The sequence below is a fragment of the Kribbella sp. NBC_00889 genome (assembly GCF_045207705.1).
In the GTDB taxonomy this organism is placed as follows: domain Bacteria; phylum Actinomycetota; class Actinomycetes; order Propionibacteriales; family Kribbellaceae; genus Kribbella.
In genome coordinates this window covers 5952367-6862128 of sequence record NZ_CP108783.1, presented here as the reverse complement: position 1 = coordinate 6862128, position 909762 = coordinate 5952367, and the positions used below count along the sequence as shown (strand labels likewise).

897 protein-coding genes, 4 tRNA genes, 10 pseudogenes and 3 riboswitches (2 of these 914 cut by a window edge) are annotated in these 909762 nt (G+C 68.3%); of the genes and pseudogenes, 509 read left to right on the top strand and 402 right to left on the bottom strand.

The genetic code is table 11. From position 1 onward, the window contains the following. Nucleotides 1-58: the start of a GAF and ANTAR domain-containing protein gene (locus OG817_RS33590; RefSeq protein ID WP_406048763.1), read on the bottom strand. It extends 647 nt beyond the left edge of the window; only the first 58 of its 705 coding nucleotides appear in the window; the start codon lies at nucleotides 56-58; its stop codon lies off the left edge, out of view. A gap of 152 nt (nucleotides 59-210) precedes the next feature. Here OG817_RS33590 and nhaA point away from each other — a divergent pair, with 152 nt between their 5' ends. Together nhaA and OG817_RS33580 are read left to right on the top strand one after the other, a co-directional pair. Continuing rightward, a complete protein-coding gene (gene nhaA / locus OG817_RS33585) occupies nucleotides 211-2094 on the top strand; it encodes a Na+/H+ antiporter NhaA (RefSeq protein WP_406048761.1) in 1884 nt (627 codons plus the stop codon). A gap of 94 nt (nucleotides 2095-2188) precedes the next feature. Further along, nucleotides 2189-2656 (top strand): rhodanese-like domain-containing protein, encoded by a 468-nt coding sequence (locus OG817_RS33580; RefSeq protein WP_406048760.1) that lies wholly within the window; start codon nucleotides 2189-2191, stop codon nucleotides 2654-2656. 6 nt (nucleotides 2657-2662) lie between these two features. Here the strand turns inward: OG817_RS33580 and OG817_RS33575 are convergent, their stop codons facing one another. From OG817_RS33575 to OG817_RS33565, 3 genes are read right to left on the bottom strand one after another with little or no spacing between them, the layout of a single operon-like run. Then, on the bottom strand, nucleotides 2663-3163 hold the full coding sequence (locus OG817_RS33575; RefSeq protein ID WP_396391233.1) for a tetratricopeptide repeat protein: 501 nt from the start codon (nucleotides 3161-3163) through the stop codon (nucleotides 2663-2665). Between the two features lie 7 nt (nucleotides 3164-3170). Further along, nucleotides 3171-3536 (bottom strand): DUF1622 domain-containing protein, encoded by a 366-nt coding sequence (locus OG817_RS33570; protein ID WP_406048758.1) that lies wholly within the window; start codon nucleotides 3534-3536, stop codon nucleotides 3171-3173. A 16-nt stretch (nucleotides 3537-3552) separates the two neighbouring features. Next, nucleotides 3553-4839, bottom strand: coding sequence for an FAD-binding oxidoreductase (locus OG817_RS33565; protein WP_406048757.1), 1287 nt, complete (start codon nucleotides 4837-4839; stop codon nucleotides 3553-3555). A 74-nt stretch (nucleotides 4840-4913) separates the two neighbouring features. On the opposite strand from OG817_RS33565, the gene OG817_RS33560 reads away from it, so the two are divergent. Then, the gene (locus OG817_RS33560) at nucleotides 4914-6323 is read left to right on the top strand and encodes a PLP-dependent aminotransferase family protein (RefSeq protein WP_406048755.1); all 1410 of its coding nucleotides are present in this window, start codon (nucleotides 4914-4916) and stop codon (nucleotides 6321-6323) included. 52 nt (nucleotides 6324-6375) lie between these two features. Then, nucleotides 6376-7125 (top strand): GNAT family N-acetyltransferase, encoded by a 750-nt coding sequence (locus OG817_RS33555; RefSeq protein WP_406048754.1) that lies wholly within the window; start codon nucleotides 6376-6378, stop codon nucleotides 7123-7125. On the opposite strand, the gene OG817_RS33550 is transcribed toward OG817_RS33555, so the two are convergent. Next, entirely contained in the window at nucleotides 7115-8041 is a 927-nt protein-coding gene (locus OG817_RS33550) for an MBL fold metallo-hydrolase (RefSeq protein WP_406048753.1), read from the bottom strand. The genes OG817_RS33555 and OG817_RS33550 overlap by 11 nt on opposite strands. A gap of 117 nt (nucleotides 8042-8158) precedes the next feature. Between OG817_RS33550 and OG817_RS33545 the strand changes: the two genes are divergently transcribed. Continuing rightward, the gene (locus OG817_RS33545) at nucleotides 8159-9040 is read left to right on the top strand and encodes a LysR family transcriptional regulator (RefSeq protein ID WP_406048752.1); all 882 of its coding nucleotides are present in this window, start codon (nucleotides 8159-8161) and stop codon (nucleotides 9038-9040) included. After that, nucleotides 9037-9909, top strand: coding sequence for a serine hydrolase (locus OG817_RS33540; RefSeq protein WP_406048750.1), 873 nt, complete (start codon nucleotides 9037-9039; stop codon nucleotides 9907-9909). Before OG817_RS33545 ends, OG817_RS33540 begins: the two co-directional genes overlap by 4 nt. On the opposite strand, the gene OG817_RS33535 is transcribed toward OG817_RS33540, so the two are convergent. Together OG817_RS33535 and OG817_RS33530 are read right to left on the bottom strand one after the other, a co-directional pair. Continuing rightward, nucleotides 9906-10295, bottom strand: a complete 390-nt coding sequence (locus OG817_RS33535) for a RidA family protein (RefSeq protein ID WP_406048748.1) — start codon at nucleotides 10293-10295, stop codon at nucleotides 9906-9908. The genes OG817_RS33540 and OG817_RS33535 overlap by 4 nt on opposite strands. Before the next feature lie 29 nt (nucleotides 10296-10324). Continuing rightward, nucleotides 10325-11356 (bottom strand): hypothetical protein, encoded by a 1032-nt coding sequence (locus OG817_RS33530; protein ID WP_406048747.1) that lies wholly within the window; start codon nucleotides 11354-11356, stop codon nucleotides 10325-10327. Between the two features lie 120 nt (nucleotides 11357-11476). Between OG817_RS33530 and OG817_RS33525 the strand changes: the two genes are divergently transcribed. Continuing rightward, a complete protein-coding gene (locus OG817_RS33525; protein WP_406048746.1) occupies nucleotides 11477-13357 on the top strand; it encodes a DUF6807 family protein in 1881 nt (626 codons plus the stop codon). Here the strand turns inward: OG817_RS33525 and OG817_RS33520 are convergent. The 4 genes from OG817_RS33520 to OG817_RS33505 form a co-directional block, all read right to left on the bottom strand. Then, on the bottom strand, nucleotides 13354-14130 hold the full coding sequence (locus OG817_RS33520; protein WP_406048745.1) for a thiazole synthase: 777 nt from the start codon (nucleotides 14128-14130) through the stop codon (nucleotides 13354-13356). The genes OG817_RS33525 and OG817_RS33520 overlap by 4 nt on opposite strands. A gap of 1 nt (nucleotide 14131) precedes the next feature. After that, nucleotides 14132-14338, bottom strand: a complete 207-nt coding sequence (gene thiS / locus OG817_RS33515; RefSeq protein ID WP_360442968.1) for a sulfur carrier protein ThiS — start codon at nucleotides 14336-14338, stop codon at nucleotides 14132-14134. Then, nucleotides 14329-14445, bottom strand: a riboswitch (TPP riboswitch). Its footprint overlaps the gene before it by 10 nt. Nucleotides 14446-14480: 35 nt before the next feature. Beyond that, entirely contained in the window at nucleotides 14481-14993 is a 513-nt protein-coding gene (locus tag OG817_RS33510; protein WP_406057564.1) for a YceI family protein, read from the bottom strand. An 11-nt stretch (nucleotides 14994-15004) separates the two neighbouring features. Then, nucleotides 15005-16219 carry an MFS transporter gene (locus OG817_RS33505; protein ID WP_406048744.1) on the bottom strand — a complete coding sequence of 405 codons (1215 nt, stop codon included), beginning with the start codon at nucleotides 16217-16219 and terminating at the stop codon, nucleotides 15005-15007. Between the two features lie 75 nt (nucleotides 16220-16294). Here OG817_RS33505 and OG817_RS33500 point away from each other — a divergent pair, with 75 nt between their 5' ends. Next, entirely contained in the window at nucleotides 16295-17251 is a 957-nt protein-coding gene (locus OG817_RS33500; RefSeq protein WP_406048743.1) for a DUF5937 family protein, read from the top strand. Between the two features lie 85 nt (nucleotides 17252-17336). On the opposite strand, the gene OG817_RS33495 is transcribed toward OG817_RS33500, so the two are convergent. After that, complete coding sequence (locus OG817_RS33495; RefSeq protein WP_406048742.1) at nucleotides 17337-17831, bottom strand: hypothetical protein; 495 nt, start codon at nucleotides 17829-17831, stop codon at nucleotides 17337-17339. Nucleotides 17832-17926: 95 nt separating this feature from the next. Beyond that, complete coding sequence (locus tag OG817_RS33490; RefSeq protein ID WP_406048741.1) at nucleotides 17927-19330, bottom strand: PLP-dependent aminotransferase family protein; 1404 nt, start codon at nucleotides 19328-19330, stop codon at nucleotides 17927-17929. A 76-nt stretch (nucleotides 19331-19406) separates the two neighbouring features. On the opposite strand from OG817_RS33490, the gene OG817_RS33485 reads away from it, so the two are divergent. The 5 genes from OG817_RS33485 (at nucleotide 19407) to OG817_RS33465 (ending at nucleotide 25691) form a co-directional block, all read left to right on the top strand. Beyond that, nucleotides 19407-20159 (top strand): DinB family protein, encoded by a 753-nt coding sequence (locus OG817_RS33485; protein WP_406048739.1) that lies wholly within the window; start codon nucleotides 19407-19409, stop codon nucleotides 20157-20159. A gap of 41 nt (nucleotides 20160-20200) precedes the next feature. After that, nucleotides 20201-22942 (top strand): AAA family ATPase, encoded by a 2742-nt coding sequence (locus OG817_RS33480; protein ID WP_406048738.1) that lies wholly within the window; start codon nucleotides 20201-20203, stop codon nucleotides 22940-22942. A gap of 168 nt (nucleotides 22943-23110) precedes the next feature. Next, nucleotides 23111-24376 (top strand): alpha/beta fold hydrolase, encoded by a 1266-nt coding sequence (locus tag OG817_RS33475; RefSeq protein WP_406048736.1) that lies wholly within the window; start codon nucleotides 23111-23113, stop codon nucleotides 24374-24376. A gap of 38 nt (nucleotides 24377-24414) precedes the next feature. Then, the gene (locus tag OG817_RS33470; protein WP_406048734.1) at nucleotides 24415-25182 is read left to right on the top strand and encodes a class I SAM-dependent methyltransferase; all 768 of its coding nucleotides are present in this window, start codon (nucleotides 24415-24417) and stop codon (nucleotides 25180-25182) included. 47 nt (nucleotides 25183-25229) lie between these two features. After that, on the top strand, nucleotides 25230-25691 hold the full coding sequence (locus tag OG817_RS33465) for a VOC family protein (protein WP_406048733.1): 462 nt from the start codon (nucleotides 25230-25232) through the stop codon (nucleotides 25689-25691). A 22-nt stretch (nucleotides 25692-25713) separates the two neighbouring features. Here the strand turns inward: OG817_RS33465 and OG817_RS33460 are convergent, their stop codons facing one another. Then, nucleotides 25714-26502: a hypothetical protein gene (locus OG817_RS33460; RefSeq protein WP_406048731.1), complete on the bottom strand. Its 789-nt coding sequence runs from the start codon at nucleotides 26500-26502 to the stop codon at nucleotides 25714-25716. A gap of 297 nt (nucleotides 26503-26799) precedes the next feature. Here OG817_RS33460 and OG817_RS33455 point away from each other — a divergent pair, with 297 nt between their 5' ends. Beyond that, complete coding sequence (locus tag OG817_RS33455; protein WP_406048730.1) at nucleotides 26800-27369, top strand: dihydrofolate reductase family protein; 570 nt, start codon at nucleotides 26800-26802, stop codon at nucleotides 27367-27369. 309 nt (nucleotides 27370-27678) lie between these two features. On the opposite strand, the gene OG817_RS33450 is transcribed toward OG817_RS33455, so the two are convergent. Together OG817_RS33450 and OG817_RS33445 are read right to left on the bottom strand one after the other, a co-directional pair. Beyond that, a complete protein-coding gene (locus OG817_RS33450) occupies nucleotides 27679-28296 on the bottom strand; it encodes a hypothetical protein (RefSeq protein ID WP_406048729.1) in 618 nt (205 codons plus the stop codon). Between the two features lie 178 nt (nucleotides 28297-28474). Then, a complete protein-coding gene (locus tag OG817_RS33445) occupies nucleotides 28475-29731 on the bottom strand; it encodes an alpha/beta fold hydrolase (protein ID WP_406048728.1) in 1257 nt (418 codons plus the stop codon). A gap of 315 nt (nucleotides 29732-30046) precedes the next feature. Between OG817_RS33445 and OG817_RS33440 the strand changes: the two genes are divergently transcribed. Then, nucleotides 30047-30916: an LLM class flavin-dependent oxidoreductase gene (locus tag OG817_RS33440; protein WP_406048726.1), complete on the top strand. Its 870-nt coding sequence runs from the start codon at nucleotides 30047-30049 to the stop codon at nucleotides 30914-30916. Between the two features lie 13 nt (nucleotides 30917-30929). On the opposite strand, the gene OG817_RS33435 is transcribed toward OG817_RS33440, so the two are convergent. Further along, nucleotides 30930-31709, bottom strand: a complete 780-nt coding sequence (locus OG817_RS33435) for a BTAD domain-containing putative transcriptional regulator (protein WP_406048725.1) — start codon at nucleotides 31707-31709, stop codon at nucleotides 30930-30932. A gap of 148 nt (nucleotides 31710-31857) precedes the next feature. After that, nucleotides 31858-32085, bottom strand: a complete 228-nt coding sequence (locus OG817_RS33430) for a hypothetical protein (RefSeq protein WP_396391263.1) — start codon at nucleotides 32083-32085, stop codon at nucleotides 31858-31860. A gap of 226 nt (nucleotides 32086-32311) precedes the next feature. On the opposite strand from OG817_RS33430, the gene OG817_RS33425 reads away from it, so the two are divergent. From OG817_RS33425 to OG817_RS33405, 5 genes are all read left to right on the top strand, one after another. Then, complete coding sequence (locus OG817_RS33425) at nucleotides 32312-32503, top strand: hypothetical protein (protein ID WP_360443022.1); 192 nt, start codon at nucleotides 32312-32314, stop codon at nucleotides 32501-32503. Between the two features lie 74 nt (nucleotides 32504-32577). Further along, nucleotides 32578-32775, top strand: a complete 198-nt coding sequence (locus OG817_RS33420; protein ID WP_360443025.1) for a hypothetical protein — start codon at nucleotides 32578-32580, stop codon at nucleotides 32773-32775. 63 nt (nucleotides 32776-32838) lie between these two features. Continuing rightward, nucleotides 32839-35148, top strand: coding sequence for a MinD/ParA family protein (locus OG817_RS33415; protein WP_406048724.1), 2310 nt, complete (start codon nucleotides 32839-32841; stop codon nucleotides 35146-35148). Further along, nucleotides 35145-35831, top strand: coding sequence for a hypothetical protein (locus OG817_RS33410; protein ID WP_406048723.1), 687 nt, complete (start codon nucleotides 35145-35147; stop codon nucleotides 35829-35831). The genes OG817_RS33415 and OG817_RS33410 overlap by 4 nt, the downstream gene beginning before the upstream one ends. A gap of 13 nt (nucleotides 35832-35844) precedes the next feature. Beyond that, the gene (locus OG817_RS33405) at nucleotides 35845-36261 is read left to right on the top strand and encodes a hypothetical protein (RefSeq protein WP_406048722.1); all 417 of its coding nucleotides are present in this window, start codon (nucleotides 35845-35847) and stop codon (nucleotides 36259-36261) included. Here the strand turns inward: OG817_RS33405 and fes are convergent. Beyond that, on the bottom strand, nucleotides 36246-37511 hold the full coding sequence (gene fes / locus OG817_RS33400; protein WP_406048721.1) for an enterochelin esterase: 1266 nt from the start codon (nucleotides 37509-37511) through the stop codon (nucleotides 36246-36248). The two genes, OG817_RS33405 and fes, sit on opposite strands and share 16 nt — an antisense overlap. A gap of 96 nt (nucleotides 37512-37607) precedes the next feature. Continuing rightward, nucleotides 37608-38567 carry a DUF5937 family protein gene (locus OG817_RS33395; RefSeq protein ID WP_406048720.1) on the bottom strand — a complete coding sequence of 320 codons (960 nt, stop codon included), beginning with the start codon at nucleotides 38565-38567 and terminating at the stop codon, nucleotides 37608-37610. Nucleotides 38568-38623: 56 nt separating this feature from the next. Here OG817_RS33395 and OG817_RS33390 point away from each other — a divergent pair, with 56 nt between their 5' ends. Together OG817_RS33390 and OG817_RS33385 are read left to right on the top strand one after the other, a co-directional pair. Continuing rightward, on the top strand, nucleotides 38624-39868 hold the full coding sequence (locus OG817_RS33390; protein ID WP_406048718.1) for an MFS transporter: 1245 nt from the start codon (nucleotides 38624-38626) through the stop codon (nucleotides 39866-39868). Nucleotides 39869-39949: 81 nt separating this feature from the next. Continuing rightward, the gene (locus tag OG817_RS33385) at nucleotides 39950-40885 is read left to right on the top strand and encodes a cyclase family protein (protein ID WP_406048717.1); all 936 of its coding nucleotides are present in this window, start codon (nucleotides 39950-39952) and stop codon (nucleotides 40883-40885) included. Nucleotides 40886-40894: 9 nt separating this feature from the next. Here OG817_RS33385 and OG817_RS33380 read toward each other — a convergent pair whose 3' ends face one another. Beyond that, entirely contained in the window at nucleotides 40895-41869 is a 975-nt protein-coding gene (locus tag OG817_RS33380) for a PrsW family glutamic-type intramembrane protease (RefSeq protein ID WP_406048716.1), read from the bottom strand. Between the two features lie 409 nt (nucleotides 41870-42278). Here OG817_RS33380 and OG817_RS33375 point away from each other — a divergent pair, with 409 nt between their 5' ends. The 3 genes from OG817_RS33375 to OG817_RS33365 are packed head-to-tail and all read left to right on the top strand — an operon-like array spanning nucleotide 42279 to nucleotide 45262. Then, complete coding sequence (locus OG817_RS33375) at nucleotides 42279-43718, top strand: DUF2252 domain-containing protein (RefSeq protein WP_406048715.1); 1440 nt, start codon at nucleotides 42279-42281, stop codon at nucleotides 43716-43718. 53 nt (nucleotides 43719-43771) lie between these two features. Further along, complete coding sequence (locus tag OG817_RS33370) at nucleotides 43772-44587, top strand: MIP/aquaporin family protein (RefSeq protein ID WP_406048713.1); 816 nt, start codon at nucleotides 43772-43774, stop codon at nucleotides 44585-44587. 39 nt (nucleotides 44588-44626) lie between these two features. Beyond that, nucleotides 44627-45262 (top strand): hypothetical protein, encoded by a 636-nt coding sequence (locus tag OG817_RS33365; RefSeq protein WP_406048712.1) that lies wholly within the window; start codon nucleotides 44627-44629, stop codon nucleotides 45260-45262. A gap of 27 nt (nucleotides 45263-45289) precedes the next feature. Here OG817_RS33365 and OG817_RS33360 read toward each other — a convergent pair whose 3' ends face one another. The 3 genes from OG817_RS33360 to OG817_RS33350 all read right to left on the bottom strand — a co-directional run bounded on the left by OG817_RS33360 (nucleotide 45290) and on the right by OG817_RS33350 (nucleotide 51472). Beyond that, complete coding sequence (locus OG817_RS33360; RefSeq protein ID WP_406048710.1) at nucleotides 45290-47635, bottom strand: arylsulfatase; 2346 nt, start codon at nucleotides 47633-47635, stop codon at nucleotides 45290-45292. Nucleotides 47636-47860: 225 nt separating this feature from the next. After that, nucleotides 47861-48946: a phospho-N-acetylmuramoyl-pentapeptide-transferase gene (gene mraY / locus OG817_RS33355; RefSeq protein WP_406048709.1), complete on the bottom strand. Its 1086-nt coding sequence runs from the start codon at nucleotides 48944-48946 to the stop codon at nucleotides 47861-47863. 1176 nt (nucleotides 48947-50122) lie between these two features. Beyond that, nucleotides 50123-51472 carry a ferric reductase-like transmembrane domain-containing protein gene (locus OG817_RS33350; protein WP_406048707.1) on the bottom strand — a complete coding sequence of 450 codons (1350 nt, stop codon included), beginning with the start codon at nucleotides 51470-51472 and terminating at the stop codon, nucleotides 50123-50125. A 200-nt stretch (nucleotides 51473-51672) separates the two neighbouring features. On the opposite strand from OG817_RS33350, the gene OG817_RS33345 reads away from it, so the two are divergent. Next, nucleotides 51673-53136 (top strand): serine/threonine-protein kinase, encoded by a 1464-nt coding sequence (locus OG817_RS33345; protein WP_406048706.1) that lies wholly within the window; start codon nucleotides 51673-51675, stop codon nucleotides 53134-53136. Between the two features lie 316 nt (nucleotides 53137-53452). On the opposite strand, the pseudogene OG817_RS33340 reads toward OG817_RS33345, so the two are convergent. The 5 genes and pseudogenes from OG817_RS33340 to OG817_RS33320 form a co-directional block, all read right to left on the bottom strand. After that, nucleotides 53453-53539 (bottom strand): annotated as a pseudogene (locus OG817_RS33340). A gap of 264 nt (nucleotides 53540-53803) precedes the next feature. Next, nucleotides 53804-55060, bottom strand: coding sequence for an IS701 family transposase (locus OG817_RS33335; RefSeq protein ID WP_406048705.1), 1257 nt, complete (start codon nucleotides 55058-55060; stop codon nucleotides 53804-53806). Nucleotides 55061-55499: 439 nt separating this feature from the next. Further along, the gene (locus OG817_RS33330; RefSeq protein WP_406048704.1) at nucleotides 55500-56042 is read right to left on the bottom strand and encodes a hypothetical protein; all 543 of its coding nucleotides are present in this window, start codon (nucleotides 56040-56042) and stop codon (nucleotides 55500-55502) included. A 115-nt stretch (nucleotides 56043-56157) separates the two neighbouring features. Further along, nucleotides 56158-56613 (bottom strand): hypothetical protein, encoded by a 456-nt coding sequence (locus OG817_RS33325; protein ID WP_406048703.1) that lies wholly within the window; start codon nucleotides 56611-56613, stop codon nucleotides 56158-56160. Nucleotides 56614-56842: 229 nt separating this feature from the next. Beyond that, nucleotides 56843-57031, bottom strand: a complete 189-nt coding sequence (locus OG817_RS33320) for a YciI family protein (protein ID WP_406048702.1) — start codon at nucleotides 57029-57031, stop codon at nucleotides 56843-56845. 401 nt (nucleotides 57032-57432) lie between these two features. Between OG817_RS33320 and OG817_RS33315 the strand changes: the two genes are divergently transcribed. Beyond that, on the top strand, nucleotides 57433-57918 hold the full coding sequence (locus OG817_RS33315; RefSeq protein ID WP_406048700.1) for a hypothetical protein: 486 nt from the start codon (nucleotides 57433-57435) through the stop codon (nucleotides 57916-57918). Between the two features lie 674 nt (nucleotides 57919-58592). Here the strand turns inward: OG817_RS33315 and OG817_RS33310 are convergent. After that, nucleotides 58593-58856, bottom strand: a pseudogene (locus OG817_RS33310) (alpha/beta fold hydrolase); the annotation flags it as partial. Nucleotides 58857-58932: 76 nt separating this feature from the next. Between OG817_RS33310 and OG817_RS33305 the strand changes: the two are divergent. The 8 genes from OG817_RS33305 (at nucleotide 58933) to OG817_RS33270 (ending at nucleotide 64902) form a co-directional block, all read left to right on the top strand. After that, the gene (locus OG817_RS33305) at nucleotides 58933-59088 is read left to right on the top strand and encodes a hypothetical protein (RefSeq protein ID WP_406048698.1); all 156 of its coding nucleotides are present in this window, start codon (nucleotides 58933-58935) and stop codon (nucleotides 59086-59088) included. A 228-nt stretch (nucleotides 59089-59316) separates the two neighbouring features. Then, nucleotides 59317-60183, top strand: coding sequence for a hypothetical protein (locus OG817_RS33300; protein WP_406048697.1), 867 nt, complete (start codon nucleotides 59317-59319; stop codon nucleotides 60181-60183). A 22-nt stretch (nucleotides 60184-60205) separates the two neighbouring features. Beyond that, complete coding sequence (locus OG817_RS33295) at nucleotides 60206-60475, top strand: 2TM domain-containing protein (protein WP_406048695.1); 270 nt, start codon at nucleotides 60206-60208, stop codon at nucleotides 60473-60475. 377 nt (nucleotides 60476-60852) lie between these two features. After that, nucleotides 60853-61320 carry a nitroreductase family deazaflavin-dependent oxidoreductase gene (locus OG817_RS33290; RefSeq protein ID WP_406048693.1) on the top strand — a complete coding sequence of 156 codons (468 nt, stop codon included), beginning with the start codon at nucleotides 60853-60855 and terminating at the stop codon, nucleotides 61318-61320. Between the two features lie 150 nt (nucleotides 61321-61470). Continuing rightward, nucleotides 61471-62559, top strand: a complete 1089-nt coding sequence (locus OG817_RS33285; protein ID WP_406048691.1) for an IS630 family transposase — start codon at nucleotides 61471-61473, stop codon at nucleotides 62557-62559. Between the two features lie 1130 nt (nucleotides 62560-63689). Further along, a complete protein-coding gene (locus OG817_RS33280; RefSeq protein WP_406048689.1) occupies nucleotides 63690-64055 on the top strand; it encodes a PRC-barrel domain-containing protein in 366 nt (121 codons plus the stop codon). Between the two features lie 186 nt (nucleotides 64056-64241). Next, a complete protein-coding gene (locus OG817_RS33275) occupies nucleotides 64242-64514 on the top strand; it encodes a hypothetical protein (RefSeq protein WP_406048687.1) in 273 nt (90 codons plus the stop codon). A gap of 288 nt (nucleotides 64515-64802) precedes the next feature. Beyond that, nucleotides 64803-64902, top strand: a tRNA-OTHER gene (locus tag OG817_RS33270). Between the two features lie 125 nt (nucleotides 64903-65027). On the opposite strand, the gene OG817_RS33265 is transcribed toward OG817_RS33270, so the two are convergent. From OG817_RS33265 to OG817_RS33245, 5 genes are all read right to left on the bottom strand, one after another. Continuing rightward, complete coding sequence (locus OG817_RS33265) at nucleotides 65028-65765, bottom strand: hypothetical protein (protein WP_406048685.1); 738 nt, start codon at nucleotides 65763-65765, stop codon at nucleotides 65028-65030. Between the two features lie 256 nt (nucleotides 65766-66021). Further along, the gene (locus OG817_RS33260; protein ID WP_406057562.1) at nucleotides 66022-66564 is read right to left on the bottom strand and encodes a rhodanese-like domain-containing protein; all 543 of its coding nucleotides are present in this window, start codon (nucleotides 66562-66564) and stop codon (nucleotides 66022-66024) included. A gap of 458 nt (nucleotides 66565-67022) precedes the next feature. Further along, nucleotides 67023-67844, bottom strand: coding sequence for a sulfite exporter TauE/SafE family protein (locus OG817_RS33255; RefSeq protein WP_406048683.1), 822 nt, complete (start codon nucleotides 67842-67844; stop codon nucleotides 67023-67025). Beyond that, on the bottom strand, nucleotides 67841-69259 hold the full coding sequence (locus OG817_RS33250) for a rhodanese-like domain-containing protein (protein ID WP_406048681.1): 1419 nt from the start codon (nucleotides 69257-69259) through the stop codon (nucleotides 67841-67843). Before OG817_RS33250 ends, OG817_RS33255 begins: the two co-directional genes overlap by 4 nt. 35 nt (nucleotides 69260-69294) lie before the next feature. Further along, complete coding sequence (locus OG817_RS33245; protein ID WP_406048679.1) at nucleotides 69295-69627, bottom strand: rhodanese-like domain-containing protein; 333 nt, start codon at nucleotides 69625-69627, stop codon at nucleotides 69295-69297. A gap of 358 nt (nucleotides 69628-69985) precedes the next feature. On the opposite strand from OG817_RS33245, the gene trxA reads away from it, so the two are divergent. The 6 genes from trxA to OG817_RS33215 all read left to right on the top strand — a co-directional run bounded on the left by trxA (nucleotide 69986) and on the right by OG817_RS33215 (nucleotide 73274). Further along, nucleotides 69986-70360: a thioredoxin gene (gene trxA / locus OG817_RS33240; RefSeq protein WP_406048677.1), complete on the top strand. Its 375-nt coding sequence runs from the start codon at nucleotides 69986-69988 to the stop codon at nucleotides 70358-70360. After that, complete coding sequence (locus tag OG817_RS33235) at nucleotides 70360-70764, top strand: DUF302 domain-containing protein (RefSeq protein ID WP_406048675.1); 405 nt, start codon at nucleotides 70360-70362, stop codon at nucleotides 70762-70764. The genes trxA and OG817_RS33235 overlap by 1 nt, the downstream gene beginning before the upstream one ends. Continuing rightward, nucleotides 70761-71027, top strand: coding sequence for a metal-sensitive transcriptional regulator (locus tag OG817_RS33230; protein WP_406048673.1), 267 nt, complete (start codon nucleotides 70761-70763; stop codon nucleotides 71025-71027). Before OG817_RS33235 ends, OG817_RS33230 begins: the two co-directional genes overlap by 4 nt. Nucleotides 71028-71218: 191 nt before the next feature. After that, entirely contained in the window at nucleotides 71219-72421 is a 1203-nt protein-coding gene (locus OG817_RS33225; RefSeq protein WP_406048671.1) for an NAD(P)/FAD-dependent oxidoreductase, read from the top strand. Nucleotides 72422-72451: 30 nt separating this feature from the next. Beyond that, a complete protein-coding gene (locus tag OG817_RS33220; protein ID WP_406048669.1) occupies nucleotides 72452-72958 on the top strand; it encodes an OsmC family protein in 507 nt (168 codons plus the stop codon). Nucleotides 72959-73097: 139 nt separating this feature from the next. Continuing rightward, nucleotides 73098-73274, top strand: coding sequence for a MerR family transcriptional regulator (locus OG817_RS33215; RefSeq protein WP_406048667.1), 177 nt, complete (start codon nucleotides 73098-73100; stop codon nucleotides 73272-73274). On the opposite strand, the gene OG817_RS33210 is transcribed toward OG817_RS33215, so the two are convergent. After that, the gene (locus OG817_RS33210; protein WP_406048665.1) at nucleotides 73271-74746 is read right to left on the bottom strand and encodes a multicopper oxidase family protein; all 1476 of its coding nucleotides are present in this window, start codon (nucleotides 74744-74746) and stop codon (nucleotides 73271-73273) included. The two genes, OG817_RS33215 and OG817_RS33210, sit on opposite strands and share 4 nt — an antisense overlap. Next, nucleotides 74743-74976, bottom strand: coding sequence for an SHOCT domain-containing protein (locus OG817_RS33205; RefSeq protein ID WP_406048663.1), 234 nt, complete (start codon nucleotides 74974-74976; stop codon nucleotides 74743-74745). The genes OG817_RS33210 and OG817_RS33205 overlap by 4 nt, the downstream gene beginning before the upstream one ends. A 363-nt stretch (nucleotides 74977-75339) precedes the next feature. On the opposite strand from OG817_RS33205, the gene OG817_RS33200 reads away from it, so the two are divergent. Continuing rightward, nucleotides 75340-75597, top strand: a complete 258-nt coding sequence (locus OG817_RS33200; protein ID WP_406048661.1) for an SHOCT domain-containing protein — start codon at nucleotides 75340-75342, stop codon at nucleotides 75595-75597. Nucleotides 75598-75992: 395 nt separating this feature from the next. On the opposite strand, the gene OG817_RS33195 is transcribed toward OG817_RS33200, so the two are convergent. Next, nucleotides 75993-76316, bottom strand: a complete 324-nt coding sequence (locus tag OG817_RS33195; RefSeq protein ID WP_406048659.1) for a hypothetical protein — start codon at nucleotides 76314-76316, stop codon at nucleotides 75993-75995. A 66-nt stretch (nucleotides 76317-76382) separates the two neighbouring features. After that, a complete protein-coding gene (locus tag OG817_RS33190; RefSeq protein ID WP_406048657.1) occupies nucleotides 76383-76703 on the bottom strand; it encodes a hypothetical protein in 321 nt (106 codons plus the stop codon). Nucleotides 76704-76883: 180 nt separating this feature from the next. On the opposite strand from OG817_RS33190, the gene OG817_RS33185 reads away from it, so the two are divergent. The 3 genes from OG817_RS33185 to OG817_RS33175 all read left to right on the top strand — a co-directional run bounded on the left by OG817_RS33185 (nucleotide 76884) and on the right by OG817_RS33175 (nucleotide 80033). Next, on the top strand, nucleotides 76884-77048 hold the full coding sequence (locus tag OG817_RS33185; RefSeq protein ID WP_406048656.1) for a hypothetical protein: 165 nt from the start codon (nucleotides 76884-76886) through the stop codon (nucleotides 77046-77048). A 1261-nt stretch (nucleotides 77049-78309) separates the two neighbouring features. Next, a tRNA-Tyr gene (locus OG817_RS33180) sits at nucleotides 78310-78379 on the top strand. Between the two features lie 214 nt (nucleotides 78380-78593). Then, a complete protein-coding gene (locus tag OG817_RS33175) occupies nucleotides 78594-80033 on the top strand; it encodes an IS1380 family transposase (RefSeq protein ID WP_406048654.1) in 1440 nt (479 codons plus the stop codon). Between the two features lie 451 nt (nucleotides 80034-80484). Here the strand turns inward: OG817_RS33175 and OG817_RS33170 are convergent, their stop codons facing one another. Continuing rightward, a complete protein-coding gene (locus OG817_RS33170) occupies nucleotides 80485-81327 on the bottom strand; it encodes an alpha/beta fold hydrolase (RefSeq protein ID WP_406048652.1) in 843 nt (280 codons plus the stop codon). A gap of 98 nt (nucleotides 81328-81425) precedes the next feature. Between OG817_RS33170 and OG817_RS33165 the strand changes: the two genes are divergently transcribed. Further along, entirely contained in the window at nucleotides 81426-82010 is a 585-nt protein-coding gene (locus OG817_RS33165) for a TetR/AcrR family transcriptional regulator (RefSeq protein ID WP_406048650.1), read from the top strand. A gap of 776 nt (nucleotides 82011-82786) precedes the next feature. Here OG817_RS33165 and OG817_RS33160 read toward each other — a convergent pair. Then, complete coding sequence (locus tag OG817_RS33160) at nucleotides 82787-83899, bottom strand: alpha/beta fold hydrolase (RefSeq protein ID WP_406048649.1); 1113 nt, start codon at nucleotides 83897-83899, stop codon at nucleotides 82787-82789. Between the two features lie 346 nt (nucleotides 83900-84245). Continuing rightward, complete coding sequence (locus tag OG817_RS33155; RefSeq protein ID WP_406048648.1) at nucleotides 84246-85616, bottom strand: MFS transporter; 1371 nt, start codon at nucleotides 85614-85616, stop codon at nucleotides 84246-84248. 182 nt (nucleotides 85617-85798) lie between these two features. On the opposite strand from OG817_RS33155, the gene OG817_RS33150 reads away from it, so the two are divergent. Further along, nucleotides 85799-86320, top strand: a complete 522-nt coding sequence (locus OG817_RS33150; protein WP_406048646.1) for a MarR family winged helix-turn-helix transcriptional regulator — start codon at nucleotides 85799-85801, stop codon at nucleotides 86318-86320. Between the two features lie 172 nt (nucleotides 86321-86492). Here OG817_RS33150 and OG817_RS33145 read toward each other — a convergent pair whose 3' ends face one another. Beyond that, entirely contained in the window at nucleotides 86493-87056 is a 564-nt protein-coding gene (locus OG817_RS33145; RefSeq protein WP_406048644.1) for a TetR/AcrR family transcriptional regulator, read from the bottom strand. A 180-nt stretch (nucleotides 87057-87236) separates the two neighbouring features. On the opposite strand from OG817_RS33145, the gene OG817_RS33140 reads away from it, so the two are divergent. Next, nucleotides 87237-87884, top strand: coding sequence for a CGNR zinc finger domain-containing protein (locus OG817_RS33140; RefSeq protein ID WP_406048643.1), 648 nt, complete (start codon nucleotides 87237-87239; stop codon nucleotides 87882-87884). Between the two features lie 86 nt (nucleotides 87885-87970). Here OG817_RS33140 and OG817_RS33135 read toward each other — a convergent pair whose 3' ends face one another. The 3 genes from OG817_RS33135 to OG817_RS33125 all read right to left on the bottom strand — a co-directional run bounded on the left by OG817_RS33135 (nucleotide 87971) and on the right by OG817_RS33125 (nucleotide 90153). Next, entirely contained in the window at nucleotides 87971-88552 is a 582-nt protein-coding gene (locus OG817_RS33135; protein ID WP_406048641.1) for a TetR/AcrR family transcriptional regulator, read from the bottom strand. A gap of 81 nt (nucleotides 88553-88633) precedes the next feature. After that, on the bottom strand, nucleotides 88634-89161 hold the full coding sequence (locus tag OG817_RS33130; RefSeq protein WP_406048640.1) for a cupin domain-containing protein: 528 nt from the start codon (nucleotides 89159-89161) through the stop codon (nucleotides 88634-88636). 149 nt (nucleotides 89162-89310) lie between these two features. Then, nucleotides 89311-90153, bottom strand: a complete 843-nt coding sequence (locus OG817_RS33125; RefSeq protein ID WP_406048638.1) for an alpha/beta fold hydrolase — start codon at nucleotides 90151-90153, stop codon at nucleotides 89311-89313. Nucleotides 90154-90280: 127 nt separating this feature from the next. Here OG817_RS33125 and OG817_RS33120 point away from each other — a divergent pair, with 127 nt between their 5' ends. Continuing rightward, nucleotides 90281-91873, top strand: a complete 1593-nt coding sequence (locus OG817_RS33120; protein WP_406048636.1) for an FAD-dependent monooxygenase — start codon at nucleotides 90281-90283, stop codon at nucleotides 91871-91873. A 454-nt stretch (nucleotides 91874-92327) separates the two neighbouring features. Here the strand turns inward: OG817_RS33120 and OG817_RS33115 are convergent, their stop codons facing one another. Together OG817_RS33115 and OG817_RS33110 are read right to left on the bottom strand one after the other, a co-directional pair. Beyond that, a complete protein-coding gene (locus OG817_RS33115) occupies nucleotides 92328-93926 on the bottom strand; it encodes a tyrosine-type recombinase/integrase (protein WP_406048634.1) in 1599 nt (532 codons plus the stop codon). A 71-nt stretch (nucleotides 93927-93997) separates the two neighbouring features. Further along, on the bottom strand, nucleotides 93998-94120 hold the full coding sequence (locus OG817_RS33110; RefSeq protein WP_406048632.1) for a hypothetical protein: 123 nt from the start codon (nucleotides 94118-94120) through the stop codon (nucleotides 93998-94000). A 387-nt stretch (nucleotides 94121-94507) separates the two neighbouring features. On the opposite strand from OG817_RS33110, the gene OG817_RS33105 reads away from it, so the two are divergent. After that, a complete protein-coding gene (locus OG817_RS33105; RefSeq protein WP_406048631.1) occupies nucleotides 94508-95746 on the top strand; it encodes an IS110 family transposase in 1239 nt (412 codons plus the stop codon). Between the two features lie 57 nt (nucleotides 95747-95803). Here the strand turns inward: OG817_RS33105 and OG817_RS33100 are convergent. Further along, nucleotides 95804-95879 (bottom strand) — tRNA-Lys (locus OG817_RS33100). 166 nt (nucleotides 95880-96045) lie between these two features. Here OG817_RS33100 and OG817_RS33095 point away from each other — a divergent pair. The 3 genes from OG817_RS33095 (at nucleotide 96046) to OG817_RS33085 (ending at nucleotide 98602) form a co-directional block, all read left to right on the top strand. After that, nucleotides 96046-96705: a hypothetical protein gene (locus OG817_RS33095; RefSeq protein WP_406048630.1), complete on the top strand. Its 660-nt coding sequence runs from the start codon at nucleotides 96046-96048 to the stop codon at nucleotides 96703-96705. A 196-nt stretch (nucleotides 96706-96901) separates the two neighbouring features. After that, nucleotides 96902-97801, top strand: a complete 900-nt coding sequence (locus OG817_RS33090; protein ID WP_406048629.1) for a transcriptional regulator — start codon at nucleotides 96902-96904, stop codon at nucleotides 97799-97801. Between the two features lie 174 nt (nucleotides 97802-97975). Continuing rightward, entirely contained in the window at nucleotides 97976-98602 is a 627-nt protein-coding gene (locus tag OG817_RS33085; protein WP_406048628.1) for a G5 domain-containing protein, read from the top strand. Between the two features lie 16 nt (nucleotides 98603-98618). Here the strand turns inward: OG817_RS33085 and OG817_RS33080 are convergent, their stop codons facing one another. Genes OG817_RS33080 through OG817_RS33070 form a run of 3 tightly spaced genes read right to left on the bottom strand, consistent with a single transcriptional unit; the run spans nucleotide 98619 to nucleotide 99857 of the window. Beyond that, entirely contained in the window at nucleotides 98619-98786 is a 168-nt protein-coding gene (locus OG817_RS33080; protein ID WP_360443096.1) for a hypothetical protein, read from the bottom strand. Between the two features lie 48 nt (nucleotides 98787-98834). After that, on the bottom strand, nucleotides 98835-99215 hold the full coding sequence (locus OG817_RS33075) for a hypothetical protein (RefSeq protein ID WP_396391364.1): 381 nt from the start codon (nucleotides 99213-99215) through the stop codon (nucleotides 98835-98837). 54 nt (nucleotides 99216-99269) lie between these two features. Beyond that, on the bottom strand, nucleotides 99270-99857 hold the full coding sequence (locus tag OG817_RS33070; protein WP_406048627.1) for a TIGR03086 family metal-binding protein: 588 nt from the start codon (nucleotides 99855-99857) through the stop codon (nucleotides 99270-99272). A 52-nt stretch (nucleotides 99858-99909) separates the two neighbouring features. Between OG817_RS33070 and OG817_RS33065 the strand changes: the two genes are divergently transcribed. From OG817_RS33065 to OG817_RS33050, 4 genes are all read left to right on the top strand, one after another. Then, on the top strand, nucleotides 99910-100335 hold the full coding sequence (locus tag OG817_RS33065) for a MarR family winged helix-turn-helix transcriptional regulator (protein ID WP_396391366.1): 426 nt from the start codon (nucleotides 99910-99912) through the stop codon (nucleotides 100333-100335). Nucleotides 100336-100530: 195 nt separating this feature from the next. Continuing rightward, on the top strand, nucleotides 100531-100710 hold the full coding sequence (locus OG817_RS33060) for a DoxX family protein (protein WP_406048626.1): 180 nt from the start codon (nucleotides 100531-100533) through the stop codon (nucleotides 100708-100710). Nucleotides 100711-100759: 49 nt separating this feature from the next. After that, nucleotides 100760-101269 carry a sigma-70 family RNA polymerase sigma factor gene (locus OG817_RS33055; protein WP_131353244.1) on the top strand — a complete coding sequence of 170 codons (510 nt, stop codon included), beginning with the start codon at nucleotides 100760-100762 and terminating at the stop codon, nucleotides 101267-101269. Next, complete coding sequence (locus OG817_RS33050; RefSeq protein WP_406048624.1) at nucleotides 101266-101928, top strand: anti-sigma factor family protein; 663 nt, start codon at nucleotides 101266-101268, stop codon at nucleotides 101926-101928. The genes OG817_RS33055 and OG817_RS33050 overlap by 4 nt, the downstream gene beginning before the upstream one ends. Nucleotides 101929-102320: 392 nt before the next feature. On the opposite strand, the gene OG817_RS33045 is transcribed toward OG817_RS33050, so the two are convergent. Continuing rightward, entirely contained in the window at nucleotides 102321-102560 is a 240-nt protein-coding gene (locus OG817_RS33045) for a hypothetical protein (protein WP_131518293.1), read from the bottom strand. Between the two features lie 63 nt (nucleotides 102561-102623). After that, complete coding sequence (locus OG817_RS33040) at nucleotides 102624-103325, bottom strand: ArsR/SmtB family transcription factor (protein ID WP_406048623.1); 702 nt, start codon at nucleotides 103323-103325, stop codon at nucleotides 102624-102626. A gap of 65 nt (nucleotides 103326-103390) precedes the next feature. Here OG817_RS33040 and OG817_RS33035 point away from each other — a divergent pair, with 65 nt between their 5' ends. After that, entirely contained in the window at nucleotides 103391-104023 is a 633-nt protein-coding gene (locus OG817_RS33035) for a flavin reductase family protein (RefSeq protein ID WP_406048622.1), read from the top strand. On the opposite strand, the gene OG817_RS33030 is transcribed toward OG817_RS33035, so the two are convergent. Genes OG817_RS33030 through OG817_RS33010 form a run of 5 tightly spaced genes read right to left on the bottom strand, consistent with a single transcriptional unit; the run spans nucleotide 103986 to nucleotide 106720 of the window. After that, on the bottom strand, nucleotides 103986-104771 hold the full coding sequence (locus OG817_RS33030) for an arylamine N-acetyltransferase (protein WP_406048620.1): 786 nt from the start codon (nucleotides 104769-104771) through the stop codon (nucleotides 103986-103988). The genes OG817_RS33035 and OG817_RS33030 overlap by 38 nt on opposite strands. 24 nt (nucleotides 104772-104795) lie before the next feature. Continuing rightward, complete coding sequence (locus OG817_RS33025) at nucleotides 104796-105191, bottom strand: VOC family protein (RefSeq protein ID WP_396391372.1); 396 nt, start codon at nucleotides 105189-105191, stop codon at nucleotides 104796-104798. A gap of 10 nt (nucleotides 105192-105201) precedes the next feature. After that, entirely contained in the window at nucleotides 105202-105606 is a 405-nt protein-coding gene (locus tag OG817_RS33020; RefSeq protein WP_406048619.1) for a nuclear transport factor 2 family protein, read from the bottom strand. Nucleotides 105607-105650: 44 nt separating this feature from the next. Then, on the bottom strand, nucleotides 105651-106007 hold the full coding sequence (locus tag OG817_RS33015; protein ID WP_406048618.1) for a YybH family protein: 357 nt from the start codon (nucleotides 106005-106007) through the stop codon (nucleotides 105651-105653). A gap of 5 nt (nucleotides 106008-106012) precedes the next feature. Next, nucleotides 106013-106720 (bottom strand): SDR family NAD(P)-dependent oxidoreductase, encoded by a 708-nt coding sequence (locus OG817_RS33010; RefSeq protein ID WP_406048616.1) that lies wholly within the window; start codon nucleotides 106718-106720, stop codon nucleotides 106013-106015. 106 nt (nucleotides 106721-106826) lie between these two features. Here OG817_RS33010 and OG817_RS33005 point away from each other — a divergent pair, with 106 nt between their 5' ends. Then, on the top strand, nucleotides 106827-107759 hold the full coding sequence (locus tag OG817_RS33005; RefSeq protein WP_406048614.1) for a LysR family transcriptional regulator: 933 nt from the start codon (nucleotides 106827-106829) through the stop codon (nucleotides 107757-107759). Here the strand turns inward: OG817_RS33005 and OG817_RS33000 are convergent. Continuing rightward, on the bottom strand, nucleotides 107728-108501 hold the full coding sequence (locus OG817_RS33000) for a GntR family transcriptional regulator (protein WP_360443138.1): 774 nt from the start codon (nucleotides 108499-108501) through the stop codon (nucleotides 107728-107730). The genes OG817_RS33005 and OG817_RS33000 overlap by 32 nt on opposite strands. 228 nt (nucleotides 108502-108729) lie before the next feature. Here OG817_RS33000 and OG817_RS32995 point away from each other — a divergent pair, with 228 nt between their 5' ends. Continuing rightward, nucleotides 108730-109734, top strand: a complete 1005-nt coding sequence (locus OG817_RS32995) for a YeiH family protein (RefSeq protein ID WP_396391379.1) — start codon at nucleotides 108730-108732, stop codon at nucleotides 109732-109734. Here OG817_RS32995 and OG817_RS32990 read toward each other — a convergent pair. Continuing rightward, nucleotides 109719-111530, bottom strand: coding sequence for a glycoside hydrolase family 2 protein (locus OG817_RS32990; RefSeq protein WP_406048611.1), 1812 nt, complete (start codon nucleotides 111528-111530; stop codon nucleotides 109719-109721). The two genes, OG817_RS32995 and OG817_RS32990, sit on opposite strands and share 16 nt — an antisense overlap. A gap of 161 nt (nucleotides 111531-111691) precedes the next feature. Here OG817_RS32990 and OG817_RS32985 point away from each other — a divergent pair, with 161 nt between their 5' ends. Then, nucleotides 111692-112120 (top strand): VOC family protein, encoded by a 429-nt coding sequence (locus OG817_RS32985; protein WP_406048609.1) that lies wholly within the window; start codon nucleotides 111692-111694, stop codon nucleotides 112118-112120. 87 nt (nucleotides 112121-112207) lie between these two features. On the opposite strand, the gene OG817_RS32980 is transcribed toward OG817_RS32985, so the two are convergent. Beyond that, the gene (locus OG817_RS32980; RefSeq protein ID WP_406048608.1) at nucleotides 112208-112930 is read right to left on the bottom strand and encodes an SAM-dependent methyltransferase; all 723 of its coding nucleotides are present in this window, start codon (nucleotides 112928-112930) and stop codon (nucleotides 112208-112210) included. A gap of 219 nt (nucleotides 112931-113149) precedes the next feature. On the opposite strand from OG817_RS32980, the gene OG817_RS32975 reads away from it, so the two are divergent. Further along, nucleotides 113150-114166 (top strand): TRM11 family SAM-dependent methyltransferase, encoded by a 1017-nt coding sequence (locus tag OG817_RS32975; RefSeq protein ID WP_406048606.1) that lies wholly within the window; start codon nucleotides 113150-113152, stop codon nucleotides 114164-114166. 3 nt (nucleotides 114167-114169) lie between these two features. Here the strand turns inward: OG817_RS32975 and OG817_RS32970 are convergent, their stop codons facing one another. From OG817_RS32970 to OG817_RS32960, 3 genes are all read right to left on the bottom strand, one after another. Continuing rightward, the gene (locus tag OG817_RS32970) at nucleotides 114170-115891 is read right to left on the bottom strand and encodes an MFS transporter (RefSeq protein ID WP_406048605.1); all 1722 of its coding nucleotides are present in this window, start codon (nucleotides 115889-115891) and stop codon (nucleotides 114170-114172) included. Nucleotides 115892-115903: 12 nt separating this feature from the next. Further along, nucleotides 115904-116335, bottom strand: coding sequence for a MarR family winged helix-turn-helix transcriptional regulator (locus OG817_RS32965; RefSeq protein WP_406048604.1), 432 nt, complete (start codon nucleotides 116333-116335; stop codon nucleotides 115904-115906). A gap of 107 nt (nucleotides 116336-116442) precedes the next feature. Further along, nucleotides 116443-117315, bottom strand: coding sequence for an amidohydrolase family protein (locus OG817_RS32960; RefSeq protein WP_406048602.1), 873 nt, complete (start codon nucleotides 117313-117315; stop codon nucleotides 116443-116445). Nucleotides 117316-117413: 98 nt separating this feature from the next. Here OG817_RS32960 and OG817_RS32955 point away from each other — a divergent pair, with 98 nt between their 5' ends. Further along, nucleotides 117414-117833 carry an ArsR family transcriptional regulator gene (locus OG817_RS32955; protein ID WP_406048600.1) on the top strand — a complete coding sequence of 140 codons (420 nt, stop codon included), beginning with the start codon at nucleotides 117414-117416 and terminating at the stop codon, nucleotides 117831-117833. Nucleotides 117834-117993: 160 nt separating this feature from the next. On the opposite strand, the pseudogene OG817_RS32950 reads toward OG817_RS32955, so the two are convergent. The 4 genes and pseudogenes from OG817_RS32950 to OG817_RS32935 form a co-directional block, all read right to left on the bottom strand. Continuing rightward, a pseudogene (locus OG817_RS32950) lies at nucleotides 117994-119432 on the bottom strand (IS1380 family transposase). 122 nt (nucleotides 119433-119554) lie between these two features. Further along, entirely contained in the window at nucleotides 119555-120790 is a 1236-nt protein-coding gene (locus OG817_RS32945) for a RimK family alpha-L-glutamate ligase (protein WP_406048599.1), read from the bottom strand. 63 nt (nucleotides 120791-120853) lie between these two features. Continuing rightward, a complete protein-coding gene (locus OG817_RS32940; RefSeq protein ID WP_396391389.1) occupies nucleotides 120854-121600 on the bottom strand; it encodes an esterase family protein in 747 nt (248 codons plus the stop codon). Then, a complete protein-coding gene (locus tag OG817_RS32935; RefSeq protein WP_406048597.1) occupies nucleotides 121560-122636 on the bottom strand; it encodes an alpha/beta hydrolase in 1077 nt (358 codons plus the stop codon). The genes OG817_RS32940 and OG817_RS32935 overlap by 41 nt, the downstream gene beginning before the upstream one ends. Before the next feature lie 108 nt (nucleotides 122637-122744). Between OG817_RS32935 and OG817_RS32930 the strand changes: the two genes are divergently transcribed. Beyond that, nucleotides 122745-123473 carry a GAF and ANTAR domain-containing protein gene (locus tag OG817_RS32930; protein WP_406048595.1) on the top strand — a complete coding sequence of 243 codons (729 nt, stop codon included), beginning with the start codon at nucleotides 122745-122747 and terminating at the stop codon, nucleotides 123471-123473. Nucleotides 123474-123550: 77 nt separating this feature from the next. Beyond that, a complete protein-coding gene (locus tag OG817_RS32925; RefSeq protein ID WP_406048594.1) occupies nucleotides 123551-123892 on the top strand; it encodes an MmcQ/YjbR family DNA-binding protein in 342 nt (113 codons plus the stop codon). 471 nt (nucleotides 123893-124363) lie between these two features. Here the strand turns inward: OG817_RS32925 and OG817_RS32920 are convergent, their stop codons facing one another. Further along, the gene (locus tag OG817_RS32920; protein ID WP_406048593.1) at nucleotides 124364-125176 is read right to left on the bottom strand and encodes a dienelactone hydrolase family protein; all 813 of its coding nucleotides are present in this window, start codon (nucleotides 125174-125176) and stop codon (nucleotides 124364-124366) included. A gap of 93 nt (nucleotides 125177-125269) precedes the next feature. Between OG817_RS32920 and OG817_RS32915 the strand changes: the two genes are divergently transcribed. Then, nucleotides 125270-126241 (top strand): GlxA family transcriptional regulator, encoded by a 972-nt coding sequence (locus OG817_RS32915; RefSeq protein ID WP_406048591.1) that lies wholly within the window; start codon nucleotides 125270-125272, stop codon nucleotides 126239-126241. Between the two features lie 16 nt (nucleotides 126242-126257). On the opposite strand, the gene OG817_RS32910 is transcribed toward OG817_RS32915, so the two are convergent. Next, nucleotides 126258-127025 (bottom strand): response regulator, encoded by a 768-nt coding sequence (locus OG817_RS32910; RefSeq protein WP_396391396.1) that lies wholly within the window; start codon nucleotides 127023-127025, stop codon nucleotides 126258-126260. Then, nucleotides 127004-128365 carry a sensor histidine kinase gene (locus OG817_RS32905; protein ID WP_396391397.1) on the bottom strand — a complete coding sequence of 454 codons (1362 nt, stop codon included), beginning with the start codon at nucleotides 128363-128365 and terminating at the stop codon, nucleotides 127004-127006. The genes OG817_RS32910 and OG817_RS32905 overlap by 22 nt, the downstream gene beginning before the upstream one ends. A 177-nt stretch (nucleotides 128366-128542) precedes the next feature. Between OG817_RS32905 and OG817_RS32900 the strand changes: the two genes are divergently transcribed. The 3 genes from OG817_RS32900 to OG817_RS32890 are packed head-to-tail and all read left to right on the top strand — an operon-like array spanning nucleotide 128543 to nucleotide 130106. Next, entirely contained in the window at nucleotides 128543-129256 is a 714-nt protein-coding gene (locus OG817_RS32900; protein ID WP_406048588.1) for a M15 family metallopeptidase, read from the top strand. Between the two features lie 36 nt (nucleotides 129257-129292). Beyond that, nucleotides 129293-129664 (top strand): hypothetical protein, encoded by a 372-nt coding sequence (locus OG817_RS32895; protein ID WP_396391399.1) that lies wholly within the window; start codon nucleotides 129293-129295, stop codon nucleotides 129662-129664. 55 nt (nucleotides 129665-129719) lie between these two features. Continuing rightward, nucleotides 129720-130106, top strand: a complete 387-nt coding sequence (locus OG817_RS32890; RefSeq protein ID WP_406048586.1) for a pilus assembly protein CpaE — start codon at nucleotides 129720-129722, stop codon at nucleotides 130104-130106. Between the two features lie 15 nt (nucleotides 130107-130121). Here the strand turns inward: OG817_RS32890 and OG817_RS32885 are convergent, their stop codons facing one another. Continuing rightward, complete coding sequence (locus OG817_RS32885) at nucleotides 130122-130838, bottom strand: hypothetical protein (RefSeq protein WP_406048585.1); 717 nt, start codon at nucleotides 130836-130838, stop codon at nucleotides 130122-130124. Between the two features lie 64 nt (nucleotides 130839-130902). Between OG817_RS32885 and OG817_RS32880 the strand changes: the two genes are divergently transcribed. From OG817_RS32880 to OG817_RS32870, 3 genes are all read left to right on the top strand, one after another. Further along, the gene (locus OG817_RS32880) at nucleotides 130903-131916 is read left to right on the top strand and encodes an ornithine cyclodeaminase family protein (protein ID WP_406048584.1); all 1014 of its coding nucleotides are present in this window, start codon (nucleotides 130903-130905) and stop codon (nucleotides 131914-131916) included. Nucleotides 131917-131928: 12 nt separating this feature from the next. Continuing rightward, on the top strand, nucleotides 131929-133266 hold the full coding sequence (locus OG817_RS32875) for an aromatic amino acid lyase (RefSeq protein WP_406048582.1): 1338 nt from the start codon (nucleotides 131929-131931) through the stop codon (nucleotides 133264-133266). Between the two features lie 267 nt (nucleotides 133267-133533). Continuing rightward, the gene (locus OG817_RS32870) at nucleotides 133534-134184 is read left to right on the top strand and encodes a hypothetical protein (protein ID WP_406048581.1); all 651 of its coding nucleotides are present in this window, start codon (nucleotides 133534-133536) and stop codon (nucleotides 134182-134184) included. Here the strand turns inward: OG817_RS32870 and OG817_RS32865 are convergent, their stop codons facing one another. The 3 genes from OG817_RS32865 to OG817_RS32855 form a co-directional block, all read right to left on the bottom strand. Then, nucleotides 134185-135342, bottom strand: a complete 1158-nt coding sequence (locus OG817_RS32865; protein WP_406048580.1) for an NAD(P)/FAD-dependent oxidoreductase — start codon at nucleotides 135340-135342, stop codon at nucleotides 134185-134187. Further along, nucleotides 135342-136886 (bottom strand): aldehyde dehydrogenase family protein, encoded by a 1545-nt coding sequence (locus OG817_RS32860; protein ID WP_406048579.1) that lies wholly within the window; start codon nucleotides 136884-136886, stop codon nucleotides 135342-135344. Before OG817_RS32860 ends, OG817_RS32865 begins: the two co-directional genes overlap by 1 nt. 390 nt (nucleotides 136887-137276) lie before the next feature. Beyond that, nucleotides 137277-137873, bottom strand: a complete 597-nt coding sequence (locus tag OG817_RS32855; protein ID WP_406048578.1) for a hypothetical protein — start codon at nucleotides 137871-137873, stop codon at nucleotides 137277-137279. Nucleotides 137874-137961: 88 nt separating this feature from the next. Here OG817_RS32855 and OG817_RS32850 point away from each other — a divergent pair, with 88 nt between their 5' ends. Next, nucleotides 137962-138444, top strand: coding sequence for a DUF1992 domain-containing protein (locus OG817_RS32850; RefSeq protein WP_396391407.1), 483 nt, complete (start codon nucleotides 137962-137964; stop codon nucleotides 138442-138444). Here OG817_RS32850 and OG817_RS32845 read toward each other — a convergent pair. Further along, on the bottom strand, nucleotides 138437-140539 hold the full coding sequence (locus tag OG817_RS32845; RefSeq protein ID WP_406048577.1) for a thiamine pyrophosphate-dependent enzyme: 2103 nt from the start codon (nucleotides 140537-140539) through the stop codon (nucleotides 138437-138439). The two genes, OG817_RS32850 and OG817_RS32845, sit on opposite strands and share 8 nt — an antisense overlap. A gap of 39 nt (nucleotides 140540-140578) precedes the next feature. Further along, nucleotides 140579-141055: a MarR family winged helix-turn-helix transcriptional regulator gene (locus OG817_RS32840; RefSeq protein ID WP_393391947.1), complete on the bottom strand. Its 477-nt coding sequence runs from the start codon at nucleotides 141053-141055 to the stop codon at nucleotides 140579-140581. A gap of 98 nt (nucleotides 141056-141153) precedes the next feature. Here OG817_RS32840 and OG817_RS32835 point away from each other — a divergent pair, with 98 nt between their 5' ends. Then, nucleotides 141154-142443, top strand: a complete 1290-nt coding sequence (locus tag OG817_RS32835; RefSeq protein ID WP_406048575.1) for an MFS transporter — start codon at nucleotides 141154-141156, stop codon at nucleotides 142441-142443. Nucleotides 142444-142557: 114 nt separating this feature from the next. Beyond that, nucleotides 142558-143223 carry a hypothetical protein gene (locus OG817_RS32830; protein ID WP_406048573.1) on the top strand — a complete coding sequence of 222 codons (666 nt, stop codon included), beginning with the start codon at nucleotides 142558-142560 and terminating at the stop codon, nucleotides 143221-143223. A gap of 1 nt (nucleotide 143224) precedes the next feature. On the opposite strand, the gene OG817_RS32825 is transcribed toward OG817_RS32830, so the two are convergent. Genes OG817_RS32825 through OG817_RS32815 form a run of 3 tightly spaced genes read right to left on the bottom strand, consistent with a single transcriptional unit; the run spans nucleotide 143225 to nucleotide 145868 of the window. Next, nucleotides 143225-144142, bottom strand: a complete 918-nt coding sequence (locus OG817_RS32825) for a Ku protein (RefSeq protein ID WP_406048572.1) — start codon at nucleotides 144140-144142, stop codon at nucleotides 143225-143227. A 38-nt stretch (nucleotides 144143-144180) separates the two neighbouring features. After that, nucleotides 144181-145047 carry a hypothetical protein gene (locus tag OG817_RS32820; protein WP_406048571.1) on the bottom strand — a complete coding sequence of 289 codons (867 nt, stop codon included), beginning with the start codon at nucleotides 145045-145047 and terminating at the stop codon, nucleotides 144181-144183. A gap of 20 nt (nucleotides 145048-145067) precedes the next feature. Further along, nucleotides 145068-145868: a sigma-70 family RNA polymerase sigma factor gene (locus OG817_RS32815; RefSeq protein ID WP_406048569.1), complete on the bottom strand. Its 801-nt coding sequence runs from the start codon at nucleotides 145866-145868 to the stop codon at nucleotides 145068-145070. A 590-nt stretch (nucleotides 145869-146458) separates the two neighbouring features. On the opposite strand from OG817_RS32815, the gene OG817_RS32810 reads away from it, so the two are divergent. Beyond that, entirely contained in the window at nucleotides 146459-147184 is a 726-nt protein-coding gene (locus OG817_RS32810) for an NIPSNAP family protein (RefSeq protein WP_406048568.1), read from the top strand. Nucleotides 147185-147333: 149 nt separating this feature from the next. After that, entirely contained in the window at nucleotides 147334-148272 is a 939-nt protein-coding gene (locus OG817_RS32805) for a serine protein kinase RIO (protein ID WP_396391417.1), read from the top strand. Here OG817_RS32805 and OG817_RS32800 read toward each other — a convergent pair. Next, nucleotides 148256-148927, bottom strand: coding sequence for a hypothetical protein (locus OG817_RS32800; protein ID WP_406048567.1), 672 nt, complete (start codon nucleotides 148925-148927; stop codon nucleotides 148256-148258). The genes OG817_RS32805 and OG817_RS32800 overlap by 17 nt on opposite strands. Nucleotides 148928-149232: 305 nt before the next feature. On the opposite strand from OG817_RS32800, the gene OG817_RS32795 reads away from it, so the two are divergent. Next, a complete protein-coding gene (locus OG817_RS32795) occupies nucleotides 149233-149400 on the top strand; it encodes a hypothetical protein (protein ID WP_406048565.1) in 168 nt (55 codons plus the stop codon). Nucleotides 149401-149496: 96 nt separating this feature from the next. On the opposite strand, the gene OG817_RS32790 is transcribed toward OG817_RS32795, so the two are convergent. Further along, nucleotides 149497-151152 (bottom strand): FAD-binding dehydrogenase, encoded by a 1656-nt coding sequence (locus OG817_RS32790; protein ID WP_406048564.1) that lies wholly within the window; start codon nucleotides 151150-151152, stop codon nucleotides 149497-149499. An 88-nt stretch (nucleotides 151153-151240) separates the two neighbouring features. Between OG817_RS32790 and OG817_RS32785 the strand changes: the two genes are divergently transcribed. Next, nucleotides 151241-153133 (top strand): DUF5107 domain-containing protein, encoded by a 1893-nt coding sequence (locus OG817_RS32785; protein WP_406048562.1) that lies wholly within the window; start codon nucleotides 151241-151243, stop codon nucleotides 153131-153133. A 135-nt stretch (nucleotides 153134-153268) separates the two neighbouring features. Beyond that, nucleotides 153269-153676, top strand: coding sequence for a DUF3592 domain-containing protein (locus OG817_RS32780; protein ID WP_406048560.1), 408 nt, complete (start codon nucleotides 153269-153271; stop codon nucleotides 153674-153676). A 73-nt stretch (nucleotides 153677-153749) separates the two neighbouring features. Here OG817_RS32780 and OG817_RS32775 read toward each other — a convergent pair whose 3' ends face one another. Further along, the gene (locus tag OG817_RS32775) at nucleotides 153750-154367 is read right to left on the bottom strand and encodes a TetR/AcrR family transcriptional regulator (protein WP_406048558.1); all 618 of its coding nucleotides are present in this window, start codon (nucleotides 154365-154367) and stop codon (nucleotides 153750-153752) included. Between the two features lie 125 nt (nucleotides 154368-154492). Here OG817_RS32775 and OG817_RS32770 point away from each other — a divergent pair, with 125 nt between their 5' ends. Together OG817_RS32770 and OG817_RS32765 are read left to right on the top strand one after the other, a co-directional pair. Next, nucleotides 154493-155662 carry a phosphatidylinositol-specific phospholipase C1-like protein gene (locus OG817_RS32770; RefSeq protein ID WP_396391426.1) on the top strand — a complete coding sequence of 390 codons (1170 nt, stop codon included), beginning with the start codon at nucleotides 154493-154495 and terminating at the stop codon, nucleotides 155660-155662. A 7-nt stretch (nucleotides 155663-155669) separates the two neighbouring features. Then, nucleotides 155670-156119 (top strand): OsmC family protein, encoded by a 450-nt coding sequence (locus tag OG817_RS32765; protein WP_406048557.1) that lies wholly within the window; start codon nucleotides 155670-155672, stop codon nucleotides 156117-156119. Between the two features lie 222 nt (nucleotides 156120-156341). On the opposite strand, the gene OG817_RS32760 is transcribed toward OG817_RS32765, so the two are convergent. Continuing rightward, nucleotides 156342-156464 (bottom strand): hypothetical protein, encoded by a 123-nt coding sequence (locus OG817_RS32760; RefSeq protein ID WP_406048556.1) that lies wholly within the window; start codon nucleotides 156462-156464, stop codon nucleotides 156342-156344. A 62-nt stretch (nucleotides 156465-156526) separates the two neighbouring features. After that, on the bottom strand, nucleotides 156527-157690 hold the full coding sequence (locus tag OG817_RS32755) for an FUSC family protein (RefSeq protein ID WP_406048554.1): 1164 nt from the start codon (nucleotides 157688-157690) through the stop codon (nucleotides 156527-156529). Between the two features lie 298 nt (nucleotides 157691-157988). On the opposite strand from OG817_RS32755, the gene OG817_RS32750 reads away from it, so the two are divergent. Beyond that, the gene (locus tag OG817_RS32750; protein WP_396391428.1) at nucleotides 157989-158492 is read left to right on the top strand and encodes a DUF5709 domain-containing protein; all 504 of its coding nucleotides are present in this window, start codon (nucleotides 157989-157991) and stop codon (nucleotides 158490-158492) included. 111 nt (nucleotides 158493-158603) lie between these two features. Here the strand turns inward: OG817_RS32750 and OG817_RS32745 are convergent, their stop codons facing one another. Beyond that, complete coding sequence (locus tag OG817_RS32745; protein WP_406048552.1) at nucleotides 158604-159929, bottom strand: cytochrome P450; 1326 nt, start codon at nucleotides 159927-159929, stop codon at nucleotides 158604-158606. Nucleotides 159930-160278: 349 nt separating this feature from the next. Between OG817_RS32745 and OG817_RS32740 the strand changes: the two genes are divergently transcribed. The 3 genes from OG817_RS32740 to OG817_RS32730 are packed head-to-tail and all read left to right on the top strand — an operon-like array spanning nucleotide 160279 to nucleotide 162970. Further along, entirely contained in the window at nucleotides 160279-161313 is a 1035-nt protein-coding gene (locus OG817_RS32740) for an ATP-binding cassette domain-containing protein (RefSeq protein WP_406048550.1), read from the top strand. Continuing rightward, complete coding sequence (locus OG817_RS32735; RefSeq protein WP_406048548.1) at nucleotides 161310-162122, top strand: ABC transporter permease; 813 nt, start codon at nucleotides 161310-161312, stop codon at nucleotides 162120-162122. The genes OG817_RS32740 and OG817_RS32735 overlap by 4 nt, the downstream gene beginning before the upstream one ends. Continuing rightward, nucleotides 162119-162970 (top strand): ABC transporter permease, encoded by an 852-nt coding sequence (locus tag OG817_RS32730; protein ID WP_406048547.1) that lies wholly within the window; start codon nucleotides 162119-162121, stop codon nucleotides 162968-162970. The genes OG817_RS32735 and OG817_RS32730 overlap by 4 nt, the downstream gene beginning before the upstream one ends. Nucleotides 162971-163019: 49 nt before the next feature. On the opposite strand, the gene OG817_RS32725 is transcribed toward OG817_RS32730, so the two are convergent. Next, nucleotides 163020-166040: an alpha-mannosidase gene (locus tag OG817_RS32725; RefSeq protein ID WP_406048545.1), complete on the bottom strand. Its 3021-nt coding sequence runs from the start codon at nucleotides 166038-166040 to the stop codon at nucleotides 163020-163022. A 188-nt stretch (nucleotides 166041-166228) separates the two neighbouring features. On the opposite strand from OG817_RS32725, the gene OG817_RS32720 reads away from it, so the two are divergent. After that, nucleotides 166229-167263: a TAXI family TRAP transporter solute-binding subunit gene (locus OG817_RS32720; protein ID WP_406048544.1), complete on the top strand. Its 1035-nt coding sequence runs from the start codon at nucleotides 166229-166231 to the stop codon at nucleotides 167261-167263. A gap of 24 nt (nucleotides 167264-167287) precedes the next feature. On the opposite strand, the gene OG817_RS32715 is transcribed toward OG817_RS32720, so the two are convergent. After that, on the bottom strand, nucleotides 167288-168628 hold the full coding sequence (locus OG817_RS32715) for a sensor histidine kinase (protein WP_396391435.1): 1341 nt from the start codon (nucleotides 168626-168628) through the stop codon (nucleotides 167288-167290). A gap of 36 nt (nucleotides 168629-168664) precedes the next feature. Beyond that, nucleotides 168665-169330, bottom strand: coding sequence for a response regulator transcription factor (locus tag OG817_RS32710; protein WP_012918592.1), 666 nt, complete (start codon nucleotides 169328-169330; stop codon nucleotides 168665-168667). 118 nt (nucleotides 169331-169448) lie between these two features. On the opposite strand from OG817_RS32710, the gene OG817_RS32705 reads away from it, so the two are divergent. Both OG817_RS32705 and OG817_RS32700 read left to right on the top strand, forming a co-directional pair. Further along, entirely contained in the window at nucleotides 169449-171479 is a 2031-nt protein-coding gene (locus OG817_RS32705; RefSeq protein WP_406048542.1) for a TRAP transporter permease, read from the top strand. After that, entirely contained in the window at nucleotides 171476-172453 is a 978-nt protein-coding gene (locus OG817_RS32700) for a TAXI family TRAP transporter solute-binding subunit (protein WP_406048541.1), read from the top strand. Before OG817_RS32705 ends, OG817_RS32700 begins: the two co-directional genes overlap by 4 nt. A 181-nt stretch (nucleotides 172454-172634) precedes the next feature. On the opposite strand, the gene OG817_RS32695 is transcribed toward OG817_RS32700, so the two are convergent. The 3 genes from OG817_RS32695 to OG817_RS32685 all read right to left on the bottom strand — a co-directional run bounded on the left by OG817_RS32695 (nucleotide 172635) and on the right by OG817_RS32685 (nucleotide 175458). Next, nucleotides 172635-173291: a hypothetical protein gene (locus tag OG817_RS32695; protein WP_406048540.1), complete on the bottom strand. Its 657-nt coding sequence runs from the start codon at nucleotides 173289-173291 to the stop codon at nucleotides 172635-172637. 94 nt (nucleotides 173292-173385) lie between these two features. Continuing rightward, nucleotides 173386-174420, bottom strand: a complete 1035-nt coding sequence (gene mgrA, locus OG817_RS32690; protein WP_396391439.1) for an L-glyceraldehyde 3-phosphate reductase — start codon at nucleotides 174418-174420, stop codon at nucleotides 173386-173388. A 93-nt stretch (nucleotides 174421-174513) separates the two neighbouring features. Then, a complete protein-coding gene (locus OG817_RS32685) occupies nucleotides 174514-175458 on the bottom strand; it encodes a phosphotransferase family protein (RefSeq protein ID WP_406048538.1) in 945 nt (314 codons plus the stop codon). Between the two features lie 21 nt (nucleotides 175459-175479). Here OG817_RS32685 and OG817_RS32680 point away from each other — a divergent pair, with 21 nt between their 5' ends. Continuing rightward, nucleotides 175480-176103: a flavin reductase family protein gene (locus tag OG817_RS32680; RefSeq protein WP_360443331.1), complete on the top strand. Its 624-nt coding sequence runs from the start codon at nucleotides 175480-175482 to the stop codon at nucleotides 176101-176103. A gap of 14 nt (nucleotides 176104-176117) precedes the next feature. Here OG817_RS32680 and OG817_RS32675 read toward each other — a convergent pair whose 3' ends face one another. After that, entirely contained in the window at nucleotides 176118-176735 is a 618-nt protein-coding gene (locus tag OG817_RS32675; RefSeq protein ID WP_406048537.1) for a hypothetical protein, read from the bottom strand. A gap of 48 nt (nucleotides 176736-176783) precedes the next feature. Further along, nucleotides 176784-177740, bottom strand: coding sequence for a hypothetical protein (locus OG817_RS32670; RefSeq protein ID WP_406048535.1), 957 nt, complete (start codon nucleotides 177738-177740; stop codon nucleotides 176784-176786). 133 nt (nucleotides 177741-177873) lie between these two features. On the opposite strand from OG817_RS32670, the gene OG817_RS32665 reads away from it, so the two are divergent. Both OG817_RS32665 and OG817_RS32660 read left to right on the top strand, forming a co-directional pair. Next, nucleotides 177874-178392 carry an acyl-CoA thioesterase gene (locus OG817_RS32665; RefSeq protein ID WP_406048533.1) on the top strand — a complete coding sequence of 173 codons (519 nt, stop codon included), beginning with the start codon at nucleotides 177874-177876 and terminating at the stop codon, nucleotides 178390-178392. Next, a complete protein-coding gene (locus tag OG817_RS32660) occupies nucleotides 178389-179051 on the top strand; it encodes an ion channel (RefSeq protein ID WP_406048532.1) in 663 nt (220 codons plus the stop codon). Before OG817_RS32665 ends, OG817_RS32660 begins: the two co-directional genes overlap by 4 nt. Here the strand turns inward: OG817_RS32660 and OG817_RS32655 are convergent. Beyond that, nucleotides 179048-179668, bottom strand: a complete 621-nt coding sequence (locus OG817_RS32655; RefSeq protein ID WP_406048531.1) for a TetR/AcrR family transcriptional regulator — start codon at nucleotides 179666-179668, stop codon at nucleotides 179048-179050. The genes OG817_RS32660 and OG817_RS32655 overlap by 4 nt on opposite strands. Before the next feature lie 76 nt (nucleotides 179669-179744). On the opposite strand from OG817_RS32655, the gene OG817_RS32650 reads away from it, so the two are divergent. The 7 genes from OG817_RS32650 to OG817_RS32620 all read left to right on the top strand — a co-directional run bounded on the left by OG817_RS32650 (nucleotide 179745) and on the right by OG817_RS32620 (nucleotide 184771). Further along, on the top strand, nucleotides 179745-180644 hold the full coding sequence (locus OG817_RS32650; protein WP_406048529.1) for a DMT family transporter: 900 nt from the start codon (nucleotides 179745-179747) through the stop codon (nucleotides 180642-180644). Then, nucleotides 180623-181108, top strand: a complete 486-nt coding sequence (locus OG817_RS32645; protein ID WP_131353177.1) for a MarR family winged helix-turn-helix transcriptional regulator — start codon at nucleotides 180623-180625, stop codon at nucleotides 181106-181108. The genes OG817_RS32650 and OG817_RS32645 overlap by 22 nt, the downstream gene beginning before the upstream one ends. Nucleotides 181109-181110: 2 nt before the next feature. Then, complete coding sequence (locus tag OG817_RS32640; RefSeq protein WP_406048528.1) at nucleotides 181111-182352, top strand: glycoside hydrolase family 3 N-terminal domain-containing protein; 1242 nt, start codon at nucleotides 181111-181113, stop codon at nucleotides 182350-182352. Further along, complete coding sequence (locus tag OG817_RS32635) at nucleotides 182349-182693, top strand: YidH family protein (RefSeq protein ID WP_396391450.1); 345 nt, start codon at nucleotides 182349-182351, stop codon at nucleotides 182691-182693. The genes OG817_RS32640 and OG817_RS32635 overlap by 4 nt, the downstream gene beginning before the upstream one ends. Beyond that, on the top strand, nucleotides 182690-182998 hold the full coding sequence (locus OG817_RS32630) for a DUF202 domain-containing protein (RefSeq protein ID WP_406048526.1): 309 nt from the start codon (nucleotides 182690-182692) through the stop codon (nucleotides 182996-182998). Before OG817_RS32635 ends, OG817_RS32630 begins: the two co-directional genes overlap by 4 nt. Before the next feature lie 139 nt (nucleotides 182999-183137). Then, a complete protein-coding gene (locus OG817_RS32625; protein WP_396391451.1) occupies nucleotides 183138-183770 on the top strand; it encodes a DUF47 domain-containing protein in 633 nt (210 codons plus the stop codon). A gap of 2 nt (nucleotides 183771-183772) precedes the next feature. Further along, entirely contained in the window at nucleotides 183773-184771 is a 999-nt protein-coding gene (locus OG817_RS32620) for an anion permease (RefSeq protein ID WP_406048525.1), read from the top strand. Nucleotides 184772-184981: 210 nt separating this feature from the next. Here the strand turns inward: OG817_RS32620 and OG817_RS32615 are convergent, their stop codons facing one another. Both OG817_RS32615 and OG817_RS32610 read right to left on the bottom strand, forming a co-directional pair. Further along, entirely contained in the window at nucleotides 184982-185506 is a 525-nt protein-coding gene (locus OG817_RS32615; protein WP_406048524.1) for a hypothetical protein, read from the bottom strand. A gap of 145 nt (nucleotides 185507-185651) precedes the next feature. Further along, a complete protein-coding gene (locus OG817_RS32610) occupies nucleotides 185652-186398 on the bottom strand; it encodes a lysophospholipid acyltransferase family protein (RefSeq protein ID WP_406048522.1) in 747 nt (248 codons plus the stop codon). A gap of 135 nt (nucleotides 186399-186533) precedes the next feature. Beyond that, nucleotides 186534-186656: riboswitch (TPP riboswitch) on the top strand. On the opposite strand from OG817_RS32610, the gene thiC reads away from it, so the two are divergent. The 3 genes from thiC to OG817_RS32595 all read left to right on the top strand — a co-directional run bounded on the left by thiC (nucleotide 186647) and on the right by OG817_RS32595 (nucleotide 189621). Then, nucleotides 186647-188266, top strand: a complete 1620-nt coding sequence (gene thiC, locus OG817_RS32605) for a phosphomethylpyrimidine synthase ThiC (protein ID WP_406048520.1) — start codon at nucleotides 186647-186649, stop codon at nucleotides 188264-188266. Its footprint overlaps the riboswitch before it by 10 nt. Nucleotides 188267-188512: 246 nt before the next feature. Beyond that, complete coding sequence (locus OG817_RS32600) at nucleotides 188513-189070, top strand: transposase (RefSeq protein ID WP_396391456.1); 558 nt, start codon at nucleotides 188513-188515, stop codon at nucleotides 189068-189070. Then, entirely contained in the window at nucleotides 189067-189621 is a 555-nt protein-coding gene (locus OG817_RS32595; RefSeq protein WP_396391457.1) for a hypothetical protein, read from the top strand. The genes OG817_RS32600 and OG817_RS32595 overlap by 4 nt, the downstream gene beginning before the upstream one ends. A 3-nt stretch (nucleotides 189622-189624) precedes the next feature. On the opposite strand, the gene OG817_RS32590 is transcribed toward OG817_RS32595, so the two are convergent. After that, nucleotides 189625-189747 (bottom strand): hypothetical protein, encoded by a 123-nt coding sequence (locus tag OG817_RS32590; protein ID WP_406048518.1) that lies wholly within the window; start codon nucleotides 189745-189747, stop codon nucleotides 189625-189627. An 82-nt stretch (nucleotides 189748-189829) separates the two neighbouring features. Then, a complete protein-coding gene (locus tag OG817_RS32585) occupies nucleotides 189830-190534 on the bottom strand; it encodes an RDD family protein (RefSeq protein WP_406048517.1) in 705 nt (234 codons plus the stop codon). A gap of 105 nt (nucleotides 190535-190639) precedes the next feature. On the opposite strand from OG817_RS32585, the gene OG817_RS32580 reads away from it, so the two are divergent. Then, nucleotides 190640-191080, top strand: coding sequence for a DUF2752 domain-containing protein (locus OG817_RS32580; RefSeq protein ID WP_406048515.1), 441 nt, complete (start codon nucleotides 190640-190642; stop codon nucleotides 191078-191080). A 41-nt stretch (nucleotides 191081-191121) separates the two neighbouring features. On the opposite strand, the gene OG817_RS32575 is transcribed toward OG817_RS32580, so the two are convergent. Continuing rightward, nucleotides 191122-191730 carry a DUF4190 domain-containing protein gene (locus tag OG817_RS32575; protein WP_406048513.1) on the bottom strand — a complete coding sequence of 203 codons (609 nt, stop codon included), beginning with the start codon at nucleotides 191728-191730 and terminating at the stop codon, nucleotides 191122-191124. 101 nt (nucleotides 191731-191831) lie between these two features. On the opposite strand from OG817_RS32575, the gene OG817_RS32570 reads away from it, so the two are divergent. Beyond that, nucleotides 191832-192245 (top strand): hypothetical protein, encoded by a 414-nt coding sequence (locus OG817_RS32570; protein ID WP_406048512.1) that lies wholly within the window; start codon nucleotides 191832-191834, stop codon nucleotides 192243-192245. Between the two features lie 60 nt (nucleotides 192246-192305). Here OG817_RS32570 and pstB read toward each other — a convergent pair whose 3' ends face one another. The 7 genes from pstB to OG817_RS32535 all read right to left on the bottom strand — a co-directional run bounded on the left by pstB (nucleotide 192306) and on the right by OG817_RS32535 (nucleotide 200296). After that, nucleotides 192306-193082, bottom strand: coding sequence for a phosphate ABC transporter ATP-binding protein PstB (gene pstB / locus OG817_RS32565; RefSeq protein ID WP_406048510.1), 777 nt, complete (start codon nucleotides 193080-193082; stop codon nucleotides 192306-192308). Nucleotides 193083-193104: 22 nt separating this feature from the next. Further along, a complete protein-coding gene (gene pstA / locus OG817_RS32560; RefSeq protein ID WP_360443400.1) occupies nucleotides 193105-194025 on the bottom strand; it encodes a phosphate ABC transporter permease PstA in 921 nt (306 codons plus the stop codon). After that, nucleotides 194022-195107: a phosphate ABC transporter permease subunit PstC gene (gene pstC / locus OG817_RS32555; RefSeq protein WP_406048508.1), complete on the bottom strand. Its 1086-nt coding sequence runs from the start codon at nucleotides 195105-195107 to the stop codon at nucleotides 194022-194024. The genes pstA and pstC overlap by 4 nt, the downstream gene beginning before the upstream one ends. A 145-nt stretch (nucleotides 195108-195252) precedes the next feature. Further along, nucleotides 195253-196365, bottom strand: coding sequence for a phosphate ABC transporter substrate-binding protein PstS (gene pstS / locus OG817_RS32550; RefSeq protein WP_406048507.1), 1113 nt, complete (start codon nucleotides 196363-196365; stop codon nucleotides 195253-195255). Nucleotides 196366-196620: 255 nt separating this feature from the next. After that, complete coding sequence (locus OG817_RS32545) at nucleotides 196621-197085, bottom strand: bifunctional nuclease family protein (RefSeq protein WP_165555556.1); 465 nt, start codon at nucleotides 197083-197085, stop codon at nucleotides 196621-196623. Nucleotides 197086-197245: 160 nt separating this feature from the next. Next, entirely contained in the window at nucleotides 197246-198127 is an 882-nt protein-coding gene (locus OG817_RS32540) for an NUDIX domain-containing protein (protein ID WP_406048505.1), read from the bottom strand. A gap of 9 nt (nucleotides 198128-198136) precedes the next feature. Next, a complete protein-coding gene (locus OG817_RS32535; protein WP_406048503.1) occupies nucleotides 198137-200296 on the bottom strand; it encodes an RNA degradosome polyphosphate kinase in 2160 nt (719 codons plus the stop codon). Nucleotides 200297-200389: 93 nt separating this feature from the next. Between OG817_RS32535 and OG817_RS32530 the strand changes: the two genes are divergently transcribed. After that, on the top strand, nucleotides 200390-201445 hold the full coding sequence (locus OG817_RS32530; RefSeq protein WP_406048502.1) for an alpha/beta hydrolase: 1056 nt from the start codon (nucleotides 200390-200392) through the stop codon (nucleotides 201443-201445). A gap of 128 nt (nucleotides 201446-201573) precedes the next feature. Here the strand turns inward: OG817_RS32530 and mshD are convergent, their stop codons facing one another. Continuing rightward, complete coding sequence (mshD, locus tag OG817_RS32525; RefSeq protein WP_406048500.1) at nucleotides 201574-202491, bottom strand: mycothiol synthase; 918 nt, start codon at nucleotides 202489-202491, stop codon at nucleotides 201574-201576. Nucleotides 202492-202608: 117 nt separating this feature from the next. On the opposite strand from mshD, the gene OG817_RS32520 reads away from it, so the two are divergent. Next, nucleotides 202609-204393 (top strand): bifunctional metallophosphatase/5'-nucleotidase, encoded by a 1785-nt coding sequence (locus tag OG817_RS32520; RefSeq protein ID WP_406048499.1) that lies wholly within the window; start codon nucleotides 202609-202611, stop codon nucleotides 204391-204393. Nucleotides 204394-204395: 2 nt separating this feature from the next. Here the strand turns inward: OG817_RS32520 and OG817_RS32515 are convergent, their stop codons facing one another. Continuing rightward, nucleotides 204396-204704, bottom strand: a complete 309-nt coding sequence (locus tag OG817_RS32515; protein ID WP_406048498.1) for a hypothetical protein — start codon at nucleotides 204702-204704, stop codon at nucleotides 204396-204398. 549 nt (nucleotides 204705-205253) lie between these two features. Then, nucleotides 205254-205493: a MoaD/ThiS family protein gene (locus tag OG817_RS32510; protein ID WP_406048496.1), complete on the bottom strand. Its 240-nt coding sequence runs from the start codon at nucleotides 205491-205493 to the stop codon at nucleotides 205254-205256. A 127-nt stretch (nucleotides 205494-205620) separates the two neighbouring features. On the opposite strand from OG817_RS32510, the gene OG817_RS32505 reads away from it, so the two are divergent. Continuing rightward, entirely contained in the window at nucleotides 205621-206331 is a 711-nt protein-coding gene (locus OG817_RS32505; protein WP_396391472.1) for a winged helix-turn-helix domain-containing protein, read from the top strand. 12 nt (nucleotides 206332-206343) lie between these two features. On the opposite strand, the gene arfB is transcribed toward OG817_RS32505, so the two are convergent. Beyond that, complete coding sequence (arfB, locus tag OG817_RS32500; RefSeq protein WP_396391473.1) at nucleotides 206344-206769, bottom strand: alternative ribosome rescue aminoacyl-tRNA hydrolase ArfB; 426 nt, start codon at nucleotides 206767-206769, stop codon at nucleotides 206344-206346. A gap of 72 nt (nucleotides 206770-206841) precedes the next feature. Here arfB and OG817_RS32495 point away from each other — a divergent pair, with 72 nt between their 5' ends. The 6 genes from OG817_RS32495 to OG817_RS32470 all read left to right on the top strand — a co-directional run bounded on the left by OG817_RS32495 (nucleotide 206842) and on the right by OG817_RS32470 (nucleotide 211713). Beyond that, nucleotides 206842-207282 carry a thioredoxin family protein gene (locus OG817_RS32495; RefSeq protein ID WP_360443435.1) on the top strand — a complete coding sequence of 147 codons (441 nt, stop codon included), beginning with the start codon at nucleotides 206842-206844 and terminating at the stop codon, nucleotides 207280-207282. 62 nt (nucleotides 207283-207344) lie between these two features. Next, complete coding sequence (locus OG817_RS32490; RefSeq protein ID WP_406048493.1) at nucleotides 207345-208268, top strand: RDD family protein; 924 nt, start codon at nucleotides 207345-207347, stop codon at nucleotides 208266-208268. 275 nt (nucleotides 208269-208543) lie between these two features. After that, entirely contained in the window at nucleotides 208544-209020 is a 477-nt protein-coding gene (locus OG817_RS32485) for a DUF4395 domain-containing protein (protein ID WP_406048491.1), read from the top strand. Between the two features lie 15 nt (nucleotides 209021-209035). Continuing rightward, complete coding sequence (locus OG817_RS32480) at nucleotides 209036-209884, top strand: sulfurtransferase (protein ID WP_360443444.1); 849 nt, start codon at nucleotides 209036-209038, stop codon at nucleotides 209882-209884. A 3-nt stretch (nucleotides 209885-209887) separates the two neighbouring features. Further along, a complete protein-coding gene (locus OG817_RS32475; protein ID WP_131518391.1) occupies nucleotides 209888-210184 on the top strand; it encodes a DUF1416 domain-containing protein in 297 nt (98 codons plus the stop codon). A gap of 302 nt (nucleotides 210185-210486) precedes the next feature. Further along, nucleotides 210487-211713, top strand: coding sequence for a choice-of-anchor P family protein (locus OG817_RS32470; protein ID WP_360443447.1), 1227 nt, complete (start codon nucleotides 210487-210489; stop codon nucleotides 211711-211713). Between the two features lie 99 nt (nucleotides 211714-211812). Here the strand turns inward: OG817_RS32470 and OG817_RS32465 are convergent, their stop codons facing one another. Continuing rightward, entirely contained in the window at nucleotides 211813-212718 is a 906-nt protein-coding gene (locus OG817_RS32465; protein ID WP_406048489.1) for a GIY-YIG nuclease family protein, read from the bottom strand. 5 nt (nucleotides 212719-212723) lie between these two features. Further along, entirely contained in the window at nucleotides 212724-213149 is a 426-nt protein-coding gene (gene dtd / locus OG817_RS32460) for a D-aminoacyl-tRNA deacylase (protein WP_406048487.1), read from the bottom strand. Nucleotides 213150-213183: 34 nt separating this feature from the next. Between dtd and OG817_RS32455 the strand changes: the two genes are divergently transcribed. Further along, nucleotides 213184-214014, top strand: coding sequence for a 3-keto-5-aminohexanoate cleavage protein (locus OG817_RS32455; RefSeq protein ID WP_406048486.1), 831 nt, complete (start codon nucleotides 213184-213186; stop codon nucleotides 214012-214014). Here OG817_RS32455 and OG817_RS32450 read toward each other — a convergent pair. The 3 genes from OG817_RS32450 to OG817_RS32440 form a co-directional block, all read right to left on the bottom strand. Beyond that, nucleotides 213951-214406 (bottom strand): hypothetical protein, encoded by a 456-nt coding sequence (locus OG817_RS32450; protein ID WP_406048485.1) that lies wholly within the window; start codon nucleotides 214404-214406, stop codon nucleotides 213951-213953. The two genes, OG817_RS32455 and OG817_RS32450, sit on opposite strands and share 64 nt — an antisense overlap. After that, complete coding sequence (locus OG817_RS32445) at nucleotides 214403-215554, bottom strand: molybdopterin-dependent oxidoreductase (RefSeq protein WP_406048483.1); 1152 nt, start codon at nucleotides 215552-215554, stop codon at nucleotides 214403-214405. The genes OG817_RS32450 and OG817_RS32445 overlap by 4 nt, the downstream gene beginning before the upstream one ends. A gap of 71 nt (nucleotides 215555-215625) precedes the next feature. After that, nucleotides 215626-215988, bottom strand: coding sequence for a DsrE family protein (locus OG817_RS32440; protein WP_406048481.1), 363 nt, complete (start codon nucleotides 215986-215988; stop codon nucleotides 215626-215628). A gap of 167 nt (nucleotides 215989-216155) precedes the next feature. Between OG817_RS32440 and OG817_RS32435 the strand changes: the two genes are divergently transcribed. Then, nucleotides 216156-216650, top strand: a complete 495-nt coding sequence (locus OG817_RS32435; protein ID WP_360443467.1) for an FABP family protein — start codon at nucleotides 216156-216158, stop codon at nucleotides 216648-216650. Between the two features lie 174 nt (nucleotides 216651-216824). Here OG817_RS32435 and OG817_RS32430 read toward each other — a convergent pair whose 3' ends face one another. Both OG817_RS32430 and OG817_RS32425 read right to left on the bottom strand, forming a co-directional pair. Further along, entirely contained in the window at nucleotides 216825-217502 is a 678-nt protein-coding gene (locus OG817_RS32430) for a response regulator (RefSeq protein WP_406048480.1), read from the bottom strand. Next, complete coding sequence (locus OG817_RS32425; RefSeq protein WP_406048479.1) at nucleotides 217495-218751, bottom strand: sensor histidine kinase; 1257 nt, start codon at nucleotides 218749-218751, stop codon at nucleotides 217495-217497. Before OG817_RS32425 ends, OG817_RS32430 begins: the two co-directional genes overlap by 8 nt. A 126-nt stretch (nucleotides 218752-218877) precedes the next feature. Between OG817_RS32425 and OG817_RS32420 the strand changes: the two genes are divergently transcribed. Further along, nucleotides 218878-220260: a cation:dicarboxylate symporter family transporter gene (locus tag OG817_RS32420; protein ID WP_396391486.1), complete on the top strand. Its 1383-nt coding sequence runs from the start codon at nucleotides 218878-218880 to the stop codon at nucleotides 220258-220260. Nucleotides 220261-220324: 64 nt separating this feature from the next. Here the strand turns inward: OG817_RS32420 and OG817_RS32415 are convergent, their stop codons facing one another. Continuing rightward, nucleotides 220325-221146, bottom strand: a complete 822-nt coding sequence (locus tag OG817_RS32415; protein WP_396391487.1) for an LLM class flavin-dependent oxidoreductase — start codon at nucleotides 221144-221146, stop codon at nucleotides 220325-220327. Nucleotides 221147-221257: 111 nt separating this feature from the next. On the opposite strand from OG817_RS32415, the gene OG817_RS32410 reads away from it, so the two are divergent. Next, complete coding sequence (locus tag OG817_RS32410; RefSeq protein ID WP_406048477.1) at nucleotides 221258-222253, top strand: YgfZ/GcvT domain-containing protein; 996 nt, start codon at nucleotides 221258-221260, stop codon at nucleotides 222251-222253. 46 nt (nucleotides 222254-222299) lie between these two features. After that, complete coding sequence (locus OG817_RS32405) at nucleotides 222300-223256, top strand: asparaginase (protein WP_406048476.1); 957 nt, start codon at nucleotides 222300-222302, stop codon at nucleotides 223254-223256. Here OG817_RS32405 and OG817_RS32400 read toward each other — a convergent pair. Next, nucleotides 223249-224526, bottom strand: a complete 1278-nt coding sequence (locus OG817_RS32400) for an erythromycin esterase family protein (RefSeq protein WP_406048474.1) — start codon at nucleotides 224524-224526, stop codon at nucleotides 223249-223251. The genes OG817_RS32405 and OG817_RS32400 overlap by 8 nt on opposite strands. A gap of 96 nt (nucleotides 224527-224622) precedes the next feature. Next, entirely contained in the window at nucleotides 224623-225258 is a 636-nt protein-coding gene (locus tag OG817_RS32395; protein ID WP_396391492.1) for a TetR/AcrR family transcriptional regulator, read from the bottom strand. A gap of 284 nt (nucleotides 225259-225542) precedes the next feature. Here OG817_RS32395 and typA point away from each other — a divergent pair, with 284 nt between their 5' ends. Together typA and OG817_RS32385 are read left to right on the top strand one after the other, a co-directional pair. Next, complete coding sequence (typA, locus tag OG817_RS32390) at nucleotides 225543-227408, top strand: translational GTPase TypA (protein WP_396391493.1); 1866 nt, start codon at nucleotides 225543-225545, stop codon at nucleotides 227406-227408. A gap of 138 nt (nucleotides 227409-227546) precedes the next feature. Next, on the top strand, nucleotides 227547-228110 hold the full coding sequence (locus OG817_RS32385) for a L,D-transpeptidase (protein ID WP_406048472.1): 564 nt from the start codon (nucleotides 227547-227549) through the stop codon (nucleotides 228108-228110). Here OG817_RS32385 and OG817_RS32380 read toward each other — a convergent pair. Then, a complete protein-coding gene (locus tag OG817_RS32380) occupies nucleotides 228098-228607 on the bottom strand; it encodes a macro domain-containing protein (protein ID WP_406048471.1) in 510 nt (169 codons plus the stop codon). The two genes, OG817_RS32385 and OG817_RS32380, sit on opposite strands and share 13 nt — an antisense overlap. Before the next feature lie 132 nt (nucleotides 228608-228739). Between OG817_RS32380 and OG817_RS32375 the strand changes: the two genes are divergently transcribed. Beyond that, the gene (locus OG817_RS32375) at nucleotides 228740-229540 is read left to right on the top strand and encodes a L,D-transpeptidase family protein (protein ID WP_406048469.1); all 801 of its coding nucleotides are present in this window, start codon (nucleotides 228740-228742) and stop codon (nucleotides 229538-229540) included. Between the two features lie 5 nt (nucleotides 229541-229545). Here OG817_RS32375 and OG817_RS32370 read toward each other — a convergent pair whose 3' ends face one another. The 4 genes from OG817_RS32370 to OG817_RS32355 form a co-directional block, all read right to left on the bottom strand. Then, on the bottom strand, nucleotides 229546-229896 hold the full coding sequence (locus OG817_RS32370; RefSeq protein WP_131353121.1) for a DUF2516 family protein: 351 nt from the start codon (nucleotides 229894-229896) through the stop codon (nucleotides 229546-229548). An 81-nt stretch (nucleotides 229897-229977) separates the two neighbouring features. Further along, nucleotides 229978-230499 (bottom strand): hypothetical protein, encoded by a 522-nt coding sequence (locus OG817_RS32365; protein WP_131353120.1) that lies wholly within the window; start codon nucleotides 230497-230499, stop codon nucleotides 229978-229980. Nucleotides 230500-230534: 35 nt separating this feature from the next. Further along, on the bottom strand, nucleotides 230535-230978 hold the full coding sequence (locus OG817_RS32360) for a helix-turn-helix domain-containing protein (protein WP_406048468.1): 444 nt from the start codon (nucleotides 230976-230978) through the stop codon (nucleotides 230535-230537). Nucleotides 230979-231059: 81 nt separating this feature from the next. Next, nucleotides 231060-231812 (bottom strand): SDR family NAD(P)-dependent oxidoreductase, encoded by a 753-nt coding sequence (locus tag OG817_RS32355; protein WP_406048467.1) that lies wholly within the window; start codon nucleotides 231810-231812, stop codon nucleotides 231060-231062. A gap of 83 nt (nucleotides 231813-231895) precedes the next feature. Here OG817_RS32355 and mshA point away from each other — a divergent pair, with 83 nt between their 5' ends. Genes mshA through OG817_RS32340 form a run of 3 tightly spaced genes read left to right on the top strand, consistent with a single transcriptional unit; the run spans nucleotide 231896 to nucleotide 234388 of the window. Further along, nucleotides 231896-233146, top strand: coding sequence for a D-inositol-3-phosphate glycosyltransferase (mshA, locus tag OG817_RS32350; protein ID WP_406057560.1), 1251 nt, complete (start codon nucleotides 231896-231898; stop codon nucleotides 233144-233146). Beyond that, entirely contained in the window at nucleotides 233143-233631 is a 489-nt protein-coding gene (locus OG817_RS32345; protein ID WP_131353116.1) for a YbjN domain-containing protein, read from the top strand. Before mshA ends, OG817_RS32345 begins: the two co-directional genes overlap by 4 nt. 10 nt (nucleotides 233632-233641) lie before the next feature. Next, the gene (locus OG817_RS32340) at nucleotides 233642-234388 is read left to right on the top strand and encodes a phosphoglyceromutase (RefSeq protein WP_406048465.1); all 747 of its coding nucleotides are present in this window, start codon (nucleotides 233642-233644) and stop codon (nucleotides 234386-234388) included. On the opposite strand, the gene OG817_RS32335 is transcribed toward OG817_RS32340, so the two are convergent. Next, nucleotides 234369-234590: a hypothetical protein gene (locus OG817_RS32335; protein WP_396391501.1), complete on the bottom strand. Its 222-nt coding sequence runs from the start codon at nucleotides 234588-234590 to the stop codon at nucleotides 234369-234371. The two genes, OG817_RS32340 and OG817_RS32335, sit on opposite strands and share 20 nt — an antisense overlap. Before the next feature lie 84 nt (nucleotides 234591-234674). Continuing rightward, nucleotides 234675-235385, bottom strand: coding sequence for a phosphate signaling complex protein PhoU (gene phoU / locus OG817_RS32330; RefSeq protein ID WP_406048464.1), 711 nt, complete (start codon nucleotides 235383-235385; stop codon nucleotides 234675-234677). A gap of 209 nt (nucleotides 235386-235594) precedes the next feature. Here phoU and OG817_RS32325 point away from each other — a divergent pair, with 209 nt between their 5' ends. The 3 genes from OG817_RS32325 to OG817_RS32315 all read left to right on the top strand — a co-directional run bounded on the left by OG817_RS32325 (nucleotide 235595) and on the right by OG817_RS32315 (nucleotide 238583). Continuing rightward, on the top strand, nucleotides 235595-236809 hold the full coding sequence (locus OG817_RS32325; RefSeq protein ID WP_406048462.1) for a sensor histidine kinase: 1215 nt from the start codon (nucleotides 235595-235597) through the stop codon (nucleotides 236807-236809). Beyond that, nucleotides 236806-237483 (top strand): response regulator transcription factor, encoded by a 678-nt coding sequence (locus OG817_RS32320; RefSeq protein ID WP_131353111.1) that lies wholly within the window; start codon nucleotides 236806-236808, stop codon nucleotides 237481-237483. Before OG817_RS32325 ends, OG817_RS32320 begins: the two co-directional genes overlap by 4 nt. A gap of 83 nt (nucleotides 237484-237566) precedes the next feature. Continuing rightward, a complete protein-coding gene (locus OG817_RS32315; RefSeq protein ID WP_406048460.1) occupies nucleotides 237567-238583 on the top strand; it encodes an iron-siderophore ABC transporter substrate-binding protein in 1017 nt (338 codons plus the stop codon). Nucleotides 238584-238617: 34 nt separating this feature from the next. On the opposite strand, the gene OG817_RS32310 is transcribed toward OG817_RS32315, so the two are convergent. Next, on the bottom strand, nucleotides 238618-239238 hold the full coding sequence (locus OG817_RS32310) for a hypothetical protein (protein WP_406048458.1): 621 nt from the start codon (nucleotides 239236-239238) through the stop codon (nucleotides 238618-238620). Nucleotides 239239-239502: 264 nt separating this feature from the next. On the opposite strand from OG817_RS32310, the gene OG817_RS32305 reads away from it, so the two are divergent. Genes OG817_RS32305 through ispF form a run of 3 tightly spaced genes read left to right on the top strand, consistent with a single transcriptional unit; the run spans nucleotide 239503 to nucleotide 241171 of the window. Further along, nucleotides 239503-239988 (top strand): CarD family transcriptional regulator, encoded by a 486-nt coding sequence (locus tag OG817_RS32305; protein WP_012918679.1) that lies wholly within the window; start codon nucleotides 239503-239505, stop codon nucleotides 239986-239988. A gap of 20 nt (nucleotides 239989-240008) precedes the next feature. Beyond that, nucleotides 240009-240704, top strand: a complete 696-nt coding sequence (gene ispD, locus OG817_RS32300; RefSeq protein WP_406048455.1) for a 2-C-methyl-D-erythritol 4-phosphate cytidylyltransferase — start codon at nucleotides 240009-240011, stop codon at nucleotides 240702-240704. A 56-nt stretch (nucleotides 240705-240760) separates the two neighbouring features. After that, the gene (ispF, locus tag OG817_RS32295; RefSeq protein ID WP_406057558.1) at nucleotides 240761-241171 is read left to right on the top strand and encodes a 2-C-methyl-D-erythritol 2,4-cyclodiphosphate synthase; all 411 of its coding nucleotides are present in this window, start codon (nucleotides 240761-240763) and stop codon (nucleotides 241169-241171) included. Here the strand turns inward: ispF and OG817_RS32290 are convergent. Next, nucleotides 241161-242126, bottom strand: a complete 966-nt coding sequence (locus tag OG817_RS32290; RefSeq protein WP_406048454.1) for a nitrilase family protein — start codon at nucleotides 242124-242126, stop codon at nucleotides 241161-241163. The genes ispF and OG817_RS32290 overlap by 11 nt on opposite strands. A gap of 70 nt (nucleotides 242127-242196) precedes the next feature. Between OG817_RS32290 and OG817_RS32285 the strand changes: the two genes are divergently transcribed. Continuing rightward, the gene (locus tag OG817_RS32285; RefSeq protein ID WP_406048453.1) at nucleotides 242197-243060 is read left to right on the top strand and encodes a LysR family transcriptional regulator; all 864 of its coding nucleotides are present in this window, start codon (nucleotides 242197-242199) and stop codon (nucleotides 243058-243060) included. 7 nt (nucleotides 243061-243067) lie between these two features. On the opposite strand, the gene OG817_RS32280 is transcribed toward OG817_RS32285, so the two are convergent. From OG817_RS32280 to OG817_RS32270, 3 genes are all read right to left on the bottom strand, one after another. Beyond that, complete coding sequence (locus OG817_RS32280; RefSeq protein ID WP_406048451.1) at nucleotides 243068-244402, bottom strand: M1 family metallopeptidase; 1335 nt, start codon at nucleotides 244400-244402, stop codon at nucleotides 243068-243070. Further along, nucleotides 244402-248337: a Pls/PosA family non-ribosomal peptide synthetase gene (locus OG817_RS32275; RefSeq protein WP_406048450.1), complete on the bottom strand. Its 3936-nt coding sequence runs from the start codon at nucleotides 248335-248337 to the stop codon at nucleotides 244402-244404. The genes OG817_RS32280 and OG817_RS32275 overlap by 1 nt, the downstream gene beginning before the upstream one ends. A 159-nt stretch (nucleotides 248338-248496) precedes the next feature. Beyond that, complete coding sequence (locus OG817_RS32270) at nucleotides 248497-250386, bottom strand: DUF222 domain-containing protein (protein ID WP_406048449.1); 1890 nt, start codon at nucleotides 250384-250386, stop codon at nucleotides 248497-248499. A gap of 85 nt (nucleotides 250387-250471) precedes the next feature. Between OG817_RS32270 and OG817_RS32265 the strand changes: the two genes are divergently transcribed. Both OG817_RS32265 and OG817_RS32260 read left to right on the top strand, forming a co-directional pair. After that, the gene (locus OG817_RS32265) at nucleotides 250472-251020 is read left to right on the top strand and encodes an NUDIX hydrolase (protein WP_406048448.1); all 549 of its coding nucleotides are present in this window, start codon (nucleotides 250472-250474) and stop codon (nucleotides 251018-251020) included. Nucleotides 251021-251029: 9 nt separating this feature from the next. Next, entirely contained in the window at nucleotides 251030-252046 is a 1017-nt protein-coding gene (locus tag OG817_RS32260; protein WP_406048447.1) for a serine hydrolase domain-containing protein, read from the top strand. A gap of 485 nt (nucleotides 252047-252531) precedes the next feature. On the opposite strand, the gene OG817_RS32255 is transcribed toward OG817_RS32260, so the two are convergent. After that, the gene (locus OG817_RS32255; protein ID WP_406048445.1) at nucleotides 252532-254310 is read right to left on the bottom strand and encodes a serine/threonine-protein kinase; all 1779 of its coding nucleotides are present in this window, start codon (nucleotides 254308-254310) and stop codon (nucleotides 252532-252534) included. Beyond that, nucleotides 254307-255395 carry a neutral zinc metallopeptidase gene (locus OG817_RS32250; RefSeq protein ID WP_406048444.1) on the bottom strand — a complete coding sequence of 363 codons (1089 nt, stop codon included), beginning with the start codon at nucleotides 255393-255395 and terminating at the stop codon, nucleotides 254307-254309. Before OG817_RS32250 ends, OG817_RS32255 begins: the two co-directional genes overlap by 4 nt. 57 nt (nucleotides 255396-255452) lie before the next feature. On the opposite strand from OG817_RS32250, the gene OG817_RS32245 reads away from it, so the two are divergent. Beyond that, nucleotides 255453-257138 (top strand): DUF2207 domain-containing protein, encoded by a 1686-nt coding sequence (locus tag OG817_RS32245; protein WP_406048443.1) that lies wholly within the window; start codon nucleotides 255453-255455, stop codon nucleotides 257136-257138. Here the strand turns inward: OG817_RS32245 and OG817_RS32240 are convergent. The 3 genes from OG817_RS32240 to OG817_RS32230 all read right to left on the bottom strand — a co-directional run bounded on the left by OG817_RS32240 (nucleotide 257135) and on the right by OG817_RS32230 (nucleotide 261508). Next, nucleotides 257135-258148 carry a neutral zinc metallopeptidase gene (locus OG817_RS32240; protein WP_406048441.1) on the bottom strand — a complete coding sequence of 338 codons (1014 nt, stop codon included), beginning with the start codon at nucleotides 258146-258148 and terminating at the stop codon, nucleotides 257135-257137. The two genes, OG817_RS32245 and OG817_RS32240, sit on opposite strands and share 4 nt — an antisense overlap. Nucleotides 258149-259262: 1114 nt before the next feature. After that, complete coding sequence (locus OG817_RS32235; RefSeq protein ID WP_406048440.1) at nucleotides 259263-260282, bottom strand: neutral zinc metallopeptidase; 1020 nt, start codon at nucleotides 260280-260282, stop codon at nucleotides 259263-259265. A 158-nt stretch (nucleotides 260283-260440) separates the two neighbouring features. Continuing rightward, nucleotides 260441-261508, bottom strand: coding sequence for a neutral zinc metallopeptidase (locus OG817_RS32230; protein ID WP_406048439.1), 1068 nt, complete (start codon nucleotides 261506-261508; stop codon nucleotides 260441-260443). 102 nt (nucleotides 261509-261610) lie between these two features. Between OG817_RS32230 and OG817_RS32225 the strand changes: the two genes are divergently transcribed. Continuing rightward, complete coding sequence (locus tag OG817_RS32225) at nucleotides 261611-263290, top strand: DUF2207 domain-containing protein (protein ID WP_396391525.1); 1680 nt, start codon at nucleotides 261611-261613, stop codon at nucleotides 263288-263290. A gap of 3 nt (nucleotides 263291-263293) precedes the next feature. On the opposite strand, the gene OG817_RS32220 is transcribed toward OG817_RS32225, so the two are convergent. The 4 genes from OG817_RS32220 to OG817_RS32205 form a co-directional block, all read right to left on the bottom strand. Next, entirely contained in the window at nucleotides 263294-264583 is a 1290-nt protein-coding gene (locus OG817_RS32220; RefSeq protein WP_406048438.1) for a peptidase C39 family protein, read from the bottom strand. Nucleotides 264584-264646: 63 nt separating this feature from the next. Then, on the bottom strand, nucleotides 264647-265204 hold the full coding sequence (locus tag OG817_RS32215) for a GNAT family N-acetyltransferase (protein WP_396391527.1): 558 nt from the start codon (nucleotides 265202-265204) through the stop codon (nucleotides 264647-264649). Between the two features lie 41 nt (nucleotides 265205-265245). Then, the gene (locus tag OG817_RS32210) at nucleotides 265246-266082 is read right to left on the bottom strand and encodes a lysozyme (protein WP_360452663.1); all 837 of its coding nucleotides are present in this window, start codon (nucleotides 266080-266082) and stop codon (nucleotides 265246-265248) included. Nucleotides 266083-266195: 113 nt separating this feature from the next. After that, nucleotides 266196-267371 carry a neutral zinc metallopeptidase gene (locus tag OG817_RS32205; RefSeq protein WP_406048437.1) on the bottom strand — a complete coding sequence of 392 codons (1176 nt, stop codon included), beginning with the start codon at nucleotides 267369-267371 and terminating at the stop codon, nucleotides 266196-266198. Nucleotides 267372-267444: 73 nt separating this feature from the next. Between OG817_RS32205 and cysS the strand changes: the two genes are divergently transcribed. From cysS to OG817_RS32185, 4 genes are read left to right on the top strand one after another with little or no spacing between them, the layout of a single operon-like run. Next, nucleotides 267445-268881: a cysteine--tRNA ligase gene (cysS, locus tag OG817_RS32200; protein ID WP_406048436.1), complete on the top strand. Its 1437-nt coding sequence runs from the start codon at nucleotides 267445-267447 to the stop codon at nucleotides 268879-268881. A gap of 1 nt (nucleotide 268882) precedes the next feature. Next, complete coding sequence (rlmB, locus tag OG817_RS32195) at nucleotides 268883-269842, top strand: 23S rRNA (guanosine(2251)-2'-O)-methyltransferase RlmB (RefSeq protein WP_396391531.1); 960 nt, start codon at nucleotides 268883-268885, stop codon at nucleotides 269840-269842. A gap of 31 nt (nucleotides 269843-269873) precedes the next feature. Further along, nucleotides 269874-270155: a type II toxin-antitoxin system Phd/YefM family antitoxin gene (locus tag OG817_RS32190; RefSeq protein ID WP_406048434.1), complete on the top strand. Its 282-nt coding sequence runs from the start codon at nucleotides 269874-269876 to the stop codon at nucleotides 270153-270155. After that, nucleotides 270152-270556, top strand: a complete 405-nt coding sequence (locus OG817_RS32185) for a type II toxin-antitoxin system VapC family toxin (RefSeq protein ID WP_396391533.1) — start codon at nucleotides 270152-270154, stop codon at nucleotides 270554-270556. Before OG817_RS32190 ends, OG817_RS32185 begins: the two co-directional genes overlap by 4 nt. Before the next feature lie 54 nt (nucleotides 270557-270610). Here the strand turns inward: OG817_RS32185 and OG817_RS32180 are convergent, their stop codons facing one another. The 4 genes from OG817_RS32180 to OG817_RS32165 all read right to left on the bottom strand — a co-directional run bounded on the left by OG817_RS32180 (nucleotide 270611) and on the right by OG817_RS32165 (nucleotide 274807). Further along, nucleotides 270611-271495 carry a S1 family peptidase gene (locus OG817_RS32180; RefSeq protein WP_396391534.1) on the bottom strand — a complete coding sequence of 295 codons (885 nt, stop codon included), beginning with the start codon at nucleotides 271493-271495 and terminating at the stop codon, nucleotides 270611-270613. A gap of 129 nt (nucleotides 271496-271624) precedes the next feature. Beyond that, entirely contained in the window at nucleotides 271625-272506 is an 882-nt protein-coding gene (locus OG817_RS32175; RefSeq protein ID WP_396391535.1) for a S1 family peptidase, read from the bottom strand. 43 nt (nucleotides 272507-272549) lie between these two features. Beyond that, complete coding sequence (locus tag OG817_RS32170) at nucleotides 272550-274205, bottom strand: alkaline phosphatase D family protein (RefSeq protein WP_406048433.1); 1656 nt, start codon at nucleotides 274203-274205, stop codon at nucleotides 272550-272552. Between the two features lie 17 nt (nucleotides 274206-274222). Further along, complete coding sequence (locus OG817_RS32165) at nucleotides 274223-274807, bottom strand: TetR/AcrR family transcriptional regulator (protein WP_360452677.1); 585 nt, start codon at nucleotides 274805-274807, stop codon at nucleotides 274223-274225. Between the two features lie 85 nt (nucleotides 274808-274892). On the opposite strand from OG817_RS32165, the gene OG817_RS32160 reads away from it, so the two are divergent. Continuing rightward, a complete protein-coding gene (locus tag OG817_RS32160) occupies nucleotides 274893-276044 on the top strand; it encodes an acyl-CoA dehydrogenase family protein (RefSeq protein ID WP_406048431.1) in 1152 nt (383 codons plus the stop codon). After that, nucleotides 276041-276808 (top strand): SDR family NAD(P)-dependent oxidoreductase, encoded by a 768-nt coding sequence (locus OG817_RS32155; RefSeq protein ID WP_406048430.1) that lies wholly within the window; start codon nucleotides 276041-276043, stop codon nucleotides 276806-276808. The genes OG817_RS32160 and OG817_RS32155 overlap by 4 nt, the downstream gene beginning before the upstream one ends. Here OG817_RS32155 and OG817_RS32150 read toward each other — a convergent pair whose 3' ends face one another. Continuing rightward, complete coding sequence (locus tag OG817_RS32150; protein WP_406057556.1) at nucleotides 276809-278056, bottom strand: DUF4032 domain-containing protein; 1248 nt, start codon at nucleotides 278054-278056, stop codon at nucleotides 276809-276811. 67 nt (nucleotides 278057-278123) lie between these two features. Here OG817_RS32150 and OG817_RS32145 point away from each other — a divergent pair, with 67 nt between their 5' ends. From OG817_RS32145 to OG817_RS32125, 5 genes are all read left to right on the top strand, one after another. After that, a complete protein-coding gene (locus tag OG817_RS32145) occupies nucleotides 278124-279116 on the top strand; it encodes a LacI family DNA-binding transcriptional regulator (RefSeq protein ID WP_406048429.1) in 993 nt (330 codons plus the stop codon). 174 nt (nucleotides 279117-279290) lie between these two features. Beyond that, complete coding sequence (locus tag OG817_RS32140) at nucleotides 279291-280664, top strand: ABC transporter substrate-binding protein (protein WP_406048427.1); 1374 nt, start codon at nucleotides 279291-279293, stop codon at nucleotides 280662-280664. 350 nt (nucleotides 280665-281014) lie between these two features. Further along, entirely contained in the window at nucleotides 281015-281788 is a 774-nt protein-coding gene (locus tag OG817_RS32135; protein ID WP_406048425.1) for a carbohydrate ABC transporter permease, read from the top strand. Next, nucleotides 281785-282654, top strand: a complete 870-nt coding sequence (locus OG817_RS32130) for a carbohydrate ABC transporter permease (protein ID WP_406048423.1) — start codon at nucleotides 281785-281787, stop codon at nucleotides 282652-282654. The genes OG817_RS32135 and OG817_RS32130 overlap by 4 nt, the downstream gene beginning before the upstream one ends. A gap of 87 nt (nucleotides 282655-282741) precedes the next feature. Further along, nucleotides 282742-284283, top strand: a complete 1542-nt coding sequence (locus OG817_RS32125) for a glycoside hydrolase family 13 protein (RefSeq protein ID WP_406048422.1) — start codon at nucleotides 282742-282744, stop codon at nucleotides 284281-284283. Here OG817_RS32125 and OG817_RS32120 read toward each other — a convergent pair. The 4 genes from OG817_RS32120 to OG817_RS32105 are packed head-to-tail and all read right to left on the bottom strand — an operon-like array spanning nucleotide 284276 to nucleotide 288060. Next, a complete protein-coding gene (locus tag OG817_RS32120; RefSeq protein WP_406048420.1) occupies nucleotides 284276-286495 on the bottom strand; it encodes a heavy metal translocating P-type ATPase in 2220 nt (739 codons plus the stop codon). The genes OG817_RS32125 and OG817_RS32120 overlap by 8 nt on opposite strands. An 11-nt stretch (nucleotides 286496-286506) precedes the next feature. After that, nucleotides 286507-287505: a hypothetical protein gene (locus OG817_RS32115; protein WP_406048419.1), complete on the bottom strand. Its 999-nt coding sequence runs from the start codon at nucleotides 287503-287505 to the stop codon at nucleotides 286507-286509. Continuing rightward, complete coding sequence (locus OG817_RS32110; RefSeq protein WP_360452697.1) at nucleotides 287502-287720, bottom strand: heavy-metal-associated domain-containing protein; 219 nt, start codon at nucleotides 287718-287720, stop codon at nucleotides 287502-287504. The genes OG817_RS32115 and OG817_RS32110 overlap by 4 nt, the downstream gene beginning before the upstream one ends. Nucleotides 287721-287754: 34 nt before the next feature. Next, the gene (locus OG817_RS32105; protein WP_131353076.1) at nucleotides 287755-288060 is read right to left on the bottom strand and encodes a metal-sensitive transcriptional regulator; all 306 of its coding nucleotides are present in this window, start codon (nucleotides 288058-288060) and stop codon (nucleotides 287755-287757) included. A gap of 177 nt (nucleotides 288061-288237) precedes the next feature. Between OG817_RS32105 and OG817_RS32100 the strand changes: the two genes are divergently transcribed. Both OG817_RS32100 and OG817_RS32095 read left to right on the top strand, forming a co-directional pair. Beyond that, nucleotides 288238-289158, top strand: a complete 921-nt coding sequence (locus tag OG817_RS32100) for an ABC transporter ATP-binding protein (protein ID WP_406048417.1) — start codon at nucleotides 288238-288240, stop codon at nucleotides 289156-289158. After that, nucleotides 289158-290150 carry an ABC transporter permease subunit gene (locus OG817_RS32095; RefSeq protein WP_406048416.1) on the top strand — a complete coding sequence of 331 codons (993 nt, stop codon included), beginning with the start codon at nucleotides 289158-289160 and terminating at the stop codon, nucleotides 290148-290150. The genes OG817_RS32100 and OG817_RS32095 overlap by 1 nt, the downstream gene beginning before the upstream one ends. Here the strand turns inward: OG817_RS32095 and OG817_RS32090 are convergent. Continuing rightward, nucleotides 290140-292629, bottom strand: a complete 2490-nt coding sequence (locus OG817_RS32090) for a YfhO family protein (protein WP_406048414.1) — start codon at nucleotides 292627-292629, stop codon at nucleotides 290140-290142. The genes OG817_RS32095 and OG817_RS32090 overlap by 11 nt on opposite strands. Before the next feature lie 93 nt (nucleotides 292630-292722). Here OG817_RS32090 and OG817_RS32085 point away from each other — a divergent pair, with 93 nt between their 5' ends. Then, complete coding sequence (locus tag OG817_RS32085; RefSeq protein ID WP_406048413.1) at nucleotides 292723-293721, top strand: glycosyltransferase family 2 protein; 999 nt, start codon at nucleotides 292723-292725, stop codon at nucleotides 293719-293721. Nucleotides 293722-293730: 9 nt separating this feature from the next. On the opposite strand, the gene OG817_RS32080 is transcribed toward OG817_RS32085, so the two are convergent. After that, nucleotides 293731-294810 (bottom strand): sn-glycerol-3-phosphate ABC transporter ATP-binding protein UgpC, encoded by a 1080-nt coding sequence (locus tag OG817_RS32080; protein ID WP_360452707.1) that lies wholly within the window; start codon nucleotides 294808-294810, stop codon nucleotides 293731-293733. A 218-nt stretch (nucleotides 294811-295028) separates the two neighbouring features. Between OG817_RS32080 and OG817_RS32075 the strand changes: the two genes are divergently transcribed. Continuing rightward, on the top strand, nucleotides 295029-296048 hold the full coding sequence (locus OG817_RS32075) for a LacI family DNA-binding transcriptional regulator (protein ID WP_396391552.1): 1020 nt from the start codon (nucleotides 295029-295031) through the stop codon (nucleotides 296046-296048). Between the two features lie 170 nt (nucleotides 296049-296218). Here the strand turns inward: OG817_RS32075 and snpA are convergent, their stop codons facing one another. Then, the gene (snpA, locus tag OG817_RS32070; RefSeq protein ID WP_406048412.1) at nucleotides 296219-296887 is read right to left on the bottom strand and encodes a snapalysin; all 669 of its coding nucleotides are present in this window, start codon (nucleotides 296885-296887) and stop codon (nucleotides 296219-296221) included. Between the two features lie 223 nt (nucleotides 296888-297110). Beyond that, nucleotides 297111-297584 carry a redox-sensitive transcriptional activator SoxR gene (gene soxR / locus OG817_RS32065; RefSeq protein WP_406048411.1) on the bottom strand — a complete coding sequence of 158 codons (474 nt, stop codon included), beginning with the start codon at nucleotides 297582-297584 and terminating at the stop codon, nucleotides 297111-297113. A 328-nt stretch (nucleotides 297585-297912) separates the two neighbouring features. Here soxR and OG817_RS32060 point away from each other — a divergent pair, with 328 nt between their 5' ends. After that, entirely contained in the window at nucleotides 297913-299808 is a 1896-nt protein-coding gene (locus tag OG817_RS32060; protein ID WP_406048409.1) for a DEAD/DEAH box helicase, read from the top strand. A gap of 47 nt (nucleotides 299809-299855) precedes the next feature. Here OG817_RS32060 and OG817_RS32055 read toward each other — a convergent pair whose 3' ends face one another. Further along, on the bottom strand, nucleotides 299856-300944 hold the full coding sequence (locus OG817_RS32055) for an aminotransferase class V-fold PLP-dependent enzyme (RefSeq protein WP_406048407.1): 1089 nt from the start codon (nucleotides 300942-300944) through the stop codon (nucleotides 299856-299858). Nucleotides 300945-301060: 116 nt separating this feature from the next. On the opposite strand from OG817_RS32055, the gene OG817_RS32050 reads away from it, so the two are divergent. From OG817_RS32050 to OG817_RS32035, 4 genes are read left to right on the top strand one after another with little or no spacing between them, the layout of a single operon-like run. Continuing rightward, nucleotides 301061-304213 carry a penicillin acylase family protein gene (locus OG817_RS32050; protein ID WP_406048406.1) on the top strand — a complete coding sequence of 1051 codons (3153 nt, stop codon included), beginning with the start codon at nucleotides 301061-301063 and terminating at the stop codon, nucleotides 304211-304213. 27 nt (nucleotides 304214-304240) lie between these two features. After that, nucleotides 304241-304834: a YbjQ family protein gene (locus OG817_RS32045; RefSeq protein WP_406048404.1), complete on the top strand. Its 594-nt coding sequence runs from the start codon at nucleotides 304241-304243 to the stop codon at nucleotides 304832-304834. After that, complete coding sequence (locus OG817_RS32040; protein WP_406048402.1) at nucleotides 304824-306182, top strand: GH1 family beta-glucosidase; 1359 nt, start codon at nucleotides 304824-304826, stop codon at nucleotides 306180-306182. Before OG817_RS32045 ends, OG817_RS32040 begins: the two co-directional genes overlap by 11 nt. Further along, nucleotides 306179-307423, top strand: a complete 1245-nt coding sequence (locus OG817_RS32035) for an MFS transporter (RefSeq protein WP_406048401.1) — start codon at nucleotides 306179-306181, stop codon at nucleotides 307421-307423. Before OG817_RS32040 ends, OG817_RS32035 begins: the two co-directional genes overlap by 4 nt. A gap of 69 nt (nucleotides 307424-307492) precedes the next feature. Here the strand turns inward: OG817_RS32035 and OG817_RS32030 are convergent, their stop codons facing one another. Then, a complete protein-coding gene (locus OG817_RS32030) occupies nucleotides 307493-308677 on the bottom strand; it encodes a winged helix-turn-helix domain-containing protein (protein WP_406048400.1) in 1185 nt (394 codons plus the stop codon). Between the two features lie 421 nt (nucleotides 308678-309098). On the opposite strand from OG817_RS32030, the gene OG817_RS32025 reads away from it, so the two are divergent. Then, entirely contained in the window at nucleotides 309099-309275 is a 177-nt protein-coding gene (locus tag OG817_RS32025) for a hypothetical protein (RefSeq protein WP_406048399.1), read from the top strand. 199 nt (nucleotides 309276-309474) lie between these two features. Here the strand turns inward: OG817_RS32025 and OG817_RS32020 are convergent, their stop codons facing one another. Further along, nucleotides 309475-310098 (bottom strand): VC0807 family protein, encoded by a 624-nt coding sequence (locus OG817_RS32020; protein ID WP_406048397.1) that lies wholly within the window; start codon nucleotides 310096-310098, stop codon nucleotides 309475-309477. Between the two features lie 109 nt (nucleotides 310099-310207). On the opposite strand from OG817_RS32020, the gene OG817_RS32015 reads away from it, so the two are divergent. After that, nucleotides 310208-310801 carry a TetR/AcrR family transcriptional regulator gene (locus tag OG817_RS32015; protein ID WP_406048395.1) on the top strand — a complete coding sequence of 198 codons (594 nt, stop codon included), beginning with the start codon at nucleotides 310208-310210 and terminating at the stop codon, nucleotides 310799-310801. On the opposite strand, the gene OG817_RS32010 is transcribed toward OG817_RS32015, so the two are convergent. The 4 genes from OG817_RS32010 to OG817_RS31995 all read right to left on the bottom strand — a co-directional run bounded on the left by OG817_RS32010 (nucleotide 310802) and on the right by OG817_RS31995 (nucleotide 315227). Beyond that, nucleotides 310802-312127: an MFS transporter gene (locus tag OG817_RS32010; protein WP_406048394.1), complete on the bottom strand. Its 1326-nt coding sequence runs from the start codon at nucleotides 312125-312127 to the stop codon at nucleotides 310802-310804. It lies immediately after the preceding gene. A 78-nt stretch (nucleotides 312128-312205) separates the two neighbouring features. Next, nucleotides 312206-313708, bottom strand: a complete 1503-nt coding sequence (locus OG817_RS32005; RefSeq protein ID WP_406048393.1) for a tripartite tricarboxylate transporter permease — start codon at nucleotides 313706-313708, stop codon at nucleotides 312206-312208. Beyond that, the gene (locus OG817_RS32000; RefSeq protein WP_406048391.1) at nucleotides 313708-314220 is read right to left on the bottom strand and encodes a tripartite tricarboxylate transporter TctB family protein; all 513 of its coding nucleotides are present in this window, start codon (nucleotides 314218-314220) and stop codon (nucleotides 313708-313710) included. The genes OG817_RS32005 and OG817_RS32000 overlap by 1 nt, the downstream gene beginning before the upstream one ends. Next, nucleotides 314217-315227 carry a Bug family tripartite tricarboxylate transporter substrate binding protein gene (locus tag OG817_RS31995; protein ID WP_406048390.1) on the bottom strand — a complete coding sequence of 337 codons (1011 nt, stop codon included), beginning with the start codon at nucleotides 315225-315227 and terminating at the stop codon, nucleotides 314217-314219. The genes OG817_RS32000 and OG817_RS31995 overlap by 4 nt, the downstream gene beginning before the upstream one ends. Nucleotides 315228-315390: 163 nt before the next feature. On the opposite strand from OG817_RS31995, the gene OG817_RS31990 reads away from it, so the two are divergent. The 4 genes from OG817_RS31990 to OG817_RS31975 all read left to right on the top strand — a co-directional run bounded on the left by OG817_RS31990 (nucleotide 315391) and on the right by OG817_RS31975 (nucleotide 318686). Continuing rightward, nucleotides 315391-317052, top strand: coding sequence for an ATP-binding protein (locus OG817_RS31990; RefSeq protein ID WP_406048388.1), 1662 nt, complete (start codon nucleotides 315391-315393; stop codon nucleotides 317050-317052). After that, nucleotides 317049-317714, top strand: coding sequence for a response regulator (locus OG817_RS31985; protein WP_406048387.1), 666 nt, complete (start codon nucleotides 317049-317051; stop codon nucleotides 317712-317714). Before OG817_RS31990 ends, OG817_RS31985 begins: the two co-directional genes overlap by 4 nt. A 10-nt stretch (nucleotides 317715-317724) precedes the next feature. Continuing rightward, nucleotides 317725-318246 (top strand): gamma carbonic anhydrase family protein, encoded by a 522-nt coding sequence (locus tag OG817_RS31980; protein ID WP_406048385.1) that lies wholly within the window; start codon nucleotides 317725-317727, stop codon nucleotides 318244-318246. 77 nt (nucleotides 318247-318323) lie between these two features. Then, nucleotides 318324-318686, top strand: coding sequence for a cupin domain-containing protein (locus OG817_RS31975; RefSeq protein ID WP_406048384.1), 363 nt, complete (start codon nucleotides 318324-318326; stop codon nucleotides 318684-318686). On the opposite strand, the gene OG817_RS31970 is transcribed toward OG817_RS31975, so the two are convergent. Then, nucleotides 318687-319805: a MalY/PatB family protein gene (locus tag OG817_RS31970; protein ID WP_406048382.1), complete on the bottom strand. Its 1119-nt coding sequence runs from the start codon at nucleotides 319803-319805 to the stop codon at nucleotides 318687-318689. Nucleotides 319806-319826: 21 nt separating this feature from the next. Next, on the bottom strand, nucleotides 319827-320429 hold the full coding sequence (locus OG817_RS31965) for a TetR/AcrR family transcriptional regulator (protein WP_406048380.1): 603 nt from the start codon (nucleotides 320427-320429) through the stop codon (nucleotides 319827-319829). Between the two features lie 92 nt (nucleotides 320430-320521). Between OG817_RS31965 and OG817_RS31960 the strand changes: the two genes are divergently transcribed. Together OG817_RS31960 and OG817_RS31955 are read left to right on the top strand one after the other, a co-directional pair. Beyond that, nucleotides 320522-321913 (top strand): MFS transporter, encoded by a 1392-nt coding sequence (locus tag OG817_RS31960; protein WP_406048378.1) that lies wholly within the window; start codon nucleotides 320522-320524, stop codon nucleotides 321911-321913. Continuing rightward, entirely contained in the window at nucleotides 321900-322370 is a 471-nt protein-coding gene (locus OG817_RS31955) for a GNAT family N-acetyltransferase (protein WP_406048376.1), read from the top strand. Before OG817_RS31960 ends, OG817_RS31955 begins: the two co-directional genes overlap by 14 nt. On the opposite strand, the gene OG817_RS31950 is transcribed toward OG817_RS31955, so the two are convergent. The 6 genes from OG817_RS31950 to OG817_RS31925 all read right to left on the bottom strand — a co-directional run bounded on the left by OG817_RS31950 (nucleotide 322367) and on the right by OG817_RS31925 (nucleotide 329749). Further along, on the bottom strand, nucleotides 322367-322966 hold the full coding sequence (locus OG817_RS31950) for a dihydrofolate reductase family protein (protein ID WP_396391580.1): 600 nt from the start codon (nucleotides 322964-322966) through the stop codon (nucleotides 322367-322369). The genes OG817_RS31955 and OG817_RS31950 overlap by 4 nt on opposite strands. A gap of 102 nt (nucleotides 322967-323068) precedes the next feature. Then, on the bottom strand, nucleotides 323069-323998 hold the full coding sequence (locus tag OG817_RS31945) for an alpha/beta fold hydrolase (protein WP_406048373.1): 930 nt from the start codon (nucleotides 323996-323998) through the stop codon (nucleotides 323069-323071). A gap of 286 nt (nucleotides 323999-324284) precedes the next feature. Then, nucleotides 324285-324680, bottom strand: a complete 396-nt coding sequence (locus tag OG817_RS31940; RefSeq protein ID WP_406057554.1) for an esterase-like activity of phytase family protein — start codon at nucleotides 324678-324680, stop codon at nucleotides 324285-324287. Between the two features lie 71 nt (nucleotides 324681-324751). Continuing rightward, nucleotides 324752-325882 carry a serine hydrolase domain-containing protein gene (locus OG817_RS31935; protein ID WP_406048372.1) on the bottom strand — a complete coding sequence of 377 codons (1131 nt, stop codon included), beginning with the start codon at nucleotides 325880-325882 and terminating at the stop codon, nucleotides 324752-324754. A 40-nt stretch (nucleotides 325883-325922) separates the two neighbouring features. Beyond that, on the bottom strand, nucleotides 325923-328940 hold the full coding sequence (locus tag OG817_RS31930; protein WP_406048370.1) for a ricin-type beta-trefoil lectin domain protein: 3018 nt from the start codon (nucleotides 328938-328940) through the stop codon (nucleotides 325923-325925). A gap of 251 nt (nucleotides 328941-329191) precedes the next feature. Continuing rightward, nucleotides 329192-329749, bottom strand: coding sequence for a hemerythrin domain-containing protein (locus OG817_RS31925; RefSeq protein WP_406048368.1), 558 nt, complete (start codon nucleotides 329747-329749; stop codon nucleotides 329192-329194). An 88-nt stretch (nucleotides 329750-329837) separates the two neighbouring features. Between OG817_RS31925 and OG817_RS31920 the strand changes: the two genes are divergently transcribed. The 3 genes from OG817_RS31920 (at nucleotide 329838) to OG817_RS31910 (ending at nucleotide 333290) form a co-directional block, all read left to right on the top strand. Next, the gene (locus OG817_RS31920) at nucleotides 329838-330854 is read left to right on the top strand and encodes a DNA topoisomerase IB (RefSeq protein WP_406048367.1); all 1017 of its coding nucleotides are present in this window, start codon (nucleotides 329838-329840) and stop codon (nucleotides 330852-330854) included. 185 nt (nucleotides 330855-331039) lie between these two features. Continuing rightward, nucleotides 331040-332221: a protein kinase domain-containing protein gene (locus tag OG817_RS31915; RefSeq protein WP_406048365.1), complete on the top strand. Its 1182-nt coding sequence runs from the start codon at nucleotides 331040-331042 to the stop codon at nucleotides 332219-332221. A gap of 238 nt (nucleotides 332222-332459) precedes the next feature. Beyond that, nucleotides 332460-333290 (top strand): sigma-70 family RNA polymerase sigma factor, encoded by an 831-nt coding sequence (locus OG817_RS31910; RefSeq protein ID WP_406048363.1) that lies wholly within the window; start codon nucleotides 332460-332462, stop codon nucleotides 333288-333290. Between the two features lie 17 nt (nucleotides 333291-333307). On the opposite strand, the gene OG817_RS31905 is transcribed toward OG817_RS31910, so the two are convergent. After that, nucleotides 333308-333604 carry a hypothetical protein gene (locus tag OG817_RS31905; RefSeq protein WP_360452776.1) on the bottom strand — a complete coding sequence of 99 codons (297 nt, stop codon included), beginning with the start codon at nucleotides 333602-333604 and terminating at the stop codon, nucleotides 333308-333310. A gap of 60 nt (nucleotides 333605-333664) precedes the next feature. Next, a complete protein-coding gene (locus tag OG817_RS31900) occupies nucleotides 333665-334969 on the bottom strand; it encodes a serine/threonine-protein kinase (protein ID WP_406048361.1) in 1305 nt (434 codons plus the stop codon). A 191-nt stretch (nucleotides 334970-335160) separates the two neighbouring features. Here OG817_RS31900 and OG817_RS31895 point away from each other — a divergent pair, with 191 nt between their 5' ends. The 13 genes from OG817_RS31895 (at nucleotide 335161) to OG817_RS31835 (ending at nucleotide 347153) form a co-directional block, all read left to right on the top strand. Further along, entirely contained in the window at nucleotides 335161-335937 is a 777-nt protein-coding gene (locus tag OG817_RS31895; protein WP_406048359.1) for a DUF1932 domain-containing protein, read from the top strand. A 4-nt stretch (nucleotides 335938-335941) separates the two neighbouring features. Beyond that, complete coding sequence (locus OG817_RS31890; protein WP_406048357.1) at nucleotides 335942-337027, top strand: mandelate racemase/muconate lactonizing enzyme family protein; 1086 nt, start codon at nucleotides 335942-335944, stop codon at nucleotides 337025-337027. Between the two features lie 123 nt (nucleotides 337028-337150). Next, on the top strand, nucleotides 337151-338017 hold the full coding sequence (locus OG817_RS31885; protein WP_406048355.1) for a DUF6282 family protein: 867 nt from the start codon (nucleotides 337151-337153) through the stop codon (nucleotides 338015-338017). A gap of 37 nt (nucleotides 338018-338054) precedes the next feature. Next, nucleotides 338055-339044 carry an ABC transporter substrate-binding protein gene (locus OG817_RS31880; protein ID WP_396391597.1) on the top strand — a complete coding sequence of 330 codons (990 nt, stop codon included), beginning with the start codon at nucleotides 338055-338057 and terminating at the stop codon, nucleotides 339042-339044. Beyond that, nucleotides 339041-339874 carry an ABC transporter ATP-binding protein gene (locus OG817_RS31875; protein WP_406048353.1) on the top strand — a complete coding sequence of 278 codons (834 nt, stop codon included), beginning with the start codon at nucleotides 339041-339043 and terminating at the stop codon, nucleotides 339872-339874. The genes OG817_RS31880 and OG817_RS31875 overlap by 4 nt, the downstream gene beginning before the upstream one ends. Further along, nucleotides 339871-340665: an ABC transporter permease gene (locus tag OG817_RS31870; RefSeq protein WP_406048351.1), complete on the top strand. Its 795-nt coding sequence runs from the start codon at nucleotides 339871-339873 to the stop codon at nucleotides 340663-340665. The genes OG817_RS31875 and OG817_RS31870 overlap by 4 nt, the downstream gene beginning before the upstream one ends. Before the next feature lie 58 nt (nucleotides 340666-340723). Then, nucleotides 340724-341665: a DUF6282 family protein gene (locus OG817_RS31865; protein ID WP_406048350.1), complete on the top strand. Its 942-nt coding sequence runs from the start codon at nucleotides 340724-340726 to the stop codon at nucleotides 341663-341665. After that, nucleotides 341662-342378: a PIG-L deacetylase family protein gene (locus OG817_RS31860; protein ID WP_396391602.1), complete on the top strand. Its 717-nt coding sequence runs from the start codon at nucleotides 341662-341664 to the stop codon at nucleotides 342376-342378. Before OG817_RS31865 ends, OG817_RS31860 begins: the two co-directional genes overlap by 4 nt. Beyond that, a complete protein-coding gene (locus OG817_RS31855; protein ID WP_406048349.1) occupies nucleotides 342375-343013 on the top strand; it encodes an RraA family protein in 639 nt (212 codons plus the stop codon). Before OG817_RS31860 ends, OG817_RS31855 begins: the two co-directional genes overlap by 4 nt. 2 nt (nucleotides 343014-343015) lie before the next feature. Further along, on the top strand, nucleotides 343016-343810 hold the full coding sequence (locus OG817_RS31850; RefSeq protein WP_396391604.1) for an ABC transporter ATP-binding protein: 795 nt from the start codon (nucleotides 343016-343018) through the stop codon (nucleotides 343808-343810). Between the two features lie 5 nt (nucleotides 343811-343815). Beyond that, entirely contained in the window at nucleotides 343816-344673 is an 858-nt protein-coding gene (locus OG817_RS31845) for an ABC transporter permease (protein ID WP_406057552.1), read from the top strand. Nucleotides 344674-344718: 45 nt separating this feature from the next. After that, nucleotides 344719-345771, top strand: a complete 1053-nt coding sequence (locus OG817_RS31840) for an ABC transporter substrate-binding protein (protein ID WP_406048348.1) — start codon at nucleotides 344719-344721, stop codon at nucleotides 345769-345771. A gap of 11 nt (nucleotides 345772-345782) precedes the next feature. After that, nucleotides 345783-347153 (top strand): dihydroorotase, encoded by a 1371-nt coding sequence (locus OG817_RS31835; RefSeq protein ID WP_406048347.1) that lies wholly within the window; start codon nucleotides 345783-345785, stop codon nucleotides 347151-347153. A 24-nt stretch (nucleotides 347154-347177) separates the two neighbouring features. Here OG817_RS31835 and OG817_RS31830 read toward each other — a convergent pair whose 3' ends face one another. Both OG817_RS31830 and OG817_RS31825 read right to left on the bottom strand, forming a co-directional pair. Further along, a complete protein-coding gene (locus tag OG817_RS31830; RefSeq protein WP_396391608.1) occupies nucleotides 347178-347864 on the bottom strand; it encodes a GntR family transcriptional regulator in 687 nt (228 codons plus the stop codon). A gap of 193 nt (nucleotides 347865-348057) precedes the next feature. Then, nucleotides 348058-348888 (bottom strand): DUF1028 domain-containing protein, encoded by an 831-nt coding sequence (locus OG817_RS31825; protein ID WP_406048346.1) that lies wholly within the window; start codon nucleotides 348886-348888, stop codon nucleotides 348058-348060. Nucleotides 348889-349233: 345 nt separating this feature from the next. Between OG817_RS31825 and OG817_RS31820 the strand changes: the two genes are divergently transcribed. Together OG817_RS31820 and OG817_RS31815 are read left to right on the top strand one after the other, a co-directional pair. Further along, nucleotides 349234-350976: a hypothetical protein gene (locus OG817_RS31820; RefSeq protein WP_406048345.1), complete on the top strand. Its 1743-nt coding sequence runs from the start codon at nucleotides 349234-349236 to the stop codon at nucleotides 350974-350976. A gap of 777 nt (nucleotides 350977-351753) precedes the next feature. Further along, the gene (locus OG817_RS31815) at nucleotides 351754-352428 is read left to right on the top strand and encodes a cytidylate kinase family protein (protein ID WP_406048344.1); all 675 of its coding nucleotides are present in this window, start codon (nucleotides 351754-351756) and stop codon (nucleotides 352426-352428) included. A 64-nt stretch (nucleotides 352429-352492) separates the two neighbouring features. On the opposite strand, the gene OG817_RS31810 is transcribed toward OG817_RS31815, so the two are convergent. Both OG817_RS31810 and OG817_RS31805 read right to left on the bottom strand, forming a co-directional pair. After that, entirely contained in the window at nucleotides 352493-353410 is a 918-nt protein-coding gene (locus OG817_RS31810; RefSeq protein ID WP_406048343.1) for a DUF4394 domain-containing protein, read from the bottom strand. Between the two features lie 215 nt (nucleotides 353411-353625). Beyond that, complete coding sequence (locus OG817_RS31805; protein ID WP_396391613.1) at nucleotides 353626-354306, bottom strand: GntR family transcriptional regulator; 681 nt, start codon at nucleotides 354304-354306, stop codon at nucleotides 353626-353628. Between the two features lie 211 nt (nucleotides 354307-354517). On the opposite strand from OG817_RS31805, the gene OG817_RS31800 reads away from it, so the two are divergent. The 6 genes from OG817_RS31800 to OG817_RS31775 are packed head-to-tail and all read left to right on the top strand — an operon-like array spanning nucleotide 354518 to nucleotide 361163. Continuing rightward, a complete protein-coding gene (locus tag OG817_RS31800; RefSeq protein WP_406048341.1) occupies nucleotides 354518-356236 on the top strand; it encodes a GH39 family glycosyl hydrolase in 1719 nt (572 codons plus the stop codon). 18 nt (nucleotides 356237-356254) lie between these two features. After that, nucleotides 356255-357091, top strand: coding sequence for an aldo/keto reductase (locus tag OG817_RS31795; RefSeq protein WP_406048340.1), 837 nt, complete (start codon nucleotides 356255-356257; stop codon nucleotides 357089-357091). Nucleotides 357092-357113: 22 nt separating this feature from the next. Beyond that, nucleotides 357114-358073 (top strand): carbohydrate ABC transporter permease, encoded by a 960-nt coding sequence (locus OG817_RS31790; protein WP_396391616.1) that lies wholly within the window; start codon nucleotides 357114-357116, stop codon nucleotides 358071-358073. Then, complete coding sequence (locus tag OG817_RS31785; RefSeq protein WP_360454890.1) at nucleotides 358070-358942, top strand: carbohydrate ABC transporter permease; 873 nt, start codon at nucleotides 358070-358072, stop codon at nucleotides 358940-358942. The genes OG817_RS31790 and OG817_RS31785 overlap by 4 nt, the downstream gene beginning before the upstream one ends. 32 nt (nucleotides 358943-358974) lie before the next feature. Beyond that, nucleotides 358975-360420, top strand: coding sequence for an ABC transporter substrate-binding protein (locus tag OG817_RS31780; RefSeq protein WP_406048338.1), 1446 nt, complete (start codon nucleotides 358975-358977; stop codon nucleotides 360418-360420). Continuing rightward, entirely contained in the window at nucleotides 360417-361163 is a 747-nt protein-coding gene (locus tag OG817_RS31775) for an SDR family NAD(P)-dependent oxidoreductase (RefSeq protein ID WP_406048336.1), read from the top strand. Before OG817_RS31780 ends, OG817_RS31775 begins: the two co-directional genes overlap by 4 nt. 63 nt (nucleotides 361164-361226) lie before the next feature. Here the strand turns inward: OG817_RS31775 and OG817_RS31770 are convergent, their stop codons facing one another. Next, nucleotides 361227-363107, bottom strand: a complete 1881-nt coding sequence (locus tag OG817_RS31770) for a DNA/RNA helicase domain-containing protein (RefSeq protein WP_406048334.1) — start codon at nucleotides 363105-363107, stop codon at nucleotides 361227-361229. Nucleotides 363108-363254: 147 nt separating this feature from the next. Here OG817_RS31770 and OG817_RS31765 point away from each other — a divergent pair, with 147 nt between their 5' ends. Next, nucleotides 363255-363602: a nucleotide pyrophosphohydrolase gene (locus OG817_RS31765; RefSeq protein WP_406048332.1), complete on the top strand. Its 348-nt coding sequence runs from the start codon at nucleotides 363255-363257 to the stop codon at nucleotides 363600-363602. 286 nt (nucleotides 363603-363888) lie between these two features. Here the strand turns inward: OG817_RS31765 and OG817_RS31760 are convergent, their stop codons facing one another. The 3 genes from OG817_RS31760 to OG817_RS31750 form a co-directional block, all read right to left on the bottom strand. Continuing rightward, a complete protein-coding gene (locus OG817_RS31760; RefSeq protein WP_406048331.1) occupies nucleotides 363889-364194 on the bottom strand; it encodes a hypothetical protein in 306 nt (101 codons plus the stop codon). Between the two features lie 472 nt (nucleotides 364195-364666). Beyond that, entirely contained in the window at nucleotides 364667-365620 is a 954-nt protein-coding gene (locus OG817_RS31755) for an aminoglycoside phosphotransferase family protein (protein WP_406048329.1), read from the bottom strand. 10 nt (nucleotides 365621-365630) lie between these two features. Continuing rightward, nucleotides 365631-366956, bottom strand: coding sequence for a hypothetical protein (locus OG817_RS31750; protein ID WP_406048327.1), 1326 nt, complete (start codon nucleotides 366954-366956; stop codon nucleotides 365631-365633). Nucleotides 366957-366973: 17 nt separating this feature from the next. On the opposite strand from OG817_RS31750, the gene OG817_RS31745 reads away from it, so the two are divergent. Together OG817_RS31745 and OG817_RS31740 are read left to right on the top strand one after the other, a co-directional pair. Then, the gene (locus OG817_RS31745) at nucleotides 366974-368530 is read left to right on the top strand and encodes a hypothetical protein (protein WP_406048325.1); all 1557 of its coding nucleotides are present in this window, start codon (nucleotides 366974-366976) and stop codon (nucleotides 368528-368530) included. A 37-nt stretch (nucleotides 368531-368567) separates the two neighbouring features. After that, nucleotides 368568-369056, top strand: coding sequence for an SAM-dependent methyltransferase (locus OG817_RS31740; RefSeq protein WP_406048323.1), 489 nt, complete (start codon nucleotides 368568-368570; stop codon nucleotides 369054-369056). Nucleotides 369057-369499: 443 nt separating this feature from the next. Here OG817_RS31740 and OG817_RS31735 read toward each other — a convergent pair whose 3' ends face one another. Continuing rightward, entirely contained in the window at nucleotides 369500-370360 is an 861-nt protein-coding gene (locus tag OG817_RS31735) for an NAD-dependent epimerase/dehydratase family protein (protein WP_406048322.1), read from the bottom strand. Between the two features lie 798 nt (nucleotides 370361-371158). On the opposite strand from OG817_RS31735, the gene OG817_RS31730 reads away from it, so the two are divergent. The 4 genes from OG817_RS31730 to OG817_RS31715 all read left to right on the top strand — a co-directional run bounded on the left by OG817_RS31730 (nucleotide 371159) and on the right by OG817_RS31715 (nucleotide 375567). Then, nucleotides 371159-372568 carry an IS1380 family transposase gene (locus tag OG817_RS31730; RefSeq protein WP_406048320.1) on the top strand — a complete coding sequence of 470 codons (1410 nt, stop codon included), beginning with the start codon at nucleotides 371159-371161 and terminating at the stop codon, nucleotides 372566-372568. Nucleotides 372569-372902: 334 nt separating this feature from the next. Next, entirely contained in the window at nucleotides 372903-374156 is a 1254-nt protein-coding gene (locus tag OG817_RS31725) for a hypothetical protein (RefSeq protein WP_406048318.1), read from the top strand. Further along, entirely contained in the window at nucleotides 374156-374692 is a 537-nt protein-coding gene (locus OG817_RS31720; protein ID WP_406048316.1) for a hypothetical protein, read from the top strand. Before OG817_RS31725 ends, OG817_RS31720 begins: the two co-directional genes overlap by 1 nt. Continuing rightward, complete coding sequence (locus OG817_RS31715; RefSeq protein WP_406048315.1) at nucleotides 374689-375567, top strand: hypothetical protein; 879 nt, start codon at nucleotides 374689-374691, stop codon at nucleotides 375565-375567. Before OG817_RS31720 ends, OG817_RS31715 begins: the two co-directional genes overlap by 4 nt. 353 nt (nucleotides 375568-375920) lie before the next feature. Here OG817_RS31715 and OG817_RS31710 read toward each other — a convergent pair whose 3' ends face one another. Both OG817_RS31710 and OG817_RS31705 read right to left on the bottom strand, forming a co-directional pair. Further along, on the bottom strand, nucleotides 375921-377063 hold the full coding sequence (locus tag OG817_RS31710; RefSeq protein WP_406048313.1) for a hypothetical protein: 1143 nt from the start codon (nucleotides 377061-377063) through the stop codon (nucleotides 375921-375923). Between the two features lie 461 nt (nucleotides 377064-377524). Next, complete coding sequence (locus tag OG817_RS31705; protein WP_406048312.1) at nucleotides 377525-377860, bottom strand: GntR family transcriptional regulator; 336 nt, start codon at nucleotides 377858-377860, stop codon at nucleotides 377525-377527. A 119-nt stretch (nucleotides 377861-377979) separates the two neighbouring features. On the opposite strand from OG817_RS31705, the gene OG817_RS31700 reads away from it, so the two are divergent. The 15 genes from OG817_RS31700 to OG817_RS31630 all read left to right on the top strand — a co-directional run bounded on the left by OG817_RS31700 (nucleotide 377980) and on the right by OG817_RS31630 (nucleotide 393520). Beyond that, nucleotides 377980-378219, top strand: a complete 240-nt coding sequence (locus tag OG817_RS31700) for a helix-turn-helix domain-containing protein (protein ID WP_406048310.1) — start codon at nucleotides 377980-377982, stop codon at nucleotides 378217-378219. Further along, entirely contained in the window at nucleotides 378216-378539 is a 324-nt protein-coding gene (locus tag OG817_RS31695) for a helix-turn-helix domain-containing protein (protein ID WP_406048309.1), read from the top strand. Before OG817_RS31700 ends, OG817_RS31695 begins: the two co-directional genes overlap by 4 nt. Nucleotides 378540-378634: 95 nt before the next feature. After that, nucleotides 378635-379042 carry a hypothetical protein gene (locus tag OG817_RS31690; RefSeq protein ID WP_406048308.1) on the top strand — a complete coding sequence of 136 codons (408 nt, stop codon included), beginning with the start codon at nucleotides 378635-378637 and terminating at the stop codon, nucleotides 379040-379042. Further along, nucleotides 379039-379551, top strand: coding sequence for a Pycsar system effector family protein (locus tag OG817_RS31685; RefSeq protein ID WP_406048307.1), 513 nt, complete (start codon nucleotides 379039-379041; stop codon nucleotides 379549-379551). Before OG817_RS31690 ends, OG817_RS31685 begins: the two co-directional genes overlap by 4 nt. Before the next feature lie 32 nt (nucleotides 379552-379583). Further along, the gene (locus OG817_RS31680; protein ID WP_406048306.1) at nucleotides 379584-381839 is read left to right on the top strand and encodes a type IV secretory system conjugative DNA transfer family protein; all 2256 of its coding nucleotides are present in this window, start codon (nucleotides 379584-379586) and stop codon (nucleotides 381837-381839) included. Further along, on the top strand, nucleotides 381836-382648 hold the full coding sequence (locus OG817_RS31675; protein ID WP_406048305.1) for a hypothetical protein: 813 nt from the start codon (nucleotides 381836-381838) through the stop codon (nucleotides 382646-382648). Before OG817_RS31680 ends, OG817_RS31675 begins: the two co-directional genes overlap by 4 nt. Beyond that, nucleotides 382648-383400 carry a hypothetical protein gene (locus tag OG817_RS31670; protein WP_406048303.1) on the top strand — a complete coding sequence of 251 codons (753 nt, stop codon included), beginning with the start codon at nucleotides 382648-382650 and terminating at the stop codon, nucleotides 383398-383400. Before OG817_RS31675 ends, OG817_RS31670 begins: the two co-directional genes overlap by 1 nt. Beyond that, nucleotides 383397-384875, top strand: a complete 1479-nt coding sequence (locus OG817_RS31665; protein ID WP_406048301.1) for a DUF2637 domain-containing protein — start codon at nucleotides 383397-383399, stop codon at nucleotides 384873-384875. The genes OG817_RS31670 and OG817_RS31665 overlap by 4 nt, the downstream gene beginning before the upstream one ends. Beyond that, a complete protein-coding gene (locus tag OG817_RS31660) occupies nucleotides 384872-385120 on the top strand; it encodes a hypothetical protein (protein ID WP_406048300.1) in 249 nt (82 codons plus the stop codon). Before OG817_RS31665 ends, OG817_RS31660 begins: the two co-directional genes overlap by 4 nt. Further along, nucleotides 385120-389742 carry a MobF family relaxase gene (gene mobF / locus OG817_RS31655; protein WP_406048299.1) on the top strand — a complete coding sequence of 1541 codons (4623 nt, stop codon included), beginning with the start codon at nucleotides 385120-385122 and terminating at the stop codon, nucleotides 389740-389742. The genes OG817_RS31660 and mobF overlap by 1 nt, the downstream gene beginning before the upstream one ends. Before the next feature lie 388 nt (nucleotides 389743-390130). Next, complete coding sequence (locus OG817_RS31650; RefSeq protein WP_406048297.1) at nucleotides 390131-390310, top strand: hypothetical protein; 180 nt, start codon at nucleotides 390131-390133, stop codon at nucleotides 390308-390310. A gap of 24 nt (nucleotides 390311-390334) precedes the next feature. Continuing rightward, nucleotides 390335-391942 (top strand): DNA cytosine methyltransferase, encoded by a 1608-nt coding sequence (locus OG817_RS31645; protein ID WP_406048296.1) that lies wholly within the window; start codon nucleotides 390335-390337, stop codon nucleotides 391940-391942. A gap of 90 nt (nucleotides 391943-392032) precedes the next feature. Continuing rightward, nucleotides 392033-392377 carry a hypothetical protein gene (locus tag OG817_RS31640; RefSeq protein WP_406048295.1) on the top strand — a complete coding sequence of 115 codons (345 nt, stop codon included), beginning with the start codon at nucleotides 392033-392035 and terminating at the stop codon, nucleotides 392375-392377. 4 nt (nucleotides 392378-392381) lie between these two features. After that, on the top strand, nucleotides 392382-392606 hold the full coding sequence (locus tag OG817_RS31635; RefSeq protein ID WP_406048294.1) for a DUF3970 family protein: 225 nt from the start codon (nucleotides 392382-392384) through the stop codon (nucleotides 392604-392606). Further along, nucleotides 392603-393520, top strand: a complete 918-nt coding sequence (locus OG817_RS31630; protein ID WP_406048293.1) for a bifunctional DNA primase/polymerase — start codon at nucleotides 392603-392605, stop codon at nucleotides 393518-393520. The genes OG817_RS31635 and OG817_RS31630 overlap by 4 nt, the downstream gene beginning before the upstream one ends. 78 nt (nucleotides 393521-393598) lie before the next feature. On the opposite strand, the gene OG817_RS31625 is transcribed toward OG817_RS31630, so the two are convergent. Then, entirely contained in the window at nucleotides 393599-394030 is a 432-nt protein-coding gene (locus tag OG817_RS31625; RefSeq protein WP_406048292.1) for a hypothetical protein, read from the bottom strand. 240 nt (nucleotides 394031-394270) lie between these two features. On the opposite strand from OG817_RS31625, the gene OG817_RS31620 reads away from it, so the two are divergent. Together OG817_RS31620 and OG817_RS31615 are read left to right on the top strand one after the other, a co-directional pair. Next, nucleotides 394271-395482: an IS110 family transposase gene (locus OG817_RS31620; RefSeq protein ID WP_406048291.1), complete on the top strand. Its 1212-nt coding sequence runs from the start codon at nucleotides 394271-394273 to the stop codon at nucleotides 395480-395482. Nucleotides 395483-396206: 724 nt separating this feature from the next. Beyond that, the gene (locus OG817_RS31615; RefSeq protein ID WP_406048290.1) at nucleotides 396207-396401 is read left to right on the top strand and encodes a hypothetical protein; all 195 of its coding nucleotides are present in this window, start codon (nucleotides 396207-396209) and stop codon (nucleotides 396399-396401) included. A 9-nt stretch (nucleotides 396402-396410) separates the two neighbouring features. Here the strand turns inward: OG817_RS31615 and OG817_RS31610 are convergent, their stop codons facing one another. Then, a complete protein-coding gene (locus tag OG817_RS31610; RefSeq protein ID WP_406048288.1) occupies nucleotides 396411-396575 on the bottom strand; it encodes a hypothetical protein in 165 nt (54 codons plus the stop codon). On the opposite strand from OG817_RS31610, the gene OG817_RS31605 reads away from it, so the two are divergent. From OG817_RS31605 to OG817_RS31585, 5 genes are all read left to right on the top strand, one after another. Then, nucleotides 396574-396888, top strand: a complete 315-nt coding sequence (locus OG817_RS31605) for a histidine phosphatase family protein (RefSeq protein WP_406048287.1) — start codon at nucleotides 396574-396576, stop codon at nucleotides 396886-396888. The two genes, OG817_RS31610 and OG817_RS31605, sit on opposite strands and share 2 nt — an antisense overlap. A gap of 570 nt (nucleotides 396889-397458) precedes the next feature. Further along, nucleotides 397459-398505, top strand: a complete 1047-nt coding sequence (locus OG817_RS31600) for an SMODS domain-containing nucleotidyltransferase (protein WP_406048286.1) — start codon at nucleotides 397459-397461, stop codon at nucleotides 398503-398505. Then, nucleotides 398505-400037, top strand: a complete 1533-nt coding sequence (locus OG817_RS31595; RefSeq protein WP_406048284.1) for a ThiF family adenylyltransferase — start codon at nucleotides 398505-398507, stop codon at nucleotides 400035-400037. Before OG817_RS31600 ends, OG817_RS31595 begins: the two co-directional genes overlap by 1 nt. Then, nucleotides 400034-400534 carry a Mov34/MPN/PAD-1 family protein gene (locus tag OG817_RS31590; RefSeq protein ID WP_406048282.1) on the top strand — a complete coding sequence of 167 codons (501 nt, stop codon included), beginning with the start codon at nucleotides 400034-400036 and terminating at the stop codon, nucleotides 400532-400534. The genes OG817_RS31595 and OG817_RS31590 overlap by 4 nt, the downstream gene beginning before the upstream one ends. After that, nucleotides 400527-401984 carry an SAVED domain-containing protein gene (locus tag OG817_RS31585; protein ID WP_406048281.1) on the top strand — a complete coding sequence of 486 codons (1458 nt, stop codon included), beginning with the start codon at nucleotides 400527-400529 and terminating at the stop codon, nucleotides 401982-401984. The genes OG817_RS31590 and OG817_RS31585 overlap by 8 nt, the downstream gene beginning before the upstream one ends. 103 nt (nucleotides 401985-402087) lie before the next feature. On the opposite strand, the gene OG817_RS31580 is transcribed toward OG817_RS31585, so the two are convergent. From OG817_RS31580 to OG817_RS31565, 4 genes are all read right to left on the bottom strand, one after another. Beyond that, nucleotides 402088-403188, bottom strand: a complete 1101-nt coding sequence (locus tag OG817_RS31580) for a hypothetical protein (RefSeq protein WP_406048280.1) — start codon at nucleotides 403186-403188, stop codon at nucleotides 402088-402090. Nucleotides 403189-403555: 367 nt separating this feature from the next. Beyond that, nucleotides 403556-408106 (bottom strand): hypothetical protein, encoded by a 4551-nt coding sequence (locus tag OG817_RS31575; protein WP_406048278.1) that lies wholly within the window; start codon nucleotides 408104-408106, stop codon nucleotides 403556-403558. 155 nt (nucleotides 408107-408261) lie between these two features. Beyond that, entirely contained in the window at nucleotides 408262-409530 is a 1269-nt protein-coding gene (locus OG817_RS31570; protein WP_406048276.1) for a tyrosine-type recombinase/integrase, read from the bottom strand. A 143-nt stretch (nucleotides 409531-409673) separates the two neighbouring features. After that, nucleotides 409674-409746, bottom strand: a tRNA-Thr gene (locus OG817_RS31565). A gap of 41 nt (nucleotides 409747-409787) precedes the next feature. Here OG817_RS31565 and OG817_RS31560 point away from each other — a divergent pair. Continuing rightward, entirely contained in the window at nucleotides 409788-411002 is a 1215-nt protein-coding gene (locus OG817_RS31560; RefSeq protein ID WP_406048275.1) for an MFS transporter, read from the top strand. Here the strand turns inward: OG817_RS31560 and OG817_RS31555 are convergent. Beyond that, the gene (locus OG817_RS31555) at nucleotides 410923-412113 is read right to left on the bottom strand and encodes an MFS transporter (RefSeq protein ID WP_406048274.1); all 1191 of its coding nucleotides are present in this window, start codon (nucleotides 412111-412113) and stop codon (nucleotides 410923-410925) included. The genes OG817_RS31560 and OG817_RS31555 overlap by 80 nt on opposite strands. A 166-nt stretch (nucleotides 412114-412279) precedes the next feature. On the opposite strand from OG817_RS31555, the gene OG817_RS31550 reads away from it, so the two are divergent. After that, nucleotides 412280-413701 (top strand): pyridoxal phosphate-dependent decarboxylase family protein, encoded by a 1422-nt coding sequence (locus tag OG817_RS31550; RefSeq protein WP_406048273.1) that lies wholly within the window; start codon nucleotides 412280-412282, stop codon nucleotides 413699-413701. On the opposite strand, the gene OG817_RS31545 is transcribed toward OG817_RS31550, so the two are convergent. Beyond that, entirely contained in the window at nucleotides 413689-414279 is a 591-nt protein-coding gene (locus OG817_RS31545; RefSeq protein WP_406048272.1) for a TetR/AcrR family transcriptional regulator, read from the bottom strand. The two genes, OG817_RS31550 and OG817_RS31545, sit on opposite strands and share 13 nt — an antisense overlap. A 61-nt stretch (nucleotides 414280-414340) precedes the next feature. Here OG817_RS31545 and OG817_RS31540 point away from each other — a divergent pair, with 61 nt between their 5' ends. The 12 genes from OG817_RS31540 to OG817_RS31485 all read left to right on the top strand — a co-directional run bounded on the left by OG817_RS31540 (nucleotide 414341) and on the right by OG817_RS31485 (nucleotide 426869). Further along, nucleotides 414341-415108, top strand: a complete 768-nt coding sequence (locus OG817_RS31540) for an ANTAR domain-containing protein (protein ID WP_406048271.1) — start codon at nucleotides 414341-414343, stop codon at nucleotides 415106-415108. 78 nt (nucleotides 415109-415186) lie between these two features. Next, the gene (locus OG817_RS31535; protein ID WP_406048270.1) at nucleotides 415187-415480 is read left to right on the top strand and encodes a DUF4287 domain-containing protein; all 294 of its coding nucleotides are present in this window, start codon (nucleotides 415187-415189) and stop codon (nucleotides 415478-415480) included. A gap of 18 nt (nucleotides 415481-415498) precedes the next feature. Further along, nucleotides 415499-416239, top strand: a complete 741-nt coding sequence (locus tag OG817_RS31530; RefSeq protein WP_406048269.1) for a TrmH family RNA methyltransferase — start codon at nucleotides 415499-415501, stop codon at nucleotides 416237-416239. Between the two features lie 417 nt (nucleotides 416240-416656). Then, a complete protein-coding gene (locus OG817_RS31525; RefSeq protein ID WP_406048268.1) occupies nucleotides 416657-419209 on the top strand; it encodes an ATP-binding protein in 2553 nt (850 codons plus the stop codon). 136 nt (nucleotides 419210-419345) lie between these two features. After that, nucleotides 419346-420194 carry a hypothetical protein gene (locus tag OG817_RS31520; protein WP_406048267.1) on the top strand — a complete coding sequence of 283 codons (849 nt, stop codon included), beginning with the start codon at nucleotides 419346-419348 and terminating at the stop codon, nucleotides 420192-420194. 166 nt (nucleotides 420195-420360) lie between these two features. Then, the gene (locus OG817_RS31515) at nucleotides 420361-421995 is read left to right on the top strand and encodes a sugar ABC transporter substrate-binding protein (protein WP_406048266.1); all 1635 of its coding nucleotides are present in this window, start codon (nucleotides 420361-420363) and stop codon (nucleotides 421993-421995) included. A 3-nt stretch (nucleotides 421996-421998) separates the two neighbouring features. Beyond that, nucleotides 421999-422952 (top strand): sugar ABC transporter permease, encoded by a 954-nt coding sequence (locus OG817_RS31510; protein WP_131353006.1) that lies wholly within the window; start codon nucleotides 421999-422001, stop codon nucleotides 422950-422952. Beyond that, nucleotides 422949-423824, top strand: coding sequence for a carbohydrate ABC transporter permease (locus OG817_RS31505; protein ID WP_131353005.1), 876 nt, complete (start codon nucleotides 422949-422951; stop codon nucleotides 423822-423824). Before OG817_RS31510 ends, OG817_RS31505 begins: the two co-directional genes overlap by 4 nt. Nucleotides 423825-423845: 21 nt before the next feature. Continuing rightward, on the top strand, nucleotides 423846-424856 hold the full coding sequence (locus OG817_RS31500; protein ID WP_406048264.1) for a LacI family DNA-binding transcriptional regulator: 1011 nt from the start codon (nucleotides 423846-423848) through the stop codon (nucleotides 424854-424856). Continuing rightward, nucleotides 424811-425587 (top strand): phosphotransferase, encoded by a 777-nt coding sequence (locus OG817_RS31495; protein ID WP_406048263.1) that lies wholly within the window; start codon nucleotides 424811-424813, stop codon nucleotides 425585-425587. The genes OG817_RS31500 and OG817_RS31495 overlap by 46 nt, the downstream gene beginning before the upstream one ends. A gap of 20 nt (nucleotides 425588-425607) precedes the next feature. Continuing rightward, nucleotides 425608-426135 carry an MOSC domain-containing protein gene (locus OG817_RS31490; RefSeq protein WP_406048261.1) on the top strand — a complete coding sequence of 176 codons (528 nt, stop codon included), beginning with the start codon at nucleotides 425608-425610 and terminating at the stop codon, nucleotides 426133-426135. Between the two features lie 239 nt (nucleotides 426136-426374). Then, a complete protein-coding gene (locus tag OG817_RS31485; RefSeq protein WP_406057550.1) occupies nucleotides 426375-426869 on the top strand; it encodes a class E sortase in 495 nt (164 codons plus the stop codon). A gap of 76 nt (nucleotides 426870-426945) precedes the next feature. Here OG817_RS31485 and OG817_RS31480 read toward each other — a convergent pair whose 3' ends face one another. From OG817_RS31480 to OG817_RS31470, 3 genes are all read right to left on the bottom strand, one after another. Next, nucleotides 426946-427368 carry a hypothetical protein gene (locus OG817_RS31480; RefSeq protein ID WP_396391641.1) on the bottom strand — a complete coding sequence of 141 codons (423 nt, stop codon included), beginning with the start codon at nucleotides 427366-427368 and terminating at the stop codon, nucleotides 426946-426948. Nucleotides 427369-427410: 42 nt separating this feature from the next. After that, entirely contained in the window at nucleotides 427411-428148 is a 738-nt protein-coding gene (locus tag OG817_RS31475; protein ID WP_406048259.1) for an SAM-dependent methyltransferase, read from the bottom strand. A gap of 233 nt (nucleotides 428149-428381) precedes the next feature. Continuing rightward, nucleotides 428382-429149: an SDR family NAD(P)-dependent oxidoreductase gene (locus OG817_RS31470; protein ID WP_406048257.1), complete on the bottom strand. Its 768-nt coding sequence runs from the start codon at nucleotides 429147-429149 to the stop codon at nucleotides 428382-428384. A gap of 205 nt (nucleotides 429150-429354) precedes the next feature. On the opposite strand from OG817_RS31470, the gene OG817_RS31465 reads away from it, so the two are divergent. The 3 genes from OG817_RS31465 to OG817_RS31455 are packed head-to-tail and all read left to right on the top strand — an operon-like array spanning nucleotide 429355 to nucleotide 432811. Then, nucleotides 429355-430542, top strand: a complete 1188-nt coding sequence (locus tag OG817_RS31465) for a neutral zinc metallopeptidase (RefSeq protein ID WP_406048255.1) — start codon at nucleotides 429355-429357, stop codon at nucleotides 430540-430542. Nucleotides 430543-430571: 29 nt separating this feature from the next. Further along, a complete protein-coding gene (locus OG817_RS31460; RefSeq protein WP_396391645.1) occupies nucleotides 430572-431882 on the top strand; it encodes a neutral zinc metallopeptidase in 1311 nt (436 codons plus the stop codon). Further along, entirely contained in the window at nucleotides 431882-432811 is a 930-nt protein-coding gene (locus OG817_RS31455) for a neutral zinc metallopeptidase (protein ID WP_406048253.1), read from the top strand. The genes OG817_RS31460 and OG817_RS31455 overlap by 1 nt, the downstream gene beginning before the upstream one ends. Nucleotides 432812-432911: 100 nt before the next feature. Here OG817_RS31455 and OG817_RS31450 read toward each other — a convergent pair whose 3' ends face one another. Continuing rightward, nucleotides 432912-433367: a GNAT family N-acetyltransferase gene (locus tag OG817_RS31450; RefSeq protein WP_406048251.1), complete on the bottom strand. Its 456-nt coding sequence runs from the start codon at nucleotides 433365-433367 to the stop codon at nucleotides 432912-432914. A gap of 234 nt (nucleotides 433368-433601) precedes the next feature. Between OG817_RS31450 and OG817_RS31445 the strand changes: the two genes are divergently transcribed. Continuing rightward, nucleotides 433602-434534 carry a mechanosensitive ion channel family protein gene (locus tag OG817_RS31445; RefSeq protein ID WP_406048249.1) on the top strand — a complete coding sequence of 311 codons (933 nt, stop codon included), beginning with the start codon at nucleotides 433602-433604 and terminating at the stop codon, nucleotides 434532-434534. Nucleotides 434535-434593: 59 nt separating this feature from the next. On the opposite strand, the gene OG817_RS31440 is transcribed toward OG817_RS31445, so the two are convergent. The 7 genes and pseudogenes from OG817_RS31440 to OG817_RS31410 all read right to left on the bottom strand — a co-directional run bounded on the left by OG817_RS31440 (nucleotide 434594) and on the right by OG817_RS31410 (nucleotide 440682). Further along, nucleotides 434594-435847, bottom strand: a complete 1254-nt coding sequence (locus OG817_RS31440; protein WP_406048247.1) for an IclR family transcriptional regulator C-terminal domain-containing protein — start codon at nucleotides 435845-435847, stop codon at nucleotides 434594-434596. Then, nucleotides 435844-437086: pseudogene (locus OG817_RS31435) on the bottom strand (CaiB/BaiF CoA transferase family protein). Before OG817_RS31435 ends, OG817_RS31440 begins: the two are co-directional and overlap by 4 nt. Before the next feature lie 50 nt (nucleotides 437087-437136). Further along, nucleotides 437137-438321, bottom strand: a complete 1185-nt coding sequence (locus OG817_RS31430; protein WP_406048246.1) for a GntP family permease — start codon at nucleotides 438319-438321, stop codon at nucleotides 437137-437139. Between the two features lie 17 nt (nucleotides 438322-438338). Continuing rightward, nucleotides 438339-438554: a hypothetical protein gene (locus tag OG817_RS31425; RefSeq protein WP_406048244.1), complete on the bottom strand. Its 216-nt coding sequence runs from the start codon at nucleotides 438552-438554 to the stop codon at nucleotides 438339-438341. Between the two features lie 213 nt (nucleotides 438555-438767). Further along, entirely contained in the window at nucleotides 438768-439298 is a 531-nt protein-coding gene (locus tag OG817_RS31420; protein WP_406048242.1) for a hypothetical protein, read from the bottom strand. 32 nt (nucleotides 439299-439330) lie between these two features. After that, a complete protein-coding gene (locus tag OG817_RS31415; RefSeq protein WP_406048241.1) occupies nucleotides 439331-439486 on the bottom strand; it encodes a hypothetical protein in 156 nt (51 codons plus the stop codon). After that, nucleotides 439483-440682: an ROK family protein gene (locus OG817_RS31410; protein ID WP_406048240.1), complete on the bottom strand. Its 1200-nt coding sequence runs from the start codon at nucleotides 440680-440682 to the stop codon at nucleotides 439483-439485. The genes OG817_RS31415 and OG817_RS31410 overlap by 4 nt, the downstream gene beginning before the upstream one ends. 201 nt (nucleotides 440683-440883) lie before the next feature. On the opposite strand from OG817_RS31410, the gene OG817_RS31405 reads away from it, so the two are divergent. Then, nucleotides 440884-441150: a hypothetical protein gene (locus OG817_RS31405; RefSeq protein ID WP_406048238.1), complete on the top strand. Its 267-nt coding sequence runs from the start codon at nucleotides 440884-440886 to the stop codon at nucleotides 441148-441150. On the opposite strand, the gene OG817_RS31400 is transcribed toward OG817_RS31405, so the two are convergent. The 4 genes from OG817_RS31400 to OG817_RS31385 all read right to left on the bottom strand — a co-directional run bounded on the left by OG817_RS31400 (nucleotide 441141) and on the right by OG817_RS31385 (nucleotide 444963). Next, nucleotides 441141-442118: a DUF2891 family protein gene (locus tag OG817_RS31400; RefSeq protein ID WP_406048237.1), complete on the bottom strand. Its 978-nt coding sequence runs from the start codon at nucleotides 442116-442118 to the stop codon at nucleotides 441141-441143. The two genes, OG817_RS31405 and OG817_RS31400, sit on opposite strands and share 10 nt — an antisense overlap. A 10-nt stretch (nucleotides 442119-442128) precedes the next feature. After that, nucleotides 442129-443100 (bottom strand): DUF979 domain-containing protein, encoded by a 972-nt coding sequence (locus OG817_RS31395; RefSeq protein ID WP_406048236.1) that lies wholly within the window; start codon nucleotides 443098-443100, stop codon nucleotides 442129-442131. Further along, nucleotides 443097-443798 (bottom strand): DUF969 domain-containing protein, encoded by a 702-nt coding sequence (locus OG817_RS31390; protein WP_131352983.1) that lies wholly within the window; start codon nucleotides 443796-443798, stop codon nucleotides 443097-443099. The genes OG817_RS31395 and OG817_RS31390 overlap by 4 nt, the downstream gene beginning before the upstream one ends. Nucleotides 443799-444285: 487 nt before the next feature. After that, nucleotides 444286-444963, bottom strand: a complete 678-nt coding sequence (locus OG817_RS31385; RefSeq protein WP_406048234.1) for a uracil-DNA glycosylase — start codon at nucleotides 444961-444963, stop codon at nucleotides 444286-444288. Nucleotides 444964-445506: 543 nt separating this feature from the next. On the opposite strand from OG817_RS31385, the pseudogene OG817_RS31380 reads away from it, so the two are divergent. Beyond that, nucleotides 445507-446721, top strand: a pseudogene (locus tag OG817_RS31380) (integrase core domain-containing protein); the annotation flags it as partial. A 584-nt stretch (nucleotides 446722-447305) separates the two neighbouring features. On the opposite strand, the gene OG817_RS31375 reads toward OG817_RS31380, so the two are convergent. Further along, nucleotides 447306-448289, bottom strand: coding sequence for an HNH endonuclease (locus tag OG817_RS31375; protein ID WP_406048232.1), 984 nt, complete (start codon nucleotides 448287-448289; stop codon nucleotides 447306-447308). A gap of 304 nt (nucleotides 448290-448593) precedes the next feature. Between OG817_RS31375 and OG817_RS31370 the strand changes: the two genes are divergently transcribed. Further along, nucleotides 448594-448944 (top strand): hypothetical protein, encoded by a 351-nt coding sequence (locus OG817_RS31370; RefSeq protein WP_406048231.1) that lies wholly within the window; start codon nucleotides 448594-448596, stop codon nucleotides 448942-448944. 541 nt (nucleotides 448945-449485) lie between these two features. Here OG817_RS31370 and OG817_RS31365 read toward each other — a convergent pair. Beyond that, nucleotides 449486-450613: a NaeI family type II restriction endonuclease gene (locus OG817_RS31365; RefSeq protein ID WP_406048229.1), complete on the bottom strand. Its 1128-nt coding sequence runs from the start codon at nucleotides 450611-450613 to the stop codon at nucleotides 449486-449488. 88 nt (nucleotides 450614-450701) lie between these two features. Then, nucleotides 450702-451112: a very short patch repair endonuclease gene (locus tag OG817_RS31360; RefSeq protein ID WP_406057548.1), complete on the bottom strand. Its 411-nt coding sequence runs from the start codon at nucleotides 451110-451112 to the stop codon at nucleotides 450702-450704. Between the two features lie 86 nt (nucleotides 451113-451198). Here OG817_RS31360 and OG817_RS31355 point away from each other — a divergent pair, with 86 nt between their 5' ends. From OG817_RS31355 to OG817_RS31265, 19 genes are all read left to right on the top strand, one after another. Then, nucleotides 451199-452296, top strand: coding sequence for a DNA cytosine methyltransferase (locus OG817_RS31355; RefSeq protein ID WP_406048227.1), 1098 nt, complete (start codon nucleotides 451199-451201; stop codon nucleotides 452294-452296). A gap of 643 nt (nucleotides 452297-452939) precedes the next feature. After that, nucleotides 452940-454730 carry an IS481 family transposase gene (locus tag OG817_RS31350; RefSeq protein ID WP_406057546.1) on the top strand — a complete coding sequence of 597 codons (1791 nt, stop codon included), beginning with the start codon at nucleotides 452940-452942 and terminating at the stop codon, nucleotides 454728-454730. Nucleotides 454731-454896: 166 nt separating this feature from the next. After that, nucleotides 454897-456618 (top strand): DUF3696 domain-containing protein, encoded by a 1722-nt coding sequence (locus OG817_RS31345; protein ID WP_406048226.1) that lies wholly within the window; start codon nucleotides 454897-454899, stop codon nucleotides 456616-456618. Beyond that, complete coding sequence (locus tag OG817_RS31340; RefSeq protein WP_406048224.1) at nucleotides 456608-457453, top strand: hypothetical protein; 846 nt, start codon at nucleotides 456608-456610, stop codon at nucleotides 457451-457453. Before OG817_RS31345 ends, OG817_RS31340 begins: the two co-directional genes overlap by 11 nt. Nucleotides 457454-457526: 73 nt before the next feature. Then, nucleotides 457527-458369 (top strand): phosphoribosylaminoimidazolesuccinocarboxamide synthase, encoded by an 843-nt coding sequence (locus OG817_RS31335; RefSeq protein WP_406048223.1) that lies wholly within the window; start codon nucleotides 457527-457529, stop codon nucleotides 458367-458369. 2 nt (nucleotides 458370-458371) lie between these two features. Then, nucleotides 458372-458563 carry a hypothetical protein gene (locus OG817_RS31330; RefSeq protein ID WP_406048222.1) on the top strand — a complete coding sequence of 64 codons (192 nt, stop codon included), beginning with the start codon at nucleotides 458372-458374 and terminating at the stop codon, nucleotides 458561-458563. Between the two features lie 71 nt (nucleotides 458564-458634). Then, nucleotides 458635-459399, top strand: a complete 765-nt coding sequence (locus tag OG817_RS31325; protein WP_406048221.1) for a GntR family transcriptional regulator — start codon at nucleotides 458635-458637, stop codon at nucleotides 459397-459399. 133 nt (nucleotides 459400-459532) lie between these two features. Further along, the gene (locus OG817_RS31320; protein ID WP_360454917.1) at nucleotides 459533-459850 is read left to right on the top strand and encodes a hypothetical protein; all 318 of its coding nucleotides are present in this window, start codon (nucleotides 459533-459535) and stop codon (nucleotides 459848-459850) included. Nucleotides 459851-459897: 47 nt separating this feature from the next. Further along, on the top strand, nucleotides 459898-460245 hold the full coding sequence (locus OG817_RS31315) for a hypothetical protein (protein ID WP_406048218.1): 348 nt from the start codon (nucleotides 459898-459900) through the stop codon (nucleotides 460243-460245). A 126-nt stretch (nucleotides 460246-460371) separates the two neighbouring features. After that, a complete protein-coding gene (locus tag OG817_RS31310) occupies nucleotides 460372-461220 on the top strand; it encodes a hypothetical protein (protein ID WP_406048216.1) in 849 nt (282 codons plus the stop codon). A 130-nt stretch (nucleotides 461221-461350) separates the two neighbouring features. Further along, a complete protein-coding gene (locus tag OG817_RS31305) occupies nucleotides 461351-462055 on the top strand; it encodes an FtsK/SpoIIIE domain-containing protein (RefSeq protein ID WP_406048215.1) in 705 nt (234 codons plus the stop codon). Next, entirely contained in the window at nucleotides 462052-462264 is a 213-nt protein-coding gene (locus OG817_RS31300; RefSeq protein WP_406048213.1) for a hypothetical protein, read from the top strand. Before OG817_RS31305 ends, OG817_RS31300 begins: the two co-directional genes overlap by 4 nt. Further along, entirely contained in the window at nucleotides 462261-462578 is a 318-nt protein-coding gene (locus tag OG817_RS31295) for a hypothetical protein (RefSeq protein ID WP_406048212.1), read from the top strand. Before OG817_RS31300 ends, OG817_RS31295 begins: the two co-directional genes overlap by 4 nt. Next, nucleotides 462575-462904: a hypothetical protein gene (locus tag OG817_RS31290; protein WP_406048210.1), complete on the top strand. Its 330-nt coding sequence runs from the start codon at nucleotides 462575-462577 to the stop codon at nucleotides 462902-462904. The genes OG817_RS31295 and OG817_RS31290 overlap by 4 nt, the downstream gene beginning before the upstream one ends. Continuing rightward, nucleotides 462901-463899 (top strand): hypothetical protein, encoded by a 999-nt coding sequence (locus tag OG817_RS31285; protein ID WP_406048208.1) that lies wholly within the window; start codon nucleotides 462901-462903, stop codon nucleotides 463897-463899. Before OG817_RS31290 ends, OG817_RS31285 begins: the two co-directional genes overlap by 4 nt. Before the next feature lie 92 nt (nucleotides 463900-463991). Next, nucleotides 463992-464273, top strand: coding sequence for a hypothetical protein (locus OG817_RS31280; protein ID WP_406048207.1), 282 nt, complete (start codon nucleotides 463992-463994; stop codon nucleotides 464271-464273). Nucleotides 464274-464476: 203 nt separating this feature from the next. Beyond that, nucleotides 464477-466033 (top strand): replication initiator, encoded by a 1557-nt coding sequence (locus tag OG817_RS31275; RefSeq protein ID WP_406048206.1) that lies wholly within the window; start codon nucleotides 464477-464479, stop codon nucleotides 466031-466033. 30 nt (nucleotides 466034-466063) lie between these two features. Next, a complete protein-coding gene (locus OG817_RS31270) occupies nucleotides 466064-466252 on the top strand; it encodes an excisionase family DNA-binding protein (RefSeq protein ID WP_406048205.1) in 189 nt (62 codons plus the stop codon). 13 nt (nucleotides 466253-466265) lie between these two features. Further along, nucleotides 466266-467504: a tyrosine-type recombinase/integrase gene (locus OG817_RS31265; protein ID WP_406048203.1), complete on the top strand. Its 1239-nt coding sequence runs from the start codon at nucleotides 466266-466268 to the stop codon at nucleotides 467502-467504. A gap of 175 nt (nucleotides 467505-467679) precedes the next feature. On the opposite strand, the gene OG817_RS31260 is transcribed toward OG817_RS31265, so the two are convergent. From OG817_RS31260 to OG817_RS31245, 4 genes are read right to left on the bottom strand one after another with little or no spacing between them, the layout of a single operon-like run. Continuing rightward, a complete protein-coding gene (locus tag OG817_RS31260; protein ID WP_406048201.1) occupies nucleotides 467680-468243 on the bottom strand; it encodes a DUF1990 family protein in 564 nt (187 codons plus the stop codon). Beyond that, nucleotides 468240-469019 carry a YndJ family protein gene (locus OG817_RS31255; protein ID WP_406048199.1) on the bottom strand — a complete coding sequence of 260 codons (780 nt, stop codon included), beginning with the start codon at nucleotides 469017-469019 and terminating at the stop codon, nucleotides 468240-468242. Before OG817_RS31255 ends, OG817_RS31260 begins: the two co-directional genes overlap by 4 nt. 20 nt (nucleotides 469020-469039) lie before the next feature. Further along, complete coding sequence (locus OG817_RS31250; protein WP_396391662.1) at nucleotides 469040-470056, bottom strand: LCP family protein; 1017 nt, start codon at nucleotides 470054-470056, stop codon at nucleotides 469040-469042. A 54-nt stretch (nucleotides 470057-470110) separates the two neighbouring features. Further along, nucleotides 470111-470944, bottom strand: a complete 834-nt coding sequence (locus OG817_RS31245) for a helix-turn-helix domain-containing protein (protein ID WP_406048197.1) — start codon at nucleotides 470942-470944, stop codon at nucleotides 470111-470113. Nucleotides 470945-471015: 71 nt separating this feature from the next. Here OG817_RS31245 and OG817_RS31240 point away from each other — a divergent pair, with 71 nt between their 5' ends. Continuing rightward, complete coding sequence (locus OG817_RS31240; protein WP_406048195.1) at nucleotides 471016-471801, top strand: phytanoyl-CoA dioxygenase family protein; 786 nt, start codon at nucleotides 471016-471018, stop codon at nucleotides 471799-471801. Nucleotides 471802-471933: 132 nt separating this feature from the next. Next, a complete protein-coding gene (locus OG817_RS31235; RefSeq protein WP_131352976.1) occupies nucleotides 471934-472227 on the top strand; it encodes an HU family DNA-binding protein in 294 nt (97 codons plus the stop codon). Between the two features lie 7 nt (nucleotides 472228-472234). Here the strand turns inward: OG817_RS31235 and OG817_RS31230 are convergent, their stop codons facing one another. After that, nucleotides 472235-473260 (bottom strand): SMP-30/gluconolactonase/LRE family protein, encoded by a 1026-nt coding sequence (locus tag OG817_RS31230; RefSeq protein WP_406048194.1) that lies wholly within the window; start codon nucleotides 473258-473260, stop codon nucleotides 472235-472237. 129 nt (nucleotides 473261-473389) lie between these two features. On the opposite strand from OG817_RS31230, the gene OG817_RS31225 reads away from it, so the two are divergent. Then, nucleotides 473390-475324 (top strand): M13 family metallopeptidase, encoded by a 1935-nt coding sequence (locus OG817_RS31225; protein WP_406048192.1) that lies wholly within the window; start codon nucleotides 473390-473392, stop codon nucleotides 475322-475324. A 52-nt stretch (nucleotides 475325-475376) separates the two neighbouring features. Here the strand turns inward: OG817_RS31225 and OG817_RS31220 are convergent, their stop codons facing one another. Together OG817_RS31220 and panD are read right to left on the bottom strand one after the other, a co-directional pair. Continuing rightward, nucleotides 475377-476846 carry an aminopeptidase P family protein gene (locus OG817_RS31220; protein ID WP_406048191.1) on the bottom strand — a complete coding sequence of 490 codons (1470 nt, stop codon included), beginning with the start codon at nucleotides 476844-476846 and terminating at the stop codon, nucleotides 475377-475379. 17 nt (nucleotides 476847-476863) lie between these two features. Further along, nucleotides 476864-477286, bottom strand: a complete 423-nt coding sequence (gene panD, locus OG817_RS31215; protein WP_396391668.1) for an aspartate 1-decarboxylase — start codon at nucleotides 477284-477286, stop codon at nucleotides 476864-476866. A 100-nt stretch (nucleotides 477287-477386) separates the two neighbouring features. Here panD and OG817_RS31210 point away from each other — a divergent pair, with 100 nt between their 5' ends. Then, on the top strand, nucleotides 477387-478385 hold the full coding sequence (locus OG817_RS31210) for a hypothetical protein (RefSeq protein ID WP_406048188.1): 999 nt from the start codon (nucleotides 477387-477389) through the stop codon (nucleotides 478383-478385). On the opposite strand, the gene OG817_RS31205 is transcribed toward OG817_RS31210, so the two are convergent. Genes OG817_RS31205 through OG817_RS31190 form a run of 4 tightly spaced genes read right to left on the bottom strand, consistent with a single transcriptional unit; the run spans nucleotide 478382 to nucleotide 483590 of the window. Next, nucleotides 478382-479803, bottom strand: coding sequence for an FGGY family carbohydrate kinase (locus tag OG817_RS31205; protein WP_406048186.1), 1422 nt, complete (start codon nucleotides 479801-479803; stop codon nucleotides 478382-478384). The genes OG817_RS31210 and OG817_RS31205 overlap by 4 nt on opposite strands. After that, complete coding sequence (locus OG817_RS31200; RefSeq protein WP_406057543.1) at nucleotides 479790-481187, bottom strand: trehalose-6-phosphate synthase; 1398 nt, start codon at nucleotides 481185-481187, stop codon at nucleotides 479790-479792. Before OG817_RS31200 ends, OG817_RS31205 begins: the two co-directional genes overlap by 14 nt. Nucleotides 481188-481194: 7 nt before the next feature. Beyond that, nucleotides 481195-482196 (bottom strand): Gfo/Idh/MocA family protein, encoded by a 1002-nt coding sequence (locus OG817_RS31195; protein WP_406048185.1) that lies wholly within the window; start codon nucleotides 482194-482196, stop codon nucleotides 481195-481197. After that, entirely contained in the window at nucleotides 482187-483590 is a 1404-nt protein-coding gene (locus OG817_RS31190; RefSeq protein WP_396391672.1) for an amidase, read from the bottom strand. Before OG817_RS31190 ends, OG817_RS31195 begins: the two co-directional genes overlap by 10 nt. A gap of 149 nt (nucleotides 483591-483739) precedes the next feature. On the opposite strand from OG817_RS31190, the gene OG817_RS31185 reads away from it, so the two are divergent. From OG817_RS31185 to otsB, 3 genes are read left to right on the top strand one after another with little or no spacing between them, the layout of a single operon-like run. Next, a complete protein-coding gene (locus tag OG817_RS31185; protein WP_131352967.1) occupies nucleotides 483740-484048 on the top strand; it encodes a DUF3263 domain-containing protein in 309 nt (102 codons plus the stop codon). Nucleotides 484049-484050: 2 nt separating this feature from the next. Continuing rightward, on the top strand, nucleotides 484051-484659 hold the full coding sequence (locus OG817_RS31180) for a LytR C-terminal domain-containing protein (RefSeq protein WP_406048183.1): 609 nt from the start codon (nucleotides 484051-484053) through the stop codon (nucleotides 484657-484659). After that, nucleotides 484656-485489: a trehalose-phosphatase gene (gene otsB / locus OG817_RS31175; RefSeq protein WP_406048182.1), complete on the top strand. Its 834-nt coding sequence runs from the start codon at nucleotides 484656-484658 to the stop codon at nucleotides 485487-485489. The genes OG817_RS31180 and otsB overlap by 4 nt, the downstream gene beginning before the upstream one ends. On the opposite strand, the gene OG817_RS31170 is transcribed toward otsB, so the two are convergent. Beyond that, nucleotides 485455-485922 (bottom strand): hypothetical protein, encoded by a 468-nt coding sequence (locus OG817_RS31170; protein WP_406048180.1) that lies wholly within the window; start codon nucleotides 485920-485922, stop codon nucleotides 485455-485457. The two genes, otsB and OG817_RS31170, sit on opposite strands and share 35 nt — an antisense overlap. A 301-nt stretch (nucleotides 485923-486223) precedes the next feature. On the opposite strand from OG817_RS31170, the gene OG817_RS31165 reads away from it, so the two are divergent. The 6 genes from OG817_RS31165 (at nucleotide 486224) to OG817_RS31140 (ending at nucleotide 491621) form a co-directional block, all read left to right on the top strand. After that, complete coding sequence (locus OG817_RS31165; RefSeq protein WP_406048179.1) at nucleotides 486224-487135, top strand: DNA-3-methyladenine glycosylase family protein; 912 nt, start codon at nucleotides 486224-486226, stop codon at nucleotides 487133-487135. Nucleotides 487136-487162: 27 nt separating this feature from the next. Continuing rightward, a complete protein-coding gene (locus OG817_RS31160; protein ID WP_406048178.1) occupies nucleotides 487163-488389 on the top strand; it encodes a cation:proton antiporter in 1227 nt (408 codons plus the stop codon). A 71-nt stretch (nucleotides 488390-488460) separates the two neighbouring features. Then, nucleotides 488461-488601, top strand: a riboswitch (SAM riboswitch). A 13-nt stretch (nucleotides 488602-488614) separates the two neighbouring features. Further along, nucleotides 488615-489874, top strand: coding sequence for a threonine synthase (gene thrC / locus OG817_RS31155; protein ID WP_396391678.1), 1260 nt, complete (start codon nucleotides 488615-488617; stop codon nucleotides 489872-489874). Continuing rightward, nucleotides 489871-490146 (top strand): ubiquitin-like small modifier protein 1, encoded by a 276-nt coding sequence (locus OG817_RS31150; protein ID WP_360451231.1) that lies wholly within the window; start codon nucleotides 489871-489873, stop codon nucleotides 490144-490146. The genes thrC and OG817_RS31150 overlap by 4 nt, the downstream gene beginning before the upstream one ends. A gap of 55 nt (nucleotides 490147-490201) precedes the next feature. Then, a complete protein-coding gene (locus OG817_RS31145; RefSeq protein WP_406048176.1) occupies nucleotides 490202-490582 on the top strand; it encodes a VOC family protein in 381 nt (126 codons plus the stop codon). A gap of 13 nt (nucleotides 490583-490595) precedes the next feature. Beyond that, nucleotides 490596-491621, top strand: a complete 1026-nt coding sequence (locus OG817_RS31140) for a zinc-dependent alcohol dehydrogenase family protein (protein WP_406048174.1) — start codon at nucleotides 490596-490598, stop codon at nucleotides 491619-491621. Nucleotides 491622-491716: 95 nt separating this feature from the next. Here the strand turns inward: OG817_RS31140 and OG817_RS31135 are convergent, their stop codons facing one another. The 3 genes from OG817_RS31135 to OG817_RS31125 all read right to left on the bottom strand — a co-directional run bounded on the left by OG817_RS31135 (nucleotide 491717) and on the right by OG817_RS31125 (nucleotide 495093). Beyond that, nucleotides 491717-492940 carry a hypothetical protein gene (locus OG817_RS31135; protein ID WP_396391682.1) on the bottom strand — a complete coding sequence of 408 codons (1224 nt, stop codon included), beginning with the start codon at nucleotides 492938-492940 and terminating at the stop codon, nucleotides 491717-491719. A gap of 66 nt (nucleotides 492941-493006) precedes the next feature. Continuing rightward, the gene (locus tag OG817_RS31130) at nucleotides 493007-493969 is read right to left on the bottom strand and encodes a dihydrodipicolinate synthase family protein (protein ID WP_406048172.1); all 963 of its coding nucleotides are present in this window, start codon (nucleotides 493967-493969) and stop codon (nucleotides 493007-493009) included. Nucleotides 493970-493977: 8 nt separating this feature from the next. Then, nucleotides 493978-495093, bottom strand: coding sequence for a mandelate racemase/muconate lactonizing enzyme family protein (locus tag OG817_RS31125; protein WP_406048171.1), 1116 nt, complete (start codon nucleotides 495091-495093; stop codon nucleotides 493978-493980). Between the two features lie 261 nt (nucleotides 495094-495354). Between OG817_RS31125 and OG817_RS31120 the strand changes: the two genes are divergently transcribed. The 4 genes from OG817_RS31120 (at nucleotide 495355) to OG817_RS31105 (ending at nucleotide 498437) form a co-directional block, all read left to right on the top strand. Next, the gene (locus OG817_RS31120; protein WP_406048169.1) at nucleotides 495355-496329 is read left to right on the top strand and encodes an LLM class flavin-dependent oxidoreductase; all 975 of its coding nucleotides are present in this window, start codon (nucleotides 495355-495357) and stop codon (nucleotides 496327-496329) included. Between the two features lie 84 nt (nucleotides 496330-496413). Beyond that, on the top strand, nucleotides 496414-496824 hold the full coding sequence (locus tag OG817_RS31115; RefSeq protein ID WP_396391686.1) for a hypothetical protein: 411 nt from the start codon (nucleotides 496414-496416) through the stop codon (nucleotides 496822-496824). A 16-nt stretch (nucleotides 496825-496840) separates the two neighbouring features. Next, complete coding sequence (locus OG817_RS31110) at nucleotides 496841-497959, top strand: hypothetical protein (RefSeq protein WP_406048167.1); 1119 nt, start codon at nucleotides 496841-496843, stop codon at nucleotides 497957-497959. Further along, nucleotides 497946-498437 carry a hypothetical protein gene (locus OG817_RS31105; protein WP_406048165.1) on the top strand — a complete coding sequence of 164 codons (492 nt, stop codon included), beginning with the start codon at nucleotides 497946-497948 and terminating at the stop codon, nucleotides 498435-498437. Before OG817_RS31110 ends, OG817_RS31105 begins: the two co-directional genes overlap by 14 nt. Here the strand turns inward: OG817_RS31105 and OG817_RS31100 are convergent. The 9 genes from OG817_RS31100 to OG817_RS31060 all read right to left on the bottom strand — a co-directional run bounded on the left by OG817_RS31100 (nucleotide 498427) and on the right by OG817_RS31060 (nucleotide 507543). Next, nucleotides 498427-499299: a carbohydrate ABC transporter permease gene (locus OG817_RS31100; protein WP_131352946.1), complete on the bottom strand. Its 873-nt coding sequence runs from the start codon at nucleotides 499297-499299 to the stop codon at nucleotides 498427-498429. The two genes, OG817_RS31105 and OG817_RS31100, sit on opposite strands and share 11 nt — an antisense overlap. Beyond that, a complete protein-coding gene (locus tag OG817_RS31095; RefSeq protein ID WP_406048164.1) occupies nucleotides 499299-500240 on the bottom strand; it encodes a carbohydrate ABC transporter permease in 942 nt (313 codons plus the stop codon). Before OG817_RS31095 ends, OG817_RS31100 begins: the two co-directional genes overlap by 1 nt. Further along, nucleotides 500237-501505, bottom strand: a complete 1269-nt coding sequence (locus OG817_RS31090) for an ABC transporter substrate-binding protein (RefSeq protein ID WP_406048162.1) — start codon at nucleotides 501503-501505, stop codon at nucleotides 500237-500239. The genes OG817_RS31095 and OG817_RS31090 overlap by 4 nt, the downstream gene beginning before the upstream one ends. 99 nt (nucleotides 501506-501604) lie before the next feature. Next, entirely contained in the window at nucleotides 501605-503623 is a 2019-nt protein-coding gene (locus OG817_RS31085) for a hypothetical protein (protein ID WP_406048160.1), read from the bottom strand. A 115-nt stretch (nucleotides 503624-503738) separates the two neighbouring features. Then, nucleotides 503739-504314 carry a hypothetical protein gene (locus tag OG817_RS31080; RefSeq protein ID WP_406048159.1) on the bottom strand — a complete coding sequence of 192 codons (576 nt, stop codon included), beginning with the start codon at nucleotides 504312-504314 and terminating at the stop codon, nucleotides 503739-503741. Then, entirely contained in the window at nucleotides 504311-505465 is a 1155-nt protein-coding gene (locus tag OG817_RS31075; RefSeq protein ID WP_406048157.1) for an L-histidine N(alpha)-methyltransferase, read from the bottom strand. Before OG817_RS31075 ends, OG817_RS31080 begins: the two co-directional genes overlap by 4 nt. A gap of 121 nt (nucleotides 505466-505586) precedes the next feature. Next, nucleotides 505587-505787, bottom strand: a complete 201-nt coding sequence (locus tag OG817_RS31070; protein WP_131352941.1) for a cold-shock protein — start codon at nucleotides 505785-505787, stop codon at nucleotides 505587-505589. Between the two features lie 239 nt (nucleotides 505788-506026). Then, on the bottom strand, nucleotides 506027-506206 hold the full coding sequence (locus OG817_RS31065) for a hypothetical protein (RefSeq protein ID WP_131352940.1): 180 nt from the start codon (nucleotides 506204-506206) through the stop codon (nucleotides 506027-506029). Beyond that, the gene (locus tag OG817_RS31060) at nucleotides 506203-507543 is read right to left on the bottom strand and encodes a PspC domain-containing protein (RefSeq protein ID WP_406048155.1); all 1341 of its coding nucleotides are present in this window, start codon (nucleotides 507541-507543) and stop codon (nucleotides 506203-506205) included. Before OG817_RS31060 ends, OG817_RS31065 begins: the two co-directional genes overlap by 4 nt. Nucleotides 507544-507737: 194 nt before the next feature. Here OG817_RS31060 and OG817_RS31055 point away from each other — a divergent pair, with 194 nt between their 5' ends. Both OG817_RS31055 and OG817_RS31050 read left to right on the top strand, forming a co-directional pair. Further along, the gene (locus tag OG817_RS31055) at nucleotides 507738-509309 is read left to right on the top strand and encodes a PspC domain-containing protein (protein ID WP_396391695.1); all 1572 of its coding nucleotides are present in this window, start codon (nucleotides 507738-507740) and stop codon (nucleotides 509307-509309) included. Continuing rightward, nucleotides 509306-509947 carry a response regulator gene (locus OG817_RS31050; RefSeq protein WP_406048153.1) on the top strand — a complete coding sequence of 214 codons (642 nt, stop codon included), beginning with the start codon at nucleotides 509306-509308 and terminating at the stop codon, nucleotides 509945-509947. The genes OG817_RS31055 and OG817_RS31050 overlap by 4 nt, the downstream gene beginning before the upstream one ends. A gap of 91 nt (nucleotides 509948-510038) precedes the next feature. On the opposite strand, the gene rpsR is transcribed toward OG817_RS31050, so the two are convergent. Continuing rightward, nucleotides 510039-510281 carry a 30S ribosomal protein S18 gene (rpsR, locus tag OG817_RS31045; protein ID WP_131352936.1) on the bottom strand — a complete coding sequence of 81 codons (243 nt, stop codon included), beginning with the start codon at nucleotides 510279-510281 and terminating at the stop codon, nucleotides 510039-510041. A 139-nt stretch (nucleotides 510282-510420) separates the two neighbouring features. Between rpsR and OG817_RS31040 the strand changes: the two genes are divergently transcribed. Next, nucleotides 510421-511743: an aminopeptidase C gene (locus OG817_RS31040; protein WP_406048151.1), complete on the top strand. Its 1323-nt coding sequence runs from the start codon at nucleotides 510421-510423 to the stop codon at nucleotides 511741-511743. Between the two features lie 9 nt (nucleotides 511744-511752). Here the strand turns inward: OG817_RS31040 and OG817_RS31035 are convergent, their stop codons facing one another. Then, the gene (locus OG817_RS31035) at nucleotides 511753-512484 is read right to left on the bottom strand and encodes an alpha/beta fold hydrolase (RefSeq protein WP_406048149.1); all 732 of its coding nucleotides are present in this window, start codon (nucleotides 512482-512484) and stop codon (nucleotides 511753-511755) included. A gap of 40 nt (nucleotides 512485-512524) precedes the next feature. Further along, nucleotides 512525-513253, bottom strand: coding sequence for a PIG-L deacetylase family protein (locus tag OG817_RS31030; RefSeq protein WP_406048147.1), 729 nt, complete (start codon nucleotides 513251-513253; stop codon nucleotides 512525-512527). A 58-nt stretch (nucleotides 513254-513311) separates the two neighbouring features. Between OG817_RS31030 and OG817_RS31025 the strand changes: the two genes are divergently transcribed. Then, nucleotides 513312-514442: a serine hydrolase domain-containing protein gene (locus OG817_RS31025; RefSeq protein ID WP_406048146.1), complete on the top strand. Its 1131-nt coding sequence runs from the start codon at nucleotides 513312-513314 to the stop codon at nucleotides 514440-514442. Here the strand turns inward: OG817_RS31025 and OG817_RS31020 are convergent. Both OG817_RS31020 and OG817_RS31015 read right to left on the bottom strand, forming a co-directional pair. Beyond that, entirely contained in the window at nucleotides 514422-515030 is a 609-nt protein-coding gene (locus tag OG817_RS31020; protein ID WP_393392748.1) for a ClpP family protease, read from the bottom strand. The two genes, OG817_RS31025 and OG817_RS31020, sit on opposite strands and share 21 nt — an antisense overlap. Beyond that, nucleotides 515030-515626 carry a ClpP family protease gene (locus OG817_RS31015; protein ID WP_406048145.1) on the bottom strand — a complete coding sequence of 199 codons (597 nt, stop codon included), beginning with the start codon at nucleotides 515624-515626 and terminating at the stop codon, nucleotides 515030-515032. Before OG817_RS31015 ends, OG817_RS31020 begins: the two co-directional genes overlap by 1 nt. A gap of 97 nt (nucleotides 515627-515723) precedes the next feature. Between OG817_RS31015 and OG817_RS31010 the strand changes: the two genes are divergently transcribed. Further along, nucleotides 515724-515975, top strand: a complete 252-nt coding sequence (locus tag OG817_RS31010; RefSeq protein WP_406048143.1) for a hypothetical protein — start codon at nucleotides 515724-515726, stop codon at nucleotides 515973-515975. Between the two features lie 3 nt (nucleotides 515976-515978). On the opposite strand, the gene OG817_RS31005 is transcribed toward OG817_RS31010, so the two are convergent. Together OG817_RS31005 and OG817_RS31000 are read right to left on the bottom strand one after the other, a co-directional pair. Continuing rightward, nucleotides 515979-516866, bottom strand: a complete 888-nt coding sequence (locus tag OG817_RS31005) for an alpha/beta hydrolase (RefSeq protein ID WP_406048142.1) — start codon at nucleotides 516864-516866, stop codon at nucleotides 515979-515981. Next, on the bottom strand, nucleotides 516866-517510 hold the full coding sequence (locus OG817_RS31000) for a class I SAM-dependent methyltransferase (RefSeq protein ID WP_406048140.1): 645 nt from the start codon (nucleotides 517508-517510) through the stop codon (nucleotides 516866-516868). The genes OG817_RS31005 and OG817_RS31000 overlap by 1 nt, the downstream gene beginning before the upstream one ends. 106 nt (nucleotides 517511-517616) lie before the next feature. Here OG817_RS31000 and pcrA point away from each other — a divergent pair, with 106 nt between their 5' ends. The 4 genes from pcrA (at nucleotide 517617) to OG817_RS30980 (ending at nucleotide 522393) form a co-directional block, all read left to right on the top strand. After that, complete coding sequence (gene pcrA, locus OG817_RS30995) at nucleotides 517617-519935, top strand: DNA helicase PcrA (RefSeq protein ID WP_406048138.1); 2319 nt, start codon at nucleotides 517617-517619, stop codon at nucleotides 519933-519935. A 108-nt stretch (nucleotides 519936-520043) separates the two neighbouring features. Next, nucleotides 520044-520607, top strand: coding sequence for a hypothetical protein (locus OG817_RS30990; protein WP_360451303.1), 564 nt, complete (start codon nucleotides 520044-520046; stop codon nucleotides 520605-520607). 46 nt (nucleotides 520608-520653) lie between these two features. Continuing rightward, nucleotides 520654-521334, top strand: a complete 681-nt coding sequence (locus tag OG817_RS30985; protein WP_406048137.1) for a TetR/AcrR family transcriptional regulator — start codon at nucleotides 520654-520656, stop codon at nucleotides 521332-521334. 78 nt (nucleotides 521335-521412) lie between these two features. Beyond that, nucleotides 521413-522393 (top strand): NAD(P)-dependent alcohol dehydrogenase, encoded by a 981-nt coding sequence (locus OG817_RS30980; protein WP_406048135.1) that lies wholly within the window; start codon nucleotides 521413-521415, stop codon nucleotides 522391-522393. Here OG817_RS30980 and OG817_RS30975 read toward each other — a convergent pair. The 4 genes from OG817_RS30975 to OG817_RS30960 all read right to left on the bottom strand — a co-directional run bounded on the left by OG817_RS30975 (nucleotide 522383) and on the right by OG817_RS30960 (nucleotide 526255). Beyond that, nucleotides 522383-523714, bottom strand: coding sequence for a lanthionine synthetase LanC family protein (locus OG817_RS30975; protein WP_406048134.1), 1332 nt, complete (start codon nucleotides 523712-523714; stop codon nucleotides 522383-522385). The genes OG817_RS30980 and OG817_RS30975 overlap by 11 nt on opposite strands. After that, nucleotides 523678-524196, bottom strand: a complete 519-nt coding sequence (locus tag OG817_RS30970; protein WP_406048133.1) for a DUF6886 family protein — start codon at nucleotides 524194-524196, stop codon at nucleotides 523678-523680. The genes OG817_RS30975 and OG817_RS30970 overlap by 37 nt, the downstream gene beginning before the upstream one ends. Before the next feature lie 42 nt (nucleotides 524197-524238). Further along, nucleotides 524239-524964 (bottom strand): M23 family metallopeptidase, encoded by a 726-nt coding sequence (locus OG817_RS30965; protein WP_396391709.1) that lies wholly within the window; start codon nucleotides 524962-524964, stop codon nucleotides 524239-524241. A 430-nt stretch (nucleotides 524965-525394) separates the two neighbouring features. Beyond that, on the bottom strand, nucleotides 525395-526255 hold the full coding sequence (locus OG817_RS30960; protein ID WP_406048132.1) for an esterase/lipase family protein: 861 nt from the start codon (nucleotides 526253-526255) through the stop codon (nucleotides 525395-525397). Between the two features lie 133 nt (nucleotides 526256-526388). Between OG817_RS30960 and OG817_RS30955 the strand changes: the two genes are divergently transcribed. The 4 genes from OG817_RS30955 to OG817_RS30940 all read left to right on the top strand — a co-directional run bounded on the left by OG817_RS30955 (nucleotide 526389) and on the right by OG817_RS30940 (nucleotide 530490). Beyond that, entirely contained in the window at nucleotides 526389-526808 is a 420-nt protein-coding gene (locus OG817_RS30955; protein ID WP_360451326.1) for a cobalamin B12-binding domain-containing protein, read from the top strand. A gap of 355 nt (nucleotides 526809-527163) precedes the next feature. Beyond that, a complete protein-coding gene (locus OG817_RS30950) occupies nucleotides 527164-528447 on the top strand; it encodes an ABC transporter substrate-binding protein (RefSeq protein ID WP_360451328.1) in 1284 nt (427 codons plus the stop codon). A gap of 94 nt (nucleotides 528448-528541) precedes the next feature. Then, nucleotides 528542-529612 (top strand): carbohydrate ABC transporter permease, encoded by a 1071-nt coding sequence (locus OG817_RS30945; protein WP_406048131.1) that lies wholly within the window; start codon nucleotides 528542-528544, stop codon nucleotides 529610-529612. Further along, nucleotides 529612-530490 carry a carbohydrate ABC transporter permease gene (locus OG817_RS30940; RefSeq protein ID WP_406048129.1) on the top strand — a complete coding sequence of 293 codons (879 nt, stop codon included), beginning with the start codon at nucleotides 529612-529614 and terminating at the stop codon, nucleotides 530488-530490. Before OG817_RS30945 ends, OG817_RS30940 begins: the two co-directional genes overlap by 1 nt. A 55-nt stretch (nucleotides 530491-530545) precedes the next feature. On the opposite strand, the gene OG817_RS30935 is transcribed toward OG817_RS30940, so the two are convergent. Beyond that, a complete protein-coding gene (locus tag OG817_RS30935; protein WP_406048127.1) occupies nucleotides 530546-532195 on the bottom strand; it encodes a glycoside hydrolase family 13 protein in 1650 nt (549 codons plus the stop codon). A 189-nt stretch (nucleotides 532196-532384) separates the two neighbouring features. On the opposite strand from OG817_RS30935, the gene sucC reads away from it, so the two are divergent. Continuing rightward, nucleotides 532385-533557 carry an ADP-forming succinate--CoA ligase subunit beta gene (gene sucC / locus OG817_RS30930; RefSeq protein ID WP_406048125.1) on the top strand — a complete coding sequence of 391 codons (1173 nt, stop codon included), beginning with the start codon at nucleotides 532385-532387 and terminating at the stop codon, nucleotides 533555-533557. Between the two features lie 13 nt (nucleotides 533558-533570). Further along, complete coding sequence (sucD, locus tag OG817_RS30925) at nucleotides 533571-534476, top strand: succinate--CoA ligase subunit alpha (RefSeq protein ID WP_406048123.1); 906 nt, start codon at nucleotides 533571-533573, stop codon at nucleotides 534474-534476. Nucleotides 534477-534539: 63 nt separating this feature from the next. Here the strand turns inward: sucD and OG817_RS30920 are convergent, their stop codons facing one another. Next, nucleotides 534540-535871: a hypothetical protein gene (locus tag OG817_RS30920; protein WP_406048121.1), complete on the bottom strand. Its 1332-nt coding sequence runs from the start codon at nucleotides 535869-535871 to the stop codon at nucleotides 534540-534542. 175 nt (nucleotides 535872-536046) lie between these two features. On the opposite strand from OG817_RS30920, the gene OG817_RS30915 reads away from it, so the two are divergent. Genes OG817_RS30915 through purH form a run of 3 tightly spaced genes read left to right on the top strand, consistent with a single transcriptional unit; the run spans nucleotide 536047 to nucleotide 539505 of the window. After that, nucleotides 536047-537306, top strand: coding sequence for a DUF6350 family protein (locus OG817_RS30915; RefSeq protein ID WP_406048120.1), 1260 nt, complete (start codon nucleotides 536047-536049; stop codon nucleotides 537304-537306). Nucleotides 537307-537316: 10 nt separating this feature from the next. Continuing rightward, nucleotides 537317-537949, top strand: a complete 633-nt coding sequence (gene purN, locus OG817_RS30910) for a phosphoribosylglycinamide formyltransferase (RefSeq protein WP_396391720.1) — start codon at nucleotides 537317-537319, stop codon at nucleotides 537947-537949. Next, a complete protein-coding gene (gene purH / locus OG817_RS30905) occupies nucleotides 537946-539505 on the top strand; it encodes a bifunctional phosphoribosylaminoimidazolecarboxamide formyltransferase/IMP cyclohydrolase (RefSeq protein WP_406048119.1) in 1560 nt (519 codons plus the stop codon). The genes purN and purH overlap by 4 nt, the downstream gene beginning before the upstream one ends. Nucleotides 539506-539621: 116 nt before the next feature. On the opposite strand, the gene OG817_RS30900 is transcribed toward purH, so the two are convergent. From OG817_RS30900 to OG817_RS30880, 5 genes are all read right to left on the bottom strand, one after another. Continuing rightward, complete coding sequence (locus tag OG817_RS30900) at nucleotides 539622-540098, bottom strand: GNAT family N-acetyltransferase (RefSeq protein WP_406048118.1); 477 nt, start codon at nucleotides 540096-540098, stop codon at nucleotides 539622-539624. A 12-nt stretch (nucleotides 540099-540110) separates the two neighbouring features. Beyond that, nucleotides 540111-540872, bottom strand: coding sequence for a hypothetical protein (locus tag OG817_RS30895; RefSeq protein WP_406048117.1), 762 nt, complete (start codon nucleotides 540870-540872; stop codon nucleotides 540111-540113). A gap of 6 nt (nucleotides 540873-540878) precedes the next feature. Next, entirely contained in the window at nucleotides 540879-541718 is an 840-nt protein-coding gene (locus OG817_RS30890) for a hypothetical protein (protein ID WP_406048116.1), read from the bottom strand. Nucleotides 541719-542084: 366 nt separating this feature from the next. Beyond that, complete coding sequence (locus tag OG817_RS30885; RefSeq protein ID WP_396392040.1) at nucleotides 542085-542354, bottom strand: DUF3017 domain-containing protein; 270 nt, start codon at nucleotides 542352-542354, stop codon at nucleotides 542085-542087. 37 nt (nucleotides 542355-542391) lie between these two features. Continuing rightward, nucleotides 542392-543249, bottom strand: coding sequence for a bifunctional methylenetetrahydrofolate dehydrogenase/methenyltetrahydrofolate cyclohydrolase (locus tag OG817_RS30880; protein WP_406048115.1), 858 nt, complete (start codon nucleotides 543247-543249; stop codon nucleotides 542392-542394). Between the two features lie 198 nt (nucleotides 543250-543447). Here OG817_RS30880 and OG817_RS30875 point away from each other — a divergent pair, with 198 nt between their 5' ends. Continuing rightward, the gene (locus tag OG817_RS30875; protein WP_406048114.1) at nucleotides 543448-544434 is read left to right on the top strand and encodes a pirin family protein; all 987 of its coding nucleotides are present in this window, start codon (nucleotides 543448-543450) and stop codon (nucleotides 544432-544434) included. A 110-nt stretch (nucleotides 544435-544544) separates the two neighbouring features. Then, nucleotides 544545-545444 (top strand): hypothetical protein, encoded by a 900-nt coding sequence (locus OG817_RS30870; protein ID WP_406048112.1) that lies wholly within the window; start codon nucleotides 544545-544547, stop codon nucleotides 545442-545444. 2 nt (nucleotides 545445-545446) lie between these two features. Here the strand turns inward: OG817_RS30870 and OG817_RS30865 are convergent, their stop codons facing one another. After that, nucleotides 545447-545758, bottom strand: coding sequence for a cupin domain-containing protein (locus tag OG817_RS30865; protein WP_406048110.1), 312 nt, complete (start codon nucleotides 545756-545758; stop codon nucleotides 545447-545449). Between the two features lie 71 nt (nucleotides 545759-545829). Between OG817_RS30865 and OG817_RS30860 the strand changes: the two genes are divergently transcribed. Beyond that, nucleotides 545830-546786, top strand: a complete 957-nt coding sequence (locus OG817_RS30860; RefSeq protein ID WP_396391730.1) for a helix-turn-helix domain-containing protein — start codon at nucleotides 545830-545832, stop codon at nucleotides 546784-546786. Here OG817_RS30860 and OG817_RS30855 read toward each other — a convergent pair. Together OG817_RS30855 and OG817_RS30850 are read right to left on the bottom strand one after the other, a co-directional pair. Beyond that, on the bottom strand, nucleotides 546753-547388 hold the full coding sequence (locus OG817_RS30855; protein ID WP_406048108.1) for a phosphotransferase: 636 nt from the start codon (nucleotides 547386-547388) through the stop codon (nucleotides 546753-546755). The two genes, OG817_RS30860 and OG817_RS30855, sit on opposite strands and share 34 nt — an antisense overlap. Beyond that, nucleotides 547389-548660 (bottom strand): glycoside hydrolase family 18 protein, encoded by a 1272-nt coding sequence (locus OG817_RS30850; RefSeq protein WP_406048107.1) that lies wholly within the window; start codon nucleotides 548658-548660, stop codon nucleotides 547389-547391. 107 nt (nucleotides 548661-548767) lie between these two features. On the opposite strand from OG817_RS30850, the gene OG817_RS30845 reads away from it, so the two are divergent. Together OG817_RS30845 and OG817_RS30840 are read left to right on the top strand one after the other, a co-directional pair. Then, complete coding sequence (locus OG817_RS30845) at nucleotides 548768-549205, top strand: GNAT family N-acetyltransferase (protein WP_406048105.1); 438 nt, start codon at nucleotides 548768-548770, stop codon at nucleotides 549203-549205. A 10-nt stretch (nucleotides 549206-549215) separates the two neighbouring features. Further along, a complete protein-coding gene (locus OG817_RS30840; protein WP_406048103.1) occupies nucleotides 549216-549926 on the top strand; it encodes a transporter substrate-binding domain-containing protein in 711 nt (236 codons plus the stop codon). 66 nt (nucleotides 549927-549992) lie between these two features. On the opposite strand, the gene OG817_RS30835 is transcribed toward OG817_RS30840, so the two are convergent. Further along, nucleotides 549993-550985, bottom strand: coding sequence for a malate dehydrogenase (locus OG817_RS30835; protein ID WP_396391735.1), 993 nt, complete (start codon nucleotides 550983-550985; stop codon nucleotides 549993-549995). 321 nt (nucleotides 550986-551306) lie between these two features. Between OG817_RS30835 and OG817_RS30830 the strand changes: the two genes are divergently transcribed. Next, the gene (locus tag OG817_RS30830) at nucleotides 551307-551975 is read left to right on the top strand and encodes a glycerophosphodiester phosphodiesterase family protein (RefSeq protein WP_406048101.1); all 669 of its coding nucleotides are present in this window, start codon (nucleotides 551307-551309) and stop codon (nucleotides 551973-551975) included. A 16-nt stretch (nucleotides 551976-551991) separates the two neighbouring features. Beyond that, entirely contained in the window at nucleotides 551992-552798 is an 807-nt protein-coding gene (locus OG817_RS30825; protein ID WP_406048100.1) for a spermidine synthase, read from the top strand. Here OG817_RS30825 and OG817_RS30820 read toward each other — a convergent pair. After that, nucleotides 552761-553279, bottom strand: a complete 519-nt coding sequence (locus tag OG817_RS30820; RefSeq protein ID WP_396391738.1) for a helix-turn-helix transcriptional regulator — start codon at nucleotides 553277-553279, stop codon at nucleotides 552761-552763. The genes OG817_RS30825 and OG817_RS30820 overlap by 38 nt on opposite strands. Before the next feature lie 77 nt (nucleotides 553280-553356). On the opposite strand from OG817_RS30820, the gene OG817_RS30815 reads away from it, so the two are divergent. After that, on the top strand, nucleotides 553357-554220 hold the full coding sequence (locus tag OG817_RS30815; RefSeq protein WP_360451397.1) for an MOSC N-terminal beta barrel domain-containing protein: 864 nt from the start codon (nucleotides 553357-553359) through the stop codon (nucleotides 554218-554220). A 189-nt stretch (nucleotides 554221-554409) separates the two neighbouring features. After that, on the top strand, nucleotides 554410-554583 hold the full coding sequence (locus OG817_RS30810; RefSeq protein WP_406048098.1) for a hypothetical protein: 174 nt from the start codon (nucleotides 554410-554412) through the stop codon (nucleotides 554581-554583). Here OG817_RS30810 and OG817_RS30805 read toward each other — a convergent pair. Beyond that, nucleotides 554566-555339, bottom strand: coding sequence for an MBL fold metallo-hydrolase (locus OG817_RS30805; RefSeq protein WP_406048096.1), 774 nt, complete (start codon nucleotides 555337-555339; stop codon nucleotides 554566-554568). The genes OG817_RS30810 and OG817_RS30805 overlap by 18 nt on opposite strands. 81 nt (nucleotides 555340-555420) lie before the next feature. On the opposite strand from OG817_RS30805, the gene OG817_RS30800 reads away from it, so the two are divergent. Further along, nucleotides 555421-556359, top strand: a complete 939-nt coding sequence (locus OG817_RS30800) for a GlxA family transcriptional regulator (RefSeq protein WP_406048094.1) — start codon at nucleotides 555421-555423, stop codon at nucleotides 556357-556359. Between the two features lie 23 nt (nucleotides 556360-556382). Here OG817_RS30800 and OG817_RS30795 read toward each other — a convergent pair whose 3' ends face one another. The 4 genes from OG817_RS30795 to OG817_RS30780 all read right to left on the bottom strand — a co-directional run bounded on the left by OG817_RS30795 (nucleotide 556383) and on the right by OG817_RS30780 (nucleotide 560463). Continuing rightward, nucleotides 556383-556643: a hypothetical protein gene (locus OG817_RS30795; RefSeq protein ID WP_131352892.1), complete on the bottom strand. Its 261-nt coding sequence runs from the start codon at nucleotides 556641-556643 to the stop codon at nucleotides 556383-556385. A 78-nt stretch (nucleotides 556644-556721) separates the two neighbouring features. After that, a complete protein-coding gene (locus OG817_RS30790; RefSeq protein ID WP_406048093.1) occupies nucleotides 556722-558740 on the bottom strand; it encodes a CAP domain-containing protein in 2019 nt (672 codons plus the stop codon). 190 nt (nucleotides 558741-558930) lie between these two features. Beyond that, a complete protein-coding gene (locus tag OG817_RS30785; RefSeq protein ID WP_406048091.1) occupies nucleotides 558931-559740 on the bottom strand; it encodes a CAP domain-containing protein in 810 nt (269 codons plus the stop codon). Between the two features lie 348 nt (nucleotides 559741-560088). Beyond that, a complete protein-coding gene (locus OG817_RS30780) occupies nucleotides 560089-560463 on the bottom strand; it encodes a CAP domain-containing protein (RefSeq protein ID WP_396391744.1) in 375 nt (124 codons plus the stop codon). A 13-nt stretch (nucleotides 560464-560476) separates the two neighbouring features. Between OG817_RS30780 and OG817_RS30775 the strand changes: the two genes are divergently transcribed. Next, nucleotides 560477-560935 carry a hypothetical protein gene (locus tag OG817_RS30775; protein WP_406048089.1) on the top strand — a complete coding sequence of 153 codons (459 nt, stop codon included), beginning with the start codon at nucleotides 560477-560479 and terminating at the stop codon, nucleotides 560933-560935. A 25-nt stretch (nucleotides 560936-560960) separates the two neighbouring features. On the opposite strand, the gene OG817_RS30770 is transcribed toward OG817_RS30775, so the two are convergent. Together OG817_RS30770 and OG817_RS30765 are read right to left on the bottom strand one after the other, a co-directional pair. Then, nucleotides 560961-561623 (bottom strand): GNAT family N-acetyltransferase, encoded by a 663-nt coding sequence (locus OG817_RS30770; protein WP_396391746.1) that lies wholly within the window; start codon nucleotides 561621-561623, stop codon nucleotides 560961-560963. A gap of 156 nt (nucleotides 561624-561779) precedes the next feature. Continuing rightward, nucleotides 561780-562910: a GNAT family N-acetyltransferase gene (locus OG817_RS30765; protein ID WP_406048087.1), complete on the bottom strand. Its 1131-nt coding sequence runs from the start codon at nucleotides 562908-562910 to the stop codon at nucleotides 561780-561782. 79 nt (nucleotides 562911-562989) lie between these two features. Here OG817_RS30765 and OG817_RS30760 point away from each other — a divergent pair, with 79 nt between their 5' ends. After that, nucleotides 562990-563802 (top strand): DeoR/GlpR family DNA-binding transcription regulator, encoded by an 813-nt coding sequence (locus tag OG817_RS30760; protein ID WP_131352887.1) that lies wholly within the window; start codon nucleotides 562990-562992, stop codon nucleotides 563800-563802. A gap of 4 nt (nucleotides 563803-563806) precedes the next feature. Continuing rightward, complete coding sequence (locus OG817_RS30755; protein WP_406048086.1) at nucleotides 563807-563962, top strand: hypothetical protein; 156 nt, start codon at nucleotides 563807-563809, stop codon at nucleotides 563960-563962. Nucleotides 563963-564127: 165 nt separating this feature from the next. On the opposite strand, the gene galK is transcribed toward OG817_RS30755, so the two are convergent. Together galK and galT are read right to left on the bottom strand one after the other, a co-directional pair. Beyond that, nucleotides 564128-565258: a galactokinase gene (galK, locus tag OG817_RS30750; protein ID WP_406048084.1), complete on the bottom strand. Its 1131-nt coding sequence runs from the start codon at nucleotides 565256-565258 to the stop codon at nucleotides 564128-564130. Beyond that, on the bottom strand, nucleotides 565255-566301 hold the full coding sequence (gene galT / locus OG817_RS30745; RefSeq protein WP_406048083.1) for a galactose-1-phosphate uridylyltransferase: 1047 nt from the start codon (nucleotides 566299-566301) through the stop codon (nucleotides 565255-565257). Before galT ends, galK begins: the two co-directional genes overlap by 4 nt. A 333-nt stretch (nucleotides 566302-566634) precedes the next feature. On the opposite strand from galT, the gene OG817_RS30740 reads away from it, so the two are divergent. Beyond that, on the top strand, nucleotides 566635-567963 hold the full coding sequence (locus OG817_RS30740) for a hemolysin family protein (RefSeq protein WP_406048081.1): 1329 nt from the start codon (nucleotides 566635-566637) through the stop codon (nucleotides 567961-567963). Here the strand turns inward: OG817_RS30740 and OG817_RS30735 are convergent. The 3 genes from OG817_RS30735 to OG817_RS30725 form a co-directional block, all read right to left on the bottom strand. Next, a complete protein-coding gene (locus tag OG817_RS30735) occupies nucleotides 567905-569176 on the bottom strand; it encodes an MFS transporter (RefSeq protein ID WP_406048080.1) in 1272 nt (423 codons plus the stop codon). The genes OG817_RS30740 and OG817_RS30735 overlap by 59 nt on opposite strands. Before the next feature lie 2 nt (nucleotides 569177-569178). Then, a complete protein-coding gene (locus tag OG817_RS30730; protein WP_360451439.1) occupies nucleotides 569179-569775 on the bottom strand; it encodes a helix-turn-helix domain-containing protein in 597 nt (198 codons plus the stop codon). Nucleotides 569776-569949: 174 nt separating this feature from the next. Beyond that, entirely contained in the window at nucleotides 569950-570792 is an 843-nt protein-coding gene (locus OG817_RS30725) for an alpha/beta fold hydrolase (protein WP_406048078.1), read from the bottom strand. Nucleotides 570793-570960: 168 nt separating this feature from the next. On the opposite strand from OG817_RS30725, the gene OG817_RS30720 reads away from it, so the two are divergent. Next, complete coding sequence (locus tag OG817_RS30720; protein ID WP_406048076.1) at nucleotides 570961-571344, top strand: YciI family protein; 384 nt, start codon at nucleotides 570961-570963, stop codon at nucleotides 571342-571344. 48 nt (nucleotides 571345-571392) lie between these two features. On the opposite strand, the gene OG817_RS30715 is transcribed toward OG817_RS30720, so the two are convergent. Continuing rightward, the gene (locus OG817_RS30715; RefSeq protein ID WP_406048075.1) at nucleotides 571393-572382 is read right to left on the bottom strand and encodes an N-acetylglucosamine kinase; all 990 of its coding nucleotides are present in this window, start codon (nucleotides 572380-572382) and stop codon (nucleotides 571393-571395) included. 256 nt (nucleotides 572383-572638) lie between these two features. Here OG817_RS30715 and OG817_RS30710 point away from each other — a divergent pair, with 256 nt between their 5' ends. Genes OG817_RS30710 through OG817_RS30695 form a run of 4 tightly spaced genes read left to right on the top strand, consistent with a single transcriptional unit; the run spans nucleotide 572639 to nucleotide 576746 of the window. After that, the gene (locus tag OG817_RS30710; protein WP_406048073.1) at nucleotides 572639-573421 is read left to right on the top strand and encodes a sugar isomerase domain-containing protein; all 783 of its coding nucleotides are present in this window, start codon (nucleotides 572639-572641) and stop codon (nucleotides 573419-573421) included. Nucleotides 573422-573445: 24 nt separating this feature from the next. Then, nucleotides 573446-574864, top strand: a complete 1419-nt coding sequence (ngcE, locus tag OG817_RS30705; RefSeq protein WP_406048071.1) for an N-acetylglucosamine/diacetylchitobiose ABC transporter substrate-binding protein — start codon at nucleotides 573446-573448, stop codon at nucleotides 574862-574864. Between the two features lie 2 nt (nucleotides 574865-574866). Then, a complete protein-coding gene (locus OG817_RS30700; RefSeq protein WP_406048069.1) occupies nucleotides 574867-575856 on the top strand; it encodes a carbohydrate ABC transporter permease in 990 nt (329 codons plus the stop codon). Further along, nucleotides 575853-576746, top strand: a complete 894-nt coding sequence (locus OG817_RS30695; protein ID WP_406048067.1) for a carbohydrate ABC transporter permease — start codon at nucleotides 575853-575855, stop codon at nucleotides 576744-576746. The genes OG817_RS30700 and OG817_RS30695 overlap by 4 nt, the downstream gene beginning before the upstream one ends. A gap of 224 nt (nucleotides 576747-576970) precedes the next feature. Here OG817_RS30695 and OG817_RS30690 read toward each other — a convergent pair whose 3' ends face one another. After that, nucleotides 576971-577297 carry a helix-turn-helix domain-containing protein gene (locus OG817_RS30690; RefSeq protein ID WP_406048066.1) on the bottom strand — a complete coding sequence of 109 codons (327 nt, stop codon included), beginning with the start codon at nucleotides 577295-577297 and terminating at the stop codon, nucleotides 576971-576973. Between the two features lie 97 nt (nucleotides 577298-577394). On the opposite strand from OG817_RS30690, the gene OG817_RS30685 reads away from it, so the two are divergent. After that, nucleotides 577395-577640 (top strand): hypothetical protein, encoded by a 246-nt coding sequence (locus OG817_RS30685; RefSeq protein WP_406048064.1) that lies wholly within the window; start codon nucleotides 577395-577397, stop codon nucleotides 577638-577640. A gap of 227 nt (nucleotides 577641-577867) precedes the next feature. Further along, nucleotides 577868-578272: a hypothetical protein gene (locus tag OG817_RS30680; RefSeq protein WP_406048062.1), complete on the top strand. Its 405-nt coding sequence runs from the start codon at nucleotides 577868-577870 to the stop codon at nucleotides 578270-578272. Between the two features lie 4 nt (nucleotides 578273-578276). Here OG817_RS30680 and OG817_RS30675 read toward each other — a convergent pair whose 3' ends face one another. Then, nucleotides 578277-578822 carry an alpha/beta hydrolase gene (locus tag OG817_RS30675; protein WP_406048061.1) on the bottom strand — a complete coding sequence of 182 codons (546 nt, stop codon included), beginning with the start codon at nucleotides 578820-578822 and terminating at the stop codon, nucleotides 578277-578279. A 72-nt stretch (nucleotides 578823-578894) separates the two neighbouring features. Here OG817_RS30675 and trpS point away from each other — a divergent pair, with 72 nt between their 5' ends. From trpS to OG817_RS30660, 3 genes are read left to right on the top strand one after another with little or no spacing between them, the layout of a single operon-like run. Next, entirely contained in the window at nucleotides 578895-579959 is a 1065-nt protein-coding gene (gene trpS / locus OG817_RS30670; protein ID WP_406048059.1) for a tryptophan--tRNA ligase, read from the top strand. An 8-nt stretch (nucleotides 579960-579967) separates the two neighbouring features. Continuing rightward, nucleotides 579968-580480 carry a 2'-5' RNA ligase family protein gene (locus OG817_RS30665; protein WP_396391765.1) on the top strand — a complete coding sequence of 171 codons (513 nt, stop codon included), beginning with the start codon at nucleotides 579968-579970 and terminating at the stop codon, nucleotides 580478-580480. A gap of 28 nt (nucleotides 580481-580508) precedes the next feature. Beyond that, nucleotides 580509-581579, top strand: coding sequence for a YihY/virulence factor BrkB family protein (locus OG817_RS30660; protein WP_396391766.1), 1071 nt, complete (start codon nucleotides 580509-580511; stop codon nucleotides 581577-581579). Here OG817_RS30660 and OG817_RS30655 read toward each other — a convergent pair. Beyond that, on the bottom strand, nucleotides 581576-582712 hold the full coding sequence (locus tag OG817_RS30655) for a D-alanyl-D-alanine carboxypeptidase family protein (protein ID WP_396391767.1): 1137 nt from the start codon (nucleotides 582710-582712) through the stop codon (nucleotides 581576-581578). The genes OG817_RS30660 and OG817_RS30655 overlap by 4 nt on opposite strands. A 33-nt stretch (nucleotides 582713-582745) precedes the next feature. Next, nucleotides 582746-583687, bottom strand: a complete 942-nt coding sequence (locus tag OG817_RS30650; RefSeq protein ID WP_406048057.1) for a zinc metalloprotease — start codon at nucleotides 583685-583687, stop codon at nucleotides 582746-582748. A gap of 179 nt (nucleotides 583688-583866) precedes the next feature. Here OG817_RS30650 and OG817_RS30645 point away from each other — a divergent pair, with 179 nt between their 5' ends. The 7 genes from OG817_RS30645 to OG817_RS30615 all read left to right on the top strand — a co-directional run bounded on the left by OG817_RS30645 (nucleotide 583867) and on the right by OG817_RS30615 (nucleotide 592277). Beyond that, on the top strand, nucleotides 583867-585225 hold the full coding sequence (locus OG817_RS30645) for a glutamine synthetase family protein (protein ID WP_406048056.1): 1359 nt from the start codon (nucleotides 583867-583869) through the stop codon (nucleotides 585223-585225). Further along, nucleotides 585206-585919, top strand: coding sequence for a gamma-glutamyl-gamma-aminobutyrate hydrolase family protein (locus OG817_RS30640; protein WP_406048055.1), 714 nt, complete (start codon nucleotides 585206-585208; stop codon nucleotides 585917-585919). The genes OG817_RS30645 and OG817_RS30640 overlap by 20 nt, the downstream gene beginning before the upstream one ends. Beyond that, complete coding sequence (locus tag OG817_RS30635; protein WP_406048054.1) at nucleotides 585916-587262, top strand: aldehyde dehydrogenase family protein; 1347 nt, start codon at nucleotides 585916-585918, stop codon at nucleotides 587260-587262. Before OG817_RS30640 ends, OG817_RS30635 begins: the two co-directional genes overlap by 4 nt. Next, nucleotides 587263-588039 (top strand): 3-oxoacyl-ACP reductase, encoded by a 777-nt coding sequence (locus OG817_RS30630; protein ID WP_406048053.1) that lies wholly within the window; start codon nucleotides 587263-587265, stop codon nucleotides 588037-588039. A 9-nt stretch (nucleotides 588040-588048) separates the two neighbouring features. Next, a complete protein-coding gene (locus OG817_RS30625; RefSeq protein ID WP_396391773.1) occupies nucleotides 588049-588768 on the top strand; it encodes a FadR/GntR family transcriptional regulator in 720 nt (239 codons plus the stop codon). A gap of 266 nt (nucleotides 588769-589034) precedes the next feature. Next, nucleotides 589035-591791, top strand: coding sequence for an AAA family ATPase (locus tag OG817_RS30620; RefSeq protein ID WP_406048052.1), 2757 nt, complete (start codon nucleotides 589035-589037; stop codon nucleotides 591789-591791). Between the two features lie 264 nt (nucleotides 591792-592055). Then, complete coding sequence (locus tag OG817_RS30615) at nucleotides 592056-592277, top strand: SCO4848 family membrane protein (RefSeq protein WP_360438868.1); 222 nt, start codon at nucleotides 592056-592058, stop codon at nucleotides 592275-592277. Here OG817_RS30615 and OG817_RS30610 read toward each other — a convergent pair. After that, entirely contained in the window at nucleotides 592267-593070 is an 804-nt protein-coding gene (locus OG817_RS30610; protein ID WP_406048049.1) for an AraC family transcriptional regulator, read from the bottom strand. The genes OG817_RS30615 and OG817_RS30610 overlap by 11 nt on opposite strands. A 13-nt stretch (nucleotides 593071-593083) precedes the next feature. On the opposite strand from OG817_RS30610, the gene OG817_RS30605 reads away from it, so the two are divergent. The 3 genes from OG817_RS30605 (at nucleotide 593084) to OG817_RS30595 (ending at nucleotide 594999) form a co-directional block, all read left to right on the top strand. Then, nucleotides 593084-593911, top strand: a complete 828-nt coding sequence (locus tag OG817_RS30605) for a M55 family metallopeptidase (protein ID WP_406048048.1) — start codon at nucleotides 593084-593086, stop codon at nucleotides 593909-593911. Nucleotides 593912-593963: 52 nt separating this feature from the next. After that, the gene (locus OG817_RS30600; RefSeq protein WP_406048047.1) at nucleotides 593964-594395 is read left to right on the top strand and encodes a DUF2000 family protein; all 432 of its coding nucleotides are present in this window, start codon (nucleotides 593964-593966) and stop codon (nucleotides 594393-594395) included. A 145-nt stretch (nucleotides 594396-594540) separates the two neighbouring features. Continuing rightward, nucleotides 594541-594999 (top strand): hypothetical protein, encoded by a 459-nt coding sequence (locus tag OG817_RS30595; RefSeq protein WP_406048046.1) that lies wholly within the window; start codon nucleotides 594541-594543, stop codon nucleotides 594997-594999. On the opposite strand, the gene OG817_RS30590 is transcribed toward OG817_RS30595, so the two are convergent. The 6 genes and pseudogenes from OG817_RS30590 to sdhC all read right to left on the bottom strand — a co-directional run bounded on the left by OG817_RS30590 (nucleotide 594986) and on the right by sdhC (nucleotide 598988). Continuing rightward, on the bottom strand, nucleotides 594986-595243 hold the full coding sequence (locus tag OG817_RS30590; protein WP_406057664.1) for a hypothetical protein: 258 nt from the start codon (nucleotides 595241-595243) through the stop codon (nucleotides 594986-594988). The two genes, OG817_RS30595 and OG817_RS30590, sit on opposite strands and share 14 nt — an antisense overlap. Nucleotides 595244-595564: 321 nt before the next feature. Then, nucleotides 595565-595693, bottom strand: a pseudogene (locus tag OG817_RS30585) (hypothetical protein); the annotation flags it as partial. Nucleotides 595694-595735: 42 nt separating this feature from the next. Then, nucleotides 595736-596440, bottom strand: coding sequence for a succinate dehydrogenase iron-sulfur subunit (locus tag OG817_RS30580; protein ID WP_360438850.1), 705 nt, complete (start codon nucleotides 596438-596440; stop codon nucleotides 595736-595738). Next, nucleotides 596440-598182: a succinate dehydrogenase flavoprotein subunit gene (gene sdhA / locus OG817_RS30575; protein WP_406048045.1), complete on the bottom strand. Its 1743-nt coding sequence runs from the start codon at nucleotides 598180-598182 to the stop codon at nucleotides 596440-596442. The genes OG817_RS30580 and sdhA overlap by 1 nt, the downstream gene beginning before the upstream one ends. Nucleotides 598183-598189: 7 nt before the next feature. Next, nucleotides 598190-598654 carry a succinate dehydrogenase hydrophobic membrane anchor subunit gene (locus OG817_RS30570; RefSeq protein WP_406048043.1) on the bottom strand — a complete coding sequence of 155 codons (465 nt, stop codon included), beginning with the start codon at nucleotides 598652-598654 and terminating at the stop codon, nucleotides 598190-598192. Between the two features lies 1 nt (nucleotide 598655). Further along, a complete protein-coding gene (gene sdhC, locus OG817_RS30565; RefSeq protein ID WP_328526863.1) occupies nucleotides 598656-598988 on the bottom strand; it encodes a succinate dehydrogenase, cytochrome b556 subunit in 333 nt (110 codons plus the stop codon). A gap of 180 nt (nucleotides 598989-599168) precedes the next feature. Here sdhC and OG817_RS30560 point away from each other — a divergent pair, with 180 nt between their 5' ends. Beyond that, nucleotides 599169-599984: an MBL fold metallo-hydrolase gene (locus OG817_RS30560; protein WP_396391781.1), complete on the top strand. Its 816-nt coding sequence runs from the start codon at nucleotides 599169-599171 to the stop codon at nucleotides 599982-599984. Here OG817_RS30560 and OG817_RS30555 read toward each other — a convergent pair. After that, complete coding sequence (locus OG817_RS30555; RefSeq protein ID WP_406048041.1) at nucleotides 599981-601120, bottom strand: glycosyltransferase; 1140 nt, start codon at nucleotides 601118-601120, stop codon at nucleotides 599981-599983. The genes OG817_RS30560 and OG817_RS30555 overlap by 4 nt on opposite strands. A gap of 95 nt (nucleotides 601121-601215) precedes the next feature. Between OG817_RS30555 and OG817_RS30550 the strand changes: the two genes are divergently transcribed. Next, on the top strand, nucleotides 601216-602421 hold the full coding sequence (locus OG817_RS30550) for an RNA-guided endonuclease InsQ/TnpB family protein (RefSeq protein ID WP_406048040.1): 1206 nt from the start codon (nucleotides 601216-601218) through the stop codon (nucleotides 602419-602421). A 35-nt stretch (nucleotides 602422-602456) separates the two neighbouring features. Here OG817_RS30550 and OG817_RS30545 read toward each other — a convergent pair whose 3' ends face one another. From OG817_RS30545 to OG817_RS30535, 3 genes are all read right to left on the bottom strand, one after another. Further along, nucleotides 602457-603569, bottom strand: coding sequence for a glycosyltransferase family 4 protein (locus tag OG817_RS30545; protein ID WP_406048038.1), 1113 nt, complete (start codon nucleotides 603567-603569; stop codon nucleotides 602457-602459). Between the two features lie 168 nt (nucleotides 603570-603737). Continuing rightward, entirely contained in the window at nucleotides 603738-605105 is a 1368-nt protein-coding gene (locus OG817_RS30540) for a hypothetical protein (RefSeq protein WP_406048036.1), read from the bottom strand. Nucleotides 605106-605232: 127 nt separating this feature from the next. Continuing rightward, nucleotides 605233-606249: a hypothetical protein gene (locus tag OG817_RS30535; RefSeq protein WP_406048035.1), complete on the bottom strand. Its 1017-nt coding sequence runs from the start codon at nucleotides 606247-606249 to the stop codon at nucleotides 605233-605235. 116 nt (nucleotides 606250-606365) lie between these two features. On the opposite strand from OG817_RS30535, the gene OG817_RS30530 reads away from it, so the two are divergent. The 3 genes from OG817_RS30530 to OG817_RS30520 all read left to right on the top strand — a co-directional run bounded on the left by OG817_RS30530 (nucleotide 606366) and on the right by OG817_RS30520 (nucleotide 609733). Beyond that, a complete protein-coding gene (locus tag OG817_RS30530; protein WP_406048034.1) occupies nucleotides 606366-607946 on the top strand; it encodes a methylmalonyl-CoA mutase in 1581 nt (526 codons plus the stop codon). Nucleotides 607947-608012: 66 nt separating this feature from the next. Next, entirely contained in the window at nucleotides 608013-608642 is a 630-nt protein-coding gene (locus OG817_RS30525) for a hypothetical protein (RefSeq protein ID WP_406048033.1), read from the top strand. An 80-nt stretch (nucleotides 608643-608722) separates the two neighbouring features. Further along, on the top strand, nucleotides 608723-609733 hold the full coding sequence (locus OG817_RS30520; RefSeq protein WP_406048031.1) for a hypothetical protein: 1011 nt from the start codon (nucleotides 608723-608725) through the stop codon (nucleotides 609731-609733). A 4-nt stretch (nucleotides 609734-609737) separates the two neighbouring features. On the opposite strand, the gene OG817_RS30515 is transcribed toward OG817_RS30520, so the two are convergent. Continuing rightward, a complete protein-coding gene (locus tag OG817_RS30515; protein WP_360438817.1) occupies nucleotides 609738-610925 on the bottom strand; it encodes an amidohydrolase in 1188 nt (395 codons plus the stop codon). 233 nt (nucleotides 610926-611158) lie between these two features. On the opposite strand from OG817_RS30515, the gene OG817_RS30510 reads away from it, so the two are divergent. From OG817_RS30510 to OG817_RS30465, 10 genes are all read left to right on the top strand, one after another. Then, entirely contained in the window at nucleotides 611159-612220 is a 1062-nt protein-coding gene (locus OG817_RS30510; protein ID WP_396391789.1) for a BMP family protein, read from the top strand. A gap of 115 nt (nucleotides 612221-612335) precedes the next feature. Further along, the gene (locus OG817_RS30505; protein WP_396391790.1) at nucleotides 612336-613844 is read left to right on the top strand and encodes an ABC transporter ATP-binding protein; all 1509 of its coding nucleotides are present in this window, start codon (nucleotides 612336-612338) and stop codon (nucleotides 613842-613844) included. After that, nucleotides 613844-614953: an ABC transporter permease gene (locus OG817_RS30500; protein WP_406048029.1), complete on the top strand. Its 1110-nt coding sequence runs from the start codon at nucleotides 613844-613846 to the stop codon at nucleotides 614951-614953. The genes OG817_RS30505 and OG817_RS30500 overlap by 1 nt, the downstream gene beginning before the upstream one ends. Then, nucleotides 614950-616212 carry an ABC transporter permease gene (locus OG817_RS30495; RefSeq protein ID WP_406048028.1) on the top strand — a complete coding sequence of 421 codons (1263 nt, stop codon included), beginning with the start codon at nucleotides 614950-614952 and terminating at the stop codon, nucleotides 616210-616212. Before OG817_RS30500 ends, OG817_RS30495 begins: the two co-directional genes overlap by 4 nt. Nucleotides 616213-616216: 4 nt before the next feature. Continuing rightward, nucleotides 616217-616612, top strand: a complete 396-nt coding sequence (locus OG817_RS30490) for a cytidine deaminase (RefSeq protein WP_131516977.1) — start codon at nucleotides 616217-616219, stop codon at nucleotides 616610-616612. After that, entirely contained in the window at nucleotides 616612-617889 is a 1278-nt protein-coding gene (locus OG817_RS30485) for a thymidine phosphorylase (RefSeq protein ID WP_406048026.1), read from the top strand. Before OG817_RS30490 ends, OG817_RS30485 begins: the two co-directional genes overlap by 1 nt. 55 nt (nucleotides 617890-617944) lie before the next feature. Continuing rightward, a complete protein-coding gene (locus OG817_RS30480) occupies nucleotides 617945-618580 on the top strand; it encodes a hypothetical protein (protein WP_406048024.1) in 636 nt (211 codons plus the stop codon). Further along, nucleotides 618574-619533, top strand: a complete 960-nt coding sequence (locus tag OG817_RS30475) for a hypothetical protein (RefSeq protein ID WP_406048022.1) — start codon at nucleotides 618574-618576, stop codon at nucleotides 619531-619533. The genes OG817_RS30480 and OG817_RS30475 overlap by 7 nt, the downstream gene beginning before the upstream one ends. Before the next feature lie 88 nt (nucleotides 619534-619621). Continuing rightward, nucleotides 619622-620260: a hypothetical protein gene (locus OG817_RS30470; RefSeq protein WP_396391797.1), complete on the top strand. Its 639-nt coding sequence runs from the start codon at nucleotides 619622-619624 to the stop codon at nucleotides 620258-620260. Next, a complete protein-coding gene (locus OG817_RS30465; protein WP_406048020.1) occupies nucleotides 620254-621234 on the top strand; it encodes a hypothetical protein in 981 nt (326 codons plus the stop codon). The genes OG817_RS30470 and OG817_RS30465 overlap by 7 nt, the downstream gene beginning before the upstream one ends. A gap of 48 nt (nucleotides 621235-621282) precedes the next feature. Here OG817_RS30465 and OG817_RS30460 read toward each other — a convergent pair whose 3' ends face one another. The 3 genes from OG817_RS30460 to OG817_RS30450 all read right to left on the bottom strand — a co-directional run bounded on the left by OG817_RS30460 (nucleotide 621283) and on the right by OG817_RS30450 (nucleotide 624442). After that, on the bottom strand, nucleotides 621283-621876 hold the full coding sequence (locus OG817_RS30460) for a hypothetical protein (RefSeq protein ID WP_406048018.1): 594 nt from the start codon (nucleotides 621874-621876) through the stop codon (nucleotides 621283-621285). Between the two features lie 128 nt (nucleotides 621877-622004). Beyond that, nucleotides 622005-622541, bottom strand: a complete 537-nt coding sequence (locus OG817_RS30455) for a hypothetical protein (RefSeq protein WP_406048017.1) — start codon at nucleotides 622539-622541, stop codon at nucleotides 622005-622007. After that, nucleotides 622541-624442, bottom strand: coding sequence for a hypothetical protein (locus tag OG817_RS30450; protein WP_406048015.1), 1902 nt, complete (start codon nucleotides 624440-624442; stop codon nucleotides 622541-622543). Before OG817_RS30450 ends, OG817_RS30455 begins: the two co-directional genes overlap by 1 nt. A 171-nt stretch (nucleotides 624443-624613) precedes the next feature. On the opposite strand from OG817_RS30450, the gene OG817_RS30445 reads away from it, so the two are divergent. Then, nucleotides 624614-624919 (top strand): hypothetical protein, encoded by a 306-nt coding sequence (locus OG817_RS30445; protein WP_396391803.1) that lies wholly within the window; start codon nucleotides 624614-624616, stop codon nucleotides 624917-624919. 96 nt (nucleotides 624920-625015) lie between these two features. Here the strand turns inward: OG817_RS30445 and OG817_RS30440 are convergent, their stop codons facing one another. The 5 genes from OG817_RS30440 to OG817_RS30420 all read right to left on the bottom strand — a co-directional run bounded on the left by OG817_RS30440 (nucleotide 625016) and on the right by OG817_RS30420 (nucleotide 633436). Continuing rightward, entirely contained in the window at nucleotides 625016-625573 is a 558-nt protein-coding gene (locus OG817_RS30440) for a hypothetical protein (RefSeq protein ID WP_406048013.1), read from the bottom strand. After that, complete coding sequence (locus tag OG817_RS30435; protein WP_406048012.1) at nucleotides 625573-627474, bottom strand: DUF6571 family protein; 1902 nt, start codon at nucleotides 627472-627474, stop codon at nucleotides 625573-625575. The genes OG817_RS30440 and OG817_RS30435 overlap by 1 nt, the downstream gene beginning before the upstream one ends. Before the next feature lies 1 nt (nucleotide 627475). After that, nucleotides 627476-627802, bottom strand: a complete 327-nt coding sequence (locus OG817_RS30430) for a hypothetical protein (RefSeq protein WP_406048010.1) — start codon at nucleotides 627800-627802, stop codon at nucleotides 627476-627478. Nucleotides 627803-627873: 71 nt separating this feature from the next. Beyond that, on the bottom strand, nucleotides 627874-632430 hold the full coding sequence (locus tag OG817_RS30425) for an FtsK/SpoIIIE domain-containing protein (RefSeq protein WP_406048009.1): 4557 nt from the start codon (nucleotides 632428-632430) through the stop codon (nucleotides 627874-627876). A gap of 64 nt (nucleotides 632431-632494) precedes the next feature. Next, complete coding sequence (locus OG817_RS30420) at nucleotides 632495-633436, bottom strand: hypothetical protein (protein WP_406048007.1); 942 nt, start codon at nucleotides 633434-633436, stop codon at nucleotides 632495-632497. A 220-nt stretch (nucleotides 633437-633656) separates the two neighbouring features. Between OG817_RS30420 and OG817_RS30415 the strand changes: the two genes are divergently transcribed. The 10 genes from OG817_RS30415 to OG817_RS30370 are packed head-to-tail and all read left to right on the top strand — an operon-like array spanning nucleotide 633657 to nucleotide 642651. Then, nucleotides 633657-634370 carry an SAF domain-containing protein gene (locus OG817_RS30415; protein WP_396391809.1) on the top strand — a complete coding sequence of 238 codons (714 nt, stop codon included), beginning with the start codon at nucleotides 633657-633659 and terminating at the stop codon, nucleotides 634368-634370. Then, nucleotides 634371-635171 (top strand): hypothetical protein, encoded by an 801-nt coding sequence (locus tag OG817_RS30410; protein ID WP_360438760.1) that lies wholly within the window; start codon nucleotides 634371-634373, stop codon nucleotides 635169-635171. After that, nucleotides 635171-636478 (top strand): ATPase, T2SS/T4P/T4SS family, encoded by a 1308-nt coding sequence (locus OG817_RS30405; protein ID WP_360438757.1) that lies wholly within the window; start codon nucleotides 635171-635173, stop codon nucleotides 636476-636478. The genes OG817_RS30410 and OG817_RS30405 overlap by 1 nt, the downstream gene beginning before the upstream one ends. Then, nucleotides 636475-637359, top strand: a complete 885-nt coding sequence (locus OG817_RS30400; RefSeq protein WP_360438754.1) for a type II secretion system F family protein — start codon at nucleotides 636475-636477, stop codon at nucleotides 637357-637359. Before OG817_RS30405 ends, OG817_RS30400 begins: the two co-directional genes overlap by 4 nt. Further along, the gene (locus OG817_RS30395) at nucleotides 637356-638273 is read left to right on the top strand and encodes a type II secretion system F family protein (RefSeq protein WP_406048004.1); all 918 of its coding nucleotides are present in this window, start codon (nucleotides 637356-637358) and stop codon (nucleotides 638271-638273) included. Before OG817_RS30400 ends, OG817_RS30395 begins: the two co-directional genes overlap by 4 nt. Nucleotides 638274-638301: 28 nt before the next feature. After that, on the top strand, nucleotides 638302-638511 hold the full coding sequence (locus tag OG817_RS30390) for a hypothetical protein (RefSeq protein ID WP_360438748.1): 210 nt from the start codon (nucleotides 638302-638304) through the stop codon (nucleotides 638509-638511). A 9-nt stretch (nucleotides 638512-638520) separates the two neighbouring features. Further along, nucleotides 638521-638949 carry a TadE/TadG family type IV pilus assembly protein gene (locus tag OG817_RS30385; RefSeq protein ID WP_396391811.1) on the top strand — a complete coding sequence of 143 codons (429 nt, stop codon included), beginning with the start codon at nucleotides 638521-638523 and terminating at the stop codon, nucleotides 638947-638949. Beyond that, nucleotides 638936-639376, top strand: coding sequence for a TadE family protein (locus OG817_RS30380; protein WP_360438742.1), 441 nt, complete (start codon nucleotides 638936-638938; stop codon nucleotides 639374-639376). The genes OG817_RS30385 and OG817_RS30380 overlap by 14 nt, the downstream gene beginning before the upstream one ends. Further along, entirely contained in the window at nucleotides 639373-639822 is a 450-nt protein-coding gene (locus tag OG817_RS30375; protein WP_360438739.1) for a pilus assembly protein TadG-related protein, read from the top strand. Before OG817_RS30380 ends, OG817_RS30375 begins: the two co-directional genes overlap by 4 nt. A 9-nt stretch (nucleotides 639823-639831) precedes the next feature. Then, nucleotides 639832-642651, top strand: coding sequence for a BTAD domain-containing putative transcriptional regulator (locus tag OG817_RS30370; RefSeq protein WP_406048002.1), 2820 nt, complete (start codon nucleotides 639832-639834; stop codon nucleotides 642649-642651). 30 nt (nucleotides 642652-642681) lie between these two features. Here the strand turns inward: OG817_RS30370 and OG817_RS30365 are convergent, their stop codons facing one another. The 7 genes from OG817_RS30365 to OG817_RS30335 form a co-directional block, all read right to left on the bottom strand. Beyond that, nucleotides 642682-643338 (bottom strand): hypothetical protein, encoded by a 657-nt coding sequence (locus OG817_RS30365; RefSeq protein WP_406048001.1) that lies wholly within the window; start codon nucleotides 643336-643338, stop codon nucleotides 642682-642684. A gap of 99 nt (nucleotides 643339-643437) precedes the next feature. Then, nucleotides 643438-644037: a uridine kinase gene (locus OG817_RS30360; RefSeq protein ID WP_406048000.1), complete on the bottom strand. Its 600-nt coding sequence runs from the start codon at nucleotides 644035-644037 to the stop codon at nucleotides 643438-643440. A gap of 45 nt (nucleotides 644038-644082) precedes the next feature. Continuing rightward, complete coding sequence (locus OG817_RS30355) at nucleotides 644083-645540, bottom strand: FGGY family carbohydrate kinase (RefSeq protein WP_406047999.1); 1458 nt, start codon at nucleotides 645538-645540, stop codon at nucleotides 644083-644085. Between the two features lie 10 nt (nucleotides 645541-645550). Next, the gene (locus tag OG817_RS30350) at nucleotides 645551-647017 is read right to left on the bottom strand and encodes a mannitol dehydrogenase family protein (protein WP_406047997.1); all 1467 of its coding nucleotides are present in this window, start codon (nucleotides 647015-647017) and stop codon (nucleotides 645551-645553) included. Further along, nucleotides 647014-647859, bottom strand: a complete 846-nt coding sequence (locus OG817_RS30345) for a carbohydrate ABC transporter permease (RefSeq protein WP_396391818.1) — start codon at nucleotides 647857-647859, stop codon at nucleotides 647014-647016. Before OG817_RS30345 ends, OG817_RS30350 begins: the two co-directional genes overlap by 4 nt. A 76-nt stretch (nucleotides 647860-647935) precedes the next feature. Continuing rightward, nucleotides 647936-648898 (bottom strand): carbohydrate ABC transporter permease, encoded by a 963-nt coding sequence (locus OG817_RS30340; RefSeq protein WP_396391819.1) that lies wholly within the window; start codon nucleotides 648896-648898, stop codon nucleotides 647936-647938. A 12-nt stretch (nucleotides 648899-648910) separates the two neighbouring features. Beyond that, nucleotides 648911-650251 (bottom strand): ABC transporter substrate-binding protein, encoded by a 1341-nt coding sequence (locus OG817_RS30335; RefSeq protein ID WP_406047994.1) that lies wholly within the window; start codon nucleotides 650249-650251, stop codon nucleotides 648911-648913. A 149-nt stretch (nucleotides 650252-650400) separates the two neighbouring features. Here OG817_RS30335 and OG817_RS30330 point away from each other — a divergent pair, with 149 nt between their 5' ends. Both OG817_RS30330 and OG817_RS30325 read left to right on the top strand, forming a co-directional pair. Then, entirely contained in the window at nucleotides 650401-651354 is a 954-nt protein-coding gene (locus tag OG817_RS30330) for a sugar-binding transcriptional regulator (protein ID WP_406047992.1), read from the top strand. Nucleotides 651355-651358: 4 nt separating this feature from the next. Continuing rightward, nucleotides 651359-652147 carry a phosphotransferase enzyme family protein gene (locus OG817_RS30325; protein WP_406047991.1) on the top strand — a complete coding sequence of 263 codons (789 nt, stop codon included), beginning with the start codon at nucleotides 651359-651361 and terminating at the stop codon, nucleotides 652145-652147. Here the strand turns inward: OG817_RS30325 and OG817_RS30320 are convergent. Together OG817_RS30320 and OG817_RS30315 are read right to left on the bottom strand one after the other, a co-directional pair. Then, the gene (locus OG817_RS30320) at nucleotides 652136-653407 is read right to left on the bottom strand and encodes a sensor histidine kinase (RefSeq protein WP_406047989.1); all 1272 of its coding nucleotides are present in this window, start codon (nucleotides 653405-653407) and stop codon (nucleotides 652136-652138) included. The two genes, OG817_RS30325 and OG817_RS30320, sit on opposite strands and share 12 nt — an antisense overlap. Beyond that, a complete protein-coding gene (locus OG817_RS30315; protein ID WP_360438700.1) occupies nucleotides 653404-654096 on the bottom strand; it encodes a response regulator transcription factor in 693 nt (230 codons plus the stop codon). Before OG817_RS30315 ends, OG817_RS30320 begins: the two co-directional genes overlap by 4 nt. Nucleotides 654097-654220: 124 nt before the next feature. Between OG817_RS30315 and OG817_RS30310 the strand changes: the two genes are divergently transcribed. The 6 genes from OG817_RS30310 to OG817_RS30285 all read left to right on the top strand — a co-directional run bounded on the left by OG817_RS30310 (nucleotide 654221) and on the right by OG817_RS30285 (nucleotide 658906). Beyond that, nucleotides 654221-654481 carry a hypothetical protein gene (locus tag OG817_RS30310; protein WP_406047987.1) on the top strand — a complete coding sequence of 87 codons (261 nt, stop codon included), beginning with the start codon at nucleotides 654221-654223 and terminating at the stop codon, nucleotides 654479-654481. Beyond that, the gene (locus OG817_RS30305) at nucleotides 654478-655464 is read left to right on the top strand and encodes an AAA family ATPase (RefSeq protein WP_406047985.1); all 987 of its coding nucleotides are present in this window, start codon (nucleotides 654478-654480) and stop codon (nucleotides 655462-655464) included. The genes OG817_RS30310 and OG817_RS30305 overlap by 4 nt, the downstream gene beginning before the upstream one ends. Further along, nucleotides 655461-656402: a DUF58 domain-containing protein gene (locus tag OG817_RS30300; protein WP_406047983.1), complete on the top strand. Its 942-nt coding sequence runs from the start codon at nucleotides 655461-655463 to the stop codon at nucleotides 656400-656402. The genes OG817_RS30305 and OG817_RS30300 overlap by 4 nt, the downstream gene beginning before the upstream one ends. Further along, nucleotides 656399-657337 carry a VWA domain-containing protein gene (locus OG817_RS30295; RefSeq protein ID WP_406047982.1) on the top strand — a complete coding sequence of 313 codons (939 nt, stop codon included), beginning with the start codon at nucleotides 656399-656401 and terminating at the stop codon, nucleotides 657335-657337. The genes OG817_RS30300 and OG817_RS30295 overlap by 4 nt, the downstream gene beginning before the upstream one ends. A 234-nt stretch (nucleotides 657338-657571) precedes the next feature. Further along, on the top strand, nucleotides 657572-658276 hold the full coding sequence (locus OG817_RS30290; RefSeq protein WP_393393139.1) for a S1C family serine protease: 705 nt from the start codon (nucleotides 657572-657574) through the stop codon (nucleotides 658274-658276). A gap of 117 nt (nucleotides 658277-658393) precedes the next feature. Further along, nucleotides 658394-658906, top strand: coding sequence for a YkvA family protein (locus OG817_RS30285; protein WP_406047980.1), 513 nt, complete (start codon nucleotides 658394-658396; stop codon nucleotides 658904-658906). A gap of 1 nt (nucleotide 658907) precedes the next feature. Here the strand turns inward: OG817_RS30285 and OG817_RS30280 are convergent, their stop codons facing one another. Both OG817_RS30280 and OG817_RS30275 read right to left on the bottom strand, forming a co-directional pair. Then, entirely contained in the window at nucleotides 658908-659171 is a 264-nt protein-coding gene (locus OG817_RS30280; protein ID WP_396391833.1) for a hypothetical protein, read from the bottom strand. Beyond that, nucleotides 659168-659905 (bottom strand): sulfite exporter TauE/SafE family protein, encoded by a 738-nt coding sequence (locus tag OG817_RS30275; protein WP_396392041.1) that lies wholly within the window; start codon nucleotides 659903-659905, stop codon nucleotides 659168-659170. The genes OG817_RS30280 and OG817_RS30275 overlap by 4 nt, the downstream gene beginning before the upstream one ends. A gap of 88 nt (nucleotides 659906-659993) precedes the next feature. Here OG817_RS30275 and OG817_RS30270 point away from each other — a divergent pair, with 88 nt between their 5' ends. The 3 genes from OG817_RS30270 (at nucleotide 659994) to pepN (ending at nucleotide 663907) form a co-directional block, all read left to right on the top strand. Next, the gene (locus OG817_RS30270) at nucleotides 659994-660875 is read left to right on the top strand and encodes a LysR family transcriptional regulator (protein WP_406047978.1); all 882 of its coding nucleotides are present in this window, start codon (nucleotides 659994-659996) and stop codon (nucleotides 660873-660875) included. 76 nt (nucleotides 660876-660951) lie between these two features. Next, entirely contained in the window at nucleotides 660952-661440 is a 489-nt protein-coding gene (locus OG817_RS30265; protein WP_406047977.1) for a hypothetical protein, read from the top strand. A gap of 25 nt (nucleotides 661441-661465) precedes the next feature. Beyond that, a complete protein-coding gene (gene pepN / locus OG817_RS30260) occupies nucleotides 661466-663907 on the top strand; it encodes an aminopeptidase N (RefSeq protein WP_406047975.1) in 2442 nt (813 codons plus the stop codon). 78 nt (nucleotides 663908-663985) lie between these two features. Here pepN and OG817_RS30255 read toward each other — a convergent pair whose 3' ends face one another. Beyond that, a complete protein-coding gene (locus OG817_RS30255) occupies nucleotides 663986-664525 on the bottom strand; it encodes an RNA polymerase sigma factor (protein ID WP_406047973.1) in 540 nt (179 codons plus the stop codon). 55 nt (nucleotides 664526-664580) lie between these two features. Here OG817_RS30255 and OG817_RS30250 point away from each other — a divergent pair, with 55 nt between their 5' ends. After that, a complete protein-coding gene (locus tag OG817_RS30250; protein ID WP_406047971.1) occupies nucleotides 664581-665603 on the top strand; it encodes a serine/threonine-protein kinase in 1023 nt (340 codons plus the stop codon). A 44-nt stretch (nucleotides 665604-665647) separates the two neighbouring features. Beyond that, a complete protein-coding gene (locus OG817_RS30245; protein WP_406047969.1) occupies nucleotides 665648-665851 on the top strand; it encodes a hypothetical protein in 204 nt (67 codons plus the stop codon). Here the strand turns inward: OG817_RS30245 and OG817_RS30240 are convergent. Genes OG817_RS30240 through deoC form a run of 4 tightly spaced genes read right to left on the bottom strand, consistent with a single transcriptional unit; the run spans nucleotide 665848 to nucleotide 670163 of the window. Next, nucleotides 665848-666861 (bottom strand): S66 peptidase family protein, encoded by a 1014-nt coding sequence (locus OG817_RS30240; protein WP_406047967.1) that lies wholly within the window; start codon nucleotides 666859-666861, stop codon nucleotides 665848-665850. The two genes, OG817_RS30245 and OG817_RS30240, sit on opposite strands and share 4 nt — an antisense overlap. A 40-nt stretch (nucleotides 666862-666901) precedes the next feature. Then, on the bottom strand, nucleotides 666902-667747 hold the full coding sequence (locus tag OG817_RS30235; protein WP_406047965.1) for an aldehyde dehydrogenase family protein: 846 nt from the start codon (nucleotides 667745-667747) through the stop codon (nucleotides 666902-666904). A 19-nt stretch (nucleotides 667748-667766) separates the two neighbouring features. Continuing rightward, nucleotides 667767-669203, bottom strand: a complete 1437-nt coding sequence (locus tag OG817_RS30230) for an aldehyde dehydrogenase family protein (protein ID WP_396391840.1) — start codon at nucleotides 669201-669203, stop codon at nucleotides 667767-667769. 3 nt (nucleotides 669204-669206) lie between these two features. Further along, a complete protein-coding gene (deoC, locus tag OG817_RS30225) occupies nucleotides 669207-670163 on the bottom strand; it encodes a deoxyribose-phosphate aldolase (RefSeq protein ID WP_406047963.1) in 957 nt (318 codons plus the stop codon). A gap of 93 nt (nucleotides 670164-670256) precedes the next feature. Here deoC and OG817_RS30220 point away from each other — a divergent pair, with 93 nt between their 5' ends. From OG817_RS30220 to OG817_RS30210, 3 genes are all read left to right on the top strand, one after another. After that, a complete protein-coding gene (locus OG817_RS30220) occupies nucleotides 670257-670817 on the top strand; it encodes a PH domain-containing protein (protein WP_406047961.1) in 561 nt (186 codons plus the stop codon). A gap of 13 nt (nucleotides 670818-670830) precedes the next feature. Beyond that, nucleotides 670831-671691: an alpha/beta hydrolase gene (locus OG817_RS30215; protein WP_406047960.1), complete on the top strand. Its 861-nt coding sequence runs from the start codon at nucleotides 670831-670833 to the stop codon at nucleotides 671689-671691. Between the two features lie 221 nt (nucleotides 671692-671912). Then, entirely contained in the window at nucleotides 671913-672362 is a 450-nt protein-coding gene (locus OG817_RS30210; RefSeq protein ID WP_396391844.1) for a hypothetical protein, read from the top strand. An 80-nt stretch (nucleotides 672363-672442) separates the two neighbouring features. On the opposite strand, the gene OG817_RS30205 is transcribed toward OG817_RS30210, so the two are convergent. Beyond that, nucleotides 672443-674098, bottom strand: a complete 1656-nt coding sequence (locus OG817_RS30205; RefSeq protein ID WP_406047958.1) for a phospho-sugar mutase — start codon at nucleotides 674096-674098, stop codon at nucleotides 672443-672445. A 78-nt stretch (nucleotides 674099-674176) separates the two neighbouring features. Continuing rightward, nucleotides 674177-674638 carry a gamma-glutamylcyclotransferase gene (locus OG817_RS30200; RefSeq protein ID WP_396391846.1) on the bottom strand — a complete coding sequence of 154 codons (462 nt, stop codon included), beginning with the start codon at nucleotides 674636-674638 and terminating at the stop codon, nucleotides 674177-674179. A gap of 31 nt (nucleotides 674639-674669) precedes the next feature. On the opposite strand from OG817_RS30200, the gene OG817_RS30195 reads away from it, so the two are divergent. Next, nucleotides 674670-676049, top strand: a complete 1380-nt coding sequence (locus OG817_RS30195; RefSeq protein ID WP_360438633.1) for an NAD(P)H-quinone dehydrogenase — start codon at nucleotides 674670-674672, stop codon at nucleotides 676047-676049. Nucleotides 676050-676053: 4 nt separating this feature from the next. Here the strand turns inward: OG817_RS30195 and OG817_RS30190 are convergent, their stop codons facing one another. Then, nucleotides 676054-679944 carry a S8 family serine peptidase gene (locus tag OG817_RS30190; protein ID WP_406047956.1) on the bottom strand — a complete coding sequence of 1297 codons (3891 nt, stop codon included), beginning with the start codon at nucleotides 679942-679944 and terminating at the stop codon, nucleotides 676054-676056. Nucleotides 679945-680112: 168 nt separating this feature from the next. Next, nucleotides 680113-680955, bottom strand: coding sequence for a hypothetical protein (locus tag OG817_RS30185; protein WP_406047955.1), 843 nt, complete (start codon nucleotides 680953-680955; stop codon nucleotides 680113-680115). Nucleotides 680956-681934: 979 nt separating this feature from the next. Between OG817_RS30185 and OG817_RS30180 the strand changes: the two genes are divergently transcribed. The 3 genes from OG817_RS30180 (at nucleotide 681935) to OG817_RS30170 (ending at nucleotide 684695) form a co-directional block, all read left to right on the top strand. Then, complete coding sequence (locus OG817_RS30180; RefSeq protein WP_406047953.1) at nucleotides 681935-682246, top strand: LGFP repeat-containing protein; 312 nt, start codon at nucleotides 681935-681937, stop codon at nucleotides 682244-682246. Next, on the top strand, nucleotides 682243-683463 hold the full coding sequence (locus tag OG817_RS30175) for a SpoIID/LytB domain-containing protein (RefSeq protein WP_406047951.1): 1221 nt from the start codon (nucleotides 682243-682245) through the stop codon (nucleotides 683461-683463). The genes OG817_RS30180 and OG817_RS30175 overlap by 4 nt, the downstream gene beginning before the upstream one ends. 77 nt (nucleotides 683464-683540) lie before the next feature. Then, entirely contained in the window at nucleotides 683541-684695 is a 1155-nt protein-coding gene (locus OG817_RS30170) for a glycoside hydrolase family 76 protein (RefSeq protein ID WP_406047950.1), read from the top strand. 82 nt (nucleotides 684696-684777) lie between these two features. On the opposite strand, the gene OG817_RS30165 is transcribed toward OG817_RS30170, so the two are convergent. Continuing rightward, nucleotides 684778-685656, bottom strand: a complete 879-nt coding sequence (locus tag OG817_RS30165) for a peptidylprolyl isomerase (RefSeq protein WP_406047948.1) — start codon at nucleotides 685654-685656, stop codon at nucleotides 684778-684780. A 201-nt stretch (nucleotides 685657-685857) separates the two neighbouring features. On the opposite strand from OG817_RS30165, the gene OG817_RS30160 reads away from it, so the two are divergent. The 4 genes from OG817_RS30160 to OG817_RS30145 are packed head-to-tail and all read left to right on the top strand — an operon-like array spanning nucleotide 685858 to nucleotide 688055. Beyond that, nucleotides 685858-686235, top strand: coding sequence for a hypothetical protein (locus tag OG817_RS30160; RefSeq protein WP_406047947.1), 378 nt, complete (start codon nucleotides 685858-685860; stop codon nucleotides 686233-686235). 13 nt (nucleotides 686236-686248) lie between these two features. Continuing rightward, nucleotides 686249-687067 (top strand): hypothetical protein, encoded by an 819-nt coding sequence (locus OG817_RS30155; protein WP_406047946.1) that lies wholly within the window; start codon nucleotides 686249-686251, stop codon nucleotides 687065-687067. Next, complete coding sequence (locus tag OG817_RS30150; RefSeq protein ID WP_406047945.1) at nucleotides 687064-687543, top strand: hypothetical protein; 480 nt, start codon at nucleotides 687064-687066, stop codon at nucleotides 687541-687543. The genes OG817_RS30155 and OG817_RS30150 overlap by 4 nt, the downstream gene beginning before the upstream one ends. A gap of 17 nt (nucleotides 687544-687560) precedes the next feature. Next, nucleotides 687561-688055 carry an NUDIX hydrolase gene (locus OG817_RS30145; RefSeq protein WP_406047944.1) on the top strand — a complete coding sequence of 165 codons (495 nt, stop codon included), beginning with the start codon at nucleotides 687561-687563 and terminating at the stop codon, nucleotides 688053-688055. A 1183-nt stretch (nucleotides 688056-689238) separates the two neighbouring features. Here the strand turns inward: OG817_RS30145 and OG817_RS30140 are convergent. The 3 genes from OG817_RS30140 to OG817_RS30130 form a co-directional block, all read right to left on the bottom strand. After that, complete coding sequence (locus OG817_RS30140; RefSeq protein ID WP_406047943.1) at nucleotides 689239-691230, bottom strand: DUF222 domain-containing protein; 1992 nt, start codon at nucleotides 691228-691230, stop codon at nucleotides 689239-689241. Between the two features lie 607 nt (nucleotides 691231-691837). Further along, complete coding sequence (locus OG817_RS30135; RefSeq protein ID WP_406057540.1) at nucleotides 691838-693613, bottom strand: biotin carboxylase N-terminal domain-containing protein; 1776 nt, start codon at nucleotides 693611-693613, stop codon at nucleotides 691838-691840. A gap of 93 nt (nucleotides 693614-693706) precedes the next feature. Then, nucleotides 693707-694156 carry an Lrp/AsnC family transcriptional regulator gene (locus OG817_RS30130; protein ID WP_396391861.1) on the bottom strand — a complete coding sequence of 150 codons (450 nt, stop codon included), beginning with the start codon at nucleotides 694154-694156 and terminating at the stop codon, nucleotides 693707-693709. A gap of 70 nt (nucleotides 694157-694226) precedes the next feature. Here OG817_RS30130 and OG817_RS30125 point away from each other — a divergent pair, with 70 nt between their 5' ends. The 5 genes from OG817_RS30125 (at nucleotide 694227) to OG817_RS30105 (ending at nucleotide 698398) form a co-directional block, all read left to right on the top strand. Then, nucleotides 694227-695159 carry an SMP-30/gluconolactonase/LRE family protein gene (locus OG817_RS30125; protein WP_406047941.1) on the top strand — a complete coding sequence of 311 codons (933 nt, stop codon included), beginning with the start codon at nucleotides 694227-694229 and terminating at the stop codon, nucleotides 695157-695159. Nucleotides 695160-695200: 41 nt separating this feature from the next. Next, nucleotides 695201-696121, top strand: coding sequence for an SMP-30/gluconolactonase/LRE family protein (locus OG817_RS30120; protein WP_396391863.1), 921 nt, complete (start codon nucleotides 695201-695203; stop codon nucleotides 696119-696121). Nucleotides 696122-696235: 114 nt separating this feature from the next. Then, complete coding sequence (locus OG817_RS30115) at nucleotides 696236-697201, top strand: hypothetical protein (RefSeq protein WP_406047940.1); 966 nt, start codon at nucleotides 696236-696238, stop codon at nucleotides 697199-697201. Nucleotides 697202-697242: 41 nt separating this feature from the next. Then, a complete protein-coding gene (locus OG817_RS30110) occupies nucleotides 697243-697581 on the top strand; it encodes a hypothetical protein (protein WP_406047939.1) in 339 nt (112 codons plus the stop codon). A gap of 22 nt (nucleotides 697582-697603) precedes the next feature. Continuing rightward, nucleotides 697604-698398: a hypothetical protein gene (locus OG817_RS30105; protein ID WP_406047938.1), complete on the top strand. Its 795-nt coding sequence runs from the start codon at nucleotides 697604-697606 to the stop codon at nucleotides 698396-698398. Nucleotides 698399-698431: 33 nt separating this feature from the next. On the opposite strand, the gene OG817_RS30100 is transcribed toward OG817_RS30105, so the two are convergent. The 3 genes from OG817_RS30100 to OG817_RS30090 all read right to left on the bottom strand — a co-directional run bounded on the left by OG817_RS30100 (nucleotide 698432) and on the right by OG817_RS30090 (nucleotide 702620). Continuing rightward, nucleotides 698432-699871, bottom strand: a complete 1440-nt coding sequence (locus OG817_RS30100) for an Nramp family divalent metal transporter (RefSeq protein ID WP_396391867.1) — start codon at nucleotides 699869-699871, stop codon at nucleotides 698432-698434. Between the two features lie 78 nt (nucleotides 699872-699949). Further along, nucleotides 699950-700390, bottom strand: coding sequence for a YdeI/OmpD-associated family protein (locus OG817_RS30095; protein WP_406047935.1), 441 nt, complete (start codon nucleotides 700388-700390; stop codon nucleotides 699950-699952). A 10-nt stretch (nucleotides 700391-700400) separates the two neighbouring features. Next, nucleotides 700401-702620, bottom strand: coding sequence for an MMPL family transporter (locus OG817_RS30090; protein WP_406047934.1), 2220 nt, complete (start codon nucleotides 702618-702620; stop codon nucleotides 700401-700403). Between the two features lie 127 nt (nucleotides 702621-702747). Between OG817_RS30090 and OG817_RS30085 the strand changes: the two genes are divergently transcribed. The 6 genes from OG817_RS30085 to OG817_RS30060 are packed head-to-tail and all read left to right on the top strand — an operon-like array spanning nucleotide 702748 to nucleotide 712284. Continuing rightward, complete coding sequence (locus OG817_RS30085) at nucleotides 702748-704115, top strand: MFS transporter (protein WP_406047933.1); 1368 nt, start codon at nucleotides 702748-702750, stop codon at nucleotides 704113-704115. After that, on the top strand, nucleotides 704112-706253 hold the full coding sequence (locus OG817_RS30080) for a molybdopterin oxidoreductase family protein (protein ID WP_406047932.1): 2142 nt from the start codon (nucleotides 704112-704114) through the stop codon (nucleotides 706251-706253). The genes OG817_RS30085 and OG817_RS30080 overlap by 4 nt, the downstream gene beginning before the upstream one ends. Beyond that, on the top strand, nucleotides 706250-710146 hold the full coding sequence (gene nirB, locus OG817_RS30075) for a nitrite reductase large subunit NirB (RefSeq protein ID WP_406047931.1): 3897 nt from the start codon (nucleotides 706250-706252) through the stop codon (nucleotides 710144-710146). The genes OG817_RS30080 and nirB overlap by 4 nt, the downstream gene beginning before the upstream one ends. Continuing rightward, complete coding sequence (nirD, locus tag OG817_RS30070) at nucleotides 710143-710484, top strand: nitrite reductase small subunit NirD (RefSeq protein WP_406047929.1); 342 nt, start codon at nucleotides 710143-710145, stop codon at nucleotides 710482-710484. The genes nirB and nirD overlap by 4 nt, the downstream gene beginning before the upstream one ends. Continuing rightward, nucleotides 710471-711601: a uroporphyrinogen-III synthase gene (locus tag OG817_RS30065; protein ID WP_406047928.1), complete on the top strand. Its 1131-nt coding sequence runs from the start codon at nucleotides 710471-710473 to the stop codon at nucleotides 711599-711601. Before nirD ends, OG817_RS30065 begins: the two co-directional genes overlap by 14 nt. Continuing rightward, nucleotides 711598-712284 carry a sirohydrochlorin chelatase gene (locus OG817_RS30060; protein WP_406047927.1) on the top strand — a complete coding sequence of 229 codons (687 nt, stop codon included), beginning with the start codon at nucleotides 711598-711600 and terminating at the stop codon, nucleotides 712282-712284. Before OG817_RS30065 ends, OG817_RS30060 begins: the two co-directional genes overlap by 4 nt. On the opposite strand, the gene OG817_RS30055 is transcribed toward OG817_RS30060, so the two are convergent. Together OG817_RS30055 and OG817_RS30050 are read right to left on the bottom strand one after the other, a co-directional pair. After that, nucleotides 712266-712817: a dihydrofolate reductase family protein gene (locus OG817_RS30055; RefSeq protein ID WP_406047926.1), complete on the bottom strand. Its 552-nt coding sequence runs from the start codon at nucleotides 712815-712817 to the stop codon at nucleotides 712266-712268. The two genes, OG817_RS30060 and OG817_RS30055, sit on opposite strands and share 19 nt — an antisense overlap. Nucleotides 712818-712881: 64 nt before the next feature. Next, nucleotides 712882-713652: a nitroreductase/quinone reductase family protein gene (locus OG817_RS30050; RefSeq protein ID WP_406047925.1), complete on the bottom strand. Its 771-nt coding sequence runs from the start codon at nucleotides 713650-713652 to the stop codon at nucleotides 712882-712884. Nucleotides 713653-713717: 65 nt separating this feature from the next. Between OG817_RS30050 and OG817_RS30045 the strand changes: the two genes are divergently transcribed. Then, the gene (locus tag OG817_RS30045) at nucleotides 713718-714149 is read left to right on the top strand and encodes a MarR family winged helix-turn-helix transcriptional regulator (protein ID WP_406047923.1); all 432 of its coding nucleotides are present in this window, start codon (nucleotides 713718-713720) and stop codon (nucleotides 714147-714149) included. A gap of 77 nt (nucleotides 714150-714226) precedes the next feature. Here the strand turns inward: OG817_RS30045 and OG817_RS30040 are convergent, their stop codons facing one another. Further along, nucleotides 714227-714637 (bottom strand): MerR family DNA-binding transcriptional regulator, encoded by a 411-nt coding sequence (locus OG817_RS30040; RefSeq protein ID WP_396391878.1) that lies wholly within the window; start codon nucleotides 714635-714637, stop codon nucleotides 714227-714229. A gap of 223 nt (nucleotides 714638-714860) precedes the next feature. On the opposite strand from OG817_RS30040, the gene OG817_RS30035 reads away from it, so the two are divergent. Both OG817_RS30035 and OG817_RS30030 read left to right on the top strand, forming a co-directional pair. After that, the gene (locus OG817_RS30035) at nucleotides 714861-716024 is read left to right on the top strand and encodes an acyl-CoA dehydrogenase family protein (RefSeq protein ID WP_406047921.1); all 1164 of its coding nucleotides are present in this window, start codon (nucleotides 714861-714863) and stop codon (nucleotides 716022-716024) included. A 7-nt stretch (nucleotides 716025-716031) separates the two neighbouring features. Continuing rightward, the gene (locus OG817_RS30030; RefSeq protein WP_396391880.1) at nucleotides 716032-717561 is read left to right on the top strand and encodes an acyl-CoA carboxylase subunit beta; all 1530 of its coding nucleotides are present in this window, start codon (nucleotides 716032-716034) and stop codon (nucleotides 717559-717561) included. Here the strand turns inward: OG817_RS30030 and OG817_RS30025 are convergent. Next, on the bottom strand, nucleotides 717558-718478 hold the full coding sequence (locus OG817_RS30025; RefSeq protein WP_406047919.1) for a phosphotransferase: 921 nt from the start codon (nucleotides 718476-718478) through the stop codon (nucleotides 717558-717560). The two genes, OG817_RS30030 and OG817_RS30025, sit on opposite strands and share 4 nt — an antisense overlap. A gap of 73 nt (nucleotides 718479-718551) precedes the next feature. On the opposite strand from OG817_RS30025, the gene OG817_RS30020 reads away from it, so the two are divergent. Next, nucleotides 718552-719328 (top strand): HpcH/HpaI aldolase/citrate lyase family protein, encoded by a 777-nt coding sequence (locus tag OG817_RS30020; protein WP_406047917.1) that lies wholly within the window; start codon nucleotides 718552-718554, stop codon nucleotides 719326-719328. A gap of 89 nt (nucleotides 719329-719417) precedes the next feature. Then, complete coding sequence (locus tag OG817_RS30015; protein WP_360438531.1) at nucleotides 719418-720122, top strand: maleylpyruvate isomerase N-terminal domain-containing protein; 705 nt, start codon at nucleotides 719418-719420, stop codon at nucleotides 720120-720122. A gap of 13 nt (nucleotides 720123-720135) precedes the next feature. On the opposite strand, the gene OG817_RS30010 is transcribed toward OG817_RS30015, so the two are convergent. Beyond that, complete coding sequence (locus tag OG817_RS30010) at nucleotides 720136-721209, bottom strand: GTP-binding protein (RefSeq protein WP_406047915.1); 1074 nt, start codon at nucleotides 721207-721209, stop codon at nucleotides 720136-720138. A 145-nt stretch (nucleotides 721210-721354) separates the two neighbouring features. Here OG817_RS30010 and OG817_RS30005 point away from each other — a divergent pair, with 145 nt between their 5' ends. From OG817_RS30005 to OG817_RS29980, 6 genes are read left to right on the top strand one after another with little or no spacing between them, the layout of a single operon-like run. After that, nucleotides 721355-722566 carry a GNAT family N-acetyltransferase gene (locus OG817_RS30005; RefSeq protein WP_406047913.1) on the top strand — a complete coding sequence of 404 codons (1212 nt, stop codon included), beginning with the start codon at nucleotides 721355-721357 and terminating at the stop codon, nucleotides 722564-722566. Nucleotides 722567-722583: 17 nt separating this feature from the next. Further along, nucleotides 722584-723327, top strand: a complete 744-nt coding sequence (locus OG817_RS30000; protein ID WP_406047912.1) for a DUF4129 domain-containing protein — start codon at nucleotides 722584-722586, stop codon at nucleotides 723325-723327. Next, a complete protein-coding gene (locus OG817_RS29995; RefSeq protein WP_406047911.1) occupies nucleotides 723324-723929 on the top strand; it encodes a hypothetical protein in 606 nt (201 codons plus the stop codon). The genes OG817_RS30000 and OG817_RS29995 overlap by 4 nt, the downstream gene beginning before the upstream one ends. Nucleotides 723930-723935: 6 nt before the next feature. Further along, nucleotides 723936-724952: an AAA family ATPase gene (locus OG817_RS29990; RefSeq protein WP_406047909.1), complete on the top strand. Its 1017-nt coding sequence runs from the start codon at nucleotides 723936-723938 to the stop codon at nucleotides 724950-724952. Between the two features lie 13 nt (nucleotides 724953-724965). Continuing rightward, nucleotides 724966-726267: a DUF58 domain-containing protein gene (locus OG817_RS29985; RefSeq protein ID WP_406047908.1), complete on the top strand. Its 1302-nt coding sequence runs from the start codon at nucleotides 724966-724968 to the stop codon at nucleotides 726265-726267. Then, nucleotides 726264-726812 (top strand): hypothetical protein, encoded by a 549-nt coding sequence (locus OG817_RS29980; RefSeq protein WP_406047907.1) that lies wholly within the window; start codon nucleotides 726264-726266, stop codon nucleotides 726810-726812. Before OG817_RS29985 ends, OG817_RS29980 begins: the two co-directional genes overlap by 4 nt. On the opposite strand, the gene OG817_RS29975 is transcribed toward OG817_RS29980, so the two are convergent. Next, entirely contained in the window at nucleotides 726813-727361 is a 549-nt protein-coding gene (locus tag OG817_RS29975; protein ID WP_406047906.1) for a TetR/AcrR family transcriptional regulator, read from the bottom strand. An 82-nt stretch (nucleotides 727362-727443) separates the two neighbouring features. Here OG817_RS29975 and OG817_RS29970 point away from each other — a divergent pair, with 82 nt between their 5' ends. Both OG817_RS29970 and OG817_RS29965 read left to right on the top strand, forming a co-directional pair. Next, nucleotides 727444-728871: an MFS transporter gene (locus OG817_RS29970; protein WP_406047904.1), complete on the top strand. Its 1428-nt coding sequence runs from the start codon at nucleotides 727444-727446 to the stop codon at nucleotides 728869-728871. A 9-nt stretch (nucleotides 728872-728880) separates the two neighbouring features. Continuing rightward, a complete protein-coding gene (locus OG817_RS29965; protein ID WP_406047902.1) occupies nucleotides 728881-729210 on the top strand; it encodes an MmcQ/YjbR family DNA-binding protein in 330 nt (109 codons plus the stop codon). Here OG817_RS29965 and OG817_RS29960 read toward each other — a convergent pair. Continuing rightward, nucleotides 729203-730417, bottom strand: coding sequence for a neutral zinc metallopeptidase (locus OG817_RS29960; protein ID WP_406047901.1), 1215 nt, complete (start codon nucleotides 730415-730417; stop codon nucleotides 729203-729205). The two genes, OG817_RS29965 and OG817_RS29960, sit on opposite strands and share 8 nt — an antisense overlap. A 96-nt stretch (nucleotides 730418-730513) precedes the next feature. On the opposite strand from OG817_RS29960, the gene OG817_RS29955 reads away from it, so the two are divergent. After that, nucleotides 730514-732205: a DUF885 domain-containing protein gene (locus OG817_RS29955; RefSeq protein ID WP_406047900.1), complete on the top strand. Its 1692-nt coding sequence runs from the start codon at nucleotides 730514-730516 to the stop codon at nucleotides 732203-732205. 11 nt (nucleotides 732206-732216) lie between these two features. Next, nucleotides 732217-733437 carry a Maf family nucleotide pyrophosphatase gene (locus tag OG817_RS29950; protein WP_406047899.1) on the top strand — a complete coding sequence of 407 codons (1221 nt, stop codon included), beginning with the start codon at nucleotides 732217-732219 and terminating at the stop codon, nucleotides 733435-733437. Here OG817_RS29950 and OG817_RS29945 read toward each other — a convergent pair. The 4 genes from OG817_RS29945 to OG817_RS29930 all read right to left on the bottom strand — a co-directional run bounded on the left by OG817_RS29945 (nucleotide 733434) and on the right by OG817_RS29930 (nucleotide 736234). Beyond that, entirely contained in the window at nucleotides 733434-733793 is a 360-nt protein-coding gene (locus tag OG817_RS29945) for a hypothetical protein (RefSeq protein WP_406047898.1), read from the bottom strand. The two genes, OG817_RS29950 and OG817_RS29945, sit on opposite strands and share 4 nt — an antisense overlap. A 10-nt stretch (nucleotides 733794-733803) precedes the next feature. After that, on the bottom strand, nucleotides 733804-734025 hold the full coding sequence (locus OG817_RS29940) for an acyl-CoA carboxylase subunit epsilon (protein WP_406047896.1): 222 nt from the start codon (nucleotides 734023-734025) through the stop codon (nucleotides 733804-733806). Nucleotides 734026-734098: 73 nt separating this feature from the next. After that, nucleotides 734099-735676 carry an acyl-CoA carboxylase subunit beta gene (locus OG817_RS29935; protein WP_406047895.1) on the bottom strand — a complete coding sequence of 526 codons (1578 nt, stop codon included), beginning with the start codon at nucleotides 735674-735676 and terminating at the stop codon, nucleotides 734099-734101. Nucleotides 735677-735751: 75 nt separating this feature from the next. Continuing rightward, nucleotides 735752-736234 carry an SCP2 sterol-binding domain-containing protein gene (locus tag OG817_RS29930; protein ID WP_396391897.1) on the bottom strand — a complete coding sequence of 161 codons (483 nt, stop codon included), beginning with the start codon at nucleotides 736232-736234 and terminating at the stop codon, nucleotides 735752-735754. A gap of 65 nt (nucleotides 736235-736299) precedes the next feature. Here OG817_RS29930 and OG817_RS29925 point away from each other — a divergent pair, with 65 nt between their 5' ends. From OG817_RS29925 to OG817_RS29915, 3 genes are all read left to right on the top strand, one after another. After that, on the top strand, nucleotides 736300-736926 hold the full coding sequence (locus OG817_RS29925) for a TetR/AcrR family transcriptional regulator (RefSeq protein WP_406047893.1): 627 nt from the start codon (nucleotides 736300-736302) through the stop codon (nucleotides 736924-736926). Nucleotides 736927-737024: 98 nt separating this feature from the next. After that, the gene (locus OG817_RS29920; protein WP_406047891.1) at nucleotides 737025-739664 is read left to right on the top strand and encodes a phosphoenolpyruvate carboxylase; all 2640 of its coding nucleotides are present in this window, start codon (nucleotides 737025-737027) and stop codon (nucleotides 739662-739664) included. Beyond that, on the top strand, nucleotides 739664-740470 hold the full coding sequence (locus tag OG817_RS29915; protein WP_406047890.1) for a biotin--[acetyl-CoA-carboxylase] ligase: 807 nt from the start codon (nucleotides 739664-739666) through the stop codon (nucleotides 740468-740470). Before OG817_RS29920 ends, OG817_RS29915 begins: the two co-directional genes overlap by 1 nt. On the opposite strand, the gene OG817_RS29910 is transcribed toward OG817_RS29915, so the two are convergent. The 3 genes from OG817_RS29910 to OG817_RS29900 form a co-directional block, all read right to left on the bottom strand. Continuing rightward, on the bottom strand, nucleotides 740456-740872 hold the full coding sequence (locus tag OG817_RS29910) for an MOSC domain-containing protein (RefSeq protein WP_406047888.1): 417 nt from the start codon (nucleotides 740870-740872) through the stop codon (nucleotides 740456-740458). The two genes, OG817_RS29915 and OG817_RS29910, sit on opposite strands and share 15 nt — an antisense overlap. Further along, a complete protein-coding gene (locus OG817_RS29905; RefSeq protein ID WP_406047886.1) occupies nucleotides 740872-741783 on the bottom strand; it encodes a helix-turn-helix transcriptional regulator in 912 nt (303 codons plus the stop codon). The genes OG817_RS29910 and OG817_RS29905 overlap by 1 nt, the downstream gene beginning before the upstream one ends. 155 nt (nucleotides 741784-741938) lie before the next feature. Beyond that, on the bottom strand, nucleotides 741939-743333 hold the full coding sequence (locus tag OG817_RS29900; protein WP_406047885.1) for an OFA family MFS transporter: 1395 nt from the start codon (nucleotides 743331-743333) through the stop codon (nucleotides 741939-741941). A 143-nt stretch (nucleotides 743334-743476) separates the two neighbouring features. Here OG817_RS29900 and OG817_RS29895 point away from each other — a divergent pair, with 143 nt between their 5' ends. After that, nucleotides 743477-744100 (top strand): PH domain-containing protein, encoded by a 624-nt coding sequence (locus OG817_RS29895; protein ID WP_406047884.1) that lies wholly within the window; start codon nucleotides 743477-743479, stop codon nucleotides 744098-744100. A gap of 7 nt (nucleotides 744101-744107) precedes the next feature. Here OG817_RS29895 and OG817_RS29890 read toward each other — a convergent pair whose 3' ends face one another. Then, nucleotides 744108-745319 carry a GNAT family N-acetyltransferase gene (locus OG817_RS29890; RefSeq protein WP_406047882.1) on the bottom strand — a complete coding sequence of 404 codons (1212 nt, stop codon included), beginning with the start codon at nucleotides 745317-745319 and terminating at the stop codon, nucleotides 744108-744110. 52 nt (nucleotides 745320-745371) lie between these two features. Then, nucleotides 745372-745926: a GtrA family protein gene (locus OG817_RS29885; RefSeq protein ID WP_406047880.1), complete on the bottom strand. Its 555-nt coding sequence runs from the start codon at nucleotides 745924-745926 to the stop codon at nucleotides 745372-745374. A 142-nt stretch (nucleotides 745927-746068) separates the two neighbouring features. Between OG817_RS29885 and OG817_RS29880 the strand changes: the two genes are divergently transcribed. From OG817_RS29880 to OG817_RS29870, 3 genes are all read left to right on the top strand, one after another. Then, the gene (locus OG817_RS29880) at nucleotides 746069-747241 is read left to right on the top strand and encodes a 5-(carboxyamino)imidazole ribonucleotide synthase (protein WP_406047879.1); all 1173 of its coding nucleotides are present in this window, start codon (nucleotides 746069-746071) and stop codon (nucleotides 747239-747241) included. Nucleotides 747242-747252: 11 nt separating this feature from the next. Beyond that, nucleotides 747253-747756, top strand: a complete 504-nt coding sequence (gene purE, locus OG817_RS29875) for a 5-(carboxyamino)imidazole ribonucleotide mutase (protein WP_406047877.1) — start codon at nucleotides 747253-747255, stop codon at nucleotides 747754-747756. A gap of 75 nt (nucleotides 747757-747831) precedes the next feature. Next, nucleotides 747832-749046, top strand: a complete 1215-nt coding sequence (locus tag OG817_RS29870) for an MFS transporter (protein ID WP_406047875.1) — start codon at nucleotides 747832-747834, stop codon at nucleotides 749044-749046. 73 nt (nucleotides 749047-749119) lie between these two features. On the opposite strand, the gene OG817_RS29865 is transcribed toward OG817_RS29870, so the two are convergent. Next, on the bottom strand, nucleotides 749120-750457 hold the full coding sequence (locus OG817_RS29865; protein WP_406047873.1) for a UDP-glucose dehydrogenase family protein: 1338 nt from the start codon (nucleotides 750455-750457) through the stop codon (nucleotides 749120-749122). A gap of 125 nt (nucleotides 750458-750582) precedes the next feature. On the opposite strand from OG817_RS29865, the gene OG817_RS29860 reads away from it, so the two are divergent. Then, a complete protein-coding gene (locus OG817_RS29860; protein WP_406047872.1) occupies nucleotides 750583-751746 on the top strand; it encodes an acyl-CoA dehydrogenase family protein in 1164 nt (387 codons plus the stop codon). A 658-nt stretch (nucleotides 751747-752404) separates the two neighbouring features. Next, nucleotides 752405-753574, top strand: coding sequence for an MFS transporter (locus OG817_RS29855; protein ID WP_406047870.1), 1170 nt, complete (start codon nucleotides 752405-752407; stop codon nucleotides 753572-753574). A gap of 3 nt (nucleotides 753575-753577) precedes the next feature. Here the strand turns inward: OG817_RS29855 and OG817_RS29850 are convergent, their stop codons facing one another. Further along, a complete protein-coding gene (locus OG817_RS29850; RefSeq protein WP_406047868.1) occupies nucleotides 753578-754987 on the bottom strand; it encodes a PLP-dependent aminotransferase family protein in 1410 nt (469 codons plus the stop codon). A gap of 80 nt (nucleotides 754988-755067) precedes the next feature. Between OG817_RS29850 and OG817_RS29845 the strand changes: the two genes are divergently transcribed. From OG817_RS29845 to OG817_RS29825, 5 genes and pseudogenes are all read left to right on the top strand, one after another. After that, on the top strand, nucleotides 755068-755199 hold the full coding sequence (locus tag OG817_RS29845; protein WP_396391914.1) for a hypothetical protein: 132 nt from the start codon (nucleotides 755068-755070) through the stop codon (nucleotides 755197-755199). 172 nt (nucleotides 755200-755371) lie between these two features. Next, nucleotides 755372-755536 (top strand): hypothetical protein, encoded by a 165-nt coding sequence (locus tag OG817_RS29840; RefSeq protein ID WP_360451758.1) that lies wholly within the window; start codon nucleotides 755372-755374, stop codon nucleotides 755534-755536. A 37-nt stretch (nucleotides 755537-755573) separates the two neighbouring features. Further along, nucleotides 755574-756068 carry an SRPBCC domain-containing protein gene (locus tag OG817_RS29835; RefSeq protein ID WP_406047867.1) on the top strand — a complete coding sequence of 165 codons (495 nt, stop codon included), beginning with the start codon at nucleotides 755574-755576 and terminating at the stop codon, nucleotides 756066-756068. Nucleotides 756069-756265: 197 nt separating this feature from the next. Beyond that, a complete protein-coding gene (locus tag OG817_RS29830; RefSeq protein ID WP_406047866.1) occupies nucleotides 756266-756445 on the top strand; it encodes a hypothetical protein in 180 nt (59 codons plus the stop codon). 193 nt (nucleotides 756446-756638) lie between these two features. Continuing rightward, nucleotides 756639-756761: pseudogene (locus OG817_RS29825) on the top strand (IS481 family transposase); the annotation flags it as partial. Here OG817_RS29825 and OG817_RS29820 read toward each other — a convergent pair. Further along, nucleotides 756745-757053, bottom strand: a pseudogene (locus OG817_RS29820) (IS1380 family transposase); the annotation flags it as partial. The pseudogenes OG817_RS29825 and OG817_RS29820 sit on opposite strands and share 17 nt — an antisense overlap. A 735-nt stretch (nucleotides 757054-757788) precedes the next feature. Here OG817_RS29820 and OG817_RS29815 point away from each other — a divergent pair. Continuing rightward, nucleotides 757789-759303 carry a hypothetical protein gene (locus OG817_RS29815; protein ID WP_406047865.1) on the top strand — a complete coding sequence of 505 codons (1515 nt, stop codon included), beginning with the start codon at nucleotides 757789-757791 and terminating at the stop codon, nucleotides 759301-759303. On the opposite strand, the pseudogene OG817_RS29810 reads toward OG817_RS29815, so the two are convergent. Beyond that, nucleotides 759285-759839: pseudogene (locus OG817_RS29810) on the bottom strand (recombinase family protein); the annotation flags it as partial. The gene OG817_RS29815 and the pseudogene OG817_RS29810 overlap by 19 nt on opposite strands. Nucleotides 759840-760160: 321 nt before the next feature. Then, nucleotides 760161-760658 (bottom strand): hypothetical protein, encoded by a 498-nt coding sequence (locus tag OG817_RS29805; protein ID WP_406047864.1) that lies wholly within the window; start codon nucleotides 760656-760658, stop codon nucleotides 760161-760163. Nucleotides 760659-761524: 866 nt separating this feature from the next. Between OG817_RS29805 and OG817_RS29800 the strand changes: the two genes are divergently transcribed. Genes OG817_RS29800 through OG817_RS29790 form a run of 3 tightly spaced genes read left to right on the top strand, consistent with a single transcriptional unit; the run spans nucleotide 761525 to nucleotide 763493 of the window. Beyond that, nucleotides 761525-762199, top strand: coding sequence for a hypothetical protein (locus tag OG817_RS29800; protein WP_406047863.1), 675 nt, complete (start codon nucleotides 761525-761527; stop codon nucleotides 762197-762199). A 51-nt stretch (nucleotides 762200-762250) separates the two neighbouring features. Next, entirely contained in the window at nucleotides 762251-762763 is a 513-nt protein-coding gene (locus tag OG817_RS29795) for a LysR family transcriptional regulator (protein ID WP_406047862.1), read from the top strand. A 58-nt stretch (nucleotides 762764-762821) separates the two neighbouring features. Continuing rightward, complete coding sequence (locus OG817_RS29790) at nucleotides 762822-763493, top strand: ANTAR domain-containing protein (protein WP_406047861.1); 672 nt, start codon at nucleotides 762822-762824, stop codon at nucleotides 763491-763493. Nucleotides 763494-763496: 3 nt separating this feature from the next. Here OG817_RS29790 and OG817_RS29785 read toward each other — a convergent pair whose 3' ends face one another. After that, complete coding sequence (locus OG817_RS29785) at nucleotides 763497-764096, bottom strand: TetR/AcrR family transcriptional regulator (RefSeq protein ID WP_406047860.1); 600 nt, start codon at nucleotides 764094-764096, stop codon at nucleotides 763497-763499. Between the two features lie 95 nt (nucleotides 764097-764191). On the opposite strand from OG817_RS29785, the gene OG817_RS29780 reads away from it, so the two are divergent. Then, nucleotides 764192-764842 carry a hypothetical protein gene (locus tag OG817_RS29780; protein ID WP_406047859.1) on the top strand — a complete coding sequence of 217 codons (651 nt, stop codon included), beginning with the start codon at nucleotides 764192-764194 and terminating at the stop codon, nucleotides 764840-764842. Between the two features lie 226 nt (nucleotides 764843-765068). Here OG817_RS29780 and OG817_RS29775 read toward each other — a convergent pair whose 3' ends face one another. The 3 genes from OG817_RS29775 to OG817_RS29765 are packed head-to-tail and all read right to left on the bottom strand — an operon-like array spanning nucleotide 765069 to nucleotide 767043. Beyond that, nucleotides 765069-765482: a VOC family protein gene (locus OG817_RS29775; RefSeq protein WP_406047858.1), complete on the bottom strand. Its 414-nt coding sequence runs from the start codon at nucleotides 765480-765482 to the stop codon at nucleotides 765069-765071. A gap of 38 nt (nucleotides 765483-765520) precedes the next feature. Then, the gene (locus OG817_RS29770) at nucleotides 765521-766153 is read right to left on the bottom strand and encodes a TetR/AcrR family transcriptional regulator (protein ID WP_406047857.1); all 633 of its coding nucleotides are present in this window, start codon (nucleotides 766151-766153) and stop codon (nucleotides 765521-765523) included. Beyond that, entirely contained in the window at nucleotides 766150-767043 is an 894-nt protein-coding gene (locus OG817_RS29765) for an oxidoreductase (protein WP_406047856.1), read from the bottom strand. The genes OG817_RS29770 and OG817_RS29765 overlap by 4 nt, the downstream gene beginning before the upstream one ends. A 197-nt stretch (nucleotides 767044-767240) precedes the next feature. On the opposite strand from OG817_RS29765, the gene OG817_RS29760 reads away from it, so the two are divergent. Continuing rightward, complete coding sequence (locus OG817_RS29760) at nucleotides 767241-768212, top strand: aldo/keto reductase (protein WP_406047855.1); 972 nt, start codon at nucleotides 767241-767243, stop codon at nucleotides 768210-768212. Here OG817_RS29760 and OG817_RS29755 read toward each other — a convergent pair. Together OG817_RS29755 and OG817_RS29750 are read right to left on the bottom strand one after the other, a co-directional pair. Next, nucleotides 768200-768592 carry a MerR family transcriptional regulator gene (locus tag OG817_RS29755; RefSeq protein WP_406047854.1) on the bottom strand — a complete coding sequence of 131 codons (393 nt, stop codon included), beginning with the start codon at nucleotides 768590-768592 and terminating at the stop codon, nucleotides 768200-768202. The genes OG817_RS29760 and OG817_RS29755 overlap by 13 nt on opposite strands. A gap of 42 nt (nucleotides 768593-768634) precedes the next feature. Then, nucleotides 768635-769852 (bottom strand): MFS transporter, encoded by a 1218-nt coding sequence (locus tag OG817_RS29750; protein WP_406047853.1) that lies wholly within the window; start codon nucleotides 769850-769852, stop codon nucleotides 768635-768637. A 128-nt stretch (nucleotides 769853-769980) separates the two neighbouring features. On the opposite strand from OG817_RS29750, the gene OG817_RS29745 reads away from it, so the two are divergent. Further along, nucleotides 769981-770871, top strand: coding sequence for a LysR family transcriptional regulator (locus OG817_RS29745; RefSeq protein ID WP_406047852.1), 891 nt, complete (start codon nucleotides 769981-769983; stop codon nucleotides 770869-770871). A gap of 37 nt (nucleotides 770872-770908) precedes the next feature. On the opposite strand, the gene OG817_RS29740 is transcribed toward OG817_RS29745, so the two are convergent. The 5 genes from OG817_RS29740 to OG817_RS29720 are packed head-to-tail and all read right to left on the bottom strand — an operon-like array spanning nucleotide 770909 to nucleotide 773357. Further along, complete coding sequence (locus OG817_RS29740) at nucleotides 770909-771616, bottom strand: DsbA family protein (protein WP_406047851.1); 708 nt, start codon at nucleotides 771614-771616, stop codon at nucleotides 770909-770911. Then, nucleotides 771600-772079 carry a pyridoxamine 5'-phosphate oxidase gene (locus tag OG817_RS29735; RefSeq protein ID WP_406047850.1) on the bottom strand — a complete coding sequence of 160 codons (480 nt, stop codon included), beginning with the start codon at nucleotides 772077-772079 and terminating at the stop codon, nucleotides 771600-771602. Before OG817_RS29735 ends, OG817_RS29740 begins: the two co-directional genes overlap by 17 nt. A gap of 38 nt (nucleotides 772080-772117) precedes the next feature. Further along, nucleotides 772118-772282 carry a hypothetical protein gene (locus tag OG817_RS29730; protein WP_406047849.1) on the bottom strand — a complete coding sequence of 55 codons (165 nt, stop codon included), beginning with the start codon at nucleotides 772280-772282 and terminating at the stop codon, nucleotides 772118-772120. After that, nucleotides 772279-772548 carry a hypothetical protein gene (locus tag OG817_RS29725; RefSeq protein ID WP_406047848.1) on the bottom strand — a complete coding sequence of 90 codons (270 nt, stop codon included), beginning with the start codon at nucleotides 772546-772548 and terminating at the stop codon, nucleotides 772279-772281. The genes OG817_RS29730 and OG817_RS29725 overlap by 4 nt, the downstream gene beginning before the upstream one ends. Continuing rightward, nucleotides 772545-773357, bottom strand: coding sequence for a phytanoyl-CoA dioxygenase family protein (locus OG817_RS29720; protein ID WP_406047847.1), 813 nt, complete (start codon nucleotides 773355-773357; stop codon nucleotides 772545-772547). Before OG817_RS29720 ends, OG817_RS29725 begins: the two co-directional genes overlap by 4 nt. 71 nt (nucleotides 773358-773428) lie before the next feature. On the opposite strand from OG817_RS29720, the gene OG817_RS29715 reads away from it, so the two are divergent. Next, nucleotides 773429-774262, top strand: coding sequence for an AraC family transcriptional regulator (locus tag OG817_RS29715; protein ID WP_406047846.1), 834 nt, complete (start codon nucleotides 773429-773431; stop codon nucleotides 774260-774262). Here OG817_RS29715 and OG817_RS29710 read toward each other — a convergent pair. Both OG817_RS29710 and OG817_RS29705 read right to left on the bottom strand, forming a co-directional pair. Next, on the bottom strand, nucleotides 774248-775501 hold the full coding sequence (locus OG817_RS29710) for an acyl-CoA thioesterase/BAAT N-terminal domain-containing protein (protein ID WP_406047845.1): 1254 nt from the start codon (nucleotides 775499-775501) through the stop codon (nucleotides 774248-774250). The genes OG817_RS29715 and OG817_RS29710 overlap by 15 nt on opposite strands. A gap of 1 nt (nucleotide 775502) precedes the next feature. After that, entirely contained in the window at nucleotides 775503-776081 is a 579-nt protein-coding gene (locus OG817_RS29705; RefSeq protein ID WP_406047844.1) for an ArsR/SmtB family transcription factor, read from the bottom strand. Nucleotides 776082-776139: 58 nt separating this feature from the next. Between OG817_RS29705 and OG817_RS29700 the strand changes: the two genes are divergently transcribed. Genes OG817_RS29700 through OG817_RS29690 form a run of 3 tightly spaced genes read left to right on the top strand, consistent with a single transcriptional unit; the run spans nucleotide 776140 to nucleotide 778248 of the window. Then, a complete protein-coding gene (locus OG817_RS29700) occupies nucleotides 776140-776721 on the top strand; it encodes a dienelactone hydrolase family protein (protein WP_406047843.1) in 582 nt (193 codons plus the stop codon). A gap of 45 nt (nucleotides 776722-776766) precedes the next feature. Further along, entirely contained in the window at nucleotides 776767-777114 is a 348-nt protein-coding gene (locus tag OG817_RS29695) for a VOC family protein (protein WP_406047842.1), read from the top strand. 3 nt (nucleotides 777115-777117) lie between these two features. Continuing rightward, on the top strand, nucleotides 777118-778248 hold the full coding sequence (locus OG817_RS29690; protein ID WP_406047841.1) for an epoxide hydrolase family protein: 1131 nt from the start codon (nucleotides 777118-777120) through the stop codon (nucleotides 778246-778248). A gap of 78 nt (nucleotides 778249-778326) precedes the next feature. Here OG817_RS29690 and OG817_RS29685 read toward each other — a convergent pair. Further along, nucleotides 778327-778653: pseudogene (locus tag OG817_RS29685) on the bottom strand (GNAT family N-acetyltransferase); the annotation flags it as partial. Between the two features lie 128 nt (nucleotides 778654-778781). Between OG817_RS29685 and OG817_RS29680 the strand changes: the two are divergent. Further along, nucleotides 778782-779273, top strand: a complete 492-nt coding sequence (locus tag OG817_RS29680) for a winged helix-turn-helix transcriptional regulator (protein WP_396391949.1) — start codon at nucleotides 778782-778784, stop codon at nucleotides 779271-779273. 16 nt (nucleotides 779274-779289) lie between these two features. Here the strand turns inward: OG817_RS29680 and OG817_RS29675 are convergent, their stop codons facing one another. Further along, a complete protein-coding gene (locus OG817_RS29675; protein ID WP_360438361.1) occupies nucleotides 779290-780162 on the bottom strand; it encodes a helix-turn-helix transcriptional regulator in 873 nt (290 codons plus the stop codon). Between the two features lie 165 nt (nucleotides 780163-780327). Here OG817_RS29675 and OG817_RS29670 point away from each other — a divergent pair, with 165 nt between their 5' ends. Beyond that, nucleotides 780328-781158, top strand: coding sequence for an SAM-dependent methyltransferase (locus OG817_RS29670; protein WP_406047840.1), 831 nt, complete (start codon nucleotides 780328-780330; stop codon nucleotides 781156-781158). Nucleotides 781159-781226: 68 nt separating this feature from the next. Here the strand turns inward: OG817_RS29670 and OG817_RS29665 are convergent, their stop codons facing one another. Further along, a complete protein-coding gene (locus OG817_RS29665; protein ID WP_406047839.1) occupies nucleotides 781227-781793 on the bottom strand; it encodes a helix-turn-helix domain-containing protein in 567 nt (188 codons plus the stop codon). 54 nt (nucleotides 781794-781847) lie between these two features. Here OG817_RS29665 and OG817_RS29660 point away from each other — a divergent pair, with 54 nt between their 5' ends. Genes OG817_RS29660 through OG817_RS29635 form a run of 6 tightly spaced genes read left to right on the top strand, consistent with a single transcriptional unit; the run spans nucleotide 781848 to nucleotide 785977 of the window. After that, complete coding sequence (locus tag OG817_RS29660; RefSeq protein ID WP_406047838.1) at nucleotides 781848-782534, top strand: AzlC family ABC transporter permease; 687 nt, start codon at nucleotides 781848-781850, stop codon at nucleotides 782532-782534. Next, nucleotides 782531-782854, top strand: a complete 324-nt coding sequence (locus OG817_RS29655) for an AzlD domain-containing protein (protein WP_406047837.1) — start codon at nucleotides 782531-782533, stop codon at nucleotides 782852-782854. The genes OG817_RS29660 and OG817_RS29655 overlap by 4 nt, the downstream gene beginning before the upstream one ends. A gap of 29 nt (nucleotides 782855-782883) precedes the next feature. Beyond that, complete coding sequence (locus OG817_RS29650) at nucleotides 782884-783546, top strand: hypothetical protein (RefSeq protein ID WP_406047836.1); 663 nt, start codon at nucleotides 782884-782886, stop codon at nucleotides 783544-783546. Nucleotides 783547-783576: 30 nt separating this feature from the next. Beyond that, nucleotides 783577-784278, top strand: a complete 702-nt coding sequence (locus tag OG817_RS29645; RefSeq protein WP_406047835.1) for a tyrosine-protein phosphatase — start codon at nucleotides 783577-783579, stop codon at nucleotides 784276-784278. A gap of 54 nt (nucleotides 784279-784332) precedes the next feature. After that, nucleotides 784333-785223, top strand: coding sequence for an ABC transporter permease (locus OG817_RS29640; protein WP_396391957.1), 891 nt, complete (start codon nucleotides 784333-784335; stop codon nucleotides 785221-785223). Further along, on the top strand, nucleotides 785216-785977 hold the full coding sequence (locus OG817_RS29635) for an ABC transporter ATP-binding protein (RefSeq protein WP_396391958.1): 762 nt from the start codon (nucleotides 785216-785218) through the stop codon (nucleotides 785975-785977). Before OG817_RS29640 ends, OG817_RS29635 begins: the two co-directional genes overlap by 8 nt. 8 nt (nucleotides 785978-785985) lie before the next feature. Here OG817_RS29635 and OG817_RS29630 read toward each other — a convergent pair whose 3' ends face one another. Both OG817_RS29630 and OG817_RS29625 read right to left on the bottom strand, forming a co-directional pair. Beyond that, a complete protein-coding gene (locus OG817_RS29630) occupies nucleotides 785986-786990 on the bottom strand; it encodes a glycosyltransferase family 2 protein (protein WP_406047834.1) in 1005 nt (334 codons plus the stop codon). Between the two features lie 6 nt (nucleotides 786991-786996). Beyond that, nucleotides 786997-788466, bottom strand: coding sequence for an LCP family protein (locus OG817_RS29625; RefSeq protein ID WP_406047833.1), 1470 nt, complete (start codon nucleotides 788464-788466; stop codon nucleotides 786997-786999). Nucleotides 788467-788748: 282 nt separating this feature from the next. On the opposite strand from OG817_RS29625, the gene OG817_RS29620 reads away from it, so the two are divergent. From OG817_RS29620 to OG817_RS29610, 3 genes are all read left to right on the top strand, one after another. Further along, nucleotides 788749-789612: a serine protease gene (locus OG817_RS29620; protein WP_406047832.1), complete on the top strand. Its 864-nt coding sequence runs from the start codon at nucleotides 788749-788751 to the stop codon at nucleotides 789610-789612. Between the two features lie 62 nt (nucleotides 789613-789674). Continuing rightward, a complete protein-coding gene (locus OG817_RS29615; protein ID WP_406047831.1) occupies nucleotides 789675-791771 on the top strand; it encodes a spermidine synthase in 2097 nt (698 codons plus the stop codon). After that, a complete protein-coding gene (locus OG817_RS29610; RefSeq protein WP_406047830.1) occupies nucleotides 791768-792394 on the top strand; it encodes a class I SAM-dependent methyltransferase in 627 nt (208 codons plus the stop codon). The genes OG817_RS29615 and OG817_RS29610 overlap by 4 nt, the downstream gene beginning before the upstream one ends. On the opposite strand, the gene OG817_RS29605 is transcribed toward OG817_RS29610, so the two are convergent. Then, nucleotides 792384-793133, bottom strand: coding sequence for a sugar phosphate nucleotidyltransferase (locus OG817_RS29605; protein ID WP_406047829.1), 750 nt, complete (start codon nucleotides 793131-793133; stop codon nucleotides 792384-792386). The genes OG817_RS29610 and OG817_RS29605 overlap by 11 nt on opposite strands. Before the next feature lie 66 nt (nucleotides 793134-793199). Between OG817_RS29605 and galE the strand changes: the two genes are divergently transcribed. The 4 genes from galE to OG817_RS29585 all read left to right on the top strand — a co-directional run bounded on the left by galE (nucleotide 793200) and on the right by OG817_RS29585 (nucleotide 798319). Then, nucleotides 793200-794156 (top strand): UDP-glucose 4-epimerase GalE, encoded by a 957-nt coding sequence (gene galE / locus OG817_RS29600; RefSeq protein ID WP_406047828.1) that lies wholly within the window; start codon nucleotides 793200-793202, stop codon nucleotides 794154-794156. Between the two features lie 25 nt (nucleotides 794157-794181). Continuing rightward, the gene (locus OG817_RS29595; RefSeq protein WP_406047827.1) at nucleotides 794182-794511 is read left to right on the top strand and encodes a hypothetical protein; all 330 of its coding nucleotides are present in this window, start codon (nucleotides 794182-794184) and stop codon (nucleotides 794509-794511) included. A gap of 126 nt (nucleotides 794512-794637) precedes the next feature. Then, nucleotides 794638-795057 (top strand): cyclic nucleotide-binding domain-containing protein, encoded by a 420-nt coding sequence (locus OG817_RS29590; RefSeq protein WP_406047826.1) that lies wholly within the window; start codon nucleotides 794638-794640, stop codon nucleotides 795055-795057. 46 nt (nucleotides 795058-795103) lie between these two features. After that, nucleotides 795104-798319, top strand: coding sequence for an AAA family ATPase (locus OG817_RS29585; RefSeq protein WP_406047825.1), 3216 nt, complete (start codon nucleotides 795104-795106; stop codon nucleotides 798317-798319). Here the strand turns inward: OG817_RS29585 and OG817_RS29580 are convergent. Together OG817_RS29580 and OG817_RS29575 are read right to left on the bottom strand one after the other, a co-directional pair. Then, nucleotides 798294-799082 (bottom strand): SDR family NAD(P)-dependent oxidoreductase, encoded by a 789-nt coding sequence (locus OG817_RS29580; protein WP_406047824.1) that lies wholly within the window; start codon nucleotides 799080-799082, stop codon nucleotides 798294-798296. The genes OG817_RS29585 and OG817_RS29580 overlap by 26 nt on opposite strands. Continuing rightward, nucleotides 799082-799762 (bottom strand): TIGR03089 family protein, encoded by a 681-nt coding sequence (locus OG817_RS29575; RefSeq protein WP_406047823.1) that lies wholly within the window; start codon nucleotides 799760-799762, stop codon nucleotides 799082-799084. The genes OG817_RS29580 and OG817_RS29575 overlap by 1 nt, the downstream gene beginning before the upstream one ends. A gap of 66 nt (nucleotides 799763-799828) precedes the next feature. Between OG817_RS29575 and tatA the strand changes: the two genes are divergently transcribed. The 5 genes from tatA (at nucleotide 799829) to OG817_RS29550 (ending at nucleotide 804841) form a co-directional block, all read left to right on the top strand. After that, nucleotides 799829-800071 carry a twin-arginine translocase TatA/TatE family subunit gene (gene tatA / locus OG817_RS29570; protein WP_406047822.1) on the top strand — a complete coding sequence of 81 codons (243 nt, stop codon included), beginning with the start codon at nucleotides 799829-799831 and terminating at the stop codon, nucleotides 800069-800071. Nucleotides 800072-800167: 96 nt separating this feature from the next. After that, entirely contained in the window at nucleotides 800168-801505 is a 1338-nt protein-coding gene (locus OG817_RS29565; RefSeq protein WP_406047821.1) for a hemolysin family protein, read from the top strand. Then, on the top strand, nucleotides 801502-802587 hold the full coding sequence (locus tag OG817_RS29560; protein ID WP_406047820.1) for a hemolysin family protein: 1086 nt from the start codon (nucleotides 801502-801504) through the stop codon (nucleotides 802585-802587). The genes OG817_RS29565 and OG817_RS29560 overlap by 4 nt, the downstream gene beginning before the upstream one ends. A gap of 82 nt (nucleotides 802588-802669) precedes the next feature. Next, a complete protein-coding gene (locus OG817_RS29555) occupies nucleotides 802670-803734 on the top strand; it encodes an NAD(+)/NADH kinase (protein ID WP_360438296.1) in 1065 nt (354 codons plus the stop codon). 9 nt (nucleotides 803735-803743) lie between these two features. Beyond that, nucleotides 803744-804841: a mannose-1-phosphate guanylyltransferase gene (locus tag OG817_RS29550; RefSeq protein WP_406047819.1), complete on the top strand. Its 1098-nt coding sequence runs from the start codon at nucleotides 803744-803746 to the stop codon at nucleotides 804839-804841. A 376-nt stretch (nucleotides 804842-805217) separates the two neighbouring features. Here the strand turns inward: OG817_RS29550 and OG817_RS29545 are convergent, their stop codons facing one another. From OG817_RS29545 to cofD, 3 genes are all read right to left on the bottom strand, one after another. Further along, nucleotides 805218-805895, bottom strand: coding sequence for a DUF3105 domain-containing protein (locus OG817_RS29545; RefSeq protein WP_406047818.1), 678 nt, complete (start codon nucleotides 805893-805895; stop codon nucleotides 805218-805220). 125 nt (nucleotides 805896-806020) lie between these two features. Beyond that, nucleotides 806021-806995 (bottom strand): coenzyme F420-0:L-glutamate ligase, encoded by a 975-nt coding sequence (locus OG817_RS29540; protein WP_406047817.1) that lies wholly within the window; start codon nucleotides 806993-806995, stop codon nucleotides 806021-806023. Beyond that, on the bottom strand, nucleotides 806992-807969 hold the full coding sequence (cofD, locus tag OG817_RS29535; protein WP_360438284.1) for a 2-phospho-L-lactate transferase: 978 nt from the start codon (nucleotides 807967-807969) through the stop codon (nucleotides 806992-806994). Before cofD ends, OG817_RS29540 begins: the two co-directional genes overlap by 4 nt. A gap of 114 nt (nucleotides 807970-808083) precedes the next feature. On the opposite strand from cofD, the gene OG817_RS29530 reads away from it, so the two are divergent. The 4 genes from OG817_RS29530 (at nucleotide 808084) to OG817_RS29515 (ending at nucleotide 814537) form a co-directional block, all read left to right on the top strand. Further along, a complete protein-coding gene (locus tag OG817_RS29530) occupies nucleotides 808084-809379 on the top strand; it encodes a hypothetical protein (protein ID WP_406047816.1) in 1296 nt (431 codons plus the stop codon). A gap of 350 nt (nucleotides 809380-809729) precedes the next feature. Beyond that, nucleotides 809730-809981 (top strand): WhiB family transcriptional regulator, encoded by a 252-nt coding sequence (locus tag OG817_RS29525; protein WP_020389877.1) that lies wholly within the window; start codon nucleotides 809730-809732, stop codon nucleotides 809979-809981. 171 nt (nucleotides 809982-810152) lie between these two features. Next, nucleotides 810153-813065, top strand: a complete 2913-nt coding sequence (locus OG817_RS29520) for a glycosyltransferase (protein ID WP_406047815.1) — start codon at nucleotides 810153-810155, stop codon at nucleotides 813063-813065. Beyond that, nucleotides 813062-814537 (top strand): DUF5719 family protein, encoded by a 1476-nt coding sequence (locus OG817_RS29515; RefSeq protein ID WP_406047814.1) that lies wholly within the window; start codon nucleotides 813062-813064, stop codon nucleotides 814535-814537. The genes OG817_RS29520 and OG817_RS29515 overlap by 4 nt, the downstream gene beginning before the upstream one ends. On the opposite strand, the gene OG817_RS29510 is transcribed toward OG817_RS29515, so the two are convergent. Further along, nucleotides 814538-814921 (bottom strand): DUF3499 domain-containing protein, encoded by a 384-nt coding sequence (locus OG817_RS29510; protein ID WP_396391984.1) that lies wholly within the window; start codon nucleotides 814919-814921, stop codon nucleotides 814538-814540. Nucleotides 814922-814952: 31 nt separating this feature from the next. Between OG817_RS29510 and OG817_RS29505 the strand changes: the two genes are divergently transcribed. The 8 genes from OG817_RS29505 to OG817_RS29470 all read left to right on the top strand — a co-directional run bounded on the left by OG817_RS29505 (nucleotide 814953) and on the right by OG817_RS29470 (nucleotide 822188). Further along, complete coding sequence (locus OG817_RS29505; protein ID WP_396391985.1) at nucleotides 814953-815399, top strand: metallopeptidase family protein; 447 nt, start codon at nucleotides 814953-814955, stop codon at nucleotides 815397-815399. A 99-nt stretch (nucleotides 815400-815498) separates the two neighbouring features. Next, nucleotides 815499-816587, top strand: coding sequence for a Gfo/Idh/MocA family protein (locus OG817_RS29500; protein WP_396391986.1), 1089 nt, complete (start codon nucleotides 815499-815501; stop codon nucleotides 816585-816587). Next, the gene (locus OG817_RS29495; RefSeq protein WP_406047813.1) at nucleotides 816580-817335 is read left to right on the top strand and encodes a ThuA domain-containing protein; all 756 of its coding nucleotides are present in this window, start codon (nucleotides 816580-816582) and stop codon (nucleotides 817333-817335) included. The genes OG817_RS29500 and OG817_RS29495 overlap by 8 nt, the downstream gene beginning before the upstream one ends. A 37-nt stretch (nucleotides 817336-817372) precedes the next feature. After that, entirely contained in the window at nucleotides 817373-818758 is a 1386-nt protein-coding gene (locus OG817_RS29490) for a phosphomannomutase/phosphoglucomutase (protein ID WP_406047812.1), read from the top strand. Next, on the top strand, nucleotides 818759-818962 hold the full coding sequence (locus OG817_RS29485; protein ID WP_131352674.1) for a Trm112 family protein: 204 nt from the start codon (nucleotides 818759-818761) through the stop codon (nucleotides 818960-818962). Next, on the top strand, nucleotides 818962-820038 hold the full coding sequence (locus OG817_RS29480) for an SIS domain-containing protein (RefSeq protein WP_396391989.1): 1077 nt from the start codon (nucleotides 818962-818964) through the stop codon (nucleotides 820036-820038). The genes OG817_RS29485 and OG817_RS29480 overlap by 1 nt, the downstream gene beginning before the upstream one ends. Further along, complete coding sequence (gene manA / locus OG817_RS29475) at nucleotides 820032-821204, top strand: mannose-6-phosphate isomerase, class I (RefSeq protein WP_396391990.1); 1173 nt, start codon at nucleotides 820032-820034, stop codon at nucleotides 821202-821204. The genes OG817_RS29480 and manA overlap by 7 nt, the downstream gene beginning before the upstream one ends. 24 nt (nucleotides 821205-821228) lie before the next feature. Further along, the gene (locus OG817_RS29470; RefSeq protein WP_396391991.1) at nucleotides 821229-822188 is read left to right on the top strand and encodes a cation diffusion facilitator family transporter; all 960 of its coding nucleotides are present in this window, start codon (nucleotides 821229-821231) and stop codon (nucleotides 822186-822188) included. On the opposite strand, the gene OG817_RS29465 is transcribed toward OG817_RS29470, so the two are convergent. After that, nucleotides 822185-823126: an acyl-CoA desaturase gene (locus OG817_RS29465; RefSeq protein WP_406047811.1), complete on the bottom strand. Its 942-nt coding sequence runs from the start codon at nucleotides 823124-823126 to the stop codon at nucleotides 822185-822187. The two genes, OG817_RS29470 and OG817_RS29465, sit on opposite strands and share 4 nt — an antisense overlap. A gap of 123 nt (nucleotides 823127-823249) precedes the next feature. Continuing rightward, nucleotides 823250-823609, bottom strand: coding sequence for a MerR family transcriptional regulator (locus OG817_RS29460; RefSeq protein WP_131516767.1), 360 nt, complete (start codon nucleotides 823607-823609; stop codon nucleotides 823250-823252). Nucleotides 823610-823740: 131 nt separating this feature from the next. Between OG817_RS29460 and ahcY the strand changes: the two genes are divergently transcribed. Beyond that, on the top strand, nucleotides 823741-825177 hold the full coding sequence (ahcY, locus tag OG817_RS29455; RefSeq protein WP_396391993.1) for an adenosylhomocysteinase: 1437 nt from the start codon (nucleotides 823741-823743) through the stop codon (nucleotides 825175-825177). 52 nt (nucleotides 825178-825229) lie between these two features. Here ahcY and OG817_RS29450 read toward each other — a convergent pair whose 3' ends face one another. Continuing rightward, complete coding sequence (locus OG817_RS29450; RefSeq protein ID WP_406047810.1) at nucleotides 825230-826165, bottom strand: RDD family protein; 936 nt, start codon at nucleotides 826163-826165, stop codon at nucleotides 825230-825232. Between the two features lie 80 nt (nucleotides 826166-826245). On the opposite strand from OG817_RS29450, the gene OG817_RS29445 reads away from it, so the two are divergent. After that, nucleotides 826246-827241 carry a stage II sporulation protein M gene (locus OG817_RS29445; RefSeq protein ID WP_406047809.1) on the top strand — a complete coding sequence of 332 codons (996 nt, stop codon included), beginning with the start codon at nucleotides 826246-826248 and terminating at the stop codon, nucleotides 827239-827241. Nucleotides 827242-827268: 27 nt separating this feature from the next. Continuing rightward, nucleotides 827269-828036: a DUF1206 domain-containing protein gene (locus OG817_RS29440; protein ID WP_406047808.1), complete on the top strand. Its 768-nt coding sequence runs from the start codon at nucleotides 827269-827271 to the stop codon at nucleotides 828034-828036. 128 nt (nucleotides 828037-828164) lie between these two features. Here OG817_RS29440 and OG817_RS29435 read toward each other — a convergent pair whose 3' ends face one another. Genes OG817_RS29435 through OG817_RS29425 form a run of 3 tightly spaced genes read right to left on the bottom strand, consistent with a single transcriptional unit; the run spans nucleotide 828165 to nucleotide 831258 of the window. Then, a complete protein-coding gene (locus OG817_RS29435; RefSeq protein ID WP_406047807.1) occupies nucleotides 828165-829754 on the bottom strand; it encodes an ABC transporter permease in 1590 nt (529 codons plus the stop codon). Further along, nucleotides 829751-830647, bottom strand: coding sequence for an ATP-binding cassette domain-containing protein (locus tag OG817_RS29430; RefSeq protein WP_396391998.1), 897 nt, complete (start codon nucleotides 830645-830647; stop codon nucleotides 829751-829753). The genes OG817_RS29435 and OG817_RS29430 overlap by 4 nt, the downstream gene beginning before the upstream one ends. 2 nt (nucleotides 830648-830649) lie before the next feature. Then, nucleotides 830650-831258 carry a TetR/AcrR family transcriptional regulator gene (locus OG817_RS29425; protein WP_406047806.1) on the bottom strand — a complete coding sequence of 203 codons (609 nt, stop codon included), beginning with the start codon at nucleotides 831256-831258 and terminating at the stop codon, nucleotides 830650-830652. 176 nt (nucleotides 831259-831434) lie between these two features. Here OG817_RS29425 and OG817_RS29420 point away from each other — a divergent pair, with 176 nt between their 5' ends. The 7 genes from OG817_RS29420 (at nucleotide 831435) to OG817_RS29390 (ending at nucleotide 838473) form a co-directional block, all read left to right on the top strand. Further along, complete coding sequence (locus OG817_RS29420) at nucleotides 831435-833231, top strand: ABC transporter substrate-binding protein (protein WP_406047805.1); 1797 nt, start codon at nucleotides 831435-831437, stop codon at nucleotides 833229-833231. Beyond that, complete coding sequence (locus OG817_RS29415; protein WP_406047804.1) at nucleotides 833228-834259, top strand: ABC transporter permease; 1032 nt, start codon at nucleotides 833228-833230, stop codon at nucleotides 834257-834259. The genes OG817_RS29420 and OG817_RS29415 overlap by 4 nt, the downstream gene beginning before the upstream one ends. Continuing rightward, nucleotides 834256-835140 carry an ABC transporter permease gene (locus OG817_RS29410; protein ID WP_406047803.1) on the top strand — a complete coding sequence of 295 codons (885 nt, stop codon included), beginning with the start codon at nucleotides 834256-834258 and terminating at the stop codon, nucleotides 835138-835140. Before OG817_RS29415 ends, OG817_RS29410 begins: the two co-directional genes overlap by 4 nt. Further along, nucleotides 835140-836108, top strand: coding sequence for an ABC transporter ATP-binding protein (locus tag OG817_RS29405; RefSeq protein ID WP_406047802.1), 969 nt, complete (start codon nucleotides 835140-835142; stop codon nucleotides 836106-836108). Before OG817_RS29410 ends, OG817_RS29405 begins: the two co-directional genes overlap by 1 nt. Beyond that, a complete protein-coding gene (locus OG817_RS29400; protein WP_406047801.1) occupies nucleotides 836092-837036 on the top strand; it encodes an ABC transporter ATP-binding protein in 945 nt (314 codons plus the stop codon). Before OG817_RS29405 ends, OG817_RS29400 begins: the two co-directional genes overlap by 17 nt. Before the next feature lie 286 nt (nucleotides 837037-837322). Beyond that, nucleotides 837323-837658, top strand: a complete 336-nt coding sequence (locus OG817_RS29395) for an ArsR/SmtB family transcription factor (RefSeq protein WP_393386833.1) — start codon at nucleotides 837323-837325, stop codon at nucleotides 837656-837658. Then, a complete protein-coding gene (locus OG817_RS29390) occupies nucleotides 837655-838473 on the top strand; it encodes a VOC family protein (protein ID WP_406047800.1) in 819 nt (272 codons plus the stop codon). The genes OG817_RS29395 and OG817_RS29390 overlap by 4 nt, the downstream gene beginning before the upstream one ends. A 10-nt stretch (nucleotides 838474-838483) precedes the next feature. Here the strand turns inward: OG817_RS29390 and OG817_RS29385 are convergent, their stop codons facing one another. From OG817_RS29385 to OG817_RS29365, 5 genes are read right to left on the bottom strand one after another with little or no spacing between them, the layout of a single operon-like run. Further along, entirely contained in the window at nucleotides 838484-839776 is a 1293-nt protein-coding gene (locus tag OG817_RS29385; RefSeq protein WP_406047799.1) for a DUF58 domain-containing protein, read from the bottom strand. Nucleotides 839777-839779: 3 nt separating this feature from the next. Next, entirely contained in the window at nucleotides 839780-840751 is a 972-nt protein-coding gene (locus OG817_RS29380; RefSeq protein WP_406047798.1) for an AAA family ATPase, read from the bottom strand. Then, nucleotides 840748-841887, bottom strand: coding sequence for a DUF4350 domain-containing protein (locus OG817_RS29375; RefSeq protein ID WP_406047797.1), 1140 nt, complete (start codon nucleotides 841885-841887; stop codon nucleotides 840748-840750). Before OG817_RS29375 ends, OG817_RS29380 begins: the two co-directional genes overlap by 4 nt. Then, nucleotides 841884-842522: a DUF4129 domain-containing protein gene (locus OG817_RS29370; protein ID WP_396392007.1), complete on the bottom strand. Its 639-nt coding sequence runs from the start codon at nucleotides 842520-842522 to the stop codon at nucleotides 841884-841886. The genes OG817_RS29375 and OG817_RS29370 overlap by 4 nt, the downstream gene beginning before the upstream one ends. Continuing rightward, a complete protein-coding gene (locus tag OG817_RS29365) occupies nucleotides 842519-843535 on the bottom strand; it encodes a hypothetical protein (RefSeq protein WP_406047796.1) in 1017 nt (338 codons plus the stop codon). The genes OG817_RS29370 and OG817_RS29365 overlap by 4 nt, the downstream gene beginning before the upstream one ends. 261 nt (nucleotides 843536-843796) lie before the next feature. Between OG817_RS29365 and mtrA the strand changes: the two genes are divergently transcribed. The 5 genes from mtrA (at nucleotide 843797) to hpf (ending at nucleotide 849661) form a co-directional block, all read left to right on the top strand. Continuing rightward, the gene (gene mtrA / locus OG817_RS29360) at nucleotides 843797-844474 is read left to right on the top strand and encodes an MtrAB system response regulator MtrA (protein ID WP_360439112.1); all 678 of its coding nucleotides are present in this window, start codon (nucleotides 843797-843799) and stop codon (nucleotides 844472-844474) included. Nucleotides 844475-844593: 119 nt separating this feature from the next. Then, nucleotides 844594-846252, top strand: a complete 1659-nt coding sequence (gene mtrB / locus OG817_RS29355) for an MtrAB system histidine kinase MtrB (protein WP_406057537.1) — start codon at nucleotides 844594-844596, stop codon at nucleotides 846250-846252. Continuing rightward, entirely contained in the window at nucleotides 846249-848030 is a 1782-nt protein-coding gene (locus tag OG817_RS29350; protein WP_406047795.1) for an LpqB family beta-propeller domain-containing protein, read from the top strand. Before mtrB ends, OG817_RS29350 begins: the two co-directional genes overlap by 4 nt. Before the next feature lie 68 nt (nucleotides 848031-848098). Next, nucleotides 848099-848788, top strand: coding sequence for a ComF family protein (locus OG817_RS29345; protein WP_406047794.1), 690 nt, complete (start codon nucleotides 848099-848101; stop codon nucleotides 848786-848788). 249 nt (nucleotides 848789-849037) lie between these two features. Further along, nucleotides 849038-849661 (top strand): ribosome hibernation-promoting factor, HPF/YfiA family, encoded by a 624-nt coding sequence (hpf, locus tag OG817_RS29340; protein WP_202873214.1) that lies wholly within the window; start codon nucleotides 849038-849040, stop codon nucleotides 849659-849661. Between the two features lie 109 nt (nucleotides 849662-849770). Here the strand turns inward: hpf and OG817_RS29335 are convergent, their stop codons facing one another. Then, nucleotides 849771-850586, bottom strand: coding sequence for a S1 family peptidase (locus OG817_RS29335; RefSeq protein ID WP_406047793.1), 816 nt, complete (start codon nucleotides 850584-850586; stop codon nucleotides 849771-849773). A 135-nt stretch (nucleotides 850587-850721) separates the two neighbouring features. On the opposite strand from OG817_RS29335, the gene OG817_RS29330 reads away from it, so the two are divergent. The 11 genes from OG817_RS29330 to OG817_RS29280 all read left to right on the top strand — a co-directional run bounded on the left by OG817_RS29330 (nucleotide 850722) and on the right by OG817_RS29280 (nucleotide 866253). Next, nucleotides 850722-851234, top strand: a complete 513-nt coding sequence (locus OG817_RS29330; RefSeq protein WP_406047792.1) for a ComEA family DNA-binding protein — start codon at nucleotides 850722-850724, stop codon at nucleotides 851232-851234. Nucleotides 851235-851334: 100 nt separating this feature from the next. Further along, nucleotides 851335-852483: a winged helix-turn-helix domain-containing protein gene (locus OG817_RS29325; RefSeq protein WP_406057534.1), complete on the top strand. Its 1149-nt coding sequence runs from the start codon at nucleotides 851335-851337 to the stop codon at nucleotides 852481-852483. A 184-nt stretch (nucleotides 852484-852667) separates the two neighbouring features. Beyond that, on the top strand, nucleotides 852668-855571 hold the full coding sequence (gene secA / locus OG817_RS29320; RefSeq protein ID WP_406047791.1) for a preprotein translocase subunit SecA: 2904 nt from the start codon (nucleotides 852668-852670) through the stop codon (nucleotides 855569-855571). Nucleotides 855572-855640: 69 nt separating this feature from the next. After that, nucleotides 855641-856588 (top strand): NAD(P)H-dependent flavin oxidoreductase, encoded by a 948-nt coding sequence (locus OG817_RS29315; RefSeq protein WP_406047790.1) that lies wholly within the window; start codon nucleotides 855641-855643, stop codon nucleotides 856586-856588. After that, complete coding sequence (locus OG817_RS29310) at nucleotides 856585-857622, top strand: LacI family DNA-binding transcriptional regulator (protein WP_406047789.1); 1038 nt, start codon at nucleotides 856585-856587, stop codon at nucleotides 857620-857622. Before OG817_RS29315 ends, OG817_RS29310 begins: the two co-directional genes overlap by 4 nt. 105 nt (nucleotides 857623-857727) lie before the next feature. Continuing rightward, nucleotides 857728-858300 (top strand): OsmC family protein, encoded by a 573-nt coding sequence (locus OG817_RS29305; RefSeq protein WP_396392016.1) that lies wholly within the window; start codon nucleotides 857728-857730, stop codon nucleotides 858298-858300. Nucleotides 858301-858332: 32 nt separating this feature from the next. Then, entirely contained in the window at nucleotides 858333-859568 is a 1236-nt protein-coding gene (locus OG817_RS29300; RefSeq protein WP_406047788.1) for an NAD(P)-binding domain-containing protein, read from the top strand. Beyond that, nucleotides 859565-860716, top strand: coding sequence for an NAD(P)/FAD-dependent oxidoreductase (locus OG817_RS29295; protein ID WP_406047787.1), 1152 nt, complete (start codon nucleotides 859565-859567; stop codon nucleotides 860714-860716). Before OG817_RS29300 ends, OG817_RS29295 begins: the two co-directional genes overlap by 4 nt. Nucleotides 860717-860749: 33 nt before the next feature. After that, nucleotides 860750-863809 carry an ATP-binding protein gene (locus OG817_RS29290; RefSeq protein WP_406047786.1) on the top strand — a complete coding sequence of 1020 codons (3060 nt, stop codon included), beginning with the start codon at nucleotides 860750-860752 and terminating at the stop codon, nucleotides 863807-863809. A 94-nt stretch (nucleotides 863810-863903) separates the two neighbouring features. Further along, nucleotides 863904-864950 carry a LacI family DNA-binding transcriptional regulator gene (locus tag OG817_RS29285; protein ID WP_406047785.1) on the top strand — a complete coding sequence of 349 codons (1047 nt, stop codon included), beginning with the start codon at nucleotides 863904-863906 and terminating at the stop codon, nucleotides 864948-864950. Nucleotides 864951-864963: 13 nt separating this feature from the next. Then, nucleotides 864964-866253, top strand: coding sequence for an extracellular solute-binding protein (locus tag OG817_RS29280; protein WP_406047784.1), 1290 nt, complete (start codon nucleotides 864964-864966; stop codon nucleotides 866251-866253). Nucleotides 866254-866288: 35 nt separating this feature from the next. On the opposite strand, the gene OG817_RS29275 is transcribed toward OG817_RS29280, so the two are convergent. Further along, nucleotides 866289-867485 (bottom strand): RNA-guided endonuclease InsQ/TnpB family protein, encoded by a 1197-nt coding sequence (locus tag OG817_RS29275; RefSeq protein WP_406047783.1) that lies wholly within the window; start codon nucleotides 867483-867485, stop codon nucleotides 866289-866291. Nucleotides 867486-867589: 104 nt separating this feature from the next. Here OG817_RS29275 and OG817_RS29270 point away from each other — a divergent pair, with 104 nt between their 5' ends. Genes OG817_RS29270 through OG817_RS29255 form a run of 4 tightly spaced genes read left to right on the top strand, consistent with a single transcriptional unit; the run spans nucleotide 867590 to nucleotide 872302 of the window. Then, nucleotides 867590-868483 carry a carbohydrate ABC transporter permease gene (locus tag OG817_RS29270; protein ID WP_406047782.1) on the top strand — a complete coding sequence of 298 codons (894 nt, stop codon included), beginning with the start codon at nucleotides 867590-867592 and terminating at the stop codon, nucleotides 868481-868483. Continuing rightward, nucleotides 868483-869298 (top strand): carbohydrate ABC transporter permease, encoded by an 816-nt coding sequence (locus OG817_RS29265; protein ID WP_406047781.1) that lies wholly within the window; start codon nucleotides 868483-868485, stop codon nucleotides 869296-869298. Before OG817_RS29270 ends, OG817_RS29265 begins: the two co-directional genes overlap by 1 nt. Nucleotides 869299-869315: 17 nt before the next feature. After that, nucleotides 869316-870374 carry a glycosidase gene (locus OG817_RS29260; protein ID WP_406047780.1) on the top strand — a complete coding sequence of 353 codons (1059 nt, stop codon included), beginning with the start codon at nucleotides 869316-869318 and terminating at the stop codon, nucleotides 870372-870374. Further along, nucleotides 870371-872302, top strand: a complete 1932-nt coding sequence (locus OG817_RS29255; RefSeq protein ID WP_406047779.1) for a hypothetical protein — start codon at nucleotides 870371-870373, stop codon at nucleotides 872300-872302. Before OG817_RS29260 ends, OG817_RS29255 begins: the two co-directional genes overlap by 4 nt. On the opposite strand, the gene OG817_RS29250 is transcribed toward OG817_RS29255, so the two are convergent. The 5 genes from OG817_RS29250 to OG817_RS29230 form a co-directional block, all read right to left on the bottom strand. After that, the gene (locus OG817_RS29250; RefSeq protein ID WP_406047778.1) at nucleotides 872283-873317 is read right to left on the bottom strand and encodes an aminoglycoside phosphotransferase; all 1035 of its coding nucleotides are present in this window, start codon (nucleotides 873315-873317) and stop codon (nucleotides 872283-872285) included. The genes OG817_RS29255 and OG817_RS29250 overlap by 20 nt on opposite strands. A 28-nt stretch (nucleotides 873318-873345) precedes the next feature. Next, entirely contained in the window at nucleotides 873346-874056 is a 711-nt protein-coding gene (locus tag OG817_RS29245) for a helix-turn-helix domain-containing protein (protein WP_406047777.1), read from the bottom strand. Nucleotides 874057-874326: 270 nt separating this feature from the next. Continuing rightward, on the bottom strand, nucleotides 874327-875301 hold the full coding sequence (locus tag OG817_RS29240; protein WP_406047776.1) for a VanW family protein: 975 nt from the start codon (nucleotides 875299-875301) through the stop codon (nucleotides 874327-874329). Nucleotides 875302-875448: 147 nt separating this feature from the next. Then, nucleotides 875449-875901, bottom strand: a complete 453-nt coding sequence (locus tag OG817_RS29235) for an Rv3235 family protein (protein ID WP_396395662.1) — start codon at nucleotides 875899-875901, stop codon at nucleotides 875449-875451. A 1-nt stretch (nucleotide 875902) separates the two neighbouring features. After that, nucleotides 875903-876571 (bottom strand): LysM peptidoglycan-binding domain-containing protein, encoded by a 669-nt coding sequence (locus tag OG817_RS29230; RefSeq protein WP_406047775.1) that lies wholly within the window; start codon nucleotides 876569-876571, stop codon nucleotides 875903-875905. A gap of 113 nt (nucleotides 876572-876684) precedes the next feature. On the opposite strand from OG817_RS29230, the gene OG817_RS29225 reads away from it, so the two are divergent. After that, a complete protein-coding gene (locus OG817_RS29225; protein ID WP_396395660.1) occupies nucleotides 876685-877230 on the top strand; it encodes a hypothetical protein in 546 nt (181 codons plus the stop codon). 1 nt (nucleotide 877231) lies between these two features. Here the strand turns inward: OG817_RS29225 and OG817_RS29220 are convergent, their stop codons facing one another. Further along, on the bottom strand, nucleotides 877232-877477 hold the full coding sequence (locus OG817_RS29220) for a helix-turn-helix domain-containing protein (RefSeq protein WP_406047774.1): 246 nt from the start codon (nucleotides 877475-877477) through the stop codon (nucleotides 877232-877234). Nucleotides 877478-877646: 169 nt separating this feature from the next. Here OG817_RS29220 and OG817_RS29215 point away from each other — a divergent pair, with 169 nt between their 5' ends. The 5 genes from OG817_RS29215 to OG817_RS29195 all read left to right on the top strand — a co-directional run bounded on the left by OG817_RS29215 (nucleotide 877647) and on the right by OG817_RS29195 (nucleotide 882461). After that, complete coding sequence (locus OG817_RS29215) at nucleotides 877647-878306, top strand: SAF domain-containing protein (protein ID WP_406047773.1); 660 nt, start codon at nucleotides 877647-877649, stop codon at nucleotides 878304-878306. Further along, nucleotides 878306-879604 (top strand): CpaE family protein, encoded by a 1299-nt coding sequence (locus OG817_RS29210; RefSeq protein ID WP_406047772.1) that lies wholly within the window; start codon nucleotides 878306-878308, stop codon nucleotides 879602-879604. Before OG817_RS29215 ends, OG817_RS29210 begins: the two co-directional genes overlap by 1 nt. A gap of 86 nt (nucleotides 879605-879690) precedes the next feature. After that, nucleotides 879691-880479, top strand: a complete 789-nt coding sequence (locus OG817_RS29205) for a DUF4097 family beta strand repeat-containing protein (protein ID WP_406047771.1) — start codon at nucleotides 879691-879693, stop codon at nucleotides 880477-880479. Nucleotides 880480-880557: 78 nt separating this feature from the next. Further along, on the top strand, nucleotides 880558-881229 hold the full coding sequence (locus OG817_RS29200) for an HAD family hydrolase (protein WP_406047770.1): 672 nt from the start codon (nucleotides 880558-880560) through the stop codon (nucleotides 881227-881229). Further along, on the top strand, nucleotides 881226-882461 hold the full coding sequence (locus OG817_RS29195) for a glycosyltransferase 87 family protein (protein ID WP_406047769.1): 1236 nt from the start codon (nucleotides 881226-881228) through the stop codon (nucleotides 882459-882461). The genes OG817_RS29200 and OG817_RS29195 overlap by 4 nt, the downstream gene beginning before the upstream one ends. On the opposite strand, the gene OG817_RS29190 is transcribed toward OG817_RS29195, so the two are convergent. Together OG817_RS29190 and OG817_RS29185 are read right to left on the bottom strand one after the other, a co-directional pair. Next, on the bottom strand, nucleotides 882422-883750 hold the full coding sequence (locus OG817_RS29190) for a hypothetical protein (RefSeq protein ID WP_360445515.1): 1329 nt from the start codon (nucleotides 883748-883750) through the stop codon (nucleotides 882422-882424). The two genes, OG817_RS29195 and OG817_RS29190, sit on opposite strands and share 40 nt — an antisense overlap. Beyond that, nucleotides 883747-884235 (bottom strand): cupredoxin domain-containing protein, encoded by a 489-nt coding sequence (locus tag OG817_RS29185; RefSeq protein WP_406047768.1) that lies wholly within the window; start codon nucleotides 884233-884235, stop codon nucleotides 883747-883749. The genes OG817_RS29190 and OG817_RS29185 overlap by 4 nt, the downstream gene beginning before the upstream one ends. Before the next feature lie 184 nt (nucleotides 884236-884419). On the opposite strand from OG817_RS29185, the gene OG817_RS29180 reads away from it, so the two are divergent. The 4 genes from OG817_RS29180 to OG817_RS29165 are packed head-to-tail and all read left to right on the top strand — an operon-like array spanning nucleotide 884420 to nucleotide 887856. Beyond that, entirely contained in the window at nucleotides 884420-885886 is a 1467-nt protein-coding gene (locus OG817_RS29180) for a wax ester/triacylglycerol synthase family O-acyltransferase (protein ID WP_396395653.1), read from the top strand. After that, the gene (locus tag OG817_RS29175) at nucleotides 885883-886413 is read left to right on the top strand and encodes a DUF6912 family protein (protein WP_396395652.1); all 531 of its coding nucleotides are present in this window, start codon (nucleotides 885883-885885) and stop codon (nucleotides 886411-886413) included. Before OG817_RS29180 ends, OG817_RS29175 begins: the two co-directional genes overlap by 4 nt. A gap of 16 nt (nucleotides 886414-886429) precedes the next feature. Beyond that, complete coding sequence (locus tag OG817_RS29170; protein WP_360445507.1) at nucleotides 886430-887356, top strand: Ku protein; 927 nt, start codon at nucleotides 886430-886432, stop codon at nucleotides 887354-887356. Further along, nucleotides 887353-887856 (top strand): VOC family protein, encoded by a 504-nt coding sequence (locus OG817_RS29165; protein WP_406047767.1) that lies wholly within the window; start codon nucleotides 887353-887355, stop codon nucleotides 887854-887856. Before OG817_RS29170 ends, OG817_RS29165 begins: the two co-directional genes overlap by 4 nt. A 218-nt stretch (nucleotides 887857-888074) precedes the next feature. Here the strand turns inward: OG817_RS29165 and OG817_RS29160 are convergent, their stop codons facing one another. Continuing rightward, nucleotides 888075-888464 (bottom strand): nuclear transport factor 2 family protein, encoded by a 390-nt coding sequence (locus OG817_RS29160; RefSeq protein ID WP_406047766.1) that lies wholly within the window; start codon nucleotides 888462-888464, stop codon nucleotides 888075-888077. A 58-nt stretch (nucleotides 888465-888522) separates the two neighbouring features. Between OG817_RS29160 and OG817_RS29155 the strand changes: the two genes are divergently transcribed. Further along, nucleotides 888523-889056, top strand: a complete 534-nt coding sequence (locus OG817_RS29155) for a TetR/AcrR family transcriptional regulator (protein ID WP_406047765.1) — start codon at nucleotides 888523-888525, stop codon at nucleotides 889054-889056. 137 nt (nucleotides 889057-889193) lie between these two features. Further along, nucleotides 889194-890822: an L-glutamate gamma-semialdehyde dehydrogenase gene (gene pruA / locus OG817_RS29150; protein WP_406047764.1), complete on the top strand. Its 1629-nt coding sequence runs from the start codon at nucleotides 889194-889196 to the stop codon at nucleotides 890820-890822. Between the two features lie 29 nt (nucleotides 890823-890851). Here the strand turns inward: pruA and OG817_RS29145 are convergent, their stop codons facing one another. Further along, nucleotides 890852-891496 (bottom strand): TetR/AcrR family transcriptional regulator, encoded by a 645-nt coding sequence (locus OG817_RS29145; RefSeq protein WP_360445496.1) that lies wholly within the window; start codon nucleotides 891494-891496, stop codon nucleotides 890852-890854. A 140-nt stretch (nucleotides 891497-891636) separates the two neighbouring features. On the opposite strand from OG817_RS29145, the gene OG817_RS29140 reads away from it, so the two are divergent. Beyond that, the gene (locus tag OG817_RS29140; protein WP_406047763.1) at nucleotides 891637-892503 is read left to right on the top strand and encodes an esterase/lipase family protein; all 867 of its coding nucleotides are present in this window, start codon (nucleotides 891637-891639) and stop codon (nucleotides 892501-892503) included. Nucleotides 892504-892509: 6 nt separating this feature from the next. On the opposite strand, the gene OG817_RS29135 is transcribed toward OG817_RS29140, so the two are convergent. Beyond that, nucleotides 892510-892719 (bottom strand): hypothetical protein, encoded by a 210-nt coding sequence (locus tag OG817_RS29135; RefSeq protein ID WP_406047762.1) that lies wholly within the window; start codon nucleotides 892717-892719, stop codon nucleotides 892510-892512. 976 nt (nucleotides 892720-893695) lie between these two features. Next, nucleotides 893696-894193, bottom strand: a complete 498-nt coding sequence (locus tag OG817_RS29130; protein ID WP_406047761.1) for a DUF2505 domain-containing protein — start codon at nucleotides 894191-894193, stop codon at nucleotides 893696-893698. 79 nt (nucleotides 894194-894272) lie between these two features. Between OG817_RS29130 and OG817_RS29125 the strand changes: the two genes are divergently transcribed. Continuing rightward, the gene (locus OG817_RS29125) at nucleotides 894273-895085 is read left to right on the top strand and encodes an alpha/beta fold hydrolase (protein WP_406047760.1); all 813 of its coding nucleotides are present in this window, start codon (nucleotides 894273-894275) and stop codon (nucleotides 895083-895085) included. 13 nt (nucleotides 895086-895098) lie between these two features. Here OG817_RS29125 and OG817_RS29120 read toward each other — a convergent pair whose 3' ends face one another. Together OG817_RS29120 and OG817_RS29115 are read right to left on the bottom strand one after the other, a co-directional pair. Further along, nucleotides 895099-895467, bottom strand: coding sequence for a hypothetical protein (locus tag OG817_RS29120; protein WP_406047759.1), 369 nt, complete (start codon nucleotides 895465-895467; stop codon nucleotides 895099-895101). A gap of 145 nt (nucleotides 895468-895612) precedes the next feature. Then, nucleotides 895613-896074, bottom strand: coding sequence for a hypothetical protein (locus tag OG817_RS29115; protein WP_406047758.1), 462 nt, complete (start codon nucleotides 896072-896074; stop codon nucleotides 895613-895615). A gap of 80 nt (nucleotides 896075-896154) precedes the next feature. On the opposite strand from OG817_RS29115, the gene OG817_RS29110 reads away from it, so the two are divergent. The 4 genes from OG817_RS29110 to OG817_RS29095 are packed head-to-tail and all read left to right on the top strand — an operon-like array spanning nucleotide 896155 to nucleotide 899651. Then, a complete protein-coding gene (locus OG817_RS29110; protein ID WP_396395641.1) occupies nucleotides 896155-896976 on the top strand; it encodes a tryptophan 2,3-dioxygenase in 822 nt (273 codons plus the stop codon). A 48-nt stretch (nucleotides 896977-897024) separates the two neighbouring features. Further along, nucleotides 897025-897645: a hypothetical protein gene (locus tag OG817_RS29105; protein ID WP_406047757.1), complete on the top strand. Its 621-nt coding sequence runs from the start codon at nucleotides 897025-897027 to the stop codon at nucleotides 897643-897645. A gap of 18 nt (nucleotides 897646-897663) precedes the next feature. After that, complete coding sequence (locus tag OG817_RS29100; RefSeq protein WP_406047756.1) at nucleotides 897664-898347, top strand: response regulator transcription factor; 684 nt, start codon at nucleotides 897664-897666, stop codon at nucleotides 898345-898347. A gap of 2 nt (nucleotides 898348-898349) precedes the next feature. Further along, nucleotides 898350-899651, top strand: a complete 1302-nt coding sequence (locus OG817_RS29095) for a sensor histidine kinase (RefSeq protein ID WP_406047755.1) — start codon at nucleotides 898350-898352, stop codon at nucleotides 899649-899651. A gap of 29 nt (nucleotides 899652-899680) precedes the next feature. On the opposite strand, the gene OG817_RS29090 is transcribed toward OG817_RS29095, so the two are convergent. From OG817_RS29090 to OG817_RS29075, 4 genes are all read right to left on the bottom strand, one after another. Further along, nucleotides 899681-900130, bottom strand: coding sequence for a hypothetical protein (locus tag OG817_RS29090; protein WP_406047754.1), 450 nt, complete (start codon nucleotides 900128-900130; stop codon nucleotides 899681-899683). Nucleotides 900131-900261: 131 nt separating this feature from the next. After that, on the bottom strand, nucleotides 900262-900843 hold the full coding sequence (locus tag OG817_RS29085; protein ID WP_406047753.1) for a GerMN domain-containing protein: 582 nt from the start codon (nucleotides 900841-900843) through the stop codon (nucleotides 900262-900264). After that, the gene (locus OG817_RS29080; RefSeq protein WP_406047752.1) at nucleotides 900840-902204 is read right to left on the bottom strand and encodes an ATP-binding protein; all 1365 of its coding nucleotides are present in this window, start codon (nucleotides 902202-902204) and stop codon (nucleotides 900840-900842) included. The genes OG817_RS29085 and OG817_RS29080 overlap by 4 nt, the downstream gene beginning before the upstream one ends. Further along, nucleotides 902201-902896, bottom strand: coding sequence for a response regulator (locus tag OG817_RS29075; RefSeq protein WP_393388742.1), 696 nt, complete (start codon nucleotides 902894-902896; stop codon nucleotides 902201-902203). Before OG817_RS29075 ends, OG817_RS29080 begins: the two co-directional genes overlap by 4 nt. A 148-nt stretch (nucleotides 902897-903044) precedes the next feature. On the opposite strand from OG817_RS29075, the gene OG817_RS29070 reads away from it, so the two are divergent. Next, nucleotides 903045-903356 (top strand): STAS domain-containing protein, encoded by a 312-nt coding sequence (locus OG817_RS29070; protein WP_406047751.1) that lies wholly within the window; start codon nucleotides 903045-903047, stop codon nucleotides 903354-903356. A 64-nt stretch (nucleotides 903357-903420) separates the two neighbouring features. Here the strand turns inward: OG817_RS29070 and OG817_RS29065 are convergent, their stop codons facing one another. Further along, a complete protein-coding gene (locus OG817_RS29065; RefSeq protein ID WP_406047750.1) occupies nucleotides 903421-904230 on the bottom strand; it encodes a phytanoyl-CoA dioxygenase family protein in 810 nt (269 codons plus the stop codon). 143 nt (nucleotides 904231-904373) lie between these two features. Between OG817_RS29065 and OG817_RS29060 the strand changes: the two genes are divergently transcribed. Continuing rightward, entirely contained in the window at nucleotides 904374-905231 is an 858-nt protein-coding gene (locus tag OG817_RS29060; protein ID WP_406047749.1) for an AraC family transcriptional regulator, read from the top strand. On the opposite strand, the gene OG817_RS29055 is transcribed toward OG817_RS29060, so the two are convergent. The 3 genes from OG817_RS29055 to OG817_RS29045 form a co-directional block, all read right to left on the bottom strand. After that, complete coding sequence (locus tag OG817_RS29055; RefSeq protein WP_406047748.1) at nucleotides 905203-906558, bottom strand: MFS transporter; 1356 nt, start codon at nucleotides 906556-906558, stop codon at nucleotides 905203-905205. The two genes, OG817_RS29060 and OG817_RS29055, sit on opposite strands and share 29 nt — an antisense overlap. Nucleotides 906559-906696: 138 nt before the next feature. Further along, nucleotides 906697-907245: an NPP1 family protein gene (locus OG817_RS29050; protein WP_406047747.1), complete on the bottom strand. Its 549-nt coding sequence runs from the start codon at nucleotides 907243-907245 to the stop codon at nucleotides 906697-906699. Between the two features lie 287 nt (nucleotides 907246-907532). After that, complete coding sequence (locus OG817_RS29045) at nucleotides 907533-908009, bottom strand: DUF4383 domain-containing protein (RefSeq protein ID WP_406047746.1); 477 nt, start codon at nucleotides 908007-908009, stop codon at nucleotides 907533-907535. Between the two features lie 178 nt (nucleotides 908010-908187). On the opposite strand from OG817_RS29045, the gene OG817_RS29040 reads away from it, so the two are divergent. Continuing rightward, nucleotides 908188-909762, top strand: partial view of a LuxR C-terminal-related transcriptional regulator gene (locus OG817_RS29040; protein WP_406047745.1) — the 5' portion only. Its footprint extends 1113 nt past the window's final position; 1575 of the gene's 2688 nt are visible here — the first part of the coding sequence; its start codon is at nucleotides 908188-908190; the stop codon falls past the right edge of the window.

Below are 909762 nucleotides of genomic sequence, written 5' to 3'. Positions count from 1 at the left end.
CGATCGCCAGACGCGCGAACGCGTCCGCCGACGTCGCGGCGAGATCCTGATCGGTCATCACAGGGACTCCAGTCGTGCTCGAGCCATCGGGCACCCCGTGGCTGGAGTGATCCTCAGGAGACATGATGCAGCCCCCTGGCCGGAAAATGTTAGCCGGGCCGCCCATGGAATTTTCTGGGTCGCTGGACCCAGAACGCTACAGTGAAGCCCATGACGGACTTCTCCGCTCTGCTGAGCGGCCAGACCAGCTGGCGGCGGGAGTTCGCGGCACCGATGCGTGCCTTCCTGCGGACCGAAGCCGGCAGTTCCGGCGTCCTCGCCGCGGCCATCGTGGTCGCCCTGCTGTGGGCCAATGTCGCCCCCGAGCTGTACGACGATTTCTGGCGGACAGAACTGTCCGTCGGCCTCGGGAACAACGTCCTGAGTCTCGACCTACGGGAGTGGATCAACAGCGGTCTGATGACGCTGTTCTTCCTCGTCGTCGGTTTGGAGGCGCGCCGCGAATTCGACCTCGGTGACCTGCGCGAGCGCAGCCGGTTCGTTCTGCCGCTGCTGGCCGGCGTCGCCGGCATGATCGTGCCGGTCCTGATCTATCTCGCCTTCAACCTGGGCGGCGACGGCGCGCACGGCTGGGGTGTCGCGATGTCGACCGACACCGCACTGGCGCTCGGGTTGCTGGCCCTGGTCGGCCGCGGCGTACCCGATCGGATCCGGATCTTCCTGCTGACGGTGTTCGTCGTCGACGACCTCCTCGCGCTGGTCGTGATCGGCGTCGTCTACAGCGAGAACGTCGACCTGATGATGCTGGCGGCGGCGATCGTCGCGTTCGCCATCGTCCTGACGCTCGCCATCTACCGGGTCCGCATCACCTGGCTGTACGTCGTACTCGGAGTCGTCATGTGGGCCGCGTTGCTCACGAGTGGCGTCGACCCCGTCGTCGCCGGACTCGCGATCGGCCTGACGGCAACGGCGTACACGCCGGGGCGTGAGGAACTCGAGCAGGCGACCGGGCTGGTCCGCCTGTTCCGCGAGCAGCCGACGCCCGAACTGGCGCGGTCCGCGACGGTCGGACTGACCGCGACGATCTCACCGAACGAGCGCCTGCAGTTCCTGTACCACCCGTGGACCAGCTACCTGATCGTCCCGCTGTTCGGTCTGGCCAACGCCGGCATCCCGATCGACCTGGACTTCCTCGGCCGGGCGTACACCGCGCCCATCACGCTCGGCATCCTGATCGGGTACGTCGTGGGCAAGCCGGTCGCGGTAATCGGTGTGTCCTGGCTGCTGGACCGCGCCACCGGCGGCCGCTTCCGCCCGCAGGTCGGCTGGGCCGGCGTGATCGGCAGCGGCACCATCGCCGGTATCGGCTTCACCGTGTCGTTGCTGATAGCAACGATTGCCTTCGAGGGGCAGGAGTTGGTGGAGGCCAAGCTCGGCCTGCTGTCGGCGGTCGTGGTGGCGTCCGCCCTGACCTGGCTGGTGTTCCGGACCGCGAAGCTGCTCTCGCCACCGAAGAAGGCGCTGGCGCTCCTCGGCGACGCGGAGCAGTTGGTCGACCTGATCGATCCGGTCGATCCCGAACGCGACCACATCCGCGGTCCGCAGGACGCGTCGGTGACGCTGGTCGAGTACGGCGACTTCGAGTGCCCGTACTGCGGACTGGCGGAGCCTATCGTCCGCGACCTGCTCCTGGACGACGACCTGCGGTACGTCTGGCGCCACCTGCCTCTGAGCGACGTGCACGCGCGGGCGCAGATCGCGGCCGAGGTTTCGGAGGCGGCGGCCGCCCAGGGTGCCTTCTGGGAGATGCACGACCTGCTGCTCGCGAACCAGGACAAGCTGCAGCCGGCCGACCTGCTCGGGTACGCCGGTCAGCTCGGACTCGACACGGACCGGCTGCACGACGAGGTGAAGCGGCACGTCGCGGCGGCCCGGGTCGCACAGGACGTGGAGTCGGCCGATCTGAGCGGTGTCTCCGGGACGCCGACGTTCTTCATCAACGGGCAGCGGCACTACGGCGCGTACGACGTCGACACGCTGAAGGCGGCGATCCATGTGGCCCGGGCGCGGGCGAAGATCAGTCGCCGGGACTGACTGGATCTTGTGGTGCTAGGGCATTTCTGCCACTGTCGCGAGATGGCGCGGATGCCTGACGCTGGTGGCTCCCATGAGCGTTAAGGAGCCCACCATGACCGTTCTGACCTCGGTTGTTCTGCAGACGCCCGCTGCCGGGCGCGACGACGCCGTCGCGCACTTCGCCGGCCGGTTGTCGTTCGAGGCCGACGTTTCCGACGTGGCCGCGGACATCGGTGCCGGGGCCCCAGGCTGGATCCTGATCGACAGCCGCAGCCAGGAGAGCTGGGACCAGGGTCACGTGCCCGGCGCGGTCCACCTGCCGACCCGCGAGATCGCTGCCCGCGCGGCGTCCGTCGTACCCGACGGTGTGACAGTGGTGACGTATTGCTGGGGGCCAGGGTGCAACGGGGCGACCAAGGCGGCGCTGGAGTTCGCCAGGCTCGGGTACCCGGTGAAGGAGATGATCGGCGGGTTCGAGTACTGGACCCGGGAGGGGTTGCCGGTCGAGACGGCCGACGGCATCGAACGCCGGGCGACCGATCCGCTCACCGCCCCGCTCGGGACCGCCTGCGCTTGCTGACCGGGCTCAGAGACCGGCCAGGTAGTCCGCGTTGCCGCGGATGGCGGCCTCGTAGCGCTTGATCTCCGCGCTGTCCACGCGGTCGGCGATGACGAGCAGCAAGGACGCCAGTGCCTTGTCCTTCTGTCCGGCCGCGTGGAGGGTGAGTGCCTTGAACACCCGCAGCGAGTCCGACTCGGGGAATTCCGCGCAGGCCTTCTTGAACACGTCCAGCGAGTCGTCGAACCGGTCGAGGTTGCGCAGCGTGCTGCCGTACTGCAGCAGGCACTTGCGTCGCGTCTCCCCGCTCAACCCGGGCAGCGCGCGCTCGTAGTACTCGATCGCCTTCGCTTCCTGCCCGTCGGTGTCGTACGACCCGCCGACCTCGTACAGCACGTACGGGTTGTTCGGATGCTCGGTCAGCAATTGCTCGAAGAAGTCGATCGTCGGCTGCATGTTCGACCGGTCCCGCCGGCCGAACGCCTCCTCGATCGTCGCGGCCAACTCCGGCGTCAGTTCTGTTGTCACCACTCCATCATGCCGCGTCCGGCGGGACCTGCGGCGTGCGGCGTTGCTGCCAGGGCCACGAGCCGGAGATCTCGACCTCGAGGGCGAAGCTGAGGACGGTCCGGATGACGACGATCAGGCCCAGGATGAGGACGGATTGGGCCGAGGTGTCGACGATGATCGAGCGGATGATGTCGCCGACGATCAGGATCTCCAGGCCGAGGAGGATGACCCGGCCGAGGTTGACGCGCAGGCGCTGGTAGGTGTTCGTGCCGCCCTTCAGTACGTCGTACACGTAGCGGATCAGGACGACCGCGAGGCCGATCGCCATGATGAACACGCCGGCGCCCTCGATCACCCGCGCCACGTCGGCGAACACGGCCTCGAAGTCCACCGTCCACAAGTACCAGTCAGGCGGCCGCCGTGGTGGCTGCCTCGCCGGGCCGGATGTTCTGGTTCAGGTGGAAGACGTTGTCCGGGTCGTACGCCGTCTTGAGCGCGACCAACCGGGCCAGCTTCGCCGGCGGGAACGCTCGGTTGATCGGGTCGCCGTTGAGCGTGTTCACGTAGGCCCCGTTCGCGTACGGCGCCAGCGTCGCGGCGTACTCACGCAACTGGGCGATCCGTGCCTCGTCCTCCGCCGGGTCCTCCCACCGCGTCGCGGTGACGAACTCGAACAGCGTGTCCCGGTGGCTGAACGCAGCATCGTCATCCGGTACGTCGGCGATCGCACCGCCGTACGCCTGCAGGCTCGCAGCCACACCAGGTGTCCGCAGCAACGCACGGATCGCGTCATCCGGCAACGCCTTGAAGTAGTGACCCTTCCAGTAGCGGCGGTAGCGGTGTCCCTGCACGCTGTCGTCCCGACTCTGCAAGGTCAAGTACGGCATCTCCTCGATGGACTCATCCAGCACAGGACCCAGCGCACGGAACGACGGCAGCAGGTTGTAGCCGCCTTTCCCGACCCACACGTACCCGACGGTGACGGTGTCCGCCTTGATCGTCGCGGTGAACGTCGCCTCCCGCGGTGCGTTCGCGTTGAGTTCCCGCCAGCCCCGCAGTACATGGAAACCTGCCGACGCCGGATAGGTGAACTCGGCAACCAACGCCCGCGTCCCGACCTGGTGCAGGCGGAATTCGAACGACGTGACGATCCCGAAGTTCCCGCCACCACCGCGCAGTCCCCAGAACAGCTCCGGGTTCTCCTCGGCACTCGCGCGAACCACCTCGCCGTCCGCCGTGACGACCTCGTACGACGCCACGTTGTCGCAGGCGAGACCGAACTGCCGGGCCAGCCAGCCCATCCCGCCGCCGAGGGTCAGGCCGCCGACGCCGGTGTGCGAGACGTTGCCCGCGGTCGTCGCCAGACCGTGTTCCTGCGCGGCCCGGTCCAGTTCGCCCAGCAAGGCGCCACCCTGGATCCAGGCCAGTTGCCGGTCCGGATCGAACCGGACCGCGTTCATCGGCGTGAGGTCGATCATCAGGCCGCCGTCCGGTACGGCGAGACCGGCGATGTTGTGGCCGCCGCAGCGGACCCCGATCTCGAGTCCGGCCGTCCGCGCGAAGCGGACCGCTGCCACCACGTCCCCGGTGTCGTGACACCGGGCGATCACGGCGGGGCGACGGTCGACCATCGCGTTCCAGACGGTGCGGGCCTCGTCGTAGCCGGCGTCGCCGGCGCGTAGCAGGGTGGTCATCGTTCTGGCTCCTTCGCAGCGGGTTGTGTCCACCACCCTGACAGCGAAGCGGTACTCCGATAAGGTCCAGTTTCGTGAGCCGAATCAGGACCAGTTCAGGCGCCGGTGAGTTGTTGGTCGAGCTCCGCCGGGACGCCGGAGTGCCGCTGCATCAGCAGCTCGAAGGCGGGATCCGGGCTCGCATCCGCGAGGGCCTGCTGCGCGCCGACATCGTGATGCCATCGACCCGCGCGCTGGCGGACGACCTCGGATTGTCGCGTGGCGTCGTGGTCGAGGCCTATCAGCAGTTGGTCGCGGAGGGCTATCTGGTCAGCCGGGGTGGTGGCTACACGCAGGTCGCGCCGGTGGAGATCGTCGAGCCGGACGGCGCGGTCGCGAAGCCGGCCGGGGAGCCGCGGATCGACTTCCGCTACAGCCGTCCGGACGTCTCGCAGTTCCCGCGCGCCGCGTGGCTTCGCTCGATCCGGCGGGTCCTGAACGAGACGCCGTACCAGAGCCTCGCCTATCTCGACGGGCGCGGCACGATCGAGCTGCGCACCGCGCTCGCCGACTACCTCAATCGAGTCCGCGGTACGGCGGCCCGCCCGGAACACATGATGATCTGCAACGGCTTCGCGCAGGGATCGCGATTGCTGCTGCAGGTCCTTGCCGAGCAGGGCTATCGCTGTCTGGCGGTCGAGGATCCGTCCGACAACGATCTGCGCGAGGTGGCTCGAGCGGCCGGTCTCGAGGCGGTCGGCGTACCGGTGCTGGAGTCGGGGATCGATGTCGACGCGCTCGAGCGGTCGGGGGCGGACGTCGTACTGGTGACGGCCGCGCACCAGTTCCCGACCGGCGCGGTCGCGTCGGCGGAGACGCGGGCGGCGCTGGTGGCGTGGGCCGCCGAGGGTGATCGGCTGGTCATCGAGGACGACTACGACGCGGAGTACCGCTACGACCGCGAGCCGATCGGTGCGATGCAGGGCCTAGCGCCGGACCGGGTCGCGTACGCCGGTACGGCGAGCAAAACACTGGCGCCGGGGTTGCGGCTGGGCTGGCTGATCCTGCCGACCAGGCTGGTCGAGCCGATGTCGCGGGCGAAGCTGATGGACGACCGCGGGTCGCCGGTGTTCGACCAGTTGGCGTTCGCGGACTTCGTGGCTCGCGGTGAGTTCGATCGGCATCTGCGCCGGATGCGGCCGCGGTACCGGCTGCTGCGGGACACGCTGGTCGACCGGCTCGCGGCGCGACTACCCGAGCTGGTGCCGGTCGGGATCTCGGCCGGCCTGCATGTGATGACGTTGCTGCCACCGGATCTGACCGAGGCCGACGTCCAGGCGGCGGCGCTCGAACGCGGTCTCGGCGTCTACGGACTGACGCCGTACTGGGTCGCGTCGCGGGGGCCGGCCGGACTGGTCTTCGGGTACGGCGGGCTGACCCAGAAGGCTGTTGTCGAGGGCATCGACCTGCTCGTGGACGCGATCGGGTCCTTACGCAGTCGATGAATAAACTTCCAGTCTCTTGCAATTTGATCCGAGTGGTTCTAGGCTCGGACGGGTGATAACCGCTGCTTGCATCGACAATCTGATGAATCAGGGCTGGCCTGCCGCGCACAGCACCGAGCTGGACGGCTGGCTGGTTCGACGCAACGACGGTGTCACCCTCCGAGCCAACTCGGTGCTGCCCGCGGGTGCGCCGTTCGACCTCGGAAAAGCCTTGGATTATGTGGAAAACCTGTACCAGGCGCACGGCATCACGCCGTCGTTCCAGATCAGCCCGGCGGCCCAGCCGACCGACTTGGACGCCCAGCTCGAGGCGCGCGGCTACGAGGTCCGTAACCCGACGCTGGTGCAGTGCGCCGAGATCGCCGACGTCCTCGCCAAGCTTCCCGAGTCGGACGCCGACGTGAATATTTCCTCGGTGCCCAGCGATCGCTGGATGAAGTGCTGGTGGGCTGTCGACGGTCGCGGCGGCGGTCCGGCCGAGCAGGCGTCCGCCCAGCAGATCCTCGAGCGCGGCCGTGCGCTCTACGCTGTCCTGCCAGGTGCGGCCGAGGACGCCAAGGCGATCGGCCGGCTCGCGCTCGTCGACGACTGGGCCGGCCTCTACTGCCTGGCCGTCGACGAAGGCTTTCGGCGCCAGGGCCTGGCCCGAACCGTCATCCGCGCCTTGTTGCAGGAGGCAACGAACCGGGGTGTCGAGCGCGTCTTCCTCTGCGTCGTCGAGGCCAACACCCCGGCCCGTGCCCTCTACGACCGCCTCGGTTTCCGGACGGTCTCGCAGTACCACTACCGCGTCAGAGCGTGACCTTCCCCAGCAACTCCAGTACGACGAACTTCGCCCCCGTGCGCTCGACCGAGGTACGCAGCGGGGTGAGGTCGGTCCACGGCACGGCCGGCTGATCGATCGGCTTGCCGAAGTCGTCCCAGTGTGTCGCCAGCACCGTGCGCACCGGCTTGATCGTCCGGAGCAGTCGGTCGGTGATGCCGGGCTCGCCGCCTGGTGCGGCGAGGACCACATCGACCTCGAGATCGCGCAGTGCGTTCGGGTCGAAGTTCGCCGTACTCAGACTGAGGATGCGCAGGCCGCCGATCGTGATCACGTACGCGAGCGTGCCGCCCTCGACCAGGTCCTCGATCACCCGCGGCCGGGGCGGTACGGCGTCGAGGCGGTAGCCCGCGAAGGCGTAGTCGTGCCGCTTCCCGCCACAGGAGTGCAGTGAGGGGAAGACCTCGATGGTGAAGCCGTCGAACGCCAGGTACTCACCGCCGCGCACAGGTGACAGCAGGTCGTTCGGCGTCCGCATCGCCCGCAGCAGGTTGACGTGCGACTGGGTGCCGAGGACCGTCGCCTGTGTCTTCTGCGCGACGTACGGTACGTCGGCCATGTGGTCGTAGTGCCCGTGGTGCACGAGGATCGCGTCGGCCGCGGTGAGGTGGCGATCGATCACGGCCTCGTCGATCACCAGTCTGGTCTTGGGGTTCACGCCGTCGGTTGTGAACGTCCCGGTCTCGAAGCGGGTCAGCCACGGATCGGTCAGCACGATGTGCTCGCCGCACCGGATCTGCCACGCGTGGGTGCCGAGCCAGGTGAACTCGACCGGCGTCCGGTCCGTGGGTGCGCTCGCTGTCGGTGCCGCTTCGCTGCGGGTAGCCATTCCGATCACCCCGGTGGCTCCGGCCGCAGCCGCGCCGGTCAGCATGCCTCGACGACTCACCTTCACGCTGTCTCCTCTCGTCGCACTGGGGCTTCAGTCAAGGCCAGGGCCGCGGACCCTGTCGAATATGCTCTTGCGCATGAATCGATTGTCTGGAGATATCGCCGCAGGTCAGCTCGGTCAATGCTGACCGAACGGCATCTGCAGATCTTCATCGCGCTGGCCGAGGAGCACCACTTCGGCGACGCCGCCCGGGTGGTCGGCATCACCCAGCCGCCGCTGTCGCAGGGGCTGCGCCGGCTGGAGGCACTGGTCGGCGCCAAGCTGTTCGAGCGCGGGCAGGGCCGGGTCGAACTGACGCCGGCCGGCGCTGCGTTGCTGCCGTACGCCCGCCGCGCGCTGACCTCGATCGAGGAACTGCGTCAGGCCGCGGTGTCGCGTGATCCAGAAGGACCCGAGATCCGGCTCGGGCTGGCGCCGGAGGTCCCGCCGTCGGCCGGTGCGGCAGTGGCCGCGGCTTGTGGTGCCGCGATTCCGGGGAGCCGGGTGACTGTGGTTTCTGCGCCGACCAGTTCGCTCGTAGGTCAGGTGTCCGCGGGTCGGTTGACGTTGGCCGCCGTACTGCATCCCGCCGTACTCGATGGGCTCGAGGCTGGGCCGGTGACGTTGCTGCCGACGTGGGCACTCGCACCGAAGGCACTCGGTGCGAACGACGGGGAGGAGGTCGCGCTCCGGCGGTTGACCGGCCTGCCGATCGCCGTCCGGCCGCGGGCCGAGGCGCCAGCGGCTCGGGATCTGTTCCTGGACACGCTCGCGCTGCATCGTCCGAACGGCGGCACGGTCGTGGTCACGGACGAGCGGGCCGGGCTCGCGATGGCGGCTGCGGGCCAGGCAATTGTGGTGACCGCGGATCCTTCGCTCACGGCGCCTGGAGTCGGCAGGCATCGCATTGTCGACAATCCACTCCCGGTGCGACTGCGCCTGGTGTGGTCCCGGACGCGTACGCCGTTCCTCCGCCCGGCGGATGTGATGGCTCAGTTGACCGATGCGATGGTGGCGTCATGAGCGCCCGGATCCGCGCGGTCTTCGAGGACGCCGGCGTTCGCGGCTGGATGCACGCTGTCGCGCTCGACTCGCCGGATTCGACGGTCGAGGTCGACGCGGACACCGTCGTGCCGATGGCGTCGGTCTACAAGGTGCCGTTGCTCGCGGGCTTCTGCCGGCTGGTCGATCTGGGCGAGGTCGATCCGCGGCGGCAGCTGACGCTGGACCCGTCGACGCGGACGGCCGGACCGACCGGGTTGTCGATCCTGGCGGACCCAGTGACGATGTCGCTGCGGGACCTGGCGGTGTCGATGATGACCGTGTCCGACAACGCCTCCGCGGACGCGTTGCTGGATGTGGTCGGTCTGCAACGGCTGGCGGAGCTACTGGAGTCCTTCGGTTTGAAACGAACCTGGGTACGACGGGGGACCGCGGGCAACCTGCGTGACCTGCAGCGCCGGACCGGGGTGGACGATCCGGACGCGGCACTCGCCGTACTGGCCGACAACGATCAGACCGATCCGGCCGGCGTCTATGAGGCGGCGAACGCGTCGGCGAGCAGCCCGCGCGACCTGACGACACTGCTGCGGGGGTTGTGGACGGGGGAGTTGCTCTCGGAGGAGCAGACGGGGTTCGTCCGGGCGACGATGCATCGGCAACTGTTCATGCACCGGCTGGCGTCCGGCTTCCCGCACGACGGCGTACGCGTCGCGGGGAAGACCGGGACGTTCGGAGCCTTGCGGCATGAGGTTGCGGTCGTGACGCTGCCGGGCGGCGCTGCCTTTGCGATCGCCGTGTTCACGCTCGCTGCGCGCGGCGACTTCCGCCAGCCCAGGGTCGACGCCGCGATCGGCGAGGCCGCTCGGGTCGCCGTCGACCTGTTGCGTTAGACGATCGCGTAGGCCTCGACCTCGAGCAGGGCGTCGGGGCTGAAGAGTGCGACCACCTGGACCGCGGTGCCCGCGGGCGGGTTGGTGGTGTCGACGTACGCGTCGCGGGCAGCGCGGATCGCCGGCAGGTAGGCGATGTCGGTGACGAAGAAGTTCAGCTTGACCACGTCGGCGAAGGTGGCACCGGCGGCCTTCAGGCACGCGTCCAGATTCGCGAACACCTGCCGCGCCTGGGCGGCCGGGTCGCCGACGCCGACGAACGCGCCGTCGGCGTCCAGTGCGACCTGCCCGGCGATCGCCACCCACTGTCCGGGGCCGGTCACGACATGGCTGTAACCGTTGCCTGGGGCAACACCTTCCGGTTGCGGGTGTGAGAGCTTGCTCAAGAGTTCCTCCAGAGTCGGTTGGTCCGCACTCAGGTATACAACGCCTTGGCGAGGAAGTCGCCGACGAGTCGCTGCATCCCGGCGTCGAAGCGGTGCCGGCCGGGGAGCCAGACGCCTTCGTAGCTGCCGGGGCCGTAGTGGAAGTGTTCGGTGAGTTCACGGTCGGCGTCGTGCATGCCGGCCGGGCTGAACAGTTCGTCGTCCTCGGCGTACACGACGAGTTGCTGGTGGCGGGCGCGGCCGGCGGCGAGGGTCGGGTGATCGAGGTGCCGGGCCAGGCCGGGAGTCGAGAACAGCCACGAGTGGACGTCGACGTACGACGGAATGAGCCCGGCGAAGGTGGTCATCATGCAGACCACGGCCGACGCTTCGATGCCGGGATCGAGCGCGGTGAGGATCGCCGCGCGGCCACCACCGCCGGACAAGCCGAAGACCCCGACCTGTTCCACGCCGTCGATTCCGCGCAACACGCTGAGCGCGGTCAGGTCGTCGTACGCGACCATGCCGGCCAGCGACGTACCGAGAATCCCGGCAGCCTTCGCCACCGTGTGCTCGTGAACGGCCGCGGCGACGTCGTACGACTCGTCGTCCTCGGCCGGCAGCTCGAAGCGGCGGGAACCCCAGGCGAAGGTGTCATGACACAGCACCACGAAGCCCGCGCGGGCGAGCACACCGGCGGCGGCCTGACCCTCGTACAGGTCCGCGCGGACCCTGACCGCGACCCGGCTGGGCCGCGGTACGTCGACCAGCCGCTCGGCACCGATCGACTTCACCCCGGCATGGCAGTGCAGACCGAGCAGGCCCGCCCGCGGCGCTCGCCCGGCCGGTCGGAGCAACCACGCACGCGTCGGCGGTCCGAACGGCGTGGTCCACTGGAGTTCACTGGTGTGGACGCCATCCGCCTGCCACTCGTCCACGGTGCGCACTGCGGGCACGGCGCCGGGCTCCGGTACGCCGAGCAGTCCGGCGACCTTGGTGGTCAGTTCGTCCCCGGTCAGTGGCAGGGTGTCCCGGACGAAGTCCGGCCAGTCGTCGTACCCGCCCAGTGCACTGGGTCTCACGCCACCTCACAGGGGTTGAGAAACCGGTTTCTTTCCTGAGAAGGTAACACAGTGGCCGAGGCTCGAATAGGCTTCGGAAGGCGGTTTCCCAACCGGGCGGGGATTAACGGAAGACGGCGCATGGGCAGGACACCGAAGGACTCGATCACGATCGCCGATGTCGCGCGGGCGGCGGAGGTGTCCAGGGCGACCGTCTCGCGGGTGATGAACGGGCGCCTGACCGTCGCCCCGGACATCGCCGAACGCGTTCGCGCCGCCGCCGACAGGTTGAACTACCGGCCCAGCGATCTGGCCCGCAGCCTGTCGCTCGGCCGCACCAACATGGTCGCGCTGGTCGTCCCGGATCTGGCCAACCCGCTGTTCCAGCAGGTCCTGCGTGGCATCACGAACGCCTCGGCCGCGGCCGGCTACCGGGTGCTGGTCGCCGAGACCGACGAGGACCCGGCCGCCGAGGCGGGGATCGCTCTTGCGGCGCGCCGACGCTGCGATGCGTTGATCATGGTGTCGCCGCGGCTCGACGAGGAGAGCCTGCTCGAACTGCTGCCGCAGGTCCAGCCGGTGATTCTGGTCAACCGGCCAGGCCCGGCCGAGGTCGCCAGCGTCGCGGTCGACTACGGCCGCGCGGTGCGGATCGTGGTGAACCACCTGGTCGGTCTCGGGCACCGTCGGCTCGCGTTCCTGGCCGGTCCGCCGGCCAGTGCGTCCAACCAGGCCCGGCTGCGGTCGCTGGACATCGTGCAGCGGGAGATCCCGGATCTCGAGCTCGTCCGGCTGGACTGCGGCTGGTCGATCGAGGACGGGTACGCCGCGGTCGAGCGGGTGCTGGAGTCCCGCGTGACGGCCGTTGTCGCGTTCAACGATCTGGTCGCCTTCGGGTTGCTTGCCCGGCTCAACGAAGTGGGCGTCGCCGTACCGGCCGATGTGTCGGTCGCCGGGATGGACGACATCGGGTTGTCGCGGTTCGCCGTACCTTCGCTGACGACGGTGCGGGTCCCGCAGCAGGAGCTGGGGGAGCTGGCCTGGCGTCGGTTGTACGCCGCGATCTCCGGTGCGGATGCCGAAGTGGACGGCGTACCGGATCTTCGGCTGGCGGTGCGGGCGAGCACGGGTCCGGTGCCGCAGGCAACGCAGCCGACCGGGGATGCTCCGGGTGAGCGGGTCGGATGGCAGCAGCAGGGGGACAGGTTCGTGCTCGGCGGCGATTCCTTGCCGCTCGCGCATTACGAGTTCGGACGGCGAATGCCGCAGGTGCATTCGCCTCGGCCCTACCTGCATCCCGTGCGGACGCTCGGCGGTCACCCGCTCACCGAGGTCAGCCCGGTCGATCACCGGCACCACTACGGTGTCTCGCTGGCCGTTGCCGGAGTCAACGGTACGTCGCATTGGGGCGGACGGACCTTCCTCCCGGACCGCGGACCGACGCTGCTCCCGAACCACGGTCAGCAACGCAGCCGTGGCGTCAGCGTCGACGGCAACACCCTGACCGACGAGGTGACCTGGTACGACGAACAGGGCCGCCCGCAACTCGCGGAGCGCCGGCTCCTCCGCGGAGCGCTGGCCGAAGGCGGTTGGCGCCTCGACTGGGAGAGCATCTTCACCGCCCGCTACGGCCCGGTGCGCATCGACAGCCCGGCCACCACGGGCCGCGCCGGCGCCGGGTACGGCGGTATCTTCTGGCGCCTTCCAACGGTCGAAATCACAACTGTCCTCAGCGATTCCGGCGAGGGGACCGACGCAGCCTACGGATCGACCAGCCGTTGGCTGGCTTTCATCCAGCAACGCGCCGACGCTTTCACCACGCTGCTTCTGTTCCAGCCGGGTGATGTCCGTCCGTGGTTCCTACGCTCCGAGGACTACGTCGGTGCCGGTCCTGCTCTGGCCTGGGATGGCGCCCTGGATCTGCAGCCAGAGCAGGCGGTCTCGTTCTCCCTGAGCGCACTGCTCCTCGACCACCCGCTGGACTTGTCCCAAGCCCGCACCCTGATGGGTCGCCTGCTTTAGCCGAAGGACGCGATGCCCGTCACCGGGGAGGACGCGAGGGCGGAGTGCCAGCGGCGGGGGACCCGGCCGGCTAGGCGGGCGGCGCGGCCGGCGGCGACCGCGTCGCGCATCGCGGCCGCCATCAGGGCAGGCTTCTCCGCGCGCGTGACTGGGGTGGCGAGCATGACTGCGTCACACCCGAGCTCCATGGCCAGCGCCGCGTCGCTCGCCGTACCGATTCCGGCGTCGACGATCACCGGGACGTTCGCGGCCTCGGCGATCAGCGCGAGGTTGTGGGGGTTGCGGATCCCGAGCGCGGAACCGATGGGCGCCGCCAACGGCATCACCGCCGCACATCCCGCTTGCTCGAGGCGGCGGGCGAGGATCGGGTCGTCGTTCGTGTACGGGAGCACGGTGAAACCGTCGGCCACCAAGGTGTCCACGGCATCCAGCAACTCGACCGGGTCGGGCATCAGCAAGTGGTCGTCGGCAACGACCTCGACCTTGATCAGGTCGGTCTGCAAGGCCTCCCTCGCCATCCGCGCGGTGAGCACGGCCTCCGCGGCGGTGTGACAACCGGCTGTGTTCGGCAGCACTTCGATACCGTGCTTCGCCAGTACGTCGAGGACCGAGCCCTCGTGGCCGGTGCCGAGCCGGCGCATCGCGACCGTGGTCAGTTGGGTGCCGGAGGCAAGCAATGCCTCCTCCATCACTTCCAGGTTGGCCGAACCGCCCGTCCCCATGATGAGACGCGAGGTGTACGTCCGGCCACCGAGCTCCAGTGCGTCGTCCATGTCAGCCGCCCTGTACCGCGCTGACGATCTCGACCCGGTCGCCCGGTTTGAGCGTGGTACCGGCCCACTCGCTGCGCGTGAGCACGGTCTGGTTGACAGCGACCGCGATCCCGGTGGTGCGGTCGGAGTACTCCTGGATCAGGTCGGCAACGGACTTCCCCGGTGCGACCGTGGTCTCTGTACCGTTCACCCAGACGGATTCCTGCATCGCTTCCTCCCTACGCCGGAATTACCCGATTCAGGTTCAGCGGTCGGCGACGCCGTACACAGTCGCCCTCTCAGCCCGCTCCGGTGCGAGCTCCCGCGGCAGTTCGACACTAACCACCAGAGGCGATCGAGACAACCCAGGCTCAGGCGATGCGGTTGGCCGTGAGCTCCAGGTGGAGGTCCAGTTTCTGGGCGACCATGAGGTTGACGGCCGCGTTCCAGCTCACCGACCAGCGCTTGCGCAGCAGCGGAAGCGACCCTGTGAACGCGACCCCGTCGTCGGTGCCCGTCAGTTCCAGCGGTACGACGACCGGCCGCGTGGCGCCACGGATCGTGAGATTCCCCGTCACCGTGAACGTCGTCACACCGGTCTGGCTCACCTTCGTGGACCTGAACCTGATCGACGGATACGTCTCCGCGTCGAGGAAGTGCTCACGCAGCGCGGCATCCCGCCGCCGGTCGCCGGTCTGGATGCTGTCCGCCTGAATCGTCAGATCCGCCGTCGACCGGCTCGGATCCTCCCCATCCAGCCGAAGCACCCCACGGAACACCTCGAACTTCCCAGGAACCCGAGGCCCAACCGTGTGCCGCGCCGTGAAACCCAACCTCGACCGCGCCGCATCCACCGCGTAGTCCCCAGTCAATTCCTTCAACATCGTCGTCGTAGTCATACACGTACGACGAGACCGCCATCCGAACTGTCAGGCCTCAGGACCAGGCGGAGAAGGGCGAGGCTCGCGAGGGCGGCGACGAAGGTCGGGACCGTCCACCAGCCGAGGGCGTGGTAGAGGCGTACGGCGGTCCAGGAGCCGAGGCTGCCGGCGGAGTAGGCGCAGACCATGTACGCCGTGTTCATGGCGCTGCGCCGGCCGGGGTCGAGTTGGTACATCCGGGTGACGTTCGCGACCATCCCCGACTGCATCGACACATCGAGGACGAGTACGCCGGCCACGAGGAGCGTGAGTCCCAGCGCACCACCGGCGTACGCACCCAGCATGAGTACGGCGGCGAGAACAGTTCCGACCAGGATCCAGGCCGTCACGGCATCCGGCGTACGGCGATCGACGATGCGACCGGTCCACGGGACGACGGCCATGGTGGCGATCGCGACCAGACTGATCCAGCCGAGTGCGCCGGCCCCGAGGCCGAAGGAATCCTGCAGGACGAGGACCAAGGTCGCCCAGGTGCCGGTGAAGCCCGCGAACGTACAGGCCTGGTAGAACGCCGATCGACGCAGACCGCTGCGCAACCTCAGTTGGTCGAAGGGCCGGCGCAGGTACTGCGGGAACTCCGCCGGCTCGACGTGCACCGGCACGGGCAGTCGAGTCCACGCGACCGTGGCGCACACCAGAGCCAGTACGGCGGCACCCAGGTAGGCGTACCGCCATGAATACTCCTCGCCCAGGAACCCGGCGATCGCACGCGACAGGATCATCCCGGGGATGCCCACGCTGAGCAGGATGCTGTTGATGCTGCCCAATCGCCGCGAACCGGTCATACCCGCGACGTACGGACCGATCACCGGCGATGCCACCGTCGCACAGCCCATCAGGAACGACGCGATCACCAGGACCGGCAACGACGGTGCCGCCGCGGCTGCGATCGCAAAGACCGCGACGCCGGCGAACAGGATGGTCAGCAGCCGCCGCTGCGCCCCGGTGTCACCCAGCGGTACGACGGTCAGGATGCCAACGGCGTACCCGGCCTGCGGCGCGGTCACGACCAGCGCCGTGTCCGACAGCGGTACGTGCAGCGACGCGGCGACGGATGGCAGCAGCGCCTGCGGGAAGTAGACAGTCCCGACGCCGACCGCCGAGCACACGGCCAGTACGCCGAGCAACGTCGTGCGCGGTCGCGCGTCGACGGCAATCTCGATCCTCATGCCCCCGACTGTCGCGGGGCGTCGCAGCGACCCGCGAACGATTTAGGATTGGGCTACATCGACAAGGGGGCAGGCGTGCTCACGTATGAGTTGACCTCGCGGGACCTTGAGGATGTCCGGTTCGCGGTCTCGCCGGCGGCCGAGACTGTGCTGTCGCTGCGGGCGTTGCAGGATCCGGGACGCTTCCCGCTTCAGCTGCCCTGGGTCCGGGCGGTTCAGCCACTGCTCGGGTCGTTGGACTTCAGCGTGTTGCGCCGGCTGGTCAACGACACGATGGGCAGTCCGGACTTCCTGACTCCGCGTCCGACGTCACCGCTCACCCAGATCGGCGACGAGCTTGACCTCATCGCCTCGGTCGACCGCGAGACCTTTGAACGCCAGCTCGTTGCGGTCAACGGTGCGGTTCCCGCCGAGCTGGCCGGGCCCGACGGCGTGACGAAGGTGGTCGACGCTCTCCGCGAGTACTGGCAGACCGCGATAGCGCCGTACTGGAATCGGATGCGCACGCTGCTGACCGCCGACATCAGCTATCGCGGGCATGTCGTCACCCAGCGAGGCACGGGCGTGATGCTGAACGAACTCGGGCCGGCGATCAGCTACGGGAACGGCCTGCTTCGGGTCGACCGCGTGAGCGATGTCAGCCGCACCGAAAGTGTCGACGGCCGTGGCCTCGTCCTCCAGCCGACCCTCTTCGGCCCGCATGCCGTGATCCCGATGGACGTCGGCGCCGAACCGATCCTCGGCTACCCGCCCCGCGGCCAGGCCACCCTCTGGTCGGTCGTCGACCCGCCGTCGCGCCGCGACCTGGCCCAACTCATCGGCACCGCCCGAGCCCGCATCCTCGAACTCCTCACCCACCCGCGCACCACCACCGACGTCGCCGCCGAACTCAAGGTCACCCCCTCCGCGGTCAGTCAGCAGCTCCAGCTCCTCCGCCGTACCGGCCTGGTCGAACCCCAACGCACCGGCAAACAAGTCCTCTACAAACCCACCCAACTAGCCGCCCTCCTCACCGGCACCGAAGCCGACTGACCCGGTCAGGTGACGGGTGGCGGGTTGTGTGCCGGCTGGCGGGTTGTTGCGCGCCAGCGGTGAAACAACCCGCCACTGGGTCCGGCTATCGCTTCGAGCGGCAGACCTCGCCCTTGATCTCGGTGACGAAGTGGTCCACCTCCCAGTGCTGGCCGAGGTAGGCGTAGCCGGTCGCGCCTTCGTAGCGGCCGGTACCGCCGGTGAACTGCTGGGTGCCGCCGGCGTGACCGGAGCCGGTGGTTGTGTTGACGTTCCCGATGCTCGTCTCGAGTGCGGTGAGCGTCGCCCCGTCCTCGAAGGTGTAGGTAAGCGTGCCGGTGACCGGCCGCTGGTCGGGTGCTGTCGCCGGCGGCTCGCCGCGGGAGCCGAGGATGAACACGGTCGTCCCGTCGAAGCCGTGCTCTCCGCGGACGAAGCCGGCCACGCACACCTGGGTCGGCGCCGGGCACCCCACGTCGACGACCTTGTCGTAGATCGTCGCTTCCACCTGCTCGCAGCGGGGGGACGCGTTGGCCAGGGATGTGCCGGCGATGACGCCGGCACAGGCGATGGCGATTGCAGCGATGCGCAGGGATCTCATCAGGCCTCCTGTGATGGATGTCCGCGGCAGCCTAGGAACGGTGCCGGTCCGGTGGCGGGGCCGATTCGAGCTGTTCTGCGCCAGTCCAATCTCGATCAGATAACGCGGCGCAGCGCGGCCAGCGCCTCCGGGATCAGGTCGGCCGGGACAGCGCCGTACCCGAAGACGAAACCGTTCGGTCCGGGACGATCGATACCCCAGCGCGAGATCGTCCCGAGGTTCACTCCCGCGGTGAGGGCGCGGGCGGCGAGCACGGTGTCACTCGGTTGTCCGGAGGTCAGCAATGCGGCCATGTGCGTCCCACCGCTGGACTCGATCGGCTCGAGGACATCGGCGAAGTCCTCGCGCAGCGTTCCGGTCAGCAGGTCGTGAAGACGTTCGTACGAGCGCCGCATCCGCCGGATGTAGCGGACCAGGTCGCCCTCCTCGATGAAGGCTGCGAGCGCCGCCTGCACGTGGCCGGCGGTGCCGTAGTCGGCGACGAACTTCGCGCGGCGGGCGGCTTCACCCAGCGTGCCCGGTACGCCGAGGAACCCGACCCGGAGTGCCGGCAACAGAGTCTTGGAGAAGGAACCGACGTACAGGACGCGACCTTCCGCGTCGGTCGCCTGCAGGGGAGTGAGCGGACGTCCGGTGAAGCGGAACTCCGAGTCGTAGTCGTCCTCGACGATCGCCGCGTCATGCTCGGCAGCCCACGCGAGCAGCGCAGTACGGCGTGACTCGGACAGCGGCATGCCGAGCGGAAACTGGTGCGACGGCGTCACGTACACCAACCGTGTCTCGGCCGGAAGCCGATCGACAACCAGCCCCTCGCTGTCGACCGGCACCCCGACGACACGCGCTCCATGCGCGAGGAATCCGCGGTACGCCGGCAGGTAGCCGGGATCTTCGATGGCCACCGTGTCGCCCGGTTCGAGCAGGACGCGCGCGGCGATGTCGAACGCCTGCTGCGCACCCGTCGTGATGACCAGTTGCTCCGGCGCGATCCGGACACCGCGACTGACGACCAGATGTCGCGCGAGCGCATCACGTAGCCGGGCCGAGCCCGCCGGGTCGGCGTAGTTCACGTCGGTCCGAGTGCGCAGCTGATCATTGATCAACGCTCGCCACCGTGCGAACGGGAACTGGGTCCGCCCAGGGATACCAGGCGCGAAGTCGAACTCGGCATCCACGGTGAGACCCGGTACGGCGAACTGCTCGGCGCTCCAGAGCGCCCGTGGCCGCAGCGGAGACGCGGGTGGCGCGGGTGTGGCGGGGACACGTTCCCCGGTGACGAACGTTCCGATCCCGGCCCGCGAGCGGATCAGGCCATGCGCGGCGAGCCGCTCGTACGCCGCAACCACCGTCGCCCGCGACACCGACAACCGCTCCGCGAGCTCCCGCGACGACGGCAACACGGTCCCCGCTGGTAAGGCGTTGGTTCGGATCCGCTCGTGCAACTGTGCATAGATCTGCTCGGCCAGCCCACCCTCCCTGCCCAGATGCAGATGCAGATCCATGTCCGCATTCTCGCCATTGCCCGGCTCAACGGCTAACCTCTCGCCACCGGCACCAGGCGCTCGACGAGGAGACCTCATGGCAACCTTCACCCAATCCGACGACCTGAGGGGCGCGAAGTTCGTCGGGGCGGATCTGCACGGTGCGCGGTTCGCGGAGTCTGACCTGTCCGGCGTGGTGATGCGCGGTGTGGACGTGGGGAAGGCGGACATCGACGCGCCGTGGCTCGCCGACGGTGAGAGCTTCTTCCGCGTCAACGGTGTCGACGTGATCGCGTACGTCGAGGCCGAGCTCGACCGTCGCTTCCCCGGCCGCGAGCTCCGGCGTGCCGAGGATCCGGACGGTCTGCGCGAGGCCTGGGATGCACTCGAGCGCACTTGGGCGGCGACAGTGGACCGCGCCGCGGCGATGCCGGCCGGCACTGTCGACGTGTCGGTGGACGGCGAGTGGTCGTTCGCCCAGACCCTTCGCCACCTGGTTCACGCCACCGACGTGTGGCTCGGTCGGGCGATCCTCGAGCTCGCACAACCGTTCCATCCCATCGGTCAGATGGACACCGCCACCAAGAACGATGGCGCGGACACGTCGGCCCTCACCACGATCGAACCGACGTACGCCGAGGTCCTCGAGGTCCGCGCGGGCCACGTCGCGATGGTGCGCGACTTCGTGGCCGCGGTGACACCGGACTCGCTGGCGGAGGCGCGCAAGAACCCGCACGCCCCCGAATACCCCGAGACCGTCCTCTCCTGCCTGCACGTAATCCTCCAAGAGGAATGGGAACACCACCGCTACGCCGTCCGCGACCTCAACACGATCGAGGCCGGCAGCTGAGGAAGCCGCTGGCTGTTCAGGTGCGGTAGTACCGTGAGCAGGTGCTGTACGGCCGCGAGCGGGAGCGGGCCGAGCTTGCAACGCTCGTGGAGCGGGCGCGGGCGGGGCGCGCAGGGGTGCTGGTTGTGCTGGGGGAGCCGGGGGTCGGCAAGTCCGCCCTGATGCAGGATCTCGTCTTGGCGCAGCGAGCGGTTCCGGATGCTGACGCGCTACGGGTGCTGCGTACCACCGGTGTGGAATCCGAGTCGCCGATGCCGTTCGCTGCGTTGCACCGATTGCTGCGCCCTGTGGTCGATTACGAGCGGCTACCGGTTCCTCAGGCACGCGCGTTGCGGTTGGCGTTCGGGCTTGAAGACGGGCCACCGGTCGAACCGTTCCTGGTCGGGATGGCGACTCTGTCAGTCCTGACCGACGCAGTCGAGGGCGGCACTCTCCTGTGCGTGATCGACGACGCGCAGTGGCTCGATTCCGCGTCGGCGGACGCGCTGTTGTTCGCGGCCCGTCAACTGGACGCTGACCCGGTCGTGATGGTGTTCGCTGCCCGCTACACCACCGGCGACCCGGATTTCAGTCCGCAGGGCCTGTCCGTGCTCGAGCTCGGTGGTCTCGAGGAGGGAGCAGCCCGTCAACTCCTGGGCCAGCGCAGCCCGGACGTTCTGCCAGACGAGGTCGCCGATCGGCTGGTTCGCGACAGTGGCGGGAACCCGCTCGCGTTGTTGGAGCTGCCAACCACTCTGAGTCCCGCCCAGTTGTACGGCGCGGCGCCGCTGCCGCAGCGAGTGACACTGACCGCGGGCCTGGAGCGCGCCTTCCTCGACCGGTGCCGCCGCCTGAGCAACGACGTACAGACTCTGCTGTTGGTGGCGGCGGCAGACGACACCGGCCGGGCTGACACCGTGCGGGCAGCGGCGAGCCGTCTGGGTGCGCAGATCGACGCGTGGGAGGACGCCGAGCGGGCCGGTCTGCTGACAGTCACCGGTGACGCCGTTGCCGTGCGGCACCCGCTGGTTCGCTCTGCGGTGTACCAGGCGGCCACCAGCTTCGCGTGCCGTCGTGCGCACCTGGCACTGTCGGATGCGCTGCGCGACGATGACCCCGACCGGGCAACCTGGCATGCTGCCGCGGCGGCCGAAGGGCCTGACGAAAGGCTGGCCGAGGCTCTGTACCAGGTCGGGAGCCGCGCTGAGCAGCGTGGCGGGTACGTCGCGGCTGCTGCCGCGTTCGAGCGAGCTGCCGCGTTGACGGTCGACGGGCAGCCGCACGCGATGCGCTTGTTCGCGGCCGCCCGCAACGCGTGGGCCTCCGGGCAGGCGGTTCGTGCCCGGGCGCTGTCTGCCTCGGCCCGGCAGCTCGCTGGCGATGGTTTGCTGCGAGCCGACATCGACCGGCTGCGAGCGCGCATCGAGGTCAACGTGGGTTCTGCGAGCGATGCGCATCGCATCTTTGTCCAGGCAGCGCGCGCCGCCGTGGACCTGGACCCGAGCAGGGCATTGGAGATGGCGGTCGCGGCCGCACTCACGCGCGCGTACGGCGGGGACAGTGGGGCAACCCTTGCCGACGGCACCGAAACCCGCTTGCTGACCGCGACCTCGGCTGACCTGCCGCGCACTCGGTGCCTGCAACTACTCCTTGGCGCCCTCAGCGCCTCGGCTGCCGGTGATTGGTCGGAGGCGGCGGCCACCCTCGAGCGGGCCGTGCAGGCTGGGCGCCAGATCGAAGACCTCGACGTACTGGGCAACCTCGGCAACACCGCCCTCAGCCTCGGCGACGACGAGGCAGCGCACTTCTTCTACGCAACCATGGTGTCCAGCGCTCGCGAAAGCGGTGCAGGCATGGCGGTGATCTACGGGCTGGAACGGCTCGCGTTCGCCCAACTCCTCGCCGGCCAATGGGCTGCGCTGCGCAGTTCGGTCGACGAAGCACTCACCTTGGCGCGCGGTGTCGGTCAACCCACGCTGACTGCCGCACCGCTGGCGTGGTTGACGCTGCTCGCTGCGTTGGCCGGAACCGACGACTACGACCACCACCTCGGACAACTCGACGCAGTGGTCGCGGCGTACTCGTTGGGGATCCTGACCGACCCCGTGCACGACCTCATGCGTTGGGCCAAGGGCACGAGGGCCACTGCCGAGGGAGACTCTGCCGCGGCACTGCACCACTTGGGCGCGATGCGTCTACCGGTGCTCCAGCGGATGGCCGCGGTGGACCGCGTTGGAGCGGCGGCGCGAGCTGGCGATCTTGTGCTCGCACGGGCGTGGGTGGACGAACTCGCGTCGTTCGCCACCGCGACACACCGTCCTTGGGCACAGGCCGCTGTGGACCTCGGGCGGGCGCTCTGCGCGGACGCCGTACCGGCGGCAGAGCTTTACGAGCAAGCCCTCGGCCACTACCGGCATGCGGTCCGGCCCTACGACCAGGCCAGAACACACCTGCTGTACGGCGAGTTCCTGCGTCGCACCAATCGTCGCGTCGACGCACGCAACCACCTGCGATCCGCGTTGGAAACCTTCACCGACCTGGGCGCGCAGCCGCTGGCCGCCCGCGCCGCGCAGGAGCTGCGGGCGTCGGGGGAGACCGCTCGCAAGCGTGACCCATCCACACTGCTGCGGCTCACACCCATGGAGACGAAGATCGCCCAACTGGTCAGCACGGGACTGTCGAACAAGGACGTCGCCGCTCAGTGCTGGGTCTCCCCACGCACAGTGGCGTTCCACCTGCGGAACGTCTTCGCCAAAGTGGGGGTCAGCTCGCGCGGAGAGCTTGCTCAACTCGGGCTCAGTTGATCGAACCCGGTCATTTGGCCGGCGCGAGGCCCTGGCCTGACGAGGACGGTGGAGACACCACCGAACCTCACTCAGGAGCTCGACATCATGACTACACAGACCCACCCGCATCACCCGGCGTCACAGTCCACCGGCCCTCGCAGGCGAAGGGCAAGCATTGGTTGGATCGTGGTCGGCTCGTTGGGCGGCGGACTCCTCGCTGCCCTACTCCTCGTCGCTGCGCCGTTCATCGCGCCAGAGCAAAGCGAGGTCACCGGCGCAGTCCTGTGCGGATTCGCCCTCGGCTGGGCCGCATTGGCCGTGCTGTCGGTGCGCTTCACCGATCAGCCACAACGCTGGGCCGCGGCTCCCGCACTGTTCATGGGACTGGGGGGTCTCGTCCTCGTCACGTTCGGCTCCCCGGCGTACGACGTACTTCGCTGGATCTGGCCTCCCATGCTGTTGGTGTTGGCGATCTGGATGATCGTTCGCATCCGTCGCCAGCTTCGTAGCCCGAGCAAACGCTGGCTGCTCTACCCCGTGATCGCGATGCTGGCTCTTGCCTCGATCGGCGGTGGCTACGAGACGCTGCGGGAAGCCGCGGATGCCACGGCGTACCCGATGCCCGGTCAGTTGATCGACGTTGGCGGACACAGCCTGCACCTGAGCTGCACCGGCTCGGGCACTCCCACGGTCGTGCTCGAAGCGGGCGGTGGCGAGATGTCTTCGAATCTCGGGTGGATCGCGCCGGCCGTCGCACGTGATACCCGGGTCTGCGTCTACGACCGTGCGGGCCGCGGATGGAGCGAGCCTGCTGACACGGCCCAGGACGGCTTGCAGGTAGCGACCGACCTGCACACGTTGCTTCAGCGTGGACACGTCCCAGGTCCTTACGTGCTGGCGGGCCATTCGTTCGGCGGCCTCTACGTGCTCACCTTCGCTGCTCGCTACCCCGCCGACGTCTCCGGAATGGTGCTGGTCGACTCCACCGCACCCGCGACGGCGGCGAAACCTCGGGCAGCATCGTCCGGGGACGTCATGGGTCGTGTCTCCGCACTGGTCTCGGTCTCGGCTCGAGTTGGTCTTGCCCGCCTGTACGGCCAGGGTTCCTTCGGCAGCCTCCCACCGCGGTCCCGGGACGAGGTACGCGCCAGCGGCGCGACCGAAAGCACTCTTCGCGGCACGATCGACGAGTACGTCCAGGCAGCTGCCTCGGTGCAGCAGGCAGCATCTCTGCGTGACTTCGCAGGCAAGCCCTTGGTCGTCCTGACCGCCGGTACTGGATCCGATGCCGCCTGGTCAGCAGCGCAAAACCATCTGGCCACCTTGTCGACCAACAGCGTGCACCGCGTCATCGATGGTGCTACCCACGAGGCACTGGTCGCGGACGAACAGTACGCCGCCACCACCACACAAGCGATCCTCGATGTCGTCTCATCGGTCCGCGCGAAATGATCATGAATTGTCAGGACGCTCGTGCCAGGATGCTCGGCATGTCTGGTCGCGCGTTGAGCTTCGGAGCAATGGCGGCAGCGTACGAACGGTTCCGGCCGGGATATCCCGTCGAGCTTTTCGACCTGGTGATGACGTACGCCGGTCAGCCGGTCCGGACTGCCCTCGAGATTGGTGCTGGGACCGGCAAAGCAACCCGCCTGTTCGCCGAACGAGGGGTCGCGGTCACCGCGACCGAGCCCGACAATGCCATGCTCACCGAGTTGCGTAAGCATGTGCCGGCGAACGTCACGCCACTGCGAGCCGCGTTCGAGGACCTGCGACCAGGCGAGCGCTACGGGTTGGTCTATGCGGCCGCGGCGCTGCACTGGACGAACCCAGACGGCCGGTGGTCGCGGATGGCCGCGCTGTTGGAGCCGGGTGGCGTGTTCGCGTCGTTCGGTGGACCGGTCGGGCTGGCTGATCCGGCGGTGGAGGAGGCGGTTCGCGCGGCCCGGGCGCCGTTCTTGGAGAGCGACGACAGTCCGTCTCCCGATGGGACGCCGCCGGAGCATGCCATGCAGTGGCCGGGTACGGAGCTCCAACGGTCCGAGTGGTTCAGCGACGTTCAGCAGCTGGTGATCGAGCGGCGCTGGACGATGAGTGCGCGCGACTACGTCGGCCTCCTGTCGACGATCTCGGCGTACCTGGAACTGCCGGCCGCAGTCCAGGAACAAGCCTTTCGCCACATCCTGCAGGTCCTGCCAGAGACGGTCGAGATCGCCGCCGACCTGACCATCCATCTCGCGCGGACGGCAACTGTCCGTTAGGTGCGTCAGAGTGGGGAGATGAGAACCGCGAAAGATGGAGCAGGCCGATGAGCCGCGAATTCCAGGTCACCTTCGACGCCCACGATCCGCGGGCGCTGTCGTTCTTCTGGCGCGACGTGCTGGGCTACGTTCACCCCGGCCCGCCCGGTGTCGAACTGCCCGAGGGCGCCGACCCGCTGGCGGCGTGGGACGAGTTCCTCGAGCGCGTCGGCGTACCGGTGGATCAGCGCAACACGCGTTCGGCCCTCGAAGACCCGGATGGTGAAGGTCCACGGCTGTTCTTCCAGCAGGTGCCCGAGGGCAAGGTCGCCAAGAATCGCGTCCACCTCGACGTCCGTGCGGCCCCGGGTCTCGAGGGCGACGAACGGATGGCAGCCCTGGAGTCCGAATGCGCCCGCCTGGTCGCCCTGGGAGCCCACCGAGTACGCCGCTTCGACCCCCAACCACCGCTGGCCCTCGGCACCATCACCATGACCGACCCCGAAGGCAACGAATTCTGCCTGGACTGATCCGGTCAACGGGGACACAGTCCTAGCCGCCGCCGGCCGCCGGCGGCAGGTCCATCGAGACCCGCAGTTCCGTCAACGGTGTGTCGGGGACGGTGATGATGCCGCGGGTGGGGCGGTCGAGGTCGAAGGTGACCAGCAGCAGGAGGGACACGAAGACGGCGGCCAGCATGATGGGTAGCAGGCCGCGGCCGAGCACGGTGAGGTAGAGGCCGAGCAGTCCCAGTGACACCGATGCGCCAACTACCTCGAGGATCAGGACCGATGTGGGGACGCGGTTACCGAGTGCCGCGACGCGCGAGGTCTGGCTGTCGATCATCGAGTTCAGGCTGTCGACGTACAGGCGTGGGGCGCTCGCGACGGGGGCGTCTCGCAGCGAGTCGGCGGCGAGTGCCCACAGCTGGCGCTGGATGGCATCGCCGTCGGCAACGACGCGTCGGGCCTCGGCGGAGCCTGGCCGGGTGGTCGACAGGCGGATCTCCAGGTCGGTGTAGCGCTTGAGCAGTTCCAGTGATTGGCTGCGGACGGGTTCCGACAAGGTCTGTGCCCGGAGGTAGGTGGTGCCGATCGCGTTGGCCTCGGTGACCAGTTCGACTCGTCGGGTCTCGTAGCGGCCTACCGCCATCGTCAATCCGAAGGCGAGGATGAGCGCGACGAACCCGAGCAGTGCCGCTTGTGTGACTCCGATCGGTTCTCGCCACGTCTCGTGGTGACCGCGCAACCGTCGCCCTACGAGCACACCGATGGCGCATGATCCCAGCACGATCAGGAACAGGATGAGAGCGAGCAGCGGGCTGGGAAGGGTGAAGAACATCCGTACCCCCAAACAAGGCGGCCTCGCTGGACGCGCGCCTTGAGTGTGGCCCCGGCGAGCGCACCGTCACATCCTCCAGGCCGGATGACCGGGAACAGCCTCAGATGCCCTCAGCGAACGCGCTCCGAATGCTGTCCCCTCACGAATAGTCGCGTACGCGGTCGACTCGGGCGGGCTGGTCATACGGGTCCCATGAACGAGAGATGTGACGGGATGTCGAGACCGGCGGGCCGGCTCCGTCTCAGAGGTAAATGCGGTCAGCGTGACCGCAGCATCGCACGGGACGGAAGGACAGTCATGCGAAAGCTCATAGTCCAGCAGTGGGTGACCGTCGACAACATCGCCGCGGAGGAGGACGGTGGCCTCAGCTTCGTGTCGGGGGAACCGTTCGGCGACGAGATCACCGACGACCCCTTCAGGAACAGCCTGATGGGCTTCATCGACTCGGTCGACACGATGATTCTCGGCGCGAACACGTACGCCCAGTCCAAGGACTACTGGCCGTACGCCGAGGATCAGGGCGTGTACGGCGAGAAGCTGAACAACCTCACCAAGTTCGTCGTGTCGTCGAAGCTGGATGACGCGCCCTGGGGCGACTTTCCCGCCGCGACCGTGACGCGCGACCCGGTCGCCACCATCGGGGAGCTCAAAGAGCAGACCGGCAAGGACATCTGGCTGTGGGGGAGCCTGAGGCTCATGCACTCCCTGCTGGAGACCGGCGTCGTCGACGAAGTCCGGATGCTGGTCTGCCCGGCGACCCGCGGCAAGGGAACGCGCGTTTTCGAGGATCGTCAGGACCTGAGGCTGGTCGAGGCCACCTCGTTCGACAACGGCGTGGCGCTTCTGCGCTACGACATCAAGAAATAGGCGGAAAGTCCGCATTGTCGAAGAGTCGGCCGCCGGCGATGCCGCTCGTTCGGGCATCGGCCGGCGTCCACTCTTCAGCTACCGAATACCGCCAAGACGGAGTCAGACGTCATTTCGTGGCACGAACCATGGCAAGCGGGTGCCGCCCGGGCACGCGTGAGCGAGCGGTGCCCGCTGGTTCGCTGTGAGCCGTTACCTGCGGCGGGACACACGCCGCGCTGTGCGGCGCCCGGTCCGGCGCGCGACCCTGCGTGATCCAAGCATCGGGTTCTCCTCCTCCCTGTGCGATGGCGAACGACGGCCGCCCGGTCAGCCGGCGGCGCCCGCAGTTTCCATCTCGTGCAGTTCCTTGGCTTCTTCAGCCGATACCAGCCCGATCCCGACGAGGTCCAGTGGGCTGATGAAACCGTCGCCGATGCGGAAGCCTCCGGCCCGGGCGATGGCATCGCGGAGCGGCACGGCCCAGTGGTGCTCCAGCAGGATGAGCGCCGCGGCGGAGTCGTTCGGGATGTCCTCGAGCACATCCCAGGCGTCCTCCTCGCTGAACACGCCCATACCGCCCTGCTCGGCAACCGCTTCCGCGCCGGCTTCGGCGCCGGCCTCCATGCCCTCTTCGCCCTCGAAGCCCAAGCCGATGAGCGCCCCGATCTTGCTGCCCAGCTCGATCGCTTCCTGCTCGGTCAGGTTGCTGAGATGCTCGGCCTCGATGTCGCCGTCCGCGGTCTTGTAGACCGCCAGCGAGTCGATCACGCGGACGGTGTCGCTCGCCCGGAGCCGTTCGAGTTCGGCGATGACCTCACCATGGAAGTCTGGGTGCTGGAACCCCAGCACGATGAGCTGTACTGGCCCGATTGCCATGTTCCACTCTCCCTCTCCTCTCCTGAGCACCCGCTCACAGCCGCAAAGCCAGCTCGGGTAGCGGTCCATGAGCACTGTCAGGAGGAATCCATTGGCTCCACCCCACACTGGTGCGCGCGTCACCATTGCGCGTCATCCAGGACGGATGAGCGGCCTCGCCACTGTCCCCGGCACACCCCAGCCGCACCCGCACCGACTGCACCGGAGTCGTCACGCTCAGACTCTCCGGCTCAACCATCGGTGGGGCCTACGTGGTGCAGACGGGGGCTGGTGTGGACTGTTTGGTGAGGAGGAACTGGTCCGTCGCGTCCCGGGCGCAGTCGGAGGTGTAGTAGGAGGTGTGCCCGTCGCCGAGGCGGGAGAGGACGCTGCTGCCGTGGATCTGGGCGGCCAGGCCGAACGCCCACTGGTAGGAGACGGACGGGTCGTGCGTTGCGTGGACGATGAGGGTGGGCACGCCCTTCACGTTCAGGCTGCGCACCGGGTTGGCGACCTTGAAGGGGTAGCCGATGCACAGGCCGGCCTGCCAGAACTCCGAGGCGCCCTGCAGGTGCGGCGCCAACTGCCGTCCCATCTCGATGCGCTGCTGCATCTCGGCGAAGGTGTGGATGTCGGACACGTAGTCACCGCAGTGATTCGCTATCCGGGAGAACAGGTTGTCGGTAGGACCCTGAGGCGGCGGCCAGGCGAGGAATTGGGCGTCCCCGGCCACGGCTCGCCTGATGACCTCGGAGAACCCGGCCCAGGACAGCCCGCCCGCGAGGACGTTGGGCGTCTTCGCGAGGAGCCACAACGGGGTGTTCATCCGGATGTCCTCGCCGGTCACAGGGCGCAGGGCTCCGTCCACCGGGATCGGGTTCCGGTCCGCGCTCCGGACGAGGTTGTCGTAGACCGCGCGGACGTCTTGACCCCGCAAGACGCAGTCGTCGGCGGTGTCACACCAGTCGGCGAACCGTTCGAACGCCTCCTCCACGGTCTTGGCCGCATCGGCGATCAGTTGCACGTCCGGGCTGCTGTGGTCGAGAGCAGCGTCCAGGACCATTGCTCGCGTGCGCTTGGGGAACAACTGGGCGTACTGCGCTCCGACCTGCGTGCCGTAGGACAGCCCCAGCCAGTTCACCTTCGAGACGCCGAGCGCGATGCGGACCGCCTCGTGGTCGCGGGCGACGCTCACGGTGTCTGCGTGCACGAACAGTGGTCCGGTCTGCTGCAGGCAACTCTTCGCGAGCGCGCGATTGTGGGCGGCCACCGCGTCGAACTCTCCCTGCGTTCGCGGGAAGAACGTGTAGTCGGGGGTCAATGCCGGCACGCCGCAGCTGATCGGGGTGCTTGCGCCGACGCCTCTCGGATCGAGGCCGACGATGTCGAAGCGAGCTCGCAGCGTGGCGGAGAAGAAGGTATCGGCTTCAATGACGTAGCGGACGGCACCGTCTCCCGGACCACCCGGGTTGTAGAACAGGGTGCCGATCCGGTGCGCAGGATCATCCGCGGGACGGCGAGCCACCGCCACAGTGATCTTCGGACCCTTCGGAGCCGACCAGTCCGCAGGTACTCGCAGCGTGCCGCACCTGGCCACAGCCGATCCCGGACAAGGCTTGAAATCGATGTGGTACGGCGATGTCGCGGTATCGGACTGTGCCGCCGACACGAACGTCATCGAAAGAAGTAGCCCTGAACCCAGGACGGCCAGCGTTTTGCGAATTCGTCGGATATCCATCGGAATCCCCACCCCCGTTTCGACCCTCCTCGCCACGCACGACAGAGTCAAGACGAAGGTGCAGTCTGGTTATTGCCTCGACCATTTGAACCAGGAGCTCCCATGGATGTTGGTATCGGTCTGCCGTCCACGATTCCGGGTATTCGCGCCCGGCTGATCCTGGATTGGGCGCAGATTGCCGAGCAGGCCGGGTTTTCCACCCTGGGGACCCTCGACCGGTTGGTGTACGGGAATCTGGACGCGATACCGGCGCTGGCCGCCGCGGCGGCGGTGACCAGCCGGTTCCGTCTGACGACGGCCATCATGATCGGCCCGTTCCGGGGCAACGGCGCCTTGCTGGCCAAGCAACTGGCCACCGTGGACCGCCTCTCCGACGGCCGGTTGACGGTCGGTATCGCGGTCGGAGCACGGCCGGACGACTTCGAGGCGACGGCATCGCCGTACGAGAAGCGTGGAAGGGCGTTCGACGCGCAACTCGCGGAGATGCGGGCGGTGTGGGCCGGTGAGCCGCGGGGGTACGCCGGTGCGATCGGGCCGGCCCCGATACAACCAGGCGGTCCGCCGCTGCTCATCGGTGGTGGCTCTCCCGCCGCCTTCCGCAGGATGACGCAGTTCGGCGCCGGCTGGATCCTCGGCGCCGGCGGTCCGGACGCCTTCGCGGCCGGAGCTGACACGGCCAGGGGTGCCTGGCGCGAGGCGGGACGGGAAGGCGAGCCGCGCCTGGTCGCCATCGGCTACGTGAGCCTCGGCGACGACGCCGAGGAACACGCACGGCGCTACCTCGGCGACTACTACAGCTTCGCCGGCCCGTACGCCGAGCGGATCATCGCCAACGCCCTCACCACCCGGCAAGCAGTCGCCGACGCCATCACCGGCTTCGCCGCCGCAGGCTGCGAAGAGCTGATCCTGTTCCCCGCCAACCCCGACCTCCACCAGATCGACCTGATCGCCGCCGCAACCGGCCTGACCTGAAGGCCGACCGGGATCAGCGGGTGCGGGCTACCTTGCGGGAGGCAACGGCCAGGTAGGGGCTCACGACCTCGCGGAACAGGTCGCTCGGTGGGAGGCCCAGTTCGCGGTCGAGCATGTCCCGGAATCGTTGGTAGTGGTTGATGCCCTCGACGAGGTCGCCGTTGTCCAGGTGGATCTCGACGATGGTGCGGTGCGCGCTCTCGTGCAGCGGCTCGATGCTGATCGCGGCCCGCGCGGCCTGGAGGGCCTCGTGGGTACGCCGTTGCCGTCGGCGCCGGTTCGCGAGGGCGTCGAGCGCGCCCAGCCGCAGGTACTGCAGCCGTTCGCGCGCGGCCAGCACCCAGTCGTCGTACCACCCAGGGAGCAGCTCCGAGGAGTGCAGTACGACGAGAGCGGCGTCTTCCGCCTCGTCGGTGCCGCGGTCCGGGTCGTCGCGGATCAGCAACTCGGCCCCGTCGAGGAAACGGTCGACGTCCACGACGACATCGACCGCCAGAGACAGCGACGAGTCGCCGATCTCGAGCACCGGCGGTACGCCGGCATGCCGGTGCCGCAGCCGCCACAGGACCGCGCGAAGACGGGCGGCCGCGACCATGTCGGTGCAGTCTGGCCACAGCGTCGCCGCCGTGTGGGTCCGTGCGCAGCGGCCGTTGAGGGCCAGGAGCGCGATGAGGTGCTGCGGACCGGCCGGCAGATCGATCGGTTCCACCGTCTCGGCCGGCTGGTCGGCAACGGTCAGGAGCCAGTCGCCGAGCAACTGAAGTCGAAGATCACTCTCTAACAACGTCCGCACCGCACGGCCTCCCCTTCGGGGTGCGACGGCGCGCGTCAAACGAGCCTGCCCCCCGGCTGTGTTGCTCGCAGATGTCCCCGCTGTGGGTGACGGCTGAACCACCAACCGCAACGCACTCCCTGAAACATGGGACAGGAATGGCCAGATGTCAAGACTCGCCGCCCGTTCGGCTGACGAACTCTTCGAGCCAGGCGCGGACCTCGCGGTAGACAGCCTCCGGTGAGGCCACCACCGACGTCGTCTCGGCGTCGGCGCTCAGATCGGGCCGCTGGGTGATGCGCGCCTTGATTCCGGCCTCGTCGGCCGGCTCCCGCCAGACCCGGATCACCAGTGCCGCCGCGTCGGGCACGGGCTCGGACTGCGCGTGATCGGTCATGATCCACCCCCCCGGGAGTCATCCGACCGGCTGTCTGGTGTCGTGCGTGCACGGACCACCGGGAGACTCACGATGAACCCAACGATCCCCGAAGTGGGCCGTTACGTCGACCACTGTCTTCCTGACAACGCTGTGACAACGCCGGGACAACGCTGTGACAACACCCTGAGCATGCTGCCAGGCATCCACTGGCCCTGAGCACCGAACACGGCGGAGGGGGTGACTCATGAACGAGAAACTGACGGCGGTCGAACTCGACCTGGAGGAGATCCAGGTACTGCCGGAGCGGGAGGCGTTGGGTGGTTTCAACTACGCCAACATCTACGCGTCCAACACGGCGGTCGCGCTGAACGCGGCGTCGTACTGGTCGGTGGCGAAGGCCGCGGCCATTCAGACGATTGTGGTCAACCAGCACTAGGCCGGCCGAATCGGGTGTGCGGGCGGTGATGACCGAGTGCGCCGCTCGCACGCCGCAGGAACAAGGGGGTTTCGATGACGGATCTCGGCAGGATCTCGGGTACGGACGTGGCCGGCCAGTCGGCCGAGCTGCTGCCCACGCGCGAGGCACTGGCACTGATCAACATCACCAACATCACGGCCGTCAACCTGGCGATCGCGGTGAATGCGGGGACGATCGGCTCAACCGCCACGGCCGCCGCACTGCAGCACCTGGCTGCGTTCCAGCGTTAGCTCCATCGGCGCACGGAACTGGCGGGGGGCCTGCGCCCCCCGCACTGGGGGGACGACCGCATCGTGACAACGACAGAAGACCACCTCCGCGCGGTCCCGGTGCGCGGCGGACCCAGGCCGAGCCGGGTGGGCGGCGTACGCCTGCTCGGACGGTACGAGGGGTCCGGGTTCCGGGAAGAGCGCTATCTGGCCGAACGGGCCGACCGGCAGATGGTCCTGCTGACCAAGCTGCTCTATCTGATCGTGGAGAACGCCGACGGGCGCTCGTCGACCGATCTGCTGGCCGACCGGGTGAGCCGCGCGTACGGTCACCGTCTCGATCCCGACGACCTGGTCCGCCTGATCAACGACAAGCTCGGTCCGTCCGGATTGGTCGCCCTCTGGAACGGCGCGCCGGTGGGACAGGAGAAGGCGGATCCCCTGCTCGCGTTGAGCCTGCGCGGCGTGCTGCTGCCGGCCCGTGCCGTCCGGACGATCGCACGGATCTTCGCACCGCTGTTCCACCGGCCCGTGATCGTTGCGGTCCTGGCGGCCGTGATCGCCTTCGACATCTGGGTGCTGGTCACCCGGTCCGCCTCGGACGTCTTCTCCGCCCTGGTCGATCCGGCCGGGGTGCTGGCCGTCCTGATTTTGCTGCTCATGGCAACGGTCTTCCACGAGTTCGGCCATGCGGCCGGCTGCCGGTACGGCGGCGCCAAGCCCGGACAGATCGGCGTCGGGCTCTATCTCTGGATCCCTGCCTTCTACACGAACGTGACCAGCGCCTACCGGCTCAACCGGGCCGGCCGGCTGCGGACCGATCTGGGTGGCGTCTACTTCAACGCGGTCTACATCGTGGTCGCGGCCGGGATGTACCTGTGGACCGGATGGTCCCCCCTGCTCGCGGTGATCGCGCTGTCCCACCTGGAGATCATCCAGCAGCTGCTGCCGGTGGTCCGGTTCGACGGGTACTACATTCTCGGCGACCTGGCCGGCGTACCGAATCTCTTCGGGCACGTCCGGCCCATTCTGCGGAGCCTTCTGCCTGGCCGCCGGAACGATCCCGGTGTGGCGACGCTGCGGTTCCGTACCCGGATCGTGGTCACGACCTGGGTGATGGTCACCGTCCCCGCGCTGCTCATCGGTCTGGGACTCCTGACCTGGAACGCCCCTGGCTACCTCGCCGGGTTCTGGGATCGCGCGAGTGAGTTGTGGGGCGGCGTACGGACACTCGTCGTGGCAGGGGAGATCGGCGCAGCGGCGCTCGCGCTGCTGTCTCTGCTGGCGATCGCTCTCCCGATCGTCGGGCTGAGCGTCGTACTCGTCCGATCCGTGCTCCACCTCGTACGCGCGGTTCGAAACCGGCAGACCCCGCCGTCGCCGGCCGAGGAGGAACCGATGGACCACATCAGCGGGGCGACCGGTGCTGCCCTGTTCACCGAGGACAAGATGCTCCGCCGGCGGCTGACGCCGCCTCGGAACGGATGGCGGCACGGCCTGTACTTCGTCTCGAGTGGCCGGATCAATGTCGGCCCCAGCCTCGCCGAGCAGCGCGAACGGGAGCGGATCGACCGAGTCCGTGCGACCGTGCGAGGCCCGCGCAGAGTGGTCACCTTGAGCCGTAAGGGCGGCGCCGGGAAGACCACGACCACCCTGATGCTGGGTCATACGCTCGCGATGCACCGCGGCGACCGAGTGGTCGCGCTCGACGCGAACCCTGACGCGGGCTCGCTCATCTATCGGGTCCGCCGGGAGTCCCCGGCCACGGTGACCAACCTTCTCGGCGAGCGCGATCTGATCACGAAGTACGCCGATCTGCGCGAGTACACCTCGCAGGCACCGAGCCGGCTCGAGGTGATCGCATCCGACGACGACCCGACCATCAGCCAGGCGCTCGGCGACCGGGACTACCGCACTGTGCTCGACCTGCTCACCCAGCACTACAACCTGATCCTGGTCGACACCGGCACCGGCATCCTGGACGGCGCCATTCAGGGCATCCTGCGTGAGGCCGACCAGATCGTCGTCGTGATGCCACCGGCACTCGACGGCGCGCGGGTCGCGGCGGGGACGCTGGACTGGCTGGACCAGCACGGACACGCCGATCTGGTGTCGTCCGCGGTCGCCGTGATCAACACGACCAGGGGCAAGCCGCGCTGGCTCCAGCTCGACGAGATCGAGAACCACTTCAACAGTCGCTGCGCCGGCACGGTCCGCATCCCGTGGGACCCGGCGCTGGACAGCGGAGCAGCGGTCGACCTCGACGACTTGCGCTCCGCGACCCGCGATGCCTACCTGGAACTGGCCGAACTGGTCGCCGGCGGCTTCACCACGAACCGCTGGAGTCCAGTCTCGGTGGTTGATCCGTCCCTGACAGGCGAAGGAGCCTCATGACCATCAGCCGGCGACTCACAACGATCACGATGATCGCGTCCCTCGTCCTGGGCGCGACCGGCACCGCGAGCCTGCTCACGTTCCGGAGCGGCCAGGACTTCGACCTGGTCGCGTCCGCCAACCCTTCGACGCCAGGCAGTTCGGACACCGACCGGACCGCCATGTTCGAACGTGCCCGAGGCAAGCGAGCCCAGGCTGATGCCGTCGCCACCGCATCGGCCACCTGCGACTCGTGCAGTGCCAGCGCTTCGGCAGTGCAGGTCATCTACGTGAACAAGGCGAAGAAGCGTACGGCGGACAACGTCGCGAACGCCTGGTCGAGTTGCAGCAACTGCCGAGCGACCAGCGTGTCCGTGCAGGTTGTCGTGGTCCGGCCCGGTACGACGGTCACCGCTCGAAACCGTGCCTTCGCGGTCAACGCGGCCTGTTCCGGCTGCTCGACCTCGGCCGTCGCAGTGCAGATCGTGGTTGTCACCAGCAAGCATCGCGCGTTCTCTCGCCACGGCCGGCAACAGCTCGAGGCGATGGCTCGAGAACTCGAGGATCAGCTGTCGACCCGCAGCAACGCAGCACGCCTCGCGGCGACGAAGAACAGCAGCGGGCTGGCCGATATCGAAGCGCTGGTTCGCAAGGAGCTGAAGCCGACGAGCCTGAAGCCACAACTGACCGTCAAGACCGGATGACCGGAGGCTCCCGATGTCTGCCCGCCGATGGACCGCCCTCGCGGTCGCGCTTGTGGTCCCGCTGGTGCTGACCGGCTGCGAACCGATCAAGACCACGCCCGGCGCCGGCACCGGCGGCAGCAGCAGCGGGAGCGGGAGCGGCAAGGGCAAGGGCAAGGGGAAGACCACCACGCAGTCGGGTGCCACCGTCCGGATCACGGCGTCGAAGAAGACCTGCTGGGCGGGCCGGGTCGGCGCGACGAGCAAGAAGGGCTGTGGATCCGCCACGTTCCAGGTCAAGGCCTCGAACGGCTCCTACACCGTCAACCTGCACAAGACGAAGGGCTCCGACGGCCTCAGCGTCGTACTGGTGGTCAACGGCAAGAAGGTCGACAGCGGCAAGATCAGCAGCAGCTCGACCGTCGTCTCGATCAGCTACGCCGGCAACTGATCCGTGGCCGGCGCCGCCGGCGGCGGTGGGGCAGTAACGGTGATGAGTGCGTCGGCGAGCGAGCCGCGCCAGCAGACGTAGTCATGGCCGCCGTTGTACTCCGTGTACGTCACGTCGTAGCCCTTGCTGCGCAGGATGGTCCGGAAGTGGCGGTTCGCGACCACCATGGATGGGCCGTCGTCGGGGGTCGGACCGCGTTCTTGCAGGCCGACCTCGAGGTAGAACCGGACGGGCTGTCGCTCGGCCTCGGCGTACTGGCGGGTCAGCCACTCGTGTTCGTGGTCGTCGTCCGGGCTCCACCAGAACGATCCCGACTGCGAGATCACGGTGCCGAAGATGTCCGGGCGATTGAGCCCCGCGAACGCGGCGGCCTGACCGCCATGGCTCTGACCCGCCACGATCGTCCGCGCGGGATCGGTCGTGATCCGGTACCGCTCGCGGACCCAGGGCAGCAGTTCGTCGGACAGGTACTCCAGGAAGGGTCCGCCGCAGGGGAGTTCGCGGTTGCGGACTTCCTGGCTCAGGCTGTCGACGAGGACGGCCACCATCGGCGGGATGCGGCGGTCGTCGATGAGGTTGTCCAGGATCGTGGGGAAGGGGATCGGGCCGCGTACGACGTCGCCGTCGAACAGCACGAGCAGCGGATACGGCTCGTCGTCTGGTCGATAACCGGGCGGGGTGTAGACCCAGATGCGACGCTCGTTGCCGAGGATCTCACTACGGTGCAGCTGCTGGACGAGCTCGCCTGGGTTGCCGTCGGACCGCGGAGCGAGCCACGGCTGCGCGGGCGCGCCCGGTAACTCGATCAACGACACCACGGTCTCGTCAGCGCCAAGGAATTCGTCCTCGGGATAGACGAATGTCGCCGGGTTGAGCGGATCGGTGAACCAGTGCGCCGTACGCTCCTGCCAGTCCTCTGACTTGGCCGCAGCACTGTCCACGTCATCGACGGCCAGACGGTAGGTGCAGCGCAGATCGGCGCGGACCCGGCAGGTGAGATACCAGACGTCGGTGCCGTCCAGGTGGTGCATCTGGTTGTCTGGTGCGTCCCATCCTGGTGGGCCGCCGAACACCGAGGCGCCGGCGATAGGTTCGCTCGACCGGTAGAGAAAAGTCAGCCAGACATCGTGCTCGTCATCCAGCACGGGCTCCACCAGTGGCGCACCCTGCTCGGTGACTTCGGCCCAGAACTCGTCAGTTCCGGCCGGATCAAGTTTCTGCAGACGTGGGCTGTTGATCTCTTCGGCCATGCATCATCCCTTCGGCGTCGTCCTACCGTAGGACAATCCCGGACCACTGGCGCCCCGACCGAGCGTCGCCCTCGGTTCACAACACTGGATTGAGGGTCATGCGCCGCGGAGCAGGCGGTCGCCGAGGTCTGAGCGTCGGTAGAGGACCGAGCGGCCGTGCCGTGCGGAGATGAGGAGACCGGCCGCGCGCAGTGCGCGTAGATGCTGGTTGACCGCGGTCGGCGTGACGTCCAGGCGCACCGCGAGTTCGGTCGACGACATCGGCGTCTCGAGGAGTCCCATCAGCCGGGCGCGGACGCGGCCGATCACGCCCACCAGGGCAGTGGCCGGCATGTTCGTCTCGGTCTCCCAGAGCGTTGCGAGGCCGCGTGCCGGGTACATGATGTGCGGTGGCTCGTCGGGGGAGATGGGCGCCGTCGCGCGCCTGCTGAACAGCGAGGGGGCGAGCGTGAGGCCGCGGCCGGCGGTGGAGGTGCGGTACGAGAGGTCGCTGCGCAGGCGCACGTACACAACGCTGTCCTCGAGGCGAACATGCCGGTCGAGGTCGGCGAACATGACTGCGAGGCCGGATTGCGCTGTGACCCGGCCGCGGTGGACGACGTCGGCCTCGAGCACGGTTCGCATGCGTTGCCAGTGCGGCTCGAAACATGCCTCCCAGTAGTCCCGGAGCGCCGCCACGACACGGCTGAGTACCCTGTCCGGCCGGCCTCGAAGTACCGGGGGCAGCGCGGCCGGGTGGACCTCCGCCAGATCCGCGCGTACGACGCCGCCCGGTGTGCCGGTCAGGGCAGCGAACTCGTCGTCGATCCTGCCGAGCGGGGTGTACGGCCGCGGGGTGAGGAAGTCCGGCGTCCACAGCGATTCGTTCGTCAAGGCGCGGAGCAGCTCCAGGTCGAGCCCGGCGCGCGCCGCTTCGGTGGCCCGCAGCCAGGGCAGCTGCAGCGGGAACCGGCCCGGATCGCGCAGCGTCCGCAGCGACAGGACCAGCTCGTTCAGCGGCGAGATCGCGAAGCGCACCTCGCCGAGGTCGTTGCCGACGAGCTCGTACTCGATCATGAAGCAATATGCTATATCGATGGTGTCGCCGAGCACCTGGATGCGACAACTGACGAGTGCCTGCACTCCTCCACGATCCCGTCGAACGCGCGCTCGCCTCCGCCGTGGCCGCGTTGTCCCTGTCCCGTGGGATGTTCTTCGCGGTCAGCGCGCTGTACTTCACCCGCGGGGTAGGACTGTCTGCGGCCACGGTCGGGATCGGCCTGGCCGTCGCCGGAGGAGTCGGCGTCCTGGCGTCGTACGCCGGTGGGTGGCTGAGTGACCGGTGCGGTGCCGATCGGCTGCAGCAGTGGGCCCTCGCCGCGAACGGCGTCGCGCTGTTGGGATACGCCCTGGCTCGCGACGTCGGCACCTTCGTGCTCGTCGCGGCCTGCGTCTCCGGCTCCCGCGGCCTGCAGAGCACCGCCCAGATGACGCTGCTCGCCCGCTGGTTCGTCGGCCCGGAGCGGGTTGCTGTCCGCGCCCGGCTGCGCGTGGTGATGAACGTCGGCATCGGCATCGGCACCCTGCTTGCGGGACTGGCCCTGGTCGCCGACACGGCAACGGCGTACCGCCTGACCGTGGTAGTGGTCGGCGCCATCACCATCCTCGGCACGGTCCCACTGGCCGGCCTGCGCCGGAGAGTATCCGGGCTCGCGGAGCGAATGGATGCATCCGCCGGCTCTGAGGCGCCACGGGGACCTTCGCCTCTCAAAGATCGGACGTACGTCGTCTCGACCGCTCTCAACGCCCTACTCGCAATCCACTTCGGGCTGACGTCGGTTGGCATCCCGCTGTGGGTGGCGGATCACACCGAGGCTCCGACCGTCGTGGTATCGGCGCTCCTCGTGGTCAACACCGCTTACGTGGCGCTCTTCCAGGTCCGCGCGTCCCGCGGCACGCAGGACCTGCGCACGGCTGGACGCTCGGCGTGCCGAGCAGGCCTGCTCCTGCTCATCGCCTGCTTGCTCTTCGCTGTCGCAGGTCACCTCGGCGCCGCTGCGGCGACCGGCGTCCTCTTGCTCGGCGCGCTCGCCTCCTCCGCAGGCGAGACGCGCGGCGAAGCCGGGAGCTGGGGTATGGCGTTCGAGCTCGCCGACCCGGCCCGCGCCGGCGCCTACCAGGGACTCAGCCAGACTGGTCTCGCGCTGGCCCTGATGCTGGGCCCGGCAGTCGTCACCACAACCGCCATCGACCACGGCACAGCGGGCTGGATCGCGCTCGGTGCGCTCTTCGCGGCCACCGGCACCACAATCGCGGTCGTCGCGAACCGCGCTGCAGCGAGCAGAACCAGGACCGCCGTCACTCCGGCCGCGATGTAGGGTCATGCCAGTTCAGCGGGCCTTGGTGCCTCGAACCGCGTGACCGGAGGAGTCGATGCTGGGATGACGGCCGAGCGACCGATGCCTACACAGGACGACGTACTCGGGTACTTCGACACGCTGTCGAACTGGGGACGGTGGGGCGACGACGACGAGCTCGGCACTCTGAACCTCATCACCGACGACGTCCGGCTGGCGGCGGCGCGGGCCGTGCGCCACGGCAGGAGCGTGTCGTGCGGGTGGGAGGTCGCCGTACCGGACGAAATGGAGCGGTCGACGACGGCGTGCCCGTGCGCCGCCGAGATGCCGGGCGCCGAGCATATGCCGGCGCACTTCCGCAACGACCGGCGCTGGGGCTTCTCGAACGAGCGGCTCGGCATCATGTTCCACGGCAACACGATCACCCACCTGGACTCGCCGTGCCACATCTTCTGGGACGGCACGATGTACAACGGGCGGTCGCATTCGTTGGTCGACGCCACGACGGGATCGGCGTGGGCGGCCGTCACGGCGGCGGCGAACGGGATCATCACGCGGGGTGTCCTGCTGGACATTGCGAGGGTCCGCGATGTGCCGTGGCTGGAACCGGGTGAGGGTGTGTTTCCCGACGATCTCGAGGAGGCCGAGCGTCGCCAGGGTGTGCGGGTGCGATCCGGCGACGCCGTGCTCCTGCGGACCGGCTACGGCCGCAGTCGGCACGAGACTGGTGCGGGCGGCGGTTTCACGCAGGCGGGCTGGCACGCGTCCTGCCTGCCGTGGCTGCATGAACGGGGGGTCTCGCTGATCGGCGCTGACACCCCTCAGGACGTTCAGCCGTCGGGGTACGACGACGTGTTGATGCCGGTACACGCCGTGAGCCTCGTCGCGATGGGTCTGTGGATGCTCGACAACTGCGACCTGGAGGAATGCGCGACGACGGCCGCCGAGCTCGGCCAGTGGGACTTCCAACTCGCAGTCGCACCAGTCCGCTTCGCCAACACGTCCGGCAGCCCGGTCAACCCCATCGCCACCTTCTGACCGGGGCGCTCAGGGTTGGCGGTCTGGCGCGTTGATCGGCAGGCCCGCCGCGGGCGCGCTGGTGGCGGCATGTCGTGCGTGGCGCCAGCTGAGGATGACCCAGACGACACCGATGAGGGCGACGACGGCGAGCGTGCCGTCGTACGTCCCCTGGAAGACCCACTGCTCTCGTTGGGTCGGGGAACCCTCCCAGTAGGTGCCGTCCGGCCAGTCGGCGATCCATCCGTTGCCGGTGACTCCCTGGGTGATCCAGATTCCCCAGCCGTACGACGCGTCCCACGCTCCGTGGAGCGCCGAGACCCCCAGGAACGTCCAGATCACTCGCCGAGTGACACGGAACCCGCCCTTGGGTGGCGCGGCAGCGGCGAAGAGGGCACCGCCGAGCAGCGCGGTCCAGGTCAGGTGGCCGAAGGGTGCGAGCATGGCTCGCGACACCTCGGTTTGCAGAATGCTCAGCTCGGGGTGGTCATTGGTGTGCTGGATGTAGGCCCAGAAGGCGTACCCCGTGCTCTCGAAGGCGGCGAAGCCGGCACCGACCGTGGCCCCCAGGACCATTCCACCGTGCACCGTGCGTTGGGGGACCCGCCAAGCGACGGCCACCAGCACCGCACCCTTGGAGACTTCCTCGATCGCGCCGACGCCGAAGAAGCCGAGCGCGTTCCCCACCGGCCCGGCTCCGGTCGGAAGCAGGTAGATCTCCGTCACGGCGGACACGACTACCCCGATCGTCCCGGCCGCGAGGAACCCCTTGAGGACCACGTTGGTGGTCAGGCGACAGTCGTCCAGACGAGCCAGCGCGAAGGTCACGACCGTGACCGGCACCAGAAAGCTTCCGATCAGGAACAGGGTCGGAATCAGGATCGCGTCCCCGGTGAGCGCTGTCACGCCGGCCGCCAGCACCCAGACCAGCGCGCCGGTCGCCAGCACCGCGATCCACGCGCGCTTCCCAGCAGCGATCGGCAACCTCAAGGATTGATCGGCCACGGTAGGACGCTGACACGCAAACAGCCACGCCGCCTCCTCCCACGAGGGTGATTCCGCCGCGCCCCGCCTCGCGGCCGAGCGAGCCGGCTTTGCGATCCATTTCCGGACGTCGCGCTGCTGATCGTTCACCGGGCGGCGGTCGAGCGGGCCTTCGATGTTCCTGCAGTGGTAGCGGCGGAGTTCGGCCACTCGTCACCCAGCAGGGGTGATGCCGCGCGTCCCTCTCGGCTTCAGGGTAGGAGCGTGGTCCAGGGAACGACCCCCACGCTCCCCAGTCCTCCGGGCACGCTGCGTGCCCGTTGCTCTTGTTGGTCCAAGAACTCCACGGCCCGTTCGAGCTGGTTCGGCACTTCTCGACGGGGTGGGCGGAAGGGGAGCTATGACGGTGACGACTGGGGGCGGCAGATCGGTGAGCCCTGCCACGCGGGCGTTCCGTAGAGATTCGAAGCGGGCTGGGACACACGGGCAGCTCAGCCATGCGGACCGGGTCGCTCTGGGGAAGGACGCCCGCAGGGTCACTCCGCGGGAGTCGCAGGCGGAGTTCCAGGCCGACGGGCCGCGGGATCCGGTGGGGCTCTTGCTGGAGCAGTCGAAGTCGCGGGTGCCGGAGCTGGTGCCGATCCGGCACGGGCGGATGCTGGTGTCGGCGTTCACGTTCTACCGCGGGGCTGCTTTGCCGATGGCGGCTGACCTGGCCACGACGCCTACGTCGGGGCTGCAGGTGCAGTTGTGCGGAGATGCACATCTGTCCAATTTCGGCGCGTACGCCTCTCCGGAGCGGGAGTTGGTCTTCGACGTCAACGACTTCGACGAGACGCTGCCCGGCCCGTTCGAATGGGACGTCAAACGGCTGGCGGCGAGCCTGGCAGTGGCGGGACGGGACAACGGGTTCCGAGGCAAGCACCGCCGCAAGATCGTCCTCGCGGCGGTGAAGGCGTACCGAAAGGCGATGCGCGGGTTCGCGGAGCAGACATTCCTGGAGGTGTGGTACGCACACCTGGACATCGAAGAGGCCATCTGGCAATTCCGGTCCCAGATGAAGGCCAAAGGGTTCAAGGCCACGGAGAAGATGCTGGCCAAGGCCCACACCCGCGACAGCACCCAGGCGCTGCGCAAGTTGACCAGGGTGGTCGAGGGCCGTCGGCGAATCATCAGTGACCCTCCGATGGTCGTTCCCGTCGAGGAAGTCTTCCCCGACGTGCAGGCCAGTGCGGTGTATGAGGAGATCCGCGCGGTACTGGGAAAGTACCGGCGTACCTTGCAGTCGGACCGGCGGCACATGCTCGAACAGTTCACGCTGGTCCAAGCGGCTCGCAAGGTCGTAGGCGTGGGCAGCGTCGGCACCCGCGCCTGGATCGTGCTGATGGACAGCGGGGACGGAGTCGAACCGGTGTTCCTCCAGGCCAAGGAGGCGCAGCCATCGGTTCTGGCGGAGTACTGCGGGCGCAGCAAGTACACCAACGAGGGCGAGCGCGTGGTCGCCGGACAGCACTTGATGCAGGCCGAAAGCGACATCTTCCTCGGCTGGACCCACATGCCGAGCTCGGACGGAGTGGACCGCGACTATTACGTCCGCCAACTCAAGGACTGGAAGTTCTCCGTCCCGATCGAGCAGAGTGCCCCCTCGGGCATGGCCGTCTATGCCCGCGTCTGCGGCCGGACTCTGGCTCGCGCTCATGCTCGCTCCGGCGACCGCGTCGCCCTCGCCGCCTACCTCGGCGGATCGGACGCCTTCGACCAAGCAATCGCCGACTTCGCCGAAACCTACGCCGACCAGAACGAACGCGACTACACCGCGTTCCAGAGCGCCGTCGAAGACGGTCGAGCCCAAGCGACCACCGACATCTGACAACCGAACCCCGGCCGTCCAGCCCGGGCGGCCGAGAAGGAAAGGGTTGCGCCATGGCAGAACCCGCCATCGATCCCGATGCTGAGCAGAGGGCGTCACTCGGGCGCCGGTACTTCATCCGATTCGAAGAAGACACCCTGCGGCAACGGCCGTTGTGGATCCGGCTGATCATCGAGTTCCTGGGCACCTTCGTCCTGGTGACGGTGGCGGCCGGATCAGGGGTGATCAACCAGTACGTCGGCAACGAGCCGATCAGCAGGACCGCGGCGGTGATCGCGCCCGGGGCGGTGGTCATGGCGATGATCTATGCCTGGGGCCCGCTGTCAGGACTCCACATCAACCCCGCGGTGACTTTCGCCTTTGCCGCCCGGGGAGTCTTTCCGACCAAATGGGTGCTGCCGTACTGGGTGGTCCAGTTGGCCGGGTCCATGTGCGCCGCGCTGTTCCTGCAGTTGATGTTCGTCAACGCCAGCGCGGGCGGGAACTACCCGATCAAGACTCCCGGCGGGGAGTGGAAGTCGATGGTGATGGAACTCGTCCTGACCGCGATCCTGGCGAGCGTTATCCTCAACACCGCGACGGGCGGCCGCAGCATCGGCCACAACGCGGCGATCGCGGTCGGCTCGACAGTCGCCCTGCTCGGTTTGTTCGCCAGCCCGATCAGCGGCGCGTCGATGAACCCGGCCCGTACTCTCGGACCCGACATCATCGGCAACGACTACACGGGCTGGTGGGTCTATATCGCGGGCCCATTGATCGGGGCCGCCATCGCTGTGGCGATCATCGGAGCGGTGCGGGGACTGCCAGACAAGGACGAGCGTGACGCCGCTGAGGGGGACGCCCTGCCGATGACCAGCACCGCGGAGTAGGCAGCTTTCGCATCCGGCCAGGGTCAGGAGCGTGTGTCGATGACGGCTGAACCGCGTGAGGGCCGGCCCAGCGAGGCAGAGCGCAGCCTGGAGGTGCGCTGGATCTTCCCGGGCCGGCTGGCGACCGCTGTCACCGAATGGTTCGGGCGGTTTCCGATCGAGACAGAGTCACGCGAGGACAGCTACCTCCTGGAACCGCGGTTGCCCGGCCTTTCGGTGAAGGTCCGCGGCGGCATGGCACTGGAGGTCAAGAAGTACCACGGGAGCCCGGGAATCCTGGAGGTCGCCGACTGCGCCCGCGGACGCCTGGAGTCCTGGCAGAAGTGGTCCTTTCCGTTCAGCCCGGCCGACCAGTACGGCGGCTGCGAGGCCGGCTGGCGGCCGGTAGGCAAAAGGCGACGCATCAGCCGTTTCTCACTGGCCGGACGACAGATCGTCGCGCGCGCCGCGATGCTCCACCAGGAGCCGCAGTGCGACGTGGAACTCACCGAGGTCCGCACGATCGGCCAGGACTGGTGGACCCTGGGGTTCGAGGCCAGCGGTCCCGCCGATCTGCTCCCAAGCACACTCGAGGCCACCGCCCGGCTCGTGTTCAGCCACCCCCTGCCCGGTGATGCGGACCCCGATCTCGACGAGTCCAAGTCCTACCAACGCTGGCTCTCCCCGCCCCAATAGTCAGCATGGGCAGCTTGGACCCGCCTTCTATTGCCGTGCGAACGCGGCCCGTGCCTCGAGAGCGAGATCCTCGAAAGACTCGCCGCTGACGTCGATGACGACCCGCTTGATGGTTGCGCCAACGAATGGCCAGGGCCGTTCGCCCGGAAGGTCGTCGGTGACCGGTTCGGCGCCCGATCGGCCGACGACGAGCCCTCCGCCGCCGAGGCCGAACTTTCCGGGTTGAGTCCGGATCCGTCCCTCGCCCACCTTGCGATCCCGGATGTAGAGGCTGAGTGCGCCCTCGGTGGGCATGGATTTGCCCTCCCTCTCGAACGACGCCGAGACGACGACGTGACCGGTTGGGATCGTCTCGTCGGATTCGACGACCTGCACCAGCTCACCCACCCAGTTGTAGACGTAGCGGAGTTTTCCTTCGTTGATGTACAGGGCGTGACCACCGAACCTCGAACCTTGAGAGAAGATCGCGCCGCCGGCGTCCGGCGTCTCGATCTCGAGCTCCGCGGCGATGGTGTACGAGCGGTTGCGGATGTTCGGGGCGACCGACTCGGGGATTTCCGCGCCACCCGCGTAGTAGACATAGCGGGTCCGCGGTTTCGACAGCTGGGGGCGCTCGGTGGTGAGGATCTCCACGGCGCCGCGAGACTCGAGCGGGAGGGCCTGGAGGCGTCCGGCTTCGGCCCACCACAGTGCGATCAGCTGCTGCAACTTCTCCGGGTGCTTGTCGGCAAGATCCTCGCATTCGCTCGGATCCGCCTCGGTGTCGAACAGCTCCCACTTCTGCTGGTGGAAGTCGCCCCACGACTCGGGCGCGGCCGGCACCGCGGTGGCGGCCTTCCAGCCCTGGTGCCAGATGGCCCGCGTCCCGAGCATGGAGTAGAACTGCGTGTCCTTCTGGGTCGCCGCGGTCGCGTCGTCGAAGGTGTACCGGAAGCTGGTTCCTTCCAACGGCGTCTGCGTGTAGCCGTTGACGACGTCGGGAAGCTCGAGTCCGAGGCATTCGTACAGGGTCGGCACGATGTCGACGGCGTGGGTGTACTGGCGGCGCGTCTCGGCGGTCGCGGTGAAACCACGCGGCCACGAGACGATCAGTGGGTCGGCCGTGCCACCCTCGTAGTTCGCGTAGCGCTTCCACATCTTGAACGGGGTGTTGAAGGCCCAGGCCCAACCCGTCGGATAGTGGTTGTACGTCTCCGTCCCACCGAGCTTGTCCAGCGCCTTCAGGTTCTCCTCGATCGTGTCGGGGACGCCGTTGAAGAACTTGTTCTCGTTGACCGAGCCATTCGGGCCGCCCTCGCCAGAGGCGCCGTTGTCGGAGACGAGTACGACGATGGTGTTGTCGAGCTGGCCGGTGTTCTCCAGGTAGTCGAGCAGCCTGCCCAGCTCGTGGTCGGCGTGGCTCAGGAATCCGGCGTACACCTCCGCCATCCGGGCGAACAGCCGCTGCTCCGCGTCGGACAGCGAGTCCCACGGCCGGACCCGGTCGACCGTCGACCAGGGCTTGCCGTCGTGGCTCGTCGTTTCCGCGTACGGGTCGATCGGCGACAGCTCAGCGCTCTCGGGCAGGATGCCCATGGCCTTCTGCCGCTCGAACACTCCCTCCCGGTACGCCTCGTATCCCATGTCGAACCGGCCGCGGTACTTGTCGGCCCACTCCTTCGGCACGTGATGCGGTGCGTGGGCCGCGCCGGGGCAGTAGTAGAGGAAGAACGGCTTGTCCGGCGCGATCGCCTTTGCATCCTGAACGAACTCGATCGCCTTGTCCGTCAGGTCGACCGTCAGGTGATAGCCGTCCTCCGGCAACGCCGGCTGCGGCACCGGGTGGTTGTCGTAGACCAGGTCGGGATACCACTGGTTCGTCTCGCCGCCGAGGAACCCGTAGTACCGCTCGAACCCCCGGCCGAGTGGCCATTGCCGCTTCGACGAGGCCAGGTTCATCTCGTCCTCGGCACACAGGTGCCACTTGCCGACCATCAACGTGTTCCAGCCGTTCTCGCCCAGTACCTCGGCGACATTGGCGCACTCGAACGGGATGTGACCGTTCGCGTTCGGGAACCCGGACGTCGCTTCCGTGATGCAGCCCATCCCGTTGGTGGTGTGGTTACGCCCCGTCATCAAGCAGGACCGCGTAGGGGAGCAGAGCGCCGTCGTGTGGAAGTTCGTGTACGTCAGCCCCTGCTGAGCGATCCGCCCGACATTCGGCGTCTCGATCAGACCTCCGAACGGCTCCATCGCGGAGAAGCCCACGTCGTCCAGAACGACGTACAACACATTCGGGGCATCATCCGCCGCGATCGGCTGGGTGTACGGCTCCCAATCGGGAACCGAATCCTTGATGTCAATGTCGATCTTCCCTCGGAACGGCTTGTTCACGCCGGCCCTCTCCCCTCGCACAACGCCTGCTGACGACGCCGAAAGCCCCGGCGCGGGCCACCGCGTCCTGCCGCGGCCAGTCTCGTTGCAGCCCGACCACCCGTCCTCATCCTTCGGGGGTGAGCCCACCAACCCCCGCCCAGCACCTCGCCCACGCCGCCACACCTGCGCGTCCCGAGTCCGTCCGCCCGCAGCCGACTACTGCCGTCTCAATTGCTCTTGGGCTCAGGGCAGCCAGGAGGCATAGAAGATCCCGAGCCCGGTCGCGACGAAGATCCCGGCGACGACCCAGAAGCGGATCACTACGGTGACCTCGTCCCATCCCAGGTGTTCGAAATGATGGTGAATGGGAGCGATTCGGAAGATGCGACGGCCCGTGCCCGTGAGTCGCTTGGTCAGCTTGAAGGAGATCATCTGCAGCAGTACGGACATGGTCTCGAGCACGAACAGTCCGGCGATGACGGCCATCAGGAGCTCGGTTCGAGACATGATCGCCAGCCCGGCCAAGGCGCCACCGATGGCGAGGGAGCCGACATCGCCCATGATGATCCGTGCGGGCTTGGCGTTCCACCAGAGGAAGCCGACACAAGCTGCAGCGATGGCGGCCGCGAAGACCGCGAGGTCGAGAGGGTCGCGCACCTGGTAGCACTGTGACACCACCACAGTGGGCCGCGCGGAGTCGCACAGCTGGTTGTTCTGCCAGACATTCACGATGGTGTACGCGCCGAAGATCAATGCCGTGGCGCCGGCGAGCAGCCCGTCGGCGCCATCAGTGAGGTTGGCGCCGTTGGACGTCGCGGTGACGAGGAACCAGATCAAGAGCAGGACCACGATCAGGGGCAGCTTGATCCCCCAGTCATGAGTGGTGGAGATGTACTGCGACGCCGGCCTGACACCGCGCTCGTCGGCGAAGAACTGCGTGGACAGGACCCCGAAGACGAGCGCGACCAGCGTCTGACCCGCCATCTTGGCCCGACTACTCAGACCCTGGTTGTTCTGGGTATAGACCTTGATGAAGTCGTCGAGGAACCCCACCACCCCGCAGCCGAAGAACAGCAACATCAGCAGCCAAGCGCTCGCACTCGGCCACCCGCCGGTCACGATCGTTGCCACCAAATATGCCGCACTGGCACTCAGCAGGATCACGAGGCCGCCCATGGTCGGCGTACCCCGCTTGACATGGTGTGTCCTCGGTCCGTCCTGCCTGATCGGCTGGCCGAAGCCGCGACGGGCGAACCATCCGATAGCGATTCGGGTCCCCAGCAGCGAGCAGACCGTCGCCAGCGCGCCGCTCAGGAGTATTGCCCGCACAACATCCAGCCCCCCTCGGCCATTCGGGTGGTCGATCCCTTCGAAGCAAGAGGGACTCGTCCCGCCGATTCTGCAGTACGAGAACCGGCAAGCCGGTCAAACATAGCGAAGATGCAGGTCCCAGCGAGCCGCGACCTGGACCGAACCAGCCCAGAGGCCGGCCCGACCAGCGAAGGCCAATCGGAGGGCCGCGCCGACTCGTCGCCCGCGACCGTGCTGCAGCACGTGCTGCGAAGCCCCGGGCACTCAAGTGTGGTGCGGCCTTCGTGCCGCTAGGAGCCCTGCTAGAGAAGGAATGCGACGCTGAGCGTCCTCCTCGTACTGAGGAGGTCGAAGCCGACCCCAGTCCGGCCCCAACGGGTCCTAACGGTAGACCCCTGTTGGCACTGTTCGGACCGCCGACGCGTGAGGCCGCCTGAGGCGCAGCGAGGTAACTGGCGACCGTCGCCGCCTGAGTGAGCTCACGCCGCGCCGTCACGAGGTAGATGGTTCACCGCCTCGTGGAGGCAGCGACGGAGGATGCCAAGGCACATGGCCGTGCGGTGAGCGGCACGACGGCTGAACGTCTGGCAGCGACGCTCGACGCCGCCCTGGCCGATACAGCCGCCCAACAGCTGCGTAGCGGGCGCCTGACCGCGGGACTGCATCACGTCGGATTCGGCGTAGTGGATGAGACTGGCCAGCCAACTGCCGTCGTGGCGCCTGCATCGACACCAACGCCTCCGCGCGTTCAACGAGTAAGGCCAACCCAACCAGCCCGCGCGACCCACCATGCACTTTGTGGCCGGCCCGGGCCTGCCTGCCGACAGGGCCTCTGCGCCCTCGACGCCATGCGGGCGGCGGCTCCACGTGCCGGTGGCTCCGGGCCGGAGGCCGGAGGCGCCGAGTAGTGGTGCGAGTGTCAGGAGTCACCGAACTTGTCACACCTGATTGTCGCAAACGTGAGGAGCGCGACCGCGAACACGCCATTCCCCGATCAGGTCAACAGACGAACAGTCCGAGGGCCGGCAGACTCCGCATGATCACTCTCTCATCGGTCAGGCCAATCAGTGTCGCCGTGGGCGCCGGGCGGACCGATGCGATCCATCCGGTTTCTGACCTGACGGACGGCGGTCCGCGCACGTGACCGATGTCATGGCGCGGGGATCGAAGGTGCTGTCGACTTCGCGGTGCGATTCAGACCGAGCTGAACAGTTCGGTGTGGACGCGGCGCAGCGGGATGCCGAGGTCACGGAGGTCCTGGCAGATTCCGGCCACCATCGTCGGCGGACCGCAGAGGAAGTAGTCGAGGTGCCGCGCACGCCGGGGTAGCACCCGGGACAACAACTCGGCATCGATCCGCCCGACCGCACCATTCCACTGTTCGTCCGGGGACTCGACGACCTCGATCAGCTTCAGGTTCAACCGGCCGCGGAGCTCTTCGATGCTGCTGCGCAACAGGATCCGGTCCTCGGTCCGGCCTCCGACGATCAGCCGGTGCCTGCGGCGGTCGCCCCGATCCGCGAGCGTGCGCAGCATGCTCAGCAGCGGGGTGATCCCCACGCCGCCGGCGATCATTACGAAACCTTCCGAAGCGGTGTGTCCCTCGATGGTGAAACCGCCGTACGGGCCGTCGAGGTACACCCGGCGGCCGGGTCGCAGCCCGCCGACCAGTTCGGTGAAGTCGCCCAGCGCCTTGATCGTGAACTCGACGCGTTCGGGATGCTCGGCGGTCGAAGCGACGCTGAACGGGTGCTCTTCGAACACGAACGGCGTGGCGCCGATCTTGATCCAGGCGAACTGCCCGGCGTGGAACTGCATACCGCGGTGACCGGCGGCTCGCAGCACCAAGGTCACCGCGTCACCGGGTTCCGGGCGAACGGTCTCGACGCTGTACACGTTTCGGCGAGCCTGCAGCGGCAGCCAGATCCACCGGCGCGCCGCGAGCCCGGCAGCCACCACGCCGACCAGGATGAACCACCCGCCGAGCAGCGGATGCTGGACCAGGTGGCCAAGCCACCACACGTGCAGCCAGGCACCGGCGAGCACGATCGCCGCGAGGCCGTTGTGCAGCAGCCGCCAGCCCTCGTAGCGCGGCTGGCGGCGTCGGCGCAGCACGGCGAGACTGATGATCAGAACCAGCGCCGCGGTCGACGCCGTCGCGGCTCGCGCAGCCCACGTGGTGTGCCAGAGTTCCAAGATGTGCAGACCGCGCGGATCCACGAAGAGCACGACGACAACGTGCACCAGGACCAGGACGCCGGCGAGCATGGCGATCACGCGATGGATTCGCAGCACGGTCTCGATCCCGAAGGTCGCGACGAGGCGGCGGAGCCGGGCGGGAAGCACGACCGCGACCGACAGTGCCGAGAATCCGACAATACCGGCACTCAGTACCAGCCCCTCGCCCGGCCTGATGCGGCTGTCGTGCAGGGCGAACCACGTGAGGAAGACGGGAAGCAACAGTACGGCGATGTATGCGGCGAACCAGCGCAACTTGGCGGCCGGTCCGTACATCCCCATCGAGGCAGGTCGACGGGACGACATGCGGTGACAACTCCTGACGGATGGGGGCCCCCGATGGTTCCGACGGATGAGACTAGCCGCCGGCGAGCGCCACGTCGATTCGATCGAGTCAAGGGTCGGTCCGGCTGCATCCGGAGATCGGCAAGGCCTCGAAAACTTTTGCCGCGCCAGCTTGCGTTACCAGTCCGTGATCTGTAGCTTCCGAGTCTCAGAACGGAGGCATGGTGGGCGAGACGGTGCTCACGGGGAGATATGACATCCGCGGTTTGGCGGAGCGTGACGACACTGGTGAAAGGTGGCGGGCGGCGGACCTGGCGCTGCGGCGTCCGGTGGTGATCTGGTTGTCGCAGCCGGATACCCGGACCGGCGTACCGAACGGGGCGGGCGGCCGGGTTCCGCTCGTGGCCCGGGTCGTGCACCCGAACGTACTGCGGACCTACGACGCAGGCTTTGCTGCCGATGGACGAGGATTTCTCGTCAGAGAGTTCGTGGAGGGAACTGACCTCGCGGCGCTGTCGCGCACCTGCGGTGCGTTGCCGGCGGAGCAGGTCGCCGATATTGCCGTGCAACTCGCACGAGGTCTGGAGGCCATCCACGCCACCGGCGCCGTACTCGGCCGCGTGGAGCCGACCGGCCAACTGTTGACCAAGGGCGGCGGCGTGAAGATCACCGCCCTGGATGCCGCGCAGACCGTCGAATCCGGCACCGGCCTGCACGCCGGAAGCCCGGCGTACGTCGCACCGGAGCGCGCGTTCGGACAACCGGCGAGTGCAGCGAGCGACTGGTACGGACTCGGCTGCGTGCTCCACCTTCTCCTGGTCGGCAGACCGCCCTTCACCGGCGATGCGGAGTCGGTGCTGATAGCACAGGTGAGCGAGTCCCCGACTCCTGTACAGCGCTTGCGTCCGGATGTCGATCCCCGGCTGGCCGGCCTGGTCGACGCGTTGCTGGCCAAGGATCCAGGCCAACGGCCGGCGTCGGCCGCGGAATTCGAGGCCCGTCTCGCGGCCCCGGAGCAGACCGCGATCCTCGCGGACCTGAGCGGTGGCGCGCAGCCGGCGCCGTTGGACCCGGACACGGACGCGCACGTCATCCGCCTGGCTGTGCCGCCGGCCTTGCGCCGACGCCGGACTCCGCTGATCACCCGGGCCCGTCGGCTGACAGGTGCCGGCAGTGTGGTCACTGCGGTCCTCGTCGTCGTCGCCGGCGCTGTACTGTTCGGCGCCACCAACGAACAGGCGCAGAGCGGCTCGGCGGCGCTCGACATCCCGCCAAGCCACAAGGTTCCCAGCGCCCGGCTGGCTTCGCCGCCGCCACCGCAAGCTTCGACGCGGCGGCCGAGCCGGGACCAGACGACACCCCGACCCACCGTCACCCCGACGACGCGTCCGGTCAGCCACTCCAGCCCGGCGGCTGATCCAGCGGCACCATTGCGCAATCTGGCCGCTCTCCTGCGTGCCGACCGGCGAGCGGAGAACAACCAGGACCTTCAGTCGGCGGCGACGCTGCTGGACCGGGCGGCTGACCGCACCCCGGCCACCGATCTGGTAGGCGCCGCCTTCGGGCAGCTCGCGGACGCTGAGCGGGCCGGCAGCTGGCATCCGAGCGGACCGGAGTCGACGCTGCTCGCCGCGCTTGGATACCGCTCACCGACGACCCGCAACCATCATCGGCACGATGGCTGAGATCGGCGGCCGAGTTCGCTGAAGCCGGGGTGGTGCCCGCTCTATTGGCGGCGCCCGGCTCGGCCGAGGTGCGGGTGGGTTCGACCCTGGCTGGCCGCGCGGTGCTGCCGACCATCCCTGGACTCGAGTCGGTGGTGGCGCGGTGCGGCGATCCCTTGGAAGGGAAGTCTGCGGACGGTTGAAGAAGTCGTTGCTTCCGGCCCCATTCATCCGGCGGAGCGTAAGCGCGGCACGGTCCAGCAGGCCAGAGGTTCTGCAGCTTCCTGCAATGGCCAGACGTTGATTCCCGTGCCCAGGTCAGACGCGGTAGGCCCCGTGGTAGGCCCCGTGGGACTCGAACCCACAACCCGCGGACTCTGACAAGAATGCGTTCATCGTTTGTCAGTGATTGCCAAATCTACCCGTCACCTGCGGATTCACAGCAACCGACTTCCCATTGGTGACCGTACCCACCCAGCGCCTTCTGTCCAGTCTGCTGAGTAAAGGCAGACTCCTAACGACTTAGCGGTTGGTCTCCGAACATGGTGGCAACGCCGCGAACGAATCACTGCCAACAGCTTCGCCGCGGAGGCCCGCCCGTCACCTCCGGGCCCAACACGCTGCACGAACGTTGAGCACCGATCTGCTGGCGCGCTTCAAGGCCTAGTACTCCAGCCGTAGTTCGTGATCAGGCGAGCTGGACCGTCTGACGGCGGTGGTGGCTGTCGCGTGCGCGGGCTTGGTGGCGGCGTCGCCATCGTGACCAGTGCAGCAGGTGTCGGATGCCGTGTTGGGTGTGGTTGAGGAGTCGGGTGAACAGGTGCCGGATCTCGTTGGCGGTGAGCGCGATGAGCCCTTGTGGTGAAGGGGTTTCGGCTCGTGCGGTGGCAGTCATCACGGCGAGGAAGGCGTGGGCGAGCATGGCGAGGATTGTCCAGCGGTGCCAGGAGGTCCAGCGACGGATCTGGTGCTCGTCCAGCCCGGTCAATCCCTTACCTGCTTGGAAGGACTCCTCGATCGTCCACCGGCGCCCGGCCACCGCGACGAGGGTGGCCAGCGGGACCGGGGTGGGTGTGTAGCAGCGGTAGAACGCGAGTTCACCGGTGCTGATCGAGCGGCGGACCAGCAGCGCCTGACCGCCGACAGTGCCACCTCCTTCGGCGTCGGCGACCGCGATGTCGATCAGGGCCCAGTCGTACCAGCGGTGCCCTTTCGCGCCGACGCCGGCGCTGAGTCGGTTCCAGGTCCGCGACGGCCGCCGGCGGGCCAGGGTCTTGGCCGGGTGTTTGCCGGCCGGCGTGGTGATCTGATGGTCGCAGGCCACCGCGAGCACGTAGCCAATCGCTCGTTCCTGCAAAGCGATCCGCAGCTTGGAGTCGCCGCCGTGCACCTCGTCGCCAGCCACCCACGACGCCGGGACAGCGGCATCCAGCGCGCGGGTGATCATCTCCCGTGCGAGCGCGGGCTTGGTGGCGAACCTGGTGTCACCAGGTTCGCCGGCGGCACGACACCTCTCGGGGTCCATGGTCCAGGACTTCGGCAGATATAGGGCCCGGTCGATGAACGCATGCCCACCCGTGGCGGCATACACCAGGTAGACCCCGACCTGCGCGTTCTCGATCCGGCCCGCGGTCCCGGTGTACTGGCGCTGCACCCCGACCGTGTGGACGCCCTTCTTCAGATCGCCGGTCTCATCCACCACCAGCACCGCGCCCGGGTCACCGAGATGATCCAGCACGTAAGTCCGTAGGTCGTCACGCACCGCGTCGGCGTCCCACACCGCCCGAGCCAGCAGATGCTGCATGCCGTCCGGAGACGCCTCGCCGGCATGCTCGGCGATCGTCCAGCAATTCACCCGCGGCAACCCGGCCAGCAACCCCACCAAGAACAACCCCACCCGCCGCCGCGGCTCGACCCGCACGAACCGCAACGCGATCCGCCCCACCAACTCGTCGAAACCACGCCGCCACCGATCAGCGTCTACGCTATGGCACGCAGCCACGCGCGACCGTCTTGAGTCCACACAACCCGAGATCATCAACCGGTGGCTGCGCTACGCCCGGGACCGCCACACCGCCAGATCACGAACTACGGCTGGAGTACTAGCCCGGCGCTTTCATGGTGATGTCGTGTCCTTGAACTGAAAGGTGCTCCTGACCAGCGACGATGTGGTTTGTCTAGGACCATGTCGTACGCAATCGAGGAGCACCTTCGAGGTGAAGAGTATCGGGTTGTATCCGGCTGTCCGGGTTGATGCGGCCGGTTCGGGTGTGGTGTCGCAGGCCGGTGGCCTGTTGCTGACCGAAGCAGTCCGCAGAAGGGACCTCATGAAATGCCACCCAATGGATCTCCTGAGGCCCCTTCTCGATGCCAACCCCGCTTGCTCAGCTCGCGTGCGCTTGCTCAACCTGGATCGGCGGTACACTCGAGCGTCGCCACGTCCAAGCGAACGTCGCGGCGACTCCCGCGACGTAACCCGGGCGACCCGGCCACTCCCACCGCCCGACCAGCCGCTCAGCGTACAGCGTCTCTTCCTCGATGAGCTCCTCGATGACCCACGCACCTTTGAGGGTCAGCGGCGTCTTGGCCATCTCACCGTTGCGACCGTCGATCGGGCCGTCGTACGGAATCCACGCGTTAGCGATCCACCGGCACGCCGCGAGCACCCCGACCAGATACCAATCGACCTGGTCTTCAGCACGCAACGCGTCGCCGCGCTGCTCGGCCTGCCACCACAGACGAGCGAACTCCGTCACCTTCACGCCGCGCAGGTGTTCCCGTCGGATGCGGTCGAAATCCCGGCCCATCAGCTTCATGCCACAACACGATCCCACCGCGCACCGACAAATTTCCCGGCGGCCCGACGTGGAAGAGATTGGCCGGGCATTGCACATCCGGCGCGCAGCGATCGAATCAATCATCCGCATGTCGGGATCTGTTGCTGCCTGGTTCGACGGCGCAGTCGGGAGAGCCGCGCGGGGTGCTCCTCAGCGCGTCCAAATCGCCTTGCCGCTGGTTGCCGGCGGTCTTGTCCTGTGTTGCTCACTGAGTAGCGTGCCGGCGCTCAGGCCCCTCGGACGCCGAGTCGACGGTGTCCGCGGCGCTGCGAGCAACCACGAAGCACAGTCCCGTCAGCACCAACGTGACCGGGCCGAGCAGGAACCTTTCCCACGGACTCTGGGACAAGAAGTTCGCCAACGTTCCAAGCGTCAGCAGCACCACCAGCACCCACGAGCCGAACCGTGCGACTGTGCGGGAAAGCCAAGGGACCCAGAAGCCCGCGCGCCGCAGGATCAGCGCGGCTGAGACGGCGTACACGACGATAGAGATGGCGCTGCCGACCCGGAGGCCTGCCGAGAGTTGGCCCTCGGTCGTTCCTCCCCAGGCCGCCTCCCCGAACGGGGCGCCCGCCGCGAGCAGCAGTTGGAAGACGGCCAGGCCGGCGAACCCGATAGTTGCGGCGATCGCAGCCTGCTTAGCGATAGCGCTGTTCCGCATGGCACTCACCCTCTGAACAGAAACGGACAGATCCGAGATGGTTTCAGCCTCCATCGCGCGACATGGCGGCAGTAGGGCACAACGGCCCCATCGCCACCGGTCTGTCGTCACGGGGTCCTGACCAAGGGCCGGTCGCTGCGCCTGAGGGCGAGGCGACGACAGGGACCAATGGTCCGGCTGGAAACGCAATTCTGCGTCAGCTGCCGCGGGGCATCGGCTCGTCGACGAGCTATGCCTTGAGCCATTGCTGCGTGACGAGCCCGTGGCGGACGAATGGGTCGCTGGCCACCCGGGCTTGTGCGGCTTCCATGTCGGGAGCGTCGAACAAGATGAGGCCGCCGGATCGGTCCTGGAATGGACCCCCGCTGTACCCCGGCAGCTGCAAGTCGCGCCAGTACGCGGCGTGTGCCGGAGCCACCGCCGTATCCGCGAGGCGTCGCTGGTCATCAGGTAGAAGTAGGCGAGTCGCACGTCTCCTCCGTCTCGGTGGCGGGGAACGGCCACCCTGACGCGCGTCCGTGGCCGGGCTGACACCGACCCCCCAAACGTTCCCCCGGCCGTTGACCGGTGACAGGGCCGAACGTCCCCTCTTCGACGTGCTGCGCACGCCGTTCCGAGCCGTAAGACCGGCGGCAGATCCGGACACTGCCGGTACCAGAAACGGTCGGCGGCCCGGAGGGGGTCCATAGCCCTGATCGCTGGAGACGTTGGACCCTCGTGCGCACGAGAGCGGAGCGGATGATGGCAGAAAAGACGTGCTGCCCCGTTCGCTACTGGGGGAGACTCCCGGCGGTCAGGGGCCAACCAAGGGAGGTTGCCATGCGAGTACTACACACACCGAGATCCTCGAAGAAGGCTCCGGCCCGCGACGGGCCGATCTCACGGACCGCGAAGTCGACCAGCCGGTTTGGCTTCCACTTCCTGGAAATGTGTGCGGTCATGTGCCTCGGGGGAGGGGTCTTGATTGCCGTGTTCTTCGGCGTCGCGGCGCTTCTCGGGTTCACCGACCTGACACAGGAAGCTCCCGCGCTGTCAGCGCTCATCTGCTCCGTCATCCTGGCGGGTGCGATGGTTGCCTGGATGCGGTTCCGTCGCATGGAGTGGCGGCCCACCTTGGAGATGGCCGGGTCGTCCGTGGCAGCCGGCGTGCTGCTGATTGCCGGGTACTGGACCGGCATCGTGTCGCAGGAGGCACTGGTTCCGAGCGTGTGCGGTCTGGCATGCGTTGCCATGGTCGCCGTCATGCTGTTCCGCCTGCCGCTCTACTCATCTGGCCACGCCGGCCACCATGGCGGTGCGACCTGAGCGACTGCGGAAGGCAGGTCCGGAGAGCGCTGATCGTCTCAGTGCGCCCCTTCACGGCGAGGGGTCGCGACCTTGGCGCGCTGACTCGAGTTGACGCGGCAGTCGATGTGCTCCACGAGCGTTTGGCCTGGTAGCGGCCATCCCTTCGAGAACGTCTGTCGCGCCGCCACTAGCGGCTAGACGCCACAGCCACCACACAAACCCGCACCCATAAGGGCCAGGCGTGTCAAGGCCGCACGGGTGCCCCGGTACGTATTGAGACGACGACGTCGTGGATTGCCCGGGTGACCGCTGAGGCGTGATCCGGGTTCTCCACGAGGGAAGCGTGGGTTGCCCCTGGGACGACGCGATGGAGGCTGTTGGTGGACAGAGTGACTGTTTTGTTTTTGGTCAACCATCCATCCCGTGGAGTTTCCGCGTTCGGCGGTCAGGACGACCAGTGGCTTCGCGTCGAGGCTACGAAGATTTCCCGCCTCGGCCGTGGACCGATTCGCGACGCCGTACTCATCGAGTGTGCTGCTCATTTCCTTCCCGGTGGCGGCGGTGGCGGCGGTGGCGCGGGCATCGTCTCGGTACTCCGGCGGTAGATCCGAGAACGAGGTGTTGGCCAGAAGCCGGCCAATGCCCAGCCGAGAGGTCGTCGCGAACAACGAAGACGCGTGCTTCAAGACGCTCTAAGAGCCCGCCTCCGGCGGGGACAGGGGCTCGTTTTTGGCGGCGGTGGAGTCAACTAGGACGAGACCGGCGACCTCCCCGGGATACCTTGAGGCATACATCCTCACGTACAGCCCACCAAATGAATGTCCGGCCAGGACATACGGACCCGGAACCTGTGCACGCTCAAGGAGCGTGTGGAGATCTGTGGCGATCTGCGCACCATCGGGTGGACTCGCAGCCGGATCGGTCCAGCCGCGCCCTGCCCGGTCGTAGACGCATACTCGGTATGAAGATCTTGTTCGTCATCTCCGCGAGTGGCAGAGCCTGTCAGAAAGCGCGCCCGTCGAGGGTGGCGCCTTGGTTCTGAACCATCAGCACCGGCTGCCGCCGCACGAGCGCAGGCCGAAGCCCTACAGCCGACCCGAGTTCCTGGCCGCGCAGGACGAGCCGGTCATCACCACGCTCGAGTTCTTTGCCGCGTGGCGCGAGGAGGATTGGGGCGCGGCTCCATAGCCTCGTATTCGGCGAGTTCGCCAGACAGGCATCGCCTCCGACCGACGGTGATGTCGTCTCCGCTGACCGAGCCGCTTCAAGCAACGCGAGCGTCGCTTCGGACCTCGGCCCGAGCGTGCTGGCTCGGGGGTGAGATCGAGCATTCTGGCGGGCGTCTACGGGACGAAGTCCTCTTGGGTGCGTGCTCCGGCGACGCCGAAGCTGAGAGTAGGAAGGAGATGAGCAGCCGTGCCTATGTTGCACTTGAGCCGGCCTGCCGCCCTCGAAGACTCCAGGCCGACGCCGGTCTCTCGCGTCGGCCCCATCCCCAGCCCATTGCTGTGGGTGGCCGGCGCGGTCATGTTGTTCTTCGCGGTCCCGTTCGTCGGGACCGACATGTTCGGGCTCCAGCCCGATCTGTTCTACCTGTTCTACTTCACCATCGCCGTGGTCTGGTTCGCCGCGTTCCTCGCCACCTACCGGAGCCAGTTGCGACCCCTGTGGCGGCTGAACCTGAGGTGGAGCCTGCTCGTGGGTGCACTCGCCGGCATCGGCATAGCCGTCATCGTGTTCAGATCCGCCGGCACCGACCACCCCGACGGCTGGCGGTGGTGGTTCGAGATCGGATGGCGGGGCGTGGTGTACGGCAGCGCCGACACCCTGACCCTGTTCGTGTTCCCCGCCGCGGTCGCGTACCTGCTCATGCACGGCGACCGCACCGGCGCCAAGCGCAAGATCGGGTATGCCGGGCTCGTCCTGGCCCTGTCGCTGCTCGTGTCGACCAGCTACCACCTCGGCTACCCCGAGTACCGCGACGACGACCTGCGTTCACCGCTCATCGGCACCGTCATGGCGGACTCCTCCGCCGTGCTCACCGGGAACCCTGTCGGTGCGTTCCTCACCCACACAACCGCGCACGTGTCCGCAGTCGTGCATCAGAACGAGGGCGGCCCGACGCAGATGCTGCCTCCGAAGGTCACCACTGACTACCCCAGCCATGGTGACAGTGACCTGGCTGCTGGACTCGCCGGGCTATGGCTCCTCGTAACCGCCGGTGCCGTCACTGCCCTGGTCCGCCGCCGGCACACCAGCGTGAACGCTACCCGAAGGGGGTGAACCTCTGAGCACCGCGAACATCATGCTGCACGACCACGAGGCAGCCGAACGGGCGATCGCGCGTGACAACGCAACCATCGGCGTTGTCGTCCACGGCATCATCACGCTGCTGGTCGGTGCAGGGCTGATCGTCGTCAACATCACCCTTGCACCGGAGCTCCCGTGGTCGGTCTTCGCCGTCGGCGGCATGCTGATCGGCCTGCTCGCCCACTGGTGGTTCGGCTACGTCAAGCTCGACGAGCAGTTCACCAAACAGCAGCAGACCGAGGCCCGCGCTGCACGATCGCGGTGACCGCCCGCGAGGGGGCCCCGCTCTCCGCCGGGACTGGGCCCCACCGTGGCCGCGTGCCGCCGCCCAGTGCCCACCCGGTCGGTGAACCACGACTCCTTTGACCACGTCGCCGCGGGAGGGCACCTTCCCGGCGATGCGGTTCCAGACCTCAACGACCGCGCCGAACCGAACGCCTCGATCGACATTGCCACACAACGGCTGCAAAGACTCGAGGCAGGTTGGACGCGTGAAGGCCGGACCCGACCGCGCCGTGGTCCCTGACCTACCGCATATCCCGAGGGGTGACACACATGGCAACGACGAACGGATCACACCGACAAGGGACAAGCAGCAGACCCCTACTCGGCTTGCGCCGACAGCCAGGCAGGCTGGCACTGTTGATCTTCCGACTGCCGCTCCCGCTGTACCGGACCGGCTGGGGATGGCTGTTCTTGGGCCGCACCTTCCTGGTGCTCACCCACGTCGGACGCAAGACTGGAAGGTCCCGCGCCACAGCCGCGATGGTGCTCTCCGAAGACAAGACCACCGGCGAGGCAGTCATCTGCTCGGTGTGGGGGCCGCGCACTGACTGGATCCGCAACCTCCACGCTCACCCCGCACTCCGGGTCCAGATCGGACGGGAGTCGTTCCTACCTCAGCATCGGTTCCTCACCGATGAGGAAGCCTTCGCCGTCGGCGTCGAATTCCGGCGCCGCCACCCATGGCGGGTGCGAATGATCAGGCGGGTGCTCGGCGCCGACCTGGGCTCGGACGCCGCGATGCGGGAATTCATCAGCACCCGCCCATTCGTCGCACTCCGCCCGAGCCCGGATCCACCCACGAGCCCCGCGGGATCGGCCGTCTGAGCCTGCCGAGAGGCGCCAGAGATCATCACCAAGACCCAGCAGCCCATCCGACCTGGACGGCTAGTGCCGCCCCAAGAAACGTTGGGGTTGTAACCGTGTCGGGTTGACCGGTTCGGTGGTGGGTCTGGAGGCTTGTGGTCGGAGGTGGTGATGGCTCGACAGCCTGAGGTGTTCGTGCGCTCGCTGGAGCCCGAGGAAGCGCAGCGGCTGGTGAAGATTACGCGGACCACGAGGGATCGGGTGCGGTTGCGGCGGGCGGGGATTGTGCTGGCGTCGGTGCAGGGCCGGAGCGCGGTGGAGGCTGCGGGCATGTTCGCGATGAAGCCGCAGTATGCGCGGGAGGTGATCCACGCGTTCAACGAGCAGGGGTTCGCGGCGTTGGACCCAAAATGGAGCGGGGGCCGGCCATGTAGGTTCGGTCCCCCGGTTCGAGAGACGGTCTGCCGGGTCGCGAAGACGCCACCGCAGCGGCTGGGGTGCCCGTTCACGACGTGGAGCTTGACGAAGCTGGTCGAGTACCTGGCCGAGCACAAGAGCATCCGGATCAGCACCGAGTCGATCCGTCAGATCCTGCGCGATGCCGGGATCCGGTGGCAGGCGACCAAGACCTGGAAAGCCAGCCGGGATCCGGATTTCGCGGCGAAGATGGCGCGTGTTCTCGACTTGTACGATCATCCACCGGCCGATGGCCGGGTGATCTGTGCCGACGAGTTCGGCCCGTTGAACCTGCAGCCACGGCCTGGCCGGGGATGGTTCCCGGCCGGGCGTGCAGCGCGGCTGCGCGCGACCTACAACCGTAACGGCGGGGTGCGGCACATGTTCGCTGCGCAGGACCTGGCCACTGGGCAGATGTTTTACCGGTTCCGCGATCGCAAACGGTGGCGGGAGTTCCTCGGGTTCCTCAAGCAGCTCAGGGACCGGTTCCCGACCGGGAAGCTGTATGTCGTGTGTGACAACTACGGACCGCACAAGAAGGCCGAGGTCGTCGACTGGTGCCGCACAGCCGGCATCGAGGTGGTGCTGACACCGAGCAACGCGTCGTGGCTGAACTGGATCGAGTGCGAGTTCACCGCCCTGCGCTACTTCACCCTCGACGGCAGCGACTACCCCAGCCACACCGCCCAGGAAACCGCGATCGCCGGCTACGTCCGCTGGCACAACAAACACGCCCAACCCAAACGACACTTCGCCACCGACTCCAAGATCCGCCGCCCCGATTACCTCCCCAACGTTGCTTGACGAGGCACTAGATGGTGCAGTCAACTGACCACCACAACCACGGCAGAGCAAACGCCAACTCGACCCATGCTGACGGCTTCACCTTCCGTACAAGCTGCCCAAGCTGAGGCCTCTGCGGTGAGACGTTCGCAGTGGGCCGGGGAGGCAGTGGCGCTGGCGTACGGCCGTCCCCTGGGCGGGCCACGTCCGGCACCTGCGGACCGGCGAGCGTTGGGCGGTTGGCGATTTGGTTGCTATCGGCCCCGTTCATTCCACGCAGGGTAGCCACAGGCCGAGCAAGCGACCAGCGAATTGCACCTTGTTGCTACCAGCTACGTCCAACGCTACCGGCCCCGCAATCACTGGCTGACACGTAGCCGTCAACCGCAAATCCTCCCGGCCAACTCCCCCGTATGCCCCACAACTACGTGGCCGGCCGGAAGGATCTGCGGCCCGCCGCTGGTCCCCACACGCCAGCGCGAGCTGGTTCCCACTCGAGAAGGAGCCAGCCGACCTCTCCCAGGTGCCCCAGCCCAAACGCACCAAACAGACCAAACGTCTCGAAGGCCGCCGCGCATGACACTATCTCCGGCAGCGCCCAAGACGTCCTGAGCGGCCTTGAAGGCCTCAACCAATTCATCACCAGCCCGACCCCGGGAAGCGGCACAATCCAGCCTCCGGCGCGCGGCCTCTACCGCGACGGCCCCAGGCGAATCCGACGGGAGTGCGGCGGCGAAAAGACCTACCTGTTCTCGCCCATGCAGGCACGCAACCTCATCGCCGCCACACGCCGGCTCACACAGGCGCAACGCACCGCTGCCGCAACCGCGTCCTTAGTAGTTCCCTGCTGATTCGCCGCAACACCGCCCCCGAACCAGCCACTACCAGCGCCGAGAAGCCGTCCCAGCATGAACATCACGAACTCCGGCTGTCGTGCTAGCCGATGCCACCCAGCCTTGATCGGCTGCCGCGGTCGTTGTCCATCCGCGGTTGGTGGACTCGAACCTGCGGAGTGTTGGTTGACCGCGTGGGTGGTGGGTACCGGCGCTCTACCAATTGCTCGAGACACCGGGTGCGGGTCTCGAGCCCTGCACGCGTGTCGCGGGCTTCCCTGCTGGGCCACGGCCCACTGCACCGAAAGGCAGACCGCGATGTCGATGCACGCGTTCGACCCCTGGACCTACCGAGCGACTTCCGGCTACACCGAGGGCAGCGACCTGACCGGATACAAGATCGCCGCCACCGACGGCGACATCGGCAAGGTCGACGAAGCCACCGACCAGCCCGGCACCGCCGGGCTGGTGGTCGACACCGGGCCGTGGATCTTCGGCCGCAAGGTGCTGCTACCGGCCGGCGTGGTCGAGCGGGTCGACCACGACGACCAGAAGGTCTACGTCGACCGCACCAAGGACCAGATCAAGGCCGCCCCCGAGTACGACCCCGACACCGGCTCCGATGACGACTACCGCACCCGACTCGGCGGCTACTACGACGACACCTACCGCTCCGGCATGTAGCCAGCTGCGCTTAGACCGGCCGTTCGGCGGCCGGTGCCGCGGAAGCGGTCCCGCCCAACACGGGACCGCGGCCACGGCCGCCGAACGCACATGCCCACGTCGCCCGCCCGCCGCAGATCACGCCGCAGGGCGCTCGAGGCCGCGACGATCAGATCCGCATCGGGACCCCCACACCGGAGGCACGCATTGACCGACCCGACGTCGATCCGCGAAAACACCAAGTGGAGCGACGACGAGATCACCCAACTGCGCGAACTCGCCGGATGCTCCACAGCCACACGCATCATCGCGCTCAACCTGGGTCGCAGCGAAGACGACGTGCGATCCAAGGCGCACGAGCTCGGGATATCGCTGGATCCCTTAACCGAAACCCGGCTCGGTGATGGCCAACGACCAGGTCGGCCGTCCTTCGCGGTGGGGCTGTGGGACGGAAGCACGCCCGACCAGTTGCGGAACTGACCAGGTTCGGCGATGAGCTGCGCGAGGCCAGCCTGATATCCGACCGAGACAGCCGGAGGCAGCTCACAGCACGCCGGCACGCGATCGCTCAGCGCCCCGTGGACGTCGCACAGCCCGACGCCGCCAGCACGGGCGTTGCTGCTCGACCGCCTCGGCACTCGCCTCGAGACCTTCGGCGAGACGCTCGGCCTGCTCGAGCCGGAGCGTCCAGGAAGCCGTGCTTGAGTGCCCTGCGGGGCGACTTGCCACAAAATGGCGGATACTCATGGGGACTCTCGCGTCCGCTGCGGGCAACCGTGTTACCAGAACCGCTGGTAGAGAGCAGATGTGACGCCGACGTTCCTTCTCGTAATGAGAAGGTCGTCGGTTCGATTCCGACAGTTGCCCTCCTCGAAGCGCCTGGGAGTGACAGCTTGCCGCCCTCGCGCGACCCTGCACCCCATCTTCGTCGCCAGTCGGCTCCGAAGCTACGGAGCGCACGCGGGCGTGGCCTGTCATCTCCCAGCCCGCGCGTCACGCGCTTTGGGAGCAGGCAGCTGCACGCCGGAGCACGACCGCGACCAGCGGCCCGGCGACGATGAGCGTCAACCAGACGATGGAGATCACGATGATCTCGAAGAGATCTCCGCGATCGATTCCGCGCGCTGCCGAGACGGCGACTAGCGCGGCGACCACGGCCGCGAAGCTCCCAATGAAGAGCCAGCGGATCGTGCGCTCGATCTTGCTTCTGTGCATGAAGACCGGGGCGACACACGCGAGGGCGAGGCTCATCAGTAAGTATCCGAGCTCCTCGAGAGCGATAAAGATGCCGTTCGGGTTGTACTGCGTGAGGATCGCCCAGCCGTCGAGTTGGCCCTTCTCGAGACTCGGTTGCATCACCGTGACTTGGATGAAGTAGTCGATCAAAAGCACCGCGGCAGCGATAGTCGCGAGGCACACCCCGAGCAAGCTGAAGATCTTCCGCCTCTGAGCGGCGTACTCGTGAACCGACGCGAGCAACGCGACGAAGAGGAGCATCACCAGCATGGCCGGGTACATCCACAGGTAGTCTCCCGGCCATTGCTCGGCGATGACATCGCTCGCGAACGGATAGGGGACGTCGTTCGGAAGAGCCGTCAACGCCAAGGCGAAGGCGACGACCGTAACGCCGGCAGTGCCAAACGCGATCGAGGACCCGAGACGCAAGGCGGCGCGAGAGCTCGTGCTATCGGACGTTGACGGACTGGCTGGCGTCTCCTCACGGCCGGTCATCGTGACCCATGTTTGCACGGGCCGCGGAGTTCTCGTTGTCAGCCACGGTGGTTCCTCCGTCGAGTCGTTGCCTCGATCGTGCCAGCTCATCCCCCGCGGAGTCGATGACGACCTCCGGGCAGGTGATCGGGCCGAGGACACCGCCGACGACGAGGGCGCGTCCGGCGGCTGTTCGGCCTGATGATTGCTATCACCAGGCCGCACCGCTGAGCTGTGTGATCGCTTGGCCGCTTGGCTGCCAAGCGATCACACGGGTTCAGGCCCGGTCAGCGGCCAAGGTGCCGATCACGGCCTTGATGTCCGCTTTCGGGCCTCTGTTGTAGGGGAGTTTGGACAGCAGCATGCCCAATGCGCAGGTGTTGGTGACTGCGGCGAATGCGAGCCCGGCACCGAGGGCGGTGCCGACCAGGTGCGCGCCGGGCACCACAAGACCGGCCGGACCGCTGACCAGCACGGTGGTCCCGGCCGCCAGGCGCACTTGCCGTTCGAGGTCCCAGCGGGGCTTGCCTCGCATCACCGGGCATTGCGCGGCTTCCCAGGCGAGCATGCCGCCGTCGAAGACGCGCAGGTTCGGCAGGCCCGCTTCGGCGAGGGCCTGCTGGGCCTGGCCGGCCCGGTTGCCGGAGCGGCAGATCAGCACGACCTGTTCGTCGAGGTGCTGCCGCAACTCCGTGCGATGCTCGCGCAGGGTGTCGAGGGGGACGTTGTACGAACCCGGGATGTGCGCGGTATGGAACTCGCCCGGGGTCCGCACGTCCAGCAGTCGCGGGGCACTTTCGCCGCGTAGTAGCCCGCGCAGTAGCTCGCGCAGGACGACGGGAGTCAGCTTTTCGGTCGGTCTCGATGACGGTTCAGTGGTGGAAATGACTGCCTCGCAAGAAGAGTTTGGATTGAGGAAATGGGCATGACGTCAGTGCTGGGCGGCGGCCTCGGATGAACAGGAGCCGGGCGCCATATCCGTCGAGCAGGTCGGACACGTGATCCCGGCCGGTGTGCCGGCGCATGCTGGCGACGCCGGATGACCGCATCCCTGCGGCTCAGCCGCGGCCGAACAGCTTGTCAAACCAGCCGGTTCGGCCGGCTGGCTCGTCGGCGTGGCCGGAGCATCGACGGGAGGTGGGGACGCCTGCCATGACCTGCTTGACGTGTTGGCCGCATCCGGCCCAGGTCGTCTTGCCGCACGTTTTGCAGGTGGCTGTTCTGCACATGGTGGTTCTCCTTCGGATGGTCGGGTTGTGCTGGACAGTGGGTGGGGGGTCAGATGAGTGCGGGCACGGCCTGCAAGGCGGTGTAGCCGGCGACCAGCACGAGCAGCACCGTGAACGCTGTCTGGAGTTTGGTGGTGTCGAGGCGCGCGGTCAGCCGGACGCCGGTCCAGCCGCCCAGGACCGCGACTGCGGTGAGCACCGCAACCAGGCTCCAGTCCGGTTGGGTGCCGGTGCCGGCTCGGACCGCCAGCGCCGATGCTGAGGTGATGGTGATGACGACTAGCGAGGTTCCGGCGGCGTACTCCATCGGCAACCGGAGCGCGAGCATCAGGGCCGGCACCACCAGGAAGCCGCCGCCGACGCCGAGGAAGCCTGTCAGCGTGCCGACGGCGGTGGCAGTGACGAGCACCTTGAGTGCTTGCGGGCATTGGCAGGCGAACCTGGGCGAGAAGGTGATGATCGGGTTGTCGACATCGGCTGGCCGGCGTTCTGCTGGCAGGCCATGACGAGTGCGGATCTGGCGGACGACCAGCACGGCGGCGATGACGAGGAGCAGCGCCGCGAAAGCGGCCAGGAGTACGGGCTCTGGGACCAGGCTGGAGGCTTTCGCGCCGGCCGCGGCGCCGCCGATGGCGGCCACGCCGAACGCCAGCCCTCTTGCCAGTAGCGCGTTGCCGGAGCGGTAGGCGGTGACGGCTCCGACCATGGCGGTGACGCCGACGATGACGAGCGACCCAGTTGTCGCCTGTGCCGGGGATTGCCCGAGGACGTAGACGAGGACCGGGACGGCGAGGATGGACCCGCCGCCGCCGAGCGCGCCCAGGCTGAGCCCGATGAGCGCGCCCGCCACGGCTGCGATCGCGAGAATCACGCTTCCGAGCCTGCCAGCGGCAGACCTGTCTGCTTCGCGTTGTCGAAGGAGTCGTCGATCGCGACCACGGGGTGCCCGAAGGCGTCGAGCAGCGATGCGGCGACCGATGCGCGGTAGCCGCCGGCGCAGTGCACCCAGACCTCCCCGTCGGGGATCTCGGACAGCCGGCTGGGCAGTTCGTGGATCGGGATGTTGAGCGCCCCCTCGATCCGGGAGGCCGCGAATTCGTCGCTGCGGCGCACGTCGAGCACGGTGACGTGCCGATGGTGGCGGACCTGGGCAAGGTCGGCGAAGGTCGCGATCGGGAACGCCGCGACGCGGCGGCCGGTGTCGGCAACCCAGTCCTCGGGTTTGCCGGTGGCGTGCGCTGCCGGCCGGTCGATGCCGATCCGGACCAGCTCACGCTGGGCCTCGGCCACGTCTTTGGCCGTCTCGCCGAGCAGGGTGAGGGGGGTGCCCCATTCGATCAGCCAGCCCAGGTAGGTGGCGAAGGCGCCGTCGAGCCCGAAGTTCAGCGAGCCGGGCACATGACCGGCTGCGAACAGGGTGCGGGTGCGCAGGTCCACGACCCACTCCCCGGCGTCGATCCGTCGCCGCAGCTGGGCGGGGTCTGCCTTGGTCGGCGTCGAGAGGTCCGGCTCGGACGGGCCGGCGGTGTTGGCCGGCGCCATGTGTGCGTAGTAGGCGGGGTAGGCGCTGAGGCCGGCGAGGAGCTCGCGGACGTAGGTCTCTTCGTCTTGGATGAGCACCGGATTGGTCTGCTTCTCCTGGCCGATCGTCGACGATGTTGCCTCGGACTGGGTCGCGGAGCAGAACGATCCGAAGCCGTGGGTCGGGAACACTTCTGCTGTGTCGGGCAACAGTGCGGCGAGTTTGTGGGCCGAGGCGTGCTGGGCGTGGACCAGGTCGTCGGTGTGGCCGGGACCGAGCAGGTCGGGGCGGCCTGTGGCGCCGTACAGCAAGGATCCGCCGGAGAAGACGGCCACTTGCGCGTTGCTGGCCGCGTCGGTGAGTGTGTAGGACAGGTGGGTGAAGGTGTGTCCCGGTGTGGCGATCGCGGTGACTCGCATCCGTGGACCGATCTCGACGACCTCTCCGTCCCGGATCGGCGTGCGCTCGAAGGACACGCCGTCCTCGGCGTTGACCAGGTAGTCCGCACCGGTACGCCGGGCCAATGCCAGGCCCCCGGTGACATAGTCGTTGTGGATGTGGGACTCGAACACATGGGTCAGTCGCAGGCGGTGCCGTTCGAGCAACGCGATCACCCGGTCGATGTCGCGCTGGGGGTCCACGACGAAGGCCTGTTCGCCGTCGTGCACGAGATAGCTGCGGTCGCCCAGTGTCGGTGTCTCGAGGGGGACCACCGTGATGCCGGCAGAGGTGGCGGGATGTGTCCGGTCGATTGCTTCAGTCATGTCTGTTCCACGGGGTTGTGTCAGGGGGTTGGGGTTCAGGCGCGGGGTTCGTTGCCGGTGACGACGGCGCGGCGCGAACGGATCCAGCCGCCCGTGCCGCCGGCCACCGAGTAGGCCTCGAAGCCGGCCCGGCGGAGGAAGTCGGTCATGGTGCGGCTGCGGTTGCCCGACGCGCACACGACATACATCGCGGCGTACCGATCGAGTTCGGCCAGGCGGTTGGGCAGCTCGCCCATCGGGATGAGAACAGCTCCCGGGACGTGGCCGGCGACGTACTCGCCTGGCTCGCGGACGTCGATTATCGCCGCGCCGGCTCTGACGGCTTCGGAGAGCTGGTCGACATCGATCTCGGGGGTGGTCACCCGCATCGGGCAGGTCCTTTCGCTCGTTGTCCAACTGATGAGATCGATACCCCGCGGGGTATCCAATGAGACCGACGATAACACCCCCTGGGGTATTCGCAAACATTGGCCTGACTGCCGTCGGCGTGGCGCTGAACCGTGTATCTGGCCAGAGCGGTCCGTGCGTACGCCTCGCCGTGGATGCGGTAGTCGAGGATGCGGGGTCGATCGCGACCGACCCTTTGGCGTCGGCCTCTTTCCCGCTGAAGCCGACCGCCGTCATATCGCTGCGGGAATACGGCCGGGGGTATGTGCGCTGAGGCGAGTAACACCCTCCGGGGTATCGTCAAGTCAGACGGTTCCCGCCGTCGCAGAAGGAGTACCAGTGACCACCGTGAACCTCAGCAGAGCCGACTTCGAGCAGACGATCCTCGACAACGAGATCGTCCTGGTGGACTTCTGGGCATCCTGGTGCGGCCCGTGCCGCATGTTCGCGCCCATCTACGAGAAGGCCGCCGCCGCGCACGACGACATCGTGTTCGGCAAGGTCGACACCGAGGCGGAGCAGGCACTGGCTGCGGCCGCCCGGATCACATCGATCCCCACCCTGATGGCCTTCAAGGACGGCTCGCGGGTCTTCTCCCAGCCTGGCGCACTGCCGGCGCAGGCGCTCGAGCAGGTCATCGCAGCGGTGCGTGACCTGGACATCGAGAAGGCACGGGCGGATGCGGCTGACGAGCAGGGCGCGAGGAGCGCCTGATGCCCGGCTACACGCTCGCGACGACCGTCGAACGGCCGTACGACGAGACCGTCGAAGCGGTCCGTGCGGCCCTCGCCGACCAGGGATTCGGCATCCTCACCGAGATCGACCTCAAGGCCACACTCGCAGCCAAGCTCGACGTCGACGTACCCCCGCAAGTCATCCTCGGCGCCTGCCGGCCGCCGCTGGCTTACCAGGCGCTGCAGGTGGAGCCGTCGATCGCCGCGGTGCTGCCCTGCAACGTTGTCGTCCGATCCGTGGACGAGGAGACCACCGTGGTCGAAGCTCTCGACCCTGACGCGATGATGGGGCTGTCCGACGCCCCGCAGTTGCACAGCGTCGCCCGAGACGCCAAGGACCGCCTCACCGCCGCGCTTGCGGCCCTCACCGAGGAGCACAGATGACCGCACTCGACCCGACCGAGATGACCCCCATCGTCAACCGGATCAAGCGCGCCCAAGGCCAGCTCGCCGGTGTGCTGCGGATGCTCGAGGCAGGCCGCGACTGTGAGGACGTGGTCACCCAGCTCGCCGCCGTCTCCCGCGCACTCGACCGCGCCGGATTCGCGATCGTCGCCAGCGGCCTACGCCAATGCATCGTGCAGGGTGACGGACCGGACAGCATCGACACAAAGAAGATGGAGAAACTCTTCCTCTCCCTGGCGTGACGTAATCAGGACCCAGAGCCAGGGCTCGTCGCCGCCAGACCAGCGCACCGCCGACGGTCATCGGACGCTTTGGCCCCAGCCGATCGCTGGCCATGACCTCTGGCCCGCGATGAGGGGCCACAGGACTCTGATGGCGCTGATACCTCCCCGGGTATACCTGCCTCAAGAGAATTCGATCGAGGAGGCTGGAGATGCGCAAGAAGGTCCTGGTACTGGGCGCCAACTTCGGAGGGCTGACCGCTGCCCTGGCTGTCCGGCACGAGCTGGACGGGGATGTCGACGTGACGGTGGTGTCGGCCAGTGACCAGTTCCTGTTCAATCCCAGCCTGATCTGGCTGCCGTTCGGTAAGCGGGACAGCGCCGACATCACCTTCCCGGTCGCACCGACCCTGGAGGCCCACGGCATCGAGTTCATCCACGCTGCGGCCACGAAAGTCGACCCAGTGGCGAAGAAGGTCACGGCCGACGACGGCCGGGAGCTCGGCTACGACTACCTGGTCATCGCCACCGGCTACCGCAACAAGGACGACGTCGTTCCCGGGTTCAAGGAGAACGCCAACACCATCACCACGCTCCCCGAGGCCCAGCGGACGGCGGTCGCCTGGCGCCGGTTCCTGGACGACCCTGGTGATGTGGTCGTCGCGGCCACCCAAGGTGCGGGTTGCTTCGGCGCCGCTTACGAGTTCCTGTTCAACACCGCACACCAGCTGCGGAAGGCAGGGTTGCACAAGCAGGTCAAACTCACCTACGTCACGGCAGAACCCTTCCTCGGACACTTCGGCATCGGCGGCCTGCCACACGGCGAGCAACTCCTGGGCATGTTCCTCAAGAAAGAGGGCATCGACACGCGTATCTCGGTCGGCATCGACCACATCGACCAGGGTGCGCTGGTGCTGGCCGACGGCGAGAACCTGCCCTTCACCTTCGGAATGGTCATCCCACCCTTCCTCGGGCAGCAATTCCTCAACGAGTCGAACGGGCTGGTCGACGAGAAAGGCTACGTCGTCGTGCGGGACACCTACCAGAGCGAGAAGTTCGACGACGTCTACGCAGTCGGTGTGGCCGCCGCAGTCGACGCTCCCTGGCAGACCCCGACACCCGTCGGGATCCCCAAGACCGGCTTCCCGACCGAGGTGATGGCACACACCGCCGCGGCCAACATCGCCGCGCAGATCCGAGGCGAGAAGCCGACTAACACCAAGGCGTTCAGCGACATCAAGGCCGTCTGCGTGATGGACGCCGGCAACAACGGCGTGATCATCCTCGCCGACAAGATGCTTCCACCGCGCAAACACGGCGTACTCATCCCGGGACCGCAGGCCCACCTGATGAAGCTCGGCTTCGAGAAGTACTTCCTGTGGAAGATGCGGCACGGCTACGTACAACTGCCCTGAGCGGCACCGTCCCTGAGGAGGCTTGGTCCCATGTCGAACTCCACGAGCGCCGCGGGAGCACCAGCTGCGACCGTACGGCGATCGCCGACCCCAGCCATCTGTGTGCGCCACCGCGGCAGAGACCGCTTCGACATCGAAACGCGTGGTCACGTGGTCACCGTCGATCAGCCGCAGGACGCCGGCGGCGAGGACGTCGGCCCGACGCCTACCGAGCTGTTCGTGGCAAGCGTTGCAGCGTGCGTCGCGTTCTACGCCCGCCGCTACCTCGCACGCCATCACATCGACCCCACCGGACTGTCCGTCCGAGCGTCATGGCACACCGCGGCCAAGCCACCACGGGTCGACGAGATCGAAATCAGCATCGACGTTCCGGCCGACCTGCCCGCCACCCGCCGCGACGCTCTGCTCGCGGTCGCCAGCCACTGCACCGTGCACAACTCGCTGACCACACCGCCCAGGGTCGAAATCACCTTGGCGGACACGGGAGGACCGCAGTACCAGGACCAACCGGTTGGCCGCCACCCTGAACCCACATGAGGGTTCGGGGCTATGCCGATGTCTTGAGACATCACATCGTGCCCGGCAGTTTTGCGGCTCAGGACCTCGTTCGGGCCGCGACAGCTTCAGGGCCCGGACGTGGAACATCGCGTCGTCCCATGCCCCCTGGACGGCGTCAATGCCAAATGTTCCGCGGCATTGGGAGTCTCGTGGCCTTCTGGCGCATGCGCGGGTGGAGGCGGACCGGCGACTGCACAGCGACGCTGACCGCTACCGGGTCGCGCCGATCGTGTGCGCGAAGGAGGCAGGGCTGAGATTGGACGCCATCCGCGAGATCCTCAACGCCACCAACTAGCCGTGTACGTTGATGGTTCCCATCATGCCGAGGTCTTCGTGGTCGAGGATGTGGCAGTGGTAGACGCTGCGGCCGGGATGGTCGGTGAAGGGGATTCGTAGGCGTGCCCAGCCTCGGGCGGGGATGAGGACGACGTCTTGTTGCACGCCGGTGAGGGGTGTGCCGGCGCTGGCGTCGAGGACGTGGAACGGCCAGGCGTGCAGGTGGAACGGGTGGTCCATGGGGCTTGTGTTGACCACGGTCCATTCCTCGGTGGTGCCTAGGGCAACGGTCTGGTCGTCGCGTTCGGGGTCGAAGGTGCGGCCGTCGATGGTGAAGGTCATCGCGCCCATGCCGGCCATACTCATGGCGAGGGTCAGCCGACGCTGACTTGTCGCCGAGGCGAGTGGGACAGGTGGGGCAGGCAGGGTCGTGGGGATGGGCGGTGAGGCGCTGACCGGTCCGGACACGGTCATGGTGGCGAGCGTGACCGGGCTGCCGGTGGACGAATGGTTGCGGCCCATACCTCCGCTGCCCATCATGGCGGTGGTGCCGCGGTCGTATGGATTGCTGATCAGCGGGTAGCGTCCGTTGGCGGTGGGGCGTATGAGTAGGTCGGTTCGGTTGCCTGGGGCCAGCAGCACGTGGTCTCGGTCGACGGGTGCCGGCAGGAAGATCCCGTCGAGGGCGATCTGGGTGAGTTGGTGGCCCTCCAGGCGTAGTGCGATGACCCGGGACGTGCAGCCGTTGATGACGCGCCACCGCTGGACTGCCCCCGGGGTCGCGGCGATGACGGGTTCGTGCTGGCCGTTGACCAGAACTAGGTCACCTTCGCGGCCTTGTAGTTTGGCCGTCCGGTTGGCCGGGGCGACGCGGCCGGCGCCGTCCAGGGTGGTGTCGGTGACCAGGAGCACCAGGTCGTCGGTGACTTGCAGGTCAGGTTCGGCCTCGACCAGGAGCGCGCCCACCAGCCCGGCGAAGATTTGGTCGGCGACGGTGCCGTGGTGGTGTGGGTGGTACCAGAACGTACCGGCAGGATGGTTGGCCGGGATGCGGAAGGTGTAGTCGAAGCTGTCGCCGGGCCTGACGGTGACGAACGGGTTGTCGCCATTGCCCTGCGGGGAGACGTGCAGGCCGTGGGTGTGGAGGTTGGTCGGCTGATCGAGGCGGTTGACCAGCCGCACCCGCAGCAGGTCGGCGGGGCGCAGCCGCAGGGTCGGTCCGGGTGACGTCCCGTTGTATCCCCAGGCCGAGGTGTCGTGTCCGGCCAGTCGCGCGCCCGGCGCGGCGGTGAGGCGCACATCGAGTACCCCGTTCGAGCTGGCCATCGCCTCCGGCTGGCTAAGGACCTGGCTGGTGTCGGCCGGGGCGAGGGGGTTGCGACGTGGTGCGCCCAGACCGGTGATCCATCCGGTCGCCCCGGCAGCCGTGCTGGCTGTGCCCAACGCGAGGAGGGCCAGCGTCCGGCGGCGGCTGATCGGCTGGCGGGTCACGGGAGCAGCCCCTTGCGATGGTGGTATTCCTCGGCATCGATCTCGCCGCGCGCGTAGCGGGTGTCGAGGATCCGCCGTGCGGGCGAGTCAGAACTCGGGCCAGTCCCGGTCGGCGACGACATCCGCTTGCTCTGCACCAGCCGAACCGCGACATAACCCAGAATCAGCAGACCCGCCACGGTGAGCAGGGGCCACACCCACATCCAGCCCATCGTGACACCGCCCGTCATCGCCAACCACCCATACACCGAATGACCCACTTGCAGGCTCCGGCGTGGGCAACCATCACCTCGACGCTATGGCCAGTTCGAGTCTGTTGGTCTTGCCGATGGTCCCAATCCGCGGGAGCCCAACGTCCCCGATTCCCCGGGTCGTGGCCGCAGAGTCAGCAGGGCAGATATGGCGCTGATATCCCGACCATGACCTGGCTTCAATGGCTGGGCTTGTTCGGCGGTTCCGAACACCCTCCGCGCTGGCCGACCGGGCGCCGCGGACTGCCGCAGGTCCTGTCCAGCGCGAGACCTAAGCCTCTGGCTGCCCCCGGCAGCACGGCAGACCGTAAAGACAGAGATGCCAACTGTTGGGAGACGATCATGATGTACGGCGACTGGGGCTCGGGCTGGGGCTGGATGATGATTGTGATGCCGCTGGTGTGGATCGCGCTCACCGCAGTGATCGTGTGGGCCGTATTCAAGGTCATTCAGCGGCCTGCCAATCCGGGATCCGATCAACCACGGCGGGAGACGCCGCAGGAGATCCTGGACCGGCGATTCGCGGCCGGCGAGATCGACGCCGACGCCTACACCCAGGCGAAAGCCCACCTTGCCAGCCAGGATGTGCATGCGCAGTGACCCAGCTGCGGTGCTCTGCGCGAGTGGCCCGCATCGCCCGACGTGCCTGTCGCAGGACGGCTGATCACCGGTCGACGGGCACAGCTGGGTCTTGACCCCGCCGCCTCACGCCGGTGATGCCGTGTGCGGGGCGGAAGCCTAGCGCGGTGACCGCTACGAGTGCTGCCAGTTAAGCGAGTGCGAGCGGGAGTGGGCCGGTCTGGTCGAAGGTGGTGGTGAGTCCGCCGTCGAGCAATACCCGGTCGGCGCCGTAGCCGAGCAGGGCGCGGGCCAGCTTGGTGGTTCGGCGCGGAGCTTCGGGCTCTGGCGATGCCGATGTCCATGAACGGCAGCAGGCCGATGAAGACCCCGCTGACTCGTCCGAAGATCGGGCCCAGGCAAACACCGACCAGAGCCTAGGTGGCGGCCAGGAGCAGATCGCCTGCTGCGTAGATGGGCCATTGCCTGGCGTCGAACACCATTGCGGTCACCGCGAGGGATGCCGCGGTGACCAGCAACACCGCGACGCCGATCACGGCGAGCCGGCTGAGCAGCGCCCCGATGCGGAACCCGGCCAGCCCGAGCCTGCGGTCCGCGGCCCGGGCGTCGAGGACGACGAACAGCCCGGCCAGCGTGGCCAGGGCCGCGATGGCCATCGGGGTCATCGTTCCGGCGTGCATGTCGGGGAGCCAGAACGTCATGTTCGTATTGGTGCCGTCGTCGACCAGCGACAGCGTCATGTAGCCATCTTCGGTGATGACCTTGGACAGCCAGATGAAGACGACCGGTACGACGGCCAGCAGGGCCTACAGCACCGAGTTGCGACGGTAGTCGCGCAGGCCCATCCGCAGGCCGGACAGGAATTGGTCCAGATCCGACCCGGCGGTGACCCACTGATGGGACCGGTGGGTGACCCAGTTTGTGGCGGTGACCACCGCCCAGGCCACGGCCAGTGCGCCGACTGTCCAGGTGAGTGCCCAGCCGAGGTCGCCGAGTCGGCCGCCGTGGCGGGATGGCAGGTCGACCATCCACAGGGTGATGAAGTGGGTCGGGAACCATCGGGTGGCGAGCCGGTCCGGTGGGCCGATGGCAGGTCTGAAGAACACGTCCATGATCCAGACGAACAAGATGACACGGTGCCGTTGACGGGGTTGCGTACCGTGGCGCCGACCAGGGCACCGATGGCCAGGTAGACGACGCCGAACATCAGCGTGCCGGCAACGGTTCGGCCGGGCTGGTCGATGCCGGTGCGTGCGGCCAGCGCGAGCAGTGCTGCGGTTCCGACGAAAGCGGCCAGGATCAGGCTGGTGGCGATTCGGGCGGCCCGGGTCTGGAAGTACATCGCGACGCCGGCCAGGAAACCTGCTGCCCACCCGGCGGTGGCGGTTTGCACGGCCGGGCCGCTGCCGCCGCCGAGCAGTTTCGCGGCGTCGGCTATCGACCCGGCGGCTACGACCACGAACACCACGTAGTGGCCGAAGCCGAGGAACATCCAAACTCTGACCACACCGATTAGCAGGAACCCGATCGCGATCTTGGCGAAGATCGACATCACCCGATGCTTCAGGCACAAGACGATCGCCCGGCCCATCATGCGCGCGGGCACAGCGAGCCAGCACAGCAGCAGCGATGGCGTACGAGGCATTGCCAGGCGGTGCGCCAACTCGCGCGCCAGGACCGCCTCCAGGTGCTGGGGTGGCAGCCGGTACACCGCCCAGCTCGTCACTGCGACTGTCGAGCCAGCGGTGGCCGGCGCGGTCGCCTCCGGTCCCTCGTGCGCCCAAACGCGGTAGTGGTCGGGGTTGACGCCGGCGGCGGTGCAGACCGCCCCCTGATCGTGGGTCGGAGTGGGCCAGCGGACGGGGGAGTTGTAGCGGCGGCGTGGAGCCATTCGTGGAGCGAACTGCCCGATACGGATGAAAAATACGGGCACCGGAGATAGGTTCCTTGCAACGAATCACGCCTGAAGACGGCAGATGTGACGGTGACCTTTCTCCCCGTAATGAGAAGGTCGCCGGTTCGCCCGGCGACCGATCCCGACCGGCACCAGGACAGATCCGCTCTTCGTCTCTGTGATCCGCCAGCAGATATGCGACACATGTCCGCCAACTGATGTGCGACAGGCTAGGCGTCTGGCGACCGACTGAGGGAGCCAGCCAACGCACGGATCTGCCGATGAGCGAACGTTGCAGCGCAGGGTGATCATGGTTGTCGCAGGCGGTGCCTTGTGGAGGAAGCATGTCAAAGAAGGGTTCTACTCGTAAGGCAGATCGTGGACCCGAGTGGTGCGTGATCCGGCGCCTTCGCGACGGGAGTATTTCTTACTACTTCGAGGGCGATCCCCCAAGACGACCGCCCGTAGCGTGGGGACGAGAATCGCAGGCGCGTAGGTTCGCCACCCAGCACGAAGCTCAGCAAATGGCGAACTGGATGCAGCAGAGTTCCAAGATCATGCAGTTCGAGGTGGCCCGATTGCCTCCCCTTCCAAAGGGCCGTTAGCTAACAAGTCGGCACCGTCCGATTCTCGACGGCGGATTTGTACGACAACCGAGGGTGCCCGTGCTGCGGGTCCGCACCAGTTGGATCTTGCCGCCCCATGAGCGCGGCAAGTTCACCTGCTACCCGTCGGGCTGAACGCCATGCGTGGTGCGGATCGTGGTGCGAAGTGGTGTCAACTCCTGCGGGATGTGTTGCCGTGGTGCGAAGGGAACGATGGCAAAGTTGCTGGTAGAGGCCAGATGCGGCGGTGTCGTTCCTCCTCGTAATGAGAAGGTCGTCGGTTCGATTCCGACAGGCGGCTCCACCCAAGCCCCTCGGGTCCCAGTTTCCTCGCCCGGGGGTTTCTTCATCGTGGTCGCGTGGCACCAGGCTGCTTGCCGCGTGCGACATGGCTAAGCCTCGATTCACCGATGATCTGGGTGGGGTGAGCGTGGCGTAACGGACGGATGCCCTTGCGGGCTGGGAGATTGGGACTTGTCTAGGGTTCCAGATCACCGAGCGCGAAGGGCATCCGTCAGATGCAACTGTCTCACAGGCCACGGTCGGTGTCGGCGAGGTTCGATGATCCGAATCTGGTGTCGTCGGGTGGGCTGGTGCCGGCGATGGCGCTGGCGGAGTCGGTGGGTCTGCGTGAGCTGGGTGATCAGCGGTTGAGTGTGCCGACGGACAAGGGCGCGAACGCGGGTCTGAAGGTCTGCTCGCTGGTCGCGGGGATGGTGGCCGGTGCGGACTCGATCGACGACATGGCGTTGCTTCGGCATGGCGGGATGCGGAGGGTGTTCGGGAGTGTTTATGCGCCGTCGACGCTGGGGTCGTTCCTGCGGACGTTCACCTTCGGCCATGTCCGCCAGCTCGACGCGGTCGCTTCCCGGTTCCTGGCCGCGCTGGCCGATCGGGCGCCGCTGGTCGGTCAGCCCGCACGCGGAACAGAGGGGGAGCATGTGTTGGTCGATGTCGATGACACGATCATCGAGGTGCACGGATACGCCAAGCAGGGTGCGGGGTTCGGCTACTCCGGTGTCCGTGGGCTGAACGCGCTGCTGGCCACCGTCACCACCAGCGGCGCCCAGGGATCCGGCACTGCGCCGGTGATCGTGGCGCAGCGGCTGCGGAAGGGATCGGTCGGCTCGCCGCGCGGCGCCAAGCGCCTGATCACCGACGCGCTGAAGACCGTGCGCGGACTGCATGGACTGTCGTCCGGCAAGCCGCTGGTGCGGGCCGACTCGGCGTTCTACGGCTGCGGCCTGGTGCTGGCCGCGGTCCGTGCCGGTGCCGAGGTCTCGGTCACCGTCCGCCTCGACAAACGGGTCAAGGCCGCGATCGCCGCCATCGCAGACGACGCGGATGCATGGACTCCGATCGAATACACCGACGCGATCTTCGACGAGCAGACCGGTCAATGGGTCTCCCGCGCGGAGGTCGCCGAAATCCCGTTCACCGCGTTCGCGTCCCGCCGCAAAGCCGACCGGGTGCCAGGCCGGCTGGTGGTCCGCCGGATCCCCGACCTCAACACCAAGAAGAAGGCGGCCGGACAGGACACCTTGTTCGACATCTGGCGGTTCCACGCCTTCTTCACCACAACCGGCACCGACGCGATGGACACCGTGACCGCCGACAAGACCCACCGCGGTCACGCGATCATCGAACAAGTCAACGCCGACCTGAAGAACTCAGCGCTCGCTCACCTGCCGTCCGGGGTGTTCACCGCGAACGCCGCCTGGCTGGTGCTCGCGGTGATGGCGTTCAACCTCACCCGTGCCGCCGCGACCCTGGCCGGCGGTGAACTGGCCAGAGCAACCACCGCCACGATCAGACGCAAACTCGTCAACGTCGCCGCCCGGATCGCATCATCAGCCCGCCGCATCACCCTCCACCTGCCGCTCGGCTGGCCCTGGCAGCCCCACTGGACCACGCTGTTCGATCGAGTCTGCGGGCCACCAGCCACCGCCAACTCCTGACCACCACGCCGACCACGGCACCAACCGCACGCCCCAGTGGAACACCCCCGCAGCGAGGCGGGACACCCCACCACGCCCACACAGCCCAGCATCAAGCCGATCCGGAATCAGCGCCCCACGCCAAGTCGATCGGTGGATCGAGGCTAAGAGTGATAGCAAGAAGATGCGCCAGCCCGGCAGCGATGAGTCGTTGCCGTCGGGGTCCATCAGAGTATGTGTGTCTAAGCGCGGATAGATCCGTGAGAGCCCGGGGTCGGTCGTGTGTGGTGACCGCCCCGGACTCTCTCGGGTTCTACATGGTCGACGCCGTCAGGGCGCTCGCTGCACTCGAGTTGACCGGGTCGTTTCGGTCGGCGCGCCAGGTCGATGATCAGGTCGGCGACAGGCTTCCACCCTTTGTGGAACGCGGTGCCGTGGTTGCGGTGGGCGGCGGATGCAGGCGATGCCGCGATCAGGTAGTGACGAAGTCGAGCAGCACCTTGTTGACGTCGGCGGCGTGGGTCCAGAGCAGGCCGTGCGGGGCGCCGTCGATCTCGACGTAGTCGGCCTCGGGGAACGCGGCGTGGAAGGGCCGGCCAGTTGCGTCGATCGGCAGGATGTTGTCGCTGGTGCCGTGCACGATGAGTGCGGGCTTTCCCGATGCGCGCACAGCGGCGACGTCGTCTCGGAAGTCCTCGATCCAAGAGGGCACGACCGCGTAGGCGGCTACGGGAGCGGACACCGTTGCGGTGTTCCAGTTGGCGGTGACCACCTGCTGGCTGACTCGGCTGCCAAGGTTCTCGGCCAGGTTGTAGAAGTTCTCGTAGAACGAGGTGAACCAGGCGTAGCGGTCAGTTCGAGCGGCGTCGATGATGCCGTCGAAAACCTCCTGCGGCACGCCGGTCGGGTTGTCCTCGCGCTGGAGCAGGAACGGTTCCAGTGAAGCCAGGAAGGCGAGTTTGGCGACACGCTCGTGGCCGTAGGCCTTGACGTAGCGGGCAAGTTCGCCGGTGCCCATGGAGAAGCCGACCAGGATCACCTCGCGCAAGTCGAGGGTCTCCAGCAGCGTGTTGAGGTCGGCGGCGAACGTGTCGTAGTCGTAGCCGATACCGACCTTACTGGACCGGCCGAACCCGCGGCGGTCGTAGGTGATGACGCGGAATCCGGCGGCGATCAGCTCGCGGGCCTGTAGCTCCCAGCTGTCGCCGTCGAGCGGGTAACCGTGGATGAGCACCACGGGCTGACCGGATCCATGGTCCTCGTAGTAGAGCTCGATCGGTGCGCGGTTCTCTGTCCCAACGGTGACGGTGGCCATTTCGCAGCTCCAAAGTCTTCGGTGGAGAACGATCGTTCTCCGCTTGCTTGCTACAGTAGGGGAACGACCGTTCTCCAGGCAAGCTGCAGGCAGGAAACATGACCGAGGACACACAAGCCCGTGAGCGACTACTCGAAAGCGCCGACCGGCTCTTCTACGCGCAGGGCGTGCAAGCCGTCGGGATGGATCAGGTCAGAGCCGCCGCCGGCATCTCCCTGAAGCGCATCTACTCACTCTTCGACTCCAAGGATGACCTGCTCGTGGCGGTACTGAATCGCCGCCGCGTCACCTGGGATTCCGGCATCGCAGCGTTCGCTGCCGACGCAGCGACCCCGCGTGAAAAAGTCGTGGCGATCTTCGACTTCCTCGACGCATGGTTCCGTCAGCCTGATTTCCACGGCTGCGCGTTCATCAACGTATTCGGCGAACTCGGTCCAAGCTCACCGAAGGCCACCCGCACCGTGCGCGCACAGAAGAAGGCCTTCCAGCGATACCTATCCGGACTGGTAGCTGAGACCGGTGCCTCCGAAGCCGTCGCCGCCCAAATCGCGATCCTCGTCGAAGGGGCGCAAACTACGGCCGCAATCGCGGGCCGCCCTGATGCGGCCGCCCACGCACGCGCCGCCGCGGAAACCCTCCTCGACGTCGCGGCACAACGCCCCGCGCCGGAGGCCGGATGTTGACTGCCTGCAAGAACCTTGACGCAAGACATTCGTAACGATGTCTTTCACGTAGCCGACGAAGGATGGGCGGCGAGTGGCTGTAGTACTGAGGGTCGTTATCTCGGGTGTTGTCGACGCGCTGGAAGCGATTCTGGGCTTGGTCGCCAGGCGGGTGGATCGCCTGGTGGCGAGGTCTCGTGGACGGTGCTGGATGGACCGTTCGAGCTGCTGGACCTGTTCGCGTTTCTGCTGCATGGCCGGGCTCGTGTGCGACGCGGTGCGGCTGGAAGAGCAGCGTGGGGTGGACGGCGACCGCTGGCACGACGTACCGTGCTGGCCCGCGACGACCAGGTCGGCGGAGGGGGTAACGGGGGGAGGCTCAGGATCGACGTGGCCCCGCCGCCACCCACAGTGGACATCACCGTGAACCGCCATCCGCTGCCGCGCCGCGGCCTTCAGCAGCGCCAGCTCCACTTCGTCGTGGGCCGACCCGATGTGCTCAATGTCCCGCGATCCGCGCCGCGAGGAATACACGATCTGGACCGCGGTCGCACCCGAGGCCGTCTTCACCGTGCGCACGTACGGAGCCACGACCGACAGCCTAGGGACACCCGCTTAGGGCACACATCCAGGCAGCAATCAACACAAACCTGCAGGTGAACGCGCTGAGCTCGGCCGAACGTGGCACAAGTCAGGCGTGCGGCCGGGGTGAAGTCTGTGTCGTTCCAGGGCGCATTCGGCCGTGGTTCCCGACGGGCGGCTGTCGTTGGTCGCAGCGGCAGCCGCCCGAGCGCCGGTTACTGCAGGAACTGCAGGAGGATGTTGGTGAGCTCGGCGGGGTGTTCTTGGTAGAGCCAGTGCCCGGAGTTCGGGATGACTACCCCGGTCACGTTGGTGGCGTACTGGCGGACCCAGGTGGCCTCCCGGGTACCGAGGTTGCCCGAGGCACCGATTGCGAGGACCGGCATGCTGAGCTTGGTCTCCTGGTAGATGGCGTTGTCCTTGACGTCTTGCGGCAGGGTGGCGAACCATTCGATGCTTGCCCGCAGGTGTCCGGGTTGCGCGAGGGCGTGGGCGTAGATTTCCATGTCGCATGCGGTGACGGCGCCCTTGACAACTTCGCTCGTCGGCATGAAGTCGGTGACCCACTGGCGCTCCCGGCCGGTCATCAAGTCCTCGGCCAGGCCGTTTTTCTCGGCGAACAGGCCGAACCACCACAGCCCGGGGCCGTTCGGAGTCAGCGAGGGGAAGGTGTAGATGGTCGGGTCCGGGATCGGGGCCTCGCTGAGCACGAGTTTCACGACGTCGTCGCGATGGGCGGCGGCGTAGGGATAGGCGACTGTGGTGCCGATGTCGTGGGCGACGATCCTGATGTTGTGGCTGAGGCCGAGCTTGACCATGAGCGCGTGGATGTCGGCGGCCATGGCCTTCTTTGTGTAGGTGGCGGTGGGCGCGGGGGCGTCGCTCAGCCCGGCGCCGGGTAGGTCGGGTGCGACGACGGTGTAGTGGCGGGCGAGCGCGGGCAGGATGTGGTTCCACGTGTACCAGGTCTGCGGGTAGCCGTGCAGCAGGAGCAGGGTGGGCCCGTGGCCGCCGCGCACGTAGTTGATGCCGATGCCGTTGACTTTGGCTTTGCGTTCGATGAAGCCGGCCGGGGGTGACGGGTCGACTTGGCAGGCGGGCTGGGCCGTGGGGGCAGCGCCGGCCGGGGCGGATCGGGCGTGGGCGGATCCGGTGTGGGCGGACGCCCCCGGTCCGGCCGTGATGAGCAGCCCGGCGATGCCGGCGGCCGCCGCGATGACGATGGTGAGTGCGCGCATGCTTGTCAGGTGCGCGGCGCGGGTGAGTTTCATTGTCCTGCCTTTCGGTATTTGTGCCAGGTGACGACTGCATTCCTGGCTGAGGAACACTGCGACGTTACGAATGCGGGGGCTTTCCCTCACGTGGGGCAGATGACTGGCGCGGCGCCAGCCGTCGGGTGGTCTGCCATGGGCGGATCTCCTGTCCTGACTGTGTTCCTTGCGGTGACGGTTCTGGCGCCGTCCTGGACATTTCCATGCCACTCGCGGCTGCCGTTTCGTGCGGTCGTTTTCTCCTCTCTTTCTCGTTCTCGTTTCTTTCTCGTTCTCGCCCATGCACCCCTCATGGGAGAGTCAGGTACCTGCCTGTACGGAGTAGGAACCCTTCTCTTAGGCTTTCCTGGGCGATTGGCATCAAAAGGCAGGATTGCGAGCAGTGCCGTGAATGATTCGGTGCTCAGCTTGTGGTGTTGTGTCCCAGCCGCACGGTCATTGCGCAGATGATGGCGGCGATGACCAGGAGTACGCCGTTGACGATGAGCGCGGTGTGCAGGGCGGAGGACATGCTGGCGCCGCCCGCGATCCGGCTAGTGAGGATGACCCCGAGGACGGCGGGGCCGAGGACGGCGCCGTACTGGCGCAGCGCGGTGTTCGCGGCTGCGGCCATGCCGGCGAGGCGATGCGGGACGGCGTTGATGGCGGCGACCGCGACGGCGCTGAGCATGAATGCGTCGGCGACGCCGAGGGTGGCGAGCCTCCACGCGGCAGCCCGGATCGGGGTGTCGGCTTGCATCCCGGTCAGCAGGAACATCGCCACTGAGCCGAGCGCGAGCCCGACGGCGAGGAGCGCGAGAGGTGGCCAGCGGGTCAGCAGTCGTCCGACTAGCGGGTTCGCCACGGCGGTGACGCCGTTGATGAACAGCAATCGCACACCGATGGCAAGTGGTGAGAGGTGTTGCCCGGCACCGAAGAAGAGGCTGAGCAGGAAGATTGTTCCGACGAGCGCGAAAAGTGCGATCAGCGCCGAGAAGCCGGCGGCGCTGAAGGCGGGCGACCGGAAAAGGGACAGGTTCAACAGCGGTGAGCTCGAGCGTGCCTCGACAGCCAGGAACGCGGCGAACGCGACAGCGCCCGCGGCCAGTCCGCTAACGGCCCGAGCCGAGCTCCAACCGGACTGGCCGCCCTCGATCACACCGAAGATGCTGGCGGCGATCGCGATCGTCGCGGTGATCTGGCCGGGCCAGTCCAGGTGGCGGCCGTCCGGCGCCTTTGATTCCGGTAGGCGCAGTGCGGCGAGGGCACCGGCGACGAGGGCGAGCCCCGCGTTGGGTACGAAGACCCAGCCCCATCCGGCGTACCGGAGGATGGTCCCTGAGATCAGCGGTCCGACGGCGATGCCGAGCACGAGTCCGGTCGCCCACAGCGCGACGTAGTGCGCCCGGGCCCGCAGATCGGGTACCGCGTGGGCGATCAGCGCGAGCGTCGTCGGCAGCAGCAGACCGGCGCCGGCGCCGGTCACGGCCTGACCGGTCCACAGCAGATGAAGTGCGGACAGGCCGCTCAACGTGCCGGCGAGTGCGGCGATCAGCGTGCCGAGCACGGTCAACGCCATGCCGATGAGATAGACGCTGCGGCGGCCATGAAGATCCCCGAAGACACCAGCCGAGAGAATCATCGCCGCCATCGGAAGGATGTAGCTGTCACTGACCCACTGCAGGTCCGCCGTCGATGCGCCGGTCGAGGCGCCGATCGTGGTCAGCGAACCGCTGACCGCCGTGATCGGCACATACGTGACGAACACCCCCAAAACGGCCAGCGTGATGGTCACCGCGACAGTACGCGTGCCGGCGTCGCCAGCCTCCCTCCCTTGCCCCTGCGAGTGCGCGGGGGCGATTCGCCCCGCTCTACGTGCGTTCGTCGCCACAGCTAGATCCCTTCACCTTCATTATCTGAACGTGAAGAGAAGATTATCACGACGTTGAGATTCTTCAAGCTGCTATATTTGTTGCCATGTCCACAAGCAGCGCACGACGCGACCGGGTCGACTCGATGCTCGCGTTCCTCGCCACCTTTGAGCCCGAGCGTGACGCCTCCGCGAAGGCGATTGCCTGGCGACTGCGGCGGGCCGCCCGCAAGCTGGACACCGAGGTACGCCGGCGGCTAGCCCCACTCGGCATGGAGCTGTGGGAGCTGGAGATCCTCAGCGGACTGCGCCGCGCGGGCGGCACGCTGACCGTCGGCGAACTGCTGGACGTGGCCCAGCTCACCTCCGGCGCGATCACCAACCGCATCGGACGCCTCGAGCGCAACGGCTACGTCCGACGCGACGTCGACCCCGCTGACCGCCGCCAGGTTCTCGTGACGCTCACCCCCAGCGGCCTCGAACGCCAGCAACAAGCGGTCGAGGCCAACGACGTCGCGGAACAGGAAGTCTTCGCCGCCATCGACCCCGCACTACAACAGCGGCTGTCCGGCGACCTGCGTGAACTGCTACTCGCCATCGAAGGACCAGACCCTACGCCTGAGGTCTGACAGCACCACGCAGGCCAGGCCGTGCCGACGGCCACGCGTCCTCGAGGCCTGGTCGACGCGGAGTGCGCGACCGACTCGCTCACATGTCCGTCAGTAGCGTTGACGGTTGGGCCCAGCTGCTTCTCTGGCGTACGCGGACTACATCGCGTTGCTGGACGTGGCGGGCGAGCTCCTATGGTGTCTGTCTGCGGTCCAATAGGGCCGCGGCCGCGGTGCGCGCCACCGTCGCCGGTGAAGGGTCGTGGTCGGCGCGCGCCGCCACGGCGGCTGCGTCGTACAGCAGGTGCAGTTCGCGGCCCGCTGCCTCGGGATCCGGTACGTCGGCCTCAGCGGCCAGTCCGGTGAGCAGAGCGCGAACCCACGCGCGGTAGTCGGCGTGGGCACGCTCGACGAGACTTCCGTGGGCCGCCTCCGCGCTGGCGGCCAGGAAGGGACAGCCGTTGTAATCCGGTGCGGCGAAGAATTCGCCCTGGATCTCGAAGACCCCGAGCAGTCGCTCGCGGGGGGTGTTGAAGCGGGCCAGCCCCTGGGTGATGGCCTGTTCGATGGAGGTCCGTCGTACGTCGAGGTAGGCGACGACGAGCGCTTCCTTGCTGCCGAAGACGGTGTAGAGCGACTTCTTGGACGCCCCGGCTCGCTTGGAGATGCGGTCGACGCCGACAGTCTGCACGCCCTCGCGGTAGAAGAGCTCGTCAGCTGCGGCGAGGAGGCGTTCTCGCGCACTTGTGCTGTGCATGCAGGTCTCAGCGCGAGACATCGAGCGGCTCGCCGGGGCCGGAGAGTGCGGGCGGACGGTCGCTCCGCTGCCGGTCGTCATGTCGTCGTACTCCGTTCGTGATGCGTGACTGATATGTAAGCCGGTTTACCTCTGTCGCAGCTGATCGCGTCGATGACTGAAGTCAAGTAGACTTTGGTTATGTCATGGATGGCGACCGCGAGATTCGAGGCCCGCTCCGCACCGGCTGGGCTCGCGCTGGTGCAGGAACTGGTCAACACGCACGCCGTCGAACGTGACGGAGCGGACCTGCTCGCCGATCACGCGACGACACAGCAGTGGCTGGAGGTGGCCAGCCGCCAGTGGGCCGGCGAGCGCGGGCTGAAACCACCCGACCCGGCCCTGTCCGAGACAGACCTGCAGGCGCTGCGCGAGCTGCGGGCGAGCGTGCAGGACATGCTCGCGATCCCGCCGGACGAGCGGCCGACCGACCCGGTCGCCGTACCGTCCGCCGTCACCCACCGCGCCCAGGTCTACCTGGTCACCGACGAACAGAACCGGGTGGCCATGGTCCCGGTCGGCGCAGGTGCCGGCTGGCTCGCGTCGGCCGTCTGGTCGGAGATCCTGCTGGCCCAGCGCACCGGCACCTGGTTCCGGCTCAAACTGTGCCGCGAGCCCGGGTGCGTCTCCGCCTTCTACGATGCCTCCCGCAACGGCAGCGGCGTCTGGCACAACGTCCGCAGCTGCGGCAACATCGCGAACCTGCGCGCCTCCCGCACCCGCAAGAAGAAACACTCCGCGGCCGACGGCACCGGCAACAGCGCGGGAAATGTTGCCTCGACGAACTAGGCGTGACCGCGCGCCCGAGCGCGCGAACCCCACGAGTTGGTCGGCCAGCCGCCTGGCCAGCAGGGAACCGCTCAAGTTCGAACCCGTCAGGGTCCGTCCGGGATCGACTGCAGGGCTGTTCTGAGGACGGCGTCGAGTATCGCCTGAGCCTGGTCGCCTGAGGGGAGGGCTCGCGCGATCGTGATGGCGCCCACGATCGAGGCGACGAGGGCCCAGGCCTGCTGCGCCTGTTCCTCCTCGGTGCCGGGCATGGCGGGGGCCAGGGTGGCGATCACATCGACCATCCGGCGGCTGTATACCTCGCGGACGGAGTCGCCCGCCCGTGCCACGTCCGCGCTCAGTGACGGCATCACGCAGCCGTGTCCGGGGTCCACGCGGTGCAGGTCGCTGAGGTAGACGCGGAGAACATCGCCGAGCAGGCGTCGCCGCTCGGCCGGCTCCTTGTCGGCGAGGCCGGCGAACTCGATGCCCAGTTGCGTGGCCACGACCTCTTCGAGGACGGCTTCCTTGTTGGCGAAGTTGGAGTAGACGGCCCCCGAGGTGACCTGGGCCGACGCGGCCAAGCCGTCGACCCCGACGCCGTGGAAGCCGTTCTCCTTGAGCGTACGGCCGGCCTCCTGCACGATCGCGGCCTTGGCCTGCGCTCTGTGCTCCTTCGTGTACCTCATCCCGGCCTCCTTCATGTCTCCGGGCGCCCGGACTTTAGCGTAGCGCTCGCTATATAACGAGCGCTACACCAAGTGCGTCGATCACGCGCGTCCAGGTGAAGGCGGCAGAACGGTGTCGTGCGTCGAGAGCAACCCGAGCATGCGCTCGTCAATTCGCTCGGGTCCCCAGGGCTGCACCTGGACGCCGGGCTGCGGCTCGTCGTCGCCCTCCACGAACATTGCCTCCGCGCCACCGGGTGTGTAGATGAACACGAGCGTGGCGGGGCGGATGCCCGGGTTGTGGAAGCGGTGGACGTTGCCGCGCGGCAGGAACACCACATCACCGCTCGACGCGGTGAAGGTCTCGTCGCCGCTCAGGAACTCCAACTCGCCGTTGACCACGTAGAACGTCTCGTCGGTCCGCTCGTGGATGTGCGGCGGCGGCCCGCCGGCCGGCGGCACCATCGCCTCGACCAGACCGATCTGCCCGCCGGTCTGCTCACCGGAGAGCACGACCGCGTAGAGGTCACCGTTGAACCGGGCCGTCGCCCCGTCCTTGTTCGGGACGTAGAGTCCGCCCTTCTTTGCGTACTCCAGGTCAGCGCTGCCTTCCGGCACGCTAAAAGTCATCTTGGATCCAATCAACCGTTGATGCGTCGCCGGGTTGCAGCACACCGGGGCGCGTTCGGAATGGGAAGTCACCGCCGACCCAGCTCCTGCCGGACAGCTCGCGATTCAGCCGCCAGGCCGGAGCTGGGTCGTGGATGACTTCCGGGTGTTCAGTGGCGCAGGAATTCCAAGGTCTGCTGCACGAAGAGGTCGTGGTGTTGGAAGATGCCGCCGTGTCCGGCGTCGGGGTAGATGCTCAGTTGGGCGTTGGGGAGTAGCTGTGCCAGCTCGAAGGAGTTGATTGTCGGCAGCATGATGTCCTCGTCGCCGTTCACGACCAGGGCGGGCTGCGTGACGGTCGCCAGTTCGGCGGGTGAGGTGCCCTGCTCCCATTTGGCGAGCGCGGCGATCTGGGCGCCGATCGACTCGTTCGTCATTGGCGTGTCCCGGTCCTGCGTGATGCGTTCGTCGAGGCGGGCCAGGAAGGCGTCGGCGGCTGCCTGACTGGTCGGCGTAGGCGAGAAGAACAGGATGTGCTTGGGGTGCTTGCCCTGGTTCGTCGCCTGCTGAATGGCGCTCTGGAGCAGGGGGCCGGCGTTCGCCCCACCCTTGCCGCCGGCGGGGCTCGTTCCGGCCAGAACGAGGCGCCGGACGAGGTCCGGACGCTTCTGGGCAACGAGCTGGGCGACCATGCCACCCAGGGAGAAGCCCACCAGATCGACTGTGCCCAGTCCGAGGGCCTCGAGGAACGCAACAGCGTCGTCGGCCATGGCCTCGACGTTGTCGGGCGTCGTACCTCCGGATCGGCCGACGCCGCGGTTGTCGAACGCGATCACCTGCCGCTCGGAGGCGACGCCATCGATCACCGCAGGGTCCCAATCGTCCAGCACAGCCGTCAGGTGGTGCAGGAATAGGACCGGTACGCCGCCTTCGGTGCCCACCTCCCGATAGGCGAAGGGGACTCCGTTGACATCGACCGTGACGGTCGACGCGTCCTTGTAGCTCACTGTCATCTCTTCACTCTCCAACTTGTGCCGCCGTGTCGGGGGCAGACTCGATGTCGTAGGATAACGACCTCTATATAACGAACGTTATCCTATGCTGCCAGCGTTGCACCAACCGGAGAGTGAAGGGTCACAGATGCGATACACCTACGAGCGCGAAGTCACCGGTTCGACGAAGGTCCAGGTACTGGTAGTGGGAGCCGGACCGGTGGGGTTGGTCGCCGCCTGCGATCTGGCGCGCAGGGGCATCGGGGTGCGTGTCATCGACGCCGCCGACGGATCGTCTTCAGGTTCTCGCGCCAAAGGGCTACAGCCCCGCAGCCTCGAAGTGCTTGATGACCTCGGTGTGGTCGGACGGATCATGGCGTCTGGACGCTCCCGGACGCCGATACGCAAGTACGAGGGCACGACTGTCCTGGGAACGAGCGAGGTGAACCCTGATGCCCAGGAACCGAGCTGCTCCACCCCCTACACCCGCACCATGCTGATCCCGCAGTGGCGCGTGGAGGAGGTGCTGCGCGAGCGGCTCGGGGAACTGGGCGTGACCGTGGAGTACGGGTCGCGGCTTGTGGGACTCGAGCAGGACGGCGAATACGCCCATGCCACCATCCAGAAGGGGGGCGAGCGTGAGAACGTCTCCGTCCCCTATGTCGTGGGCAGCGACGGGGCGTTCAGTGATGTGCGAAAGCTTGTCGGCGTCGGCTTTCTGGGGCAGACGGACGAGACAGTCAGAATGCTGACCGGCGATGTCGAACTGAGCGGCTTGGACCGCGACTTCTGGCACTGGTGGCCCAGCCCCGACGGGAAGCTCCTGGCGCTGTGCCCGCTGGCGTCGACGGACACCTTCCAGATCCAGATCGGTGTGTCCGCCGATGCCGCGGAGGAGTTCTCGCGGGAGGAGATTCAGAGCCTGATCGACCAGCGGAGCGGGCGAAACGATATCCACGTCCGGCGCGTGGTGTCCCAGTCCGTTTGGCGTTTCAACGTGCGGATGGTCGACCGGTACAGGGTGGGCCGGGTCTTCCTCGCCGGTGATTCGGCCCATGTCCACTCGCCGGCAGGTGGGCTGGGAATGAACACCGGTATCCAGGACGCATACAACCTCGGCTGGAAGATCGCTCACGTGCTGGGCGGAGCCCCGGAAGCACTCCTCGATACCTACGAGGAGGAACGGCTCCCCATCGCCGCCGACATTCTGAGTCTCTCCTCGAAGCTCATCTCCGAACGTCTCCAAGGGGGCGTGCCGGGTGAGGGGCGAAGCACCGACACCTTGCAACTGCATCTGAACTACCCCGCCAGCGCACTCAACGACGGCCTCGCGCGATCTGGTGCCGTCGTGAACCCGGGGGACCGGGCACCGGACTCGCTGGTCCAGTCAGCCGACGGCAACGCCGCCCGGTTCTTCGACCTCTTCCGCGGTCAGCACCTGACCGCGCTCGCCTTCGGGCCGCAGAGCCGCAAGACCGCCCAGGTTCTCGCCGAACGCTTTCCCCGGGAACTGCGGTCGTTCGCTGTCCTACCGCCCGATTCCCCCCACGCCGGCCTGGATGCGACCTCGATGATCGACCACGAGGGCCACGCCCACCGCGACTACGGCATCGACGGCGACACTCTCCTGATCGTGCGGCCTGACGGTTACGTCGGCATGCGTGTCACCGACCCGGACCAAGTCCACGCCTTGGACTACCTCGGACGAATGCTCCCTCCAGGAAGACCAGTCAGCAGCTGAACCAACCGGTCTGATGCGATCGTCTTCGTTGGGACGGTGGCACTCATGCCAGGGAAGTAATACGAGCGGGCCAGGGCCAAGGCGGTCCAGTTGATACCGAGCAACGGGGCGACTACGCCAATGAGTGGGAAGGCGATGAACACGGTGGCCGGCCGGCTGGGGATGATACCGGCAGCTACAGTAACCGCTGCGGCAGCGTGGAGTCATTCGTGGAGCGAACTGCCCGGTACGGATGAGAAATACGGGCACCAGAGATAGGTTCCTTGCAACGAATCACGCCTGAAGACGGCAGATGTGACGGTGACCTTCCTCCTCGTAATGAGAAGGTCGTCGGATCGATCCGACAGGCCCTAACCGCTCGGAGACGCCGTGATCCCGCAACACGTTTGCCTACCGGCCCGCAGGGAGGACGGGAAGCTGACTTCGCGCTTCAGCGTCCATGGCCTCATGTCGGCTATCGAGTCGCCACAAAGGTTGTCACCGCATCCGTGGAGCCCGCCAACCTGACGACGAGTTCGTAGTCGCCGATGTCGGTTAGGTTGCCGCCGCTACGCCGGATCGCGCCGACAAGGAGCTGGCGGAGATCTAAGGTGTCTTCGGGATCGGCCTCGGCGCGGAACTTGGCGATTGTGTCGCCGAGGAGACGGACTTCGAGGTCGAGTGGCCGAAGCTGTCCGTCGGACATGCGTCCCTCGTCAGTGTGACTGATGGTTGGTTCAACGGTGGGTGGGGCTGCGGCTGGAGCGACGTGCTTCACGAGGGTGCGGCGGCCGGAGTTGAGCTCCACAAGGCCCCACTCGTCGAGGAGCTTGACTGCTCGTTGTGCTGTTGAGACCGAGGTGCCGTGGATTGCCGCGAGCTCCTTGACGGACGGGATGGGGAGGCCCGGGCGGAGTGCACCTTGGAGGATCTGAGCTCGCAGGTCTACGGCGATCTTTTCGTACGGGCTCGTAGGGTTCAGCTCTTTGACGGCGACGGGTGATGCTCCGGAGATCCCGGGTCGGATAGGCATGCGCGAGGCAAGGGCGCCGGAAGCGCGTTGGTCGGATTCGGAAACCCAGGCGGTGTAGGCGCGGAGAGTAGTGGTTCCGCCGCCGCCATGGCCCAGGCGGCCTGCGACGGTTCGGATATCGACGCCGCCGGCGATGAGCTCGGTGGCTGAGTAGTGGCGGAGCTTGTGGAGGGTCGTCTTGATTCCGAGGCGGTTGGCGAGCTTGCTGTATCGCTGGGTGACGGAGTCCGGGATCAGGTGCGTGGATCCGTCTGGAGCCAGCGAGAAGACGAAGGAGTCGTCGGCGAGCTCGAGCTGGAGTGCCTCGGTTCGGGCGTAGGCGCGTGCCTTGTGTTCGCGTAGGAGCTCGATGGTGTCGGGGTCGAGGGTGATGCGGCGGTCCTGGTGGGCTTTGGTGCCTTTCTCCCACTTCTTCCCGCTGCGTTGGCCGATCGCCTTCTCCAGGTGGAGTACGGCGTTGTCCAAGTCGATGTGGTGCCAGCGGATCGCGCAGAGTTCGCCGCGGCGTTGGCCGGTGATCATCATCAGCCAGATGAGGTCTCCCCAGTCGGGGTCTTTGTAGGCCTCGTTGATGATGCGGGCGGCTTGTTCGGGAGTCGGCGGCCGCGGGTTGCCCTTCGGGGCCGCGGGTGGTTCGGCGTCTGCGATCGGGTTGGTCGTGACCCACTTCCAGCGGACCGCGCGACGCAGAGCGCCGTACAGGATGAAGTGGATCTGGCGGATCGTCGAGGCCGCAAGCGGCTTGCACGTGTGCGGGCGGCAGCGCTCGTCGCACTCGTGCTTGCGAGTGGTTCTGTGGTCGATCTGCCCCTTGGTGTTCCTGCAGTGGTCGCGGCACCGGCGGAGCTCGGCGTACAACGAGTCCATGATGCCCGCGTCGAGGGAGCCGACCTTCAGGTCGCCGAGGAGTGGGCGGATGTGCTTGTCGGCGTAGCCCTTGTAGACGTCGAGGGTGTTGAACTCGAGATCGGCTTCGGACAGGTACTTGTCGAGCAGCTGGTTGACCGTGGCCTTGGTGCGCGGGTTACGGCGCTCGTACACCTGGTTGAGCAGCCGGACGCGGGTTTCCTCGGCCAGCTTCTCGGCGTCCGGGCCGGCCGGGATGACCTCGGTCAGGTCGTGACGCCGCTTCGAGACCGGGTCGATGCCGCATACACGCGCACTCTGATGGCGCCGCTCGGCAGTGCATCGATGCCGCCGCGATCGCGCTTCTTGCGACCATTCGCCTTGGCCATGCGGGCAAGACTAGACCCAACCTGCGTCACGAACCGTGTCACGACGCGGGTTCGAGAGGCTAGCTGACCTCCTCAGAGGAGTGGCCTCTGACTTGTTTCTGCAGGTCAGCAACGCGGCGCCGTCTTCGAGGCGCACCATGGTGCGCGAAGATTCGGCGCCGCTGTGTTGCTGGGGGTTGTTGGTGGGGTTGAGACTGGTGGGGTTCGTCGTGGTCGACCCCGTATTCCTCTGTGGTGCCGGTGAGCCTGTAGGTCAGCATGGTGGTGGAGGGCTTCCACGGGAACCGTGGATTGGTGCCATCGAGCCCGAGCGTCAGACTTTGAAGTCTTCCCTGCCCTCCCCGCGACGGACGCTTCAGGTGGAGTCGTGGGAAGGGGTTGGTGGCGATGGAAGTGGTGCATGCGCGGTGTGCCGGGCTGGACATCTCGAAGAAGGATGCGAAGGTGTGCGTCCGGATCGCCGGCGCGGGTCGGCGCAAGACGGTGGAGACGGTCACGACGTGGGCCTCGATGACCGGCCAGATCCTGGCGCTGCGCGAGCATCTGGCCGCGCAGCGGGTCACGTGCGTGGTGATGGAGGCGACCAGCGACTACTGGAAGCCGTTCTATTACCTGCTCGAGGACCTGCCCGGGGTGGAGGTGCTGCTGGTCAACGCCCGCCACGTGAAGACGGTCCCGGGCCGCAAGACCGACGTCGCGGACGCGACCTGGCTGGCGCAGTTGGGTGCGCATGGGCTGGTGCGGGGCTCGTTCGTGCCGCCGGCCGAGATCCGGCAGTTGCGGGATCTGACCAGGGCACGGACGGCGATCACCCGTGAACGCGCCCGGGAGGCGCAGCGGCTGGAGAAGCTGCTCGAGGACGCCGGCATCAAGCTGTCCGCGGTCGCTTCCGACATCCTCGGGGTGTCGGGGCGGGCGATGCTGGAGGCCCTGATCGCCGGCGATCGCGACCCGGCCGCCCTGGCTGACCTGGCCAAGCGGCGGCTGCGGGCGAAGATCCCCGAGCTGACCGAGGCGCTCAACGGGCGGTTCGGCGAGCATCACGCGTTCCTGGCCCGGGTGCACCTGGACCTCATCGACCGCCACACCGCCGCGATCAACCAGCTCACCGCCCGGATCGAGCAGGTGATCGAGCCCTTTCAGGCCTTCCGGGCACTGATCTGCACCATCCCCGGGATCGCCACCCTGACCGCCGACGTGATCGTCGCCGAGACCGGCGCCGACATGAGCCGCTTCCCCACCGCCAAACACCTGGCCGCCTGGGCCGGCACCACACCGGGGAACAACGAATCCGCCGGGAAGGTGAAGTCCAGCAAGACCAGACCCGGCAACCCCTACCTGCAAGGCGCCCTCGGTGCCGCGGCCATGGCCTGCGCCCAGAACCCGCGCACCTACTACGGCGCCCGCTACCGCCGCATCGCCAGCCGCCGCGGACCCAAGAAAGCCAACGTCGCGATCCAGCACTCCATGCTCATCGCGATCTGGCACATGGCCACCACCGGCACCCTCTACAACGACCCCGGCGCCGACTACTACACCCGACTCAACCCCGAACGCACCCGCACCCGAGCCATCCGACAACTCCAAGCCATGGGCTACCACGTCACCCTCGACACTGCGTCCTAAACGCCTCCGACGCGAAGCCCACCGTGGTGAATCTTCGCGTCAGAGGCCACTTTCTGATGGTAGGCCCCGTGGGACTCGAACCCACAACCCGCGGATTAAAAGTCCGCTGCTCTGCCAGTTGAGCTAGAGGCCCTCTCACGAGGGGTGAGGGGAACAGTGTGTCAGGTTTGTCCAGGTGGTTGCTCGGTGGGGGCCGAGGTGGTTACGGCTGGTGACTGTTCGGGTGGGAGTGGTGGGCGTACTCTCGGCCTAGGGGGAAGGGCGTGCGTGGGGGCGTGCGCTGGGGTCAGGGGGACTCGATGGGGGTTGTGGAGCGGGCGGCGATCGCCGGGTTGCATGCGGAAGTGGTGAACGCCTGGAAGGGGATCGTCAGCGAGGCGAGCACGCTCGGGCTGGCGGACCGGATCGTGATCTCGGTGAAGCTGAAGGCACGGGCGGACGCGTTGGCGGTGCACGAAGGGCTGGTCCGGGACGCGGGGGACCTGGCCACTGACGTACGGGCGTTCGCGACGGCCGTGAAGATGCAGAATCCGCTGACCGGGGTGGTCTGGGGGACCGGGCTGGCCTCTGGGGTGCTGGGGTTCTTCGGATGGTGGTCGTTCGTGGCCTTGCGGACCGCGTGGTCCGACACCGAGGGCGGTATGGCGCAGACGACGGCGGCGGTGATCGGTGTGTTGACCGTGGCGTCCGGAGTCGTGATCGTGGCTGTGGTTCGCGCCGCGGTGATCGCGGCGCAGGCGGCATTGCAGACGCTCGACGACTTCAGCGCCAAGGAGCACCCGTCCGCCGAGCTGCTGCGCGAGGTACGGCCCGCGGAGGAACGGTTGTTCGCCGTGTTCCGGCAGCGGGTGCCGGAGCCGCCGATCACCGCCGGGCCGTTGATCGTGCTGGGAGTCGTCGGGCTGCTCGCCGGCGTCCTCTTCGCGGCAATGACGGGCGTCGGCGCGTCGTCGGCCTAAAGGGTGACCCCGAGCCGTCGACCTGAAGGGTGACCCCCGAGCCGATTACGCTGTGTATTGCACAGTAGTCAGAGCGGTCGCGCTGGGGGTGTCGACTGGCGTGCTCGCTTCCTCGGGGGAGGAAGACGATGGGTTTCCGGATCCACTTCCGTTGCGCCGACCTGGCGCGTACGACGATCGGCCGCACGCCCGATCCATGTGGGAAGTGCTGCTCGGCATGCACATGCTGCAGACCGAGGACGAACCGTCGGTCTTCGGGGCGTGGCGGCAGCGGGCCAGGGCGAAGCTCACCGAGCTCGAGCGTGAGCTGCTCGTCCTCGCACCACCGATCGGGTACTCGCCGGACTTTCTCACACCGGCCGCGTCGGTGAACGGTCTCGACGCCGGGCTGGCCGCTGTGGCGGCAACGCCGCAACACCAGTTGGAGCAGGAACTGCGGCGGTTGTCGGGCGAGGTTCGCGTGCCGGGCTGGACGCGACGTCTTGCGGCCGGGGATCCCGGCGTACTCAAGAAGGTGTGCGAAGGCCTGAAACACTTCCACCGCACCAAGGTCGCGCCGCAGCTGCCGTCGATGTCGCCGACGATCGCGCGCGACGTGAAGCTGCACAGCGACACCGTGACGACTGGCGGCTTCGAGAAGCTGGCGAAGACGCTGCATCCCGCGATGCAGTGGGGTCCGCCGGTGCTGCACGTCGACATGCGCCACATCAACCGGGATCTGTACCTGCGCGGCCGCGGCCTGCGCCTGGTCCCGTCGTTCTTCTGCTGGCGGCATCCGATCATGCCCGCCGACCCGGACCTGCCGCCGGTCCTCGTCTACCCGGTGACGCACGACCCGGCCTGGTCCGAGCCGACCGGGCAACCCGCCGATCCGGAACGGGCCCTGTCCGACCTCCTCGGTCGTACGCGGGCCGCCGTACTGCGAGGCATCTCGGTAGGCGCGTGCTCCACCAGCGACCTGCCGCACGCGCCGGCATCTCACTGGCATCGGCCAGCGAACACGCACGAGTCCTGCATCGCACCGGCGTCGTCACCACCCGCCGGGCCGGCAACGCGGTCCGCCACACGATCAGCCCGATCGGCACCCACATCCTGACCGGCACCCAGGCCTGAACCCGCTACCGGACGGTCACGTCACAAAACCGAGTCGGTTCGGCCGCTGCCTCTCGCGGCGCGATCCATCGCAGTGGTATGGATCAGTCTTCGCCCGGGAAGTCCGGGTGCTGACAATCCCGCCGCGGGGGGAACCGACGGCGGGTTGGGGGGAATCGTGCATTTGTATCGTGCTGCGCTAGCAGCCGGCAGCGTGCTGGCTATCGGCGTACTCGCCACTGGTTGCGGACCGGCTCCGAGTACGACGGAGGTCGCCCAACCAACTGTGGTCGTGAGCACCGAGGCGACACCAACACTGGAGACCACGGCCACACCAACTCCCACGGTCACGGCGCCGAAGCCACCGCCCACCACGAAGACAACGGTGACGACCAAGAAGACCGTCGTCGAGCTCCGCAGCATCCCGTTCAAGAAGAAGACGGTGACGGATTCGTCGATGCCGAAGGGCGAGACGACCATCCGGACCACGGGTGTGAACGGGACCCGCAAGCTGACCTATCAACTCACCTACGTGAACGGCGTCCAGACGGACAAGGACCTGCTGCGGGATCAGGTGTCGAAGGAGCCGCGCTCGCAGGTGACCGCGGTCGGCACCAAGGTCGAGCAGCCGGAGTCGTCCGGCTGTGACCCGAACTACACCGGCTGCGTCCCGATTGCCAGTGACGTCGACTGTTCAGGTGGCAGCGGCAACGGACCGGAGTACGTCGCCGGCCCGGTCCGCGTGATCGGCAGCGACATCTACGGCCTCGACAGCGACGACGACGGCGTCGGCTGCGAGGACTAGCGGGGACGGGGGAGGCTTAGGTCGTCTGGTTGTGATCGCGGCGGGCGCTGAGAATGCTCGCCGCGATCGCCCCCATGATCAGCAGGACTCCGATCAACTGCAGTCCCGGCGAGTCGTCCGATGCTCCGTAGATGACACCGGCAGCGCCGAGCGCGACCGTCACGACAGCAACGACGTACTTCATCAAGACCTCCCGACACCCGACAGGAACTCATCGAGTATCACCCGAATCCTATCGACTATCAATAGGCTCCCAGGAGAATCGGGGTCCACGCCAGTGCTTGTAGACGAGCGTCCGCTCCGAAGGTGCGTCGCCGGAGAAGCTGAGACCGACCTCGCCGGTGGAGCTGCTGACCACCAGGCTGGCCAGAGATGGCTCGTCGCGGCGGTGGCAGTCCTCGGAGAGCAGGTCGAGGAGGCGCCCCAGCCCGTTGATGGCGTGCGGGATGCCGAGGTCGGTCTTCATGGAGCCGTAGGTTGCCGTGCCGCCGGTAGTGGCTACCCCGATGAGGTAGGAACGCATCCGGGGTAGCCACTCGACGTCGGCCGGGGTGACGGTGACGTTCCGGCCTTTGATCGGGAGGATCTCTCCGCGGTTCAACAGCAGGTCCATGGCCCGATCGTGACACGGCGGGTCCTCCAGCGCAGCAGGCTGGAACCGGTGAGATCAGTGCGGCCAGGAGGGGTTGCGGCCGAGGTGGGCGACGATCTGGTCCAGCGGGCTGTCGCCGTTCCACGGCAGCGCGGGGGAGAAGGGCGTGCCGGGGGCCAGGCGGATTTCGCCGGTGGGTACGACGTTGGCGACGGTCTGCGCGGCCGACAGGACCTCGGGGGTGAAGGTGACGGTGGTGCCGAGGGTTGCGGCGACGTCCCAGGAGTGCACGACGTAGTCGATGAAGTGGAAGCTGATCGCCTGGTGGCCGGGGAAGTCTGAGCCGAACTCGGTGAGCGGGAACGTCCGCTCGGTCACGCCCTCCTCGGCGAACGCGGCCAGCACGTGCTCGGCCGACGCGATGTAGGCCTTGGCCGGCTCGTCGCCCAGGTCGCGAAGCTTCCACAGTGCTTCGCCGCTCTCGCCCCGGGAGGCGGCGGCGAAGCCGTAGTGCTGCGTCGCCATGTGGGCGAGCAGGCCGTACAGAGTCCAGGCCCGGCAGGGCGTCGGCTTGGACAGGTCGGCATCGGTGATCCGCGTGGCGAGGTCGATGCTGGCCCGGACCGCCGCGGCGTCAAGGGATACGTAATCAACAGTAGGCATTCGCACATCATATGCGCGAGCGTATGATTGCGCCAGTGCTATCTTCGGCAGCGTGACCGCTGCGGACGAGCGCCCCGATCTCGCCGCGATGCTGTATCCGTTGGTGCGGACGCTCATCGCGGAGGAGATGCCGGTGCTCGCCGAGCACGACGTCTCGATGTGGGGCTACTCCGTGCTCGTCGCCCTGGACGAGACCCCGGTGCGCACGCAGTCCGCCCTGGCGGAGGCGATCGGCGCCGACAAGTCCCGCATCATCGGCACCCTCGACGAACTGCAGGATGCCGGCCTGATCGAGCGGACGCCGGACCCCGACGACCGCCGGGTCCGGCTGTTGTCGATCACCGCGAAGGGCCGTCGGGTACGACGCTCTGTCCGCAAGGGCATCCGGGTTCGCGAGGACCGGCTGCTGGCCAAGCTCCCGGCCGCCGACCGCCAGGGCTTCCTCCGCGCCCTCCGTGCACTCCACACCTCGAAGTAAGGCTTTCCTTACCAAGTGTGAGGCGGGGTCGCAACCGATTCGGGGTGTGATCTTCTCGTCACAATCCGTTGAATCGAACGCGGCCGTCGATCGTGGAGAAGAGAGCACCACCCCCGCCCCAACACCCTCGAGAGTGAGGCCTGATGAAGGTGCTCGAGCGTTATCAGTCAGAAGTGGTCGCCGTCTTCCGGATCGATGGCGTACGCGTACTTCACTGTTCACCAGGTTGATGCTTTGCTGCCTGTGCAGAATGGTGGCGAGAAGGCGGCACTGTTCTGTTTCGCCTTCCTGCTGATCGCATTCCTCGGCAATGGACCGTGGTCGGTGGGGCGACCGACACCTGTACGCGAGAAGCTGGCAGCAGCGGCGGAGTGACCGGAGCAGCCGGATCATGAGCACTCCGCACGACAGAGCAGGAGCGCCGATGGCCGATGACCGCGCGGCGCTGTTGCGTGAGCTGCACGACGTGCATGCTCCCGCGCTGTGGCGGTTCGTGGTCCGGCTGACCGGCGACGACCGGCTGGCCGAGGACGTCGTCCAGGAGACCCTGCTGCGGGCGTGGCGCCGGCCGCAGATCCTGACCGAGGACGAAGCGGGGGCCCGGGCCTGGCTGTTCACGGTGGCGCGCAATCTCGTCATCGACGACCGGCGCAGTGCCCGGGTCAGCCGTGAGGTGGCCAGCGACGACCTGCCGGAGAACCCGAGCGCCGACCACGCGAACGCCGTACTGGACGCCTGGTTGGTGGCCGAGTCGCTGGCACAGTTGTCCGAGGAACATCGGCAGGTGATCGTTCGCGCGTACTACGGCCGTCGTACCGTCACCGACATCGCCGCGGAGCTGAACATTCCGTCGGGCACCGTGAAGTCGCGGCTGCACTACGGACTGCGGGCGTTGAAGCTCGCGTTGCAGGAGAGGGGGGTGACGAGCCAGTGAGTGATCCGTACCGCGAATGGGATGCGGCGTACCTGCTGGGATCGTTGTCGGCGAAGGACCGGCGCGAGTACGAGGAACATCTGAGCACGTGTGACGACTGCGCGGCCGAGGTGGCGTCGCTCGCCGGCGTCCCCAGCGCGATGGCCGCGCTGCCGGACGACCGCGCGCTCGCGACCATCACCGAGGCGCCGCCGAATCTGCTGCCCGACCTGGTGCGCACTGTCCAGCGCGATCGCCGCAAGCAGCGCATTCGGCTCGGCGCGGTGATGTCCGGAGTCGCCGTCGTCGCCGCGGTGATCGGCGCGGTGATCGCGATCCCGCTCACCCACGAGGAGCCGCAGGGGGACTACGTCGTACTCGCGCAGACCGTGGCCAGCAAGCTGTCCGCCGACGCGCGGCTGGTGCCGGAACGCTGGGGTACGACGATCGAGATCAGCTGCCGGTACGACGAACTGGCCACGCCCAGCGAACGCGCGCGGGGCTACGAGTTGTACGTCACCGACTCCTCCGGAAAGGCCCAGCTGATCGCGAGCTGGACCGCGTCTCCGGGGACGACGGTCAAACCGGCCGCGACCACGAAACTGCGGCGCGAGGAGATCCAGGCGCTGGACATCCGCAGCTCGGAGACTGGGCGGGTTCTGCTCGCTGTGCACTTCTGATCACTGTCGGCACGAATGAGCCTCCGGTGACGGGGCACCTGAAAGTCACGAGCGACGGTCGCTCGAGAGGCCGCCGAATCGAGACCCCGGTGTTCAGGGACGTGCACCGGGGTCGCGGCGGTTCCGGCGCCGCAGCGCCGGACCGTGAGCTGTCTGGAAGAATTTCGCCGGATTCCTGTAACACTCAGCACGTCACCAGCGATACACCGTGTGTAACGCCACTGAGGATCCCGTCCCAGGTCAACCGCCCGAAGGGCCTGGGGCGGGGTTTTCTTCGCCGCCAGGCGCCCCGGCAGCGTTACGCACGAAGGCCCCCGGTGAACCACCCCGGGGGCCTTCGCGCTGTTATCCCCTCCTCGGAAATTCAGCGCTTCCGCGGACTACGCGGCGCGCTATGACGCTCGTTCGGTTGGGCCGTCCGACTCCGGCAGTGCGATCCGGTCCGCCGGCAGGCGTTCCGTCCGCTCTGTCCCGTCGTCGCCCTTGTACTGCACCAGACCGGTCCATCCCGTCTCCTCGTGCTCACGGCCGATCAACCAGCCGTGACGCCACTGGTCGTCCGCGTGGACGACCACATGGCTGGGTAGCGGGAGGCGGGACACCAGGTCGGTGTCGGGCTCGAACTCAGTCATGGCCGAAGGCTAAGTGGTTTCGGCGCCAGGCGCCTCCCCCGCCGCGTGTTTCTCACGCTGTTCTCAAGGCTGTAGTTCGCGGATCACGCCGACGCCGAGACCGAACTCACGCACCGATCCGGTCACCTTCAGCGCCCGTCCGCCCGGGATGTGGGTGACCCAGCCCTCGCGCAGTGCATGACTGCACAGGGCCGCACCGACCGCGCCGGCGATGTGCGGCCGGCGTTCGGTCACGTCGAGGCACGACCGTACGGCGGGCCGGCCGTGGCGCCCTTCGAGCACGATGCCGAGATCGTCCAGCCAGGCAAAGCCCTCCGGCGTCAGCGTGATCCCGTCCGACCAGTCGAGCAGCCCACGCTCGGTCATCGCATCCGCGAGCGCGACGCCGAGCTTGCCGGCCAGGTGGTCGTAACAGGTCCGCGCCCGCGCGAACGCGTCCCGTTTGCTGACCGCGGACAAGCTGTTCGCGACCTCGGTACGACGTGGCGCGAGCGCCGCGAGTCCCTCGATCAACTCGGCCGTATCCGGGCCGGCGAGCTTCACGTACCGGTGCCGTCCCTGCCGGACCTCGCTCAGCAGTCCGCCGTCGACGAGCAGGTTGAGATGTTCGCTGATCGTCGGCCGCGAGACCTTCGCGAGCCGGGCCAGTTCTGTCGCGGTCCACGCACGTCCGTCGAGCAACGCGAGGCAGACCGTCGCCCGGGTGGCGTCGGCGAGCATCCGGGCCCAGGTTGCCAGCTCCTGTCCTTCCGTCTGCGTGCTCATGCCTCCATCATGCCGCTCCGACAGTTCGGTCCCGGCCTAACTGACCGCCGCCTAGCGTCGGACCCATGACGCATCTGACCATCGAACCGTCCATCCTGTACGTCGGTACGCCGGTCGCGCTGCTGAGCACAGTCAACGACGACGAGACCTTCAACCTCGCCCCGATGTCCTCGGCGTGGTCACTCGGGGATGTCGTCGTCCTCGGCGTCGGCGCCTCCGGCCAGACCGCCGGCAACCTGCGACAGCGGCCGGAACTGGTGATCAACTTCCCGTCGCCGGACCAGTGGCAGGCGGTCGAACGGATCGCCGGACTGACCGGCCGCAACCCGGTGCCGGAGCACAAGCGTGCCCGGTTCCGCTTCGAGCGCGAGAAGTTCGCCGCGGCCGGCCTGACTCCGGTCGACTCCGAGCTGGTCGGCCCACCCCGCGTCGCCGAATGCCCGTTGCAGTTCGAGGCAACCGCTGCCGACGTACAGTTCGATGCTGACGGCAACTTCCTGATCATCCAGGCCAAGGTGCTCCGGGTGCACGCCGACCACCGGATCGTCGTACCGGGGACGTCGTACGTCGATCCGGGCGCGTGGTCGCCGTTGATCTACAACTTCCGGCACTACTTCGGCCTCGGCGGCGAGCTCGGTGAGTCGTTCCGCACCGAGACGCCTAGAGCAGCCGAAGCCGATCGACTTCTTCGTCGCTGAGGACGACGTCCAGGCCGGCCAGCACCTCGGGAAGTTCGTCCGCCGGTACGGCGCGGTGCGTGGTGCGGCCGTCGGCGTACTCCGTCGCAAGGTCGTCACCGACCAGGCGACGGACGATGCCGTCGGCAACGCGCATCACCACCGGCCGTCCGGTGAACGGGGAGTCCGGGTGGGTCGAGACGTAGTGGTGGTAGACCTGGTAGTCGATCGGCCGCACCGGCTCGTCGTTCGACGCGTGCTGCGGGATCCAGCCGTCCGCGGTCTTCTTCGCCAGCGTCCACACGTCGCCGTCGAAGGTGAGGCGGTGGTCCCAACCGCCCTGGTCGACGACAACGCCGTCCTTCAGCGGAGTTGGATAGAGCTGGCCGGCGCCGAACCCGACATCGGCGAGGAATTCCTGCCCGTCGACACCCACCTTGAGGAGTGCGTGGGTTCGCGGTCCGGACTTGTGCGGTTGTACGCGCGCTACTCGGCGATCCACCGTGAAGCCGAGCCGCTCGAGAGCCGCGCCGAACAGCAGAGCGTGTTCGTAGCAATAGCCGCCGCGTTGCCGGCCGACGAGCTTGGTCTGGATCGCGTCCAGGCCGATGCCGGGGTGCGTGCCGAGGATCACGTCGATGTTCTCGAACGGGATCGCCAGCACGTGGGCGCGGTGCAGGCTGCGGAGGCTCTCCGCCGACGCCGCCACCTTGGGATGCCCGACCCGGTTGAGGTAGGCGTCCAGGTCAAGTTCTTCGATCTGCCACATGACGCCCACCTCAACACCTCCAGTTCACTTGAGGTCAAGTTCGGTGAACAGGGTCAGCTGCAGTCCGCCCGGCGCCTCCAGCCGGGCGTTCAGCGAGTTCCACGGTGTGCGGGTCGGCTCCGCGATCACCGTGGCGCCCGCCGCGGCCAGCGTCCTGGTGGTCTCCGCCGAGTCGTCGACCTCGAAGGCGACCCGGTACTTCCCGGCCACCCGCCGGCCGACCTCGACCCGGTCGATGAAGTCGGCCTGGTTCGGATCCGCGATCTCGAGCGTCGCCCGCTCGACCTCGAGAATCGTCACCCGGCCGTCCTCCGACTCGTACGACTCGCGTTCGGCCAGGCCGAGCACGTCCCGGTAGAACGCCACCGCCTCGTCGTAGTCGTCCGCTGTCACGACCAACCGCAGCTCTTTGACCGTCATGACCTCAGTATCAGCCCTGCTGCACCCACGCCCGGCTGATCTTCGCCTCCGCGAACCGCCAGCCCTCGTCGGTCCGGACGGCCGCGTACTTCAGCCGCAGCCCAGCCTGCTGGTGCGGCGCCTCGCCCTCGCGATAGAGGAAGGTCAACTGGTTGGCTGACACCTCCGCCCGGTCCCCGTCGATGCTGACGAGGATGTCGCTGTGGAAGTGCTGGGCCAGTTCGCCCTCGACCGCCGAACCGCGCAGGAACTCGATCACCGCGTCGATGCCCTGCAGTTCGCCGGCACGCGGAGACCGCACCAGCACGTCCTTCGTGTACACCTGCCCGATGTCCTCCGGCGTCCCTTCGTCCAGAACCCGCGCCAGTCGCGTGAACAGATCCTGGATCTCCCACCGGTCGGTCGTCTCAGTCATCCCGATTCCTCTTTCATTGGTTGTGCCAACGTTGGCCTCACCAACTATAGCCGGGAAACCTGATAATGGTCGATCAGCCAGGTTTCGCCGGTCCGCCGCAGTACGACGCTCAGGTAGACGGACAGTGCCGGCCGGTCGGTGAACGCGAAGTCCACGGCGACGTACCCGAGGATCAGGTCCTCGCTCAGTCGCCGGTGCTCGAGGATCCGGTACGACGGCGACAGCCCGAGCGGCTGTGAGTCGTAGTACTCGGCCACGGCCTCCCGGCCCACGCCGTACGGGTGCAGACCCTGGAAGATAGCGTCCTCGGTGAAGTGCGACGCGACCCGCTTCGGATCGTGCTCGATGATGGCGTCCTTCCACTGGTCGAGAACGCTGTGCAGGATGTCGAGATCGCTCATCGGAATCAGTGGCCTGCCTGCTGGCCGCCGTCGACGTGGAGGATCTCGCCGGTGACGAAGGCTGCGGTCTCCAGGTAGGTGACCGCGTCGACGACCTCGTCGATCTCACCGAGCCGGCCGACCGGATGCAGGGCGGCCAGGAATTCGTGCGTCTCTTCCGGGTGCATCGGCGTACGGATGACACCCGGCGCGACCGCGTTGACGCGGATGCCGCGAGCGGCGTACTCGGTCGCCAGGGACTTGGTGACCGAGTTGAGTCCGCCCTTGGTCAGCGATGCGAGTGCGGACGGCACGCTGCTGAAGGCGTGGTCGGCGAAGGTGGTGGTGATGGTGACGATGTGTCCGCCGCCCTGCTCGACCATCGCGGCGATCGCTCGCCGGGTCAGATCGAAGAAGCCGCGCAGGTTCACGCCGGCCACGTGGTCGTAGTCGGCGTCGGTGTACTCGGTGAACGGCTTGGCGACGAACACGCCGGCGTTGTTGACGACCGTGTCGATCCGGCCGAACGACTCCAGCCCGGCCTCGACGATCCGGGTCCCGACACCGGCCTCGGCGACGTCGCCCGGCACGGTCAGCACCAGCGGGTCGTCGGCGGGCGTGATCGTGCGGGAGTTGGCGACCACGGCGTAGCCGAGCTTGCGGTACGCCGTGACGAGTGCCGCGCCGATGCCCTGGGACGCACCGGTGACGACGGCGACTTTCTGGGAACTCATGGTTCTCTCTTTCTCGAGGTTGTACTTCGATCGTTGTCGAACCATGTGTCGTTTTCCACGACCGGTTTCCTCCCTGCTGAGAGGCTCGGCCTACTACGATCAGCGGGTGGAGCTGCGGCAGTTGCGGTACTTCGTCGCGGTCGCCGAGGAGCTGAACTTCGGTCGCGCCGCCGCCCGGTTGCACATCGCCGGGCCCTCGCTGTCCCAGCAGATCAAGGCGCTGGAGCGTGATCTCGGGGTCCGGTTGTTCGAGCGCGATCGCCGTACCGTCGCGCTGACCGCGTTCGGCGAGACACTGCTGCCGCAGACGCGGGCCTTGCTCGATCAGGCCGACGACCTTCGCCGCACCGCGGCCGGGTTCGCGACGACCGAACCTGTGCGACTCGGGTACGTCAGCTGGCGGCCGGCCGATCTGGCCGAGCGAGTCTCCGGGGTCGCGCAGTTGCAGGTCGACGCCTGGGTGATGCCTTCGCACACTCAGGCCGGGCGGGTTGCCGATGGCAGCATCGATCTGGCGATCTGCTGGGTGCGAGCGACCGACCTCGCCGAGCAGGAGCTGGACGGGCGGTTGATCGGCGCGGACCGGCTGTTCGCGGTCTCGCCGGGTGCTGACGAGACCGCGGTTCGCGCGCGGGACACCGTCGTACTCGTGGATGCCGACACCGCGACGTGGGCGTCGTGGAACCTGTACGCCGTCGAGTTCGCCCGCGCGACCGGGGCGTCGGTGGTGCGCATCGACGACCACGGGATCACTGGGTCTGCGTTCTTCGATCAGGTACGTCGATTGGGCCGGCCGGTGGTCAGCTCGCCGAAGCGGGACGCGACGCCGCTGCCCCGTGGTCTCGTCCGGCGTCCGGTGGTCGAACCGGTGCCGATCTGGACGTGGGCGCTGGTGTGGCGGCGTGGCGAGACCCGGCCGGCCGTCAGGGCGGCGGTCGAGGCGTTGAGCCGCGACGTTGCCGTTGACCTTGGGCCGGAGGGCGCCTGGCTGCCGGCGGATGATCCGTTCAGGCCTGGTGCTGCACCGCTGCCGGAGTGAGGCGATAGCCGAGGTTCTCGGAGAACTCGGCGGACAGGGCGAAGCGGTCGCCGCGGACGAGGGTGTGACGCCATTCGACCGGACGGCTCTGTGACGTGCCCTGGCGGTTGATGGAGAACGCGGCCGCCTCGGGTGGGCAGCGGAGTACGGCGCGCTCGGCCGGGGTGGGTACGACGGCGCGGATGTCCTCGCGGCCGTGGTCCAGCCGTACGCCGATGCGGGTGGCCAGCTCGTTGTAGAGGCTGGTGTGGGTGAAGTCGGCGTCGAGGAGTGGTTCGGCCAGGGACGCAGGCAGCCAGACGCGGTCGAGCGCCAAGGGCTCGTCGCCGGCGAAGCGGAGTCGCTCCAGGTAGAGCAGTGGGCTCGACGCCTCCAGGTCGAGGCGGCTCGCGATGACGCCGTCGGCCCGGATGTCGAGGGCGCGGACGATGCTGTGCTGGGTCAGGCCGGACGCCTCGACCGAGGAGAACAGGCTGTACAGCGCACCCATCGGCTGGCGGATCTCGGGCGTGGTCGCGACCCGGGGCTGACGGCCGCGTTCGGCCACGATCAGGCCGTCCGCGCGAAGCTTCCCGAGCGCCTGCCGGACCGTGTGCCGGCTGACCTGGTAGTCCTCGACGAGCGCGAGCTCACCGGGGAACGTGTCGTCGAACTCCCCGGACCGCAGCCGCCGCACGAGGTCCTGCTGCAGCTGCTTCCACAGCGGCTGGCCGCCGGTGCGGTCGAGCCTGCGCTGGATCATCAGGGTCCTGCCTCCCGGGAGTCGGCTTGCCAAATGTCCGGTCATCTCCTAGCTTAAATGTGCGTACATTTTCAGCGAGGAGGAACCAGTCCGATGGTGCAGGTCGAGATTAGGCCACCGCACACCCCGGATGCCCCCGTCTCGCGCCGCGCCCGCCTCAGCGCCGCCCTCCACGCCGATCCCGGCTCCTCGGGGCCACTTCGTCTTCACGGTCGCGTCGGCTCCGCCGTGTCGCGGTTGCCCGGCTTGGTCGTCGTGCTGCTTCTCACCGCCATCGCCGTTCCGCTCGGGCGACTCGTACCGGTGGTCGGCGGACCGGTGTTCGGGATCGTGCTCGGGGTGCTGGGCGGTCTCGTGATCCCGGCCTTGCGGGCTGAGCGGTGCCGACCGGGATACGACTTCGCCGCGAAGAACCTGCTCCAGGTCTCGATCGTCGTACTCGGCACCGGCCTGTCCCTCCAGCAAGTGGCACATGTCGGCGCCTCCTCGCTCCCCGTCATGCTCGGCACACTGGCCATTGCACTAGGCGGCGCGTGGCTCTTCGGCCGCTTGCTCGGCGTACGCGGCGACACCCAGACCCTGATCGGAGTCGGTACGGCGATCTGCGGCGGCTCCGCGATCGCCGCAGCGACCGCCGCCATCGGCGCCAAACGATCATCCGTCGCCTACGCACTCGCGACGATCTTCACCTTCAACGTGGTCGCCGTCCTGGCCTTCCCGCCCCTCGGCCACCTCATGGGCCTCAGCCCGGAAGCCTTCGGCCTGTGGGCGGGCACCGCGATCAACGACACCTCATCGGTAGTCGCCGCCGGCTACGCCTACAGCGCCGACGCCGGCGACCAGGCCCTCGTGGTGAAGCTGACCCGGTCACTGATGCTCGTCCCGATCGTCCTGACCCTGGTCGTGCTCAAGTCCCGCCGTGACGCGCGGACCGCCGACCGCGAGAACCCGGACCGCCCGCGGACACGTCTCCCGTGGCGCCGGCTCGTGCCGATGTTCCTGATCGGCTTCGTCGCCGCGGCAGGCCTGCGTTCGGCCGGGCTCGTGCCGGACGGGTGGCTCCCGACGCTCAGCCTGATCGGCACGTGCCTCATCACCTCGGCCCTGGTTGCGATCGGCCTGTCGCTGCGGCCGCGCGAACTACGCGACGCAGGGCCCCGGCCGCTCCTGCTCGGAGCGATCCTGTGGGCCCTGGTCGCGGTGGGAAGCCTCGGACTTCAGTCCTTCTCGTAAGCCGCCGGGCGGGTCTGCACGGTCTTGATCCGCGGCACGTCCAGCTTGTCGCTGCGGTCGAAGCGGTAGATGCCGTTCTCTTCCTGGAACACGTCGGTCAGCTGCGTGTAGCAGTAGCCGAACATCAGCGGATCGTCGAGCAGCGCGTCGACCAGACCGGTGAAGCGCGCGTAGAACGCCTCCTCGTCGACGACCCGCTGGCCGTAGCCCCAGGAGTCGGTGCGGTTGTCACCGGCCGACTTCGCAGCCTCCTCCGGGTTCCACCAGATGCCGCCGAACTCACTGCAGAAGTACGGCTGACCGGCGTACGGCTGGGAGATCGGCCGCTGCTCGTGCCCGCCCGTGTTCCCGTACGGCGCTCCGTCCGCGAGGCCGGCCATTTGCCGGGCGAACTCGGCCGGGTCCTGCTCGTAGTTGTGCGAGTCCCAGACGTCGGTCTCGGGCACGCGGTGCGAGTACCCGGACGCGTCGAGCACCGGCCGGGTCGTGTCGGCCGCCTTCGTGGCCAGGAACATCGCCCGGGTGACGTCGTCCAGCTGGGTGATCCGGTCGTGCAGGAACTGGTGCGTCTCGTTCAGCGGGCACCAGCCGATGATCGACGGGTGGCTGTAGTCGCGCTCGACCGCCTCCAGCCACTGCGCCACGTACGACGCCGTCGGCTGCTGGTTGTCCTCCTGGGTGCCGTCGGCAAGGTTCTCGCCCCAGTCGCCGAACTCGCCCCAGACCAGGTAGCCGAGCCGGTCCGCGTGGTACAGGAACCGCTCCTCGAACACCTTCTGGTGCAGCCGCGCGCCGTTGAACCCGGCCGCCAGGCCGAGCTCGATGTCCGCGACCAGCGCCTCGTCAGAAGGCGCCGTCATCAAGCTCTCGGGCCAGTACCCCTGGTCGAGCACCAGCCGCTGGAACACGTGCTTGCCGTTGATCAGGATCGCCTGGCCGTTGATCGACACCGACCGCAGTCCGGCGTAGCTGTCCGCGCCGTCCACAACGTTGCCGTCGGCATCGATCAGCTCGAGGCGGACGTCGTACAGGTGCGGATCGGTGGTGTCCCAGAGCCGGACGCGATCCGCCGGGACCTGCAGCGTCAGCCGCGGCGCGAAGTCGAGATCGGCGCGGATCTCCTGGGTGGTGACCTCGCCGTCGGCGTCCTTCAGGATCGCGCGGACCTTCCAGCCCGGCTTGTTCGCCGACACCGGTACGGCGAGGTGGAAGCTGGAGCCGGCCACGTCCGGGGTGATCCGCGGGCGGCCCAGGTGCACGGTCGGCACCGCCTCGAGCCAGACGGTCTGCCAGATCCCGGTCGTCCGGGTGTAGTGGCAGCCGTGGTTGAAGTACTTCGTCGACTGCTTGCCGCGGGCCTGCGCGCCGTACCGGCTGTCCCGCGCGCGGACGACAATGGTTGCCTCCTCGCCGGGCTTGGCGACCTGGCCGAGGTTGGCGCTGAACGGCGTGAACCCACCGCGGTGCCGCACCACCTCGACGTCGTTCACCCACACGGTCGCGTCGTGGTCCACCGCCTGGAAGTGCAGTACGGCGTCCTTGCCGGACCAGTCGGCCGGGATCGTGACGGTCGTCCGGTACCAGACGGCCTCCATGAAGTCGACGTCCTCGATCCCGGACAACTTCGTCTCCGGCGCGAACGGCACGGTGATCCGCTGCGCGAGCTCTCGCTCCCGGACCCCGCGCTCGAGACCGGAGTCCGACCGGTCGATCTCGAACTGCCACTCGCCGTTCAGATTCACCCACTCCGGACGAACGAACTGCGGGCGCGGGTACTCCGCACGAGGTTGAGTCATGAGCACTCCCGTGACGTGGTTTCTGTGGGGTCGGCACGACAGTACAACGTTGGAATGCGGCCAGCAATGGGTCTTCCAGGTGTTGGTTCGAAGGTCCGTGTCGGTCTCGGGCACCCTCGTTCGTCGGGTTGGTGAAGGACAAGCGGAAAAGGAGACTCCACATGCAGGTCGAGCCGACCATCGTGACCATTGCCCTGCCGATCGCGGACCGCCGGAGGTCCTACGAGTTCTACCGGTCCGGGCTCGGATTCACCACGCCCGGTGAGCCGGACCGCGACGGCGTACCTGAGCCGCTGCGCCTCACCCTCGGCGACCGCGTCCGGGTCATGCTGATCCCGAAGGTTGGTTTCGGCTGGGTGCTCAGCGGACGGAAGCAGGCCACGGCCGGGCGGAGCGAGTGCGCCGTGTCGCTCAGCCTGCCGACGCGGGCCGACGTGGACGACCTGCTGGCGCGCGCAGAGCGGACCGGCGCGGAGATCGTCCGGCCGTCGGGCGAGCAGGACTGGGGCTACGACGGCGCCTTCGCCGACCCGGACGGCCACGTCTGGCATGTCGCGGAGGCCGGTGAGTTCATGACCTCCTGGCCTTAGGTGGTGCGTAAGGACAGGAGGTGTTGGGTCGTGGGGTAGTGCACCTACGCGTGGAGAGCTTGGCGTGTACACCGTCTCGTCGGTGTACTACCTGTTGGTCCGTACGCCTCGAGTGTTGCTGAAGAGGGCCGCGTTGAGGAAGTCGGGTCCGAAGGCGCCGCTGCGGCCGGGGTGCACGGCGCGGAGTTCGACGGGTTCGAGGGCGGTGAAGACGGTTCGGAGGTCGTCCAGGGAGAAGGCCATGCCACCGTAGGTGTCTCCGCTCATCACGATGTCCAGGTCGGCTGGAGTCTCCATGCGTTCGGCGGCGAACGTCACGATGCCGAACCGTCCGCCCTCGCGCACAGTAGGCAGCACGCGGTCGAGGTAGGTGATCCGCCGGTGCGGGGCGATGTGGTGAAAGCAGCCGGAGTCGTACACAACGTCGTACTGCCCGGCCGGCAGGGGATCTCGTAGGACGTCCGTCGCGGTGAGGTTCACCGAGTCGGGCATGCCGGTCCGGACGGATTCGAGGAGCGGCGCGGCGAGGTCGATGCCTTCGACCGTCGCGCCCTGCTCGGCGAACCATCTGCTGTTGCGGCCAGACCCGCAGCCGATGTCGAGTACTCGGGCGCCGTCCAGGTCCCCGAGCAACCCGCGCTCGCGCCAGTCGACCAGCGGTTCGTCCGGCAGTTGTGTGGCGAGCGGGTGGCCCGGTCTCGTCAGCATCTCGGTCCAGAACTCGGCCGCCGACGACTGTGATCGGTCTCCACGGGCGCTCGCCGCCACGACCTGGTCGAGGATGCTGAGCAACTGTTCGGTCGTATGCACGCGCGCTCCGTTGACCACTCCGGAATTCTACTGAAAAGCAGATGATCGGAGCGAGTGCGATCGCTTAGGGTCCTAGTGATGATGCGTTTCTGAAGGCGCGCGCCACGGTGTGGCAGTCCGGCATCGACTTGTCTGTCGTGCCGTCTCTTCGAGTTGCCGTGATGTGCGTGCGCCGCGCTTCGACTGTTCTGTCGATCGCGACTCTCCAGGAGCTTCCGCATGTCCGGCATTTACTCGCCGGGGCGCGTCATCACGCCCGGCCTCGATCAGAATGTCACCGACCGTCTCGTACTCCGCACTCTCGATGGCGCCGCGGATCTCCTCATGGAGGAGCTTCGCTCGCTGCCGTCGGTCCACTCGATCCATCAGCTGTCCAACGACTCCGTCGAATGCACGGTCGACGGCCGGCTGAGCGAGATCGCTGCTTGTTCTCTCTACTCCACGATGGCGATCGCCCTCCACGACGGCTTCCTGCGCCCACTCGAGCAGTCGGGGCAGACCGGCGTACTCGCAACCCTGCCGACCCCCATCGGCTTCCGAGTCGGCTGCGACGATCCGGGACTCAGGTACCCCGTGATCACCGCGATCGAGCGCGAGCTCGCCTGGGTCAATCAGCCTGGTAGTTGGGACGTCAACCTCACCCGAACCGCAGACGGCTGGATCGCGGAGATCGGTCCACTGTCGTGGATGCGGCGCTTCGGGCGGCTGGAACGGTTGCCGTGGTCAACCACCCCGCTCGTCGCGGAAGTCCTTGTGCGCTTGGCGAAACTCCAGCCGGGGCAACGCATCGTCGACCCGTTCTGCGGCACGGGTACCATCCTTCTCGCCGCACTCCGCCGGCAACCAAGCGGCCGCGTCCTCGGGACCGACCGCGACCCGCGGGCACTCGCGATCGCGGACCACAATCGACAACAGCTAGGTGGCCTCGCACAGGCGACAGCAGAAGCCCTCCCGTACGCCGCCGGCGCCGTCGATCGGATCATCACCAACCTCCCGTTCGGCAAGCTGGTCGGCACCCACCACGCCAACCGCACCCTCTACCCAGCCGCTCTGTCCGAGATCGATCGAGTCCTCACCACCGACGGTCGCGCCGTACTCCTCACTGAGGACAAACGCCTGCTCCACAAGGCGATCGAGCACCAGAGGGGCCTCAAGCTGGCCCGCCAACGTCTGCTCAGATATAACGGCGCCACTCCCACCGCCTACGTCCTCACCCGGCCGCGGGAGCGGCGCTGAAGCCTAGGCGGCTCTGTCTCTCAGCTCTCGCAGCCTGGATGCCGTCAGTGTGTCCGGATCTTTGTCGGGCTCCAGCAGGATCACTGTGCAGGTTGCGGCGTGGGTCACGGCGGAGGTGATGCTGCCGTCGCCGAACTGTGCGACTGGTCCGCGCGGCGACCGGCCGAGTGCGATGACGCGGGCGCCGACGTCGGTGGCATAGCGGGCCAGCGCGCGGCCGGCGGCGGCATGGTCGCCGACGCTGGTGAGCACCTGCCCGGTCGCGGCGATGTTGTGTGCGGCAAGCCGGTCGAGGTGAGCGACGACGGCCGCGTGGGCCTGCTCGACATCCTCGGAATCGAGGGCGACTTCCTCGACGACAGCGGTCTCGCGGACGTGGACGACCTCCAGCGTGGTGCCGGCGTTGCGAGCGAGGAGGGCGGCAGCATCGACGACCGCGGCCGCGTCCTCAGTGGCGGCGACGGCAACGATGACCGGCCGGTACTCCGCTGAAGGAGCGTCTCCGATCCGCTGCAGCGACGGCAGCACCGGGGTCCCCTCGGCCGGGTTCTGCTCCGCCGCGCTGACCAGCCGATGGCCGGTGGCGAGTACGGCGATGGCGAGCAGGAAGGCAAGGCCGCCGAGATAGAACGGGACGCTGAGGTTGGTGGCGTCGGCAAGCTTTCCGGCGGCGAACGGTGCCAGGCCGCCGCCGATGAACCGGACGAAGCCGTACGCCGACGAGGCGACCGGCCGCTCGACCGGGGAGACGAGCATGACCGCCTGCGTGGTCAGCGTGTTGTTGATGCCGATGAACGCGCCACTGACGATGACCGCGACGATGACCACGGTCGGTGTGTGGACACCCGCCGCGATGGCGGCCATCACGATGCCGAGCGCGAACAGGTTGACGTACAGCACCGGCGCCGTACCGAATCTCGCCTGCAGGCGTGGGGCGACGAACACCGAGAAGGCGGCGACCAGTAGTCCCCAGCCGGTGAACACGAGGCCGAGCCGGTGGGCGTCGAGCTCCATCGGGTACGGCGCATAGCCGAGCATCGTGAAGAAGCCCCAGTTGTACAGCAGCGCCATCAGTCCCATCGTCAGCAGGCCCCGATGGCGAAGTGCCTTGAGCGGCGCCGCGAGCGATGTCTTGTGGTCGGGCTTCGGAAGTGATGGCACGAACACGGCGGTGGCCACCAGCGCGATGGCCATCAGCACCGCTACGCCGAAGAACGGCCCACGCCAACTGATGCTGCCCAGCTCGCCGCCGAGCAGCGGGCCGACCGCGATCCCGAGGCCGAGCGCGGTCTCGTACAGGATGATCGCGCCGGCGAAGCCGCCGCTGGCCGAGGCCACGATGACCGCGAGGCTGGTGGAGATGAACAGGGCGTTGCCCAGGCCCCAGCCGGCCCGGAAGCCGACGATGCCACCGATCGAGCCGGACGAACCGGCCAGTGCGGCGAACACCACGATGAGGGCCAGTCCGACGATCAGGGTCCGCTTGGCGCCGAAGCGGCTGGAGAACCAGCCGACCACGAGCATCGCGACCGCGGTCACGACCAGGTAGCTGGTGAACAGCAGCGACACCTGGCTCGGGGTGGCCTGCAGGCTGGAGGCCAACGCGGGCAGGATCGGGTCGACCAGACCGATGCCCATGAACGAGATGACGCAGGCGAACGCGACGGCCCAGACCGCCCGTGGTTGTTTGAACGGGGTGGAGGTCGTCCCGTGGGGTGAAGCCATGGATGGCACTTCCTAACGTGGGGTCGCCGATGTGGTCGGCTGGTCGTCGTCGTACGCCGATTCGACGAGCTGAGTGAGGACGGGGAGGGCGGCGGAGATGGTGGTCTGGTCCTGCGGGTCGAGCCGGTCGAGGAGCTCCTGCAGGACGTCGGCGCGTTCGGCTCGCATGCGTGTCCAGAGGTCCAGTCCGGCCTCGGTCGCCTCCACGAGTACGCCGCGTCGATCGCTGGTGCTGGTCGTACGCCGTACCAGGCCCTCACGTTCCATCCGGGTGACCAGTTGGGTCATGCCGGGTTGGGAGATGCGTTGGGCTTGCGCCAGCTCCGTCATTCGCTGTGGTCCCGCACGCCCGAGGCGGCTCAGCGTGGACGAAGCGGCGCTGCTCAAGCCTCCGACGGGGCGAACGAGCTGCACGAGCTGTTCGAGCACCACGAGGAGCTCCATGCCGGAGCCCTCACGATACATAATGGGGTTATGTATCTGCATAACCTCATTATGTATCTGCCCGAGCCGAACCACAAAGTGATCTGAGCCTCACCGACTGATTCTGCTCAGTAGGACAGGCCGAGTAGGCGGGCGCCGTTGTCCCAGCAGACGGCGCGTAGCCAGTCGTCGCCGAGATCCAACGACTCCAGCGCGGAGAGTTGGACGGCGTACTCGTAGGGGATGTTGGGGAAGTCCGTGCCGAGGACGATGCGGTCCTGGAGGTCGGCCAGGCGGGGCGTGAGCTCCCGGGGGAACGGCATGAGGGACTCGGTGAAGGGCGTGAGAGCCATCGTCGTGTCCAGGTGGACGTTCGGGTACGACGTGAGGGCCAGGTGCTCGGCGTACTCGGGCATGCCGAGGTGGGCGATGATCGCGGTCAGGCGCGGGTGCTTCCGCAGTACGTCGCCGAATGGTCCGGGACCCGTATGCCGGCCGGGGATCGGGCCGGATCCACAGTGCACAACCACCGGTACTCCGGCCTCCGCGAGCTGACCCCACACGTCGTCCAGTTCGTCCTCGCGCGGATCGTAGTCACCCACCTGGACGTGGACCTTGAAGATCCGCGTCCCCAGTTCGAGCGCCTCGCGCACATAGTCCGCGGCATCCGGCTCGAGATAGAAGGTCCCGCTCGGCACACATCCGGGCGTCGCCGCGGCAAAGTCCCGGGCCCACGCATTGAGCCACGCGGCCATACCCGCCTTATGCGGATACACCAGCGCGGGGAAGGCCCGAACCCCCAACGTTTCCAGGGTTTTCAGCCGCTCCTCGACCGAGGTCCGGTAGGTGACCGGCCACTCGGTGCCGTAGTGCTGCGGCGCCTGGTCGAAGTACGCCCAGACCGCGTTCATCACCTGGTCCGGCAGGAAGTGGACGTGCACATCGACCAGCCCGTCCAGCCCCAGCCGCCGCCACCACGCCGGTACGTCGCTGTCTCGCACCCGCCCAGCCTAGGCGGCTCAGCGCTACCGGGAAGCGATGTACCTCACGTGCAGGCTTTGCAAGAACTACGTACCTACGTACTATCCACAATGTGGATATGGCTGTGGATAACCGGCTCGCGGAGCTGGAACGGCGGATCGCCGCACTGGAATCCGCAGCGGACGCGCGGGGTGGAGCCAGGCGGCGGACCTCGGCCGGGCAGGCCGAAGCGACCCGGGCGCTCAGCGAGCTCCGGGCATGGAATGACTGGTCAGATGTCGCGCCGGCACTCGCGGCGCTGGGCAATTCCGTCCGGCTGACCTTGCTGCGCGAGATCGTGCGCGGCCGAGCGACCGTCAGCGCTCTGAGTCAGGTCGACGGTCTTGGCACCAGCGGTCAGATCTACCACCACCTCCGCCACCTGACCGCGGAAGGCTGGCTGCACACCCCCACGCGCGGCACCTTCGCGATCCCGCCGCACCGGGTCACCGCACTCCAGGCGATCCTTGCCGCCCTCGAAGCCGACCAGACCGGTTAGCCGACCAGACCGCTTAGCCTCGATCCACCGATCGACTTGGCGTGGGGCGCTGATTCCGGATCGGCTTGATGCTGGGCTGTGTGGGCGTGGTGGGGTGTCCCGCCTCGCTGCGGGGGTGTTCCACTGGGGCGTGCGGTTGGTGCCGTGGTCGGCGTGGTGGTCAGGAGTTGGCGGTGGCTGGTGGCCCGCAGACTCGATCGAACAGCGTGGTCCAGTGGGGCTGCCAGGGCCAGCCGAGCGGCAGGTGGAGGGTGATGCGGCGGGCTGATGATGCGATCCGGGCGGCGACGTTGACGAGTTTGCGTCTGATCGTGGCGGTGGTTGCTCTGGCCAGTTCACCGCCGGCCAGGGTCGCGGCGGCACGGGTGAGGTTGAACGCCATCACCGCGAGCACCAGCCAGGCGGCGTTCGCGGTGAACACCCCGGACGGCAGGTGAGCGAGCGCTGAGTTCTTCAGGTCGGCGTTGACTTGTTCGATGATCGCGTGACCGCGGTGGGTCTTGTCGGCGGTCACGGTGTCCATCGCGTCGGTGCCGGTTGTGGTGAAGAAGGCGTGGAACCGCCAGATGTCGAACAAGGTGTCCTGTCCGGCCGCCTTCTCTTGGTGTTGAGGTCGGGGATCCGGCGGACCACCAGCCGGCCTGGCACCCGGTCGGCTTTGCGGCGGGACGCGAACGCGGTGAACGGGATTTCGGCGACCTCCGCGCGGGAGACCCATTGACCGGTCTGCTCGTCGAAGATCGCGTCGGTGTATTCGATCGGAGTCCATGCATCCGCGTCGTCTGCGATGGCGGCGATCGCGGCCTTGACCCGTTTGTCGAGGCGGACGGTGACCGAGACCTCGGCACCGGCACGGACCGCGGCCAGCACCAGGCCGCGGCCGTAGAACGCCGAGTCGGCCCGCACCAGCGGCTTGCCGGACGACAGTCCATGCAGTCCGCGCACGGTCTTCAGCGCGTCGGTGATCAGGCGCTTGGCGCCGCGCGGCGAGCCGACCGATCCCTTCCGCAGCCGCTGCGCCACGATCACCGGCGCAGTGCCGGATCCCTGGGCGCCGCTGGTGGTGACGGTGGCCAGCAGCGCGTTCAGCCCACGGACACCGGAGTAGCCGAACCCCGCACCCTGCTTGGCGTATCCGTGCACCTCGATGATCGTGTCATCGACATCGACCAACACATGCTCCCCCTCTGTTCCGCGTGCGGGCTGACCGACCAGCGGCGCCCGATCGGCCAGCGCGGCCAGGAACCGGGAAGCGACCGCGTCGAGCTGGCGGACATGGCCGAAGGTGAACGTCCGCAGGAACGACCCCAGCGTCGACGGCGCATAAACACTCCCGAACACCCTCCGCATCCCGCCATGCCGAAGCAACGCCATGTCGTCGATCGAGTCCGCACCGGCCACCATCCCCGCGACCAGCGAGCAGACCTTCAGACCCGCGTTCGCGCCCTTGTCCGTCGGCACACTCAACCGCTGATCACCCAGCTCACGCAGACCCACCGACTCCGCCAGCGCCATCGCCGGCACCAGCCCACCCGACGACACCAGATTCGGATCATCGAACCTCGCCGACACCGACCGTGGCCTGTGAGACAGTTGCATCTGACGGATGCCCTTCGCGCTCGGTGATCTGGAACCCTAGACAAGTCCCAATCTCCCAGCCCGCAAGGGCATCCGTCCGTTACGCCACGCTCACCCCACCCAGATCATCGGTGAATCGAGGCTTAGCCGGCCTGGTCGGAGAGCCAGAGGCTGGTCAAGCCCCGGAAATGGGCCATGAACTGGTCCTGCTCGCGCTCGGGGTAGGTGGTGGCGACGGTCGATGTCAGGAGGCGGTCGAAGTCGGGGCCGGCGACCCAATCGCGGACGCGGGCGTCGAAGTCGGCGAGGTGCTCGGCGCACCACTCGTGGTACTTCGTGGTCTCGAAGTGCTCGTCGGCCAGGGCCAGATAGGCCTCGATTTTCGCGTTGTAGTCGAGCGATTCGTCGTCTGCGATCGCGAAGTACCGCTCGGTCTGCAGGTCGATCGCGCTGCGCCGGCCGGTCGCGAGTGAGAACACCGACCACTTGACCAGCGCGCTGATCGCCCACGGGAAGTAGTAGTGCAGCGAGGTGACCGCGACGTCCGGGCAGGCGTTGGCGTAGTCGATCGGGTGGACCGAGTCGCCCTTCACCAGCATCTCGCAGGAGTTGAACTCCCAGCCGAAGAAGGCGTTCACGATCCGGCTGATCGCCACCGCCTCGTGCCCGGCGGACGGGTTCAGGAAGTCGTGCGAGACGGCGTACCGGTTGTGCATCGGCTCGTCGGGGCGGAAATCCATCACCATCGTCTCGGCGCCGATCGACAGCGCCCGGGCGAACTTGTCGTACTCGATCGTCGCCTGCAGGTGCATCAGCATCTCGCCCGACTGGTCGTACGCGCGATGCAGATCGACCTTGTCGTTGATCCGGGACACGCCCCGCCAGCCGCCGCCGTCGAACGGCTTCATGTACAGCGGATAGCCGAGGTCCTCGGCGATGGCGTCCAGGTCGAACGCCTTGTTGTACTGCGCCGAGGTGTACGCCCAGCGCACGTTGTCGACCGGGTTCTTGTACGGCACCAGCACGGTCCGTGGGATCTTCAGCCCGAGCCGGAGCATCGCGCAGTACGCCGAATGCTTCTCCATCGACTGGAACGTGAACGGCGAGTTCAGCAGATAGGTGCCGTTCATCAGCGCGGCCTTCTTCAGCCACTCGCGCGGGTGGTAGTACCAGTACGCGAGCCGGTCGATCACCAGCCCGACCCGGACCGGGTCGTTCAGGTCGAACGGCTCGATGGTCAACCGGCGGGACCCGAACTCGTGCTCGGTCCCGTCGATGGTGACCGGCCCGACCCGCTGCAGCAGCGCCTCGAACGCCCGCGGCCAATCCTCTTCAGCCCCGAGCAACAACCCGATCAAATGCCGTGAACGATCAGCCACTGAATCTCCTACAGGTCGGTGTCGGGAAAGGGAAGGAAGGAAGAAGGGAACGGGATCGGTCTCCTAACAGAATCGGGGCAGGTGGTGGGCGAGTTGCTTGCGCCACCAGGGCCAGTCGTGGGCTACGTCGTACCCCCACAGGTCGAGCTCATGCGGGATGCCCTTGGCCTTCAGTACGGCGGCGGTCGCGCGGGCGGACGGCAACGACCCGGTCGGGTTCGTCTCCCAGTCGCCCTGACCGACCGTGAGCAGGATGAAGATCCGGGTGCGCAACCACTCCAGGTGGTCACCGTCCAGATTCGGCAGGTAGTCGGCCGGGTTGTTGAAGTACGTCGCCTCGCCGCGCTCACCCCACGCGTGCCAGCCGGCCGCGTCGTAGTTGCCGGACTGGCAGATCGCGATCGGGAACAGATCGGCCCGTTTGAACGCGAAGTTGAGCGCATGGAACGCGCCCAGGCTGCAGCCGGTGGTGATGATGTCGGCGGTGCCGGGGGAGTCCGCGCCGATCGCCGGGACCACCTGCTCAAGGATCCAGGACTCGTAGAACCCGTGCCGCCGGGCCCGGTCCTCGAGCTGGATGCTGCGATCCGACCAGCTGACGTGGTCGAAGGAATCGACGCAGTACAGCTTCACCCGGCCGGCCTCGATCAGGTCCGCGACCGCGTCGACCATGCCGTTGTTCTCGTAGTCCCAGGCGCGGCCCTGCTCGCTCGGGAACACCAGCACCGGGCGGCCGAAATGGCCGTACCGGATCAGCGTGCCCCGCCGGTCAAGCCCCGGCGCCTCCAACTCGACCTGCTCCCGCTCCATCTGCCCCACCCCAGCACCGTTGCAGTAGCTCCGTCAGCTCAGGATCCAGCACATCACGCCATGCTGTGAAGTTGTGCATGTCCGGCGTTTCGTCGAACCTCACCTCCAGCCCGAGCTCGGCCAGCTTCGCGGCCATCACCCGGTTGTTGTGGACATTCTCCTCCGTCGTCCCCGCGGTCATCCCGATCAGCGGCGTACTCGGCGGCGTGGTTGCCGTCAGCACCTGCGCGACGAACCCGGTGACCTCGGCGTAGAACTCGAACCGGGACTCCTGCGGATCCGTGTCGGCGGTGAAGAACGACCCCGACTGCAGGAACAGCCCGTCGAAAGTGCCCGGATGGTGCCATTCCGCGAACAAGGCGGCCAGCGCACCCAGGCTCGCGCCCATCAGCACGGGCCGCCGGCTGCAGTACTGCGTCTCGATCGCGGGCAGCACGTACTGCGTCAGGGCCTCGGCGTACTGCGGATTCGCGGCGTACCAGAGGTTGCGGGTGGTCGGCCGGATCAACGCGAGCCGGAACGGCGGCACCGTGGACCCGGCGACCATCGCGCCGGCGTAGTGAGTCAGACCGGCGTATTTCGCGAACTCGGGACCGTCATGGGACAGGAGCAGCGGCAGCTCGAACGTCGGTGCGATGCCTTCCGGCGCCCAGACGTGAACGTCGACCTCGCCGACCGGGGTTTCCACACCGAGCGGAGTCAGCGCCGACGCGCTCGGTGGGACGGTGATCCACGCGGGCTCGACGTACCCGGGCAGTGGAAGCCAGGAGTGTTCCCCGAACGCCCCGCCGACGACGCGCGGGTTGGTCGGGTCGATCCTCATCCCCAGGTCGGCGATGTCGAACAGGTACTCCATCCGGCGCACCGACGGCCGGGGCAACCGCAGCTCCCAGCCGTGGTCCACCTGTTTGAATTCGAGCAGTTCGGCCGCCAGCCCGAGCTCTTGCCACAGCTTCACCCCGGTGAACGCATGCGAAGGGTCGCCGAGGCGGAACACCACCTCAGCCCCTTCGACACCACTCACCACAGCAGGCATCAGACCACCGTACGCCGACCGGTATTCGTAGTGGAAACGGTGGACAGCGAGGCATACTCGAGGTGTCGCTGGCGCGATGGGGGTTGGCGCGATTCTTGGGAGGGGACCGTGCAGCACGGCCCACCGGACTACTCGCAGGCCGTGGAATTCGCGCAACTCGCGCTGAGCCTCCACGACGCGGAACATGTCGACGAGACCGTCGAGTCCGTCGTCCGATCCGCCGTGCAGGCAGTCGGGGGCGACGCCGCCGGACTGGTCCTGAGCCGCCGGGGCGGGCGCTTCGAGGTTGCGGCCGTGACCGATCCGGTCGTCGAGACGATCTACCGGCATCAGGTGGAAACCGGCGAGGGAGCGATGCTGGCCGCAGCCGCGGCGGGCAGCCCGCTGCACGTCCGGGACGTGATGACCGATCCGCGCTGGCCGCGGTGGAGCGAAGTACTCACCAGCCTCGGCCTGCGCAGTGTGATCCACGTTCCGATGCTGCTCGGTGGCCGGGGCGCGGGGATCCTCAGCGTCTACGCCGCGCTGCCGAACGCGTTCAGTGCCGACGACGTCGCCGTCGCCCATATTCTCGCTCGGCATGCCTCGGTGGCTGTGGCGACGGCGCGCCGTCAGGAGAACCTGGCCCAGGCGGTCGACGCCCGGAAACTGGTCGGTCAGGCGATGGGCATCCTGATGGAACGATACGGACTGGACGGCGATCGCGCGTTCGAGGTCCTGAAGCGCTACTCCCAGGACACCCACACCAAGTTGCGCGACGTCGCACAGCACCTCATCCAGACCCGGCGACTCCCGACCGGCCCGGCCGACGATCACGTGCCGCCGTCCACAGCCTGATCCCGGAAGGACTGAAAGCCCGGTGAAAGCTTTCCTCGGTAACGTCGGTTCTCACGACTGCGGTTTCTGGAGGGCTCATGGTGGGACTGGACGACATCCGGGCGGTGACGGCGGACCTGCCGCGCAGCTACGAGGTGCTGGTGCGGGACTCGATCAAGTACCGGGTCGGGCAGATCGTCTACCTGGCGGTCGCGCCGGACGAACAGACGATCGGGATCGCGTTCCCCCGCGAGGAACGCGAGGCCGCGCTGGCCGCCGCACCCGACAAGTTCCTCCGCCCCCGCCCGTCCGAAGAGCGCTTCCGCTGGATTCACGTCCGCCTCGAAGCTCTCGAGTACGACGAACTCCGCGAACTGATCCTGGACGCCTGGGCCATGGTCGTACCCAAGAAAGTCCAGGCCGAATACTTCGCACGGTAGTCATTCAGGGGCCTACGGCAACCATCTCATCCTCTGGTAGGAGCCGGCTGCGTCCCTGGGCCTACTGACGTCGCGCCAGAACCGTCCCGACGACCGATGGGTGGGGCGGTTTCTCCCGGCAGCCTGGAAGCATGACCGGAGACTTCCTGCCCCACCGCCGCCAATCGTCGGCCCGAGCCCAGCTACTGGCCATCCTCATCGTGATCGCCGTCGCCGCACTCGGCATCTACCTGTTCACGTAGGAATTCTCCCCACGCATCCGCTCCGCGCGCTCCCGTCGTCGAGTGCTCGCGGCCGCCCCGCCCGGTCAACCGATCGTCGAGTCGTGGATTTGGTTCGGGTGTTGCGTGATTTCGGCGCGAGGATCCACGACTCGGCGGCCACCTGGGTGGTGGGTGGTGTGCCTGGGTGTGAAGGGTTCCATGACATCGCAGACGATCGAGGCCGAGACGCTGTGACAGTCAGCCGCATTCAGTCGGCCGGCAACAAGCGATTGGTCAGGTAGCCGAGGATCTCGTCTCTGGCCTCGACGGTCGGGTGTCCGTCCTCGTCGACGAGATGAGCGGTCACCACGCTGTGGGGTGTCTCGACGACCTCGCGGAAGAACGGCGGCGGGTCGGTCTTCGCGCAGCCGCCAGGAAGGACGCGACCGTCGAAGGCGTCGCCGAGGAGTGCACGGTACGCCGCGAAGCGTTGGCCGGTGCACCAGCGGTCATTGTCGAACCTGTACGCCAGAACGCTCAGCCCATCCCGGTCGACACGGTCCCGGATCGCACGTGCGTCCTCGTCGCTCAGCTCGAGTCCGGCCGGGTCGTCCAGCGGCAGGGACGGGTGGTTGACCACCGGCGCGATCACTTCCGGCTCGAGCGCCATCGTGAGGGCGAAGTTGCCGGTGAAGCACAGACCGATCGCGCCAACGCCCGGACCGCCGCACTCGGCATGTGCCTGCCGGGCGAGGCCACGCAGCCAGACGGTGACCGGGCTTGTCCCACCCCCGGCGAACGCGCGGAACTCCGCACTGACGCAGGCGCGACGAACAACCTCCGAACCACCGTCGGCCGTGGGATAGGCGCCGTCGATCCCGAAGAGCGACGGGACGTAGACGGTGAAGCCGGCATCCTGGACCCACCGCGCCAACCGAAGGACGTCCGGGCTGATGCCGGGCATCTCCGGCATCACGACCACGGCCGGCCCGGACCCCGCGACGTACACCGTCTTCACCACCCCGTCGACCTCGATGAGTTGGCGGGAGAAGTCCGCGATCTCGTCGTCACGTGTGCTCATGCCGACAGCGTCCTGCCAGGAACCGTCGTACGACGAGCGGCCAGGTCGCCATAGTTGGAGGTAATCTCGCCACGAGCAGCGAGGAGCCTGGAGATGGGTGTACTGCGGGTTGGTGTGCTGGCGTATCCGCGATGCTTCGCGTCCGAGGTGTACGGCGTACCCGATCTGCTGACCATGGCCACCCACCTCGGCGGGCCGGACGGGACCGGGTACGACGTGTCGATCATGTCGCCGCGCCGTCAGGTCAGCGCGTCGGGTGGTGCGAGGCTGGCGGTCTCCGCGGTCCGTGACGTCGATGTTCTCGTCGTACCAGGGTTCGAGCTCTCGCCGGACCTTCTCCTCGACACGACGCTCGCGCCGCTCGCCCCGGAACTCGCGGTGATCCGCTCACATGTTGCCACCGGCAACGCGGTCGTCTCGATCTGTGTCGGGGCGTTCCTGCTCGCGGAGGCAGGTCTGCTGGCCGGCCGCCGGGCGACGACCTCTTGGATCCTCGCGGACGAACTGGCCCGCCGCTGCCCCGACGCCGCAGTCTGCGCCGAGGAGTTGGTCATCACCGACGGCGGGGTGACGACGACCGGGTCGTTCAGCGCCATGTACGACTTCGCGCTCGGCCTGATCCGGGAACACAGCGGTACCTTCGTGGCCAGGGCGACCGCGAGACTTGCGCTCGTCGACGATGCGCGGTCCTCACAGACGCCGTACGTCGACACCCGGCTGCTGCCACAGGCCGGAAGCGAGTTCTCGCGAGAAGTCATGCGCCACCTCGACCAGAATCTGGCCGACCGTTACGACCTCACCGCCCTGGCCGCCACCTTCAGAGTCAGCACCCGCACTCTGCTCAGGCGCTTCGCGGACGAGACCCACCGAAGCCCTCTCGACTACCTCCAAGCGTCGCGCGTCTCCCGCGCCCGCCACCTCCTGGAAACCACAGACCGAACCGTCGCCAGCATCTCCTCCACAGTCGGCTACAAGAATCCCGGCACCTTCGCCGCGCTCTTTACCAAGCACACAGGCCAACCCCCCAGCACCTACCGAACAGCCTTCCGCCGATCCACCACCTGACCCGTGGATGGGGGGATCAGTCCCAGCGGACCTCAGCTTCGCCCGGCCGGACTACCCCGGCTTCGTAGGCGACCACGACCGCCTGGACCCGGCTGGAAAGGCCCAGTTTGGAGAGGACGCTGCTGACGTGGGTCTTCACCGTGGTCTCGCTGACGAAGAGTTTGGTGGCGAGATCGCGGTTGGACAGCCCGCGCGCCATCCACACCAGGATCTCCCGCTCCCGCTCGCTCAGATGCCCAAGCAACCCAGTCCACCGACCATCCGGTTGCGCCGGCGCGGGCTCCGCCGTACCACCCCCGACCTGCCGCTCCAGCTCCATGCACCGCTCGAGCAGCACGCGGGTCGACGCCGGATCGACCAGCGAGTCCCCACGATGCACCGCCCGCACAGCCGACACCAACAGATCCGGATCCGTGTCCTTCAACAGGAACCCGGACGCCCCAGCCCGGACCGCGCTCAGCACATACGCCTCGTCGTCGAACGTCGTCAGCACCAGGACCGCGGGACGCGACCGACCAGCCGCCTTGTTGGCAGTCGTGATCCGTTCGGTGGCGACGAGTCCGTCCATCACCGGCATCCGGATGTCCATGAGTACGACGTCCGGGTCGTACTGCTCGACGAGCCGGAGCGCCTCTTCGCCGTCGCCGGCCTGGGCGACCGTGGTGAGGTCTGGTTCGTGGTCCAGGATCATCGCCAGGCCCATCCGGATCACGCCCTGGTCGTCGACAACCAGGATCCGGATCGGACTGGTGTCCGGTCCGGTCAGTTCTGCGGCGGCAGCCATGCCTGCACCCTCCATCCACCCAGTGGGCCGGCCGCGACGGCCAGTGTGCCGCCGACCGCTGTGGCCCGTTCCCGCATCCCGATCAGTCCGTTGCCGCGGCCGCTCTCGCTCCGCCGGGCGGACTCCAGCACGTTCACCGGCGGTGGTCCGCCGCTGCCGTTGTCGTCGATGGTCAGCAGTTCGCCCTGCGGTCCACTCTGCCAGGTGACCCGGGCCGCGGTCGCCTTCGCGTGCACCATCACGTTGGTCAACGCCTCCTGGATGATCCGGACCGCGGTCAGGTCGGTGGCCGAGGTCAGCTGCCGCTGCCGCGGCGGCAGGCTCATCGACACGTCGATGCCGACTGCCTTCAACCGCTCGCCCATCCGCGCGACGTCGGACAAATCGGGTACGGGCGCGGTCCCGCCACCCGAGTCCGGCGACGCCCCGACCTCGTTCGGTGAGGCTGTGTTGAGTACTCGGACCGTCTCCCGCATCGCGGTCAGCGCTTCCTTGCCGCTGGCAATGATCCAGCGAATCGCCTCCCGCAGTACTTCGGGTCGTTGGTCGGCGACTCGGTCGGCGGCCTGGGCCCGGATCACCACCGCACTGACGTGATGGGAGATGACATCGTGCAGGTCGCGAGCGATCCGGGTCCGCTCGGCGACCGCGGCCCGCTCGGCCTCGACCGCGCGCAGCCGGATCAGCTCGGCGTTGCGCTGCTGCAGCAGGGCGACGTTCTTGCGCCGTCGCCGCGCGTCCGCGCCGAGCAGCACCATGCCGCAGATCAGCGCCTCGGCGAACACGAACAGCGAGACGTCGATGTAGCTGTAGAGGCTGGCCAGGTCCGTGGGCAGGTTCTGGTACCGGTCGCCCCTCAGGATGTCCCGGTTCGCATGCCCGAGCACGATGGCGACCACGGTCGGCAGTCCGATCATCAGCCCGGCCAGGCTGCCCATGGTGAAGAACAGGCAGGTGAACCGCCGTACGCCGCTCGACGCGGCCAGGTACCCGACGACGAGCAGCGGGACCAGGTGGATCTCGGACTGCAGCGCGGCGTCGCTGATCTCGGGCTGGCCGAAGACCCTGATCCCGACCTGCGCGGCCAGTCCGGTGCCGACCGCGGCGTACAGGAACGGGTACAGCACCGAGACGACCACGAGCATCGTCCGCGGAATCCGCCGTACGCAGGCGACCGTGGCGACCAGGAAGACGCCGGTGACGACGGACACGGCCGGGTTCTGCGGGCGCAGGCCGCTGTCGTTGATCAGGTTCAGCACTCCGAACCAGACCACGCCGATGATCGCAGCGAGCAGCAGGTCCTGCTGCAACTGCGTCAACCGGCGCCAAAGACTCCACACGTTGCCCAGCGTAGTCAGCTCGTGTTCGCCAAGGCTTCATCTGCCAGGAGGGGCAGCCTCTCCAACTTTTGGAGGAGGCTCGGCGTCCGAATTGATACTCAGGGGCTACTTCCGGGATGTGAGGACGGTCCCTGGGGCCGATGTGGCGACCGCGCCTGATCCGAGAGGCTGTACCCCATGACGAACGACATGCCACCGCGCCGGACCGGCTCGGACCGGCTGCGGTTGCTGTCCGTGACGGGTGCAGGCGTGGCGGTGCTGGCGGTCGGGTCGTTGGTGCTGTGGCACGCGCAACTGGGGGAGATGCTCGGTCTGGCCGCGGACAAGGAGCCGGTCATCTCGACCGTGAACGCTCCGGCGAACTCCGCTCCGCCGACCACGCTGGTCACCGAGACGCCGACGCCACCGCCCACCTGGCCGTCGACCCACGAGACCACTCCGGTCAAGCCCACGAAGACCCCGAAGCCGGAGAAGTCGGCCACGACCACGCCGAAGTACGGCGAGGAGAGCATCAACGGGCTGTCGCTGACACTGCGGACGCGGTTGAAGAAGGCGATGACGGCAGCGAAGGCCGACGGCGTCACGATCAGCATCACCTCGGGCCGGCGCAGTACCTCCAAGCAGCAGCGGCTGCTGAACGAGGCGATCAAGAAGTACGGCTCGTACAAGGCGGCGACGCGTTGGGTGCTGCCGCCCAGGTACTCCGCTCACGTGAAGGGCAAGGCCGTGGACATCGGCCCAGCGGCCGCCATGACCTGGCTGAACAAGAACGGCTGGCGGTACGGCGTCTGCCGCCGCTACGACAACGAACCCTGGCATTTCGAGGCGCTCACAACGCCTGGGAAGAAGTGCCCGCCGCGCGAACCGTACGGCGTGGCCGGGCCCAGCTAGGCCGACTGATCCGACAACCCCGAACAGGAGCCGACCATGACCATGACCTACGCCCAGCCGATGCCCCGGCGCTACACCCGGGCCCGGCTCGCTGTCCCCGCGCTCTGGCGGCAGGTGATCCGTGCCAGTGAGAAGGAAGACGTGGCGATCGTGCCCGAACCGGATCGGTCGGCGTACACGCAGTTGGAGATCTACGACGGCGTACTGGCCGCGTTCGAGCGCCGCGACGAGGTGGCCGACGTACTGAACGCCTCCACCGACCGGGTGATCGCCGTCCAGCGGCTGCGGGAGGAGTTCGGGTTGAGCCACCTGCAGGCGACCGCGTTGCTCGATCTGCCGCTGACGAACGAGTGCCGGGACCGCATTTCCCACCGTGCCGCCGAGCTCCGTACTGCCCTGAACCGCTGACCCACGCCACGCGCGCGAACCTGCGGGGTTTGCCTGGCGTGGGGAGGATGGAGGGGTGATCACGATTGAGCAGGCTGGGCGACTGCGCAAGGCCGGGGTGCTGTGGGCACCCGCGGCAGGGGATCGTTTCGTCGTACCGGACCGGGAGATGGACGACGACGTGTTCGTGGTGAGCGACATGACCGTCGAGGTGCACGACTACCAGGGCAGCAAGGTGATCGGCTTCAACGGCACCACCGAGTGGGCCCTGGACAGCATCGAGCAGCGTGAGGTCGTCTGGCTGCCGCGCGAGGAACAGTTGCGCGCTCTCCTGGGCGAGCACTTCCGCAAGCTCGAGGCGGTCCCCGACGGGTACGCCGTCGAGTTGACCGACAGCATGCACCGGGCGGACGACGCCGAGCAGGCGTACGCCGCCGCTGTCATCCACCTCCTCGGCGCCTGAATCACCGGCCCAGAATCACCGCGGCGTGGCCGGCCGCCAGTACTGCTTCTTGTCGCTGTCCTTCACCGTGTAGCCGAGCTTCGCCACCTCGCCGCGCAGCTCGCGCAGATCCGCCTTGCCCTTGTCGCCCTGGTCGAACGCCCTGGCCCGCACCTTCAGTACGGCGTTCACCGCCGGCGGCAGGTCGGGTTCATCCTCGACCCAGCGACGGAACCGGTCCGCGTGCGGATCGCCCGCGTCCGACCAGGGATATCCATGGGTGCGGAACGCGGCCGGGATCTGCCGCGCGTCGGACTTCAGCTGATCGTGCTTCTCCCGCGCCAGCTCGCGCGAAGTGGAGTCCTGCAGCACGATCTCCTTGCCGTCCAGGAACGCGACCGTCACCTGCTCCCGCGGCACGGTCACCGTCTTCTGGTTCTTAGCGAACTCGACCGAGCCGTTGGTGACGGTGACCTTCAGCGTGTCCTCGAGCGCCATCCCGGCCAGGATCACGCCGGCCACCAGGCCGATCACGAGGCAGACCGCGATCACCCACCAGCCGTCCCACCCCGAGATCAGCGTCAGCGGCCCCTGGAACGGCACCCAGTCCTGCCGCGCCGCCCAGTCCGCGATCCGCGGCAGGAAGAAGCCGAGGACCAGTCCGATCAGGGGCAGCCCACCGAACAGCACCACCTTGTCGCTGGTCGAGTGCCCGATCACCGTCCGGTCCGGCGTCCGTGTGGTCGACTCCATGGCCCGAACGTAGCGCAGCGATCCGGAACTTTAGTATCGAATCACAACGACCGAAGGAGGCCGGGTGGCTGACGGGATCTGGTTGCGGTTTCTGAATGGTCCGGAGATCGACTCGCTCGGGCTGACCAGGCTGGAGATCGTGGACGCGGTCGAGGAGGCGGTCCGCGAACACGGCGAGGGCCGGACCAGCTTCGAACCGCGCGTGCACCTGATGCCGGACAACGGCGGGATCGGCCACTTCAACATCCTGCGCGGGCATCTGGACGGCCTCGGCGAGCACGGCATCAGCGGCGTGAAGGTGGTCGGTGACTTCGTCCCGAACTACCAGAAAGGTCTGCCCAGCGAGCTGGCGATGGCGACGCTGTTCGACCCGACGACCGGGGTACCACTCGCGGTCCTGGACGCGACGATGGTCACTGCGGCGCGGACCGGCGCCATGACCACGGTCGGCGCCCGCCACCTGGCCCGGCGCGACAGCAAGATCCTCGCCCACGCCGGCGCCCGCGGGACGGCGTGGTGGAACGTGACGATGCTGGACGACCTCTTCGATCTGGACGAGATCCGGGTGACGTCGCGGCGGCCGGAATCGCGGGAGAGGTTCGCGGCCGAGCTGTCCGCGGAGCTGTCCACGCCGGTGCGGGTGGTGGCGACGGCCGAGGAGGCGTTCGACGGCGCCGACGTCCTGGTCGAGGCGACCCGGCTGACCGAGCCCGAACCGTTGCTCCGCACGGCCGCCGTGAAGCCCGGCGCTTTCGTCGTACCGTACGGGACGATCAGCGCGGTCGAGCTCGACCTGCTCGACGTGATGGACAAGGTCGTCGTCGACGACTGGCGCGAGGCCCAGTCCGGCCGGTTCGGAGCCTTGCGCCGGCATGTGGACACCGGCCGGTTGTCGCCGGAGACCCTGTACGCCGAGCTCGGGCAGATCGTCGCCGGGCGGAAGCCGGGTCGGGAGAACGATGCCGAGCGCAACCTTTTCTGGCATCGCGGCCTGTCACTGCTGGACGTCGCGATCGCGCACCTGATCCTGCGCAAGGCCGAGGCCGCCGACGTCGGCACGATGCTCCGGTTCCATTGACATGCTGATGGCATGCTGATCAACCAGCCGTCGGAGCTCGACCCCGCGAGCCCCGAACCGGTCACCATCGCGCAGCCGCTGCTCGATCGCCTGGCCGCGATCCGTACAGACCTCCTCGCCACACTTGCCTCCGGTGACGCTGTGTACGGCGTCAACACCGGGATGGGCAACCTGAGCAAGCGCTGGCTCACCGAGGACGAGCAACGCGTGCATCAACGCAACCTGCTGCTCGGCCGAGCGGTCGGCGGACCTCCCTGGCTCCCGCACGACGAGGCCCGGGCCGTTCTGATCGGCCGGCTGCGCACGTTCCTCACCGGTGATGCCGGGGTCTCGGTCGAGCTGATCCAGCAGTTGGTTGCCATGATCAACAGCGGGCGGGTTCCCGAGATCCCTGCCGAGGGAGCGGGTTCGGCCGGCGAAATCATTCCGCTGGCCCACGCGTTCGGTTCGTTCGAGGTGGGTCCCAAGGAGGGGATCTCCCTGCTCGCGGGCGTGCCGGGTGCGACCGGGCGGGCTGCTCTGCATGCCAAGCGTGCACATCGTCTCGCCGACCACCTGACCGCAGTCGGCGCCGGCGCGATTGCGGTGATCGGGGCGAACCGTTCCCCGTACCACCCGGCGCTGGGCCGTGGTGATGACGTCCTGGCAGCCGAGTTCGCGCGGATCCGCGAGCTGGCCGGTCCGGAGCCCGAGCCCCGAGCGCTCCAAGCACCGGTGTCATTCCGCGTCGCGGGGCACGTTGTCGCGCACGTCCGGCGGTCCATCAGCCAGTTGGATGAAGCCGTCGACCGTGCGTTCACCGGCGTCACCGACTCACCGGCGTACCTCGATGGCGAATTCATCGGCACGGCCGGCTTTCACGGGATCGACCTGACGGCGTACTGCGACCACCTGACCGCGGCCCTCGCCCACGCGGCCGAGGTCTCCGCGGCGCGGCTGCACCGCCTGCTCGACCCGACCGTCACCGGACTCCAGGCCCAGCTCGCGCACGAGCCGGGTCCACAGGCCGGCCTGGTCGCCGTCCACAAACGCGCGGTCGCCACCACCCACCTGCTCCGCCGCCTGACGTTGCCCTCAGCAATCAGTACGGCGGAGACGTCGAACGGCCAGGAGGACGTGCAGACCTTCTCCTGGGAGGCGGTCGGCACCCTCGCGGAAGCCGTCCGGCTGACCCGCGAAGTCACCGCCTGCGAGCTCCTGGCCGTGCATCAGGCCTTCGCCCTGTCGAAGCGCCCGATCCCTGTCGGCCTCCGCGACCTCCATCAGGCGGTGGCGGACGTCGTACCGCCGATCGAGGCGGATCGCCCGTTCGGTGAGGACCTGACCAGACTGCTGGAGTCCGTGCTCTAGCTCTGACCGGCCACGGCCTTCTGCAACTGCGGGACGAGCAAACGTGAGGTAAACCGAACCTGACTTCTCGGCGGCTCGGTCATGGGTTGATCGAAAAATCCAGCGCGACACGCGGACGGTTCGCAAGCCGCAAGTAGCTTGCGGTGGGTTGTGTCGTTGGCCACTGTGCGGGCGGGGATTCTGAACGAAGAGCTGACCCGACCAGGCTGTCGGCCCACCGGCCGATCCACTAGCCTGACGTGGTCCGGGCGGAGATGGAGGAATTCGTTGAAGCGGTTCGTGGTCCCTCCGACCTGGCCGTCGCCGCCCCGCCGTAGTTGGGTCCCACCGAAAACCTGGCGTCCCGACCCGTCCTGGCCTCCGCCTCCAGAAGGCTGGCGATTCTGGATCGACGGCAAGGGCAACCCGGTCCGCGGTCCGGTCGGCCGGTACGGTGGCCCGTCCCGCCGAGTGCTGTACGCCGGGATCGGCGCCGCGGTGCTGTTCCTCGGGATCAACTTCTGGGCCTTGTCCGCGATCGGCCTGTTCAGCGGCGACTCCGACTCGCAGGCCGTGCCGGTGGTCGACGACCGTTCGGCGACCCCCTCGGCGACCCAGACCCCGGTCGTGCCGCCGCGGACGACGCAGCCGACCTCGGTGCCACCGCCGGTACAGAAGACGACCGTGCCGCCGACCACCAAGACGACCCAGCCGACACAGCGGCCGACCAAGGCCCGGACCACCGAGGAGGCGGACGAGCCGGATCCCAAGCCGACCCGGACGACCAGGACCACGAAGCCGCCGCGGCCGAGCACCACCACTCCGAGCCGCGAGGAGATCCTCCGGCAGTACTGCATCCAGCGCGGCTGGGATCCGGAGTGGTGCGATCCGGACAACTGGCCGGACGACCCGGCCGACGATCCCCGCAACGAGCCCTGATCAGACCACGTTCCACTCCGCGCGCCGGCCGTCGTACCGGAAGCGGCGCGCGTCCAGCGGGCTGACGTCGACGAACGGCTCGCGGCCCAGGTAGAGGTCGCGGATGATCTCGCCGACCGCGGGCCCCTGCAGGAAGCCGTGACCCGAGAAGCCGGTGGTGTAGAGGAACCGGGACACGCCGTCGGCCTCGCCGATCAGCGCGTTGTGATCCGGTGTCACCTCATAGAGCCCGGCCCAGCCACCGGTCAGGCCGACGTCGAGCAGTGACGGCGCGCGGCGTTCCATCGCGGCGGTCAGCCGCGGCAGCCAGGTCTCGGTGCGGTCCAGACGGAAGCCGGGCTCCTCGTCCGGGTCGGACATTCCGACCAGCAGACCGGGTCCCTCGCGGTGGAAGTAGAACGTGCTGCTGAAGTCGATCGTCATCGGCATGCTCTGCGGCAGATCCGGGATCGCCTCGGTCACGACGATCTGCCGTCGCAGCGGGGTGACCGGCAGGTCGACCCCGAGCGGTACGGCGAGCTCCGCCGACCACGCGCCCGCCGCGCAGATCACCGTGCGGGTCCGGACGTCGCCACGGCTGGTGCGTACCGCCCGGATGGCGCTGTCGTCCGCCTCGATGCCGAGCACCTCGCAACCGGTGACGAGCGTCGCGCCGAGCCGACGGGCGGCCGTCGCATACCCGAGTACGACGGACTCCGGCGTACAGTGCCCGTCCGCCGGGGAGAAGCAGGCGCCGGCCAGACCGTCCGGGGCAACGATCGGCGCGAGCCGGACCGCTTCGTCGACGTCGATCATCCGGGTCGGCTGACCGGCCGCGTTCTGCAGCCGAGTGCTCTCGCGGAACAGCTCGAGCTGGTCGGCGGTCTCCAGCAGGAAGAGATAACCGACGCGATGCAGGTCGATCTCCTGCCCTGGCCGCTCGCCGAACCGCGCGAAGGCCTCCAGGCTGCGAGCACCCAGGGCGATGTTGAGCTCGTCCGAGAAGTTGGCGCGGACCCCGCCGGCCGCCTTGGACGTGGAACCGGAGCCGAGCTCGTTCCGCTCCAGCAGCAGCACGCGTTCCACCCCGGCCTCGGCGAGATGGAACGCGATGCTGGCGCCCATCACGCCGCCGCCGACGATCACCACGTCGGCGGCGTCCGGAAGGGCCGCGGCCATCAGGGCAGCTGGAAGGAGAGGTCGGCCTCGACCGTCTCGGTATCCATCTGCGCCTTCTGCAGCTTGCCCGAGTAGTCCCAGTTCAGCGACTGCCACCGGGTGAACTGGTCGAGCACCCAGATGCCGCTCTGCCGGGAGCCGTTGCCGGACTTCCCGTTGCCGCCGAACGGCAGGTGCGCCTCGGCGCCGGACGTCGAGTTGTTCACGCTGACCATGCCGGCCGAGATGCCCTGCGCGAACCGGAACGCCTTGTTCGGATCGGTGGTGTAGATCGAACTGGACAGCCCGTAGCCGGACTTGTTGCCGAGGGCAATCGCCTCGTCGAGACTCGAGTACGTCGTGATGCCGACGACCGGGCCGAAGGTCTCGTTCATGAACAACTCGTCGTCCGGACGGACGCCGTCGACGATCACCGGGTGGTAGAACAGCCCGGCCGCGGGATCCCCGACGAATCCGGACCGCGGGTTGTCCGCGGTGACCCGGCCGCTCGCGCCGATCACCTGGTGGTGAGCCGCGATCCAGCCCAGCGACTTCTCGAACCCGGCGGCGAACTTCTCGTCCAGCAACGGGCCGAACAGCACGTCCTGCGCCGGATCACCCATCGGCGCGTCCGCAACGGCACGGCTGAATCGGGCGACGAAGTCGTCGTGGACCGACTCGTGGACGATCACCGTACCGAGCGAGGTGCAGCGCTGACCCGCCGTACCGAAGCCGGAGAACAGCGCGCCCTCGACGGCCAGGTCGAGGTCGGCGTCCTCGGTGATCACCATCGGGTTCTTGCCACCGAGCTCCAGGCACGGCGTCTGCAGGTGGCGGCCGCACAACTCACCGATCCGGCTGCCGACGGCGCTCGATCCGGTGAAGCCGACCTTGTTCACCAGCCCGGCCTGCAGTGCCTGCTCGAGTCCGGCGAAGGTGTCCGGCCCGTCGGCGTACACGACGTTGAAGACTCCGGCCGGTACGCCGGAATGCGCGAAGATCTCGTAGAACGCGTCGGACACCACGGCCGAGTACTCCGCCGGCTTCCAGACGACCGTGTTCCCGCACAGTAGCGCGGGCACGATGTACCAGGACGGTACGGCGACCGGGAAGTTGCCGGCCGTGATCACGACGACCAGCCCGACCGGCCGGCGGAACGTGAACAACTGCTTGTCGGGCATCTCCGACGGGACTGTCTGACCGTAGAGGCGGCGGCCCTCGCCGACGAAGAAGTCGCAGGTGTCGATGATCTCCTGCACCTCACCGCGCGCCTCGGCGATCGGCTTGCCGATCTCGCGCGTGACGAGCGCGGCCAGCCGCTCCTTGTTGGCGGTCATCAGCCGGCCGACGTTCGCGATCACCTGACCTCGCTGCGGAGCCGGTGTCGCGGCCCACGCGGCCTGCGCGTCCCGGGCGGCCTCGGTGGCTTTGACGAGAACCTCAGGCCCCGCGCTGCCGACCGTCCCCACCACATCGCTCAGCCGAGCCGGGTTGGTCGACGGCGTACGCCGTACCGCCTCCGCCACCCGCTCGCCACCGATCACCGACACAACCTCAGTCGCCATGAAGCATCCCTTCGCGCACGTTTGCCCCCACCCTCACCCACCACCCCACCCCCTGCCAACCCACGCCTCCCCGTCTGGTGGGTCAGCCCATGCGCGTGTGGGTTGGCCGGCGGCGTGCGGTTGGCCAACCCGCAGGCGGCTGGGTCAGCCGACGAGGCGGGCGTTGGGTGGGTGTGTGCTGGCGGTCTGCTGGGTCAGCCCATGCGCGTGTGGGTTGGCCGGCGGCGTGCGGTTGGCCAACCCGCAGGCGGCTGGGTCAGCCGACGAGGCGGGCGTTGGGTGGGTGTGTGCTGGCGGTCTGCTGGGTCAGCCCATGCGCGTGTGGGTTGGCTAGCGGCGTGCGGTTGGCCAACCCGCAGGCGGCTGGGTCAGCCCATCAGACGGGGACGGTCAGGGGTGGGGGGATGGGGGTGGTGGGACTTCGTTTCCCGGGTAGAGATCCGGGATCGGGATCGGCATGCGCCACAGGTGCGACTTCGGGCTGATCATGCCGTGCCGGATCGCGATGTACCGGAGCAGGCGGAGCGGGCCGGCGATCAGGATGAAGGCCAGCGGGAGCTCGACCAGGAAGGCGCTCAGCAGCGCCTGGGTGAGGTCGGCGCCGCGGTGGCTCGTCATCGTGTCGAACCAGGCGTCGCAGATCAGCAGGACGCCGGTCGCGAACGCGGTCGGGAAGACCAGCTGTTTGCGCTTCCAGCCGGCCAGTGCGGTCAGTACCAGCATCGCCAGCAGCAGGATGTCGAAGCCGACCCAGGTGGCGACCCAGTTCCGGGCGACGTAGTGACTGGGCAGGGTCATCGCCAGATAGACGGTCCAGGGGATCAGCGCGAGCGCGCAGAGCAGCATCAGCGCGGTCCGCCACTTGCGGATCCGCTCGATCGTCCGCAGCGACGGCATCCCGCCCGGTTGGTGCGGTACCAGCCGCAAGATCAGGTCCCGCCGTTCGGCCGGAGTCATTGCCGCGATCTCTTCGTCGGTCAGGTCCACCTCTCCAGTATGTCTTGTGATTGCATTCACAAGCCGGTAGGCTAACGCCCGGAAGCAACTGTCGATGAGACAGATGAGGTGTGTGGGCATGACCGAGCGCAAGCCAGCCAACATGTCGCAGCAGGACTGGGTCGACGTCCAGATCCAGCAGGCCCAGAAGCGGGGCGAGTTCGACAACCTCGCGGGTCAGGGCAAGCCGCTGACCAAGTTGGCCGATCCCCACGATCCGGACTGGTGGGTGAAGGACTTCATCCGCCGGGAACAGATCGACTCCGAAGCGCTGCTGCCGCCCGCGGTGCTGCTGCGCAAGGAGAAGCAGAAGGTCCAGGAGACAGTCGCCCGGATGCGCCGTGAGTCCGAGGTGCGCGACTATCTCGCGGATCTGAACAAGCGGATCCTGGTCAGCATTCGCGACACCACCGGCCCGGTCGTTCCGGTCGGCACTGTCGACGAGGAGGCGGTCCTGGCGCAGTGGAAGGCGGATCGGCCCGAGCCGGTGCGCAAGCCGTCAGGCGCCAGGTCCGCGGAAGCCCCGCCGAAGAAGTCGCTCTGGCAACGGCTGTTCACTTGAGCAGTTCGCGGACCGCGATCTCGATCGTCCGCTCGCTGAGCAGCACCTGACGGGACGCGTCGCCGAGCGGGACGAACGAGTCCTCCGACGCCACCCTGGCCAGCCGGCCGGTGTAGCCGTGGTCGATCAGTGCCGCCAGGACGCCTTCGGACACGCCGCCGGACCGCCGGGTCTCGTCGACCACGAGCACGCGTCCGGTGGCGGTTGCCTCACGCAACAGATCCCCGATCGGCAGCGGCGCCAGCCACCGCAGGTCGAGCACCCGGACTCCGGGCACCCGTGCGGCCACCCGCAGACTCATCGGCAGACCGTTGCCGAAGGTGACAAGACTCAGGTCCGTCCCGTCGCCGTACGTCCGGCCGCGCCCGATCGGCACCGGTTGGTCCGGGTACGGCGCCAGCCACTGATCGTCGCCGTCGTCGTACAGATCGCGCCGGTGATAGAGCGCGATCGGCTCGAGGAACACGCTGACCGTGCCGCACGATCGCGCCGCCGCGGCGCAGGCATGCAGCATCGCGGCCGCGTCGTCCGGCCGGGAGGGTGACGCGATCACGAGTCCCGGGATGTCCCGCAGTACGGCGATCGCGTCGTCGTTGTGGAAGTGGCCGCCGAACCCTTTCTGGTAGCCGTAGCCCGCGACCCGCAGCACCATCGGATTCGAGTACTGCTCCTGCGAGAAGAACTTCAGCGACGCCGCCTCGCCGCGCAACTGGTCCTCGGCATTGTGCAGATACGCCAGGTACTGGATCTCCGGGAGCGGTAGCAACCCCGAGACCCCGGCGCCGAGCCCGAGCCCGAGAATCGACTGCTCGTCCAGCAGTGTGTCGAACACCCGGGCCGGTCCGAACGACTTCTGCAGTCCGCGGGTGACGCCGTACACGCCGCCCTTGCGGCCGACGTCCTCGCCGAACACCATCGCCTCCGGGTACGACGCCAGTACGTCGGCCAGGGCGCGGTTGATCGACTGGCTCAGCGTCAACCGTTCCGTCGTACGACTGGGTCGAGGCAACGACTCCGCGACCGCTTCGGGGTCGGGGAACCGCAGCGGAAAGGCGACGGCCTCGGCGGACGACAGTTGCGGCAGGCCCGACACCTCGGCCGCGATCCGCATCACCTCGGACCGCTTGTCCTCGTACAGCTCGATCACGTCGTCCGCGTCCAGCCCGGCGCCGAGCAGCAGCCTCGCCGTACCGAGCAGCGGGTCCAACTCCTCGTCGGCCACGAGCTCGGCGGGCGATCGGTATGCCGCTTCCACGTCGGAGCCGGCGTGGCCGAGCAGCCGGACGGTCCGCAGCCGGAGGAAAGCAGGCCGCCGGTTCCGCCGGACGAACGTGGCCGCCTCGGTCGCCATCGTCAGCGCCGCGGCCACATCGGTGCCGTCGGCATCGAAGTACCGCAGGCCGGGCCGCGATCCGTAGGCCTGCCTGATCCAGCCGTCCGGGGTCCGCACGCTGATCCCGATCCCGTTGTCCTCACAGACCAGCAGCAACGGCATCGGCAGGCCCTGGTACGACGCGTGCAGCGCGGCGTTGATCGCGCCCGTCGCGGTCGAGTGGTTCGCCGACGCGTCGCCGAAGCTGGTCACCACGATCGCGTCGGACGGCCACGGCGACGGTACGCCGAGCTTCGCCGCCCGGGCCAGCGAGAACGCGACACCCATCGCCCTGGGCAGGTGCGAGGCGATCGTCGACGTCTGGGGGATGATCGCCAGGTCGTGCCGGCCGAACACCTTGTGCCGGCCGCCGGCGATCGGCTCACTGGTCGCGGCCGCGACCCCGAGCAGGATGTCGCGCAGCCCTTCCTTCGAGCCGGCCTGGTCCGCGCGGGCGAGGTAGAACGCGCCGGAGCGGTAGTGCAGCAGCGCCGGATCGGTGGGCCGGAGTGCGGCGGCGACCGCGGCGTTCCCCTCGTGGCCGGCGGATCCGATCGTGTAGTAGCCCTGCCCCTGCGACTGCATCCAGCGGGCCGCGAGGTCCGCGTGCCGGCTGCCGAGCTGAGCGTCGTACAGGCTCCGCAGTTGGTCGGCCGTGTAGTCACACGGGACGGGCTTGAGGGCGCGGACGCGCTCGGCGTACCGCTCGTCGACGGCGGTCACCGGGCGGATCCTGCGTCGACTGGGGCGGGGCGGGCGCGGTCAGAGTCCGCAGTCGAAGCCGTCGTCGTTCGGGTTGGCGTCGGCCAGGACGTCCAGGATGCGACTCGCGCGTCGAAGGTCCTCATCTGATACATGATCGGCGAAGAACGTCGAGACCACAGCTTCGACCACGGGTTGGGCAGCCGCGAGCGCCTCCCGCCCGGCCGGCGTGAGCTCGGCCCAGGTGGCCCGGCGGTCCTCGGGCGTGTTCCGGCGGACCACCCAGCCGTCCTTGTCCTCGAGCTTGCCGATCAGCCGGGTCGCGCCGCTGCGCGAGATCATCAGCTCCTTGGCCAGCGGGGCCATCCGCATCCGGCCGCCGGCCTGGTCGAGGGCCCGCAGGACCTCGTGCTCGAAGTAGCCCATCTTGAGCCGGCTGCGCAGCGTGTTGTCGAGATGGGCGTAGAGCAGCGTGTCCGCGCGGTACAGCGCCCGCCAGGACTCGAGTTGCACGGCACTCATCTGCTTCGTCGGCATGGGCAGCAGTCTACGACGATGAGTACGCAATACAACTGTTGACGCGTGAACTGTTCTCCTGTGTATGCTGACCGGACGGTGCCGAGAGGGGGGATGTCGTGGGCTCGATCCGTTGGAAGGCCGTGCGCCCGCTGCGGCACCGGGATTACCGGCTGCTGTGGACCGGGCTGGCGGTCGCTCTGCTCGGTAGCGGGCTCTGGCTGGTCGCGCTGGCCTGGCAGGTGATCGAGCTCGGCGGCGGGCCGGTGCAGCTGTCGGTGGTGACAACGGCGTACAGCATCGGGCTGGTGGTCTGCGTGCTGTTCGGGGGGATCGCGGCGGACCGGTTGTCGCAGCGCAGCGTGATCGTCGCGGCGGACGGCGTACGCGGTCTGGTCCTGCTGGTCGTCGCCGGGCTCGCGTTGACCGAGCTGCTGGAGCTCTGGCATCTGGCGACTGCGGCAGTGCTGATCGGAGCCGGGGAGGCGTTCCTGATCCCGGCGTACACAGCGCTGGTGCCGAAGCTGTTGCCGGCCGACGAGCTGCTCGCGGCGAACGGACTGGAAGGGACGCTGCGGCCGCTGGCGCAGCAGGCGACCGGGCCGGCGCTGGGCGGTCTCGCAATCGCCGCGATGTCGCCCGGGATCGCGATCCTGATCACGGCGCTGACCTACTTCTTCTCCGCCGGCTGCGTCCTCGCGATGCGCGTGCGGGCGACTGCCGGCCAGGCGCCGGCGGACGAGGTGCCGCAGACGATTTTCGGCGACCTGCGCGAAGGATGGGCCTACGTACGACGTACCCGGTGGCTGCTGGCGTCGCTGCTGTTCGGCACGGTGTTCGTGCTGCTGATCCTCGGGCCGCTGGAGGTGCTGCTGCCGTTCGCGATTCGCGACCAGCTCGGCGGTGGGCCGAGCGACTTCGGTCTGGTGCTGGCGGCGTTCGGCGTCGGAGGTGCGGCCGGTGCCTTGCTGATCTCGTCGCGGAGCCTGCCGCGGCGGTACCTGACCGTCATGACGCTGATGTGGGGCGTCGGCTCGCTGCCGTTCGTGCTGCTCGGGTTCGGCCGGGAGCTGTGGGTGATGGCAGCGGGTGCGGCCGTGGTCGGAGCGACCGGATCGGCCGCGATGGTGATCTGGGGCACGTTGCTGCAGCGCCGGGTCCCGGACCGTCTGCGCGGACGCATCTCCAGCCTGGACTTCTTCGTCTCGCTCTTGCTGATGCCGTTGTCGATGGCGTTGGCCGGCCCGGCGGGTGCCGTGTTCGGATTGACGGCGGTGTTCATCGTCGCTGGTGTCGGCCCGGCAGTGGTGTCACTGTTGGTCGTGTACTTCGGCCGGATGCCGTCGGACGAGATCGCTCACCCGCTGGACCATCCCGTCACGCCGGCCGACTCGCCCAGCGCCGCCTGATTGCGCGGCCCCGGGGCGGGGAACGGTGCAGAGGGGCTGTTCGTTCTCCGGGGTAGAAGTGTGGTTACGGGGTGGGTGACACGTGAGGTGTTCTGTGGCGACGAGTGAGTTCCGGTGAGGGGTCATTCCGCGTTGATGCGGCGGATGGCGATCGCGGCCGGACTCGGTGTGGGGACAGCAGGGGTGCTCGCGGGCGTCCTGCTGCTGGGCCCGCTGGCGGCCGTGATCCTGCTGACGGTGGTGTTCGCACTGGTCTGGCCGCTGGCTGCGGTGATCCGGCACGTGTCGGACGAAGCGCCGTACCAGTCGTCGGCGACGGTCGCGGCCACTGCGGCCGCTGCTGTGCTGTGTTTGCCAGGGTTGGTGCGTCTGCTGGCCTGGGGCGCGGTCGGGTTCGCGGTGGCGCTGATCGCGGCGACGCTGTTCGTGCTGCTCGACCTGGTCCTGCCGGAGCGGCGGCACCGTACGTCGCGGCGGCGGCGGAAGCTCGAGCGGATGTCCGAGAGGCAGGGGTTCGAGGACGAGGCGCTGATCGCGTCACTGCAGTGCCCGCTCAGCATCGAGGAGTTGTGCGGCGTCTGGACCGAGACCGCGACCCAGCTTGCCCAAGGTGCCGGCCCACGCGACCGCCAGGCAGTCGCCGAGGTGCGCCGGATCTGCCTCGACGAATTCGAACGCCGCAACCCCGATGGCTTCCACCGTTGGCTGGAAGCCGGCGCGCCCGCCAACCCGGGCAGCTACCTGCTCCCCACTCCGGGAGACGGCCCGACCGCCCTGTGAGTCAGGCCGCCTTCTTGCTCCTGGCGGACCTCTTGGCCGTCGCCTTCTTCGCCGTCGCCTTCTTCGCCGTGGTCTTCTTCTTCGCCGTGGTCTTCTTCTTCGCCGTGGTCTTCTTCGCAGGGGACTTCCTCGTGCCGCGGGACTTGCGCGCGGACTCGACGCTGGCGCGCAGCGCGGCGACGAGGTCGGTCGGGTTGGTGGCCTGCGGCTCCTCCTCGGCGAACACGACCTCCTTGCCCTTGTGCTTGGACACGACCAGTTCCTTCACCCGCTCGGAGTAGGTGTCCTTGTAGGCGGACGGTTTCCACTCGCCGCTCATCGCCTCGATCAGGTCGGTCGCCATCGACAGCTGCTTGCCCGCCGACGACTTGCCCGGCAGGTCGTCCAGCTCGTCGGCGGGATCGCGGATCTCGTCGGCGAAGAACATCGTCTCCAGCACCAGAACCTTGCCCTTGGCCCGGATCGTGGCCAGATACTCCTTGCCACGCATCACGAACTTCGCGATCCCGGCCCGGTTCGTCTTGGCCAGTGCGTCCCGCAGCAGCGCGTACGACGACGCGTTGTCGCCGTCCTTCGGACCCAGGTAATAGCTCTTCTGGAAGTGGATCGGGTCGATGTCGTCCAGGTCGACGAAGGTGGAGATCTCCAGCGCCCGGGACTTGCCCGGCGCGATCTCGTCCAGCTCGTCGGGCTCGACGATGACGTACTCGCCACCGCCGACGTCGTGACCCTTGACGATCTTGTCGAAGTCCACCTCCCGGCCGGTCCGCTCGTTCACCCGCTTGTAGCGGATCCGGTCCGACGTGCCCTTCTGGAACTGGTGGAAGTCGAGCTGGTGCTCGTCGGTGGCGCTGTACAGCCCGACCGGCACCGAGACCAGTCCGAAGGTGATGAATCCGCTCCAGATCGACCGCGCCATCCGTCTCTCCTCTCATACCGCCCCCGCCGGTACCCAGTTCAGAGCCGGTTGTACCGCTTGCGCGCCTCCCGGCTCTCCTTCTGCGCGTCCCGGGCGGCCCGGCGGGCGTCGTCCAGCTCCCCGCCCAGCCGTCGTACCAGCTCCTGTGCCTCGGCCAGAGCCTCGCGCGCGTTGTCGAGCTGGGTGTCGAGATCCTCGACCCTGGATTCGGCCTCCTGGGCCGCGGTTACGGCGTCCTCGAACGCCTTCTTGGCCTTCGCCTTCTCGGCGGCCTCGCGTTCCTCCTCCTTGCGCTCCGCGGTCTCGCGCTTCTTCCGGGCAGCGGTCGACTCCTCGTCGGCCTCGGCCTGCTGCGCCTTGCGCCGGTCGCGGGCGGCTTGGCGGCGTTCGTCGGTGAGCGGGGTGACGTTGGTCGGTTCGCCGGCCTCGTCGACGACGCCGAAGCCGACGTGCCGCAGTGCGCTGCTCAACCGGCCTTCGCGTACGGCGTCGCCCGCGGCCGGATCCACCAGCGCCGCATCGAGCGTCTCGCGCAGCTTCTGCCCGACGTCGGCGCTCACCTTCTGGCCCTCGTCACTGGCGACCCGGGTGGCTTCCTTGGCGAGCTTGTCCAGCAACTGATGGCGTCGCGGTGTCAGCTCGCGCAGCCGGTCGCCGTCGAGATCGGCGGTCGCCTCGCGGAACTCGTCGCCCAGTGCGAGCAGGTCGTCGAGCTCGTCCGGCAACTTGCGGGCGATCAGGTTCGTCACCCAGGCCGCGACCGTCGGCTTGCGCATCGCCTTCAGCCGGGTCGACCCGAGCTGGTCGCCGTCCGCCTTCAGCTGCTTGGCCAGCTCGTTGCGAGTAGCAATGAAATCAGCAGCCGGCGCCGCGTAGAGCGCATCCGCCGCCTCCTCGAAGTCCATGGCGGCGACGCTACCCGGAATTACCCTGTGGTGGGACCGGGACGCACGACCAGTTCGGCGCGCAGCCGCTCCAGGATGCCGCGGAGCAACCGGGACACCTGCATCTGACTGACGCCCAGCTCGTGGCCGATCTCCTCCTGGGTCAGCCCTTTGCGGAACCGGAGTTCGAGGATCCGCTTGTCCCGGTCGCCGAGGTTCGCCACGGCCGGCGTGAGGGTGTGGACGTCCTCGACCAGGTCGTAGCCGTCCTCGTCGTCGGCGACCGAGTCGAGCAGGCTGATCGTGCCGTCGACCGTGCCCGGCGCGTCCAGCGACAGCGTGCTGAAGCAGCCGCGGACCGAACTGGCCTCGGCGATCTCGGCCGGGTCGGTGCCGAGCGCCTCGGCGGTCTCCTCGGCGCTGGGCACGTGTCCGAGCCGCTGGATCAGCTCAGGCTCGGCGGCCGCGATGCTGCCCTGCATCTCCTGCACACGGCGCGGCGGCCGGACAGTCCAGGCACAGTCGCGGAAGTAGCGCTTCAGCTCGCCCCTGATCGTCGGTACGGCGTACGAGAGGAACGCTGTGGACGCGTCCAGCCGGTAGCCGTTCGCGGCCTTCACCAGGCCGAGGTAGGCGACCTGTTCGAGATCGTCGGGGTCCACACCCTTGCTGCGGTAGCGCGAGGCGATCGAGCGGGCGACGGGTGCGTTCAGAATCACCACCTCGTCGAGCAGCTCCTGGTGCCGCGGATCCGGCACCTCATGGGCTTCGAGCAGGAGTTCATGGGTGGATTCGGCTATGCGCTGCTTGGAATCCTCAACGCTGACAGCTGCGATCGTCACGGGAGGGACCTCGTCGTGTCGTCGTATCGTGCAGGTCGGGTGGCATCAGGGCTGAACCACTGACTCCACCAGATCAAACTCAGCCGCTGGTTTCAAGTAGCGAGGTGTTACAGGTGTTTGAAACACCTCAGGTCCGCCCTCGCTGGGTCGCATTGGCTGGATGATCACATCCAAGGCCTCAGTGGTGATGGATCCAAGCCTGATCGCTTGAAGCGATGCCGCAGATACGGGCCGGTCTGGCCGGGAGGGTCCGGCCGGTCTGACCGGGTTCGTTGTCGTGCAGGACGCGAGGGCGTGCACCGCGGGTCAGGGGAGGTTTCCTACCCCGGTCCGGGCAGTTGTCCTCCCCGGACCAGGTTGTTGAACTCGCCGAACCGGTTTGGGGAGGCCGCCGAGCCCGCCGACGGCACCCCTCACGAACTGGCGGCACAGAGCCGGTCATCGGGTAACAACCCGCCAGCGGGCAGACCTGCCAGTGAGCAACTCACCTGCCGGCGAGTCCGCTGGAACCTTGGAATCGATGGTCTGGCGGTGCGGGCGAGCGCCGAAGCCTGACAGCATCTGTCAGGTTTCAGTGCTGGACTGGACCCATGGACGACTGTTGCGCCGTGGTGGACCTGCGGCAGTACACGCTGCATCCCGGGGAACGCGACACCTTGATCGAGGTCTTCGACGAACATTTCGTCGAGGGGCAGGAAGCGACAGGGATGCACATCGTCGGCCAGTTCCGCGACCTCGACGAGCCAGATCGGTTCGTCTGGATCCGCGGTTTCCCCGACCTGCCGACCCGCGCCGACGCGCTGAACGCCTTCTACTCCGGGCCGATCTGGCGCGAGCACGCCGCCACGGCGAACCGGACCATGATCGACTCCGACAACGCGCTCCTGCTCGCGCCCGTTCAGCTCGGCGCCACCTATCCCCGGCCGGACTCACCCCGCTCAGCGCGAGGTACGACGGACGCTCCCGACTCGGTCGTGGCCGGAGCCGTCTACCACCGAGGTGCGGCAACTGACGGATTCGTCGAGTTCTTCACCGATCACGTCGTACCGGTCCTGACCGCCACCGGCGCGGAGCCGGTCGCCGTGTTCGAGACTTTGGTTGCCGAGAACAACTTTCCGGGGCTGCCGTTGCGGGACGAGATCGTGCTGGCCTGGTTGGCCCGCTTCCCGGACGACGCGGCGTACGACGAGCATCGCCGGCGGCTCGCGGCGTCGGCGGTCTGGCGGCGGCAGGTGCTGCCGGAGCTGGTCTGCCGCTCGGCCGCGCCGGCCCAGGAACTGCGGCTGCGTCCGACCGCCAGATCGCAGTTGCGGTAAATGCGTTGCGCGTCCCCGAGCGGGCGTGCATCCTGAAGCAACCGTGCGGCGACGAACGCTGCCTGGACCTAGGGAGGGCTGACGGATGGCCATCACTGTGCTGCGGCATGTCCGCGTCAGTCTCACCTCACAGTTCAGGAGCACACCGGATGTCTTCCGACGTCTTTCGCACCACCGAGCAAGATCTCACCGATAACCTTTCCGACCTCGACTCCCGCTGGGGCGAACTCACCGGCGACGAGTCCGAACCTGATCCGGCCGACGCGTTCGTCTTCCGCTTCACCGAAGTCGACGAGCAACTGGGCCCGGATCAGCGCTGGTCCACCTGGCTGGACGTCGAGCGCGGCTCTCGCGGCCCGCAACCCCGACCCGACTGGGTCGTGACGGAACAGGCTGCGATCGATACCGAGCTCGGCGTCCTCAAAACCGGCAAGGAAGCCGACGTCTTCCTGGTCGAGCGGGCCGTCGAAGCCATCGGCGCGAACCCGGCCCGTTCCTCGCTGCTCGCCGCGAAGCGGTACCGCACCGAGGAACACCGGTCCTTCCACCGCAGTACGGCGTACGTTGAAGGGCGCCGTACGCGCAACAGCCGCGACACCCGCGCGTTGGCAAAGAAGACCTCACACGGTCGCAACGTCGCCGCCGGGCAATGGGCGGGTGCGGAGTGGGGCGCGCTGTGTCAGTTGTGGAAGGCCGGCGTGCCGGTCCCCTACCCGGTGCAGGTGGACGGCACCGAGTTGCTGATGGAGTTCATCGACGACGGTGAAGGCGGGGCGGCGCCACGGCTCGCCCAGGTCCGGCCGTCCAAGGACTTGCTCGGTCAGTACTTCGAGCAGGTCCGCGACGGGATGCGCGAGTTGGCCAGGGCGGGGTTGGCCCACGGAGACCTGTCGCCGTACAACGTCCTCGCTCAGGGGGACCGGATCGTGATGATCGACCTGCCACAGGTGATCGACATCGTCGGCAATCCGAAGGGCATGGACTTCCTGCTGCGCGACTGCCACAACATGGCGACCTGGTTCACCAACCGCGGGCTGGAGATCGACGAACAGGAGTTGTTCGCCGACCTGCTCACGATGGTGTTCTGATCGCCTGCTGCAGCAAGGGCACGAGTGGTACCAGCTGGTCGGGGTGGGCGTCGACGAGACCGTCGACGTGGTTGCCCGCCTCGACCCGCAGGTACGTGTGCAGTCCGGTGCGCCGAGCCATCGCGGCGTACACGTCGGAGTCCTGGGTGATCGGGAGCAGGCTGTCGTAGGTGCCCTGGATCGTGACCAGTGGCCTGCCGATCCGGCCGGTCAGCGCGATTCGCCGGATCGCCTTGTGTGCTTCAGGCCGGCGCGCGTAGTCGTAGTCGGCTTCACTGCCGGTGTACGACGGATCGAGCTCGGCGGCGTAGATCCGCTGGGTCAGCTTCCAGTAGACCGTGTAGTGGTAGTCCCAGAGGAAATCGGACTTCGGATCGAAGCCGGCGCCGGTGATCAGCTCCGGAGATTGTTGCTCGTAGCCCCTGATCGCCGGCGGCAGGAAGGTGAACAGGTTGGGCCCGTTCGCGGTCCACAGCGTTCCTTCGAGATCGACGCCCCGGGTGTAGAGGTCCGGGTGGTTCTCGAGCTGCCAGCGGACCAGGTAGCCGCCGTTCGAGATGCCCGCGGCAACCACCTCGCGCAGCGCGCGGTCGTAGTACTGCCCGACTGTCGCGCCCGGGCGGCACGGGTCAGCTGCGTCATCCGCAGGTTCCATTCGACGATCGCGTCGCCCGGCCGCACCCCGTCGGTGTAGAACTCGGCGCCGGTGTTGCCCTTGTCCGTCGCCGCGAACGCGTAACCCAGCGAGAGCACGTAGTCCGAGATCGCCTTGTCGTTCGCGTACTGCGCTCGTACGCCGGGCGACCCGGCGACGACCAGGCCGCCGTTCCACCGATCCGGCAGCCGGACGACGAACTGGGAGTCGTGGTTCCAGCCGTGGTTGGTGTTCGTGCGCGAGTTGTCCGGGAAGTACCCGTCGATCTGGACTCCGGGAATGCCCGACGGCGACGGCAGAGCCGCGTGCGTGAGACCCGCGTAGTCGGCCGGGTTGGTGTGGCCCGAGGCCACGGTCCCGGTGGTGGTCAGGTCGGCGAGACGGGCGACTTCCTGGTGCTGGGCACCGGGAACCCGGACCGGACGATGGGCGCTGGCCGGCACGGTCACACCGGTGAGCAGCAGGACGGCTGAGAACAACGCGAGGCGGCGCATGGCGTCACGCTAGAAGTCGCCTCCTTCGCCAGACAGAGGGTCGGAGCACACAACCGTGCGCCTCCGGATGGTCTCCTACGACACCGCTTTGGCTGCCGCGCGTCCCGCCGTACGTCCGGTGAACAGGCAGCCGCCGAGGAACGTGCCCTCGAGCGATCGGTAGCCGTGGATGCCGCCGCCGCCGAAGCCGGCCACCTCGCCGGCCGCGTAGACACCGGGCAGCGGCGTACCGTCGGTGCGCAGTACGCGGGAGTCCAGATCGGTCTGCAGACCGCCGAGGGACTTGCGGGTCAGGATGTTCAGCCGGACGGCGATCAGCGGGCCGGCCTTCGGGTCGAGGATCCGGTGCGGTGACGCGACCCGGATCAGCTTGTCGCCGCGATAGTGCCGGGCGCCGCGCAGCGCGGTGATCTGCAGGTCCTTGGTGAACGTGTTGGCCAGCTCGCGATCGCGCGCGACGATCTGGCGCTCCAGGTCGTCGAGGTCGATCAGCTTGTCGCCGGTCAGGTCGTTCATGCCGCGGACCAGGTCGGGCAGGTTGCCCCGGACGATGAAGTCGGCGCCCTTGTCCATGAACGCCTGCACCGGCGCGGTCGCGCCGCCGCGGGCCCGGCCGAGCACGCCCTTGATGTCCTTGCCGGTCAGGTCCGGGTTCTGCTCCTGGCCGGAGAGCGCGAACTCCTTCTCGATGATCTTCTGGGTCAGGACGAACCAGGTGTAGTCGTACCCGGTCCGCATGATGTGCTCGAGCGTGCCGAGAGTGTCGAACCCGGGGAACAGTGGCACGGGCAGTCGCTTGCCGGTCGCGTCGAACCACAGCGACGACGGTCCGGGCAGGATCCGGATGCCGTGCATCGGCCAGATCGGGTCCCAGTTCTGGATGCCTTCGGTGTAGTGCCACATCCGGTCGCGGTTCACGTACCGGCCGCCGGCCTGCTCGGTGATCGCGAGCATCCGGCCGTCGACATGCGCGGGGACGCCGCTGATCATCCGCTTCGGCGGCTCGCCCATCCGCTTCGGCCACTGCGAGCGAACCAGGTCGTGATTGCCGCCGATCCCGCCGGAGGTGACGATCACGGCCTGCGCGGTCAGACTGAAGTCGCCGGCCTCGACCCGCGAGCTGGCGACCCCACGCGCCACGCCGCTCGCCTCGAGCACCTTGCCCGCGACTCCGTCGACCACGCCGCCGGTGACGGTCAACTCGTCCACCCGATGCCGGAACCGGATCTCCACCAGGCCCTTGGCGGCGGCTTCACGGACCCGGCGCTCGAACGGCGCGACCAGACCGGGCCCAGTGCCCCAGGTGATGTGGAAGCGGGGCACCGAGTTCCCGTGCCCGTCCGCGTTGTAGCCGCCACGCTCGGCCCAGCCGACCACCGGGAAGAACCGCACTCCCTGGGCATGCAGCCACGGACGCTTCTCGCCGGCGGCGAAGTCGACGTACGCCTCGGCCCATTGCCGGGCCCACTGGTCCTCGTCGTCCAGCCGGTCGAACCCGGCCGAGCCGAGCCAGTCCTGCAGCGCGAGATCGCGTGAGTCCTTGATCCCCATCCGGCGTTGTTCGGGTGAGTCGACGAACAGCAGGCCGCCGAACGACCAGAACGCCTGGCCGCCGAGTGAGGCCTCCGGCTCCTGGTCCAGCAGCAGCACCTTCCGGCCCGCGTCGGCCAGTTCGGCGGTCGCGGCCAGCCCGGCCAGACCCGCCCCGACGACGATCACATCCGCGTCCATCACTGTCCCCTCACCGCTCGGTGGTCCATGTATAGCGGACAACCGAAGGCGATGGACGGACCTGCGCGGACTTGCAAGGATTGGCGTCGTGACGATCCTTTCCGCGCATGATCTCGTTCTGCCCGCCGCCTCGCTCGGAGCAGAGAACCCGCTCGCACCGTTGCGCAGTCATCAGGAACTGCACCAGGTCCAGAACCTGGCCGACGTCCCGGCCGACCTGCGCGAGAACATCCAGTACGGCCGGCTGCACAGCACGCTGCCGTGCCTGAACCAGGACGGCTACGACCGCGACCTGGTCGACGCGACCTTCCCCGCGCTGGTGCTGGAGAACGACCACGTCCGCGCGACCATCCTGCCCAGTCTCGGCGGACGGCTCTACTCGCTCGTCCACAAGGCCAGCGGTCAGGAGTTGCTGTACCGCAACCCCGTCTTTCAGCCCGCGAACCTCGCCCTGCGCAACGCCTGGTTCGCCGGTGGAGTCGAGTGGAACGTCGGCAGCACCGGCCACTGGACCGGCACCTGCGCCCCGATGCACGCCGCTCGCGTCGAAGGCCCGGACGGTACGCCGATCCTGCGGCTGTGGGAGCTCGAACGAACCCGCAACCTCGTCACCCAGCTCGACTTCTGGCTGCCGGCCGACTCGGAGTTCCTCTACGTCGGAGTACGACTGCAGAACCCGTCCGATCGCGAAGTACCGGCGTACTGGTGGTCGAACATCGCCGTCGAGCAGTCCCCGGAGACACGGGTACTGGTGCCGGCCGATGAGGCCTGGCGGTTCGGGTACGCCGCCGCACCGGCTCCGGGCCGACGGCTTGATCTGGTCGGCGTCCCCGAGTTCGACGGCATCGACCTGACCTACCCGATGAAGCATCCGCGGGCGGTCGACTTCTTCTTCGAGCCGATGCCGGACGAGCGGCCGTGGATCGCCTCGGTGGATGCCGAGGGCAACGGTCTGGTGCAGGCGTCGACGGATCGGCTGCGCGGGCGGAAGCTGTTCGTCTGGGGCGAGGGAGCCGGCGGCCGCCGGTGGCAGGAGTGGCTCGCGCCGGGCCTCGGGGGACACGGGTACGCCGAGATCCAGGCCGGGCTGGCACGGACCCAGCTGGAGCACCTGAAGTTGCCAGCAGCAACTTCATGGCACTGGTTGGAGGCCTACGGCCGGCTGTCGATGTGTCCCGCGGCCGCACACTCCGGCGACTGGCGGACAGCCCGTACCGCGGCCGCCTCGGTTCTGCGCCCAGTGGTCGACACGCTCGCCGACCGGGAGCGGAGCTGGCTGACGGTCATGGACGAGGCGCCTGTCGAGCGCCTGGCAGTCGGTTCAGGCTGGGGCGCACTCGAGCTTGCCCGGACCGGCTGGCCGGTTTCCGCCGGTACGCCGTTCGCCGACGACACGATGACCTCGCGCGAGCGCGCGTGGTTGCCGTTGCTCGACGGGCGGTTGCCCGCGGCAGACGACGTACCGGACGGGACGTTGGTGAGTTGGCGGGAGTTGCTGGAGCACGCGGACGACAACTGGCTGGTCTGGTATCACCGAGGTGTCGCTCGGCACTACGACGGTGATCGGGACGGTGCGATCGAGGCCTGGACGCAGGCCGGCGAGAACCCGTTCGCGCTGCGCAATCTCGGGTTCGTCACCGGGGAGTTGTCGTACTACGAGCGGGCGGTCGGGTTGCGGCCTGACCTGGTTCCGTTGGTTGCGGAGGCGGTTGCGCTCGCCCTGGATCTCGACCTGGTCCGGGCCGGCCGCATGCTCGACGACGCTCCGGATGATCCGCGGATCAGGTTGTTGCGGGTCAGGTACGCGCTGGACACCGGCGACGCGCAGAAGGCGCACGAGTTGCTGGCCGACGGCATCCGGTTGGCCACGGTTCGGGAGGGGGCCAACGCGCTGACGGACTACTGGCTTGCCGCGGAGAAGGCGCTCGGAACCAACCGGCCGGTGCCTGCGCAGTACCAGTTCGGCATGGGCGGAAGCTGACTCAGCAAATTGTTATGTCCTGACTTGGAACCGACGGGGTTCGGGTGGCGTCTCACGATTGTGCGGCAAGGGCCGCACAAGGCAGTTCGACTACGACGACCGCGTCGCGCGGGCGACGCGTCGGGGGTGAGTGCCATGTTGACGATCGTTGTGCTCGGTGGGTTCGGCTTGGTGCTGCTGATCACGGCATGCATCGTGCTGGAGGTGCTCGCCGGGGTCCGGCGGGACGAGATCCCTTCGGGTACGGAAGAGAAGACGGCCGGTCAGGTGATCCGGGTTCGTGGCCCGGTCCGCGGTCAGTTGGACGGCGGTGTACCGACGGAGTACACCGAGGTCACCGTCGAGTACTGCACTCGCCGCGGTGAGGGACCCTTCGAGGTCCACCGCCGGTTCCCGGTGGGCGGCAGGATTCCTTACAGCAAAGGCGACCGGGTCATCGTCTGCTACGACGTCCGGACGCCGCGCCGGGCCCGCATCGCCGGCCGGGTCAGCCACTGGCCCCAGCTCGGACCGCGGTCTTCGGACCCGGTTCCACTGCCCTAGAACCAGGAGTCGCCGTACGGCTCCTGGTTCCGCCCCAACCTTCTTCCCTCGCCTCGAGCGGGGGTTTTCCCGTTCAGGAGGGCAGGTATGGGGCGAGCAGGTTGTAGAGGACCGGGCGGCCCTGAGCCAGGACGTACTCCGCCTCGTCCGCGGGCAGCCGGTCGGCCAGGTGAGCCAGTGACTCGCCCATCGTGATGCTCAGGGTGACCGCCAGCTGGAAGTCCCGGGTGTCGCGGGCGCCGAAGCGCACGGACAGCAGCTCGGCGAACTCGCCCGCGTGCTGGTCGTCGAACTCGCCCGGCTGCATCTCCAGGTCCGGATCGCCGAGCCCGCTCAGGGCGACCGCGCGGAAACCCGGATCGGTGCGGTGCATCTCGCGGAACGTGTCCAGCGTGACGTCCACCGCCTGCCGCCAGGTCGACACCGCTGCCAGCCGCTCCCGGACCGCCTCGGTGTAGCGGGCCTGGTTCCGCCGCTCGATCGCCTGGATCAGGCTCCGCTTGTCCGGGAAATACCGGTACACGCTGCCGACCGCGATCTCGGCCCGCTTCGCGATCCCGCTCGTCGACGCGGCGTCGTACCCCCGCGCGACGACCTCGGCGCACGCCGCGTCCAGGATGCGTTCGACCTGCCTGCTGGCCCGGTCCTGCGTCGGCGTCCGGCGCAGCGGATACGCCCCCGATGTCACCATGTTGCTCATTGTCCATCTTCGAGGGGACCTTCGTTGCCACCTTCCTGTGACAGATTGCCGTCAGATCGGCGTCATCTCCACCGATCGACACTCTGAGGACCCGCCACAGGAGGGGAAGTCTCCGCATGCGCATCAGCAGAACGGTCGTCGCCGGCCTGGCCTCCGCCGCGATCGCCGCGTCCGGCCTGGCCGGTACGGCGCTCGGCAACCACCAGACCCCGCAGTCCGCCGGCCAGGCCGACAACTCGGGGGTGCGGCTCAACCAGATCCAGATGATGGGGTCGCACAACTCCTACCACCGCGAGCTCAGCCCGGCCGAGCAGAAGGTCCAGCAGGCGCAGAACCCAGGTTCGGTCGACCTCTGGTACTCGCACGCGTCGATCCCGTCGCAGCTGGAGGACCAGAACATCCGGACCCTCGAGCTCGACCTGCTCCCGGACCCGGACGGCGGTCTCTACACGTACCCGCTGATCCGGAAGCTGACCGGACAGGGTCCGCTGACCGACCCGGCGATGGCCAAGCCCGGCATCAAGATCATGCACATCCCGGACTTCGACTACAACACGAACTGCGACACCTTCGTGCTGTGTCTGCAGCAGGTGAAGTCGTGGTCCGACGAGCACCCGGACCACGTGCCGATCACGATCAACCTCGAGCTCAAGCAGTCCGACCCGAACGTGGTCGCGGCCGGTGGTGTGCAGTCGCCGCCGTGGGACGCGGCGGCCCTCGACGGTGTCGACCGCGAGATCCGGTCGGTCTTCCCGGAGAAGAAGCTGCTGACCGCGGACGACGTACGCAAGCCAGGTCTGACGCTGGAGCAGTCGGTGCTGACCAAGGGCTGGCCGAAGCTCGACGCGGTCCGCGGCCAGGTGCTGTTCTACTTCGACAACGGCGGACCCGGCGCGATCCGTGACCTGTACCTGGCCGGCACGCCGAACCTGGAGGGCCGGGCGGTCTTCACCCGCGGTCCCGAGGGCCAGCCGGATGCCGCGATCACCCAGGTGAACGACCCGCGTGGCGCCAACCAGGCCGAGATCCAGCGGCTGGTGTCGAAGGGCTACCTGATCCGCACCCGCTCGGACGAGCCGCTGGCCACGATCCGGGACAACGACACCAGCCGGGTCGGTATCGCGCTGGCCAGTGGCGCGCAGGTGGTCACCACCGACTTCCCGGTCGTCGGGATGGCGGCCCGGTACGACAGTGACTTCGTCGCTGATCTCCCGGGGGACGATCCCGTACGATGCAACCCTGTGACAGCACCAAACTGGTGCCACGGAGATGTCGAGGGAAGGTGACCTGAGCATGTCGGAGCACGTGGTCGATGTCAGTTGGAGCCGGGGTGGGCACGAGTTCACCTACGACAGCTACAACCGCGACCACGAGTGGCGCTTCGACGGCGGCATCACCGTGCCCGGGTCGGCCAACCCGCAGTACCTGGGCAACCCGGGCCCGGTCGACCCGGAGGAGGCGTTCGTGGCGGCGCTGTCGTCGTGCCACATGCTGACCTTCCTGGCGATCGCGGCCCGCAAGCGGCTGGTCGTCGACGCGTACGACGACCACGCGGTCGGCGTGATGGCGAAGAACGAGGCCGGCCGGCTGGCGATCACCCAGGTGACGCTGAATCCGAAGATCGTCTGGGGCGGTCCGGAGCCGGACGCGGAAGCGCTCGAGCGGATCCACCACCGGGCCCACCTGGAGTGCTTCATCGCCAACTCGGTCACCACCGAGGTGGTCGTCGCCGGAATCGGCTGAGACAGACAAAACCACCCGCCGGTCTGGCCTGAGCCTCGCGCAAGCGGCGTCAGGACAGCCGGCGGGTGGTTGTGGGTGCACCTCTGTGGTGGTGCACCGGACGGATCCGGCGGCGCCTCGCACGGGGCGCCTCTGCGTTGGTGCGTTCTCCGCGCGGTCTACCTCGGTGGGGAAGACCGTGCGGGCGGCGCCGCCTGGATCCGTTCGTCCGGTTCGCGCCAGTTACTGCTCGGCGGCGGCGTCGCTCCGGTCGTCGGTGGTCTGGGGTGTGTCGACGGCCAGCAGGTCCTCGAGCCGGCGGACCTGCTCGTTGGCCATCGAGGTCATCAGTCGGTGGATCGTCATGCCAGTGAGACGCACCCGGTCGGCGGGTATGACGGCGATCCGCCCGGATTTCTTCGCGTGACCTACTTCTCATCCAGCCCGTCGAGGCGGAGCGGGATCAGTCGCCGGGCCTCGTCGTACGACGTACCGGTCAGCTCGAGCAGGTCGACGACGGTCGATCGGATCTGCCCGAGCACCACGACGGCCGACAGACCGGTGGGCAGTGGCATCTGCGCCGTACGGCGGCCGAGCTCGCCCAGCACGCGGTGTGCGGCGACGTCGGCGGCAGGCTCGAACAGCGACTCGGCGATCAGCCGGGTGCCGTCGGCGAGGCGTTCGAGCAGCATCGGGTACTCGGCCGGCATCGCCTCGTCACGCCAGACCGAGACGGCGCAGCGACGGACCAGGACGCGGATGTTCCGGATCGCCCGGTCCAGCGGTACGACGAGGTCGGCGACCTCCTGGACCCGGACGCGGTGCCGCCGGACGAACGGCGACAGCCTGACCACGGCGACGCCCTCGTCGGCCGCGCTGCGGAGGTCGTCCAGTTGAGACTCGCTGGCGCGGGCCCGGCGGAGCGCGTCGGTGACCGCCTCCTCGTCCCGGGCGCGGAGGCCGTCGGCGGTCGCGATCAGGATCTCGGCCAACTCGTTCAGCACCCCGGAGGCTTGTTGCCGGGGGCGTCTGATCGCGGTGGCCGGCGCGATGGTGGCGGCGGCCAGCGCGACCAGGCCGCCGAGTACCGCGTCGAGCCAGCGGCTGAAGCCGGCGCCCGGGTTCGGCAGGAGGGTGGTGACGATCGCGGCCTGGACCCCGGCCTGCGTGGTCATCAGGGTCCCGGCGCCGAGCAGGACCGCGACACTCATCGCCAGCGCGATCACGAACACGATCTGCGGGATCCCGGTGCCGAAGACGCGGACGAACAGGTCGCCGACCCCGACCCCGACCGCCACGCCGACCATCACCTCGGCGACCCGGCGCAGCCGCTGACCGAAGCTGAACCCGAGGCAGACCATCGCCGCGACCGGCGCGAAGAACGGTTGTCTGTGGCCGAGGACGTACCGGGCGAGGGCCCAGGCCACGCCGGCGGCGATCGCGCACTGGGCGATGAAGAAGACGCGGCTGCGCCACCGGTCCACCCGGGTCCGGACCGACGCACGCGAGCGGCGGACGGCCTGCGGCGCGATGTCGTCGCGCAGCTCCCGCAACTGGTCCAACGTCAGCCTGACCGGATCCACGGACTCCATTGTCCAGGCAACTGCCCGCCAGCTTGCTTCCCCGCCCCTAGGAGGTCAGGGTTGAGGCATGAGCGAGCGGAGCGAGCGAACAATCAGCACTGTCGAGATCTCGGTCGTGCCGGAGCCGAGCGCTAGCGAGGTGGAGGCATGAGCGAGCGGAGCGAGCGAACAATCAGCACTGTCGAGATCTCGGTCGTGCCGGAGCCGAGCGCTAGCGAGGTGGAGGCATGAGCGAGCGGAGCGAGCGAACAATCAGCACTGTCGAGATCTCGGTCGTGCCGGAGCCGAGCGCTAGCGAGGTGGAGGCATGACCGAGAACAACCGTGAGGATTACGGCAGCTACAGCGTCGACGACGAGGACCAGCTGCAACCCACGGACACCCTGAACGACCGTGGCGTGGACGACCTGCTCGACGAGGGCTACTCGCCGCCGGAGAAGTGGTCCGCCGGTGAAGGATTCGGTACGACGCCCGACGAGGCGGTGCAGGGGGAGTCGCTGGACCAGCGGATCGCGCAGGAGGAGCCGGACTCCGACCCGTACGCCGAGGACGGCGAGGACGTCGGCGGTCCCGAGGTCGGCGTGGTCCGGTCCGGCCGCCTGGTCGCGCCGGACGAGGGCGCGCACAGTGACGACGACGATGAACTGGTCGCCGAGGACGTCGGCTTCGACGGCGCCGCCGCCTCCGCCGAGGAAGCCGCCGTCCACGTCGTCGACGACGAGGAGAACTTCGAACTCGACGACGAGGACGAGGAGGACCTTCCCTCCTACGAAAACGTAGACCTGGGCGACGTCACCGACCCCGAAGACTGACCACCGCCGCCTCCACCGCCACCCCCCACCGCCCGGTCTCGCCGGCCCGCGGTGGTCGCCTCCCCAAACCGCCTTGGGGAAGGCCCTTGCGTGGGTTGGTGAGCGTGCTGGTCAGCGGGGGGTGACCTGGATCTCGGCTCCTCGGCTGGGGACGAGGGTGACGTTTTTGGGTTGGGCTGGTTCTGGTTTGGGGTGGGGGGCGGTGAAGTTGTAGGTGGCGAGGGCGGCGCGAAGGATCTCGGTGCCTTCCATCAGGGAGAAGCCGGCTCCGATGCACCGCCGCGCCCCACCGCCGAACGGCATCCAGGTCCCCGGCGCCGGCGGGTCGTCGTCCAGGAACCGCTGCGGCCGGAACTCCTGCGGCATCGGGAAATGCTCACCGTCGCGATGCACCAGCCCGACCGCGGCCATGATCGTCGTCCCCCGGGGCAGCCGGTAGCCGGCGATGTCCACGGTCTCGGTCAGCCGCCGGCCGACCTGGTACACGACCGGATGCAGCCGCATGGCCTCCTTGAGAATCGCCTCCAGCTCATCGTCCGCGCCCGAGTCCGCGGCCCGCTGACCGAACTCCAGGTCCTCGCGGCTCCGGGCCAGCTCGTGGAACGTCCAGGCCAGCGCCGTCGCGGTCGTCTCGTGCCCGGCCAGCAGCAACGTGACCAACTGGTCCCGCAGCTCCACGTCCGACCAGGTGCCGGCGGCAAGCAACCGGGACAGTACGTCGTTGCGTCCGGCAAGGTTCCCGCGGCGCTCGGCGATCTCCTCGTACAGGATCTTGTCCACCTGCTGCTGCACGGTCAGGTAGGTCCGCCACGGCCGCACCCGGAGCAGGGCCGGGTAGAACCCACCCAGCATGATCACCGGCGAGACCGAGACGATCTTGTCCAGCAGCGGCCGGAGCTGGTTCAGGCGGTCGCGGTCCGTCACGCCGAAGATGACCTGGAGGATGATCTCGAGCGTCAGGTTCCGCATCCGCTGATGCACTTTGAACGGCTTGCCGGTCGGCCAGGTCGCGACGTCGGCGCGGGCCAGTTCGTGCACCATCCCGGCGTACCCGCGCAGGGCCTGACCGGAGAACGCCGGCATCAGTTGCCGCCGCATCCGCACGTGGTCCTCGTCGTCCAGCAGGAGCAGCGAGTGCGCGCCCATGATCGGCTTGAGGACCGTGTTGCCCTCGCCCGCGTGCATCACCGACGGCGGACTGCCGAACACCTCGCGGATGTGGTCGGGCCGGCTCAGGACGACGCACACCCGGCTGGACGGGACCAGGCGGATCGTGAACACGTCGCCGTACTTCGCCCGCATCCGGGGGAAGAACGTCCGGCGGTGACTGGCGAACAACACGGTCTGCGCCAACGTCGGCAACCGTGGACCCGGCGGGAGTGTGCGCGCCGTCTGCCGGTCGAGCGTCCGGCCACCGAGCAAGGGTGTCGAAGCCATACCTTCACGCTACGTCAGCCGGATGAACGACGGGCGTCGTACGAACCAAGGCCCGCGCCCCGGCAAACCAGTAGACACCGCTTTCCCCGGTCTCTACCGTGACATCCGGTAGCCGCACGTCGGAAGGACCTGAGCGGAGATGCCCGCACCCCGTCGAGATAACGGACGTCAGTTGACTTAGCGTCCGTCGGAGCCACCAGGGCCGCAGCCTTGGGGAATCGCGCACCCGGGAGGAGCCGAGAGGCCCCCCGGTCGATCCAGTTCGACGGTGTCACGGCAGCTCCTGCGCTCAGCGCAGTGACGCTGCCCGGTCCTGTGTTCAGTCGACTCTGGAAGCGGTGCTCCCTTCATGAATTCTTCTTCTGACGTCCCGTCGATGCAGCCGCGGGTGATCGCGGCGCGGGATCTCACCAAGACCTACACGTTCCATCAGCAGCGCGCCGGGCTCGGCGGCGCACTGACCAGCCTGGTCCGGCGCAAGTACGAGACCAGGCTTGCGGTCGACCGGATCAGCTTCGGCATCGACCGTGGTGAGGTGGTCGGGCTGCTCGGCCCGAACGGCGCCAGCAAGACCACCACGCTGAAGATGCTCTCCGGCCTGCTCTACACGACCTCCGGCGACCTCGAGGTGCTCGGCTCCACCCCGTCGGACCGCAAGCACGACTACCTGCGCCGGATCGCGCTCGTGATGGGCCAGAAGTCCATGCTCTGGTGGGACATCCCGGCGATGGAAAGCCTCCTGCTGCACAAGGACATGTACGGCCTGGACCAGGACGAGTTCGAGCACAACGTGGCCGAACTCGCGGAGCTCCTGGACGTGCGGGACCTGCTGAACATCCAGGTTCGCAAGGTCTCCCTCGGCGAGCGAATGAAGCTCGAGCTGATGGCGGCGCTGGTGCACGGCCCGGAGATCCTGTTCCTCGACGAGCCGACGATCGGCCTCGACGTCGTCGCGAAGGCGCGGGTCCGGTCCTTCCTCGCCGAGGTCAACAAGCTGCGCGGTACGACGATCCTCGTCACCAGTCACGACATGGACGACATCGAGGCGCTGTGCTCGCGGGTGATGATCATCGACCACGGCCGCCTGCAGTACGACGGCGGCCTGGACGAACTCGTCCGGACCACGCGGCCACGCAAACTCGTCCAGGCGACGTACGCGACCACCGTCGACGGCCACCGGCTGACCTCGCTCGACGGGGTCGGCGCGGTCGAGAGCTCCGGGCAGCTGGTGAAGCTCGAGGTCGATCGCGAGCGGACCGGCGATGTCCTCGAGCAGCTGACCCGCCTCGGCCCACTGGTCGACCTCGACGTCGCGGACGCCGATGTCGAGGACATCATGCGCGACCTCTTCGTCCGCCGCAGTACGTCGGGGGACGCGTCATGAACACCTTCGTCCGCAATGCCCGGGTGCTGCGCCGGATGACCGTGGCCGAGATCGTCCAGCAGTCTGTCTATCGCGGCGCCTGGGTCATCTTCATGGCGGCCAACATCTGCGTTCCGGTCATCTCGCTGCTGATCTGGCGGACAGCGATCGCGAACGGGGCCGGGCTCCCGATCGACGAGCAGTACATCACGACGTACTTCGTGCTGCTCAGCTTCGTCACGATGGCGACCTCGTCGTGGCTGACCGGGTTCCTCGCGGACGACATCCGGCTCGGGAAACTGTCCCGCTGGATGGTGCGTCCGGCGTCGCTGCTGCTGGGCTTCGTGAGCAACAACCTGTCGGAGAAGTTCCTGAAGGTGTTCGCACTGGTGCCGATGATCGGTGGGTTGTGGTGGATCTTCCGCGACTCGATGAAGATTCCGGCCGGACCTGGTCGCTGGGTGTTGTTCGCGGTCAGCCTCGTACTGGCAGCGGTCCTGGTGTTCACCATCGACATCCTGATCGCATCACTGGCGTTCTGGATGGACGACGTCGCGGCGCTGGCGCAGGCTCGGTTGATCATCGCGAGTGTGTTGTCAGGCTCCGTCGTACCGCTGGCGCTGATGCCTGCCTGGTCCCGGACGTTCGTCGACTACCAGCCGTTCCGGTACACGGTGTCGTTCCCGGTCGAGATCGTCGCGGGTGGTCTGAGCCGATCGGAGCTGTTGGCCGGCCTGGGGGTGCAGCTGGCCTATGTGGTGGGCTTCGGCGTACTCGCGCGGTTGGTCTGGTCGGCCGGGATCCGGGCGTACTCGGCGGTGGGCGCATGAGCGAGCTGCGGACGTACGCCGGCGACCGGGCGCCACTGGATCGCAATCGACTGCACAAGCAGGGGCGCCACCTGCGACTGTGGCGTCGGTTCCTCGCGCAGGCTGTCGTTCGGGAGACGCACTACCGGGCGCATTTCGTCACCACCCTGCTGGTCGGACTGGTCCAGTTCGGACTCGGGATCGTGCCGGTCCTGCTGCTGTTCGGATTCACCGGTCAGCTGCACGGCTGGTCGCGGGCCGAGGTGATCACGCTGGCCGGGATGTACCAGATCGTCACCGGGCTGATGGCTGCGTTCATCGCACCGAACCTGAACCGGATGACGTCGTACCTGACCGAGGGCGAGCTCGATGTGGTGCTGCTGCGGCCGGTGTCGAGCCAGTTCTACCTGACACTGCGGTGGATCAACGTGGCCGAGCTGAGCAACGTCGTCAGTGGGCTCGCGGTGGTGGTGATCGGCCTGGTGCAGTCGGGGGCGACGCCCGACCCGCTGGAGGTCGTTCAGGCTCTGGCGCTGGCGGCGTGCGGCCTGGTGCTGCTCACGGCGGTCTGGTCGGCGATGTCGTTCCTGGCCTTCTGGCTGCAGTCGGTGGGGCCGATCGGGAGCATCTACCTCAACCTGGTCGAGGCCGGGCGGTATCCGTTGGTGTTCTTCCCGGTGCCGGTGCGTGGATTCCTGACCTTCGTGTTCCCGGTCGCGTTCGCCTCGACGTTCCCGGTCCAGGCGCTCGGTGGGGACCTCGGGTGGTGGCCGGTCGGCGGTGGTGCCGGGCTCGCCGTGGTGGCGTTGACGCTCGTCCGGATGCTGTGGCGGCGCGGTCTGCAGTCGTACGCCAGCGCCAGCTCCTGACCACAAGCGCCCGGCGCCGCTGTCGCGGCGCCGGGCGAGGGGTGGGGGGTCAGGAACGCTTGAAGCGAAGGGTGAGGATCTGGAACGGGCGGAGTTCGAAGGTGACTCCGTTGTCCTGCAGGTTCCGGTCGGCCAGGTGGCGTTCGAGGAGGTCGACCTCGGTCACTGACGCCGCGCCGAACGACGGCGTGACGGTGGCGCGGGAGCGGCCACCGGAGGACTCGTAGAGGCGGACGACGACGTCGCCGGAGCGGTCGTCGGCCAGCTTGAGCGACTCGACGATCACGTTGCCGTTGTCGAGGGCAACGATCGGCTCGGCGCCGTCGGCACCGGTGACGACGCGCTCGGGCAGGTTGATCCGGTAGCCCTCTTCGATCGCCTCCGGGATGCCGGCACCGACCACCAGTGCATGGTTGACGGTGTGCACGCCCTGGTCGGTCTGCGGGTCGGGGAACCGCGGTGCGCGGATCAGCGACGTCCGGATCGTGGTGGTCGTGCCACCGTCCTCGCGTCCGGTCCGGTTGATGTCGTGGCCGTACGTCGAGTCGTTGACGACGGCAACGCCGTACCCCGGCTCGCCGACGTGCACCCAGCGGTGCGCCGCGATCTCGAACTTCGCCGCGTCCCACGAGGTGTTCTGGTGGGTCGGCCGGAAGATGTGCCCGAACTGCGTCTCGGACGCCGACCGGTCGGCGTGCACGTCGACCGGGTACGCCGCCTTGAGGAACTTCTCCGCCTCGTGCCAGTCCATCGTGGTCTCGATGTCGACCCGCTTCGTGCCGGGCCGCAGCCGCAGCGTCTGGGTGACCGTCGACCGGCCGAACGAGCGCTTCACGACGACCGTCGCGACACCGGAGTCGGTGCTGAAGTCGACACTGTCCACCTCGGTCACGTCGCGGACGTTGTTCTTGTAGAACGAGTCCACGTCCCAGGCGTCCCAGTTGTTCGGGGTGTCCACGTGCAACTGCAGAAGGTTGCCCACGGCCCCCGGCGCGATCACCTCACGGCCGGCCTCGACGTCGTACAGCGAGGTGATCAGACCGCGGTCGTCGATCGTGACCCGGATCAGCCCGTTGTCCAGTACGCCGTCCTGCACCGACACGGCCTGGCCTTCGCCAGCCGCGACACCAGCGCCGAGCCCGGCGATGCCGTTGCGCCCGTGCGGAGCGGCGTTGAAGACGATCTGGGAGTCGCCGGATCCGGCCAGCGCCTGCTGGGCCTTCGCGATGATCGCCTCGAGTTCCGACGCCAACCGAGCGTACGTCTCCTCGGCCTCGCGGTGCACCCAGGAGATCGAGCTGCCGGGCAGGATGTCGTGGAACTGGTTCAGCAGCACGGCCTTCCAGATCCGGTCCAGGTCCTCGTACGGGTACGCGTCCAGCTTGCCAGCGACCACGGCCGCGGCGGACCACAGCTCGGCCTCGCGGAGCAGGTGCTCGCTGCGCCGGTTGCCCTGCTTGGTCTTGGCCTGCGAGGTGTACGTCGCCCGGTGGATCTCGAGGTAGAGCTCACCGGACCAGACCGGAGCGTGGTCGTGGTACTCCTCCTCGGCGGCGGTGAAGAACTCGGTCGGGGACTCGATCGTCACCCGCGGCGAGGACTCCAGGTTCGCCACCCGGCGCGCGGTCGCGACGAACTCACGGGTTGGGCCGCCACCGCCGTCGCCGTACCCGAACGGGACGAGCGAACGCGTTGCCGCGCCGTTCTCGGCGAAGTTGCGCTGGGCGTGCGCGAGCTCCCGGCCGGACAGGTCGGAGTTGTAGGTGTCGATCGGCGGGAAGTGGGTGAACACCCGGGTCCCGTCCAGGCCCTCCCACCAGAAGGTGTGGTGCGGGAACTTGTTCTCCTTGTTCCAGGAGATCTTCTGGGTCAGGAACCACTTCGACCCGGACAGCTTCACGAGCTGCGGCAGGGCCGCGGTGTAGCCGAACGAGTCCGGCAGCCAGACCTCCTGGGTGTCGATCCCGTACTCGTCCAGGAAGAACTTCTTGCCGTGCACGAACTGCCGGGCCAGCGCCTCGCTGCCGGGCAGGTTGGTGTCGGACTCGACCCACATGCCGCCGACCGGAACGATGGTGCCGTCGGCAACGGCCTTCTTCAGCCGCTCCCACACCTCCGGGTAGTTCTCCTTCACCCACGCGTGCTGCTGGGCCTGCGAGAACGCGAAGACGAGCTCCGGGTACTCCTGCGCCAGCGTGGCGACGTTGGACACCGTCCGGGCCACCTTGCGGCGGGTCTCCCGCAGTGGCCAGAGCCAGGCGGAGTCGATGTGCGCATGGCCGACCGCGGACAGCTGGTGTGCGCTCGCGTGGGCCGGCCGGCTGAGTACGTCGGTCAGCTGCGCGCGGGCGTCCGCGGCAGTGGCGGCGACGTTCTCGTAGTCCAGGGCGTCCATCGCGCGGCTCAGCGCCCGCAGGATCTCCCGGCGGCGCGGCTCCTGCACGGACAGCTGCTGCTGCAGGCCGTCCAGCGCCTCCAGGTCGAGGATCAGGTCCCAGACCTCGGCGTTGAAGACGGCGACGTCGGCACGGGCCAGCCGGTAGATCGGCGTACCGCCCGGCTCGGGCTTGCCGCCGACGTCGGTCGGTGCGAACGCGTTCGACCCGAGGACCTCGGGGTTGGCGGCCGCCTCGACGTAGAACTCGATCCGGTCGCCCGCGTGCGCCGGCGTACCGTCGGGGCCGAGGATCGACAGCGGGGCGTAGGTCTGCCGCGGGTGCAGGCCCTTCAGCGGTACGCCGGACGTGGTGTGGACCAGGCCCTCCGCGGAGAACCCGGGGCCGCCGCTGAAGCCGAGGTCGATGACGGCCTCGATCTCGCTGCCGGCCCACTCGGCCGGGACCTGGCCGCTGAACTTGAACCACGCGGTGCCCCAGGCCGCACCCCACGGCAGCCCGATCGCGGCCGGCTCGTAGGTCTGGGCGAGTGCCTCGGCGGGGGACACCGGCTCACCGGGGGCGTGCCACACCTCGATGTCCAGCGGGACGGAGGCACCGTAGATCGCGGGGCGGATCCGCTCCCGCAGGGCGCGCTGGAGCCGCTCCTCGATGAGTTGACGGTCGTCGTGCACGAAATCATCCTCCGGCCAGGTCTGAATGGGCTGCTCACGCGATCCGCGCGACCGCTGCATGACAACGCTGTCACACCCACCCCGTACCCGTCCAGACGCAGTTCATCGCAGTACCTGCGGGTAGCGGTTCGGTTGCGGGCAGGGTACGTAACTACCCGGAGAGCCGGATGTTGTCTAGGTTGTCCTGCATGGATCGCCCCCGCCTGTTCACTCCCGACAGGAACAGCCTCCTCAGACCCGACGGAATGACCCGGCGCAGCCTGCTTGGTCTAGGGGCCGCGGCGGTCGCCGCGATGGCAGTGCCCGGATGTTCCCGCGGCCGCTCCGACGAGCCGGCACCGGACGGCCCGGGCATCTTCGCGACCGGCAACAAGGGCGGCGTCTACAACCAGTTCGGCATCGACCTGTCCAAGCTGATCAGCGAGGTCACCGGCGTCACGCTGCAGCCACTGGTCACCGGCGGTTCGGTCGACAACCTGCTCAAGGTGTCCAGCCAGAAGGCCGACATCGGTTTCTGTACGTCGGACACCGCGCTGGCGGCGTACGAGGCGACCGGGGTGTTCGCCTCCGGGAAGCTGAGGTTCAGCGCGCTGGCCCGGGCCTACGACAACTACGTGCACGTGGTCGTGCCGATGGCCTTCAAGGGCCAGGAGCTGAAGGCCCTCGAGGGCAAGGTGGTCAGTGTCGGCCAGCAGACGTCCGGCACCAGGATCGTCGCCGACCTGATCCTCAACACCGCCGGCGTGAAGGTGACGAAGCGGTTCCTCAGCCTGGAGGACTCGGTCAAGGCGCTGGAGGCCAAGGCCAACAACCCCAAGGCGAGGGGCGGCATCGACGCGCTGATCTGGAGCGGCGGCGTGCCGACCGAGCCGATCGGCAAGCTGCAGGACTCGATCGGCTTCCGCCTGCTCGACATCGGCAACGTCGCCCAGACGATCGCGCTCAAGGAGTTCGGCGGCTACGTGGTGTCCGCGATCCCGCCGTCGGCGTACAAGCTGGCCAGCTCGGTGCCGACGCTGGCGATCCCGAACTACATCGTGGCCAAGCCGAACCTGTCGGACTCGTGGGCCTGGTGGACGATCAACACCTTGTTCCGCCGCCAGAACGACCTGATCGCGGCACATCCGGAGGCCGGCGCACTCGACCCGCGCTCGGCGATCGCGACGATGCCGATCCCGCTGCACCCGGCCGCCGAGCGCTGGTACCGCGAGAACCACATCTGAGCAGGGCGTACGCCGTACGACCTCTTAGGCGTCGTAGTCGTCGATCAGCGGGACGCGAACCTCGATCACCAGACCGCCGCCGATCGGCGGACGGGCGACGACGCGGCCGCCGACCCGGGCCGCTTCGGAGCGGACGATCGCCAGCCCCAGGCCGGTGCCCGGCATCTCCCGGTGGTGCGCACTGCGCCAGAACCGCTCGCCGACCTTCTTCAGGTCCCGCGAACCGAGGCCGAGCCCGTGGTCGCGGACCGACAGCACCACTTCGGTGCCGTCCCGCGTCACCGACACCTCGACCGGCGGAGCGCCGTACTTGGAGGCGTTGTCGAGCAGTACGTCGAGGATGTCGTCGACCTCGAGCTCCGGGCCCACACCGCCCGGCACCATCTCGCCGATGATCAGTTCCATGTCGTCGGCGGCGTACACGGCCTTCCAGCCGACCAGCCGCTCCTTCACCGACTGGGCCAGGTCCAGCGGCTCTTCGTTGCCCTCGGCATCGGCTCCGGGGCGGTCCGAGCCGGCCAGCCGGGACAGCCGCTGGACGATCCGGCCGAGCCGGTCGATGTCGCTGAGCGCGAACCGCGCGGTCGGCGACAGCCGGGACAGGCCCTCGATGTGGATCCGCGCCGAGGTCAGCGGCGTCCGGAGCTGGTGCGAGGCGTCGGCGACGAACTCTCGCTCACGCTGGCGGGCCTGGTGCAGGCTGAGCGCCATCGAGTTGAAGCTGTCGCCGAGGCGGCGCAGCTCCGGAGCGCGTCCGTCGGTGGACACCCGGGTGTCCAGTGCGCCGCGGGTGATCTGGTGGGTGGCGTTGTCCAGGTCGCCCAGCGGCCGCAGCACCCAGCGGGTGATCGGCCGGACGATACCGATGATGATCGCGCCGATGCTGATCAGCAGTCCGCCGAGGAGCAGCAGCAGACCGCGCTGCACCTGGTCGCGGGCCTCCTCGGTCGGGACCCGCAGGACCGCTGCGCCGAGCACGCTGCCGTTGTTGACGACCGGACGGGCCACCACCATCTCGCCGGACCGCCACGGCCACAGGGCCGGCGGCTCGGGTGGCAGGCGGCCGGCCAGGGTGCTGTGCAGGGCGGCCTCGAGGTCAGGCTCGTCCACGTCGACGCCGGACACCGAGGTCGCCACGACGCGTGAGTCCACGTCGACGACGAACACCGGGGTGTTGTAGAGCTCCTGGTAGCGGACCGCCATCTCACGCAGGTTGGCGATGTCCCCGGACTGCAGCGGCGCCTCGGCCATGGCGGCGAACCAGTCCGCGTCGTTGCTGCGGGACAGGAAGAGGGTGCGCGACGTACTCGTGGCGATGTAGTTGGCCAGCGGTACGACGGCGACGATCGCCAGTGCGACGACCATCGGAACGAGGGACTGCAGCAGTCGACGGCGCAACGGTCAGTCCGAACCCAGGCGGTAGCCGACGCCGCGGATGGTCTGCACGAGCTCGGGCCGGCCGAGCTTGGCGCGCAGGCTCGCCACGTGCACGTCCATCGTGCGCGACGAGGCCTCGAAGACGGACTGCCACGCGTACAGGGCGACCTGTTCGCGCGGCACTACCCGGCCGTGGTGGGCGGCCAGCACAGCTAGCACGTCGAACTCCTTGCGGGTCAGGCTGATCGGCTTGTCCGCGACCTGCACCGTCCGGGCCTCGATGTCCACGGTCAGGTCGCCGACGGTCACCCGGGGGCGGGGCTGCAAAAGGCCGGTACGACGAAGTACAGCATCGATGCGGGCCAGCAGCTCGGAAATCGCGAACGGTTTGACCACATAGTCGTCCGCGCCGCTGCGCAACCCGCGAACGCGGTCGGCCGCCTCACCGCGCGCGGTGACCGCGATCACTGGTACGTCGGACACCGTCCGGATCTGCCGGCACACGTTGATGCCGTCCCCGTCGGGCAACCCGAGGTCCAGCAGGACCAGGTCGCCGGGGTCCGCCGCGAGGGCGTCCGCGGCCGTCCGGACGTGCGTCACCATCAGGCCGTAACGCCGCAACGCGGGTATCAGGGCATTGGCGATATCGAGATCGTCCTCGACCAGCAGAATCCGTACCGCGCCACTCATGCGGTGATCGTAGGCCAGGAGACGCTCATATGTGTCAGATCTTGGTAAAGACGTAATCACGCGACTGCGTGCTGTGTTCGGCAACATTAGCCTTCCGAACACAGGAGGGAACCGGTAGATGACTGTCGGTATCGGTACGGGGGCCGGCTTGACCGCGCCCTCCGAGGAAGAACTGGCCGAGTACGAGCAGGAACGCCCGGCTCGGCGGCTCAGACCTGCCCTCGACCTGGTGATTTCGGTCTGGTGCGCGATCGTCAGCGTCGGCGTGCTCTGGCAGGTGTTCTTCCCCTTACCACAGGGAACGCAGTTTTACCTGGTGATCTTTCTCGCAGCCGTTCTGCCGATCACGCTGCTCTGCTACCGGGGCTGGAAGGTCCCGGCGTTCCTCAACCCGTTCAAGGACCGGGCCACCGACGACCCCGGGATCACCGACTGGATCCTGGCCGTGGTCGCGCTGGTGGTCTGCGTCTACCCGCTCATCGACTTCGACGGTTATCTGGAACGGCGTCAGGCTCCGACGACTCTCGATATCCTGGCCGGCACCGTACTGCTCATCCTGTTGCTCGAGGCCTGCCGTCGTACCACCGGTTGGGTGCTGCCGGTGTTCAGCCTGGTCTTCATCGCCTATGCGTACTACGGCGGCTACCTGCCGTACACGTGGTCGCTGGCGCACCAGGGCTTCAACTTCGACGCGATCATCGCGCAGTTCACGATGGGCACGGCCGGGTTCTACGGCACACCGTTGGGCGTCGCGGCCAGCTACATCGTGCTGTTCACCATCTACGGCGCGGTGCTCGACTACTCCGGGGCCGGCAAGTTCTTCATCGACTTGTCCTTCGCCGCCTTCAAGCGCAGCCGGACCGCGCCTGGCCGCACGGTCACCTTGGCCGGCTTCCTGCTGGGCAGTGTGTCCGGCTCCGGTACGGCGACCGCGGTGTCGCTCGGCACGGTGTCCTGGCCGATCCTCCGGCGGGCCGGCTACCCGCCCGAACCGGCAGGTGGAATGCTCGCCGCCGCCGGCATCGGCGCGATCCTGTCGCCGCCGACCCTGGGCGCGGCCGCGTTCATCATCGCCGAGTTCCTGCGGGTCTCCTACCTGACCGTGCTCGGGTACGCCGTCATCCCCACGATCCTGTACTACCTGGGCATCCTGCTCGCGATCGAGATCGACGCCCGCCGGCACGGCACGACGTCGGCCGAGATCTCGCAGCAGTCGGCGCTGCGGCTGCTGCTGCGGTTCGGGTACCACTTCCTCTCGCTGTTCGTGATCATCGGCTTCATGGCGGTCGACGTACCGCCGTTCAAGGCCGTGGTCTACGCCGTGATCATCCAGTTCGGGTTGTCGTTCCTGGACCGCGAGCACCGGCTGACGGCCGGGCCTTTCTTCAAAGCGCTTGCCCAGGGCACCCGTTCGGTGCTGCCGGTGGCGGCGACCTGTGCGACCGCCGGCATCATCGTCGCGGTCACCACGCAGACCGGACTCGGGCTGAACCTGGCCGAGATCATCGTCAGTGCGGCGCACGGCCTGACCGAGGACCACACCGTCGTACTGTCCCTCACCGTGCTGCTGTCGGCGATCGCTGTGCTGATCCTGGGTCTGGCGGTGCCGGTGACGGCGTCGTTCATCATCGCCGCGGTGATCATCGCGCCGGCGTTGACGCAGCTCGGGGTGACGCAGCCCGAGGCGTACATGTTCATCTTCTACTACGCCGTACTGTCCGAGGTGTCGCCGCCGACCGCACTGGCCGCGGTCGCGACGTCCGCCATCACCGGCGGCAAGGTGATCCCGACGATGTGGCAGGCGTGGAAGTACACGCTGCCGGCCTTCCTGGTGCCGTTCGCGTTCGTGCTGACCGACAACGGCGCACACCTGCTCGGTCAGGGATCGTTCGTCGGCATGCTGTGGACGCTGGCCGTGTCGATGCTCGCCGTCGCCGCGCTCGCGGTGGTGACCGGTGGCTGGATCGTGGTGGCGACGAGTTGGGCCGAGCGGTTGCTGTGTGTTCCGGCGGCCGTCCTGCTGCTTTACCTCGCGCCCGTAACCATCACGGCCGGAATCGGTTTGCTACTTGTTGCCGTCGTCATCAATCTGGTCCGGCGGCAACGCCAGGCCGCCGCCGCCCCGAAGGAAGGACCCGTCCCCTCATGAGACTCCGTCGACTGCCCACCGCCGCGGTGGCGTTCGCTGCTGTCTTCTCGCTGGTTGCCTGTGGCGGGCAGCGTGAACCGACCGGCTCCGGTACGGCGACCGGAGGCCGGCTGACGATCGCCACCGGCAACACGACCGGCGTGTACTACCAGTTGGGCGGCGCGCTGGCCTCGGTGATCTCGCAGAAGATGTCCGGCTACCGGGCGACCGCCAGTGAGACCGGCGCCTCGGTGCAGAACGTGCAGGGCCTGGTGGCCGGCAACTACGACATCGCGTTCTCGCTCGGCGACACCGCGGCCGACGCGGTGAAGGGCGAGAACAGCTTCAAGTCCAAGCAGGACGTGGTCGCCCTGACCCGGCTCTACAACAACTACACGCAGGTCGCGGTCCATACGTCGGCCGGGATCAACTCGATCGCGGACCTGAAGGGCAAGCGGGTCTCCACCGGTTCGCCGAACTCCGGCACCGAGGTGATCGCCCGCCGGCTGCTCGAGGCGGCCGGCCTGGACCCGGCCAAGGACGTCACCGCGCAACGGCTCGGCCTGCCGGAGTCGGTGGACGCGATGAAGTCCGGCACGATCGACGCACTGGTCTGGTCCGGTGGCCTGCCGACCGGCGGTATCACCGACCTGACCACGAGCATGGGCAAGGGCGTGAAGCTGATCCCGATCGTCGACCTGCTGCCGAAGATGCAGGACAAGTACGGTCCGGTCTACAGCCAGGCGCCGATCCCGGCGGCGACGTACAAGCAGCCGGCCGACGTGGCGACGATCATCGTGCCGAACGTGCTGCTGGTCCGCACAGACATGAAGGACGAGCTGGCCGAGCAGGTGACCAAGGTGCTGTACGACAACAAGGACGCCCTGGTCGCGGTGAACGCGGCGGCCAAGGACATCACGCTCGACAACGCCGAGAAGACCGACCCGGTGCCGCTGCACCCCGGCGCGAAGAAGGCGATCGACGGACTGAAGTAATCCCCTGACCGCCCTCCCCCGCACACCAGGCGCAGCGGGGGAGGGTGTTGGGACCCATCTCCACACACCAGGCGCAGTGGAGGCGGGACCCGCCGGCTCCCACAACCAGGCGCAGTGAGAGCAGGCAGACCGGGCCCGGCCCTCGGAGGCATCCGAGGGCCCGGGCCCGGTCACTTTGCTTCTAGTGCTGCTCTTCCCGGTCCTCCGGCATCGCGGTGCCGTAGAGGTAGTGGGACAGGGCGGAATCGCGTTTCGGATGCACGTGGTACTTGGTCGGGACGACGCGTCCTTCGGCGCTGTCCCAGGCGTTGTCGGCCAATCGCCACATGCGGTGCACCATCCGGCCCGCCATGCCGGTGTGCGGCGAGTACGGATGCGCCCGCGTCGGCGCGACATCCTCGGCTTCCAGGAGCTCTTCGGTCAGCGTGTTCACGTGCGAGTCGTCCAGTTGCTCACTGATCTGCTGGGTGCACGACGTCTCCAGCCGCTCGTGTTCGGCGAGCAGCCGGTCGACGGCCGTCCACACCTCCAGGTCGGTCAGGTTCTGCACCCGGCTGTCGCCGTACTGGCGTCCTTTCAGGAAGCGCAGTGACCGCTCCAGCTCCTTCGCGTTGCCGACGTACCTGGTGACCAGGCTGCTCCCGTCGGGGAGCCGGCGTACGTGCGGGAGGAGGACGTCTTCGGCGGCGGCCAGGTGCTGCGCGGCAATGGCGTAGAACCAGTCGGTCTGATGTCTGCGCTCGGGGTGCGCGGCGGCCGGGTGGTGAGCCTGCTGAGCCAGCTCACGGATCCGGGCATGTTCGTAGGTCAGGGCCAGTTCGAGCGTCGAAGCGGTCATGACAACCACCTCCAGGAGGGTTCTCCTCCAGCCTGTGCCCAACCCCGGGCCGCCGCAACCACCCGACCCCGTTCCGCAACCTCCCGCCGGGGGCCTAGCTGTCCGAGCTCTTCTTCCACAGGTTGATGCCGGCCTCGACGGCGTCGGCGTCGATGGCCTCGAGCTCCTCCGGGCTGAACTTCAGATTCCGGACGGTCGCCAGGTTGTCCTCGAGCTGGGCGACGCTGGAGGCACCGATCAGCGCACTGGTGACGCGGTCGTCGCGCAGCGTCCAGGCCAGCGCCAGCTGGGCGACGGACTGGCCGCGCTCCTTGGCGATCTCGTTCAGCGCGCGGACGTGCTTCAGGGTGTCCTCGGTGAGCGAGTCCGGGTTCAGCGACTTGCCCTGCGCGGCGCGGGAGTCAGCCGGGACGCCGTCCAGGTAGCGGTCGGTGAGCACGCCCTGCGCCAGCGGCGAGAACGCGATCACGCCGACGCCCAGCTCACCGACGGCGTCGAGCAGGTCCTCCTCGATCCAGCGGTTCAGCATCGAGTACGACGGCTGGTGGATCAGCAGCGGCGTGCCCAGCTCCTGCAGGATCCGCGCCGCCTCCCGGGTCCGGTCCGCCGAGTACGACGAGATGCCGGCGTACAGCGCCTTGCCCGAACGCACCGCGGCGTCCAGCGCACCCATCGTCTCCTCGAGCGGGGTGTCCGGGTCGAACCGGTGCGAGTAGAAGATGTCGACGTAGTCCACGCCCATCCGGGCCAGCGACTGGTCCAGCGAGGCGAGCAGGTACTTCCGCGAGCCGCCACCCTGACCGTAAGGACCCGGCCACATGTCGTAACCGGCCTTGGTCGACAGGATCAGCTCGTCGCGGTACTTGGCGAAGTCCCGGGCGAAGTGCGTACCGAAGTTGGTCTCGGCCGAGCCGTACGGCGGGCCGTAGTTGTTCGCCAGGTCGAAGTGCGTCACGCCGAGGTCGAACGCCCGGCGCAGGATGTCACGCTGGGTCGTGAACGGCTTGTCGTCGCCGAAGTTGTGCCACAGCCCCAGCGAGATCGCGGGCAGCTGTAAGCCGCTGCGTCCCGTCCGGCGGTAGGCCATCTGGTCGTCGTACCGGTCCTGGGCGGCTACGTAGTCAGTCACGAGAACCCAGTCTGCCGCATGTCGTGACAAGTGCAAACCCCTTGTTTTACAGCAGAAACCCCAGCACTGAGAGCCAGAACCCCGCCTTCTTGATCAGGTCAGGTCACGCCACGGCCCGGGCGGTCCGGCGGCGAAGAACCTCAGCAGCCCGAGCACCCGGCTGCCGGGCGGAGCGGTCCAGTGCCGCTGCCCGGGCCACGGGTCGGCGGTCAGCTTCCCCAGCCCCCAGTCCAGGTGAAACCACAGCGCAGCCGCAGCCACCTCCTCCTCCCGTACGGCGGACCGCGCGTGGCAGACGTACTCCGGCAGGATCGCGGCGACCTGCTCGAGCGGCAACTTGGCGAAGTCCATGCCACGCGGGGCCCAGGCGGCATCACCCCAGTCGATCAGCGCCCGCAGCTCACCGTCCGGACCGGCCAGAAGGTTGTGTGAGGCAACATCTCCGTGGATCAGCACCTTGGTCTCGTTCCGGTCGAACCGGCCGGACAACCGGGTGAACCAGTCGCTCAGCCACTTCGCCGTCCCGAGGTCGATGGTTCCGCGCTCCGTCAGCCGGTCGACCGTCTGCCACGGATCGTCCCGGTCGTCCCGCGGCAGCCCGGGGATCTCGGTCTGCTCGTGCTCGTGCAGCCGGGCCAACTGCTCCGCCAATCCAGCCGGCGGTCCATCGGTCGGCTCGACTCCGTGCACCCGCTGCATCACGACGTACGGCGCATCGACGACCGACCGGCTCTCGTCGTACTCGACGATTGCCGGCGTCAACACGCCCGCAGCCCGGGCGACCGGCACGACCGCGGCCTCCTTGCGCAGATCGCCCTCGAACCCCGGCCGCGACACCCGCAGGAACAACCCCTCGCCGAGCACGAACCCGCGGTTGGCCACCCCGCCCGCGACCTCGACGATCTGCCCTGGCGCAATCCCGTGCCGTCGCCCGACCTCGGCGATCCCCGGCTCATCGTGGTGATCTCCCACACGTACCTCCGTCGTGGTCTGGCGTCCGTCGTCTCGATCCTTCAGCCGGTGCGCCACGGCGTCCACCGGATTTGATGTACTGCGAGCGTGCGAGTCGACCTGGATCCGGAAACCGTCGGACGGCGTGAGTTCTACGCGATGCTGAACTCGATCGTCGTCCCGCGCCCGATCGCCTGGGTCTCGACCAGGTCCGCCGACGGTGTCCTCAACCTGGCGCCGCACTCGTTCTTCACCGTGGCGTGTGTGCAGCCGCCGATGGTCCAGTTCACCTCGGTCGGCCGCAAGGACAGCCTGAACAACGTCGAGGCGACCCGCGAGTTCGTGGTCAACTTCGCTGCCGAACCCCTGTTCGAGCAGGTCAACGCCACCGGCACCAACTTCCCGCCGGAGATCAACGAGTTCGAAGCCGTCGGCCTGACCACCGAACCCGCCCGCACAGTCGCTGTCCCCCGCGTCGCGGAGTCACCGGTCGCCATCGAGTGCACGCTGCACACCACCCTCGAACTGGGTGACTCCACCGTGGTGATCGGTCAGGTCCGCCATCTCGCCATCGACGAGGCCGTGATGGTCGACGACCGCCCCGACATCCACCTCCTTCGTCCGTTGGCCCGCCTCGGCAAGGACGAATGGTCAACCCTCGGCGAGGTCCGCTCCATCACCCGCATCCGCCACTCCGACTGGCCCGGCCACTTCAAGCCCCCCACTGCCTGACAACTGGGGAGGCGCTATCGGGGTGGCGGTGTGATCGGGGTGATGGGGCGCTTGAGCGGAGTGGCCGGGACGGTCATCGGGGCCACGATGACCGGTTGGCCCTGCGTCACGAGGATGGCATCGGTTCGGTAGTGGACTCTCAGCTTCTTCTGGTCCGATGAGTTGCCCGACGTCGTCATCACCTCGACGCCGGAGCCGTCCGGTTTCGGCCCCGCACCGTTGACCGACACGCCACGCTCGCCCCAGTAGCCGATGTCACCGATCACCCGATCCCTCAGGTCCGCCATCTCGCGCTGGCTCATCCGCGCATCGCGCAGCTCCACGGTGACGCCCTTCGCCTTCTCGCGCACCCGGGCGTCGAGAGCGGCATCAGGTTTCCGGTACACGATCACGACGCGCTTGTCGTGATCGAGCACCAGGCCGGCGAACGATGCGGCGAAGTCTTGGAGCAGCAACGGATTCAGCAGATCCGCGGCGGCCGTCACCGCAGAGTCGTTGCCGCCCGGCACCGGCGACCCAGACGGAATCCCCGGCGAGCCACCTGCAGCCTCATCCCCGCAGCCGGCCACGACGCCGGCGCCAACGACAGCCGCAACGACCACGGCGACCGATCCCAGCCGAACACTGCGCATCCACCTCACCTCACCCTGAGGACGCCCGGACCGGTCCCGGCGTGGCAGTTAGGGCGGAGGTTCTCGAGTGGCCAGAAGCTGCGTGAGCGACTGGAGCTGCGACGAGAGCCGGAGAGGGGTGTGGTCGGGTGAGGGAACGGTGGCGGGATGCCAGGTCCACGGGGTGCCGGTGGTCCGGGTGACCAGGTGGACGTCGGGTGACAGCGGGCCCGGGTCATGGCTGTGGGAGCGGGCGGTCAGGTTCAGCATCAGGCCCAGGGCGGGGATGACCGAGAGGTCATCGATGACATGGATCAGCAGGAGGTCCCGCGAGGGGAGCGCGGCCAGTACGCCGTAGGAAGGGGTCTCGGTGTGGAGGGATTCTCGGAGCACCGTGTCGAGGACCAAGGCCCGGGAGGCGGCGTACGGGGAACCGGTGACGGCGGCGATCCGGAGGTCGTCCTGGGTCAGGTACTCGACGTGGTCGGTGATGCGACGCAGGTTGGTCAGGCCGTGTCGTTCGGCCTCGGACCAGGTGAGACCGAAGTCGGTGGGGTCGAGGTACATGGTGACCACGCCGTCCTCCATGGTCGACGGAACGGACAGCACCCCGGGAAGGAAGTCGGGGCGCCCGGAGGTCCATTCGGTGGGCAGTGCATCGCGGGGGACGAGACGCTGGATCAGATCCCGCTGGGGATCGGTCGGTGGGAGTGGCGGGCCTTCGCGGAGCCGTTCCTGTAGTTGGACGAAGTGCTCCTCGACCAGGGCCGGCCAGCGGTCCTCGTCGTACCGGGCGATGATGCGGGCCAGGTTGCTCAGGCCGAGAACCGGGCTGGATGCGGACGGCTCGACCGGTACGAGGGCGGCGCCGCCCTCGTACGCGACGTCGAGACCGAGTCGGGCCGCGGTGGACAGGCCGAGGCTGATCAGCCGCGCGGCCTGGCCGCGGGTCAGGGGAGTCAGGACCGGATCCGGCCGGTCGGAGTGGTTGCCTTGGGCATGGTCGGTGCAGGTGTCGATGGTCATCGGGACCACCTCCTCGCCCAGAGAAAGTACGAGGATCGGCACCCGTCGCGGCCGGTGATTTCGAACCTGTGGACAACCCGCCCGGGATAGTCTGCGCAGACCCGCCAGAAGGACCCACCCAGAAGGAGTCGGCATGTCCAGCACCCCGTCGTCCCGGCCGACGTCGGTGACGCGGTTGTCGTTGTCGCACATCACGGCGCAGAACGACACCAACCTGCTGGGGACAGTGCACGGTGGCGTGATCATGACCCTGGTCGACTCGGTCGCCGGCGTGGTCGCGGCCCGGCACTCCGGCGGCCCCGCGGTCACCGCGTCGATGGACGAGATGGTGTTCCTGGTGCCGGTCCGGGTCGGTGACGTCATCCACCTGAGCGGCCAGGTCAACTGGACCGGCCGGAGCTCGATGGAGGTCGGCGTCCGGATCACCGCGGACCGGTGGGACGCCGTCGGACCGGAGGTGCACGTCGCCTCGGCGTACCTGGTGTTCGTCGCGGTCGACGAGCACGGGAAGCCTCGCGAGGTCCCACAGGTGATCGCCGAGACCGACGAGGAGCGGCGGCGGCTCCGGGAGGCGGAGATCCGGCGGCACCACCGGCTGGCGCGCCGCGCGGCGATCATCGAGTCCCGCAAGGTGGGGGAGGCCGGGACATGACCGTGGTCGGGAGTGCGCGGCGGCACCCGTCCGCTGTTCTGCTCGTGGTGCAGTTGCTCGGCGTGCTGGTCTACCCCGCGATGGAGGGATCCCGGGGCGGACGGGTCGCGTTCGAGATCCTCGGGATCGTCGTACTGGCACTCGCGGTGTTCTCGGTGCGGGCCACGCCGGGGCTGACCTGGGTCAGCATCTGTCTGGGCATCCCAGCCGTCGCCCTGTCACTGGTCGACGCAGCCAATCCGACCGAGCCGGTGATCGCGATCTCCGGCGTACTGCACGCTGCCTTCTACTTCTACGCGGCGTACAGCCTGCTCCGCTACATGCTGTCCGACCATGACGTGAGCGCCGACGAGCTGTACGCCACCGGTGCCACGTTCACCTTGGTGGCTTGGGGTTTCGCCTACCTGTACGTGTTCGTGCAGGCTCTCGTGCCCGGTAGCTTCACCGCAGCCGTTGACCCGGCCAGCGATCGCACCTGGATGGAGCTGCTGTTCCTCAGCTTCACCACCCTGTCCAGCACCGGGCTGAGCGACATCCTCCCGATCACGTCCTGGGGCAGGTCGGTGGTGATGCTCGAGCAGCTCGCCGGACTCGGGTATGTCGCCATGGTGGTGTCCCGCCTGATCGGTCTGACCATCATGAGACGCGGCAACAGCTAAATCCGCGGCCAGGCGGCCAGCATGTCGGCGGCCGCGCGGCTCGCCACCTCGGTGGCGTTGTCCATCGCCGCCACCCGGTAGCTCACCAGCGCGCCCTCGTGCAGCAGGAGCAGACGATCCGCGAGCTCACCCGCGTCCGCAAGCCCTGCCAGCTCCGCCTGTGCCTTGAACTCGGACCGCATCCACTGCTTCTGCCCGACGATCACCGGCATCGCGGGATGGTCCGGCGCAGCCAGCTCGACGCTCGCGTTGATGAACCCGCACCCGTTCCGCGACCCCGCCACCCAGTCGGTCAGAGCCCCGAACAACGCCAGGATGACCTCCTCCGGCGTACCGGGCTCGCGCGCTTCCAGCTGCTCGTCGAGGAACGCGTGCCACACCCGGTTCCGCCGGTCCAGGTACGCCGCGATCAGCCGATCCTTCGACCCGAACCGGTCGTACAACGTCTTCTTGGTCACGTCGGCGGCCGCGGCGATCGTGTCCACGCCGACCGTCCGGATTCCCTGCTCGTAGAACAGCGTCGACGCCGCGGCCAGGATCCGCTCCCCGGCCGGCGTCAGCCGGGCCTCCTCGGACAGCCCGCGATCCACCCGCAGTCTCATCTGCTGAGCTAGCACACTGACAGTATACCGACCTGTATGTTTACCGTGTCCCCATGCCACACAGACCCTTCCGGTACGGCGTCTGCCCGCGGTGACTGTGATCGCGGGCGCCGGGTTCGTCGTGTTCTGGAGTTCGGGGTTCATCGGCGCCCGGTGGGGGACGCAGTACACGACCGCCTTCGACCTGCTTGCCTGGCGCTACGTGGTCGCGGGTGCGTTGGCTGTGGTGATCCTCGCCGTCCGCCGCCCGCGAGTGACCAAGCGGGACCTGGTGACCCAGGTGTGGATGGCTGTACTGACCCAGTTCGTCTATCTGGGCCTCATCTTCACCGGGATCGACCATGGCCTCAGTGCGGGCGTCACTGCCCTCATCGGGTCGCTGCAACCGATCCTGATCGCCACAGTCGCCGGACCGTTGCTGAGCGAACCCGTCAATCGACGTCAGTGGATCGGTCTGGCCCTGGGCCTCGCCGGAGTGGCTCTCGTCGTCGCGGATGACCTCCACGCCGGCCACCTCTCACCGCTGCTCTTCCTGGTGCCACTCGCGGGCGTGTTCGGCATGGTTGCCGGAACGTGTCTGGAACGCCGCCGCAAGCCCAGCACCAGTTCGCTCGACGCACTCTGCATCCAGAGCCTCGTTTCCACCGTGCTGTTCGTCGCGCTGGCCGCGACCACCGACCAGCTGACGGTGCCGAACGAGCCGGGCTTCTACGGTGCCGTCTTCTGGTTGGTGCTGCTGGCAACGGGTGGCGGCTGGGGCCTGTACCTGGTCAACCTGAAGCTGTCCGGTGCCACTCGCATCAGCAGCCTGCTGTACCTCGTGCCGCCGACCACGATGGTGATCGCCTTCCTGATGTTCGACGAGACGATCGGTGCGCCGGCGGTGATCGGCATGCTGGTCTGTGCGGCCGCCGTACTGCTGATCAGGCTGAACGAGCGTGAGGGAGCCGTACTGGCTACGCTGCGGGGATGGCGGAACCCCGGTGGCTGAACCAGACAGAGCAGCAGGCATGGCGAGCGTTCATCGCGGCCCAGCGCGTGGTGAACACCCGGATCGAGCAGCAACTGCAACGCGATGCCGGAATCCCGCACACCTACTACGAGATCCTGGTCCGGTTGTCCGACGCACCTGACGGCCGGTTGCGGATGAGTGAGCTCGCGGTCGCCACCCTTGGTTCACGCAGCCGCCTGTCGCATGCGGTCAACCGGCTGGAGCAGACCGGATGGGTACGGCGGGAGGCGATCGAGTCCGACCGCCGCGGTCAGGTGGCGATCATCACCGACCTCGGCCGGCAGAAGCTGGTCGAGACGGCACCCGGTCATGTGGAGGAAGTCCGCAAGTCGATCTTCGACGCGCTCAGCGAGGAGCAGGTCGAGCACCTCTACGACCTCTGCGCGACGCTCGCCCGGCACTCCGGCGACACGGTCGACCGCGCCGCCTGGGAGCGACGCTGACAATGAGGCATCCAGCCGCTCTGGTCCTGCTGACGGCTCTCCTGCTCGCAGGCTGCGGCGACACGGACTCTCCACCCACGGCGGGTCCGAGTACGGCGCCCTCGTCCTCGGTGCCGCTGCCGACAACGCAGCCGACGACCACCGAGTCACCCACCACGCCGACGCCGTCAGCAACCCCGCCCCCCACGCCGACCGCAACACCGACTAGTTGCGTCGACCAGAAGCTCAAAGCCCTCACGCTCAGCGAGAAGGCGGCCCAGCTGATCCTCACCGGCATCAGCGCCAACGGCATGACCTCGAGCCAGCGCTCCATCGTCCAGCAGGAGAAGCCCGGCGGCGTACTCCTGCTCGGTACCGGTGGCAGCCTCTCCCACACCCGTACGGCGATGGCCGCCGTCAGGACAGCCGCCACGGTCAAGGGCGTTCGGCCGCTGATCGCTGCGGACCAGGAGGGTGGACAGATCCAGCGCCTCAAGGGCCCCGGCTTCGACCGCATCCCGTCGGCAACCGTGCAGGGCACCTGGTCCAGCTCCAAGCTCACCAGCAACGCGGACCACTGGGGCGACCAGCTCAAGCAGGCCGGTGTGAACCTCAACCTCGCACCGGTGGCAGACGTCGTACCGAGCTCTCTCAAGAGTCAGAATGCGCCGATCGGCAGTCTGGACCGTGAGTACGGCAGCACCCCGGCCGAGGTCGGGCCGCCGGTCCAGGCGTTCGTTCGCGGCATGGGGTCGGCCGGAGTGATGACGTCGGTCAAACACTTCCCGGGACTCGGCCGGGTGCGCGGCAACACGGACTTCTCGTCCGGAGTGGTCGACAACGTGACCGTCCGCGGGGACGCCGACCTCAAGCCGTTCGCGGACGGCGTCGGGGCGGGGAGCGACATGGTGATGATCGCCACCGTCACCTACGCCAAGATCGATCCGGAGAACCGTGCCGTGTTCTCGAGGACCGTGATCCAGGGGATGGTGCGCGGGGACCTCGGGTTCGGCGGAGTGGTGATCACCGATGACGTCGGAGCGGCCGCCGAGGTCAAGTCGGTGCCGGTGGGGCAGCGCGCCACGCGGTTCGTGGCGGCCGGCGGGGACATCGTGATCAACGCCACGGCGTCGCAGACCGCCACCATGGTGAACGCGCTGGTCACCAAGGCCGAGCAGGACAAGGCCTTCGCCGCGCAGCTGAGCAGTAGCGTGAGGCGTGTGCTGACACTGAAGCAGAAGTACGGCCTGGTGAGCTGCGGATGACGGAGGAGTACGAAGACCGCGAACCGGACTACCGCTTCACCCTGGCGAACGAACGCACCTATCTGGCCTACCTGCGGACCTCATTGGCCTGCTACGCCGGCGGTCTGTCCGCGGTGCAGTTCCTTGACCTCGGTCCGGATCGCTGGCCCGCCCGCATCATCGGTGTCGTTCTGGTCACTGTCGGTATCATCACCACGGCCGGCGCCTTCCGCCGCTGGCAGCAGAACCTGGCCGCGATCCGCCGCGGTGGGCCGCTCCCGTTGACCCGCCTGCCGCTGATGCTGGGGGCAACGATCGCCGTGGTCGGCCTGATCGCCCTGATCTTCTCGTTGTGGCGATGAGCACACCCGACCCCGGGCTGCAGCCCGAGCGCACCCTCCTCGCCTGGCGCCGGACCGCCCTCGGCCTGATCGCGAACGGCGTCCTGTTGCTTGCTTCCGGCCACGGTACGTCGGACGTCCGCACCGGCCTGGGCATCGTCGTACTGGTGCTGTCCCTGTCCTGCTGGGCAGCGGTGAGCGCCGTCTACCGGCGGACCGGAGGTGCCGCGGTCCATGCCCTCGGCCACGATCGGGTGGTCCGGATCGCGGCCGGACTGGTGCTCGTGGTGGGTCTCTTCGACCTGTACGCCGTGATCACTCGTTGAAACGATTCGGTTACTCTCCGGTCAGATCCCCTTGGGGCAGTTCATTCCGACGCGCTACCTTGACCGGGCGGATGCCGCGTCAACCGCAGGTTCCCCCTAGCATGTTCACGGTTTGTCCCTCGTTCATCCGGAGCTTGAAGTGCCGTTACGTCTGCGTCCGAACGACCCGACGTTCTACGACCTTTTCACCGAGTCCGCCAACCACCTCGTGGACGGATCCCGGATCCTGGCCGAATTGCTCGGCAGCACCGCCGGAACCGGGCTGTCGTCGAGCCACCAGATCGCCGCCCAGATGAAGGACGCCGAGCACGCGGCCGACGAGACCACGCACTCGATCATCCGCCGGGTGAACTCGACCTTCGTCACCCCGTTCGACCGCGAGGACATCTACCGGCTGGCCTCCGATCTCGACGACGTGATGGATTTCATGGAGGAGGCCGTCGACTCGGTCCACCTGTTCAACCTGGACAAGTTGCCGGAGGAGGTCGCCGAGCAGATCGAGGTACTCCAGCGGATGGCGCAGCTGACCGCCGAGACGATGCCCCGGCTGCGGACGATGAAGGACCTGGCCGAGTACTGGATCGAGATCAACCGGCTGGAGAACACCGGTGACGCGGTGCACCGCCGGATCATCGCCAAACTGTTCAGCGGCGAGTACGACGCGCTGACCGTGATGAAGTTCAAGACCGTGGTGGACCTGCTGGAGGCCGGTATCGACGCCTTCGAACACGTCGCCAACACCGTCGAGCAGATCGCCGTCAAGGAGAGCTGAGCGTGGAGCTCGCGCTCGTCATCATCCTCGTCGTCATCGCGCTGGCCTTCGACTACACCAACGGCTTCCACGACGCCTCCAACGCGATCGCGACCTCGGTCTCCACCCGCGCGCTCACCCCGCGGGTGGCGCTGGCGATGGCCGCGGCGTGCAACTTCCTCGGTGCGCTGGCCGGCACCGAGGTGGCCGAGACGATCGGCAAGGGCATCATCAGCACGCCGAGCGGCACACACGGCCTGGTGGTCGTCATCGCCGCGCTGATCGGCGCCATCATCTGGAACCTGATCACCTGGTACTTCGGCCTGCCGAGTTCCTCGTCGCACGCGCTGATCGGCGGACTGATCGGCGCCGGGGTCGCCTCGTCGAGCATCGTGCTGTGGACGGGCATCCTCGACAAGGTCGTCATCCCGATGGTGCTGTCGCCGGGGATCGGCTTCTTCGGCGCGTTCGCGCTGATGACGGCGATCCTCTGGATATTCCGGCACAGCAATCCCGGCAAGGTCACCCGGGGCTTCCGGATGTCGCAGTCGCTGTCGGCAGCGGCGGTGGCGCTCGGACACGGCCTGCAGGACGCGCAGAAGACGATGGGCGTCATCTTCCTGGCCCTGCTCACCACCGGTCACGTCAACGAGAACGACGGCATCCCGCTGTGGGTCAAGATCTCCGCCGCGACGGCGATCTCGCTCGGCACCTACTCCGGTGGCTGGCGGATCATGCGCACTCTGGGCCGCCGGATCATCCACCTGGATCCGGCCCGCGGCTTCGCCGCCGAGTCGGTCGCCGCGACCGTGCTGTACGTGATGGCGATCGGCCTGCACGCGCCGGTCTCCACCACGCACACGATCACGTCGGCGGTGATCGGCGCCGGTGCGACCAAGCGGCTGTCAGCGGTCCGTTGGGGAGTCGCGCAGAACATCGTCACAGCGTGGGTGCTGACCATTCCCGCGGCCGGCATCATCGCGGCGCTCTGTTACGGGTTGGCCCATCTGATCTTGGAGTAAGTTCTCCGGCTGTCCGGCTGTCCGGCTGTCCGGCTGTCCGGCCGGGTGGCCGACTCCGGCCACCACGGCCGCGGCGGGCTGAGAGGAGTACGGCGATGCACATCGACTGGAGTGCTCTCGGTGAGGGGCCCTGGTCAGCCTGATCTTCGGGGTCGGGGTGGCGGCCGCGTTCTACGGGCTGTACCTGGTCATCCCGCAGTTCCACTGACGTCAGCGGTTCCAGCGCCGTACCGACTTCGCCACGTCCTTCGAGCGGATCGAGCCGAGGTTGTACTCCCACGCGGCGGCCAGCCGGTCGCCGAGCAGCGCTGCGTCCAGGTAGGTCTGCGGGCGGACCGCGACGGCCCAGGTCGCCGCGGCCGCGTGACCCTGCTGGTAGAGCAGGTGGTTCACGGTCGCCTCGATCCGGCTCTGGTCGTCGCCGGTGAGCCCGTCGGTCGACCACTCCTGCAGGATCGACGTGTCGTCGGCCGTCATCCGGGCCAGGTAGGTGAGCGGACCACGCCAGTACCCGCGGCTGCCGATGCTGTCCAGGCTCTCCAGCGGGAACCAGCCGTTCTGGCAGCGCCTGCCGTTCACCGCGGACTCGACCTCGCGGGCGCGGTCCGCCGGCAGGTCCTGGATGGCCCAGTCGACGAAGTAGACGCCGGCGTCCGGGATGTGCTCTGCGACATGCGGCGCCACCGCGAGCATCCCCGGTTCGAAGAGATGCAGCTCTTCCGGTGAATCGAACACAACCCTTCCCCGCCTACCCGAGTACCGCCGCCGACCGGCCGGCGTCACAGGGACCCCCCAGGTTTCCTGCACTGTCAACAAGAGCCTTTCGTACCCTCGGGGTCACCCGGGGGTCAAGGTCTTGTCCGCGTTACTGACGGTGTGCTTACTTGCGGCGGGCCGCCCGCCGGGCGAGTTCCTCCTGGTCCAGGCGTTCCGCTTCCGCGGGCGAGGGCGCACCACCGCCGTACGACGCGGGCAGCCACCATGCGCCGGCCGGCTGCTCCGGGTAGTCGCGGATGGTCCGGTCCAGCATCCCGGCCATCGTCGTCCGCAGGTGCGCGGTCGCCTCGGCCGCGTCGTCGTCGGTGCCGACCGTGATCGGCTCGCCGACGGTGATCGCGATCGCGCGATGCCGGGAGAAGTCGCGCGGATGGTCCTTCGTCAGCATCCGCTGCGTCCCCCACAGGATCAGCGGGACGACCGGTACGCCGGCCTCCGCGGCCATCCGGACCGCGCCGGACTTGAACTCCTTCAGCTCGAAGGACCGGCTGATCGTTGCCTCGGGGAACACCCCGACGATCTCGCCGTCGTTCAGGTAGCGGATCGCCTCCCGGTACGACGCGGTACCTGCCGACCGGTCCACCGCGATGTGGTGCATGCCGCGCATCAACGGACCGGAGTACCGGTTGCGGAACAGCACGTCCTTGGCCATGAAGCGGACCAGCCGCTTGCTCGGCACCGCGCCGAACCCGCCCAGGATGAAGTCGACATAGCTGATGTGATTCAGCGCGATCACCGCGCCGCCGGTCCGCGGCACGTTCTCTGTCCCGGTCAGCCGGATCTTCAGATCGAGCACCTTGAACGCGGTCTTCGCGAAGCCGATCACGGGCGGGTACACGAGGTCTCGCATCCCCCGACGCTACCGGCCCGGTCAAGACGACACAGGTGAGTGCCTCGTCGAGGAGCGTAGGCACCTCTAGCGGCGCCCCAGACGCCCGCTAGAGGCACCCACGTTCCTCGACGAGGCACTAGAGTGACGGTGACAATTGGAGATCGCGGGAGCTCGCACCGTAGCGGGCTGAGAGGGCGGCTGGACACATGTCCGGCGCCGCCGACCGCCGAACCTGTCCGGGTAATTCCGGCGTAGGGAGCAGCACAGTGACTGTCAGCACGATTCGGCCCACTGTCACCACCGGCCCGATCTCGGGCTCGGAGAAGATCTATCGCGGCGAGCTGGAGGTCCCGGCCCGTCGCGTCCACCTCACGAACGGCGAACACTTCGACCTGTACGACACCTCCGGTCCGTACACGGACGCGTCGGCGCGGATCGACGTACAAGCCGGTCTGCCCGCGCTGCGGCGGGACTGGATCGCCGGGCGCGCGCCACTGACCCAGCTGGCGCACGCGCGAGCCGGCACCGTCACCGAGGAGATGAGCTACGTCGCCCTGCGGGAGGGCATGGACCCGGAGTTCGTCCGGTCCGAGGTCGCGCGCGGCCGGGCCGTGATCCCGGCGAACCGGCGGCACCCGGAGAGCGAGCCGATGATCATCGGGAAGAAGTTCCTGGTGAAGGTGAACGCGAACATCGGCAACTCGGCGGTGACCAGCTCGGTCGAGGAGGAAGTGGAGAAGCTGGTCTGGGCCACCCGGGCGGGTGCGGACACGGTGATGGACCTGTCCACCGGCAAGAGCATCCACGAGACGCGGGAGTGGATCCTGCGCAACTCGCCGGTGCCGATCGGGACCGTGCCGCTGTACCAGGCGCTGGAGAAGGTGAAGGGCGATCCGGCCGAGCTGTCGTGGGAGGTGTACCGCGACACGGTGATCGAGCAGTGCGAGCAGGGCGTCGACTACATGACCGTGCACGCCGGCGTCCTGCTGCGGTACGTCCCGCTGACCGCGCGCCGGATCACCGGGATCGTGTCGCGAGGTGGGTCGATCATGGCAGCCTGGTGCCTCGCGCATCACCAGGAGTCCTTCCTGTACACGCATTTCGCCGAGCTGTGCGAGATCCTGCGCGAGTACGACGTGACGTTCTCACTCGGCGACGGCCTGCGACCGGGATGTATCGCGGATGCCAACGACGCGGCCCAGTTCGCCGAGCTGCGGACCCTGGGCGAGCTCACCAAGATCGCCTGGGAGCACGACGTCCAGGTGATGATCGAGGGTCCGGGGCACGTGCCGATGGACAAGATCGCCGAGAACGTCCGGCTCGAGGAGGAACTGTGCGGCGAGGCGCCGTTCTACACATTGGGGCCGTTGGCAACTGATGTCGCACCGGCGTACGACCACATCACCAGCGCGATCGGTGCGGCCCAGATCGGCTGGCTGGGTACGGCGATGCTCTGCTACGTCACGCCGAAGGAACACCTCGGCCTGCCGGATCGCGACGACGTGAAGACCGGTGTGATCACGTACAAGATCGCTGCCCACGCGGCGGATCTGGCCAAGGGGCACCCGGGTGCGCAGGCCTGGGACGACACGTTGTCGAAGGCAAGGTTCGAGTTCCGCTGGGAGGACCAGTTCAACCTCTCGCTGGATCCTGACACCGCGCGGTCCTTCCACGACGAGACCCTGCCGGCCGAGCCTGCCAAGACCGCGCACTTCTGCTCGATGTGCGGCCCGAAGTTCTGCTCGATGCGGATCACCGCCGACATCCGCGCGTACGCCGAGGAACACGGCCTGACCTCCACCGAGGCGATCGAGGCCGGCTTCGCCGAAATGTCGGAGACCTTCAAAGCCCACGACAAGAAGCTGTACCTGCCGCTGGCGGAGTGAGGATCCTGGTTCCTGCAGACGCTCGGTGAGATCCGGGGGGCGAGTCGAGATGCCTCGCCCCCCGGATCCAGCGGAGAATTAGGGGATCGTCGGTTCCGCGGGGCGATCACGAGGAGTGATCGGATGAACCGATTCAGGTTTTTTCCTTCACTCTACGTGAATAAGACTGTAGCCTTAACGGCGTCGGGAAGGAGGTGCAGCACAGTGGTCTTCGTTCTCACGGTAGATCAGCGGGGCAGCCGAAGCATGACCGATCTCGTACCCGAGCTACTGAACATCCTGAACCGCCGGCCGCGGCGGACCGGTTTGCTCCGCAAGTTCGAGCGGACGGCCGGCGACGAAGTGCAGGGCGTGCTGTCCGAGGCGCGCGCCACGATCGACGTGATCGTCGAGCTGCTGCGCGCCGACACCTGGTACGTCGGGCTCGGAGCCGGTGAGGTCACGCAGCCGCTGCCGCGCAGTACGCGGGCCGGGAGCGGGGACGCGTTCGTGTTCGCGCGGGAGGCGGTGAATCGGGCCAAGTCGAGCCCGCACCACGTCAACGTGGTCGGCTCCGACGCGCGCTGCGCCGAGCAGGTCGAGACGGTGTTGTGGCTGATGGCTTCGGTGCTGCGGCGGCGGAGCGACCGCGGGTGGGCTGTCGCCGACCTGCTGGCCGAAGGGCTCACCCGGCGCGAGATCGGCGTGAAGCTCGGCATCAGTCAGTCCGCGGTGACCCAGCGGGCCCAGGCAGCCGGAGTCGCCGAGGAACAACGTGGACGAGTGCTGGCGGCCGAGCTCCTCGACGCTGGGGCCACCGCGTGACGGCACTCATTCTGTCGTTCACCGCCGCCGGCCTGATCCTCGCCGTTCTGGCATGGGTCCCCAAGGCCGGGTCGACGCTGGAGATCGTGCTCAGCGGCGTGATGCTGGCCTGCCTGATCACCGTCGGCGTCCTGCTGCTGGCCGGCGACGGTGTCGAGGGCTGGCGCGAGCGCTGGTGGAACGTGCTGCTCCTGCTGGCCGGCGGGCTGGCAGTGACCGGTGGCGGCCCACTGACGACATCTGTGCTGGCTCTCGTCGACCGGGGCAACACGCGAGCGCAGTCGACGCAGAAGGCCGGTGAGGTGCTGCGCGGCGGCGCTCTGATCGGTTCGCTCGAGCGCCTGGCCATCTACGCGGCGCTGGTGGCCGGCTGGCCCGAGGGACTGGCGATCGTGCTGGCCATCAAGGGCCTGGCTCGCTATCCGGAGCTGCGCAGTCCCGATCAGCCGGCTTCGGTCACGCCCCAGGCGGTCGCCGAGCGGTTCATCATCGGCAGCTTCACCAGTGTGCTGTGGGCAGTGACCTGCGCCGGCTTCCTGCTGTCGCGCTGACCCTCAGTCCTTGAGGACGTACGTCGACACGACTTTGTCGTGCCAGGTCTGCTTCTGGTCGCGGAGTCGACCAGCCGCAGGTGGAGCGCCGTCCTGCCCGTACGGCGGGGGCATCGGTGTACTCACCGCGGCATCGTATTGCCCGGCGCCGGGAACGCCGAACGCCGCGGCCTGAACAGGCCACGGCGTCCGGATGAATGCTGAAACGTCAGAGCTTGATGACGTAGGTGTTGTTGATCTTGTCCGCGAACGTCTGCCGCTTCTCGTCCCACAGCGGCCACAGGTAGCCGATGTAGCAGGCCATGCCGTCCAGGATGTGGGTGATCTGGCGCAGGAACGCCTTGCCCGGCCCGACCGGCTGGCCGCTGATCCCGTCGATCAGCTTGAGGCCCAGCGCCGACTTGCCGAGGGTCTGTCCGGTGGTGCCCTGGCGGAACACGATGTTCCAGATCCCGACGCCGATGCCGACCAGGTAGAACAGCAGCGCCAGGATGGCCATCGCCGAGCTGTTGCCGCTCGCAAGCGCCGCCCCGATGCCGTACGGCACCCCGATGATCAGGACGTCGACCAGCCAGCCGCCGACCCGGTTCGGCCAGGCCGCCAGGTTGCCAGGTACGCCGTACGCGCCCGGCTGACCGTACTGCTGTGGGTAGCCTGGCTGACCGCCGTACTGCGGGTACCCCGGCTGCTGCCCGTACTGCTGGGGCTGCTGCTGCCCATACTGGCCAGGCTGCTGACCGTACTGGCCGGGCTGTTGCCCGTAGCCCGGCTGCTGGCCGCCATAGCTGGGCTGTTGCTGCCCGTACTGGCCCGGCTGCTGCCCGGGCTGCTCGTACTGGCCTGGCTGGCCGTACTGACCCGGCTGCTGGGGGTCCTGCGGGCCGTAACCCGGCGGTGGCGTCGGATTGCTCACGACGATCCCTTCTAGTGAATACAGATGAGGAGTGAGTTGCAGGCTAACGGTCCGACGGCTCAGCTCCGGCTACGGATCCCACGAGATGAGAGTTACCGTTGTCCGGTGAGTCTTTCGCTGAGCGTCGTACTCCGGCCGACCGGTCCGGTCCGCCCGCTGGACCGCCGAGTGCTCGGTGCGGCGGCCGTCGGAGTGGGTGGATTCGCGCTCGCGGCCGTGTACCAGTTGTCCGGCCAGCAGATCGGCATACCCTGCATCCTGCATGCGACCACGGGGCTGAACTGCCCGTTCTGCGGCGCGACCCGGATGGCAGCCGCCTTGCTGCGTGGGGATCTGGACGCGGCCTGGCACTTCAACCCGGTGGTGCTGGTGATCGGCCCGCTCATCGGCGTTGCCATCGGCTACCAAATGCTTGCCTGGGCACTCGAATCGCTGCGGCTGATCCGCCTGCCCCGGCTGACGGTCAGCCCGCGCATACTCGGCTGGCTGACCAAGGCGCTGGCCGTGATCCTGATCGTGTACGGCGTCGCCCGCAACCTGAACTGAGACGTCGCGGGCGGACCACCGCCGCCGCCCGCGACGAGCCGTCAGCTGTACTGCGTGATGGTGTAGATCGTCGAGAGCACGATCGAGACGATGCCGCCGATCCAGGCGACCTTCGCCAGCGTGTCCGGCTTGCCCTGCTCACGGAATTTGCCCTGGGCAACCAGACCGAGGACGACCGAGGCGATACCGCAGCAGAACCAGCAGACGATGCCGATGATCGAGAGCACCTGCGGGGTGTTGTTCTGCGGCGCGGCCGGAGCGCCGTAGCCGTAGGCCCCGCCCGGGTACTGCCCGTACTGGCCCGGCTGGCCGGGCTGCCCGTACTGGCCAGGCTGCTGCTGTCCGTATTGGCCGGGCTGTTGGCCGTACTGCCCCGGCTGCTGTTGCCCGTATTGACCAGGTTGCTGGCCGTACGGCCCGGGCTGGCCGGGCGGTCCGTATTGGCCTGGCTGTTGGCCGTACTGGCCCGGCTGCTGCTGTCCGTATTGACCAGGTTGCTGGCCGTACGGCCCGGGCTGGCCGGGCTGCCCGTACTGGCCCGGCTGTTGGCCGTACTGCCCAGGCTCGTCGGTCCCGCTCTCGTCGGGGGTGTCCTGCGGCCTGTTCTGGTCGTTCTGATCATCGCCGGGGGGAGGCGTCGGAGTACTCACCGCAGTCCCTTCTGAGACGTCTAGGAATCCTCGCAGGCTATCTTTTCCACAGGTTCCCGGTCACGCCCCCGCGCCGCTCCCCGGCCCCCTACGCTGAGTGGGTGACCGAGAGCCCGATGCCATTCCCAGTGCCTGTCCCGAATCAGCAGTCCTGGCAGCGGCTGCCCGGCGGACCGGTCCTCGTGACCATCGGCGACATCTCCGTCGAGCAGTTCCGGATCGTCAGCCCCGCTGGGGTGTTGCGCACGCACGGGGCGAACTGGTGGGCGATGGACATGTCGCGGACGGAGGAGCGGATCCCGGGCTGGGCGATCGCGTTGGCGATCGTCTTCGCGTTGGCCTGTCTGCTCGGGCTGTTGTTCCTGTTGTGCAAGGAGCGTACGACGACCGGGTTCGTGCAGGTCAGCGTGCAGAGTGGCGGCCGCACGCACACCACCCACGTCCGGGTGAGCTCTGCGCACCAGGCCGCCGATGTGCTTGCTCGCGTGAACTACGCGCGGACCGTCTGCCTGTGAAACGGCGAACGGCCGTCGCGGGGAAACCTTCGCGGCGGCCGTGCCATCGGGTCGAACGGATCAGCCGAAGCGGCCGGTGATGTAGTCCTCGGTGGCCTTCTCGGTCGGGTTGGAGAAGATCTGCTTGGTCGCGCCCATCTCGATCAGCCGGCCGGGCTTGCCGGTCGCGGCCAGGTTGAAGAACGCGGTCTGGTCCGAGACCCGGGCGGCCTGCTGCATGTTGTGCGTGACGATGACCACGGTGTACCGGTCCTTCAGTTGCTCGATCAGGTCCTCGATCGCGAGCGTGGAGATCGGGTCGAGCGCCGAGCACGGCTCGTCCATCAGGATCACTTCGGGCTCGACCGCGATCGCCCGGGCGATGCACAGCCGCTGCTGCTGGCCACCGGACAGCCCCGCGCCCGGCTTGTCCAGGCGGTCCTTGACCTCGGTCCACAAGTTCGCGCCGTGCAAGGACTTCTCCACCGTCTCGGTGAGCCGCTTGCGGTCCTTGACGCCGTTCAGCTTCAGCCCGGACGCGACGTTGTCGAAGATCGACATGGTCGGGAACGGGTTCGGCCGCTGGAACACCATGCCGACCACGCGGCGGACGGCGACCGGGTCGATGCCGGAGCCGTACAGGTCCTGCTGGTCCAACAGCACCTTGCCCTCGACCCGGGCGCCGGGGATCACCTCGTGCATCCGGTTCAGGGTCCGCAGGTAGGTGGACTTGCCGCAGCCGGACGGGCCGATGAATGCAGTGACCGAGCGGGGCTCGATCGTCATCGACACGTCCTCGACGGCCTTGAAGTCGCCGTAGTAGACGTTGAGGCCACTGACCTCGATGCGCTTGGCCATATCGACTCAGAACCTCTCGTGACTATTTCGACTTGACGGCGCTGAACCGGGCAACCAGCCGGGCCAGCAGATTGAGTGCCAGGACAAGGAGGATCAGTGTGAGCGCCGCCGCCCAGACCCGGTCCGCGGCCGGCTGCAACGCCAGCTCGGTCCGGTCCTGGTTGATCATTGTCGGCAGCGCGCCCATGAACCCGTTGAACGGGTTCAGGTTGATGTTCTTGGAGTAGCCGACCAGGATCAGCAGCGGAGCGGTCTCACCCATCACCCGGGCCAGGCCGAGCATGACGCCGGTGATGATGCCGCCGAACGCGGTCGGCACGACGACCTTGAGGATGGTCTTCCACTTCGGCACGCCGAGTGCGTACGACGCCTCCCGTAACTCGTCCGGGACGAGTTTCAGCATCTCCTCGGTCGAACGCAGTACGACGGGCAACATCAGCAGCACCAGCGACAGCGACACCGCGAAACCGACCCGGTTGAAGCCGAAGATCGTGATCCAGACCGCGTAGACGAACAGCGCGGCGACGATCGACGGGACACCGGTGAGGATGTCGATCATGAAGCTGACCGCCCGGGCCAGCCGGGTGCCCTTGCCGTACTCGACCAGGTAGATCGCGCCGAGGATGGCGATCGGGACCGCGATCAGGGCCGTGATCAGGCCCATGATCAGTGTGCCCATGATCGCGTGGTAGGCGCCGCCTCCCTCGCGCCGGACGGTGATCCCGCGCTGCGACTCGCTCCACCAGCTGGCGTCGAACAACAGGTGGTAGCCCTTGCTGATGACGGTCCACAGAATCCACACCAGCGGGATCATGGCGAGCACGAAGGCGAGCGTGATCAGCACGGTGGCGAGAGTGTTCTTGAAGGCCCGCGCGCCCGACTTCCCGGTCAGATCCAGAGCCTGCCCGTCGTACGCCGGTTTGTTGGCAGCAATCGTGGTCACGCTACGGCTCCTTCCTTCGCGGCGGTTCCGCCGGCGCTGCGGTTGCGCCGTGTCCGCTTCCCGCCCGGTCCGCTGCGGGCGACGATGATCCGGGCCGCGGAGTTGACCAGGAAGGTCACCACGAACAGCACCAGGCCGGCCGCGATGTAGGCACCGGTCTTCTCCGGCGAGTCGAACTCGGCGGCGTTGTTGGCGATCTTCGACGCGAACGTCTCGCCGCCGGCGAAGATCGAGGGGTCCCACGGGTCGTTGCCGTTCGGCACCGACAGGATGATCAGTACGGCGACGGTCTCACCGAGCGCCCGGCCCAGGCCGAGCATCGAGGCACTCACGACGCCGGACCGGCCGTAGGGCAGCACGGCCATCCGGATCATCTCCCACTTGGTCGCGCCGAGGGCGAGTGCGCCCTCGCGGTGCGCCACCGGTGTCTGGATGAAGATCTCCCGGCTGATCGCGGTGACGACCGGCAGGATCATGATGGCCAGCACGACGGACGCGGTGAACACCACGCCGACGTTGTCGCCCGGGGGTTTCTCGAACAGCGGCAGCCAGCCGAGCGCGGTGGCCAGGCCGTCGATCACCGGCCGCAGGATCGGCGCGAAGAACAGGATGCCCCACAGGCCGTAGATGATCGACGGGACGGCGGCGAGCAGGTCGACCGCGTGCGCGACCGGCGTGGCCAGCCGCTTCGGCGCGTAGTACGTGACGAACAGTGCGACGCCGACCGCGATCGGGACCGCGATGATCATCGCGATGATCGAGCTGATCACGGTGGTGTAGAACATCGCCGCGATGCCGAACCGGGGCTGGTCGCCGCCGGGCTCCCAGATCCGGGAGAAGAGGAAGCTGCTCTGGTCGTCGGCCAGTGCCGGGATCGCCAGCGCCAGCAGGAAGATGCCGACGAACGAGACGATCGCGATCACCAGGCCGCCGGAGCCGTGCGCCAAGCCGCTGAACAGCCGGTCGCCGAGGTGGCCGACCGGGCCGAGGTCCAGCTTCGGTCCCGCCTGGTCGTCGGTTGCTGCCACGGCGGCGGGTTCCGCCGGCCGGTCGGGCGGTTCCGTGCCGTCTGGACTACTCATCGATGGTGCTCCAAGCGCCTTGGTCGTGGGGTCAGGTCCGGACTGAGGATCACGCCGTACCCGCTCTGCCGGGTCCGACGAGGCGAAGCCCCGGCCGCTTCCGATGACTCGGACCGGCCGGGGCTCGCATCAGTGCTGCTCGTCGTCAGCTGATCGACTGGATCGCCGCGTCGACCTTGGTCCGGATCTCCTCCGGCAGCGGCGCGTAGTTCAGGTCGGTCAGCGACGCCTGGCCGTCCTTGCTCGCGAAGTAGGTCAGGAAGCTCTTCACCAGCGCGGTCTTCTCGGCCGGCAGACCCTTGGTGCAGGCGATCTCGTAGGTCACCAGGATGATCGGGTAGGCGCCCGCCTCCTTGGTCGCGTAGTCCAGCTTCAGCGCCAGGTCGGAGCCGGTACCGGCCGGCTTCGCGGCGGCCAGCGCCTTGCCCGCGGACTCGGCCGACAGTTCGATCGGGGTGCCCGAGCCGTTGTCGATCTGCGCGATGCCGAGCTTGTTGTCGACGGCGTACGACCACTCGACGTAGGTGATCGAGTTCTTGGTGCTCTTCACACCCTCGGCAACACCCGCGGACTTCTCCTTGCCGGCACCCGTGCCGGTCCACTTCTTGGCCGGCTCACCGGTCCAGGCACCGGCGCCGGCGGCGGCCAGGTACTTGGCGAAGTTCTCGGTGGTGCCGGACTCGTCGGAGCGGAAGAACACCGAGATCGGGGCCGACGGCAGGGTGACGCCCGAGTTCAGCTTGGCGATCGCCGGGTCGTTCCAGGTCTTGATGGTGCCCTGGAAGATCTTGGCGGCGGTCGGGCCGTCCAGGACCAGCTTGTCCACGCCCTCGACGTTGTAGGCGATCGCGACCGGGCCGATGACCATCGGCAGGTCGACGGCCGCGTTGTTCGCGCAGCGCTTCGTGGCCGCGGTCATCTCGTCGGGCTTGAGGGCCGAGTCGGAGCCGGCGAAGTCGACCTGCGACGCGTTGAACTGCTTGATGCCCGCACCGGACCCGGTCGGGTTGTAGTTCACCGTGACGTCGGCGCACTTCTCGTTGTACTTGCTGATGACCTCGTCGATGGCGTTCTTCTGCGCCGAGGAACCCTCGGCGTTCAGGGTGCCCTGCGGGCAGTCGGCGGCGGCCGAGGAATCCGAGCTGCTCGGGTTCGAGGAGCCGGACGGCTCCGGGTCACTGCCACAGGCGCTCAGAGCGAGCACACCGAGGGATGCCACGGCGACGGAGCCGACGCGGAGCAGGCGATTGACGGACACGAGAGTGTTGCCCTTCTGCGGGAATCAGACTTCTGAACTTCCACAGACGGTAGGGAGACCAGATGACCGACCGGTCCGTCGCCGGTGAACGACCGGTGAACGATTCCCATAGCGTGTGCGACGGTTGGCATGCCGTCAGGCGGCCAGCAGGTGAACTGCGTTAAGAGCCGTGACTCTGTGTAGATCCGAACGCTGTGCGGCGCACACTTCGGTGACGCTGAGCACATTCTCTTCCGTGAACAACCGGCGTCGGATTCAGCTCGAGAAATCCTCCGGGGCCACGCCGTCGAGGAACTGTCGGAAGCGTTCGAGCTCGGCCTGCTCCTCCTCCGGCGTCGCCACGCCGGCCTCGCGGAGCACCTGTTCGGTACAACGGATCGGCGTACCGAGCCGGACCGCGAGGGCGACCGAGTCGCTCGGCCGCGCGGACACCCGGGCACCGTTGCCGAGGACAAGTTCGGCGTAGAAGACCGCGTCGCGCAACTCGACGATCTCGACCGCCTCGATGTGGACGCCGAAGGCCTCGATCAGGTCGCGCATCAGGTCGTGGGTGAGCGGACGCGACGGGCGCAGGCCCTGCTCCTCGTAGGCGATCGCGGTCGCCTCGACCGAGCCGATCGAGATCGGCAGGTAGCGGTAGCCCTCGGTCTCGCGCAGCATCATCACCGGGGCCCGGTTGGGCGATTCCATCCGGATCCCGATCAGTGTGAGTTCTCGCATCATCGTCATGGTGCGCCCGAACCTCTCCTCAGGCCGGCACCCGGTGGGGCGCCGGTTCCTCGGTAGGAACATACCCGTCACTACCAGTGTCACCCCGGTGCCCCAGCGGCTGTGCCTGGATCGTCACCGAGCCGTGCCCGGGGTGTGTCAACGATCACCTTCAGGGGGCGCTGAAGCGTTCGTGCACCAGCCGCCCGTCGGCCAGCTGGTGCGCCACCACGAAGGCGCCGGGGGAGAACTTGCCCACCCTCAGCCCCAGCTCCCGGGCCAACGCCGGCAGCACCGGCCGGTGCGAACAGATGGCGGTCACCTTGCCTTCTCTCCAGGCCCGATCGGCCAATCCGCGGATCGCTCCCGGGTCGGCGTCGTACCCACGCTCGGAGATCTCCGGCCACTGGTGCATGTGCCGGTCGATCGAGGCGGCGTACGGCGTGAGCGTCGCGGCGCACCGCTCCGCGTCGCTGCTGATCACCCGGTCCACTCCCACGGCAGCCAGTACGTCGACCAGTCGCTCGGCAACCGCCGTACCGGTGTCGTTGAGCGGTCTGTTGGTGTCCTTGCCGTCCCATTCCTTGCGCTTCACCGCAGAGGCGTGGCGCACCAGGACGACGGTGGCGACGACCGGGATCACCCGGTCGAGGTTGTCCAGGATGTCCACGTCCCGCGGGTAGCTGAGCTTGGTGCGGGCCTTGTCCACCGGGAGCCAGGCGATCTCGTCCACCTCGTCGTTGGGGCGGAAGTCGCCGTCGTCGACGGGTGTGGCGGACCAGTAGTGCACCAGCTTCGGCACGGTCCCGCCGTTCTTGCGGACCGGGTAGCGCTGCACGCCGACCGGTGGGCCCAGTACGACCCGGAGTCCGGTCTCCTCCTCGATCTCGCGGCGGGCCGCACTCAGTACGTGCTCGTGTTCGTTCAGTTTTCCCTTGGGCAGGGACCAGTCGTCGTACCGGGGACGGTGCACCAGCAGCACCTGCCGGGTGGTGTCGCGGCGCTCGCGCCACACGACACCACCCGCGGCGATGACGGTCGCCGGGTTGCTCATGATTCCAGCCTAGGTAATCGGGTCAGCGGTTCTGCGTCGGCCACGCGTGGCGATGAGTCTTTCCTGCAGGTCGCGCAACGGTTCTCCGTCCGGTCCGGTCAGTTTCGCCTGCCAGGTGTCGTCGGCCTGCAGCCACCACGACTGGGTGCCCTCGTCGAGCGCCAGGTCGAAGAGCTCGTCGAGCTCCGTGATGTGGTCCTGTTGCTTCAGCTGGACCAGCACCTCGACCCGTCGGTCCAGGTTGCGGTGCATCAGGTCGGCCGAGCCGATCCACACCTCCGGTTCACCACCGTTCTCGAAGTAGAAGACCCGGCTGTGCTCGAGGAACCGGCCCAGGATGCTGCGCACCTGGATGTTCTCGGACAGGCCGGGGATGCCGGGCCGGAGTGTGCAGATGCCACGGATCCACAGCTCGACCGGTACGCCGGCCTGCGACGCCCGGTACAGCGCGTCGCAGAGAGCCTCGTCGACCAGGCTGTTCACCTTGATCCGGACCTTCGCCGGCCGCCCGGCCAGGTGGTGCTGCACCTCTCGCTCGATCCGCTCCATCAGGCCCCGCCGCACCGACTGGGGCGCGACCAGGATCCGCCGGTAGCCCGAGCTGCGGCCGAAGCCGGACAGGTGGTTGAACAGGTGGGCGATGTCCTCGGTGACCACGCGGTCGCTGGTGAGCAGGCCGAGGTCCTCGTACAGCCTGGCGGTCTTGGGGTGGTAGTTGCCCGTGCCGATGTGGGCGTAGCGGCGCAGGCCGTCCGGCTCGTCGCGCACCACCATCGACAGCTTGCAGTGGGTCTTGAGGCCGATCACGCCGTACACCACGTGGCAGCCGGCATGTTCGAGCTGGCGGGCCCATTTGATGTTGGCCTGCTCGTCGAAGCGGGCCTGGATCTCCACCAGCACCAGCACCTGCTTGCCCGCCTCGGCCGCGTCGATCAGCGCGTCCACGATCGGGGAGTCACCCGACGTCCGGTAGAGCGTTTGCTTGATCGCCAGCACGTGCGGATCGGTGGCGGCCTGCTCGATGAACCGCTGCACGCTGGTCGAGAACGAGTCGTACGGGTGGTGCACCAGTACGTCGCGCTGCTTCAGGGCAGCGAACATGTCCGCCGGATTGGACGTCTCCACCTCCGCCAGGTGCGGGTGGGTGGACGGCACGAAGCCGGGGTACTTCAGCTCGGCCCGGTCCAGGCCGGCGATGTTGAACAGGCCACGCAGGTCCAGCGGGCCGGGCAGTTCGAACACCTCGGCAGCGGTGACGCCGAGCTCCGACAGCAGCAGCGCCTTCACCTGCGGATCGATCGACTCCTCCACCTCGAGCCGGACCGGCGGCCCGAACCGGCGGCGCAGCAGCTCCTTCTCGAGCGCGGCCAGCAGGTTCTCGGCGTCGTCCTCCTCGACCTCCAGGTCCTCGTTGCGGGTGACCCGGAAGGTGTGGTGCTGGGTGACCTCCATCCCCGGGAACAGCTGCCCCAGGTGGGTCGCGATGATGTCCTCGAGCGGGACGAACCGGCCCTCGGCGACCTGCACGAACCGCGGCAGCAGCGGCGGCACCTTGACCCTGGCGAAGTGGTCGCCGCCGGTGTCGGGGTTGCGGACCACGACCGCCAGGTTCAGCGACAGGCCGGAGATGTACGGGAACGGGTGCGACGGGTCGACCGCCAGCGGCGTCAGCACGGGGAAGACGCGGTCCCGGAAGAACCGGGTCATCTCCTCCCGCTCGCTGTGCTCGAGCTCGTCCCAGCGGAGGATGTCGATGCCCTGCTCGGTCAGCGCCGGCTGGACCGCCTTCTGCCAGGTCTCCGCGTGCCGGTCCATCAGCTCGCGGCTGCGGGCCAGGCTGCGGTCGAGCACCTCGCGCGGGAGCAGGCCGCTGGCCGCACGGACCGCGACACCGGCGGCGATGCGGCGCTTCAGACCGGCGATCCGGACCATGTAGAACTCGTCCAGGTTGTTGGCGAAGATGGCCAGGAACTTGGCCCGCTCGAGCAGCGGGATCCGGTCGTTCTCGGCCAGCTCGAGAACGCGCTGGTTGAACGCGAGCCAGCTCAGCTCGCGATCGGAAAAGCGGTCCTCCGGGAGGTCGCCGGCCGCCGTGATGTCGTACGGCGGCTCGACGTCGTACTCCCGGTTGTGGGACGCCAGCAAGTCTCCTGCCACGTTGTCCAGCATCCCACCCTTTGGTGAACGGGAGGTAGCCATGGGCATGTTCGATTCCCAGCCGGTACCGCCGCGGACCGGCTGCTGTTGCTAGCGTCTCGCCTTGTGAACCCACGACTGGACTCGCTGCTCGGCAACGCGGTGTCCGCCGTTCAGGCGAACGCGGTGAAACCGCTGTACGCGCTGCCCACGGCTGTCCGGAGGCGGCTGGCCGGTGCGCCGATCCAGATCGACGGCAACATCCTCGACCCCGAGGTGCAGCTGCTCCTGCGCGCCGACAGCTTGTTGCCAAGCACAACGAAATCGAACGTGGCCACGGCGCGTGCGCATCTGCGCACGGCGTGCAAGCTGGTCGCCGGGAATCCGCGAGAACTACACCGTGTGACCGAACTCACCGTCCGTGGTGCCGACGGCCAGCTCGGCGCCCGCCTGTACGTGCCCCGGGACGCCGGTCGTGGGCTGCTCGTGTTCCTCCACGGTGGCGGCTGGGTCGTCGGTGACCTCGACACCCACGACTGCCTGTGCCGGGCGCTGGCCGACGACGCCGGCATCCGAATCCTCTCGGTGGACTACCGGCTGGCCCCGGAGGCACCCGCGCCCACGGCCGCCGAGGACGCCATCGCGGCTTTCACCTGGGCGGTCGACCACGCCGAGGATCTCGGGGTCGATCCCGCTCTGGTCGCTGTCGGCGGCGACAGCGCCGGCGGCAACCTGGCCGCAGTGGTCGCCCAGCAGTGCGTCAGCCGCGACCTCTCGCGTCCGGCGCTCCAGGTCCTCCTGTATCCGGGGCTCGACCTCGTCCATCGTCGCCCCAGCCGGGACCTGTTCCCGGAGGGCTTCATCATCACCGAGCACGACATCATCTGGTACCGGGACCACTACACCCCTGACCCCGGGGTCAGGGGCGACCCACTGGTCTCGCCCATCCTGGCCCCCGACCTCACCGGACTGGCCCCCACCTACATCGCCACCGGCGGCTTCGATCCCCTCCGTGACGACGGCAACGAGTACGCCGACGCCCTGAAGGCCGCCGGCGTCGCGGTCACCCACATCTGCCACACGTCGCTGACCCATGGCTTCTTGAATCTTCTCGCCGTCCCCGGCGCGGTCCAGGAGGCGCGCGCTCACCTCACCAATCACCTCAGAGCCACGCTCCGCTGATCGGTGTTGGGGGCCAGGAGCCGCCCGGCTGGGGGGTAAGAGGCACGGACGGCTCCTGGTTGATGGTGTGACGTGTCCGGTCGCGGTTCATGACGCGAAGTGAGCTGGTGGCTTCGCTGTGACGTCATTCACAGGGTGGCGGACGGTGCGTACTGGACGTCCAGCGCGGCAGTGGTGAAGCCCAGGGACGTGTAGAGCCGACGGGCTGCCGTGTTGGTGCCGTCGACGTACAGGACGACCGCATCGAGGCCGCGGTCCTCCTGGAGATAGTGGAGACCCTGGAGCGTCAGCGCCTTACCCAAGCCTCCGCCCTGGTAGTCGGGGGAGACGCCGACCACGTAGACCTCTCCGACCCCGTCCTCGATCTTCGTCCAGTGGAAACCGGCCAGATCGCCGCTCTTGGCATCCACCGCCAGGAAGAACCCGGCCGCATCGAACCACGGCTGCTGCAGCCGCTCGGCCAGATCCTCCGCCGTCCAGCTGCCCTGCTCCGGGTGGTCCGCGAACGCCCGCGCGTTCACCTGCAGCCAGGCCGCGTCGTCCTGTCCCTTCACAAACGTCCGTACGTCGATGCCCTCGGCCCACACTGGGTCGGGCAGTGCCGCTCGGGTACGCCGGAGGAAGTAGAGCTCCCGGGTGACCTCGAGACCCAGCCGGGTGGCGAGCTCGTCGGAGCCGGGCAGCCGCCCGTGGGCCCAGACCCGGATCCGGTCGCCACCGTGGTCGAGCAGCATCCGGAGCAGCGCCGTACCGGTGCGTCGGCGTCGTGCCGATGGGGTGACGACCAGCTCGGCGGATCCGTCGGCGGCCAGGGCGCCGTACCCGATGAGGTTCCGGGCGCTCTGCAGGCCGGAGACCTCGATGGTGCCGGGTTCGCCCTCGTACGCGAGGACGTGGACGTCGCCGGAGTGCTCGCCGTCGAGATGGAGCAGCGTGCGCTCCGACAACGGATTCACTCCGTCGCTCTGTGCCGCCGCATGGGCGAGTTCTGTGACGGCGGCGGCAGTGGCCGGGGGCAACGGTGAGGGTACGGCTTCGAGAGTCACCCGAATACCGTAAAAGGTCCGGACGAGTTCATGCTCAAGTCCTTTCAGAGGCCCGGCGAGTCGGGTAATTTCGCGGCACCGCGCATCAAAGGTGATCGCAACGACGACGGAGAAGACATGGCCTTGACAGGACGAGACAAGACGTGGCCGAGGAAGCGATGGGCCCTCGGGCTGGTCGCCGCCGGGACGGCCGCTGTGCTCGGCTTGGCCACGGGGGGAACCGTGACCCAGGCGGCGACGGCGAAACCGGAGCCGACGCACACCCAGATCCAGCTGCTCGCCATCAACGACTTCCACGGCAACCTGGAGCCGGCGACGGGCTCGAGCGGCAACATCAACGGCACGCCGGCCGGCGGGGCGGCGTACCTCGCCACGCACCTGAAGCAGATGCGCGCGGCCGCGGCGGCCAAGGGCCAGGATTCGGTCACGGTCGCCGCGGGTGACCTGATCGGTGCCTCGCCGCTGTTGTCGGCCGCGTTCCACGACGAGCCCACGATCGAGGCTCTGAGCGGGATGGGCCTGGAGGCGGCCTCGGTCGGCAACCACGAGTTCGACGAGGGCTGGCACGAGCTGCTCCGGATGCAGACCGGCGGCTGCCTGCCGGACGGCGACGGGCAGAACAACCAGAACTCCTGCCCGGACCCCAAGCACCCGTTCAAGGGCGCGAAGTTCAAGTACCTGTCGGCGAACGTGTTCTTCGAGAACACGCAGAAGACGCTGTTCGCGCCGTACACGATCAAGAGCTTCGAGGACGGCCGCAAGGTCGGGTTCATCGGCATGACGCTGGAGAACACACCGAACATCGTCACCAAGTCCGGTGTCGAGGGCCTGACCTTCAAGGACGAGATCGAGACGGCGAACGCACTGGTCCCGGTGCTGAAGAAGCAGGGCGTCGAGTCGATCGTCGTGCTGCTGCACGAGGGCGGCTTCCCGGCCGACCCGCGGGCCTACAACAGCTGCCCGGGCATCTCCGGCCCGGTCGTCGACATCAACGCCGGACTGGACCCGGAGATCGACGCGATCATCTCCGGACACACCCACCAGGCGTACAACTGCACGCTGATGGACAGCGCCCCGAAGCCGCAGCCGCGGCTCGTCACCAGCGCCTCGTCGTTCGGTCGGCTCGTGACCGAGGTCCGGCTGAGCATCGACAACAAGACCGGTGACGTCGACCGGCTGAACACGATGGCCAACAACCAGATCGTCACCCAGGACGTCCCGCAGGACCGCAAGACCAGCGAGCTGATCGCGAAGTACAAGACGCTCGTCGACCCGATCGCGAACAAGGTGATCGGCCACCTCACCACCCCGTCGGTGGTGCGTACGAACGACGACTCGCTCGAATCACCACTCGGCAACCTGATCGCGGACGCGCAGTTGGCCGATCCGTCGGTGGTGACCGACGGGAAGACGCCGGTGGTGGCGTTCATGAACCCGGGCGGCATCCGGGCCGACCTGGCCTCGACCGGTGGTCAGGTCACCTTCGGACAGGCGTTCACGGTGCAGCCGTTCAACAACTTCCTGGTGTCGATGGACATGACGGGCGCCCAGATCAAGGCCCTGCTGGAGCAGCAGTTCTCCGGGGTCAACGGTCCGGAGCCGGCCAAGTTCAAGGTGCTCCAGGTCGCCGGCATCACCTACACCTGGAACCCGGCCGCCGCGGCGGGCTCGAAGGTGGTGGCCGGATCGATCCAGATCGCCGGTCAGCCGCTGGTGGACGCGACGTCGTACCGGATCGTCACGAACAACTTCCTCTCCGACGGCGGTGACGGCTTCCCGGCCTTCACCACCGCGACGAGCAAGTTCTTCGGCGGCCTCGACATCGACGCCTTCGCGAACTACCTGACCGCGCACGACCCGTATACGCCGGTGGCGACGGACCGGATCTCGATCGGCTCCTGACGTCAGACGAAGAACTTCACCAACACGATGGCCAGGGAGGCGGCGGTGGTCAACGCCGCCTTCCCTGAGCCGAAGCCGCGCTTGAACGCGGTGCCGAACACGGCGATCGTCAGCGGCACCAGCATGACCAGCAGCGTGATCCCGGCCGCATGCACTCCGACATGCGACCGCCCGGTCAGCACCAGGCCAACGACGAATGCGAACGTCAGCCCGAGCCAGGTCGTGATCTGGATCGGCCCGTCGTCACTGCGATGCCCGCGATGCGACGCTCGGGTCGCACGGCGATGCGAAGTCGGAGCAACGTGCGCCATCGGTCACCTTCCGAAAAGAACCGAGTACGCAAGGTAGCAGCATCTTCCCCAGAAGGTAAAAGCCTCAGCCCCCCGCGAACAGTTCCCGGCCACCGCCGAATGAAGGAGCCTCGCGGCTACGACCGGGCGTGCGGCACCAACGCTCGGGACCGCGGACACCATCTGGGGTCTGCGGACAGGATCTGGGGACCTCGGACACGTTTTGACCTGTCCGAGGCCCCCGGTTCCTGTCCGACGTCCCCGGTTCTTGTCGAGGTCTGCGGTTCCTGTCCGCGGTTCCCGGTTTCTGTTCGCCGTCGTCCACGGGCGCGGGCTGGCGTCAGCCCGTTGTCCGGCATCAACGCTCGGACCGCGGACACCATCTGGGGTCTGCGGACAGGATCTGGGGACCTCGGACACGTTCTGACCTGTCCGAGGTCCCCGGTTCTTGTCCGAGGTCCTCGGTTGCCGGTCCGTGTCCGCGGGTTCGGGTGCCGGGGGTTGGCGGGGGGTGCCGGCGGGGGCGGGCTCAGCTGTCTGCGAACGGGTGCTCAGCCTGGTGGGCGGTGCTCAGCCGCCGGCGAAGGGTGGGAGGGCATCGACCTGGGCGCCGGCGTGCAGCGGAGTCGCGGGGTCGGCGCGCTGGCCGTCCAGTAGGAACGTGCAGATGCCGAGCACCCTGGCCAGCTCGGGCCGGTCGGTGGAGACGGCGCCGATCAGGTCGCGGATCGAGGTGGCGTCGGCCGTCGCGGAGGACTCGCCGGCGGCGCTGCGTGCGGCGGCGAAGTACCTGATGGTCACTTCCGGCATCTGGGAGTACGCCTCACTGGTCGATAGCTCTTCCGCTATTATGTCAGCTTGCTGTTGCTACCCAGTGTGTCTCAGGTCCGCGGCAACGACGCCGCCGGGGCCTGACGACCGGGCACAAGGAGACAGCGTGAGTACGTTGCTTCTGCTGACGAACGCACTGCAGGCCTCCACGGAGGTGCTGCCGTCGCTCGCGCTGCTTCCGCATCAGATCCGGATCCTCCCCGCCGAGGTCGCCGCGCTGGTCGATGCTCCCGACGCGGATGCCGTCCTGCTCGACGCCCGCCGTGACCTGGTCGCGGTCCGGGGCGTCTCCCGCCTGATCCGGACCACCGGGATCGAGGTGCCGCTGATCCTCGTCGTCACCGAGGGCGGTCTGACCGCGGTGAACGCCGACTGGGGCGCGGACGACGTACTGCTCGACACCGCCGGTCCCGCCGAGATCGAGGCGCGGCTGCGGCTGGTGATCGGTCGCCTGGCCGCGGCCCGCGACGAGGACCCCGACTCCAGCCTCATCCGCACCGGCGATGTCGTGATCGACGAGGCGTCGTACACGGCGAAGCTGAACGGGCGGGCGCTCGACCTCACTTACAAGGAGTTCGAGCTGTTCAAGTTCCTCGCGCAGCACCCGGGCCGGGTGTTCACCCGCGAGCAACTGCTGCAGGAGGTCTGGGGCTACGACTACTTCGGTGGCACCCGGACAGTCGATGTGCACGTACGACGGTTGCGCGCGAAGCTCGGCCCGGAGCACGAGTCCCTGATCGGCACCGTGCGCAACGTCGGCTACCGCTTCGTCGTCCCACCGGTCAGCACCCGCGAAACCGCTGACGCGTCGGCCTGAACCAGGCGGCCGTCAGTCCTCCGGGCGGCCACGGAGGCGCTTGGTCTGGCCTCGGCGTTTCTTGTCGTCGAGCCTGCGCCGGACGGACCCCTTGCTCGGCTTGGTCGGCCGCCGCTTCCTCGGCGGTGGCGCGATCGCCTCCCGGATCAGCGCCACGAGCCGCTCGCGAGCCGCCTCCCGGTTCCGCCACTGCGACTTGTACTCCGAGGCCGCGATCGTCACCACACCGTCGACCAGCCGCGACCCCAGCCGTTCCAGCGCACGCGCCTTCAGTACGTCGCTCAGTGCCGTGGTCGCTGCCACGTTGAAGCTCAGCTCCACCCGGCTGTCCGTCGTGTTCACCGACTGCCCACCCGGCCCACTGGACCGCGAGAACCTCCACCCCAACTCGCTGTCCGGAATGACCACCCCCGCCCGCACCACCAGTCCGTTCTCCACCCGCCCATTGTCCAGTCCGAGGAGTGAAACGGCTGGTTGAAGCGTAAACACTGCGACGTACTGTGGATTGCTATGAGCCTGGGGACGTGGGTACTGGTAGCGGCGGTCGCCGCTGGTGTCCTGTTCAGCCTGGCCAAGGTGTGGTGGGACGGGCGGTTCCGGAAGGTCGTGACGCGGGAAGTGGACGGCGTGGAGCGGGTTTCCGCGGCAGAGGTCGGTGCGGAACTGGGAGAGCGGGCGACGCTGTTGCAGTTCTCGTCGGCGTTCTGTGCACCGTGCCGGGCGACCCGGCGGACGCTGGCCGAGGTCGAGGGCATGGTCGACGGCGTGCGCCATGTCGAGCTCGACGCGGAGTCGCACCTGGACCTGGTCCGGCGGCTCGACATCCTGCGGACCCCGACGACGCTGGTGCTCGACCGCACCGGAGCGGTCGTCAAGCGCGCCAGTGGTGCGCCGCGCAAACCCGACGTGATCGCAGCGCTGGCGACCGCGCTCGACCGCCAGCCGCAGTAGACGGCGTCCGTTAGCTGCCAACCCGATGGCGGATGCACCGCCTCTTAGGGAATGCTGTGCCCGTGAGCTACCCAGCCGGTTGGTACGACGACCCACAGGACCCGACCCAGCAGCGCTACTGGGACGGCAACGCCTGGACTGATCAGCGCCGTGGCCAGCAGGGTCCCGGTCCGTACCAAGGTCAGCAGTACGGGCAGCCCGCCCAGCACGGCCAGGTGTACGGCGGAGGGCAGTCCGGCCCGCCGACCCAACCGCAGTACGGCCAACCCGCGCAGTACGGCCAGCCGGCGCAGTACGGACAGCCCCAGCAGTACGGGCAACCGCAGTACGGGCAACCCCAGTACGGGCAACCCCAGCAGTACGGGCAGCCGCAGCAACAAGGGCAGGGCTACCCCGCGTACCCGCAGCAGCAGGGCGGCTACGGCTACCCCGGACTCCGGGTGGCCTCGACTCCGGACGGTCAGCCGCTGTCCGGCTGGTGGCGCCGCGTCTGGGCCCGTGTCCTCGACTCGATCATCGTCGGGATCATCGGCCTGCCGCTGACTGGCTACTTCTACTACCAGTATTTCCAGGTGATCTGGGACTACCTCGAAGACACCATGGACGCCGCGGCCGCGGGGAGCACCCAGCCGAGCACCGCGCTGCCGGCCGAGGCGTACAAGTGGATGATCCCGGCAGTGCTGATCGGCGTGGTCGTCGCCTTCGCCTACGAGTACTTCTTCCTGACCAAGAAGGGCGCGACGCCGGGCAAGATGGCGCTGGGTATCTCGGTCCGGCTGCGCGACGTCGCGGGCCTGCCGCCGGGTCAGGCGGTGGCGAAGCGCTACGGCTTCATCATCGGCCTCAGCTTGCTCGGCGCCATCCCACTGATCGGCACCCTGTTCGGCTTCATCGCGCTGATCAACTACCTCTGGCCGCTCTGGGACGACAAGAAGCAGGCCCTGCACGACAAGGTCGCCGCCACGAACGTGGTCCGGACCAGCTAGGCCTGTCCGAAATCTGATCAGTTGTCTCACTCAATGGGACCCGGGTCGGTCAGTCACCCGGGTTTCCGTAGTCTCGATCCGTGGCATACACGACATGGCTGACCAAGCGCCGGGCAGTGGACAACTGCCGGGTGCGCTCGTCGCTGTGTCGTCGCCGCTGACCAGGCGGCGTCCCGAGCGCTGCGGAACCGGTCGCTGAGCACGGTTCCGCGTACGTCGTCTCCCCGCAGACCCGGGCGGGTCCGGCTCGAACCACTCCTTCTCCGGGAGTCGTCATGTCCGATCGGACGGCGCAACAGCACACGGTGAAACACCCCCAGGTCGACCCGCGGGGACTCCGGTTCGCGGCCGGCGTCACCACGGTGCTCCTGGCTCTGACGCTCGTACTGAACAACCCCTGGCCGCTCGCGGTGCAGACCGTGGTGTTCGCGATCTCGGTCGCGTTCGGCGTCCAGGCATCGCCGTACGGGCAACTGTTCAAGCGGCTGATCCGGCCACGGCTCGGTCCGCCCAAGGAGTTGGAGGATGCCGCTCCGCCGCGGTTCGCGCAGCTGGTCGGCCTCGTCTTCGCAGTCGTCGGTCTGGTCGGGTATCTGACCGGTGCGACGGTGCTGGGCGTCGTCGCCACCGGATTCGCCCTGGTCGCCGCATTCGTGAACGCGGCCGTCGGGCTCTGCCTCGGTTGCGAGGCCTATCTGCTGATCCACCGCATTCGTACGCCATCGCGTGACACCAACGCCGCTACCAACTGAGAAGAGGCAGCACACATGAGCAGGGAATCCGCGCTCGTCTCGGCCGACTGGGTCGAGGAGCACAAGAACGACGCCGGGGTCGTCTTGATCGAGGTCGACGAAGACGTCTCGGCGTACGACGCCGGCCACATCGCCGGCGCGATCAAGCTGGACTGGAAGGACGACCTGCAGGACCCGGTCCGCCGGGACTTCGTCAGCCAGGAGCAGTTCGAGGCGCTGCTGTCCGACCGCGGCGTGAAGAACGACGACACGGTCGTGCTGTACGGCGGCAACAACAACTGGTTCGCGGCGTACGCGTACTGGTACTTCAAGCTGTACGGGCACGGCGACGCCCGGCTGCTCGACGGCGGGCGCAAGCGCTGGGAGCTGGACAGCCGCGAGCTGACCGACGAGGTCGTCAAGCGCGAGGCCACCGAGTACAAGGCGAAGGCGCAGGACCTGAACATCCGCGCCTTCCGCGACGAGGTGAAGGACGCCATCGGCGTGAAGAACCTGGTCGACGTCCGCAGCCCCGACGAGTACGCCGGCCGGCTGCTGGCTCCGGCCCACCTGCCGCAGGAGCAGGCGCAGCGCGCCGGCCACATCCCGACCGCGGCGAGCATCCCGTGGAGCAAGGCGGCCAACGACGACGGCACCTTCCGCTCCGACGACGAACTGCAGAAGCTGTACGCCGATGCGGGCGTCGACTTCGGCAAGGACACCATCGCGTACTGCCGGATCGGCGAGCGCTCGGCGCACACCTGGTTCGTGCTGCACGAGATCCTCGGCCAGGCGAACGTGAAGAACTACGACGGTTCCTGGACCGAGTGGGGTTCGCTGGTCGGCGTACCCGTTGCCCTGGGCGACGAGCCCGGAAAGGCCTGACACATGTGCGGAGCGAAAAAGGGCGGCCTCGACCTCAAGGGTGTCGACGTCGACAAGGAAGCCGTCATCCAGGGCCAGGTCCTGCGCGGCGAGGAGCCGGTCGGTGGCGCGTACGTGCGGCTGCTGGACTCCTCCGGTGAGTTCACCGCCGAGGTGCCGACGTCGGCGACCGGGCACTTCCGGTTCTTCGCGGCACCGGGCAGCTGGACGCTGCGGACGCTGGCGCCGAAGGCCGACCCGGTCGACCGTCAGGTGGTCGCCCAGTACGGCGCGGTCGCGGAAGTGTCCGTCACCGTCTGAGTCGTCGATCGTTACTGATGGTGCCACCTCCACCCGACGGTGGCCCACCCTGAAGTAAAGCCCCGAAGGGCCCGGACCTTGCGCGTTCGGGCCCTTCGGCATGTCCGGATCCGCCGCCGTACAGAGCTTTGCGGTCATCGCGCCCGAGTTACGGGTACGGCAGGAAATCTCGGCTGCCAGGCGGCCAGGTAACGGTTTGGTCTCGGAGCGGGGTCAGCTCGTCACCTACCGCAATCGGCTGAGTTGTGTCTGTGTCCTGACCCGCACTTCGGGTCACGTCATCACTCAGGGAGGAGGGGTCAATGCGACCCCGCATCGGATACAAGAAGCTCGCCGCCGTCGGAGTTGCGGCGGTTGTCGGCGTGGCTTCTACGATCGCGCTGACTTCGGGTTCTGCGTCCGCCTCGCCGGTTTTCGGATACAGCGGCTACTCGTACGGGACCGACGTTGAATCCGGGCTGGCGAACAGCGGCCCGCAGGTGGTCAGCAAGTTCGGTTGCACCACGGACGCCACGAAGGCCGACAAGAACGACATCGCCACGGCGAACGTGAACAACCAGGCGATCGCCCGCAGCGTGCGGACCGACACGCACGCGTTCAACGACAACAGCGGGACCGGCGTCACCAGCAACGCGACCGCCGTCGACATCAAGGTCGGCAACCTGCTCACGCTGACGGGTGTGAAGACCACCACTACGGCGAAGTACTCCAAGGGCCAGCTGTCCTACACCGGCAACACGACGTTCGCCGGCGTGAAGATCGGCGCCCTCTCGGTGCCGTCGCTGATCAAGCCGAAGTGGAACACCAAGGTCGCCGTTCCGGGCCTGGGCTACATCGTGCTGAACCGTGTCGGTGGCGTGAAGACCAGCTCCGGCATCTACTCGTACGCGCAGGCGGTCGTGCTGCACGCGACGGTGAAGAACCAGTACATCCCGGAGGGTGTCGACGTCGCGGTGCTGAAGACCCGCGCGGAGATCTCCAAGCCGGCCACCGCGCTGGTGATCGGTGACGCGTACGGCACCAAGGCCAACGCCGACAAGCTGGCCGTCTCCGGCCCGACGTCGCTTCAGACCACCTGCCAGGGTACTGAGGGCAAGACGGTGAAGGTGGCCGTCGGCGAGCTGAACATCCCGAAGGTCGCCTACGTGGGTGCGGTCTACACCACGAAGAACGGCGCCATCGGCGAGAACAAGTCCTACATCAACTTCACCTCGCACGTCGGTGGAGTGAAGGTCGGCAACCTGTCGATCGGCGCCATCGAGTCCTCGGCGTCGGCGTGGAAGACCAAGGACGGCAAGGGCGGCGTGAGCTCGTCCTCGAGCATCGCCTCGATCAAGGTCGGCAACAAGACCTACCCGGTCGCGACCGGCGAGAACAAGACGCTGGAGATCCCGGGTGTCGCCCGGCTGACCTTCAACCAGGTCCTGCGGCAGCAGCGGTACATCTCCGTGAACGCCCTGGTGATCGACGTCTACAGCCTGAACACCAAGGTCATCGTCGGCCACTCGGCCGCCGGCGTCGTCAGCTGATCCAGCTCGACGCACCTTTCTGAGTCGAACCTCACCGACCCAGAACAGCACACACCCGGCCCCGGGCCCGGATCTCACGATCCAGGTCCGGGGCTGGTGCTATTCCCGCCGCAACCGCGCCGCGAGGTCCGCGTTGCGTTGCGCGAACGTCCGCCAGGCAACCGGCGTAGCCTCCACCCGGTCGCGGGCCGTCGTCTCCGTCACCGCCTGCTGCGTCCAGGTCTGCATCCGCCCACCGAGCATCCGGAACCGCACCAGCACACCGTCCGACCAGCCGTGGACGTCGACATCCTGCGGCTCGAGCCGGGACACCTTCTGCTCCGCGACGATCCACTCGAACGCCGCGAGCTCGTCCTGCAGTTTGGCCGCGAACTCGAACCGGAGCCCGGCCGCGGCCCGATCCCGGCGACGTACGAGCTCGGCGCGCAACGCCGTCACCGCGGCCGGATCACGCTCGAGTACGGCGCACGCCGTCCGGGCCAGTGCCTCGCGGTCGTCCGGCCCGATGCCGAACAACTCAGCGAACTCACGGACCGATCCGTTGGAGTCCGCCGTGTACTGCAACGGCAGCACCCGCTGAAGCGCCGAGATCGCCTGCCGTACGCGCAATCCGCCCAGGTACGGACCGAAGTGCGGCGCCGCCGGGCTGACGGTGTGCGTGAACCGCAGCCCCGGCCGCTGGGGTCCGTCGTCGAAGCGGATGTAGCCGACGACCTCGGCCCCGCCCTCTGTGCGGTTCCAGCGCGGCTTGGAGTGCTCCAGCAGGTTGCGCTCCAGCCAGGCCGCCTCGTGCTCCGAGTCGCACCAGACGCTCTCGATCCGCGCGATCCGGTTGACCATCCGAGCCAGCCGCGGCCGGTCGCCGAGGTGGGTCCAGTACGACTGCACCCGGCGGCGGAGGTTCACCGCGCGGCCGATGTACAGCACCTTGCCGGCGTCGTCGCGGAAGCGGTACACGCCCGGCTCCTGCGGGAGCCGGCGAGCAACGGCGCGTGGGGCGGTCACGGGTGTCAGGCGTCGAGGATGAGGGTGACAGGGCCGTCGTTGACGAGGGCGACGTCCATGTGGGCTCCGAACCTGCCGCGTTCGACCTTGGCTCCGAGTGACTCCAGAGCCGCGCAGAAGGCGTCGTACAGGGGTTCGGAGATCGGGCCGGGGGCGGCGGCGCTCCACGACGGGCGGCGGCCCTTGCGGGTGTCGGCGTACAGGGTGAACTGGCTGATCGCGAGGATCGGTGCCTGCTCGTCGGACGCGGACCGCTCGTCGTGGAGGATGCGCAGGGTCCAGATCTTGGTGGCGAGTGCCTTCGCCTTCTCCTCGGTGTCGTCATGTGTGACGCCGAGGAGGACCACAAGCCCCGGCCCCTCGATCGCTCCGACCACGTCGCCGTCGACGGTCACCGACGCCTGGCTCACCCGCTGTACTACAGCTCTCATGGAACCATCCTGCCCTGCGGGATATGGTCCGGTCATGGCGTCCACTCTGATCACCGTTGCCCCGACCGGTGCCGAGACCGCGAAGGCGGACTGCCCGGCCCTGCCGACCACGCTCGACGAGCTGGTGGAGACGGCGAAGCGGTGTGAAGCCGCAGGGGCGGCGATGATCCACCTGCACATCCGCGACGGTGAGCACCGGCCGACGCTCGAGCTCGGCCGCCTGACCGACGCGGTCGCCGCGATCCGGGCGAACACCGGGTTGATCGTGCAGCTCTCGACCGGCGGCGCGGTGACGGATCCGTACGACCACCGGCTCCGGGTGCTCGACGCCGGCCCCGACTCCTGCTCGCTGACGATGGGCACCGTCAACTTCGGTGACGACGTGTTCATGAACCCGTGGCCGTTCGTGACCGAGCTCTACCAGCTCAGCCAGGAGCGCGAGGTGGTGCCGGAGTTCGAGCTGTTCGACCTCGGGCATGTGGCCGCGCTGCACCGGCTGCTGGACAAGTTCGGCCTGCCGTACGGCGGCCGCGTGCACTGCGACCTGGTGATGGGAGTCCCGGGCGGCATGCCTGGTACGACGGACGCCCTCGTGGCGGCCGTCAACGCGCTCCCCGCCGCCGTCACGTCCTGGTCAGCGACAGGCATCGGGCGTACGTCGCTCAACGTCGCGCTGGCCGCCTTGTCGAAGGGCGGTCACCTCCGGGTCGGCATGGAGGACACGCTGACGCTGGCGAAGGGCCAGCCGGTCACGCACAACGCCGAACTGGTCGAGCGCGCCGCTGCCCTCGCGACGATGGCTCAGCGCCCGCCGATGTCGCCGGACGAGGCACGCGACCTCTTGAACGTGAAGCGCGATCGCTGAACCACGAACCACACCGCGCCGGCCACGATGATCGTTGCCTCCAGCAATAGCCAGTCGCGGAAGTAGTTGCGCGGCAGCACGGTCGGGTTGACGCCCTTGCCCTGCCGCAGCAGCAGCGGGAGCGCGATCAGTGTGGTCAGACCGACGTACAGCAAGGTGGTTCGGACCGCGCTGATGGTGCGGTGATGGTCCGGACCGGCGGACCATCGGGTCACCAGCCAGCCGGTTCCGATCGTGAGCGGGACAAGGAAGAAGTCGTCGGCCAGCACCGCGCCGGCAAGCCAGAGCGGCAGCCGGATGAGCGCTTGGACCTGCACTGCGTCCAGCAGGAGCCACAGTCCCCAGAGGCCGACGCCGATACCGGCAGCTGCGAGGGATGCTCGGAGTTTCATGCGATGACCTCCAGGCGGTGGACCCACTTGGTCTGCAGTACACCGGGGCGGTTCGGGGCGATGATGCGGGCCGGGTAGCCGTGGTCGAGGGCCAGCTCACCGCCGTTCAGGCGCAACGCCAGCAGCGTGAGCGGATCACCGGCGAACTCGGGTGGGAGCTCACTGGTCGCGTAGAAGCCGCCCTTCTCCATCGAAACCACCCGGATCCGGGAGCCCTCCGGTGCACCGCACAGCTGCAGGAGATCGCGGATCCGGATGCCTTCCCACCGGGCACCCTGGCTCCAGCCTTCGACGCATGCGATCGGCAGGTCGGACCGGCTCTGCGGCAGCTCCTGCAACTCGTCGAGCGTGTACGACAGCTCCCGCGGTCCCTTGATCGTGAAGCGCCAGTCCGGTCCGATCCCAGTGACACCCGCGTCGTGCGCCGTACGGTTGACCGGAAGGCCCTGCGGACCGACGTTCGGCTTGCGAGGCGCCAGCACCGCGACCGGGCCGAGGGCCGGCACGGATTGCCCGACCGAGGTGATGCCGGCCAGCGCAGCCGCCCCGGCGACGGTCCGGAACAGGCCGCGGCGGGTCAGTCCGGTGATTGCTGGCGGCAACGAGTCGGTCACCTCGTCCGTCGTACGGCGCCAGTGCGCGACGATCAGCGGGAACTTGACCGCGAGGTGGACAAGCAGTGCGCCGATGATGATCCAGGCCAGCGCGTAATGCGTTTGTTTGAAGGGAAACGGCCACGGATACCACTGCAGCGTGTTGACGAATCCGATGAACAACTCGAGTGCCATCGCGGAGACCAGCACCAGGATCGACAGCCGCTCGAGGACGCCCGCGAGTGCTTGTCGGCTAGGCGGCCAAGGGAGCTTGGCGAACAGCTTGGGGTAGACGGTCCACAACTTTGCCAGCAGCAACGGTACGGCGACCGTCCCGCTGAGGACATGCAGTCCCTGTGTCACGCGGTACAGGGAGGCCGGCCGGCTCGGGATGTGAAGCCAACCAGGGGTGTCCTGCTGGAAGTGGCTGAACAGCCCGGTGAGGAAGCAGATCGTCACCGCGATCCCGAGCCAGCGTCCGATCACCGTCGCGACCCGCGGATGGTGCAGCGGGGAGGGGAACGACTTTTCCGTCGGGGACGCCGGAAGCTTCATGCTTCCACTACAACGCAGATCGCCTGCCCCGAACGCCGTTCACCGGTTACTGCTTGCGAACGGCCGGACCGTCAGTAGACGATCGCCTGCGTCCCGTCGGCGAGGATCTCCTCGGTGAACGCCGGGGCGCCGGCGATCCGGGTGCCGGGGAGCAGGTCGGCCTCGGTGAGGTCGCGGCGCTTCGCGCACTGGGTACAGACCGTGAGCTGCCCGCCCTCCAGAACCGCACCGACCAGGTCCGCCAGCGGCGCCGCGTGCGCGAGCTCGAAGGTCTCGGCGCGCCCGGGGACGGCGAACCAGACGGCGTCGCCGGTCAGCCACAGGGAGACGGTGGCTCCGGCGGCCACGGCGGTGGCGGCGACGGTGAACGCCTGGTTCGCGCGTTCGGCCTCTTCGGCGCCTGCGGTCAGCTTGATCACCAGGGTGCGAGACATCACGCCACGGTAACCGAAGCTTCCGGGCCGGTATCCCCTAGACTGGCCGACGTGTTGCACGTCATCTTCACCACGCTGCTGGTCCTGGTCGTTGTGTTCATGGGCTGGTTCTCGGCCTTCGTCGTCTACCGGCTGTACCGCGGCCGCAGCGCGAACTGAGTGACCTGATGGCGTTCGAGATCCCGCAGGACCTGCACCCCGACCTGATCCCACTCGCGTGGCTGCTCGGTCGCTGGGAAGGCCGCGGCCACGGCGACTACCCGACGATCGAGAAGTTCGAGTTCGGGCAGCAGATCGACTTCAGCCACAACGGCAAGCCGTACCTGCATTACGTGAGCCAGACCTACGTGGTCGGCGAGGACGGCACGAAGGAGCGCCCGCTGGCGGTCGAGACCGGCTTCTGGCGGCCGCAGCCGGACAACAAGGTCGAGGTCATCCTGGCCCACCCGACCGGCTTCGCCGAGATCTGGTACGGCGACATCGACGGCGCGAAGATCGAATTGCAGACCGACGTCATCGCCCGGACCGTGAGCGCCAAGGAAGTCACCGCCGGCCACCGCCTCTACGGCCTGGTCAAGGGCGAACTGCTCTGGGCCTACGACATGGCCGCCGAGGGCCAGGCCCTCCAGCCCCACCTCTGGGCCACCCTCGTCCGCTCCTAACCCGCACACCTCCGCAGCCGCCCCGCGCCGCTCCCCGGACCTTTCTGCGCCGTGGTCTGGTGGGTTGACCCACGACACTGCGGGTTGGCCCATCGCGTGCGGTTGGCCAACCCACACGCGGATGGGTCAGCCCACCAGAGCGGGCGGAGGGGCGGGGTGCGGGGCACACTGGGGTCAGCTCTCGGCGACCCAGGAGTACTCGACCTTCGGGCGTCCGCTGCGGCCGTCGTACCGCTGGGTGCGGAGCGCCTGTCCCTGGTCGGCGAGGTGCTCGAGGTAGCGACGTGCGGTGATCCGGGAGGTGCCGAGCGACGTCGCGACCTCCTCGGCCGTCCATCCCTCGCGGTTGCCGAGCAGTTGTACGACGCGATCCAGCACCGAACCGGCCAGACCCTTCGGCACCGACGAGACGGTTGCTGGGTGCAACAACCGGTCGACCTCGTCCTGATCTGCGACCACCTGCCCGCCCTCGGCCGCTCGCCGCTGCCGTGCGTACGCCGTCAGCCGGTCCCGCAATGTCTCGTAGGCAAAGGGCTTCAGCACATATTGCACGACGCCGATCCGTGCCGCGGCCTGTACCGCAGCCACTTCGCGTGCCGACGTCACCGCGACCACGTCGATCTGGTTACCCAGGGCCCGCAACCGGCGGACCACGTCGAGTCCGTGCCCGTCGGGCAGGTTCATGTCCAGCAGCACCAGGTCGATCTCGCCACGGGCCAGGACCTGCAGCGCACGAGCCGCCGTACCGGCGACGCCGATGCAGGTGAAGCCCTCCAGGCGATCGACGTACGTGCGATGGGCCTCCGCGGCGACCGGGTCGTCCTCGACGACGAGGACCCGCAGGTCAGGCACTGGCGCTCATCGCCCGCGGCAGCCGGACCCGGACAGTCAGCGCCGGTACGTCGTCCAGCTCGGAGTCCGGGTCGACCATCAGCGTGCCCTGCCAGCGCTCGACCGTGCTGCGCACCAGCACGAGTCCGAGCCCGTGCCCCGGCTCCGCCTTCGTCGTCCAGCCCCGGTCGAACATGTGCGCCAGCTCGGTCGCACCCAGCTCCGCACCGGTGTTCGTGACGATCAGGTCGATCGCCTCGCGCGTCGTACCGGCCCGCAGCTCGACCCGGCGTGGAGCGGGACCACCCCGCGCGGCCTCGATCGCGTTGTCCAGCAGGTTTCCGACGACCGTGACCACGTCCTGCGCGGGCAACCGCGTGTTCAGCGGCTCTTGGCCGAACTCCAGCGTCAGCACCACGCCGCGTTCCTGTGCCTGCGCGAGCTTGGCGAGCAGCAGCGACGCGAGCACGGGATCACCGACCGTACCGACCACCCGGTCCGTCATCGCCTGTGCGAACTGCAGCTCGGACACCGCGAACTCGCGGGCCCGTTCCGGCCTGCCGATCTCGATCAGGCTGACCACGGTGTGCAGGCGGTTGGACGCCTCGTGATTCTGCGCCTGCAGGGATTCGGCCAGACTGCGCACCGCATCCAGCTCACCGAGCAGCCGCTGCAGCTCGGTGTGGTCTCGCAGCGTCACGATGCGGCCGGAGCGTGACGGTTGCTGGTTCACGACCACCACGCCCTGCACTCCGAGGTGGAGTTCGTCGTACGCCGTTCTGCCCGCGCGCAGCAACTCCGCGAGGGTGGCGGGCAGATGCAGATCCTCGATCGGCGTACCCGGGATGACCTCGCTCAGGCCGAGCAGCTCCAGGGCTTCGTCGTTGGCGAGCTGGACGCGGCCGTCGGCGTCCAGCAGGATCAGGCCTTCGCGGGCGGCGTGCAGCACGCCTTCGTAGAAGTCGAGCATCCGGGCCAGCGACTGGGTGCCCATGCCGCGGGTGGCCCGGCGGACCCGCCAGGTGACCAGCGCGTTGCCGGCGATCGCGACCCCGAGCATGAGGCTGGCGACGCCGAGCATCGAGCGCAGGTCGAGCCGGATCAGCTCCCACCAGCCGGGCGGCGCGACGCCGGCAGCCGCCGCATCCCGCTCGGCCTGGGCGCGGGAGCGGCTGACCATGGTGATCGACACCATCAGGATCAGGATCGCGACCGTGACCGTCTGGAGCCAGAGAACCTGGCGGCGCAGTTCCCACGGCCGGCGACGCATGCGGACAGTCTGCACCGAGAACGATATGAACGAAACGCGCACTTCTCCTGTGCGTCACGTCACAGTTACCCAAGCAGCATCCGGCCCCTCCTCCATTGCCCGCCGGCCGATACAGGGAGTCCCACCATGTCGAGCCCGACCGAACCGCGACCGACCCCGGTCCGCAACGACCGGACCCATTTCCTCTACATCGCCGTCATCGTCGCCGTCCTGCTCGGCATCGGTGTCGGCTTCCTCTTCCCGGACTTCGCGGTCGAGCTGAAACCGCTCGGCACCGGGTTCGTGAACCTGATCAAGATGCTGATCAGCCCGATCATCTTCTGCACGCTGGTACTCGGCATCGGCTCGGTCCGGCAGGCCGCCAGCGTCGGCAAGGTCGGCGGTCTCGCGCTCCTCTACTTCCTGGTGATGTCGACGGTCGCGCTCGGTATCGGCCTGGTGGTCGGCAACATCGTCCAGCCGGGTTCCGGTCTGAACCTGACCGACAAGCTCCGCGAGACCGGCCAGAAGCAGGCCGCCGGCGCGCACGAGAGCACGACCGACTTCATCCTCGGCATCATCCCGAAGTCGCTGCTGTCCTCGCTGACCGAGGGTGAGGTGCTGCAGACCGTGCTGGTCGCCCTGCTGGTCGGCTTCGCGCTGCAGGCGATGGCCGCCAAGGGTGAGCCGATCCTGACCGCCATCGGGCACATCCAGCGGCTGGTGTTCAAGATCCTGTCGATGATCATGTGGACCGCGCCGATCGGTGCGTTCGGCGCGATCGCGGCCGTCGTCGGCGCCACCGGCTGGGACGCGCTGGTCAGCCTGGGCAAGATCATGCTGGCCTTCTACATCACCTGTCTGCTCTTCGTGATCGTTGTCCTGGGCACCGTTCTTCGCGTGGTCACCGGGATGTCGATCTTCCAGCTGCTGCGCTATCTGGGCCGGGAGTTCCTGCTGATCGTGTCGAGCTCGTCGTCGGAGACCGCGCTGCCGAGGCTGATCGGCAAGATGGAGCATCTCGGTGTCGGCAAGCAGGTCGTCGGTATCACCGTCCCGACCGGCTACTCGTTCAACCTGGACGGCACTGCGATCTACCTGACCATGGCGTCGCTGTTCATCGCCGAGGCGATGGATACGCCGTTCTCGATCGGCCAGCAGATCTCCCTGCTGCTGTTCATGATCGTGGCGTCGAAGGGTGCTGCCGGTGTCACCGGTGCGGGCCTGGCCACGCTGGCCGGCGGCCTACAGTCGCACCGGCCGGAGCTGGTCGACGGCGTCGGCTTGATCGTCGGCATCGACCGGTTCATGTCCGAGGCCCGGGCGCTGACGAACTTCGCCGGCAACGCGGTCGCGACCGTCCTGGTCGGGCACTGGGTCGGGGCGTTCGACAAGGAGCAGGCCAAGCAGGTCTTCGCCGGTGACGATCCGTTCGACGAGGCCGCGTTCGCGGCCGGAGACACCCACGCAGGCGACGTTCCCCTCGAGGACAGTCGCAGTACCGAGCCCAGCCGCAGTATCGACCACTGAGCCACCTGTCCCACCCCTCCGGCACTGCCCGTCAGCTCCCCCCGCTGACGGGCAGTGCCGTCTTTCAGCTCCCTGTGAGCTTCTGGACTACCGGGGCCAGGTCGTCGAGGTACGTCGAGTTGACCGTGATGTACGTCGTACCGAAGGTGTCCCGCCGGCGCTCCAGCTCGTCCGCCATCTGCTGAGGCGTACCGCGCAGCATCATCAGCGAGTCGCTCGCCTCCAGCTCCTCCGGCTCGACGCCGGAGGCCTGCTTCGTCCACGGCGGGAGCTCGCGCGTCCCGGCCGCGAAGAGGTTCATCGCCAGCTCGATCTCGTCCGCCCGCGGTCCGGCCAGTTCCCGCAGGTCCTGGACGAGTCGCAGGATCTCCGCACGCGGCGTCATCGCGTCCTTGGCGATCGACACGATGTCGGCCCGGGCCGCGGCCAGCGCCAGTGCCCGCGGTCCACCGGCGGCGAGCATGATCGGCGTACGCCGCTCGCCGTCGAGGTCCGCCAGCAGGTCGAGGGTCTCGCGGACCTGGTCGCGGCGCTCCTTGCCCGATCCGAACGGCAGGCCGATCTCGGCCGCCTGCTGCTCGACACCCGGCCGTCCCGTCCCGATGCCGAAGTCGAAGCGGCCGTCGGTGAGCACGGTCAGCGTATGTGCGTCCCACGCGGCCTGCCGAGGGGTCCGCAGCGGGGCCGCGGCCACGAAGGTCCCGACCCGGATGTCGGCCAGCGTCGCGGCCATCGCGAGCGAGGCGAACGGTGACGGCAGCTGCAGGCCGTCGGGCATCAGCACGCTGGTGTAGCCGAGCTCTGCGGCCCGTCGCACCGTCGTGGTCCACTGCTCCGCGGTAGTCGGGCTGCCCACGACGCCGAAGCGAAATCGCTTGTCACTCATCGCCTTGCTCCCTTCACTGGATCCGATGCCTCCAGCCTGCCGGTGGGCCGGGTTGTCCACATCCCACGACGGGAGGCGTTCGCCGTACGCCGGCCGACGTACTCTGGTGACATGTCACGGATGCGCAGCCCCCTGCTCGACCGGCCCGGCGCGGTCGAGGCCGACGGACGCGACGCCGGGGTCGCGGCCCACTACGGCTCGGATCTGCGGGAGCAACGCGCCCTGGTCGCGGGGAAGGCGTTCGTCGACCTGTCGCACCGTGAGGTCGTCACGATCACCGGTCCCGACAGGTTGACCTGGCTGCACGCGCTGACGACGCAGTACTTCGAGGGGCTTCCACCCGGTACGTCGACAACCGCGCTGCTGCTGTCGCCGACCGGCCATGTCGAGCACGTGATGTACGGCGTCGACGACGGCGAGACATTCTGGCTGCACACCGAGCCCGGCGCGGCCGCGGCCCTGGTCGAGTGGCTGCAGAAGATGGTGTTCATGTCCCGGGTGGAGATCGCGGATGTGACCGACGACTACGCGATCGTCTGGCGGCACGGACCGGCTCCCGCGGACGGCCCACTGACCCGCAGCGGCGCGGACTCGCTCGGCGGTCACGAGGTGTTCCTGCCGCGCGCCGAGGTGGCGGGTCTGGAGGGTCCGGCGGCTGGAGTCTGGGCGTACGAGGCGCTCCGGATCGAGGCAGGCAACCCACGGTTCGGCCTGGACATGGACGAGCGCGCGATTCCGAACGAGCTGGGCTGGCTCGGCGTCGGCGTACACCTGGACAAGGGCTGCTACCGCGGCCAGGAGACGGTCGCCCGGGTGAACAACCTCGGCCGCCCGCCACGCCGGCTGGTGCGACTGCACCTGGACGGTTCGGTCGACCACCTGCCCGCGCACGGGTACGCCGTACGCGCCGGAGACAAACAGGTCGGGTTCATCGGGTCTGCGGCGCGGCATCACGAGCTGGGCCCGATCGCATTGGCGCTGGTGAAGCGGAACGTGGACCCCGAGGTCGTGATCGAGGTGGTCGCCGAGGACCAGCCGACGGTGACCGCGACCCAGGAGGTCCTGGTCGACCCCGAGGTGGGGCTGCACGTGCGCTCGCGGCTGTGAGCCGGATCATTCGCAACACTGCTTTTTGCACCTGTACAGTTCAGCCGTGACCGAACCTGTGATCCTGGCCGACGTCGTCCGCAGCGGCTTCGTGGAGGGCCACCACCGCGGCTCCGTCGTGGTGACGAACCCCGACGGCTCCGTCGCGTGGGCGGCCGGCGTGGTGGACCAGCCGATGTTCCCGCGCTCGTCGAACAAGCCGATGCAGGCGCTCGGCATGCTCCGCAACGGGCTCACCCTCGACGGCAAGCTGCTGGCCCTGGCCGGCGCCTCCCACTCGGGCGAGCAGATCCACCTCGACGGCGTTCGCGAGATCCTTGCGATGGCCGGCACGGACGAGACCGCGCTGCGGACCCCGGAGGCGTACCCGCTGGCCGACGCGGCCCGGGATGCCTGGGTACGCGCGGGACACGGACCGGAGCGGATCACGATGAACTGCTCGGGCAAGCACGCGGCGATGCTCCTGACCTGCCAGGTCAACGGGTGGGCGTTCGACGACTACCGTGCCCCGGATCACCCACTGCAGAAGGTGATCCGGACCGCGATCGAGGACTCGGCTGGGGAGAAGGCCTCGTACGTCGCGGTCGACGGCTGCGGCGCGCCGATCTTCGCTCTCAGCCTCGCCGGCTTGGCTCGCTCCTTCGGCCATTTCGCGGCCGCTGCTCCGGGCACGCTCGAGGCGCGGGTGAGGGATGCCTACCGGTCCTACCCGGAGTACGCCAGCGGGACCACGCGGGACGAGGCCGAGTTGATGCACGGCGTCGACGGCCTGTTCTGCAAGGCCGGAGCGGAGGGCGTGTACGCCGTGGGCCTGGCCGACGGCCGCGGCATCGCCCTCAAGATCGAGGACGGCGCCGCCCGGCCCCGCAAGGTCGTGATGGCCGCCGTCCTCCAGCGCCTCGGCTTCACCGACGACGTCGTCGAGAGCCACCTTCGCTTCCCGTTGTACGGCGGTGGCGTCGACGTCGGCGCCGTACAGCCACACCTTCCGACGTTCAGCTGACGAGCGGGTGCGTCGGGGTCACCTCCGGCGTGTGGATCACGACGTCGAACCAGTCGGAGAGGCTGTTGCCGGTCATATGCGACGCGGCGCCGTACTCCGGGAAGCCGCGCGTCCCGGCGGTGCCGTGCAGCCAGGCGCGGACCGCGTCCGGTTGCGGGCGGCTGTGGAGATCGAGGACGAACTGACCCTTCCGGGCAGCCGTGAGTTGGTGCTCGAACCAGTCGGATGACGCAGGCGGCAGCGTGACCGGGCCGAGCGTCGTGCCGTGGTCGACTGTGCAGCCGACGGAGCGGTAGCGGTCGCCGTACCAGTCACGGAGGTACGAACCGGCGTTGCGGAAGACGACGTCCGGGTCCGGTGGGACGGTGACGCGTAGGCCGGGGGCGTTCGCCGTGTGCGCGTTCGCGGCCCAGTAGATGACCTTGTTCCGGGTGAAGCCGTGCCACCAGCGCACGTTCTCCGCTGCTCGGGCGTCGCGATAGCTCCAGATCTCGGCCTCCGGCAGGCTGAACGCCGTGTAGAACGACAGGATCTGCCGGGCGTGATGCTCGGTGAGCGCGTAGTCCCGGTCGTTCGGCCGATGCGGCAGCTTCCGGACCATGGCGTGCACAGCCTGCGCCTTTGCGACGTACGGCGCCTTGTCCTTGACTTCCTTCCAGTACCACTGGACATACGCACCGATGTCCTCGAGATGCGGCCGGATGGGCTTCAGGCTGCGGCGCAGTTCGGCCAGCCGGCGCGGTGCGCGGCGGGCGACGTACTCGTCGATGGCGTCGTACGCGAGCTGCCGCGTGGCGAAGTACTCGGCGCCGGCGAACCGCACCTTGTCCCGGTGCGTGGCGTTGTACCCGCGCAGGTAGTCGAACAGCTCGGCGATCTCGTGGGTCCGGCTCTCGGTGCTCAGTTGGCCGACGAGTGCGTTGAGATCACCGCGTCCGGTCAGCACGTACTCGTTCAGCTGCGTGCCCAGCGACCAGTCGTCCTCGAACGCGATCGCGCGGAAGCCGAGCCGCTCCACGAGGTAGCGGACCACCCGCAGCTTCAGGTGGGTGAGCTCGGCCGTCGCATGGACGGCCTCCCCGAGCCCGACGATCTGTGCGCCACCGATGGACCGGCGCAGGTGGTCGAGATCTCCCAACGGCTCGGCATTGCGGGCGATCCAGGTCGTGATCGGGTCGCCGGAGGCCTGCGCCGGCGCCAGTCCGGTCGCGGTCGCGGTCGCCACACCTACCGCCGAGCCGGCCAGGAAAGTTCTTCGTGTGATGGTCATGCCACACCACTCTGGCCGGGCGAGGCGTCCCCGGCATCTGCCGCTGGAGGGCTTCACAGATACGCCGTCCGTCGTACGCACGGAGTCCGCCGCAAGTCATTTGGCGCGGAGGCGGTCCACCCGAGGTGAGTTGATCGGGAGCGGGGCGGCCGGGGTGGGCAGACCGTAACCGGCGTACAGGCGGCGGCGGATGTCTTCCACGGGGAAGGTCTCGCTGTAGATCGCGAGCTTCACCGTCACGCCCTCCAAGGTTGCTCTGAGCAACATTTCCTCGACGGCCGGGTCGGCGGCACCGCGGGCGGCGAAGACGGAGCGAATGGCGTCCTCGACCTGGCTGACCCGGGCCGACTTGTCGGCCTCGACGCGCGCGAAGACGTCGTGGGTGGTGGGCTGCATCATCAGCGTGATCGCGAGCCGCTGGATCGGGAGAGTCATGGCGGCCGCCATCAGGGCGCCGTCGATGATGCCGGCCAGGCGCTCGTCCGGACTGCCCTCGATCGTCAGAATCCCGGCGATGCCGTCCAGCCAGCGGTCCAGCAGCTCGGCGGCCAGCTCTTCCTTGGCGGCGAAGTAGTACGAGACCAGGCCACGGGACACCCCGGCTGCCTCGGTGATCTCGGAGATCGATGCGGCCTCGTAGCCCTTGGCGGCGAAGACCTCCAGGGCTGCGGCCAGGATGCGCTCCCGGGAGCGCTCTCGCAGCTCCTGGTTCACGGTGGCCGAGCGCGGCACAGTTCCTTCCCCTGCTGGTCGTTACCCCGGAGGCCGAGCTACCCCCATTCAGGTGCTCGGCGCTCCCGGGCTCGGACCCCCCGTTGTTTCAGGCCCCTCCCCAGGCGCCTTCTATAGACTGGACGTCCAGTCAACAAATGTCAAAGGCCTTCCCGTTTCGTGGACACGTGCCGTCACCGGTAAGATGAAAGGGCTGCGCCCTGCGTCGAGTGGCCATCTCGTGCGACACAACACGCCGTAGCCGCCGCCTGACACCCAGTCCCCATTGCTTGGAGCGCTTCCCCATGCCTGTCCGTAACGACCTGCGCAACGTCGCGATCGTGGCCCACGTCGACCACGGCAAGACCACCCTGGTCGACGCGATGCTGTGGCAGTCCGGCGCCTTCGGCGCGCATCAGCACGTGGACGAGCGGGCGATGGACTCCGGTGACCTGGAGCGTGAGAAGGGCATCACGATCCTGGCCAAGAACACCGCCGTCCGGCACAAGATGGCCAACGGCGAGCAGATGACGCTGAACATCATCGACACCCCCGGCCACGCCGACTTCGGCGGTGAGGTCGAGCGGGGCCTGTCGATGGTGGACGCGATCGTGCTGCTGGTGGACGCCTCCGAAGGCCCGCTGCCGCAGACCCGGTTCGTCCTGCGCAAGGCACTGGCGCGGCAGATGCCGGTGATCCTGGTGGTGAACAAGGTGGACCGCCCGGACGCCCGGATCGCCGAGGTCGTCGACGAGACGTACGAACTGTTCCTCGACCTGCTCGACCACGACGCGGACCAGAGCGCCCTCGACTTCCCCGTCGTCTACGCCTCCGCGCGGGCCGGCCGGGCCTCGCTGACCCAGCCCGCCGACGGCGGCATGCCGGACTCGGAGGACCTCGAGCCGCTGTTCGAGACGATCCTGGCCAACGTGCCGGCCCCGGAGTACACCGAGGGAGCGCCGCTGCAGGCGCACGTCACCAACCTGGACGCCTCGCCGTTCCTCGGCCGGCTCGCGCTGGTCCGGGTGCACGAAGGCACGCTGAAGAAGGGCGCCCAGGTTGCCTGGTGCCGTCATGACGGCTCGATCCAGCGGGTCAAGATCACCGAACTGCTGGTCACCGAGGCGCTCGAGCGGGTGCCCGGCGACTCGGCCGGTCCGGGCGACATCGTCGCGATCGCGGGCATCCCGGAGATCATGATCGGCGACACCCTGACCGACCCGGACAACCCCAAGCCGCTCCCATTGATCACCGTGGACGAGCCGGCCATCTCGATGACGATCGGCACCAACACCTCGCCGCTGGCCGGCCGGGCGAAGGGCACCAAGGTGACCGCGCGGCTGGTCAAGGACCGGCTCGACCGCGAACTGGTCGGCAACGTGTCGCTGAAGGTCCTGCCGACCGAGCGGCCGGACGCCTGGGAGGTGCAGGGCCGCGGCGAGTTGGCGCTGGCCATCCTGGTCGAGCAGATGCGCCGCGAGGGCTACGAGCTGACCGTCGGCAAGCCTCAGGTGGTCACCCGCGAGATCGACGGCAAGCGGCACGAGCCGGTCGAGCGGCTGACGATCGACTGCCCGGAGGAGTACCTCGGCACGGTCACCCAGCTCCTCGCGGTCCGCAAGGGCCGGATGGAGCAGATGACCAACCACGGCACCGGCTGGGTCCGGATGGAGTTCCTGGTCCCGGCCCGCGGGCTGATCGGGTTCCGCACCGAGTTCCTCACCGACACCCGCGGTACCGGCATCGCGCACCACGTGTTCGAGGGGTACGAGCCGTGGTTCGGCGAGCTGCGCACGCGCCCGAGCGGCTCGCTGGTGTCGGACCGGTCCGGCGCCGCGACGTCGTACGCGATGATCAACCTGCAGGAGCGCGGCACCATGTTCGTGGAGCCGACCACCGAGGTGTACGAGGGCATGATCGTCGGTGAGAACTCGCGCAGTGACGACATGGACGTGAACATCACCAAGGAAAAGAAGATGACCAACGTCCGGTCGTCGACCGCGGACGAGTTCGAGAAGCTCGTCCCGGCCCGCAAGCTGTCGCTCGAGCAGTCGCTGGAGTTCTGCCGCGAGGACGAGTGCGTCGAGGTCACCCCGGACGCCATCCGCATGCGCAAGGTCGCCCTCACCCAGGTGGAGCGCTCGAAACTCGGTCGCAAGAACAAGGCCTGATCCACCGCAGAATCCCACTGGTGTGATACACCATTCCTCGGTCGGTCCGGGGGGACAAAGTTCCGGATCGTTACAACCAGACGTGACGCGCTGACGTCTGTCATGTGCAAGCAACTCTTTGGGGGAAGGAAGCAGGACATGGGAATTCTGCGTAAGCTCGGCGCCACCGTCACGGCAGCCGCGTTCGTAGGGGTGGGCGCACTGACCGCGACCACGACGGCCGAGGCCGCCGTAGGGGCACCGATGGTTGCGCCCCAGGCCGTGGTCGCGCCACAGAAGGCGACCGCGGCGGCGTCGTCGACCACACTCGTGCGGGGCAAGCTGCGGATCGACAAGCGGTGTATGACGAAGGGCCGGGTGCTGTGCATCAACAAGCGCACCCGCAAGTTGGTGTACATGGTCAACGGCAAGCCGATCCAGATCACCGACGCACGATTCGGCGGCCGTAAGACGCCGACCCGGCAGGGCGTCTTCAAGGTCCAGCGCAAGTCGAAGAACCACGTGTCGTCGCTGTACCACTCGCCGATGCCGTACGCGATGTTCTTCAGTGGTGGCCAGGCGGTGCACTACTCGGCGGACTTCAAGGCCCGCGGGTACAACGGCGCGTCGCACGGCTGCGTGAACATCCGCGACAAGAAGAAGATCGCCTGGATCTTCGCCCGGGTGAAGGTCGGCGACAAGGTCGTCGTCTACAACGCCTGACGAGACCGCAGCGCGGTCTGGAAGGCCTTGTAGAGCCGGGGTTCGACCAAGCAGAACGTGGCTTTGCCGACGGAGGTCGCCGTACGGAGAAGTGTCCGTACGGCGACCTCCGCCGCTGACTGGGCCGGCCAGCCGTAGATCCCCGCGGACACCGCGGGGAGACTGAGAGTCTTGGCCCCGAGCTCGTCCGCGATCCGCAACGCGTTGCGGTAACAGGACTCCAGCAACGCCGGATCCCGTTGGCCCGCGGTGTAATTCGGCCCGACCACGTGGATCACGTACGACGCCGGAAGGGCTCCGGCGGTCGTCCAAGCAGCCTCGCCGGTCGCGGCTCCGTTCGGGTACCGCTCGACCAGTTCCGCGAGGATCGCCGGCCCGCCGGCGCGGTGGATCGCGCCGTCCACGCCGCCCCCGCCGCGCAGTGCGTGATGGGCTGCGTTGACGATCGCATCGGCCGGAATCGTGGTGATGTCCGCCGTACTCAGGACGATCTCCATCGGCGCCTCCGATCACGACTTGCTCACAAAAGCTGCACAATCCGCAGTTCTCAACCTACGCTGGACCGCCAACCAAAAGACCGGTGAGGACGTCCTATGTAGGTAGGACGGGGTCTACCAAAGGGGTTTCCGATGCGCGCGCTGATCATTCGCAACGTGCTGGCCGGTGTCGTCTCCGGTGCCGTGATTGCGGCACTCGCCGGTCTCGGGATGAACGCAACCGCGGCGCCGACCGCCACGACGGACCTGAAGACGGTGCCGTTCGAGGTCAGCGGCGAGCTGCCGATCTACCCGAAGGCGCTGTGGAAGAACGGCTCCTCCGGTGCCGCCGTCCGCAAGGTCGAGGCCCGGCTGGTCCAGCTGAAGCTGCTGGAGAAGCGCTACCAGGACAACGACTTCGGCACGATGACCCGGTCCGCGGTGAAGAAGTTCCAGAAGTCCAAGGGCATCCCCCAGATCGGGTACGTCGACCAGAACACCTGGAACAAGCTGTCCGCGGTCACCCACGAGCCGACCCAGGCAGAGCTCTTCCCGCCGGCGCCGGTGGTCAACGGCAAGAAGCTGGACGCACGCTGCGCGACCGGGGTGGCGCTCTGCATCGACAAGACCACCCGCAAGCTGCGGTACGTCGTCGACGGTGTGGTCAAGATGCAGCTGGACGTCCGGTTCGGCGCGGTGAAGACGGCGACCCGCGAGGGCAGCTTCACGGTCGGCTGGAAGAGCCGGAACCACGTCTCGAAGCTGTACGACTCGAAGATGCCGTACGCGATGTTCTTCAGTGGTGGCCAGGCGGTGCACTACTCGTCGGACTTCGCGGCCCGCGGCTACAACGGTGCCTCGCACGGCTGCGTGAACGTCCGGGACCTGGGCAAGATCAAGGTCCTGTTCGACGAGGTCAACGTCGGCGACAAGGTCATCGTCTACCGCTCGTAAGGCTTTTAGAGGGGGCGCGGTCCCCGGCGGCGCCGGATGCCCCAGCCGCCCCGGCCACGGCCGGAGGCGGCGCGCAGGGCCGGTCGGGCGTCGACCAGGTAGACACCGGCGGCGACGATGCCGATCAGGCCGAAGAAGCTGAGCCAGCCCTGGAAGATCTGACTGAGCGTGAACACGATCAGGATCAGCATCCAGCCGGGTTTGGTCAGCTTGTCCGCGGCGACGAACACCGCCCGAGGCCGGAACGCCGCGTCCAGCAGCGCGACCAGCTTGAGTCCGAGCAGCACCCACCAGATGATCTCGAGCGGACCTGCGAACCCGGGAAAGAGGTTCGGGAACGTAGCGAGTGGGAGCATGCACACGAGCCTAACCGAAAGACCGGGCGGCCCACCTCTGCTCGGTCGCAGATCGGGGCCGCCCGGTGCGGAAAACTACCGTCAGTCGCCGACCTTGTCGGCAGCGTCCGTTGCCGCCTTGGAGGCGGTCTTCGCGGTCTTGCGGGCGCTGGTCGCGGTCGCCTTCACGTTGCGGGTCGCGGTCTGGGCGGTCTTCTTCGCGGTGGTGCGGGTCGCCTTCGCCTTGCTCACCGTGGTCTTGGCCTGGGTGACCAGGTCCTCGGTGGCCTTCTGGCTGCGGATCCGCTCGACCAGGTCCTTGCCGCGGCCGGCCAGGTCCTCGTAGGTCTCCTCGGCCTGGCCGAGCACGGTGGTGAAACCGGCCTGCGCGACGGCGGGCAGCTCACGCAGCTTGGCCGGGGCGGTCTTCGCGTCGGCCACGAAGGCGTCGAAGCGCTTGGTGACCTCGGACTGCGCCTTGGTCAGCTCGGTCTGCAGGGTCTTCTGGTCCAGCTTGGCGAACCGGGCGGTGACGTCCTCGCTGACCGCGCGGAACTTCTCCACCGCGAGGTCGCCGGCGCCGGCGATCGCGTAGAACGGGGTGACAGGCGTACGGGTAGCCATCTGGCATCTCCTCGGATGTTTGCAGCAGGATGCGATTACTTGGTGGTGCGTTTGCTTGCCGGGGACTTCTTGGCCGTCGGCTTGGCCGCGGCCGGCTCGTCGGAGGGCGTGTTCTCGCGGACGAAGGACGCGTAGACATCCAGCAGGACACGCTTCTGCCGCTCGTTCAGGACGGGATCGAGCAGCACCGCGTCGACCACACCGGAAGCGCTCCGGCTGTCGGAACCGTCGTCCGGATCGAGGATGCCGGCCCGCACGTACAGGGTCTCCGCGGAGATCCGCAGCGCCTTCGCGAGCTGTTGCAGCACATCGGCCGACGGTTTCCGCAGGCCGCGCTCGATCTGGCTGAGGTACGGGTTCGACACACCGGCCAGGTCGGACAACTGCCGCAACGACAGCTGCGCGTTCCGCCGCTGCTCGGCGAGGTACTCCCCGACGGAGCCCACCGAACCTGCGACGCGATCACTCAACCTGGCCATGCATCCAGTGTGCTAGCAGAGTGCTTGCAATTGCAAGCAGGCAGGCCGTGAGGCCGCTCACGTCAGGGAGGTACTGCGCTTCTACTGCACCCGGTGAACCTTGTGCTGCGCGGCCTGGGCGCGCGGGCGGACCGTGATCCGGTCGATGTTCACGTGCGACGGGCGGGTCGCGATCCAGACGACGATGTCGGCGATGTCTTCGGAGGTGAGCGGTTCGGCCACTCCGGCGTACACGGCGTCGGCCTTGGCCTGGTCGCCGCTGAAGCGGGTCAGCGCGAAGCCCTCGCTGCGGACCATGCCCGGGGCGACCTCGCAGACCCGCACCGGCTGGTCGAACAGTTCCAGGCGCAGGGTGTCGACGACCGCCGTGGCCGCGTGCTTCGCGGCGACGTACCCGCCGCCGCCCTCGTAGGCGACCTGACCGGCGGTGGAGCCCATCACGATGATCGTGCCCTTCCCGGCGACAAGGGCCGGGAGCAACGACTTGGTGACCGCCGCGACGCCGATCACGTTCACCTCGTACATCTGCCGCCAGGCCTCGAGGTCCGCGTCCGCGACCGGCTCGAACCCGAACGCGCCGCCGGCGTTGTTCACCAGCACCTGCAGTTGCTCACCGACCGCCTCGGTCAGCGCCGCCACGTCCTCGGCGGAGGTGACGTCGCACTGCACCGCGCGCCCGTCGATCTCCTTCGCCAGCGCCTCGATCCGGTCCAGCCGGCGGGCCGCACACACCACCTCGAACCCCGCACGGGCCAGGTACCGCGCCGACGCGGCCCCGATCCCACTGCTCGCTCCGGTCACCACGGCAAGAGGACGGCTGTTGCTGGAAGTCATACCCCGATTCTCCCAAACCGCGGCGGAGTTACCCTGACCAGGTGACCGTACCGTCCGCTGACCGTCCCGTTCGGCGGGTTGCGATGATCAGCCTGCACACGTCGCCGCTGGATCAGCCGGGTATCGGTGATGCCGGCGGGATGAACGTCTACGTGGTGGAGTTGTCCAAACGGCTTGCCGGGCTGGGGATCGAGATCGACGTCTTCACCCGGGCGACCTCGTCGGCGCTGCCCGCCAGGGTCGAGCTGATGCCGGGCGTGATGGTCCGCAACGTCGCCGCCGGGCCGTACGAGGGCCTGAGCAAGAACGAGCTCCCCGCCCAGCTGTGCACGTTCGCGCGGGCCGTACTGCGGGCCGAGGCGATCCACGAGCCGGGCTGGTACGACGTGATCCACTCGCACTACTGGCTCTCCGGCCAGGTCGGGCTGCTGGCCCGCGACCGCTGGGCCGTGCCGCTCGTCCACACCATGCACACCATGGCGAAGGTGAAGAACGCCAGCCTGGCGGAGGACGACCTACCCGAGCCGCCGGCGCGACTGCTGGGTGAGGAGCAGGTGGTCGAGGCCGCGGACCGGCTGCTGGCCAACACCGACGACGAGGCCAACGAACTCATCACCCTGTACGGCGCTCAGCCCGCGAAGGTCGGTGTGGTCAACCCAGGCGTGGATCTGGACATGTTCAGCCCCGGTGACCAGGCCGCGGCCCGGCGGGAGCTCGGCGTACCCGAGGACGCCGTCGTACTGGCGTTCGTCGGGCGGATCCAGCCGTTGAAGGCGCCCGATCTGCTCATCCGGGCCGCCGCGCGGATGCTCGAGCAGGACCCGTCGTTGCGCAGCCGGCTGGTCGTGGCGATCATCGGCGGCCCGTCCGGCAACGGGATGGAGCACCCGGAGTCGCACGCGGAGCTGGCGCGGGCGCTCGGCGTCGACGACGTGACCCGGTTCGTGAAGCCGATGGAGCGGCCCGGCCTGGCCCAGTGGTACCGGGCCGCATCGGTTGTCTGCGTTCCGTCGTACTCGGAATCCTTCGGGCTGGTCGCGCTGGAGGCACAGGCCTGCGGTACGCCGGTGGTCGCGGCGGCTGTCGGCGGGCTGACGACCGCGGTCGTGGATCGGCGGACCGGGCTGCTGGTGCGGGGCCATGGGGTCGGTGAGTTCGCCGACGCGCTGGCCCGGATCGCGACGGATCCGCACACCCGCGAGACGATGAGCCGGGCGGCGGTCAAGCATGCGCAGGCCTTCGGCTGGGAACTGACCGCCAAGAAGACGCTGGCCGCGTACCGCACGGCCACGGACACGATGGCGGCCGAGCTGGCCGCGGAGGTGGCTGGGTGAGAGTTTCGGCGGCGGACGTGATCCGCCAGGTGCTGACCGAGAACGAGCTCGAGTTCACCGAGACGAGTCCGGGGGAGTTCAGCGCCGATCTGCCGGGCGAGCGGAAGCTGAAGACCACCGTCTCGCTGATCGTCGGGGCGCAGGCGGTGCAGGTGCACGCGTTCGTGGCCCGGCACCCGGACGAGAACCACGAGGCCGTCTACCGCTGGCTGCTGGAGCGGAACCTCAAGATGTACGGCGTCGCGTTCGCGGTCGACCACCTGGGTGACATCCACCTGGACGGGAAGGTTCCGCTGCACGCGATCACCCCGACCGAGGTGGACCGGCTGCTCGGCGCGGTGCTCGAGTACGCCGACTCGTCGTTCAACACGATCCTCGAACTCGGCTTCGCGTCGTCGATCCGCAAGGAGTACGAGTGGCGGGTCTCCCGCGGCGAATCCACCCGCAACCTGGACGCTTTCAAGGGCTGGCTGGAGCCCAAGTAGTCTGAGAGCCATGACCTATCGCCTCATCCTGCTCCGCCACGGCCACAGCGACTGGAACGCCAAGAACCTCTTCACCGGCTGGGTCGACGTCGACCTGAACGCCCAGGGCGTCGAGGAGGCGCATCGCGGTGGCGAGTTGCTGCGTGACCGCGACCTGCTGCCCGACGTACTGCACACCTCGGTGCTGCGCCGGGCGATCCGTACCGCGACCATCGCCCTCGAGGTCGCCGACCGCCAGTGGATCGACGTCCGCCGGTCCTGGCGGCTGAACGAGCGGCACTACGGCGGCCTGCAGGGCAAGGACAAGAAGCAGACCCTGGAGGAGCTCGGCGAGGAGCAGTTCATGCTGTTCCGCCGCTCGTACGACACCCCGCCGCCGCCGATCGAGCGCGGCTCGGAATACGACCAGGCCGGCGACCCGCGGTACGCCGGGCTCCCGTCCGACATCATGCCCACGACCGAGTGCCTGAAGGACGTCGTCGAGCGGATGCTGCCCTACTGGTACGACGCGATCGTGCCGGACCTGCGCGCCGGCAAAACCGTCCTGGTCGCCGCCCACGGCAACTCGCTCCGCGCCCTGGTCAAGCACCTGGACAACCTGGACGAGAAGACGGTCGTCGGCCTGAACATCCCGACCGGTATCCCGCTGTACTACGAACTGGACGAGGACTTCCACCCGATCACTCCGGGCGGCGAGTACCTCGACCCGATCGCCGCCAAGGAAGCCATCGAAGCCGTCAAGAACCAGGGCCGCTGACCTCCGCCCGAAGCTGCTCGAGCAGGGCCTGCAGCTCAGGACTCCGAGCCACCAGCTGAGGATTGTCCTCCAGGAGAGCGAGCTTGCTCTTCTGGAGGTTTCTCAGCTGCTGCTCCACCGCGTCGAGGTGCGCGAGCATCTCGGCGCCGTCCATGGCTGACACGTCGGTGTTGACCAGCCGCTCGGTCACAGATTCGTCCATGCCGAGCAAGCTATCGGAAACCTCGCCGCCGCACGTAAAAGGCGCCCCCGGCAACTATCTGCCGGGGGCGCTGTTGTGTCCGGGTCAGTTGGTGCCGTTGGGGTTCGGCGTGGAGGCGCCGGCGCCGGAGCCTGCCGCCGTACCGCCGATGGCGACCGGGAGCTCGCCGGTGACCAGGTAGACGACCCGCCGGGCCATCGACACCGCGTGGTCGGAGATGCGCTCGTAGTACCGGCCGAGCAGGGCGATGTCGACCGCAACCTCGACGCCGTGCGGCCAGGCGTCGTCCATCATCAGCCGGAACTGGTTGGTGCGCAGCTTGTCCATCTGGTCGTCGGTGGATTCCAGCTTGCTCGCCGCCTCGACGTCGCGGCTCTTGATCACGTCACCGGCGGCGTCGACCATCTTGCCGGCCACCGTGCCCATCTCCTGGATCACGTCGCGCAGCTCGTCCGGGATGGCCGGCGACGGGTAGCGCAGCCGCGCGATCTTGGACACGTGCGCGGCCAGGTCGCCCATCCGCTCCAGGTCGGCGACCATCCGCAGGGCGGCGACCAGCATCCGCAGTTCGTTGGCGACCGGCGACTGCCGCGCCATCAGCTCGAAGACCTTCTCCTCGACGCCCTCGCCGGCCGCGTCCAGCTGGATGTCCGAGGCGATGACCTCTTCGGCCATCCGGATGTCGGCTTCCAGCAGGGCCGAGGTCGAGCGGCGTACGGCGGTGGACACCGTGCGGGTCATCCGTTCCAGCTCGGCGAGGATGTCGTCGAGCTGCTCGTGGTAGGTGTCACGCATTGTGTTCGTTTCCGATCTCTGGTGTCCGGTTGCCGCGAGGGGCTGAGCGGGCCAGTGCCGGCCCGATACTCGCCCAACGGTGACCGTATGCCGTCGAGGTTGCCGGATGGCGACGAGTGGTGAACGCCCGATGAACAGTTAGGTCGCGTCCCGGTCATCCCGTGATCATTCGGTCTTTCCCTGCTGGTTGCCCGCGTAGCATCGTTGCCGTGGACCCCACGCTGGCGGCGGTGCTGGGCGGCGTCATCGGCGCGGCCCTGGCTCTGCTTTCACTCGGTGCGATGATGCTCAGTGAGCGGGCCCAGCGCAAGATCCCGGAGTCCCCGGGCCCGATCGTCCCGACCGGCGTCGCCACGGTTCTGTCGGTACTGCGTTCGTCCGCCGTCGTCATGGGTCCGGAGGACCAGGTCCTGCAGGCGAGTGCGCCGGCCCACGTGCTCGGCATCGTCCGCGGCGAACGCCTGGTGGTCGACGACATCCTGACCATGGTCCGCGCGGTCCGTCGCGACGGTGAGATCCGGCAGCAGGACCTGGAGATCGTCCGCGGCCGGCTGGGTGCGACGCAGTACGTCAGCGCCCGGGTGGCCCCGCTGGGCAGCCAACTCGTGCTGGTGCTGGTCGAGGACCGGACCCGGGAGCGCCGGCTGGAAGCGATCCGGCGCGACTTCACCGTCAACGTCAGCCACGAGCTGAAGACGCCGATCGGCGCGCTGATCCTGCTGGCCGAGGCGGTCTCGGAGGCCTCCGACGACCCGGAGGCGGTGCAGCGGTTCTCCAGCCGGATGCAGGTCGAGGCGGCCCGGCTGAGCCGGCTGGTCAAAGAGATCATCGAGCTGTCCCGGCTACAGGGCGACGACCCGCTGGAGAACCCCGGCCCGGTCGACATCAACGCCGTGATCGAGGCCGCGGTGGACCGCTGCCGGGTCGACGCCGAGGACCGCGACATCAAGATCGTGGTGAAGACCGAGCCCGAGCTGGAGGTGATGGGCAGCGAGGACCAGCTGTCCATTGCCATCGGCAACTTGGTGGAGAACGCCGTCAACTACAGCCCGGACGGCACCCGGGTCGCGGTCGCCGCGCACCCGATCGGGGACCTGGTCGAGGTGACCGTCAGCGACCAGGGCGTCGGCATTCCGACCGGCGACCTGGAGCGCATCTTCGAACGCTTCTACCGGGTCGACCGGGCCCGCAGCCGGGAGACCGGCGGCACCGGTCTCGGCCTCTCGATCGTCAAGCACATCGCCTCCATCCACGGCGGCGACGTACGGGTCTGGAGTGTCGAGGGCCAGGGCTCCACCTTCACCGTGAGACTCCCGCTGCGGCTCGAACCCGCAGCGGGTCAGACCGACTCCTCCAGCCAGGACGAGCCGGCCCTTTATCTGACGCCTACCCCGTCGGAAAGAACCAAGGAGGCAGCTTCGTGACCCGAGTGCTGGTCGTCGAAGACGAAGAGAGCTACAGCGACGCGTTGTCGTACGTCCTGCGCAAGGAAGGGTTCGAGGTCGCCGTCGCGGAGACCGGCCCGGACGCGCTGGACGAGTACGACCGGGCCGGTGCGGACATCGTCCTGCTCGACCTGATGCTGCCGGGTCTGTCCGGCACGGAGGTGTGCCGAGCCCTGCGCAGCCGGGGCAACGTCCCGGTGATCATCGTCAGCGCCAAGGACACCGAGGTGGACAAGGTGGTCGGCCTGGAGCTGGGTGCCGACGACTACGTCACCAAGCCCTACAGTCCGCGCGAGCTGCTGGCCCGGATCCGTGCGGTGCTGCGCCGCGGCCAGGATGTCGAGCTGCTGCCCGACACGCTGGAGGCCGGGCCGGTCCGGATGGACGTCGAGCGGCACGTGGTGACCGTGTCCGGGACCGAGATCCGGCTCCCGCTCAAGGAGTTCGAGCTGCTCGAGATGCTGCTGCGCAACACCGGCCGGGTGCTGACCCGCGGGCAGCTGATCGACCGGATCTGGGGCGCCGACTACGTGGGCGACACCAAGACCCTGGACGTGCACGTGAAGCGGCTCCGCTCGAAGCTGGAGAAGGACCCGTCGAACCCGCAACACCTGGTCACGGTGCGTGGTCTGGGCTACAAGTTCGAGTCCTGACTCACATCCCCGCAGGTCGCCAGGGCCTTCGGGGTTAGCTTAGGCTCTCCTTAGTTGAGGAAATCAGTCTAAGGAGAGTCACCATGTCCTGGTCCCGTTCCCGGGTGGTCAGCGCGGTCGCCGTTGTGGTGGTCGCGACCACCACGCTGGCCGCGTGCGGCAACGACGCCGACGAGCAGGCCGGCGGCTCTGCCAGTACGGCGGCCGCCGGGTTCCCGGTCACGTTGAAGAACACCTTCGGTGACACCACCATCACCAAGAAGCCGGAGCGCATCATCACGCTCGGCTGGAACGCGCAGGACGTGGTCTACGCGCTAGGCGAGACGCCGGTCGGGATGCCCAAGGTGACCTACGGCCCGACCGCGGCCGGCGTCACCGCGTGGGACGCCGGCAAGTTCGACCCCGCGAAGACCCAGTTGCTCGACACTGGTGACAAGTACCCGTTCGAGAAGATCGCGGCGCTGAGGCCGGACGTGATCCTGGCGCCGTACGAGGGCTTCGACGAGGCGACGTACAAGACCCTGTCGGGGATCGCGCCGACGGTCGCGTACCCGGGCGCGCCGTGGCAGACCACCTGGCAGGACCAGACCTTGCTGGTCGGTGAGGCGCTCGGCAAGAAGGCCGACGCGGAGAAGCTGATCAGTGGCATCCAGGACAAGATCAAGCAGGTCGCGACCGATCACCCCGAGTTCAAGGGCAAGACGATCACGGTCGGCTCGTTCGGTGCCGAGAACTACGTGTACATGCCGGGCGACCCGCGGGTGCAGATCCTGAACGAGATGGGCTTCAAGAACGCGCCGGGGGTCGAGGCGCTGGAGAAGACGAACACCAAGAAGGAGTTCTCGATGGCCATCAGTAAGGAGAAGGTAGCCGACGTGGACGCGGACGTGCTGGTCGCGTACGTCGACGGCCTCGGGGCGCAGAAGTTCCTGGGCGACCCGGTCTACTCCTCGCTCGGCGCGGTGAAGCGGGGCAGCGCGTACGCGATGGAGGACCAGCAGGTCATCTCCGGGATGAGCGCGGTCAGCGTGCTGAGCGTCCCGTGGGTGCTGGACAAGACCATCCCGAACCTGGCCAAGGCTGCCGAGGCGGCCGGCTGACGCAGGCCGCCCTCCACTGACTTACTGGGGGCTACTACTCGGCCGGCGGCGGCGTCGGCGAGTAGTGGTTCTCGGTCAGCACCGGGATGTAGGTGGTGATCGGGCCGGCCTGGCCGAAGGTGATCACCACGTTGATCATCTGGCCCGGCTTGCCCCCGGTGACGGAGATGCCCTTGCTGGCGTCTCCGCCCGGCGTCTCGGTCGGGGTCGCGGTCGGGTCCGCCGACGGCGTCTCCGTGGGGGTCGCGCTCGCCGTCGCTTCGCCTGCCGCCGGCGGCAGCATGGTCGACGTACCGGCCTTCAGGTCGATGGGCGCGAACTTGCTGAACGTGACCTGGCCCGGCTGGTCGCCGCCGGCCTGGCCGTCCTGCGTGCCGGGCGGGGCCTGCTCGATCTTGACCAGGGTGTCGTCGGTGCTGCCGTCGTTGACGATCGCGCTGTGCAGCTGGCCCTTGCCGTCCGCAGTGGCCAGCACCAGCATGTTGCGGACCTTGATCGAGCCGGAGTCGGCGTTGGTGCCCTCGGCGGCCTGGTACGGCTTCGCGGTCTGGGCGCCGAAGTTCGCGCCGCACGCCGCCAGCGCGATACTGAGAGTGGCGGCGGCACCGGCCAGCGCGGTACGCCGGACAAACCGCGAGGACAACGTGATCGGCACTGGAATCCCTCTTCTGCAAGCTGTTCGACGCCGTCAGGCAGCAGCCTCCGGCGCAGGAAAGCGTAGCCGGGGGCTGCTCCGGCCCCGACGGCGGGATGCCCGTCACGGGGTGTGGCGACGGTGTCCCTGGCAACCAATCACGCGCGCACGAGGCACGGCGGACAGCGTTTGTCAAGGCACGAATAGGCCTCTGACCAGCGCAAACGCCGAAACCGGACCACCCAGCACGTGGTAAGATGGATCTCGGAAAGGGGCACGTGACATATGACTTTCACAGTCGGCGAGACGGTTGTTTACCCCAATCACGGAGCGGCCGTCATCGAGGACATCGAGACCCGTCAGATCAAAGGTGAGGACAAGACCTATCTGGTCTTGAGGATCGTCGCTCAGAACGACCTGGTCGTCCGGGTCCCCGCGTGCAACCTCGATCTCGTCGGCGTGCGTGACGTCGTGGATCAGGCTGGCCTGGAGCGCGTCTTCGACGTGCTGCGCGCACCGCACACGGAGGAGCCGACCAACTGGTCGCGTCGCTACAAGGCGAACCTGGAGAAGCTGCACTCCGGTGACGTGATGAAGGTGGCAGAGGTCGTCCGCGATCTGTGGCGCCGTGAGCGTGACCGCGGTCTCTCCGCCGGTGAGAAGCGGATGCTGGCGAAGGCACGTCAGATTCTGGTCTCCGAGCTGGCCCTGGCCGAGCACACCAATGAGGACAAGGCGGAAGCTATCCTCGATGAGGTTCTCGCTTCCTGACTTCGGTCAGATCGCGTCGCATGAGCACTGCGGCCATCATCCCGGCGGCCGGACTGGGACTGCGACTCGGTGGTGAGAACTACAAAGCATTTCGAGAGGTCGGTGGCGATTCGCTGCTGGTCCACGCCGTTCGTGGACTGAAGGCAGCGTCCGCCGCCGACCTCGTCTGTTTTGTCGTCGCCGTTCCGCCCGGGTTCGAGGAATCGGTGGCCAAGGAACTCGAGCCGTACGCCGGTGACGCCCGGCTGCTCGTGGTCCCGGGCGGCGCGGAACGCCCCGACTCGGTCAGGGCGGCCCTGGATGTGGTCCCGACCGAGGGCATCGACTGCATCCTGGTCCATGACGCGGCGCGCGCATTCGTCCCGGCCGACATGGTCGAGCGGGTGGTCGCGGCGGTTCGTGGCGGCGCACCGGCCGTCGTACCGGCGGTGCCGGTGACGGACACGATCAAGCGGGTGTCGCCGACGGGCGAGGTGGTCGACACGCCCGACCGTTCGACTTTGGTCGCCGTGCAGACTCCGCAGGGCTTCGAGCCCGGCGTACTACGTCGTGCGCATGCCGCCGGCATCGATAGGGTGACCGACGACGCGATGATGTGTGAGCGGCTCGGGGTGCCGGTGATGACGGTCGAGGGGTCGCAGGACGCGTTCAAGGTGACCCGCCCGCAGGACCTGTTGCTGGCCGAGGCGCTGCTGGCGGAGAGGCGGCTCGGGTGAAGATCCCACGGGTCGGCAACGGCATCGACGTACACCCGCTGGAGGAAGGCCGCCCGATGTGGCTGGCCGGCCTGCACTGGCCGGAGGAGACAGCTGGGCTCGCGGGTCACTCCGACGGCGACGCGGCCGCGCATGCGATCTGCACCGCGCTGCTCAGTGCGGCCCGGCTGGGTGACCTGGGGTCGAACTTCGGCACCGCCGAGCCCGAGTGGGCCGGCGCGTCCGGGATCGCGCTGCTGACCGAGGCGGCGCGGCGGGTGCGAGCCGCCGGGTTCGAGATCGGCAACGTGTCGGTCCAGATCGTCTGCAACCGGCCCCGCATCGGACCCCGCCGCGAGGAGGCGGAGAAGGTGTTGAGCGCCGGCTGCGATGCCGAGGTGTCCGTGAGCGCGGCAACCACCGACGGCCTTGGGTTCACCGGCCGCGGCGAAGGCATCACGGCGTTCGCTACAGCCCTTATCTACTGACCGGCTCGCTCGAGAACCGGGCTGCCCGCGGATCGAGTTCGTCACCCATCACCTGCGTCAGCAGGCCGTACAGCTCCGGTCGGCGACCGCGCATCCACCGCTGTCCGGTTGCCAACGGCACCAGATCCAGATCGAGGTCCGCGGTCACCACGGCTTCGTCCGGTACCGGGGTCTCGGCAACGATCCGGCCGTACGGATCCAGGATCATCGCGTTGCCGGTCCGCAGTTCGTCGTCGTCCCGCCCGACACCGTTGCTGAACAACAGGAACAGCCCGTTGTCGTGCGCCCGCGCCGGCAGCCAGCGCATCAGCCACTCCCGGCCGCTCGGACCGTTGAACGCGGCCTCGACAGCCGCCGGATCCTGCTTCCTGTTCTCCCACACCTCCACCGGGATCGGCTTCATTCCATACGGGCTGCGCGAGTTGGTCCCGCCGGTCTGGTGTGGCGCGATCAGGACGGTTGCCCCGAGCAACGCGGTGATCCGGACGTTCTCGACCAGGTTGTTGTCCCAGCAGATCAGCACCCCCGCGCGGAAGCCCCAGGGCGTGTCGAACACCGTGTACGACGATCCGCTCGCGATCTCCTCGTGCTCGAACGCATGCAGCTTCCGGTGCACGTGGACGTCGCCGTTGGGCAGGCAGACGGCGTACGAGTTGAACAGCTTGCCGTCGGCAGTTTCCAGGAAGCCGACGCCGAGGCCGGCCTCCAACTCCTGAGCCAGGGCAGCGATCCGGCTGACCAGCGGTCCGTCGGCGGGCTCGGCCAGCTCGTGCAGCCGCTCGGCGGAATGGTTGCGGAGGTGCCAGTAGCCGAGCAGGCACATCTCCGGGAGTACGACGAGCTGGGCGCCGTCGGCGACCGCCTCCCGGGCCAGACGCTCGACGGTGGCGAGGTTGGCCGCGGGCTGGTCCGGGACCGGCTCGAACTGGACGACGGCGCTGCGGAAGAGGGTCATGCGCCCATCGAAACGCCGATCGATCCATGACGTCCAATAGCGATTGGTCGACATTCCATATCCTGGGGCTATGGATCTCCGATTGCTCCGGACCTTTGTCACGGTGGCGCGGCTGCGGAACTTCGGGGCCGCGGCCGACGAATTGGCGACCAGTCAGCCGGCACTCACCAAGCAGATCCAGGTCCTCGAGCGAAGGGTCGGGTCCGTCCTGTTCACTCGCGGTAGGCACGGTGCCCGGCTGACGCCGGCCGGGGAGTTGTTGTTACCCGACGCACTCGGACTGCTCGAGCGATCCGAGGCCTTCGACCGGCGCGCCGTACAGGTCGCAGCGGGTGACCAGGGATCGCTGGCGATCGGATTCGGGCTCTCCGCGATCGACCTCGCGCCACGAGCCGTCGCCTTGTTCCGCAGTCGATGGCCGGGAGTGTCGATCTCCCTCGACGACATGTCCTCGGCGGTGCAATGCGAACGCCTGCTCGCCGGCAGCCTCCAGATCGGCTTCGTCCGGCTCCCGGTCCCGGCCGGCCTCGAACGCCTCCGGCTCCGCAGGGACCGGCTCGCCCTGGCCCTCCCAGTCGGTCAGGACGTACCGCGCGACGTCGGCCGCTGGCTCGACGATCGTCCGCTGGTCCGCCTCACGCCGTCGCGGGGTCCCGGCCTGACCGCCCAGATCAACGGTCTGTACGCCGAACTCGGTTGCCATCCGCAAGTGCTTCAGGAAGCCGCCGACCTGCAGACGGTGCTCGCTCTCACGGCCGCCGGTGCCGGGCCCTCCGTCGTACCGCAGTCCGCCGAACGGATCGCCCCACCGGAGCTCCGCCTGACCCCGCTCCCGGGCCGGGCCGCGTCGTGGTGGATCGGCGCCGCTTGGTCCACCCGGACCCCGCTCACAGAACGCTTCCTGAAGGCTGCGGCGGAGGTCGCTCGCACCTAGCTCCTGGCTAGCGCCGCCGTGGGAGTTCGTAGCTGTCCAGCCAGGCGGCGAACAGTTCCAGGAGCGCTGGCTCGTTGGGGCTGAACGTCGCGGCCAGGCTGATGAAGTCGTCGGTGGTCACCGAGCCGTGGCGGTACGTCCTGGTCCAGGTCCGGAGCAGGTTGAAGAACGCGTCGTCGCCGAGATGCTTGCGCAGGGCATGCAAGGTCATCGCACCGCGCTTGTAGAGCCGGTCGTCGAACATCATCTCCGGCCCGGGATCCGACAGCATCAGGTCCGCCGACAGGCCCCTCATCCGGGTGTACGCCTTGGACACCTGCTGGTCGGCGGTCAGGCCGCCGGACGCCTCCGACCACAGCCACTCGGCGTAACAGGCGAAGCCCTCGTTGAGCCAGATGTGCTGCCAGGTCGACGGAGTCAGGCTGTTGCCGAACCACTGGTGGGCGAGTTCGTGCGCGACCAGCCGCTCGGACGTCCGCCGGCCGTCCACGTGATTGCTGCCGAAGACCGAGATCCCCTGTGCCTCCAGCGGAATCTCCAGGTCGTCGTCCGTGACCACGACCGTGTAGCCCTCGAACGGGTACGGCCCGAACTGCCGGCAGAACAGCTTCATCATCTCCTGCTGCCGGCCGAAGTCCGTCCTGAACTGCCGCAGGTGCGCGGCCGGCAGCACCGCCCGGATCGGCACCGGTGACGCGGCCAGGTCGAGGACGTCGTACCGGCCGATCTGGACCGTCGCCAGGTACGTCGCCATCGGCGCGGCCTGGTCGAACACCCAGGTGGTGCGGCTCGCCTTCACCCGGCGCGACACGAGCCGGCCGTTCGCGACCACCTGGTACGGCGAGTCGGTGGTCACCGTGATCCGGTAGTGGGCCTTGTCACCCGGGTGGTCGTTGCACGGGAACCAGGTGGCCGCGCCACTCGGCTGGCTGGCCACGATCACGCCCTCGGTGAGTTCTTCCCACCCGAGCTCGCCCCACGGACTGTCCTCCGGCTTGGGGTTGCCGGCGTACTGGACGTCGACGACGAACTCGGCGCCGTCCATGATCGCGGCCTGCGGCGTCACATGCAGCTTGCCGGCGCGGTGGATGTAGCGGGCGGCGCGGCGGCCGTTGACCGACACCTTCGCGACCCGCAGACCGGAGAGGTCGAAGGTCAACCGGGACAGCGCCTGGTTGGCGACCGCGGTGATCGTCGCCTTGCCACTCAGCCGGTTGCTGTTGACCCGGTAGTCCAGGTCCAGCTCGTACGACTCCACGTGGTAGCCGCCGTTGCCGTGGGAGGGCACGTAGGGATCGCCTGCGGTCGACGCTCCGGGCTGCCCTGTCGTGCGGGCAACCATCAGCCCTGCCAGGGGGCGATCGGGTTCCCGGCCCAGCGCGTCCCGGCCGGCACACCTTCACCACGCATCACCAAAGACACCGGACCGATGGTAGCTCCCGCGCCCACCGTGGCGGCCGGCAGGACGATGCCGTGCGGCCCGAGGGTGGCGCCTGGTCCGAAGGTGACTGTGCTCATGGAGAGAACTCGATCATGAAAAAGGTGCGTCTGCAGCACGCAGCCGCGATTCACCGTGGCGCCGTCGCCCAGGGTGACCAGATCCGCCTCCGGCAGCCAGTACGTCTCGCACCAGACGCCCTTGCCGATCTTGGCCCCGAGAGACCGCAGCCAGAGCGCGAGGACCGGCGTACCCGCGGCCGCGTTCGCGAACCAGGGTGCCGCGACCAGTTCGACGAAGCTGTCCACGACCTCGTTGCGCCAGACGAACGAGCTCCACAGCGGGTACTCGACCGCGCGGGTCCGGCCGACGATCAGCCACTTGGCGACCGTCGCCATCCCGCCCGCGACCGCGCCGGCGGCGAGGATCACCGCGCCGGACAGCAGCAACGTCGCCCACGGGCCGATCCACAGATCCATCGCCTGCAGCCCGAACAGCACACCGAGTGCGATCAGCACCGTGCACATCATCGGCACGAACCGGCACAGCTCGACCAGCGCCCGGGCGACCTTCAACCGCGTCGGCGGGTTGAAGGTGCGGCTCTGGTCGCCCTCGACGGCCTGCCGGCGTAGCTTCACCGGCGGCGAACCGAGCCACGACGTACCCGCCTTGGACTTCTTCGGCGCCGCCGACAGGACCGCGACCAGGCCGTTCTTCGGCACCGAGCGGCCCGGCGCGGTCATCCCGGAGTTCCCGAGGAAGGCACGCTTGCCGACCTTCGCGCCGGCCACGTGCAGCCAGCCGCCGCCCAGCTCGTACGACGCGATCATCGTGTCGTCAGCCAGGAACGCACCCTCGCCGACCGTCGTCATCTTCGGCAGCAGCAGCACGGTCGAGGCCTCGACGTCTCGGCCGATCTTGGCGCCGAGCGCGCGCAACCACCACGGCGTCAGGAGGCTCGCGTACAGCGGGAACAGGAGGGTCCGGGCCGAGTCCAGCAGGCGCTCGGTTGCCCACACCTGCCACCCGATCCGGCTGCGTACCGGGTAATGGCCCGGCTTGATGCCGATGCCGAGCAGCCGTACGCCGATCAGTGTCAGGAGGGCCAGCGTGACGAATCCGACCAGCGTCATCAGCGGGATGGCGGACAGGGCCTTGAGCGCCGCCGCTTGCAGTGTTTCGGTTCCTCGGAGGGCGCGACCCAGTACGACGATCGCCGCGGCGGCAGCGGCCACCGGGATCAACGACATCACCGCGGACTGAGCGCCGTACGCGAGAACCCACCACGGCGCGCGGGCGGGACGGTGGTCCGGCCAGGGATGCCGGGCGCGGCCGACGCGGGTGGCGGGCGAGCCGGACCAGCGCTCGTTCGGGGGGACTTTGCGGGAGACGGCCGACCCGGCGGCGATCTCGGCGTTCCGGCCGATCTCGGCCCCGGGGAGGAGCGTGCTGCGGGAGCCGACGACCGCCTCGGCGCCGATGCTGATCGCGCCGACGTGGAGTTGGTCGCCGTCGGTCCAGTAGCCGGCCAGGTCCACCTCGGGCTCGACCGACGCGCCGCGGCCCATCGTGAGCATGCCGGTGACCGGTGGGAGCGTGTGCAGGTCGACACCGCGGCCGATCTTCGCGCCGAGTGCGCGGGCGTAGTACGCGATCCAGGGTGCGCCGGCGAGGTTGGCCGCGCCGGCTGCGTCGGAGAGGTTCTCGGCCGCCCAGAGCCGGACATGGACGCTGCCGCCACGTGGGTAGGTGCCGGGTTTCACGCCGCGCAGGAGCAGGCGGGCGCCGACGACGGCGATGCTCATCCGCCCGGCCGGGGTGATCAGGACCAGCCAGCCGGCCATGATCCACCACCAGGAGACCGTCCGGAGCCAGGGCAGCGGGCCGACCAGCTCGGCGAGTAGGTTGTTCAGCGTGAAGAGGTAGACGAGCCAGCGGACGCCCACGACGGTCTGGAGCACCAGGGTCAGCGCGGTCTGGAGTAGTTGCGTGGACTTCGGCGTTGGCTTGATCTCGCGGACCTCGACTGGGCCGGTGATCAGGACGGTCGACTCGTCGAGCCGATCGGCCAGGGCGCCTAGTCGCGGGTACTCGTAGATGTCGGCGACGGTCACATCGGGGTAGCGCTCGCGCAGCGCCGACACGAGCTGCGCTGCGGCGAGACTGCCGCCGCCGTGCAGGAAGAAGTCGTTGTCCGGGCCGGTGACCTTGGCGCCGAGGACCTTCGTCCAGCGCTCGGCCAGCCAGCCTGCCGTGCCGTCGAGCAGGGCTGCGGGGCCGTCGGAGTCCATGCCGGGCAGCGGCCAGGGGAGGGCGTTGCGGTCGACCTTGCCCGACGTTCTGGTGGGGAGTGTGTCGACGATGGCCAGCAGCGGTACGAGCGCCGCGGGGAGAGCTTCGCGGAGCCGCTCGGTCGCCTTGGCCTGGTCGAACGTGTCCGGGTCCTCGGGTACGACGTACCCGACGAGCAACTGGTTACCGGCGGCACTTGCGCGGACCGCGGCTGCGGCGCCGGTGACCTGGGGTAGGGCTTGGAGTGCGGCGTCGACCTCGCCGAGCTCGATCCGGCGGCCGCCTAGCTTGATCTGCTCGTCGGCGCGACCCTGGAAGAGGAGGCCCTCGGGTTCGTAGCGGACGAGGTCGCCGCTGCGGTATGCGCGGTCCCAGCCGAGGGTCGGCATCGGGGCGAACTTCTCGGCATCCTTGGCCGGGTCCAGGTACCTGGCCAGGCCGACGCCGCCGATGATCAGCTCGCCGATGCCGCCTTCCGATACTTCGTTGCCTTCGGCATCTACGACGGCGAGATCCCAGCCGTCCAGAGGAAGACCGATCCGGACCGGGCCCTCGCCGGTCAGCTGTGCGCCGCAGGCGACAACGGTTGCTTCGGTCGGGCCGTACGTGTTCCAGACCTCCCGGCCGTCGACGGCGAGCCGCTCCGCGAGCTCGGGCGGGCACGCCTCACCGCCGAAGATCAGCAGCCGGACCTGGTCCAGCGCGTCGGCCGGCCAGAGTGCCGCCAGGGTCGGCACGGTCGAGACGATAGTGATGCCTTGGGCAACCAACCATGGGCCGAGGTCCATGCCGCTGCGGACCAGCGATCGCGGCGCCGGGACCAGGCACGCACCGTGACGCCAGGCCAGCCACATCTCCTCACAGGACGCGTCGAACGCGACCGACAGGCCGGCGAGTACGCGATCGTCGGGGCCGATCGGCTCCTTCTGGAGGAACAGCCGTGCCTCCGCATCCACGAACGCGGCCGCCGAACGGTGTGTGACCGCGACACCCTTCGGTACGCCGGTCGAACCCGACGTGAAGATGATCCACGCGTCGTCCTCCGGTCGCGGACCGTCGTGATGCGGTCGCCGGGCGTCCGCCGTACTGGAGGAATCCATCCGGGCGCTGTAGGGGTAGTCGAAGTAGCCGTCTGCGTTCTCGTTGTCCGGGATGGGGCCAGGCTGCGGGCGCAGGACGGTCAGCTCGAGATCGTCGGCGACGGTCGCGGCGACCGCGGCCTCGCCGAAGACCAGCTCTGCGCGTTCGTCCGGGTCGTCTGCGTCGACCGGGACGTACGCCGCGCCCGCCTGCAGGGTGCCGAGGATGGCGACGTACAGGTCGTTGTGACCGGACGAGATTCGTACGCCGACGCGATCGCCCGGGCCGATGCCTGCCGCGGTCAGGCGTCCGGCGAACTTGGTGACCTGGGCCAGCAGTTCGCGATAGCTCAGGCTCACGCTGCCGTCATCAAGCGCCGGCTCATCGGCGTACTTGTCGGCCGTGTCCTGCAGCACCCCCACCAACGTTCGCGCGGGCGCCGCCAGCTCCCCGCGTCGCAACGTCACGGCCGGATAATACGCTGCAAAGTTAACAATCCCCGCATTCCAGCCAACCACCAGACACCCACTCCGCAACCACACATCCCTTCGTGAAACCCCTACGCCCACAAGCCATCCGATGTAACCAAGTACCCGCGGGCTGCTGCAGTTGTGGTGACAGTGTGATCACCCCTCGGCCTCGGGTGTGGCTACTCGGTGGGTGCCTGTGGGGGTCACGTGGAAGGTGAAGCCGTTGGGGGTGGTCCATTCCACCGTGGTTTGGTCGAGGCGGCGTACGTTCCAGTTGCTGTGCGTTTTGATGCGGTGGTGGCGGCGGCCGAGTGGGGCGAGGTTGTCGGTGCTGGTTTGGCCGGGTGGGCCGGCGGGGTTGTAGGGGCGGATGTGGTCGAGGTCGATGGTGTGGGTGGTTTCGCGGGCGCCGTAGGGGAAGAGTTCGATGGGGTGGGTGAGTTTGACGCGTTCGCGGATTCGGGTGGGGATCTCGTAGGCGTCGACGCTGATGCTCTCGTTGAGGTCGATGACGGGCTTGACGGTGTACGGGGCGTGGCCGATGAGTTCGGTGAGCTGGTCGGCGAGCATCGGGCCGAGGTTTTCGACGCGGAGGATGCCGGTGCCTGTGGCGAGGGTGTGGTCGGTGAGGTGGATGTAGACCTGGGTGTGTGCGGGGCGTAGCTGGGTGCGGGCAGGGTTGAGTGCGGCACCGGTTCGTGTGGCTGTGTCGGTGCCTCGTCTCGTGTGGGCGGTCTGTCTGATGTGGGCTAGGCGGGCATCGAGCGCGCGCTGAGCGTCGGCGTCGAGGGGCTCGCCGGGGTCTGTGGTGGTTGGGGTGGGCCAAGTGGGGTCGAGCGGCGGGCGCCGGGGCGGAGTGTCGAGGGGGTCGGGGAGGTTGCCGGAGCTGGGGTGGGGTGCGTCGCGGTCGGCCTCGTCGTCGGTGCCGGGTTCGTCCGGGTCGGGGCCGCTCAGATCAAGCTCGCGCAGGTCGAGCCTGTCGCGAACTGGTTCGTGCCGGCGTGAACCGTCCCGCCCGCGTCCGTGGCCGGCGCTGGGTCCGCCCAGACGAAGGTCACCAGGGCGAGGTTCGGCGGGGCCGGGTTCGGCAGGGGCCGCATTGTTGTGCGGGCCAAGAGGGGTGTCCGGCTTGTTTGTCCTGGGCCTGTTGTTGGCGCCGGGTTCGTCGTCGGGCTGTGGTTCGGTCGGGTTCGCGGTGAGTGGGGCGGGGATGTGTTCACGGGCTTGGAGGAGGAGTTCGGCGGTGTAGTGAGGGTCGGCGATGATGCCGATGGCCTTGGCGCGGCGGCTAGCGAGGGCGGTGGTGTCGCCGAGGATGTGGAGGGCGTCGGCGATGCTCGTGATGGTGGCGTCGAAGCGGATGATGTCGCCAGTGGCGGCGCGTACGTAGAGGATTTTGGTGCCGTGGTCGTCGGCGTCGCCGACGTACACGCCGCGTTCGCGGGCCTTCTCTTCGGCGGCGGCGCGAGCGGCGGCGGGGTCGGCGTGCCACTGGGCGGCCTTGATGATCTTGTCCAGCCGGTAGGGGGTGACGGTGTCGACGATCGGGGCGAGCCGCCGGTCGACCATCGCGGCGGTCTCGAGCGAGAGGTCCTCGCACGCGGTGGAGATCTTGGCGGCGCGCCAGGGAGTGGCGTCGCCGGATTGGACGCGCGCCCAGATGAACGGGAACCGATGCCGCAGCGCGAGGGCCTGCCCGATGTAGCCGGCGGCGGCGCCGGTCGACATCCCCAGGACGGCGCCGAACTCGGCGGGGGCGAACTCGGTGATCTCGGGGCAGCCGTCGCCGCCGAGCACGATGCTGCGTTCGCGGCCTTCCCAGTCATGGAGCCGGGGGCGAGGTGGGCTGGTGGTGGGGTGATGCTGGTCGGCGAAATGCTGGGCGTGTTCGAGGAGGCGGGCTTCGAGACGGTTGATCTCGGCGCGGTGCTGCGCGGCCGACTCCAGCAGGTCGGCCGTCGGCAGCGCGGACAGATCATCGTCGAACATGCGTTCTAGTTTAGACCATACGCAAGCCTCGATCAGATGCTGCAATCCCTTATCCACAAGGGGAAACCTCACACCCAGGGATCACCCGCGAACGGATATACACCGGCGGACGGCAGTCGAACGGGTCGGATACTGTCGCGATGTGACAGGTCAGGATGAATCGACGGTCTGGAAGGTTCTCGGCGAGCGGGTTGTCGACGACACGCGTCGACTGCGGTTGAGTATCGCGTCGGTTGAGCTACCGGACGGGTTGCGGTTCGAGCAGTACGTGTTGCGGATGCCCAAGGCGGCGATCGTGGTCGTTCTCGATGACGCCCGCGAGCACGTCCTGATGATGTGGCGGCACCGCTTCGTCATCGATCGCTGGGTCTGGGAGTTGCCGGGCGGGTACGTCGACCCGGACGAGGATCCAGCCGTCGCGGCCGCCCGTGGGGTCGAGGAAGAGACCGGTTGGCGGCCGCGCAACGTCGTACCGCTGGTGTCGCTGCAACCATCTGTCGGTACGACGGACGCCGAGCATCTGCTGTTCGTGTCGCAGGGTGCCGACCAGATCGGCGAGCCCGAGGACATCAACGAGGCGGAGCGTGTCGAGTGGATCCGGATCGACTCACTCTGCGCACGCATCGCGGCCGGCGAGATCGTCGGCGCAGCCTCCCTGGTCGGTCTGCTGCATGTGATCGCCTTCGTGTAGTAGTGGGGGATGCGGCTTCGGGAGCAACGTCTGCAGGTAGTCCTCGACTCGCTGGTCGACGCGGGCGCAGCTGGAGTGCTGATGCAGTACCGCGACGCCGACGGACTCTGGTGTGGTGCGAGCGGGGTGGCAGAACTCGGCACTCGGGATCCGGTGGACCCGGCGGGATCGTTCCGCATCGGCAGCGTCACCAAGACCTTCACTGCGACCGTCGTACTGCAGCTGATCGGCGAGGGCGTGCTGAGCCTGAACGACAAGGTCGACCGCTGGCTGCCCGGCGTAGTGCCTGCAGGCGACGGGATCACGCTCCGCCAGCTCCTCAACCACACGAGCGGCCTCTACAACTACACCGACGACCTGCCTGACGCCGCGGGCATTGTCCGGGACCGATTCCTGCACTGGGAACCACTGCGCGCAGTCAAGATGGCGACCGGACACGAGCCCCTGTTCGAGCCGGGCGCGAAGCGGTCGTACTCCAACACCAACTACATCCTGCTTGCACTGGTCATCGAGGCTGCCACCAGCAAGTCGTACGCAACAGAGCTCGAGGACCGCATCCTTAGCCCACTCGATCTGCGGCAGACCTTCATCCCCGGTGACGACCCGAAGCTGCCGGAGCCGCACGCCCACGGCTACATGTCAGCCGACGGCGAGCTCGTAGACATGGCAGAGCTCAACGCTTCACAGGCGTGGTCCGCCGGCGGGATCGTCTCCACGGCGACGGACCTCAACCACTTCTACGCAGCCCTGCTGAACGGCGAACTGCTCCGCCCAGCTGAACTCGAAGCCATGCAGACAACCGTGCCAACAGACGCCGCCTTCCACACCGGCGGCCTAGGCATCAGCCGGTTGAGCCTGCCAGGCCTGGTCCTGTGGGGCCACAGCGGCGGAATCTTCGGCTGCCGCACCTGGAGCTATCACTCGGCCGACGCCACCCGGCAGGTCACCCTGTCCATCAACACCACCGACGCGGCGCCGCCCCAGACCTACGATCTGCTTATCAGCCTCTTCGGCTGCCAGAACTAGGCCGGCATGTTGATGGAGTTGTCTCGGTGGGCGTTCACGGCGCGCACTCCGGCGTCGGACCCTGGTAGCCAGGGCGTGAGGAGTCGTCGATGCCCACGTAGCAGGGGATGTCCTGGCTGACTGTGTTGGAACCCCCACGATCAGTGCGAGCCTGTCGTCGGGGCCGAGGTGCCAGATGCGCGGCGGCTGCGTCGGGTCGCGGTGCCGGAGTACCGGCCGGGTCCCGCTATCGCCGGCGACGTACACCTCGAGCAGATGCTCCCGGCCACTGGAGCCCTGCACAAACAGAGGTGTGTACCCGGCCGCAAGTGGCACCGGCGCTTCGGACGGGAACGGCCGCTGCCCCTGCGGGAGTCGCAGTGGCAGCCGGCCGGTCGCCGTCACCCACCACTGCCCGGACCGGTACGTGATGGACCCGTGCCGGCGGCTCACGCGCTGGTCGTCCTCGCCGACGCACACATGCACCTCCGGCCGATCGGATCACGTCACGCCTTCGGAAGCTTGGCCGCGGCGGCCTGGCTGAGCTTGGTGGCCAGCCCACACAGGGAAGCCGGCTTGCCAGGCCCTGACACGACCAGCTGCACCAGTTCGATCGCGTCGTCGTCGTGGGCATCCAGGAACGTCCGGTACACGACCCGCACGGTGCAGGTGCCCGGCCCGTCGTCCTCGCTCTGCACGAACGCGGACCGCCCCGCCATCCTGACCGCCTGCCCGTCCGACGCGTCCAGCGGATGGTCCCGGTCGAACCGCAGGGCCACGGACAGGTCGCTCGTCGTACTGTCCCAGCCGCACTGCCACCCGCCGAACGAGTGCTCCGGATGCGTCGCGTCGACGCCGGGGATCAGCTCCAGCGCCTTGTTGTCGAGCAGCGCACACGCGTCCAGACGTGCCAGCGACATGTCCGGCAGCGGCTGGGTACGACGAGGTATCGGCCCCGCTCCCAGTACGCCGATCGCCTGCTGCGTCACGGCTTCCGCCATCCCGCACACGTCCATCCCGGACCCGCGGTTGTGCCTGGCCCCGACCCGCACGTTCTTGTGATCCGCCAGCACGAGTACCCGATCGCACTCGTCGTCCTCGGCCTTCTCCCGCACCACGGCGAGCAGGTTGCCGGTGTGCTTCTCGACCTCACCAGACGGCATCTCATCCGAGTCCGGCAGTTCGAAATCTGCGCGTACGTCGACCTCCTGGTCACCCTTGCCGGTCACCACCACGTCGCACCGGTCGAAGTTGCCATAGCTCGGCTCTAGCGTGGTCTCGCCGAACGAGCTCAACGACGCCTCGTCGATCAGCGCGCACGGGTCGACCGTCAACGGGTCACCCACCGGGTCACGCGTCGCGCGAACGGCCGACCCCTGAGGCGCCGTCGTGTCGCGCAACGCGTTGACGAGCACCAACGCCAACACCACCGCTACCACGACTGCACCGGCCGCGGTGGGGATCAGCCACCGCCGCTGCTTGGGAGGCGGCGGCAGAGAAGTACCGCCAAGTTGATCGATCACCTGTACGACGCTCGGCCTCGCGGCAGGGTCGACCGCGAGCATCTGCGTGATCAGTGGCGCGAGTGGACCGGCCCGGCGAACTGGTTCGATCTCACCGTGTGCCGCCCTGCGCAGGACCGCAAGGGGATTGGGATCCGTGCCGAACGGCGAATGCCCTTCGAGTGCGGTGTAGAGCACGGCGCCCAGCGAGAAGACGTCCGACGCCGCTGTCGGTTCATTGCCGTTGGCAACTTCCGGCGCGAGGTGGGCCGGCGTACCGACGGTTGAGCTGTCGGTCAGTGTCGCCTCGGCCCACAGCCGGCGGGAGATCCCGAAGTCGGCCAGCTTCGCCGTACCGTCGGTCGTGACCAGGACGTTGCCGGGCTTGAGGTCGCGGTGGATGACTCCGGCCGCGTGCACGGCCTGCAACGCCGACGCGAGCTGCAGGCCGATCCGTGCGACCTGGTCCGGCGGCAGCGTGCCGCGGTCCGCGATGAGCTCGTCCAGACTGCGGGACGGCAGGTACTCCAGCACCAGCCAGTGCTCGTCGCCGTCGCTCACCACGTCGAAGATCGTCACCACGTGCGAATCGTGGATCCGGGCACCGGTCCGCGCCTCGCGGCGCAGCCTCCGGCCGTCCGGGTCGTCCACACCGGGGTGCGCACGCTTCAGAGCGACCACACGGTCCAGCTGCTGGTCGTGCGCACGCCAAACCGATCCCATGCCACCCGTGCCGAGCGGCTCCCCCAGTAAGTAGCGGCCCCCAATCAGCCGATCGGTCACTTCACCAGATCCGCCGAAACCGCGAAGGTGTTGCAGGCCTTGTTCTCACCGATGTTGAAACCGTTCTGGATCCAGAAGCCCTGACTGGTCGCCAGGCCGTGGGTCCGCTCGTCCTCCGGGGTGTCCGACGACTCGCCGAAACTGCTGCTGGACTGCCGCTTGAACTCGGCCAGCCGACCGGTCAGCGGATACGACTCCTCGACCGCCTTGCTGAATACGCCGGCGAAGCAGGACGCCTGCAACTCGTTGCGGCGTGACGACTCGAGCTTCTGGTCCGGGTGGTCCTGCAGGTAGACCGCTCGCGCGTAGAACAGCCCGCTGACACCTTGCACGTGATGACCGTATTCGTGCGCGATGGTCATCAGGTACGCCAGGTCCTCGGTCGGGCCGAACGCCTTGTTCATCTGCGCGACGTCGGTGTACATCACCTGGTTGCCGTAGCAGTAGAACGCCAGCACCCGGCCGGACAGCGGTTCGAACCGGCCGCACGGGGTGGTCACCGGCTTGTCGAACACCACCAGGCCCGGGTCCGGCTTGTCCTGCCCGATCTCCTTGAAGATCGGCCGCCAGGCCTCGTTCAGGCAGCCGAACAGCTTCTCGTAGTACACCTTCTGCGCGGCAAGACTTCCGTCACCGAGGTCGGCGGCCTTACAGCTCTGCTCCGGCAGCGCACCGGTGTCGTAGATGTCGGCGTGGAGCAGGAAGTCCTCGGCGCTGCCCTGCTGTGGGTGGCTGGTAGCGGTCGGCACGATCGACGGGCCGGTGACACCGGGACCGGCGGTGTTGTCGTCGCTGTTGCCGGCGGACATGATCATGCTGATCACGGTCAGCGAGACACCGAGGACCACCACGACGAACACGCCGAACAGGATCAGCCGGAGTGCACCGGACCGGCGGGGCGGTGGGTGGAACCCGTTGAACTGGCCCGGACCGCCGCCGTAGAACGGCTGCTGCTGACCCCACTGGCCCTGGTACGGCGGTTGCTGCTGGAACTGTGGCGCCGCTTGTGGAGGTGGCAGAACGCCGGGCGGCGGACCCACCGGCCGGCCCTGTGGACGACCGCCGTAGCCGTACTGGCTGCTCACGGATCCTGCCCTCCTGCCCCTGCACTGGACGAACCGGCACGAGACTACCCTCGACCCATGTCACTGAAGCGCCGCCTCCTGCCGGCTGCCCTGCTGCTGTCTCTGGCCGCCCCGATCGTTGCCCTGAGCACATTGCCTGCGCAGGCCGCGGACGACCGGATCACGGCGTACTCGGCCGAGGCGACGCTGACGAAGGACGGCAAGCTGCAGGTCAAGGAGACGGTCGACCTGGCCGCCGGTGGCAGCACGTTCAGCCGGACGCTGGCCACGCGGGTCCGCGCGGACGCCGAGCGGGACCGCACGTACGGCCTCAGCGACGTGTCGGCGACGGTGAACGGCCAGCCGGCCCAGGGCTTCCAGAACGACGGCACCGATGACGGCCGCCGGCTCACCGTGAACGTGTCCGGCCAGTCGAAGGTCGTCTACAGCTACACCGTGGACAACGTGGTGGCCGACTCCACCGAGGGCCGCGAGGTGAGCTGGCCGATCCTGCAGGGCTTCGGTATGGCGGTCCCGAAGGCGAGCGTCACCGTCAACGTGCCGTTCGCGACCTGGGTGACCTGCATCGCCGGACGCGTCGGATCGAGCATGCCGTGTACGTCGTCGCAACTGGCCGAGTCAGCCGCCTTGCAGATCGAGCAGAACGGCGTACCGGCCGGTGGACGGCTGACCTTCCTGACCGGACTGAGCGACCAGGCAACGGTGCAGCCGAACGCGGAGTTCAAGACCCGATGGACACTCGGCCACGCGTTCACCGCCGACTCCAGCACCATCGGCCTCGCAGTGATCGTGCTGGGCATCGGACTGCTCGGTGCAGCGGCACTCTGGTTCCTCCGCGGGCGTGACGCCGGCAAGGTCGCCGGAGGCGCCACGGAGCGGCCGGTGCTGGACGGCCCGGACGGTCCGCAGTTCGCCGCGCCGGACGGGATCCGTCCGGGTCAGGTCGGCACGGTGGTGGACGAGACAGCCGACGTCGTCGACATCACCGCGACGCTGCTGGACCTTGCTGTCCGCAACTACCTCACCATCGTCGAGCTGCCGCGGGAGACGCACTTCGGCAAGCTGGACTGGGAGCTGCGCCGTCTCAACCAGGGCGGTCCCGAGCTGCTGCCGTACGAGAAGGCCCTGCTCGACGCGGTGTTCGCCGACGGCGCCACCGCGGTCGTCTCCGCGCTCGGCCCGTCGCTGCGGCCGCGGCTGAACCTCGTACGCGAGCAGCTGTACGCCGATGTCGTCAACCAGGGCTGGTTCAGCAGCCGGCCGGACGCCGTACGGAACCGTTGGACCACTGCGGGTCTGGTGCTGCTGGGTGCGGGCGTCGTACTGACCATAGTGCTCGCCATCGTCACCAAGTTCGGTCTGGTCGGCTTCGCGGTGATGCTGGCCGGACTGGCGCTCGCACTCGTCGGCCAGGTCGCACCGGCCCGCACTGCCCGCGGCGCCGCCGTACTCGGCCGGGTGGCGGGCCTGCAGCTGTACCTGGCCAACGAGACGTCAGCAGACCTGCCGCAGAGCCACCGGCTCGAGTTCGCCTCGCGATGCCTCCCGTACGCCGCTGTCCTCGGGCTGACCGAGAAGTGGGCACTGGAGATCGCAGCGACAGACGACGACGCCGAGGCGGACGCAGGCATCGGCTGGTACTCCGGTCCGGAGAACTGGAACCTGTCCGACATCGGCGAATCGCTCAGCAACTTCGTGATGGCGTTCGGCGGTTCGCTGACCGCCGGACGCCGTCTGTTCTAAGCCACCCGGGCGGGGGCAGCGGTGTACGTGTTGCAGTAGTTGGGCGACTTGCGGTTGTACCCGACGACGAGCCATCGGTAGTTGCTCACCCGGTTGCCGTGGCTGTGCACCCGCGGCCGCGAGTAGTCGTCACCGGTGTGGGCGATCAGGAACTTGAAGTTCACCAGCAGTGGACCGTTCATCGGGATGACCGCCGCGTTCGCCCCGAGGTACGCCCCACCGAGGCAGGTCGCCTGGAGCTCGCGCCGCCGGCTCTCGAGCAGCTTCTGGGCCGGGGTCATCTTCTGGGCCCGGGCCATCGACGCGACCAGGATGCCGGTCAGGTACTGCACGTGGTGGCCGTACTCGTGCGCGAACGTGTTCAGCCGCAGCGCGCGGGAGTAGACGGCGTTGGACTTGAAGTTCTTGTTGTCCACGCCGTACGGGATGTAGATGGTCAGGTTCGACGCGCAGTACGCCGCCCGGACGCTGCGCTGAACGCCACACGGGCTGGCGACCTGGCCGGCGTAGACGACCGCCTTCGGCGGGACGAACCGGATGCCGGCCTTCTTCATCGCCAGCGACCAGGTGCGGTTCAGGCAAGGCAGCAGGCGGTTGTAGTAGGCCCGCGCGGCAGTGAAGTTGACCGGCGCGAACGGCGGCTCGGCGCAGCTCGCGGTGGCGATCGGACCGATCTTGTACAGCTTGTTCGCGGTGACGAGCTGGTCGTCGCGCGACGGGACCTGCTTTGTCGGCGTGGGGCTCGGGGACGGCGACTCTGAAGGGGACTCCGAAGGGGACTCCGACGTTGCCGTCGACGGGGTGTTGATCGCCTGTGGCGTGTCGTCGCCGGCGTTGCGAACCAGGAGGGTGATGCCGGAGCCGACGACTAGTACGGCGAGGACGACCAGGCCGATCAGGAGAGTGCGAGAGCTCCGCTTCGCCCGGTGACCGCGGCCGGAGCCGGGTGGCTGGGGGATCGGGACCGGCGGGTACTGCCAGGTCGGCGGCTGCTGGACGGGCTGACCCATCGGGCCGGTCTGGCCGCCTGGTGTAGCGGCGTGGCGGGCACCTCCGGAGCGGGCGCCTTGCTGGGCGCTCGGTGGTGTTGGGCTCCAGGCTGAGGAGCCCTCCTGCTGCGGCTTGCCGAGCTCGGGCGGGCCCCACAGATAAGACCCCTGCGAGTACGGTCCCCCCTGCTGCGGCGGCTGACCTTGGCCAGGGCCGGACGGTCCGGACTGCGCTGGACGGGACTGTGCCGGACCAGGCTGCGAGGGACCGGACTGGGCAGGACCGAACTGGGCAGGACGGTACTGCGCGGGACCGGACTGCGCGGGACCGGTCTGTCCTGGACCACCCTGTGCCGGACCGGACTGCGTGGGACCGGACTGACGGGGACCGCTTGGCGTGGGACCGCCCTGTCCTGGACCGGGGCGTGCGGGACCGGGCTGGCCTGATGCGGACTGCCCCGGACCCTGCTGACCAGGAGCGGACTGCCTCGGACCACCCTGCACAGGACCACCCTGCACAGGACCGGACTGCCTCGGACCACCCTGCACGGGACCGGACTGCGTAGGACCGGACTGCCTCGGACCACCTTGCGCTGGACCACCCTGCGCGGGACCGGATTGCCGAGGACCGGACTGCGATGGGCGTTGCTGGGCGGGCCTCGACTGGTCCGGTTTGGTTTGCCAGGTGGAGGGCTGGTCGGGGTCTACCGGGCGGCGGTTGGCCCAGCCTTCGCCGAACCACTTGTTCTGCGGGCGTTCGCCGCCGGACGGGTCCTGGAACTCGCGCTTGGCCTCGATGTCCTCTTCGGTCCACCACTGGCCTGGCCGACCGTCCCGGGCCGGCCGCTCCGGCGGACCGGTCGGCTGATCGCCCTCAGCCGGCTCGCGGTCTGCCGGGTCGCGTCCCGGGGGTGGGTTCCAGTTGTCCGACATCGATACTCCTCACGACCTTGCTGGGTGTTGCCGTCAACGTGATGCATCCGGCGCTGTTTCGGGGTGCCGAAGCCGCGCCCGGTCGGTTCCCCCCGGACAACGATGCACATCCCGGACATACTTTGCGTGATCCGGGCTCACCCAGGCTAGTCACCCCGGGCTGTCACCGCGCATCAGACCGGTGTCGGGCGGGCATTCCGGTCTACCGAACCTTCCCGGCCGAGGCGGCGAACGTGTTGCAGGCGTTCGGGTTGCGGCTGTTGAAGCCGCGGGTGGCCCAGTACTGGTGGTTCACTCCGTCGCCGTGGTCGTTGTTGTAGTCCGTCCAGTGCAGGATCAGCCACTTCCACTGGAACAGAGACTCGCCGGTGACCGGGTAGGTACGCCGGTTGGACCCGATGAAGATGTCGCCGAAGCAGGACGCCTGCAGCTCCAGCCGCCGGCTGCCCTCGAGTTCGGCTGCCTGGGTCGGCGCCTCGTAACGGATCCGGCTGTTGGCCGCGAGGATGCCGGTCATGTTCTGCACATGGTGCCCGTACTCGTGGGCGAACTGGTGCAGCATCCACATCCGCGCCCACACCTTCTGATAGGCCTCCGGGTGGCGGTTGTAGTTGCCGATGTCCTCACTGAGGTTCATGTAGATGGTCTCGGTGCTGCCGCAGTAGAACGGCGGACCGGTGTCGCTGTAGCTCCCGCACGGCGTCTGGATGGTGCCACTGAACGACAGCACGTGCGGTGACCGGAACCGGCCACCGGCCTTCGCGACGATCGACGGCCAGGCCTTGTTCAGGCACTTGAGCAGAGCGGAGTAGTTCGCCCGCGCACCGGACGCAGTGGACGGACGCGACCGGCTCTCCTTGCAGCTCACCGACTTCATGCCCCCGGACTTGTACAGCTTGTTGCGCAGCACCAGGTCGGCGTCGGTCGGTCCGGGCTTGGGCTTCGGCGTGCTGGTCGTCCGCGGCGCGGTCGGCCGCGTGGTCGTCGGCTTGGCCGTGGTCCGGGTCGCTGTCGGCCGGCTGGTGGCCGGCGCCGGCGAAGGCTCCTCGGACGGCTCGTACGTCGGGCTGTCGGTCGAGGTCGGAATCGACGGACTGCTGTAGGGAGAGTCGTTGTGCTTCAGGGCGTTCGACACACTTACCAGACCGATCCCACCGAGTACGACGACACCCAGGATCGCGAGCAACACCTTCGCGCCGCTGCCCTTCTTCCGCGGCGGCATCGGCCCACCAGGTGGTGCGCCCCACCCGAACTGCGGTGGCGGCGGAACGCCGTACCCAGCGAACTGTCCGGGCGGAGGAGGAGGTGGCGGATACTGCCCGGGCGGCGGCGGGCTCCACTGGTTGCCAGACACCCGCCCGACGCTATCCGAGCCCCGGCTCAACTCACTCTGGCCGCCGACGCCGTGTAGGTGTTGCACTTGCTGAGGTTCCGGCTGGTGAACGCCGACCGGCTCCAGGCGCCGTGGTTCTTTCGGCTCCCGTGGTCGCGGGGTAGCGAGGTGTTGTCACCGCTGTTGTTCACGATGTAGAGCCACTGCCGGTACAGCCCGCCCGAGATCGGGTAGCTACCCCGGTTGGCGCCGAGGAACGTGTTGCCCAGGCAGGACGCCTGCAGCTCCATCCGCCGGTTGACCTCGAGCTGTGCCGCCTGGTTCGGCATCTGGTAGCGGACCTTGTAGTACGCCGGAAGGATGCCGGTCATCTGCTGGACGGCGTGCGAGTACTCGTGGGCCACTGTGTGCATGGCCAGCGCCCGGGTGAACTGCTGGTTCTGCCGCCAGTACTGGATGTCGTCGGCAACATCCATGTAGATCGTGTGGTTCGACGAGCAGTAGAACGACAGACTCCGGTCGGAGTTGCCGCACGGGGAGTTCGCGCTGCCCACCCAGGAGATCAGTCCGGGCGCCCTGAACCGGCTGCCGGACGCCTGGACCTGCCGCGGCCACGCGCGGTCCAGGCAGGCCTTGACCGCGCGGTAGTAAGCCGTTGCCTTCGACCCGTTACCGAGCCCGGAGCGGGACTCCTTGCAGGTCACCGACCGCTGCATACCGGTCTTGTAGAGCCGATGGGTGGCGATGAACTGCAGCGGGCTGACCTCCTTCGGCGCAGTGGTCGTCCGCGTCGGCTGAGGCGTCGGCGGCCGAGTGGTGGGTGGCGGCGGCAACGACGTGGTCGTTGCCACCGGCACCGAAGAGGTCGGGTACGTCGGAGCGCTCGTGGCATGTGGCCATGTCACGGCCACATCGTCGTCACCCTGGGCGATCTTGAGCGCGATGATGACCGCGGCCGCACCCGCGGCAGCGAGCAGGCCGAGAACCAGGACGCCGACGCCGCGCGACTTCTTCGGTGGCTGCGGCGGCATCGGTCCCCAGCCGTAGTGCGGGCCGGTCGGCGGCGGACCGTAGTACCCGGGCTGCTGTGGAGGTCCCCATTGGTTGCCTGACACGCGGCAGACGGTAGCGGAGCCCAGGCTCAACCACCGTTGAACGTGCGTCACGATATGGTGCCCAGGTCAACACTGACCCCTCCGATACGGTGTGATTGAGCAATGCGTCTTCGTCTGCTCGGGCTCTCCCTGTGTGCCCTTGGCCTTACCGCCCTCACCGGCCTCCCCGCCGGTGCGACCGGTTCAAGCGGTGCGGCCGACCCGGTCGTGACCAACTTCGACAGCCAGATCCGGGTCGAACGTGACGGCCTGCTACGGGTTTCCGAGACCTGGAAGCTCAGCAACGTGACCGGGACGTTCACCCGGTTCGTCGTCACCCGTGACCATCTGCCGGACGACGTCGACCACGTGCAGGAGATCCAGGACCTGCAGGTCAAGTCCGGCGGCGAGGACAAGCAGGCCGAGCTGAGCACGGACGGTGACGTCACCTCGGTGGCGGTCGCGGACATCAGCGGCGACACCCAGCTGGACTTCACCTACACGGTCAAGGGCGCGGTCGCCCAGACGCTGAACGGCACCGAGGTGCGGTTCGCCCCGCTGACCGGGATCAACCTGACCGTCCAGCAGGCCAACATCGTCTTCAGTACTCCGGAGGTCTCGCACGTCTCGTGCTTCGCCGGGGCGATCGACAGCAACACGCCGTGCACGCTGGCGCAGATCGGTGAGACGTCCGGACCGACGTTCCAGCAGCAGAGCCTGCCGCCGGGCAACACGGTCCGGATGACGATCGGTTTCCCCGAGGGCGAGATCGCCGCGAACTCGATCGTCGAGTACCGCAAGACCCTGAAGCGCGCGTTCTCCACCGACACCGCGCAGCTGATCACCGCGCTTGCCGTGCTGTTGCTCGGCCTGATCGGACTGTTGCTGCTCTACCGGGTCCGCGGCCGCGACCAGGTCGACCCGCGCCGCGTCGTACCGGCCTCGTTGTTCAGCCTCGGCAACGACACCCGGATCGACTTCACCCCGCCGTCCGACCTGCGGCCGGGCGAGGTGGGCACGCTGATCGACGAGCGGATCGATCCGGTCGACGTCACCGCGACGATCATCGACCTGGCCGTCCGCGGGCACATCACGATCATCGAGCTGGAGCACGAGACCGAGTACGCGCGACCGGACTGGGAGCTGCGCCGGGTCGCGAACGCGCCGTCGGAGGAGCTGCAGCGGTACGAGAACGTCCTGATCCGCGCCATCTTCGGCGACGGGGACTCGGTGCTCGTCTCGGAGCTCGGCCGCCAGGTGCGGGAGAACCTCAGCCAGGTCCAGGACGCGCTGTACGACGGTGTGGTCAAGCGCGGCTGGTTCAACGAGCGTCCGGACCGGACCCGGTCGCTGTGGGCGACGATCGGTATCGCCACCACAGTCGTCGGCGTGATCGCGACTGTTCTCCTCGCACTGTTCTCGACCTGGGGCCTGCTGGGCCTGGCGCTCACCGCCATCGGCGTCGGCCTGATCGTGGTCGGCCGCTACATGCCGGCCAAGGCGCCGGCGGCCGGGCGGGTGCTCGGCCAGGTGGCTGCGATCCGCGGCGAGCTGCTCGAGATGGACGTCAGCGAACTGCCCACCGACCAGCACGCCGAGCTCTGCTCGCGCGCACTGCCGTACGCCGTCGTCCTCGGCGGATCGGAGCGCTGGATCGACGCGCTGGTCGCGACCGACGAGGACGCCGACGAGGACCAGGGCTTCCCGTGGTACCGCGGTCCGCGCGGCTGGCACCTGCAGTACCTGCCGGACTCGCTGCGCAACCTCACCACGAACCTCACCGGCGCGCTCTTCGCCCGCTGATCTCTACCAGTTGGCCTGTGGCCCCTGTGGTGGGAGCTGCAGGCTGCTCGGGTGGATGACGTACACGAGCCCGCCCGAGTGCGGCACCCACGCGTTCTCGAAGGCAGTCCGGTCGTACGTCGTCCGCACCTCGGCGTTGCTCGGGATCAGGTGCGAGGCCGGATCGTTGACGACCACGTTGCCGTCCTGATCGAACCCGACGATCACCATCAAGTGCCCGTTGGTCCCGTAACCCGCGCCGGGCAGGTCGCCCTTCTTGAACGACAGCGACGCGACCAGCGGGATGCCGGCCTTGATGAACTGCTCCGCCTCGGTCAGCGACCGCAGCCGGGTGATGAACCCGTCCACCCCGCGGGATCCGGCGTACGCCGTGTTGAACGGCCAGTTCCCCGCACCGTCGTAGGCGTAGTCGAAGACCGACCGGGCCGAATGGTCCACCTGCGGATCCGCATCGGCGGGGTCGACCCAGGACGTCTCGCCGGCCGTCGGCCCGGCACCGTAGTAGTCGAGAACCATCGCCGTCGACGTCGCCGAGCACCACGCCTCGCCGCCGCCGTCCCACTGCGGATAGTGCCCGAGGTGCGTCTCCTGCGAGTACGTCGGTACGTCGAGAACGATGCCCTCCGCACCGCCAAGGGGGCTCGCGGCAACCTTCTTCTCGTCGGGCAGCCGGGACGCCATCGCCCCGACCGACCGGACCACCGGGCTCTGCGTCGTACCGCTCAGCCGGTACAGGGTCACCTTCAGCTGCCAGCGATCCAGCCAGCGGCCGGAGGCCGCGGTGAAGGTGTCGACGGCAACGGATCCGTCCGCGTCACCCTGACTCGGTACCGAGGTCCGGTGGATGTCACCGGCCGCGGTGTCGTCCCCGCCGGACCAGCGGCCGAGCACGTACCACTTGGTCGTGGTGCCGGCGTTCGTCTGGCCCGCCATCGAGACCTCGACCCAGGTACCGGGCGGCGTGGTCGCGTTCCAGGACGCGACCAGCTCGGTCAGCCCGAAGCCGGTGCTCACCTGCGGCGAGACCCAGCTGGTCTGGTCGTAGCTCTTCGCGGTGCCGTCACCGAACGGATCGACGTACGACGTGGAGCCGGTCGAGGTGCCGAAGGTCAGGGCGCCGTCGGTGACGGTGGTGCCGTTCTGGGCACCGGCGAGGAAGTCGGTGGTCGACGTCCACGTGTGGTAGGCGATCTGACGCGGCGGGGCGACCTTGGCGGCCTCGCTCGGTAGCGAGCCGGCGGTCAGCACGACCACACCGGCGATCAGGGCGGTGAGGGAACGGGCGGCGGTCATGCTTCGACGGTAGACCCGAGCCGGTGAACGCGTGCCACGATCGCGTGTCGCCCAGTCAGATAATTACGAGCGTTTGTCCCACTCCTCGGCGAGCATCGCGAACACTGCCTCGTCGGTCCATCGGCCCTTGAGGAATTCGTTCTTCACGAATGTCGCCTCGTGGCGCATGCCGAGCCGCTTGAGCAGGTTCGCCGAGCCGGTGTTGGTGGCGTCCAGCCGGCCGATGATCCGATGCATGCCGAGTTCCTCGAAGCCGATGCGCAGCAGCTCGACCGACGCCTCGGCCGCGAACCCGCGACCGTGGAACTCGGGATGGAAGACGAAACCGATCTCGCCGCCGCGGTGCTCCGCGTTCCGCACGAACAACGACACCTCGCCGACATGCCGGCCGGTCTCCCGCAGGATCACAGCGACGGTGAGCGCTTGACCGTCGGTGTCCATCGGTACGTCGGCCAGCCGGCCGGCGAGGGACTCTTTGACCTGCTCTGGCGTCTTCGGGTCGTATAGCAGGAACCGGGTGACGTCGGGGTTGGACTGCAGCTTCAGCAGGTCGTCGTAGTCGGTGTCGCGGTAGCGGCGAAGGGTTAGGCGGTCAGTCTCGATCGGCAGCGAGTAGGTCACCGATCGAGACTATGAGACCGCCGCAACCCGATTTCCCCGGGTCAGCCGTTGGCGAGGGCCACCAGCCGGGACTGGTCGCCGTTGAAACGGTCCTGGTCGATCGGGCTCGAGCTGTACTGCCAGATGGTGTGGAACGGCCAGCCGCCCGGCAGGGTCCCCGGCGCCGAGGCGTAGCGGGCGACCCAGAGCGGATTGGTCGTGTTGAAGGCGGTGCTGTTCCCGGTGCAGCGGCTCCACCAGTCGAGGTTGGTGTAGATGACCGGGTCGCGGCCGGTGCGGGCCTTGTAGGTGTTCAGGAAGTCGCGGATCCAGCTGACCATCGCGGCCGCGCTCAGTCCGTAGCAGGTCGCGCCGTACGGGTTGTACTCGATGTCGAGCGCGCCGGGCAGGGTCTTGCCGTCCCGGGACCAGCCGCCGCCGTGGGCCAGGAAGTAGGTGGCCTGGTTGGCGCCGCTGGAGTCGTTCGGGGTGGCGAAGTGGTAGGCGCCGCGGATCATCCCGACGTTGTAGGACCCGTTGTACTGCTGGGCGAAGTACGGGTTCGTGTAGTAGTTGCCTTCGGTCGCCTTCACGTAGGCGAACCGTTTGCCGGCCGACCACTGCGAGGCCCAGTTGACGTTGCCCTGGTGGCTGGAGACGTCGATGCCTTCGACCGAGGCGGCCGGGGCCATCACCGCCGGAGCGGCGCTGGTCGTGGTGTTCTGCAGCCAGCCCATGTAGGCGTCGCCGGCCTTGTCGATGCCGTGCTGGCGGGCCTGCGGGGTGGGCTGGTGGGACGCGGTCGACGCGTCGGTGTTCGGCGTACTGGCTTGGGCGGAGCCGATCGAGGCCAGGAGCAGGCCAAGAGTGACGGCGGCACCCGTGAGGACGGACTTCACGGTGAACCTCCACAGAGCGATGAGGGGCGGACAGAGCGCTCGCGGAGGTTCTACCCGGCCTCGGAAAGAATCAAACCTCCAGTGTGTAGCCGACGTGATTATTTACCGGCTGGCTACTTCACGTACTTCGCGGCAGCGACATAGGTATTGCAGGACCCCGGGCTCCGGGTGGTGAAACCGGCCTTGGCCCAGCGCGGGATGACCGTCCGGCTGCCATGGTCCCGGACCGTCCCGTACTCGTCGCCCTGGTGCGAGTGCAGGAAGTCCAGTTCCCTCTTGAGCGAGCCGGTGAGCCGGTAGCTGCTCTTGTTCGCGCCCATGAAGACGTTGCCGAAGCAGGTCGCCTGGATCTCCGTGCGCCGGCTCATCTCCAGCGACTTGTCGCCGCTGAGCTCGTACTCGAGGTTGCTCTCAGCGTCCAGGATGCCGGTCATGGCCTGGATGTGATGGCCGAACTCGTGTGCCACCGTGTCCGTCATATCGGCCCGCAGCCAGGTGGTGGCCACCGAGTCGTTGCTGTGCCCGCGGTACCAGGTCACGTCACTGCCCGCGTCCATGTAGATGGTCCGGTTCGACCTGCAGTAGAACGAACTCGGCGCGTTCCCGCTGCAAGGGGTGGACACGCTGCCGGTGAAGGCGATCAGATGCGGAGCGACGAAGTGAGCCCCGCCCGTGTTCACCTGCTTCGGCCACGCGCGGATCAGGCAGTTGAGCACATTCGTGTAGTACTTGCGCGCGTTCGCCATGCTGTTGGCCCGGGACTTGGACTCCTTGCAGCTCACCGTGTTCTGCACACCGGTCCGGTAGAACCGGTTCTTCGTGACGATGTCGGAGTCCGACGGCGGCGGTGGCGTTGTCCTGGTCTGGGTCGGCTTGGTCTGGGTCGGCTTCGTCGTCGGGACGTTGGTGGTGGTCGGGATGTGCGTCGGCGCTGAAGTCGGCTCGTACGTCGACGACGTCGGCTCCGGCTGGGTGTAGTCGTCACTGTTGTGGTTCAGCAGGCTGCTGAGCACCGAGAACCCGACGACGGCGAGCGCCACGATGGCGATCGGCAGCACGATCCAGCCCGCCTTGCTCTTCTTCCTGGGCGGCGGTGGGAAGCCGTTCGACCCCCAGCCGAATCCCGGCCCCGGCGGCGGGCCCATCGGCGGACGGCCGTGCGGTGGACCCTGCGGTGGTCCCCAGTACTGCGGTGGCGGACCCGGTGGCGGTCCGTACTGCGGGGGTGGCGGGCCCTGGTACGGCCCCGGCTGTTGCGGCGGCGGGCCGTACGGCGGCTGGTTCGGCAACGGATTCCTCCTGACAGGTGCTCCTGCCGGTATTTTGTCAAGAGGGAGTGCCACTTCCCGTTACCCTTGACCGGTGACACTTCGCTTGTACGACACCATGACGGCAGCAGTGCGGGATTTCGAGCCGGTCCATCCGGGCCAGGTCGGGATCTACCACTGTGGGCTGACGGTGCAGGGTGCGCCGCACGTCGGGCACATCTACAAGGAAGTCGTCTTCGACGTTCTGCGGCGCTGGCTGGAGCGGTCCGGGTACGAGGTCACTGTCATCGCGAACGTGACCGACATCGAGGACAAGATCCTGGCCAAGTCGGCCGAGCGCGGTGTGCCGTGGTGGGCGCACGCCTACGAGTTCGAGCGCGAACTGCACTGGTCGTACGACGTGCTCGGCTGCCGCCCGCCGACGTACGAGCCGCGTGCCACCGGTCACATCCCCGAGATGCTCGAGCTGATCGACGAGCTGATCGAGCGCGGCCACGCGTACGTCGCCCCGGACGGATCCGGCGACGTCTACTTCGACATCAGGTCCTGGCCGTCGTACGGCGAGCTGTCGCACCAGAAGATCGACGACATGGAGGCCGCCGAGGACGCGGACCCGCGCGGCAAGCGCGACCCCCGCGACTTCGCGCTCTGGAAGGGGTACACCGAGGACACCCCGCGGACGGCCTCCTGGCCGGCGCCGTACGGCCGCGGCCGCCCGGGCTGGCATCTGGAGTGCTCGGCGATGGCGGGCAAGTACCTCGGCGACGAGTTCGACATCCACGGCGGCGGGCTGGACCTGCGGTTCCCGCACCACGAGAACGAGCTGGCCCAGTCGACCGCGGTCGGGCGGAACTTCGCGCGGTTCTGGATGCACAACGCGCTCGTCACCACCGCCGGCGAGAAGATGTCGAAGTCGATGGGCAACGGCGCGATCGTGCGCAACGTGGTCCAGCGGGTGCGGCCGATCGAACTGCGGTACTACCTGGTGCAGTCGCACTACCGCTCGGTGGTGGAGTTCTCGTTCGAGGCGCTGGACGAGGCCGCGAAGGGTTTCCAGCGGGTCGAGGGCTTCGTCACCCGGGCCACCGAGGTGACCGGCGGGGTCGAGCCGGCCGCCGAGTTGCCGCCCGACTTCGGCGCCGCGATGGACGACGACCTGGGGACGCCGGCGGCGTTCGCCGTCCTGCACAACACCGTCCGGGACGGGAACAAGCTGCTCGCGGACGGCGATTCGCCCGCGTTGCGGGAGAGCCTCGCGGCCGTGCGCGGGATGCTCAACGTCCTCGGGCTGGACCCGCTGGCCGACCCCTGGGCGTCGCGGTCCGACGTCGGCAGCGAGCTGACCGAGGTGGTGGACGGGCTGGTCAAGGCGCTGCTCGAGCAGCGGCAGGCCGCCCGCGAACGCAAGGACTACGCCGCGTCGGACGCGATCCGCGACCGACTGAAGGCGCTCGGCGTCGTCGTCGAGGACACGCCGCAGGGACCACGCTGGTCGCTGGCGGCACCGACTACAACCGACGAAGGAAGCTGACGTGCCCGGAAGTAGCCAGCGCAAGGGTGCCATCCGCAAGAAGCCGCGAGGCAACCCGACCGCCGGATCCGGTGGCCGGGTCCGCCGCGGTCTGGAGGGCAAGGGCCCGACGCCGAAGGCGGTGGACCGGACCAAGCACCCGGCGCACAAGCGGGCCAAGGCGAAGGAGCGTGCCAACGAGCGCGAGCGCAACCGCCGCCCGGCCCGCAAGGACAGCGACTCCACCGTCGAGTGGGTCTACGGGCGCAACCCGGTGGTCGAGGCGCTGCGGGCCGGCGTACCGGCCGCGGCGCTACATGTTGCCGAAGGCACCGAACGGGACGCACGGCTGCGCGAGGCACTGCTGCTCGCGGTCGAGCACGGCGTCTCGGTGCTCGAGGTACCGCGGGCCGAGCTCGACCGGGTCACCGCCGGCGGCGCCCACCAGGGTGTCGCGCTGCAGATCCCGCCGTACGAGTACGCGCATCCCGACGACCTGCTCGACCGGGCGTACGCCGCCGGCGAGGTGCCGCTCGTGGTCGCGCTGGACGGGGTGACCGATCCACGCAACCTGGGCGCGATCACCCGATCCGCGGCCGCCTTCGGTGCGCACGGCGTACTGGTCCCGGAGCGCCGGGCGGCGTCCGTGTCGGCGTCGGCGTGGAAGACGTCGGCCGGTGCCGCGGCGCGGATCCCGGTGGCGCGGGCGACCAACCTCAACCGCGCGCTGAAGTCGTACAAGGACGCCGGCCTGATGGTCGTCGGCCTCGACATGGGTGGCGCCGTCGAGCTCCCCGACCTGGACGTCGCGACCGAGCCGCTGGTCCTGGTCGTCGGCTCCGAAGGCAAGGGCCTGGCCCGGCTGGTCCGCGAGAACTGCGACCTGATCGTCTCGATCCCGATGACGTCGGCCACCGAGTCCCTCAACGCCGGCATCGCCACCGGCGTCGCCCTCTACGAAATCTCCCGCCGCCGCGCTTGATGTAACTACATGAGGTAGGTACATTGAAGTCATGGAGACCATCGGGTTGCGCGAGCTGAACCAGAATCCGTCGAAGGCGGTGGCTCGGGTGCGCGCGGGAGAGACGATCGTGGTGACCGACCGCGGACGCCCGGTGCTGCGCCTGGTGCCGGAGGAGGAACGGCCGGGCGCTCTGCAGCACATGATCGACTCAGGTGAGGTGACGCCGCCGACCGAGCTCGGCATGCCGGATCTGATGCTGGAGCTGGCCCCCGAACTCGACAGCCTCTCCGACCTACTGATCGCCGATCGCGACAAGGAGCGGCGCAGGTGATCTACCTGGATGCCTGCGCACTGCTGAAGTTCATCAAGCCGGAGGCTGAATCGGCAGCGCTGCGCGCATGGCGTGAGGCGCTGCCGGCGGAGACCGAGCTCGTGACCAGCGAACTGGCAAGCCTCGAGATCACCCGGACCCTCCTGTGCGCCGGAGTGAACCATCAGCAAGTCCCGTACTTCGCCGGCCAGGCAGTGCGTGGCGTCTACCTGGTCGATCTCACCTCGACGGTGCTCGGGCGCGCGATGGCCTACCGGACCACCCGGCTCGGCTCGCTCGATGCGATCCACCTGGCCAGCGCGGAGCCGTTTCGCACGGAGCTCTCGGAGTTCGTGACCTATGACAAGGAACTGAGCAGTGCGGCTGAGGAGCACGGTTTTCCCGTGCTCGCACCCGCGTGAACGGCAGCGCCCCGGACCGAGTGGTCCGGGGCGCTGTTGTTGTTGTTGCAGGGGTCAGTAGACGCTCACGCCGTAGCGGGAGAGCGCTTCGGTGACGGGCTGGAAGTACGTCGTCCCGCCGCTGCTGCAGTTGCCGGAGCCGCCGGAGGTGAGGCCAAGGGCCTTGGAACCGGCGAACAGCGCGCCGCCGGAGTCGCCGCCCTCAGCGCACACGTTGGTGCGGATGAGGCCGCTGACGGTGCCTTCGGCGTAGTTCACCGTGGCGTTCGTGCCGGTGACCGAGCCGCTGTGCACACCGGTGGTGCTACCGCTGCGCTTGACGGCCTGGCCGACGGACGCGTTGCCCGCGGTCGTGATGTCCTGGCTCGTGCCGTTGTACAGGTCCACCGTTCCGGGGTGGTTCGTGTACGACGTGCTGTACTTGACGATCGCGTAGTCGTTACCGGGGAAGCTCGACCCGAAGGTGGTGCCGAGCAGCGTGGTGTGGCTCGAGTTCGAGTACCAACTGGATGCGATGTTGCCGCAGTGACCGGCGGTCAGGAAGTAGTACGTGCTGCCACTGCGGACGTTGAAGCCGAGCGAACAGCGGTACTGCCCGCCGTAGATCGCGTCACCGCCGGCGATGTACTTGGTCAGCTTGCCGGAGATCTTCTCCAGCGTGACCCGGTCGCCGAACTGCTTGGTGACCCCGGTGAGCGAGGACAGCTTGGCGCCGGTGACCGTGTCGTCGTACGAGACGATGATCCGGCCGTCGGGGTTGGTCTGCCAGGCCGTGCCCGGGATGGACGCGTCCTTGCTCAGCGTGGCGGTGATGGCGGTCGCCGACAGTGCCGACGGGTTGATCGGGGCGGCGTTGGCCTGGGTGGCCAGCAGCCCGGCGGCGGCGAGCCCGGCGGCGGCCAGGATCGCGGTGGTACGGCGAATCGGAGAGAAATTCACGGTTTCAGCCTCCTCACGATGAGGACGCGCTCGGGGCGGGTGCGTCCTTGACGTAAAACCGTGAGCAGTAGTACCCAGATCTGTCCGTGGGTATTCGTCCGAATTCGGAGCGTGAGGGTAATCCTCCGTTCAGTACACGGCCACGCCGTACCGGGTGAGGGCCTCGACGACCGGCTGGAAGTAGCTGACGCCGCCCGAACTGCAGTCGCCGCTGCCGCCGGACAGCAGTCCGTAGGCGTACTGCCGGTAGAACAGCGGACCGCCCGAGTCGCCCGGCTCCGAGCAGACGCTGGACCGGATCATGCCGGTCACCCGGCCCTCGGGGTAGTTCACCGTGACGTTGAGCCCGGTGACCGTGCCGTGCTGCAGACCGGTGGTGCCGCCGGCGCGGTAGACGTACTTGCCGAGGTTCGGGTTGACCGCCCGGCTGATGTCCTGCGACCGGCCGTTGTACAGGTTCACGCTGCCGCCGGGCCGCGAGATGTCGGTCCGGTAGACGATCAGCGAGTAATCGTTGCCCGGGAAGCTGAAGTGGTGCCGCTGGCCGAGCCGGGAGGTCTTGGCCGAGTTGTTGTACCAGGTCGCGGCCTCCGCGCCGCAGTGACCGGCGGTGAGCAGGTAGTAGACGCCCCGCCGGGAGACGTTGAAGCCGGCCGAGCACTTCACGTTCCCGCCGTAGATCGCACTCCCGCCGCTGATCCGCGTGGTCAGCTTGCCGGGCAGCTTCGTCAGTACGACGCCCTCCCCGAGCTTCTTGGTCACGCCCGTCAGCGAGGTCAGCTTGGAACCGGTGACGGTCGAGTCGTAGGACACCTCGACGGTGCCGTCCGGCCGGGTCATCCAGGTGGTGCCCGGGATCGCGACGTCCTCGTTCAGGGCAGAGGTGATCGCCGCGGCGGACAGTCGCGGTGGCTTGACCGGATCGGCCTTGGCAGGGAGTGCAGTCAGGGTCAGAGCGGTAACAGCGAGCGCAGCGGCTGCGCGCCGGACAGTGGAGGGTCGCATGGTCATCAGCCTTCCGTGGCGTGCGGTTCTGATGAGTTCGATCGCAGCTTCAGGACGTCAAACGCTTGGATGAGTCTAGGCCGCTGCAGGTCACCGTGCGCCGCAACACCTGCAGATCACCACGCAACATCGCGTGGTCGACGTCGACCGCCCACTCCGCGCCGGACAGCGTCACCGTCATCGCCCCGTTCTCGAACCACGGTCCGTGCGACAGCCGCCAGGTCGCCGCCACATCCCGTACGCCGGCCGACCGCGCGAGCCGGTGCAGCAGCGCGGTCATCCACCGGGTGCCGAGGATGTGGTTCGCCCATCTGATGTGCTGCGGCACCGGGTTCCGGAACGGCGACATGGTGAGCTGGCGGATCGCCGTACCCGGATGCTCGACGGTCGTCAGCCGGGCCTCGGCCAGGTAACTGCAGTGCACGTCGCCGGACAGCATCAGGATCGACGCCGGCGGATCCTCGCCACCGACCACCTCGGTCAGCAGCGTGGTCACGTCGTCGAGCGACTTCCGGAACGACGCCCAGTGCTCCAGATCCATGCCCTGCCGGATCCTCTCGCCGACCCGGGCACCGCGTTGTCCCCAGGCGCCGGACGAGATCGCCTCGTCCCATCCCTCCAGGTGATGCAGACCCGGCGCGAGCAGGAACGGCAGCGTGGAGGCCAGCAGCAGATGCCGGATCGGACGTGTCGCCCCGACCGTGTGGCGTCGTACCCACTCCCACTCATGGGCGTCGACCATCGCTCGCTCGTCCGGATCCAGGTGCCGGGAGCACCGTGAGTCGATCGCGAGCAGCCGGACGTCGCCGAAGTCGCGGTAGAAGCTCCATCGGCACGACGCCGGGTCCTCGTCCGCGGTCCACGCGAAGCTGTCCAGGTACGCCGTACGTTCGTCGTCGTCCTCGATCGTGAGCATCGCGCGGTACGTCGCGTCCTGGTCGAGCTGCTCGGGCGAGAGATTGCCGAGGTGCTGATAGACCCAGTACGACGCGTAGGCGCCGACGACCCGGTCGCGCCACCACGGTTGCGCGGTCACCCAGCGACGCCAGGTCAGCGAGGTGTTCCAGTCGTCGCGCAGGTCGTGGTCGTCGAGCAGCATGCACAGGGGAATCGTGGAGAACAGCCACCGCACGGCCGGCGTGGTCCAGGAGTCGTCGTACAGCCAGGTGTACTCCTCGAAGTTCCCGATCTCGTCGGCGACCTCGGATCCTGGCCGCCCACCATGGGCCTCGTGCAGTCGGCGCAGTACGGCGTCGGACGGGTCGTCGGCGTACACCTGGTCACCGAGGAGCAGGACCGCGTCCGGTGGCTCACCGTCACCGGCTGCGACCGACTCGGCCAGTGCGACCAACGCGTCCGGGCCGAACTCCTTGAACCCCGTCTCGTCGAACGGCGCGGACCGGCGGCACGACCCGAACGTCAGCCGGAAGGTCCCGTCCGCAAGTGGCGTCCGGATCACGCTCGGGCCGTACGGGCTGCACGGAAGCGGCCACACCGTCCTGCCGTCGAGCTTCACGTCGTACGGCGTCGTGGAGTCCGGCGCGAGGCCCTCGATCCGGACCAGCGCGTAGTGGTGGCCGTGGACCGACCAGGTCCGGGCCTTGTGGCCGAGCACCTCGACCTCGGCCGGACCGCTGGTCTCCACCCAGACGGTGGCGCGGGTCTCGTCGACGTACCGCAGCAGCGGGCCCAGCCTGAGTTCCATCCGGAAAAGCTACAAGGTCAGTCCAGGCGCAGCGAGTGCAGAACGAACGACGCGAGCTCGCGGTAGGCCTCGGCGTCGTTGAGACCGGTCCGGCGGGCGATGTCGCCGCGCTGGATGGCCTGCATGGTGTGCGCGACCATCTCGGCCGCGAACGCGATGTCGACCTGCCGGAACGACTTGTTGTTGATCCCGTCCTCGATCAGCGACCGGACCCGGTCGGCCGCGATCCGGGTGTTCCGCTCGTACACCGACCGGGCCGGCGCGAACGTCGCGACGTCGTCCAGGAAGGTCCGGCTGGCCGGCCGGAGCGCGTCCGCGACCGCGTTCAGGTACGCCGCGATCCGCCGGTCGTGCCGGGTCTGCCGGGCGACCGCGGATTCGACCTGGGCGGTGGCATTCTTGAAGTAGTGCTTCACCACCTCGACGGCGAGCTGCTCCTTGCTCGGCGCGAGCGCGTACAGGGTTGTCTTGCTGCAGCGCAGCTCGGCGGCCAGGTCGTCCAGGGTGAACCGGCTGAAGCCCTGCTCGAGGAACAGGGTCAGGAGCCGGTCGAGCAGTTCGGACTGCCTGCGGGTACGGCGCCCCGGAACGACTGTTGTCATATCGAGACAGCATAGAACGATACGGAACTATGTGCTTCAGTATCGTTACGAGTATCATTTCGTCAGCCGTTGAGAGGGGTGCCTGATGGCTGTCGATCGTCTCCTGCCGACCGAGGAATCCACCGATCTGCTTGCGCTGGTCCGTGACCTGTGCTCGCACGAACTCGCGCCGTACGCCGCTCAGGCGGAGGAGAGCGAGATCTTCCCGCGGGATGCGTTCCGCACACTCGGCAAGGCCGGCCTGCTCGGCCTGCCCTACCCGGAGCAGTACGGCGGCGCCGAGCAGCCGTACGAGGTGTACCTGCAGATGCTCGAGGAGATCGCCGCCGCCTGGATGTCGGTCGGCGTCGGGGTCTCCGTGCACACGATGACCAGCTACGGGCTGGCCACCTTCGGGACCGAGGAGCAGCGGGCCCGGTTGCTGCCGGACATGATCGGCGGCGAGCTGCTCGGGGCGTACGCGCTGTCCGAGCCGCAGGCCGGCTCCGACATCAGCGGGATGACCACGCGCGCGGTCCGCGACGGCGACTCCTACGTCCTGACCGGCACCAAGGCGTGGATCAGCCATGGCTCGCACGCCGACTTCTACACCACCTTCGCCCGTACGTCGCAAGACCCGAAGCGCGGCATCTCCGCCTTCCACGTGCCGGCGTCCGCCGAGGGCCTCAGTTTCGGCGCGCCCGAGCGCAAGATGGGCCTGACCGGGTCGACCACCACGCTGGTCAACTACGACCAGGTCCGGATCCCGGCTGCCAACCTGATCGGCGCAGAGGGCGAGGGGATGCGGATCGCCCTGTCCGCGCTCGACTCCGGCCGGCTCGGCATCGCGGCCTGTGCGGTCGGTCTGGCCCAGGCCGCACTCGACGTCGCCGCGGCGTACGCACTGGAGCGGCAGCAGTTCGGTCAGGCCATCGCGGACTTCCAGGGCGTTCAGTTCCTGCTCGCCGACATGGCCGCCGCGGTCGAGTCCGCGCGGGCGACGTACCTGCAGGCCGCGCGCCGCCGCGACCTCGGCCGCCCGTTCACCCAGCAGGCCGCGATCGCCAAGCTGATCTGCACCGACGCCGCGATGAAGGTCACCACCGACGCGGTCCAGGTGCTCGGTGGGTACGGTTACACCCGCGAGTTCCCGGCCGAGCGGTACATGCGCGAGGCCAAGGTCACCCAGATCTTCGAAGGAACCAACCAGATCCAGCGGCTGGTGATCAGCCGAGATCTCCTGAGGAGTGTTCGATGAAGCTTGGCCCGTCCGACGTCGCTCTGGTCACCGGTGGGGGTTCCGGTCTCGGTGAGGCGACGGTACGGCGGCTGGCCGCCGACGGAGCCGGGGTCGTGATCGTTGACCTGGCGTCCTCCGCGGGCAAGGCGATCGCCGACGAGCTGGGCGACCGGGTGGTGTTCGCGCCGGCCGACGTCACCGACGAGGCGGCTGTGACGGCAGCGCTGGACGCGGCCGCCGGGCTCGGCACGCTGCGGGTGGTCGTCACCTGCGCGGGCATCGCGACGCCCGGCCGGGTCGTCGGCCGGAAGGGCCCGTTGCCGCTGGCAACGTTCCGGCAGGTGGTCGAGGTGAACCTGATCGGCACCTTCAACGTGCTCCGGCTGGCCGCCGAGCGGATGATCGCGCAGCCGCCCGGCGAGGACGGTGACCGGGGTGTCGTAGTGATGACCGCGTCCATCGCGGCGTACGACGGTCAGGTCGGGCAGGCGGCGTACGCGGCCAGCAAGGGCGGCATCGTCGGCCTCACCCTGACCGCGGCCAGAGACCTTGCGGACCAGGGAATTCGGGTCGTCACCATTGCCCCGGGCACCATGGAGACACCGATGCTGGCGGGCCTCCCGGAGGAGACCCGCACGGTCCTCGAGCAGCAGGTCCCGCACCCGTCCCGGCTCGGTCGCCCGGCCGAGTACGCCGCTCTGGTCGGTCACATCATCGACAACCAGATGCTCAACGGTGAGGTCATCCGGCTGGACGGCGCCCTGCGGATGCCACCGCGCTGATCACTCCGGTTCGGACGAGGTCGGGGTGGGCAGCGCAAGCTTCTCGTCCGGCTTGGCCGCCAGCACATCCTCCACGTAGGAGCGCGCGGCTTCCATCGTGTCGATCTCGTGGCCGGCCTGCTCGGACAGGAACCAGCGATGCTCGAGCACCTCGTGGAACACCTCGGCCGGCTCGAGCTTGCGTTTCAGGTCGCGCGGGACCGAGCGGACCACCGGCTCGAACACCGTGGTCAGCCACTGGTGCGCGACGATCTCCTCGTCCTCGTTCTGCTGGTCGGTCGCGGCGGAGAACGCGTCCAGGTCGTTCAGCAGCCGGCGGGCCTGGTTCTCCTCGACGTCCAGGCCGGTGAGCCGCAGCAGCCGGCGCGAATGGTGCCCGGCGTCGACGACCTTCGGCTGGATCCGGACCTGGCTGCCGTCCCAGTCGGTGATGATGTCGATCTCGGCGACGTCGAAGCCGAGCTCGTTCAGCCGCCGGATCCGCGAGTCCAGCCGGTGCATCTCGTCGGTGGTGAACTCCTCCGGCGCGGTCAGCTCGGCCCACAGCGCCTCGTACCGCTTCTGGATCGACTCGACGGTCTCCTGCGGGTCGATGTCCGGGTCGAGCAGCCCGCCCTCCTGCAGGTCGAGCAGTTCGCCGAACAGGTTGATCTCGGCGGTGTAGAGATCGTGCGCGCGCTGGCCGTCGGAGATGTCCTGGTGCAGCTCGCCGGTCTCGGCGTCCACCAGGTACGCCGCGAAAGCGCCGGCGTCGCGGCGGAACAACGTGTTGGACAGCGAGCAGTCGCCCCAGAAGAACCCGAGCAGGTGCAGCCGGACGATCAGTGCGACCAGGGCGTCGATCAGCCGGTTCACCGTGTCCGGGCGCAGCGTGCTGGAGAACAGAGCGCGGTAGGGGAGCGAGAACTGCAGGTGCCGGGTGATCAGGATCGAGTCGATCGGCTCACCGTTGCGGTCCAGCCGGTCGGTGATCACGCCGACGGGTTCGACCGAGGGCGACTCCAGCCGTTCCAGGTCGCGCAGCAGCCGGTACTCGTGCAGCGCGAGGTGCTCCATCACTTCCTTGATCGCGTACACGCTGCCGTTGACCCGGACGAACCGGACCACGTGCCGCGAGATACCGCGCGGCAGCGCGACCAGCTGGTCCTCGGGCCAGTCCTCCAGGGGCACGTCCCACGGAAGCGACAGCAGACCGGTGTCCGGGCGGGTGGCGACGAATCGGGGCACGGCTCCAAGTCTGTCAGGAATCCTGAGAGTTCAGGGAGGTACGCAAGCTATTGCAAGAACTTGCGTGATCAGGCGTAGAGTTTGCGTTATGACACGACGACTTGCAGAGGTGGCCAAGAAGGTCGGCGTCAGTGAAGCCACCGTGAGCCGGGTCCTGAACGGGAAGCCGGGTGTGTCCGAGGCGACCCGGGAAGCGGTGCTCACCGCGCTCGATGTCCTGGGCTACGAGCGTCCCACGCAGCTGCGCGGCGACCGGGCCCGGCTCGTCGGGCTGGTGCTGCCGGAGTTGCAGAACCCGATCTTCCCGGCGTTCGCCGAGGTCGTCGGTGGCGCGCTGGCGCAGCAAGGTTTCACGTCCTTGCTCTGCACCCGCACGGTCGGCGGCGTGTCCGAGGCCGACTACGTCGACCTGCTTTTGCAGCAGCAGGTGTCCGGGGTGGTGTTCGCCGGCGGCTTCTATGCCCAGGCCGACGCACCACACGCGCACTACGAGCTGATCCAGGAGCGCAAGCTGCCGACCGTCCTGGTCAACGCGGCGGTCGATCACCTCGGCTTCCCGCAGGTGTCCTCGGACGACTTCGTCGCCGCCGAGATGGCGATCGGTCACCTCCGCGCACTCGGCCACCGCCGGATCGGCATGGTGCTCGGGCCGCGCGACCACATCCCGTCGCGGCGCAAGCTGGACGCGTTCATGGCTGCGGACGAGGCGGATCCGGAGCTGGTCGAGCACACCATGTTCTCGCTCGAGGGTGGGCACGCCGCCGCGACCCGACTGGTCAACAACGGGGTCACGGGCATCGTCTGCGCCAGCGACATCCTGGCGCTCGGCGCGATCCGCGCGGTCCGCCGGGCCGGCCTGTCCGTGCCCGATGATGTCTCCGTGATCGGGTACGACGACTCCGCGATGATGAACTGCACCGACCCGCCGCTGACCACGGTCCGGCAGCCGATCGACGCGATGGGCCGGGCCGCCGTCGACATGCTGGTCGCCTTGATCGAACGGGCCGCCGTATCTGCCGACGAATTGCTGTTCGAGCCGGAACTGGTCGTCCGGGCCTCCACCGCACGCGCCAGGATCTGACCCACCACCCTCTCTGCAGCCGCTGACCGGTCACCGGTCGGCGGCTGCTGCCGTCTGCCCTGCGCGAGCCACCTTCCCATCTGAAGTCATGTTCTTGCAATCTTCTATTTGAGTATTGCGCAGTGCTGTCCAGTTGCCTACGGTGTCCGCAAGATCGAGGGAGAGGGTGGATCGATGAGGACAACGCGGCGCGGGCTCAGCCTGCTGCTGGTCGCGGGACTCGGGCTGGCGGCCGCGTCCTGCGGGTCGGGGGACGACGAACCGAGTGCTCAGGCATCAGCGAGCAGCGACGGCCCGGTGACCATCACGGTCGGCTGCCAGCCGCCGAAGAGCAATCCGAAGGAGCGGGAAGGCTGGGACGCCGACGTGGCCGCGTTCCAGCAGCAGCACCCGAACATCACCATCCAGAGCAAGGACGCGTTCCCCTGCATCAACCCGGACACCTTCCAGGCGAAGCTGGCCGGCGGCAGTCAGGAGGACGTGTTCTACGTCTACTTCACCGACGTCCAGAAGATCATCAAGGCCAAGCAGGCCGCCGACATCAGCCAGTACGTCGGTGACGTCAAGGCCGTCAAGGACCTGCGGCCGGACGTGATGGGCGTGTTCAAGGACGGCGACAAGACCTACGGGCTGCCGCGCAACAACTACAACATGGGCCTGGTCTACAACCGCAAGCTGTTCACCCAGGCCGGCCTGAACCCGGACAGCCCGCCGAAGACGTGGGGCGAGGTGCAGGAGGCGGCGAAGAAGATCGCCGCGATCGGGCCCGGGTACGTCGGCTTCGGTGAGTACTCCGCCGGCAACACCGGCGGCTGGCACTTCGCCGCTTCGCTGTACGCACGGGGCGGGTCGATGGTCAGCGACGACGGCAAGACCGCCGCGTTCAACAGCGCCGAAGGCAAGGCGGTGCTGGAGAACCTCAAGCAGATGCGCTGGAACGACAACTCGATGGGCAGCAAGCAGCTCCTCCAGTGGGAGGACCTGATGCGGATGATGGGTTCCGGCAAGCTCGGCATGATGATCGGTGCGCCGGATGTCGTGCAGGGCGTGAACAACGACTTCCAGGGCAAGTTCGAGGACTACGGCGTCACCGCCGTACCGGAGTCCGAGGGCAAGACGTCGCTGAGTGGTGGCGACGGCTACATGTTCAACCCGAAGGCGACGCCGGAGAAGATCAAGGCCGGCCTGTTGTGGCTGAACTTCCACGAGCTGACGCCGGGTCAAGGGCAGTTCAACTACGCGCGGGCAAAGGAGCAGGGACGTCCGGTCGGGCTGCCGATCCCGGACCTGTACGGCGACTCCGCACCAGGCAAGCAGATCGTTGACCTGCGCAAGCAGTACGCGACGGTCCCGGTCGACCACTTCTCGCCGTACGTCGCGGCGCAGTCGACCATCACCAACAAGCTCGAGCCGCCGAGGGCGCAGGAGCTGTACGCCGTCCTGGACGTGGCGATGTCCGCCGTCCTCACCCGAAAGGACGCCGACATAGACAAGCTGCTCTCCGATGCGGAGGGCAAGGCCAACAAGATCCTGGCCAAGAACACCTGATGGTGGACAACCGAACAGAAGCCCGCCGACCCCGCTCCGCGGGGCCGGCGGGCGGTGGGGGAGGAGATCTCCGAGCCGGTGGCGATCCAGGAGCCGGACGCCGCAGATGGGCCCGGCGCGGCGCTGAGCGCCGCGGCTCTGCGGAGGGCGCTGGGCGCCGCGGCCCTGCGGAGGGTACGTCGGGCGGTGGGCGCCCCCTGGCTGGGGTGGGCGCTGCTGATCAACCCCCCATCCCCGACAACCAGGGTGCTTTGCGGAGAGCAGTCGGGCGGAATCTCACGGCGTACGGGTTCTTGTGTGGGGCGTTGATCTGTTTCGCCTTGTTTTCTTGGTATCCGATGGTGCGCGAGGTGGTTCTCAGCTTCCAGGAGAACAACTTCGTCGACCCGGGGAAGTGGGTCGGGTTCGACAACTTCCGGACCGTGATCGAGGATCCGGCGTTCCGGTCCGCGTGGCTCAACACCGCCGCGTTCAGCGGTCTCGCCCTCGTGATCGGCTACGCCGTACCGTTCGTGCTGGCCGTCGTACTCAACGAACTCCGGCACGCGAAGGCCTACCTGCGGTTCGTCGTCTACCTCCCGGTGATGCTGCCGCCGGCCGTCGCCGTCCTCCTGTTCAAGTGGTTCTACGATCCGGGCTCCGGCCTGTTCAACCAGATCCTCGACGTCTTCCACCTGCCGCCGCTGAGCTGGCTGGACTCCACCAGTACGGCGCTCGTGAGCCTGGTGCTGGTGTCCACCTGGATGAACCTCGGCACCGGCACGCTGATCTACCTCGCCGCGCTGCAGAGCATCCCGGGCGACCTGTACGAGTCGGCCGAGCTCGACGGCGCCGGCCTGTTCCGGCGGGTGTGGCACGTGACGATCCCGCAGACCAAGCTGATCCTGCTGGTGATGTTGCTGCTGCAGGTGGTCGCGACCATGCAGGTGTTCATCGAGCCGTACCTGCTGACCGGCGGCGGCCCGGAGAACGCGACCGTCACGGTCGCCTACCTGATGTACCAGTACGCCTTCAACTTCGGCGACTTCGGTGGCGGCGGCGCGCTCGGCCTGATGCTGATGCTCGTCCTGCTGGTGTTCTCCACGATCTACCTGCGCGTATCGCGCGAGGAGGAGGCCCGATGAGGACCTTGGTGTCGCCGCTCGCGCTGCGGACCCCGCGCGGCCGGCTGATGTACTGGACGATCCTGACGGTCGTCGTGGTCGGATTCACCGGCGCCTTCGTGTTCCCGCTGTACTGGATGGTGACCGGCGCGCTGAAGTCTCCGGACGAGTTGGCCCAGATCCCGCCAAGCTTCTTCCCGAAGTCGTTCGACCTCGGGGTGTACGCCGATGCCTGGGAACAGCTGCAACTGGGCGTCTTCCTGAAGAACACCGCCCTGTACGCCGGTGGCGCGTGGCTGTTCACGCTCGCCGTCGACGTCACTGCGGCGTACGCGCTGTCGAAGCTCCGGCCGTTCTTCGGCAAGCTGATCCTCGGCGCGATGCTGGCGACGCTGATGATCCCGCCGATGGTCCTGCTGCTGCCGACGTACCTGGTGGCCAAGGATCTGCCGATCTTCCACCTGAATCTGCTCAACACCCCGTGGGCGATCTGGTTGCCGGCGGCAGCGAACGGTTTCTTCGTGTTCCTGCTGAAGCGGTTCTTCGACTCGATCCCGCGCGAACTGCTGGAGGCGGCGGAGATCGATGGTGCCTCGCCGCTGCGGATCCTGTGGTCGATCGTGCTGCCGGTGTCGCGGCCGATCCTCGGTGTGGTGTCGATCCTGTCCGTCGTGACGGTGTGGAAGGACTTCGTCTGGCCGCTGCTGGTGCTGCCGGAGACGGACAAGATGTCGATCAGTGTCGGCATCGCGTCGCTGTCCGCGCAGATGCCGCAGAACGTGCTGATCGCGTCGCTCGTGATCGCCAGCCTGCCGACGATCCTCGTGTTCTTCGCTTTCCAACGAAGCATTATGGCCGGCCTCACTGCCGGAAGTCTCAAAGGATAGGCACAACATCCCGCCCCTCGCTCCGCCCGGGGCGGGATGGAGAGGGCGGGTCTGACCGCCGGAAGTCTCAAAGGACAAGGGGATTCGATGGCTGACGAGTGGTGGCGCGATGCGGCGATCTACCAGGTGTACCTGCGCAGTTTCGCCGATGGCAACGGTAACGGGATCGGCGATCTGGCCGGTCTGCGCGAGCGGCTGCCGTACCTGGCCCAGCTCGGCGTGGACGCGATCTGGCTGAACCCGTGGTACCCGTCCCCGATGGCCGACGGCGGGTACGACGTCGCCGACTACCGCGCGATCGACCCGGCCTTCGGCTCGCTCGAGGAGGCCGAGGCGTACATCGCGGAGGCGCACGCGCTGAACATCCGGACCATCATCGACATCGTCCCGAACCACGGGTCCGATCAGCAGGACTGGTTCGTCCAGGCGTTGCAGGCCGGTCCGGGGTCGCCCGAGCGTGAGCGGTTCCTGTTCCGTCCGGGACGCGGTGAGCTGCCGCCCAACGACTGGCAGTCGATCTTCAACGGCCCCGCCTGGACCCAGGTGGAGGACGGCGAGTGGTACCTGCACCTGTTCGCCCCGGAGCAGCCGGACTTCAACTGGCGCAACGCCGAGGTGGTCGAGGAGTTCCACGCGATCCTGCGGTTCTGGCTGGACCGGGGAGTGGACGGGATCCGGATCGACAGCGCCGCCGTACTGTTCAAGGACCTGGACAGTGTCGAGGAGTCGTACACCGACCACGACGAGGTGCACGACGTGTACCGCGGCTGGCGGCAGGTCACCGATGCGTACGACGGCCGGTTCCTGGTCGGCGAGATGTGGATGCCGGACCAGGAACGGTTCGCGCTGTACCTGCGCCCGGACGAGATGCACACGGCGTTCAACTTCGACTTCCTGTCCCGCCCGTGGCAGGCCGACGAGCTCAAGGCGTCGATCGACCTCACGCTGACCACGCACGTCCCGATCGGAGCCCCACCGACCTGGGTGCTGTCCAACCACGACGTCACCCGGCCGGTGACGAAGTACGGGCGCCCGGACACGTCGTTCTCACATCAGGACCGCAAGCACGGCATGCGTACCGACCTCGTCCTCGGCGAACGGCGCGCCCGCGCCGCGGCCCTGCTCGCGATGGCGCTGCCGGGTGCGGTGTACGTCTACCAGGGCGAGGAGCTCGGTCTGCCGGAGGTCGAGAACCTGCCTGACGAGCTGCTCCAGGACCCGATCTTCGCCCGCTCCGGCGGCACCGACCGCGGTCGGGATGGTTGCCGAGTGCCCCTACCGTGGTCGGGCAAGGAGCCCCCGTTCGGATTCGGAACCGGTACGCCGTGGCTTCCGCAACCCGCCGATTGGAAGAACCTCACCGTCGAGTCCCAGCACGACGACCAGAACTCGATGCTCACCCTCTACCGCACCGGCCTGGCACTTCGCCGCACCTACCTCGGCGACGGGACGCTCAGTTGGCTCGACTCGCCATCCGGTGTGCTGACATTCGAGCGGGAGAACCTGACCTGCGTCACCAATCTGACGGCCGCCCCGGTAGACCTACCGCCGCACGAGGAGGTGCTGCTCACCAGCACTCCACTCGACGCCGGCAGGCTCCCAACCGACAGCACAGCCTGGATCAGGTGAGCGGACGGAATCGGCGCAGGCGGAGGCTGTTTGAGACGACGAAGACTGAGCTGAAGGCCATTGCGGCGCCGGCCAGCATCGGGTTCAGTAGTCCGGCGGCGGCCAGTGGAAGCGCGGCCACGTTGTAGGCGAAGGCCCAGAACAGGTTGCCCTTGATGGTGCGCAACGTGCTGCGGGACAGGCGGATGGCGTCCGCCGCCGCTCGCAGGTCGCCGCGGACAAGGGTCAGGTCGCTGGCCTCGATCGCCACGTCGGTGCCGGTGCCCATGCTCAAGCCGAGGTCGGCCTGGGCCAGGGCAGCGGCGTCGTTGACTCCGTCACCGATCATCGCGACGACGCGGCCCTCGCCCTGCAGCAACTTCACCGCGTCGACCTTGCCGGCCGGCAGTACTTCGGCGATCACCTCGTCGATGCCGACCTCGGCCGCGACCTTCTGTGCCACTGCCTCGTTGTCGCCGGTCAGCAGCACCGGCCGCAGTCCCAGCGCCTTCAGCTGGCCGATGGCCTCTGCCGACGTCGGCTTCACCGTGTCGGCGACCACCAGGACCGCTCGCGCCTCCCCGTCCCATCCGACCGCGACCGCCGTACTGCCCTCGGCCTCGGCGTGGTCCTTCGCATGCGCGAGGTCGTCGGGCAGGTACTGGCTCCACTCCTCCAGCAGCCGCGTGCGTCCGACGAGGACCGCGTGCCCGTCGACGATGCCCTGGACTCCAAGGCCTTCGACGTTCCCGAAGTCCTCGACCTCGGGCAACTGACCCAGCTCGGCCTGGGCACCGCGGGCGATGGCCTGCGCGATCGGGTGCTCGCTGGAGTGCTCCAGCGCGCCGGCCAGACGCAGTACGTCGGCCCGCTCCTGCCCGGGAGCCAGCAGTACGTCGATCAGCTCCATCCGGCCCGTGGTCACGGTGCCGGTCTTGTCCAGGACCACAGTGTCGACGCGACGTGTGGACTCCAGGACCTCCGGACCCTTGATCAGGATGCCGAGCTGCGCACCGCGGCCGGTGCCGACCATCAACGCGGTCGGCGTGGCCAGCCCGAGCGCACACGGGCAGGCGATGATCAGTACGGCGACCGCAGCGGTGAACGCCACCTCGACCGGGGAACCGTTGCCGAGCCAGAAGCCCATCGTCGTCAGCGAGAGCCCGATCACGATCGGCACGAAGAACCCGGACACCTTGTCCGCCAGCCGCTGGACCTCCGCCTTCCCGTTCTGCGCGTCCTCGACCAGTCGCGCCATCTGCGCCAGCTGGGTGTCGGCGCCGACCCGGCTGGCCCTGACGATGAGCCGACCGCCGGCGTTCACGGTGGCGCCGACGACCGCGTCGCCCGGGCCGACCTCGACCGGGACGGACTCTCCGGTCAGCATCGACGCGTCGACCGCGCTGCTGCCGGTCACGATCACGCCGTCCGTGGCGATCTTCTCGCCGGGCCGGACGACGAACTCGTCACCCACGGCCAGCTGGTCGGCCGGGATCCGCACCTCGGCCCCGTTCCGCAGTACGGCGACATCCTTCGCGCCGAGCTCCAGCAGCGCTTTCAGGGCCGCGCCGGAGCGGCGCTTGGCGCGGGCCTCGAAGTACCGTCCGGCCAGGATGAACGTGGTCACGGCCGCGACGACCTCGAGGTAGATCTCCTCCGCGCCGGTGCCGCGGGACGGGATCAGCGTGAACGGCATCGTCATCCCCGGCTCACCGGCGGAGCCGAGGAACAGTGCGTACAGCGACCAGAGGAACGCACTGACCACGCCCAGCGAGATCAGCGTGTCCATCGTGGTGGCGCCGTGTCGCAGGTTCGTCCAGGCGGCTTTGTGGAACGGCCAGGCCGCCCAGGTCGCCACCGGGAAGGCCAGCGTCAGTGACGCCCATTGCCAGTAGTCGAACTGCAGCGCCGGGATCATCCCGAACGCGATCACCGGCACCGCCAGCACGATGCTGGCGATCAGCCGCTCGCGCAGCGGCTTCAGCTCGTCCGGCTCGTTCTCGTTGCCGTCGGCAACCGCAGGGGCCGGCAGGGTCGCGGTGTAGCCGGTCTTCTCCACGGTGGCGACCAGGTCGTCGGTGGTGATGCCGGCCGGGTACGTCACCTTCGCCTTCTCGGTGGCGTAGTTGACGGTCGCGGTGACGCCGTCCATCCGGTTCAGCTTCTTCTCCACCCGGGCGGCACATGAGGCGCACGTCATGCCACCGATAATGAGTTCGACGGAATCACTCATGGCAAGCCTCCTCAGTGGCCGTGCGGGGTCTCTTCGTGCCCCGGGGCGGTCGTGGTTGTCGTGGCGGTCGGCACCGGTGTCGGCGGCACGATCGTGGTCCCGTTCGGGCCCACCTTCACGGTGAACTCGGCGGTGTGCACGGCGCCCGCGTGCTGGAAGTCCAGGAACAGGCTGTACGTCGCGGCGGTCGGGAAGGTGGTGCCGAAGGTGATCTCCGGGCCGCCCTTCATCCCCGGCTCGGCGTGCTGTGCCGGGTGACTGTGCAGGTAGGCGAGGTCGCCGCTGCGCAGCGAGACCAGGTGCCCGAAGGCGCCCAGGTACGGCTGCAGGTCGGTGACCGGCTTGCCGCCCCGGCTGACCCGGAACGTCAGCTCGGATTCCTTCCCCGCGACCGGAGTGCCTGACAGCGTCACGTCGTACCCGTCGAAGCTGTAGATGCTCGCCGGCTCGCTCAGCGGGACCGGGATGTAGAGACCGGAGACGTTGACGTCGGTGCCGAGCGTCAGGCCGCGATCCAGTCCGGCCGGCTGGAAGTCGGCGTAGAGCCGCCAGGTGCCGCCGGCGGTGAAGGTGAACGGGATGCTCCACGTCCCGCTCGCGTCCATGGTCGGGTGCACGTGGTGGAAGCCGGACAGGTCACGCCGGACCACGATCAGGTGCAAATCCTTCTCGTGGGTCTTCGTGTACTGCGTCACCGGCTTGCCGTCCGGTCCCTGGATTGTGAAGCGCAGTTGGGTCTTCGCGCCGGACTGGTAGAACGTCGTCGCCGGCGCGAAGGTGTAGCCGGCGTCGGACACCGCCAGCCCGGGCAGCTGCCCGGGGGCATCGTGTCCCGCGCCGTGTCCTGAGGTCTGCTCCATACCGCCCATTTCCTCTCCGTGAGCCGGAGCCGCGGGCGTGTCGGCCGCCGCGATCGGGTCGACCGCGGAGCCGATCGCGTACGCCGCCCCGAAGGCGAGCGCCAGCGCACCGGCGAACGCGCCGAGCCGGAGCGCGACGGCCCGGCTCACGACGCCGCCAGTTCGTAACCCGCCTCGTCGACGGCCTCGCGAACGGCGGCCTCGTCGAGCGCGGACTCACTCGTCACGTGCACAGCGGAGGTGCCACCCGCGACGAGGTCGATGCTGACCTCTTGCACGCCGGCCAGCTTGCTGAGCTCCTCGGTGACCGCCGCGGTGCAGTGGCCGCAGGTCATCCCGGAGACGGAGTAGATCGTGGTGGTCATAGCGGTGCTCCTAGCTCGAATGCGTTCAGGTGTGTCAGCTGCGGACCAGGCGGGCGATCGCGTCGGAGGCCTCGCGGACCTTCTCCTCGGCCTCGGCGCCGCCCTTCTGCGCGGCCTCGACCACGCAGTGGGACAGGTGCTCGTCGAGCAATTCGAGGGAGAAGGACTGCAGTGCCTTCGTCGCGGCCGACACCTGGGTGAGGATGTCGATGCAGTACTTGTCCTCCTCGACCATCCGCTGCAGGCCGCGGATCTGGCCCTCGATCCGCCGCAGCCGCTTCAGGTGGCTGCTCTTCTCGGCGGTGTATCCGTGCACATGAGCATCGGCGTCGGTGGTCATCTCAGGTTCCTCCAGCGGTCCGCGGCTACCCCTCGGGGGTATGCCGACAGGCATGAAGTTACCCCCTTGGGGTATCGAGCGCAAGTCTTCGGCTAATACGGGTGGGGGGTATCACATCGAGCGGTCCGGCAACAAACCTGTCACGCTGTGCGTCTGCCACGAGACGAGAGGGGCACGATGCCGGAACTGGCGATCAGTACGCGCGGTCTGCGCAAGACCTACCGGACCCGGCTGGGTCGCAAGGTCGTCGCGGTCCAGGGTCTCGACCTGGACGTGCCGGCCGGGGGCGTGCACGGCTTCCTCGGGCCGAACGGCTCGGGCAAGACCACGTCGATCCGGATGCTGCTCGGCCTGATCCGCGCCGACGCCGGGACGATGACGGTGTTCGGCCGGCGCGTGCCGGCCCAGTTGCCGGAGGTGGTCGGCCGGGTCGGTGCGATCGTCGAGTCGCCCAAGTTCTTCCCGGCGTTCACCGGTGAGAAGAACCTGCAACTGCTCGCCGAGGCGATCGGCGTACCCCGCCGGCGGGTCGGCGAGGTACTCGAGCAGACGTCGCTCGCGGAGCGCGGCGACGACCGGTTCCGCTCGTACTCGCTGGGCATGAAGCAGCGGCTGGCGATCGCGGCCACGCTGCTCAAGGAGCCCGATCTGCTGATCTTCGACGAGCCGACGAACGGCCTCGATCCGGCCGGCATCCGGGAGATCCGCGAGACCATGCGCGGACTCGGCAACCAGGGCCGGACGGTGCTGGTGAGCAGTCACATCCTCGCCGAGGTCGAGCAGGTCGCCGACACCGTGTCGATCATCGGCCACGGCCGGCTGCTGGCCTCCGGCACCGTCACGGAGGTGATCGGCGGCGGTACGACGACCACGGTCAAGATTGCCGTGGACAACCATGAGGCGGCAACCCGGATCCTTACCGCGGCAGGGATGACGGTGCGGGCCGATGGCAACTATCTGCTGGTGGACGGCGCCGGGCAACCGGCCGAGATCACGCGCCGGCTGGCGCATCAGGAGCTGTACGTGTCCGAACTCGTCCCCGTCCGCGCGGACCTCGAGTCCGTCTTCCTCGAGCTGACCGCGGAGGAGAAGATCTGATGGTCCGTCTCACCACTGTCGAGTTGCGCCGGCTGATCGCCCGGCGGATGACCGTCGTCGGCGTGATCGGCCTCCTGCTGATCACCCTGCTCCTGTTGTTCGCGACCTGGCTGGAGGCACGGCCGTCGTCGCAGGAGGAGCAGCGCGCGGCTCAGTCGCAGTACGAGATCGCCCATCAGCAGTGGGTGGACGGCCACGTGGCGAACGAGGCCGCGTGCAACGAGCAGTGGGAGAAGCAGCCCGATCCGAAGCCCAAGCGCGAGGACATGTGCAGCTACCCCGAACCGAGGCCGGAGGAGTTCGGCAGGCCGCCGACGGTGTTCGCCGAGCTGATGCCCGAGCTGCTGCACGGACTGTCGTACCTGCTGCTGTTCGCCTCGTTCCTGCTGGGCGCGAGCTTCGTCGCCGCCGAGTTCAGCACTGGTGCCATCGGCAACTGGCTCACGTTCGAACCACGCCGGCTACGGGTGTACGGCAGCAAGCTGCTGGCGGCCGCGATCGGATTCGTGCCGGTGGCGGTCGTCGTCCTCGGAGTCCTCGTGGTCGGGACCTACCTGATCGTCGACCAGCTCGGCAGCACCGCGACCACGACCGGCAAGGTCTGGGGTGATCTGCTGGCGACCGCCGGGCGAGCCGTCGTACTGACCGCGCTGGGCGCGGCTGTCGGCGGCGTGGTCGGCCTGCTGCTGCGGCACACCGCGGCCGCGATCGGTCTCGCGATGGGGTACCTGGTCCTGGTCGAGGCGATCTTCGGCAACCTGCTGAACAAGGTCCAGCCGTGGCTGGTGAAGCTGAACTTCGACGCGTTCATCCGCCACGACACGACGTACTACGTCAACCAGTGTTCGTCGACCAGCGACGGCGGCTACCTGTGCAACAGCGTTGTGAAGACGCTGACGTTCGAACGCGGTGCGTGGTACCTGGGCGTCCTCGCGGTCATCCTGGTGGTCTTCGGCGCCGCGGTGTTCCACCGCCGCGACATCAACTCCTGAGCCGCCGCATCCGTCCGAACAGCGCCACCCCGACAGCGACCGCAACGGCTACGGCGGCCAGTGCCAGGCCGCGCCACAGACCGGGCGGCGTGTAACTGCAGTCGATCCGGTCGGCCGAGTCGCCGAGTGGTACGGCGATCAGACCCCCGAAGTCCCGTGGAGTCTTGGCTGCGCCGTCTCCGGCGGAGCAGCTCCAGCCGGGCAGCTTCGGTACGGCGACGACGGCGTATCCCTGGCTGCCCGCCGGGAGGGTCGCGCTGATCGAATGACCGCCCGCCTCGACGTCGGTCGCCCCGGTCGAGCGCAACGTCTCGACCGCCTTCGCCAGCGCGGGCTCGTCCAGGCAGCCGATCGCGCCCCGCGGTGCGACGCCACGCTTCGCGTTCCCGAGGAACTTGACCTCCACGGACGCGGCGCCGGACGCCGGCGTAGTGCCGAGGCCGACCACCCCGCTGTTCGTCGTCACGCCTGGCCGGCGGCTCGCGAGCAGGTCCGTCCATTTGGCGTCACCGGTCTGCCGCACCTGACCGACCGTGTGCGGCAGGTTCAGGAAGATCTTGGAACCCGGGCGGCACTGCCCGACGAGCATGACGTTTCCGCCGCCGGGCATCCGGCTGCCCTCGTACTCCGGCACCTGGTAGACCTGGGTCCCGAGCAGCCGGTCCTGGGCGACGAAGACGTTCGGTGCCTGGGTCATGCCGAGCTGGGGCCGGACCGTGACGAGCGGCGGTACGGTGGCGCGGGTGAACTCCGGGTCACCGCCGTTCAGGTGCATCCGGGCCCCGACCGAGAAGATCGCGTCGACCACCGGGTTGTCCAGGTCGCGGTTCGCCCTGCCGTAGCCGGTCCAGCCGAAGCCGATATTGGTCAGTGTCTCGTTCAACGAGTACGGCAGCAGGCTGCTGTAGAGACCCGGACCCTGCCCACCGAGCAACACCGGGTCGTTCGGCGTCACCGTGGTCCCCGGATCAGTCCGGTACGACGGCCAGTCGCCGGCCGCCTCGAGTGCGTCGAACCGCCGGGTCTGCCGCTCGTCCCAGGGACGCAGCGACGCGCTGAGGATTTCCTTGCGCTGCGCGTCCGTCACCACCGCGGACCAGGTCGTCTCCACCGCGACGACGGCCAGCACGAGCGCGAACGCCGCTGCCACCGGCCACCTCGACCGTCTCAGCGAAAGCGAGCGTCGTACCGCCCAGATGATGGTGAGCGCGGCCAGGGTGACGGAGCCGGAGATGATCAGCAAGGTCACGGCGTACTCGGTCAGGTAGGGGCTCCCGTCCGACAGCACCGCGATCACGGCGACCAGGGCTCCGCCGCCGAGCAGCGCGATCGGCCCGGGCAGGCGGTACGCAACCGACAACCAGCCCAGGACCACGATCAGGCCGCACAGGACGAACGCCTCGCGATACTGGCTGCCGTTCGGCGTGTCGAAGCCGTGCCACATCGACTGCGTCGGCGCCCACCGGAACGACAGCGTGACCAGGACGGTGGTCACCACCCAGACCAGCTTGGTCCGGATCGGCACTGCCCGGTTGAACGGCAGTGTGCAGGCGAGCAACAGCGCGACCGTTCCGACGTACAGGCTGGCCGTGCGGCCGACGCCCTCGGACAGCGGGAGCAGGCGGGACAGGAACTCGCTCAGCTCGTTCGGCGTGAAGATCCCGGGCGGCGACGGTGTTGCGTCGCCGTTGGCCATCAGGACCGGGAGCAGGATGGGCGCCGACAGGGCGATCCCGAGAACGAACGAGATTCCGTGCCGGACGACGACGCGCAGCCGGTCCACCCAGCGCAGGTCGCTGGTCAGCAGCCGTGCGATCAGGTAGATTCCGCCGGCGATCGTCGCCATGTAGGCGGTGTAGAAGTTGGAGACCCAGAAGACGCCCACCACCAGCACGCTGACCAGGCGGTTGGTCCTTCGCAGTGACCATTCTGCGACCAGGAAGAACAACGGCAGCGCGATCAGACCGTCCAGCCACATCGGCACGTACGCGCCGTCGTCGATCGCCCAGCCACAGACGCCGTACGAAGCTCCGAGAATTACTGCAACCCAATGGGGTCCTCGATGCATCTTGATGAGTAGCACCGCCATCGCGGCGGCGGCGAGGCTCAGTTTCAGGACGGTGATGACGTAGACGGCCAGATCGATCTGGTCGCGGGGGAACAGCCCCACCAGCAGCGACAGCGGGCTGCCCAGGACGACGCCGTAGTCGCCGAGGAAGCCGACGCCGAAGCCGCTCTGCCAGTTGAAGAACAGGTCGCCCTGTGCGCGGCCGTGCAGGACGTCCCAGAGATGGGCGAAGAATGGGATGTACTGCGTGCCAAGATCATTGGTACTGCGGGACACAGAACCGAAGGGATAGGTACCGCGGATGACTCCGGAGGCGGCGAACACCGCCGCCACCACTAGCCCGGCCACCAGCGCCGCTCTGCCCGCCTGGGCAGGCCGGTCCCGTACCGCCGTGCCTTGCTCCGATCCCACAGCCCGCCCCTTTGTTCGTTCGCCCCGGCGTGCAAAGCTAACGCCTAGTTCAGGTCTAGACAAAAATCGCATCGGCGCGGACGGGTGGGATCGATGAGAACGACGATGCGACTGAGTCTGGTCGTACCCTGCTTCAACGAGGCCGAGGTGATCGCCAGATTCCACCAGGCCCTCAGCCGGGAACTGACCGCCACCGGGCGTCCGTACGAGATCGTGTACGTCGACGACGGCAGCGCGGACGGGACACTGGACGCGCTGGTCGAACTGGCCGCCACGGACGAGTCGGTCCGCTACCTGTCCTTCAGCCGGAACTTCGGCAAGGAGTCCGCGATGCTGGCCGGCCTGCGCTACGCCAGCGGCGACGCCGTGGTGATCATGGACGCGGACCTGCAGCACCCGCCGGAGCTTGTCGGCCGGATGCTGGAGCACTACGAGCGGGGTTTCGACCAGGTGATCGCGCGGCGGACCCGGGTCGGCGACCCGGCCACTCGGACGCTGTTCGCCCGGACGTACTACTGGCTGATCAACCGCTGGGCCGACGTCGAGCTGATGGACGGGGTCGGCGACTTCCGCCTGCTGTCCCGGCGCGCGGTGGACGGGCTGCTGGAGCTGGGCGAGTACAACCGGTTCTCGAAGGGGCTGTTCGCCTGGATCGGGTTCGAGTCGATCCTGTTCGAGTACGAGAACGTGACGCAGACCGAACGGAAGAGCCGGTGGACGTTCCGGCGGCTGCTCGAGTACGGGCTGGACGGGCTGCTGTCGTTCAACAACAAGCCCCTGCGACTGGCGATCTACGTCGGTGGTGTGCTCACCGCGATCGCGGCCGCCTACGCGGTCTGGGTGATCGTGGTGGCCGCCGTGAACGGGGTGAAGATGCCGGGGTACGTCACGCTGATCGCGGCGATCACCGGTCTCGGCGGGCTGCAGATGGTGATGCTCGGGGTGATCGGCGAGTACATCGGCCGGATCTACTACGAGACCAAGCAGCGCCCGCACTACCTGCTCAAGCAGACCAACATGGACCCGGCCGACCGTCTGGACAAGACACCGGCCCCGGTTGGCAGAGCCACCCGAGGCCGGCGTGTGATGTAGAGCCGAGGATCAGGCGGTCAGCCGCTCGTCGGTGGAGGTGGAGAACAGGTGCAGCTTGTCCGGCACCGCCGCGAGGTGGATGGTCGAGCCCTTCTCGACCGGCATCCGGGCGTCGATCCGGGCGACGATCTGCTGGTGCTCGTTGTTGTGCTCTGCGGTGCCGTACAGGTACGCATCGGCGCCGAGCTCCTCGACCACGGCCACGTGAACCGGCAGGCCCTGGTCGGCGACCTTGAAGGCCTCCGGGCGAACGCCCACGGTCAGGGTCTTGTCGCTGCCGGCCTTGGACAGGATGCCGCGCTCGATCGGGATGACGTAGTCGCCCAGCTTCGCGCCGCCGTCGGTGATGTCGGCGGTGATCAGGTTCATCGCCGGTGAGCCGATGAAGCCCGCGACGAACTTGTTCTTCGGGTGGTCGTACAGGTTCAGCGGGGTGTCGACCTGCTGGAGCAGACCGTCCTTGAGGACGGCCACCCGGTCGCCCATCGTCATGGCCTCGACCTGGTCGTGCGTGACGTACACGGTCGTGACCCCGAGGCGCTGCTGCAGCTCGGCGATCTGGGTACGGGTCTGCACGCGCAGCTTGGCGTCGAGGTTGGACAGCGGCTCGTCCATCAGGAAGACCTGCGGGTTACGGACGATCGCGCGGCCCATCGCGACACGCTGACGCTGACCACCGGACAGCGCCTTCGGCTTGCGCTCGAGGTACTCCTCGAGGCCGAGCAGCTTGGCCGCCTCCATCACGCGCTTGGCGCGGTCCTCCTTGGAGACACCCTGCATCTTCAGGGCGAAGCCCATGTTGTCGGCGACCGACATGTGCGGGTAGAGCGCGTAGTTCTGGAACACCATCGCGATGTCGCGCTCTTTCGGCGGACGGTGCGTGACGTCGCGGTCGCCGATGTAGATGGAACCCTCGTTGACCTCTTCGAGGCCGGCGAGCATCCGGAGCGAGGTGGACTTGCCGCACCCCGACGGGCCGACGAGAACCATGAACTCGCCGTCCTCGATCTCGAGGTTGAGCTTGTCGACGGCGGGGGTGTCACCACCCGGGTAGATCCGGGTTGCCGACTTGAAAGACACTGTGGCCATGACGATTACTTCCCTTCACCGGCAGGAACGTGCCGGACGATCCGAGTAAAGGCCCCCGGGCGGGGGTTCGCTTATCCTCGCCCGCCCCGCTCGTCCTGACAAGGTGTACGGCGTGTGACGTGCCCGTACTGTTCACGTTGTGGACACTCCCGCGCATCCTGCAAGTTCTTGCAGGATCTTGCTGCAAGATCAGCGGCAGGATCGGTACAGTGCCCCGCGTGAGCAGCAGAGCACGGCTGGCGGACATCGCGGCCAAGGCGGGGGTCAGTGAGGCGACGGTCTCGCGGGTACTGAACGGCAAACCGGGGGTCGCGGAGGACACCAAACAGTCGGTGCTGACCGCACTCGACGTCCTCGGGTTCGAGCGGCCGAGCCGGTTGCGGCGCCGGTCGGCCGGTCTGATCGGGCTGGTGATGCCGGAGTTGATCAACCCGATCTTCCCGGCGTTCGCCCAGGTGATCGAGTCGGCGCTGTCCCAGCGCGGCTTCACTCCGGTGCTGTGCACACAGTCCCCGTCCGGCGCGACGGAGGAGGAGTACGTCGAGATGCTGCTGGAGCGCGGCGTCTCCGGGATCATCTTCGTCTCCGGTCTGCACGCGGACACCGGCGCGGACCACGCGCGGTACCAGTCGCTGGTCGAGCGGCGGCTGCCGGTGGTGTTCGTGAACGGCTGGCTGCCCGGGGTGGAGGCGCCGTTCGTCTCGTCCGACGAGAACGCCGCGATGGAGCTCGCGGTCACCCATTTGGTTGCCCTCGGCCACCGTCGGATCGGGTTCGCGTCCGGGCCGGAGCGGTTCATCGTGGTGCAGCGCAAGCTGGCCGGCTACCGGACGGCGATGAAGGCCCAGCTCGGGCTGTCCGACGATGAGCTGGACCCGATGGTCGCGTTGAGCATGTTCGGTGTCGAGGGTGGCGCCGCGGCCGCTCAGCAGCTCGTGGACGCCGGCGTCAGCGCGGTCATCTGCGGCTCCGACATGATGGCCCTCGGCGTGATCCGGGCGGCCCGTCAGCGCGGCCTCTCGGTCCCTGGCGACATCTCGGTGGTCGGCTACGACGACGCCCCGATGATGGAGTTCACCGATCCTCCGATGACGACGATTCGCCAACCGGTCCAGGCCATGGGCCTCGCGGCCGTCCAGTCCCTGCTGGAGGAGGTCCGCGGCCACGCCACGCCCCACACCGAGTTCCTCTTCCGCCCCGAGCTGGTGGTCCGCGGTACGACGGGTCCCGCCCGCTGACGACGAGGCGGCCTGCCCGGGCATCGGGGCGGGCTGCCCGGGCAGACCGGAATGACTCCGGCCCGGCCGCCCCCTGCCGGACGGTCGAGCCGGAGGGCCGGATCACTCGAGGTTGATCACTTGGCGACGTGACATCACTTGGCGATGTGACATCACTTGGCGATGTGACATCACTTGGCGATGTGGAGGGCGGCGCTGGGCAGGCTGGTCTTGCCGTTGGCCCACAGCGAGTTCACCCTCGACCGCTCGGTGGCGTCCGGGTAGGGGTTGGTGCAGGACGGGCCGGGGCCGCCGCCGGACATCAGTTCGGAGCACGGGCCGGTGTAGTGGTCCGGCAGGCCGAGCACGTGGCCGGTTTCGTGGGCGGTGATCCGGGTCGGGTCGTACTCCTGCGCCTGGGCGTAGTCGAGGAACACGTAGCCGCTGCCGTGCCCGTCGGTGGACGCGTACGAGCCGCGTGGGTCGTTGCCCTCGGTGTAGTAGAAGTCGTAGTTGCTGCCCTCGACCAGGTGGACGTTGCTGACCGAGGAGTTCCAGATCTGCGTGCTCGAGTTGATCTGCGACTGGAAGGTCGGCGCGTCGACGGCGTACGTGACGGTGACCGCGGCCACCTTCTGGCCGGACTTGGCCTGCTGGGCCATCTTGGCGCGGGCGGACTTCATCACCGAGTCGTAGAAGGCCTTGGTGGCGGCCTCGTCCTGCGGCGAACCGACGTACGCCGCCCGGGTCGCGGCGGTGGAGGCGGACGGGTTGGTGGCGGGGGCCGACGCAGTGGGGGACGCGGCGGCGAAGGCGGGGACGGCGAGCGCGGCGGCGGCGAGCCCCGCTAACGAGCTCAAGACACGGCGATGCGACATGGGAGGGCCTCACTCCGAAGATCTGTGGCGGATAGCGACCAGCGGATTACTGTTCGCTACCCCCGGATGCTGCCAAGACTCCGGAAGTTCCGCACCGGATCGCCCGAAACTCGGGGGTTAACCCGCGACTCACCCAGCCGGTTCTATGTCATCCATAACGCCCTACCTATGACCTGACCCCTGCCTAGGGTCAATCCGTGCGGGGTCACTCGCCGGGGATGCCGACGTTGAGGATGCGGGCGCCGGCGCCGCGTTCGGCCAGCCGGTCGGCCTTGTTGTAGAGGTTGCAGCGCTGCAGGCTGAGGCAGCCGCAGCCGATGCAGCTGTCCAGGTCGTCGCGCAGCCGCTCGAGCTCGGAGATCCGCTCGTCGAGCCGGCCGCGCCACGCCTTGGACAATCGGCTCCAGTCCGAGCGGGTCGGGGTCCGGTCCTCGGGCAACGAGTCGAGTGCCCCCTTGATCTCGGACAGTGCCAGCCCGACCCGCTGGGCCGCCTGCACGAAGGCGATCCGCCGCAATGTGCTCCGCTGGTACTGCCGCTGGTTGCCGGCCGTCCGCCGCGAGGTGATCAGGCCCTGGTCCTCGTAGAACCGCAATGCCGACGCCGCTACTCCGGACCGATGTGCGATCTCCCCGATGGAGAGCCAGTGCTCCTTGCTGGGGACGTTCTCCTGCGCCATACCGCCACCCTAGAACCGGGTTCCAAAAACTCAACCACACTTGAACTGAGGGTCAGTCTCCCGCCCTGGTCAAGGGGCGGGCCGAGGTCGGGTATACTTTTTGCTGTGTCGGTGCGCGCGTCGCGTCACCAGAGCATTTCCCAGGCGCTCCGACCCGTCGGTTTCAGCATCCCGCTGAAGGTTCCCGGCGACGAGGGTGCAACGCGATAGCACCCGCAGGTCGATGCCTATCTCCTGCCAGTTCGTCCAGACCGGCCAGTTTCTCCTGGCCGGCCTTTGCGCGCGGGTACCGGTCGGGTTTCGTCCGTGACGTTGAGAGAGAGATTGCGTGACCCAGCACCACCAGGACCAGCACGAGCCTGCCGCCGGCACCACCGCCGACGGCCGGATCAAGAAGCCGCGGCACAAGAAGTTCCAGACCCAGTCGTACGGCGAGCGGATGGCGGCCGAGGCCGCTTCCCCGGCGGCCGGTGAGGTCCGGGACGACACCGCCCGCGGTGAACGCCGGGGCGGACCGACCCAGTACTCCGACCGCGGTGTGCGCAGCTATGACCGCGCCCCGGTGAAGGGCTACCGCGCCGAGCGCGCCAACCAGCCGCGCCGCGAGGACGACCGCCCGCAGTACCGCCGCGACGACCGCCCGACGTACAAGCGGGACGAGCGTCCGTCGTACCAGCAGCGGGACGAGCGTCCGTCGTACAAGCGTGACGAGCGCCCGTCGTACCAGCAGCGTGACGAGCGAGCGCGCAACGAGCGTCCGGCGTTCCAGCGGGATGAGCGGCCGCGTTTCGAGCGGAACGATGGCAGTGAGCGGCCGACGTACCGGCGGGACGACAAGCAGTACACCAAGCGGGACGAGGCTCCGGTGGACCTCGGGACCGTTGCTCCCGACAACCAGTTTGCCGAGCTCGGGCTCGCGCCGCGGCTGATCCAGCGGCTGGCGCGCGACGGCATCACCACGCCGTTCCCGATTCAGGCCGCGACCATCCCGGACGCGCTGGCCGGCAAGGACGTGCTCGGCCGCGGCCAGACCGGTTCCGGCAAGACCCTCGGCTTCGGTCTGCCGACGCTGACACGGCTGGCCGGTGGCCGGACCGAGTCGCGGCGCCCGCGCGGGATGATCCTGGTCCCGACGCGTGAGCTCGCGATGCAGGTGCACGACGCGCTCGAGCCGCTCGCGCACGTGATGAACGTGTCGCTGAAGCTGATCGCCGGCGGCCTGCCGTACCCGAAGCAGATCGACGCGCTGCGCCGTGGTGTCGACCTGCTGATCGCGACGCCGGGCCGGCTGATCGATCTGTGCGAGCAGGGTGCGGCCGACCTCGGTGCGGTGGAGATCGCCGTACTCGACGAGGCCGACCACATGTGCGACATGGGCTTCATGCCGGCGGTGACCACGCTGCTGGACATGACTCCGGCCGACGGGCAGCGGCTGCTGTTCTCGGCGACGCTGGACAACGACGTCGACAAGATCGTGAAGACCTACCTGAAGGACCCGGTGCAGCACTCGACCGAGTCCGGCCAGGCCACGGTCACCACGATGGAGCACCACCTGCTGGTGATCGAGCCGGGGCACAAGCAGTCGCTGACGGCCGAGCTGGCCAGCCGCGACGGCCGGACCATCGTGTTCGTCCGGACCAAGCTGGGTGCCGATCGCGTCGCGACGCAGCTGCGTGACCGCGGCGTGATGGCCGCGGCGCTGCACGGCGGTCTGACCCAGGGTGCCCGGAACCGGACGCTGGACCAGTTCAAGGACGGTTCGGTACCGGTGCTCGTGGCAACGGATGTCGCGGCCCGCGGCATCCACGTCGACGACGTCGGCCTGATCGTCCAGGCGGATCCGGCGGCGGACCACAAGGACTACCTGCACCGGGCCGGCCGGACGGCACGCGCCGGCGGCAAGGGCGCGGTCGTCACCCTGGTGCTGCCGCACCAGCGGCGCGGCATGGTCCGGTTGGCCGAGTCCGCCGGTGTCGACGCCGAGCCGGTGCGCGCGCGTCCGGGCGACCAGTTGGTCACCGAGCTGACCGGCGGCAACAAGCCGTCCGGGTACCCGGTGAAGCTGCCCGCCCCGAAGCCGCAGCGGTTCGGCAAGGGCGGCGGCAAGGGTGGCAAGCGGTTCGGCAGCAGCCGGCCGGGTCGTGGCCACGACAGCCGCGGCGGCAGCGGACCGCGTCGCAGCAACGGACCCCGTCGTACCGACGGCAAGTCGTACCAGCACTGATCGACGCGAGGCCCTGATTCCCTGATCCCAGGGGATCAGGGCCTTTGCTATGTCAGGATCGCCCAGAGCCGGGCCAGTACGGCGGCGATCTCGGTGTCGTCCAGCGGGACGAGCTCGAGCATCAGCTCATTGGTGTCGACACGATCGGTCATCACGTAGATCGACGGTGACCCGGCCTCGAGTTCGGTCGCCAGGCGCTTGGCGTCCGGGACCTTGAGCAGGGCTCGCGACACCTGCAGGCCGGTCGGATCCGGCACGACCTCGGCCACCACTCCGGGAATCTTGCCGGCGGCATCGGCGAACGCGACCACCTTCGCCAGCTCGTCCGCCTCCCACTTCATCCGGTCGAACGCCTGCCACTCCTCGAGTGCGGCCAGGACACCGATGACGGCCTCCTTGGTCGGCTTCATCCCCCGGCCGATGCCTCGCTCCTGGGCGCGTACGGCCTGGACGAGCGACCAGGTCCCGGCGACCAGCCCGGCCGTGGGCGAGCCGAGGTACTTCTGCCCGCTCACCAGGACCAGGTCCGCACCGGTGGACAACAGGTCCGCGATCCGCGGGAACTGCGCGGCGCCGTCAATGATCGCGGGTACGCCGCGACGATGCGCGGCACGTACCGCGGCGACCAGATCGATCGGCTCGCCTTCGGTCAGCCGGGACGAGACGAGGAACAGGCAGGCGACATCAGGTCCGTCGAGCTCTTCCTCCAGATCCCCAATGGCACAACGGGTTTCGTCCCCGGCGAGGTCCACGTGCGCACCGGCCAGCCGGATGCCCTGCAGGTTGGTGTGACCGTAGTTGACGACGTGACAGGCGGGCAGCACGACGCGGTGGTGCAGATCCGTTGTGTCAGGCAACGCTGCGATCCGGCGCGGGTCGCCGCCGGTCATCGTGGCCGCGACCGAGAGCGTGATGCCGGCCGCGGTGCAGTGCACGACGGCACCGGCCTGCGCACCGGTGAACTGCGCGATGGCCTCGCTGGCCCGATCGCCGAGCTCGTCCATCACGAAGAATTCAGGAAGTGCCTGTGCGACGGCCGCCGCCACCCCATCGGAACTGCGCGACACCCCCAGCGGGGTGTACGTCCCCTTGGCGTTGATCACCACACTCAACCGATACCGGTCATGGATGCTCATGGTGCGGCTGAGCCTAGTGGTCACGCACAGCAATTGGCGAGACCCCGAGCGCAAGATCTTGACCCGAAACCTACTGGTGAGTCATTCTCAGTTTTACTGAGCAGAGGAGGCTTCTTGTGCCCCGCCCCGCACGCCGAACCCACCTTCGTACGATCACCGCAGCAGTCGCCGTCACCGCCGTGCTGGCTGCCCTGCCGTCGCCGAGTCAGGCCAAGCCCGAAGCAGCGGCCGCCACACCCACCGACTATTGCGTCGGGCAATGTCGCGACATCCTTCCACCCGGTCAGAACGGCAACGCCACCTTCACGGATCTCCTTCTTTTCAAGGGATTAGGCGTCCGTCCGCCACACTTCAGCGATTCGCTGAAGCCGTACCAGGACCTGGTCTGGAACTCGCAAGGCATGACCGACGACGGCCTTGCGCCGTACTACGACGACGCCTCGTTCGGGGTGCAGCCGACCGACGTGGCGAGCACGATCCACCCGCGTTCGGACGTCACGATCGTGCGGGACAAGTCGCGCGGCATCCCGCACATCACCGGCACCACCCGCCAGGGCGTGATGTTCGGCTCCGGGTACGCCGGCGCGCAGGACCGGCTGTTCGTGATGGACGTGTTCCGGCATCTCGGCCGCGGTCAGCTCACCCCGTTCGCGGGTGGCGCGGCGGCGAATCGCGCGTTCGAGCAGGAGTTCTGGCGGACCGCGCCGTACACGGAAGCGGATCTGCAGCGGCAGTACGACGACGCCGACGAACTGTACGGCGCCGATGGCGTGAAGATGCAGCAGGACATCCAGGCCTGGGTCGACGGGGTGAACAACTACATGAACACCGTCGGAATCGCCTACCCCGGTGAGTATGTCGCGCTCGGCCTCGAGTGGCCGATTCAGCCGTGGAAGGTGACCGACGTGGTCGCCACCGCGGCCGTTGTGGCGGGCATCTTCGGCACCGGCGGCGGCCAGGAAGTCAACTCCGCGTTGGCTTTGCTCGAGGCCCAGGCGAAGTACGGCGTTGCCGAAGGCACCAAGGTCTGGGAGTCGTTCCGCTCGCAGAACGACCCGGAAGCCAGTACGACAGTGCACAACGGGACGACCTTCCCGTACGGCGAGACGGGTCCGAACCCGGCCGGTCGCGCTGTGCCGGACCGCGGCTCGGTCACGCCCGAGCCCGAGGTGATCAACCAGACCGTCGCTTCGGGCAAGGCGGCGAAACCGGCACCCGCGGGTTCGGAGGGACTGCGCGGAATCTTCGACGGTGGCATGTTCCCCGAAGGCTTTGGCAAGAAGGAAATGTCGAACGCTCTGCTTGTCTCCGGAGCACACACCGAGAGCGGGAATCCGGTCGCGGTCTACGGTCCACAGACCGGGTACTTCGCTCCGCAACTGCTCATGCGTCAAGAGCTGCAGGGACCGGGGGTCAGCTCACGCGGCATCGCGTTCGCCGGCTTGAACTTCTACACGCTGATCGGTCGCGGCCCGGACTACTCCTGGAGCGCTACTTCCGCGGGACAGGACATCACCGACACGTTCGCCGTACCGCTGTGTGAGCCGGGTGGCGGGACGCCGACGAAGGACTCGCAGTACTACGAGTTCCGCGGCCAGTGCCAACCGATCGAACGGCTCGAGCGGCACAACGAGTGGTACTCCAGCCTCGGCTCGTCCGAACCGGCCGGGTCGTACACGCTGGTTGCCCTGCGCACCAAGTTCGGCATCGTCACGCACCGCGGCACGGTCGGCGGACGGCCGGTCGTGTTCACCAAGAACCGGTCGACGTACGGCAACGAGGCCGGCTCCGCGCTCGGGTTCATGCAGCTGAACGACCCGGACCGGATCCATTCGGCGGCCGACTTCCAGAATGCCGCGAGCAACATCGGCTACACGTTCAACTGGTTCTACACCGACAAGTCGTCGATCGCGTACTTCAACTCCGGTGACAACCCGGTCCGCGCGGCCGGCGGCGATCCGAACCTGCCGACGTGGAGCTCGTACGAGTGGCAGGGCTGGAATCCGGCCACCAACCGGGCGACCTACACCCCGGCCGCGCAGCACCCGCAGGTGGTCAACCAGGACTACCTGACCAGCTGGAACAACAAGCAGGCGCCCGGGTTCTCCGCATCGGACGGGCAGTTCGGGTACAACTCCGTCTATCGGAGCCAGCCGCTCGACGACCGGATCAAGGCCGTCATCGACAACGGGCAGAAGTTCACCCGCGGCAAGCTGGTCGAGGCGATGGAGGACGCGGCCACCGTCGACCTCCGCGGCGACCAGGTGCTGCCGTACCTGATCCGGGTCCTGAAGAGCGCGCCGATCACGGATCCGGCGGTCGCCGAAGCGGTCGCCAAGCTCACGGCGTGGGAGGCGGCCGGCAGTCACCGCAAGACGCCCAATGCCTCGTCGAAGACCTACGACCACGCCGACGCGATCCGGATCCTGGACGCGTGGTGGCCGCTGCTGGTCCCGGCGGAGTTCAAGGACCTCGGCCCCGACCTGTACGGCGCTCTGGTCGCGAACCTGAAGATCGACGAGCGACCGAGTGCGCAGGGATCCGCGTTCCAGAGCGGATGGTGGGGCTTCGTGCAGCGCGACCTGCGCAAGGTGCTCGGCGATCCGGTCCAGACGTCGCAGCCGGTCACGTTCTGCGGTGGCGGATTGCTCGCTGCCTGCCGCCAGGTGTTGGCGGACTCTTTGCTGGCAGCAACGAAGGTCCCGGCCGCCACGACCTATCCGGCCACTGCGGACTGCTCGGCGGGTGACCAGTTCTGTGCCGATCAGATCGCGCACAACCCGATGGGCGGCATCACCCAGGACCGCATTGCCTGGGTGAACAGGCCGACGTACCAGCAGGTGGTCGAGTTCCCGGCGCGGCGGGGTGACGACGTCAGCAACCTGGCGCTGGGGAAGACGGCATCCGCCAGCAGTCACGAGTCCGGGTTGTTCAACTCGCCTCCGGCGCAGGCGGTCGACGGGAAGCTGACCACGCGCTGGGCGAGCAACTGGTCCGATCCGCAGTGGCTGAAGGTTGACCTCGGCAACGAGCAGCAGGTCGGGCGGGTGGTGCTGCGGTGGGAGGCGGCGTACGGGAAGGCGTACCGGATCGAGGTGTCGCGGGATGGGACGACCTGGCAGCAGGTATATGCGACGACGACCGGTGACGGCGGGGAGGACGTGGTTCGGTTCGGGGCGGTTCCTGCGCGGTATGTGCGAGTGACCGGGACACGGCGCGGGACGTCGTACGGGTACTCGCTTTACGAGCTTCAGATCTTCAGGCAATGACGACTCCAGGCCTGTCAGGATGAGGGCATGAACCAGAACTTTCCTCCGAACCAGCCCTACCCGCCGCAGCAGGGCTACCAGCAGGGTCCGCCGCCCGGGTACGCCCCGCCGCAGCAGCAGGGATATCAGCAGGGTCCGCCGCCGCAGGGCTACGGGCAGCAGCCCGGGTACGGACAGGCTCCTGGCAACTACCAGCCGGCTCAGCAGAACGCGCCGCACGTCGCGCCGCAGGGATCGCCGTACCCGGTGCTCGTCTCGACCATGAACGACCTGCCCGGATACACCGCGGACAAGGTGTTCGGCGAGGTCTTCGGGCTGACCGTGCGCAGCCGCGACTTCGGGTCGAACTTCGCCGCCGGCTTCCGGTCGCTCGGTGGTGGCGAGGTGCCGGAGTACACCCAGATGCTGGCCGAGTCGCGGCATGTCGCGGTGATGCGGATGTGCCAGATGGCGCAGCAGATGGGCGCCAACGCGATCCTCGCGATGCGGTTCGACTGCAACGAGATCGCGAACACGATGAGCGAGGTCGCCGCCTACGGTACGGCGGTCATCGTGCGCCAGGACGAGCCGCCGCGGCCGCAGGACACCACACCCGATGAGGATGATGCGAGTGACAGCTGACCTGTCTTTCGGACCCGGCTTCCGCTGGGGGGTCTCGACATCGGCGTACCAGATCGAGGGAGCCGTGGCCGAGGGCGGCCGCGGCCCCTCCACCTGGGACACCTTCTGCGCGGAGCCGGGCCGGATCCTGAACGGCGACACCGGCGCGGTCGCCTGCGACCACTACCACCGGTACGCCGAGGACGTTGCGCTGATGCGGGAACTCGGGGTGGACACCTATCGGTTCTCGTTCTCCTGGTCGCGAATCCAGCCGTCGGGGAGCGGACCGGCCATGGCCAGCGGGATGGACTTCTACGAGCGGCTGATCGATACGCTCCTGGGGGCGGGGATCCAGCCGGCACCGACGCTCTTCCACTGGGACACGCCGCAGCCGCTCGAGGATGCGGGTGGGTGGCTGTCTCGCGACATCTGTGATCGCTTCGCGGAGTACGCGTTGCTGCTGGCGGAGCGGTTCGCGGACCGGGTGCCGATGTGGATCACGATCAACGAGCCGATGGTGCTCACGTTGATGGGCTACTCCCTCGGTGCGCACGCGCCCGGGAAGCAACTGCTCTTCGACGCACTCCCGGTCGCGCATCACCAGTTGCTCGCGCATGGTCGCGCCGTACAGGCGTTGCGGGCGGGCGGCGCGTCGTACATCGGGATCGCCAGCAACCACGCTCCGACGTGGTCGGCCAGCGACAGCGTCGAGGACAAGGAGGCGGCCGGCCTCTACGACAATCTGATCAACTGGCTCTTCGCCGATCCTGTGCTGCTCGGGACCTACCCTGCTGGGTTCGAGGCGGCGATGCCAGGGCCGGTTGCCGATGACTTGGTGGTCATCTCGACGCCGTTGGACTGGTTCGGGATCAATCACTATTCGCCGGTATCTGTTGGCGCCGCGACCGGGCACGCGGATACGGCGGCGACCGATGGGATCCAGCTGCCGCCCGGGTTGCCGTTCGAGCCGCGGCAGCTGACCGGGTACCCGACCACGGACTTCGGGTGGCCGGTGGTTCCGGCGGCGTTCGGCGAGATCCTGCGGACCTTCAAGGACCGGTACGGCGATCGGCTGCCGCCCCTCTACATCACCGAGAACGGGTGCGCGATCAACGACGAACCGGTCGACGGGGTGGTGGGCGATCAGCGGCGGATCGACTACCTCGACGGGTATCTGCGGGCGTTGAAGGAGGCGATCGACGACGGGATCGACGTTCGTGGGTACTTCCAGTGGTCGTTGCTGGACAACTTCGAGTGGGCTGCCGGGTACTCGCAGCGGTTCGGGTTGGTGCACGTCGACTTCGAGACGCTGGCGCGGACGCCCAAGGCGTCGTACCACTGGTTCCGTGACGTGATCGGCCGCGGATGATTCCCGAGCCCGGGGTCGTGCCCGCCGCGCTGGCGGAGCCGACCGTGCGGGTCCGGGCCGGGTGGACATCGGCCGTCGTACTGGCGAACGTGGGAGTGTTCGCCGCGTGGCTCGGGCCGATCCAGGTGCTGCTGGCTCAGCAGTCCGAGGCGGTTGCTCCGGGCAACAAGGAGTTCGTGTTCGGGTTGGTGACCGGCGTCGGGGCTGCGGTGTCGGTGGTGGCCAATCCGGCGTTCGGGGCGATTTCCGACCGGACGATGTCGCGGCATGGGCGGCGGGTGCCGTGGGTGCTGACCGGGGCTGTCGGTGGGGTTGCCGGGTTGCTGATCTTGGCGGACTCGCGGGCTGTTGGGTTGATGCTGCTCGGGTGGTGCCTGGTGCAGCTGTTCGGGAATGCGTTGCTTGCGGCCATCACTGCGACCGTGCCGGATCGGGTCCCGGTCGCGCAGCGTGGGGTCGTTGGTGGGTGGGTCGCGATCTCACAGGTGCTCGGGGCGCTGGTCGGTACTGCGCTGGCGGCCGCGTTCGGTGGGTTCGCGCTGGGGTATGTGGCTTGTGCCGTCTTTCTGTTTCTGTCGGTTGTGCCTTATCTGTTGCGCAGTGGCGATGTGCGGTTGCGGCAGCGTTCGCCGTTGGTGGTGGGGGAGTTCCTGCGGGGGTTCTGGATCAGCCCTCGTCGGTATCCGGATTTCGGCTGGGCGTGGTTGACGCGGTTCCTGTTCAACGTCGGGAACGCGCTGGGCACGTTGTATCTCTTCTACTACCTGCAGGACGAGGTGGGGATCTCGGACGCGGACACCGGCGTACTGATCCTGACCGCGATCTACAGCGTCTGCGTCCTCACCACGGCGATCAGCTTCGGACGTTGGTCCGATCGGACCGCCCGCCGCAAGATCTTCGTGACGTGGTCCGGTGTGGTGATGGCGGTGGCGGGCGTCATCCTCGCCGTCTGGCCGACCTGGCCCGGCGCGATCCTCGGTGCTGTGGTCCTGGGTGCCGGCTTCGGCGTCTACCTCTCGGTCGACTTCGCGCTGCTCACCGAAGTACTCCCCAACGCCCGCGACCGCGCCAAGGACCTAGGCGTCATCAACATCGCCAACTCCCTCCCCCAGGTCCTCGCCCCGGCCATCGCCGCTCCCATCGTCAAACACCTGGGCGGCTACCCGGTCCTCTACCTCCTGGCCTCGTTCGTCACCGTCCTGGCCGGCGTACTGGTCACCAAGGTGAAGTCCGTCAGTTGACCGCTGGCGGGTTGTTTCGCCGATGGCGCCTATCAACCCGCCAGCGGTGATAAAAGCCGCCATCCACCCTCAACTGCTGAGGGCTTGGGTGAGCGGTACGGCGGCTGGGGAGTTCGCGGTCACCTGGATGTGCTGCAGGTCGAGCCAGTGGGCCAAGAGGCGGACCTCGTCTGCCAGGGCCTCGGTGAAGTCTGGAGCGTTGGGTTCTGGGGTGAGGGTGGGGACCACGAGGGTGGAGGTGGGGCGGTCGGATTTCAGGTCTACTCGGGCCACCAGGCGGTCGCCTAGGAGGAAGGGGAGGACGTAGTAGCCGTGGATGCGTTGGGGGGCGGGGGTGTAGATGCTGATGCGGTAGAAGAAGTCGAACAGGTGGTGGGTGCGGTCGCGGTTCCAGATCAGGGGGTCGAAGGGCGAGAGGAGGGCGCGGGCGTCGACGGGGCGGTCGGTGGACTCGTGCCAGCGGTAGCTCTGTTGGGTGATTCCTTCGACCTGGACGGGGATCAGTTCGCCTGAGTCGACGAGCTCGCCGATGACCTCGCGGGCGGTTGCTGTGGGCAACGGGTAGTGGCCGGTGCCGGCGCCGCAGAGGTCGCGGGTGGTGGCGATACCTAGGCCGCGGGCGGCGATCCGGACCAGTTCCCGGCGGGCGTCGGCGGGGTCCAGCGCGGGGCTGGCGAGGACGTCGGCGGGCAGGACGCGTTCGGTCAGGTCGTAGAGGCGCTCGAAGTTCCGCCGCCCGGCGATCGCCACGCGGCCCGTGCAGAACAGGTACTCGATGGCGATCTTCGCGTCCTGCCAGTTCCACATCCGGCCGGTGCTCGGATCGGGGTCCGGCTCGGATCGCTTCCGGCGTACGCCGTCCGGGCTCGCCTCGCCGGCGGAGATCGGGCCTTGGTCGGTCACCCGTGCGAGTACTTCGTCGACGAACCCAGGCCGCTCGGCGGTCAACCGCTGCATCCCGACGACCACGGACCACGGCGCGGTCACGTCCGGGTCGAGCTTGGCGTCCCAGACCTGCCGCTCCGCCGCCCGCATCCGGTACTTCAGCAACGGGTAGTCGCTCAACGGCAGTAGCGCCGCCTTGTGTCCCCAGAAGTACTCGAACAGCTCCCGCGGCTCACCCCAGCTCATCCGATCGAGCGTCGTGCGCGCGTAGTCCCCGGCGCGTGCGAACACCGGCAGATAATGCGACCGGCACAACACATTCACCGAGTCGACCTGCAGCACCCCGGCCCGCCCAACAGCCTTCCGCACCTGCCGTACGTCGCCCCGCCCAGAAGACCGCCGCCCCGCAAACCCCTGCGCCCCCAACGCAATCCGCCGCGCAGCATCAACCGCCACCGCATCCCCAACAACCCGCCGACCCATGCCCTGAACCTATCCGGCGGCGTACGGATCGACAGGAGGTACTGGGCGGGTGGTAGTGCACCTGAGCGGCGCCTGCGGTGCGTGTACGGCGTCTCGCAGGTGCACTACCTGTCCATCTGCACATTCCCCGTCTGTCGCCTACTCGCAGGATCTTCCTCCCATCGTGGAGTAGGTGGTGCTGAGGGTGTGGAAGACAGCTTTGCGAGACCAGGTGTGGTCGGGATTCAGGCGGATGACGCCGTACGACGCCATGTCCAGGTCCTACACTTCCGAGTAACCACGGCAGGTCAGGACCGGCATCGGTCAGGTGCGCGGTGCGCTCGAAGAGATCGTCACCGGGCAGGAAGCCAGGCGAGAAGCTCAGCTCGCCGCCGACGATGAGGACCACCTCGGCCCCGGACTGGCGGATCTTCTCGGCCCGCTCCGCGCACTCGGCGAACAGCGGCAGCATCTGCTCGGTGGTCAGATCGCAAGGGAACGGTGACAGCCACACCTCGAGCCCAACCGCAGCCGCATGCTCGCCCGCTATCGCCATCCGATCCGGATCGCTGCCGGAGATCCGTACGGCGGTGCAGTGCAACTCATCCGCGATGACCTCCAGCTCACGCCGTACCGTCGCGGAGTCGAACGTCTGCCGGGTGCACCCACCGGCCAACTGGGCGCCGGTGTCGTAGTTGATCCCCTTACCGCGCATTCGCCTGCTCCATCGCTCGTTGCCGACGGCTCCGGTACCACAGCGCCAAGCCGACCAGGACCGCCAGTGCCGCGCCATGCAGCACCGGCGACAGGTTCGCCATCAGGTCGACCGGCAGCGAGTAGATGAGCACCAACCGGACGATCGCGTCGGCCAGCAGTACACCGCCGAACACCGCGGTCAGCTTCATGAAGTGCCCGCGGAACGCCGGCTCGGTCCGCCACCGCTCGTCCCACTGCGCGAGCACTTCCGGCTTGCCGGTGTTGAACTTCCGCCCCAGCGTGTAGACCAACGGCTTGCCGAGCAGGCACGAACCGACCAGGAGCAGACCGGCCGCACCGGACAGGACCGACTCCTTCGCCAGCAGGATCCGCGGATCCCCGGTCAGCAGCGACACGATCACCAGCACCGCGAACGTGCCACCCACCAGGGCTGCGAGCCCGTCGAGCCGTCGCCGTACGACGGCCACGAAGCCGACGCGGATCACAGCCGCCACTCCACCGGCCACCAAGGCCGGGAGTACGTCGTACCCCAGCGCGCGGGCTCCGTAGAAGACCGCGGCCGGCAGGCCGAGGTCCCACAGCAACCCGATCAGGACTGCCTTCTTCTGCATCGTCATCTCCCTCCCGAGTAAGATACTGCTAGTAGCTTAAGTTGGGAGAAATGAGCGCGAGCGTGCCGAATGTCATGGGATACCCTGGGTATCTCTCAGGGGAGGTTGGGTGACAAGCGCAAGGACGACCCGCCGCCGGGGCGCGGCGCTGGACGAGGCGATCCTGCAGGCGACGATCGAGGAGTTGCACGCAGTCGGGTTCCGCAGCCTGACCATGGACGGCGTCGCCGCCCGCGCCGGGACCGCGAAGAACGTCATCTACCGGCGCTGGCCGAGCCGTGGGGCGCTCTGCGTCGCCGCCTATCTGCGGATGTTGCCGACCGACCCCGAGGTTGCGCCGGACACCGGCTCGGTCCGCTCGGACGCGCTGGCGCTCCTCCAGCGGGCCAACGACCGGATGTCAACGCCGGTGGGGCAGATCCTGCGGGAGCTGGTGGCGGGCATCCAGGGCGAGCCCGAGCGGATGCGCGACCTCCGCGAGCAGGCCTCGCGCGCCGGCGTCGCCGTCTGGCTGACGGTCCTGGCCCGGGCGGTGAGCCGCGGCGAGGTCGCCCCCTCCGCGCTCACCCCCAGAGTCGCCACGGTCGCGGTCGACCTGCTGCGGAACGAGTACTCGTTGAACGGCGCGACGTCGGTCCCGAACGCGGTCCTGGTCGAGATCGTCGACCAGGTGTACCTGCCGCTCCTGCGCTCGCACGGCTGACTAGGCCGGCACGGGCTCGGCGGCGTACCGGAGGTTGAGGCGCTGGTAGGCGGTGCTGAGGAAGGCCAGCAGTACGACGATCAGCATCAGCAGGCTCGCGACCACGAAGGCCAGGGCCATGCCGCGGGCCTGACCGTCGCCCAGCAGCCAGCCGAAGGTGGACCGACCCGGCGCCGACTCCATGTAGGGGATCAGCAGGAACTGCGCGGCCGGGCCGATGATGAATGCGGCGATCGGGGTGGACGCGGTCTCGATGCTCTGCGCGACGCCGAACACCCGGCCCTGCTGCTGGAACGGGACCAGCCGCTGGAGGATCGTCTGCTCGGCCGCCTCGGCGATCGGGATCACCAGCATGAACCCGAACATCCCCAGGACCAGCAGCGACTGCCACTCGCGGACCGCCGTACCCATGCCGATGATCGCGATGGCGACGTTCGCCACCAGCAGGACCCGCAGCGGCTGACGGCCCAGGCCGAAGCGGGCGACCAGTGCACCGCCGGCGATGAAGCCGATGCTCGTGATGCCGAGTACGACGCCCCAGGACTCCACCGAGAACAGGTTCAGGCCGTACGGGTCCATCAGCGCCATGAACACGCCCATGACGAGGTTGTTGAAGCTGCTGAACAGCACCAGCGGGAGCAGGCCGGGTACGTCGCGTAGCGTCTGCCAGGTGGCGCGGAGATCGAAGCGCGCCTGGTAGTGCCCCTCGGGCCGCGGCTCGTCGATGTGGATCGAGACCAGCAGGTCGACCAGGACGACGGCGGTGAACACGACGGCGATGGCGACGGTTCCACCCATGCCGAGCAGGCCGACGGAGAGTCCGCTGAGGATGCTGGTCAGCAGGTGGGCCACGCCGTTGACCGTCCCGACCAGGCCGTTCGCCTTGTCCCGGCGGTCCGCGGGAACCAGGAGTGTCACGGTCGTCGAGAGGGCGATGCTGCGGAGTTGGCCGGCGATACTGCCGACGAGGATCAGTCCGGTGAACGCCCAGAACCACGGTCCGTGCCAGTTGCTGGTCCGCTCGCCGGCGACGACGTACACGGCGCCGGCTGTCGCGAACGCGACTCCGGTGATGGCACTCGACAGCGCCATCGCCGTCTTCTTGCGGTGGGTGTCGACGACTGCGCCGAAGATCGTGCCGGAGATGGCGCCGATCAGCATCGACACGCCGGACACGATGGACGCGGCCAGCACGGACTTGGTCTCCAGGTAGACCCAGAACGCCAGGGCGAACGACAGGAAGGTGGTCGTCACGTTCGCCACCAGCGTGTTCGCCAGCAGCCGCCGGAATGTCCTGGACTTCGCCGCAGTCCCTGTCGCGCTCATCGGATCGCCCTTCGCCTCGGTGAGTTCGTGTTCTCACCTGTACGTCGAAGTCCCCGACGAGAAATTGACACGCCCCGATCAAGAAGTTGTGACCGACTGCGGCCTGCCGGAGCGGAGCCTGGCGGCGAGGGGCCAGGTGAGGAGGATGAGGATGACCGCGTAGATGACGTAGGAGACGGGGCCGCCGATGAGGCCGGAGGGGTCGCCGTTGGACAGTTGGAGGGACATCCGGGCCTGGCGTTCGGCGATCGGGCCGAGGATGACGCCGATGATCAGCGGCAGGACCGGGAGGCCGAAGCGGCGCATGGTGAAGCCGAGCAGGCCCAGCAACAGCAGGAGCAGCAGGTCGAGCGGTTGCGCGTTCACGGCGTACGCGCCCATCGAGGCGAAGAAGATGATCCCGGCGTACAGATAGGGCCGCGGGATCTGCAGGAGCTTGGCCCAGGCCGGCGCCAGCGGGAGGTTGAGCAGGAGCAGCATCAGGTTGCCGATGAACAGGCTCGCGATCAACGCCCACACCAGCGACGACTCCCGCTGGAACAGCAACGGACCGGGCTGGATCCCGTACGACGTGAACGCCGCCAGCATCACCGCGGCCGTCGCGTTGGTCGGGAGCCCAAGAGCCAGCATCGGGACCAGCGTCCCCGCGGCCGACGCGTTGTTGGCAGCCTCGGGCCCTGCCACGCCCTCGATCGCACCGTGCCCGAACTCCTCCGGGTGCTTGGACAACTTCTTCTCCGTCGCGTACGACAGGAACGTCGGGATCTCCGCCCCACCGGCCGGCAGCGCACCGATCGGGAACCCGTACGCCGTCCCGCGCAGCCAAGGCTTCCACGAACGACGCCAGTCCGAGCGACCCATCCACGGCCGTCCGACCGGGATCACCGTGCCCGGGTTCCGGCGCAGGTGCGCGGCCACCCAGAGCGCTTCGCCGACCGCGAAGATGCCAACGGCAACGACAACGACATCGATGCCGTCGGCAAGCTGCGGCAGGCCGAAGGTCAGCCGCTCCTGACCGGTCACCTTGTCGATGCCGACCAGCCCGATCACCAGGCCGAGCAGCAACGCGGCGATCCCGCGGATCCGGGACGAGCCGAGCACCGAGGTGGCGCCGGCGAACGCGAGCAGCATGATCGCCAGGTAGTCCGGCGCGCCCAGGCTGATCGCGAACTTCACCACCTGCGGTGCGACCAGGACCAGCAGCGCCGTACCGATGGTGCCGGCCACGAACGACCCGATCGCCGCGGTCGCGAGCGCTTGTGCCGCGCGTCCGGCCCGGGCCATCTTGTTGCCTTCGATCGCCGTCACCACCGAGGACGACTCGCCGGGGGTGTTCAGCAGGATGCTCGTGGTCGAACCGCCGTACATGCCGCCGTAGAAGATGCCGGCGAACATGATGAACGCCTGGACCGGCTCGAGGCCGTAGGTGATCGGCAGCAGCAGTGCGACCGTCATTGCCGGACCGATGCCGGGCAGTACGCCGACAGCGGTCCCGACCGTCACTCCCAGCAGCGCGAGCAGCAGGTTCATCGGCGTCAGCACATCGCCGAACCCGGTCAGCAGATTGTTCAGGTTGTCCATCACAGGATCCCTTGCAGTACGCCGGCCGGCAGGTTCACACCGAGGCCGATCGCGAACGCGTAGAACGTTGCCAGCGACAACCCGCCGGCGATGACCAGGTTGCGAAGGTGGTGCCGGCTGCCCAGCGCGAACGCCGAGCCCCAGAACAGCAGCCCGCCACTGATCACCCAGCCCAGCGGCTCGATCAGCACGAGGTTGACCACGAACGCGCCGACCAGCAGCAGCACCGTCCGCCAGTCGATCGGCGACGTCGGGTCGACATCCTCGCCCTCCTCGGCCGCTCCGGTGCCGCCGCGCGCGACGTCGACGGCGTACAGGGCGGCGACCACCAGGAGCAGTACGCCGAGCACGATCGGGACCGGCTTGGGCCCGATCGGGTCGTTGCTGTTGGCAATGTGCCGGAGCCGGGCCGCGTCGATGATCACCAGAACACCGACGACAGCCAGGAACCCACACACGGCGTACTGCGCCCGATCCTGCCGAGTCTCTACAGGAGGCTCGGCGGTGATCATGCTGCCAGCCCCAGCTTGGTGAGGATGTCCGCGACCGCCTTGTCCTGGTCGGTCAGGAAGGTGGCGAACGCGTCACCGGTGACGAAGGCGTCGGTCCAGCCGCGCTTGGTCAGCTCGGCCTTCCACTCGGGGGAGTCGTGCATCTTGGTCAGCGCGTCGACCCAGATCTGCTTGTCCTCGGCACTGATCCCCGGCGGTGCCACGATCCCACGCCAGTTGGTGAAGACCAGGTCGATGCCGGACGACTTCAACGTCGGCACGTCCTTCAGCGCCTCGATCGGCTGCTCACTCGTCACCGCGAGGACACGGACCTGGCCGCTCTCGACCTGATCGAGGAACTCACCGAATCCGCTGGCGCCGAACGCGATCTTGTTGCCCAGCAGAGCCGGCAGCAGTTCGCCGCCGCCGTCGTACGAGACGAAGTTGACGTCCTTCGGGTCGATCCCGACGGTCTGCGCGAGCTGCATCGGCAGCAGGTGGTCGGGGCCACCGGGGGACGAGCCGCCGCCGACCGCGAGACCCTTCGGATTCGCCTTCCACGCGGTGACCAGGTCCCCGATCGACTTGTACGGCGAGTCCTTCGGTACGACGATCGCGCCGGCCTCCTCGATCAGCTTGGCCAGCGGGGTGGTCTGGGTCAGCGTCGCCTTCGACTTCGAGGTGTACGTCGCCCCGACCACGCCGAGACCCATCTGCATCGCGAGCTTGCCGTTGCCCTTCTCGTTCACGGTCCGCTGCAGGCCGACCGTGCCGCCGGCGCCGGGCAGGTTGAAGACCTGGACGCCGGTGGCGATCTTGGCGTCGTCCATCACCTTCGCCGCCACCCGGGCGGTGGTGTCGTACCCGCCGCCGGCCGTGTTCGGCACCATCAGGCGCAGACCGGTGGCCGGTTTGCCGTTGCCGGCATCGGTGGTGTCCTCCTTGTCCGCGGTCGCGCCGCAGGCGGTCGCAGTGAACAGGGCGAGCATCGCTGCCGCGGTCGGTACCAGTAACCGGGGAGACCTCATCGGCGGAGTCCTTTCACGTCCAAGGGGTTCAGGCGATGATCGTGACCTTCCCCGCGGAGCGCCGTCTGCCTTGTGTCAGCAGCGGAGGTTGAGTTCATTGTGGTCACACGCCGAATCCGGCCGAGAGGTGGCAAAGCCGGCACTCGACCGGTGATCATGCGGCATGGCATTGAGACTGGGCAAGCGGCCGACCCTGGCCGGTCAGCTGCTGGTACTGCAGCTGGCGATCGTGGTGGTGGTGCTGGTCGCCGTCGCCGCGGTCTCGCTCGCCCAGTCCGCGGCCACCTTCAACCGGGTCGAGGGACGCAGAGTGACCGCCCTGGCCGAGCAGCTGTCCGGCAACCAGACGCTGCGGTTCGGCATCCGGCATCCGGCGCCGGCCGAGGTCCTGGCACCGTTGCTCCAAACCACGCTGACCCAGTCCGGCGTCACCTCGATCACTATCGCCGACGCGAAGGGCCGTGTCATCGCCGCGACCAACCTGTCCGCGCTCGGCAGCACGTTGACGCTCGGTGATCCCGGAGTCGCGCAAGGCCGCGGCTGGTCCGGCGAACTGGGCGTCGACGACGGGACCGAACTGGTCTCGCAGGTCCCGGTGCTGAGCCAGGGAACGAACGCGGACAATCAGCCGGACGGGACGCTCGGCGACCAGATCGGCACGGTGATGGTCGGTGAGCGGGCTCCATCGATCTGGCAGCGGCTCCGCGGCGCATCGTCGTACCTGGCCATCTATCTGGGCATCGCGTGTGTGCTCGGGCTGCTCGGCTCGTGGCTGCTCGCTCGCCGGATCAAGCGGCAGACGCTCGGACTCGAACCGCGGGAGATCGCCGGCCTGGCCGAGCACCGCGAGGCAATGCTCTACGGACTCGCCGAGGGCGTCGTCGCGCTGGATCCGCACCTGCGGGTGACGCTGGTGAACGACGTCGGCCGGCGGCTGCTCGACCTGCCGGACAACGCGGTCGGCAGGAGCCTGCGTGAGCTGGGGATCGAGGGCCGGCTCCGGGAGGTGCTGGCCGGGGAGCACTCCGGTGACGAGGCCCGCGACGCGGTCGTCGTACGGCGTGGGCGGGTGCTGGTGATGAACCGGATGAGCGTCACCAAGGACGGGCACTCGCTCGGCTCGGTCACCACGCTGCGCGACCGGACCGAGTTGGCTCAGCTGGAGCGTGAGCTCGGCTCGTTCCGCAGTTCCGCCGAGTTGCTGCGGGCCCAGACCCACGAGTTCGCGAACCAGTTGCACACGATCTCGGGGCTGATCCAGATCGGGGAGTACGACGAGGTCGTCACGTACGTCGGCGCGCTCAATCGTTATCGTGAGTCGCTCGACCTGACCGTGACCCGGCGGGTCCAGGACACCGCGGTCGCCGCCCTGCTGATGGCGAAGTCCTCGGTCGCGGCCGAACGCCGTGTCGAGCTCCGCGTGTCCGAACGCACCACGCTGCTCCGGCTCGACCCGGAACTGTCGGCCGACGTGGCTACCGTGATCGGCAACCTGGTCGACAACGCGATCGACGCCGCCGCCCAGTCGGGCACGCCGCTGTCGCCCGCGTGGGTCGAGGTCGAGCTGCGGCAAGACGCCGCCAGCGTCGAGATCGTGGTTCGCGACTCCGGTCCCGGGGTCGCGCCCGAGCTGGCGCAGGAGGTGTTCGCGCATGGCTTCACCACCAAGGCCGCGGCCGGCGGTGAGCGCGGGATCGGTCTGGCGATGACACGGCTGGTCTGCCGGCGGCGTGGTGGCGAGGTCGCGGTCACGAACACCGAGGACGGCGGCGCCGCGTTCATCGCGCGGATGTCCGTCCGGCGCCTGCCCGAAGGAGCCCGATGATCTCCGTCCTGGTCGTCGACGACGACTTCATGGTCGCCCGCATCCACCGCGGTTTCGTGGACCGGGTGCCCGGTTTCGAGGTCGTCGGTACGGCGAACTCCGGGGAGCAGGCACTGGACGCGATCGGGCAACTCCAGCCCGACCTCGTGCTGCTCGACCTCTACCTGCCCGACAGCTTCGGCCTCGACCTGATCGCGCGGATGCGGGCCGCGCAGCCTGACTGCGACATCCTGGTCATCACCGCGGCGCGCGAGGCGGACGCAGTCCGAGGTGCGGTGCGGCAAGGAGTGGTCAACTACCTGCTGAAACCCTTCGGTTTCGAGGATCTGCGGTCACGGCTGGAGGAGTACGCGCGACGGCGGGCGAGTGTGCCCGATCAGGTGACGAGCCAGGCCGACGTCGACCGGGTGCTCGGACCGGTGCGGCCGACGGTCAATCGGCTGCCCAAGGGTCTGAGTCAGGAGACCGCGGCCCTGGTGGCGACGGCCCTCCGCGCCGCCGCGCAGAACCTGTCGGCCGCCGAGTGTGCCGAGAAGGTCGGCATCTCCCGCGTCAGCGCCCGCCGCTACCTCGAGTTCTTCTGCACCCGCGGCCAGGTCGAAGTCGCCCTCCGCTACGGCACGACCGGCCGTCCCGAACGTCGCTACCACTGGCGCAAGTAGGGTGCGGCGTATGCCGTTGTTCTCATTTGAGGGAAAGCGCCCGAGCGTGCATCCGGAGGCGTGGATCGCGCCGACCGCCACCCTGGTGGGCGACGTCGTGGTCGAGGCGGGCGTGTCGATCTGGTACGGCGCGGTGATCCGGGCCGACCTGGGCACGATCACCATCCGGGCCGGGGCGAACATCCAGGACAACACCGTGATCCACTCCGGCAGCAACGGCTGCGAGATCGGGCCGAACGCGACCGTCGGTCATCTGTGTCTGGTGCACGACTGCACGATCGGCGAGCAGGCGCTGGTCGGGAACGGCGCGATCGTGCTCGACGGCGCGGTCGTCGGCGAGCGCACGCTGGTCGCGGCCGGCTCGACCGTGACGCCGGGTGCGGTCATCCCGCCGGAATCGGTGGCGCTCGGCAGCCCGGCGAAGAAGATCGTCCCGCTGGACGGCACCGCCAAGCTGTTCGTCGACCACAACGCCGCCGTCTATCACAACCTCGCCGAACGCCACGCCGCCTCGGTCGAGCAGGTCGGCTGAGCCCTCGGACGCCGGAAAGGGAAGTGATAGGACCCGGTGCGAGGTTTAGGTTGGCAGCAGACCGAGGGAGGGTGCTCATGACCGATATCGCGAACACCGGCGCCGTGGTGATCAACCGCGCGGACGGGCGGGACGACGGCGAGGAGTGGACCGAGAACTACACCGAGTTGCCTGGTGGCGCCGGTGTCTCTCTGATCCTGGAAGCCACCACTCAGGAGGGTGCCGGCCCGCGGCTGCACCTGCATCCGTACGCCGAGACGTTCATCATCCGGCGGGGTACGGCGACCTTCACGGTGGGTGAGGAGCAGATCGTCGGCAGGGCCGGCCAGATCCTCGTCGTACCGGCGAACACTCCGCACAAGTTCCGCACCGGCCCCGGCGGCTACGAGGCCGTCCACATCCACGCGAACCCGACGTTCGAGACCACCTGGCTGGAGTAGTCAGCCGGCGGACCGCATCCGGTTGACGAGTGTCTCCAGGAGCTCGGGGCCGGTGCCGAAGTTGAGGCGGACGAAGCCGTTGGCGCCCGGGTCGTAGTCGCGCCCCGGGCCTAGGGCAACCTTCGCGCGGCGGAGGAAGAACTCGCTCGGCTCCTCGTCCAGCCCAAGCGCACGGCAGTCGAGCCAGGCCAGGTACGTCGCCTCGGGCGGGGTCCAGGTAATGCCGTCGGGCAGGTGCTCGCGCAGGTACGCGCGGTTGTCGTCGAGCTGCCGCAGTACGGCGTCGAGCCAGTCGTCGCACTCGGCGAACGCCACCTCCGCGGCAAGGACACCGAGCAGTCCAGCCTGCTCGGCGGTATAGGGCAGGCGATCGACCACGCTCTGCGCGCGGTCGGTCGCGGTCACGGCCATCGCCGCCTTCAGCGCTGCCAGGTTGAATGCCTTCGAGGCGGACGTCAGCACGATCCCGCACTCGCGGGCCGCGTCGGACACCTCGAGCCACGGCACATGTGTCGCGCCAGGCAACACCAGCGGCGCATGGATTTCATCCGCCACCACCCAGGCGTCGTACGCCGCGCAGAGCTCCGCGATTGCCGCGAGCTCCTCGTGCGGGAGCACCCGGCCGGTCGGATTGTGCGGGTTGGCGAGGACCAGTACTTCGAGCCCGTCGGTCAGCGCCTCGCGCAGGCGATCGAGGTCGAACCAGCCATCCTCACGCAGCGGGATCAGCACGGTGCGAAGGCCGGTCCGTGGGATCTGGCTGAGGAACGGCGGGTACGCGGCGGTCGCGAAGCCGACCGCCCCACCCGGTGCGAGGGCGAGACAGAGCTCGATCAGGCCGGCCATCACATCCGGCACCAGCGTGATCCGGTCCGGATCCACGGTCCATCCGAGCCGGCGGTCGGCGAAGCCGGTGAAGGCCTCCCGCAACGACTTCGGCACCTCGAAGGCGTACCCGAGATCGCTGCGGTCCACTGCCTCGTGCAGCACCCGCGCGATCGGCTCGGCGAGGTCGAAGTCCATCTCCGCCACCGTCGCCGAGATCACTCCCGGCGCGTGGCCGGACCATTTCTCACTACGCCGCTTCTGCAACTCCGCCAGCTCGGCAACCTTCAGCATGCCGAGGATGTACCCAATTGGTCAGTTCGGGACGCGGTCGCCGGGTGGGGTGAAGGCGGCCAGGATGGTCGTGGTGATGTAGGCGGCGGCCTTGTCGGGGGTGACACGGCCGGCGTTGATCTCGTCGGCCGCGCCGTGCATCACGTTGTGCATGACGCCGACGAGCCAGGACGTCGGCAGGTCCTTCCGGAAGGCACCCTGCTTCCGGCCGCGCTCGATCAGCTTCTCGACGCGTGCCATCGGGTCGGCGTGCAGCTCCCGCACCCGGCCCGGCGGGAGTGTGTTCTGAGCAGCGATCAGGAGTGAGCGATACCGGTCGACCAGGCGCCAGCTGGACTCGATCAGCCGGGTCAGCGCCTCGCGCGGATCCCCGCTCAGGTCGACCTGGCCGAGTGCCTCCTCGCCGCCCTCGATCGCATGCACGAACACCGCGTCGAGCAGCTCGGCCCGGGACGGGAAATGGCCGTAGAGGGTGACCCGCCCGACACCGGCAGCCTTCGCGATCTCGCTCGTACTGGCCGCCGGATCGCGGCCCAGACACTCCGTGGCGGCGTCCAGGATCGCCGCGATGTTGCGCTGCGCGTCCGCCCGCTTGCCCGTCGTACCCGCCTGCCTCACCGGCATGGGAACTCCCTTGTCGAACACTGCTGTACGAGTTACTGTACCTGCAATAACTCGAACAGTAGTGTTCGACTTGACTGGTGAGGATGAGAATCATGGAAGAAACCGGAGCGGACCCGCGTCGGTGGCGGCTGCTCGGACTGCTCGCCATCGCGCAGTTCATGCTGATCCTGGATGTGACCGTGGTGGCGATCGCGCTGCCGCACATCGGTACCGACCTCGGTCTGGATCGCAGCACGCTGACCTGGGTGGTCAGCGCCTACACACTGATGTTCGGTGGCCTGATGCTGCTCGGCGGCCGGGCCTCCGATCTGTTCGGATCCCGCGTCGTGGTGCTCACCGGACTGCTGGTGTTCACCGCGGCCTCGCTGACCAGCGGACTGGCCAACAGCGCCGAACTACTGATCGGCGGCCGGATCGCGCAGGGCGTCGGCGCGGCGTTGCTGTCGCCGAGCGCGCTGTCCGTGGTGACCAAGACATTCGACGGCGAGGAGCGGAACAAGGCGCTCGGCATCTGGTCCGCGATCGGCGGCGGCGGCGCGGCGATCGGCGTACTGATCGGCGGACTGCTGACCGCCGGACCGGGCTGGCAGTGGGTGTTCTACGTCAACGTCCCGGTCGGTCTGGTCGTGTTCGCGATCCTGCTCCGGATGCTGCCCGCCGACCGGCCGGCCGAGCGTCAGGGCCGGTTGGACCTGCCGGGCGCGATCCTGGTCACGGCCGGAACGGGTACGGCGATCTATGCGCTGATCAACGCCGGCGACCGGGGCTGGTTGTCCGCCGCGACTCTTCTGACCCTGGCCGGCGCGGTCGTTCTGTACGCCGCGTTCGCCTGGCTGCAGCGGGTCGTCCGGTCGCCGCTGATGGATCTGGGGATCCTGACCCGCCGGCCGGTTGCCGCCGGCTCCTTCCTGATCCTGGTTGCGACCGCGCTGATGATCTCGATCTTCTTCCTCGGATCGTTCTACCTTCAGCACTACCAGGGGTACGGCGCCCTCCGCACCGGACTGTCGTTCCTCCCGGTCGCCGTCGCCACGACCATCGGGGCACATCTGTCCGGACAGCTGGTCGGCAAGGTGGGTGCTCGTCCGATCGCGATGATCGGGCTGGCCGTCGCCGCGGTCGGCATCGCTGTCCCTGCGATCTGGGATGGTGCACTCATGGTGGTGATCGGGACGACGATCGGGGGCGCCGGGATCGGTGCCGCGTTCGTCGCCGCGTCGACCACGACGTTCAGCCAGATCGACTACCGGGAGGCTGGGGTCGCGTCCGGGATTCTGAGCACCTTCCATGAGTTCGGTGGTTCGCTCGGGGTTGCGGTGGTGTCCAGCATCGCCGCGGCCAGCCTGGCCGGCACCGTGACGACCGGATTCACCCGTGGTTTCACCTTCGCCGCGATCGTTGCGGCCGTCGCCGCACTCCTCGCGCTGGCCGTCGTACCGGCCGCCAAGCCCTCGACAGGAGCAGAAGCCCATGCCGTCCACTGAGATCCGCCGCGCGATCCCCGCGGATGCCGAGACCGTCGTGACCATGCTGCAGGAACTGGCCGGGTATCAGGACCAGCTGGCGTACGTCACCGCGAGCGCTGAGGACTGGCGCGGTTTCCTCGGTCGTTCAGAGGTGATCGTGCTGATCGCGGAGGTTGATGGGGCGGTGGCCGGTTATGTGTCGTCGCTGCGCCGGCCCTACCTGTGGGTCGGTGGCGACCAATTGGCGCTCGACGACCTGTACGTCCGCGAACAGTTCCGCGACGCCGGCGTCGGCCGGGCCCTCATGATCGAGCTGGCCCGGCACGCGCTCCCCGACCGACTCACGATCGGCTGGGGTTTACGCCTCGAAAACGAAGCCGGCTACCGCTTCTACCAACGCCTCGGCGCCACCCTCAACACCAAAACCGCCGCCAGCTGGAGCCCCGACGTCTACGAGAAGCTGGTGGGTGACTAATCCGCGTTTCGGCGCTGCGGCCCGGCGCCCTCGGGGATCTCTCCGTGAAGGTGCGGGATGTAGACGAGCTTCTGCGTCCGACCGTCGAGCACGGTCGACTCGACAAGCTCCAGGTCGAGCTCGGCCCCGCCGTGGAGGAGGGCCGCTGCCCCGGCGCGGCCGGCGACTGCGGGGAACATGATGATCTCGAGACGGTCGACGAGGCCGGCGGCGAGCAGGGCGCGGTTCAGCGCGACGCTGCCGTGCGATCGCATCGGGACGTCCGTGGTGCGCTTCAGGCGCTCGATCGCCGTCACCGCATCCTCGTTGAGAACCGTCGAGTTCTGCCATCCGAGCGGCTCTTCGAGCGTGCTGGAGAACACGATCTTCGGCAGCTCGTTCAGGCTGTCGTAATAGGGCTCGTCAAACTCGACGACGAACTTCCGGAACTGCCGGAACGTCGTCGCGCCGAAGACGAGGACCTGGTCTTGCGCGAAGGTGCGCACCCGGTCCTCGCGGATCTCGGGGCCCTCCTTCCCCCAGTATCCGGGCCAGCCTGTGGCCATGCCGTAGCCGTCCAGGCTGGAGAAGAAGTCGACGGTAAAGGTGGTGCTCATGTGGTAGTCCCTTCCTTTCCTGCGCGCCGCCTCAGGTGGGCCGGCGTCACCCCTTCTACGAACACGACCGCCCCGATCCGACACCTGTCTCGTACGGCAGGTTCACGGGGTGAGTGCTGCCAGCAGGTCGCCGCAGAAGGAGCGGATGGCGCGGTTGACGATCTCTGGCCGCTCCCAGGGCATGAAGTGGCCGGCGCCCTTGACCCAGAACGGACCGACTGCTTCGGGGAAGGCGAGCGCGCACCGTTCCTCGATGTGGTTGCGCATGGTTGCCTGGTCGGTGCCGATCAGCAGCAGGGCGCGTTGCTGGACCGGCCGGTCGATCATTTCCGGGGCCGACAGCGGCCGAGTGCCCATGGCGACCTCGTAGTCGGCGAAGGAGGCCCGCAGCCGGGCCGCATCGCCGTACGGCTCGGTCAGGAAGGCCAGGTCGTCCTCGTCGAAGGCGTCGGGCGGGCACCACAGGCGGTGCCCATAGAACTCACCGATGTAGCGCCGACGCTGCTCGGGCGTAGCCAGCTCGGCGACCAAGGCGTCGGCGTCGTGGCCCTGGCGGCGCTGGTAGTCGTAGACGGCGGGCTTGGGGTCGATCGGCGGGAGACCCGCCGCTGTGAACGCCGCACCGAGGTCGGGCATGGAGTCGTCCAGGATCACCAGGCGGTCCACCCGGTCCGGGTGGCGGGTGGCTAGGTCGATCGCGATCATCGCACCCAGATCGTGCCCGGTGACGACGGCGCGGTCCCAGCCGAGCCGGTCGAACAGGCCGGTCAGGTCGGTGTTGAACGCGTTGAAGTCGTAGAAGTCGTCCGGCGCGAAGTCGGAGTCGCCGTACCCGCGCAGATCCGGCGCGACCACGTCGAACCCCGCCTCGGCCAGCGGACCGAGGTTGTGCGACCAGATCCGGCTCGTGCACGGGAACCCGTGGATGAGCAGCAGCGGCACACCCCCGTCCCCACGCCGCCGCACCGCCAGGTGATGCCCCTGACCAACCTCGATCCGCACCGGCGAAACAACTTCAGCAGGAAGAACCATCCACCTGGTTTACACGATCAGCCAATGCGCCGTCGCCGTATTAACGGAGCTTGATCGTGACCAGGGTGGTTTCGATGTCGCTGTCATTGAGGTTGCCGTTGGCATCGAAGGCTTCGGGGCCGTCGGTCATGCCGAAGTCGTTGTCGTTGATGACTACGAGCGTGTCGTGCGGCCGGAGCGCGACGCCCTCGATCTTCTTCGGGGCACCGGCGACAGTGTTCAGGTCGAGGAACAGCTCCTTCGAGAGAACCGGTACGCCGGCAGCCCCCGGGTCAGCGAGGGCCTCCTACGACGGCGTGGTGGTCGTCGAGTCCCACGCCGTACCCAGGATGTTGGCGGACGGTTGCAGTACGACGCGCTGCAGTCGAGCCGCGTTGTCGGTGCGCTCCTGGACCAGCAACGCTTCGGGGCCGGAGGCAATCACCGAGGAGATCTTCAGTTCGCTCGTGTCGTCCTCGCCCGGGTCGACGACGCCGACCGGGTCGAAGCTGTAGGCGTACTCCGCGGTGACCTTGCCCTGGTGCGGGGAGAACCGCAGCAACCGCGTGTTCAGGGAAGCCTCGCCGACCTTCTTGCTCGGGTTGAGCAGCGGGCTCTGCAGCGCCTGCACCAGATCGCCACCCGGGAGTTGAGCCAGCCCTTCGAAGCCGCGGTTGATCTTGCGGGTCAGGCTCCCCTCCACCAAGACGTCAGCGTGACGTTCGTCGGAGCAGGTGAACACCGGCTGACACCGTCGTGAACCCTCGCAGGCCACTATCCCAAGCAGTCGCGTACGGCGGCGATGAGGCGGTTGGCTCGCGCGTCGCCGTGACCGACCATACGGTTGGCGACGTAGGCGAATCCGACGCCGTACTCGTCGTCGCCGAAGGCGAACTGGCCACCGGCGCCGTCGTTCCCGAAGCTGCGTGCACCCAGCATGGGCCGAAAGCTCGCGGAGTCGAGCAGATAGCCCGAGCCCCAGCGCGCGCCGGCGTCGAAGCCGAGGAATCCCTGGCCCGACGACACCTCGCGTACCGCATCCGTCACGGTCTCTGCCGAGAGCAGACGGTCGTGGCCGTCGATGCCCGTCACGGCCGCGGCGTACAGCCCGGCGAGACCGGTCGCCGACGCCACCGCACCGGCGCCGGGAAGCTCCATCCCGAGCAGCGCCGGATCGTTCCAGCCGTGCGGTACGTCGAGGCCCGGGAAGACGAGCGCGCCGTTCATCGTCACGATCCGGGTGAGGAGATGCTCCGGCCCCGGCATCGGCGGGCGACCCTCAGCTTCCGCGAGCCTGGCCAGTGCCGGCAGCTCCGAGGCAGGCAGCCCGATCCAGGCCCGCAGCCCGAGCGGATCGCCCACGACCTGGCGGAAGTACGCACCCGGTCGCTGCCCCGTGATCCGCCGTACCACCTCGCCGAGGACGAAGCCGAACACGTGGCCGTGATACTCGTACGACGTCCCCGGTTCCCAGAGCGGCTTCTGCTCCTCGATCGCCTCGATGACCGGAGTCCAGGCGGCGATCTCGTCGAAGGACAGCGTCTTGTCCAGGACCGGGATCCCGGCCCGGTGCCCCAGCACCATCCGCGAGGTGATCTTCTCCTTGCCTTCCGCAACGAACTCCGGCCAGTACCGACCGATCGGCGCGTCCAGGTCGAGTCGTCCGTCCTGCGCGAGCAGGTGGATGCAGAGGCTCACGATCCCTTTGGCACAAGAGAAAACGGGTACGACGGTATCGCGATCCCATGGGCGTCCAGGCGCCGCCTCGCCGTCCCACAGCTCGACAACGGCCCGGCCGCCGACATACACGGTGACGGCGGCTCCGAGCTCCGGGAACGCGGTGAAGTTGTCCGCGAACACATCGGCGACCGCGCCGAAACCCTCGTCTGCCCAGCCGCTGTTCATGCCTCCAGCGTAGGTGCGGCCAGGCGGCGACTCGACTGATTTACGGCAGCACCCACTTCTGGTTCGTGGCGACATGGCAGGTGTAGATGATCAGCTTGGTGCCGTTGGCACTGGACGCACCGGTGGCGTCGAGGCACTGGCCGGAGCGAACGTTCAGCAGCGAGCCGTCCGGGCGAGGCCGCCACTTCTGCCCGGCACTGCCGTCACACGTCCACAGCACCGCCGCGGACCGGATCGTCGTACCGCGCACGTCCAGGCACTTGCCGAGCGAGCGCACCGTGCCGTCCTCGTACTGCATCCACTGCTGGTTCGTTGCGCTGTGGCAGGTGTACAAGATCGTCGGCGTGCCGTTGTCCGTCCGCGCTTGGTAGATGTCGATGCACTTGCCGGCGATCCCGGTGATCGGCCCGCGGTCGCCGTACGCCCCGAACTCCCACAGCGCGTAGTAGTTGCCCACCGCGGGGCGAGCGGTGGCGTTGATCCGCACGTACCTCGCGTAGATCGCCCCGAACACCACGTTGTCGGTGCCGCCGTTCCCGACAGTGGTCGAGTAGACGGTCTTCCAGGTCTGCGCGTTGCCGGACACCTGGATCTGGTACGCCTTCGCGTACGCCGACGACCAGTTGAGCAGCACCTGGTTGACCACCTGGACCGAGCCGAGGTCGACCCGCAGCCACTGCGGATCGCTGCGCTTGCTCGTCCAGGCCGTGGTCATGGACCCGTCGACCGCCTTCGATCCCTCCCGGCCGGCCGCGTAGACGCTGGACACCGCGACCGCCCGGCCGCGGGCGAGATTGCGCTTCGGCACGTACGTCGCCGTGTACGTCGCGGGCGTCGCCGGGGCGACGAAGTTGTGGTTGCGGGCGCCGTTGTCCGACCAGGAGGCGAACCGGTAGAGGTTGTTCGCCGACGACTGCAGGAGGCCCGCGGACAACGATCCGCTCGAGCCGACGATCGCCGTACCGGTCGACGGGGAGGCCGCGGTCTTGTTCAGGTAGGTCAGTTGCAGACCCGACGGTTGCGTGCCGAACGTGAGCTTCACCGTCTTCGGCTGCAGTTGCACGCTCTTGACGTCGGTCAGCCCGCCGGAGTCCTTCGCGGTCAGCCGCAGTTCCAGGTACGACGGGTACTCGTGATCGGGCGCGGTGAACGTGCCACTCGCTCCGGTCATCGTCGTGATTTGGTGCGCATGGCAATCACTGGGGCAGTGATGCATGATCAGCGCCCACGTCAGCGCCGAGCCGGGAAGCGGGCCCTGCTCAGGATCTGTGGCAGTGCCGGCGAAACTGATGGTGTCGCCAACCTTCCAGGTCGTCGCCGGACCGGGTGACGTGATCAACGCCGTCGGTGCGGTGTTGGCGACGTTGATCTGGGTCGTCGCCGTACCGGTTCCGCCGTGGCTGTCGGTCACCTTGAGCCGGGCGATGGCGGCGCCGCTGGTGGTGTAGGTGTGCTGGACAGTTGGCGCCGTCGAATCGTCGTACTGGCCGTCGCTGTCCAGATCCCACGCGTACGTGAGGGCGTCACCGTCAGCATCGTTCGACGCGGTGCCGTCGAAGGTGACGGTCAGCGGTGTCGGTCCGCTGGACGGATCTGCATCGATCACCGCGGTCGGCGGGTTGTTGGTCGCGCTGTAGACGTAGCGCAGGACCCTGCCGTTGTCGTAGTCGACGGCGAACACGTCGCCGCCTGGACCGTTCTGCAGCCTGGTCGTTCCGTATCCCGACGCGAAGTTGACGATCTTGGCCGGGTCCGGGAGGCCGTTGGCGCCGCGGAGCATCGCCCAGATGCACTGCCGGCTGTAATCGGAGAAGAACAGGGCGCCGTCGTACTCCGGTGGGTAGTTGCCGTTCTCGTAGAAGGACATGCCGGAGAGCGACGAGCTGCCGGTGCTGCAGGTCTCGCCTGTGACGATGTGCGAGGCGTGGTCGTAGGTGTAGTACGGCGTGGCGACCGCGGTCGCGCCGGCGGCGTACAGGTTCTCGCAGATGCTGAGGTTGAGGGCGTCGTAGGCGGCCGTGCGGCCCGGGCCCTCGTAGCAGGGCCAGCCGAAGTTCGTGACCTTCGCGGTGGGGCTGACGATGCGGTCGATCTCTTCCCACTTGGTCCAGCCGACGTCGCCGATCCAGAGTTCGTTGGTGCCGGGGCGGAAGTCGAACCGCATCGGGTTGCGCAAGCCGTGCGCGACGATCTTGCGGGTGTTCGGATCGGGGCTGCCCGCAGCCGGGTTGCCGGTCGCAGCGAGGCCGGTGTCCGGATCGATCCGGATGATGGAGCCGTCGAGGCTTGCGGGGTCGCCGCTGGTGCGTACGTCCTGGGCGCGCAGCGCACCGCCTTCAGCGGTAGGCGAGGTGAGCTTCGCACCGACGGGTGCCTGGCCGTCGCCACAGGGGTTGTCGGGGGTTTCGTCCGATGCCGGGAAGCCGTCCTGGCCGTAGTCGGCGTACCCGAAGCTGGCGCCGTCACCGCCACCGGCGTAGATCATGCCGTCGGGGCCGAACTCGATCGAGCCGATCGAGTGGCTGGGGAACACCTGGCACCAGTCCTCGACGAGCACCTGCTCGGCGCCGTTCGGGGTGATGGCCGACAACCGGGCGCTCGCCTGGCACCCGTCGCTCGTCGGCCCGGGTGGTGACGGGCACGGATCGTCTGTGGCGCCGGCGGTTCCCCACTTCGGTGTCGGTCCGCCGATCAGGCCGTCGTGCGTGTACAGCACGTAGATGCGCGGATCGGCGGGGAAGTCGGGGTGCAAGGCCATCCCGAGGAGGCCGCGGTCCCAGTAGTTGTAGACCTGGGTCCGCAGGTCGGCGAAGATCGACGGCGTCGGGTCGTCGAGCGAGTCGAACACCTTGATCAGGCCGCTCTTCTCCGCGACGAACACCCGCCCGTCCGGCGAGAACGCGACGTTCGTCGGGTTGCTCAGCCCGGTGAACACCACCTGCTCACTGAATCCACCCGGCACCGCCGCGGCGCTCGCTGACTCGGTCGTTGCCAACGGCACCAACAACAGCACACAGGCCGCAGCCACGCACCGGCGCAGTGCGGCGTAACGCCTCATCAAGCCCCCCAGGCCCACCTGTCCTCACCAGCCCTCACCCCCCGTGAGCACTCAAGTGACCGCCAGCATGAAGCCAAGAACCCAGCCGCGCAATACCCCGTTTCAAACGCCTACCTGGCGTCAGCAACCGATCACTCCCGGCCGGTGATCTTGGCCGGCGTCAGTATCACGTCCTCCGGCTCGAGCACCCCCATCCGTGCGACGCCCGCTTCACGCTCCTGCCTTGCATCTCCTGAGGCAGGGTGCCTGGATCAGCGCTCTGCCTCGCGCTGAACCTTCTTCTGGAGCTTCTTCTTGGGGAGGTCCGACGTGCCGGGGATGCCCGCGTTGCTGGCCTGCTGAGCGAGTTGGTCGCGGGTGATGTCGCCGGGCTGTTCGCCGAGGTGTTGCTTGCGGCTGGCAACGAACGCCACGCCGAGCTCGCGGCGGCGCTTGTCCGACAGCTTGGCTCGCATCCCGGGGAGAACCTTGCTCTCTTCCTCCTCGACGTGGTGTGATACCGCGTCGATCAGGTTCTGCAGCACCTTGTCGAAGGCGGCTGAGGCCGGATCGGTCGCGGCCAGCTTGGCGAGCAGCTGGTCTGCTTCGATGTGCTCCTGCTGACTGTGCGACACCTCCTCCTTCTCGCCAGCCTCCGACGCTGCGACTGGATAGACCTCCGCCTCCTCGGCCCGGCTGTGCGCGGTCAGCAGGGTCGTCAGTACCGGCAGAAGGTTCGGCCGCTTCTCCGGCTCGTCCTTCAGTTCGTCGAACAGCCGCTCGACCTCGCGGTGGTCCTGCATGATCAGATCGACAACGTCCCCGGCCATCTGTATGTCCTCTCGCCTCGTTGGTGGCGAGGCCGGTACCCAGGCCCAGTCGGCATATGCCAGGCATGGAGTCGGGTACTGAGGGGGTATGCGACTTCGGCGGAGCCATCCTGACGAGCCGGGCCTCGCGCGCCGGCGGCGTGGGCGTGGGTTCAGCTATCTGGACGCCGAGGGCAAGGTTCTCAAGGACACGGACGTGATCGAGCGGATCCGGACGCTGGCGATCCCGCCTGCTTGGAAGGACGTGTGGATCTGCCCGTACCCGAACGGCCACATCCAGGCGATGGGCACGGACGAGGCCGGCAGGCGGCAGTACCTGTACCACGACGACTGGCGCTCGGCCCAGGACGAGGACAAGCATGACCGCGTACGCCAGTTGGCGCGCAAGCTGCCAGCTTTCCGTGAGGCGGTCGACGCCGACCTGTGCGGGCGCGGTCTCGATCGGCGCCGGGTGCTGGCCGTGGCGCTGCGAATGCTCGACTACGGCGTCTTCAGGACAGGCAACACGGAGTACGCCGAGGAGCACGGCAGCCGGGGTGCGGCGACGTTGCTGCGCGACGACGTCCGGGTCAGCAAGGGCAAGGTCGTGTTCGACTTCGTCGCGAAGGGTGGGCAGCGGCGGACGATCGAGTTGGACGACGATCGGCTGGTGACCGCAGTACGATCGCTGAAGCGTGGCCGGCACCAGAATCCACGTCTGCTGATGTATCGCGACGACGACGGCTATCACGAGATCGACGCGGGCATGATCAACGAGCGTTTTCAGGAACTGGTCGGTGAGGACTACACGGTCAAGGATCTCCGGACTTGGACCGCCACCGTGCACGCCGCGGTGGATCTCGCCGAGGCGGACCCGCCGACGACGAAGAAGGCCCTGAACGCGGCACTCAAGGAGATGCTCGAGGAGGTGTCCGATCACCTCGGCAACACCCCGACTGTCGCCCGTACGTCGTACGTCGATCCGCGCGTCGTCGAGCAGTACGAGCACGGCCACACGATCACCGACGCCGTCGACCGCGCCGGCACCGACCTCGACGACGACAAGACCCGCGCCACTCTTGAACGCTCCGTCAACCGGCTCCTGGACCAGGACGCCCGAGCGTAAGACGGCCGTGGTGCTCCGCGCCGAGCACCGAACCCCAGTGCCAGGACGAGACCCGGCTCTCGAGCTTGGCTGCACTCGGCCTGGCCGGTGCTGCTCGACGCGAAGCGGTACGGCTGCCCTGTACCCGCGGCGAAACGCGAATGTACGGCGTACATACGTCGGTGTGGCACGGGTACCGATTGGCGGTGAAGCGAGCAGGGGAAGTGATTGCGGGCCGGTACCGGATCGTGGGGGCGATCGGTCGCGGTGGGATGGGGGAGGTCTACCGGGCGACGGATCAGGCACTGGGGCGGGACGTGGCGGTCAAGCTGATGCTGCCGGTTCCGGGGACGCTCGCGGCGTCGGAGCGGTTCTTGCGGGAGGCGCGGGCTACGGCGCGGATCCGTCATCCACACGTCGTCACGGCGTACGACTTCGGTGACCATGACGGCTGCTGCTACCTGGCGATGGAACTGGTCAGCGGTCGTACGGTCGGCGACGAGCTCAGGCGCGAGGGCCCGTTGGCACCGGATCGCGCCGTACACCTGGTCAGGCAGGCTGCGGCTGGGCTGGCAGAGGCTCACCGGCTGGGCATCGTCCACCGCGATATCAAGCCAGGCAATCTGTTGCTGGCCGACGACGGGACGGTGAAGATCGCCGACTTCGGCATCGTCCGATTTCTCGAGGACTGCACCACGACACTGACCTCGACCGGGCAGATCGTCGGCACGAGTCACTTCCTCGCCCCGGAACGCGCATTGGGTCGTCCGGCGGAGCCGCCGTCCGATGTCTACGCGCTCGGCTGTGTGCTGTATCAGCTGGTCACTGGCCATCCGCCGTTCCTCGCCGACGAGCCGGCGTCGATCATGTTCCAGCACGTACAGCGAGAACCGGTGCCGCCCAGCGAACTCCGGCCTGAACTGGCCGGCGATGTCGAAGCGCTGCTTCTCTGGATGCTCACCAAGGACCCGGCCCGACGACCGACCGCGGCACAGCTCGCGGACGGCGTCCAGCCACCGGTCGAAGCGGACCCCGGAGTTCTGCCGGTACGCCGGACGGCCGCGAGGCCGGTGCGCGCCGGGGTTGTCGCAGGATTGGCGTTGGTGCTGTCGGCAACTCTCGGTATCGTCTTCGCCACAAGGGATGTGAAGCTCCCGACGACGAACCAGCTGTCTCCGAGCGACAGTCGTATCACCCCACCACCCGCCGTACCGACGACGTCTCCACCACCAAGCCCGGCCGCGATCCAGACGGTCACCCAGACGACGACTCTCCGGCCGTTGCCGCAGTCAGGTCCGAGCAAACCGAAGCCGCCTGACCCCGGACCCGCTGATCGCCCGAAGGACGACAAGCCGGGTCAGGACAAGCCGAAGAAGCCGAAGCCCTGAGCAGACCTCGTCGTTTTGTGCCGCGACTACTGATCGCCTGGGCGTACGTCGTACTCCGATGGCACGGTCGTGGAGACCCAGCCCGCAGTTCTGGCCGCACTCCACCGACCGTGCCATGGGCGCATGGGGTACCCGCGTCCTGTTCATCCATGCATAAGATGGGGTACTGGATCTGCGTAGGTAATGACCGTGGTCCGGAGGTGGGCTACGCCGTGACTCACGTCGCGAGGTCAGGTTCATGGTTCCCACCCAATCCGCCATGGTCGGCCCGGTCCGCAAGGACTGTTCGACTCCCGAGGACAGAGCCCGCCGCGAGGCGGCAACCTGGGCGTTGTTCGAAGCCAGAGAGCGCAGTACAGACGAGGACGAGCGCCAGCGGCTGCTCGAAGAGATCGTCGAGCTGAACGTCGAGATCGCCCGAGGGATCGGGCGGCGGTTCCGCGGCCGCGGCGCAGAGGACGAGGACCTCGAACAGGTCGCGTACCTCGGTCTGCTGAAGGCCGTGCACAACTTCCGGCTCGACCACGGTACGCCGTTCATCGGGTTCGCCATCCCGACGATCCGCGGCGAGGTCAAGCGGTACTTCCGCGACTGTTCCTGGACCGTCCGAATCCCACGCCGGATGCAGGAACTCCAGGGCATGATCGCGGCCGCGGTACCGGTGCTCGAGCAGGAACTCAACCGGGAACCCACGCTCGCGGAGATCGCGGACCGGATCGGCGTCGACGTCACCGAGGTGAACGGGGCCGAGGCCGCGCGAGGATGCTTCAACGTACTGTCGCTCGATCGGCCCGCCACGGAGTCGGAGTCCCCGTTGGGCGAGACCGTGGCCGACGACAGCGACCGTCGGTACTTCGATCAGCTCGAAGCCGTCGACATGCTCGGCCCGGTCGTCGACGACCTGGACCCGCGCGATCGGCGGATCCTGGAGTTGCGTTTCGTGGAGGGGTGGACGCAGTCGGACATCGGCGACGACATCGGTGTGAGCCAGATGCAGATCTCCCGGCTGCTGAACAGGATCCTCAGGGATCTCCGCGGGAAGCTCGACCCACTGCTGACCGCCGCGTGAGCGCGGCTGGTGCCCGGTTAGTGCCAGAAGTGCAGGGGCATCGGGCACTGCGGTTCGGTCGCGACATCGTCGAGGTCGTACGCCACCAGCGGGCAGCGCCGGCAGTACAGGAGTCCGTCGTCGGGATTGGTGAACAGCTCGTGACCGTGCGTGTCACCCGCGACCGGGCAGGAGGTGTTCTCGATCTCCAGCCGGTCCACGAAGTGGGCGCCGCAGCGGATGCAGACCGACCCCGCGCTGAGACGTGCCAAGGTCGTCACCCGCGACACAGCCACGACCCGATGGCCGTTGATCTCAACGACGGATTCGTTCACGGTCCTCTTCCCGAAACGCGGACAGATCTTCGGTGCCCCCCGCAAGGATTTCTACGCCTCCTACTCTGCGCCAGGTGGTGGCGTGTCTGTCGGTTGCGCGCTCGGTGAGTTGGTCTCGGGTGGTGGTGTGGTCGAGGGGGATGTCGGCGTCGACTCAGTGGGTTCGCTGGTGGTCTTGGTCTGGGTGGGCTCGGTTGGTGACGGCGTGTCCGACGGAGTGGTCGAGGGAGTCTCGGACGGGGTGGGTGACGGTGAAGGGCTTTGGGTGGGCTGAGTCTTCGTGGTCTGGCTCTGCTGATTCTCCGTTGCGGACCGCGATGGGTCGGTCGTCGTTGGGTTCGACCTCGCCGTACTGGGGGTCGATTGCGGCCCGACATCGGTGGTCGGGGGCGGCGTGTCATTGCCGTTGAGGATGAAGCCGGCCATGACCGCGGCTGCCGTCGCGAGGACCGCGATCAGTCCGATCAGCAGGGCGTTCCGCCGTCTCTGGTCGGGCGGTTGCAGAGGCTCGAGTGGGCTGGTCGTTCCTGGCCCTGCGGGCGAGGCCGCGGCCGCACCAAGGGACGCCGTACGGAGATAGCCGGCCGCGACCTCCTCGGCGGACGGACGGTCGGCGGGATCCTTGGACAGCATCCCGAGCAGGCCGATCTCGAAGGAGCCGCCGAGTTCGGGGCGAATCAGACTCGGCTGACCAGGTGAAGCGTCGACGTGCTGGTAGAGGATCGCCGTCGGATGGTCCGCCGTGAACGGCGGCCGGCCGGTGACCAACTGGTAGAGCACGCACCCCAGCGCGTAGACGTCCGCCGGCTTACCGGACCGCTCGCCGCGCGCCCGTTCCGGCGCGAGGTAATGGACGCTGCCGATGATCTGGCCGGTCCCCGTCAGCGTGGTCGCCCCTTCTTCGGGGACGTGAGCGATGCCGAAGTCGGCGACCTTGACGGTCCCGTCGGTCGTCAGCAACAGGTTGCTCGGCTTCACATCACGATGTACGACGTCCTGCCGATGCGCCGCCGCCAGACCCGCGGCGCTCTGCTCGATGAGGTCGATCGCCCGGTCCTTCGGCAGCGGTCCCTGCGCGGCGAGCTCATCCGCCACCGACCCGCCCTCGACCAACTCCATCGCCAGGAAGAAACCGTCGCCGTGGTTGCCGAAGTCGTACACCGCGACCACGTGCGGATCGTTCAGCCTCGCAGCGGCTCGCGCCTCCCGGTGGAAGCGCTCGGCAGCGCGCGGGTCCTTGTCGGACGGCAGCAGCAACTTGACCGCGACCGGACGCCCCAACTGCTCGTCCGTGCCGCGGAACACCTCTCCCATCCCACCCCGGCCGATGGAGGGCCCCAACCTGTACCGCTCCGCTACCAACATCCCGACACCCGTACCCACCCCAACCGTCACCGAACCACTACGCACCGCCCAGCCTAGCTAGGTCCGGCCAACCGGCGGGCCACCCCCGGCGAGCTCCGTCAGTACGTGCCGTGGGCGGCGGGCGAGGTCTTGACGTGAACAAGATGAGTACCTAGATTGTCGCCAATCTTGCGCACAAGAATGGAGGCGATATGCGCGTCTCAGTGTTGGGGTACGGAGAGGCCGGACGACGTCTGGCCGCAGATCTGCTGGCTGCCGGCGTCGAGGTGGCCGCTTTCGACGTACGGCGGGTCACGCTCGCCGAAGGGATCACACTCGCTCCGACGGCCGCCGCCGCGGTCGAGGGAGCCGACCTGGTGCTCAGCCTGACCACCAGTGCGGGGGCCGTCGACGCGGTCCGCGCTGCCGCGCCGTACCTCGGCCCGGAGACTGTCTACGCGGACATGAACGCTTCCTCGCCGGAACGGAAGAAGGAGGTCGGCGCCGAACTCTCCAAGGGCCTCTATGTGGACGTCGCGATCCTGGCGCCGGTGCAGCGCGCAGGGATACGTACGCCGGTGATGGCCTGCGGTCCCGGTGCGAACCGGTTCGTCGAACTGCTACAACCCGTCGGCGCCTCGATCGACGTCGTCGCCGGCGAACCGGGAGTGGCGACTGCACGCAAGCTACTGCGCAGCATCTTCATGAAGTCGCTGGCCACCAGCGTGCTCGAGGCGTTGACTGCCGGTCGTGCCGCGGGATGCGAGGACTGGGTTCGCGGCCAGATGGTCTCCGAACTGGGGAGCGGTGGCGAAGCGCTGGTCGACCGGCTGGTCACGGGCACCTACCAACACGCCCGCCGTCGGCGGCACGAAATGGAGGACGCGCGCGATTACGGCCGCCGGCTCGGTACGCCGCACGAGATGACGCTCGCCTCGATCGAGTGGCTGGCGTCCATCGAGCGCGGCGAACGCGGCCGGGAGAGCTGACGCCGTGCCGGCCGCGATCACCGACGTCACCACCGAACTGCTCCTGGTCCCCTTGGAGCCACGGTTGCGGGCCTACGGCTCGGACGTGGTCAGCATCGTCCGGGTGCTCCTGCGGGACAGCGACGGAGCCACTGCCACGGGCTTCACCTACACCCTTGGCGCCGGTGCCGGAATCGTCTGCCGAATGGTCGACGAACTCATCGGCCCGGCGATCGTCGGCTCGCGGACCGATGACTGGGGCGAACACCGGCGACGGCTGGCCGCGGACACCCGCCGACTGGGCCGATCGATGTTCGCGCCGGCGTTGTCGGCTGTCGACATCGCCGTCTGGGACCTGCGCGGAATCCAGTCCAGCCGGCCGCTGTACGCCGTACTCGGTGGCAAACCGCGTGCCGTGCCGATCTATGGCTCCGGTCGCGGCAGTAACTCGCTCGGGCTCGATGAACTTGTCAAGCAGAGTCTCGGCTATCTGCGCGACGGCTATCCCGCGGTCAAGATCCGTGCCGGTGCGCGTTCTCCGAGTGAGGATCTCGAGCGGCTGCGTGCCGTGCGTGACGCGGTCGGCGATGCCGTGCCGCTGATGGTGGACTGCAACGAGCAGCTCACTCTTGCCGACGCGTTGTGGCTCGGCCGTCGATTATCGGATCTCGGCTACCGCTGGATCGAGGAGCCTCTGATCGCGGAGGACGTCGAAGGTCACGCAGTGCTCGCCGCGCAGCTCGACGTTCCTGTTGCCGTCGGTGAGCATCTGGTCGGCCGGTACGAGTTCGCGCATCACCTGCGGACGACTCCGATCGGGATCTACCAGCCGGACGCCGCACTGACCGGTGGTGTGACCGAGGCGGTGCGGATCGCCGATCTCGCGGAGGCCGGCAATCGCTCGGTCAACTTCCATTCGCTCCCGGAACTGCACATCCATCTGGCCGTCCGGTCGCCGAACGCCTGCTATGTCGAGGATTTCGGCATTCTCAACGGAGTACTCGCCGAAGTGCTGGCACCGCAGGACGGTGTCGTGGTGCCACCCGATCGCAGCGGTCACGGAATCGTCTGGGACTCCGGCGCGGTCGCCCGGTTCAGACAGTCGCTCTGATCCGAACCCTTGACAGGCCCTACTGTGTAACTAATATTGTGCACAATCTGGGCGAAATAAATGGTGATGATCTAGTCACCGTTGCCACCGTCAACGAGTGGCCAAGCCTCTGGAGGTCCCACCGTGTTCACACTGGACGGCGTCATCGACCTGCATGTGCATGCCGGTCCGGACGTCCTGGGCCGCGTCGGCGACGACATCGACATCGCGACCGGGTGCCGCGACGCCGGCATGGCCGGGATGGCTGTCAAAGCTCACCTGGAAAGCACGTCCAGTCGCGCGTACCACACCAACAAGGCGGTGCCGGGCTTCCGGTACATCGGTGGCGTCTGCCTGAACTACCCGGTCGGAGGCATCAACCCGGCCGCGGTCGACGCCTGCCTGCGGCTCGGTGGCCGGGTGGTCTGGATGCCCAGTGGTCACTCCCGGTTCCACGCCGAGGTGACCGGTGCCCTGGGCAACTGGGGCTACTCCGACATGGACATCTACAACCCGGCCGATGCCGCCGGCATCAGTGTCCTCGACGCGGACGGCGAGCTGACCCCCGCGACCCGCGAAGTGGTCGCCCTGGTCCATGAGCACGACGCACTGCTGGCGACGTCACACCTGTCACCACAGGAGATTCTCGCCTTGGCGGCGTACTGCCGGCCGCTCGGCGTCAAGCTGATCGTCACCCACATCCGGTGGACCCCGGAGTACGACCTGGAGCTGGCCCGCCGTGCCTGCGAACTCGGTGCCGTCATCGAGATCACCTGCTCGACCGTCGGCGGGTACACCAACCGTTTCCCGATCGACGAGGTCGTCGCGACGATCGACGAACTCACCCCGCAGCAGTTGGTCATCGCCTCGGACGCCGGTGGCGTCCGGCATCCGCGACCGCACGAGGCCCTTCGCGTGCTGGCCAGCAACCTGTGGGAACGCGGTGTCAGCGAAGCCGCCCTCACGACCATGCTGAAAGACAACCCCGCCCGCCTGATCGCGGGCGGATGACCTCCAGCGAGCTGCACTTCTCGAAAGGACAGTGCTCATGCCGCAAGCCAGTTTCCTGCCGCGTGCCGTGGCGCTCCTCGCCGCCGCCGTACTCACCCTGACCGCCTGCTCCGGCACCGGAGACAGCGCGAAGGCCGACCCCTCCGGCCTGCGCACCGTCAACCTGATCAACACCAAGTACGCCGCCGAACTGCTCCCGGTCACCGCCGGCCTGTCCCGCGGGATCTTCAAGGCCCACGGCATCGACCTCAAGGTGACCCAGGCGAAATCCAGCGATATCGCCACGTCCGCCCTGGTCTCCGGCCGGCAGGACCTTGCCCTGCTGCAGCAGGCGTACGTCGTCTCAGCTGCCGCGTCCAGCGCACCACTGGTGATGGTGGGCAACGTGCTCGACGAACTCGACTACCACATCATCACGAGCAAGGACGTGACCAGCCTGGATCAGCTGGCAGGCAAGAAGTTCGGCGGTCCGGGACCCAACAACGGCAACACCGCGGTGATGCGGTACGTGATGGACAAGGCCGGGATCGGGCAGGACAAGCTGACCTACGTCACGGTCGGCGTTCAGGCCGGCATCCTCGCCTCGATCCAGGCCGGACAGGTGCAGGCCGGCCTGCTGGTCGCGCCGTTCGACATCCAGGCTCGCAAAGCCGGGCTGCACGATCTCGGCACGGTGGAGAAGTACTTGCCCGGCGCCTCGGCCGCAGTGATCGCCGGAGTCTCCAACAAGTTGAAAGACAAGCCCGATCTGGTCCGTGACTTCATGGCTGCACTGATCGAGAGCACACGCTGGGTGGCGACCAACCCCGACGCCGCGGTGAAGTTGCTGGCCGACACCGAGAAGATGTCGCCGGCCGACGCCAAGGAGTCGTATCAGGAAGTGGCGAAGATCTACGCCAAGGACGGCACCATGGACACCGCCGCCCTGCAGACCTGGATCGACGTCGCGGTCAAGTACGGCGTGATGAAGAAACCGGTCGCACCGGGTGACATCTACACCGACGAGTACCTGCGTAAGTCGTCATGACGACCGCCCGAGCCATCAGCAACGGTTCCGTTGCCACCAGCAATGACTCGCCGCTGGTCGAGGTCGACAACGTGTCGTTCGCCTACGGTGACACCTCGATCCTGCAGGACATCAGCTGCACCGTGCGCGAGGGCGAGTTCGTCAGCATCATCGGTGCGAGTGGATGCGGCAAGAGCACGCTGCTGCAGATCCTCGACGGCGCGCTCAGGCCGGCCCACGGCCAGGTCCGGGTAGCCGGCCGGCCGGTGTCGATCCGTGGTTCCGAGCGGGCGATGGTCTTCCAGAGTTTCGCGCTGCTGCCGTGGAAGACCGTGCTCGACAACGTCCGGCTCGGCGTCGACTACCGGCGGCGCGACCTGAGTCGCCGGCAGCGTGACGAGCTGGCACGGGACTACCTGTCTCGGGTCGGGCTGACGAAGGCGGCGAAGCTCTATCCGTACCAGCTGTCCGGCGGTATGCAGCAACGCGTCGGCCTTGCGCGGGCGTTCGCCGTACGTCCGCATCTGCTCTTGATGGACGAGCCGTTCGGTGCGCTGGACGCGCAGAACGCCGAGCTGCTGCGGGACGACGTACGCACCCTGGTCGCTCAGGAGCGGCGCAGCGTTGTTCTGGTCACGCACAACCTGGACGAGGCGCTGCAGCTGTCCGACCGGATCCTGCTGCTCCGTGCCGCTCCCGGCCGGGTCGAGGACGACATCTCGGTGCGGGAGCTCCGTGAAGACGCCGGCACCTGGCGGCTCGAGTACGACCGGCACCGCGAACGGCTGTGGGACTTCCTCAAGCACGAGGTCGCAGCCGCGCAGAACCGCGGCCTGGAGGACGCGTCATGACCGACAGATCCCGCCTGGACTGGATGACCAGGTACCAGCAGCGCCTGTTGCCGATAGCAACTGTGGTGGTGATCGTGGCGATCTGGGAGATCGTCGGCCGGGTCGCCCACTGGAATCCCTTGTTCTTCGCCTATCCGTCGCAGATCTGGTCGGGCGCGGTGGAGCTTGCCCACGGCCCGCTCTGGAGCGATCTGCGGGTCAGCGGTACCGAGTTCCTGCTAGGGATGGTGTTGTCGGTCCTGATCGCGGTGCCGGTCGGGCTGGTGCTCGGCACCAGCCGGCGCCTGTACTGGGCTTTCGACCCGATCGTCGGCGCGTTGTACTCGACTCCTGTCCTGGTGCTGGCCCCGCTGCTGGTGATCTGGTTCGGGCTGGGCATCGCGTCCAAGGTGGCGATCGTGGTGATCCTGTCGACCTTCCCGGTGATGATCAACCTGACCGAAGGTGTCCGGACCACAGATCGGGTGCTGCTCCGGGCCGCCCGGTCCTTCGGCGCGAGCCGCTGGAACCTGTACCGCGACGTCGTACTGCCATCGGTGACGCCGTTCTTCATCACCGGCCTGCGACTGGCGGTCGGCCGCGCGATGATCGGCGTCATCGTCGGTGAGTACATCGCATCGACCGAGGGCATCGGCTACCAGATCAATGCCGACGCCGAGCTGTTCGCGACCCCGCGCTACCTGGCCGGCGTGATGGTCATCGTGGTCTTCTCCGTCGCCGTGATGGAACTCCTCAAGATCCTCGAGAAGCGGATGGCGCCGTGGCGCCACCAGCTGCTCGCCCGGGAGTGACGACCCGGATCGCCGTACCCCATGCCAATCCCCGTTCACCCCTTCGTTGGAGATACAGATGACCCAGCACCCTCGTCCCACCGACGCCGATCGTGAGTTCGTCGCGGGAGCCTACGACCTGCATGTGCACGTGGCTCCGGACGTGGTTCCCCGGTCGGTCGACGACCTCACCCTGGCCCGGCGGTTCGCCGAGGTCGGTCTGGCCGGCTTCGTCCTCAAGTCGCACTACGTGCCGACGACCGAGCGGGCGGCCGTCGTCCGGGCAGCGGTTCCGGGCGTCGACGTACTCGGCGCCCTGGCTCTGAACGTCGCCTCTGGCGGGATGAACCCCACGGCGGTGGAGATCGCCGCCCGCGGGGGAGCCCGGCTGGTGTGGTTCCCGACCGTCGACAGCGTGAACCAGCGCGAGTCGAAGGCCGAGGCGCCGGCCGGTTCCACTCCGCCGATGTGGGCCGCCTTGCAGGCGGAATTGCGGGCCCAGGGCATTGACCCGCCACCCGTCCGGGTCGTGGACGCGGTCGGAACGGTGTGTGACGAAGTGACTGCCGTGCTCACCTTGATGGCCAAGCACGATCTCGTGCTGGCAACCGGGCACCTGGCCGCCGCGGAGATCCTGGCCGTCGTTCGGGCTGCCGCCGAGGCCGGCGTACGGCGCATCATCGTCACGCATCCGGAGTTCACCTCCCAGCGGCTCACCGTGGACCAGCAGCTCGAGCTGGTCGAGCTCGGCGCGTACCTCGAACGGTGCTTCACCACTCCATACACGGGCAAGGTGGAATGGGAGGTGATGGTCGAGAACATCCGCCGCACCGGTCCCGCTCGGTCCTTCCTGTCCAGCGATCTCGGCCAACCGTCGAACCCGCCAGTTGAGGACGGCCTGCCGTTGATGGCTCGCGATCTGCTCGCGGCAGGGTTCACTGCGGACGAGGTGCGGACGATGGCGGTGGACAACACCCGGTTCCTGGCCGCGCAGCCGGTGACCGCGGAGGCTGGCCGATGAGCGCGCGGCGGATGCTGGTGGTCGGTGCCCACAGCGCCGATTTCGTCTGGCGGGCGGCGGGTGCTGTCGCGCGGCACGTCGGCGAAGGTGGCGAGGCCCGTGTCGTCGCGCTCTCGTACGGCGAACGCGGTGAGTCCGGTGAGTTGTGGAAGGAGCCGGGCCAGACCGAGGAGAACGTGAAGAAGATCCGGCACGGTGAGGCAGCCACGGCCGCGGCGGCGGTGGGCGCGGAGTTCGAGTGCTTCGACCTCGGCGACTACCCGCTGGTCGTGGACGACGCGGCGGTCGAGCGGCTGGTCGAGCTGCTGCGGGACTTCGCTCCGCAGATCGTGCTCACCCACCCGCCGGTCGATCCGTTCAACCCTGACCACCCGCTCGCCTTCGAGGCAGTACGCCGGGCCCGGTTGCTGAGCTCCGGCGCCGTCGTGGCCAGTGGCTTCCGGACCGCACCGCCGTCGGAGTTCCTGGTCTTCGAACCGCATCAACCCGACCTGTGCGGCTTCGTCCCCAGTGTCTTCGTGGACATCACTTCGGTGATGCCCGCCAAGGTGGAGGCGATGCAGGCGATGGCGGCCCAGAAGTACCTGCAGACGTACTACGCCGAACGGGCCGACCACCGTGGGAACCACGCCCGCAAGGTGACCGGCGACAGCTCGATCCGGCAGGCCGAGGCCTTCCAGCGGATCGTGCCGAACGTGGTGACGGCGCTGTGACCGGGCGGCCGGAGGACGCGGTCGCCGAGCTGCGCGAGCTCGGTGTGTCGACCGTCTACGAGGCTTCGGGCCGTCAGGGGCTGGTCGACGCGGAGTACCACCAGCTGGTCCCGGGTTCGCGGGCCGCAGGCCCTGCGCGGATCGCGCGGTGCGGCCAGAACGACAACCGGGCTGTGCATGAGGTGATGGATCGCCTTCAGCCTGGTGAGGTCCTGGTGCTGACCATGCCCGATCCCGCTCCGGTGGCGCTGGTCGGCGAACTGCTGCTGACCCAGGCGGCCGCGCGCGGTGCGGTCGCCGTACTGGTCGACGGGGCTGCCCGCGATGTCGAGGTACTGCGGGAGTTCGACGTACCGGTGTGGTGCCGGTGGATCCGTGCACGCGGGGCGACCAAGACGGAACGCGGCGAGATCGATGTGGCTGTCCAAATGGGTGGTACCAGGGTCGCGCCCGGAGACCTCGTGGTGCTGGACTCGGACGGCGTGGTGGTGGTCGGGCCGGCCGACGTACCCGCGGTGCTGGAGGCGTCGAGGGCCCGCTTCGACAAGGAAGAAGCGATGCGGACCCGGCTGCAGGCCGGGGAGCTGAGCTACGACATTCACGGCCTGCGCCGTGAGGATACGAAGGCGAGCTGATCATGACTGCGGTACTGCGGGTCCTCGACCTGGACAAGTCCTTCCTCAAGGGGGACAAACGGGTGGTCGCGCTCCAGGGGCTCAACCTGGACGTGGAAGAAGGGACTTTCCTGACCGTGCTCGGCCGGAGCGGCTGCGGCAAGTCCACGCTGCTCAACATGCTGGCCGGGCTCACCCAGCCCACGTCCGGACGGATCGAGTACCGCGGTCGCCCGGTCACCGGGCCTCACCACGATCTGGCCTATCTCACCCAGCACGACACCCTGATGCCCTGGCGGGACCTGCAGCGCAACATCGAGATGCCGCTCGAGGTCCGCGGAGTCAGCAAGACCGAGCGCACCAGGGTGGCGGGCGAGCTGATCCAGCGCGTGGGCCTGTCCGGGTTCGAGAAGCACTATCCGCGGGAGCTGTCCGGCGGAATGCGCCGCCGGGCCGGTCTGGCCCGGATGCTGAGTGCCGCGCCGGAGACCTTCCTGCTCGACGAACCGTTCGGGGCCCTCGACGCGCAACTGCGCGCCGAGCTCCAGTCCGATCTGCTGCGGTTGTGGCGGGGATCGGGCAAGACCGTCGTCTTCATCACCCACGACCTGGAGGAGGCGCTCCTGCTCGGTGACCGGGTGATCGTGCTCGGCCAGCTCGGGCGGGTGCTGCTCGACCAGCCGATCGGGCTTCCCCGCCCCAGGGATCTGGACCAGTTGCGGGTGGACCCGGACTTCGTCGCACTGCACCGGCGTACCGCCGAGGCCTTGAGAGCCGGCTCACCCGGCACCGACCTGAGGAAAGAAGGGGCGGCGTGACCGCCATGACCGATCGATCGACCGACCTGGTGACCGCCGACGATCGAGTCGCCGCCGGACCGCTGGAGATTCCCGCCGGCCGTAGCTGGATGGACAAACACGGACGGGCCATGTGGATCGCTCTTGCCCGGATCGCCTTGCTGGTAGTGGTACTGGTGGCTTGGCAGATCGCCGCGGGGCGGTGGGTGGACCCGTTGTTCATCAGCCGGCCGAGTGACATCTGGGCCCAGTTGCGTGACTGGTTCGCCGACGGGACGCTGGGCACGAACACCGCGCTCACCGTCGAGGAGATCGCGCTGGGCTTCGCGCTCGGCGCCTCCGCGGGACTGATCGGCGGCTTCGTGCTGGCCATCCTGCGGGTCCTCGGTGACGTCCTGGACCCATACATGATCGCGCTCTACAGCATTCCCAAGGTGGCGCTCGCGCCGCTGTTCATCATCTGGTTCGGGATCGACGTGAAGATGAAGGTCTTGTTGTCGGCGGCAACGGTCTTCTTCCTGGTCTACCTGAACACCGCCGCCGGCGTCCGCTCGGTCGACCGCGGTCTGATCGACGCCGTCCGGCTGATGGGCGGCACCCGCCGGCAGGTGATCATGAAGGTCCTCGTGCCCGGCGCGATGCCCGGTGTCATCACCGGTCTGCGGATCGGCGTTCCGTACGCGCTGATCGGCGCCGTGGTCGGTGAACTGGTTGCCTCGAACAAAGGCCTTGGCTATCTCATGCTCGACTCGGCCAGTCAGTTCAACACCGCCGGCGTTTTCGCCGCACTCGCTGTGATCACGGTCATCGCCGGGATCCTCAACCTCGGGGTCAATCTGCTGCAACGCCGTTCGACTCGCTGGCAGGCCGTGGCCGGTGAATGACACCGGTCCGGGCCAGCACGTCTCGTCAGAAATGGGTGACCTCACATGAAGGCAAAGTCAGTCAGGGCAGGTCTGGCCGTACTGGTCCTGGCCCTCACCGCGGCCGGGTGCCAGAAGCCCGCGACCGACACCGGTGGATCGGGCGCGGCCACGGGCGACATGTCGCTGCGCGTCGTCCAGAGCAGTACGTCGGTGGCGTTCTTCCCGCTGTACGTCGCGAGCGAGGAGGGGTACTACGCCAAGGAAGGCCTGACCGTCGACAAGCCGGTGGTCGTCGGCGGTGACTCCAAGGTCGCCGCCGCCCTCGCCGGTGGCGCGGCCGACATCGGTGGCGGTGTCGCCACGACGGCGTTCCTGCTGGCCGACGGCCGTCGCGATCCCAGGATCGTGGCCAACCTGGTGAGCAGCTACTACGTCGACGTGATCGTCGGCAACCAGTTCAACCAGCCTGCGGCCGGTGCGTCGCTGGAGGACAAGATCAAGGCGCTCAAGGGCGCCCGGGTCGGGATCCCGGCGCCGTCCGGCGGGGGCGTGGCACTGCTGCAGTTCCTCTTCAACAAGGTCGGTATGGACGTCAAGAAGGACGTGACGCTGGTGAACCTCGGTGCCTCGAACGCCGGTGCGCTCGGTGCGCTGAAGACCGACCGGGTGAACGTGCTGGTCTTCTTCCAGCCGGTCAGCCAGGAGGTCGAGGCGCGCAAGGCCGGATCGATCTACATCAGCCCGACGCGAGGCGACGTACCGGACATGAGCAACCAGCCGCACGGGCTGGCGCTGTCCACCGGGGCGATCCTGAAGAAGAAGCCGGAGGCGATGGCGGCGTTCGTCCGGGCGATCGGCCAGGCCGAGAAGCTGATTCACGACAACCCGGACAAGACCCGGCAGCTGTTCCAGAAGTACCAGGGCTCGCTCGACCCGAAGACGGTCGAGGCGATGTTGCCGGTCCTGCGGGCCGAGATCCCCGAGTCTCCGGTGATCACCGAGGACGGGTACGCGAAGGCGGTGAAGTTCCACCAGGTCGCCGGCCTGGCCAAGAACCCGCCCGACTTCGCGACGATCACGGACCAGGACTTCATCACCAAGGCGCTGGCCAAGTGACGGGGCCCGAGATGGCGGACCTCGTCGTCCGCAGTACGAGGGTGCACACCGGCTTGCGGGAGCTGCCCGCGCAGATCGTGATCAAGGACGGCCTGGTGACCGGCCTGCGTGAGCTGGGCGAGACCGTCGTCGCTGCTCGCGAACTCGATCTGGGTGACCAACTGGTCATCCCCGGGCTGGTCGACACCCACTGCCACTTCCGGGATCCGGGGTTCACCCACAAGGAGGATCTCGCCAGCGGCACCCGGGCCGCGGCTTCCGGCGGGGTCACGACGGTCTTCGACATGCCGAACACGGAGCCGCCGACGACCACACCGGATCGGCTGCGCGCACACCTCGACGACCTCGACCGCAAGTCCGTCGTCGACTACGGACACAACGCCTCGGCGGTCGAACCAGACCTCATCCCCGAGTTGGCCGCCGCCGGTGCGGCCGCCTTCAAGCTGTGGATGTCGTACGACGTCGAGCGGACCTACCCGCACTCGCCGTCGACGGCGGTCACGGATCGCGCTGTGCTGTACCGGGCGTTCGAGGAGGTGGCGGGCACCGGGCTGCCGTTGTACGTCCACCCGACAGATCACGAGCTGTACAACCTGAACAGCTCGCGCGCCAAAGAGCAGTGGGGTGTGGATCCGGCGTCGTACGCGCGATCGTTCCGGCTGGGGGACAGCGTCGCCTTCAACGCGGCGGTCGCGACCCTGCTCGAGTTCCAGCGATCGGTCGGGACGCGACTGCACGTCCTGCACCTGTCGTCGGTCGAGGGCATCCGGATGGTTCGAGAGGCGAAGGCCGCCGGCCGGTCCGTCACCGGTGAGGCGAACCCTTTCGCCATGTTCGTGACCAACGACTGGGACCGGATCGAGCAGCGGGGACCGTTCGTCCTCGGTCAGTGGGTACCGCCGGCGGACGACGTGGCGATGTGGTCGGCGATTGTCGACGGCACCGTCGACGTCATCGGCAGCGACCACGCGCCGCACACGACGGAGGAGAAGCTGCCGGGCTGGAAAGATATGTTCGCTGCGCCGAGTGGCAGTCCGATGATCGCGGACTATCTGCGGCTGTTGCTGACGGCGGTGCACGACGGTCGGCTCACGCTCGACCGTGTGATCGAGCTGTGCTGCGTGAACCCTGCGCAACTGGTCGGACTGACCGGGCGGAAGGGCACTCTCGAGCCCGGTGCCGACGCGGACTTCGTGGTACTCGATTTGGATCACGTCGCGCCGATCGACGGCAGTACGAGCCTGTACAAGTGTGGCTGGAGTCCTGCGGACGGGATCGTCACGCGCGGCCGGGTGCACCGGACTTTCCTGCGCGGTACGGAGATCTATCGCGACGGTGAGGTTCTGGTCGACGAGGGGTTCGGGCGGCCGGTGATCGGCTGAATGGGCAACCGGTCCGCGACGTGATCAGATCCGGCCGAACAGGCCGCCGTCGCCGGGCCGGTTCCCCTTCGTGCGGACCAGGTTCTCGGTGACGTGCAGCAGGTGGTTCCGCATCGCGGTCTCGGCGGCGTCACCGTCGTGGGCCGCGATCGCGTCCACCAGCTTCGTGTGCTCGGCGAACGACTCCTTGCCGCGGCCCGGCACCAGGATGGTGCGGTACTGGAACCGCACCATCTGCGCACGGAGGTTGGCCACCAGGCGCTGGACGGTCTGGTGGCCGGAGGTCTCGATGATCTTGGCGTGCAGCCGGCTGTTGCCCTCGGAGTACCCGAGCAGATCCTGCTCCGCGAGCAGACCCTTCATCTCGGTGAGGATCGCGCGCAGCTCGGTGATGTCTTTCTTGGTCGCACGCTCGGCCGCCTGCCGAGCCGCGAGCGCCTCCAGCACGGACCGCACCTGCGTGATCTCGACGGCTTCTTCCTCGCTGACCGTACGCACCCGGGCGCCGCGGTTCAGCTCCTTCTCGACCAGGCCGGCGTGAGCGAGCCTCGTCAGCGTCGTCCGCACGACCGCTCGGCTGACGCCGAGGGCCTCGACCAGATCGGCCTCCACGAGGCGCTGTCCGGGGGACACGTCGCCGCGCATGATGCCCTGGCGCAGGCGCTCGTAGGCTTCCTCGCTCGGATCGGACGATCGGGGCCGGCTCGGCATCGGTCAGCCTCCGGTCAAAGTGGTCGGGATACATACCGGCGCCGCCCGGCCCACCCGATTGGTGGCCACCGAACGCCGCCGAAGTGTTCACGATTTTAGTGACAATGTTGTTGGCAGTCAATCCGTGGTAACTCTCCGCGTGTGCCCGGACGGCTTGGCCTGAAGCTGAGCCCAGGAGGCGGCTCGTCGCCGGTCAGTGGCTCGTGTTTGCGGCTTGGCGGAGTTGGTGGAGCACGACTGGGTCGAGCTTGCCGGGGACGAGCCGTTCTTCGTAGTTCTCCACGCTGGCCCAGGTTTCGAGGGCGTCAGTCATGGTGTAGCCGAGCGTTTCGAGGAGGGTGGCTACCTCGGTGGCCAGGGCGCCTTCGAGGGGCAGGAGGCTCGCTGGGTCGGGTTTGCCGAAGTAGAGCTCGTGGAGGTCCAGGAGACGGGCCAGTTCGTCGACCGGGGCCGGGTGGTCGTCGACGCGGAGGTCGATGGCGATGTCGAGCGCACCGCCGTACGCCGCTCCCTCGCGCCACACGCGCAGTGCTGCGCTTTGCCGGCCGCGGCGGTCACCGCCGGCCTGGTCGCCGGCTGTCAGCACGGCGAGCAAACGCCGCTCGAACGGGTCTCCGGCGGTTGTCTGCCACGTCTCGGCCATGGCCGCCACCACCTGTGGGCCCGCGAGGATGTTGCCCTGGACCGCGAAGCCGTCGCCGGCCATGCCACCCGCCCAATCCAGGCACGAGTCGCCGGTGAACGTTGCTCCCCGCCCCTGGCTGTCGACCACGCCGACCTGACGGTGTTCACGCTCGTCGTCGCCACCGATCAACTGCGCGATCACCTGCTCAGCAGTATTGCCCTCGGCAAGTAGCTCGAGCCCGTCCGGCCCGAACGAAAGCTCAGCCATCGCCTGCGTAGCAACCGCCCCGGCCCCGGCCCGCCCCCAAGGCACCACCGCACCCACCGCCAGAAACTTCGACGCAACCGCAATCCCCCAAGACCCGGACCCCGAATCAAACCCCACAACCGAAAACGTCATCCCACTCCTCCACTCGCGCCGGTAGTCAGTCGCCCAAACCTATGCGGCCGGTTATCGGAGTTTGGCGGCGGAGTGGAGGGCTAGGCCGTCTTGGGGGGCGATGTCGGCTCTGAACCAGCCTGCTGAGTCGACGGTGCACGTCGGTCCTGTGCACTGGCCCGCGGAAAAGTCGCCGTGGAAGACGTCGCAGTACACACCGGCCGGCAGAAGGCTGAGGCCCATCGAACCATCCCCTTCCGGCAAAGTCCGGACGGGCAGCGTGTCGGACCGATCCGCGACGCGGTTCACCCCGAACGCCTCGGGAGGCCTGGGGGACTGGACTGCGACGGCGGAGGGATCGGGATCATGCGAGTGCCCAAGCTCATCAAGGCACGCCAACGACGACGCCACGGACGGCATCGCCGCGGTCGGCCGGCGGCTCAGGGCCGCTGGCAGTTGGCGGGTGCGGGCGCTGCGGTGATCACTCTCGCTGCATTGGCGGCGGCGTCGCTGCCGAACAGTCCAATGACCGGTTCGTACGACGACACCGCCGCCGGGCTTGTGGACTCACCAGCGGCCGATCCGTTCATCGAGGACGAGACGCTGGCCGAGTTCGTCGCTCCGGAGCAGTTGGCCGCGGTACCCGTAGGGCCCGGTCGGGTGGCGAAACCTGTGCAGATGGTGCTCTCGGGTGCACCGGTGATCAAGACGCTCGGCGAGAGCGGGATCCCCGAGGTCGCCGTACGGGCCTACAAGCAGGCGGAAGCGCGGTTGGCAGCCAGTGATCCGGGCTGCGGAGTGCCGTGGACACTGCTCGCCGCGATCGGTCGGGTGGAGTCCAACCACGGTCGGTTCGGCGGCGCCCAACTGCGCGACGACGGCTCGGCGACGCGGCGGATCCGTGGGATCCCGCTGGACGGCCGGCCCAACGTCGCGGTGATCCGCGACAGCGACAACGGCGCGCTCGACGGCGACACCGTGTACGACCGCGCGGTCGGGCCGATGCAGTTCATCCCGTCGACGTGGCGTTCCGTGAACGCGGACGGCAACGGCGACGGTGTCGGCGACCCGAACAACATGTTCGACGCCGCGCTGGGCGCTGCGCAGTACCTCTGTACAGGTACGTCGAACCTCCGCAACCCAGCCGGGGCGGCGCAGGCCGTACGCCGCTACAACAACGCCGACTCGTATGTCCGCGTCGTACTCGAGCTTGCCCGGATGTACCAGTCCGGCCGCGTGGTCGGGCTGCCCTCGACCGGCGAGCTGCTCCCGAACGAGCCCGTCGACCCGCCGGCTCTGCGACCTTGGCCGGCGGATCCGTCGCCAGTGCTCCGACCTTGGCCGGCGGGTCCGTCGCCAGTGCTCCGACCTTGGCCCGCTGGCCCGTCGCCGGACGTCACGGCGCCCGCTGAGCCGGCTCCACCACGGACAACGGCTCCACTGGCGAAGCCGGCCGCGCCGGTGAAACCCGTCGTACCCGAACCGCCCACCACCTCGGAGCCTCCCGTCGCGCAACCACCGCGACCGACAACCCGCCCGACCCCGGCCGCCCCTCAGCCGACGCAGACTCGCCCCTCCGAACCCAAGCCGTCAACCAGACCGTCCGCGCCGGACACGACGCGACCGTCCGCACCGAAGCCGACCGACCCCGAACCCTCCGAGCCCAAGCCGACGCAGCCATCCGAGCCCGGTCCCTCGGAGCCGAAGCCGTCCGAGCCGACGCCGTCGGAGCCGAAGCCGTCCGAGCCGAAGCCGTCGGGGTCCGACTCGCCAACACCATCCGCCGAACCCACGCCGGCGCGTCAGCCGACCACGGCCGCAGTCGGCTGGGCCCCAGCAATGCGCCAGGTAGTCGGCCGAACCCTGACCCGACTCACCTGCGCCCAACCCGCTACACCCCGAACCACCACGCCCCCACCGGCTCAGCCCTCGAAGACCTGCCCCGACGCCTCCGCGGCTCCTGACGAGAAGAACCGTGGCGACAACAACCGGAGCGACAAGGCCCGGGGCGACAACGACCGGGACGACAGGAAACGGGACCGTTGCACATCGCAGAACGTGTGCAAGGCCCCGGGATCCCCACGCACGCCGGCCAGATCCGCACGCTGACCGACCACGCTCCGGAGTGCACCGTCGTACAAGAGCTGGGCACGCAACGCCAAGACTCGACCGGGCCGGTTGACGAGACTGCTGACATCAGTTCCGACAACCGTCTCGGGAGAGTCATGAACACGGGAAACCTCCGCCGGCCGACCATCGGTGCCGCCGCGCTGCTCGCCGTGCCGGCGTTGCTCACGGCAACGGCTCCGGAGAGGTCGACGGCAACGCTGTGTACGCGCTGTGGACGCAGGGTCCCAACCGCAAGCCCGTAGTCGAGTGGGACGGCGGCGACCGTGGGTGCGACTCAGCGCAGTTCCCAGTCGGCGCCATCTACATGAAGCTCTGCGGGAACACGAACCACGGCACCGGCGCAGACACCTGCACCGACTGGATCCGCGTCTGACACGTCGGGAGCCGCGGCTGGTGCCGAGCCGGGGGAGGGGCCGTCGGATGGTCAGTGGCGCTTCCGGCGGTCCGCCTTCGACTGCGCACGACGACGCTTACGCTCGTTGCGAGCGCGGTCTTCCTCAGCGTGACTGGGAGCGCTGCTCTTCGTAGCCGCGCTACTCCCGCGAGCCTTGACCTGCGCATTCCGGATCAGAACCACGACCACGCAGAGGATCGCCAGCCCGGCGAACATGAATACGTACCACATGCTGATCCCTCCCGCTTCCAGCCGATTCTCGGCGGCCTGACCGGTCCGCGCCTCATCCCTCACGGGTGACAGCCGGACCGGCATAGGGTCAGCTCGACGCGGCATTCACGACGGAGGATCGGCGGCAGAACGTGGACAACGGCACCCGAAGTGAGCTCCTCAGCCAGCTGGCCGAGGCGGTCGGATCCGTCGCGAACGCGCACCCGACGCGCGTCGCCGTCGATGGACCGCCGGCCGCCGGCAAGACCACGCTGGCCGACGAGCTGGCCGTCGTACTGCGCGCGCAGGGCCGCGAGGTCATCCGCGCGACGATCGAAGACTTCCTGACCCCGCGATCACAACGCTATCGGCGCGGCGAGGACTCCGCCGAAGGCTGCTATCACGACAGCTTCAACTTCGACGCGCTGCACGGCGTACTGCTCGATCCGCTGGGCCCAGGCGGAGACCGACGGTTCCAGCAAGCGGTCTACAACAGGGTCACCGATACCCCAGTGTCCGAGCCGATCATGACAGCACCCGCCGACGCCGTACTGCTCTTCGACGGCGTCTTCCTCATGCGCCCGGAACTGATCGACCGGTGGGACCTGCGCATCTTCGTGTCCGCCCCGTTCGAGAACACGATGGATCGCGCCCGGACCCGAGACCAGACCTCGTCCAGATCCGCCGCCGAGGTCGAGCGCCGCTATCGCAGCCGCTATATGCCGTCCCAGCAGTTCTACTTCGACACGGTCCGCCCGACCGATCACGCCGACATCGTCGTCCACAACGACGACCCCCACCACCCAGCTTGGGAAGCGGGACGATGAAGGGTGCCTTCAGCAAAGGTGTGGCCAGGCTCCGGTAGAGCACCGGAGCCTGGCCGCGGGGGAACTATCGACCGAGCGGAGTGGCGAGGTCGACAACCTGGAAGTCACGCGGGAACGACCCGAGCCGGGTCGCCTTACCGGTGGTCAGCTCGACGTCGTATAGCCGCATGCGGTCGCCGGTGCTCAGTACTGCGAGCCCGCGGTTGCCGCCTTTCTGCGTGGAGATGTCGAACCCGGCCCACGGGCCGGCATCGACCGTGAGCTTGCCGGTCGGCGCGAGCAGTCCGGCGTTCGCGGGCGACTGGATCACGACCTGGTCCAGCATGGTGTCGATGTCGAGCAGCGTCGTCGCGGTGTTCGGATCGAGGTCGTTGTTCGTGTACGCCGCGGCCGTCACCCCGGTCGCGGTGGTCGCCGGAGCAGGCGGCACACCCGGGTACGCCAGCGTGCCGTCGGTGGCCGTCATGCCAGCCGCGGGCGCACCAGCGGGGTCGTCGATGTTGTGACGCAGATTCTGGCCGGTATCACTGATCACCCGCAGCCGGTTCGCCGCCGGGTTGAAGTCGACCCCGAAGTTCTGCCCGTCCAGCGCCACGCTGAGCTGCGACACCTTCGTCGTCCGGCCGAAGGACGCCCCGGTGTTGATCGTGTAGATCCCACCGCGGTCCCCGACGCCGTACAACTTCCCGTCCTGAACCCGGAAGTCGATCCCCACCAGCCGCCGATCGTCCTTCAACCCCAGCACCCGCGCCGCATCGCGAATCCTGTCGGCCGAAGTACTACGGAACTTCACCAGCCGCCCCTTGTCCGTCAGCCCGACCACATCAGGAGGACCCTTCGCTGCCGGACCCGCCACGGTCGTGGCCACGCTGTCGCCGGCCGTCGCCTGCGTCGCACCGCTGAGCACCAGGGCGGTAGCAGGCAACGCGATCGCAGCCAGCGTCGCGGCGACGATACGAGCACGTCGTCGTGGTTGATACATGCCGATTCACCTCTCGGTAGCGGCGCCGTCCACCTCTCGCGTCCGGTCGCCAGCAACACCACCGGTCGGGCCCAACTCCCGCGGCATCGCACCACCACTTCGGCGCCAACAGCTAACCGGATGTGCCCAACCACCCCGCCATCCGACAACCGCCGCCGCCGTGGTTGGCGTGACGCAAGGGCCTTCGAGGTGTGCCGAACCGGGCTGGTTGGGGGTCAGCGGTCCGGGAGGTTGAGGCGCTTCAGGCGTTCGTAGGCGCCGAGGATGTGTTTGTCGATTCCGTCCTGGGCGGCTTGCGGATCGCCCAGGGCCAAGGCGTCTCGTAGTTCCTTGTGCTCGCTGTAGCCGACGTCGAGGAAGTCCGGGAAGCTCGCGTTGCGGGCGCGGAGGAAGACCGTCACCTGACCGCGGATGGACTCCCAGACGCGCAGCACCCGGGTGTGGTCGCAGTAGGCGTAGATGATGTCGTGGAACTGGAGGTCCAGCCGTACGGCGTCCTCCGGGTCGATCTTGGTGTCGACGCTCTTCATCTGCTCCAGGACCGCATCCATCTCGGCGAATCCCTGACCCTGCATCCGCGTACACGCCCGGCTGACGGCCAGTCGCTCGATGGCGCCGCGGAGGGTGTGCACTTCCTCGACATCGGTCCTCGTCAAGGTGCTGACGAACGCGCCGCGGTGCCGCCGGAGCTCGACGTGGCCCTCTTCCTCGAGTCGGGCCAGGGCCTGCCGGATCGGCCCGCGGCTGACCTTGAGCGCCTCGGCCAGCTCGGTCTCCTTGAGGTGCTGTCCCGGCTGGAACCTGGCGCCGGTGATCATCTCCCGGAGTACGTCGGTCACCAGATCACCAAGAGCGCGCTGCGAAGGCAGCGAGGGCACGACGTCGTCGGACATCATGCCGACCACCTCCTCGAAGCAGTTACCGCCAGTATCCGAAGTAGGACGACTCTAACCCCTGTCAGGGCTCTCTGTAGATTGTAAACAGTAAGTCATTGACAGTAAATCAATCGCAAGAGCAGACTCGGAACCTCCACTCAGGCAGAGGGCCGGCGCCGCAGCCGGCCGACCGTGAGGCAGCCCGATCCCCCAGGGCAGAGAGGTCACGACGATGACCACCGACACAGCGGTTCACACCGGACGCAAGTCACTCGGCCCGTTTCCGCCGGCCGCTCCCCGGAATCCCGATGCGCCGCACGTCACCACGGCGACGATCGACGTCGACGCCGCGCAGATCGAGGGTCCGCTGACGCGCATCTGGGAGAGCTTCGGGTACGACGAGTTCAACTGGACGTACACGCCGACCGGCAAGCGGCTGCTGCAGACCTTCGCCGACTTCTCCGGCGGCGGCTACTTCGTCCGGCCGCACTACATGTACTGCTCCGGCAGCGGCTTCGGGATCCCGCACTGGAGCAACGGCAACGTCTACCACGAAGACGCCGACGGCAATCCGTACTACGACTTCACGCTGCTGGACCAGGCGTACGACGCGATCGTCGGCGCCGGACATCACCTGCTGGTGGAACTCGGCTTCACCCCGCGCGATCTGCTGCCACCCGAGGCCGCTGAGCTGACCGTCGTACCCAGCCCCACGGCGTACACCAACTACGAGGCAGGCGCCTGGGGATATCCGCCCAAGGACTACGCCAAGTGGGCGGGCCTGATCAGCGCCACGGTTCGGCACTGCATCGATCGGTACGGCGAGGCGGAGGTGAAGACCTGGCTCTGGGAGCTGTGGAACGAGCCGGACATCAGCTACTGGCGCGGCACTCTCGATCAGTACAACGAGCTGTACACCGCGACCGTCCAAGCGATCCGGGCCGTCCTGCCCGAGGCCAAGGTCGGCGGACCGGCTGTCACCAGCGGCGGACTCGAGTTTCTGCGGGGCTTCCTGGACTACACCTCGCGCCGTGCCGAGCCGCTGGACTTCATCGCCTATCACACCAAGGGCTGCCGCTTCCCGACCCGCGACTACCGGCCGTTCGCCGAACCGGCGGCCGAGCTGCTCAGCCCGTCCTCGACGAAGATGTTGTACGACCTGCGCGAGTTCAACCGGCTGATCGGTTCGTACGACGCGTACGCCGACCTGCCGGTGATCGTCGACGAGTGCGACGCAGCGGTGCCGGCGCATTTCGGACGCTACGACAACCGCAACTACAGCTTCCAGAACACCGAGTACTACCCGGTCTTCCAGGCGAAGCTGATGAAGAAGATCCTGGACCTGAACGCCACCGAGCCGGCCCAGGTCGCCTACGCGACCTCCTGGAGCTTCTACTTCGAGGCCGAACGCTACTTCGAAGGCACCCGGTCCTTCCTCACCGCGGGTGGCGTCGAGAAGCCGTTCCTCAACGCCTATCGGATGCTGTCATTGCTCGGTCCGGATCGGCTCCGAGCGACCTCGGACGCCGCCTGGCAGGTCGGCGAACTCGAGCACACCGACGGCAGCAGCATGCCCGAGGAAGTCGACGCCCTCGCCTCGCGTGCGGAGGACGGGAGCGTCGCCGTGCTGGTCTGGCGGCACATCGATGACCAGTACCAGACCAGCGAGGACCTGACGCCGGTGAGCGTGACGGTACGCAACCTGCCGGCCGGGTCGTACAGGTTGCGGCATCTGCGCATCGACGCCGACCACAGCAATTCCTTCACCGTCTGGCAGCAGCTCGGCTCACCTCAGGACCCGACCGCCGAACAGTTGGCCACGATCACCGGCCGCCAGGGTCTCGAGGAGTTCGACGCCGAACGCCGCCTCATGGTGGACGGCGACGTGTCCCTGGAGGTCACACTTCCGTTGCCCTCGGCATCGTTGCTGATCCTCGAACCGAGCAGCTGACGGACGAGAGGGCAGACGATGGACCAGAACGTGATCACGCTGAACAACGGCGTACGGATCCCTCAGCGCGGCTTCGGCGTCTTCCAGGTCCCGCCGAACGAGACCCAACGCGCGGTCGAGCAGGCGATCGAGACCGGATACCGGCACATCGACACGGCGGCGGCGTACAACAACGAGGCCGGCGTGGGAGCGGCCGTGCGGGCGAGCGGGCTTCCCCGCGAGGAGCTGTTCGTCACCACCAAGCTCCGCAACGGCGAGCACGGCTACGAGTCGGCACTGACGGCGTACGACGAAACTCTGCAGCGCCTCGGACTGGACTACGCCGACCTGTATCTCCTGCACTGGCCCAATCCGGCTGCCGATCTCTATGTCGACAGTTGGCGTGCTCTGGAGCGGATCCACACCGAGGGGCGGGTGCGGGCCATTGGTACGTCCAACTTCCTTGTCGAGCACCTGGACCGGTTGGCCAAGGAAGGCGAGATCGTTCCGGCGGTCAATCAGATCGAGCTGCATCCCACGTATCAGCAGCGCGAACTGACCGAGCTGTGCCGCGAGCGGTCGATCGCGGTCGAGGCGTACTCTCCGCTCGGCCAGGGCGGCGACCTCGATCATCCTGTACTGGCGTCGATCGCGAGCGATCACGAGGTGACTCCGGCCCACGTCGTACTGCGTTGGCATCTGCACCTCGGGCACATCGTCATCCCGAAGTCCGTCAATCCCGAGCGGATCCGCGCCAACTTCGAACTCGGCGGCTTCGAGCTGACCGACGCCGAGGTCGCGTCCGTCACCGCGCTGGAGAACGGCAACCGGCTCGGCAACGATCCGCGCACGTTCGCGATCAGCCAGATCAGGTAGCCGGACGATGACGAGCAGATCTATGCAACTCAGCAGGCGGCAGGACCGCCGATCGAGGTCCGGCACGGCAGCCGTCGACCGACCGCGTCACGGCTGGCAGAAGACCACCTGGATCTGGATCTTCCTGCTGCCGACCGTGGTCTTGTACGGCATCTACACGATCTACCCGATCATCGCGAGCTACTGGTACTCGCTGGTCGAGTGGAACGGGTTCGACTCCGGCCAGAAGTTCGTCGGACTGAGCAACTACCGCGAGGTCTTCGCCGATCCGCTGTTCTGGAACTCGTTCAAGGTCACGCTGCTCTTCATGCTGCTGGTGGTGCCGGCGCGGGTCCTGCTCACGTTGCTGATGGCAATGATCCTCAACTCTCCGAAGCTGCCACTGATCGGCGTACTGCGATCGGCGTTCTTCATCCCGGTCGTGACCACGACGGCGATCATCGGCGTGGTGATGCGCTTCGTCCTGGACCCGGCCAGTGGTCCGGTCAGTTCCGTGCTGGCCAAGCTCGGCTTCGGTGGCGTCGACTTCCTGGGCGACCAGCACCTGGCGCTGCCGGCCGCGGCCGTGTTGTACATCTGGAAGTTCTTCGGCGTGACGATGATCTACTGGCTCGCCGCGCTGCAGACCATCCCGTACGAGTTGTACGAGGCGGCCCGGATCGACGGCGCCGGCACCTGGCAGCTCTTCCGGCACATCACGCTGCCGATGCTCAAGCCGTTCCTGATCATCATCACCGTGCTGACGATCGAGGAGACCTTCCACAACTTCGACCTGATGTACACGCTGACCTCGGGTGGGCCGTACTTCCACACCGAGATCATCGAGATCTACATCTACCGGTGGGCGTTCGCCGCCCCGATCCCGCAACTGGGGCACGCGTCCGCGGCCGCCGTGGTCTTCGGGCTGCTGGTCGCGATCGTCGGCGGCCTCCAGCTGTGGGCCCTCTACACCGGCCGTCGGCTGAGAGGTGACCAGCGATGACCGCTGAACTGACTGTCCAACGCTCGGACCGGCAACGACGCATTCTGTATCGACTGCCATGGTGGATCGCCGCGATCGTCCTGGTCGGCATCGCCCTGGTCTGGATCTTCCCGTTCCTGTGGATGCTGTCGGCATCGCTGAAGGACAGCATGGAGATGTTCTCCGGCGGCCTGAAGCTGTGGCCGGACAAGTTCGTCTGGGACAACTACGCGCGAGCCTGGAACGACGCGCACTTCGGCCGGTACCTGATCAACACCGTCCTGGTGACGGTGATTACGGTCGTGATCGTCACTGTCCGGTGCGCCCTGGCCGGCTACGTCCTGGCCCGCTACCGGTTCCGTGGATCCAAGCTCTTCCTGGGGATCCTGGTCGCGACGCTCTTCGTACCCACCGGCTACACGATCATCCCGGTGGTCAAGATCTCGATGCAGCTGCACCTGATCGACTCACTGAGCGGAATGATCCTGGCGCTCAGCGGTGGGGCGTACGTGTCCGCGATCTTGCTGTACTACGGCTATTTCCGGCAGATCCCCCGGGAGCTGGAGGAGGCCGCGCTCGTCGACGGCGCCGGCTTCGTCCGGACGTTCTTCTCGGTGATGCTGCCGCTGGCGATGCCGGTCACGGCGACTGTCGCAGTACTCACCTTCATCGCCACCTGGAACGCCTTCTTCCTGCCCTTGGTGTTCACCTTCAGCCGGCCCGATCTCCGGACGGTGAGCGTCGGCATGCAGGCATTCGTCGGGGAGACCGCGACCGACTGGTCCGGAATGGCGGCGGCCGGCGTGATCTCGATCGTCCCGGTCGTGGTGCTCTTCATTTTCCTGCAGCGCTACTTCGTCGAGGGAATCTCCGGCGCAGTCAAGTCTTAGCTCTTAGCAACGCCCGAAGGAGTGGAACGATCATGACCGGAATGACACGTCGCAGTCTGCTCGGCGCATCGGTACTTGCCGTCGCCGGCGCCGCGGTGGGATGCAGCAGCTCGACCGACGAGGCCGGCGGCACGAGTGGCGGCGGTGCCACCGGAACGCTGGACTGGTGGGATCACTTCAGTTCGTTCAAGAAGCTCAATGACGACTGGGCGAAGAACCAGTCGTCGGCGCTGAAGACCAACGTCGCCCACACGTATTACGACGCATCCAAAGCACCGCAGGCGTTCCAGTTGGCGCATCAGGCCAACAAGATGCCGGACATCTTCTCCAACGTGGTCGGGTTGCCGTTGTCCGCCCTGGTCAGTGGCAAGTGGGTGCACGAGGTGACGCTGCCGGCGGACGTCAAGGCGAAGCTTCCCAAGGACGCGTTCACCGAAGGCATCACCCAGTTGGACGGCAAGCTCTACGGGTTCCCGATGTTCAGCCACCGGCAGAGTTCGACGCTGGTGTGGGTGAACAAGGATCACTGGGGCAAGGCCGGGCTCGATCCGAACAACGTGCCCAAGGACTACGCGGGCTTCAAGGACGCGCTCGGCAAGCTGAAGTCGGCCGGGCTCCAGCCGCTGACGTTGGCGATCGGTGCCGACGGCGGGCGCATCCGTGACCAGATCGACGACATGGCGCAGACGGCGGGATTCCCCGGCTACCAGGGTCTGCAGTTCACCACCGGTGAGTACGCCTACCACCACGACGCCTACGTCACGGTGATCGAGTTCCTCAAGGAACTGAACGACGCCAAGCTGATCATGCCGGGCTCGAACAACTTCGGTGTCGTCGACGCCCGTACCCGCTTCGCGTCCGGTGCGGTCGGGACCTTCATCGACGGCATCTGGTGTGCCGGTGGATCGAAGGCGCTGGCGCCGCCGATCGTCGACAAACTCGCCTCCGGATGGGTGCTGGCGCCGACGGCCGACGTGAAGCCCTTCTGCTACCGCGGCCGGCCCTCTTCGGGGTACTTCGTCGCCGCGGACAGCAAGAACCCCGAGGCGGCCGGGAAGCTGCTCGCGTCCTTCATGACCGACGACTACCAGAACGGGATGATCGAGGCGATGGATCAGCCGCCGCTGGATCTTGAGCTCGTGGCGTCGTCGAAGGCGATCGACGCGTACAAGAAGGGCGTCGAGTTCTGCAAGGCCAACGTCTTCCTGATGCCGCAGGCGATCGTGAAGAACCCCGCCCAGGCCAAGGTCGACGCGCTCCGCAAGCCGGTCACCCCGCACGTCGGCAACATCGTCCAGGGCTACCTGGGCGGATCGATCAGCGACCTCAAGGCCGAGCTGAAGAAGCTGAGCGACGCCACGACCGCAGACCGGGCCCAGGCGCTCCAGAAGGCGAAGGCAGCCGGAGCCAAGGTCTCGGAAGACGACTACGCCTTCAGCGACTGGAAGCCAGGACAGGACTACGAGGGAGCCAAATGAGCCGTACTGCAGTTGTGACCGGTGCCGCCTCTCCGCGCGGCATCGGCCGTGCCACAGCGGTGTTGCTCGCCGAACAGGGCTGGAACATCGGCATCCTCGACATCGAACCCGGCCACGCCCTGGCTCAGGAGATCACCGAGAAACACGACGTCAAGGCCATCGCCGTGACCGCCGACGTCTCCGACGAAGCCCAGGTCCGTGCGGCGATCGACGAACTCGAAGCCTATTTGCCGCCGCTCGCAGCCCTGGCCAACATCGCCGGCGTCAGCTCCCCGGTCCCGTACCTCGAACTGACCTCCGACGAGTGGCACCGCGTCATCAACATCAACCTGAACGGCGTCCACTACGTCACCCGCCGGGTCGCCGAATCCATGGTCCGCCACAACTACGGCCGAATCGTCAGCGTCTCCTCGACCTCGGCTCAACTCGGCGGCGGTACCTACAGCAAAACCCCCTACTCCGTAGCCAAAGCCGGCGTAATAGGCCTAACCCGAGCCCTAGCCCGAGAACTAGGCCCCTATGGAATCACCGTCAACGCAGTAGCCCCCGGCCCCATAGACACCGACATCATGGGCGGCCCCCTAACCCCCGCCCGCCGAGCCTCCCTAATCAACGACCTCGTAGTCACCCGCCTAGGCCAACCCCAAGACGTAGCCACAGCAATAGCCTTCCTAATGTCCGAGGACTCCGCCTACATAACCGGCCACACCCTCAACACCGACGGCGGCCTCTACATGCACTGACGCGCCCCCGCAACACCAGCAGACCTGCGAGAAGGCTCGAGCCGGTATGCCCTGACGGGATTGTCAGCCTGTTGTCGTGACCAGTTCGTGAAGGGCATCCCGGGTTTCGGGGTCGGGAGAGTAGAGAACTGTGCCGACCATGCCGCGGGTCAGGAGCACCTTGTAGGTATTTCGAACGAGGCGGTCGAAGGCTGCGTTGTCTGTGGCCTTCCGATTGCTGAAGGCAGGGTCTCTATTGGCGTCGCGAACGGCTGTGAGGCGTCCGTCGCGCCAGACCAGGTCTGGGCCGAGGATGACGCCGCTCCAGTCGTATTCGAAGCCCTGTGCTGTGTAGATACAGCCGACTTGATCGAATCCGTTCGGGTCGGTGGCCCAGAGGGCAGCGGGCGGGGCCTCTCCCACCTTGCGGTCTCCCTTGACATTCCAAGGCCGCGCCCAGCTGCCGAGTTGGACATCATCAACCAGGGTCTTGTCAGGGCGCGGATCACTCCACGGCCAGCAGTAGCCTGCCGAAATTCGCGCGCCGTAGCCTGCTGAAATCTTGTCCCGGAGAAACGACTCCATGGCTTCGGGACTGTCAGCAACTCGCACGTCGAATGCCGGGTCACCCGGCCATTCGACCGGGCCGCCCTCTGAGAGGCCGAGGAGCCGCTGGACCCACTGGACGTACTCTTCGCTGCCGCCACAGCGGAACTGCGCGTCGAGTTCGACCACGTGCACGGGGAAGCCGAGATCAGCGGCGTACCGCTTGATCTCATCCACTGTTCCGAGCTCGCCGGGTTTCACAACCTGGTGCTGATCGAGCAGGAACACAGGGACGCGCGCAGCTGCGATTAGTTCGTCAACCTGGGGTCGTCCGGTTCGGAACGCAGCCTTGGTGTAGCGATCCACGGAGGTCTCTCGGATGCGGTGCGCTTCGTCCAGGATCAGAACATCCAGGTCGTTGGGCTCTGCTTCCATGAACTGGTTGAAGTACTTGAACATTCGCTGGACGCGAGGCTGCCGCTGCCCGGCGACCTTGCGGAGCGTCTGAGTGAACGAGCGTGAGCCGGTCGCGTGAAGGACGCTGCGTCCCCGCCGAGCCAGATCCCCGAGGAGGGACAGAGCGATGACGCTCTTACCGCTGCCCGGGCCGCCGGTGACGATCACGACCGACTTGCTGTCGCGGCTCCGCGCACGCTCAACCTCGTGCAACACCATCGAGTGCGCCAGCTTCTGCTCGCCGACCAGCACGAATTGCTCTCTTCGTTGGACCTCTTCTGCCGCGACCGCGAGCAACTGTCTCGACGGCGCAATCGCCGAGTTGATCAGCTGATCGGCGTACGGACTCCCTGGAACCTCGGGATCGAGCCGATCGCGAAGAAATTCGATGAACTCGCCACGGCGCGCACCGGTGAAGAGCTGACCCCGCCTGTCCTGCGGATAGTCATAGAGGTCCCGCACATCCGCCTCGGCCATGGCGTTGTGCAGGTACGCCGCACCCGCGACAGCGTCCGGTTGACCGTCCAGAAACTTGGCGAAGTCGGCCAGGTACTCGCAATACCCCCTCACTTGGGCTACCGGGTGCAGTCGAGGTGCGTTCGGGTACCCGTCGATCAGAACGAGCTCCCGATCCTCGTCCCAGGCGGCCGCACGACTCCACTGCTTGAGTTCGATGACCACGTACGACGGTTCGCCCGTCCGCGGGTGGCGACCGGCGAGCACGACATCCGCTCGCTTTGAGGTCAGCGGAAGATGGTGCTCGACGAGGACTTCGACCTTGCCGAGCCCGGCCTGCTCGAGGTCCTGAGCGAGAACCGGCAGACTGCGCTCCCACGACCTGACCTCCGCCGGCGATGCCCGGTGACCGGTGTGAAATTGCATCTGCTCGGCGATCCTCAGGGCGAACTGCTGCTCAAGTGTCAGCACGACGAAACCAGCGCCGGATTGGCGGAACAGCGTCACGAGTGGATCCCCCAGGCAGCACGAATCAAAGGTCGTGCGGGTGGGGGCATGTCCTGCGAACGCAGACGTTCGGCGGAAGCCCGTCGGGCCGCGGTCCCGACTCTACCCAGCAAGCAGGACGAGCAGGATCCGTGTCATGCTCGCGGCGTGTCTGATCTGATCGAGTTACGAGACCGCGTGCGGGTGTTCACCGAGGAACGCGACTGGAGCCAGTTCCATGATCCGAAGTCCCTGATCCTCGCCCTCGTCGGCGAGGTCGGCGAGTTGGCCGAACTGTTCCAGTGGCTCCCCGCTGATGCAGCAGTGGATCGCGCACGTGAGGAGCGTCTCCACGAGCGCACTGGCGAGGAGCTGGCCGACGTACTGATCTATCTCGTCCGCCTCGCCGACGTACTTGACATCGATCTAGCCGACGCGGCCCTTCGCAAGCTGCGTGGTTCTTCTGACCGGTTCCCGGCGGACGACTTCCACGGCCGAGCACCAGACAGGACCTGAACTGCCGGATCGCAGACTAGTGACAGGGATCGTCAAGCGGAGGAAGCAGGTTGAGGAGTCGGGCGTCAGCCATAACCCGGCTGACGCTCGGATTGGAACGGCTGGCTCCCGCAGGCCGTGTTCACAACGGGAGCCAGCCGGGTTCAGGGTGGAGTCCCTCAGTCCCGGGCTTGTGCAGAGAGGTTCCGGGCACCGCGGAGCTCCGGATAGTGGCGAGCCGAGGGCTGCCTGCGGTCGTGAGGTCGGCCGCAGGTAGGAGGTGTTGACGAGCATCGGCCTCGCCTGCTCAGGGTGAGCCGCCTGCGGTGAGGAGTCGTACGCCTGCATGCTCGAGTTCACGGCGGTACTGGCCTGCGATTGCACCGGCGGCAGTGATCACGACCGCCGAGATGCCTCCTCGACGCGCTGATTCGATCAAGGCCTCGATCGCCGCCGGCCGTGAGTCGATCGCCTCCATGTAGATCGCCGTCATCTGTGCACCCGAGCGGTCAGCGAACTCGAGTAGCAGGTTGCGAGCGCGGACCTGCTCGGCCGGTGTCATCAGGAAGGTCTCGACGAAGTAGCCCAGCATGGCCAGGCGGGCGTTGGTCATCGCAGGGCCCGTCGTCGTCGATCCGGATCGGCCGCGGGGGCTGGGTCGACTGTCACAGGTAAGCCGAACCGCCTGGACGACGCGGCGGCGTACCGCTCGGCGAGCGCAGGCTCGACCAGATAGTCAGCGATCACGTGATCGCCGAACCAAACTTGTACGCGACGGCGCGGCACGGGACCGGCGACAGGGTCGGCGACAGTCATCACCCACGGACTTCCTGCGCGATGTCACGGAGCATCACGGCGTACGCAACTGCCGCGATGCCAATCAGGCCGTACAGGACCGTCGTGTGCGCTTGTGATAGGAGCCAATAGCCGGTCATGAACCTGTCCCCGTTCTGGGTCGAATGGGTCTCGGGTCAGGCTGGAGCCCTAGCCCGAGTAGGCGATTCGTTGCCTACATCACCGAGTTTCGACCTGCCAGCGTGAGGTTGTTCAGCCCATCGTGGGGGTCCACGATGGACCCCCACGCCCTACCGGTAGCGATGCCAGGTATCGGTGTCGCCAGCGATCAAGCTGCGGAGGCGGTGAGCCAGCTCATCGGCAACGTCGGGCCGGCCGGTCAGCCCACCGATGACACTGGTGACAATCTGGAGCTCGCGGATCGACCGCAGGGTCGGCCAAGTGGGCGAGGAGAGGAGGTCGAAGCCGTACGCCGCACTGAGTTCGTCGTACTGCTCTCGTGGATCTCCGAACCGCTCCACGCCGTGCGCAGCAGGGACGAGGTCCCACTCAGGCGGGCCAGTACTCACCGAGTCCAGGTCGCAAAGCACGGACTGACCGTGCATGTCGGTGAGGAGGTTGCCGGCGTGAGCATCGCCGTGGATGACCGACGTGGGCAGTCGCCACTCAGCGGACGCCGCTGCACCTCGAACGGAGAGGGCGCGTTTTCGCAGCCAGCCGACGAGGTCGCTCAAGTCGAGCCGTACCTGGCTTGCGGCCCAGGTCTGCAAGTAGATCAGTTGATCGCCGCGAGCTGCGGCTGCGGTCTCAAGGCGGGACTGCGCGCGGCTGATGGGATCCCACTGCGGGAGCGGGAACCCTAGATCGTTGAGCGAGTGGAACGCCAGCAACGGGTGGGCGAGTTCGGCTTGGCGGTGGCGTTGTCCGGGGATCTGCGGAAGGTACGTCCAGGCGGTGGCGGTCCAGTCTGGGGTCTCGATCGGCTGTTCCAGACCGGGTGCGAGCCGGACGGTGGGCAGGCCGAGTTCAGCCAGCCGGTGGGCGATCTTGGTCACGCGGTGGACGGTGGAGCGGTTAGCTGCGGGAGCGATGCGAAGCACCAGGCTGGCGGCGGGAAGTTTGTAGACGGCGTTCATCGTGTAGCGGAGCAGTACGGCGCCCGCGGGGTCGATCCCTGCTGCGCCGGCGATGTCGCGCAACGCAGTATCGAGGCGGTCGCGTTCGCCACTGCTGAGGGTTGTCACGTCGTAGAAGTTAGCTGCTGATCAACGCACCAACACGCTCGAGGGCCCCGCTCACTCCGTCGTGGGTGGCGTACGGACGAGCCAGGGACACCATCGCCCGCAACCGATCCGCGGCCCGAGCCGAGTCAGTCGTCAAGGCCATGTCGACGGCCTGATGCCCGGCCGCCGCCGCACGGTCTGGCTGGGCATCGAGAATGTAGCCAGTGGCGATGCTGATCGCGTCGAACGTGCGGCTTCGCTCCTCACCCGCACCCCTGGTCGCGTACGAGCGTTCAGCATGCTCGATAGCCCGCGGCGCAAACCGGGCCTGATGTTCTGCGTGGGAGGCGAGGCAGCCGTAGACGACCCCCGAGATGCCGTCCAGGTCTGCGGGCGCGAGGAAGAACCGAGCCCACGACGGGACCGTACCTTGGTCGACCCGCCCGAGTTCGTCTTGAGCGCGAGCCAGCGAGTCGGACACCCGGTCCGCGGCGCCGAGCATGGCGTACGCCCAGGCCTCGTTGGCGTGCAGGACCGCGACGGCGGCGAGATTTCCGCTGTCTTGGGCAACGATCTGGCCGAGCTGCCATAGCCGCAGCGCCTCCTGTGCCCGACCCTGGTGGATCGAGACCCGCCCGAGGCGGTAGAAGCCACCGGCGATGAGCGCGAGTTCGTTGATCTCCCGGGCGAGGACGAGCCCGGCGGTCAGGTAGTGACGGGCCGCCCCGTGGTCGCCGAGGTCGTGGCTGGCCCACCCGGCGACTTGGTACATGTCGGACAGCGCGGCCTTGAAGTCCGCCTCGGTTTGCTCGGTTTCGAAACGGCTGGCCAGCATGCCACTCGCGAAGGCGAGGTAGCTGACCGCGGAGTCCCGGCAGGATCCGCCGCCATGGGTGGCATCGATTTGGCGGTGCTCGTCACGAACCGCGCGGACCAGATCGACGTGGGCCGCAGTCACCCGCGATGGAACACTGGACGCATCGCGATGCTTGGCCTCGACGTACCCGTTCAGCTCGGCCGGGACCGGGCCAACCGCCAGGGCGGCGAGAGATCCGACGAAACCCGGCACCGCACCCGGGTCACGCAATCCGCCATCGCTGGTGGTTTCGCTGCTCGGCGCATGCGATGCCACACCCAGCAGGCCGCGTTCGATGCCGAAACCGTCCGCGATTCGCACGAGTACGTCGTACGACGTCACCAACTGCTTGCCCTGGGAGATACTCCGGACCCGGGTCTCCGAGAGGCCGGACGCAGCCGCGAGCGCGCTCCTGCTGTAGCCGCGATGCCTGAGGAACAGGAACAGCGTCCGGATGTCCTGCTCAGCCAGGCAGTCACGCAGCGGCCGACCCTGATGCACGCCCGAGGTCCACCACTGTGGATCTGGCCGTAGCACCTGCCGCGCGACGGACTCTGGCTGCACTTATCGGGCCTTCCTGCTACTTCATTGTGGATACGATGAGCGAATCACTGGCTACCGTGGGTGGGACAGCGGTTGTGACGCCGAGAGTGGTGAAAGTGGTGAACGAGCGAACGGGGAAGTCAAGCGCTGGACAGCGCCGCAACGCCAAGCTCGCGGCGGTCATCGCCGAGGCGGGCTGGTCGCATGCCCAACTCGCTCAGGCGGTGGGCCGAGTGGCCGCCGAGGCCGGCAACGAGCGCTTCGTCTCGGTGGGCAGGTCCCACGTCTCGCATTGGGTCGCGGGGTCGACCCCGTCGGGTGACGCGCCGGCGATCCTGGTGGAGGCAATCTCCCGCCGCCTCGGCAGGGTCGTCACCGTCGACGAGATCGGCCTGTCCGGTCCGCAGGCACCTGCCGCGCTGGATTGGTCCGCCGATACGCTGGCGACGCTCGCCGATCTGGGAAGAGGCAACGTGGACATCGAGCGCAGGTCTGTCCTGCGGGCCGCTGGCTACTCCGTGGCCTCACTGGCGGTGCCCTCACAGGCTTGGTGGGACGCCATGGCGCGCCGTGGGGGCCAGCGCTCTGCCCGGACCGGCCGGGTGATCGGCGCCGGTGACCTGGAAGCGATCCGGGAGATGTCGCACATGTTCACCCGGATCGATCAGCGCCGCGGCGGCGGGCACGCGCGCACCGCGGTGGTGCAATACCTGACATCCGACGTCGCCAGCGCACTGAGAGCTGCCCACTCCAGCGCTGACATTCGCCGCGGCCTGTTCTCCACTGCCGGTGAGCTTGCGTACCTCAGTGGCTGGATGGCCTTCGACAATGCCGAGCACGCGACGGCGCAGAAGTACTTCACTGTCGCCGTCCAACTCGCTGCCGAGGCCGACAACCCACCGCTGGCCGGCCACGTTCTGCGTGCGATGGCGCACCAGGCCGTCGATCTCGGCCATCCACGACAAGCCGTGCAGCTCGCGGCCGCGTCGTTGTCCGGGCCACGATCGACCCTGGCCAGTCCCCGCGAGCGGGCCTTGCTCGAGGTCGTCAACGCCAGGGCACTGGCGGCCGACGGTCAAGGCCACGCAGCCGCGAAGGCTCTGCTGCGCGCCGAGGACAATCTGGCCGCCGCCGGCGCCGGTGACGACGAACCCGGCAGGGTGTTCTTCTTTGGCGAAGCCAGCCTCGCCCATGAAACCGCTTGTACTCTGCGCGATCTCGGCGATCTGGTCGCTGCGACGACCCAGTTCAGACACAGCGTCAACACCCGCAAGGCAGCTACCTTTACCCGCACGCATGCCGTGACCCTGGGATACCTCGGCGCAGTTCAGGCCCGTCAGGGTGCGATCGACCAAGCCTGCTCGACCTGGTCGACGGCTCTCGACGTCATGGACGGCGTGCACTCCGGACGTACGCGCCAGACCGTCGTCGACATGCGTGCGGCGCTGTCGCCGTTCCGAGCCCGCGGCATCCCTGCCGCTACCGAGCTCGACCATCGTGCCGCCCGCTACCTCGCCTCCGCGCCGAGATGATCAACCCGCCCGTCATCGTCACCGATAGAAGGATTCCATGACGCAGAGTGTCCTCACAGTCGAACCCGTTGCCCAGGTCATCGGTGGCCGAAGCGAACCGACCGATGACTACTGGGGTGGCACACGCTCCATCCTGCGCATCGACGGCGAGCGGTTCGACGAACGATCCACCGTCGGCTTGGATGCCTTCTCCCACCTCGAGGTGGTGTTCTTCTTTCACCTCAGCGACCAGACCGACCTGAACCTTGGTACTCGCCGCCCAAGGGACAACCCCGCCTGGCCCGAGGTCGGTGCGTTCGGCCACCGCAACATGCGCCGGATCAACTGGCTCGGCATCTCTCGCTGCCGCCTGCTGAAGGTCGATGGACTCGACCTCCACGTAGAAGATCTCGACGCCGTCGACGGCACTCCCGTCATCGACATCAAACCTTGGTTCGATGAGTTCGGCCCGCGAGGCGAGACCCATCAGCCGGCCTGGACCACCACCATGCTTGCGGACTACTTCGCGCCGGGCGAACAGAGCTGAGCCTGCCGGCGTCAGGCGAACTGCTGCAACTCGTTGAGCCTCAGCTTGATGAAGTCGGCCAACTGCTCGTCTCTGAGCGCGGTTTCCCACAGGTTTGCTCAGGCCTTCTGAAAAGCTTGACCTCGTCGGGCTTGTCCACCCAGAGGAAGCCGTCCACATAACCACCGGACAGCTCAGGCGGTCTCGCGCTGCCGAGCACCCATGCGCCTTGTCCCACTCGGCCAGAAGATCGGCTTCCCGCTCCCGGGCAAGGCCGATCTCCGTCTGGCGCGGATGCTCGATCAGGCCATCGCGCTCCAGTGCCAGCTTGAAGTCTCGCAGCGAATCGCTGAGCGGCCGGCAGGTCAGACCAGCCTTGGCAGCTCGCCGGCCGTCGACTTTCCACGCGCCTTCGGGGATGCGCCATAACGGGACCTCAGTCCACTGCCGGACGCCATGCTCGATCAACGCGGATGAGCCCAGGTCGGCTGAGCTCGGTAGGCAGTGAGCTTCAGGCACATGTCGATGAGATCGCCGTACGTCGCGTGGTCTTGTGGTGCGACCACGTTGTACGCGCCGTCGAGTCGATGCTCGATGGCGGCGAGCAAGAACGTTGAGACATCCCGAACATCGACCGGCTGGATCGGCTGCTCAGGCGGTGCGGGGAGCAGCCAGGGTCCGCCTCGGGCGGCTCGCTCCAGCAGTTTGAGCGCGCGGCCGACGTACTCGCCTGGACCCAGGATGACTCCAGGGCGAACGATAAGGCTCCGAGCCACGCCTGTTGTAGCAGCCACCTCGCAGCCGGCTTTCAACGTTCCGTACCGTCCGCCGATGGTCATGCTTGCCAGCTCGGACGAGTCCTCCGCATACGTCGGTGCCGAGGGCCACAATGGCGAGATCTCGTCGACCGCGGTTGCCGGCCAGTCATCGTAGGCGCCGACGGTTGAGACGAGTACGTACTGCTCGATGTGGCCGACGAGAGCGTTTGTCGCGTGTGCAACATCGATCGGCTCGTAGGCACTTGTGTCGACGACGGCGTCCCAGGCGCTTTCGCTGGCCAACCGACGAAGGTCAGCCTCCTTTGTCCGGTCACCAACCACGTGCCGAACGCCAGCCGGTGGCTGCCCGCTCCGGCCTCTGGTGAAGGCTGTGACATCCCATCCTTTGGCCAGCGCATCCATGGCGAGCGTCCTGCCCAGGAACCAGCCACCACCGAGGATGAGGATCCCTATATAGATGCTGTCACGCCTGTGACTCCGACCCTGTCGGAAGCGCGCCGCCCGGGACCGCCACTGTCGATCCCGAGGACCCGATTGCTGTGTCACCCCCGCAGGTCGCCGTCTTCAGCGTCGGATAGCGATCCGACAGAGCAGGGAGACGGCTGTGCGGGGTTGGGGTATGACCGGCTGGTCCACAGCTCACCCGGACGCAAGGGACCACAGTCAGCGTGACCAACGGTCGTCTTCGGCCGGACGCCGACCCGGGGTGGTTGATGGCGCGCGGCAGCGCGCAGGTGGCGGGCGGTAGCCGGCAAGGAAGGTCGGGTGGGTGGGAGCGCGCGTAGCGGCCGCGACGAAGGAGCGGGTGCGTAGCACGCGTGGGTGAACCACGTTTGCCCGATAGTGCAATTGTGAGAGCCGGTGAGGGGACTCGAACCCCTAACCACCGCTTTACAAGTCCGACGCTCCAGGCCATAGGGGAAGTCTGCCGCTTGATCGGCCGACCTGTTGGCTGTCAGCACTGCCATTCTCGTCATCTTTCGCCTGGTCTTCATTGACAGAGCCATTGACAGGCTCAAGGGCCTGTCGCGCACCGGGCCTCGCTGTGAACCACAGTGGACCACGCCGAACTGCAACCACGCCGCCTCAGTGCGAACTCGGGCCGTGACTGCGACCTTCCAGCCTCCAACACCCTCGTCGGAGACAGGAAACTATGTGCGTCGACGAGCACGCTGAGGCTGGATCGACGCCGCGAGATGATCTGCTAGCTCACCTCCAGAACTAACCCGGAGCTTTCATGCCGGTCGGCTGTGAGGATGTGTCGTTGAACTGAAAGGTGCTCCTGACCAGCGACGATGTGGTTTGTCTAGGACCATGTCGTGCGGATCGAGGAGCACCTTCGAGGTGAAGAGTACCGGGTTGTATCCCTGTGTTCGGGTTGATGCGGCGGGATCGGGGGTGGTGTCGCGGGCCGGTGGTCTGCTGCTCGCCGACGCGGTCCGGACCAGCGGGCTGGGCGCTGAGTTGTCGCGGGCGTTGGCGCCGTGGCGCAAACCGTTGGTCCGGCACGACCCGGCCAAGATCGTCTGCGATCTGGCGGTCGCTCTCGCGTTGGGCGGGGACTGCCTGGCCGACATCGCGGTGCTGCGTGGCGAACCGGCGGTGTTCGGCCTGGTGGCCTCCGATCCGACGGTGTCGCGCACGATCGACGCGTTGGCCGGAGATGCTGAGCGGGTGTTGAAGGCGATCGGCACCGCTCGCGCCGCGGCGCGAGCGAGGGTGTGGGCGCTGGCCGGCCAGCATGCCCCGGACGCCGGGATCGACGCAGACAGCCCGATCGTGATCGACACCGACGCGACGTTGCTGACTGCCCACTCCGACAAGCAAGGTGCTGCGCCAACATTCAAGCGGGGCTACGGTTTCCACCCGTTGTGGGCGTTCGTCGACCACGGCGCCGACGGGACCGGTGAGCCGCTCGCGGTGATGCTGCGGCCTGGAAACGCGGGCTCGAATACTGCCGCCGACCACATCGCCGTGGTCCGTGACGCACTCAAACAGTTGCCGTCGTGGCGGCCAGGGACACGGCCCGGGCGCAAGGTGCTGATCCGCGCGGACTCGGCCGGTTGCACCCACGACTTCCTCGACTGGGTGGTGTCGCAGCGCATGTCGTACTCGGTCGGGTTCACCCTGCCCGACGACTTCGACCAGGTGCTGCCGCGGATCCCGAAACGCGCGTGGACCCCGGCCTGCGACGCCGGCGGCAAGGTGCGTGACGGGGCTTGGGTCGCAGACGTCACCGGCTTGTTGAACCTGTCCACCTGGCCGAAGGGGATGCGGGTGATCGCGCGCAAGGAACGCCCGCACCCCGGCGCCCAGTTGCGGATCACCGACATCGACGGGCACCGCGTCACCGCGTTCGCCACCAACACCGCCCGCGGACAGCTGGCCGACCTCGAGCTACGGCACCGCCGCCGCGCCCGCGCCGAAGACCGGATCCGAGTGGCCAAGGACACCGGACTGACCAACCTGCCGCTGCACGAGTTCACCCAGAACCAGATCTGGTGCGCCATCGTCGCGCTGGCCTGCGAGCTCACCGCTTGGATGCAGATGCTCGCCTTCACCAGCGACAACCACACCGGCCACGAAGCCCGCCGCTGGGAACCCAAACGCCTACGCCTGCGGCTGTTCTCGACCGCCGCGAGGATCGCCCACACCGGCCGCCGCATCATCGTTCACCTCGCCCGCGACGGCGCCTGGACCGACCTCCTGCTGACCGCGATCACCCGCCTACGCCAACTCGCCGTCCCCGGCTGAGCACCACCACACCCTGCCCCAACGACCCCAGGACCCACCCGGCCGGAACCGGCGTCCACCGAGACGACACTCGGCAAACGGTCACACCCAACTGCAAGAATCACACCTGCTGCGCGTCACCAACGCGCACCAAGCCGACCGTGCCAGCCCGATGAAAGATCCGGGCTAAGCAGCGACACGCTACTAGGTGTCAATGCCTCATGACGCCACTAGAGTCGGTGGCTGTGCCTCAGGCAGGGAGCCGGGGGAGAAGCTGAGTCGCGCCGCCCCGCGTCTCCACACAGGCGGCTGCGCCTCTGCTCACTTGTTTCTTTCAATGTGAACTGGGGGCCGCATGAAACGACTGCGACTGAACGTCGCGGTGAGCGTAGGTGCTGCAGTAGTTGGCCTGCTGTCGAGTCTGGGTGCCGCGAGCAACCCGACACCGACACCGGCCCCGCCGGCAGCTGGATCGAAGATCGCAGCTGACGACGCGCCACGACCGTACGATGACTTCAAGTTTATCGACAAAGACGAATGCCAAAAGCAAACAGCGGGCGCTAACGTCGAGTCCGGCGAGCTCCGCGGCTATGCTGTTAACCACTTCCAGTGGTGCGCCTGGCGGTTCGTCCTCCTCCCGCTCAAAGACGACAGCGGGCGAATCATCAATATCATGAGTTACCGGCTGACCGTCATGGCGCAGGGGCGAGAAGACGACCGGTACGTCACGACCACGCATTATGTGGACAAGATCCACTACCGGTACTTCACCGGGTTCGGCCCGGGGAACACGACGCTGAAGGTTACGCCGACTTGTACCCTGAACAACCTCCAGGGTGCCTGTGTGTACTCCCCTGACCCTGCAGGGCCGGCCTCGTTGAAGGACATCGAGGACAATCCGCTCGAGATCACGATGCGCTCCGATCAGGCCGTTGATCCCGCGACCAACCCGCTGGCCATCATGCAGGGCATGATGACGTTCACCCAGAGTTACGCGACGTCGGCTGGCGGCGGCACGCTCACGATGGGCGTGCTGCGGGCGGGGCAAATCGTTCGGTGCGACTCGGCTCAACTGGAGCAGACGGCCTACTTGACTCCGGCTTGTATCTTCATCAACGCGAATCCTGTCTTGAACTTCAACATCAACGACGCGAACATCAATGAGTCCGCGCTCCATATCCGGGATGCACAGAACTATCCGCAGGAAATGTTCCCCAAACCACCGGATAATGTGTCCAAGACGATGCCGTCTCCGCTGACGCGTCACTGGGACCAAGTCTTGAACGACCAGCAGCGGAATCGATCCATTGCGACCTGTCTGGCCGCCTTCGGCCCGAACCCGGGAGGCGTGGACTGCGACGAGTACCCCTTCGCCTCCACCTTGGAAGGCTCACTCGGAACGCCAGGTCCGGGGCAGGAGCAAAACTACAACTTCTCGGTGCGATACATCGATTATCGCGACAACCGCCGAGCCGGACGCTGGCTCCAATTATGGTATTATAAGGACCGTATTCTGAGCGGCGACAAATTCACGGTGAACATCTTCGACGGTCCGGTTGTCACGGCAGAAGATCCGGTGCCGCCATCCGGCAGCGCGGGAGACAAATAATGACCGACGCACTCACAGCCGAACTCTCGCGTCTGGATGAACTGCTGACGCAGTATCCGTTCGCGCAGAGCCGTCTTCGGCCTCCCGCACCGGAAGGTGCAGTCGATGAGGTCGCCGGCCGGATCGGGATCGCTGCACCCAACACCGTCAGGAAGCTGTACGCCTGGCGGGACGGTGCGTCACAGGCAGGCGGCTGGCCGCTGTTCCTGTTCCCGACCTTTTACCAGTTCTTGACGCTCAAGGAGGTCGAGGAGCAGGCGGCCTGGCCGATCTCGTGGAGCGCCGACGTCGGCGTCGCGGGTTTCCCGTTCGCGATGGACATGAGCGGTAGGTTCCTCGTCGCACAGTCCGGCGAGGACGATGTTGTGCTGCGGGTCTCGTCAGACCACGTCGGGCCTGCCGAACCCGAATCATCCCTGCTGGGACTGATCCTGCTTTCGTGCCAGGCACTCACCGGGGAGCACGAGGAGTTCGTTCTGAGTTTCGCTGACGACCGCATGTCCTGGACCACACCTGACGAGAAGGGTCTGCTGTGAAGAAGTTGACTATCGCACTTGCGGTTGCCGCATGTGCCTTCGGAGGTGTCTCCGGCGTCCAGGTCCTCGCTGGCCAGCAGGCGCCCGCAGCCACCAGCGGCCAAGCGGCGGCGATTCACTGCGACATGGCTTTCGACTTCCCAGACCCGGCAAAGAGTGGCAGCCGAGTCACACGTGACTCTGGGCGCCTGATCGTCAAGGCGACTGGATCCGGAGGGCTGGTCGGCAACACGGTGTCCCGGGCCACGGCAGACGCGCCGCTTGAGCTGGCGCTGGCTACCGACGCCGTTGCGTTACCCTTCAAGAAGACCTGCAGCGGTGGAGATCCGCTCGACGTGGAGTGGCAGCAATGGTTCGGTGACAAGCACCTCGATGATGCGTGGTTCCTGAACAGCCCGACCTCGCAGACCGCGATGTTCAGTGGCGAGGACCCTATGGGACTGCGGACCTTCAACGGAGTTGTTGGATCGTCAAGCGCTGGACAAGACATCACGTTCAACCAGCTTGCGATCGACCTCCGCTGGGCGTCCTCACTAACACACAGCGGAGCCATCAAGCAGCCCGATAATTCCTACCAGTACTGGCTTTCGACAGGTAAGTACGACTATCCGAACTCGCGCGACGGCTACGAAGACTGGCCCAACGTTCCGATCTTCCTCGAGACCCGATGCGGGACGGGCCAGTGGACGGCAGGCCCTCAGGGAGTGACGGACGCGGAGGGCATGTGGAAGCCGATCGTCAAACCCGCTACGTGTGGCACGGCCGCGATGGGCGTGCGGGTCAGATGGTCGGACTCCCCTGACGTCTGGGGGTCGCGCGTCACCTTTGCCTACGAGGGTGGTTACGCCGATCTGGGAACAGTCGAACTCTACTGACACGTTGAGCGGTTGAGGGTGTGGTGTGAGGAAGCTGCGACGCTTCATCGCACCACACCACCGATCGCGGCTGTCGGCGGCACCTGAATACTGACCAGTGCCCGCCTTGCCGACAGTTGGTCGGTATTCGGCTGCCGTTGACAGCGGCGGTGCCGGTATTGCGGATGATCGGGAGGAAGCGGCGTGTGCCGCACTGCGCCGTGGGTGACGCCAGCAACTGACGTGCCGATGCTGGCTGCGGGTGCGCACGTGCTGGCTCTGTCAGCTGGTTCCCAGGCGTCTAGCCTGTCGCACATCGAGTGACGGAATGTCTCGGGCATCTGTTGACGGATCACAAAGTGTGGACCGACATGCTACGCGAGGAGGAACGCGCGCTGGCCCCATGCCAGCCGAAGGCTTGCGGCGCTGGTTTGGCCGAGGGGCTCCTGCTCAGTCAGGCGGGTGACAGTCCGCTGGTCAAAGGGTAGGCCGCGGACCGACTTGCGTTCGTCTAGCTCGGCAACGATCTCTCCCTCGGCGTTGGTGAAAACCATGTCCTTGAAGAGTCTGTCGAAGACGTCGCTGTCGATGACAACAGCTGTCGAGATGACGGCGTTTAGGCTGAGCGCGTCGAGAATGACTCCGAGCAGGAATGGGCGGAGCTTGCCCTCGCTGCGGGCTCGCGTCATGTCTCGATAGAAAGGCCAGATCTCGTAATCGACGGGCACGCCGGCGCTGCCGTCATGTTCCGGGTGTCCCAACATTTCCTCGCTGTACTCCCGCACCACGTTGCGCCAGAGATCGAGGTCCTGCTCGATGCTCAACGGCGAGATGCTGGCCGGCTGGAACTCGCCCGACGGCAGGAGACTGTAGTGGCGGCCATTTGTGACCTGCACCGGGTTACGGCGTAGCAGGAAGAACGCTCCCTCTCCTGTCGCCACATCCCTTCGGATCGTCAATGTCGCAATGCCGGGATTGACTGCCCTGTTCGCAAAGTCGAAGGGATCGCGGAGGAGTGCTCGATATGGGAGGTTCGCCCAGTTCAGGCCGCCCGCCAGGTCTGCCTGGGCGGCCTCGTGGCTCACAGGCTCGGCGACATCGAGTTTGTCGAAGAAGGTCGAAAGCCCAAATGACATTCTGACTGACTGGTCATCCCAGGCGAGGTCGAGTAGGCGGTAGCTGTGACGGTTCTCGAATAGCTTGGGCGGCTGCACGTAGCGTATGGCGCTCGTATAGCTCGCGAACGCATGGCCTGGCGCACGGAGGGGCAGCGTGGGAAGGGTCTCGGCTTCCCGGCCCGTGAGTCTCGGAGGGTTCGCCTGCGGCTCCCAACGCAACGTCACAGCATCGAACGACAATGGTCTGGCTGGCAGCCAAGTTGGCAGCGCTAGCGCTGGAACGTCAGTCATGCGGAATTGCGGGTCGTACAGCTCGGCGGCGCGGCGAGCGACCTGCCAGCCGTTGTCGATCAGGTATCGCCGAACATCTCTCCAAGACGCTTGGCTCGCCTCGATCACCTGGTCACCTGTTGGAGGTCCGTTGGGCGGCGCCGGCCGGCCCGCCATCCCCGCCGTTTCTACCGAGTTCTCGTCCGGTCGAATCCTCGCCAAGAGGCCGCCGAATCGTTGCTGGACATCCTCGCTAGCTTGTGAAAGCGCAGTGTCGAGAGCTTCCTGCATCGTCGGTGAGAGTCGTGTGTCCGGGCGGGACTCCCAGTACGCCACCGTTCGCACGCTGGCTCCGAGATAGCTCGCGAACGCCTCGTTCGTGAGCCGGAGCGAAGCCCGAAGAGCGGATGCTCGGCGGCCAGTCCACACGTCCACGACCACCACTCGGAGTCTCCCTCACATGGCTTGGGTGGGTCGGCTTGCATACTCGTTGCGCTGCCGTTGCATCACCTTCGCATGTTCCACTCGTCTTCGCTCGATTTCACTAGTTGGCATGACGACAAGACATGCGAATGGGGCGCCATGTCCAGTCATTCGGTGCGTTGGCTCGCGGCGTCCTCTAACGCTGCGACGCGCACCGTCAGTCTCTCCACCGCAACTCTCAAGCTCTCTAGGTCGGCTGGCTCCTTGGCGGCGGCGGCCGTTACGAACACCCCGCGACCCTGCTGGGACGAGACCGCGCCCTCCAACCGAAGCACGTCAATCGCCTTCCGAACGGTCATTATCGCGACGCCGAACTGCTCGCTCAGATCGTGTCCGGCCGGCAGCCGGTCGCCGGGCCGAAGCGTGCCGTTCCTGATCAGATCGCGAAGGCGGTCTGCAACCTGCACGTACGCGGGCCGCGGATCGGCGTTGTCCACCTGCATACACAGATCCTAACTGTCCTAGCCAGCTAAGCGACTGAACCTAAGTGAACCTTGGCAACACAAGTTAACTAGCTTAGACTAGATAAGCTAGTTCAATCATCACGAAGGGAAGCACTCCAATGCACCAGCAGAGTGGCGACCACCCGAACGCGAAACTCCTCAGCATCGCGGAGTTCGCGCAAGTGGTCGGCATGTCGCAGATGACCATCTATCGCTTGATTTCCGCCGGCCAGATGCCCGCCGTCCGTATTGGCAAGCGGCTGTTTGTTCCCGGCCGGGTCATAGACGACCTCAGTGCAGCCGCGCTCGCCTCCGGCGGCACGGTGTCGGTCGCCGATTGGCGGGAGGGTCAGCCGTGACCGGACTACGCGAGATCGGCCGCGAAATCGCCCTTCGGAACGCCTTGCGTAAGCGCGCATCTGGCGTACCGACCTACACGATCCCTGAGGCGGCGTCGCTTTGCAGCGTATCGCCGGAGCACCTCTACCGACTGGTTCGGGCTGGCGCCTTTCCCGCTGTACGCATGCGGCGCGGCTCGGAACAGGGCCGCTACGTGATTCCCGCGAAGGCGGTGGAGCAGCTGCTCGACGCAGCCACCGAAAGCTCGGAGCCGGTCGAGATTTCGGACTGGACGTCTTCTTGGGATGCCTCCCGTGCACCAGCAGGCGGTGCGGCATGACCAGAACTCCTCAGAAACCCGGCCCTGCCGCAGGCGCCAACCAGGACAGGGCCGGTTCTCCCTTCACTCAGCTACGAGTTCGAGAGGTCTACAGCATGACTGACGCAGTACAGAGCGGCATGGAGTGGGTACCGCGGTTTGGGATGTTGGAGGTTCCGCGGCAGCGCGCGGAGCTGATCCGTGGGTTGTTCGAGTTGGCGGCGTGGGTGGCGGATCACCCGGAGCTGCCGGTGCCGGCGGTGAGGGCCGTGGTCTGGCCGTCGAGCCGGAACGCGAACTTTTCGGCGGCTTGCAGCAAGGTCGACCAGGTCGGTGCCGCGCTCGGTGTTCAGCCCGAGTTGCGCGGCGGGCACTACGACGTGAGCACGGAATTCGGTCCCGTCGAGATCACGTCGTTCGCGATCTCGAGCGAGACGATGGCCGCGCACACCGCACACATGTCGTACGCGGAAAACGTACAGCCCGAGCCGATCGCGGCTGAGGCGACGGGTGGTGCGCGATGAGCGAGAACGTACGGCTCGATCTGGCCTGGCGGATGCACGACTCGGCCGCGGGTGCTGTCGACCGGGCTGACACGAAGGCTGGTTTCGCTGCGACGGTCGAGACCGCGCTGGCTGCGGTTGTCCTGTCCCTGGTGTCGCAGTCCCACGGCGCGCCTCTGGCCGCCCGGGTCCTGTTCGGTGTCGCGCTGGCCGCGCTCGCGGTGGCGCTGGGCTCTGCGTTGCTGGTGGTCGTGCCGAGGCTGCACCGTCCGGGCTGCAAGCTCGTCGCGGGGGAGTTCCTGTACTTCGGCGCGGTCCGTCTGCGGTCGATCCGTGAGCTGCGCCAGCACATCGACCCCGAGGTGTACGGCGAGTTGGTCGCCGAGCCGTGGGAGGCCGTCAGCCACCACGCCAAGCGGCTGGCCGACATTGCCTGGGCCAAGCATCGCTGGCTGCGGATCTCGTTCGCGGCAGCGACCGGCGGTGTGCTCTTGGCGGTGGCCGGGGTGCTGATCGGGGGTGCGCGATGATGCGCCGGCCGACCCGAACTGAGGGTGTGATGGTGCCGTGGTTCACGGCGCTGATGGTGACGCTGACGGGCGCCGGGGCGGCGGCAGTCGTGTGGGGCGAGAGCCCGGCGCTGATCGAGGTCGGTGGCTGGGTGCTGGCGACCGGGGTGGTCGGTCTGGTGACCGTCGGCCTGTTGTTCTGGCGGCTGATGCACGGCGTACTCATCGCCGCACCGTTGTGGATTCTGCTGGCCGGGTTCCTCGGTCTGCGCCTGCAGGCGCCGGGCGGCGCGGCGGGTTGGCTGATCGGTGCCGGAGCCCTGCTGCTGGTGACGCTGGGCATGGTGGCGGTTAACCAGTCGGTGGGTGCCGGTCTCTCGCTGGCGATGTGGCTGGCCTACACCGGCCTGCTGCTCCGCGCGCTACCGGAGTCTGTGCAGGGGTCACGGCACTGGTGGCTGTTGTTGCTGGCGGCAACGGCGGTGCTGTTCTTGACGGCCGGGTTCGCGCTGCGGTCGCGGTCCAGCTCGCGTGGCCTGCTGCGCCGCTTGGGCCGCGCGGGCCGGGTTACTGACGGGCTGGCGTCGGCGTGGGATGTGCACCGCAACGCTTCGGCGCGGATGCTGCGCCGCAAGGCCAAGCAGGTCCGGCCGTCGCTCGCTTCGGTGCCGGCGTGGAAGCGGCGGTTCGTGCCGCTGACCGAGCTGGGTACGACGGTCGCCACGGTCGGCTGGGTCAGGGTCCGCTCCAGCGCGGAGGACCACACATTGACGGTGGCCGGGCCGCGCGCGGGCAAGACCGGCCTCGTGATGGGGCACCTGCTCGACGCCCCGGGCGCGGCGATCGTGACGTCGACCAAGACCGACGTCCTCGACATCACCCGTACCCTGCGCGGCAGGCGCGGCCCGGTGTGGGTGTTCGACCCCGACGGGCTCACGTCGGATGGGTCCACGATCACGTTCGATCCGTTGATTGGTTGCAGTGACCCGTCGGTGGCGATGGACCGCGCCTCGGACCTGCTCGACGGGGTCGGCGCCAAGTCCGATGACGCCGAGCACTGGCTGAACCTGGCCCGCCAGGCGCTGACCGCGCTGATGCACGCGGCCGCTCTCGGCCGTTACACGATGGCCGACGTGCAGCGCTGGGTCGCTCACCCCGACTCCGGCAAGGACGACGTGCTGTGGGAGCTGCGGGTTGCGAACGCGGTCGGGTTCGAGCAGCAGGCCATGCAGTTCTTCGACAACAACGAGCGCACCCGCTCGAGCATCTCCACGACGATTATGCCCGCCCTGTCCTGGTTGTCGGTTCCGGCCGCAGCGGCTGCGGCGGCGCCTGGTGGGGTGGCGTTCGATGTGGAGCGGCTGCTGGCCGAGACCGGCACGGTGTATCTGCTGGGCGCGGAGGACAAGAAGACCGCGCCGCTGGTCACTGCGTTGACGGCGCACATCGCCCGGTCGGCGCGCGCGATCGCGGTCAAGAGCTCGGGGCGCCGGTTGGAGCCGCAGCTGACGATGGTGCTGGACGAGGCTGCGTTGATCTGCCTGATCCCGCTCGATCGGTGGACCGGTGACTTCGGGTCCCGCGGGATCACGCTGCACATCGTGGCGCAGTCGCGGGCGCAGCTGCGGGAGCGGTTCGGTGAGGCCGCGACCGGTTCGCTGATGACGAACGTGACTACGAAGATCGTGCTGGCCGGCACCGCCGACGACGACGATCTGCAGTTTTGGTCCACGCTGTGCGGCGAGCGGCTGGAGCAGACCGCGACCAAGGACCGCACCACCGGCGGGGTGTCGATCAGCGACCGGCACGTGCCGGTCCTGACCCCGGGGCAGATCGCGCAGCTGCGCGCCGGGCAGGCGCTGATCATCACCCGCGGCATGCCGCCCGCGATCGGGCGGGTCAAGATGGCTTGGAAGCGCCGCGACCTGCGCAGGGAACGGTTCCACAACCGCCCAGCAGTGCAGTGGACCAGCCGCCAGCTGGCCGCGCTCGAGAACCGGACCGGCGCCCGGCTGCTCGTCGATGCCGCCTGGCTGCGCGACCAGTTGCTCGCGACCCTCGAAAGGGCAGCCACATCTCGCCGCCGCGTCACGGCCGGCGTCGTACAGCGTCTGGCACGCGGTCTCGACGTGGCGGTGACGTGGCTGGAGGCCACCGACCCGGCCCGCGAACTGATCGCCCGTCTTCGCCTGGCCGGCGCGATGCGCAAGGCCCGCAGCGCGCTGGCCTCCCGCGACACGACCCGCACCGCACCGCGCGAGCTCGTCGGACGTCAGGACGAGGCCGACCGGCGGGAGGCGAACCGGTGACGGTCGAGTTCTTCCTCGGGACACATCAGCCGGGCTGGCTACGGACCAGCAGCGTGCCGCTGTTCGTGTCGGATCGGAGGCTGCGCGCCTACAAGACGTTGCCGACAGCAATGGCGCGGTGGGCGCTGGACTCCGGGGGTTTCACGGAGCTGTCAACTCATGGGTCGTGGGATCACGGGCCGACTCCGCGCGCGTACGCGGCCAGGGTCCGCCGCTACCGCGACGAGATCGGCCAGCTCGCGTGGGCAGCGCCGCAAGACTGGATGTGCGAGCCCTGGATCCTGTCCAAGACGGGGCTGAGCCTGCGCGAACACCAGGTCCGCACGGTCGACAACTACCTGCTGCTGCGATCGATCGCGCCGGAACTCCCGTTCGTGCCGGTGCTGCAAGGCTGGCGCCTCGAGGACTACCTCGCCTGCGCCAGCCTCTACACCGACGCCGGCGTCGACCTGTCCGCTGCGCCCGTTGTCGGCCTTGGCTCGGTGTGCCGCCGCCAGGCGACCGGTGAAGCCGTCGCCATCATCGGCGCGCTCCGTGCCGCCGGGATCACCCGACTGCACGGATTCGGTTTCAAGGTCCTGGGACTGCGCCGCTGCGGACACGCCCTCACATCGGCGGACTCCATGGCGTGGTCGATCGAGGCACGCCGGACCGCTCCGCTTCCCGGCTGCCGACACAAGAACTGCGCGAACTGCCACACCTACGCCCAGCTGTGGCGACACCGCGTCCTCGCCTCGATCCCACCACACGAACCGCTGACCCTGTTCGACGCCCCCTACGGCGAGCGGAACGAGAGGGGAGTGGCCTGATGCGCTACGACGACGACAAGGACCCCGGCACCGCGGCGCTCGCGGCCGTCGCTGGCCTGGCCCGCTCGGTCGAGGCCTTGACCCGGGACGTGGCTGCGATGAAGACCGGTCTTCAGCAGACCGCCTCCAAGACCGCCGTAGCGCGGCTCAGCGACACCGTGGCATCGCTGGGCACCACGGTCGCCTCGTTCGAGGACCTCCTTACCCGGGTCACCGCCAAACCCAACAGCCGTGGCAAGGGCACAGGTTCCAGCGACGTCGAGCCGGTGTCGTGGCTGCGGCTGCCCGAGGACGACGAGTCCGCGGTACAGGCGGTGCTGAGCGAGCTGCTGCCGTGGATGGAATCCACCTACCTGCGCTACGCCACGAGCGCGGAGTCGCTGCCGCCGTGCTGGCTGTGGCACCCCGAGATCGTCGAGGAACTGCTGTGGCTGATGGACGCCTGGACCGGCGCCTACCACGGCCCGGAGGCGTCGAACAAGCTCGTCGGTGACTGGCACGACCGCCAGCGGCCCGGCGTGGCCCGCCGCATCGGCGAGTACGCCCCGAGCTGTGACGTGCTCAAGCACCGCGACCCCGCCGGGCAGCCCGCCGTGGTCGTGCCGCTCGCGGCCGACGCGGACGAGTTCGTGACCTGGTGGACCACCAACCGCGACGCCAACGGCCCGGCGCCGACCGCTGAGCAGATCAAGGCCGGCCGCCCCCGCGGCGGCCTGACCGCCGTACCCGACACCGCTGGAGGACAGCGATGACCACCCACCTGATCAACCTGCCCGACCTGTTCCACCCGGGCGCGGTGACCTGGCCAGTGATCGCCGCCGGCGCCACCGCCCTGCTGATCCTCGGCGCGACCGTGACGGCGCTGGTCTGGGCGACCCGCCGCGCCTTCCGGGGTGTGAGTGCCGCGGTCCAGGCCGGGCGGCTGACGACCCGGCGGGTGCTGATCGTGGTCGCGATCGTCGCCGCGCTCGGCGTCGCCGGGATCGGCGGTGCACGGTCGTTCAGCGCGGTGTCGGACAAGTTCGACAGCAACCTGGTGCCGTTGGTTGCCGACGGCATGATCGTGGCCTGCACCGCCCTGCGCCTGGCCGCGTTGACGCGCGGGTGGCGCATCCCGGGCGCGCTGGTCACGACGTACGTGTTCATCGGCGGCACGGTGTGGCTGAACATCGACACCGCCCACGGCATCGCCGACGCCGTCGCGCACGCGCTCGCGCCGCTGGCCTACGCGGTGCTGGTCGAGATGCTCGCCCACCTGCTGCGGCTGCACATGAAACTTGCCCAGCCCGCCAAGCCGCGGCTGTCGGCGCTGACCTGGTTCACCTCCCCGGTGATCACCACCCGGGTGTGGCTGCACCTGTCCCGGACCGGCACCGACGACCCGGCCGAGGCTCGGGCGCTCGTGCAGCAGGTCGTGCGGATGGCGTCCCGGCTGGCGACGCTGTGCCCCAGCCACAAACTGTGGCCCTACGACGCCGCCCGCGCCGCCCGGACCGCGTGCCTGCACACCATCCGCGACGGACTCCTGTCGGCCCGCCAGCTCGCGGGCCTGCTGCCGGCGGGCGGGCGCCTCACCCCAGGCGAGCTACTGGCGCTGGTCGATTCCGCCGCACTCGGCATGACCGACACCAGCCACCCGGATCAGGCTTCCGGCGGGACCGCGGCACCGGCCAACGGTGCGGCCGATGGTGCACCGCTGTGGCTGGTCGCGTTCCTGCTCGGTGCACTGCGTACCGACGCGACGACTGCACCGGTGCACCACGCGAGCCGCACCGCACCGGCCGCACCGGTGCACAACGACACCCCGACCGGTGCACCCGCACCAGTGCACGCACCGCACCGCACCGACGGCGCGACCGCGGACACCGGCGAGACGCCTGAGGCCGCACCGCGCAAGGGATCGGGTCCTTCCGATGTCGAACTGCTCGACGCGGTGGTGCGGCACGCGGCCGAGCACGGCGGTGCGCCGCTCGGGCAGCGCGAGATCCGCCGCGCCACCGAAGAGGCCTTCGGACGGCCGGTCGGCTTCGGCCGGGCCAAGCGCCTCCAGGAACTCGCCGGATGGGCCGAGCCCACCACCACCGACAGCGCCGACACCCCGGAGCCGGTCCCGCAGGTCCATGGACAACTCCAGCTCGTCACCGAGCCCGGCGAAAACACCCCCGAGCACGACAACAACGACGAGACCACGAAGTCCACCGAACTCGAAACGAGCAGCAGCCGATGAGCACCAAGCACAAGAACACAGCAGGCAGCAGCAAGACCATCAACGAACCCGCAGCGCCGATGACCGAACCGACGATCCAGCAGTCGCCAGCAGGCAGCAGCAAGACCAAAGAACTCAGATCACACCCATGCATCACGATCAAGTGGAGCCTCAACTCCGCTTCACGTCGTCGTATCGGCTTGCCGCCGACGGCGGCCGTCGGCGCTGCCGCGCCGGGCGTTGTGGGGGGTGTGGCATGGCGGTGATGAGCACGCGCAGCGGGCACCGGGCCGACTATCTGACCGGCCAGGTGGCCACGGGCCGGGAGAACTACTACACCGGAGCGGTTGCAGCCGGCGAGCCGCCCGGACGCTGGTTCGGCAAGGGCGCCGAAGCGCTCGGCCTGACTGGTGAGGTCGACAACCAGGACATGACCGCGCTGTACGAGCGGTTCATCGACCCGCGCGGCGACGCGTTCCGCGACCCGGCACGGTGGGACGAGGCCGCGACGCTAGGCCACACCGGCCGCAACTACAAGACCGAGGAACAGGTGTACGCCGATGCACTGGCCAAGGAGCCCGGTGCGGACGCGGAGCGGCGGGCCGAACTGCGTGCACTGGCTGGCAAGTCGGTGCGCAAGAACGTCGCGTTCCACGATGCGACGTTCTCGGTGCAGAAGTCGGTGACGGTGCTGCACACCGCGTTCGAAGCCCAGGAAGTGCAGGCCCTCGGTGCGGCCGTGGCCGCCCGCGGTGCACTGGAGCAGGCGCACCGCACCGGGGACGCCGGTGCAGTGCACCGATACAGCCAGGCGGTGCACCGCGCCGAGACCGAGGCCGCGTCGTGGGGCCAGTACCGCCAAGCGGTCGAGGACGCGATCTGGGCGGGGAACAACGCGGCCTTGACCTACTTGCAGGACAAGGCGGGATACACCCGCGTCGGCCACCACGGCGGGGTCGCCGGGCGGTGGGCCGACACCCACGACTGGACGATCGCGTCGTTCTTCCAGCACGACTCTCGCGAGCACGACCCGCAGCTGCACATCCACAACGCGATCCTCAACCGCGTCCAGGGGCCTGACGGGAAGTGGCGCACCATCGACGGTGAGGCGCTGCACCGCTACGACGCCACCGCCGGCACTGTGGGTGAACGCGTGATGGAGCACCACTTGTCGAAGGCGCTCGGTGTCCGGTTCGAGACCCGGCCGGACGGCAAGTCCCGCGAGATCGTCGGGATCGACCAACCCGTGATGGACCTGTTCAGCTCCCGGCGGCGCGCGATCACCAAGCGGACCGCCGTGACGGTGCGCGAGTTCGAGAAGAAGTTCGGCCAGGAACCGAACAACCTCCAACTCGCCCGCCTCCAGCAGGAGGCCACGCTGTTCACCCGCAAGGCCAAGTCCCACGACGGCGAGACCGTCGAGGAGCGGTTGCAGCGGTGGGATCACCAGCTCCGTGCCGAGGTCCGCGGGGGACTCGGGAAGGTCGCCCACGACGTCCTCGCGACCACCGGCGCGGCGGCGCCGGTGACCACGTTCAACGAGACCAAGGTGATCGAGACCGCGCTCGAGACGGTGCAGTCCAAGCGTGCAGGCTGGCAGGCGGCTGACCTGACCCGTGAGATCAGCAACGCTCTGCCCGACAACCTCGGCGACCGGACGCCGAGCGAGATCGTGGAACTGCTCGACGGGCTCACCACCAAGGCGCTGCGCCACGCACAGGTCCTGGACGCGCAGCGCCCGGGCGAGGCGATCCTGCCGCCCGAGCTGCGACTGAACAGTGGACACTCGGCCTACCACGCGCCCGGCGGTACCCGGTATGCCACCCGTGACCATTTGCAGGCCGAGAACCTCCTCGCGCAGGCCGGATACGCCCGGGGCGCGGCGCTGATGATGCCGCCACAGGCCGAGACGTTTTGCCGGCAGCTCGAGGAGGCGGGACTGGCCCTCGGCGAGGACCAGGAGGAGGCCGTACGCGGCATCCTCACCTCTGGTGCGCGGGTCGAGACGCTGATCGGCCCGGCCGGCACGGGCAAGTCCCGCGTGGTCGGTGCCCTGGCGAAGGCGTGGGAAGACCCGGAGTTGTGGTTCGGCAAGCAGCAGCGCGCGATCGGTCTCGCGGCGTCCCAGGTCGCCACCGACGTCTTGGCCGCCGACGGTGTCACGGCCAAGAACATCACCCGCTGGCTGGTGACGCAGCAGCGGATCACTGACGGCACGGCGTCTCGAGCGGACCAGGCGTGGAAGCTGCGCGACGGGGACCTCGTGGTCGTGGACGAGTCCGCGATGGCCTCGACCGCTGATCTGGCGGCGATCCACCGTCTGTGTGACGACGCGGGCGCCAAGCTTCTGCTGGTCGGCGACCACCGTCAGCTCGCCGCAGTTGGCGCCGCGGGAGGCATGGAACTGGTCGCCTCGGGCGCGCTCACCCATGAGCTGACCGAGACCCGCAGGTTCCAGGCCGGGTGGGAAGGTCCCGCGTCGCTGCGGCTGCGCGCCGGTGATCAGACCGCGCTGGCCGAGTACCACAAGCAGGGCCGCATCCTCGACGGTGGAACCATCGAGCGCGCCCAGCGCACCGCGGCAGATGCGTGGCTGGCCGACCACCTCAACGGCCTGCACACGCTGCTGATCGTGGACACCAACGACCAGGCCGCACAAGTCAGTGCGCAGCTGCGCGCCAAACTCGTGGAGTACGGCCGCGTCGATGACACGAACACGATCCAGCTCGCCGCGCAAGGAACTCACGCCGGGGTCGGTGACCTGATCCAGGCACGCCACAACGACTGGCGGCTGGCCAGCCACAAGGGCAATAAGCGCGCGGTGTTCAACCGCGACAACTTCCAAGTGGTCGACACCCGCGCCGACGGGTCGCTGCTGGTCGCGCCGCTCGCCCGCGACACCGGCCAGCCGGTCCCAGACGAGACCGTCGAGCTGCCCGCGGCCTACGTCCGCGAGCACGTCACCCTCGCCTACGCCGCGACCGTCCACGCGTCGCAGGGCCTCACCGTGGACACGGTGCACGCGGTGACCACCCAGAACACCGCCCTCTACGCGTTGTATGTCGCGATGAGCCGGGGCCGGGTCGCGAACACGACCCACGTCGTTACCCAAGCAGTCGCGGCGACGGCCGAGGTCGGCGAGACCAAGCAGGCCATGAAGCGGTCACCGCTGGCCGTGCTCGGTTCCGCGTTCGACCTGGAACAGCCGCAGATCTCGGCATTGCAAGCACAGGCCGAGGCTGCCGCCGAAGCCGGGCACCTGCGGACACCGGCCGAACTGCTCGCCGACGGCATCGCGGTCGCGACCGCCGGGCGCTGCGCGCGGTGGCTCGATGAACTGACCGAGCAAGGTCTGCTGACCGAGCAGGAACGGACCATGCTTGCCGTCGAGGACGGCGCCGGCACGCTGGACACGCTGCTGCGGCGCGCCGAGCTGGCCGGGCACGACCCGCGGCAAGTCCTCACCGAAGCAGTCACCGCCCGGACATTGACCGACGCACGGCGTGTGTCCTATGTCCTGCACGACCGGATCACCAAGACCACCCGGCTCGACCCAGTCGGAGACAACCACGCCGCTTGGGTGCCCCGCCTGGACGAGGCGGGCTGGGCGGGCTACCTGCAGCACCTGGCCGCAGAAGCCGACCGGCGCGCCCTGACCATGGCCGAGCAGCTCGCCGCCGACCCGCCCCAATGGGCAGTCCAAGGACTCGGCCCGGTTCCAGCCGATGCCGAGAGCCGCGCCGAATGGGTCGAGCGGGCCGCCGTCGTCGTCGCTCACCGCGAGGTCGCCGGAATGACCGCGCATGACTCCGCTCTCGGACCCGCGCCGAAGCCGGGGCAGGTCGAGGCCTACGCGGCGTGGCGGGCCGCGTGGCGTGTGCTCGGCCGACCGGACACCGACCGAGCCGAGACCGAAATGTCCAACGGGCAGCTCCGGGTCCGTGTCCGTGCCTACGAACGCGAACAAGCCTGGGCGCCGCCATCGGTGTCCGAAGAGCTCGCCGGAACCCGGCAACAGGCCGGCGACCAGCGACGCACAGCGACACTGCGCGCCGCTGAAGCCGACGCCACCACCGACCCGGACACCGCCGCCCGGCTGCGCGCCGAGGCCGGCCAGGCCAAGGCCCTCGCGCACGCACTCGACGCACGCGCCACCGAACTGACCGTCGTCGACCAGGCTCGCGCCGAGTGGTACGCCCACACCGCCGCAACCCGCGAGGCAGCACGCCGAGCCGCCGCCGAGCTCAAAGACCGCGGAATCGACAACACCGACAACGGCCACACCACCGACGAGTGGCTCGCCGACCACCGCGCCCACGACCGTGCCGAGGACGACCAGCGCGAGGTGATCAGCGAGCACGAGCTGGCCGATGTCGCACAGCAGCGCGAGACCGACACCGTCGAGGCGGTGCCGAAAGATGAGCTCGTGGAGGTCGAACTGCTCAACGGCCAGCTCACCAGTGCGGTCGAGGAGCCACTGCACGGGGCAGTGGACGAGATCCCCGGCGCCGCGCGCGGTGTCGCTGCAAACACCGATGTCGACGGCACCTCCCACGAGGCGAACAAGAACACTGAGCTTGTTCGGGAGGCACAGGCGCCGGCCGACATTCGCGAGGTCACGGCGACGGAGGAACGGGCGGTGGAGGCGGACACCCCGCGGGTGCCGTCGGCCGAAGAGTCGGCCGAGGCGGTCCGTCGCGCACAGCGCGCGCTGATCGAGATTCAGCACCGCCGCGCTGCCGAAGACGCCCACGCGGCGAGCGAGGCGACCGAGCGGGAAGAGGAACTCGCCCGGTGGCACGGCGACGACACCCATCCCGCCGCGCCCCGGCAGGCAACGAACCGGATCGAGCAAGCCGAGGACGACTCATTCGGCCTGCACCACTAACGCAGCGCAGCAACACAGTGAAGGTGGACGACTCACGCCGCGGCCTGCGACGAGCAAGCCATTGAGAACATGCCCCGCCAGGTAGCCGCGTACGGCAGCTGACCGCCCGGGCAGAGGCCGGATGACGTAAGAGCATCCCGGGCTCCGCCCGGGCGAAAGCCCTTCTGGGGCTGGGGTTGGTGGGCGGCTAGCGGACCAGGTCCCCTCCACCCAAGTTGGTTCCGGGAGTTCTCACCTGGAGGACAAACCGCGTCCACCAGCTGACAACGACCGGAACCAACTTGGGCGGAGCCTCTGACCCGGCCCGCTGTGCGGCAGTAGCCGGCAGGCCCCAAAGAACGGGGCTGCCGCCAACACAAGCCCACCAGCGACCAGGGAGCCACCCCAGATGCCGGACACCACCACCGCCGCTGAGCACCGCGACACCACACCGATCGCGCAGCCGTACCGCGACGGCATGTTCATCAGCACCTGCGGCTGCGGCGCCGACTTCCGCGGCCGCGACGGAGACGAAGCCGACTACCTGCTGGTCGAGCACATCCACAGCGCCACCGACACCGCGAACTGACCACCGAGCCCGGGGAGGGCCGTGGTGAAGGACCACGCGCCCACGGCGCCTCCCCGCACCAACCACGAGAAGGGGTTGAGACAAGCGATGACGCTGACGATGACTGACCTGTTCTGCGGGGCTGGGGGATCGAGCACCGGTGCGGTGCAGGTGCCGGGGGTGACGGTGAAGCTGGCCGCGAACCACTGGGACCTGGCCGTTGAGACGCACAACAGCAACCACCCGGCCACCGATCACGACTGTGCGGACCTGTCCCAGGTCGAGCCGCGCCGCTACCCGCGCACGAACGTGTTGTGGGCGTCGCCGGAGTGCACGAACCACTCCCAGGCCAAGGGCAAGAAGCGCAACGTGGACGCGATGCCGGACCTGTTCGGGGACACGCTGCCGGACGAGGCGGCCGAGCGGTCGCGGGCGACGATGTGGGATGTGGTGCGGTTTGCCGAGCACCACCGCTACGACGCGATCGTCGTGGAGAACGTGGTGGATGCGGCGCTGTGGGTGCTGTGGCCGGCGTGGCGCTCGGGCCTGGACGCGCTCGGCTACTGCGTGCACGTGGTCTACCTGAACAGCATGCATGCGCAGGCCGGTGGACTTCCGGCGCCGCAGTCGCGCGACCGGCTGTACGTCGTGGCACACCTGCGCACGTCGGTCTGCCCGGATCTGAACCGGTGGACCCGGCCGAAGGCGTGGTGCGAGGGCTGCGGGCAGCTGGTGCGGGCGATGCAGGCATGGAAGAAGCCTGAGCGGACCTGGGGCCGCTACCGCGCTCAGTACGTGTGGCGCTGTCCGAACGTGGCCTGCCGCAACCAGGTCGTGGAGCCAGGGTGGCTTCCGGCGGCGGCGGCGATCGACTGGAGCCTGACCGGGGTACGGATTGGGGACCGGGCTCGGCCGCTGGCCGACAAGACCATGGCCCGCATCTGCGCCGGACTCGCCCGCTACGTGAAGCCCGAGCTGTTGGTGCCGGTCGAGGGCCGCGACGGCAAGACCGCCGCTCCGCTGTCGGAGGCGATGCGCACCATGACGACCCGCAACGAGACCGGGCTGCTGGTCCCGGCGGGCGGCACCTGGAACGAGACCGCAACGGCGCTGGCAGAGGTGATGCGGACCAGGACCACGCGCGAGTCCGAGGCGCTGGTAGTGCCGCTGCGCAACAACAACACGACCAAGCGCGCGACCGACCCGTTCGACACGTTCGCTGCCGCAGGCAACCACCACGGCCTGCTGATGCCCTACTACGGCAACGCCACCAGCCGCGCCACGAGCGAGCCGCACGGCACGTTCACCACCCGCGACCGCTACGCGCTCGTCATGCGCAACAACGGCACCCGCTCCACCGGTGCAGAGATGTGCACACCCGCGACCGAGACGCTGCGGACCCTCACCAGCGCGGGACACCAGTCGGTGCTGGAGCCGCAGACCGTCGCGGTCGAGGACTGCCTGTTCCGGATGCTGGAGCCGCACGAGGTCGCGGCCGGGATGGCGTTCACCAGCGGCTATCTGGTGCTTGGCAACAAGCGCGAGAAGGTCCGTCAGCTCGGCAACGCCGTCACCCCACCCGCCGCACGCGACCTCATCGCCGCCGTCGCCGAATCCCTCGGACACGACCTCAACGACCTGAACGCCGCCTGACCGGACCGCAGTCGGCCGGACCTCGGTGGAAGGTCCGGCCCCTCGGCCGCCCGGCCGCTGACACGTAACCGTCAACCAAAGGGAGATCCCATGATGCTGTCCGTACCCCCGAACGACAACGACCCGTACCTGGCCGAGTTGCCGCCGATCGTGGTCCTGACCCGACGATTCGACCACCAACGCGGCGGCGACTGGCCCGGGAACCGTGGCCTGGTCATCGAGGCCCGCCGCCACAGCGACGACAATCGCGTCTTCTCGCTGGGCTTGCCACCTGTGTGGGTCACTGACGGGATCGACGTGGAGATGGACGAAGGCCGCTGGCCGGCCGACGAGTTCCTCGCCTGGATCGACGCCGTACGACCCCACCTCATCGAGGCCGCCGCCCGCGCGACCGCGGTCAAGAACGCAGCCACCGACACGAGCAGGAGCGAGTGAACCGATGACGATCAAGGTCAGGCTGTCCGGAGAACCCGACGAAATCACCCGCCTCGTGGACCACCTGCGCGACCACTTCGAGGTCGCGGGCAGCGACCGTGCCTACCCCAACCGCGGCTCCTTCGGCGTCCGCGTCTACCTCGAACTGCGTGAACCCGTCGACCCCGACGGAACGCGGCGAGTCCATAGCGAACGCGTCAATCCCCACCCCAAGCAGGTCGAACCGTGAACACCACCCGCACGGCGCGGCGTACACGGGCAGTGACCGACACCGATCACCAGCTGCTCAGCCGGGCAGCGCACTGGCATGCCGATCACGGATTCGCGGTCTTCCCCCTGATGCCCGGCCGGAAGGTGCCGGCCGTTGAGAAGAACTGGGAAGCAGCAGCCACCACCAACCACCTCGCGATCGCCCGCACCTGGCGTCAAGCCCCCTACAACATCGGAGTGGCCGCCGGACCCTCCGGTCTCCTCGTCATCGATCTCGACCAACCCAAAACCCCCACCGACCTGGCACCCGAACCATGGTGTACCCAGGGAGCGACCAGCGGCGCCGACGTCCTCGCACTCCTCACCCTCGCCCGCGCGACCGACATGCCCGGCACCTATACCGTCACCACACCCACCGGAGGACAGCACCTCTACTACCGCCAGACCGACAGAGGCCAGCTCGGCAATAGCGCCGGGCGCCTCGGATGGAGGATCGACACTCGCGGGCACGGCGGATACATCGTCGGCGCCGGATCGACCACGCCGCACGGCCGCTACCTCGCCACCCGCCTCAGCCCGCCGCAATCGCTGCCGAACTGGATCGTCGAGCAACTCGACACGAGTACGCCATACCCGCAGCCGCCCCGCAGCACTGCCGAGATGAAGAACACCGCCGCCTACGCCGCCGCCGCCCTGGCCGGCGAACTCGAGAAGGTCCTCGCAGCACCCACCGGCCAACGCAACGACACCCTCAACCGCGCCGCCTTCGCCCTCGGCCAACTCACCGGCGCCCACCTGCTCGCCGAAGCAATCGCAACCGACGAACTCCTGACCGCCGCCGCTCGCATCGGCCTACCCCACACCGAAGCCGAACGCACCATCACCTCAGGACTCACCGCGGGCGCACGCCACCCCCGGCAACAACCGGCATGACCCGCCGTGGAGAAAGGGCCTCATGAAGCCACGCACGGCTCTTGAGGCCCTCTTCCAAATCGGCGAGGCACGGCGGGATCATCCAGCCTGCGCCTCTCCCGCCTCAATCGGCGGCACACCCGACCGACGCCAGATCCACGCAAGGGTCAAGAAGACGCCCTCCACATACCCCGGCCGCCCTGGCCACTCCCACCGCCCGACAAGCCGCTCGGCAAGCAGCGTCTCCTCCTCAATCAGCTCCTCGATCGCCCATTCAGCCTTCCCACTGAGCGGAGTCCTCGCCAGCTCACCGTGACGCCCACCAACAGGCTCGTCATACGTGATCGCGGCGTTCGCGATCCATCGACAGGCCGCCAAGACGCCAGCGAGTGCCCAATCAACCTGATCCGCGACTCGCAACACGTCATCTCGCCGCTCCGCCTCAACCCATAGCTCGGCAAAGTCCACGACCCTCACGCCACGAAGATGCTCGCGGCGGATTCGGTCCAGATCACGGCCCATGAGCTTCATGCCACAACACGATCCCAGCAGACACCGACATTAATGATGGGCAGGCTCTCGGGCGCCGTGGCTCGTCCGCCGACTGTCGCCCTGCTGGGTTGACTGCAAATTGGTCCGTCCGGTGCTCGGGAGTTCCGTCGCCGGCCGGGCGGCATGACCTAATAAGAGCCTGGCAAAGCCTCATTAATGTCTTGTCTGCCGCCCGGCCGGCGTCGACCTGTCCGATCGACACGGAAGGCAAGACCCATCATGACAGTGACTGCTGCTGCCGCGGACACGGTGACCGGAGGCGTTGACACCCACGCCGACACGATCCACGTCGCGGCGGTTGACCAGGTCGGCCGCGAACTAGGTGATCGTGAGTTCGGCACCACCCCGGACGGTTACCGGGCCGCGCTGGCGTTCCTGGCGACGTTCGGGACGCTGGTGGTGATCGGGATCGAGGGCACCAGTTCCTACGGCGCCGGGCTGACTCGGGCCGCCCAGGCCGCGGGGATCGAGGTCCGCGAAGTCACCCGCCCGGATCGTGCCCGGCGCCGGATGCGTGGCAAGTCCGATCCTCTGGACGCCTATCAGGCCGCTCATGCGGTGCTGGCCGGCCGCGCCGACGCGGCCGCCAAGACCGAGCAGGTCGAGGCGATCCGTGCCCTGCACATCGTCCGCCGGTCCGCGGTCAAGGCACGTACCGCCGCGATGAACCAGATCCATCACATGCTCATCACGGCTCCCGTCGTGCTGCGGGAGAAATACCGGCCGCTGCGTGACCAGCCACTGGTCGACGCGCTGGCCGGCTGCCGACCAGCCCACCACCGCGACTCCATCGTCCGGGCCGTGCTGACCGCGTTGAAGGCGCTGGCCCAGCGTCACCGCTTCCTCAGCCGGCAGGTCGCCGAACTCGACCAGCAGCTCAAGGATCTCACCCGGGCAGCCAACCCTCACCTGCTCTCGCTGCGCGGGGTCGGGCCGGCCACCGCGGCACAACTGCTCGTCACCGCCGGCGCGAACCCTGACCGGCTGCGCAGCGAAAGCTCCTTCGCCGCCTTGTGCGGCGCCGCCCCGGTCCCGGCTTCGTCGGGCAAAACCACCCGCTACCGGCTCTCACGTGGCGGCGACCGGGCCGCCAACCACGCACTCCACACCATCGCCTTGGTCCGAATGACCTGCGACCCACGCACCCGCGACTACGTCCGGGCCCACCGCGCCAAGGGCCGCGACACCGCAGAAATCCTCCGCCGCCTCAAACGAGCCCTCGCCCGTGAGATCTTCCGATCCCTCACCCAAGGCCAGGCCGCGCCCGAGCTCGCCGACCTCCGCCCCACCCGGCAAGCCAAAAACATCACCCTCGCCGCGGCCGCCCAGGCGATGAACACCTACATCACCAAAATCACCCGCACCGAACTCGGCACGTTCCCCGACTACGAACTCGCCCACCGCTACCGCGCCTGGCTCAACACGGCTTGACACCAATAGGAGCATCACTTTCCACAGCGCCGACGAGCTCAAATAGCGGCCCGGCGGCGCGCGCATGCCCTTGCACAGCCTCGCACCTGACTGGTCGCTTGAGCGGCGGATCGGGCCGTATTCTCAGTGTGTTCGGTTATGGGGTGATCATCCGAGCTGGGGAGGATCCGCGTGGGGTGGGTACATTGCGCTGCTTGCTGTCTGCGTTTGACGCTAAAGAAGAACGGCACTCTGCCGAAGCACTACACCGACAAAACCGGCTGGCTTATCTCTCGAGCCCAGACGGCATGCAAAGCGTCCGGGACCACACGCTTCACGCCACAAGCCGAGGTCCGATGGAAATGTCAGCGGCCTCGCAGCAGGCAGACCTGCCCGTGTTGCGGCCAGGCGCCGTTGACGCTGAACAACAACGGCAAGTTTCCGAAGCATCGGGCACCGAACGGTCGATCGTGCGCCATGTCAGAAGCCAATTAGGACAGGTCGCCTGAATGATCAGGCAGGCGGGCAGGTCCGGTTGCGCCATCACCTCAGGCCGGCGATCCGCAGGCGCTCGTAGACCACTCGAAAGACCTCAGGTCTGCACATGTGACTTCCAGGCCGCGCCGCGGTCCTGCTCGGTCGCCGTGCCCGCAGATACAACGCGAGATGATCCGACCGGAACCAGTACCGACCGCGCGCGTCACGGTCACACGGAAGACGACCGGATCTGGCGAGCCTCTGCACCGTGCGGTGGGGACCCCGAGCATCCCTGCCGCCGTCGCAAGGTTCAGCTGCCCGGCTCGGCCCGCCGGGCTGGCCGGCCGTCTTCCAGGACCGGCAGTGGTGGTTCGACCCCGACCGGATCGAGATGATCCGCCGCGCGCGCCACGACCGCGTGTTCGCCCGGACGCTCCGGCGCCCCGGCGGTCCACCGCAGTGAGGGCTCCGGTCAGTCGATCGGGTTCGGGTGACAGTTCCGCCCCTCCCGCCAGACCCAGACGAGCCCCGACACCGGCCGCTCGTACGACAGCGGCCAGCCGGCCGGATCGCCGACCGTGCGATGCATCCGCTGCCGAAGACTCGAAGCGTCTGCATGCGATATCAATGCAGGCATGCCCAGAGTCTTCCTCGTCCGCCATGGCGAACCCGGCCACCCCCAGATCGACGCGGAAGGCTGGTGGGGTCCCGCCCGCGACTGGGCACCACTTACAGACAAGGGCATCGAGCAGGCCAAGGCCGTTGGCCGAGAGCTCCGCCGGGTGGGGGCCCACCGCATCGTGGCTTCCCCGATGACTCGAGCGCTACAAACGGCGAGTCTCATCGCCGCGGAGACCCGCATCCCGCTGACAGCCGTCGAGATTGACCTCCGCGAATGGCTAGTGGACTCCACACTGTCCTGGCGGGGACTGAGCGATGTCGATGCCTAGGTCAGCGACTTCGAACAGTGCCAAGGCGAGTGGCCAGCCGGAGAGACCCGAACCTGGGAACCCCTCTCTTCCCTACGCGAACGGGCACTCCGCGCACTACGAAGACAAGCCACCGGCCACTCCGACCCCTTCATCGCCGTCTGCCATGCAGGCGTCATCCGAGCCCTAACCGGCGACGCGAACACCGAACACTGCGGCATCCGAGTACTTGAAGACCTGCCCTAACAGAACCGACGACCCACGCCCCAGCGCTCACTTCGACATGCAGAGAAGCCGAGATTTCACACGGTCGCAAACCGCCGCGACCACGTCGACGACACCGTCCACAACGCAACCCTGCTGGTCACACGGCCAAAGTCGGAATCCGAGCTTAAGGGAATCTATGTTCTAGTGGCTCAAGTGACTGACGCTGACTGTCAAGGCTGCGGTGCGCGTGACACTCGGTACAGGTCGACCTGGCATGTCGGAAATGTCGGTGGTGGTAGATACAGTCGGTGTCGACAACAAACCAGTCTGGTCCACACGGGGAACTGCTCAAGAGAACTCAGGGACCGTCGAGGAGGAGTTACGATGGAGACCCTGAGCGCAGAGTTCGAGTTCGCCGTCAGCAACGTCACTATCCATGGCGAGAAGCAGCAGCGCGCCAAAGCGGCTCACACGGAGGTGCGTGAACTGCTAGAGGCCGACCGGCAGCTGCGTGACTGGGGTATTGACACGATCTTGATCGGCTCCTACGCCCGGCTGACGGCGCGCTTCCCCGGCAAGGACGTCGACGTGTTCCTGCGGTTCAAGAACCTTTCTGTACGCCACGACCCCGCGCGGATTTACGAGCAGGTGAAGCGGGTCCTCGTCGCCCACTACGGGCTCAAGGACCAGGACTCCGGCGGGCGGGTCACCGAGCAGGCGCGGAGCCTCAAGATCGACTTCGAGGACTCCGGCGTTCCGGAGGAGTTAGCGTTCAGCGTGGACGCGGTCCCGGCCGTCCCGTGGCGGGAGCACTGGGGAATCCCGAACCGGAACCGCGACCGCTGGGACGAGGAGGACCGCCGCTGGGTCAAGACCAGCCCGGTTGAGTTCGCGGACCGCACCAAAACCTTGGCCACGGCCGCGTCGACACCGGCCGTCGGCAACCGGTCGGCCTACAGGCCGACCGTGCGCCTGCTGCGTCAGGTCCGCCACGTGCACCTCGGCGAGAACAGGCCGGGCGGCCTCTACACGGAGATCGCGGCTTACTACGCGTGGTCGGACGGGCGGGTGACCGGGTCGTCGTGGGCCGAACTGCTCGCCGGTTCCCTCGGTGCGGTCGCGGATGAGTTCGATCTGGCTGGCACGGACGGCATGCTCGATCCCGTTCTCGGGACGCAACTGAAGCCCGCGCTGTACCGCGACCAGTGGGGATCGGGAGCCGCCAAGTTCCGTGAACTCGCTGGTCTGGCGAAGGAGGCGCTCGACGCCGACAGGTGCCAGGCGGCCAAGTTGTGGCGGGACATCCTAGGTACGAACGACCGGGGCCAGGTGCTCCCATTGCCGGACGGCTGCGACGCGAACGGCTTCGCTATCGCCGGCATCGCCGCGGTCGAGGCCGTCGGGAGCAACCAGCCGCGCGGCTTCGCGTGATGGCGTTCGAGACCTTCGATACCGGCGGTTTCGAGCGGTTCTGCTCTGGCCTCGTGGCCGCCGGGTTCAGCCCGGTCCGTGACACCGACCTCAAGACGTGGACGGGACCGATCCGCGAGTCCCTCAAGCCGCTGACCGATCGGGAGCGGATGCAGGTGGTCTTCTACGACGGATGGCCAGTGCGGTATGCCCACGTGAACGTCGAGAGCCTGAAGGCGCCGCACGTCTACCACGGATTCATCTGCCTGTGGGCCGACGACGACCCTGCTCAGGTCGAAGGACGCAACCTTGAGGCGCTCTGGGCCCGGGTCGACGCGTGGGCGGAGGCGGCGCGGGCCGGCTTCGACGTTGCCGACCAGGCGCTCGACTCGTACCTGCTATTCGACGGGGCGAGCGGCTACCGTCTCGAACTCCCGCTCGGCGACCTGCTTCGTGGCGCCTCCAACGGCACGATCATCGATCTCACGGCCCACCTCCGGAAGATCCTGTTCCAGGTGGGGGTCGAGCGAGACACGCCGACGTTCACGGGGGTCCTGTACAACCGCCGCAGGATCATCAGCCCACCCCTTGACCTTGCCCAGTTTCGAGACGCCCTCGCCCACCGCCAACGCGAACACCTCGAGAGGGGACTTGCGGCCCGGCAAGACGCGGACATCAAGACGCCGAGCGGTGGACTCGACTTCGCCGTGCTGACCTGGCCCAGGTTCGATGGACAAATCGACGCCATCGCGCTCGGCTTCTCTGGGCACGGCGCTGAGGTCCTGGCCGAGGCTCACGCCGCCTTCCCGTCCGACTCCGCCGCCCGCATGCGACGCGCCGGCCCCGATGCCTACTTGCTCACCGGCAAACGCGTCCTGGTGGCCGGGCTGGGATCGATCGGAGGGAGCGTGGCACTGCTGCTGGCAGAGAGCGGCGTCGCGCACATCAAGGGCTACGACTCGGATACCCTCATGACCGCCAACCTCGTCCGACACGTCGCCGGCGAGTATTCGGTTGGATACAACAAGGCCGTCGGCGTTAGCGTCAAGATCGACGATCACGCGCCTTGGTGCGACGTCGATATCGTGACCAAGGACCTACCGTTCGCGCCGGCCGAGCTCGCGGACAACGTGCGAGGTTTCGACCTGGTCGTCGACTGCACCGGGTCGGCACCGATGACCGCCGCGCTCAGCATCGTGTGCGCTCAGGAACGCGTACCCCTCATCACCGGCGCCCTGTTCCACCAAGGAGCCCTCCTGCGGATCCGACGCCAAGCGGAGAACGACACCCCTATCTCCGCCCGCGACAAGTCGATCGACTACCTGACCCTTCCGCCGGACGACACCCAGCCTGCGGGCGCGTTCCTCGAACTCGGCTGCACCGCGCTCGTGAACAGCGCCCCTCCTTGGGCGGCTCAGCGGGCCGCCGCGGACATCGTGGCTGGGGTCATCGACCAACTACTGGGGCACCGTCTGCTACCGGACGAGCAGGTCGCAGTCTTGCGGCCTCTGGCAGCTGCGCCCTTCGACGTAATCGGTCCCGTGACAGCGTGACGGGCGCCCGGCCAGAACTTCTCATCGCCGAGAGCGCGATCGACCAGTTGAAGCGAGCGGCCAGCCTCTCCCACCCGCTCGAGACAGGCGGCATCCTCGTCGGTGTCCGTGCCGACCAGCAGCCGTGGGCGACCATGGCCATCGAACTGCGCACCTCCAGCCGCGGACGAGCCCACTACCACCTCGCCGGCGGAGCGACCCAGCCCGCCGTACTGAGCACGCGAGCGATCGACCCGCGACTCGGGTACATCGGGGACTGGCACTCACATCCAGCAGACGTGCCGCCGAGCAGGACGGACCTCGCCACCCTCCGGCTCATCTCCTACCTGCACCCCCGCCTGCCGAATCCGACACTGCTCGTGCTCCGGCGCACGTTCGAAGACGAGTACGACCTTGACGCCCGGCGTATCACCGCCGTCAACCCCGCGCGTTGTGCGATCAGGATCACGGGTGATCTGCCGAGACCCACCCACGACTCGATGGAGCCAAATGACTGACCGCCAACGCCGTGCCATGCCGCGGCCCACCGGGGTGCGCATCGCTGGCGACCGGTACCAGTGGCTACACGCCTGGCGGCTCTGTATGCGCGTCCTCAACGAGCAGCGGACCCACAACACCCTGAATCCCGGAACAGCGGTCGGCGTCGAAGCCGACGATGCCGGGAACCTCGACGACATCATCTACTACCGCGCCGCACCACCGAACGACTATGCGCAGGTCAAGTACGCCGTCGACGCGCGCACTCCGGTCAACCTGGAATACCTGACCAGCAACGACCTGCTCAAGAAGCTCGTCTCTAGTCACCGCCACCTCGCCCGCAACGGTGACCGTCTCCGGGTTGTGCTGATCACGAATCGTGCCATCGACCCCGCCGACCTCCTTCTTCGCGACCGCGACGCACGAGACGGACGGCTCGTACCCCGTGCCGCACAAGGCAGCCCGAAGTCCGACCGCGGCCTCGCCCGCAAGGCCTGGGCCGAAACAGCGGGCGTCACCGAAACGGAATTGCTCGCCTTCTTCCAAGACTTCTACCTCGAAACGTCCCAGGATAGGGAGAGCCTCCGACGCGAGGTCAGCCTGCTCATGACCGCGAACGGACTACAGTCCGATGACAGGGCGATCGACGCCGCGGCCGACTGGGTCGCCAGGCAGGTGGAAGATGGTCACCAGCGCCTTTCCCTCGACGATATTGAGAACGCCACCACCATGCTGAGCCTCCGCGCGGGAACCCCCTGGACACCCGTCTCCATTGCCACGCTCAGCCACGACCCACTGGCCGATCAGGCCCAGTACGCCCTGGACTGGGTGGACCGGATGGATGGCGACGACGCCTTCATCAAGGTCGCGCCCAAGCCCCCGTCCACATGGGAACAACTGGCCAGTGACATCGAGCAGATCCCGGGCCACCTCGCAGGACATCGCCGACTCCTGCTCACCGGGACGATGCGACAGGCCACCGGCTTCAAGGCAGGGACAGTCCTCCGACGGGTCCTGGGCTACGAGGTCGGCATCAGACAGGGCGACCAACTCTGGTCCAGCGACGTCACCACGGCGGCCCTGGTGCCGACCCACCACCACCGAGATCTCGGACTCGGCGATGACCCCGCACTGGTCGTCTCGGTGACCACCGACGCGACCGACGCAGTGGTCAACTGGATCGAACGAACAGGCATTGCTGTCGGGACGGTTCACACCGCGCTGCCAGAGGGAGGACAGGTCGGTCCGGGGTCCGTGCCAGATCCCGAAGCAGCCAGTGCTCTCGCGGTCGGCATCCGCGACGTTGCACGGCAGATCGCGGTCCCTACAGGAACTCTCCATGTCTTTCTCGCGGGACCCCTAGGCCTCGCGGTGATCCTTGGACATCACTGGAACCGAGTCATGCCAACCGCAGTCTACGAGCATCTCGGCACGACGGAGTATGTACAGGCCTTCCGCATCTCGGCGTAGCGCGGCGTCCGCCGCGAGCCGTCGTGGCGCTCGCAATTGTGTCCTCCACTCGGCAGCTTCTGGCGGCTGCGTACGCCCCGGCGATGGTCCGCTCGAGGTGAGCTCATCGGGGCAGAAGCCAGTACTCGGCTCGCTGCGCCAGCGTCGGCCTTGGAGGCCAGTCGCCCGCGAGGCCGGGTAGGAGGTCTGGGCCGTGTTCGGTGATGGTCATCGACTCCCGCCGCAAGATCCGCTGGAACGTACGGCGTCGGCGTATCCAGTCCACACGCGGGTCGTCGACTGCGCCGTAGGCGGCCTCATAGGCGAGAAGGTTGGTGCGCGCCTGTTCGGGGTCGATGACGTCGATGACCCTTGTGTCCAGGAGCCAGGGAGCGATGCCGCCGGCGTCGACGAGATCTTCGTGGGACCAATCGTCGACGCGGCGCCGGTAGTTGGTGAGGAGCCCGGCACGGAAGAGCAGGCGATACAAAGGTTCCGCGGAGCCGGCGAACACTGGGATCTCCCACGGTTCGCGCTGGACGGTGATCTGGGCGAGCGCGACGGGAAAGCCTGCGGCTCGGAGGGCGGCCGCGCGGTGGTTGCCGTTGACTGTGACGCAGTGGACCGGCCCGCGCGGCGTTGATGTCGTGTCCAGGACGAAGTTGAATCCCAGGATCTTGTCGAGACCAGCGGGGTGGCCGCCCTCAGCGATCAGGTTGCGCGCAAGCTCGGCGAGCCCGGCCGCAGTGTAGTGGTAGGGAAAGTTTGAGTCGGTGGTCACCGGGATGTCGTCCGGTCGGATCCAGGCGTAGACGGGTTCGCCTCGGGTACCGCAGGTTGGCGGCACTGGCCGCGGGGCGCTGAGGACCTGTTGGACGTCGGTGAGAAGGTCCTGCAGCGAGTCCTCCCGCCTCGCCGCGCAGTGGTCACGCCACATCTGAACCGCGCCGCGATGGCCCGCGAGATCGGACGCTGGGATCATTCCCTGCTCTGCGAGCAGTGCCTTGGCATGCTCAACGTCCTGCTCTGTCGCGGAGACGTTGAAGCTCGCGCGGTCGATCCCCGTCCAGTGAATGAGGGATCGGACCTCTGGTGCGATCGATGCGCGCAATGCCACGACGTCTGGCTCGAGCTCACCCTCGTCAGCCGCATCGAACTGATCCTCGAAATCATCATCGCCCAAGTTCACGCGCGCAGCCTCGCGTGCGACCCACCAGACGCGCAAGCGACCAGCTTGCAGCGCGCCCGTCGCCGAGCTGGACCCCATCGCCGCCCGGCTCGACCTGGACGCCTAGGTGTGCCCACGTGCCACTGTGGGCGCCGCGCCGCGGTGTACCGGCTCATGGGCATGGTTTTGGGCACGAACTCGCGTCTATCAGGGTTTGCGGGAGTCTACGGCGACCGAAGTCAGAGGCACTGAAGTACGCTGCAGTTGGCTGCCTTCTACGACGTGCAGGTCTCTACGGATCAGAAGGTTGGGGTTCGAATCCCTCCGAGCGCGCCGCCGCCAGCCCTGGCCAGGTAGTAACGGACCAGGGGTTCCTCATGTCCGGAGGACCCGGTTGCTAAAACCAGTGCTCACACGGGGCCAATTAGTCATCTTCATCTGGTTCGGGCTGGTTTCGGTCGGTCCTTTCCGTCTGCGTCACCAGTATCTCAAGATTGGCGGTCATTCTGGCGTTGGCACTCGATTCGATGTATGGATCTCGGCTGCGGAAATCGCCTGTGATCTTCATGCGCTCGAACCAGTGGAAGAAGATCAGCTCTAGCTTGTGCTGCGAGAGGAATTCCTTCAGGAAAGATGCGCGAACCAAGAAAGCGTGGTCCTCATTATCTGGTTCCTCATAGTAGGTGAAGATCGGCAGGCCAGCTGCATCGAGCCAGCTCGGTCCGCGCATGTCGAATGTCAGCATTGCGGTCTGCTGCAGATAGGTTGAAGGCAATGTCGCCCGCGCTGACTCGCCAATGGAGCAGTCGAGGATATTTCCTTCCCACCGGTACTGCTCGATGGTCGGGACCACATGGAACTCGGCCCCACTAACTGTTACGGACTCCAGTTCGAAATGCCTGTGGGGACAATCTGGTCCAACCCGGCCGACCTCGCCGACGTAGCAACAATCGACATGTCCATGGCTATCGACCAAGTCGCGGACGTGATGAGGCGGTTGGTCTCGGAGTGCCGCAATGAAGGTCTCGGACTCCTCAGCGGGTATCAAGAGAGTTCCAAGTGCCCGGTGCTCCTGAAGTCCACGCCAATTCTTGTCGGCCACTGGGTCGACCTGCCGGATGGAGCTATCGAGCACCACCCAGTCGTCACTCGAGCTATCGCAAACGAGAGCGGACGTCGCGACAGAGGGTTCCGACTCGGTGTCTGCAACAAACTCGCGGATGTCTCCTTTGTAGCGAGAGAAGTCAAGGCGACCAGGGGGCCACTCCTGCAGGCGGATCAGAGGCGGGCCCCACGCGGATGCACCGCTCCCACCATCCTCGCTGAACGCCCTAAAACCGATCGGCGGCAGACTCGGGTCGATCTCGCGGTCGGCGGTGAGTTCATGCAAGCCGCTATAGGGGTCGCCTTCGCCGTAGAGTCGAGACGTCTGGTAGTTGTCCGCTACACGAGCCAGTAGCTCGTGGTAGGCCATCCACTGATACTTCTTGCCCCACCGCTCGGATTTGTGTTCCTCGCGCCCGCGCCCGTGACCCAGCCTGCGATCTTCCTGCCCGAACAGTTGGGGAGTCCAACCGAGGCTGAGAGTTCTACGAAAGACCCATCGACGTGCCGAATCGGCCGGGTACTCGTCACTGACGGGATTTTGCTTTGGATAGACGAACGCTGCCCTGAATAACGTCCATTGTTCCTCTGTGAGTGTGACCTTCTGCGGACGTAGAAGGTCCAGACTGCTTGTTTCCTCAGGTTCGGCCAGAAATTCTGTGAGCGCGGCCTTTTGTTCCTCGCTCAGGGACGCTTCGAACCGGCCCCAACGACTCTTAATAATCCGTGGCTCGCGCGCCTTCCGCTCGGGGTAGTCCTGCCCGATGCGGTAGCGAGAGAAGTGGCGCACTCCCGACTCAATGACGTAGCGAGCAAAGTCACCCATGCTCGACAGCGAGAAGGTGATCGACGAGTAGCTCTCGTCGTCGGGTTGATCCGCCTGCCAGGGATACTTAGTGTCGATCGTGGCGTCAGTGGGTGCGGGGCCTGGAATTTTCAGTCCGTACGGCCGGTTGGACGATCCAGCGGCTGCGTCGGTCAGCAGATTGTGGGCGACCGCCCAACGGACGATGCCGTGGGCGGCATCGAGCAGAAGCTCGTCGGGCCGGACGGGGTGTGTGAAGACGAGGGTACTCACCAGCCCTGCCAACGCCTTCGCGTCGATCGCTTGCGCCGGGGTACTCCGAAGCAATGAGCCGTACGCGATGACGACGACGCGCTGGACTACATACGGATCATCGACGGTCCAGAAGCGCTCAACCAGTCTTTGCATGACATCCAGGTGGCCGTGAAGCAGTTGAACCAGCGCCTTCGTAACCCAATCACGCATGAAGCGGTTGGGAGACGACATCAGCCAGCAGAGCGGAATGCACGCAAGCTCGACCACATCCGGCGAGTATGACGGATACGGGCCGGCTGCCGCCCAGCGCGCAAGGCGGGCGACGGGACCGAACTCGTTGTCCAGGGCATGGTAGGTTGCAAAACCGAAATCGTGGTCTCGTTGTGGCATCGGCCGGCGGGCGAGGTAGCGGTGCAGCCCGTAGGCGTTCAGACGATTGGATGGCTGCGGAGCAAGAGTGAAGAGCACGTCGTAGAACTCGTCACGCGAGAAGTAGCGCTGAGCCTCATTGAACAGCTCGATGGTGCGTTGGGCGATCGAACCTGAGTCGCGGTACGGAAGATTCTCGACGAACGACCGGAACAGCTGCTGATCCCGACTGTATTGCTCCCAGATGTCCGGATCGGCCTCGGGGCTTGGCCGGTCGCTCGCCTTCACGCCTAGCAGGTCCGGCAGCTCGATGTTGTAGACCTCAGCGAAGACGATCGTGGCGGCCTCGCGAATGCCCCAGCTGCAGTCGTTCGCCAGCCACGCCTTCAAGGCGTCATCGTTGAGCGGATCCGCCGACTGGGCGAGGCGTCGCTTCAGCAGCAAGAAGTCCGAGAAGGCCTGGAAGACGATGCGGACACCCTCATCAAACGCCCCGTTGCCGAGATACAGACGCTCACGCGTCAGCACGCCTTCTTCTTGCAGGAGGGCGATGACCCGCGTTGATTCACCGCTGGCGCCGCCCAGCGCGTCCCGGGCCACCTTCTCGGCCTTACCTGCGCTAATACTCTCGCGGCCGACCCGCGACAACTCGTCCAAAAGAGCGTCGAGGACGCCGCGGACCTGGGACTTTGCGACCTCAAGCTCGTATGCGGACGTTGAGGCGGGACGGAAGCGCCGAGCGCCGGCCGAGATCTTGGCCGCGAGGTAGCGGTCGAAGATGGCGACGCGACCCTGGTGACCGGTCGGAACGGCAGCAACGTCTGTCTCCGACAGGCTCTCGCAGTAGAGCCGGAGGAAGAGCGGGAGGGTGAACTCCGGCGTCAGCAGCGGAATCTTGGGAGCTTCAAGCCCGTAGTGCTTGAAGTAGACCTGTGTGGCTTCGACCTCTCGCTCGGCGAACCCAGGATGGGTGCGGCGAACGTAATGGGAGCCTTCGTTACCTTCGAGGACCAGGTCCGTGTACGTATCCCGGCACGAGACAGCCAAGGCGACGTGTGGGTAACGCGCCACGGCTGCGCGAAGCGTGGGTAGGTGCACTCGCCAGAAGTCAGGCGGGGTTGTCTCGTTCAGTGCATCAACAAAGATCACGAAGCGCCGACCAACCATTGCCGCGGCCTCGCCGGCGGCGTCCATGGCCTGAAGCAGTACGTCAGCGCCGACGTGTTCCAGGCCGAGCTGATCTGTGATGCTCGCCCACAGATTCCCCTGGCCGAACTGCGCTCCGGCAAGGAAGACCGCGGGTCGCCCAGCATCGAGGGCACGGCGGGTGGCATCGAGGAGTAGGTGGGTCTTGCCAGACCCCGCTTGCCCAGTCAGAAAGTAGACGCGGCTGCGAAACGATTTGCCGGCTGTTGATCGCAGCCACGAGTCCATCTCATCGATGGCCGACACCAGAGTACGCAGGCCGTAGCTGGTCCGCGCTCGGTCGTCTGGTTTGGCCGCCTTCTTCGGGTCGTCGTCCGGCAGTTCCCGGCGCGCTGCCTCGCGATCGCGCTCGTGCTCCTGGGCGGTGTAGATAGCATCTCGGCACGGTGCTGCTTGAGCAAGAAGAGCATCGAGGGCCGTTGATGGGTCGATCGCCTGTAGCTTGAGAGCGCCCGCTGCGGACCGCAGCGCTTGCGATGTGTCGGTGATGGCGTGATAGATCGGATCGAGCGTCTCATCCTTGGTGGATAGGCGAACATCGGCCGCAGCCGAGACGATGCCGCGGCGAAGCCGATCGAATCGCGCGAGGACCGACCGGTCGAAGCCAAGCGCCAGCAGATCCTCTTGGATCGGCACGTCGACCTGCAGATCAGGGCGGTACTTCTCGCCCGCGGCACTGGCCTGCTGTGCATGATGGGCCAATAACCAGTCATGACCCAGAACGACATCGCCCCACCAAAACCAGCGGCGTCCGCTGTGCTCTGGCTTGGCGAGCTCATCCAGAAGGTCGCTCTCTTGTACGAGCTCGAATTGGATCTTGTCTGCGCCAGGGATGGTGTTCGTCCAGGTCTGGACCTTGCCTTCGTACTTCTCGCGTTGCGACTTGATCGGCTTACCGCGTCGCGGTGCCTTGCTGGTCGCGAGATTCCATGAAATGACGAATGTGAGCTTACGAAGATCTGGACGTTCCTTCGCGACTCGCTGGACGGAGCCGGTCATGGCCGTCAGGAGTGCATCGATGCCCTTGACGTGCTTAGCCTGCCAGCCCCACTCCGTGCCATCCGGGAGGGTGGCATACCACTCAACCCCACCGTCAGGATTGCCCGTGCGGATGGCGCGTGTGCCACTCGGGGCCTGATCCTTCAGCAGTTGGAATGAAAGCTCCTCAAACGCCCGGCTCTGCTCGCCGTTCCAGGTCCGGAGCGTATCGAACGTTGATGCGTCTACCTTCGGCATCCAATCTCCTCACAGCCACGTCCGCAGCAGCGCATGTTATCGATTTCATGTGGAAACGTGTATAGCCGCGTTGGAAGCTCGTGGTGCGAGATGGCGTCAACTCATGCGGGATATGTTGCCAGATGCGGCGGTGTCGTTCCTTCTAAGTCACGGCTTCAGTCGTCAGTACTGCCACCAGGTCGCGGCATTCGGCTTCCAAGCAAGTTGGCCGCTTGCTTGTCTGAGTCTGCCACCCATGCGGCGTACACCCGGAGTGTGGTGGTGCCACCACCGCCGTGACCGAGTCGTCCGGCCACCGTACGAATGTCCACGCCTGAGCTGATCAGTTCCGTTGCTGAGTAGTGGCGCAGGGTGTGGAGATGGCTCTTGATGCCTAGGTCCGCGCACATCTTCGCGTACCGGTGGCTGATCCCGTCGGGATTGCATGGCTTGCTGTGATCCGCTTCGTAGGAGAAGACGAAGGCGGTCGGCTTGAAGGTCACGCCGAGCTGCTTGAACCGCCTCTCGCATTCGCTGCGGTGCGCAGTGAGCAGCTCGACTGTGTCCGGGTCAAGGCTGATGCGCCGCATCTGGTGCGTTTTGGTGTCCTTCTCTCTCGCCTTCCCGTTTCGCCGAGTGAAGTTGCGGCGAATCTCCAGGACGCCCTGGTCAAGATGAACGTCGTGCCACCGGAGCGCGAGCAGCTCGCCGCGACGCGCTCCGGTCACCATCTTCAGCCAGATCAACATGCCCCAGGCGAGGTCTTGCCCCCATGCCGCCGTGACGATGCGATTCCCTTCATCCGTCGTCGGCGGTTGCGGCTGTGGCGGCGCCTGCTTGGGCTTCTTCGCATCAGCGGCTGGATTGCTGTCAATCCAGTCCCATCTCACGGCGGCGGCCAGGGCACCGCTGATGACGAAATGGATCTTCCGGACCGTCCCCGCCGCAAGGGGCTTGCAGACGTGGGGCTGACACTCCACGACGTTGCACCCGGCCGAGGTGCAGTCATGCTCAGCGCGCGACTTCGCCGATGGCCGTCCCGGCGGCCTTCGGTGCTGCACAACGCGGCAATCGTGCTCACCGGCAACGCGGTGCTCGATGTACGGCTTTCCGTTGCAACGAACACGACATCGCCGCAGCTGCGCGTAGAACTTCTCCAGGGCGCGGGTTCCGATCTTCGAGATAGGCACATCCCCAAGTGCCGGCACGATGGTCCGGTCTACCAGCTCGCGGTACCGGTCGAGAGTGGACTCATCTGCCTCGTGGACTTCGAGCCACTCGCTCAACGCGTATTCCAGGGTGGCCTTCGTCGCCGCGTTGCGCTGCCGATCGACCTTGGCCTGAAGGCGGGTCTGGATCTCGTTGACCTTGGCCTCGTCGGTTGTCGACTCTGACAGGTACACCGGCTTGCCCGTCACGGGATCAACGCCGGAGTAGATCAGCACCTGGAAAGAGTTGCCGCGGCGGCGCACGTACCCTCGCTGAGGTCTCTTCTGAGGCATACCTCATGTTACTGATTGACAGTGGCATTGACAGACCACTCGGAGCGAGTCGTTACATACAGTAGTAACGCCTAGTCAGATAGGGGAGCCGGTGAGGGGACTCGAACCCCTAACCACCGCTTTACAAGAGCGGTGCGCTGCCAGTTGCGCCACACCGGCGGGTGTTTGCTGGACCATCTTAGGGGATGGGAGGTGGGTGGATGGGGGTGCTGCGGGAGGCACGCGGGTTTCGGGTGTTGTGGGTGGCTCGGGCGGTGTCGTTTCTGGGGGACTCGCTCGGGTTGGTGGCGCTGCTGCTGTACGTCGAGGCTTCTACGGGGGCGGCGCTGGCGGTGGCGTTGTTGTTGCTGGCGGGGGATCTGACGCCGGGGTTGTTCGGGGCGTTCGCGGGGGTGGTGGGGGATCGGTTCGATCTGCGCCGGGTGATGGTGACGTGCGACGTACTGCAGGGTGCGCTGGTGGTCGTGATGGCCGTCACATTGCCGCCGTTGCCGGTGTTGCTGGTGATGGTTGCGGTACGGAGTGTCGTGGCGCAGGTGTTCCAGGCGAGTTCGCGGAGTGCGGTGCCGGCGTTGGTGCGGGATGAGGATCTGGAGTCGGCGAACTCGACTCTAGGGGCAGGGACGAACGGGCTGGAGGCAGTCGGGCCGTTGATTGCGGCTGCGTTGTTCGTGGTGACGGATGTGCGCGGGATCCTGCTGATCGATGCGGCGACGTTTCTGGTGTCGGCGGTGTTGCTGAGCCGGCTGCCGAGGATGGCACCTGCGGAGTGGGCGGGGACTGGTGTACTCAAGGATGCTCGGGACGGGCTGACGTACATCTGGCGGACGAAGGCGGTGCGCGTCATCGGGATCGCGTTCTTCGCCACGGTGGCGTTCAACGGGGTGGATGACGTCGCGATGGTGTTCCTCGCCAAGGACGAGCTGGGCGCGGGGGACTCGGCGGCCTCGGCGTTGTACGCCGGGGTCGGGATCGGGCTGGTGGTCGGGTTCGCGGTGCTGGCGCGGTATGCGAGCCGGTTCCGGATGACAACGCTGATCCTGCTCGGGTTCGCGGTGAGCAGTCTGGGGAACCTGGTCACGGGGCTTGCCTGGGCGGTGTGGGCCGCGTTGGCAATGCAGGTGATCCGGGGGTTCGGGATCGCGGGCGTTGACGTGGGGATGAACACTCATCTGCAACGCATCGTGCCGCCGCACCTGCGGAGCCGGGTCTTCGGCAACCTGTACGGCGCTATCGGTCTGGCTGCCGGGGTGTCGTACGTCCTCGGTGGGCTGCTGCTCGAGCACACGGACGCCCGGGTCACTTTCGTTGCCGCAGGCACCGGTGGACTGCTCGCTACGGCTGCGGCTGCTCTCGCAGTTCGTCGATCGGCTGACGAAGGGCCCGAGCACCCGGTACGGCGATCAGCGGGATGACCGCCATCACGAGGAAAGCCGCCGTCGGGTAGTCGACCAGCAGACCCACCACGGTCGCGACCAGGAGACCGCCGAGGTTGCCCGACATCCAGATCAGCCCGGCCGCGGTTCCCTCGGCTTCGCCGGTACGACGTTCCACCAGCTCGAGCACGATGGGAAGCGCAGGCAGGAGGAACAACCCGATCAGCCCGATCGCGACGAACCCGGTGAGGACGCCAGGAGCCAGCGCCAGTACGACGCAGGCGATGGAAGTCACCGTCAGACTGAGGACCAGCAATGCCGACTCGGCCCGGCGTCGTACGACCACAACAGGGATGATCGCGCTGCCGAGTACGCCGGCGACGACGGTCACCAGCAGGATCGTGCTCGCCGTACCGCCGGAGACGCCGGCCGGTTCGAGCAGTGCCTGCGCAAAGGTGGTCATGGCAACGAAAACACCGAACGGGAAAAGGGCGAGGACGCAGAGGCGCCGGATCAACGGGTCGCCCCAGGCGATCTCGAGAGCGCCCCGGCCACCGGAAGAGGTCGCCGCGACGGAGTGCGGGCCTTCGTTGCGGAGCGCAACAATCAGCACCAGAGCGGCAACCACACAGAAGATCGCGGTCACAGCCAGCATGGTCCCCAACGAGTCGCCGGTGGTGAAGATGGCGTCGAGTGAGAACGCGATCACCATGCCGGCGAAAATGCTGGCGGTGCCGACGGCGATGCCGGTCGGGCGGTCGTCCTCCTCGAGGTACCGCCCCGTGATCCCGGTGACCGCGTTCAGCACGAGCGGTTGGGCGACCGAGGCAACGATCTGCCCGGCCAGCAGCCAGCCGAAGTCGTCCCCGATCAGCCGTACCAGCGCACCCACCGCGGTCAAGACCGCGCCGGCAAGCAGCCCGGCCCGGAACCACCGGTCCAGGATCAGACCGCACGGGATCGCGAGTACGACGTACAGCAGCGGGAAGACCTGGGCGAGCCACCCGATCGCGCTCTCCGAGACGCCGTAGTGCGCTGCCGCGACGGTGGTGACGCCGGCGAAGTTGAGCCAGACGAGCTGGGTGGCCGCGCCGACCAGGGAATAACCGACGATCGCCGCCCAGCGACTCCCGGTCACGACTCGCGCCATCTGATCCCTCCGATCTCGTACCCCCAGGCCATCACAATCGCGGCTGGAACGCCGCCGCACGCGGGAGCGGGCTCCGGGCGAGTCATTGTGATGGCCTGGCGGTTCAGCATCCGAACTGTAGTGCCGTCACACGCTGGATCACACGATCCCGGCGTACAACGGAGATATGGTGGATTGGGATGGCCCGCTGAGCGAGGCGTACGAGCGGGCGACGACGTACCTGGCCGGACTCCCCGAGCGGAGGGTCGGCCCGCGCGCGACCGCGGCCGAACTGCGGCAGGCACTCGGGGGAGCGCTGCCGCAGAGCCCGACGGACCCGCAAGAGGTGATCGCGCACCTGGCCAAAGGCGTGGAGGAGGGGTTGCTGCCGAGCGGGAGCGGCAGGTTCTTCGGCTTCGTGTTCGGCGGCGCGACGCCGGCGTCGCTCGCCGCCGACTGGCTCACCACGACCTGGGACCAGAACGCCGGCCTGTACGCCGCCTCACCCGCGGCGGCCGTGGTCGAGGAGGTCACGGCGGAGTGGCTGGTCGAGCTGTTCGGGTTGCCGAGAGGTACGTCGGTCGGCTTCGTCACCGGCGCTCAGATGGCCAACTTCACCGCTCTGGCCGCCGCCCGGCACGAGGTACTGCGGCGGGCCGGCTGGGACGTCGAGCGAGACGGCCTGATCGGCGCACCAGCGATCCGGGTGCTGGCCGGGGCCGAGCGGCATGACACGATCGACCGCGCCCTGCGGTTCCTCGGCCTGGGCACGAACTGCATCGTCCCGATCGCCGTCGACGACCAGGGCCGGCTCAAGCCTGAAGCTCTCGCCGAGGCGCTGAGCGACGACGGCCCGCAGATCGTCTGCGCCCAGGCCGGCAACGTGAACACGGGCGCGTTCGACCCCGTCAAAACGATCTGCGACCTCGCGCACGACAAAGGCGCCTGGGTGCACGTCGACGGTGCCTTCGGCATCTGGGCAGCCGTCAGCGACAAACTGCGACCGTTGGTCGACGGCATCGAGCGCGCCGATCCCTGGGCGACCGACGCGCACAAAACCTTGAACGTCCCGTACGACTCAGGCCTCGTCTTCTGCGCCCACCCCGAGCCGCATCGCGCCGCCATGTCGATCCGGGCGGCGTACCTGATCCAGGACGAGAACGGCGAACGCGACTCGCTGGACTTCAACCCGGAGTTCTCCCGCCGGGCGCGCGGGTTCGCCGTGTACGCCGCGATCCGCGCCCTCGGGCGGTCGGGGATCGCCGAGATCGTCGACCGGTGTCACGCGATGGCCGTCCGCTTCGCCGAGACCTTGGCAGCAAATCAAACCGACACCTTGGCAGCAAACCAAACCGAGACCTTGGCAGCAAACCAAATCTCAATACTCAACGAAGTCGTCCTCAACCAGGTCCTGGTCCGCTTCGGGGACGACGACGAGCTGACCCGGCGGGTGGTTCGTGCGGTGCAGGACGAGGGCACCTGCTGGATGTCGGGCACCACCTGGCACGGCCAGGCGGCGATGCGCATCTCGGTCTCCAACTGGACGACCGACGAGTCAGACATCGACCGATCAGCGGCCGCAGTTCTGCAATGCCTTCAGCAGGCGTAGGACTCGAGGCGGGCGAGGGCGGCGTCGAGCGAGTCGCGCAGCGGCTCGACCCGGCGGAGGGTCTGAGCCAGCAGTACGCCGCCCTGCATCGCCGCAAGCATGGTGTTGGCCAGCGCATCCGGGTCAGCGTCGGCGCGAAGCAGCGCCCGGTCACGCATGCCGGACAGGTCGCGCCGGAAGCGGTCGAGCCAGCGGCCGTACCCGTCGGCCAGGTGGGAGCGCGTCTGCGGGCTCGACTCCACGAGTTGCCCGGCGAGCGCGCCGAAATCGCAGCCGCCCTGGAACTTCCGCCCGGTGTGCCGCGCGACGATCACGTCGGCCCAGCGATGCCAGGCGGCGAACGAGTCGAGCGCAGGTTCGTGGTCCGCGACGGCGTCCGCCTGCCAGGCGATCACGTCGTCGATCAGCGTCCGCTTGTCGTGGAAGTAGTGCGTCAGCTGCGATCCGCTCACGCCGGCGGCCCGGCGTACGTCGTCCAGCTGGGTCCGCGTGACGCCCTTGCGCCGGACCAGTTCGGCCGTGGCGGCGAGGATCCGGGCGCGGGTCGCCCGGCCCTTCGCGGTCAGTCGATCGTCCACCTCATCGAGACTAGCCGCTTCTGGGGTTCTGAACCCAGAAACGGAGGCGCATGATGGTCCTATGGGTGAGGGGATTCTCGAGCTGGCGCAGGAACTGGCCGAAGTGAGCCGGCTGGTCGAGGACGATGACGTCCCGACCACGCTGGGCCGGTTCGTGCACCGGGTCGTGCTGACGGTGCCGGACTGCGAGGAGGCCGTGATCACGGTGCTCGCCGACGATTCGGCCGAGATCGTGGCGCGGTACCACAAGACCGCTGATCCGGTGGCAGAGCCGACCCGGTCCACACTGGCCGAGCAGCTGACCAAGGGCGGCGGTCCGCTGTTCGACGCGCTCACCTATGGGGAGCCGCGCCGGATCGGCGACCTGGCCGCTGATCACCGGTGGCCCGAGTTCAGTGCCGCCGCGATCAACGCCGGCTACCGCAGCTGCCTGTTCCTCCCGCTGCCGGCCTCGGGTGACGCAGCGGCCGCCTTCAGCCTGTTCTCGGCCAAGCCGGATGCGTTCGGCAGTACGTCGTACGACATCGTGCTGATGTTCGCCATGCATGCCGGGGTCGCGTTCGACAACGTGCAGCTGTTCAACGACAGCCGGACGCTGATCGAGCAGTTGCGGACGGCGCTCGGCACCCGGACCGTCATCGGACAGGCCCAGGGGGTGCTGATGCACCGGTACGGTGTCACCGCCTCGGTGGCGTTCGACGTACTCAAGCGCTGCTCCCAGGACACCAACGTCAAGCTGCGGCAGCTGTCCCTCGAACTGGTCGAGGCGCACAACCAGGGCAGGCTCAACGAGGCGCTGCGCAAGTACGGCCTGAACTCCGGCGAGTGACGCTGTCGATTTCCGGCCCGGTCGCTCGACGCAGTGGTGTACGGCGCAGGAGGCGCCGATCACGAGGAGGCTGCAGCGATGTCGTTCCAGGCGTACTTGGACAAGATCGAGGAGAAGACCGGCCTGACCCCGCGGGCGCTGGTCGACCAGGCGAAGGAGCGCGGGTACGACGCTCCGGGCGTGAAGGCCGGCGTGATCTGTGACTGGCTGAAGGCCGACCACGACCTCGGCCGCGGGCACGCGATGGCCCTGGTGCACGTGATCAAGAACGGCCCGGGGATCAGCGACAAGCACGTCGGCAGCACCGGCACCCACCGGGACCCGTCGGACACCCTGTGGCTGGATGGGAAGGCGACCAACCCGGCCGGCTGAACGGCGTACCGTAGGCGGGTGGATTCGAAGAGGTCACCGCGGGACAAGTGGATCACGATCTACGGGCGCAAGCCCGTGCTCGAGGCGCTGCATGATCCCGCGCTGTCGGTGGCGAAGGTGGTGGTGGCGGACAACGCCACCGGCGGTTCGCTGCAGGAGATCCTGCGCGCCGCGGACAAGTACGGGACGCCGGTCGAGCGCGCGACAGCCAGCCGGGTGAAGTGGCTGGCTGGGAACGGCAAGCACGACCAGGGCGTGGTCGCCGATGTCGACGCGCCGCGGATGACGCCGCTGGAGGAGTTCGTCCGGGCGCGCGGCCGCCGCCCGACGAACGTCTTCCTGCTGGACGGCGTCACGAACCCGGGCAACGTCGGGATGATTCTGCGGACCGCGACCGGAGCCGGCTTCGACGGCGTGATCCTGCCACGCGCCGGGACGCCGCACGTCGGACCGTTGGTGATCAAGGCGTCGGCCGGGATCGCGTTCCAGGCCCCGATCGTGAACACCTCGACCGCGAAGGCGGCCGTCGACCTGCTGCGCACGGCCGGCTACCACGTGTACGGCCTGTCGGCCCGGTCGCACGACTCCCTGTTCAAGGCCGAGCTCGCGCCGCGCGCCGTCTACGTCCTCGGCGGCGAGACCAACGGCATCGCGGTGCCGACCGACTCCGACCTCCAGATCCCGCTGCACGCCGGTGTCGAGTCCCTCAATGTCGCGGTCGCCGCGGCTGTCGTAGCCTTCGAGGTCACGAATCGCTGATCGGCCGTGCAACCCGATGCCGGCGCCGAGGCGTTGATATCGGGACAGTGCACCCGGCCACGTCGGCGTCGCGACGGTCAAGGACGGCTTCTACGCCTACCGCCGAGTCGAGCAGTCCCCGTGGCCCGGCCCGATCCCGGGCGCCGTGGTCAGGTTCCGGTACCCGGGCCAGGGCGAGTACGTCGCCGCCCATCGCTGAGACAGACGAAGAGCCCGACCGCGGGGGGATGCGACGGGCTCTTCTGAATTGTGCGGCCAAGCACAATGCAATGCCGGAGGGGGGATTTCCGGCGGTGCCCTTCTACGGTCTCGCGGCGGTCGGTACGGCGGCAACAACGGTGGCGAAGGGTCCATCCACAAAACGAAGTCCACCGATGGTTCTCGACGTGGCGCGATCCGGTGGTCGAGACTGGCGGTGTGGGTGGGGGATTGCCGGCGGGGACGGTCTCGATGGTGTTCACGGACATCGAGGGCTCGACCATGCTGCTGCGCCGGTTGGGGGAGCAGTATCTGGAGGCATTGAAGGGGCATCGCGGGATTCTTCGCGGAGTGTGGGGCGAGTACGGCGGGATCGAGCTCGGGACTGAGGGGGACAGCTTCTTCGTGGTCTTCCCGTCGGCCGACAGCGCGGTCGGGGCGGCGGTCGAGGGTCAGCGGCGGCTGGCGGGGAACCGGTGGCCGGGCGGGGAGCGGTTACGGGTGCGGATGGGGATCCACACCGGTACGCCGGGCGTGTACGAGGACGACTACTGGGGCATGGACGTCCACCTGGCGGCGCGGATCGCGGGGTCCGCGCACGGCGGTCAGGTGGTGATCTCCGCGGCGACCGGCGACGTGGCGCGACTGCCCCAGGGTGCGTCGTTGCGTGATCTCGGCATGCACCATCTGAAGGACATTCCCGAGCCTGAGCACCTGTTCCAGGTGACGGTCGCGGGTCTCGAGCAGGACTTTCCTCCGCCACGCACCGTCGGTACGGCGAGCAGCCTCCCGGTGCCCGCGAATCCCTTGCTGGGAAGGGAACCCGACCTCGCGCGCCTGACCGGGTTGATCCGCCAACCGGAGATCCGGCTGGTCACCCTCACCGGGCCCGGCGGTGCGGGCAAGACGCGACTCGCGATGTCCGTGGCCGCCGAGCTGACGAACCAGTTCCCGGGCGGCGTGTATTTCGTGCCGCTCGCGGCGGTGACGTCGGAGCAGGTGATGTGGACGTCGATCGCCGAGGTTCTCGACGTACCCCCGCGCGAGCGCAGTCCCGCGCGGCTGACGTCGTACCTGGCGAATCGTGCGCTGTTGCTGGTCCTCGACAACCTGGAGCAGGTGGACGGTGCCGCCACGGTCGTTGCCCAGATCATCGAACGGGCGCCGCAGGTCGAAGTCGTCGCGACGTCGCGGCGGCCGCTCGGGCTGATGGCCGAGCACCAGCATCCGGTGATGCCCCTGGACACGGTCGCCGAGGACTCGCCCGCCGTACAGCTGTTCGTGCAACGCGCGCAGGCGGTTCAGCCTCGATTCACTCTCAGCCCGGCCAACGTCGCCGACGTGGTGGCCATCTGCCGTCACCTGGACGGACTGCCGCTGGCTATCGAGTTGTGTGCTCCGCGCGTCCGTGTGCTCAGCGTCAGCGAGCTGCTCGGTCGCATCGACCAGAGGCTCGACATCGCCTCCACGAGCAGTGTCACACCGGACCGGCAGCGGACGTTGCGCGACACGATCGCCTGGTCCTACGAGCTCCTCAGCCCCGAGCATCGCCGCATTTTCCGCCGCCTCGCGGTCTTCTCCGGCGGCGCCGACTTGGCCGCGATCACCGCCGTCGCCTGCGACGCCGAGGATCCGCTCGACGCGGTCGCGGAACTGAACGACGCCAACCTGATCACCATCTCCGAGGGTCCGGAGGGGCGCAGCCGGATCGGGCTGCTGCAGACGATCCGGCAGTACGCCGGCGACGAACTGGAGGCCACCGACGAGGCCGATGCGGTGCGTGCGGCCCACGCGTCGTACTACACCGGCGTCGCCGAGAATCTCCAAGCCCTGCGGGAATCCCGGCACAACACGGCCCTCGAACTGGCCGAGTCCGAGCTCGACAACTTCCGCGCCGCGTTGACCTGGTCGACCTCGGCCGACATCCCGACGAGCCGACGTCTCTGCGCGGCCCTCGGCTGGGCCTGGCTGATGGCGGGCTACATCGCCGAGAGCCGGCGGTGGCACGAGCAGGTCGTCGCGCAGTCCTCCCATCCGTCGGCGGACCTCGCCGCCTGCCTGCGTGGACTCGGCAATCTCCTTCTCCTCCAGGGCGAAACGGATCGGGCCTACGAGGTCGCGCTGCGAAGTCTCGAGATGTCCAGAGCTCTGGACGACCGCCCCGGCATCGCCTATGCCATGGCTCTCCTTGGTACGACGCAACGTCAGCAAGGCGAAGTCCACGCGGCCGAGCGCACTCTCGTGGAAGCGCTCGACTTGCATCGCCACCTTGATGACAAGAGCCGGCTGGCCCGGGTCCTCGGCCACCTGGGTGGCATCGAGGAGGAACTGGACCGGCTCGAGCGCGCCGAGGCATTGCTGCGCGAGTCGCTCGCGCTGTACGAGGCGCTCGGTGACGTGTACGAAGCCGCCGTACAGGGGCAGAACCTGGCCTTCCTGCTCGTGGTCTCCGGCCGGGTCGTCGAGGCGGGCGAACTGGTCCGTGAGCTGGCCAAGACCATCCTCGCCATGGGCAGCCCGAGTCTGATGCTGGCGTTCGCCAACACGGCGATGAACATCCTCATTCGGGAGGGCGATCTGGTCGGGGCCGCACACCTCTTCGGCGCCGAGGAGGCGATGGGTGAGCGGCTGGAGATCGCGAACCCTTACCTGGAAGAGGAACTCGAGGAGGCGGTTGCCCTCATCAACGGCGTGATGTCGCGGGCGAAGTGGGAGGACCACCGCCGGACCGGCCGGTCGATGCGCGTCGAGGAGCTGCTGGCCCGACTCTGAGTCCGGCACTGGTAGCGCTGAGTGGTTGTGCGAGGCCCCGAAAGGACTCCATACTCTTCTCACCGCCGTCGGCGGTTCTGTGGGGGCAGAAGCATGTCTGGGGTTCATTGAAGTGGGGGGCTTTACTGTGCGTGCTTTGAGGACGTTTCGTGCTGCGCTGGTAACGGCGCTGGTGGGTGCGGGCCTGGTGGCCGGCACCCAGGTGGCGGCGGCCGCGTCACCGTCGAGTGTGATCGAGGTCAGTACGACGTCGGTCGCTCCTGGGCAGACCTTCACGGTCACCCAGACGCTGTCGAACGACCGCGACTTCAGCATTCTGGGATCGAAGGCGGGGATGTACGCGAAGGAGCCGGCATCGCTGCCCGGCCTGGTCGACCTGGTGGGGTGCGCGGGGGCCGTCGCCTGTGACCAGTTGGGCAGCAGCTACCGGTCCGGGCTGGGCGACATCCCGCCCGGTGAGTCCAGGTCGGTGACGTGGACGTTCAAGGTCAAGGACGACGCTCCGGCCGGGACGATCACGCTGCAGCACCAGTTCATCGGGGAGAACTACGCGTTCGAGATCTTCGACGGACCGGCGCTCACGATCGAGCAAGGGACCACGGACGCCGACGTGGCGGTCAGCATGACCGCGTCGGTACGGACGCTGCTCATCTCGCGGATCACCTACACCGTCACGATCAAGAACAACGGTCCCTCCGCGGCCACCGGCGTACGGGTGGTCGGTGTCTACCCGACCCGGCTCGTGTACGCCGGCGGAAACTGCACCCGGGTGGGGACGACCAAGACGGTGAACTGCGACGTCGCTTCGCTGGCGAGTGGCGCCGGCGTGACGCGGACGTTCGCCGCCGACGCCGGCCTCCTCACGATCGGCCCGCTGGTTGCCACGGCACAGCGCACGGGCAGCTCGCCGACCGACCCGGTCGCGAGCAACGACAAGGCCAGCCGCACCTGCAATGCGCTCACCAGCCTGATCGTGCGCTGCTGATCATCCGGTAGGTCACACATCCGGCCGGCGGCCGCGGGTTCTCGAGTCCCGCGGTCGCCGGTCTTTTCGTGGTTCACGCCTTGCATCGATGGGCGGAGGGGGCTTACGGTCCCGGTTAACGTTTAAGTGTGCGTTAGTGAGCACTTGTCGAGAACTTGGAGCAGCTATGGTCAGTCGTCGGCGATTCCTTCAGTTGGGCAGTGCCGTGGTCGGGGCGGCTGTCGCCGGTCCCACGCTCGCGGCCTGTGGTGACGGTGGTACGGCGAACGGTGGTGCGAAGGCGTCGGGCGACCTGGCGCTGCCGACGTACAAGCCGTTCGAGGGCGTGCGGCCGGATCTGGCCGGGGCGGAGTCGGGGCTGGAGCCCGGGTTCCTGCGCTTCCCACCGGACGCGACCGCGAGTGTGAAGGCGCCGCCGCTGAAGAACGCGGTGACTGCGCTGACCGAGACGTTCGCGACGCCTCCGCCGCCGATGGGCAGCAACCCGATGTGGCAGTCGCTGAACCAGGCACTCGGCGCCGAGTTGCGGCTGACCATCGGCACCGACCCGGGCTACCCGGAGAAGTTCGCCACACTGCTGGCCAGCGACTCGCTGCCGGACCTGATGTGGCTGCCGCCGAACCAGGGAATCCCGAACATCGGCCCGATGCTGGAGGCCAAGTTCCAGGACCTGACGAAGTACCTCTCGGGTGACGCCGTCCTCGAGTATCCGAACCTTGCCGCGCTGAAGCCGGCGTCGTGGCGGACCGCGGTGGTGAACGGCAAGATCTGGGGCGCGCCGATCCCGTCCACACCGTTCGGCCAGGTGATGATGGGCAATCCGCGCACCTGGCAGAAGGTCGGCGGCCTGCAGTGCAGCACGGCGGACGAGTTCTTTGCCAAGTGCAAGGAGCTCACCAACGGCACCAACTACGCGCTCGAGCCCGCGATCATCAACATGCTGCACATGTTCGGCGAGTGGTTCGGCGCCCCGAACGGCTGGCGGGTGAATCAGGATCGCTCGCTGACCTACCTGTACGAGACCGACAACTACAAGGCCGCGGTCGAGTACGCCGCCAAGCTGTGGGCCGCGAAGGTCTTCTACCCCGACCTGAACCTGGCCGACGCCACCCCGAAGACCGTGAACGGCCAGATCGCCGCGCAGGTCACGGTGGGCCCGCGGGCGACCGCCGACTTCCGCGCGATGGATCCGACGCTGTTCGTCGACACGATGATCCCGTTCGGCCACGACGGCAAGGCGAAGCCGGTGTACGACATGGGCTACGGCACCGTCGGGTTCACGCCGTTCAAGAAGACCGACGAAGGCCGGATCCGCGAGCTGCTCGCGCTGATGGACTACCTGTCCGCGCCGTTCGGCACCAAGGAGTACCTGCAGAAGAACTTCGGTGTCGAGGGACAGCAGTACCAGCTGGACGGTCAGAAGAATCCCGTGCTGACGAAGGCCGGAACGCAGCAGGGGCCGGGTCTGGTCAGTGCGCTGCAGATCATGACCGCGCCGGAGAGCGTCATCTTCAACCCCGCGTTCCCCGAGGACACCAAGAAGATCTACGCGACCGAGCAGAAACTGCTCGAGCACGCGATGCGCAACCCGACCGCCGGCACGTACTCCGACACCAGCAGCAAGGTCGGCCCGAAGCTCACCGCAGCGTTCCGGGACACGATCGTCGATATCGTCACGGGCCGGCAGAAGCTGGACGCGTACGACGAGGCCCTCAAGCGCTGGAAGAACGGCGGCGGGGACAAGATGCGCGACGAGTTCGCCGCCGTCCTCCCGTCGAGCGTGCCGGTCACCGGGTCCTGAGTGATGCTGAAGCGAGCCTCGTCGACGACGCGGGTCAAGAGCGGTCTGCCGTTCGCGGTGAAATGGCGCCGGGATTGGCAGATGGTGCTGCTGATGATCCCGGGCGTCGTGTTCCTGCTGGTGTTCTTCTACCTGCCGGTGCTCGGCAACGTGGTCGCGTTCCAGGACTTCCAGCCGTACCTCGGCATCATGCACAGCGAGTGGAACGGCCTGCAGAACTTCGTCAATCTCTACGACAACCCGGACTTCTGGGACGCGCTGCGTAACACCTTGGTGCTGGCCGCGGTGCAGTTGCTGCTGTTCTTCCCGGTGCCGATCGGGCTGGCGCTGATCGTGGACTCGCTGGTCAGCAACCGGGTCCGGCGCTGGTTCCAGACCATCGCGTACCTGCCGCACTTCCTGTCCTGGGTGCTGGTCGTGACGCTGTTCCAGCAGTCGCTGGGTGGGGCGGGGTTCCTGAACAACCTGCTCCGGCAGGCCGGGCTGGATCCGATCCCGTTCATGACCAACCCGGACACCTTCCCGCTGCTGGTGGTCGCACAGCTGATCTGGAAGGACGCAGGCTGGGCGATGATCATCTTCCTGGCCGCGCTGACCACCGTGGACGTCTCGCTGTACGAGGCGGCCGCGGCCGACGGGGCCGGCCGCTGGCGCCGGCTCTGGCACATCACGCTGCCCTCGCTGCGGACCGTCATCGTGCTGCTGCTGATCCTTCGGATCGGCGACATCCTGAGCGTCGGCTTCGAGCAGTTCATCCTGCAACGCGATTCCGTCGGCCCGGGTGCGGCCGAAGTACTGGACACCTTCACGTACTACGCGGGTGTCGTCGGCGGCGACTGGAGCAGTGGAGCCGCGGCCGGTCTGGCCAAGGGCGTGGTCGGCGCGCTGCTTCTGTGGGGTGCGAACTCGCTCGCTCATCGGCTCGGTGAGCCGGGGATCTTCCAGAGGCGCTCATGAGACCTGTGTGGAAAGAGAATCCGTCGCCGGGCTACCAGGCGATCAAGGCCCTCGTCCTGGGTGGATTCGCGCTGGTGATCGTGATTCCGATCCTGGTGGTGATCTCCACGTCGCTGGCCAGCGATCAGGACATCATCGACGCCGGCGGGTACGTCCTGTGGCCGTCACATCCGACGATCAAGGCGTACCAGACCTTGTTCAGCGGCGGGCTGATGGGACGAGCGATCCTGGTCAGCGTCTTCGTCACGGTTGTCGGTACGGCGATCGCCGTCGCGGTCACGATCGCCTTGGCCTACGCGACATCCCGGCCGGTGCTGTTCGGACGGCCGGTGCTGCTGATGGTGTTGTTCACGTTGCTGTTCGCGCCCGGGATCATCCCGATGTTCCTGGTGGTGAAGCAACTCGGGCTGCTGGACAGCCTGTGGTCGCTGATCCTGCCCGGTGCGCTGGGCGCGTTCAACTTCGTTGTCCTGCGTACCTTCTTCATGAATGTGCCGGGCGAACTGCTGGAGAGCGCGCGGATCGACGGCGCGAGCGATTTCACCATCCTGCGCCGGATCGTGATGCCGCTGTCGAAGGCAGTGATCGCGGTGGTCGGGCTGTTCTACGCGGTCGGCTTCTGGAACGCCTTCTTCAACGCGCTGCTGTACCTCAACGACACCTCGAAATGGCCGGTCCAGGTGATCCTGCGGACGTACGTACTGCAGGGCAAGTCGCTGTCGGCGGACCAACTCGGGGTGGAACCGCTGCCGCAGCCGCAGTCGCTGCAGATGGCCGTGGTGGTGGTCGCACTGGTGCCGATCGTGCTGCTGTACCCGTTCCTGCAGCGACACTTCACCAAGGGCGTCATCACCGGAGCCGTCAAAGGCTGACGGTCTGCGAGAATCGACCGCATGGCGATGGGGCGCACGCAGGAACGGCCGACGCTGCGGATGGTCGCGAAGGAAGCGGGTGTCTCGGTCGCGACCGTGTCCTACGTGCTGTCCGGGCGGCATCGCAGCCACACCATCAAGGACTCGACCGCCGACCGGGTCCGGGAGGCCGCGACCCGGCTCGGCTACCGGCGCAACGACGCGGCCCGCGCGATCCGCACCGGCAAGTCGGACCTGGTCCTGCTCTCGCTGAGCGTGCTCGCCGACCCGTGGTCGCAGGCGGTCGCGGCCACGGTCAGTACGGCGGTCGGCCCGTACGGGAAGACCGCGCTGATCGTGGCCGACGGCGACTGGCGGACCGTGCTGTCGAACCGGACGCCGGACGTGATCTTCATCGACAGCGTCAGCGCGGACCCGGAGCAGATCGCCGAACTGGAGGCGTTCGCGGCGCAAGGTGTGCAGATCGTGGCGTTCAGCGAGACGCTCGAGCCGCGGGGTTTCGACGTGATCCGGTCCGGCGCCGAGCCGCGCTGCCACCTGGCCGTCGAGCACCTGCTGGAACACCACGACCGGGTCGGTGCGCTCACCTCGCGGACCTCGGGCTTCGCTCGCTTCGACGCGTACCTGAACTCGCTGCGGTCGGCCGGCAAACCGATCCGCGAGGACGACATCGCGATCTTCGAACAGCACCCGGAGGGCGCCTACCGCGCCGCGATGGCCCTGCTGAGCAAGCCGGACCGGCCGACGGCGATCTACTGCACGACGGACTTCGCCGCGATCGCCGTCGTCCGCGCGGCGCATCGGCTCCGGCTCGACGTACCGCGGGATCTGGCCGTGGTCGGTGTCGGCAACACGCCGGAGGGTGAGCATCTCGACCCGTCGTTGTCGACCGTCGGGCCGGTGGGGTTCAACGGGGCGCTGGCCCGGATCATCGTCGGGCGGCTGACCGACCGTGAAGGCGCACCTGGCGAGGTGTTCGACTTTCCGTGGCAGCTCATCGTCCGCGATTCGTCGAAGGTGGTTCCTGGTTGAAGGGCTGGGAACGGGTGACGATCGGGGAGTCCGGCGCTGACGTGTTCCGCCGGGGCGACGTGTTCGCCAAGCTCTGCGGGGCGCACGGGGTGCAGGGTCTGCGGGATGAGCGGGACCGGGTCGAGTGGCTCGCGGGAACGGCGATTCCCGGCGCCACGGTCGTGGACTGGGTCGAGTCGGCGGATAGTGCGTGCCTGATGACGACCGCGGTGCCGGGCGTCCCGGGGGACTCGCTGGCTGTTGAGGACCGGGTGCGCGCGATGGCCAGTCTCGGACGCGTGTTGCGGGAGTTGCATTCGCTGACCGGTTGCCCCTTCGAGCGTCCGCTCGCGTCGGTGGTGGCGCTCGCGGAGGACGTCGTACGGCGGGGTGCGGTGAATCCGGCGTTCCTCACCGACGAGTGGCGGAAGCTCGAGCCGGCAGAGCTGCTCGAGCGAGTTGTTGCCGAGAGCCCCTACATCGAATCGGTCCAGGAGCTGGTCGTCTGCCATGGCGACCTCTGCCTGCCGAACGTGCTCTTCGACCCGTCGACGCTGGAGGTCACCGGGCTGATCGACCTCGGCCGCCTCGGGATCACCGACCGGTACCTCGATCTGGCGCTCGCCACCATCCAGATCCACGACGAGTGGTCGACCGACCCCGCCCCGTTCCTCACCTCGTACGGCCTCCCCCAACCCGACCAGCGCCGCCTGGGCTTCCACCGGCTGCTCGATCCGCTGACCTGGGGCTGACGGGCCGTACTGTTGATCGGGTGGGCATTCCGGTCGAGATCGTCGCGCTCGTGGTCTCGCGGATGCATGCGTTCGAGGGGCGGCCGCAGGACGGTCCGCAGCCGGATCCGGAGCCGGTGGGCCGGTCCGAGGTCGAGGTGCGCGCGGGGCTCGGCATCGTGGGGGACCGGTACTTCGGCCAAAAGGTGCACCGGAACGCGGCGGTGACCTTCGTGGACGCGGCGTCGCTGGACGAGCTGGCCCGCGCGCTCGATCTCGCGACACCGCCGGACCCGCATCTCATGCGTCGCAACATTGTCTTGCGCGGGTTCCCGATCGACACCCTGGCCTCGCGCCCTGGCAGTCCGGGTCGTCGATTCAGCGTCGACTCCGGGTCCGGCGCGGTGGAGTTCCAGGCCTATCGGCCGGCCAATCCGTGCGCGTGGATGGACGTCGTACTCGCGCCTGGCGCCATGAAAGCTCTCCGGGGGCACGGCGGTGTCCGCACCACCCCGCTGAGCGACGGCACTCTCCGTCTCGGGTCTGCCACGCTCACGCTGCTGGACTGAACTTTCGGGCGGTTTTCGGTGGAGTCGCTTACCGTCGGAGGGTGAGGCTGGCGGTAGGGCTGGTTCTGGTGGTGGGGCTGGTTGGGTGCAGTGATGTGGCGCCCACCGCCGACTCGTCGCCCACGCCCACGCGATCCACCGCACGGACCTCCGCGCCGCCCACCACCGCGCCCAGCAGTCCGGCCGAGACGCCGACACGGAAGCCGAGCCCCAAACCCACGGTGTCCGGGCCGGTGAGTATGGCGATTCCGGCGGTCGGGGTACGCGGGTTGCGGGTGGTGGCCTACCCGGGGACGGCGGACGATCGGGCCGGGACGCGGATCCAGGATCGGGGCGTGGCGGCGAGTCCGCGCGGCCCGGCGGGTGGAGTGGGACCGGGACAGATCGGGAACTTCATCATCACCGGGCATCGGACCAGCCACGGGCGGCCGTTGGGGCAGGTGCCGGAGCTGGTGAACGGGGACCACATCCTGATCACCGTGGGCGGGACCGTGTACGACTACGTGGTGAACCGGACGATGACGATCTCGTTCCGGAAGCCGGCCGAGAAGGCTCAGCAGAACGCCGCCGTACCGGGACGCCCGGGCGTGACGCCGACGCAGGCGATGATCACGATCTCCACCTGCGCCACCCCGGAGGACCACGCCGCCGGCAACTTCTGGTCCGACGACCTCGGCAACCCCGAGCACCGGATCAACAAGATCGGCACCCTCGTCGCCACCCGCCAGGCGTGATCAACCGGTCGGCCGCAGGTCCTGGATCAGCGTGGTCGGCTAACCCGTGCGGAAACCGGCCGGTGCATCGCGCGTGTCAGCTGCGGCCGAACTTCCACCACTTCGGCTTGTTCATCTTGATCTCGTCGGCCGTCATCGGCGGCGGGACCGGCGGCCGGGACTCCTCGGTGAGGAAGTTGCCCGACTCGGTGTCGTACGGCGTGACGCCGAGGCGGTGGCTGATCTCCATCACGAGCGGGATCGAGCGCGGACCGTCGTTCAGGTAGAACGTGATGTCGCGGACCTCGACACCCTTGCCGATCGTCATCTCGACGTCGTACTCCGGACTTCGCAGCGCCAGCCAGGACGGCTTGCTCGCGTCCACGTCGGGCACCAACTCACGGACAATGGCCACCACGTCGGCCGACGTACCGACCGATGGTGGCTCATAGCCGTCGGGAATGTCGTCGAGGCGACGTACGCCTCCTGGCCCTCGCATCGCGTAGACAGCCCAACTCATGCCCCCAGCATCCCCTACCTCCGGCCGACGAGCGAGCCGGGTTCAGGATTTGCGGGCGGCGAGGATCGCGAAGGTCAGGTACTCGCCCTGGTCGGACTCGACCATGTCGAGGGTGCCCTCCCGCTCACCCCGGTACGCCGAGACCGCGCGGGACCAGGTGAGCCAGTCGTCCCAGCCGGACTCCTGCAGCCGTGCGGCGGTGACCTCGACGAGGTCGGTGATCTCCCACTGGAATCGCCACCAGTCCGCGGTGTGCCAGGCGAGCGCCTCCCCGCCGACGACCTTCTTGATGTGGTCGGGGATGAAGCCGAGGTCGCGGATCTCCGCGCGCAGCGCGGGGGTGGCGACGCCGAGTTGGCCGCCCGGCTTGAGGAAGCTGGTGAGGTAGGCGAGGTAGGTGTCCGCGGTGCCGAAGTACTCGTACGCGTCGACGCACACGATCGCGTCGAAGAATTCCCGCGCGAACGGCAGCGTGTGCGCCTCGGCCTTCACGGTCACGACCCCGTCGACGCCCTGCGACGCGATGTTCGCGGCCGCGTCGCTCGGGTCGATCCACAGGTCCGCGGCCCACACCTCAACGCCGTACTCCTTCGCCAGGAACACCGAGGTCGTGCCCTTCCCCGACCCGAGGTCCAGCACCCGCATCCCCGGCCGCAGGTCGAGGTCCCGCGCGAGATCTTCCAGCAACCACAAGGGATGCGGGCCCATATCCCCACCCAGCACCCAGCCGGCGTCGTACTTGTTCGACCGCGGATACCCATCCCTGCGCAGCTCCACCATTCCCCCACCCAAACAACCCCACCCCCGCACCGCAAACGGGTTTTCGCATCGCTCGCCTGGGTGCAGATCGACAGGACGTATACGCCCACTGCCCGCCGCTCCCCGCCTGAGCCCACCGCATCTCCGACTCGATCGCCGGACACCTCCTGTCGAGCTGCACCAATCAGACTTCTGCACTAGCCCGGAAGACCCTCGATCGGGATGCCGTCTCCCCCTTCAAGAGTCGCATCGCGTCAGAAGACGGAATATCCGCCATCGATTAACAGGACGCTGCCGGTCATGAAGGAGGACGCGGGGCTGGCGAGGTAGACGACGGACGGAGCGATCTCCTCGGGGGTGGCGTAGCGCTGGAGCGGGGCGTCGAGGATCCAGTTCTGGCGGAACTCGGGCTGGTCGACGGGGGACATGTCGGTCTTCACGTAACCGGGGGCCAGCGCGTTGACGCGGATGCCATGCGGTGCCCACTCGGCGGCCAGGCTGCGGGTCAGGTGGTGTACGGCGGCCTTCGACGCGTTGTACGACGCCTGCCACTGCGGACGGTTCACGATCCCGGCGGACATGCTGCCGACGTTGACGATCACGCCGCCGCCGGCCTCGATCATGCCGGGGGCGACCGCCGTACTGCAGTTCCACAGTGCGGTCAGGTTGAGGTCGATGACCTGCTGCCACTCCTCCGGCGGTATGTCGAGGGCCGGGCGGTGGATCGCGATCCCGGCGTTGTTGACCAGGATGTCGATCCCGCCGAGTTCCGCGGTCACGTCGGCGACCAGGCGCCGTACGTCGTCAGGGGCGGTGATGTCGGCCTGGATGGCGAGACCGCGCCGGCCGCGGGCCTCGATCTCGCCGGCGACCGCGGCGTTCCGCTCCGCGTCCCGGGCGGCGATCGCGACGTCGGCGCCGGCCTCGGCCAAGGCGAGCGCGAAGGCCCGCCCGAGACCGCGGTTCCCGCCGGTGATCAAGGCCCGCTTGCCCGTTAGGGCAAAGGTGTCCAGGACGTTCATGCGCTGCTCCTCTGTTCATGGCTACCCGGAGTAAGTTTCCCGGCAGGACCGGGTCGCGAAACGGTGTCAAAAGCTGCAGGCCGGTTCCCGCGACGTTCGTCCAGCGCTTAATATCGCTCGTCGGTCTGGGACAGGGGGTGTCCCGGCCGTTTCTGACGAGTGGGTGGGACCGGCGGAGTCCGGTACGGGGGAGAAGCGGGGAAGCATGGCGGACAAGCCGGCGCCTAGGCCTGGCCATTTTCTGCCCGGCGGCGAGGGGCACAACACCCCGGCCGACGGGGAACCGCAGCGTGGGGCTACCCCGCTGGCCGCGCCGACGCCGCGGCTGAGCGGGGACGCTCCGGACGCGGCGCCGGTTCTGCGCGGGTCACGGATTGAGTCGAAGCGTACGACCCTGACCGGCAGCCGGCTCGGCCCGCCGCCACCCGACGACCCGGCGGACGCGGCGTACCAGGCGGTCTTCCACCCCGAGCCGATCCCGTTCGTCCCGAAGAAGCGATCCAAGATCACGGTCGCGGCCATCGCGGTCGTCGCCCTCCTGATCACCGGCGGCGGCATCGCGCTCGCCACGCAGCTGCTCTCGTCGTACGACGACCTGGTCGCCAACCCGATGGGCACGCCGTCGGTCCGGCCGAGCGACGGCGCGGCCGGACCGGCCGGCAAGCCGAAGCCGGATGCCGAGGTGGTCAGGCAGAACCCGTTCTACACGGCCGGGAAGCTGCCGGCGGTGAAGTGCCAGGAGCCGGCGTACCGGCCGACCTCGAAGGAGAACGTCTACTCCTACTACCAGGCCCTGATCGCCTGCATGGACAAGGCGTGGAAGCCGATCGTGACCAAGGCCGGGTTCGAGTTCCGGTCGCCGCGGCTGATCGTGTTCGACGAGGGCGACGAGACGGCGTGCGGCTTCCAGAAGGATGTCTCGTCGTACTGCCAGGACGACCAGGGCGGCAGCGTGACGATGCCGTGGCAGGACCTGATGGACGAGTACCCGAAGAACAAGGCGTTGGCCCGGGTCCAGATGGCCGAGTCGATGGGCTTCGTGTACGGCGCCCACCTGCAGAACCTGGTCGGCATCTTCGAAGCGTCCGGCAACCTGCGGGACACCGCGGCGAACAAGGCCGGCCAGCTGGAACAGGACCGGCGGGCGGCGCTGCAGGCCAGCTGTTTCTCGGCGGTCTTCTTCGGCGCGGCCAAGGCCAGCTTCCCGCTGCGCGGCGAGCTGCTGCGGCAATGGACCCTGCTGATCCAGCACGGCGGTGACGAGCACGCCGAGGACAAGGTCCGGAACCACGGCTCCGGCAAGAGCCTGGCGCTCTGGATGAACCAGGGGTTCGCGAGCACCAACCCGGGCACCTGCAACACTTTCGTGGCATCATCCGCGAAGGTCAGTTGACGGTACGGACGAACGAGGGGGGATGAGCGATGCCTGAGGAGCACCCTGACGGTGCCGGCGCGCCCGAGCCGGGGCACTTCATGCCCGGCGGCGCCGGTGACGTCCTGCCCGACGGCAGCCGCGCGGGCCTGCGTCCCCTCACTCTGAGCCGCCAGCTGCCGGGCAGCCTCGGGAAGGCTCGCGAGCTCCACGGCACCGTCAACCCGGCTGCGCGCCGGACGGCACAGCCGCTCCCGACGGATCCTGACGCGGCCGGCGATTACGGCGCACCTCCGCCGGCGCCGCTCGCCGGCGCTCCGCTCACCCCGCTGACCGGCACCCGTCGCCCCGGCGGATCGCGTCCGGTCGGCTGGCACTCACCGGCGTCCCGTACCGGCGCCCAGTTCTCCGCCGACGCGCCGCTGGTCAAACCCCCGCGGCACTACTCCAAGGCGATCATCGTCACCCTCTCCGTCCTCGTCGTCATCATGCTCACGGGCGCGACGATCGGCGGCTTCAAACTCATCGACTCCTACGACAACCCCGTCGCCAACCCGCTGGCCCGCCCCTCGGTCAAGAACACCGAGCCGCCGCTCCCGGTTCCCGCGGACCCCACCGTCACCGTTACCGCCCCGGTCGTCCCGGACCTCGTCCGCCTCCAGAAGAACGAGATCTACAAGGCCGGCAAGGTCGCCTCGGTCGCCTGTAAAGAGCCCGCGATCAAGCCGAACTCCCAATCCGCGATCCTCAAGTACTACAGGGCCCTCCTGCCGTGCTTGAACCAGGCCTGGGCCCCGGTGATCAAGAAGGCCGGGTACGAGTTTCGCGCGCCCAAGGTCGTGCTGCAGAGCGGCACGATCGTGGCGTCGTCGTGCTCCGGCGAGGAGAACGTCGCCTACTACTGCCCGTACGACGAGAGCATCAACATCAGCTGGAAGAACGATCTGAAGAACTACCGCAGCGACGCGCTCGGCGCCCGCGTGTGGATGCTGGACACGATGGCGCACGAGTACGGGCACCACGTTCAGAACATGACGGAGATGCTGACCGCGGCGTCGTCACGTGAGGGTTGGGCGAAGACCAAGGCCGAGGAACTCGAGTGGAGCCGCCGTACCGAACTCCAGGCGGGCTGCCTGGGCGCGGCGTTCCTCGGCGCGAACAAGAAGCCGCTCGGGCTGAAGGGCACCAAGCTGGAGGTCTGGGAGTACGAGACCCAGCACAGCGGCGACGAGTACAACCCGAAGAAGATCCGCGACCACGGCTCCCGCAAGAACCACTGGGTCTGGGGCCAGCCGGCCTTCAAGTCCGCCAGCCCTGCCTCCTGCAACACCTTCTCCGCGCCCGCTAGCAAGGTGAGCTAGTGCGTGGGGTTGTGAGGACCGTCGGGCTGGCGGTTCTCGTCGTGGTGGTGGCTCTGGTTGCTGGAACTGCTGCGCGATCGACGGTGACGACTGTCGCGGCCCCGGCGACGGCAGCCACCGCGACCGCGCCACCAACTGCCGGCGCATCGCCGCGGCCGACGCCGCCGGTGACGCAGAAGACGACACCGTCGAGCACGCTCTCGATCGACATGATGTCGATGACCCTCAAGAACAAGCTCTACACTGCGGGCAAGGTTCCGGCGGTGTCCTGCAAGGTGCCCGGATCGGCGCCGAAGTCCAAGACCGCGCTTCTGGCGTATGCCCGCGTCATGGTCGACTGCATGTACCGGGCCTGGGCACCGGTCGTAGCCCGCGCGGACGTCTACTTCGATCGCCCGGTGGTCGTCGCGTACAAGGCCGGGGCGAAGTCGGCGAGTGCGGCCTGCGACGACGGTCCGACAGACACCGATGCGTACTACGAGCCGTCTGCGCGAACGATCTGCTTCGAGTGGGGCGAGTTCGTCGGCTCCGGCGACGCAACCTGGGACCTGGTGGACTTCCAGACCATGCTGGCGCACGAGTTCGGTCATCATCTGCAGACGTCCGTCGGGATCCTCACGACGTACTGGACAGGTCATGCGCAAGCGTCCAAGGCGGTTCGGCTCGAGGACGAGCGCAGGCTGGAACTGCAGGCGAGTTGCTTCGGCGCGGCCTTCCTCGGCGCGAACCGAAGGCCTTTCCGTCTGACCGGCTGGCGGTTGGAGATGTGGGAGGACCAGGTCACTCACACCGGCGACGAGTACGCGCCGGACAAGGTCCGCGACCACGGCTCCCGCAAGAACCACGGCTACTGGAGCCTGCGCGCCTTCGACTCCACGAACCCGTCCTCCTGCAACACCTTCGTCGCACCCGCCAAGCGAGTCAGCTGATGTCAGTACGGCGAAAGCCGCGGTACTCGCGATCGTGGCGGTCCTCCAGCTTCGGCGGTGACCGGGAAGCGATCCCCCACAGCTGCCCCGTGGGCGAAGATCAAGTGAGCTTGAGTTTGAAACCTTCGTGGGTGTTGAGGAAGCCGAGTCGGTCGTAGAAGCGGTGGGCTGCGGTTCGGGACTTGTCGGAGGTCAGTTGGACCAGGGTGCAGCCTCTGGAGCGGGACTCTTCGATGGCCCACTGGATGAGGGTCGTACCGAGACCGGAGCCGCGGGCGGGGGCGGCGACGCGGACGGCTTCGATCAGGCCGCGGGAGGAACCGCGGCGGGACAGACCGGGGATGATCGTGAGCTGCAGCGTGCCGACCAGTTCGTCGTTGCGTTCAGCAACCATCAGCAGCTGGTTCGGATCGGTGTCGATGCGTTCGAACGCGTCCAGGTACGGCGTCAGGTCGTCGACCGACTCGCGGGTCGCGCCGAGCTGGTCGTCGGCGATCATCGCGACGATCCCGGCAACGTCGGCGCTGGTGGCGCGGCGGATCACCACATCGTTCATACCGGCAGCATCTCAAATCGCTGAATCGGTTCAGCAGCCGGGGTAACGACCGTAGTTCCGAAACGGTGATTGCCTTATGCAAGGACCTTTCGCTGTCACACGCCGGTGTCATCCGTTTGCCCTGCGCAACGAAGGGTACGAGTGATACTGGACACCACTGCATCCGCCCGTGCCGGGGTCGTGTGCGGTGTGCGCGGCAGCGGATGCGGGCCTAGTTCCGGAAAGGTTGGTCCGATGTCCGCGTTGGCGATCGACTTCACACAGCCGTTCGAAGATGCCTTCAGCAAGCTTCTCTCCTTCGTCCCGAACCTGCTCGGCGGTCTCGTCATCCTGGTGATCGGCTATTTCGTCGCCAAGGTGCTCGGGAAGCTCGTCGGCAAACTGCTCGGGCGGGTCGGGTTCGACCAGTGGATGGAGCGGGCCGGTGTGTCCGGTGTGCTGCAGCGGTCCGGCACAGGGCTGACTGCTTCGGCGATGCTGGGCAAGGTCATGTTCTGGTTCGTGTTCCTGATCAGCTTCACGATGTTCGCCTCCGCGCTCGGGGTACCGGAGATCTCGAACTTCATGAGCGACATGCTCGGCTACATCCCGCGGATCTTCGCCGCGATCGTGATCATCTGCCTGGCGGCGCTGTTCGCGAACTTCCTGGCCGCGATCATCCGGGGTGCCACGGGCAACGAGATGCTCGCCAAGGTGGGCAAGTACGCGATCCTCGTGTACGCCGCGTTCGCCGCGCTGACCCAGCTCGGGATCGCGGTCCAGCTGACCGGCAACACGCTGCTGATCGTGCTCGCGGGTGCGGCGCTCGCCCTCGGCCTCGCTTTCGGCCTCGGGGGTCGCGAGATGGCCGGCCGCGCGCTCAGCAACCTGTTCGACCGAGACATGATCAAGAAGCCGGCGACCGGCTCGAACGGTACGACGGCCTACCCGGCTGACGGCGGTTACGAGCCCCAGCCCGGCTACCAACCCCAGCCCGGCTATCAACCCCAGGCTGGCTACGAGACTCAGGCTGGCTACGAGGGTCAGGGCGGCTACCAGGGTCAGCCCGGCTACCAAGGCCAGCCGGGTGAACAGCACCCAGCCACCCACGGTGCCCCGCAGAACGGCGGCTGGTCCAACGGCTCCACCCCATCCGACGGCAACTGGCAAGGCGGCGGCCAACCCTGATCAACACCCGCGTGCCCCCGCGCTCCGCGCGGAGGCACGCGGGGTTGCCTGCGTGTGGTTTAGATGGTGGTGGGGAAGCGGCCGCCTAGGAGCCGGGTGGCATGTTCGGCGGATTCGACCAGGAGGTCGAGCCAGTCGAGGCAGCGGTCCAGGGGCATGCGGATGGTGGGGCCGCTGATGGTGAGGCAGCCGGCTAGCTCGCCGTTCGCTTTGAAGACGGGGGTGGACAGGCCGGAGGCGCCTTGTTCGCGTTCGCCGATGGTGATCGCGTAGCCGTCGGCACGGGTCTGCTTGATCACCGCAGCGAGCTCGTCCGCGCTGGTGATCGTGCTGTCGGTGATCGATCCGAGCGGTTGCGCCAGCACCGACTTCGCCAGTTCGTCGTCCCAGGCCAGCAGGACACGGCTGGCCGACCCCGCGTGCAGCGGCATCATCTTGCCGACGTGCATCTCCCGGCGCAGCGCATGGTTCGTCTCCGCCAGCGCCACGCAGACCCGGTGCCCCTGCTCGGCCCGGAAGAACGCGGCCGTCTCGCCGGTGGCGTCGCGCAGTTGCCGGAGCAGCGGCACGATCAGGTCCAGTACGTCGACCCCCTTCACCGCCGGCGCCGCCCAGTACGCCATCTTCACGCCGACCCGCAGCTGGTCGCCCTGCCGGTCGATCGCGGCCAGGCTGTTCGCCACGCCGAGTCCCCAGGTGTCGTGGCCGTGGTACACGATCAGCCGGTCGTCGACGGCGGCCGTCCGGCCGACGAGGTGGTGGACCTGTTCCGGGATCGCCTGGCCGAGCGTGTCGCAGAGTACGACGTCGCTGGTCCCGTCGGTGCGCGGATCGAGGACGATGTCCAGCACCCGGCCGGGCGGGACCTCACCCTCGAACGGGCAGGTGAAGGCGGTCGCGATACACAGCTGGACCTCGCCCGAGACATCGGCGGCCAGCTCCAGCGCCTCCGGTAATGCAGCCAGGCTGTCAGCGGTCGAGCGACCGAGATTCGCCTGGTTGTGTTTGTCCGACGCCGACAGGCAGTACTGGAAGTTCCGCGCGCCTGCCTCGGCCGCCCGCGCGACGTGACGCGGCGTCGCGACCCAGATCCAGCACTTCTCCAGCTCCGCGGGCGTCAACTCGCGGATCACGTCGAGCGTGCCGTCCATCGCCGGCACCAGGTCCGGTCGTGCCATCGAGCCGATCTCGAGGGCCGGAACCCCCAACGCCAGCAGGGATCTGACGATCTCGACCTTCCGGGCCACGGGCAACGGTTTGCCGGTGAGCTGCAGACCGTCCCGCAGTGTCACATCGCGCAGTACGAAGGTCATGACGCCTCCTCCAGGTCCTGGGTACCGCGCCGGATGTCGGCCGCGGTCAGGCCGAGCAGCCCACCGAGCACCTGTTCGGTGTGCTCGCCCAGGTCGGGCCCGAGGCTGCGGATCGGCAGCGATTGCTTTCCGATGACCGGGACCACCCCCGGGAACCCGACATCCTTCAGTACCTCTGCCCCGTTGGAGACGTCGAAGCGCTGGATCATCGCCCGCGCGGCGTACTGCTCGTCCTGGCTGATCTCCCGCGCGGTGTAGATCGGTCCGCACGGAACCCCGGCCTGCTCGAGTTCCTCGATCGCGATCGCCGCCGACCGTCCACGCACCGATGGCCTCGTCCAACTCGTCCCGCCGGGCCCATCGCCCGGCGTTCGACCGCAGGTCGGGGTCATTGGCGAGATCGGCACGACCGATCAGTCCCATCAACCGCTGGAAGATCCGGTCGCCGTTGCCGGCCACGATGATGCTGTCGCCGTCCTGGCACAGGTACGCGTTCGACGGTGCGATGCCTTCCATCCGGCCGCCGATCCGCTCCCGCAGTACGTCGTACGCCTCGTAGTCGGGGATCAGCGACTCCATCATCGACAGCATCGACTCGTTCAGCGCCACGTCGATGACCCGCTCGGTCAGCGGCGCCGGCGGCAGTCCCGCCGTACCCCGGACGTCGCGCTGGAAGAGCGCCATCACCGAGCCGAAGCCGGCGTACAGGCCGGCGATGGAGTCGCCGATGGAGATGCCGACCCGGGCCGGCGGCCGGTCCGGGTGACCGACCAGTTCCCGGAAACCGCCGTGCGCCTCGGCGACCGCCGCGAAGCCCGGCCGGTCCGACATCGGCCCGGTCTGCCCGAAGGCGGAGATCCGGGTCAGCACCAGCTCGGGGTTCGCCGCGCTCAGTACCTCGGGGCCAAGGCCCCAGGCCTCGAGCGTGCCCGGCCGGAAGTTCTCCAGTACGACGTCGCCGTGCCGGACCAGATCGAGCACCGTCCGGCGGCCGAACTCGCTGCGCAGGTCCAGCTCGATCGACTGCTTGTTGCGGTTGATCGTGCGGAAGAGCAGCGACGTGGTCCCGGCGTACAACCGCCAGTTGCGCAGTTCGTCACCGGTGCCGGGCCGTTCGACCTTGATCACCTCGGCGCCGAAGTCCGCCAGCAGGCGTCCGGCCGTCGGGGCGGCGATGTAGTTGCCCAGCTCCAGGACCCGGACTCCGGCCAGTGGCGCCGGGGACTCGCTCGTGGTCATAGCAGTACTTCTCCAAGGGTTGGTGGGTCAGAACAGCAGGCTGATCGGCATCAGCAGGAGGATGGCGACCACCGAGGCGACCGACACCCGATCGTGCAGCTCTTCAAGGTGCCGCGGGTGGTCTGGCCCATCAGTGCCTGCAGCAGCCAGAAGGTGTTGCTGGTGACATGCACCGCGAACAGCGATCCTGTGCCGGCGGCCAGTGCGATCAGCACCGGGTCGAGCCCGAGCGCCGGGGCGATCGGGGCCAGGATGCCGGCCGCGGTGATCGCGGAGATGGTGACCGAGCCGACCGCGACGTGCAGCGCGGCGGCCATCACCCAGACCACCAGGAGCGGGGCGACGGTGTTCGCACTGAAGTAGCCGCGCAGGATGTCGCCGAGTCCGCCGGCCGCGACCACCGCCGCGAGCGAACCGCCGACCGCGGTCAGGATCAGGATCTGGCCGCTCTCCTTGAACCCGCGGGCGATCGCCTTCTCGACCCGCGGCTGTCCCATCGCGTACCGGCCGATCAGGCAGGTGCCGACCAGGCCGACCAGCAACGCGACGACCGGGTCCGAGATCAGTGCGACGACCTTGTTCTCCCAGTCGGCGGCCTCGGCGATCGCGCCGAAACCGATCAGCATCAAGGCCGACAGGAGCGGGACGAACAGCACGAACAGCGGCGGCTGGCCGGTCTCGTCCACGTCGGCGACATCACCAGTGCCACCCGCCGATCCAGTACGACGGACGTCCGACGAGCCGCTGCCCCCGCCGACGGTGACGGTCTCCTTCACATCCTCGTCGATCGCGACGGCCTCGCCGGCGACCGCCTGCTGCTCGTCCACCGCCTCGTTCCAGAAGCCGCGGCGGAACAGGAACGTCATGATCGTGATCGCGATCAGCACGGTCGGGATGATCAGCACGAGACCCCAGATCAGCATCTTCCCGAGCGGGACGTGCAGCAGCGCGGACAGCGCCAGCGCGCCGACGCCGGGGACCATCAATACGATGCCGCACTCAAGGCCGATCGCCAGTGCGGTCGCCATCCGGGCGTTGCCCAGCGGGCCGATCCGCTTCGCCGCGGAGCGGGCCAGCGGAGCCGAGATCACCAGCAGAACGTCGAGGTAGATCGACTGCAGCAGCGTCGCGATGGTGAGCGCCATCGAGTACGGCAGCCGTTTCGGGCCGAACAGTTGGAGCAGGTGCTTGACCAGACGCTCGATCGCGCCGAGCTCCTGCAGGATCGAGCCCATCAGAACACCGAAGGCGATCAGCAGGCGCGCGCGCCGACCTCGGCCATGATGTCGCCGAAGCCCTTGGTGATGGTCTCGACCGTCTTGTCCAGCCCGAGCTTGCTGACCAGGCCGAGATAGAGCGACCCGACCACCAGCGAGATCACCGGGTTGACCCGGAACCGGACGATGAGGACCACGATGGCGAGGATCGCCACCGCGGTGTTGATCAGTACTCCGACGTCAGAAGTCATGGGGGCAGAAGTCCTTCGAACGGGGATCGCGGTGACAGTGCGGACATCTTCTGGCTCACAATGCGAACGTAGACCCACGAAGTAGGCAAGAGGTTGAACCTGCCACGTTCCCCGGAACCTCCACACAACGACAACGGCGGCCGCTCCCAGAGGGTGCGGCCGCCGTGGCGACGGGTGATCAAGGTCTCAAGTTGTAGCTGCTGCTCCGAGTACTCAGTCGGTCGCGGCGTCGGGGCCCGCGCGGCGGACGCCCTCCACCTTGGTCATGGCGTCGCGCAGGTCGGCGAGCCAGGATTCGCTGTGCTGCGCGACGAGTTTGACGCACCAACCGAGGGCGTCGCTGCGGGAGCGGGCCACGCCGGCGTCGACGAGAGTGTCGAGGACCTGGCGCTCGGGCTGGCGGAGCCGGGTCATCACCGGCGCGGACAGGGACGTGAAGACCGTCCGGGTCTCGCCGCACCGCACACCCCAGGCGACCTTGCGGCGGGACGCGTGCTCCAGTTCGCGGGCGATCTCGATCCGGCGCTCCCGGGTGTCCTCCCGGTACTGCTTGATCCGGCCCTCTTCGGCGGCCGACCGCTCGGCCGCGCTCACGTCGTCACTCTGCTCGGGCGCCGCGATCCGCCCGACGATCAGGATCTCGTCCCGGTCGATGCTCAGTTCCGGCTCACCCTCGAACCACTCGGCCGGCAGCCGTCCGGTCAGCCAGCCTCTCACCCGTTCACTCTCTGTCTGTGTACTCATGTAATCATGATTACACCTCAATCAAGAGACGTTCAAGCGGCCGGAGGTCCGCCGACCAGCTCGAGCCGGTCGGCGTCCGGGTCGACCAGGACCAGCTCGGAGACTGGCAGCGAGTCAGTCAGCCGGGCGAAACTGTCGACGAGTTTGGGCGTGTAGGTAGATCCGCCGCCTACGACTGTGAGTTTCATCCGGGCTCCTGCGGGATCGGTGGACCTGCGGTGTCGAACACTTCGTCACGGGTGACGCTCAGGGCGGACTGCAGAGCGCCGGAGAGCACGGGGTCGATGTGGATCGCCGTCAGCAGCAAGCGCGGCCGGGGTACGGCGAGATCCGCGAGCTCGTCCTGGACGAGGCCACGCAAGCGTTCGCCGCCGGCCGTGATCACACCGCCTGCCAGGACGATCAGCTCGGGGTCGACGACCGCGACGATCGCTGCCAGACCGACTGCGAGCCGGTGGGCGAACTCGGCCAGGACTGCGTCGCCGGCGCCCTCGCTCTGCAGCGCGGCTGCGATCGCTGCCTCAGCCGTCCGCGCTTTCAGGCCGTGCGAGCGGGCCAGCTCCAGTACAGGTTCGCCACCGGCGAGCTCCTGGAAGCCACCTGCGTTGTTGCGACCGACGTTGCGGACCAGCGGCGTACCTGGCAGCGGCAGGAAGGCGACCTCGCCGGCGCCGCCGGTCGCGCCGCGGTGCAGCCGGCCGTTGATCACGACCGCCGCACCGATGCCCTCCTCGCCCCAGAGCAGCACGAAGTTGCCGGTGTCCCGGGCGTGCCCGATCTGCTGCTCGGCGACGGCAGCCAGGTTGACGTCGTTCTCGACCTCCAGCGGTACGGCGATCGCGGCGGCCAGCTCGTCGAGCAGGTGTGGGGCGTGCCAGCCGGGCAGGTGGGTCGCGTACCGGAGCCGGCCGGTGGTCGGATCGAACCCACCGGGCGTACCGATCGCGACGCGGCGCAGTCGCTCGCGTGTCAGCCCGGCTTCACCGACGGCGCCGTCGATCGCCTTGAGCACACGTTCGACGGTCCCTTTGGCGCTGCGGCCCGGGGTGGGCAGCTCGTAGCTTCCGACCACCTTGCCGGTCAGGTCGGCGACCGCGGAGCGGATCCGGGTCGGCGTGACGTCGAGGCCGGCGACGTACGCGATGCCGCCGTTGATCTCGTACAGCTGGGCGTTCGGTCCCGGGCGGCCGGCGCTGGTGCCACTGGCGCGGACCAGGCCGGCGGCTTCCAGCCGGGCGAGCAGCTGCGACGCGGTCGGCTTCGACAGGCCGGTGAGGTTGCCGAGGGTGGTGCGGGACAGCGGGCCCTGGGACAGCAGCAGGTCCAGGGCGGCGCGGTCGTTCATCGCTCGCAGCAGGCGGGGAGTTCCGGGGGTCGTTGCCATGAGCTAACCCTGCCTCCCTCCACCGCTCCCGTGTGGTCGGCTCGCTGATCTCCAAGACTGTTAGGAAAGTTTCCTATTAACGCATGACCGTACGGCGGACGCGCACAGGTGTCAATCACTCCCGGTGGGTCAGGGTTACCTAACTATGTCGACTGGGGAGCTGTTGAGGCTCGACGCGCTGGGCTGCGGTCCGGTGAGCTGTTGTCGAACGCGACCTCCGATGCGGAGGAGGCTGCGCTGATCATGCGAGGCGTGTCGGTCGCGTGCGCCGCGTGTACGGCGCTGATCGTGTCCTCGGTGTCGCTGCTGCTGATCGACGTACCGGTTGACGCAAGCCGAGCAAGCGGACCGGATCGTCGTACTGGACCACGGACGGGTGGTCGAGTCCGGTACGCACGAGTCGCTACTGGCCGACGGTGGGTCGTACGCCCAGCTGTGGCGCAGCTGGGCGGGAGTGCCTACGCCTGACTTGCTAGCAGGGCGAACGACACGAGCCAGTGCGTCGACATGAAGTCGCCACCGGTAACGGTCGGCAGGACTGCCTCGAGCTGACGGTCTGCTCCTTGGCGTAGCACCTCAGCGACGTCAGGCAGCGCGGGTGCGATGGTGCGAAGCTGCCAGGCGCGGGACAACGCCAACCCGGACAGGTGTGCGAGCTGTCCGTCGCCGGAGTCGTCGGTGATCGGCACCTCCAGCAGGTGCTGATGTGCGTCGCCGCCGAGGCCGGGCAGGAAGGCAGTCAGCCAGGTGGTGAACTCGTCGGCCGGCAGCACGCGACGCATCAACTCCGCCTCGGTCAGCGCCGGCGACAGGAAGTCGGTGCCGGACGGCTCGAAGCGCGTGTCGTACGCCGTGTCCGCGCCGAACCACTCGAGCGCGCGGGCGCGGATCGCGTGGACCACATCGGCGCGGCCGAGGTCGTCGTACGCCTCGAGGAGCAAGGCGAGTGCGAACGCGCTGTTCAGGTGGACGCCGTGCCGGACGGGATAGGCCTGGCGTGGCAGCCAACCGAGCACGAGGTCGGCGATCGTGTCGCCGAACGGGGTCAGGGCGTCCGCCCAGTTCTTTGCCTGGGGCAACTTGTGGGCGGCCGCCACCAGCATCGCCGCCCAGGCCCAGCCGTACGGGCGTTCGTACGACGGGTGATCCCGCAAGTACGCCGCCTCGGTCGCGATCGCCTCCGGAGTCAGTCGTTGGTCGAGCACCTCGATCGGGCGGTGGCCGGCCTGGTCCGGTGCCAGCGTGAGCAACCGGACCAGGGACCACTGCATGTGTGCACTGGAGTGCCAGTCGTACGAGCCGTGGAACGCCGGATGCAACCGGTCCGGTGTCACGTCCACGTCGTCCGGACTCGCCGACGCGTGGGCGGAACCGTACGGGTACGGGGTTTCGAGCACCTCACAGGCGATGGCGGCCCAGGCGGCGGCGTACTTCATGGGGCTCCTTCTAGAAGGCGAAGACGTACATCAGGACGATGTTGCAGGCCAGCAAGGGAACCGCGGTCGGGACCTGGGCCTTGATCGGGCCGTACTGGTCCTTCATCTCGAGCAGTGCCGCCGGGACCAGGTTGAAGTTGGCGGCCATCGGCGTACACAGGGTGCCGCAGAAGCCGGCCAGCATGCCGATCGCGAACACGACCGCGGGCGTACCGTCGAACTGCTGCACCAGCAGCGGCCAGCCGACCGCGGCCGTCATCACCGGGAACGCGGCGAACGCGTTGCCCATGATGATCGTGAACACCGCCATCCCGATGCAGTACAGGGCCACCGCCGCGATCAGCGAGCCCTTCGGGATCAGGTGGTCGGTCACTCGGCCGACCGCCGTGCCGACGCCGGAGGCGTTGAAGAGCAGGCCGAGCGTGGCCAGCATCTGCGGCAGGATCGCGGTCCAGCCGATGTGCTCGAGCAGCCGTCGTCCCTCGTGCAGCGGGACCGCGGGGGACTTGGGCTTCAGCAGCACCATTCCGACCGCGAGGGCGAGCAGCGAGGCGACGCCGAGGCCGATGATGGTGGCGGAGCCGGACTGCAGCAGGAGCTTGCCGTCACCCACATGCACCTTGGCGAGCCAGGCGCCGAAGATCGCCGCGACCACCGGGATCACCAGCGCCGGCAGGAAGAGCTTGTTGCCGAAACGGTCGGCGAAGCGCATCCGCTCCTCCGGGCTCGTGGTGCGCTCCTTGCCCCGGCCGGGGAAGCCGGCTCCGGCCAGCAGTGCCAGTCCGATCACCGCGATGCCGAGCAGCCAGGACGGCGCCTGCTTGTTCACCACGAAGGTGCCGTAGCCGAACGAGAGACCGAGGATGCCCCAGAACGCCGCGGAGCCGATCCGCTTCGGGTTGCTGCGGTCGTTGATCACCTGCGCCGCGATCAGGACGAAGAAGATGCCGCAGAGCCAGTAGAACCACTCGACCTTGATCACTGCGCCACCTCCTTCGCGTTCGCGCGGTCCTCGGCGGCGAGCTTGTCCAGCTGGCGATCCAGCAGGAACAGCCGCACGCCGTGGATGAGCAGTGCGCAGATGCCGGTCGGGATCGCCCAGAGCGCGATGTCGATCGCCTCCAGGTGCAGCCCGTACGTCGTGTCGACGAAGCCGGTGATCAGCAGGATCGAGCCGATCGCGACGAAGATGTCCTCACCGAAGAACAGCCCGACCGTGTCGGCGCTGGCGGCGAAGCCCTTGATCTTCTCCTGCACCCGCTCCGAGAGCGAGCCGTACCGGCGCTCCGCGGCGCCGGCGGCCATCGGATGGATCAGCGGCCGGACCGCCTGGGCGGGACCACCGATGCTGGTCAGGCCGAGGGCCGCCGTACCCTGCCGGATCAGCAGGTAGACGGCCAGCAGCCGGCCGGTGGTCATGACTTTCAGCTTGCCGATCAGCTTGCGGGCCTGGTGTTGCAGGCCGTAGCGCTCGATCAGCCCGATCACGGGCAGCGTGACGATGAAGACGGTGACGGACCGGCTGCCGGCGAACCCGTCGCCGAAGGCGTTCAGGATCTTGACCGGTGACAGGCCGCCGATCAGGCCGGCCACGATGCCGGCCGCGGTCACGACCAGCATCGAGTTCAGCCGGAGGGCGAACCCGACGACGACCACCGCGATGGCGAGCAGAACCCACATGGTTCCTCCCGGGGACGGAACGGTGTTGCATCGATTGACGCGAGTCCGGCCACCTTAAGAGATTGTTGAACGATCCTGCAATGCATCATTCAAACAAGTTTCGACGGAGGAGAGCGATTACCCGCCGACGATCAGGTCCCGTAGGTGAGCGACCGGCACGACACCGTCCGCCTTCGCGGCGAGCTCGGCGTCGAGGCCCCGGCTGGTGGGTCAGCCCACGAGACCGTGGGTGGGCTATCCGCGTGCGGTTGGCCGACCCATTGCCTGGTGGGTCAGCCCACGAGACGGGGACTGGTGCTGGCTCGGGCGGCTGGTCGGGGCGCCGGCTGGTGGGTCAGCCCACGAGACCGTGGGTGGGCTATCCGTGTGCGGTTGGCCGACCCATTGCCTGGTGGGTCAGCCCACGAGACGGGAGTGGTCGTGCGGGCAGGCCAGGGTGCCGGGATGCTGTCGGTGCAGGCGTGGATTTACGGGAAATTGACCGATCTTAGGGGAGGCGCCAGTCGATTGGGGTGGTGCCTTGCTCGACGAGGAGGGTGTTGACGCGGCTGAAGGGGCGGGAGCCGAAGAAGCCGCGATCGGCCGACATCGGGCTCGGGTGCGCGCTCTCGACGTACGGCGTGCTGCCGAGCATCGGCTTCAGGGTCTGGGCGTCGCGGCCCCACAGGATCGCGACGAGCGGACCGCCGCGGTTCACCAGCGCGTGGATGGCCTGCTCGGTGACGGTCTCCCACCCCTTGCCGCGGTGCGCGCCGGACTTGCCCGGTTGCACGGTGAGCACTCTGTTGAGCATCAGCACGCCCTGCCCGGCCCAGGGCGTCAGGTCGCCGTTCGACGGGGCCGGTACGCCGACATCCGCCATCAGCTCGCGGTAGATGTTGGCCAGGCTGCGCGGGATCGGCCGGACATCCGGCGCGACCGAGAAGCTGAGCCCGACCGGGTGGCCGGGCGTCGGGTACGGATCCTGGCCGACGATCAGCACCTTGACCTGCTGCAGCGGACTCTTGAACGCACGCAACACGTTCTCCCCGGCCGGCAGGTACGGCCGCCCGGCCGCGATCTCCCCCCGGAGGAACTCGCCCATCCGTGCGACCGTCTCTTCCACCGGCGCCAGCGCTTCCGCCCAGTCCGGCGCCACCAAATCCGTCAACGTCTTCGGGCTCACCCGCCACAGTTTCGCAGCACCCCACCCACCCGCGCACCTCGGGTTGTCGACACCTGTTCGCGTGTTGGTCGGCCCCCGGCCTTGCGCCCCACGGTACAAAGGACCCGGCCCCGCAAAGGTATGAGCTTGGCCATCCTGGGTTTGGTCGCGTTCGCGTCAGTTCGCAGAATCGTTGTTTCAAAGGTGATCGAGCTGTCGCGAATGATCGCGAACCGTGGCGTACTGCAACCGGTACTGCAACCACGTCATAGACGGTCCGGTGGCCTGCCGACGCCTCTCCTCCCGTTGCTCGTTGTGGCTCGGGCCAGGGTCTGGATCGGTGGCCTCGCCGGACCTGTTCCTCAGTTTGGCACCGATCGAGTGTGCGCCGAGCTGGTTATCCACAGGGTTGGGTTGACACGTACTGTCATGTCGCAGGACATCGGTGACAGTTCTGCATCAGGACATCGGTGACATTTCTGGTGGGCTTGGTGGTGACACTTCGGCGGCGAGGCTCGGGCGGTGCCAGCCAATGAACCTATCGATCCCCGTGTCCGCCTTGCGATCTCGCAGTGGCCGGACGATGCTCCGCGCGGTGCGGTCTCGACCTTCTGCGCCGAGCACGGCATTTCGCGCAAGTCCTTCTACGAGTTGCGCAAGCGCGCGACGGCCGACGGTCCGGCGGCCGTGCTCGAGCCCAGGTCCAGGCGCCCGAGGACGAGCCCGGCGAAGTTGACCGAGGAGGTCAAAGAACAAGCGGTGCAGGTGCGGGCTGCGTTGGAGGCCTCCGGGCTCGACCACGGGCCGATCAGCGTGCACGACAAGATGCGCGCGATGGGGCTGGAGGTGGTGCCCTCGGTCGCGTCACTGGCCCGGATCTTCCGGCAGGCCGGTGTGGCGCGGTTCGAACCGCGGAAGAAGCCACGCTCGGCCTGGCGCCGGTTCGTCTATCCAGCTCCGAACGCCTGCTGGCAGCTCGACGGCACCGAGTACGTGCTCACCGGTGGGCGTAGGTGTGTGATCCTCCAGCTCATCGACGACCACTCCCGCTATGCGGTCGCTTCCCACGTCGCGTGGGGCGAGACATCTGCCGCGGCGATCGCCGTGTTCGACAAGGCCGTGGCCGCCAACGGCGTGCCTCAGCGGCTGCTGTCCGACAACGGATCCGCGCTCAATCCGTCGCGCCGTGGGCTCCTGGGTCAATTCGTCGTCCACCTGATGGCACTGGGGGTCGAGCCGATCACCGGCAAGCCCTACAAGCCGACGACCCAGGGCAAGAACGAACGCTTCCACCAGACCCTGTTCCGTTACCTCGACAAACAACCGCTCGCCGAGACGCTCGACGAACTGCAGGCCCAGGTCGAGGCCTTCGACCACATCTACAACACCCAGCGCCCCCACCAGGGCCTGCCCGGACGCGTCACGCCCCAGGCCGCCTGGGAAGCCACCGCGAAGGCCGAGCCACCACGTCCCACACACAACCTTCCCCGTCGCTCCCACCGTCCCGCCAGCCGGCCCCGGCCGCCTCTCGCACCGGCGCCCGCTGACCTGCCCGACGACACCGTCGTCAAGAAGCTGACTCCCGCCGGCATGTTCTACCTGGACAAGGTCCAATACCTGGTCGACGGGCGACGCGGCTTCCAGCAGGTCCTCGTCATCAGCACCGGCAACAAGCCCGGCGACAAGATCACCGTCACCGACCTGGAAGGCGAGATCCTCATCGAGCACACCAGACCCGCACCAGGAGTGACCTACGTCGGCAACGGCCGCCCCCGCGGCCCACGCCAAGACCCCTGAACCGTCACCGATGTCCTGACACACCAACTGTCACCGATGTCCTGATGCAGAACTGTCACCCATGTCCTGAGACATCACATGGGTTGACACGTACGGGTCAACCTTCCATCGAACATGTGTTCTATAGTTCTCACTATGGGGAGCAATCGTCGGTACTTTCGGGAGCCGCCCCCGAACTTGGCTACTCGCCACTGCTGGGTACTGCGAACGGCACGCGAGCGGGGACCCTGGCCAGGGCTGATTCTGGAGTGGCGACGTACCAACTCGGGCGACTGGGCAGCCCGCGTGGTCTACGTTCCCGATCATCGCGCCGGCCGTTCAGTCGAGGACTGGTTCGCCCCCAGCTACCTGCGACCGATCGACGTATGGCCGAGCGAGGCCACGCAGCAGGCGGCTCGTCGGGGGATCAGTCGTGGTTGACGGGTGTCCACAACCCGCGGATTACGAATCCACGTCTGCTGTCGATGCGCGTCGGTCGCCGATATCGCCGTCTGACCTGGAAACTCTCACGCGGTGTAGCTGCCGACGCGCAACCGACCGAGCGATCGTCAGTCCTGCAAGCTCGATCAGTCATCCAGACTCTCTTGCGTTACGGTGTCGGGTTCCGATGCCGGGTCGAGCAGCTCGTCTCTGGTTGTGCCGCCTTCGACGGCATGTCTGCCCGCATGACAGTTGGCGCACAGGGTTATGAGATTCTCAGTGTCGTTGGTACCACCCTGAGAAACCGGCAACTTATGGTGGATCTGAAGTGGCACACGGTCTCTCTCGGGCGTGGCACCACATGACCGGCATTGGCGGTTATCCCGGTCAAGGATCTGGTAACGCAACTTGATTGCCTGCCGTGCTCGCGGCGGTCTCCGCTCTAGGGATGCCAGCCTGTAGCTTCCCGGTGCCAATGTGGGATCGTCGATGTTCGAGATGATCTGCCAGCCTTCTTCATCCAATTCTCGCAGTCGCCTGGCGTATGACTTGATCTTCATCACGTAATGAAGTTGATCTGCGTCTGCGGCCCGTGGGCTCAGCTCTCTCAGGTACTCCAGCCCGCGGTCCTTGCCGCTGTATGCTTGACCATCAGGCCGCTTCAGGTTCCGCATGCGCTTAGCCAATCGCCAGTCGGCGGCAATCTGCTCGTTCGGCTCATCCACCTCTAACACGTAGATCCCTGGCCCCAGATCCGGGCGCTGGGTCTGGGTCGCGATGGGCCAGCCCTGCTCCACTCGAAGTTCCCGCACCCGACGAGCCCACTCGCCGATAGCTGAGACCCCTCGCAGCTCTTCCATCCGGACGTGCTCTCCCACGCGACTCCGCAGGTATGTCAAGATCCTCGCCTGACCGCTGCCAAGGCCAAGAGCATCGCTGACCTTCCCCGACGCTCTCTCGAACTCTGACAGAACGACGCCGGTCTGCGCTGCGATGCGCTGCCAAACGGGGACCGTGAGCCTTGACGGCTGAATATACCCAACTGTCTCGTACACTTCTTCGAGCGCCTTGGCTGCCAGCTCGATAGCCGTCCTGATGCGTCCTTCGACGTCCGGGTCTCCGTTGCTCACCCACCGCACTTTGCCGGCAATCCACACACTCCGCCGGCACCGCGCGGGGTAAGCGTTGAGTCGAGGCGGCAGGGCATCAGTCGGGCTGAGGTGGTGTGGGTATGACAACGCTCACGAATCTCGCAGCTCACTTCAATGATGAACGCCACGGCGGCAACTGACCTCGCGGGAACGACCCAGCGGACTCGTCGTCAGCCTCGATCCCGGGGCTGATCGGCGATCAAATTTCCGTTCGAAACGGCATGCACGAGCGAACCCATGCTAGCGTGGTGTATGTACACCAGCGGCGATAGGGAGGTTGGTCATGCTCAGCGAGGCCAGGCGCGCGGAGGTTTACCTCGACGACGCGCCCGAGAACATCACGCCAGAACTCGGATTGAAGGCCGAGCGTGTTCTCGACGAACGATGGAACGGCTGGCTTCGGCCGCTTGCGACGGCCGACGCATTCGGTGACTTCCTTTACGCATGGCGTCGTAATGACCCCAATGGAACCTGGGGATACGTGACAGAGGTTGGTGACACTCTGATCTACCTGCGCAACGACGACGATGAGCCCGAGGAGTTTCCCCGCGCTGGAGAGACCGCTGATGGCGCGCCGATCTACGACCTCACCGGATGGGTCTGGATCGCGGCGGACGAGCAGGGTGAGGGATGAAACTTGTCTTCGGAGCCGCCAAACTCACGAGGGCGTGACCGGTCAGCTACCAAGGTCCGCGCCGTCCGGGTCTCTGACGATTTATGGGATGCCGCCCTTGCCATGGCTGCCGCAAACGGCGAAAGCCTTTCCGATGTAATTCGGCGAGCCCTGATTGCGTATACCGGAATTCGAGGCACTACCGGCGTGGTCGGACGCAGTGACCGGCAGTAGCCGACGACATGGCAGAATCTAGGTTTTCGTGTCGCTCGGCTGGCCGTAGACCGAGGCCACTATCTCTTCATTGAACGCCCTTCTTGTTCACGGCCAGCCCTACTGGGGCGAGTTTGGGTCTGTTTGGGGACTGACCGCTGCCGCTTTCCCAAACGCGCGTCTGTCTCAGTCATGGGTGGCTTTCTGCTACCAATCCCTCGTTGCGTCGCGGCTCGCGCAAGCGTGGTGGGTGGACGTACACCACCCGTCCATGGGTCCGTCAACCCTCGACGCAATGCGCCGAGTTATCCGCACGCTTCTTTCAGGCACGACTCAACAGGACGACATGTTAATTCGGATCCTGCCCCTGCTCCGGTAACCTGGGTGCCGTCACTGCTGGATCGCTTTCCCGAGCGCGGCGCCATTTCGATCCCGCGAGTTCGATAAACGGCTCGTTATCGCCGGGATTCCACGTGGCCAACCGAGTACTCACGAAGCGACCGAGGGTCGGACGGGGAAGACCAAGTTGCTCTGCCATCTCTGGATGAGGGATGTAATGACCAAAGATGACGATTCCTTCGGGGCGTAGGCGTGCACGTGCATCGCGTACCCGTTTTGCAGAATCCACCTGCTGAGCGGCAGTGAGAACGGTCGCCCGATTCACGAGAACTCCAGTCAACTCTCGGAAGAGGTTGGTGATGGCAGTCTGCCCGTAGGTTGCATAGACGATGCGCTCAAGTTTGGCTTGATCAATGTGCAACAACGTGTTGCGCACGAGGTCCGCTCCCGGAACAAGCCACAGAATACGATCACGACCGGCGTTGTTAAGCCGGCGCTTCTTGTCGCGCTGTTTTCCCAGCGGTACCAGCACCTGCTCGGTAACTCGAATCAACCCCATCGCCCACCGCGCGGTGAAGTCGTTCGCCCAAACGACAAGTGCGATCTTGTCGCCGCGGTTGTACATCTCGGGAGGAAACTCCCACTCGTACAAGTTGCGCGACCACTTGCAGTCCACGTCGACCCCTGCGATCGAGTAGTCCAGGTCATCACCGTCGGCGAACTCGAACTCCCGCTGGAAGGCAATCTCTACCAGTGTCCCGAGGTGCGTCTTCTCCGTCTTCATGAGCTGCCTGTAATCCCAGCGGCCGGTGCGCTGGCCGTCGTAGATTTGATCGAACGCCTCTCGGATGGCGTAGCCAGCGCGGATACCGTGCGGATCAAGTTGCTTCAGAACGCCAGCCGCGCCCCACAACTCGGGGTCTTCTGCTGGTGACGGCGGTCCGTAGCTGGTTCGGACGACAGCAGGTCCGTAGTCCGCCCTGGGACGTCCGCTTCGTGGCGGAGGATTCGGGATGATGCGGCCTCGATGAGCCCGCAGCGGCCTCGGGAGCGCGATCAGGGTCTCGTCCGGGAACAGGGCATCACCGTGGTTATATCTATCCGCCGACACGTAGCAGAGGGTGCCGGCGTTGACCACGTAAGGTCAACACTCGTTGTAACGCGTCCAGAGCGACTTTCCGCGCATGCTGACAGCGGCGGACTGACGGTCCCCTGACCCACGCCTCTCAACGCGAACGTACTCGGCGATCGAGGACGAGAGTCCGCACGCGGTCTGCGGCGACGGCCGGATCATCGTGTTCCCAGACGCGAATCACCAACCAGCCGGCACGAGCGAGAAGCTCGTTCGTCTGCTCATCTCGCTCCCGGTTACGACGTACCTTCTCGGCCCAGAACTGGGCGTTCTCCTTCGCCTTCGTGTGATGCAGCGGGCATCCGTGCCAGAAGCAGCCGTCAAGGAACACTGCTACTCGCTCGGTCGGAAAGACGAGGTCTGCCGTGCGACGCAGAGTGGAGATCGGCCGTCGATTGACGAAGTACCTGAGACCGAGAGCGTGAACGGCTCGGCGGAGTGCAAGCTCGGGCGCGGTGTCACGACCACGGTTAGCCTGCATGCTGGCACGCACTGCCGGCGACATCGCCCAGCTGCTTCCTTCGCTCACATGTTCGACGGTAGCGGCGAGCCTTCGGTGATCTGTCGATGGGGCCTACTAGGATGGCGCGCGTGACCGCCGAGCTGACCACGATCGATCTCTTCGCCGGGTGCGGCGGCATGTCCGCTGGCTTCGTCAAGCAGGGCTTCACACCGCTGCTAGCTGTCGAGTTCGACCTCTACGCGGCAGCGACATACGCTGCGAACTTCGGCGAGCGTCATACGTTCTACGGCGACATCGCTAAGCTCGACGAAGCAGACGTGCCAGAGGTCGACATCGTAATCGGCGGGCCTCCTTGTCAGGGCTTCTCGAACCTGGGATCGAAAGACATCGACGACCCGCGCAACCAGCTATGGCGCGAGTACGTGCGGGTCGTAAGGGCCGCCCGTCCGAAGGTCTTCGTGATCGAGAACGTCGACCGTTTCATGAAGTCATCAGAGTTCCAGCTGTTGCTCGCTGAGACCGAAGAGGGCGCCCTCGCCGAGTACGAGCTGAGCTACGGACACCTGAACGCTGCTGACTTCGGTGTTGGGCAACGGCGCGTTCGGACGATCGTTATCGGTTCTCGCATCGGCCGTATCGATCTCCCGAACGCGACGCACGCCAGAGATCCGGAAGACAGCGGCCTACTTCCGTGGGTCGGGACACGTGAGCGCATCGGCGGTCTCCCAGAGAAGCCGGCGACGACGTCACTCCCTGACAGCTCCACGGAATTCTTTGGTGAACACGTCCCCGGTATCTTCAAGGGGCTGGATCTCCATCTTGGCCGCAACCCCACCCCTCTCTCTCTTGAACGGTACGACCACGTACCGCCGGGTGGAGGACGCTTCGACGTGCCCGAGCACCTGCTTCCGCGATGCTGGCGAGAAAAGCCGAGCGGTACCACGGACGTGATGGGACGCATGCGGTGGGAGATGCCATCTCATACGATCCGGACGGAGTTCTTCAAACCCGAGAAGGGTCAATACCTCCATCCTCAATGGGATGAGGCCGGTAAGCACCGGGTGAACCGTCCGATCACTCATCTTGAGGCCGCGCGGCTGCAGGGCTTCCCGGATGACTTCTTGTGGTGCGGCACGAAGATCGGCATCGCTAAGCAGATCGGAAACGCTGTTCCCGTTGGTCTTTCGGAGGCGATTGCTCGACACATCCGATCAGGGCTGTCCTGAGAGATCGAGAGCGCGAAGGTTCCCCGGACGCAATCCAACTGACGGTTACGTGTCAAGCACGCGGGCAGTCCTCCGGTATCGCCCCGATAGCTGCCGACCTTAGGTTCGGTGCGGTGGGGGTCAAGGGTCGAGCTTGCTCGATCGCTTGCGACGCCGAAGGCGCCCTTGAGGCGTGCCGCGCCGGACTCCTCCCATTCTTGCTAGCGGGGCGATGCGGGAGCCAATCGACAGACGGCCGACTCCGCAGCCCTGTAGCCGGGTCCGAGTGGCCGGCCGTTTCTGTCTAGGCCCAGATCACAGGGTGCCGATTCGTTGATGGCGAGTTCTGCTGTCTACGGCCCGGCACCCTGGTGGCACGAGCGCGCCAAGCCAAGGGACGCGCCCAGAGCGCAGCGAAGCGGAGCGTCGGGCAGGCGGCCCGCCCTGTGGTGGCGGCGCGCCTTCGGGCCCTGGAGGGGCCCGTCTTGAAGACGTAGAGAAAGTTGTCAGGACCCAGGATGTAACGTGCATGTCCTGTCTCGGCTGATGCTTGACATCTGTGTCTCGGTTGATGGTTGACAGTGGCCGCGTTCGGTCATCCTCGAGGGCGACGTTTCCGTGGGGGCGTCGTTGATTCAGGAGGCCGGGATTGGCGCTGGTTGTGTTGTCGGTTGTCGAGCAGCGGTTGGATGCGGTGCGGGCTGTTTTGTCGGGGGCTCGGGTGACGGAGGTGGCGGCCTCGGTCGGGGTGTCGCGGCAGACGGTGCATTCGTGGATGTCGCGGTATCTGGTCGAGGGTGTGGCGGGGTTGGCGGATCGCTCGCATCGGCCGGTGTCTTGTCCGCATCAGGCGCCGGCTGAGGTTGAGGTGCGGGTGGCGGAGATGCGTCGGGCGCATCCGCGGTGGGGTGCGAAGCGGATCCGGCTGGAGTTGCTGCGGAATCCGCCGGGTGGTGTGGTGGTGCCGTCGCGGGCGACGATCAACCGGATCCTGGCCCGGCATGGCCTGGTGATCGCCCGGCCGCGCAAACGGAGCCGGGATTCGTATCGGCGGTGGGAACGGCCCGGTCCGATGCAGCTGTGGCAGATGGACATCGTCGGTGGGGTGATGATCGTCAACCCGGTGACCGGTGAGGTCCGGGAGGCCAAGGTGGTGACCGGGGTGGATGACCATTCCCGGTTCTGTGTGATCGCGGCGGTGGTGGAGCGGGCGTCCGGTCGGGCGGTGTGTCTGGCGTTCGCCCAGGCCCTGCAGCGGTTCGGTGTCCCGGAGGAGGTGTTGACCGATAACGGCAAGCAGTTCACCGGCCGGTTCGGTAAGGGCGGCGAGGTGTTGTTCGACAAGATCTGCCGCAAGAACGCGATCACGCATCGGCTCACCCAGCCCGCGTCCCCGACCACGACGGGGAAGGTGGAGCGGTTCCACCTGACGCTGCGCCGTGAGCTGCTCGACGACCACGAGCCCTATCCGTCGGTGGAGGCGGCGCAAGCCGCGATGGACGGGTTCGTTGCCCAATACAACGCCGACCGGCCGCACCAAGCCCTGGACGAGGAACTGCCGGTGATGCCAGCCGACAAGTTCCGCCCGGTGTCAGTGGAGCAGCGGGAGTTGCTGGAGCTGTGGCTGCCGCCGCACCTCACGCCGGCCATCGAGCCCAGCGATCACAGAGCCGCCGATGACCGCGCCGAGGTGCTGCCGGTGAGGCAGTCGTGGACCGGTGGCCCGATCGAATTCGACCGGGTGATACCACCAAGCGGGAACCTGCAGGTCGCGGGGAAGCAGTTCTGGCTCGGCCCACAGCGGGCCGGGCAGACGCTACGGTTCTGGGCCGACGTGAACCTGATCCACCTGCTGATCGCCGGGGCCAGGATCAAGACCGTCCGCTCACACCTGACCGTGAACGACCTCGCGCGGCTGGCCGCCGACGGCGCGACGAACGCCGGACCGTCACCACTGCCGCAGGTCGAGGGCAGCGACGCGATCGAGGTGGAACGGATCGTGGCCCGCGGTGGCACCGTGTCCCTGGCCGGGCAGGTGCTGGTGGCCGCGGAGATCCTCGGCGGCCGCCGGGTCGGGATCCGCATCGAACCCGCCACGCTGATGTTCTACGACCTGCAAACCCGCGAACTGCTCCGCGTCCGCCCCAACCCCCTGACCATGAACCAAGCCCGCAGGCTTCGCGGCAGCCGGCCCGCCGGACCACCCCCACGCCCGTCCACCGAACCGATCCGTGTGCAGCGCCGCGCCAGCAACTCCGGCGTCATCATGGTCTGCGGCCAAAAGGTCTCCCTCGGCCGCGCCCACCGCCACCAGACCCTCACCATCTGGGTGTCGGAGACCACACTGGCGATCGAACTCGACGACGAAGAAACCCGCCTCGTGCGCCGCACCACCACCCTGCCCGTCCGTAACATCAAGGCAGACCGGCCCCGGACGGTCACCTCAGTTTCCTAGGCCACCTGTCAAGCATCACCTGAGACAGAAACGTCAAGGATCAACTGAGTCACGACAAGGATGTAACGTGCAACCATCCAGGATAGATATAACGCTGGTACGCATCTATGGGGAACGCCCGTCAGTGGGAACCCTGCGTGCGCGTGGCTGATTGGAGAGCGGACAGTTGACCCAACCCGCGACCGGGGCACGGCTCGCGCGCCCAGTAAGTCTGCGTGCGACCGAGTGGTTTGTCACCGACTTCAAGGCGTTGCAATATGCACTGCTGCCGCTGTCGCCTGTGAACGTGATCGCTGGCGAGAACAGCTCTGGCAAGTCGAGCTTAATTCAAAGCCTTCTGATGCTGGCGCAGAGTACTGAGGATGAGCTGTTTCTCAATGGCCCCCTTGTCAGATTGGGGGAACCGAAGGATGCCATTCGCTCGGGCACTTCTAAAATGTCAATCGGCTATACGGTGCAAGATCGCCGGGATGAGGTACAACTAGCGTTCGATCTAACGCTGAAGGATGAGGGCGGAGCCCTTGTTGTATCAGAGTTCACGGCGACCGTCGACGGCGAGGAAGCGCTATCTGCTTCGTCCAAATATGTTCCATCGACAACGAAGGCCGAGCTCGTTCCGGGTGACATGTACGGCGAAAGCCTACTTCGAGTTGGTTATGTAAACGAGGAGGCTGCGCCGCCGAGGACGTATCTGTACTTTCGAGGCCTATCGCCAGCGTATATCTTCCATCATCGAACGTCTGAGCAGATCTTCAAGGATTTAAGGCGGAACCTGAAGTCGAGTCTGGTTAGCGAAGCGCCGGAGCGAGGATTCAACATCTTCGAGCAGTTGAACAACTGGATCAGGCGTGAGTCTCGAAGGGACGATTCTGCTATCGAGTCGGAGGTCATGGCTCACATTCCTCACGGGAGGCTGACGCCGCCTGTGCTGCTTGAAATGCCCCGTCCGATTTTGGATACGCTGTTTCATCTCTATGCGGCGAGCGAGGCTGAGGACGACGAATGGCTTGCGCTGCCGATCGGAAAGTATCAAGGGTATTACCGAGGCCTTGGTGCAGCGCTCGCGCCACCTGGTGTCGACAGTTCCCATGAGACGATCTGGCGTGTTACGGCGGGGGCAGCTGAGGGACTTGAGTCGATTCGCAACAGCATTCGATATTTGGGTCCGCTTCGCGAAGAGCCACAGGTGGTGTCACCGACTGGAGCCCGGTATAGAAGTCTTCCGGCGGGATCTAAAGGGGAGTTTACTGCCGATCTCTTGGCTAGGGAGAAGAATAGATACATTCGGTTCGGCAATCCGGAACTTGGTGCTGGCTTGCTGCGCGAGACACTTCCGGTTGCGGTGAGCATGTGGACCGAGTATCTAGGTGTCGGTGACGCGGTTGCGGTCGAGGACCAGGGAAAACTGGGGCGCGGCCTGAGAGTCAAGGTGAACGGCACCGAACGAGACTTGACCATGATTGGAGTTGGGGCGAGTCAAATCCTTCCCGTGCTAGCTGTTGTGCTTTCTGCGGAAGGCGGATCAATTGTTATGCTCGAACAGCCCGAACTGCATCTCCATCCAGCCGTACAGAGTCGTCTTGCAGACTTCTTCCTTTTTTCTCGAACCGACATTCGGCTTGTCGTTGAAACGCACAGTGAATACATGATCACGCGAATGAGGCGACGGATAGCTGAAGGGCGTGTTGACCCTGAGCGGGTCGCACTGCTCTTTGCGGAACAGCATTCTGGTGTCTCGGAGCTTCGGCAGATCGCGTTGAATCAACTCGGTGACCTGTCTGTCTGGCCAGAAGGCTTCTTTGATACACAGGATAAGGAAGGAAGAGCTCTTGTACGAGCGGTCCATAAGGGTCTGAGGACAACGCGGGGGAATAAACGTGGGGAATGATGTCAGAATTCTACTTGACCCTGATCTGCTGATCCCTCCGAACAAGGGTGCTGCGCGAGCTGATTATTTGGCCTACTGGGAGTGTGTCCTAGATTGGGCTGACGACTTGAGAGTCGTCATCGGCGAGGCGACATTCAGCCATGCGTATGACTATTATGCGCGATTCGGCTACCCGCAGAACGAGTTAGAGTACATCTACGATAAGCCTGTTCGACACGAGTACAGGCGGGCACTGGATCATTTGCTGTCGCGTGTTGCGCACCATGTGGCGACACCTGGGAAACGCTCGATGGATCCAGAGTATCAGCGGGGCCAACGAATCTCGAAGGTGCTGGAATGGGATGCATCCGGCACGTCTGGTGGAGATGTGGTGGCCATTGGGTCTCATTTCGAAAACTGGGCTACCGCGTCGCTCGACGTGACTTTCGATCCTCCTCCACCTAACTCTCTCGCTTTATGTTTCGAGCCGAATATGGAACTGTCGATCGAGGTCGAAACCGAGATTCACGAGTTTTTCATTGGCCGTAAGCTTCATATTGTCGGCGGCAAGCCTGATGAGCGTGTGTTAGCGGAAATCATCGAAGCGACCGGCCTGGAGAGTTCTTCCATCCAGTGGATTCCATCAGAGAAGAACAAGCCTCCCCGGAAGCTCGCCGATCAGTGGTCAGGTCTCAAAGCTGGCAGAGATATCACGGTCTGTATTACTGGCCGTATAGGGCACGCACAGTCGGCTGTGGCGGAGAGGGCTGCTGCTAAGTGTGGCGTCCCACATATTCAGGCTGAGCGCGCGTCCGAAATCTCTGCGCGGCTCTGCCAGCTCGCGTCGTCCAAGTAGTCCCGGCTCCGAGTTGGTCGCTGAGATCACGACCTCAATGTAGCCGTCGAGCCAGGTGTGCTAGAACAGTGGCGTGGAGCTGCTGCATCGGGGCAAGGTTCGGGATGTGTACAGCGATCGCTCGGGGGAGGTGATCCTGGTTGCGACTGATCGTGTGTCGGTCTATGACGTGGTGCTGCCGACGCCGATCCCTGACAAGGGGAAGTTGCTGACGAGTCTGTCGCTGTGGTGGTTCGAGCAGCTTGCGGACGTGATGCCGAACCATGTCATCTCGGCTACCGATGTGCCGGCCGAATTCGAGGGTCGTGCGGTTCGGTGTCAGCAGGTCGGCATCGTCCAGGTCGAGTGCATTGCCCGCGGTTACCTGGCCGGCCTTGGCTGGGATGCCTACCGGGAGACCGGCAAGATCTCTGGCGTTGAGATCCCCTCTGGGCTCCGCGAGGGTGACAAGCTTCCGCAGCCGGTGTTCACGCCGACGACGAAGACGGCACCTGAAGATGGGCACGACGAGCCGATGACCTTTGATGAGGTCTCTGAGGCTGTTGGCCCGGAGCTCGCCAAGACGCTCGAGGCGAAGACGCTTGAGCTCTTCACGAGGGCCACGGAGATCACCAGGAACCGTGGCGTGCACCTGGCGGATACGAAGTTCGAGTTCGGTCTTGCGCAGGACGGCACCCTGGTCCTGGCCGATGAGGTTCTGACGTCGGACTCCTCGCGGTACTGGCGAGATGAGGACTGGAAGCCGGGACAGCGGCAGGTCTCGTATGACAAGCAGTTCGTGCGGGACTGGGCACGCGATCTGGGCACCTGGGACAAGACCCCTCCGGGTCCGGAGATCCCCCCGGAGGTCGTCGAGGAGACGCGGGCTCGCTACGTTGCTATGTACGAACGCATCACCGGTCAGAAGTGGGATTGACGATGGCTACTTGGGACGAGATTCAGCAGGCTCGCCTCACTGAGGTGCTTGAGTTGCAGAGGGTGCACAAGCGCCTCTTGGCGGCCAAGGAGCAGGGGGCTGAGCCGGATCCGGCTGACGCTGAGGTCGCTCGCTCTGTGGCCGCGACTGGCTACGGCGGCATCGACCGGGTCAACGCGCCGGACGATTACTAGACCGTTGCATCAGCTACCGCCTATGCTAGCGGTGTTCTAGAACACTGATTGCAAGAAGCCGAGGTCTAGTCATGCCCCCGAAGCTGGAGCGTCCCGCTCCGCCGTATCAGCAGATCGCCACCGAGATTCGCACCCGGATCTCCAGTGGTGAGTTGCAGGCTGGCGACTTGGTGCCGTCTGTGCGATCGCTGATGCGTGACTGGGGTGTGGCTATCGCCACCGCTCAGCGCGCCTTGTCGACTCTGCGGGCCGAGGGGTTCATCAAACCCGAGCGTGGTGTGGGAAGCATCGTGACGACCGAGGAGGAGCGCGGTCGAGCTGCCAACGACCGTGTCGACAACTCTCGGCGTACCGGCAAGATCTATCCCACCGGGAGCTACGCGAAGATCACTGAGGCTGTGATCACGGAGGCGTCAGAGCAGGTTGCCGACGCACTAGGCCTGAAGCTCGGTGATCCTGTCATTCGCCGCGTTCGGACGACCTATCGGGCAGACGACAAGCCGGCCTCCGCGTCGACCTCGTACTACCGCGGGCACCTGGCCGAGAAGGCGCCCCTGCTGCTGAGTGCCGAGCGGATCAAAGAGGGCACATTCGCGTACATCGCGAACATTCTCAAGCGCGAGGTCGACGCGTGGCAGGACCAGTTCGAGCCAGCATCTGCCACCGCTGAGCAAGCGGAGAGACTCGGTCTACATGAGGGCACTCTCATCATGGTCGGCCGGAACTGGATCTACGACGACACCGGCGAGGTGCTGGAGTACGGCGAAAGCATCACCTTTGGGCGCGTGACCTATCGGGGCCGCCTCGGCGACTCCCCCACCCGCGTCTCGCGTTGACACTTAAGCGTCAACAGCCAGTAATGAACTAATCGCTCTGGGTGCTTGTCTGATCGGAATAAGTGTTCTAGTATTCGAACTAGAACACTCGCTCAATGGGAGCGGGTTGGACGCCTAGAAGGGGCGATTCCTGATGAAGCTGACCGTCGACACCACGGGCAAGACGTTCACAGTCACCAAGGCAGTGGAGGAGAAGAAGGACCAGAACGGCCGGCAGAAGGCTGACCGGAACACCAACGAGCTGCTCTGGTCGGTTCAGGTGATGGCGCTCGACGAGACGGGCGGCGAGGTGATCAACGTGACTCTGGCGGGCAACGCCATGCCGAAGATCAATGTTGGCTCCGTCGTCGTACCGGTCGAGCTCGAAGCCATGCCGTGGGCCACCAATGGGCGGAACGGTGTCGCGTACAAGGCCAAGACCCTCGGTCCGGCTGGCAACGCGAAGGCCTGATCTCCACTCGTCCCGTGATTCGTGCACTGCTCAGCTAGGGGGTAGTCATGTCGCAACCGATGGAGCATCGAACCATCACCGCGAAGCAAGCACGGTCCGAATACGTGGCCAAGTGCAACGAAATCGTCGAAATCGAACTGGTGCTCGTCTTCTTGGACGAGAGCGTCGCCAGCAGCCTGAACCGGGCTGAACCTGTCGTTGCGATCAGCAACGATGCCGTCGCCGTCTACGCCTCGCAGGCGTTTTGGCAACTGCTGGATCTGTACCGCGAGGCCGAGAACCGGCGTCGTGATCTGTACGCCGCACGCGACTACGCGTACGCGGTCTGGAAGTCGGCTTCGACTGGAGCCGCCGCGGCTGACACCTACGTGTCAACGCCCATCAACAACCGCTAGAACCCAAGAACGGCCCTCGAAAGGGCCGCTCCCTGGAACACAGACACGGGGCCGGGTCATTGGCCTAGGAAACCTTCCCGGCTTCGTGTCTCTCCTGACTCAACCCCCTATGAGGGAGGTCTTGTCATGCCCAAATCTACCCGTTCGAAGTCGTCCTGGCGATCCCGTCGCGCTGGACGCTCAAGCCGTGTCCTGCCCGGAGCGGTCGAAACCATCACCCGGCCGAACCAGACCTGGCCGATCATCCTCCTGCTCACCATCTGGCGCTGGCGCTGGGAACTGGCCTGCATCGCCGGACTCGTCTACGTCTGGCACTGGCATCTCGCCTCGATCCGGATCTTCTTCACCGACACCCTGCCTACGTGGTTCGCGGTGGTCCTTCTGATCGGGATCCTCTACTGGCTCATTGCCGACACCCCGGTACGCCGGTTCCTGCACAACCGGACGTGGTGCGTCATCACCCGCCACCGCGTGCGGGCCTGCCTGATCGAAACCCGGATGCTCAACTACTCCGGCAACCTGCCGTTCATCGTGGGCTGCTTCGCCACCAAGACCGGACAGGTCGTCTGGTTGTGGATGCGCCCCGGCCTCTCGGTCGAGAAGCTCGAAAACCAGGCCGAGACCCTGGCCTCGGCGTGCTGGGCACGCAAAGCCACCATCGCCCGGCACAAGCGGAACGCCGCCCTCGTGCGGATCGACATCGACCGCCGCGACCCGCTGGCGAACAAGACCATCGATTCGCCTCTGCTGCAAGACACCAGCGGCATGCCCGAAGCGGCAGTCGCCGACGACGCTGTCCTCGCGTTCCTCACGCCCGACAGCGCCCCTCAGGACTCCACCACGCTACCGCCGGCCAAAACCGGCAGTGGTGAGACCCGAACCAGAACCTCGAAGACCAAGACCACCGCTGCCGTGAACGACGGCGAAGCCATGATCTTGGGCGCTAACGGAGAAGACGTGTCCGACTATGTCTAGCTTCAACCCGAAATCGGTGTTCCCCCGGCGCACGCCGGGGGCCACCCCCGCACCCAAGGGTGCACTCTCCATCTACGACCCGGCCTACCTCGGCCTGGACGCACGCGACCGAGCGGTCCGCGTGGGCCTGATGTACCGCAACATCCTGATCGGCGGGGAACCCGGCGCTGGAAAGTCAGTTGCACAGGGCAACATCGTGGCCCACGCCGCGCTGTGCACGGACGTGGATCTGGTCCTGATCGACGGCAAGATCGTTGAACTGCTGCCGTATGCACCGGTGGCGAAGGAGTTCGTCGGCAATGACATGCGCAAGGCACTGCGTGTCCTGCGGGGCCTGCAAACCGACCTGGACGAGCGCTATTTGCACCTGGCTCGCACGGGCCGCAAGAAGATCGTCGCTGGCGACGGGTTCCGCGCAAAGCTGCTGTGCATCGATGAGCTGGCCTATTTCACCGTCACCGTCGGCACCAAGGACCAGCAAGAAGAGTTCCGCAGTCTCGTGCGGGACATCGTCGCTCGGGGCCGCGCTGCGGGCATCATCACCATCGCCTCCACGCAGCGCCCGAGCGCTGACATCGTGCCGACCTCGCTGCGGGACCTGTTCGGGTACCGGCTCGCGTTCCGCTGTGCTACCGACTCGTCCAGCGACATCATCCTCGGCACCGGCTGGGCCTCCCAAGGCCACACCGCAGTCGACATCGAACCCGAGGCCCTCGGCGTCGGACTGCTCCGCGCCGAAGGCGGATTCCCTCGCCGCCTCAAAACGGCACTTCTCGAAGACCACCAGATCAACCAGATCGTCCGCCGCGCAGCACACCTCCGGAGGGCCGCATGAACAAGCTCGCACGGGTCGTTGCCATCGACAGCCCGAACCTCACCGACCATGACCAAGCCGGTCTGACCGGCTGGGTCCACGACTGCGGAGCCTTCGTCTTCAGGCTCCACCACCCCGAACGCTGCGGCGTGTGCTGGTCCGCACTCCGTAACGCCCAAGCCCACAACGGCAACTGGCGCAAGGCCTACATCCGCGAGGCGGCGTCATGACCTACTACGACGCATCCGGCGGCGAACGCGAAGACCGCATCATCGTCGGCTACGACTTCACCGACCACGCAGTGGCCGGCATCAACCTTGCCTGCAACGGTGAAACCCCGCTGGTCGCGATCGACCTGGGCGGCACCCCGATCGAGATCGAACTCATCACCGGTTCTGTTACCGCGATCACTCACCTGATCGACGCGCTCTACGAAGCACGCGCACTGCTCGAAGAACACCTTGTCGACCACGCCACGAAGACCGACACCTGGACCCAAGACCAGGTCTACGTCCCCAACGACTGGACGGAGGACCAGCCATGACCGAACGGGTCAAGGACGAGATGGCCGTCTATGACGCCTGGAAGCGGCTTATCGAAAAGTCCGACGGGTTCATCGAAAACGACGGGCGATTTCCCGACGGGACGCTGGTCTGGACTCCATTCGGGTTCGAAGCGGACGTCTCACACGGCATCCCAGCCGACTACTGCGACCCGCAGTGGGGGTGGTACCAGGGCCGGGTCCTCGGTCAATCGGACACCAATACCTGGGACGTGTTCATGAACCACCAAGGTCTCCCATTTCTCTGCGAACGCTACGTCAACGACCTACGTCAAGTCGTTGTGCCAGGCAACGGGAGCAACTCATGACGACCGACACCATGACGGCGCCGATCGCGGCCAAGCCCGCGACCACCACCAAGCTCACCGGACTCACCTACCACAACGTCATGGTCCTGGCCACGGTCAAGGGCTGGACCGTCACCAAGACGACTGCCGTCTACAGCGGTGCACCGACCGCCGCACACGACTCGGTCCAGGACCACATGAACCAAGTCCGAGCCACCGAAGGCGGACGGGCCACCGGCTACCAATCACTCATTGCCGTACGCAACAAACTCAAGGAGGTCAGCACCGGCGGCAGCCACCCGGCGGTCTCGGTCACGATCAAACGAGCCAAGAAGACCACCACCCAGACCCGGACCGGGTCACCCAAGGCGCGACTGACACGCAAGCGTCAAGCCGAGTACACGACTGCAGAACTGGTCTCCGCGCTCGAAGCCGCGTGGGCCGCGATCCGGACCAATCACACCCAGATCCCGGCTGTCGTGATCATCGTCGGCTCCGGTACTGCCACCAAGCAGGCCAAGTACGGGCACTTCGCACCCGTTCGGTGGCAGCACGGCGAACAACGCCTGGCCGAAGTCCTCATCTCCGGCGAAGGACTCAAACGACCCGTCGAAGAGGTCTTCACCACCCTGCTCCACGAAGCAGCACACGCCCTCGCCGATGCCCGCGAGATCAAAGACACCAGCCGCCAAGGCCGCTGGCACAACCAGAGATTCGCCGAACTCGCAGGAGAGCTCGGCCTCGACGCCACCAAGGATCCGCGCATCGGCTGGTCACCCTGCACGCTGCGCACCGAGACAGCAGTCACCTACAGCACGGTGCTCGCTGACCTGAAGAACGCACTCATCGCCTACCGCCACCCCGAAGCACTCGGCGGACAGGCCAAGAAGAACAACAACAACGCGGTCGCCTGCGCATGCCAATGCCCACGCCGGATCCGCGTCGCCAAAGCAGTCCTCGAACAAGGCGAGATCACCTGCGGCATCTGCGAATCCACCTTCGAACCCGACGAATAGACCCAGGTTCGTTGCTGGCTCCCATCCCTGGGCGAACACCCGGGGGTGAGGGCGAACACCGAACACCCAAGCCCATCGAACGGAGCACCCCCATGACCACCGTCCTCGACATCAACGCCTACGCCAACCTCGTCGCTCACCGCGCTATCGCCGACACCGAGTTCCTGTGTAACTGGGTCGCCGCCGACCACCTCGGCGGCCACGACTGGTGCCCCACCGTCCTCGAACCCGGCGACGACTACACCCTCGTCCTGCTGCTCGACCCCACCGGCAACTACGACAACGACCGCGTGGCCGGCCGCTACTGCATCGGCTGTGGCTACCACCTGTTCGGCACCCCCGAACTCGAACCCGCCCCCACACCCACCGCCTGACACGTCATCGGCAACCGCAAATCCTCCCGACCAACTCCCCGTAGCCTCCCCAGACTCTTGGCCGGGAAGGACCTGCGGCCCGCCGTTGGTCCCCAGCCGCCAACGCCGAGCTGGCCCCAATTCGAGAACGGAGCCAGCCAACCTCCTAGGTGCCCCACCCCAACCGCATCAAACGGACCAATCGTCTCGAGAGGAGCCCGCCCATGACCGTCACCGATTCCACACGACCTGTGAGCGGCCTCCAAGACCCACTCATCGTCATCAACCCGGGCCGACCCACCATTGACCCCGGGAAGCGGCACAACGCGGCCTCCGGCGTCGAGGAAGCAATCCAGCGGGCGGTATCAACCGCGGACTACAACGCTTGGCTTGACCACACCGGCTCCGCGGGCGGCTGTGTCCGCCCGATCCAGCTACGCGGCGAGTCGCACATCGTGTCTGAACGCACCGGGCGAATCGTCTCCACCCGGCACACCGACGAGATGCCTGACGGCGTCATCTACAAGGCGTGCGGCAACCGCCGCGCCGCCGTCTGCCCCTCCTGCGCCGAGACCTACCGCGGCGACACCTACCAACTCGTCCTCGCAGGTCTCCAAGGCGGCAAAGGCATCCCCGCCACCGTCGCGCAGCACCCGTCCGCGTTCGTCACCTTCACCGCCCCCACCTTCGGCCCCGTCCACGGCACCCGCGCCATCCGCACCCCCGACGGCCAGATCCGCAACCGGCCCTGCCGACCCCGCCGCAACCCCGACCCGTGTCCGCACGGTGTCGACCTGCGCTGCCACCAGACCCACCGCGACGGCGAGAAGATCCTCGGCACCCCGCTGTGCCTGGACTGCTACGACCACGACCACCAAGTCGTCTGGAACGCCCTGTCCGGCGAACTGTGGCGCCGCACCATGGACCGCGCCAAAGAGATCCTCCGCGCCGAAGCCAAGAAGCACGGCGCCAGCGTGAAGCTGTCCTACGGCAAGGTCGCCGAAATGCAAGCCAGGGGAGTAGCCCACTTCCACGCCCTCATGCGCCTCGACGGCGTCAACCCCCTCGACCCCTCGATGATCGAGCCACCGACCTGCGCAGCGACCTTCGCCATGCTCGCCGACGCCATCCGCCGCGCCGCCACCAGCACCCGGTTCCGGTCCCTGCCGCACCCCGACAACCCCGATGGCTGGCTGATCGAGTGGGGCACCCAACTCGACGTACGCCCCGTCCGGCAAGCCGTCGACGGCGCGATCACCGAAACCGCCGTCGCCGGATACCTCGCCAAGTACGCCACCAAAGGCGCCGAAGCCACCGGCCACTCATCGGCCCGTCTCACCAACGCCACCGTCCGCCGCTACACCAACCCGCACACCCATGCCGGCCGATTGGTCGACGCCTGCTGGCGCCTCGGACGCCCCGGCTCCGACCTCGACCAGGCCGAAGCAGCCAAGAACTCCGGACGCCTCTCGTACCGGCGCCTCCAGCGCTGGGCACACATGCTCGGCTTCGGCGGCCACTTCTCCACCAAGTCCCGCCAGTACTCCACCACCCTCAAAACACTCCGCGAAGCCCGAGCCAACTGGCGCCGCGACCACCACCGCACCGCCGACCACACCGACGACGTCGAAACCACCCTCATCGTCGGCAACTTCACCTACGCAGGCACCGGCTGGAAAACCATCGGCGACGCCCTACTCGCCAACACCGCCGCCGCCAAAGCACGCGAACACCGGCGCCTGCTGAAAGACGTGATCGATGAGACGCCAATCGATGAGTGACACGTAACTGTCAACGAGAGGAGGGAAAAGATGGCTGAGGTTCAGATCTTTCTGACGGTCGAGGAAGCCGCTGCTGCACTACGTATCGGTCGGACTCGCATGTTCGACCTGATCGCAAAGCACGAGATCGAGTCGGTGCTGATCGGTCGCTCGCGTCGGGTTCCGGTCGACGCACTTCACAAGTACGCCGAAAAGTTGTTGCGGCAGCCTGCTGCCTGACAGGAGAACTGTTATGTCGCGAAACGCGAACGGACGATCGTCGATCTACGAAGACGCTGACGGTGTCTGGCACGGCTGGGTGACTGTTGGCGTCAAGGCGAACGGCAAGCCGGATCGCCGTCATCGGCGCGGTGCAACGAAGACGATCGTCACTAAGAAGGTCGAGGACCTTGAGCGCATGCGAGACGAGGGCAGAGCACCAGCCCTTGGTCAGAAGCCGTCGGTGCGGAAGTGGTTCTTGTTCTGGCTTGAGAACATCGCTCCGCTCACGGCTAGTGAGGCGACGATCATCAATGTTTACCGACCGAAGGTCATCAATCGAATCATTCCCGGAATCGGTGAGCATCGCCTTGATCGATTGGGGCCTGAACACCTGGAAGTGTTCTACTCCACATTGAAGCGATCTGGTCTGAGCTCGAAGACGATCCTCGACTATCACCGCATGATCAGCCGCTCGCTGAAAATGGCGCACCGACGGAAGCTCGTCACCGTCAACGTCGCGACCATGATTGATGCACCGAGTCATGTTGACACGGAGATCGAACCGCTACTCCAAGAGGATGCCAGGGCGATTCTGGATCAGGCCAGCGCCCTCCGAAACGGTGCACGATGGTCCGTTGCCTTTGCGTTGGGCCTTCGTCAGGCTGAGGCGTTGGGCATGCGGTGGAGGTACGTTGACCTGGAGAAGGGGCAGCTGCGCGTTTTCCAGCTGAAACGGCGTGGTTTCGCCCATGGGTGTGGAGATCCAGTGGCGTGCGTGAAAACGAGGCATAAGGACACCTGTGGCCCTGACTGTGTCGGTCATGCTCGTTACTGTCCTGAGCGCGGCGGCGGTGAGTGGGAATTCAGGAAGCCCAAGGGTCGCAAGACTCGGCCGGTGCCGATTCCTGAACCGTTGATCCCGTTGCTGAGGGCTCACAAGGCCGCCCAGGCGGCCGAACGGCTGGCGGCGGGCAGTGCATGGGAGGACCGGGATCTCGTCTTCTGCCGTCCGGATGGCCGGCCGATTGATGCTCGGGATGACTGGGGCTCCTGGCAGTCGCTTCTTGAGGCAGCGGGTGTTCCGCCCGCCCGTTTGCACGATGCTCGACACACTGCTGCCACTCTCCTCCTCGAGCAGGGCGTGGACATCAGGGTCGTGCAAGAGATCCTTGGGCACTCGTCGCTCGCCATGACCAAGCGGTACACCCACGTGACGTCCCGCCTGGCCCGCGATGCTGCGGACCGGATGGGGAAGGCACTGTGGGGATGAGTCCTATTGCAACCGCAACTGCAACCACGGAGCGAGTTGCTGCCGCGCCGATCACACTGAGCACTTGGTTGATCGACTTGCTGTGTTGGCGTGTTGGTCACCTGGGCGGCTTGAGACCGCTGGTACAAAGGACGCGGCCCCGCAAAGGTATGAGCTTGCGGGGCCTTTGCTTTGGTCAGCGGGTGGCCAGGCGGCGGAGGGTTTGGGTGTAGCGGCGGGCGGCGAGGTGTTGGGCCTTGCGGGTGGCGGGGCCGCCTAGGCGGGTGTACCAGGTGGCGGGGCGGCTGTAGGCGCGGACGGTGAAGTGGATGCCGTCGGGGTCACGGGTGACGACAAAGGACTCCTCGCCGGACGCCGGGTGGCCTTCGAGAGTGCCGTAGGCGAAGCCGGTGCGGTCCGGTTCGTCGACGGTCCAGACGACGCGGCACGGGACGGGGAGTCCGAGCAGGCCGACCGGGGACAGCGTGCGGAGCCGGCCGACGAGCATGCCGGCGCCGAGCCTGCCGAGGCTGTTCGTGCCGATGGCCGGCGGGGTGTCGGTCGCCGTCATCGGCAGTCCCGCCGCACGGTGCATGCGCCAGCCCAGCAGCGCCTCACCAGCACGCCGGAACACCTCGTCGCCCACGCCGATCCGCTCCCGGTACTCGAGCCGGTGGTATCCCTGCGGCGTCTCGTCGTACCGCGTCGAACCGACCGCGTCGTAGTTGAACCGCAACCCGGCCAGATCCTCCAGCCTCATCGAACCCCTTCCCTCAGCCGTCGCCACGCCAGTACCCCGCACAACGCAAACCCGACCGCGTTCGCCAGGCCGTGTGTCGCAACCATCCACTCCAACGGTAGGTACGGCGTACCAACCACATGCCCCGCGGCCCAAGTCAACGCCAACACCATCGTCACCACGAGGACCGACGCGGAGACGATCAGAAGGGCGGCGGTGGCTCGCCCGGCCTGCCGAGACCGAAGCCAGAGGTTCCACCCGACCAACCACATCCCAGCGGTCAGTACGGCGGCACCCGCGAGTTCTACCGCGTCGCCGAAGAAGAAGCCGAGCAGGACGATCCCGGTGCCGAGCGGGACGCTGATCGCGGCGGCGGTGGTTGTCGTGCCCGGACGATCAGAGACCAGGTAGGCGATCAGAGCGGCCGCGAATCCAGCGAAGTGGAAATGGGCGACGGTCAGGGTGAGGACGGTCAGGCTGAAGCCGAACAGTTCGTACGACGAGCGTTCGGCGACCAACGCGAGAGCGGCGATGGACGGCGTCGCCAACGCCGTGCAGAGCGCGATCTCGCGAGGGCGGATCGCCTTGTGCCGCAGGAGATGGCGGGCAGCCAGCGTGATGAGCACGAGCGTGCCGGCGAGATAGATCGACGCGAGGGTGATCGAGACCGGGCCGCGCGGGAGCCAGAGGGCGAGTGCTCCGGGGATGGCGAACGCGAACCACCAGCGGGTGCTGGTGGTTCGCGTTGGGAGAAGGGTGAGACCGAGCGGTACGACGACGAGCATGCCCAGGCTCACGACAGCATGGACGAGGACGGTCAAGCGCTCTTGAGGCCGCTCGTGTCGTCCTGCTTGAGGGCGTTGAAGAGCGCCAGCGCCTTCTTCTGGTCCCACCTCACCGCGACGCTGCCGTCCGACAGGCGGTAGTTGTCGTCGCCGATCGGGACGGTCAGGCTGACACCGCCGCTGCCCGAGACTGCGCGCATCCCGCGGGCGAAGCGGATGAAGTCGAACAGGCTCATGTCGTTGTCGACGGTCAACGCGTCCACACCCTTGGTGGCGACGTTGAAGTACCGCACCGGGTTGAGGAACGTCGACGGCGAACTGGCCTTCTTCGCGACCGCACCGACCATCGCGCGCTGCCGCTCCACCCGGCCGAAGTCGTTGTTGCCGTCGGCCTTCCGGGACCGGACGTACCCGAGGGCGTTCACACCGTCGAGCTCCTGGCAGCCGGCCGGTAGATCGATGTGCGCGTCCTTGTCTTTCATTGCCTTGGGCAAGCACATCTGGATGCCGCCGACACTGTCGATGACGGAGGCGAAGCCGCCGAAGCCGACCTCGACGTAGTGGTCGATCCGCAGGCCGGTCGCGTTCTCGAGGGTCTCGATCAGCAGTGCCGGGCCCTTGTTGAAGGCAGCGTTGATCTTGTGCTTGCCCTTCATCCCGGGGATGGTCACGGCACTGTCGCGCGGGACGCTGATCAGCGCCGTCGGTCCGGAGTCGGGCACGTGCATGATCATGATCGTGTCGGTCCGGGCACCGCTGTCGGAGCCGGTGTGCAGTCGGGCCCGCTCAGCACGGCTGAGGTCTTCGCGGGCGTCGGAGCCGACCATCAGGTACGTCGTTCCAGGGGTTTCGGCCGGCCGATCGCCGGTCGGCATCGCGTCGATCTTGTCGATCCGGCTCCAGGCGTAGAGCGGTACCGCGACGAGCATGAGGATGAACAGCAGGACGATCAGTCCGACGGTCCGGAGGAACCAGTTGCGCCGCTTCTTCGGTCGTGCCTGCGGCGGCCGGCTCACGTAGCGTGGGTCGATGGGCTGCGGTTGACTCATACCCACGACCGTAGCGGTGCCGGGTGCTGGTGCACGTCACCCCACTGAACGGTTTTACATGGCGGAAAGTCGATCCCGCCTCCTCCGGAAGGAGGAAATTCGGCCCGAAACCGAACCGGAACGCCGGAAGCCGCCGGGCGAAAGCCCTACCCGGGCGGTGAACAAGCGCGTGAAGTACGCCGGATCGTCGTACCCGACCTGCCGGGCGACCACGGCGACGGACAGGTCCTCCTCGGCGAGCAAAACCTTTGCAGTGTTGAGTCTTGTGGTCAGGACCAGTTCCTGCGGTGTGGAGCCAGTGGTACGACGGACCGCCTCGCGCAACTCCCTCACCGTGAGCCCGAGCTCAGTGGCGTAGTCCTGAACGCTCATCGGCGTACACGCCAACTCGCTCAACCGCCCGGCCACATCATCGGCACGCGGCGGTGCGGCCGCCGCGAGAAGCTCATACAGCGCAGCCACTGTCTGTACGGCGTCATGCGTCCTACTGACTCGCAGCAGTCGGGTGAACGCGCGGTCGACCGGTCGCGCGTCGGCATACCGTCGTACGGGCTCGGACAGGTCGAGATGCCCCAGTGTGGTGAGTGCGGCGGTGGCTGGACCGCCGAACAGTGCCCATGCCTGACGCCAGATCGTCGCCGGTCTGTAGCCGTGCAGAACGCCGGGATAGAGCCAGAGCATCGCGGGCGCCTTCACCTCGTGCAGCCGGCGGTCGGGGCCGTGCAGAAACTGCCCGCGGCCCTCCTTGATCCAGACCAGAGCGTGGCAGCCGAGGGCTCGCTCCGGAGGTACGCCAGGCGGATGGACCTGCTCGCCGGCTCCGAGACAGAAGAGTCCAAGCTCACGCTCAGGAGTGCCAGGGGTCAGGTAGATCGACCAGTTCGGCATGACACAAGAGTCCAAGAATCGGGTTCCAGCTGTCCATTCCGGTGCGGCCGCGGCCCGGATGCAATGGACGTGTGCTGACTTCGAACGGGTATGTGCTGGATGAGCGGCGGCTCGGTGAGCTGAGCGTCGTGCCGGAGCGGGAGCGTCGGGATCGCTCGCGGTTACGGGAGAGGTTGCAGCGGGACGGGTATCTGTTCCTGACCGGGCTGCTGGATCCCGAGGAAGTGCTGGCGTTCCGGCGCTACTACTTCGGGCTCATCGGGTCGGTGACCGAGCGGGCGACGTACCGGAAAGTGCTGTTCGGTCAGATCGTGCCGGGGGCGGAGTACGCCGCCTTCTGCACGCAGCCGGCCTTGAAGGGGTGGTTCGAGAGGTTCCTGGGCGGTGACCCCTTCCTGCACAAGCGGAAGATCATCCGGCAGACCGCACCGGGCGAGAACGGCATCGGTACGGCGACGCAGGCCCACTACGACCTGGTCTACCTGCGTGGGGGCAGCGACCAGGTGCTGTCGGCGTGGATCCCACTGGGCGACTGCCCGGTCAGCCTCGGCGGCCTGACCTATCTCGAACGCAGCCACCACAGAGTCCTCGCAGACGAGGCCTCAGGACGACTCAAGCGACCCGCCGCCTCCATGACTGCCGACCTGCCGGGCCTGGCCGAGGAGTACGACGCCAACTGGCTGGTCACCGACTATGCGGCCGGAGACGTCGTGATCCACACCGCCCACACCATCCACGCGGCACTCGACAACGTGTCCACGGACATGCGGCTCTCCACCGACATTCGCTACCAGCGGGCCGACGACGCCGTCGACGCGCGCTGGCAGAACCACTGGCATGACCAGGACGGACTTTGAGCAACTCAAGACGCCGACCCCGCCGGAGAAGTTCCCGCTCCGGCGCAGTCGACCGGATTCCGGGCGCTTCTCGCTAACGACAATCATTTCGGTTACGGTTCCGGTCGAAGGTTAGCGAATCGGAGGAGAGCCGTGAACCGCAATGAGCTGGTCGCCGGGGTGGCGCAGAAGGCGGGCATCCCGCGGAACCAGGCCGAGAAGGTCCTCGACGCGCTGGGCGACGTCGTCACCGAGGCCGTGCACAAGGGCGACAAGGTGTCGCTGACCGGTCTGCTGAGCATCGAGCGGGTCCTGCGCGCACCGCGCACCGGCCGCAACCCGCAGACCGGCGAACCGCTGGCGATCCCGGCCGGCTACTCCGTGCGCCTCTCGTGCGGCAGCCGTCTCAAGGCTGCCGCACGAGGCGACCTCCGGACCGTTTCCTGACCCCCGATCACCCCTTCAGGAAGCGGATAGGGTCGCACTGGCCGTCGTCGGCCGAGTGCTTGACCGGCGAGATCTGGACCGCGGTGGCCCAGTACTCCGTGGTGGGCGTCGGCGGCGTGGTGAACCGGGCGTTCGGCAGGTAGAGCCGGTTTCCGAACGCCGCCGCCGTGGTCGGTACGTCGAAGTCGTCGCTGGTGATGCGCCGCTCCACCATCCCCTTGGTGCCGGCGGAGTTCAGGCTGACGACCGCGATCGTGTTCAGCCGGTTCTGGACGACGTACAGGGTCTTGCCGATCAGCAGCAGGCCGTCGCCGTTCGTCATCACCTCGGTGCCGAGATCGACGCGCGTCGTCACGCCGGTGCGCGGGTCGACCCGGAAGAGGAAACCGGTCGACGACTGCACGATGATCAGGCCGCGGCCGTCCGGAGTCAGCGAGATGCCGTTCGCGTTGGTGACGCCGGGGGTGTGCTGGTAGGCGCCGCTGAGCGGGACGGTCCTCACCGCGGACTGCCCGGCCAGCCGGCCGTGGCGGCCGAACGGAACCTTGTAGAGCACCGGCTGCTGCGAGTCGGTGAACCAGGCGGCGTCCTTGCTCAGGATCACGTCGTTCACGAACGTCGTGGTCGAGGTGGTGAACGTGTAGCTCTTGAGGATGCGGCCGGTGCGGAGGTCGACCACACGGCCGTTCCCGGCGCCGGCGCCGGCCACCCACAGCCGTTGGGAGCGGTCCACCTTCATCCCCAGGGAGGCGGTGCCCGGTCCCTGGCTGAACACCGTCCCGGTCCCGGTCCTCAGGTCCGCCCGGTAGATGTCACCGTCCACCCGAGAGCCGAAGAACGCCTTACCGCCGGCGATCGCGATGCCTTCCGGCTGGAACCCGTCCGGCAGGTCGATGTGGGCCGGGAACTTGGTCGTGGTTTGGGTCGTGGTTTGGTTCATGGCCGGGGCGGCGTCGGCCGGCGAACTCACCAGGACCAGTAGCAGAGCGGGCACGCTCAGCACTGTGGTGAGCCGGCGGACAAGGTTCGACATGGGCGGGCCCTCCTGATCCGATGTCCTTTACAGGGACAACGGCGCATCCCTGTGGATGGTTCAAATCCTGGTCCGTGCGAGCGGGTACTGTCACTGGCAGCAACTCGACTTCGGGAACAAGGGGCAGGGATGACAGCAGGGATCGACAGTTCCGGCACGGTGCGCCCGCAGGACGATCTGTACCGGCACGCGAACGGGCCGTGGCTGGCCGAGCACGAGATTCCGGCGGACAAGGCCATCTACGGCGCCTTCCACGCGCTGTGGGACACCGCCGAGCAGGACGTCCGCGCGATCGTCGAGAAGACCGTCGCGGCCGGGCATCCGGACGGCAGCGAGGCGCGCAAGATCGGCGACCTGTACGGCAGCTTCATGGACGAGGACACCATCGAGCGTCTCGGCGCCGAGCCGATCGCCGAGCAGTTGGCCCTGGTCCGCGCGATCGAGGACGTCCCCGGCCTGGTGTCGGCGCTCGGGCAGCTCGAGCTGCAGGGTGTGCCGGGCCTGTTCCACTACTGGGTCGACGCGGACGCGAAGAAGTCCGACGAGTACGTCGTGTACCTGATGCAGGGCGGCCTCAGCCTCCCGGACGAGTCGTACTACCGCGAGGACAACTTCGCCGGCGAGCGGACGGCGTACGTCGCGCATGTCGCGCGGATGCTGGAGCTGGCCGGACTGCCCGATCCGGCCGGGTCCGCTGAGCGGATCATGGAGCTCGAGACGCGGATCGCCGGCCACCACTGGGACCGGGTGAAGAACCGCGACGTCACGCTGACCTACAACAAGGTCGACCGGTCCGGCCTGGAGACACTGACCCCGGAGTTCGACTGGTCGGTGTGGCTGGCGGGAGCCGGCGTACCGGAGAGTGCCTTCGAGCAGGTCGTCGTCCGTGAGCCGGACTTCTTCACCGGAGCCGCCGCCGCCGTGCAGGACGCCGGGCTGGACCGCTGGAAGGAGTGGCTCAGCTGGCGGATCGTGCACAGCGCGGCGCCGCTGCTGAGCAGGGCCTTCGTCGACGAGAACTTCGCCTTCTACGGCACGACTCTGACCGGTGCCCCGGAGCTGCGCGAGCGCTGGAAGCGCGGGGTCGGTGTGGTCGAGCAGGCGCTGGGCGAGGCGCTCGGCCAGTTGTACGTCGCCGAGCACTTCCCGCCGGCCGCGAAGGCCCGGATGGTCGAACTGGTGCAGAACCTGGTCGAGGCGTACCGGCAGCGGATCGAAACGCTTGACTGGATGGGCGCGGACACCCGGCAGCGCGCACTGGACAAGCTCGGCAGCTTCATGCCGAAGATCGGCTACCCGGACAAGTGGAAGGACTACAGCGCGCTCGAGATCGACCCGGCCGACCTGTTCGGCAACGTCCGCCGGTCGGTCGCGGTGGAGACCGCGCGGGACCTGGCGAAGCTCGGTCAGCCGATGGACCGGACCGAGTGGAAGATGACGCCGCAGACGGTCAACGCCTACTACAACCCGCCGATGAACGAGATCGTGTTCCCGGCCGGCATCCTGCAGCCGCCGTTCTTCGACGCCGAGGCCGACGACGCGGTCAACTACGGCGCAATCGGCGCGGTGATCGGGCACGAGATCGGCCACGGCTTCGACGACCAGGGCTCGCGGTACGACGGCGACGGCAACCTGAACGACTGGTGGACCGACGCGGACCGGACCGCGTTCGAGCAGCGCACCGACAAGCTCGTCGCGCAGTACGACGTCCTCGAGCCGGCCGAGACGCCCGGTCAGCACGTGAACGGCAAGCTCACCCTGGGCGAGAACATCGGCGACCTGGGCGGCCTGTCGATCGCGTACGTCGCCTATCAGCTGTCGCTGGACGGCGCCGAGCCGCCCGAGGCCGACGGGCAGCGGTTCTTCATCTCCTGGGCACACGCCTGGTCGACGAAGACCCGGCCGGAAGAGGCCGCGCGGCGGCTCGCGATCGACCCGCACTCGCCGCCCGAGTTCCGCTGCAACGCGGTCGTGAAGAACATCGACCAGTTCCACCAGACCTTCAACAGCACCGAAGGCGACGGCATGTGGCTCGCCCCCGAGGAACGCGTCCGGATCTGGTAGCAGACAAGCGAAAGGGGCCGCACCGATCCTGGTGCGGCCCCTTTCGGCTGGGCTAGGAAGCCATCCAGTTCTGGATGCCCTCGACGTCGCGCGGCATCGCGTCGGACAGGTTCTCGGCGCCGTCGTCGGTGACGAGGATGTCGTCCTCGATCCGGATGCCGATGCCGCGCAGATCCTCCGGCACGGTCAGGTCGTCGGCCTGGAAGTACAGACCCGGCTCGACCGTCAGCACGTAGCCGGTCTTCAGCTCGCCCTTGCGGTACTTCTCCGACCGCGCCGCCGAGCAGTCGTGCACGTCCAGCCCGAGCATGTGGCTGACGCCGTGCAGCGTGTAGCGCTGGTAGAGCATGCTCTCCGGGTCGAGTGCCTCCTCGGCCGAGACCGGCAGCAGGCCCATCGCGTCGAGGCCATGGACGATGACCTCCATCGCCGCCTCGTGCGCGGCGCGGAACCGCGCACCGGGCTTGACCGCCGCGATGCCGGCGTTCTGCGCGTCCAGCACCAGCTGGTAGAGCTCGCGCTGGCGCGGGGTGAACTCGCCGCTCACCGGCAGCGTGCGGGTGATGTCCGCGGTGTACAGCTGCCGATTCTCGACTCCCATGTCGAGCAGCATCATCGTGCCGTTGTCGACCGTGCCGTCGTTCTCGATCCAGTGCAGCGTGGTCGCGTGCGGGCCGGACGCGGCGATCGAGCTGTAGCCGAGATCGTTGCCCTCGGCCCGGGCCCGGCGGAAGAACGTACCCTCGATCCAGCGTTCGCCGTACTCGCGGACCTTGTCCATCTCGGCCAGTACGTCGGAGAAGCCGCGGTGCGTGATCGCGACCGCGTCCCGGAGCTGCTCGAGCTCGAACGGATCCTTGACCAGCCGCAGCTCCGACAGCGTCGCCGCCAGCTCGTTGTCCTTGAGGTCGTCCGTCCGTGCGCCGCTCAGCAGCGACGCGATCGACTCGTCCTCGTCGCGCCGGACCCGCGTGGGTACGTCGCCCTTGAGCGCGTCCGCGAGCTGGTCGACGTGCCGGGTCTCGATCCCGAACTCCTTGGCGGTCTCGGTCAGCGACGGACGCCGGCCGGCCCACAGCTCGCCGTACATCCGGTCGCGCCAGAACTCCTCGCCCTCGCTGCGGTCCGCGCGGGGCCGGAAGTACAGCACCGAGTCGTGGCCGCTGGTGCCGTTCGGTTCCAGCACCAGTACGGCGTCGGAGGTCTGGTCGCCGGCCAGCCAGACGTAGTCGGTGTGCGGGCGGAAGACGAAGTCGGTGTCGTTCGAACGGACCTTGTAGGTGCCCGCCGGGATGACCAGTCGCTCACCCGGGAACACCTGCGACAGCGCGTCCCGCCGCTTGGATGCCCACACACCGACGTCGCTGAGCGTCACGTCGTGTCGCTCCGAGTCGGCCCAGCCCGAGTTCATGAACGCGCGCAGCTTCGGGTTCGGCTCGTTGTCGTGCGACGCGGTCTTCGGTGCGGATTCGCCGGTCGTGGCGGCGGTGGTGTCAGCGGTGGTCTCGCCGGGTTCGGTCATCCTGGACCAGTCCTGTCTCAGCGCGGGGTGTGCAGTTGGTCGCCCCGCAGCGTGCCGGTGTCAGGCAGCGCTTCGGCGGGGTCCGAGCCGATGCGGGTGATCGCATTGTGCTCGTTCACGAAGACTACGCTCGGTTCGAAGACCTTGGCCTCGGTGGTGTCGAACATCCCGTAGGCGATCAGGATGACCAGATCGCCCGGATGGATCAGGTGCGCCGCGGCCCCGTTGATCCCCACCACCCCGGACCCGCGCGGTCCCTCGATCAGGTACGTCGACAGCCGCTGACCGTTGGTGATGTCGACGATGTCCACCTTCTCGCCGGGCAGCAGATCGGCTGCATCCATCAGGTCCGCGTCCAGCGTGCACGACCCGACATAGTGCAGATCCGCCTGCGTCACCGTCGCCCGGTGGACCTTCGCCCTCATCATCTCGCGCAGCATGCGCGCCATGATCCAGGCAGGCCCGGATCCTGTCAGTGGCGGCGGTCACCCAACTACCGAGGTGTGCAGGGCGTCAGACTGTCCCAGAGGAGGGCGGCTCATGCGTGTGGTGATGCTGTGTGGTGGCGAGAGCTCGGAGCGAGACGTCTCGCTGTCTGGTGGCTGGGCGTTGGCGGGTGCGCTGACCGAGCGCGGCCACAAGGTGTCGGTGATCGATCCGGCGGCAGCCGAGCCGGTGCTCGCGGAGACGATGGAGGGGAACGGAACGTCGTACCCGATCCCGAAGACACCGCCTGCGATGGACGAGCAGCCGCTCTGGCGGGAGCGGATGTACGCCGCTCTCACCGGCGGCGACGTGCTGCGCCGGATGCGCACGGCGGACCGGGTCTTCATGGGGCTGATCGGCGGCTGGAGCGAGGACGGTCACGTCCAGGCGCTGCTGGAGATGGCCGGCATCTCGTTCACCGGCGCGGGCAGCGCGACCTGCGCGCTCAGCTGGCAGAAGGATCGCTGCCAGGCGCTGCTCGGCGCGTACGGCGTCCCGGTCGTCGAGCGCGTCGTACTCCGGCCCGGCGCCGGGCTGCCGGACCGGGTGAAGGAGTTCCTGGACGCCGGACCGGTGGTCGTGAAGCCGATCGCGGACGGCTCGAGTGTCGACGTCCGCCAGGTCCGGACCCTCGAGGAGCTCGCCGCGATCATGCCCCGGACCGATCTTCTGGTGGAGCCGTTCCTGCCCGGTCGTGAGTTCACCGTCGGCGTCGTCGGCGACCAGGTCCTGCCGGTGGTCGAGATCGAGCTGTCCACGGCGATCTTCGACTACGAGACGAAGTACCAGCCGGGCGCCGCCCGGGAGATTTGCCCGGCTGAGGTGACGCCGGACTTCGCCGCGCGGCTGCAGGAGTTGGCGCGCACCGCTCACGATGCGCTCGGCGCCCCGGCGTACTCCCGGGCGGACTTCCGCTGCGACGCGTTGGGCAATCCGTACTGCCTCGAGGTGAACGCTCTGCCTGGCTTGGCTCCGGTCAGCCTCGTCCCGCGAGCGGCCGCGGCCCACGGCTGGAGCTATGCCGACCTGGCCGAGAAGATCCTCACGACCTAGAGCGCAGAGGCTTGCACGGCCAGCTCGCGGAGCGCTTCGTAGCGCGGACGGAGTGCGGCGACGCGGTCCACGTCGGCCGGCACCGGGTCGAGGTGCTCGCCGCCAGGCTGTGGTGACAGGCCGAGGGCCACAGCCGCAGCGCCGCGCGCGCCGACCTCGGCTTCGGCGCAGACCGTGGTGGGCCGGGCGAAGGTCGCGGTGAGGCAGCGACGCCACCAGGCAGAGGCGTCGATGCCGCCACCACCGAGGACGACGGACAGCTCGCGTCCGAACAGCGAGTCCAGCATCCGCAGCCCACGGTCGACCTCCAGCGAGGCGCCCTGCATCGAGGCGGCCAACAGGTCCGCGGCAGTGTCGTCGAAGGACAGGCCGAAGTACACCCCGGATCCGCTCGGCACCGTGGCCGGCGGCCTGGTCCCGGCCTGGAACGGGATCGCGATCACTCGCGTCGCCCCGATCTCCACACCGGTCGGCTCGTCCGAGGTCAGCCGCAGTACGCCGGTCAGCCACGCATGCAGATTCCCCGCGGCCGAGAAAGCCATCCCGGTCACCGCCCGCTCGTCGTCGACGCGGTACCGCCACAGCTCCCACGGCAGCTCCGGTGCGCCGTCGATCGGATGCACGACCCGCACCGCGGCCGATGTCCCCACGGTCACAGCGGCGGTCGTCTCGTCGTACCCACCGGTTCCGACGTTCGACGCGGCGCCGTCGCCGGTCGGCGGATGGACCGGTACGCCGACGAGCCCGGGCCACCGCCGCTCGTACTCGGGGGACAGGCGAGCGGTCCAGCCGGTCGGCACGATCGACGGCAACCGGTCGGCCTTGACCCCAGCGATCTCCAGCGCCTCGTCGTCGTACTCGCCGGTGGCGAGGTCGAGGGTCCCGGTACCGGAAGCGATCGACACCGACGTGACCCGCTCGCCGGTCAGCCGCTCGATCACCAGATCGGGCAGACCGGCGAAGCCGGCCGGGGATCCTTCGGACAGCAGCCAAGGGATCCGCCGCGTCCAGTAGAGGCGGTGCAGCCAGGATCCGGTCCGCGCGTGGAAGGCGTGCTCGTCGAACGACGAGCCGAGGTCCAGATCGACCGACCGCGTGTCCGCCCAGGTGACGACCGGCGTCAGTGCGTCGCCCCTGTTGTCCAGGGCAACGATCGAGTGCCACTGCGACGAGACCACGATCGCGCCGATGTCGTCCAGGTGCCCGTTCTGCTGGAGCTCGTCCAGGCAGCTCAGCAGGCCCTCGACGTACTGGTGCAGGTCCAGAGTCGCCGAGCCGCCGGTGCCGTAGGTGGGGGAGATCTTGTGGCGGGCCAGCGCGCCCGGGACCGGCGCGGCATCGCCGGCCGTCAGCACCAGGGCCCGCGCCGACGACGTCCCGAAGTCGAGCGCGAGCACCCGGCCGTCAGTCGTCGTCATGCAGGGCCTTCAGGAAGGACTGGGCCCAGACGTTCACGTCGTGCGCGGCCAGGTGCTTGCGCATCGCCTTCATCCGGCGGCCGAGCTGGCGGTCGTCGGTGTTCATCGCGTCGACGATGGTGTCCTTCATGCCGTTGATGTCGTGCGGGTTCACCAGGAACGCCTGCCGGAACTCGTCCGCGGCGCCGGCGAACTCGCTCAGCACCAGCGCGCCGGTGTCGTCGTACCGGCAGGCGACGTACTCCTTGGCGACCAGGTTCATGCCGTCACGCAGCGGCGTCACCACGGCCACGTCGGCGGCCCGGAACAGCGCGGCCATCTCGGTCCGCGAGTACGACGTGTGCTGGTAGTTGATCGCCGGCGTACCGATCCGGCCGTGCTCGCCGTTGATCCGGCCGACCAGCAGCTCGATCTCGTCGCGCAGGACGCGGTACTGCTCCACGCGCTCCCGGGACGGCGTCGCCACCTGGACGAACACCGCGTCGTCGACGGAGATGCGCTTCTCGTCCAGCAGTTCACCGAACGCGCGCAGGCGCTGCCGGATGCCCTTGGTGTAGTCGAGCCGGTCCACCCCGAGCAGGATGTGCGCCGGGTCGCCGACCTCCTTGCGGATCTCGCGGGCGCGCTGCTCGGACTCCGGCTGGCGGGCCAGCTGTTCCAGCTCGCCGACGTCGATGGAGATCGGGAACGCCTTGGCCCGGACGATCCGGTCGTCCGGCAGGTGGATGCGGTCGCCGCGGGTCCGCAGACCCATCCGGTTGCGGGCCAGGCGGGCGAAGTTCGACGCGGCGCCAGGTCGCTGGAAACCGACCAGGTCCGCACCCATCAGCCCGTCCAGGATCTGCCGCCGCCACGGCATCTGCGCGAACAGCTCGGTCGGCGGGAACGGGATGTGCAGGAAGAAGCCGATCCGGACGTCCGGACGCAACCGGCGCAGCATCGCCGGCACCAGCTGCAGCTGGTAGTCGTGCACCCAGACGTCGGCGTTGTCCTCGGCGGCGTCCGCTGCGGCCTCGGCGAACCGCCGGTTCACCGCGACGTACGACTCCCACCACTCCCGATGGAACTCCGGCGCCACGATCACATCGTGGTACAGCGGCCAGAGCGTCGCGTTCGAGAAGCCCTCGTAGTACAGCTGAACGTCCTCGGCCGACAGCATCACCGGGACCAGGTGCATGCCGTCGTTCTCGAACGGGTCGACCTTCTCGTCGGCGCTACCGGTCCAGCCGATCCACGCACCGTGGGCGCGCTGCATCACCGGGGCCAGGGCGGTGACGAGACCACCTGGGCTACGCCGCCACGCCGTACTGCCGTCGGGCATCTCGATCCGGTCGACCGGCAGCCGGTTGGCCACCACTACGAAGGAACTTCGTCCGTTCGGCATATTCAGTTCATCCACTCAGGTCGTCGTCGTCACCGGGGTAACGGACCCCGATCTGTCTCCGTGTCTCGTCGAGGAGTTCGAGGATCCCGACCGTTGCGGCATGCGGCAGCGACGGGACCTCAACCAGTCCATCGCGCAGCGCCTGCATCACTGCGGCGGCTTCGTAGTGGTACCCAAGCCCATGCGTCGGTACGTCGATCCGCTCCGCGCCGGACGCCGTACTGCGCACGTAGTACTCCGGGTGGTGGAAGCGGTGTGGGAGTTGCAGACTGCCCTCGGGGCCACTCACCGAGGCTGTCCAGGGGTTCTGTGAACGTAGGCCGCAGGTGATCGCGGCCACCGCGCCGGAGTCGTACCGCCAGGCCATGGCGACGTTCAGATCGATGCCGTCGTCGTTGAGCGAGCCGACCGCCTTGATTTCGGCGGGTCGCCCGAGGGTCATGTAGGTGAACGTCATCGGGTAGATGCCGCCGTCCATCAGCGAACCGCCGCCCAGCGCCGGGTCGAGCAGGCGAGCGGGCAGCGACGGCTTGTAGAACGCGAAGTCCGCGACGACCTGCTGCGGTTCGCCGATCACGCCGCTGTGCAGATCGGCGAACATCGCCTGGATCACGGGGTTGGTCCGCATCCACATCGCCTCGGCGAACAACGTGTTGTGCTCGGTGGCGACGGCGATCAGGTCCCGGGCCTGCTTGGCGGTGAGGGTGACCGGCTTCTCACAAAGGACCGCGATACCGGCCTGCAGCGCGGCGCGGGCGATCGCGTAGTGCTGTGGGTGCGGTGTACCGATGTAGATCAAGTCGACGGTGCCGGATTCAATCAGTCGGCGATAGTCGTCGTACGCGTGCTCGATGCCGAACTCGGCGGCGAACCGGTCCGCGCTGTGCTGGGACCGGGACGAGACAGCGGTGACCACGGCGTCGTCGGCGAGTAGCTTCAGGTCCCTCGTGAACGACGTCGAGATGTTGCCAGTAGCAACAACGCCCCACCTGACGCGATCTACACCCACTGTGTGAACTCCGGGGTCGGAAACGGTCCGTCTGCCTTGATTCTCGCCGTTTCGAACGCGTGAGCCAAGCGAATGAGCGTGGCGTCACTCCGGCCGGTGCCGCTGAAGGTGATCCCGACCGGTAGTCCGGAGACCGTTCCGGACGGCACCGAGAGCAGCGGATAGCCCGCCAGCGCGGCATGCGAGGACGAACTTCCGAGCACGTGGTCGCCGTTCACCAGGTCGATCGTCCAGGCCGGCGAGTACGACGGCGAGACCAGAGCGTCGAGCTGGTTGTCCTGGAGCAGGTTGTCGATGCCGTCCCGGCCGGCCCGCAGCGCTGTCAGCCGGGAAGCGACGTAGATCGGGGAGCCCAGGCCCTCGGTCTCCGCGGCCCGCTCGAACAGTTCCTGACCGAACCACTGGAGCTCGACGTCCGCATGCGCCTTGTTGAACGCGATCAGGTCGTCCAGCGTGCGTGGACCCCCGGGAACGCGGGTGGACAGATAGGCAGCCAGATCGACCTTCAACTCGTGGGCCAGGACCTGCAACTGGTCCTCCTCGCCACCGGGCGTCGGCAGCGACAAGTGGTCCACCAGCGTGGCGCCACAGCGACTGAGGATCTCCAGAGCCCGCTCGCTGACCTCGTCGAGGCCGATCGAGTACCCCCACAGCGGTCCTCGCGGTACGCCGATCCGCAGGTCACTGAGATCGTCACCACGGCAGTGCTCTGTGTAGTCGGTGTCACCACCGGTCAGCACAGTCAGCAGGGCAGCGGCCTGGAATACGGTCCTGGTCATCGGACCGGCCGTGTCCTGCGAGTGCGAGATCGGCACGATGCCCTGCTGCGAGACGAGGCCGACCGTGGGCTTCAGGCCGACGATGCCGTTCAGCGCGGCGGGGCAGACGATCGACCCGTTGGTCTCGGTGCCGATGGCATAGTCCACCAGCCCGGCGGCCACGGCTGCGCCGGATCCGCTCGAGGAGCCGCCGGCCGAGCGGTTCAGCGCGTACGGGTTCCGGGTCAGGCCGCCGTACGCGCTCCAGCCGGATGAGGACGACGAGCCGCGGAAGTTGGCCCACTCGCTCAGGTTGGTCTTGCCGAGGACGACGCAGCCCGCCGCACGCAGCCGGCGGACCAGCGGGGCGTCCTCCGGTGGCGGCGGCTGATCGGCCAGCGCCAGCGAGCCGGCAGTTGTCGGCAGGTCGGCGGTGTCGATGTTGTCCTTGACCAGAATCGGTACGCCGTGCAGCGGGCCGCGGACACGCCCATCGTCACGCTCTGTATCGAATTGGGCGGCATGGGTGAGAGCGGCAGTGTTCGGCGTGCAGATGGCGTTGACCAGCGGGTCCACCTCACGGCTCCTGGCCTGCAGCTCTTCTACCAGCGCCACGCTGGAGAGAGTTGAGCTCACACCGTCGATCCTGCCAGAGTTGGCCACGTCTGGCTGTCCGCTCAACGACACGCTTCGTGTCGGTCACCGGTGAATGACATCGCTGTTGTTCAGCACGTACAGTGGAGCGCGGACGGACGATCACCGACCGTACAGGAGTCATCAAACAGATGGACAGCGCCAACGCCAGCTCTCCCGGTCCTGCCGAGGCTGCGCCGCCGGCTGTCGCCGGGCTCTCCGAGCGTGACGGCGCCATCCTCGCCTTCGAGCGGCACTGGTGGAAGTACGCCGGTGCGAAGGAGCAGGCGATCCGGGACCAGTTCCAGATGTCGGCCACCCGGTACTACCAGGTCCTGAACGCACTGATCGACCGGCCCGAGGCTCTCGCCCACGATCCACTGCTGGTGAAACGGCTGCGCCGCCTGCGTGCCGCCCGGCAGCGAGCCCGCTCCGCACGCCGGCTGGGCATCGAGGTCTGAGAATGTCCCGCCCGACGGACGAACGGGGCCAGGTCCTCTCGTCCCTCGTCGCCGTGCTCGCCGTCGTCGCGATCGTCGCCGGCCTGCTGGTGCTGTTCGGCACGCGCGGCGGCGACAGCACCGCGGACCAGCCGTCCAGCGCGACCAGCCCGAAGCCGAGCACCAAGCCGACGACCGGGCCGTCGACGATCGTCGCGAGCGTGCCGAAGCCCGGTGAATCCGAAACGCCTGTACCTCCCACGACCGAGCCCACCGGTGCGCCGACTCAGGAGCCGACCCCTGAGCCGACGCAGCCGCCGTCGAGCGAGTCGACCACCGAGCCGGCCATCCCGCCGGCCGAGCGGCCCGCGGTCGAGGTCTACAACAACACCGGGCGCAAGGGCCTGGCCGACTCGGTCGCAGGCCGGGCGCGGCAGGCCGGCTGGACCGTCGCCGGTGCCGACAACTGGCACGGCAAGATCGCCGAGAGCACCGTGTACTACCCGCCGGGCATGCTCGACGCCGCCAACCAGCTCGCCCGCGACCTGGGCGTCAGCCGGACCAAGGGCGCGCTGGACAACATGAAGAAGGACCGCCTCACCGTGATCCTCACCTCGGACTACACCGGATGAGTACGCCGGTCATCCAGACGGACGCCGGTCGGGAGGGCTGGGAGGCGATCGTCGCCCACCCGGTCGGAGCCGTCATCTCGTCGGACTTCGACGGGGTGCTGTCGCCGCTGGTCGAGGATCCGGCGCGAGCCCGTCCGGTCGACGGCGCCCTGGACGCACTGGCCCGGCTGGCCCGGTCGGTCAAGCAGGTCGCAATCGTCACCGGTCGTCCGGCCCTGGTCGCCACCGAGCTCGCGGGTGTCACCGGCCACGCTGGTTTGGGGAGTCTCGTCGTACTCGGGCACTACGGTCTGGAGCGGTGGGATGCCTCCACCGGGCGGGTGACCAGTGAGCCGGTGCCTGAGGGTGTTGCTGTGGCCCGCTCGCGGCTGCCAGGACTGCTGCAGGAGGCCGGTCTGCCGGACGCCTTCGTCGAGGACAAAGAGAGCTCGCTGGCTGTCCACACCCGCCGGCTGCCGGATCCGGTCGGCGCGCTGGAGCGCCTGCGTGCGCCGTTGACCGAGCTGGCCGCCGCCACTGAGCTGCGGCTGGAGCCGGGCAACCTGGTGCTCGAGCTGCGGCCGCCCGGTATCGACAAGGGCGTCGCGCTGCGCGGTCTGATCGAGTCGACCGGTGCTGAGTCGGTTTTGTACGCCGGGGACGACCTTGGCGACCTGGCGGCGTTCCGGGCGATCGACGAGCACCGCAAGGCCGGACTGCGCGCGGTGCTGCTGGCCACCCGGTCGTCCGGCGCGACCGAGCTGATCGAGGCCGCGGACATCGTGGTCGACGATCCGACCGGCGTGGTGACGGTCCTCACGGCCCTTTCGGACGCGATCGCAGCCCGCTGAACGCCTGGGTCAGGGTCTGACCGATCGGCTGGATCGGCCGCTCGACGTACCCGCCGTCCTTGAGGCTCGCCATCCGCTCGAACGGGTTGCGTGACGCCGGATCGCCGGTGAGCAGGAACGAGACGATCACACCGACGACGTACAGCGGCAGCATCGGCAACCCGAGCAGCCAGAAGTACTGCCACGAATGCCGCTCCTCGTGCCGCACGAGAGCCTCGTCGTCGAAGTACGAGCGCTCGTGCTTGCTCAGCACCACGTTGCCGATCGTGAACGCCCCCGCCACCGGGAACTTGATCCGGTACCCGTTCGCGAAGTACAACCCCCGCGGCCCCCGACTGACATGAGCCCGCCCGATCGCCCCCACCAGCAACCCGGCAACCGTCGTCAGATTCACGAAGTTCCCCACCACCTTCACCCACTGCCACCCACCCATGCGGCCAGTATCGAGCCGATGTCCTGATGTCTCAATTCTCAGGACATCGGGACCCCGGACTTGGCAGCGTTATGGCCAGGACAACGGTGTTGGTCATCGACCGCCGGTGTAGCGCTCGACAGGTAGTGCACCTGCGATACGCCGTACACAGGACGCGCCCTGCGCTCAGGTGCACTACGAGCGGCCTGACACTTCCTGTCGATCTGTACGACGCCTCCCTCTACCGCGGTGCAGGGATGTCCGTGGGGTGAGTAAGACTTGGCGGGTGAGTTCGGTGGTGCGGGTTTGGCGGGCTGGGCGGATGGTTGATCCGCATTCGGTGATCGGAGGGTTGCGGAAGGGGCCTGGCGACCCTGCGTACTACTTCGAGAGTGGTCGTCGTACGGTCTGGCGGGCGACGCGGACGCCGGACGGGCCGGTGCTCCTGCGACTGACGCCGTACGCCGGGGAAGTCGAGGCGGAGGCGTGGGGGCCGGGGGCGGCCTGGGTGCTCGACGGGGTGCCGGAGTTGCTGGGCGAGGCGGACAGTTGGGACGGGTTCGAGCCGTTGCCGGAGCACGGGGCGCTGGTGGATGCGGCTCGGCGGTTCCCGCACGTTCGGGTGCCGCGGACGCGGGCGGTGTTCGAGGCGATGGCGGCTGCGGGGATCGAGCAGGTCGTCACGGGCAAGGAGGCGTTCCGGGCCTGGCGGCTCCTGCTGCGTGAGTACGGCGAGCCCGCGCCGGGCCTGAGCACACCGGATGGGCGCGTGATGATGGTCCCGCCGTCGCCGGAGGAGTGGCGGCAGATCCCGTCGTGGCAGTGGCTGCGGGCCGGGGTGGAGGGCCGGCGTTCGCGGGTTGTGGTGACGGCCGCGACCCGGGCCAAGGCGTTGGAGCGGACGCTGGAGCTGGCGGACTCGAGGGAGATCGAGCGGCGACTGCGGTCGCTGCCGGGCGTCGGGGTGTGGACCGCGGCCGAGGTGCGGCAGCGGGCGCACGGTGACGCCGACGCTTTCTCGTTCGCGGACTACCACGTGTCCCGCGACGTGTCGTACGCGCTGATCGGCGAGGAACTCGACGACGACGGGTGCGCCGAGCTGATCGAGCCGTACCGCGGCCACCGGTTCCGGGTGCAGCGGCTCCTCGAGCTGGCCGGCATCCGCCACCCCCGCTACGGCCCGCGCAAGTCCCTGCCCACGCACACCCCCGGCGCGACCCATCGCTTGAGGTAGCTGTCACCGGGGCACTGGAGCGCCACCATGACGATCAACGGGGACGGGCTCTACCTGGTGGCGGGGCTGGCTCTGCTGCTCGGCGCGGTGCTCCCGCGTCTCCTCAGTCGGTACGCCGTCTCCGCGCCGATCGCGTTCCTCGGCGCCGGCCTGCTGCTCGGCCTGGCGGTCGGCGACCGGGAGCTCAGCCCGATCGCGGAACCCGAGGTCACCAAGCACCTGGCCGAACTGACGGTGATCGTCGCCCTGATGGGCGTCGGTCTGGCCATCGACCGCCCGATCAGCCTGGTGCAGTGGAGAGTCACCTGGCGACTGCTGTTCGTCGCGATGCCCGCAGGGGTCGCTGCACTGACCGGAGTCGGCTGGCTGCTCGGCCTCGCGCCGGCGACGGCGCTGCTCATCGCCGCCGTACTGGCGCCCACCGACCCGGTGCTGGCGTCCGATGTCCAGGTCGGCGGGCCGACCACCGGGGAGGACGCCGAGCTCGACGAGGACGACGAAGTACGGTTCGCGCTGACCTCCGAGGCCGGCCTGAACGACGGTCTGGCCGCTCCGCTCGTCTACCTCGCCGTATTCATCGCCACCAAGAGCTTCTCGCCGGTCGAGTGGCTGGCTTGGGACGTGGTCGGCAAGTCGATCATCGGAGTCGCCGTCGGCTTCGGGGCGGGCTGGTTGCTGGGGAGGATGACCTTCTCGGCGCCGGCGCGGAGCTTCCGCCTGGCGGACTCTCGCGAGCCGGTGCTGGCGCTGGCCATGACCCTTGGCGTCTACGGCCTCACCGAGGTCCTGCACGGGTACGGCTTCATCGCAGTGTTCGTCGCGGCGCTCACGCTCCGGGCGGCCGAGCGTCGTCACGACTTCCACGAGGAGCTGCACGACTTCATCGGTGAGCTCGAACACATCCTGACCTGGGGAGTGCTGCTGCTCCTCGGTGTCGCGATCACCGGCGGTCTGCTCAGGCCACTCACGCCGGCCGGCGCAGCGATCGGCGTACTGCTCGTGCTGGTGGTGCGCCCAGTGGTTGCCTGGCTGTCGCTCGCGCGCACGGAGCTGGACCGGTCGGAACGCTGGGCGACTGCGGCCTTCGGGGTCCGTGGGGTGTCGTCGATCTACTACCTGGCCGCGGTCGGCGCGCACTTCCGCTCCGATCTGCCGTGGTTATGGGCGACGCTCGGTTTCACCGTGGTTCTGAGCGTCGTACTGCATGGCATCGCGGCCACGCCGGTGATGCGCTTTCTGGAACAGCGGAGTTAGGCCTGAGATCGGTCGTCTCGGATGCTGGGAAGTGAAGACACAATATGGACCCGATTGGGTAATCTCGGGGGAGCTCATCCAGAGGGACTGAGGGAAACGGCCCGTTGACGTCCCGGCAACCCTCCCCGTTGAGGTCCCAGTCCGGGGCCCTCGCGGCGGAACGGTGCCACATCCGTCCCGCGCCGAGATCCGGCTCCCGGGGAAGATGAGAGGGGAACCTCACTCATGAGCCTGACCGCCACCCACACGATCCGTGAAGGTGCCTTCGGCAACGGTACGCACCTGAGCTGTCGCGCCTGCGGGGCGAAGTCGCCGCTCGGTCCGTTCTACGCCTGTATGGAGTGCTTCGGTCCACTCGAGGTCGGGTACGACTACCCGGCCATCACCCGCGAGCAGATCGAGGCCGGACCCAAGAACATCTGGCGCTACCAACCGCTGCTGCCCGTCCCGGTCGACGTGGCCAGCTTCCCGAACACCGAGCCGGGCTACACCCGGCTGATCGACGCCGGCAACCTCGCCCGCGAACTCGGCCTGCGCAAACTGTGGGTCAAGGACGACTCGGGCAACCCGACCCACTCCTTCAAGGACCGCGTGGTCGCGTCCGCCCTGAGCGCCACCCGCGAGCTCGGCCTGAAGGTCTTCGCCTGCCCCTCCACCGGCAACCTGGCCAACGCCGTCGCCGCGGCCGCCGCCCGAGCAGGCATCCGCTCGGTCGTGTTCATCCCGCACGACCTCGAGCGCCCGAAGGTGATCACCACCGCCGTGTACGGCGGCACCCTGGTCGCCGTCGAGGGCAACTACGACGACGTGAACAAGCTGGCCTCGGAGATCGCCGGCGAGGAGGAGGGCTGGGCGTTCGTCAACGTCAACGTCCGCCCGTACTACTCCGAGGGTTCCAAGACGCTGGCCTTCGAGATCGCCGAGCAGCTCGGCTGGCGGCTGCCGCAGCAGATCGTCATCCCGGTCGCCTCCGGTTCGCAGCTGACCAAGATCGACAAGGGCTTCACCGAGCTCGGCAAGCTCGGCCTCGTCGACGCCACCGACTACAAGGTGTACGGCGCGCAGGCGACCGGCTGCTCGCCCGTCGCGCAGGCGTTCCGCGACGGCCACGACGTGGTCAAGCCGGTGAAGCCGTCGACGATCGCGAAGTCGCTGGCGATCGGCAACCCGGCCGACGGACCGTACGTGCTGGACGTCGCCCGCCGTACCGGCGGCGCGATCGCGGACGTCAGCGACGAGGAAGTGGTCGAGGGCATCCAGTTGCTGGCCCGGACCGAGGGCATCTTCACCGAGACCGCGGGTGGGGTGACGGTCGCGACGCTGAAGAAGCTGATCGAGACCGGTCAGCTCGACCCCGAGGCCGAGACGGTGATCATCAACTCCGGCGACGGGCTGAAGACGCTCGACGCCGTGGCCGACCGGGTCGGCCCCAAGGTGACCATCCCCGCGTCGTACGACGCCTTCGTGAAGGCAGGCCTGCAGTGAGCGTGAGCGTACGGGTCCCGACCATCCTGCGGCCCTACACCCAGGGCGCGTCCGAGGTGTCCGCCGAGGGCGCGACGCTGGTCGAGGTGCTCGACTCGCTGGACAGCTCCTACCCCGGGATCAAGGGCCGGGTGCTGGACGAGTCGGGTGAGCTGCGCCGGTTCGTGAACGTGTACGTCGACGATGACGACGTACGGTTCGCCGACGGCCTGCAGACCTCGATCAAGGACGGCGGCCAGGTCTCCATCATCCCCGCGGTCGCCGGCGGCTGATCTTCCCGGTGGTTCCGGGCGCCGTTCGTCCGGAACCACCGGTACCGTCGCCTGCATGGCGACGAAATGGACCATCGGCGGGGATGCCGCCGACCCACAGAAGCTGGCGCGATTCTGGGCGGCGGCCCTCGGCTACGTGATCGAGCCCGGCTTCGACGAGCCGGACGTGGCGGGGATCATCGATCCCGACGACGTCGGGCCGGCGATCTGTTTCGGCCGCGTCCCCGAGCCCAAGACCTCGAAGAACCGGCTGCACATCGACATCCGCGTGGCCGGGCCTGGCGAGCGCGACGCCGCCTCCGCGGAGCGCATGCGCACGAAGGCCGCCTCGTTGGTCGAGCTCGGCGCGACCCAGGTGCGGGAGGACTTCTACGGCCCCGAACTCGGCCACATTGTGATGCTCGATCCCGAGGGCAACGAGTTCTGCGTGGGCTGACTACGATGCCGCCATGCGCGCTGTCGTTGTCGAGGAGTACGGCGTACTGCCCGTCGTACAAGAGGTTCCGCAGCCCGAGCCGGCGGATGGTTCGGTCGTTCTGAAGGTCGAGGCGACCGGGTTGTGCCGCAGCGACTGGCACGGGTGGATGGGACACGACTCGGACATCGTGTTGCCCCATGTCCCGGGGCATGAGCTCGCCGGGACGATCGCCGCGGTCGGGTCCGGCGTACAGGGGTGGCAGATCGGGGAGCGGGTGACGACGCCGTTCATCTGTGCGTGTGGTGCGTGTGAGCAGTGCCGCGCGGGGAATCAGCAGGTCTGTCCGAATCAACTGCAGCCCGGGTTCAACTACTGGGGCTCCTTCGCGGAGTACGTCGCAGTGCCCTACGCCGAGGTGAATCTCGTCAGGCTCCCCGACGACTTGGACTTCGCGACCGCTGCCGGCCTCGGGTGCCGCTTCGCCACGTCGTTCCGCGCAATTCACCAAGTGGGCAAGGTGGTCGCCGGGGAGAACGTGGTGATCTTCGGTTGCGGCGGCGTCGGTCTGTCCGCCGTCATGATCGCGGCGGCTCTCGGTGCGCGGGTGATCGCGATCGACACCAATCCCGATGCGTTGAAGCTCGCCCGCGAGTACGGCGCATCCGAAACCCTGCAAGCGGGGTCGACCACCGTGCAGGAGATCCGGGACCTCGGTGGGGCACACGTGACCATGGACGCCCTCGGCTCCAACGACATCGTCCAGCAGGCGCTGCACGCACTGAAACCGCGCGGCCGCCACCTCCAGGTCGGCCTGCTGCCGTCCGGAGTGCAGCTGGACGTAGGCCGCCTCATCGGCCAGGAACTCCAATGGCTCGGCAGCCACGGCATGCCCGCGCACGCCTACCCCGAAATGCTCGGCTTAGTTGCCACCGGCAACCTCAAGCCCGCCGACCTGATCACCCGCACCATCACCCTCGACGAAACTCCGGCCGCCCTGGCCGCCCTGTCGACCGGCACCCCCGCCGGCGTCACCGTCATCCACCCCGGCACCCGCTGATGGGCTGACCCATCAGCGGGTGGGTTGGCCCACCGCGTGCCATAGGCGAACCCACCGTCTGATTGGCCAGCCAGGCAGACGGGGGAGCGTGGCGGCTACAAGCGGATGAGGTAGACGGTGGGTGGGCGGCCGGTTCGGCCGTGTTGCTGGCTGCCTATTGGGTCGGCGAGGCCGGCTCGTTCGAGGCGCTTGAGGACTCGGCGGGCGGTGCGGAGCTGGACGGCCAGGTGGTCGGCGACGTCTTGGGTAGTGAGGCCGTCGGGGAGGGCGGTGGTGAGCTCGCGCATTCGGGCCAGGGTTTGGGTGTTGAGGCCGACCCGTCGCGCCAGGAGCGGGAGGCTTTCGGTGCCGCGTGCGGCGGCCGGGTGATCGCCGGACGGCTCGATCACGATCTCCACGTCGTCGGACATCGACACCACCCCGGCGACCGTGCCGATCGAGCCCGCCCGGCTGACCGCGCGACGGGCGAGTGCCTCGGCCTCGGCCGCAGTACGTCCGACGCCGAAGCCGACGTACGCCGTGCTGTGCCTTGCGGCGAGGTGGTCGAGCAGGGGCATCCGGGAGAACTGTTCGGTCGCCTGCTCGAGCAGGCCGCGGGTGGTGACGACGAGGTGCCGGCCGTCGGGGAGTGCGGCCAGGCTGCCGCCGAGCGTGATCAGGTCGGCGGCCAGGGCGTCGTCCGGCTCGGGGAGGTCGATGATGCCGAGCGCGACCTGCGCGTCGCCGACGTGCTGGCCGGTCGTGGTCAGAACCAGAGCCTGCAACGTCGACCGGATCGAGTACCGCGACGGTGCGAGCCGGACCGAGGGCATCTCGTTCTCGAGCAGGTGGAACGCGGAGCCGAGGCAACTGATCGCGACCTTGGTGTCGTGCTTGTCCCGCGCGGCCCGGTGGAACTCGACGATGTCGTCCGACGTCAGGCCGGGCCGGTACGGCAGCACCTGGATCTGGTCGGTCGGGAGCTTGGCCTCGATCAGTGTCTCCATCACCTCGCTGCGGCGAAGGGTGTCGATGGAGAACTGGGTGACGTTGTGACCGAGCCGAAGCAGTTCGACCAGGGCACGCAGCAGCGTGGCGCCGTCGTACGAGACATACATCGCGGGCCGGTCGATCACGCCGGCCCCGATGGCGATCGTGTACGGCACGACGCCGGTGAACAGCAGCGCGTCGACCTTCTCGTGTGCCTGCTCGACCAGTTCGACCGCTTCGGTCTCGTGCCGGTAGGGCAGTGGGAGCAGATTCGCGCCGCTCGGCGGACCGACGGCGATGACGCGCTGCACCAGGTCCTCGGGGCCGACGACGCCGACGGTGAGGGCCATCAGGCCACCGCGCCAGGGGCTGAGCTCATCTGCACGGCACTCCTTCGAAGACTTCTGGTCTGGCCCTTAAATCGCAGGATAGTGGCTGAGTTCCTCGAGGCAGCGGATCACCAGGTCGCGCTCACTCGCCGGCAGTTCCGGCCCGGAGGGGTCATGGGCCGCGTCCTCCGGGATCAGGCCCTCCCACACGGCCGCCCAGAGCATCCGCTGCACGTAGCCCTCGATAGGTGCGTAGAAGGTCGCCGCAGCGAAGCGGTCCAGCCGTTCGGAGGCCGTCAGGAAGCCGCTGTGGTCGCCTGACGTCCAAGTCCGCAGTACGGCGGCCGACAGCTCGACCTGAGCCGCGGCGATCCCGACCAGGGCCGTGTCAGCGCCCCACATGAACGACGGACCGTACATCCGGTCCTCGCCAGTGATCAGGAGCTTGCCAGTGCCGCGTCCGGCCCAGATGGCGTCCTGGCAGCCGATGGCGCGGTCCAGAGTGGCCGTCTTGACCCCGAGCATGGAGTCCAGGCTCAGCAGGTCGCGGATCAGTTCAGGCGAGTACGGGTACCCGCCCGCCTCCCCATGCAGGTAGAAGCCGACCAGCGGCAGCCCACTCTCGGCCGCCACGCGCTCGTGCAGTGCCACTGCCTGCGCATGCCCGTCCGGCAGGTCCCCGAGAGCAGCCAGCGGGTAGACCATCACCGCATCGGCTCCACCCGCCGCCGCCTGCTGTGCCATCGCCACAGTCGCGTCGGAAGCCTCCTGCAGGCTCTGAGCCGATTCAGACCTGGGTACGCCGACCCCCGCGACGATCGGGAGGTCCGTCGCCTGTCGCCACGTCTCCAACACCTTGGACCGGTCAGCTGCCGTCAGGTAGAGCCCCCGCCCGGTGTGAGCCCAGACGGCCAGCCCGCCGATCGGCTGAGCAGCGAGAGCACCCGCGTACGAGGCCAGTACGTCGTACGCGACGACACCCTCGGTGGACATCGGAGTGACGACTGCGGGAAGCAGCGTGCCGCGGAGCCGTGAGACGAGTGCGTGCATGGGACCTCTCAGACGTCGTGGCCGAGGCCTGGTCGCTTGGGTACGTCGATCCAGCCGTCACAGTCGGCAAAGACGGTCGGAGCGAGTGGATCCTCGTGCACCATCAGCGGACCGACCAGATCGGCCGCGACAGTGGCACCCGGTACGGCGGCGGCCAGGTGAACCGCCGCCAGTGTGGCCACGCCCAGCTCCGGCATGGAGCCTACCTTCACCGCCAGCCCGGCAGCCTCGGCCACGTTGGCGATCTGCAGGGCGCGGTGCAGTCCGCCGACCTTGAGGATCTTGATGTTCAGTACGTCGGCCGCACCGCGGCGGGCGATCTCGAGAGCGTCGTGCAGGGAGTGCATGCTCTCGTCGACCATCAGCCGTACGTCGAGGCGCTCCCGCAGCCGGACCAGGCCGTCCAGGTCCCAGCGCGGCAGCGGCTGCTCCAGCAGTGTCAGACCGGCGTCCGCCATCTTCGCCAGGTACGGCAGCGCGGTCGCGTCGTACCCCTCGTTGGCGTCGAGACACAGCTCGGCGTCGGCGGGGATGACAGAGCGGACCGCGCGGATCAGTTCCAGGTCGTCGGCCGGTACGTGGCCGCCCTTGACCTTCAGGTGGCTGAAGCCCTTGGCGGAGTACTCGGCGGCCTCGGCCGCCATCTCGTCCAGCGTGCCCAGCCCGACCACCCAGGTCGTCTGCACACGGTCCCGGACGCTGCCGCCGAGTAGCGTGTGCACCGGCCAGCCACTGATCCGGCCGGCCAGGTCGAAGAGCGCGATGTCGAGGCCGGACTTGGCCACCTGCTGACCGCGCAGGACTGTGTCCATCACCACATGCGCCCCGGCCCGGTCGAGCGGGTCGTGGCCGATCAGAGCCGGGGCGAGATGTTCCTCGATCGCGGCGGTGACCCCGGCCAGCGTCTCCCCGGTGTACGCCGTCATCGGTGAGGTCTCACCGATGCCGACGGCACCGTCGGAGGTGTGCACCTCGACGACCAGGCTGACCAGTTCCGTGCTGGTCCCGCTGCTGATCCGGAACGGCCGTCGGTACCGCGCGCTCACCACTCGGGTCTTGATCGCGCTGATCGGCCCCGAGCCGGTCCCGGCGGGCACCCCGACCGGATGCGATGCAACACTCAATTCCGGCTCCTCAGCCTCGATCCGTGGACCCTGCCGCGCTGCGCGGCACTCGGCGGGCACATCGCTGCGTTGGAGGACAAGGCACGGAGAACCCCACTCCGAGCCTCGCCCTCCGCCTTGCGCTGCACTCCGCCGAGCACCTGCTCGCTGCTGCCAGGATCCACGGATCGAGGCTTAGGGTCGCAATCTGACGCGAAAGCATTTACGGTCAAGACCGTAAATACCGCGAGCGCTCTCTGTCAACGGAAGGTGGCACCCCCGATGCGGCTGGGTCTCTATCTGAACCTCTACGGCACCCCCGGCGAGCGGCCCTTGCTGGCGGACGCGGTGGAGCAGGCGCGGCTGGCCGAGCAGGCCGGGTTCGAGTGGATCGTGCTCGGGGAACGGCACCTGCACCGGCCCGGGTACCACGAGATCCTCAGCTCGCTGACCTGGCTGGCGGCGAAGACCGAGCGGATCGGGATCGCCACCGCGGGGATCGTTGCCCCGCTCTACCACCCCGTCGTCCTGGCCGAGACACTCGCGCACCTCGACGTACTGTCCGGCGGCCGCGTCACCGCCGGCTTCGTGCTCGGCTACCGGCCGGAGGAGTTCGCCCTGTACGGCGTGACCCAGCCGGAGCGGGTCGCGCGGTTCGAGGAGTGCCTGGAGATCGTCACCCGGCTCTGGACCGAGGACGAGGTCTCGTACGACGGCAAGTTCACCAGCATCCAGGAGGCGTACCTCTCGCCGCGTCCGGTGCAGAGCCCGCGGCCGCGGCTGTGGAACGGCGGCCGGGTGTCCGCCGTCCTCGAGCGGACCGCGCGGATGTGCGACGGCTGGACCACGTCGTTCAACGAACTGGACTCCGACCTGCCGGACAAGATCGCCGAGTACCTGTCGTACCCGCGCGGCGAGGGCACGCTCGGTGCCGAGGTGATCCTCTGCCGGGAGGGTTTCTGCGCCCCGACCTCGCAGGACGCCCGGCAGGCGCTGGAGGAGCCGCTGCGCGACCTGTACGACGCCTACACCGGCTGGAAGCGCACCTCGACGGATGTGAGCCGCTACACGCAGGGCTGGGACGACATCGCCGCACGCAGCGTGATCGGATCCCCGGCCGAGTGCGCCGAGCGACTGGCGCACTACGAGGAGATGGGTGCCGACGGCATCATCCTGCGGATCCAGCCGCCCGGTATGCCGCAGGCCGACGTACTCCGCTCGATCGAAGCGTTCGGGGACATCATCCAAGTCGGATGATCCTTTGACCGCCTGTGCGCGCTTAGTCTCGATGAGCACTCGGCACCCATTCGGGGGTGGCCGACCACTGAGGGGTGGGCGCAGATGACCCAGGAAGAGACCAACGACCGGCGACAGCAGTCCGTGTTCGCCATGACCGGTGTCATGTTCGCTGCGACCATGATGGTCCTGCTCGGCGCGTTCCAGGTGATCGTCGGGCTCGCCGCGATCATCGACGACCGGTACTTCGTGACCGCCCAGGGGTACGCCTTCCACCTCGACACGACGGCCTGGGGCTGGATCCACCTGCTCCTCGGCCTGCTCATGGTGGTGGCGGGCTTCGGGCTGTTCTACCGGGCCACCTGGGCCGGGGTGACAGCGCTGGTCCTCGCGATCCTGAGCGCGATCGACAACTTCTTCTTCATTCCCTACGCGCCGGTGTGGTCGTTGCTGCTGATCGCCCTCGACGTCTGGGTGATCTGGGCCCTGACCCGGCCGAGAATGATCAACACCTGACCGGGTCCCTGCGGACATGAGCGTCGACGTTGTCTTCTGGACGGTGGTGCTGGCGCGGTTCCTCCTGCCGCTGCTCATCCCGCGCTACCCGCTGCCCGCGATCGTCGCCTGCCTGTTGCTGGACGGCGTCGACCAGACCATCTTCCAGGCCTTCGGCTTCGACCCGCCGAACTACCAGAGCTACGACAAGGCGATGGACGTGTTCTATCTGGCCGTCGCCTATCTGGCCAGCCTGCGCAACTGGACCAACCATGCGGCGGTCAAGGTCAGCCGGTTCCTGTTCTTCTACCGGCAGGTCGGCGTGGTGGCCTTTGAACTCAGCGGCGCCCGATTCCTGCTGATGGTGTTCCCGAACACGTTCGAGTACTTCTTCATCGCCTACGAGATGGTCCGCGCCCGGCGCAATCCGCTGCGCTACTCGTTCCGGTTCTGGGTGCTGGTGGCCGGTGGGATCTGGATCTTCATCAAGCTGCCGCAGGAGTACTGGATCCACATCGCCCAGCTGGACCTGACCGACACCATCCGGGACGTCCCATGGTTCCTGCCGGTCCTGGTGGTGGCGATCCTCGCCCTCGCCGCGGTCCTGTGGTTCGTGGTCCGGCCCCGGCTCAGTCCGGCCGACTGGCCACTGCGACTGGCGGCCGACCCGCTGCCGGTCGAGATCGACGAGGCCGGCGAGCGGGCCGCGTACCAGGCCGCGCACCGCAAGGTGTTCGACCTGGCGTCGGTCGAGAAGATCTTCCTGATCGGTCTGATCAGCGTCATCTACGGACGGGTGCTGCCGGGGGTCGAGACGAGCGATTTCCGGCTGTTCTCCGGGATCGCCGTCTTCGTCATCCTGAACTCCGCGATCGGGCTCTGGTCGGCCCGGCGGGGCTACGGGTGGGACTCCGCGGTGATCTCCTTCGCCGTCGTCTTCGCCGTCAACGTCGGACTGGTCGTCGTCGCCGAAGTGCTGCTGCGGCGCGGGAACGGCGATCTGCGGCTGAGCGACACCCTCTTCTTCGTCTTCCTGGTGAGCATCCTGACCATGCTCTACGACCGGTACCACCCGGTCGCCGACTACCGCGCCGCCCATCCGGAGGCCGTGGAGCCCCCGCCACCACGAGTAGGAGGTCACGATGTCGGAGACTGATGCCAACCCCACCTCGGCGAGGCACCGGCAAACGCCGGCGCCGGGTGAGGTCGAGGTTCCGGAATGGCCGAGCCGGTGGGTCGGCTGGATCCTGTTCGCCGGCGTGATGATGATCGTGCTCGGCATGTTCCACGCGTTCCAGGGTTTCATCGCGCTGTTCGAGGACGACTACTTCCTGGTCGGCAGACGCGGTCTCACCATCCACCTCAACTACACGGGCTGGGGCTGGATCCACCTGTTCCTGGGGCTGGTCGTCATCGCGGCCGGGATCGGGCTGCTGAACGGCCGGTTGTGGGGACGTATTGTCGGCGTGGTCGTGGCGGTGGTCAGCGTCATGGTCAACGTGGCGTTCCTCGCGGCGTACCCGATCTGGTCGATGATCATGATCGCGGTCGACATCCTGGTCATCTGGGCGCTGACCGTCCACGGCGACGAGATGCGCGTCATCCGGGAGAGCGGGCCGGAGGTCAGCCCTTGAGCCCGGACATCGCGATGCTGTCGGTCAGGTAGCGCTGCAGCAGGCCGAACACGAGCAGGCTCGGTACGACGGTGATGGTCGCGCCGGCCATCACCTGGTTGATCGGCACCGCCTGCGTCTGCAGTGTCGCCAGGCCGACGGTGAGTGTCTGCATCTCCGCGGACTGACCGATCACCAGCGGCCAGAGGAAGTCGTTCCAGTGCCACAGGAACACGAAGATGCCGAGCGTCGCCAGCGCGGGCCGGATCAGCGGCAGCACGATCTGGGTGAAGATCCGCCACTCCGGCGCACCGTCGATCTCGGCCGCCTCGAACAGTTCGTCCGGCAACTGGCTGATGAACTGCCGCAGCAGGAACACCGCCTGCGAGTTCGCCAGCGTGGGCACGATCAGACCCCAGAAGCTGTCCACCCAGTCCAGCCGCGAGACCAGGATGTACGACGGGATCAGCGTCGCCTGGAACGGCACCATCAGGGTGGCCAGGAAGGCCCAGAACATGATGTCCCGGCCGGGGAACCGCTTCTTCGCGAAGGCATAGCCGGCCATCGAGGCGAACAGCAGCACGCAGACCACCGACACCAGCGAGTACAGCAGCGAGTTGACCGTCCAGCGCGGGATGTCCGAGCTGGACAGCACCCGCTCGAAGTTCTCGAACGTGAAGTTGGCCGGGTTGAGCGCGTCCGGGAACGTCCGGCCGCTCGGCGGCGCGAACGCGACCAGGACCATGGCCGCGAACGGCACGACGGTGACGATCGCGGTCAGTGCGAGCAGGGTCGGCAGGGTGAGCCGGGCGACCGGGCGACGGTCGACCCGCGGCGACTCGGTCCGGTCCTGGACCTTGGGTCGTTCGAGCAGGTTCACCATCAGTCGTCCCTCCCGACGAGCCGTCGCTGTACGAGCGAGACGATGAGCACGATCAGGAACAGCACCAGTCCGATCGCACTGGCGTAGCCGAAGTCGAAGTACTTGAATCCGCTGTCGTAGAGCAGGTAGACGAGCGAGTAGCTGGAGCGGACCGGTCCACCGCCGGTCATCACGTACATCGCGTCGAAGACCTGGAACGCGCCGATGGTCTCGATCACCAGCACGAAGAACAGCACCGGGCGCAGCTGCGGCAGCGTGATGTAGCGGAACCGCTGCCAGCTGCCGGCGCCGTCGATCATGGCTGCCTCGAGGTACGACTTCGGCACCGCCTGGAGCCCGGCCAGCAGGATCAGCATCGAGTAGCCGAAGCCCTTCCAGGCGGACGTCACCGCGATGGACGGCAGTACCGATCCGGACTGGCCGAGGAAGTCCACCGGCCCGACCGACACCAGCCCGAGGACCGCGTTCAGCAGGCCGTCCTGGGCGTCGTAGATCCACTTCCAGATGACCGCGGCCAGCACGATGCTGGTCACGTACGGCAGGAAGAACACGCTGCGGAAGAAGCCGCGGTTCCAGACCACCTGCTGCAACATGATCGCGGTGCCCAGCGACAGCAGCACGGTCAGCGGGACGAAGATCACCGTGTAGGTGAGGGTGACCAGCAGGCTCTGCCGGAACAGGTCGTCCTGGAGCAGCCGCGTGTAGTTGTCCACGGCAACGAAAGTCCAGCGGCCGCTGAGCCGGTAGTCGGTGAGCGAGAGCAGGAACGCGCCGACCACCGGCAGGAACCGGAACACCAGGAACAACGCCAGCATCGGGGCCACGAACAGCAGCCCGACCCAAGGGCGTCGCCCCGGTCCGCGCCGCCCTGCGGGCGACGCGGACCGGGAGAAGACGGAGCGGCGGCGGGAGCCGTCCCGCACCTGCTGGGTGACGGTCAACGCTGTCTCGACAGGAGGTCGTTGGCCTGCTTGGCGGCGTCGTCGAGCGCCTGCTGCGGCTGCTTCTTGCCGGTCAGTACGGCCTGGATCTCGACGCCGAGCAGCGAGTTCACCTGCCGGGCGGCCGGGTTCGGTTCACCCGGGAAGGCGTACTGCAGCGCGTCGGCGAACTTCGCCGCGGTCGCGTCCGCGGCCGGCGCCTTCACATCGGTGCGCGGGGTGTAGAACCCGGACGCCTTGCTGAGCGCCTCCAGTTGCGGCGGCTGGATCATGAACGACATGAACTTCTTCGCGGCGTCCTTGTTCTCCGAGGCGGCGTTCAGTACGAGCCCGCCGGGCAGACCGAAGCCGACCTGCTTCTGACCGGTCAGCGGCGTACCGATCTCGATGTTCGCCGCGCCCCAGGTCTTCGCCACGGTGCCCGCGTCGGCCGGCGTGCTGGTGAAGGCCATCGCCACCTGGCCCTTGCCCAGCGGTGAGTCGGCGACGGTGTTTCCGTTGCTCAGGGCGCTCTTCGGGATGCCGCCCTCGTCCCACAGGGACTTCAGGAAGGTCAGCGCCTCCAGGCCCGGAGCCTGGTTGAAGGCGACGGACTTGCCGTCGTCGGCGAACACCTTGCCGCCGGCCTGCCACAGCAACGGGTAGAAGTTCAGGTTCAGCGAGGCCTCCGGCGAGGCGGAGTAGTCCAGCGTGGAGAACCCGGCCGCCTTGATCTTCGGCGCCGCGGCCTTGATCTCGTCCCAGGTCTCCGGCGGCGTGGTGATCCCGGCCTTGGTCAGGATCGTCTTGTTGTACATCGTCGAGGTGACGGTGTGGTAGATCGGTGCACCGTACACCTTGCCCTCGACGCTCAGGCCCGGGATCGCGGCCGGCAGGAACTTGTCCTTGTCCGGAGTCACCACGTCGTCGACCGGCTCGAGCGAGCCGCTGGTGACGTACTGCGGGATCTGGTCGGGGATCATCAGCAGGACGTCCGGGCCCTTCTTGCCGGAGAACGCCGCCGCGAGCTTCTCCTCCCGGTTCGCCCACGGCTGCATCTCCAGCTTCAGGTCGATGCCGGAGTTGGCGGCCTCGAAGTCCTTCTCGACTTTCTGCCAGTAGGCGTCGCTGGCCGCCTGGTCGCCGATCACCGGATACATCCAGAGCGTGATGCTCTTGGTCTCGGTCGACGACGAGCCCGAGTCGCCGCCGCACGAGGAGAGTGCGGCGGCCAGTACGAGCGCCGTGAGTGGTGCCGCGATGCGGCGGACGGTCGTGTGAAGCATGGAAGACATCGCACCCCCAGGGTGTCCGGAAGTCAGGGCCGGAAAGTAGATCGCCGAATAACGGTCAGGACCGAAAGTAGCTGGGTCGAATTTCGGCTGTCAACGGCTGATATCAACTCGGAACAGCTCGGAGCCGCTGGTGAGCAGCAGCTGGTGATCTCCCCGGACCCCGAGCCGCCGGTGGGCGTGCTCGACGAACAGCGTCGGGGTCTGCTTGTTCCCCGGCGCGATCCGGTAGACCTTGTTGAGGTCGATGCTCACGTACACCGCCTCGTTCGTGGCGACGATGTCGCCGCTGGACGTGGTGGTCCCGAGCGTGAAGGACCTGACCAGCTTGCCGTCTCGGGGGTCCACCGCGAACGCGGTCTTGCCGGCCACGCCGTACAGCAGCCCGTCCGGGCCGATGGTGACCGACGAGACCGTGGCCGCACCGGGCACCGGCACGGTCTCCCACAGCTTGCGGGACCTGGCCGCGTCCCAGGCGAACACGGTGCCCGCGTCGCGGGTGGGCGGGGTGGTGGACAGTCCGCCGACGATCGACGTACCGCCGTAGACGATGCCGCGGCGGGCGGTCAGGCTGAAGATGCTCTCGTCCTGGACCACGTTGCGGAAGGACTGGGTGGTCCCGGTCTTCGGGTCGAAGATGGCGAGCACGCCACCGAGCCGGTCGCCGTCGGGGACGGTGCCGACCGCGATCTTGCCGTTCACCTCGGCCAGGGCACGGGCGCGAGTCTGCAGCTCGGAGTGCAGATTGACCGCCAACGTCGGGTTGTCCGGCGTACCGGGTGGTCCGGGGGAGTACTCCGGGCTGCTCCAGGGCTGCGTCTGGTCGTACGAGTACAGCCGGGCCTCCGGGTAGGCGCCGATCCACAGCTTGCCGTCGGAGCCCTCCATCAGCGCCTCGGTCTGGGAGAACCTGTTGTACGCCGCGTCGCCGGTGGCCGGATCGACGACGGAGACGCCGCCGTTCAGGAACCCACCGGCGTACACCTTGGACTTGCCGCCGGCGACCGACAGGATCTCGATCGGCTCGCGGCGGACCTTGGTCTCGAAGATCTCCGACTTGCCGGTCTGCGGGTTGTACCGGAACTCCTCGCCGCGCCAGAGCGTGCCGACGACACTTGTGCCCGGGTAGTCGGGCAGGTCGAGGTCGGCGTACCCGATCGCGCGGGCGTTCTGGATCCGGCCGGTGAAGGTGAGGCCGGTCCCGGTCAGTGTCTTGGTCGCCGGGTCGTACTTCTTCAGCTCACTGGCCTGGATCAGGTAGATCTCGCCGTTCGCGCCGACCGGGGAGATGTCCAGGCCGTGCGCGTTCGGGATCTCGTCCACCCAGGTGCGGGAGGCGATGTCCCAGACGTACAGCGGGCCGGGGAAGGCGGTACTGATCCGAGCGTACACGCGGCCCCCGCGGGCGTTCAGGTCGTACACGACCTTGTCGGCCGGGTCGCCGAGCCCCGGCGGCGACGGCAGTTCGGTGATCGCTCCGCTGGCGACGTCGAGCTCCATGATGTGCGCGTCGGGCAGCGAGCCGGTGTAGATCTTGCCGTCGGCGTAGTCGATGCTCTTGACGTACGGCTGGCCGGCCTTCAGCTGGCCGTAGTCGCGGACGGCGCCGGTCTGGTCGTCGTACCGGAACACCTTGCCGTTCGGGAACGTGCCGCCGTACACATTGCCCTGCTCGTCGGTGGTGATCCGCCAGATGAACGTCTCGGAGGGGATCGGGCGGCCGAGGTCCTCGACCGTGCTCCCGGAGCCGGGACGCAGACGATAGAGGTGGCCGTTGTTGTACGTGCCGACATAGATCGTCCCGTCCGGGGTCGCGGCGACCGCGTAGCTGCCGTCGGCGCCGGGCAGTGCCGCGGACAGCAGGCTCTCGCCGGTGGCCGGGTCGACGGCGTTCAGGTACGCCGGACTGCCGGTGGACACGTTCCAGATCGCGGTCTTGCCGTTCGGGCCGGGGGCGACGGTGCCCCCGATCAGGAGTACGTCGGACAGCGGGATACCGAGTGACACGAGCTTGCCTGTCGGTGGTGTGTGGTTCGCCTGGGCGGGAGTGGTCAGGGTCGTCACGAGTACGGCGGCAAGTGCCACCGCGATGAGCGAGCGGGCTGATCGCATGCGAGGGGCCTCCGGGGTGCCGTATTTACGGTCCTGTCCGAAAGTGAAGCCCTGGGAATGTGGCCAAGTCAACCGCTCGGGCCAAATGCGGATGGTCTGTTTACGGCCTCGGCCGTTAAGACGCGGGCAGCCGGGTGAGCAGGGTCTCGAGCTTGTCCCGGGTGGCGGCGAAGTAGCTGTTCTCCCGGTGCAGGGCTCGATGGAAGGCGGCCAGTTCCTCGGACGAGATGCTGTTCGAGAACGTGCTGATCTCGGTGAGATCGAGCCGCCGGTTGAACAGGTTCACGGTGTCGCGCCACCGGTGCAGCAGGCCGACCAGCTCCGAGTCGCGGTGCAACCCGAGGGCTCCCGAGACGAGCGCGAGGTCCACCGCCGACACCACGAGCCGCGGGTACACCTGCCGCGTCGTCGGCGTCGCCGCGGAGAACCGCTCGTCGTTCAGGAGCCGCTTGTTCTCCTCCAGTTCGTCCGCGACCGCCCGGAGTACTTCGGTACGACGTTCAGCCTCGGCGGTCAGGCGCTCGACGAAGATACCGGTCAGCCCGGCGACCAGGGTCAGCGAGTTCACCGCCGGCTCCCACCGGGAGTTCTCCGGCCAGAAGAACCAGATCACCCCAAGGGAGAACGCGAGGCCCAGTAGTCCGTGGCTCAGTGCGGTGACCACCGTCCGCCGCGCACTGGCAGAGATCATGTCGACCAGATGTCGTCGGCGAGGGTGGTGACGGCCGGGCCTTCGACGGTGCCCGGAGCGAGGAGGAGCAGATCGAGGCCGAACGGGCTCGGCCGGCGGGTGTGCCGGAAACCGGAGTGCGCGTGCTCGATCGGCGTCAGGTCACAGGCGGCGGTGAGTCGCTTCAGCCGCTCGGTGGAGAACTTGCGGGTGGTGTACAGCAGGATCGTGTCCTCGGGGTCCAGCACCACCTCGGTGTGGTCGGGCAGACCCATCACGATCGGTTCGCCGGTGTTGTTCTGCCAGACGATCTTCACCCGCAGGGCGTCGTCGGTCTCGACCTCACCGCGGAAGTCGATCCGGTCGTTGTCGATCTTCAGGTCGGTGTTGTACCGCAGGGCGCTGGTGACGAACTCGGCGAACGCCCGGGTCTGGTGGTACTCGTCGGCTGCCGCCTTGGCGGCGTCCTGATCCAGGCTGCTCGTGCTGGCCACCTCGAGCAGCAGCCGGTCCTGCGGGCGCAGGCCCCGGGTGATGGTGCGGAGCAGGTCCTCGTCACTCTCGAAGTTCGCCAGCGTGTTGCCGGTCAGCGTGTACAGCAGCGGGTCCTTGCCGACCAGCCGCGCCAGCATCTGGGCCAGCTCGCTCATGTTGTCGTCGATCGAGAAGTCGAGCTGCACCGGCAGCACCTGCGACATCGGGAAGCGGACGCCGCGGACCGACTCCAGCGTGCCCATCCGGAGCATCTCCGAGCTCATGTCGACCGGGATGTAGTACATGCCCCGGTTCTGCCGGCGCATGTCGCCGAGGATGGTGCGGTCCTTCACCCCGGTGCCGACGCCGAGGCTGACCAGATGGAAGCCGCCGTTCTCGACGTGCGGGCGGACCTTGCGCCAGTGCCGCAGGAACGACTCCGCGCCGGCCTTCATCACCAGGTAGAACGGGTCGTTGGTCGCGTTCGCCCAGGCGATCGTCGGACCGATACCCCAGTAGGAGAAGCCCGAGGTGATCTGCTTGCCGTCGCCCGTCCTCGAGTACGGTCCGCGCAGGTCGCCGGTCAGCGTGGCCAGCTTGTCGGTCTGGTCCTCGCCGACCAGCAGCAGCGACCAGGCGAAGTCGTCGTCGGCCAGCGCCTGCTCGAGCCTGCGGATGACGGGTACCGGCTCTGTCACGTCTCTGACCCTCCCAAGGTGAGGTGGTCAGGTTATCGGTTGACGACTCCCGGTGCAGTCCGGAAACCGGGGAACGGCGTGGCCGGGGGCAACAGCTTTGCGCGGTCGGTCCTTCGCGTGGTCAGACCGGCGTGACCGTGTCGGCCTCGCGGCCCTTCGGCCCGTCGACGATCTGGAAGTCGACCTGCTGACCGTCCTCCAGCGTCTTGTAGCCGTCGGAGACGATCTTGCTCCAGTGGACGAAGACGTCGTCCTGTCCGTCGACGGCAAGGAAGCCATAGCCCTTGTCGGCGTTGAACCACTTCACGGTGCCGCGCACCATCGGAACTCCTTGACAACGGGGCCCGCTTCACCCGGGCCCCTCGGGTACTCGCCCCGGCCGAAGCCGATGAGCGGTCCACAAGCCTAACCGAGCCCCCGGCCTCGGGGCGGACGCGGTCAGGGCGAACACGCACCATCCGGCCAGCAAGATGCCACCGGCAACGAACACCATCCGGTTGCCGCGTCGGTCGGCGTACCGTCCCGCGGTGGGGGACCGTCGCGACGGCGGTCGATCGAATTTCAGCCGCGGTGGGAGGCGGCGAGGCCGATGACGCCGGCGGCGACGAGCAGGAGGGCCGCGGTCAGGCCGAGGTCGTCGGTCTGCAGGACGCCGTTGTCGGTCAGCATCCAGACGGTGGCGCCGCCGGACAGAATGGTGCCCGCGATGACGCCCGGGACATCCGGCTTCGTCTTCCTCATGCGCGCTCCACTGTGATGCTGCCGACCTTGAGGTCGAGGTCGAGGGTGACTTGCTGCGGCCCGGCCTTGCCGTCGGGTCCCAGGTCCTTGATGTTCAGTTCCGCGTTCCGGCCGCCGTGGTGCTCGTTCAGCCAGGTCACGTCACCCATCTTGGCGGCCAGGTTGCCGTCGATGTCAACGGTCTCGGGCAGTTTCACCACGACCTCGCCGACGCCACCGTGCACCTCTACCTTCGCACCCGGTGCGAAGGTGGCCTTGGTCAGGTCCAGGTGCACCGATCCGGCGTCGAAGGTGTACGACTGCCCGGTCGCCCCGATCTTCTCACCGGTCGGCGCGACGTAGTTGGTGTCGGCGAAGTTGCGCGGCACCTCCGTGAACACGGTGCTGACGATCGCGCCGACGGCGAGCAGGATGCCCAGCGGCAGCAGCGCGACGGTTTTGCCGACGAAGCCACCGACCAGCATGCCGCCGCCCAGCGTGATCAGGCCGATGATCAGCATCGTGGCAGTCGAGGCACCGGCGGCCGCGGCGATCGCGATCGCGATACCGGTCAGCACGACGATGATCGACTTGACCCCGCGCATCCCCTTGGCGGGTGGCTCGGCCTTCGCGGACCGGGCCGGCTCCGACGGCGGTCCGGCCGGCGGCTCGTCGACGTACAGGCCGAGGGGGTCGTCCTCGGTCCACACAGCCTGGACCGGTTCGACGGTGCGGTCCTGGGGTCTCTGTGTGGCCGAGGACGACGGACCCGTCGGGGGAGCTGACGGGCCGTTCTGGGGTGCCATGTACGCCGAGGTGCCGGTCGGCTGCTGGTTCGCCGCAGTGGAGTCCTGCGGACGCGGTGCGGCGGGCTGGCCGCCCTGCCACTGCGTTCCGGGACCGGCCCAGCCTGCGCGCCGGCCGCGCCGATCCCTCCGGCGGTGCCGCGCGACCAGCCAGATCACGGCGAGCACGATCAGCGGCCCGGGGACGAACCGGCCGATGTTGAACGACGACATCATCGCGATGGCGACGAACACGCAGACGCCGATGATGACAGGCCACAGCCACGGGTGGTCCGGCCGGATCCGGTCGCCGAGCAGACCCTGGGCCGCGGAGCGCTGGCTGCCCTCGTCGGGCATCAGCACCCAGGCGGCGATGTAGAAGATGATCCCCGGTCCGCTGATGATGAGCACCGCCATCACCACGCGGATCAGCACCGGGTCGATGTTCAGCGCACGGCCGATCCCGCCGCAGACACCGGCCACCATCCGGTCCGACCGGCTACGCTGCCAGGTCTGCACGTCCTGCAGGCGGCTGCGGTCGAACCCACCGGGCCCGCTCGAGTTCTGCTCCATGTCATCGATACTGGCTCGCTCGGCGGCGGTACAACATCGGGGATACCCCCTGAGCACCCCCGGAGTCGCCAGGAGTCGAGCACCGGTTAGGGGTTCTCCCCGAGCCGACCCTGAGCCTGGCGGACCGCCGCTGAGGAGCCGGCCCGGGACAAGCCTGCTGGTGCCGGCCCCTCCGGCGTGTGACGATCGTGGGGATGAGTCATCCAGCCGCAGCCGCGCCGTCGGGCGGGTCCTCCACTTCCGGGACCCCACCCGAGCCGACGCCTGCGCCGGGACAGGGACAGGGACCGGGACAGGGCCAGCAGAACGACGGCCAGTGGCAGTACAAGGGCTGGGGCCCGCAAGGACCTGGACAGTACCAAGGCCCGTACGCCGCCTACGCCGGACAGATCCCGCCGTACGCCGGCCCGCCGTACTCCGGCCAGGGCCCGTACTCCGGTCCCACGGGAGCCGCGTACGCCGGAGCAGGCCAGCAGACCCGCCCGACGCCGGATGCGCCGCCGGTACGCCGGGCCTACCGCCGTACCGAGGGACGGATCATCGCCGGTGTGGCCGGTGGGATCGCGGACCACCTCGGCGTTTCGGACACCGTCGTACGCCTCGTGCTGATCGCCACCACCGTGTTCGGTGGGTTCGGCGTCCTGATCTACGCCGCGCTGTGGTTCCTGATGCCGCTGGCGCCCCCGGGGATGCCGGCGGCGCCGGGGCTGGCCGCGCACACCCGAAGCGGACTGCGGTCCGACGAGGCACCGCCCCCGGTCACCGAGGCCAAGGCGCGGCGGCGGGAGAAGAGTAAGAGCCAGGTGACGGCCCTGGTCGCGATCGGTGTCGGGCTGCTGCTGCTGTTGCAGGTGGCCGGGCTCGGAATCGCCGGGAAGATGTTCTGGCCGCTGGTGTTCGCCGTCACCGGTCTGGCGCTGATCTGGCGGCAGGCCGACGAGAGCCAGAAGGCCGCCTGGACCCGGGACTACGGGCGCTTCTCGTTCCTCGGCATCCTGCTCGGCAAGGGCGGCTGGAAGTCGCTGATCCGGATCGGCATCGGCGTCATCCTGCTCGGGACCGCGGTGACCGTGTTCCTGGTGCAGAACGGCCGGCTCTCGATGGTCGGCGACGTACTGATCGCGCTGCTGCTCGCGGTCGTCGGTATCGGCGTCATCGCCGGGCCGTGGGTGCACCGGTTGACCCGTGACCTGAACACCGAGCGGTCCGAGCGGATCCGCTCCCAGGAACGCGCCGACATGGCCGCGCACCTGCACGACTCGGTGCTGCAGACGCTGGCGCTGATCCAGAAGCAGGCGAACGACCCGCGCGCCGTCGCCACCCTGGCGCGGTCGCAGGAGCGTGAACTGCGGTCCTGGCTGTACGACGAGGACGACAAGACCGACCAGACGCTGGCGGGAGCCGCCAAGCGGGCCGCCGCCGAGGTCGAGGACTCGCACGGGGTTCCGGTCGAGGTGGTCACGGTCGGCGACTGCGACATGACCGAAGGGTTGTCGGCGATGGTCCGGGCCGCCCGGGAGTCGATGGTGAACGCGGCCAAGCACTCCGGTGCGGCCAAGATCGACGTGTTCGTCGAGGTGGACGGCGACCGGGCGGAGATGTTCGTCCGGGACCGCGGCAAAGGGTTCGACGTCGACGGCGTGCCGGACGACCGGCTCGGCCTGCGGCACAGTGTGATGGGCAGGATGGAACGGCACGGCGGCCGCGCAACGGTGCGGTCCGATCCGGAGACAGGCACCGAAGTGCGACTGGAGATGGACAGATGAGCAGCAGGCGCGTTGTCGTCGTCGACGATCACGACATGTTCAGGGCCGGGGTGCGCAGCGAGATCGGCGCCTCGGTCGACATCGTCGGGGAGGGATCCGACGTCGACACCGCCGTGAAGGCGATCGTCGGGACCGAGCCGGACGTCGTGCTGCTCGACGTCCACCTGCCCGGTGGTGGTGGCACCGAGGTGATGAAGCAGGTGCACCAGCGGCATCCGGAGGTCAAGTTTCTCGCGCTGTCGGTGTCGGACGCGGCCGAGGACGTGATCGGCGTGATCCGGGCCGGCGCCCGCGGATACGTCACGAAGAACATCAGCGGGACCGAACTGGTCGACGCGATCAACCGGGTCGCCGACGGTGACGCGGTCTTCTCGCCGCGGCTGGCCGGCTTCGTCCTGGACGCGTTCTCCGGAGCGATCGACATCGCCTCGGTCGACGAGGACCTGGACCGCCTGTCCCAGCGCGAGCGCGAGGTACTGCGCCTGATCGCCCGCGGCTACGCCTACAAGGAAGTCGCCAAGGAGCTCTTCATCTCGGTGAAGACGGTCGAGACCCACGTCTCCTCGGTACTGCGCAAGCTGCAGTTGTCCAACCGCCACGAGCTGACCCGCTGGGCCACCGACCGCCGCCTGGTCTGATTGCCGCCGGCAACTGCCCGGCCCACTGGCGGGTTGTTTCACGACTGACGGGAACCGATCACGTCAGCAGTGACATAACCCGCCATCGGCCCTATCGGTTGGCCGACGTGTAGGGGAGGAGCGCCATCTCCCGGGCGTTCTTGATCGCGCGGGCGACCTGCTTCTGCTGCTGCACCGACAGGCCGGTGACGCGGCGGGAGCGGATCTTGCCGCGGTCGGAGATGAACTTGCGCAGCAGCGCCGTGTCCTTGTAGTCGATGTAGGTGATGCCGTCGCGGTCGAGCGGATTCTGCTTCGGCTTGCGCTTGCCGGTCGGGGCCGGACGTCGGGGCATCTGCTGTCCTCCTTATTTGAATGTCGTTTTCATTTAGCATAACGCAAGGCCTCGCCGGTGGCGGGTTTTGGACAGGGCATTGATTCGCCACCCCGGCGGAGGCGCGACCGGCTTGGTCGCTGTTATACCGTCGACAACTATGGAGCGGAATCTCACAGCCGAACAGCTCGCGCTCTTCGAGAAGGAGTTCGCATCGAACCCGCAGTACCGGGTGATGCAGAACGCCGTCACGCAGACGCCGGTCAATACCATCGCCCTCGACCGTCAGGTCGTCACCTCGATCGACCATTCGGTGTCGAACCTGCTGGACGACTGGAAGGTGACCAACCAGAAGAAGAGCGGCCGTTGCTGGCTGTTCGCCGGACTCAACCTGCTCCGCGTCGGCGCGGCCGGCAAGCTGGGCGTCAAGGACTTCGAGTTCTCGCAGAACTACGTCCTGTTCTGGGACAAGTTCGAGCGCTCGAACTTCTTCCTCGAGGCGATCATCGAGACCGCCGGGCGGGATGCCGACGACCGGACCGTCGCGCACCTGCTGTCCGACCCGATCGGTGACGGCGGCCAGTGGAACATGTTCGTCGCGCTGGTCCGCAAGCACGGCCTGGTGCCGAAGACGGCGATGCCGGAGACCGAGAGCTCGTCTGCGACCGCGCAGATGAACGACATGCTCCGCAAGCTGCTGCGCCAGGGTGCGCGCGACCTGCGGGCGCTGGACGGCCTGGAGGCGCAGCGGGACCGCAAGCAGGAGATCCTGACCACCGTGCACCGGGTGCTGAGCATCCACCTCGGTACGCCGCCGCAGAAGTTCCTCTGGCAGTGGAAGGACAGCGACAAGGGCTTCCACCGTGACGGCTGGACCACGCCGGCCGAGTTCGCCGCGGCGTACGTGCAACTGCCGGTCGACGACTACGTCTGCCTGGTGCACGACCCGCGCGAGTCCAGCCCGGTCGGCAAGACCTTCACGGTCGACTACCTCGGCAACGTCATCGACGCGCCGCCGGTGGTGTACCTGAACGTCGACATCGACCTGATGAAGCAGCTCACCCAGGACGCGATCGTCGGCGGTGAGCCGGTCTGGTTCGGCTGCGACGTCGGCAAGCAGATGAGCGGCGACCTGGGCTTCTGGGACGCCAAGCTGTACGACTACGGCTCCGTCTACGACACCGAGTTCTCGCTCGACAAGGCCGAGCGGCTGGTGCACCACGAGACGCTGATGACGCACGCGATGCTGTTCACCGGTGTCGACGTGGTCGACGGCAAGCCGCGCCGCTGGCGGGTCGAGAACAGCTGGGGCGACGAGAAGGCCGACAGCGGCTTCTGGACCATGAACGACTCGTGGTACGCCGAGCACGTCTTCGAGATCGCGGTCCGCCGCTCCGCCCTGCCGGCCGAGCTGCAGGCGCGTCTCGATGACGAGCCGATCGTGCTCCCGGCCTGGGACCCGATGGGCGCCCTGGCCGACTGAGATAGGCCGTCAGCTGATGAGCGCCCCGGCCTCGCCGGGGCGCTCCAGCGTCGGCAGGTGCCCGGCCCACGGCAGGTCGATCCGCTCGACGTTCGGCAGCCGTTCGGCCAGGTACGTCGCGCAGTCCGCGAAGAACTGGAAGTCGTGCGCACCGGTGATCAACCGCACCGGCATGGTCAGCTTCTCCGGCTCGACGGCGTACTCCTCGTTCTCGACGTCACCCGCGGCGAGCTGAAGCTCGTACGCCCGCTTCTGCATCGCCCGGAGCAGTTCCCGCGCGTCGTCGTCCGCATCCGGCCCGATCCAGCTCCGCACCATCAGGTCCGTGGCGCCGTCGACATCGCCGGCCTCGACCAGCTCGTTCTCCTCGGCCCACACCGCGCGCAGGTCGTCCGTCGGCTGCACGTCATCAGTCGGTGCACAGAGCAGCACCAGCCGATTGAACCGCCCCGGCTGCCGGCTCGCCGCCTGCTGTACGACGTACCCGCCGTACGACGATCCGATGGCGGCCACCGACTCGGCTCCGACCTCGTCGAGCACCGCGAGCAGATCGCCGGCGTCGGAGTACTTCGCGCCCACCTCGAGCGGAGTCTCGCCGTACCCGCGCAGATCCACCGTGATCACCCGGTGGTCCTGGCGCAGCTCTTCGACCTGCCGCGCCCACATCCGCGCATCCGCCACGCCCGCGTGCACCAACAACACCGCGGGCCCATCTCCAACCACCCAATGATTGATCGTCATGCCCGCACCCTGTCTCCTCGCCGACGTGCCCGCAAAGCAATTAGCGCAGCCGGATGACCGTGAAGTCCTCGGCGTAGTGGTTCGGTGGCATGCCCGCGCCGGTGGCGACCTGGGCGAAGTGCGCCCGGATTCCGGTGCGGAGGCCCTCGGGGTCGCGGTGCTGGCTGGTGTGTGACATCAACGCCGCCAGCTTCTGGTCGAAGGTGTCGGTGATGTCGACGTAGTGGTTGATCTCCGGGTGGTCCATCATCCAGAGCTCGTCGACGTCCCAGGCTTCCTCGGCCAGGTTCGCGTACGCGTACGGGTTACCGGCGGCCGGGTAGAACGCCCGGACCGTGGCCTCCGCCGCGGCCAGGTGGTCGGGGTGCGAGACCTGCAGGCGCGACCACACCCGCTCCGGTGACTGGGTGAGCAGGCGCTGTGGACGGACCTTACGGATCACCCGGCTGATGTCGCGGACCAGCTCGAGGGTCGGCTCGACCGCGCCGTCGGTGTAGCCGAGGAAGTGCAGGTCCCGGACGCCGACGTGCTGCGCGGCGGCGGTCTGCTCGGCCCGTCGTACGGCGGGAATCTCGGCACGGTCCCGATCCGGTTCGAAGCCGCCCGCCTGGCCGTCGGTGACGATGCAGTACTGCACCTCGATGCCGGCCTTGGTCCACAGCGCCACCGTGCCGGCGCCGCCGAAGTCGATGTCGTCCGGATGGGCGACCACCACCAGCACCCGCTCGATCTCGTTGTCCGGACGCGGATTCCCCTCAGGCACGCTCACCTGATCGACCCTAACTTGTCCTGCGCGGCAAGCTGGTTGACAGGGGGAGGTGAAGGCGATGGATTTCGGCGGCGACTGCGAACCGCGCGACGCCGGTCTGGACGCCGACCGGCTGGGTGAGGCGATCCAGCTGGTCCGGAGCCGTCCCGGGGTCGCGCAGCTGTGTGTGGTCAGGGACGGCCGGGTGGCCGTCGACCTGTCGTTCGGCTGTCCACCCGACGCGCTGTTCTGGCTGTTCTCAGCCGGCAAGCCGTACATCGCCGTCGTGATCCACCAGCTGGTCGAGTCCCGGCGTCTCCACCTGGACGATGCGGTGGCGGCGTACTGGCCCGGGTTCGCGCACAACGGCAAGCGCGACATCACGGTCCGCCAGGTGCTGCAGCACCGCTCCGGCCTGACAGTGGGCAAGTCGTACCTCGGAGACGTGCGCTCGATGGCGGACTGGGACCGCTCGCTGGAGCGGATCGAGGAAGCCGGACCCCGCTGGCCGCTCGGCACCGTCGCCTACAGTCCGCTGGCCTTCGGCTTCATCCTCGGCGAGGTCGCACACCGGTGCAGCGGTCTCCCGATCGACGAGCTGGTACGGCGCTTCGTCCTCGAGCCACTGGGCGTCACCGACACCTATTTCGGGCTGCCCGCCGACCAGTGGCACCGGCACGTCCCGGTCCGGGTGTCCGGACCGGCCGGTCCGTTCATCCAGTCGGTCCTGAACCGGCGCAGTACCCGTGAGGCCGTCGTACCGGCGGCGGGGATCTCCGCCACCGCACGGGATCTGACTGTGTTCTACCGGGCCCTGTTGAACGGCGGAGTCGGTCCGGCCGGGCGGGTGCTGCGGCCCGAGTCACTGGCCGTGGCCGTGGAGCCGACCAGCGAGGGTGAGCTGGACCGGACCGTGCGGGCGCCGATCCGGTGGTCGCAGGGTTTCCAGCTCGGCGGTCCGCGGTTCCTGCCGGACGCCATCTCGTCGCTCGGCACGACGAGCAGCCCGCGCGCGTTCGGGCACAACGGCAGCAACTGCTGTGTCGGCTGGGCGGACCCGGACCGGCGGATCGCTTACGCGTACCTGACCGACCGGCTCGGGCGCCCGAAGGTCGACATGGCTCACCATGCCGCTGTCGCCGACGCGGTCCTCGCCGCCGCTGACCTCACCTCGCCCGGCACCAGACCCTCAGGCGAAGGCGGCCAGTGACACCCGGTGCTGGATCACCTGGTCGACGATGCCGTACTCCTTGGCCTCTTGGGCGGTCAGCACGTGGTCCCGGTCGGTGTCGTGCCGCAGCCGCTCGATCGACTGACCGGTGTGCTCGGCCAGGATCGACTCCACCTGTCCACGGACCCGGACCACCTCGTCGGCCTGCAGGATCAGGTCCGGGATGGTGCCCTGACCGCGGGCGGCCGGCTGGTGCAGGACCACGCGGGCGTGTGGCAGGAGAGCCCGGCGCCCCTGCTCGCCGGCGGCCAGCAGGACCGCGCCGGCCGCGATCGCCTGCCCGACGCACAACGTCGAGATCGGCGCCTGGATGTACTGCATGGTGTCGTAGATCGCGAGCATCGCGGTCATGTCGCCACCCTCGCAGTTGATGTAGAGGTTGATCTCCTGGTCGGGCTTGTCCGCCTCCAGGTGCAGCAGTTGCGCGATCAGCGCGTTCGCCACGCCCGCGTCGATCGCCGTACCGAGATAGATGATGCGCTCGCTGAGCAGGTGCGAGTAGACGTCCATGATCCGCTCGCCCCGCGGATGCTGGGCGATGACGTTCGGGATGGTGTAAGTACTCATCAGGCAGCCGCCTTCGCTTGGGGCATGACTTGGTCGAAGGTCTCGACGATGTGGTCGATGAAGCCGTACGTGCGGGCCTGTTCGGCGGTGTACCAGTGGTCGTGCAGCGAGTCCTCGTGCACGGTGTCGAACGACTGCCCGGTGTCCTCGGCGACCAGTGCCAGGACCGTGTCGCGGATGTGCCGCAGGTCGTTGGCCTGGATCTCGATCTCCACCGCGGACCCGCCGATCCCTGCCGAGCCCTGGTGCATCAGGACCCGCGCGTGTCGCAGTGCGTAGCGCTTGCCCGGCGTACCGGCCGACAGCAGGAACTGCCCGGCGCTGCAGGCCAGTCCGATCGCCAGCGTCGACACGTCGCACGGCACCAGCCGCATCACGTCCCGGATCGCCAGCATCGACGGCACCGAGCCGCCGAGGGAGTGGATCCACAAGGCGATGTCGGTCTTCGGGTCCTCGGCCGCAAGCGTCAGCATCTGGGTCGCCAGCAGCGTCCCGTTGTCGTCGTCGAGCTGCCCGTCCAGGACGACGATCCGCTGCGCGAGCAGCCGTTGCCGCGTGGTCTCGTTGAACAGCGGAGGTTTGTTGTCTTCAGCCATGCCCTCAACACTGACCGGCCGAACCGGCCCACCCCAGTTTTTCTGCTGACGGCAAGTCTGCTCAGAGCAAAGCTGTTCCTGTGGCAGGCTCCTGCGGGTGAATCTGGGCGACAACGCGATCCTGGTGGCCGACGACCTGTCCGATCAGGAACGCCTCCTGCTGGAACTGATGGCCACCCCGTCCGCCACCTTGCTCGGCGCGGTCTCGGACATCCTGCGTACGACGCTGTTCGGCGAGGATCCGGCCGGTTGGGTCGACATGTGGCAGGCGCGCCACAACCTGGCCCGGGTCGAGTGGCTGGACGGTGCCATCCCGGTGGAACTCCACCTGACCCGCCAGCTGTCCTGACCGTCAGCTGAGAATCTTCTCCAACCGGCTCGAGAAGTCGGTGGGGAACGCGTGGGTGAGACCGGGCACGTGGTCGATCATGAAGCCGAACGAGGTCAGCTGTGCGGCGGCCTCGTCGACCACCTCGAACAGGTCGTCGTCGGTCCCGATCAGAATCGTTGCCGGAGACAACGTCCCGGCCGAAGTGGCCGGGAGCTCGCGAATGGCGGGAGCCACCAGGACCACACCGGAGACCTTGACCGGATGTGCGGTCAGTGCCCAGTCGAGGGCAGCGCGCCCGCCGGCGGAGAAGCCCGCCGCGATCACCGGTACGCCGTTCAGCTCGGCAGGCAACTGGTCGAGCGCGCGGGCGATGTCGTCGGCGGCACGCTCCCGATCGGGCCAGGTCCGGTACATCGGCGACATCCGCTGCGACGACTCCACGCACATCAGCCCGTAGCCGAGCTCGAGCACTCCAGCCCAGTCTTGCGCCGAATGCGTCGCCCGCAGTCCCGCACCGTGCAACGCCACCACCACACCAACAGCCGGCCCGGCGGGCAGCACGACGAGAGGAGGTAGCGGGTCGTCCGCGACCCGCTCACTCGACACCGCGACCAACTCCTGGAACTCAGGTCGCTCCTGAAGCGCGGCCAGATCGTCGTCATCGGTCAGGATCGACGGCTGCCACCATGCCCCTGCGGCGCTCGCCGCCTGGAGAGTCCGCAATGCCGAGTCCGCATCTCCGGAAGCGCCGTACAGACAGGCTTTGAGGTGGGCCAGCTCTGCGGTCCACTCGTCCAGTCCGCCGCTCTCGGCCTCCATCAGGCCGAGCCCCGTACTGAACTGCTCGTTGTTGTAGAGCACCTCGACCTGATCGACCAGTGCGGTGTACCGGGCTTCAGCGCTCTGCATCAGGAGTCCTCCGGGCGGACGGCGCGGCCGAGGATGTGCGGGGCGGCCGGGTTGGAACCTGTGGGCGGGAACTTGAAGTGGTCGAGCTCGGTGATGGTGAAGCCTGCGGTGGCGATGGCGGCAGCCGTGTCCCGATGCAGATGGCAGCCGCCCGACACCCGCGGATAGATGGTCGCGTCGAGGACCTTCTGGACGGTCTCCATCCGGCCGGGTGCGGCGGAGACGTGCTCGTAGAAGCGGAGCTCGCCGCCCGGACGCAGCGCGCGGAAGGCCTCCGCCAGCGCGACCGCCTGGTCCGGGACCGAGCACAACACCAGCGAAGTCACCACGGCGTCGACCGAACCGTCCGCGAGCGGCAGGCGCTCCGCCGTACCGTTCACGACCTCGACGCGGACGCGTGCGAGCGCGGCCTGCCGTTCGGCTTTCGAGCGCAGATACGGCTCCGGCTCGACGGCGATCACGCGCGTCACCTCGGCCGGGTAGTGGGCGAAGTTCCCGCCGTCGCCCGCACCGATCTCGACGATCTCGCCGGCCAGTCCGTCCAGCAGGCGCTTGCGGTGCCCCGCCACGCCGTGCTCGTCGAGGCCCGGACGGACGCGCGCGTAGATCCGCGCGAACACCGGATGCGACCCCCGCTCACTCATCGATGCCACCCAAGGCCCATCCGTGGGGTGCTGTCAACCACAACGCCGACACCCGATTCGAACCGGCGTTCGGTAACTGTCGGCGGGAGCGCCTAAGGTGTTGGTGATGACTACGCTGTTCTCGCCTGATGAGCTGCCGGTGCCGCTGGAGGAGCCCACGACGCACCGGACCGATCCGGAGGCGCTGCTCGAGGGGCTCAATCCACAGCAGCGCGCCGCCGTCGTGCATGGCGGCAAGCCACTGCTGGTGGTCGCCGGTGCCGGCTCGGGCAAGACCCGGGTGCTGACCCGGCGGATCGCCTACCTGCTGGCGGCCCGCGACGCGCACCCCGGGTCCATCCTGGCGATCACGTTCACCAACAAGGCCGCCGCCGAGATGCGCGAGCGGGTGGTGGACCTGGTCGGTCCGCGGGCGAAGCTGATGTGGGTCTCGACGTTCCACTCGTCCTGCGTGCGGATCCTGCGCCGCGACATCAAGCGGTTCGGCATCAACTCGACGTTCTCGATCTACGACGACACCGACTCGCGCCGGCTGATGACGCTGGTCTGCCGCGAGCTCGACCTGGACGTGAAGCGGTACAACCCGCGCGCCGTGCTGAACTGGATCAGCACCCAGAAGAACGAGTTGATCGACCACGAGACCGCCGCGGCGAAGACCTCCAACCACCTGGAGGAGACGTACGCCGAGTGCTACCGGATCTACCAGGAGCGGCTGGCCCAGGCGAACGCGCTGGACTTCGACGACCTGCTGATGACCACGGTCAACCTGCTGCAGGCCTTCCCGGAGGTCCGGGAGTACTACCGCCGCCGGTTCCGCCACGTCCTCGTCGACGAGTACCAGGACACCAACCACGCGCAGTACACGCTGATCCGCGAGCTCTGTGGCGAGGACGAGCCGGGCCGGATGGGCCCGACCGCACCGCCGGCGGAGCTGATGGTGGTCGGCGACGCGGACCAGTCGATCTACGCGTTCCGTGGCGCGACGATCCGCAACATCCTCGCCTTCGAGGAGGACTTCACCAACGCCGAGACGATCCTGCTGGAGCAGAACTACCGCTCCACCCAGACGATCCTGTCCGCGGCGAACGCGGTGATCAGCCGCAACGAGGGCCGCAAGGCGAAGAACCTGTGGTCCGACCAGGGCCAGGGCGAGCAGATCGCGGTGTACGTCGCCGACAACGAGCACGACGAGGCGCAGTTCGTCGCCGACGAGATCGACCGGCTCACCGACGCCGACGGGGTGAAGCCGTCCGACGTGGCGGTGTTCTACCGGACCAACGCACAGTCCCGGGTGTTCGAAGAGGTCTTCATTCGCACCGGCCATCCGTACAAGGTGGTCGGCGGCGTCCGGTTCTACGAGCGCAAGGAGGTCCGCGACGCGCTCGCGTACCTGCGCGTGCTGGTGAACCCGGAGGACACCGTCTCGCTGCGCCGGATCATGAACGTGCCCAAGCGCGGCATCGGCGACCGGGCCGAGGCGGCGATCGAGTCGCTGGCCGCGCGGGACCGCATCTCGTTCGCGCAGGCGATGCGCCGGGCCCAGGACGCGCCGGCGATGGCTTCCCGGTCCGTGAACGCCGTGCAGGCCTTCGTCGACATCCTCGACGAGCTGACCGCGATGGTCGACTCGGGCGCACCGCCGGACGACATCCTGGACGTCGCCTTGCACCGCTCCGGGTACTACGAGGAGCTGCAGAAGTCGACCGATCCGCAGGACGAGACCCGGCTGGAGAACCTGGACGAGTTCATCTCGGTGGCCCGCGAGTTCGTCGAGGAGCGCACCGCTGCCGGCGAGGCCGCCGACCTGCAGGCGTTCCTGGAGCGGGTCGCCCTGGTCGCCGACGCCGACCAGATCCCGGACGCGGCCGACGACGGTGGCGTGGTCACGCTGATGACCCTGCACACCGCGAAGGGCCTGGAGTTCCCGGTGGTGTTCCTGACCGGCATGGAGGACGGCGTCTTCCCGCACTCCCGGTCGCTGACCGACATGAAGGAGCTCGAGGAGGAGCGCCGGCTCGCGTACGTCGGCATCACCCGGGCCCGGCAGCGACTGGCGATCTCCCGCGCCGCGGTCCGTTCGGCGTACGGCGCGCCGCAGCACAACCCGCCGTCGCGGTTCCTGGAGGAGATCCCGGCCGAGCTGCTCGACTGGCGCCGGGACGAGTCGGCCATCACCCGCTGGTCCGGCACCGGTACGTCGACCGGCAGCGGCATCCCCAGTCGCTACGAGCCGGCCCGTCGTACCGCGTCCGACAAGCCCGTGATCAGCCTGAACCCGGGGGACCGGGTGGTTCACGACACCTTCGGGATGGGCACCGTCGTGGTGGTCCGCGGCGACGGCCAGCAGGCGCAGGCCGACATCGACTTCGGGTCCGAGGGTGTCAAACGCCTCCTGCTGCGCTACGCGCCGGTAGAGAAGATCTGAAGACGCCCCGGGCATATCCCCGTCAAGCTTTTGGACGTTTACATTGCGTCCCAGCCGGAGATTGAGACAATCAAGGCTTCTTCGGCCCCCTCCCGGAAGCGTCCTCCCATGTCCAAGTCGTCGGCTGGCAGCAACCGCCGGATCATCCTGGCGGGGGCCAACCCTGGGCTGCGGCTGTTCGACGAGAACGGCAAGGTGACCGCGTACGCCTCGATCTGGATGGTCGACTGGTCCATCCGCGGCTCCGGTACGGCGGTCGTGCTCTGGTTCGACGGCATCGTCCGGGTGGTGTCGGAGGACGTCGATCTCGCCTCCTGGCTGGAGCGGTACTTCGTACGCTCGTTCATCGAGGTGCAGGGTCTGCCGTGGCACGAGCCCGCGGTCGAGCGCGACCTGGTCCAGGTGTCGATGAACCTGGCCGACGGCCTCAGCGCCAAGGCGGCCGACATCCAGATCGAGATGGGCGGCGTACTGGACCGGCGGCTGTTCGCCACCGACGACTTCCCGCTCGCCGAGGGCAGCCACAGCCTGAGCCTGGTGATCGCCCCGGTCCGGTCGGCGACGGTCTCGATCGGCGGCGCGTCCGTTCCCGGCTTCGTCCAGGTCGACGGCTCGCCCGACAAGCCCGGCTCGTCCGCGTTCCTCACCACCGCCGAGGTCTGGCAGCGCTGAACCCTGCCTTACGCTGTACGAATCAAGCGTAGGAAGGGGGATCCGCGTGGCAGTGCAGGCGAACTCCGAACCCCGGATCCCGTTGAGCCGGGACCGGGTACTGCAGGCCGCGGTCGCGATCGCCGACTCCGACGGGCTGGAGTCCGTCACGATGCGGCGGATCGGCGAAGCACTCGGCGCCGAGGCGATGTCGCTGTACTACCACGTCGCGAACAAGAACGACCTGCTCGACGGCATCGTCGACGGACTGATGGCCGAGCTCAACGAGATCGTCGACCGCGACGACGGTGAGCCGGGCGACTGGAAGGCCGCGATGCGGCGACGGATCCTCACTGCTCGGCAGATCATGCTGCGGCATCCTTGGGCGCCGAGGCTGCTCGAGAGCCGTACGGCGATGCGCCCGGCAGTGGTGCTGTACCACGATCGCCTGGTCGGGCTGATGCGGTCCGGAGGATTCTCGTACGACCTTGCCCACCACGCACTGCACGCGCTGGGCAGCCGGGCGCTGGGGTTCTCCCAGGAGCTGTTCGATCCGTCCGCCGGCGGTGCGGGCGACCAGTCCGAGCGGATGATCGTGGACCTGGCGGACCAACTGCCGAACCTGGTCGGCATGCTGTCCGAGATCGCCCACGACGACCCGGAGTCCACGCAGGGCTGGTGTGACGACCAGGCCGAGTTCGAGTTCTCCCTCGACCTGATCCTCGACGGTCTGGACCGGCTCAAGTAGATCGCCTCCCCGCGGGCTCTTGTATTTTCTTACGTCGTAAGGCAGCCTTACGACGTAAGAAACTTGGGGGTGGATGCGATGAAAGCCATCGTTCAACGCAGGTATGGATCGCCGGACGTTCTGGAGTTCACCGACGTCGAGCAGCCGGTGCCGGCCGATCGCGAAGTGCTGGTCAGGGTCCGTGCGGCGTCGGTCAATGCCCGCGACTGGCACGTGCTGCGCGGCGATCCGTACGTCGCCCGCCCGTCCGCCGATCTCGGCTGGCGCCGGCCCAACGTCCCGATCCGCGGCACCGACTTCGCCGGCACCGTCGAGGCGTTCGGCCCCGCGGTGACCGGGGTGCAGCTCGGCGACGAGGTGTACGGCGAAGCGCCCGGAGCCTTCGCCGAGTACGTCGCCGTCCACGTGGAGTCGTTCGAGACCAAACCCGCCAACCTCAGCCACGAGCAGGCCGCGGCCATCCCGCTGGCCGCGAACACCGCCCTGATCGGCCTGCGCGACACGGCGAAGCTCCAGCCCGGCCAGCGCCTGCTGATCAACGGCGCATCGGGCGGCGTGGGGACGTTCGCAGTCCAGATCGGCAAGGCAATGGGCGCGGAGGTGACCGGGGTGTGCAGCACCGGGAACGTCGACCTGGTCAGGTCACTCGGCGCGGACGACGTCGTCGACTACCGGCAGACCGACTTCAGCCGGACCGGTCAGAAGTACGACATCGTGCTCGACCTGGTGGGGAATCGGTCCCTGACGGCCCTCCGCCGGGCGCTGGTTCGCCGCGGCACCCTCCTCCTGTCCGGGGGCGGGCTGTTCACCGGTGGCAGCCTCTTCGGTCCGCTCGGGCTGATAGTCAGAGGGAAGTTGTCAGCCCCCTTCGTGCCGCAGCGAGTAGCGCTCTTCAACGCGGTCCCGAGCCGGGGCAATCTGGCGACGCTTCGCGACTTCGCCGAGGCCGGCAAGCTCACGCCGGTGGTCGACCGGACCTACCCGCTCGCAGCCGCCGCCGACGCGATGCGCCATATCGAGACCGGTCACGCGCGGGCCAAGGTGGTCATCACCGTCTGAGCGCCCACCAGTTGTCCATCCGCTCCACCGCGTCCTGACCGCCGCCCAGCACCCGCTCGATCCGGAACAGGTACGCCGCAATCCCGGCTGCACCCTGCATCCAGCCCACGCCCGGTGGCAGCAGCGGATCCTCGTTCTTGTGCTCCACGAACCGCCAGTACGCCGACCCGCCATCATGGATCGCCCGATCCACCACGGCATCCGCGAGCCGTACGGCGAACTCCAGGTCCCGCGGGTCGCGATCGCGGTGCCAGGCGTCCAGGAACGCGTCGCCGGCTCCCGCCGTACCGCAGCAGCGTCCGTCGTTGTCCCAGAAGCCTGGGTGGAGTCGCTCGGGGATCCCGGAGTTCCGGACGCTGTCCAGACACCGTCGGCGCCAGATCGTCGGCGACTCACCGGCGACCTGGTCCACGCCGGCGTACTCGAATGCGCTGAACAGCAACGCCGTACCTGCCCCGCCGTGGCACCAGTTGTACGTGTACTCGTCGCCATGGCGCTCTGCCCACGGGATCACCCGCGGCACCCGGAATCCCTTGCTGTCGTTGATCCCCAGCGTCACAAGATGCTCGGCACCACGCCGTCCCGCGTCGACGAACTCCGGCCGCTCCAGCTCAACCCCGGCGACTGTCAGCACCGCCGCGATCCCTGCCAGTCCGTGTGAGAAGTTCGGCATCTCGATCGGTTCCTCGGTCTTGAACCGTCGCGACACGAACTGCCAGTTGAGACCGGTGGGCAACTCCTCCTTCTCGCCCAGCAGCAGGTCCGCGGCCCGGTCGGCCAGGGGACGGGCGTTCTCGCCGCGGCGGAGGACCCACAGCGCGGCCATCAGTGCGCCTCCGGTCCCGAGCGTGACGTCATTGGCCACCGCACCCGTGTAGTACGTGTCCTCCGCCTCGAGGAAGCCTTCGGGCCAGCCGTCCTTCGTAGCGATCTCCAGGGCCCGCCTGACCGCGCCGCCGGAACCAGGCTCGCCGAGCGCGGTGAGGACGCCGATCGAGCTGGCCAGGCCGTCGAAGTACGTGATCGAGGTGTCCGACGGGATCGTCGTGCGGATGCGGTCGGCGAGGGCGGAGGCGAGGCGTCGCTCGTCGGCGGTCCATGGGCGGGTGAGTTGGATCTCGGCCAGGGTGTGGGCGAGGCCGCCGATGCCGCTGTGCATGCCGTCGCGGTACTCGGTCGGCTTCTCACCACCGGCCGCCTCCGGAATCCACGGCCCGTCGTCGTCCCACTGGACCTGCTGGAGCGCCCAAGTCCAGGCCGCTTCGCCCAGATCGCCGTACGGCGTCACGGGCGGGCGTTGCGGAGCCGGATGCCGCTCCACTCGAGGGTGCTGGTGGTGGTCTCCGCCCAGAAGTCGTGCAGGCGGGGCAGGACACGTAATTGAATGCCGGCTTCGTCGTGCAGCTCGAACAGGTCGCCGACGCGTTCGGGCGGACCGAGTGGCCGGACCTCCGCGGTCGCGACGAACGCCGCGTCGAACTCGTCGAACTGCTTGGCCGGCAGGCGATAGGCGTACAGCTCGACGGAGCGCATCGCATCCAGCCAGCCGTATTCGACCGCGTGCACGCGAGTCCCGGAGCCGACGCCGATGATGCGGTCACGGTCGTCAGTGGTGGTGGCGGGTCCGACCCACGCCATCGCGCGGGGGCACTGCCGGGGGAACCAGTAGTCGGGCGCGCGGTCGTAGCCGACGGCCCAGACATACGGAGTGGCCTCTCGCGTCGTCTTGGCGACGTGCGGCCGGAAGACCTCGATGGTCGGATCTTCGGAGAAGTGCAGGACCTCACCAGCTGCCGGGCGCATGCTCGGCAGCTTAGTCAGCTCGCCGGGTGAGGGCCTGAGGACTTACGGGTTCAGGCCGCAGTGGTCGCGCAGCCACGGCATCGGGTCGATCGCCTCGCCGCCGTCCGGGTGGACCTCGAAGTGCAGGTGCGGGCCGGTGGTGTTGCCGGTCGAGCCGACCGCGCCGACCTGGTCACCGGCGTACACGGTCTCGCCGACCGAGACGCTGAACTTCGACATGTGGTTGTACCAGGTGACCGTGCCGTCCTCGTGCCGGACCTGGACCTGGCGACCGTACGCGCCGGCCCAGTCGGCGAAGATCACCACGCCCTTCATCACGGAGTGGATCGGGGTGCCGGTGTCGGCGGCGAAGTCGGTGCCGGTGTGATTGCGGGCCCAGCGGCTGCCACCCTGACCGAAAGTCGCGGTGATGTGGTAGCCGGTCAGCATGATCTCGCAGCGGGTGGCGGACTCGCGGGCCTTCTTCTCCGCCGCGTCGGCCGCGGCCTTGGCCTTGGCGAGGGCGGAGGCACGCTTGCTGGTCAGCGCCTGGGTCGCGGTGAGCTTCGCGGCCCGGGCCTTGGCCAGCTGAGCGGCCGCGGCCTGCTTCTTGTTCGTGTCGTTGCCGGCCAACTGGACCCGGGAGGAGTCACGGGTGGCGAGCTGGCGGGCCTGGATGCGGGCCGTGGTGATGCCGGACATCGAACCGTTGTCCAGGCTGAGCGCGGCCAGGTTCACCGCCGAGTTGGCCTGCGTCGGCGAGGCAAGGGTGCTGTGGCTGAATCCCACAGCTCCTGCCGCCGCAGCCAGGGCTGCGGTCAGACCGACGATCTGGGTACTGCTGGGGGTGTTACGCCTGGCGACGCGATGCTTGGCACTGTGACGTCCTGCGCCGGGATTTCGCGCAGCGTTGCCGGGCGTGACGCGGTCTCCCGCGGCACGGTGCTGGGACACAACGTGGCCTTTCGGTCACAGGGGAGGGGCTTGAGGAGGAGGGCTAGGGGTGGGAGGGACTAGGAGGGGCTTGAATCTATGCACCCTCCGGAGGATTTATTCCCCCGGCGGGCTCATGCACCATAACGGATGGGTCACGAGGCCACAAACCCCGCCACCCCCTTTTGGCGCCGTCCTTCACGAAACCTTTGCATGAGCGGCTGCACGTGCATTCGCCGTCGGCGCCTGGAACGCTGCCCGGAAAGCGGCTTGGACAGCTGCTTGGTCAGGCGGTTCCCGCGGCGGCGTCCTGCTCGTCCAGGTGGGCCAGCATCTCGGTGATCTGATGCACGACCTCGCCGTGGAACGGCAGGGACAGGTGGCCCACGCCGCGAACCCGCAGGTTACTCGCGACCAGATCGGCGTGCCGGATCCGGGCCCGCCGCTGCGGCACGATCAGTTGGTCGACGTCGCTGTAGAACGCGACGAACCTGGTCCGGCACCCGGGCGCCGGCTCGGCCAGTTCGGCCATCAGGTCGCTGTCCGGCCGCACCTGCTTCACCAACGGCCACGGCAGTAGCCGGGCCGCGACGGTGCCCTGGTGCGGCGTCCCGAGCGTGACGCAGGTGTGCACCCGCTGATCACCGCCGAGCCGCTGGACGTAGTACCGAGCGATCAGCCCGCCGAGGCTGTGCCCGATCACGTGGATCTGGTCCGACCCGGACGCCTCGCAGATCGCCTCGATCTCCTCGCCCATCCGTTCCGCGGTACGACGGACGTCCAGCGTCAGGGGTGAGTACGAGAACGTGTGGATGCTGCTGAACCCTCGACGCACCAGTTGGCGGCGCATCAGCGCGAAGATGGTGTGGTTGTCGATGATCCCGTGCGCCAGCACGATCGGCGTACCGGCGGCTCTGACGTCGCTGACCAGTAGACTGCGCTGGGCCGGAGTCAGGCCGGTCAGGGTGAGCCGCTCGGTGCGGGAGCCCGAGCTGCCGACCAGGCCGAGTGGGTACATCGCCAGGTGGGTGGTGAGCCAGCCGATCTCGACGGCGGCGCCCTGGAGGACCCGCGGTGAGACTGCGGACCGGGCGCCGTACAGGAGTCCGTCCAGCGCGCCACGTACGCCGTCCTGCCAGGCACTCATCGGCGCCTCCTCACGCAACCAGACCCCCCGATCGGTCCGATCCCTTCCACGGTAACCAGTTCCCACGTGGCGTGTCGGGGAACACACGCGTTCGTGTCTTATCCGGGATGAAGGGACCGGATAGCCTGCGAGCATGCCTCCTACGAGTCCTCTCCGGGTCGTTGTCGCCAAGCCTGGCCTGGACGGCCACGACCGTGGCGCGAAGGTCGTCGCGCGGGCGCTGCGAGACGCCGGCATGGAGGTCATCTACACCGGCCTGCACCAGACCCCGGAGCAGATCGTCGAGACCGCGATCGCGGAGGACGCCGACGCGATCGGCCTGTCGGTGCTGTCCGGGGCGCACATGACGCTGTTCAAGCGCGTCCGCGAACTGCTCACCGAGCGGGAGGCCGACGACATCGTGGTGTTCGGCGGCGGCATCATCCCGGACGCCGACCTGCAGCCGCTGGCCGAGCTCGGCGTCCACAAGATCTTCACCCCAGGCGCCACCACCACCGAGATCGTCGAGTGGGTCCGCGCGAACGTCGGCGACGCCTCCGCCTCGACGGCCTGACCCGGGCGATCCGCTCCGGAGCGTGATGACGACTGCCCGGAGTCGTTCTGAACAGTCACGGCCTGTTCAGCCAGGTTACTAACCGGTAATACCGAATCGTTAAGAAGCACCTGGTTGTGCGGGCTGTCGAATCGCGGTCGCATACAGCCATGCGGCTGTCCGTTTCACGGCTGATCAGCGGCGGGCTGTGTGGCATAGAACACATAGCCCTCGATGTCGGTTACTGTCCGGACAGGCGGGGACACGGTGCGGTGGGGGACGGTGACCCGTTCTACGCAGGACCAAGCGATATCCCATCGGAGAGGGCAGGTAGACGATGAGGTTTGAACGATCACATACACGCAGGGCCGCGTTCGTGGCCGTCGCCAGCAGCCTGGTGCTGCTCGCGTCCGCGTGTGGTGGCGGTGACGACGAGAGCAGCGGTGGCAGCGGCTCGTCCGGGGGCGCAGCGCTCGAAGGCCGCGGTCCGATCACGTTTGCCACCGGCAAGGACACCTCCGGGAACCTGACGAACCAGGTCGCGGCGTGGAACTCGCAGCACCCGGACGAGAAGGTCACGGTGTCGGAGTTGCCCGAGTCCGCGGACCAGCAGCGCGCGCAGATGATCTCGAACGCCCAGAACAAGTCCGACGCGTTCAGCGTGCTGAACCTGGACGTGGTCTGGACCGCGGAGTTCGCGGCCAACCGCTGGGTCACCGAGCTGCAGCCGGACCAGTTCCCCGACCTGGGCAAGCTGCTGCCTTCGACGGTCGACACCGCGAAGTACCGCGACAAGCTGTACGCCGTACCGGTGACGTCCGACGGTGGTCTGCTGTACTACCGCAAGGATCTGCTGGACAAGGCCGGTGTGCAGCCGCCGAAGACCTGGGAAGAGATGGTCGCCGCCTGTGCCAAGGTGAAGGCACTGCCGGAGGCCAAGAACATCGGCTGTTACGCCGGGCAGTTCGAGAAGTACGAGGGCCTCACGGTGAACTTCTCCGAGGCCGTCAACGGTGCCGGTGGTGTCGTCGTCGGGGATGACGGCAAGCCGAACGTCGACACCCCGGAGGCGCTTGCGGGTCTGACCGCGCTGACCGAGGGCTTCAAGTCGGGCTTCATCCCGAAGGCCGCCATCACCTACCAGGAGGAGCCGGGCCGGCGGGCGTTCCAGGAGGGCAACCTGCTCTTCCACCGCAACTGGCCGTACGTGTACGCGCTGGCGGGCAAGACCGACGGCTCGTCGAAGATCGCCGGCAAGTTCGCGGTCGCGCCGCTGCCGGGTATGACCGGTCCGGGCGTGTCCACCCTGGGTGGTCACAACTACGCGATCTCGGAGTTCGCCAAGAACAAGGCGACCGCGGCGGACTTCATCAAGTTCATGTCCAGCGAGGAGCGGCAGAAGGCGAACATCGAGAAGACCTCGCAGGCGCCGACCTGGGCCTCGTTGTACGACGACGCGACGCTGAACAAGCAGTTCCCCTACCTGGCTCCGCTGAAGGCCTCCATCGAGGGCGCGAAGTCGCGGCCCAAGGTGGTCAAGTACGGCGACGTCACCACCGCGATCCAGGAAGCGGCGTACGGCGCACTGACCGGCACGATGACGCCGAAGGACGCGTTGTCGGGTCTGCAGACCAAGTTGAGCACGCTCATCACTCAATGACCGAAGCGGCGGGGCCGGTGCGCAGCTTCACAGCTTCGTGCCGGCCCCGACCTGTCGCTGCCCGCTCGAAGCGAGCAGAGAGAAGGAGGCAGAGGTGAGTACATCCGCCCCGGTCGCAAAGCGGCCGACATCGGAGACCACCAAGACGCCCAAGCGGCGGAGCTCGTTCAACGAGGGCACCGGCCGGCTGGCGGCGTTGCTGCTGTCGCCGACCATGATCGTGCTGATCCTTGTCGTCGGGTTGCCGATCCTCGCCGCGCTGCGCGAGTCGCTGTACCAGAGTGGTCAGCGGATCGACGCGTCAGGCTTCATCGTCCAGGGCTCCGAGTTCGTGGGTCTCGACAACTACACGGCGATCTTCTCCGGCGAGACCGGCCAACGATTCTGGAACGCCTTCTACAACACCACGTTCTTCACCGTCGCCTGTGTGGTCATCGAGACCATTCTGGGTGTCGCGATGGCCCTGGTGATGCACAAGGCGTTCAGGGGCCGCGCCATCGTGCGGGCCAGCATCCTGGTCCCGTGGGCGATCCCGACCGTCGTCTCGGCGCTGCTGTGGAAGTGGATCTTCCAGGCTGACGGTATCGCCAACGAGATGCTCGGCACTCAGATCCTGTGGTCCACCGAGGGCTGGCAGTCGGTGCTGTCGGTCATCGTCGCCGATACCTGGAAGACCGCGCCGTTCATCGGGTTGCTGGTTCTCGCGGGCCTGCAGACGATCCCGGACGAGGTCTACGAGGCCGCCAAGGTCGACGGCGCCAAGGCGTGGTCGGCGTTCGTCCACATCACGATGCCGTTGGTGAAGCCGGCGCTGCTGGTGGCAGTGCTGTTCCGCATCCTCGACACACTGCGGATCTTCGACCTGCCGTTCGTGCTGGTCGGCCCGAACAAGGAGTCGGTCGAGACACTGTCGATCCTGGCGTACCTCGAAGCCAACCAGACCCGGTACGGGCCGGCGGCGGCGTACGCGACCCTGCTGTTCATCTACGTCGCTGTGGTCGCGTACGTGTTCGTGAAGCTGCTGGGTGCCGACGTGTTCGGTGACGCGATCCAGCGCAAGTCGAAGAAGAAGAACGGCAGGAACGGGCGAGGCCGGGGCAAGCAGGCGGACCCGGGCGCCCCAGTGGCCGGACTGACCGCCGGTGGCGGATTGGGAGGTGAATGATGGCTGTTGTTGCTGAGAAGGCTCCCGCAAGGATCGACATCAAGGCTGCCGAGGCGCCGTGGTACCGGCGCTGGCTGCCGCTGATCGGTGTCGGGCTGATCGTGCTCTACTGCCTGTTGCCGTTCTTCTGGATGGTGGTGTCGTCGCTGCGGCGGCCGACCGACCAGTTCGAGAACACGATCATTCCGTCGCCCATTTCGTTCACCAACTTCACCGACGTGTTCAAGCCCGGCACCGGGTTCCAGCGTGGTCTGCTGAACAGCCTGATCGTGGCCGGCACGGTGACGATCCTGACGCTGATCATCGGCATGGTGGCGGCGTACACGCTGGCCCGGCTGGAGTTCCGGGGCAAGAACTTCGTGCTGGCGATCATCATCGTCACCTCGATGTTCCCGGGGATCTCGCTGGTGATCCCGCTGAAGAAGCTGTTCGTCAACATCGACTGGATCAACACCTACCAGGCGATGATCGTGCCCAGCCTGTCGTTCGCACTGCCACTGGCGGTGTGGCTCCTGACCGCGTTCTTCCGGCAAATGCCACGAGAGCTCGAACAGGCCGCGATGGTGGACGGCTGTACGCCGGCCCAGGCGTTCCGCAAGGTGATCCTCCCGCTGGCCGCACCGGGTGTGTTCACCACCGCGATCATCACCTTCATCGCGGCCTGGAACGAGTTCCTGATCGCGCTGAGCATGGTGAACAAGAAGGAGTACCAGACCGCCAACGTGGTGATCTCGCAGTTCACCGGTACGTCGGGACGTGACCAACCGTTCGGCAGCCAGATGGCCGCCGGTGTGGTCGTCACGATTCCGCTCGTGATCGCCGTCCTGATCTTCCAACGCCGAATCGTCGCCGGCTTGACCGCAGGCGGCGTCAAGTAAGGCCCTGAGAACGAAGGCCCGCTCACCCGAAACGGTGAGCGGGCCTTCGTCGTTCTCAGGCTTCGAGCCAGGCGGCGGTGTCCGGGGGGAGTTGGTTGTTGGTGAGCGGCTGGCTGCTCAGGAGGAGCTGCTGGTGGGGCGGGAGCGGGATGGGGGCGTCGCTGAGGTTGACCATGCAGCGGAAGCCGTCGCGGGTGAAGGACAGGACGCCGGCGGGGGGTTCGTCGTCCCAGGTGAGGCGGCCTTCGCCGAGGGCGGGGTGGGAGCGGCGAATGCGGAGAGCGGCTTTGTAGAGGTTGAGATGGCTGTCGGGGTCGTTGGCCTGGGTCTCGGCGGTCAGAGCTGACCAGTCGGCTGGTTGCGGAAGCCAAGGCTGGTCGGTGCCTGGGCCGAAGCCGAAGGGCGGCGCCGAGCCGCTCCACGGGATCGGGACGCGGCAGCCGTCGCGGCCACGGACGGTGTGGCCGGAGCGTTCCCACGTCGGGTCGTCGAGAACGTCCTCGGGCAGATCCTCGACCTCGGGCAGAGCAAGCTCGTCACCCTGGTAGACGTACGCACCACCCGGCAGCGCGAGCTCGAGCAGCGCCGCGGCACGTGCCCGACGGCGGCCGAGCTCCAGATCGGTCGGTACGACGCCCGCACCCTCCAGCGCGTCCCGCTGATCCCGGCCGTACCGCGTGCGATGCCGGATCGTGTCGTGGTTGCTCAGCACCCAGGTCGCCGGTGCGCCGACGGCCCACAGGTTCTCCGTGGTGTGGTCGATGACCTCCCGCAGGTCCTTCGCGTCCCACGCACACTGCAGTACGTCGAAGTTGAACGCAGAGTGCAGTTCGTGCGGCCGCACGTACTGCGCCAGCCGCTCGGCCGGCGACAGCCACGCCTCGGCCACGAACACCCGCGGCCCTTGCGGCGTATCCGCGTACTCGTCGGCGATCGCCCGCCAGCGCTGGTGGATCGTGTGTACGCCGGGCTGGTCGTAGAACGGGTTGCCGACGTACTTCTCCCGCGTCGGTTCCCCGTTGTGCAGCGGTACGTCGGGCAACGTGGAGTCCTTGGCCATCGAGTCGGCCACGTCGATCCGGAAGCCGTCGATGCCACGGTCGAACCAGAACCGCAGGATCGCGTCGAACTCCTCGATCACCGTCGGGTTGTCCCAGTTCCAGTCCGGCTGGGAGATGTCGAACAGGTGCAGGTACCACTGCCCGTCGTCGATCTGCTGCCAGGCGCCGCCGCCGAACGCGGCCGGCCAGTTGGTCGGCGGCAGACCGCCGTCCTTGCCGTCGCGGAACCAGAACAGGTCCCGCTCCGGAGAGCCCTTGCCGGCCGCCAGCGCGGCCTTGAACCACGGGTGTTCCCAGGAGCAGTGGTTCGGCACCAGGTCGATCAGGATCCGCAGGCCGAGCGCGTGCGCCTCGGCGATCAGCGCGTCCGCGTCCGCCAGCGTGCCGAACTCGGGGTTGATGTCGCGGTAGTCGGACACGTCGTACCCGCCGTCGAGGAGCGGGGACGGGTACCACGGGCTGATCCAGATCGCGTCGATGCCGAGGTCGGCCAGGTACGGCAGCCGGGCCCGGATGCCGTTGACGTCACCCGTGCCGTCACCGTCGGCGTCGGCGAAGGATCGCGGGTACACCTGGAAGACGACGGCGCTACGCCACCAGTCGTCAGCTGGTCTGGTCCCAGAGTCGAACACTGGATCGGTCATGCGTCCCAGCCTGGCACGGCCTGGGAAGAATCCTGTGACGGTCGTCTCAGCGTGTACCCCGGCTGTTGCCGTGCCGGGCACGGTGGCTAGTCTCAGGCCGACGGAACGCGCCGGCGACCGTACCCCTCCATTGGGTTCAGCCCGCCTGCCGCGGCCTACTCGAACAGGTGCGAGAGAGGGACCACAGTCGTGGACTTGATGGAATACCAGGCGAAGACGGTCTTCGCCAAGCACGGGGTGCGGACGACCGTGGGTGCGGTCGTCACGACTCCCGAGGAAGCCCGCGCGGCGGCCGAGAAGATCGGTGGCCGAGTGGTCGTGAAGGCCCAGGTGAAGACCGGCGGCCGCGGGAAGGCCGGTGGCGTCAAGCTCGCCTCCTCGCCGGACGAGGCGGAGGAGAAGGCCCGCGAGATCCTCGGGCTGGACATCAAGGGCCACGTCGTCAAGATCCTGAACATCGTGCCGGCCGCGGCGATCGCCGAGGAGTACTACTTCTCCTTCCTGGTCGACCGGGCCAACCGCAACTACCTCTGCATCGCGTCGGCCGCCGGCGGCATGGAGATCGAGGAGGTCGCGCACACCAACCCCGACGCGGTGGCGCAGATCTCGATCGACCCGGCCGCCGGAGTGGACGAGGCGAAGGCGCGGGAGATCGCCACGGCGGCGAAGTACCCCGCCGACGTGATCGACGCCGTCGTACCGGAGATCGTCAAGCTGTACGACGTCTTCATCGCCGAGGACGCGTCTCTGGTCGAGGTGAACCCGCTGGTCAAGCTCGCCGACGGCAACGTCGAGGCGCTCGACGGCAAGGTCACCCTGGACGAGAACGCGGACTTCCGGCACCCGGACCACGCCGAGTTCGAGGACGTCTCGGCGGCGGACCCGCTGGAGGCGGCGGCCAAGGCCAAGGGCCTGAACTACGTGAAGCTGGACGGTTCGGTCGGCATCATCGGGAACGGCGCCGGCCTGGTCATGTCCACGCTGGACGTGGTCGCGTACGCCGGTGAGGAGTTCGGTGGTCAGAAGCCGGCCAACTTCCTCGACATCGGTGGCGGCGCGAGCGCCGAGGTGATGGCGAACGGGCTGGAGATCATCATCTCCGACCCGCAGGTGGAGAGCGTGTTCGTCAACGTCTTCGGCGGCATCACCGCATGCGACGAGGTCGCGAACGGCATCGTGCAAGCGTTCGAGCTGCTCGCGAGCCGCGGCGAGGCCGTCAGCATGCCGCTGGTCGTCCGGCTGGACGGCAACAATGCCGAGGAGGGCCGCCGCATCCTCGACGAGGCTGGCTTGGCCGGTCTGGAGCGGGTCGACACCATGGACGGCGCCGCCAGGCGGGCCGCCGAGCTGGCTGCGAAGTAAGGGATCGCTGAACATGTCTATCTTCCTGACCAAGGACAGCAAGGTCATCGTCCAGGGCATGACCGGCTCGGAAGGCACCAAGCACACCACCCGGATGCTTGCCTCGGGCACCAACATCGTCGGCGGCGTGAACCCGCGCAAGGCGGGTCAGAGCGTTCAATTCCCAGCCTTCGACGGCCAAGACACCGCGGTTCCGGTGTTCGGCACCGTTGCGGACGCCGTCAAGGAGACCGGCGCCGACGTGTCCGTCATCTTCGTGCCGCCGAAGTTCACCAAGGACGCGGTGCTGGAGGCCGTCGAGGCCGCCGTACCGCTGGTCGTAGTGATCACCGAGGGCGTGCCGGTGCACGACACTGCCGCGTTCTTCGCCGCCGCGCAGGCGTCCGGCACCACCCGGATCATCGGCCCGAACTGCCCCGGCATCATCACGCCGGGCCAGGCGAACGCCGGCATCATCCCGGCCGACATCGCGGGTGCGGGCCGGATCGGTCTGGTGTCGAAGTCGGGCACGCTGACGTACCAGATGATGTACGAACTGCGGGACTTCGGATTCTCCACCGCGATCGGTATCGGCGGTGACCCGATCATCGGGACGACGCACATCGACGCGCTGCAGGCGTTCCAGAACGACCCCGACACCGACGCGATCGTGATCATCGGTGAGATCGGTGGTGACGCCGAGGAGCGGGCGGCCGCGTTCATCAAGGCGAACGTGACCAAGCCGGTGGTCGGCTACGTCGCGGGCTTCACCGCGCCGGAGGGCAAGACGATGGGCCACGCCGGTGCGATCGTGTCCGGATCCTCGGGTACGGCGGCCGCGAAGCAGGAGGCCCTCGAGGCCGTCGGCGTGAAGGTCGGCAAGACGCCGACCGAGACCGCCAACCTGATGCGCGAGATCATGCAGGGCCTGACCAAGTAAGGATCAGCAGCAGCAAGCGGGACCTGCGGCATGGGCCGCGGGTCCCGTTGCTGTTTGCAGGGGTTACTTGTAGGCGGCGGAGCGCTCGGTCGCGCGGATCAGCGTGTCCCGGAAGCCGCTGTCGGTGACGTCGAGGCCTTTCAGGACCGGGAACAGCAGGTAGACCACGCGATTTCCGGAGGCCGCGACACCGATCCGGTAGGTGAACTTCTTCCCGTCACCGGTGTCGAACGACGCTTCCCAGGTCTCGCCCTTCATCACGCTGGTCGCGATCTCGCCGGTCGAGTCCACCTTCGCGTTCGAGACGGTCTTCCCGCAGCCGTCGACGTTCTTGCGGATCTGGGCGGCGAAGGTGCTCGCAGCCTTCGCGGTCGCGAACTTGGCCACCGTGTCGTCCAGGCCGAACTCCGTCGGCACCTTCGCATCCGGCGTGAGGTACGTCTGGGAGCCGTACTTGGTCGCCTTCGCCTTCTTCGGATCGAAGTTCTCGCACTGGGTGCCGGGGCCGGTCTTCGCCGGGGTGCTCACCCACGGCTTGTCGATCTCGGACAGCACCGGCAGGTCGACCGGCGCCATGAACCCCGGGGCCTCGGTGCTCGGCAGCAGACTCGGCTTCGCCAGCGGTGCCGCCTTGCTGCAGCCGCCGGACTGCGCGCAGATCCGCTTCGCGGCCGCGGCCGCGGTGGCCAGTACGGCGTTCGGCGGGGGCGGCGTCCCGGCGATCGTGTCGTGCTCCAGCACCATGGTCGCCTGACCGGCCACCGAGACGGCGATGGTCTTGTACTTCGTCTTGGTGCCGGAAGGCTGCCCGAACACGGCGATCCAGCCGCGTTCACCGACGCCTGTGGTCAGGTAGCTGGCGGACAGCCGGGTCTGCTTCTCGGAGTTGCACTGGCCGAGCCAGCCGACGATCGCGTTGTACGCCTTGCCGGCCGCGGCCGCGTCGTTCGAGACCTCGACGTACTGGACCGCGGTCTGCTTGGTGGCCGCGTTCTGGAACGTGCGGACCCAGGTGCGCAGTCCTGCCGGGTCGGCGAACCGCTGGGACTGGCAGGCGAACGCCCGGTCCGGCGCGGTGCTGCCGTCGGCGGTCTTGGTGATCGTCCAGACGCCGGTCGCGCCCAGAGGCTTCGCGGTGGCGCCGTCGAGCAGGGCCTTGTCGTCGGTCAGCACCTTCGAGTCGGCGGACTTGTCGTCGGAGGCGCCGCTGGCGTTCGCGCCGGGTGAGTTGTCGCCGCCGAACGCGTTCAGGGCGGCGACACCGCCGCCTCCGACCAGAAGAACGACCGCGATACCGGCCGCGATCGTCTGGTTCCGCTTACGCGCCTTCTGCCGGCGCGCCTCCCGGACAGCGGCACGACCGCCGCCGCGCGGTGCGCGGTGGGAACCGGCCAAAGCTCGACCTCCTGACTGATTCCACCCGACAGTACCGGGTGGATCCCGGTCGCCCACAGTCAGCTACCCGCTGGCCAGAGGGGGTGAACCGAGCGTGAGCAAGCGCGCCGAAGTCTTCCATATCCGGCGTGTCAGAACGAGTGGCGTCTCGCGGCAGGGTGACGATGGGAGTCAGATGACCGACATGTTGAGCCGCCCGGGCGCCCGTGACGGCGGACCACACCAGACGCCCGGGCCCGCCCCGTCCGACGTCGTCGCCCCGACCAAGCCGGTAGTCCTGTCGGCGGCGCTCTCGGCCGGAGCCTGCCTGCTGACCGGTCTGCTCACCTGTGCGGCGGTGGCCGTGATCGGCTGGCTGGCCGCGACCTTCGGCGGCGCCTCCGGGGCTCTCCGCGCCGGCGCATCCGCCTGGCTGGTCGCGCACAAGGCCGGTGTGACGCTCGGCAGTGGTTCCCTCACGATCGCACCGCTCGGTCTGACGTTGTTCTTCGCCTGGTGCCTGTACCGCGGTGGCAAGTCCGCCGCCAGGAACAGCGCGGCCGACCGGACCGGGGACCTGATCCTGCTGTCCGGAGTCTTCGCCGTCGTCTACGGCCTGGGCGGGCTCATCGTGGCGCTGCTCACAGCGGACGGGTCGCTGAAGGTGCACCCGCTGGCGGCGTTCCTCGGTGCCGGGACGATCGCGTTCGTCGCCGGGACTCTCGGCATACTGGTCGAGTCCGGTGCGGCGGCGGACATCGCCGACGCGACACCGATCGGTCTCCGCGACACCGTGCCGGCTGCGGCGGCCGCCGTCCTGACCGTGATCGCGATCGCATCGATGCTGTACGGCGTACTGCTCGCGATCCATTTCTCCCGCATCACCGGGATGCTCGAGCTGCTGGACGCCGGCGTGATCGGGTCGGTCGTGCTGTTCGCCATCTGCCTGATGCTGGTGCCGAACATGATCCTGTACGTCGTCTCGTTCCTGGCGGGACCCGGATTCCAGCTGGGCGTGGGGACGACGATCGCCCCGACCGGGGTGGATGTCGGCAATCTGCCGGCGCTGCCGCTGCTGGCCGCAGTACCTGAAGATGGCGCAACACCGACGTACCTGCTCGCATTGACCGCTCTGGTCCCGCTGATCGCTGGTGTGGTGGCAGGGCTGGTCGTGGTGCGGCGCGGTCTGGTCGATGAGGAGGCGGATGCACTCGGGTGGGACGCGTTCGCGCTCCGCGGTGGTATCGCGGCTCTGATCGCGGGCGTGATGCTCTACGTGCTGATGGCGTTGTCGGGCGGCTCGGCCGGCCCCGGGCGGATGTCGGCTGTGGGGATACCGGCCGCGTTGCCGGCGGCCGGCGTACTGGCTGCCGGGATGGCGATCGGGGCGTCGATCACCGCCGCGGTGATCGCCTCCCGCCGACCGGCTGACGTTGAGGCGGACACCGCGGGATAAGGTTTGCGGCGTGACAGACCCGGTTGCGCCCACTCCTGAACCTGCACGCCTCGTCGTGCTGGTGTCCGGATCGGGATCGAATCTGCAGGCCCTGCTGGACGCCTGCGCCGACCCGGCGTACGGCGCTCGCGTCGTCGGCGTCGGCGCCGACCGGGACGGGATCGCCGGGCTGGACCGGGCCGCGACCGCCGGTGTGCCGACGTTCGTGCACAAGGTCAAGGACTACGCCGAGCGGGTCGAGTGGGACCGTGCGCTGACCACGTCGGTGTCCGAGCACAAGCCTGATCTGGTCGTGTCGGCCGGCTTCCTGAAGCTGGTCGGCGACGACTTCCTGGCCGCGTTCGGCGACCGGTACATCAACACCCACAACGCGCTGCTGCCCGCGTTCCCCGGCATCCACGGGCCGCGGGACGCGCTCGAGTACGGCGTGAAGGTGGCCGGCGCGACGCTGTTCTTCGTGGACGGCGGCGTCGACACCGGGCCGATCATCGCGCAGGTCGTCGTGCCGGTCGAGGACGACGACACCGAAGACACCCTGACCGAGCGGATCAAGGAGGTCGAGCGCCGCCAGTTGGTGGAGTGGGTCGGCCGGCTGGTCCGCGAGGGCTGGACCATCACCGGACGAAAGGTTCGACTGAAGTGAGCACCGACCGCAGGCCGATCCGCCGGGCGCTGATCAGCGTCTACGACAAGACCGGTCTGGAGGAGCTCGCGACAGCACTGTCCGCGGCCGGCGTCCAGCTGGTGTCGACCGGTTCCACCGCGGCCCGGATCGCGGCGGCCGGCGTACCGGTGACCAAGGTCGAGGAGCTGACCGGGTTCCCGGAGTGCCTGGACGGGCGGGTCAAGACGCTGCACCCGAAGGTGCACGCGGGGCTGCTCGCCGACGTGCGCAAGAACGAGCACGTCGAGCAGTTGGCAGAGATGCGGGTCGAGCCGTTCGACCTGCTGGTGAGCAACCTGTACCCGTTCACCGAGACCGTTGCGTCCGGTGCGTCGACGGACGAGTGCATCGAGCAGATCGACATCGGCGGCCCGTCGATGGTCCGCGGTGCGGCCAAGAACCACGCCAACGTCGCCGTCGTCGTCTCGCCGTCCCGCTACCCGGAGATCGTTGCGGCGTTGGCTGCCGGTGGATTCAGCCTCGAGGAGCGGCAGCGGCTGGCGGTGGACGCCTTTGTGCACACGGCGTCGTACGACGTGGCCGTCGCGTCCTGGATGGGCAGTGCGCTCACCGACACCTCCGACGGCAGCGGGTTCCCGGCCTGGGCCGGTGCGACCTGGGAGAAGGCAGCGGTACTGCGGTACGGCGAGAACCCGCATCAGCCGGCGGCGCTGTACACCAACGGTCGTGGCGGTCTCGCGTCCGCCGAGCAGTTGCACGGCAAGGAGATGTCGTACAACAACTATGTCGACGCCGACGCGGCCCGGCGTACCGCGTATGACTTCAGTGAGCCGGCCGTCGCGATCATCAAGCACGCGAACCCGTGCGGCATCGCGGTCGGCAAGGACATCGCCGAGGCACACCGCCGCGCCCACGAGTGCGACCCGGTCTCGGCGTACGGCGGTGTGATCGCGACCAACCGGCCCGTCTCGGTGGACCTGGCCAAGCAGGTCGCGGAAATCTTCACCGAGGTGCTGGTCGCGCCGGCCTATGAGGACGGCGCTGTCGAGATCCTTCAGGGTAAGAAGAACATCCGGCTGCTGGTGGCGGCCGCACCGACCGACGGCGATGCGGTCGAGATGCGCGGGGTCAGCGGTGGGTTGCTGATGCAGCATGTCGATCGCTTCCAGGCTCCTGGTGACGACCCGTCCGCGTGGACGCTGGCGGCCGGTTCCGCGGCCTCGCCTGAGGTGCTGGCCGACCTTGCGTTTGCGTGGAAGGCGTGCCGCGCGGTCAAGTCCAACGCGATCCTGCTGGCCTCCGACGGCGCCTCGGTCGGCGTCGGCATGGGCCAGGTCAACCGCGTCGACTCCTGCCGCCTCGCCGTCTCCCGTGCGGGTGAGCGCGCCGCCGGCTCGGTGGCTGCCTCCGACGCCTTCTTCCCCTTCCCCGACGGACTTGAGGTCCTGATCGAGGGTGGCGTGAAGGCAGTAGTCCAGCCCGGCGGCTCCATCCGCGACGAAGCAGCCATCGAAGCCGCGGAGAAGGCAGGCATCACCATGTACTTCACCGGCACCCGCCACTTCTTCCACTGAGCCCAGGCAGCTGACGGCTCGGACCGCGGACACCAAGTGGGGTCCCCGGACAGAAGATAACCTGTCCCCGGACCCCACTTCCTGTCCGAGACACCCGCTGCTGGTGCGCTCTTTCCTTACCCCCTGAGGTCGTGGCGGAACATTACTTGGTGGCCGTCGGCGCGGGTGGCGCCGTCGGCGTACCAACCAGTTGATTCGTAGAAGCGTTGGCCCTGGGGGTAGTTGGCCAGGGTCCACAGGATGGCTTGCTGGTAGGCGGCGAGTGCGTCGAGTGCGGTGTGCATGAGGTTGGTGCCGAGGCCGGTGCGCCAGTGGGTCGGGTCGACGGCGATCGTGTCAAGCTCGCCCAGCTGGGGATCGACCGGATCGCGGCTGGGCCCGATGCCGACCAACCCTGCGATGGTGCCGTTGGCTTCGGCGACCCACCAACTGGTGCGGTCGCTGGCCAGATCGGTTGCCCAGCGTTGGATCCGGCCCGCGTCGGCCTCGATCGGTGGCATCAGGCCGGTGAATCCCGCGTTCCAGGAGTCGACATAGATCTCGACGACCCGCGGTGCGTCCTCGGCCATGGCTGCACGGATCTGAACGGTCACGGCGTCAGTCTGCTACACCTGGAATGGCTGGGAGTCGACCAGGGCCAACCCAGGTTCGGGGCCTAGATACCTCAGGGTCGGGTGTTGACGGCTGTTCTGGTTGCTGACGCGTTTCATTGCGGCCATGAACCACGAGCGGTAAGTGGTTTCGGGGCGTGGGTCCCACGCTTGTTCCAGGGCACGGCTGAGCAAGCCGCGTCGTTGGTGTGCGGGACCGGTTTCCTGGGCCGTCTCCGCGCTCAGGGATGCGGAGACCGCCAGCCGGGACGGGCCGGCGCCGGTGAGCACCTGGTAGAACAGCGGCTCGCGGCGGGTCAATCCGAGGACCAGCGTGTCCGATCCACAGGTGTCCGCGACCGAGACGATGCGCGCACCGGTCGGGCATTTCGACCAGAGTTCCTGGAAGAAGTCGTCCAGCAGCGGGCCGTCCGAGCACGCGAAGACCTCGTCCTTCAGATCCTGTTCCGGGATCGGGTCGCGGTCACGGACCTGGAACCCGTGACCGCACAGAACGAGGATCATCAAGTCGTCAGGTTGCAGTTGGCTGACGACGCTGGTGAGCCGGTCCTTGATGACGCCGACCCTGGTGTCGTACTCCGTCACCCATTCGCGGACGGTCAAGGACTGCGCAGGGATCACACCGGGCAGGAACCCCCTGTACCAGGCGATGTCGTTCAGCACACCCGGCAACGACGCGAAGGAATACCGGTCGCCGTCGTACCTGAAGGCCTGCGGCGCGGGTACGCCGATGAGGACCACGACCGCCTTCGGCATGACGACTCAGCCGGTCGGCGAGGCGGACGGGGTGGCGGGCGCCGACGGATTGACCTGCGGATCCGCGCCGGACTCGGCACCGGCCAGCCGGATCGCGATGCCCGAAGCGACGACGAGAATCGCGACACCCGCGGCCAGCACCGCGATCGTGCCGCGCAGGCCCTTGGCCTTGTCGAGGACCTCGGCGACGCCGTCGAGAGCGCCACGCTCGGCGATGGCCTGCTGTGCACGGAGACGTCCACGGGTCTCCAGCGCCGCCAGCCAGAGGCCGCCGAAGATGAGGATCGCGCCGATCACTACCAGGACGAGAGCCAGTATCCCGGAGAACCGCTGCGCCCAGGTGCCGGTGACCTGCTGGTTGTCCCCGACGATCGAGATCGTCCCCGGAAGGTCTATGTCGAGCAGCAGGTACACCAGCAGGCCGCCTGTCAGTACGGCAGCCAGACCTGCCGCGATGCCGCTGATCAGCGCGAACTTCGGGTCGTACTCACCGGGCGCGACCTCCGCCACCGTGGTGTCAGGTTTCGGCTGCTCCTCGGCGGCACGCTCCGTCAGACTGACCGCTGCCGAGGTGAGAGTGGAGCCGTTGACCGTGGCAATCACCTGATACTCGCCCCAGGAGTCTTCGGCCGCGCTGAAGACGTACGGATTGGGTGTTCCGGCCGCCAGGGCCGCGCCGTCACGGTTCCACTCGAACCTCGCTGGATTGGCTGGATCGACAGGATCCACGCCGGCAGTCAGCGTGACCTCGGTCCCGGACGGGACCTGCAGGATCATCTGACCGGACTCTGTCGTCTCCGCGGCCGAACCGCCACCTTCAGCCGACAACTTCACCTGTGCAGTCATCGCGGCCCCCGCCCCCCTGATGAAATCGATCCCCCGAACGATGCCGTGATGGTGACACGCAGTTACGACATTGTCCACAGCCCGCCGCAGGGCGATATCTCTTTGCGACCTGACGAGGAGCACGGAAGGCTGGCGGGGATGAGTCCTCCCGGACCCGACGACTTCGAGCAATTGCTCGGTGCGGCGTTGGCTGCGCCCGCGTCGCACTGGCGGGTTTCCGCTTCTGGCGGTTGTTGACGGCGGCAACTGAGTCGTATGGATCCAACGTACCGGTGGCCGCCAGAACCCTTGCACCGTTGGGGATTCGGGTAGTGCAGATGGAAGGTGGCACCTCTGCTACGCGTGGGGCGCGTGCCGGCAAACCCTTCAGTTGGGGACGATGAGGCCCAGGGCGGCGATCGCGGCGCCGGCGGCGATGAGGAAGGCGGTGTCGAACATCCGGCCGCGGACGTGGAGGAGGCCGGCGGCGGTGTCGGAGAGGGTGGCGCGGAGCAGGCCGGCCAGGACGACGCTGCCGGCGAAGATCAGTACGCCGTTGCGCCAGTCGTAGAAGGTGAGGATGACCAGGCCGGTTGCGGCGACCAGGAGCGAGAGCACCAACGGCCATTCGCTGCTGCGCTGAGCCTCGCCTGCCATCAGCACGTCACGCTCTTCTCGTTCTGTCCCGGCCGGGTCACTGCGCCAGGCTCGCTTCGGCGGCCTCGACGACGTTGGTCAGCAGCATCGCCCGGGTCATCGGGCCGATCCCGCCCGGCATCGGCGCGATCCACGAAGCCTGCTCGCGGGCGGCGGCCTCGATGTCGCCGACGATCTTGCCCTCGGCGTTGCGGCTGGTGCCGACGTCCAGCAGTACGGCGTCCGGCTTCACCATGTCCGCGGTGATCAGCCCGGCCGACCCGGCGGCGGCAATCACGATGTCGCCGGTGCGTACGACGGACGCCAGGTCGGTGGTGCCGGTGTGGCACTGGGTCACGGTGGCGTTCTCGCTCCGGCGGGTGAACAGCAGACCCATCGGGCGGCCGGCGGTCACGCCCCGGCCGATGACGACCACGTGCGCGCCCGCGATCGGAACGTCGTACCGGCGGAGGAGCTCGACACAGCCCTTCGGGGTGCACGGCAGCGGGCCGTCCTGGCCCAGGACGAGCTTGCCGAGGCTGACCGGGTGCAGGCCGTCGGCGTCCTTGGCCGGGTCGATCAGGCCGAGGATCGTGTTCGTGTCGACGTGCTTGGGCAGCGGGAGCTGGACGATGAAGCCGGTGCAGTCCGGGTTCTCGTTCAGCTCGCGGACCTTCGCGGCGATCTCGTCCTGGGTCGCGGTGTCCGGCAGTTCGATCTGGATCGACGCGATCCCGACCGCCGCACAGTCGCGGTGCTTGCCGGCCACGTACGCCCGGCTGCCCGGGTCGTCCCCGACCAGGATCGTGCCGAGCCCGGGCACCACGCCCTGCTCGGCCAGCTTCGCGACCCGGACCTTCAGCTCGTCCTTGATCGCCGCCGCGGTGGCCTTGCCGTCCAGAATCTGCGCCGTCACAAAGCAGGAGTCTGCCATGACCCGGACGTCCACCACTCACCAACGCCGCGACTCCCGTGGTCGTCGGGGGTGCGTGAGCGGGCGCCGGATCGGAGGTGACCAGTTGGTGAGTGCGGGACGTCCGGGGAACACACGACCTCTTGCCGCGGTTCAGTCAGATAGTTTATTCTTGAACTACTGAGCAGCGAGGAGACCACCATGCCCGCCGTGACCGTCAGCGACATCACTGTGCTGCCCCGCGTCCACCAGCCGGATCCGGCCGTCGCGCACGAGCGGGCGGTGAAGTCGGTGACGTCCGCGCCGAGCGGCTTCGAGGGGGAGGGATTCCCGGTACGGCGTGCGTTCGCCGGCGTGGACCTCCGCGACCTGGACCCGTTCATCCACATGGACCAGATGGGTGAGGTCGAGTACGCACCGGGCGAGCCGAAGGGTACGCCGTGGCACCCGCACCGAGGCTTCGAGACCGTCACCTACATGCTCGACGGGATCATGGAGCACCAGGACTCCAACGGCGGCGGCGGTGTCATCTCGAACGGCGACACCCAGTGGATGACCGCGGGCAGCGGGCTGCTGCACATCGAGACCCCGCCGGAGCATCTGGTGCTCAGCGGTGGCTTGTTCCATGGCATCCAGCTGTGGGTGAACCTGCCGAAGGTGCAGAAGTGGGCGCCCCCGCGCTACCAGGACATCCGCGGCGGTGACGCTGCCCTGCTGTCCACGGAGGACGGCGGCGCGCTGATCCGGGTGATCGCGGGCTCGGTCGACGGCCATGACGGCCCTGGCTCGACCCACACACCGATCACGTTGGTCCACGCGACCGTGAGCCCGGGCGCCGAACTGATGCTGCCGTGGCAGCCGGACTACAACGCGCTCGTCTACGTGCTGGCCGGTCAGGGAACGGTCGGCGCCGAGCACCGCCCGTTCCGCAAGGGCCAGTTGGCGGTCTTCGGCCCAGGTGACACGATCCGCACCGCGGCGAGTACGACGCAGCCGCAGGCGGAGCCGAACCTGGACGTCCTGATCATCGGCGGCCGCCCGATCCGCGAGCCGATCGCGATGGCCGGGCCGTTCGTGATGAACACCCGCGCCGAGGTCGTCCAGGCCTTCGAGGACTTCCAGGCCGGCAAGCTCGGCTCGATCCCCGCCGTCCACGGCGCTCCGACGGAACTGCGCAGTACCGAGTAGCGTGTCCTGGACAACCTGAAACCCCGGTTCTACCTTCAAACGAAGGGGAAACGGGGATTTCAGGGGGCATCATGTCGCGTTTCCGGAAACTTGCGCTCATTGTGTCCGCGGTGGCACTGACCGTCGCCGCCGGCGCACCCTTCCCGGCCTCGATCCCGTTGCCGAAGGACTTCCAGCCGGAGGGCATCGCCACCGGGCCCGGGGCAACGTTCTACGCCGGATCGCTCACCACGGGTGACATCTTCCGGGGCAGCCTGCGGACCGGCAAGGGTGCGATCTTCGTTGACGCGCCGCCGGGCCGCTCGGCCTCCGGGATGAAGGTCGAACGAGACGCGAAACGGCTGTGGGTGGCCGGCGGCGCGACCGGACATGCGTACGTGTACAGCACCCGCAACGGCTCGACGGTCAAGGATCTGGTGCTCGCCACCGGCGACAGCCTGATCAACGACGTCACGGTGACCGAGCACGCGGCATACTTCACCGACACGTTCGCTCCAGTGATCTACAAGGTGCCGATCGGCCACCACGGCCGGATCGGCACGCCGCAGACGATTCCGCTCAGTGGGCCTGCCGCCGTGATGGGGGTGTTCCCCAATCTGAACGGGATCGACGCGCCCCGGAGCGGGAAGTGGCTGATCCTCGGGCACTCGTCCCGCGGCGAGCTGTACCTGGTGAACCCGCGGACCGGTGCCAGCCGGACGATCGCGATCACCGGCGGCACCATCACCCCCGGTACACCGGACGGGATCCTGCTCGACGGCCGGACGCTGTGGGTGGTGGAGAACTTCGCTGAGCGGCTGGTCAAGATCAGGCTCAGTGGGGACCTGACCAGCGGCCGGATCACCGAGACCTTCACCAGCAAGCTGTTCCGCATCCCCACCACCGTGGCCAAGTCCGGCGACCGGCTCGCGCTGGTGAACGCCCGCTTCGATCTGGGCTTCCCGCCGCCGTTCGGGCCAGGAGCACCAGCAGGCACCGACTTCGACGTGGTGCAGATCAACAAGCCCTGAGGTCAGCCCTCCGGGTAGAACAGGAACAGGGTGCAGCCCTTTTCCGACTGCGGCACATGGGACGACCCGGCCGGGGCGTGGATGAACGAACCGGCTGGGTAGTCGCGGATCCCGTCGTTGAACACGCCGTCGACGACGTAGACCTCCTCCGGTCCCGGGTCGTGTACGTCGATGCCCTCCCAGCAGGAGCCTGGGTCCATCCGGAGCACGTGCGCCGAGGCGACGCCGTTGGTCCACAGCGATCGCAGGGTGATTCCGGGGAACAGTTCACGGACCGGCGCGTCGTCGACCGACGCCCATTCGTAGTTCTGCATACCTACGATCCTGAGATGTCCACAGAGATATCCCCAGTGTCTGGATAGTCTCGTTCAGGTACTTTTCTGTCATGAGTCCGCATCGGGTCGTCGCGCTGGTGTCGGCACCGCAGGGGAGCTTCGAGCTGGGCTGCGCGGCCGTGGTGTTCGGCAACGACCGGTACCGGTTCAGCGTGTGTGCCGAGCGGCCGGGCGCGGTCCGGACATTGGGAGGTTTCGACCTGCTGGTGACGTCCGGGTTGCGGGCGCTGGACCGGGCCGACACGATCGTCGTTCCGGGCTGGCTGCCGGTCGGCCGGATGCCGTCCGACGCGGTGCTGCGCGCCTTGCGGCGAGCCCATCGACGGGGTGCCCGGCTCGTGAGCATCTGCTCGGGTGCGTTCGCGTTGGCGGCGACCGGTCTGCTCGACGGTCGCCGCATCACCACGCATTGGCGGCAATGCGACGTACTGCAGCAGCAGTTCCCTGCAGTCCAGGTGGATCCGGACGTGCTCTACATCGACCACGGTGACATCGCGACGAGCGCCGGCTCCGGCACCGGGATCGATCTGTGTCTTCATCTCGTCCGCAACGACCACGGCGCCGCGTACGCCGCTCAGATCGCGCGGACGATGGTGATGCCGCCGCACCGGGAGGGCGGCCAGGTCCAGTACCGGACCGACGACCGCCCACAGTCTCCCGATGCGTTGGGTGCCCTGCTGGACTGGGCGACCGAGCGACTCGCCGAGCCGATCACCGTGGACGACCTGGCCGCGCAGTTGAACGTGTCACCGCGGACACTCGCCCGACGCTTCGCGGTCGAGCTCGGAGTCGCTCCGGGGCAGTGGCTACTGGCGCAACGGATCGCCCGGACCCGTGCCTTGCTGGAGGAAACCGACCTCCCGATCGAGACGATCGCGACCCGCGTCGGCCTTTCGTCGGCAACCAACCTGCGCCGCCGCTTCCACACGGCCGTCCGCACGACGCCCAGTGCCTACCGCCGGGCCTTCCGAGCTCAGAAGTCCCCGGAGTTGTCGAGATCGATGTAGTAGCGGATCCGTGGGTCGTCCGGTTCGCCGCCGTACGCCTCGACGAAACGCCGAGCCGCGGGAGGACCGCCATACTGCGGATTGAGCTCGCCGGACAGACTCTTGTACATCAACGCCAGGTCGACGTAGCGGTCACCGGAGCCGAGCCGGCTGAGGTCGAGGATGCCGGTGAAGCGCAGCGTCTCAGGGTCGATGAAGACGTTCGGCGCCGCGTAGTCGCCATGGGTGACCACCTCCCGCTCACCCGGGAACGGCGACAGAAACGGGCAGTCGGTCAGCTCATGCAGCGCACGAAGGCCGTCCGCGATCGCGGCAAGGACGGCCGACCGGTCACGGGCCGGCCACGGCTGGGACGCGTCCCGACCGGGCAGCTCGCTGGTCAGCAGCCAGTTGTTGCCTCGGTCAACGACTGTCGGACAGGGGAAGCCGGTCGTGCCGAGCCAGGCCAACCGGTCGGCCTCGTCGTCGCTGCCCGGACCTGCCTTGTAGAACAGGCGTTCCCGGCCTCGGTCGAGTCGTACGACCGTAGCCTCGGAGTTGCCGAGGTGGATCGGTTCGGCGCCGACCGCGCCGAACCGATCCACGAGGGAGTTCAGATCCACTCAGCGAAGATTACGGTGCAACGCCGAGATCAGCTCCCCATTTCCGGTGTCGCCGTCGAGCGACCAGATCATCGCGCCACCCAGATCGCGCTTCGAGATGTACTGCGCCTTGCGCTTCATCTCCACCGGGTCGTCCCAGGTCCAGAACGTCGTACCGTCGAAGATCCAGGCGAAACCGGCCTCGTTGTCGCGGTAGACGGTGTAGTTGGACAGCTGCGCCTTGAGATAGTGGTAGTCGTCCGTACCGGGCTCGAACGTGCCCGGTGCGGCGCCCGTCGAGGGCTGGAAGAGGCCGTGGTTCTGATCGGTCACGCCGGTCCAGCCGTGGGAGTAGAACGGCACGCCCATGACCAGTTGGCTCCGGGGTGCGCCCCGGGCCAGATAGGCGTCGATCGTCACCTGCGAGCTGAACTCCGGTGTGGTCGGGTCGCCCTTCGGTCCGTCGATCGCGGACTGCTGGTTCGTCAGCTGCTCCCACGGGCCGTGGTAGTCGTACCCCTGCGTCGTACCGAAGGTCAGGTCCTTGAACAGCTTGCGGACCTCGAACCCGTTGTCGATCATCGTCGGATTCGCCGGCAGGAACGCGGTCAGGTTGTAGCGGCCCTTGAACGGCCAGGACAACTGGTCGAGTTGCGTGCGGTACTCGTGGACCAGCGCGGTGAAGTTCCGCTTGTCCTCGGGCCGGATCACGTTGCCCGGGTTGCCTTCGCTGCCGGGCCACTCCCAGTCGAGATCGATCCCGTCGAAGACACCCTTGGCGGCACCCGCGGGCAGGCCGGGCAGGTTGCCCTTCAGCCACATGTCCACACAGGACTTCACATGCGCGGCCCGCGAGGCCGGCGTGAGTGCGGCGTCGGAGAAGTACTTCGAGCCGGTCCAGCCGCCGAGCGAGATGCTGATCCGCAGCTTCGGGTACTGCTTCTTGAGTTTCCTGAACTGGTTGAGGTTGCCGTTGAGCACCTGCCCCGGCTCGTCGGCCTTGCCGTCGATGCTCTGCTCGGCGCTGAACGGCCGCTGGTAGTCGGCCCACGCGTCGCTGCTCAGGCAGTTCCCGGCAGCGTCGACGAACCCGAACGCGTAGTTGATCTGGGTCAGCCGCGCGGCCGACCCGTTCTTGACCAGATCGCTGACCAGGAAGTTCCGGTCGTACCCGCTCCAGTTGGTGTAGTACCCCACCACCCGCTTGCTGTCGTGCGCCTCGGCCGGTACGGCGGCAATGCCCGCCATCCCGACCCCGGCCGCGACCAGCAACGCCACACTCCGACGTCTCATTCGACTCCCCACCTGGCGGTTCGAGGGACAAAGTGCGCTCACAGTAGGACTGTTCCGACGATTTACACAATGTCTCTACCAAAAAATCTCTGACCTAGAATTCGCGGATGATCAGACCCGCGACGGACGGCGACGCGGACGCGGTCACGACGATCGTGAAGAGCGCGTTCGAGGGCTACATCCCGCGCATGGGCGTGGCGCCGATCCCGATGGTGATGGACTACCGCGCGGCCATCGCGGCCGGGAAGGTCTGGGTGGCCGGAGAGCCGATCGCGGGCCTGGTGTTGCTGGAGGACGAACCGGACTCACTGCTGCTGGACGTGCTCGCCGTCTCGCCCGACGCCCAGGGTCGCGGCATCGGCGCCGCCCTGCTGGCCTTCACCGAGTCCGAGGCGAGGGCTCGCTGCTTCGACCGGATCACCCTCTACACCAACGCCGCGATGACCGAGAACCTCGCCTACTACCCGCGCCACGGGTACGTCGAAACCGGCCGCGAGACCGTCGAGGACCGGCACCGCGTCTTTTTCCGCAAGGACCTCGCGTAGGGTCGCCGGCATGACGGACGTGCGTGCGGATCTGGCGCCTACGGGTGCGTTGCGGGCTTCGATCAACCTGGGCAACCCGGTGCTGGCACAGGGGACTCCCGAGCAGCCGGGTGGGGTCACGGTGGACATCGCCCGGGAGATCGGGCGGCGGCTCGAGGTACCAATGGAGCTCCTGTGTTTCGACGCCGCGCGGAAGTCGTTCGAGGCGATGGCGACCGGCCAGGCGGACATCTGCTTCCTCGCTGTCGATCCCGCGCGGGCCACGGAGGTCGCGTTCACCGCGCCGTACGTCGTCATCGAGGGCGTCTTCGCCGTACCGCGAGACTCTGCCCTCACGACCGTCGACGAGGTGGACAGCCCCGGGGTCCGCATCGGCGTGAAGCAGGGGTCGGCGTACGACCTCTACCTGACGCGGGAGTTGCGGAACGCAACCGTCGTCCGCGGCAACGAAGGTGTTGACGTGTTCCTCGCCGAAGGCCTCGAGGCCGCGGCCGGGATCCGGCAGCCGATCGCCAGGTTCGTTGCCGCCACCCCCGAGGTGCGGCTGATCGACCAACGATTCATGGAGATCCGGCAGGCCGTCGGCACCACGAAGGACCGCCGTCCGGAGACCGTTGCCTTCCTCCACGACCTGGTCGAGGAGCTCAAGGCGAACGGATTCGTTGCCGACTCCCTCCTTCGGTCCGGGCAGCCTGACGCCTCGGTCGCTCCGCCCGCCTGACGCTCGGTGCCCGATGACGCACGAAGGCCCCCGGGAAAACCCGGGGGCCTTCGTCCGTGCGGAGGATCAGCCCAGCAGGTTGAGTGCCTGGACCGCGTCGCGCTCTTCGGCCAGCTCGGCGGTGCTGGCGTCGATCCGGGCGCGAGAGAAGTCGTTGATCTCCAGGCCCTGGACGATCTCCCAGTTGCCGTCCTTGGTGGTCACCGGGAACGAGGAGATCAGGCCCTCGGGGACGCCGTACGAGCCGTCGGACACGACCGCCATCGACAGCCAGTCGCCGTCGGCCGAGCCGCGCAGCCAGTCCCGGGTGTGGTCGATGGTGGCGGCCGCCGCGGACGCCGCCGAGGACGCGCCCCGGGCCTCGATGATCGCCGCGCCGCGCTTCTGCACGGTCGGGATGAAGTCGCTCTCCAGCCAGGTCTGGTCGTTGACCACCTCGGCCGCGTTCTTGCCGGCCACCTCCGCGTGGAAGATGTCCGGGTACTGGGTCGCCGAGTGGTTGCCCCAGATCGTCATCTTCTTCAGGTCGGTGACGTGGACGCCGGCCTTCTTCGCCAGCTGGGCCAGCGCGCGGTTGTGGTCCAGCCGGGTCAGCGCCGAGAACCGCTCGGCCGGGATGTCCGGCGCGTTGCTCTTCGCGATCAGCGCGTTGGTGTTGGCCGGGTTGCCGGTCACGCTGATCCGGATGTCGTCCGCGGCGTGGTCGTTCAGGGCCTTGCCCTGGACGGTGAAGATCGCGCCGTTGGCCTCCAGCAGGTCACCGCGCTCCATCCCCTTGGTCCGCGGTCGCGCGCCCACCAGCAGCGCGACGTTGACACCGTCGAAGACGACGTTCGGGTCGTCGCCGATCTCGATGCCGGCCAGGGTCGGGAACGCCGAGTCGTCGAGCTCCATCACCACACCCTCGAGCGCCTTCAGCGCCGGAGTGATCTCCAGCAGCCGCAGCTCGACCGGAGTGTCCGGCCCGAGCAGCGCGCCGCTCGCGATCCGGAACAGCAGGCTGTAGCCGATATTCCCGGCGGCTCCGGTAACGGCCACCTTCACCGGTGTAGTGCTCACGACACGCTCCTCGAACTGATTTGACTGTGTATTTCGGACGCTAGCAAGCCGCGCGCCCCACTCCAACGCTGGGGCGTCGCCGACTTCCTCACATCTGTCTTCACCACCCCGACACCTGGCGTCCTCGGTGCGGCCCCCGCGATGTAGCTCCCCGACCTGAAGGTGTGTCCAATTCCTGACGTGTAAGGAGAAGCACATGAAGCGAACGGTGCTGCCCCGCCGATTCGTCCCTGTCGCCGCCTCGGCGCTCGCGGTGACCGCCGCGGTCCTGGCGCCGCACGGGCCAAGGAGCGGATTGCGGACGTCCGCCAGCACAACACGGTGTTCAACGGGCACTACCAGATCCCGACGTTCCAGGAGGTCATCGACCTGAGTCGCCGGCTGTCCAAGGAGCTCGGCCGCCCGGTCGGCATCTACCCCGAGACCAAGCACCCGACGTACTTCCAGCAGCAGGGCCTCGCGCTCGAGCCGGAGTTGGTCAAGATGCTGAACCGCAACGGCCTGAACCGCAAGGACGCCAAGGTGTTCGTGCAGTCCTTCGAGGTGTCCAACCTCAAGGCCTTGCACAAGCAGTTGCGGGTCCCGCTGGTCCAGCTCACCAGTTCGTCCGGGGCGCCGTACGACTTCGTCGCCGCGGGAGACAAACGCACGTACGCCGACATCGTCAGCCGGGACGGCCTGCGTGAGGTGGCGACGTACGCCGACGGGCTCGGTCCGTCGAAGGACCAGGTGATCCCGCTGGGCGCGGCCGGCAAGCTCGGCAAACCGACCAGCCTGGTCGCGGACGCGCACCGCGCCGGTCTCGTCGTCCACCCGTACACCTTCCGGGTCGAGAACACCTTCCTGCCGGCCGAGTTCGACAGTTCCACAGTGGCCACCGACTCGGGCAACCTGTTCGGCGAGATCGCGGCGTACCGCCAGGCTGGGATCGACGGGCTGTTCACCGACAACACCGACATCGCGGTGGCGCAGGAGAAGGAAGCCCGGTAGCTGAAAAGATGGGTGGGTGGAACGCAAGGTCGGATCCGGGACCGCGACCGTCGAGGCGGACGCCGATGGGACGTTCGTGCTGCGGGTCGACGGGTCGCTGCAGTCCCAGGTCGACCTTGCGGACCCCACCCACCTGTCGTTCGAGTACATGCGCCGGATCGGCGACGTCGTCGACGCCGTCGCGCCACGGCGCCAGCCGGTCGCGGTCGTCCACATCGGTGGGGCGGCGCTGAGCCTGCCGAGGTACGTCGCGAGCACCCGGGCACGGTCGCGGCAGATCGTCCTCGAACCCGACGAGGACCTGACCGAGTTCGTCCGGGAGGCGCTGCCGCTGCCGAAGCGCTCCGGCATCAAGGTGCGCGCCGTCACCGGCCGGGCCGGGATCACCCAGTTGTACGACGATTCGATGGACCTGCTGATCCTGGACGCGTTCGAACGCGAGGCGGTGCCGGCGAACCTTGTCACCAGCGAGTTCTTCACCGAGTGTGCGCGGGTGCTGCGGCCGACCGGCGTACTGGTCGCGAACCTGATCGACGGGTCGGCCGGCCTGCCGTTCATCCGCCGGGTGGTGGCGACCGTCCGCGGGGTGCTCGGCGACGGCGTCGTCCTCGCCGAGCGGAAAGTCCTGCGTGGCAAGGGGTTCGGCAACGTCATCCTGGTCGCGTCACCACAGTCTGTGCCCGAGCTGACCGCGGCCGGCCGACGGGCTCAGCCGCCGTACGACGTGATGCCGCTGAGCGAGCTGGCCGGGAAGGCGCCGCCGCTCGTCGACGCGGAAGGGTTCGTCACGCCGCCGGCACCGCCGGGGACCTTCCGGAGCTGATCCGGTCGACGGCCTGCGCGACCGCCGCCCGCTCGGCGGGCGTCGCGCCGATCGCCCGCACCAGGTGGTCGAGTCGATCGCGACCGGCCAGACGCGTGCCCTGCAGCCACCCCTGAATGGTGGTGCGCGGGATGCCGGTCAATCGAGCCAGAGTCCGCAGCGATCGTGGCCGAGCCAGCGTGGCGAGAGCGCCGCCCAGGTCTTCGAGTGTGGTGGCGAGTTGGAGCAGCCCGAGGACGTCCTGCGGATCGCGGCCCGCGGTCTCCCAGTGGCGCCGCCACACGGGCATGAGGTCGGGTGGGACGCCACAGCCGGTCAGGAACGCGGCCGTCACCTCCCAGGTCGGCAGCTGCTTGCCGCCGGCCGCGCGGACCAGGTGCGCGTGTGAGTAGTGCGCTCGCTCGGCCAGTTCGCGGTACGTCAGCCCGGCATGTCGTCGTACCCGCTGCAGTGCCGCGGCGAAGGCTTCCACATCCTGCATTGCGACCTCCTCGCGATCAAACATAATCCAACATGAATGAACAGATCAAGTGACAGGAGTCAAGGTAGGCTTGGCCAATGTCCGTTGCGAAGGTCGCCGCTCTGGCCTACTACCCCGTGAAGGGTCTGTCCGGTGTGCCGGTGGAGCACGCCGAGGTGGGGCCGACCGGGCTCCGGCACGACCGGAACTTCATGCTGGTCGAGCCCGACGGCACGTTCCTGAGCCAGCGCAGCCTGCCCGCGATGGCGTCGCTGCGGGCCGAGATCCTCAGCGACGGTGACGCGCTCAGGTTGTCCGGCCCCGGCGTACCGGACGTGGAGGTCCAGGTCCGGTACGACGGCAAGCGGCGCGACGTCAGCCTGTTCGGCAAGTGGTTCGGGCAGGGCGTCGTCCAGGACCCGGCCGCGGACAGTTGGTTCACCGAACGGCTCGGCAGGCCGGCGGCGCTGGTCCGGGTCACGCCCGAGCACGAGCGGCCGGGCTGGGGTGTGCATCTGGGACAGACCGGGTTCGGCGACGCGCACGCGCTGATGATCACCTCGCTGTCGTCGCTCGACGGCCTGAACGAGCGGATCGTCGAGCGCGGCGGCGACGCGATCCCGATGAACCGCTTCCGCCCGAACGTCGTCGTGGCCGGCTGGCCCGAACCGCACACAGAGGACAAGGTGCTGCGGATGTCGGCCGGCTCGGTCGAGATCGGGTACTCGGCCCGCTCGATCCGGTGCGCGGTTCCGACCGTTGACCAGGCGACCGGCGAGAAGCGCGGGCCGGAGCCGACCCGGACGCTGGCGACGTACCGGCGTCAGCCCGACTACGGCGGCGGCGTCAGCTTCGGCATGAAGGCCGCGGTACTTGCCGAGGGCACTCTTCACGTGGGTGATGAGATCTTGGTACACGAATGGATCCCGGCCGGGGCGGACCCGGCGCGGACCGAGCGGTAGCGTCCGAGACTCCATCCGACAGCGAGGGGGAGTCGTGCACCGGATCCTGTTGTTGCTGTTGGCACCTGCCTCGTTGCCCGTCCCGGCGACCGCCGAGGTTCCGCGGACGCCGTCGTACCAGGTGGAGCTGACCAGCAACGCCGATGGCAGGCGTCGTACGCGACGTATGTCTACACCTATGGCTCGTGCATGCTGCATGAGTTGGAGCGGCTGATCGGGGCACCGGCGATGGCGCGGCTGCTGACGACCTACGCGCGCGACCATTGGTTCGGGGTGTCCACCCCGGCCGATTTCAAGGCTGCCGCGCAGGCCGTCAGTTCGACCGACCTGACGTCGTTCTGGAGATCACACGCCGTCGGCTAGCGCCGTCGCGACGCCGTGATCCAGGACGCGCAGACGGTCGCTCAGTCCCGTGGCCGTGAACGCCGCCGTCACCATGTCGGGGCCTTCGGAGAAGTGCGCCCAGCCCTCGGTGTGGACCGGGACGATGACCGCAGGGTCGAGGAAATGCGCGGCCTCGACCGCGGCCTCTGTCGTCAGCGTCAGGGGTGCTCCATCCAGGAGCGCCGTACGTGCTGCGCCGGCGAAGAGGATGGCGACGTCGAACGGGCCGGAGCGGCCAGCGATCTGCTTCACCAGATCCACCGAGGCGTTGTCGCCCGACACGTAGACGGTCGGTAGACGTTCGCCGCTGAGCACGAAGCCGGTGACGACTCCCGTGACCGCCTCCGCGCCCTCAGGACCGTGCAAGGCGGGTACGCCGGTCACCGTCAGCACGCCGCTGTCCGGTCGCTGCAGGTCGTACGACTCCCAGTTCGCCAGACCGTGGACGCCGGGGATCCGGGTGGCCGCACCCGGAGTCGACAGGACCGTGGGGATCGACGGCAGCAGCGCGCGGCCGGCGTCGTCCAGGTTGTCCTTGTGCTGGTCGTGCGACAGCAAGACGGCATCGATCGTCCCGAGCTCCGCGGCCGGCACCGCCGGACCGGTCAGCTTGGTCATCACCCGCCCGCCCGGCAGTTCGTAATCCTGGGGTTCGTCGAAGGCGGGATCGGTCAGCAGGTTCAGCCCACCAAGGCTGATCAGGGCGGTCGGGCCGCCGATGTGCGTGATCTTCATACCTCGATCTTCCGGCGCGGCAGCGCCGTCCACCATTGGCCCGCGAGCCACAGTTCCTGAAGATCGGGCCATACTGGTTCCATGCGTACAGTCGCCGTCCTCGCGTACGACGGGATGAGCCCGTTCCATCTGTCCGTGCCCTGCCTGGTCCTCGGCGACCGCCAGGGTGCGCAGGGTCAGTACGACGTACTGGTCTGCGCCGAGGAGTCGGGGCAGCTGCGGACCAACGCGGGCTTCGGGATCACCGTCGAGCGCGGGCTCGAGGTGATGGATCGGGCGGATGTGGTGATCCTGCCGAGTTGGGATCCGGGCCGCGAACCGTCCGCCGTACTGCTCGACTCCATCCGGCGGGCGCATGCGCGCGGTGCCACTGTGGTCGGGCTGTGCATCGGCGCGTTCCTGGTCGCAGCCAGCGGGATCGCGGACGGCCGGGAGATTGTGACGCATTGGCGATGGGCGCATCGGCTCCAGGAGCGGTACCCCGGGATCACGGTGCGCGCGGATGTGCTGTGGTCGGATCTGGGGGATTTGCTGACGTCCGCTGGGACGGCCGCGTCGCTTGACTGCTGCCTGCACCTGGTGCGCACCCACCACGGTGTCGAGTTGGCCGAGCAGCTGGCCCGGAGCATCGTGGTGGCGCCGCATCGCAGTGGTTCGCAGGCGCAGTACATCCCGGTCCCGGTGCCGCCGGATCCGAGTGACGACGTGATCGAGAGGGCGATGCTGTGGGCTCGCGCTCGGCTGGATCAGCCCTTGTCGCTGGATGAATGGGCGAGCGCGGTTGCGCTGTCGCGGCGTACCTTCACGCGGCAGTTCCGCGCGCGGACCGGCAGTTCGGGGCAGGCCTGGCTACTGCGGCAGCGGCTGGATCGGGCCAGGTTGTTGCTCGAGACCACCGATCACCCGGTCGAACGGATCGCCACCGACAGCGGCTTCGGCAGCAGCGCAGCCCTCCGCCACCACTTCCACACCATCCTCGGCACAACCCCCCAACGCCACCGCCAGGACTTCGCCGTCTGACCCCGCTGGAGCAGACAGGAGGGTCAGAGGATGAGGAGGAGCATGTAGAGGGCGGGGGCGGCGAAGGTGATGAGGAGGATCCAGGCGATCATCCGGTGCCGGGGCTTGTCGCGATCCAGCGACGAGGCGAAGTAGAGGACGGCGCCTTCCTCGGTGTGCCGGCTCAGGCCCATCCGCCGTGCTTCCTCGGGCCGCGGATCCGGGCGCTCGTCCGCGAGCGCGTCCGGCGGGATTCCGAAGTGCGCGGGCCGGGCTGGGTCCAGATCATCACGTTCCCCGTACATCCGGCCTCCCGCAGGGTTGGTGGACCATGAGTCGTTCTTACATGGTCGCACCAACAACCTACGAAATCCGCGTGCGTCTTACGAGAACTGCGCCACCCACGCGCTCCGGGTCTTGTGGGCGCAGAATATCGGGATGCAGAGCCCGGGGCTGTAGGTCGCCTCCCGGGCGCCGACCCCGAGGGTGGTGAGACCACAGTTCAAGATCGTGCTCCGGTAGTCGCTCATCATCTTGTCGAACGCCTTCTCGGAGCTCCAGTTGTCGCCACCGGCGGACGCCGACGTGGACGAGCTCGAGTTGAGACCGTTGCCTGACGTGGCGTGCTGACCCGCGGAGCTGCGTGCGCTCTCGGTGAGATCGGTGTCCCGCTTCAGCGGCGCACACCCGTTGCTGGTGCGGGCGCTGTTGATGCGGTTGAAAAGGTCGAGCTCGGCCGAGGTCATGCTGCCGTCATCCGCGGGAGGAGGCGGTGGGGCTGACGTGGTGGGGGGTTTGGACGGGGACGTGGTGGTCGGGCGGTCGTCGGGGGTCGCGGTGGGGTCCGTCGTCGTACGACCCTCGGTTGGGCTCGCGGTCGGGCGATCGGTGGTCGACGGCGTGGTGCTGGGAGTCGCCGATTCCGAGGGCGTGGGAGTCGCCGACGGCGGGACCGTCGGTGTAGCCGTCGGGGTCGGTGGTGCGACGACCGGCTTGGTCGTCGGCGTGATGTAGGTGTCGTCGGTCCGGGTGACGATCGGGATCGACGCGTCGGCCTGGTCGTTCTGCGGCTGGTGCAGCAGGATCCAGGAGATCGGGGTGATCACCAGGATCACGGACGCGACCGCGATCAACGAACGCCGTCCTCGGGCAGCCTTCCCGGCCGCCGCCGCACGAGCCGCACTCCGCGACCCGCCGCGCCCGCCACCGGAACCACCGGCGCCGCCGAGACGACGCTCAGCGCCGGAACCACTCGCGTCGCGGTCCGCGGTCCGCTTGTTCCCCGCTCCGCTCCGAGCACCGAGCTCAGCCCCCGTCGTACCAGCGCCAGACCCAGCGCTCACAGACTCACCGGCCCCAAGCCGGCTCGTTGTGTCCGCAGGACCAGTAGCGCCACCAAGCCCGGTAGCCCCGGTCCGCGACCCACCGAGTCCGGTGGAGCCGGTCCGCGGGCTGGTTCCCAGGTGAGCGGTCCCGGTCGCGGTCAGCGTCCCGAACTCGTTCCCGATCCCGGTAGGACCCGCGGTCCGGGCGCCGTACTCCGACCCGCTCGTGCCGCTCCGGGCGCCGTACTCCGTCCCCGTCGGGCTGCCGGTTCCGCCGTACTCCGTCCCGGTCGTGCTGCTGCCCCAGGCGGTGGAGTCCGTGCCAGTTGTGTCGCTGGAACCAGTGGGCTTCGTGCCGGCCGAGTCCGCTCGGGAGGTGAAGTCCCAGGCAGATGCCGGGGTTCCGCCCGAGCGTCCTTCGTCGGGATTGGTGAAGTCCCAGGCGGAAGCGGCTGTGCCGGCGGGTGGTTCCGTGGCGCGGGCGTCGGCTTGGGATGCGAAGTCCCACGCCGAGGCCGGAGTACCCGAGGCTTGTGCGCGGTCGCGGGACTCCGCCTGTGCGGCGAAGTCCCATGTGGATGCGGCGGTCCCGGCCGTGCGTCCGCTGGACTCGGACGAGATCCTGGGGGCTGCCACCCGGCGCGCGTTGTACTGCGGGGTGTCCGAGGACGCCGGCCGGCGGGCGGCACGTCGCGCTCCGCTCTCGGTTGATACCTCGTCCTCCGGCGCACCGGCCGTCGACTGGGTGACCCACGAAGGAGAGCCGCCGACTGCGCGCGTGCCCGAGCCACTGAACCCCGGCTGTGACGACCCGAAGCCCGGCTCGGACGACCCGCCGAAGCCCGACTCGGGCGAGTTGAAGCCTGAGGAGCGCGGGGCGTACTGCGGGGTGGTGTCGGGGCCGGACCAGAGGGGTGCGTCATCGGTCGGGCGTGGTGCGTACCGCGGTGGTTCGGGAGGGGCCGGCGGGGTGGTGTTCTCCGCCGGGGTGGACCGGTTGGACCGGTCTGCTCGCGAGGAGGCGCGGGTCGCCTTCCTGCGTGGCTTGTACCGGCCGCTGCCGCCGGACTCGGACATTATGTCGTTGTTCCCTTCACTGTCGCCCCAAGACGTGCTTCGTCAGTCGTCTCACCGGAGCCCCCTAGGACGGACCGGCGACCTGACAAGAACGGACCTACCCGCAGTGACCGGCCGTCAACCGGCCGGACATTGTGACCGTGAGACAACGTATCCGCCACACTCTGTGTTTTCCACACAATGACAGCCCTCAGCTCCGGCCGAAGTCCTGGACCCAGCTGCCCGGGCCCCAGTCGGACCGGACCTGACCCGAGTCGTAGCCGATGCCGATCGAGGTGAACCGGCAGTTCAGGATGTTCTTGCGGTGCCCGTCGCTCTGCATCCAGGCGGCGACCACCTTCTGTGCGGTGGAGTAGCCGGCGGCGATGTTCTCGCCCCAGCTGGAACCGCGGTACCCGGCGGCCGCCATCCGGTCGCCCGGATCCTGGCCGTCGGGGTTGGTGTGGTCCATGTAGTGCCGGCGGACCATGTCGGATGCATGCCGACCGGCCGCCTTGACCAGTGCGCTGTCCAGCCGGAGCGGACCGCAGCCTTGCTGCTGCCGGATCTGGTTGGTCAGGTTCAGCACCTCACGCTCCTGCGAGCTGGTGCCGCCAGCTCCAGACGGCGGCGGGTCGCTCGGTGCCGGGTCCGTGGTGACCGTCCTGGTCGGCGTACTGCGGCTGGGCCGCGGCTTGGGCCGGTCGCTGCCGTTCGTGGTCCGCGGTGGTGCCGGGGTCACCGTCACCGTCATGACCGGGTCGGTCGGCGTGGTGAGACCGTCCGTGGGGGTGGTGCTCGGGGTGCCGCTGGTCTGCGGCGTGTCCGACGACGTCGTGGTCGACGCGGCCGCACCGAGGGTCGGCGGGAGAATGGTGGTCGCGCCGTTCGGCAGGGTCTTGGTCACGGTGATGCCCGGCGTCCCCGGCCGGGTGTCGTCGCCCGTGGAGTCCTGCCGGGTGTCCTCGGAGACGTTCAGAACCTTGGTCGCGTCCTCGACCGTGGAGGGGTCGCGTGACATCAGCCAGACCACCGGGCCGATCGCGAGCAGAACCGACAGGGCGCTGACGGTCGGGCCGATCAGGCCGCGACTATGCCGGGGCGCACGTCGGGTCCCGCGGTGTCGCCGGGGGGGAGGCGAATCCGTCATGGGTGGGCGAGTCCTCTTCGTCTTTCGTCGTACCGAGTACTTCGTCGTTCCCCTCGGGGTCCAGCCAGGTCCCCCCTGGTGTCAGGCAGTGACCCTAACCGATCAGATAGGTCACCGTTACAGATCCGCGATCCCTCTTAACGATCCCTGAAGGTTGGCGGAAACCGATTTACCACCGGCTCGCCCACGGGCCGGTGGCAGCGATGTGAACGGCGCGGATCAGCCGCCGAAATCCTGTACCCAGGAGCCGTTCGACCAGTCCGGTTTGACCTGGCCGGAGTCGTATCCGACGCCGAGCCACTTGTAGGTGCAGTTGAGGATGTTCTCCTTGTGGCCGGGGCTGTTCATCCAGCCCTTCACCACGGCCGCGGCACTGGAGTAGCCGACGGCAATGTTCTCGGCCATCGCGCCGCCGCTATAGCCGGCCGCCTTCATCCGGTCGAACGGACTACGGCCGTCCAGGCTGTCGTGCGCGAAGTAGTGCTTGTCGACCATGTCGGACGCATGCGCCTCGGCGGCCCGGGACAGCGCACTGTTCATCCGCAGCGGCCCGCAGCCGGCCTTCGCCCGCTCGTCGTTGGTGAGCGACAGCACCTGTGCCTCGGCAGTGCCCGATCCACCGGACGGCTTGGTCGTCGTCCTGGTTGGCCTCGGAGTAGAGGTGTGGCTCGGCTCCGGCGCCGGCTTCCGGGTGGAGTCGCGGCTGGGCTCCGTACTCCTCCGGGTCGGTGTCGGGCTCTTGGTCTTCGGCCGCGTCGGCGTCGCTTTCGGCGGTGTCGGCGTCGGACTCGGTGTGTACGCCGGAGTGCTCGGGCTGATCGGCGTCGACGAGGCGTCGTCGGTGATCGAGGGGATCGGCTGCTCCTGGCTGGTCGGCCTGCTCGAACCGGTGTCCCGCAGCACGAACCACCCGATGCCCGTCAGCAGGACCAGGGCGGAGAGAGACGCGAGGATGGGACCGGCCACTCCGCGACCAAGCGACCGTTTGTGGTTCGTCATGGTGTGCAGCCTTGCCCGCGGCAGTACGGCGTCACTCCCGCCCGAGCCGCACTTCACGAAGCTTTGACAAACTCATGCGTTTGAACGCCGGGTCAGCGAGAGCGGGCGATGATGATGTCCGCCACGACCTTCCACCCCAGGCTGCGGTACAGCCGCAGGCCGTCGATGGACGCGATCAGGATGCCGCGCTTGGCGCCCTGGGCCGCGGCCGTCTCGACCAGCGAAGCCATCACCGCACTACCGAGACCGCGCCGCCGATGCGCCGGATCGGTCTCGATCCGGTCCGCCACGGCGTCCGCGCCGACCACCGCCATCCGGCCGCTCGACACCACGCCGCCGTGCAGGGTGGCGCGAGTGATGATCAGGTCGGACTCGAGCTCGGTGTGCAGGGCATAGCGTTCGTGCAGCTTCAGCGCCGGCTGCTCCGACAACTGGATCGTCATCAGCCAGTCCTGGTCCTGCTGGACCTCGAGGCCGAGATCCTCGAGCTGCTCGATCCGGGCCTCTTTGTCGTCGGTGGCCAGCGTGATCCAGCCCGCCCCGCGACCACCGCCCTCGGCCAGAGCCAGCTCGGCCGCGCGTTCGACGCGTTCCGGTTTGTCGTCGGCATCCAGGACGACGTACTCCATCGCGCGGTTGTCCTCACCCGCACGGACGGTCAAGATGCCGTCGTTGTCGTCCTCCACAGTGGTCCAGCCCCGCGAGACTGACCACCCGGCCTGCCAGCGGCGGACCAGCTCCTCACGATCTCTCACCCGTCGATTCAAGCAGCCAGATGCCGAGACGGCGAGGGGAAACGGTGTGGTCTGGCACCAACTGGCCGTACTCCGCCGATTCCGGGGGGTGACCACTACCGCCCGGACCGGTGAGTCCGCAAGTCCTGGGTCCGTCCGATTCCGGCCGTACGGCGGTCAGCCCGGCACCCGCTCCGATGCGAGCAGGTCGAAGCAGAAGTGGTCGACGTACGTCCCGTCCCGGCGTGCCGCCGCCTGCCGCATCCGGCCGAACTGGGTGAAGCCGTTGACCTCGGCAACGTGCGCCGACGCGCTGTTGCCCTCGGCAGCCAACAGGACCAGCCGGCGCCGGCCCAGACCGCCTTCGGCCACAGGCTTGAAGGCGTGGTCGACCAGCAGTCCGACCGCGGTCGACATCACCTTTCGTCCACGCGCGGCCGGGTGCATCCAGTACCCGATCTCGCCCACGGTCTTGTCCATCCGGGTACTCATTCCGAACATGCTGACGCAACCGAGCAGTTCGTCGGTCTCCTGGTCGGCGACCGCCCACGAGATCCCGTTGCCGGACGCCAGGTTGTCCTGCCGGTTCCGCATGAAGCCGTGCGCGTCCCCGAGCGTGTACGGCGACGGCAGATCGGCCAGCCAGTACTGCGTCCGCTCGTCGCTGCACGCCTCGACGATCCGCTCGGCATCCGTCGACCGGAACGGGCGCAGCCGCAGACCGTTGCCTTCGAGCACTGCCACATCCCACCAGATGCCGTGCGGTCCCAGTTCGTCGTCCCGCCCGACCGAGCCGATCCACTCGTCCTGCCGCACACCACGCGACCGCCCACCCCCTGGTACGGCGACCACGCCGTGGAAGCCGGCCTTCCAGGCGACCCGGCGCGACGCCCAGTTGCCGGTGAAGGCCCGCCAGATCACGCGGTCCCAGCCGAGGACGTCGAACGCGTGCCGGACGGTCAGCTTCAGCGCGCGGGTCATCACCCCGGCGCCGCGGACCTCCGGTGTCACGCCGAAGCCGACCTCGCCGACCCCGCCCTCTCCGTCGCGCAGGTCGATGGTCCCGGCGTACCGGCCGTCGTACTCGATCGCCCAGGCCCACATGGTGCCGTCACGCCAGCCGTCCGGGATGAGTTCGGTCAGGTAGTTGACCGCGTGCTCGCGCAGGTAGGGGACCGGAATCGTGGTCCACCGCTGCATCACCGGGTCCTGGCACATCTGGTAGACGGACTCGATGTCGTCGGCCGTGTGCGCGCGCAGGGTCACCACGCCATCGGTCAGGACCGGAACATCCTCGGGAAATCGCATACTTCAGGGTGACAAGGTGTCATCGTCGCGGCAATGCCATTTCCCTGACAGCAGCACGTTCTCCGTCTAGTCTGTGGGGGTGAACGCAGCTGGAACAGAGGCCCCGAAGGGCCGGGGAGGGCAGCTGGCCGCCCAGCGGCAGGCCACGATCGTTGCCGAGGTCAACAGTCGTGGCGCGATCACCGTGGCCGAACTGGTCGACCGGTTCGGCGTGTCGGACATGACGATCCGGCGTGATCTGGACGCGCTCGACTCGAGCGGCCTGCTGCACAAGGTGCATGGCGGTGCCACCTCGGTGGGGCTGCGGAGTGCGCACGAGCCCGGGTTCGACGCCAAGCTGACACAGGAGTCCGCGGCCAAGCAGGCGATCGCGGCCGAGGCGGCCGGACGGGTGCAGCCAGACAGTGCGATCGGCATCGGTGCCGGTACGACGACGTACGCGCTGGCACGTCAGTTGCTCCGGGTGGAGAACCTGACGGTCGTGACGAACTCCGCGCGGATCGCGGATGTCTTCCACGGCAACAGCCGCTCCGACCGCACCGTTGTACTGATCGGTGGCATTCGTACGCCGTCCGATGCGCTGGTCGGACCGATCGCGACAGCGGCGCTGGCGTCGCTGCACCTCGACCTGCTGTTCCTCGGTGCACACGGCGTCGACGCGGAGCACGGTCTGAGTACGCCGAACCTGATGGAGGCCGAGACCAACCGCTCCTTCATCGGCGCGAGTCGCGAGGTGGTCGTGGTCGCGGACCACACCAAGTGGGGCACGGTCGGCCTGAGCACGTTCGCCACCTGGTCGGACCTGGACGTCATCGTCACCGACTCCGGCCTGTCCACCGCAGCCCGCAAAGCCATGCGCGACACAGGGTGCGATCTGGTCATAGCGTCATGAGGGGATGAGGAGCCGGGAGGCTTCGGTTGCCGTGGCCGCGGTGGCCCTCGGCTTCGGCAGCACCTGGTGGAACGTCGTCTCGATCACTGTGCGGCGGCGCGTCGTACCGGCCGAACTGCTCGGCCGGGTGACCGCGGTCTATCGGATGGTCGCGTTCTGAGCGGCACCGCTGGGTGCGGTCGGTGCGGGGTTCCTCGCCCAGCGCACCGATCTGCGCAGTCCTTACCTGGTGATGGGCCTGATCCAGTTGGCGGCCACCGTCGTCTCCGCGCCGTCGATCCGGCGCGAGGTGCGAGCGGCGACGGCTACGCCTTGATGGTGTACTTCAGTCGGCGCGTGATGCTCCTGCCGACGGTGTCGCTGCCAGCGCGCTGGGGGCGTTGAAACCGTGTTCCGCAAAGGCTTTCTCGATCGCGGCGAGGACAGAGTCGGCCGCGCTCGCCTCGGTCAGCGCGATGATGCAGCCACCGAAACCGCCGCCGGTCATCCGCGCACCGAGCGCACCGGCCGCGAGAGCAGTGTCGACCGCGACGTCCAACTCGGGCACGGTGATCTCGAAGTCGTCCCGCAGCGACGCGTGCGACGCGGTGAACAACGGCCCGACGTCGCGCAACCGGCCGGCCTGCATCAACGCCACCGCGTCCTCGACCCGGCGGATCTCCGTGACCACGTGCCGCACCCGGCGCCGTACGACGTCGTCAGGCAAACGATCGAGTGCCGCATCGAGATCCTCGAACGCGATCGATCGCAACGCCGGTACGCCGAGCTCCGCCGCGGCCTGCTCGCAGCTCTTCCGGCGGGCGGCGTACTCACCGTCGACGTGCCGATGCGGTGCCTTCACGTCCACGACCAGCAACGCGAGATCGTCGGCGGCCGGGTCGAACGGGATCTGCTCCGTCGACATCGCGCGGATGTCGAAGTACAAGGCATGACCGGCGGTGCAGCACATCGACGCCATCTGGTCCATCAGTCCGACCGGCGCACCGACGTACTGGTTCTCGGCGCGTTGTGCGAGCCGCGCGACCTCGCCGGGGTCGACTTCGATGTCGCGCAGCCCGAGCAGCGCGACGGACGTTGCGCACAGCAGGGCCGCGGATGAGGACAGGCCGGCGCCCGAAGGGAGATCGGAGTCGACCAGCAGGTTCGCGCCGCCGATCGGGTAGCCGGACTCCTGCAGGATCCAGGCCGCACCCGCCGGGTACGCCGCCCAGTCGCCGACCGAACCCGGTGTCAGCTCGTCGATGGCGAACTCGATCACCCCCCGATGCCCGGTGGAGGCGACCGCGATCCGGCCGTCGTCGCGTTGCGACGCGGTCACCAGGATCCGGTTCGGCAGGGCGATCGGCAGCACCAGGCCGTCGTTGTAGTCGGTGTGCTCGCCGATCAGATTGACCCGGCCCGGCGCCCGCCACCTTCCGTCCGGCGTGGTGCCGAAGACGTCCTCGAACGAGCTCACGAACCAACCTTCCGCAGGGTCTCGGCCACGTCCTCGGGCCGGGTGTCGCTGATGAACGCGCCCATCCCGGACTCCGACCCGGCCAGGTACTTGATCTTGTCCGCGGCCCGGCGGATGGACAACAGCTCGAGGTGAAGGTAGCCGAGCTCGCGGTCGATCCGGACCGGGGCCTGGTGCCACGCGGCGATGTAGGGCAGCGGGTCGCCGTACAGGCCGTCGAGCCGGCTCAGTACGTCGAGGTACAGCTCGGCGAAGTCGTCGCGTTCGCCGACCGACAGCTCGTCGATCCCGGCCACCTGGCGGTGCGGGTACAGGTGCACCTCGACCGGCCAGCGGGCGGCCTCGGGCACGAACGCGGTCCAGTTGCCGTTGTCGGCGATGACCCGGGTGCCTTCCTTGCGCTCGGCCGCCAGCACGTCGGCGAACAGGTTGCTGCCGGCAACTTCCTGGTGCCGGCGGGCCTGGGTCATCAGGTTGCGCATCCGCGGCGGCAGGAACGGGTAGGCGTAGATCTGGCCGTGCGGGTGGCTCAGCGTCACGCCGATCTCGCGGCCGCGGTTCTCGAACGGGAAGACCAGCTCGACGTCGTCGCGGGCGCCGAGCTCGGCGGTCCGGTCGGCCCAGGTGTCGACCACCAGCCGGGCCTGCCCCTGGGACAGGTTGGTGAAGGACTGGTTGTGGTCGCTGGTGAAGCAGACCACCTCGGTCCGGCCCGGGCCGGCGAAGGACGGGAACCGGTTCTCGAACACCGCGACGTTGTAGTCGTGGTCGGGGATCTCGGTCGGGTTGCCCGGCTTGCTCGCGCACAACGGGCACTGGTCGGCCGGCGGCAGATAGGTCCGGGTGTTGCGGTGGGTCGCGTACGTGATCACGTCGCCGGTCAGCGGGTCCGTCCGCAGCTCGACCTGGGGCTGTGGTGCCGGCAGCCCGCGGGTGTCCTCCAGCGGAACGCGCACCGGGGCATCGGCCGGGTCGTAGTAGATGAGCTCACGCCCGTCGGACAGCTTGGTGTCCGTCCGGCGCGCGCCACGCGGTGTGTTCATCGATTGACCCTCCCGGCCGGCCCGTCACTGGTCAGCCAGGAATCATCGTAAACCAACAAACTCGAACATGCATGCTGGGGTGCCCCACCGGTAGGGTAGGTAGATGGACGACTACGCCCAACGAACGCCCTCTCGGCATCCGACGAGAGGGCGTGAGCACCCTGCCTCGGCCGTTCTCCGGCGCTTGCGACGCCCAGGCACGCACCTCGCGGCAGCGGAGTGAAGGCCACGATGAACCGCATCGAGGCCTTCCCTCCGCCACCGCGATGCACGCACCTGGACGCCGCAATCACTCGAAGCCCGACCAAGGCAGGGCGCTAGGAACTCCCACCCATGAACGCCACGCTGCTCAATATCGTCCTGATCCTTGTCTTCGTGCTGATCGGTGGGGTCTTCGCCGCAGCCGAGATGGCCCTGGTCTCCCTGCGCGAGAGCCAGCTCAAGTCGCTCTCGCACCGCGGCCGGCGCGGCGAGATCGTCGCCAAGGTGGCCGCCAACCCGAACCGGTTCCTGTCCGCGGTCCAGATCGGCGTGACCCTGATGGGCTTCCTGTCCGCCGCCTTCGGTGGCGCGACGCTGGCCGACTCACTCTCCCCGCACCTGCAGAAGCTGGGCCTGCCCGAGTCGGTCGCGAACACGGCCGCCCTGGTGCTGATCACCATCGCCATCTCCTACGTCTCGATCGTGCTCGGCGAGCTCGCGGCCAAGCGGCTCGCGCTCCAGCGGGCGGAGACGTTCGCCCTCGGCCTGGCCCCACTGGTCGACCGGATCGCCTCGATCGCCCGCCCGGTCATCTGGCTGCTGTCCAGGTCCACCGACCTGGTGGTCCGCGCGCTCGGCGGCGACCCGAACGCGAACCGTGAGGTGATGTCCGACGAGGAGTTGCGCGATCTGGTCTCCGGGCACGAGTCGCTCGGCGAGGAGGAACGCCGGATCGTCGACGACGTCTTCGAGGCCGGCGGCCGGCAGTTGCGCGAGCTGATGCTCCCGCGCACCGAGGTGGACTTCGTCGACGCGGAGATGCCGGCGTACAAGGCGGTGAAGTTCGCGGCCGAGCGGCCGCACTCGCGCTACCCGGTGATGAACGGTTCCGCCGACGACATCGTCGGGTTCGTCCACGTCCGGGACCTGTTCGACCCGGCGGTCGCGTCCCGCTCGGTCCGGGTCGGCGACCTGGCCCGCGAGGTGCTGATGCTGCCGGACACCGCGAAGCTGCTGCCCACGCTGACCGAGATGCGCCGCCGCAGTACTCACCTGGCGATCGTGCTGGACGAGTACGGCGGTACGGCGGGCATCGTCACGCTGGAGGACCTGGTCGAGGAGTTGATCGGCGACATCCGGGACGAGTACGACGAGGAGTCCGTCGAGACCACCCGGCTGCGCAGCGGCGACATCGAGGTCGACGGCCTGCTCAACCTGGACGACTTCGCCGAGGAGACCGGTGTCGAGCTCCCGGACGGCCCGTACGAGACGGTCGGTGGGTTCCTCGCCGCCCGGCTCGGCAAGGTCCCGGCCGCGGGCGAGGAGGTCCAGGTCGCCGACCACAACCTCATCGTGATGGCGATGGACGGCCGCCGGGTCGCCCGCGTCCGGGTGCACCTGATCAAGCCGACAGATGGTGAGCCGGTTCCGGATGCGGAGCCAGCGTCCGCCGCCGACTGACGATCACCAGACCGCCGACGACGTACCCGAGTCCCTGGAAGACGAGGACCGGGATGATGCCGACCGCGTCGCCGAGGACACCGGCGGTCACGATGCCGGCCAGCACCGCGACGCCTTCGGCGGCGGCGATCGCGCCGAAGACCCGGCCGCGGATGCGATCCTCGGTGAGGCGTTGCAGCACGGTCATCAGGCCGGCGATCGTGAATGCGCCGGGTACGCCGACGACGATCATGCAGACGAACGCCGGGATCAGACTGTCCGAGACGAGCGGGTAGCAGAACAGCGTCAGGTCGACCAGGCCGAACAGCAGTGACCCGACACCGAGCATTGTTGCTGCAGGCAACCGTGAGCCGATCGACGCCGCGACCAGGCCGCCGACGATGCCGCCGATCGCCTGCGACGAGACGATCAGGCCGTACGCCTTGCCGTCGCCGCCCAGCTCGGAACTGACGAACGGTGCGAACAGCGTGCTCATCACGCCTTCCCCGACACTGGTGACGATGCAGAAGCCGAACAGCAGCCGCATCCCCGCACTGCCGACACACAGCCGGAGTCCTTCGGTCCATTCCGCTTTCAGCCGCTTGATCGCCCCTTCGGCCGCCTGGTCCGCGGACTGTTCTTCCTGATGGCGCGCGGCGCGGTGGCGGATGCCGGCGACGAGAGCGACCGCGACCAGGAAGGTCGCCGCGTCCGCGATGGCCAGCAGGGACAGGCCGCCGACGGCCGCGAGCACACCGCCGAGTGCGGCACCGACGAGCCGGGCGATGTCGCGGATCTGACTGTTCAGGGCATTGGCTGTGACAAGTTGCTCTGACTCGACGAGGGCCGGGACGAGGGACTGCTCGGCGGGGGTGAAGAACTGTTGCAGACAACTCTGTGCGAGCACGACGCAGTACACGATCCAGATCGCGCTCTCGTCCCGGACCGCCAGGAGCGGAAGCAGGACCACGGCGTTCAGGACGTTCGTCACGATCATCGTCGTACGCCGGTCCCAGCGGTCGACGAAGACACCGGCCAGCGAGCCGAGCAGGACCGGTGGCACGAAGGATGCCAGCAGCAGTCCACCGGACGCGAGCGTGGATCCGGTCAGCACGTACACCTGGAACGCCAGGCCGGTGCGCAGCAGCCAGTCGCCGGTCAGAGAGATCAGCCCGGCGCTCAGCATCAGCCGGTAGTCGCGTTGCCGCGCGAGGACGCCCCACAGGTCCTTCATCGCTACTCCTCCTCTTCCGGGGTGATCGTGACGATCTGGGTGATGGCGACGTGCCGGCTCCCGGCCGGACGGGTGGACTTGTCGTCGATCGGCCGCTCGTCGATGTACCGCTGCACGAGAGCGTTGATCTGCTCGACGAGCTCGGCCAGCTCCTCGCCGGTCAGGTAGACACCGCTCTGCCCGATGCCGGAGTGGTCACGCCAGATCGGGTCCTCGGCCGGCCGCTGCTGCTGCCACTTGCTGAGTGACTCCAGCGCGCGCTCGGCCAAGAGTTGCTCGAGTACGTCGGCCGCCGCGGCGCCTTCCGGGGTCTGGGCGGCCTCGCGCCACGACTGCGACGTCGACACCAACCGCCAAGGCCGCTCACGGTTGTCCTTGCCGGGAGCGGGCTCGACGAAGTCGTACTTCGCCAGCTGCCGCAGGTGGTGTGAGGCGAGTGCCTGGCTGATCCCGAGCCGCCGCGCCGCGTCGGCCGCGGTCATCGGCCCTTCCCGCCCCAGCAACCCCTGCAGATCCAGTCGCACCGGGTGTGCCATCGCCCGGATCGCGAGCGGATCGTCGAGCAGCCGCGTCCGCCGCGGCTCATTCTCCAAAGACATGCTTGGAATATGCGGCAGGTCAGATCAAGATGTCAAGCTGTTGCTTGGAATGTGGTGGCGTACCGACGGACGGGTGGTAGTGGGTGGCGGTTGGGGTGGGGCGGCGGGACGGGGCGCGGCTCGGCTGGGCGGAGGGCGGGGTGGGGCTGACTACTACCCGTTGGTCGGTACGGGTCAGCCGGTTTGTTCGCGGATCCACTCGAGGCCGGTCTCGGCCTGGTCCAGGACGGAGATGTGACCGTCGCCGGGAAGGAGGCGAAGGGCGGCCGGGCGGATGTGCCGGGCCAGCCAGGCGCCGTGCGAGCTGGGGATGATGCCGTCGGTCTGACCGTGGAAGAGCAGAGTGGGCGCGGTGATGGTGGTCGGATCGCAGCCCCAGGGCACTACATAAGAACAGTCGTCGTCGATCAGGCCGTCGGGACCGTTGGGCATCGACTTGTCGCCGGCGACCGAACCCAGCCAGCCCCACGGACCTTCGAACATCGCCAGGTCCGTGGCGGTGAACTCCGGGTCGTACTCGACCCCCGAGGCCTCGTGCCGCACCTTCGCGTCCCGGCCGGCCGCCGCGGCCTGGAGTGACGCCAGCCCGGACGGGATCATCCCGTCGTACCAGTCGAGACCGTCGGCGTCGTACGGCGCGATGGCGGCAAATGTGGTGACGGCCTCGACCCGATCGCCGAGGATCGCGGCGGCACCGAGGGCGTACGAACCACCGCCCGAGTAGCCCATCAGCGCGAAGGTGCCGATGCCGAGGGAGTCGGCGACCGTGGTCAGGTCGGCGGTGACCGACGCCATCGTCCGCCCCGGCGCCGCGGTCGAACCGCCGTACCCGGGCCGGTCGAACGAGATCCACCGGATCCCGAGCCACTCGCCCGCCTCGGCCAGCGGCGCCGGCGGGGCACCCAGATTCGGCGTGCCGTGGTGCCAGAACACCGCCAGCCGCGCATCGTCGCCGGGCGCGCTGTCATACACATGCAGCGTGCGCCCGTCCGCCAGCCGGAAGTCCATCTCGTACATGTCGCTCACCTTAGGTCGGTTGAGGGTTGGCGAGCGGTACGTCGGAGGGCCGCGGGAGGACTCGACATTTCGGGGCAGCGAACTCTGTCCGGACGCGAAATGTCGAGTCCTCCGGGCTGCCTCCGACCTCTGCTGCGAAGATCCACCCAGACTCCGAAAGGAACCGTCATGAAGTACCTGCTGCTGATTCACAGCAACCCGATCACCTGGGCGCACCCGTCCTTCCTGCACACCGAGGAAGGCCGGGCGCTGCCGAAGAAGGCCCGCGACGCACTGGCCGCGCAGCTCGAGAACCTGCTCAGCGAGCTGGACAAATCCGGCGAGCTGATCAACGCCGTACCGCTCGAGCCGCCGGCCAGCACGAAGGTGGTCCGGGTCCGCAAGGGCGTCCGCGCCACCACCGACGGCCCCTACTCCGAGGCCAAGGAACAGCTCGCCGGCGTCTTCCTCGTCGACGTGGACACCCCCGAACGCGCCGAGGAGATCGCCGCGACCATCCCGGAGGCCGAGTTCTACGCGGTCGAGGTCCGCCCGGCCTCCGTTTTCGACTAGGTACGTCTCTCACTTCCCTGCGGCACGCAGGGAAGTGAGAGGTGTGGCCTAGCTGACCAGCCGGGTGTGGTTCTCCCGGGTCGCGAGGGCGGGGTCGAGGGCGCCGAGGGCCAGCCAGGTAGCGCCGCCGACCCCGTCCCGCGCGGTCAGGACCTCGCCGGAGAACTGCCGATGGATGTTTTCCCGGATCAATGTGCCGACCGGTGACGATTCACCCGCGACACTTCCCGCGAGGACCATCGGGCCTATGTCCGACGTTGTCGTGAGCCGGCTCACTGTTTCTATGAGCAATTCGGCTGCGCGTTCCACCAGAGCGCGTGCGGTCTCGTCATTCTGTTCGTACGCCGTCACGACTGTCCGTGCCAACTCGGCGAGTAGGACGGGCGGCCGGCTGTTCACTGTCCTGATCAAATCGTCACGCAGTACGTCGTACCCCTCACGCAAGGCGATCGTCTGCTCCTCGCGGTCCGGCAGGATCGCCTGGACGACGGCCTCACCGAGGAGGCCGATCGGCTCGCCGAGATCGAGAGCGAGCAACACACTGCGCACAGCCTCCCGGCCCAGCCAGAATCCGGAGCCCTCGTCGCCCAGCAACCAGCCGTGGCCGCCCGCGGTGCGGACCAGTTGGTGATCGCGGACCAGACCGGCGTTGCTGCCGGTGCCGACGATCAGCACGGTGCCGTCAGGCTCGGCCGTACCGGAGGCGAACGCGACCTCCAGGTCGCCGATGAAGTCCGGCTCCACGACGAGCCCCACGCCGGACCAGGCGGCGTCGAACTGCGCCTTCACATCCGGGCGTCCTAACGCCGATCCACCCGCCGCACCGACCACAGCGGCCTTGACCGCGGTCGGATCCAGGCCGGTCAGCGCCGCGTGAAGCGCCTGGCCGAAGTTGGCCGCCGCACTTGCAGGGTGGCTGGTCGGATTCCCGCCGGCCGCGGCCCCTCTTCCCACTACGTTGCCTTCATGGTCAGCGATCACGATCCGGGTGGAGGTGCCGCCGAGGTCGCCGCCCAGGACCAGTGCCGAAGCTGGCATCAAGACCACCGAGTCCGCAGGTTCTGACAGCGGGCGTTCGACCGACATACGCAATGCTCCAAACTGCTCAAAAGAGCCCTTTAACAAGCACAAGAGAACAAGGTCACGCAACGGTCCCGATCTGGCGAGAAGAGTGAGATGAGCCTTGACTTTAGCTGCCAGTTGAGAAAAGTTCTGTCCAGCAAACCGCAAACTTGCGCACTTGTCGGCATCCGGAGTGTCGCAGCGAACACATTAGTAGAGGGTGGGGCCGTTGATGGCCAGCAGTAACCCGGGGGAGACCGGCGGAGTGAGCGCGCAGGACTATGTTCACGCGCTGACGCCGATCATGGCCGCGGTCACCGAGCAGATCGACGGTCCGATCCAGCAGGCCGCGGACCTGATGACCAAGGCTCTGCGCGCAGACGGGGTGATCCAGGCCTTCGGGTCCGGCCACTCCGAGGCGCTCGCGATGGAGATCGCCGGCCGTGCCGGCGGCCTGATCGCGACCAACCGGATCGCTCTGCGCGATCTGGTGCTGCTCGGCGGCGAATCGATCGAGGTCCTGCGCGGCGGCGAACTGGAGCGCGATCCGTCGATCGCGCGCCGGCTCTACGACCTGGCCGAGCCGCATCCCGAGGACCTGTTCGTGATCGCCTCCAACTCCGGGGTGAACGGCTCGATCGTCGAGTTCGCAGGAGTGGTGAAGGAGAAGGGCCACCCACTGATCGCGATCACCTCGCTGCAACACACCGGTGGGATGGACTCGCGCCATCCGTCCGGAAAGAAACTGATCGACCTCGCGGACGTGGTGCTCGACAACCACGCGCCGTACGGCGACTCCGTGCTCGACCTTCCCGCCGGTGGGGGCAAGGTCTGCGCCGTGTCGTCCATCACAGCCGCCCTGATTGCGCAGATGCTGGTGGCCGAGGTGCTGCGTAGGCTCACCGACGCCGGTGAGACTCCACCGGTGTACCTGTCTGCGAACATCCCGGGCGGCGACGAACACAACCACGCCCTTGAAGCAAGGTACGCCGGTCGCATCCGGCGTACTGCGTGAAACACTCCTTGGAAGGCGGGACCAATGACCACTCCCAACAACCTGTCGCGGCGCCTGTTCCTGCAGCGCGCAGCGGTCGGCACCTTGCTGGCGACCGGCGGCAGCACGCTGCTTGCCGCCTGTGCCGCCAGCGGCAGCGACGACAGCGGTTCCGGCAGTGGGAGCGCCGACAAGACCGCTGACAACCCGTTCGGTATGGCGGACAAGTCGAGCATTGAGGCGGTGATCTTCAACGGTGGGTACGGCTACGACTACGTGACGTTCGCGGCCAACCTCGTTCAGGAAAAGCAGGCGGGCTCGACGGTCAAGGTCAGCCCGTCCACCGAGATCGCCCAGCAGCTGCAGCCGCGCTTCGTCGGTGGCAACCCGCCGGACCTGATCGACAACTCCGGCAAGGCCCAGATCGGCTTCGGCACGATCCTGGACCAGCTCACGCCGCTGGACGACGTCTTCGAGGCCAACAACTACGAGGGCACGAAGATCGCCGACACCCTGTACCCCGGCGCCAAGCTCCCCGGTACTTACGACGGCAAGTTCGTCGCGATGAACTACGTGCTCACCCTCTACGGCCTGTGGTACTCCGACAGCCTGTTCAAGGAGAACGGCTGGGAGCTGCCGAAGACCTACGACGCGCTGCTCGACCTCGGCGCCAAGGCCAAGGCGAAGGGCAAGTACCTGTTCGTCTGGGGCAAGGAAGCCGCGACCTACTACCACACTCTGGCCGTCGACTCCGCGATCAAGGAGGGTGGCGACGAGGTCCGGCTGGCGCTGGAGAACCTCAAGGAGAACTGCTGGTCGCAGCCGCAGCTCCAGAGCGTCTTCAAGGCCATGGAGACCATGGTGAAGAACGGGTACTTCGTGCCCGGCGGCGCCGGCACCCAGTTCACCGCCGCGCAGGCGAAGTGGAGCAACGACCAGCAGGCGATTCTGTACCCCTCGGGCTCGTGGATCGAGAACGAGATGAAGAAGGCCACCAAGTCCGGGTTCCTGATGAAGGGGATGCCGGAGCCGACGGTCACCGACAGCCCGAAGCTGCCGTACGAGTCGCTGCGCAGCGCGGCCGGTGAGCCGTTCATCGTGCCGTCCAAGGGCAAGAACGTCGCGGGCGGCAAGGAGCTCCTGCGGGCCATGCTGTCCAAGGAGGCGGCCACCAACTTCGCCAAGACGCGGCTGGCGCCGACCATCGTCAAGGGTCTTGTTCCCGCGGACGGTTTCGGTTCGACCGCCCTGCAGTCGCAGACCGCGATGCTGGACGCGGCCGGCACGAACATCTTCGACTACCAGTTCGTCGGCCTGTACGGCATGAACACCGACAACCTCGTGGTCTGGAACTCGTTCCTGTCCGGGCAGCTCGACGCGGCCGGTCTGACGAAGGGCCTGCAGCAGATCACCGACAAGGTGCGCAACGACAGCTCCGTCAAGAAGATCCCGGTCACGAAGTGACCGTGTCGCCCAACGTCGTGCCGGGGGGCGGGCCCAAGCGGTCCGCCCCCCGGCGGCGCCGGCCGCTGACCTTCGACCGGGTCAGCTTCATGGTCGTCTTCCTCGGCCTGCCGCTGGCGGTCTTCGTGATCTTCGTGGTCTCGCCGTTCGTTCAGGCGCTGTGGTACTCGCTGACCGACTGGTCCGGGTTCACCTCGGGGATGAACTTCGTCGGCTTCGACAACTACGTCAAGCTGTTCCACGACGACATCTTCCTGAAGGCCGTCCGCAACAACGTCGAGCTCGCGATCGTCGTGCCGTTGGTGACGATCGTGCTGGCGCTGACGCTGGCCACGCTGGTGACAGTCGGCGGCTCCGGCACCGGGACCGTCCGCGGCCTGCGCAACTCCGGCTTCTACCGGATCGTCTCGTTCTTCCCGTACGTGATCCCCGCGATCGTGATCGGCCTGATCTGGGCCCAGGTGTTCACGCCGGGCTCGGGCATCCTGGACGCCGTGCTGTCGAAGATCGGGCTGCACCAGTTCGAGAACTACGCGTGGCTCGGTGATGCGCGGACCGCGATGCCGGCGTCGATGTTCGTGATGATCTGGGGATTCGTCGGTTTCTACATGGTGCTGTTCATCGCCGCCATCCGGGGCATCGACCCCGAGGTGTTCGAGGCGGCCCGGATCGACGGCGCCGGCCGGTTCCGTACGGCGGTGTCCCTGATCCTGCCGCTGATCCGGGACAACGTGCAGACGGCGTACATCTATCTCGGTATCGCCGCCCTCGACGCCTTCGTCTACATGCAGGCGCTGAACCCCGGCGGCGGCCCGCAGAACTCGACGCTGGTGATGCCCCAGCAACTGTTCACCACGGCCTTCACCAAGGGGCAGTTCGGTTACTCGACGGCGATGGGCGTGATCCTGGCCGCGGTGACGATGCTGTTCGCGTTCCTGGTCTTCCTGGTGAACACTCTGACCGGCGGACGTGAGCGGAAGGTACGCCGATGACAACCACTACGGCCGATCGGGCCGGACTCGTCGCCGATTCCCGCGTACCCAGGAAGGGATCGCGAGAAGGCAAGGGCGTGGCCACGACCGCGCACATCGCGCTGATCCTGTGGTCGCTGCTGGTGATCCTGCCGCTGGTCTGGACGCTGCTGTCCTCGTTCAAGACGACGCAGGAGGTGCTGGGCAACCCACTGGCGCTGCCGAGCAAGCTGCGAGTCGGCAACTACGCCAACGCCTGGACGACGGCCGGTATCGGTCGCTACTTCCTGAACACGGTGGTCGTCGTCGGCTGCGCGCTGGTGCTGGTGATGATCCTCGGCGCCATGTGTGCGTACGTGCTGGCGAGGTTCTCGTTCCCCGGCAACCGGCTGATCTACTACTCCATGCTGGCCGGGCTCACCTTCCCGGTCTTCCTGGCGATCGTGCCGCTGTTCTTCGTGCTGAAGAATCTCGCGCTGCTCAACACCCTGCCTGGGCTGATCATCACCTACGTAGCTTTCGCGCTGCCGTTCACCGTCTTCTTCCTGCACAGCTTCTTCAAAGCGCTGCCGGGTGAGATCTACGAGGCGGCGCAGATCGACGGGGCAGGTGAGTGGCGCACCTTCTTCTCGGTGATGTTGCCGATGGCGCGGCCGGGGATGGCGTCGGTCGCCATCTTCAACTTCCTGGGGTTGTGGAACCAGTTCCTGCTCCCCGTTGCCCTGAACACCGACTCGGACCACTACGTGCTCTCGCAGGGCATGGCCTCGTTCGCATCGCAAGCCGGTTACGCGGTGGACTTCGGCGCGTTGTTCGCGGCCGTGGTGATCACGGTGGCGCCGGTTCTCGTGGTCTACATCATCTTCCAGCGTCAACTACAGGTCTCCGTCACCGCCGGAGGCGTGAAGTAGCAATAGCCTCCCGCGAGTGCCGACACGTCGGACGTCGTTGGACGCTGCGCCCGGCGGCGCGGTCCCGAGCGGGTGCTCCTCGGTACGACGAGCACCCGCCCGCCCGAGTCGGCAAGGTCTTCTACCGCCAGGTCCAGCCCGGCCTGACCGAAGCCACGCTGAAGTAGGCGCCCTACCCTGCGAACCGCCATCCCCAGAGCCACCGGGGATGGCGGCTTCTCGTGTCAACCGAGGACCAGCCGCTCGTCACCGAAGTCGGCGACGATCTCGATCCTGCCGCCCAGAGCTTCGACGTACTTGCGGATGGTGCCGAGCTCGGACCGGCCTAGCACGCCGCGCTCGATCGAGGAGACCGCCGCCTGGCTGATGTTCAGGGTCTCAGCCAGCTGGACCTGCGTCAGGCCGTGCTGCTGGCGAACCTCGGCGAGACGGTAGGCGCGCTGTTCCGCACGAACCTCGTTCTTGAGGGCGGCGACTCGCGCTTCAGCCTCAGGTGTCGTTCTCCGCTCGGCACGGATCTCCTTCCAGTTCTTGTGTGCCATCGTCGTCATGCCTCCTTCACCACATTCATCGGTCGGGTCCGACCGCTCAACTGTCCGGATCGTCAGCCCAGCCACAATACAAGCTTTCACTTGTAGAACCTAAGACTTGTATCAGCAGGCGCTGGTTTGGTTTCCGGCCAAGGGCGGTAGCGCGAAGCTGAAGGCCGATCCGCTGTACAAGAACCTCAGGGTCCGCACCGAGGGCCGTGATGTCTTCGTCGAGGAGAACTACGACCATCAGCTGTACGGCGCCACCAGCTTCGTCTCGGTGCTGAGCCTGCCGATCGTGCCCGACCAGCTGGTCCCGAAGCTCGCCGCCGCCGTCGACGGCAACCCCCCGACCAGCGCCTAGGGCAAGCGGCCCGGCGGCCCGGCTCTGCGGGATTGGTCACCTTGTGCACGAGATCCGTATGGCGACGGTCTCGGCGTACGGAGCTGGTGCACGAAGTCGGGTCCTGGCCACGGGGCGTGGCTAGCGGGTGGGGGCAAGGACCGGTTGCCACAGAAGCGACACAGAGGAGGAAAAGCTCTCGCCCAATGTCGGTGGCTCGCCGTAGCCTCGAAGTGGGAGTGAGGGTGATGGAGTGGTTGGCTGTTCTGTTCTTGTTCTTGTTTCTGTGTGCGTTGCTCGACGCCGTGCTGCCGCACTCGAAGCCGTCGCACCTGCGTCGGTGGCTGCAGCCTTCGATCGATCGTTTGATCCGACGTCGTCGCCGTCGCGCGGGTGTTGAGGCCGACCCGTTCGCGACGTTGTGGGTGCAGACCCGGCTCGGGCATCTGGCCGGCGAGATCCGGCGGATCGAGACCACGCCCCGGATCTACGCGCGAGCACACCGGTTGATGGCCGTCGAGGCAGCGTACGACGACCTGCTCGACGAGGCCTGCCGGTTGGCCGGCGTACCGGGGGAGGCAGACCTGGAACGCAGTGAGGAGAAGCGCTGGCTCGAGGAGCGGGAGCTGGCCTCCCGCGGCTGGTCCTGGTGACGCGCTAAGGCCAGACGACCTGGTCCAGGAAGTCCTCCACCGCCGTTGCCACCTGGCCGAGGACGGCGGCCGATGCGGCGAGCCGGCCCGGGACGTACATCCCGTGGTCCGCGTCCGGCACCTCCAGCAGGTACGGCGTGAGTTCGCGAGCGAGAACGGGATCCCACAACTTGTCCGCCGTACCGCCGACCAGCAGGAACGGCGCGGTGGACCGGCGCAGCCCGTCGACCACCCAGGGGCTGGCCAGGTTCGGAGTCAGCCAGACCGCCGCAAGAGCGCGCTCGGCGGCGAGGGGGCACGCATAACTGCCGAGTGACTTCCCGACCAGCAGGACCTCACCCTCGGTGCCTTCCAGCGCCCGCGTCGCCTGCGGCAGGACCCACGGCCCCCGCTCGTCGTCGGTCAGCGTCAACGGCCGATCCGCCTCGTCCCACCACACGCGGATCACCTCCGCTCCCCGCTGCTCGGCGGCATCGCCGGCGTACATGGGAAGGGGTGAGGCGGGACCGAACTGGCCACCGGGCAGGACGACCACTGTGCGCGAAGTCATAGTCACGAGTCTATGAGTCGGCAGACCCGCCCCGGTGCCGGGTGGACTGAGGGCGCTGGCAGAATCGGGTGTATGTCTGTTGCTGCGTCTGACCCCTCCGCAGCCGGTTCCCAGCGTCGCCCTCGGGTGCTGTCCGGGATCCAGCCGACGGCGGACTCCTTCCATTTCGGCAACTACCTCGGGGCGTTGCGGCAGTGGGTGGCCCTGCAGGACGACCACGACGCGTTCTACTGCGTGGTGGACCTGCACGCGATCACGGTGGAGTACGACCCGAAGCAACTGAGGGAGCGGACCCGCCGCTCGGTCGCCCAGTTGCTCGCGGCCGGGATCGACCCGGAGCGGTCGACGCTGTTCGTCCAGTCGCACGTGCCCGAGCACTCCCAGCTGAGCTGGGTGCTGGGCTGCATCACCGGATTCGGTGAGGCCAGCCGGATGACGCAGTTCAAGGACAAGTCCGCCAGGGGCGGCGCCGACCGCGCGACCGTCGGCCTGTTCACGTACCCGATCCTGCAGGCCGCGGACATCCTGATCTACCAGGCCGACCGGGTCCCGGTCGGTGAGGACCAGCGCCAGCACCTGGAGCTGACCCGCGACCTGGCGCAGCGGTTCAACCACCGGTTCGGCAAGACCTTCCGGCTGCCCGAGCCGCACATCGTCAAGGAGACCGCGAAGATCGCGGACCTGCAGGACCCGAGCGCGAAGATGAGCAAGTCGAGCTCGTCGGCGGCCGGCATCATCGACCTCCTGGACGACCCGAAGGTGAGCGCGAAGAAGATCCGCTCCGCGGTCACCGACTCCGGCCGGGACGTGGTCTTCGACCCGGAGAACAAGGCCGGTGTGGCCAACCTGCTGACCATCTACTCCGCACTCACCGGCCGCAAGATCAGCGAGCTCGAGGACGAGTACGCGGGCCGCGGGTACGGCGACTTCAAGAAGGACCTGGCCGAGGTGGTGGTCGAGTTCGTCACGCCGTTCCGGGAGAAGACGCTCGGCTATCTCGACGACAAGGCGCAGTTGGACGCGATCCTGGCCGCCGGGGCGGAGCGGGCGCGCGCCGTCACCGAGCCGACCCTGCAGCGGGTGTACGACCGGCTGGGCTTCGTGCCCGGACCGGCAGTCCGCGAGTCGGGCCGGTAGGGCCGAGGATGGCGACGATCGGTGTCGCGATCCCGATCGCGGAGCCGTACGGCTCGGAGCTGCAGAAGTTCCGTGCCGAGTTCGGTGATCCGATGGCCGCGTCGATCCCCACCCATGTGACCCTGCTGCCGCCGACCGAGGTGGAAGCGGCCGATCTCGCCCTGATCGACGACCATCTGCTCGAGGTCGCGGCCCGGTTCCCGAGCTTCGGGATCCGGCTCCGCGGTACGGCGACGTTCCGGCCGATCTCCCCGGTCGTGTTCGTCCCGCTGGCTGAGGGCATCTCGTCCTGCGAGGTGCTGCAGTCGCAGGTCCGGTCCGGACCGCTGCAGGTGGACCTGCGGTTCCCCTACCACCCGCACGTCACGGTTGCGCACGACCTGGACAAGAACGCGCTGGACCGCGCGTACGACGCCCTGGCGGAGTACGACTGTGCCTTCGACGTGGACGCCTTCAGCCGGTACGAACACGGTGCCGACGGCGTGTGGCGCCCGCAACGGTCGTTCCCCCTGGCAGGCTGAGACTCCGTTACCGGGGTACAGGAGAAGCATGGGGATCAAGAGGGCCTGGCGCTGGTTCAGCCGGACGCAGGTCTGGCGGGCCTGGCAGCGGTACGGCGACCGCCGGGGCAACCGGTTGGCGGGGGCAACGAGTTTCTTCGCGTTCCTGTCGCTGTTCCCACTGATCGTGCTGGCCGGGGCGATCGTCGGCTCGCTCCTCGGCCCGAACGCGATCGAGACGCTGAAGAACACCCTCGAGCACAACCTGCCCGGGATCGCCGACCGGATCGACGTCGACGCCCTGGTCTCGCACGCCGGCACCATCGGCCTCATCTCCGCCGTCGGCCTGCTGTTCACCGGGCTCGGCTGGATCGACTCGCTGCGCGCCTCGATCCGCTCGATGCACGAGCTGGACGACCAGCCCGGCAACTTCGTCAAGCTGAAGCTCGCGGACCTCGGCGCGCTCGTCGGCCTCGGCCTGATCGGACTGATCAGCACCGGCGCGTCCTCGATCCTGACCGGGCTGTCGACGCGGATCGTGGACGCCGCCGACCTGGAGGAGACCTGGCTGGCGAGCTGGGGCATCGACGGGGTCAGCATCGTGGTCGGCATCGGGGCCGGTGCGATCCTGTTCCTCTACCTGCAGACCGCGCTGCCGCGGATCCTCCTGCCGCGCAAGGTCGCCCTGATCGCGGCGCTGGCCGGCGGCATCCTGTACTACCTCGCACAGAAGCTCGGCGGCCTCTACGTCACCCATGTCATCGGCACCAACGCAGCGTACGGCGCTCTGGCGCTGCCACTGGCGCTGCTGGTGTGGATCTACTTGATGACCCGGGCCCTGATGGTCGTCGCGGCCTGGGCGAAGGAAGCGACCCTCGACGCCGCTGCCAGGGAGGTGTCCGACGAGGGCCGTCTGAGGATCGCCGAGGAGCCGCTGCCGCCTGAGCTGTCCGTGGAGGAGCCTCTGCTGCCCGGACCGCCTGGGAAGCGCTACAAGGTGGTGCCAGTGCCGCAGCGCAAGGCGGACACGGTCGCTGTCGCCGCGGGGGCCGTGCTGGGTATTACCGCGATGACTCTGGTGAGTCAGCTCGCCAAGGCGGCCCGTACGCTTCGCCGCTAGTGGCGGCGTCTGCGGAGTGCTTTGGGGCGTCTGAGGAACAGACCGAGCAGTAGAACGGGTGGGCCGGCGTACACCCACGCCGGGATGCGGAAGGCGAGCGACTGGACCGCCTGGCCGGGGTTGAGCACGGTCCGGCTGCGCGGCGGGTGCGCCGTACTGGTCCTTGTGGTGATCTTGCCCTCGGTGGTGCCGGTCTCAGCCTTCGGAGGCACCGCCGCGGCCGGTTTGACCAGCGTGCCGACCGGGTTGAGCTTGGTGTAGTTCTTGAAGGTCCAGGTGAGCAGGTTGCTGGCATCCTCGGTCACGCCGTGCGGTGCGTTCATCAGCGTCACCACCAGCGTGTGGCCGTTGCGGCGCGCCGCGCCGATGAACGTGTTGCGGGCCAGCGTCGTGTAACCGGTCTTGACGCCCAAAGCGCCGTCGTAGCCGAACAGCAGTTTGTTCTGGTTCGCGACCTGGTACGTGCCGGCCTTGCCGGCGTTCGGGAAGGCCGTGTACTTCGTTGCCGCGTACTTCGCGAAGTCCGGCCGGGCCAAGCCGGCCCGCGCGAACAGGGCCAGGTCGTAGGCGCTGGAGAACTGCCCGTCCGCGTCCAGACCGGTCGGGTCGGTCACGTGGGTGTCGTGCGCGCCGATCTCCTTGGCCTTCTCGTTCATCCGCTGGATCGTCGCCGGGATGCCGCCCTGGTCGTGGGCGGCGAGCGCGTGCACGGCGTCGTTCCCGGAGGCCAGGAACATGCCCTGGAAGAGCAGGTCGACCGTGTAGCGGAGTCCCGGGTAGACGCCGACCTTGCTGCCGATGATGCCCGCGTCGGCATCCGTACCGACGACCGGATCGGACTTCTTCAGCCGCGGCAGCAGGACCAGCGCGGTGAGCGTCTTGAGCGTGCTGGCGGGCCGCAGCTTCGCATGCGGCGCCTTCGCGACCAGTACGTCGCCGGTGTCGATGTCGGCCACCACGTACGCCGACGCCTGGACTGCCGGCGGTGCCGCCCCGTCGGCGACGACCGTCGGCTTCGCGGTCAGCAGGTCGCCGCCGACCGGGCCTTGTGGGCCCTGGCCGGCGGCGGTCGCTGTCAGAGGTCCGGCGACCACCAGTGCGGTGGTTGCGCAGGCCGTCAGAAGCAAACGCATCGGCGGCACTCTAGACGGCTTGGGGTGCCTGCGTCACGCCCGGTAGGCCGTCCACATGGTGCTGATGCGGGTGCTCTGGCCGGGAGTGAACTGGTTGTAGCAGGAGTCGTAGGAGTAATCCATGTAGTTGTGGATGGGGTCCAGTCCGGACAGTGAGCAGGAGTCCCGGCCGGTCGGGCAACCGCTGCTGGGGCTGCTCTGGGCCGGCGTGTCGGAGACGGAGTCGTTCGTGCTCGTGCAGCCGCCCTGGAACGTGTGATACAGCCCGAACCAGTGGCCGGCCTCGTGCGAGGCGGTCTTGCCGAGGTTGAAGTTCGTCGCCGAGCCGCCGGGCAGGGAGCTGTACTGCACCCGGATGCCGTCGATCGACGGGCTGCTCGCGTAGTCCCACGGGAACGTCGCGATGCCAAGGTAGGAGAAGTCGACCAGCCAGATGTTCAGGGCATTCTTGCTACCCTTGCGCGTTTGTGACCGGTAGGTCGTGCTCTGGCCGTCGCGATGCCAGGTGTTGTTGTTGAACCGGTCTGTGCCGGCCAGGTAGAACGTGAAGCCGGTGTTCGCGGCCTGAGACGACTCGCCACCGGCGAAGTCCTGGTTCAGCTCGGCGATCTGCTGGTTGATCTGGGTCGCGGTGACGTCGCCGGCGCCGCTGCTGCTGCGCATCACGTGGATGTAGACCGGAACGCTCGCCGCGGCGAGCGTTCCGGTCTGGGGCGTCAGTCCGCGGGCAGCCTTGGCCTTCAGGATCTGCGCCGTCTTGGCCTCGATCGACTGCTGCTCGGCCGCGGACAGGTCGCGGTGGTCGGCGCCGAACCCACCACGGGCGGCGGGACCGTCGGCTGGCGTGAGACACGGGTTGCCGACCTGGTCGACCGGCAGTTTGGCGGTCGCCTGACCTCCGAGTGGACTGAACGCGAGCGCCGTACCGGCCAGCAAGACAGCCAGGGCGCGGGGGCGGGTGACGAAAGATCGCATAGCGGTCCTCCAGAATCGGGCCGCTTGGGCGGTGCGGCCGAATCCCCCGATTTTCCGCGCCACCCCGGTCCCTGCCCAGACCCCGCAGTGTCACGGCACCACCACGCCGCAGCATTGACAGTACCGGCTGGGCTTGAGTCAATGGACTGGGGGCAGACCAATAGATCCGAGGAGTGGACGTGGCTGCTGGCAGGATTCGGGTGCAGGAGTTGCGGGATCTGGTCGGGTCCGGGCGGGTCGACACGGTGCTGGTGGCGATCACGGACATGCAGGGGCGGTTGCAGGGAAAGCGCTGTGGCGCGCGGTACTTCCTGGAGGAGGTGCTGAGGCACGGGACCGAGGGGTGCAACTACCTGCTGGCGGTCGACGTCGACATGAACACCGTGGACGGGTACGCGATGTCGTCCTGGGAGCGTGGGTACGGCGACCTGGTGATGGCGCCCGATCTCAACACCCTGAGGCTCGTCCCGTGGCTGGAAGCGACCGCGATGGTCCTCTGCGACGTGCAATGGCTCGACGGCACCCCCGTGGTCGCGTCACCACGCCAGGTCCTCCGCGCGCAACTCGATCGCCTCGCCGCCAGAGGCCTCAGGGCGTACGTCGGCACCGAGCTCGAGTTCATGGTCTTCGACGACACCTTCGAGTCGGCCTGGGACAAGCGCTACCGCGACCTGGTCCCGGGCAACCAGTACAACGTCGACTACTCCCTCCTCGGCACCTCCCGGGTCGAGCCGCTCCTGCGCGACATCCGCAACGGCATGACCGGCGCCGGCCTGTACGTCGAGTCCGCCAAGGGCGAATGCAACTTCGGCCAGCACGAGATCGCCTTCCGGTACGACGAGGCCCTCGTCACCTGCGACAACCACTCGATCTACAAGACGGGTGCGAAGGAGATCGCCGCGAAACACGGCAAGAGCCTCACGTTCATGGCGAAGTACGACGAACGCGAGGGCAACTCGTGCCACATCCACCTGAGCTTCCGGTCCACCGCGGGAGACGCCGTACTGGCCGGTGATCGCGAGCACGGGTTCTCCGAGCTGATGGAGCGGTTCATCGCCGGTCAGCTCGCCTGCCTGTCCGAGTTCACCTACCTGCTCGCGCCGAACATCAACTCCTACAAGCGGTTCATCCGCGGCAGCTTCGCGCCGACGGCGGTCGCCTGGGGCCTGGACAACCGGACCTGCTCGCTCCGCGTGGTCGGCCACGGCGACTCGCTCCGGGTCGAGAACCGTCTCCCCGGTGGCGATGTGAACCCGTACCTGGCCGTCGCCGCGATCGTCGCCGCGGGCCTGTACGGCATCGAGAACGAACTGGAGCTCGAGCCCCTGCTGGAGGGCAACGCGTACGACTCCGACCGGCAACACGTACCGGTCACGTTGCGCGAGGCGGCCGCGCTGTTCACCGGCTCGAAGATCGCCCGCGACGCGTTCGGCGAGGAGATGGTCGACCACTACGCCAACGCGGCCCGCGTCGAGCTCGACGCGTACGACGCCGCCGTCACCGACTGGGAGCGCATCCGTGGCTTCGAACGCCTCTAGGTCGCGCATCGGCATCACGACGTACCTCGAGCCGGCCGCTTGGGGGATCTGGCAGCGCGAAGCAGCCCTCCTCCCACGCGCCTACCTCGACGGGGTCGTCGCGGCCGGGGGCGTACCGCTGCTGTTGCCGCCGGTCGGCACGGACCCGAGCGTCCTCGACGTTCTCGACGGCCTGATCGTCTCCGGTGGCTGCGATGTCGACCCCGCCTCGTACGGCGCCACGCCGCATCCGGAAACGGCCGACACCAGGCCGGGCCGGGATGAGCACGAGCGTGTCCTGATCCAAGGCGCACTCGACCGCGATCTGCCGCTGCTGGCGATCTGCCGCGGTCTGCAGATGCTCAATGTCACGCTGGGTGGGACGCTGCATCAGCATCTCCCGGACGTCGTCGCCCACGACGCGCATCGACCGGAGGCGGCGGTGTTCGGCACCACCGAGGTCAAGGTCGAGCCGGACACTCTCACCGCCCGCATCCTGGGCGAGCGCACGGGGGTCCGCTGCTACCACCACCAGGCCATCGACGTACTGGCGCCGGGCCTGACGGTCACCGCCCGCGCCGGCGACGGAACGGTCGAAGCGGCCGAGGCGCCGGACCACAGCTTCGTTCTCGGCGTCCAGTCGCACCCGGAGGAGAACCTCGACGACCTGCGGCTGTTCGCCGCCCTGATCGCAGCCGCGAGGAGCCGTTCATGATGTACGACGTGATCAACCCGGCCACCGAGAAGGTGGTCCGCACGATCGCCCTGGCCACCGAGCGGGAGACGGACGCAGCGATCGACAGAGCCGCGGAGGCCTTCCATACGTGGCGAAACGTCGCTCCGGCGGATCGCGGCCGGTTGCTGCGCCGCTTCGCCGACGCGGTGGACGCTGACCTGGAGAACCTTGCCGCGCTGGAGGTCGAGAACGCGGGCCACACCATCGGCAACGCCCGCTGGGAAGCCGGCAACGTCCGCGACGTGCTGACCTATTACTCGGCGGCCCCGGAACGCCTGTTCGGCAAGCAGATTCCGGTTGCCGGCGGCATCGACATCACCTTCCAGGAACCGCTCGGTGTCGTCGGCGTGATCGTGCCGTGGAACTTCCCGATGCCGATCGCCGGCTGGGGTTTCGCTCCCGCGCTGGCGGCCGGCAACACCGTCGTACTGAAGCCGGCCGAGCTGACGCCGCTGACCGCTCTGAGGTTCGGCGAGTTGGCGCTCGAGGCGGGACTGCCGCCGGGTGTGTTCGAGGTCGTGCCGGGCAAGGGAACGGTCGTCGGGCAACGGTTCGTCACGCATCCGGCCGTCCGCAAGGTCGTCTTCACCGGGTCGACCGTGGTCGGCAAGCAGATCATGGCCGGCTGCGCCGACCAGGTGAAGCGCGTGACGCTGGAGCTCGGCGGGAAGTCGGCCAACATCGTCTTCGCGGACGCGGATCTGGACAAGGCCGCGGCTCAGGCGCCGTACGGCGTGTTCGACAACGCCGGTCAGGACTGCTGCGCGCGATCGCGGATCCTGGTGGAGCGGTCGGCGTACGACCGGTTCCTGGAGTTGCTGGAGCCCGCGGTGAAGAACTTCACGGTGGGCGACCCGTCGGATCCGGCGACCGAGATGGGTCCGTTGATCTCGAAGGCTCAACTGGAGCGGGTTGCGTCGTACGTCGAGAATCCGGCCTTTCAGGGCACAGCGCCACAAGGTCCGGGATTCTGGTTCCCGCCGACTGTTCTCGCGCCCGCGAGTGATCGGGCGGTGCGGGAGGAGATCTTCGGGCCGGTGGTGGCGGTGATCCCGTTCGAGGACGAGGCGGACGCGGTGCGGATCGCGAACGATTCGCAGTACGGCCTGTCCGGCTCGATCTGGACGCGCGACACCGGCCGCGCGCTGCGAGTCGGCCGGGGTGTCGAGGCGGGCAATCTGTCGATCAACTCGAACTCGTCGGTGCGGTACTCCACGCCGTTCGGCGGCTACAAGCAGTCCGGGCTCGGCCGTGAGCTCGGCCCGGACGCGCTGGACGCGTTCACCGAGACCAAGAACATCTTCATCAGCACGGAGGACTGAATGCACTCACAGGCACACCGGCTGGAAGGCCGGGTCGCGGTGGTCACCGGCGGCGCGAGCGGGATCGGCCTGGCCACGGTACGACGCCTTGCCGCCGAAGGGGCCAACGTCGTGATCGGCGACGTCGATCCGGCCGCCGGGAAGGCCGCCGCGGACGAGGCCGCCGGGCTGTTCGTGGCCACCGACGTGACCGACCAGGCCGCGGTCGAGAACCTCTTCCGCCAGGCGTACGACACGTACGGCAGCGTGGACATCGCGTTCAACAACGCGGGCATCTCGCCGCCCGAGGACGCGTCGATCCTGGACACCGGACTGGAGGCGTGGCGGAAGGTGCAGGAGGTCAACCTGACCTCGGTGTACCTGTGCTGCAAGGCCGCGATCCCTTACATGCAACGCCAGGGCCGCGGCTCGATCATCAACACCGCATCGTTCGTCGCCGTCATGGGCGCGGCCACATCGCAGATCTCGTACTCCGCGTCGAAGGGCGGCGTACTCGCGATGAGCCGCGAGCTCGGCGTCGAGTTCGCGCGGCAGGGGATCCGGGTCAACGCGCTCTGCCCGGGTCCGGTGAACACGCCGCTGCTGACCGAGTTGTTCGCGAAGGATCCGGAGCGGGCGCAGCGGCGGCTGGTGCATGTGCCGATGGGCCGGTTCGGTGAGCCGGAGGAGATCGCGGCCGCGGTCGCCTTCCTGGCCAGTGACGACTCGTCGTTCATCACCGCCAACACGTTCCTCGTCGACGGCGGAATCTCAGGCGCCTACGTCACCCCGATCTAGTCTGTGCTCATGGTCGCCCAGGCAGACGACGCGGTGTTCCGGCCGGTCCGGACGGGCAACCCGTTCGAGGAGACGGTCGAGAGGTTGCTGCAGGCAATCAAGCTCGGCGTCGTCGTACCTGGCGACCGGCTCCCGTCCGAACGCGACCTGGCGGCCCGGCTGAACGTCAGCCGGGTCACCCTGCGAGAGGCGATCCATGCGCTGACCGAGGCCGGGTACGTCGAGTCCCGGCGCGGGCGGTACGGCGGCACGTTCGTCAACACGCAGCTGCCGAAACCCCGTCGTACGCCGGCCAAACGGCTCGCCCGCGAACTGGGCGACGGGCTGGAGGACGCCCTGGTACTGCGCTCTGCCTTGGAGACCGGGGCAGCGGAAGCGTCGGCGTCCCGCGCGTTGAGCGACGCCGAGCAGGAGCATCTCCGGCGTTGTCTCGCGGAGACGTCGGCCGCCAGGTTGTCCGACTACCGCCGCTTCGACTCGCGGCTGCATCTCGCGATCGCCGAGGTCTCCGGGTCGCCGTCGCTGACATCGGCGACCGCGGACGTCAGGATGCGGCTGAACGAGTTGCTTGACGCGATCCCCTTGCTGGAGCGCAATCTGCGGCACTCCAACGAACAGCACGAGGCGATCGTCGAGGCCATCCTGGCCGGCGACGCCCCGGCCGCCCGGCAGGCCATGCAGGAACACCTGTCCGGCACCGCCACCCTGCTGCGCGCGTTTCTCGCCTGACCCGGTGAGCCAGTGACCGCGAATTCAGCTGATCACCGGCTGGACACACCTCTGGCCGGGTACCGGGCCGGTGTGTCCTTTGTCTACAACGTCGGGGTGGGCGATCCGTGCCCCGGCACCATCGTGCCGCCTGACTGCTCGGATCTGGGCAGCGTCGGGTGACAGGATGGTGACGGGATGGTTTCCTCATGTGACACTCGCCGTGTCGGCCGGTCATTGACTGTGATAATCGACGAGGGTAATCCTTCGAGGAGTATGTGGGATCGATGACTGACGACGAGCTGGTCGGGCGCGCCGGACTGGTCGAGCGTGCGAAGAAGCAGCTCGAGACCAGCGGCAGCGTGCTGCTCTATGGCCCGACCGGGATCGGCAAGTCGGCCATGGGCCGCGCGCTGGTCGCCGACCGCACCCGCGCCGGGTGCCGCGTCCTCAGCGCCGCCCCGTCCCAGAGCGAAGCCGGTCTCCCGTATGTCACCCTCCTCGACCTGCTGTCCAATCAGCTCGAGCTCGCCTGGACGGTCCTGCCCGACCACCTCCGTCAGCCGCTCGAGGTCGCCCTGCTGAAGGCCAGCGCGCCTGACACGGTCCGCGACGAGCTGGCCGTGCGCCTCGCCGTACTGCATGTGCTGCGTCGACTCGCGGCCAACGGGCCCGTGCTGCTGGTCGTGGACGACATCCAGTGGGTGGACCCGTCCAGCCTGGAGGTGCTGACGTTCTGCGCCCGCCGGCTGTCCGAGGGCGTGCACATGCTGGCCACCGAGCAGGTAGCTGACGGCGATCTGCCGGTCATGGCCGAGGCGTGCCCGGAGCCTGTGCTGCAGCTGGAGGTACCGCCGCTGACAGAGCCGGACGTGCTCGGTCTGCTGCGTCAGCGGCTCTCCAGCCCGCTGCCCGTGCGTACGGCACGCCGCATCTTCACTGCCAGCGCCGGCAACCCGTTCATGGCGCTGGAGCTCGGCCGGGCGGTGCTGCGGCATCCGCAAGGCGTCTCGCCGAACGATCCGCTCCCGGTGTCGAGTCGGCTCAAGACGCTGCTCGGCGACCGGCTGTCCGACCTGACTTCCTGCGCGCACGAGCTCCTGCTGCACGCAGCCTCGTCGCCGCGGCCGACCACGGCCCAGCTGGCGCAGTCGCTCGGGCGGCCGATCGACACTGAGCTGGCCGAGGCCGAGTCGCTCGGGCTGATCGACGTGTCCTCCGAGCGGCTCCGGTTCGCGCACCCGCTGCTGCGGGAGTTCGTGTACGCCGAAGCCACCTCGGCGGCCCGTCGCCAGGCGCACGCACAGTTGGCGGCCGTGGTCGGCGAACCGGTCGAGAACGCGACCCATCGTGCCCTGGCCACCCAGGAGGCCGACGCCGAGCTGGCCTGCGCGATCGAGGAGGCCGCAGCCGTCGCGGCCGGCCGGGGTGCGCCAGGTGCCGCTGCCACGCTGTGGCGACTGGCCGCCGAGCGTACGCCGTCCAGCCTGCCGGACGAACGGGCCCGGCGCCTGACGCGAGCCGCCGACGATGCCGCGGCCGCCGGTCATCTCGCAGAGTCCGCCGACATGGCGCGGCTCGCCGTACGCGCCGCGACCGAGCCGCAGACCAGGGTGCCCGCGCTGTTGCTGCTGGTGGACGCCGCCTGGCCGGATCACGACCGCCGGGTCGAGATCCTGTCCGAGGCATTCGGGGCCGCCGCCGGTGACCAGCTGCTCGAGGCGCGGGTGCGGATCATGCGCAGCCACAGCGAGTACTTCGATCGCCGGTTCGACGCCGCCCAGGAGGACGCGCGGGTCGCAGAGGCGCTGGCGCGGAAGAGCGGTGACACCGAGGCTCTGGTGGACGCGCTGAGCGCGGCCAGCTCGGTGCTGATGTCACGGGACGCTGAGGAGACCGCGGACGCTCTGCTGCAGCAGGCGGCCGAGCTGTCCCTCGGGCTGCCGCTGACCAAGGCCGTGGTGAACGCCCGGCAGATGGCGGCCATGCGGGAGCTGTTCTGCGGCCGGACCGACGCGGCGATCGCGGCGATCAGCTCGCTGGTCGACGAGGTGCGCGACGGCGGTGCGATGCGGTGGCTGGCGTCGGTGCTGATCTCGGCGACCGCGATCTACGAGCGCAGCGGGCGCGGAGCGGATGCGCTCGCGGCCGGGCACGAGTGCTACCAGCTGATGCAGGACATCGGCGAGGAGGCCGAGGTCGGCATGGTCATCGCCAGCCGGGCCGAGTGGGCCGGTGGTACGGCGGCGATGGGCCGGCAGCTCGCGGAGGCGGCGCTGGAAGGGGTCCGCCTCGTCGGCAACGACGAGTGGACCGGACCGGCGCTGGCCAGCCTCGGGCTGATCGGCGTACTGACGGGTGATCCGCAGCGGGCGGTGGAGGCCTTCGACGCGATCGCGGACTCCGGCGAGGCGGCGATGCCGTTCGACCCGGCGGTGATCCCGTGGCATGCGGACTACGCCGAGGCGCTGGTCGCGGCCGGGCGACTGCAGGACGCCGCGGAGCTGATCGCGGAGATCCGGGGCCGGGCGGAGACGCTGGACCGTGCGGTGGTGCGGGTCGGGCTGGCCCGGTCGGAGGCGTTGCTGATCGCCAAGCAGGGCGATCCGGCCGCGGCACTGGATCTGCTGGAGGAGACGATCGCCACGGCGGGGGACCGCGTGTACCCGCTGGACCTGGCCCGGTGTGAGCTCACCCGCGGCAGGGTGGCCCGGCAGGCGCGCCGACGGTCGGTGGCGCGGACGGCGTTCCTGGACGCGATCGAGCAGTTCGAGGCGTACGGCGCCCCCGCGTGGCGCGAGGTCGCCGAGACCGAACTGGCCCGCCTCGACGTCCCGAGCCGCAGCCGCCAGCCCTCGGAGCTCACCGACAACGAGCAGCAGATCGTCGCGATGGTCCGCGACGGTTCCACCAACCGCGAGATCGCCGCCGCCCTCTACCTCTCGGTCAAGGCCGTGGAGTCCCAACTGACCCGGCTCTACCGCCGCTTCGGCGTCGCCAACCGCACCCAGCTCCTCCGGATGGTCGACCGCCCCCACGGGTAAACCGGACGCCCCGCACTCACCAACGCCCGCGGCGTCGATCGCTCCACGCTCAGCGTGGTGCGCTCTGCATCCTTCTGAGTGGGTTGATGAGTGGCACAGGTCCGCCTCCCGCAGGGAAACCCTTGAGGTGACCCGTGGGTAGGTTGGATCGCTTGCCGCCGCGCCGACCATGAACCAAGGTCGATGACAGGAGCTCGCCCCTCGGGCGGGGCGGCCGAGTGAGGCGCGGCCGCCCCGTTTTTCAACGCCGGGGACAATGGCCGGGTGAAACTCGAACGCAAGCACGCGCTGGTGCTACTCGGCATCGCGGTCTGGAACGTCGTCACCTATGTGACGTTCATCAAGAACCTGGCCGCCACCGAGGGCCGACCGACCGGGTACTACGTCGCCCACACCATCCTGATCGTGGTCAACCTGCTGATCGCGGTCCTGCTCGGCACTTGGGGCGTCCGCGCCTACAAGGCTGCGCAGAAGGTCAACGCCTGACGAAGCTCGCCGGCGTCACCCCGAGCATCTTGCGGAAGTGCCGGTTCAGGTGGGACTGGTCGTAGAACCCGGCCAGCGTTGCCACGTCCGCGGGCGGATGCCCGTCGAGCAGGTAGCGCCTGGCCAGGTCGACCCGGCGCCCGGTCAGATACCGATGCGGCGGCATCCCGAACTCGCGGCTGAACGCCCGCACCAGATGCGCCGGATGCGCAGGCACCAGCTTCGACGCGTCGTCCAGTGTGATCCCGGCCGGCACGTTCGCATCCAGTACGTCGCGGAGCCGCGCAGCGATCCCGGGATCGCTGCGATCGGGCGGGTCGAGCACGTTCCGCCGCAGATGTTGCCGCAGCCGCTCCTCGATCAGCGTCAGCCGGCTCTGCGCCTCCAGGTCCTCCCGCCCGTCCAGCAGTACGCCGTGCAACTGGTGCAGACGGTGCCGCAGCAGCGGATCGACGTACTCGGGCTGGTCCACGGCCGCACCGATCAGGTCGAGCCCGAGCCGCTCGGGCTTCAGGTACAGCACGCGCTTGCGGAAGCCCTCGGGACGGACCGACCGCCCGTCGTGCGGGACGTTCGGCGGCAGCAGCGAGACCTGTGCCTGGGCCAGTCCGTGCTCGCGGTGGTCCAGGTCGTACCGCACCACGCCCTCGTCCACGATCAGCACGGTCCACGCGTCGTGCGTGTGGCTCGGGTACGCGTGGGAGGGAAAGTGCGCGTGCAGGACCTCGACGACCCCGCTCAGCTCGGGCCGCCACGCCTTGACCTCGGCGCCACCGCTCACAGTCAAGAACATACGCTTGCGTCCCGTGAAGGCTTACATCAGCGCGGACATGGAGGGCATCACCGGACTGGTCGACGCTGAGGACGTCCAGCCGCCGGGCCGGGACTACGAGCGTGGCCGGGTGATGATGACCGAGGACGTGAACGCCGCTGTCCGCGGTGCGTACGCCGCCGGTGCGACCGCCGTACTGGTCAACGACGCCCACGGCCCGATGCGCAACCTGCTGCCGGACCTGCTCGACCCACGCGCCACGCTGATCAAGGGACGCCCGAAGCCGATGGGCATGATGGAAGGCCTCACCAGCGAGTACGACGCTGTCCTCTGCGTCGGTTACCACGCGCGGGCCGGGGTGCTCGGCGTACTCAGCCACAGCTTCATGGGCCACGAGATCGAGGACATCTGGCTGGACGATCAGGTCACCGGTGAGATCGGCCTCTTCCACGCCGGGGCCGCGGCGTACGGCGTACCGGTCGCGGTGCTGACCGGCGACGACACGGCCTGTGCCGAGATGAGCGCGTGGGACGCCGGCGTACGCACGGTCGCCGTCAAGCAGGCCAAGGACCGCTTCGCCGCCCAACTCGTCCCGGTCCTCGAGGCCCGCGCCGCCATCGAATCCACCACCACCGAGGCCCTGCGCTCCCTCCCCTTCATCACCGCGTCGTCCAACCCCCGCCGCCTGACCGTCCGCTGGCAGTCCGCCTCCGTCGTCTCCCACCTCACCGCGATCCCTGGCGTCACCCGCCAGGACGACCGCACCGTCACCGTAGAGGCCGACATGCTCACCCTCTACCGCCTGTTCAACCTCTTCCTCCGTGTAGCCACCGCAGTAACCACCAACCCTCCGTACTGCTGAGAGGTGAAGAACGTACAAGACCGGAGTCTGGGTGGGGCGGGACTCTGGGGGTGTGGACAGTGCGAATGAGCCGATCAGGTTCGAGACGAAGATTGCTGTGTTGCTGCGGGAGGATTTGGCGGTTTGGCAGCGGTTGAATGTGGCGGCGTTCTTGGTGAGTGGGATCGCGGGGACGCGGCCGGAGGTGGTAGGGGAGCCTTATGAGGATGCGGATGGGGTGACCTACCTGCCGATGTTCCGGCAGCCGGTGCTGGTGTTCGAGGGGTCCAAGGAGTTCATGGCGACCGCACATCAACGCGCCCTGCAGCGCGGGATCGAGCACTCGGTGTTCACCCAAGAACTGTTTGCCACTGGCAACGACCGGGACAATCGGGCGGCCGTGAAGGCGGTCGCCACCGAGGAACTGGACCTGGTCGGGATCGCCCTTTACGGCCCGAAGAACGCCGTCGACAAGACCCTCAAGGGCGCCCACATGCACCCCTAGCTGTAGCGGACGGCCAGGCCATCACAACGGCCGAGCCGTGGGCATCCGGCGACTGCTGAGACCCGGTATGCGCCCATTGTGATGGCCTGCAGCTCCGCAACCCGCGACTGGGTGGCCGCTCGCACGGCGCCAGTAGCATGCCGGTGTGGCTGAGACCTGGGACGTACAACAGTTGGTCGCCGACGGATACGCACGTGTTGACGTCGAGCTGGACTGGGTTGACGGTCCCCGCGCCGGGCTCGTCGACGTCGAAGGTGCGACGCACTATTTCCAGTGCTACGACGTCGACGGTGATCTGGACGAGTACGTCGTCTGGCCGGCGAGCGAGGCCGTGGTTGCGCTGGAGCGGGAGCAGTGGGAGATCTTCGTGCGCTGGAACCAGCGCTACGAGGCTGGCTCCGCTGGGATTGAGAGCCATCCGGCGCATGGAGGGCTCGACGCCCGGTTCGACGAACTCGCCGGATTGCTCGCGCAATACCGCCAGCCGCCGCCAGGCGCGCGGCACCTCGTCGCCGACTGGCGATTCGACGCCGGCGCCCGTTACCGGGCTGACGGGACTGACTACTGGGTCTGCTGGAGTCTGGTCTCGCCTAGCGGGGAGTGACGCGGGTCCAGGCGTGGCCGTGGTCGGTGCTGTAGGCAAGTTGGGTGGCGCCGGGGTACTCGATCTCTACGCCGTACACGAGGCCGCCGTCCTCGGTGCGTTCCTGCAGGCGATCCGGAAGGCCGTTGAGGAAGGTGATCCGGCCGCCGCTCACGCCGTACAGCGATGGAGTGAGGTCGTTGAGCGGCTGTCCGAGCAGTACGGCGGTACCGTCGTCGAAGGCGATCGGCGAGGAGGCATGCACCGGCGCGGCCTGGTGGTCCAGTGCGCGCCGCGGTCCGTCGTCAGCATCAACGCCGATGTGACTGGGTCCGTCGAGACGACTGCGGCGATCGTGCGGCCGTCCGGGCTGACCGCGAGCGCAGTGTGGTCCGGGTCGAGGTCCTGCCGGTGCCACGTCGTGCCGTCGTCGGTCCAGGCCAGGACGGACTTGCTCGAGGCGGTGTCGCCGAGCACCCACCGCCGCCCGGTGCCGTCCTCCGCCTTGACCGTGCCTTCCGGGTTGTCGACCTTTGGCGAAGCGATGCGGCTTCTCGACCGCGCGGACGAACGCCTCCTGCACGGCGTCCTCGGTCTCGCCGAGGCTGCCGCAGAACGCGTAGAGCTGGGTGACCAGCCGACGGTAGCAACCGTCGTACAGCTCACGCAGGCCTTCCTGACACCTCCCCAGACAGCAACCAACCTCTGCCCCCACGACTGATGGGGGACAGAGGTTGGTTGGTGAATGTGAGCTAGCTCACACCCGGCGGAAGATCAGTGCGCGCTTGACCTCCTGGATCGCCTTGGTGACCTCGATACCGCGCGGGCAGGCGTCGGTGCAGTTGAACGTGGTCCGGCAGCGCCAGACGCCTTCCTTGTCGTTCAGGATCTCCAGCCGCTGCTCGGTGCCCTCGTCGCGGCTGTCGAAGATGAACCGGTGCGCGCCGACGATCGCCTGCGGGCCGAAGTACTGGCCGTCGGACCAGAACACCGGGCAGGACGTCGTACAGGCGGCGCAGAGGATGCACTTGGTGGTGTCGTCGAAGCGGTCCCGGTCGGCCTGCGACTGGATCCGCTCCCGGGTCGGCTCGTGGCCGCTGGTGACCAGGAACGGCATCACCGCGCGGTACGCGTCGAAGAACGGCTCCATGTCGACGACCAGGTCCTTGAGTACCGGCAGGCCCTTGATCGGCTCGACGGTGATCTCCTTCTCCGGGTTCAGGTCCTTGATCAGCGTCTTGCAGGCCAGCCGGTTGCGGCCGTTGATCCGCATCGCGTCCGAGCCGCAGACGCCGTGCGCGCAGGACCGCCGGAACGTCAGCGTGCCGTCCTGCTCCCACTTGATCTTGTGCAGCGCGTCCAGCACCCGGTCGGTCGGCTGCAGGCTGACGGAGTACGTCTTCCACTCCGCCTCGTCGAGGACCTCGGGGTTGTACCGGAGGATCTTGACCTTGACGTCCATCAGTACTTGCGCTCCATCGGCTTGTACCGGGTCTGGATGACCGGTTTGTAGTCGAGCCTGATGTTGATGTTGCCTTCGGCATCGAGCTCGCGGTAGGCCATCGTGTGCCGCATGAAGTTGACGTCGTCGCGGGTGGCGTAGTCCTCCCGGAAGTGACCGCCGCGCGACTCCGTCCGGGCCAGCGCGGACACCACCAGCACCTCGGCCAGGTCGAGCAGGAAGCCGAGCTCGACGGCCTCGAGCAGGTCGGTGTTGAACCGCTTGCCCTTGTCCTGCACGCCGACGGATGCGAACCGCAGCTTGAGCGCCTCGATGTCGGCCAGCGCCTGCTTCAGCGAGCCCTCGGTCCGGTACACCTGCGCGTTCAGGTCCATCGTCGCCTGCAGGTCGGACCGGATCGCCGCGATCCGCTCCTCGCCGGTGGAGTTGCGCAGCCCTTCGACCAGTTCGACGACGTACGCCGACGGCTCGTCCGGCAACTCCTCGAAGACGGCCGTGGCGGCGTACTCCGCGGCGGCGATGCCCGCGCGCCGGCCGAACACGTTGATGTCGAGCAGCGAGTTCGTGCCCAGGCGGTTCGCGCCGTGGACGGACACGCAGGCGACCTCGCCCGCGGCGTACAGGCCCGGGATCACGTCGTCGTTGGTGGCCAGCGCCTCACCCTTGATGTTGGTCGGGATGCCGCCCATCGCGTAGTGCGCGGTCGGGAACACCGGGATCTGCTCGGTGTACGGCTCGACGCCCAGGTACGTCCGGGCGAACTCCGTGATGTCGGGCAGCTTCGCGTCGATGTGTGCGGGCTCCAGGTGGGTCAGGTCGAGCATCACGTACGCGCCGTCCGGACCGCACCCGCGGCCCTCGCGAACCTCGTTCGCCATCGCCCGGGCGACCATGTCCCGCGGCGCCAGGTCCTTCACCGTCGGGGCGTAGCGCTCCATGAACCGCTCGTTGTCCTTGTTCCGCAGGATCCCGCCCTCGCCGCGGGCCGCCTCGGACAGCAGTACGCCCAGACCGGCCAGGCCGGTCGGGTGGAACTGGAAGAACTCCATGTCCTCCAGCGGCAGGCCCTTGCGCCAGACGATGCCCATCCCGTCGCCGGTCAGCGTGTGCGCGTTCGACGTGGTCCGGAACACCTTGCCGAACCCGCCGGAGGCGAAGATCACCGACTTGGCCGAGAACACGTGCAGTTCCCCGGTGGCCAGCTCGTAGGCGACCACACCGCTGGCCTTGCCGTCGGTCATCAGCAGGTCGAGAACGTAGTACTCGTTGAAGAACTCGACGTTCTGCTTGATGCACTGCTGGTACAGCGTCTGCAGGATCATGTGGCCGGTGCGGTCCGCCGCGAAGCAGGACCGGCGTACGACGGCCTCACCGTGGTTGCGGGTGTGGCCGCCGAAGAACCGCTGGTCGATCTTGCCCTCGGCGGTCCGGTTGAACGGCAGGCCCATCTTCTCCAGGTCGAGGACGGCGTCGACCGCCTCGCGGCACATCACCTCGGCCGCGTCCTGGTCGACCAGGAAGTCGCCACCCTTGACCGTGTCGAAGGTGTGCCACTCCCAGTTGTCCTCCTCGACGTTGGCCAGCGCGGCGCACATGCCGCCCTGGGCCGCGCCGGTGTGGGACCGGGTCGGATAGAGCTTGGTGAGCACCGCGGTCCGGGTCCGTTTGCTGGACTCGAGGGCGGCGCGCATCCCCGCTCCACCCGCGCCGACGATGATCACGTCGTACTGATGCTGTTGCATAACGTCCTTACTTACAGACCGTCAGCGTGCTGCTGGGGTCGAGGCAGGGGTCGAACGTGAAGATCACCAGGGTGCCCAGTACGACGATGACGATCGCCGCCATGATCAGCAAGGCCTTGAGCCAGAACCGGGTCTGGTCCTTCTCGGCGTAGTCGTTGATGATCGTGCGCAGCCCGTTGGTGCCGTGCAGCATGGCCAGCCACAGCATCAGCAGATCCCAGACCTGCCACAGCGGGTTGGCCCACTTGCCGGCCACGAAACCGAAGTCCAGCGCGGTGATGCCGCCGCCGAGCATCAGGTTCACGAACAGGTGGCCGAGCACGAGGACGACCAGGGCCAGGCCGGACAGCCGCATGAACAGCCAGCTGTACAGCTCGAAGTTGGTCTGCCCGGAGCGGTTCCGGCCGCCGCCCTTCAGCGAGCGGGAGCGGGAGCTCGAGCGAGGAGCCGCGAATCCTGGGGTTTCCGGCATCTCAGCCCCCGAACACGTGGGTCAGGTGCCGGATCACGAACGGCACGAACAGCACCACCCAGATCACCCCGACGCCGATCATCAGCTGCCGCTGGTAGCGCGGGCCCTTGGCCCAGAAGTCCACCAGGATGAGCCGGATGCCGTTGAAGGCGTGGAACAGGATCGCCGCCACCAGACCGACCTCGAGCAGGCCGACGATCGGGTTCTTGTAGGTGCCGATGACCTCGTTGTAGGCCTCCGGGGACACCCGCACCAGCGCGGTGTCGAGCACGTGCACCAGCAGGAAGAAGAAGATCCCCACGCCGGTGATCCGGTGCGCGACCCATGACCACATGCCCTCCCGGCCGCGATACAGCGTGCCGGCTGGTTTGCTGGGCACCAGATCCTCCTTGTCGCGAACACCAGGTCGTCTTGATGCTAGACCCGCTGCTTGCGGTGAAATGTACTGACAGATGTGACATCGATCGCGATGCGTGTGAGATCGGTCGCGTCGGCCGACTGAGGGGAGAACACGGTGAGTTTCTGGATCTGCGCGACCTGTGCGGTGGAGCACTCCGAACAAGTGGAGGTCTGCGCGATCTGCGCCGACGAGCGGCAGTGGGTGCCGGCCGACGGCCAGCACTGGACCACGCTGGAGGAGTTGGCCGCGGCCGGCACCGAGGTGACCATCGACGAGGTCGAGCCGAACCTGTACGGCGTCCGGTCGAAGCCGCCGGCCGGGATCGGTCAGCAGTCGATGCTGCTGGTGACCCCGGACGGCAGCCTGCTCTGGGACCCGATCGGGTACGTCGACGACGACGCGGTCCGGCGGATCCGCGAACGGGGCGAGGTGGCCGGGATCATCGCGAGCCACCCGCACATGTACGGCGTCCAGGTCGAGTGGAGCCACCGGCTCGGTGACGTGCCGGTGTACGTGTCCGAGCCGGACGCGGAGTGGGTGGCCCGGCAGGACCCGGTGATCCGGACCTGGTCGGGCAAGCTGAACCCGCTGCCCGGAGTGACGGTGATCCAGCCGGGTGGGCATTTCCCGGGCAGTGCGGTGGTGCACTGGGCGGAAGGTGCCGAGGGCAAGGGTGTGATCCTGTCCGGGGACACGATCTTCGCCAATCCGGACCGTACGTCGGTCAGCTTCATGCGCAGCTATCCGAACCGGATTCCGCTGTCGGGCGCGGTCGTGGACCGGGTCGCCCGTGCACTCGACCCGTTCGAGTACGACCGGCTCTACAACAACTTCGGTGCGTCGATCCCGGTCGACGCGAAGGCCGTCGTACGCCGGTCGGCCGATCGCCACGCGGCCTGGGTACGCGGCGACTACGACCACCTGACCTAAGCGGCCAGGCGCGCCTGGCCCAGCCGGGTGTGGAGGGCGAGCATGTGGCGGATGCAGGAGTCCCAGTCGTAGAGCTCGGCCCGGCGACGGGCCGCGGCTCTGCGGCCGGGCAGCTTCGCCAGTTCGAGTACGGCGTCCGCCAGCGCGACCGGGTTCGCCGAGGCCCAGCGGCCGCAGGTCTCGTCGACCAGTTCGCGCGCACCGCCGGCGTTCGCCGTGACGACCGGCGTACCGGCGGCGAGCGCCTCCAGGACGGCCAGGCCGAAGGTCTCGCCGGGGCAGACGGACAGCGCGACATCCGCCTCGGCCAGGTGGGTCGCCAGTCGCCGGCGGCCGTCGACGTACCCGTGGAAGATGACCGGGGCGTCACCGGCGATCGCGACCAGTTCGTCCAGGTGAGGGCCCGAGCCGTAGACGTCCATGCGCAGGTTCACCCCGCGGCGATGCAGCTCGGCCGCGGTGGCGACCGCCAGGTGCGGGCTCTTCTCACGGGACAGCCGCCCGGCGTGGACCAGCTTGAGTACTCCGTCGTCCACCGGCTCGGCCAGTGACGGATGGAACGTGTCCAGGTCGACCCCGAGCGGGATCCGGACCAGTGGCGTCGTCACCTCATCGAACTCGGCCGCGGCGTACCGCGACGTCACCACGACCGCGTCGTACGTGCGGCTCAGGATCTTGTACAGCGCGCCCACGCCGGCGATGACGCCCTGGCGGTACTGCGCTCCTTCACCGCCGAGCCGCCGCGGCCGGGCGGTGTACAACGACAGCATCGCGTCCAGACGTTCGTGGCTGAACAACACCGAGCCGATGTCGTTCTTGCGGGCCCAGCGCGCGACCGGCAGCAACGTGGACTTGTCCGAGATCTCCACGGTGGTCGGCCGGAACCGCTCGAGCGTCTCGATCACCTTCCAGGGATCGGTGATGAGGCGGTACCCGCCGGCGATCTTCAGGGCCTTCGTCCGGACCACCGTGCCGAACTCGGTGTCGATCGCGACATCCCTCTCACCCGGGGTGATCACGATCCGCTCGGCGCCGGCCTCGACGTACCCCTGACCGAGGTGCTCGATCGCGGTCCGCATCCCACCGGACGTCGGCCCGACGAAGTTGGCCAGCTGGGCGATCCGCAGTTGCATCATCTGTTAGGTCGCGGGGAAATCCCGTCCTTCAGGGCGGGGAGGAACCGCGACTCCCTCCTGTCAGAGATCGGGGACTGTCGGTCCCGGCTGGTTGGATGGATTTTGTGTCCCGGTTCCGGATGTACCCGACTCCTGCGCAGCAGACTGCGTTGCTGGAACAGTGCCGGCATGCCAGGCATATGTGGAACCTGGCGCTTGAGCAGTGGTCGCTGTGGACCCGCGACAGAGGCCCGACGCCCGGCTACGTCGAGCAGGCAAAGCAACTGACCGAGGCGCGAGCCGTGTTCGGGTGGCTGCGGGCTGGGTCGCAGACCGTGCAGCAGCAGGCGTTGCGGGACCTCGACCAGGCCGTCAAGAACTACTACACCGGGACCCACCAGCGTCCGACGTGGCGCAAGGCCGGGCGGCATGAGGGGTTCCGCATTGTCGGTCCGCAGGCATCCCGGATCGTGAGGCTGAATCGGAAGTGGGCTGCGGTCAACGTCCCGAAGGTCGGTTGGGTGCGGTTGCGGCTCTCGCGTGCCGTTCCTGACGCGAAGTCTTACCGTGTGACCTGTGATCGGGCAGGTCGCTGGCACCTCGCGTTCGCCGCGAAACCTGCACCTATTCCCGCGCCGGGTACGGGTGAGGTCGTCGGTGTGGATCGCGGCGTGGCGGTGGCCGCGGCGCTGTCCACCGGTGAACTTCTGGCCTGTCCCGGGTTGACTGAGCGCGAGCAGGTGCGGCTGGCGCGCCTGCAGCGACGACTGTCCCGGTGTCGTCGGAGCTCCAACCGGCGTCGGCGGGCGAAGGTCGCGATCGCCAAGCTGCAGGCGCGTGCCGGTGATCGGCGTAAGGACTGGGTAGAGAAGACCAGCACCGACCTGGCGCGGCGGTTCGACGTCGTCCGCGTGGAAGACCTGCGCGTCACGCAAATGACTCGTCGTCCGAAGCCCAAGCCTGACCCGGAACGACCCGATAGGTACCTGCCGAACCGTCGTGCCGCGAAGGCGAGTCTGAACCGCGGGATTCTGGCCAACGGCTGGGGCGGCTTGGTGCGCCGTCTGGAGCACAAGGCTGCTGGACGCGTGGAGAAGGTTAACCCTGCTTACACGTCGCAGACCTGCAGTGTCTGTGGGCATTGCGTACCGGACAACCGCGAGAGTCAAGCGGTGTTCCGGTGCGTGGCCTGCGGGCATCGGGCGAACGCGGACGTGAACGCGGCACTCAACATCGCGGCCGGACGGGTCGTCAGTGCACGCCGAGAGTCGTCCGTACGGGCCTCCCTGAAGCGTGAACCTCAACTCGCTACCTCCGTGTAGTGGTTGGAATCCCGGTCCTCAGGGCCGGGAGGACGTCAAGCGACCCGCCGTATGGCAGCGGCCTCGCGCAGGACCTCGGCGTAGTGCCGGTCGACCAGATCGTCGACCACCGCCGGCCAGGTCCGGGACTGCACGCGTTCGAGGCCGCTGGCGGCCATCCGGTCGCGAGCCGTGGGGTGATCGAGCAGCGTCCTGACCGCCTGGCGCAGCGATCCGGGCCGGCCGGGCTGGAAGAGCAGGCCGTTCTCGCCCGGGTGGATCAGGTCGAGCGGGCCTCCCGCGGCCGGGCCGACGGTGGCCACGCCGGAGGCCTGCGCCTCCTGGATCGTCTGGCAGAACGTCTCGTGTTCGCCCGTGTGCACGAAGACGTCCAGCCCGGCGAAGATCGAGGCCAGGTCGGCACCCCGGCGCATCCCCAGGAAGGTTGCGCTGGGCAAGGAGTGTTCCAGCGACGCGCGGTCCGGCCCGTCGCCGACGACGACGATCCGGCAGTCCAGGCCGGTCAGCTCGGCGAGCCGGCGGACCTTCTTCTCCGCGGCCAGCCGGCCGACGTACCCGACGATCGGCTTGCCGTCCGGGGAGATCTCCCGGCGCCAGTTCTCGTCGCGGTGACCGGGGTCGAAGAGGTCCAGGTTCACGCCTCGGCCCCACAGATGGACCCGCGGTACGCCGCCCTGCACCAGCGCCTCCACCGACGCGGTGGAGGGTGCCAGGGTGCGATCGGCCCGCGAGTGGGTACGCCGTACCCAGCGCCAGATCCCGCGGTCTGCGGCGGCGAACCAGGGGTACTGGCGGGCGAACCCGGCGATGTCGGTCTGGAAGATCGCCACCGTCGGCAGGCCCAGCCGGCGCGCCGCGCGCAGCCCGTAGGCGCCGATGATGAACGGCGACGCGACGTGGACCAGATCGGGGCTGAAGTCGGCCATCGCCCGCTCGATCGACGGATCGGGCAGGCCGACCGGGAACTCCTTGTACCCAGGGGTCCGGAAGCTGCGGGCCCGGATCACGGGCACGTCGGCGTAGCTGTCCGGACCGGGGCCGGGGGCAATGATCAGCAGTTCGTGCCCGCGGGCACGCAGCCGATCGGCGACGTGGCGAGCGGTGTTCGCCACGCCATTGATCTGCGGCAGGAAGGTCTCAGCCACCATCACGATCCTCACAGCTGTGAGGTTCCCCACCGCGCATGAACCCTCGGCGACAGCTTTGTAACACCGTGTGGATGCCCTGTCGACGGCTGCAGGGCCGCCGGGTGACGGGTACGTGACCACGGGGCTGCATTTGGTGAGTGCCCCGTGAACAACGGGGCACCACCGCGGTCAGCGGGTGATCGTGGTGGTGACAGTGGCCTCCGGGTACCAGTTCTCGAAGTCCTTGTAGTGGGCGGTGAACGTGGTGGTTCCGCGCGGGAGGGCGTAGGTGGCGGTGAAGCTGCCCGCCGACGTCAGCTCGGGGTTGCCGATGAGGCGGGCGGTCGAGCCGGCCGGGGTGGCGTAGAGCTGCAGGAACTGCTGGTTGGTGGAGCTTCCGGGACGCGAGTACGGCGACGTCCACGTGACGGTGACGGACGCGGTGGACTTGTCCTTGCCGGAGCCGGTGGGTGCCGTGACATGGATGTCGGTGATCGGCGCCTTCGGCGCGTGAGCCGGGCCGAAGGAGTGCAGGAGCTGCACGTTCTGATACGTGTCGTCGTACGTGACCGCCCAGGCCCGGGTGCCGGTGGAGTTGAGCAGCAGGGTGCCCTTCCAGAGCTCGTCGCTGCTGCGGAAATCGACGGCGTACGTCGGAGTTGTGCTGCCCTTGGCGTAGAACAGCACGTCGGCGTCGTTGGAGGCGGTGCTCGAGCGGCCGACGGCGACCGTCGAGCTGTCGCCGGACCAGGCGGCGTCGGCCGGGTAGACGCCGCTCGGGTACACCGTGGCGTCGGACAGGTCGGGGAGCTTGTACGAGTGGTGCTCGTACGGGTAGCCGACGGTCTCGACGACCTCGGTGCCGTCGGGGCTGACGGCGTAGTCGACCAGGTTCTCGCCGGTGTTCTCGCGCCGGCTGACGATGGTCGGTGTGGCGCCGGAGACGTCGATGACGTACGTCGTGACCGGTGAGTACCCGGTGTCGCCGGCGACGAGCAGTCCGTTGGCCGCCCCGGCGATGATCGGGTGGTAGTTCGGGCCGTCGGTGTACACCGTCGCGGTGGTCCCGGGCGCGGACCAGATCAGCAGGCCGGACGTGCCGAGACCGCAGTCCAGGAAGGCGGCGACGATCTTGTCCCCGGCCGGTTCGGCGCTGTAGACGCAGGCGCCCTTCGGTGCGTCGTACGTTGCCGACGGCTCCAATGTGTCGGCGTCCAGCGCGGTCACGCGGTCGTAGTCCTGGGTCACGAGGACCTGCTGGTGGTCGTTGCTGAGAACCACGTCGGAGGCGCCGGTCACCGCGGTCAGCTTCTTCTGCAGCGCGCCGTCCAGGTCGGTGACCACGAGTGGGAGGGCGCTGCCGGCGCCTTGGGCGAAGTACAGGCGGCCACGCGCTTCGTCGAGCTCCATCGCGCGGAGGTCCTGCACCGGTAGCTGGGTCCCGACACTCTTCGCCAGCACCGGCTCGTCCGCCGAGCTCGGTCCGGCGACCACCACGCCGACCGCCGCCGAGATGATCAGAGCCAGGCCCCCGAGGGCCAGTCCACGCACGCGCATCAAAACTCCGGGTTGGTAGGCGGAAACCTCTTCCCCCGAAGCCGCCACAGCCTAGAACCAATCCCGCCACGCGGCAAACGGTCTCCGGAGGTGATCGAGCGCCCCCGAGCGTCAGGCTCCTCGTTGCTCAGGACATTACGAGCCAGATCTCCTCATTGAAGAGGGTCAGGCGGATCTGCCGGCCGGGGGTTACTTCGAGGTCGACCCGCCAGCCGGCCACGTAGGCGATGTGCGAGCGTCCGTCGAGATGCCGCGAAACCCAGTCCTGCACGGGTGCGACGGCGTCACCGTGGAGGTGCCCGAAGGCGGTGGTCCGTAGTTGCTCGAAGGCCTTGCCGGTTGTCGCGCCGGTCGCGGCGGTGGCGATGAGGTACGTGATGCCGGTGTCCGGTCCGGAGAACTTGAGCGCGAGGCCGGGCCGTCCGGCGTACTTGCCCTGACAGGTCTCGTTGTCGGCAGTGCAGGTGTACCCATCGGCGGTGAGGGCCTTCGCGAGATCGGGCTCGGTGGTGTCGAGGTGCAGGACCGGAACCTCGAGCTGGCTGCTGCCGAGCTTCGCCCCGTTGACCTGCGTCTTCGGACCCCGGCTGATGATCTCGTACTTGCCCCATGTCCCTTCGGGCGCGCCGCCCCAGTTCTGCAGTACGACGCCCACATTCGTCAGATCCGCGGGGAAGACGACGTCTCCAACGGCGGCGGCCAGAGACCGCAGCGCCGACGCAGTGTCGCCGGTCGCCCTGACCTTGAGGGCGAACGCTGTGACGGTGCCGTCCGGCCGGTACTGGAAGGCGACCGAGGACGTCGTCCGGCTTGCTGATCGATACGCGAAGCAGCCGGAGTGTCCGCCTTCCGCGCTGGTGAAGCGTGCGCTGCACTCGAGGCCGCGCTCCGTCAGCGCGTCCGCAAGGGTGCGCGCCTGGCCGGTGATCGAGCCCCCTGCGGTCACCCCGTCGGCCAGCAGGAGCTGGGAGCTGGCCGCGTCGGTGGTTGCTGTGTCGCCGCTGCGCCGTACCAGGATCACCGCGACGGCAGCGACCACGAGCACTGCGGCAAGGACGCCGGAAAGGACGGCAGGCCGGCGTCGCCGCCGGGCCGGCCGGTGGATCGTGGGTGGGGGAGCCGGTGCAGGACGGTGCAGCGACATCTGTGGATCCTTCCAGGGGAGGCGCGCGACTGTAGCGCACCTCTGTGCTTCACCCCACATCCGTGGCGTGCGCTGGTGCATACCAGTCGGAGCGTGGTTCGGCCTACCGTGGGGAGATGAGTCATCGGAGTGAGTCGGGGTTCGAGTTCGCGCCGGTGTACGGGCCGGAGGTGCTGGACGGGTTCGAGCCGGGTAGCAAGCTGGGGGAGCCGGGGAAGTTCCCGTTCACCCGGGGTGTGTACCCGACGATGTACACCGAGCGGCCGTGGACCATGCGCCAGTACGCCGGGTTCGGTACGGCGGCGGAGTCGAACCAGCGGTACCACCAGCTGATCGACCACGGCACCATGGGCCTGTCGGTCGCGTTCGACCTGCCCACCCAGATGGGCTACGACTCCGACGCCCCGATCGCGCACGGCGAGGTCGGCAAGGTCGGCGTGGCGATCGACTCGATCGACGACATGCGGCTGTTGTTCGACCGGATCCCGCTGGACCAGGTGTCCACCTCGATGACGATCAACGCCCCCGGGTCGGTGCTCCTGTTGCTGTACCAACTCGTCGCCGAGGAGCAGGGCGTCGCCGGTGAGAAGCTCACCGGAACGATCCAGAACGACGTACTGAAGGAGTACATCGCCCGCGGCACCTACATCTATCCGCCGAAGGAGTCGCTGCGGCTGATCAGCGACATCTTCGCCTACTGCAAGGCGGAACTGCCGCGCTGGAACACGATCTCGATCTCCGGCTACCACATGGCCGAGGCCGGCGCGACGCCCGCGCAGGAGATCGGCTTCACGCTCGCGGACGGGATCGAGTACGTCCGGGCCGCGGTCGCGTCCGGCCTCGACGTGGACGAGTTCGCGCCCCGGCTGTCGTTCTTCTTCGTCGCCCGGACCACGCTGCTCGAGGAGGTGGCGAAGTTCCGTGCCGCCCGGCGGATCTGGGCCCGGGTGATGCGGGACGAGTTCGGCGCCAAGAACCCGAAGTCGATGATGCTGCGGTTCCACACCCAGACCGCGGGCGTCCAGCTCACCGCGCAGCAGCCCGAGGTCAACCTGGTCCGGGTCGCCGTTCAGGGACTGGCCGCCGTACTCGGTGGGACGCAGTCGCTGCACACCAATTCGTACGACGAGGCGATCGCGCTGCCGACCGAGAAGGCGGCCCGACTCGCGCTGCGCACCCAGCAGGTGCTCGCCTACGAGACCGATGTGACCGCCACCGTCGACCCGTTCGCCGGCTCGTACGTCGTCGAGTCGCTGACCGACGAGGTGGAGGCGGCCGCGGTCGAGTTGATGGATCAGGTCGAGGAGTACGGCGGTGCGGTCGCGGCGATCGAGAAGGGCTTCCAGAAGCAGGAGATCGAGCGGTCGGCGTACGCGATCGCGCTGGAGATCGACTCGGCCGAGCGTGTCGTCGTTGGGATGAACAAGTTCAGGATCGCCGAGGAAGAGCCGTACGAACCGCTCCGGGTCGACCCCGCGATCGAGGCCCAGCAGGTCGAACGCCTGGCCAAGCTCCGCGCCGAACGCGACCAGCCGGCCGTCGACGAGGCCCTGGCTGCCCTGAAGACGGCGGCCGAAGGCAATGCCAACTGCCTCTACCCGATGAGACAGGCCCTCAAGGCCCGAGCGACCGTGGGCGAAGTCTGCGACACCCTCAGGGATGTGTGGGGTGTCTACGTCCCCGCTGACACCTTCTGACTCCAGCCGATATGGTCCGCTCGAACGCTAGCGTTGAGTGGACCTGCGGGTCGAGAGGGGTTGGGGATGGGGCGTCGAGGTATGGCGGTCGTCGGGGTGGTGCTGGGCTTGCTGATGTCCGCCGGTTGCGGCCCTGGCGACGACGAGGGTGGCGGGCTGCCGACGCTCGGCTCGGACTCGAGCGGGCCGACCAGTGCCAGTACAACGATGGGCGAGACGTCCGCGACTCCGACCGAAGGGTCGTCCAGCGGCGGCCCGCCGAACACGATCGCGGTGCACCGGCGCAAGGTCGTGGCGGCGTCGACCTCGGACAAGGCGGCCGCGGACGCGTTCATCAAGTACATCGAGGTCCGGCTGACGGCGTACCACAAGGTCCAGGTGGATCTCGACGCACTGGGTGAGACCGCGACCGGGGCCGCGCTGAACGCCGTTCGGTCCGACGTCGCGGGACTGCGCAGTCGCGGCCAGCACACGGTCGGCGAGGTCTGGGTTGACGTCCCCAAGGTGACCGCGCGCGGGTCGGCCGCGACGCTGACCTCCTGCATGGTGAACACCACGGTCGACGTGGACGCGAAGGGCAAACCGCTCAGCGCGCCGAAGCCGTTCTACAACATCACCAGCACGCTCGAACTGGGCGGCGGGAAGATCTGGCTGGTCAAGACGATCACGTTCGGTGGCGACAGGCCCTGCCATTGACGCAACCGATCCGCGTCATAGAACGTCAGAACCCACGTCTCGATCGTGTGGTACCACCAGAAACTGGGGAGAGTTTTGCCATGAAGCGCACAGTATTCGCCACCGCCCTGGCGGGACTTGCAGCGGCGGCGGTCACGGCCGCGCCGGCGCACGCCGGCGGAGGGCTCGAGCAGTCCGGTGACGGTGGCTACAAGATCTCGGTCAGCGTGACGATCACCAGCGACTCCGGCGGCGTCGTGAAGAGCGGCGGTACGTCGCTGGCCGTCGCGCCGACCTGCTGGTGGGAGCTGTACAACCCCGACATCGGGGGGAACGACGCGACCACGCCCGAGGGCTTCCAGAAGTTCTACGACGAGTCGATCCCGCTGCTGAGCGGGCACGCCGCGGCTGGCCGGCTGTCGATGCCGGACGCCGACGAGGTGAAGCGGGTGACGGAAGCAGCGAAGAACGGAGCGAAGTACCGCTGGTACAGCCTGCGGTGCCAGCAGGGCCACAACGGTGTTGACGAGGGCTACACCAAGTCCGGCGGCAACTACTACGGCACCGAGATCGGCATCGGCTTCGCGGCGTTCGTCGACGGCCAGGTGCCGGAGCCGTATGTCGCGCCGGAGGATCTGGCCACCTCGCTGTGGGACGTCGCCCAGCAGGGGCTGACCGACCCGGCCATCGACCGCAACCCGAAGGTCACAGGGAACGGCGGCGCCACACTGGTGAACGTGCCGACCTGGTTCTGGGTGACCAACCCGGCCACCGCGCTCGCCGACGACGGCAAGCTGCACCTGACCGCCACCGCCGGGAACACGACGGTGACGCTGGATGCGCAGAGCAACGGTGTCGCCTTCACCTCACCGGCCGGTTCCACGTCGTGCTCGGTCAACCAGGCCAAGTACGCGTACGGCTCGGGTGCCTCCGAGGGCTCGGCCTGCACGATCTCGTTCGACCGGTCGAGCGCCGGCTGGCCGGTGACCGCCAGCACCACCTGGGGCGGCACCTGGTCCGGTAGCGACGGCTCCGGCGCGGCGCTGCCGGAGGTCTACCACTCGACCACCGTCAATGTGCCGGTCGTCGAGGTTCAGGTTCCGAACCGCTGAGCCTTCAGTCCAAGAGGGCGCAGGACGCCAGAACCGTCATCCCGACGGTGATGGCGTCCTCGTCCGGGCAGAAGCCGGGCGTGTGCAGGTCGGCGGCCGCGTCCACACCGAGGGGACGAACCCCCAGCCGGGCCATCGCTCCCGGAACATGCTCGAGGTACCAGGCGAAGTCCTCGCCGCCCAGACTCTGATCGGTCGCGGCCACCGCGTCGGGCGTGATCGCCTCGCTGACCGCACGCTGGAACACCGCGATCGCCTCCGCATCGTTCATGACCGGGGGTACGCCGTGTGTGACCTCGGTGCTGACCTCGACGCCGTACGGAGCGATCAACTGCTCCGCCAGTAGGGGGATCAGATCGGCGGCCAGCTTCCAGGCGCTGACGTCCAGGCACCGCACGGTGCCTTCGGCCTCACCACGGGACGGGATGGCGTTCGCGGCCGAGCCGGCGGTGATCCGGCCCCAGACCAGTGACAGCCCGGCCCGCGGGTCGACGCGGCGCGACAACGCCGCCGGTAGCTCGGTGACCAGGGTGGACAGGGCGTAGACCAGATCGCCGGTGAGATGGGGCCGGGAGGTGTGACCGCCTTCGCCGGTCAGCCGGACCAGGACCCGGTCCGACGCTGCCGTCAGCGCACCGACCCGGAGCCCGACCTGCCCGACCTGCAGTCGGGGATCACAGTGCAGGCCGTAGATCCGTCGTACCCCTTCCAGACCGCCGGCCGCGATCACACCGAGCGCGCCACCGGGCATGACCTCTTCGGCCGGCTGGAAGATCAGCCGGACGCGGTGGGGCAGCAGCCCGTCGGCGGCCATCCGTGCGAGCACCTCGGCGGCACCGATCAGGATCGCCGTGTGGACGTCATGACCGCAGACGTGCGCCACGCCTTCGTACGTCGACCGAAAAGGGGAATCGACACCCTCCGTCACCGGCAGGGCGTCGATGTCGGCGCGAAGCGCGACGCAAGTGTCGCCGGAGCCGATGTCGCAGATCAGACCGGTGCCCGTCGGCAGCACTTGCGGGGACAGTCCGGCTGCCACCAGCCGCTGCCGGATCAGCTCGGTGGTCCGCACCTCGTGCCAGCCGAGCTCCGGGTGCGCGTGCAGGTCGCGACGTACGGTCACGATCTCGTCCCGGACTGCGGCGACACGGCTCTGCAGGTCGCTGAGCAGCAGCTGCTGCGAAATGGTCATTGGGGAATTCTCGCATCGCAGCGGCGGAACAACGGCCCGGGCTCAGGCACCGGACCGATCCGGTCAGCGCCACCTCACCCGCCGCGTCGGAGTTCTGGCTGAGCGTCACCACCGAAACTACGATTGAGTAACGAGCATTTCAGTGACGCATCGTCAGTGGCTGGGGGGTCTCGCCGGGTCTATCGTTTCGCTGCGAACGCCTGCACGGGGCGATCAGGGATCGAGGAGGCATCTTGCGGCACACGAGCAAGTTGGCGGCGGTCGCCATCACAGTGGCGCTGATCTTGGCGGGCTGTGCGAAAAAGAACGAGGACGCGGCTGCCTCCGGGGGGAGCGACGAACTGTGCGCCGACAAGTCCGGGGCGGGTCCCAAGATCGGCCTGGCCTACGACATCGGCGGCCGTGGTGACCACTCCTTCAACGACCTGGCCGCGGCCGGTGTGAAGAAGTCCCTCGACGAGTTGGACGCCACCTGTGAGGAGTCCGAGGCTGCCGCACAGGAGCCTGACTCCGCGAAGGAAGAGCGGCTGCGCACCTTGGCCGAGGCGGGCTTCAACCCGATCGTGGCGGTGGGCTTCGTCTACACCGAAGAGGTGAACAAGGTCGCCAAGGAGTACCCGGACAAGAAGTTCGCGGTCGTCGACGGATTCGCCGAGGGCCCGAACATCACCAACCTGGTGTTCTCGGTCGAGCAGGGCTCGTTCCTGGTCGGTGTCGCCGCCGGTCTCAAGACCAAGGCGAAGCACGTCGGCTTCATCGGCGGTACCCGGGGACCGATCATCGACCCGTTCGCGGCCGGTTACAAGGCCGGCGTGGCCGCGGTCGACCCGAGCATCAAGGTCGACATGAAGTGGCTGTCCGACAAGGGCGACGACAAGGCGTTCGCGAACCCGGGCGGGGCGAAGACTGCCGCCACCGCGTTGTACGACGCCGGCGCGGACATCGTCTTCCACGCCTCCGGCCTGTCCGGTAGCGGCCTGTTCGACGTCGTCAGCACGAAGCCCGACGGCATCTGGGCGATCGGCGTCGACTCCGACCAATACCAGACCGCGACGCCCGAGCAGCAGAAGCACATCCTGACGTCGTCGCTGAAGAAGGTCGACGTGGCCGTCTTCGACTTCGCGAAGGCGTTCAAGGACGGCACCACCAAGCCGGGCTACGACCTGTACGACATCAAGCGGGACGGTGTCGGGTACGCGACCAGCGGTGGCTTCCTCGACGACGTGACCCCCAAGATCGACGAGTACAAGGCGAAGCTGATCTCCGGCGAGCTCAAGGCACCGTCGAAACTCTGACGTGTGAAACCCTCGGGCTCGGGTCGATGACGCGGTAGCGTTGCGGCCCGGGCCCGAGGCTCGTCGCGGCGACAACGAGGTCGCCGCAGATCTGGGAGCGTGTGACATCGACACCATGACTCAGACGATGGCCGTCCGGCTGAGGGGAATCGGCAAGAGTTTTCCCGGTGTGGTGGCCAATCACGACGTCGACATCGAGGTCCGGACCGGCACGGTGCACGCCCTGGTGGGCGAGAACGGCGCCGGCAAGTCGACGTTGATGAAGATCCTGTACGGCGTGCAGAAGCCGGACGAGGGGACCATCGAGATCGGCGGCGAAGAGATTGTCCTGAACTCGCCGGCCGATGCCATCCAGCACGGCGTCGGCATGGTGTTCCAGCACTTCATGCTGGCGGACAACCTGACCGTGCTGGAGAACGTCGTCCTCGGCGCCGAGAAGCTGTACGGGATCGGCGACAAGGCCCGGGCCAAGATCAAGGAACTGTCCGATTCCTACGGCTTCGGCCTGTCGCCCGACCACCTGGTCGAGGACCTCGGTGTGGGCCAGCGGCAACGGATCGAGATCCTCAAGGTCCTCTACCGCGGCGCGAAGATCATCATCCTGGACGAGCCGACCGCCGTGCTGGTGCCGCAGGAGGTCGACGCGCTGTTCGGCAACCTGCGCGAGCTGAAGGCCAAGGGGTTCACGCTGCTGTTCATCTCGCACAAGCTGGACGAGGTGCTCGCGGTCGCCGACGACGTCACAGTGATGCGGCGCGGGACCACGGTCGCCGCCGTCCAGCCGAAGGACGTGACCGCCCGCCAGTTGGCCGAGCTCATGGTGGGCTCGGAGCTGCCCTCGCCCAGCACCGAGGAGTCGACCGTCACCGACGACGTCCAGCTTGCGGTCGAGAACGTGACGCTGGCCGTGGCAGAGCGGAACCTGCTCGACGACGTGTCGTTGCAGATCCACCGCGGCGAGGTGCTCGGCATCGCCGGTGTCGAGGGCAACGGCCAGACCGAACTGGTCGAGCTGGTGATGGGAATCCGGCCGGCGACCTCCGGCCGGGTCCTGCTCGGGACCGAGGACATCACCGGCTGGTCCACCGCGGCCCGCCGCAACGCCGGTATCGGGTACATCCCCGAAGACCGCCAGCGGCACGGCCTGCTGCTCGACTTCCCGCTCTGGGAGAACCGGATCCTCGGCCACCAGGACCGCCCGCCGACCGTGCGCGGACCGTGGATCAACAAGGCCGGCTCCCGCAAGGACAGTCAGCGCATCGTCGACCAGTTCGACGTCCGGACGCCGTCGATCGAGACCACCGCCCGGGCATTGTCCGGCGGTAACCAGCAGAAGTTCATCGTCGGCCGGGAGATGAGCGGCGACCCGGTCCTGCTGATCGCGTCCCACCCCACCCGGGGCGTGGACGTCGGCGCCCAGGCCGCGATCTGGGACCACATCCGCGACGCCCGGCGGCAAGGCCTGGCCGTGCTGCTGATCTCCGCCGACCTGGACGAGCTGATCGGCCTGTCGGACCAGATCCAGGTCATCCTGCGCGGCCGGCTGGTCGGCGAATTCGACCCTGACACGGTGACCCCGGAGCAGCTCGGCTCCGCGATGACCGGTGCCGGAGAAGAGGAGTGATGGGCAAGCTCGACCTACGGCGGATCGTCCTGGCGCTGGCCGCGCCGGTGCTTGCCATCGTCGTCTCGCTGGTGATCACCTGCCTGATCCTGCTGGCGGCCGGCAGCTCGGTCTCCGGCTTCCTGAGCACGATCTTCTCGGTCCCGGCCGAGCGCAACGTCATCAACATCCTCAACAACGCGTCGGTCCTGTATCTGTCCGGCCTGGCGGCCGCGATCGGGTTCCGGATGAACCTGTTCAACATCGGTGTCGAGGGCCAGTACCAGATGGCGGTCTTCACCGCCGCGGTGTTCGCCGCCCAAGGCTGGTTGCCGGGGCCGATCAACGTGATCGTCTCCATCGTCCTGGCGATGGTGGTCGGCGCGCTCTGGGCCTCCATCGCCGGTGTACTGAAGGTCACCCGGGGCGTCAGCGAGGTGATCTCGACGATCATGCTGAACGCGATCGCGCTCTCGCTGACGGCGTACCTGCTCCGCAAGGTGGGGGTGTCGACCGGCAGCAACCTGGCCACCAAGGAGATCCCGAAGGACAGCTGGATGCCCGGGCTCAAGTTGTTGCCCGGGGCCCCGAACGAGCTGCTCGGCCTGTCCCTGCTCGCAGTCCTCGGCGGGGTCGGCTACGCCATCCTGCTGAACCGGTCGAAGTTCGGCTTCGCGCTCCGGGCCACCGGTACGTCGGCCAGCGCGGCCGTTGCCAGCGGCATCGACGTACGGCGGATGGTCGTCGTCTCACTGATGATCTCGGGCGCGGTGGCCGGCCTGATCGGGCTGCCGCTGCTGTTCGGCAACTCGCACAGCTACGGCACCACCTTCCAGGCCGGCATCGGTTTCGCCGGGATCGCGGTGGCACTGCTCGGCCGCAACAACCCGATCGGCATCGCGTTCGGCGCGCTGCTGTTCTCCTACCTGACCGAGCAGAGCAACCTGCTCGAGATCAATGCGCAGGTCTCGCCGGACATCGTCGCGATCAGCCAGGGCGTCATCGTGCTCGCCGTCGTCATCGCCTACGAGGTGGTACGCCGGTACCGAAACGCACTGGAACAGCGGCAGGTGGCAGCGGAACTCAGTAGCTCGGCTCCGGCCGGGGCGACCCCGGAGGCGACCCGATGACGATGGCTCCCGAAGAGCTCCGGCCCGCCGGACCCCCGTCCGAGGCATTCGTGCGGCGGCGGCAGATCAGCATCTGGGTCTGGCTGCTCGCCGGCGTGGTGCTCATCTCCGCGGTCCGTGTGCTGACCGGCGCCAACGAGGTCGACTCGGCCGGCACCATGCGCGAGACGGTCAACGCCTCGGTCCCGATCGCCCTCGCGGCGCTGGCCGGTCTGTGGTCGGAACGCGCCGGAGTGGTCAACATCGGCCTCGAGGGCATGATGATCCTGGGCACCATCGGCGCCGGGTACTTCGGCTACTGGTACGGCCCGTGGGCCGGGATCGTCGGCGCGATGGTGTTCGGCATGATCGGCGCCGCCCTGCACGCGCTCGCGACCGTGTACTTCGGGGTCGACCACATCGTCTCCGGTGTCGCGATCAACATCATCGCGCTCGGCACGGCCGCCTTCCTCGCCGACACCTGGTTCTCCGGCCTGCGCGGCGGCGGCCCGACCCAGTCGCCACCGCTGGACGCCCCGCTGTCGATCACGATTCCCGGGATCTCCGATGCGATGACGACATTGCAGGGCAAGCACTGGTTCATCGTTTCCGATCTGGCCTCGCTCGTGGCCGCCGTGACCACCGAGCTGTCGAGCATGACTGTGCTGGCGGTGATCCTGATCGTCGGCAGCGCGCTGCTGCTGTGGCGGACGGGATTCGGCCTGCGGCTGCGGTCCTGCGGTGAGAGCCCGGTGGCGGCGGAGAGCCTGGGCGTGAACGTGTACCGCTACAAGGTCATCGCCGTCCTGACGTCCGGTGCGATCGCCGGGTGCGGTGGTGCGTTCATCGCGCTCGTCTCGTCCGGGATCTACCAGAACGGGCAGACCGGTGGACGTGGCTACATCGGCCTGGCAGCGATGATCTTCGGCAACTGGCGGCCCGGCGGTCTGGTCATGGGTGCGGTGCTGTTCGGCTACACCGACGCCCTCCAGCTCCGGGCCGGTGGCGAGGCCGTGCACGCGCTGCTGATCCTGGTCGCGGTCATCCTGCTGGGCGTGGCGGTGCTGCAGTTCCGGCGTGGGCTCAAGATCGCCGCCGCCACCTCGCTGGTGATCGGGGTCGGCTTCGCGGTCTGGTTCTTCACCACCGACACCGTGCCGGCCGACTTCACCCGGATGACGCCGTACGTGACGACCCTGCTGGTGCTCGGGCTGGCCGCCCAGCGGCTCCGGATGCCTGCCGCCGACGGACTCAGATATCGACGCGGTCAGGCAGGTTAGCGCCGTGCCGGGGGATGTCGACTGGCCGGCGCTGCGGGCGATCGCTGTCGAGGTGATGGGGCGCGCCTATGCGCCGTACTCCGGGTTCGCGGTCGGCGCGGCGGCGTACGTCGACGACGGGCGCATCGTTGCCGGGTGCAACGTCGAGAACGCGTCGTACGGACTGGCCCTGTGCGCCGAGTGCGGCCTGGTGTCCGAGCTGCACCGCACCGGCGGCGGCCGGCTGGTCGCGTTCACCTGCGTGGACCAGCACGGCGACCTCCTGACACCGTGCGGGCGGTGCCGCCAGTTGCTGCACGAGAACGGCGGGCCGGACCTGCTGCTGGAGACGCCGACCGGGCCGCGGCCGCTGCGTGAGCTGTTGCCCGACGCGTTCGGGCCCGAGGACCTGGAGAAGTAGTGAGCTTCGACGCGGTGGATGTCATCCGCACCAAGCGGGACAAGGGCGAGCTGAGCGACGGTCAGATCGACTGGGTGATCGACGCCTACACCCGGGGCGACGTCGCGGACGAGCAGATGTCGGCGCTGGCGATGGCGATCCTGCTGAACGGCATGAACCGCCGCGAGATCGCCCGCTGGACCGCGGCGATGATCGCCTCCGGCGAGCGGATGGACTTCGCCAAGCTGTCCCGGCCGACCGCGGACAAGCACTCGACCGGAGGCGTCGGCGACAAGATCACGTTGCCGCTGGCACCTGTCGTCGCCGCGTGCGGCGTCGCGGTACCGCAGCTGTCCGGCCGCGGCCTCGGCCACACCGGCGGCACCCTGGACAAGCTCGAGTCCATCCCGGGCTGGCGCGCCGCGCTCTCGAACGACGAACTGATGCGCCAGCTGGACGAGGTCGGCGCGGTGATCTGCGCCGCCGGAGACGGCCTCGCGCCCGCGGACAAGAAGCTGTACGCGCTGCGGGACGTGACCGGCACGGTGGAGGCGATCCCGCTGATCGCCAGCTCGATCATGAGCAAGAAGATCGCCGAGGGCACCGGTGCGCTGGTGCTGGACGTGAAGGTCGGCTCCGGGGCCTTCATGAAGGATCTCGCCGACGCCCGCGAGCTGGCCGAGACCATGGTTGCCCTGGGCACGGACGCGGGTGTGAAGACCGTTGCCCTGATCACCGACATGTCGGTCCCGCTCGGCCTGACCGCGGGCAACGCGCTCGAGGTCCGCGAATCCGTCGAGGTCCTGGCCGGCGGCGGCCCGTCGGACGTGGTCGAACTGACGATCGCGCTGGCGGCCGAGATGCTGGCCGCGGCCGGCGTCACGGACGTGGACCCGGCCGAGAAGCTCCGCGACGGTACGGCGATGGACGTCTGGCGCACCATGATCGCGGCCCAGGGCGGCGACCCGTCCGCCGAGCTCCCGGTCGCCCCCGAGCAACACGTCGTACCGGCTCCGGCCACCGGCGTACTGTCCAAACTCGATGCCCTCGGCATCGGCGTCGCCGCCTGGCGCCTGGGTGCCGGCCGCGCCCGCAAGGAGGACCCCGTCTCCCCGGTCGCCGGCGTCGAACTCCACGCCAAGCCCGGCGACCAGGTGACCGAGGGGCAGCCACTCCTCACCCTCCACACCGACGACCCGGCCCGCTTCGACCGCGCCCTGGAGTCCCTGGCGGACGCCGTCGAGGTCGCAGCGTCGTACGACCGGACCCCGCTGGTGATCGACCGCATCGGGGCGTGACCTGGCCCTCTCCGACGGTAAGGTGTCCGCAGCGACCGGATAGTCGGAGGTGTCTGTGGTTCGCGCACGGCTTGCTGCCCTGCTGCTGGTGCCGATGATGGTGCTGCCCGCAGCCTGTGGTGGATCGGACGACACAGGTGGCCTGCCAGAGGCAGGTTCGGATTCGAGCGGTCCCTCGAGCAGTACTCCGGCCACGACGCCGGACTCGGCCGCAACGCCCACGGCGGTGCCGACCACCAGCACCCAGAAGTACGGTGCGCTGACCCTCGTCATCAACCACAAGCCGGCCCCGCCGGCCGCCGCCGCCCTGGCGCTGCAGGCGTACGACGCCTTCGAGCGTGCCTCGCACAAGACCCAGGCGACGAACGTCGAGGATCCGACCCTGGCGACATGGGGCGCGGCCGCTGCCCTGCAGGACGTCCGAAGCATCCTGCAGAGCCAGAAAACGCAGAAGGTGCGCACCGGTGGCGCGATCACTGTCACCACCAAGGTGGTCAGGACGAGCGCTGCCGCCGCAGCATTGGACACTTGCTACGACCAGTCGAAGTCGGTGCTGGTCCGGGCCAACGGGACGACGTACGTGGGACCTGGGGCCAAGAAGGATCCCAAGCTCAGCGCGAGCGTCATCCTCGGCAACATCGCCGGTGTCTGGAAGGTGACCGAGTACAACCTCAAGGCGGAACCATGTTGATCCGACGACTGGCGATCCTGACCGCACTCGGAGTGGCGGGCGTGGTGACAGCAGCCCAGCCCGCCTTCGCCGACCGCACGACCCCGACACCAGGTGCCGGCGGCAACACCATCAGCATCACCGTCACCGGGACCGGTGTCCGTAGCGGTTCGGGCGGACAGGGCGGGACCCAGACGGTGTCGACGCCGGTTCCCTGCATGTACATCCAGAGCCTGACCGGCAAGGAGTACTACGAATGGGTCAAGGGCGGCGGCACCATGGGCCGCGGACCCAACGGTGACACGATCGATCCGTACCCGGGGTACGAGAAGTACAAGGACGACGACAAGGGCCACTGGTACGGCGGCATGTGCTCGTCGGCGTCCTTCGGTGACGACCTGGATGGGTTCTTCAAGTACTCCGACGCCTGGTTCGCCGAGCACCGGGGCGTCTACGTGCCGGCCGGCGGCACGCCCCCGATCCCGCCGGTGCCGCCGGAGATCCTGCGCAACGTTGCCTTCGACGCCCTGACCGTGCCGGCGCCGCGCCTGGACTGGAACCCGAAGCACAACGGCGATGCCGCGACCCTCGTCAACCTCGACACCTGGGTCTGGCTCCAGGACCGCACCACCAACTACTACGTCGAGGCCTCGGTCAACTCGATGGTCGGCCGGATCTCGGCCCGCGTGGACGCGGACCTGACCGGCATGACCGTCTCGGCCCCGAACGCGGACACCGTCACCTGCCCGGACGCCGGCGTACCGTACGCGCCCGGCGCCACCGGCCAGTGCGCCATCACCTTCCACAAGGCCAGCGCCGGTGGTGGCACCAGCCCCGTGACCGCGAAGACCAACTGGCACACCACCTGGTCCTCCAACCCCGGCGGTCCCCAGGGCGACACCCCCGAACAACTCGACCCGGCGCCGGGCACCACCAACATCCGAGTGGTAGAGGTCCAGGTCCCCAACCGCTGACGGTGTTCGGCCTCTGAACCCCGACGTCGTGGTGAACCGTTGAGCGGGTAACGTGTTCCCGGCTCTGTGCCTATCGACGGAGGTCTCTGTGTCCCGCTCGCGTCTGGCCGTACTACTGCTGGCCCCGCTCGCGGTACTCCCGGCAGCCTGTGGTGGCGACGACACCGGTGGCCTGCCGACGGTCACGGACTCGTCGGCTCCTACGTCGGCGACGCCGGGCACGCCGTCCGCGACCATGAGCGCGAGCCCAGCCCCGACGACGCAGCCGACACGCGCGGCCGCGAAGTACGGGAACCTGACGGTGGATCTGCGGCGACCCTCGGGACTGCCTGCCGCCGCCTCCGCGGCCGTCGTCACCTTCCAGCAACTCCATGTGGCCTTCGGTGCCCTGGCGGCGGGTGCGAAGCCGCCGCAGCCGATGTCGGGGGTCGCGGAGCCCGTGGTGGTGAAGTACCTCGACGCGGTGCTGAAGCCGCAGCTGGGGCGGAAGGAACGCTCGGGCGGCACGATGACCGTCCGCGTCACCAAGGCGCAGGCCGTCGGTGAAGTTGCCGCGGTCAACGGCTGCCTCGACCAGTCCAAACTGATCACGTATCGCGCGAACGGCACGAAGTACGTCGACGCGAGTATTCGAAGGAATCCAACCCTGACCATCCAGGCCACCCTGTCCCGCTCGACAGGGGTCTGGCGAGTGACCAACTACGCCCTGAAGGAAGCTCGATGCTGAAACTGCGCACCGCTCTGGTGACCACCGGACTCGGCGTCGGCCTGCTGCTGACGTCGGCCGGACCCGCCCTCGCCTTCGACCCGCCGCCCGGCACGACCCCCACGACGAGCGGCGGCACCATCGTCATCACCGTGACCGGGACGGGGGTGCGGGGCGGCAGTGATGGGCACAGCGCGTCGCGGACCGTGTCGGTGCCCGCGCCGTGCTACATGGAGCCCGGGATGACCGGCAAGGAGTACTACGAGTGGGTCAGCAGCGGGAAGGCCAACGCCGACTGGCATCACACCGGTGGTGAACTGGACGGACCGTTCACGCCGTACCCCGGATACGAGCAGTACAAGGACGACGACAAGGGCCACTGGTACGGCGGCGTCTGCTCGTCCGAGACGTTCGGCGACGACCTGGACTCGTTCTTCAAGTTCACCGACGAGTGGTTCGCCAACCACAAGTCGGTGTACGTCCCGGCCGGACAGAATCCGCCCACCCCGCCGGTCCCGCCGCAGCTGCTGCGTGACGTCGCGTCGCGCGAACTGACCATCCCCGAGCCGGCCATCGACTGGAACCCGAAGCGCACCGGCGACGGGTCTACGCTGGTCAACCTGGACACCTGGGTCTGGGTGAAGGACCGGGTCGACGATCTGTACGTCGACGCCACCGCGAACTCGGTGACCGGCCCGCAGACCGCCCACGTCGACGCCAAGCTGTCGACGCTGACGGTTTCCGCGCCGGGTGCGGGATCGACCACCTGCAACGGCATGGGTACGCCGTATGCCGCGGGCGCCGCCAACCCGTGCACCATCCAATTCACCAAGGCCAGCCCGCTCGGCGGCACCACGCCGGTCACCGCCACCACTACGTGGGGCGCGACCTGGTCGTACAACGGCACGGACATGGGCGCGATCCCGCAGCAGCCCGCGCCGCAGAGCTACACCACCAACATCGGCGTGCTGGAGGTTCAGGCCGTCGCTCGTTGATCCAGGCAACAGGACCCGGCTCGGTAGCTCCGAGCCGGGTCTTTGCTGTTATTCGGCGGCGGTCTTCTGGGTGAGGGCTTGGGCGTCGGCGGGGAGGGCTGTCACTGGGTCGGCGGCGAGGTCGGTGGTGGTGTGGGTGACGAGGACGGAGACGATGCTGTCGGTGCCTCGACGGGACCAGGCGCGCTCGGAGTGGGCCACCTGGCTCTTGGTGCGGAGAAACGTCTCGTAGCCCGTCACGGTCGCCGGGAGGTCCTCCAGCAGGCCGTAGCCGCCGTTCGGGGGACCGGTCATCCGGCCGACGCAGCTCTTGTTGCCGGCGACAAGGAGATTCCAGTCCTTGGCCAGCAGCGCCGCGTCCTGGTAGGTGTAGAGGAACGACTTCACCACAGTCCCGCCGGCCAGGGCGTACTGGACGAACTGCGTCTGATCCGCGTGCTCCTGCAGACTCATCGCGCCGCCGAGCGTGCACCCGTTCGGCGGTACGCCGTCCTCGCCCAACGGCTCCTGCTGCGGCGAGCCCGGCAGATCACCAGACTTCACCAGACCAGCCACCGGCGCGGGCGGTCCCAGCGTCGGTGGCTGGTCGTTCCCACAAGCGGTCAACACCGTCGCGCCGGCCAGGATGAGGGCGGGCAGCACCACACGTCGCGACGCACCAATCACTGGCGGGTCGCAACTTTCAGCGCGAGTTTCCTGGTAGCCATCGAGAAAATTATCGGCCTTCAGCCCCACCGACGTACAGGACCCCCGACAGAACGTGACCTTTGTCAGCGCGGTGCCGGAAGATCAGGGCAACCGGCGACCTCGGCGATGTGCTGGGCCAGGGGCTTCATGAGTTGGACGCGGGTGTCCTTGTCCTTCGGCTTGGTGAGCTCGACGGACAAGACGGTGGTCTTGCAGACCCACGACGCGGTCACGCCGTCGTCGGTTTCGTCGACCGCTCCTTCGCCGCCGGCGGCGGTGAACCGGTGGTCCTGCGGGCGGCTCTGGACCGCGCCCAACGCGTTGTCGGCCGCCGCGCTGTCCCTCAGGCGGACGGTGAAGTCACCGATCTGCTTGCCGTCGGAAAACACCCGGCATTCCGTCCGCGGAAGGCCGGTTCCAGGGTCGGCGGGATACTCGATCGGCAGCTTCGCGCCGCTGATCGTCCCCACCAGCCCCGGTGCGCCTGTCGCGTCGAACCACCAGGAGGCCATCGTCACACCGCAGATCTTCGCATCGGCGGACGGCGGCTGCGCCTCCTGTTCGCAGGCGGTCAGGCCCAGCAGCAGTACCGCTGCGGCGACACCGAGGCGGCGATCCATCAATTGCCTCCGTACTTCTTCATCATGTTGTCGTAGGAATCCTCGATCTCGGCAGTCACCTGGGTTCCCTTGGTGGCTCCGTGATTCACGTCGTTCAGGATGGCCTGCACCTGCTCCGTCTTCAGGTCGCTCGGGGGCACCAGGCGCCCGTTCTCCTTCGGCCACCCCTCGATCCCGGTGGGAAGGTGATTCTGCTCCATCGCGTACAACCCCTGGAGCTTGGTCAGGGTAACGGTCGCGTCCTTCGCGGCGTTCCCCGCGTCGATCGCCGCGGACGTCTTGTCCGCCGTGTACCCCTCGATCAGGGCGTCCTTCACCTCACCCTTGATGATGCCGCCGATGACAGGGACCTTGTCGGTCTGGATCAGGTCCAGGGGCGCGGTGAAGTACCCGGCCATCTTCTTGCGCTCCTTGGCCGCGCTCTCCTCGCTGTCGATGTCCCCGTTGACCAGCCCGTCCGTCATGAAACCGGCGAACTCCGACGACGACTGGCTGACAGTGAGCAGCGGGTCCGGGTCGCCGCCGTGGTGCTTCGCCCCGTAGTCGAACCGGGCTTGGTTGTAAATCGTCGTGGCTTTGCCGACCGCGGACACCGCGGCCTCGTTGTCGCCGATGTCTTCCAGCGCACCGCGCAGCATGGTCGAGTTCAGATTGATGCCGTACTTCGGCAGGCCGGACTCGTCGCTGATCCCCAAGGCGTACTTGTAGGGCCGTTCGCCCCACTCGTGCACCCCTGCATCCTTCTGGGCTTCATCGGCGTGCACGCGGTCGGCGTCGGCGATGTAGGTGGCGATGATGCCGCCGACCTCCTCCTTGATGCCATCGAGTGGCTTGCCCTTGCCACCGATGTCGTACAACAGGTCCGAGGAGATCTCGGCGGCCTTCCGGGCGTACTGGTCGTTGTCGCTGTAGGCCGCGTCGGTGGTCGCGACCTGGAGAACCTTGCCGGCCTGGGTGCTGAGGTGGTCGGAGTCCTGACGTTCGACGGTGAAGTAGTGCCGCAGGTCCTTGTTCCCCATCACGGCCTGTGCGTCGCGGGTGCTGTTGTCGGCGACGTTCAGGTACTCGCGCAGCGGGTTGATCTCCTTGAAGCTGTCCTTGCCGAAGTGCCGGTAGTCGGGATCGTTGTAGATCTGGCCCCAGATGGTCGGATCGTTGTGCTCGCGGTCCTTGAGCGCGGTACCCATCGACTCGAAGACGGCCGGGTCGACGTCCTTGCGGGACTTGTCGATGTAGTGCAGCAGGATCGCCGCGGACCACGGGTCCTCGGCGACCTTCTTGCCCCACTCGGGGTCCATCTTGGACGAGGCGGTGGAGAACATGCCGGCCAGGCCCTTGCCCATCTGCTCCTGCAGATCGATCAGCGCCTGGTGCTCGTCGCCGGGGTTGAGGGTCCTCTGCCAGTACCCGTTGCTGTTCCGCCCGAACAGGTCCTTCAGCTTGTTCATCACGTCGGACACGCCCTTGGGGCCGAGGCCGTTCATGACCTGCCACGAGACGTCTTTGTCGTCCTGGTAGCGGTTCAGCAGCGAGGCGAGCAGCGCGGCGCGCTTGCGGTCGTCGGCGCTGTCGATGTCGAGGTCCTTGAGCTGTTTGGTCATCTCGTTGCCGAGCGCCTGCTTGACCTCCCACAGCTTGTCGCCGTGTTCGACCTGGTACGTCGCCTGGCCGTCGCCGTCGACGTCGAGCAGTTTGGCCAGGTCGAGCCGGGTCTGCAGCTCGGGCTTCTGCTCGGTCAGCCACTTGGTGGTCTTGCCGAGCGTGCCGTCGTCGAGCGACGGCAGTGCGATCGGCGTGTTGCTCTTCGCGGAGTTGCGCTGCCCGTCCACGCTGGAGACCAGCGTGTCGAGCTTCTTCAGCGCGGAGTCGAGCAACTTGATGTCGATCTTGATGTCGGCCATGGCACCCCTCGTCACATTCGGTCACTCAAGGTTACGGACGACAGGGTTCAGCCGGCCCCTGAGAAGGTCGTAGGTGGCGAGCGCCACACAGCCCCGGGATGACCCCTCGGAGCCGTATGTTTTTCTTATTCGAGGAGGTCTCACGAGGGGGCCCCTGATCGGGAGGTTGAGATGGCGCAGGCCAACATTGCGGATCTGGAGAACCTGTACGACAAGCTGGTCGCGAGCATGAACTCGGCCGACCAGATCGTGACCGATGTCGACGGTGCACACTCCCGGGCCGCCGAGGAGTGGCACTCCAAAGGTGCTACGGAGTTCGCGACGGCTTGGGTTGACTTCAAGAGCTCGCTGACGAACATGTGCCAGGCGTTCGCGGCGGCCGCCAACGACGTCGCGTTCCAGCAGCAGCACTTCAAGATCGGTGCGAAGGAAGAGGGCCAGCACCGCGACCTCCCCAAGGTCACCTCGCCCCGCTGACCCCAGCCCAACGAGAAGTCCCGCTCACCAGGTGGTGTGCGGGACTTTTTCGTTGCTCCTGAAAGCTATTGAGGGCAACGCTTCGGCTGGAATGCCTCAGTTGGGCTTCGGGGTCGGGCCGGGGCAGCCGACGACACCGGCCACCTGCTGGGCCAGGGCCTTGGTCAGCTCGACCGCCTGGTCCTTGTTCTTGGGGTGGATCAGTTCGACCTTGAGCAGGGTGCTGCCGCAGGTCCACCAGGCCTCGGTCTTGTCGCCCTCCGGCGGCTTCACCGCGCCCTTGTTGCCAGCGGCCTCGAACTGGTTCTCGGCCGGATCCGCCGCGATCGCCCGCGCGTTCTCGAGGATCTCGTCGGCGCTGGTCAGCTCGGCGACGAAGCTGCCGACCTCCTTGCCGCCGCCGAGCGCCTTGCACTCGGCCCGTGCATCAGGGGTCGCGCTGGGGTTCGGATTCGTCAGCGGCAGCTTGTCGCCGCTGAGTGCGCCGGTCAGCCCGCCGGCGCCGGTGGCGTCGAACCACCAGTTCGCGTCAGTGACGTCGCACAGCTTGGCCCCGGCGGCCGGCGGATTGGTGTCAGCCGGCTCGTCGGAGGAGTCGCACGCGCCCGCGACCAGCACGAGCGGTGCGACTGCCAGCGGTACGAATCGCCGCATCAGTTGTCTCCGTACTGCTTAATGTTCTCGGTCCAGGCACCGTCGATGGTATCCACAACGTCGCCGGTCGTGCCGGTCACCGTGTCGGACTTCTCGAGAATGCTCCGGATCTCGTCGCCGCTCAGCTTGTCCGGGGCCTTGTAGTGACCGTAGTCGTCCTTCGGCCAGTCGACGCCGTTGTCCAGGTCGTGCTTCTCCATCGAGTACAGCGCCTGGAGCTTCACCTGGTTGGTGCTGGTCTGCTGGTCGTTGTTGCCCGAGCTGATCGCGTCGTCGGTCTTGTCGGCCGTGTAGCCCTCGACGAGCGCGTCCGTCACCTCGCCCTTGATCAGGTCGCCGAGCACCGGGACCTTGTCGGTCGGGATGAGGTCGATCGGTGCGGTGAAGAACTCGGCGACCTTCTTCCGCTCCTCGGCCGCCTCGCGCTCGTTGTCGATGTTGCCGTTGACGAGCGCGTCCGTCATGAAGCCGGTCAGCGACGACGCCTCGTGCGAGGCCTTGTGCAATGCGCCGGAGTCCTGCCCCTGGTGGCCGGCGGCGTCGTCCAGGCGGATCTGGTTCAGCAGCGTCGTGGCCTTGCCGACCGCGGACTTGGCCGCGTCGTTGTCGCCGACGTCCTCCAGCAGGTTGCGCAGGTGTGAGGCGTCCATGTTGATGCCGTACCTGGGCATGCCGGACTCGTCGCCCAGGCCGTAGCCGTACGGCGATCCGTCCTTGCCCCACAGGTGGTAGCCGGGCCCGGAGTCGCCGTGGCCGTCGAACACCCGGTCGGCATCCATGATGTAGGTGCCGATGATGCCGCCGACCTCCTCCTTCACACCGTCCAGCGGCTTGGAGTCGCCGCCCAGGTCGTAGAGGAGGTTGGACGAGATCTCGGCGGCCTTCATCGAGTACTGGTAGTTGTCGCTGTACGCCGCGTCCACGGTCGCGACCTTGAGGACCTTGCCGGCCTGGTCGCTGAGGTCGTCGTAGTCCTGGCGCTCGCTGGTGAAGTAGTGCATCAGGTCCTTGTTACCCATCACAGCCTGGGCGTCGCGGGTGCTGTTGTCGGCGACGTTCAGGTACTCGCGCATCGGGTTCAGGTTGCTGAAGTGCTCGTTGCCGAAGTTCCAGTAGTCAGGATCGTTGAAGATCTGCGACCAGATCATCGGGTCGTTGTGCTCGCGGTCCTTGAGCTCGGTGCCCATCGCCTCGAACACCATCGGGTCGATGTCCTTGTGGGCCTTGTCGACGTACCGCATCAAGACGCTGGCCGACCACGGGTCCTCGGCGATCTTCTTGCCCCACTCGCCGTCCATGTAGACCGAGGCGCTGGAGAACATTCCGGCCAGGCCCTTGCCCATCTGCTCCTGCAGGTCGATCAGCGCGGTGTGCTCGTCGCCGGGGTTGTCGGAGTTCTGCCAGTACTGGCTGCCGTACTGGCCGGTCATGTTCCGAAGCTTGTTCATCACCTCGGTGACGCCCTCGGGGCCGAGGCCGTTCATGACCTGCCAGGGGATGTCCGGGTCGTTCTGGTAGCGGTTCAGCAGCGAGGCGAGCAGGGCCGCCCGCTTGCGGTCGTCGACGCTGTTGACGTCGAGATCCTTGAGCTGCTTGGTCATCTCGTCGCTGAGGCCGCGCTTGACCTCCCACAACTGGTCGCCGTACTCGACCTTGTACGACGCCTGGCCGTCACCGTCGACATCGAGCAGCCGGGCCAGGTCGAGCCGGGTCTGCAGCTCGGGCTTCTGCTCGGTCAGCCACTTCGTGGTCTTCCCGAGCGTGCCGTCGTCGAGCGACGGCAGCGCGATCGGCGTGTTGCTCTTGGCGGAGTTGCGCTGCCCGTCGACCGTCGAGACCAGCGTGTCGAGCTTCTTCAGCGCCGAGTCGAGCTTGTTGATGTCGATCTTGATGTCAGCCATCTCACATGTTCCTCATCGACCACTGCTTGGGCCAGGCGTTGCCTCGCCAGTCGTTCTCCGGAACCTCGTCCGGCTCCTTGCTCCACGCCGCGTTGACCGTGCTGACCGCGTCGTCGAAGGCGCCGATGATGGTGCCGGTCTTGCCGCGCAGCGTGTTGGAGAACTCGGTGGCGCTGTCGCAGGCCCAGCCGCCCGACGACAGGTCGCTCAGCAGGCTGTCGGCCGGGTTGCCGGCCCCGTGGTAGATCGCGTCCCGGCAATTCGGGATCGTCGAGTTCTTGCAGTTCGCGAGCGTGCCCTTGTAGGCGTTCTGCTCTGTCGCCGCCATGCCCACCCCTCCGTCAATAAGGTCTGCCACAGGTTAGTCAAGATCGGGGTCAGCCGGGCCCCCTGGGGGCGTCACCCCTCGATCGGCACCTGCGCCCAGCTCCAGCCGCCCGGCCGGCCGAAAACACCCCGGCCGATCGGCAGGCTGGCGGTCGCCGACCGCGGCAGCCGGACGTTCAGGATCTCGCCGTCGCTGGACGACCGCGGCGCCAGCAGCAGGCCGGTCCGGCCCTTGCGGATCTCGGCCGTCAGGCCGCGGTAGTAGCCGCCCACCTCATCGATGCCGCAGGCCACGATCACCGAGCTGCCGGAGTCGCGCAGCGTCTGGTAGTGCTGCGCGACGGCGGTACTGATCGCGTGGTCCGGCCCGAGGACGTCGAAGTCGTCGAACACGACCAGGTGCCGCGGGCCGAGGCTCTTCAGCGCCTCCTCGAGGTCGCCGACGGACGCGTCCGCGTTGAACTGGCCCCGGGTACGGCGGCCCTTGAACTCGCGCAGCGGCGACAGCCGGGGCGTGATGACCAGCGTCCGCCAGCCTCCCGCGTCCGCCTCCCGCAGCATGAACGCGAGCGCCGTGCTCTTGCCCGATCGTGGCGGTCCGCTGATCAGGAAACCCGCGCCGTCCTGCAGAGCGTCGTACCTGAGCAGCGCCAGGGTGTCGCCGCCGACGCCGACGGAGATCTGGCTGCTCGACGGCGCCCCGGTGGCGAGCTCCATCGCCTGCCTGGTCGTGATGCTCATCGGCAGTTCGTCGACGCGCCGCGGGCGCTGTGCCAGCGGGACATCCCCGGCCAGTTCGGTGGCCTGCCGGCCGATCTCCTGCAACGCGCCCACCTGGGCGACACCGGTCGGGTCCTCGGTCAGCAGTGCGATCTGGACCTCGCGGGGCCGCTCGCCGCCGCGGAACGCGCGGCCCGGCGGCATCGAGGTCGGTACGTCGCGACTGCGCATGCCGATCGCGGAGAAGTCCCCGGCCTCGGGCATCCGCAGCATCAGCCGGTCCTCGACGAGCGCGGAGATCCGGCCGAGCACACCGCTGCGGTCCGAGCCGAGGACGACGCGGATCCCGACGCCTGCGCCTTCCTGAAGGACCGACACGAGCAGGTCGATCATCGTTCCGCCGTCGAGCGAGTCGTAGGCAGCGGTGAAGCCCTCGAGCCGGTCGAGCAGCACCACGAAGTACGGCAGCCGATCCTCCTCCGGCACAGCCTCGCGCTGCTCGGTGATGTCGGCGAAGCCCTGCTGGGCCAGCAGTTGCTGGCGCCGGGTGACCTCGGAGTTGAGCAGGTTCATCAGGCGGTACATCCGGTCCACCTGGTTGCGCTGGACAACGGCTCCGGTGTGCGGCAGCGACAGCATCGGCAGCAGCGCGCCGTTGCCGGCGTCGATGCCGTACAGGTGGACGTCGCGCGGGTCGCAGAACCGGCCGATCGCACCGGCGATGCAGCGCAGCGCGGTCGAGCGGCCCATCCGGCCGGCTCCCGCGATCACCAGGTGGCCCGACTTGCCGAGGTCCCACACCTCGGTGGCCTGGGCCTGCTGGTGCGGGATGTCGGCGAGGCCGATCGGCAGCGGCGGCACCACGCCGGTCTTCCGCTCCGGCAGGCTGAGGTCGTCGAGCGTGAGCTGCTCCTCCAGCGCCGGCAGCCACGGCGAGGGGATCGGCGGGATGGCCATCTGTGCGGTGGCAGCGTCGATCGCCCGGACCAGGCTGGTCAGGTCGGTCGGCGTGGTGATGTCGTCCTCGTCCTCGACCACCTGGACGGCCTGGTTCCGCGCCGCGGAGTCGGCGTCGAACGGGCGTACGGCGACGTCGCTGCGGACCTGCACTCCCCGCGGCCGGCCACCGACGCGGGCGGACTGGAACGGGATCAGGGAGGAGTGGCCGAGACGGGCCAGCGCGCGGCCCGGTGTCGACTTGGAGATGTGTGCCGCGTCGGAGGCGTCGATGACGTCGGACGAGTCCTGCTGGTCGGTGACCCGCAGCGCGATCCGCAGGTTGGTGTTCGACTTGATCTCGGCCGAGACGACGCCGGACGGACGCTGCGTGGCCAGGATCAGGTGTACGCCGAGCGACCGGCCCCGGCGGGCGATGTCGACGAGACCGTCGACGAAGTCGGGCAGCTCCTGGACCATGGCCGCGAACTCGTCGATGACCAGCAGCAGCCGCGGCATCGGGGCGTCGCCGTCCTCCTTGGCCGCCAGGTAGTCGTCGATGTCCTTGGCGTCGGCGTCCGCGAGCTGATGCTCCCGGCGGCGCAGCTCGGCGCCGAGCGACTCCAGCGCGCGCGTCGTCAGGTGGCCGTCGAGGTCGGTGACCATACCGACGGTGTGCGGCAGCAGCTTGCAGTCCTTGAACGCCGCACCACCCTTGTAGTCCACCAGCACGAAGGTGAACTCGTCCGGACGGTTGCCGACGGCAAGCGAAGCGATGATGGTCTGGAGCAGCTCGGACTTACCGGAACCGGTGGTACCGGCGACCAGACCGTGCGGACCGTCGGTGCGGATGTCGAGGCTGAACGTGCCCTCCACACCTTCACCGACAACGGCTCGGGTGGTGCGGCCGCCGCTCTTCCACCGCTGCGCGATGTCGTCCCCGGTCGGGTCGTTCAGACGCAGTACGTCGAGCAGCCGCGACGAGTCCGGCAGCGACGACGCGGCGCCGTCGGCGGTGGCGTCCCGCACCGGCGCGAGCGCCCGCGCCAGCCGGTCGCACCAGCTGGCCGGCACCAGGTCGGGCTGGATCGCCTCGACGGTCGCCTCCTGGGTGGTCGCCAGGCTCACGCCGTACTGCGTGCCGATGACGAGCGCACGGCATTCTTCGGGGAGCTGCCGCTGGTCCTCGTCGAGACAGATCGCGAAGATGCCGTACCGCGGACCCTGCCGGAGCAGGGTGACCACGCCGCTGTTGCGCCGCAGTTCGTTCGCGCCGTCGAGTACGACGACGATCTGGTCGGGGAGCGGGACCTGCTGCTCCTCGAGCTCACGCCGCTGGTCGATCTCGGCGAGCAGTTCGTTGACGCGGCGCGATGCCGTCTCGGCGTCGGTGGCGACGGAGGCGACCGCGACCCCGGCGTCGCGGCGGCGCAGGTGCGGCAGCCAGGGCGTCCACGACCACGCGTCCCGGTTGGCGCCGTACGTGATGACAGCCATCCGCAGGTTCGCCGGGCTGTGCAGGGTGGCGAGCTGGAGCAGGATCGACTGCGCCACGGTCTGCCGCAGCTCCGGCGGTCCGGCGATGCCCACGACTCCGGCCTTCGCCAGCGGCAGCACAGCCGGTACGTCGGGAGCGGTCCAGCGCAACGGGCCCTCGTGCTGCATCCGCGACGAGTCCTTCACGGTCACCGCGCTGGGCACGTCGGCGGTGCCGACCCGGACCACCAACCAGTCCGGGTCCTGCGGCCGGCGTTCCCACAGCCGGGCCCGGGGTCCGTTGGCGAACAGCAGCAGCGCGGCGGGATCCGGCCAGTTGTGCCGGCGGGAGGAGCGTTCGTCCAGCAGGCTGTCGAACGCGTCCTGCTCCACCCGGCGGAGCTGCTCGTGGTACTCGGCCAGCTGACGGGTGTACTGGACCTTCTGCATCCGCCGGGAGCTGGTGAAGTTCGCGATCATCATCAGCGGGGAGATCGCCGCGAACATCAGCGTGTACGTCGAATGCGTGATCAGGTACGTCGCGCCGCTCATGAACACCGGCGCGATCACGATGAGGAACGGGATCGGCATCTTGTCGGGGCGATGCGGCACACCGGGCAACGAGAACTCGGTCTTCCGCTCCTCCGGCAGCAGCCGGGGCGGACGGCTGAAGTCCATCGTCGCGCCCTCCGCGGTCGGGACCAGCGACGCGTCCGGAGTGGTCACCGGCGACAGCTCGAAGTACTGGTGGCCGATGCCGAGCACGCTGCCCGGCTCCCACTCGACCTCCCTGGTGACCGGCTCGCGGTCGATCCGCAGATAGGGCAGCGCGTCCTGTGGGCTGATGGTGTCGCGGGACGTGCTGAGCCGCTCCATCGCCTGCTTCTTGCGCTGCCACCAGCGCTTCTTGGGCGGGGGCGGGAGCTGGTCACCGACGATGATCGGACCGTCCAGCGGGACCCGGCGGTCCGGCGCCGGGACGGTGCCGAGCTCTTCCATGCCAGGCCGGATCATGACCCGACCGTCGACGCCGACCTCCAGGTACGCGGCCACTTCGGGGGAGTCCTCGACCAGCGGCAGGGCCGAGTGATCCATTCCGAGGACGTACGAGCCGACGCTGAGCCGGTGCACGAGGCCGGCACCGTACCCGCCGGTGCAGCACAGGTCGACGATGCCGCTCGGCTCGACGCCGGGGTCGGCCACCGGAGCGCCGATGCCGATGACCGCACCATGCCGGACCGGGGATGCCTTCAGCAGACCGTTGTCCGGCAGTTGCCGGCCGCGCAGGAACAGGGGCGGACGGGAGGCGTCGAAGCCGTTGGCGCTCGGGGCGCTGCTGAGCAGCCGGATCGAACCGTCGTCGGAACCGGCCGGCGGGCGGCCGTCCGGCGCCAGGGCTCCCGCCAGGTCGCCGATGGTGGTGTCGTCCTCGGCGTCGATGGTGAGATCCCGGGCCACACCGGTCCGGGCGTCTACGGCGGTCAGGAACAGCAGCACTGTCAGGGCTCCCTCATCGGCCTCTCGAACCTCCGCAGTCTAGGACTGTGCAGGGGGCGCGGGTTCAGCCGGACAGCAGGGCGGTCCGTTCGGCGGTGAGCGCCTCGGTCTCGGCGAGGATCTCGGTACGGCGGACGGCGAGGTCGTCAGCCACCTGGCGGACCACGTCCCGGGTGCGGGGGATCTGCTTGCGCGCCTGCAGTACGAGGACGAATGCCCTCACGTCGTGACCAGGGCGGTCCAGCCAGACGTCGAGCAGCCGGGCGCCGGCATCGAGCGGCTGCCCGGACCGCAGTGGCCGGCGTTCGCCGTACGTCCGGAGCTCGTCGCTCAGCTTGGACAGGCAGCGGTCGGCGTACGCCGCGGCGCTGTCGACGGCCTGCAACTCGTCGAACTTCGCCTTGCCGGCCAGGATGCCGCCGCCCGCCAGGTCGCCGGCGGCCGCCGGCATCGCCCGGCCCACCAGGAACTCGAGGGTGTCCAGGGCACGATCCGACCCGCCGACGCTGGTGAGCAGGTCGTCGGTCTCGCGCAGCCGTACGGCGAGGTCCTCGAGCTCGGTGGCGATCACCCGCAGGCGGTCGGCGGTGTCGTCCCCGGCCGTGAGCAGGCCGGATTCCTTGTCGTCCAGCGCGGCCGCGTAGTCGTCGGCGACCAACTGCAGGTCGTCGTGCCGGTCTCGTGCGTCGTCCAGTTCGGTGCGGGTCTCCTCGAACCGGCGGCGGGCGTCGTCGTACCGGTCCTCGGCCTCGTAGAGCTCCGCGCGGAGGGCGTCGAGTTGCTGTTCCTGGCCGCGGCCGAACAGCGATCCGAGCCAGGATCCGGTCCGCCGCTCCAGCCGGTCCAACTGGTCGTAGCCGTGGGCAACCTTCTTGTCCCAGTGCCTGGTCTCGGCGTACAGGCCGTCCATCCGGCGCTGCAGCCGGTGGATCGTCTCGCTCAGCGGCTGCAGCTCCGCGCGGGCAGAGCGGCCCGCCGCGATGCGTTCGTCCACGCGATCCGCCATACCGGCCATTCGACCATCGCGCGGGTCCACCGCCTGGATGACCCCGGAAATCGATGACGGAGAGTAAGATCATGGGTGCTGAGGGTGCCCGGTTCCGGACTCCGGGTCCGGTGCGAGATGACCCCGGACAGGCGGTAGGGTCAGAGGCTGCCAGACGAGGGCTAAGCGCCGAATCCGGTGCCGGAACGGCCCGTGAAGGATCCAGAAGGAAGTAGGGCAGATGTCCACCACCGGCACCGAGATGGTCGACCGGCAGCGCCAGCGTGCCAACCGAGCCTCGAACCGTACTCCGGGCGGAAGACTGCCGACCGCGTCGAAACGGCGCCGGCCGACCCTCGCCGCGCTCGCGGCTCTGCTGATCGTCGGCGGCGCGCTGATCGCCGGTGTGCTCGCGGTCCGGATGGACGAGCGGGTCGCGGTGGTGCAGGTGGCGCGCGACGTCAGCGTCGGGTCGAAGATCACCAAGGAGGACCTGGCCCAGACCCGGGTGTCCGGTGACAACCTGAACCTGATCCCGGCCGACGACGTCGACAAGATCCTCGGCAGGTACGCCAAGGTCAACCTGGTCAAGGGCCAGTTGCTCGACGGCCTGCAGACCACCAAGTCCTCCCCGATCGCGGACGACAAGGCCGCGGTCGGCGTCGTCCTGCTCGACGGCCGGGTGCCGGCCACCGGACTGCTGCCCGGCGACGAGGTCCAGCTGATCAGGATCGGCCAGGGCAACACCCCGCCGGCCGAGCTGGGCGATGCCGTCGTCCTGGACTCGCCGCAATCCGCCGACGAGGGCAGTGGCCTGGGCAAGGACACCGCCGACGCGCAGACCGCGACGATGCTGGTCGACCGGGCCGACGTCAAAGCCATTACCGATGCCTCAGGCAACAACCGGATCGCGGTCGCGCTGCTGAAGAGCGGCTCGTCACTGGGAGACAAGTAGATGGGCTTGTACGTCATCGCCTCGGCGAAGGGTTCGCCGGGGGTTACCACGACGTCCGTGGTCCTGGCCGGCGCTTGGCCGGTGGAGCCGGTGCTGGCGGACCTCGACCCGGCCGGAGGCGATGTCGCCCTGCGGTATCGGGACGAGGCCGGCGCGCCGCTCGACCCGGATCGGGGACTGCTGTCGCTGGGCGCCGGCGTCCGCCGGGGTAGCGGCGAGGCGCTGCTGACCGACCATGTCCAGCGCGTCTCCGGCGGCCTGCAGGTGCTGACCGGTGTGACGTCGCCGAGCCAGGTGCAAGGCCTCGGCCCGGCGTGGCTGCACCTGGCCCGCCTGCTGCGCTCGGACCCCGAGGGTCGCGACGTGATCGCGGACTGCGGCCGATTGATGCCAGGCTCCGCGACCGTGCCGGTGCTGCAGAACGCGGACGCCGTACTGATGGTGGCCCGTCCGACGGTCGAGGGGCTCGCGCATCTGCGGGAGCGGCTGCACAGCTTCGCCGACGTACTCCAGTTCGGCCAGTACGAGGCGGTCCCGGTGGGCGTCGCGCTGGTCGCGTCGTACCGGGACGGCCGGGTGACCGGTGACGTGCAGTCGATCCTGGAGCGCTCGCGGTTGCCGGTCTCCGTGCTGGGCATCATCGCCGAGGACGAGAAGGCCGCCGAGGCCATCCGGCTGGGCGACGGCCACCGGGCCCGCAAGTCGCTGCTCGTGCGGTCGGCTGCCGAGGTGGCCGAGCGGCTGCACCGGCTCGGCCGCCCGGCGCCGACGCCACAGAACGCGGAATGGGGTGTCGCCTGATGGACCAGTCGCTGGTACGCCGCCTCCGTGAAGAGGTCGCCGAGGTCCTGGCCAGGCAGCGCCGGGAGGACGCCGCCAACGGCCTGCCACAGATGTCCGCGGAGGACGAGCGCCAGTTCGCCCGGGCGGTCGTCGGCCGGGTGATGGAGACGCACGCCCGGGCCGAGATCGCCGCCGGCCGGACCCCACCGGGAGCGGCCGAGGAGCACGACCTTGCCGACGGCATCCATGCCGCACTGTTCGGCGTCGGCCGGCTGCAGCCGCTGCTCGACGACCCGATGGTGGAGAACATCGACATCAACGGCTGTGACCGGGTCTTCATCGGGTTCGCCGACGGCCGCGAGGAGCTGGGCGACCCGGTCGCCGAGTCCGACGACGAGCTGGTCGAGCTGATCCAGACGCTGGCGGCGTACTCCGGCCTTGCCAGCCGGCCGTTCGACTCGGCCAACCCGCAGCTCGACCTGCGGCTGCCCGACGGCAGCCGGCTGTCGGCGCTGATGGGTGTCTGCCCCCGCCCGTCGGTCTCGATCCGTCGCGCCCGGCTGAGCCGGGTGTCGCTGGAGATGCTGATCGAGTACGGCACGATGACGCCGGACCTGGCGTCGTTCCTGTCCGCGGCCGTCGCGGCCCGCAAGAACATCATGATCGCGGGCGCCACGAACGCCGGGAAGACGACGCTGCTGCGGGCGCTGGCCAACGAGATCCCGCCGGACGAGCGCCTCATCACGGTCGAGCGTTCGCTGGAGCTGGGCCTCGGCGAGTTCGAGGACCTGCACCCGAACGTGCTGGCGACCGAGGAGCGGCTGCCGAACAGCGAGGGCCAGGGCGCCATCGTGATGGCCGAGCTGGTCCGCAGGTCGCTGCGGATGAACCCCAGCCGGGTGATCGTCGGTGAGGTGCTCGGCGACGAGATCGTCACCATGCTGAACGCGATGAGCCAGGGCAACGACGGCTCACTGTCGACCATCCACGCGAACTCGTCGCTCGAGGTGTTCAACCGCATCTGCACCTACGCGATCCAGTCGGCCGAGCGGCTGCCGGCCGACGCCACCATGATGCTGATCGCGGGCGCGATCGACTTCGTCGTGTTCGTTGAACGACGCAACGACTTCTCCTCCGGTGGCGGACTGCGCCGGATCATCACCTCGGTCCGCGAGGTCAACGGTGTGGACGGCCGGGTGCTGTCCAGCGAGATCTTCCAGGCCGGGCCTGACGGCCTGGTCCAGCCGGCCGCGCCGATCAGCTGCCTGGCCGAGCTCCAGGCGGCCGGGTACCAAGCGAGCGCTCCGGCCGGGTGGGCCTCGTGACCGTCCCGTCATTGGACCTGATGCTGATCGTGCTGCTGGGCGCGGTTGTCGGCGGCGCGATCCTGATGCTCGTCTGGGCGCTGATCCCGCAGGCCGGACCCGAGGTGATGCGGGGGCCGTCGTCGATCGTCACCCATCTGCGGACCGCGGGCACACGGCTCCCGGTCGCGGTCGGTGCGGCGCTGCTGGTGCTGTTGCTGACCCAATGGCCCGTCGCGGCCGCGGCGACCGGCGCACTGGCCTTCGCCTGGCCGGCCCTGTTCGGTGGCGCGGCGGCGGAATCGAAGGCGATCGCCCGGCTGGAGGGGCTCGCGGCCTGGACGGAGTCCCTGCGTGACACCGTGGCCGGCGCGGTCGGCCTCGAGCAGGCGATCCCGGCCACGGCGTACGCGGCATCTCCCGCGATCCAGACGGAACTGACCGCGCTCGCGGATCGTCTCAGGGTGCGTGTGCCACTCCCGCAGGCGTTGCAAAGGTTCGCCGACGAGATGAACGACTCCAGTGTCGACCTCATCGTCGCCGCGCTGATTCTGAACGCGCGTCTGCGTGGCCCGGGCCTGCGCGACGTACTGAGCTCGTTGTCGGAATCGGCCCGTGCGGCTGTCGAGATGCGGCAGCGGGTCAACGCCGGCCGCCGTAGTACTCGGCGCAGCGTCCAGATCGTCATGGTCGTGACCGTGGCGTTCGTGCTCGGCCTGTCCCTGTTCAACCGCAAGTACGTCGAGCCGTACTCGACCGCACTGGGTCAGCTCGTGCTGATGATGATCCTCGGGCTGTTCGCGGTCGGCTTCCTGTGGCTGCGCCGGCTGGCCAGCTTCGAGACCCCACAACGCTTCCTGCACGCGCGGGACCGGGTGCCGGACGGAGGTGGTCGCGGATGACGCTCGTCATGCTCGGCGGCGCTCTGGCCGGACTCGGGGTGCTGGTCCTGATCCGCCTGGTCAGCAACTCCGCGCCCAGCGGTGCGGCCGGCCTGTTGCAGCTCGACGCGGACATGCGCCGCTATCGCAACGAGGTCAGCCTCACAGCCGATCGGCGGCACCAGGAGGAGTCGCTGCGGATGCGGCGGCTGGGCTCTGGCATGCGCCGCGCGCTCGAGGCGCGGGGCATCCGGGTGCCGGTGTCGCTCTCGGCCGACCTGGGCATCGCCGGCCGGTCGCTGGAGACGCATTTGGCCACCAGCCTGGTCGGCGCCGTGGTGGGTTTCGTCGCGCCGACGGTGATGCTGGTTCCGCTGAGCATCGTCGGCGCCGGGCTGCCGGGCTTCGTGCCGATCTGGCTCGGGATCGTCGGTGCGGTGGTCGGTGCCATCCTGCCGACGCTGCAGCTGCGGACCAAGGCCGCGGACCGGCGCCGTGACTTCCGCCATGTGGTCAGCGCCTTCCTGGACCTGGTCGCGATGAACCTGGCCGGTGGCCGCGGTGTGCCGGAGGCGTTGTCGTCGGCGTCCGGGATCAGCGACGGCTGGGCGTTCGTCCGGATCCGGGACACGTTGGAGACCGCCAGGCTGCAGGGCGTCACCCCGTGGGCGGCGCTCGGCGAGCTCGGTGACGAACTCGCGATCGACGAACTGCGTGACCTGTCGGCCGCCCTCGCCCTGGTCGCCGAGGACGGCGCCAAGGTGCGGGACTCGCTGGTCGCCCGTGCGGTGTCGATGCGCCGGCGCGAACTGGCCGACACCGAAGGCCGTGCCCAGGCACGGTCCCAGTCCATGTTGATGGCCCAGATGTTGCTGTGTGTCGGCTTCCTGCTCTTCCTGACGTATCCAGCTGTTGCCCGGGTGGTCGGACTGTGAACCGTCCCACCGGTCCCGAGGAGGGAAAATGATGATGTTCAACCCCAACAACCCGACCGTCATGTTCATGCGGGTGCTGATCGCCGCGCGCATCCAGCGTGCCCGCCGGCTCGAGGGTGGTGCGTCGGCGCTCGAGTGGGTGCTGATCTCGGCGCTGCTCATCGGTGTCGCGCTGGCGGTCGGCAAGATCATCCTGGACAAGCTGACCAAAAAGGCCGACAGCCTGGACCTGGGCTGACCGACGGCGATGACGGTTCGGCGGTGGGCCCGGGCGATCCGGGGCAGGTGCACCCGTACACGGCGGGACGAGCGCGGCGCGAGCAGCGTCGAGCTCGTTCTGTACGCGCCGATCCTGATGCTGGCGATCTTCCTGACCATCCAGTTCTCGCTGATCTACCTGGGCAACCAGGCGGCCTCGGCCGCGGCGCGGGAGGCGGCCCGGGTGGCCCGGACCTCGCTCGACCGGGGCAAGGCGGAGGCCGCCGGCCGCGCCTACACCGACCACATCGGCCAGGGAATCCTGGAGGACGTGCAGGTGACCGTGACACCGGTCGGCACCGATCAGGTGCGGGTCGAGGTCACCGGGCACGCGCAGAAGATCACGCCGTTCCTCGATCCACCGACCGTCACCCAGGTCGTGCAAGGCCCACTGGAGGAGTTCCGTGCGGACAACTGACCTGAGCCGTGTCTCCGGTCGTCGCCGCCGTCGCCGGACCGACCGCGGTTCGATGGCGGTGGAGATCGTGCTGCTCGCGCCGGTGATGATGGCCTTCATGATGCTCGTCGTGGCCGGCGGCCGGTACGTCGCGGTCCGCGGCGACATCGAGGCGGCCAGCCGGGACGCGGTCCGCGCCGCCAGCCTGGAGCGGACGGAGGCGGCCGCCCGGGCGACCGCCGTCGACACCGCCGACGCCCAGCTGCAGGACGTCGGCCAGTGCCAGAACGCCACCCTGAGCGGGAACTTCGTGTCCGGCGGGACCATCACGGTCAGCATCACCTGCCAGGTCTCGTACGACGGCCTGGGCCTGATCGGGCTGCCCGGGTCGAAGTCGGTCACGATCGAGAGCTCGGCCCCGATCGATCTGTACCGGAGGACCGGATGAACAGGCTGCTCCGGCGGCTCCGCCACGCCGCCGCCCGCGGGCGGGCGCGTGGTGAGCGTGGATCCGCCACCGTCTTCATGCTCGGCTTCGCCGCCGTCCTGCTGGTCGGCGCCGGGCTGGTCGTCGACGGCGGCCTGGCCCTGAACCAGCGCAGCCGGCTGACCGACGACGCCGAACAGGCCGCCCGCGCCGGCGCCAACGCGATCGACGTGCCCGCACTGCGCGACCGCGGCGAGCTGGTGGTCGACTCCGGCCAGGCGCGCGCGGTGGCCACCAACTTCCTCGCCGGGCGCGGCTACACCAACATCCGGGTCACCGTGAACGGGAACCAGGTGACCGTATCCGCCGACACCACCGTCGACACCGCGATCCTCGGTCTGGTCGGTATCAACAAGTTCGATGTGCACGGCACCGCTGTCGCCGAGCCCGAGACCGGAATCGGCTAGGAGACACCCATGACTCAGCAGAAGGCCGGCCGATTCGTCGCGAGCCCACCGGACCCGTCGCGCTTCCACCAGCAGCGGCCGCCGGAACCGCGTTCGGCGGGCCAGACCGCGCTCGCCGCGCTCGCACTCCTGCTTCTCGTGATCGGCGTACCGCTGGCCCTGTGGGTCCTGACCGGCCCGCCGCCGTTGCCGTCGGGCTGGCCGAGCCGCGAGGACCTGACCGCACCGATCGGTGTGGACGCACTGCTGACGGTGCTGCGCGCCGTCGTGTGGATCGCCTGGTTGCACTTCGTCGTGTGCGTGATCGCCGAGATGGCCAGTGCCGTCCGTGGCCGTGGTGTCCCGGTGGCAGTCCCGCTCGGCGGCGGCAGCCAGCGACTCGCACGCATCCTCGTCAGCGCACTGCTGCTGACCGGTATCGCGGCCGGCCAGGCCGCGGCGGCGACCGGGCACGGTTCCAGTGGGCCGACGGAGAACAAGTCTCAGGTCACCATCAGCGCGACGACGCAGCAGCAGCCCGCGCCGGAGGAGAACGCGCAGGTCGACCACAACCGCTTCGGTGGAGCTCCGACCACGACGACGGCGACGAACCAGAACAATCCGCTGGCCGGCAAGAAGGTCTACACGGTCAAGGCACCGGTCGGGCACCACCACGACAGCCTCTGGGACATCGCCGAGAAGCACCTCGGTGACGGCCGCCGGTACAAGGAGATCTACGAGCTCAACAAGGAGCGGGTCCAGCCCGACGGCAGTAACCTGCACCTGGCCCGGCTGATCATGCCGGGGTGGGACCTGATCATGCCCGAGGACGCCGTCGGCGTCAGCCGGGTGCCGCTGGAGACCGCGACGCCGCCGGCCACGGTGACGACGCACACCGAGCAGCCCGGCAACACCACCACGACGGAGTCCGGTTCGACGGTCCAGCAGGGGGCGCAGACTCCGACGATTCAGCAAGGCGAGGAAGCCGGTACGACGACTGCCGGGGACCACCACGCGGTCCACGCCGGCGACGCGCAGGAGGACGCGCGCTGGCGGCTGCCCGCCGACCTGCTCGGCGGCGGACTGGTCGGCGCCGGACTGCTCGGCCTGCTGCTGATCGAGCGGTACCGGCGGCGCGGACGTGATCCGGAGGCAACGGCCACCACAGCCGAGGTGGCGCTGCGGGTCGGTGCCGACCCCGAGCGCTCCGACGCACTCGACCGCGTGATGCGGGCGCTGGTGCGGCAGTGCGAGGCGGCCGGTCAGCCGTTGCCGCCACTGTTCGGTGCGCTGGTCGACGACGACGGCGTGGAGCTGCTGCTGGCTCCGGCTCAGGGCAACCCGCCCGCGCCGTGGCAGGACATCGACAACGGCCGGCGCTGGCGGATCTCCGGGACCGACATCCCGACCGACCGCTCCGGCCCCGCGCCGTTCCCCGCCCTGGTCTGCCTGGGCCGGGACGAATACGACCGCGACGTCCTGGTCGACCTCGAGGCGGCCAGCGGTGCGCTGAGCCTGGAAGGTGACCCGGTGGTGGCCCGTGAGGTCGCGACGTCGGTCGCGGTCCAGCTGGCGACCAACCCGTGGACCGACATGCTGCGCGTGACGACCTCCGGTCTGCCGGAGGCGATCGAGGACGTGCTCGGCGAGCGCCTGCGGGTGGTCGACGACATCGAAGCGGTCATCCCGGACCTCGAGCGAGGCACGGTGGAGACCGAGGTGCTGGCCGGCCGGGTCAACCGCTCGGCCGACGCTGCCCCGCAGTACGTCGTACTCGGTGCACCGCCCCGCGAGGACACCGCGAACCGGCTGGGCGCGCTGGCGGCGCGGACGCGGGCCGGGTTCGGCCTGATGGTCGCCGGTGCTGTGCCGGGCGCGCGGTGGCAGCTGCGGGTGGACGAGTCGGGCACGTTGCGCATCCCCGCGCTCGGCCTGACGCTGTCGGCCAGCCGGCTGTCCGAGCCGACCGTCGACTCCCTCACCGAGCTGCTGGGTGCCGCGCGGACTCCGACCCCGACGCCGACCGGGTCGAGCCGGGTCCGGCTTCCCGGCAGCGGCCGGACCGGCGACGACTCGAGCTGGTCAACCGCGACCGTGCGGATCGGCGTCCTCGGACCGCTGGACGTCCGGGCGCCCAACCGGCTGGAGGCGGAGCGGGTCCCGCTCGCCACCGAGATCGTGGCGTTCCTGGCCCTGCACCCCGGCGGCGTGCACCCGAGCGTGCTCGGCGCCTCGGTCTGGCCGCGTGGGGTCACGCCCGAGGTTCGGGACGGTGCCGTGGAGCGGGTGCGCCAGTGGCTGGGTACCGACACCGTCGGCGGTCACCACCTGCGCCAGGACGCCTCGGGCCGGCTCGCGCTGGGTCCGGAGGTCGCTGTCGACTGGGACTGCCTCACCGAGCTGGCCCGACGCAGCCGGACCGCCCAGACTGTCCGGGACGAGCGCGAGCTGCTGCGTCGCGGCCTGCATCTGGTGCGTGGCGCTTTCCTCAGCGACCGTCCCCGCGGCGGCTACTCGTGGATCGCCCGGGTGCATCTCGAGCGGCTGGTGCCGGACGTCGTCGTCGACGCCTCGCACCGGCTGTGGGAGCTGGCGATGAACGCGGACGACCCGGCGGGTGCCGTGAGCGCCGTACAGGCCGGTCTGCGCCTCGCCGACAGCTCCGACCTGCTGTGGCGCGACCTCCTGACCGCCGAATTCCGGTACGGCGGTACGGCGGCGGCCGAGCGGATCGTCGAGGCCCTCGGCGACCGCATCCAGCGGTACGGCCTGGTCCTCAGCCCGGAGACCGAGGCCCTCATCGAGGACATCCTGCCCGCAACGGCTCCGCGCTCCCGCCACGCCGGCTGACGAGTACGCCGGCCCGATCCGGGCCGGCGGTCAGCTGTTGCTGGTGGCGAGGCGGGCTCGTTGTTGTCTGGCGATGGCCTTGAGCAGGGCGGTGTCGGGCTCGGGATCGGTGCCCAGGGCACTGGCCTGGCGGACGCTGAGCTGGACGACCAGGGTGTTCACCACGAAGCTCACCTCCGCGATCGCCTCGGACTGCCCGGTGCCGCCGTCGTACTGGACCTTGGCGTCGCTCAGCGCGCCCGGGACACCGAACGAGTGCTCGTGGGTGTCCTGGTCCCAGAAGCCCTGCTGCAAGGTCTCCGCCTTGGCTGCTGAGGCCGCCTTGAACAGTTGCACGGTGAACTGCTTCTTCTTGTCCGCGCTGACCCGGGACGCGCGGTAGCCGTCGGCGAAGCCGGCGTTGAGCAGCAGCGCACGATCGACAGCGGGTACGGCGGACCAGTTGGACAGGAACGTTGTCGCGGTGAACGGCCCGGCAGCACTGCGCGGATCGGCGACATATCCGCGGGGTAGGACGACCAGCCCGGCCAGAGCGCTCTTCGGCGCCTTCTGCACCGCGGCACCCGAGGACTTCGCCGCCGGGGTCTGCACGGTGCCGACCGTGGCTCCGGCGTTGTTCCCGCAGCCGGTCACCCCCAGCAGGAGTGCGGTCACTACAGCGGCAACGCCTGGCGCAGTCCGCGTCACGGTGTTTCTCCGTCCGGCTTCTCGCCCCCGAGAGCTTCAGAAGGTCTCCGGGCCAGATGTCATCAGAGCCAGGTGAACGGACGGCGAACGCCTTGCAAATCAGAGGGATCGCGACTCGGTGAGCAACGTCTCGATCCGGCGCCGGGCGGCCTTCGGGTGCAGGGGTTCGCAGCCGGCGTCGATGCAGCGGCGGACCACCTGGGGATCGTCGCGGAGCAGCAGCAGACCGCGGCGGAGCAGGGTGAACGGCGGCTTGCGGTGTTCGCGCAGATCGCGCTGGAACCGCCGGGCGAAGGTGACGAGCCGGTGGTGCCGCAGGCAGATGGCAGCGGCCAGTAGGCCGCGATCGCGCAGCCGGCCGGTGATCTGGTCGGCGAAGATGCCTTCGGCAATGATCAGCGGCGAACCCTGCGTGCTGACCGGCCGGTGACCGACCGTGCCGTCCGCGGCGATGTCGTAGATCGGCAGTTCCGCCGAGCCCGTCGTACACAACTGCTCGAGGGCTGCGACCGCGCGGTCGCCGTCCCACGAGCGGGGGTCGTCCCAGTCCACGATCCCCAGCGGGGAGCGCGGCATCGCCTCGTCGTCGCCGTCGCGGTAGAAGTCGTCGAGCCGGACCACCGGCAGCCCGACCAGTTCGGCCAGCCGCGACTTCCCTGCTCCGGAAGGCCCGGCCAGCAACACCACACGCGAACTCACCGCCACATTCTCCGCCACACCCCGGTCAGCCTCCGGGGCGGGGAGCTACCGGTTGTACGGCGTGGACAGCAGCGGGACGGTGTTGGTCAGGACCTGGCCGTAGAGGGCGCGGACCTGCGCCGCGTCGGCGTCGGACATCACCGACGGCTCGGGCTTGCCGACCGGGACCTGCCAGGTCGGCGGGGCATCGGCGCCGGACAGTGCCCAGGCCGCTTGCCGGGCAGCGCCCAAGGCGACGTACTCGGCCGGCTCCGGGAGGATCACCTCGGCGCCCAGGAGCGTAGGCGCCAGTGCCTGGACCGCACGGGACCGGGCGGCCCCGCCGAGCAGGAGCACGCGGTGGACCGGGAGGCCCTGAGCGCGGAGGGCGTCGACAGCGTCGGCCAGGCCACACAGCAGGCCTTCGACCGCGGCGCGGGCCATGGTCGCGGGCTGGGCGGTGGCGCGCGTGAGGCCGTAGATCAGCCCGGTCGAGTGCGGAAGGTCCGGCGTACGCTCGCCGTCCAGGAACGGCAGCAGGACGAGGCCGTTACTGCCGGACGACGTCAGCGCGGCCTCATTGAAGGCGTCCAGGTCCAGACTGAGCAGTTCGGCGGTCGCGGACAGGACGCGTGCGGCGTTCAGCGTGCATACGAGCGGCAGGTACTCGCCGGTGGCGTCCGCGAAGCCGGCCACCAGAGCGGTCGGGTCGGCGGTCGGGTGGGTCGAGCGGGCGAACGCCGTACCGCTGGTGCCGAGGGACACCGCGACGTCACCGGGCTGGAGGTCGAGGCCGAGCGCGGCTCCTGCGTTGTCGCCCGTGCCGGCGGCCACTACGGCGCCGGACGCGGTGTGGCCCACGATCTCCGCCGGACCGGCCACCCGCGGGAGCTTCAGCGAGCGGCCGAAGGCGAGCTCGACCAGGTCCGGCCGGTAGCTGTTCGTCGCGGGCGACCACCAGCCGGTGCCAGAGGCGTCACCGCGGTCGGTGGTGATGCCGTCGATGCCATGCCGATCGGCCGCCAGCCGATGCGTCATCCAGTCATGCGGCAGCACTACTGCGGCCGCACGGGCCAGCGCCTCGCGCCGTGCCGCGTCGCCGGGAGCAGTTGCGTCGGCATCCCGCACCCACCGCAGCTTGGTGACGGTGAACGAAGGCACCGGGACCGACCCGACCGCTTCGGCCCACGCACCCGGCCCACCGAGCTCCTCGACGAGCTCGATGGTCGCGTCCGCGGAGCTGGTGTCGTTCCACAGCACCGCCGGGTGGACGACCTCGCCGGCCTCGTCCAGCAGCACCATGCCGTGTTGCTGGCCGCCGACCGAGATCGCCTCCACCCCGTCGAGCAGCCCGTCCGACGCGATCTCCCAGGCCTTCCACCACTCGGCCGGATCAACCCGGGTCCCGTCCGGGTGCGGTGCCCGGCCTTCCCGCAGTACGGCGCCGGTCGCTGCATCGCACACGACAACCTTGGTCGCCTGGGTGGAGCAGTCCACACCCGCAACCAGCCTCGACTCAGTCATGACGTCCAGACTAGAGGGCTTCGAGGGTGGCGCGGGCGCCGATCTCGTGCAGCGACTTCAGGGCGGCGGTGTACTGCGTCACGAACACGTCGTTCGACGCCAGGTCACCGAACAGATCCGGGTCCGAGATGAACACCAGCGGGTCCTCGCGGTTGTGCTGTGCCCGCTCGACCAGCTTGTCGCGCAGCCGGTCCACCACCTCGATGGGTTCGCCATGTTCGTCGACGCCCTCGGCGTACCGCGCCCACGACGCGACCACCAGCACCGACCGCGTGATGCTCCGCCCGGCCGCGAGTTGTTCGCGGACGACCGGCAGCAGCCACTTCGGGATCCGGTCCGAGCTCTCCGCGCACAAGCGGGCCAGGGTGTCGCGGACCTCCGGGTTCGCGAACCGCTCGATCAACTGGTGCTTGTACCGGTCCAGGTCGACCCCGGGCACCGGCGGCAGCGTCGGCGTCCCCTCGTCGTCCATGTAGCGGAGCAGGAAGTCGACGAACAGCTTGTCCTGGCACACCTCGTGCGCGTACCGGTAGCCGGCCAGGTAGCCGAGGTAGCACAGCGCCTGGTGACTCGCGTTCAGCAGCCGCAACTTCATCAGCTCGTACGGCTCGACGTCACCCACGATCTGTACGCCGACATCGTCGTACGGCGGCCGGTCGCCACCGAAGTCGTCCTCGAGCACCCACTGCGTGAACGGCTCGCACACCACCGGCCAGCCGTCCTCGATCCCGAACCTCTCGGCCAGCGCGGCCCGGTCGGCATCCGTGGTCACCGGCGTGATCCGGTCGACCATGCAGTTCGGGAACCGCACCTCGGTCTCCAGGAACTCCGCGACCGACGGATCCTTGAGCCGGGCGAAAGCTGCCAGCATCTTGCGGGCGACATGACCGTTGCCCGGGATGTTGTCGCACGACATCACCGTGAACGGCGGCACGCCGGCCGCTCGCCGGCGCGCCAGCGCCTCGACGATGAACCCGAACACGCTCCCCGGCGTCGCGCCCGGCTCCAGGTCCGCGGCCAGCGCGGGGTCGGAGGTGTCCAGTTCGCCGGTCACCTGGTTCACGTTGTAGCCGCCCTCGGTGATCGTCAGCGACACGATCCGCGTCGCCGGATCGACGAGCCGGTCCAGTACGGCGGACGGGTCGTCCGGCGCGAACAGGTAGCCGACGACCGACCCGATCACCCGCGGCTCGAGCGTCCCGTCCGGGTGCTTGATCACCAACGTGTACAGGTGGTCCTGCGCGGACAGGACGTCGTACATCCTCCGGTCCTGGGGAAGTACGCCGACGCCGACGATGCCCCAGTCGAGGGCCTTCCCGTCGTTCATCAGGCGGTCCAGGTACATCGCCTGGTGAGCCCGGTGGAAGCCGCCGACGCCGAAGTGCACGATGCCTGGCCGCACCGCCGTACGGTCGTAGCCCGGTGTGGCGACGTCGTTGCCCAGAGCATCCAACGCGGTGAGGGTCAGTGCCGTCACTTGACCGCCCCCAGCGACAGACCCTGGACGAGCTTGTCCTGGGCGGCGAACCCGGCGATCAGCACCGGCAACGACACCACGAGGGACGCGGCACAGACTTTGGCGAGGAACAATCCTTGGCTGGTCACGAACCCAGTCAAGAACACCGGAGCCGTCTGCGCCACTGTGCCGGTCAGCACTCGGGCGAACAGCAACTCGTTCCAGCTGAAGATGAAGCAGATCAGCGCGGCCGACGCGATCCCCGGTGTCACCACCGGTGCGACCACCGACCGCAGCGTCCGGCTCAGCGAAGCACCGTCGACCGAGGCCGCCTCGAGGATCTCCACCGGTACCTCGGACAGGAAGCTGCGCAGCATCCAGACCGCGATCGGCAGGTTCATCGAGGTGTAGAGGATGATCAGCAGCCAGATGTTGTCCAGGAAGTTGACCGACTGCGCGAACAGGTAGATCGGCAGCAGGCCGGCCACCACCGGCAGCATCTTGGTGGACAGGAAGAAGAACAGCACGTCGGTCCACTTCTTCACCGGCCGGATCGACAGCGCGTACGCCGCCGGGAACGCGAGCAGGAGGACCAGTGCGGTGGACAGGATGCTCGCGGTCAGCGAGTTCGCGATCGACGGCCACGGCCCGGAGTCGAAGAACGCCCGGTAGCCGTCCAGCGTCAGCGGCGCGCCGATGTCCGGCGGGTTCTTGGCCGCGTCCTCCTCGGAGTGGAACGACGTCAGCAGCATCCACAGCACCGGCAGCACGAACAGGATGCCGACGATCCAGGCCACCCCGCCCAGGACGAATCCACCACCCCGGTTCTTCCGGCCGGTCACGATCGTCACCTGCGAACTCATCGACGTCCTCGCTTCGCTCCGGGCGCCGACGCGGCACAAACCACGCTGTGCTTGATTGTGAACTCGCTCCGCTCCTTCATCGACCCGTCTCCTCTCGGAACAGCGTGGACACCGACCGCAGCGCGAGGGTCGCGATGATGATCGTGCCGATCACCACGATCACGCCCGCGGCCGAGGCCCGGCCGTAGTCGTGGGCGGTGTAGAAGGTCTGGTAGATCGTGTACGGCAGGTTCGCCGTCCCGAGGCCGCCCGACGTGATGGTGAAGACGGCGTCGAAGTTCTGCACGACGTAGATCGAGCCGAGCAGCGCGGACAGTTCCAGGTACTGCCGCAGGTGCGGCAGCGTCATGTACCGGAAGATCTCCCACTGGTTCGCGCCGTCGATGCCGGCTGCCTCGATCACGTCGAGCGGGCGGCTCTGCAGACCGGCCAGCAGGATCAGCATCATGAACGGTGTCCATTGCCAGACCAACGCGAAGATGATCGACCACAGCGGCTGGTTGCTGATCCAGTCCGGCTGCGGTGCGTTGTCACCGAAGATCCACTTCAGCACGCCGTTGAACAGACCGTACGTCGGGTTGTAGAGCGCGTGCTTCCACAGCAGGGCGGCCGCGACCGGTACGACCAGGAACGGCGTGATCATCATCGTACGGACCGCACCCCGGCCGCGGAACTTCCGGTCCAGCAGCAGCGCGATCAGCAGCCCGAGGACCAGGCTGAGCAGGACGACGCCGGCCGTGAGCATGACCGTCACCCAGATCGCGTGCCGCGTGTTCGCGTCGGTGAGCACCCGGCGGAAGTTGTCGATGCCGGCGAACCCGCGCTCGTCGGGGTAGTAGGCGTTCCAGTCCATGAAGGAGACGATGATCGTGACCACGAACGGCAGCTGGGTCACGATGATCATGAACACCAGCGCCGGCATCAGCGGTGCACGCCGGGCCCAGTCGCCGGCCCTGCGCATCATCGTGCCCTCGGACCCGGGCGGCGCAGCCTTCCGGCTGGGCTGGGTCTTGGTGTCAGGCTTCGCATCCACAGACATGGCAGCCATCCCTCACTTCGCAGCGCGGGAGCGATACCGCTCCGCGACGTCGTCGGCGAGCTCCTGCCCGCGTTTCAGCGCTTCGTCCACACTCATCCGCCCGGCGATCGCCGAGCTCACGTCCTGGCTGACCTGCGTGCCGAGGTCCGGGAACTCCGGGATGTCGACGAACTGGATCCCGATCGCCGGCCGCGGCTGGGTGCCCGGGTTGCGCGGGTCGGCGGTCTCGATCGCTTCCTTGGTCGGCGTCGCGAACGCCGCGGCCTCCTTCAGATACAACGGGTTGTCGTACGTCGAGGCCCGCTTGCCGGCCGGGACGCGGGACCAGCCGAGGTTCTCGCCGACCAGCGTCTCGTAGTCCTTGCCGGAGGCCCAGGAGATGAACTTCCAGGCGTTGTCCTTCTTCTTGCTGGCTTCCTGGATGCTCCACGACCACGCGTAGAGCCAGCCGGAGCTGTCGGTCTTCACGACCGGTGCCGGCACGTAGCCGATCTTGCCCTTCACCGGCGAGTTCGGCGCTTCCAGCGAGCCGGCCGCGGAGGTCGCGTCGTACCACATCGCGACGTTGCCCTGGATCAGGTTGTTCAGGCACTCGGTGAAGCCGGCCTGCGGTGCGCCGAGTTCACCGTGCGCGCGGACCAGGTCGACGTAGAACTTGGTCGCCTCGGTGAACTCCGGTGAGTTCACCTGCGCCTGCCAGTCCTGGGTGAACCAGGTGCCGCCGAAGGTGTTCACCACGGTCGTGAGCGGGGCGAAGATCTGGCCCCAGCCCGGCTGGCCGCGCAGGCAGATGCCGCGCATCCCCGGCTGGGCGTTGTCGACCTTGGCCGCGATGTCGGCGACCTCCTGCCAGGTCGGCTTGGCCGGCATCGTGACGCCCTTGGCGGCCAGCACGTCCTTGCGGTACATCAGGAACGACGACTCCCCGTAGAACGGTTCGCCGTACACCTTGCCGTCGTCGGCCGACAGCGACAGTGTCATCGGCTTCAGTACGTCGTCCTGGTCGAAGGACGGGTCGCTGGCGATGTAGTCCGACAGCGGCGCGATCCACTTGCTCTTGGCGTAGATCGGGATCTCGAAGTTGCTGAGCGACGCCACGTCGTACTGACCGGCCTGGCTGGAGAACTCCTGGCTGATCTTGTCCCGGACGTCGTTCTCCGGCAGCACGGTGAAGTTCACCTTGATGCCGGTTTCCTTGGTGAAGTTGTCGGCGGTGAGTTGCTGCAGGTCGACCATCTGCGGGTTGTTCACCATCAGCACGTTGATGCTGTCGGTCCCGCCGCCACCGGCGCCGCCGCCCCAGCCGGCGCAGCCGCTGACCGCACCCAGCAGGAGTGCGACCCCGACAGTCATAAGCCTTCGTCCGGGCACGAGCCGCTCCTTCGATCCGCTCATTTGAGCACGCGTCCGCTCACACCACGAGTGAACCGGGAACATCCTTGACCTGTCAAGAGTCTGTGCGACACTGTGCGCAGGAGTGCTCATATGAGCGGGGAGGCCTTATGGAGCCCATCACGGGCGGTCCGGCACAGCTCGTGCTGACGGCGTCGATCGCGCGGCGGTACTACGTCGACGGCCGGTCCAAGGTGGAGATCGCCGACGAGTTCCGGCTGAGCCGCTTCAAGGTGGCGCGGCTGCTCGACCAGGCGCGCAGCAGCGGGCTGGTGCGGATCGAGATCAGCCATCCGGGCGCCATAGACCTCGATCTGTCCGCGCGCCTGCAGGAGTCCCTCGGGCTGCGCCGCGCGATCGTGGTGGACACTCCTGAGGAGGACCCGGCCGCGCTGCGGCTCCAGCTCGGGAAGGCTGCCGCGGACCTGCTGTCCGAGATCGTTACCGCGGACGACGTGCTGGGGCTCGCGTGGGCCCGGGCGGTCACCGCGATGACCGAGCAGCTGACCTCACTCGCTCCCGTGCCCGTCGTCCAGCTGACCGGTGCGCTGACCCGTCCGGATGTCGAGGCGAACTCGGTGGAGCTGGTGCGGCACACCGCTCGTTTGTCCGGCGGAGCGGCGTACCTCTTCTATGCACCGCTGGTCGTGCCGGATGCCGCGACCGCGCGGGCTTTGCGGCAGCAGCCGGAGGTCGCGGAGGCGATCAGCCACTTCGACTCGGTCACCAAGGCCGTGGTCGGGCTCGGGTCCTGGGCAGCCGACCAGTCCACGCTGTACGACGCGATGGACGAGAAGGCGTGTGATCAGTTGCTCCGGCGCGGCGTGGTCGCGGACATCTCCGGGGTGTTCGTCGACGCGGACGGCGAAGCGGTGCAGAGCCGGGTGACCGACCGGGTGATCGCGATCAACGCCGAGCAGATGGACGCGATCGACGAGGTGATCGCGATCCCGTACGGGCTGGCCAAGGTCGGCGCGGTGCGCGCCGCGGTCCGCAGCGGGCTGGTGAACGGCCTGGTGACACACAGTCCACTTGCGAGGGCCCTGCTGGACGAGACAACCTGACCTGATGGTCGAGGTCGAGACCCCGCTGCTCGGTGGTACCGCCAACCGCGGACTGGTGGTGCGTGTCAGCGACACCGTACGCCGCCCGCTGCGCGGAAACAGCGAGGCGATCCATGCCCTGCTCCAGCACCTGGACGACGTCGGGTTCGAGGGTGCGCCGACGATCCTCGGGATCGACGGGCAGGGGCGTGAGGTGTTGTCGTACCTGCCCGGTGAGACGGTGACGCCGCCGTACCCGGCCTGGTCGATGACGGATGCCGCACTGGACAGTGTCGCCGCGTTGCTGCGTGAGTATCACCAGGCGGTCGCAGGCTTCCGGCCTGACGGCTTCAGCTGGTCCGAGCCGGTGCCCCCGGCGTACGTCGAGGACATCGTCAGCCACAACGACCCGAACCTGGACAACATCGTGTTCCGGGACGGGGTCGCGGTCGCGCTGATCGATTTCGACCTCGCCGGTCCTGGCTCGGCGCTGTGGGACGTGGCTACCGCGATCCGGTTGTGGGGGCCGCTGCGGCCGGCCGCCGACATCCACGACGCCCGCCGCGGCCGCACGTTCGCCCGTTTCCGCCGGTTCGCCGACAGCTACGGCCTGTCCGAGGCCGACCGGCTGCGACTGGTCGAGGCGGCCGCCGACAATCACGTCTGGTGTATGGACTACGTCCGCCGAGGCGCCGAAACCGGTCACCCCTGGTTCCACCAACGCTGGACCACCGGCGAAGCCGCGCTCACCCAGCGCACCAACCACTGGTTCACCGCTCACGCGGACGCGCTGCACCAGGCTCTACTGGCCTGAGCCCGGGCGGGGACCGAGAGGGTCGTCGTCGGGTGGAGTGGGGGTACGGCGGGTGCTGTTGGTCAGGGAGCGTTCGGGGAGCCAGATGATGAACGTGCTGCCGACGCCGAGCTCGGAGTGGAGGGCAACCGTGCCGCCGTGGGACTCGGCGATCTGGCGGACGATGGCCAGGCCAAGGCCGGCTCGGCGTTGCCCGGTCGAGGGGATGGTCGCCGGCGGCTGCCGCTGGCCGCCGCGGAAGAAGCGGTCGAAGACGCGATCAGCATCGTCCGCCGCGATCCCTGGACCCTCGTCGCGCACCGCGATCCAGGCCCAGCCGTTGCGGCTGCCCACCGCGAGCACGAGTTCGCTTCCACCGCGCGCCAGCCGGACCGCGTTCGAGAGCAGGTTGTCGACCGCACGCCGCAGCGCCGACGCGTCCCCGGCGGCGGTCGGCCCGGGGGACAACCGGCGTACGACGTGAAGCTCGCGATCGGCCGCGAGCAGTTCGTACTCCTCAGCCGCCTCGCCCGCGATCGCGGCGAGATCGACGTCCGCGTCGACGAACGCCGGCGAGGACCGGCGAGCCGAGGCGAGCAGATCCTCGACCAGCCGCGTCATCCGCTGGATCGCCCGGCTCACGATCGCGGTCGCCTGGGCCCGGTCCTCCGGCGGGGTGTCGTCGTGCGCGAGAACCGCGTCCACGTTCGCCTGGATCACCGCGAGCGGATTGCGCAGCTCGTGCGACGCGTCGTCGACCAGTTGCCGCTGCGCGACGAACGCCGACTCCAGCCGGCCGAGCATGTCGTCGACGGTGTCGGACAGGTTCCGCAGCTCGTCGTGCGGTCCGCCCAGCGCGATCCGGCGGGACAGGTCGGTTGCCGAGATCTCCTGCGCGGTCGCGGTGATCCGCCGTACCGGCCGCAGCGCCCGGCCGGACAGCCACCAGCCGGTACCGAGGCTGACCAGGAACAGCACGCCCATGCCGGCGGCCGAGTAGTTCCGCAACGTCTGCAGGGTCTGGTAGTTCACCGCCGACTCGACGCTGGAGATCTCGGCGGCCTGGATCACCTGGCCCTGCTTGAGCTTGAGGTTGCCCTCGGCATCTTTGTAGACCTTGTTGACCTGGATCTGGTCCAGCGGCTTGGGGTCCAGGAGCTGCGACAGGGTCAGGTAGACGCCGCCGAGCAGCAATGCGGAGAGCGCGATCAGTACGGCGGAGTACGTCAGCGTCAGCCGGAAGCGGATCGTCTGGGCCCAGAGCGGGCGGGGGATCTTCATGCGTCACCTCGAAGCCGGTAGCCCCGGCCGATCACCGTTTCCAGCACGGGCTCCTCGCCGTCCTGGGTGAGCTTGCGGCGCAGCGTTCCGACCGTCACCCGGACGCTCTGGGTGAACGGGTCCGCGTTCTCGTCCCAGACGTGCTCGAGCAGTTCCTCGGCCGACACCACATGCCCGGGCCGCGACATCAGATACCGCAGTACGCCGAACTCCTTCAGCGTCAGCGGGAGTTCGCGGCCGGACCGGGTGGCGAGGTGGCGGGAGGAGTCCAGCACCAGGTCACCGACGTGCAGCTGCGTGCTGCCGTTGGTGACGTCGCGGCGCAGCAGCGCACGGATCCGGGCGAGCAACTCGACCAGTGCGAACGGCTTGGTCAGGTAGTCGTCCGCGCCTTCGTCCAGCCCGCGGACCCGGTCCGCCAGCGAGGCGCGCGCGGTCAGCATCAGCACTCGCAGTTCGCGGCCGGACGCCACCTCGATGTCACCCCGGCGTACGGCGCGGCACAGGTCGAGGCCGCTGGTGTCCGGCAGCGTGATGTCCAGGATCGCCAGGTCGTATGCCGTGGTCGCGAGCTTCTCGGTCGCCTCGGCACCGGTCAGCGCCGTGTCGACGGCATAGCCGGCCCGGCCGAGTCCGGAGCGCAGCGCGCTGACCAGGCCTTCCTCGTCCTCCACCACCAGTAGTCGCACGCAACCAAGGTAGCCGGATGACCCGCATCCTCCGGCCTGCTCTTTCGGCGGACTTTCGCTCTGCTTTCCTGCCGTTTTCGCACTCCTTTGATGGTCTGGAGGCCAATCGAGCGAAGGAGTTTCCATGAACATCCCTGCCAAACGGCTCATCCTCGGTACGGCGGTCGCCGTGGCGGCACTCGGCGTCGGGGGGATCGCGTACGCGGCCGGCAACGACCCGGCACCTCAGCAGGGGTATGTGACCGTCGAGGACGGCGCCACCACCCCGTCGCCGCAGCAGAACGGGACGCAGGAGGACTGCCCGGAGAAGAACGGCGGCGGTCAGGGCCAGAACCAGCCGTCCCAGCCGTCGCAGCCTGAGCAGAACCCGGCCGGGAACGCATGACCGCGGCCAATCTCGAGCACGCGCTGTTCGAAGTGAAGAAGGTGGTCGTCGGGCAGGACCACCTGGTCGAACGGATGCTGGTCGGGCTGCTGGCCCGTGGGCACTGCCTGCTGGAAGGTGTGCCGGGCGTCGCGAAGACGCTCGCCGTACGGACGCTGGCGGAGGTGATCGGCGGCCGGTTCGCCCGGCTGCAGTTCACCCCGGACCTGGTGCCCGGCGACATCACGGGCACGCGGATCTGGCGGCCGTCGACCGAGGCATTCGACACCGAGCTCGGCCCGGTGTTCGCCAACCTGGTGCTCGCCGACGAGATCAACCGCGCGCCGGCCAAGGTGCAGTCCGCCTTGCTGGAAGCGATGGCCGAGCAGCAGGTCAGCATCGGCGGCACCAGCTACCGGCTGCCCGAACCGTTCCTTGTCCTCGCGACCCAGAACCCGATCGAGTCCGACGGTGTCTACGCACTGCCCGAGGCGCAGCGGGACCGGTTCCTGCTGAAGATCACAGTGGACTATCCGAGCCCGCTCGAGGAGCTCACCATCCTGCAGCGGATGAGCGCGCACCGGCCGCACGCCAACGCGGTGCTCAGCCCGGAGCAGGTCGCCCAGTTGCAGGAGGCAACGGAAGACGTCTTCGTCCACAATGCCGTGGCGGAGTACGTCGTACGCCTGGTGCATGCGACTCGGGCACCCCAGCAGTACGGGATCCACGACCTGAGCGGCGTACTGGAGTTCGGGGCGAGCCCTCGGGCCACGCTCGGTCTGGTCGCGGCGGGCCGGGCATTGGCCTTGTTGCGTGGGCGGGACTACGTCCTGCCGGCCGACGTGTACGACGTGGCGCTCGACGTGATGGCGCATCGGCTGGTGCTCACCTTCGACGCGCTCGCCGACGGAGTCGACCCGCGGGCGGTCGTGTCGCGCATCCTGCACACCATCGAACAGCCGCACGTGGTGCCGGCCGATGACGCGCAGGGGTCGGCGGCATGACCACCGGTCCTGATCTGCTGGCTGGGCGGGAGAGGGCTTTGCGGGCGCTCGAGCTGACGGTGAAGCGGAAGCTGGAAGGGTTCCTGCACGGCGAGATCACCGGCCTGCGCAGCGGTCCCGGCAGCGAGCCGAACGAGGCCAGGCCGTACCAAGCCGGTCAGGACGACGTACGCCGGATGGACTGGAACGTCACCGCGCGTTCACTGGAGCCGCACGTCCGCGCGCCGCTGGCCGAGCGTGAGCTGGAGACCTGGGCACTGCTGGACGCGTCGGCCAGCATGGACTTCGGTACGGCGCTCAGCGAGAAGCGGGATCTCGCCATCGCGATCGTCGGGGCGGTCGGGCTGCTGGCCGACCGTCCCGGCAACCGGCTCGGCGTCCGTGTTGCGGTCGGCAACGAAGTACGCCGGCTTCCCGCAGCGGCCGGTTCGGTCCAGCTCCGTCGATCGTTGCGGTCGCTGCTGTCGTTGCCCAGAGCAACTCCTGGGGAGTTCCCGCGGACCGACCTCGGCCGCGCGATCACCCGGCTGAACCGCGAGCATCCTCGACCTGGGCTGCGCGTGGTCGTGTCCGACTTCCACGACGACGGCTGGGCCGATCCGCTGCGCCGGCTGTCGGCGCGGCACGAGGTGATCGCCGTCGAGGTACTGGATCCGCGGGAGCTCGAACTGCCCGAGGTCGGTCTGCTCACCCTGGTCGATCCCGAGACCGGCCGGCGGCGGGAAGTCCAGACCGGCAGCCGCAAACTCCGCCGGCGGTACGCGGATGCGATGACCGCCCACCGTACCCAGACCACCCAGGCGATCCGGGCCGCCGGTGCCGCACACCTCGTGCTGCGGACCGACACCGACTGGGTCCGTGACGTCGCCGCCTTCGCCACCGCCCGCCGCCGGTCGAGTATCCGGCGGCACCCGACCGGGAGGACCGGTATCCGATGAGATTCGAGCAACCGCTGTGGCTCTGGCTGCTGGTGCTGGTGGCGGCCCTGATCGCCGCCTACCTGATTGCCCAGCGCCGCCGCAGCAAGTACGCCGTCCGGTTCGCGACACTGCCGATGCTGGAGAAGGTCGCGCCTGTGCGGCCTGGTTGGCGCCGGCACGCACCGGCTGCGGCCTTCCTGGCTGCGTTGACCGTGCTGACGATCGCGATCGCGCGTCCGGTGGCCGACGTACGGGTTCCGCGGGAGCGGGCCACTGTGCTGGTCGCGATGGACGTGTCCAACTCGATGGCGGCCACTGATGTCGCGCCCAACCGGTTCGAGGTGGCTAAGCAGGCGGCGGTGCAGTTCGTCCAGGACCTGCCGGAGAAGTTCAACGTCGGGCTGGTGTCGTTTGCGCGGACCGCGACTGTGGTGGCGACGCCGAGCACGAACCACCAGGCGACGGTTGATGCGATCAATGGTCTGGAGTTGAGCGACAGTACGGCGATCGGGGAGGCCGTGCTGACCAGCCTGCAGGCGGTTCGGACGATCGACCAGGATGATCCGCCGCCGAGCCGGATCGTGTTGCTGTCCGATGGTGGGAACACTGCTGGGCGGCCGATCGACGAGGCGGCCGATGCTGCGGCACAGGCCGGCGTACCGGTCTCGACGATCGCGTACGGGACGCCTGAAGGCACTGTGAACCTCGAAGGCCGCGACATCCCGGTTCCTGCCGACACGGAGTCGTTGCAGGGGCTCGCTGATGCGACCAGCGGGTCGTTCTATGCGGCCGAGAGCGACGAGGAGTTGCGCGACGTGTACTCCGACCTCCAGTCGTCGATCGGCTGGACCACCGAACCACGCGAGATCACCAACCTGGTGGCGGGAATCGCCCTGGCCGCGGCCCTCCTGGCCGCCTTGGCGTCCCTCCTCTGGTTCTCGCGCCTCCCCTGAGGAGCCACCATGCCCCCACACCTGGGCCATCCCTTCCGAGGCCCCCACTACTACCCCGGCCCACCACCCTCTGTGACACCCCAACCCACTGCACCTCCCACCTTCCCCGTCACCCCGGTTGCCGCTGCGTCGGCACCCCCCTCTCCGGCGGCGGCACCTCCGACCGGGGTGACGGCCCCTCCTCCTACCGCGAGGTCCGGACGCCGCGCCGGGATCCTGGTTGCCACCGTCGCGATGTCGATCGTGGCGGGCGGGCTCGCCGGCGCCGTGACCGGCTCGCGGGACCCCGACCCGGCGGCAATCGACCTGCCGCAGGCGGCGGCACCGCCCGCGGCTGCGCAGGGGTCGATCTCGGCCGCGGCGGCGAGTGTGTTGCCTGGTGTGGTGTCGGTGCGTGCCGGCCGCGCGACCGGGTCTGGGTTCGCGATCGACCAGGAGGGGCACGTGGTCACCAACGCGCATGTGGTGGAAGGAGCGAGCGATGTATCCCTGGTCCTGTCGAACGGCCGCCGGGTCGACGCCGACGTCATCGGTTCCGACGCGGACAACGACCTCGCCGTACTTCAGGTCTCGGCCGCGGATGCCGAGGGACTGCGCGCGCTCACGCTCGGCCGGTCCGCACAACTACGGGTCGGCGACCCGGTGCTGGCCGTCGGCTCACCGCTCGGCCTGGAAGGAACGGTGACGGCGGGCATCGTCAGCGCGGTCGACCGGCAGGCACGCTTCGGCGACAACGGCAACCGCCAGTCGGCCATCCAGACCGACGCCGCCATCAACCCCGGCAACTCCGGCGGCCCGCTCGTGAACGCCGCCGGCCAGGTGGTCGGCGTCAACACCGCCATCGCCACCCTCGGCGCCAGCCGCTCCGGCAACATCGGCATCGGCTTCGCCATCCCCGTCGACCGCATGACCACGATCGTCGAAGACCTGGTGGACTGAAGACCCGGACCGCCAGGCCATCACGATCGCGCCGACCAGCAGCGTCCAAGCGTGGCGCCACGGCCTTGCCACGGTTGTGATGGCCTGGCGGTCCCCCTCGTCCTCTAGCCTGGGTGGATGGTGTGGTTTGGCGGGCTGCTCGGGTTGATCGGGATCGGGACGCTGGTGTTCCGGGACGCCGATGTGGTCGGCGTGCCCGCGGCCGGGTTCGGGGTCGGTCTGGTGATCGTCGGCGCGGTGGTGGCCGGGCTGGGAGTGGTACGGCGCCGTGCGGTACGACGGCGTCGGGCGGCTCGGGGAGAACCGGAGCCGGTGGGGAACGTGTTCGAGCGGGCGGCTGCGTTGCCGCGGCTGTTGCGGGCGGCGCGGCAGGGGGCGTATCCGGACTTGCCCAAGAGCCGGATGACCTTGTGGGTGCTGGCGTTGGTGTATCTGATCTCGCCGATCGACATCCTTCCCGAGTTGTTGCCGATCATTGGTGTGGCCGACGATGCCGGAGTCGCGGTGTGGCTGCTCACGAGCGTGTCGACAGCGACAGGCCTCTACCTCGGTCGCGAGCGAGACCAGCAGAGGCGAGGAGACCAGCAAAGGCGAGGAGACCAGCTCGGGCGCGAACCCGGGACGAGGTAGCTCAGCCTGAGGAGCGCAGCCAGTCCGCGACATCCGCGGCGGCTTCCTCCGGGTGCTCGTACGCGAACAGCTGGAGAGCGTCGGCTGGAGGGTACGGCGCCGGCTCAGCCAACCGGGACGCGGCCGACAACAGCCGTTGGGCTGCCGCCACCACGAGTTCAGCCTGGTCGCGAGCCTCGGCCGGACTCGTGAGAGTGACCGCCGAGCGGGCCAGGTCGGCCACCTCGCACGCCTGACAGGCCATCGCGAGCTGCGCCCGGTTCACCGGGCCGCCCGCACGAAGAACACCACGGTCATCGCCACCGCGGTCGTGAGAACGAGGGCCTTGAGCAACGATGCGGGCAGTCGCCGGACCAGATGCGCACCGGCGTACCCACCGACGACGGCCCCGATCAGCAGAGCCACAAGGCGAATCGGCTGATCCAGAACGTCGGCGGCGAAGAGGAAGATGACGGTCGCCGTGAGGTAGACGGCCGCTACCTGGATGACGCGCAGCGGGTTTCCGCGTGCCGGGTCGAGTGTCGTGGTGGCGGTCCAGAACGCCAGCATCATCAGCCCGACCGCGCCACCGAAGTACCCGCCATAGATCGACAGCAGGAACTGGCCCGCCAGGATCGCGGCCGGTCCCGGAGCGCCGAGCCGGAGCGCCCGGGTCAGCCGCCGTCCGAACGCGAGCACGATCGTCGCGAACGCGAGCAGCCACGGCACCGCCGCGTCGAACGACTCCGACGGCAACACCAGCAGCAACCCCGCGCCGATCGCCCCACCGGCCACGCTGGCCAGCGTCAGCCCGAGCGTGGACGGTCGCGCGAAGGCCTCCAGCTCCCGCCGGTAGACCCAGGCGCTGGTGGCGTTCCCGGGGAGCAAAGCGACGGTCGTGGTCGCATTCGCGGTGACCGGGGGCATGCCGGTCGCGACCAGTGCGGAGAGTGCGACGAAGCTCCCACCGCCGCCGACGGCATTGAGAGCGCCGGCGGCGACACCGGCCAGGAGGATCATCAGCACCCTTCGAGGATCAGGGCTCGGCGAGCACTCCACAATGCGCGATCCCCGTAGCCAGCCTCAGGCTGAGACGTAGGCTGGGGTCATGCGGTACGACTTGGACGACCTCCGGCTGTTCACCCAGGTTGCGGCGGAAGGCTCGATCACCGGTGGAGCCCGGCTGATGCACCTGAGTCTGCCTTCGGCCAGCGCGCGGGTCAGGGCCCTCGAAGCGCAAGCCGGCGTACCGCTGCTCATCCGCGAGCGCCGCGGCGTCCGGCTCACCCCGGCGGGCGCGACACTCGCCCGGCACGCCCGCGAGGTCCTGGCCGAGACCACCCGCCTGGACAGCGCCGTCGCGTCGTACGCCGTCTCCGGTTCGGCGCCGATCCGCCTGGTCGCCGGTGGTTCCGCGATGCATCAACTCGTCCCCGCCGCGCTCGCCACCTTCCTGCGCGACCATCCGGAGTACGACGTGAACGTCAGCGAACGCCGCACGATCCGCAGCGTGCGCCTGCTGGCCGCCGGTGAGGCCGATCTCGGCGTGATCCTCGACGACGAACCCACCCCGCTCCGGACCGAGCCGCTCGCCGACGACTCGCTCGTGGTGATCGGCCAGGCCGGCGGCGTCCTCTCCGGCCGCGCCTCGATCGCGTACGCCGAAGTTGCCGAACACCCGCTGGTCGGTCTGGACCGCCGCTCGCCGCTGACGCAGTGGATGGACGACCGCCTCGGTCCGCACGCCCCCGCGCCACGCTTTCGCACTCTCGTCCCGACTCTGCACACCCTGATCACCCTCGCCACCGCGGGCGTCGGTCTCGCGATCGTTCCCCGCCGGGCCGTCGATACGAACACGGCCGTCGAGATCTGCCCGCTGCAGGACTCCTGGTCCACCCGCCAGCACCTGCTCTGCTACGCCGCGAACGCACCCGCATCCGCCCACCTCCTGGCCACCCACCTGCACGCGGCCGCTAGCGTGCGGGCATGAAGGAACGCAGTGAGTTCATCATCAAGCACAGCGTCTGTTGTGTCTCATCCGCGCCCGGAGCGAAGCGAGGACGTGGATGAGCATGGATGAGGTTGGCATCCCCCTGCAGGCGTTCAGCGCGCTGCTGCACAGCGACAACATCGCCACGGTGTGCAGAGCCCTGAACATGTACCAGGTGGCCGCCTCCTACACGCGGTTGAGCGGTGGGAATCCGCTCGAGCCGCTCGCCCAAGACGTCCGTCAGGTCGCGCGCAAGGTGCTGTCCGCGCCGCCGATGGAAGCCGATGAGGAACTGCGTGCAGCTTTCGACCACCTGAGTGCGCTCAACGTCCTGACCAGCCTGGCCGAGGCCGAGGACGCGGACCTGATCGCGACGATCCTCGAAGACACCACGGACCCCGACGTCCGCGCGACCGCGTTGCTCGCGGCAGCCGCCGTACCAGCCGACGGGGCGCCCAACCCGCGACTGCTCCAAGTCCTGGAGACCCTGGCGGACAACCAGGCGCTCGACGAGCGCGACCGGGGCAGGGCCAAGCTCGTGCGGGAGAAACTGACGGGTCCGTAGAACAGCTCTCGGATAGCGTGCACATATGCGCGCTCTGACAGTGGAAGAGGCCCGGCAACGGGCGACGGACCTTGCCGTGCGGTCGTATCGGGTCGAGTTCGACCTGACCGGACCCGGCGACACCTTCGTGACGACCAGCCGGATCCAGTTCGCGACCGGGACCGGCACGAGCTGGGTCGACGTGAAGCCCGAGCGATTGCTCGCGGTGGAGCTGAACGGCACGGCGCTGGACGTCGGTCTGCTCGCCGAGGGTCGCTTTCCACTGACCGATCTGCAGGACGAGAACGAGCTCGTCGTGACGGCTGAGCTGAAGTACTCCGCGGACGGCGAGGGCCTGCAGCGCAGCGTCGACGCCGCCGACGGCAAGGTCTACACCTACGGCATGTCGTCGCTCGAGTCGGCGCCGCGGTACTTCCCGTGTTTCGACCAGCCGGATCTCAAGGCGCCGTACACGATCACTGTGACGTGCCCCGAGGACTGGGTTGTCCTGGGCAACGGTGCGGCGACGCAGGTCGGCCCGGGGGAGTGGCGGCTGGCCGAGACGAAGCCGCTGTCGACATACTTCGTCACGATCCTCGCCGGGCCGTACCACCTGATCCGCAGCGAGCACGACGGGATCCCACTCGGGCTGGCCTGCCGGCAGACGCTGAAGGAGCACCTGGACCGAGAGGCCGAGGACCTGTTCCGGACCACCGGCGAGGCGTTCGACGAGTACCACCGGATGTTCCGGCAGCGGTACCCGTTCGGTGAGTACTGGCAGGCGTTCGTGCCGGACTTCAACCTCGGCGCGATGGAGAACCCGGGCTGCGTGACGTTCGCCGACCACCTGGTCTTCCGCGGCCCGGTGACCGAGGCGGAACGCAGTACCCGGGCCCGGATCGTCGACCACGAGATGGCGCACATGTGGTTCGGCGACCTGGTCACCATGCAGTGGTGGAACGACATGTGGCTGAACGAGTCGTTCGCGGAGTACATGGCGCACCGGGTCGCGGAGGACGCCACCAGCCACGGCGGCAACTGGACCGACTTCGCCTTCGTCCGCAAGTGGTGGGGCCTGCGCACGGACCAGAGCAGCTCGACCCACCCGGTCGCGCCGGACAGCCTGAAGAACGCCCGCGAGTCGCTCGACGACTTCGACGGGATCTCGTACGCCAAGGGCGCCGCGGTGCTCAAGCAACTGGCGAAGTACCTCGGCGACGACGTGTTCCTGAAGGGTGTGAACGCGCACCTGGAGGCGCACGAGTACGGCAACGCCGACCTGGCCGAGTTCATCGCGAAGCTGACCGAGGCCGGCGCGCAGGACCTGGCCAACTGGTCGGACCAGTGGCTGCGGACGTCCGGTCTGGACACCATCTCGATCGAGCGCACCGCCGACGGAGTCGTCTTGCACCGCAAGAGCCCGGACGGTTCGCGCCGCCCGCACAAGCTGAGCGTCGGTGGGTACGACGCCAACGGCGCGGCCACGATCGTGGACGTGATGCTCGATCAGGACAGCGTGGAAGTTGCGCTGAGCAACGAGTACGCCGTGATCGTGCCGGACGCGAACGACGACACATGGGCGAAGATCCGTCTCGACGCCACGAGTCTGGCCAACCTGCCCGCGGTACTGCCGAAGATCGCCGACGGCACCACCCGCGCGGTGATCTGGAACTCGATCCGCGACTCCACCGCCGACGCCGAGCTCGATCCGCGGCAGGCACTCGACCTGTTCGTCACCGCGATCAAGGACGAGGACAGCGACATCGCCGTCGGCTCGTTGGTGCGCTGGCTGGAGGAGCACGTGCTCGGCGTCTACCTCCCGTACGACGAGTCGCGCGGACCCGTCGCGGATGCCCTGGCTGCGAAGCTGGCGACCGTCGAGCCGGGGAGCAGCCTGCAGCTCGCGACCGTACGCGGCTTCGTCGCGACCACCGACGACGCCGAGCTGCTGAAGTCCTGGCTGGACGGCGTCGAGACTCCGGCCGGCCTGGAGCTCGACCAGGATCTCCGCTGGGAGCTGGTACTGCGGCTCGTCCAGCTGGACGCGTTCGGCGCTGCGGAGATCGACGCCGAGCTGGCGCGCGACACGTCGACCGAGGGCGTCAACCACGCCGCCCGCTGCCGGGCCGCCCTGCCCGCCGGCAAGGAGGCGGCCTGGACGCGGATCATGACAGACCCGGCGATCGGGGTGAAGGAACTGCTCGCCGTGGCCGATGGCTTCTGGCATCCGGGGCAGGCCGCGATCACAGCGCCGTACGTGCAGCGCTACTTCACCGACATCGCAGGCACGGATGCCATCCGGGCCGGCATGGTGATCGGGCTGACCGCGCGCCGGATCGCGCCGAGGTTCGCGATCGACGAGAGCCTGGTCGAGCCGGCCGAGCAGCTCATCGCCGACGAGTCCGTGGTCTCCTCGGTCCGGCGGCAGACGGCCAACTTCCTGGACGACCTGCGCCGGGCGCTCGCGGTCCGGCGTACCTTCGGCTGACCTTCGGCCGCGCGACGATCGTGGGACTGCCCGCAGCACTGCGGGCGGAGGCGACGAAGATCCTGCGGGGCTGGCTGGTCAGCGGACGGTGAGGCGTTCCGCGACGGCCTTGCGGGCCTGGTGAATCCGGGCCTTGACGGTGCCCAGCGGTACGTCGAGTTCGACGGCGATCTCTGCGTACGTGAGGGAGCCGAGGTCGCGCAGGATCAGGGGCTGAACGAGTTGCGGGTGGCTGGACTCGAGGGATTCGAGGGCTTCCAGCAGATCCAGCCGGGAGCCGGCGATCACCGAGGTGGTGCGCGGATCGGCCGACTCGGGCATGAGCTCGGCGGACTGCTCGACCGAGCGCCGCTTCAGCGACCGGTAGGTCTGCCGGGCCTGGTTGGTGGCCACGACGGTGACCCAGCCGACGAAGCTGCCGGTGCCCTTGAAGGTGTGGATCTTGCTGGCCACCTGGAGCAAGGTGTCCTGGGCCGCCTCCTCGGCGTCCTCGTGGTACGGCAGGAACTGGGCCACCCGTCGCTGCACCTGCGGGCGGATCGCCGCCAGGATGGTCGGAAGCACGCTCTGGTCCCCCGCCGCGGCGCGCGCAGCGAGATGTTCCAGATCCTCGTTCATGCTCCCCCAGGGTGGTGTTGGCCGGACAACCCAGCCGTGCACGACAATAGCCGGGATGGATGTCATCGGCAGGTACCGGCTGCAGGACAAAATCGGTGCAGGCGCGTTCGCGACCGTCTGGCGTGGGTACGACGACGACCTCGACGTGGACGTGGCCGTCAAGGTCCTCGCCGACAACTGGGCATCGCGCGCCGACGTCCGCGAGCGGTTCCTGTCCGAGGCACGGCTGATGCGGCGGATCGCCAGCGACCGAGTGGTCCGGGTCTTCGACCTCGGCCGGCTCCCGGACGGACGTCCGTACTTCGTGATGGACTACATCGGCGGTGGCTCATTGGGCGACGTACTGCGGCACGGGCCGCTGGATGTTGTCGATGCCTTGTGGTGGGGCGCAGACCTGGCCCGGGCGGTTGCCGCGTTGCACAGCGAGGGTGTCGTCCATCGCGATGTCACCCCGGCGAACCTCCTGCTCCGACCGAACCAGAGTGGCGAATCCGGTGGCGGTGGTACACATCGGGTCGTCCTGGCCGACCTCGGTCTGGCCAAGCGTGCGGCAGAGGCATCAGGCCTGACCCAGGCCGTCGGTACGCCGTCGTACATGGCGCCTGAGCAAGGGCGCGGGGATGGTGGGTTCGACGAGCGGGCGGACATTTACGCGGTCGGTGCGGTGACCTACGCGCTGATCACCGGGCATCCGCCGTTCTCGTCGTCCTCGATCGGCGAGGTGGTCAACCGCGATCCGGATCTGCCGCCACCAAGTCTCCAATCGCTGCTGCACGACGCGGTAGGCCAGCTCGACGATGTATTCGGGCGAGCGCTCGCGTACCGGGTCACCGATCGCTGGGAGCGCGCCGATGCGCTCGCCGAGCGGTTGGAGGCGGAGGCGTACCGGCTCGAGCAGGAGGCGCCGTTCCGGGCGATGGAGCGGACGAGCATCGCCATCGACGACAAGCTGCCGACGACGGTCGCGACCGATCCGCCGGTACGACGCCGGCGTCGCAATCGGGCATGGTTCCTGCTCTCGCTGCCGGTGGTATTCGTGCTGGCCGGAGTGGGTGGCTGGTTCCTGTTCGGTCAGTGAGACGAGGGGTCCTTCAATCGAGTACGGCTGCTTAGAGTAGTCGCGTGGCTACTTGCCGCAGTGCGATGGTTCTCGGTGTCGCCGTACTCCCTGCGCGTGTCGATCCGGGCCAACTCGTCGTACGTCAGTTCCCGGCTCACCGGCGGGTCCGGTCTGAACTCGACGCCGACCGTCCAGTCGACGGCCGCGTCGCGGTCGCCTGCTACCCCGACCCCAATCCCACGCTCACCCGCACCGAGGTGCACTAGTAGGTGACGGTGATCCGCTGGTTGACCGGGTCGACCCGCGCCTGGCCGCCGTACGGGAGGATCTGCGCCGGGTCGGTGTGCCCGATGTCCAGGCCCTTCACGATGACCGCGGACGGGTTGTACTCCGCGAACGCGCGGTCGACGGCCAGGTATTGGCCGGTGACGTAGGCGACGGACTCCTCCGGCGTGCTGTGGTTCTCGATCGACCAGGACTTCGGACGGCCCCAGAGGACGGCGTCGAACCGCTCGAGCAGACCGCGTTCGCCGAAGTTGCGAAGGATCCGGTAGACGGTCTCGGAGCTCGGCATCTCCTCGCTGGTCTCCAGGAACAGGACGCCGTCGTAGGAGTCCGTCGGCAGCATCCAGCGGTTGACGGACAGTTGCCAGTCGAGGATCTCGAGGCAGCCGCCCCACAACCGCCCGCTGACGGGCCGCGAGCCCTGCCAGGTCCAGCCGGTGCCGGGGAAGAGCGGTGGCTCGGTCTCCAGATTGGCGGGAACGTTCCAGTCGTGGTCGTGATCCGTCCAGCCCTCGGCCGGGGTCAGCTCGAACTCGCCCGGGGTGAAGAGGGCGGCGCGCAACGAGCGCTCCGTGTCCGGGTGCATCGCGCCGCCGCGGCCGAACTGCACCATCACGCTGCCGCCGTGGAAGGCCGGCAAACCCAGCGAATACAGGAAGTTGAGCAGGTTCGTGTTGTCGCTGTACCCGAAGAACGGCTTCGGGTCCGCCTGGAACACCGCGGGATCGAGGTGCTTCAGCACAGTGATCTGGTCCTCGCCGCCGATGGTCGCGATCACCGCGCGGATCGACGGGTCCGACCAAGCCGCGTGCAGATCCGCTGCCCGCTCCTCGGGAGTGGCGCCGAGGACGCGGGTCGTCGGGTACTCGACCGGGATCAGGTCGAAGTCGTCGCGCAGCCGCCGCAGGCCGAGCTCGTAGGGTCCCGGAAAGATCTCCGGCAACCCACGAGACGGTGAGACGATCGCGACCTTGTCACCAGGCTGAAGCATGCGGCGACTGTACGACGCATCCGGCTCGGACGGGACCGATTTACAGGCCGATCGGGTGCCAGACGGTCTTCAGTTCCAGGTACTGCGTGAGCCGCGACAGTCCGGGGGACTCGGTCCAGTCCTCCTCGGCCGGACGCCGTACCCGCTTGAGGTTCTCGGCCGACGCGGCCTCCAGGTCGCGGGCCTCGTCCGCGTCCTCGATGCCGCACAGGTCGATCGCGTTCACGTCCATGTGCGACGCCAGCCACGGGCCGACCTCGGAGGCGGAACCGGTGAGGATGTTGACCACGCCGCCCGGTACGTCGGACGTCGCCATCACCTCGCCCAGCGTCACCGCCGGCAGCGGACGCTCGTACGACGACACCGCGACCACCGTGTTGCCGGAGACGATCGCCGGCGCGATCACACTGGTCAGACCGAGCAGACTGGACTCCTGCGGCGCCAGCACCGCGACCACGCCGGTTGCCTCGGGCAACGAGAAGTCGAAGTACGGGCCCGCCACCGGGTTGCTCGAGCCGACCACCTGGGCGAGCTTGTCGGCCCAGCCGGCGTACCAGACCCAGCGGTCGATCGAGGCGTCCACGACGGCACGGGCCTTGCTGATCGACAAGCCTTCCGACAGTGCGACCTCCGAGCTGAACTGTTCGTGCCGGCCCTCCATCACCTCGGCGATCCGGTAGAGCACCTGGCCGCGGTTGTACGCCGTCCGGCCGGACCAGCCGCCGAACGCCTTGCGGGCCGCGACGACCGCGTCCCGGGCGTCCTTGCGGGAGGCCTGCGACGCGTTCGCCAGGAACTTGCCCTTGGCATTGTTCACCACGTACGACCGGCCGGATTCGCTGCGGGGGAAGGCGCCGCCGATGTAGAGCTTGTACGTCTTGCGCACTTCCAGACGGGTACTGTCCTTAGTGGGCAAGGTAGGCCTCCAGACCGTGGCGGCCGCCCTCGCGGCCGTAGCCCGACTCCTTGTAGCCGCCGAACGGCGAGGTCGGGTCGAAGCGGTTGAACGTGTTGGCCCAGACCACGCCGGCGCGCAGCTGGTTGGCCATCCAGAGGATCCGGGAGCCCTTGTCGGTCCAGATCCCGGCGGACAGCCCGAACGGGGTGTTGTTCGCCTTCTCGACGGCCTCGGCCGGGGTGCGGAACGTCAGCACCGACAGCACCGGGCCGAAGATCTCCTCGCGGGCGATCCGGTGCGCCTGGGACACGCCGGTGAAGACGGTCGGCGGGAACCAGTACCCCTCCGCCGGCAGCTCGCACTCCGGCGACCAGCGCTCGGCGCCCTCGTCCTCGCCGATCTGGGACAGCTCGCGGATCTTGGCCAGCTGGGCGGCGGAGTTGATCGCGCCGATGTCGGTGTTCTTGTCCAGCGGGTCGCCGACGCGCAGCGTGCCCATCCGGCGCTTCAGCCGCGACAGCACCTCGTCGTACACGCTCTCCTGGACCAGCAGCCGCGAGCCGGCGCAGCAGACGTGGCCCTGGTTGAAGAAGATGCCGTTGACGATGCCCTCGATGGTCTGGTCGATCGGCGCGTCCTCGAAGACGATGTTCGCCGCCTTGCCGCCGAGCTCCAGCGTGACCGCCTTGTCCGAGCCCGCGACCGATTTGGCGATCGCCCGGCCGACCTCGGTCGACCCGGTGAACGCGACCTTGTCCACGCCCGGGTGCTCGACCAGCGCCTGACCGGTCCGGCCGGCGCCGGTGACGATGTTCACCACGCCCGGCGGCAGGTCGGCCTGCTGGCAGATCTCCGCGAACGCGAGCGCCGTCAGCGGCGTGGTCTCGGCCGGCTTGAGGATGACGGTGTTTCCCGCGGCCAGGGCCGGCGCGATCTTCCACGCCAGCATCAGCATCGGGAAGTTCCACGGGATCACCTGGCCCGCGACGCCCCACGGCTGCGGGTCCTCGCCGGCACCGGCGTACTCGAGCTTGTCCGCCCAGCCCGCGTAGTAGAAGAAGTGCGCGGCCACCAGTGGGATGTCGACGTCCCGCGACTCGCGGATCGGCTTGCCGTTGTCCAGTGACTCCAGCACTGCCAGCTCGCGGGAACGCTCCTGGATCAGCCGGGCGATCCGGAACAGGTACTTCGCCCGGTCCCGGCCGGACATCGGGCCCCAGACCTTCTCGAACGCCTTCCGGGCCGCCTTGACCGCCTTGTCGACGTCCGCCGGTCCGGCCTCGCTGATCTCGGCGAGCACTTCCTCCGACGACGGGCTGACGGTCTTGAACGGCTTGCCGTCCGTCGCCTCGACGAACTGGCCGTTGACGAACAGCCCGTACGACGACTTGATGTCGACGATGGCCCGGGACTCCGGGGCCGGTGCGTACTCGAATCTGCTCATGCCTCAGTCCAGCGTGAAGTAGTCGGGTCCGGGGTAGTGCCCGGTGGCCAGCTTGGTGCGTTGCATCAGCAGGTCGTTCAGCAGGCTGGACGCCCCGAAGCGGAACAGCTCCGGGTCCAGCCAGTCCGGTCCGGCGGTCTCGTTGACCGTGACCAGGTACTTGATCGCGTCCTTCGCGGTCCGGATGCCGCCGGCCGGCTTGACGCCGATGTGCAGGCCGGTGGACTCGTGGTAGTCGCGGACCGCCTCCAGCATCACCAGCGTCACCGGCAGGGTGGCCGCGGGGGACACCTTCCCGGTGGAGGTCTTGATGAAGTCCGCACCGGCCAGCATCGCCAGCCAGGACGCGCGCCGGACGTTGTCGTAGGTGACCAGCTCACCGGTCTCCAGGATCACCTTCAGATGCGCGTCGCCGGCCGCCTCACGGATCGCGGCGATCTCGTCGAAAACCAGGCCGTACCGCCCGGACAGGAAGGCACCGCGGTCGATCACCATGTCGACCTGGTCGGCGCCGGCCGCGACCGCGTCCTTGGTGTCCTGGATCTTGATCGGCAGGCTGGAACGCCCACTGGGGAAGGCGGTTGCGACACTCGCCACCTTGACGTCGGAGCCGCGCAATTCATGCTTGGCGGTGGCCACCAGGTCCGGGTAGACGCACACCGCGGCGACCTGCGGGGCGGTCGAGTCGGCCGGGTCCGGCCGCATCGCCTTCGCGCACAGCGCCCGTATCTTGCCGGGGGTGTCCTGGCCCTCCAGCGTGGTCAGGTCGATCATCCGGATGGCCAGGTCCAGCGCGTACGCCTTCGCGGTGGTCTTGATCGACCGCGTGCCCAGGGTGGCGGCCCTGGCCTCGGCGCCGACCTGGTCGACGCCCGGCAGGCCGAGCAGGAACCGGCGCAGCCGGTCCTCGGACGAGGTCACGTCGGCCAAGGAGTCGACGCCGCTGTCGAGTGTGGTCACTTCGGCAGTCTAGTGCGGATCCGGACAGCCAGCGTCGGCCGTGGGGACGTACTGGTCCTATGCCTGCTACCGGTCGCCGGTTAGTTTGTGCGGGTGAAGTCGAAGTCCTCCGAGAGCGAGCAGTACCTGTCCGCGTCGAACCGGATCACCGGGGTGGTGGTGATGGTGATCGGCGCGGTCGGCCTGCTGGACATCGTGCTGGAGTGGCGGACCGCCACCGGCGTACTGGTCGGCAGCCTGATCGGCATCCTGATGGTGCTGGCGTACGTCGGTCTGATCCGGCCGTCGGTCACCCTCAGCCCCGAGCACCTGCTGCTGCGTAACCACCTGCGCGACCATCTGATCCCGTGGGCGAAGGTGACCGGCGTCGACGTGGCCGACATCCTGCGCGTGCACACTGCCGACAACCGGCTGCGTGCTCCCGGCGTCCAACTCGTCATGCGCGATCTCAGGAAGCAGCGGGTCGGCGGGCGCAAGCTGGCGGCCGACAGTTCGATCTCCCGCGCCGACTTCGTGGTCGGCCGGATCGAGACCTACATGAGCCAGTACTCCGGACAGTCCGACGGCGGGGTGGTGACCACCTGGGCCCGGCCGGAGCTGACCATCGCCGGTGTTCTCGCGGCCATCGCCATCGTGGCCGCCTTCTTCCGCTGACCGGGGCGTTCCGATGCCGTTTCTGTCACGCCGCCTCTTGCTGCGCACCGGCGCCGCCGCCACGATCGCCGGCGTCGCCGCGGTCGCCGGTCTGGAGACCGGTGCGATCCCGGGCCGCGCGAAGGTGCACGACGTCCTCGGGCTGAGCGGCCCGGACGGCGTCGTACCCGATGTGCCGCCTGGTCCGGTGGAGTCCGGGACGTTCGAGTCCGCTGCCCGGCGTACAACGGTGGGCTACAGCATCATCCGACCACACGAGTCGTCCGCGGAACTGCCCGTCGTACTGGCGCTGCATGGGCGCGGTGGGGATCACACGTCCGCGATCGGCGATCTCGGGATGGACCGCTACCTGACCGCGGCGATGCGGTCCGGTACGCCGCCGTTCGCGGTGGCGACCGTGGACGGGGGACGGGACAACTACTGGCATCCGCGCGCCACCGGGGACGATCCACTGCGGATGCTGTCCGCGGAATTCCTGCCCCTGCTGGCGAAACGCGGACTGCACGTCGACCGGGTCGGCGTACTCGGCTGGTCGATGGGTGGGTACGGCGCTCTGCTGTGGGGCGGACGATCCGCGGTCGCCATCGGTGCGATGAGCCCCGCGTTGTGGCGCCGGTACGACGAAGACGTGGCGGACGGCGCGTTCGACGGGGCAGACGACTTCGAGCAGCACCAGGTCTTCGGCCGTCCCCTCGAGAATGTTGCCGTGCGCATCGATTGTGGCCGGGACGATCCGTTCGCCGACGCGGCGGGGGACTTGCGCCGGGAGTTGCACGCGGCCGGTGGACAGCAGGCCGGTGCGCACACCGGTGGATACTGGCGCCGGCTGCTGCCGGAGCAGTTGCGCTTCCTCGGCGAGAAACTCGCCCCCTGACCGGAAAGACGGTCGGAACACCGCCTCCGGGGCGGTCGCCTGACCAAACTGTGCCGTAGCCTGCAGTGGAACGTAACTCGGCCGCCTGGTACGCGTTGGCGTACCGGGCGGCTGTTGCGTTTTGCCGACACCTACACGATCTGCGATCGTGTGGTTACTTGTTTCAGGTCCGCACGCCTTACAGTTCCAAGTCGAGCGTCGAACGGCAGGAGTCAAGGACAGTGAACTACGACGAGTTCAACACCGAGTACGCCAAGGTGCTGGACAAGATCAAGAGCGGCAGGAGCACCTGGTCGGAGCTGTCGGGTCATGTCACCCGGCTGCGTCAGGCGACCGCCGGGATCACCGTGCCGATGGAGCGGACCCAGGTCGACCACGACCTGGCCGCACTGAGCCAGATGGTCGACATGTCCCGGCGGACCAACGACAAGGAGGACGTCTGGACGGTCACGTCCGACGCGATCCGCAAGGCCAGCAGCCAGGAGGGCTCGGTCGCCGACCGGATCGCCCGAATCGAGGCGAGCATCAACGAGATCGCCAGCCTCGCCAACCGGAACCCGGACGAGCGCGACGCGCTGATGCAGTCGACCAGCACGCTGCGGATCCTGCACGCATCGCTGCAGAGCTCGCTGCGCGCCGAAGAGGCCGACGCCGCGGCTGCGGCTCGCTGACCTGCCCCGGAACCACCCGCCAGGTGTTCTGGTCCGTCAGCCGCTGAAGCTCCGCTCCAGCGGCTGACCACTCACGCGTTCTACAGCCCCAGTGCGGTGGAGAGCGTCTGCTTGATGCCGGTCAGGTTCTTCGCTGCCTGGCTCCGGGCGCTCGAGACATCCGAATCCGCCACCGGCACGACCACTTCCAGGTAGCACTTCAGCTTCGGCTCCGTACCCGACGGCCGCACCACCACCCGAGCTCCCTCGGACAGCGTGTAGCGAAGCCCGTCAGTCGGCGGGAGCGTCTCCGAGCCCAGGCTCAGATCGTCGATCCGCTCGACCGTGTACCTGCCCAGCGACGTGGGCGGGACGGCTCGCAGCCGCTCCATCGCGGCGCCGATCAGCGACAGGTCCTCGACCCGCACGGACAGTTGGTCCGTGGCGTGCAAGCCGTACCCGAGCGCCAGATCGTCCAGCAGATCCAGCAGAGTGCGCCCCTCGGCCTTCGCCGCGGCGGCCATGTGCAGGACCCGGATCAGTGTCGAGATCCCGTCCTTGTCCTTCACGGCGGTCGGATCCACGCAGTACCCGAGCGCCTCCTCGTAACCGAAGACGAGCTCCGGGACCCGCCCGATCCACTTGAACCCGGTCAGCGTCTCGACGTACCGGACGCCGTACGACGCGGCGATCTTGCCGAGCAGCGACGACGAGACGATCGAGCACGCGGCGACCCCATCGGGCCGCGGCGACAGCAGGAACTCACCGAGCAGCGCGCCGAGCTCGTCCCCACGCAGCATCCGCCAGCCGCCGTCGGCCGCCGGATCGGGTACGGCGACCGCACACCGGTCGGCATCGGGATCGTTGGCCACCGCGATGTCCGCGTCCACGGCCCGGGCCAGCTCCAGGGCCGCGTCGATCGCTCCCGGCTCCTCCGGGTTCGGGAACGACACGGTCGGGAAGTCCGGATCCGGGTCCGCCTGCGCCGCCACCACCGCCGGTGCGGCGAACCCGGCGCGGGCGATCGCGTCCTCGGCCAGGGTCCGTCCGACGCCGTGGAGTGGCGTGTAGGCGACCTTCAGCTCCCGGGGTGCGTCGGCCGGCACCAGCGTGGCGATGCGGTCCAGGTAGGCGTTGAGGAGCTCGTCGCCGATGGTCTGCCAGTCGTCTCCTCGCGGCACCGAGTCCAGCCGGCCGACCGCCGCGATGGCCGCCGCGATCTCCGCGTCCGCGGGCGGCACGATCTGCGAGCCGTCGCCCAGGTAGACCTTGTACCCGTTGTCCTGCGGCGGATTGTGCGACGCGGTGACGACGACGCCGGCCACGGCCTTGAGATGCGTGATTCCGAAGGCAACCACCGGCGTCGGCGTGTGCTGGTCCAGCAGGACGGCCTCCAGGCCGGCACCCCGGACCACGGCCGCCGTGTCCTGCGCGAACACGTCGGACTTGTGGCGGGCGTCGTACCCGATCAGGACCGGGCCGTCGGTGCGGCCCTTGTCCTTCAGGTAGGCGCAGAGGCCGGCGGCGGCGCGGATCACGACGACCCGGTTCATCCGGTTCGGTCCCGCGGCGACGGCGCCGCGGAGCCCCGCCGTACCGAACTCGAGGGTGCCGGCGAAGCGGTCGGCCAGCTCGTCGGCGGCCTCGGCGGAGCCGTCGGCCAGCAACTGCCGCAGTTCGGCGCGCGTGTCGGGGTCGGGATCTTCGCTCAGCCAGGCTTCGGCGGCTGCCCTGAGGTCATCGTTGACGGTCACCACCGCACGATAACCGGCCTACGGGCTCCGAGGTCGGGTCTGGCGGTCCCGCGCCTACTGCGCGGGACCACCAGACCCGACCTAATGGCCGGACGACTGGCAGGGGCGGGCGCGGAGGTCGGCGACGTAGTCGTCCGGGGCGCCCGCGGCCTCGGCCGCCTCGGCGAGGATGCCCAGGTAGCGGGCGGACGGCAGGCCGCCCTCGTAGGCGTTCAGGACGTACATCCAGGCCAGTTGCTCGCCGTCCAGGCTCTGCACCCGCACCTGGATCTTGCGGTAGATGCCCTGGTCGATCGCCTCCCACTCGTCCAGTCGCTCGACGTCCTTGGGGTGGATGTCGTACAGCGCCACGAAGACCTGGTTGGCCGGGTCGGCCGGGTCCTCGACGACGGTGGCCATGGCGCCCTCCCAGCCCAGCTCCTCGCCGCCGAAGGTGAGGCGCCAGCCGGTGATCCAGCCGGTCCCGCGCAGGGGCGAGTACGGGCACCGCTCGGCCATCAGGTTCGGGTCCAGATTCGACGCAAACGCGGCGTACAGGGTCACGACGACACAGGATACGGAACAATGGCCTCCCGTGGCGCGAGTTGTGATCATCGGAGGCGGTCCCGGCGGGTACGAAGCGGCCAGTGCGGCTGCCCAACTGGGAGCGGAGGTGACACTTGTCGATTCCGACGGGATCGGCGGATCCGGCGTGCTCACCGACGCAGTCCCGAGCAAGACGCTGATCGCCACCGCCGAGGTGATGACCGAGGTGGAGGAGGCCGGTGAACTGGGTGTCCGGCTGGATGACGGTGACGAGGATCCGGCGAACTCGGTGCGGGTCGATCTGTCCGTCGTCAACCAGCGCGTGAAGGCGCTGGCGACGGCCCAGGGCAAGGGCATCGAGCGCCGGCTGGAGCGCGACAAGATCCGGGTGATCAAGGGTCGCGGCCGGCTGGACGGCCCCGAGACCGTGGTCGTCGGCAACGAACGGCTGGACGCGGACGTCGTTCTGATCGCCACTGGTGCAAGGCCGCGCATCCTGAAGGGCTCGGAGCCGGACGGCGAGCGGATCCTGACCTGGGAGCAGGTCTACGAGCTCGAGGAGTTGCCGGAGCGACTGATCGTGGTCGGTTCCGGCGTCACCGGCGCGGAATTCGCGAGCGCGTACGACGCCCTGGGGAGCGACGTCGTCCTGGTGTCGTCGCGGGACCGGGTGCTCCCCGGTGAGGATGCCGACGCGGCCGCCGTACTGGAGGACGTGTTCAAGCGGCGTGGGCTGACAGTCCTGGGCAAGTCCCGGGCCGAGTCGGTCAAGCGGCACGGCGACGGCGTCGTGGTGACCCTGACCGACGGCCGGACGGTGGAGGGTTCGCACGCGTTGCTCGCGGTCGGATCGCTGCCGAACACCGACGACATGGGACTGGTCGAGTCGGGCGTGTCGCTCGGCGACGGCGGCTTCGTCACGGTCGACCGGGTGTCCCGGACGACGGCCCGTGGCGTCTACGCGGCCGGTGACTGCACCGGCGTACTCATGCTCGCCTCGGTCGCCGCCATGCAGGGCCGGATCGCGATGTCGCACGCGCTCGGCGACGCGGTCTCCCCGCTGGACCAGTCGACCGTGTCGTCGAACGTCTTCACTGCGCCCGAGATCGCCACGGTCGGCCTGACCCAGGCGGTCTTCGACGCCGGCGGCAGTACGGCGATGGTCGTGAAGGTGCCGCTGGCCGACAACGCCCGGGCCAAGATGCAGGGTGTCCGGGACGGTTTCGTGAAGCTGTTCTGCCTGCCGAACACGGGCATCGTGGTCGGCGGCGTCGTCGTCGCGCCACGGGCCAGTGAGCTCATCCACCCGATCTCACTGGCCGTCGGCACCCGCCTGACCGTCGATCAGGTCGCCCAGTCCTTCACCGTCTACCCCTCCATCACCGGCTCCATCGCCGAAGCCGCCCGCCGCCTCCACCTCCGCAGCTGACCGCTCAGCAGTACAACGGCCGCAAGGTGAACGGCAGTAGCACGTTCGCCCCCTTCTGGAGCGCTACGTCTACTGAGGCCGGCCGGTAGCCGTCCGCGGCGACCACCACCCGCGCCTTCGCCGCGGCACCAGGCACCCAGAGGGCATAGCTGCCGTCGTTCGCCGTGGCCAACGTCCAGGAGTCCGTCCGCCGGTCGATCGCGATAGTCGCCCCGGGCAACGCCGCCGTGGCGCCATCGCAGGTCTGGCCGGTCACCGTCCCGGAGACCCGGGCCCAGCTGGCCGGTGCCTGCGCGTTCATCGTGACGGCAACCGGCGACACGATGTACGGCGTGTCCTCCCGGACCGAGACATCTGAGCGGTAGACACCTGGCTGGGTCACCTGCGTCGAGTCGACGGTCAGCGTGACGGTCACACTGCCGTTGGGAGCCAGGGTGCCGCTGGCGGCCGTCTCCGACAGCCAGGGCGCGTCGGAGCCTGCCGTCTCGCAGTTGCCGTGACCGGACAGTTGCTCGGCGCTGGCGACGATCCGTGAGTCCTCGAGACCACCGACCCGGTACATCCCGCACGCCCCGGCGCCGCGGTACATCGGCGTGGAGGAGTTCGGCAGCTTGGTCCAGGTGTCGGTCGCCACGTCGTACTCGAACGACTCGTTGGTGAGCTGCGTCGAGTCGGGACCCACGACCCCACCGCTGATGGCGAGCTTCCCGTTGGCGACGGCGTACGCGCTCGCCCAGAGTTCGACCGGGAGGTCGGTGACCCTGGACCAGCTGTTCGTCTGCGGGTCGTAGGAGTAGCTGTGCATGGTGCTCTTCGGCCGCGTGCCCGCCTCGTTCACGGTCAGGCCGCCGGCGCAGTACACCTTGCCGTCGAGGCCACCGCACGACGGCCAGGAGATGGGCTCCGGGTACGGCGCCAGCACCTGGAAGCTGTTGTGCGCCGCGTCGTAGGCAGTCACGTCCGCCGTCGCGACCTGGCACTCGCCCGCGCAGCCGCCGACCGAGTAGACCTTTCCGTCCAGTACCGCTGAGCCGGACGCGGCCCAGGGCTTCGGGTTGTCCGCCCCGGACGTCCAGCGATCAGAGGCCGGATCGTAGACCAGCGTCTTCGCAGCCACCTGGTGGGTTTCGCCGGCCCATCCGCCGACGACGTAGAGCTTGTCGCCGACGAATCCGGCCGACGGCCGCTGCCGGCCCTCGGGCATGTCGGCGATCTGTCGCCAGGCGAGCGTCGCCGGGTCGTACACGAAGGACACCGGCACGATGATGGTGCCGCTGGCGGGATCGGAAACGGCGCCACCGGCCGCGTACAGCAGACCGTCGTGGGTGGCGGTGGCGATGTCCTCACGCGCGAGCGGCTGATTGGCGATCGGGAGCCACCATTCGGCGGCCGGTTGGGCGGCCGCGTCTGGCCGGGCCGTTTCGACTCGGGTGACGGGGCCCGCGACCGGCTGGACGGGGACACGCCGAACTGGTGTAGCGGAGCTCGTCCCGGCGAATCCCGCCGTACTGCCACCCTGCAACTCGAAGCTGCGCTGGACGTCGGACAGCGAGTACGACGCCGGCGCCGTGCCATCGTTGGTGATGGTCAGTGTGCGCTGCGCGGTCGTGCCGAGCTGCAGCGTCGCGCTCACGTCGGGTTCGGTCACCTTCAGCCGCCCGGCCTCGAGCGAGAAGTTCAGCGTCCGGACCCAGTCGGTCTGGACCGTGACAGCCTTCTTCTGCTGCTGGTAGCTGCGCATCGCGGCGGTGGCCTTGTCGGTCCCGGCCGGCGCGAACAGCCAGTAGAACCCGTCCGGCCGCGTCGGGTCGTCCGGCGTGGTGACGGTCTTCGCGGACTGCGTGGCCCGGGTGACGGTGGCACCGTTCACCGGCAGGCCGGTGTTCGCGTCCTTCACCACACCCTGGATCAGGCCGCCACGGACCTTCTGGCACTGGGCGTCGTACCCCGGTGCGCTGCAGGACCGCTGGTCGATCGGGATGCTGATGTCCTTGACCAGATCGTCGGTCAGTTGCACCTCGACCGGTGTGCTGGTGTAACCGCCGTACACCGGCTGCACCGTCAGCTTGTGGGTGGTGCCGACCGGCATGTCGAGCGTGTACCGGCCGGTGGCCGGGTTCGTGTACCACTGGCCGGGGACGCCGTCGATCGTCAGCTTGGCGTACAGCGGCCAGCCGTGGCCCGAGCCGTCGCGGACCAGGCCGCTCAGCGACGCGCGTGGCGTGGTGACGAGCTGGAAGTCCTTCGTGGTCGTGCTGCGCGCGTCGATGTGGGTGGCGAAGTGCTGCGTGTCGTAACCGAACGTCTGCACGGACACGTCGTGGTCACCGGCGTCGAGGTACAGCTCGTACCTGCCGTCGGGGCCGCTCGTGACCACATTGCTGTTCGGTGCGCTCAGCCGAGCCCCGGACACCGGTGCGCCCACGCTGTCGGTGACGGTTCCGGTGAGCAGGCCGGCGTTGGGGCGCGGCGCGTCACTGATCGCCTCGTAGATGTCCAGCATGCCTTCGCCGTAGACGTTGTTGTCTCCGGCTGTACCGCCGCAACTGGTGTCGTCGTGGTCGTGTGCGGTGCGGTCGAGCAGCGCCCGGGTGGCGGCGAGATCGCCGATCAGTTGGGGCGCGGCCGACCACAGCAGGGCGACAGCGCCGCTGACGTGTGGCGCGGCCATCGAGGTGCCGTTGATGATGCCGTACCTGTCGCCGGGAAGGCTCGACGTCACCAGAATGCCCGGGGCGACGATGTTCGGTTTGATGTCGTCACGGGTCGGGTTGCCGCGCGAGGAGAAGCTCGCGATCGCCCCTTGCGGGTCCACTGCGCCGACCGCGTACGCCTCCGGGTAGTCGCCGGGAGAGCCGGCGGTCGCGCAGCCGGATCCGGCGTTGCCGACCGCGTAGGTCGTGAAGATGCCGGCGGCAACCCACTGCCTGACGTACTCCTGGTACCAGGTATTGCTCACCGGGGAGCCCCAGGAGTTGTTGATGATGTTCGGGCGCTTCGACGGATCCGGGTCCGAGCCGTCCAGCTTCGTGGGCGCCAGCATCCACTGCGCGCTCAGGCCCAGCGCGACGTCGGTGCACACCTGGTCGGTCTCGCAGCCCTTCGCAGAGATCCAGCGGGCGCCGGGGGCGACTCCGATCTGGCGACCGTTGTGGTCGTCACCGACCATGGTCCCGGTCGTGTGGCTGCCGTGGCCGACGTTGTCGCACGGGGCCTCCGTCGCACAGACTCTGGCCGGGTCGTACCAGTTGTAGTCGTGGGTGAAGGTGCCGTCACCGTTGGTGCCCCGGTACGACGAAACGAGCGCGGGGTGGTCGTACTGCGCACCGGTGTCGATGCTGCCGATCACGATGCCCTGGCCGGTCGCCTGGTACCGGTTCCAGACCTGATCGGCGTGGATGGCCTTGACTCCGAGCTCGGGCTCGGCCGCGAGTTGGGTCTTCGCCGCGTCCTTCGAGACGATCTCGTCCTTCGGCACCGTGTAAGTCTTCGGGGCTCGCAGCGACACCACCTCGGGATCGGCCGCGAGCTTGGCGGCGAGCTCACGGCTGCCGTTGCGGACGTAGATCGAGTTGTCGATGTACAGACTGACGTAGTCGGCCTTGGCCTCGCGCAGCAGTTTCGTGACGCCGGCCTGAGCGCTGTCCGCCTTGGTGCGCAGGGCGGAGACGACGGCCTCGCCGCGCGCCTTCCAGTCGGTGATCCGTGCCGCGGACTTCAGCTCGGGCTGCCGCGCGAAGCGCACCCAGAAGCCGGACTGCCCCGCATCGAGCTGCGCCGCCAGCGCCGGCTCGACCTTGCCGGGTTGCTGTTCAGCTTGCGCATTGACCGCCGACGTGGCGAGCAACCCTGCCGCCAGTACGCCGATCAAGGTACGCCGAAGGTGTCGCCTCACGGATCCTCCCCAGATGGTTCGTCGCCGTGATCCTCACCACCCGCACGACACCCCAGCAAGACATTCCCACTGGCCTGAACCCGCCAAGTCGTGTGTCTGCCAGTTGCTACTAGCAACAAAAACCACCCGCGGACACCTGTCCGCGGGTGGTTTTTGTGGAGCGGTCGGTCAGAAGTCGCCGCCGCCGAAGTCTCCGCCGCCGAAGTCCCAGCCGCCGGAGTCGCCGCCGCTGTCGCCCATGTTGAAGTCGCCGCCACCGTCGCCGCCGCCATCGCCTCCGCCGTCACCGCCACCATCGCCGCCGCCGTCGTACCCGGCCGCGTAGTCGCCGTAGCCGCCGCCGGCGAACATGCCGCCGAGCATCGTGCCGAGGAACATGCCGGTCATCACACCGCCCAGCGCGCCGAACATGCCCTGCGCGTACGGCGAGTAGGCCGGGCCGGCCTCCCAGTACGGCACCCGCTGCGGGCCGACCATCACCTTGCGGACATCCGGCTCCGCACCGGCGCGGACCCGCTCGGCGTCGGCCGCGCAGGCCGGCACCTCACGCGGCGCACCGCCGGGCGGCGCCCAGGTCACGTCCACCACGGACGGACCGTGCTGCGGGTTGAAGAAGCAGGACGGGCGGCGCTGCGGCAGCGGCTCGCCGTTCACACGAGCGCGCACACAGGTGGCCGCGTACCGGCCGTCCTCGAGGATCTCGATCACGTGCTTGATCTGATCCGCCTCGGTGACCTGGCCGACCGCCTGCTTGGCCGACTCGTAGGAGTCCAATGCGCGCTGGTAGTCCTGCCGGGCCCCGTCTCCGAGGTCCTTGCCCACCATGTCCAGGTCGAGGTCCTGCAGCTCCTCGCCGAACCGGGTGATGTCCTCGTCGGCGGTCCGCTTCACCGATTCCAGTTCGGCGGCGGTGATCTGGTGCTGCTGCTTGTTCTGCAGCTGGGTCCGACGGTACGAGCGATATGCCAGCACCGCGATCACCACAACCGCGATGATCAGGATGAGTTCCATGCCGGGCCTCTTCAAACGTAGGGATCAAGCCTCGACGGCTTTACGCCGAGCCTATCGAATCCGTCAAAACCGCGCCGCCACGCAGGGTCACGCAATACCGGGAAAGCGGTCACACAGCGCGCACAATCGATGAGCGCCGCCCAGCGACCGTCGTACCTCCGCCGGAAGGCTGGCCCATGAGCACGTTCTCCCGACTGCTCCCGCTCGCTGTCACCGTTGTCTCACTGGTCCTCCCCGACCTGCCGCCCACGGCCGTTGAGCTCGAGCCGTCGTACCAGGAACTGTCGCTCGACGGACCTTCTGCAGCTGTTGAGACGAGGCCGTTCGCGATGGTCGGCATCACGTGGCCTGTGGGGACGCAGGCGGTGCAGGCGAAGGTCCGCGTCCAGCGCGACGGGCAGTGGTCGGAGTGGGAGCCGTTGACCGTCGAGGACGAACACGGTCCCGATCCATCGGATCCCGATGGAACACAGCCATCGGATCCCGATGGAACACAGCCATCGGATCCCGATGGAACACAGCCATCGGATCCCGATGGAACACAGCCATCGGATCCCGATGAAACACAGCCATTGGTTGGTGAAGGAATTGAACGATCCGGTACCGAACCGTTGTGGGTCGGTAATGCGAGCGGGGTTCAGGCGAGTGCTATAGCAAATGACGGTACATCGGTTGCCGATGCAAAAGTGGTGCTGATCCAGCCGGGTGTATTGGCCGGTGATTCTTTTGAACCGCCCGATGTGCAGGCGAGTGCGAGCAGTACGCCGTACCCGATGCCGGCGATGGCGAGTCGGAAGCAATGGGGTGCCGACGAGCGGTTGCGCAGTCACAATGGGAAGACGTGCGCGCGGCCGAAGTACACGCAGACCGTGCTGGCCGCGTTCGTCCATCACACCGCGGATCGCAACGACTACACCCGCACGCAGGTCGCCGCGATGGTGCGCGGGATGTACGCGTACCACGTGAAGAGCCGCGGCTGGTGCGACCTCGGCTACAACCTCCTCGCGCGGTCGGCCCGCCGTTCTGGGGTGAACACCGGACCCGGACGGGCTGGGCGACGTACTTCGCCCATCGCGACATCTTCTACTCCGTTGCTACTGGCCCCCATTCGACGGTCGGCATGTTCCGCTCGCAGTACCGCAGCCTCGGCGCCGAGCGGTCGCGGCTCGGGCTGCCGACCACCGAGGTCTACAAGATGACGGGTGGCTCGCGGCAGCGGTACCAGCACGGCTGGCTGAACTACAACCAGAGCCGGCGCACGATCACCGTCCAGTACAGGAGTGCGACATGAACAAGCGCGCAGTCGCCGCGATCGTCTTGTCCTCCACGTTGATCAGCGCGACCGCGCAGGCGCGGGAGATCGACCCGACCGCGGCCACGGACACCACCATCAGCGGTCGCGGCTTCGGCCACGGCCGGGGGATGTCGCAGTACGGCGCTCAGGGCGCGGCGATCGCGGGGAAGTCGGTCAAGCAGATCCTCGACTTCTACTACCCGGGAACGACCACGGGTAAGGCGACCGGCAGCATCCGGGTCCGGGTCAGCGCCGACACCACCGACGGCATCCGGGTCGGCGTGGTGAACCACCTGAAGGTCCGCGACCTCGTCACCCGCAAGGTCTACGAGTTGCCCAGGGCATCGACCCGGAACCAGTGGACGATCGATCCGTACGGCGACCACGGCACCAAGGTGAGCTCGTTCAACTCCAAGACCCGCACATGGACGCTGTGGAAGACGTTCCCGGGCATCACCCAGTTCGAGGGTGCACCGGTGATCGGGCTGATCCTGCCGAGCGGCGCCGTACGGCGGTATCGCGGTGCACTGCGGGCGGTCGACGTGTCCGGTGTGCATCTGGACACGGTGAACGTCGTGTCACTCGAGTACTACCTGCGCGGCGTCGTACCGCAGGAGGCCGTGTCCAGCTGGAAGCCGGCCGCCCTGCAGGCACAGGCGGTTGCCGCGCGCACCTATTCCGTCTTCCATCGGGGCCGGGCAACGCGGAAGGCGTACGACCTGTGTGACACGACGGCCTGCCAGGTGTACGGCGGCTACGACTCGGAGAAGTCGTCGACGAACACCGCGATCGCCGCGACCGTCGGGCAGGTCCGGTTGTACAAGGGAAAGCCGATCATCGCGGAGTTCTCGTCGTCGAACGGCGGGGCGACGGCGGCCGGGCCGATTCCCTACCAGGTGATGAAGGCGGACGGCTGGGACGCGTACCCGGGCAACGGGAATCCGAACGTGACCTGGACGGTGACGCGGACGGCGGCGGAGATAGAAGGGGCCTTCGCTGTCGGGACGATCCAGAGCCTGCGGGTGGTGAAGCGGACCGGGGTCGGGCCGTCCGGTGGGCGGGCGGTCACCGTGGAGGCCGTCGGGTCGAAGGGGAAGCGGGCGCTGACCGCCGACCAGTTCCGGATCCGGTTGCATCTGCGGTCCGGCTGGATCGCATTCCCGGTCGATCCTCTTGATATACCAACTGATCCGTCCATGACGCTGGATCGCTGAGGCATTGACGGGGTGTCGGTCCGCCGGTTAGAACGTGACATCGATGTCAACCGCCACCGCCCAGGAGGAGCAGGTCGATGCCCAGGAAATTTGGTATATCAAGTCGGATCGCGGCGGGTGTGCTCGCGGTCGCTGTCCTCGGATCACTTCACCTCACGGCGGCTGACGCCGTGACCGGTCCGGCCTCCCGCGCCAAGGCGTCGTACGAGGCATTGAACAAGTACTTCGACGCGGGGCAGCAAGGGCTCCTGCTGGAGGAGTACCCGAACACGCAGACCAACCCGTACTCCTACGTCTGGCCGTACTCGCAGGCGGCGATCGCGGCCGAGAACCTCGCCGGGGTGCCCGGCGCCGGCCAGACGGCGTCCGAGGAGGCCGATCGGCGGATCGCGGCGTACGAGCCGTACTGGAACGCCGGGACGACGCCGACGGGGTACGACTCGTACGTGCGGCCGCCGCTCGGCCAGGGTGGTGACAAGTTCTACGACGACAACGAGTGGATCGGGCTGAACCTGGTCCAGCACTACAAGCGGACCGGGGACCGCGCGGCGCTGGCGCGTGCGCGCGAGATCTTCGCGCTCGTCGTACACGGCTGGGACACCGACCCGTCGCACCCGTGTGCCGGAGGGGTGTACTGGACGCAGGCGCCGTGGAGTCAGGACCGCAACACGGTGTCGAACGGGCCGGGCGCGGAGCTCGGTGCGCATCTGTACCTGCTCACCCGGGACAAGTCGTACCTGACGTGGGCGAAGCGGATGTACGAGTGGGCGCAGACCTGCATGCTGGCGCCGAACGGTCTGTACTGGGACCACATCGAGCTGGCCGGGACCGTCGAGAAGACCCAGTGGAGCTACAACCAGGGTGTAATGCTCGGCGCCGGCGTGTTGTTGTTCAAGGCAACGGGTGACGGGCAGTACCTCCGCGACGCGAAGTCGGTCGCGAACGCGTCACTCGCCTTCTACGGCGCCGAGGACCGGCTGTGGAAGCAGCCGACGCGCTTCAACTCCATCTACTTCAAGAACCTGCTGATCCTCGACTCGGTGGCCCCCGACCAGCGCTACAAGAAGACCATGCAGGCGTACGCCGACCGCGCCTGGACCGAAGCCCGGGACCCCGCCACCAACCTCTACCACTTCGCCGAAGGCCCCGTGCAACTGTTGGAACAAGCCGGCATAACCCAAATCCAAGCCCTCCTGTCCTGGCCCCGCTCCGACTACAGCCTCCTGGCCTGAATCTGGTACAGCCAGCGCGCTTCTGAAATACACCGCGCCGCCCGTTCCTCCGGAGGGACGGGCGGCGCGGTTTGTCGTTTGATCAGGCAGCCGACGTAGCGGTCTTGATCTCCACCGGGGTGATGGGAGCACCGTCGGTCGGGCTCTGCTGCGGGGCGACGCCCGCCTGTGCGACCTTGTCGATCAGCTTCAGGCTCGGCTCGTCGATGGTCCCGAAGGCCGTGTACTGCGGCCCCAGCCCGGACGCATCGCCGTACACGATGAAGAACTGGCTCCCGTTCGTGTTCGGCCCCGAGTTCGCCATCGCCAGCGTCCCGCGACCGTACTTCAGCGTCGGGAACACCTCATCCGCGAAGCTGTACCCCGGCCCGCCGCTCCCGGTCCCCGACGGGTCGCCGCACTGCAGTACCTGCAGCCCTTCACCCACCGTGAGCCGATGACACTTCGTCCCGTCGAAGTACTTCTGCCCGACCAGGCTGACGAAGCTCTTCACCGTGCACGGCGCCAGCGCGCTGTCCAGCTTCAACTGCAGGTCGCCGATGGACGTGTCCAGGCTGACGTTCGACGTACCCGACGCCTTGACCTTCCCGTCGGCCGGCGGGTTCACCTTCTTGCTGGCCGGCTCGGCGCCCTTCTTGTACGTGCAGCTCACCTCGGCCGGCAGCGGGGTCGCCCGCTTCGGCGCCGCCGCCATCGCGGTCGGAATGCTCTTCGGCTTGTTGTCCGGCCCGGCCGACGCCGGCAGCTCGGTCGGCGCCGTGGACGCCCCGGCCGTCGGCGTGTCCCCGTCGTTCCCGGTCCCGATCACCACGAAGACCCCGACCACGACCACGACGACCGCCACGATCGCCGTGATCGTGATCGCCACATTCCGTCGCTGCCGTGCGTGCTCAGCCGCCCGTTCGGCCTGCCGCTTGGCCTTCCGGGCCGCAAGCTGCTGCTGATGGGTCTTCTTGGACATGCAGAACCCTCCTCACGAGATGTCTGCAGGGAACCTACCGCCTCAACCTGAGAACTGTCTGTCAAGCCCCCCACCAAGCCGGACGGCGGCAGTTTCTGCAACAAGGTGCAAAGGGCGCTGCAGCAAGATGCAAAACCCGCGCCGCGGACCAGCCCACCTCCCTAGCCTCAGACAGGTCACCGCCCCGACCAAGGAGTTGCCATGCGCAAGCATCGCTTCATCGCCGGCATCGGTATCGCATCCGCTCTGCTGCTCGCCGCCGCGCTGCCGGCGTCGGCCCGGACCACCGAGGTCACCAGGACCCAGACCATCACGGGAGCCCGCGGAGAGTTCCAGTTGGTCTTCAAGCACATCTGGGTCTACGACACGGCGTGCGACGACGATTCGGTCTCTGTGCAGTGGAAGACCGTCGGCGGCGCCGTACAGACGATCCCGAACAACCTGGGATGCGGAGAGTTCACTGTCGGCCCGGTTCCGATGGGCAAGGGGACCACGGTCCTGTGGCAGACCTGCGTGGACAAGTCCTGGCCGACCAAGGACCTGTGCTACGGCTGGGACAAGCAAGTAGTCCTGGGCTGAGGGCGGCATGATCATGCGTACCTTCATCCGTAAGACCCTGATCGGTCTCGGCGCCGCCGTACTGGCGATCGTGCCGGTCGCGGCACATGCCCAGACCGAGCCCGCGGCGCCTGCCGGTCTTTACACCGTCAGTCCGGGCAGTTCGGTCGACGTCAACGCTCGCGTCGTCGTCCTGCCGGGCATGCAGGTCGAGCTGTCCATCACCTTGGGCAACTACAGCGCGACTCCGTCGCTGGCGCAGGTCAGGTTCCGGATCTACTGCATCACGGCGGATCTCGACTCGGTCAACGTCTATTCGGATCCGCAGGTCGTCACGGTCCCCGGCGATCCGGGCGAGGAGCCGAAGGGTCTCGAGGACCTCAAGGAAGTCACGGCGGACATGACGGTGCCGCCGGAGTGCGCCGCCCAGCCGGACGACTGGGGGATCAGTCAGGACGGTGAGTTCACCGCCGAGATGGGCCCGCCGGGCCTGGAATCGACCGGCGTCAAGTCCAGCCTGTTCTGGATCGGCCTGCCGTTCACCAACGCCAACAAGATCCCCAACCTCACGCTGCAGACGCACGGTGCGCAGGCCGAGTCGCAGGCCCACCACACGCTGCCGCAGAAGTTCGAGACGCAGTTCAACGCGGCGGGCATCCCGAACATTCACGACCCGATCTACCTGCGCTGGTGGTGCTCGCGAACAGGTGTCCCGGGCAACCATCAGAGCATGGCCTACGACTACAACCTGCACTGGCAGACATTCTTCGAGCAGAACCCGGCGCCGACCGCGGCCCAGGTCCTGGCCTACAAGGACTCCATCCAGGGCTTGTATACCTACACTTGCCCATGACCTATCTCCTCGAGGCACGCTCGACCAACCGTGACGTCTGGGTGCTGATCGAGTTCGAGGGGGGCCCGAGCCCGGTCCCATGGCTGCTTCCGGACGGCTCCGACGTCTACCAGCTCATCCCCAACGGTGAGACCGAGCGTCTCGGTTTCGTCCCCCGGTTCGTGCAGTCGAACCGGGGGACGCGGCTGGGCGACCTGGTCTGGACGACCGGCGCCGCCAAGATTGCGTCCCGGCGCTTCGTCGACGTACTGGAGTCGATCGGCGCGACGGGGTACCGCACATTCGCGGTCGAGGTACTCGACCGCGACGGTCAATCGCTAGGCGACTTCGTCGGCCTCGCCGTCCTCGACGACGACACCAGCAAGGACCTGCACTTCTCCACCGGCTTCCAGTTCTGGCACTTCGCCGCCACGGACCGAGTCGTCAAGGCCCTCCGCGAATCCGAAGTCACCGAGCTCTCCATCAAGCCCGCCTGATGCCCGAGAGGCATGCGGTGCCAGTTCGGCGGACGGTCAAGATCCTGCTCCTCGATCAGGCCGACCGGCTGCTCCTCCTGCGCGGCCGTGAATCGGCTGAACGCGAACCCATCTGGTACCCGGTCGGTGGCGGCATCGAGCAGGGTGAGGATGCCGTCGCCGCGGGTCGTCGCGAGATCCTGGAGGAGACCGGCCAACGCGAGGTGGTGATCGGGCCGGAGGTCTGGCGCCGGCGGCATCTCTATTCCTGGCGAGGAAAGCAGACCGACACGCATGAGCGATGGTTCGTCGCCCGCACGCCGCATTTCACACCATCGCTCCAGGCGCTGACTCCCGAGGAGCAGACCTACGTCACCGGCTTCCACTGGTGGACCGCCGACGAACTCGTAGCGACGCCAGACCCCGTCTTCCCGCCCGACCTGGGCGTCCGGCTGACAGCCCTCCTCCACGACGGCTACCCGCTATCGCCCACCAACATCGCCGGCGGGCCAGCGGACTCGACTACCGGTTGAGGCGCGAGTGCGGGCCGGCGGTTTGGGTCCGGGGCCTGGGTGCCCGGTTCAGACTCGGGATGCGGGTCCGGGGTTCGGATGCGGCGCGGGGGTCAGGTGCGGCGCGGGTGCGGGCAGGGGGTTGGGTGCGGGCTGGGGTTTGGGTGCGGCGCGCGTGGGGGGCAGCGCGGACGCAGCCCGGGGGTCGGGTGCGGCGGGTGCAGGTCCGGGGGTTCGGGTGCGGCGCAGGTGCGGGCCGGGGTTTGGGTGCGGCGCAGGTGCGGGCCGGGGTTTGGGTGCGCGCGCGTGCGGTGCGGGTGCAGGTTCGGGGTTCGGGCGGGTTCCGGGATGATCGCTGATCACTGCGTTGTGCCAGGGGCGACGGAGGGCTCTGCGGACGGCGTTACCTGGATGGACCGCACGGTCGATCATCGGTGGGTGGTGTCTTCGTCCCCACCACAACCACGTGATGGCCGTTGGCTGGTCAGCGCTCGGCGAGCGGTCGTCCCGGGTGCAGCCCGGGGTTTGGGTGTGGCGCGGGCAGGTCCGGGGGTTGGGTGCGGCGCGGGTTCCGGGATGATCGCTGATCACTGCGTTGTGCCAGGGGCGACGGAGGGCTCTGCGGACGGCGTTACCTGGGTGGACCGCACGGTCGATCATCGGTGGGTGGTGTCCTCGTCCCCACCACAACCACGTGATGGCCGTTGGCTGGTCAGCGCTCGACGAGCGGTAGTCCCGGGGTGGCGGCGGTGTCGATCGGTGCCCTTGCCGGATCGACGTCCCGTTGCCGGATCGGAGTCGCTGCGCCGGGTCTATGCCGTCACGTCGGTGCCGATGCGTCGGGCTTCGGTGATGGAGGCCGTGGTCGGCCGTCCCATCGCCAGGTCGCGGCCGCTCGTCGGGCAGGGTTGGGCGAGTGGTGGTCGCGGGTGCGCGGTGATGGTCGCGGGCGGGCAGTTTGCTGGGCAGGGTGGGCGCGTGGTGGTCGTGGGTGGGCGGTGATGGTCGTGGGTCGGCTGTTTGCTGGGCAGGGCTGCGCGGGTGGTGGTCGTGGGTGGGCGGTGATGAGCACGGGCGGGCGGTTTGCTGGGCAGGGCTGCGCGGGTGGTGGTCGTGGGTGGGCGGTGATGAGCACGGGCCGGCTGTTTGCCGGGCAGGGTTCGGCGAGTGGTCGTTGTGGGTGCATGGTGATGGTCGCGGGCCGCTACGGCGCGGGGCCTGAGGTGGTCGCGGTGTCGCGCCAGGGATCGAACGGGCGATCTGTGGGGACGGCGCCGGCTGGATGGAGCGCGAGCGGTCGATCGTCGGGTGATGGTGAGTGCTTGCTCGCGCGCCGATCGGTCGAGGAGGGTTCGCCCCAGATCGCGCGGGTCGCGGCTTCTCGGAGGGAGGCCGGTGTCGTCCTTCGGATGGGTGGTGCGTCGGCCCAGGTGGGGCGGGAGACATGGACCACGCCGTCGGTGATCGTGATAGTCCAGTCGCCTGCGTGGAGGTCGATGTGGTGGCGGCGGCAGAGAAGTACCAAGTTCGAGACCGCGGTGGGGCCGCCGTCGATCCAGGACCGTACGTGGTGCGCGTCGCACTGGATCGGAGGGGCGCCGCAGACCACGCAGCCTTTGTCGCGGGCGTTCAGGGCGCGGCGCATCGCGCGGTTGACGAGGCGTTCGGCACGGCCGACGTCGAGTGGTTCGGAGTGGGAGCCGAGGACGAGCGGGATGATCTTCGCGTCGCACGCGAGCCGCCGGATCGCGGCCGCGGACAGGTTGTCGCCGTACACCACCTCGCCCGTCGCATCCGCGGCAGCTGACTTCAGATCCTGCAGGTCGATCGTGACGGTGATCGTCGCCTTCGCGCCAAACCCAGGAACAGCACCTGCCGCCCGATCGCCTGGGTTGGCGTCAGCGCCTGCCGTTCGATCGCCTGGTTTGCCGTCGGCAGCTGCCGCCCGATCGCCTGGGTTGGGGTCAGCGCCTGCCGTGACGTTGCCTGGGTTGGCGTCAGCGCCTGCGGTCCGATCGCCCGGGTTGCCGTCTGCAGGTGCCGCGGCGTCGCTGCGGTCAGCGGCTGCCGTCCGATCGCCCGGGTTGGCGTCAGCGCGTGCCGTCCGATCGCCCGGGTTGCCGTCTGCAGGTGCCGCGGCGTCGCCGGGGTCAGCGGCTGCCGTCCGATCGCCCGGGTTGGCGTCAGCGCCTGCCGCGGCGCCTGTGTCTCTGCCAGTAGTTGTCGTGTGGCTGCCCGACTTGGCCTTCGCGTGTGGTGTGTGGGGGCCTTGGGTGCTGTCGGTGGTTGGTGTGGTGGGGGCGGGAGTGGAGGGCTTGCGGGGATGGGGTGGGCTGGTGTCGTAGGCGGTGGCTGCGATGGTGAGCGTGGTGGTGAGGGCGTCGGCCTGGCGCTTGTCGCGGGGGCGGGGGTCGAGCCGGCCGTCGACCGTCTTGTGGGGGCGGGCGCCGGCGTGGATCAGGGATCTGAGGAGTTCGGCGTTCTCGTTGGCTAGGTAGCCGCGGAACTTCACTCCGTTGGGGGCGGTGAAGAGCGTCAGGCTCTCGCGGTCGTACGCCTTCCGTTCGTCGGGCTCGGGGCCGTCGGTGTCGAGTACGTCGCGGATCCGCTGGCCGGCTTTGCGGAGTTCGCCGGGTGACAGGTGGCGGGCGAGGTTGACCAGTTGCTGCTCGGCGACGGCGATGTCCTCGGCGGGGACAGTGCTCGGGACTCGCTCCAGCGCGGAGACGATCGCGTCGGCCTGGGCGGGTCGCAGGTACACATTGGTCGCCCTGTTCCGGTCGTCAGTCTCATCGTCGTGCAGGCCCGGCTCGTCTGCCTGAGTTGGGGCGTCCGGCCGAGTTGGATCTCCGGGCTGGCTGCCATCGACAGATTGGCCGGGATCGACGGATTGGTCTGGATCGACGGGGTGGTCGGGTGCGGGGAGGGCGGCCTCTACCTCGGCGTACTTGGACAGGGCCAGGGCGAGGCGTACGTCGCGGCGCGCCTCAGGGCGGTCGATGCGGTAGCGGAAGGCCAGCAACTGGGTGGTGTGGTGGGCGCCGATCTCCTGGGCGTATCCGATGTCGTCCAGGCCGGAGATCACGTGGAGACGGTAGGTCTCCAGGCGTGCGAGCTCGGCATGCAGCGCGTCGAGGGTGGCGAGTCTCTCCGCGCCACTCATCGACCACACCGGTCGCTCACCCAGTAGTTCCATGCCACAAACTCTAGACACTGCTACCGACAGTTTCCGAAGGTCAGAAGCCCTTGTTTTCAAGGGATTGTGTTATCCACAGGTCAAGTACATCCCGTCCACAGCTGCCGAGGCCTGTGGATGTTGCCTAGTGCAACAACCGCGACATGCAGGATGCTGCACAACGGTCAGCGGCTGGGATCGGCGGCAACCGCGATCTACTGACACATCAAGACCAAGGACGAGCTGGGAGACGCGATCTGGGCGGAGATCGAACTGCCGGATCTGGAGGCGACGGACTGGCGTACGGCGGCCTTGGAGCCGGCGGTCGGCCCACACGGGATGTTCACCCGGCACCCGTGGTTCGGGCAGGACTTCGGGAGCTACCTGCTGAATGGACCGGGGAAGTCGAGATACGACGACCGGACCTCGCCGTCTACGACAAAGCAGGGTTCGCGGTGTACGGGATCGCGAGCAGGCGGTGCAGGACACGCTGACGAAAGCGCACGAGATCGCCGTGGACTTCCCCCACCTGCGAGCCCGGTTGGACAGGCCGGCTATCTCGCCGGACCCGGCAGCGCCTTCGAGTTCGGCCTGTAGTCGATCCTCGACGGTCTCGAGGCGTGCTTGATCAGTCCTTGATTTCGCAGAGGATGGCGCCGGCGGTGACGGTTGCGCCGACCTCGGCGGTGAGGCCGGTGACTGTGCCGGACTTGTGGGCGTTGAGGGGTTGTTCCATCTTCATTGCCTCGAGGACGACGATGAGGTCGCCTTCGGCCACCGACGCGCCCTCCTCTACGGCGATCTTGACGATGGTGCCTTGCATCGGCGAGGTCAAAGAGTCGCCGGAAGCGGCCGAGGCCTTGCCCGAGCCACCCGCCCGACGTGCAGGCTTCTTCTTAATGCCAGCGCCAACACCAGCGCCGCCGCCAACCGGGACCGCGGACGCGCCGAGTCCAGCAGGCAGCACGACTTCGAGGCGCTTGCCGCCGACCTCGACGGTCACCTTCTCGCGTTCGGCGGGTTCCGGGATCTCAGCGGTGGGTCCGTCGTACGGCGTGAGTTGGTTGTCGTACTCGGTCTCGATCCAGCGGGTGTGGACGTTGAAGCCGTCGTCGCCGACGAAGGCCGGGTCGGACACCACGGCGGAGTGGAACGGGATGACCGTCGGCATTCCCTCGACGACGAACTCGCGGAGCGCGCGCCGCGACCGCTCCAGCGCCTGGGTGCGGTCCCGGCCGGTGACGATCAGCTTCGCGACCAGCGAGTCGAACGCGCCCGGCACGGTCTCGCCCTGGTCGTAGCCGCCGTCGAGCCGGATGCCCGGGCCGGACGGTGCGTGCCAGCGGGTCAGCGTGCCCGGTGCGGGCAGGAAGCCGCGTCCGCCGTCCTCGGCGTTGATCCGGAACTCGATCGAGTGCCCCGACACGACGGGATCGTCGTACCCGAGTTCCTCGCCGTCAGCGATCCGGAACATCTCCCGGACCAGGTCGAGCCCGGTGACCTCTTCGCTGACCGGGTGCTCGACCTGCAGGCGCGTGTTCACCTCGAGGAACGAGATCAGCCCGTCCTGACCGACCAGGAACTCGCAGGTACCGGCTCCGACGTACCCGGCTTCACGCAGGATCGCCTTGGAGGACGTGTACAGCGTGTCCAGTTGCGATGAGGTCAGGAAAGGCGCAGGCGCTTCCTCGACCAGCTTCTGGTACCGGCGCTGCAGTGAGCAGTCCCGGGTGGATACGACCACAACGTTGCCGTGGGCATCGGCCAGGCACTGGGTCTCGACGTGCCGCGGCTTGTCCAGGTACCGCTCGACGAAGCACTCACCCCGGCCGAACGCGCTCACAGCCTCGCGAGTCGCGGACTCGAACAGCTCGGGAATCTCCTCCAGCGTCCGTGCGACCTTCATCCCGCGGCCGCCACCGCCGTACGCCGCCTTGATCGCGATCGGCAGCCCGTACTCCTCAGCGAAGGCCACCACCTCGTCAGCCCCACCGACGGGGTCCGGCGTACCGGGAACCTGTGGTGCGCCGACCTTCTCGGCGATGTGCCGCGCCTTGACCTTGTCGCCGAGGGAGTCGATCGCCGACGGCGGCGGACCGATCCAGATCAGTCCGGCATCCAGAACGGCCTGCGCGAAGGATGCGTTTTCGGCCAGGAAGCCGTAGCCGGGGTGGACGGCGTCGGCGCCGGACCGGGCCGCGACGTCGAGGATCTTGGCGATGTTCAGGTAGGAGTCGGCCGGTGTCGAACCGTCCAGCGCGTACGCCTCGTCGGCGAGCCGGACGAACAGGGCGTCGCGGTCCTGGTCGGCGTACAGGGCGACGCTCCCGAGCCCCGCGTCGGCGGCGGCCCGGACGACCCGGACGGCGATCTCGCCACGGTTGGCGATCAGCACCTTGGTGATCTTCTTGCTGTCGGACACAGCTGACTCCCTTCGGCCAGCCTGAGTCTAGGGTCAAGCGGGCCTGCAGCGGGGAGGGCGTTCCTCACATCCCGGCTACATCACAGCGGGCGGCCGCTCGAAGCAGGACTCCAGCACGACGATGGTCTGCGTGCTGGTGACGCCGTCCACCGTGTGCAGAGCACGCAGGGTCGCCTGCAGGTCCTCGGTGGTCGCCGTGCGCACCTTCACCAGGACGGACGCCGGGCCGGCGATGATGTGCGCCTCCTGGACCGCCGGGATCTCCTCCAGTGCGCGGAGGGTGGGCTCGTCGCCCATCCAGGCGTCCGCGTCCAGCAGGACGAACGCCAGTACGCCCTGCCCGACGGCGGCCGGGTCGACCTCGACCGCGGTCCGCCGGATCACGCCGGCCGCCTTCAGCTTCCGGACCCGCTCGTGCGTGGCCCCGGCCGACATCCCGACCACCTGGCCGAGCGTGGCGTACGACTGGGTCGCGTCCAGCTGGAGTTCGGCAAGCAGCTTGCGGTCGGTCTCATCTATGGTCATTGTCACCCTTTACCAAACCTCATCCTGTGATCTAGAACTGTAGCAGGATGACATTCTATAGAGGAGGGACATGACCATCACGCTGTCCGCCGCACCGACCCGGATCCGGGCCGAGCTCGAGGTGCTCGACGAGCGGTTCGGCAAGATCGCGGGCGACGAGTACGTCGAGTGCCTGTACGACGGCGGCCGCTGGCTGGAGGGACCGGCCTACTCACCGGCCTGGCGCTGCCTGATCTTCAGCGACATCCCCAACGACCGGCTGCTGCGCTGGGACGAGGTCTCCGGCGACGTGAGCGTCTTCCGCCAGCCGTCGGGGTACGTCAACGGCAACACGATCGACCGCGAGGGCCGTCTGCTCAGCTGTTCCCAGGGCGAGCGCCAGGTCGTCCGGACCGAGTACGACGGGACGCGGACGGTGCTGGCGTCACACCTCGACGGGAAGCGGCTGAACAGCCCGAACGACGTGGTCGTCAGGCGGGACGGCTCGATCTGGTTCACCGACCCTCCGTACGGGATCACGTCGAACTACGAGGGTCACGCGGCAGGGCAGGAAGTCGACGGCTGCCACGTCTACCGGATCGCCCCGGACGGCGCGCTGAGCGTGGTCGCGGACGACTTCATCCGGCCGAACGGGCTGGCGTTCTCGCTCGACGAGTCCCAGTTGTACGTCGTCGACACCCCGGGCAAGCACATCCGCCGCTTCGAGGTGGACGGCGGCAAGCTGATCGGCGGCGAGGTGTTCGCGCCCTGCGAGGCCGGCATGTTCGACGGCATCCGGCTGGACGAGGCGGGTCGGGTCTGGGCCGCGACGCACGAGGGTGTGCACTGCTTCGACCCGGACGGCACGCTGATCGGCAAGCTCCTGCTGCCCGACGTCGTCTCCAACCTGACGTTCGGCGGACCGAAAGGCAACCGGCTGTTCATCACCGCGACGAACGCGGTCTGGTCTTGGCTGCTGACCGCATCCGGCGCACCGCAACCATGGGCGGCCCCGAGGGAATAGGCTCTCCGGCTGACGCACAGTCGAGCCCTTGGAGAGTGCTGATGACCATCCTCGAGCCGTTGGCCGGAACCGCGCCGGCCGTCTGGGAATCGCTGGACGACCGGTTCGCCGGCATCCGTGGGGACAAGTTGCTCGAGCGGTTGTGGACCGGGGGCCGGTGGGTGGAAGGACCGGTGTACTCGCCGGCCGGCCGCTATCTGCTCTGGAGTGACATCCCGAACGACCGCATCCTGCGCTGGGACGAGACGTCGTACCAGGTGTCGGTGTTCCGGCAGCCGGCCGGGAACACCAACGGGCACACGCTCGACACCGAGGGCCGCCTCGTCAGCTGCGAGCACGGGAACCGGCGGGTCACCCGGACCGCGCACCACGGCGCGATCACGGTGCTGGCCTCGGAGTACGACGGGAAACGGCTGAACAGCCCGAACGACGTGGTGGTGAAGCGAGACGGCTCGGTCTGGTTCACCGACCCGGCGTACGGGATCGACAGCGACTACGAGGGGTACAAGGGCCAGATCGAGACCGGCGGCTGTCACGTCTACAGGGTCTCGACCGATGGCGTGCTGACCCGGGTCGCCGACGACTTCAACCGCCCGAACGGGCTGGTCTTCTCGCTGGACGAATCGTTGCTCTACATCACCGATTCGGAGGAGGGGACGATCCGCGTCTTCACCGTCGAGGGCGACAAGCTGTCCGGCGGCGCACTGTTCGCCGAGTGCGGCAACGGGATCTTCGACGGCATCCGCCTCGACACCGAGGGCCGCATCTGGGCCTCGGCGGCGGACGGTGTGCACGTCTACCACCCGGACGGCACGCTGCTCGGCAAGCTCCTCGTCCCCGAGACGGTGTCCAACCTCACCTTCGGCGGCGCCAAGCGCAACCGCCTCTTCGTGACCGCGACCACCTCGGTCTACTCGATCTTCACCACCGTCAACGGAGCACCGCAGCCGTACCAGCGCTGATCTCCCCCGACGGAGGGAGACGGTTGGTTCTCGGGATGGATCCCCGGCCGCTGTCCGGATGGAAACGTCTTCTCGGTGGCCCGCACACGGCGGGCCGACCGAGGAGGGGTTCGCGTGGGAAGCCGGAGATTCGTACGGCGGTTGGTCGTCGGGGCACTGGTGTTGATGGCGACCGCCGGTGCGGTGCCGTCGGCGGTTGCTGCTGGCAACGACCATGACGGTTCGACGGGCGTCATGCGGGTGGTCGGCGCGGGTGGTGGCACCCTCGGGCCGGAGTGGGGCCTCGACTTCGCCGGCGATCCGGTCAGGTTCGAGATCGACGGGCGGGCCACCGACCCGCTGCATCCGTCCGGAACCTTCCACGTCGTACACCGCAAGCCGGACGGGAAGTTGCTCGCGGAGTTCAGCGGCCCGATCACCAGCCTGAAGGCGGTCGACGAGGTGGCGGTGGTCACCGGTGTGATCGACGCGGCCGACAACCCGGGCCTGCCGCTGGAGATGGTCGGGAAGAACGTCTCGCTGACCGTGTACGACGGCGGCCGGCAGGACCGGATCAGCTGGATCTGGGGCTTCTTCGGCGCGCCGGTGAGCCTGTTGCAGGGCACCGCGCCGACGTTCCCGCTGACCGAAGGCGGCTTCCAGGTCCACGGCGCCCGGCAGGCACAGGCGGCGGGCGGTACGACGGTCGCGCAGGCCGCCGACAGCGGGACCACGGTCGCCGCGCTGCTCGGTGATTCCACGCTGCGGTTCCATCTCGCGGCTCGGGTCCCGGCCGGCGGCAACCCGACGGAAGTTCAGGGGGACTTCCACTTCGCGGATCGGCGCGGATCCGGGGTGGACGTCGAGGGCCGGATCGACTGCCTGGTCGCCGGCGGACCCGTTGCGGTCGCGACCGGCGTGGTGACCGCGTCGAACGACCCGGCGAAGGTCGGCAAGCCGGTCTCGTTCTCACTGAAGGACGGCCGGATCGACCGCCTGGGCTGGATCTGGGGTTTCGCCGCCGACGCTCCGCAGATCGTCGACTGCCAGTCGGTCGTACCGTCGTACGCGCCGCGCTGGGGCGGTCTTGTAGTTGGGTAATTGCCAGGAGAATGCACCGGACAGGCAGTAGCGTGACTGCGGTGTGGGTTCAGGACGACGTACGGACGAAGGATCAGGTGTGGCGGGCAACGGCCTTTCTGGTCGTGATCGCGAATCTCGTGCTTGCGGTGGTCGAGATCGTCCACTACGCCGGAGCGAACGCCAGTTGCCCGACGGACGTCACGGCGTACCTGGAGTGCAGTCACCGCACTCTCGACGTCATGGACGACTCGTACACCTGGATGATGATCGCCTCGATTCCGTTGCTGCTGGGCGTGTTCCTGCCGCTGCGACCGAGTACGACGCCGTTGCGGATCGCCTGTGCCGCGGTCCTCGCGCTGTCCTTCGTCGTCCGGCTGATCCTGATGCTCACGCACTGACCACGCACCCCGAGGAGGAGTTGTGACCACACCGATCGACCAGGTTCCTGCGCACCTTCGGGAGATCGCGGAGGTTGTCGTCGCCGAGGCCGCGGCCGACGAGCGGCTGCTGGCCGTCGTCGCCGGCGGATCGATCGCGACCGGGACGAGTGACGAGTACTCGGACCTGGATCTGGTGCTCGTCTGCACTCCGGAGGGGCATGCGGCAGTCCTGGCCGACGCCCGGACCTTCGCCGGCCGGCTCGGCCCGCTGCTGACGAGCTTCACCGGCGAACACGTCGGCGAGCGGCGGCTGCTGATCGCGCTCTACGGGCCGCCCTTGCTGCATGTCGATCTGAAGTTCGTCACGCAGGAAGATCTGCGTGAACGGGTGGAGGACGGCCTGGTGCTCTGGCAGCGGGACGACACCGTCGATCTGACTCCGGGTGGCCCGGCCAGGTGGCCGCAGCGGGACCCGCAGTGGATCGAGGACCGGTTCTGGGGCTGGGTCCACTACGTCGGGGTGAAGATCGCGCGAGGCGAGTTGTTCGAGGCGATCGAGGGCCTGGGGGCACTGCGTTCGGTCGCGATCGCGCCGCTCGCCGTCCTCGGTCGTACGCCGAAACCGTCCGGCGTACGGCGCTTGGAGACGTTGGCGCCGGAGCTTGTGCCGCAGTTGCGGGAGACCGTGGCGACGGCGGACCGAGACGATTGCCTGCGGGCGTTGAAGGCGTCCGTGGAGCTGTACCGCAAGGTCCGCGACAGCAGTGGCGTCGTGGTCGAACGCCGTACCGAGGCCGAGCGGGTCGTCGCAGAGTCCTTGACCGACTTCAAGTGACCCCGGGGTACGGCGTACCCCGGGGTCCCAGGGTCAGAAGTTGTTCTTGATCTGGTCGATGACGGTGAACACGGCGAGGAACCCGAACGCCAGGAAGGCGAAGACCATCACCAGCGTGCGGACCAGGTTGATCCGGATGGCCTGCGGCAGGGCGCGCGAGTTCATGTACCACAGCAGGCCGGAGTAGACGAACATCATCGTGCCCGCGGTGCAGGCGGAGATCACCAGCAGCACCAGCGGCTGGTCCAGGCCGGCCAGCAGCACGGCGATGCCGAAGGCAACCAGTCCCCAGACCAGCCAGAAGTACAGCTTGGACTCGCTGACCGCCGAGGAGCGCAGGTAGCGGGCCTTGATCATGTCCGCGGCCAGCCGCGAGGTGTAGTCGACGATGCCGGCCGCGGCCGCGAACAGCGCGAACGCGCCGATCGCCCAGAACAGGTAGCCGAACCAGTCGCCGACCAGGGACTGCAGCGTGGTGCCCTCGATCTTCAGGAAGCTGATGTTGTTCTTGACGTTCTCGTTGCCGAAGAGCGTCGCGTGCGCGAGCATCGAGGTGAACACGATCGTGACGATCGTGATGGCCACGAACGTCGCGAACTGCTCGATGTTGGCGAACTTCCACCAGCGCCTCCAGCGGGCCATGTTCGCCTCGTCGGGCTCGAACACATAGCCGTTCGCGGTCGGGTCGGCCTCGGTCTCGCCGGTGATCGGCGAGGTCAGCCGCGGCACATGCACGCCCATGCCGAAGCCCTTGTCCCGGATCCAGTTGCTCTGCACCAGGTTCTGGCCGCCGCCGGCTCCGGCGTACGCGATCGCACCCATGATCAGGGCGAAACCGAGCTGGTCGGCTGGGAACTCCGGGTGGGTGACCGCGTCGCCGAGCGCGTGGTAGGTCTTCGCCCGGATGGCGAACACCAGCGCGAGGATCACCAGCAGCGCGACGGCCGCGATCTTGACGAGGATCAGCCGCTCGAGCATCACGTAGACGACCGGCGCGAAGGTCAGGATCAGGCCGATCACGAGCAGGATGCCGATCGCGATCCAGCGTGGATCGCCGGCTCCGAACAGGTAGGTCAGCATCGCGGCCGAGCTGGTCGCCCAGCCGGGCCACATGTTCGCGAAGTACGTCATGATCGCGAAGAACAGGCCCCAGTGCTTGCCGTAGCGGTTGAAGCCGGTCAACGCTGTCTCACCAGTGGCCAGCGTGTACCGCTCGATCTCCATGTTCAGGAACCACTGGACGATCACGCCGACGACGGCGCCCCAGAGGAACACCAGGCCGACCTGACTGGAGATGTATGGCCAGAGGATGAACTCACCGGACGCCAGGCCGACACCCGCGCCGACCATGCCGGGGCCGACGATCTTCCAGGTCTGGCTGGGTGGTTCGGGTAGGTCACGGACCTGCGGTGCGGGCAGGTTCTTGGTGGGCAGTGCGAATCTGCCGTGGTCAGTCGCTCTCGTGTCTGCCATGGGCTCCTCACTTCCTCGACCCCCTGCTCGCGAGGTTAACGAAGTCGGTCGGTACAGGCGACCCGACACAGCCACGGCTCAAGAGGACTTGAGCATCTCCAGCGCCTTGCCGATCCGGCGAGCGCGGGTCTCCGGCTTCTTCGCGTCATTGATCGCGGTCACGTGCTCGCGGCGGTGGCTGTAACTCAGCGCGTCGAACGCCTTCCGCAGCCCGGCCTCCTCGAGCGCCGCGGCGAGCTCCGCCGGCACCTCCACTGTCCGTTCGGCCGCGTCCCGCGTCAGCGTGACGGTGACCGGGTCACCGGCGCCCTTGCCGAGCTCGGTGCGGATGCTCTTCAGGATGCCGAGCGCCATGCAGCCGCCCATCGACGCGATCGAGCCGCGGTACGCGACGCCGTCGAACGTCGCGTGCACCGGGATCCGCCCCCCGCCACCGAGTCCGGCGATCACCTCGCCCGGCACCTCCACCCAGGCGCCGCCCCCGTCGTTCACCACGATCGTGCCCTCGAACGTCTCCATGGCTCGCACCCTAGGACGAGAGCTTGCTGGGCCACCAGACCCGCTTGCCGATGTCGTAGGCCAGCGACGGCACCAGCAGCGAGCGGACCACGGTCGTGTCCAGCAGTACGCCGAACGCGACCATGAACGCGATCTGGACCAGGAACAGGATCGGCAGCACCCCGAGCGCCGAGAACGTGGCCGCGAGCACCACCCCGGCGGAGGTGATCACGCCACCGGTGACCGCGAGGCCGACCAGGATGCCCGGTCTGGTGCCGTGTTCCTGGGATTCCTCCCGCACCCTGGTCATCAGGAAGATCGAATAGTCGATGCCGAGGGCAACCAGGAAGACGAACGCGTAGAGCGGGATGCTCGGGTCCGCGCCGGGGAAGTCGAAGATGTGGTTGAACGCGATCGCGCTCACCCCGACGGTCGCGCCGAACGAGAGCACGTTCGCGACCACCAGCAGCACCGCCGCGACGATCGAGCGCAGCAACAGCATCAGCACGACAAAGATCACTGCCAGGATGGTCGGGATGATCACGCGCAGATCGCGATTGCTGGCGTCGAGTACGTCGAGGTTGATCGCCGTACTGCCGCCGACCAGGACGTCCGGACTGACCGTGTCCAGCTCGGTCCGCAGATGCTCGACCACCTTGGTGGCTTCCGGTGAATCCGCTGGGACGTTCAGCGTGGCCTGGACCAGCACCTTCCCGTCGACGACCTTCGGCGGTACGCCGGGAGCCACGGATGCGGACGCCGTGGCGACGCCGTCGACCTTCGACGCGGTCTGGACCACCTGGTCGGCCTGGTCGGCCGGCGTGAGGATCTGGACCGGCGTACCGGCGCCGGCGTCGAAGTGCCGGCCGAGCACCTCCTGGCCGGTGACGGACTCGACCTTGTTCAGGAACAGGTCCTCCTGCGATGTGCCACTGGCCTTGAACGTCGGCAGGAACGCGGCACACGCGAGCAGGGCCAGCGCGGAGATCACCCAGACCAGACGCGGACGGCGGCCGACCAGTCCGGAGACCCGGCCCCAGAGCTTGCGGCCGCCGACCTGGTCGCGGGCGTGCACGTGGTCGAGCCGCGGGATCGACGGCCAGAAGATCCGCCGCCCGAAGGCCAGCAGGATCGCGGGCAGGAACGTCATCGCGGAGATGAAGGCGCCGGCGATACCGATCGCGCCGACCGGGCCGAGACCCTTGGTGCTGCCGAGCTGGGAGAGCAGCAGGCAGAGCAGACCGAGGATGACGGTCGCCGCGCTGGCCGCGATCGGCTCGACCGCGGCCCGCCACGCGATCCGCATCGCCTGGTACTTGCTGGCATAGTCGTGCAGCTCTTCCTTGTAGCGCGACACCAGCAGCAGTGAGTAGTCGGTCGCGGCCCCGACGACCAGGATGAACAGGATGCCCTGACTCTGCCCGTTCAGTTCGAGTACGTCGCTCTTGGCCAGCGGGTACACCACCAGGGCGGCGAGGGCGAGACCGAAGACGGCGGTGAGCAGAACGGCGATCGGCAGCACCGGGCTGCGGTAGACGATGAGCAGGATGACGAAGACGACCGCGAGCGCGACACCGAGCAGGATCCCGTCGATGCCGCTGAACGCCACCACGAAGTCCGCGAACACGCCACCCGGACCGGTGACGTAGACATCGAGACCGGTCGGAGTGAGGGTCTGTTCGATACCTGTGCGCATCGTGTCGGCGACCGCGAACAGCACCGTCTCGCCGTCCTTGACCACTTCGTCGGCCCGGTCGCCATCGATCTCGACCGTGAGCAGCAGCGCCTTCTTGTCCTCGGACGGGACGATCGTCGTGGCCGGTGCGGCCAGGTAGTCGCCGATGGTCTTGCCGTCGCCGAGGTCCATCGCCGGGACGGAGGCGAGGAAGGCCTTCGCGTTGGCCAGGTCCGTCGGCGTGATGCCGGACTCGCGCACGATCAGGACGAAGTACGGCAGGGCCTTGGAGTCGACGAACTTGGCCGACTCGTTGGCGACCAGGGTCGACTCGGCCTGCTTGGGCAGGAAGTTCGCGTTGTCGTTCTCCTGGACCTCGCTCAGCTTGCCGACCGTCGGACCGCCGAGCGAACCCAGCACCAGCCAGCCGATCAGGACCGCCGCGATCGCGGCCCGCCACGCCCAGCGCCCCTTGCCCCGGCCCTGCCGAAGCTCATTGCCGTTGTCCGGGCCCCGCCGTTCGTCCTGTTCCACCGCTGTCCCCTCGCCGTCGGTACGGGCACAGTACCCAGTCATCTCTCACCACTCCGCGACCGGTGTGCGGGAGCCGTTTCTGCGGCGTAACAACCAGATGACCGCTCGGAAACACCCCGGTCATAGCGTCCTGGCCTACTAAGTGAGGCCGGATGATCGGAGACGCACGATGACGCTCGAGGCACGACCGGAGGTCGTCACTCCCCGCGACCGAACCGGGACGGTCGGCACGGTCGAGGCGCCGCGCCGCGGCCGCTGGATCGATGTGTGGGACCCCGAGGACGCCACCTTCTGGGCGCGGACCGGCCGCCGGGTGGCCCAGCGCAACCTGTGGCCGTCGATCTTCGCCGAGTTCCTCGGCTTCTCCGTCTGGCAACTGTGGAGCATCGTCGTGGTGTCGATGCCCAAGGCGGGCTTCACCTACAGCACCGACCAGTTGTTCTGGCTGGTCGCGCTGCCCAGCCTGGTCGGCGCGACGCTGCGGCTGCCGTACACGTTCGCGGTGCCGAAGTTCGGCGGCCGGAACTGGACGATCGTCTCCGCGCTGCTCCTGCTGATCCCGACGGCCGGACTGTCCTACTTCCTGACCCGGCCGGACACGCCGTTCTGGCTGATGGCGCTGGTCGCGGCCACCGCCGGCGTCGGCGGCGGCAACTTCGCGAGCAGTATGACGAACATCTCGTTCTTCTTCCCGGAGAAGGAGAAGGGCTTCGCACTCGGCATCAACGCGGCCGGCGGGAACCTCGGTGTCGCCGTGGTTCAACTGGTGGTGCCGATCGTGATCGTCGCCGGAGCCGGGTTGTCGCTGAACCGGGCCGGGCTGCTGTGGATCCCGCTGATCGTGCTGGCCGCCGTACTGGCGTGGAAGGTGATGGTGAACCTGTCCGTCGCGACCTCGTCGTTCCGGGCCTCGGTGACAGCGGCGAAGCGGCCGCACACCTGGATCATCTCGTTCCTCTACATCGGCACCTTCGGGTCGTTCATCGGGTTCTCGGCCGCGTTCCCGCTGCTGATCAAGACCACGTTCCCGGACGTCACCGGGGCCAACATCGCCTTCCTCGGCGCGCTGGTCGGCTCAGTGGCGCGGCCGTTCGGCGGCAAGCTGGCCGACCTGGTCGGCGGTGCCCTGGTGACGGTCTGCTCGTTCGTGGTGATGGGCCTGGGCATCCTGGCGGCGATCGTCTCGCTGAACGCGGGCAGCTTCGCCGGGTTCTTGATCAGCTTCCTGTTCCTGTTCGTCGCCAGTGGCGCCGCGAACGGATCGACGTACCGGATGATCCCGGCGGTGTTCCGGCTGACCACGCCGGGCGACCCGGCCCGCGCACGTCGCGAGGCGGCGGCCTGCATCGGGATCGCCTCCGCGGTCGGCGCGTACGGCGGCTTCCTGGTCCCGCGCGGCTTCGCGATGTCGACGAGCCACTTCGGTTCGCTGATCCCGGCGCTGTACGTCTTCTGCGGCTTCTACGTGGTCTGTCTGGCAGTGACGTACTTCTGCTACCTCCGCAAGGGCGGCCCGCTGAGTGGGGAGCGCGTGTGACGGCTGTCCCTACTCACTGCCCGTACTGCGCTCTGCAGTGCGCGACGACCCTGCACCCGGTCGACCGGCCGGGTGCGGTGTCGGTGCAGCCGCGAGCCATTCAAGCTTTTGAGGGTGGCCCGACCAACCGCGGCGGGCTGTGCCGGAAGGGCTGGACGGCGCCGGAGGTTCTGACGGTGCCGGACCGGCTCACGACGCCGCTGCTACGGAGCGCCGCGGGTGAGTTGGTGGAGGCGAGTTGGGACGACGCGTTGGACTTCGTTGCCGACCGCATCCGGTCGTTGCAGGACTCGTACGGTCATGACGCGGTGGCGGTCTTCGGCGGTGGTGGGCTGACCAACGAGAAGGCGTACGCGCTGGGCAAGTTCGCCCGGGTCGCGCTCAAGACCGCGAACGTCGACTACAACGGACGGTTCTGTATGTCGTCCGCGGCGGCCGCGACGAACCGTGCCTTCGGTATCGATCGTGGGCTGCCTTTCCCGCTGGCCGACGTCGGTGGTGCGGGTGCTGTGCTGCTGGTCGGCAGCAATATCGCCGAGACGATGCCGCCGGCGGTCGCGCACCTGCAGGGCGCGCGCGACGCCGGTGGGCTGCTGGTCGTCGATCCGCGTCGTACGGCGACTGCCGGGCTGACTGCGGAAGCCGCGGGGATCCACCTCCAGGCGACTCCCGGGACCGATCTGGCGTTGGTCCTCGCGCTGACCCACGTCGTACTGCAGGAAGGGCTTGCGGACACGGCGTACCTGAGTGAGCGGACGGACGACCCGGAGGGGTTGTTCCGCTCGACCGCGGCTTGGTGGCCTGAGCGGGCCGAGCGGGTGACGGGCGTGCCTGCTTCGACGATTCGGCGGGCGGCCCGGGTGCTTGCGGCTGCTGCACCGGTGCATGGCGGCGCTGGAGTGTTCATTCTGACCGGGCGCGGTGCTGAGCAGCACAGCAAGGGCACGGACACGGTGACTGCTTGTATCAACCTTGCTCTGGCGCTTGGCTTGCCGGGACGGCTGGGGAGTGGGTACGGCTGCATCACCGGGCAGGGGAACGGTCAGGGCGGTCGGGAGCATGGGCAGAAGGCTGACCAGTTGCCCGGGTACCGCAGCATCGCCGATCCGGCCGCGCGGGCCCACGTTGCTCGGGTGTGGGGTGTGGATCCTGACGACCTTCCTGGTCCTGGTCAGAGCGCGGTCGAGTTGATCAACGCGCTGGGTACGGCGGGAGGTGCGCGGGCGCTGCTCGTTCACGGGAGCAATCTGCTGGTGTCGGCGCCGCGGCTCGCATCGGTGCGGGAACGCCTTGCCGCGCTGGACCTGCTGGTGGTGGCGGACGTCGTACCGTCCGAGACCGCTCTGCTGGCGGATGTCGTCTTCCCGGTGACGCAGTGGGCCGAGGAAGAGGGCACCATGACGTCGCTCGAGGGGCGGGTACTGCGGCGGCGGGCTGCTGTCGCGCCACCTGGCGACGTACGGAGTGATCTGGCTGTCTTTGCCGGGTTGGCCTCGCGGCTGGGGTGTGGGGCGGCGTTCTCGACTGATCCGGCCGAGGTGTTCGAGGAACTGCGGCTGGCCAGTGCCGGTGGAAAGGCTGACTACTCGGGGATCAGCTGGGAGCGGATCGATGCGGGGGAGGCGTTGTTCTGGCCTGTTCCTTCTCCAGGGCATCCGGGGACGCCGCGGTTGTTCGCGGACGGGTTCAGTACGCCGGATGGGCGGGCGCACGTGGTGGCGGTGGATCATCGGCCTGTCGCGGATGATCTTCACGCCGCGGCGCCGATGTATCTGGTGACCGGACGGCTGTTGCAGCACTACCAGAGTGGGGCGCAGACGCGACGGGTGCCCGAGTTGGCGTCGGCGGAGCCGGAAGTGTTCGCGGAGATCCATCCACGGGTGGCGGCGCAGTTGGGGATCGCGGATGGGCGGCCGATGCGGTTGCGGACCGCTCGCGGGTCGATGGTGCTGGCGGCGCGGGTGACGGCGGATGTGCGTCCGGACACGGTATTCGTGCCGTTCCACTTCGGTGGTGCGGAGGCGGTCAACGAGCTGACCAACGATGTGCTGGACCCGGTGTCGCGGATGCCTGAGTTCAAGGCGTGTGCGGTCGAGGTGAGCGCGGCGAGTTTGCCGGCGACTGGAGTCTCCGCATGAGCCCGCGCGTGGTGATCATCGGGGGCGGGATGGCCGGTCGACGGTTGGCCGAGCTCTTGGCGTCGTACGACGTGACGGTGCTGGGCGACGAGCCGTCGTACAACCGCAGCCGTCTCACCGAGTACGTCGCCGGCCGCACCCCCGAGCCAATCCTCGGCAATGAGCCGGTCGCCACCGCAGTAGCCGTCGACCGCAACCGCCGCGTAGTAACGGACTCCGCCGGACACGAGTGGTCCTACGACCGGTTGGTGTTCGCGACCGGTGCGGTGCCTTCCGCGCTTGTTGGTTCGACCGGAGCTCACACCTTGCGTTCTGTGGGTGATGCCCGCGCTCTTGTTGATGCCGCGGGTCGGGTGCGGCGGGTGGTTGTGCTTGGTGGTGGTGTGCTTGGTGTTGAGACTGCGTGTGCACTGCGGGGGCGGGGTGTGCCGGTCACGTTGGTGCATGACGGGGAAACGCTGCTGGACAAGGCGGTTCGAGGATCGGCGGGGCGGCGGGTTACGCGGGCGGTTCGCGAGTTGGGCGTGGAGGTGTTGCTCAACGCGACGGTCGAACGGGCTGCGTCGCGGGATGGGCGGTTCCGGGCGTTGAGCCTGCGTGGCGGGCGGCAGGTGTTCGGCGACTTGTTGGTGGTGGCTTGTGGGGTGCGGGCGCGGACTGAATTGGCGGCTGGGCTGACGGTGCGGGACGGGATCGTTGTCGACCGCACGCTGACGAGTCCGGATGATCCGCGAGTGCATGCGATCGGGGATTGTGCCGAGATTGACGGCTGGGTCAGCGGGACGGTCGCGTCCGCGTGGGGGCAGGCCGAGGCGCTGGCGCGGCATCTGAACGGTGAGCCGGCCGGCGTGCCGGAGTACGACGTACTGCGGCTGACCGCCGGCGGGCTCGACGTACTTGCCTTAGGCAACAAGGATGAGGACGGGGAGGTGGTGCGGCTCGACGATGGGGAGCGGTATGTGCGGGCCGTGCTGCGGGACGGCGTGGTCCGGTCCGCGGTCGCGATCGGGGCGCCGGAGGTGGCCGCGGAGTTGGTGCTGCTGGCGGACCGCGGGACGCCGGTCGCGGCGGACGGGTTGCTGGCGGATCCCGTCGTACCCAAGAAGAAGGTGACCACCGTCTGCCGTTGCAACGGGGTCACCAGGGCCGCGATCGAGGCGGCCTGGCGTGGAGGTGCCGACAGTGTCGCCGGCATCGCCGCCACGACGCGGGCGACGACCGGGTGCGGCAGCTGCACCGGCGCCGTCGGCGAACTGCTCGACCGCTTCCGGCGCGGCGAGACCGAACCAGTTCCGAGCAGGAGGGCGACGATGACAGAGCTGAAGAAGGCCCGGCACGTGGTTGTGGTGGGCGGTGGCATGGTCGCGCACCGGCTCGTGGAGGCACTGCGATCCCGCGACACCGAGATCCAGTGGCGCATCACCGTGCTGGCCGAGGAACCACGGCTGCCGTACGACCGCGTCGCGCTGACCAGCTACTTCTCCGGCCGCGACCCCCACGACCTCGCGCTCGGCGAACCGGAACTCTGGGACGACCCGGCGGTGACGCTCCGCAAGGGCGTCCAGGTCACGTCGATCGACACCACCGCTCGGACTGTGACAACAGCGCCCGGCGAGCAGATCGGGTACGACGAGCTGGTCCTGGCGACGGGCTCGTCGGCGTTCGTCCCGCCGGTGAAGAACAACGACGCGCAGGGCTGCTTCGTCTACCGGACCGTCGACGACGTGGCCGCTCTCCGGGTCTACGTGGAGCGGCTCAAGTCCGAGGGCCGGCAGGTCAGCGGTGTGGTTGTCGGCGGTGGCCTGCTGGGGCTGGAGGCGGCCGGCGCGCTGCGGGCGCTGGGTGCCGCGACGAAGGTGGTCGAGTTCGCGCCGCGGCTGATGCCGCTGCAGGTCGACGAGGGTGGTGGCGCCGCACTCGCCCGTCTGATCGAAGGACTCGACGTCGAGGTGCTGGTGTCGACGCAGTGCAGCCGGGTGAAGCTGACGTCCCAAGGCGCGGCCCGCGCGATGGCCGTTGCCGACGGCCCCGATCTGCCCGCCGACGTGGTCGTGTTCGCGACCGGCGTACGGCCGCGGGACGAGCTCGGCCGGGCGGCCGGTCTGGCGATCGGCGAACGCGGCGGTGTCGTGGTCGACGAAGGCTGCCGGACCTCCGTGCCGGGTGTCTGGGCGATCGGTGAGGCCGCCTGCATCGAGGGCCGGGTCTGGGGACTGGTTGCCCCCGGCTACACAATGGCCGAGATCGTCGCCGACCGGCTGCTCGGCGGTGCGGCGACGTTCCCGGGTGCGGACACCTCGACCAAGCTGAAGCTGCTCGGTGTCGACGTCGCCAGCTTCGGCGACGCGTTCGGCGCGACCGAGGGTGCACTGGACATCGTGTACGCCGACCCGGTCGCCGGCGTCTACAAGAAGCTCGTGCTGTCCGACGATGCCCGGACGTTGCTCGGCGGCATCCTGGTCGGCGACGCGTCGGCGTACTCCGGTCTCCGCCCGATGGTCGGGCGCCAGCTCGGCGCGGACCCGGCCGCGTTCCTGCTGCCCGAGGGCGCCGCGCCGGTCAAGCTCGAGCTGCCGGACGACGCGCCGGTGTGCTCGTGCAACAACGTCTCGGCCGGCGCGATCCGGTGCTCGGTCCGCGACGACGGCTGCACCGACATGAAGTCGGTGTGTGGCAAGACCAAGGCCGGGACCAGTTGCGGCTCGTGCCTGCCGATCGTGAAGAACCTGCTGAACTCCGAGCTCACCAAGGCCGGTGTCGAGGTCAGCAAGGCACTCTGCGAGCACTTCGCGTTGTCCCGCGCCGAGCTGTTCGACGTCGTCCGGGTGACCGGGCTGCGGACGTTCAGCGAGATCGTCGAGCGGCACGGCACCGGACGCGGCTGCGACATCTGCAAGCCGGTGGTCGCGTCGATCCTGGCCAGCCTGGATCCGGCCGGTCACGTCCTCGACGGCGAGCGGGCGACGCTGCAGGACACCAACGACCACGTGATGGCGAACCTGCAGAAGGACGGCACGTACTCCGTCGTCCCGCGGATCCCGGGCGGTGAGATCACCCCCGAGGGGCTGATCACGATCGGCGAAGTGGCCCGCGACTTCGGCCTGTACACGAAGATCACCGGCGGCCAGCGGGTCGACCTGTTCGGTGCGCGGATCGAGCAGTTGCCGGCGATCTGGAAGCGGCTGGTCGACGCAGGCTTCGAGTCCGGGCACGCGTACGGTAAGGCGCTGCGGACCGTGAAGTCGTGTGTCGGCTCCACCTGGTGCAGGTACGGCGTACAGGACTCTGTCGGGATGGCGATCGCGCTGGAGCTGCGGTACCGCGGGCTGCGGTCGCCGCACAAGCTCAAGCTCGGGGTGTCCGGGTGCGCGCGGGAGTGTGCCGAGGCGCGTGGCAAGGACGTCGGCGTGATCGCGACCGAGAAAGGCTGGAACCTGTACGTCGGTGGCAACGGTGGAATGACGCCGCGGCACGCGGAACTGCTCGCGTCCGACCTCACCGACCCAGAGCTGTTCCAGGCCATCGACCGGTTCCTCATGTACTACATCCGCACCGGCGACCGGCTGCAGCGGACCGCGGTGTGGATCAAAGACATCGAGGGCGGTCTGGATCATGTCCGCGACGTCGTACTGAACGACAGCCTCGGCATCGCCGCCGACCTGGACGCCGCGATGGCCGCGCATGTCGACTCGTACGTGGACGAGTGGCGGGCCACGCTCAACGACCCCGACAAGCTGGCCCGGTTCGTCTCCTTCGTGAACGCGCCGGATCAGCCGGACGCCGACCTGCGGTACGTGGTCGAGCGCAACCAGCCGCGGCCCGCCACTCCGGCCGAACGCGGACAGCTGGAGCCGGTGCTGCTGGCCGGCCCCCGATTGGAGGTACGCCGATGACTGTCCTGACTGCGTTTGTGGTTTGTGAGTACGACGTGCTGCTGCCGGAGCGTGGGGTCGCCGCCTTGGCCGGCGAGCTGCAGCTCGCGGTGTTCCGGACCCACGGCGGCGAGGTGTTTGCTCTGGGCAACCAGGATCCGTTCAGTGGGGCGAACGTGATGTCGCGTGGCATCGTGGGGAGCAGAGGCGAGGTGCCGACGGTGGCGTCGCCGATGTTCAAGCAGGTCTTCGACCTGCGCACCGGCGAGTGCCTGGACGATTCGTCGGTGTCGCTGCCGGTGTACGAGGTCGAGATCGTCGACGGACAGGTGATGGTGAATCTCGGTGAGCACGGCTAGGCCCGGGCCACTCAGTGGCTGCACGATCGCGGTCACCGCGCACCGGCGTGCGGACGACCTGATCGCGGCGTTCGAGCGGCGAGGCGCGAAGGTGCTGCACGCGCCGACGCTGCAGATCGTGCCGGTCGCCGACGACCACGCGCTGCTCGAGGCGACCCGGCGGGTGATCGCGAACCCGCCGGACGACGTCGTCGTCACCACCGCGGTCGGGTTCCGCGGGTGGATCGAGTCCGCGGACAGCGCCGGCCTGGCGGCGGACCTGCTCGGCACGCTGGAGCAGTCGCGGATCCTGGCGCGTGGGCCGAAAGCGCGTGGCGCGATCCGGGCCGCCGGACTGGTCGAGCACTGGTCCGCGCGGTCCGAGACGACGGCCGAGGTGGTGGACTGGCTGCGCGACCAGGGTGTCGGCGGCCGGAAGATCGTCGTACAGCTGCATGGGTTGTCGGATCCGGCGCTGCAGGATTCGCTGCGCGCGGCCGGGGCATCGGTGCGTGGGCTGGAGGTGTACCGCTGGGGTCCGGCTCCCGATCCCGCTCTGGTGGAGCGGACGATCGGTCAGATCGGCGCCGGTGCGGTGGACGCGGTGGTGCACACATCGGCACCCGGTGCGCAGGCCATGATCGACTCGGCGGCTTTGACCGGGCAGTACGACGCTCTGATCGCGGCGCTGAAGTCCGGCCGGGTGCTGAACGCCTGTGTGGGTCCGGTGACCGCCGGGCCGTTCGTGAACCTGGGCCTGGAGCCGCTCGTGCCGGACCGCTTCAGGCTGGGTGCGTTGATCCGGATCGTGACCGACCAGCTCACCGACGACAACGCGCGGTCGATCGAGACCGAGCACGGGCAGTTGGTGATCCGTGGTGGCGCCGCGGTCCTGGACGGCGTCGTACTGCCACTCGGCCCGGGTCCGCGGGCCGTGCTGGCCGCACTGGTGGCGGCCGGAGGCGATGTGGTGTCGCGGCCGGCGTTGCTCGCGGTGCTCCCTGGTGCCGAGGACGTGCACGCGGTGGAGGTCACGGTGAACAGACTCCGGACGGCGATCGGGAAACCGGAGCTGGTCCGGACGGTGGTCCGGCGCGGGTACCGGCTGGCGGTCGAGGCGGCCGGGATTCCTTCGTGATCGACCTGGTCGCGGTGGCGCACGGGACCGCCGATCCGCGGGGTATCCGGGTCGTCCACGAACTGGTCCGGATGATGGCGCGGCAGCGTCCCGGCGTACCGATGTCGCTGGGCTTCGTGGATGTCGACGTACCGGCGTTGCCGTCGCTGGTTCGACGGGTGGTTGCCGACAGCAACCAGGCGGTCGTGGTGCCGCTGCTGCTCAGCTCCGGCTATCACGTGTACGTCGACGTTGCGGCCGAGGTGGACCGCTATCCGCGCCGGGTCCGCGCAGCGGCGGCACTCGGCCCCGATCCGGTCCTCGCCGACATCCTCGCCGACCGCCTGGGCGACCTCTCCCGAGTCGACCACGTGGTCCTCGCCGCAGCCGGCTCCTCGGACCCCCGAGCCCTCCAGGACTGCTCGTCCGCAGCCTCGCTCCTCTCCACCCGCATCGACCGCCCGGTCGACGTCGCCTACATCTCCGGCACCGCCGCCCCTCTCACCACAGTCCTCTCCCGAACCCCAGGCCGCACAGCCATAGCGACGTACCTCCTGGCCCCGGGCTTCTTCGAAACCCTCATCCACCGTCGCGCCCCCGGCCACCGCATCAGCCCACCCCTGGGGGCCGACCCCCGCCTCGCCGCACTGGCCCTGCGCAGGTACGACGAAGTCCAGGTGCTGGCTCACGCCGCCGGGCTGTAGGTGTTGATGACTACGCCGGTTGTGGTGGTCTCGGAGTGGTCCAGGGCCAGGGGCTGGTGGTGGTTGCCGAAGAGGTGTTGGCCGGAGCCGAGGGTCAGGGGGTGGATGAGGAGGATGTAGTGGTCGATCAGGTCGGGGATGGAGCGGATCAGGTGGCCGCTGCCCAGGACGATGAGGTCTTGCTCGGTCTTCAGTTTGGGGATGTCGTCGAGGGTGATGACGTGGGAGTTGGCCCAGGCGGGGTTCGTCAGGGTCGACGAGACGACGTACTTCTGCTGGTTGTCGAGGGCCTCGGAGTACGGGTTGTCCGGCTGGTTCGGCCAGAAGCCGGCGAAGTCCTCGTACGTGCGGCGCCCGAGCAACATCCCGCCGAACCGGCGGCCTCGCCCGAGCACGCGGCCCATGGCGTCCTGGCTGTACGGCGTTGCCCACCCGCCGTACCGGAACCCGTCGCGCGGGTCCTCGTCCGGCCTGCCCGGCGCCTGCATCACACCATCCAGGCTCACGTTGCACACCACCGTGATCTCACCCATGACTACCTCCTCGTATCGGTCTTCTCACCTCCTACACGAACGGGTCCCGACCAGATCGACAGTGTCAGGCTGCGTCGAGGGCGAGACCGAGGTGAGCCTCCTCGTAGGTGTAGTGGGCTTCGAGGTCCCCGGCGAGCTGTTCGAGGTCGGCGCGCAGTTGCTCGGCTGTCGCGCGAGTGGGCGCCGTGGTCAGCCGGTCGAGCGTCGCGGTGAGCTTTTCGTTGAGGACGGCAACGGCTTCGTGTTCGCGGGTCAGGCGGTCGAACGCGGGTTTCAGCTCGGGGAAGTCCGCGGCCAGCCGCGGAAAGACGCCGTCCTCGCGGGTGTGGTGGGCGTGCAGGGAGCCGCAGAACGACAGGCAGTGGCGTTGCAGGTCGTTGATCGCCGCCGGTAGTTCGCCTTCTCCCGCCAGGTAGATGTCGACCGCGGCAAGGGTGTCGGTGAGTTCGCGACGGAGGCCGGCGTGGATCTCCTTCAACTGTGCGGTGGCGGCGCCGGCGCGGGCCGGCGTGAGTGCGACGACCTGGATCACCCGGGAGGTGTTGCGCTGGTACTCCGCGAAGGCGGGGTCGCGGGCGGCCTGGTCGGCGAACAGTCGGTCCCGTTCGGCGCCGGTGGTCTCGGTCGCGACGGCGTCGTACTGGCTGCCGCCGACCTCGACGGTGACGGCCGGGTTGGCGCGAAGGTTGTGCAGCCAGGCGGGCGCCTGCGGCCGGCCGGCGTTGCTGGCGAACACGATCAGCCGCCCGCCGTCCTCGGCGTACGCGAGTGTGGTGGTGTGCGGCCGGGCGGAGCGCGCGCCGGTGGTGGTCAGAGACAGCAACTGTGCGTTCACGCGCATACCCTTTGCTGGACGGAGTTGTTTAGCTTTGCAAGCAAAATAGTTTTAAGGACAAAGGTATGTCAAGCGTCGATGACAGCATCCGCACGCTGTTGCTGCTGATGCCGCGGATGGTGGGGCGGACCAAGCGGATCAAGGTGCCCGATGAGCTGGCCGGCCTGAATCTCGCGCCCCGGCATCTCTCGCTGTTCGCCTACCTGCTGTTCGACGGCCCGCTCGGCGTCAACGACCTGGCCGAACGTCTCGAGGTCACTCCGGCGACGGTCAGCCTGATGGTCGGCGAGCTCAGCCGCAAAGGCATTCTCGATCGTCGCGAACACCCCGAGGACCGCCGTCGTGCCGTGGTGACCCTGTCGGACGCGCATCGGGAGGCGATCGACGACTGGCTGGCCCGCGGCGCCCGGGCCTGGCGTGAGGCGCTCGAGCCGCTGTCCGACGACGAACGCGCGACGTTCGTCAAGACCCTCAAGGCGTACGAGGACGCTCTCTGACCACCCGGACCGCCGGCACTCACCAACGCGCCCACTCCGTCGCTTGGTGCGCTGAGCAAGGGTGAAAGGGCGGGGTGTCAGCGAGGTTGGTGAGTGGGGGCGGTCCGCCCGCGGAGGGAGGTGAGGTCGGACTGGCAGCGGGCTTCGACCTCGGCCAGTTCGTGGAGGGTCTCGTCGATGTCGCGGCGGCGTTGTTCGAGGTCGGCGCGGCGGTGGGTGATCTGGTCCAGGAGGTAGACGAGCTGACCCTCTTCGCCGGGCTCGGCGTCGTACATGTCGACGATGGTGGCGATCTCGTCGAGGGAGAAGCCGAGGCGTTTGCCGCGCAGGATCAAGCCGAGGCGGACCTTGTCGCGCGAGTGGTACACGCGGACGGTGCCGCGGCGCTCGGGCGTGAGCAGGCCGCGGTCCTCGTAGAACCGGATCGTGCGCAGGGTGACGTCGTACTCGGCCGCCAGTTCGGCGATCGACCAGGTCTGAGCGGGCACCCGGATATTGTGCACGCACCCCACTGTGCTTTACGTTTACGTAAGCGTCAAGCAACAGATTCCCATCTCACCCCGACAACCACCAGCTGCTCTGGTGATGGAGAGGGTGAAGGGAAGGTGAGCGTCAAGCACACGGATTCCCGTCTCGCCCCGACATCCACCAGGTGCTTTGGTGATGGAGAGGGGGACGGGAGGCTGAGCGTCAAGTACAGAGGAGTGGGTCATGTACGAGCTGTCCGAGGAGCACCGCGAGTTCCGCCGCAGCGTGCGCGACTTCGCCGAGGCGGAGATCGCCCCGCACGCGGCCGAATGGGACCGCAAGCACTACTTCCCGGTGGAGGTCGTGCAGAAGATGGGCCGGCTCGGCCTGTTCGGGCTGACCGCCCCGGAGGAGTACGGCGGCTCGGCCGGTGACTTCACCAGTCTGTGCGTGGCGATCGAGGAGATCTCCCGCGTCGACCAGTCGATGGGCATCACCCTGGAGGCGGCGGTCGGGCTCGGCATCAACCCGATCCTCACCTTCGGCACCGACGAGCAGAAGGCCACCTGGCTGCCCGACCTGGTGGCCGGCCAGAAGCTGGCCGGGTTCGGCCTGACCGAGCCCGATTCCGGCTCGGACGCCGGCGCGACCAAGACCCGGGCTGTCCTCGAGCACGGCGAGTGGGTGATCGACGGCTCGAAGCAGTTCATCACCAACTCCGGCTCGTCCATCACCTCGTGCGTGACGGTGACCGCGCGGACCGGTGAGAAGGCGGACGGCAAGCCGGAGATCTCCACCATCATCGTCCCGAGTGGTACGCCGGGCTTCGCGGCCGAGGCGGCGTACGACAAGTTGGGTTGGCACGCGAGTGACACGCACCCGCTGTCGCTCAGCGGCTGCCGCGTCCCGGAGGCGAACCTGCTGGGCGAGCGCGGCAAGGGTTTCGCGCAGTTCCTCGCGACGCTGGACGACGGGCGGGTGGCGATCGCCGCGGTCGCGCTCGGCTGCATCCGGGCCTGCCTGGAGATGTCGGTCCAGTACGCCGGCGAGCGCACGACGTTCGGAGTGCCGATCGGTCGCAAGCAGGGTGTCGCGTTCCAGATCGCCGATCTCAAGGTGATGGCGGACGCGGCGGAGCTGCTCGTCTACCGAGCGGCCGCGTTGAAGGACGCGGGCGCGTCGATGCAGGACTTCAAGCAGGCCGCGTCGGTGGCGAAGCTGTACGCGACCGAGTCCGCGGTGACCGCGACCCGGATCGCCACCCAGGTGTTCGGCGGCTACGGATTCATGGAGGAGTACCCGGTGACGCGCTTCTACCGGGACGCCAAGATCCTCGAGATCGGCGAGGGGACGTCGGAGGTTCAGCGCATGCTGATCGCCCGAAGCCTCGGCCTCCCAGTGGAATGATGACCGCATGACCCACGATCACTGGACCGAGGTCAAGGTCGCCCGCGAGGCGACCCTCGGCCCGCCGGACAAGGCTGCGGCGAAACTGGCCAGCCAGAACAAGCTGTACGTGCGGGACCGGATCGCCTTGCTCGTCGACGAGGGCAGCTTTGTCGAGGACGCGCAGCTGGCCAACGCCCTGAACGCCGGCCTGCCCGCCGACGGCGTGGTCACCGGCCGCGCGCTGGTCGACGGCCGGCCGGCGCTGATCGTCGCGAACGACCCGACCGTGAAGGCGGGGTCGTGGGGTGCCCGGACGGTGGAGAAGATCGTCCGGATCACCGAGGTCGCGCTCCGCGACGAGCTGCCGATCTTCTGGCTGATCGACTCCGCCGGCGCGCGGATCACCGACCAGGTGGATCTGTTCCCGGGGCGGCGTGGTGCCGGGCGGATCTTCCACAATCAGGTCGCGCTGTCGGGCAAGGTGCCGCAGATCTGCTGCCTGTTCGGCCCGTCGGCGGCCGGCGGCGCGTACATCCCGGCGTTCTGCGACCTCGTGATCATGGTCGACGGCAACGCCTCGATGTACCTGGGCTCGCCGCGGATGGCCGAGATGGTGGTCGGCGAGAAGGTCACACTGGAGGAGATGGGCGGCGCCCGGATGCACACCAGCGTCTCCGGCTGCGGCGACCTGCTCGCCTCCGACGACACCGAGGCGATCGAGTTGGCCCGCACGTACTTCTCCTACTTGCCCGGTTCGTGGCAGACGCGGCCGCCGTCGTACGACGCCGCGCCGCCGGCCAGGGACTTCACCCGGGACCTGGTTCCGGCCGAGGAGAGCGTCGGGTTCGACATCCACGACGTGATCGACGCGCTGGTCGACGCGGACACGTTCTTCGAGGTCAAACCGGCGTACGCCCCGGAGCTCGTCACCGGGTTCGGGTTGCTGGCGGGGCAGGTGGTCGGGATCGTGGCGAACCAGCCGGCCGTCAAGGGCGGCGTGCTGTTCGTCGACTCCGCGGACAAGGCGGCCCGGTTCATCTGGCTGTGCGATGCGTTCAACGTGCCGCTGGTGTACCTGTGCGACGTACCGGGGTTCATGATCGGCAGCGAGGTCGAGCGCGCGGGGATCATCCGGCACGGCGCGAAGATGATCACCGCGGTGTCGGAGGCGACCGTGCCGACGGTGTCGGTGATCGTCCGCAAGGCGTACGGCGCCGGCCTCTACGCGATGTGTGGACCCGGCTTCTCGCCGGACGCGTGCGTGGCGCTGCCGACCGCGAAGATCGCGGTGATGGGTCCGGAGGCGGCGATCAACGCCGTGTACTACAACAAGATCCAGGAGATCGCCGACGAGGGTGAACGGGTCGAGTACGTGTCCCGGCTGCGGGAGGAGTACGAGACCGACATCGACATCCTCCGGCTGGCCTCCGACCTCGTCATCGACGCGATCGTCGAGCCGGAAGACCTCCGCACCGACCTGATCGCCCGGCTCGCCGCGGCCCAGACCAAGGACCGCCACTTCTCCACCCGCCGCCACGGCGTACCGCCGGTCTAGAACTCCTGCAAGCGCTCGCCGAGGCCGGCGAGGTAGTCGACCAGGCTGTCCCGCCAGCCGGTCACCAGGTGCGTGCGGTCGGCGTCGAGGCTGGGGTCGATGGCCCAGCCCGCGAACGGCCCGTGGGTGAACCAGGCGATCGCGTTGGTGAGGCGATGGAGGGCAGCGGTCTCCGGCCGCCGGCCGTAGGTCTCGAAAAACGCGTCGGGCAGCGAGCCGCCGTTGCTCAGCTGGATGCGCTCGTCGAGGGCGGCGATCTCCTGGCCGGCATCGCCCACGCGGGTCTGGTCCCAGTCGATCAGGGTGGTGTGTGACGTCCCCACGATGATGTTGGCCAGGAAGACGTCGCCGTGCAGCAGGGCGGTCGGAGCCTGCCGTAGCCGCTCGGCGTGATCGTCGATCAGCGCATGTAGGCGCGGGAGCCAGGGAAGGACGAACGGGAGGTTGGGCTCGAGTCGGGACTCGGCGTCGACCAGTAGCCGGTGGAGCTCCTCGACCGGATCGGTCGGGTGCAGGATCAGGCTGCCGGGACCGAAGTGGCCGGACAGACCGCTGGGGAAGCGCACCGCATGGACGCGACGGAACGCCGTACCGACCGATCTCCAGGTGGCGTCGGTCATCTTGTCGATCACCGCGGACAGCATGTCGCCGGGGACGTAGTCGTACAGCGTCGCGAACTCGTTGCCGCCGAGGAGTGCCGGCGCCCGTACGTCGTGGTCGGCCAGGAAACGCGCTCGGCCCTGGGGCAGGGGACGAGCCTCCTGCCGATGCCGCAGCACGACCTGCCGTGCATCCGCCAGGGTCGCGCGCAGTACCTCGTGGTCGAACCCGTGCCCACGCAGCGGTTCGACCGAGCGCACCGGCGCCAGTCCGGCCGCGGAGACGAGGTCGTCGAGCAGGTGGTCTGTGGAGGGCATACCCTGCATCCTCCAGTCCATTGGACGGTCACGCGAGCGATTTGGCGCGACGAGGACCGATAGGGTGCTCGGTGTGAGCGCAAACGATTTCGCCAACAGGATTCGGGCCCGGGAGCAGCTGATCGGTTACTGGGTGGTGATGGACGCACCGGTGGCGACCGAGCGGATCGCGAGGCTGGGATACGACTACGTCGTACTGGACGGGCAGCACGGTCTGCTGGGGTACCAGGGCCTGTTGAACGGGCTGCTCGCGGTGGACGCGGGCGCTGCTCTTGGTGGCGGCGCGACGGTGGGGATGGTGCGGGTCGAGGCGAACCATCCGACGCCGATCGGCCGGGCCCTGGACGCGGGTGCGACCGGCGTGATCGTGCCGCTCGTGGACAACTCCGAGGACGTCACCCGGGCCGTGCAAGCGGCGAAGTATCCGCCGACCGGAGTGCGGTCCTTCGGGCCGATGCGGGCGTCGCTGCGGATCGGCCCGGTCCCGGCCGACGCGGACGCGGCGACCGTCGTACTCGCGATGATCGAGACGCCGCTCGGGCTGAAGAACGTGGCCGAGATCTGCGCGACGCCGGGCCTGGACGGGATCTACGTCGGGCCGTCGGATCTCGGGCTGTCAGTCGGCGCTCGCTTCCCCGGGGATCCTGAAGTCGAGGGGCCGTTCGAGGAAGCCGTCGCACTGATCGCGCGGACCGCGCAGGAGGCGGGGGTCGCGGCGGGCATCCACACCCAGGACGGGCAGTCCGCCCGGCGGCGGCTGAGCCAGGGCTATACCTACGCGACCGTCGCCTCCGACCTCAGCCACCTCGAGGCCAGCGCCGCCGCACACCTCGACACTGCACGCTCATAGTGTCCTGAGTCGGCGACTCAGGGCACTAGGAACATCACGGCGTACTCCCGGGTTAGGTTCTTCAAGGGAGCACACCGAGGAGGCCGGGGATGAAGGCACCCGAGCGAGGGGCGTTGCCGCTGCGGCTGGCGGCGACGCTGGGCCGGGAGTACGGGCGGCTGACGGAGGTCGTGCAGGGGCTGAGTGACGCCGACTTCGGGCTCGCGACCAGGTGCCCGGGGATGCCGGTCGGGCCCCTGCTGGTCCATCTGCTGTACGACGCCGAGCGTGCGCTGATCGCGTTCGCGAGCCCGGCCGTGGTCGGGCCGGACCGGGATTTCGTCACGTACTGGCAGGACTTCCCGCCGCGGATGGACGGCGACAATCCGGACACGAGCTTCGTCCGCGGCGTCGCGTCGTCGTACCGGAGGCCGGGGATGCTGGTCCAGCACTGGCGGGAGGTGTCCGAGGCTGCCGTGCGGGCGGCCGCGGCCGGGCTGTCGGAGAAGGGGCGGCGGATCGAGACGCAGGGTCACGTACTGCGGGCGACCGACTTCGTGGCCACGTTGGTGCTGGAGGCAACGGTCCATCATCTCGACCTGACCGTCGGACTGCCGGACGCGCCCGAGCCTGATCCGGAGGCGCTGCAGGTCACTGCGCGGACGCTGGACGGACTGTTCGGTCCGGAGGCGTGGGACCTGATCGGCTGGGACACGACGACGTACGTGCTGAAGGCGACCGGCCGGGTGCCGCTGGACGAGGACGACCTGGACATGCTCGGTCCACACGCGGACCGCCTGCCGCTGCTGGGCTAGCCGGCCGCGGGCTTCAGAGCATTCCGGCGAACGGGTCGTCGAGGTCGTTCCAGTCCAGGCTGGCGAGTTCGGACTCGGTCAGCAGGCACGCGTCGAGGATCGACTGCAGCCGCGCCGGATCCAGACCCATGCCGGTCGCAACCACGGTGCATTCGGCCAGGTGCTCGGTGTCCGACCACTCGCCGAGCATGCCGAGCGACGCGCTGTACCCGGCGGACTCCCAGCGGACGCGCTGCGTCGGCCGGTTCGCCAGCCAGACCACGCCGCGGCTGCGGACGACGCCGTCCACGATGTCCTCGAGAGCGTCGTTCAACCGTGACGGATGCATCGGCCGCGTGGACCGCCAGAGCACGGTCGTCACGCCGTCACCACTCGGCTGGACCCGATCGGACGACGCCAGCTCACCGGCCCACGCCTCGGCGGCGGCGAACTCGAACAACCCGGTCCGCGCCACCGGCCCTTCCGGTACGCCGGCCGGGTCCGCCGCGACGACTGTGGTCCGCGGGTTCAGGTGCAGCAGCAGGTTGTGCAGTCGATCCGGCGCTGCGTTGCGATGCAGGTTGGCGAGTACGCAGACGTCGGCGTACTCGATCTGCCGCGCGGTGAGCTCGGCGACGTTGCGGCGGTCCGGCAGCCCGAGTGCGAGACCGCGCTCGTCGAGGAGCTCGTCACCGGACAGTTGCTCGACCAGCAGTACGGCGTCCACCACGCAGGTGATCGTGTCGACGACGATCTCCGGCATCGCCGCGACCAGCGAACCCGCGAGTGGCCGCGCCTCCATCGCCGGAGGCGCCGCCAGTACGACGTGATCCCAGTGCTGCCGCGCGACCAGGGCCTCGAGCAACGGCAGCAGCGACTCGATCAGCTCACACGCCCCACAGTCGTCGCCCACGGTGAACTCGCCGGTGTCGATCGGCCCGGATGCGTCCAGCACGCGCCAGGACAGCACGCCCCGCCCGGGCAGCTCGTCCTGGTCCACGACCACGGCCACGCTGGTGGTGTCCAGCATCGCGTCCAGCACAGGTTCCCGCAGTGTCGTGGAAAGCCCGACCAGCAGGGACAACGGCGTCTTCGAATGGGCGGTCATCTCTCGAGTATATGAAAACGGTTTTCATCAGTCCAGACCGGGAGTCGCGCGGCTTTCCCGTCACCACGGGAAATTCCCAGCCCTGCCGCGTTTTCGCGGGCACAAGGCGGGGCCGGTGGTTCTCGGGGTCTGGTAGGTGTTGGGCATGGCGATCGAGATCGGGCGGTTCGAGGGTGAGTGGGGCGAGCTCCTGGAGCTCATTGACGTGGCGTTCTCGGCGCCGTGGAGTGAGGCGCAACTCGAGGCGGAGCGGCAGGTCTGGGAACCGGACCGCAGCATCGTCGCGATCGACGAGAAGCAACTGGTCGGCCACACCGCGGCGTTCTCACACCGGATGACTGTGCCGGGCGCGCAGGTGCCGATGGCCGGGGTGACCATGGTCGGGGTCCGCGCGACCCACCGCCGGCGTGGCATCCTGCGCGACCTGATGCGGGCCCAGCTGAACGAGATCCACGAGGCCGGGACCGAGCCGCTCGCCGGGCTGACCGCGAGCGAAGCGGTGATCTACGGCCGGTTCGGCTACGGCCTCGCCAGCGACCACCAGGAGATCGTCGTACCGAAGCCCGCTCGCGAACTGCGGCCGGTCGCCGGTATCGACGACGTACGGATCAGGTACGTCGGCGTGCGCGAGACGCTGGCCGAGACCGCGGCGCTGCGCAACAAGCTGGCGACCGAGCGGGTCGGCATGTTCGAGCACAACGACCGGTGGCAGGAGATCGTTGTCAGCGACAACGTGATGGTCGACCCGTCCAACGCCTCCGCGCTGCGCTGCGTGCTGGCCGAGCGGGACGGTGAGCTGACCGGGTTCGCGCACTACCGGACCAAGCGCGCCGACAAGGGGTTCGTCGAGGTACGGCGCGTGCATGCCGTGGACCTCGCGTCGCATGCGGCGCTCTGGCGCTACCTGCTGGAGCCCGACCTGCTGAGCGAGACGCGGTACGAGGCACTGCCGTCGGACGACCCGCTGCTGGACCTGCTGGTCGACCAGCGGGCGCCGTCGCCGATCACCCGCGACGGTCTCTGGCTGCGGTTCGTCGATCTCGCCCCTGCGCTTGCGGCCCGGACGTACGCCCGCGACATCGACGTCGTCCTCGAGGTGACCGACGGGTTCCTTCCGTGGAACGCCGGCAAGTGGCACCTCGCCGGTGGTCCGGCCGGGGCGACCTGCGAGTCGACGGCCCGGCCGGCCGATCTCACCGTCGACGTACGCGATCTGGCCTCGGTCTACCTCGGCAAGCCGTCGTTCGTCCGGCTCGGTGCGGCCGGACTGGCGCAGGAGCACACGGCCGGTGCGCTCCAGGCCGCGGCGCAAGCGTTTTCCACGAGCCGGCTTCCGTGGCTCGATACGGGCTTCTGATCGGTTAGCCTTCCTGGATGCACACCCACCGTCGGGGCGCGTGGACGCTGGCTGTCGTGCTGATCCTGGGGGTCACCGCGGCCGGATTCGTGGTGCTCGCCTCGGCCGGTGGTTCGGTGCGACCGATCAGCGAGAGCACGCTGCGATCCTCGCCCCGGCCGTTGCCGACGCTGACCCCCAGCGCGCCGGAGGAGACGCCCGCTCCGGCGCTCCCGCCGGAGCGCAAGGACCGGGGCAACCGGCCGATGCCCGACTGGCTGAAGGCCTTGTGGCAGGCGCTGATCTACCTGGTGATCGCGACCGTCGTACTCCTCCTCGGCCGGTTGCTCTACCGGATCCTCCGCAAGGTCGAGCTGCCGCAGGCCGAGACCGCGGACGCGGACTGGGAGCGGATGAAGGCCGACCGGCTGGCCGAGGCGGTCGACACCGGCCTCGCGCGCATCGACACCGGGACGGCGACCGATGCGGTGATCGCTTGCTGGGTCGCACTGGAGGAAGCGGCCGCGTCCGCGGGATTGGCGCGGGACCAGTCGGAGACACCGGCCGAGTTCACTGTCCGGGTGCTGGGCGTCGGCGGCATCTCGGAGCCACAGCTGAACCGACTTGGTGAGCTGTACCGCGAGGCCCGCTACTCGACGCACGGGTCGACCGAAGATGCCAGGGCCGAAGCGCGGGCGGCGTTGCTGCGCCTGCGTGACGAGCTGGCCGCCGTTCGATCCGCGCGGGCCGCGAAGCAGACGGGCGAGGTGGTGCCCGGATGACGTCGTACCGCTGGACTCCCTTGGACGAGAGTGCGCCGCGGACCATTGACCAAGGTGGCGGGCAGAAACGGCGTCTTCAGTCGATGCGGCTGGACAAGGCGCTGGTGCAGCACGTCGGGTTCACCGTGCTGGCGAGTCTGCTGCTGATCGGTGCGTTCGGTGCGGCCGGGATGGCGCCGCGGCCGCTGTGGTTCGTGGCGATGGCGCTGGCCATCGGCTTCGGATCGCTGGCGCTGCGGCTGATCGCACCGCAGCTGCTGGAGACCAACTGGCCGGCGCGGCAGGACGAGAAGCTGGCCGCGCTGCGGACCCGGAGCACGGACAACAGGACCCAATTCGTCGCGACCTGGCTGCAGGAGTCGAGCCGCGAACGCCGGGCCGGCGAGGGATCGCAGACGTTCGCCCGCCGCATCCGGCCGCTGCTGCTCGAGCTGACGACCGACCGGCTGGTGCACCGGCACGGCGTCGACCCCGCACGGGAGCCAGACCGCGCCCGCGCGATCACCGGCGAACGGCTGTGGGCCCTGGTCACGGCAGACGACAAGCGCACCGCGTCCCTCGACGAGATCGAGGACGCGATCCAGACCATCGAGAACCTGTGAGGAACTGTGACTGATCGCGAGCTGAAGCTCGGTGAGGTGTCCGACCTGAGCCGCCAGGTTCTGGACCGGGTGAGCCAGGCAGTGGTCGGCAAGGCCGAGGCGCTCGAGCTCGTGCTCGCGGGCATCCTGGCCGGTGGGCACGTCCTGCTGGAGGACTACCCGGGGCTCGCCAAGACGCTGGCGGCGCGGTCGTTCGCGCAGGCGCTCGGGCTGGAGTTCCGGCGGGTCCAGTTCACCCCGGACCTGCTGCCGTCGGACGTCACCGGTGCCTTCGTGTACGACCAGAAGGAGTCCGAGTTCGTCTTCCGGCCCGGCCCGATCTTCACCGGGTTGCTGCTCGCCGACGAGATCAACCGGACCCCGCCGAAGACGCAGGCCGCGCTGCTGGAGTCGATGCAGGAACACCAGGTCACCGTCGAGGGCCAGACCTTCCCGCTGCCCACCCCGTTCCACGTCCTCGCGACAGCGAACCCGGTCGAGTACGAAGGCACCTACCCGCTGCCCGAGGCACAGCTCGACCGCTTCATGCTGCGGATCGGCTTCGGCTACCCGAGCGCCGCGGAGGAGTGGGAGGTACTGCGGCGCCGGATGAGCCGCCGTACGGAGGACCAGACCGTCGAGGCGGTCACCGACGCGGTCGGACTGCACGCTGCGCAGCGTGCGATCGAGACCGTCACCGTTGACGACACCGTCGGGCAGTACTGCGTCGACCTGGCCGCTGCCACCCGGCGCGACTCCCAGGTCCTCATCGGTGCCTCGCCGCGTGGCTCTCTCGCGCTGCTGCTGACGGCTCGGTCGTACGCCGTGATCCAGGGCCGCGACTACGTCGTACCGGAGGATGTGAAGGCGGTCGCGGTGCCGGCGCTTGCGCACCGGATCACGGTTCGTCCGGAGCTCTGGCTGCACGAGGTGACCGGCGCGACGGTGGTCCGCACGGTGCTGGGCTCGGTCGCGACCCCGCCCACCGTGGTCGGCGGGCCCCGGGACGCATCTCAGGGCGCGTCCCAGAGCGCGTCGCAGTGATCGGAGCGCTCCGATGAGATGGAAGCCAACGCACGCGCAGATCCGCGCGGTCAGCGTGGCTGCGGTGTTGCTGGTGCTCGCAGTGCTGGCACGACGGCCGGATGCGGCCGTGCTGGGTTTACCGCTGGCGTTCGTCGCGGTCTGGGGCCGGTACTTCCGTCCGCGGGAGCGCCCCGAGGTGCGCACTGAGCTCGACACGGACGTGCTGTTCGAAGGCCAGGCGACGACGTACCGGCTGGAGGTGGCCGGGACGATCGATCCGGACATCGACTTGATCGTTGCCGCGCTGCCGCGGTCGCAGTGGTTCCAGTACGACCCGGCGCAGGCCGCGATCGCAGAGCCGGTGTCCGAGGGCACCGTGACCCTCGAGGTCGGGCTGCGGTCCAAGCGGTGGGGGATCCGTGCACTGGAGCGGCCGACGGTCGTCGCGACGTCCGTGCTGGGTGCGTACCGCGTCCCGGTGGTGTCCGCCCGCGCGATGTCCGTGACCACGTTGCCGTTGCGCGAGGGGTTCGAAGCGGTCGACGCCATGCCACGTCCGGCCGGCCTCGTCGGGCTGCACCGGTCGCGGCGGCCGGGTGAAGGAACTGAATTGGCGGGCGTCCGTCCGTTCCGCACCGGTGATCGGCTCCGGCGGATCAACTGGTCGGTCTCGGCGCGGACCCGCGAGCTGCACGTGACGTCGACCTGGTCAGACCGCGACACCGAGGTCGTGATCCTGCTCGACACCGGTGGCGAGATCGGCGTCAGCGAAGGGATCGACGGGCGGTCCAGCAGCCTGGACACCGGAGTCCGTGCCGCGGCTTCGATCGCCGAGCACTACCTGCGGCACGGCGACCGGGTCCGGTTGATCGACACCGGGAACACGGTCCGCGGCGTCAGGTCCGGCAGCGGTCGCGGTCACCTACGCCGGATCCTGGACGCGCTGACCCACGCCGACCGCCAGGGCCGCCAGCAGGACGAGCAGCAGTTGGCCCGGCGGCACCGGATCAGGTCCGACAGCCTCGTGCTTGTGCTCAGCCCGCTGCTCCGGCAGACAGTGCTCGGGTACGTCGTGACGTTGGTGCACTCGGGATGCACAGTGATCGCTGTGGACACGCTGCCACCGGACGTCGCCTCGGTGATCGACCTCGAGGAGCACGATGCGCGGACGTGGCCGCTGGCCTGGCGACTGCGGTTGCTGGAGCGCCGGCGCGAGCTCGACAGGCTGGGCGACCTCGGCGTACCGACGGTGCCGTGGCACGGTGCGGGAACGCTGGACGAAGTACTGCGGGATGCCTCGCGACTCGCGGCGGCGCCGAGGATGCGGTCGTGACCGCCGCCGAGAGGATCAGCCTGTGGCTGGTGCAGCTGCGGGCGGCCGGGGAGGCGGCATTCCTCGCCCGGTTGGCGATCGCTGTCGCGGGCGGCGTCGCGCTGCTGATCTCCTGGCTGCAGCCGTGGGATCAGCTGGACCTGATCCCGCTGATCGCGATTCCGATGCTGGTGGCAACCGTCATCCTGCCGGACTCGCTGGCCGGGCTCGTCTTCATCATCGTGGTCGCCCTCGGTTGGGTCTTCCGTGCGCCGAGCGAGGTGAACTGGGGCCTGGTCGTGACCGGAATCGCCTTGCTGGTGGTGCATCTGGCCACCGCGTTCACCGCGCAGATCCCGTCGTACGCGCGGGTGCACCGGGATTCGCTCCGGCGCTGGTTGTTGCCGGGGGCAATCGCCGTGCTGATCGGGCCGGTGGTTGCGGTGGCGGTCGCGGTAGTGCGTGGGGCGGACGTGCGTGGGTCGTTGGTGGTGACCGTGGGTGCGCTGGTGCTGTCGACGGTGGCGATCTGGTTCGCCTCCGGGGAGAAGCTCGGGCGGGACTGACTACTTCGCGTCGCCCAGGGTCGACGTGAGCTCCTCGGCCCAGGGCAGGCTCGCCGCGTCGGGACCGATCACCTGCATGGCCGACATGACCGTCAGCAGCATGCCGGTGGCAAGGAACTCGCGGGCCTCGGTCGGTGACGCGCCGGTGAGCTCGCGGACGAGGCTGTAGATGCGGCCGAAGCGCTCGCGGACAGCGTCGCCGATGGCCGGGTCGCGGCTGGCCGAGAAGCCGTGCAGCAGGACGAGGAGCAGCTCGGGCTCAGCCAGGAGCCGTTCGTAGTTGTGCCCGAGGGTGCGCAGCTCGGGTGATTCCTCGGCTGCCTCGCGGAAGATCTGCTCGATCCGGTCACAGACCGACTGGACGGCGGCCAGGAACAGCTGCTGCTTGGTGCCGAACAGACGGATCACGTAGGGCTGCGAGACGCCGGCCAGCCGGGCGATCTCGTCCGTCTTGGTGCCCTCGTACCCGGACGCGCCGAACGCCTGCACAGCCGCCTCCAGCACCTCCACACCCCGCTCAGCCGCAGTCAGTCGCACCTTCGTCGTCATGGTTCTCCTCTCGGCTGGTTGACATGTTATCAGTCAATGCATACTTTAGTTGTTATCAGTGAATTACAACTAGGAGACCGAGATGACGTCGACCGCTCTCGATGAGCTGGGATCCACGCTGGAACCTCCCGCGCAGCGGGCTCGCCGCGCCGGGCTGGGCGCCGTACTCGCCGCGGTGGGGATCCCGACCTTCATGGTCACGCTGGACAACCTGGTCGTGACGAACGCGCTGCCCGTGATCAAGGCGGAACTCGGCGCGTCGCTGTCCGACCTGCAGTGGTTCGTGAACGCCTACACTCTGTCCTTCGCGGCGTTGCTGCTGACGGCCGCCGCGATCGGCGACCGCCTCGGGCGCCGGCGGATCTTCCTCGCCGGGATCGCCCTCTTCACGGTCGCCTCGGCGGCCTGTGCGCTGGCCACCGAGCCGTGGATGCTGATCGGTGCCCGTTCGATTCAGGGTGTCGGCGCGGCCGCGGTGATGCCGCTGTCGCTCACGCTGCTGGCAGGCGCCGTACCGGAGCGGTTGCGGAGTGCTGCGATCGGCATCTGGGGTGGCATCTCCGGACTGGGCGTCGCAGTCGGTCCGGTCGTCGGTGGAGCCGTCGTCGACGGTCTGAACTGGCAGTGGATCTTCTGGCTGAATGTGCCGGTCGGCGTGGTCGCAGTGGTGCTGGCCGCGCGCGTCCTGACCGAGTCCAGGGGTACGGCGAAGCGGCTCGACCTGCTCGGCTTGGTCCTGGCCGCTGCCGGCGTACTCGCCATCGTCTGGGGCGTTGTGCACGGTGCTGACGACGGCTGGACCTCTGTCGGTGTGCTGGGCTCGCTGATCGCCGGTGTGGCGTTGCTGGCCGCGTTCGTCGGATGGGAGCGGCGGACCACGTCGCCGATGCTGCCGCTGCGGTTGTTCTCGGTACGGGCGTTCAGCGTCATCAACATCACGTCGTTCACGTTCTCGGTCGGCGTGTTCGGGTCGGTGTTCCTGCTGGCGCAGTTCTTCCAGGTCGTGCAGGGCTACAGCCCACTGGAGTCCGGCGTACGAACGATGCCGTGGACGATGGCGCCGATGGTCGTCGCGCCGATCGCCGGTCTGATCGTGGACCGGGTCGGAGCACGCACATTGATCGCGTCGGGGCAGGTGTTCCTGGCGGTTGCGCTCGGCTGGCTCGCTCTGATCACCACTGCGTCGACGCAGTACAGCGAGATGGTGCTGCCGTTCATCCTGGCCGGTGTTGGGATGGGACTGACCTTCGCACCGTCCGCGAGCGTCGTGATGGCGAGCGCGTCCGATGCCGACCGCGGTGTGGCTTCCGGGACGAACAACACCATTCGTGAGGTCGGTGTCGCGATGGGCGTGGCCGTACTGGCCTCGGTCTTCGCATCGGCCGGCTCTTACGAGTCGCCGGCCCGGTACGCCGACGGACTGGTCCCGGCAGTCTGGACCGGAGCCGCGGTCGTCGCAGTCGGAGCGGTCGTCGCGCTCCTGCTACCGGGCCGCAAGCGCTCCGCTTAAAGTGTCTGCGTGCTGGACGCTGACGACGTACGACGGATTGCGCTGTCCTTCCCGGAGACGGTGGAGAAGCAGCGATGGGGGCACCCGACGTTCGACGTCGCGGGGCGGATGTTCGTGACGGTGCCGGACGACGAGACCTCGTTCGCGGTCCGGTGTCCCCGGCTGGAGCGGGAAGAGCTGATCGCGGCGGAACCCGGGAAGTTCTGGGTTCCGCCGCACGAGGCGGGTTCGAACTGGGTTCGGGCCCGCCTCGACGCACTCGAGGACGCCGGCGAACTGCACGACATCCTGATCGACTCCTGGCGACAGGTCGCGCCGCCCGGGTTGACCGTCAGCTGACGTTGGCCGCCGAGGCCGAGAACGTGTTGCAGGTGGCCGGGTTGCCGGTGCGGAACGACCTGCCCATGAAGCGCGCCTGGCTGGCCTTGCTGCCGTGGTCGCCCTGCTCCGGCGGGTCGCCCGCGGTGACGACGTACTTGTTCCAGACGCTGAGCATCAGGCCGTTGATCGGGTAGCTGCGCTTGTTCACGGCCAGGAAGACTCCGGCGAAACAGTTCGCCTGCAGCTCCATCCGGCGCGTCATCCGCATCTGGCTCGCGGTGTCCGGAGCGTCGTACCGCATCCGGCTGGCGGCCTGCAGGATCCCGGTCTCGTTCTGGACGCTGTGGCCGTACTCGTGGGCGATCGACCGGGTGTACCACATCCGCGCGTAGGCCTTCGCCTCCGGATCGGAGTACTCGTTGTACGCCTTCACGAAGACATCGACCTTCATGTACATCATGTGGTTCGCCGAGCAGTAGAACGGCACGTTGACCGCGCCGCCGGAGCACGGGTTCGACACGCTCGTGCCGGACCAGTAGACCATCTGCGGAGCCCGGAACGTGTAGCCCGCCTCGGCCACCAGCGGCGCCCAGGACTTGTCCAGGCACGGCTTGATCGCGGCCCAGTACGCCGCCGCGTTGCGGGCGGTGTTCGGCCGGACGCTCGGCTCCTTGCAGCTCACGGGCGCCATCTGGCCGACCGTGTACAGCTTGTTCTTGGCAACGATCGTCGCGTCGGACTGTCCGTTCGGCTGCGTCGTCGTACTCGACGTCGGTTCCTCGGTGGGCTGCTCGGTCGGCTCGGACGTCGGGCCGGTCGGCGCGGGCGTGTGGCGGCCGGAGCTCACCGGAGGCGTGTAGCTGTTGTCGGCGTTCTTCTTGATCGTGCCGAAGATCCACGCGCCGGCGACGGCCAGCACCACCAGGCTCAGCACCAGGAACGCCGGGCCCTTGGACTTCTTCCGCGGCGGCGGTCCGACGTTGGGTCCCCATCCGAATCCCTGCTGCGGCGCCACGTGCACCGGCGGGTAGAGCTGCCCGTACTGCGGCTGCCCGTACTGCGGCTGCCCGTACTGGGGCTGTGCGTACTGAGGTGGCCCGTACTGCGGCTGCCCGCCGTACTGGCCGGGTGGCGGTCCGTAAGGTCCTGGCAGCGGCGGTGGGCCGGGCTGCTGCTGGTACGGCGTATTCTGGCCAGGTGGCCCGCCGAACGGTGTCTGGCTCAACCCCGTTCCTTTCGCTGGAGAGCCATGGATAGCGGTCGCCACAGTACCGGGAATATCAGGTCAGCTCCGAGCTCAGCTGCGGGTAGGGTCGGCCAGGTGAGCGAAGCCACCACACCGGACAGCCCGATCGACCAGCTCTCCGAGCGGTACCTGGAGCAGTACGTCGTCCTGCAGCCGATCTCCGCGACCTACCTGGGCATCACCGGTCACGACCACGAGTTGCCGGACTACACGCCGTCCGGTTTCGAGGCGCTGACCGAGCTGACGCAGCGGACCGTCGTCGAGGCCGGGGCCACCGCGACCAGCAGCCCGCGCGAGGAGGTCGCCAAGGACGCGTTCCTCGAGCGACTCGGGCTGGAGCTGGAGCGGTACCAGGCCGGCGTCCCGCAGCACCAGCTGAACGCGATCGCCTCGGTCCCGTCCGAGATCCGCTCGGTGTTCGACCTGATGCCGACCGCGACCGAGCAGGACTGGGAGACCGTCGCGATCCGGCTCAACCAGGTCGGTACGGCGCTCGACGGGTACCGCGAGACGTTGCTGGAGCAGGCCGGGCTCGGACGGGTGTCGGCGCTGCGTCAGGTGAACGACCTGGCCGCCCGGATCGCCAGCTGGACCGGTGCCGAAGGCGACGACTTCTTCGCCGGGCTGGCCGCGCAGGCACCCGATGGCGCGGTCAAGTCGCAGGTCGACGCCGCGGCCGCCTCGGCGCGGAAGGCGTACGAGCAGTTCGGGGCCTGGCTGACCGCGGAGATCGCGCCGCGTGCACCGCAGCGCGACGCCTGCGGCCGGGAGGTGTACGAGCTTGCCTCGCGCAGCTTCCTCGGCGCCGCGATCGACTTCGAGGAGACGTACGCCTGGGGCTGGGAGGAACTCGCCCGGATCGAGGCGGACATGCAGGCGATCGCGGCCGGCCTGAACGGCGGCGACCGCGGCATCGAGGCTGCGGCGGCGGTGCTGGACAACGACCCGGGCCGCAAGATCCACGGCAAGGAAGCGTTCCGCGACTGGATGCAGGAGATGTCCGACGCGGCCGTGGCCGAGCTGGGCGCGACTCACTTCGACATCCCGGACAAGATCCGCACGCTCGAGTGCATGATCGCGCCGACCTCGGACGGCTCGATCTACTACACGCAGCCGAGCGAGGACCTGACCACCCGGCCGGGCCGGATGTGGTGGGCGGTGCCGAGCGGCATCGAGGACTTCGCGACCTGGCGCGAGGTCACCACGGTCTACCACGAGGGCGTGCCCGGGCATCACCTCCAGTGCGCGCAGACCATGCTGCGCACCGACCTGCTCAACCGGTGGCAGCGGCTCGACTGCTGGGTCTCGGGTCACGGTGAAGGCTGGGCCCTGTACGCCGAACGCCTGATGGAGGAGCTGGGTTACCTGGAGGACCCGGGTGCCCGCTTCGGGATGCTGGACGCGCAGGGCTTCCGCGCGGCTCGCGTGATCGTTGACATCGGCATGCACCTGGAGCTGGAGATCCCGCGCGACAACCCGTTCGGCTGGCGGCCGGGCGAGCGGTGGAACGCCGAGCTCGGGTTCGAGTTCCTCCGGGCGCACTGCCGGATGGAGAGCGAGTTCCTGCGGGCCGAGTTGAACCGCTACCTCGGCTGGCCGGGACAGGCGCCGTCGTACAAGGTGGGCGAGCGGATCTGGCTGCAGGCGCGGGAGGAGGCCAAGCAGCGTAAGGGTGCCGCGTTCGACCTGCGGGCGTTCCACTCCGACGCGCTGAACCTGGGCTCGATCGGACTGGACCCGCTGCGCCGGGCCCTCGCCAAGCTGTGAGCGACCCAGCTGTGAGCGACGCAGCTGTGAACGACTCGGCTGTGGACGTGCGGTTCGTGCTCGCGTCGGCGTCGCCGGCGCGGCTGAAGACATTGCGTGGTGCCGGGGTCGAGCCGGAGGTGATCGTCTCCGGGGTCGACGAGGACAACATCACCGCGGAGAGCCCGGGTGAGCTGGCCCGGCTGCTGGCGACCCTGAAGGCACGAGCGGTCGTGGCAAGCCTGACCGAGCACGCGACAGTGCTCGGGTGCGACTCGGTACTGGAGCTGGACGGTGTCGCCTACGGCAAGCCCGGTACGCCGGACGTCGCGCGGGAACGACTGCGATTGATGCGCGGGCGGAGCGGCGTACTGCACACCGGGCACTGCCTGATCGACACGAACTCCAAGCAGGAACTGCGGGAGCTGGAGTCGACCGAGGTGTTCTTCGCCGACCTGACCGACGACGAGATCGACGCGTACGTCGCCACCGGTGAACCGCTGGTGGTCGCGGGGTCGTTCACCGTCGACGGTCTCGGCGGCCCGTTCGTCACCGGCATCCACGGCGACTACCACAACGTTGTCGGTGTCTCCCTCCCGTTGCTCCGCCGCATGCTCGCCGAGGTGGGCATCCCCTGGCCGGCCCTCTGGCGATCCACCACCCCCTTCGCCTACGACGAACCCGAAGCAGCCCGCTACGACGACACCCGCGGCGGCGTCGAACGCGCCAAGGCGGCAGCCCTCGCCGTCCACTCGCTCCTGCCGGAGGGCGGGAGAGTGCTGGAACTGGCTGTAGGTACTGGGATCGTGGGCGCGGAGCTTGTTGCTCTGGGCAACTTGGTGCACGGCGTCGACCTGTCGAGCGCGATGCTTCGGCGGGCGCGGGTCCGGTTGCCTGGGCATGTTGCCGCGGCCGACGCCGCCAAGCTTCCGATCGCCGACCGACGGTGTGACGCGGTGGTCGCCGTCTGGTTCGTGCATCTGCTGGAGGACAGCGACGCCGTACTGGCCGAGGTAGCGCGAGTCCTGCGCCCGGACGGTGTCTTCGTCACCACGACCGACAAGTCCGACGCCGGCCGCTACGCCGACGGCCGAGGTCTCAACGACACCCGCGGCCAGGACGCCATCACCCACCTCGTCGCCCGAGCAGCCCACTACGGCCTCACCCTGGACGGCGCCACCACCTTCCCCGGCCCACCCCGCAACACCGACCAGACCCCCATCTACCCCCTGGTCCGCTTCCGACGTACCTAAGCGGTCAGGCCGGATTTTGCGTCGAGTTCTTGGAGTAGGTCGTGGGCGGCCAGTTCGACTACCTTGTGGCGCCATTCGGAGGCTCGGTAGACGCAGGCGATCAGCCCGGTCCGATGGATACGCCGGAAGTCGCCCATGACGAAGGCGTACCGCGCCTTGGTCTCGTCGCCCGCACCGTCGGTCAGCCCGAGGTGCCAGGCGGCGTACTCGTCCCAGCTGTGCTTGTCCAGGAAGGCGTTCTGATCGTCCGCCCGAGGCTGGACCTCGCCCCAGTCACTGTCCAGCACGTACTGCCGCCCGTCGATCAGCTTCCGTGCGTACTCGACGGCTTCAGGGTTGACCTCGTATCTGGCCATGCCCTCAGTGTCACGGATGAGCGGACGCGCGCCAACGACCCGGGCCGGGGTGCAGCGGACGGCGGGCGTGCCGCCAGTACGTCGCCCAGTCCGACGCGCGGCCCGACGCCCGGTCCGGGTCAGCCGGCACGGCGGCCGCCGACAAGCGGGCCGTGACGACGGCGACCACGGCGGCGAGCTCCTCGGGCGTCGGATCACCCTTGACGACCTGCAGGATCGGCTCGCTGCTCATCGTCGTCCTCGCTTCGCTGCGGGCGCCGGTGAGCAAGGCTCACTGCGCTTGATGGTGAACTCGCTCCGCTCGTTCACAGTGGGATGTTCCCATGCTTCTTGGGCGGCAGCGTGTCGCGCTTCGTGCGCAGCAGGCGCAGGGCGCGGATGATCTCGGCGCGGGTCTCGCTCGGCTTGATGACCGAGTCGATGTAGCCGCGTTCGGCCGCGATGTACGGGTTGGCCAGGTGGTCCTCGTACTCCGTGATCAGTTGCTGCCGGCGGGACTCGGCATCGTCGGAGCCGGCCAGCTCGCGGCGGTACAGGATGTTCACCGCGCCCTGCGCGCCCATCACGGCGATCTGGGCGGTCGGCCAGGCGATGTTCATGTCCGCGCCCAGGTGCTTCGAGCCCATCACGTCGTACGCGCCGCCGTAGGCCTTGCGGGTGATCACGGTGATCATCGGCACGGTCGCCTCGGCGTACGCGTAGATCAGCTTCGCGCCGCGGCGGATGATGCCGTTCCACTCCTGGTCGGTGCCGGGCAGGAAGCCGGGCACGTCGACGAAGGTCAGGATCGGCAGGTTGAACGCGTCGCAGGTGCGGACGAACCGGGCCGCCTTCTCGGACGCGTCGATGTCGAGCGTGCCGGCCAACTGCATCGGCTGGTTCGCGACCACGCCGACCGGGCGGCCCTCGACCCGGCCGAACCCGACGATCATGTTCGGCGCGAAGAGCGTCTGCACCTCGAGGAAGTCACCGTCGTCGACCACCGCCTCGATCGCGGTGTGCATGTCGTACGGCTGGTTCGGCGAGTCCGGGATCAGCGTGTCCAGCGCCAGGTCGGTCTCGGTCACCTCGAGGTCGGCAGGCGCGTCGTACACCGGCGGGTCCTCGAGGTTGTTCTGCGGCAGGTGGCCGACGAGCGCCTTCACCCACTCGATCGCGTCCTCCTCGTCGCTGCCGAGGTAGTGCGCGTTGCCGGACTTGGTGTTGTGGGTCCGGGCGCCGCCGAGCTCCTCCTGGCTGACGTCCTCACCGGTGACGGTCTTGATCACGTCCGGCCCGGTGATGAACATGTACGACGATTCGTCCACCATCACGGTGAAGTCGGTGACCGCGGGGGAGTAGACCGCGCCGCCCGCGCACGGGCCCATGATCAGCGAGATCTGCGGGATCACACCGGAGGCACGGACGTTGCGGCGGAAGATCTCGCCGTACAGGCCGAGGCTGACCACGCCCTCCTGGATCCGGGCGCCGCCGGAGTCGTTGATGCCGATCAGCGGGCAGCCGATCTTCATCGCCAGGTCCATCACCTTGACGATCTTCTCGCCGAAGACCTCGCCGAGGCTGCCGCCGAAGACGGTGAAGTCCTGCGCGAACACGCACACCTGCCGGCCGTCGATGGTGCCGAACCCGGTCACCACGCCGTCGCCGTACGGGCGGTTGCCGTCCAGGCCGAAGGAGGTCGAGCGGTGCCGGGCGAACTCGTCCAGCTCGGAGAAGGAGCCCTCGTCCAGCAGCAGCGCGATCCGCTCCCGGGCGGTCTTCTTCCCGCGGGCGTGCTGCTTCTCCACCGCGCGCTCCGACCCGGCGTGCACCGCCTCGTCGAGCCGGTGCTCGAGGTCCGCGAGCTTCCCGGCGGTGGTGTGGATGTTCACGGTCTCTCCCATAATTGGGCAGCCTAACGGCAGCGCGCTGTGACGTGCTGTGACGTCGGCCGCAGCGCTGCCGGGGGTACGCCGTACTCAGGCCGGGCCGACGGCGAAGATCTTGGTCAGCCGGGCCGCCAGCGCCAGGTCACCGCGGACGGACAGACGTTGCTTGAGCACGGCGAGGACGGGGTCTTCGTTGCCGGTGACAACCCGCAGCAGGGTGGCCGGGTCGGTCCGGATCGAGATGTCGGTGGCCTCGGGTGGCTCGGACAGCAGCCGGCAGCGGCCGTCGCTGACCCGGATCCAGTACTCGTCCACGCCGTCGGGACGACCGTCCCCGCCGGCCCCCGTGATCTGCCAGGCGACGATCGCATCGAACCCGGCGGCCCGGGCGGGGCGGAGATACTCCGGCATCCGGCGAAAGATCTCGCGCAACGCGACCTCTCGCACACCCCCGATGAGCCGATGCCGAAGCTCCCGCTCCGAGGTCCGGTCGACCAGCCGGGCCAGCTCACACGCGTCCAGGGCGGTGAGGCCCTCGGACTCGAGCCAGCCGGCACTGCCTCGCTCGGCCATCGACCACCCCCGCGGCAGTTCCTACCGGACTGTAGGAATTTCCTACGAGCTGGTAGGTTTGTCAAGTGGTGGAGGACACGGAAAAACGCCGCCGGGCGGCCCATCTGGGCCCGGAGCGGCGGCGCCCGATGCTCCTGGACGCGGCACTCGAGGTGTTCTCCGCGAACGGCTACGCCGGGACGACGATGCAGTCGGTCGCGGACGCCGCCGGCGTGACCAAGCCGGTCGTCTACGACTGCTTCGCCAACCGCGACGAACTGCTGCTGGCCCTGCTCGCCCGCGAGGAGCAGCATCTGGTCACCTCGATCGTCAGCGCGCTGCCGGCCGATCCGAGCATCGGCACCCCCGAGGAGCAGGTGCGCGACGGCCTGACCGCATTCCTCACCACCGCCGCGAAGAACCCGCAGTCCTGGCGGATCGTCTTCGGAGCCCAGTACGGCGCCGCCCCGGCGGTGTCGGAGCGAGTCCGCGCCGCCCGGGCGTTCCTGGTCGAGGGCCTGCGTCTGACCCTGCTCAAGTCGTTGCCAGGCGTCACCGACCCGGATGCGAACCTGCCGGTGCTGGCCGAGCTGCTCGCCTCGATGACCGAGGCCTGCGCCCGGATGCTCGTGGTCGACGGCACCGATCGGACCCCGCCCGAGCTGGCCAAGGTCGTCTCCCAGGTCGTCGGTGGCGGCTTCGGTAACGTCTGATCCGCTTACTGTGAAGTAGCTGAGCAGTCGGTCACGATCGGCTTCCAGCTGTTGGACTGAGCGGCGCTGATGTGCCCCCGCCGATAGGGTGGGCGAACGTGACAGAGACCGGTAGTCAGGCAACCGCGCGCACCCGTACCCGCGCACGTTTCGAAGTCCCCGAGGAGCTCCGTGCCGACGTACGGCTGCTCGGCGAACTGCTCGGACGTGTTCTCGTCGAGTACGCCGGACAGCCGCTGCTCGACGACGTGGAGAAGCTGCGCGAACTCTCCATCGGCGGCGACGGTGCCGCGGCCGAGCAGCTGGTGGCCTCCTGGCCGCACGAGCGGGCCGAGGACGTGGCCCGGGCCTTCACCTGCTACTTCCACTTGACCAACCTCAGCGAGGAGCTGCACCGAGCCCGCGTTCTGCGCGAGCGCGACCGCGCGGGGGACGCGCCGGCGGTGTCCGAGCTGGCCCAGGCGGTCGAGCAGATCTCCCGCGACAGCGGCGAGCAGCAGGCCCGCGCACTGCTGAACGGGTTGGAGTTCCGCCCGGTGCTGACCGCCCACCCGACCGAGGCCCGCCGCCGCGCCGTACTGGCGACGATCCGGCGCATCTCGTCGTTGCTGGAGGAACGGAGCGACCCGCGGGCCGGCGACAGCGAACTGGCCGAGAACCGGCGTCGCCTGATCGAGCAGGTCGACATCCTCTGGCGTACGTCGCAACTGCGCACCAGCCGGCCGTCGCCGCTGGATGAGGTGCGGTCCGCGATGGCGGTGTTCGAGGAGACGCTGTTCGATGTGGTGGGCAATGTGTACCGCCGCCTCGACGACGCGCTGGCCGGTGACTCGGCCGGGACCAGGCCACCGGTGGTGGCGCCGTTCGTCCGGCTCGGTTCGTGGATCGGCGGCGACCGGGACGGCAACCCGAACGTCACTGCCGCGATCACCCGCGAGGCGATGCACATCCAGGCCGACCACGTCCTGCGGGCGCTCGAACAGGCCACGGACGAGCTCGGCCGGGCCCTGACGCTCGACGCCGCGACCACGCCGCCGTCCGCTCCCGTGCGCCGCATCCTGGAGGACGCCCGGGCGGTCAACCCCGATCTGATCGCGGACATCGAGACCCGCTCGCCTGCCGAGCCTCACCGGCAGCTCCTGCTTCTCGCCGCGCGCCGACTGGCTGCGACCCGCGCTCGCGACGCGGACTTCGGCTACCCGCGGGCGTCCGACTTCCAGCACGAGCTCAAGGTGCTGCAGGACTCGCTGGTCACCGCAGGCGCCCCACGGCAGGCGTACGGCGAGCTGCAGCAGCTCATCTGGCAGGTGACGTCGTTCGGCTTCCACCTGGCCGAGCTGGAGGTCCGTCAGCACTCGTCGGTCCACACCAAGGCCCTGGAAGAGGTGCTGGGTGGCGGCGAGCTGTCCGACCAGACCGAGGAGGTGCTGGCGACGCTGCGGGTGATCGGTCAGATCCAGCAGCGCTTCGGCCCCGAGGCCTGCCGCCGGTACGTCGTGTCGTTCACCCGGAACGCCGGTGACCTCGCGGCGGTCTACGAGCTCGCGGACGCCGCGATGGACGGTCGCCCGATCGAGCTGGACGTCGTACCGCTGTTCGAGACCGGAGAGGACCTGCAGAACTCGGTGGAGGTGCTGGACAACGCGATCCAGCTCACCCGGGTCCGGCACCGGCTCACCGCCAACGACCGGCGCTTCGAGGTCATGCTCGGGTACTCCGACTCCGCCAAGGACGTCGGACCGGTGTCGGCGACGCTGGCCCTGTACGACGCTCAGGCGCGCATCACCGCGTGGGCGCAGCGCAACGCGATCCGGCTGACGCTGTTCCACGGTCGTGGTGGTGCACTCGGCCGTGGCGGCGGTCCGGCGAACCGCGCCGTACTGGCGCAGGCTCCTGGATCGGTGGCCGGCCGGTTCAAGCTCACCGAGCAGGGTGAGGCGATCCCGGCTCGCTACGGCAACGCTCCGATCGCGCAGCGGCACATCGAGCAGGTGACCGCGGCGACGCTGCTGGCGTCCACGCCTGCTGTCGAGGAGCGGGCGGCCGTGGCCGCGGACCGGTTCGCGGTGATGGAGAAGACGCTCGACGAGGCGGCGCGTACGACGTACCACCGGCTGGTGAAGGCGGAGGGCTTCGCGGACTGGTTCGGCCGGGTGACTCCGCTGGAGGAGCTCGGTCAGCTGCCCCTCGGGTCGCGTCCGGCCCGTCGCGGCGTGGCGGTGTCGTCGCTGGAGGACCTGCGGGCGATCCCGTGGGTGTTCGCCTGGTCGCAGGCGCGCGTGAACGCACCGGGCTGGTACGGCCTCGGGTCCGCGCTGTCGGCCGTCGGCGACGTCGCCGTACTGCGGGACGCGAACCAGAACTGGCCGCTGTTCCAGGTGATGCTGGAGAACGCGGAGATGTCGCTGGCGAAGACCGACCGGCGCATCCTCGGGCGGTACCTGGAGCTGGGCGACCGGCCCGATCTGACCCAGCTGATGCTGGACGAGCACGAGCTGACCACAGAGTGGGTACTGCGAGTGCTCGACCAGGACCGTCTGCTGGCCGGGCGTCGCGTGCTGGGCCGTGCGGTCGAGCTGCGGAACCCGTACGTCGATGCGCTCAGCTATCTGCAGTTGCGCGCGCTCCGGACGCTGCGGACCGATGACTCCCTCGACGAGGACCAGATCGTCCGCACCAGGCGGCTGCTGTTGCTGACCGTCTCGGGCGTCGCCGCCGGCCTGCAGAACACCGGCTGATGTTCAGCGACCTGCAACGTCCGCCTCTCAATGCACGCTTTCTGACCGGGCGGCTGGTGCGACCTGGCTCGTTCTGGACGCAGATCGACGTACTGGACGAGACGGAGTCGACGAACGCTGTTGTCGCGGCGGCTGCGAGTGCTGGGGCTCCTGAGGGGCTGGTGGTCGCTGCCGAGCACCAGTCGTCCGGTCGCGGGCGGCTGGGGCGCACGTGGACCACTCCGGCTCGGTCCGCGGTTCTGATGTCGGCTCTGCTGCGTCCGACGGGTGTGAGCCCTGCGCGCTGGCCTTGGCTGGGTCTGCTCGTGCCGTTGGCCGTGGCTGCCGCCGTACGACGGGTTGGCGAGGTCCCGGCGTTGGTGAAGTGGCCGAACGACGTACTGGTCGAGGACCGGAAGCTTGCGGGCATCCTGCTCGAGCGGGTCGAGGGTCCGGCCGCTGTGGTCGGCATCGGCCTCAACGTGACGCTGCGCGAGGCCGAGAAGCCTCATCCAGCCGCGACATCCCTTGCACTGGAGGGCGCAGCGACCATCGATCGCGCCACCGTCCTGGCCGCCGTACTGCGCGAGCTATCCACGCGCTACCAGGCGTGGGTCGCCGCGGACGGCGACCCGGACACGATCCTCCCGGAGTACCACGAGCTCTCCGCCACCCTGGGCCAGTCAGTCCGCGTCGAACTCCCAGACGGCACCTACCTCGAAGGCACCGCCCGAGACCTCGCCGCCGACGGCCGCCTCATCATCGACACCCCCGAAGGCCCCCGCCCCCTGGCCGCCGGCGACGTCACCCATCTACGAGCGGGTTGAGATCTCGCCGATGGTCCGTCCCTGACTGGGGCGGTGGACAACGACGATCCGATTGCCGGCCTGCACCGGGCCGGTCGAGAGCACCTTGAGGTAGGCGCCGACCCGGCCGGTCAGGGCGGCGGTGATGTCGAGGCCGTGGGTGGTCAGGTTCTCGCCGAACAGGCCTGGTGGGATCTCGCGATCCAGTTCGGCGGACCACCAGTCGGCGTCCTCCTCGGCGTACGCGTAGAGGGCCTTGTCCGGGCCGCCGTGGTACCTGGTGTCGCACTGCTCGTCCCCGGCCAGCCCGAGTTCGGTGACGGCGACCGCTCCGCTGACCGGGCGCTTGTCGATCGCCGTCCAGCGGGTCGGGCCGCGGATGAGTTCGTGGACGACGTTGACCGCCAGGAGCCGCGCGGACATCAGCGTGACTGGGTGGTGATCCAGCGGATGGGGTCGCCGCCGTCGAAGTCGTCCCGCCCGGCGTCGTGGAGGGCGCCGGCGACGAGGGTACGGCGGTACGACGCGAACGTGATGACGTGGGCGATCATCGCGCCGGCTGTGTAGACCTCGACGTTCTCGCCCGGACACACGATCAGTTCGTCCAGGCGGTCCTGTGCGCAGAGTTCGCCGATCTCGGCCGCGAACGCCGGCCCGACCTCGTCGAGGCGGCGGCGCATGCTCTGCACGCTCTCGCCCTGCTCGACGGAGAAGTCGTACTCCTGCCCGGCCAGCGCCGCATGCCACATGCCGAGCTGGCCGATCAGCCGGGACAGCAGTGAGCGAAGAGTCGGATCGTTGTCGATGCCCTCGACCGAGATCTCGATCCTGGTATCGAGCTGCTCGTCGGTCAGCGACCCGGCTTCGTCGAGCATCTTGCCCAGGAGCCAGACGTGGTGGTCGACGATGGTGCGGAGAAGATCCATGGAGCTCACCTTGTCCCTGGCCGGCACGCGCAGGCCGTTCGGCGGATGGAAATGGATGCCACTCGGCGCGTCGATCCGGATCCGGTCCGGGCGGCCACGCCAGGCCGCGGGTGGTACGCCGTACGCCCGGCTGAAGGCACGGGTGAACGCCTCGTGGGATCCGTACCCGGCCTCGACCGCGACGTCGAGGATGTGCCCCGGCCCGGTCAGCAGCCGGTACGCCGCCCGCTCCAGCAGGATCCGCCGCCGGAACGCGCCCGGCCGCTCGCCCGCCGCGGTCGCGACCACCCGGTCGAGATGCGACCGAGACAGCCGCACCCGGGCAGCCAGGTCGGAGGCCTTAGGCTCAGGGTCGTCCAGCGCTTCGGCCAGTACGTCGACGAAGGCGGCGAACACGTCGGTGCTCATGCCACCATCGTGCCGCCGCCTGCGTCGTAGTACTTGATCGTTTTCGCTGTTTCAGCTGGTGAAGATCTTGACTGCGGTGATCAGGGTCTCGATCACGCCGTACCCGAGCAGCACGGCGACCAGCAGCCAGGAGACCACCAGGCGTGGGGTCTGGTTCATCGTGAGGCCTCCACGGTCGTCTCGGAGCTTTCGTGGAACTTGTCGGCGACCGCCCGGATCAGCAGGTTGGCGACGAACCCGACGGCCAGTACGCCGACCATCGTGAACAGCGCCGGCCGGTACGCCGCGGCCGTCAGCGTGCCGGGCTTGCCCTCCCGGTCCAGGAAGCCGTTGATGATCAGCGGCCCGGCGATGCCCGCCGCCGACCACGCGGTCAGCAGCCGGCCGTGGATCGCGCCCACCTGGTAGGTGCCGAAGAGATCCCGCAGGTACGCCGGAACGGTCGCGAAACCACCGCCGTAGAACGAGATGATCACCGCGGCCAGCAGGACGAAGATCACCGTGCTGTTGTGCCCGACGGTGGCGAGCAGGAAGTAGGCGATGATGCCGACGCCCAGATACATCATGTAGATGGGCTTGCGGCCGATCACGTCCGACGTGGTCGACCAGCCGAACCGGCCGGCCATGTTGAAGATCGACAGCAGCCCGACGAAGCCGGCCGCCGCCGCGACCGCGACGCTCGACTTGCCGTCGTCCCCGCGGAAGAAGTCCTGGATCATCGGGCTGGCCTGCTCGAGGATGCCGATGCCCGCGGTGACGTTGCAGAACAGGACCACCCAGAGCAGCCAGAACTGCGGGGTCTTGATCGCGTTCGCGGCGGACACGTTCGCTGTGGTCACCATGGTCTTCTGCTTGACCGTCGCCGGGTCGAAGCCATCCGGGACCCAGCCTTCGGCCGGCACCCGGATGTTGAAGACGCCGAACATCATGATCGCGAAGTAGACGATGCCGAGGGTGAGGAACAGCCCGACCAGCGCGCCGCCACCGGCGACCGACGTACTGACGTCCGGGTCGTAGCCCGAGTCGTACAGGCTCAGCAACTGACGCGACAACGGGCTCGCGACCAGCGCGCCGCCGCCGAATCCCATGATTGCCAGCCCGGTCGCCAGGCCCGGGCGGTCCGGGAACCACTTGATCAGCGTGGACACCGGCGAGATGTACCCGATCCCGAGGCCGATGCCGCCGATGAAGCCGTACCCGAGGTAGACCAGCCAGAGCTGCCCGGTGCCGATGCCGAGGGCACCGACCAGGAACCCGCAGGCCCAGAAGCAGGCGGCGACGAACATCGCCTTGCGTGGGCCGTTGCGCTCCACCCAGGTGCCGCCGATGGCGGCGGACAGGCCCAGCATCACGATCGCGATGCTGAACACCACACCGACCGCGGTCTGGCTGGTGTCGAAGTGTTTGACCATCGACGTCTTGTACACGCTGGTCGCGTACGCCTGGCCGATACACAGGTGGACCGCCAGTGCAGCCGGCGGGATCAGCCAGCGGCTGTATCCCGGTGGTGCGACGGTGTGCTCCCGGTCGAGTACCGACAAGATGCCCATCACGGCTCCTTCTCTCGGCCCCCCAGTGGTTACCCCTCGCGCATCTTGGCTGACTGTATGCATTTTGTGAAGTGTTAAACCACTTTTCTCACCGAACGTGTCGGGGCGGGACAACCGGACCCGGGAACTGTGACACTGGGGGCATGGCGATCTCGGCGAAGTTGTTGGGTGAGGACGAGTACGTCGTCGTCAGCACCCGGACGCACTGGAAGGCGCTGATCTTCCCGGTGTTCCTGCTGCTGGTGGTGGCGGGCGCAGGCGGCTTCCTGGCCGCGATCGTGCCGTCGGGGTCGCTGCAGACGCCGGGCCGGATTGCGATCCTCGCGGTCGGCGTGGTGATCCTGGTGGCGTTCGCGCTGAAGCCCTTCCTGAACTGGTTCTTCTCGACGTACACGGTCACGAACCGGCGGCTGATCACCCGGCACGGCATCCTGACCCGGACCGGCCGGGACATCCCGCTGATGCGGATCAACGACGTCTCCTACGAGCACGGTCTGGTCGACCGGATCCTCGGCTGCGGCACCCTGCACATCGAGTCCGCGGGCGAGCGCGGCCAGGTGGTCCTGCCCGACGTACCGCATGTCGAGCACGTCCACCTGCAGATGTCCGACCTGCTCTTCGGTGGGCCTGAGGGCCGGCCGGGCGACGGCATCCTGTCCGAGGAGGATCCGCCGGAGCACATGCGCCGCCGGCCGCAGCAGGAGGAGCAGCGGTCGAAGTCGGACGACGGCGAGACGCTGTTCAGCTCCGACGACGGCGAGCGTTAGGCGCTGTTCAGAAGATCTCCAGGCTGGCCGGGAGGACCGGCCACGCGAACGCGGCGGTCGCGGAGTCGAGTGTGCCCGGAGTGTGCTCGGTGACCCGGCCGGTCGCGGCGAATTCGGCGAGCGGACGACCACCGAGGTACGCCGCGCCGAGCTCGGTCACCGACAGGCTCAGGTCGGCGGGGTCCTCGGTCCGCTCGCACCGCACCTTCGGGCCGTCCGCGGTGAGCCGGAAGCGTCCGGTGTTCGCCGGCATCAGCTCGTCGGTCACGTCGAGCACCAGGTCCACGGGGACGGCGTACCGGCGTTGCCCAAGGGCACGGACGACGTCCGTCACCCGAACCCAGAGCGATTCGTTCACCCGCCGGTTCAGCGCGGTCGGAGTGACGACCAGTTGCTGCAGTGGCTCGTCCATGGCGGCGTACCCGTACCCGAGCGTGGCGGCCAGATCGAGCGTCAGCACGTAATGCCACAGTGCCTTGTACGCCGCCGGCGTGAGCGCGACCAGCTCCTCCAGCATCACCTGGTTGGCCGGACCCGTGTGGCCCCACTCGAGCTTGCCGCGCCACAGCGCGTACCCGTCGATGGTGCCGGTCTCGTCGCGATGGACCAGGATCTGGCGGGCCGTCCGGCCGTCGCGATCGTCCTTCTTGTCCTGGAGGTGCCCCTCCCACCGGAGCTCCGACCGGCCGGACACACCGGGTCGCCGTTCCTGCAGACTCCGCAGGATCGGCGCCAGCTCCTTGATTGCCTCGTCCGCGGCCAGTTCGGTGATCTCGCCGGGACGGATCCGGACATCCGGCGGCCCGACCCGGCGCAAGTCGATCTCGTACGACGTACCCCAGGCGGCAGCGCCGTACCCGAACCGTCCGTAGATGCCCGGCTCGCTGGCCCACAGCACCGCGATCGCTTCCGGCACCTCGCGCAGTTGGCGGATGATCAACTCCGCCATGACGCCCCGGCGGCGGTGCGTCGGCCGCACCCCGACCCCGGTCACGTGCGCGGCGGGCACCACCGCACCCGGCACGGACAGATCACGGGTCAGCGCTCTCGTGGTGCCGATGATGGCCGGCCCGTCGGTCGCGACCAGTGCGCGGTCCGGCTCGAACAGCCGCCGGCTCAAGTCGTCCGGCGACGGATCGAACATCATCGCCCCGCCGAACACGGCCTGCACGTCGTCGTACTCCCCGGCCACCGCCGGCCGCACGTCAAAGTCGGTCACGTCCGCATCCTCACACGACCCGCCGACGGAACCAACGGCCTTCCGGCGGAGGTCAGCGAACGGCAGGCAGGTCGCCGGTGGTTTCCGGGTCGAGCTCGGCGGGGGAGTCCGGGGTGTGCTCGGTCTCGTCGAGGTCGATCTCCTCGCGGAAGACGAACTTGCGGTACGACCAGAAGCGGAACAGGGTGCCGAGTCCGAGACCGATGAAGTTCGCGGCGATGTTGTCGGACAGCCAGCTGTGCAGGTCGAGCACGTAGCGGGAGAAGGCCAGACAGCCGGCCGCGATCAGCAGGCCGATCCCGTTCAGCACGAAGAACAGCACGTACTCGCGGTGCAGCCCGCTGCGCTCACGGTGCTTCCAGGTCCAGTACCGGTTCCCGAAGTACGTCGCGACGGTCGCCACCGTGGTCGAGATCAGCTTCGCGGTCAGCGGCTTGTGGTGCAGCATGCCCTCGCCGGAGTCGGCGAGCACCAAGGGGTTGTTGAAGACCAGCCAGTTGTAGATCGGCAGATCGACGACCAGACCGAGCAGACCGACAAGACCGAACTTGGCCACTTCGTGGACCAGGTGCTCGACCTGGCCGTAGAGCTTGGTGACGAGCTTCAAGGTCTCCGGAACCTTCTGTGATCACACCGCGACGGGAGGGCAGCTTCCCACGGTACCCGGCGAACGGCCCGGTTCCGAAATCGCCCGCGCGCCGCGGTGGCCGCCTGCGGGCGGGTGTTGTATGGACATTAGGCTCAGCCCTGTGAAGTTCGAGCGGAAGGACCTCCCGGCCGGAACGCCCGTGGTCGGCATGGTCGGCGGTGGACAGTTGGCCCGGATGACGCAGGAGACCGCGGTCGCGCTCGGCATCCAGCTCCGGGTGCTGGCCGAGGGCCCGACGGTGTCGGCGGCCCAGGCGGTCGCGGACGCGCCTGTCGGCGACTACAAGGACCCCGAGACGGTACGCCGGTTCGCCGCGGAGTGTGACGTGGTCACGTTCGACCACGAGCACGTGCCCACCGATCTGCTGCACACACTCGAGGCCGATGGGGTCAAGGTCCACCCCGGTCCGGACGCTCTGGTCCACGCCCAGGACAAGGCCGTCATGCGCCGGCGACTCGACACGTTCGACGCACCGTCGCCGGCCCACCAGGTGGTCGAGACGTCGGCCGATGTCGCCGACTTCGCCAAGCGGGTCGGCGGATTCCCGATCATCCTCAAGACGACCCGCGGCGGGTATGACGGCAAGGGCGTCTGGTTCGTCGACGGCCCGGACGACGAGGCGGTGGCGGCCGCGTTCGGCAGCGGCGTACCGATCCTGGCCGAGGAGAAGGTGGACTTCGTCCGCGAACTGTCGGCGATCGTCGCCCGTTCGCCGCACGGTCAAGCGGTTGCGTACCCGATCGTCGAGTCGGTGCAGAAGAACGGAATCTGTGTCGAGGTCACCGCACCCGCTCCCGGTCTGGCGCCGGACCAGGCCGCACAGGCGCAGCAGATCGCGTTGAAGATCGCCGGCGAGCTCGGCGTGGTCGGGATCCTCGCGGTCGAGATGTTCGAAGCTCGCGACGGTCGGCTGCTGGTGAACGAGTTGGCGATGCGCCCGCACAACACCGGCCACTGGTCGATCGACGGCGCGGTCACCTCCCAGTTCGAGAACCACCTGCGCGCGGTGCTGGACCTGCCACTCGGGTCGCCCGCCGCACGGGCGCCGTACACGGTGATGGTCAACGTGCTCGGCGGCGACGTCCAGGACATGCACCGTGGGCTACTGCACTGCATGGCTCGCGACCCCGGGTTGAAGGTCCACTTCTACGGGAAGTCGGTGAAGCCCGGACGCAAGGTCGGCCACGTCACGGCGTACGGCGACGACCTCGAGGAGACCCGGGAGCGCGCCCGGCACGCGGCGGCGTACCTGACCGGAACCATCGACGAGTAAGGGATTGCGGCATGAGCGTGGGAATCGTGATGGGGTCGGATTCGGACTGGCCGACAATGAAGGCCGCCGCCGAGGTCTGCGCCGAATTCGACGTGCCCTTTGAGGCAGACGTCGTGTCGGCGCACCGGATGCCGGCCGAGATGCTCGACTACGGACGGTCAGCGCACGAGCGCGGCCTGAAGGTGCTGATCGCCGGCGCCGGCGGGGCCGCGCACCTGCCCGGCATGCTCGCGTCGGTGACTCCGCTGCCGGTGATCGGTGTACCGGTGCCGCTGAAGTACCTGGACGGGATGGACTCGCTGCTGTCGATCGTGCAGATGCCGGCCGGGGTCCCGGTGGCGACGGTGTCGATCGGCAACGCCCGGAACGCGGGGCTGCTGGCGGTCCGGATCCTGGCCGCGTCCGACGAGAAGCTGCGGGACCGGATGATCGCCTTCCAGGAGTCGCTGGCCGACCTGGCCCGGGCCAAGGGCGCCACGGTGCGTGACGGGGCGACAGAGCTCCGTGAATCCTGACGATGTAATTGTTTTCCACAGGGCGGGCAGGGTAGATCGTGAGATCCCAACCGATGTCGTCTAAGGTCGTCGATCGTGACTCCGCCCGCTGAACCGGATACGCAGCGCATCCCGGTCCGTTATTGGATCTGGCTGTTCGGTGCTGCCGTGTCCCTCCTCGGCGACCTGACGATGACGTTCGCCATCGGATGGTCGGCCAGCCAACACGGTGGCCGTATCGCCGGGCTTGTCCTGCTCTTGGCCGCCGCTCCGCGGGCCGCTCTGCTGCTGGTCGGCGGTGCGGTCGGCGACCGGTTCGGCGCCCCCAGGGTGTTGCTGGCCAGCTGCACCGCGATGTTCCTGCTGACGTTGGCGCTGGTGCCGACCACCCTGGCCGTCGGCGAGCCGATCTGGCTGCTGTTCGGGCTGGCGCTGATCGTCGGCGTGATCGACGCGTTCTTCCTGCCGTCGTCGCGCTCGATGCCCCGGCTGCTCGTCCCGCCGGAGCAGGTGCCGCGCGCGCTGGCCAGCTTCCAGGTCACCGGCGTGGTCTTCGCCGTGACGGGTACGGCGGTCGGCGGTGTCCTGGTCAGCTGGGCCGGGCTCACCGCGGCGGCGGGATTCGACGCCATCACCTTCGGGGTGATGATCGGCGTACTGCTGCTGCTCCGGAACACGATCAGCCCACCCCGGCGGATGCAGACCGGCATGTTCCGGTCGATCGTGGACGGGATCAAGGTCGCCTTCGGCCGGCCGCTGACCCGGGCGCTGCTGATCACGATGACGGTCGCGGCCGGTCTGCTGATGCCGTTGGACGCGTTGCTCTTCCCACTGCTCGCCCGGTCGCACGGCTGGGACGCCGCGACCGCGGGTCTGCTGGTGGCGAGCCGGAGCCTCGGAGTGGGGGTGATCGCGTTGCGCATCCTGTTGCGCGGCGCGTTTTCCCGGCCGGGCATCTTCGCCGCCCTCGGACTGCTGGTGGCGGCCGCGGGTCTGCTCGGCCTCTCGTTCCTCGATCCGTTGCCGCTGGCGTTCGCTGCCGGCGTGCTGAGCGGGATCGGCGTCGGCACGTTCACCGGCCATGTGCTGCCGATGCTGATGAACTCGGTCGAGCGCGACTACCAGTCCCGCCTGCAGTCCGTCGTGGTGCTCTGCCAGAGCCTCGCGCTCGTGGTGATGAACCCGGTGCTCGGCAGCCTCGCGGAGTCGGTGGGCATCAACGGCGTCTGCCTCGGCATCTCCATCGCCGCTGCCCTCACCGGTCTCGTCGTACTGACCCGCCCCGTCCTCCGCGACGCCACCGTCACCTGACGCCGGTGGCTGGCGGGTTGTTCGCTCGCTGACCGGTTATAGACCGCCAGCCACGAAACAACCCGCCAGCGGCCTAAGGCTTGCCGGGGGCGCGGTAGATCCAGCCGGCGGCGCGCCACTTCGCCGCGTCGAGCAGGAGGCGGGCGTCGATGATCGCGGGCGCGGTGACGACTCCCCGCAGGGCGGCCGGGTCGAGCTCGCGGAACTCGGGCCACTCGGTCAGGTGCAGTACGGCGTGAGCGCCCTCGCACGCCTCCGTGGCGGAGCTGGCGTAGCGCAGGGTCGGGCGGACCTTGCGGGCGTTCTCCATCGCCTCCGGGTCGTAGACCGTGACGTTCGCGCCGTGCAGCTGGATCCGGCCGGCCACGTCGAGGGCCGGCGAGTCGCGTACGTCGTCGGTGCCGGCCTTGAACGCGGCCCCGAGAACAGTGACGTTCCGGCCGACCCACTCGCCGCCGAGCACCTCGTGGGTAACGTCGACGATCCGGGCCCGGCGGTGCTGGTTGATGTCGTCGACCTCACGCAGGAGCGTGATCACCTCTTCGACCCCGAGCTCACCGGCGCGGTGCATGAACGAACGCAGGTCCTTCGGCAGGCAGCCGCCGCCGTACCCGGGGCCGGCGTTCAGCATGCCGCGGCCGATCCGCTTGTCGTAGCCGAGCGCGTCGGCGAGCTGGGTGACGTCGGCACCGGACGCGTCGGCCAGCTCGGCGAGCGCGTTGATGAACGAGATCTTCGTGGCCAGGAAGGCGTTCGCGCCGCCCTTCACCAGCTCCGCGGTCGGCCGGTTGCACACGACGACCGGCGCACCCTCGGCGATGGGGATGGCGAAGACCTCGCGCAGCTTGGCTTCCGCGGTCGCCGACTCCACGCCGAACACGAGCCGGTCCGGGTGCAGCGTGTCGTCCACGCCGTGCGCCTCGCGGAGGAACTCGGGCTGCCAGGCGAGCTCGATCGCCGTACCGGCCGGGGCCTCGGTGTGGAGACGGTGCTCGATGTGCTTCGACGTACCGACCGGGACCGTCGACCGGCCCACCACCAGGGTCGGCCGGGTCAGCAGCGGGGCGAGCATGTCGACGACCGAGTTGACCTGGGACAGGTCGGCCGCCTCGCTGCCCTCGAGCTGCGGGGTGCCGACGCTGATGAAGTGCACATCGGCCCAGTCCGCGATCTCGTGGTAGTCCTTGGTGAACCGCAGCCGGCCGGAGTCCACGTGCTTCTTCAGCAGCGGGTCCAGCCCGGGTTCGTACAGCGGCGCCTTGCCGTCGTTCAGCAGCTTCAGCCGGTGTTCGTCGATCTCGACTCCGATCACGTCGAAACCGAACTCGGCCATGCCGGCGGCGGTGTTCGCGCCCAGGTAGCTGGTGCCGATCACGGCGATCCGCAGGGGGCGGGAGGTCGCTTCACTCATGTCCGGGACTCTACCCACCACGGTTATCAGCCGGTGACCGGCTCATGGCCACGGAGCCTCCGGGCCGTGCGCTGTTGGTCACTTTCGGCCCCCCGCGGGCGGGCGTACGTCGTACAGTGCAACTCGTGAGTAACTCATTCGACCTGTACGCGCTGTCCGAGGAGCACGAGGCGATCCGGGCCGCGGTTCGCGACGTCTGCGACGCCAAGGTCGCCCCGCACGCGGGCGATGTGGACGAGCTGGCCGAGTTCCCGAAGGCGTCGTACGACGCGCTGAAGGCGTCGGACTTCCACGCGCCGCACATCCCGGAGGAGTACGGCGGCGCCGGGGCGGACGCGCTCGCGACGGTGATCGTGATCGAGGAGGTCGCCCGTGCCTGCGCCTCGACCTCGCTGATCCCGGCGGTGAACAAACTCGGCTCGCTGCCGCTGCTGCTGTCCGCGTCGAATCAGGTCAAGCAGCGCTACCTGCCGCCGGTGGCCGCGGGCGACGCGATGTTCTCGTACTGCCTGTCCGAGCCCGAGGCCGGCTCGGACGCGGTCTCGATGCGGACCCGCGCGGTCCTCGACGGTGACTCGTACGTGCTGAACGGCGTGAAGCGGTGGATCACCAACGCCGGGGTCAGCGATTACTACACCGTCTTCGCGGTGACCGACCCGGACGCGCGGTCGCGCGGGATCTCGGCGTTCGTCGTCGAGAGGGCCGACGACGGTGTGTCCTTCGGTGCGCCGGAGAAGAAGCTCGGCATCAAGGGGTCACCGACGCGCGAGGTGTACTTCGACAACGTCCGGATCCCCGCCGACCGGATGATCGGCGACCCCGGCACCGGGTTCGCCACCGCGATGGCGACGCTGGACCACACCCGGGTCACGATCGCCGCGCAGGCGCTCGGGATCGCGCAGGGCGCACTCGACTACGCGCTCGGGTACGTCAAGGAGCGCAAGCAGTTCGGCAAGGCGATCGCCGAGTTCCAGGGCCTGCAGTTCATGCTCGCCGACATGGGCATGAAGATCGAGGCGGCCCGCCAGCTCACGTACTCCGCCGCCGCCCGCTCCGAGCGCAACGCCGCCGACCTCACCTACTTCGGCGCCGCCGCCAAGTGCTTCGCCTCCGACGTCGCGATGGCCGTCACCACCGACGCGGTCCAACTCCTCGGCGGCTACGGCTACACCCACGACTACCCGGTCGAACGCATGATGCGCGACGCGAAGATCACCCAGATCTACGAAGGCACCAACCAGGTCCAGCGCATCGTCATGGCGAGGGAGCTACTGAAGGGCCTCGGCTGACGACGCTCCCGCAGGTCGGCGCCATCTCTGAGTTGCCCAGGCTCGCGATCCCAGGTTTGCTCAGGCCGCCGCCGAATCGTTCCTGCTCCGTGACTGCTCCGTCAGCCGCACACGAAGCTTCGCCATCCGACGATCGACTGCCTGACGGGTACGGTCGTGTGACGACGGCAGAAGATGGGTGTAGAGGCGAAGTCGCGTGGCCGTGTATCGGTGCTCCTGCCGCGAGGCCGGGTGCGGCGTCATCGCGCCGTTCATGTCGCTTCGCCGGATCGCAGGCGGATCTCGTGGGTCGATTTTCGGGACTACGTCGGTGTCTTCAGTGGTCCCGTCGAGCGAGCCGCCAGTGACTTCGAAGGCAAACTGTGGGACTTGCCTGACATCCACTTCGACTATGACGAGTGCGTCGCCGAGGTCCAGCGCGCCAGGAGCGATCGCCGCTGGCCGACCAGCGGAAGCGCTGGAGGCACGCGAGCTCGGTGATCTGCGGCAGATGCGCAACCACGTAGCCAGTCACAAGTCCGTCCGCCCTTCTCGTCAGCACAGTTCGATTTCGTTCTAGGAGCGATTGCGGCCGTTGTGCGTCCGGTTGTCGCTGGTCCCCGGAATCGAGCGCGGATCGGCACCAGACAGTGCTGCGTGCCGCCGACACGCTTAATGGATGCCTGATCCAACGATTGATGACGTCTTCCGGTCGACACCCAAGCCGGGCTTCCTGCGCTCTCTGATCGGCCTTGCCGCGGTGTACTTCGGGTGTCTGTCGAGCTTCTCCCTGTTGCTGGCCGTGGTGCCGCTGTACCTGTCCGAGCGTGATTCTGCGGTGCAGACGACACCTGGGCTGTCGACCGGTGTCCTGATGTTCACGTCGATGGCCATCGGTCTGCTGACACCGGCCCTTGGATCCCGCCTGGGCTATCGCGCCTACTTCCTCACGGCGTTGGCGCTGATGGCGGCGACTTCTGCCGTCTGGCCCTTCGTGTCCGACGGGATCACGCTCGTCTTGGTCTCCGCCGTACGGGGCGGTGCCTTCGCCGCAGTCGTGGTCGGCGTGGGGTCGGTGGCTTCGTGGACTCTGCCGGCAACTCGAAGGGGGGAGGGGCTCAGCGTGCTCGGCATCGTGTCAACCTGCGCGGGCCTGATCGGACTGCCATTGGGAGTATGGATGGCCCGAAACGTCGGCTATACCAGCGTGTTCGTGGTCGCGGCTGCCGGACCTCTGACGGCTCTGGTTCCGGCCTGGTCGCTGGTGACTCCCGCGCGAGTTCGTACGACGTGGTGGGTGACCGACCGCGCCTCTTTGTGGGTCACGCGGCGCTCCGCTCTGGGGATCGGAACCGGCGCGCTATTGAGCGGTGTCATGGTCACGCATCTACCCGCAAACCTCGGCGGCGCGGCAGCACTGGTGCTGTTTGTCCAGGCCGGATCGTTGGCCGGTGCGCGCTGGCTCGCGGCCCGATGGTGCGATCGGGCCGGCAGCGCCCCGTCGTTGGCCATCGCCGCCTCGATGCTTCCAGGAGCCGCCGGTTTGGCGCTCACCATGGCGAGATCGCCAGGACTCCCGCTGCTGATCGGGGCGGCTGTGGCTCTGGGGGCGAGCTTCGGGGTGGCTCAGTCGCTGACGATCGCCTCGATGCTTGCGCAGCTGCCCGCGGCTCGGGTCGGCGTGGCGAATGCGCTGTGGAATGCGGCGTACGACCTCGGGTGGGCGGTCGGGGCCGTCTTCGTGGGCGTCGTCATCGATCGGTTGAACTACGCCGGTGGGGCCGTGGCTGCCGTGGCTGCCGCACTGGTCGCCGCCGTGTATCTCGCGAGTGCCCGTCAGAAGCCGTGATTTTCAGTACGACGTGAGGACATCGCTGACGCGTCGTATCCCCTCGCGGATGCCGCGCTCGGAGAGCAGACCAAAGCCGAGGACGAGCTGCGCCGGACGGACGGAGCCGGATTCCAGCCAGAACCTGCTCATCCCGCGAAGCCCGACCGACCAACGGGCCGCCTCCTCGATCACGTTTTGCTCACTGACCCCGGCGGGAAGGTTCAGTACCAGGTGCAGGCCGGCCGCAGCTCCGGTGACGGAGACCGTTGGACCCACATCTTCCAGCGCCTCGAGGAGCACCGACCGGCGGGCGCCGTACACTTGACGCATCCGGCGGAGGTGGCGGTCGAACCGGCCCGAGCGAAGCAGCTCGGCCAGGATCAGATGGTCGAGGACAGGACTACCGCCGTCATCAAAGTACTTGCCATCGGCTACAGGATCGACGAGGTGTGACGGGCAGACGATCCAGCCGATCCGCAGTCCCGGAGCCAACGATTTGCTCACCGAGCCAAGCAGGACAACCCGTTCGGGCGCCAGACCCTGCAACGTCCCGATGGGGCTCTTGTCGTAGCGGAACTCGGCGTCGTAGTCGTCCTCGATCACGAGGCCATCGGTGCGCTTCGCCCAGTCGATGAGCGCGTGGCGGCGTTCGGCGGACATCACCGCGCCGGTCGGGGATTGGTGCGCAGGTGTCACAACGACCACCGAGACCCCTGAGGAGGCGAGGGCCGTTACGTCGAGTCCGTCGTCGTCGACGGGAATGGGCACGCAGGTCATGCCGATCCGCCCGGCCACGTCCTGGCGGTAGGTCGAACCCGGGTCCTCGACCGCAACTGTTCTGATCCCCTGCTCATTGAGTGCCCTGAGCACCAGACCGATCGCCTGGGTGAAGCCCGCGGTGACAACCACGTTGTCCGGCTGAGCGACCGCACCGCGGACCCTGCGGACGTACGCGGCGATCACTTCCCGCAGATCGACCAGACCCCGCGCCTCGTCCTCGTACCCGAGCCTCGCCGACGGGAGGCCGCGGCTGGCCTGACCGGCCGCCCAGAGCCAGTCCGCGCGGGGAAAGCTCGCCGGGTCCGGGACGAAAGGCCGGAAGTTGAACTCGTACTCGGACATGTCTGCCCGGGGCCGCGGCGCAGGGCTGACGCGCTGGACTCCCGGCGACACGATCGTGGCCGCGCCGGGGTGGGAGACCAGATAACCCTCACTGACCAGTTGCTCATAGCAATCGGTGACGAGGCGACGAGAGATCCCCAGCTGGTCCGCGAGCACTCGGCTCGATGGCATCCGCTCACCCGGCTCGAGCCGGCCGTCCTGGATCGCCTGCCTCAGCTCGTTCTCGAGCTGCGCGCGGAGCGGCCGCCCGGCGTGACGATCGAGCGCGATCGACAAATCCGGTCCCGAACCGGTCCACGAAACGGGCACAAAACTGGAGCTTACGTTCATGCCGGGCCACCGGCCATCGTGATTGTCATGCCGATCCGCAGCCCGAACGGGAGCACGACATGACGCACAACCTGACCATGACCTTCACCGTCGCCGACCGGTCCCGCGAGGAGGTATTCGCCGCGATTCTCGATGTCTCTGCCTGGTGGGGACGGATCAACGGCAGCACGGACCAGTTGGGTAGCGAGTAGACCTACCGCGTCCAGGACATGCACTACACCAAGATGCGCACCACTGAACTGGTTCCGGCTCAACGGGTCGCCTGGCTGGTCGACGAGAGTTCCTCGGCTTCGTGCAGGACAAGGAAGAGTTGACCGGTACCTCGCTCGTCTTCGAGCTGGCCGACGTCGACAGCGTGCCGAGGTGCGGTTCACCCACGACGGCCTCAACCCCGGACACGAGTGCTACGACGTGTGCTCCAACGCCTGGGACCAATACATCTACGGCAGCCTCCGCGACCTCCTCGTCAGCGGCGCCGGCCGACCTAACTCACTCGAGGGCAACGATGCCATCGAGGCCGCCCGCTGACGCTTGGCGGCAACCGCCAACTGACTCAAGGAGAACCATGAGCGACTTCACCACCACTGCGACGATCGACCGTACTCCGGCCGAAGTGTTCGCCGCCATCCTCGACACCCGGAGCTGGTGGAACGAGGCGATCGAAGGAGCCACGAGCCACCGCGGCGACGAGTTCGGCTTCGAGGTTCACGGTCTCCACCGCACGCGGATCCGGGTCACAGACGTCATACCGGACGAGCGGGTCGAATGGCTCGTCCTCGAGAACGCCTTCGAATTCATCGAGGACCAGACCGAGTGGCTCGGTAACCGGATGGTCTTCGAGCTCGAGCCCGCCGGAGACGCCTGCACGCTGTCCTTCACCCAGTTCGGCCTCGTGCCGGACTACGAATGCTACGAGGTGTGCTCCAGCGCGTGGACCTTCTTCATCCGCGACAGCCTGCGCAACCTGATCGAGAAAGGGAAGGGCAATCCCGAGTCCGCAACCGCCGACAAGCCGGACGTTCCGCGGGACGAGTTCTTCAAAGCCGACAGCCCGGCGTGACCTGACACGGACAGACCGGCGCCACCAATGGTCGGCGCCGGTCCCGGTCGAGGCACCGAAGGGATGGCCATCTAGGTTCTGGACGGTCAATCCTGGCATCGATTCCAAGGGTGGGGGCGAACCTGCCTGGGGAGGTTCTGATGAGACCGATGCTCGATGCCCTCGCGTATCCCGATGGCACCTCCACAATGGTTGCGATGGATCAGCGGGAGAGTCTGCGGACGATGCTTGCCGAGCATGGCCGGCCGGAGGCGATCACCGCGTTCAAGGCCGCCCTCGCCGAGCATCTCGGGCCGCTCGCGTCAGGCTTGCTGCTCGAAACGGGGTACGACGCTCCGCGCGGGCCGGCGTGGATCGTCGCGGTCGACGCGCCCTGACGCAGGAACGCGGCGGGGCGGTTACTGACACGCGGTTGGATGAGATCGTCGATCCGGTCGCCGTCCGAGAGGCCGGTGCGGTGGCGCTGAAGTTGCTGGTGATCCGGAAGCGCGATGATCAGCAGGGACGTCGGCTGGAGATGGCCGCCGAGTTCGTCCGGCGCTGTGCGGAGGCAGGGTTGTTGTCCGTCGGTTGCGGTGGCACCTTCGGCTCGGCCCGCTGCAGATCGCGGGGCGTCTCGGTATGCCGGCCTCGACCGTGCACGCCGTACTGGTCCGCTGCCGGATCAATCGACTGCTTTCACACGCCTATCGAGGCGGACGGTGACCGACACGTTCGCGCCCGCCCTGATCGCCGCCGACACAGTCGGGTGCCCGTAGAACGCCGAGTCGGCCCGCAGCAGCGGCTTGACCGTGGAGCCGCTGGTACGGAGTTTCTTCACCGACGCCAGCGCGTCGGCGACCAGGCGCTCCGCGCCTCGCGCTGACTCACACGCGCCGCGGCGGAGTCGCTGCGCCACGACCACCGGCGCAGCCTGCCCGGTGCTGACCGTCGCAAGCAAGACGTTCAGGCCCGGACGCCGGACTAGCCGTAACCCGATCCCTGATTCGCACATTGATTGGTTGGCCGGCGGCAAACCGACCGCGCTACCGATCGCCGGGTGGAATTCTGGCGACATCGGCGAAGTGGCCGGTCAACTCTTTTCATCAAGTGCAAGACCGTGATATCCACGTATTGAGGTCTATGCCGGAAACTCGGGGAAGCGACGTCGCGAAGCGGAGTCCGGGGAGCGCTCAGCGAACCCGCCGCAGGCGTTCCCGATCGGTCCAGGGCCGAGGATGGTGCTGGGGACTGCGTTGCGCGGCTGGGGGGCGAGCGTGTGGGGCGTCGAATGGTAAGCGAGCCTGTTGCCTGGCGCCGCGGCGTGTCCCCGGCCTTCCGGGCCAGACCTGCCGCTCCCACGGGGACCGTGGCGCGTCGACGGCCTCCCACCGATCGCAGGCGCGGCGCCAGAGACGACCGACGCCGCAGGTCAGGAAACCCCGGGGGAATGGCTCAACCGACACCCACAGAGTCCGGCGCCGACATCAGCGGAGAATCCGAAGGCCCGGCGGACATCCGCGCGCCGCCAACTCTCGGCGGGCCCACTGCTCGATCGGATGGACGCGTACCACCGGAGCAGTGCCGAGCACATCAGGGAGATCAAGTAGGTCGGGGCCTCCCGCACCGCGAATACCGTGACCGCGCCGAAGGAGCACGCGGCTCCGTTTCAGGGCGCGGGGCGCGGGGGGCGCGGGGACGAAACTGGGGGGCAATCATGCGCTGTGGGCGGATCGGGTCGATGGCGTGCCGGGTGATCGGCGGTGTTGCGCTGCTGATGTCCGCCGGCATTCTGGTGGCGCCCCGAATGTCGAACAACGAATACAGTCCAGTGTGGTTGCTGTTGGCAGTCGCCGCGTCGGCGGCTGCCTTCGCCGGATGGATGCGCCGCCGTCGACGGCGGGACTCCCGGTTCACTGACCGCGCCTGGAATCTGATCATCGGCATTGTCGGCGCTCTCATGGTGGTGGCGACCGGGTTCGTGGCCTGGTGGGGGGCCTACATCCCCACCTGGGACGCGCGGCTGATCAAGACGTCATCTGGCCGTCCGCCGGAGACGTACTCGACGTACATGGTCGATTACTTCTCGAGATATCCGAACAATCACGCGGTTCTGGCGCTGGGGCGGCTCGCCCGGCAGGGCGAGCGGATCGGGCTGGACTACGAGGCCACTTTCGCGCTGATGAACACCGCGTCCCTGGCGTTGGCGGGACTCGCCATGGTCGCCACCGTTCGGATGCTGGCCGGTCCTCGTCGTGCCCTCGTAGCGATGATCGCCCTGTTCGTCCTGATTGGCCTGTCGCCCTGGGTCTCAGTGCCGTACACGGACGTGTCCGGGGTCTGGGCCCCGCCGGTGGCCGTGTTCCTGTTCGTTTACTGGGCCCGAGCCGGCCGAAAGGCCGGGCGGATCGTCGCCGCGCTCGCCTTTGGCGGGGTTCTTGCCATCGGCTACGTTCTGAGGATCTTTCCTGTCGTGGGTCTGGTCGCCGCGGCGCTGGCGCTTCTCCTGGCGGGCAGGAGCTCTGCACGGCTTCGAGCGCGCCCGTCCGGCGTGGCCTTCGTCGCCTTGTCGGTGACCGCTTTCTTCGTCACCGTGCAGCTGGCTACCGCTGCGTCGACGGTGGTGGCCGACCTGCCCCCGTTGAAACAGGGAATTTCCGCTGCTCCGCTCATGTATGTGGCTGCTGGCGTCCGCGTCCAGACCTCCGAGACAGCGAAGCCGACGTACGGCGGGTTCGACCGGGAGGTCAACCGGCGCACCTGGGCCAAGTCCCACGACGAGCAGAACCGAATCTCCCGGCACTACATCGAGCAGGCCTGGGACAGGCGCGGGCCAGTGGGGACCGCGCGGTTCATGGCGTCCAAGATCCTCTTCCTTTGGGGAGATGGCATGTTCTGGGCCAGGGGAGAGGGAACGGACATGGATGTGCCGCCGTTGCGGCACGGCTGGCAGTCGGATCTCGTCGCGGCGGTGAACACGCCGAACGGTCCGGCTTATGCCGTCCGGGTGCACGTCGCGCAGGTTCTGTGGGTGGTACTCCTGATGGCTGCGGGCTGGGGACTTCTGCGGGGGCGGTGTCGCCGGGAGGTCCTGCTCATGGCCGTGACCATCGCGGGCATTGCGGCCTTCACCCTGCTGTTCCTGGGGCGTTCCCGGTACTTGCTCGGCGATGTTCCGGTTCTGATCGCGCTGGCGTTGACGGCGCTGCCGGCCCGCCGCCCTGCCCCGCGCCGTGGCGATGGAACGTACTTGTAGATCGTGGACCGGCTGACGCCGAGCAGCTTGGCGATGGAGGTCACCGAGTGCTCCGGCTGGGCCAGCAGCGTGCGCGCCGAGCGGACCTGCTCGGGTGTCATCGCCGGCGGTCGACCGAGTTTGACGCCGCGGGCCCTGGCCGAGGCCAGTCCCTCGTGGGTGCCTTCGACAATCAGCTCGCGGATGAACTCGGCGAGCGCGGCGAAGATGTGGAACACCAGCCGCCCGCCGCGTGTGGTGGTGTCGATCGCCTCGTGCAGCGATCGGAACCCGATACCGCGCCGCCGCAGGTCGATGACCAACGTGACCAGGTCATGTAGCGATCGGGCCAGCCTGTCGAGGCTCGGTACGACGAGGGTGTCGCCTGCGCGCAGGTAGTCCAGGCACGCGATCAGGTCAACGCGGTCGGCGTCACGGCCGGACTGCTTGTCCGCGAACACCTTGATGCAGCCAACCTCGTTCAGAGCGTGCAACTGCCGGCCGAGCAGCTGGCCGTTCGTCGACACCCTGGCGTACCCGATCCGGGCCCCCGTCAGCACCGCGGGCTCGGCGGCGAGCAGCTCAGGCACGTCGCCGGGGACACTCGCGGAGAATCGTCATGACTCGCGTCTGTACGAGAAAGGGAAGGCGCCGAGTTCTTAGACACTCCGACTTCGCGACACGTTTCCCGACGCTTACTGATCGGCGTGTCGCCGGCCAAGAAGACAAACCAGGGGAGTGTCCAGACAACGATCGATTCTCAACACCCCTTTAGAACCGGACGGGCTCGACGCTCGCGTGTCCTGGATTAGGTCTTTCGGCCTGGCGATGATCGGAGCGCGATGGCTGCGGCGAGCACGGCTGCAGTTCCGGCGAGCTCAGAACAGGCGCCACCGCCGTGTCTTCCTGCTTGCTGTCCCAGTCGTTCTGCTCGCCGTCTGAGGCTTCGCAATCCACCGCCGGGCCTCGGCAGCCAGCCACTCCGCAAACGGCGCACTGCCATCTGTTTTAGGGTGGCCACAGGTGATGACAGGGGTCGGATCGACGACCCTTAAGGCGTCTCCGGTCTTCCCGCTCCAAGTCGGCTGGTACATCTTGGCGTCGGCGCCGATGAAACGTGAGTTGTGAGGGTCGCCGACGTCCCACCCGAGCCGCCCGCTGGGCATTGTTCTGACCGACGTGCCCGCGCCGCCGAACGGAGCATGGATCTCGGTTGCAGGACACCCGCTTTGCTCCATGAGATGCACGAACTCGAGCAGCAGTGGCTCCGCTACATCAGTGATCCAGCGGCGCGCGTCAGCTGCCCTCGCTGCTAGCTGGCGTTGCGCCGCCGCTTCCACTTCGCGCTGACGATCGATCTCATCCTGCAGTCCCATGGCGCCCCCTTCATTATTCAATCGCCGGCGCGGCCGAAGTCGTTACGAGCTCCCCTGACAGAACGTGGCTATCGGCGCAGCGATCGCAGTTACCGCGGGACGACATTCGCCAGCCTCCGTAAGGCTGTGATCTGCAGTTGTTTGACGGAGCAAGCCCGGAATTGGGCTCCAACACGTTGGGTCCGCCTAATTCGACGCAAGGGCATGCCGGTTAGGCGCTGATACAGTAAGCATTGTCTGTGCATTTTGTACCTGACATTAAGTCCGGTTATCGGTGCGCCTCTTCGGTCTGGGTCCGGCGACCTGAGTCAGCATGTCCTCGTACGAGCCGTGCGCGTCTTCGCCGTGCGCGACGGTCCGGCCGAGCAACCCTCCCGGGGGTTCGGCGATGACGCCGAGGCCGTGCGCCATGGTGGTGACTGTGGTCCTCGAGGTAGGTCGGATCGCCTGCGACCCGAGCGACGTAGGTGGGCCTCGTCGATCCCGGAAGGTCGAGCAACCGACCCTGCCGTAGACGCATTGGCTGCGCAGTCGGCCCGGAGAAGAAGGTTTCCTGAGCAGCGAGGGCTCGATGGTGCCGATCGGCGATTGGCCAATCTGCTCCGTCGCTGCTCCGTGGGACGCTGGCAAACTTCGATCATCGACGGCAGCCCTTAGCACGAAGGTGCAGGTCACGGGCCAGATCGGCTGATGGTGCCGATCTGGCCCGTCAGCGACGCCAAGATCCCCCAAATCTACGAAGGCACCAACCAGGTCCAGCGCATCGTCATGGCGAGGGAGCTGCCAAAGGGCCTCGGCTGAGGTCATCCTTGCCGGGGGAAGCATGCGTGCTGAGGGCCGCCGTACGGTCGGCGCGTGGGGGTGGTGTGCACGTGATAGGTCACGCGCTGGTTGCCGTCCGGAGGCCGGCCACCCGGGTGGGTTGGGACCGCGCGATCTCCGTGGGGTTCGCGGTGGGGTCGGCCTGTTTCCTCATCGGGCCGTTCCCCGGGTTCGTCCAGCTGGTGGGTGCCGCGGCCGACAGCGTGGTCTTCTTCGTCGGCTCCATCTTCTTCACCCTCGCCGCCGCCATGGAACTGCGGGAGGGGACCGTCCGGCGCGGGCATCGCTGGGGTCGTGACCCGTCATGGTGGAGTGCCGCGGTTCAGTTCGTCGGCACTCTCCTGTTCAACCTCAGTACGTACTCCGCGATGCAGGACAGCCTGTCGACGCAGCAGGAGAACCGGCTGATCTGGACGCCCGATGTCTTCGGCTCGGCATGCTTTCTCGTGTCCGGCGCGCTGGCCTACCGGGTCACGGCCGGTCCGGGCCTCCTCCCGAGGCGAATGGATCGGGCAGGTACGGCGGCCGCCGTGAATCTGCTCGGATGCGTGCTGTTCGGGATCTCGGCCATCGCCTCGTTCGTGGTGCCGTCCACCGGTTCGATCCTCGACCTGGCCGCCGCGAACTGGTGCACTTCACTCGGCGCCGTGTGCTTCCTCATCGGCGCCGTCCTGAGCCTGCCCCCTTCGCATGCAGCCCGCCCGGCCCCGACGGCCTAGATCCGCCGGACCGGTTTCCTGTTGTTCACGTGGCTCGGTTTGCGTGGGGCCATGGAGCTGCGGCAGCTGGAGATCTTTCGGGCGATCGCCGAGGAACTGCACTTCGGCCGGGCGGCGGAGCGGATGTTTCTGGCGCAGGCGTCGGTGAGCCAGCAGCTGCAGCGGTTGGAGAGCGACGTCGGCGTACGGCTCGTGGACCGCAACTCGCGGACGGTACGGCTGACGCCGGCGGGCAAGGTGTTCCGCGCCGAGGCCGAGCGGGTGCTGTCCGCGGCGGACCACGCCGTACATCGGGCCCGTGAGGTCGCGGCCGGCTGGTACGACGCCCTGCGGATCGCCACCAACTACCCGGCCAGCCGGCTGTTGCTGCTCCCGTTGCTCGAGGACCTGCGCGCCCAGAACCCGGGTCTGGCCACGATGCTGCGTGAAATGGGTTCGCCGGAACAGCTCCGGGCGTTGCGTCGCGGCGACCTCGACCTCACGCTCGTCTACGGGACTCCCGACACGATCGCGCGACTCAGACGGCTGCGATTCACAACAGCCAGCACCTCCTACTGGCCGTAGCCCGTGGGCCGGCCAAGGAGCGTGCATCCGGGTCGCTATCCGGGGTACTGGCAATGCCGTGAACGACGACGGACTTCTGGACCTCGCTCAGCGGCTGGCGAAGACGCTCACTCCTGGCGACCTCGACCACACGCTGAGTCGCATCACGGCCGCCGCGGTCGAATCGTTGCCGGACACCGACTACGCGAGCATCACGATCCTGCACAGCGACGGCCGGCTGGAGACGGCTGCGCCGACCGACGACCTGCTGTGGGGTCTCGACGCTGCGCAGTACGAACTGCGTGAAGGTCCGTGCTACGACGCCGCGGCGGACGCGGTTCATGTCGCGGCGCCCGACCTGGCTCACGACGAGCGATTTCCGCGCTACGCGGTCAGCGCGGTGGCCGCGGGGATCCAGGCACAGGCGGCGATCCGTCTGTTCGATGCTCCGCAGTCGCGTGGCGCACTGAACCTGTACGCCCGCGAGCTCGGTGCGTTCAGCGATCTCGGGTCGATCGGTGAGCTGTTCCGGCACCAGGCGGCGATGGCGATCGACTACGCCCGCGAGATCCACAATCTGCGCGAGGCCGTCCGGACCCGTGGCCGGATCGGTACGGCGGTCGGCATCGTGATGGAGCGCTATCACCTGCGCGACGATCGCGCCTTCGCGTTCCTGGCCCGCTTGTCCCAGGACGGCAATGTGAAGCTCCGCGACGTGGCCGAGCGGCTCATCGCCACCACCAACCGATGACCATCACGGCGCCAGCTCGTCGCGGCGCCGTTCGAGCCAGGGAAGTACGAGCTCAAGCGTCAACTCGACGGCCTCGTCCGAGTTGAAGCCGCGTTCCTCGAGGGCGAAGAACGCCGGCGGCCCGATGAATGATGCGACGACCGCCATCGACCGTTCGTCCGACGACAGCTCGCCGAGCGCGGCGAGCATCAGGCGCTCGACGTCGGCGTAGTACCGGTCGACGCCGCCGCCCCAGGCCCGGATCAGTTCCGGCTCTCGCTCGTACACCCGCCACCAGGGCTGGCTCCGCTCGTAGAAAGCCGCCAGTTCGCGGGCCAGCCGCTCGATGCGCTCTCGAATGCCGCCGAGACCGTCGAAGATCGCCGCCGTCGGGATCCGGAGCTCGGCGAGCATGGCGTCGAAGGTCGCTCGGGCCAGGTCGTCCTGCTGCGGGAAGTGGTTTCGCACCGTGGCCGGGGCGACGTCCGCCGTCTGGGCGATCGCGAGGTTGGACGCGGCGCCCAGGCCGCGATCGCGATAGATCTCGAGCGCCGCGGCGACGATCCGTGCCCGGGTTTCGGCCTTCGGGGTGGCCCGTCGGCCGAGGTTGTAGGAACGAGGCATTCGACGACCCTTGCCCATTCTATTGACTGTTGGTGGCAGACAAATAATACTCGCTTCTGGGGACGCAGGTTCACCTTCGGCGAGGGAGGTCGAGCATGGACGGCGCGGAGGGTCAGGACACGGGACGGCTGGCCGTCGCCGTGGGCGTCGTTGCCGCCGGCAGCGCGGTGTTGCTCGGGACGTACTTCGTCGTGGGCGGTCCGTTCGGCGCGATCAACGACATCGGCAACGCTGCGACCGGCGTTCTGAGTGCCTGCCTTGCCTGGAAGCTCCGGCGGCACGTTGCGGGCCGCACCGGCGGCCTCGCCGTCGGCGCGGCGCTCATCGGTGCGTCGATCACGGTGGCCGGGTCAGCGCTCGTGGTGTCCGATACGACCGGCTTCTTCCTCGCCGGGCTCGTGTCGAGCCTGGGTTTCGCCGGAATCGGGGCGTGGCTCATGACCTTCAACCGGAGCAACCCTCAAGCAGGCGCGTGGCCTCGAGGACTCCGCTCGCTGGGCGTTCTCGCCGGTGCGCTGATGGCCCTCGGCGTCGTCGCGGCGCCTGGGATTCTCCTCCGTTTCGACGACATGGCGACCGCACCCGGCTGGATCTGGATCGCACAACTCGGCTGGCTCGGGATCTACCTCGCCTATCCCGCCTGGGCAATCCGGTTCGGCATCGTCGAGGCCCGCCAAGTCCGCGAACCCCTTCCGCCAGCCGCGCCCGGCTCATCGGCGGCCGCGTCGAGACCCACGCGGACCTGACGCCTCGGACGGAAGTCCGGCCCAGCGAACCCGCCCCGCCGGTCCCTGACGCGAAACAACGCGGCCGGCTAGCCCGAGGGCTACCTCCTCGGCTCGCACCGCATCGCCACTGTCCACCCGCGTCCGACATCCCGCCGCCAGAAATTCTTACGGCTCCCGTCGGCAAACGGCCGCCGGTGTTGCTGTGCACCGGGGTGCGCGGCCCGAGCTCGGCTGACCGTTCAGGTCATTCGCTCGGCCGGGAGGCTGCTGCGCCCCAGACGAAGCAGAATTCGTTGCCTTCGGGGTCACGCATGCATTGCCAGAGGCCGCCGTCGTAGATGTCGTCGGCTCGGGAGGCGCCTAGTGTCAGGGCGCGGTCGATGGCGTCGTTGCGGGTGTCGGGTGGGACGTACAGGTCGAGGTGCTGGCGGTTCTTGACCTGCTTGGTCTCGGGGACCCGGACGAAGTCGAGGCGGACTGCGGCGCCGTGCAGCTCGATGACGCCGTCCTCGGCCGGGCGCAGTTCGCCTCCGAGCAGTGACTGCCAGAAGCGTGCGAGCGCGTCCGGTTCCGATGCGTCGAAGGCCACCGCGTCGATCACCGGCACAGGTGAGGACGAGGTACTGCGGTCCGCGTCGGTGCTCGGTCGATCGGTCATGTGCCCTCCTTGGTTCACTGCTGCCAACCGGCTGGATACTACGTCGGCTTCCGAGTGGGTCGTGGGTGGAGTTGGTCGCGGCCGTCGAGTAAGGCGAGAGTGGCGCGGGCGGCCGAGGTGGCGGCGCGGGTGGTCGCGCGGGGCCCGGTGCCGAAGCGGCCGTCGAGGAGAAGGGTCGCGTGGCCATGAGCGGTCGCCTCGACAGCGGCGGCCAGGGCTTCCGCCGCGAGTTTGTCCGGGGTGAAGGCCTTCACCGAGTCCAGGAACACTTCTTCGATCGGCTGTTCGGCAGCCGCGATCTCGGGATGACGGGCCTTGTCCAAGCTCGATCCGAACTCGGTCGAGAACAACAGCTGGAACAACGCCTCGTGAGAAGAGGCGAAGCGGACGTACGCCCGCGCGATGGCCGCGAGCCGGTCGGCCGGTGAGGCCGACCGTGCGAGTCTCGGCTCCAGTTCGTCGCGGAACAGTTCGAGGGCGTGGACGCACACCGCGGCCAGCAGGTCGGCGCGGCCGGCGAAGTGTGCGTACGGCGCACTGACGGCGACCCCCAGCCGACGGCTGGACTCCGCGAGGGAGAAGGTCGCGACGCCGCGCTCGGTGATGAGCTCGATCGCGTCGTCGATCAGTGCCGCCCTGAGACTCCCGTGGTGGTAGGACGGCCGACTCATGCGGTCACCGGATAGCTGACCTCGGTGAGCTGCTCGGACAGTGTCCACAGCCGCTTCGCTGCCTCACGGTCGTACGACGAAGGGCTCGTCCGGACCCGGCCCGGCGAGCCGACGTACTGGAACCAACCGTCCGGCCCGTAGCACTCACCGCCGCGCGCGGACAAGTCGGCAGCCGCTCGGAGCTGCGGCAGCGCGCCTTGGTGGGCGTCTTGGGCGAGCCAGAAGTTGACCGGTCGCAGGGCTCGTCCGATCAGGACTCGTTCGAGTCTCGAGCTCGTTCGCCACAGGTCGGTGCGGGCGTTGCCTGGGTGCGCGGCCAGCGAGGCGGTCGTAGCTCCGGCGGCATCCAGGCGGCGCTGCAGTTCGTAGGCGAAAAAGAGGTTTGCCAGCTTCGAGCGGTCGTACGCCGTACCAGGCTTGTACTCCTGCTCTGGATCCAGGTCGAGGCGTCCACGACGGTGGGCGTTGCTGGTGACGGTGACGACCCGCGATCCGGCTGTCCGCAACAGGTGTGTGAGCAACAGCCCGGTGAGCGCGAAATGTCCGAGATGGTTGGTGCCGAACGTGAGCTCGAAGCCGTCCTCGGTGCGCTGGAACGGCACATTCATCACACCGGCGTTGTTGATCAGCAGATCCAGCCGCGGACAGGTCGAACGGATAATCTCGGCGGCCTCGCGAACCGACCCCAGCGAGGCCAGGTCGAGTTCCACCACACGTGCCCCACCGATCGCCGTCGCGCCCTTCGCGGTGTCGCGGCAAGCGAGCACGACCATCGCACCACGCGCCGCCAGCACTCTCGCCGTCTCCAGACCCAGCCCCGCACTCGCGCCGGTCACCACGGCGATCCGCCCGGTCTGATCGGGTACGTCGGCTGCCGTCCATCGAGCCATGATCTGAGCATAACTCAGAATCTGAATACCTTTAAGTTCCTCGACACTTGATGGGCCCGTCGTAGTGATTGAGCTGCGCGAGCTGCTGCTGCAGCGACTTCACGGCGGCCGACGGGACCACAACGGGAGTGTTCGCCGGCGTGATGTAGCAGAAGAGGGCTTGAGCTGGTGTGCACTCCAGGTTCTAACGTCGGGACATGGATTACAGAAACCTCGGAGCAACCGGGCTGAAGGTCAGCGAACTGTGTCTCGGCGCGATGATGTTCGGCGGGCAGACGGACGAGCAGGACAGCGCGGAGATCCTGAACAAGTTCACGGGCGCGGGCGGAACGTTCATCGACACCGCCGATGTGTACGGCGCCGGCAGGTCGGAGGAAGTGCTCGGCGGCTGGCTGAAGACGCAGCGGCGGGAGGACCTCGTCATCGCGACCAAGGTCTGGGGCCCGATGGGATCGCAGCCGAACGAACGCGGCCTGTCCCGCAAGCACATCCTCGACGCTGTCGACGCGAGCCTGCGCCGTCTCGGGACGGACTACATCGACCTCTACCAGCTGCATCGGTGGGACGACGGCACGCCGCTCACCGAGACGCTGTCGACCCTCGACACCCTGATGCGGTCCGGCAAGGTCCGCTACATCGGAGCCAGCAACTTCCACGCGTGGCACCTGCAGAAGGCGATCGAGCTGTGCCGGCAGAACGGCTGGGAGTCCTTCGCCAGTCTGCAGCCGCTCTACACCCTGCTCGACCGGAGTCCGGAGTGGGAACTGCTTCCGGTCTGCCGCAACGAAGGTCTTGGTGTGATCACCTGGTCCCCGCTGCGGTCAGGTTGGTTGTCGGGCGCCTTCCGGCGTGGCATGACGGCGCCGCCCCAGGGCAGCAAGGCCTCCGGGCCCGGAACGCATTCCTGGGACCGGTACGCCAACGACCACACCTGGGGTGTGATCGATGCGCTGGAGGCGGTCGCGAAGGACGCCGGACGGACGATGCCGCAGGTGGCCGTCCGCTGGCTGCTGCAGCAGCCCGGGGTGACCGCGCCCATCATCGGTCCGCGGCTGCCGAGGTACCTCGACGATCTCTTGGGCGCGGTCGGATGGTCGCTGACGCCAGAGCAGCTGGAACAGCTGGACACCGCCAGCGCGCCGGAACTGCCCTATCCCTACTTCCTCTGAGCGGACTCAGCGACTTCGCGGGCGTCCGCCGTACGGTAGTAGTTGAGCTTGTCGTCCAGGACGCCGAGCGCGAGGTTCATCTTCGCGATCTCGTCGCGCAGCCGGTCACGGTGACTCTCCAACAGCTCGACCACGCCCGCGGTGCCGTTCGTGCGGTTCCGCAGGCTGCCCATGAACCGCTGCAGGTCGGTGATCCCCAGGCCGGCTTGGCGCAGGCAGATCAGCAGCCGCAGCCAGGCCACGTCGTGCTCGCTGTAGATCCGCTTGCCCCCGGTCGTACGCCGTACCGGACCGAAGAGGCCGAGGCGTTCGTAGTAGCGCAGGGTATCCAGGCTGAGGCCGGTGCGCTCGGACGCCTCGGCCGGTGCGTATGACGTCATGCGTCCCATCATCTGATCTGGAGTGCACTCCAGGTCAAGCGATCACTTGTGTCGGTGCGCGGTGATGACGGCGGCGATCGCCCCGAGGGACAGGACGGCGGCGAAGCCGATCATCGCGGGCTGGAGGGCGATGTGGCGGATCACGACGCTGAACGCGATCGACGGCAGCCCCATGCCGAGGTAGGCGAGGACGAAGAACGTCGCCAGCACGCCCGCACGTGAGGCCGGGGCTGCCGCGCCGACGGTTTCGGCGACCGCGCTCTTGAAGAGCAGGCCGGCGCCGCCACCGCTCAAGGCCGCCGCGACGAGCACCAGCCAGAGCATCGGGTGGTAGAGCGAGACCGCGGTGAGGGCAAGGCCGACCGGGAAGCTGATAGTCCCGGTCACGAGCGCCACGGACTGGCTCGCGCGGAGCAGCGCGAGTTGTGCGAGGGCCGAGGCCGCGAACGCCGTGAACGGCGCCAGCCCCGCGATGAAGTACGACGTGATGCCGAGCTGACCGCGAACGATGATCGCGCCGAGCGACGAGAACAACCCCATCACCGCGAACGCGAAGAATCCCACCGCGGCCGCGGATCCGAAGGCCGCACCCCGGCCAGGACGCAGTGCGAACCGAGCCGGCCGATCGTTGCCTCTGGCCTCGATGTCCACCGTCTCCGGCGTCGACAGGACGAGCAGGAGCAGCACGATCATCAACGCGCCGAAGATCGTGTACGACGTCCGCAGCGGAGCCGGTGCCCATTGCGCGAGCGCACCGGCCACCAGGGGACCGAGTGCGAGGCCCCCCAGATTCGACGCGGTCGCCACCAACGCCGGCAGAGACGACCGAGGCTCATCGGGGTGAACGACGTCATGGAGGTCGGTCAGATACACGGTCGCCGTGGACGCCATCAGTCCGACCGCGACGCCCGTGAGCACGCGGCCCACCAGCAACGCCGGCAGGCCGGGCCAGATCGCGAGCACGGCGGCCGACAGGATGCCGGTGAGCAGCGCGGGGACGATGATGCGCCGACGGCCGAGCCGGTCGGAGAGATGGCCGAGTAGGTGGAAGGCCGCCGCGGCGCCGACCACCAGGACCGCGAAGGCGACGGTGACCGTGGTGGCACCGAAGTGGTCGCGGTCCTGGTAGATCGGCCAGAGCGGCGTCGGCACGGTCCCGAACGCCATCAGGGTCAGGAACGCGGCGGCGACGAACCAGAATCCGGTCAGGTGCCGGGCTCTCGTCGTACGGGCGATCGTTGGTGCGGCGGTGGTAGTCATCGCGGGCGTGGCCTCTCTGGAGGGACATCGGTCTACTGAGACCGAACAGGGCCGTGCTGCCCGGGCATACCAGCTCTGGTGAGACAGTTCTAGATGGATTCCATCTCTGAGAGAGATACAGTCGGGAGATGGAGTTTCGGCATCTGCGCCACTTCGTCGCGCTCGCGGAGGAGCGGAGCTTCACCCGGGCGGCGGAGCGCGAGCACATCGTGCAGTCCGGTCTGTCCATGTCGATCCGGGCGCTGGAGAAGGAAGTCGGTGCGCCGCTCTTCGTGCGCGGCACTCGTCCGGTCCGGCTGACGGCCGAGGGACTCGCGATGCTGCCGGCGGCGCGCCTGGCCTTGGAGGCGGCAGTCAACGCGCGGCAGGCCGTGCAGGACACGCAGGGGGTGCTGGCCGGCGAACTGCGCATTGGTGCCCTGCAGACTGCCGGGCACACGCTGCCGGTCTCGTCCTGGTTGGCCGCGTTCGCTGTTGACCACCCGTCGGTGCGGATCCGTGTGCAGCAGCTGCCGGCGCTGGCGATGGTGGAGATGGTTGCCGACGGCCACCTTGACTGTGCGCTGGTGTCACTCGTGTCGGATCGAGTCACCGGTCTCGAGGTCGTTCCGCTCGTTGTCGAGCCGCTGGTGCTCGCCTGTACTCCGACGCATCCGCTCAGCTCGGCGGACGCCGTCAAGCTGACCGATCTCGCCGCCGAGCGCTTCGTCGAAACGCCTCCCCAGTGGGCGATTCGTCAGGTGCTCGACACTGCCTTCGACGAGGCGGGCATCGAGCGCGACGTCGTATGCGAGGTGAACGAGTGGACGATGCTGCTCGACCTCGTCTCGGCCGGCGTCGGCATCGCCCTCATCCCCGAAGGCCTGGCCCTCGACACCTCCGCCGTACGTCTGGTCCCGCTAGCCGGCCCCGGCCTCCGCCGCCGAGTGGACCTGGTTCTCCCCACCGGCCCAGCCGCCTCTCCAGCCGCCCGCCGCTTCCGCGACTACGTCGTCGCTCACCCCGAACCGCGTCGATAGCCTCGGAAGGGTCGGCCCACGCCGCCCCTCGGCCGGATCATGGATGGCTGGGAGCTCCGGCGGCCTGGTTCAGGAGGTGGTTGGTCCAGGTGGGGTTGGTGTTTTGGGCTATGGGGTAGCCGGAGGCGTACGGACCCTCCCAGTGGACGGTGATGCCGGGGTTGTGGAGGTTGGTGCCGTCGGGGAGGAACAGGTGGGGGCTGCCTTGGATGGCGTCGGTAGTGGCGACGGCGTGGTCGGCCATGACAGTGGCTCGGGCGCGGCCGTCGTCGAGGGCCGCTGCGAGTGCGGTGACGTCGATCGAGCCGGCCTCCTTGGCGACGTCGAGGATCACCTGCCGGTGCCCGATCGAGCGCGACTCCCGCCAGAAGGCGCAACGCAACGCGTAGTCGAGATCCTCCGACTCGGGTAGACCCTGTTCCTTCGCCGCGTGCACAGCTTCGGCCGCGAGCAGCACGGTCGACGGATAGGTCCAGTCAGGCCGCGTCCACAGCCGGAACCCGAGCTCCGGCGCCACCTGACCGAGACCGACGGCCTCGCTGTCGGTGCCCGGCCTCGAGTGCGGACCGTTGAACAACTCGAGTGCGAACGTGTGGTGATCGAGGTGCACCTGGCCGTCGAGACCGAGCCGCTCCCGCGCCGCCCGGAGCCGATGAACGGCCACGAACGCGAACGGACACAGCAAATCGACCAGACCTGGATCGTCCCCGGCCCGGGAACCGGCGCGATCATTCGTCCTCCACATGGTCGGCCCCGGCCGGGTTGTTGGTGAAGCGCTCAGGCTTGAGCAGAACCGCCGTACGCCGGTCCGCGACCATCTCGCGGTCGTACTCGTCGAGATCCGGATGCTGTCCACCCGCCGCGTGGTAGATGTCGCGCAGCAGCAGCCGCAACTGCTCCGCGTCGAGACCGGGCAGCGAGTCATCAGGCCCGGCCAGCTCGACCGGCCCGCTGACCCCGATCCACCGCCAGCCCGCCCGGAACACGAGCGTCGCGTTCGGATCCCGGCGCAGATAGGTGAGCTTGGCCGTCCGGCCGCGCGCGACCAGGGCGACGACCGGCGCACCGGTGAGTGGATGCGGCAGGACACCGGCATTCACGACCGAGACAGCCGGCTCCCCGGACCGGCGACGGGTGACGAGCACGGCCAGCCAGTAGTCCTGGCTGCCGAGCTCCTTGATCAGCTCGAGTCCCGCACGGGCATCCATGCCCGCGACCTTAACGGACCATGGTCCGGTTCTCAAGGTCAGCGCGGAACCAGCTCCAGCTGGAAGAAGCTGATCGGGTGCTGTCCCGGGAACAACTCGCCGTACAGGATGACGGGGCCGGGCACCGGGCGGTCGGACCCGCAGGCCCGGAGGTCGAGGTTGGTCAGGAGCTCCGGCGAGGGGGTGGCGCGCAACTTACTCACGATCCTTCATCGCTCGCCACGCGCGCGACCGAGCCAGCCGTCGTACGGCGGTGTTGCGCCGGACGCGCTGCTTGACCCGCGTCCGCAGTGTCCGCCGGACGGGCTCGCGAACCGGGGCTCGTGACACAGCGGGAGCTCGGGGTCACGTGCCGGTTGACCTCGTCGAGGTGGTTGTCGAACACCGCCCGCCACAGGAGCTGCCGTAGCGCCACCTCGTCGGCCGCCGTGGTCCGGCCCGCCACCGACGACGCCCACAGCCGTTTCACCTGCGGCCGTAGAGCAACGGCTGGATCGCGGGGTCGGTGTAGTCGGGGCCGTCCGTGGTGGGGTCGGTGCGGACCAGGGTGTCGTTCGGGTGACTCGCGCCTGAGCGCCAGCGGTTGGTGGTGGGTTGGAGGTGGATGGCCAGCGAGCGGCGGGGCGCCGTACCGCGGTTGGCGGAGCTGCCGTGGACGGTGCGGCAGTGGTGGAAGCTGACCTGGCCGCGGCGCATCCGGGGTACGACGGGAGTCGGGTCGAAGCCCTGCGCCACGATCGAGGCCTCGAGGGCATCGGCGTCCTGGGAGAAGAAGTCGAGGCCGGTGATGTCCCAGCGATGGCTGCCGGGCAGGAACGACACCGCGCCGTTGACCTCGTCGACGTCATGGAACCCGACCCACGCCGTGAGCATGTCGTCCGACGTACACGACTGCCAGTACTGCCGGTCCGTGTGCCACCCCACGCGCGCCGAGCCGCCCACCGGCTTCCTGAGCAGTTGGTCGTGCCACAGCCGGATCCCGTCCGCGCCGGACAGCGCGGCGGCCGTCGCACCGATCGCCGGGTGCCGGACCAGCGCCGCAAGTTCGTCGACGCGGAGCGAGGAGTAGTCGTTCTTCCGCAGTACGTCGCCGTCCGACGGCTGCCAGCCGCGCGTCGCCGGCACGGCGGGGAGGGAGTGGTCGTGGTCGCCGGCGTAGAAGCGCTCCATGCCGCGATCGGCCGCGTCGAGTACGTCGGATGGCACGATCACCGGCGAGATCCAGTAGCCGTGCTCACGATAGAAGGCGATGTCGTCAGGCCCGGGAAGTTCTGTCATGCCGGCAACCGTAGGAAAGCGGGACGGTTCGCCGCGTTGCCGTTGTTCAGTCAACCGGACACAATCTTCAGGTGTCTCTGACCCAGCCTCGTGGGCTGCGTGCGGGCTTCCACGCCGACGTACACGACCCTGTCAGCGGTCTCGTGCACGCCGGTGAGCAGTGGGTCCCGGAGCAGTTCCTGATCGAGCCACACCAGCATCCGATGTGGGAGATCTACCTGCAGTTGCACGGCGTGACGCGCTGGGTGGCCGATGACGCGAGCTACCTCCTGCAGCCCGGCCACCTGTTCGCCGTACCTCCGGGTCTCGTGCATCACCTGGCCGGTCGTTCGGGCAATCACCACTTCTACTTCGCCGCCATCGACCTCGATCCCGTCGTACGACGCCAGCCCGCGCTGACCCTGGGTTGGCCCACAACCGTCGTGCATCGCGAGGCGGGAGAGGTCGCGCACGCCTTCGCGCAACTCGTCCGGGAACTCACCACCCGCTACGAGTACAACGACACCGGGCTGGCGCTGGCGGTCGACCACCTGGTGCTGTCAGTCGCGCGGGCGATGGCGCCGACGGCCGCACCACAACTGGCGATGCATCCGGCAGTGCGGACCGTGAAACGCCTGCTGGAGCAGGAGTTCCACGAACACTGGACGCTCCGCCGACTCGCTGACCGGGTCGGTCTCGCGCCGTCGTACCTGGCCGAACTGTTCGCCGACCACCTCGGCCAGCCGCCGCACCGCTACCTCAACGAGCGCCGTATCGACCGCGCCCGGCAGCTCCTGGAGTCCAGCGACCTGACCATCACCGCGCTGGCCCTCTCTCTTGGCTTCAGCTCGAGCCAGCACTTCGCCCGGGTCTTCCGCCAACTGACCAACACCACCCCGAGCGCCTACCGCTCAGCGCGCGAGTGACTCCAGCAGCGCGAGCACGGCGGTCCACCCTTGCCGGAGTGCGGCCTCGTTGCCCGCGCGAGTGCCGCCGAGCGAGATGACTCTGCGCGTCACCGGCTGCACCTCTTTCGTCCCCATCGGCAGGTACGGCGCTCCGCTGACACCGTGACCGGCCTGCGGGTAGATCAAGGCGCGGTGCGGGAAGCGGTTGTGAGCGTCATCGAGCTCCAGCGCGATCCGTGGCGCCGCCGTCATCGACGGCCAGAGCTGGTCGTCCGATCCGGCGATCGCGAGAACCGGGCCGCTGACATGGTCGACCGGGATCCGGGTGTCGTACTGCAGTTCCCTGCCACCCAGGGTCCACGCCGCGCCGCCGATCTCGGGGAACGACCCGACCACCACGTCGGTCGGTGCGTAGAGGACTGCACCGTGCACCAGGTCGGGGAAGTGCTCGCTCAGCAACAGCGCCGCCTCGGTGCCACGGGACGCGCTCAGCGCGATCAGGTGTGCTGGGTCCACTCCCGGCTGCCGGGCCAGCCAGCGGGCCGCGGTTGCGAAGTACTCCAGCGGGATGTCGCGAAGGTCCTGCGGCAACCCCGGTGCGTGGAAGTAGGCGATCGCGAGGATGGGATACCCGTGCGAGGCCAGCAGTGCCGCGACGGGCTTGACGCCCAGCCCACCTTCCGACCCACCGAAGACGAGGACGGCGGGATGCTTGGGGGCATCGCGTGGTGGAGCGAGGTACACCCCGCTCACCTTGTCGGCCGCCAGAGTGAGGGTTCTGGTCGTGACACCGGCCACCAGCCACTGCCTGGTCAGCCGGACGCCGGCAAGAATCTTGCCCTTCTGGAGAACCTGGATTTCGACGTGCTCGACCGGGCGGCCGTCCTCGGCCGGCGGAGCGTAGGCCTGGAGGTCCGGGTCGCCGTCCGGTGGGTTCATCGACCAGAACAGGCCCATCCCGTCGACGCCCTGATAGCTGCCGCCGGTCGGGCCGGCCCGGTCGAGATCGATCGCGCCGTGGTCGTCGGCCGTGAAGGTCGCCTCGGCTCGCCAGTTCTTGCCGTCGCGATCGGGAGCCTGTGCGCTGAGCTTCACGCCGGCGTGCGGGTGGAGTCCGCTGACCGCCAGATGGACAGGTTGATCCGCCAGCGCGGTCACGTGGTCGACCTGGATCGTCGCGTGGTCGGTCGAGCCCGACGTACACCCGCTCGCCAGCAGGCAGGCGGCCGTGGCCAGGAGCATCACGCGACGGAGCATGTCAGTCCTCGGGCGGTGGGGGCAGGGTCGGGTAATCGATGATGGGGTAGAGACCGACCGTGAAGCCATAGGTGGTGTCGCCGGAGCGCGGCAATTCGTCGAAGCTGTGGATCAGCCGGTCGACCCCGCGCCAGAACTCCGCAGCGCGTTCCTCCGGGATCCGGGCGTGGCGGATGAACGACCGCAGTTGTCCGGCGTCGTACGCCGTCCTGGACTCCTCGGCGGCGACCTCGAAGTCGTTGAAGTCCGGCGGCAACTCGACCCCGTCGACCCGCCGGCCGAGGCCGACGTAGAACATCCGCGCGGCCCGGCCGTAGAACCGCTCCTCGATGGCGCGGACCCGCCGGGTCCGGACGACCCTCAGGATCCCGGCATCCGCCAGCACCTTCACATGATGAGCCACGGTGCTCTTCGGCCGTTTGACCGCGGTGGCCAGCTCGGTCACGGTCGCGGCGCGCTCGTGCAACAGGCCCAGGATCGTCGTCCGCAGCGGGTCGCTGATCGCCCTGACCTGCTCGGCCGTCGTCAGCTCGATGGTGTCCTCGAGCTCGTAATCCGGCACCGGGCTGTTGATCGACATGATCGGATTAGACTAGCATCACGGATTGTTCGAGATATCTGGATCATTGGAGCGGATCATGGCCGAGATCGTGCTGTACCACCACGCGCAGGGACTCACCGACGGGGTGAAGACCTTCGCGGACGAGCTACGGCAGGCGGGTCACACCGTCCACCTGCCGGATCTCTACGAGGGGCGCACGTTCGCCACCCTCGACGAAGGCATCGGGTACGCGCGGGAGACCGGATTCGGCGTGGTCCACGAGCGCGGGGTGCAGGCCGCGCAGGGGCTCGGCGAGGCACTCGTCTATGCGGGCTTCTCCCTCGGCGTGATGCCGGCGCAGCAGTTGGCGCAGACGCGTCCCGGCGCGAAGGGCGCGCTGTTCTTCGACGCCTGCCTGCCGGTGTCCGAGTACGGCGAGGCCTGGCCGGCCGGCGTACCGGTCCAGATCCATGGGATGGACGAGGACCCGTTCTTCACCGAGGAAGGCGGCGACCTGGACTCCGCACGAGCGCTGGTCGCCGCCACCGACGAGGCGGAGCTCTTCCTCTACCCCGGCAAGGTGCACCTGTTCGCCGACTCCTCGCTGCCCGGGTACGACGAAGCCGCGGCGAAGCTGCTCACGAGCCGGGTCCTCACCTTCCTCGAACCGATCGGCTGACGCCGCGGCCCCGCGACCACGGCGGGTGCAACTAGAGTGCGGGCCATGATCAATGGTGCGCATGTGATCATCTACAGCCGCGACGCTGACGCCGATCGGGACTTCTTCCGGGACGTGCTCGGGTATCCCCATGTGGATGCCGGACACGGGTGGCTGATCTTCAAGTTGCCGCCTGCCGAGGTGGCGGTGCACCCGGCCGAGGTGGACTCGCACGAGCTGTTCCTGATGTGCGACGACCTCGACACGACGATCGCCGAGCTGACGGCGCGTGGGGTGGAGTTCGTGAAGCCGCCGGAGCGGCAGCCGTGGGGAGTGCTGACGGCGATCCGGTTGCCCGGTGGAAGCGAGCTCGGGCTTTATGAGCCGTTGCATGAGCGTGCGCACGATCTCTGAGTCGTGATCGATTTCAGGATCGACGTTCCGGACGCCGCCCTGGAGGACTTGGCCGCGCGGTTGCGGCAGATTCGGTGGCCGCGGCAACTGCCGGGCACTGCGTGGGATCGCGGCGTACCGGTCGAGTATCTGCAGGGGATCGTGGCGCGGTGGCAGGCGTACGACTGGCGGGCGTGGGAAGCGCGGCTGAACGCGTATCCGCAGTACACGACGCGGATCGATGAGCAGACGATCCACTTCCTGCATGTGCGTTCGCCGGAGCCCGATGCGCTGCCGTTGATCCTCACGCACGGCTGGCCGGGGTCGGTCGCGGAGTTCCTCCCGATTCTCGGTCCGCTCACCGACCCCGCGTCGTACGGCGGGGATCCGCGCGACGCCTTCCATGTCGTAGTCCCGTCCGTGCCGGGACACGGCTTCTCCGTCCCGCTCGAGAGCCCCGGTTGGAACCATCGGCGGATCGCGCAGGCGTGGGCGGTCTTGATGCGGGAGTTGGGTTACCAGCGGTACGGCGCTCAGGGTGGCGACACCGGATCGGTCGTGTCCCCGCTGCTCGGGTACGTCGATCCGTCCCACGTCGTCGGCGTACACATCAACGGCGGGCTGGCGTTTCCGCCGATCCTGCCGGATGACGTCGAGCACCTGACCGATGTCGAGCGGGAGCGCCTCGCAGCGGCCGAACGTCTGCGTGAGGTCGGGACCGGGTACGCCGAAGTGCAGGGCACGCGACCGCAGACGGTGTCGTTCGGGTTGAGCGACTCGCCGGTTGGACAACTGGCGTGGATCCTGGAGAAGTTCTGGGAATGGACGGATCCGGCGCGTGCGCTGCCCGAGGACGCCGTCGACCTCGACCACCTGTTGACGGACGCATCGATCTACTGGTTCACCAACACGAGTGCGTCATCGGCCAACCTGTACTACGAGAATCGGGTCGCGGCCGGCGACGCGCTCGAACCGTCCGGAGTGCCGACCGGTGTGGCGGTGTTCCCGACCGATCCGGCGATCCGGCGGGTGCTAGACCGCCGGCACCGCATCGTCCATTGGTCGGAGTTCGACCGCGGTGGGCACTTCGCCGCACTCGAGGCTCCGGACCTGCTCGTCGACGACATCCGTGCCTTCTTCCGGCTGGTCCGTTAGGCGAGCCGCGACGACGAAGTTCAGCAACGTGCCGTCACGCTCGACCGTTGCCTCCGGCCACCGACGGCGGATCATGCGGAGGCTCCGGTCGTTCGCCGGACTGACCACGAACAGGAACCTGGTGGCACCTGCCGCGATCGCTCCGGCCGCGGCCGTCGCCAGCATCCGCACGCCGAGCCCGCGGCCCTGGTCGTCCTCGCTGATGATCACCGCGAGTTCGGCGGTCGCTTCGTGGCCGTGAGCCCACGCCCACATCGAGTGGCCGACGATCGTGTCACCCCGGGTCGCGACCCAGGACGCGCCGGTGGGGCAGAGCAGCCGGAGCAAGAGCGCGGGCCGGGGTGGCCGGCCGATCGCGGTCTGGAACCGGAAATAGAGGCTGAGGTCGGTCAGCCCGGTCAACATTCGCGCCAGCTCGTCCGCGTCGGGTTCCCCGGCGCGGCGGATGAGCGGCGTACCCATCTGAGTCTGGTTCACGGATTCAGGGTCGCTCGGGTTGGCTGAGTCTGTCAAGCGGACTTATCCTGGATCTCATGAACGAGCAGGTGCCTGAGGCGATGAGCTGGTCGACCGAGAACTGCACGATCTCCCGGACGATGGAGATCCTGGGCGACAAATGGACGTTCCACGTGCTGCGCGAACTCTTCGTCGGCGTCCGGCGCTTCGAGGACATTCGTACGCGGGCCGGCGTACCCCGCCAGGTCCTGACCGATCGGCTCGCCGCGCTGATCGAGCGCGGCCTGATCCGCCGGCACCCCTACCGTCTGCCCGGTCAGCGGGAACGCTACGAGTACCGCCTCACCCAGGCCGGCCTCGACCTGTATCCCGTGCTGGTCGCGATGATCCAGTGGGGCGATCAGTACCTGCCGTTGGACGGCGGCCCACCCATCGAGGCGCGCCACCGCGGCGACTGCGACGCACACGTCACAGTCGTCCTGCGCTGCGAAGCCGGCCATGAGCCCACGCCGCGTGACGTAGTCCTCCGCCCCGGCCCCACAGCGAAACCCCGCGCACTGGCGGGCTGACGCCCGTGGCGGTGGGTCAGAGCGCGTCGATGGCAGCGCGGATGAGGCCTTCGGTGTGGCGTGGCTGAGAGGCCGCGATGGACAGCGCGTCCATGGTGACGACGTACGCGTCGAGTTCCTCGCGCTTGTCGAGGTACACCGCACTGGTCAGGTGCTCGATGTAGACGATGTCCGGCAGATCAGTGTCGATGAAGCGGAGCAGCGTGAAGGCTCCACCTGTCGCGGTGTAGCCACCCTTGTCGAACGGGATGATCTGCAGCGTGACGTTGTGCCGCTTCGACGCCTCGATCAGGTACTCCAGTTGCTCCTTGAGCACCTTCTTGCTACCGATCGGCCGTCGTAGTACCGACTCGTCGATGACCGCCCACAACCGCGCCGGGCGCTGGCGGGTGAGCACCTGCTGGCGCGTCGTCCGAAGCGCGACCAGTCGGTCCTCCTCGGCCTTCGCCAGTGGCTCGTCCAGCCGGCCGAGGCTGACCACGGCGCGCGCGTAGTCGGGCGTCTGCAGCAGGCCGGGCACGAACTGCAACTCGAACGTACGAATCAGGTCGGCCGCCATCTCCAGGCCGAGGTACGAATGGAACCAGGTCGGCGTGAGGTCGTCGTACCGTTGCCACCAGCCAGGGTTGTTCGCGTCCCGTGCGAGTGCCAGCAGGCGATCGCGCTCGTCCTGGTCCTCGAGTTTGTAGAGGCTGAGCAGGTCGTCGACGTCGCGCACCTTGAAGCCGACGCGACCGAGTTCGAGCCGGCTGATCTTCGACTCCGAGCCGCGGATCGCCCAGCCGGCGTCGGTCCGGCTGATCCCGGCCTCTTCCCGCAGACGGCGCAGGTGCACGCCGAGCATGATGCGCAGGGCGGTCGGACCGCCGTACGCGCCCGGTTCCGTCACGCCTCGCCTCCCACAGCAAGCTACCCGGTGCGGACAGCAGGTAGATCATTTCACAACGGAACGTGAACGCGTCCACCCCGACGCGCTTACACCATGTGTTCACCGGCCCCTACTGTCAGTAGAGTCGTCCCACAGACATCCCGATCATTCTGCGAGGTCCTGCTGATGCCCGATGCCACCAAGGCACCCAGTTCGATTCCGGTGGGTGTGGACACCACGAGGGCCAGCATCGCCCGGGTGTACGACGCCGCGCTGAACGGCAAGGACAACTTCGAGATCGACCGCGAAGTGCTCCGGCAGGTCGCCACCGTCGCGCCCCAGGTCAACGACCTGGCCTGGTCGAACCGGAACTTCCTGATCCGGGCGTGCCGCTTCCTGGCCGGCCAGACGGACATCACGCAGTACCTCGACTGCGGTTCCGGCCTGCCGACCGCGGAGAACACGCACCAGGTGGTGCAGCGGCTGCGGCCGGAGTCGAAGGTTCTCTACATCGACAACGACCCGGTGGTGCTCGCGCACGGCCGCGCGCTGCTGGAGGAGAACGAGAACACGCTGTTCGTCAGCGCCGACATCTTCGACCCCGACCAGGTGCTCGGCCGGGACGAAGTGCGGGAGTTCCTCGACTTCAGCAAGCCGATCGCAGTGATCCAGAACGGCACGCTGCACCACTACACCGGCAACGACGGCCCGCAGATCATGCAGAAGTACGTCGACGCGGTCGTGCCGGGGTCGTACACGGTGGTCGCGCACTTCTACGACCCGGAGACGCCGGAGCACTCCGAGGTCGCCCGGAAGATGGAGGAGAGGTTCGTCCACAGCCCGATGGGCAGCGGGGTGTTCCGCACCCGCGAGCAGCTTCTCGAACTGTTCCCCGGCCAGGAGCTCGTCCCGCCGGGCCTGGTCCTGTGTGACGACTGGTGGCCGGACGGACCGCGCATCAAGCCGCTCAACCAGGTGGAGGAGTGCATCGCCGGCGCGGTCGGCCGCAAGCTCTGAGCCTTCAGTACGCCGAAACGCCCGGAACCACAGGGCGGTTCCGGGCGTTTTGTTGCTCAGAGCAAGCGTCAGACGTGTTCGGAGACGAGGACGGCGGCGGTCTCCTCGAGGGCCTGGAAGATGTGCGGGAGATCGCCGGGGTAGGCGAGGTAGTCGCCGGGAGTGAGTTCGATCGGGTCGTCGGCCGGGCCTACCAGGGCACGGCCTGAGCTGAGGACGACATGCTCGACCACGCCGGGCATGTGCGGCTCGGACTTCCGGCCGGGGCCGGGGGAGGCGACGATGCGGTAGATGTCGCGGCGGGCGTTCGGTGGGCAGGACGCGACCAGGGTCGCGCTGTACTCGGCCTGATCGGAGTAGAGGACCGGCCCCTCGCCCGCGCGGATCACCTGCACCTTCGGCCGCGGCGGGTCGAGCAACGTGGCGAACGGCGTGTCCAGCGCGACCGCCAGCGCCCACAACGTCTCCACGCTCGGATTGCCGGACCCCGACTCCAGCTGGGACAGCGTGGACTTCGCGACCCCGGCCCGCTTGGCCACCTCGGTCAACGACAGTCCGGCTCGCGCGCGGTACCGGCGCAGCGAGGCCGCGATCACGTCGAGCGGTGCCTTGGTGTCCATCGGTGTTCGCTCCATCGGTCTACTTGTTCGGCTTGACGAACGCAGAGTGCGTTGTTCATCATAATGCTCATGCGTTCGATCTGGCGAACACTCGACCGTGGGCTGGCCCGGGACATCGGGCTGGTCTGCCTGGCCGACGGCGTGGTCGGTCTCTCGTACGGCGCGATCAGCGTCGGCGGTGGACTGCCGTTGTGGGTTCCGGTGCTGCTGTCGCTGGTGGTCTTCGCGGGCGCGTCGCAGTTCCTGTTCGTCGGGATCGTGGCGGCCGGCGGCAGTCCGATCGCGGCGATGATCGCCGGCCTGCTGGTCAACACCCGGCACGTTGCCTTCGGCCTTGCGGTCAGTGACGTGATCGGTAGCGGCTGGCGGCGCCTGCCGGGCAGCCACCTGATGACGGACGAGAACGTCGCGTTCGCCATGGGCCAGGAGGATCTGCGGCAGAAGCGGGCGGCGTACTGGGCCGGCGGGATCGGCATCTTCGTGTGCTGGAACATCGGCGTAGTCGTGGGCGGTGCGGCCGGATCGGTCATCACCGACACCGATGTGTTCGGGCTGGACGCCGCGTTCCCGGCGGTGCTGCTGGCCCTTGTTCTGCCCGCATTGCGTGATCGTGCGACACGTACGGCGGCCTTGATCGGGGTGGTGTTCGCGTTGGCGGCGACTCCGTTCCTGCCGGCCGGTCTGCCTGTGCTGCTTGCACTGGCGGGGCTGCTCTTCTACCGCGCGGGCAAACCCGCGCTGGAGGTGTCGCGATGACCAACACGCCCGTGCTGCTGATCGGCATCCTGGTTCTTGCCGTGGGCACCTTTTCGCTGCGGCTCGCCGGGCCGGTGATGCGCAGCCGGTTCGAGTTGCCCGAGCGGGCGCAGCAGGTCCTTGCCGCGGCGGCGATCGTGCTGCTCACTGCTTTGGTCGCTACCTCTGCCCTGACGGACGGCCACGGGCCGGCGGGCGTCGCGCGTCCGGCCGGCGTACTGGTCGGTGGCGTGCTTGCGTGGCGCAAGGCGCCGTTCGTGCTGGTCGTGGTGGCGGCTGCCGCGACCGCGGCGGGTCTGAGGCTGCTCGGCGTACCGTAACGAACCACTCCAGGGCTACGGTGCTGCCCATGAGCACATATCCCGGGCAGGCCGCGGCGCCGAAGAAGACGCTGACCTGGATCGCGATCGCGTGCTTCGCGATCGGTGCCGTGCTGACCTTGTTCTTCGTCTGGCGGATCGTCGAGACGGTGCCGGAGTCGCCGCAGTCGGTCGCGGGCGGCGTGGTCCACCTGAAGGAGGAGGGGCTGACGATCTACTCGTCCGTCCCGGTGCTCAATCCGCCGTGCGAGGCGAAGGACGCGTCGGGTGGCGCCGTACCGCTGAAGGCGCCGACCGGCTCCGAGCAGATCACGATCAACGACGAGACCTGGTACGTCGTCGCGCGGTCGGTGGACACCGTCCCGGCGGGAGACTACAGCATCTCCTGCACCGACGACACCACCGGAGCCACGTACGCCGCCGGACCGAAGTCCTCGGTCGTGGCGTTCGTGCTGTCGATCTTCGGTGCCATCGGCTCCTTCCTGATCTTCTTCATCCTCGGTGGCGTCCTGCTCACCATCGGCGCCGTCCGCAACCGCCGCCGCAACCGTCCGCCGAACACCTACCCGCCCCAGCAACCACCAGGTGCCCCCGGCAACTACCCGCCCCCACCCGGCGCCCAGAACGGCACCTTCCCAGCCCCACCTCCATACAACCCCGGACCCGACCCTGACCACCCCCAAGACCGCTGACAAGTAAGGTGTTCTGTTTGGATGGGGCGTATGGATCTTGACTGGCCGGGGTGCCGGAATGTGCGGGATGTGGGTGGGTTGCCGACGGCGAACGGCGCGAGGGTTCGCGAAGGGGTGCTGATTCGGTCGGACAGCTTGCACTATCTGACCGCCGAGGGAGTCGAGGCGGTACGGCGTTCCGGTGTCAGCCGGATCCTGGATCTGCGGGGCGAGGCGGAGGCGGCCGCCGCGCCGAGTCCGTTCGTCGGGGATCCGCTGTTGGTCGCGCAGTCGCTGCAGGATCCCGCCGACCCGGATCACGGGCAGCCGACGATCGTCGCGGCGTGTACGTGGATGCTGGATCGGCGCCCGGAGCTGTTCGCGGCCGCCGTGAAGGCCATCGCGGACGAGCCCGACGGCGCGGTCGTCGTGCATTGCCACGGCGGCAAGGACCGGACCGGCATGGTGGTCGCGCTGGCCCTGAGCATCGCCGGCGTGCCCGAGGACGAGATCGTCGCCGACTACTTCCTCACCCAGGAGCGGATGGCCGGCCTGCTGGCCGAGCAGTTGGCGGCCGAACCGGACACCTCGCAGCATCCGGAACTGATCGAGTTCCGCGACACCCGGGCCGAGTCGATCGTCGCGATCCTGCGTCATCTCGACGAAAAGTACGGCGGACCCGAGCCATACCTGCGGCACGGTGGTCTCACCGACGACGATCTCGACCGCCTCCGCCGGCGACTGATCGGTTGACCCGGAGCCGACCGCTGTCACGGCGTAGTCATGGAAGGCAGTAGATTGGCGCTCATGCCGACCGCCGCAGAGCCGACCGGGGCGACCGACCCGGCGGCGCTGGCCGAACGCTACGGACTCTCCCAAAGCTCGATCCGCCCGCAGCTCAACTCCTACCTGTGGGAGTTGTGGAGCCGTCGCCAGTTCGTCCTCAGCTACGCCCGAGCCCGCACCTACGCCATGTACGCCGGGGCCCGCCTCGGGTCCCTCTGGCAGGTGCTGACACCGCTGCTCAACGCGGCGGTGTACTACCTCGCCTTCGGTGTCCTGCTCGGCACCAAGAACGGGATCGACAACTACGTCGCGTTCCTGCTCAGCGGGATCTTCGTCTTCACGTTCACCCAGCGCTGCATGACCGAGGGGTCCCGCTCGCTGGCGCTGAACCTGTCGCTGATCCGCACCCTGCACTTCCCGCGCGCGACCCTGCCGCTCGCCTACGTGGTGAACGAGCTGAACCAGATGCTGGTCTCGCTGGGTCTGCTGTTCGTGATCGTCGGGTTCACGGACGGAGTCACCTGGCGCTGGGTGCTCGTCGCGCCGGCCATGCTGCTGCAGACCATGTTCAACATCGGGATCACCCTGGTCTGCGCGCGGGTCGGAACGTTCGTGTCCGACATCAGTCAGTTGCTACCGTTCGTCACCCGCACCTGGCTGTACGCGTCCGGGATCTTCTTCTCGCTGCCGGCCAAGCTGGACCAGGTGGACGCGCCGAGCTGGGTGGTCAAGGTGCTCGCGCTCAACCCGATCTCGGCGTACATCGACATCTTCCGGAGATCGCTGCTCGCGGAGCACGAGGCGAACCAGTTGCCGAATGCGTGGAAAATCGCGATCGTCTGGTCGTTCGTGATGCTGGCGGCCGGGCTGGTGTACTTCTGGCGTGCGGAGGACCGGTATGGCCGTGGCTGATTCAGGGGCTGAACCGACAGTGATCGCCGACCACCTGGACATCATCTACAAGGTGATCGCCGGGCAGGGCGGTAAGGGTACGGCGGCGACGGCGTTCCGGCGGATCCTGAAGCGGCAGGACCGGCCGACGATCCGCGAGGTGCATGCGGTCAAAGACGTCAGCTTCACTGCCTACAAGGGCGATGCGATCGGCGTCATCGGCCGCAACGGCTCCGGCAAGTCGACGCTGCTGCGGGCGATCGCCGGGCTGCTGCCGCCCGCCGCCGGTGTCGTCTACACCAGCGGGCGGCCCTCGCTGCTCGGCGTCAACGCGGCGATGATGAACGACCTGACCGGCGACCGCAACGTCGTACTCGGCTGTCTCGCGATGGGCATGTCGGCGGCCGAGATCCAGCAGCGGTACGACGAGATCGTCGAGTTCTCCGGGATCGGGGACTTCATCGACCTGCCGATGTCGACGTACTCGTCCGGCATGGCGGCCCGGCTGAAGTTCGCGATCGCGTCGGCGAAGACGCACGACATCCTGCTCGTCGACGAGGCCCTGGCCACCGGGGACGCCGAGTTCCGGGTCCGCTCCGAACGGAAGATCCGCGACCTGCGCGACCAGGCCGGCACGGTGTTCCTGGTCAGCCACAGCCTCGACGTCGTACTCGACACCTGTAACCGCGCGATCTGGCTGGACGGCGGCGTACTGCGCCTCGACGGCACCGCCGAAGACGTCGTCGCCGCCTATACCAAATTCGCCCGGGGTTAGGACACGTCCTAGATCGCCTTCGGCTTCTCGCGGAGGCCGAGGAGGAAGCCGAGGCCCCAGGAGACGTGCATGGTCGCGCAGACCAGCGGCATCCAGAGCAGGGCCTTCCAGGGCAGGTAGCGGCCCTCGACGGCCGAGCCGGCCAGCAGCAGGATCGCGTAGCCGAGCGGGGCCAGGAAGCCCAGGTCGAGCCAGCTGCTGCCGGTGGCGAGGCCGATGATGCCGAGGATCGTGCCGAGCACCAGCAGGATCACTGCCATCGGGGGAGCCAGGTACCGCTTGTTCGCGGTCTCGGGGTGCCGGCGGATCACCTCACGCCGCCACTGGCCGGTGTGGAAGAACTGCTTGGCCACCGCCGAGAGCGACGAGCGCGGCCGGTAGGTGACGGACAGGTCCGGGGTGAACCAGATCAGGCCACCGGTCTTGCGGATCCGGTAGTTCAGCTCCCAGTCCTGGGCCCGGTGCATGGTCTCGTCGAACCCGCCGACCCGCTCCAGCGCGGCCCGCCGGAACACGCCCAGGTAGACGGTGTCGGCCGGCCCGGCCTTGCCGCCCTGGTGGAACGTCGACGCACCCAGCCCCAGCCGGGACCGGTACGCACAGGCGACCGCCATCTCGGTCGGCGTCCGGCCCTCGGCGGCCATCACACCGCCGACGTTGTCCGCGCCGCTCTCGTCCAGTACCTCGACCGCGCGGGTGATGTAGCCGTCGGTGAGGGCGCCGTGGCCGTCGACCCGGACCAGGATGTCGTGCCGGGCGTTCGCGATGCCGACGTTCAGCCCGGCCGGCGTCTTGCCGGTCGGGTTCGGCACGATGCTGATCCGCGGGTCGCGGTCGGCCAGCTTGTCCGCGATCTCCTGGGTCCGGTCCTTGCTCGGACCGATGGCGAGCACGACTTCCAGCTCGCCGGGGTAATCCTGCTCGAGGACGCGGCCGACCGCCTCTTCGAGGTGACGTTCCTCGTTCAGTACGGGCATCACGACGGACACGGGCGGCCAGTGGGACAGCGGCATATCAGGTCAGGCCTTACAGATCGAAGCGACGTCGTCGACGCCGGTGGCGGGTTTGGTCGGTGAGTTCGACGGACTGCTCGTCTTGCTCGGTTTCTTGGTCGTGCCGGTGGAACTACTCGGAGTGCTCGGCTTCTTACCGTCTCCTCCCGAGCCCGCCTTGTCCAGCGCTTCCGACTTCCCGATGGCTTCGGCGACCTTGGTCCGGATCAGCTCGAAGTCCGGGTCACCGGTGTGGATCAGCGGCGGGACCGCGGAGAAGCTTGACACCGGGAGCTTCTTCGCGTCCAGCGCGAGGTCGGTGAAAGTGCCCAGTTCGCCGGCCGGGATATCGGTCTGGACCACTTGCTTGCTGGCCTTGGCGATGCCCTGGAACTTGGTCAGAACCGTCTGCGGCGACAGCTGGTTCAGCATCGCCGACATCACGCACTTCTGCCGGGCCATCCGCTCGTAGTCCGACGACTCGGCCCGCGACCGGGCGAACCAGAGCGCGTGGTAGCCGTCCAGATGCCGGTCCTTGCCCGCCTCGATGTAGCCCTTGATGGGCGAGCTGCCGCCGCCGATCGGGACCCGCTTGCCGATGTCGAGGGTGATGCCGCCGACCGCGTCGAGCAGGTTGCGGAACCCGGCCAGGTCGATCAGCACGAAGTAGTTCACCTTCAGTCCGGTGACCGCCTGGACCGCCTGCCGGGTCGCGGTCACGCCGGGATTCGGGTCGCCGGGGAACAGGTCCTTGTGGTTGGAGGCGTAGGTGTAGACCGCGTTGATCAGGCACTCGGCGCCGCAGTTCTTCCACTGGAAGCCGTCCGGGAACTGCTTGGCCATCGCCGTACCGGCCGGGAACGGGACCTTCGCCAGGTTCCGCGGCAGGCCGATCAGGACGGTCCGGCCGGTGTCGGCGTCGATGCTGGCCAGCGTGATGCTGTCCGGCCGGGTGCCGATCCGGTCCGCGCCGGAGTCGCCACCGAGCAGCAGCACGTTGTAGCGGCCGTGCTCGGCCTTCGACTTCTGGCCGTTGCCGAAGATGCTGGCGACGAGGTCACGCTGGGTGTTGACGATCGTGCTCGCGTAGACCAGCGCGCCGGCCACCACGAGGACCATCACCCCGTCCAGGATGCTGGTCGCGAGCCGGTGGTTGCGTTCGAGGGTGAGCGGCTGGCCGAGCCGGTAGGCGTCGACGAACAGTGCGGCCCAGCCGATCGCGAGCACGATCAGCAGGACCTGGACGGTCCGCAGGGTGCCCGGACGGGCCAGCAGGTTGATCGTGCCGGAACGCCAGATCAGGCCGAGCAGGATCAGGAAGACGACGATCGCGACCAGCCCGGCGACGATCCGCCAGGCGTACCGCCCGGCCCGCTTGCTGCCTGCCACGATCTGCGCCGACCCCGGCAGCACCAGGGTCATCAAGACCAGCGTCAGCGCCCGCTTGAACCGCACCGGCTCGCTGAGACTGCGCAGGTCAGGTTTCTCCTGCGGCATGACGTCCTTCCGTTCTCTGAGCTCACGCGGCACGGCGGACCAATAATCCAGTCGACCGTACCTTGTCGTCCCCACCACCACTGGGTACGACGTGCCGGACGCGATGATGGTTCGAGCCGAGGCGGATTCGGAGACGAAGAGTAGCAGTCCCTTCACACAGCGCAGGAAAACCCGTGCAGACACCCTGTGGTCGACTGGTTTCACACGGTTGTGATGGTTGTCGGTGGGCGGATCGGTTACGAAAGCTCCAGACCCATCCAGTGAGGACAGGAAACCGCCCCCATGAAACTGTTCCGTACGTTCCTGGCCGCCGCCGCGGCCGGCACGATCGCACTGCTCGGCACCAGTTCGGCCCAAGCCTTCGAGGCCGCTCCCCAGCAGACCACTGTCCAGGCCCCTGGCGCCGACTTCACCGGGATCGCCGCGCTCAGCAACTGTTCCGCATCCCTCGTCCGGTACGCCGAATCGGTAGGCACCGACAGGGCGCTCGTCCTGACCAACGGCCACTGTTACGAAGGCGGGTTCCTGAACCCGGGCCAGGTGCTGGTGAACCGCGCGTCGACCCGCTCGATCACGCTGCTGCGGCCGGACTCCAGCCGGGCCGGCACGGTCCGGGCCAGCCGGATCCTGTTCGGCACGATGACCAAGACCGACATGATCGTGTACGAGGTGAACGAGACCTACGCGTCGATCCAGAGCCGGCTCAACGTCACGCCGCTCACGCTGGCCAAGCAGGGCCCGGCCAACGGCGCGGGGATGGCGGTCGTCTCCGGTTACTGGAAGCGCATCTACACCTGCTCGGTGCAGGCCACCATCCCCCAGTTGCGCGAAGGCGACTGGTCCTGGCAGAACTCGATCAAGTACCAGCAACCGGGCTGCGAGACGATCGGCGGTACGTCGGGATCGCCGGTGGTGAGCACATCGACCGGTGAGGTGATCGGGGTCAACAACACCGGCAACGAGGACGGCGAGCAGTGCACGGTGAACAACCCGTGCGAGGTCGACGCCGACGGCAACGTCACCGTCGACCAGGGCGCGGCGTACGGCCAGCAGACCTGGTGGCTCTACACCTGTCTGACCGCGAGCCGCGCCATCGACCTGAACAAGGCCGGCTGCGAGCTCCCGAAGCCGTCCCGCCGGCACTGACAGAGGCAGGCTGAGCATGCGGGGTGACGTAGACCACTTGTGATCAGGTAACGTCGCCCCGCATGGCAGTCGACTCCTCCACCGAGCACGTCAGTACGACGAAATGGCCGAGCCCGTTCGGGGTCCGGACCCGGTTGGTCGCGTCCAGCGCGCTGATGCTCTTCACCGAGCTCGCGCTGATCCGCTGGACCGGCTCGAACGTGGTGCATCTGAGCTACTTCTCGAACTTCGTGCTGCTCGGCTCGTTCCTCGGCATCGGGATCGGGATCCTCCGGTCCGGCCGGGCCAAGCGGCTGCCGTACTACTCGCCGGTGATGCTCGGCCTGCTGGTCCTGGTGATCGCCTGGAAGCCGGTCACGGTCGACCGTGGTACGTCGTCCAGCGTCATCTACTTCACCAGCCTGAACACCACCGGCCCGCCGGTGTGGGTGATCCTGCCGATCATCTTCGTCGCCGCCGCGGTCGTCCTCGCCGGTCCGGCCGAGCTCGTCGGCCGCTGCTTCGCCGAGTTGCCGCGACTGACGGCGTACCGGTACGACCTGATCGGAAGCCTGGTCGGGATCGCGGCCTTCACCGGGCTGTCGTTCCTCGGCGCACCGCCGATCTGGTGGGGCGCGATCGTCACGGTGATGTTCGCGGCGCTGATGATCCCGCGGCCGCGGTCCGCAGCTCCCACCGGCCGCAGCCTCGTCGCGGCCGGGCTGAGTGGGGCGCTGGTGCTGGCGCCGTTGCTGGTGATGGTCGGGGTCCTGTTCCACGAGTCCACGCGGCCGGAGAACAGCTGGTCGCCGTACTACAAGGTGCAGACGAAGGCGTCCACCTGGCAGAACGTGCCGCTGCTGACGATCACGGTGAACGGCGTGCCGCACCAGCAGGCGATCCCGGCCGACGCACGGTTGCAGTGGGAGCCGCAGTACGGGCTGCCGTATGAGCGGGCGAATGTCGGCAAGACGCCGAAGAACGTGCTGATCATCGGCGCCGGGTCCGGTTCGGATGTCGCGATCGCGCTGAAGAAGGGCGCGACGCACGTGGACGCGGTCGAGATCGACCCGCGGATCCGCGACCTCGGCAAGGCACTGCATCCGGACCGGCCGTACCAGGACCCGCGGGTGACGTCGCACATCGACGACGGGCGCGCATTCCTGTCCCGGACCGACAAGAAGTACGACCTGATCCTGCTGGCCCTGCCGGACTCACTGACGCTGGTGAACGGCGCGAGCTCGCTGCGGCTGGAGAGCTACCTGTTCACCCAGCAGGCGTTCGAGTCCGCGCGTGACCACCTGAATCCGGGTGGCGCGTTCGCCATGTACAACTACTACCGCGAGACCTGGCTGATCGACCGGCTCGCGTCGACCGCGCAGTCGGCGTTCGGGCACAAACCCTGCGTGGACAAGGTCGGCGACGACCTGCAGCAGGCGGTCGTGACGGTCGGGCTGACCGAGGCCGACCAGACCTGCAGCGCCGAGTGGGGCGGAGCGAGCGCGATCACGCCACCGCCCGCGACCGACAACCGGCCGTTCCTCTACCTGTTCACCGACCGCATCCCGTCGCTGTACCTGATCACGCTCGGGCTGGTCCTGGTCGCGGGCCTGATCGGAGTCGGGATCGCCGGCGGCGGATCGTCGTACCGGCGGATGCGTCCCTACACCGACCTGTTCCTGCTGGGCGCCGGGTTCATGTTGCTGGAGACGAAGAGCATCACGGGCTTCGCGTTGCTGTTCGGTACGACGTGGGTGGTCAACGCGATCGTGTTCGCCGGAGTACTGGTCGCCGTACTTGCTGCGGTCGAAGTCACCAGACGGTTCAAGACACCACCTCTGAAGGTGATGTACGTCGTCCTGTTCGGTGGGCTGGTGCTGGCGTGGTTGTTCCCGGACGAGTGGCTGCTGTCGATGCCGGTGGGCTTGCGCGCGCTGGTCGCCGTGGTGATCGCGTTCCTGCCGATCTTCGCCGCGAACGTGATCTTCGCCAAGCGCTTCACCGACACCGCGGACGCCACCGCGTCGTTCGGTGCCAACCTCCTCGGCGCCATGCTTGGCGGCTGTCTCGAGTACGCGGCGCTGATCATCGGCTTCGACGGCCTCCTGATCATCGCGGCCCTGCTCTACCTCGGTGCCTTCCTGCTCCGCCCCAAAGTCCCCGCGGTGGTGCGAAGTTGAGCGAACTCGCGGACTACTACCGGGACCGCGCGGCGGAGTACGACGCGGTCTACGACAAGCCCGAGCGGCAGCAGGACCTGGCAACCCTGAAGGAACTGCTGCCGCCGCTGGTCGCCGGGAAGCGAGTCCTGGAGATCGCCGCCGGCACCGGCTACTGGACCCAGGTGCTGGCCGGATCGGCGCAGTCCATCGTGGCGACGGACCTGAACGACGAGACGCTGGCGATCGCGCGATCCCGGTCGTACTCCTCCGAGGCTGTCAGCTTCCAGGCTGCCGATGCGTACCGGTTGGACGAGATCGCCGGCGAGTACGACGTGGTGTTCGCCGGGTTCTTCTGGTCGCACGTACTGCGCCAGGACGCGGCTCGGTTCGCGCAGTCGCTCGTGCGGCGCGCAGAGCGAGTGGTGCTGGTCGACAACAAGTATGTCGCCGGCAGCAACTACCCGATCAGCCGGACGACTGCCGACGGCGATACCTACCAGACTCGGCGGCTCGAGGACGGTCGTACGTACGACGTACTGAAGAACTTCCCGACCACGGAGCAGTTCACAGCCGACGTGGCACCGGCCGACGTCACGTGGACCGACCTGACCTACTTCTGGCTGGCCACCGTCACCGGGTAGTCGGCCTGCGCCGGACGATCTCGCGGGCTCGGGCGAGGTCGGCGTGGTTGTCGATCTCGACCCAGTCGGTGCGGCCGATGGAGACTGTGTCGATGTGGAACCCCTGATCGATCAGGAGTTGGTACGCGTCCTCGTAGTAGAGGTGGGGATCGCGGCGCCAGGTCTGCTCGAGGGCGGTGGTGAGGTCGGCGGCGGCCGTGGACTCGATCAGCGTCAGGCCGATGTATTCGCCGGTGGCGGCAGCCGGGTCCAGCTGCTTGGTGATGCGTTGGATGCCCGCGGCGTCCGAGCAGATGACCTTCATTTCCTCGTCGGCCAAGGGCTTCTCGGTGTCCAGCGCAAGGATGATCCGGCGGTCGTCTGCGCGGGCGTCGAGGAGGGCTTGCTGGACCGAGGCCGGGTGGACGGTGTCGCCGTTCGCCAGCAGGACGCCGTACTGCAGGTGATCGCGGGCGCACCACAGTGAGTACGCGTTGTTCCAGATCTCGCCCTTGTCGTTGTGGACGAGTTCGAGGCGGACGCCGTACCGCGTTTCGAAGTCCTTCACCCGCGCCTCGACGGTGCCGGCGGCGTACCCGACCACGATCGCGATCTCGGTGATGCCGACCGCCGCGTAGTTGGCCAGCGTCAGGTCAAGCACGGTGACGCCGGGCGCGATCGGGACGAGTGCCTTGGGCAACTTGTCTGTCAGCGGCAGGAGGCGGCGACCCGCACCGGCGGCGAGGATCAGTCCGATCATGGCTCATGGTACGGGTTCGGCCCGTGCGGTGGGGATCCGTTGCCGCGTGGTGGCAGGATCAGGGACATGACGTGGCTCGTGACTGGTGGTGCTGGGTACATCGGGGCGCATGTGGTGCGTGCGTTCCGCGCGGACGGGATCGACGTGGTGGTGATCGACGACCTGTCCAGTGGGCAGGCCGAGTTCGTCCCGGACGGCGTGCCGTTCGTGCACGCGAACCTGCTCGACGGTACGGCGGTCCGCCGGGCGCTGGAGGGGGTCAGCGGGGTCGTCCACCTGGCCGGGTTCAAGTACGCCGGGGTGTCGGTGGACCGGCCGCTGCACACCTACACGCAGAACGTGACCGGGATGGTGTCGCTGCTCGAAGCGATGGCCGACAAGGACATCCGCAACATCGTGTTCTCGTCCAGCGCCGGGGTCTACGGCACCCCGAAGGACGAGATGGTGACCGAGCAGACCCCGCCGGACCCGCAGAGTCCGTACGGCGAATCGAAGCTGGTCGGCGAGTGGTTGCTCCGGGACCAGGCGCGCGCGGTGGAGCTGCACCACACGTCGCTGCGCTACTTCAACGTGGTCGGATCCGGGGACCCGGCGGTGTACGACGCGAGTCCGTACAACCTGTTCCCGATCGTGTGTGACCTGCTGTCGCAGGGGAAGATCCCGCAGATCTATGGCACGGACCACCCGACGCCGGACGGTACGTCGGTCAAGGACTACGTGCATGTGGCCGATCTGGCCCGCGCGCACGTCGCCGCCGCCAGGGCGCTGGATGCGAGCAAGACTCTAGAGTCCGTCTACAACTTGGGCAGCGGCACCGGCACCTCGGTGCGCGAGATCATGGACGCCGCCCGCCGCGTCACCGGCATCGACTTCACCCCCGACGAAGGCCCGCGCCGCCCCGGCGACCCGTCTCGCGTGGTGGCCAACGGCGACCTGGCCGCCCGGGATCTCGGCTGGCAGAACACCCACACCGTCGACCAGATGTTCGCCACTGCCTGGGAGGCCTGGCCCAACAAGCGCTGACCCGCCGGGTCGGCACACTGCGCCCATGGCCCGAGACCCCGCCACCGATGCCGCCGAGGCGTGTTCGTGTGGGCGGAATGTCCGGCAGCCATGGCGGACCCGGGAGGCGTTGTGGAGTCCGGCGTCCTTCATCGGAGGACTGGTCTGGCCGGCGCTGGGCGTCGGGTCGGTCGTCGGTGGATGGACTGTGTTCGGGGCGAGCTTGCTCGGAGTGCTGGCCGGGTTCGTGGTCGGGGCGCTGGTGCTGCAGGCGACCCGCGGGCACCGCGGGACGTGTCTGCTGACGCGGGGATTGTGGTTCGGCCTGGCGGCGCCGGGACTTCCGCTGCGGGTGACGTTCTGGTTCTCGTTCTGAGCTGGACCCTGAGCTGGACCCTGGGCCGGACCGAAAAACATGGTCGGCGATCCTGTCCGGCGGTAGCCTGTGGCGCAGTTCACAGTGCCACCCGCCCCGCGGGTGCCGAGGGAGGGGCCCGAACCCATGAGTCACGAAAGCCTGCCGCAGTTCCTGGCGAAGATCGATCTCTTCCAAGGACTGTCCCAGGACACGCTGTCCGATCTGATGGCGCGCGGTACGACGCTGACGATCCCAGCCGGTCAGCACGCGGTCGAGCAGGGCGCGGACGACGCCGGCCTGCAGGTGGTGCTGGAGGGATCGGCCGAGGTCACGGTGCACGGGACCGACCGGGCGCCGCTCGGACCGGGCGACTACTTCGGCGAGATCTCCCTGGTCGACGGTCTGCCGCGATCCGCGACGGTGGTGGCCGGGCCGGACGGTCTGACCACGTTCGCACTGTCGTCGCTCGCCTTCGCCCCGGTGGTCAAGGAGAACTCCGACGTCGCGGAGGCCCTGCTCAAGGCGCTGACCGCCCGGATCCGTTCGCTCGAGGCCCAGAACTGAGCCGAGCGGCCCGCACGAACGGCGGGAGGGCGCGGAGGACGTGGACGTGATCGCACCGGTCGAGGAGCGCAAGGTCGTCACGGTGCTGTTCTGCGACCTGGTCGGCTTCACCACCGCGTCGGAATCCGCCGATCCGGAGGACGTTCGCCGCTGGCTGGCGCCGTACCACTCGACCTTGCGAGACACGGTCGAGCAGTACGGCGGAACGGTCGAGAAGTTCGCCGGCGACGCCATCCTGGCCGTTTTCGGGGCGCCGCGCTCGCGGGAGGACGACGCCGAGCGCGCGGTCCGGGCCGGGCTCGCGGTCCTCGACGCGGTCGCGGCGTTGCCGGCCGGGCCGCTGGAGGTCCGGATCGGTATCGAGACCGGCGAGGCGCTGGTCCAGTTGAGCGCGCGGCCGGAGCTCGGCGAGCCGTTCGTCACCGGCATGGTGGTCAACCTGGCGGCCCGGCTGCAGTCGTCGGCACCGATCGGCGCCGTCGTGGTCGGCCCCGGTACGCATGCAGCGACCGACCGGGTGTTCGGCTACGAACGGCTGGAACCCGTTGCGGCCAAGGGGATCAGCCGCGACGTCGACCGCTGGCGGGCCGGCCCGCCCCGAGCCCGCTTCGGCGCAGACGTCATCCGCGACCTCAGTACGCCGATGGTCGGCCGGGAACGGGATCTCACCTTGTTGCGGACCGCGTTCGACAAAGCGGTCGCCGAGCGGCTGCCGCAGTTCGTCACGCTGCTCGGCGAACCGGGCATCGGCAAGTCCCGCCTGGTCGCCGAACTCGGCGCCTGGCTGGACCGCCACGACGAGCTCGTCACCTGGCGCGAGGGCCGGTGCGTGCCGTACGGCGAGACGCCGTTCTGGCCGATCGCGCAGATCGTCAAGGTCCAGGCCGGCATCCTCGACACCGACGGTCCGGCCGAGGCCGTGGCCAAACTGGACGCGATCCTGCCCGACGACGGCGATCGCGCCTGGCTGCGGGCTCGCGTCGGCCCGCTGGTCGGTGCCGTGTCCGGCGTACCGGCGGGGGCCGGGACCCAGGAGGAATCGTTCGCGGCCTGGCGGCAACTGCTGGAGTCGTTCGCCGAGCAGTCGCCCGCGGTGCTCGTGTTCGAGGACCTGCACTGGGCTTCGGACGCACTGCTGGCCTTCGTCGACCACCTGGCCGAGTGGACGACCGACCTCCCGCTGCTGGTCGTCGTCACCGCCCGCCCCGAGTTGCTCGAGCGTGGCCCACGATGGACTCGCGCCGTGCAGAACTCGCTCACGATCGGACTGTCGCCGCTGAGCGAAGCCGAGACCGGGCAACTGATGGACCGGATGTTCGCCGGCCAGGACGTCCCGACCGAAACGCGCGGGCGGCTGGTACGACGGGCCGACGGCAACCCCTTGTACGCCGAGGAACTCGCGCGGATCGTGACCGAATGCGGCGTCGACCAGGCCACGTCCGGTGAGCTGCCCGCGGGGATCGCGGCCATCATCGCCGCGCGCCTGGACACGCTCGACCCCGAGCGCAAGGCCCTGCTCGCCGACGCCGCCGTGGTCGGCCGGGTCTTCTGGGCCGAGGCCGTCGCCGCACTGTCCGGCCGGGACCCGGCGTACGTCGTCCGGGCCTTGCAGGAGCTGGTCCGCAAGGAGCTTGTGCGCCCGGTCCGGCGGTCGTCGATGCTGGGTCAGCACGAGTACGTCTTCTGGCATGCTCTGACCCGGGATGTGGCCTACAGCCAGGTCCCCCGGGCGATCCGGGCCGACCGGCACCTGGCCGCCGCCGACTGGCTGGATCTGCGCTGTGCCGCGTGCCAGGCCGAGACTCCGAGCCTCATCGCCCACCACCTCACCACTGCCCTCGACCTGGTCGCCGCCGCCGGCGACACGGAAGCGGTCGCCGCGATCACCCCACGAGCCCGTCGCAACCAATGCAAGGCCGCCGAGCTCGCGATGAACCTCGATGCCGGCCAGGCGCTGACTCTGCTGGATCGTGCGTTGAGCCTGACGCCGCAGGACGATCCGGATCGGCCGGAGGTGCTGGCCCGGTGGGGCTGGGCGGCCTTCCTGACCGGGCGGCTCGACGATGCGCGGACCGCGTATCGCGAGGCGGTCGCCGGTTTCGAGGCCGCCGGCGACATCCCCGGGATGGCGAGAACGTTGCGCGCGTCGACGTACGCGATGAGCAACATGGCCGAGAGCCTGGCGACGATCGAGCGGGTGGTCGCGATGCTGACGGAGCTCGGTCCGAGCGAGGATCTGGCCGGGGCCCTGGCAGGCCAGGCGAGCATCCTGCTGGTGGCGGGCCGCCGGACCGAGGCGATCGCCTCCGCCGACCGCTCGCTGCGGATGGCCGCCGAGCAGGGGTACGCCGTACCGCACCGGGCGCTGGAATCCCGCGGACTGGCCAGGGTCGGCGAGGGAGACACCGGCGGACTGGTCGACATCAAGGACGCGCTGGCCGCGCTGCTCGAGCTCGGACAGGGCCGGGACGCGGCCGTGACCTGGTTGAACTACGGCTTCGTGGTCTGGCAGATCGAGGGGCCCGTGGTCGCGTTGGCGACCCTGGCCGAAGCGCGTGAGTTCTCGGCTCGTCACCGGCTGCTCGAGTTGGAGCAGCAGCTCAGTTGCACTGTTCTGCAGTTGATGATCGAGACCGGTCGCCCGGCGGAGGTCGCGACGTTGTGCCGGGCCCAGCTCGATGATCCGGGTCCGGCGTTCATCACGCTGCGGCGGATCGAGGTGCTGGCCGCGCTGGCGGGCGCGGAGCTCGGCATCGGCACAGCCCGGGAGCATGCCGAGGACGCGTACCGGCTGGCCGTCGAGGCAGGCTGGCCCGACTTCGTCGCGGTCGCCGCGGCGCCGACGGCGGCGGCCCGGGCCCGCGACGGCGACCGGGACGGCGTCCGCGAGATCCTTCAGCGGTTGCGCTCACTGTCGGATCTGCCGGGCAGCCATGAGTTCGCCGCGCGTGCTCCAGGTCTGGTTCGCTCAGCACTGGTCGTGGGGGAGGCCGAGGCTGGTGCCGCGCTGGCGGACCTGCTCGTGCCGCTGCTGCCGATGCGGGAGTACTCCGCGACCACAGCGCAGGCGCTGCTGGACGAACAGCGCGGCGATCAGGCGGCCGCGGCGAACGGATTCGCCCGCGCGGCCGCGGATTGGGGTGCCTTCGGCAACCAGCTCGAGCAGGCCCATGCGTTGCGCGGCGTGCACCGCACCACCGGCGATCCAGCTGCCCTGGCGCAGGCCGAGGCGCTGTTCACTGCGATGGGTACTCCTTCTTGAAGGGACCTGAAGGCGTGAGGTCGAAGGCGCCCGGGCCGGTGAGTACGCCGCCTTCCACCGGCAGCGTGTGCCCGGTGATCCAGGAGGCGTCGTCGGAGGCGAGGAACGCCACGGCGGCCGCGATGTCCTCGGGTTCGCCGACCCGGCCGAGCGGGTACATCTTGGCGAACTCTGTCAGCGTGTCCGGCTGCCTGTCCCAGTTCGGGGTCCGAACGGTGCCTGGGGCAACCACATTGAAGCGGACGCCCATCCGGCCGTACCGGGCCGCGTAGTTCACGGTCATCGCGATCTGACCCGCCTTGGCCGCGGCGTACTCGATGTTGCCGAACGCCGCCAGGCCGTTGACCGAGCTGATCGTCACGACGTTGCCGCGGGTCTTCACGAGGTGTGGCAATGCCGCCTGGATGCACCGGGACGCGCCGACCAGCGTGAGGTCGAGCTGCTGGTGGAACTCCTCCGCGGTCGCGTCCTCCGGGACCGAGGTCACGACGCAGCCGCCGGCGTTGTTCACGACGACGTCCAGCCGCCCGAACCGCTCGACCGTGGCGGCGACCGCCGCGTCCACGTCCTCGCGACTCGTCACGTCCGCCCGCAGCCCCAGCGCCCGCTCGCCGATCTCCGCCGCGACCTGGCCGACCTTCTCCTCCTGGAGATCGGTCACCACCACGGCCCCGCCCTCATCGGCGATCCGCCGGGCCACCGCGGCCCCGATCCCCTGCGCGCCCGCCGTGACCAGCGCAACCCGACCCTCGAACCGCTGCATCAGCCCTCCACTAGTAGATGTGCCTTCTCGTCCTGTACGCGGCGGTCCAGTTTCGCCGGGTCCAGGTTGCGACAGAGGACGATCGAACCACCTCCGGAGATCACTCCGACCAGTAGTCCTACTCCGTCCCGGGACGCCAGGTCCCGGGTGACCAGGATCCGGTCGGCGACGGGTTCCGCCGTACTGATCAGGTCATCGTGGGTGAGTTCGTCGTACGCCGGTGACGCGGGCGACGGCGGGTCGAACGGGACGAACATGTCCGGGTGGTTGTAGACCTCGGCGCCGTAGTCGTGGATCCCGTCAGGCAGCGGTTCGCGGAACCGGCCGCCCAGGGGCAGCAGTGCGGACGCGACAGTCTCCCGCTCGCCGCGGATCGCGACGTCCGGGCCGGTGATCGCGAGGGTGCCGGTGCCGGTGGTCAGCGAGGCGCCGACCGACCAGGTGGACAGGGCCCAGACGACGCCGAGCCAGTGCGGCGGCAGGCCGATCGCGACGGTCTCGCCGGACTCCAGGTCGTACTCGTCGACGAGCAGGTTGGCTGTCTTGGCCACCCAGTTCGCGGTGGTGACGGCGCTCAGCTCGATCCGCTCGCCGGTCGTGTCGTCGTAGTAGGTGAGGAACGGAGCGCCGCCGTCCCGGCGTACCGCGGCCGCGAACAGCTCGGGCAGAACTCGTGACATATGGCCCACCCTACGGTTCGCGCCGCGACGTAGCGTGGAGGGGGATTCCCGGAAAGAAGGCTTGTCATGGTGCCATACCTGGCGCTGCCGGAAGGCGGCGAGTGGATCGTCATCCTGGTCATCGTGGTCCTGCTGTTCGGCGCGAAGAAGCTGCCCGAGCTGACGAAGAACGCCGCCCGCGCGATGAACGAGTTCAAGAAGGTCCAGAACGGCGAGGACGACGATCCGCCGGCCGTCGAGCCGCCGCCGGCCGAGCCCGGCAAGACCGGCCCGGAGAGCGTCCGCGAGGAGCCCCGGTCCACTTCCTGATCACTGCCAGGCGGTCGGGTGTCACCTTAGGTGAGCCCTGGCTAAGTAAAAGGTGCGACGCTACGCGGTGAGATCAGGTTCTCGTAGCCTCTGTACATGTTGATCCTGGTCGGCCTGGCTCTGATCCTGGTGCTGACCATTGCCACTGGCTACTTCGTCTCGCAGGAGTTCGCGTACGTCGCGGTGGACCGCAGCCGGCTGCGGTCGCTGGCCGAGGGTGGTGACGCGGCCGCCGCGCGCGCACTGAAGGTGACGAGCCGGCTCTCGTTCGTGTTGTCCGGCGCCCAGGTCGGGATCACCATCACCGCACTGCTGGCCGGGTACTTCGCCGAGCCCTACCTGGGTGCGGGCCTGTCGCACGTGCTCGGTTCGGCCGGCGTACCGGAGTCGGTGAGCCTGTCCATCTCGGTGATCCTGGCGTTGCTGGTGGCAACGATCATCCAGATGGTGCTCGGCGAGCTGGCGCCGAAGAACCTCGCGATCGCGAAGTCCGAGGCGATCGCGCTCCGGCTGGCCCGGTCCACCTTGATGTACCTGACCATCGCCGGACCGCTCATCCACGTGTTCGACGCCACCTCGAACCGGATCCTGCGCCGGGTCGGCATCGAGCCGGTCGAGGAGCTGCCGCAGGGTGCGACCGCGCAGGAGCTCGACCGGATCATCGTCGAGTCCTACGAGCAGGGCCTGCTGGACCAGGACACCATGCGGCTGCTCGACCGCGGCCTCGACTTCCGCCACCGGACCGCCGGCGAGGCGATGCGGCCCCGGGTCGACGTGTTCACCGTGCACCAGGACGAGCCGCTGACCCGGATCGTCGACCTGCAGGAGACCGGCCACACCCGGTTCCCGGTGATCGCCGACTCGGTCGACGAGGTGGTCGGGGTGATCGCGATCGGAGACGTCGTCGAGGTCGAGCCGGCGGACCGGTCGTGGGTCACCACGGGTTCGCTGGCGACGCCGCCGGTCGTCGTACCGTCCACGCTTCCGCTGCCCGGCGTACTGGAGCGGCTGCGGACGGCGCACCGGCAGCTGGCGATCGTGGTGGACGAGTACGGCGGTTTCGCCGGGATCGTGTCGCTGGAGGACATCGCCGAGGAACTGGTCGGCGAGATCCGGGACGAGGACGATCTGCCGGAGACCGGGCTGGTCCAGGGCGGCGACGGGTCGTGGGTGGTGCCCGCGCGGTGGCGGCTGGACGAGGTCGAGGAGGCCACCGGTGTCGCGCTTCCCGAGGACGACGACTACGAGACCGTGTCCGGTCTGGTGATGGCCCGGCTCGGCCGGGTCCCGGTCATCGGTGACGAGGTGGCGGTGGAGCTGCGCCGGCGGTTCGACCATGACGGGCGGCCGGTCCCGCAGGAGTTCGTCCGGCTGTCGGTCCAGACCGTCGTACGGCATGTGCCCGGTCTCGTCGTGATGGAGCGGTTGCCATGAGTACGCCGCTCGCTCTGCTCATCTCGGCCGTGCTGCTGGTCCTGAACGGCTTCTTCGTCTCCGCCGAGTTCGCTCTGGTCGCGTCGAAGCGCCATCGGCTCGAGCAGGCTGCGGCGGCCGGCAGCCGTTCGGCGCGGGCCGCGATCGCCGGTGTGAGCGAGTTGTCGCTGATGCTCGCGGGTGCGCAGCTCGGCATCACGCTGTGCACCTTGGGTCTCGGCTCGCTGAGTGAACCCGCGGTCGCGAATCTGCTGCATCCGCTGTTCGAACTGATGCACATCCCCGAAGGTGTCGGTCATGTGCTCGCGCTGATCATCGCGGTCGGCGGTATCGGCCTGTTGCACGTGCTGCTCGGCGAGATGGCCCCGAAGTCCTGGGCGATCAGCAACCCCGAGCGATCTGCTTTGTTGCTGGCGCTTCCGTTCCGCGGCTTCACGTACGTCTTCCGGCCGCTCCTCCTGGTGCTCAACTGGATCGCCAACGCCTGTGTCCGCTTGGTCGGAGTGACTCCGCAGAACGAGCTCGCCAGCGCCCACGGACCCGACGAACTCCGGCTGCTGATCGAGTCCTCCCGCGAACACGGCACGCTCGAAGACCCCGAGCACGACCTGCTCACCGCGATGCTCGCGCTCCAGAACACCACGGTCGCCCAGGTGATGACCCCGATCTCCCAGCTCGTCACCGTCCCGGCCGAGGCGTCGGCGCGCGAGGTCGAGCTCACCAGCCGCCGCGAGGGCCGCTCCCGCCTGGCGGTCGTCAGCCCGGGTACGGCGATCTGCGGCATCGTCCACGTTCGCGACGCGGCCCGCGCGACCACGGCCGGCGGTACGACGCTGCACGCGTCCGAGCTGATGACGGAGCCGCTGCGGCTGCCCGCCGAGACCCCGGTCGCCACCGCGATCCGGGTGATGCGCGATCAGCGATCCCAGTTGGCCGTCGTCCAGGGAACCGACCATCCGCTCGGCGTGGTGGCGCTGGAGGATCTGCTGGAGGAGGTGATCGGGGAGTTCGACGACGAGACCGACCCGATCATCAGTGCCGCCGCGGAGGCGAGGGCCAAAGATGTTGCGGATGGCAACTGAGTGGTGGCGGGAGACCACCGTTCCGGGCCGGGTTCGCCGGGGCGGCTACCGTTGAGGCAGTAACCGTCCGGAGGAGGTTGTCGTGCCTGTGCGCCGGCTTGGACTTGTTGTTCACGAGGGCCGTCCGCTGGCGGTGCGGACAGCCGCGACGGTGCGCGCGTGGGCGGACCGGCACGGCATCGGCTGCACCGACATCGACGTGTGGAAATCGCATGAGGAACGGCGCGGCGGGATGGACGAGCTGCACCACGCCGGGGACCCGGATCTGGTCGTCACGCTCGGCGGTGACGGCACGTTCCTGCGCGGGGCCAGGATCGCGGCGAAGAACAACGCGTCGGTGCTCGGGGTCGACCTCGGCAAGGTCGGCTTCCTGACCGAGGTGGCCTGCAGCGACGTCGAAACCGCGTTGGAGGCCGTGTACCACGGCGGCGCCACCATCGAGGAGCGGATGACGCTGACCATGCGGGCGTCCCGTCCGCTGGAGATCCCGAGTGGGATCGAGTCGCTGCTGCGCTACGGGCACGGTCCGGCGTTGCCGCCGCCGGCGGTGCGCCCGGAATCCACCGAGGGCGACGGTTGGGGTGTCGCACTGGACGTCACCGCGTTGAACGACGTCGTACTGGAGAAGCTCGCGCGGGACCACCAGGTGGCTCTGGGGGTGTACCTGGCGGGCCGGCTGCTTGCGTCGTACTCGGCCGATGCGGTGATCGTGGCGACTCCGACCGGGTCGACGGCGTACAGCTTCGCAGCGGGCGGGCCGATCCTGTCGCCGAACATGGAAGCGGTCGTGTTCACTCCGGTCGCACCGCACATGACCTTCAATCGAACGGTTGTCGCAGCACCCGACGAGCCGGTCGCGCTCCGGGTGCTGCCGCACTCCGGGCAGGCCGCTGTCAGCATCGACGGGCAGTTGCGCGGGGTTCTCGATCCGGGTGATTGGATCGGTGTCTACGGCTCGCCGCGACGGCTGCGGCTGGTCCGGCTGGGACCGACCGACTTCTACGGCCGGCTGCGCGATCGCTTCCGCCTGACCGACGCGCCCGCGACAGCACTCGACGGCGAATCGGAGGCCTTCTGGCGGACGACGTCGCCGGTGCCGCCGGATCTGGCACACCTACGGCTGCCACCACCCGTCGACGCCGGGTAGGGTCTCCCAATGCGAAACGTGGTGATCCTGGCGGGCGGCGCGGGGACGCGGCTGTGGCCGATGACGAGGGACGACAGGCCGAAGCAGGTGCTGCCGCTGGCGGCCGGAGAGTCCTTGCTGCGGGTGGCGTACAACCGGCTGCGCGGACTGGTCGAGCCCGAGAACATCTACGTGTGCACGGTCGGTGCGTACGGCGACGTGGTCCGCAAGGAGTTGCCGGAGCTCGGCGAGCACAACATCATCGGTGAGCCGGCCCGCCGCGACACGGCGAACGCTGTCGGCCTCGCGTCCGCGGTGGTGGGACGCAAGGATTCTGATGCCGTGGTGGCCTTCGTCGGGTCTGATCACCTGATCAGTCCGGAGGACGAGTTCCGGGCCGCGATCGTGAGCGGGTTCGAGGTGGTGGAGCAGCGCGCGCGGTCGCTGGTGACGTTCGGGATCGAGCCGACGCATCCGCACACCGGCCTCGGCTACATCGAGCGCGGCGCGCCGATCGAGGGCACCAAGGCGTACGTCGTCGACCGGTTCCGCGAGAAGCCGGACCGCGCGACCGCGGAGGAGTACCTGGCCACCGGGCGGTTCTGGTGGAACTCCGGGATGTTCGTCTGGCGGGCCGAGACGGTGCTCAGCGTGTTCGACGAACTGATGCCGGAGTCCGCGACGAACCTGCGTCAGGTCGCGTCGGTCTGGGACACCCCGGAGCGGGAGGAGACGCTGGCCGGGATTTACCCGAACCTGCGCAAGATCAGCGTCGACTACGCGGTGATGGAGCCGGCCTCACAGGGCAAGGTGGACGCCGACGTGGTCGTCGTACCGATGCCGGTGCACTGGCTCGATGTCGGCTCCTGGGCGGCCCTGGCCGGCACCTACGAGACCGATGCCTGCGGCAACCGTACGGACGGCACGACGCTCAGCTGCCTGCTCGACTCGCACGACAACATCATCGTCACCGACGACCCCGACCACCTGGTCGCCGCCGTCGGCCTCCGCGGCCACATCATCGTCCATACCCAGGACGTCACCATGGTCTGCCCGCTGGCCGACGGCGAACGAGTCAAGGACCTGGTAGCCCAGGTCCATTCAGACCACGCCGACAAATACCTCTGACCGAACCCCGGGACGCACGCCGAAGCACTCCTCGCGGAGCCCCCTGCCTCCAGCGGCCCGGGCAGGTCGGTGGGACCGGGCGGGCGGTGTGCAGATCGACAGGTAGTGCACCTCTGAGACGTCGTACACAGGACGCGCGGCCGCTCAACCGCACTACCTGTCGGGCCGACACCTCCTGTCCATCTGCCCGCAGTCCCCAGCCGAACCGACCCCACTTCAGACCGGGGTGGCCGTGCGAGCCGCTCGTTCGCGGACTTCACCTGTGCACAGGTGTTTCGCCCGTCACGTGAACTGATGTGAGTGCTTGGTGAGCGGCCCAAAGAACAGCCGCCGCCGAAGACGGTGTCCTTCGGCGGCGGCTGTTCGTGGCGGAAGGTCAGCCGCCGTTGGGTTCCTGGGCGTCGGAGGCCGGGTACTTGTCCAGGAACTGCTGGAGGGACTCGCCGCTGACGGAGCCGCAGAACTGGCGGTGGCCGAAGGACTTGTTGTCCGTCTGCGGGGCGCTCCAGTGGGCGAAGGCGACCGTCTTCCCGTCCGGCCAGGGCTTGCCGTCGGACTCCTTGAACGGCGCCGCGATGAACTTGCCCATCGAGCCGTCCGGCAGTTTCGCCTTGGAGATCTTCTCGATCTCGTCGATCTGGTCCTTCGGCAACGTGTCGCGGTACCACATCAGCGTGTAGCCGTGCTCCAGGTTGTGCACGAGGTTCTCCACCGGCGGCCGGTCGTCGACGGTGTAGAACTTCTTCCCGAACGGCGCCCAGACAGCGTAGTGCGGGCCGGACGACGGCGGTGAGACCGGGTAGGCGATCTTCTCGCCGTCCGGCCGGTGGTCCTGGGTGCCGCCGCCCTCGTCGTTGGTGGGCGCATCGCACGAGGCGGCCGAGGCGGCCACTCCGAAGTCGGTGACGGCCTGGTTCTTGGTCCGGGAGTCCTGGATCAGCCGGATCGCCGGGTAGGCAATGATGGCCAGGCCAACGACGATCGAGGCGATCACGATGAGCATGGTCCGCCGCTTGTCCTGGCGAGCCTGGTCCCGCTGCATCTTCTCGATCATTTCGCGGCGCGACTGCTTCTGCGACGACGCTTTACCCACAGTGTTGGTCTTCCCGGATCGGGGCGGCCACCGCGCCGCCGTGCGGATGCAGTGTACGCAGCGACCCTGAGAGGTTGCCTAGAAAACTACCTCGGTCGTGAGCCGAACGTGACCGTCGCCTCACTGCCCGGCCCGGTCCGCACGGAGACGCCGTACCCCTCCGCGTGCAACAGCACCGCGAGCCGCTCCGCGATCACGCCGACCGCGACGGGTTCTTCGCCGAACACTGTGACAGCGTTGTCAAGCACCTCGAGGTGAATGTCTTCGACCTCGTCCAGCAAGCCGTCCCACAGCGCCGGGTCCACCTCACGCGGACCAGCGGGCGCCACCCGATCCAGTACGGCGGCCCGTGCGGCCTCCCGTGTCCCCAGGCTGAACATGTCCGATGCGGCATCCCGCACCAGCGCCCGCGCGCCCGGACCGTGCTCGCCAACGGGCAGTACGACGTCGCCCAGTCCACGCAGTACGGCGACCGGTACGCCGTCCGCCTTGCCCTTGACCAGCTCGCTGGCACTGGCCATCTCGTCGGCCAGAGCCGGCTCCGTCACCGCCAGCACATTGCCGTGGCTGTCCGTCGTACCGCGGAGGTCTTCCACCACCCGCACACCGGCAGCGCCGATCGCCAGATCGGTCTGGCCGTTGCGCCACGGGCGGCCAAGCGTGTCAGTGACGACGATGCCGACGTTGACGTCGTACTGCTGCTTCAGGGCCTCACGCAGCTGCCGCGCTGACGCATCCGGGTCGACGGGGAGCAACAGGACCGTGCCGGGCGCGGTGTTGGACGTGTCAGTGCCGGCGGCGGCCATCACCAGGCCGTGGCGGGTCTGCACGATGCGGGTCTCGCCACGCTGGGCCACGACGCGCACGAGCTCGGCGTCGATCGCCTCCTGCCGGGTGCCGTGGGTCAGGCGCCCCTCCGCCTTGCTCACGATCTTGGAAGTGACGGAAACCACGTCACCGTCCCGCAGGTCCGCCCCCTGGCCGATCAGCTCCGCCAGGTCATCTCCGGTCGCCACCTCGGGCAGACCGGTCACCGGGAAGACTTCCAGGTGCTTCCTCATCGCCGTACGGCCTCCGCGAGGTTCAGTGCCGCGTCAGCCATCGCGGCGGTTTTTGTCTCGTCCGTCATCCACAACGGCACCGCCTGCACGTGAATTCCGGCTCCCGCGATCGAATCCTGCTGGGCGTAGTCCGACAGGTCGATCAGCCACCCGTCCAGTACGCCGCCGGACGCGCGCGAACCGTAGTACCGCGCGACCGCCGAGGCGGTGGAGGCCACACCGACGGCGGCCAGCACCTTGTCGGCCATGCCGCGGACCGGACCGCTCCCGATGATCGGCGAGAGGCCGATGACCGGTGCGGACGTCTCCCGGACCGCATCGCGGATGCCGGGAACACCGAGGATGGTGCCGACCGAGACCACCGGGTTCGACGGCGGCACGATCAGTACGTCGCAGTCGGCGATGGCCTCCAGCACGCCAGGGGCCGGCTTCGCCTTCTCCTGGCCTACCGCGATGATCTGGTGCGCGGGGATCTCGGCGTGCCAGCGGACCCAGTACTCCTGGAAGTGGATCGCCTTGCGCCGGCCGGGGTTGTCCGGGTCGTCGACGACCACATGGGTCTCGACCCGGTCGTCGCTCATCGGCAGCAACCGGACCGGCAGCTTCCACCGTTGGCACAGGGCTTCGGTGACCGCGGTCAGGCCGTAGCCGGCGTCGAGCATCTGGGTCCGGACCAGGTGGGTCGCCACGTCCCGGTCGCCGAGGCCGAACCAGGTCGGCTCCACGCCGTACGCGGCCAACTCCTCCTTGATCACCCAGGTCTCGTCCTCGCGGCCCCAGCCGCGTTCGGCCGAGATACCGCCACCGAGGGTGTACATCACCGTGTCGAGGTCCGGGCAGACCCGCAACCCGAACAGGGTGATGTCGTCCGCGGTGTTCCCCACCACGGTGATCTCGGCATCCGGGCGAGCCTTGAGCAGCCCGCGCAGGAAGGTGGAACCGCCGACGCCACCGGCCAGTACTGTCAATCGCATAGGAAGAGTCTGCACGAGTCGTCAATGCGACGAACCACCGCACGACTATGCTGCGGTGGGTCCGAACATCCGCACAGCTCAGTTGTACGGCCCCCAACATCCCGAGGAGCCCTCGTGGTCACCGACGCAACCAAGAAGCTCAGAGAGCCGGTCGCGTACATACTGCTCGCATTCGCCGGTCTGATCGTGCTGGCATCGCTGATCCGGCTGTTCGTCGGCGGCGCCGGATTCACCGCGGCCGCCGGTGGAGTGCAGAGCATTCTCACCCCGCCGTCCTTCGGTGCAGTGCTGCTCCTGTTAGCGCTGACCGCCGCGGTCTGGCTGGTGAACGAGGCAGGTGAACGGACAGCGAATGCCCGGACCGTGACCTTGGTCGCGCTCGTGATCACCGGTGTGGCCCTGCTGATCGGCCTGATCACGGCGTTCGCGGGCTTCGCCGAGACCAGCACCGCCGGCCTGAAGATCGTCGGCTTCGTCTACGCACTCGCCGGCCTCGCCCTGTACGGCGCTGTCGGCCTCTATGTCATGAAGACCTTCCAGGCGCTGCCGGTGCCGGTCCGCGCGCCGAAGCAGGGTCAGTTCGCCCAGCAGCAGGGTGGCCAGTACCCGCAGCAGCAGTTCGGCCAGCAGCAGGCGCCGTACGGTCAGCAGCAGGGCGGCTACGGCCAGCAGCAGGGCCAGCAAGGCCAGTACGGCTACGACCAGGGCCAGGCCCAGGGGCAGTACGGCGGTTATGGCGCGGCTGCTGGTGCCGGTGCGGTGGGTGGCTACGCGGCGGCGCAGGGCGACCAGCAGTGGCCGCAGGAGCAGAGCTGGAACCAGGGCGAGCAGCAGCAGAACTGGTCCGCCGGTGAAGCCGAGGCGCAGCAGGCCGGCCAGCAGCCGGCTGAGCAGGCCTGGCCCGCCGCCGAGGCGCAGCCGGGCGCCGAGCCGACCCAGGCGTGGAGCGCCGAAGGCCAGCAGCAGTGGGGCGGCCAGGACCAGGGCCAGCAGTGGCCGCAGGAGCAGCAGCAGTGGGGCGGCGCCGACGCCGGTCAGCAGCAGTGGTCCGGCCAGGACTACGGCCAGCAGGCACAGCCGGCCGCCGACGAGTACGGCCAGCAGGCACAGCCGGCCGCCGACGAGTACAGCCAGCCGGCGCAGCCGGAGTGGCCGCCCCCGCAGGAGCAGAGCCAGCACGAGCCGGCGCAGTCGGAGGCCCAGCAGTCCTGGCAGCCGGGTGAGCAGTCCTGGCAGGCCGAAGAGGCACCGGCCGCCGAGCCGGCGCCCAGCGCAGAGCCGGAGCAGCCGCAGGCGACCGAGACTGCTGCCGACGAAACCCGCGTGGATCCGCGCGTTTCCGAGTCCGACAAGGACGATCAGGGCCAGCAGGGCCAGGGTCAGCAGGGCTGGTGGTCCCAGCCGTCCTGAGCTGGTGGTCCCAGCGGGGCTGAAACGCCTTGCTGACAAAGCAGCAAGCCCTTACCGAGCTGGTGGCGAAAGTTCTTCACCCCGGTTCGCGCGGTAGCACACGAAGACGAGAGGCCTGTGCAGACAGGCCTCTCGTTCTTTTGCAGCCGTGTTGCGGATGATGCCAATAGCAGACCACGGCTTGACTTTCGTGGATTGCAGGAATGTAATTTCAACCGTGTCGTTCGTTGGACACTCGGTATCGGGGACCGTTGCAGAGCGCAGGACGGACGAGGTCAGGCATGTGGACCGCAAACCCACATGTACAGGGGAACGAACAGGGTCGAGGAGGTCGTACCGTGACAGAGCTGATGGCGATTGTCGACGGTGAAGCGATCGAGGAGGAGCCGAACTGGCAGGAAAGGGCGCTGTGTGCCCAGACCGACCCGGAGGCTTTCTTCCCGGAGAAGGGCGGTTCCACCCGCGAGGCGAAAAAGGTCTGTCTCGGCTGTGACGTGCGGGGCGAATGCCTCGAGTACGCACTGCAGAACGACGAGCGCTTCGGGATCTGGGGCGGCCTGTCGGAGCGGGAGCGCCGCAAGCTGAAGAAGAAGGCCGTCTGACGGTCAAAACCCGGCACACAACTTCATCAGGACTTTCCGCGTGGCCCCGCCGACGTACAGTCGCCGGGGCCCGCGGCTGTCCGGGGGCTGGGCCGACGGCTGTATGGTGAGTCCTCGCCAGGACTCCGGTCGTGGTGAGGTATTCCGCAACCATCGAGGTCACAGCTCCGCATGGAACAAGAAGCTCCGGCCGGCTGGGAATTCTTCGACTCCGTCGATTTCCCGACCGACCACATCGACGACCCGATGGGTCGGCCGCGAGTCCGGCACGTCGTCACCGCGGTCGTGGTCGGGCACGAGGGCGCCGCTTGGCTGCCCCGGTTGTCCGAGGCGCTCTGGGCGCTGAACCCGCGCCCGGACCGGCTGATCGCGGTCGACACCGGCTCCACCGACGAGACGGCCGAACTGCTGGCCGCGATGCCCGGTGTCGAGCCGGTCGTCAGCGTGTCCGCGCGGACAGGTTTCGGCGTGGCGGTCGCCCGTGGCCTGGAGGCGGTCGGTTTCGCACCGATACCGTCCGCGGTCGGCCCGTACGGCGACGACGGCCACATGCCGGTGGTCGAGTGGCTGTGGCTGTTGCACGACGACTGCGCACCGGCCCCGAAGGCGCTCGAGCAATTGTTGCTCCAGGCCACTATTACACCGGGTGTCGGTGTCTGGGGCCCGAAGCTGCGGCTCTGGCCGCGGGACCGCGAACTCCTCGAGGTCGGCGTCACCACGTCGCTCGGCGGCCGCCGCGACACCGGCATCGAGACCGGTGAGCTCGACCAGGGTCAGCACGACCAGCCGCGCAACGTCCTCGCGGTCAGCTCGGCCGGCATGCTGGTCCGCCGCGATGTCTGGGAAGCCTTGCACGGCTTCGATCCGCGGCTGCCGATGTTCCGCGACGACATCGACTTCGGCTGGCGGGCCAGCCGGGCCGGCTTCCAGGTCGGCGTCGCACCCGACGCGGTCATCTACCACGCACAGGCCGCCGCGACCGGCGAGCGTGCGCTGGCCGGCACCCGACGGCACGCCTACCAACTCGACCGTGCACACGCCTACTACACCGTCCTGGCCAACGCGCCCGGCAAGCTACTACCGTTACTGATCCTGCGCTTCCTCTTCGGGACGATCCTTCGCTCGATCTGGTTCGTCATCGGCAAGACGCCGTCCGGTGCGGTCGATGAGTGGACCGCACTGCTCGGCACACTGCTGGCCGGCGGCTGGACGCAGGCCCGCAAGAATCGCCGCAGCCTCGATCGCGTCCCGTACGACGACATCAAAGGTCTGTTCTCCCGGTCCGTGCACGCCTTGCGGCACAACCTGGAGGAGACGACCGGCACGATCTCCGAGCGGATCCGCGAGGCCTGGGCAGACGAGCCGGAAGAGCAGGTCGTCACCAGTGCGAGGCGGGCGAAGTCGACCGCCCGCGTGGCCGCCGACAAGCCGCGTTGGCGCCGTCAGCTGATCCGCCGGCCGTTCCTGGTCGCGTGGGTCGTCCTCGCGCTCGGTGCGTTCATCGCTGCCCGCAGTCTGATCGGTGGCGGTGTCCTGCGCTCCAACGTGTTGCTGCCTGCGCACGAAAGCCTTGCCTCGCTCTGGCATGCGGCCTCTGCCGCGCCGCCGGGTGTCACGCCTCCTGCTTGGCTGGCGCAGTTCTGGGCCTTCTCCACCGTGATGTTCGGTCCGACCGGTGCGGCGAACATCCTGCTCCTCGGTGCGGTCCCGCTGGCCGGTCTGGCCGCGTGGGTGATGTTGCGATCGTTCGTCGTCGACCGGGTAGCGCGAGCTTGGGGCGCGTCGGCGTACGGACTGGCTGTCTTCACCAATGGCGCTGTCTCCCAAGGCCGGATCGGGACCTGCGTGGCCGCGATTGTGCTGCCGCTGCTGGGCGCCGCCGTCCACACCATCGCTCGGCGGCGTCGAGTGGTCGTCCAAGGCAGCTGGCGGGCCGCGTGGTTCGCGGGGATCTGCCAGGCCGTGCTGTTCGCGTTCACACCGGCGTTGGGTCTGCTCGTCGGCATCACTCTGGTGTTCGGCGGCGTGCTCCGACTCGGTTGGCGACGGCAGGGTCGCCAGCTTGTCTTCTCCGTCGTACTGGGTCTGCTGCTGGTGTTGCCGTGGACGATCCAGTTGGTGCTGCATCCGGCGCGGCTGGGTCAGGAGGCCGGTGGTCCGCCGACCGCCTCCATCGGCCCGGGCGACAGCCTGGCGCACTTGCTGACTGGTACGCCGATCGGTGCGCCGGCGCCGTGGTGGTTCGCCGTACCGCTGATCCTGGTGGCGTTGGTCGCTCTGCTGCGGCAGTCGCGGCAGCGGTACGAGTTGCTCGGGTGGTTCGCCGCGCTGGCCGGTCTGGCCGGGACGCTGATCGCGAGCCGGCTGGGTGGTGGCAGTGGACCGCTGATGTTCCTGATGACCGCGGGCTGGATCATCGCGGTGGCGGTCGCCTGGGACTCGGTCGGCAAGTCCACCGACGTCATCGTGCAGGGTGTGCTCGGGATCGTGCTGGTGACGACGATCGTGACGGCCGGGTTCTGGCTGGTGCGTGGCGCCGATGGCCCGTTGTGGCGTGGCCCGGCGCAGGACCTGCCGGCGTACCTGGCGACGTCGCAGGCGCCGCCACAGAACGCGTCGATCCTGGTTGTGCGCAAGAGCCCTGGCAACGCGATGCGGTACTCGCTGGTGAAGGACGGTGGCCCGCGGATGGGCGCGCTGGAGGCGGCGCCGACGGCGCAGCAGTCCAAGCCGATCACCGACGTACTGTCGACGCTCGGTGGTGGCGGTAGCGGTGAAGAGGGACGGCAGCTGGCCGGACTGGCGATCGACTACGTCTACCTGCCCGCTCCGGTCGACCAGAACCTGCAGTCGACGCTGGACTCCCTGCCCGGTCTGACCCGGGCCAGTGCGGCCGACGGCGACGCGTCCTGGCTGGTGGACCGGTCGAAGATCAAGGGCGAGACGCCGCTGCACGACCAGACCCACACGCTGTGGCGGATTCTCGGCATCATCGCCTGGATCATCGCGCTGATCTTCTGCCTGCCGACCGTACGGCGTACTGTCGCGGTCCCGCACGGGACCCACGCGAGGAGGGACCGGTGAGCCGGTTGCTGTCGGACGTGCGCGTCCGGGTCGGAGCTTGTGTGCTGGCGATGGCTGCCATCGGCGGCCTCGGTGTGGCCACCCACGCGAAGGAGCCGACGGCCCGGGCCGAGGGCGTCACCGAACCCGCGCGTTCGGTGGTGAACCGTACGGCGCTGTCCTGCCCGGCGCTGGCCCCCGGCGGGAAGACGTCCAGCATCGTGAGTGCGGTGTCGCCGACCCTCCCGGAGGGCACGCCTGTCGCGGCGGGCAAGGAGGTGCCGCTGCAGATCACGCCGCTGCCGAGCACCGCGAATCCGGTCGGGTCGGTGCTGGTCCGTGGCAAGGTCGGTTCGACCGGTGCGGTCACCAAACCGGCCGAGTTGTCGATCCAGGGCACCGGTCCGCTCGCCGCGGGCACGGTCGGTACCAGTACGACGGTCTCCGCCGAAGGTGTGAACCTGGGCATGGCGAGTACGCCGTGCCAGGTGCCCGGCTCCGACTTCTGGTTCGCCGGGGCGAGCACGGACCGGCGCGACACACTGGTGCTGACGAACCTGGACAGCATCAACGCCGAGGTCAACGTCACCGTCTACTCGAGCAATGGCCAGCTGGACCTCCCGAACGCCCGCGGTCTGGTCGTGCCGGCGCGCGGGACGATCCCGCTGTACCTCCGGCAGATCGCGCCCAAAGCGAAGGACGTCGCGCTGCACGTCCAGTCGACGGGTGGCCGGGTGGCGGCGTCGCTGCGGAGCAATGCGACCAAGACGAACGGCGAGCCCGGTGGTGTGGACTGGCTGAGCCAGTCCGCCCCGCCGGCGACGAAGGTGTACGTCCCGGCTGCCGCCCCCGGCGCCGGACTGCGGATGCTCTCGATCGCTAACCCGACCGACCTGCAGGCGACGGTCAGCCTGACCGTGAACGGGCCGAACGGTCCGTTCAAGCCGGCCGGACTGGAGACCGTGCAGGTCCCGGCCGGGGCGGTGAAGACGATCAAGCTGGACCCGGTGCTGCATGGTGATCCCAGTGCGATCACGCTGGCGTCGGACGAGCCGGTGACCGCCGCGATGCGGATGGTGGACGGGAGTGGGAGCGACTTCGCGTCGCTCGGGTCGGCCGAGCCGCTGACCGGACCGGCGTACCTGGTGCTGCCCGCGCACCGGCAGGCCGCAGTGCTGCAGGTGACGGCGCCGGGTAAGCCCGCGAGCGTTAAGTTCGAGCTACGGGACGCTGCCGGCCGAGTGCTGAGCACGCGGACGCTCGACGTCCTCGGTGGCGCCACCAGCCAGATCTCGTTCAAGGCCCAGCCGCGGCCGACGTACCTGATGGTGGAGCAGGCCCGCGGGGAGATCGTGGCCGGGGTGACGCTGATGCCGGCCGCGAAGCCGGACGACGACGACATCGCAGAGGTGGCGGCCTGGCCGCTGACGACGTCGCTGGTGTTCCGGGCCCAACTCGGCGCCGAGCCGGATGCGCGGGCTGCGCTGAGGTAGTCAGCCCTCGGAGGTGTTGGCGCCCGGGTCCTGCAGCATCCGCAGGTGTCGGCGACGGGCGACCTCCACGGGTGCGCCGGTCGTACCGGCACCTGGCTCCCGGGGCGGTAGCGGCCTGGCGGCCTCGCGGACCGCGTTGGCCAGCGCCTCCAGGTCGTCCGACGACGGTCCCGCCGCGGCCGGGTCCGGAGCGAGCCGGATGACCTCCCAGCCGTTCGGAGCCGTCAGCCGGTCGGCGTGGGCGGCACACAGGTCGTAGCAATGCGGTTCGGCGTACGTCGCCAACGGGCCGAGCACACAGGTGGAGTCGGCGTACACATAGGTGAGCGTCGACACGGCCGGCTGATGACAGGCGGCGCGCGAACAGATCCTGGCGATGCTCACGACCAGACATTACGCCCACTAGGCTGAACGCGTGACCGAGGCTCGCCGTCATCGCAGGCACATCGACCGCCATGGCCGCGGCATGCTCGGCCCGATCAGCCGGCCGAGCCGGTTCGCGCCACGCGGTCTGCCGTTGCAGCGCTCCGGCGCCGCGCAGTTCGACGAGGTGGTCGCGATCGAGGTGACCCGGCTGGAGAAGCGGCTGCCGCAGGTCGTCGCCCGGGTCGAGTTCGCCATCGAGGACGTGCCGAACCTGGACCTGGACGCGCGCGAGATCCCGCTCACCCACTCCACCGGGGGGACGTCGCACGAGCCGTACCGGATCGTGGTGTTCCGCCGCCCGATCGAGCTGCGGGCCGAGCGCTCCGCGACCGGCCTGGCCTGGCTGGTCCGGTCCGCGCTGGTGCTCGAACTGGCCGACGTCCTGGCCCTGTCCCCGGAGCAGATCGACCCCGACTTCGACCCCGACGACGACTGACTCGCGCGACAGGCCCGGCGGTCCGCCGGTGTTCGAACATGTTTCGTACTGTGGGAAGCGGTTTGTGTCCGTCGTTGTCAGTGCGAGAGGATCGTAGGTGTGAACGATCAAAAACTGCGGGTCGGGGTTGTCGGGCTGGGCTTCGCCGGGCGTACGGCGCTCGAGGCGTTCTCGGAACTGCCGGACGTCGAGGTGGTGGCGCTGGCCGGGCTGGAGAAGGACCTCCTGACGAGCCTCGGCGAGAAGCACGGCGTACCGCACCTCTACGAGAACTGGGAAGACCTGCTCGAGACCGAGGGTCTCGAAGCGGTCAGTATCGGTACGCCGACGCAGCTGCACGCCCCGATCGCGCTGAAGGCGCTGGCGAAGGGTCTGCACGTGCTGTCCGAGAAACCGCTGGCCCGGACGGTCGCCGAGGGCGCCGCGATGGTCGAGGCCTCCAAGCAGGCCGGCCGGGTGCTGAAGGTCGTCTTCAACCACCGTGAGCGCGGTGACGTCGCGGCGCTGAAGCACCAGATCGACGAGGGGCAGCTGGGCCGGATCTACTACGCGAAGGCGCACTGGATGCGCCGCAACGGCATCCCCGGCATGGGCGGCTGGTTCACCAACCGCGAGTTGTCCGGCGGCGGCCCGCTGATCGACCTCGGCGTCCACATCCTCGACCTCGCGCTGCACCTGCTGGGCGAGCCGTCGGTGACCACGGTCTCGGCGAACACGTTCGCCGAGCTCGGTCCGCGCGGTCGTGGCAGCGTCAGCAGCGCGATCCGGCCGACGGTCGACACGCTCGGTTCGAAGTTCGAGGTCGAGGACCTGGCCACGGCGTACCTGCGGCTCGAGGGCGGCGGCGCGCTGCAGCTGGAGACTAGCTGGGCCACCTACCGGGCGCCGGGCGACAACTTCGGCATCGAGCTGTTCGGCACCGAGGGCGGCGCCAAGATCGAGGTGCAGAACTACACCACCGAGGACACGCTGCGGATCTTCACCGACGTGGCCGGCATCCCGGCTGAGGTGAAGCCCGCGACCGGTGCGGGACTCGGCCACCGCGGAGTGGTGCGGGAGTTCGTCCGGATCGTCCGCAGTGGCGACTGGGAAGGTCAGAACGGGTCCGAGGCGCTGCTGAGGACCGAGGTCATCGACGCCTGCTACGCCTCGGCGAAGGCGGGACGAGAGGTTGTTCTCCATGACTGATCCGATTCGCGTCACCGTCTGGGGCGAGAACGTGCACGACCAGCGCGACGCCTCGGTGCAGAAGGTCTACCCGGACACGATGCACGAGACGATCGCGGCCGCGCTGCGGGCCAAGCTGGGCCAGGACGTGGTGGTCCGGACCGCGTGGCTGCAGCAGCCAGAGCACGGCCTGACCGAGGAGGTGCTCGCCGAGACCGACGTGCTCACCTGGTGGGGTCACGCGGCTCATGGCGACGTCGACGACGCGATCGTCGAGCGGGTGCAGAAGCACGTGCTGTCCGGGATGGGCCTGATCGCGCTGCACTCGGCGCACTTCAGCAAGATCTTCATCAAGCTGATGGGCACCACCTGCTCGCTGGACTGGCGGGCCGAGAACGACCGCGAGCTGATCTGGACGGTCGCGGCCGGCCACCCGATCGCGCAGGGCATCCCGCATCCGCTGGTGATCGAGCGCGAGGAGATGTACGGCGAGCTGTTCGACATCCCGCAGCCGGACGAGCTGGTGTTCGTCAGCTCGTTCACCGGCGGCGAGGTGTTCCGCTCCGGCTGCTGCTACCGCCGCGGCCAGGGCCGGGTGTTCTACTTCCGCCCGGGCGACCAGGAGTACCCGACGTACCACCAGCCCGAGGTGCAGCAGATCATCGCCAACGCGGCCAAGTGGGCCGCCCCGACCAGCCCGCGCCAGCTCCCCGAGGTCCACCACCGCAAGGACATCGGCTGGTTCGACAAGGCCTCAGATCCGGCCTGAAATACGACTTTGCCGGTGGGCCGGATAGGGTCCACGCATGGTTGACGTTGCGGCGATCTTCAAGGCGTACGACGTACGAGGGGTCGTCCCGGACCAGCTGGACGAGTCGGTGGCCCGGGCGACCGGGGCGGCGTTCGTCGAGGTCCTGGACGTCCTCGCGTCTCCGGGGGCGGTTGTGGTCGGCTACGACATGCGGCCGTCCAGCCCGGCGCTGGCGGCCGCGTTCGCCGAGGGTGTGACGAGCACCGGCGCGGACGTGGTCGACATCGGCCTGGCCTCCACCGATCAGCTGTACTTCGCGTCCGGCCGGCTCCAGCTGCCCGGTGCGATGTTCACCGCCAGCCACAACCCGGCCCGCTACAACGGCATCAAGATGTGCCGCGCCGGCGCGTCCCCGGTCGGCTCGGAGTCCGGTCTGCGCGACATCGCGGACCTGGTCGCCAAGACCGTCACCGACGGCCCGGCGCCGGTCGCCGTACCGGGCAAGGTGGCCCGCAAGAACCTGCTGACCGCGTACGCCGACCACCTCAACGACCTGGTCGACCTGAGCGGCATCCGTCCGCTCACGGTCGTCGTCGACGCCGGCAACGGGATGGGCGGCTACACCGTTCCCGCCGTGTTCGCCTCCGGCCCGGTGCGGATCATCCCGCTGTACTTCGAGCTGGACGGCAACTTCCCGAACCACGAGGCCAACCCGCTGGACCCGAAGAACCTGGTCGACCTGCAGGCCAAGGTCCGCGAGGCCGGCGCCGACCTCGGCCTGGCCTTCGACGGCGACGCGGACCGCTGCTTCGTGGTGGACGAGAAGGGCGACCCGATCTCGCCGAGTGCGGTCACCGGTGCGGTCGCGGTCCGGGAGCTGGCCAAGCACCCTGGGTCGGCGGTCATCCACAACCTGATCACCTCCAGGGCCGTGCCCGAGCTGATCACCGAGCACGGTGGGACGCCGGTCCGGTCCCGGGTCGGGCACTCCTACATCAAGCAGAAGATGGCCGAGACCGACGCGGTGTTCGGCGGCGAGCACTCGGCGCACTACTACTTCCGGGACTTCTGGCGGGCCGACACCGGCATGCTGGCCGCGCTGCACGTGCTGGCCGCGCTCGGTGAGCAGGACAAGCCGGCCAGTGAGCTGTTCGCCGAGTACGAGCGGTACGTCGCGTCCGGCGAGCTCAACAACAAGGTCGACGACGCCGCGGCCACGGTCGCGGCGATCGAGGACACCTACGGCGACAAGCCCGGCATTACCGTTGACCATCTGGACGGTCTGACCGTGTCGGCGCCACAGTGGTGGTTCAACGTCCGTGCGTCGAACACGGAACCGCTGCTACGGCTGAACGTCGAGGCCGCGGACCGGTCCACGATGGAACGCGTCCGTGACGAAGTACTGGCCCTGATCACCGGTGCATCGGTGGAGGAGAACTGAATGGCTGTCAACCTGGACCCGGACCTGCTGAGCATCCTGGTCTGCCCGAAGTGCCGCTCGGAGTTCCGCGTGGACGACGAGGCGAACGAACTGGTCTGTACGAACGCCGCCTGCGCCCTGGCCTACCCGGTCCGTGACGACATCCCGGTGCTGCTGATCGACGAGGCCCGGGACACGAGAGACACCGAATCCGCGGACAGCTGATGAGCTCCTTCGACGACTCGCGGCTGGACGACCCGGCCGCACTCGAGGCGACCGATCACCTGCTGCGGCGCCTCGCGATGGCCGGTGCGCGCGTCCGGGCCGAGCTGGAAGCGGCCGAGGAGGCCCTGTCCAAGGTCGACACCGACGGGTTCCGGCCGCGTGCGGTGCTGGCCGCGGGCCGCGACGCCCGCCTGGTCCGTGCCGTGCTGGAGCCGGTCTGCCCGGTGCCGTTCGTGGCCTGGCCCGGTCCGGGACTGCCCGGCTGGGCGGGTCCACTCGACCTGGTGGTCGTCCTCGGTGGAGTCGGCCCCGATTCCGACGCGGAGTCGGCCGCGTCCGAGGCGGAACGGCGTGGCACCGGCCTGATGGTCGCCTGCCCGCCGGACTCCCCGGTCGCGCGCGCGTCCGCGGGGTCACGGCACGCCATCCGGCTCCCGTCGCAGTCCGACGACCAGTTGGCCTCGGCGGTCGCCGTACTGCAGGGGCTGCACCAGATGGAGCTCGGCCCGGTGGTGGACGCCAAGTCGGTCGCGTCGATCCTGGACGACGTCGCGATCGAGTGCTCGCCCAACACCGACGTCGCCTCGAACCCGGCCAAGGACCTCGCGCTGATCCTGGCCGACGCGCTGCCGCTGGTGTGGGGAGGATCCGTCCTCGCCGCGCGAGCCGCACGCCGGGTGGTGGAGGCGATCCGGTTGGCGAGTGGCCGGCCCGCCCTGGCCGCTGACGCCGGCCACCTGCTGCCGGTGCTGAACCAGCCGCCGCGGGACCTGTTCGCCGACCCGTTCGACAAGCCGGAGGAGCTGCGACCCGCCCTGGTCATCCTGGATGACGGCACGGACGACCCCGGGGTCACCGAGCACCGGCACAAGCTGGAGGACAAGGCAGCGCGTCACGACGTGCGGGTCAACGTGGTCACGCAGGCCGAGGGCACGGACATCGCCCGGTACGCCGCCCTGTCGCAGCACGGCCGCTACGCCGCGGCGTACCTGGGTATCGGCCTGGGTCGCTACGGCACTCCGATCGACGCCACCCCGGACGAGCCGGGGAATCCAGCGGAGGATCCAGCGTGGTAGTGCCGTTGCTGAACACCATCCGGGACTACGCCTGGGGTTCGCGGACAGCGCTCCCCGAGCTGATGGGCGCGGAGCCGGACGGTCGCCCGCAGGCCGAGCTGTGGATGGGCGCCCACGAGTCCGCGTCGTCCGTCCTGCCATGGGGCGATTCCCTGTACGACGTGGTGTCCGCCGGGCCGGCCGACGTACTGGGGCAGGAGACGGCGGAGCGGTTCGAGGGGCGGTTCCCGTTCCTCGCCAAGCTGCTGGCCGCCGCGCAGCCGCTGTCGATCCAGGCGCACCCGTCGAGGGAGCAGGCGATCGACGGATACGCGCGGGACGAGGCCGCCGGGATCCCGCGGGACGCGGCCGACCGGAACTACAAGGACGCGTGGCCCAAGCCGGAGATCCTGATCGCGCTCGGGCCGTTCGAGGCGCTGGTCGGGTTCCGGCCGCTGGGAGGCACGGTCGCGCTACTGGAGGCGCTGGCGCCGGTGGGGTTCGAGGAACTCACCAGCCTGCTGCGCAACGGCAAGCTCCAGGACGCCTTCACCCAGTTCATGGGCAGCGACCGGGACACGATCCGTCCGCTGGTCTCGGCTCTCGGTGAGGCCTGTGCGCAGTACGCCGGGGACGCGTTCGCCGTCGAGCGCGAGACGCTGGCCAAGCTCTGTGCGGACTTCCCGGACGATCCCGGCGTACTCGCGGCGCTGTTGCTCAACCGGGTGCGGCTGGAGCGGTTCGAGGCCGTGTACCTGCCGGCCGGGAACGTGCACGCGTACCTGTCCGGATTCGGGTTCGAGGTGATGGCCAACTCCGACAACGTGTTGCGCGGGGGCCTGACCAGCAAGCACATCGACGTACCGGAACTGGTGTCAGTGGTGGACTTCGAGCCGCTGACCGATCCGGTGCTCACCGCGCCTCCGGTGGTTGACGGCGTGGCGACGTACGAGACCGGTGCCGAGTACTTCGCCATCCACAGGGTCGACCTCGACGACAGCGAACGGACGGTGGCCGGTGTCGGTCCGCGGATCGTGTGCTGTGTGGCGGGATCGGTCGAAGTAGGGGCCGGAGGCACCGAGTCGGATGTGACGTTGTCCGCCGGTCAGTCCGCGTTCGCCTCGGGACCCGAAGGACCCTGTATCTTGCGTGGTTCCGGCACGGCGTTCGTCGTGTCCGCGCGCTGAAACCGTACGGAGGACCTGGAGAACATGGCTGGTGGCGGTAACAAGGCCGTGGTGGCGGCATTGCTGGCGAACACCGGGATTGCGGTCACCAAGTTCGCCGCCTGGGCACTGACCCAGTCGGCTTCGATGCTGGCCGAGGCGATCCACTCGCTCGCCGACGCCGGCAACCAGGTGCTGCTGCTTGTCGGCGCCAACCGGGCCAAGCGGGAGGCCGACGACCTGCACCAGTTCGGGTTCGGCCGCGAGCGCTACGTCTACTCGTTCATCGTCGCGATCGTGCTGTTCAGCGTCGGCGGCCTGTTCGCGTTGTACGAGGGCTGGCACAAGGTGCACGATCCGCACCCGATCGAGAACTGGAAGTGGGTGCCGGTCGCGGTGCTGCTGGTCGCGATCGTGATGGAATCGCTGTCGTTCCGGACCGCGATCGTCGAGGCGAACAAACTGCGTGGGCACGTGTCCTGGACCAGGTTTGTCCGCAACGCCCGGGCGCCCGAGCTGCCGGTGATTCTGCTGGAGGACTTCGCCGCTCTGACCGGTCTGGTGCTGGCGCTGATCGGCGTCACCCTGACGCTTGCCACCGGCAACGGTGTGTTCGACGGCCTGGGCTCGATGGCGATCGGCGCGCTGCTGGTCTGTGTCGCGATCTTCCTGGCGATCGAGATGAAGTCGCTGCTGCTCGGCGAGTCCGCGACCCGCGAGGCACAGCAGAAGATCGTCGACGCGATCGAGAACACGTCCGGCGTGCAGCGGCTGATCCACATCAAGACCCTGCACCTCGGCCCGGAGGAGGTCCTGGTCGCCGCCAAGCTCGGCGTCGAGCCGACCGCCGACGCCGCGGTCGTGGCCGAGACCATCGACGCCGCCGAGCGCGCCATCCGCGCGGCCGAGCCGATGGCCGTCCACATCTACCTCGAGCCCGATGTCTACGAGGAGAACCACGTCCCCGACGAGCGCCCCGCCGTCCCCGAGGCGCCGTCGCACTAGGTCACGGCCGAACGCTTCCGCTCCAGGCGCTGCAGGTCCGGCCATCTGACGTCGTACGCCCAGCCGAACTGCTCGAAGCGCCTGATCAGCCAGGCATTGATGTCGACCTGCCCCTTGAGCACACCGTGGCGTGCGCACGTGGGGTCGGCGTGGTGCAGGTTGTGCCAGGACTCGCCCTGGCTCAGGACGGCCAGCCACCAGACGTTGCCCGACCGGTCCCGGGCGGTGAAGGGCTTCCTGCCGGTGACGTGACAGATCGAGTTGATCGAGAACGTGACGTGGTGCATCAGGGCGACGCGGACCAGGGAGCCCCAGAAGAATCCGGTGGCGGCGCCCTGCCAAGACCGGTCCCACAGCCCGCCGATCAGCGCAGGCGCCAGCAGGGAGATCGCCGCCAGTCCCCGAAAGTGCCGCGAGATCGACGTCAGGTCGCGGTCGTTCAGGAGGTCCGGCGCGTACTGCGCAGGGTCGGCGCGATCCTCACCCCACAGCACCCACCCGGCGTGGGCGAAGACGAATCCCTTGGTCACCGCCCACGGGCTGGTGCCGTAGCGCCACGGTGAGTGTGGATCTCCGTCGCGATCGGAGAACTTGTGATGTTTGCGGTGGTCGGCCACCCAGCGCACGACCGGTCCTTCGAGCGCAAGGCTGCCGGCGATCGCCAGCCCGATCTTGAGGCCGCGCCTGCTCTTGAAGGAACCGTGGGTGAATCCCCGGTGGTAGCCCGCGCCGATCCCGGTCGTGGTGATCGCGTAGAACCCGACGAGAAGGACGATGTCGTGCCAGCCGATCCAGCCGCCCCAGGCGAAGAAGGCCCCTGGCACCAGGGCGAGCGTGGGCACCACGATGAACACCCAGATGAGCCCGCGCTCGAGCTTTCCGCCGACGGCCTGGAACTCTTCGGGAGACGACTGATCGGACCCTGCTGCTGAAGTCATCTGGACACCCCGGATGTACGTCGTTGGAGTGTGCCGGGGACTGGGGCAACGAAGGACGTCGCTCCGGGTTTCGGCGGAGCGTGCTGCTTCGGACCATACCCATGATTCACGCCCGCGGAACCACTACCGGGGCTTGGGCGGGAGGACGCCGGAGCGGCCGAGCCAGCGCAGCGCGCGGTCGCGGTCGATCTGGGACTGGGTCGGCGGTGTGGTGAGCCGTCCGGTGCGGTAGCCGAGGTTGCGGATGTCGGCCGCGACGGACGGTTCGGCCAGGGCCCTGAGGGCGAACGCCAGCGCCGCCGGCGTCACGTCGTACCGGCGTTCCAGGTCCAGGGCGAGCTGGACGGCGGCGAGGTCGCGGTCGTCGTACTGGCGTTGTGCGGTCTGCCCGGAGCGTGAGCGGGGAAGCAGGCCGAGGGCCTCCCGGTACCGGAGCATCCGGGGGGTCGTGCCCAGTCGCTTGGCGGCCTCGGTGATGCGCATGGGGACAATCTTGACATTTCGGTGTTAGAAACGCGCCATAGGCGATCAATCGGTAGGGTTCGGACCTCTAGGCTCTGGCACGCAGGAACACGTAGGAAGCAATCAACAGTCTGCAGGGGAGCGGGAACGGTATGACGTTCGATTACAAGGTGGCGGACCTCGGTCTGGCCGAGTTCGGCCGCAAGGAGATCCGGCTGGCCGAGCACGAGATGCCCGGCCTGATGGCGATGCGCGCGCAGTACGGCGAGAGCAAGCCGCTGTCCGGCGCGCGGATCATGGGCTCGCTGCACATGACGATCCAGACCGCGGTGCTGATCGAGACGCTGACGGCGCTCGGAGCCGAGGTGCGGTGGGTCTCCTGCAACATCTTCTCCACCCAGGACCACGCGGCCGCCGCGGTCGTCGTCGGCCCGGACGGCTCGGCCGACGCCCCCGCCGGTGTCCCGGTGTTCGCCTGGAAGGGCGAGACGCTGGAGGAGTACTGGTGGTGCACCGAGCAGGCCCTGAAGTGGCCCGGTGAAGAAGGCCCGAACATGATCCTGGACGACGGCGGCGACGCCACCATGCTCGTCCACAAGGGCACCGAGTTCGAGAAGGCCGGCGCCGTACCGGACCCGTCGACCGCGGACTCCGAGGAGTACGCCGTCGTGCTGTCGGTGCTGACCCGCACGCTGACCGAGGACCCGCAGCTGTGGACCACCATCGGCCAGGGCATCAAGGGTGTCACCGAGGAGACCACCACCGGCGTGCACCGGCTGTACGAGATGCACAAGGCCGGCGCGCTGCTGTTCCCGGCGATCAACGTGAACGACTCGGTGACCAAGTCGAAGTTCGACAACAAGTACGGCTGCCGGCACTCGCTGATCGACGGCATCAACCGCGCCACCGACGTCCTGATCGGCGGCAAGGTCGCGGTCGTCTGCGGGTACGGCGACGTCGGCAAGGGCTGTGCGGAGTCGCTGCGCGGCCAGGGCGCCCGGGTGATCGTCACCGAGATCGACCCGATCTGCGCGCTGCAGGCGGCGATGGACGGCTACCAGGTGACCACCCTGGACGACGTGGTCGGGATCGCCGACATCTTCGTCACCACCACCGGCAACAAGGACGTCATCACCGCCGACCAGATGGCCGCGATGAAGCACCAGGCGATCGTCGGCAACATCGGCCACTTCGACAACGAGATCGACATGGCCGGCCTGTACAAGGTCCCGGGCATCGAGCGGGTCAACATCAAGCCGCAGGTCGACGAGTTCCGCTTCGCCGACGGACACACGATCATCATCTTGTCCGAGGGCCGTCTGCTGAACCTCGGCAACGCGACCGGCCACCCGTCGTTCGTGATGTCGAACTCGTTCACCAACCAGGTGCTGGCCCAGATCGAGCTGTTCGTGAAGACGGCCGACTACCCGACCGAGGTGTACGTGCTGCCCAAGCACCTCGACGAGATGGTCGCCCGGCTCCACCTCGACGCCCTCGGCGTCAAGCTGACCGAGCTCTCCAAGGAGCAGGCCAGCTACCTGGGTGTTCCGGTCGAGGGCCCGTACAAGGCCGAGCACTACCGCTACTGATCCCCACCCCCACGAAAGGCGCCCCGCCAGCGGGGCGCCTTTTCGTTGTTGGCTAGGACCACTCGTTGCTGCCAGGCGCTGCCCAGCCTTGAGCGTTGACTGCGGCGGGACGCACGTCCAGGACCGGCCGGGGTACGGCGAAGGGGCCAGGTGGAGCCGGTGCCGGCGGGGGCAGGACGCCGTACGGGCTGGGTGGGGCGTAAGGCGCGAAGGGACCGGTGTGGGCGGGGCGGGCGGTTGCCAGGCGGTTCAGCTCCCGGCGGCGGCGTTCGGCCAGTACGGCGGACAGGTACGCCGGAGCGATGAGCGGCACCGGTGGAGCGGGTGCGGTGACTTGGCTGACGCGGTAGGCCAGCGCATCACCCAGTGCGATCCGGGCGTCCGGCTGGAGTTCGGTGAAGCGCCCGAGGTAGTCCCGGGCGGTGTTGGCGAGCTCGTCGGACAGCCGGGACAGCTCCAGCGACTGCGCCCACTGCACCAGATGGCCGGCCACGAACAGCGGCGGCGACGTCATCGGCTGGTGCCGTTCGCGGATCACCACGGTGCCCGAGACCATGTCGCCGATCCGCTTGCCCTGCTTGTTCATCAGGCTCGCCACGATGCCCGGGCAGGCCGCGAACCACGGCGCGAAGTCGACGAAGAACCAGAACAGCGTCCGCACGAGCGCGTGCCGGAACCGGATCGAGCTGCCGTCGTCGCGGACCACCTTGAGCCCGAGCACCATCTTGCCCAGGGTGCGGCCGCGGGTCAGCGTCTCCATCACCACCCGGTAGCCGACCGCGACCAGCAGGATGACGATGAAGATCAGCGACACCGCGAGCGCCTCGCTCGCATCCCCACCGACCAGGAAGCCGGTGAGCAGCGAGATCAGCACGCTCAGCACGATGAGCTGCAGGATCACGTCGATCGCACACGCCAGCGCCCGCGTCGGCATCCGCGCGATCCGGACCTGGAGGACGACCGCCTCCCCGGTGACCAGCTGAGACACTCCGTCGCCCCCTCCCTGTCCCGACACCCTGTCGAGCTAGTCTGCCAGCGCAAGGAGCCAGCCAGGGGAGGAGGTGCGCTGTGGACGTCGAGGCGTTCGTCTCGGTGCACCAGCCGCAGTGGGACCGGCTGGCCTATCTCACCCGTCGTCAGCGGCGTCTGAGCGGTGCTGAGGCCGAGGAGCTGGTCACGCTGTACCAGCGTGTCGGCACGCACCTGGCCGCGCTCCGGGCCGCCGGCGCCGACCCGGTCTCCATCGGGCGGCTGTCCGGCCTGATCGCAGACGCCCGTGGTGCCGTCACTGGCGCGCAAGCACCCGTCTGGCGCGACATCTCGAAGTACTTCCTGGTCAGCTTCCCGGCCGCGCTGTACGCGTCCAGACGCTGGTGGGTCACGATCGGCCTGATCTTCTACGTCGTCGTGGCCTGGTCGGCCTGGCGGATCATCGCCCACCCCGAGGTGGTCGACTCCATCGGTACGCCGGACCAGATCCAGCAACTCGTCGACCACGACTTCGAGTCGTACTACTCGGAGAACCCGGCCCGGGACTTCGCGCTACGGGTCTGGATCAACAACGCGACCATCAGTGCCGCGGTGCTCGCGCTCGGGATCTTCCTGATCCCGTCCGTCTTCATCCTCTGGGACAACGCGCTCAACCTCGGCGTCAGCGCCGGGCTGATGATCAGCCACGACCGGGGCGGCCTGTTCTTCAGCCTGATCACGCCGCACGGCCTGCTCGAGCTGACCACGGTCTTCGTCGCCACCGCGGCCGGTCTCCGGCTCGGCTGGTCCTGGATCGTGCCCGGCGCGCGGACCCGGATGCAGGCACTCGCCCAGACCGGCCGCGCGACCGTTGGGATGGCCATCGGCCTGGCCGCGATCCTCCTGGTCACCGGTGTGATCGAAGCGTTCGTCACACCGTTCCTCCCAGGCCCGGTCCGGATCACGATCGGCATCCTGGCCGAGCTCGGTTTCTTCGTGTACGTCTGGACCCTCGGACGCCGCGCCGCCCGCTCCGGCGAGCACGGCGACATCGACGAAGCCGACCGCGAAGCCACCGCGCCCGTCTCCGCCTGACCGTTTGCCCGTGGGCACCGGGATTGGGTGAAGACTGCCCAAGAAGTCCGGACGAACCACTGGTACGGCGTCGCGATCACCGTCGGGTTGATCGCGTACGGCGTCGTGTACCTGCTGATCGCGTGGATCGCACTGCAACTCGCCTGGGGCAAGTCGTCGGAGGAGGCCTCCCAGCAGGGCGCACTCCAGGAACTGGCCGGCAAACCGCTCGGCGGCGTACTGCTGTGGATCGTCGCGATCGGACTGTTCGCACTGGTGATCTGGCGTGCCCTCGACGTCGCGTACGGCGATCTGGACCTCTCGCAGACCGTGTCGGCGGTCGGGCGCGCGATCGTCTGCCTGGTGCTCGGAGTGAGCGCGGTGAAGGTTGCGATCGGCTCCGGCGGATCCAGCTCCGATCAGCAGCGCACCGTCAGCGCCAGGCTGATGGCGAACGGCGGCGGCCGGGTGCTGATCATCGCGATCGGCATCGGCATCGTGGCGGTCGGCGTACACCAGCTGTACAAGGCGGTGACGAAGAAGTTCACCGAGGACCTGGTCGGCGGAGTCTCCGACACGACCATCCTGCTCGGCCGGATCGGGTACGCCGCCAAGGGCATCGCCTTCGTGATCGTCGGCATCCTGTTCGCCTGGGCCGCGATCGACTACGACCCGCAGAAGGCCGGCGGCCTCGACACCGCGCTCCGCACGGTCAAGGACCAGCCCTTCGGTCCGGTCCTGCTGACCGTTCTCGCCCTCGGCCTGGCCGCCTTCGCCCTCTACGCGTTCATCTGGTCCCGCAACGCCCGCAAGTGATCAGCCTCCTGCCGCCCGTACACGGTGAGGTCCATCAGGGCGTAGCTGTAGTCCGCCCGACCAGCAGCCGATCCTGCTCGGCGGCCGGGTGACCGGTCCATCGGGACCGGTATCCGGCTTCCCGACAGCTAGCCGATCGGTACGTCGCGCCGCCTCCAGCCGACCAGGCCGATGAATCCGACGACGACCGTGATCGCCAGCAGGACGATCAGCGGGGTTGCGGACAGTGAACCGCCGGGGAGGCGGGGGAGGTGGGTGAACGGGGAGATGTCGTTGAGCCAGTCGGCGAGCTGGACGCCGGCGTTGGTGAAGCCGATCAGGATGCAGATGCCGGGACCGGCCCACGCCGCCGGGGAGATGCGCGGGAAGAGGCCGAAGATCGCGAGGGCGATCGCAGCCAGCAACCACACGGCGGGCAGTTGACCCAGGGACGCACCGATCAGCCGGGGAATCTGCTTTCCGACTTCGTCAACGGCCAGCCCATAGGCGAGCCCCGCGGTGAGCCCGGAGGCGAAGAGTGCCAGCGCCGGACCGAGCACCCCGAACAGCAGGTGACTCGAGGCCCACCGCAGCCGGCCGGTCGCGGTGGCGAGCACCGGCTCGGCCCGTCCACTCGTCTCCTCTGCCCGCAACCGCAGTGTCGCCTGGACGGCGTACGCGGACGCGATCAGCCCGAGGATCGTCATCACCCCGGCGAAGAACGTGTCGATCAACCCGGCCGAACCACCGAGCCGCTCGAACATCTCCTTGGCCTTCGGTTCGTCACGCAGGAGGTCGCCGACCCCTTCGGCCACACCGCCGAACAGCAAGCCCAGCAAGGCGAATCCGATCGTCCACGCCGCCAGCAGTCCGCGATGCAACCGCCACGCCAGTCCCAACGGCGAACCCAGTTTGCCCTCGGCCGGTCCCAATCGGGCCGGCAACAGTCCGGCCCCGACATCTCGCCGTACGGCGAGATTGATGGCGACGGCAACGAGTACAGCGGTTGCCGCGAGCATCACCACGGCCAGCCACCAGCGGTTCTCGCCGTACGGGTGGATGCGTTGCGCCCAGGCGATCGGCGACAACCAGGACAGCCACGCCAAGGGGCCGTCCGTGTGCGCGCTCGTGTCGCCCGCGGCCCGCAGTACGTACGCCGCCCCGAGCACGCTGATCGCGATACCCCTGGACGTTCCGGCGTTCGCGGACAGCTGCGCGGCGACAGCACCGACCGCGGCGAAGAGCCAGCCGGTGGTGGCGAATTCGGCGCCGATGGCAACGGATCCGGACCAGGGCAGGTCCTGGCTGTGCATGCCCAGGGCAAGCAGTACGGCGAGCACCAGGTTCGCACCGAACGTCGACAGCAGGGCGGCCGCGAGTCCCGCGTGCCGGCCGACCACACTCGAGCCGAGCAGCTCGCTGCGGCCGGTCTCCTCCTCGACGCGGGTGTGCCGGATCACCGTGAGCAGGCTGATCAGCCCGACCATCACCGGCACGAAGCCGAGTCGCCAGGTGACGAACTCACCGAGACTCGTCCCGGACAGTTCGCCGTACAAGGTGATGAAGCCGGCGTTGTTCGCGTAGTCGAGGCGCGACTGCGCGGTCGGGAACAGTTCGCCGTACTGCTTGACGTAGCTCATCGGGATCGCACACAGCAGCACGATCCAGATCGGCAGGATGATCCGGTCCCGGCGCAGGATCAGCCGGATCAGACCGCCGGTGCCGGCGAGGGTCTTCATTTCGCCGCCTCCGGTTCGTACAGCCGCAGGAACAGCTCCTCCAGCGACGGCGGCTGACTGACCAGACTCCGTACGCCGATCTCCGTGAGCCGCCGCAGTACCGGGTTGATCTCGTCGGTGTCGACGTCGAACCGGACCAGGCCGTCCTCGACGCGCAGGTCGTGGATGCCGTCGAGCTCGGCGAGTCCGTTCATCGCGCCGACCAGCTCGGCCCGGATCGATGTCCGGGTCAGGTGCCGCAGCTCGGACAGGGTGCCGCTCTCGACGGCGCGGCCGGCCCGGATGATCGTGACTCGGTCGCAGAGTGCCTCGACCTCGGAGAGGATGTGGCTGGACAGCAGGACCGTCCGGCCATCTCGGTCGCTGACCTCCTGGACGACCTCGCGGAACACCTCCTCCATCAACGGGTCCAGGCCCGAGGTGGGCTCGTCGAGCAGCAGCAGTTCGACGTCGGAGGCCAGCGCCGCGACCAGTGCGACCTTCTGCCGATTGCCCTTCGAATAGGTGCGCGCCTTCTTGCGCGGGTCGAGGTCGAACCGCTCGAGCAGATCCGCCTTGCGCTTCTTGTCCAGCCCGCCGCGCATCCGGCCGAGCAGGTCGATCGCTTCGCCGCCGGACAGGTTCGGCCACAGCGTCACATCGCCCGGCACATAGGCGAGCCGCTTGTGCAGCTCGGTGGCGTCCGACCACGGATCGCTGTCCAGCAGCCGTGCGGTGCCGGAGCTTGCCCGGGTCATCCCGAGCAGGATCCGGATCGTGGTGGTCTTTCCCGCGCCGTTGGGGCCGAGGAAGCCGTGCACCTCACCGGTTCGCACCGTGAGGTCGAGGCCGTCCAGGGCGCGGGTTCGCCCGAATGTCTTGACCAGACCTTCCGTGCTGATCGCAGCCGGCATGATCAGTTCTCCTCAGATCTCTTCCGTAGTTGTTCGGCTTGTTCTTCGGTGATCAGGGGGATGGTGAAGACCTCCATCAGCCCCTGGCCGATCCGGGCGTACCCGGCCGGCGTGGTGATGTCCTCGCCCAGCGCCTTCGAGACCTGGTCGCGGAAGACGAAGACGCTCAGCTTGATCGCGGCCATCGCCGCCGCGTAGGCCCGGCGGTCGGTGGGGTGGATGCCGTAGGCGGTGGACCACTCCTCGATGCTGTCGACGGCGCCGAGGAACAGCGCGGCCGCGGTCTCCGAGCCGTCCATCATCGAGCGGACCAGGTACAGCTGCAGCGGGAACACCCGGGGATGCAGCGTTGCCGGGTCGAGCCCGGCGACTCCACCCGCATCGGTGAGCTCCTCGCCGACCTCCAGCATCCGTTCCTTCGCGTACTGGTCGCAGGCGTCGCGCAGCGCCTCCTTCGACCCGAAGTGATGCCGCACCAGCCCCGACGAGACGCCGGCCTCGGCCGCGATGTCGCGGATGCTCGCGCCCTCGATGCCGCGCTCACCGAACAGGCGGATGGCCGCGTCCCGGATCCGGGCTCGCGCGGTCAGGTCGTCGATCCGACGGTCCATGGTGCTCCTCTCGCTACACACAAGAGCAAACTCCTACACGGACGTGTAGTCAAGTGGAAAATGATTACGACTTCTGGAAACAGATATGTGACAAAATTCCGCATCTCGTTGACAGGAGAGCGCTTGCTGGTGTGGTTTCGTCACCAAACCAACACGCAGGGTGGAAGGTGGGGCGGATGAGGAAGCTGTTCGCAGCGATCGCGGCGCTGGGTCTGCTGGTGGTGTCTCCCGGTACGGCGCAGGCCGCCGAGCCGGCGAAGAAGGTCGTGAAGGTCGGGGTCACCCAGTCGGTCGACTCGATGAACCCGTTCCTGGCCGTACGGCTGGTGACCGGGGCCATCCAGCGGTTGATGTACGGCTTCCTGACCGTGCCGGACTCGAAGACGCTGCAGCCCAGCCCGGATCTGGCCGAGTCCTGGAAGACGTCGCCGGACGGGCTGACCTGGACCTTCACGATCCGGCAGGCGAAGTGGACCGACGGGCAGCCGATCACCGCCGACGACGCGGCCTGGACGTTCAACAAGATGATCACCGACGACGCCGCCAAGTTCGGCAACGGTCCGGCGGTGGCCAACTTCGCGAGCGTGACCGCGAACGGCCAGGAGCTGACGATCAAGCTCAAGACTCCGCAGGCGTCGATGCTGGACAACCCGGTCCCGATCATGCCCAAGCACATCTGGGAGAAGGTCAAGGACATCTCGAAGTACGAGGCCGACGAGTTCCCGACCGTCGGCAGTGGCCCGTACAAGGCGGTGGAGTACAAGAAGGACCAGTTCGTCCGGCTCGAGGCGAATCCGGACTACTGGCGCGGCCGGCCGAAGATCGACGAACTGCAGGTGATCTTCTACGACAACCCGGCCGCCTCGATCGTCGGTCTGAAGAAGGGCGACATCGACCTGATCGGCCGGCTGAACCCGCCGGACTTCGAGGCGCTCAAGGGCGACGGCAACATCGTCCAGTGGAACACCCAGGGCCGGCGGGCGTCGTACCTGCAGATCAACCACGGCGCGACCACCACCGACAACAAGCCGATCGGTGACGGGCACCCGGCACTGAAGGACGTGCGGGTGCGGACCGCGTTGCACTACGCGATCGACAAGCAGAAGCTGGTCGACGAGGTGCAGAACGGGCTGGCCAAACCGGCCGACGGCTCGATCGTCCCGCCCCTGTACAAGGACTTCTTCTGGGAGGCCAGTGGCGGCGAGAAGGTCACGTACGACGTTGCCAAGGCCAACAAGATCCTCGACGACGCGGGATACAAGAAGGGGCCGGACGGCATCCGGACGATGCCGGACGGGTCGCGCAAGCTGCAGTTCCGGTTCAGCATCCACACCGACACCCCGATCGAGGACAAGCTGGCCGAGTACCTGACCGGCTGGTTCAAGGACATCGGCATCGGCCTGAGCACCAAGCGGCTCGACTCCACCAAGTTCACCGAGGAGACCGGCGTCACCGCGCTGTTCGACATCGCGATCAGCGGCTGGTCGGTCAACCCGGACCCGGAGGAGGTCCTCGGCACGCACCTGTGCAGCCGGCGTCCGACCGCGTCCGGCGAGGGCGGCGGGACCGAGTCCTTCTACTGCGACCCGCAGTACGAGGATCTGTACCTGCAGCAGCAGAAGGAGCTCGACCGGCCGAAGCGCGCCGCGATCATCAAGAAGATGGAGGAGCGGCTCTACACCGATGCTCCGGTGATCGCGCTCTACTACCCGAACGACCTCGAGGGCTACCGCAAGGACCGGATCGCCAGCATCACGCCGATCCCGGAGGACAACGGCCTGCTGTACGGCGGCAGCGGGTACTGGCCGTTCTACACGGTCGACACGGTCACGGCGGACGGTGGTGAAGACGGCATCGGCGGCGGGGAGCTCGCCGGCATCATCGGTGGCGTCGCGGGTGGTGCCGTGGTGGTTGCCCTGGGCGCCTTCGTGGTGATGCGCCGCCGCCAGGACGTCGCCGACGAGCGCGAATGACGGTCACCCAGCCGGCCGTAGAGGCTCTGGAGGAGAGCCCGGCCCGCTACGGTCTGCTCCGGTACGCGGCGGCCAAGGCGGGCGGGGCCCTGCTCAGCATCGCGATGGTGATCGTCGCGACGTTCTTCCTGTTCCGGTTGCTGCCCGGCGATCCGGTGCGGGCACTCGCCCAGGGCCGCAACATGACACCGGAGCAACTCGATCTGGAACGGGCCCGGCTCGGTCTGGACAAGTCGATTCCCGAGCAGTTCGTGCATTTCGTCAAGCAGACGCTGCAGTTCGACCTCGGGACCTCCTACGAATACAAGCGGCCGGTGATCGACCTGATCGGGGAGCGGATCGGCTCGACGCTGCTGCTCACGGGTACGGCGCTGGTGATGGCGGTCAGCCTCGGGATCTGGCAGGGGGCCCGGGCCGGGTGGAAGCCGGGCAGCCGGTTCGACAAGTTCTCCACCGCGATCTCGCTGGTGCTGTGGTCGGTGCCGACGTTCTGGCTCGGGCTCCTGCTGCTGATGGTGTTCGCGGCCGGCATCGGGCCGATCCCGGGCGTCTTCCCGACCCGCGGTATCTCCAGCGTGGATGCGCCGGACGGGTTCGGGTACGTGCTCGACGTCGCGCAGCACATGGTGTTGCCCTGCCTGACCATGGTCGCGGTCGTGTATGCGCAGTACCTGCTGGTGATGCGGTCGTCGGTGCTGGACGAGGTCGGGCAGGACTACATCACCACGGCGCGCGCGAAGGGGTTGCGTGACGACGACATCCGGCGGATGCACGCCGTGCCGAACGCGTTGCTGCCGACCGTGACGCTGGTGTTCATGCGGATCGGGTTCGTGGTCGGCGGCGCGGTGACGGTCGAGGCAATCTTCAGTTGGCCGGGGCTCGGGCAGCTGTTCTACGACGCGATCCGGGTGCCGGACTTCACGCTGATGCAGGGCACGTTCCTGTTGATCACGGTGTCGGTGATCGTGATGAACACGCTGGCGGACGTCGTCTACCACGTCCTTGACCCGAGGGTGAGGTCGGCATGAGCAGCGTGACGTGGGTCCGGCGGCAGCGGGCGTTGCGGCGGTTCTTGTCGGAGTTCCGCATGCACAGGGCCGGGATGGTGGGGCTTGCCATCCTTCTGGTCGCCGTGGTGCTGGCGCTGATCGCGCCGCTGTTCATCGACGCCGGCGTGACGAACGTGGTCAGTGGGACCCGGGAGAAGATGGCGTCGCCGAGTCTCGTCGATCCGCTCGGTACGGACGAGTCCGGGCGGTCCGTGCTGCTGATGATCTGGTGGGGATCGCGGACCTCGCTGCTGATCGGGTTCCTGGCCGCGCTGCTCAGCATGGTGATCGGGACCGTGCTCGGTATCGCGGCCGGGCACTTCCGGGGCTGGGTCGGCGCGATCATCCTGCGCATCACCGACTGGTTCCTGGTGCTGCCGTCGCTGGTCACCGCGCTGGTCCTGGCCGCGATCCTCGGCGGCAGTACGGCGACCATCATCGTCGCGATCGGCGTGACGTCGTGGCCGTCGACGGCTCGGCTGATCCGAGCGCAGACGCTGGCGGTCGAGGCGCGGCCCTACATCGAACGGTCGCTCGCTCTCGGCGCCGGTCACTGGCACATCACCACCCGGCACGTGCTGCCGAACGTCGCACCGTTGCTGCTGGCAAGTACGACGCTGGAGGTGGCGAGCGCGATCGTGACCGAGTCCACGCTGGCGTTTCTCGGTGTCAGTGCGAACAAGACCTCGTGGGGGACGATGTTGCGCGGTTCGTACGACTGGGGTGCGGCCACCGCGGGAGCGTGGTGGTACATCCTGTTGCCCGGTCTGTGCATCGTGCTCGTGGTGATGGCATTCACCTTGTGTGGAAGGGCTTTGGAGTCCGTACTCAATCCCCGGCTGCGGACGAGGGCGGCGTGATGAGCCTGCTCGAGTTGGACGAGGTGTCCGTCACGTATCGCATTGCCGCCGGCGACGTTCCCGCCGTACGGGGAGTGTCGTTGTCGCTGGAGGCGGGGGAGGCTGTCGGGCTGGCAGGTGAGTCGGGATCCGGCAAGTCGTCGGTGGCGATGGCGTTGCTGAGGTTGCTGCCGCGGTCGGCGCGGATCGACGGGCGGATCCTGCTGGACGGCGAGGACGTGCTGGCGATGAAGTGGGGCCGGCTGCGCGCGGTTCGCTGGTCGGAGGCGTCCATCGTGTTCCAGGGTGCGCAGCACGGGCTGAACCCGGTGCAGCGGATCGGTGACCAGATCGCCGAGCCCTTGCTCGTGCACAGGCTGGCGACTCCGTCTGAGGCCTCGTCGAGGGTGCGGGAGCTGCTCGAACAGGTCGGGCTGCCGGCCTGGCGGATGAAGAGCTATCCGCACGAGTTGAGTGGTGGCCAACGGCAACGAGTTATGATCGCGATGGCGCTGGCCTGTTCGCCGCGGCTGATCATCGCCGATGAGCCGACGACCGCCCTGGACCTGATGGTGCAGGCGCAGGTGCTGACCTTGATCCGGAAGTTGATCGCAGAGCACGACATCTCGCTGCTGATGATCTCCCATGACCTGTCCGTGCTGGGTGAGGTGTGCGACCGGCTGGCGATTATGTACGCCGGTCGGCTGGTCGAGGCGGGTCCGTCGTCAGGGGATTTCCGGCACCCGTACAGCCAGGCGCTGGCGGCTGCGTTCCCGACGGTTGGTGATCCGGCGTCGCGGCTCGCGCCGCGCGGGCTGGCCGGCGATCCGCCGGATCCGCAGCACCTGCCTGGCGGGTGTGCGTTCCATCCGCGCTGCCCGGTTGCTCTGGACGACTGCTCGACGGCTGCCGTCGACCTGCGCCCGGCCGGTCCAGGCCGGACGGCCGCCTGTCTGCTCGTGGGGAGGGATCTTGCTAGAGGCAACTGATGTCAAGGTCGAGTTCGCTGGTCGTGGTGGTCGGCGGGCCCGGGCCGTGGATGGGGTCAACCTGTCCGTCGCGCCGGGCGAGATCGTCGCGCTGGTGGGCGAATCCGGGTGCGGCAAAACGACACTCGCCCGTACCTTGCTCGGCCTTGAACGCCCGACGGCCGGCCAGATCTCGTACGACGGGATGCCGTTGAGCTACACGGGGCGTCGGCTGCGCGCGTTCCGGCGGCAGGTGCAGTTGGTGTTGCAGGATCCGATGGGGTCGCTCAACCCGCGGCAGACCGTGTACGAGGCGGTCGCCGAGGGGCCGCGGATCCACGGGCTGCCGGACGAGGAGACGGTCGTCGCGGAGGCGTTGTCGCGGGCGGGTCTGCGGCCGCCGGAACGGTTCTTCCTGCGCTATCCGCACGAACTGTCGGGAGGTCAGCGGCAGCGCGTGGTGATCGCTGGTGCGCTGGCGCTGAGTCCCAAGGTGCTGATCGCCGACGAGCCGGTCGCGTCGCTGGACGCCTCGGTGCGCGGCGAGATCCTGTCGCTGCTGCTCCGGCTCCGGGACGACCTGGGCCTGGCCGCGCTCGTCGTCACGCACGACCTGGGTCTCGCCTGGAACATCGCGGACCGGGTCGCCGTCATGTACCTCGGCCGCATCGTCGAGTCCGGCCCCGCCGAGGACGTCCTGACCAACCCCCAGCACCCCTACACGCAGGCCCTCCTATCGGTTCTGCCCGAGTCCCCGGAACGCATCGTCCTCACCGGCGAACCCCCCGACCCCACCCGAATCCCCACCGGCTGCCGCTTCCACCCCCGCTGCCAACTAGCAGTCACCCAAGCCACCCCCGCCTGCCAAACCACCCTCCTCCCCATCCTCCTCGCCACCAACACCCCCCAAGTCGCCTGCCACCTGGCCCCCGTACGCGTGTCCACCTAGCCCACGCGCCCATCGCCGTACCTCACCAACCCACCCCACCCGCACCGCCGTACCCTCACCACCCACCCCGCCGCTCCCACCGGCGCCACGACAGCTGGCTCGATCTCGGGTGAAGCGTGCAGCTCGACAGGTAGTGCGCCTCCGATACGCCGTACACGAGGTGCGGGGTGCGCTCAGGTGCACTACCCCTGCGCCGGCACTTCCTGTCCATATGCACAACCCACCCCTCAGCCGATAGTCCTTCCAGCAGTTGACAATAGTTAACGAACCGTAGAACTATTGCCGCATGGTGGAAGATCAGGTCGATCGGTTCTTCGAGGTGCTGGCCGATCCGACCCGGCGGCAGGTGGTTCGGCTGCTGGGGGACGGACCACAGCGAGCTGGGCAACTCGCCACAGCGACCGGCTCGTCGTCGCCGGCGATGAGCCGCCACCTGCGCATCCTCCTGGCGGCCGGCCTGGTCGCCGACGAACGCGGTCCCGACGACGCCCGCGTCCGGATCTTCCGCCTCAACCCGGAGCCCGTCGTCGCCGTCCAGGCCTGGCTCGACCAGGTCCAAGCCCACTGGCGAGACCAACTCACGTCGTTCAAACGCCACGTCGAGCAGAAGGAGTCATCGTGACGCAGGAATCTGTGAAGCCGTCGGCTACGGCGTCGGTTGAGGTTGCGGCTGATCCGGCGACCGCGTTTCGGGTGTTCACCGAGGAGATCGATCTGTGGTGGTTGCGGAGTCCGATCAACTTCTGGGATTCCGGCCGGGTGATCGCGATGCGGTTGGAGCCGGGCGTCGGCGGCCGCATCCTGGAGGTCTACCGGAGCGAGCCGGAGGACGCGCTCGAGCTCGGCACCATCACGGTCTGGGAGCCGGGCGAGTTGCTCGCGTACCGCAGTTCGGTGGACGACACCGAGACGCGGGTCAGCTTCGCCGCGATCGACGGTGGTACTCGCGTGACCGTCGTACAGTCGCTGGTCGAGGGCGGCGACAAGGCCTTCTACTTCTGGCCGAACGTGATCCGCTGGATTCCCGCCTGGGTCGCCCGCCGCGACACCACGCAGCACACCCCGCGTGAGCTCGACCGGCTCGCCATCGGCTTGTACTACGAGGATCCGGCCGCCGCGGCCCGTTGGCTGCACACGGTCTTCGGCCTCGACTCCTGGGACACGATCCCCGCCGAAGGCGAGCACCCGTCCTGGATCGAACTACACGTCGGCTCCGCCGCGGTCCTCCTCTTCAAGCGCACCGACCAGGCCGCACCGGCAGCCGACCACGACGTCTGGGTGTACGTCGACGACCTCGACGCGCACTTCGCCCACGCTCAATCCAACGGCGCCAAGATCCTGTCGGACATACACCAGTACGGCTACCGCTCGTACGACGCCGAAGACCTCGAAGGCCACCACTGGACCTTCGTCCAAGCCCGCCCAACCCAGCTGTGAGTGCGCGGTATTACAGGCGGCCGGCCTTTTTCAGGGAGAGGTAGGTGTCGGCCAGGGCGGGGGCTATGGTTTCGGGGTTTTCGTCGAGGACGGTGACGCCGGCTCGGGTGAGGACGGCGGTGACGCGTTCGCGGTCGAGGCGGGTGCGGGCGGCGGAGGCGGCGCCGTAGACCTCGAGCAGGTCGGAGCGGGTGGACTCGAGTTCGGTGAGACGCGGGTCGGCGACCGACGCCAGGACGATGACGTGGCGGCGCAGCAGTGGGCCGATCACCGGGAGGAGGGACTCCTCGATCACCGCCGGGTCCAGGCCGGTCAGCAGTACGACGAGGGAACGCTGACCGAGCCGTTCGAGCACCTGCGAGACGACGACGCGGAAATCGGTCTGGACGAGCTCGGCCTCGACGTTCGCCAACGCGTTCACGAACGACGGCAGCACGTCCTCCGGCGCGGGACGTCGTACGTCGGCCCGGACCGCGGAATCGCAAGCCAGTAAGGAAACCCGGTCTCCGGCCCGGGTCGCGAGCGCGGCCAGCAGGAGCGCGGCGTCCATCGCGTGGTCGAGCCGGGGTGCGTCGCCGACCCGTCCGGCCGACATCCGGCCGGAGTCGATCACGATGGCGACCTGGCGATCGCGCTCCGGCCGCCAGGTCCGCAGTACGACGTTGCCGCGACGGGCCGTTGCACGCCAGTCGATGCTGCGTACGTCGTCACCCGGCACGTAGTCCCGCAGCGAGTCGAACTCGGTGCCCTGACCCCGCACCAGCAACGCGGTTCGCCCGTCCAGCTCCCGCAACCGGGCCAGCCGCGACGGCAGGTGCTTGCGACTCTTGAACGGCGGCAACGCCCGCACCGTCCACGGCACCCGGTGCGACCCCTGCCGACCCGCGAAACCCAGCGGACCGATCGATCTGATCGTCACCCGATCCGCCTGCCGGTCCCCGCGGCGCGTCGGCAGCAGATTGGTCGTCAGCCGTCGGCGCTCGCCGTGCGGCAGGTTCAACTTGTGTGGCGGGTCCAGTACGCCGGCAGATGGCGGCCATGCATCACGCAGCAGACCACGCACCCGGCGGCCGGGGTTGGCCACCAGCAGGTTCACCGCAGCGTGCTCACCCAGTCGTACGGCGGTGTCGCCCTCGCGAGTCAGCTGGAGTCGCCGAGGCGAACCGGCCAGCAGCATGTCCACCACGCACACCAGGACAACGACCAGGATCACCAGGCCGACGCCACCCCAGCTCGGCATCGCCAGAGCGACGAAGAGGACTCCGGCTGCGGCCAGCAGCGCCGCCCTGTAGGTGAGCACCATGAGCTATCGGGGGACCGGCACGGTCGCCAGGACGCTCTCCAGCACCGCGTCCGCGCTGACGCCTTCGAGCTCAGCCTCCGGGCGCACCTGCACTCGATGCCGAAGGCAAGGACGTGCCATCGCCTTCACATCGTCCGGAATCACGTAGTCCCGGCCGGACAGCCACGCCCACGCCCTGGACACGGCCAGCAGGGCAGTAGCGCCTCGCGGCGACACCCCGAGCTGCAGTGACGGCGACTGCCGCGTCGCCCGGCACAGATCCACGACGTACGCGAGCACGTCCTCCCGCACCGCGACCCGGCGTACGGCGGCCTGAGCGGCGGCGAGGTCCTCCGGCCCAGCCACCGGACGCAGACCGGCCGCAGCCAGGTCACGCGGGTCGAAGCCTTGCGCGTGCCGGGCGAGTACGGCGATCTCCGCGTCCCGCGGCGGGATGTCGAGCGTGACCTTCAGCAGGAACCGGTCCAACTGGGCCTCGGGCAACGGGTACGTGCCCTCGTACTCGATCGGGTTCTGCGTCGCGGCGACGACGAACGGCACCGGCAGCATCCGCGGCACGCCGTCGACGGTGACCTGCCGCTCCTCCATTGCCTCCAGCAACGCCGCCTGGGTCTTCGGTGGAGTGCGGTTGATCTCGTCGGCCAGCATGATGTTGGTGAACACGGGACCCGGCCGGAACTCGAACTCGCTGCTCTTCGCGTCGTACACGAGCGATCCGGTCACGTCACCGGGCATCAGGTCCGGCGTGAACTGGACCCGCTTGGTGTCCAGCCGCATCGCCATCGACAAGGCGCGCACCATCAGCGTCTTCGCCGTACCGGGCACGCCCTCCAGCAGCACGTGGCCGCGGCAGAGCAGGGCGAGTACCAGCGCGGTCACAGCGGTGTCCTGGCCGACCACCGCCTTGCCGATCTCGGTCCGCAGCGCGACCAGCGCCCGCCTGGCCTGGTCGGCGCTGACCTCGGTAGTCGTCACGGGTGTCGTACCTCCTGCGTCAGTACGTCGAGTTCATGGGACAAGGACATCAGAGCGGCGTCGCTGAGCGGCGGGAGGCCGTAGAGGAGTTCGTACAGCATGGCCGGGTCCCGGCCGGTGCGGGCCGCCACTGTCGCCACGACGGCCGACGGATCGGCGCGCCGGGGGATGCCGTGCGCTTCGTGGAGCTTGCCGAGCGCCGACTCGCGCAGTGCGGCCGCAGCGCGGTCCCTGGCTCGTGAGCGTCGATACAGCCGCGCCCGGCCCTCTGTGGTCTCGGCGGCGTGCACGATGACGGGCAGCCGCTCCGCGACCACCGGTCCGAGCCGTCGGCCCCGCCACAACGCCACCACGAGTACGGCGAACGCCAACGCCCACCCGATGTAGCGGATGTCCGGAGGGACCAGTGGGGGGCTGTCTTCGTCGTCGCCGAACCCGCTGGACTCCCACTGCGGCAGGTACCAGGTCAGCTCCCGGTCGGTGCCGATCAGGTTGAGCGCCAGTGCCGCGTTGCCGTCTTCTGCGAGCTGCTCGTTGGTGAACGAGCGGGTCGTGCCTACGACGTCGACGATCCGGCCGTTCGACTCCACCCGGATCACGGTGTTGTTGATGCCGTCGCCGTAGCACGCCTGCGCGCCGTCCGGTGCGGAGTACGTCGAGCCGCCGACGGTCACCGTGCCGGCCTTCACCGCGGCCGGTAGATCGCAGTCCGGCTCACGGCTGTCCGAGGACAGGATCTGTCCGTTGTCCTCCACACCCGGGGCCAGGACCTCCAGCGCTCTGGTGCCGGGACGGATGAGGATCACATGGCTCCAGCCGGCGTCGGCGATCCGCTGCCAGTCGTCGCGGTCGAGCTGGCCCTCAGGGCCGATGAGCAGCGTCTTGCCGCTGCCCGCCTGGACCGCGTCGTCCAGTACGTCGGTGCCCGTCACCTTGACGCCGTGGTTGCCCAGCAGCGTCGCCAGCGCCCGGGCTCCCTCCGGCTCGGTGGAGTCCGGGCTGAACGGCCCCGAGGTCCGTGCGGTCGTAGCGATCAGTACGACGATTGCCGCCAGCACGATCACCCCGGTCACGAGCAGCGGCGTCCGCAGCGCCCTCCAACTCTCCCCAGCACTCCGCCCAACCGCAGTACTCATCCACTCACCATGACCCGAGCGGTCCGCGCCGCGTCGTCGGCTGCAACGACTGCGGCGTACCGCTCCGGTGTGCCCGGACGGTTTCCGTAGACAACCTCGGTGAACGCGAGCGCGGCCGGCTGCAGTGGCTCCCGCAACGCCGGTGTGGCGCGTCCGGCGTCGGCGACCACCTCGTACGCCGTCCGCCCGGCGCGATCGTCCAGGATCGTGCGCTCGGTCAGCTCTGCCACGCAGGCGCGGAAGCGGCTGCGGATCGCGTGGGTGTAGTCCCCGGACGCCGCCTCCCGCTCCGCCTGAGCCCGGTACTCGGCCGCTGTGCGCGGTCTGGAGGTGTCGAAGACGGTCTGCTTCTCCCGATGACTGGTCCGGAGTACGCCGGCCCGCCACAGCACCACGACGACGATGAGCGCGAGCAGGACGATCAGCATGACCAGACCGGCGTGGCCGTTGGGGGAGGAACCGCTGAGGCTGTCCAGCATGTCACCGATCCACTGCATGACCTTGTTGAGCGCCTTCTCGATCAGAGAACCGCCGGACTGCCGGTACGCCGACTTCGACAACTCCTCGGCCGCCTCGGCAGCCGCCTGGTCCCGGCCGATGTCCACCGGGGGTTCCTCGAGGAACACGGCGATCACGCAGTACCTCCTGGCCGCAGGACCGGACGCATCCACAGGTCGAGGCCTTCCCGCCGGACCCGCAGATCCAGGTAGATCAGGGCCTGGACGGCGGACATGAAGGCGAGAGTGGCGATCAGCGTCATGGCAGCCGCCACACCGATCACGACCGCGGCCACCGTCGCGCCGGTGCCGTCGCTGCTGTCGGCCCACGAGCCGACCGTGAGTATCAGCGTGGTCACCCCGAACTGCAAGGCGTACCCGACGATGTTGACCACCAGACCGGCGAACAGCAGGATGCCGAACACCCGCCAGAACTTGCCCCTCACCAGCCGCCAGGACCGCTTCAGCGAACCCCAGATCCCCACCCTGACAGGGATGTAGAGGCCGATGTCGGGTGCGTGCCGGCCCTCCATCAGTACGACGGTTCCGGCCAGGACCAGGCGGATGCCGAAGATCAGCACGAGCACAGCGCCGACCAGCATCAGCACCACGGCCACCGCACCGGCCACGTCGGAGGAGATTGCCGCGTCCGTGCCGGCGCCGATACCGAACACCGCCAGACCCCAACCGGCGATCAGGACGACGAACGAGAGCGACTGGATCAGCCCGACAGCCGCCAGAGCGGGCAGTGAGGGCCGGACCAGCCGCAGCAGCTCGCGCGGGCCGACCCGGTGTGCGAGCTGGCTCCGCACGGCAGCGAGGGCGATGATCCCGGCCATCGTGCTCGACACCACCGTGAACAGCACCAGCTGGACGCCGTACGTGAGCAGCAACGCCGCACCGGCCTGCTGGAACGGGTCATCGGACCCGAAGAACCCACCCAGACCCCCAGGTACGGCGACCTCCGTCAGCACGGCCTGGACGGCGATCAGTGCGATCGCCGCGAGGACCGGGAGGCCCAGCATGATCGTCTTGTTGTCGGAGATGGTCCGGGCCGCGTTGTCGAGCAGGTCCGCGGGCAGCCACGGTCGCAGCGGCTCCGTCGCCGTACCCTCGTGCAGCGTGATATCGCCGGCCGTCTGCTTGGCCACCGTCCACCTCCCGTCCCCGCTGAACCATCGGCCGCACACCGACGTGTGATTATCCAGAAGCTTCGCCCTGGAGTTGTCCCTGGAGTTGTCTTGGACACCCGCAGTGCACCATGATCACAGCCCAACTCGGGGTCACACGGCGATCCGGCGTGTGCACTACCGGGGGAATGGGACACTATCCGTAGTGCGTACGGTCAGCATCCGCTGGGCGCACAACGATCGGACGGCAAGGAGCAGGGCGTGGCAGAAGGCAACCGGACGATGAGAGGCAGAGTTCTTATCGTCGACGACGACACCGCGTTGTCGGAGATGCTCAGCATCGTGCTGCGCAATGAGGGTTACGACACCTATCTGTGCGCAACCGGTGACAAAGCGGTACCAGGGTTCCGGGAGTTCAAACCGGACCTGGTGCTGCTCGACCTGATGCTGCCGGGCATGGACGGGATCGACGTCTGCCGGGCGATCCGGGCCGAGTCCGGCGTACCGATCGTGATGCTGACGGCCAAGAGCGACACCGTCGACGTCGTGCTGGGCCTGGAGTCCGGTGCCGACGACTACGTGGTCAAGCCGTTCAAGCCGAAGGAGTTGGTGGCCCGGATCCGGGCCCGGCTGCGCCGGATGGACGAGCCCGGGCCGGAGTCGCTGACCATCGGCGACCTCACCATCGACGTGGCCGGGCACTCGGTGAAGCGGGCCGGGGAGACCATCCAGCTGACTCCACTGGAGTTCGACCTGCTGGTCTGCCTGGCCTCCAAGCCCTGGCAGGTGTTCACCCGCGAGGTGCTGCTGGAGCAGGTCTGGGGCTACCGGCACGCGGCCGACACCCGGCTGGTCAACGTGCACGTGCAGCGGCTGCGCTCCAAGATCGAGAAGGACCCTGAGCACCCGGAGATCGTGGTCACGGTCCGCGGTGTCGGCTACAAGGCGGGTGCGGACTGATCGAGTACGGACGCGACCCGGAGTCGCAGGCTGTCGCCAACGCCCCGGCAACGACGCCGGGGCCGGAGCAGCAGCCGGCCCTGCCCGAGCAGGACAGGGCCGAGACCCGCGGGACGGAGCTGGAGCTGACCGCCGCCGCGGCTGATTGGCCTGCCTACCCGCAGCCGCTGTGGCGGACGCATCCCAAGCACTGGCCGGACATCTGGCGCCGGTCCATCCAGGCCCGGATCGTCACCGGCACCCTGCTGATGTCGACCGTAGTACTGCTCCTGGTCGGCTGGGTGATGATGAGCCAGGTCACCGACGGTGTGCTGGAGTCCCGTCGTGGCAGCGCGCAGGCGGAGGCGCGGGCGCAGCTGACCTCGCTGTCCAACACCATCAACGCCGCTGACCCCACCACGATCAACCAGCAGCTGTCCGCGCTGGTCCTCGGCACCAACCGCCCTGGCCTGTACGACGTCCTGCTCGTGCCGACCGACACGGCCACCTCGAACGCGATCCGCTACACCGGACTGGTCGACAGCGACTCCATCCCGCCGGCGCTGGCGTCCTCGGTGATGAGCGACGACTCCAAGCTGTGGGACACCTACACGCTGATCAACTACCGCGACGGGCCCAGCGTCCCCGGTCTGGTGATGGGGTCGCAGCTCCGGGTGAACTCCACCGGCGACCGGTACTCTGTCTACTTCCTCTTCCCGCTCACCGCGCAGCAGGAAACGCTTGACGTCGTCCAGCGAGCGCTGGTCACCGCCGGCCTGCTGCTGGTCGTGCTGCTCGGTGCGGTGGCCTGGCTGGTCACTCGTCAGGTCGTCACCCCGGTCCGGATGGCGCGGCGGATCGCGGAGCGGCTGGCCGCGGGCAAGCTCGAGGAGCGGATGCAGGTCCGCGGCACCGACGACCTGGCCCGGCTGGCGGTCTCCTTCAACAAGATGGCGAGCAACCTGCAGCGGCAGATCCGGCGGCTCGAGGAGCTGTCCCGGCTGCAGCGCCGGTTCGTGTCCGACGTCTCGCACGAGCTGCGGACCCCGCTGACCACGGTCCGGATGGCCGCCGACCTGCTGCACGAGAGCCGGGACCAGTTCGACCCGATCAGCCGCCGCTCGGTCGAACTGCTGCAGAACGAGCTCAACCGGTTCGAGGAGCTGCTCGCGGACCTGCTGGAGATCAGCAGGTTCGACGCCGGGGCGGCCGCCTTGGACCTGGAGGACGTGGACCTGCGCGACATCGTCAACCGGGTGCTCGAGAACCACGAGACCCTGCTCCGTCGCAAGGGCTGCGAGGTGCAGCTGGACATGCCGGAGCCGTGCCGCGCGCAGGTGGACGCCCGCCGGATCGAGCGGATCCTGCGGAACCTGATCGGCAACGCCATCGAGCACAGCGAGGGCCTGCCGATCCGGATCAGCACCGCGCACGACGAGGACTCGGCCGCTGTGGCGGTCCGCGACCACGGTGTCGGTTTCCGGGCCGAAGAGGCCGAGATGGTGTTCAGCCGGTTCTGGCGGGCCGACCCGGCCCGGGCCCGGACCACCGGCGGGACCGGCCTCGGTCTGTCGATCGCGCTGGAGGACGCGCGGCTGCACGGTGGCCGGCTGGACGCCTGGGGTTCACCAGGCGAAGGCGCCTACTTCCGCCTCACCCTGCCGCGCCGGCCCGACGTGACGCTGTCCGGATCGCCGCTGCCGGCCCGCCCCGCCGACGCCAGCCGGGTGGTCTCCGACAAGTCGCTGGTCGACGTCGGAGCGCCGTACCAGAAGCTGACGGGTGGTGAGGAGCGGTGAGGCGCAGACTGCTCGGAGCCGTACTGGCGCTGACGTTGCTGGTCACCGGGTGCGCGACCGTCCCGACCCAGGGGAACATCCGCCAGGGCAGCCGGGAGGGGTTGACGCAGGGCGGGATCGGGGTCGGCGTCGAGGCGAAGCCGCCGCGGGACAACCTGACCGAGCTGGAGCTGGTGAACGGGTTCCTGGAGGCGATGTCGGACACACGGGCCTTTGACGTCGCCCGGCAGTACATGACGGCCGACGCGGCCGCGGCCTGGAAGCCCGAGACGCAGACGATCGTCTACGACCAGCGCCCCGGATCGCTGTCGCCGCAACCAGGCGGTGGTGTGAAGCTGACCGCCCGGAAGATCGCGACCGTCGACGAACGGGGCGAGTGGATCCCGGCGGCGGCGGGCGCCGACCGGGCCGACTTCTTGTTCAAGGTCGCGAAGGTCGACGGCCAGCTGCGGGTCGCTTCGGTGCCGCCCGGGGTCTACCTGGGCAGCAACCAGGTGGACCTCAAACTGGCGCCGCGCGATCTGTACTTCTTCAACCCCGGCCGGGAGTTGCTGGTCCCGGACCCGGTCTACCTGTCGGTGAACCAGTCCCAGGGCCAGGCCGCGACCCAGCTGATCCAGGAGCTGTTGAAGGGCCCGACCAAGAGCCTCGGCAACGGCGTCGTGTCGCTGGCCCCGCCGGGCACCGAGGTGCAGGTGTCCGTCCCGGTCGAGTTCGGCGTCGCCACGGTGGCGCTGAACGATACGGCGGCCGCGCTGCGGGACCAGGACCGCCGGCTGCTCGCCGCCCAGATCGTCTGGACGCTCAACCAGATCAACCTCCGGACCCGGATCACGGTCGGCGGCGCACCGCTGCTTCCGGACGATCCCGACGTACTGCCGTTCAGCAACTTCAGCCAGTACGACCCCTCCATCCCCGGGGGCGCGATGACCACGCTGTACGGCCTGCGGCAGGGCCGGGTGCAGCGGGTCGAAGGGCTGGACGGAGCGTCCGACATCGCCGCCCGGCCACTGGACTCCAGCCTGCTCCACGGGCAGATCGCCGAGTCGTTCGCAGTGAACCTGCGTGGCGACTCCGGCGCCATCGTGACCACCATCGACGGCGAGAAGGTGGTCGCCTACGGTCCGCTGGACAACACCAACAACAGCGACAAGACCGACGACCTTCTCCGCATCAAGACCCTGGGCACGGTGCTGCGGCCGAGCTACGACAACAACGACAACCTGTGGATCCTGGACCGGGCCGACAAGGCGACGCCGCGGCTGCGGGTCCGCAACCGGGACGGGAAGCTCACCGCCGTGACGGTCAGCTTCCGCGGTGACACCCCGCTGGTGCTGCGGATGGCGCCGGACGGTGTCCGGGCGCTGCTGGTGATGCGGTCCAAGGCCACCGGCAAGCCGTACGTCGAGACCGGGGCGATCCAGACCGGCCCCGACGGCAAGCAGCTGCTGCTCGGCAGCCTCCGCAAGCTCGAGCTGGCACTCACCGACATGACCGACGCGGCCTGGAACAAGCAAGGCGTCCTGGTCGCCGGGGCCTCGGGCAACGCCGACCGCGCGCCGTGGCTGGTCAACCCGGACGGTTCCAAGCTCCAGTTGCTGCCCGGTGCGTCCACCGACTTCATCACCCAGCGGCTGGCCTCGAACCCGAACAAGGACACGCTCCCCGCGGTCGAGGACGTCGACGGGCACGTGCACTGGCAGACCCGCGACCTGACCTGGACCGCCATGGAGGACGACGCCAACGCCATACCGTTCATTCCGGTCTACCCGGGCTGACGGAGATATCCACAGGCCCGGGCCGGGGTGGTTGCGGTGCCGGGGCGGCGTCGCCGATCGTGGGTGCGGTGTCGGTCCGGGACGCGTTCGCCGATCTCGTGCTGGGTGGGCGCTGCGCGGGCTGCGACCGGCCCGGAGTCACTCTCTGTGGAGGTTGCCGCGAGCTACTGACCTCGCTGACTCCGTTCCGTGCCTGGCCCGACCCGCGTCCCGACGGACTGCCGCCACCGACAGCGGCAGCGTCGTACGCCGATCAGGTGCGGAAGCTCATCATCGCGCACAAGGAGGAGGCCAGGTACGCGCTGGCTCGTCCGCTCGGGCAGGTCCTGGCGACCGCCGTACTCGCGGCTCTCGGCAACCATCCGGGGGTGTGGGTCTGCCCTGTCCCGTCAGCGCCTTCGACGGTCCGGCAGCGTGGCCACGACCCGTTGACGCGGATCACCAAGGCCGCCGTGCGGGCGCTCCGGCGCGGTGGCGTCGACGCCCGGCCGGCTCCCGCGCTGTCGGTCGTACGGCGTCCTGACGACCAGGCCGGACTGTCCGCGGAACGCCGAACGGCCAACCTGGCCGGGGCTTTCGCGCTTCGTTCGCGCTGGGCTGAAACGCTGACCGATCAACCGGTCCTGCTGGTCGACGACGTCATCACCACCGGTTCCACGCTCAGCGAAGCCTGCCGCGCCTTGGAAACCGGGGGTGTTCCGGTGCTGGGCTGCGCGGTGCTGGCCGCGACCCGCCGGCACCGGCCGTCTGGTTCATGAGAACTTCCCTACCGGTTTTCGCCGAAGCCGACTAGCGTTGGCCTATGACACCCGCACGGGCTTGTCGGGCAGGGAAGTGGTGCAGGACCGGATCAGCCGGAATCCTCACCGCGGAGTCCGATGGGCGTGGAGGCGGGTGTTCTCGTTTCGGGCGCCCCAACCGCAACCGACACAGCGAGACGGAGTGGATTTCACCGGCTGGCGGGGGTCCGGAGACGTAAAAGAAGTCGCCGATCGATGGAGGTTTCCGTGGACGTCGTTGTCAAGGGTCATCACTGCGAGGTCAGTGACCGCTTCCGGCAGTACGTCGAGGAAAAACTCGAGCGGATCGAGAAGGTCGATCACCGGGTACTGCGGTGCGAGGTAGAAGTCAGCCAGGAGAAGAACCCGCGACAGCACGATCGGGCGATGCGTGTCGAGCTCACCATGTACACCAAGGGGCCGGTGGTCCGCGCCGAAGCCTGCGGCGAGACCAAGCAGGCGGCGTTCGACGTCTGCCTCGACCGGCTCCGGGCCCAGGTCCGCAAGGCGGCGGACCGGCGCCGGGTGCACCGCGGTGAGCGTTCGCCGGAAGGCCTACGGCACGTGAACGCGAAGCAGCCGCTCAACGGCACACCAGCAGTGGAGGAGACAGTCGCCGACGACGAAGTGGCGACGTACAAGTTCGGATCCCTCACGGTCACCGGGGACGGTCCCCTGGTGATGCGCGAGAAGACCCACACCGCCAAGCCGATGTCCCTGGACCAGGCGCTCTACGAGCTCGAACTGGTCGGGCACGACTTCTATCTCTTCGTGGATGCGGACGAGAACCAGCCCAGCGTCGTCTACCGGCGCCGCGGCTACGACTACGGCGTGATCCGCCTGACCGTCTGATCCACCCCGCTCCGGTCGTGAGGCCGACCTCCGAGGTTCCGGGAGGAGCGCAACAACGAAGGGGCCGGGCTGACCAGCCCGGCCCCTCGCGCTTCCCTGCGAACGTCGGCTAGCTGTCGATCTGGGATTGGAGCTCGGCGGCGTACGTCGCCACCTCCGCGTAGACACCCGGGTTACCGGCGTCCGCACACCCGACACCCCACGAGACAACGCCGAAGAGACGCCCGTTCAGGACCAGCGGCCCGCCCGAGTCGCCCTGGCAGGAGTCCTTGCCACCGTCCTCGTAGCCGGCGCAGATCTCGCCGTCGGCGGTGTAGCCCTCGTTCGCGTACGCCTGCTCGCAGTACGCGTCACCCAGCACCGGCACGTCCACCTTCTGGAAGGTGTCCGCCGGTCCGGTGCCCTCGGTGTCTCCCCAGCCGTAGACCACCGACGGTGCTCCGGCCGTGTCCGCCCCCACGTCGGTCTCCAGTGCCAGAGTGGGTACACCGTCGAACGGCGTGGCCAGGGTCATCACGGCCACGTCGTGACCGGGCGCACTGCCGTAGTCCGGGTCCACCCAGATGTTGCTGATCTTGGACTCCTTGCCGCTGGACGTGTCGGTCAGCACGTCCCGGCCCTGGATCGCGGTGTAGGTGCTTGCCGACTCCTGGGCGCAGTGCGCGGCGGTCACGATCTTGTTCGCCGCGACCAGCGTCGATCCACACCATTCCTCGGTGGGATCGGGGGAGCCGCTGTTCGACAGCTGAATGGCCCACGGGGTGTCGGCGGTGTGGGCGATGGTGCCGCCGACGATCCGGGTCTTGGGTCCGTCCGGCGCTTCCGCGGCCGATGCGGAGCCGGCTACGGCCACCGCACCGAGGGACGTCGCGGCCAGCACACCGGCTGCCAGGGCAGCACGGACCAACTGCAATCTTCCTGTCATGCCTCACTCCAGGTTGATAGGGGCCACACGGGCGGCGTGGCCTCCTTGGAGCGTCCCCCGAACACCTTCTGTAGCGCACCTCCCACTTACGGTAACTTCCGAGTTATGGCCCGGGGCTCCCACTACAGTGCGGCCGTGCGCGCGCCCCGAACCAACTGGAAGACGGTCTGGCTGAAGCTGGCCGGCGCCGCCGTTCCCCTGGTGACGATCGGTGTCGGCAGTCCGATCATGTTCGGCATCCTGGCCGTCCGGCGGCGGAGTCTGCTGCTCGCCGTGTCCGCGCTGGTCTATCTGGGCACGGCCGTCGCCTTCTGGGTGCCCGGCTGGGGCGAGCCGGATCACCCGAGCCCTGACGCCGTCGTCCTCGTACTGCTGGCCAGCATGGGCGTAGCCACCATCCAGGCCGCGCTGGTCATCGGCGGCCGGAAGTACGGCGGCTTGGTCGATCTCAACGAGGCATCGGTCGAAGTGTTGTCGGCGCTGCCCGAGCTGGATCGGCAGCGCGCGACGGCCATCGTGTCGAGCCGCACCCAGACGGGTCGCTTCCGGTCGGTCGACGAGCTGTGGTCCCGAGGGCTGCTGTCCGGCCCGCCGAGCAAGGATCTGGTCGACAGGCTGGTCGTCGTACCGGTCCAGGATCGGCGCTGAGCGGATTCTGTCGGCGGCACCGGGCAGAATCTCGAACGTGACTACGCAGGTGTTGTCGACGGCACAGGCGCGGCGGGTCGCATTGGCGGCCCAAGGCTTCATGGACCCACGGCCGAAGGGAGTGCCGGACGCCCGGGCGCTGGTCCGCGTGCTCGGCCGGATCGGCCTGATCCAGATCGACTCGGTGAACGTGCTCAGCCGCGCGCAGTACCTGCCGCTCTACTCCCGGCTCGGCCCGTATCCGCGGGCGCTGCTCGACCGTGCGAGCGGCAAGGCGCCCCGGCGCCTGGTCGAGTACTGGGCGCACGAGGCGTCGCTGATCCCGGTCGAGACGCATCCGCTGATGCGCTGGCGGATGGACCGCGCGATGACCGAGGCCTGGGGTGGCCCGCGCGCGATCGCGCAGCAGCGGCCGGACCTGGTCAAGCAGGTGCTCGCCGACGTCCGCGACCACGGCCCGCTGACCGCCCGGGAGATCGACGACGACGTCGAGCGTGAGCGGGACAACTGGGGCTGGAACTGGTCCGACGTCAAGCGGGCTCTCGAGTTCCTCTTCTACGCGGGCCAGATCACGGTGGCTCGCCGCAACCAGCAGTTCGAGCGGCAGTACGACGTACCCGAGCGGGTGCTGCCGTCCGCCGTACTGGCGACGCCGACTCCGTCCGACGCGGAGGCGCACCGGGGGCTGGTGTCGATCGCGGCCAAGGCGCATGGGGTGGCGACCGCGCAGTGCCTGAGGGACTACTTCCGGACCGCGCCGGATCCGACGGCGCAGGCGATCCAGGAGCTGGTCGAGGAGGGCGAGCTGCTGCCGGTGCGGATCGACGGGTGGAAGCGGCCGGCGTACCTGCACCGGGACGCGCGGCTGCCACGGCGGGTGAACACGCGGGCCCTGGTCAGCCCGTTCGACTCGCTGGTGTTCGAGCGGACCCGGACCGAGGTGCTGTTCGATTTCCGGTACCGGATCGAGATCTATGTGCCGGCCGAGAAACGGATCTACGGGTACTACGTCCTCCCCTTCCTGCTCGGGGACCGGCTGGTCGCGCGAGTGGACCTGAAGTCGGACCGGACGGCCGGCGTACTGCTGGTCCAGTCGGCGCACGCGGAGCCGAAGGCGCCGGTGGAGACCCCGGACGAGCTCGCCGCGGAGCTCGTCCAGCTCGCGGGTTGGCTCGGTCTCGACCAGGTCCGGGTGGTCGGTGGCGGTGACCTCTCGCCTGCGCTGAGTGACGCACTCCGCGGATTCTGAGCGCGGAGCCGGAACTTTTCGGGCTCCCTGAGCGTGGGTCGGGTAAGCCCTACGGCACGCAGCGGGCGTGGCTTGACACACCCGGCCCCGTACCATGGGTCACGCGCGCCCGCCCGTGGGTGGGACGCGCCTGTCGGCTCATGCCGCAACCCAGGCTTCAGCAGCAAGGAGAGAACTCCCCACCATGAAGGTGATCGACAAGGTCCTGCGGATCGGCGAGGGCAAGATCCTGCGTCAGCTCCAGGGCATCGCGAAGATGGTCAACTCGATCGAGGACGACTTCGTCGGCATGTCCGACGAGGAGTTGCGCGGTCAGACCGCGGAGTTCAAGCAACGGCACGAGAACGGGGAGTCGCTCGACTCGTTGCTGCCGGAGGCGTTCGCGGTGGTCCGGGAGGCGGCCAAGCGGACCCTGCACCAGCGCCCGTACGACGTCCAGATCATGGGCGGCGCGGCGCTGCACCTGGGCAACATCGCCGAGATGAAGACCGGTGAGGGCAAGACCCTGGTCGCCACCATGCCGGTGTACCTGAATGCGCTGTCCGGCCGGGGCGTGCACGTGGTCACGGTGAACGACTACCTGGCCAAGTACCAGGCCGAGTGGATGGGCCGGGTGTACCACTTCCTCGGCCTCGACTACGGCGTGATCCTGCCGGAGATGACCCCGGCCGAGCGCCGGGTGGCCTACGCCAAGGACATCACCTACGGCACCAACAACGAGTTCGGCTTCGACTACCTGCGCGACAACATGGCCAACTCGATCGAGGACCTGGTCCAGCGCGAGCACAACTACGCGGTCGTGGACGAGGTCGACTCGATCCTGGTCGACGAGGCCCGGACCCCGCTGATCATCTCCGGCCCGGCCGAGGACTCGCAGCGCTGGTACGTCGAGATGGCGCGGATCGCCGGCACGCTGAAGCCGCGGATCGCCGACGACAAGGTGCCGGAGGAGCAGCGCCCGGTCGCCGACTACGAGGTGGACGAGAAGAAGCGCACCGTCGCCATCCTCGAGCGCGGTATCGAGAAGGTCGAGGACCGGCTCGGTATCGACAACCTGTACGAGTCGGCCAACACCCCGCTGATCAGCTACCTGAACAACGCGCTCAAGGCCAAGGACCTGTTCCGCCGCGACAAGGACTACGTGGTCGTCGAGAACGAGGTGCTGATCGTCGACGAGCACACCGGCCGGACGCTGCACGGCCGCCGCTACAACGAGGGTCTGCACCAGGCGATCGAGGCGAAGGAGAACGTCGAGATCAAGGAGGAGTACCAGACCCTCGCGACGATCACGCTGCAGAACTACTTCCGCCTCTACGACAAGCTGGCCGGCATGACCGGTACGGCGATGACCGAGGCGGCCGAGTTCTCCAAGATCTACAAGCTCGGCGTGGTCCCGATCCCGACCAACAAGCCGATGATCCGCAGCGACGAGCGGGACCTGATCTTCCGCACCGAGGACGCCAAGTTCGACGCGGTGGTCCAGGACATCGTCGAGGTGCACCAGAGCGGTCAGCCGATCCTGGTCGGCACCACCAGCGTGGAGAAGTCCGAGCGGCTGTCCGCCCAGCTGCGCAAGGAGAACGTCGCGCACGAGGTGCTGAACGCCAAGCAGCACGCCCGGGAGGCGGCGATCGTGGCCGAGGCCGGCCGCAAGGGTGCGGTCACGGTGGCCACGAACATGGCCGGCCGTGGTACCGACATCATCCTCGGCGGCAACCCCGAATTCCTGGCCGACAAGGAGTTGCGCGCCCGTGGCATCGACCCGGCCGAGGCGATCGAGGAGTACGAAGCGGCGTACCCGACGATGCTGGAGCAGTTCGAGAAGCAGGTGAAGGACGAGCAGGAGGAGGTCCGCGAGGCGGGCGGCCTGTACGTGCTCGGCACCGAGCGGCACGAGTCCCGCCGGATCGACAACCAGTTGCGCGGCCGGTCCGGCCGGCAGGGCGACCCGGGCCTGTCCCGGTTCTACCTGTCGCTGGAGGACGACCTGATGCGGCTGTTCAAGCGCGAGATGGTCGACTGGGCGATGTCGCGCAACAACGACGACAGCCAGCCGCTGGAGAACAAGGTCGTCACCAAGGCGATCGCGTCGGCACAGTCCCAGGTCGAGGCGCAGAACTTCGAGACCCGGAAGAACATCCTCAAGTACGACGACGTGATGAACCGGCAGCGGCACGTCGTGTACGACGAGCGCCGCCGGGTGCTCGAGGGCGCGGACCTGCGCGAGCAGGTGCAGGACATGCTCGAGGAGACCGTCACCGGGTACGTGCAGGGCGCGACCGCCGACGGGTTCGCCGAGGACTGGGACCTGGACGCCCTGTTCACCGCGCTGAGGACGCTGTACGCGACCGAGGTGACCGAGGACGACCTGATCGAGGAGGCCGGCGGCGAGAAGGCCGGCCTGACCTCGGACTTCCTGATCGAGCGGTTCGTCCTCGACGCCAAGGAGGCGTACGAGCGGCGCGAGGCGACGCTCGGCGAGGAGTCGATGCGTGAGCTCGAGCGCCAGGTCGTGCTGAGCGTGCTGGACCGCAAGTGGCGCGAGCACCTGTACGAGATGGACTACCTGCGTGAGGGCATCGGGCTGCGCGCGATGGCGCAGCGCGACCCGCTGGTCGAGTACCAGCGCGAGGGCTACGACATGTTCGCCGCGATGATGGAGTCGATCAAGGAGGAGTCGGTCGCCTTCATCTTCAACGTCGACGTGAAGGCGATGCAGGAGCAGATGGTGCTCACCGCGGAACCGGACGAGGCCGTCGCCGAGGACGAGGACATCCTGACTCCCGGTGCGCCGGTGGCGGAGTTCCCGGGCCGGCTCCAGGACGAGATCCGCCCGCAGGACGCGCCGCGGCCGCGAGACACGCCGCGCCTGCAGGTCAAGGGCCTGAGTGAACGGCGCCCGCAGCGGCTGTCGTACTCCGCTCCGACCATCGACGGCGACGACGAGGTCTCGCTCCACCAGGACGCGGGCGACGAGGGTGGCCTGCTGTACGCCGGTACCCCGCGCAACGTCGCCTGCCCGTGTGGCTCGGGCAAGAAGTACAAGCGCTGCCATGGCGACCCGCAGTCGGACGCCTACAAGTTCTGACGCCTTCGAGTTCTGCACAGTGTGGCTCCCGCCTTGGCGGGAGCCACACTGCTGTGGTGGTGTGGACGCATGTGGCTGAGGGAGCGGTTCGGGCTGGGGGTGCCCGTGGTGGGCGCGCCGATGGCGAACGTGAGTGGCGGGGAACTGACGGCCGCGATCTCGGCGGCCGGGGGACTCGGGATTCTGGGGGCCGGGTCGGCGGTCACCGCTGACTGGATCCGGACCGAGGGAGCCGTGGCCGCGGCGGGCGGGAACCCGTACGGGATCGGGCTGATGGCCTGGTCGGTGGACGAGCGGCCCGAACATCTCGACGCCGTGCTCGAGCTCAAACCGGCCCTGGTGTCGCTCAGCTTCGGGGACTACACGCCGTACGTCGAGGCGCTGCAGAAGGAAGGCATCGTCGTCGCGACCCAGGCGGGGACCGTCGCGGACGCGCGGCAGGCGATCGACGCCGGCGTCGACGTGATCGTGGCGCGTGGTGCCGAGGCCGGCGGTCACGGCCGCAACGAGGTCGCCACACTCCCGCTGCTGCAGGCGATCCTCGACCTCACCGATCGCCCGGTGCTCGCGGCCGGCGGCATCTCCGGTCCGCGCGGGCTGGCCGCCGTACTCGCCGCTGGAGCCGCAGGCGGCTGGATCGGTACGGCGTTCCTGACCTGTGTCGAGGCGTTGACGTCGGAGCCGGTCCGCCGTCGGGTGATCGAGGCGGACGAGACCGACACCGTCTACGGCACGGTTTTCGACGCGGCGTCGCGCGCGGGCTGGCCGGACGAGTTCGGTGGCCGTGCCCTGCGCAACGACTTCTTCGACAGCTGGGTCGGCCGCGAGGAAGAACTGAAGACGCAGGACAGCGGTCACGCGGACTATGTCGAGGGCACCCGCGCCGCCGATCCCACCCGCGCGTCGATCTACGCGGGCCAAGGTGTCGGCGCCCTCACCGGCCAACCGACAGCCGCCGAGGTCCTCGAAGGTTTCGCCGGTTACCGCACCTACCTCCAGGCCGCGAGCAACCAGTGAACCAGGTGGCACCGGGCAGCGGGCGGACGACTCTGGCGACTGTCGCCGCTGCGGCCGGGGTGTCGACGGCGACGGTGTCGAAGGTTCTCAACGCACGCCCGGACGTCGGTCAGGAGACCCGGGTCCGGGTCGAGCGAGCGCTCGCCGACCACGGGTACGTCCCGCAACGCCAGCGGGGCGCACGGAAGAAGACGCGGGTCCGAACCGTCGGCCTCGTCTGCGACGACCTGCTCTCGCCGTACACCGTCGAAGTCCTGCGCGGCGTCAGCGGCGCCGCCGCGGAGGCCGAGGTCGACGTGGTGGTCGCCCTGCTCGATGACGTCCTGGGCGGCTCGTCGTCGGATGCCTGGGTACGGCGACTGCGCGCTGCCGGGCACGAAGGGATGATCGTCGTCGCCTGTGAACTCACCGAGTTGCAGGGCGCTGCCGTCGACCGTGCCGGTCTGCCCTTGGTGGCGATCGATGCGCTGAGCCTTCCCTCGATCGAGGTGGCCACTGTTGGCGCGACCAACGGGACCGGTGCGTTGGGCGCGACCGAGCACCTGATCGGGTTGGGGCACGAGCGGATCGCCTTCGTCGGTGGGCCGGAGTCGTCGTCCTGCGGACAGGCCCGGCTGCATGGCTATCTCGCCGCGATGACGAACGCCGGTCTGCACGTCGACGCAGAGCTCATCTCGCACGGCCTGTTCATCACCGCGACCGGCGTCGCGGAGGGCCGGCGCCTGCTCGGGCTGGAGCGACCGCCCACCGCTGTCCTCGCCGCCAACGATCCGATCGCCATCGGAGTGATCGAAGCGGCCCGACTGCAGGGACTTGCGGTGCCGGCGGATCTGAGCGTCGTCGGCTTCGACGACACCTTCCTGGCCGAGTCGTCGACGCCGCCGCTGACCACCGTGCGACAGCCCCTGCAGCAGATGGGTGCCTTCGCGTTCGAGTCGCTGATGCGTCTGGTCGGCGGCCGTGCCCTGGACACGTCCCACATCGAGCTGGCGACCGAGCTCGTCGTCCGGGAGTCGACCGCGCGCTTGCTCTAGGCAACCGCCGGGAAGCCGGTGGGAAGGTCCGGGGAAGGTGCTCCTCCTAGCGTCGTCGGCAGTTGTCCACGACGCCGGACATCCGGCGCGATCAGGGGAGGATTCATGACCACGACGACCGAGAAGCCACGCCGCAACGGCGTGGACACCGCGACGCTCTTCGCCACCCTCGACGCGGTCAAGGGGCAGAACGAGATCGCGAAGTTCCAGTTCAGGGCGAGCAACACCTGGCAGACCGGCACGCACAGCCGCTCCACCGCGTCGGGCTTCTTCGGTGCCATGCAGGAACTGCGGCACACGTCCGACACCGTGCTCGACTTCGACCACCCGGCGGTCCTCGTCGGCACCGACAACGGGCCGACACCGGTGGAGTACCTGCTGCACGCGATCGCCGCCTGCCTGACGGCCGGCATCGCCAACATCGCCGCGGCGCGGGGTGTCGAGCTGACCAAGGTCACCTCGACGGTCGAGGGCGACATCGATCTGCTCGGGATCCTGGGGCTGTCGGACGGGTCCGTCCGCAACGGGTACGAGCAGATCCGGGTGTCGCTCGCCATCGAGGGCGACGCCGACGACGAAACCCTGCGCGGCATCGTCGAGCAGTCCCGGCGCCGTTCGGCCGTGTACGACGTACTCGCCAACCCGACGTCCGTCGTGATCGACGTGGTCACCGGCTGACACCTCAGCCGCAGCCAGGGAGGGGGAGCACGATGCGGACCATCGACACGATCGTGATCGGCGCCGGGCACGCGGGGCTCGCGGTGAGCCGGGTGCTCACCGGGGCTGGTCGCGACCATGTGGTGATCGAGCGGGGCAGGATCGCCGAGCGGTGGCGCACCGAGCGCTGGGACTCGCTCCGGCTGGTCAATCCGAACTGGATGCTGCGGCTGCCGGGCTGGGAGTACGACGGCCCCGACCCGGACGGATACCTGAGCGCCGGCCGGTTCGTTCGCCATCTGGTGCAGTACGCCGAATCGTTCAGTGCCCCGGTGGTGTGCGAAGCAACAGTGCTGGAGCTCACCCAGGCGAGCTCCGGGGGTTATCGGGTGGTCACCGATCGCGGTAGCTGGCGAGCCAGACATGTCGTGATCGCGACCGGGCCGCACGGTGCGCCACGAGTGCCGGCCGGACTCGGCGCGGCCCAGGTCCTGACCGCGAACAACTACCGCTCGCCGGACCTGCTCGCTCCCGGAGGCGTGCTGGTGGTCGGTGCCTCGTCGTCCGGTGTGCAGATCGCCGACGAGCTCAACCGGGCCGGCCGGCAGGTACACCTGTCGGTCGGCCGGCACACCAGGATGCCTCGCTGCCACCGCGGCATGGACATCTTCTGGTGGCTGGAGAGCATCGGGCGGCTGGCCCGGACGATCGACGACGTACCCGATCGGGCGGCTGCTCGGCGGGAGCCGTCGATGCAGTTGATCGGGCACCGGCCGGGAGAGCGGCCGCGCGAGGTCGACCTGTCGACACTGCAGGGTGCCGGGGTTCGGTTGCTCGGCCGCTTCGACGGTATGGACGGATCGCGGGCGCAGTTCCGGCCGGACCTGGCCGGCAGCGCGGCGGCCGCCGATCTGCGGATGCATCGGCTGCTCGACGCGGTCGACGAGTACATCGCGTGCACCGGCCTCGCCAGCGAGGTCCCGCCGGGCATCCGCCCACCCAGCCTCATGGCACCGGCGCAGCGCGTCGACCTGTCGATGGCCGGTATCGGGACCGTAGTCGTCGCCACCGGCTACCGGCCCGAGTACCCGTGGCTGCGGTTGCCGATCGTCGGTCCTGACGGCTACATCCAGCAGGACCGCGGCATCACTGCTGCTCCTGGTGTGTACGTCGTCGGGCAGCGGTTCCAGTACCGGCGTGACTCGGGCTTCATCGACGGCGCCCGTCACGACGCCCACACCGTCGTACAGCACCTGCTGACGGCCTGCACGGTGGAGTCGGCGCGATGAGCACGCCGTACGACGTCCTGGTCGTCGGCGGACGGGTGGCAGGGGCCTCGACCGCCATGCTGCTCGCCCGGGCAGGTGCTCGCGTCGCTCTGGTCGAGCGGTCTGCCTACGGCAGTGACACTGTCTCCACTCATGGCCTCATGCGCGCAGGGGTTCTGCAGCTGTCGAGGTGGGGTCTGCTGGACACGCTGACCGCCGCCGGCACACCACCGATCCGCGAGACAACCTTCCACTACAGCGATCGCGAGGACCAGCGGGTCACGATCCGTGCCAAGGGTGGTGTGGACGCCTTGTACGCACCTCGCCGGCAGGTGCTCGACCGGATCCTCGTCGACGCGGCCGCTGATGCTGGAGCCGACGTACGGCACCGAACCGCGGTCACGATGGTGCTGCGAGACGAGAGTGGACGCGTCACTGGTGCTCGCGTTCAAGATCGTACGGGGCGTACCGCGGTTCTCCAGGCCAGGTTGACGATCGGCGCCGATGGTATCCGGTCCGCTGTCGCATCCGCAGTCGACGCTCCCGTCGTACGGCGGGGCGAGTCCCGCAGCGCGATCCTCTATCGGTACTACGCCGGGCTGCGGACTTCGGGGTACGAGTGGGCGTACGCACCCGGTGTGGGCGCCGGTTTCCTGCCCACCAACGAGGAGCTGACCTGCGTTTTCGTTGCGACGACCCCGGTGCGGATGCGAGCTCTGCGCCGGGGCGGGGCCGAGGAAGCGTTCGCCGCACTGCTCGCGGAGACCGGCCTGGTCGAGCGCGTGTTCTCGGCGGAGCCGACTGGCCGCCTGCACGGTTGGGCTGGTGCCGCAGGGTTCATGCGCCAGTCGGTGGGGCCGGGCTGGGCGCTGGTCGGGGACGCGGGCTATTACAAGGACCCGATCACCACCCACGGCATGACGGACGGTCTGCGTGACGCCGAGCTACTGACTGACGCGATCCTCCAGGGCCCGGAGGCCGTCGCACTGACGCAGTACCAGGCCATGCGGGACAAGCTCTCGCGCCGGTTCTTCGGCGCCACCGAGAGCGTCGCGTCGTACGCGTGGAGTATGGACGAGGTCCGGCTTCTGCTGCGGGAGGTCAGCTCCGCGATGGGCGACGAGGTCGAACACCTGCAGTCGCTGCCAATCCCGTACTCCGTGCTGTAGCTGGGGGTCGTCCAGGCGCCTACGATCCGAGATGTGCAGGTCAGGGTTCGGCTGCTGGGCGGGTTCGCCGTCGTGGTCGACGGCATGCCGATTCCCAACGGACGGTGGAGCCGCCGCCAGGCAGCCACGCTGGTCAAGCTGCTCGCGCTGGCGCCCGGCGGCAGACTGCACCGGGACCGGGTCGTGGATGCGCTGTGGCCGGAGCTCACGCTGGATGCTGCCCTTCCGCGGCTGCACAAGGCCGCTCACTATGCCCGGGCCGTCTTCGACGACCGGGACGCCGTCGTACTGAAGGACGAGGTCGTCGCGCTCTTTCCCGACGCGTCTCTCGAGGTCGATGCCGGACGGTTCGAAGCGGCCGCCAGGGACGCGCTGGCAGGCGAGCCGGCATCGCCCGAACTGTGCGCCACTGCTCTGGACCTGGCTGGTGAGTTGTTGCCGGACGACCTGGCCGAGCCGTGGCTGGACGACCCGCGCGAGCAGCTTCGGCTGCGGGTCATGAGGCTGCTGCGGTGCGCGGGTCGCTGGGAGGACCTCCTGGCGATGGACCCGGCGAACGAGGAGGCCCACGTCGAGCTCCTGCGCGAAGCGGTCGTGGCTGGTGATCGAACGAACGGGCTCCGCCGCTACGACCGGATGGAACGCGCCCTGGCTACCGAGCTCGGCATCTCGCCGGGTCCCGAAGCCGTCGTACTGCGTGAACGCCTTCTGACGTCCGTGACCCCGTCGAAGCAGACGGAGTTGGTCGCGGAACCGCACGCTTCGACCCTGGTCGAGCGCGACGCCGAGTTGGCGGAGCTCAGAGGCGCGGCCGGCGCGGCTGTCAGTGAAGGCCGCGGCGTCGTCATCCTGGTCTCGGGGGAAGCGGGCGCAGGCAAGACGGCCTTGGTCCACGCGTTCCTCGACGGGCTGGGGCCTGCGATCAACGTGGCGATCGGTGACTGTGACGACCTGCTCGCGCCACGCAGTCTCGGGCCCTTCCGCGACATGGCCGAGCATGACGCTGAGCTCGCGGCCGCGTTGTCAGCCGATCGGCCGGACGGCGCGCTGTTGCGCGTCTTCTCCGAGCGTCCTTCGGTCGTCGTGGTGGAGGACATCCACTGGGCCGACGATGCGACGCTCGACGCGATCCGCTTCCTCGCCCGCAGGTTCCCGGGCATCCCGGCCGTGCTCCTGCTGACGTTCCGGGAGACCGGGGTCGATCCGGGGCACCCGCTGCGGCAGCTGCTCGGAAGCCTGACCGGTTCCTCGGTACGACGGGTGACGCTGCCGCCGCTGACCGTCGATGCTGTGCGGCAACTCGGGCCTGCCACCGCGAGTCAGGCCGAGGAGATCCATCGGGTCACCCAGGGGAATCCGTTCTTCGTCACCGAGGTGCTCGCCGCCGGTGGGGGTGGCGAGGTACCGCAGACGGTCCGCGACGCCGTACTGGCGCGCCTGGGCAAACTCCCGGCTCCGGTGCGAACGCTGGTGGAACGCCTGTCGGTCATCCCGACCCGCGCGGAACGGTGGCTGGCCGAAAGTCTCGCGGAGAGCGATCCAGCGGTACTGATCGAGGCCGAGCGTTCCGGGATGGTCATCGGGGCCGACACGACGGTCGCGTTCCGCCACGAGCTCGCCAGGCGGGTGATCGAGGCCACGCTCACTGCGGGCGAGCGGGTCCAGGCCAACCGTGTCGTGGTCGACGTACTCCTCGGGCGTCCTGTGATGGAGCCCGCTCGGCTGGTGCACCACGCGGAGCGCTGCGGGCGGGTCGACGTCATCCTGGAGCACGGTCCGTCCGCCGCGCTCGAAGCCGCCCGACTGGGTGCCCACCGCCAGGCGGCCGGCGTACTGGACGTCGTACTGCGGCATCGCGAGCTGCTCGGCCATCACCAGGCAGCCGACCTGTTCACCCGACGGGCCTACTCGCTGTACGTCGTCAATCGATTCGAGGCCGCACTGGAGTCCGCCGAGTGCGGTGTCGGTGCCGCCGAGGCAGCCGGCGACGCAATCCTCCAGGCAGACGCGCTGATGGTGCTCGCACGGGTGGCCCTGTTCGCGAGCGGCCCGCTCCGCTCGCGGCGTGCGGCCGAGCAAGCTGCGGACCTGCTGGAGGCGGCGGGTGACGACGCGCGGCTCGCGGCCGCGCTGATCGAGCAGGCCCGCGCTCACAGCAATCTGGCGACGATCGGGATTGTCGCCGAGCCTGGCGAGCGGGCTGAGGCTTACGCCGAGCGGGCGCTCGCCATCGGGCAGAGCCTGGGCCGGAGCGATCTGGAGGCACAGGCCGGGTGCTACCTCGGTGACGCCCGGCTGGCCCGGGGTGACCTGCGCGGCGACGAGGATCTGCGCCGCGCGATCTCGCTGGCCGGGGCGGACAGCCGCGTGGAGACAGTGGTGCGGTGCTACGTGAACGCCGCCGGCGGCGCCTACCGCAGCGGCCGGTTCGACGATGCGGAGAAGTACGTCGCCGGAGGTCTGCGGGCCGCGGCGGACGGTGAGTTCTTCGCCGGCCAGTACCGCCTGCGGCTCACCGCGGCCGCGGTGCAGGCGAGCAGAGGACAGTGGGACCGCGCCATCGCCGCACTCCGTGCGCTGCTGGACAGTCCGGGTGAGCCGGGTGTGATGGCAGCACTCGCCGGCAACCTGCTGGCTCGGCTTCTCGCGCGGCGCGGAGACGGCGAAGCGGGTGATGTGCTGGCGGCGGCGCTGGCCGCCCGCCCGATCGCGGACGACAGCTACGTCGAGGGCACCCTGGCGGTCGCGCGGATCGAGCTCGGGTGGTTGGACGGCTCCCTGGGCGCCTGCACCGACGACGCCCGGCTGGCGCTGACCCTCGTCAAGGAGGCGGAACACCGCACGATGCAGGCCGAGCTGTCTGCCTATCTGGGCCGAGCCGGCGTCGACGTCGCTGCTCCGGCCGGAGCGCCCGGCCCCTGGGCCGCCACTCTCGCCGGACGCTGGGAGGAGGCGGCGACCGCTTGGGCCGCCTTGGGTGATCGCTACGAGCAGGCGGTCGTGCTGTCAACGGCTCCGGACCGCCGCGCACGGGCGCAGGGCCAGGTCCTGCTGCGCGACCTCGGAGCCGCCGGTACGGCGCTCGCGGTCTGAGACATACCACTTCACGGTGTGGTCTTGACGAGTACCGTTTAAACCGGTTTAGATAGGGCTTAAACCGGTTTAAATCCCGCCAGACGAGGTGTCGATGAGCAAGCAGCGGCCGACGATCGCGGATGTCGCGCAGCGGGCCGGCGTGTCCAAGGGCGCGGTTTCGTTCGCGCTGAACGGGCGGCCCGGGCTGGCGCGCGCGACGGTCGACAAGATCCTCGCCGCGGCCGACGACCTCGGCTGGCGCCCGAGCAACCGCGGCCGCTCGCTGTCGGTCTCGAAGGCGTTCGCCCTCGGACTGGTGATCACCCGGGATCCGGCCGTGCTGTCCTCGGACCCGTTCTTCCCGGCCTTCATCGCCGGCGTCGAGAGCGTCCTGTCCTCGCGAGGACAGGCGCTGGTGCTGCAGGTCGTCACGGCCGGCGAGGAGGAGGAAGCCGGCTACCGGCGGCTGGCGCAGGACGCCCGGGTGGACGGGGTGTTCCTGTCCGACCTCCGGCACGACGATCCGCGGATCGCCCTGCTGACGGAGTTGGGCCTGCCCGCCGTGACGCTGAACCGGCCCGACGGGACGTCGCCGTTCCCCGCCGTCATCCTGGACGACCGGCCCGGGACCGTCGCGGTCGTCGAGCATCTGATCCACCTCGGCCACACCCGGATCGCGCACGTCGCCGGTCCGCAGGCGTTCGTGCACGCGACCGCCCGGTCCACCGCACTGCTCTCAACGCTCGCCGCCGCCGGCCTGGAGCCGGTCGCGGTGGAAACCAGCGACTTCACCGCCGCTGGTGGGATCGAAGCCACCCGGCGGCTGCTCACGCTGTCGCAGCCGCCGACCGCGATCGTCTACGCCAACGACCGGATGGCGATCGCCGGCCTGGGTGCCGCCCAGGCTGCCGGGCTCACCGTGCCCGACGACCTGAGCATCGCCGGCTTCGACGACAGCGAACTGGCCGAGTACGTCCACCCCGGCCTGACCACGGTCCGCGCCGATCCGTTCGCCTTCGGAGAGGCCGCGGCCCAAACCCTCAACCTGGTCGTCGACGGCGCCACCGACGTCCCCGACGCCGAGTTGCCACCGGCGCAGCTCGTCGTACGGCGCTCCACCGGCGCGCCACCATCACTGGGGTCCCCTTCCCCTGCCTAGCTGGAGGAACATCATGAAGTTGCAAGCTGGATTGCTGGCCCTGGTACTGGCCGGCTCGCTCGCCGCGTGTGGCGACAGTGGCGGTGGCTCTGGTGACGCCGACGCCGCTGCCTCGGCCCGCGGGCCGATCAGCATCTGGTACTCGAACAACGCCGAGGAAGTGGCCTGGGGCAAGCAGATGGTCGCGGCCTGGAATGCGGCGCACGCGGATCAGAAGGTCACCGCGCAGGAGATCCCGACCGGGAAGAGCTCCGAGGAGGTCATCGGCGCCGCGATCACGGCGGGCAACGCGCCGTGCCTGATCTTCAACACCTCGCCCGCCTCGGTCTCGCAGTTCCAGAAGCAGGGCGGGCTGGTGCCGCTGGACACCTTCTCCGACGGCAAGTCCTACATCGAGGACCGCTCCGGTGACATCGCGCAGCAGTACAAGTCGTCCGACGGCAAGTACTACCAGCTGCCGTGGAAGTCAAACCCGGTGATGATCTTCTACAACAAGAAGGCGTTCGCGAAGGCCGGCATCGACACCACCAAGCCGCCGCTGGCGACGTACGACGAGTTCCTCGCCACCGCCCGCAAGGTGGTCGCGGCGAAGGCGGCGAAGTTCGCCATCTACCCGGCGCCGAGCAACGAGTTCTACCAGTCCTGGTTCGATTTCTACCCGCTGTTCGCGGCCGAGACCGGCGGCAAGCAGTTGGTGGAGGACGGCAAGGCGCAGTTCAACTCCGACGAGGGCAAGAAGGTCGCGGCGTTCTGGCGGACCATGTACGCCGACAAGCTCGCCTCGCAGGAGAAGTACACCGGTGACGCGTTCGTCGATGGCACCGCCGCGATGGCCGTGGTCGGTCCGTGGGCGATCGCGACGTACAAGGGCAAGGTCGACTGGGGTGTCGTCCCGGTGCCGACCTCGAGTGGCAAGCCGGCCAACGAGATCCACACCTTCAGCGACGCGAAGAACGTCGCGATGTACTCGGCCTGCAAGAACCGCGGTACGGCGTGGGACGTGCTGAAGTTCGCCACCAGCCAGGAGCAGGACGGCAAGTTCCTGACCGCGACCGGGCAGATGCCGCTGCGCAAGGACGTCGCGACCGCGTACCCGGACTACTTCGCGAAGAACCCTGACTACAAGGTGTTCGCCGACCAGGCAGCCCGCACGGTCGAGGTACCGAACGTGGCGAACTCGATCACCATCTGGCAGACCTTCCGCGACGCCTACTCCAAGTCGGTCATCTTCGGCCAGCAGGACCCGAACGAAGCCCTCGACGGCGCAGCCCAGAAGGTCGACGAACTCGCCAAACAGTCTTGACGTCCTCCTCGCCCAATTGGCGAGGATTCCAACTACTACGGAAAGGTAGTCAGTTGAGGTTCACGCTTCGGCGAGACCGGGACCGGCATCTCTCGGCGTGCGCTGACGGCCCGTCCGGCCGCGATGTTGACTGCCGCGTTGACGTCAGCGTTTGCCCGATGTCCGCAGGCAACGCACCGGAACACCGCTTGGCTCTTACGGTTGTCCGGTGCGCAATGCCTGCAGACGCTGCAGGTTTGCGACGTGAACGCGGGATTGATCTTCTCGACCCGTTGAGGCGCCTTGCGTTCCAGGCGGCGAACCAAGGCACCCCACCCGTTCGCCAGGATTCCCCGGTTGAGTCCGGCCTTCGCGCGACGACGGTTCGGCAGATAGCTACCCGGCCGGTCGGGGGCAGGCTTGGGTCTGGCTCGCTTTGTCATCTGAACAATGCGGAGGTCTTCGACGCGGATGATATCGAATCGTCGCGCGAGATCGGTGCTGGTTTTCTCGACCCAATCCGTGCGGCGCTCGCGAGCACGGGCGTGCAGTCTGGCGATCGCCGCCTTGACCAGTGCACGGCGGTTGGAGCCGCGACGGCAGCGGGCGAGACGGCGCTGGAGCCGCTTGAACCGTTCCAGTTCCGCTTCGGACAGCCCGGGACATGTCAGGAGCTCACCCGTCGACAGCGCCGCCGACACGGTGACGCCGCGGTCCACGCCGACGACCTCTCCGGTACCCGGTGCAGGGATCGGAGGCGGAATGACAGCGAAGGCGATGTGCCAGCGACCCGCCCGGTCTCGAGTGATGCGGTACGACTTCGCCTCCGGCACGGCGCGGGACATCCGGAACCGCACCCAGCCGACCTTCGGCACATTGACCGCCGCCCACTTCCGGCTGAGCTTGATCACGCGCGATGCCTGGCCGCCCACAATACGGAATCCCTCGTGCAGAGCAGCCTTCCGCCAAGTCGGTCGCTGGTGAGTCCCTGCGTAGAAGTTCCTGACGGCATGGTCGAAATCTCGCAGCGCCTGCTGCTGGACGGTCTGCGACCCGGCCCTCAGCCAACCGAACATCGCTCGCGCCTCGGTCAGTTGCCGTGCCTGCTCGGCGTACCGCGGCGTCGATCCCTTGTCACGCGTCCACATCGACCACTGCTCGAGCGCCAGGTTCCACACGTACCGGGCGTGCCCACACTGGCCGAGCAATGCAGCCTGGTGGGTGCGAGTGGGGTAGAGCCGGAACCGCGACACGCAACATATCAAATCAGGTCGTACCGACAGTTCCCGATCGCTGAAGGGAGGGAGTCGCGGTTGTTCTCCGCCTGCATGGGCGGGATATCCCCGCGACCAGTCTGATGAGACGAGGTTCGGTCACCCGGATCCTGGGTGAGCACCCGGTCGGGACGGTGTTCGTCGCGCCGTACGTCGTGTTCCTGGCCGCGGTGTTCGCCTACCCGCTCGGGTTCGCGGTGTACATGTCGTTCCACGACTACTTCTTCACGGCGCCGGGCGCGATCGTGGACCGGCCGTTCGTCGGGTTCGCCAACTACGTCACCGTGCTGACGGACCCCGCCGTCCAGCGGTCGTTCGTGAACGTGCTGATCTTCCTCGTGATCAACGTGCCGCTGACCGTCGTGTTGTCGCTGGGGCTGTCGACCGCGCTGAACTCGGCGATCCGGTGGCGGACGTTCTTCCGGGTCAGCTACTACGTGCCGTACGTGACCGCGAGCGTCGCCGTGGTCGGGGTGTGGCTGTTCCTGTTCAACTCGAACGGGTTGGTCAACTCCATCCTCGGCCCGCTCGCGCCGGACCCGTCCTGGCTGGTGAACTCGAAGCTGGCGATGCCGACGATCGCGGTCTACGTGACCTGGAAGCAGCTCGGGTTCTTCATCCTGCTCTACCTCGCCGCCTTGCAGAACGTCTCGAAGGATCTCTACGAGGCGGCGTCGATGGACGGCGCCGGGCGCTGGAAGTCGTTCCTGAACGTCACCGTGCCCGGCGTACGGCCGGCGACCACACTCGTCGTCCTCGTCGCCACGGTGACCGGGGCGAACCTGTTCACCGAGCCGTATCTGCTGACCGGCGGTGGTGGGCCCGACGGCGCGTCCGCGTCGCCGGTGCTGATCATGTATCAACGCGGGATCGAACAGGGTAATCCGGATGTCGGCTCCGCGATCGGCGTACTGCTGGTGATCGGCGTCCTCATCATCGCTCTGCTCGAACGGCGCTTCGTGGGGAGGGAGGAGTGATGAAGGTACGGTTCGTCGCCTTGCTGCTGGGAGCCTTCGTGTTCCTGTTCCCCTTCTACTACATGCTGATCGGCAGCCTGCAGGCCGAGCCGGATCCGTCCGTCTCCGGGTCGATCCCGACCGGGAACGTGACCCTGCACAACTACAGCGAGATCAACAAGGCGATCAACCTCGGGAGGTCGCTGGTCAACTCCGGCATCTTCACCGGCGGGGTGATCCTGGGGACGCTGGTCTTCGGTGTGCTGGCGGGCTACGCCCTGGCCCGGTTGCAGTTCCGCGGCCGCGGGCTGGTGTTCAACCTGATGCTGCTGATCCAGGTCGTGCCGTTCCAGTTGCTGACGATCCCGCTGTACGTGCTGATCGTGCGCAGCTACGGGCTGGCGGACTCCTACGGCGGCATGATCCTGCCGTTCCTGATCAACTCGACCGCGGTGTTCGTGTTCCGGCAGTACTTCCTGCAGTTGCCGGCCGAGCTCTTCGACGCGGCCCGGATCGACGGTGCGTCCGAGCTCAGCATCCTGTGGCGGATCGCCGTACCGCTGGTGAAGCCCGCCCTGCTGACCGGCGTCCTGCTGACGTTCATCGGCCCGTGGAACGAGTTCCTTTGGCCGTTCCTGATCACCAAGCAGCAGGACCTGCAACCGCTGGCGGTCTCACTGTCGAACTACCTGACCACTGTGTCGGCGCGGGCGGCGAACCCGTTCGGCGCCGTACTCGCGGGGGCGTGTGTGCTGGCAGCGCCCGCGGTGGCCCTGTTCCTGATCTTCCAGCGCCGTTTCATCTCGACGAACATCTCGTCCGGGGTCAAAGGCTAATCCTGAAAGGTTTTGTGGTGACTGTTCCTTACACGCTCACTCGGGTCGGCGTACTGATGACGGCCGACCCGGGCAACGAGCTGGAGGCCGAGGGCGTCCTGAATCCCGCCACCGGCCACACACCGGACGGGCAGCTGTACCTGCTGCCGCGACTGGTTGCTACGGGCAACGTATCCCGCGTCGGCCTGGCCAGGGTCGAGGTCAAGGACGGAGTACCTGTCGGTGTCGAGCGCGAAGGTGTCGTCCTCGCGCCGGACGAGGGCTGGGAGCGCGGGCTGAACAACGCCGGCGTCGAGGACCCGCGGGTGACCTTCGTCCCGTCGCTCGGCCTGCACGTGATGACGTACGTCGCCTACGGTCCACTCGGCCCGAAGCCGGCTCTGGCGGTGTCGTCGGATCTCCGTGAGTGGCGGCGGCTCGGTCCGCTGCACTTCGAGTACCAGCCCGATCTCGACACCGACCTGAATCTGTTCCCGAACAAGGACACGGTGTTCTTCCCCGAACCCGTGGCCGGCCCGGACGGCGAACCGTCGTACGCGATGTTGCATCGGCCGATGTGGGACCTGGGCTGGTTCCGTGAGGGCGAGGGCGTGCACCTGCCCGCCGGGGTGACCGACGACCGGCCGGGGATCTGGGTGTCCTTCGTGCCGGTGTCGGCGGTCCAGGCGGACGTACGGAACCTCGTCCACCTGCGTCAGCACCGGCTGCTGGCGATGTCGGAGTACCCGTTCGAGGAGCTGAAGATCGGGGCCGGTCCGGCGCCGCTGCGGGTGCCCGAGGGCTGGCTGGTGATCCACCACGGCGTCACCGGTGAGCAGCCGGAGGGCTTCGACCCGACGACGCAGAAGGTCTGCTACGCGGCCGGTGCGCTGCTGCTCGACCCGAACGACGTGACCAAGGTGATTGCCCGGACCGAGGAACCGATCCTCGTGCCGGAGACCGAGGAGGAGAAGGTCGGAACGGTCGGGAACGTGGTGTTCCCGACCGCCATCGAGGAGGTGGACGGAGTGCGGTACGTCTTCTACGGGATGGCCGACGCGGCCATCGGGGTCGCCCGGCTGGATCGCCTGCCATGACCCCGACCCGCCGAACCGTCCTCGGCGGAGCGCTCGCTCTGACCGCCGCTTCCACCGTCACACTGCCGGCTGTTGCTTCCAGCAACAAGCTGAGCAACCTCGCCCATCTCGACTTCCTCCGTACGTCGGTGAGACCGCCTGCTGCAGCCGGCCACAGCACCTTCGGCTCCGGCCCGATCGGCGTGCTGTGGACCTATGCGGACCGTCAGTCCGACGGCTCGTACAAGCGCATCGGTGGCGGCACGTACGACGCCGCCACCAACACGTACGGGCAGGGTGCGTACAACACCGACGACATCGCCCGGGCCACAGTCGTCTACCTACGGCACTACCAGCGGTTCGGTGACGCCGCCTCCCGGAACGCTGCCCGCGACCTCCTCCGAGGCCTCACCTTTCTCCAGTCCACGAACGGGAACGTCGTTTTGTGGATGCAGCCGGACGGGACGCTGAACCCCAGCGCCGACCCGGTCGAGCTCCCCGACCCCTCCGACTCCGGCCCGTCGTACTGGCTGGCCCGGACCGTGTGGGCGCTGGGGGAGGGGTACGCCGTCTTCCGGCGACTGGACCGTGGCTTCGCCGACTTCCTGAAGGACCGGCTCGAGTTGGCGGTCGCCGCGCTGGAGCGGCAGGTGCTGGTGCGCTACGGCCAGTGGAACATCGTCGACGGCCGTCATCTCCCCGCTTGGCTGATCGTGAACGGCGCCGACGCGACGTCCGAGGCGGTTCTCGGGTTGTCGGCGTACGTCCGGGCCGGCGGGTCGGCGCGGGCACGTCGTGCGCTGACGCAGTTCGCCGAAGGTGTTGCTGCGATGAGCGCCGGGTCGACAAAGCAGTGGCCGTTCCGCGCACTGATGCCGTGGGGCGAGTCGATCTCGGACTGGCACGCGTGGGGTGCCCAGATGCCGTCCGCGCTCGCCGCTGCCTCGTCAGCGCTCGGGTCCCGCCGTCTGCTCGACCCGGCCATCGGCGACACCGCCGGCTTCACACCGCTGCTCGTCACGGCCGGCGGTCCCGACAACGGCTGGCTCCCCGCGCCGATCGACCGTACGCAGATCGCGTACGGCGTCGACGCCCGGCTGCAAGGCCTGCTGGCGGTCGGCCTCCCCGGCCTCAGGCAGATTGCCTCCTTCGTCGCGGCCTGGTACTTCGGCGCCAACCGCGCCGGCACCCCGATGTACGACGCGACCACCGGCCGCACGTACGACGGTCTGGCCGGCGACGGCGTGGTCAACCGCAACTCGGGAGCCGAGTCCACCGTCCACGGCCAGCTCTCGATGCTCGCCCTGGACGCATCACCGGCCGTCGCGCAGCTCGCACAGCAGTTGGGCAGCGCAACCCCGACGTACGACGGACTGACGGTTGTCGAAGGCGAGGCCGCCACCGGTGGTGAGGTGGTCACCCCGCCATCCGCGTGGACCGGCGAATCCCAATGGAGCAACGGCTCCTACCTCTCCTGGGCTGCCGGTACGTCGGCGCAGTGGATCCTGCCGTCGTCGCCTCAGCCGCGCCTGGTGCTCCCGATCGTGAACCTCGTCGACACCCCGGACGCGGGTCACACCACGTGGACCAGTGGGTCCCGGCGGCTCGGCACCATCGACCACGGGGCGGGTGGCCCACAAGGCATCTCCGCAGCCCCGGGCGCTCTGCTGCCGATGACGTTGGCCACGCCGCTCCCGCCGAATGCGACCCAGCTCGCCGCCTCGGCCACCGGACCGGCCCAGGTGGACGCACTCCTCCTCATCCCCAGCATCAGCACTCTCCGGCTGGGGACCGCCACGTTGCTGACCAGCGTCGACTCGCACCCCCGTAAGGTCAGCGCGACAGGCCGAATCGCCTACTCGTACACGTCGACGGGCAAGCTGCATTCGCAGGGCACGCCGTCTCACATCTCGGTGCAGCCCGGCGGCTTCACCGTCGTCCTCGGGTAAGAGCCTCGGCACACCAGGCGGCGACGAAGGCGAGGGCCTGACCGCGCTGGTGGTAGAGGTGCCGGCTGTCGGTCTGCTGGTGGTAGGCGTTGTGGGATGCGGCGGACGCGCGGCCCAGCAGGCCGGGGAGGAACCAGGCGTACTTGACGCCTGAGGCCATCACGGCGAGGCGGACCTGGTCGGGGTCCCCTCGCCAGCCGGCCTCGTGCAAGCCGTCGAGGTAGTTGCCGATGCAGGTCTCGGCCAGTTCGCGCATCCGCTCGGCCGGCCAGAACAGGTCGAAGACCGCGTCCGGGATGTGGTTGCCGATGTCTTCGCCGAGGGCTCCGTCGCCGGTGAACGCCCAGTCCAGCAAGGCGATCTCGCCGGTCGGCCGCTGAATCACGTTGCACACCCACAGGTCGAGGTGACAGCGCGCCCGCGGCAGGCTCGCGACCAGGTCGAGCAGGTCGTCGCGGTGGGCGAGCAGGTGCAGCCACGCCGACCGCAGTCCTGGCGGCCAGGTCTCCGCGATCAACGGCTGCTGCCAGGCCGCGTCATTGTCGGCCAGATGCCACGGCACGTCGCGACTCGTCGAGTAGTCGCGCAGAAAGCCGGTCGAGGTCCACGGTCGCCGGGCGGCGGGTCGCGCCTGCCACCGCCCGCAGGCCCGTGCCAGCGCGGCGTGCTCGGCCAGGCTGAACTCGGTCCCCGGCGTGCCGCCGATGTCCTCGAGCATCAGTACGGCGTGGTCGTCGTGCTCGGCGATCTGCGCGGCCGGTAGCACCAGGCCGGCATCCGCGACCTGCTTGCGGAGTTCGTCGTCGGCGTACACCTCGAGTTCGCGGCGCCAGTAGTTCCAGTGCCGCGGATCGGTGGATGCGGCCCAGGGGCCGGTCGACTGGACCGGTTTCCGCAGTTGCTTGCGGATCACGGTACTGCCGTCGGGATAGGTGAGGCGCTCGACCGTCGCCGTCACCGCGTTCAAGGGGTTGTGCCGCAATGTCGTCGTTCTGACATCGGCGTCAGCGGTCATGAACAGCAATGCTGACACGCCATCCGGCTCAGCGCAGCAGGAGAGTTCCCGGTGGGAGGCCGGTCAGTGCCTTCACGTCACGGCTGAGGTGAGCCTGGTCGGCGTACCCATGCAGGGCGGCGACGTCGGCGAGGGCGGCACCGGTGCGGGCGTGGTCGAGGGCGACGTTCATGCGCAGGACCCGGTCGAGCATCTTCGGCCCGTAGCCGAACGCGATCAGGCAGCGCCTGTGCAGCTGGCGCTCGCTCAGCCCGACGCTGCTCGCGAGGCTGATGACGCCGGCTCCACCGCGCAGCATTCCGGCGCGGATGCTCCGCAGTACGTGCGTGATCAGTCGGTCCGGCGGCTCCTCGGCCAGACTGGCCACAGCTTGGTCCACCGCAAGTGCGGGCACGGGCGCCGACCGCACCTGGTCCAGCATGCGCCGGCTTCGCGCAGGCGACCACAGCTCGCGGAGCGGGACCCGCTCGTTGAGCAGTTCCCTTGCGGGTACGCCGAAGAAGTCCGGCGCGGCTCCGGGCGAGAACCGGATCCCCGCGTACCTCGTCCCGGCGTCCGCGATACCGGTGTAAGCGCGGCTGTCCGGCCCGGACACGATCAAGTCGTCATTCATGAACAACAGGTCCATGCAGCCGTCGGGCAGAATCCGGTACTCGCCACCCGCTGCCGTCCGGGTCCACAAGGCAGCCCCGGGCAGCAGCGCAGGACGCTCCCGGTACGGCTCACCAAGCTCACTCACCCCACCAGTCTGCAACGCCGCACCGACAGTTTTCAGTCGGGCCTGTTCCAGTTGGTGTCCGCAACTACCCGTAGCCGGTGGGCGAGTGGAACGGACGTGTCCTCGGGCTTGACGCTGCTGAGCGTGACCTGCCACCCGCCGACGTACGCCGAATGGAACTGCCCGTCGAGATGCTGTTCGGCCCATCGTGCGAGTTCGTCGCCGCCTCGGTCTCGACGGCGCCGACCGCCGCGTTGCGCCTGGGATCCAGGACACTAGCCCGCCCGGGTGTCACCCCGGTGGTACGACGTCCAGGACCTGCCCGCCCGTCGGGACATATTTGACCAGGGCAACGTTCTCGCGAAGACGCTCCTCGCGGAGGGTCGTGCCGGTGCGGCGATCGATCACCGTGCGCCAGATCTCGTTGCGGCGGAAGTAGTCCGCGCCGACCCGCAGGAAGCGCTCGCCGCGGGCGAACACCCGGTACGACGAATCGGTCGGTGCGTCAGCGAGGATGTCGCCCTCGAGGTAGCGCTCGCCGACGCCGACGCGCAGCTGGAACGTCCGGTCGGTGTCGTTGCGGAACTGCAGATCCACGTAGTTGTAGACGATGCTGCAACCCACGCCCCACGGCAGCACCCGGCCGTTGTCCGGGAACGGGTCGAAGCTGTGCGTCGACCGCTGCGTGACCGTCAGCGGCGAGTGCAGCACCATCCAGTGCAGCAGGTTCGCGAGCTGGCAGATCCCGCCGCCGATGCCGGGCCGCGCCTGCCCGTTCGACAACCGCATGCCTTTCACATATCCCTTGCGGCGCGTCGCGTTCCCCACCAGCTTGTTGAACGAGAACGTCTCACCGGGCCGGATCAGCAGCCCGTCCACCTGAGCACAGGCGAGCTTGAGGTTCGTCACCTTGTTGTGCTGCATCCACATCTCGGTCTCGCCGAGCTCCCGCAACAGCAGCGACTTGTGCCGCTTCACCCGCACCGGCAGGTCGTCCACCTGTCGCGTCTGCGCGTACGGCGTACTGGACCGCAGCCACTCGATCCGCCGCAGCACCCGGTGGTAGCGCACCGCCACCGGGTACAGCACCGGGATCCGCTCGGCCCATCGTTGCCGCCGCATCGGGGGCAGCACCCGCGCCCGCTCGGCATCGCTGAGCTCCGCCAACCCGATCCGCCACGGCACACCCGGAGCCACCCCGGTGGACTCCGGGTCTGCCGAGTGGGCCTGAGAATTCAGCGTCCTGCTGAGAGTCGTGTCAGACATTCGTTCCCCCGAACGACGAAGACCGATCGTTCGACCGATCCGGTTAACGTACGCCGCGCCTGCGGCAAACACGTGACGGCAACACCACGATCCGATTGCGCTCGGTGAGACGTTCGTACTTCCACGAGAGTTCGCCTGACCGCTCAGTCAGCCGAGCTCGAGCGCCGTACAGACCCATCGGTTGCGGCGGACTTCCATCCGTAGCGCGATGGCGCGCGACCGGTCGCCGCGCCGCACGTGTGCCGCGACCTCCGCCACCCGATGGGCCGGCGTACACACCCGGATCGAGCGGATCACACTGCGCTCGTGCGCACCGCGCCCAGTGGCCGTCGTCGTCAACCCCAGCAGCCGCACTCGTCGGTTCAACTCCGCGAAGACCTCCTCGTCCGCGAACCGCACCAGCTGTGAGATCGGCCGATCGCCGGCGATCACCTCCGACACCGCCTGCACCAACCGGGACGCCCACGCCACCGCATCCGGCATCCCGGGCCGGACCGTGGGCCGCTGGTGCTCAGGGTTCGGTACCGACCGCAGCAGTCGCACGTTCGACCGCGGTTCGGCGATGGAGTCCGGCCGGCTGACCGTTGACAGGTTGTTCATGTCAGTTCTCCTGGGAGGTGGGCGGCGTGTGAAGGACCTGGCCGGGGTGGATGAGGTCGGGGTCGGAGCCGATCAGCCGGCGGTTCGCGCCGTACCAGTCCGGCCAGCGCTCTGCGATCTCCGCGTCCGTCGCGTGGGGTCCAAGCTCGTCCGCGGTGACGCGCCACAGCGATTCCCCAGGCCGGACGACTCGCACCGGCCGACCTGAGCGGACCGTCGTGTAGCGCGTGGGCGCTCCAGCGGTAGGGCGATCCGGTACGCCGACGCGCGCCGGCGACTCGGCCTCGGGCTGGATGGTGGAGCGCGGCTCCACCTGAGTCCAGGGGCGCGCCGTGCCCTCGACGGGGTCGGCGTGGGCCGTGGTGAGCGTGAGCGGACTGACCGCGGCCACGCCCAGGGCGGACCGCAGGAGAGTGCGGGCGGTCGTCGAGGTGATCCGGCCGGCGATCGCGGACGCGGTGGCCCCGGCGACGCCAGGGAGCTGCTCGAGGATCGTCGCGAGCATCGCGAGGACGAGCCAGCCGTACGCGACCCAAGCGACCGTGCCGACCGCGAGGACCGCCATCGAGTCGAGATCGTGGCTGCTCGCCGCGCCGATCGAGCCTGTGGTCGCCCAGCGCAGACCCAGGCCGACGCCGGCCAGCGTCATCAGCGTGAACACGCCCTTCACTCCCCGTATCATCGCTTCCCTCGTGATCTATGAGTTTGCTTGAGTTTGCCTTGGTTAGATCACTATAGATCCCGGATCAGGGCAGTTGGCAAGTGCTGCGGTAGGTTCGGGGCATGCGATGGGACGCGTTGTTCCAGGACCTGGAGTCGCAGTTCGAGGCGCTGCAGGAGGGAGACCTGTACGGCGAGGTCGCGGACCGGATCCGGACCGAGGTCGGCAAGATCACCGTGCTCGACCGCCTCCGCGGCGCCGTGGACACCGTCGTACGAGTCGAGTTGGCCGACGCCGAGCCCGTGCAAGGGCTGCTCACGCGAGTGGGGAAGGACTGCCTGCTGATCGAGGCGGAGCGGGCCGAGGAGTGGCTGATCCCGGTCGGCGCGCTGGTCGCGGTGCATCGGCTCGGTCCGTGGGCGGAGCCGGCGGTCGGGGCGGTGGCGGGGAAGCTGGGCCTGGCCCACCTGCTGCGCGGGATCGCGCGGGACCGGTCACCGGTCACGTTGTTCTGCGGGGGAGTCCCGGTCACGGGGACGATCGATCGGGTGGGCGCGGACTTCGTGGAGATCGCCGAGCATCCGCTCGACGCGCCGCGACGGCGCAGCGAGGTCTACAACGTCAGGCTGGTCCCGACCGCGGCCCTGTGCGCGCTGCGTCGCCGCTGAGTCAGTGCAAGTCCTCGGCCTGCTCGGCTTCCTCGCCGAACGGGTGGGCGTCGATGAACTCGCGGGTCTCGGTGTAGAGCCGCTCGATGTACTTCTCCAGCTCGGTCGCCTCGACCCGCCACTGGCCGCGGCCGCCGATCTTGACCGCCGGGATGTCGCCGCGACGCACCAGCGCGTAGACCTGGTTCGCGGAGATGTTGAGCACCTCGGCGACGTCGGCGAGCTGGAGGAAACGCGGATCCGGCATCCGTCCTACTCCTTCACATCGTGGCTGGTTCCGTCAGTTTGCCATGGTTGGCGCCCGGATGACCGGGTTTGTCCCCAGCCTGTGACTGCCTGTGGATGACCGTGCACGGTGCGCCGCTGGACACGGCAGAATGTCCGCGCAGACGGATCGAGTGACTGGGGAGCCCGACGTGGTCGACACAGCAGTGCGGAGTGGGTTCGGAGCGCCGTCCGCGCCCGCCCAGCGCAACCGACGGGCCCGGTGGAAGGACGGCCGACTGCTCCTGGGCGTTCTGCTCGTCGCCGTCACCGGTCTGGCCGGCGCGAAGCTGCTCTCGTCCGCCGACGACACCACCACGATCTGGGCCGCCAAGCATGACCTCCCAGCCGGCACCAAGCTGACCGGCGACGACCTCACCACAGTGCGGGTGCGCTTCACCAGCAGCGACGACGCGAACAAGTACGTCGCCGCCGATGCTGACCTCAAGGGTCTGGTCGTCGCGCGGCCCGTCGACGCAGGGGAGTTCGTTCCACGCGAAGCCGCCGTACCAGAGGCTGAGAGCAACCGCACCGAGCTGCCGTTGTCGGTGGCGACCGGGCGGCTGCCGTCGGATGCGGCGGGCGGTGACCAGGTCGACATCTGGGTTGTCCCGAAGGCTCAGGACCAGGCGGCCAAGCTGATGTGGAGCGACGTCCGCGTGCTGCAGGTCGATGCGGTGAAGGGCGTCGCTGGTGGCTCGGCCCGCCGGCAGGTCCTGGTCGGCCTCGATCAGGACGATCTGCGACGACTCCCGGCGGCTCTGACCGCGATGAGCTCGGGTGAGCCGGTGCTGGTCAGGCGGGGCAGCTGATGTCGGTCCCAGTGCTGCTCGCGGTGACCGGAGCACCGTGGGAGGCAGACGTCGTACGCCGGGCAGAGCGTGCACCAGGCATCCGGGTCGTACGGCGCTGCGTGGACATCGCGGATGTGATGGCGGCAGCCGCGAGCGGGCAGGCGCGAGCGGTGCTGCTCGCGGACGACCTGCCACGGCTCACGTCCGATGCGGTGGCGGCGCTGCATGCTCGTCGGATCGCCGTCGTCGCGCTTGTTGATCCGTCTGAGAACGGCGAACCGTTCGGCACCGAGGACCGGCTCAGCCGGATGGGCATCGAGCGGATCCTGCCTGCCGACGTCAGCCCGGAGGACCTCGGCCGCGCGGTCACCGAAGCGGTGGACGCCGGACCGCCCATCACGGTCTCGCACTTCTCGGGCGGGTTCGTGCCGGTGACTCCGGAGACGGCCGGCAACCCACCGCCCGAGTACAGCAACGGCAGCGGCCGGATGATCGCGGTCTGGGGCCCGACGGGTGCTCCTGGGCGAACGACTGTCGCAGTCGGACTGGCCAGCGAGCTCGCAGCCAAGGGCGTACCAACGCTGCTGGCCGACGCCGATGTGTACGGCGGGACCGTCGCACAGCAGCTCGGAATGCTCGACGAGACGTCCGGACTGGCGGCTGCAGCACGGTCGGCGACCAGCGGCGCCCTCGACATGCCGATGCTGGCGAAGCACGCGCGGCAGGTGGAGCCACGGTTGCTGGTGCTGACCGGGCTCAGCCGGGCGGACCGGTGGACGGAGCTACGGCCGGCGGCGGTCGAGTCGATCTGGTCGACCGCGCGGATGCTCGCGCCGTGCACCGTGGTCGACGTCGGGTTCTGCATCGAGAGCGACGAGGAGATCTCGTTCGACTCGCTGGCGCCGCGGCGCAACGGCGCGACGCTCGCAACGCTGGAGGAGGCCGACGAGGTGATCGTCGTCGGTGCGGCCGACCCGGTCGGGCTGACCCGGCTGATCCGCGCGATCCACGAGCTGCGGGCGGTGGTGCCGTCGGCGGACATCAGGGTCGTGGTCAACCGCCTCCGCTCCGGTTCGCTCGGCAGTTCGCCTGCCGACGCCGTCACCGAGGCCCTCGATCGGTACGCCGGGGTCCCGGTCACCGCCCTGCTCCCGAACGACCAGAACGCCGTCGATGCGGCGATGGCCGCGGGCCGCACCCTGGCCGAGGCGGCCCGGTCCAGCAAGCTCCGTAAGGCACTCCAGCAGCTCGCTGTCGTGGTCGCCGAGGGGTTCCCGAGCCGGGCTCACCAAGACCCGAGACTCAGGGTCGGGTAGGTGGCGATCCGGGGGAGAACCCCACCGACACCGGTGCGGGGATGTGTCAGGGTGAGCAGGTAGGTGTCACACCCTGAGGGGGAAGCATGTCCCAGGTCCAAGGCCGGCCGAAGAGCACGATGAGTCCCGAGCGGCGGTACGGGATCGCCATCTCCGTCGCGCTGATCCTGGGCGGGGTCTACTGGGCCCTGACCGGGCTCACCGAGGACACCAAGACGAGCCAGGCCGGCTACCCCGTGCAGGGTGACTCGCTGCTGGTCGAGGCCAAGTCGACGAACATCGAGGTTCGCGTCGGTGACGTCTCCGACGTGCGGGTCGAGCGGCAGTTCGAGCGGAATCTGTTCGGCTCCGACCCGAAGGAGCAGTACGACGACGGCAAGCTGGAGCTGAAGGACACCGGCTGCGGGTTCCTGTCGTTCGGCTGCGAGACGCACTACATCCTCACTGTGCCGAAGGACCTCAAGGTGACGCTGGAGAGCTCGAGCGGCGACCTCAAAGTCTCCGGACTACTGGACGGGGCGACCCTGAAGACCAGCTCCGGCGACATCGAGGTGCAGGACATCGGCGGCCCGCTCTCGCTCGAGTCCAGCTCCGGCGACCTGGAGGCGAGCGGCCTGACCGCGACGTCGGTGACGACGAAGAGCAGCTCGGGCAGCGCCGAGCTCGAGTTCGCCAAGGCACCGCAGTCGGTGGACTCGGAGGCGAGCTCGGGTGACGTGACGATCCGGGTCCCCAACGACACCGTGGCGTACAAGGTGGACACCGAGACCTCGTCAGGCGACGAGTCCGCCACCGTCACGGCCGACCCGGCTGCCACCCACACCATCGACGCCAAGACCTCCTCCGGCGACGTCACGGTCGAGTACACCCACTGACCTGACGACGCGTGTACGGCGAGTGACCGGCAGGACCGGCAGCGTGAGGCCGCTCATGTGCTGAGTAGGCTTGCGCGCATGTCGGACGGGAAGGTCGAGCTGCGCGGGCTACTGGTGGATTGGGGTGGGGTGCTGACCTCCGGGCTGGAGGAGGCGCTGCGCCGGTGGGCCGAGCTCGACGGGTTCGACTTCGATTCCTACCTCCAGGCGGTGCTGGCCTGGCTGCCGGCCGAGAACCCGGCCGACGCCACGGCGGAGGCTGAGCTGAACCCCGTTCACGCGCTCGAACGCGGACAGATCGCCGTACCGGACTTCGAGCGCAAGCTGGCCTCGATCCTGCTCCGCCGCGACGGTACGCCGGTGCCCGCGGAGGGGCTGATCGAGCGGATGTTCGCGCACTTCGAGCATCAGCCGGCGATGTCTGCGCTGGTCCGCCGGGCCCGGTCGCTCGGGATCCGCACAGCGTTGCTGTCGAACTCCTGGGGCAACACCTACCCGCGGGACACCTGGGACGGGATGTTCGACGACATCGTCATCTCCGGTGAGGTGGGGATGCGCAAACCGGACCCGGAGATCTTCCTGCTGGCCGCCCGCCGACTCGACCTGAAGCCGGAGGAGTGCGTGTTCGTGGACGACCTGGAGCTGAACGTCGAAGGCGCCCGCGCGCTCGGCATGGCCGGCCTCCTGCACACCTCGTACGACGAGACCCGCCGCGCCCTGGAATCCCTGTTCGGAGCCGACCTGACGTGACCGTGACGACCACCACCTCCTCACCCCGCCCGCTCGCTGCGCGCCGAATCCTGATCGTGATCGCGGTCTGCGCGGTCCTGGTCGCGCTCGGCGCGTGGATCGCCGGTCTGTTCGACGGCATGATCGACCTCCGGGTGTACCGGATGGGCGGTTCGGTGCTCCTGCACGGCGACGCCCTGTACGACGCGCAGCTAGCCGGATCCGGGCTGCCGTTCACCTACCCGCCGTTCGCCGCGATCGCGATGGTCCCGCTGGCCGCCGTACCGTGGGGCGTCGCGCTGGTCGTCTGGACCACCATCTCGGTGCTGTGCATCACCTTGCTGTGGCGGACCAGCCTGACCAAGACGTTCTGGTCGTTCGTCACCCAGCGCAAACGCACCGCCGTGCTGGCCGCGCTCACGGTGCTGTCGCTGCTGCTCGAGCCGGTCTGGCAGACGTTGCAGTTCGGCCAGATCAATCTGTTGCTAACGGCAATGATCCTGCTGGACCTGGTCCGGCCGGCCGACGCCCGGCTGCGCGGCTTCTGGCTCGGTGTGGCGATCGGCGTGAAGCTGACGCCACTGCCGTTCCTCGCGCTGTTGATCGTCACCAAGCAGTGGCGGGCGCTCCGCAACGCGGTGTTCGGCCTGCTGGCCACGATGGCGGTCGGGTTCGCGATCGTGCCGCACCAGTCCTGGCGGTACTGGACCGATGTCATCCTCGATGCGAACCGGGTCGGCGGACTGGCCTACACCGGTAACCAGTCGTTCAACGGCTTCCTGCACCGGCTCGGCAACGACGCGAACTGGGTGCAGCCGACGTGGTTCCTGCTCTCGGCCGTGTTCGGCCTACTGGTGCTCTGGTTGTCCCGGCGCTACTGGCTGGCCGACGAGCGGGTCACCGCGATCTCCGTGATGGCGCTCGCCGTGCTGTACGCGTCACCGGTCTCGTGGAGTCACCACTGGGTGTGGATCATCCCGCTCGGCGTGAGCCTCATCCGAGCCGTGAACCGGGTCTGGGGTCTCAACCCCGCGGTGGTCGCCGGCGTGCTCTGGTACGGCCTGTTCGTGCTGCGTTCGATCTGGTGGGTCCCCTACCGTGACGACCGCGAACTCAACTGGACCTTCTGGCAGTCGATCCCGGGCAACTCGCACCTGATCCTCGGCCTGCTCGCCTTCGTCCTGCTCGCCGTCACCAGCCGCTCCCTGACGCGTCAGGACGAGAACAAGAGCAGCAAGCCACCCGCGGTGTAGCCGACCATCACAACCAGCAACGGGATCTGACCGGCCAGGGCCTTCTGCCGGGGGAACAGAGCGACGGCGCGGTCGTGGGCCGAGATGACACCTGCCAGGTGGCCGCCCACCACCGCAAGCACCTGGAGCACGGCAATCGCCGTGCTGTGGTTGGTGATGCCGGTGTTCACGGCCAGCAGTCCCGTGCCGAAGATGTTGGCGCCGTTGCTGAGCGGATCACTCAGGTAGATGAGCGTCCGCTGCCCCTCGAGGATGAACAGCGTCAGGTAGTGCGCGACGACGTACCCGAGGGCGATCGGTATGACGGAGTGCGCGAACAGACGCGGCAGTGACGTCCGGGAGCTGTCCGACAGGCGTCCGGCCAGCAGGGTGGCGCCGGAGTACGTCACCAGCACGAACAGGATGAACACGATCAGCGCACAGGTGCCGAGCACGGTCATCGACACATCCTGGTTCTGCGCCCAGCCGATCCACGCCGTCGAGTTCGAGAACCCGTCGTACGCCGTGGAGCCGAGCAGAGCGGAGACCATGCCGACGAGGCCAGGTAGCGGCTTGAGGCCGTCCAGGTTCTCCAGCGGCCGGCGGACCACCAGCGCTCCGTCGGTACGACGGCCCCACGGCGACAGCCGGGACATCAGGGTCGCGTAGACCTCGAACGGGTCGGCGGTCGAGAACCACCGGTCGCCGAACAGGATCGCGCCGAACATCGTGATCACGACGTACAGCGCCATCCACGCCTGCAGGACCGGGATGGTGGCGCGGTCCGGTGCGACCAGCTCGAGCCAGGTGAACGCGAAGATGCCCAGTGCGGCCGGCCAGAGCCCGAGCCGCGGCGAGAGCTCCAGCAGGCCCTTCGAGGGCGGCTGCCGCAACGCCTTGCAGAGCAGGAGGTGCAGGGTTCGCAGCGGGTTCAGCGTCCGCCAGACCGGGCCGAACACGAGCGAGATCGGCACCAGCCCGACCCAGACCAGGATGTAGATGAACCCGAAGATCGGGTTGGTCAGCCGGTCCACGCCGAACACCAGCGACGTCATCGCGTAGAGGAAGGTCGCCAGCCCGACCACTCGGACCACCCAGCGGAACCAGCTGGCGTCGACGGTCCGGGTGATTGCGGCGGGCAACGGCTTGCCGGAGGCGTTGCCGCGGTACTTCGGGCTCCGCCAGGCCAGTGCGAGGACGACGAACGAGACGGCGACCGCCACCGCGGCCCCGCCGACCGCGAGGCCGAACGGGATCGGCAGGTCCTGCCTGCCACCGATCCCGTGCAGCGGGAGAAGAAGCGTGATCACGAGACGACGAGTTTGGCGACCAGCTTGCCGCTCTTGTGCGTCTCGATCTCGAAGGTGCCCTTCATGTTCGCGGTGAACTTGACCGAGGCGGGCTTGCCGGGCGTCAGCTCCAGTTCCTTGTCGTAGCCGTGGATGTGCAGCTCCTCGTCGGCGTCGCTGACCGCGGTCACCAGCACGGTCTGGCCGGCCTTCGCCTTGACGCTCGCGCCGCTCGGGTTCACCTTGCCGTTGGCAACGGTGACGTTGATGGTCACGTCGGCCTGCTCGCCGGACGGGTCCGCGGTGTTCGACGGGGTGGAGGAGTTCGGCTTGCCCGGCGTCGCGGTCATGGTCGGCAGGTCGCTCGGCGTACTGGCCGGGGTGCTCGGCGGGGTGCTCGGACTCGCGCCGCTGTCGGAGTCACCGCCGCCGCAGCCGGCCAGGACCAGCATGCCGAGGGTGGGGAGAAGGGCGGCGGCGGTACCGCGAGTGAGCGTCGAACGCATGGGTCGAGGGGCCTTTCAAGGTGTCTCTTCGGGTTCTCAGGACGCGGGACACGCCCTCTTGCCTGACGAACACAGATAGCTCAGTGTTCCCAGAGAGCTCTCTACGGCCAGTGTCGCAGCCCACTGTCGGAACCGGCCGCTAGGGTGACGAGACAAGCTTCGACTGCGAGAGGAAGGTGATCGGATGCCGGATCGGCTGACGTCACTGGACCTCACCTTCCTCAAGGCCGAGTCGCCGGCCACCCCGATGCATGTCGGGACGGTCGACATCTTCGAGCCGCCGGTGCACTCCGGTGACGGGTTCGACTACGAGAGCCTGGTCGCGCTGATCCGGGACCGGATCGCGTTCGTGCCGCGGTACCGGCAGCGGGTGCAGCAGGTGCCCGGTCGGTTCGCCGGCCCGGTCTGGGTGGACGACGAAGAGTTCGACATCACCTTCCATGTACGGCGCTCCGCTCTGCCCCGGCCGGGGACCCACGCGCAGCTGCTCGAGCTGGTCGCCCGGATCATGTCCCGGCGGCTGGACCGGGCCCGCCCACTCTGGGAGATGTACCTGGTCGAGGGCCTGCAGGGCGACCGGTTCGCGATCATCGCCAAGTCCCACCAGGCCCTTGTCGACGGCAACAGTACGGTCGACATCGGCCAGGTCGTGCTGGACGCGACCGCACATCCGCGGGAGACACCGACCGACACCTGGCAGCCGGACCATCCGCCGTCGGCGCTGGAGCTACTGGCCGGCGTGTTCGCCGACGCCACCCGCCACCCGACCGCCGTGCTGGAGCTGGCCCGGGCCGAGATGGCCAGCCTGACCGGCTCCACGTCGGTCCGCGAGGTGCTCGGCGACGTGGTCGGCTCGCTGGCAGCGCAACGGCACGCGCAGGAGAGCTCACTGCACGTGAAGACGTCCGGTCAGCGCCGGTTCACCACCGTGCAGACCGACCTCGAGGACTACCGGACCGTCCGGGCGATGCACGGCGGCACGGTCAACGACGTGGTCCTCGCGGTCGTCGCGGGTGCGTTCCGGGCCTGGATGATGACGCGGGGTGAGGGCGTCGGACCGACCCGCAGCGTACGGGCGGTGGTCCCGGTGAGCATCCGCGACGACGAGGACGACGAGCCGACCTCGCTCGGTTCCCGGGTGATCGCCTCGACGGTGAACCTCCCGGTCGGCGAGAACTCCCCGGTCATGCGGCTGCACCAGATCTCGTACCAGACCAAGGTGCACAAGGACACCGGCCGCGCGGTCAGCGCACGGTCCCTGGTCGGCATCGCCGGGTTCGCGCCGACCACCCTGCACGCGCTGGCCGCCCGGGTCGCCACCACCACGGTCCGGCCGATCGACGACGTGGTGATCACCAACGTGCCCGGACCGCAGTTCCCGCTGTACGCCCAGGGTGCGCCGATGCTCGCGTCGTACCCGGTGGTGCCGTTGATGCCCGGTCAGGGGCTCTCCGTCGGCGTCACGTCGTACGACGGGAAGGTCTCCTTCGGGCTGAACGCGGACCGCACCGCGATGCCCGACCTCGCTGTTTTCGGCCAATGTGTGACGGATGCCCTGGACGAGCTGCTCGACACGACCAAGGGCAGCCACAACCGGGCCTCCCGGGGCCGGAAGAAACCCCGCGGCACGACCAAGAAGGCGGGTACATGAGGGTCTACATCCCATCCACACTGCGGTTGCTGGGCGTCGCGTGCACTGCCGGCGAGATCGGCCCGGCGCCGCTGACCGCGTACGCCGTCACACCGGCGCTGCGGGAGTGGTACGCCGAGGGCGACAACGAGGAGCTCGAGTACGCCGCGATGACGCAGGCTGCTCGTGCCTCGGTCGGACTGCTCGCGGCCGACCCAGGCCCGGCCCGGCGCCGCGTCGTGGTGGCGGCCGAGGTGAGCGCCGTACCGCCGGCCGATGGTTCGGTCGAGCTGGGGGACGCCCGGCTGGAGCTGCACGTCGTGATCCCGTGGACGACGGTCGCGGCCGTGCACCTGGACGCCGCGGGTGCGGACGCGGTGGTCGGGAAGGCCGCCGACCTGTGGGACGCCGCCCAGAACGGTGACGACGAGGCACTTTTCGCCCTCGATTCGTGCGAGGGTGAAGATCTGCTGTGGTATGCGACACAGGAGGTCCCCGATCTGCTCGCCGCGGAGAGATCCCGCGGCGGCGTGACGGGCCTGAGCTGACAGGGAGCTGATGGCGATGCAGGCGATCTGGAAGGGTGCCATCTCGTTCGGGATGGTGACGATCCCCATCAAGGTGTTCTCCGCGACCGAGGAGAAGGACATCTCGTTCCGCCAGGTGCACGTCGCCGACGGGGGCCGGATCAAGTACAAGCGAGTCTGTTCGATCGACGGCGAGGAAGTGCCGTACTCCGACATCGGCAAGGGCTACGAGATGGCCGACGGCCGGATGGTGGTGCTGGAGCCGGACGACTTCGCCGACCTGCCGCTGTCCAGCAAGAAGGTCATCGACGTTCTCGAGTTCGTGCCCTCGGACCAGGTCGACCCGCTGTACCTGGGCAAGTCCTACTACCTGCAGGCCGACGGCGGGCCGGGCGCCAAGCCGTACGTGCTGCTCCGGGACGCGCTCGACGGCTCCGAGCTCTACGCGCTGGTCAAGGTGGCGCTGCGGTCGCGGGAGAGCCTGGGCCTGCTGCGGACGGTCGACGACATCATGGTGCTGCAGGTGATGCTGTGGCCGGACGAGGTCCGCGACGCGTCCTTCGCGGCTCCGCCCGAGGACGTCGAGATCCGCTCCCAGGAGAAGGCGATGGCGTCGTCGTACATCGACACGCTGCGGGGCGAGTTCGACCCGGACCAGTACCACGACGAGTACAGGTCGGCGCTGGAGAAGGTGGTCGAGGCGAAGGCGGCGGGCGTGCCGCTGCCGGAGACCGAGGAAGAGGAGACCGAGGGCGCCGAGGTCGTCGACCTGGTCGCCGCCCTGCGTGCCTCCGTCGAGGCCGCCAAGGCTCGCCGCGCGGGCGGATCCGGAGACGCCGAGCCGGCCACGAAGGCTCCGGCGAAGAAGGCGGCCGCGAAGAAGGCACCGGCCAAGAAGGCAGCAGCGGCCAAGAAGGCGCCGGCGAAGAAGGCCGCCAAGAAGACCGCGAAGAAGTCCGCATGACGGAGCAGCCCGGGATCCCGGACCCGCCGACCGGGGTCCCGGCGCCGCCACCGACGCAGACCGAGATCCCGAAGGACGCCTCGGAGATCCCGGACGATCCCAATGCGCCGCTGGTGACGCCGGGTGCGTTCCTGCTGGAACTCATCCCAGTGCCGGTGACCGACATCGACCGGGCGAAGCGGTTCTACTCCGAGCAAGCTGGGTTCCACGTCGACGTCGACGTGTCACCCGTGGACGGCGTACGCGTCGTGCAGTTGACCCCGCCCGGGTCGTTCTGCTCGATCACACTCCTGCAGGGGCTACCGATGATGGACATGGAGCCGGGCAGCCTGCGTGGTCTCCACCTGGTCGTGAAGGACATCGAGGCCGCTCGCCAGGAACTGATCGGCCGCGGCGTCGAAGTCGGCGAGACCGAAGATCTCGGCGGCGTCTTCTACGCGTGGTTCCAGGATCCCGACGGCAATACCTGGACCCTCCAGCACATGCCCTGGCGGCCCTAACCCCGCGCGCAACCCAGCCATCACCAGCCGCCCGGCCGGCTGCTCGATCGGCACCCTCCCGCGACCCACTGCAGGTACCGCGTCCCAACGCCGTCCGGCAGACGTCGAGAGTCTCGCGCAGTCCAGGAATCCCCATGACCGTCACGTCGTACAGGCGCAGGAAGGTCTCCTGAGCCTCAGCACTCACGAAATGCCCGACACGAGTCACATCCGCGAACTCACCGTCCCAGCGGACGGCGGCGGGGAATCACCTGCCGGTGGCTGATGCGCCAGCCGGCCGGGGTGCGAACGACGACGTCCTTGTACGTGAGGCTCGCGCAGCTGCCGTCGGCCATGATCCCAATGGCCTTCGAGAGGCCCGCGACCTCATCCTGGCCCACCTCGGTCAGCACGATGTTGGTGATGTGGTGGCCGACCGGGTTGCCGTCGCCGAGAGTCAGCCCGGCCTCCCACAGTGCCGCGGTCCCGACGATCACGCCGCCGCCGAGGTCCGAGACGTCGTACCTGACGTCCGGGGTGAACAGCCGGTCCGGCGGTTCGCCCGCGTCGACCAGGTGGCCGTGCATCGAGATCAGGTCGGTGATCGCGATCCGGTCGTCGAGATCCATGCGGTGCTCCTAACTGGGGAGATCCCCGGTTCTGGTTCCTCGGTTAGTCTAACCAGGGATGTCCCCACTTAAGCCATTGCGTGCCGATGCCCAGCGGAACCGCGACCAGCTCGTCGCGGTCGCGCAGGCCGTCTTCGTCGAGCTCGGCACCCAGGCACCTCTCGACGAGATCGCTCGGCGGGCACGGATCGGCAACGCGACGCTGTACCGCCACTTCCCGACCCGCGACGATCTGATCGTCGCCGTGTACGCCGAGGAGGTCGCAGAATTGTGTGCGGTCGACGACGGCGTCGACCTGTTCGACTGGCTGGAGCGGTTCGTCCGGCACGTGGCCGAGAAGGGGGATCTGGCGCGCAGTCTGGAGCCGTCGGCGCGGCGGTCGGAGCTCCACGAGGAGTGGCATGCGGCCATGGTCGAGACGGTTGGCCGGCTGGTCGGGCAAGCCCAGCGAGAGGGGCGACTGAGGGCTGACGTGGACCCGGTCGATCTGCTGGTCATGGCGGCCGGAATGGCGACGGCGGAGCCTGCTCGAGTGAAACGTATGCTACAAATGTTGAGGCGCGGGGCGGGTGCTTCCTCACCTGACCAGTAGAGCTCCTGGTCGGGTCTGTGGTCAGGTTCGTTCCAGGTGGTCGGTCGTGGCACCATGCTCGTATCACCAGCGAGCGCGCCGCCCACCCGCACGGCGTACCCGCACGATCCACACCACCAGATCGAGGAGCCCGCAGTATGGATGCCGTCACCGTCGTTCCGACGCCCGCCAACGAGACAGTGAAGGGGTATGCCCCCGGATCGGCCGAGCGCGCGAGCCTGGAGGCGAAGCTCAAGGAGTTCACCTCGGCGGGGGCGATCGACCTGACCTGCACCATCGGCGGTGAGCAGCGGCTCGGTGGCGGTACGTCGATCCAGGTGGTCCAGCCGCACAAGCACGCGCACGTGCTCGGCACTCTCGGCAACGCGACCGAAGCCGATGGCCGATCGGCTGTGGTGGCGGCGCTCGCGGCTGCCCCGTCGTGGCGGTCGCTGTCCTTCGACGACCGCGCCGCGATCTTCCTGAAGGCAGCCGACCTGCTGTCCGGCCCATGGCGCGACACCCTGAACGCGGCCACCATGCTCGGCCAGTCGAAGACGGTGCAGCAGGCCGAGATCGACGCCGCCTGTGAGCTGATCGACTTCCTCCGCTTCAATGTCGCGTTCGCGCGGCAGATCGTCAGCGACCAGCCGATCTCGTCGCCGGGGGTGTGGAACCGGGTCGACTACCGGCCGCTGGAGGGCTTCGTCTACGCGATCACGCCGTTCAACTTCACCGCGATCGCCGGCAATCTGCCGACCGCGCCCGCGCTGATGGGCAACACCGTGGTCTGGAAGCCGTCGCCGACGCAGCAGTTCGCGGCGCACTGGACGATGCGGCTGCTGGAGGCCGCGGGGCTGCCGGCCGGGGTGATCAACCTGGTCACCGGTGACGGCCTCGAGGTGAGCAAGGCTGCGCTGACCCACCCGGATCTGGCCGGTGTCCACTTCACCGGCTCGACCAAGACCTTCCAGTCGCTGTGGGGCACGGTCGGCACGAACATCGCGTCGTACAAGACCTATCCGCGGCTGGTCGGCGAGACCGGTGGCAAGGACTTCATCCTTGCGCACCCGTCGGCGGACCCGGCGGTGCTCAAGACGGCGATGGTGCGCGGCGCGTTCGAGTACCAGGGCCAGAAGTGCTCCGCCGCCAGCCGTGCGTACGTCGCCCGCTCGGTGTGGGACCGGATCCGCGACGACCTGGTCGCCGAGACCGAGTCGCTGACCATGGGTGACGTCACCGACCTGTCGAACTTCATCGGCGCGGTGATCGACGACCGGGCCTTCGCCAAGCACAAGGCGGCGCTGGACCGGGCCGCGGCGACCGATTCGATCGAGGTCGTTGCCGGTGGCACCTATGACGACAGCGAGGGGTACTTCGTCCGGCCGACGCTGCTGGTGTCGGCCGACCCGACCGACGAGATCTTCACCACCGAGTACTTCGGCCCGATCCTCGGCGTGCACGTGTACGACGACGCCGACTACGACAGCGTGATGCGGGGGATGGAGCACTCCGCGCCGTACGGGCTGACCGGTGCCGTGATCGCGCAGGACCGGCACGCGGTCGCCGAGGCTGCGGAGTACCTGCGGTTCGCGGCCGGCAACTTCTACGTGAACGACAAGCCGACCGGTGCGGTGGTCGGGCAGCAGCCGTTCGGTGGCGCGCGCGCGTCCGGGACGAACGACAAGGCCGGCTCGATGTGGAACCTGATCCGCTGGGCCAGCCCGCGGTCGATGAAGGAGACCTTCGCGCCGCCGACGGACTACCGGTACCCCCACCAGGGCTGAGGGAAGGTAGTGGTGGGGCCGCACCAGGGCTAAGTCACCAGGCCCCGCCGGACGGTGATGTAGAAGGTGGTCAGGTCGTCGATCAGGGTCTCGATCTGGCGCTGGTTCCTGAGGTTCGCGTCCACCAGCCAGTCCGAGATCAGGTCGAACAGGCCGCCGACGAGGCCGATCGCAACGCTGTGACGAACCGCCCGCTGGTCGGAGGCATCCCGGCCGGTGGGCGGTCCGTCGTACCGGTCCCAGAGCTGCTCGAGGAAGCCGGCCGCCCAGCGCCGGTTCGCCCGCCGCTGCCGCTCGACCAGCTCGGAGATCCCGGACGCCATCCCGAAGGTGACCTTGGTGACGCGCGGGTCGTCGACGAGCTCGTGCACGAAGGTGGCGAGCAGCCGCGGCGCCTCCTGCCGCTCGTTGCCGGCCGCCTGCGCGGCGACGCCGACCATCCGCTCCTCGAGCCGTTCCGAGGTCCGCCGCAGTAAGGCGACGTAGCACTCCTCCCGGCTGGAGAACAGCTCGTAGAAGCTCTTCGTCCCGATGTACGCCGTACTGCAGATCTGCTCGATGGACGTGCCGAGATAGCCGTTGGCGGCGAACAGGTTGAGCGCCGCATCCAGCAGCTGCTCACGTCGTTCGGCCCGCCGTTGCCCGGCGTCCAGTCCCCGTATGGTGCGACTCATGCGCTGGACGTTACCCTTCGTGCCCGATTCGTAACCGAGGGAACATGTTCCGAACACGAGCACTTGTTTGCAACCAAGGACCATGCTCTACTGTCCGTGATCCAACAACTACTGAACGATACAATCACGGGGAAAGCACCATGCCAAATCGTCTGCGTCGCGCAGTCGCCGGTCTGATCGCCGCCGTCCTGCTCACCGCGTCCGCCACCACCGCCACGACCGCGAACGCCGCGCCCTCATCCGGCTTCGACAATTGGTCCTGCAAGCCGTCTGCGGCTCATCCGAACCCTCTCGTCCTTCTGCACGGCCTCGGCGGCAACGGCCCCGGCAACTACTCGTTCCTCGGTCCGTTCCTCGCCGCGAAGGGGTACTGCGCGTTCACGCTCGCCTACGGCCAGGCCACGCCCGCGATCCCTGTCGGTGGCACGGTCTCGATCGCGCAGTCGTCGGCCGAGATCCAGGCCTTCGTGCAGCAGGTCCGCCAGGCGACAGGCGCCGCGAAGGTCGACATCGTCGGGCATTCCGAGGGCGGCTTCCAGAGCATCTACGGCCCCAAGGTCCGCGGGTATGCAGGCCAGGTGGGCAAGGTGGTCGCGCTGGCTCCGCCGACACACGGTACGGAGTTCGGTGGTCTGGTCAGCGTGGGCGACTACTTGGGCCTCAGGCCGCTCGTCGACCAGGTGCTGCAGCAGTTCGGCTGCCCTGCCTGCGACGAACTCATCGTCGGGGGTGCGGCGGTGGCCAAGCTGACCACGGGCCCGATCGCCCAGCCAGGTGTGGCGTACACGGTGATCGCGTCGCGGTTCGATGCGCTGGTGACGCCGCACGAGACGTCGTTCATCCGCGAGCCCGGGGTGACGAACAAGTACGTCCAGGACACCTGCCCGCTCGACCCGGTCGGGCATGTCGGTCTGGCCTTCGACCCGACGGTGGCGCAACTGGTCGCGAACGCGCTGGATCCCGCCCACGCGTCCCGAGTGGTCTGCGCGTTCGGCCCGCCGCTGTAAGCAGGGTCAGGCGCTGCGGTGATACTCCTGCAACGGTGGATCAACGAGCAGCGCGGATCCGCACTTCACGCAGATCCACTCGTCGGGCTCCTCGACCAGGTGATCGGATGCCTCGATCTGCTCGAACGGCATCACCGTGGCGCAGAAGACACAGAACTGCGATTCCTCGCCCGGCTCCGTGCGCTGACCCTTCTGACGAAAGACTTGCTTCCGCATGACTGGCTCACCTCCGAAGAGCACCCCGCGCTCCTCAGACTGCCACCGCGCCCGGCCCACCCCAGGTAGCGACACACACCCGAGCGAGCCCGGAGACGCCAACCGGGTCCGGGGACAGCAACCCGGTCCGGGGACAGCAACCGGGGGCCTGGGACGGCAACCGGGGGCCGAGGACGGCAACCGGGGCTGCGGACAGGAACCGGGGGCCGGGGACAGCGCCTGAGCTGTCCGCAGCCCCCGGAGGGTGTTCCTGGTCCCGCGGTCTGGCGGTGCGCCGTTGTGCCACTCGCGGCCGGGGACAGGATCCGGGGGTAGGGGACGGCAACCGGGGGCCGGGGACAGGAACTGGGGTCCGGGGGCGGCAACCGGGGGTGCGGACAGGAACCGGGGGCCGGGGACAGGTCCTGAGCTGTCCACAGCCTCCGGAAGGTGTTCATGGTCCCGCGGTCTGGCGGTTAGTTGGTGCCGGTGTGCCACTCGCGGCCGGGGACAGGAACCGGGGTCCGGGGACAGCAACTGGGGGCTGGGGGCGGCAACCGGGGGTGCGGACACGAACCGGGGGCCGGAGACAGGTCCTGTGCTGTCCGCAGCCTCCGGAAGGTGTTCCTGGCCCCGTGGTCTGGCGGTTAGTTGGTGCCGTTGTGCCACTCGCGGCCCGGGACAGGAACCGGGGGCCGGGGACAGCAACCGGAGGCCGAGGACAGGAACCGGGGGCCGGGGACAGCAACCGGAGGCCGGGGACAGGAACCGGGGGTCGGGGACAGCAACCGGAGGCCGGGGACAGGAACCGGGGGTCGGGGACGGCAGCCGGGGGTGCGGATAGGAACCGGGGGCCGCGGACAGCAACTGGGGGCCGGGGACAGAAACCGGGGTCCGGGGACGGCAACCGGGGGTGCGGACAGGAACCGGGGGCTGCGGACAGGTCCTGTGCTATCCGGAGCCCCCGGGAGGTGTTCCTGGTCGCGCGGGCTGGTGGTTAGTTGGTGCCGTTGTGCCAGTCGCGGCCGAGTTCGTGCTCCTTCTGCAGGCCGGACCGGATCGCGTCCACCACGAACGGCTCCATCTTCTTGCCGATCAGCGGGACGGCGACCTTCACGTCCAGGTCGATCGCCTGCACGGCCTGACCGCCGCCGCCGGTGATGCTCGCGGTGCCCTTGAGTGTGACCGGGGTGTTGACGATCTCGCCGGAGACGTCGGCGTCGCGGGACCCGTCCGGCTTGGCCGCGTGCCAGGTCTCGGTCTGGACCAGGGTCAGCGTCTCACCGACGAACTTCTTGGCGAAGTCCGGGACGCCGTCCGACGGCATCTCCCGGCGGACCTTGACGACCGTGTCGCTCCCGGACTTGGTCACCTCGACGTTGTACGACAGCGCCTTGGTCTTCTCGCAGGCCTGCTCGCGGAAGGTGGCGTCCGTGACGATCGCGAACACTTCCTCGGGGGTGGCGTCGTACGACGCCGACAGCTTGAGCTCCATGCCGCACATCATGGCACCACCGATCGGTCACGGAACCCCGTCCGCCGCGCCGGGCACCGAGGATCGTTACGCTCGCCCGATGGACAGCGGATATGTAGCTGTGCCCGGCGGGGCCCTCTATTTCGAACGCACCGGCCAGGGATCGCCCATCGTCTTCGTGCACGCGGGAATCGCGGACCTGACCATGTGGGAACAGCAGGTCGCCGAGTTCGCGAAGGACCACACCGTGGTCTGTTTCGACAGCCGGGCATTCGGGCGATCGAGGACCGAGGCGGTCGAGTTCTCTCCGGTCGACGACCTGCGCGCTGTGCTCGACCACCTGGAGATCGCGCAGGCGGTGGTTGTCGGCTGCTCGCGCGGCGGTCAGCACAGCCTCGACTTCACGGTGGAGGAGCCGGATCGAGTCGCCGGCCTGGTCTGGGTGTGCGGCGGTGTCAGCGGCTCGTCGCACGAGGCGCCGCCGGCGCAGACCGCGGTCTTCGACCGCATCGAGGCGCTGTGGAAGGCGAAGGACTGGGACGCCCTGGTCGACCTGGAGACTCACGTCTGGACCGACGGCCCGTTGCAGCCCGAAGGGCGCGCACCGCGGGCGGTCCGCGAACACGTCCGACGGATGATCCATGAGATCGAGACGAGGAGCGAAGAAGAGCCACAGGTCCTGCCGTTGTCTCGTCCCGCCGCCGGCAGGCTCCAGGACATCGCCTGCCCGGTACTCGTCGTCATCGGTGCGTTCGACACCACCGGTACGCAGGCGTCCGCCGACTTGCTCGCCGCCGGAGTCGCCGGTGCCGAGCGCGTGGACTTCCCCGACGCCGCGCACGTTCCCAACATGGAGCACCCTGAAAGGTTCAACACCGCCCTTCGCGACTTCCTCGCTCGCCACAGCCTCTGAGCGAGGCAAGGCGCTAGCGCGGGGTCAGCGTGAGGGTGACCGTACTGTTCTGAGCCGCATTCCGGAAGGGCGGCCTGCCCTGATCACCGGACTGCCCCTGATCACCGGACTGCATGGCGAACGCGGTCAGCGGGAGCCCGGATGCCGCACTGAGCTCCTGTGTGGCGGTGCGCGCGCGAAGGAGCGCCGTACGCGATCCGCCCGAGGTGCTGCTCCCCGGTACGACGACCGAGTAGCCGGTCACCGTGACCGCGGCATCGAGCTCCGGCAGTCGCTTGCCCAGGGCAACCAGTGCGTCCTGCCGGTCGGGACCGAACTCGGTTCCGGCGGAGAACAGACCTTCGGCGAAGAGCACGCGCACCTGATGCCGCGGCTCACCCACCTTCTTTCCACCACGGGAAGCCGGCCGGACCGGAATCAGGACCGTCTGGACCCACGTTGGCCCCCGGTGGACGCACCCTGGACCGAACCTGCACCCGGACGAGCGGATCAGTGCCTGTTCGTTGCCTGGGACAACTCGAGGGACGTCAGGACAGCAGCAGGGATGCGAGGATGCCGAGGGTGAGGGGCAGCGTGACGGCGATCGCCAGCCGGCGGCCGCGACGGTTGCGCCGGCGGATCGTGGTGCGGTCGATCGTCGTCGCGCAGGGCTCGAAGCACAGCGAGTCGGCCGGTGCGAAGAGACCGCCGAGCCGATCGAGCATCGACTGAGCCGACGCCTGCCGGCCGGCTTCCTGGACGACGCGACGCCGGAGGAACTCCCGTGGGTCGCCGCTCGGGAGGTACAGCCCGGGCGGCAGGGCGCGCTGTACGACGGCGTGGGCGGCGGCGGTCCGCCGTGACCTGCTGATCGAAGGCGGGAGGATCAGATAGGCCAGGTGGACCAGGGACGCGTAGTCCCCGAGCAGCAGCGCCTCGATCTGCGGTTCTTCCCGGGTCGGTCCCTGGATCGGTCCCGGGATCAGCGGCGTCTCGACCGTGGCGGACATGCAACTCCTCGTTTCGGCGTACCCACCTCCAACGAGCCAATCCCTGACCGGTCACGCACCGGTCAGCTACCCTCGGGCGCATGAGCAGTGGTGACGGGGTGGCGGGGCGGTGGGACGGCGTCGACGTGCATTTCGGCGAGGCGGGCGGACGGCTCACGTACGGGAGCTATCTGCGGCTGGGCGAGCTGCTCGATCAGCAGCGGCTGGAGTCGGATCCACCGGCGCACGACGAGTTGCTGTTCATCACCATCCACCAGGTCTACGAGCTGTGGTTCAAGCAGGTCCTGCACGAGCTGACCGCCTCCCGGGACGCGATGCTGTCCGGCGAACTGTGGCTGGCCGAGCATCTGCTCCGCCGCGTGCACACGATCGAGCGCACGCTCACCCAGCAGGTCGACATCCTCGAGACGATGACCCCGCAGGACTTCGGTGAGTTCCGGCACCGGTTGTCGCCGGCCAGCGGGTTCCAGTCGGTGCAGTTCCGCGAGATCGAGTTCCTGTCCGGGGCGAAGGACCCGTCGTTCGTCCGCCGGTTCCGCGGCCTGACCGAGGTGGAGAAGGAGCGCCTCGGCCGGCGGCTGGAAGAGCCGACCCTGTGGGACGCGTACCTCGTCGTCCTCGAGAAGGCCGGCTTCGGCACCGACACCGAGGACTCCGTCCGGGACGCGCTGCGCAAGGTCGCCGGTGACCGCAGCCACTACGCCGCGGTCTGGGAGCTCGCCGAGGTCCTGCTCCAGCACGACGAGTTGGCAGCCTCCTGGCGTGCCCGGCACGTGGTCATGGTCGAGCGCATGATCGGCACCAAACCGGGCACCGGCGGTTCCTCCGGCGCCGGCTACCTGCGCAGCCGGTTGGATCTTCGTTACTATCCGTTGCTTTGGGATCTGCGTACGACCCTCTAGTCTCACCGCGCACGGAGCCGATGAACGGCCCGATGAAGGGATGGCGCGGTGAAGGTCTACTCCGACGTGGGGACGCAGCGGTTCCGGCAGGTGCTCGGCGATCTGCTGCTGGTGGGCTGGGTCTGGTTGTGGGTCGAGGCCGGTCTGCTGGTGTTCCGGATCACGAACGCCCTCGGGGCGCCCGGACGGAAGGCGGCCGAGGCGGGCGACGGGCTCGCGGGGGACCTGCGCCGGTTGTCGGAGCCGATGGGCAAAGTGCCGGTGGTCGGCGACCAGTTGCGGTCGCCGGTGGACGGCGCCGCGGCGGCCGCGGGCAAGTTGGCCGAGGCCGGCCGGGACCAGGCGCACGCCGTGGAGCAGCTGGCGTACGTCCTGGCCGCCGTGACGATCGCGATGCCGGTGTTGCTGGCGTTGCTGATCTGGCTGCCGCCGCGGATCCGGTTCTCCCGGCGGGCGACCGCGGCGCAGAAGTTCATCGACAGCGATGCGGACCTGGAGTTGTTCGCGCTGCGGGCGATGGCCAACCAGCCGATGCACAAGCTCGCGAAGATCTCCGACGATCCGGTCACGGCGTGGCGCGAAGGCGACACCACGGTGATCGGTCAGCTCGCCGGCCTGGAACTCCGCAGCACCGGCCTCCGAGCGCCGGCGCAGCTCCAGGTGGAGTGACGAAGCTAGGCTCAACGCATGGCGCGGGTGTTGCTGGTCGAGGACGATGACGCGATCCGGACGTCGCTGGGCAAGTCCCTGACGGCAGCCGGTCATGTCGTCACGGCCGTCGCAGCCGGCGCCGATGGCATCGCCGCGGTCGCCCGCGATCGGCCCGACGTACTGCTGCTGGATCTTGGCCTGCCGGACCTGGACGGCCGGGACGTGCTGGCCATGGTTCGCGCGGTGAGCGACGTACCGGTGATCGTGGCAACGGCCCGGGACGACGATGCCAGCGTGGTCAGGCTGCTCGACGCGGGTGCGGACGACTACGTGATCAAGCCGTTCAGTGCGGCGCAGATCGACGCGCGGATCCGGGCAGTGCTGCGGCGCCTCGGCCAGGGCGAGCAAGGCGAGTCGACGGTCGAGCTGGGCGCGTTGCGGATCGATCCGCGCAGTCGCGAGGTCACGGTGGACGGTTCGCCGGTCGACCTGACGCGCAAGGAGTTCGACCTGTTGCTGGCGCTGTCCCGCCGGCCGGGTGCCGTGGTGAGCAAGCGCGAACTCCTGGCCGAGGTCTGGGGTCAGCCGTGGGGCGGCGGCGACCGCACGGTCGACGTTCACCTGTCCTGGTTGCGGCGCAAGCTCGGTGAGACGGCCGCGGAGCCGCGGTTCCTGCACAGCGTCCGTGGCGTCGGGATCAAGCTGGCGTCGGGGGGCTGACCATGCGCCGCCGGATCCTGTTCCTCTCGGTCGGCATGACCACGCTGGTCGTGCTGGCCTTCGCCGTACCGCTGGTGTTGCTGATGCGCAGTACGACGGCCAACGAGTCGAAGGAGCGAGCGCGGTACCGGGCCGAAGCGGTCGCGTACTACGTCGGCGACAGGGACAACAGCGCCGACGACATCACGGCGTACATCCAAGGGCTCAGCAAGGACGAGCCGGGCACGATCTCGGTCCGCCTTCCCGACGGTACGACGCTGGGCGACCCGCCACCGGGTGGAGTGTCGGCCCCGCAGCCGCTGCCGGCCGACTACGACGACGACGACGATCGGAAGGGACCGCCGCAGCTCGGTGATGTGGACTATCGCTCGATCGACGGCGGGATGGCGGTCGAGGTCGCCGTCGGCACCCCGCAGGGCCCGGCCTCGGTCTGCCTGTTCCTGACCGCCGACGAGTTGTACGACGGTCTCACTCCGCGCCTGCTGATCCTGATCGGCGGCAGCCTGGCCGTACTCCTGCTCAGCATCGTCGGCGCCGAACTCGTCTCCCGCCGGCTCGCCCGCCCACTCGAGGAGACGGCCAGTACGGCGGAACGCCTGGCGAAGGGCGACATCGACGCCCGCGCTCCGACCACCGGCCCGGCCGAGGTCGCCAAGGTAGGTGCCGCGCTCAACGGTCTGGCCGACCGCATCGACGAGGTGATCGCAGTCGAACGCGAGGCCGTCGCCGACCTGTCCCACCGGCTGCGTACGCCGCTGACCGCGCTCCGGCTCCAGGTCGAGGCCTTGCCGGACCGCGAGCGTGCCGAGGAACTGAATACCCAGGTGACCAGCCTGGAACGGACCTTGACCGCGGTGATCAGCGCCGCCCGCCGTCCGCAACGCGAAGGCCGGGTCCCGCACTGCGACGCGGTCGAGGTGACCCGCAACCGGGCCGCGTTCTGGGAACCACTGTTCGAGGACCAGGGCCGGGAGCTCGCCCTCGATCTTCCGGAGCCACCCGCCATGGTGCGCTCATCGGCCGAGGACCTCGGCGCCGCGCTCGACGCGTTGGTGGAGAACGTCGTCGCCCACACCCCGGACGGTACGCCGGCCAGGATCACGCTGACCCGGGAGCAGAACGTCGTACGGATCGCTGTCGCGGACAAGGGACCGGGCATCCCGCTCGGAGCCGGTGAGCGTGGCCGCAGCGACCGGGGTTCCACCGGGCTCGGGCTCGACATCGCCCGGCGGTACGCCGAAGCCACCGGCGGCCACCTCACCATTCACGCCAACGAGGTCGTCCTGACCCTCGCCGTCCCGTGATCAGAGCGGGTAGACGCCCGCTGACAGCCTCAGGACAACAAGAAGCGGGGCGGCTCGCCGTTCAGGGCGTTGTCGGAGCTGAGCCAGGCGGCGGTCTCGGCCGGGCGCCGGCGCGCGATCTCGGACAGCAGGAGGTCACGGGCCCGGGCGGCGGTCCCGGTGTAGCCGGACTGGCTTTCGCGGACCACTTCGGCGTCGGTCGCGACCCAGACGGCGTACAACTCGGCGTCCGACCACCTGGCCAGGTCGGCGTCGATGATCTGCTGCTCCGAGGGCGTCGTGGTCCGCCGGCGCGACCTGACGAGGCCGATCGCCAGGATCGCGGCCGCGATCGCGACGGACCCGAACACGATGAGCGCGACCGAGAGCGACGCTTTGATCAGGGCCAGCGCGATTCCGGCCACCGCGACCACGCCGATCGCGACCGACCAGGTCACCATCGGCGCGGCTGGTCCGGGCGCGGACGGACGCTCAGCCACGACGTTCTCTCCTCCTCGGGCACCGCTCACGGTCCTGTGTATCCCGCTCACGGGGCGTAGCGGGGACTCGGAGGACGAACGACACACGATCTCAAAGTTTCCTCAGCATGCTCGTCAAAACCTGGGCCCGCTCACTGCGACCGCAACGCCTCGTAGTCCTTGGCGGTGAGCGGCTTCGTCGTCAGCGAGCCGTCCGCCAGCAGCGCCTCCACCGGTACCCCGTTGTGCGAGAACGTCACCTCGTCGACGGCCGGCAACGCGGTCACGGACAAGACGATCTGCCCGACGGCCAGGACGTTCTCGGCCGCGGACCGGCCGCCGGTCTCCCCGGACAGTTCGAGTACGACGCTCTTCGCCTGAACCTGGATCACGCCCAACCTCAGTCCCGGCTGCAGGGCGGACGTGAGGCCCCCGGCCCGCTCGGTCGCGGTCGGTCCGTCCTGCAGCCCCTGGAGTACGGCGCTCATCAACTCGGTCGACGTCGTGCTCGGCGCCTCCCGGTTCAGCGCGACCAGCCGGTCCCGACGGACGAAGTTCACCTGAACCGTCGCCTGTCCGGACGTCGCCGGGGCCGGTCCCGTCGTCGGCCTGCTGGCGGTGCGCAACCGGGACGGGATCGCCCCGGGGTCGATCGGCGCCGGGTCCTCCTGGACCGGAACCCCACAGCCGACCAGTACCAGGGCCGCTGCGACGGCCACGGCGGTCGCCTTCATGCCCGCGCCTCCGGCAGCCGTACGACGAACCGCGCGCCGCCGGTCGGAGACGCCGAACACCAGACCGCACCACCATGGATCGCGACGGTCTCCGCGACGAGTGCCAGACCGAGACCTGTCCCCGACGACGATCCGCGTTTGGTCGCGCCGGTGGCGAACCGCTCGAACACGCGCTCCCGATCGTGCGGCGGGATCCCCGGGCCGCCGTCGTCGACCAGCACCAGGACGTCCTCGTCGACCTGGGCGACCTCGACAGCGGTCAGCCCACCGCCATGCGTCTCGGCGTTCTCGAACAGGTTGCGGAACAGCCTGCCCAAGCGAGGCTTGTCGGCCTTCACGACGACGTCCGTCCCGCCGCGCAGCAGGGTGGGTTCGCGGCCGACCTCGCCGAGGACCTGGCGGAGCAGTTCGCCCAGATCGACGGTCGTGCTGGGCCGCTGGTCGAGACCGCCGTCGGACCTGGCCAGCTCGAGCAGGTCGTCGAGCAGCCGCCGGAACCGTTGCAGGTCGGCGGTGACGAGGTCCAGGGCCCGCTGCGACCGCTCCGGCAGCTCGTCGCGTCGCGCGTTCAGGAGGTCGACGCTGCCGACGAGTGTGGTCAAGGGGGAGCGGAGCTCATGGCTGACGTCGGCGGCCAGCCGGGCGTCGCGGTTGATCCGCTGCTGCAACGTGTCGACCATGCTGTTGAAGGATCCGACGATCGTGGCGAGCTCCGGGTCCTCCGTCGCGGGCAGCCGGGTGTCGAGCTCGCCGCCGGCGATCGACGCGGCGGTGACGGCGACCCGGTTCAGCGGGGTGACGACGGATCGGCTCGCCCAGAGCCCCAGGCCGGCACCCGCGGCGGTCGCCAGCGCCGCGCCACCCATCAGGATCCCGCTGAGCAGCCGCAGGTTTCCGTCGAGCTCACTGAGAGGAGCGATCTCGTAGAACTGCCCGTTGACCGAGGGCAGTGGCACTCCGACCACCATGTACGCCTCGTCGTCCGACCGGAACCGCTGACTGGCCGGACGGCCGTTCGCGATCTCTTCCAGCACCCCACCCGGTACGGCGTCCCGTCCCTCGTCGAGCGCGGACGCGTACCACTGGTCTCGCCACCGCAGGATGATCGAGTGACCCGCCGGGGTCCCGGCCGCGGTCAGGACCGCAGAGACATCGGCGCCGGCACTCGACAGCCGGCGCTGGACGTACGCTGCATCCGCGAAAGTCTGGTGCTGGACGACTTTCTCCCGCTGGGCGAGCAGGTAGCCGCGGGCGAGGAGATAGGTGCTGATGGCAAACACAGCGGAGACGAGCAGCGCCACCACGGCGAAGGCGAGCACCAGCCGGTGCCGCAGCCCCAGGGCGTGCACGCCGAATCTCATCGCGGATCCAGCCGGTAGCCCATTCCCCGGACCGTGGTCACGAGTTGAGGTCGTCCGGGATCACGCTCGACCTTGGTGCGCAATCGTCTGATGTGGACGTCGACGATGCGTTCGTCGCCGTAGTACCCGTGTTCCCAGACCGAGGCCAGCAGCGCCGACCGGCTGAGCACCCGGCCGGGTGGCGAGGCGAGCTCGACCAGCAGCCGGTACTCGGTGACGGTCAGCGGGACGTCCTGGCCGTCCAGCCGGACCGCGCCCCGGGACGTGGACAGCATCAGCCGCCGGCCCGGATCGGAGTCCAGCACGATGTCGGGCTCGGCCGCCTCCGCGCTGGTCCGCAGCCGCCGGCGCAGCGCCCGCAGCCGCGCGGTGATCTCTTTCACCTGGAACGGCTTGGTGACGTAGTCGTCCGCACCGGCCTCCAGTCCGGCCACGATGTCGTGGGTGTCGGACCGCGCGCTGACGATCACGATCGGGATGTCGCTGATCCGGCGGATCTCCCGGATGCACGTGTAGCCGTCGATCTCGCCGAGCATCAGGTCGACCATCATCAGGTCCGGCATCGCGGCCCGTGCCTGTTCCAGCGCCGTCGGCGTATCCGCTGCCTCGGCGACCTGGTAGCCCTCGTCCTCGAGGGCGAGCCGCAGTACGGCCCGAATGCGATCGTCGTCCTCCACGATCAACACCTGCATCGGCACCGGCACATCCTCGCAACTCCGAACGCGGTTGTGACGGGCTGGGCACCGCATGTCATCCGATCGTAAAGAAGGACCACCACCGATCTCAAAGTCCGAGGCGCAGGGTTGTACCAGTGCCACAACTGCATCGGAGGACCCGTCGATGACCGAGACGAGCCACGGTCCACTTCCCCAGAAGGCCATCGTCACGTTGTCCGACACCGACCTGAACGACGGCCTGACCGCACTGCGCTGGCGACTGCGCGAGCTCGTGATGGAGGGCGTGTGCCTGGTGGTCGTCGACGTGTCCGACCTGGGCCAGATCTCGTCGACCCTGCTGGCCGAACTGCTCGACACGCACCGCACCTGCCGCCGTCGTGGCGGTGGGGTGGTCATCCGGCACGCCAGCCGGAAGATGACCGACGTACTGCGCCGTACCGGCCTCGACAAGGTCTTCGACGTCGAGGCTGCGTGACGGCGAAGCGATGTGACCATCGTCGAGTTCGCCGCTCACACTTGTTGCCGGCAGCAACCGGAGCTCAGTGGAGGACGGGGTTCAACGGGCCGTCGGCGACGGTGCCCGGTGCGCGGTTGCCGAGGAACGCGGCGAGATCGCCCTGCTGGAAGGGATTCGCCGGCGGCGCGATCTCGATCGCCGCGTCCATGTAGATCACGGTTATCACCCGGCGTGGCGTCGTACTGGAGTTGCCCGGGGCGCGGTGGATCGTCCAGCCCGAGTGGAAGCTGACATCCCCGATCGCGTACGGCGAATCGTCGACGCGGAACCCGGACTCGGTCACGAAGGTGTCCAGCTTGGCCTCGGACTCGTCGCTGATCTCGAGCTCACGGCCGTACCCCGACCGGTGGCTGCCGGCCGCGAACGTCAGCGGACCGAGCTCCGTCGGAGTGTCCTGCAGTGGAATCCAGGCGGTGACGGTGCGGTCCGTCGACAGCGGCCAGTAGTGCTGGTCGACGTGCCACGGCGTGAAGCCTCCGCCTGCCTCCTTGTAGAGCGCCTGGTCGTGGTACAGCCGCACCGACGGCACACCGAGAAGCTGAGCGGCGATCCCGGCGAGGCGGCGGGAGAAGACGAACTCGCGGACCGCGTCGCTGTGCCGCCACAGGTTCTCGACCTGGAGGAACGCGCGGCTGTAGGTGTTGCGTTCGGCCAGCGGCAGGTGCTGGGTGTTGATCCGGAGGACCTGCTCGGTGATCTCGGGCTCGTAGTGCGCCACGACGTCGGGGCTCAGTACGCCGCGCAGCTTCACGTAGCCGTCAGCGGCGTACTGGTCGACGGCGCCCGGACTGACGGCGTACGGCTGGTCGAGTTCGGTGGCGGTGGTGGTCATCGGGCCTCCCAATCGGCGAATGGTGACCAGTTTCTCCTCAGCGGCGATCGGGGTGCCACGCGTCCAGCGGCCAAAACCGGTACTCTGCTGACCAATTCGATAGGGCGGATGGCGGTCGGGCGTCGGCAGAGTACTGTTCTGGCATGCGGCCGGCGTACGAGCACATCCCTGCCTCGCCGCATCAGTCGTGGCATCTCGGGCTGCGGGCGGAGCCACGGTTCGGGTTCGACTGGCACTACCACCCGGAGTACGAACTGACGCTGATCGTCGCCGGATCGGGCCGGCGCTACGTCGGTGATCGGGTCGCCGACTACGGTCCCGGGGATCTGGTCCTGCTGGGGGCGGAGACGCCGCACACCTGGGAGTCGGAGGCGGCCGGGTGGCATGAGGCCGTGACCGTGCAGTTCCTGTACGACGCGTTCGGCACCGGGTTCTTCGATCGGCCTGAGTTCCGCGGCGTACGGCGCCTGCTGGCCCGATCCGACTGTGGCTTACGCTTCGACGGCGCCGACGGTGTCCCGGATGCCATGGTTGCCCTGAGCAACACCACCGACGCGGCGAGGGGGACACTCGCCGTCCTCGAGATCCTGGTGTCGCTGGCCGGTCAGCCGGCTGAGACCATCGCGACCCGTTCCCTCGTCACCGACGTCGATGCCGCCGCCCGAGATCGGATCGACCGCGTGATCGGCCTGGTACGTCGCGACTACGCCGAACGCCTCGCCATCGGTGCGGCCGCGGCGCTGGTCTCGATGTCACCGGACGCGTTCAGTCGGTTCTTCCGGCGGCACACCGGCCGGACGTTCACCGACTACGTCAACGACGTACGGCTGGCCGAGGCGTCCCGTCGGCTGATCGAGTCGGACACGCCGATCAGCGCGATCGCGACCGGCTGCGGCTATCCCAACCTCTCGCACTTCAACCGCCGCTTCCGCACGCAGAACGCGATGAGCCCGCGCGACTTCCGCAATCACTTCAGCTCCGCCGCAGTACGCCGAGGGTGAGGACGATCGTGGCGGCGGTGATGGCGGCGCCGGTCCAGGCCGCGGTGGCGTAGGCCGGCTCGGCGGGGAACCGGTCGGTGGTCTGTGCGGCGAGGACGATGCCGGTCAGCGCGCTGCCGATCGAGAAGCCGATGCTGCGGACGACCTGGTTGACGCTCATCGCGCTGGCGGTCTCGGACTTCGGCGTCACGGCCAGGATCACGGCCGGCATGGATGCGAAGAACGCGCCGACGCCGAGGCCGAGGACCGTCATCGCGACCACAGGTCCAGCGAGGTGGGAGCGGGTCAGCGCGAAGAGGACGAAGGCGACGAGCACCGTCGTGGCGCTCGCGGCGAGTCGGCTCCGCGGGCTGAGGCGCAGCCGCGGCAGGAACTTCCCGGCGGCGAAGCCGGCCACCGAGAAGGGGACCAGGATCAGACCGGCCTCGAAGGTGTTCAGGTCGAAGCCGTAGCCGGTCGCGGCGGGCGTCTGGACGTAGCGGGTGATCAGGCTGAGCAGGAGGTACATGCCGATACCGCCGGTGAAGATCACCAGGTTCGCGCCCGCGACGGCCGGATGGCGGAGGAGACGGATGTCGACCAGCGGATGCGCGACGCGAGTCTCGACGAAGGCCCACAGCACCAGGAGAAGCAGTGCGGCAGCCAGGATCGCCGCTGACCAGGTCGGGTGGTCTCGCCAGAGCTGTGTCTGACTGATGACGACGAGGAGAGCCAGTAGACCGACGGTCAGGAGAGCCGCTCCGGGAATGTCGACTCGGCGACCCGGCCGCGGCGGCGCCTGCGGAAGCACCACGAACGCGGCGACGAAGGCCAAGGCCGTGACCACCAGCCCGAGGCCGTACGCCGCGCGGATGCCGGCGGCGTCGGTCAACGCTCCGGCCAGGGGATAGCCGACGCCGATGCCGGCGGTCGATGCCACCGACAACAAGGCGATCGTGCTCGCTGCCCGCCGTTCGCCGAGGTGATCGGTGGCGGTCGCCATCGTCAAGGCGGTCAGACCGAGCCCGGTCCCTTGCGCCGCGCGCCCGATCAACAGCACGGCGAACGGCAGCGGTACGACGGTCAGCGCGCTGCCAAGGACGACGATGCCCAGAGTGGTCAGGACGACGGCCCGGCGATGCGGTCCGGATCCGAGCCGGCCGAGGACCGGAGTGGCCACGGCACCCGACAGCAGCGGGATCGTCAAGGTCCATTGGGATGCCGCCAGGGACACGTCGTACTGGTCGGCGACCGCGGTGATCAGCGGCGCGCCGAGGCTTCCGACCACGGCGACGACCAGGGCCACGAACACCACAGCGGGAACCAGGAACCGGGGCTCATCGTTCATGCCGTCCACTCCACACCCGATGCATTGCCCGCCGATATGAATTCCGTCACCGGCAGCGCGAGACGCACGCCTCATCGACACGACAGACCGGGTCTGAGCGCGACGGCTCAGACCCGGTCAGTGGGGTGCGTCAGGTGGTCATGCCCACGGGTCGAACGGGATGCCGGCGGGCTTCGAAGCGTTCAGGAGGTTGCGGAAGCGGTCGTCCTTGTCGGTGATCTTGATGGTCGCGGAACCGAAGTCCGCGGTCATCAGGGTGTCCCGCAGGCCGGTGCTGGGCCAGCCGTTCCAGTCGACCAGCGGCGGGTACCGCCAGTTGTGGTAGTGGTTCTCCGGCGGTTCGTCGTTGCTGTTGGCCAGCCGGAAGAAGTGCGTGCTCGCGCCGTCCTTGTGGTAGACGACCTTCGGGTGCGAGCCGTCGAAGCGCACCTGCGACCTGGCGTAGGTGACCTGGCTGGAGTGCTGCGTGGTGGTCACGTACTCGACCTGGTTGGCCGACTGGTTGATCCACGAGATCACGTGTTCGAAGTCGTGCCGGTGGCCGCCGGCGTTCTGCGGCAGATGCGGTGGCGGAGCGGCGTACGCGGACACTGCGGTGGTGACCATCAGCGTGGCGGTGCCGAGCACGACACCGAGCAGTCGGCGGGTGCGCGCGCGTCGTCGAGGTGGGGGAGAATCGGGCGTCATTCTCTCTCCTTCAAACGGGCGGACGATGTTCTGGGGCGCGAACATCGGACCTGAGAATGACAGGACAAAGACGTAGGTGCATATACGTAACGTGTCTACGGATTCAGGGTTTCGTCCCCGGTTCACCGTGCGGGTAGGGCCCGTTCACCGGCGTTCGGACATGACGACTCCAAGCGCATCCACTTGACGATCTGATGACGGCAGGATCGGGCGGCGCAGTGTGAGCATGTCTCTCGGATGACGAATGGTGAAGGCGTCTTGAGCCTCGCCGGACCGGGTTGTTACGTTCAACTCGCGGTCCGGCCGTTCTCCCCCGTAACGGCCGGCCGCATCTTATGAGGCCGCCGCCAACTCATCCGCCGCCAGCTGATCCTGGCCGGCAGCGCTGCCCCCACCAGCATCGTGAGCGCCAGTACGACGTGCAGCCACACGTCAGCCGGCCCGATAGGCACCAGATCCGCGACCACCTGAGCCGGGCCTAACTGTCCGTAGGCCAGCAGCACGACCATCAGCAGTCCCGCGCCCGCCAGGAACGCACGGCAGTGCCGCGCGGATCCCGCCATCACCAGAGCGGTGACGCCGAGAGCCAGCTGCAGGATCCCGCCCACCACGGACACGTGAAAGACCCCGAACAACAGCCCTTCGGTACCGATACTCATCCGCGCGACCCCGAAACAAGCCAGCGAAATGAACGCTCCCGCCACCCACAGCGCAACCCCCTGGGTCGCGGTCGGAATGGAGTGCTGAGCCGATCTGTACTCCATGCGCTCTCCTCACACCGGGCGACCGTGCGGAATGACAATCCTACGAACCCGCGCGCCACTCCGCTCGCCTCTCCGGAGAGTCGTAACCCGGCGCACCCTGCGGTTCATCTGGACATTGCCGTAGGCAACAAGTCCTGAGCGCTACTCGGGGCCGACGGCGCGCCGCTATGATCCGGACGTGTCGACTCCGGTGCTCGCCACCAAGTTGTTTCCGCCGGCCCGGCGGTCGGAACTGGTGGCGCGCCCACGGCTCGCCGGCCGGTTGGACAGCACCCTGGACCGCGGCCACCGACTCACCCTCATCTCGGCGCCGGCCGGCTTCGGCAAGACCACGCTCCTCAGCGACTGGGCCGCGGGCCAGGAGCGGGTGGGGTGGCTGTCCCTCGACGAGGGCGACAACGTGCTGCCGCGTTTCTTCGCCCACCTCTGGGCGGCGCTCGCCGGCATCGGTCTCGACCTGGATCCAGCGGCACTGGACGACGCGCCGATGATCGCGGTGGTCAACGAGCTCGTGCGCGCCGGGCGGCAGGCGCCGGACAGCCACTGGCTGCTCGTGCTGGACGACTACCACGTCATCCACGCGCCTGAGGTGCACGAGGCCATGACTTTCCTCCTCGACCACGCGCCGGATCAGCTGCATCTGCTGGTGACGACGCGCGCGGATCCGCCGTTCCCGCTGTCGCGGCTGCGGAGTCGCGGGCAGCTGACGGAGGTGCGGGCGGCGGATCTGCGCTTCGCGCCGGCGGAGGCCAGGGAGTTCCTGAACGAGATGATGGGACTGCAGCTCACCGAGACCGACGTACAGGCGCTGGAGGAACGGACCGAGGGCTGGATCGCCGGTCTTCAGCTGGCTGCGCTCTCGCTGCGGGGTATGGCGGACCGCGGGGACGTTGCCGAGTTCATCGGAGCCTTCACCGGCAGCCATCGCTTCGTCATCGACTACCTGGTGGATGAGGTCCTTGCCCGCCAGGACGCGGTGGTCCGCGACTTCCTCCTCCGCACCGCGGTCCTGGACCGACTGACCGGTGACTTGTGTGATGCAGTCACCGGTGGGGTCGGCGGTGGTCAGGTGCTGGAGGAGCTGGACCGCGGCAACGTCTTCGTGGTCCCGCTGGATGCCGAGCGCTCCTGGTATCGGTACCACCACCTCTTCGGCGATGTCCTGCGCGCTCGCCTGATGGCTGAGCACCCGGCGCAGCTGCCGACGCTGCATCAGGCTGCGAGCGCTTGGTACGCCGCGCACGACCTGGTCGCGGACGCCGTACATCACTCACTCGCCGCAGGTGACCGCGACCGCGCTGCCTACCTGATGGAGGAGGCGCTGCCGGAGCTGCGCCGCGCACGGCAGGACAGCCTGATGCTGGAATGGATGCGGTCGCTGCCAGAGTCCGTCGTACGGCGGAGCCCCGTCCTGAGCATCGTGTCCGCTTGGTCGCTGATGACGGCTGGTGACCTGGACGGGATGGAGCACCGGCTCGATGATGCCGAGGCGGCGCTGGCGGCCGGCGCGCAAGACCGGGCCCTCGCGGCAACGTGGGCTGACAACGAGGACCTGCGGACCGCCCCGGCGACCGTGTGGGTCTACCGGGCTGCGCTGGCTCAAGCGCGGCACGACGTACCGGCCACTGTGCAGTGCGCCCGGCGGGCGCTGGAGCTGGCGGGCGCCGAGGACCACTTCGTGCTGGGAGCCGCGTCCGGGTACCTCGGTCTGGCTGCGTGGGCGGCCGGTGACGTCGAGGAGGCCTTGGCCACG

Coding starts and splice junctions, on each gene's coding strand:
- nhaA (WP_406048761.1), top strand. CDS start 211: ATGACGGACTTCTCCGCTCTGCTGAGCGGCCAGACCAGCTGGCGGCGG.
- OG817_RS33580 (WP_406048760.1), top strand. CDS start 2,189: ATGACCGTTCTGACCTCGGTTGTTCTGCAGACGCCCGCTGCCGGGCGC.
- OG817_RS33565 (WP_406048757.1), bottom strand. CDS start 4,839: ATGACCACCCTGCTACGCGCCGGCGACGCCGGCTACGACGAGGCCCGC.
- OG817_RS33545 (WP_406048752.1), top strand. CDS start 8,159: ATGCTGACCGAACGGCATCTGCAGATCTTCATCGCGCTGGCCGAGGAG.
- OG817_RS33540 (WP_406048750.1), top strand. CDS start 9,037: ATGAGCGCCCGGATCCGCGCGGTCTTCGAGGACGCCGGCGTTCGCGGC.
- OG817_RS33525 (WP_406048746.1), top strand. CDS start 11,477: ATGGGCAGGACACCGAAGGACTCGATCACGATCGCCGATGTCGCGCGG.
- OG817_RS33520 (WP_406048745.1), bottom strand. CDS start 14,130: ATGGACGACGCACTGGAGCTCGGTGGCCGGACGTACACCTCGCGTCTC.
- thiS (WP_360442968.1), bottom strand. CDS start 14,338: ATGCAGGAATCCGTCTGGGTGAACGGTACAGAGACCACGGTCGCACCG.
- OG817_RS33510 (WP_406057564.1), bottom strand. CDS start 14,993: ATGTTGAAGGAATTGACTGGGGACTACGCGGTGGATGCGGCGCGGTCG.
- OG817_RS33505 (WP_406048744.1), bottom strand. CDS start 16,219: ATGAGGATCGAGATTGCCGTCGACGCGCGACCGCGCACGACGTTGCTC.
- OG817_RS33495 (WP_406048742.1), bottom strand. CDS start 17,831: ATGAGATCCCTGCGCATCGCTGCAATCGCCATCGCCTGTGCCGGCGTC.
- OG817_RS33490 (WP_406048741.1), bottom strand. CDS start 19,330: ATGGATCTGCATCTGCATCTGGGCAGGGAGGGTGGGCTGGCCGAGCAG.
- OG817_RS33485 (WP_406048739.1), top strand. CDS start 19,407: ATGGCAACCTTCACCCAATCCGACGACCTGAGGGGCGCGAAGTTCGTC.
- OG817_RS33470 (WP_406048734.1), top strand. CDS start 24,415: ATGTCTGGTCGCGCGTTGAGCTTCGGAGCAATGGCGGCAGCGTACGAA.
- OG817_RS33465 (WP_406048733.1), top strand. CDS start 25,230: ATGAGCCGCGAATTCCAGGTCACCTTCGACGCCCACGATCCGCGGGCG.
- OG817_RS33460 (WP_406048731.1), bottom strand. CDS start 26,502: ATGTTCTTCACCCTTCCCAGCCCGCTGCTCGCTCTCATCCTGTTCCTG.
- OG817_RS33455 (WP_406048730.1), top strand. CDS start 26,800: ATGCGAAAGCTCATAGTCCAGCAGTGGGTGACCGTCGACAACATCGCC.
- OG817_RS33450 (WP_406048729.1), bottom strand. CDS start 28,296: ATGGACCGCTACCCGAGCTGGCTTTGCGGCTGTGAGCGGGTGCTCAGG.
- OG817_RS33440 (WP_406048726.1), top strand. CDS start 30,047: ATGGATGTTGGTATCGGTCTGCCGTCCACGATTCCGGGTATTCGCGCC.
- OG817_RS33430 (WP_396391263.1), bottom strand. CDS start 32,085: ATGACCGATCACGCGCAGTCCGAGCCCGTGCCCGACGCGGCGGCACTG.
- OG817_RS33425 (WP_360443022.1), top strand. CDS start 32,312: ATGAACGAGAAACTGACGGCGGTCGAACTCGACCTGGAGGAGATCCAG.
- OG817_RS33420 (WP_360443025.1), top strand. CDS start 32,578: ATGACGGATCTCGGCAGGATCTCGGGTACGGACGTGGCCGGCCAGTCG.
- OG817_RS33410 (WP_406048723.1), top strand. CDS start 35,145: ATGACCATCAGCCGGCGACTCACAACGATCACGATGATCGCGTCCCTC.
- OG817_RS33405 (WP_406048722.1), top strand. CDS start 35,845: ATGTCTGCCCGCCGATGGACCGCCCTCGCGGTCGCGCTTGTGGTCCCG.
- fes (WP_406048721.1), bottom strand. CDS start 37,511: ATGGCCGAAGAGATCAACAGCCCACGTCTGCAGAAACTTGATCCGGCC.
- OG817_RS33395 (WP_406048720.1), bottom strand. CDS start 38,567: ATGATCGAGTACGAGCTCGTCGGCAACGACCTCGGCGAGGTGCGCTTC.
- OG817_RS33385 (WP_406048717.1), top strand. CDS start 39,950: ATGCCTACACAGGACGACGTACTCGGGTACTTCGACACGCTGTCGAAC.
- OG817_RS33370 (WP_406048713.1), top strand. CDS start 43,772: ATGGCAGAACCCGCCATCGATCCCGATGCTGAGCAGAGGGCGTCACTC.
- OG817_RS33365 (WP_406048712.1), top strand. CDS start 44,627: ATGACGGCTGAACCGCGTGAGGGCCGGCCCAGCGAGGCAGAGCGCAGC.
- OG817_RS33350 (WP_406048707.1), bottom strand. CDS start 51,472: ATGTCGTCCCGTCGACCTGCCTCGATGGGGATGTACGGACCGGCCGCC.
- OG817_RS33345 (WP_406048706.1), top strand. CDS start 51,673: ATGGTGGGCGAGACGGTGCTCACGGGGAGATATGACATCCGCGGTTTG.
- OG817_RS33330 (WP_406048704.1), bottom strand. CDS start 56,042: ATGCGGATGATTGATTCGATCGCTGCGCGCCGGATGTGCAATGCCCGG.
- OG817_RS33325 (WP_406048703.1), bottom strand. CDS start 56,613: ATGCGGAACAGCGCTATCGCTAAGCAGGCTGCGATCGCCGCAACTATC.
- OG817_RS33315 (WP_406048700.1), top strand. CDS start 57,433: ATGCGAGTACTACACACACCGAGATCCTCGAAGAAGGCTCCGGCCCGC.
- OG817_RS33295 (WP_406048695.1), top strand. CDS start 60,206: ATGCTGCACGACCACGAGGCAGCCGAACGGGCGATCGCGCGTGACAAC.
- OG817_RS33285 (WP_406048691.1), top strand. CDS start 61,471: ATGGCTCGACAGCCTGAGGTGTTCGTGCGCTCGCTGGAGCCCGAGGAA.
- OG817_RS33280 (WP_406048689.1), top strand. CDS start 63,690: ATGTCGATGCACGCGTTCGACCCCTGGACCTACCGAGCGACTTCCGGC.
- OG817_RS33265 (WP_406048685.1), bottom strand. CDS start 65,765: ATGACCGGCCGTGAGGAGACGCCAGCCAGTCCGTCAACGTCCGATAGC.
- OG817_RS33250 (WP_406048681.1), bottom strand. CDS start 69,259: ATGACTGAAGCAATCGACCGGACACATCCCGCCACCTCTGCCGGCATC.
- OG817_RS33245 (WP_406048679.1), bottom strand. CDS start 69,627: ATGCGGGTGACCACCCCCGAGATCGATGTCGACCAGCTCTCCGAAGCC.
- OG817_RS33235 (WP_406048675.1), top strand. CDS start 70,360: ATGCCCGGCTACACGCTCGCGACGACCGTCGAACGGCCGTACGACGAG.
- OG817_RS33230 (WP_406048673.1), top strand. CDS start 70,761: ATGACCGCACTCGACCCGACCGAGATGACCCCCATCGTCAACCGGATC.
- OG817_RS33225 (WP_406048671.1), top strand. CDS start 71,219: ATGCGCAAGAAGGTCCTGGTACTGGGCGCCAACTTCGGAGGGCTGACC.
- OG817_RS33220 (WP_406048669.1), top strand. CDS start 72,452: ATGTCGAACTCCACGAGCGCCGCGGGAGCACCAGCTGCGACCGTACGG.
- OG817_RS33215 (WP_406048667.1), top strand. CDS start 73,098: ATGCCAAATGTTCCGCGGCATTGGGAGTCTCGTGGCCTTCTGGCGCAT.
- OG817_RS33205 (WP_406048663.1), bottom strand. CDS start 74,976: ATGACGGGCGGTGTCACGATGGGCTGGATGTGGGTGTGGCCCCTGCTC.
- OG817_RS33200 (WP_406048661.1), top strand. CDS start 75,340: ATGATGTACGGCGACTGGGGCTCGGGCTGGGGCTGGATGATGATTGTG.
- OG817_RS33195 (WP_406048659.1), bottom strand. CDS start 76,316: ATGACGCTGTCGCTGGTCGACGACGGCACCAATACGAACATGACGTTC.
- OG817_RS33175 (WP_406048654.1), top strand. CDS start 78,594: ATGCAACTGTCTCACAGGCCACGGTCGGTGTCGGCGAGGTTCGATGAT.
- OG817_RS33170 (WP_406048652.1), bottom strand. CDS start 81,327: ATGGCCACCGTCACCGTTGGGACAGAGAACCGCGCACCGATCGAGCTC.
- OG817_RS33165 (WP_406048650.1), top strand. CDS start 81,426: ATGACCGAGGACACACAAGCCCGTGAGCGACTACTCGAAAGCGCCGAC.
- OG817_RS33150 (WP_406048646.1), top strand. CDS start 85,799: ATGTCCACAAGCAGCGCACGACGCGACCGGGTCGACTCGATGCTCGCG.
- OG817_RS33145 (WP_406048644.1), bottom strand. CDS start 87,056: ATGCACAGCACAAGTGCGCGAGAACGCCTCCTCGCCGCAGCTGACGAG.
- OG817_RS33140 (WP_406048643.1), top strand. CDS start 87,237: ATGTCATGGATGGCGACCGCGAGATTCGAGGCCCGCTCCGCACCGGCT.
- OG817_RS33135 (WP_406048641.1), bottom strand. CDS start 88,552: ATGAGGTACACGAAGGAGCACAGAGCGCAGGCCAAGGCCGCGATCGTG.
- OG817_RS33130 (WP_406048640.1), bottom strand. CDS start 89,161: ATGACTTTTAGCGTGCCGGAAGGCAGCGCTGACCTGGAGTACGCAAAG.
- OG817_RS33125 (WP_406048638.1), bottom strand. CDS start 90,153: ATGACAGTGAGCTACAAGGACGCGTCGACCGTCACGGTCGATGTCAAC.
- OG817_RS33120 (WP_406048636.1), top strand. CDS start 90,281: ATGCGATACACCTACGAGCGCGAAGTCACCGGTTCGACGAAGGTCCAG.
- OG817_RS33110 (WP_406048632.1), bottom strand. CDS start 94,120: ATGGCCAAGGCGAATGGTCGCAAGAAGCGCGATCGCGGCGGCATCGAT.
- OG817_RS33105 (WP_406048631.1), top strand. CDS start 94,508: ATGGAAGTGGTGCATGCGCGGTGTGCCGGGCTGGACATCTCGAAGAAG.
- OG817_RS33095 (WP_406048630.1), top strand. CDS start 96,046: ATGGGGGTTGTGGAGCGGGCGGCGATCGCCGGGTTGCATGCGGAAGTG.
- OG817_RS33090 (WP_406048629.1), top strand. CDS start 96,902: ATGTGGGAAGTGCTGCTCGGCATGCACATGCTGCAGACCGAGGACGAA.
- OG817_RS33080 (WP_360443096.1), bottom strand. CDS start 98,786: ATGAAGTACGTCGTTGCTGTCGTGACGGTCGCGCTCGGCGCTGCCGGT.
- OG817_RS33075 (WP_396391364.1), bottom strand. CDS start 99,215: ATGGACCTGCTGTTGAACCGCGGAGAGATCCTCCCGATCAAAGGCCGG.
- OG817_RS33070 (WP_406048627.1), bottom strand. CDS start 99,857: ATGCCTACTGTTGATTACGTATCCCTTGACGCCGCGGCGGTCCGGGCC.
- OG817_RS33060 (WP_406048626.1), top strand. CDS start 100,531: ATGGCGTACGCGTACTTCACTGTTCACCAGGTTGATGCTTTGCTGCCT.
- OG817_RS33055 (WP_131353244.1), top strand. CDS start 100,760: ATGGCCGATGACCGCGCGGCGCTGTTGCGTGAGCTGCACGACGTGCAT.
- OG817_RS33045 (WP_131518293.1), bottom strand. CDS start 102,560: ATGACTGAGTTCGAGCCCGACACCGACCTGGTGTCCCGCCTCCCGCTA.
- OG817_RS33040 (WP_406048623.1), bottom strand. CDS start 103,325: ATGAGCACGCAGACGGAAGGACAGGAGCTGGCAACCTGGGCCCGGATG.
- OG817_RS33035 (WP_406048622.1), top strand. CDS start 103,391: ATGACGCATCTGACCATCGAACCGTCCATCCTGTACGTCGGTACGCCG.
- OG817_RS33030 (WP_406048620.1), bottom strand. CDS start 104,771: ATGTGGCAGATCGAAGAACTTGACCTGGACGCCTACCTCAACCGGGTC.
- OG817_RS33025 (WP_396391372.1), bottom strand. CDS start 105,191: ATGACGGTCAAAGAGCTGCGGTTGGTCGTGACAGCGGACGACTACGAC.
- OG817_RS33020 (WP_406048619.1), bottom strand. CDS start 105,606: ATGACTGAGACGACCGACCGGTGGGAGATCCAGGATCTGTTCACGCGA.
- OG817_RS33015 (WP_406048618.1), bottom strand. CDS start 106,007: ATGAGCGATCTCGACATCCTGCACAGCGTTCTCGACCAGTGGAAGGAC.
- OG817_RS33010 (WP_406048616.1), bottom strand. CDS start 106,720: ATGAGTTCCCAGAAAGTCGCCGTCGTCACCGGTGCGTCCCAGGGCATC.
- OG817_RS33000 (WP_360443138.1), bottom strand. CDS start 108,501: ATGATCCAGCGCAGGCTCGACCGCACCGGCGGCCAGCCGCTGTGGAAG.
- OG817_RS32990 (WP_406048611.1), bottom strand. CDS start 111,530: ATGACTCAACCTCGTGCGGAGTACCCGCGCCCGCAGTTCGTTCGTCCG.
- OG817_RS32985 (WP_406048609.1), top strand. CDS start 111,692: ATGCAGGTCGAGCCGACCATCGTGACCATTGCCCTGCCGATCGCGGAC.
- OG817_RS32975 (WP_406048606.1), top strand. CDS start 113,150: ATGTCCGGCATTTACTCGCCGGGGCGCGTCATCACGCCCGGCCTCGAT.
- OG817_RS32970 (WP_406048605.1), bottom strand. CDS start 115,891: ATGGCTTCACCCCACGGGACGACCTCCACCCCGTTCAAACAACCACGG.
- OG817_RS32965 (WP_406048604.1), bottom strand. CDS start 116,335: ATGGAGCTCCTCGTGGTGCTCGAACAGCTCGTGCAGCTCGTTCGCCCC.
- OG817_RS32955 (WP_406048600.1), top strand. CDS start 117,414: ATGGCTGTGGATAACCGGCTCGCGGAGCTGGAACGGCGGATCGCCGCA.
- OG817_RS32940 (WP_396391389.1), bottom strand. CDS start 121,600: ATGGAGCGGGAGCAGGTCGAGTTGGAGGCGCCGGGGCTTGACCGGCGG.
- OG817_RS32935 (WP_406048597.1), bottom strand. CDS start 122,636: ATGCCTGCTGTGGTGAGTGGTGTCGAAGGGGCTGAGGTGGTGTTCCGC.
- OG817_RS32925 (WP_406048594.1), top strand. CDS start 123,551: ATGGTGGGACTGGACGACATCCGGGCGGTGACGGCGGACCTGCCGCGC.
- OG817_RS32920 (WP_406048593.1), bottom strand. CDS start 125,176: ATGAGCACACGTGACGACGAGATCGCGGACTTCTCCCGCCAACTCATC.
- OG817_RS32915 (WP_406048591.1), top strand. CDS start 125,270: ATGGGTGTACTGCGGGTTGGTGTGCTGGCGTATCCGCGATGCTTCGCG.
- OG817_RS32910 (WP_396391396.1), bottom strand. CDS start 127,025: ATGGCTGCCGCCGCAGAACTGACCGGACCGGACACCAGTCCGATCCGG.
- OG817_RS32900 (WP_406048588.1), top strand. CDS start 128,543: ATGACGAACGACATGCCACCGCGCCGGACCGGCTCGGACCGGCTGCGG.
- OG817_RS32895 (WP_396391399.1), top strand. CDS start 129,293: ATGACCATGACCTACGCCCAGCCGATGCCCCGGCGCTACACCCGGGCC.
- OG817_RS32885 (WP_406048585.1), bottom strand. CDS start 130,838: ATGGAGTCGACCACACGGACGCCGGACCGGACGGTGATCGGGCACTCG.
- OG817_RS32875 (WP_406048582.1), top strand. CDS start 131,929: ATGCTGATCAACCAGCCGTCGGAGCTCGACCCCGCGAGCCCCGAACCG.
- OG817_RS32865 (WP_406048580.1), bottom strand. CDS start 135,342: ATGGCCGCGGCCCTTCCGGACGCCGCCGACGTGGTGATCGTCGGCGGC.
- OG817_RS32860 (WP_406048579.1), bottom strand. CDS start 136,886: ATGGCGACTGAGGTTGTGTCGGTGATCGGTGGCGAGCGGGTGGCGGAG.
- OG817_RS32850 (WP_396391407.1), top strand. CDS start 137,962: ATGACCGAGCGCAAGCCAGCCAACATGTCGCAGCAGGACTGGGTCGAC.
- OG817_RS32840 (WP_393391947.1), bottom strand. CDS start 141,055: ATGCCGACGAAGCAGATGAGTGCCGTGCAACTCGAGTCCTGGCGGGCG.
- OG817_RS32825 (WP_406048572.1), bottom strand. CDS start 144,142: ATGGCGCGGTCGATCTGGAGCGGATTCATCACCTTCGGACTGGTCTCG.
- OG817_RS32820 (WP_406048571.1), bottom strand. CDS start 145,047: ATGGACTTCGAGGAGGCGGCGGATGCGCTCTACGCGGCGCCGGCTGCT.
- OG817_RS32810 (WP_406048568.1), top strand. CDS start 146,459: ATGGACGACTGTTGCGCCGTGGTGGACCTGCGGCAGTACACGCTGCAT.
- OG817_RS32805 (WP_396391417.1), top strand. CDS start 147,334: ATGTCTTCCGACGTCTTTCGCACCACCGAGCAAGATCTCACCGATAAC.
- OG817_RS32800 (WP_406048567.1), bottom strand. CDS start 148,927: ATGGAACCTGCGGATGACGCAGCTGACCCGTGCCGCCCGGGCGCGACA.
- OG817_RS32790 (WP_406048564.1), bottom strand. CDS start 151,152: ATGGACGCGGATGTGATCGTCGTCGGGGCGGGTCTGGCCGGGCTGGCC.
- OG817_RS32780 (WP_406048560.1), top strand. CDS start 153,269: ATGTTGACGATCGTTGTGCTCGGTGGGTTCGGCTTGGTGCTGCTGATC.
- OG817_RS32775 (WP_406048558.1), bottom strand. CDS start 154,367: ATGGTGACATCGGGGGCGTATCCGCTGCGCCGGACGCCGACGCAGGAC.
- OG817_RS32770 (WP_396391426.1), top strand. CDS start 154,493: ATGCGCATCAGCAGAACGGTCGTCGCCGGCCTGGCCTCCGCCGCGATC.
- OG817_RS32765 (WP_406048557.1), top strand. CDS start 155,670: ATGTCGGAGCACGTGGTCGATGTCAGTTGGAGCCGGGGTGGGCACGAG.
- OG817_RS32760 (WP_406048556.1), bottom strand. CDS start 156,464: ATGACGATCCACCGACTGATGACCTCGATGGCCAACGAGCAGGTCCGC.
- OG817_RS32755 (WP_406048554.1), bottom strand. CDS start 157,690: ATGGAGTCCGTGGATCCGGTCAGGCTGACGTTGGACCAGTTGCGGGAG.
- OG817_RS32750 (WP_396391428.1), top strand. CDS start 157,989: ATGACCGAGAACAACCGTGAGGATTACGGCAGCTACAGCGTCGACGAC.
- OG817_RS32745 (WP_406048552.1), bottom strand. CDS start 159,929: ATGGCTTCGACACCCTTGCTCGGTGGCCGGACGCTCGACCGGCAGACG.
- OG817_RS32740 (WP_406048550.1), top strand. CDS start 160,279: ATGAATTCTTCTTCTGACGTCCCGTCGATGCAGCCGCGGGTGATCGCG.
- OG817_RS32735 (WP_406048548.1), top strand. CDS start 161,310: ATGAACACCTTCGTCCGCAATGCCCGGGTGCTGCGCCGGATGACCGTG.
- OG817_RS32730 (WP_406048547.1), top strand. CDS start 162,119: ATGAGCGAGCTGCGGACGTACGCCGGCGACCGGGCGCCACTGGATCGC.
- OG817_RS32720 (WP_406048544.1), top strand. CDS start 166,229: ATGGATCGCCCCCGCCTGTTCACTCCCGACAGGAACAGCCTCCTCAGA.
- OG817_RS32715 (WP_396391435.1), bottom strand. CDS start 168,628: ATGGTCGTCGCACTGGCGATCGTCGCCGTCGTACCGCTGGCCAACTAC.
- OG817_RS32710 (WP_012918592.1), bottom strand. CDS start 169,330: ATGAGTGGCGCGGTACGGATTCTGCTGGTCGAGGACGATCTCGATATC.
- OG817_RS32705 (WP_406048542.1), top strand. CDS start 169,449: ATGACTGTCGGTATCGGTACGGGGGCCGGCTTGACCGCGCCCTCCGAG.
- OG817_RS32700 (WP_406048541.1), top strand. CDS start 171,476: ATGAGACTCCGTCGACTGCCCACCGCCGCGGTGGCGTTCGCTGCTGTC.
- OG817_RS32695 (WP_406048540.1), bottom strand. CDS start 173,291: ATGACCGCTTCGACGCTCGAACTGGCCCTGACCTACGAACATGCCCGG.
- OG817_RS32675 (WP_406048537.1), bottom strand. CDS start 176,735: ATGCGCAGTGTTCGGCTGGGATCGGTCGCCGTGGTCGTTGCGGCTGTC.
- OG817_RS32670 (WP_406048535.1), bottom strand. CDS start 177,740: ATGACCATCGACACCTGCACCGACCATGCCCAAGGCAACCACTCCGAC.
- OG817_RS32665 (WP_406048533.1), top strand. CDS start 177,874: ATGTCCAGCACCCCGTCGTCCCGGCCGACGTCGGTGACGCGGTTGTCG.
- OG817_RS32660 (WP_406048532.1), top strand. CDS start 178,389: ATGACCGTGGTCGGGAGTGCGCGGCGGCACCCGTCCGCTGTTCTGCTC.
- OG817_RS32645 (WP_131353177.1), top strand. CDS start 180,623: ATGGCGGAACCCCGGTGGCTGAACCAGACAGAGCAGCAGGCATGGCGA.
- OG817_RS32640 (WP_406048528.1), top strand. CDS start 181,111: ATGAGGCATCCAGCCGCTCTGGTCCTGCTGACGGCTCTCCTGCTCGCA.
- OG817_RS32635 (WP_396391450.1), top strand. CDS start 182,349: ATGACGGAGGAGTACGAAGACCGCGAACCGGACTACCGCTTCACCCTG.
- OG817_RS32630 (WP_406048526.1), top strand. CDS start 182,690: ATGAGCACACCCGACCCCGGGCTGCAGCCCGAGCGCACCCTCCTCGCC.
- OG817_RS32610 (WP_406048522.1), bottom strand. CDS start 186,398: ATGCGAGACCTCGTGTACCCGCCCGTGATCGGCTTCGCGAAGACCGCG.
- OG817_RS32600 (WP_396391456.1), top strand. CDS start 188,513: ATGACCGATCTCGTACCCGAGCTACTGAACATCCTGAACCGCCGGCCG.
- pstB (WP_406048510.1), bottom strand. CDS start 193,082: ATGGCCAAGCGCATCGAGGTCAGTGGCCTCAACGTCTACTACGGCGAC.
- pstC (WP_406048508.1), bottom strand. CDS start 195,107: ATGAGTAGTCCAGACGGCACGGAACCGCCCGACCGGCCGGCGGAACCC.
- OG817_RS32545 (WP_165555556.1), bottom strand. CDS start 197,085: ATGCGAGAACTCACACTGATCGGGATCCGGATGGAATCGCCCAACCGG.
- OG817_RS32540 (WP_406048505.1), bottom strand. CDS start 198,127: ATGAGCAACCCGGCGACCGTCATCGCCGCGGGTGGTGTCGTGTGGCGC.
- OG817_RS32535 (WP_406048503.1), bottom strand. CDS start 200,296: ATGCTGGACAACGTGGCAGGAGACTTGCTGGCGTCCCACAACCGGGAG.
- OG817_RS32520 (WP_406048499.1), top strand. CDS start 202,609: ATGGCCTTGACAGGACGAGACAAGACGTGGCCGAGGAAGCGATGGGCC.
- OG817_RS32515 (WP_406048498.1), bottom strand. CDS start 204,704: ATGGCGCACGTTGCTCCGACTTCGCATCGCCGTGCGACCCGAGCGTCG.
- OG817_RS32510 (WP_406048496.1), bottom strand. CDS start 205,493: ATGCCGGAAGTGACCATCAGGTACTTCGCCGCCGCACGCAGCGCCGCC.
- OG817_RS32495 (WP_360443435.1), top strand. CDS start 206,842: ATGAGCCTGGGGACGTGGGTACTGGTAGCGGCGGTCGCCGCTGGTGTC.
- OG817_RS32485 (WP_406048491.1), top strand. CDS start 208,544: ATGTCCGATCGGACGGCGCAACAGCACACGGTGAAACACCCCCAGGTC.
- OG817_RS32480 (WP_360443444.1), top strand. CDS start 209,036: ATGAGCAGGGAATCCGCGCTCGTCTCGGCCGACTGGGTCGAGGAGCAC.
- OG817_RS32475 (WP_131518391.1), top strand. CDS start 209,888: ATGTGCGGAGCGAAAAAGGGCGGCCTCGACCTCAAGGGTGTCGACGTC.
- OG817_RS32470 (WP_360443447.1), top strand. CDS start 210,487: ATGCGACCCCGCATCGGATACAAGAAGCTCGCCGCCGTCGGAGTTGCG.
- dtd (WP_406048487.1), bottom strand. CDS start 213,149: ATGAGAGCTGTAGTACAGCGGGTGAGCCAGGCGTCGGTGACCGTCGAC.
- OG817_RS32455 (WP_406048486.1), top strand. CDS start 213,184: ATGGCGTCCACTCTGATCACCGTTGCCCCGACCGGTGCCGAGACCGCG.
- OG817_RS32450 (WP_406048485.1), bottom strand. CDS start 214,406: ATGAAACTCCGAGCATCCCTCGCAGCTGCCGGTATCGGCGTCGGCCTC.
- OG817_RS32445 (WP_406048483.1), bottom strand. CDS start 215,554: ATGAAGCTTCCGGCGTCCCCGACGGAAAAGTCGTTCCCCTCCCCGCTG.
- OG817_RS32440 (WP_406048481.1), bottom strand. CDS start 215,988: ATGTCTCGCACCCTGGTGATCAAGCTGACCGCAGGCGCCGAAGAGGCC.
- OG817_RS32435 (WP_360443467.1), top strand. CDS start 216,156: ATGGCGTTCGAGATCCCGCAGGACCTGCACCCCGACCTGATCCCACTC.
- OG817_RS32425 (WP_406048479.1), bottom strand. CDS start 218,751: ATGCGTCGCCGGCCGTGGGAACTGCGCCGCCAGGTTCTCTGGCTCCAG.
- OG817_RS32420 (WP_396391486.1), top strand. CDS start 218,878: ATGTCGAGCCCGACCGAACCGCGACCGACCCCGGTCCGCAACGACCGG.
- OG817_RS32415 (WP_396391487.1), bottom strand. CDS start 221,146: ATGAGTGACAAGCGATTTCGCTTCGGCGTCGTGGGCAGCCCGACTACC.
- OG817_RS32410 (WP_406048477.1), top strand. CDS start 221,258: ATGTCACGGATGCGCAGCCCCCTGCTCGACCGGCCCGGCGCGGTCGAG.
- OG817_RS32400 (WP_406048474.1), bottom strand. CDS start 224,526: ATGACCATCACACGAAGAACTTTCCTGGCCGGCTCGGCGGTAGGTGTG.
- typA (WP_396391493.1), top strand. CDS start 225,543: ATGCCTGTCCGTAACGACCTGCGCAACGTCGCGATCGTGGCCCACGTC.
- OG817_RS32385 (WP_406048472.1), top strand. CDS start 227,547: ATGGGAATTCTGCGTAAGCTCGGCGCCACCGTCACGGCAGCCGCGTTC.
- OG817_RS32380 (WP_406048471.1), bottom strand. CDS start 228,607: ATGGAGATCGTCCTGAGTACGGCGGACATCACCACGATTCCGGCCGAT.
- OG817_RS32375 (WP_406048469.1), top strand. CDS start 228,740: ATGCGCGCGCTGATCATTCGCAACGTGCTGGCCGGTGTCGTCTCCGGT.
- OG817_RS32370 (WP_131353121.1), bottom strand. CDS start 229,896: ATGCTCCCACTCGCTACGTTCCCGAACCTCTTTCCCGGGTTCGCAGGT.
- OG817_RS32365 (WP_131353120.1), bottom strand. CDS start 230,499: ATGGCTACCCGTACGCCTGTCACCCCGTTCTACGCGATCGCCGGCGCC.
- OG817_RS32360 (WP_406048468.1), bottom strand. CDS start 230,978: ATGGCCAGGTTGAGTGATCGCGTCGCAGGTTCGGTGGGCTCCGTCGGG.
- OG817_RS32355 (WP_406048467.1), bottom strand. CDS start 231,812: ATGACTTCCAGCAACAGCCGTCCTCTTGCCGTGGTGACCGGAGCGAGC.
- mshA (WP_406057560.1), top strand. CDS start 231,896: ATGATCAGCCTGCACACGTCGCCGCTGGATCAGCCGGGTATCGGTGAT.
- OG817_RS32340 (WP_406048465.1), top strand. CDS start 233,642: ATGACCTATCGCCTCATCCTGCTCCGCCACGGCCACAGCGACTGGAAC.
- OG817_RS32335 (WP_396391501.1), bottom strand. CDS start 234,590: ATGGACGAATCTGTGACCGAGCGGCTGGTCAACACCGACGTGTCAGCC.
- phoU (WP_406048464.1), bottom strand. CDS start 235,385: ATGCGTGACACCTACCACGAGCAGCTCGACGACATCCTCGCCGAGCTG.
- OG817_RS32315 (WP_406048460.1), top strand. CDS start 237,567: ATGTCCTGGTCCCGTTCCCGGGTGGTCAGCGCGGTCGCCGTTGTGGTG.
- OG817_RS32305 (WP_012918679.1), top strand. CDS start 239,503: ATGACTTTCACAGTCGGCGAGACGGTTGTTTACCCCAATCACGGAGCG.
- ispD (WP_406048455.1), top strand. CDS start 240,009: ATGAGCACTGCGGCCATCATCCCGGCGGCCGGACTGGGACTGCGACTC.
- ispF (WP_406057558.1), top strand. CDS start 240,761: ATGTGGCTGGCCGGCCTGCACTGGCCGGAGGAGACAGCTGGGCTCGCG.
- OG817_RS32290 (WP_406048454.1), bottom strand. CDS start 242,126: ATGACCCTCTTCCGCAGCGCCGTCGTCCAGTTCGAGCCGGTCCCGGAC.
- OG817_RS32285 (WP_406048453.1), top strand. CDS start 242,197: ATGGATCTCCGATTGCTCCGGACCTTTGTCACGGTGGCGCGGCTGCGG.
- OG817_RS32280 (WP_406048451.1), bottom strand. CDS start 244,402: ATGGTTGCCCGCACGACAGGGCAGCCCGGAGCGTCGACCGCAGGCGAT.
- OG817_RS32260 (WP_406048447.1), top strand. CDS start 251,030: ATGCGGCTTCGGGAGCAACGTCTGCAGGTAGTCCTCGACTCGCTGGTC.
- OG817_RS32245 (WP_406048443.1), top strand. CDS start 255,453: ATGTCACTGAAGCGCCGCCTCCTGCCGGCTGCCCTGCTGCTGTCTCTG.
- OG817_RS32240 (WP_406048441.1), bottom strand. CDS start 258,148: ATGGGTCAGCCCGTCCAGCAGCCGCCGACCTGGCAGTACCCGCCGGTC.
- OG817_RS32235 (WP_406048440.1), bottom strand. CDS start 260,282: ATGCCGCCGCGGAAGAAGGGCAGCGGCGCGAAGGTGTTGCTCGCGATC.
- OG817_RS32225 (WP_396391525.1), top strand. CDS start 261,611: ATGCGTCTTCGTCTGCTCGGGCTCTCCCTGTGTGCCCTTGGCCTTACC.
- OG817_RS32220 (WP_406048438.1), bottom strand. CDS start 264,583: ATGACCGCCGCCCGTTCCCTCACCGCCCTGATCGCCGGTGTGGTCGTG.
- OG817_RS32190 (WP_406048434.1), top strand. CDS start 269,874: ATGGAGACCATCGGGTTGCGCGAGCTGAACCAGAATCCGTCGAAGGCG.
- OG817_RS32175 (WP_396391535.1), bottom strand. CDS start 272,506: ATGACCATGCGACCCTCCACTGTCCGGCGCGCAGCCGCTGCGCTCGCT.
- OG817_RS32170 (WP_406048433.1), bottom strand. CDS start 274,205: ATGGAACTCAGGCTGGGCCCGCTGCTGCGGTACGTCGACGAGACCCGC.
- OG817_RS32165 (WP_360452677.1), bottom strand. CDS start 274,807: ATGACAACAGTCGTTCCGGGGCGCCGTACCCGCAGGCAGTCCGAACTG.
- OG817_RS32160 (WP_406048431.1), top strand. CDS start 274,893: ATGGCTGTCGATCGTCTCCTGCCGACCGAGGAATCCACCGATCTGCTT.
- OG817_RS32155 (WP_406048430.1), top strand. CDS start 276,041: ATGAAGCTTGGCCCGTCCGACGTCGCTCTGGTCACCGGTGGGGGTTCC.
- OG817_RS32145 (WP_406048429.1), top strand. CDS start 278,124: ATGACACGACGACTTGCAGAGGTGGCCAAGAAGGTCGGCGTCAGTGAA.
- OG817_RS32140 (WP_406048427.1), top strand. CDS start 279,291: ATGAGGACAACGCGGCGCGGGCTCAGCCTGCTGCTGGTCGCGGGACTC.
- OG817_RS32130 (WP_406048423.1), top strand. CDS start 281,785: ATGAGGACCTTGGTGTCGCCGCTCGCGCTGCGGACCCCGCGCGGCCGG.
- OG817_RS32125 (WP_406048422.1), top strand. CDS start 282,742: ATGGCTGACGAGTGGTGGCGCGATGCGGCGATCTACCAGGTGTACCTG.
- OG817_RS32120 (WP_406048420.1), bottom strand. CDS start 286,495: ATGAGTGATTCCGTCGAACTCATTATCGGTGGCATGACGTGCGCCTCA.
- OG817_RS32110 (WP_360452697.1), bottom strand. CDS start 287,720: ATGACCACCACGATCTACTCCGTCTCCGGGATGACCTGCGGCCACTGC.
- OG817_RS32105 (WP_131353076.1), bottom strand. CDS start 288,060: ATGACCACCGACGCCGATGCTCATGTGCACGGATACACCGCCGAGAAG.
- OG817_RS32100 (WP_406048417.1), top strand. CDS start 288,238: ATGCCGGAACTGGCGATCAGTACGCGCGGTCTGCGCAAGACCTACCGG.
- OG817_RS32095 (WP_406048416.1), top strand. CDS start 289,158: ATGGTCCGTCTCACCACTGTCGAGTTGCGCCGGCTGATCGCCCGGCGG.
- OG817_RS32085 (WP_406048413.1), top strand. CDS start 292,723: ATGAGAACGACGATGCGACTGAGTCTGGTCGTACCCTGCTTCAACGAG.
- OG817_RS32080 (WP_360452707.1), bottom strand. CDS start 294,810: ATGGCCACAGTGTCTTTCAAGTCGGCAACCCGGATCTACCCGGGTGGT.
- soxR (WP_406048411.1), bottom strand. CDS start 297,584: ATGGCGCAGGAGAACGTCCCCAGCAAGGAGCACTGGCTCTCCATCGGG.
- OG817_RS32055 (WP_406048407.1), bottom strand. CDS start 300,944: ATGAGCATCCATGACCGGTATCGGTTGAGTGTGGTGATCAACGCCAAG.
- OG817_RS32045 (WP_406048404.1), top strand. CDS start 304,241: ATGAACCAGAACTTTCCTCCGAACCAGCCCTACCCGCCGCAGCAGGGC.
- OG817_RS32035 (WP_406048401.1), top strand. CDS start 306,179: ATGATTCCCGAGCCCGGGGTCGTGCCCGCCGCGCTGGCGGAGCCGACC.
- OG817_RS32020 (WP_406048397.1), bottom strand. CDS start 310,098: ATGCAGAAGAAGGCAGTCCTGATCGGGTTGCTGTGGGACCTCGGCCTG.
- OG817_RS32010 (WP_406048394.1), bottom strand. CDS start 312,127: ATGAGCGCGACAGGGACTGCGGCGAAGTCCAGGACATTCCGGCGGCTG.
- OG817_RS32005 (WP_406048393.1), bottom strand. CDS start 313,708: ATGGACAACCTGAACAATCTGCTGACCGGGTTCGGCGATGTGCTGACG.
- OG817_RS32000 (WP_406048391.1), bottom strand. CDS start 314,220: ATGATCACCGCCGAGCCTCCTGTAGAGACTCGGCAGGATCGGGCGCAG.
- OG817_RS31995 (WP_406048390.1), bottom strand. CDS start 315,227: ATGAGGTCTCCCCGGTTACTGGTACCGACCGCGGCAGCGATGCTCGCC.
- OG817_RS31990 (WP_406048388.1), top strand. CDS start 315,391: ATGGCATTGAGACTGGGCAAGCGGCCGACCCTGGCCGGTCAGCTGCTG.
- OG817_RS31985 (WP_406048387.1), top strand. CDS start 317,049: ATGATCTCCGTCCTGGTCGTCGACGACGACTTCATGGTCGCCCGCATC.
- OG817_RS31980 (WP_406048385.1), top strand. CDS start 317,725: ATGCCGTTGTTCTCATTTGAGGGAAAGCGCCCGAGCGTGCATCCGGAG.
- OG817_RS31975 (WP_406048384.1), top strand. CDS start 318,324: ATGACCGATATCGCGAACACCGGCGCCGTGGTGATCAACCGCGCGGAC.
- OG817_RS31970 (WP_406048382.1), bottom strand. CDS start 319,805: ATGCTGAAGGTTGCCGAGCTGGCGGAGTTGCAGAAGCGGCGTAGTGAG.
- OG817_RS31965 (WP_406048380.1), bottom strand. CDS start 320,429: ATGCCGGTGAGGCAGGCGGGTACGACGGGCAAGCGGGCGGACGCGCAG.
- OG817_RS31960 (WP_406048378.1), top strand. CDS start 320,522: ATGGAAGAAACCGGAGCGGACCCGCGTCGGTGGCGGCTGCTCGGACTG.
- OG817_RS31955 (WP_406048376.1), top strand. CDS start 321,900: ATGCCGTCCACTGAGATCCGCCGCGCGATCCCCGCGGATGCCGAGACC.
- OG817_RS31950 (WP_396391580.1), bottom strand. CDS start 322,966: ATGAGCACCACCTTTACCGTCGACTTCTTCTCCAGCCTGGACGGCTAC.
- OG817_RS31945 (WP_406048373.1), bottom strand. CDS start 323,998: ATGGTTCTTCCTGCTGAAGTTGTTTCGCCGGTGCGGATCGAGGTTGGT.
- OG817_RS31935 (WP_406048372.1), bottom strand. CDS start 325,882: ATGAACAGCGGCTGGGCAGACGAGGGTTTCGGCGCGGTCGCCGATGTG.
- OG817_RS31930 (WP_406048370.1), bottom strand. CDS start 328,940: ATGAGGCGTTACGCCGCACTGCGCCGGTGCGTGGCTGCGGCCTGTGTG.
- OG817_RS31925 (WP_406048368.1), bottom strand. CDS start 329,749: ATGGCCGGGGACGTTGTCGATCTGATCATGCAGGACCACCGCGAGGTC.
- OG817_RS31920 (WP_406048367.1), top strand. CDS start 329,838: ATGCGACTTCGGCGGAGCCATCCTGACGAGCCGGGCCTCGCGCGCCGG.
- OG817_RS31910 (WP_406048363.1), top strand. CDS start 332,460: ATGGTTCCCACCCAATCCGCCATGGTCGGCCCGGTCCGCAAGGACTGT.
- OG817_RS31900 (WP_406048361.1), bottom strand. CDS start 334,969: ATGTTGGTAGCGGAGCGGTACAGGTTGGGGCCCTCCATCGGCCGGGGT.
- OG817_RS31895 (WP_406048359.1), top strand. CDS start 335,161: ATGCGCGTCTCAGTGTTGGGGTACGGAGAGGCCGGACGACGTCTGGCC.
- OG817_RS31880 (WP_396391597.1), top strand. CDS start 338,055: ATGCCGCAAGCCAGTTTCCTGCCGCGTGCCGTGGCGCTCCTCGCCGCC.
- OG817_RS31875 (WP_406048353.1), top strand. CDS start 339,041: ATGACGACCGCCCGAGCCATCAGCAACGGTTCCGTTGCCACCAGCAAT.
- OG817_RS31870 (WP_406048351.1), top strand. CDS start 339,871: ATGACCGACAGATCCCGCCTGGACTGGATGACCAGGTACCAGCAGCGC.
- OG817_RS31865 (WP_406048350.1), top strand. CDS start 340,724: ATGACCCAGCACCCTCGTCCCACCGACGCCGATCGTGAGTTCGTCGCG.
- OG817_RS31860 (WP_396391602.1), top strand. CDS start 341,662: ATGAGCGCGCGGCGGATGCTGGTGGTCGGTGCCCACAGCGCCGATTTC.
- OG817_RS31850 (WP_396391604.1), top strand. CDS start 343,016: ATGACTGCGGTACTGCGGGTCCTCGACCTGGACAAGTCCTTCCTCAAG.
- OG817_RS31845 (WP_406057552.1), top strand. CDS start 343,816: ATGACCGATCGATCGACCGACCTGGTGACCGCCGACGATCGAGTCGCC.
- OG817_RS31840 (WP_406048348.1), top strand. CDS start 344,719: ATGAAGGCAAAGTCAGTCAGGGCAGGTCTGGCCGTACTGGTCCTGGCC.
- OG817_RS31835 (WP_406048347.1), top strand. CDS start 345,783: ATGGCGGACCTCGTCGTCCGCAGTACGAGGGTGCACACCGGCTTGCGG.
- OG817_RS31830 (WP_396391608.1), bottom strand. CDS start 347,864: ATGCCGAGCCGGCCCCGATCGTCCGATCCGAGCGAGGAAGCCTACGAG.
- OG817_RS31825 (WP_406048346.1), bottom strand. CDS start 348,888: ATGACGTTTTCGGTTGTGGGGTTTGATTCGGGGTCCGGGTCTTGGGGG.
- OG817_RS31820 (WP_406048345.1), top strand. CDS start 349,234: ATGCGAGTGCCCAAGCTCATCAAGGCACGCCAACGACGACGCCACGGA.
- OG817_RS31810 (WP_406048343.1), bottom strand. CDS start 353,410: ATGTATCAACCACGACGACGTGCTCGTATCGTCGCCGCGACGCTGGCT.
- OG817_RS31805 (WP_396391613.1), bottom strand. CDS start 354,306: ATGATGTCCGACGACGTCGTGCCCTCGCTGCCTTCGCAGCGCGCTCTT.
- OG817_RS31800 (WP_406048341.1), top strand. CDS start 354,518: ATGACCACCGACACAGCGGTTCACACCGGACGCAAGTCACTCGGCCCG.
- OG817_RS31795 (WP_406048340.1), top strand. CDS start 356,255: ATGGACCAGAACGTGATCACGCTGAACAACGGCGTACGGATCCCTCAG.
- OG817_RS31790 (WP_396391616.1), top strand. CDS start 357,114: ATGCAACTCAGCAGGCGGCAGGACCGCCGATCGAGGTCCGGCACGGCA.
- OG817_RS31785 (WP_360454890.1), top strand. CDS start 358,070: ATGACCGCTGAACTGACTGTCCAACGCTCGGACCGGCAACGACGCATT.
- OG817_RS31780 (WP_406048338.1), top strand. CDS start 358,975: ATGACCGGAATGACACGTCGCAGTCTGCTCGGCGCATCGGTACTTGCC.
- OG817_RS31775 (WP_406048336.1), top strand. CDS start 360,417: ATGAGCCGTACTGCAGTTGTGACCGGTGCCGCCTCTCCGCGCGGCATC.
- OG817_RS31760 (WP_406048331.1), bottom strand. CDS start 364,194: ATGACCAACGCCCGCCTGGCCATGCTGGGCTACTTCGTCGAGACCTTC.
- OG817_RS31740 (WP_406048323.1), top strand. CDS start 368,568: ATGACGCAGAGTGTCCTCACAGTCGAACCCGTTGCCCAGGTCATCGGT.
- OG817_RS31725 (WP_406048318.1), top strand. CDS start 372,903: ATGAAACGACTGCGACTGAACGTCGCGGTGAGCGTAGGTGCTGCAGTA.
- OG817_RS31720 (WP_406048316.1), top strand. CDS start 374,156: ATGACCGACGCACTCACAGCCGAACTCTCGCGTCTGGATGAACTGCTG.
- OG817_RS31705 (WP_406048312.1), bottom strand. CDS start 377,860: ATGCAGGTGGACAACGCCGATCCGCGGCCCGCGTACGTGCAGGTTGCA.
- OG817_RS31700 (WP_406048310.1), top strand. CDS start 377,980: ATGCACCAGCAGAGTGGCGACCACCCGAACGCGAAACTCCTCAGCATC.
- OG817_RS31690 (WP_406048308.1), top strand. CDS start 378,635: ATGACTGACGCAGTACAGAGCGGCATGGAGTGGGTACCGCGGTTTGGG.
- OG817_RS31685 (WP_406048307.1), top strand. CDS start 379,039: ATGAGCGAGAACGTACGGCTCGATCTGGCCTGGCGGATGCACGACTCG.
- OG817_RS31670 (WP_406048303.1), top strand. CDS start 382,648: ATGCGCTACGACGACGACAAGGACCCCGGCACCGCGGCGCTCGCGGCC.
- OG817_RS31665 (WP_406048301.1), top strand. CDS start 383,397: ATGACCACCCACCTGATCAACCTGCCCGACCTGTTCCACCCGGGCGCG.
- OG817_RS31660 (WP_406048300.1), top strand. CDS start 384,872: ATGAGCACCAAGCACAAGAACACAGCAGGCAGCAGCAAGACCATCAAC.
- mobF (WP_406048299.1), top strand. CDS start 385,120: ATGAGCACGCGCAGCGGGCACCGGGCCGACTATCTGACCGGCCAGGTG.
- OG817_RS31650 (WP_406048297.1), top strand. CDS start 390,131: ATGCCGGACACCACCACCGCCGCTGAGCACCGCGACACCACACCGATC.
- OG817_RS31640 (WP_406048295.1), top strand. CDS start 392,033: ATGATGCTGTCCGTACCCCCGAACGACAACGACCCGTACCTGGCCGAG.
- OG817_RS31635 (WP_406048294.1), top strand. CDS start 392,382: ATGACGATCAAGGTCAGGCTGTCCGGAGAACCCGACGAAATCACCCGC.
- OG817_RS31625 (WP_406048292.1), bottom strand. CDS start 394,030: ATGAAGCTCATGGGCCGTGATCTGGACCGAATCCGCCGCGAGCATCTT.
- OG817_RS31620 (WP_406048291.1), top strand. CDS start 394,271: ATGACAGTGACTGCTGCTGCCGCGGACACGGTGACCGGAGGCGTTGAC.
- OG817_RS31605 (WP_406048287.1), top strand. CDS start 396,574: ATGCCCAGAGTCTTCCTCGTCCGCCATGGCGAACCCGGCCACCCCCAG.
- OG817_RS31610 (WP_406048288.1), bottom strand. CDS start 396,575: ATGCCTGCATTGATATCGCATGCAGACGCTTCGAGTCTTCGGCAGCGG.
- OG817_RS31600 (WP_406048286.1), top strand. CDS start 397,459: ATGGAGACCCTGAGCGCAGAGTTCGAGTTCGCCGTCAGCAACGTCACT.
- OG817_RS31595 (WP_406048284.1), top strand. CDS start 398,505: ATGGCGTTCGAGACCTTCGATACCGGCGGTTTCGAGCGGTTCTGCTCT.
- OG817_RS31585 (WP_406048281.1), top strand. CDS start 400,527: ATGACTGACCGCCAACGCCGTGCCATGCCGCGGCCCACCGGGGTGCGC.
- OG817_RS31575 (WP_406048278.1), bottom strand. CDS start 408,106: ATGCCGAAGGTAGACGCATCAACGTTCGATACGCTCCGGACCTGGAAC.
- OG817_RS31560 (WP_406048275.1), top strand. CDS start 409,788: ATGGGGGTGCTGCGGGAGGCACGCGGGTTTCGGGTGTTGTGGGTGGCT.
- OG817_RS31555 (WP_406048274.1), bottom strand. CDS start 412,113: ATGGCGCGAGTCGTGACCGGGAGTCGCTGGGCGGCGATCGTCGGTTAT.
- OG817_RS31550 (WP_406048273.1), top strand. CDS start 412,280: ATGGTGGATTGGGATGGCCCGCTGAGCGAGGCGTACGAGCGGGCGACG.
- OG817_RS31540 (WP_406048271.1), top strand. CDS start 414,341: ATGGGTGAGGGGATTCTCGAGCTGGCGCAGGAACTGGCCGAAGTGAGC.
- OG817_RS31535 (WP_406048270.1), top strand. CDS start 415,187: ATGTCGTTCCAGGCGTACTTGGACAAGATCGAGGAGAAGACCGGCCTG.
- OG817_RS31515 (WP_406048266.1), top strand. CDS start 420,361: ATGGTCAGTCGTCGGCGATTCCTTCAGTTGGGCAGTGCCGTGGTCGGG.
- OG817_RS31510 (WP_131353006.1), top strand. CDS start 421,999: ATGCTGAAGCGAGCCTCGTCGACGACGCGGGTCAAGAGCGGTCTGCCG.
- OG817_RS31505 (WP_131353005.1), top strand. CDS start 422,949: ATGAGACCTGTGTGGAAAGAGAATCCGTCGCCGGGCTACCAGGCGATC.
- OG817_RS31500 (WP_406048264.1), top strand. CDS start 423,846: ATGGCGATGGGGCGCACGCAGGAACGGCCGACGCTGCGGATGGTCGCG.
- OG817_RS31485 (WP_406057550.1), top strand. CDS start 426,375: ATGGCGATTCCGGCGGTCGGGGTACGCGGGTTGCGGGTGGTGGCCTAC.
- OG817_RS31480 (WP_396391641.1), bottom strand. CDS start 427,368: ATGAGTTGGGCTGTCTACGCGATGCGAGGGCCAGGAGGCGTACGTCGC.
- OG817_RS31475 (WP_406048259.1), bottom strand. CDS start 428,148: ATGGTGGAGCTGCGCAGGGATGGGTATCCGCGGTCGAACAAGTACGAC.
- OG817_RS31470 (WP_406048257.1), bottom strand. CDS start 429,149: ATGAACGTCCTGGACACCTTTGCCCTAACGGGCAAGCGGGCCTTGATC.
- OG817_RS31465 (WP_406048255.1), top strand. CDS start 429,355: ATGGCGGACAAGCCGGCGCCTAGGCCTGGCCATTTTCTGCCCGGCGGC.
- OG817_RS31460 (WP_396391645.1), top strand. CDS start 430,572: ATGCCTGAGGAGCACCCTGACGGTGCCGGCGCGCCCGAGCCGGGGCAC.
- OG817_RS31450 (WP_406048251.1), bottom strand. CDS start 433,367: ATGAACGATGTGGTGATCCGCCGCGCCACCAGCGCCGACGTTGCCGGG.
- OG817_RS31445 (WP_406048249.1), top strand. CDS start 433,602: ATGTCCGCGTTGGCGATCGACTTCACACAGCCGTTCGAAGATGCCTTC.
- OG817_RS31440 (WP_406048247.1), bottom strand. CDS start 435,847: ATGACCTTCGTACTGCGCGATGTGACACTGCGGGACGGTCTGCAGCTC.
- OG817_RS31430 (WP_406048246.1), bottom strand. CDS start 438,321: ATGGGCTCGATCCTGCAGGAGCTCGGCGCGATCGAGCGTCTGGTCAAG.
- OG817_RS31425 (WP_406048244.1), bottom strand. CDS start 438,554: ATGACTTCTGACGTCGGAGTACTGATCAACACCGCGGTGGCGATCCTC.
- OG817_RS31420 (WP_406048242.1), bottom strand. CDS start 439,298: ATGAGTACACAGACAGAGAGTGAACGGGTGAGAGGCTGGCTGACCGGA.
- OG817_RS31415 (WP_406048241.1), bottom strand. CDS start 439,486: ATGAAACTCACAGTCGTAGGCGGCGGATCTACCTACACGCCCAAACTC.
- OG817_RS31410 (WP_406048240.1), bottom strand. CDS start 440,682: ATGGCAACGACCCCCGGAACTCCCCGCCTGCTGCGAGCGATGAACGAC.
- OG817_RS31400 (WP_406048237.1), bottom strand. CDS start 442,118: ATGAAGTACGCCGCCGCCTGGGCCGCCATCGCCTGTGAGGTGCTCGAA.
- OG817_RS31390 (WP_131352983.1), bottom strand. CDS start 443,798: ATGTGGGTTCTGCTCGCCATCGCGGTGGTCGTCGTCGGGTTCGCCCTC.
- OG817_RS31370 (WP_406048231.1), top strand. CDS start 448,594: ATGCTCAGCGAGGCCAGGCGCGCGGAGGTTTACCTCGACGACGCGCCC.
- OG817_RS31360 (WP_406057548.1), bottom strand. CDS start 451,112: ATGTCGCCGGCAGTGCGTGCCAGCATGCAGGCTAACCGTGGTCGTGAC.
- OG817_RS31330 (WP_406048222.1), top strand. CDS start 458,372: ATGGCTACTTGGGACGAGATTCAGCAGGCTCGCCTCACTGAGGTGCTT.
- OG817_RS31325 (WP_406048221.1), top strand. CDS start 458,635: ATGCCCCCGAAGCTGGAGCGTCCCGCTCCGCCGTATCAGCAGATCGCC.
- OG817_RS31320 (WP_360454917.1), top strand. CDS start 459,533: ATGAAGCTGACCGTCGACACCACGGGCAAGACGTTCACAGTCACCAAG.
- OG817_RS31315 (WP_406048218.1), top strand. CDS start 459,898: ATGTCGCAACCGATGGAGCATCGAACCATCACCGCGAAGCAAGCACGG.
- OG817_RS31310 (WP_406048216.1), top strand. CDS start 460,372: ATGCCCAAATCTACCCGTTCGAAGTCGTCCTGGCGATCCCGTCGCGCT.
- OG817_RS31305 (WP_406048215.1), top strand. CDS start 461,351: ATGTACCGCAACATCCTGATCGGCGGGGAACCCGGCGCTGGAAAGTCA.
- OG817_RS31300 (WP_406048213.1), top strand. CDS start 462,052: ATGAACAAGCTCGCACGGGTCGTTGCCATCGACAGCCCGAACCTCACC.
- OG817_RS31295 (WP_406048212.1), top strand. CDS start 462,261: ATGACCTACTACGACGCATCCGGCGGCGAACGCGAAGACCGCATCATC.
- OG817_RS31290 (WP_406048210.1), top strand. CDS start 462,575: ATGACCGAACGGGTCAAGGACGAGATGGCCGTCTATGACGCCTGGAAG.
- OG817_RS31285 (WP_406048208.1), top strand. CDS start 462,901: ATGACGACCGACACCATGACGGCGCCGATCGCGGCCAAGCCCGCGACC.
- OG817_RS31280 (WP_406048207.1), top strand. CDS start 463,992: ATGACCACCGTCCTCGACATCAACGCCTACGCCAACCTCGTCGCTCAC.
- OG817_RS31275 (WP_406048206.1), top strand. CDS start 464,477: ATGACCGTCACCGATTCCACACGACCTGTGAGCGGCCTCCAAGACCCA.
- OG817_RS31270 (WP_406048205.1), top strand. CDS start 466,064: ATGGCTGAGGTTCAGATCTTTCTGACGGTCGAGGAAGCCGCTGCTGCA.
- OG817_RS31265 (WP_406048203.1), top strand. CDS start 466,266: ATGTCGCGAAACGCGAACGGACGATCGTCGATCTACGAAGACGCTGAC.
- OG817_RS31260 (WP_406048201.1), bottom strand. CDS start 468,243: ATGAGGCTGGAGGATCTGGCCGGGTTGCGGTTCAACTACGACGCGGTC.
- OG817_RS31250 (WP_396391662.1), bottom strand. CDS start 470,056: ATGAGTCAACCGCAGCCCATCGACCCACGCTACGTGAGCCGGCCGCCG.
- OG817_RS31245 (WP_406048197.1), bottom strand. CDS start 470,944: ATGCCGAACTGGTCGATCTACCTGACCCCTGGCACTCCTGAGCGTGAG.
- OG817_RS31230 (WP_406048194.1), bottom strand. CDS start 473,260: ATGTCGAACCTTGTCCGCCGGCTCACCACAGTGCTGAGCGTGCCCGCT.
- OG817_RS31225 (WP_406048192.1), top strand. CDS start 473,390: ATGACAGCAGGGATCGACAGTTCCGGCACGGTGCGCCCGCAGGACGAT.
- OG817_RS31220 (WP_406048191.1), bottom strand. CDS start 476,846: ATGACCGAACCCGGCGAGACCACCGCTGACACCACCGCCGCCACGACC.
- panD (WP_396391668.1), bottom strand. CDS start 477,286: ATGCTGCGCGAGATGATGAGGGCGAAGGTCCACCGGGCGACGGTGACG.
- OG817_RS31210 (WP_406048188.1), top strand. CDS start 477,387: ATGCGTGTGGTGATGCTGTGTGGTGGCGAGAGCTCGGAGCGAGACGTC.
- OG817_RS31205 (WP_406048186.1), bottom strand. CDS start 479,803: ATGACGACGACTGACGGCCGGGTGCTCGCGCTCGACTTCGGGACGTCG.
- OG817_RS31200 (WP_406057543.1), bottom strand. CDS start 481,187: ATGCCGAACGGACGAAGTTCCTTCGTAGTGGTGGCCAACCGGCTGCCG.
- OG817_RS31185 (WP_131352967.1), top strand. CDS start 483,740: ATGGACAGCGCCAACGCCAGCTCTCCCGGTCCTGCCGAGGCTGCGCCG.
- OG817_RS31180 (WP_406048183.1), top strand. CDS start 484,051: ATGTCCCGCCCGACGGACGAACGGGGCCAGGTCCTCTCGTCCCTCGTC.
- otsB (WP_406048182.1), top strand. CDS start 484,656: ATGAGTACGCCGGTCATCCAGACGGACGCCGGTCGGGAGGGCTGGGAG.
- OG817_RS31170 (WP_406048180.1), bottom strand. CDS start 485,922: ATGGGTGGGTGGCAGTGGGTGAAGGTGGTGGGGAACTTCGTGAATCTG.
- OG817_RS31165 (WP_406048179.1), top strand. CDS start 486,224: ATGGTTGATCCGCATTCGGTGATCGGAGGGTTGCGGAAGGGGCCTGGC.
- OG817_RS31160 (WP_406048178.1), top strand. CDS start 487,163: ATGACGATCAACGGGGACGGGCTCTACCTGGTGGCGGGGCTGGCTCTG.
- thrC (WP_396391678.1), top strand. CDS start 488,615: ATGAGCCTGACCGCCACCCACACGATCCGTGAAGGTGCCTTCGGCAAC.
- OG817_RS31145 (WP_406048176.1), top strand. CDS start 490,202: ATGGCGACGAAATGGACCATCGGCGGGGATGCCGCCGACCCACAGAAG.
- OG817_RS31140 (WP_406048174.1), top strand. CDS start 490,596: ATGCGCGCTGTCGTTGTCGAGGAGTACGGCGTACTGCCCGTCGTACAA.
- OG817_RS31135 (WP_396391682.1), bottom strand. CDS start 492,940: ATGGCCCTCACCGTCGGCGTCGTCGGCCCCGAGGACCTGGTGCAGCGC.
- OG817_RS31130 (WP_406048172.1), bottom strand. CDS start 493,969: ATGCACGCACTCGTCTCACGGCTCCGCGGCACGCTGCTTCCCGCAGTC.
- OG817_RS31120 (WP_406048169.1), top strand. CDS start 495,355: ATGCGGCTGGGTCTCTATCTGAACCTCTACGGCACCCCCGGCGAGCGG.
- OG817_RS31115 (WP_396391686.1), top strand. CDS start 496,414: ATGACCCAGGAAGAGACCAACGACCGGCGACAGCAGTCCGTGTTCGCC.
- OG817_RS31110 (WP_406048167.1), top strand. CDS start 496,841: ATGAGCGTCGACGTTGTCTTCTGGACGGTGGTGCTGGCGCGGTTCCTC.
- OG817_RS31105 (WP_406048165.1), top strand. CDS start 497,946: ATGTCGGAGACTGATGCCAACCCCACCTCGGCGAGGCACCGGCAAACG.
- OG817_RS31100 (WP_131352946.1), bottom strand. CDS start 499,299: ATGGTGAACCTGCTCGAACGACCCAAGGTCCAGGACCGGACCGAGTCG.
- OG817_RS31090 (WP_406048162.1), bottom strand. CDS start 501,505: ATGCTTCACACGACCGTCCGCCGCATCGCGGCACCACTCACGGCGCTC.
- OG817_RS31085 (WP_406048160.1), bottom strand. CDS start 503,623: ATGCGATCAGCCCGCTCGCTCATCGCGGTGGCACTTGCCGCCGTACTC.
- OG817_RS31080 (WP_406048159.1), bottom strand. CDS start 504,314: ATGATCTCTGCCAGTGCGCGGCGGACGGTGGTCACCGCACTGAGCCAC.
- OG817_RS31070 (WP_131352941.1), bottom strand. CDS start 505,787: ATGGTGCGCGGCACCGTGAAGTGGTTCAACGCCGACAAGGGCTATGGC.
- OG817_RS31065 (WP_131352940.1), bottom strand. CDS start 506,206: ATGAGGAAGACGAAGCCGGATGTCCCGGGCGTCATCGCGGGCACCATT.
- OG817_RS31060 (WP_406048155.1), bottom strand. CDS start 507,543: ATGGAGCAGAACTCGAGCGGGCCCGGTGGGTTCGACCGCAGCCGCCTG.
- OG817_RS31055 (WP_396391695.1), top strand. CDS start 507,738: ATGAGTCATCCAGCCGCAGCCGCGCCGTCGGGCGGGTCCTCCACTTCC.
- OG817_RS31050 (WP_406048153.1), top strand. CDS start 509,306: ATGAGCAGCAGGCGCGTTGTCGTCGTCGACGATCACGACATGTTCAGG.
- rpsR (WP_131352936.1), bottom strand. CDS start 510,281: ATGCCCCGACGTCCGGCCCCGACCGGCAAGCGCAAGCCGAAGCAGAAT.
- OG817_RS31040 (WP_406048151.1), top strand. CDS start 510,421: ATGGAGCGGAATCTCACAGCCGAACAGCTCGCGCTCTTCGAGAAGGAG.
- OG817_RS31035 (WP_406048149.1), bottom strand. CDS start 512,484: ATGACGATCAATCATTGGGTGGTTGGAGATGGGCCCGCGGTGTTGTTG.
- OG817_RS31025 (WP_406048146.1), top strand. CDS start 513,312: ATGGATTTCGGCGGCGACTGCGAACCGCGCGACGCCGGTCTGGACGCC.
- OG817_RS31020 (WP_393392748.1), bottom strand. CDS start 515,030: ATGAGTACTTACACCATCCCGAACGTCATCGCCCAGCATCCGCGGGGC.
- OG817_RS31015 (WP_406048145.1), bottom strand. CDS start 515,626: ATGGCTGAAGACAACAAACCTCCGCTGTTCAACGAGACCACGCGGCAA.
- OG817_RS31005 (WP_406048142.1), bottom strand. CDS start 516,866: ATGCAGAGCGCTGAAGCCCGGTACACCGCACTGGTCGATCAGGTCGAG.
- OG817_RS31000 (WP_406048140.1), bottom strand. CDS start 517,510: ATGAGTGAGCGGGGGTCGCATCCGGTGTTCGCGCGGATCTACGCGCGC.
- pcrA (WP_406048138.1), top strand. CDS start 517,617: ATGACTACGCTGTTCTCGCCTGATGAGCTGCCGGTGCCGCTGGAGGAG.
- OG817_RS30990 (WP_360451303.1), top strand. CDS start 520,044: ATGTCCAAGTCGTCGGCTGGCAGCAACCGCCGGATCATCCTGGCGGGG.
- OG817_RS30980 (WP_406048135.1), top strand. CDS start 521,413: ATGAAAGCCATCGTTCAACGCAGGTATGGATCGCCGGACGTTCTGGAG.
- OG817_RS30970 (WP_406048133.1), bottom strand. CDS start 524,196: ATGCGCCCGGCAGCTGGTGAGGTCCTGCACTTCTCCGAAGATCCGACC.
- OG817_RS30960 (WP_406048132.1), bottom strand. CDS start 526,255: ATGAGTGCCTGGCAGGACGGCGTACGTGGCGCGCTGGACGGACTCCTG.
- OG817_RS30955 (WP_360451326.1), top strand. CDS start 526,389: ATGCCTCCTACGAGTCCTCTCCGGGTCGTTGTCGCCAAGCCTGGCCTG.
- OG817_RS30940 (WP_406048129.1), top strand. CDS start 529,612: ATGGCTGTTGTTGCTGAGAAGGCTCCCGCAAGGATCGACATCAAGGCT.
- OG817_RS30935 (WP_406048127.1), bottom strand. CDS start 532,195: ATGACCGATCCAGTGTTCGACTCTGGGACCAGACCAGCTGACGACTGG.
- sucD (WP_406048123.1), top strand. CDS start 533,571: ATGTCTATCTTCCTGACCAAGGACAGCAAGGTCATCGTCCAGGGCATG.
- OG817_RS30915 (WP_406048120.1), top strand. CDS start 536,047: ATGACCGACATGTTGAGCCGCCCGGGCGCCCGTGACGGCGGACCACAC.
- OG817_RS30895 (WP_406048117.1), bottom strand. CDS start 540,872: ATGCCGAAGGCGGTCGTGGTCCTCATCGGCGTACCCGCGCCGCAGGCC.
- OG817_RS30890 (WP_406048116.1), bottom strand. CDS start 541,718: ATGACTGCACAGGTGAAGTTGTCGGCTGAAGGTGGCGGTTCGGCCGCG.
- OG817_RS30885 (WP_396392040.1), bottom strand. CDS start 542,354: ATGGCAGGCGAGGCTCAGCGCAGCAGCGAATGGCCGTTGGTGCTCTCG.
- OG817_RS30875 (WP_406048114.1), top strand. CDS start 543,448: ATGCCCGCCGTGACCGTCAGCGACATCACTGTGCTGCCCCGCGTCCAC.
- OG817_RS30865 (WP_406048110.1), bottom strand. CDS start 545,758: ATGCAGAACTACGAATGGGCGTCGGTCGACGACGCGCCGGTCCGTGAA.
- OG817_RS30860 (WP_396391730.1), top strand. CDS start 545,830: ATGAGTCCGCATCGGGTCGTCGCGCTGGTGTCGGCACCGCAGGGGAGC.
- OG817_RS30850 (WP_406048107.1), bottom strand. CDS start 548,660: ATGAGACGTCGGAGTGTGGCGTTGCTGGTCGCGGCCGGGGTCGGGATG.
- OG817_RS30845 (WP_406048105.1), top strand. CDS start 548,768: ATGATCAGACCCGCGACGGACGGCGACGCGGACGCGGTCACGACGATC.
- OG817_RS30840 (WP_406048103.1), top strand. CDS start 549,216: ATGACGGACGTGCGTGCGGATCTGGCGCCTACGGGTGCGTTGCGGGCT.
- OG817_RS30820 (WP_396391738.1), bottom strand. CDS start 553,279: ATGCAGGATGTGGAAGCCTTCGCCGCGGCACTGCAGCGGGTACGACGA.
- OG817_RS30815 (WP_360451397.1), top strand. CDS start 553,357: ATGTCCGTTGCGAAGGTCGCCGCTCTGGCCTACTACCCCGTGAAGGGT.
- OG817_RS30810 (WP_406048098.1), top strand. CDS start 554,410: ATGCTGCATGAGTTGGAGCGGCTGATCGGGGCACCGGCGATGGCGCGG.
- OG817_RS30805 (WP_406048096.1), bottom strand. CDS start 555,339: ATGAAGATCACGCACATCGGCGGCCCGACCGCCCTGATCAGCCTTGGT.
- OG817_RS30800 (WP_406048094.1), top strand. CDS start 555,421: ATGCGTACAGTCGCCGTCCTCGCGTACGACGGGATGAGCCCGTTCCAT.
- OG817_RS30795 (WP_131352892.1), bottom strand. CDS start 556,643: ATGTACGGGGAACGTGATGATCTGGACCCAGCCCGGCCCGCGCACTTC.
- OG817_RS30790 (WP_406048093.1), bottom strand. CDS start 558,740: ATGTCCGAGTCCGGCGGCAGCGGCCGGTACAAGCCACGCAGGAAGGCG.
- OG817_RS30785 (WP_406048091.1), bottom strand. CDS start 559,740: ATGTCACGCGACCCCTCCACGGTCGAGGACGCGACCAAGGTTCTGAAC.
- OG817_RS30765 (WP_406048087.1), bottom strand. CDS start 562,910: ATGCGATTTCCCGAGGATGTTCCGGTCCTGACCGATGGCGTGGTGACC.
- OG817_RS30755 (WP_406048086.1), top strand. CDS start 563,807: ATGAGGAGCCGGGAGGCTTCGGTTGCCGTGGCCGCGGTGGCCCTCGGC.
- galT (WP_406048083.1), bottom strand. CDS start 566,301: ATGAACACACCGCGTGGCGCGCGCCGGACGGACACCAAGCTGTCCGAC.
- OG817_RS30740 (WP_406048081.1), top strand. CDS start 566,635: ATGAACGCCACGCTGCTCAATATCGTCCTGATCCTTGTCTTCGTGCTG.
- OG817_RS30735 (WP_406048080.1), bottom strand. CDS start 569,176: ATGAAGGACCTGTGGGGCGTCCTCGCGCGGCAACGCGACTACCGGCTG.
- OG817_RS30730 (WP_360451439.1), bottom strand. CDS start 569,775: ATGTCTTTGGAGAATGAGCCGCGGCGGACGCGGCTGCTCGACGATCCG.
- OG817_RS30725 (WP_406048078.1), bottom strand. CDS start 570,792: ATGTACGAGATGGACTTCCGGCTGGCGGACGGGCGCACGCTGCATGTG.
- OG817_RS30720 (WP_406048076.1), top strand. CDS start 570,961: ATGAAGTACCTGCTGCTGATTCACAGCAACCCGATCACCTGGGCGCAC.
- OG817_RS30715 (WP_406048075.1), bottom strand. CDS start 572,382: ATGCCAGCTTCGGCACTGGTCCTGGGCGGCGACCTCGGCGGCACCTCC.
- OG817_RS30710 (WP_406048073.1), top strand. CDS start 572,639: ATGGCCAGCAGTAACCCGGGGGAGACCGGCGGAGTGAGCGCGCAGGAC.
- ngcE (WP_406048071.1), top strand. CDS start 573,446: ATGACCACTCCCAACAACCTGTCGCGGCGCCTGTTCCTGCAGCGCGCA.
- OG817_RS30695 (WP_406048067.1), top strand. CDS start 575,853: ATGACAACCACTACGGCCGATCGGGCCGGACTCGTCGCCGATTCCCGC.
- OG817_RS30690 (WP_406048066.1), bottom strand. CDS start 577,297: ATGACGACGATGGCACACAAGAACTGGAAGGAGATCCGTGCCGAGCGG.
- OG817_RS30680 (WP_406048062.1), top strand. CDS start 577,868: ATGGAGTGGTTGGCTGTTCTGTTCTTGTTCTTGTTTCTGTGTGCGTTG.
- OG817_RS30675 (WP_406048061.1), bottom strand. CDS start 578,822: ATGACTTCGCGCACAGTGGTCGTCCTGCCCGGTGGCCAGTTCGGTCCC.
- trpS (WP_406048059.1), top strand. CDS start 578,895: ATGTCTGTTGCTGCGTCTGACCCCTCCGCAGCCGGTTCCCAGCGTCGC.
- OG817_RS30665 (WP_396391765.1), top strand. CDS start 579,968: ATGGCGACGATCGGTGTCGCGATCCCGATCGCGGAGCCGTACGGCTCG.
- OG817_RS30660 (WP_396391766.1), top strand. CDS start 580,509: ATGGGGATCAAGAGGGCCTGGCGCTGGTTCAGCCGGACGCAGGTCTGG.
- OG817_RS30655 (WP_396391767.1), bottom strand. CDS start 582,712: ATGCGTTTGCTTCTGACGGCCTGCGCAACCACCGCACTGGTGGTCGCC.
- OG817_RS30650 (WP_406048057.1), bottom strand. CDS start 583,687: ATGCGATCTTTCGTCACCCGCCCCCGCGCCCTGGCTGTCTTGCTGGCC.
- OG817_RS30635 (WP_406048054.1), top strand. CDS start 585,916: ATGATGTACGACGTGATCAACCCGGCCACCGAGAAGGTGGTCCGCACG.
- OG817_RS30630 (WP_406048053.1), top strand. CDS start 587,263: ATGCACTCACAGGCACACCGGCTGGAAGGCCGGGTCGCGGTGGTCACC.
- OG817_RS30625 (WP_396391773.1), top strand. CDS start 588,049: ATGGTCGCCCAGGCAGACGACGCGGTGTTCCGGCCGGTCCGGACGGGC.
- OG817_RS30620 (WP_406048052.1), top strand. CDS start 589,035: ATGACTGACGACGAGCTGGTCGGGCGCGCCGGACTGGTCGAGCGTGCG.
- OG817_RS30610 (WP_406048049.1), bottom strand. CDS start 593,070: ATGTTCTTGACTGTGAGCGGTGGCGCCGAGGTCAAGGCGTGGCGGCCC.
- OG817_RS30580 (WP_360438850.1), bottom strand. CDS start 596,440: ATGGACGTCAAGGTCAAGATCCTCCGGTACAACCCCGAGGTCCTCGAC.
- sdhA (WP_406048045.1), bottom strand. CDS start 598,182: ATGCAACAGCATCAGTACGACGTGATCATCGTCGGCGCGGGTGGAGCG.
- OG817_RS30570 (WP_406048043.1), bottom strand. CDS start 598,654: ATGCCGGAAACCCCAGGATTCGCGGCTCCTCGCTCGAGCTCCCGCTCC.
- sdhC (WP_328526863.1), bottom strand. CDS start 598,988: ATGTGGTCATGGGTCGCGCACCGGATCACCGGCGTGGGGATCTTCTTC.
- OG817_RS30555 (WP_406048041.1), bottom strand. CDS start 601,120: ATGATGCAACTGCGGATCGCCCAGCTGGCCAACTTCGTCGGGCCGACG.
- OG817_RS30550 (WP_406048040.1), top strand. CDS start 601,216: ATGGATTTTGTGTCCCGGTTCCGGATGTACCCGACTCCTGCGCAGCAG.
- OG817_RS30545 (WP_406048038.1), bottom strand. CDS start 603,569: ATGGTGGCTGAGACCTTCCTGCCGCAGATCAATGGCGTGGCGAACACC.
- OG817_RS30540 (WP_406048036.1), bottom strand. CDS start 605,105: ATGCGCGTGCGTGGACTGGCCCTCGGGGGCCTGGCTCTGATCATCTCG.
- OG817_RS30535 (WP_406048035.1), bottom strand. CDS start 606,249: ATGTCGCTGCACCGTCCTGCACCGGCTCCCCCACCCACGATCCACCGG.
- OG817_RS30530 (WP_406048034.1), top strand. CDS start 606,366: ATGAGTCATCGGAGTGAGTCGGGGTTCGAGTTCGCGCCGGTGTACGGG.
- OG817_RS30525 (WP_406048033.1), top strand. CDS start 608,013: ATGGGGCGTCGAGGTATGGCGGTCGTCGGGGTGGTGCTGGGCTTGCTG.
- OG817_RS30520 (WP_406048031.1), top strand. CDS start 608,723: ATGAAGCGCACAGTATTCGCCACCGCCCTGGCGGGACTTGCAGCGGCG.
- OG817_RS30515 (WP_360438817.1), bottom strand. CDS start 610,925: ATGACCATTTCGCAGCAGCTGCTGCTCAGCGACCTGCAGAGCCGTGTC.
- OG817_RS30505 (WP_396391790.1), top strand. CDS start 612,336: ATGACTCAGACGATGGCCGTCCGGCTGAGGGGAATCGGCAAGAGTTTT.
- OG817_RS30500 (WP_406048029.1), top strand. CDS start 613,844: ATGGGCAAGCTCGACCTACGGCGGATCGTCCTGGCGCTGGCCGCGCCG.
- OG817_RS30495 (WP_406048028.1), top strand. CDS start 614,950: ATGACGATGGCTCCCGAAGAGCTCCGGCCCGCCGGACCCCCGTCCGAG.
- OG817_RS30475 (WP_406048022.1), top strand. CDS start 618,574: ATGTTGATCCGACGACTGGCGATCCTGACCGCACTCGGAGTGGCGGGC.
- OG817_RS30465 (WP_406048020.1), top strand. CDS start 620,254: ATGCTGAAACTGCGCACCGCTCTGGTGACCACCGGACTCGGCGTCGGC.
- OG817_RS30455 (WP_406048017.1), bottom strand. CDS start 622,541: ATGGATCGCCGCCTCGGTGTCGCCGCAGCGGTACTGCTGCTGGGCCTG.
- OG817_RS30450 (WP_406048015.1), bottom strand. CDS start 624,442: ATGGCCGACATCAAGATCGACATCAAGTTGCTCGACTCCGCGCTGAAG.
- OG817_RS30445 (WP_396391803.1), top strand. CDS start 624,614: ATGGCGCAGGCCAACATTGCGGATCTGGAGAACCTGTACGACAAGCTG.
- OG817_RS30440 (WP_406048013.1), bottom strand. CDS start 625,573: ATGCGGCGATTCGTACCGCTGGCAGTCGCACCGCTCGTGCTGGTCGCG.
- OG817_RS30435 (WP_406048012.1), bottom strand. CDS start 627,474: ATGGCTGACATCAAGATCGACATCAACAAGCTCGACTCGGCGCTGAAG.
- OG817_RS30430 (WP_406048010.1), bottom strand. CDS start 627,802: ATGGCGGCGACAGAGCAGAACGCCTACAAGGGCACGCTCGCGAACTGC.
- OG817_RS30420 (WP_406048007.1), bottom strand. CDS start 633,436: ATGGCGGATCGCGTGGACGAACGCATCGCGGCGGGCCGCTCTGCCCGC.
- OG817_RS30415 (WP_396391809.1), top strand. CDS start 633,657: ATGTCCACCACCGGCACCGAGATGGTCGACCGGCAGCGCCAGCGTGCC.
- OG817_RS30410 (WP_360438760.1), top strand. CDS start 634,371: ATGGGCTTGTACGTCATCGCCTCGGCGAAGGGTTCGCCGGGGGTTACC.
- OG817_RS30405 (WP_360438757.1), top strand. CDS start 635,171: ATGGACCAGTCGCTGGTACGCCGCCTCCGTGAAGAGGTCGCCGAGGTC.
- OG817_RS30395 (WP_406048004.1), top strand. CDS start 637,356: ATGACGCTCGTCATGCTCGGCGGCGCTCTGGCCGGACTCGGGGTGCTG.
- OG817_RS30390 (WP_360438748.1), top strand. CDS start 638,302: ATGATGATGTTCAACCCCAACAACCCGACCGTCATGTTCATGCGGGTG.
- OG817_RS30385 (WP_396391811.1), top strand. CDS start 638,521: ATGACGGTTCGGCGGTGGGCCCGGGCGATCCGGGGCAGGTGCACCCGT.
- OG817_RS30375 (WP_360438739.1), top strand. CDS start 639,373: ATGAACAGGCTGCTCCGGCGGCTCCGCCACGCCGCCGCCCGCGGGCGG.
- OG817_RS30370 (WP_406048002.1), top strand. CDS start 639,832: ATGACTCAGCAGAAGGCCGGCCGATTCGTCGCGAGCCCACCGGACCCG.
- OG817_RS30355 (WP_406047999.1), bottom strand. CDS start 645,540: ATGACTGAGTCGAGGCTGGTTGCGGGTGTGGACTGCTCCACCCAGGCG.
- OG817_RS30345 (WP_396391818.1), bottom strand. CDS start 647,859: ATGAGTTCGCAGGTGACGATCGTGACCGGCCGGAAGAACCGGGGTGGT.
- OG817_RS30340 (WP_396391819.1), bottom strand. CDS start 648,898: ATGTCTGTGGATGCGAAGCCTGACACCAAGACCCAGCCCAGCCGGAAG.
- OG817_RS30335 (WP_406047994.1), bottom strand. CDS start 650,251: ATGACTGTCGGGGTCGCACTCCTGCTGGGTGCGGTCAGCGGCTGCGCC.
- OG817_RS30330 (WP_406047992.1), top strand. CDS start 650,401: ATGGAGCCCATCACGGGCGGTCCGGCACAGCTCGTGCTGACGGCGTCG.
- OG817_RS30325 (WP_406047991.1), top strand. CDS start 651,359: ATGGTCGAGGTCGAGACCCCGCTGCTCGGTGGTACCGCCAACCGCGGA.
- OG817_RS30320 (WP_406047989.1), bottom strand. CDS start 653,407: ATGAAGATCCCCCGCCCGCTCTGGGCCCAGACGATCCGCTTCCGGCTG.
- OG817_RS30310 (WP_406047987.1), top strand. CDS start 654,221: ATGAACATCCCTGCCAAACGGCTCATCCTCGGTACGGCGGTCGCCGTG.
- OG817_RS30305 (WP_406047985.1), top strand. CDS start 654,478: ATGACCGCGGCCAATCTCGAGCACGCGCTGTTCGAAGTGAAGAAGGTG.
- OG817_RS30300 (WP_406047983.1), top strand. CDS start 655,461: ATGACCACCGGTCCTGATCTGCTGGCTGGGCGGGAGAGGGCTTTGCGG.
- OG817_RS30295 (WP_406047982.1), top strand. CDS start 656,399: ATGAGATTCGAGCAACCGCTGTGGCTCTGGCTGCTGGTGCTGGTGGCG.
- OG817_RS30290 (WP_393393139.1), top strand. CDS start 657,572: ATGTCGATCGTGGCGGGCGGGCTCGCCGGCGCCGTGACCGGCTCGCGG.
- OG817_RS30285 (WP_406047980.1), top strand. CDS start 658,394: ATGGTGTGGTTTGGCGGGCTGCTCGGGTTGATCGGGATCGGGACGCTG.
- OG817_RS30275 (WP_396392041.1), bottom strand. CDS start 659,905: ATGATCCTCCTGGCCGGTGTCGCCGCCGGCGCTCTCAATGCCGTCGGC.
- OG817_RS30270 (WP_406047978.1), top strand. CDS start 659,994: ATGCGGTACGACTTGGACGACCTCCGGCTGTTCACCCAGGTTGCGGCG.
- OG817_RS30265 (WP_406047977.1), top strand. CDS start 660,952: ATGAGCATGGATGAGGTTGGCATCCCCCTGCAGGCGTTCAGCGCGCTG.
- pepN (WP_406047975.1), top strand. CDS start 661,466: ATGCGCGCTCTGACAGTGGAAGAGGCCCGGCAACGGGCGACGGACCTT.
- OG817_RS30255 (WP_406047973.1), bottom strand. CDS start 664,525: ATGAACGAGGATCTGGAACATCTCGCTGCGCGCGCCGCGGCGGGGGAC.
- OG817_RS30250 (WP_406047971.1), top strand. CDS start 664,581: ATGGATGTCATCGGCAGGTACCGGCTGCAGGACAAAATCGGTGCAGGC.
- OG817_RS30240 (WP_406047967.1), bottom strand. CDS start 666,861: ATGCTTCAGCCTGGTGACAAGGTCGCGATCGTCTCACCGTCTCGTGGG.
- OG817_RS30230 (WP_396391840.1), bottom strand. CDS start 669,203: ATGAGCAGATTCGAGTACGCACCGGCCCCGGAGTCCCGGGCCATCGTC.
- OG817_RS30215 (WP_406047960.1), top strand. CDS start 670,831: ATGCCGTTTCTGTCACGCCGCCTCTTGCTGCGCACCGGCGCCGCCGCC.
- OG817_RS30185 (WP_406047955.1), bottom strand. CDS start 680,955: ATGGAACTCATCCTGATCATCGCGGTTGTGGTGATCGCGGTGCTGGCA.
- OG817_RS30175 (WP_406047951.1), top strand. CDS start 682,243: ATGAACAAGCGCGCAGTCGCCGCGATCGTCTTGTCCTCCACGTTGATC.
- OG817_RS30170 (WP_406047950.1), top strand. CDS start 683,541: ATGCCCAGGAAATTTGGTATATCAAGTCGGATCGCGGCGGGTGTGCTC.
- OG817_RS30165 (WP_406047948.1), bottom strand. CDS start 685,656: ATGTCCAAGAAGACCCATCAGCAGCAGCTTGCGGCCCGGAAGGCCAAG.
- OG817_RS30160 (WP_406047947.1), top strand. CDS start 685,858: ATGCGCAAGCATCGCTTCATCGCCGGCATCGGTATCGCATCCGCTCTG.
- OG817_RS30155 (WP_406047946.1), top strand. CDS start 686,249: ATGCGTACCTTCATCCGTAAGACCCTGATCGGTCTCGGCGCCGCCGTA.
- OG817_RS30150 (WP_406047945.1), top strand. CDS start 687,064: ATGACCTATCTCCTCGAGGCACGCTCGACCAACCGTGACGTCTGGGTG.
- OG817_RS30140 (WP_406047943.1), bottom strand. CDS start 691,230: ATGGAACTACTGGGTGAGCGACCGGTGTGGTCGATGAGTGGCGCGGAG.
- OG817_RS30130 (WP_396391861.1), bottom strand. CDS start 694,156: ATGACCATAGATGAGACCGACCGCAAGCTGCTTGCCGAACTCCAGCTG.
- OG817_RS30125 (WP_406047941.1), top strand. CDS start 694,227: ATGACCATCACGCTGTCCGCCGCACCGACCCGGATCCGGGCCGAGCTC.
- OG817_RS30120 (WP_396391863.1), top strand. CDS start 695,201: ATGACCATCCTCGAGCCGTTGGCCGGAACCGCGCCGGCCGTCTGGGAA.
- OG817_RS30100 (WP_396391867.1), bottom strand. CDS start 699,871: ATGGCAGACACGAGAGCGACTGACCACGGCAGATTCGCACTGCCCACC.
- OG817_RS30095 (WP_406047935.1), bottom strand. CDS start 700,390: ATGGAGACGTTCGAGGGCACGATCGTGGTGAACGACGGGGGCGGCGCC.
- OG817_RS30090 (WP_406047934.1), bottom strand. CDS start 702,620: ATGACTGGGTACTGTGCCCGTACCGACGGCGAGGGGACAGCGGTGGAA.
- OG817_RS30085 (WP_406047933.1), top strand. CDS start 702,748: ATGACGCTCGAGGCACGACCGGAGGTCGTCACTCCCCGCGACCGAACC.
- nirB (WP_406047931.1), top strand. CDS start 706,250: ATGAGCCCGCGCGTGGTGATCATCGGGGGCGGGATGGCCGGTCGACGG.
- nirD (WP_406047929.1), top strand. CDS start 710,143: ATGACTGTCCTGACTGCGTTTGTGGTTTGTGAGTACGACGTGCTGCTG.
- OG817_RS30055 (WP_406047926.1), bottom strand. CDS start 712,817: ATGGGTGAGATCACGGTGGTGTGCAACGTGAGCCTGGATGGTGTGATG.
- OG817_RS30045 (WP_406047923.1), top strand. CDS start 713,718: ATGTCAAGCGTCGATGACAGCATCCGCACGCTGTTGCTGCTGATGCCG.
- OG817_RS30035 (WP_406047921.1), top strand. CDS start 714,861: ATGTACGAGCTGTCCGAGGAGCACCGCGAGTTCCGCCGCAGCGTGCGC.
- OG817_RS30030 (WP_396391880.1), top strand. CDS start 716,032: ATGACCCACGATCACTGGACCGAGGTCAAGGTCGCCCGCGAGGCGACC.
- OG817_RS30025 (WP_406047919.1), bottom strand. CDS start 718,478: ATGCCCTCCACAGACCACCTGCTCGACGACCTCGTCTCCGCGGCCGGA.
- OG817_RS30015 (WP_360438531.1), top strand. CDS start 719,418: ATGAAGGCACCCGAGCGAGGGGCGTTGCCGCTGCGGCTGGCGGCGACG.
- OG817_RS30010 (WP_406047915.1), bottom strand. CDS start 721,209: ATGACCGCCCATTCGAAGACGCCGTTGTCCCTGCTGGTCGGGCTTTCC.
- OG817_RS30005 (WP_406047913.1), top strand. CDS start 721,355: ATGGCGATCGAGATCGGGCGGTTCGAGGGTGAGTGGGGCGAGCTCCTG.
- OG817_RS30000 (WP_406047912.1), top strand. CDS start 722,584: ATGCACACCCACCGTCGGGGCGCGTGGACGCTGGCTGTCGTGCTGATC.
- OG817_RS29995 (WP_406047911.1), top strand. CDS start 723,324: ATGACGTCGTACCGCTGGACTCCCTTGGACGAGAGTGCGCCGCGGACC.
- OG817_RS29985 (WP_406047908.1), top strand. CDS start 724,966: ATGAGATGGAAGCCAACGCACGCGCAGATCCGCGCGGTCAGCGTGGCT.
- OG817_RS29975 (WP_406047906.1), bottom strand. CDS start 727,361: ATGACGACGAAGGTGCGACTGACTGCGGCTGAGCGGGGTGTGGAGGTG.
- OG817_RS29970 (WP_406047904.1), top strand. CDS start 727,444: ATGACGTCGACCGCTCTCGATGAGCTGGGATCCACGCTGGAACCTCCC.
- OG817_RS29945 (WP_406047898.1), bottom strand. CDS start 733,793: ATGGCCAGATACGAGGTCAACCCTGAAGCCGTCGAGTACGCACGGAAG.
- OG817_RS29940 (WP_406047896.1), bottom strand. CDS start 734,025: ATGAGCAGCGAGCCGATCCTGCAGGTCGTCAAGGGTGATCCGACGCCC.
- OG817_RS29935 (WP_406047895.1), bottom strand. CDS start 735,676: ATGGGAGAGACCGTGAACATCCACACCACCGCCGGGAAGCTCGCGGAC.
- OG817_RS29930 (WP_396391897.1), bottom strand. CDS start 736,234: ATGGCCGAGCGAGGCAGTGCCGGCTGGCTCGAGTCCGAGGGCCTCACC.
- OG817_RS29915 (WP_406047890.1), top strand. CDS start 739,664: ATGTTCAGCGACCTGCAACGTCCGCCTCTCAATGCACGCTTTCTGACC.
- OG817_RS29910 (WP_406047888.1), bottom strand. CDS start 740,872: ATGTCCGCGCGGCTCCTGGCGGTCAACGTCGTCCACGAACTCATCCGC.
- OG817_RS29905 (WP_406047886.1), bottom strand. CDS start 741,783: ATGAGCACCGACGTGTTCGCCGCCTTCGTCGACGTACTGGCCGAAGCG.
- OG817_RS29900 (WP_406047885.1), bottom strand. CDS start 743,333: ATGGGCATCTTGTCGGTACTCGACCGGGAGCACACCGTCGCACCACCG.
- OG817_RS29895 (WP_406047884.1), top strand. CDS start 743,477: ATGGCGATCTCGGCGAAGTTGTTGGGTGAGGACGAGTACGTCGTCGTC.
- purE (WP_406047877.1), top strand. CDS start 747,253: ATGAGCGTGGGAATCGTGATGGGGTCGGATTCGGACTGGCCGACAATG.
- OG817_RS29865 (WP_406047873.1), bottom strand. CDS start 750,457: ATGAGTGAAGCGACCTCCCGCCCCCTGCGGATCGCCGTGATCGGCACC.
- OG817_RS29855 (WP_406047870.1), top strand. CDS start 752,405: ATGCCTGATCCAACGATTGATGACGTCTTCCGGTCGACACCCAAGCCG.
- OG817_RS29845 (WP_396391914.1), top strand. CDS start 755,068: ATGACGCACAACCTGACCATGACCTTCACCGTCGCCGACCGGTCCCGC.
- OG817_RS29835 (WP_406047867.1), top strand. CDS start 755,574: ATGAGCGACTTCACCACCACTGCGACGATCGACCGTACTCCGGCCGAA.
- OG817_RS29830 (WP_406047866.1), top strand. CDS start 756,266: ATGGATCAGCGGGAGAGTCTGCGGACGATGCTTGCCGAGCATGGCCGG.
- OG817_RS29815 (WP_406047865.1), top strand. CDS start 757,789: ATGGCGTGCCGGGTGATCGGCGGTGTTGCGCTGCTGATGTCCGCCGGC.
- OG817_RS29805 (WP_406047864.1), bottom strand. CDS start 760,658: ATGGGACTGCAGGATGAGATCGATCGTCAGCGCGAAGTGGAAGCGGCG.
- OG817_RS29795 (WP_406047862.1), top strand. CDS start 762,251: ATGGAGCTGCGGCAGCTGGAGATCTTTCGGGCGATCGCCGAGGAACTG.
- OG817_RS29785 (WP_406047860.1), bottom strand. CDS start 764,096: ATGCCTCGTTCCTACAACCTCGGCCGACGGGCCACCCCGAAGGCCGAA.
- OG817_RS29780 (WP_406047859.1), top strand. CDS start 764,192: ATGGACGGCGCGGAGGGTCAGGACACGGGACGGCTGGCCGTCGCCGTG.
- OG817_RS29775 (WP_406047858.1), bottom strand. CDS start 765,482: ATGACCGATCGACCGAGCACCGACGCGGACCGCAGTACCTCGTCCTCA.
- OG817_RS29770 (WP_406047857.1), bottom strand. CDS start 766,153: ATGAGTCGGCCGTCCTACCACCACGGGAGTCTCAGGGCGGCACTGATC.
- OG817_RS29765 (WP_406047856.1), bottom strand. CDS start 767,043: ATGGCTCGATGGACGGCAGCCGACGTACCCGATCAGACCGGGCGGATC.
- OG817_RS29760 (WP_406047855.1), top strand. CDS start 767,241: ATGGATTACAGAAACCTCGGAGCAACCGGGCTGAAGGTCAGCGAACTG.
- OG817_RS29755 (WP_406047854.1), bottom strand. CDS start 768,592: ATGACGTCATACGCACCGGCCGAGGCGTCCGAGCGCACCGGCCTCAGC.
- OG817_RS29750 (WP_406047853.1), bottom strand. CDS start 769,852: ATGACTACCACCGCCGCACCAACGATCGCCCGTACGACGAGAGCCCGG.
- OG817_RS29745 (WP_406047852.1), top strand. CDS start 769,981: ATGGAGTTTCGGCATCTGCGCCACTTCGTCGCGCTCGCGGAGGAGCGG.
- OG817_RS29740 (WP_406047851.1), bottom strand. CDS start 771,616: ATGTGGAGGACGAATGATCGCGCCGGTTCCCGGGCCGGGGACGATCCA.
- OG817_RS29735 (WP_406047850.1), bottom strand. CDS start 772,079: ATGGATGCCCGTGCGGGACTCGAGCTGATCAAGGAGCTCGGCAGCCAG.
- OG817_RS29720 (WP_406047847.1), bottom strand. CDS start 773,357: ATGACAGAACTTCCCGGGCCTGACGACATCGCCTTCTATCGTGAGCAC.
- OG817_RS29710 (WP_406047845.1), bottom strand. CDS start 775,501: ATGCTCCGTCGCGTGATGCTCCTGGCCACGGCCGCCTGCCTGCTGGCG.
- OG817_RS29705 (WP_406047844.1), bottom strand. CDS start 776,081: ATGTCGATCAACAGCCCGGTGCCGGATTACGAGCTCGAGGACACCATC.
- OG817_RS29700 (WP_406047843.1), top strand. CDS start 776,140: ATGGCCGAGATCGTGCTGTACCACCACGCGCAGGGACTCACCGACGGG.
- OG817_RS29695 (WP_406047842.1), top strand. CDS start 776,767: ATGATCAATGGTGCGCATGTGATCATCTACAGCCGCGACGCTGACGCC.
- OG817_RS29680 (WP_396391949.1), top strand. CDS start 778,782: ATGAACGAGCAGGTGCCTGAGGCGATGAGCTGGTCGACCGAGAACTGC.
- OG817_RS29670 (WP_406047840.1), top strand. CDS start 780,328: ATGCCCGATGCCACCAAGGCACCCAGTTCGATTCCGGTGGGTGTGGAC.
- OG817_RS29665 (WP_406047839.1), bottom strand. CDS start 781,793: ATGGAGCGAACACCGATGGACACCAAGGCACCGCTCGACGTGATCGCG.
- OG817_RS29660 (WP_406047838.1), top strand. CDS start 781,848: ATGCGTTCGATCTGGCGAACACTCGACCGTGGGCTGGCCCGGGACATC.
- OG817_RS29655 (WP_406047837.1), top strand. CDS start 782,531: ATGACCAACACGCCCGTGCTGCTGATCGGCATCCTGGTTCTTGCCGTG.
- OG817_RS29650 (WP_406047836.1), top strand. CDS start 782,884: ATGAGCACATATCCCGGGCAGGCCGCGGCGCCGAAGAAGACGCTGACC.
- OG817_RS29645 (WP_406047835.1), top strand. CDS start 783,577: ATGGATCTTGACTGGCCGGGGTGCCGGAATGTGCGGGATGTGGGTGGG.
- OG817_RS29640 (WP_396391957.1), top strand. CDS start 784,333: ATGCCGACCGCCGCAGAGCCGACCGGGGCGACCGACCCGGCGGCGCTG.
- OG817_RS29630 (WP_406047834.1), bottom strand. CDS start 786,990: ATGCCGCTGTCCCACTGGCCGCCCGTGTCCGTCGTGATGCCCGTACTG.
- OG817_RS29625 (WP_406047833.1), bottom strand. CDS start 788,466: ATGCCGCAGGAGAAACCTGACCTGCGCAGTCTCAGCGAGCCGGTGCGG.
- OG817_RS29620 (WP_406047832.1), top strand. CDS start 788,749: ATGAAACTGTTCCGTACGTTCCTGGCCGCCGCCGCGGCCGGCACGATC.
- OG817_RS29615 (WP_406047831.1), top strand. CDS start 789,675: ATGGCAGTCGACTCCTCCACCGAGCACGTCAGTACGACGAAATGGCCG.
- OG817_RS29605 (WP_406047829.1), bottom strand. CDS start 793,133: ATGATCGGACTGATCCTCGCCGCCGGTGCGGGTCGCCGCCTCCTGCCG.
- galE (WP_406047828.1), top strand. CDS start 793,200: ATGACGTGGCTCGTGACTGGTGGTGCTGGGTACATCGGGGCGCATGTG.
- OG817_RS29595 (WP_406047827.1), top strand. CDS start 794,182: ATGGCCCGAGACCCCGCCACCGATGCCGCCGAGGCGTGTTCGTGTGGG.
- OG817_RS29590 (WP_406047826.1), top strand. CDS start 794,638: ATGAGTCACGAAAGCCTGCCGCAGTTCCTGGCGAAGATCGATCTCTTC.
- OG817_RS29580 (WP_406047824.1), bottom strand. CDS start 799,082: ATGCAGCGGTTCGAGGGTCGGGTTGCGCTGGTCACGGCGGGCGCGCAG.
- OG817_RS29575 (WP_406047823.1), bottom strand. CDS start 799,762: ATGTCACGAGTTCTGCCCGAGCTGTTCGCGGCCGCGGTACGCCGGGAC.
- tatA (WP_406047822.1), top strand. CDS start 799,829: ATGGTGCCATACCTGGCGCTGCCGGAAGGCGGCGAGTGGATCGTCATC.
- OG817_RS29565 (WP_406047821.1), top strand. CDS start 800,168: ATGTTGATCCTGGTCGGCCTGGCTCTGATCCTGGTGCTGACCATTGCC.
- OG817_RS29560 (WP_406047820.1), top strand. CDS start 801,502: ATGAGTACGCCGCTCGCTCTGCTCATCTCGGCCGTGCTGCTGGTCCTG.
- OG817_RS29550 (WP_406047819.1), top strand. CDS start 803,744: ATGCGAAACGTGGTGATCCTGGCGGGCGGCGCGGGGACGCGGCTGTGG.
- OG817_RS29545 (WP_406047818.1), bottom strand. CDS start 805,895: ATGATCGAGAAGATGCAGCGGGACCAGGCTCGCCAGGACAAGCGGCGG.
- OG817_RS29540 (WP_406047817.1), bottom strand. CDS start 806,995: ATGAGGAAGCACCTGGAAGTCTTCCCGGTGACCGGTCTGCCCGAGGTG.
- cofD (WP_360438284.1), bottom strand. CDS start 807,969: ATGCGATTGACAGTACTGGCCGGTGGCGTCGGCGGTTCCACCTTCCTG.
- OG817_RS29525 (WP_020389877.1), top strand. CDS start 809,730: ATGGCGATTGTCGACGGTGAAGCGATCGAGGAGGAGCCGAACTGGCAG.
- OG817_RS29520 (WP_406047815.1), top strand. CDS start 810,153: ATGGAACAAGAAGCTCCGGCCGGCTGGGAATTCTTCGACTCCGTCGAT.
- OG817_RS29495 (WP_406047813.1), top strand. CDS start 816,580: ATGACTGATCCGATTCGCGTCACCGTCTGGGGCGAGAACGTGCACGAC.
- OG817_RS29490 (WP_406047812.1), top strand. CDS start 817,373: ATGGTTGACGTTGCGGCGATCTTCAAGGCGTACGACGTACGAGGGGTC.
- OG817_RS29485 (WP_131352674.1), top strand. CDS start 818,759: ATGGCTGTCAACCTGGACCCGGACCTGCTGAGCATCCTGGTCTGCCCG.
- OG817_RS29480 (WP_396391989.1), top strand. CDS start 818,962: ATGAGCTCCTTCGACGACTCGCGGCTGGACGACCCGGCCGCACTCGAG.
- OG817_RS29470 (WP_396391991.1), top strand. CDS start 821,229: ATGGCTGGTGGCGGTAACAAGGCCGTGGTGGCGGCATTGCTGGCGAAC.
- OG817_RS29465 (WP_406047811.1), bottom strand. CDS start 823,126: ATGACTTCAGCAGCAGGGTCCGATCAGTCGTCTCCCGAAGAGTTCCAG.
- OG817_RS29460 (WP_131516767.1), bottom strand. CDS start 823,609: ATGCGCATCACCGAGGCCGCCAAGCGACTGGGCACGACCCCCCGGATG.
- ahcY (WP_396391993.1), top strand. CDS start 823,741: ATGACGTTCGATTACAAGGTGGCGGACCTCGGTCTGGCCGAGTTCGGC.
- OG817_RS29435 (WP_406047807.1), bottom strand. CDS start 829,754: ATGAAGACCCTCGCCGGCACCGGCGGTCTGATCCGGCTGATCCTGCGC.
- OG817_RS29430 (WP_396391998.1), bottom strand. CDS start 830,647: ATGCCGGCTGCGATCAGCACGGAAGGTCTGGTCAAGACATTCGGGCGA.
- OG817_RS29425 (WP_406047806.1), bottom strand. CDS start 831,258: ATGGACCGTCGGATCGACGACCTGACCGCGCGAGCCCGGATCCGGGAC.
- OG817_RS29420 (WP_406047805.1), top strand. CDS start 831,435: ATGAGGAAGCTGTTCGCAGCGATCGCGGCGCTGGGTCTGCTGGTGGTG.
- OG817_RS29415 (WP_406047804.1), top strand. CDS start 833,228: ATGACGGTCACCCAGCCGGCCGTAGAGGCTCTGGAGGAGAGCCCGGCC.
- OG817_RS29410 (WP_406047803.1), top strand. CDS start 834,256: ATGAGCAGCGTGACGTGGGTCCGGCGGCAGCGGGCGTTGCGGCGGTTC.
- OG817_RS29405 (WP_406047802.1), top strand. CDS start 835,140: ATGAGCCTGCTCGAGTTGGACGAGGTGTCCGTCACGTATCGCATTGCC.
- OG817_RS29395 (WP_393386833.1), top strand. CDS start 837,323: ATGGTGGAAGATCAGGTCGATCGGTTCTTCGAGGTGCTGGCCGATCCG.
- OG817_RS29385 (WP_406047799.1), bottom strand. CDS start 839,776: ATGGTGCTCACCTACAGGGCGGCGCTGCTGGCCGCAGCCGGAGTCCTC.
- OG817_RS29375 (WP_406047797.1), bottom strand. CDS start 841,887: ATGAGTACTGCGGTTGGGCGGAGTGCTGGGGAGAGTTGGAGGGCGCTG.
- mtrA (WP_360439112.1), top strand. CDS start 843,797: ATGAGAGGCAGAGTTCTTATCGTCGACGACGACACCGCGTTGTCGGAG.
- OG817_RS29335 (WP_406047793.1), bottom strand. CDS start 850,586: ATGACAGGAAGATTGCAGTTGGTCCGTGCTGCCCTGGCAGCCGGTGTG.
- OG817_RS29325 (WP_406057534.1), top strand. CDS start 851,335: ATGGACCCACGGCCGAAGGGAGTGCCGGACGCCCGGGCGCTGGTCCGC.
- secA (WP_406047791.1), top strand. CDS start 852,668: ATGAAGGTGATCGACAAGGTCCTGCGGATCGGCGAGGGCAAGATCCTG.
- OG817_RS29315 (WP_406047790.1), top strand. CDS start 855,641: ATGTGGCTGAGGGAGCGGTTCGGGCTGGGGGTGCCCGTGGTGGGCGCG.
- OG817_RS29305 (WP_396392016.1), top strand. CDS start 857,728: ATGACCACGACGACCGAGAAGCCACGCCGCAACGGCGTGGACACCGCG.
- OG817_RS29300 (WP_406047788.1), top strand. CDS start 858,333: ATGCGGACCATCGACACGATCGTGATCGGCGCCGGGCACGCGGGGCTC.
- OG817_RS29295 (WP_406047787.1), top strand. CDS start 859,565: ATGAGCACGCCGTACGACGTCCTGGTCGTCGGCGGACGGGTGGCAGGG.
- OG817_RS29285 (WP_406047785.1), top strand. CDS start 863,904: ATGAGCAAGCAGCGGCCGACGATCGCGGATGTCGCGCAGCGGGCCGGC.
- OG817_RS29280 (WP_406047784.1), top strand. CDS start 864,964: ATGAAGTTGCAAGCTGGATTGCTGGCCCTGGTACTGGCCGGCTCGCTC.
- OG817_RS29270 (WP_406047782.1), top strand. CDS start 867,590: ATGAGACGAGGTTCGGTCACCCGGATCCTGGGTGAGCACCCGGTCGGG.
- OG817_RS29265 (WP_406047781.1), top strand. CDS start 868,483: ATGAAGGTACGGTTCGTCGCCTTGCTGCTGGGAGCCTTCGTGTTCCTG.
- OG817_RS29255 (WP_406047779.1), top strand. CDS start 870,371: ATGACCCCGACCCGCCGAACCGTCCTCGGCGGAGCGCTCGCTCTGACC.
- OG817_RS29250 (WP_406047778.1), bottom strand. CDS start 873,317: ATGACCGCTGACGCCGATGTCAGAACGACGACATTGCGGCACAACCCC.
- OG817_RS29240 (WP_406047776.1), bottom strand. CDS start 875,301: ATGTCTGACACGACTCTCAGCAGGACGCTGAATTCTCAGGCCCACTCG.
- OG817_RS29235 (WP_396395662.1), bottom strand. CDS start 875,901: ATGAACAACCTGTCAACGGTCAGCCGGCCGGACTCCATCGCCGAACCG.
- OG817_RS29225 (WP_396395660.1), top strand. CDS start 876,685: ATGCGATGGGACGCGTTGTTCCAGGACCTGGAGTCGCAGTTCGAGGCG.
- OG817_RS29220 (WP_406047774.1), bottom strand. CDS start 877,477: ATGCCGGATCCGCGTTTCCTCCAGCTCGCCGACGTCGCCGAGGTGCTC.
- OG817_RS29210 (WP_406047772.1), top strand. CDS start 878,306: ATGTCGGTCCCAGTGCTGCTCGCGGTGACCGGAGCACCGTGGGAGGCA.
- OG817_RS29205 (WP_406047771.1), top strand. CDS start 879,691: ATGTCCCAGGTCCAAGGCCGGCCGAAGAGCACGATGAGTCCCGAGCGG.
- OG817_RS29200 (WP_406047770.1), top strand. CDS start 880,558: ATGTCGGACGGGAAGGTCGAGCTGCGCGGGCTACTGGTGGATTGGGGT.
- OG817_RS29185 (WP_406047768.1), bottom strand. CDS start 884,235: ATGCGTTCGACGCTCACTCGCGGTACCGCCGCCGCCCTTCTCCCCACC.
- OG817_RS29180 (WP_396395653.1), top strand. CDS start 884,420: ATGCCGGATCGGCTGACGTCACTGGACCTCACCTTCCTCAAGGCCGAG.
- OG817_RS29175 (WP_396395652.1), top strand. CDS start 885,883: ATGAGGGTCTACATCCCATCCACACTGCGGTTGCTGGGCGTCGCGTGC.
- OG817_RS29170 (WP_360445507.1), top strand. CDS start 886,430: ATGCAGGCGATCTGGAAGGGTGCCATCTCGTTCGGGATGGTGACGATC.
- OG817_RS29165 (WP_406047767.1), top strand. CDS start 887,353: ATGACGGAGCAGCCCGGGATCCCGGACCCGCCGACCGGGGTCCCGGCG.
- OG817_RS29160 (WP_406047766.1), bottom strand. CDS start 888,464: ATGGATCTCGACGACCGGATCGCGATCACCGACCTGATCTCGATGCAC.
- OG817_RS29155 (WP_406047765.1), top strand. CDS start 888,523: ATGTCCCCACTTAAGCCATTGCGTGCCGATGCCCAGCGGAACCGCGAC.
- pruA (WP_406047764.1), top strand. CDS start 889,194: ATGGATGCCGTCACCGTCGTTCCGACGCCCGCCAACGAGACAGTGAAG.
- OG817_RS29145 (WP_360445496.1), bottom strand. CDS start 891,496: ATGAGTCGCACCATACGGGGACTGGACGCCGGGCAACGGCGGGCCGAA.
- OG817_RS29140 (WP_406047763.1), top strand. CDS start 891,637: ATGCCAAATCGTCTGCGTCGCGCAGTCGCCGGTCTGATCGCCGCCGTC.
- OG817_RS29135 (WP_406047762.1), bottom strand. CDS start 892,719: ATGCGGAAGCAAGTCTTTCGTCAGAAGGGTCAGCGCACGGAGCCGGGC.
- OG817_RS29130 (WP_406047761.1), bottom strand. CDS start 894,193: ATGGAGCTCAAGCTGTCGGCGTCGTACGACGCCACCCCCGAGGAAGTG.
- OG817_RS29125 (WP_406047760.1), top strand. CDS start 894,273: ATGGACAGCGGATATGTAGCTGTGCCCGGCGGGGCCCTCTATTTCGAA.
- OG817_RS29115 (WP_406047758.1), bottom strand. CDS start 896,074: ATGTCCGCCACGGTCGAGACGCCGCTGATCCCGGGACCGATCCAGGGA.
- OG817_RS29110 (WP_396395641.1), top strand. CDS start 896,155: ATGAGCAGTGGTGACGGGGTGGCGGGGCGGTGGGACGGCGTCGACGTG.
- OG817_RS29100 (WP_406047756.1), top strand. CDS start 897,664: ATGGCGCGGGTGTTGCTGGTCGAGGACGATGACGCGATCCGGACGTCG.
- OG817_RS29095 (WP_406047755.1), top strand. CDS start 898,350: ATGCGCCGCCGGATCCTGTTCCTCTCGGTCGGCATGACCACGCTGGTC.
- OG817_RS29085 (WP_406047753.1), bottom strand. CDS start 900,843: ATGAAGGCGACCGCCGTGGCCGTCGCAGCGGCCCTGGTACTGGTCGGC.
- OG817_RS29080 (WP_406047752.1), bottom strand. CDS start 902,204: ATGAGATTCGGCGTGCACGCCCTGGGGCTGCGGCACCGGCTGGTGCTC.
- OG817_RS29075 (WP_393388742.1), bottom strand. CDS start 902,896: ATGCAGGTGTTGATCGTGGAGGACGACGATCGCATTCGGGCCGTACTG.
- OG817_RS29070 (WP_406047751.1), top strand. CDS start 903,045: ATGACCGAGACGAGCCACGGTCCACTTCCCCAGAAGGCCATCGTCACG.
- OG817_RS29065 (WP_406047750.1), bottom strand. CDS start 904,230: ATGACCACCACCGCCACCGAACTCGACCAGCCGTACGCCGTCAGTCCG.
- OG817_RS29060 (WP_406047749.1), top strand. CDS start 904,374: ATGCGGCCGGCGTACGAGCACATCCCTGCCTCGCCGCATCAGTCGTGG.
- OG817_RS29055 (WP_406047748.1), bottom strand. CDS start 906,558: ATGAACGATGAGCCCCGGTTCCTGGTTCCCGCTGTGGTGTTCGTGGCC.
- OG817_RS29050 (WP_406047747.1), bottom strand. CDS start 907,245: ATGACGCCCGATTCTCCCCCACCTCGACGACGCGCGCGCACCCGCCGA.
- OG817_RS29045 (WP_406047746.1), bottom strand. CDS start 908,009: ATGGAGTACAGATCGGCTCAGCACTCCATTCCGACCGCGACCCAGGGG.